Source organism: Rhodococcus pseudokoreensis (genome assembly GCF_017068395.1).
Taxonomy (GTDB): Bacteria; Actinomycetota; Actinomycetes; order Mycobacteriales; family Mycobacteriaceae; genus Rhodococcus_F; species Rhodococcus_F pseudokoreensis.
This window is the reverse complement of record NZ_CP070619.1, coordinates 6,817,991-7,740,736: the sequence shown is the minus strand read 5'-3', so window position 1 is coordinate 7,740,736 and position 922,746 is coordinate 6,817,991. Positions and strand designations below refer to the sequence as shown.

The 922,746-nt window shown below is 67.5% G+C and carries 837 protein-coding genes, 11 tRNA genes, 3 rRNA genes, 1 other RNA gene, 3 pseudogenes and 2 riboswitches (2 of these 857 only partly in view); of the genes and pseudogenes, 389 read left to right on the top strand and 466 right to left on the bottom strand.

Annotation, left to right across the window (positions count from 1 at the left end):
* From JWS13_RS40600 to JWS13_RS40585, 4 genes are all read right to left on the bottom strand, one after another.
* On the bottom strand, nucleotides 1-784 hold the 5' portion of the coding sequence (locus JWS13_RS40600; protein ID WP_206010813.1) for a glycosyltransferase family 4 protein. Its footprint begins 344 nt before the window's first position; the window shows 784 of its 1,128 coding nt (coding positions 1-784); its start codon is at nucleotides 782-784; its stop codon lies off the left edge, out of view.
* A 43-nt stretch (nucleotides 785-827) separates the two neighbouring features.
* A complete protein-coding gene (locus JWS13_RS40595) occupies nucleotides 828-2,195 on the bottom strand; it encodes a peptidase MA family metallohydrolase (protein WP_206010812.1) in 1,368 nt (455 codons plus the stop codon).
* A 49-nt stretch (nucleotides 2,196-2,244) separates the two neighbouring features.
* Nucleotides 2,245-3,297 carry a C40 family peptidase gene (locus tag JWS13_RS40590; RefSeq protein WP_124389935.1) on the bottom strand — a complete coding sequence of 351 codons (1,053 nt, stop codon included), beginning with the start codon at nucleotides 3,295-3,297 and terminating at the stop codon, nucleotides 2,245-2,247.
* Between the two features lie 380 nt (nucleotides 3,298-3,677).
* Nucleotides 3,678-4,223: an NlpC/P60 family protein gene (locus JWS13_RS40585; protein WP_206010811.1), complete on the bottom strand. Its 546-nt coding sequence runs from the start codon at nucleotides 4,221-4,223 to the stop codon at nucleotides 3,678-3,680.
* Nucleotides 4,224-4,237: 14 nt separating this feature from the next.
* Nucleotides 4,238-4,402: riboswitch (cyclic di-AMP (ydaO/yuaA leader) on the bottom strand.
* Between the two features lie 457 nt (nucleotides 4,403-4,859).
* Between JWS13_RS40585 and JWS13_RS40580 the strand changes: the two genes are divergently transcribed.
* Nucleotides 4,860-6,626, top strand: a complete 1,767-nt coding sequence (locus tag JWS13_RS40580; RefSeq protein ID WP_206010810.1) for a DEDD exonuclease domain-containing protein — start codon at nucleotides 4,860-4,862, stop codon at nucleotides 6,624-6,626.
* Nucleotides 6,623-6,898, top strand: a complete 276-nt coding sequence (locus JWS13_RS40575; protein WP_005247708.1) for an Lrp/AsnC family transcriptional regulator — start codon at nucleotides 6,623-6,625, stop codon at nucleotides 6,896-6,898. Before JWS13_RS40580 ends, JWS13_RS40575 begins: the two co-directional genes overlap by 4 nt.
* Before the next feature lie 9 nt (nucleotides 6,899-6,907).
* Here JWS13_RS40575 and trpD read toward each other — a convergent pair whose 3' ends face one another.
* Complete coding sequence (trpD, locus tag JWS13_RS40570; RefSeq protein ID WP_206010809.1) at nucleotides 6,908-7,996, bottom strand: anthranilate phosphoribosyltransferase; 1,089 nt, start codon at nucleotides 7,994-7,996, stop codon at nucleotides 6,908-6,910.
* A gap of 44 nt (nucleotides 7,997-8,040) precedes the next feature.
* A complete protein-coding gene (locus tag JWS13_RS40565; protein ID WP_206010808.1) occupies nucleotides 8,041-8,511 on the bottom strand; it encodes a hypothetical protein in 471 nt (156 codons plus the stop codon).
* Between the two features lie 126 nt (nucleotides 8,512-8,637).
* On the opposite strand from JWS13_RS40565, the gene ctaE reads away from it, so the two are divergent.
* The 4 genes from ctaE to qcrB all read left to right on the top strand — a co-directional run bounded on the left by ctaE (nucleotide 8,638) and on the right by qcrB (nucleotide 12,983).
* Nucleotides 8,638-9,249 carry an aa3-type cytochrome oxidase subunit III gene (ctaE, locus tag JWS13_RS40560; protein ID WP_087556213.1) on the top strand — a complete coding sequence of 204 codons (612 nt, stop codon included), beginning with the start codon at nucleotides 8,638-8,640 and terminating at the stop codon, nucleotides 9,247-9,249.
* 64 nt (nucleotides 9,250-9,313) lie between these two features.
* A complete protein-coding gene (qcrC, locus tag JWS13_RS40555; protein ID WP_192581720.1) occupies nucleotides 9,314-10,165 on the top strand; it encodes a cytochrome bc1 complex diheme cytochrome c subunit in 852 nt (283 codons plus the stop codon).
* The gene (gene qcrA / locus JWS13_RS40550; protein ID WP_124389931.1) at nucleotides 10,162-11,304 is read left to right on the top strand and encodes a cytochrome bc1 complex Rieske iron-sulfur subunit; all 1,143 of its coding nucleotides are present in this window, start codon (nucleotides 10,162-10,164) and stop codon (nucleotides 11,302-11,304) included. Before qcrC ends, qcrA begins: the two co-directional genes overlap by 4 nt.
* A gap of 29 nt (nucleotides 11,305-11,333) precedes the next feature.
* Nucleotides 11,334-12,983: a cytochrome bc1 complex cytochrome b subunit gene (gene qcrB / locus JWS13_RS40545; RefSeq protein WP_206011912.1), complete on the top strand. Its 1,650-nt coding sequence runs from the start codon at nucleotides 11,334-11,336 to the stop codon at nucleotides 12,981-12,983.
* A gap of 2 nt (nucleotides 12,984-12,985) precedes the next feature.
* Here qcrB and JWS13_RS40540 read toward each other — a convergent pair whose 3' ends face one another.
* Nucleotides 12,986-13,936 carry a DMT family transporter gene (locus JWS13_RS40540; RefSeq protein ID WP_206010807.1) on the bottom strand — a complete coding sequence of 317 codons (951 nt, stop codon included), beginning with the start codon at nucleotides 13,934-13,936 and terminating at the stop codon, nucleotides 12,986-12,988.
* A 69-nt stretch (nucleotides 13,937-14,005) separates the two neighbouring features.
* Here JWS13_RS40540 and JWS13_RS40535 point away from each other — a divergent pair, with 69 nt between their 5' ends.
* Nucleotides 14,006-14,614, top strand: coding sequence for a TetR/AcrR family transcriptional regulator (locus JWS13_RS40535; RefSeq protein WP_206010806.1), 609 nt, complete (start codon nucleotides 14,006-14,008; stop codon nucleotides 14,612-14,614).
* A gap of 67 nt (nucleotides 14,615-14,681) precedes the next feature.
* Here the strand turns inward: JWS13_RS40535 and JWS13_RS40530 are convergent, their stop codons facing one another.
* Nucleotides 14,682-15,098 carry a cytochrome c oxidase subunit 4 gene (locus JWS13_RS40530; RefSeq protein ID WP_072945453.1) on the bottom strand — a complete coding sequence of 139 codons (417 nt, stop codon included), beginning with the start codon at nucleotides 15,096-15,098 and terminating at the stop codon, nucleotides 14,682-14,684.
* A gap of 41 nt (nucleotides 15,099-15,139) precedes the next feature.
* The gene (ctaC, locus tag JWS13_RS40525; RefSeq protein WP_124389927.1) at nucleotides 15,140-16,207 is read right to left on the bottom strand and encodes an aa3-type cytochrome oxidase subunit II; all 1,068 of its coding nucleotides are present in this window, start codon (nucleotides 16,205-16,207) and stop codon (nucleotides 15,140-15,142) included.
* Nucleotides 16,208-16,479: 272 nt separating this feature from the next.
* Here ctaC and asnB point away from each other — a divergent pair, with 272 nt between their 5' ends.
* Nucleotides 16,480-18,405: an asparagine synthase (glutamine-hydrolyzing) gene (gene asnB / locus JWS13_RS40520; protein WP_206010805.1), complete on the top strand. Its 1,926-nt coding sequence runs from the start codon at nucleotides 16,480-16,482 to the stop codon at nucleotides 18,403-18,405.
* Nucleotides 18,406-18,474: 69 nt separating this feature from the next.
* Here the strand turns inward: asnB and JWS13_RS40515 are convergent, their stop codons facing one another.
* The 3 genes from JWS13_RS40515 to JWS13_RS40505 form a co-directional block, all read right to left on the bottom strand.
* A complete protein-coding gene (locus tag JWS13_RS40515) occupies nucleotides 18,475-19,449 on the bottom strand; it encodes a carbohydrate kinase family protein (protein ID WP_124389925.1) in 975 nt (324 codons plus the stop codon).
* A 178-nt stretch (nucleotides 19,450-19,627) separates the two neighbouring features.
* Nucleotides 19,628-19,978, bottom strand: a complete 351-nt coding sequence (locus JWS13_RS40510; RefSeq protein ID WP_005247725.1) for an iron-sulfur cluster assembly accessory protein — start codon at nucleotides 19,976-19,978, stop codon at nucleotides 19,628-19,630.
* Between the two features lie 138 nt (nucleotides 19,979-20,116).
* A complete protein-coding gene (locus JWS13_RS40505) occupies nucleotides 20,117-21,193 on the bottom strand; it encodes a glycerate kinase family protein (RefSeq protein ID WP_206010804.1) in 1,077 nt (358 codons plus the stop codon).
* Nucleotides 21,194-21,281: 88 nt separating this feature from the next.
* Here JWS13_RS40505 and JWS13_RS40500 point away from each other — a divergent pair, with 88 nt between their 5' ends.
* Nucleotides 21,282-21,938 carry a DUF3043 domain-containing protein gene (locus JWS13_RS40500; RefSeq protein WP_206010803.1) on the top strand — a complete coding sequence of 219 codons (657 nt, stop codon included), beginning with the start codon at nucleotides 21,282-21,284 and terminating at the stop codon, nucleotides 21,936-21,938.
* Nucleotides 21,939-21,941: 3 nt separating this feature from the next.
* Here the strand turns inward: JWS13_RS40500 and JWS13_RS40495 are convergent, their stop codons facing one another.
* Nucleotides 21,942-22,157 carry a hypothetical protein gene (locus JWS13_RS40495; RefSeq protein WP_206010802.1) on the bottom strand — a complete coding sequence of 72 codons (216 nt, stop codon included), beginning with the start codon at nucleotides 22,155-22,157 and terminating at the stop codon, nucleotides 21,942-21,944.
* 100 nt (nucleotides 22,158-22,257) lie between these two features.
* On the opposite strand from JWS13_RS40495, the gene cobU reads away from it, so the two are divergent.
* From cobU to JWS13_RS40480, 3 genes are read left to right on the top strand one after another with little or no spacing between them, the layout of a single operon-like run.
* Complete coding sequence (gene cobU / locus JWS13_RS40490) at nucleotides 22,258-22,902, top strand: bifunctional adenosylcobinamide kinase/adenosylcobinamide-phosphate guanylyltransferase (protein ID WP_206010801.1); 645 nt, start codon at nucleotides 22,258-22,260, stop codon at nucleotides 22,900-22,902.
* Nucleotides 22,899-24,053, top strand: a complete 1,155-nt coding sequence (gene cobT / locus JWS13_RS40485) for a nicotinate-nucleotide--dimethylbenzimidazole phosphoribosyltransferase (protein WP_206010800.1) — start codon at nucleotides 22,899-22,901, stop codon at nucleotides 24,051-24,053. The genes cobU and cobT overlap by 4 nt, the downstream gene beginning before the upstream one ends.
* Nucleotides 24,054-24,055: 2 nt before the next feature.
* Nucleotides 24,056-24,796, top strand: coding sequence for an adenosylcobinamide-GDP ribazoletransferase (locus JWS13_RS40480; protein WP_206010799.1), 741 nt, complete (start codon nucleotides 24,056-24,058; stop codon nucleotides 24,794-24,796).
* Nucleotides 24,797-24,813: 17 nt separating this feature from the next.
* Here the strand turns inward: JWS13_RS40480 and JWS13_RS40475 are convergent, their stop codons facing one another.
* Entirely contained in the window at nucleotides 24,814-25,917 is a 1,104-nt protein-coding gene (locus JWS13_RS40475; RefSeq protein WP_072945475.1) for a branched-chain amino acid aminotransferase, read from the bottom strand.
* Between the two features lie 63 nt (nucleotides 25,918-25,980).
* Nucleotides 25,981-27,081 (bottom strand): glycine cleavage system aminomethyltransferase GcvT, encoded by a 1,101-nt coding sequence (gene gcvT, locus JWS13_RS40470; RefSeq protein WP_206010798.1) that lies wholly within the window; start codon nucleotides 27,079-27,081, stop codon nucleotides 25,981-25,983.
* Nucleotides 27,082-27,207: 126 nt separating this feature from the next.
* Between gcvT and JWS13_RS40465 the strand changes: the two genes are divergently transcribed.
* The gene (locus JWS13_RS40465; protein WP_206010797.1) at nucleotides 27,208-28,725 is read left to right on the top strand and encodes a leucyl aminopeptidase; all 1,518 of its coding nucleotides are present in this window, start codon (nucleotides 27,208-27,210) and stop codon (nucleotides 28,723-28,725) included.
* 68 nt (nucleotides 28,726-28,793) lie between these two features.
* Here the strand turns inward: JWS13_RS40465 and JWS13_RS40460 are convergent, their stop codons facing one another.
* The gene (locus JWS13_RS40460) at nucleotides 28,794-29,132 is read right to left on the bottom strand and encodes an oxidoreductase (RefSeq protein ID WP_072945480.1); all 339 of its coding nucleotides are present in this window, start codon (nucleotides 29,130-29,132) and stop codon (nucleotides 28,794-28,796) included.
* A 327-nt stretch (nucleotides 29,133-29,459) separates the two neighbouring features.
* Here JWS13_RS40460 and sucB point away from each other — a divergent pair, with 327 nt between their 5' ends.
* From sucB to JWS13_RS40435, 5 genes are all read left to right on the top strand, one after another.
* Complete coding sequence (gene sucB, locus JWS13_RS40455; RefSeq protein ID WP_206010796.1) at nucleotides 29,460-31,190, top strand: 2-oxoglutarate dehydrogenase, E2 component, dihydrolipoamide succinyltransferase; 1,731 nt, start codon at nucleotides 29,460-29,462, stop codon at nucleotides 31,188-31,190.
* 92 nt (nucleotides 31,191-31,282) lie between these two features.
* Nucleotides 31,283-32,173, top strand: coding sequence for a TIGR01777 family oxidoreductase (locus tag JWS13_RS40450; RefSeq protein WP_206010795.1), 891 nt, complete (start codon nucleotides 31,283-31,285; stop codon nucleotides 32,171-32,173).
* 48 nt (nucleotides 32,174-32,221) lie between these two features.
* Complete coding sequence (gene lipB / locus JWS13_RS40445; protein WP_206010794.1) at nucleotides 32,222-32,998, top strand: lipoyl(octanoyl) transferase LipB; 777 nt, start codon at nucleotides 32,222-32,224, stop codon at nucleotides 32,996-32,998.
* 52 nt (nucleotides 32,999-33,050) lie between these two features.
* On the top strand, nucleotides 33,051-34,061 hold the full coding sequence (lipA, locus tag JWS13_RS40440; protein ID WP_206010793.1) for a lipoyl synthase: 1,011 nt from the start codon (nucleotides 33,051-33,053) through the stop codon (nucleotides 34,059-34,061).
* A gap of 73 nt (nucleotides 34,062-34,134) precedes the next feature.
* Nucleotides 34,135-34,893, top strand: coding sequence for a DUF4191 domain-containing protein (locus tag JWS13_RS40435; RefSeq protein WP_124389912.1), 759 nt, complete (start codon nucleotides 34,135-34,137; stop codon nucleotides 34,891-34,893).
* 84 nt (nucleotides 34,894-34,977) lie between these two features.
* Here JWS13_RS40435 and JWS13_RS40430 read toward each other — a convergent pair whose 3' ends face one another.
* On the bottom strand, nucleotides 34,978-35,454 hold the full coding sequence (locus tag JWS13_RS40430; RefSeq protein ID WP_124389911.1) for an RDD family protein: 477 nt from the start codon (nucleotides 35,452-35,454) through the stop codon (nucleotides 34,978-34,980).
* Between the two features lie 211 nt (nucleotides 35,455-35,665).
* Here JWS13_RS40430 and glnA (JWS13_RS40425) point away from each other — a divergent pair, with 211 nt between their 5' ends.
* From glnA (JWS13_RS40425) to JWS13_RS40395, 7 genes are all read left to right on the top strand, one after another.
* Nucleotides 35,666-37,102 carry a type I glutamate--ammonia ligase gene (glnA, locus tag JWS13_RS40425; RefSeq protein WP_005247755.1) on the top strand — a complete coding sequence of 479 codons (1,437 nt, stop codon included), beginning with the start codon at nucleotides 35,666-35,668 and terminating at the stop codon, nucleotides 37,100-37,102.
* 268 nt (nucleotides 37,103-37,370) lie between these two features.
* Entirely contained in the window at nucleotides 37,371-38,624 is a 1,254-nt protein-coding gene (locus JWS13_RS40420; RefSeq protein ID WP_206010792.1) for a multidrug effflux MFS transporter, read from the top strand.
* 6 nt (nucleotides 38,625-38,630) lie between these two features.
* On the top strand, nucleotides 38,631-39,611 hold the full coding sequence (locus JWS13_RS40415; RefSeq protein ID WP_206010791.1) for a putative antibiotic biosynthesis monooxygenase: 981 nt from the start codon (nucleotides 38,631-38,633) through the stop codon (nucleotides 39,609-39,611).
* A 99-nt stretch (nucleotides 39,612-39,710) separates the two neighbouring features.
* Complete coding sequence (locus JWS13_RS40410) at nucleotides 39,711-40,361, top strand: ABC transporter permease (RefSeq protein ID WP_124390035.1); 651 nt, start codon at nucleotides 39,711-39,713, stop codon at nucleotides 40,359-40,361.
* Entirely contained in the window at nucleotides 40,354-41,580 is a 1,227-nt protein-coding gene (locus tag JWS13_RS40405) for an ABC transporter ATP-binding protein (RefSeq protein ID WP_124389908.1), read from the top strand. The genes JWS13_RS40410 and JWS13_RS40405 overlap by 8 nt, the downstream gene beginning before the upstream one ends.
* Nucleotides 41,577-42,350 (top strand): ABC transporter permease, encoded by a 774-nt coding sequence (locus tag JWS13_RS40400; RefSeq protein ID WP_124389907.1) that lies wholly within the window; start codon nucleotides 41,577-41,579, stop codon nucleotides 42,348-42,350. Before JWS13_RS40405 ends, JWS13_RS40400 begins: the two co-directional genes overlap by 4 nt.
* The gene (locus JWS13_RS40395) at nucleotides 42,350-43,333 is read left to right on the top strand and encodes a glycine betaine ABC transporter substrate-binding protein (protein WP_206010790.1); all 984 of its coding nucleotides are present in this window, start codon (nucleotides 42,350-42,352) and stop codon (nucleotides 43,331-43,333) included. Before JWS13_RS40400 ends, JWS13_RS40395 begins: the two co-directional genes overlap by 1 nt.
* Nucleotides 43,334-43,336: 3 nt before the next feature.
* On the opposite strand, the gene JWS13_RS40390 is transcribed toward JWS13_RS40395, so the two are convergent.
* The 4 genes from JWS13_RS40390 to JWS13_RS40375 form a co-directional block, all read right to left on the bottom strand.
* A complete protein-coding gene (locus tag JWS13_RS40390; RefSeq protein WP_206010789.1) occupies nucleotides 43,337-44,299 on the bottom strand; it encodes an endonuclease/exonuclease/phosphatase family protein in 963 nt (320 codons plus the stop codon).
* A complete protein-coding gene (locus JWS13_RS40385) occupies nucleotides 44,296-47,310 on the bottom strand; it encodes a bifunctional [glutamine synthetase] adenylyltransferase/[glutamine synthetase]-adenylyl-L-tyrosine phosphorylase (RefSeq protein ID WP_206010788.1) in 3,015 nt (1,004 codons plus the stop codon). Before JWS13_RS40385 ends, JWS13_RS40390 begins: the two co-directional genes overlap by 4 nt.
* Before the next feature lie 8 nt (nucleotides 47,311-47,318).
* Entirely contained in the window at nucleotides 47,319-48,659 is a 1,341-nt protein-coding gene (gene glnA / locus JWS13_RS40380; RefSeq protein ID WP_005247775.1) for a type I glutamate--ammonia ligase, read from the bottom strand.
* A gap of 116 nt (nucleotides 48,660-48,775) precedes the next feature.
* Complete coding sequence (locus JWS13_RS40375) at nucleotides 48,776-50,344, bottom strand: alpha/beta hydrolase (RefSeq protein WP_206010787.1); 1,569 nt, start codon at nucleotides 50,342-50,344, stop codon at nucleotides 48,776-48,778.
* Between the two features lie 183 nt (nucleotides 50,345-50,527).
* On the opposite strand from JWS13_RS40375, the gene panB reads away from it, so the two are divergent.
* From panB to pip, 3 genes are read left to right on the top strand one after another with little or no spacing between them, the layout of a single operon-like run.
* Nucleotides 50,528-51,397: a 3-methyl-2-oxobutanoate hydroxymethyltransferase gene (panB, locus tag JWS13_RS40370; protein ID WP_124389902.1), complete on the top strand. Its 870-nt coding sequence runs from the start codon at nucleotides 50,528-50,530 to the stop codon at nucleotides 51,395-51,397.
* Between the two features lie 40 nt (nucleotides 51,398-51,437).
* Nucleotides 51,438-51,899 (top strand): hypothetical protein, encoded by a 462-nt coding sequence (locus tag JWS13_RS40365; protein ID WP_206010786.1) that lies wholly within the window; start codon nucleotides 51,438-51,440, stop codon nucleotides 51,897-51,899.
* 7 nt (nucleotides 51,900-51,906) lie between these two features.
* The gene (gene pip / locus JWS13_RS40360) at nucleotides 51,907-52,872 is read left to right on the top strand and encodes a prolyl aminopeptidase (protein ID WP_206010785.1); all 966 of its coding nucleotides are present in this window, start codon (nucleotides 51,907-51,909) and stop codon (nucleotides 52,870-52,872) included.
* Nucleotides 52,873-52,876: 4 nt separating this feature from the next.
* On the opposite strand, the gene JWS13_RS40355 is transcribed toward pip, so the two are convergent.
* Together JWS13_RS40355 and JWS13_RS40350 are read right to left on the bottom strand one after the other, a co-directional pair.
* Nucleotides 52,877-54,277, bottom strand: coding sequence for an RNB domain-containing ribonuclease (locus JWS13_RS40355; RefSeq protein WP_206010784.1), 1,401 nt, complete (start codon nucleotides 54,275-54,277; stop codon nucleotides 52,877-52,879).
* 30 nt (nucleotides 54,278-54,307) lie between these two features.
* Nucleotides 54,308-54,493, bottom strand: coding sequence for a hypothetical protein (locus JWS13_RS40350; protein WP_206010783.1), 186 nt, complete (start codon nucleotides 54,491-54,493; stop codon nucleotides 54,308-54,310).
* A 411-nt stretch (nucleotides 54,494-54,904) separates the two neighbouring features.
* Here JWS13_RS40350 and JWS13_RS40340 point away from each other — a divergent pair, with 411 nt between their 5' ends.
* The 3 genes from JWS13_RS40340 to JWS13_RS40330 are packed head-to-tail and all read left to right on the top strand — an operon-like array spanning nucleotide 54,905 to nucleotide 56,413.
* Nucleotides 54,905-55,351 carry an FAS1-like dehydratase domain-containing protein gene (locus JWS13_RS40340; RefSeq protein ID WP_206010782.1) on the top strand — a complete coding sequence of 149 codons (447 nt, stop codon included), beginning with the start codon at nucleotides 54,905-54,907 and terminating at the stop codon, nucleotides 55,349-55,351.
* Nucleotides 55,348-55,767, top strand: coding sequence for a MaoC/PaaZ C-terminal domain-containing protein (locus tag JWS13_RS40335; protein WP_124389897.1), 420 nt, complete (start codon nucleotides 55,348-55,350; stop codon nucleotides 55,765-55,767). The genes JWS13_RS40340 and JWS13_RS40335 overlap by 4 nt, the downstream gene beginning before the upstream one ends.
* A 22-nt stretch (nucleotides 55,768-55,789) precedes the next feature.
* The gene (locus tag JWS13_RS40330) at nucleotides 55,790-56,413 is read left to right on the top strand and encodes a LysE family translocator (RefSeq protein WP_206010781.1); all 624 of its coding nucleotides are present in this window, start codon (nucleotides 55,790-55,792) and stop codon (nucleotides 56,411-56,413) included.
* A gap of 8 nt (nucleotides 56,414-56,421) precedes the next feature.
* Here the strand turns inward: JWS13_RS40330 and JWS13_RS40325 are convergent, their stop codons facing one another.
* Complete coding sequence (locus tag JWS13_RS40325; RefSeq protein WP_206010780.1) at nucleotides 56,422-57,225, bottom strand: alpha/beta fold hydrolase; 804 nt, start codon at nucleotides 57,223-57,225, stop codon at nucleotides 56,422-56,424.
* A 225-nt stretch (nucleotides 57,226-57,450) separates the two neighbouring features.
* Nucleotides 57,451-57,888: RNase P RNA component class A (gene rnpB / locus JWS13_RS40320), an RNA gene on the bottom strand.
* Between the two features lie 60 nt (nucleotides 57,889-57,948).
* Here rnpB and JWS13_RS40315 point away from each other — a divergent pair.
* Both JWS13_RS40315 and JWS13_RS40310 read left to right on the top strand, forming a co-directional pair.
* Nucleotides 57,949-58,476: a DUF1697 domain-containing protein gene (locus JWS13_RS40315; protein WP_241032506.1), complete on the top strand. Its 528-nt coding sequence runs from the start codon at nucleotides 57,949-57,951 to the stop codon at nucleotides 58,474-58,476.
* Nucleotides 58,477-58,483: 7 nt separating this feature from the next.
* The gene (locus tag JWS13_RS40310) at nucleotides 58,484-59,734 is read left to right on the top strand and encodes an SLC13 family permease (protein WP_206010778.1); all 1,251 of its coding nucleotides are present in this window, start codon (nucleotides 58,484-58,486) and stop codon (nucleotides 59,732-59,734) included.
* Between the two features lie 7 nt (nucleotides 59,735-59,741).
* Here the strand turns inward: JWS13_RS40310 and JWS13_RS40305 are convergent, their stop codons facing one another.
* The 4 genes from JWS13_RS40305 to cobC all read right to left on the bottom strand — a co-directional run bounded on the left by JWS13_RS40305 (nucleotide 59,742) and on the right by cobC (nucleotide 63,885).
* Entirely contained in the window at nucleotides 59,742-60,845 is a 1,104-nt protein-coding gene (locus JWS13_RS40305; RefSeq protein WP_206010777.1) for a bifunctional RNase H/acid phosphatase, read from the bottom strand.
* A complete protein-coding gene (locus JWS13_RS40300; protein ID WP_206010776.1) occupies nucleotides 60,842-61,579 on the bottom strand; it encodes a zinc ribbon domain-containing protein in 738 nt (245 codons plus the stop codon). Before JWS13_RS40300 ends, JWS13_RS40305 begins: the two co-directional genes overlap by 4 nt.
* Before the next feature lie 99 nt (nucleotides 61,580-61,678).
* Nucleotides 61,679-62,818: a Nif3-like dinuclear metal center hexameric protein gene (locus tag JWS13_RS40295; protein ID WP_206010775.1), complete on the bottom strand. Its 1,140-nt coding sequence runs from the start codon at nucleotides 62,816-62,818 to the stop codon at nucleotides 61,679-61,681.
* Nucleotides 62,815-63,885, bottom strand: coding sequence for an Rv2231c family histidinol phosphate aminotransferase CobC (gene cobC, locus JWS13_RS40290; protein ID WP_206010774.1), 1,071 nt, complete (start codon nucleotides 63,883-63,885; stop codon nucleotides 62,815-62,817). Before cobC ends, JWS13_RS40295 begins: the two co-directional genes overlap by 4 nt.
* Here cobC and JWS13_RS40285 point away from each other — a divergent pair.
* Genes JWS13_RS40285 through JWS13_RS40275 form a run of 3 tightly spaced genes read left to right on the top strand, consistent with a single transcriptional unit; the run spans nucleotide 63,879 to nucleotide 65,965 of the window.
* On the top strand, nucleotides 63,879-64,580 hold the full coding sequence (locus tag JWS13_RS40285) for an HAD hydrolase-like protein (protein ID WP_206010773.1): 702 nt from the start codon (nucleotides 63,879-63,881) through the stop codon (nucleotides 64,578-64,580). The two genes, cobC and JWS13_RS40285, sit on opposite strands and share 7 nt — an antisense overlap.
* Nucleotides 64,567-65,040 (top strand): low molecular weight protein-tyrosine-phosphatase, encoded by a 474-nt coding sequence (locus JWS13_RS40280; protein ID WP_206010772.1) that lies wholly within the window; start codon nucleotides 64,567-64,569, stop codon nucleotides 65,038-65,040. Before JWS13_RS40285 ends, JWS13_RS40280 begins: the two co-directional genes overlap by 14 nt.
* Nucleotides 65,041-65,083: 43 nt before the next feature.
* Nucleotides 65,084-65,965, top strand: a complete 882-nt coding sequence (locus JWS13_RS40275; protein WP_206010771.1) for an SURF1 family cytochrome oxidase biogenesis protein — start codon at nucleotides 65,084-65,086, stop codon at nucleotides 65,963-65,965.
* Here JWS13_RS40275 and JWS13_RS40270 read toward each other — a convergent pair.
* Complete coding sequence (locus JWS13_RS40270) at nucleotides 65,906-66,889, bottom strand: cobalamin biosynthesis protein (RefSeq protein ID WP_206010770.1); 984 nt, start codon at nucleotides 66,887-66,889, stop codon at nucleotides 65,906-65,908. The two genes, JWS13_RS40275 and JWS13_RS40270, sit on opposite strands and share 60 nt — an antisense overlap.
* A 49-nt stretch (nucleotides 66,890-66,938) precedes the next feature.
* On the opposite strand from JWS13_RS40270, the gene JWS13_RS40265 reads away from it, so the two are divergent.
* Nucleotides 66,939-67,301, top strand: a complete 363-nt coding sequence (locus JWS13_RS40265) for a DUF5655 domain-containing protein (RefSeq protein ID WP_206010769.1) — start codon at nucleotides 66,939-66,941, stop codon at nucleotides 67,299-67,301.
* A 265-nt stretch (nucleotides 67,302-67,566) separates the two neighbouring features.
* On the top strand, nucleotides 67,567-67,758 hold the full coding sequence (locus JWS13_RS40260; RefSeq protein ID WP_206010768.1) for a hypothetical protein: 192 nt from the start codon (nucleotides 67,567-67,569) through the stop codon (nucleotides 67,756-67,758).
* Between the two features lie 3 nt (nucleotides 67,759-67,761).
* Here the strand turns inward: JWS13_RS40260 and JWS13_RS40255 are convergent, their stop codons facing one another.
* Nucleotides 67,762-67,956, bottom strand: a complete 195-nt coding sequence (locus tag JWS13_RS40255) for a hypothetical protein (RefSeq protein ID WP_206010767.1) — start codon at nucleotides 67,954-67,956, stop codon at nucleotides 67,762-67,764.
* Nucleotides 67,957-68,091: 135 nt separating this feature from the next.
* Between JWS13_RS40255 and JWS13_RS40250 the strand changes: the two genes are divergently transcribed.
* The gene (locus JWS13_RS40250) at nucleotides 68,092-68,607 is read left to right on the top strand and encodes a GbsR/MarR family transcriptional regulator (protein WP_206010766.1); all 516 of its coding nucleotides are present in this window, start codon (nucleotides 68,092-68,094) and stop codon (nucleotides 68,605-68,607) included.
* Nucleotides 68,600-68,860, top strand: coding sequence for a hypothetical protein (locus JWS13_RS40245; protein WP_206010765.1), 261 nt, complete (start codon nucleotides 68,600-68,602; stop codon nucleotides 68,858-68,860). Before JWS13_RS40250 ends, JWS13_RS40245 begins: the two co-directional genes overlap by 8 nt.
* A 62-nt stretch (nucleotides 68,861-68,922) precedes the next feature.
* Here the strand turns inward: JWS13_RS40245 and JWS13_RS40240 are convergent.
* From JWS13_RS40240 to JWS13_RS40225, 4 genes are all read right to left on the bottom strand, one after another.
* Nucleotides 68,923-68,994: transfer RNA gene (locus tag JWS13_RS40240), tRNA-Val, on the bottom strand.
* 32 nt (nucleotides 68,995-69,026) lie between these two features.
* Complete coding sequence (locus JWS13_RS40235) at nucleotides 69,027-69,491, bottom strand: peroxiredoxin (protein WP_087562151.1); 465 nt, start codon at nucleotides 69,489-69,491, stop codon at nucleotides 69,027-69,029.
* 43 nt (nucleotides 69,492-69,534) lie between these two features.
* Nucleotides 69,535-69,960: a DUF3052 domain-containing protein gene (locus JWS13_RS40230; protein WP_005247829.1), complete on the bottom strand. Its 426-nt coding sequence runs from the start codon at nucleotides 69,958-69,960 to the stop codon at nucleotides 69,535-69,537.
* Nucleotides 69,961-70,128: 168 nt separating this feature from the next.
* Entirely contained in the window at nucleotides 70,129-70,665 is a 537-nt protein-coding gene (locus JWS13_RS40225) for a hypothetical protein (protein WP_206010764.1), read from the bottom strand.
* A 224-nt stretch (nucleotides 70,666-70,889) separates the two neighbouring features.
* Between JWS13_RS40225 and aceE the strand changes: the two genes are divergently transcribed.
* The 6 genes from aceE to JWS13_RS40195 all read left to right on the top strand — a co-directional run bounded on the left by aceE (nucleotide 70,890) and on the right by JWS13_RS40195 (nucleotide 79,345).
* Nucleotides 70,890-73,745, top strand: a complete 2,856-nt coding sequence (gene aceE / locus JWS13_RS40220) for a pyruvate dehydrogenase (acetyl-transferring), homodimeric type (RefSeq protein WP_206010763.1) — start codon at nucleotides 70,890-70,892, stop codon at nucleotides 73,743-73,745.
* A 75-nt stretch (nucleotides 73,746-73,820) separates the two neighbouring features.
* Entirely contained in the window at nucleotides 73,821-75,092 is a 1,272-nt protein-coding gene (locus JWS13_RS40215; protein ID WP_012688158.1) for a PucR family transcriptional regulator, read from the top strand.
* A 127-nt stretch (nucleotides 75,093-75,219) separates the two neighbouring features.
* Nucleotides 75,220-76,137, top strand: a complete 918-nt coding sequence (locus JWS13_RS40210) for an ACP S-malonyltransferase (protein WP_206010762.1) — start codon at nucleotides 75,220-75,222, stop codon at nucleotides 76,135-76,137.
* A gap of 106 nt (nucleotides 76,138-76,243) precedes the next feature.
* Complete coding sequence (acpM, locus tag JWS13_RS40205; RefSeq protein ID WP_087559600.1) at nucleotides 76,244-76,555, top strand: meromycolate extension acyl carrier protein AcpM; 312 nt, start codon at nucleotides 76,244-76,246, stop codon at nucleotides 76,553-76,555.
* Nucleotides 76,556-76,563: 8 nt separating this feature from the next.
* Nucleotides 76,564-77,814: a KasA/KasB family beta-ketoacyl-ACP synthase gene (locus JWS13_RS40200; RefSeq protein ID WP_072946664.1), complete on the top strand. Its 1,251-nt coding sequence runs from the start codon at nucleotides 76,564-76,566 to the stop codon at nucleotides 77,812-77,814.
* Nucleotides 77,815-77,911: 97 nt separating this feature from the next.
* Entirely contained in the window at nucleotides 77,912-79,345 is a 1,434-nt protein-coding gene (locus tag JWS13_RS40195) for an acyl-CoA carboxylase subunit beta (protein ID WP_087559598.1), read from the top strand.
* A 66-nt stretch (nucleotides 79,346-79,411) separates the two neighbouring features.
* Here the strand turns inward: JWS13_RS40195 and JWS13_RS40190 are convergent, their stop codons facing one another.
* The 9 genes from JWS13_RS40190 to JWS13_RS40150 form a co-directional block, all read right to left on the bottom strand.
* Complete coding sequence (locus JWS13_RS40190) at nucleotides 79,412-79,921, bottom strand: DUF3145 domain-containing protein (RefSeq protein WP_087559597.1); 510 nt, start codon at nucleotides 79,919-79,921, stop codon at nucleotides 79,412-79,414.
* A gap of 125 nt (nucleotides 79,922-80,046) precedes the next feature.
* Nucleotides 80,047-80,865 (bottom strand): serine hydrolase domain-containing protein, encoded by an 819-nt coding sequence (locus JWS13_RS40185; protein ID WP_206010761.1) that lies wholly within the window; start codon nucleotides 80,863-80,865, stop codon nucleotides 80,047-80,049.
* A 20-nt stretch (nucleotides 80,866-80,885) separates the two neighbouring features.
* Nucleotides 80,886-82,013, bottom strand: a complete 1,128-nt coding sequence (locus JWS13_RS40180; protein WP_087559595.1) for an NDMA-dependent alcohol dehydrogenase — start codon at nucleotides 82,011-82,013, stop codon at nucleotides 80,886-80,888.
* A gap of 110 nt (nucleotides 82,014-82,123) precedes the next feature.
* A complete protein-coding gene (locus JWS13_RS40175) occupies nucleotides 82,124-82,642 on the bottom strand; it encodes a DinB family protein (RefSeq protein ID WP_206010760.1) in 519 nt (172 codons plus the stop codon).
* Nucleotides 82,643-82,678: 36 nt separating this feature from the next.
* Complete coding sequence (locus JWS13_RS40170) at nucleotides 82,679-83,182, bottom strand: adenosine-specific kinase (protein ID WP_241032505.1); 504 nt, start codon at nucleotides 83,180-83,182, stop codon at nucleotides 82,679-82,681.
* Between the two features lie 56 nt (nucleotides 83,183-83,238).
* Nucleotides 83,239-83,853: a maleylpyruvate isomerase family mycothiol-dependent enzyme gene (locus tag JWS13_RS40165; protein ID WP_206010758.1), complete on the bottom strand. Its 615-nt coding sequence runs from the start codon at nucleotides 83,851-83,853 to the stop codon at nucleotides 83,239-83,241.
* 61 nt (nucleotides 83,854-83,914) lie between these two features.
* Nucleotides 83,915-83,988: transfer RNA gene (locus JWS13_RS40160), tRNA-Ile, on the bottom strand.
* 144 nt (nucleotides 83,989-84,132) lie between these two features.
* Entirely contained in the window at nucleotides 84,133-85,302 is a 1,170-nt protein-coding gene (locus tag JWS13_RS40155) for an AI-2E family transporter (RefSeq protein WP_206010757.1), read from the bottom strand.
* A 124-nt stretch (nucleotides 85,303-85,426) separates the two neighbouring features.
* Nucleotides 85,427-85,499 (bottom strand) — tRNA-Asn (locus tag JWS13_RS40150).
* Between the two features lie 137 nt (nucleotides 85,500-85,636).
* Here JWS13_RS40150 and JWS13_RS40145 point away from each other — a divergent pair.
* Nucleotides 85,637-85,885 carry a hypothetical protein gene (locus JWS13_RS40145; protein ID WP_037226505.1) on the top strand — a complete coding sequence of 83 codons (249 nt, stop codon included), beginning with the start codon at nucleotides 85,637-85,639 and terminating at the stop codon, nucleotides 85,883-85,885.
* A gap of 15 nt (nucleotides 85,886-85,900) precedes the next feature.
* Here JWS13_RS40145 and dnaG read toward each other — a convergent pair whose 3' ends face one another.
* The 4 genes from dnaG to JWS13_RS40125 all read right to left on the bottom strand — a co-directional run bounded on the left by dnaG (nucleotide 85,901) and on the right by JWS13_RS40125 (nucleotide 91,175).
* Entirely contained in the window at nucleotides 85,901-87,835 is a 1,935-nt protein-coding gene (gene dnaG, locus JWS13_RS40140; RefSeq protein WP_206010756.1) for a DNA primase, read from the bottom strand.
* 48 nt (nucleotides 87,836-87,883) lie between these two features.
* Nucleotides 87,884-89,089, bottom strand: coding sequence for a lipase family protein (locus tag JWS13_RS40135; protein ID WP_206010755.1), 1,206 nt, complete (start codon nucleotides 89,087-89,089; stop codon nucleotides 87,884-87,886).
* A gap of 86 nt (nucleotides 89,090-89,175) precedes the next feature.
* Complete coding sequence (locus JWS13_RS40130; protein WP_124391285.1) at nucleotides 89,176-90,474, bottom strand: deoxyguanosinetriphosphate triphosphohydrolase; 1,299 nt, start codon at nucleotides 90,472-90,474, stop codon at nucleotides 89,176-89,178.
* A gap of 8 nt (nucleotides 90,475-90,482) precedes the next feature.
* Entirely contained in the window at nucleotides 90,483-91,175 is a 693-nt protein-coding gene (locus JWS13_RS40125; protein WP_124391284.1) for a YdcF family protein, read from the bottom strand.
* 69 nt (nucleotides 91,176-91,244) lie between these two features.
* Here JWS13_RS40125 and JWS13_RS40120 point away from each other — a divergent pair, with 69 nt between their 5' ends.
* Nucleotides 91,245-93,311 (top strand): TPM domain-containing protein, encoded by a 2,067-nt coding sequence (locus JWS13_RS40120; RefSeq protein ID WP_206010754.1) that lies wholly within the window; start codon nucleotides 91,245-91,247, stop codon nucleotides 93,309-93,311.
* Nucleotides 93,312-93,346: 35 nt separating this feature from the next.
* Nucleotides 93,347-94,150: a hypothetical protein gene (locus tag JWS13_RS40115; protein ID WP_241032504.1), complete on the top strand. Its 804-nt coding sequence runs from the start codon at nucleotides 93,347-93,349 to the stop codon at nucleotides 94,148-94,150.
* A 7-nt stretch (nucleotides 94,151-94,157) separates the two neighbouring features.
* On the opposite strand, the gene JWS13_RS40110 is transcribed toward JWS13_RS40115, so the two are convergent.
* Complete coding sequence (locus tag JWS13_RS40110; RefSeq protein ID WP_124391281.1) at nucleotides 94,158-95,549, bottom strand: glycine--tRNA ligase; 1,392 nt, start codon at nucleotides 95,547-95,549, stop codon at nucleotides 94,158-94,160.
* Between the two features lie 234 nt (nucleotides 95,550-95,783).
* Here JWS13_RS40110 and JWS13_RS40105 point away from each other — a divergent pair, with 234 nt between their 5' ends.
* On the top strand, nucleotides 95,784-96,128 hold the full coding sequence (locus tag JWS13_RS40105) for an ArsR/SmtB family transcription factor (protein ID WP_087559582.1): 345 nt from the start codon (nucleotides 95,784-95,786) through the stop codon (nucleotides 96,126-96,128).
* Between the two features lie 5 nt (nucleotides 96,129-96,133).
* Nucleotides 96,134-96,559 carry a Fur family transcriptional regulator gene (locus tag JWS13_RS40100; RefSeq protein ID WP_087559581.1) on the top strand — a complete coding sequence of 142 codons (426 nt, stop codon included), beginning with the start codon at nucleotides 96,134-96,136 and terminating at the stop codon, nucleotides 96,557-96,559.
* A gap of 3 nt (nucleotides 96,560-96,562) precedes the next feature.
* On the opposite strand, the gene JWS13_RS40095 is transcribed toward JWS13_RS40100, so the two are convergent.
* Genes JWS13_RS40095 through recO form a run of 3 tightly spaced genes read right to left on the bottom strand, consistent with a single transcriptional unit; the run spans nucleotide 96,563 to nucleotide 98,551 of the window.
* Complete coding sequence (locus tag JWS13_RS40095) at nucleotides 96,563-96,964, bottom strand: hypothetical protein (RefSeq protein WP_124391280.1); 402 nt, start codon at nucleotides 96,962-96,964, stop codon at nucleotides 96,563-96,565.
* Nucleotides 96,961-97,770, bottom strand: a complete 810-nt coding sequence (locus JWS13_RS40090) for an isoprenyl transferase (RefSeq protein WP_061045323.1) — start codon at nucleotides 97,768-97,770, stop codon at nucleotides 96,961-96,963. The genes JWS13_RS40095 and JWS13_RS40090 overlap by 4 nt, the downstream gene beginning before the upstream one ends.
* Nucleotides 97,736-98,551, bottom strand: coding sequence for a DNA repair protein RecO (recO, locus tag JWS13_RS40085; RefSeq protein ID WP_087559578.1), 816 nt, complete (start codon nucleotides 98,549-98,551; stop codon nucleotides 97,736-97,738). The genes JWS13_RS40090 and recO overlap by 35 nt, the downstream gene beginning before the upstream one ends.
* 123 nt (nucleotides 98,552-98,674) lie before the next feature.
* On the opposite strand from recO, the gene JWS13_RS40080 reads away from it, so the two are divergent.
* Nucleotides 98,675-99,310 (top strand): pyridoxamine 5'-phosphate oxidase family protein, encoded by a 636-nt coding sequence (locus JWS13_RS40080; protein WP_206010753.1) that lies wholly within the window; start codon nucleotides 98,675-98,677, stop codon nucleotides 99,308-99,310.
* 3 nt (nucleotides 99,311-99,313) lie between these two features.
* Here JWS13_RS40080 and JWS13_RS40075 read toward each other — a convergent pair whose 3' ends face one another.
* From JWS13_RS40075 to JWS13_RS40040, 8 genes are all read right to left on the bottom strand, one after another.
* A complete protein-coding gene (locus JWS13_RS40075; RefSeq protein WP_206010752.1) occupies nucleotides 99,314-100,291 on the bottom strand; it encodes an ABC transporter substrate-binding protein in 978 nt (325 codons plus the stop codon).
* 60 nt (nucleotides 100,292-100,351) lie between these two features.
* Entirely contained in the window at nucleotides 100,352-101,032 is a 681-nt protein-coding gene (locus tag JWS13_RS40070; RefSeq protein WP_206010751.1) for a response regulator, read from the bottom strand.
* On the bottom strand, nucleotides 101,029-103,551 hold the full coding sequence (locus tag JWS13_RS40065; protein WP_206010750.1) for a sensor histidine kinase: 2,523 nt from the start codon (nucleotides 103,549-103,551) through the stop codon (nucleotides 101,029-101,031). Before JWS13_RS40065 ends, JWS13_RS40070 begins: the two co-directional genes overlap by 4 nt.
* 7 nt (nucleotides 103,552-103,558) lie before the next feature.
* Complete coding sequence (locus JWS13_RS40060) at nucleotides 103,559-104,209, bottom strand: potassium-transporting ATPase subunit C (protein ID WP_206010749.1); 651 nt, start codon at nucleotides 104,207-104,209, stop codon at nucleotides 103,559-103,561.
* A gap of 6 nt (nucleotides 104,210-104,215) precedes the next feature.
* Nucleotides 104,216-106,378 (bottom strand): potassium-transporting ATPase subunit KdpB, encoded by a 2,163-nt coding sequence (kdpB, locus tag JWS13_RS40055; protein WP_206010748.1) that lies wholly within the window; start codon nucleotides 106,376-106,378, stop codon nucleotides 104,216-104,218.
* Nucleotides 106,375-108,060, bottom strand: coding sequence for a potassium-transporting ATPase subunit KdpA (gene kdpA / locus JWS13_RS40050; RefSeq protein WP_206010747.1), 1,686 nt, complete (start codon nucleotides 108,058-108,060; stop codon nucleotides 106,375-106,377). The genes kdpB and kdpA overlap by 4 nt, the downstream gene beginning before the upstream one ends.
* Complete coding sequence (kdpF, locus tag JWS13_RS40045; RefSeq protein WP_124391273.1) at nucleotides 108,060-108,158, bottom strand: K(+)-transporting ATPase subunit F; 99 nt, start codon at nucleotides 108,156-108,158, stop codon at nucleotides 108,060-108,062. The genes kdpA and kdpF overlap by 1 nt, the downstream gene beginning before the upstream one ends.
* A gap of 241 nt (nucleotides 108,159-108,399) precedes the next feature.
* Nucleotides 108,400-109,029, bottom strand: coding sequence for a pyridoxamine 5'-phosphate oxidase family protein (locus tag JWS13_RS40040; protein ID WP_206010746.1), 630 nt, complete (start codon nucleotides 109,027-109,029; stop codon nucleotides 108,400-108,402).
* A 78-nt stretch (nucleotides 109,030-109,107) separates the two neighbouring features.
* Between JWS13_RS40040 and pdxR (JWS13_RS40035) the strand changes: the two genes are divergently transcribed.
* Genes pdxR (JWS13_RS40035) through JWS13_RS40025 form a run of 3 tightly spaced genes read left to right on the top strand, consistent with a single transcriptional unit; the run spans nucleotide 109,108 to nucleotide 112,616 of the window.
* Complete coding sequence (pdxR, locus tag JWS13_RS40035) at nucleotides 109,108-110,556, top strand: MocR-like pyridoxine biosynthesis transcription factor PdxR (RefSeq protein ID WP_206010745.1); 1,449 nt, start codon at nucleotides 109,108-109,110, stop codon at nucleotides 110,554-110,556.
* 39 nt (nucleotides 110,557-110,595) lie between these two features.
* A complete protein-coding gene (locus JWS13_RS40030; protein ID WP_206010744.1) occupies nucleotides 110,596-112,041 on the top strand; it encodes an amidase in 1,446 nt (481 codons plus the stop codon).
* Nucleotides 112,042-112,043: 2 nt separating this feature from the next.
* The gene (locus tag JWS13_RS40025; RefSeq protein ID WP_206011910.1) at nucleotides 112,044-112,616 is read left to right on the top strand and encodes a TetR/AcrR family transcriptional regulator; all 573 of its coding nucleotides are present in this window, start codon (nucleotides 112,044-112,046) and stop codon (nucleotides 112,614-112,616) included.
* 43 nt (nucleotides 112,617-112,659) lie between these two features.
* On the opposite strand, the gene era is transcribed toward JWS13_RS40025, so the two are convergent.
* The 9 genes from era to hrcA form a co-directional block, all read right to left on the bottom strand.
* Nucleotides 112,660-113,577, bottom strand: a complete 918-nt coding sequence (era, locus tag JWS13_RS40020) for a GTPase Era (RefSeq protein ID WP_072946635.1) — start codon at nucleotides 113,575-113,577, stop codon at nucleotides 112,660-112,662.
* Nucleotides 113,570-113,902 carry a cytidine deaminase gene (locus JWS13_RS40015; protein WP_206010743.1) on the bottom strand — a complete coding sequence of 111 codons (333 nt, stop codon included), beginning with the start codon at nucleotides 113,900-113,902 and terminating at the stop codon, nucleotides 113,570-113,572. The genes era and JWS13_RS40015 overlap by 8 nt, the downstream gene beginning before the upstream one ends.
* Entirely contained in the window at nucleotides 113,895-115,214 is a 1,320-nt protein-coding gene (locus JWS13_RS40010) for a hemolysin family protein (protein WP_206010742.1), read from the bottom strand. The genes JWS13_RS40015 and JWS13_RS40010 overlap by 8 nt, the downstream gene beginning before the upstream one ends.
* An 18-nt stretch (nucleotides 115,215-115,232) precedes the next feature.
* Nucleotides 115,233-115,775 (bottom strand): rRNA maturation RNase YbeY, encoded by a 543-nt coding sequence (gene ybeY, locus JWS13_RS40005; protein WP_072946632.1) that lies wholly within the window; start codon nucleotides 115,773-115,775, stop codon nucleotides 115,233-115,235.
* Between the two features lie 36 nt (nucleotides 115,776-115,811).
* Complete coding sequence (locus tag JWS13_RS40000; protein ID WP_124391266.1) at nucleotides 115,812-116,885, bottom strand: PhoH family protein; 1,074 nt, start codon at nucleotides 116,883-116,885, stop codon at nucleotides 115,812-115,814.
* A 108-nt stretch (nucleotides 116,886-116,993) separates the two neighbouring features.
* Nucleotides 116,994-117,788 (bottom strand): alpha/beta hydrolase family protein, encoded by a 795-nt coding sequence (locus tag JWS13_RS39995; protein ID WP_206010741.1) that lies wholly within the window; start codon nucleotides 117,786-117,788, stop codon nucleotides 116,994-116,996.
* Nucleotides 117,789-117,794: 6 nt separating this feature from the next.
* On the bottom strand, nucleotides 117,795-118,556 hold the full coding sequence (locus tag JWS13_RS39990) for a 16S rRNA (uracil(1498)-N(3))-methyltransferase (protein ID WP_206010740.1): 762 nt from the start codon (nucleotides 118,554-118,556) through the stop codon (nucleotides 117,795-117,797).
* 2 nt (nucleotides 118,557-118,558) lie between these two features.
* Nucleotides 118,559-119,710 carry a molecular chaperone DnaJ gene (dnaJ, locus tag JWS13_RS39985; protein ID WP_124391263.1) on the bottom strand — a complete coding sequence of 384 codons (1,152 nt, stop codon included), beginning with the start codon at nucleotides 119,708-119,710 and terminating at the stop codon, nucleotides 118,559-118,561.
* Nucleotides 119,711-119,798: 88 nt separating this feature from the next.
* Nucleotides 119,799-120,842 (bottom strand): heat-inducible transcriptional repressor HrcA, encoded by a 1,044-nt coding sequence (gene hrcA / locus JWS13_RS39980; RefSeq protein ID WP_124391262.1) that lies wholly within the window; start codon nucleotides 120,840-120,842, stop codon nucleotides 119,799-119,801.
* Nucleotides 120,843-121,051: 209 nt separating this feature from the next.
* On the opposite strand from hrcA, the gene JWS13_RS39975 reads away from it, so the two are divergent.
* A complete protein-coding gene (locus tag JWS13_RS39975) occupies nucleotides 121,052-121,369 on the top strand; it encodes a type II toxin-antitoxin system VapB family antitoxin (protein WP_005261240.1) in 318 nt (105 codons plus the stop codon).
* A gap of 18 nt (nucleotides 121,370-121,387) precedes the next feature.
* Here the strand turns inward: JWS13_RS39975 and hemW are convergent, their stop codons facing one another.
* On the bottom strand, nucleotides 121,388-122,596 hold the full coding sequence (gene hemW, locus JWS13_RS39970; protein ID WP_206011909.1) for a radical SAM family heme chaperone HemW: 1,209 nt from the start codon (nucleotides 122,594-122,596) through the stop codon (nucleotides 121,388-121,390).
* Nucleotides 122,597-122,771: 175 nt separating this feature from the next.
* On the opposite strand from hemW, the gene JWS13_RS46585 reads away from it, so the two are divergent.
* The 6 genes from JWS13_RS46585 to JWS13_RS39945 all read left to right on the top strand — a co-directional run bounded on the left by JWS13_RS46585 (nucleotide 122,772) and on the right by JWS13_RS39945 (nucleotide 128,478).
* Nucleotides 122,772-122,873 carry an Ms4527A family Cys-rich leader peptide gene (locus JWS13_RS46585; RefSeq protein ID WP_373414349.1) on the top strand — a complete coding sequence of 34 codons (102 nt, stop codon included), beginning with the start codon at nucleotides 122,772-122,774 and terminating at the stop codon, nucleotides 122,871-122,873.
* A gap of 120 nt (nucleotides 122,874-122,993) precedes the next feature.
* Nucleotides 122,994-124,715, top strand: a complete 1,722-nt coding sequence (locus JWS13_RS39965) for a nitrite/sulfite reductase (protein ID WP_206010739.1) — start codon at nucleotides 122,994-122,996, stop codon at nucleotides 124,713-124,715.
* Nucleotides 124,679-125,449, top strand: a complete 771-nt coding sequence (locus JWS13_RS39960) for a phosphoadenylyl-sulfate reductase (RefSeq protein ID WP_206010738.1) — start codon at nucleotides 124,679-124,681, stop codon at nucleotides 125,447-125,449. Before JWS13_RS39965 ends, JWS13_RS39960 begins: the two co-directional genes overlap by 37 nt.
* The gene (gene cysD / locus JWS13_RS39955) at nucleotides 125,446-126,399 is read left to right on the top strand and encodes a sulfate adenylyltransferase subunit CysD (RefSeq protein ID WP_206010737.1); all 954 of its coding nucleotides are present in this window, start codon (nucleotides 125,446-125,448) and stop codon (nucleotides 126,397-126,399) included. The genes JWS13_RS39960 and cysD (JWS13_RS39955) overlap by 4 nt, the downstream gene beginning before the upstream one ends.
* Before the next feature lie 2 nt (nucleotides 126,400-126,401).
* On the top strand, nucleotides 126,402-127,718 hold the full coding sequence (locus tag JWS13_RS39950; protein ID WP_206010736.1) for a sulfate adenylyltransferase subunit 1: 1,317 nt from the start codon (nucleotides 126,402-126,404) through the stop codon (nucleotides 127,716-127,718).
* Between the two features lie 4 nt (nucleotides 127,719-127,722).
* Nucleotides 127,723-128,478, top strand: a complete 756-nt coding sequence (locus tag JWS13_RS39945) for a sirohydrochlorin chelatase (protein ID WP_206010735.1) — start codon at nucleotides 127,723-127,725, stop codon at nucleotides 128,476-128,478.
* Here the strand turns inward: JWS13_RS39945 and JWS13_RS39940 are convergent.
* The 6 genes from JWS13_RS39940 to JWS13_RS39915 all read right to left on the bottom strand — a co-directional run bounded on the left by JWS13_RS39940 (nucleotide 128,414) and on the right by JWS13_RS39915 (nucleotide 134,305).
* Nucleotides 128,414-129,463: an aminotransferase class I/II-fold pyridoxal phosphate-dependent enzyme gene (locus JWS13_RS39940; protein WP_206010734.1), complete on the bottom strand. Its 1,050-nt coding sequence runs from the start codon at nucleotides 129,461-129,463 to the stop codon at nucleotides 128,414-128,416. The two genes, JWS13_RS39945 and JWS13_RS39940, sit on opposite strands and share 65 nt — an antisense overlap.
* 1 nt (nucleotide 129,464) lies before the next feature.
* Nucleotides 129,465-130,487, bottom strand: coding sequence for a 3-oxoacyl-ACP synthase III family protein (locus tag JWS13_RS39935; RefSeq protein WP_206010733.1), 1,023 nt, complete (start codon nucleotides 130,485-130,487; stop codon nucleotides 129,465-129,467).
* Nucleotides 130,488-130,490: 3 nt separating this feature from the next.
* The gene (locus JWS13_RS39930; protein ID WP_206010732.1) at nucleotides 130,491-131,150 is read right to left on the bottom strand and encodes an SRPBCC family protein; all 660 of its coding nucleotides are present in this window, start codon (nucleotides 131,148-131,150) and stop codon (nucleotides 130,491-130,493) included.
* Complete coding sequence (locus JWS13_RS39925) at nucleotides 131,147-132,859, bottom strand: thiamine pyrophosphate-binding protein (protein WP_206010731.1); 1,713 nt, start codon at nucleotides 132,857-132,859, stop codon at nucleotides 131,147-131,149. The genes JWS13_RS39930 and JWS13_RS39925 overlap by 4 nt, the downstream gene beginning before the upstream one ends.
* Nucleotides 132,860-133,046: 187 nt before the next feature.
* The gene (locus JWS13_RS39920; protein WP_206010730.1) at nucleotides 133,047-133,802 is read right to left on the bottom strand and encodes a zf-HC2 domain-containing protein; all 756 of its coding nucleotides are present in this window, start codon (nucleotides 133,800-133,802) and stop codon (nucleotides 133,047-133,049) included.
* Complete coding sequence (locus tag JWS13_RS39915) at nucleotides 133,799-134,305, bottom strand: sigma-70 family RNA polymerase sigma factor (RefSeq protein WP_206010729.1); 507 nt, start codon at nucleotides 134,303-134,305, stop codon at nucleotides 133,799-133,801. The genes JWS13_RS39920 and JWS13_RS39915 overlap by 4 nt, the downstream gene beginning before the upstream one ends.
* Nucleotides 134,306-134,593: 288 nt before the next feature.
* Between JWS13_RS39915 and JWS13_RS39910 the strand changes: the two genes are divergently transcribed.
* From JWS13_RS39910 to cysC (JWS13_RS39895), 4 genes are all read left to right on the top strand, one after another.
* Nucleotides 134,594-135,463 carry a universal stress protein gene (locus tag JWS13_RS39910; protein WP_087559546.1) on the top strand — a complete coding sequence of 290 codons (870 nt, stop codon included), beginning with the start codon at nucleotides 134,594-134,596 and terminating at the stop codon, nucleotides 135,461-135,463.
* A gap of 230 nt (nucleotides 135,464-135,693) precedes the next feature.
* Nucleotides 135,694-136,497, top strand: coding sequence for a trehalose 2-sulfotransferase (stf0, locus tag JWS13_RS39905; RefSeq protein ID WP_206010728.1), 804 nt, complete (start codon nucleotides 135,694-135,696; stop codon nucleotides 136,495-136,497).
* Nucleotides 136,494-137,423 carry a sulfate adenylyltransferase subunit CysD gene (gene cysD, locus JWS13_RS39900; RefSeq protein ID WP_206010727.1) on the top strand — a complete coding sequence of 310 codons (930 nt, stop codon included), beginning with the start codon at nucleotides 136,494-136,496 and terminating at the stop codon, nucleotides 137,421-137,423. The genes stf0 and cysD (JWS13_RS39900) overlap by 4 nt, the downstream gene beginning before the upstream one ends.
* A complete protein-coding gene (cysC, locus tag JWS13_RS39895; protein WP_206010726.1) occupies nucleotides 137,423-139,306 on the top strand; it encodes an adenylyl-sulfate kinase in 1,884 nt (627 codons plus the stop codon). Before cysD (JWS13_RS39900) ends, cysC (JWS13_RS39895) begins: the two co-directional genes overlap by 1 nt.
* Here cysC (JWS13_RS39895) and JWS13_RS39890 read toward each other — a convergent pair.
* The 8 genes from JWS13_RS39890 to JWS13_RS39860 form a co-directional block, all read right to left on the bottom strand.
* On the bottom strand, nucleotides 139,303-140,790 hold the full coding sequence (locus JWS13_RS39890) for a UDP-N-acetylmuramoyl-L-alanyl-D-glutamate--2,6-diaminopimelate ligase (RefSeq protein WP_206010725.1): 1,488 nt from the start codon (nucleotides 140,788-140,790) through the stop codon (nucleotides 139,303-139,305). The genes cysC (JWS13_RS39895) and JWS13_RS39890 overlap by 4 nt on opposite strands.
* An 81-nt stretch (nucleotides 140,791-140,871) precedes the next feature.
* Nucleotides 140,872-142,251 carry a sulfatase family protein gene (locus JWS13_RS39885; protein ID WP_206010724.1) on the bottom strand — a complete coding sequence of 460 codons (1,380 nt, stop codon included), beginning with the start codon at nucleotides 142,249-142,251 and terminating at the stop codon, nucleotides 140,872-140,874.
* Nucleotides 142,252-142,276: 25 nt separating this feature from the next.
* On the bottom strand, nucleotides 142,277-143,290 hold the full coding sequence (locus JWS13_RS39880; RefSeq protein ID WP_124391242.1) for a sulfate/molybdate ABC transporter ATP-binding protein: 1,014 nt from the start codon (nucleotides 143,288-143,290) through the stop codon (nucleotides 142,277-142,279).
* The gene (gene cysW, locus JWS13_RS39875) at nucleotides 143,287-144,093 is read right to left on the bottom strand and encodes a sulfate ABC transporter permease subunit CysW (RefSeq protein WP_072946605.1); all 807 of its coding nucleotides are present in this window, start codon (nucleotides 144,091-144,093) and stop codon (nucleotides 143,287-143,289) included. Before cysW ends, JWS13_RS39880 begins: the two co-directional genes overlap by 4 nt.
* Nucleotides 144,090-144,971 carry a sulfate ABC transporter permease subunit CysT gene (cysT, locus tag JWS13_RS39870; RefSeq protein ID WP_124391240.1) on the bottom strand — a complete coding sequence of 294 codons (882 nt, stop codon included), beginning with the start codon at nucleotides 144,969-144,971 and terminating at the stop codon, nucleotides 144,090-144,092. The genes cysW and cysT overlap by 4 nt, the downstream gene beginning before the upstream one ends.
* A gap of 7 nt (nucleotides 144,972-144,978) precedes the next feature.
* Nucleotides 144,979-146,010, bottom strand: a complete 1,032-nt coding sequence (locus tag JWS13_RS39865) for a sulfate ABC transporter substrate-binding protein (protein ID WP_206010723.1) — start codon at nucleotides 146,008-146,010, stop codon at nucleotides 144,979-144,981.
* A gap of 182 nt (nucleotides 146,011-146,192) precedes the next feature.
* Nucleotides 146,193-146,321, bottom strand: coding sequence for an Ms4533A family Cys-rich leader peptide (locus JWS13_RS46580; protein ID WP_374229655.1), 129 nt, complete (start codon nucleotides 146,319-146,321; stop codon nucleotides 146,193-146,195).
* An 87-nt stretch (nucleotides 146,322-146,408) separates the two neighbouring features.
* The gene (locus JWS13_RS39860; RefSeq protein WP_073364356.1) at nucleotides 146,409-146,600 is read right to left on the bottom strand and encodes a hypothetical protein; all 192 of its coding nucleotides are present in this window, start codon (nucleotides 146,598-146,600) and stop codon (nucleotides 146,409-146,411) included.
* Between the two features lie 92 nt (nucleotides 146,601-146,692).
* On the opposite strand from JWS13_RS39860, the gene JWS13_RS39855 reads away from it, so the two are divergent.
* Nucleotides 146,693-148,648, top strand: a complete 1,956-nt coding sequence (locus JWS13_RS39855) for a glycoside hydrolase family 15 protein (protein ID WP_124391294.1) — start codon at nucleotides 146,693-146,695, stop codon at nucleotides 148,646-148,648.
* Nucleotides 148,649-148,690: 42 nt separating this feature from the next.
* On the opposite strand, the gene JWS13_RS39850 is transcribed toward JWS13_RS39855, so the two are convergent.
* Together JWS13_RS39850 and lepA are read right to left on the bottom strand one after the other, a co-directional pair.
* A complete protein-coding gene (locus tag JWS13_RS39850; RefSeq protein ID WP_124391238.1) occupies nucleotides 148,691-149,629 on the bottom strand; it encodes an NAD(P)H-dependent flavin oxidoreductase in 939 nt (312 codons plus the stop codon).
* Between the two features lie 59 nt (nucleotides 149,630-149,688).
* Nucleotides 149,689-151,581: a translation elongation factor 4 gene (gene lepA, locus JWS13_RS39845; protein WP_206010722.1), complete on the bottom strand. Its 1,893-nt coding sequence runs from the start codon at nucleotides 151,579-151,581 to the stop codon at nucleotides 149,689-149,691.
* Between the two features lie 65 nt (nucleotides 151,582-151,646).
* Between lepA and JWS13_RS39840 the strand changes: the two genes are divergently transcribed.
* On the top strand, nucleotides 151,647-152,210 hold the full coding sequence (locus JWS13_RS39840) for a type II toxin-antitoxin system PemK/MazF family toxin (RefSeq protein ID WP_206010721.1): 564 nt from the start codon (nucleotides 151,647-151,649) through the stop codon (nucleotides 152,208-152,210).
* A 5-nt stretch (nucleotides 152,211-152,215) separates the two neighbouring features.
* On the opposite strand, the gene JWS13_RS39835 is transcribed toward JWS13_RS39840, so the two are convergent.
* The 5 genes from JWS13_RS39835 to JWS13_RS39815 all read right to left on the bottom strand — a co-directional run bounded on the left by JWS13_RS39835 (nucleotide 152,216) and on the right by JWS13_RS39815 (nucleotide 157,403).
* The gene (locus JWS13_RS39835; protein ID WP_124391235.1) at nucleotides 152,216-153,001 is read right to left on the bottom strand and encodes an SGNH/GDSL hydrolase family protein; all 786 of its coding nucleotides are present in this window, start codon (nucleotides 152,999-153,001) and stop codon (nucleotides 152,216-152,218) included.
* Nucleotides 153,002-153,114: 113 nt separating this feature from the next.
* Nucleotides 153,115-153,888, bottom strand: a complete 774-nt coding sequence (locus tag JWS13_RS39830; protein ID WP_206010720.1) for an aquaporin — start codon at nucleotides 153,886-153,888, stop codon at nucleotides 153,115-153,117.
* 64 nt (nucleotides 153,889-153,952) lie between these two features.
* Entirely contained in the window at nucleotides 153,953-154,783 is an 831-nt protein-coding gene (locus JWS13_RS39825; protein ID WP_206010719.1) for a transglutaminase family protein, read from the bottom strand.
* Between the two features lie 8 nt (nucleotides 154,784-154,791).
* Nucleotides 154,792-155,763, bottom strand: coding sequence for an alpha-E domain-containing protein (locus JWS13_RS39820; RefSeq protein ID WP_072946595.1), 972 nt, complete (start codon nucleotides 155,761-155,763; stop codon nucleotides 154,792-154,794).
* Complete coding sequence (locus tag JWS13_RS39815; RefSeq protein WP_206010718.1) at nucleotides 155,763-157,403, bottom strand: circularly permuted type 2 ATP-grasp protein; 1,641 nt, start codon at nucleotides 157,401-157,403, stop codon at nucleotides 155,763-155,765. The genes JWS13_RS39820 and JWS13_RS39815 overlap by 1 nt, the downstream gene beginning before the upstream one ends.
* Nucleotides 157,404-157,708: 305 nt before the next feature.
* Here JWS13_RS39815 and rpsT point away from each other — a divergent pair, with 305 nt between their 5' ends.
* Nucleotides 157,709-157,969: a 30S ribosomal protein S20 gene (rpsT, locus tag JWS13_RS39810; RefSeq protein WP_012688238.1), complete on the top strand. Its 261-nt coding sequence runs from the start codon at nucleotides 157,709-157,711 to the stop codon at nucleotides 157,967-157,969.
* 91 nt (nucleotides 157,970-158,060) lie between these two features.
* Here rpsT and holA read toward each other — a convergent pair whose 3' ends face one another.
* Nucleotides 158,061-159,038: a DNA polymerase III subunit delta gene (gene holA, locus JWS13_RS39805; protein ID WP_087559613.1), complete on the bottom strand. Its 978-nt coding sequence runs from the start codon at nucleotides 159,036-159,038 to the stop codon at nucleotides 158,061-158,063.
* A 117-nt stretch (nucleotides 159,039-159,155) separates the two neighbouring features.
* Here holA and JWS13_RS39800 point away from each other — a divergent pair, with 117 nt between their 5' ends.
* A complete protein-coding gene (locus tag JWS13_RS39800; protein WP_206010717.1) occupies nucleotides 159,156-159,905 on the top strand; it encodes a hypothetical protein in 750 nt (249 codons plus the stop codon).
* Here JWS13_RS39800 and JWS13_RS39795 read toward each other — a convergent pair.
* Together JWS13_RS39795 and JWS13_RS39790 are read right to left on the bottom strand one after the other, a co-directional pair.
* Nucleotides 159,898-161,007, bottom strand: coding sequence for a carboxylate-amine ligase (locus JWS13_RS39795; RefSeq protein ID WP_087559530.1), 1,110 nt, complete (start codon nucleotides 161,005-161,007; stop codon nucleotides 159,898-159,900). The genes JWS13_RS39800 and JWS13_RS39795 overlap by 8 nt on opposite strands.
* A 48-nt stretch (nucleotides 161,008-161,055) precedes the next feature.
* Nucleotides 161,056-162,606, bottom strand: a complete 1,551-nt coding sequence (locus tag JWS13_RS39790) for a carboxylesterase/lipase family protein (protein ID WP_206010716.1) — start codon at nucleotides 162,604-162,606, stop codon at nucleotides 161,056-161,058.
* Nucleotides 162,607-162,738: 132 nt separating this feature from the next.
* Between JWS13_RS39790 and JWS13_RS39785 the strand changes: the two genes are divergently transcribed.
* Nucleotides 162,739-163,467 (top strand): ANTAR domain-containing protein, encoded by a 729-nt coding sequence (locus JWS13_RS39785; protein ID WP_206010715.1) that lies wholly within the window; start codon nucleotides 162,739-162,741, stop codon nucleotides 163,465-163,467.
* 6 nt (nucleotides 163,468-163,473) lie between these two features.
* On the opposite strand, the gene JWS13_RS39780 is transcribed toward JWS13_RS39785, so the two are convergent.
* The 12 genes from JWS13_RS39780 to JWS13_RS39725 all read right to left on the bottom strand — a co-directional run bounded on the left by JWS13_RS39780 (nucleotide 163,474) and on the right by JWS13_RS39725 (nucleotide 174,556).
* Nucleotides 163,474-163,644, bottom strand: a complete 171-nt coding sequence (locus JWS13_RS39780) for a hypothetical protein (RefSeq protein ID WP_179220305.1) — start codon at nucleotides 163,642-163,644, stop codon at nucleotides 163,474-163,476.
* A 217-nt stretch (nucleotides 163,645-163,861) separates the two neighbouring features.
* A complete protein-coding gene (locus JWS13_RS39775) occupies nucleotides 163,862-164,827 on the bottom strand; it encodes a TIGR03557 family F420-dependent LLM class oxidoreductase (RefSeq protein WP_206010714.1) in 966 nt (321 codons plus the stop codon).
* A gap of 52 nt (nucleotides 164,828-164,879) precedes the next feature.
* Entirely contained in the window at nucleotides 164,880-166,439 is a 1,560-nt protein-coding gene (locus tag JWS13_RS39770) for a ComEC/Rec2 family competence protein (RefSeq protein ID WP_206010713.1), read from the bottom strand.
* Nucleotides 166,439-167,302, bottom strand: a complete 864-nt coding sequence (locus JWS13_RS39765; RefSeq protein ID WP_206010712.1) for a ComEA family DNA-binding protein — start codon at nucleotides 167,300-167,302, stop codon at nucleotides 166,439-166,441. The genes JWS13_RS39770 and JWS13_RS39765 overlap by 1 nt, the downstream gene beginning before the upstream one ends.
* Before the next feature lie 69 nt (nucleotides 167,303-167,371).
* On the bottom strand, nucleotides 167,372-168,238 hold the full coding sequence (locus tag JWS13_RS39760; protein ID WP_160102511.1) for a DegV family protein: 867 nt from the start codon (nucleotides 168,236-168,238) through the stop codon (nucleotides 167,372-167,374).
* Nucleotides 168,239-168,242: 4 nt separating this feature from the next.
* Complete coding sequence (gene octT, locus JWS13_RS39755; RefSeq protein WP_206010711.1) at nucleotides 168,243-169,040, bottom strand: diglucosylglycerate octanoyltransferase; 798 nt, start codon at nucleotides 169,038-169,040, stop codon at nucleotides 168,243-168,245.
* Nucleotides 169,027-169,686, bottom strand: coding sequence for a histidine phosphatase family protein (locus tag JWS13_RS39750; RefSeq protein WP_124391222.1), 660 nt, complete (start codon nucleotides 169,684-169,686; stop codon nucleotides 169,027-169,029). The genes octT and JWS13_RS39750 overlap by 14 nt, the downstream gene beginning before the upstream one ends.
* Nucleotides 169,683-170,129 carry a ribosome silencing factor gene (gene rsfS / locus JWS13_RS39745; protein WP_087559520.1) on the bottom strand — a complete coding sequence of 149 codons (447 nt, stop codon included), beginning with the start codon at nucleotides 170,127-170,129 and terminating at the stop codon, nucleotides 169,683-169,685. Before rsfS ends, JWS13_RS39750 begins: the two co-directional genes overlap by 4 nt.
* Nucleotides 170,130-170,163: 34 nt before the next feature.
* Complete coding sequence (gene nadD, locus JWS13_RS39740) at nucleotides 170,164-170,859, bottom strand: nicotinate-nucleotide adenylyltransferase (RefSeq protein WP_124391220.1); 696 nt, start codon at nucleotides 170,857-170,859, stop codon at nucleotides 170,164-170,166.
* Between the two features lie 19 nt (nucleotides 170,860-170,878).
* Nucleotides 170,879-172,339 carry a vWA domain-containing protein gene (locus tag JWS13_RS39735; protein WP_206010710.1) on the bottom strand — a complete coding sequence of 487 codons (1,461 nt, stop codon included), beginning with the start codon at nucleotides 172,337-172,339 and terminating at the stop codon, nucleotides 170,879-170,881.
* Nucleotides 172,340-172,349: 10 nt separating this feature from the next.
* Nucleotides 172,350-173,231, bottom strand: coding sequence for an AAA family ATPase (locus tag JWS13_RS39730; protein WP_072946578.1), 882 nt, complete (start codon nucleotides 173,229-173,231; stop codon nucleotides 172,350-172,352).
* A 44-nt stretch (nucleotides 173,232-173,275) separates the two neighbouring features.
* A complete protein-coding gene (locus JWS13_RS39725; RefSeq protein ID WP_160102515.1) occupies nucleotides 173,276-174,556 on the bottom strand; it encodes a glutamate-5-semialdehyde dehydrogenase in 1,281 nt (426 codons plus the stop codon).
* A 112-nt stretch (nucleotides 174,557-174,668) separates the two neighbouring features.
* Between JWS13_RS39725 and JWS13_RS39720 the strand changes: the two genes are divergently transcribed.
* From JWS13_RS39720 to JWS13_RS39680, 9 genes are all read left to right on the top strand, one after another.
* Nucleotides 174,669-175,769, top strand: coding sequence for an NADH:flavin oxidoreductase/NADH oxidase (locus JWS13_RS39720; RefSeq protein ID WP_206010709.1), 1,101 nt, complete (start codon nucleotides 174,669-174,671; stop codon nucleotides 175,767-175,769).
* A gap of 243 nt (nucleotides 175,770-176,012) precedes the next feature.
* Nucleotides 176,013-177,479, top strand: a complete 1,467-nt coding sequence (locus tag JWS13_RS39715; protein ID WP_124391215.1) for an MFS transporter — start codon at nucleotides 176,013-176,015, stop codon at nucleotides 177,477-177,479.
* A gap of 9 nt (nucleotides 177,480-177,488) precedes the next feature.
* On the top strand, nucleotides 177,489-178,355 hold the full coding sequence (locus JWS13_RS39710; protein WP_206010708.1) for a ribokinase: 867 nt from the start codon (nucleotides 177,489-177,491) through the stop codon (nucleotides 178,353-178,355).
* A gap of 56 nt (nucleotides 178,356-178,411) precedes the next feature.
* The gene (locus tag JWS13_RS39705) at nucleotides 178,412-180,511 is read left to right on the top strand and encodes a RecQ family ATP-dependent DNA helicase (RefSeq protein ID WP_206010707.1); all 2,100 of its coding nucleotides are present in this window, start codon (nucleotides 178,412-178,414) and stop codon (nucleotides 180,509-180,511) included.
* 151 nt (nucleotides 180,512-180,662) lie between these two features.
* Nucleotides 180,663-181,175, top strand: a complete 513-nt coding sequence (gene ectA, locus JWS13_RS39700) for a diaminobutyrate acetyltransferase (protein WP_206010706.1) — start codon at nucleotides 180,663-180,665, stop codon at nucleotides 181,173-181,175.
* Between the two features lie 27 nt (nucleotides 181,176-181,202).
* On the top strand, nucleotides 181,203-182,465 hold the full coding sequence (gene ectB, locus JWS13_RS39695; RefSeq protein WP_124391212.1) for a diaminobutyrate--2-oxoglutarate transaminase: 1,263 nt from the start codon (nucleotides 181,203-181,205) through the stop codon (nucleotides 182,463-182,465).
* Between the two features lie 17 nt (nucleotides 182,466-182,482).
* Nucleotides 182,483-182,881 carry an ectoine synthase gene (locus JWS13_RS39690; RefSeq protein ID WP_005248060.1) on the top strand — a complete coding sequence of 133 codons (399 nt, stop codon included), beginning with the start codon at nucleotides 182,483-182,485 and terminating at the stop codon, nucleotides 182,879-182,881.
* Between the two features lie 9 nt (nucleotides 182,882-182,890).
* Complete coding sequence (locus JWS13_RS39685) at nucleotides 182,891-183,826, top strand: D-isomer specific 2-hydroxyacid dehydrogenase family protein (protein WP_206010705.1); 936 nt, start codon at nucleotides 182,891-182,893, stop codon at nucleotides 183,824-183,826.
* Between the two features lie 21 nt (nucleotides 183,827-183,847).
* Nucleotides 183,848-184,675, top strand: a complete 828-nt coding sequence (locus JWS13_RS39680) for an NAD-dependent protein deacetylase (protein ID WP_206010704.1) — start codon at nucleotides 183,848-183,850, stop codon at nucleotides 184,673-184,675.
* Nucleotides 184,676-184,678: 3 nt separating this feature from the next.
* Here the strand turns inward: JWS13_RS39680 and proB are convergent, their stop codons facing one another.
* From proB to mihF, 12 genes are all read right to left on the bottom strand, one after another.
* On the bottom strand, nucleotides 184,679-185,779 hold the full coding sequence (proB, locus tag JWS13_RS39675; protein WP_206010703.1) for a glutamate 5-kinase: 1,101 nt from the start codon (nucleotides 185,777-185,779) through the stop codon (nucleotides 184,679-184,681).
* Nucleotides 185,776-187,236, bottom strand: a complete 1,461-nt coding sequence (gene obgE / locus JWS13_RS39670) for a GTPase ObgE (protein ID WP_124391207.1) — start codon at nucleotides 187,234-187,236, stop codon at nucleotides 185,776-185,778. The genes proB and obgE overlap by 4 nt, the downstream gene beginning before the upstream one ends.
* Before the next feature lie 157 nt (nucleotides 187,237-187,393).
* Complete coding sequence (rpmA, locus tag JWS13_RS39665) at nucleotides 187,394-187,657, bottom strand: 50S ribosomal protein L27 (RefSeq protein ID WP_012688267.1); 264 nt, start codon at nucleotides 187,655-187,657, stop codon at nucleotides 187,394-187,396.
* A 42-nt stretch (nucleotides 187,658-187,699) separates the two neighbouring features.
* Entirely contained in the window at nucleotides 187,700-188,011 is a 312-nt protein-coding gene (gene rplU / locus JWS13_RS39660) for a 50S ribosomal protein L21 (RefSeq protein ID WP_005248081.1), read from the bottom strand.
* A gap of 206 nt (nucleotides 188,012-188,217) precedes the next feature.
* Nucleotides 188,218-191,574: a translation initiation factor IF-2 N-terminal domain-containing protein gene (locus JWS13_RS39655; RefSeq protein WP_206010702.1), complete on the bottom strand. Its 3,357-nt coding sequence runs from the start codon at nucleotides 191,572-191,574 to the stop codon at nucleotides 188,218-188,220.
* A 458-nt stretch (nucleotides 191,575-192,032) separates the two neighbouring features.
* The gene (ndk, locus tag JWS13_RS39650) at nucleotides 192,033-192,452 is read right to left on the bottom strand and encodes a nucleoside-diphosphate kinase (protein ID WP_206010701.1); all 420 of its coding nucleotides are present in this window, start codon (nucleotides 192,450-192,452) and stop codon (nucleotides 192,033-192,035) included.
* Between the two features lie 18 nt (nucleotides 192,453-192,470).
* Nucleotides 192,471-192,881 (bottom strand): DUF4233 domain-containing protein, encoded by a 411-nt coding sequence (locus tag JWS13_RS39645; protein ID WP_124391204.1) that lies wholly within the window; start codon nucleotides 192,879-192,881, stop codon nucleotides 192,471-192,473.
* A complete protein-coding gene (gene folC / locus JWS13_RS39640; RefSeq protein WP_206010700.1) occupies nucleotides 192,878-194,305 on the bottom strand; it encodes a bifunctional tetrahydrofolate synthase/dihydrofolate synthase in 1,428 nt (475 codons plus the stop codon). Before folC ends, JWS13_RS39645 begins: the two co-directional genes overlap by 4 nt.
* Complete coding sequence (locus JWS13_RS39635) at nucleotides 194,302-196,977, bottom strand: valine--tRNA ligase (RefSeq protein ID WP_206010699.1); 2,676 nt, start codon at nucleotides 196,975-196,977, stop codon at nucleotides 194,302-194,304. The genes folC and JWS13_RS39635 overlap by 4 nt, the downstream gene beginning before the upstream one ends.
* 56 nt (nucleotides 196,978-197,033) lie before the next feature.
* Nucleotides 197,034-197,186, bottom strand: a complete 153-nt coding sequence (locus JWS13_RS45760) for a hypothetical protein (RefSeq protein ID WP_009474026.1) — start codon at nucleotides 197,184-197,186, stop codon at nucleotides 197,034-197,036.
* A 306-nt stretch (nucleotides 197,187-197,492) separates the two neighbouring features.
* Nucleotides 197,493-197,960, bottom strand: a complete 468-nt coding sequence (locus JWS13_RS39625; RefSeq protein ID WP_206010697.1) for an SRPBCC family protein — start codon at nucleotides 197,958-197,960, stop codon at nucleotides 197,493-197,495.
* 152 nt (nucleotides 197,961-198,112) lie between these two features.
* Nucleotides 198,113-198,424 carry an integration host factor, actinobacterial type gene (gene mihF / locus JWS13_RS39620; protein ID WP_005248100.1) on the bottom strand — a complete coding sequence of 104 codons (312 nt, stop codon included), beginning with the start codon at nucleotides 198,422-198,424 and terminating at the stop codon, nucleotides 198,113-198,115.
* 418 nt (nucleotides 198,425-198,842) lie between these two features.
* Here mihF and JWS13_RS39615 point away from each other — a divergent pair, with 418 nt between their 5' ends.
* Nucleotides 198,843-199,394, top strand: a complete 552-nt coding sequence (locus tag JWS13_RS39615) for an HNH endonuclease (RefSeq protein ID WP_206010696.1) — start codon at nucleotides 198,843-198,845, stop codon at nucleotides 199,392-199,394.
* 92 nt (nucleotides 199,395-199,486) lie between these two features.
* A complete protein-coding gene (locus tag JWS13_RS39610; RefSeq protein WP_072946563.1) occupies nucleotides 199,487-199,747 on the top strand; it encodes a WhiB family transcriptional regulator in 261 nt (86 codons plus the stop codon).
* A 41-nt stretch (nucleotides 199,748-199,788) separates the two neighbouring features.
* On the opposite strand, the gene JWS13_RS39605 is transcribed toward JWS13_RS39610, so the two are convergent.
* The 5 genes from JWS13_RS39605 to JWS13_RS39585 all read right to left on the bottom strand — a co-directional run bounded on the left by JWS13_RS39605 (nucleotide 199,789) and on the right by JWS13_RS39585 (nucleotide 205,062).
* Nucleotides 199,789-201,837, bottom strand: a complete 2,049-nt coding sequence (locus JWS13_RS39605; protein WP_206010695.1) for a prolyl oligopeptidase family serine peptidase — start codon at nucleotides 201,835-201,837, stop codon at nucleotides 199,789-199,791.
* Between the two features lie 48 nt (nucleotides 201,838-201,885).
* Complete coding sequence (locus JWS13_RS39600; RefSeq protein WP_206010694.1) at nucleotides 201,886-202,899, bottom strand: iron-siderophore ABC transporter substrate-binding protein; 1,014 nt, start codon at nucleotides 202,897-202,899, stop codon at nucleotides 201,886-201,888.
* 62 nt (nucleotides 202,900-202,961) lie between these two features.
* A complete protein-coding gene (locus tag JWS13_RS39595) occupies nucleotides 202,962-203,585 on the bottom strand; it encodes a GNAT family N-acetyltransferase (RefSeq protein ID WP_206010693.1) in 624 nt (207 codons plus the stop codon).
* 89 nt (nucleotides 203,586-203,674) lie between these two features.
* Complete coding sequence (locus JWS13_RS39590; RefSeq protein WP_206010692.1) at nucleotides 203,675-204,316, bottom strand: 3-oxoacid CoA-transferase subunit B; 642 nt, start codon at nucleotides 204,314-204,316, stop codon at nucleotides 203,675-203,677.
* Nucleotides 204,313-205,062 carry a CoA transferase subunit A gene (locus tag JWS13_RS39585; protein WP_087559495.1) on the bottom strand — a complete coding sequence of 250 codons (750 nt, stop codon included), beginning with the start codon at nucleotides 205,060-205,062 and terminating at the stop codon, nucleotides 204,313-204,315. Before JWS13_RS39585 ends, JWS13_RS39590 begins: the two co-directional genes overlap by 4 nt.
* 152 nt (nucleotides 205,063-205,214) lie before the next feature.
* Here JWS13_RS39585 and pcaH point away from each other — a divergent pair, with 152 nt between their 5' ends.
* From pcaH to JWS13_RS39555, 6 genes are read left to right on the top strand one after another with little or no spacing between them, the layout of a single operon-like run.
* Nucleotides 205,215-205,928, top strand: coding sequence for a protocatechuate 3,4-dioxygenase subunit beta (pcaH, locus tag JWS13_RS39580; RefSeq protein WP_206010691.1), 714 nt, complete (start codon nucleotides 205,215-205,217; stop codon nucleotides 205,926-205,928).
* Complete coding sequence (pcaG, locus tag JWS13_RS39575; RefSeq protein WP_206010690.1) at nucleotides 205,928-206,569, top strand: protocatechuate 3,4-dioxygenase subunit alpha; 642 nt, start codon at nucleotides 205,928-205,930, stop codon at nucleotides 206,567-206,569. Before pcaH ends, pcaG begins: the two co-directional genes overlap by 1 nt.
* Before the next feature lie 28 nt (nucleotides 206,570-206,597).
* Nucleotides 206,598-207,950 carry a 3-carboxy-cis,cis-muconate cycloisomerase gene (pcaB, locus tag JWS13_RS39570; protein ID WP_206010689.1) on the top strand — a complete coding sequence of 451 codons (1,353 nt, stop codon included), beginning with the start codon at nucleotides 206,598-206,600 and terminating at the stop codon, nucleotides 207,948-207,950.
* Nucleotides 207,947-209,140, top strand: coding sequence for a bifunctional 3-oxoadipate enol-lactonase/4-carboxymuconolactone decarboxylase PcaDC (pcaDC, locus tag JWS13_RS39565; RefSeq protein ID WP_206010688.1), 1,194 nt, complete (start codon nucleotides 207,947-207,949; stop codon nucleotides 209,138-209,140). The genes pcaB and pcaDC overlap by 4 nt, the downstream gene beginning before the upstream one ends.
* A complete protein-coding gene (locus JWS13_RS39560; RefSeq protein WP_206010687.1) occupies nucleotides 209,137-209,934 on the top strand; it encodes an IclR family transcriptional regulator in 798 nt (265 codons plus the stop codon). Before pcaDC ends, JWS13_RS39560 begins: the two co-directional genes overlap by 4 nt.
* A gap of 34 nt (nucleotides 209,935-209,968) precedes the next feature.
* The gene (locus tag JWS13_RS39555) at nucleotides 209,969-211,180 is read left to right on the top strand and encodes an acetyl-CoA C-acetyltransferase (RefSeq protein ID WP_206010686.1); all 1,212 of its coding nucleotides are present in this window, start codon (nucleotides 209,969-209,971) and stop codon (nucleotides 211,178-211,180) included.
* 20 nt (nucleotides 211,181-211,200) lie between these two features.
* Here JWS13_RS39555 and hutH read toward each other — a convergent pair whose 3' ends face one another.
* The 3 genes from hutH to JWS13_RS39540 are packed head-to-tail and all read right to left on the bottom strand — an operon-like array spanning nucleotide 211,201 to nucleotide 215,374.
* Nucleotides 211,201-212,787 (bottom strand): histidine ammonia-lyase, encoded by a 1,587-nt coding sequence (gene hutH / locus JWS13_RS39550; RefSeq protein ID WP_206010685.1) that lies wholly within the window; start codon nucleotides 212,785-212,787, stop codon nucleotides 211,201-211,203.
* Nucleotides 212,784-213,992: an amidohydrolase gene (locus tag JWS13_RS39545; protein WP_206010684.1), complete on the bottom strand. Its 1,209-nt coding sequence runs from the start codon at nucleotides 213,990-213,992 to the stop codon at nucleotides 212,784-212,786. The genes hutH and JWS13_RS39545 overlap by 4 nt, the downstream gene beginning before the upstream one ends.
* Nucleotides 213,989-215,374: an MFS transporter gene (locus JWS13_RS39540; RefSeq protein ID WP_206010683.1), complete on the bottom strand. Its 1,386-nt coding sequence runs from the start codon at nucleotides 215,372-215,374 to the stop codon at nucleotides 213,989-213,991. Before JWS13_RS39540 ends, JWS13_RS39545 begins: the two co-directional genes overlap by 4 nt.
* A gap of 163 nt (nucleotides 215,375-215,537) precedes the next feature.
* On the opposite strand from JWS13_RS39540, the gene JWS13_RS39535 reads away from it, so the two are divergent.
* Nucleotides 215,538-216,536 carry an Lrp/AsnC family transcriptional regulator gene (locus JWS13_RS39535; RefSeq protein WP_241032503.1) on the top strand — a complete coding sequence of 333 codons (999 nt, stop codon included), beginning with the start codon at nucleotides 215,538-215,540 and terminating at the stop codon, nucleotides 216,534-216,536.
* Between the two features lie 49 nt (nucleotides 216,537-216,585).
* Here the strand turns inward: JWS13_RS39535 and JWS13_RS39530 are convergent, their stop codons facing one another.
* Nucleotides 216,586-217,077, bottom strand: coding sequence for a metallophosphoesterase family protein (locus JWS13_RS39530; RefSeq protein WP_206010681.1), 492 nt, complete (start codon nucleotides 217,075-217,077; stop codon nucleotides 216,586-216,588).
* Nucleotides 217,078-217,112: 35 nt separating this feature from the next.
* Nucleotides 217,113-218,027 (bottom strand): shikimate dehydrogenase, encoded by a 915-nt coding sequence (locus JWS13_RS39525; protein ID WP_206010680.1) that lies wholly within the window; start codon nucleotides 218,025-218,027, stop codon nucleotides 217,113-217,115.
* A gap of 110 nt (nucleotides 218,028-218,137) precedes the next feature.
* Here JWS13_RS39525 and JWS13_RS39520 point away from each other — a divergent pair, with 110 nt between their 5' ends.
* Entirely contained in the window at nucleotides 218,138-218,815 is a 678-nt protein-coding gene (locus tag JWS13_RS39520; protein WP_087559487.1) for a TetR/AcrR family transcriptional regulator, read from the top strand.
* A gap of 123 nt (nucleotides 218,816-218,938) precedes the next feature.
* Nucleotides 218,939-220,339: an MFS transporter gene (locus JWS13_RS39515; RefSeq protein WP_206010679.1), complete on the top strand. Its 1,401-nt coding sequence runs from the start codon at nucleotides 218,939-218,941 to the stop codon at nucleotides 220,337-220,339.
* A gap of 61 nt (nucleotides 220,340-220,400) precedes the next feature.
* Here the strand turns inward: JWS13_RS39515 and JWS13_RS39510 are convergent, their stop codons facing one another.
* From JWS13_RS39510 to JWS13_RS39490, 5 genes are all read right to left on the bottom strand, one after another.
* On the bottom strand, nucleotides 220,401-221,216 hold the full coding sequence (locus JWS13_RS39510; RefSeq protein ID WP_206010678.1) for an ATP-binding cassette domain-containing protein: 816 nt from the start codon (nucleotides 221,214-221,216) through the stop codon (nucleotides 220,401-220,403).
* A 5-nt stretch (nucleotides 221,217-221,221) separates the two neighbouring features.
* Nucleotides 221,222-222,280 carry an ABC transporter permease gene (locus tag JWS13_RS39505; RefSeq protein WP_087559484.1) on the bottom strand — a complete coding sequence of 353 codons (1,059 nt, stop codon included), beginning with the start codon at nucleotides 222,278-222,280 and terminating at the stop codon, nucleotides 221,222-221,224.
* A gap of 146 nt (nucleotides 222,281-222,426) precedes the next feature.
* The gene (locus tag JWS13_RS39500) at nucleotides 222,427-223,425 is read right to left on the bottom strand and encodes a substrate-binding domain-containing protein (protein WP_160102553.1); all 999 of its coding nucleotides are present in this window, start codon (nucleotides 223,423-223,425) and stop codon (nucleotides 222,427-222,429) included.
* Nucleotides 223,426-223,612: 187 nt separating this feature from the next.
* Nucleotides 223,613-224,974, bottom strand: coding sequence for an MFS transporter (locus tag JWS13_RS39495; RefSeq protein WP_206011908.1), 1,362 nt, complete (start codon nucleotides 224,972-224,974; stop codon nucleotides 223,613-223,615).
* Nucleotides 224,975-225,005: 31 nt separating this feature from the next.
* Nucleotides 225,006-225,743 carry a GntR family transcriptional regulator gene (locus JWS13_RS39490; RefSeq protein ID WP_206010677.1) on the bottom strand — a complete coding sequence of 246 codons (738 nt, stop codon included), beginning with the start codon at nucleotides 225,741-225,743 and terminating at the stop codon, nucleotides 225,006-225,008.
* A 203-nt stretch (nucleotides 225,744-225,946) separates the two neighbouring features.
* Between JWS13_RS39490 and iolC the strand changes: the two genes are divergently transcribed.
* The 11 genes from iolC (at nucleotide 225,947) to JWS13_RS39435 (ending at nucleotide 238,625) form a co-directional block, all read left to right on the top strand.
* Nucleotides 225,947-226,936 (top strand): 5-dehydro-2-deoxygluconokinase, encoded by a 990-nt coding sequence (iolC, locus tag JWS13_RS39485; RefSeq protein ID WP_206010676.1) that lies wholly within the window; start codon nucleotides 225,947-225,949, stop codon nucleotides 226,934-226,936.
* Nucleotides 226,929-227,828 (top strand): Cgl0159 family (beta/alpha)8-fold protein, encoded by a 900-nt coding sequence (locus JWS13_RS39480; RefSeq protein WP_206010675.1) that lies wholly within the window; start codon nucleotides 226,929-226,931, stop codon nucleotides 227,826-227,828. The genes iolC and JWS13_RS39480 overlap by 8 nt, the downstream gene beginning before the upstream one ends.
* 21 nt (nucleotides 227,829-227,849) lie before the next feature.
* Nucleotides 227,850-228,746 (top strand): 5-deoxy-glucuronate isomerase, encoded by an 897-nt coding sequence (gene iolB, locus JWS13_RS39475; protein WP_206010674.1) that lies wholly within the window; start codon nucleotides 227,850-227,852, stop codon nucleotides 228,744-228,746.
* Nucleotides 228,743-230,701, top strand: coding sequence for a 3D-(3,5/4)-trihydroxycyclohexane-1,2-dione acylhydrolase (decyclizing) (gene iolD, locus JWS13_RS39470; RefSeq protein ID WP_206010673.1), 1,959 nt, complete (start codon nucleotides 228,743-228,745; stop codon nucleotides 230,699-230,701). Before iolB ends, iolD begins: the two co-directional genes overlap by 4 nt.
* A 35-nt stretch (nucleotides 230,702-230,736) precedes the next feature.
* Entirely contained in the window at nucleotides 230,737-231,642 is a 906-nt protein-coding gene (locus tag JWS13_RS39465) for a sugar phosphate isomerase/epimerase family protein (RefSeq protein WP_206010672.1), read from the top strand.
* A 26-nt stretch (nucleotides 231,643-231,668) separates the two neighbouring features.
* Complete coding sequence (locus JWS13_RS39460) at nucleotides 231,669-232,736, top strand: Gfo/Idh/MocA family protein (RefSeq protein ID WP_206010671.1); 1,068 nt, start codon at nucleotides 231,669-231,671, stop codon at nucleotides 232,734-232,736.
* Between the two features lie 5 nt (nucleotides 232,737-232,741).
* Nucleotides 232,742-233,614, top strand: coding sequence for a sugar phosphate isomerase/epimerase family protein (locus JWS13_RS39455; protein WP_206010670.1), 873 nt, complete (start codon nucleotides 232,742-232,744; stop codon nucleotides 233,612-233,614).
* Between the two features lie 11 nt (nucleotides 233,615-233,625).
* Nucleotides 233,626-235,131, top strand: coding sequence for a CoA-acylating methylmalonate-semialdehyde dehydrogenase (locus tag JWS13_RS39450; RefSeq protein ID WP_206010669.1), 1,506 nt, complete (start codon nucleotides 233,626-233,628; stop codon nucleotides 235,129-235,131).
* Between the two features lie 66 nt (nucleotides 235,132-235,197).
* Nucleotides 235,198-236,586 (top strand): NAD(P)/FAD-dependent oxidoreductase, encoded by a 1,389-nt coding sequence (locus JWS13_RS39445; protein WP_206010668.1) that lies wholly within the window; start codon nucleotides 235,198-235,200, stop codon nucleotides 236,584-236,586.
* A complete protein-coding gene (locus JWS13_RS39440; protein WP_206010667.1) occupies nucleotides 236,583-237,566 on the top strand; it encodes an ROK family protein in 984 nt (327 codons plus the stop codon). Before JWS13_RS39445 ends, JWS13_RS39440 begins: the two co-directional genes overlap by 4 nt.
* Before the next feature lie 174 nt (nucleotides 237,567-237,740).
* On the top strand, nucleotides 237,741-238,625 hold the full coding sequence (locus JWS13_RS39435; RefSeq protein WP_206010666.1) for an HNH endonuclease signature motif containing protein: 885 nt from the start codon (nucleotides 237,741-237,743) through the stop codon (nucleotides 238,623-238,625).
* A gap of 10 nt (nucleotides 238,626-238,635) precedes the next feature.
* Here JWS13_RS39435 and JWS13_RS39430 read toward each other — a convergent pair whose 3' ends face one another.
* The gene (locus tag JWS13_RS39430) at nucleotides 238,636-240,105 is read right to left on the bottom strand and encodes a sugar porter family MFS transporter (protein WP_206010665.1); all 1,470 of its coding nucleotides are present in this window, start codon (nucleotides 240,103-240,105) and stop codon (nucleotides 238,636-238,638) included.
* 237 nt (nucleotides 240,106-240,342) lie between these two features.
* On the opposite strand from JWS13_RS39430, the gene JWS13_RS39425 reads away from it, so the two are divergent.
* Nucleotides 240,343-241,395: a LacI family DNA-binding transcriptional regulator gene (locus JWS13_RS39425; RefSeq protein WP_206010664.1), complete on the top strand. Its 1,053-nt coding sequence runs from the start codon at nucleotides 240,343-240,345 to the stop codon at nucleotides 241,393-241,395.
* Between the two features lie 24 nt (nucleotides 241,396-241,419).
* Here the strand turns inward: JWS13_RS39425 and JWS13_RS39420 are convergent, their stop codons facing one another.
* The 10 genes from JWS13_RS39420 to JWS13_RS39375 all read right to left on the bottom strand — a co-directional run bounded on the left by JWS13_RS39420 (nucleotide 241,420) and on the right by JWS13_RS39375 (nucleotide 251,681).
* On the bottom strand, nucleotides 241,420-242,286 hold the full coding sequence (locus tag JWS13_RS39420; RefSeq protein WP_206010663.1) for a sugar phosphate isomerase/epimerase family protein: 867 nt from the start codon (nucleotides 242,284-242,286) through the stop codon (nucleotides 241,420-241,422).
* A gap of 79 nt (nucleotides 242,287-242,365) precedes the next feature.
* On the bottom strand, nucleotides 242,366-243,553 hold the full coding sequence (locus JWS13_RS39415; protein ID WP_206010662.1) for a phytanoyl-CoA dioxygenase family protein: 1,188 nt from the start codon (nucleotides 243,551-243,553) through the stop codon (nucleotides 242,366-242,368).
* Nucleotides 243,554-243,637: 84 nt separating this feature from the next.
* Nucleotides 243,638-244,414: a M23 family metallopeptidase gene (locus JWS13_RS39410; RefSeq protein WP_206010661.1), complete on the bottom strand. Its 777-nt coding sequence runs from the start codon at nucleotides 244,412-244,414 to the stop codon at nucleotides 243,638-243,640.
* Between the two features lie 278 nt (nucleotides 244,415-244,692).
* Nucleotides 244,693-246,627 (bottom strand): bifunctional sugar phosphate isomerase/epimerase/4-hydroxyphenylpyruvate dioxygenase family protein, encoded by a 1,935-nt coding sequence (locus JWS13_RS39405; RefSeq protein ID WP_206010660.1) that lies wholly within the window; start codon nucleotides 246,625-246,627, stop codon nucleotides 244,693-244,695.
* 7 nt (nucleotides 246,628-246,634) lie between these two features.
* Entirely contained in the window at nucleotides 246,635-247,075 is a 441-nt protein-coding gene (aroQ, locus tag JWS13_RS39400) for a type II 3-dehydroquinate dehydratase (RefSeq protein ID WP_072947109.1), read from the bottom strand.
* A 68-nt stretch (nucleotides 247,076-247,143) separates the two neighbouring features.
* Nucleotides 247,144-248,424: an ATP-dependent Clp protease ATP-binding subunit ClpX gene (gene clpX / locus JWS13_RS39395; protein WP_005248181.1), complete on the bottom strand. Its 1,281-nt coding sequence runs from the start codon at nucleotides 248,422-248,424 to the stop codon at nucleotides 247,144-247,146.
* Between the two features lie 240 nt (nucleotides 248,425-248,664).
* Complete coding sequence (locus tag JWS13_RS39390; protein ID WP_124390115.1) at nucleotides 248,665-249,327, bottom strand: ATP-dependent Clp protease proteolytic subunit; 663 nt, start codon at nucleotides 249,325-249,327, stop codon at nucleotides 248,665-248,667.
* Between the two features lie 48 nt (nucleotides 249,328-249,375).
* Nucleotides 249,376-249,963, bottom strand: coding sequence for an ATP-dependent Clp protease proteolytic subunit (locus JWS13_RS39385; protein WP_011594411.1), 588 nt, complete (start codon nucleotides 249,961-249,963; stop codon nucleotides 249,376-249,378).
* 184 nt (nucleotides 249,964-250,147) lie between these two features.
* Nucleotides 250,148-251,542, bottom strand: coding sequence for a trigger factor (gene tig, locus JWS13_RS39380; protein WP_206010659.1), 1,395 nt, complete (start codon nucleotides 251,540-251,542; stop codon nucleotides 250,148-250,150).
* Nucleotides 251,543-251,604: 62 nt separating this feature from the next.
* Nucleotides 251,605-251,681: transfer RNA gene (locus tag JWS13_RS39375), tRNA-Pro, on the bottom strand.
* Nucleotides 251,682-251,820: 139 nt separating this feature from the next.
* On the opposite strand from JWS13_RS39375, the gene JWS13_RS39370 reads away from it, so the two are divergent.
* Together JWS13_RS39370 and JWS13_RS39365 are read left to right on the top strand one after the other, a co-directional pair.
* Nucleotides 251,821-251,894: transfer RNA gene (locus JWS13_RS39370), tRNA-Gly, on the top strand.
* A 243-nt stretch (nucleotides 251,895-252,137) separates the two neighbouring features.
* The gene (locus JWS13_RS39365; protein ID WP_206010658.1) at nucleotides 252,138-252,971 is read left to right on the top strand and encodes a DUF1542 domain-containing protein; all 834 of its coding nucleotides are present in this window, start codon (nucleotides 252,138-252,140) and stop codon (nucleotides 252,969-252,971) included.
* An 8-nt stretch (nucleotides 252,972-252,979) separates the two neighbouring features.
* On the opposite strand, the gene JWS13_RS39360 is transcribed toward JWS13_RS39365, so the two are convergent.
* Nucleotides 252,980-253,777: an Fpg/Nei family DNA glycosylase gene (locus tag JWS13_RS39360; protein ID WP_206010657.1), complete on the bottom strand. Its 798-nt coding sequence runs from the start codon at nucleotides 253,775-253,777 to the stop codon at nucleotides 252,980-252,982.
* Nucleotides 253,778-253,783: 6 nt separating this feature from the next.
* Entirely contained in the window at nucleotides 253,784-254,257 is a 474-nt protein-coding gene (locus JWS13_RS39355; RefSeq protein ID WP_005248193.1) for a ribose-5-phosphate isomerase, read from the bottom strand.
* Between the two features lie 67 nt (nucleotides 254,258-254,324).
* Here JWS13_RS39355 and JWS13_RS39350 point away from each other — a divergent pair, with 67 nt between their 5' ends.
* Nucleotides 254,325-255,299, top strand: coding sequence for a M48 family metallopeptidase (locus JWS13_RS39350; protein WP_225928587.1), 975 nt, complete (start codon nucleotides 254,325-254,327; stop codon nucleotides 255,297-255,299).
* Between the two features lie 12 nt (nucleotides 255,300-255,311).
* Here JWS13_RS39350 and JWS13_RS39345 read toward each other — a convergent pair whose 3' ends face one another.
* The gene (locus JWS13_RS39345) at nucleotides 255,312-255,941 is read right to left on the bottom strand and encodes a DsbA family oxidoreductase (protein WP_206010655.1); all 630 of its coding nucleotides are present in this window, start codon (nucleotides 255,939-255,941) and stop codon (nucleotides 255,312-255,314) included.
* Nucleotides 255,942-256,068: 127 nt separating this feature from the next.
* Here JWS13_RS39345 and JWS13_RS39340 point away from each other — a divergent pair, with 127 nt between their 5' ends.
* Together JWS13_RS39340 and pepN are read left to right on the top strand one after the other, a co-directional pair.
* On the top strand, nucleotides 256,069-257,304 hold the full coding sequence (locus tag JWS13_RS39340; RefSeq protein WP_206010654.1) for an NAD(P)/FAD-dependent oxidoreductase: 1,236 nt from the start codon (nucleotides 256,069-256,071) through the stop codon (nucleotides 257,302-257,304).
* 72 nt (nucleotides 257,305-257,376) lie between these two features.
* On the top strand, nucleotides 257,377-259,956 hold the full coding sequence (gene pepN / locus JWS13_RS39335; protein WP_206010653.1) for an aminopeptidase N: 2,580 nt from the start codon (nucleotides 257,377-257,379) through the stop codon (nucleotides 259,954-259,956).
* 22 nt (nucleotides 259,957-259,978) lie between these two features.
* Here pepN and dinB read toward each other — a convergent pair whose 3' ends face one another.
* The 4 genes from dinB to JWS13_RS39315 all read right to left on the bottom strand — a co-directional run bounded on the left by dinB (nucleotide 259,979) and on the right by JWS13_RS39315 (nucleotide 262,803).
* Nucleotides 259,979-261,205, bottom strand: coding sequence for a DNA polymerase IV (dinB, locus tag JWS13_RS39330; RefSeq protein WP_206010652.1), 1,227 nt, complete (start codon nucleotides 261,203-261,205; stop codon nucleotides 259,979-259,981).
* Nucleotides 261,206-261,332: 127 nt separating this feature from the next.
* Nucleotides 261,333-261,809, bottom strand: coding sequence for a DUF5130 domain-containing protein (locus tag JWS13_RS39325; RefSeq protein ID WP_124390105.1), 477 nt, complete (start codon nucleotides 261,807-261,809; stop codon nucleotides 261,333-261,335).
* Nucleotides 261,796-262,056 (bottom strand): aa3-type cytochrome oxidase subunit CtaJ, encoded by a 261-nt coding sequence (ctaJ, locus tag JWS13_RS39320; protein WP_012688329.1) that lies wholly within the window; start codon nucleotides 262,054-262,056, stop codon nucleotides 261,796-261,798. The genes JWS13_RS39325 and ctaJ overlap by 14 nt, the downstream gene beginning before the upstream one ends.
* A 75-nt stretch (nucleotides 262,057-262,131) precedes the next feature.
* A complete protein-coding gene (locus JWS13_RS39315; protein ID WP_192581730.1) occupies nucleotides 262,132-262,803 on the bottom strand; it encodes an HNH endonuclease in 672 nt (223 codons plus the stop codon).
* A 140-nt stretch (nucleotides 262,804-262,943) separates the two neighbouring features.
* Between JWS13_RS39315 and JWS13_RS39310 the strand changes: the two genes are divergently transcribed.
* Both JWS13_RS39310 and JWS13_RS39305 read left to right on the top strand, forming a co-directional pair.
* On the top strand, nucleotides 262,944-263,339 hold the full coding sequence (locus JWS13_RS39310; protein WP_043824253.1) for a globin: 396 nt from the start codon (nucleotides 262,944-262,946) through the stop codon (nucleotides 263,337-263,339).
* A 67-nt stretch (nucleotides 263,340-263,406) separates the two neighbouring features.
* Nucleotides 263,407-265,002: a glycoside hydrolase family 13 protein gene (locus tag JWS13_RS39305; protein ID WP_206010651.1), complete on the top strand. Its 1,596-nt coding sequence runs from the start codon at nucleotides 263,407-263,409 to the stop codon at nucleotides 265,000-265,002.
* Nucleotides 265,003-265,036: 34 nt separating this feature from the next.
* On the opposite strand, the gene JWS13_RS39300 is transcribed toward JWS13_RS39305, so the two are convergent.
* From JWS13_RS39300 to JWS13_RS39270, 7 genes are all read right to left on the bottom strand, one after another.
* A complete protein-coding gene (locus tag JWS13_RS39300) occupies nucleotides 265,037-265,723 on the bottom strand; it encodes a DUF8010 domain-containing protein (RefSeq protein WP_206010650.1) in 687 nt (228 codons plus the stop codon).
* Nucleotides 265,716-266,141, bottom strand: coding sequence for an acyl-CoA thioesterase (locus JWS13_RS39295; RefSeq protein WP_124390101.1), 426 nt, complete (start codon nucleotides 266,139-266,141; stop codon nucleotides 265,716-265,718). The genes JWS13_RS39300 and JWS13_RS39295 overlap by 8 nt, the downstream gene beginning before the upstream one ends.
* Nucleotides 266,138-271,039, bottom strand: coding sequence for an NAD-glutamate dehydrogenase (locus JWS13_RS39290; RefSeq protein ID WP_206010649.1), 4,902 nt, complete (start codon nucleotides 271,037-271,039; stop codon nucleotides 266,138-266,140). The genes JWS13_RS39295 and JWS13_RS39290 overlap by 4 nt, the downstream gene beginning before the upstream one ends.
* A gap of 108 nt (nucleotides 271,040-271,147) precedes the next feature.
* On the bottom strand, nucleotides 271,148-271,570 hold the full coding sequence (locus JWS13_RS39285) for an acyl-CoA thioesterase (RefSeq protein WP_012688336.1): 423 nt from the start codon (nucleotides 271,568-271,570) through the stop codon (nucleotides 271,148-271,150).
* A gap of 4 nt (nucleotides 271,571-271,574) precedes the next feature.
* Nucleotides 271,575-273,254 (bottom strand): energy-dependent translational throttle protein EttA, encoded by a 1,680-nt coding sequence (gene ettA, locus JWS13_RS39280; protein WP_072947065.1) that lies wholly within the window; start codon nucleotides 273,252-273,254, stop codon nucleotides 271,575-271,577.
* 134 nt (nucleotides 273,255-273,388) lie between these two features.
* Complete coding sequence (locus tag JWS13_RS39275; protein ID WP_206010648.1) at nucleotides 273,389-273,817, bottom strand: single-stranded DNA-binding protein; 429 nt, start codon at nucleotides 273,815-273,817, stop codon at nucleotides 273,389-273,391.
* A 168-nt stretch (nucleotides 273,818-273,985) separates the two neighbouring features.
* Nucleotides 273,986-276,016, bottom strand: a complete 2,031-nt coding sequence (locus JWS13_RS39270; RefSeq protein ID WP_206010647.1) for a bifunctional copper resistance protein CopD/cytochrome c oxidase assembly protein — start codon at nucleotides 276,014-276,016, stop codon at nucleotides 273,986-273,988.
* A 103-nt stretch (nucleotides 276,017-276,119) separates the two neighbouring features.
* Here JWS13_RS39270 and JWS13_RS39265 point away from each other — a divergent pair, with 103 nt between their 5' ends.
* Both JWS13_RS39265 and JWS13_RS39260 read left to right on the top strand, forming a co-directional pair.
* The gene (locus JWS13_RS39265; protein WP_206010646.1) at nucleotides 276,120-276,497 is read left to right on the top strand and encodes a DUF4345 family protein; all 378 of its coding nucleotides are present in this window, start codon (nucleotides 276,120-276,122) and stop codon (nucleotides 276,495-276,497) included.
* A 57-nt stretch (nucleotides 276,498-276,554) separates the two neighbouring features.
* Nucleotides 276,555-276,627, top strand: a tRNA-Arg gene (locus JWS13_RS39260).
* 56 nt (nucleotides 276,628-276,683) lie between these two features.
* On the opposite strand, the pseudogene JWS13_RS46575 reads toward JWS13_RS39260, so the two are convergent.
* Nucleotides 276,684-276,944 (bottom strand): annotated as a pseudogene (locus JWS13_RS46575) (hypothetical protein); the annotation flags it as partial.
* A 203-nt stretch (nucleotides 276,945-277,147) separates the two neighbouring features.
* Between JWS13_RS46575 and JWS13_RS39250 the strand changes: the two are divergent.
* The 6 genes from JWS13_RS39250 (at nucleotide 277,148) to JWS13_RS39225 (ending at nucleotide 283,121) form a co-directional block, all read left to right on the top strand.
* The gene (locus tag JWS13_RS39250; RefSeq protein ID WP_206010645.1) at nucleotides 277,148-277,987 is read left to right on the top strand and encodes a hypothetical protein; all 840 of its coding nucleotides are present in this window, start codon (nucleotides 277,148-277,150) and stop codon (nucleotides 277,985-277,987) included.
* A gap of 109 nt (nucleotides 277,988-278,096) precedes the next feature.
* Nucleotides 278,097-278,723: a hypothetical protein gene (locus JWS13_RS39245; protein ID WP_206010644.1), complete on the top strand. Its 627-nt coding sequence runs from the start codon at nucleotides 278,097-278,099 to the stop codon at nucleotides 278,721-278,723.
* A 46-nt stretch (nucleotides 278,724-278,769) separates the two neighbouring features.
* A complete protein-coding gene (locus JWS13_RS39240) occupies nucleotides 278,770-279,405 on the top strand; it encodes a DUF2510 domain-containing protein (protein ID WP_206010643.1) in 636 nt (211 codons plus the stop codon).
* A 266-nt stretch (nucleotides 279,406-279,671) separates the two neighbouring features.
* On the top strand, nucleotides 279,672-279,974 hold the full coding sequence (locus JWS13_RS39235; RefSeq protein ID WP_206010642.1) for a hypothetical protein: 303 nt from the start codon (nucleotides 279,672-279,674) through the stop codon (nucleotides 279,972-279,974).
* Between the two features lie 816 nt (nucleotides 279,975-280,790).
* Nucleotides 280,791-281,483 carry a hypothetical protein gene (locus tag JWS13_RS39230; protein WP_206010641.1) on the top strand — a complete coding sequence of 231 codons (693 nt, stop codon included), beginning with the start codon at nucleotides 280,791-280,793 and terminating at the stop codon, nucleotides 281,481-281,483.
* Nucleotides 281,484-282,134: 651 nt separating this feature from the next.
* The gene (locus JWS13_RS39225; RefSeq protein ID WP_206010640.1) at nucleotides 282,135-283,121 is read left to right on the top strand and encodes a hypothetical protein; all 987 of its coding nucleotides are present in this window, start codon (nucleotides 282,135-282,137) and stop codon (nucleotides 283,119-283,121) included.
* 139 nt (nucleotides 283,122-283,260) lie between these two features.
* On the opposite strand, the gene JWS13_RS39220 is transcribed toward JWS13_RS39225, so the two are convergent.
* The 26 genes from JWS13_RS39220 to JWS13_RS39100 form a co-directional block, all read right to left on the bottom strand.
* The gene (locus tag JWS13_RS39220; protein WP_206010639.1) at nucleotides 283,261-283,974 is read right to left on the bottom strand and encodes a hypothetical protein; all 714 of its coding nucleotides are present in this window, start codon (nucleotides 283,972-283,974) and stop codon (nucleotides 283,261-283,263) included.
* 3 nt (nucleotides 283,975-283,977) lie between these two features.
* Nucleotides 283,978-286,596, bottom strand: a complete 2,619-nt coding sequence (locus JWS13_RS39215) for a DUF7257 domain-containing protein (protein ID WP_206010638.1) — start codon at nucleotides 286,594-286,596, stop codon at nucleotides 283,978-283,980.
* A complete protein-coding gene (locus JWS13_RS39210) occupies nucleotides 286,593-287,636 on the bottom strand; it encodes a hypothetical protein (RefSeq protein WP_206010637.1) in 1,044 nt (347 codons plus the stop codon). Before JWS13_RS39210 ends, JWS13_RS39215 begins: the two co-directional genes overlap by 4 nt.
* Nucleotides 287,637-287,659: 23 nt before the next feature.
* Nucleotides 287,660-288,013: a hypothetical protein gene (locus tag JWS13_RS39205; protein ID WP_206010636.1), complete on the bottom strand. Its 354-nt coding sequence runs from the start codon at nucleotides 288,011-288,013 to the stop codon at nucleotides 287,660-287,662.
* Nucleotides 288,014-288,015: 2 nt separating this feature from the next.
* Nucleotides 288,016-288,399, bottom strand: coding sequence for a phage holin (locus JWS13_RS39200; protein WP_206010635.1), 384 nt, complete (start codon nucleotides 288,397-288,399; stop codon nucleotides 288,016-288,018).
* The gene (locus JWS13_RS45755; protein WP_241032502.1) at nucleotides 288,399-288,881 is read right to left on the bottom strand and encodes a hypothetical protein; all 483 of its coding nucleotides are present in this window, start codon (nucleotides 288,879-288,881) and stop codon (nucleotides 288,399-288,401) included. The genes JWS13_RS39200 and JWS13_RS45755 overlap by 1 nt, the downstream gene beginning before the upstream one ends.
* On the bottom strand, nucleotides 288,881-289,318 hold the full coding sequence (locus JWS13_RS45750; protein ID WP_241032501.1) for a peptidoglycan recognition protein family protein: 438 nt from the start codon (nucleotides 289,316-289,318) through the stop codon (nucleotides 288,881-288,883). Before JWS13_RS45750 ends, JWS13_RS45755 begins: the two co-directional genes overlap by 1 nt.
* 9 nt (nucleotides 289,319-289,327) lie before the next feature.
* Nucleotides 289,328-290,905, bottom strand: coding sequence for a Gp37-like protein (locus JWS13_RS39190; protein ID WP_206010634.1), 1,578 nt, complete (start codon nucleotides 290,903-290,905; stop codon nucleotides 289,328-289,330).
* On the bottom strand, nucleotides 290,902-291,768 hold the full coding sequence (locus JWS13_RS39185) for a hypothetical protein (RefSeq protein WP_206010633.1): 867 nt from the start codon (nucleotides 291,766-291,768) through the stop codon (nucleotides 290,902-290,904). Before JWS13_RS39185 ends, JWS13_RS39190 begins: the two co-directional genes overlap by 4 nt.
* Nucleotides 291,765-296,504: a phage tail tape measure protein gene (locus JWS13_RS39180; protein WP_241032500.1), complete on the bottom strand. Its 4,740-nt coding sequence runs from the start codon at nucleotides 296,502-296,504 to the stop codon at nucleotides 291,765-291,767. The genes JWS13_RS39185 and JWS13_RS39180 overlap by 4 nt, the downstream gene beginning before the upstream one ends.
* A gap of 19 nt (nucleotides 296,505-296,523) precedes the next feature.
* A complete protein-coding gene (locus JWS13_RS39175) occupies nucleotides 296,524-296,922 on the bottom strand; it encodes a hypothetical protein (protein WP_206010632.1) in 399 nt (132 codons plus the stop codon).
* A gap of 89 nt (nucleotides 296,923-297,011) precedes the next feature.
* Nucleotides 297,012-297,518 carry a hypothetical protein gene (locus tag JWS13_RS39170; RefSeq protein WP_206010631.1) on the bottom strand — a complete coding sequence of 169 codons (507 nt, stop codon included), beginning with the start codon at nucleotides 297,516-297,518 and terminating at the stop codon, nucleotides 297,012-297,014.
* Between the two features lie 32 nt (nucleotides 297,519-297,550).
* Nucleotides 297,551-298,138: a hypothetical protein gene (locus JWS13_RS39165; protein ID WP_206010630.1), complete on the bottom strand. Its 588-nt coding sequence runs from the start codon at nucleotides 298,136-298,138 to the stop codon at nucleotides 297,551-297,553.
* Nucleotides 298,139-298,267: 129 nt separating this feature from the next.
* Entirely contained in the window at nucleotides 298,268-298,747 is a 480-nt protein-coding gene (locus tag JWS13_RS39160) for a hypothetical protein (RefSeq protein WP_206010629.1), read from the bottom strand.
* A complete protein-coding gene (locus JWS13_RS39155; RefSeq protein ID WP_206010628.1) occupies nucleotides 298,744-299,046 on the bottom strand; it encodes an HK97 gp10 family phage protein in 303 nt (100 codons plus the stop codon). Before JWS13_RS39155 ends, JWS13_RS39160 begins: the two co-directional genes overlap by 4 nt.
* 1 nt (nucleotide 299,047) lies before the next feature.
* Nucleotides 299,048-299,377 carry a hypothetical protein gene (locus tag JWS13_RS39150; protein ID WP_206010627.1) on the bottom strand — a complete coding sequence of 110 codons (330 nt, stop codon included), beginning with the start codon at nucleotides 299,375-299,377 and terminating at the stop codon, nucleotides 299,048-299,050.
* A 12-nt stretch (nucleotides 299,378-299,389) separates the two neighbouring features.
* Complete coding sequence (locus tag JWS13_RS39145; protein ID WP_206010626.1) at nucleotides 299,390-299,758, bottom strand: hypothetical protein; 369 nt, start codon at nucleotides 299,756-299,758, stop codon at nucleotides 299,390-299,392.
* On the bottom strand, nucleotides 299,758-300,153 hold the full coding sequence (locus JWS13_RS39140; RefSeq protein ID WP_206010625.1) for a hypothetical protein: 396 nt from the start codon (nucleotides 300,151-300,153) through the stop codon (nucleotides 299,758-299,760). The genes JWS13_RS39145 and JWS13_RS39140 overlap by 1 nt, the downstream gene beginning before the upstream one ends.
* Nucleotides 300,137-300,571: a hypothetical protein gene (locus tag JWS13_RS39135; RefSeq protein ID WP_206010624.1), complete on the bottom strand. Its 435-nt coding sequence runs from the start codon at nucleotides 300,569-300,571 to the stop codon at nucleotides 300,137-300,139. Before JWS13_RS39135 ends, JWS13_RS39140 begins: the two co-directional genes overlap by 17 nt.
* Entirely contained in the window at nucleotides 300,571-301,584 is a 1,014-nt protein-coding gene (locus JWS13_RS39130; RefSeq protein ID WP_206010623.1) for a major capsid protein, read from the bottom strand. Before JWS13_RS39130 ends, JWS13_RS39135 begins: the two co-directional genes overlap by 1 nt.
* Nucleotides 301,585-301,596: 12 nt before the next feature.
* The gene (locus JWS13_RS39125) at nucleotides 301,597-301,968 is read right to left on the bottom strand and encodes a potassium transporter (protein WP_206010622.1); all 372 of its coding nucleotides are present in this window, start codon (nucleotides 301,966-301,968) and stop codon (nucleotides 301,597-301,599) included.
* 23 nt (nucleotides 301,969-301,991) lie between these two features.
* Entirely contained in the window at nucleotides 301,992-302,711 is a 720-nt protein-coding gene (locus tag JWS13_RS39120) for a hypothetical protein (protein ID WP_206010621.1), read from the bottom strand.
* A 383-nt stretch (nucleotides 302,712-303,094) separates the two neighbouring features.
* Entirely contained in the window at nucleotides 303,095-304,843 is a 1,749-nt protein-coding gene (locus JWS13_RS39115; RefSeq protein ID WP_206010620.1) for an ADP-ribosyltransferase family protein, read from the bottom strand.
* A complete protein-coding gene (locus JWS13_RS39110; protein WP_206010619.1) occupies nucleotides 304,821-306,230 on the bottom strand; it encodes a phage portal protein in 1,410 nt (469 codons plus the stop codon). Before JWS13_RS39110 ends, JWS13_RS39115 begins: the two co-directional genes overlap by 23 nt.
* A 13-nt stretch (nucleotides 306,231-306,243) precedes the next feature.
* A complete protein-coding gene (locus tag JWS13_RS39105; protein ID WP_206010618.1) occupies nucleotides 306,244-307,860 on the bottom strand; it encodes a hypothetical protein in 1,617 nt (538 codons plus the stop codon).
* On the bottom strand, nucleotides 307,860-308,306 hold the full coding sequence (locus JWS13_RS39100) for a hypothetical protein (RefSeq protein WP_206010617.1): 447 nt from the start codon (nucleotides 308,304-308,306) through the stop codon (nucleotides 307,860-307,862). The genes JWS13_RS39105 and JWS13_RS39100 overlap by 1 nt, the downstream gene beginning before the upstream one ends.
* 592 nt (nucleotides 308,307-308,898) lie before the next feature.
* Between JWS13_RS39100 and JWS13_RS39095 the strand changes: the two genes are divergently transcribed.
* Nucleotides 308,899-309,366, top strand: coding sequence for a hypothetical protein (locus JWS13_RS39095; RefSeq protein WP_206010616.1), 468 nt, complete (start codon nucleotides 308,899-308,901; stop codon nucleotides 309,364-309,366).
* 7 nt (nucleotides 309,367-309,373) lie between these two features.
* On the opposite strand, the gene JWS13_RS39090 is transcribed toward JWS13_RS39095, so the two are convergent.
* The gene (locus JWS13_RS39090) at nucleotides 309,374-309,652 is read right to left on the bottom strand and encodes a hypothetical protein (RefSeq protein WP_206010615.1); all 279 of its coding nucleotides are present in this window, start codon (nucleotides 309,650-309,652) and stop codon (nucleotides 309,374-309,376) included.
* Nucleotides 309,639-309,812, bottom strand: coding sequence for a hypothetical protein (locus JWS13_RS39085; RefSeq protein WP_206011972.1), 174 nt, complete (start codon nucleotides 309,810-309,812; stop codon nucleotides 309,639-309,641). Before JWS13_RS39085 ends, JWS13_RS39090 begins: the two co-directional genes overlap by 14 nt.
* A 60-nt stretch (nucleotides 309,813-309,872) precedes the next feature.
* Between JWS13_RS39085 and JWS13_RS39080 the strand changes: the two genes are divergently transcribed.
* Nucleotides 309,873-310,148 (top strand): hypothetical protein, encoded by a 276-nt coding sequence (locus JWS13_RS39080; RefSeq protein ID WP_206010614.1) that lies wholly within the window; start codon nucleotides 309,873-309,875, stop codon nucleotides 310,146-310,148.
* A gap of 99 nt (nucleotides 310,149-310,247) precedes the next feature.
* Here the strand turns inward: JWS13_RS39080 and JWS13_RS39075 are convergent, their stop codons facing one another.
* From JWS13_RS39075 to JWS13_RS39055, 5 genes are all read right to left on the bottom strand, one after another.
* Nucleotides 310,248-310,721, bottom strand: a complete 474-nt coding sequence (locus JWS13_RS39075; RefSeq protein ID WP_206010613.1) for a hypothetical protein — start codon at nucleotides 310,719-310,721, stop codon at nucleotides 310,248-310,250.
* A gap of 377 nt (nucleotides 310,722-311,098) precedes the next feature.
* Nucleotides 311,099-312,364, bottom strand: coding sequence for an IS256 family transposase (locus tag JWS13_RS39070; protein ID WP_206010612.1), 1,266 nt, complete (start codon nucleotides 312,362-312,364; stop codon nucleotides 311,099-311,101).
* Between the two features lie 77 nt (nucleotides 312,365-312,441).
* Nucleotides 312,442-313,227, bottom strand: coding sequence for a hypothetical protein (locus tag JWS13_RS39065; RefSeq protein ID WP_206010611.1), 786 nt, complete (start codon nucleotides 313,225-313,227; stop codon nucleotides 312,442-312,444).
* Between the two features lie 4 nt (nucleotides 313,228-313,231).
* The gene (locus JWS13_RS39060; protein WP_206010610.1) at nucleotides 313,232-313,840 is read right to left on the bottom strand and encodes a GIY-YIG nuclease family protein; all 609 of its coding nucleotides are present in this window, start codon (nucleotides 313,838-313,840) and stop codon (nucleotides 313,232-313,234) included.
* A gap of 94 nt (nucleotides 313,841-313,934) precedes the next feature.
* The gene (locus JWS13_RS39055) at nucleotides 313,935-314,081 is read right to left on the bottom strand and encodes a hypothetical protein (RefSeq protein WP_206010609.1); all 147 of its coding nucleotides are present in this window, start codon (nucleotides 314,079-314,081) and stop codon (nucleotides 313,935-313,937) included.
* Between the two features lie 277 nt (nucleotides 314,082-314,358).
* Here JWS13_RS39055 and JWS13_RS39050 point away from each other — a divergent pair, with 277 nt between their 5' ends.
* Nucleotides 314,359-314,706, top strand: coding sequence for a hypothetical protein (locus JWS13_RS39050; RefSeq protein ID WP_206010608.1), 348 nt, complete (start codon nucleotides 314,359-314,361; stop codon nucleotides 314,704-314,706).
* A gap of 81 nt (nucleotides 314,707-314,787) precedes the next feature.
* On the opposite strand, the gene istB is transcribed toward JWS13_RS39050, so the two are convergent.
* Nucleotides 314,788-315,552 (bottom strand): IS21-like element helper ATPase IstB, encoded by a 765-nt coding sequence (istB, locus tag JWS13_RS39045; RefSeq protein WP_206009186.1) that lies wholly within the window; start codon nucleotides 315,550-315,552, stop codon nucleotides 314,788-314,790.
* A gap of 64 nt (nucleotides 315,553-315,616) precedes the next feature.
* A complete protein-coding gene (istA, locus tag JWS13_RS39040) occupies nucleotides 315,617-317,155 on the bottom strand; it encodes an IS21 family transposase (protein ID WP_206010607.1) in 1,539 nt (512 codons plus the stop codon).
* Nucleotides 317,156-317,333: 178 nt separating this feature from the next.
* On the opposite strand from istA, the gene JWS13_RS39035 reads away from it, so the two are divergent.
* Nucleotides 317,334-317,777 (top strand): hypothetical protein, encoded by a 444-nt coding sequence (locus tag JWS13_RS39035; RefSeq protein WP_206010606.1) that lies wholly within the window; start codon nucleotides 317,334-317,336, stop codon nucleotides 317,775-317,777.
* A gap of 60 nt (nucleotides 317,778-317,837) precedes the next feature.
* Here JWS13_RS39035 and JWS13_RS45745 read toward each other — a convergent pair whose 3' ends face one another.
* The 7 genes from JWS13_RS45745 to JWS13_RS39000 all read right to left on the bottom strand — a co-directional run bounded on the left by JWS13_RS45745 (nucleotide 317,838) and on the right by JWS13_RS39000 (nucleotide 320,809).
* Complete coding sequence (locus JWS13_RS45745) at nucleotides 317,838-318,518, bottom strand: zinc finger domain-containing protein (RefSeq protein ID WP_420855062.1); 681 nt, start codon at nucleotides 318,516-318,518, stop codon at nucleotides 317,838-317,840.
* 172 nt (nucleotides 318,519-318,690) lie between these two features.
* Nucleotides 318,691-319,050, bottom strand: coding sequence for a hypothetical protein (locus JWS13_RS39025; protein WP_206010605.1), 360 nt, complete (start codon nucleotides 319,048-319,050; stop codon nucleotides 318,691-318,693).
* Nucleotides 319,051-319,272 (bottom strand): hypothetical protein, encoded by a 222-nt coding sequence (locus JWS13_RS39020; protein ID WP_206010604.1) that lies wholly within the window; start codon nucleotides 319,270-319,272, stop codon nucleotides 319,051-319,053. It abuts the gene before it with no gap.
* A complete protein-coding gene (locus JWS13_RS39015) occupies nucleotides 319,269-319,568 on the bottom strand; it encodes a hypothetical protein (RefSeq protein WP_206010603.1) in 300 nt (99 codons plus the stop codon). Before JWS13_RS39015 ends, JWS13_RS39020 begins: the two co-directional genes overlap by 4 nt.
* On the bottom strand, nucleotides 319,565-320,323 hold the full coding sequence (locus tag JWS13_RS39010) for an alpha/beta fold hydrolase (RefSeq protein WP_206010602.1): 759 nt from the start codon (nucleotides 320,321-320,323) through the stop codon (nucleotides 319,565-319,567). The genes JWS13_RS39015 and JWS13_RS39010 overlap by 4 nt, the downstream gene beginning before the upstream one ends.
* Nucleotides 320,320-320,580, bottom strand: a complete 261-nt coding sequence (locus JWS13_RS39005; protein WP_206010601.1) for a hypothetical protein — start codon at nucleotides 320,578-320,580, stop codon at nucleotides 320,320-320,322. Before JWS13_RS39005 ends, JWS13_RS39010 begins: the two co-directional genes overlap by 4 nt.
* 1 nt (nucleotide 320,581) lies before the next feature.
* Nucleotides 320,582-320,809, bottom strand: coding sequence for a hypothetical protein (locus tag JWS13_RS39000; RefSeq protein WP_206010600.1), 228 nt, complete (start codon nucleotides 320,807-320,809; stop codon nucleotides 320,582-320,584).
* Between the two features lie 314 nt (nucleotides 320,810-321,123).
* On the opposite strand from JWS13_RS39000, the gene JWS13_RS38995 reads away from it, so the two are divergent.
* The 6 genes from JWS13_RS38995 (at nucleotide 321,124) to JWS13_RS38970 (ending at nucleotide 325,968) form a co-directional block, all read left to right on the top strand.
* Entirely contained in the window at nucleotides 321,124-321,519 is a 396-nt protein-coding gene (locus tag JWS13_RS38995) for a hypothetical protein (protein ID WP_206010599.1), read from the top strand.
* Nucleotides 321,513-321,689: a hypothetical protein gene (locus JWS13_RS38990; RefSeq protein ID WP_206010598.1), complete on the top strand. Its 177-nt coding sequence runs from the start codon at nucleotides 321,513-321,515 to the stop codon at nucleotides 321,687-321,689. The genes JWS13_RS38995 and JWS13_RS38990 overlap by 7 nt, the downstream gene beginning before the upstream one ends.
* Nucleotides 321,690-321,929: 240 nt before the next feature.
* Nucleotides 321,930-322,454, top strand: a complete 525-nt coding sequence (locus tag JWS13_RS38985; RefSeq protein WP_206010597.1) for a DUF6932 family protein — start codon at nucleotides 321,930-321,932, stop codon at nucleotides 322,452-322,454.
* On the top strand, nucleotides 322,441-323,430 hold the full coding sequence (locus tag JWS13_RS38980; RefSeq protein ID WP_206010596.1) for a hypothetical protein: 990 nt from the start codon (nucleotides 322,441-322,443) through the stop codon (nucleotides 323,428-323,430). Before JWS13_RS38985 ends, JWS13_RS38980 begins: the two co-directional genes overlap by 14 nt.
* A 109-nt stretch (nucleotides 323,431-323,539) precedes the next feature.
* The gene (locus tag JWS13_RS38975; protein ID WP_206010595.1) at nucleotides 323,540-324,808 is read left to right on the top strand and encodes a site-specific integrase; all 1,269 of its coding nucleotides are present in this window, start codon (nucleotides 323,540-323,542) and stop codon (nucleotides 324,806-324,808) included.
* A gap of 713 nt (nucleotides 324,809-325,521) precedes the next feature.
* On the top strand, nucleotides 325,522-325,968 hold the full coding sequence (locus tag JWS13_RS38970; RefSeq protein ID WP_206010594.1) for a hypothetical protein: 447 nt from the start codon (nucleotides 325,522-325,524) through the stop codon (nucleotides 325,966-325,968).
* Nucleotides 325,969-326,187: 219 nt separating this feature from the next.
* Here the strand turns inward: JWS13_RS38970 and JWS13_RS38965 are convergent, their stop codons facing one another.
* The 3 genes from JWS13_RS38965 to JWS13_RS38955 all read right to left on the bottom strand — a co-directional run bounded on the left by JWS13_RS38965 (nucleotide 326,188) and on the right by JWS13_RS38955 (nucleotide 328,523).
* The gene (locus JWS13_RS38965) at nucleotides 326,188-327,012 is read right to left on the bottom strand and encodes an alpha/beta fold hydrolase (protein ID WP_206010593.1); all 825 of its coding nucleotides are present in this window, start codon (nucleotides 327,010-327,012) and stop codon (nucleotides 326,188-326,190) included.
* A 231-nt stretch (nucleotides 327,013-327,243) separates the two neighbouring features.
* Nucleotides 327,244-327,807, bottom strand: coding sequence for a PaaI family thioesterase (locus JWS13_RS38960; RefSeq protein WP_206010592.1), 564 nt, complete (start codon nucleotides 327,805-327,807; stop codon nucleotides 327,244-327,246).
* The gene (locus JWS13_RS38955) at nucleotides 327,807-328,523 is read right to left on the bottom strand and encodes an SDR family oxidoreductase (RefSeq protein WP_206010591.1); all 717 of its coding nucleotides are present in this window, start codon (nucleotides 328,521-328,523) and stop codon (nucleotides 327,807-327,809) included. The genes JWS13_RS38960 and JWS13_RS38955 overlap by 1 nt, the downstream gene beginning before the upstream one ends.
* Nucleotides 328,524-328,611: 88 nt before the next feature.
* Here JWS13_RS38955 and JWS13_RS38950 point away from each other — a divergent pair, with 88 nt between their 5' ends.
* Together JWS13_RS38950 and gdhA are read left to right on the top strand one after the other, a co-directional pair.
* The gene (locus JWS13_RS38950) at nucleotides 328,612-329,115 is read left to right on the top strand and encodes a winged helix-turn-helix transcriptional regulator (RefSeq protein ID WP_124390093.1); all 504 of its coding nucleotides are present in this window, start codon (nucleotides 328,612-328,614) and stop codon (nucleotides 329,113-329,115) included.
* A gap of 101 nt (nucleotides 329,116-329,216) precedes the next feature.
* Nucleotides 329,217-330,560 (top strand): NADP-specific glutamate dehydrogenase, encoded by a 1,344-nt coding sequence (gene gdhA / locus JWS13_RS38945; protein WP_206010590.1) that lies wholly within the window; start codon nucleotides 329,217-329,219, stop codon nucleotides 330,558-330,560.
* A 61-nt stretch (nucleotides 330,561-330,621) separates the two neighbouring features.
* Here gdhA and JWS13_RS38940 read toward each other — a convergent pair whose 3' ends face one another.
* From JWS13_RS38940 to JWS13_RS38930, 3 genes are read right to left on the bottom strand one after another with little or no spacing between them, the layout of a single operon-like run.
* The gene (locus JWS13_RS38940; protein WP_206010589.1) at nucleotides 330,622-330,831 is read right to left on the bottom strand and encodes a hypothetical protein; all 210 of its coding nucleotides are present in this window, start codon (nucleotides 330,829-330,831) and stop codon (nucleotides 330,622-330,624) included.
* A gap of 12 nt (nucleotides 330,832-330,843) precedes the next feature.
* Nucleotides 330,844-332,016 carry a fatty acid desaturase family protein gene (locus tag JWS13_RS38935; protein WP_206010588.1) on the bottom strand — a complete coding sequence of 391 codons (1,173 nt, stop codon included), beginning with the start codon at nucleotides 332,014-332,016 and terminating at the stop codon, nucleotides 330,844-330,846.
* 32 nt (nucleotides 332,017-332,048) lie between these two features.
* The gene (locus JWS13_RS38930) at nucleotides 332,049-333,158 is read right to left on the bottom strand and encodes a ferredoxin reductase (protein WP_206010587.1); all 1,110 of its coding nucleotides are present in this window, start codon (nucleotides 333,156-333,158) and stop codon (nucleotides 332,049-332,051) included.
* Between the two features lie 118 nt (nucleotides 333,159-333,276).
* Between JWS13_RS38930 and JWS13_RS38925 the strand changes: the two genes are divergently transcribed.
* The 3 genes from JWS13_RS38925 to JWS13_RS38915 all read left to right on the top strand — a co-directional run bounded on the left by JWS13_RS38925 (nucleotide 333,277) and on the right by JWS13_RS38915 (nucleotide 335,518).
* Complete coding sequence (locus tag JWS13_RS38925; protein WP_206010586.1) at nucleotides 333,277-333,984, top strand: TetR family transcriptional regulator; 708 nt, start codon at nucleotides 333,277-333,279, stop codon at nucleotides 333,982-333,984.
* 26 nt (nucleotides 333,985-334,010) lie between these two features.
* Nucleotides 334,011-334,862, top strand: a complete 852-nt coding sequence (locus JWS13_RS38920; protein WP_206010585.1) for an alpha/beta fold hydrolase — start codon at nucleotides 334,011-334,013, stop codon at nucleotides 334,860-334,862.
* 77 nt (nucleotides 334,863-334,939) lie between these two features.
* Nucleotides 334,940-335,518: a DUF4203 domain-containing protein gene (locus JWS13_RS38915; RefSeq protein WP_206010584.1), complete on the top strand. Its 579-nt coding sequence runs from the start codon at nucleotides 334,940-334,942 to the stop codon at nucleotides 335,516-335,518.
* On the opposite strand, the gene JWS13_RS38910 is transcribed toward JWS13_RS38915, so the two are convergent.
* Complete coding sequence (locus JWS13_RS38910) at nucleotides 335,515-336,840, bottom strand: MFS transporter (RefSeq protein ID WP_206010583.1); 1,326 nt, start codon at nucleotides 336,838-336,840, stop codon at nucleotides 335,515-335,517. The two genes, JWS13_RS38915 and JWS13_RS38910, sit on opposite strands and share 4 nt — an antisense overlap.
* A 125-nt stretch (nucleotides 336,841-336,965) precedes the next feature.
* On the opposite strand from JWS13_RS38910, the gene JWS13_RS38905 reads away from it, so the two are divergent.
* From JWS13_RS38905 to cmrA, 3 genes are read left to right on the top strand one after another with little or no spacing between them, the layout of a single operon-like run.
* Entirely contained in the window at nucleotides 336,966-337,499 is a 534-nt protein-coding gene (locus JWS13_RS38905; protein ID WP_206010582.1) for a PadR family transcriptional regulator, read from the top strand.
* A gap of 13 nt (nucleotides 337,500-337,512) precedes the next feature.
* The gene (locus JWS13_RS38900; protein WP_206010581.1) at nucleotides 337,513-339,537 is read left to right on the top strand and encodes an NADPH-dependent 2,4-dienoyl-CoA reductase; all 2,025 of its coding nucleotides are present in this window, start codon (nucleotides 337,513-337,515) and stop codon (nucleotides 339,535-339,537) included.
* Nucleotides 339,538-339,555: 18 nt separating this feature from the next.
* On the top strand, nucleotides 339,556-340,359 hold the full coding sequence (cmrA, locus tag JWS13_RS38895) for a mycolate reductase (protein WP_206010580.1): 804 nt from the start codon (nucleotides 339,556-339,558) through the stop codon (nucleotides 340,357-340,359).
* On the opposite strand, the gene JWS13_RS38890 is transcribed toward cmrA, so the two are convergent.
* Nucleotides 340,360-342,096, bottom strand: coding sequence for a helicase HerA-like domain-containing protein (locus JWS13_RS38890; protein ID WP_206010579.1), 1,737 nt, complete (start codon nucleotides 342,094-342,096; stop codon nucleotides 340,360-340,362).
* Nucleotides 342,097-342,181: 85 nt separating this feature from the next.
* Between JWS13_RS38890 and orn the strand changes: the two genes are divergently transcribed.
* Nucleotides 342,182-342,781, top strand: a complete 600-nt coding sequence (gene orn, locus JWS13_RS38885; protein ID WP_206011905.1) for an oligoribonuclease — start codon at nucleotides 342,182-342,184, stop codon at nucleotides 342,779-342,781.
* Between the two features lie 86 nt (nucleotides 342,782-342,867).
* A tRNA-His gene (locus JWS13_RS38880) sits at nucleotides 342,868-342,943 on the top strand.
* Nucleotides 342,944-343,004: 61 nt separating this feature from the next.
* On the opposite strand, the gene JWS13_RS38875 is transcribed toward JWS13_RS38880, so the two are convergent.
* Nucleotides 343,005-344,243 (bottom strand): L,D-transpeptidase, encoded by a 1,239-nt coding sequence (locus tag JWS13_RS38875; protein WP_124390080.1) that lies wholly within the window; start codon nucleotides 344,241-344,243, stop codon nucleotides 343,005-343,007.
* A gap of 289 nt (nucleotides 344,244-344,532) precedes the next feature.
* Between JWS13_RS38875 and JWS13_RS38870 the strand changes: the two genes are divergently transcribed.
* Nucleotides 344,533-344,605 (top strand) — tRNA-Lys (locus JWS13_RS38870).
* Nucleotides 344,606-344,761: 156 nt separating this feature from the next.
* Here the strand turns inward: JWS13_RS38870 and JWS13_RS38865 are convergent.
* Nucleotides 344,762-344,983, bottom strand: a complete 222-nt coding sequence (locus tag JWS13_RS38865; protein ID WP_206010578.1) for a DUF3618 domain-containing protein — start codon at nucleotides 344,981-344,983, stop codon at nucleotides 344,762-344,764.
* 161 nt (nucleotides 344,984-345,144) lie between these two features.
* On the opposite strand from JWS13_RS38865, the gene bcp reads away from it, so the two are divergent.
* Together bcp and JWS13_RS38855 are read left to right on the top strand one after the other, a co-directional pair.
* The gene (gene bcp, locus JWS13_RS38860; RefSeq protein WP_095864958.1) at nucleotides 345,145-345,618 is read left to right on the top strand and encodes a thioredoxin-dependent thiol peroxidase; all 474 of its coding nucleotides are present in this window, start codon (nucleotides 345,145-345,147) and stop codon (nucleotides 345,616-345,618) included.
* 152 nt (nucleotides 345,619-345,770) lie between these two features.
* Nucleotides 345,771-346,460, top strand: coding sequence for a TetR family transcriptional regulator (locus JWS13_RS38855; RefSeq protein ID WP_124390079.1), 690 nt, complete (start codon nucleotides 345,771-345,773; stop codon nucleotides 346,458-346,460).
* A 68-nt stretch (nucleotides 346,461-346,528) separates the two neighbouring features.
* On the opposite strand, the gene acpS is transcribed toward JWS13_RS38855, so the two are convergent.
* Nucleotides 346,529-346,921 carry a holo-ACP synthase AcpS gene (acpS, locus tag JWS13_RS38850; protein ID WP_009474123.1) on the bottom strand — a complete coding sequence of 131 codons (393 nt, stop codon included), beginning with the start codon at nucleotides 346,919-346,921 and terminating at the stop codon, nucleotides 346,529-346,531.
* A gap of 9 nt (nucleotides 346,922-346,930) precedes the next feature.
* Nucleotides 346,931-356,254, bottom strand: a complete 9,324-nt coding sequence (locus JWS13_RS38845; protein WP_206010577.1) for a type I polyketide synthase — start codon at nucleotides 356,252-356,254, stop codon at nucleotides 346,931-346,933.
* A gap of 456 nt (nucleotides 356,255-356,710) precedes the next feature.
* On the opposite strand from JWS13_RS38845, the gene JWS13_RS38840 reads away from it, so the two are divergent.
* From JWS13_RS38840 to JWS13_RS38820, 5 genes are all read left to right on the top strand, one after another.
* On the top strand, nucleotides 356,711-357,370 hold the full coding sequence (locus JWS13_RS38840; protein ID WP_206010576.1) for a hypothetical protein: 660 nt from the start codon (nucleotides 356,711-356,713) through the stop codon (nucleotides 357,368-357,370).
* On the top strand, nucleotides 357,367-357,852 hold the full coding sequence (locus tag JWS13_RS38835; RefSeq protein ID WP_124390076.1) for an HNH endonuclease signature motif containing protein: 486 nt from the start codon (nucleotides 357,367-357,369) through the stop codon (nucleotides 357,850-357,852). Before JWS13_RS38840 ends, JWS13_RS38835 begins: the two co-directional genes overlap by 4 nt.
* A 38-nt stretch (nucleotides 357,853-357,890) precedes the next feature.
* Nucleotides 357,891-357,972: transfer RNA gene (locus JWS13_RS38830), tRNA-Leu, on the top strand.
* Between the two features lie 130 nt (nucleotides 357,973-358,102).
* Nucleotides 358,103-358,504, top strand: coding sequence for a transcriptional regulator (locus tag JWS13_RS38825; RefSeq protein WP_124390075.1), 402 nt, complete (start codon nucleotides 358,103-358,105; stop codon nucleotides 358,502-358,504).
* The gene (locus JWS13_RS38820) at nucleotides 358,501-358,866 is read left to right on the top strand and encodes a DUF3817 domain-containing protein (RefSeq protein ID WP_160094987.1); all 366 of its coding nucleotides are present in this window, start codon (nucleotides 358,501-358,503) and stop codon (nucleotides 358,864-358,866) included. Before JWS13_RS38825 ends, JWS13_RS38820 begins: the two co-directional genes overlap by 4 nt.
* A 90-nt stretch (nucleotides 358,867-358,956) precedes the next feature.
* Here JWS13_RS38820 and rdgB read toward each other — a convergent pair whose 3' ends face one another.
* From rdgB to clpS, 11 genes are all read right to left on the bottom strand, one after another.
* On the bottom strand, nucleotides 358,957-359,574 hold the full coding sequence (gene rdgB / locus JWS13_RS38815) for an RdgB/HAM1 family non-canonical purine NTP pyrophosphatase (RefSeq protein WP_206010575.1): 618 nt from the start codon (nucleotides 359,572-359,574) through the stop codon (nucleotides 358,957-358,959).
* 4 nt (nucleotides 359,575-359,578) lie between these two features.
* Nucleotides 359,579-360,367, bottom strand: coding sequence for a ribonuclease PH (gene rph, locus JWS13_RS38810; RefSeq protein WP_072947017.1), 789 nt, complete (start codon nucleotides 360,365-360,367; stop codon nucleotides 359,579-359,581).
* Between the two features lie 43 nt (nucleotides 360,368-360,410).
* Nucleotides 360,411-361,169, bottom strand: a complete 759-nt coding sequence (locus JWS13_RS38805) for a cyclic nucleotide-degrading phosphodiesterase (protein WP_206010574.1) — start codon at nucleotides 361,167-361,169, stop codon at nucleotides 360,411-360,413.
* A 122-nt stretch (nucleotides 361,170-361,291) separates the two neighbouring features.
* Nucleotides 361,292-362,242, bottom strand: coding sequence for a PLP-dependent cysteine synthase family protein (locus JWS13_RS38800; protein WP_206010573.1), 951 nt, complete (start codon nucleotides 362,240-362,242; stop codon nucleotides 361,292-361,294).
* 339 nt (nucleotides 362,243-362,581) lie between these two features.
* Nucleotides 362,582-363,256: a rhomboid family intramembrane serine protease gene (locus JWS13_RS38795; protein ID WP_206010572.1), complete on the bottom strand. Its 675-nt coding sequence runs from the start codon at nucleotides 363,254-363,256 to the stop codon at nucleotides 362,582-362,584.
* A 19-nt stretch (nucleotides 363,257-363,275) separates the two neighbouring features.
* Nucleotides 363,276-364,238 (bottom strand): PLP-dependent cysteine synthase family protein, encoded by a 963-nt coding sequence (locus JWS13_RS38790; RefSeq protein ID WP_206010571.1) that lies wholly within the window; start codon nucleotides 364,236-364,238, stop codon nucleotides 363,276-363,278.
* 8 nt (nucleotides 364,239-364,246) lie between these two features.
* Nucleotides 364,247-364,519: a MoaD/ThiS family protein gene (locus JWS13_RS38785; RefSeq protein ID WP_072947006.1), complete on the bottom strand. Its 273-nt coding sequence runs from the start codon at nucleotides 364,517-364,519 to the stop codon at nucleotides 364,247-364,249.
* Nucleotides 364,520-364,580: 61 nt separating this feature from the next.
* Nucleotides 364,581-365,057 (bottom strand): M67 family metallopeptidase, encoded by a 477-nt coding sequence (locus tag JWS13_RS38780; RefSeq protein WP_148222438.1) that lies wholly within the window; start codon nucleotides 365,055-365,057, stop codon nucleotides 364,581-364,583.
* A 41-nt stretch (nucleotides 365,058-365,098) separates the two neighbouring features.
* Nucleotides 365,099-366,169, bottom strand: coding sequence for a P1 family peptidase (locus JWS13_RS38775; protein WP_206010570.1), 1,071 nt, complete (start codon nucleotides 366,167-366,169; stop codon nucleotides 365,099-365,101).
* The gene (aosR, locus tag JWS13_RS38770; protein WP_124390065.1) at nucleotides 366,166-366,753 is read right to left on the bottom strand and encodes an oxidative stress transcriptional regulator AosR; all 588 of its coding nucleotides are present in this window, start codon (nucleotides 366,751-366,753) and stop codon (nucleotides 366,166-366,168) included. The genes JWS13_RS38775 and aosR overlap by 4 nt, the downstream gene beginning before the upstream one ends.
* Nucleotides 366,754-366,789: 36 nt before the next feature.
* Entirely contained in the window at nucleotides 366,790-367,128 is a 339-nt protein-coding gene (clpS, locus tag JWS13_RS38765) for an ATP-dependent Clp protease adapter ClpS (protein ID WP_072947001.1), read from the bottom strand.
* Here clpS and JWS13_RS38760 point away from each other — a divergent pair.
* The 5 genes from JWS13_RS38760 to JWS13_RS38740 are packed head-to-tail and all read left to right on the top strand — an operon-like array spanning nucleotide 367,127 to nucleotide 373,752.
* Nucleotides 367,127-368,506, top strand: a complete 1,380-nt coding sequence (locus JWS13_RS38760) for a nicotinate phosphoribosyltransferase (RefSeq protein WP_206010569.1) — start codon at nucleotides 367,127-367,129, stop codon at nucleotides 368,504-368,506. The genes clpS and JWS13_RS38760 overlap by 2 nt on opposite strands.
* Nucleotides 368,503-369,129: an isochorismatase family protein gene (locus tag JWS13_RS38755; RefSeq protein ID WP_206010568.1), complete on the top strand. Its 627-nt coding sequence runs from the start codon at nucleotides 368,503-368,505 to the stop codon at nucleotides 369,127-369,129. The genes JWS13_RS38760 and JWS13_RS38755 overlap by 4 nt, the downstream gene beginning before the upstream one ends.
* A 9-nt stretch (nucleotides 369,130-369,138) precedes the next feature.
* Entirely contained in the window at nucleotides 369,139-371,187 is a 2,049-nt protein-coding gene (locus tag JWS13_RS38750) for an ATP-dependent DNA helicase (RefSeq protein ID WP_206010567.1), read from the top strand.
* A 55-nt stretch (nucleotides 371,188-371,242) separates the two neighbouring features.
* Complete coding sequence (locus JWS13_RS38745; protein WP_206010566.1) at nucleotides 371,243-372,163, top strand: ABC transporter ATP-binding protein; 921 nt, start codon at nucleotides 371,243-371,245, stop codon at nucleotides 372,161-372,163.
* Nucleotides 372,160-373,752, top strand: coding sequence for an ABC transporter permease (locus JWS13_RS38740; RefSeq protein WP_241032497.1), 1,593 nt, complete (start codon nucleotides 372,160-372,162; stop codon nucleotides 373,750-373,752). The genes JWS13_RS38745 and JWS13_RS38740 overlap by 4 nt, the downstream gene beginning before the upstream one ends.
* Nucleotides 373,753-373,792: 40 nt before the next feature.
* Here the strand turns inward: JWS13_RS38740 and glgP are convergent, their stop codons facing one another.
* Entirely contained in the window at nucleotides 373,793-376,390 is a 2,598-nt protein-coding gene (glgP, locus tag JWS13_RS38735) for an alpha-glucan family phosphorylase (RefSeq protein ID WP_206010565.1), read from the bottom strand.
* Between the two features lie 160 nt (nucleotides 376,391-376,550).
* Between glgP and JWS13_RS38730 the strand changes: the two genes are divergently transcribed.
* Genes JWS13_RS38730 through JWS13_RS38720 form a run of 3 tightly spaced genes read left to right on the top strand, consistent with a single transcriptional unit; the run spans nucleotide 376,551 to nucleotide 382,235 of the window.
* Nucleotides 376,551-378,569: an alpha-1,4-glucan--maltose-1-phosphate maltosyltransferase gene (locus tag JWS13_RS38730; protein ID WP_206010564.1), complete on the top strand. Its 2,019-nt coding sequence runs from the start codon at nucleotides 376,551-376,553 to the stop codon at nucleotides 378,567-378,569.
* Nucleotides 378,569-380,767: a 1,4-alpha-glucan branching protein GlgB gene (gene glgB / locus JWS13_RS38725; protein ID WP_206010563.1), complete on the top strand. Its 2,199-nt coding sequence runs from the start codon at nucleotides 378,569-378,571 to the stop codon at nucleotides 380,765-380,767. Before JWS13_RS38730 ends, glgB begins: the two co-directional genes overlap by 1 nt.
* Nucleotides 380,768-380,813: 46 nt before the next feature.
* The gene (locus tag JWS13_RS38720) at nucleotides 380,814-382,235 is read left to right on the top strand and encodes a neutral zinc metallopeptidase (RefSeq protein WP_206010562.1); all 1,422 of its coding nucleotides are present in this window, start codon (nucleotides 380,814-380,816) and stop codon (nucleotides 382,233-382,235) included.
* A gap of 12 nt (nucleotides 382,236-382,247) precedes the next feature.
* Here JWS13_RS38720 and JWS13_RS38715 read toward each other — a convergent pair whose 3' ends face one another.
* Nucleotides 382,248-383,024, bottom strand: a complete 777-nt coding sequence (locus tag JWS13_RS38715) for an IclR family transcriptional regulator (protein ID WP_241032496.1) — start codon at nucleotides 383,022-383,024, stop codon at nucleotides 382,248-382,250.
* A gap of 67 nt (nucleotides 383,025-383,091) precedes the next feature.
* On the opposite strand from JWS13_RS38715, the gene JWS13_RS38710 reads away from it, so the two are divergent.
* From JWS13_RS38710 to JWS13_RS38695, 4 genes are read left to right on the top strand one after another with little or no spacing between them, the layout of a single operon-like run.
* Nucleotides 383,092-384,102, top strand: coding sequence for a 2-dehydro-3-deoxygalactonokinase (locus JWS13_RS38710; protein WP_206010560.1), 1,011 nt, complete (start codon nucleotides 383,092-383,094; stop codon nucleotides 384,100-384,102).
* Entirely contained in the window at nucleotides 384,099-384,725 is a 627-nt protein-coding gene (locus JWS13_RS38705; protein WP_206010559.1) for a 2-dehydro-3-deoxy-6-phosphogalactonate aldolase, read from the top strand. Before JWS13_RS38710 ends, JWS13_RS38705 begins: the two co-directional genes overlap by 4 nt.
* Before the next feature lie 54 nt (nucleotides 384,726-384,779).
* A complete protein-coding gene (dgoD, locus tag JWS13_RS38700; RefSeq protein WP_087561067.1) occupies nucleotides 384,780-385,928 on the top strand; it encodes a galactonate dehydratase in 1,149 nt (382 codons plus the stop codon).
* 20 nt (nucleotides 385,929-385,948) lie between these two features.
* On the top strand, nucleotides 385,949-387,262 hold the full coding sequence (locus JWS13_RS38695; RefSeq protein WP_206010558.1) for an MFS transporter: 1,314 nt from the start codon (nucleotides 385,949-385,951) through the stop codon (nucleotides 387,260-387,262).
* A 70-nt stretch (nucleotides 387,263-387,332) separates the two neighbouring features.
* Here JWS13_RS38695 and JWS13_RS38690 read toward each other — a convergent pair whose 3' ends face one another.
* The 3 genes from JWS13_RS38690 to JWS13_RS38680 all read right to left on the bottom strand — a co-directional run bounded on the left by JWS13_RS38690 (nucleotide 387,333) and on the right by JWS13_RS38680 (nucleotide 389,997).
* Complete coding sequence (locus JWS13_RS38690; protein WP_206010557.1) at nucleotides 387,333-388,250, bottom strand: tetratricopeptide repeat protein; 918 nt, start codon at nucleotides 388,248-388,250, stop codon at nucleotides 387,333-387,335.
* 118 nt (nucleotides 388,251-388,368) lie between these two features.
* Nucleotides 388,369-388,740, bottom strand: a complete 372-nt coding sequence (locus JWS13_RS38685) for a DUF3817 domain-containing protein (protein WP_206010556.1) — start codon at nucleotides 388,738-388,740, stop codon at nucleotides 388,369-388,371.
* Between the two features lie 63 nt (nucleotides 388,741-388,803).
* Nucleotides 388,804-389,997 (bottom strand): acetyl-CoA C-acetyltransferase, encoded by a 1,194-nt coding sequence (locus tag JWS13_RS38680; RefSeq protein WP_206010555.1) that lies wholly within the window; start codon nucleotides 389,995-389,997, stop codon nucleotides 388,804-388,806.
* A gap of 94 nt (nucleotides 389,998-390,091) precedes the next feature.
* Between JWS13_RS38680 and mce the strand changes: the two genes are divergently transcribed.
* Both mce and JWS13_RS38670 read left to right on the top strand, forming a co-directional pair.
* A complete protein-coding gene (mce, locus tag JWS13_RS38675; RefSeq protein ID WP_072946976.1) occupies nucleotides 390,092-390,565 on the top strand; it encodes a methylmalonyl-CoA epimerase in 474 nt (157 codons plus the stop codon).
* A gap of 68 nt (nucleotides 390,566-390,633) precedes the next feature.
* Nucleotides 390,634-391,725, top strand: a complete 1,092-nt coding sequence (locus JWS13_RS38670) for a coiled-coil domain-containing protein (protein ID WP_206010554.1) — start codon at nucleotides 390,634-390,636, stop codon at nucleotides 391,723-391,725.
* Here JWS13_RS38670 and JWS13_RS38665 read toward each other — a convergent pair.
* Together JWS13_RS38665 and nucS are read right to left on the bottom strand one after the other, a co-directional pair.
* On the bottom strand, nucleotides 391,722-392,048 hold the full coding sequence (locus JWS13_RS38665; protein ID WP_206010553.1) for an ATP/GTP-binding protein: 327 nt from the start codon (nucleotides 392,046-392,048) through the stop codon (nucleotides 391,722-391,724). The two genes, JWS13_RS38670 and JWS13_RS38665, sit on opposite strands and share 4 nt — an antisense overlap.
* A gap of 16 nt (nucleotides 392,049-392,064) precedes the next feature.
* The gene (nucS, locus tag JWS13_RS38660; protein ID WP_043824264.1) at nucleotides 392,065-392,739 is read right to left on the bottom strand and encodes an endonuclease NucS; all 675 of its coding nucleotides are present in this window, start codon (nucleotides 392,737-392,739) and stop codon (nucleotides 392,065-392,067) included.
* Nucleotides 392,740-392,781: 42 nt separating this feature from the next.
* On the opposite strand from nucS, the gene JWS13_RS38655 reads away from it, so the two are divergent.
* Nucleotides 392,782-394,377, top strand: coding sequence for an adenylate/guanylate cyclase domain-containing protein (locus JWS13_RS38655; RefSeq protein ID WP_420855061.1), 1,596 nt, complete (start codon nucleotides 392,782-392,784; stop codon nucleotides 394,375-394,377).
* On the opposite strand, the gene JWS13_RS38650 is transcribed toward JWS13_RS38655, so the two are convergent.
* Nucleotides 394,324-395,106: a TetR/AcrR family transcriptional regulator gene (locus JWS13_RS38650; protein ID WP_206010551.1), complete on the bottom strand. Its 783-nt coding sequence runs from the start codon at nucleotides 395,104-395,106 to the stop codon at nucleotides 394,324-394,326. The two genes, JWS13_RS38655 and JWS13_RS38650, sit on opposite strands and share 54 nt — an antisense overlap.
* Before the next feature lie 89 nt (nucleotides 395,107-395,195).
* On the opposite strand from JWS13_RS38650, the gene JWS13_RS38645 reads away from it, so the two are divergent.
* Together JWS13_RS38645 and JWS13_RS38640 are read left to right on the top strand one after the other, a co-directional pair.
* Nucleotides 395,196-397,997 (top strand): DEAD/DEAH box helicase, encoded by a 2,802-nt coding sequence (locus JWS13_RS38645; RefSeq protein WP_206010550.1) that lies wholly within the window; start codon nucleotides 395,196-395,198, stop codon nucleotides 397,995-397,997.
* Nucleotides 397,994-398,767 (top strand): SWIM zinc finger family protein, encoded by a 774-nt coding sequence (locus JWS13_RS38640; protein WP_206010549.1) that lies wholly within the window; start codon nucleotides 397,994-397,996, stop codon nucleotides 398,765-398,767. Before JWS13_RS38645 ends, JWS13_RS38640 begins: the two co-directional genes overlap by 4 nt.
* Here the strand turns inward: JWS13_RS38640 and JWS13_RS38635 are convergent.
* Nucleotides 398,733-399,107 (bottom strand): UBP-type zinc finger domain-containing protein, encoded by a 375-nt coding sequence (locus tag JWS13_RS38635; protein ID WP_206010548.1) that lies wholly within the window; start codon nucleotides 399,105-399,107, stop codon nucleotides 398,733-398,735. The genes JWS13_RS38640 and JWS13_RS38635 overlap by 35 nt on opposite strands.
* A gap of 141 nt (nucleotides 399,108-399,248) precedes the next feature.
* On the opposite strand from JWS13_RS38635, the gene JWS13_RS38630 reads away from it, so the two are divergent.
* A complete protein-coding gene (locus JWS13_RS38630) occupies nucleotides 399,249-400,868 on the top strand; it encodes a PucR family transcriptional regulator (RefSeq protein WP_206010547.1) in 1,620 nt (539 codons plus the stop codon).
* A 91-nt stretch (nucleotides 400,869-400,959) separates the two neighbouring features.
* Here JWS13_RS38630 and rrf read toward each other — a convergent pair.
* The 4 genes from rrf to murA form a co-directional block, all read right to left on the bottom strand.
* Nucleotides 400,960-401,076: ribosomal RNA gene (rrf, locus tag JWS13_RS38625) — 5S ribosomal RNA — on the bottom strand.
* Nucleotides 401,077-401,218: 142 nt separating this feature from the next.
* A 23S ribosomal RNA gene (locus JWS13_RS38620) occupies nucleotides 401,219-404,353 on the bottom strand.
* Between the two features lie 352 nt (nucleotides 404,354-404,705).
* Nucleotides 404,706-406,224, bottom strand: a 16S ribosomal RNA gene (locus JWS13_RS38615).
* Together the 16S, 23S and 5S rRNA genes form the textbook arrangement of a ribosomal RNA operon.
* Nucleotides 406,225-406,836: 612 nt before the next feature.
* Entirely contained in the window at nucleotides 406,837-408,111 is a 1,275-nt protein-coding gene (murA, locus tag JWS13_RS38610; protein ID WP_124395821.1) for a UDP-N-acetylglucosamine 1-carboxyvinyltransferase, read from the bottom strand.
* 54 nt (nucleotides 408,112-408,165) lie between these two features.
* Between murA and JWS13_RS38605 the strand changes: the two genes are divergently transcribed.
* Nucleotides 408,166-408,741, top strand: coding sequence for a cob(I)yrinic acid a,c-diamide adenosyltransferase (locus tag JWS13_RS38605; protein WP_087558332.1), 576 nt, complete (start codon nucleotides 408,166-408,168; stop codon nucleotides 408,739-408,741).
* Here JWS13_RS38605 and JWS13_RS38600 read toward each other — a convergent pair whose 3' ends face one another.
* From JWS13_RS38600 to argS, 21 genes are all read right to left on the bottom strand, one after another.
* Nucleotides 408,742-409,164, bottom strand: a complete 423-nt coding sequence (locus JWS13_RS38600; RefSeq protein ID WP_124395819.1) for a DUF2550 domain-containing protein — start codon at nucleotides 409,162-409,164, stop codon at nucleotides 408,742-408,744. It lies immediately after the preceding gene.
* Nucleotides 409,165-409,212: 48 nt separating this feature from the next.
* A complete protein-coding gene (locus tag JWS13_RS38595) occupies nucleotides 409,213-409,581 on the bottom strand; it encodes a F0F1 ATP synthase subunit epsilon (protein ID WP_007300053.1) in 369 nt (122 codons plus the stop codon).
* A 6-nt stretch (nucleotides 409,582-409,587) separates the two neighbouring features.
* On the bottom strand, nucleotides 409,588-411,039 hold the full coding sequence (atpD, locus tag JWS13_RS38590) for a F0F1 ATP synthase subunit beta (protein WP_005252960.1): 1,452 nt from the start codon (nucleotides 411,037-411,039) through the stop codon (nucleotides 409,588-409,590).
* A gap of 3 nt (nucleotides 411,040-411,042) precedes the next feature.
* Entirely contained in the window at nucleotides 411,043-412,023 is a 981-nt protein-coding gene (locus JWS13_RS38585; RefSeq protein WP_206010546.1) for a F0F1 ATP synthase subunit gamma, read from the bottom strand.
* Nucleotides 412,024-412,071: 48 nt separating this feature from the next.
* On the bottom strand, nucleotides 412,072-413,715 hold the full coding sequence (gene atpA, locus JWS13_RS38580) for a F0F1 ATP synthase subunit alpha (protein ID WP_012688409.1): 1,644 nt from the start codon (nucleotides 413,713-413,715) through the stop codon (nucleotides 412,072-412,074).
* Nucleotides 413,716-413,777: 62 nt separating this feature from the next.
* The gene (locus tag JWS13_RS38575; RefSeq protein ID WP_206010545.1) at nucleotides 413,778-414,605 is read right to left on the bottom strand and encodes a F0F1 ATP synthase subunit delta; all 828 of its coding nucleotides are present in this window, start codon (nucleotides 414,603-414,605) and stop codon (nucleotides 413,778-413,780) included.
* A 5-nt stretch (nucleotides 414,606-414,610) separates the two neighbouring features.
* Nucleotides 414,611-415,171 (bottom strand): F0F1 ATP synthase subunit B, encoded by a 561-nt coding sequence (locus JWS13_RS38570; protein WP_087558328.1) that lies wholly within the window; start codon nucleotides 415,169-415,171, stop codon nucleotides 414,611-414,613.
* Nucleotides 415,172-415,178: 7 nt separating this feature from the next.
* The gene (locus JWS13_RS38565; RefSeq protein WP_012688412.1) at nucleotides 415,179-415,427 is read right to left on the bottom strand and encodes an ATP synthase F0 subunit C; all 249 of its coding nucleotides are present in this window, start codon (nucleotides 415,425-415,427) and stop codon (nucleotides 415,179-415,181) included.
* 85 nt (nucleotides 415,428-415,512) lie between these two features.
* Nucleotides 415,513-416,298, bottom strand: a complete 786-nt coding sequence (gene atpB / locus JWS13_RS38560) for a F0F1 ATP synthase subunit A (protein WP_371851572.1) — start codon at nucleotides 416,296-416,298, stop codon at nucleotides 415,513-415,515.
* A gap of 321 nt (nucleotides 416,299-416,619) precedes the next feature.
* Nucleotides 416,620-417,093 carry a Cg1360 family ATP-synthase-associated protein gene (locus JWS13_RS38555; RefSeq protein WP_206010544.1) on the bottom strand — a complete coding sequence of 158 codons (474 nt, stop codon included), beginning with the start codon at nucleotides 417,091-417,093 and terminating at the stop codon, nucleotides 416,620-416,622.
* 38 nt (nucleotides 417,094-417,131) lie between these two features.
* Nucleotides 417,132-418,313, bottom strand: coding sequence for a glycosyltransferase family 4 protein (locus JWS13_RS38550; protein ID WP_124395818.1), 1,182 nt, complete (start codon nucleotides 418,311-418,313; stop codon nucleotides 417,132-417,134).
* The gene (locus JWS13_RS38545) at nucleotides 418,310-418,966 is read right to left on the bottom strand and encodes an L-threonylcarbamoyladenylate synthase (RefSeq protein ID WP_206010543.1); all 657 of its coding nucleotides are present in this window, start codon (nucleotides 418,964-418,966) and stop codon (nucleotides 418,310-418,312) included. The genes JWS13_RS38550 and JWS13_RS38545 overlap by 4 nt, the downstream gene beginning before the upstream one ends.
* Nucleotides 418,963-419,892 carry a peptide chain release factor N(5)-glutamine methyltransferase gene (gene prmC, locus JWS13_RS38540; protein ID WP_072946115.1) on the bottom strand — a complete coding sequence of 310 codons (930 nt, stop codon included), beginning with the start codon at nucleotides 419,890-419,892 and terminating at the stop codon, nucleotides 418,963-418,965. The genes JWS13_RS38545 and prmC overlap by 4 nt, the downstream gene beginning before the upstream one ends.
* Nucleotides 419,893-419,946: 54 nt before the next feature.
* A complete protein-coding gene (prfA, locus tag JWS13_RS38535; RefSeq protein ID WP_124395816.1) occupies nucleotides 419,947-421,026 on the bottom strand; it encodes a peptide chain release factor 1 in 1,080 nt (359 codons plus the stop codon).
* 92 nt (nucleotides 421,027-421,118) lie between these two features.
* On the bottom strand, nucleotides 421,119-421,361 hold the full coding sequence (gene rpmE, locus JWS13_RS38530; protein ID WP_005252948.1) for a 50S ribosomal protein L31: 243 nt from the start codon (nucleotides 421,359-421,361) through the stop codon (nucleotides 421,119-421,121).
* A 229-nt stretch (nucleotides 421,362-421,590) separates the two neighbouring features.
* The gene (rho, locus tag JWS13_RS38525) at nucleotides 421,591-423,666 is read right to left on the bottom strand and encodes a transcription termination factor Rho (RefSeq protein WP_206010542.1); all 2,076 of its coding nucleotides are present in this window, start codon (nucleotides 423,664-423,666) and stop codon (nucleotides 421,591-421,593) included.
* Between the two features lie 328 nt (nucleotides 423,667-423,994).
* Nucleotides 423,995-424,939 carry a homoserine kinase gene (gene thrB / locus JWS13_RS38520; protein WP_124395814.1) on the bottom strand — a complete coding sequence of 315 codons (945 nt, stop codon included), beginning with the start codon at nucleotides 424,937-424,939 and terminating at the stop codon, nucleotides 423,995-423,997.
* Between the two features lie 44 nt (nucleotides 424,940-424,983).
* Nucleotides 424,984-426,066, bottom strand: a complete 1,083-nt coding sequence (gene thrC / locus JWS13_RS38515; RefSeq protein ID WP_072946109.1) for a threonine synthase — start codon at nucleotides 426,064-426,066, stop codon at nucleotides 424,984-424,986.
* A complete protein-coding gene (locus JWS13_RS38510; protein ID WP_206010541.1) occupies nucleotides 426,063-427,376 on the bottom strand; it encodes a homoserine dehydrogenase in 1,314 nt (437 codons plus the stop codon). Before JWS13_RS38510 ends, thrC begins: the two co-directional genes overlap by 4 nt.
* Nucleotides 427,373-428,794, bottom strand: coding sequence for a diaminopimelate decarboxylase (lysA, locus tag JWS13_RS38505; RefSeq protein WP_206010540.1), 1,422 nt, complete (start codon nucleotides 428,792-428,794; stop codon nucleotides 427,373-427,375). The genes JWS13_RS38510 and lysA overlap by 4 nt, the downstream gene beginning before the upstream one ends.
* The gene (gene argS, locus JWS13_RS38500; RefSeq protein ID WP_124395811.1) at nucleotides 428,791-430,443 is read right to left on the bottom strand and encodes an arginine--tRNA ligase; all 1,653 of its coding nucleotides are present in this window, start codon (nucleotides 430,441-430,443) and stop codon (nucleotides 428,791-428,793) included. Before argS ends, lysA begins: the two co-directional genes overlap by 4 nt.
* Nucleotides 430,444-430,650: 207 nt before the next feature.
* Here argS and JWS13_RS38495 point away from each other — a divergent pair, with 207 nt between their 5' ends.
* Entirely contained in the window at nucleotides 430,651-431,571 is a 921-nt protein-coding gene (locus JWS13_RS38495; protein WP_206010539.1) for a DUF3105 domain-containing protein, read from the top strand.
* Nucleotides 431,564-432,301, top strand: a complete 738-nt coding sequence (locus JWS13_RS38490; protein ID WP_206010538.1) for a DUF305 domain-containing protein — start codon at nucleotides 431,564-431,566, stop codon at nucleotides 432,299-432,301. The genes JWS13_RS38495 and JWS13_RS38490 overlap by 8 nt, the downstream gene beginning before the upstream one ends.
* 9 nt (nucleotides 432,302-432,310) lie before the next feature.
* Here the strand turns inward: JWS13_RS38490 and JWS13_RS38485 are convergent, their stop codons facing one another.
* Nucleotides 432,311-434,713, bottom strand: a complete 2,403-nt coding sequence (locus JWS13_RS38485) for a phosphoketolase family protein (protein WP_206010537.1) — start codon at nucleotides 434,711-434,713, stop codon at nucleotides 432,311-432,313.
* A gap of 166 nt (nucleotides 434,714-434,879) precedes the next feature.
* On the opposite strand from JWS13_RS38485, the gene JWS13_RS38480 reads away from it, so the two are divergent.
* Nucleotides 434,880-434,955, top strand: a tRNA-Arg gene (locus JWS13_RS38480).
* Between the two features lie 1,270 nt (nucleotides 434,956-436,225).
* Here the strand turns inward: JWS13_RS38480 and JWS13_RS38475 are convergent.
* The 11 genes from JWS13_RS38475 to JWS13_RS38425 form a co-directional block, all read right to left on the bottom strand.
* Complete coding sequence (locus JWS13_RS38475) at nucleotides 436,226-436,387, bottom strand: hypothetical protein (protein WP_206010536.1); 162 nt, start codon at nucleotides 436,385-436,387, stop codon at nucleotides 436,226-436,228.
* Nucleotides 436,388-436,545: 158 nt separating this feature from the next.
* Nucleotides 436,546-438,204 carry an AMP-binding protein gene (locus tag JWS13_RS38470; protein WP_206011903.1) on the bottom strand — a complete coding sequence of 553 codons (1,659 nt, stop codon included), beginning with the start codon at nucleotides 438,202-438,204 and terminating at the stop codon, nucleotides 436,546-436,548.
* Between the two features lie 54 nt (nucleotides 438,205-438,258).
* Nucleotides 438,259-439,047 (bottom strand): SDR family oxidoreductase, encoded by a 789-nt coding sequence (locus tag JWS13_RS38465; protein ID WP_206010535.1) that lies wholly within the window; start codon nucleotides 439,045-439,047, stop codon nucleotides 438,259-438,261.
* 26 nt (nucleotides 439,048-439,073) lie between these two features.
* Nucleotides 439,074-440,057, bottom strand: coding sequence for an NADPH:quinone oxidoreductase family protein (locus JWS13_RS38460; RefSeq protein WP_206010534.1), 984 nt, complete (start codon nucleotides 440,055-440,057; stop codon nucleotides 439,074-439,076).
* Nucleotides 440,058-440,092: 35 nt separating this feature from the next.
* A complete protein-coding gene (locus JWS13_RS38455) occupies nucleotides 440,093-441,193 on the bottom strand; it encodes an acyl-CoA dehydrogenase family protein (protein WP_206010533.1) in 1,101 nt (366 codons plus the stop codon).
* Nucleotides 441,190-442,380 (bottom strand): acyl-CoA dehydrogenase family protein, encoded by a 1,191-nt coding sequence (locus tag JWS13_RS38450; RefSeq protein ID WP_206010532.1) that lies wholly within the window; start codon nucleotides 442,378-442,380, stop codon nucleotides 441,190-441,192. The genes JWS13_RS38455 and JWS13_RS38450 overlap by 4 nt, the downstream gene beginning before the upstream one ends.
* 17 nt (nucleotides 442,381-442,397) lie before the next feature.
* Nucleotides 442,398-443,432: a phosphotransferase family protein gene (locus JWS13_RS38445; RefSeq protein ID WP_206010531.1), complete on the bottom strand. Its 1,035-nt coding sequence runs from the start codon at nucleotides 443,430-443,432 to the stop codon at nucleotides 442,398-442,400.
* Complete coding sequence (locus JWS13_RS38440) at nucleotides 443,425-444,207, bottom strand: SDR family oxidoreductase (RefSeq protein ID WP_206010530.1); 783 nt, start codon at nucleotides 444,205-444,207, stop codon at nucleotides 443,425-443,427. Before JWS13_RS38440 ends, JWS13_RS38445 begins: the two co-directional genes overlap by 8 nt.
* Before the next feature lies 1 nt (nucleotide 444,208).
* Nucleotides 444,209-445,459, bottom strand: a complete 1,251-nt coding sequence (locus JWS13_RS38435) for an acyl-CoA dehydrogenase family protein (RefSeq protein ID WP_206010529.1) — start codon at nucleotides 445,457-445,459, stop codon at nucleotides 444,209-444,211.
* A complete protein-coding gene (locus JWS13_RS38430; RefSeq protein ID WP_206010528.1) occupies nucleotides 445,446-446,258 on the bottom strand; it encodes an enoyl-CoA hydratase-related protein in 813 nt (270 codons plus the stop codon). Before JWS13_RS38430 ends, JWS13_RS38435 begins: the two co-directional genes overlap by 14 nt.
* Entirely contained in the window at nucleotides 446,255-447,073 is an 819-nt protein-coding gene (locus JWS13_RS38425; protein WP_206010527.1) for an SDR family oxidoreductase, read from the bottom strand. Before JWS13_RS38425 ends, JWS13_RS38430 begins: the two co-directional genes overlap by 4 nt.
* 160 nt (nucleotides 447,074-447,233) lie before the next feature.
* Between JWS13_RS38425 and JWS13_RS38420 the strand changes: the two genes are divergently transcribed.
* The 3 genes from JWS13_RS38420 (at nucleotide 447,234) to JWS13_RS38410 (ending at nucleotide 450,291) form a co-directional block, all read left to right on the top strand.
* A complete protein-coding gene (locus JWS13_RS38420; protein WP_072946070.1) occupies nucleotides 447,234-447,713 on the top strand; it encodes a MaoC family dehydratase in 480 nt (159 codons plus the stop codon).
* 65 nt (nucleotides 447,714-447,778) lie between these two features.
* Nucleotides 447,779-449,278 (top strand): AMP-binding protein, encoded by a 1,500-nt coding sequence (locus tag JWS13_RS38415; protein ID WP_241032495.1) that lies wholly within the window; start codon nucleotides 447,779-447,781, stop codon nucleotides 449,276-449,278.
* A 5-nt stretch (nucleotides 449,279-449,283) separates the two neighbouring features.
* Nucleotides 449,284-450,291, top strand: coding sequence for an NADP-dependent oxidoreductase (locus JWS13_RS38410; RefSeq protein ID WP_206010525.1), 1,008 nt, complete (start codon nucleotides 449,284-449,286; stop codon nucleotides 450,289-450,291).
* A gap of 75 nt (nucleotides 450,292-450,366) precedes the next feature.
* On the opposite strand, the gene JWS13_RS38405 is transcribed toward JWS13_RS38410, so the two are convergent.
* The 7 genes from JWS13_RS38405 to JWS13_RS38375 all read right to left on the bottom strand — a co-directional run bounded on the left by JWS13_RS38405 (nucleotide 450,367) and on the right by JWS13_RS38375 (nucleotide 457,426).
* Nucleotides 450,367-451,005 carry a TetR/AcrR family transcriptional regulator gene (locus JWS13_RS38405; protein WP_206010524.1) on the bottom strand — a complete coding sequence of 213 codons (639 nt, stop codon included), beginning with the start codon at nucleotides 451,003-451,005 and terminating at the stop codon, nucleotides 450,367-450,369.
* Between the two features lies 1 nt (nucleotide 451,006).
* Complete coding sequence (locus JWS13_RS38400) at nucleotides 451,007-451,999, bottom strand: phosphotriesterase family protein (RefSeq protein ID WP_206010523.1); 993 nt, start codon at nucleotides 451,997-451,999, stop codon at nucleotides 451,007-451,009.
* A gap of 92 nt (nucleotides 452,000-452,091) precedes the next feature.
* Entirely contained in the window at nucleotides 452,092-452,493 is a 402-nt protein-coding gene (locus tag JWS13_RS38395) for a limonene-1,2-epoxide hydrolase family protein (protein WP_206010522.1), read from the bottom strand.
* Nucleotides 452,490-453,620 carry a 3'(2'),5'-bisphosphate nucleotidase CysQ gene (locus JWS13_RS38390; protein WP_206010521.1) on the bottom strand — a complete coding sequence of 377 codons (1,131 nt, stop codon included), beginning with the start codon at nucleotides 453,618-453,620 and terminating at the stop codon, nucleotides 452,490-452,492. Before JWS13_RS38390 ends, JWS13_RS38395 begins: the two co-directional genes overlap by 4 nt.
* Entirely contained in the window at nucleotides 453,610-455,460 is a 1,851-nt protein-coding gene (gene cysC / locus JWS13_RS38385) for an adenylyl-sulfate kinase (RefSeq protein WP_206010520.1), read from the bottom strand. The genes JWS13_RS38390 and cysC (JWS13_RS38385) overlap by 11 nt, the downstream gene beginning before the upstream one ends.
* A complete protein-coding gene (gene cysD / locus JWS13_RS38380) occupies nucleotides 455,460-456,377 on the bottom strand; it encodes a sulfate adenylyltransferase subunit CysD (protein WP_206010519.1) in 918 nt (305 codons plus the stop codon). Before cysD (JWS13_RS38380) ends, cysC (JWS13_RS38385) begins: the two co-directional genes overlap by 1 nt.
* 125 nt (nucleotides 456,378-456,502) lie before the next feature.
* Complete coding sequence (locus JWS13_RS38375) at nucleotides 456,503-457,426, bottom strand: helix-turn-helix domain-containing protein (protein WP_206010518.1); 924 nt, start codon at nucleotides 457,424-457,426, stop codon at nucleotides 456,503-456,505.
* Nucleotides 457,427-457,518: 92 nt separating this feature from the next.
* Between JWS13_RS38375 and JWS13_RS38370 the strand changes: the two genes are divergently transcribed.
* From JWS13_RS38370 to JWS13_RS38360, 3 genes are read left to right on the top strand one after another with little or no spacing between them, the layout of a single operon-like run.
* Nucleotides 457,519-458,685 carry a hypothetical protein gene (locus tag JWS13_RS38370; RefSeq protein ID WP_206010517.1) on the top strand — a complete coding sequence of 389 codons (1,167 nt, stop codon included), beginning with the start codon at nucleotides 457,519-457,521 and terminating at the stop codon, nucleotides 458,683-458,685.
* Entirely contained in the window at nucleotides 458,682-459,479 is a 798-nt protein-coding gene (locus JWS13_RS38365) for an SDR family oxidoreductase (protein WP_206010516.1), read from the top strand. Before JWS13_RS38370 ends, JWS13_RS38365 begins: the two co-directional genes overlap by 4 nt.
* Before the next feature lie 19 nt (nucleotides 459,480-459,498).
* Nucleotides 459,499-460,656, top strand: a complete 1,158-nt coding sequence (locus JWS13_RS38360; RefSeq protein ID WP_206010515.1) for a sulfotransferase family protein — start codon at nucleotides 459,499-459,501, stop codon at nucleotides 460,654-460,656.
* Here JWS13_RS38360 and JWS13_RS38355 read toward each other — a convergent pair.
* Nucleotides 460,646-461,332 carry an arsenate reductase/protein-tyrosine-phosphatase family protein gene (locus tag JWS13_RS38355; protein ID WP_206010514.1) on the bottom strand — a complete coding sequence of 229 codons (687 nt, stop codon included), beginning with the start codon at nucleotides 461,330-461,332 and terminating at the stop codon, nucleotides 460,646-460,648. The genes JWS13_RS38360 and JWS13_RS38355 overlap by 11 nt on opposite strands.
* Before the next feature lie 208 nt (nucleotides 461,333-461,540).
* Here JWS13_RS38355 and JWS13_RS38350 point away from each other — a divergent pair, with 208 nt between their 5' ends.
* Entirely contained in the window at nucleotides 461,541-462,149 is a 609-nt protein-coding gene (locus JWS13_RS38350) for a ClpP family protease (RefSeq protein ID WP_005568279.1), read from the top strand.
* Nucleotides 462,150-462,153: 4 nt separating this feature from the next.
* Nucleotides 462,154-462,738 (top strand): ATP-dependent Clp protease proteolytic subunit, encoded by a 585-nt coding sequence (locus JWS13_RS38345; protein WP_206010513.1) that lies wholly within the window; start codon nucleotides 462,154-462,156, stop codon nucleotides 462,736-462,738.
* Nucleotides 462,739-462,741: 3 nt separating this feature from the next.
* On the opposite strand, the gene JWS13_RS38340 is transcribed toward JWS13_RS38345, so the two are convergent.
* Together JWS13_RS38340 and JWS13_RS38335 are read right to left on the bottom strand one after the other, a co-directional pair.
* Complete coding sequence (locus JWS13_RS38340; RefSeq protein ID WP_206010511.1) at nucleotides 462,742-463,089, bottom strand: helix-turn-helix domain-containing protein; 348 nt, start codon at nucleotides 463,087-463,089, stop codon at nucleotides 462,742-462,744.
* A gap of 64 nt (nucleotides 463,090-463,153) precedes the next feature.
* Nucleotides 463,154-464,407, bottom strand: a complete 1,254-nt coding sequence (locus JWS13_RS38335; protein WP_206010509.1) for a KasA/KasB family beta-ketoacyl-ACP synthase — start codon at nucleotides 464,405-464,407, stop codon at nucleotides 463,154-463,156.
* 40 nt (nucleotides 464,408-464,447) lie between these two features.
* Here JWS13_RS38335 and JWS13_RS38330 point away from each other — a divergent pair, with 40 nt between their 5' ends.
* A complete protein-coding gene (locus JWS13_RS38330) occupies nucleotides 464,448-465,011 on the top strand; it encodes a TetR/AcrR family transcriptional regulator (RefSeq protein ID WP_206010508.1) in 564 nt (187 codons plus the stop codon).
* Here JWS13_RS38330 and JWS13_RS38325 read toward each other — a convergent pair.
* A complete protein-coding gene (locus JWS13_RS38325; RefSeq protein ID WP_206010507.1) occupies nucleotides 464,979-465,827 on the bottom strand; it encodes an alpha/beta fold hydrolase in 849 nt (282 codons plus the stop codon). The two genes, JWS13_RS38330 and JWS13_RS38325, sit on opposite strands and share 33 nt — an antisense overlap.
* Nucleotides 465,824-467,611 (bottom strand): N-acyl-D-amino-acid deacylase family protein, encoded by a 1,788-nt coding sequence (locus tag JWS13_RS38320; RefSeq protein ID WP_206010506.1) that lies wholly within the window; start codon nucleotides 467,609-467,611, stop codon nucleotides 465,824-465,826. Before JWS13_RS38320 ends, JWS13_RS38325 begins: the two co-directional genes overlap by 4 nt.
* A gap of 99 nt (nucleotides 467,612-467,710) precedes the next feature.
* Here JWS13_RS38320 and JWS13_RS38315 point away from each other — a divergent pair, with 99 nt between their 5' ends.
* Complete coding sequence (locus tag JWS13_RS38315; protein ID WP_206010505.1) at nucleotides 467,711-468,319, top strand: TetR/AcrR family transcriptional regulator; 609 nt, start codon at nucleotides 467,711-467,713, stop codon at nucleotides 468,317-468,319.
* A gap of 104 nt (nucleotides 468,320-468,423) precedes the next feature.
* Nucleotides 468,424-470,427, top strand: coding sequence for an ArnT family glycosyltransferase (locus JWS13_RS38310; RefSeq protein WP_206010504.1), 2,004 nt, complete (start codon nucleotides 468,424-468,426; stop codon nucleotides 470,425-470,427).
* Between the two features lie 55 nt (nucleotides 470,428-470,482).
* Here the strand turns inward: JWS13_RS38310 and JWS13_RS38305 are convergent.
* Nucleotides 470,483-470,554: transfer RNA gene (locus tag JWS13_RS38305), tRNA-Cys, on the bottom strand.
* Between the two features lie 92 nt (nucleotides 470,555-470,646).
* Between JWS13_RS38305 and JWS13_RS38300 the strand changes: the two genes are divergently transcribed.
* Together JWS13_RS38300 and JWS13_RS38295 are read left to right on the top strand one after the other, a co-directional pair.
* A complete protein-coding gene (locus JWS13_RS38300; protein WP_206010503.1) occupies nucleotides 470,647-471,897 on the top strand; it encodes a multidrug effflux MFS transporter in 1,251 nt (416 codons plus the stop codon).
* Between the two features lie 54 nt (nucleotides 471,898-471,951).
* Nucleotides 471,952-472,485, top strand: a complete 534-nt coding sequence (locus JWS13_RS38295; protein ID WP_012688462.1) for a MarR family winged helix-turn-helix transcriptional regulator — start codon at nucleotides 471,952-471,954, stop codon at nucleotides 472,483-472,485.
* A gap of 57 nt (nucleotides 472,486-472,542) precedes the next feature.
* Here JWS13_RS38295 and JWS13_RS38290 read toward each other — a convergent pair whose 3' ends face one another.
* Genes JWS13_RS38290 through JWS13_RS38270 form a run of 5 tightly spaced genes read right to left on the bottom strand, consistent with a single transcriptional unit; the run spans nucleotide 472,543 to nucleotide 477,991 of the window.
* Nucleotides 472,543-473,319: an enoyl-CoA hydratase gene (locus JWS13_RS38290; protein WP_124395775.1), complete on the bottom strand. Its 777-nt coding sequence runs from the start codon at nucleotides 473,317-473,319 to the stop codon at nucleotides 472,543-472,545.
* Nucleotides 473,316-474,251, bottom strand: coding sequence for a 3-hydroxyisobutyrate dehydrogenase (gene mmsB / locus JWS13_RS38285; RefSeq protein ID WP_225929563.1), 936 nt, complete (start codon nucleotides 474,249-474,251; stop codon nucleotides 473,316-473,318). Before mmsB ends, JWS13_RS38290 begins: the two co-directional genes overlap by 4 nt.
* Entirely contained in the window at nucleotides 474,248-475,318 is a 1,071-nt protein-coding gene (locus tag JWS13_RS38280; RefSeq protein ID WP_206010501.1) for an enoyl-CoA hydratase/isomerase family protein, read from the bottom strand. The genes mmsB and JWS13_RS38280 overlap by 4 nt, the downstream gene beginning before the upstream one ends.
* Nucleotides 475,315-476,478, bottom strand: coding sequence for an isobutyryl-CoA dehydrogenase (locus JWS13_RS38275; RefSeq protein WP_206010500.1), 1,164 nt, complete (start codon nucleotides 476,476-476,478; stop codon nucleotides 475,315-475,317). Before JWS13_RS38275 ends, JWS13_RS38280 begins: the two co-directional genes overlap by 4 nt.
* 10 nt (nucleotides 476,479-476,488) lie before the next feature.
* A complete protein-coding gene (locus tag JWS13_RS38270; RefSeq protein ID WP_124396008.1) occupies nucleotides 476,489-477,991 on the bottom strand; it encodes a CoA-acylating methylmalonate-semialdehyde dehydrogenase in 1,503 nt (500 codons plus the stop codon).
* Nucleotides 477,992-478,149: 158 nt separating this feature from the next.
* Between JWS13_RS38270 and JWS13_RS38265 the strand changes: the two genes are divergently transcribed.
* Nucleotides 478,150-478,740, top strand: coding sequence for a nucleotidyltransferase family protein (locus tag JWS13_RS38265; protein ID WP_206010499.1), 591 nt, complete (start codon nucleotides 478,150-478,152; stop codon nucleotides 478,738-478,740).
* A gap of 4 nt (nucleotides 478,741-478,744) precedes the next feature.
* Here JWS13_RS38265 and JWS13_RS38260 read toward each other — a convergent pair whose 3' ends face one another.
* The 8 genes from JWS13_RS38260 to JWS13_RS38225 all read right to left on the bottom strand — a co-directional run bounded on the left by JWS13_RS38260 (nucleotide 478,745) and on the right by JWS13_RS38225 (nucleotide 486,535).
* Entirely contained in the window at nucleotides 478,745-479,236 is a 492-nt protein-coding gene (locus JWS13_RS38260; protein WP_206010498.1) for a pyridoxamine 5'-phosphate oxidase family protein, read from the bottom strand.
* A gap of 36 nt (nucleotides 479,237-479,272) precedes the next feature.
* On the bottom strand, nucleotides 479,273-480,595 hold the full coding sequence (locus tag JWS13_RS38255) for an HNH endonuclease signature motif containing protein (protein ID WP_206010497.1): 1,323 nt from the start codon (nucleotides 480,593-480,595) through the stop codon (nucleotides 479,273-479,275).
* Nucleotides 480,596-480,674: 79 nt separating this feature from the next.
* Nucleotides 480,675-481,388: a copper homeostasis protein CutC gene (locus JWS13_RS38250; protein WP_206010496.1), complete on the bottom strand. Its 714-nt coding sequence runs from the start codon at nucleotides 481,386-481,388 to the stop codon at nucleotides 480,675-480,677.
* Nucleotides 481,389-482,168: a glucosamine-6-phosphate deaminase gene (gene nagB, locus JWS13_RS38245; protein WP_206010495.1), complete on the bottom strand. Its 780-nt coding sequence runs from the start codon at nucleotides 482,166-482,168 to the stop codon at nucleotides 481,389-481,391.
* On the bottom strand, nucleotides 482,156-483,340 hold the full coding sequence (locus JWS13_RS38240; protein WP_206010494.1) for an N-acetylglucosamine-6-phosphate deacetylase: 1,185 nt from the start codon (nucleotides 483,338-483,340) through the stop codon (nucleotides 482,156-482,158). The genes nagB and JWS13_RS38240 overlap by 13 nt, the downstream gene beginning before the upstream one ends.
* Entirely contained in the window at nucleotides 483,337-485,016 is a 1,680-nt protein-coding gene (ptsP, locus tag JWS13_RS38235; RefSeq protein WP_206010493.1) for a phosphoenolpyruvate--protein phosphotransferase, read from the bottom strand. The genes JWS13_RS38240 and ptsP overlap by 4 nt, the downstream gene beginning before the upstream one ends.
* Nucleotides 485,016-485,285 (bottom strand): HPr family phosphocarrier protein, encoded by a 270-nt coding sequence (locus JWS13_RS38230; protein WP_241032494.1) that lies wholly within the window; start codon nucleotides 485,283-485,285, stop codon nucleotides 485,016-485,018. The genes ptsP and JWS13_RS38230 overlap by 1 nt, the downstream gene beginning before the upstream one ends.
* A gap of 2 nt (nucleotides 485,286-485,287) precedes the next feature.
* On the bottom strand, nucleotides 485,288-486,535 hold the full coding sequence (locus JWS13_RS38225) for a PTS transporter subunit EIIC (RefSeq protein WP_012688475.1): 1,248 nt from the start codon (nucleotides 486,533-486,535) through the stop codon (nucleotides 485,288-485,290).
* A 166-nt stretch (nucleotides 486,536-486,701) separates the two neighbouring features.
* Between JWS13_RS38225 and JWS13_RS38220 the strand changes: the two genes are divergently transcribed.
* A complete protein-coding gene (locus JWS13_RS38220; RefSeq protein WP_275957313.1) occupies nucleotides 486,702-487,013 on the top strand; it encodes a PTS sugar transporter subunit IIB in 312 nt (103 codons plus the stop codon).
* Nucleotides 487,010-487,471 (top strand): PTS sugar transporter subunit IIA, encoded by a 462-nt coding sequence (locus tag JWS13_RS38215; RefSeq protein WP_206010491.1) that lies wholly within the window; start codon nucleotides 487,010-487,012, stop codon nucleotides 487,469-487,471. Before JWS13_RS38220 ends, JWS13_RS38215 begins: the two co-directional genes overlap by 4 nt.
* Nucleotides 487,472-487,492: 21 nt before the next feature.
* On the opposite strand, the gene JWS13_RS38210 is transcribed toward JWS13_RS38215, so the two are convergent.
* From JWS13_RS38210 to JWS13_RS38185, 6 genes are all read right to left on the bottom strand, one after another.
* Nucleotides 487,493-488,236, bottom strand: a complete 744-nt coding sequence (locus JWS13_RS38210; protein ID WP_206010490.1) for a GntR family transcriptional regulator — start codon at nucleotides 488,234-488,236, stop codon at nucleotides 487,493-487,495.
* 113 nt (nucleotides 488,237-488,349) lie between these two features.
* Nucleotides 488,350-488,829 (bottom strand): DUF1990 family protein, encoded by a 480-nt coding sequence (locus tag JWS13_RS38205; protein ID WP_241032493.1) that lies wholly within the window; start codon nucleotides 488,827-488,829, stop codon nucleotides 488,350-488,352.
* Nucleotides 488,830-488,910: 81 nt separating this feature from the next.
* Nucleotides 488,911-490,335, bottom strand: coding sequence for an FAD-binding oxidoreductase (locus JWS13_RS38200; protein ID WP_206010489.1), 1,425 nt, complete (start codon nucleotides 490,333-490,335; stop codon nucleotides 488,911-488,913).
* Between the two features lie 48 nt (nucleotides 490,336-490,383).
* Nucleotides 490,384-493,386, bottom strand: a complete 3,003-nt coding sequence (locus tag JWS13_RS38195; RefSeq protein ID WP_206010488.1) for an AAA family ATPase — start codon at nucleotides 493,384-493,386, stop codon at nucleotides 490,384-490,386.
* A 59-nt stretch (nucleotides 493,387-493,445) separates the two neighbouring features.
* Entirely contained in the window at nucleotides 493,446-494,219 is a 774-nt protein-coding gene (locus JWS13_RS38190) for an SWIM zinc finger family protein (protein WP_206010487.1), read from the bottom strand.
* Nucleotides 494,216-497,047 carry a DEAD/DEAH box helicase gene (locus JWS13_RS38185; RefSeq protein ID WP_206010486.1) on the bottom strand — a complete coding sequence of 944 codons (2,832 nt, stop codon included), beginning with the start codon at nucleotides 497,045-497,047 and terminating at the stop codon, nucleotides 494,216-494,218. The genes JWS13_RS38190 and JWS13_RS38185 overlap by 4 nt, the downstream gene beginning before the upstream one ends.
* 373 nt (nucleotides 497,048-497,420) lie before the next feature.
* On the opposite strand from JWS13_RS38185, the gene JWS13_RS38180 reads away from it, so the two are divergent.
* The 3 genes from JWS13_RS38180 to JWS13_RS38170 all read left to right on the top strand — a co-directional run bounded on the left by JWS13_RS38180 (nucleotide 497,421) and on the right by JWS13_RS38170 (nucleotide 499,481).
* Nucleotides 497,421-498,323 carry an NADP-dependent oxidoreductase gene (locus tag JWS13_RS38180; RefSeq protein WP_206011901.1) on the top strand — a complete coding sequence of 301 codons (903 nt, stop codon included), beginning with the start codon at nucleotides 497,421-497,423 and terminating at the stop codon, nucleotides 498,321-498,323.
* A 73-nt stretch (nucleotides 498,324-498,396) separates the two neighbouring features.
* Nucleotides 498,397-498,714: a hypothetical protein gene (locus JWS13_RS38175; RefSeq protein WP_087558530.1), complete on the top strand. Its 318-nt coding sequence runs from the start codon at nucleotides 498,397-498,399 to the stop codon at nucleotides 498,712-498,714.
* Nucleotides 498,715-498,779: 65 nt separating this feature from the next.
* Entirely contained in the window at nucleotides 498,780-499,481 is a 702-nt protein-coding gene (locus JWS13_RS38170; RefSeq protein ID WP_206010485.1) for an HNH endonuclease family protein, read from the top strand.
* A gap of 11 nt (nucleotides 499,482-499,492) precedes the next feature.
* Here the strand turns inward: JWS13_RS38170 and JWS13_RS38165 are convergent, their stop codons facing one another.
* Entirely contained in the window at nucleotides 499,493-501,067 is a 1,575-nt protein-coding gene (locus tag JWS13_RS38165) for a molybdopterin-dependent oxidoreductase (RefSeq protein ID WP_206010484.1), read from the bottom strand.
* 85 nt (nucleotides 501,068-501,152) lie between these two features.
* On the opposite strand from JWS13_RS38165, the gene JWS13_RS38160 reads away from it, so the two are divergent.
* The 7 genes and pseudogenes from JWS13_RS38160 to JWS13_RS38130 form a co-directional block, all read left to right on the top strand.
* Entirely contained in the window at nucleotides 501,153-501,968 is an 816-nt protein-coding gene (locus tag JWS13_RS38160; RefSeq protein ID WP_206010483.1) for a shikimate 5-dehydrogenase, read from the top strand.
* A gap of 1 nt (nucleotide 501,969) precedes the next feature.
* Complete coding sequence (locus JWS13_RS38155) at nucleotides 501,970-502,437, top strand: DUF6328 family protein (protein ID WP_206010482.1); 468 nt, start codon at nucleotides 501,970-501,972, stop codon at nucleotides 502,435-502,437.
* Between the two features lie 219 nt (nucleotides 502,438-502,656).
* Nucleotides 502,657-503,166, top strand: coding sequence for a 2-oxo-4-hydroxy-4-carboxy-5-ureidoimidazoline decarboxylase (gene uraD, locus JWS13_RS38150; RefSeq protein WP_206010481.1), 510 nt, complete (start codon nucleotides 502,657-502,659; stop codon nucleotides 503,164-503,166).
* Nucleotides 503,163-503,507 carry a hydroxyisourate hydrolase gene (uraH, locus tag JWS13_RS38145; protein WP_206010480.1) on the top strand — a complete coding sequence of 115 codons (345 nt, stop codon included), beginning with the start codon at nucleotides 503,163-503,165 and terminating at the stop codon, nucleotides 503,505-503,507. The genes uraD and uraH overlap by 4 nt, the downstream gene beginning before the upstream one ends.
* A 2-nt stretch (nucleotides 503,508-503,509) precedes the next feature.
* Nucleotides 503,510-504,403 (top strand): factor-independent urate hydroxylase, encoded by an 894-nt coding sequence (gene pucL / locus JWS13_RS38140; protein WP_206010479.1) that lies wholly within the window; start codon nucleotides 503,510-503,512, stop codon nucleotides 504,401-504,403.
* A 10-nt stretch (nucleotides 504,404-504,413) separates the two neighbouring features.
* The gene (locus JWS13_RS38135; RefSeq protein WP_206010478.1) at nucleotides 504,414-505,865 is read left to right on the top strand and encodes a nucleobase:cation symporter-2 family protein; all 1,452 of its coding nucleotides are present in this window, start codon (nucleotides 504,414-504,416) and stop codon (nucleotides 505,863-505,865) included.
* A pseudogene (locus tag JWS13_RS38130) lies at nucleotides 505,858-506,124 on the top strand (LysR family transcriptional regulator); the annotation flags it as partial. The gene JWS13_RS38135 and the pseudogene JWS13_RS38130, both read left to right, overlap by 8 nt.
* Nucleotides 506,125-506,182: 58 nt before the next feature.
* Here the strand turns inward: JWS13_RS38130 and JWS13_RS38125 are convergent.
* Both JWS13_RS38125 and JWS13_RS38120 read right to left on the bottom strand, forming a co-directional pair.
* Entirely contained in the window at nucleotides 506,183-506,692 is a 510-nt protein-coding gene (locus JWS13_RS38125; protein WP_206010476.1) for an O-acetyl-ADP-ribose deacetylase, read from the bottom strand.
* 7 nt (nucleotides 506,693-506,699) lie between these two features.
* Nucleotides 506,700-507,890, bottom strand: a complete 1,191-nt coding sequence (locus JWS13_RS38120) for a benzoate/H(+) symporter BenE family transporter (RefSeq protein ID WP_206010475.1) — start codon at nucleotides 507,888-507,890, stop codon at nucleotides 506,700-506,702.
* 82 nt (nucleotides 507,891-507,972) lie between these two features.
* Between JWS13_RS38120 and JWS13_RS38115 the strand changes: the two genes are divergently transcribed.
* Nucleotides 507,973-508,410 carry an acyl-CoA thioesterase gene (locus JWS13_RS38115; protein WP_206011900.1) on the top strand — a complete coding sequence of 146 codons (438 nt, stop codon included), beginning with the start codon at nucleotides 507,973-507,975 and terminating at the stop codon, nucleotides 508,408-508,410.
* A 22-nt stretch (nucleotides 508,411-508,432) separates the two neighbouring features.
* On the opposite strand, the gene JWS13_RS38110 is transcribed toward JWS13_RS38115, so the two are convergent.
* Entirely contained in the window at nucleotides 508,433-509,461 is a 1,029-nt protein-coding gene (locus JWS13_RS38110) for a phosphotransferase family protein (protein WP_206010474.1), read from the bottom strand.
* Nucleotides 509,462-509,576: 115 nt separating this feature from the next.
* On the opposite strand from JWS13_RS38110, the gene JWS13_RS38105 reads away from it, so the two are divergent.
* The 5 genes from JWS13_RS38105 to JWS13_RS38085 all read left to right on the top strand — a co-directional run bounded on the left by JWS13_RS38105 (nucleotide 509,577) and on the right by JWS13_RS38085 (nucleotide 514,749).
* Complete coding sequence (locus JWS13_RS38105) at nucleotides 509,577-509,945, top strand: DoxX family protein (RefSeq protein WP_206010473.1); 369 nt, start codon at nucleotides 509,577-509,579, stop codon at nucleotides 509,943-509,945.
* Between the two features lie 241 nt (nucleotides 509,946-510,186).
* On the top strand, nucleotides 510,187-511,284 hold the full coding sequence (gene pdhA, locus JWS13_RS38100) for a pyruvate dehydrogenase (acetyl-transferring) E1 component subunit alpha (RefSeq protein ID WP_206010472.1): 1,098 nt from the start codon (nucleotides 510,187-510,189) through the stop codon (nucleotides 511,282-511,284).
* A complete protein-coding gene (locus JWS13_RS38095) occupies nucleotides 511,281-512,264 on the top strand; it encodes an alpha-ketoacid dehydrogenase subunit beta (RefSeq protein WP_206010471.1) in 984 nt (327 codons plus the stop codon). The genes pdhA and JWS13_RS38095 overlap by 4 nt, the downstream gene beginning before the upstream one ends.
* A 30-nt stretch (nucleotides 512,265-512,294) precedes the next feature.
* A complete protein-coding gene (locus JWS13_RS38090; RefSeq protein WP_206010470.1) occupies nucleotides 512,295-513,539 on the top strand; it encodes a dihydrolipoamide acetyltransferase family protein in 1,245 nt (414 codons plus the stop codon).
* Between the two features lie 61 nt (nucleotides 513,540-513,600).
* Nucleotides 513,601-514,749 carry an MFS transporter gene (locus JWS13_RS38085; protein WP_206011899.1) on the top strand — a complete coding sequence of 383 codons (1,149 nt, stop codon included), beginning with the start codon at nucleotides 513,601-513,603 and terminating at the stop codon, nucleotides 514,747-514,749.
* Nucleotides 514,750-514,752: 3 nt separating this feature from the next.
* Here JWS13_RS38085 and JWS13_RS38080 read toward each other — a convergent pair whose 3' ends face one another.
* Nucleotides 514,753-516,528, bottom strand: coding sequence for a multicopper oxidase family protein (locus tag JWS13_RS38080; RefSeq protein ID WP_206011898.1), 1,776 nt, complete (start codon nucleotides 516,526-516,528; stop codon nucleotides 514,753-514,755).
* A gap of 184 nt (nucleotides 516,529-516,712) precedes the next feature.
* On the opposite strand from JWS13_RS38080, the gene JWS13_RS38075 reads away from it, so the two are divergent.
* Complete coding sequence (locus JWS13_RS38075) at nucleotides 516,713-517,330, top strand: hypothetical protein (RefSeq protein WP_206010469.1); 618 nt, start codon at nucleotides 516,713-516,715, stop codon at nucleotides 517,328-517,330.
* Nucleotides 517,331-517,398: 68 nt separating this feature from the next.
* Here the strand turns inward: JWS13_RS38075 and JWS13_RS38070 are convergent, their stop codons facing one another.
* Genes JWS13_RS38070 through JWS13_RS38060 form a run of 3 tightly spaced genes read right to left on the bottom strand, consistent with a single transcriptional unit; the run spans nucleotide 517,399 to nucleotide 520,268 of the window.
* A complete protein-coding gene (locus JWS13_RS38070; protein ID WP_206010468.1) occupies nucleotides 517,399-518,823 on the bottom strand; it encodes an NAD(P)(+) transhydrogenase (Re/Si-specific) subunit beta in 1,425 nt (474 codons plus the stop codon).
* A complete protein-coding gene (locus tag JWS13_RS38065; protein ID WP_206010467.1) occupies nucleotides 518,823-519,155 on the bottom strand; it encodes an NAD(P) transhydrogenase subunit alpha part 2 in 333 nt (110 codons plus the stop codon). The genes JWS13_RS38070 and JWS13_RS38065 overlap by 1 nt, the downstream gene beginning before the upstream one ends.
* Nucleotides 519,156-520,268: a Re/Si-specific NAD(P)(+) transhydrogenase subunit alpha gene (locus tag JWS13_RS38060; RefSeq protein WP_206010466.1), complete on the bottom strand. Its 1,113-nt coding sequence runs from the start codon at nucleotides 520,266-520,268 to the stop codon at nucleotides 519,156-519,158.
* 270 nt (nucleotides 520,269-520,538) lie between these two features.
* Here JWS13_RS38060 and JWS13_RS38055 point away from each other — a divergent pair, with 270 nt between their 5' ends.
* Nucleotides 520,539-520,940 carry a DUF488 domain-containing protein gene (locus JWS13_RS38055; protein WP_072945947.1) on the top strand — a complete coding sequence of 134 codons (402 nt, stop codon included), beginning with the start codon at nucleotides 520,539-520,541 and terminating at the stop codon, nucleotides 520,938-520,940.
* Nucleotides 520,937-521,101: a hypothetical protein gene (locus tag JWS13_RS38050; RefSeq protein WP_206010465.1), complete on the top strand. Its 165-nt coding sequence runs from the start codon at nucleotides 520,937-520,939 to the stop codon at nucleotides 521,099-521,101. Before JWS13_RS38055 ends, JWS13_RS38050 begins: the two co-directional genes overlap by 4 nt.
* An 11-nt stretch (nucleotides 521,102-521,112) precedes the next feature.
* Here JWS13_RS38050 and JWS13_RS38045 read toward each other — a convergent pair whose 3' ends face one another.
* A complete protein-coding gene (locus tag JWS13_RS38045; RefSeq protein ID WP_206010464.1) occupies nucleotides 521,113-522,654 on the bottom strand; it encodes an AMP-binding protein in 1,542 nt (513 codons plus the stop codon).
* A 167-nt stretch (nucleotides 522,655-522,821) separates the two neighbouring features.
* On the opposite strand from JWS13_RS38045, the gene JWS13_RS38040 reads away from it, so the two are divergent.
* Both JWS13_RS38040 and JWS13_RS38035 read left to right on the top strand, forming a co-directional pair.
* Nucleotides 522,822-523,640, top strand: a complete 819-nt coding sequence (locus tag JWS13_RS38040; protein ID WP_206010463.1) for a maleylpyruvate isomerase family mycothiol-dependent enzyme — start codon at nucleotides 522,822-522,824, stop codon at nucleotides 523,638-523,640.
* Between the two features lie 5 nt (nucleotides 523,641-523,645).
* The gene (locus JWS13_RS38035; RefSeq protein ID WP_206010462.1) at nucleotides 523,646-524,329 is read left to right on the top strand and encodes a Type 1 glutamine amidotransferase-like domain-containing protein; all 684 of its coding nucleotides are present in this window, start codon (nucleotides 523,646-523,648) and stop codon (nucleotides 524,327-524,329) included.
* Nucleotides 524,330-524,358: 29 nt separating this feature from the next.
* On the opposite strand, the gene JWS13_RS38030 is transcribed toward JWS13_RS38035, so the two are convergent.
* Nucleotides 524,359-524,688 (bottom strand): hypothetical protein, encoded by a 330-nt coding sequence (locus JWS13_RS38030; RefSeq protein WP_011594545.1) that lies wholly within the window; start codon nucleotides 524,686-524,688, stop codon nucleotides 524,359-524,361.
* Nucleotides 524,689-525,201: 513 nt separating this feature from the next.
* On the opposite strand from JWS13_RS38030, the gene JWS13_RS38025 reads away from it, so the two are divergent.
* From JWS13_RS38025 to JWS13_RS38000, 6 genes are all read left to right on the top strand, one after another.
* Complete coding sequence (locus JWS13_RS38025; protein ID WP_206011897.1) at nucleotides 525,202-526,575, top strand: FAD-binding oxidoreductase; 1,374 nt, start codon at nucleotides 525,202-525,204, stop codon at nucleotides 526,573-526,575.
* A gap of 110 nt (nucleotides 526,576-526,685) precedes the next feature.
* Entirely contained in the window at nucleotides 526,686-527,876 is a 1,191-nt protein-coding gene (locus JWS13_RS38020; protein ID WP_206010461.1) for a DUF4185 domain-containing protein, read from the top strand.
* 64 nt (nucleotides 527,877-527,940) lie between these two features.
* The gene (locus JWS13_RS38015; protein WP_012688515.1) at nucleotides 527,941-528,216 is read left to right on the top strand and encodes a GNAT family N-acetyltransferase; all 276 of its coding nucleotides are present in this window, start codon (nucleotides 527,941-527,943) and stop codon (nucleotides 528,214-528,216) included.
* Nucleotides 528,200-528,739 carry a DUF3558 domain-containing protein gene (locus JWS13_RS38010; protein ID WP_206010460.1) on the top strand — a complete coding sequence of 180 codons (540 nt, stop codon included), beginning with the start codon at nucleotides 528,200-528,202 and terminating at the stop codon, nucleotides 528,737-528,739. The genes JWS13_RS38015 and JWS13_RS38010 overlap by 17 nt, the downstream gene beginning before the upstream one ends.
* A complete protein-coding gene (locus tag JWS13_RS38005; RefSeq protein ID WP_124393528.1) occupies nucleotides 528,736-529,263 on the top strand; it encodes a DUF3558 domain-containing protein in 528 nt (175 codons plus the stop codon). Before JWS13_RS38010 ends, JWS13_RS38005 begins: the two co-directional genes overlap by 4 nt.
* 84 nt (nucleotides 529,264-529,347) lie before the next feature.
* Nucleotides 529,348-530,589, top strand: a complete 1,242-nt coding sequence (locus JWS13_RS38000; protein ID WP_124393529.1) for an MFS transporter — start codon at nucleotides 529,348-529,350, stop codon at nucleotides 530,587-530,589.
* On the opposite strand, the gene JWS13_RS37995 is transcribed toward JWS13_RS38000, so the two are convergent.
* Nucleotides 530,582-532,135, bottom strand: a complete 1,554-nt coding sequence (locus JWS13_RS37995; RefSeq protein ID WP_206010459.1) for a carboxylesterase/lipase family protein — start codon at nucleotides 532,133-532,135, stop codon at nucleotides 530,582-530,584. The two genes, JWS13_RS38000 and JWS13_RS37995, sit on opposite strands and share 8 nt — an antisense overlap.
* A gap of 112 nt (nucleotides 532,136-532,247) precedes the next feature.
* Here JWS13_RS37995 and JWS13_RS37990 point away from each other — a divergent pair, with 112 nt between their 5' ends.
* The 5 genes from JWS13_RS37990 to JWS13_RS37970 all read left to right on the top strand — a co-directional run bounded on the left by JWS13_RS37990 (nucleotide 532,248) and on the right by JWS13_RS37970 (nucleotide 536,424).
* Entirely contained in the window at nucleotides 532,248-532,925 is a 678-nt protein-coding gene (locus JWS13_RS37990; RefSeq protein WP_206010458.1) for an NUDIX hydrolase, read from the top strand.
* A gap of 58 nt (nucleotides 532,926-532,983) precedes the next feature.
* Nucleotides 532,984-533,079, top strand: a riboswitch (TPP riboswitch).
* Nucleotides 533,073-533,795, top strand: a complete 723-nt coding sequence (locus tag JWS13_RS37985; RefSeq protein ID WP_206010457.1) for a TenA family protein — start codon at nucleotides 533,073-533,075, stop codon at nucleotides 533,793-533,795. Its footprint overlaps the riboswitch before it by 7 nt.
* The gene (locus tag JWS13_RS37980) at nucleotides 533,780-534,820 is read left to right on the top strand and encodes an ABC transporter substrate-binding protein (protein WP_206010456.1); all 1,041 of its coding nucleotides are present in this window, start codon (nucleotides 533,780-533,782) and stop codon (nucleotides 534,818-534,820) included. The genes JWS13_RS37985 and JWS13_RS37980 overlap by 16 nt, the downstream gene beginning before the upstream one ends.
* On the top strand, nucleotides 534,798-535,619 hold the full coding sequence (locus tag JWS13_RS37975; RefSeq protein WP_206010455.1) for an ABC transporter permease: 822 nt from the start codon (nucleotides 534,798-534,800) through the stop codon (nucleotides 535,617-535,619). Before JWS13_RS37980 ends, JWS13_RS37975 begins: the two co-directional genes overlap by 23 nt.
* A complete protein-coding gene (locus tag JWS13_RS37970; RefSeq protein ID WP_124393535.1) occupies nucleotides 535,612-536,424 on the top strand; it encodes an ABC transporter ATP-binding protein in 813 nt (270 codons plus the stop codon). The genes JWS13_RS37975 and JWS13_RS37970 overlap by 8 nt, the downstream gene beginning before the upstream one ends.
* 29 nt (nucleotides 536,425-536,453) lie before the next feature.
* Here JWS13_RS37970 and JWS13_RS37965 read toward each other — a convergent pair whose 3' ends face one another.
* Nucleotides 536,454-537,812, bottom strand: coding sequence for a WS/DGAT/MGAT family O-acyltransferase (locus JWS13_RS37965; RefSeq protein ID WP_206010454.1), 1,359 nt, complete (start codon nucleotides 537,810-537,812; stop codon nucleotides 536,454-536,456).
* Between the two features lie 178 nt (nucleotides 537,813-537,990).
* On the opposite strand from JWS13_RS37965, the gene JWS13_RS37960 reads away from it, so the two are divergent.
* Nucleotides 537,991-538,980 carry an alpha/beta hydrolase gene (locus JWS13_RS37960; RefSeq protein WP_206010453.1) on the top strand — a complete coding sequence of 330 codons (990 nt, stop codon included), beginning with the start codon at nucleotides 537,991-537,993 and terminating at the stop codon, nucleotides 538,978-538,980.
* 10 nt (nucleotides 538,981-538,990) lie between these two features.
* On the opposite strand, the gene JWS13_RS46570 is transcribed toward JWS13_RS37960, so the two are convergent.
* The 5 genes and pseudogenes from JWS13_RS46570 to JWS13_RS37940 all read right to left on the bottom strand — a co-directional run.
* Complete coding sequence (locus JWS13_RS46570) at nucleotides 538,991-539,086, bottom strand: 4Fe-4S binding protein (RefSeq protein WP_256974034.1); 96 nt, start codon at nucleotides 539,084-539,086, stop codon at nucleotides 538,991-538,993.
* Complete coding sequence (locus JWS13_RS45735; RefSeq protein WP_241032492.1) at nucleotides 539,083-539,361, bottom strand: hypothetical protein; 279 nt, start codon at nucleotides 539,359-539,361, stop codon at nucleotides 539,083-539,085. The genes JWS13_RS46570 and JWS13_RS45735 overlap by 4 nt, the downstream gene beginning before the upstream one ends.
* Nucleotides 539,358-539,927 (bottom strand): FAD-binding protein, encoded by a 570-nt coding sequence (locus JWS13_RS37950; protein ID WP_241032491.1) that lies wholly within the window; start codon nucleotides 539,925-539,927, stop codon nucleotides 539,358-539,360. The genes JWS13_RS45735 and JWS13_RS37950 overlap by 4 nt, the downstream gene beginning before the upstream one ends.
* Nucleotides 539,928-540,017: 90 nt before the next feature.
* The gene (locus JWS13_RS37945) at nucleotides 540,018-541,160 is read right to left on the bottom strand and encodes an RNA-guided endonuclease InsQ/TnpB family protein (protein ID WP_206010452.1); all 1,143 of its coding nucleotides are present in this window, start codon (nucleotides 541,158-541,160) and stop codon (nucleotides 540,018-540,020) included.
* A gap of 240 nt (nucleotides 541,161-541,400) precedes the next feature.
* Nucleotides 541,401-541,517 (bottom strand): annotated as a pseudogene (locus JWS13_RS37940) (FAD-dependent oxidoreductase); the annotation flags it as partial.
* Between the two features lie 303 nt (nucleotides 541,518-541,820).
* On the opposite strand from JWS13_RS37940, the gene JWS13_RS37935 reads away from it, so the two are divergent.
* Complete coding sequence (locus JWS13_RS37935) at nucleotides 541,821-542,372, top strand: hypothetical protein (RefSeq protein WP_206010451.1); 552 nt, start codon at nucleotides 541,821-541,823, stop codon at nucleotides 542,370-542,372.
* Between the two features lie 3 nt (nucleotides 542,373-542,375).
* Here JWS13_RS37935 and JWS13_RS37930 read toward each other — a convergent pair whose 3' ends face one another.
* Nucleotides 542,376-543,587, bottom strand: coding sequence for an MFS transporter (locus tag JWS13_RS37930; protein WP_206010450.1), 1,212 nt, complete (start codon nucleotides 543,585-543,587; stop codon nucleotides 542,376-542,378).
* Nucleotides 543,588-543,709: 122 nt separating this feature from the next.
* Between JWS13_RS37930 and JWS13_RS37925 the strand changes: the two genes are divergently transcribed.
* The 5 genes from JWS13_RS37925 (at nucleotide 543,710) to JWS13_RS37905 (ending at nucleotide 549,610) form a co-directional block, all read left to right on the top strand.
* Nucleotides 543,710-544,609: a PPE domain-containing protein gene (locus JWS13_RS37925; protein WP_206010449.1), complete on the top strand. Its 900-nt coding sequence runs from the start codon at nucleotides 543,710-543,712 to the stop codon at nucleotides 544,607-544,609.
* A gap of 14 nt (nucleotides 544,610-544,623) precedes the next feature.
* Complete coding sequence (locus tag JWS13_RS37920; protein WP_206010448.1) at nucleotides 544,624-545,286, top strand: ESX secretion-associated protein EspG; 663 nt, start codon at nucleotides 544,624-544,626, stop codon at nucleotides 545,284-545,286.
* 70 nt (nucleotides 545,287-545,356) lie between these two features.
* The gene (locus JWS13_RS37915; RefSeq protein ID WP_206010447.1) at nucleotides 545,357-546,688 is read left to right on the top strand and encodes a T3SS (YopN, CesT) and YbjN peptide-binding chaperone 1; all 1,332 of its coding nucleotides are present in this window, start codon (nucleotides 545,357-545,359) and stop codon (nucleotides 546,686-546,688) included.
* Nucleotides 546,689-546,800: 112 nt separating this feature from the next.
* Nucleotides 546,801-548,147 carry a hypothetical protein gene (locus tag JWS13_RS37910; protein ID WP_206010446.1) on the top strand — a complete coding sequence of 449 codons (1,347 nt, stop codon included), beginning with the start codon at nucleotides 546,801-546,803 and terminating at the stop codon, nucleotides 548,145-548,147.
* Between the two features lie 5 nt (nucleotides 548,148-548,152).
* Nucleotides 548,153-549,610 (top strand): outer membrane protein assembly factor BamB family protein, encoded by a 1,458-nt coding sequence (locus JWS13_RS37905; protein ID WP_206010445.1) that lies wholly within the window; start codon nucleotides 548,153-548,155, stop codon nucleotides 549,608-549,610.
* Nucleotides 549,611-549,625: 15 nt separating this feature from the next.
* On the opposite strand, the gene JWS13_RS37900 is transcribed toward JWS13_RS37905, so the two are convergent.
* The 3 genes from JWS13_RS37900 to JWS13_RS37890 all read right to left on the bottom strand — a co-directional run bounded on the left by JWS13_RS37900 (nucleotide 549,626) and on the right by JWS13_RS37890 (nucleotide 553,743).
* Complete coding sequence (locus tag JWS13_RS37900) at nucleotides 549,626-550,747, bottom strand: methyltransferase (RefSeq protein WP_206010444.1); 1,122 nt, start codon at nucleotides 550,745-550,747, stop codon at nucleotides 549,626-549,628.
* 81 nt (nucleotides 550,748-550,828) lie between these two features.
* Nucleotides 550,829-552,454 (bottom strand): AMP-binding protein, encoded by a 1,626-nt coding sequence (locus tag JWS13_RS37895; protein ID WP_206010443.1) that lies wholly within the window; start codon nucleotides 552,452-552,454, stop codon nucleotides 550,829-550,831.
* Complete coding sequence (locus JWS13_RS37890; RefSeq protein WP_206010442.1) at nucleotides 552,454-553,743, bottom strand: MFS transporter; 1,290 nt, start codon at nucleotides 553,741-553,743, stop codon at nucleotides 552,454-552,456. The genes JWS13_RS37895 and JWS13_RS37890 overlap by 1 nt, the downstream gene beginning before the upstream one ends.
* Before the next feature lie 303 nt (nucleotides 553,744-554,046).
* Here JWS13_RS37890 and JWS13_RS37885 point away from each other — a divergent pair, with 303 nt between their 5' ends.
* The 6 genes from JWS13_RS37885 (at nucleotide 554,047) to JWS13_RS37860 (ending at nucleotide 558,990) form a co-directional block, all read left to right on the top strand.
* Complete coding sequence (locus JWS13_RS37885) at nucleotides 554,047-554,790, top strand: SDR family NAD(P)-dependent oxidoreductase (protein WP_206010441.1); 744 nt, start codon at nucleotides 554,047-554,049, stop codon at nucleotides 554,788-554,790.
* Nucleotides 554,791-554,833: 43 nt separating this feature from the next.
* The gene (locus tag JWS13_RS37880) at nucleotides 554,834-556,021 is read left to right on the top strand and encodes an acyl-CoA dehydrogenase family protein (protein WP_206010440.1); all 1,188 of its coding nucleotides are present in this window, start codon (nucleotides 554,834-554,836) and stop codon (nucleotides 556,019-556,021) included.
* 70 nt (nucleotides 556,022-556,091) lie between these two features.
* Nucleotides 556,092-557,294, top strand: a complete 1,203-nt coding sequence (locus JWS13_RS37875) for an acetyl-CoA C-acyltransferase (protein WP_206010439.1) — start codon at nucleotides 556,092-556,094, stop codon at nucleotides 557,292-557,294.
* Nucleotides 557,295-557,334: 40 nt separating this feature from the next.
* The gene (locus JWS13_RS37870) at nucleotides 557,335-557,910 is read left to right on the top strand and encodes a TetR/AcrR family transcriptional regulator (RefSeq protein ID WP_206010438.1); all 576 of its coding nucleotides are present in this window, start codon (nucleotides 557,335-557,337) and stop codon (nucleotides 557,908-557,910) included.
* A gap of 110 nt (nucleotides 557,911-558,020) precedes the next feature.
* Entirely contained in the window at nucleotides 558,021-558,485 is a 465-nt protein-coding gene (locus tag JWS13_RS37865; RefSeq protein ID WP_206010437.1) for a winged helix-turn-helix transcriptional regulator, read from the top strand.
* Nucleotides 558,486-558,576: 91 nt separating this feature from the next.
* Nucleotides 558,577-558,990 (top strand): ester cyclase, encoded by a 414-nt coding sequence (locus JWS13_RS37860; RefSeq protein ID WP_206010436.1) that lies wholly within the window; start codon nucleotides 558,577-558,579, stop codon nucleotides 558,988-558,990.
* 69 nt (nucleotides 558,991-559,059) lie between these two features.
* Here JWS13_RS37860 and JWS13_RS37855 read toward each other — a convergent pair whose 3' ends face one another.
* Entirely contained in the window at nucleotides 559,060-560,154 is a 1,095-nt protein-coding gene (locus tag JWS13_RS37855; RefSeq protein ID WP_206010435.1) for a Glu/Leu/Phe/Val family dehydrogenase, read from the bottom strand.
* Between the two features lie 6 nt (nucleotides 560,155-560,160).
* On the bottom strand, nucleotides 560,161-563,673 hold the full coding sequence (locus tag JWS13_RS37850; protein ID WP_206010434.1) for an indolepyruvate ferredoxin oxidoreductase family protein: 3,513 nt from the start codon (nucleotides 563,671-563,673) through the stop codon (nucleotides 560,161-560,163).
* A 137-nt stretch (nucleotides 563,674-563,810) separates the two neighbouring features.
* On the opposite strand from JWS13_RS37850, the gene JWS13_RS37845 reads away from it, so the two are divergent.
* On the top strand, nucleotides 563,811-564,323 hold the full coding sequence (locus tag JWS13_RS37845; protein ID WP_072945874.1) for an Lrp/AsnC family transcriptional regulator: 513 nt from the start codon (nucleotides 563,811-563,813) through the stop codon (nucleotides 564,321-564,323).
* 23 nt (nucleotides 564,324-564,346) lie between these two features.
* Nucleotides 564,347-564,808 carry a 6,7-dimethyl-8-ribityllumazine synthase gene (locus tag JWS13_RS37840; RefSeq protein WP_206010433.1) on the top strand — a complete coding sequence of 154 codons (462 nt, stop codon included), beginning with the start codon at nucleotides 564,347-564,349 and terminating at the stop codon, nucleotides 564,806-564,808.
* Between the two features lie 82 nt (nucleotides 564,809-564,890).
* On the opposite strand, the gene JWS13_RS37835 is transcribed toward JWS13_RS37840, so the two are convergent.
* Together JWS13_RS37835 and JWS13_RS37830 are read right to left on the bottom strand one after the other, a co-directional pair.
* A complete protein-coding gene (locus JWS13_RS37835; RefSeq protein ID WP_206010432.1) occupies nucleotides 564,891-565,268 on the bottom strand; it encodes a PH domain-containing protein in 378 nt (125 codons plus the stop codon).
* Between the two features lie 80 nt (nucleotides 565,269-565,348).
* The gene (locus JWS13_RS37830) at nucleotides 565,349-565,990 is read right to left on the bottom strand and encodes a restriction endonuclease (RefSeq protein ID WP_206010431.1); all 642 of its coding nucleotides are present in this window, start codon (nucleotides 565,988-565,990) and stop codon (nucleotides 565,349-565,351) included.
* Between the two features lie 190 nt (nucleotides 565,991-566,180).
* On the opposite strand from JWS13_RS37830, the gene JWS13_RS37825 reads away from it, so the two are divergent.
* Nucleotides 566,181-567,236: a 2,3-butanediol dehydrogenase gene (locus JWS13_RS37825; RefSeq protein WP_206010430.1), complete on the top strand. Its 1,056-nt coding sequence runs from the start codon at nucleotides 566,181-566,183 to the stop codon at nucleotides 567,234-567,236.
* Between the two features lie 3 nt (nucleotides 567,237-567,239).
* Here the strand turns inward: JWS13_RS37825 and JWS13_RS37820 are convergent, their stop codons facing one another.
* Nucleotides 567,240-568,751 (bottom strand): PucR family transcriptional regulator, encoded by a 1,512-nt coding sequence (locus tag JWS13_RS37820; RefSeq protein WP_206010429.1) that lies wholly within the window; start codon nucleotides 568,749-568,751, stop codon nucleotides 567,240-567,242.
* Between the two features lie 121 nt (nucleotides 568,752-568,872).
* Here JWS13_RS37820 and JWS13_RS37815 point away from each other — a divergent pair, with 121 nt between their 5' ends.
* From JWS13_RS37815 to JWS13_RS37805, 3 genes are all read left to right on the top strand, one after another.
* Complete coding sequence (locus JWS13_RS37815; RefSeq protein WP_206010428.1) at nucleotides 568,873-570,324, top strand: purine-cytosine permease family protein; 1,452 nt, start codon at nucleotides 568,873-568,875, stop codon at nucleotides 570,322-570,324.
* Entirely contained in the window at nucleotides 570,317-570,724 is a 408-nt protein-coding gene (locus JWS13_RS37810; RefSeq protein ID WP_206010427.1) for a YybH family protein, read from the top strand. The genes JWS13_RS37815 and JWS13_RS37810 overlap by 8 nt, the downstream gene beginning before the upstream one ends.
* A gap of 124 nt (nucleotides 570,725-570,848) precedes the next feature.
* A complete protein-coding gene (locus tag JWS13_RS37805) occupies nucleotides 570,849-571,001 on the top strand; it encodes a hypothetical protein (protein ID WP_206010426.1) in 153 nt (50 codons plus the stop codon).
* Between the two features lie 9 nt (nucleotides 571,002-571,010).
* Here JWS13_RS37805 and JWS13_RS37800 read toward each other — a convergent pair whose 3' ends face one another.
* The 5 genes from JWS13_RS37800 to JWS13_RS37780 form a co-directional block, all read right to left on the bottom strand.
* Nucleotides 571,011-572,378 carry a bifunctional lysylphosphatidylglycerol flippase/synthetase MprF gene (locus tag JWS13_RS37800; RefSeq protein ID WP_206010425.1) on the bottom strand — a complete coding sequence of 456 codons (1,368 nt, stop codon included), beginning with the start codon at nucleotides 572,376-572,378 and terminating at the stop codon, nucleotides 571,011-571,013.
* Nucleotides 572,379-572,468: 90 nt separating this feature from the next.
* Nucleotides 572,469-572,807 carry a 4Fe-4S dicluster domain-containing protein gene (locus tag JWS13_RS37795; RefSeq protein WP_206010424.1) on the bottom strand — a complete coding sequence of 113 codons (339 nt, stop codon included), beginning with the start codon at nucleotides 572,805-572,807 and terminating at the stop codon, nucleotides 572,469-572,471.
* The gene (locus tag JWS13_RS37790) at nucleotides 572,804-574,399 is read right to left on the bottom strand and encodes an FAD-dependent oxidoreductase (RefSeq protein WP_206010423.1); all 1,596 of its coding nucleotides are present in this window, start codon (nucleotides 574,397-574,399) and stop codon (nucleotides 572,804-572,806) included. Before JWS13_RS37790 ends, JWS13_RS37795 begins: the two co-directional genes overlap by 4 nt.
* A gap of 156 nt (nucleotides 574,400-574,555) precedes the next feature.
* A complete protein-coding gene (locus tag JWS13_RS37785) occupies nucleotides 574,556-574,984 on the bottom strand; it encodes a pyridoxamine 5'-phosphate oxidase family protein (RefSeq protein WP_206010422.1) in 429 nt (142 codons plus the stop codon).
* Nucleotide 574,985: 1 nt separating this feature from the next.
* Entirely contained in the window at nucleotides 574,986-577,898 is a 2,913-nt protein-coding gene (locus tag JWS13_RS37780; RefSeq protein WP_206010421.1) for an FAD-binding and (Fe-S)-binding domain-containing protein, read from the bottom strand.
* Nucleotides 577,899-578,028: 130 nt separating this feature from the next.
* On the opposite strand from JWS13_RS37780, the gene JWS13_RS37775 reads away from it, so the two are divergent.
* Both JWS13_RS37775 and JWS13_RS37770 read left to right on the top strand, forming a co-directional pair.
* Nucleotides 578,029-578,685: a DUF998 domain-containing protein gene (locus JWS13_RS37775; RefSeq protein ID WP_206011896.1), complete on the top strand. Its 657-nt coding sequence runs from the start codon at nucleotides 578,029-578,031 to the stop codon at nucleotides 578,683-578,685.
* A gap of 32 nt (nucleotides 578,686-578,717) precedes the next feature.
* Nucleotides 578,718-579,500, top strand: coding sequence for a DUF427 domain-containing protein (locus JWS13_RS37770; RefSeq protein ID WP_206010420.1), 783 nt, complete (start codon nucleotides 578,718-578,720; stop codon nucleotides 579,498-579,500).
* On the opposite strand, the gene JWS13_RS37765 is transcribed toward JWS13_RS37770, so the two are convergent.
* Complete coding sequence (locus JWS13_RS37765; RefSeq protein ID WP_206010419.1) at nucleotides 579,497-580,792, bottom strand: NtaA/DmoA family FMN-dependent monooxygenase; 1,296 nt, start codon at nucleotides 580,790-580,792, stop codon at nucleotides 579,497-579,499. The genes JWS13_RS37770 and JWS13_RS37765 overlap by 4 nt on opposite strands.
* Before the next feature lie 92 nt (nucleotides 580,793-580,884).
* Between JWS13_RS37765 and JWS13_RS37760 the strand changes: the two genes are divergently transcribed.
* From JWS13_RS37760 to JWS13_RS37745, 4 genes are all read left to right on the top strand, one after another.
* Entirely contained in the window at nucleotides 580,885-582,396 is a 1,512-nt protein-coding gene (locus JWS13_RS37760; RefSeq protein WP_206010418.1) for an ATP-dependent DNA ligase, read from the top strand.
* Nucleotides 582,397-582,475: 79 nt separating this feature from the next.
* Nucleotides 582,476-582,964: a hypothetical protein gene (locus JWS13_RS37755; protein WP_206010417.1), complete on the top strand. Its 489-nt coding sequence runs from the start codon at nucleotides 582,476-582,478 to the stop codon at nucleotides 582,962-582,964.
* A gap of 1,427 nt (nucleotides 582,965-584,391) precedes the next feature.
* Nucleotides 584,392-584,817: a hypothetical protein gene (locus JWS13_RS37750; RefSeq protein ID WP_206010416.1), complete on the top strand. Its 426-nt coding sequence runs from the start codon at nucleotides 584,392-584,394 to the stop codon at nucleotides 584,815-584,817.
* Nucleotides 584,818-584,913: 96 nt separating this feature from the next.
* Entirely contained in the window at nucleotides 584,914-585,645 is a 732-nt protein-coding gene (locus JWS13_RS37745; protein WP_241032489.1) for an SDR family oxidoreductase, read from the top strand.
* A 3-nt stretch (nucleotides 585,646-585,648) separates the two neighbouring features.
* Here JWS13_RS37745 and mddA read toward each other — a convergent pair whose 3' ends face one another.
* Complete coding sequence (gene mddA / locus JWS13_RS37740) at nucleotides 585,649-586,431, bottom strand: methanethiol S-methyltransferase (protein ID WP_206010414.1); 783 nt, start codon at nucleotides 586,429-586,431, stop codon at nucleotides 585,649-585,651.
* Between the two features lie 163 nt (nucleotides 586,432-586,594).
* Here mddA and JWS13_RS37735 point away from each other — a divergent pair, with 163 nt between their 5' ends.
* From JWS13_RS37735 to JWS13_RS37690, 10 genes are all read left to right on the top strand, one after another.
* Nucleotides 586,595-589,810 (top strand): DEAD/DEAH box helicase, encoded by a 3,216-nt coding sequence (locus JWS13_RS37735; protein WP_206010413.1) that lies wholly within the window; start codon nucleotides 586,595-586,597, stop codon nucleotides 589,808-589,810.
* A gap of 34 nt (nucleotides 589,811-589,844) precedes the next feature.
* Complete coding sequence (locus JWS13_RS37730) at nucleotides 589,845-590,711, top strand: hypothetical protein (RefSeq protein WP_206010412.1); 867 nt, start codon at nucleotides 589,845-589,847, stop codon at nucleotides 590,709-590,711.
* Nucleotides 590,712-590,744: 33 nt separating this feature from the next.
* On the top strand, nucleotides 590,745-592,067 hold the full coding sequence (locus JWS13_RS37725; protein ID WP_206010411.1) for a DUF2786 domain-containing protein: 1,323 nt from the start codon (nucleotides 590,745-590,747) through the stop codon (nucleotides 592,065-592,067).
* A 15-nt stretch (nucleotides 592,068-592,082) separates the two neighbouring features.
* Complete coding sequence (locus JWS13_RS37720) at nucleotides 592,083-593,579, top strand: DUF3375 domain-containing protein (RefSeq protein ID WP_206010410.1); 1,497 nt, start codon at nucleotides 592,083-592,085, stop codon at nucleotides 593,577-593,579.
* Nucleotides 593,576-594,181 carry a DUF4194 domain-containing protein gene (locus JWS13_RS37715; protein WP_206010409.1) on the top strand — a complete coding sequence of 202 codons (606 nt, stop codon included), beginning with the start codon at nucleotides 593,576-593,578 and terminating at the stop codon, nucleotides 594,179-594,181. Before JWS13_RS37720 ends, JWS13_RS37715 begins: the two co-directional genes overlap by 4 nt.
* Complete coding sequence (locus JWS13_RS37710; RefSeq protein ID WP_206010408.1) at nucleotides 594,178-597,465, top strand: ATP-binding protein; 3,288 nt, start codon at nucleotides 594,178-594,180, stop codon at nucleotides 597,463-597,465. The genes JWS13_RS37715 and JWS13_RS37710 overlap by 4 nt, the downstream gene beginning before the upstream one ends.
* On the top strand, nucleotides 597,462-598,613 hold the full coding sequence (locus tag JWS13_RS37705) for a DUF3322 domain-containing protein (protein WP_206010407.1): 1,152 nt from the start codon (nucleotides 597,462-597,464) through the stop codon (nucleotides 598,611-598,613). Before JWS13_RS37710 ends, JWS13_RS37705 begins: the two co-directional genes overlap by 4 nt.
* 52 nt (nucleotides 598,614-598,665) lie before the next feature.
* Nucleotides 598,666-599,082, top strand: a complete 417-nt coding sequence (locus tag JWS13_RS37700) for an acyl-CoA thioesterase (RefSeq protein WP_206010406.1) — start codon at nucleotides 598,666-598,668, stop codon at nucleotides 599,080-599,082.
* Nucleotides 599,083-599,125: 43 nt separating this feature from the next.
* A complete protein-coding gene (locus JWS13_RS37695; protein ID WP_206010405.1) occupies nucleotides 599,126-599,557 on the top strand; it encodes a hypothetical protein in 432 nt (143 codons plus the stop codon).
* A gap of 164 nt (nucleotides 599,558-599,721) precedes the next feature.
* Nucleotides 599,722-601,218 (top strand): stealth family protein, encoded by a 1,497-nt coding sequence (locus JWS13_RS37690; RefSeq protein WP_420855060.1) that lies wholly within the window; start codon nucleotides 599,722-599,724, stop codon nucleotides 601,216-601,218.
* Here JWS13_RS37690 and ppk2 read toward each other — a convergent pair whose 3' ends face one another.
* Nucleotides 601,219-602,163: a polyphosphate kinase 2 gene (gene ppk2 / locus JWS13_RS37685; RefSeq protein ID WP_206010404.1), complete on the bottom strand. Its 945-nt coding sequence runs from the start codon at nucleotides 602,161-602,163 to the stop codon at nucleotides 601,219-601,221.
* Nucleotides 602,164-602,220: 57 nt separating this feature from the next.
* Between ppk2 and JWS13_RS37680 the strand changes: the two genes are divergently transcribed.
* Nucleotides 602,221-602,574 carry a helix-turn-helix domain-containing protein gene (locus JWS13_RS37680; RefSeq protein ID WP_206010403.1) on the top strand — a complete coding sequence of 118 codons (354 nt, stop codon included), beginning with the start codon at nucleotides 602,221-602,223 and terminating at the stop codon, nucleotides 602,572-602,574.
* Here the strand turns inward: JWS13_RS37680 and JWS13_RS37675 are convergent, their stop codons facing one another.
* The 3 genes from JWS13_RS37675 to JWS13_RS37665 form a co-directional block, all read right to left on the bottom strand.
* The gene (locus JWS13_RS37675) at nucleotides 602,575-603,504 is read right to left on the bottom strand and encodes a phosphodiesterase (protein WP_206010402.1); all 930 of its coding nucleotides are present in this window, start codon (nucleotides 603,502-603,504) and stop codon (nucleotides 602,575-602,577) included. It lies immediately after the preceding gene.
* A gap of 134 nt (nucleotides 603,505-603,638) precedes the next feature.
* Nucleotides 603,639-604,511: a slipin family protein gene (locus tag JWS13_RS37670; RefSeq protein ID WP_206010401.1), complete on the bottom strand. Its 873-nt coding sequence runs from the start codon at nucleotides 604,509-604,511 to the stop codon at nucleotides 603,639-603,641.
* Complete coding sequence (locus JWS13_RS37665; protein WP_206010400.1) at nucleotides 604,508-604,975, bottom strand: NfeD family protein; 468 nt, start codon at nucleotides 604,973-604,975, stop codon at nucleotides 604,508-604,510. The genes JWS13_RS37670 and JWS13_RS37665 overlap by 4 nt, the downstream gene beginning before the upstream one ends.
* A 138-nt stretch (nucleotides 604,976-605,113) precedes the next feature.
* On the opposite strand from JWS13_RS37665, the gene JWS13_RS37660 reads away from it, so the two are divergent.
* From JWS13_RS37660 to JWS13_RS37630, 7 genes are all read left to right on the top strand, one after another.
* A complete protein-coding gene (locus tag JWS13_RS37660) occupies nucleotides 605,114-605,923 on the top strand; it encodes a HugZ family pyridoxamine 5'-phosphate oxidase (RefSeq protein WP_206010399.1) in 810 nt (269 codons plus the stop codon).
* A 732-nt stretch (nucleotides 605,924-606,655) separates the two neighbouring features.
* Complete coding sequence (locus JWS13_RS37655; protein ID WP_206010398.1) at nucleotides 606,656-607,744, top strand: LacI family DNA-binding transcriptional regulator; 1,089 nt, start codon at nucleotides 606,656-606,658, stop codon at nucleotides 607,742-607,744.
* Nucleotides 607,745-607,831: 87 nt separating this feature from the next.
* Nucleotides 607,832-609,169: an MFS transporter gene (locus JWS13_RS37650; protein ID WP_241032488.1), complete on the top strand. Its 1,338-nt coding sequence runs from the start codon at nucleotides 607,832-607,834 to the stop codon at nucleotides 609,167-609,169.
* Complete coding sequence (locus JWS13_RS37645) at nucleotides 609,166-610,179, top strand: ketopantoate reductase family protein (protein ID WP_206010397.1); 1,014 nt, start codon at nucleotides 609,166-609,168, stop codon at nucleotides 610,177-610,179. The genes JWS13_RS37650 and JWS13_RS37645 overlap by 4 nt, the downstream gene beginning before the upstream one ends.
* Before the next feature lie 38 nt (nucleotides 610,180-610,217).
* Complete coding sequence (locus tag JWS13_RS37640; protein WP_206010396.1) at nucleotides 610,218-611,144, top strand: beta-keto acid cleavage family enzyme; 927 nt, start codon at nucleotides 610,218-610,220, stop codon at nucleotides 611,142-611,144.
* Nucleotides 611,145-611,469: 325 nt separating this feature from the next.
* A complete protein-coding gene (locus JWS13_RS37635) occupies nucleotides 611,470-612,666 on the top strand; it encodes an acyl-CoA dehydrogenase family protein (RefSeq protein ID WP_206010395.1) in 1,197 nt (398 codons plus the stop codon).
* A 35-nt stretch (nucleotides 612,667-612,701) separates the two neighbouring features.
* A complete protein-coding gene (locus tag JWS13_RS37630; RefSeq protein WP_206010394.1) occupies nucleotides 612,702-613,538 on the top strand; it encodes a mycofactocin-coupled SDR family oxidoreductase in 837 nt (278 codons plus the stop codon).
* 34 nt (nucleotides 613,539-613,572) lie between these two features.
* Here JWS13_RS37630 and JWS13_RS37625 read toward each other — a convergent pair whose 3' ends face one another.
* Nucleotides 613,573-616,239: a LuxR C-terminal-related transcriptional regulator gene (locus JWS13_RS37625; protein WP_206010393.1), complete on the bottom strand. Its 2,667-nt coding sequence runs from the start codon at nucleotides 616,237-616,239 to the stop codon at nucleotides 613,573-613,575.
* A 321-nt stretch (nucleotides 616,240-616,560) separates the two neighbouring features.
* On the opposite strand from JWS13_RS37625, the gene JWS13_RS37620 reads away from it, so the two are divergent.
* The 3 genes from JWS13_RS37620 (at nucleotide 616,561) to ribB (ending at nucleotide 618,797) form a co-directional block, all read left to right on the top strand.
* Nucleotides 616,561-616,956, top strand: a complete 396-nt coding sequence (locus JWS13_RS37620) for a nuclear transport factor 2 family protein (protein ID WP_206010392.1) — start codon at nucleotides 616,561-616,563, stop codon at nucleotides 616,954-616,956.
* Nucleotides 616,957-617,067: 111 nt separating this feature from the next.
* The gene (locus tag JWS13_RS37615) at nucleotides 617,068-617,586 is read left to right on the top strand and encodes a flavin reductase family protein (protein WP_206010391.1); all 519 of its coding nucleotides are present in this window, start codon (nucleotides 617,068-617,070) and stop codon (nucleotides 617,584-617,586) included.
* Nucleotides 617,583-618,797, top strand: coding sequence for a 3,4-dihydroxy-2-butanone-4-phosphate synthase (gene ribB, locus JWS13_RS37610; protein ID WP_206010390.1), 1,215 nt, complete (start codon nucleotides 617,583-617,585; stop codon nucleotides 618,795-618,797). Before JWS13_RS37615 ends, ribB begins: the two co-directional genes overlap by 4 nt.
* 122 nt (nucleotides 618,798-618,919) lie before the next feature.
* Here the strand turns inward: ribB and JWS13_RS37605 are convergent, their stop codons facing one another.
* Together JWS13_RS37605 and JWS13_RS37600 are read right to left on the bottom strand one after the other, a co-directional pair.
* Nucleotides 618,920-619,288 (bottom strand): hypothetical protein, encoded by a 369-nt coding sequence (locus tag JWS13_RS37605; protein WP_241032487.1) that lies wholly within the window; start codon nucleotides 619,286-619,288, stop codon nucleotides 618,920-618,922.
* A gap of 200 nt (nucleotides 619,289-619,488) precedes the next feature.
* The gene (locus JWS13_RS37600; protein ID WP_206010388.1) at nucleotides 619,489-619,875 is read right to left on the bottom strand and encodes a TM2 domain-containing protein; all 387 of its coding nucleotides are present in this window, start codon (nucleotides 619,873-619,875) and stop codon (nucleotides 619,489-619,491) included.
* Between the two features lie 247 nt (nucleotides 619,876-620,122).
* On the opposite strand from JWS13_RS37600, the gene JWS13_RS37595 reads away from it, so the two are divergent.
* The 5 genes from JWS13_RS37595 to JWS13_RS37575 all read left to right on the top strand — a co-directional run bounded on the left by JWS13_RS37595 (nucleotide 620,123) and on the right by JWS13_RS37575 (nucleotide 627,174).
* Nucleotides 620,123-621,163, top strand: coding sequence for an HNH endonuclease domain-containing protein (locus tag JWS13_RS37595; protein WP_206010387.1), 1,041 nt, complete (start codon nucleotides 620,123-620,125; stop codon nucleotides 621,161-621,163).
* Nucleotides 621,164-621,665: 502 nt separating this feature from the next.
* On the top strand, nucleotides 621,666-622,025 hold the full coding sequence (locus JWS13_RS37590; protein ID WP_206010386.1) for a nucleotide pyrophosphohydrolase: 360 nt from the start codon (nucleotides 621,666-621,668) through the stop codon (nucleotides 622,023-622,025).
* A gap of 488 nt (nucleotides 622,026-622,513) precedes the next feature.
* The gene (locus JWS13_RS37585) at nucleotides 622,514-624,391 is read left to right on the top strand and encodes a DNA/RNA helicase domain-containing protein (RefSeq protein WP_338050700.1); all 1,878 of its coding nucleotides are present in this window, start codon (nucleotides 622,514-622,516) and stop codon (nucleotides 624,389-624,391) included.
* An 822-nt stretch (nucleotides 624,392-625,213) separates the two neighbouring features.
* Nucleotides 625,214-626,293 (top strand): DNA cytosine methyltransferase, encoded by a 1,080-nt coding sequence (locus JWS13_RS37580; RefSeq protein ID WP_206010385.1) that lies wholly within the window; start codon nucleotides 625,214-625,216, stop codon nucleotides 626,291-626,293.
* A gap of 47 nt (nucleotides 626,294-626,340) precedes the next feature.
* Nucleotides 626,341-627,174 (top strand): protein NO VEIN domain-containing protein, encoded by an 834-nt coding sequence (locus tag JWS13_RS37575; protein WP_206010384.1) that lies wholly within the window; start codon nucleotides 626,341-626,343, stop codon nucleotides 627,172-627,174.
* 105 nt (nucleotides 627,175-627,279) lie between these two features.
* Here the strand turns inward: JWS13_RS37575 and JWS13_RS37570 are convergent, their stop codons facing one another.
* From JWS13_RS37570 to JWS13_RS37550, 5 genes are read right to left on the bottom strand one after another with little or no spacing between them, the layout of a single operon-like run.
* Nucleotides 627,280-628,029, bottom strand: coding sequence for a DUF6339 family protein (locus tag JWS13_RS37570; RefSeq protein ID WP_206010383.1), 750 nt, complete (start codon nucleotides 628,027-628,029; stop codon nucleotides 627,280-627,282).
* Nucleotides 628,026-628,913, bottom strand: coding sequence for a hypothetical protein (locus tag JWS13_RS37565; protein ID WP_206010382.1), 888 nt, complete (start codon nucleotides 628,911-628,913; stop codon nucleotides 628,026-628,028). The genes JWS13_RS37570 and JWS13_RS37565 overlap by 4 nt, the downstream gene beginning before the upstream one ends.
* Nucleotides 628,910-630,733: a hypothetical protein gene (locus JWS13_RS37560; RefSeq protein WP_206010381.1), complete on the bottom strand. Its 1,824-nt coding sequence runs from the start codon at nucleotides 630,731-630,733 to the stop codon at nucleotides 628,910-628,912. Before JWS13_RS37560 ends, JWS13_RS37565 begins: the two co-directional genes overlap by 4 nt.
* On the bottom strand, nucleotides 630,730-631,725 hold the full coding sequence (locus JWS13_RS37555) for a PD-(D/E)XK motif protein (RefSeq protein WP_206010380.1): 996 nt from the start codon (nucleotides 631,723-631,725) through the stop codon (nucleotides 630,730-630,732). The genes JWS13_RS37560 and JWS13_RS37555 overlap by 4 nt, the downstream gene beginning before the upstream one ends.
* Entirely contained in the window at nucleotides 631,722-634,304 is a 2,583-nt protein-coding gene (locus JWS13_RS37550; RefSeq protein ID WP_206010379.1) for a Z1 domain-containing protein, read from the bottom strand. The genes JWS13_RS37555 and JWS13_RS37550 overlap by 4 nt, the downstream gene beginning before the upstream one ends.
* Before the next feature lie 1,088 nt (nucleotides 634,305-635,392).
* Between JWS13_RS37550 and JWS13_RS37545 the strand changes: the two genes are divergently transcribed.
* Complete coding sequence (locus JWS13_RS37545) at nucleotides 635,393-635,968, top strand: TerD family protein (protein ID WP_206011892.1); 576 nt, start codon at nucleotides 635,393-635,395, stop codon at nucleotides 635,966-635,968.
* A 1,153-nt stretch (nucleotides 635,969-637,121) separates the two neighbouring features.
* Here the strand turns inward: JWS13_RS37545 and JWS13_RS37540 are convergent.
* The 9 genes from JWS13_RS37540 to JWS13_RS37500 form a co-directional block, all read right to left on the bottom strand.
* Nucleotides 637,122-638,291: a TRAFAC clade GTPase domain-containing protein gene (locus JWS13_RS37540; protein WP_206010378.1), complete on the bottom strand. Its 1,170-nt coding sequence runs from the start codon at nucleotides 638,289-638,291 to the stop codon at nucleotides 637,122-637,124.
* Nucleotides 638,288-639,298, bottom strand: a complete 1,011-nt coding sequence (locus tag JWS13_RS37535) for a hypothetical protein (protein ID WP_206010377.1) — start codon at nucleotides 639,296-639,298, stop codon at nucleotides 638,288-638,290. The genes JWS13_RS37540 and JWS13_RS37535 overlap by 4 nt, the downstream gene beginning before the upstream one ends.
* Before the next feature lie 28 nt (nucleotides 639,299-639,326).
* Nucleotides 639,327-642,071: a GAP1-N2 domain-containing protein gene (locus JWS13_RS37530; RefSeq protein WP_206010376.1), complete on the bottom strand. Its 2,745-nt coding sequence runs from the start codon at nucleotides 642,069-642,071 to the stop codon at nucleotides 639,327-639,329.
* Nucleotides 642,068-644,050, bottom strand: a complete 1,983-nt coding sequence (locus JWS13_RS37525; protein WP_206010375.1) for a SaeA-related protein — start codon at nucleotides 644,048-644,050, stop codon at nucleotides 642,068-642,070. The genes JWS13_RS37530 and JWS13_RS37525 overlap by 4 nt, the downstream gene beginning before the upstream one ends.
* Before the next feature lie 38 nt (nucleotides 644,051-644,088).
* Entirely contained in the window at nucleotides 644,089-646,791 is a 2,703-nt protein-coding gene (locus tag JWS13_RS37520) for a magnesium transporter (protein WP_206010374.1), read from the bottom strand.
* A 1-nt stretch (nucleotide 646,792) separates the two neighbouring features.
* Nucleotides 646,793-650,368 (bottom strand): tubulin-like doman-containing protein, encoded by a 3,576-nt coding sequence (locus JWS13_RS37515; protein ID WP_206010373.1) that lies wholly within the window; start codon nucleotides 650,366-650,368, stop codon nucleotides 646,793-646,795.
* Nucleotides 650,369-650,416: 48 nt separating this feature from the next.
* Complete coding sequence (locus JWS13_RS37510; RefSeq protein WP_206011891.1) at nucleotides 650,417-653,128, bottom strand: vWA domain-containing protein; 2,712 nt, start codon at nucleotides 653,126-653,128, stop codon at nucleotides 650,417-650,419.
* Nucleotides 653,125-653,628, bottom strand: coding sequence for a hypothetical protein (locus tag JWS13_RS37505; protein ID WP_241032483.1), 504 nt, complete (start codon nucleotides 653,626-653,628; stop codon nucleotides 653,125-653,127). The genes JWS13_RS37510 and JWS13_RS37505 overlap by 4 nt, the downstream gene beginning before the upstream one ends.
* Before the next feature lie 550 nt (nucleotides 653,629-654,178).
* Complete coding sequence (locus JWS13_RS37500; protein WP_225857893.1) at nucleotides 654,179-654,382, bottom strand: calcium-binding protein; 204 nt, start codon at nucleotides 654,380-654,382, stop codon at nucleotides 654,179-654,181.
* Here JWS13_RS37500 and JWS13_RS37495 point away from each other — a divergent pair.
* Nucleotides 654,381-654,701 carry a hypothetical protein gene (locus JWS13_RS37495; RefSeq protein WP_206010371.1) on the top strand — a complete coding sequence of 107 codons (321 nt, stop codon included), beginning with the start codon at nucleotides 654,381-654,383 and terminating at the stop codon, nucleotides 654,699-654,701. The genes JWS13_RS37500 and JWS13_RS37495 overlap by 2 nt on opposite strands.
* 486 nt (nucleotides 654,702-655,187) lie before the next feature.
* Nucleotides 655,188-655,955, top strand: coding sequence for an 8-oxoguanine DNA glycosylase OGG fold protein (locus JWS13_RS37490; RefSeq protein ID WP_206010370.1), 768 nt, complete (start codon nucleotides 655,188-655,190; stop codon nucleotides 655,953-655,955).
* 27 nt (nucleotides 655,956-655,982) lie between these two features.
* On the opposite strand, the gene JWS13_RS37485 is transcribed toward JWS13_RS37490, so the two are convergent.
* The gene (locus JWS13_RS37485) at nucleotides 655,983-657,632 is read right to left on the bottom strand and encodes an NERD domain-containing protein (protein ID WP_206010369.1); all 1,650 of its coding nucleotides are present in this window, start codon (nucleotides 657,630-657,632) and stop codon (nucleotides 655,983-655,985) included.
* A gap of 78 nt (nucleotides 657,633-657,710) precedes the next feature.
* On the opposite strand from JWS13_RS37485, the gene JWS13_RS37480 reads away from it, so the two are divergent.
* From JWS13_RS37480 to JWS13_RS37455, 6 genes are all read left to right on the top strand, one after another.
* On the top strand, nucleotides 657,711-658,130 hold the full coding sequence (locus tag JWS13_RS37480; RefSeq protein WP_206010368.1) for a CoA-binding protein: 420 nt from the start codon (nucleotides 657,711-657,713) through the stop codon (nucleotides 658,128-658,130).
* 112 nt (nucleotides 658,131-658,242) lie between these two features.
* Nucleotides 658,243-658,932: a TerD family protein gene (locus tag JWS13_RS37475; protein ID WP_206010367.1), complete on the top strand. Its 690-nt coding sequence runs from the start codon at nucleotides 658,243-658,245 to the stop codon at nucleotides 658,930-658,932.
* Between the two features lie 520 nt (nucleotides 658,933-659,452).
* Nucleotides 659,453-659,617, top strand: a complete 165-nt coding sequence (locus JWS13_RS37470) for a hypothetical protein (RefSeq protein ID WP_206011971.1) — start codon at nucleotides 659,453-659,455, stop codon at nucleotides 659,615-659,617.
* 21 nt (nucleotides 659,618-659,638) lie between these two features.
* Nucleotides 659,639-662,188, top strand: a complete 2,550-nt coding sequence (locus JWS13_RS37465; protein WP_241032482.1) for a helix-turn-helix transcriptional regulator — start codon at nucleotides 659,639-659,641, stop codon at nucleotides 662,186-662,188.
* 183 nt (nucleotides 662,189-662,371) lie between these two features.
* Complete coding sequence (locus tag JWS13_RS37460) at nucleotides 662,372-666,226, top strand: YncE family protein (protein WP_206010366.1); 3,855 nt, start codon at nucleotides 662,372-662,374, stop codon at nucleotides 666,224-666,226.
* A 98-nt stretch (nucleotides 666,227-666,324) separates the two neighbouring features.
* Nucleotides 666,325-666,531 carry a hypothetical protein gene (locus tag JWS13_RS37455; protein ID WP_206010365.1) on the top strand — a complete coding sequence of 69 codons (207 nt, stop codon included), beginning with the start codon at nucleotides 666,325-666,327 and terminating at the stop codon, nucleotides 666,529-666,531.
* A 39-nt stretch (nucleotides 666,532-666,570) separates the two neighbouring features.
* On the opposite strand, the gene JWS13_RS37450 is transcribed toward JWS13_RS37455, so the two are convergent.
* Entirely contained in the window at nucleotides 666,571-666,771 is a 201-nt protein-coding gene (locus tag JWS13_RS37450) for a hypothetical protein (RefSeq protein WP_206010364.1), read from the bottom strand.
* Nucleotides 666,772-666,873: 102 nt separating this feature from the next.
* On the opposite strand from JWS13_RS37450, the gene JWS13_RS37445 reads away from it, so the two are divergent.
* A complete protein-coding gene (locus tag JWS13_RS37445) occupies nucleotides 666,874-667,284 on the top strand; it encodes a secondary thiamine-phosphate synthase enzyme YjbQ (protein WP_206010363.1) in 411 nt (136 codons plus the stop codon).
* Between the two features lie 24 nt (nucleotides 667,285-667,308).
* Here the strand turns inward: JWS13_RS37445 and JWS13_RS37440 are convergent, their stop codons facing one another.
* Nucleotides 667,309-667,857, bottom strand: coding sequence for a TetR family transcriptional regulator (locus JWS13_RS37440; protein ID WP_241032481.1), 549 nt, complete (start codon nucleotides 667,855-667,857; stop codon nucleotides 667,309-667,311).
* A gap of 246 nt (nucleotides 667,858-668,103) precedes the next feature.
* Here JWS13_RS37440 and JWS13_RS37435 point away from each other — a divergent pair, with 246 nt between their 5' ends.
* Entirely contained in the window at nucleotides 668,104-668,568 is a 465-nt protein-coding gene (locus JWS13_RS37435; protein WP_241032480.1) for a CarD family transcriptional regulator, read from the top strand.
* A 101-nt stretch (nucleotides 668,569-668,669) separates the two neighbouring features.
* Here the strand turns inward: JWS13_RS37435 and JWS13_RS37430 are convergent, their stop codons facing one another.
* Complete coding sequence (locus JWS13_RS37430; RefSeq protein WP_241032479.1) at nucleotides 668,670-669,545, bottom strand: glycine-rich protein; 876 nt, start codon at nucleotides 669,543-669,545, stop codon at nucleotides 668,670-668,672.
* A gap of 233 nt (nucleotides 669,546-669,778) precedes the next feature.
* On the opposite strand from JWS13_RS37430, the gene JWS13_RS37425 reads away from it, so the two are divergent.
* Nucleotides 669,779-670,777 carry an MBL fold metallo-hydrolase gene (locus tag JWS13_RS37425; RefSeq protein ID WP_206010360.1) on the top strand — a complete coding sequence of 333 codons (999 nt, stop codon included), beginning with the start codon at nucleotides 669,779-669,781 and terminating at the stop codon, nucleotides 670,775-670,777.
* Nucleotides 670,778-670,816: 39 nt separating this feature from the next.
* On the opposite strand, the gene JWS13_RS37420 is transcribed toward JWS13_RS37425, so the two are convergent.
* The 5 genes from JWS13_RS37420 to JWS13_RS37400 all read right to left on the bottom strand — a co-directional run bounded on the left by JWS13_RS37420 (nucleotide 670,817) and on the right by JWS13_RS37400 (nucleotide 674,817).
* Nucleotides 670,817-671,860, bottom strand: a complete 1,044-nt coding sequence (locus JWS13_RS37420) for a DNA polymerase IV (RefSeq protein ID WP_206010359.1) — start codon at nucleotides 671,858-671,860, stop codon at nucleotides 670,817-670,819.
* A gap of 69 nt (nucleotides 671,861-671,929) precedes the next feature.
* Nucleotides 671,930-672,118, bottom strand: a complete 189-nt coding sequence (locus tag JWS13_RS37415; protein WP_206010358.1) for a hypothetical protein — start codon at nucleotides 672,116-672,118, stop codon at nucleotides 671,930-671,932.
* A gap of 37 nt (nucleotides 672,119-672,155) precedes the next feature.
* Nucleotides 672,156-672,608, bottom strand: coding sequence for a hypothetical protein (locus tag JWS13_RS37410; protein WP_087558089.1), 453 nt, complete (start codon nucleotides 672,606-672,608; stop codon nucleotides 672,156-672,158).
* Nucleotides 672,609-672,879: 271 nt separating this feature from the next.
* On the bottom strand, nucleotides 672,880-673,536 hold the full coding sequence (locus JWS13_RS37405; protein WP_206010357.1) for a response regulator: 657 nt from the start codon (nucleotides 673,534-673,536) through the stop codon (nucleotides 672,880-672,882).
* Between the two features lie 60 nt (nucleotides 673,537-673,596).
* Complete coding sequence (locus JWS13_RS37400; RefSeq protein ID WP_206010356.1) at nucleotides 673,597-674,817, bottom strand: sensor histidine kinase; 1,221 nt, start codon at nucleotides 674,815-674,817, stop codon at nucleotides 673,597-673,599.
* 195 nt (nucleotides 674,818-675,012) lie between these two features.
* Between JWS13_RS37400 and JWS13_RS37395 the strand changes: the two genes are divergently transcribed.
* The 3 genes from JWS13_RS37395 to JWS13_RS37385 all read left to right on the top strand — a co-directional run bounded on the left by JWS13_RS37395 (nucleotide 675,013) and on the right by JWS13_RS37385 (nucleotide 676,771).
* The gene (locus JWS13_RS37395; RefSeq protein WP_206010355.1) at nucleotides 675,013-675,630 is read left to right on the top strand and encodes a DUF4352 domain-containing protein; all 618 of its coding nucleotides are present in this window, start codon (nucleotides 675,013-675,015) and stop codon (nucleotides 675,628-675,630) included.
* A 338-nt stretch (nucleotides 675,631-675,968) separates the two neighbouring features.
* Entirely contained in the window at nucleotides 675,969-676,262 is a 294-nt protein-coding gene (locus JWS13_RS37390; protein ID WP_241032478.1) for a hypothetical protein, read from the top strand.
* A gap of 32 nt (nucleotides 676,263-676,294) precedes the next feature.
* On the top strand, nucleotides 676,295-676,771 hold the full coding sequence (locus JWS13_RS37385) for a hypothetical protein (RefSeq protein WP_206010353.1): 477 nt from the start codon (nucleotides 676,295-676,297) through the stop codon (nucleotides 676,769-676,771).
* A 23-nt stretch (nucleotides 676,772-676,794) separates the two neighbouring features.
* Here JWS13_RS37385 and JWS13_RS37380 read toward each other — a convergent pair whose 3' ends face one another.
* A complete protein-coding gene (locus tag JWS13_RS37380; protein ID WP_206010352.1) occupies nucleotides 676,795-678,192 on the bottom strand; it encodes a plasmid pRiA4b ORF-3 family protein in 1,398 nt (465 codons plus the stop codon).
* Between the two features lie 61 nt (nucleotides 678,193-678,253).
* Between JWS13_RS37380 and JWS13_RS37375 the strand changes: the two genes are divergently transcribed.
* Complete coding sequence (locus JWS13_RS37375) at nucleotides 678,254-679,420, top strand: serine/threonine-protein kinase (protein WP_206010351.1); 1,167 nt, start codon at nucleotides 678,254-678,256, stop codon at nucleotides 679,418-679,420.
* A gap of 35 nt (nucleotides 679,421-679,455) precedes the next feature.
* Here JWS13_RS37375 and JWS13_RS37370 read toward each other — a convergent pair whose 3' ends face one another.
* Nucleotides 679,456-680,352, bottom strand: a complete 897-nt coding sequence (locus JWS13_RS37370) for an LLM class flavin-dependent oxidoreductase (protein ID WP_206010350.1) — start codon at nucleotides 680,350-680,352, stop codon at nucleotides 679,456-679,458.
* Between the two features lie 95 nt (nucleotides 680,353-680,447).
* Here JWS13_RS37370 and JWS13_RS37365 point away from each other — a divergent pair, with 95 nt between their 5' ends.
* A complete protein-coding gene (locus JWS13_RS37365; protein WP_206010349.1) occupies nucleotides 680,448-680,795 on the top strand; it encodes a GNAT family N-acetyltransferase in 348 nt (115 codons plus the stop codon).
* Here the strand turns inward: JWS13_RS37365 and nhaA are convergent, their stop codons facing one another.
* The gene (gene nhaA / locus JWS13_RS37360) at nucleotides 680,796-682,664 is read right to left on the bottom strand and encodes a Na+/H+ antiporter NhaA (RefSeq protein ID WP_206010348.1); all 1,869 of its coding nucleotides are present in this window, start codon (nucleotides 682,662-682,664) and stop codon (nucleotides 680,796-680,798) included.
* A gap of 105 nt (nucleotides 682,665-682,769) precedes the next feature.
* Here nhaA and JWS13_RS37355 point away from each other — a divergent pair, with 105 nt between their 5' ends.
* Nucleotides 682,770-684,527 carry a plasmid pRiA4b ORF-3 family protein gene (locus tag JWS13_RS37355; RefSeq protein WP_206010347.1) on the top strand — a complete coding sequence of 586 codons (1,758 nt, stop codon included), beginning with the start codon at nucleotides 682,770-682,772 and terminating at the stop codon, nucleotides 684,525-684,527.
* A gap of 44 nt (nucleotides 684,528-684,571) precedes the next feature.
* Here the strand turns inward: JWS13_RS37355 and JWS13_RS37350 are convergent, their stop codons facing one another.
* The 3 genes from JWS13_RS37350 to JWS13_RS37340 form a co-directional block, all read right to left on the bottom strand.
* Nucleotides 684,572-685,012 (bottom strand): SRPBCC family protein, encoded by a 441-nt coding sequence (locus JWS13_RS37350; protein ID WP_206011889.1) that lies wholly within the window; start codon nucleotides 685,010-685,012, stop codon nucleotides 684,572-684,574.
* A gap of 82 nt (nucleotides 685,013-685,094) precedes the next feature.
* Complete coding sequence (locus tag JWS13_RS37345; RefSeq protein ID WP_206010346.1) at nucleotides 685,095-685,796, bottom strand: alpha/beta fold hydrolase; 702 nt, start codon at nucleotides 685,794-685,796, stop codon at nucleotides 685,095-685,097.
* Between the two features lie 354 nt (nucleotides 685,797-686,150).
* Entirely contained in the window at nucleotides 686,151-687,107 is a 957-nt protein-coding gene (locus tag JWS13_RS37340; protein ID WP_206010345.1) for an ADP-ribosylglycohydrolase family protein, read from the bottom strand.
* 120 nt (nucleotides 687,108-687,227) lie between these two features.
* On the opposite strand from JWS13_RS37340, the gene JWS13_RS37335 reads away from it, so the two are divergent.
* Nucleotides 687,228-687,590 carry a VOC family protein gene (locus JWS13_RS37335; RefSeq protein ID WP_087557963.1) on the top strand — a complete coding sequence of 121 codons (363 nt, stop codon included), beginning with the start codon at nucleotides 687,228-687,230 and terminating at the stop codon, nucleotides 687,588-687,590.
* 52 nt (nucleotides 687,591-687,642) lie between these two features.
* Here the strand turns inward: JWS13_RS37335 and JWS13_RS37330 are convergent, their stop codons facing one another.
* From JWS13_RS37330 to JWS13_RS37310, 5 genes are all read right to left on the bottom strand, one after another.
* Entirely contained in the window at nucleotides 687,643-687,975 is a 333-nt protein-coding gene (locus JWS13_RS37330; RefSeq protein WP_206010344.1) for a hypothetical protein, read from the bottom strand.
* A gap of 166 nt (nucleotides 687,976-688,141) precedes the next feature.
* Nucleotides 688,142-688,465 carry a hypothetical protein gene (locus tag JWS13_RS37325; protein WP_124389687.1) on the bottom strand — a complete coding sequence of 108 codons (324 nt, stop codon included), beginning with the start codon at nucleotides 688,463-688,465 and terminating at the stop codon, nucleotides 688,142-688,144.
* A gap of 96 nt (nucleotides 688,466-688,561) precedes the next feature.
* Nucleotides 688,562-689,041, bottom strand: a complete 480-nt coding sequence (locus JWS13_RS37320; RefSeq protein WP_206010343.1) for a MaoC/PaaZ C-terminal domain-containing protein — start codon at nucleotides 689,039-689,041, stop codon at nucleotides 688,562-688,564.
* Nucleotides 689,042-689,140: 99 nt separating this feature from the next.
* Entirely contained in the window at nucleotides 689,141-689,890 is a 750-nt protein-coding gene (locus JWS13_RS37315) for a hypothetical protein (protein WP_374229566.1), read from the bottom strand.
* An 8-nt stretch (nucleotides 689,891-689,898) separates the two neighbouring features.
* Nucleotides 689,899-691,842: a TPR repeat domain-containing protein gene (locus JWS13_RS37310; RefSeq protein ID WP_241032477.1), complete on the bottom strand. Its 1,944-nt coding sequence runs from the start codon at nucleotides 691,840-691,842 to the stop codon at nucleotides 689,899-689,901.
* A 9-nt stretch (nucleotides 691,843-691,851) separates the two neighbouring features.
* Here JWS13_RS37310 and JWS13_RS45730 point away from each other — a divergent pair, with 9 nt between their 5' ends.
* The gene (locus JWS13_RS45730) at nucleotides 691,852-692,301 is read left to right on the top strand and encodes a hypothetical protein (protein ID WP_241032476.1); all 450 of its coding nucleotides are present in this window, start codon (nucleotides 691,852-691,854) and stop codon (nucleotides 692,299-692,301) included.
* Here the strand turns inward: JWS13_RS45730 and JWS13_RS37305 are convergent.
* Complete coding sequence (locus JWS13_RS37305; protein ID WP_206011888.1) at nucleotides 692,244-692,648, bottom strand: hypothetical protein; 405 nt, start codon at nucleotides 692,646-692,648, stop codon at nucleotides 692,244-692,246. The two genes, JWS13_RS45730 and JWS13_RS37305, sit on opposite strands and share 58 nt — an antisense overlap.
* A 192-nt stretch (nucleotides 692,649-692,840) precedes the next feature.
* Here JWS13_RS37305 and JWS13_RS37300 point away from each other — a divergent pair, with 192 nt between their 5' ends.
* The 4 genes from JWS13_RS37300 (at nucleotide 692,841) to JWS13_RS37285 (ending at nucleotide 696,763) form a co-directional block, all read left to right on the top strand.
* Nucleotides 692,841-694,061 (top strand): fatty acid desaturase family protein, encoded by a 1,221-nt coding sequence (locus JWS13_RS37300; RefSeq protein WP_206010340.1) that lies wholly within the window; start codon nucleotides 692,841-692,843, stop codon nucleotides 694,059-694,061.
* 315 nt (nucleotides 694,062-694,376) lie between these two features.
* Nucleotides 694,377-695,474, top strand: a complete 1,098-nt coding sequence (locus tag JWS13_RS37295; RefSeq protein WP_206010339.1) for a cytochrome P450 — start codon at nucleotides 694,377-694,379, stop codon at nucleotides 695,472-695,474.
* 83 nt (nucleotides 695,475-695,557) lie between these two features.
* Nucleotides 695,558-695,758: a ferredoxin gene (locus JWS13_RS37290; protein ID WP_206010338.1), complete on the top strand. Its 201-nt coding sequence runs from the start codon at nucleotides 695,558-695,560 to the stop codon at nucleotides 695,756-695,758.
* Between the two features lie 66 nt (nucleotides 695,759-695,824).
* Nucleotides 695,825-696,763, top strand: coding sequence for a PDR/VanB family oxidoreductase (locus tag JWS13_RS37285; protein ID WP_206010337.1), 939 nt, complete (start codon nucleotides 695,825-695,827; stop codon nucleotides 696,761-696,763).
* A 61-nt stretch (nucleotides 696,764-696,824) separates the two neighbouring features.
* Here JWS13_RS37285 and JWS13_RS37280 read toward each other — a convergent pair whose 3' ends face one another.
* Nucleotides 696,825-697,589, bottom strand: a complete 765-nt coding sequence (locus tag JWS13_RS37280; RefSeq protein WP_206010336.1) for an SDR family NAD(P)-dependent oxidoreductase — start codon at nucleotides 697,587-697,589, stop codon at nucleotides 696,825-696,827.
* A gap of 25 nt (nucleotides 697,590-697,614) precedes the next feature.
* Entirely contained in the window at nucleotides 697,615-698,766 is a 1,152-nt protein-coding gene (locus tag JWS13_RS37275; protein WP_206010335.1) for an ABC transporter substrate-binding protein, read from the bottom strand.
* Between the two features lie 376 nt (nucleotides 698,767-699,142).
* Between JWS13_RS37275 and JWS13_RS37270 the strand changes: the two genes are divergently transcribed.
* The 4 genes from JWS13_RS37270 (at nucleotide 699,143) to JWS13_RS37255 (ending at nucleotide 702,990) form a co-directional block, all read left to right on the top strand.
* Nucleotides 699,143-699,973, top strand: a complete 831-nt coding sequence (locus JWS13_RS37270; RefSeq protein ID WP_206010334.1) for an SDR family NAD(P)-dependent oxidoreductase — start codon at nucleotides 699,143-699,145, stop codon at nucleotides 699,971-699,973.
* Nucleotides 699,974-700,118: 145 nt separating this feature from the next.
* On the top strand, nucleotides 700,119-701,237 hold the full coding sequence (locus JWS13_RS37265; RefSeq protein ID WP_206010333.1) for a Re/Si-specific NAD(P)(+) transhydrogenase subunit alpha: 1,119 nt from the start codon (nucleotides 700,119-700,121) through the stop codon (nucleotides 701,235-701,237).
* The gene (locus tag JWS13_RS37260; protein ID WP_206010332.1) at nucleotides 701,237-701,560 is read left to right on the top strand and encodes an NAD(P) transhydrogenase subunit alpha part 2; all 324 of its coding nucleotides are present in this window, start codon (nucleotides 701,237-701,239) and stop codon (nucleotides 701,558-701,560) included. The genes JWS13_RS37265 and JWS13_RS37260 overlap by 1 nt, the downstream gene beginning before the upstream one ends.
* A complete protein-coding gene (locus tag JWS13_RS37255) occupies nucleotides 701,560-702,990 on the top strand; it encodes an NAD(P)(+) transhydrogenase (Re/Si-specific) subunit beta (protein ID WP_206010331.1) in 1,431 nt (476 codons plus the stop codon). Before JWS13_RS37260 ends, JWS13_RS37255 begins: the two co-directional genes overlap by 1 nt.
* 8 nt (nucleotides 702,991-702,998) lie before the next feature.
* Here the strand turns inward: JWS13_RS37255 and JWS13_RS37250 are convergent, their stop codons facing one another.
* Both JWS13_RS37250 and JWS13_RS37245 read right to left on the bottom strand, forming a co-directional pair.
* Complete coding sequence (locus tag JWS13_RS37250) at nucleotides 702,999-704,303, bottom strand: type I glutamate--ammonia ligase (protein ID WP_206010330.1); 1,305 nt, start codon at nucleotides 704,301-704,303, stop codon at nucleotides 702,999-703,001.
* Between the two features lie 81 nt (nucleotides 704,304-704,384).
* A complete protein-coding gene (locus JWS13_RS37245) occupies nucleotides 704,385-705,074 on the bottom strand; it encodes a DUF2848 domain-containing protein (RefSeq protein ID WP_087557978.1) in 690 nt (229 codons plus the stop codon).
* Nucleotides 705,075-705,275: 201 nt separating this feature from the next.
* Between JWS13_RS37245 and JWS13_RS37240 the strand changes: the two genes are divergently transcribed.
* Nucleotides 705,276-706,646 carry an MFS transporter gene (locus JWS13_RS37240; RefSeq protein ID WP_206010329.1) on the top strand — a complete coding sequence of 457 codons (1,371 nt, stop codon included), beginning with the start codon at nucleotides 705,276-705,278 and terminating at the stop codon, nucleotides 706,644-706,646.
* On the opposite strand, the gene JWS13_RS37235 is transcribed toward JWS13_RS37240, so the two are convergent.
* Nucleotides 706,618-707,289, bottom strand: a complete 672-nt coding sequence (locus tag JWS13_RS37235; RefSeq protein WP_206010328.1) for a GntR family transcriptional regulator — start codon at nucleotides 707,287-707,289, stop codon at nucleotides 706,618-706,620. The genes JWS13_RS37240 and JWS13_RS37235 overlap by 29 nt on opposite strands.
* Nucleotides 707,290-707,332: 43 nt before the next feature.
* Here JWS13_RS37235 and JWS13_RS37230 point away from each other — a divergent pair, with 43 nt between their 5' ends.
* On the top strand, nucleotides 707,333-708,130 hold the full coding sequence (locus JWS13_RS37230) for a carbon-nitrogen hydrolase family protein (RefSeq protein WP_206010327.1): 798 nt from the start codon (nucleotides 707,333-707,335) through the stop codon (nucleotides 708,128-708,130).
* Nucleotides 708,131-708,157: 27 nt separating this feature from the next.
* On the opposite strand, the gene JWS13_RS37225 is transcribed toward JWS13_RS37230, so the two are convergent.
* Complete coding sequence (locus JWS13_RS37225) at nucleotides 708,158-709,339, bottom strand: PucR family transcriptional regulator (RefSeq protein WP_206010326.1); 1,182 nt, start codon at nucleotides 709,337-709,339, stop codon at nucleotides 708,158-708,160.
* A 188-nt stretch (nucleotides 709,340-709,527) separates the two neighbouring features.
* Between JWS13_RS37225 and JWS13_RS37220 the strand changes: the two genes are divergently transcribed.
* Together JWS13_RS37220 and JWS13_RS37215 are read left to right on the top strand one after the other, a co-directional pair.
* A complete protein-coding gene (locus JWS13_RS37220) occupies nucleotides 709,528-711,252 on the top strand; it encodes an aldehyde dehydrogenase family protein (RefSeq protein ID WP_206010325.1) in 1,725 nt (574 codons plus the stop codon).
* A 47-nt stretch (nucleotides 711,253-711,299) separates the two neighbouring features.
* Nucleotides 711,300-712,889 carry a GMC family oxidoreductase gene (locus JWS13_RS37215; RefSeq protein WP_206010324.1) on the top strand — a complete coding sequence of 530 codons (1,590 nt, stop codon included), beginning with the start codon at nucleotides 711,300-711,302 and terminating at the stop codon, nucleotides 712,887-712,889.
* A 70-nt stretch (nucleotides 712,890-712,959) separates the two neighbouring features.
* Here the strand turns inward: JWS13_RS37215 and JWS13_RS37210 are convergent, their stop codons facing one another.
* On the bottom strand, nucleotides 712,960-713,553 hold the full coding sequence (locus JWS13_RS37210; RefSeq protein ID WP_206010323.1) for a C40 family peptidase: 594 nt from the start codon (nucleotides 713,551-713,553) through the stop codon (nucleotides 712,960-712,962).
* 242 nt (nucleotides 713,554-713,795) lie between these two features.
* Here JWS13_RS37210 and JWS13_RS37205 point away from each other — a divergent pair, with 242 nt between their 5' ends.
* A complete protein-coding gene (locus JWS13_RS37205) occupies nucleotides 713,796-714,623 on the top strand; it encodes an alpha/beta fold hydrolase (RefSeq protein WP_206011887.1) in 828 nt (275 codons plus the stop codon).
* A gap of 51 nt (nucleotides 714,624-714,674) precedes the next feature.
* Here JWS13_RS37205 and JWS13_RS37200 read toward each other — a convergent pair whose 3' ends face one another.
* From JWS13_RS37200 to JWS13_RS37160, 9 genes are all read right to left on the bottom strand, one after another.
* Nucleotides 714,675-715,631 carry a TauD/TfdA dioxygenase family protein gene (locus JWS13_RS37200; RefSeq protein ID WP_206010322.1) on the bottom strand — a complete coding sequence of 319 codons (957 nt, stop codon included), beginning with the start codon at nucleotides 715,629-715,631 and terminating at the stop codon, nucleotides 714,675-714,677.
* A 114-nt stretch (nucleotides 715,632-715,745) separates the two neighbouring features.
* Nucleotides 715,746-716,471, bottom strand: a complete 726-nt coding sequence (locus JWS13_RS37195; protein WP_206010321.1) for an IclR family transcriptional regulator — start codon at nucleotides 716,469-716,471, stop codon at nucleotides 715,746-715,748.
* Nucleotides 716,472-716,497: 26 nt separating this feature from the next.
* Nucleotides 716,498-717,793 (bottom strand): LLM class flavin-dependent oxidoreductase, encoded by a 1,296-nt coding sequence (locus JWS13_RS37190; RefSeq protein ID WP_206010320.1) that lies wholly within the window; start codon nucleotides 717,791-717,793, stop codon nucleotides 716,498-716,500.
* Between the two features lie 16 nt (nucleotides 717,794-717,809).
* Nucleotides 717,810-719,039 carry an acyl-CoA dehydrogenase family protein gene (locus JWS13_RS37185; protein WP_206010319.1) on the bottom strand — a complete coding sequence of 410 codons (1,230 nt, stop codon included), beginning with the start codon at nucleotides 719,037-719,039 and terminating at the stop codon, nucleotides 717,810-717,812.
* Nucleotides 719,040-719,067: 28 nt separating this feature from the next.
* Nucleotides 719,068-719,997, bottom strand: a complete 930-nt coding sequence (locus JWS13_RS37180) for an LLM class flavin-dependent oxidoreductase (RefSeq protein ID WP_206010318.1) — start codon at nucleotides 719,995-719,997, stop codon at nucleotides 719,068-719,070.
* 119 nt (nucleotides 719,998-720,116) lie between these two features.
* A complete protein-coding gene (locus JWS13_RS37175; protein WP_241032473.1) occupies nucleotides 720,117-721,742 on the bottom strand; it encodes an ABC transporter substrate-binding protein in 1,626 nt (541 codons plus the stop codon).
* A gap of 58 nt (nucleotides 721,743-721,800) precedes the next feature.
* On the bottom strand, nucleotides 721,801-723,483 hold the full coding sequence (locus JWS13_RS37170) for a dipeptide ABC transporter ATP-binding protein (RefSeq protein WP_241032472.1): 1,683 nt from the start codon (nucleotides 723,481-723,483) through the stop codon (nucleotides 721,801-721,803).
* Nucleotides 723,483-724,349 carry an ABC transporter permease gene (locus JWS13_RS37165; protein ID WP_206010315.1) on the bottom strand — a complete coding sequence of 289 codons (867 nt, stop codon included), beginning with the start codon at nucleotides 724,347-724,349 and terminating at the stop codon, nucleotides 723,483-723,485. The genes JWS13_RS37170 and JWS13_RS37165 overlap by 1 nt, the downstream gene beginning before the upstream one ends.
* Entirely contained in the window at nucleotides 724,346-725,311 is a 966-nt protein-coding gene (locus JWS13_RS37160; protein ID WP_206010314.1) for an ABC transporter permease, read from the bottom strand. The genes JWS13_RS37165 and JWS13_RS37160 overlap by 4 nt, the downstream gene beginning before the upstream one ends.
* Nucleotides 725,312-725,557: 246 nt before the next feature.
* Between JWS13_RS37160 and JWS13_RS37155 the strand changes: the two genes are divergently transcribed.
* From JWS13_RS37155 to JWS13_RS37130, 6 genes are all read left to right on the top strand, one after another.
* Entirely contained in the window at nucleotides 725,558-725,950 is a 393-nt protein-coding gene (locus JWS13_RS37155; RefSeq protein ID WP_206010313.1) for a DUF3592 domain-containing protein, read from the top strand.
* 43 nt (nucleotides 725,951-725,993) lie between these two features.
* Nucleotides 725,994-726,911 carry an LLM class flavin-dependent oxidoreductase gene (locus JWS13_RS37150; protein ID WP_206010312.1) on the top strand — a complete coding sequence of 306 codons (918 nt, stop codon included), beginning with the start codon at nucleotides 725,994-725,996 and terminating at the stop codon, nucleotides 726,909-726,911.
* 150 nt (nucleotides 726,912-727,061) lie between these two features.
* Complete coding sequence (locus JWS13_RS37145; RefSeq protein WP_206010311.1) at nucleotides 727,062-728,078, top strand: methionine ABC transporter ATP-binding protein; 1,017 nt, start codon at nucleotides 727,062-727,064, stop codon at nucleotides 728,076-728,078.
* The gene (locus tag JWS13_RS37140; RefSeq protein ID WP_206010310.1) at nucleotides 728,075-728,764 is read left to right on the top strand and encodes a methionine ABC transporter permease; all 690 of its coding nucleotides are present in this window, start codon (nucleotides 728,075-728,077) and stop codon (nucleotides 728,762-728,764) included. Before JWS13_RS37145 ends, JWS13_RS37140 begins: the two co-directional genes overlap by 4 nt.
* 36 nt (nucleotides 728,765-728,800) lie before the next feature.
* Nucleotides 728,801-729,727 (top strand): MetQ/NlpA family ABC transporter substrate-binding protein, encoded by a 927-nt coding sequence (locus tag JWS13_RS37135; RefSeq protein WP_206010309.1) that lies wholly within the window; start codon nucleotides 728,801-728,803, stop codon nucleotides 729,725-729,727.
* Nucleotides 729,727-731,010: an LLM class flavin-dependent oxidoreductase gene (locus JWS13_RS37130; protein ID WP_206010308.1), complete on the top strand. Its 1,284-nt coding sequence runs from the start codon at nucleotides 729,727-729,729 to the stop codon at nucleotides 731,008-731,010. The genes JWS13_RS37135 and JWS13_RS37130 overlap by 1 nt, the downstream gene beginning before the upstream one ends.
* A 23-nt stretch (nucleotides 731,011-731,033) precedes the next feature.
* Here the strand turns inward: JWS13_RS37130 and JWS13_RS37125 are convergent, their stop codons facing one another.
* Genes JWS13_RS37125 through JWS13_RS37115 form a run of 3 tightly spaced genes read right to left on the bottom strand, consistent with a single transcriptional unit; the run spans nucleotide 731,034 to nucleotide 732,760 of the window.
* Nucleotides 731,034-731,744 carry a GNAT family N-acetyltransferase gene (locus JWS13_RS37125; protein WP_206010307.1) on the bottom strand — a complete coding sequence of 237 codons (711 nt, stop codon included), beginning with the start codon at nucleotides 731,742-731,744 and terminating at the stop codon, nucleotides 731,034-731,036.
* 9 nt (nucleotides 731,745-731,753) lie between these two features.
* On the bottom strand, nucleotides 731,754-732,254 hold the full coding sequence (locus JWS13_RS37120) for a flavin reductase family protein (RefSeq protein WP_124389724.1): 501 nt from the start codon (nucleotides 732,252-732,254) through the stop codon (nucleotides 731,754-731,756).
* Nucleotides 732,251-732,760: an NADPH-dependent FMN reductase gene (locus tag JWS13_RS37115; protein ID WP_072944117.1), complete on the bottom strand. Its 510-nt coding sequence runs from the start codon at nucleotides 732,758-732,760 to the stop codon at nucleotides 732,251-732,253. The genes JWS13_RS37120 and JWS13_RS37115 overlap by 4 nt, the downstream gene beginning before the upstream one ends.
* A gap of 200 nt (nucleotides 732,761-732,960) precedes the next feature.
* Between JWS13_RS37115 and JWS13_RS37110 the strand changes: the two genes are divergently transcribed.
* Genes JWS13_RS37110 through JWS13_RS37100 form a run of 3 tightly spaced genes read left to right on the top strand, consistent with a single transcriptional unit; the run spans nucleotide 732,961 to nucleotide 735,515 of the window.
* A complete protein-coding gene (locus JWS13_RS37110; protein WP_420855035.1) occupies nucleotides 732,961-733,833 on the top strand; it encodes a MetQ/NlpA family ABC transporter substrate-binding protein in 873 nt (290 codons plus the stop codon).
* Nucleotides 733,834-734,856 carry a methionine ABC transporter ATP-binding protein gene (locus JWS13_RS37105; protein ID WP_206010306.1) on the top strand — a complete coding sequence of 341 codons (1,023 nt, stop codon included), beginning with the start codon at nucleotides 733,834-733,836 and terminating at the stop codon, nucleotides 734,854-734,856.
* On the top strand, nucleotides 734,853-735,515 hold the full coding sequence (locus JWS13_RS37100) for a methionine ABC transporter permease (RefSeq protein WP_206010305.1): 663 nt from the start codon (nucleotides 734,853-734,855) through the stop codon (nucleotides 735,513-735,515). The genes JWS13_RS37105 and JWS13_RS37100 overlap by 4 nt, the downstream gene beginning before the upstream one ends.
* Nucleotides 735,516-735,556: 41 nt before the next feature.
* Here the strand turns inward: JWS13_RS37100 and JWS13_RS37095 are convergent, their stop codons facing one another.
* The 8 genes from JWS13_RS37095 to JWS13_RS37060 all read right to left on the bottom strand — a co-directional run bounded on the left by JWS13_RS37095 (nucleotide 735,557) and on the right by JWS13_RS37060 (nucleotide 744,326).
* Nucleotides 735,557-736,384: an ABC transporter ATP-binding protein gene (locus JWS13_RS37095; RefSeq protein WP_206010304.1), complete on the bottom strand. Its 828-nt coding sequence runs from the start codon at nucleotides 736,382-736,384 to the stop codon at nucleotides 735,557-735,559.
* Entirely contained in the window at nucleotides 736,377-737,243 is an 867-nt protein-coding gene (locus JWS13_RS37090; protein WP_206010303.1) for an ABC transporter ATP-binding protein, read from the bottom strand. Before JWS13_RS37090 ends, JWS13_RS37095 begins: the two co-directional genes overlap by 8 nt.
* On the bottom strand, nucleotides 737,233-738,090 hold the full coding sequence (locus JWS13_RS37085; protein ID WP_206010302.1) for an ABC transporter permease: 858 nt from the start codon (nucleotides 738,088-738,090) through the stop codon (nucleotides 737,233-737,235). Before JWS13_RS37085 ends, JWS13_RS37090 begins: the two co-directional genes overlap by 11 nt.
* Before the next feature lie 6 nt (nucleotides 738,091-738,096).
* Nucleotides 738,097-739,122, bottom strand: coding sequence for an ABC transporter permease (locus tag JWS13_RS37080; protein ID WP_206010301.1), 1,026 nt, complete (start codon nucleotides 739,120-739,122; stop codon nucleotides 738,097-738,099).
* Nucleotides 739,119-740,642, bottom strand: a complete 1,524-nt coding sequence (locus JWS13_RS37075; RefSeq protein WP_206010300.1) for an ABC transporter substrate-binding protein — start codon at nucleotides 740,640-740,642, stop codon at nucleotides 739,119-739,121. Before JWS13_RS37075 ends, JWS13_RS37080 begins: the two co-directional genes overlap by 4 nt.
* Nucleotides 740,643-740,678: 36 nt before the next feature.
* Entirely contained in the window at nucleotides 740,679-742,070 is a 1,392-nt protein-coding gene (locus JWS13_RS37070) for an LLM class flavin-dependent oxidoreductase (RefSeq protein WP_206010299.1), read from the bottom strand.
* A 150-nt stretch (nucleotides 742,071-742,220) separates the two neighbouring features.
* The gene (locus tag JWS13_RS37065; RefSeq protein ID WP_206010298.1) at nucleotides 742,221-743,585 is read right to left on the bottom strand and encodes an aminotransferase class I/II-fold pyridoxal phosphate-dependent enzyme; all 1,365 of its coding nucleotides are present in this window, start codon (nucleotides 743,583-743,585) and stop codon (nucleotides 742,221-742,223) included.
* 42 nt (nucleotides 743,586-743,627) lie between these two features.
* Nucleotides 743,628-744,326: an alpha/beta hydrolase gene (locus tag JWS13_RS37060; protein ID WP_206010297.1), complete on the bottom strand. Its 699-nt coding sequence runs from the start codon at nucleotides 744,324-744,326 to the stop codon at nucleotides 743,628-743,630.
* A gap of 199 nt (nucleotides 744,327-744,525) precedes the next feature.
* Between JWS13_RS37060 and JWS13_RS37055 the strand changes: the two genes are divergently transcribed.
* The 3 genes from JWS13_RS37055 to JWS13_RS37045 all read left to right on the top strand — a co-directional run bounded on the left by JWS13_RS37055 (nucleotide 744,526) and on the right by JWS13_RS37045 (nucleotide 748,355).
* The gene (locus JWS13_RS37055; protein WP_206010296.1) at nucleotides 744,526-745,824 is read left to right on the top strand and encodes an O-acetylhomoserine aminocarboxypropyltransferase/cysteine synthase family protein; all 1,299 of its coding nucleotides are present in this window, start codon (nucleotides 744,526-744,528) and stop codon (nucleotides 745,822-745,824) included.
* A 1-nt stretch (nucleotide 745,825) separates the two neighbouring features.
* The gene (locus tag JWS13_RS37050; protein WP_206010295.1) at nucleotides 745,826-746,896 is read left to right on the top strand and encodes an LLM class flavin-dependent oxidoreductase; all 1,071 of its coding nucleotides are present in this window, start codon (nucleotides 745,826-745,828) and stop codon (nucleotides 746,894-746,896) included.
* 76 nt (nucleotides 746,897-746,972) lie between these two features.
* Complete coding sequence (locus JWS13_RS37045; RefSeq protein ID WP_206010294.1) at nucleotides 746,973-748,355, top strand: flavin monoamine oxidase family protein; 1,383 nt, start codon at nucleotides 746,973-746,975, stop codon at nucleotides 748,353-748,355.
* Here the strand turns inward: JWS13_RS37045 and JWS13_RS37040 are convergent.
* Both JWS13_RS37040 and JWS13_RS37035 read right to left on the bottom strand, forming a co-directional pair.
* Nucleotides 748,349-749,146 (bottom strand): SDR family NAD(P)-dependent oxidoreductase, encoded by a 798-nt coding sequence (locus tag JWS13_RS37040; protein WP_206010293.1) that lies wholly within the window; start codon nucleotides 749,144-749,146, stop codon nucleotides 748,349-748,351. The two genes, JWS13_RS37045 and JWS13_RS37040, sit on opposite strands and share 7 nt — an antisense overlap.
* 161 nt (nucleotides 749,147-749,307) lie before the next feature.
* A complete protein-coding gene (locus tag JWS13_RS37035; protein ID WP_206010292.1) occupies nucleotides 749,308-750,732 on the bottom strand; it encodes an aldehyde dehydrogenase family protein in 1,425 nt (474 codons plus the stop codon).
* Between the two features lie 163 nt (nucleotides 750,733-750,895).
* Between JWS13_RS37035 and JWS13_RS37030 the strand changes: the two genes are divergently transcribed.
* Nucleotides 750,896-751,510, top strand: a complete 615-nt coding sequence (locus JWS13_RS37030; protein ID WP_206010291.1) for a DUF4232 domain-containing protein — start codon at nucleotides 750,896-750,898, stop codon at nucleotides 751,508-751,510.
* A gap of 29 nt (nucleotides 751,511-751,539) precedes the next feature.
* Here the strand turns inward: JWS13_RS37030 and JWS13_RS37025 are convergent, their stop codons facing one another.
* Complete coding sequence (locus tag JWS13_RS37025) at nucleotides 751,540-751,710, bottom strand: hypothetical protein (RefSeq protein ID WP_206010290.1); 171 nt, start codon at nucleotides 751,708-751,710, stop codon at nucleotides 751,540-751,542.
* A gap of 138 nt (nucleotides 751,711-751,848) precedes the next feature.
* On the opposite strand from JWS13_RS37025, the gene JWS13_RS37020 reads away from it, so the two are divergent.
* Complete coding sequence (locus tag JWS13_RS37020; RefSeq protein ID WP_206011885.1) at nucleotides 751,849-755,121, top strand: arabinosyltransferase domain-containing protein; 3,273 nt, start codon at nucleotides 751,849-751,851, stop codon at nucleotides 755,119-755,121.
* A 41-nt stretch (nucleotides 755,122-755,162) separates the two neighbouring features.
* Here JWS13_RS37020 and JWS13_RS37015 read toward each other — a convergent pair whose 3' ends face one another.
* The 3 genes from JWS13_RS37015 to JWS13_RS37005 form a co-directional block, all read right to left on the bottom strand.
* Nucleotides 755,163-755,618, bottom strand: coding sequence for a tellurite resistance TerB family protein (locus JWS13_RS37015; RefSeq protein ID WP_072944086.1), 456 nt, complete (start codon nucleotides 755,616-755,618; stop codon nucleotides 755,163-755,165).
* A gap of 106 nt (nucleotides 755,619-755,724) precedes the next feature.
* Nucleotides 755,725-756,369, bottom strand: a complete 645-nt coding sequence (locus tag JWS13_RS37010) for a DNA alkylation repair protein (protein ID WP_206011884.1) — start codon at nucleotides 756,367-756,369, stop codon at nucleotides 755,725-755,727.
* 110 nt (nucleotides 756,370-756,479) lie between these two features.
* Entirely contained in the window at nucleotides 756,480-757,223 is a 744-nt protein-coding gene (locus JWS13_RS37005; protein WP_206010289.1) for a DUF429 domain-containing protein, read from the bottom strand.
* Nucleotides 757,224-757,438: 215 nt separating this feature from the next.
* Here JWS13_RS37005 and JWS13_RS37000 point away from each other — a divergent pair, with 215 nt between their 5' ends.
* Nucleotides 757,439-758,854 (top strand): purine-cytosine permease family protein, encoded by a 1,416-nt coding sequence (locus JWS13_RS37000; RefSeq protein WP_206010288.1) that lies wholly within the window; start codon nucleotides 757,439-757,441, stop codon nucleotides 758,852-758,854.
* Nucleotides 758,855-759,009: 155 nt separating this feature from the next.
* Nucleotides 759,010-759,423 carry a VOC family protein gene (locus JWS13_RS36995; RefSeq protein WP_124389746.1) on the top strand — a complete coding sequence of 138 codons (414 nt, stop codon included), beginning with the start codon at nucleotides 759,010-759,012 and terminating at the stop codon, nucleotides 759,421-759,423.
* A gap of 21 nt (nucleotides 759,424-759,444) precedes the next feature.
* Here the strand turns inward: JWS13_RS36995 and JWS13_RS36990 are convergent, their stop codons facing one another.
* From JWS13_RS36990 to JWS13_RS36965, 6 genes are read right to left on the bottom strand one after another with little or no spacing between them, the layout of a single operon-like run.
* A complete protein-coding gene (locus JWS13_RS36990; protein WP_206010287.1) occupies nucleotides 759,445-760,845 on the bottom strand; it encodes an aspartate ammonia-lyase in 1,401 nt (466 codons plus the stop codon).
* 36 nt (nucleotides 760,846-760,881) lie between these two features.
* Nucleotides 760,882-762,030, bottom strand: coding sequence for a M20 family metallopeptidase (locus tag JWS13_RS36985; RefSeq protein ID WP_206010286.1), 1,149 nt, complete (start codon nucleotides 762,028-762,030; stop codon nucleotides 760,882-760,884).
* Nucleotides 762,027-762,698 carry a DUF1028 domain-containing protein gene (locus JWS13_RS36980; RefSeq protein WP_206010285.1) on the bottom strand — a complete coding sequence of 224 codons (672 nt, stop codon included), beginning with the start codon at nucleotides 762,696-762,698 and terminating at the stop codon, nucleotides 762,027-762,029. Before JWS13_RS36980 ends, JWS13_RS36985 begins: the two co-directional genes overlap by 4 nt.
* A complete protein-coding gene (locus JWS13_RS36975) occupies nucleotides 762,695-763,108 on the bottom strand; it encodes a RidA family protein (protein WP_206010284.1) in 414 nt (137 codons plus the stop codon). The genes JWS13_RS36980 and JWS13_RS36975 overlap by 4 nt, the downstream gene beginning before the upstream one ends.
* Entirely contained in the window at nucleotides 763,105-764,565 is a 1,461-nt protein-coding gene (locus tag JWS13_RS36970) for a 4-hydroxyphenylacetate 3-hydroxylase family protein (protein WP_206010283.1), read from the bottom strand. The genes JWS13_RS36975 and JWS13_RS36970 overlap by 4 nt, the downstream gene beginning before the upstream one ends.
* The gene (locus tag JWS13_RS36965) at nucleotides 764,562-765,182 is read right to left on the bottom strand and encodes a flavin reductase family protein (protein WP_206010282.1); all 621 of its coding nucleotides are present in this window, start codon (nucleotides 765,180-765,182) and stop codon (nucleotides 764,562-764,564) included. The genes JWS13_RS36970 and JWS13_RS36965 overlap by 4 nt, the downstream gene beginning before the upstream one ends.
* A 192-nt stretch (nucleotides 765,183-765,374) precedes the next feature.
* Between JWS13_RS36965 and JWS13_RS36960 the strand changes: the two genes are divergently transcribed.
* Nucleotides 765,375-766,283, top strand: a complete 909-nt coding sequence (locus JWS13_RS36960; RefSeq protein ID WP_206010281.1) for a dienelactone hydrolase family protein — start codon at nucleotides 765,375-765,377, stop codon at nucleotides 766,281-766,283.
* Here JWS13_RS36960 and JWS13_RS36955 read toward each other — a convergent pair.
* On the bottom strand, nucleotides 766,241-766,918 hold the full coding sequence (locus tag JWS13_RS36955) for a hypothetical protein (protein WP_206010280.1): 678 nt from the start codon (nucleotides 766,916-766,918) through the stop codon (nucleotides 766,241-766,243). The genes JWS13_RS36960 and JWS13_RS36955 overlap by 43 nt on opposite strands.
* 122 nt (nucleotides 766,919-767,040) lie before the next feature.
* Here JWS13_RS36955 and JWS13_RS36950 point away from each other — a divergent pair, with 122 nt between their 5' ends.
* Entirely contained in the window at nucleotides 767,041-768,246 is a 1,206-nt protein-coding gene (locus JWS13_RS36950) for an enhanced intracellular survival protein Eis (protein ID WP_206010279.1), read from the top strand.
* A gap of 7 nt (nucleotides 768,247-768,253) precedes the next feature.
* On the opposite strand, the gene JWS13_RS36945 is transcribed toward JWS13_RS36950, so the two are convergent.
* The 3 genes from JWS13_RS36945 to JWS13_RS36935 all read right to left on the bottom strand — a co-directional run bounded on the left by JWS13_RS36945 (nucleotide 768,254) and on the right by JWS13_RS36935 (nucleotide 771,626).
* Nucleotides 768,254-769,180 carry a LysR family transcriptional regulator gene (locus JWS13_RS36945; RefSeq protein ID WP_206010278.1) on the bottom strand — a complete coding sequence of 309 codons (927 nt, stop codon included), beginning with the start codon at nucleotides 769,178-769,180 and terminating at the stop codon, nucleotides 768,254-768,256.
* Between the two features lie 86 nt (nucleotides 769,181-769,266).
* On the bottom strand, nucleotides 769,267-770,808 hold the full coding sequence (locus tag JWS13_RS36940; RefSeq protein ID WP_206010277.1) for an APC family permease: 1,542 nt from the start codon (nucleotides 770,806-770,808) through the stop codon (nucleotides 769,267-769,269).
* A gap of 200 nt (nucleotides 770,809-771,008) precedes the next feature.
* Entirely contained in the window at nucleotides 771,009-771,626 is a 618-nt protein-coding gene (locus tag JWS13_RS36935) for a TetR/AcrR family transcriptional regulator (protein WP_225928423.1), read from the bottom strand.
* Between the two features lie 208 nt (nucleotides 771,627-771,834).
* Here JWS13_RS36935 and JWS13_RS36930 point away from each other — a divergent pair, with 208 nt between their 5' ends.
* The 10 genes from JWS13_RS36930 (at nucleotide 771,835) to JWS13_RS36885 (ending at nucleotide 787,699) form a co-directional block, all read left to right on the top strand.
* The gene (locus JWS13_RS36930) at nucleotides 771,835-773,952 is read left to right on the top strand and encodes an oxidoreductase (protein ID WP_206010275.1); all 2,118 of its coding nucleotides are present in this window, start codon (nucleotides 771,835-771,837) and stop codon (nucleotides 773,950-773,952) included.
* Nucleotides 773,953-773,963: 11 nt separating this feature from the next.
* Nucleotides 773,964-774,329, top strand: a complete 366-nt coding sequence (locus JWS13_RS36925; protein ID WP_206010274.1) for a cupin domain-containing protein — start codon at nucleotides 773,964-773,966, stop codon at nucleotides 774,327-774,329.
* 26 nt (nucleotides 774,330-774,355) lie between these two features.
* On the top strand, nucleotides 774,356-775,849 hold the full coding sequence (locus tag JWS13_RS36920) for an aldehyde dehydrogenase (protein WP_206010273.1): 1,494 nt from the start codon (nucleotides 774,356-774,358) through the stop codon (nucleotides 775,847-775,849).
* A 179-nt stretch (nucleotides 775,850-776,028) separates the two neighbouring features.
* Nucleotides 776,029-776,517, top strand: coding sequence for a GNAT family N-acetyltransferase (locus JWS13_RS36915; RefSeq protein ID WP_206010272.1), 489 nt, complete (start codon nucleotides 776,029-776,031; stop codon nucleotides 776,515-776,517).
* A 31-nt stretch (nucleotides 776,518-776,548) separates the two neighbouring features.
* On the top strand, nucleotides 776,549-777,535 hold the full coding sequence (locus tag JWS13_RS36910; protein ID WP_206010271.1) for an isopenicillin N synthase family dioxygenase: 987 nt from the start codon (nucleotides 776,549-776,551) through the stop codon (nucleotides 777,533-777,535).
* Nucleotides 777,536-777,726: 191 nt separating this feature from the next.
* A complete protein-coding gene (locus tag JWS13_RS36905) occupies nucleotides 777,727-779,109 on the top strand; it encodes a dicarboxylate/amino acid:cation symporter (RefSeq protein ID WP_206010270.1) in 1,383 nt (460 codons plus the stop codon).
* Nucleotides 779,110-779,152: 43 nt separating this feature from the next.
* The gene (locus JWS13_RS36900; RefSeq protein ID WP_206010269.1) at nucleotides 779,153-779,548 is read left to right on the top strand and encodes a nitroreductase/quinone reductase family protein; all 396 of its coding nucleotides are present in this window, start codon (nucleotides 779,153-779,155) and stop codon (nucleotides 779,546-779,548) included.
* Between the two features lie 408 nt (nucleotides 779,549-779,956).
* Nucleotides 779,957-785,449, top strand: coding sequence for a glutamate synthase-related protein (locus JWS13_RS36895; protein WP_206010268.1), 5,493 nt, complete (start codon nucleotides 779,957-779,959; stop codon nucleotides 785,447-785,449).
* Nucleotides 785,446-787,215 (top strand): sulfite reductase subunit alpha, encoded by a 1,770-nt coding sequence (locus tag JWS13_RS36890; protein ID WP_206010267.1) that lies wholly within the window; start codon nucleotides 785,446-785,448, stop codon nucleotides 787,213-787,215. The genes JWS13_RS36895 and JWS13_RS36890 overlap by 4 nt, the downstream gene beginning before the upstream one ends.
* Before the next feature lie 34 nt (nucleotides 787,216-787,249).
* The gene (locus JWS13_RS36885; RefSeq protein WP_206010266.1) at nucleotides 787,250-787,699 is read left to right on the top strand and encodes a flavodoxin domain-containing protein; all 450 of its coding nucleotides are present in this window, start codon (nucleotides 787,250-787,252) and stop codon (nucleotides 787,697-787,699) included.
* Between the two features lie 6 nt (nucleotides 787,700-787,705).
* Here JWS13_RS36885 and JWS13_RS36880 read toward each other — a convergent pair whose 3' ends face one another.
* From JWS13_RS36880 to JWS13_RS36845, 8 genes are all read right to left on the bottom strand, one after another.
* Nucleotides 787,706-788,569 carry a PaaX family transcriptional regulator gene (locus tag JWS13_RS36880; RefSeq protein ID WP_206010265.1) on the bottom strand — a complete coding sequence of 288 codons (864 nt, stop codon included), beginning with the start codon at nucleotides 788,567-788,569 and terminating at the stop codon, nucleotides 787,706-787,708.
* Complete coding sequence (locus JWS13_RS36875; protein ID WP_206010264.1) at nucleotides 788,553-789,788, bottom strand: kynureninase; 1,236 nt, start codon at nucleotides 789,786-789,788, stop codon at nucleotides 788,553-788,555. The genes JWS13_RS36880 and JWS13_RS36875 overlap by 17 nt, the downstream gene beginning before the upstream one ends.
* Complete coding sequence (locus tag JWS13_RS36870) at nucleotides 789,785-790,639, bottom strand: tryptophan 2,3-dioxygenase (protein ID WP_124389771.1); 855 nt, start codon at nucleotides 790,637-790,639, stop codon at nucleotides 789,785-789,787. Before JWS13_RS36870 ends, JWS13_RS36875 begins: the two co-directional genes overlap by 4 nt.
* Before the next feature lie 106 nt (nucleotides 790,640-790,745).
* On the bottom strand, nucleotides 790,746-791,579 hold the full coding sequence (locus JWS13_RS36865) for an NmrA/HSCARG family protein (protein ID WP_206010263.1): 834 nt from the start codon (nucleotides 791,577-791,579) through the stop codon (nucleotides 790,746-790,748).
* A gap of 63 nt (nucleotides 791,580-791,642) precedes the next feature.
* Entirely contained in the window at nucleotides 791,643-792,863 is a 1,221-nt protein-coding gene (locus tag JWS13_RS36860; RefSeq protein ID WP_206010262.1) for an MFS transporter, read from the bottom strand.
* Between the two features lie 38 nt (nucleotides 792,864-792,901).
* Complete coding sequence (locus tag JWS13_RS36855) at nucleotides 792,902-793,855, bottom strand: NADP-dependent oxidoreductase (RefSeq protein ID WP_206010261.1); 954 nt, start codon at nucleotides 793,853-793,855, stop codon at nucleotides 792,902-792,904.
* Between the two features lie 192 nt (nucleotides 793,856-794,047).
* A complete protein-coding gene (pdxR, locus tag JWS13_RS36850) occupies nucleotides 794,048-795,472 on the bottom strand; it encodes a MocR-like pyridoxine biosynthesis transcription factor PdxR (protein WP_241032620.1) in 1,425 nt (474 codons plus the stop codon).
* A gap of 91 nt (nucleotides 795,473-795,563) precedes the next feature.
* Nucleotides 795,564-796,529: an AraC family transcriptional regulator gene (locus JWS13_RS36845; RefSeq protein WP_241032471.1), complete on the bottom strand. Its 966-nt coding sequence runs from the start codon at nucleotides 796,527-796,529 to the stop codon at nucleotides 795,564-795,566.
* A gap of 224 nt (nucleotides 796,530-796,753) precedes the next feature.
* Between JWS13_RS36845 and JWS13_RS36840 the strand changes: the two genes are divergently transcribed.
* The 10 genes from JWS13_RS36840 (at nucleotide 796,754) to JWS13_RS36795 (ending at nucleotide 806,484) form a co-directional block, all read left to right on the top strand.
* On the top strand, nucleotides 796,754-799,075 hold the full coding sequence (locus JWS13_RS36840; protein ID WP_206010260.1) for an ATP-binding protein: 2,322 nt from the start codon (nucleotides 796,754-796,756) through the stop codon (nucleotides 799,073-799,075).
* Between the two features lie 255 nt (nucleotides 799,076-799,330).
* Entirely contained in the window at nucleotides 799,331-800,347 is a 1,017-nt protein-coding gene (locus JWS13_RS36835; protein ID WP_241032470.1) for a PDR/VanB family oxidoreductase, read from the top strand.
* A gap of 24 nt (nucleotides 800,348-800,371) precedes the next feature.
* On the top strand, nucleotides 800,372-801,634 hold the full coding sequence (locus tag JWS13_RS36830) for a cytochrome P450 (protein ID WP_206010259.1): 1,263 nt from the start codon (nucleotides 800,372-800,374) through the stop codon (nucleotides 801,632-801,634).
* Nucleotides 801,635-801,696: 62 nt separating this feature from the next.
* Complete coding sequence (locus JWS13_RS36825) at nucleotides 801,697-802,518, top strand: MoaF C-terminal domain-containing protein (RefSeq protein WP_206010258.1); 822 nt, start codon at nucleotides 801,697-801,699, stop codon at nucleotides 802,516-802,518.
* A 12-nt stretch (nucleotides 802,519-802,530) separates the two neighbouring features.
* Nucleotides 802,531-802,941, top strand: coding sequence for a cupin domain-containing protein (locus tag JWS13_RS36820; RefSeq protein ID WP_206010257.1), 411 nt, complete (start codon nucleotides 802,531-802,533; stop codon nucleotides 802,939-802,941).
* A 47-nt stretch (nucleotides 802,942-802,988) separates the two neighbouring features.
* Entirely contained in the window at nucleotides 802,989-803,897 is a 909-nt protein-coding gene (locus JWS13_RS36815) for an alpha/beta hydrolase (protein ID WP_206010256.1), read from the top strand.
* Nucleotides 803,898-803,944: 47 nt separating this feature from the next.
* The gene (locus tag JWS13_RS36810) at nucleotides 803,945-804,382 is read left to right on the top strand and encodes a carboxymuconolactone decarboxylase family protein (protein ID WP_206010255.1); all 438 of its coding nucleotides are present in this window, start codon (nucleotides 803,945-803,947) and stop codon (nucleotides 804,380-804,382) included.
* 32 nt (nucleotides 804,383-804,414) lie between these two features.
* A complete protein-coding gene (locus JWS13_RS36805; RefSeq protein ID WP_206010254.1) occupies nucleotides 804,415-804,933 on the top strand; it encodes a hypothetical protein in 519 nt (172 codons plus the stop codon).
* A gap of 67 nt (nucleotides 804,934-805,000) precedes the next feature.
* Nucleotides 805,001-806,200, top strand: coding sequence for an NAD(P)-dependent malic enzyme (locus JWS13_RS36800; RefSeq protein ID WP_206010253.1), 1,200 nt, complete (start codon nucleotides 805,001-805,003; stop codon nucleotides 806,198-806,200).
* The gene (locus JWS13_RS36795) at nucleotides 806,191-806,484 is read left to right on the top strand and encodes a WhiB family transcriptional regulator (RefSeq protein WP_206010252.1); all 294 of its coding nucleotides are present in this window, start codon (nucleotides 806,191-806,193) and stop codon (nucleotides 806,482-806,484) included. Before JWS13_RS36800 ends, JWS13_RS36795 begins: the two co-directional genes overlap by 10 nt.
* Nucleotides 806,485-806,561: 77 nt before the next feature.
* On the opposite strand, the gene JWS13_RS36790 is transcribed toward JWS13_RS36795, so the two are convergent.
* A complete protein-coding gene (locus JWS13_RS36790; RefSeq protein WP_206010251.1) occupies nucleotides 806,562-807,524 on the bottom strand; it encodes an LLM class F420-dependent oxidoreductase in 963 nt (320 codons plus the stop codon).
* Between the two features lie 95 nt (nucleotides 807,525-807,619).
* On the opposite strand from JWS13_RS36790, the gene JWS13_RS36785 reads away from it, so the two are divergent.
* Both JWS13_RS36785 and JWS13_RS36780 read left to right on the top strand, forming a co-directional pair.
* Complete coding sequence (locus JWS13_RS36785) at nucleotides 807,620-808,468, top strand: helix-turn-helix transcriptional regulator (RefSeq protein ID WP_206010250.1); 849 nt, start codon at nucleotides 807,620-807,622, stop codon at nucleotides 808,466-808,468.
* Between the two features lie 30 nt (nucleotides 808,469-808,498).
* Nucleotides 808,499-809,044, top strand: coding sequence for a dihydrofolate reductase family protein (locus JWS13_RS36780; protein WP_206010249.1), 546 nt, complete (start codon nucleotides 808,499-808,501; stop codon nucleotides 809,042-809,044).
* A 73-nt stretch (nucleotides 809,045-809,117) separates the two neighbouring features.
* Here the strand turns inward: JWS13_RS36780 and JWS13_RS36775 are convergent, their stop codons facing one another.
* Genes JWS13_RS36775 through JWS13_RS36765 form a run of 3 tightly spaced genes read right to left on the bottom strand, consistent with a single transcriptional unit; the run spans nucleotide 809,118 to nucleotide 811,012 of the window.
* Entirely contained in the window at nucleotides 809,118-809,360 is a 243-nt protein-coding gene (locus JWS13_RS36775) for a type II toxin-antitoxin system Phd/YefM family antitoxin (protein WP_206010248.1), read from the bottom strand.
* 29 nt (nucleotides 809,361-809,389) lie between these two features.
* Nucleotides 809,390-809,905: a hypothetical protein gene (locus JWS13_RS36770; RefSeq protein ID WP_206010247.1), complete on the bottom strand. Its 516-nt coding sequence runs from the start codon at nucleotides 809,903-809,905 to the stop codon at nucleotides 809,390-809,392.
* Between the two features lie 18 nt (nucleotides 809,906-809,923).
* Nucleotides 809,924-811,012, bottom strand: coding sequence for a DUF2207 family protein (locus tag JWS13_RS36765; protein ID WP_206010246.1), 1,089 nt, complete (start codon nucleotides 811,010-811,012; stop codon nucleotides 809,924-809,926).
* A 292-nt stretch (nucleotides 811,013-811,304) separates the two neighbouring features.
* Here JWS13_RS36765 and JWS13_RS36760 point away from each other — a divergent pair, with 292 nt between their 5' ends.
* A complete protein-coding gene (locus tag JWS13_RS36760) occupies nucleotides 811,305-814,595 on the top strand; it encodes a protein kinase domain-containing protein (protein WP_206010245.1) in 3,291 nt (1,096 codons plus the stop codon).
* 173 nt (nucleotides 814,596-814,768) lie between these two features.
* Here JWS13_RS36760 and JWS13_RS36755 read toward each other — a convergent pair whose 3' ends face one another.
* Complete coding sequence (locus JWS13_RS36755; RefSeq protein WP_206010244.1) at nucleotides 814,769-815,545, bottom strand: IclR family transcriptional regulator; 777 nt, start codon at nucleotides 815,543-815,545, stop codon at nucleotides 814,769-814,771.
* 586 nt (nucleotides 815,546-816,131) lie between these two features.
* On the opposite strand from JWS13_RS36755, the gene JWS13_RS36750 reads away from it, so the two are divergent.
* The 11 genes from JWS13_RS36750 to JWS13_RS36700 all read left to right on the top strand — a co-directional run bounded on the left by JWS13_RS36750 (nucleotide 816,132) and on the right by JWS13_RS36700 (nucleotide 829,841).
* Entirely contained in the window at nucleotides 816,132-816,521 is a 390-nt protein-coding gene (locus JWS13_RS36750; protein WP_206010243.1) for a Rieske (2Fe-2S) protein, read from the top strand.
* On the top strand, nucleotides 816,508-816,816 hold the full coding sequence (locus JWS13_RS36745) for a hypothetical protein (RefSeq protein ID WP_206011970.1): 309 nt from the start codon (nucleotides 816,508-816,510) through the stop codon (nucleotides 816,814-816,816). Before JWS13_RS36750 ends, JWS13_RS36745 begins: the two co-directional genes overlap by 14 nt.
* A gap of 31 nt (nucleotides 816,817-816,847) precedes the next feature.
* Nucleotides 816,848-818,050, top strand: a complete 1,203-nt coding sequence (locus JWS13_RS36740; protein ID WP_241032468.1) for an amidohydrolase family protein — start codon at nucleotides 816,848-816,850, stop codon at nucleotides 818,048-818,050.
* A 65-nt stretch (nucleotides 818,051-818,115) separates the two neighbouring features.
* Nucleotides 818,116-819,558, top strand: a complete 1,443-nt coding sequence (locus tag JWS13_RS36735) for an NAD-dependent succinate-semialdehyde dehydrogenase (RefSeq protein ID WP_206010241.1) — start codon at nucleotides 818,116-818,118, stop codon at nucleotides 819,556-819,558.
* Between the two features lie 120 nt (nucleotides 819,559-819,678).
* Complete coding sequence (locus JWS13_RS36730; protein WP_206010240.1) at nucleotides 819,679-820,932, top strand: Rieske 2Fe-2S domain-containing protein; 1,254 nt, start codon at nucleotides 819,679-819,681, stop codon at nucleotides 820,930-820,932.
* A 77-nt stretch (nucleotides 820,933-821,009) separates the two neighbouring features.
* Nucleotides 821,010-821,216: a hypothetical protein gene (locus tag JWS13_RS36725; RefSeq protein ID WP_206010239.1), complete on the top strand. Its 207-nt coding sequence runs from the start codon at nucleotides 821,010-821,012 to the stop codon at nucleotides 821,214-821,216.
* A gap of 125 nt (nucleotides 821,217-821,341) precedes the next feature.
* The gene (locus tag JWS13_RS36720) at nucleotides 821,342-822,301 is read left to right on the top strand and encodes a PDR/VanB family oxidoreductase (protein ID WP_206010238.1); all 960 of its coding nucleotides are present in this window, start codon (nucleotides 821,342-821,344) and stop codon (nucleotides 822,299-822,301) included.
* Nucleotides 822,302-822,405: 104 nt separating this feature from the next.
* Nucleotides 822,406-823,023 carry an RraA family protein gene (locus JWS13_RS36715; protein WP_206010237.1) on the top strand — a complete coding sequence of 206 codons (618 nt, stop codon included), beginning with the start codon at nucleotides 822,406-822,408 and terminating at the stop codon, nucleotides 823,021-823,023.
* Nucleotides 823,024-823,038: 15 nt separating this feature from the next.
* Nucleotides 823,039-823,926 (top strand): fumarylacetoacetate hydrolase family protein, encoded by an 888-nt coding sequence (locus JWS13_RS36710; RefSeq protein WP_206010236.1) that lies wholly within the window; start codon nucleotides 823,039-823,041, stop codon nucleotides 823,924-823,926.
* A gap of 249 nt (nucleotides 823,927-824,175) precedes the next feature.
* Nucleotides 824,176-827,664, top strand: coding sequence for an indolepyruvate ferredoxin oxidoreductase family protein (locus JWS13_RS36705; protein ID WP_241032467.1), 3,489 nt, complete (start codon nucleotides 824,176-824,178; stop codon nucleotides 827,662-827,664).
* An 851-nt stretch (nucleotides 827,665-828,515) separates the two neighbouring features.
* A complete protein-coding gene (locus tag JWS13_RS36700; RefSeq protein WP_206010234.1) occupies nucleotides 828,516-829,841 on the top strand; it encodes an MFS transporter in 1,326 nt (441 codons plus the stop codon).
* A 673-nt stretch (nucleotides 829,842-830,514) separates the two neighbouring features.
* On the opposite strand, the gene JWS13_RS36695 is transcribed toward JWS13_RS36700, so the two are convergent.
* From JWS13_RS36695 to JWS13_RS36680, 4 genes are all read right to left on the bottom strand, one after another.
* Nucleotides 830,515-831,561 (bottom strand): beta-keto acid cleavage family enzyme, encoded by a 1,047-nt coding sequence (locus tag JWS13_RS36695; protein ID WP_206010233.1) that lies wholly within the window; start codon nucleotides 831,559-831,561, stop codon nucleotides 830,515-830,517.
* Between the two features lie 52 nt (nucleotides 831,562-831,613).
* A complete protein-coding gene (locus JWS13_RS36690) occupies nucleotides 831,614-832,525 on the bottom strand; it encodes a TauD/TfdA dioxygenase family protein (protein ID WP_206010232.1) in 912 nt (303 codons plus the stop codon).
* Nucleotides 832,526-832,624: 99 nt separating this feature from the next.
* Complete coding sequence (locus tag JWS13_RS36685) at nucleotides 832,625-833,599, bottom strand: quinone oxidoreductase family protein (RefSeq protein ID WP_087562079.1); 975 nt, start codon at nucleotides 833,597-833,599, stop codon at nucleotides 832,625-832,627.
* 144 nt (nucleotides 833,600-833,743) lie between these two features.
* A complete protein-coding gene (locus JWS13_RS36680; protein ID WP_206010231.1) occupies nucleotides 833,744-834,802 on the bottom strand; it encodes a TauD/TfdA family dioxygenase in 1,059 nt (352 codons plus the stop codon).
* A gap of 110 nt (nucleotides 834,803-834,912) precedes the next feature.
* Here JWS13_RS36680 and JWS13_RS36675 point away from each other — a divergent pair, with 110 nt between their 5' ends.
* Nucleotides 834,913-835,920, top strand: coding sequence for an AraC family transcriptional regulator (locus JWS13_RS36675; protein ID WP_206010230.1), 1,008 nt, complete (start codon nucleotides 834,913-834,915; stop codon nucleotides 835,918-835,920).
* A 31-nt stretch (nucleotides 835,921-835,951) separates the two neighbouring features.
* Here the strand turns inward: JWS13_RS36675 and JWS13_RS36670 are convergent, their stop codons facing one another.
* Nucleotides 835,952-837,301 (bottom strand): MFS transporter, encoded by a 1,350-nt coding sequence (locus JWS13_RS36670; protein WP_206010229.1) that lies wholly within the window; start codon nucleotides 837,299-837,301, stop codon nucleotides 835,952-835,954.
* A gap of 532 nt (nucleotides 837,302-837,833) precedes the next feature.
* Here JWS13_RS36670 and JWS13_RS36665 point away from each other — a divergent pair.
* The 3 genes from JWS13_RS36665 to JWS13_RS36655 all read left to right on the top strand — a co-directional run bounded on the left by JWS13_RS36665 (nucleotide 837,834) and on the right by JWS13_RS36655 (nucleotide 841,632).
* A complete protein-coding gene (locus JWS13_RS36665; RefSeq protein WP_206010228.1) occupies nucleotides 837,834-838,886 on the top strand; it encodes a beta-keto acid cleavage family enzyme in 1,053 nt (350 codons plus the stop codon).
* Between the two features lie 115 nt (nucleotides 838,887-839,001).
* Nucleotides 839,002-839,598, top strand: a complete 597-nt coding sequence (locus JWS13_RS36660; protein WP_206010227.1) for an RBBP9/YdeN family alpha/beta hydrolase — start codon at nucleotides 839,002-839,004, stop codon at nucleotides 839,596-839,598.
* 21 nt (nucleotides 839,599-839,619) lie between these two features.
* Complete coding sequence (locus tag JWS13_RS36655) at nucleotides 839,620-841,632, top strand: acetoacetate--CoA ligase (protein ID WP_206010226.1); 2,013 nt, start codon at nucleotides 839,620-839,622, stop codon at nucleotides 841,630-841,632.
* Between the two features lie 68 nt (nucleotides 841,633-841,700).
* On the opposite strand, the gene JWS13_RS36650 is transcribed toward JWS13_RS36655, so the two are convergent.
* A complete protein-coding gene (locus JWS13_RS36650; protein WP_206010225.1) occupies nucleotides 841,701-843,071 on the bottom strand; it encodes an MFS transporter in 1,371 nt (456 codons plus the stop codon).
* A gap of 26 nt (nucleotides 843,072-843,097) precedes the next feature.
* Nucleotides 843,098-843,511, bottom strand: coding sequence for a carboxymuconolactone decarboxylase family protein (locus JWS13_RS36645; RefSeq protein ID WP_206010224.1), 414 nt, complete (start codon nucleotides 843,509-843,511; stop codon nucleotides 843,098-843,100).
* A gap of 231 nt (nucleotides 843,512-843,742) precedes the next feature.
* Here JWS13_RS36645 and JWS13_RS36640 point away from each other — a divergent pair, with 231 nt between their 5' ends.
* Nucleotides 843,743-844,714, top strand: coding sequence for an AraC family transcriptional regulator ligand-binding domain-containing protein (locus tag JWS13_RS36640; protein WP_241032466.1), 972 nt, complete (start codon nucleotides 843,743-843,745; stop codon nucleotides 844,712-844,714).
* Here the strand turns inward: JWS13_RS36640 and JWS13_RS36635 are convergent.
* The gene (locus tag JWS13_RS36635; RefSeq protein ID WP_206010223.1) at nucleotides 844,599-845,684 is read right to left on the bottom strand and encodes an AraC family transcriptional regulator; all 1,086 of its coding nucleotides are present in this window, start codon (nucleotides 845,682-845,684) and stop codon (nucleotides 844,599-844,601) included. The two genes, JWS13_RS36640 and JWS13_RS36635, sit on opposite strands and share 116 nt — an antisense overlap.
* 185 nt (nucleotides 845,685-845,869) lie before the next feature.
* Between JWS13_RS36635 and JWS13_RS36630 the strand changes: the two genes are divergently transcribed.
* The 7 genes from JWS13_RS36630 (at nucleotide 845,870) to JWS13_RS36600 (ending at nucleotide 854,746) form a co-directional block, all read left to right on the top strand.
* Nucleotides 845,870-846,844 (top strand): quinone oxidoreductase family protein, encoded by a 975-nt coding sequence (locus tag JWS13_RS36630; protein ID WP_087562071.1) that lies wholly within the window; start codon nucleotides 845,870-845,872, stop codon nucleotides 846,842-846,844.
* 94 nt (nucleotides 846,845-846,938) lie between these two features.
* A complete protein-coding gene (locus tag JWS13_RS36625) occupies nucleotides 846,939-847,835 on the top strand; it encodes a TauD/TfdA dioxygenase family protein (RefSeq protein WP_420855034.1) in 897 nt (298 codons plus the stop codon).
* A 47-nt stretch (nucleotides 847,836-847,882) separates the two neighbouring features.
* Complete coding sequence (locus tag JWS13_RS36620) at nucleotides 847,883-848,935, top strand: beta-keto acid cleavage family enzyme (RefSeq protein WP_206010222.1); 1,053 nt, start codon at nucleotides 847,883-847,885, stop codon at nucleotides 848,933-848,935.
* 203 nt (nucleotides 848,936-849,138) lie between these two features.
* Complete coding sequence (locus tag JWS13_RS36615) at nucleotides 849,139-850,473, top strand: MFS transporter (RefSeq protein ID WP_206010221.1); 1,335 nt, start codon at nucleotides 849,139-849,141, stop codon at nucleotides 850,471-850,473.
* Complete coding sequence (locus tag JWS13_RS36610) at nucleotides 850,470-851,063, top strand: RBBP9/YdeN family alpha/beta hydrolase (protein ID WP_206010220.1); 594 nt, start codon at nucleotides 850,470-850,472, stop codon at nucleotides 851,061-851,063. Before JWS13_RS36615 ends, JWS13_RS36610 begins: the two co-directional genes overlap by 4 nt.
* A gap of 48 nt (nucleotides 851,064-851,111) precedes the next feature.
* A complete protein-coding gene (locus JWS13_RS36605; RefSeq protein WP_206010219.1) occupies nucleotides 851,112-853,127 on the top strand; it encodes an acetoacetate--CoA ligase in 2,016 nt (671 codons plus the stop codon).
* Between the two features lie 44 nt (nucleotides 853,128-853,171).
* Entirely contained in the window at nucleotides 853,172-854,746 is a 1,575-nt protein-coding gene (locus JWS13_RS36600) for a long-chain-fatty-acid--CoA ligase (protein ID WP_206010218.1), read from the top strand.
* Nucleotides 854,747-854,799: 53 nt separating this feature from the next.
* Here JWS13_RS36600 and JWS13_RS36595 read toward each other — a convergent pair whose 3' ends face one another.
* On the bottom strand, nucleotides 854,800-855,672 hold the full coding sequence (locus JWS13_RS36595; RefSeq protein WP_206010217.1) for an LLM class F420-dependent oxidoreductase: 873 nt from the start codon (nucleotides 855,670-855,672) through the stop codon (nucleotides 854,800-854,802).
* 101 nt (nucleotides 855,673-855,773) lie between these two features.
* Here JWS13_RS36595 and JWS13_RS36590 point away from each other — a divergent pair, with 101 nt between their 5' ends.
* Nucleotides 855,774-856,877: an alpha/beta hydrolase family protein gene (locus tag JWS13_RS36590; RefSeq protein ID WP_206010216.1), complete on the top strand. Its 1,104-nt coding sequence runs from the start codon at nucleotides 855,774-855,776 to the stop codon at nucleotides 856,875-856,877.
* Here the strand turns inward: JWS13_RS36590 and JWS13_RS36585 are convergent.
* The 6 genes from JWS13_RS36585 to JWS13_RS36560 all read right to left on the bottom strand — a co-directional run bounded on the left by JWS13_RS36585 (nucleotide 856,858) and on the right by JWS13_RS36560 (nucleotide 865,600).
* A complete protein-coding gene (locus JWS13_RS36585; RefSeq protein WP_206010215.1) occupies nucleotides 856,858-858,480 on the bottom strand; it encodes a GMC family oxidoreductase in 1,623 nt (540 codons plus the stop codon). The two genes, JWS13_RS36590 and JWS13_RS36585, sit on opposite strands and share 20 nt — an antisense overlap.
* Nucleotides 858,477-860,045: an APC family permease gene (locus JWS13_RS36580; RefSeq protein ID WP_206010214.1), complete on the bottom strand. Its 1,569-nt coding sequence runs from the start codon at nucleotides 860,043-860,045 to the stop codon at nucleotides 858,477-858,479. The genes JWS13_RS36585 and JWS13_RS36580 overlap by 4 nt, the downstream gene beginning before the upstream one ends.
* A gap of 56 nt (nucleotides 860,046-860,101) precedes the next feature.
* Nucleotides 860,102-861,622, bottom strand: coding sequence for an aldehyde dehydrogenase family protein (locus JWS13_RS36575; protein WP_206010213.1), 1,521 nt, complete (start codon nucleotides 861,620-861,622; stop codon nucleotides 860,102-860,104).
* A complete protein-coding gene (locus JWS13_RS36570) occupies nucleotides 861,619-863,199 on the bottom strand; it encodes a BCCT family transporter (RefSeq protein ID WP_241032619.1) in 1,581 nt (526 codons plus the stop codon). Before JWS13_RS36570 ends, JWS13_RS36575 begins: the two co-directional genes overlap by 4 nt.
* 41 nt (nucleotides 863,200-863,240) lie before the next feature.
* Nucleotides 863,241-864,407 (bottom strand): aromatic ring-hydroxylating oxygenase subunit alpha, encoded by a 1,167-nt coding sequence (locus JWS13_RS36565; protein WP_206010211.1) that lies wholly within the window; start codon nucleotides 864,405-864,407, stop codon nucleotides 863,241-863,243.
* Between the two features lie 380 nt (nucleotides 864,408-864,787).
* The gene (locus JWS13_RS36560; protein ID WP_206010210.1) at nucleotides 864,788-865,600 is read right to left on the bottom strand and encodes an IclR family transcriptional regulator; all 813 of its coding nucleotides are present in this window, start codon (nucleotides 865,598-865,600) and stop codon (nucleotides 864,788-864,790) included.
* 198 nt (nucleotides 865,601-865,798) lie between these two features.
* Between JWS13_RS36560 and JWS13_RS36555 the strand changes: the two genes are divergently transcribed.
* Both JWS13_RS36555 and JWS13_RS36550 read left to right on the top strand, forming a co-directional pair.
* A complete protein-coding gene (locus tag JWS13_RS36555) occupies nucleotides 865,799-866,143 on the top strand; it encodes a bifunctional 3-phenylpropionate/cinnamic acid dioxygenase ferredoxin subunit (RefSeq protein WP_206011878.1) in 345 nt (114 codons plus the stop codon).
* Entirely contained in the window at nucleotides 866,140-867,318 is a 1,179-nt protein-coding gene (locus tag JWS13_RS36550; protein WP_206010209.1) for an NAD(P)/FAD-dependent oxidoreductase, read from the top strand. Before JWS13_RS36555 ends, JWS13_RS36550 begins: the two co-directional genes overlap by 4 nt.
* An 8-nt stretch (nucleotides 867,319-867,326) precedes the next feature.
* On the opposite strand, the gene JWS13_RS36545 is transcribed toward JWS13_RS36550, so the two are convergent.
* Nucleotides 867,327-868,127 carry an IclR family transcriptional regulator gene (locus tag JWS13_RS36545; protein ID WP_206010208.1) on the bottom strand — a complete coding sequence of 267 codons (801 nt, stop codon included), beginning with the start codon at nucleotides 868,125-868,127 and terminating at the stop codon, nucleotides 867,327-867,329.
* A 363-nt stretch (nucleotides 868,128-868,490) separates the two neighbouring features.
* Between JWS13_RS36545 and JWS13_RS36540 the strand changes: the two genes are divergently transcribed.
* The 4 genes from JWS13_RS36540 (at nucleotide 868,491) to purU (ending at nucleotide 873,429) form a co-directional block, all read left to right on the top strand.
* Nucleotides 868,491-870,953, top strand: coding sequence for a GcvT family protein (locus JWS13_RS36540; protein WP_206010207.1), 2,463 nt, complete (start codon nucleotides 868,491-868,493; stop codon nucleotides 870,951-870,953).
* The gene (locus JWS13_RS36535) at nucleotides 870,950-871,576 is read left to right on the top strand and encodes a cyclodeaminase/cyclohydrolase family protein (RefSeq protein WP_206010206.1); all 627 of its coding nucleotides are present in this window, start codon (nucleotides 870,950-870,952) and stop codon (nucleotides 871,574-871,576) included. Before JWS13_RS36540 ends, JWS13_RS36535 begins: the two co-directional genes overlap by 4 nt.
* Nucleotides 871,573-872,466: a bifunctional 5,10-methylenetetrahydrofolate dehydrogenase/5,10-methenyltetrahydrofolate cyclohydrolase gene (locus JWS13_RS36530; RefSeq protein WP_206010205.1), complete on the top strand. Its 894-nt coding sequence runs from the start codon at nucleotides 871,573-871,575 to the stop codon at nucleotides 872,464-872,466. Before JWS13_RS36535 ends, JWS13_RS36530 begins: the two co-directional genes overlap by 4 nt.
* Before the next feature lie 114 nt (nucleotides 872,467-872,580).
* Nucleotides 872,581-873,429 (top strand): formyltetrahydrofolate deformylase, encoded by an 849-nt coding sequence (gene purU, locus JWS13_RS36525; protein ID WP_206010204.1) that lies wholly within the window; start codon nucleotides 872,581-872,583, stop codon nucleotides 873,427-873,429.
* 68 nt (nucleotides 873,430-873,497) lie between these two features.
* Here the strand turns inward: purU and JWS13_RS36520 are convergent, their stop codons facing one another.
* Nucleotides 873,498-874,169 carry a GntR family transcriptional regulator gene (locus JWS13_RS36520; protein WP_160098199.1) on the bottom strand — a complete coding sequence of 224 codons (672 nt, stop codon included), beginning with the start codon at nucleotides 874,167-874,169 and terminating at the stop codon, nucleotides 873,498-873,500.
* A gap of 113 nt (nucleotides 874,170-874,282) precedes the next feature.
* Here JWS13_RS36520 and glyA point away from each other — a divergent pair, with 113 nt between their 5' ends.
* The 7 genes from glyA to JWS13_RS36485 all read left to right on the top strand — a co-directional run bounded on the left by glyA (nucleotide 874,283) and on the right by JWS13_RS36485 (nucleotide 882,218).
* Nucleotides 874,283-875,608 carry a serine hydroxymethyltransferase gene (gene glyA / locus JWS13_RS36515; RefSeq protein WP_206010203.1) on the top strand — a complete coding sequence of 442 codons (1,326 nt, stop codon included), beginning with the start codon at nucleotides 874,283-874,285 and terminating at the stop codon, nucleotides 875,606-875,608.
* On the top strand, nucleotides 875,608-876,843 hold the full coding sequence (locus tag JWS13_RS36510) for a sarcosine oxidase subunit beta family protein (protein ID WP_206010202.1): 1,236 nt from the start codon (nucleotides 875,608-875,610) through the stop codon (nucleotides 876,841-876,843). Before glyA ends, JWS13_RS36510 begins: the two co-directional genes overlap by 1 nt.
* A gap of 12 nt (nucleotides 876,844-876,855) precedes the next feature.
* A complete protein-coding gene (locus JWS13_RS36505) occupies nucleotides 876,856-877,134 on the top strand; it encodes a sarcosine oxidase subunit delta (RefSeq protein WP_124389817.1) in 279 nt (92 codons plus the stop codon).
* A complete protein-coding gene (locus JWS13_RS36500; RefSeq protein ID WP_206010201.1) occupies nucleotides 877,131-879,995 on the top strand; it encodes a 2Fe-2S iron-sulfur cluster-binding protein in 2,865 nt (954 codons plus the stop codon). The genes JWS13_RS36505 and JWS13_RS36500 overlap by 4 nt, the downstream gene beginning before the upstream one ends.
* Entirely contained in the window at nucleotides 879,988-880,581 is a 594-nt protein-coding gene (locus JWS13_RS36495; protein ID WP_206010200.1) for a sarcosine oxidase subunit gamma, read from the top strand. The genes JWS13_RS36500 and JWS13_RS36495 overlap by 8 nt, the downstream gene beginning before the upstream one ends.
* A 72-nt stretch (nucleotides 880,582-880,653) precedes the next feature.
* On the top strand, nucleotides 880,654-881,562 hold the full coding sequence (gene folP / locus JWS13_RS36490) for a dihydropteroate synthase (RefSeq protein ID WP_206010199.1): 909 nt from the start codon (nucleotides 880,654-880,656) through the stop codon (nucleotides 881,560-881,562).
* The gene (locus JWS13_RS36485; protein WP_206010198.1) at nucleotides 881,559-882,218 is read left to right on the top strand and encodes an aminotransferase class IV; all 660 of its coding nucleotides are present in this window, start codon (nucleotides 881,559-881,561) and stop codon (nucleotides 882,216-882,218) included. Before folP ends, JWS13_RS36485 begins: the two co-directional genes overlap by 4 nt.
* Before the next feature lie 361 nt (nucleotides 882,219-882,579).
* On the opposite strand, the gene JWS13_RS36480 is transcribed toward JWS13_RS36485, so the two are convergent.
* Nucleotides 882,580-884,349, bottom strand: a complete 1,770-nt coding sequence (locus JWS13_RS36480; RefSeq protein ID WP_206010197.1) for a DUF262 domain-containing protein — start codon at nucleotides 884,347-884,349, stop codon at nucleotides 882,580-882,582.
* A gap of 640 nt (nucleotides 884,350-884,989) precedes the next feature.
* Between JWS13_RS36480 and JWS13_RS36475 the strand changes: the two genes are divergently transcribed.
* The 3 genes from JWS13_RS36475 to JWS13_RS36465 are packed head-to-tail and all read left to right on the top strand — an operon-like array spanning nucleotide 884,990 to nucleotide 887,482.
* Complete coding sequence (locus tag JWS13_RS36475) at nucleotides 884,990-885,409, top strand: glycine cleavage system protein H (protein WP_206010196.1); 420 nt, start codon at nucleotides 884,990-884,992, stop codon at nucleotides 885,407-885,409.
* A complete protein-coding gene (locus JWS13_RS36470; RefSeq protein ID WP_206010195.1) occupies nucleotides 885,406-886,788 on the top strand; it encodes an L-serine ammonia-lyase in 1,383 nt (460 codons plus the stop codon). Before JWS13_RS36475 ends, JWS13_RS36470 begins: the two co-directional genes overlap by 4 nt.
* A 1-nt stretch (nucleotide 886,789) precedes the next feature.
* Nucleotides 886,790-887,482, top strand: coding sequence for a hypothetical protein (locus JWS13_RS36465; protein ID WP_206010194.1), 693 nt, complete (start codon nucleotides 886,790-886,792; stop codon nucleotides 887,480-887,482).
* Here the strand turns inward: JWS13_RS36465 and JWS13_RS36460 are convergent.
* The 5 genes from JWS13_RS36460 to JWS13_RS36440 all read right to left on the bottom strand — a co-directional run bounded on the left by JWS13_RS36460 (nucleotide 887,451) and on the right by JWS13_RS36440 (nucleotide 896,252).
* Entirely contained in the window at nucleotides 887,451-890,879 is a 3,429-nt protein-coding gene (locus tag JWS13_RS36460; RefSeq protein WP_206010193.1) for a serine/threonine-protein kinase, read from the bottom strand. The two genes, JWS13_RS36465 and JWS13_RS36460, sit on opposite strands and share 32 nt — an antisense overlap.
* A gap of 66 nt (nucleotides 890,880-890,945) precedes the next feature.
* The gene (locus JWS13_RS36455; RefSeq protein ID WP_206010192.1) at nucleotides 890,946-891,755 is read right to left on the bottom strand and encodes an IclR family transcriptional regulator; all 810 of its coding nucleotides are present in this window, start codon (nucleotides 891,753-891,755) and stop codon (nucleotides 890,946-890,948) included.
* A 74-nt stretch (nucleotides 891,756-891,829) separates the two neighbouring features.
* The gene (locus tag JWS13_RS36450; RefSeq protein ID WP_206010191.1) at nucleotides 891,830-893,050 is read right to left on the bottom strand and encodes a M24 family metallopeptidase; all 1,221 of its coding nucleotides are present in this window, start codon (nucleotides 893,048-893,050) and stop codon (nucleotides 891,830-891,832) included.
* Between the two features lie 63 nt (nucleotides 893,051-893,113).
* Nucleotides 893,114-894,448: an MFS transporter gene (locus JWS13_RS36445; RefSeq protein WP_206010190.1), complete on the bottom strand. Its 1,335-nt coding sequence runs from the start codon at nucleotides 894,446-894,448 to the stop codon at nucleotides 893,114-893,116.
* 298 nt (nucleotides 894,449-894,746) lie between these two features.
* On the bottom strand, nucleotides 894,747-896,252 hold the full coding sequence (locus JWS13_RS36440) for a PucR family transcriptional regulator (protein ID WP_206010189.1): 1,506 nt from the start codon (nucleotides 896,250-896,252) through the stop codon (nucleotides 894,747-894,749).
* A gap of 108 nt (nucleotides 896,253-896,360) precedes the next feature.
* On the opposite strand from JWS13_RS36440, the gene JWS13_RS36435 reads away from it, so the two are divergent.
* Together JWS13_RS36435 and JWS13_RS36430 are read left to right on the top strand one after the other, a co-directional pair.
* Nucleotides 896,361-897,854, top strand: coding sequence for a purine-cytosine permease family protein (locus JWS13_RS36435; RefSeq protein WP_206010188.1), 1,494 nt, complete (start codon nucleotides 896,361-896,363; stop codon nucleotides 897,852-897,854).
* A gap of 23 nt (nucleotides 897,855-897,877) precedes the next feature.
* Nucleotides 897,878-898,804 carry a polysaccharide deacetylase family protein gene (locus JWS13_RS36430; protein ID WP_206010187.1) on the top strand — a complete coding sequence of 309 codons (927 nt, stop codon included), beginning with the start codon at nucleotides 897,878-897,880 and terminating at the stop codon, nucleotides 898,802-898,804.
* A gap of 6 nt (nucleotides 898,805-898,810) precedes the next feature.
* Here JWS13_RS36430 and JWS13_RS36425 read toward each other — a convergent pair whose 3' ends face one another.
* Nucleotides 898,811-900,604 (bottom strand): TerD family protein, encoded by a 1,794-nt coding sequence (locus JWS13_RS36425; RefSeq protein WP_206011877.1) that lies wholly within the window; start codon nucleotides 900,602-900,604, stop codon nucleotides 898,811-898,813.
* A 299-nt stretch (nucleotides 900,605-900,903) separates the two neighbouring features.
* Here JWS13_RS36425 and JWS13_RS36420 point away from each other — a divergent pair, with 299 nt between their 5' ends.
* The 4 genes from JWS13_RS36420 to JWS13_RS36405 all read left to right on the top strand — a co-directional run bounded on the left by JWS13_RS36420 (nucleotide 900,904) and on the right by JWS13_RS36405 (nucleotide 903,299).
* Nucleotides 900,904-901,293, top strand: a complete 390-nt coding sequence (locus JWS13_RS36420; protein WP_206010186.1) for an excalibur calcium-binding domain-containing protein — start codon at nucleotides 900,904-900,906, stop codon at nucleotides 901,291-901,293.
* Between the two features lie 348 nt (nucleotides 901,294-901,641).
* Nucleotides 901,642-902,130: a pentapeptide repeat-containing protein gene (locus tag JWS13_RS36415; RefSeq protein WP_206010185.1), complete on the top strand. Its 489-nt coding sequence runs from the start codon at nucleotides 901,642-901,644 to the stop codon at nucleotides 902,128-902,130.
* Between the two features lie 131 nt (nucleotides 902,131-902,261).
* Nucleotides 902,262-902,750, top strand: a complete 489-nt coding sequence (locus JWS13_RS36410) for a DUF4188 domain-containing protein (RefSeq protein WP_206010184.1) — start codon at nucleotides 902,262-902,264, stop codon at nucleotides 902,748-902,750.
* Between the two features lie 18 nt (nucleotides 902,751-902,768).
* Entirely contained in the window at nucleotides 902,769-903,299 is a 531-nt protein-coding gene (locus JWS13_RS36405) for a DoxX family protein (RefSeq protein WP_206010183.1), read from the top strand.
* On the opposite strand, the gene recD is transcribed toward JWS13_RS36405, so the two are convergent.
* The 4 genes from recD to JWS13_RS36385 form a co-directional block, all read right to left on the bottom strand.
* Nucleotides 903,217-905,085 (bottom strand): exodeoxyribonuclease V subunit alpha, encoded by a 1,869-nt coding sequence (gene recD / locus JWS13_RS36400; protein ID WP_206010182.1) that lies wholly within the window; start codon nucleotides 905,083-905,085, stop codon nucleotides 903,217-903,219. The genes JWS13_RS36405 and recD overlap by 83 nt on opposite strands.
* Nucleotides 905,082-908,441, bottom strand: coding sequence for a UvrD-helicase domain-containing protein (locus JWS13_RS36395; protein WP_206010181.1), 3,360 nt, complete (start codon nucleotides 908,439-908,441; stop codon nucleotides 905,082-905,084). The genes recD and JWS13_RS36395 overlap by 4 nt, the downstream gene beginning before the upstream one ends.
* A complete protein-coding gene (gene recC, locus JWS13_RS36390; protein ID WP_206010180.1) occupies nucleotides 908,399-911,659 on the bottom strand; it encodes an exodeoxyribonuclease V subunit gamma in 3,261 nt (1,086 codons plus the stop codon). The genes JWS13_RS36395 and recC overlap by 43 nt, the downstream gene beginning before the upstream one ends.
* A 117-nt stretch (nucleotides 911,660-911,776) precedes the next feature.
* Nucleotides 911,777-912,874, bottom strand: a complete 1,098-nt coding sequence (locus JWS13_RS36385; protein WP_206010179.1) for a GIY-YIG nuclease family protein — start codon at nucleotides 912,872-912,874, stop codon at nucleotides 911,777-911,779.
* A 135-nt stretch (nucleotides 912,875-913,009) separates the two neighbouring features.
* Between JWS13_RS36385 and JWS13_RS36380 the strand changes: the two genes are divergently transcribed.
* Entirely contained in the window at nucleotides 913,010-913,279 is a 270-nt protein-coding gene (locus JWS13_RS36380) for an ANTAR domain-containing protein (RefSeq protein WP_124389839.1), read from the top strand.
* Between the two features lie 113 nt (nucleotides 913,280-913,392).
* Nucleotides 913,393-913,899 (top strand): WKL family lipoprotein, encoded by a 507-nt coding sequence (locus JWS13_RS36375; protein ID WP_206010178.1) that lies wholly within the window; start codon nucleotides 913,393-913,395, stop codon nucleotides 913,897-913,899.
* A gap of 13 nt (nucleotides 913,900-913,912) precedes the next feature.
* Here JWS13_RS36375 and JWS13_RS36370 read toward each other — a convergent pair whose 3' ends face one another.
* From JWS13_RS36370 to JWS13_RS36350, 5 genes are all read right to left on the bottom strand, one after another.
* Nucleotides 913,913-914,185, bottom strand: coding sequence for a hypothetical protein (locus JWS13_RS36370; protein ID WP_087557150.1), 273 nt, complete (start codon nucleotides 914,183-914,185; stop codon nucleotides 913,913-913,915).
* 32 nt (nucleotides 914,186-914,217) lie between these two features.
* Nucleotides 914,218-918,729, bottom strand: coding sequence for a cation-translocating P-type ATPase (locus JWS13_RS46635; protein WP_206010177.1), 4,512 nt, complete (start codon nucleotides 918,727-918,729; stop codon nucleotides 914,218-914,220).
* A gap of 142 nt (nucleotides 918,730-918,871) precedes the next feature.
* Nucleotides 918,872-919,669: a hypothetical protein gene (locus JWS13_RS36360; protein WP_206010176.1), complete on the bottom strand. Its 798-nt coding sequence runs from the start codon at nucleotides 919,667-919,669 to the stop codon at nucleotides 918,872-918,874.
* Nucleotides 919,670-919,794: 125 nt separating this feature from the next.
* On the bottom strand, nucleotides 919,795-921,528 hold the full coding sequence (gene dhaL, locus JWS13_RS36355) for a dihydroxyacetone kinase subunit DhaL (RefSeq protein ID WP_206010175.1): 1,734 nt from the start codon (nucleotides 921,526-921,528) through the stop codon (nucleotides 919,795-919,797).
* Nucleotides 921,529-921,537: 9 nt separating this feature from the next.
* Nucleotides 921,538-922,746 carry the 3' portion of an FAD-dependent monooxygenase gene (locus JWS13_RS36350; protein WP_206010174.1) on the bottom strand. 738 nt of this gene lie beyond the right edge of the window, so 1,209 of the gene's 1,947 nt are visible here — the last part of the coding sequence; its start codon lies beyond the right edge, outside the window — the gene reads right to left on this strand; the stop codon is at nucleotides 921,538-921,540.

Below are 922,746 nucleotides of genomic sequence, written 5' to 3'. Positions count from 1 at the left end.
CCGCGGACGGCACCGTTCCCGTGAACACGACGTGGTCCTCGACGCCGGCCGAGCGGGCGAGGGAGCGCAGGCGGTCCTCGTAGGGTCCGCCGCCGACGATCACGAGGACGGCGCCGTCGACGTGTTCGCGGATGTTCGGGAGCGCCCTGATGAGGATGTCCTGGCCCTTGCGCGGCACGAGCCGGGACAGGCACAGGATCGTCGGGCGGTCCCCCAGCCCGTACCGGGCGCGCAGTTCGGACCTCGCCCCGCTGTCCGGGGTGAACAGGTCGGTGTCGACTCCGGGCGGGAGGTGCTCGAGTGCCGCACCGGCGCCGAATGCGGACGCGAATCGGCCGCGGGTGTAGCGGCTGACGTACGTGACGACGTCGGTGTCGTCGCCGATCCGGCCGAGGGCCTGGCGGGCGGCGGGGAGCATCGACCAGCCGACCTCGTGCCCGTGGGTGCTCGCGACCACCCGTTCCGCTCCGGCGCGGCGCAGCGTCGAACTGAGCAGGGCGAGCGGGGCCGCTGCGCCGAACCAGACGCCGTTGCAGTCGTGTTCGGCGAGCAGCCTGGTGGCGCGGCGGGCGACGAACGGTGTCGGCACCATCAGGGTGGTGGGGTGCCGGACGACCTGAAACGGTTGCCGCGCATCGAACTTGATGTGCGAGTCGCCGCGCCAGCGCGGGGCGTAGACGACCAGGTCGTCGGCGGGCAGGTGCTTGGCGAAGGTGTGCAGGTACGACTGAATTCCGCCGGGTCGTGGCGGAAAATCGTTCGTCACCAACAGGGTTCGGCGCATGTGATCACCGTAGGGGGTCGGCCGCGCGGTCACCGACGCAGGGTCACCCCAGGTGAGCGCCCACCCAGTCGGTCCAGCGGTCCCGCAACTGCTCGGCGTCGACGCCGAGGACGTCGGACAGTCGTGCGTCGACCGTGTCCGGATCGGACTCCCCCACGGCCAGTGTCCGGTACAGCTCCGTCAGCTTCGATTCGCCGTACTGCTCCGCGACGAACGCGTTGATCGACCACGCGGTCTCGTAGGCCACGGAGCCGCGTTCGCCGGACTCGGAGAAGTCGGTGTTCTCGGGGAACCCGGTCGGCGGACCCTCCGCGCCCACCTGCGCGGTCAGGGCCGGCGCGATCTGCCGTGCGGCCTCACCGGTTCCCCGGTAAGCGGCGTACTCGGCGTAGCCCTCCAGCACCCACATCGGTGAGCGGTCCACCGTCTCGGCGCGCGCCGCCACGTGGATGAGTTCGTGTCGCAGTATCGCCCGCCGGGTGACGTCGGTGAGCCGTTCCGCCGACGAGGGGCTGAACACGATCCGCTGCCCGGTGACCGCGCCGGCGTCGGGGTCGACGGCGTCCGAGATGGCGACCGCGGCGATGCCGAAACCGTCGTGATCGGGACCGACGAGGGCAGTGAACTCGTCCTGCGATCCGGCGACCCACACGAGCGCGCGGCCCGCCCAGTCCGAACCCCACAGCTGGGTGGCGTTGACGACGGCGGCGGGGAGTTCCTCCGCCAGCCGGTCCACCATCGCGACGTTCTCGGGATGCCCGAGCACCACCGACGTCCGGCCGTCGCCGGTGTCGACGCGTCGCGACACGACGGTTCCGAAGTCCCACGGTCCGCGCCAGGTCCGCCGCTCGCCGTCCACGGTGGCACTGTCGCTGACGAGTGCCCAGCTGTCGCCGCGCCGGGCGACGACGAGTGCGACGGGTTTGCGGGTGGGGTTCTCGTCCGCCCCCGCGATCGCGTAGCGCAGTTGCACGGCAGGCGCCCACACCTCGTCCGCCCCGAGCGCGTCGACGAGGCTCGACGGCACCACCGTCTCGGGACTCTCGGTGATCTCGTAACCCCAGTCCGAGAATTCCACCCCGGCAACGTTGCTCGCGCGGCGCGTCTCCGCGGCCAGGAAGCCCGGCGACGCCGCCCGATCCATCAGACCCGACAGCCGGGCCGTGTCGTTCGTCCGCACGGCCGACGCCCACGTGTCGAGGAGCGCCTGGACGGCCGCTGCACGCGAGTCCGAGCCGGCCTGCGCGGTGCCGACCGCCCCGTCGGCGCCCCGCTCGTCGTGAGAGAACCCGGTCAGCGCGAGTACGACGACGACGGCGAGGACGAGTCCGGCCAGCGCGGCGAGCTCCCACGGGCGCGCCTGACGGCGTGAGGTCGGCTCCGCTGCGGGAGACGGGTCTGATGCGGGCACGCCGGTGAGTGTATGAGCACGCCCGCGTGCCGTCGCCGGACGGTCGCCGTCAGTAGCGGCGCGCCCCGTAGAAGGGGAACTTCGCCATCGACTCGATCTTCACCGGCACACCGAACGTCGAGGCGTGGAGAATGTTGCCGTTTCCTGCGTAGAGGCCGACGTGGGACGCGTCGTTGTAGAAGAGGACGACGTCGCCGGGCTGGAGTTCGTCGCGGGACACAGGGGTGCCGCCGCTGGCCTGAGCCTGACTGGACCGCGGGAGCGTCTTGCCGATCTGCTTGTACGCCCAGACGACGAGCCCGGAGCAGTCGAACTGGTCGGGGCCGGTGGCGCCCCACACGTACGGGTCGCCGATGCGGGTCATGCCCGCCTGCAGCGCGCTCGTGCCCGAGCCGGGAGTGAGGTGCGCGAGGATCGTGTTGGGATCGAAGCCGGGCGGGAAGGGCGTCCCCGCCAGCTGGTCGCGTTCGGCGCCGGTGAGATCGCCGAACGCTTTGATCACGTCGGCGATCTGCGCTTGCAGGTCGCTCTGCTTGCGCTGCAGGTCGTCGCTGACCACCTTGGCCTGTTCGGTTGCCGCCCGCGCGGAATCCGCCGACTGCTTCGACGCCTCGGCCGCCTTGGTGGCGTCCGATGTGGCCGATTGGAATTGCGCGACCTGGTTGCGGGTGTCGTTGGAGATGGCGTCCAGCGCGGACATCTGATCGAGGAGTTGCTGCGGTGAGTCGCTGACCATCACGGCGAACAGGCGATTGGTCCGGGCGCCCTGGTAGTTGGCGGTGGCGAGTTTGTTCACCACGGGCTGGAAGACGGCGACTCGCGCGTTGGCCTCGTCGAGCACGCCCTGGTCCGCCGCGAGCCGGGCGTCCGCGTCGCGCTGCGCCGACTGCTTGGCCTCGAGATCGATCTGCGCGTTGTGGAGGGCCTCCGACGTCTGCTCTGACTGCCGGGACAGGTCACCGAGCTTCGTCAGCGCCTCGGTCGGGTTGGTGGTGACCGGGTCCGCACCCGCCTGGATCGAGGGCAGCGACACGAGCGCCACCGACAGCACTCCGGCTGTCAGCACGCTGCCCAGGGAGCGCTTCATCTTGTGTGAGGCCACGGAAATGCGGTTCTCCGATCGTCGATCTCCACCAGCCGGGTCGGGTGTCCGATGCGCGGCTCAGGAATTTCCCCGGCCGATGCGACCGCGGAGTGCCGAAGAGGTGGTGACCCGGCGTTGCCGCCCGGTTGGCGCGACAAGACTTCGCAAGGTCTCGGATAGGTTACGGAATGGCATACGTTTGTGTCCACCCATGTCACGACGGGGGTGGCGGGGACCACCCGGCGGGCGAACGACACGCTGTCTGCCTGGGGCGCAACGACATCGAGGGTGGGTTCGAATTGTAATTCGAACCCACCCTCGGTGGTCGTGCGAGATCCTGCGAAGCTACCCCGTGCATCCCCGCCCTCGACTCGGTGGATGCCTCGCCTCGTGTCGGATCAGTAGCGGCGTGCGCCGTCGAAAGGCATGGACGCGATGGGCGCCAACTTGACGGGCTGACCCTCGGTGGAGGCGTGGATCACGTTGCCGTTGCCGGCGTAGATGCCCGAGTGCGAGCCGCCGTAGAAGGAGATCACGTCGCCGGGGCGGAGATCGGACTGCGACACCGGAGTACCGGCGGCCGCCTGCGCGTAGCTGGTGCGCGGCAGGTTCAGTCCGGCCTGCTTGAACGCCCACTGCACCAGGCCGGAGCAGTCGAACGAGTTGGGACCTGCGGCGCCGTAGACGTACGGCGAGCCGAGCTTGGTCTGAGCGGCCTGAACGGCCTTGTCGCCTGCGGTGCTGCCCGGCGCGGGGGGCACGGGCAGGTTCGGGACACCGGGGATCTGCGGGATGACGACACCCGGGATCTCGAAGGTTCCGACACCGGGGATGGTGATGGGGTCTGCGGCCGCGGGGGCCGCGGTAGCGGTGAGCGCTCCGACTGCGAGCGCGCCGGCGACGACTGCCCGTCGCACATTCCGCTTGGAAACTTGTGACGCCACGAAAGGGGTACTCCGTTTCTTCCATTCATCCGCCGACCGAGTTAGCTGACGGGTTCGGGCTGGGAAGATCAGCCCTACCCACCGGTGCGTGAGGACGTCCCGGCGGGATTCACCCCAGTAGAAACTTGGGTTCCCGGTACGACCGCTCTCGCGAGTGGCCGATTAGGCGGTGACTAGCGATGCTGCCCCGGTGTTGGGGCTGCGAGACTCCGCTAGGTCTCAGGAAGGTTACGAAATGGAATACCCCGATGTCGACCGGAACACGCGGAAAGTGTCCGTTTGCACCGTTTCGGGGTTTGCGGGCGCGCGATACCCACATTCGGTAACGACTGGATAACAAGCGGTATGTTTCCGTTCGCTTTTCGACAGCGGGAGTGGGGATTTCGCGTAGCCCCGCGACTCCCCTTCCTGGACTCGCGCCACATTCCCGCTGTTCAACGGGGGTGGCGCGGACCCTGTTCGACAGGCGCGCCGGACCCGCAGCCCGCAGTCCCCCCGCCCCTGAAACCCACGTTCCGAGTCGCTCGCCCGGCCGCCCCTCCACCCGCCGCCGCAGCCCGCAAACGGGCAGTGTGATCCTCGTCTCTCCGGGCTCCCCGGGCGGGTCTGTCGGTGCCCGTCCATACGCTCTGAGCCGTGAGTGTCCCCGGCGTACCCGAACAGCTGAGATTCGACGAGCTCGACACCCCGCTGCGGGACACCACGTTCGTGGTGGTCGACCTCGAGACCACCGGAGCGCGACCGGGCGAGGACGCCATCACCGAGATCGGGGCGGTGAAGATCCGCGGCGGCGAGGTGATCGCCGAGATGGCCACCCTGGTCGACCCGGGACGGTCCATCCCGCCGCACATCGTCGAGATCACGGGCATCACCACTGCGATGGTGATCGATGCACCCCGCATCGAGCGCGTGCTGCCCGCGTTCCTGGAGTTCGCACGCGGGGCGGTGCTCGTCGCCCACAACGCCCCCTTCGACACCGGCTTCCTCAAGGCCGCCGCATCGGCCACCGACACCCCCTGGCCCAAGTTCACCGTGCTCTGCACGGTCAAACTGGCCCGGCGGGTCCTCACCCGCGACGAGGCGCCGTCCGTGAAACTGTCGTCGCTGGCCCGGCTGTTCGACGCCGGGACCACCCCGACCCACCGGGCCCTCGACGACGCCCGCGCCACCGTCGACGTGCTGCACGCCCTCATCGCCCGGGTCGGCAACCAGGGAGTGCACAGCCTCACCGAGCTCGTCGACTACCTACCCGACGTCTCCTCGCACCAGCGGGCCAAACGCACGCTCGCCAGTCATCTCCCCCGTTCGCCCGGCGTCTACCTGTTCCGCGGGCCGTCCGACGAGGTCCTCTACGTCGGCACGACGACGGATCTGCGCCGCCGGGTGCGCAACTACTTCACCGGCTCCGAGACGCGCGGCCGGATGAAGGAGATGGTCGCGCTGACCACCCGGATCGACCACGTCGAATGCGCGCACGCTCTCGAGGCGGGCGTGCGCGAGCTCCGGCTGCTCGCCGCCCACACGCCGCCGTACAACCGGCGGTCCAAGTACCCGAAGCGCGGCTGGTGGATCACTCTCACCGCGGAGGCCTTCCCCCGGCTGTCGGTCGTGCGGACCCCGTCCGCCGATTCACTCGGACCGTTCCGGTCCCGCTCGACCGCCGTCGACGTCGCCGACGTCCTCGCCGAGTACTGCGTTCTCCGCACGTGCACGAGCCGGATTCCGAAGGGACGGGCGCACGGTGCGCAGTGTCCGCCCCGCGAGCTCGGGCGCTGCCCCGCGTCCGTCCACGGCCGCGACACGGAGGACGCCTACCGTCCCGGTCCGGAACTCTTCCGGCTCTTCCTGCGCGGCGCCGACGACGCGCCGCTGCACCGGATGCGCGCACGGGTGGAGGAACTGGCCGCGGGCGAGTTGTTCGAGAACGCCGCGCGGCTGCGGGATCGCACTGCGGAGGTCGTCCTCGCATTGCGCAGAATGCAGCGCCTGGCCGCCTTGACCGCCCTCGATCAGCTCGTGGCCGCTCGCCCCGCCGCGACCGGCGGCTGGGAGTTCGCAGTGATCCGTTCCGGGCGTCTCGCGTCCGCGGGCTGCGCCCGGCGGGGAATCCACCCGATGCCGGTGGTCGACGCGCTCGTCCTCACCGCCGAAACCGTCGTTCCGGACGCGACTCCGCTTCGCGGCGCATCCCCCGAGGAGGCCGGACTGCTCGCGCGCTGGCTCGACCAGGACGACACCCGGATCGTCAGCGCATCCTCGGGGTGGTGTGAGCCCGCACGGGGTGCCGGATCCTGGTCCGAGTGGTGCGCGCTCGCCCGCGCCGGCAGCGCGTCGACACGGGACGCCGAGACCCGACCACCCGCACCGGGTTCCGCCGACCACCGCTTAGGCTGGCGATCATGATCAACGCCATCGTCCTGATCCACGCCGAAGCCCACCGCATCCCGGAGACCGCTCAGGCCGTCGCCGACATCGAGGGCGTCGACAAGGTCTACTCCTGCGCAGGCGACGTCGACCTCATTGCGATCGTGCGGGTCCGGGACCACGCGAAGATCGCGGAGGTCGTCACCGAGGGAATCAACAAGGTGGACGGCGTCTCGCGGACGGCGACGCACATCGCGTTCCAGTCCTACTCCAGCGCCGACGTGGAAGCGGGCTTCTCCATCGGCGAATAGGTCCGCCGGCTATTTGCTGGTCGCCAGGCCCGACGTGAGTTCGGCCCACCGGCCGAGCAGCGTCGCGGCCGCTCCGCTGTCGATGGACTGGGCCGCCGTCGAGAGCCCGTCCGACAGTCCCTCCTCGAGGGTGCGGCCGCCGAGACCCCGGAACGCCGCGATCGCCGCCGCGGCGTTGAGCAGGACCGCGTCGCGGACGGGGCCGGTCTCACCCGCGAGGAGTCGCCGCGCCACCGCCGCGTTCACGTCGGCGTCGCCGCCGCGCAGTGCGTCGAGCGACACCCGCGCGATGCCGATGTCGCGGGGGTCGAACTGACGGGTGGTCACCGACCCGTCGGCGACGATGTGGACGGTCGACGTGGTCGACGTCGTCAATTCGTCCAGGCCGTCGTCGCCGCGCACCACCAGCGCCGAATTGCCGCGCTGCGCGAGCACACCGGCCACCACCGAGATCAGGCCGGGGAAGGCGCAGCCGATGAGGCCGGCCCGCGGACGAGCCGGGTTGGTGAGCGGTCCGAGCACGTTGAAGACGGTCGGGATGCCGATCTCCTTGCGGGGCGCGCCCGCGAACCGCAGCGCGGGGTGGAACACCGGCGCGAAGCAGAAGCCGATGCCGACCTCCCGCACGCAGCGGGCCACCTCGTCGGGGCCGAGATTGATCTTGACGCCGAGCGCCTCGAGAACGTCCGCCCCACCACTCTTGGAGGACGCCGCCCGGTTTCCGTGCTTGACGACGCGGATGCCGGACGCCGCGACCACGAGTGACGCCATCGTCGAGATGTTCACCGTGTTGGATCGGTCACCACCGGTGCCGACGATGTCGACGACGTCGTCGTCGACGGGGACCTTGCGTGCGTGCCCGAGCATCGAGTCCGCCAGGCCGCGCAACTCCTCCGGCGTCTCGCCTTTCATCTTGAGGGCGACGCCGAATGCCGCGATCTGCGCGGACGTGGCGTTGTCCGACATGATCTCGTCCATCGCCCATTTCGCGTCGTCCACGGCGAGGTCACGTCCGTCGGTGAGCGCACCGAGGACCGACGGCCAGGTGCGCGCAGGTAGCACACCGTCGTTGGTCCCCTGAGCAGTCGGGCTCTGCATCGTCGTGTCCCCTTGTACTAGTGGCGGATCCGATCCCTGGCAGCCTAGTCACCGGGCAGATCGGACTCGCGCGCCGGTTGCGTCGCGTCCCATCCGTCGACCGAGCCCCCGAGCCGCTGGGCCAGCCCGGCCATCCTCGACCGTTCCTGGGAGCAGTGCAGGGCATCGAGGACCTGAACCCGCTGCAGCACGAGTTCGACGGTCGCACCGTCCTCGGCCGGGGACGCCTGCCCGCCCGGATGCTGCGGCCGGTACCCGTCCTGGGCGGCGATCGACACGGCGTCGGCCACCGAGGACACAGGCAGCCGCAAGTGGTGCCGCAGTACTGCTTCCGCGTCGGCGTCCCAGCGCGGATCCTCGGCGGCGGCACGGTCGAGCGCGGTCGAGCACGCCTCCACGTCGTCGAAGCTCGAGGCGACGACCACGAGGTCGGGCCGATCCTGATCGAGAGGGGTCTGCTTCCGACTTCCGAACAGTCGCCGCAGCCACCCCGTACTGTTGTCTCCAGAGCGCATGACTCCACCCTTTCACGGTCCGCGACCAGGCTGTCAGCAGGGAGAATCGGACAAGCGGGGCGCCTCGGCGCGCCGAGGGTGGACCCGGGTAGTCGTCTCTTACGACGAAGCGTCATACTTCTGTCTGTGACGAGCGCAGTAGGGACTTCAGGATCAGCAATCACCCAACGCGTGCACTCGCTGAACCGACCTAACATGGTCAGCGTTGGCACCATCGTGTGGTTGTCAAGTGAGCTCATGTTCTTCGCAGGGCTCTTCGCCATGTATTTCGTGGCGCGATCGCAGGCGAATGGAAACTGGCCGCCGGAGCCGACCGAGCTGAACCTGTTCCTGGCCGTGCCGGTGACGCTGGTGCTGATCGCCTCGTCGTTCACCTGCCAGATGGGTGTCTTCGCAGCGGAGCGCGGCGACGTCTTCGGCCTCCGCCGGTGGTACCTCCTCACGTTGGCGATGGGCACCTTCTTCGTCCTCGGACAGGGATACGAGTACATCCACCTCATCGAAGAGGGCACCTCCATCTCGAGCAGCGTGTACGGCTCGGTCTTCTACATGACCACTGGCTTCCACGGCATGCACGTGATCGGCGGCCTCATCGCGTTCGTGTTCCTGATCGCCCGCACCAAGGTCAGCAAGTTCACGCCCGCCCAGGCCACCGCCGCCATCGTCGTCTCGTACTACTGGCACTTCGTCGACATCGTGTGGATCGCCCTGTTTGCCACGATCTATTTCATCCGTTGATCAGCTGAACGCCCCAGGCAGCCCCCTGACGTCCAGTCCGTCCCGACATACCAAAGGGATACAGATGAGTTCATCCCCCCCTCCCGCATCCGACACCACAGCGTCTGCCGCCAAGGCACGCCGCCAGCGGAAGCTCCGCAGGCGCGCCATGGGCGCCCTGGTCCTGATGATGGGACTGGTCAGCGCCGGTTTCCTCGCGTCCGCGTTGACGCCAACCCCGCAGGTGGCCACCGCCACCGATGATCAGGCAGCACTGATCCGCGAGGGCAAGCAGTTGTACGACACCTCGTGCATCACGTGCCACGGCGCGAACCTGCAGGGTGTGCAGGACCGCGGCCCCAGCCTGATCGGTGTCGGCGAGGCCGCCGTGTACTTCCAGGTGTCGTCGGGACGTATGCCCGCATCGCGCAACGAGGCCCAGGTCGAGCGCAAGCCCGTCAAGTTCGACGCCGAGCAGACGGACGCCATCGGCGCGTACGTCCAGGCCAACGGCGGCGGCCCCACGGTCATTCGCGACGAGAACGGCGAAGTCGCCCAGTCTTCGCTGCGCGGCGGCGACATCGGACGCGGCAGCGAGCTGTTCCGTCTCAACTGCGCGTCCTGCCACAACTTCACCGGGCGCGGCGGTGCGCTGTCGTCCGGTAAGTACGCGCCGGTCCTCGACCCGGCCAACGAGCAACAGATCTACACCGCGATGGTCACCGGTCCGCAGAACATGCCCAAGTTCTCGGATCGTCAGCTGACCCTCGAGGAGAAGAAAGACATCATCGCCTACATCAAGTCGTCGGGCGAGACGAAGCAGCCCGGTGGCTACGGACTCGGCGGCATCGGTCCCGCCTCCGAGGGCTTGGCCATGTGGGTCGTCGGAATCATCGCTGTCGTCGGTGCAGCACTGTGGATCGGAGCAAGGTCATGAGCGACGCTGGCCAGCCGGGCGGCGCCACGCCAAAGAAGTACACGGATGCAGAACTCGAGAACCTGAGCCGCGACGAACTGGTCGAGCTCGGCACGAACCTCGACCACGTCGATGTCGCGTTCCGCCGCAACCGCTGGGCGGTTCCGGGAACGAAGGCCGAGAAGCGCGCCGAGCGGTCGGTCGCGTTCTGGTTCGCACTCTCCGGCATCTCCGCGATCGCGTTCATCGCGATCTACCTCTTCTGGCCCTGGGAGTACGCGGGCTCCGGCGAGGAGCACTACTCGGCGTACAGCCTGTACACGCCGCTGATCGGCCTCACCATGGGTCTGGCCATCCTCGGCCTCGGTGTCGGCGCGGTGCAGTTCACCAAGAAGTTCATCCCCGAAGAGGTGTCCATCCAGGACCGCCACGACGGTGGATCGTCCGAGGTCGATCGCAAGACGATCGTCGCGGAACTCGGCGACTCGTTCGACACGTCGACGCTGGGACGCCGCAAGCTCCTCAAGCGCACCCTGATCTTCGGCGGCGGTGCCCTCGGCATCATGTCCGTCATGCCCCTCGGTGGTCTGATCAAGAACCCGTGGGCCAAGCGCGACGACTCCCCGCTGTGGGTGTCGGGATGGACCCCCCGCTACGAGGGCGAGACCATCTACCTGCGCCGCGACACCGGTCGTCCCGAGGACGTCGTCCTGGTTCGCCCGGAAGACCTGGACGCCGGCGCCATGGAAACGGTGTTCCCCTTCCGCGAGTCCGATCGCGGCGACCACGACGCGCTGCTCGAGGCGCTGCGCGGCATCCGTAACGCGACCATGCTCATCCGCCTCCGCACGGAGGACGCGGCAAACGTCACCAAGCGCAAGGGCCAGGAGAGCTTCAACTACGGCGACTACTTCGCCTTCTCGAAGATCTGCACCCACCTCGGCTGCCCCACCTCCCTGTACGAGCAGCAGACCAACCGAATCCTCTGCCCCTGCCACCAGTCGCAGTTCGATGCGCTGACCTACGGAAAGCCGATTTTCGGTCCGGCCGCTCGTGCACTTCCGCAGTTGCCTATTACAGTGAACGAAGAGGGTTTCCTAGTCACAACGGGTGACTACATCGAAGCTCTCGGCCCGGCATTTTGGGAGCGTCGACCGTGACCGACAACAAACCGTCCAAACTGAGCGCGATGGCCACAGGCCAGGCGGAAGCGATGGACTCGCGCTACCACCTCGCAGCGGGAATGCGGCGGCAGATCAACAAGGTCTTCCCCACCCACTGGTCGTTCCTGCTCGGCGAGATCGCGCTGTACAGCTTCATCATCCTGCTGATCTCCGGTGTCTACCTGACCCTGTTCTTCGACCCGTCGATGGCGCACGTCGTCTACAACGGTGCGTACGAGCCCCTGCGCGGCGTCACGATGTCCCGCGCGTACGAGACCACGCTGAACATTTCGTTCGAGGTCCGCGGCGGCCTGTTCGTCCGTCAGATCCACCACTGGGCTGCGCTGATGTTCGCGGCGTCGATCGTCGTGCACCTGCTGCGCATCTTCTTCACCGGCGCCTTCCGGCGTCCGCGTGAGGCCAACTGGGTCATCGGCTGCCTGCTGCTGATCCTGGCGATGTTCGAGGGATTCTTCGGCTACACCATCCCCGACGACCTGCTGTCCGGCACCGGCCTGCGCGCCGCGTTCTCCGGCATCACGTTGAGCATCCCGATCGCAGGCACCTGGATGCACTGGCTGATCTTCGGCGGCGACTTCCCCGGCGACCTGATCATCCCCCGCCTGTACGTCGCGCACGTCCTGCTGTTCCCGGGCATCATCCTCGCCCTGATCGCCGGTCACCTCGCGCTCGTCTGGTACCAGAAGCACACGCAGTTCCCCGGCCCCGGCCGCACGGAGACCAACGTCGTCGGCGTCCGGATCCTCCCGGTGTTCGCCGTCAAGTCGGGTGCGTTCTTCGCGATCACGTTCGGTGTCCTCGCCGTCATGGGTGGCGTGCTGCAGATCAACCCGGTCTGGACCATCGGCCCCTACAACCCGTCGCAGGTGTCGGCAGGTTCGCAGCCCGACATCTACATGATGTGGACGGACGGCCTGGCCCGTCTGTGGCCGGCATGGGACATCTACCTGTTCGACCGCTACACCATCCCGTCGGTGTTCGCCGTCGCGTTGATCATGGGTCTGGTGTTCACGGTCCTGATCGCCTACCCGTGGATCGAGAAGCGTCTGACCAAGGACGATGCTCACCACAACCTGCTGCAGCGTCCGCGCGACGTTCCGGTGCGTACCGCGATCGGTGCGATGGCGATCGCGTTCTACGCCGTCCTGACGATCTCCTGCATCAACGACATCATCGCGTACCACCTGAGCATCTCGCTGAACGCGATGACCTGGATCGGCCGTATCGGCATGGTGCTGCTGCCTCCGATCGCCTTCTTCGTCGCCTACCGGTTCTGCCTGGGTCTTCAGCGCAGCGACCGTGAGGTCCTCGAGCACGGCATCGAGACCGGCATCATCAAGCGGATGCCGAACGGTCAGTACATCGAGATCCACCAGCCGCTCGGCCCGGTCGACGACCACGGTCACCCGATCCCGCTCGAGTACCAGGGTGCGACGGTCCCGAAGAAGATGAACAAGCTCGGTTCCGCCGGCAAGCCCGGTTCCGGCAGCCTCGTCACGGCCGACCCGGTCGAGGAGAGCCTGGCCCTCGAGCACGCCCTGCACCACGGCGAGCACGAGCAGCTCACGATGCTGCGGGAGTACCAGGACCGTGCCCACGGCAACGGTTCGCCGGCCTCCGGCAACGGATCGTCCGGCAACGGCGAGGCGCACTAGCCTCACCTCCGCAACCGAGCAGAGCCCCGAACCACTTCCGGTTCGGGGCTCTGTTCGTCTGTCCGGACCGTGCGCGCTCCCCTCCCCCGCGGCGGCGCACGGAACACGAGCACGACCGCCCCGAGGCCGAGGAGAAGTCCGAGGGCGGTAAGGCCCCCGAACGGTTCGCCGAACATCACGGCCCCCCAGATCGCCGTCACGGGTGCCATCAGGAACATCAGAGCATTGACCCGGGTGATTCCGCTCCGGCGCAGCACGAGCCAGTACAGGCCGTAGCCGCCGACGGTGGACAAGACGATCAGCCACGCCACCGACCACCAGAACGGTGCCGTCGCCGGCGGCGACAGCTGTCCGGCGCACGCGGCGAGGGCGGTGAACAGCACGGCGCTGGTCGCGCAGTGCACCGTGAGGGCCACGACGGGATCGGTGTCGTCCGGCGAACGGCTCTCCACAAATGTCGCGGCCACCAGCGACAGCATTCCGGCGAACGGCACGAGGTATGCCCACCACGGCACGCCGGAGGCCGCGGTGGCGTCGCCGGCAGTGACGATCACGACACCCGTCAGTCCGAGCAGCAGACCCCACCACTGCCTGGCCGCGACGTACTGACCGAGCAGTGGGCCTGCCAGCACGGCGACGACCAAGGGCTGGGTGCCGTCGATCAGTGCGGTGGTGCCGGTCGAGACGCCGAGTCCGATCGCCTGGTAGACGGTCAGCAGATACCCGGTCTGCGACAGCGCGCCCACCACCACACCACGGCGGAGCGCACGGAATCCGACTTCCCGCCAGCGGGCGCGGTGGAACAGGACCGCGCCCACGGCCAGCGCGACAGCCAATGGAAGGAACCGCCAGGTGAGCACCGTGAGCGGGTCCGCGTTCCCGGCGCCGAGTTTGGCCCCGATGAAACCGGAACTCCAGCACAGGACGAACATCACGGCGAACAACGCGTTCACTAATGACCACCACCCAAGTAAACAGATCGGTTTACTTCCCAAAGGTACACCGATCTGTATACTTCTGTCATGGATTCTGTGCCGTCACCGCTGCGCGTCACGCTGACACCGGGCGCGCGACGGGCGCTGGCCGCGGCGGGTCGGCTGTTCTACGAGCGGGGAATCCACGCGGTCGGCGTCGATCTCATCGCCGCCGAGGCCGGCGTCACGAAGAAGACGCTTTACGACCGTTTCGGTTCGAAGGAACAGATCGTGGTCGAGTACCTCGCCGACCGGGACGAACGGTGGCGAGCGTTTCTCGCCGGCCGTCTCGACGCCGTCGGCGACTCGCCCGAACGGCGCCTGACGGCGATCTTCGACGCATCCCGGGATTGGACCGCGGAGAACAGCGCGAAAGGGTGCAGCATGGTCAACGCGCACGCGGAGATCAGCGACCCGTCACATCCGGCGTACGCGATCATCATCGGCCAGAAGCGGTGGATGCTCGACCTGTTCACCGGCGTGTGCCGGGACGCGCCGGTGCGCGATCCGGAGACACTCGCGCGCACCGTCATGCTGCTCCACGAGGGCGCCCTGGTCGCGCACGGGTTGCAGGTGTTCCCCGATGCGGTGCGACTCGCGTCCGAACAGGCCACCGCGCTCCTCGCCGCGGCGGCGGTCCGGAACCACGAAGCCTGACGACGAACGGCGGAGGCGCCGAACCCCAGAGGGATTCGGCGCCTCCGCCGTCACAACAGTGTGTGGACTAGTGCTTCTCGGGTCCGACGTAGTACTCGAAGACGAGACCCGCAGCGGCGGCCAGCACGGCAACCACGGCGACCACCAGCATCCACGGCTGGAAGAACGCCATCGAGACTGCGACGAACGCGGCCGCGGCGGCGAGCAGGATCGGCCAGTAACTACCGGGGCTGAAGAACCCCAGGTCGCCTGCGCCGTCGGCGATCTCTGCGTCCTCGTAGTCCTCGGGACGGGTGTCGAGGCGACGGGCGACGAACCGGAAGTACGTTCCGATGATCAGCGTCAGTCCCGCCGACAGGCAGATGCCCGTCAGACCCGCCCACTCGATACCGGTTCGTGAAACGGCGGTGAAGACGCCGTAGACGATCGCGACGAGAATGAAGAATACCGTCAGGATCTCGAAGAGCTTGGCTTCGATCTTCATATCAGCACTTGTCCTTGGTCAGTGAGGTATCAGCAGCAGGTTCAGTTACCTTCGACACCGCTCGCCTGCTTGTAGCCGCGATCGGTGGTGAAGGGAGACGTCGACGTCGCGACAGGGGACTCGCCGATGGCCTGCAGAGCCTCCGCCGTGGTCAGATCCCGGCCGCCCTCGCTCGCCGGCTTGCGCAACTCGATGTACTGCGCGAACTTGTCCGGGCTCACGGCGCGAACCTCGAAGTTCATCATCGCGTGGAACGTGCCGCACATCTCGGCGCAGCGCCCGACGAAGGCACCTTCCTTCTCGATCTCACTGATCTGGAAGACGTTGTCGGAGTGGTTCTCCTTGGGGTTCGGGTTCACGTCGCGCTTGAACAGGAACTCCGGCACCCAGAACGCGTGGATGACATCGGCCGAGGCCAGTTCGAACTGGATCCGCTTGCCGGTCGGCAGGACGAGGATCGGGATCTCGTTGCTCGAGCCGACCGTCTCGATCGTGTCGTAGTGCAGGTAGGACAGGTCCTGGGGGACCTTGCCGTGGATCGGCCCGGGCAGGGCGTGCTCACCCTCACCCTCCGCTTCGGGCGCCGATGCAGCCTCGACGGCGGCCTGCGCCTCCTGGTCGACACCGTCGTACAGTCCGCCACCCTCACCGAGGTCGATGGAGCGGTAACCGAACTTCCAGTTCCACTGGTACGCAGTGACATCCACCACCACGTTGGGGTTGTCCTTCTTCTCGAGGACATGGTTCTGCACGACCACCGTGAAGTAGAACAGCACGGCGATGATGACGAACGGAACCGCGGTGTACGCCAGCTCCAGCGGCACGTTGTATGCCGTCTGACGCGGGAACTCGGGTGAGTCCTTCTTCTTGCGGTGGAAGATCACCGCCCAGAAGGTGAGTCCCCACACCAGCACACCCATGACGAGGGCGGCGATGACCGACCAGGTCCACAGTTCACGCATGCGGTGCGCCTGCGGGGTTACGCCCGAAGGCCACCCGAAACGAAGCACCTCGTTGTCGATTGAACAACCCGACAGCAGCAAGGCAGCAATGCCCAAAGATACTGCCAACCCTGCCCGCCGAAGGATCCGACCTTGCGCCACGTTCACGCCTTCCTGATCGCCGCAAATTCCACTAGGGCACACCCGATGGGAAGGCCCAATTACTACGCAGCGTAGACCAAAGGCGGCGGCTCTCCATCCTCGGGTCGGGCGATGTGTCGCTGTCGTTGTCGCGGCGGTGCCGGTGTTCGGGTCACGGCGGTGCCGGCGACGGCCCGAACCGGACGCGTCGGCAATCTGCGGCATACTTTCCGGCAGAGATCCCTGACCCCTCCACCTCGTGGAGCCTTCCAAGATTCTGAATTGAGGTACCGGACGCTGTGTGCGGACTGCTCGGGCTACTGACCTCTGGAGAAACCAGCGACAACGCCGTCTCACAGGTCGACCAGGCGATGCACTGCCTGCGGCACCGTGGGCCGGACGAGCACGGGACCTGGCACGACGACCACCTGGTCTTCGGGTTCAATCGGCTGTCGATCATCGACATCGAACACTCCCACCAGCCGCTGCGGTGGGGTCCGGCGGAGAATCCGGAACGCTACGCGCTGACGTTCAACGGCGAGATCTACAACTACCTCGAGGTGCGGGCCGAGCTCGCCGAGCAATTCGGTGCGCAGTTCGTCACCGAGGGCGACAGCGAGGCCATCGTCGCCGCGTTCCACTACTGGGGTGAGGACGCCGTCCGTCGCCTGCGCGGCATGTTCGCGTTCGCGATCTGGGACACCGAGACGCGGGAGTTGTTCATCGCCCGCGATCCGTTCGGCATCAAACCGCTGTTCCTGGCGACGGGCACCGGCGGCACCGCGTTCGGCAGCGAGAAGAAGAGCCTGCTGGAACTGGCGAGCCTGATCGGCATCGGCACCGAACTCGATCCGCGTGCGGTCGAGCACTACACCGTCCTCCAGTACGTGCCGGAACCGGAAACGCTCCACAAGCAGATCCGCCGGCTCGAATCCGGGTGCTTCGCGCGGGTGCGCCCGGGTGAAGAACCCGTGATCACCCGCTATTTCGCACCCACGTTCCCGGTGCGTCCGTTCGCCGCGGGTACCGAGCAGGCCCGGTACCGCGAGATCGCGGAGGCCCTCGAGGATTCGGTCGCCAAGCACATGCGCGCCGACGTGACCGTCGGCTCGTTCCTGTCCGGCGGCATCGACTCGACGGCCATCGCGGCGCTCGCGATGCGCCACAACCCGAACCTGATCACGTTCACCACCGGTTTCGAGCGTGAGGGCTACTCCGAGGTCGACGTCGCGGCCGAATCCGCCGAGGCGATCGGCGCGCGGCACGTGGTGAAGGTGGTGAGCCCCGCCGAGTTCGCTGCCGCCATCCCCGAAATCGTGTGGTACCTCGACGACCCGGTCGCCGACCCCGCGCTGGTTCCGCTGTGGTTCGTCGCGAAGGAGGCACGCAAGCACGTCAAGGTCGTGCTGTCCGGTGAGGGCGCCGACGAACTGTTCGGCGGTTACACCATCTACCGCGAGCCGATTTCGCTGAAGCCGTTCGAGTACCTGCCCAAGGGGCTGCGCAGGGCCGCCGGCAAGCTGTCCGAGCGCATCCCCGACGGCACCCGCGGCAAGAGCCTGCTCAATCGCGGTTCGCTGACTCTCGAGGAGCGGTACTACGGCAACGCGCGCAGCTTCAACGATGCGCAGTTGCGCGCCGTCCTGCGCGACTTCCGCCCCGAGTGGACGCACCGTGACGTCACCGACCCGATCTACGCGCAGTCGCAGGGGTGGGATCCGGTGGCCCGGATGCAGCACCTGGACCTGTTCACGTGGTTGCGCGGCGACATCCTGGTCAAGGCCGACAAGATGACGATGGCCAATTCGCTCGAACTGCGGGTGCCGTTCCTCGATCCGGAGGTCTTCGAGGTGGCGTCGCGGGTGCCGCTGGACCAGAAGATCACCAAGAGCACCACCAAGTACGCGCTGCGTCAGGCGCTGGAGGGCATCGTCCCCGGGCACGTGCTCCACCGGGCGAAGCTGGGTTTCCCGGTGCCGTTGCGGCACTGGCTGCGCGGCACCGAACTGTTCGACTGGGCGCACGAGCAGATCGCGGCCTCGGGCACCGATCACCTGCTCGACAAGGCCGCGATCACGAAGATGCTGAACGACCACCGGGACGGCGTGTCCGACCACAGCCGTCGCCTGTGGACCGTGCTGATCTTCATGGTCTGGCACGGCATCTTCGTGGAGAACCGCATCGTGCCGGAAATCGCCGAGCCGGCGTACCCGGTCTCGATCTAGGCGCTTCGCGCCCGTGAGTGGTTGACGAGTCCAGGGACTCGTCAACCACTCACGGGCGGCGGAGCCGCCTTACGGCAGAATCGCGGCGATCTCGTCCGCGGCGGTGGAGCCGTAGGCATCTGCGAGGCGCTTGACAGCCTCGTCGCGGTCGAACGACCATTCCTGGGTTCCGGTGGTCTCCAGCACCAGCACGGCCACCAGCGACCCCAGCTGCGCGGAGCGCTCGAAGCTCAGGCCTGCGCTGTGCGCGAGGAGGAATCCGGCGCGGAATCCGTCACCGACACCGGTCGGGTCGACCTTGGCCTTCTCGGGGACGACGGCGACCCGGGTCCGGTTGCCCTCGGCGTCGACGATCTCCACGCCCTTGGAGCCGAGCGTCGTGACACGGACACCGACCTGTGCGCGGATCTCCTCTTCGGACAGTCCGGTCTTCTGCTGCAGCAGTCCCCATTCGTACTCGTTCGTGAACAGGTATTTCGCGCCGCGAATCAGCGTCGCCGCCTCCTCGCCGTTCAGTCGCGCGAGCTGCTGCGACGGGTCGGCGGCGAACGGGATGTCCTGCCGGCGGCATTCCTCGGTGTGGCGGATCATCGCCTCGGGGTCGTTGGCGCCGATGAGGACGAGCTCGAGCGTGTCGGCGTCCGGTGCGATGCCGGACAGCTGGATCTCGCGGGCCTCACTCATCGCCCCGGGGTAGAACGAGGCGATCTGCGCCATGTCCTCGTCCGTGGTGCACACGAAGCGCGCGGTGTGCGCAGTGGTCGAGATCCGGACGGCGGTGCAGTCGACACCGTTGCCCTCGAGCCACTGGCGGTACTCCGCGAAGTCGGCTCCGACAGCCCCGACCAGCAGCGGGGAACCACCGAGGACGCCCATGGCGTAGGCGATGTTGCCGCCCACTCCCCCGCGCCGGACTACGAGGTCGTCGACCAGGAAGCTCAACGAGATGTGGCTGAGCTGATCGGCGAGCAGTTGCTCGGCGAACCGGCCCGGAAACCGCATCAGGTGGTCGGTGGCGATGGAACCGGTTACCGCAATTGTCACGGGCGGATGCCTTTCGATGAGTTCGGTCGGGATTTCTCACCGTACCCCGGCGTACCGCCATGTTCGGTCGGCAGCACGAGGTCGCGGGACGGCGAGGTCGGGCACGAAAAAAGTCTGACGCGGCAGCCGGTCGGCGCCGCGTCAGACTTGTCGATTCAGTTGTACTTCGGCCCGGGACTCAGTTGAAGGAGTCGCCGCAGGCGCACGAACCGGTCGCGTTGGGGTTGTCGATCGTGAAACCCTGCTTCTCGATGGTGTCGACGAAGTCGATCGAGGCACCCTCGACGTACGGCGCGCTCATCCGGTCCACCGCGAGGGCGACGCCACCGAAGTCCACGATCAGGTCGCCGTCCAGGTTGCGGTCGTCGAAGAACAGCTGGTAACGCAGTCCTGCGCAGCCGCCGGGTTGCACGGCGATACGCAGTGCGAGGTCGTCACGACCTTCCTGATCGAGCAGCGCCTTCGCCTTGGCGGACGCGGCTTCGGTCATCTTGACGCCGTGGACGGCGGTCTCGTTCTGCACAGTCATGGGCTCTCCCTGTAGTTCGTAACAAACCCGTGAACGCTTCAACGGTACTCCGCGCCCGACTTATTCCCGGGTTCCATTCACTGCGGCAGCGTCCGCAGATCGATCCACGTCCATGGTATCCGACGTCTGGGTTTCGGGTTACTGGCGTGCGGCTCCGCCGTCCCATCCGCGGGCCGCGGCGGCGGCGAGGTCTCTCAGCTGCGCGTATGCGTCCGACATCGCGAGTTCGACCGAGCCGGCGTGGTCCACCAGGGACAGCGCGTCGTCGATGCCCGCGCTGTCCAGATCGGCCGTGTCGAGGAGCACCTGCCCGGCCAGGACGAGTGTCGCGATGGCCCGCCTGCGGGCGGCGGCGGCGAGCGCGATCACGAGTTTGCCGCGCAGCGACTGCTGGTCGAGGCGACCTTCCCCGGTGATGACGAGCTGCGCGGAGGCGAGTTGCCGGTCCTGCCGGGTGCGCTGGGCGACCACGTGGGCGCCGGATTCGCGAGTGCCGCCGAGCGCGAGCAGCGCGGCGCCGATGCCACCCGCGGCTCCGGCACCGGCCTCCGCCGCGACGTCCCGGGCGGTCACGCGGTGCAGTTGCCCGGCCCACGCGGTGTTCCGCTCCTCGAGGAACTCGACGGTCTCGGGGTCGGCACCCTTCTGCGGTCCGAACACGCGGGCGGCACCGTGTTCGCCGAGCAGCGGGTGTTCGACGTCGGTCGCGGCCACCAGTTCCACCGCACGCAGCCGGGCGACAGCTGCATCCGCGCTGCCGAATCCCTGCGCGAGGGTTTCGACGAGGCCGCGCCCGCCGTCGGTGCAGCTGCTGCCGCCGAGACCGACGACGATTCTGCGGGCCCCGGCGTCGAGGGCCGCCACCACGAGTTGCCCGACGCCTCGACTGTGCGCGTCGCGGGCGGTGCGGGGCGTCGGCGGTCCGCCGAGCAGTCCGAGTCCGCAGGCCTGGGCGGATTCGAGGTAGGCGTCGGTGCCGTCGAGGAGCCAGCGGGCGGGGACGTCGACACCGAGGGGTCCTTCGACCACAGTGGTCCGGATGGTGCCGCCCGCGGCCGCGACCACATCCACGAAGCCCGGGCCGCCGTCGGACTGCGGGGCCTCGATCAGCTGGTCGTCCGGGCGCACCGCCGACCATCCCGCCGCGATGGCGGCAGTCGCCTCGACGGCGGTCAGCGTCTCACCGAAGGAGTCCGGTGCGATCAACACTCGCATCGGCGAAGTGTATGGCCACGGGCCCGACCCGGCATTTCGATGTGAGGGCGGTTTTCCACACGGCGGCGTCTTCCCATAGTCTGGAAGGGTGAAATTGCTACGCCGCGGTGATTCGGACAATTCAGACAAGCGGGACGCCGAGGTCGCCGAGTCGTCGACGGCCCAGGAGGCGGATTCCGTCGAGCAGGCGGGCAAGGGCCGCCCGACCCCCAAGCGACGTGACGCAGAGTCGAAGCGCCGCGGACCGGTCGCGCCCGCACCCCTGACCGCGAAAGAGGCCCGGGCCCGCAAGAAGGCCACCCGCGGCAGCAAGGAAGAGCGCAAGGTTGCCGCGGCGGAGCGACGCGCAACCGCCGCCGAGCGGCGTACCCGCATGCTCGCAGGCGAGGACAAGTACCTCCTCCCGCGCGACAAGGGCCCCGTGCGCGCGTACGTCCGGGACATCGTCGACGCCCGGCGCAACCTGGTCGGTCTGTTCATGCCGCTGGCGCTGGTTCTCATCATGGCGATGTTCGTCAGCCCGGCACTGCAGGCGATCGTGACGCTCGCCATGCTCATCATGATGATGTTCATGGCCATCGAGGGCGTCTGGCTCGGCCGCAAGATCAACAACCAGGTGCGGGAACGCTTCCCGGACACCCCCGACGGCGGTTTCAAGCTCGGCTGGTACGCGTTCGTGCGGGCGTCGCAGATCCGCAAGTTGCGGGCCCCCAAGCCGCGGGTGCGGCCCGGCGACGCCATCTGACGCTCAGTTGTGGGGCGCGCGGTGCGTCTCGGCGAGCAGTCGCCCCAATTCGGCGTCGCGGTCGTGCGACAGGTCCGTCAAGGGATCGGCAGGCCGGAAGAAGTTGTCGCGGTAGCTGTTTCGCAGCCGCGGGTGGAGTGGACCCAGGTGCCGACCGGCGTATGTCACGGCCGCTTGCAGCACGAGGAGTAGTGCGACGAGGACGAGGAATTCGGTCATGGCTGAAATTCTCCGCCCGCCCACTTCCCGCCAACAGTGGCGGGATTGACGTTCTTCGTCAAAATACTGCCACGTTGGCGGGTTGGTAGCGTTTCCCTCCGTGCCCACCGCCGTTCCCCCGGACCACCCGGGTCACCCGCACCAGCCCTCGCGAACGCTGGTACTCGGTGGTGCACGGTCCGGTAAATCCGCGCACGCCGAGGAACTGACGCAGGCCCTGGCCGGGGCAGGACTGGTGCGTTACGTCGCCACCAGCCACCGCGACCCCGACGACCACGACTGGGAGCACCGGGTCGCCGAGCACCGCGATCGGCGCCCCGACAGCTGGGTCACCGTGGAAACCGCGTACCGCCGCGACCTCGCCGATCAACTGCGTTCCCCCACCGACGCGGCAGCCACCCTCGTCGACGATCTCGGCACCTGGCTCACCGTCGAACTCGACGGCACCGCAGCCTGGGATTCGCCGCGGGGCACCATCACCCCCCGCGCGGACGACCTCGTCGCGAGCGTCCGCGACTACCGCGGGGCACTCGTGCTGGTGACTCCCGAGGTGGGACTCGGCGTCATCCCCGAGACCCGGTCCGGTCGCCTGTTCCGCGACGAGATCGGCGCCCTCAACGCGCGGCTCGCGCAGGTCTGCGATCGCGTGATCCTCGTCGTGGCCGGCCTGACCATGACCCTGAAAGACGATCCCGCACGTGCGTCGTGCGGGGCCGACTCCACTCGAGCGAGAGGCCAAGCGTGACCAGCGAGTCCGTGAGCACCGACCCCGGTCGGTTCGAACCCGTCACCCCACCCGACGAAGGGGTTCGCGCGCAGGCCGAGGCCCGTCAGCTCCAGCTCACCAAACCGGCCGGATCGCTCGGCCGTCTGGAGACGCTGGCGTGCTGGGCCGCGGCCTGCCAGGGCGTCTGCCCGCCCGCCCCGTTCGCACGGGCACGGGTGGTGGTGTTCGCCGGCGACCACGGCGTGGCACGAACCGGTGTCTCCGCATATCCGCCCGAGGTGACAGCGCAGATGGTCGCCAACTTCGTCGGCGGCGGGGCGGCCGTCAACGCACTCGCGAACCGGGCGGGCGCGAGCGTGCGCGTCGTCGACCTGTCGGTGGACGGCGACACGGATCCGTCGGTGTCCGCGTTCAAGATTCGGCGCTCGTCGGGTGCGATCGACCGCGAGGACGCGCTCACACACGAAGAGACCCTGCAGGCCATCGAGGCGGGACGGTCGATCGCCGACTCCGAAATCGATTCCGGCGCAGACCTGTTGATCGCCGGCGACATGGGAATCGGCAACACCACACCGGCCACCGTTCTCATCGCCGCGCTGACGGACACCGAACCGGTCGCCGCGGTCGGCCGGGGTACCGGGGTCGACGACGCCGGCTGGATCCGGAAGACTGCGGCGATCCGCGACGCGATGCGCCGCGCCCGGCCGGTGGTCCGGGACACGGTTGCGCTGCTGCGCACGGTGTCGGGCGCCGACCTCGCCGCGATGGCCGGGTTCCTCGCGCAGGCCTCCGCGCGCAAGACCCCGGTGATCCTCGACGGCGTCGTCGTGACGGCGGCCGCGATGGTGGCGGAGGAATTGGCGCCCGGCGCCCGCGCGTGGTGGCTGGCCGGCCACCGTTCCACGGAACCGGCCCACACGATCGCGCTGAAGCATTTGCAACTCGACCCGCTCCTCGAACTCGACATGCGGCTCGGCGAGGGGTCCGGCGCCGTCAGCGCGCTGCCGATCCTGCAGGGTGCCGTCGCAACTCTCGCGGAGATGGCGACGTTCGCGGAGGCCGGGGTCAGCACCCGCGACGCCGAAGACGGCTCCGACACCGGAACCGACTCCGGCACCGGGACCGACTCCGGCACCGGGACCGACTCCGCCGCCGACACCGCGGGCTGACCGTGACGGGCGTGCTGCTCGCCTTCTCCTGGCTGACCGTCCTCCCCCTGCGCGGGCCGGATACCGTCGACCGTGCGGCGGGCCGCCGCGCGATCCGGGCGGCGCCGGTGACCGGGATCGCGCTCGGCGCCTTGGCCGGGGGGCTGCTGTGGGTGCTCGTGTCCGCCGGTCTCGATCCCGCCCTCGCCGGCCTGGTGACGGTCGGTGCGCATGCCCTCGCCACCCGCGGCATGCACGTCGACGGACTGTCCGACACCGTCGACGGGCTCGGCTGCTACGGGCCGCCGGAGCGGGCGCGGGCCGTGATGCACAGCGGCGGCGCGGGACCGTTCGGGGTGTGCGCCCTCGTGATCTGCCTGGGCGCGCAGGGGCTGGCATTCGGATCTCTCGCCGCCGCAGGACAATTCGCGTGTGTGGCCGTGGCGGTGGCAGCCGGGCGGGTGGCGGTCGTGTACGCCTGCCGCCGCGGAATCCCTGCGTCCTCCACGGAAGGGTTCGGCGCCCTGGTCGCCGAGACCCAGTCGCCGTGGACCGGTCTCGCCTGGACCGTCCCGCTCGTCGCGGCGGCGGCGTGGTGCACGGCGCCGTGGTGGCAGGGACCGGTCGTCGTTGCGGTCGCACTGACACTCACCACACTGCTGGTGGCCCACTGCGTCCGGCGATTCGCCGGTTTGAACGGTGACGTGCTCGGAGCCGCGCTCGAGATCACCGTCACCGTCTCGGCGATCGGTCTCGCGTTCTGACCGACCGCCGAAACGGCTCAGCGTAGTTTGGTCATCCAGCCGTGGGTGTCGGCGAACGTTCCCCGCTGAATTCCGGTCAGCGTGTCGCGCAGGGCCATGGTGACCTCGCCGGGCTCGCCGTCGGCGATCGTGAATTCACCTTCGGCGGACTTGACCCGGCCGACGGGCGTGATGACGGCCGCCGTGCCGCACGCGAACACCTCGGTGATCTCGCCGGACTTCGTCTTGGTGCGCCATTCATCGGTGCTGATCCGCCGCTCCTCCACCGCGAAACCGGCGTCGATCGCGAGGGTCAGCAGCGAATTGCGGGTGATGCCCGGCAGCAGCGAACCGGACAGGGACGGCGTCACGAGGCGGGCGTCGGATCCGGAGCCGAACACGAAGAAGAGGTTCATGCCGCCCATCTCCTCCACGTACGACCGCTCGATGGCGTCGAGCCACACCACCTGGTCGCAACCCTCGTCGGCGGCCTGCGCCTGCGCGAGGAGCGACGCCGCGTAGTTGCCCGCGAACTTGGCGGCACCGGTGCCGCCGGGTGCGGCCCGGACGTACTCCGTCGACAGCCACACGCTGACCGGCTTCACTCCCCGCGGGAAGTACGCACCCGCGGGCGAGGCGATCAGCAGGTAGCGGTACTCGTCGGCCGGACGCACCCCGAGACCGGCCTCGGTGGAGAACATGAACGGGCGCAGGTACAGCGCGTCCTCACCACCGGCCGCGGGCACCCACTCGTGATCCAGCTCGAGCAGTTCGGTGATCGACTTGACGAACAACTCCTCCGGCAGCTCCGGCATCGCGAGCCGGCGAGCCGACGTCGCGAGCCGCTCGGCGTTCGCCTCGATACGGAACGTCGAGATGCCGCCGTCCGGCTGCCGGTACGCCTTCAGACCCTCGAAGATGGCCTGTCCGTAGTGCAGGACCATCGCGGCGGGGTCGAGCTGGAGCGGCCCGTACGGCTCCACCTTCGCGTCGTGCCAGCCGAGCTCGGTGGAGTAGGTGATCGACGCCATGTGGTCCGTGAAGTACCGGCCGAATCCGGGCGCCGCCAGTATCTCTCGCCGTACCTCGTCGGAGGTGGGGGCGGGATGCGGGACGCGAACGAACTCGGTGACACCTGTCATGACCGTGATCTTATCGAACGCCTTCCGCCGCCCTGCCGCCGACAGGTCGTCCGCGACCGGTGCTTACTTGGTGTTGATCTCCACGAACGGCGGAGACACCACCTCGGCGCGCAGCGAGCGCCCCCGGACGTCCACGGAGATCTCGTCTCCGGCCGACACCCCGGACCCGGAATCGAGCAGCGCCAGCGCGATCCCGACCTTGAGCGTGGGCGAGAACGTGCCCGACGTGGTCTCGCCGATCGACTCGCCGCCGCGGAGCACGGTCTGACCGGCGCGCAGGACCCCGCGGTCCAGCGCCTTGATGCCCCACAGCTTGCGGGCCGGGCCGGACGCCTTCTCGTCGGCGAGGGTCTCCTTGCCCCAGAACTTCGGCTTCTTCCAGCCGATCGCCCAGCCGCATCGCGCCTCGAGCGGGGAGATCTCCAGCGACAGCTCGTGCCCGTGCAGCGGGTACCCCATCTCGGTGCGCAACGTGTCCCGGGCACCGAGACCGGCGACCTGGCCGCCGTGGGCGCGGACCTGCTCGACCGCCGCCCGGAACAACTTCTCGCTGTCGTCCCAGCGTGGCAGCAGTTCGAACCCGATCTCGCCGGTGTACCCGCTGCGGCAGACACGGACGGGAACGCCGTCCCAGGTGGCGTCCGCGAAGGCCATGTAGTCGATGTCGGTGGGCAGGCCGAGCGCGGTGAGCACCTCCACCGACTTCGGGCCCTGCACGGCGATCACGCCGAAGTCCCGGTGCTGGTCCTTCACCGTGATCCCGTCGGGCGCCGCGGCGGTCAGCGCCGCGACCACGTCCGCGGTGTTGGCGGCATTCGGGACGAGGAACACCTCGTCCGGGCTCACGTAATAGGCGATCAGATCGTCGATCACTCCACCCGACGGCGTGCAACACAGCGTGTACTGCGCCTTGCCGGGGCCGATCTTGTCGAGGTCGTTGGTCAGCGCCGAGTTCACGAAGGCAGCGGCGCCGCTGCCCCGCACGAGAGCCTTGCCGAGGTGACTGACGTCGAAGACTCCCACCGATTCGCGGACCGCGGTGTGCTCGGCGACGGTGCCGGCATACGACACGGGCATCTCCCAGCCGCCGAACGGAGCGAACGTGGCCCCGAGTTCGACGTGGACGGCGTGGACGGGCCCCTGCGACAACTGCTCCTCGGTCATGCGCCTCAACCTATCGGACCTCCGGGTAGCCGCGCACTGGGTAGCGGGCGGCGACGGAGCACTACCATCGGGACGGACGTCGGCCACCCGGCACCACCCGCCCCCCACCGCTGCAGGAGAGACACCGTGAGCACTCGCACAGCCCGACCCCTCGGACCACAACTCGCACTGGCCGGCACCGTCGGCAAGCGCGTGGACGTGTTGGTGATCGGTCTGACGTCGAGCCCGGACGGCCCCGAAATCGCGCTCGGAGACGGCATCGTCGACGAATCGGTGCTGACCGATCTGCTCGACACGCTCGTCACTGTGGGCGCCTCCGGCAAGGCCGAGGAGACCACCCGCATCCCGGCACCCGGCGCGCTGCCGGTCGACAGTGTGCTCGCCGTCGGACTCGGTTCGGCCGAGAAGCTGGGCGCCGAGCAGATCCGGAAGTCCGCGGGTGCCGCGGCGCGGGCACTCAGCGGTGTCGGCACCGTCGCGACCACGCTGTCCGCGCTCGATCTCGGTGCGGCAGCGGAAGGTTTCGCGCTCGGCGCGTACCGGTTCACCGAATTCAAGTCCGCGAAGTCCGCTCCCGGTCCGGACGCACAGCCCGTGTCGCGCGTCGAGTTGCTGGTGTCGTCCCCTCGCGCGAAGGAGTCGAAGGACACCCTCGCGCGCTCGTCGGCGATCGCCGAAGCCGTCGCCACCGCACGCGAATTCGTCAACACTCCCCCGAGCCACCTCTTCCCCGCCGAATTCGCCGACCGCGCAAAGGCACTCGGCACCGACGCCGGGCTGAAGGTCGAGGTCCTGGACGAGAAGGCACTCGAAAAGAACGGGTACGGCGGCATCCTCGGCGTGGGCAAGGGCTCGTCCCGGCTGCCGCGACTGGTCCGCCTGAGCTACGCCGCCAAGAAGCGGAACGCCCCCAAGGTCGCGCTCGTCGGCAAGGGCATCACCTTCGACACCGGCGGCATCTCCATCAAGCCCGCCGCGGGCATGGAAAACATGACGTCCGACATGGGCGGCGCCGCAGCCGTTGTCGCGACCGTGGTCCTCGCCGCGAAACTCGGACTGCCCGTCGACGTCACCGCCACCGTCCCGATGGCCGAGAACATGCCGTCGTCCACCGCGCAGCGCCCCGGCGACGTCCTCACCCAGTACGGCGGAACCACCGTCGAGGTCATCAACACCGACGCGGAGGGACGCCTCGTCCTCGCCGACGCCATCGTCCGCGCCTGCGAGGACGATCCCGATTACCTGATCGACACGGCGACGCTCACCGGCGCGCAGATGGTGGCACTGGGCAACCGAACCCCCGGTGTCATGGGCACCGACGAGTTCCGCGACCGCGTCGCCGCCATCTCCCAGAAGATCGGCGAGAACGCGTGGGCCATGCCGATGCCCGCCGAACTGCGCTCGGACCTCGATTCGAAGATCGCCGACCTCGCCAACGTCACGAATCACCGCTGGGGCGGCATGCTCGCGGCGGCCCTGTACCTGAAGGAGTTCGTCGCCGACGGCGTCCAGTGGGCGCACATCGACGTCGCCGGACCGGCCTACAACTCGTCCGGACCGTGGGGCTACACCGGCCGCGGCGGTACCGGTGTTCCGGTGCGCACCATGATCTCGGTGATCGAGGACATCGCCGCCAACGGGTAGGCGCTTCGCGCTCGTGCGCCTTTCCGGTTGTGCCGGCTACCAGAAAGGCGCACGGGCGGCGGAGCCGCCTACAGGTCGCGTTCGCGCTCCCGCTTCCGCTCGATGCGGCGCCGTGCGTCGTGGTCACGCATCCGCTGCGGGTAGCCGGTCTTGCGGACGTCGTACACCGGGATGCGGAGATCCTCCCCGAGTTTGCGGGCGCCGCGTTCGCCGCCCACCCGGCGCCGGGTCCACTCACCGTCCGCCGCGACGAGCACGACGGTGACTTCGGTCACTGTCGTGCGCGGTTCCACATACGCCTCCACACCGAGGTGCGTGCGAGTCCAGTTCGCGAGATGGGCGGCGTCCTCCGGGGACGCCTGGGATCGGCCGGACCGAGGCCGCGAGAAACGGTCGAACAACCCCACGTCGAGCCTCCTCGAGTACGTGCGCGGCGCGGTGCCCGCGATGTCCTCCAAGTTTGCCAGCGAACATCCGGTTTCCGCCGCGAACGCAAACTACCGGCCAGTAGGGATTTCGTCGCGACACACCGGAGTGACCGGGGGGTCCCCCTCGGCGGACGCGCCCGTCGGATCAATGGAAAGATGTGGAGCGCCGACACAGCGAGTGGGTGACGACGAATCGGAATTACCTGCAAGTAGACGCAAGACACGTGCATCTCGAGCACAATGGTTCACGACCACAAGTCGACAAAATTCAACAACCCGAACACAACTGTCGAGGAGTCAAAAGACATGGCCTTCTCCGTCCAGATGCCAGCGCTTGGTGAGAGTGTCACCGAGGGAACTGTCACGCGGTGGCTCAAGCAGGAAGGAGACGCGGTCGAAGTTGACGAACCCTTGCTCGAAGTCTCCACGGACAAGGTGGACACGGAAATCCCGTCTCCCGTGGCCGGCGTTCTCAGCAAGATCGTTGCTCAGGAAGACGACACCGTCGAAATCGGTGGCGAACTTGCCGTGATCGGCGACGCCGGTGAGGCTCCCGCCTCCGACTCCGCTCCCGCACCCGCCGCCGAAGAGCCCGCCGCAGAGCCGGCTCCCGCCGCGGAGGCACCGGCCGCAGAGCCCGCGCCCGCAGCGTCCGGCGGTTCCGCCGAGGGCACCGCGGTGAACATGCCCGAACTGGGCGAGTCCGTCACCGAGGGCACCGTCACCCGCTGGCTCAAGGCCGTCGGCGACGAGGTCGCCGTGGACGAGCCGCTCGTCGAGGTGTCCACCGACAAGGTCGACACGGAGATCCCGTCGCCCGTCGCAGGCACGCTCCTCGAGATCAGCGCGGAGGAAGACGACACCGTCGCCGTCGGCGGTCAGCTCGCCGTCATCGGTTCGGGTGCGCCCGCCGCCAAGCCGGCGCCGAAGCCCGAGCCCACCCCCGAGCCCGCGAAGCCCGCTCCGGCCCCGGAACCGGCGAAGCCCGCACCCGCCCAGAGCGCTCCGGCTCCGGCCGCCGCACCGGCAGCATCCGCGCCGGCTCCCGCCGCCGCTGCACCTGCTGCCGCGGCCACGTCCGGAGACAGCACGCCGTACGTCACCCCGCTGGTGCGCAAGCTCGCCGCGGACAACGGCGTCGACCTGTCCTCGGTGACGGGCACCGGAGTCGGTGGCCGCATCCGTAAGCAGGATGTTCTCGCTGCCGCCGAGGCCAAGAAGGCACCGGCCGCCGCTGCCGCGCCTGCTGCCGCACCGGCCGCCGCCGCTGCTCCCGCAGCCGCCTCCGCCGGGGTCCGCCCCGAGCTGGCGCACCTGCGCGGAACAACGCAGAAGGCCAACCGGATTCGCCAGATCACGGCCACGAAGACCCGGGAGTCGCTGCAGAGCACGGCGCAGCTCACCCAGACCTTCGAGATCGACGTCACCAGGATCGCGGCCCTGCGCGCGCAGGCCAAGAACACCTTCCTCGAGCGCGAGGGCGTCAAGCTCACGTTCCTCCCGTTCTTCGCGAAGGCCGTCGTCGAGGCGCTGAAGTCTCACCCGAACATCAACGCCAGCTACGACGAGGCGAACAAGCAGATCACCTACTACGACGCCGAGCACCTGGGCATCGCGGTCGACACCGACCAGGGCCTGCTGTCCCCCGTGATCCACAACGCCGGCGACCTGTCGCTGGCCGGACTGGCCCGCGCCATCGCGGACATCGCCAAGCGCGCCCGCTCCGGTGGGCTGAAGCCGGACGAGCTGTCCGGTGGCACGTTCACGATCACGAACATCGGCAGCCAGGGCGCCCTGTTCGACACCCCGATCCTCGTGCCGCCGCAGGCCGCGATGCTCGGAACCGGTGCGATCGTCAAGCGTCCCGTGGTCGTGACCGACGAGTCCGGCAGTGAGAGCATCGGCGTCCGCTCGATGTGCTACCTGCCGCTCACGTACGATCACCGCCTCGTCGACGGTGCCGACGCCGGCCGCTTCCTGACGACGATCAAGCAGCGTCTGGAGCAGGGCGCGTTCGAGGCCGATCTCGGCCTCTGACCCGTCACCGGACTTCGAGCCGAACGTAGTTTCGCAGGGGCACCATTTCCAGCAGGAATGGTGCCCCTGCGCTGTGAAGGAGGCTGTTGCACATGCGCGTGGTCGTCGCCGGATCCTCCGGGCTGATTGGCACCGCTCTCGTCTCGTCCCTCCGCGGCGACGGTCACGACGTCGTCCGCCTGGTCCGCCGGTCGTCGGCGGGTCCCGACGAATCGCGCTGGGATCCGCAGAAGGACCGGCTCGACACCGGGATCCTCGTGGACGCCGACGCGGTCGTGAATCTGTGCGGCGTCGGGATCGGTGACAAACGCTGGACCGGCGCATACAAACAACTGATCCGGGACAGCCGGATCGCGGCCACCGACGTCCTGGCCGAGGCCGTCGCCGAGGCCGGGGTGCCCGTGTTCGTGAATGCGAGCGCGGTCGGCTACTACGGCGACACCGGCGACCGCGTCGTCGACGAGACCTCGCCGTCCGGGACGGGTTTCCTCGCGGACACCTGCCGCGACTGGGAGGCGGCGACGGCCCCCGCCGACGACTCGAAGATCCGGACGGTGCGGCTGCGCAGCGGCATCGTCCTGTCCCCCCACGGCGGCCTGCTCGGCCGGCTGAAGACGCTGTACTCGTTCGGGCTCGGCGGCCGGCTCGGGAACGGCCGCCAGTACCTGTCGTGGATCTCGTTGGAGGACGAGGTCGATGCGATCAAATTCGTGCTCTCCCGCGACGACGTGGCCGGTCCCGTGAACGTCACCGGTCCGGCGCCCGTCACGAACGCGCAGTTCAACGGCGCGGTCGCTCGGACGATGCACCGCCCCGCCCCGTGGATCGTCCCCGGGTTCGCACTCAGCGCGCTGGTGGGTGAGTTCGCGCAGGAGGGCATCCTGGCCGGGCAGCGCGCGATCCCGACGGTGCTCGAGAACGCGGGATTCCGGTTCCGGCACAACACCATCGGGGAAGCGCTCGACGCCGCCCTCGTGCGGTGAACCCGGCTCGTGGCGGTACGGCCACCACCCCGGCGTAACCTCTAGCGCATGAGCAGCGCGACACAATCCGCCCGTTTCAGCCCCTCCCCGATCGCCGTCGAACACCTCGGCACGATCGGGTACGTCGACGCCTGGGACCGACAGCGCGAGCTGGCGGCCGAACGCGCCGAGAACGCGGGTACCGACACGCTGCTCCTGCTCGAACACCCCGCTGTCTACACCGCGGGACGCCGGACCGAACCGGAGGACCGTCCCACCGACGGCACGCCCGTCATCGACGTCGACCGAGGCGGGAAGATCACCTGGCACGGTCCGGGACAGCTGGTGGGGTACCCGATCGTCAAGCTCGCCGAACCGGTCGACGTCGTGCGGTACGTCCGCAGGCTCGAGCAGGCGCTGATCGCCGTGTGCACCGACCTCGGCATCGTCTGCGGCCGGGTGGACGGCCGCTCCGGCGTGTGGCTGCCCGCCTCCCTCGACAACGGGCAGTGGCTGCCCGAGCGGAAGGTCGCGGCGATCGGGGTGCGGGTGCAGCGCGGCGTCGCCCTGCACGGCTTCTCGCTCAACTGCAATTCCGTCCTGACGGGGTTCGACGCGATCATCCCGTGTGGCATCCGCGACGCCGGCGTGACGTCGCTGTCGCGGGAACTGGGCCGCGACGTCACGGTCGAGGAGGTCACGCCGGCCGTCACCGCCGCTGTCGTGGCCGCGCTGGACGGCGCCCTCCCGGTGACCGACCACGACATCGAACGGGTCACGTTCGACTCCGCGACGGCCGAGAAGACGTCCGCCGCCCCCACCTTCACTACTGTTCAGTACGGTTGACCACCGCTCCCCGGCCCGCCGCGCGCGTCGGGCCGGGCGTAGCATCGTTCGCGTGACTGTGGCCCCAGAAGGACGCAAATTGCTCCGCCTCGAGATCCGAAACGCGGAGACTCCGATCGAACGCAAACCGAACTGGATCAAGACGAGAGCGAAGATGGGCCCGGAATACTCCGAGCTCAAGGGCCTCGTCAAACGCGAGGGTTTGCACACCGTCTGCGAAGAAGCCGGCTGCCCCAACATCTACGAATGCTGGGAAGACCGCGAGGCGACATTCCTCATCGGCGGCGAACAATGCACCCGCCGCTGCGACTTCTGCCAGATCGACACCGGCAAACCCACAGACCTCGACCGCGACGAACCCCGCCGCGTCGCCGAATCCGTCCAGGCGATGGGACTGCGGTACTCCACCATCACCGGCGTCGCCCGCGACGACCTCCCCGACGGCGGCGCCTGGCTCTACGCCGAGACCGTCCGCCAGATCCACCAGCTCAACCCCGGCACCGGCGTCGAGAACCTCATCCCCGATTTCAACGGCAAGCCGGACCTGCTCGCCGAGGTCTTCGACTCCCGCCCCGAGGTCCTCGCCCACAACCTCGAGACCGTGCCCCGCATCTTCAAGCGGATCCGCCCCGCGTTCCGCTACGAACGCTCCCTCGGCGTGATCACCGCCGCCCGCGACTTCGGACTGGTCACCAAGTCCAACCTGATCCTCGGCATGGGCGAGACCCCCGACGAGGTCCACCAGGCGATGCTCGACCTGCACGCCGCCGGCTGCGACATCCTCACCATCACCCAGTACCTGCGCCCCTCCCCCCGGCACCACCCCGTCGAGCGGTGGGTCAAGCCCGAAGAGTTCGTCGAGCACTCCCAGGCCGCCGAGGAGATCGGGTTCGCCGGCGTCATGGCCGGACCGCTCGTGCGCTCGTCGTACCGCGCCGGCCGCCTCTACGCGCAGGCGATGGCCCACCACGGCCGCGAATTGCCTGCTGGACAGGCGCATCTCACCGAAGGCGGTGACGCCTCGCAGGAGGCGAGTTCCCTCATGGCGCGCCTCGCCCGCTGACCGCGGCGCGTGCGCGGTGATCGACACCGGACGGGTCATCACCGCGCACGGCCAGGGACGTATCCTGAGAAGCATGGCGAACGGCAGTAAATCCGGTAAAGCGGGCAAACCCAGTAAAGAAGCAAAGGCAGCCGCCAAGGCAGCCCGCAGGCAGGCGTCGAAGGAACGCAGAACCCAGCTCTGGCAGGCGTTCCAGATGCAGCGCAAGGAAGACAAGCTGCTGTTGCCGCTCATGCTCGGCACACTCGTCGGACTCGCGGTGGTGTTCTTCCTCGTCGGTCTGATCTGGGGCCTGCAGTGGTTCCTCCTCCCGATCGGCCTCCTCCTCGGCGTTCTCGGTGCGTTCATCATCTTCGGCCGGCGCGTGCAGAAGACGGTGTACGGCAAGGCCGAGGGCCAGGCCGGTGCGGCCGCGTGGGCGCTCGACAACATGCAGGGCTCCTGGCGCGTGACCAGCGCGGTCGCGGGCACCACCCAGCTCGACGCCGTTCACCGCGTGATCGGACGCCCCGGCGTCATCCTGGTCGCCGAGGGATCACCGCAGCGCGTGAAGTCGCTCCTGGCCCAGGAGAAGAAGAAGACGGCGCGCCTCGTCGGCGACACCCCGATCTACGACATCGTCATCGGCAACGACGAGGGCCAGGTCCCGCTGTCGCAGCTGCAGAAGCACCTGAACAAGCTCCCCAAGAACATCGACACCAAGCGGATGGACGCCATCGAGTCGCGGCTCGCCGCGCTCAGCGGCCGCGGCGGCGGCGCCGCACTGCCCAAGGGTCCGATGCCCGGCGGCGCGAAGATGCGCGGCGTGCAGCGCACCATCCGTCGCCGCTAGAAGCCGGTCGCCTTTTCACCTGGTCCGCGTCACACCTACTCCGCCCGATGTCGAAGCCGACATCGGGCGGAAGACGTTCGGGGGTCAGCGCGTGCGAATCAGTGCGGTGCCGGTGGCGCGGTCCTGCATGCCGCGACCGTCGATGTCCGTGATGGTGCCGGGCACGACGAACACGAGCAGCGCCTGACGCACCAGGGCCCGCACGAAGCCGACGCGGGCGGGTCCGTCCACGCGCGCCACCTGCATGCCGAGGAACAACTGCCCCGGAGTGAAGGAGAACAGCGTCACCGTGGTGACACCGACGACGAACCAGACCAGCAGTGTGATCGTGGAGAACGGACCGTCGAAGAAGTTGTCGCCGATGATCAGTGCCGCGACGCCCGCCGACGACACCCAGTCGATCATCAGTGCGGCGAGACGGCGTCCCGTGCTCGCGAGTGAACCGGGTCCTTCCGCCTGCAACCCGAGGCGCTCGCCCCGGAAGGACTGCGTCGTCTCGTCGGCGCCGTTCGGCAGTGCCGCCGAAGGTCCGGAGAGCCAAGAACCGGTGATACGTGCCATGCTGTCCAGGATAGGCGTCGTCTCTCCGAGGGCCTCACACCGGAGCTTGGGGCTGTGTGCGCAGTCACAACCGGTGCAAAAGCCCAGGAAGATTCGACGTGTAACACGGGCGAAACAAAAGGTTGACCGGCGGGCAACACCAAGTCCATACCGTCGGCTCGACGAATTTCGCCAATATCCACTTGGCTGAAGCGACTTAAGGAGCACAAGCGTGGCGTTCACCACGGCCGAAGAGGTCATCAAGTTCATCAAGGACGAGAACGTCGAGTACGTCGACATCCGGTTCAGCGACCTGCCGGGCGTGCAGCAGCACTTCTCGATCCCCGCGTCCGCGTTCAACCAGGACGTGTTCGAGGACGGCCTCGCGTTCGACGGTTCGTCCGTCCGCGGCTTCCAGTCGATCCACGAGTCCGACATGATGCTCCTCCCCGACGTCGCCACCGCCCAGATCGACCCCTTCCGCGCCGCCAAGACGCTGAACATCAACTTCTTCGTGCACGACCCGTTCACGCGTGAGTCCTACAGCCGCGACCCGCGTAACGTCGCGCGCAAGGCCGAGGAATACCTGAAGTCGACCGGCATCGCCGACACCGCCTTCTTCGGCGCCGAGGCCGAGTTCTACATCTTCGACTCGGTCCGATACGACTCCGGCATCAACGGCGCGTTCTACGAGCTCGATTCCATCTCGGGTTCCTGGAACACCGGCAACGACGTGAACGCCGACGGCAGCCCCAACCTGGGCTACAAGGTCCGCCCCAAGGGTGGATACTTCCCCGTCGCTCCGTACGACCACTACGTCGACCTGCGCGACGAGATCTCCACCAACCTGCAGAACGCGGGCTTCGAGCTCGAGCGCGGCCACCACGAGGTGGGCACCGGCGGCCAGCAGGAGATCAACTACAAGTTCAACACGCTGCTCGCAGCCGCTGACGACCTGCAGTTGTTCAAGTACATCGTGAAGAACACCGCCTGGCAGCACGGCAAGTCGGCCACCTTCATGCCGAAGCCGCTGTTCGGCGACAACGGTTCGGGCATGCACGTCCACCAGTCGCTGTGGAAGGACGGCAAGCCGCTGTTCCACGACGAGGCCGGCTACGCGGGTCTGTCCGACATGGCGCGTCACTACATCGGCGGCATCCTGCACCACGCTCCGTCGCTGCTGGCGTTCACCAACCCGACGATCAACTCGTACCACCGTCTGGTGCCGGGCTACGAAGCCCCCATCAACCTGGTGTACAGCCAGCGCAACCGCTCGGCGGCCGTGCGTATCCCGATCACCGGCAACAACCCGAAGGCCAAGCGCCTCGAGTTCCGCGCCCCCGACTCCTCGGGTAACCCCTACCTGAACTTCGCGGCGCAGATGATGGCCGGCCTGGACGGCATCAAGAACAAGATCGAGCCGCAGGCTCCCGTCGACAAGGACCTCTACGAGCTCCCGCCGGAGGAGGCCCGCAACATCCCGCAGGCTCCCACCAGCCTGTCGGCTGTCATCGACCGCCTCGAGGCGGACCACGACTACCTCACCGAGGGTGGCGTGTTCACGTCCGACCTGATCGAGACGTGGATCTCGCTCAAGCGTGAGCAGGAAATCGCTCCGGTCAACCTGCGTCCGCACCCCTACGAGTTCCAGCTGTACTACGACGTGTAAGTCGTGATGCCCGCCGACATGCGGGCCGGTACTTCCTGACGAGCCCATCCGTGGCGCCGGCTGATCCCAGCCGGTGACATGGGTGGGCTCGTTGTGCATCCCCGGCTCCCCGCTGCGGGCGGACCCGGAACCCGCACGGCGCGGCAGTCCGCAGTCGTATGATCCAGGGAACCGACCGCACGGACCGTTGCGGAACGTTCGCGTGAAGGCTTGCGGGAAACTTGCTCCGTTCTCCATCCCCCATGGGTCGAGAAGCAGGTGGTGCGGGATGTCAGTGCCCACGACGCCGACCGGCGTCCCGGTGCCGCGCCGTGTCGTGGTCATCCTGCTGCTGGTGATTCCGCTCAGCCAGATCCCGCTCGACATCTACACCCCGGCGCTGCCGCAGATGGTGACCGATCTGGACGCCTCCGCGGCCGTCGTCCAGAACACGGTGACGGCGTACATGCTGGGCATGAGTCTGGCGTTCATCCCGGTCGGCCTGATCGCGGATGCGGTGGGCCGCAAACGAACTCTGCTGACCTGCCTGGCGATCCTCGTCGTCACCAGTGTGGGATGCGCACTCGTGCAGAACATCACGGTCCTGCTCGGGTTGAGATTCGTGCAGGGTGTCGGCGGGTGTGCGTGCCTCGTTCTCGCGTATGCGATCGCCGCCGACTGCTACCGCGGCGCCAAGCTCACGTCCGTGTCCGGTCTCCTCGGGGCCGCGTGGGGGCTGGCCCCGGTTCTCGCGCCCGCCGTGGGCGGTGTGCTCGTGCAGTTCATCTCGTGGCGTCTGGTGTTCGGGCTGATCGCGCTGCTGGCGGCGCTCGCCGTTCCCCTCGTGGTCGTGGGCCTGCCGGAGACGCTTCCGAAGGAATCGCGGTCACCGGTCGACGCCACCGCCGCGGCGCGGGTGCTGCGGGCCGCGCTGCGCCACCGCATCTTCGTGGGCTTCGTCCTCGTGTTCGGGCTGATGGCGTCCGCCCAGATGGTGTTCGGCGTCGTCGCACCTTTCCTGTACCAGGAGATCCTCGGCTTCTCCCCCGCCGCCTACGGCGCGGTCGCGCTCGTCGTGGGCGGCGCCAACCTTCTCGGCGAACTCGCCTGCAGCGCACTCGCCGTCCGGGTCGGCACCCGCCGTCTCGCCTTCGGCGCCTGGTGGGTGTTCGTGCTCGGCGCACTGGTCCTGGCCGTCACGGCCGGGATGTCCGTCGTCACCGCACCGGCCATCACGATCGGCGCCTGCCTCGCGCTCGCCGGATGCGGCGTGCTCTGCCCGCAGATGTACGGGCTGGCACTCGGGCTGTTCACCCGCAATCTCGGGCTGATCGGCGGCGTCGTCACCGCCGCCTGCTATCTCGTCGTCAGCGCGGCGATGGCCGTCGCGGGCGTGCTGCCGGAGAACAGCCAGGCACCGCTCGGCTGGCTCTACCTCGCTCTCGGCGCCGGCGCCGGAATTCTGCTCCTGCTCACCACATCCGCCCGGCAGTCCGACAGTTCCCCCGCCGAGGCGCCCGCACCACGAACCGACCGGAGGTGATCTCACGTGCCGCACCCGACCCAGCACAGCCCCGCCGCATCCCCGGTGTCGGTGATCTTTCAACGCCGAATCGACGACGCCCGCTACACCGAGTACTCGCAGTGGCAGAAACGCGCGGCCGATGCCCTCGCGACGGTTCCCGGTTTCATCGACCAGGACATCGTGCCGCCGTCGCCGCCCGTGCAGGACGACTGGGTGGACGTGCTGCGGTTCACCACCCTCGACGACGCCCGGGCCTGGCTCGACAGCGACCTGCGAACGGAACTGGTGGCGGAGATCAAGCACGCCTTCATCGGCAACGAGGACGTCCACCTGCTCACGGGTGAGCAGACCCGGGAGCAGTCGGCGACGTCGGTCGTCATCTCCTGCCACGTCGACCCCGCGGACGAGTCGGCATTCATGGACTGGCAACGGAAGATCTCCGCCACCGAGGCAGGGTTCCGGGGCTTCCGGGGACACAAGGTCGAGAGGCCGGTGCAGGGAATCACCGAGGACTGGACGATCGTGCTCAGCTTCGACACCGAGGACAACCTGGGGTCGTGGATGGATTCCCCGGAGCGCGCCGCCCTCCTGGAGGAGGGTGAAAAGTTCAACAAGAATCTCCGGATCCGCAAAGCGAGCTACGGTTTCGACTTCTGGTTCCGCGGTACGGGCGGCGACGAACCGCCCCCGGTGCCCGTCGCCCGCAGCAACCTTCTGGCGCTGCTGGTGCTGTACCCGCTGGTCGTGATCTGGGGTCATTTCTTCAGTGCGCCGTTCATCGAGGCGCACGGTGTGCCGATCGCCGTCGCCCTGTTCATCGGGAACCTGGTCACGACCCAGATCCTCGGGTGGTGGGCGGTTCCCGCCGCGTTCAAGGCGTTCGGGTGGTGGATGGACCCGGCGATACCCACCCGGCGGCGGAACCTGGGCTACGCCGTCATGGTCGTGCTGTTCGCGATCTCCATCGGCGTGTGCACCCTGCTGTTCATGATCCCCACCACCTGAGTCGAGTTTCCCGATTCACCTGCGCCATGTCCGGGTACATAGCACTGTGAAGGACCGAGGTCTGTTTTCACATCTGGAGAAAGGTGTGCACGGTTGGACATGCAGCAACTGTGGGACTTCGTCTCCGCCAGGAAACAGCAGCTTCTCACCGACTCACTCCTGCACGTCAGTGCCGTCGTGCAGTCGGTGGTCATCGCCACGATCGTCGCGGTGGCGATCGGGATCCTGGTGTACCGGAGCCCGGCCGGGTCCGCGATCGCAACCGCCCTGGCAGGCACGATCCTCACCATCCCGTCGTTCGCGCTGCTCGGCCTGCTCATCCCGATCCTCGGGCTCGGTGTGGCCCCCACCGTGACCGCCCTGGTGCTGTACGCGCTGCTGCCGATCATCCGGAACACCATCCTCGGACTCGCGTCCGTCGACCCCGCCGTCACCGACGCCGCCCGCGGTGTGGGGATGAGCCGCACGACGGTGCTGAGCAGAATCGAACTCCCCCTCGCGTGGCCGTCGATTCTGACGGGCATGCGGGTGAGCACGCAGATGCTGATGGGCATCCTCGCGATCGCCGCCTACGCCAAGGGCCCCGGGCTCGGCAACCTCATCTTCTCGGGACTGTCTCGCGTCGGCAGCCCGACAGCGATACCGCAGGCCCTCACGGGGACGGTGCTCATCGTGATCCTCGCCCTCCTACTCGACGGCGTCCTCGCCGTCGTCGGCCGACTCACCACCTCCAGGGGGATCCGTGACTGATCTCGATACACCTCACACCAACGGCAGCACGGTCTCGGGCGTGGACATCGTCCTCGAAGACGTCGTCAAGAGCTATCCCGGCCAGGACAAGGCGGCGGTCGACAACGTGTCGATGCGCATCCCCGCCGGGGAGATCGTGGTCCTCGTCGGCCCGTCCGGCTGCGGGAAGACCACCACGATGCGGATGATCAACCGGCTCATCGAACCGACGTCGGGGAAGATCACGATCGGCGGCAAGGACGCCCTGTCCATCGACCCCGACAAGCTGCGGCGCGGCATCGGCTACTCGATTCAGCAGGCCGGGCTGTTCCCGCATCTGACCATCGCCAAGAACGTCGGCACCGTCCCCGGACTCATCGGCTGGGACAAGAAGAAGATCGCCGACCGCACCGACGAGATGCTCGACCTCGTCGGACTCGAACCGGACCTCTACCGGGAGCGCTACCCCCGACAGTTGTCGGGCGGTCAGCAGCAGCGGGTGGGGGTGGCGCGGGCACTGGCCGCCGATCCGCCGGTGCTGCTGATGGACGAGCCGTTCGGCGCGGTCGACCCGATCACGCGCGCGCTGCTGCAGGACGAGTTGATGCGGCTGCAGTCCGATCTCGGCAAGACGATCGTGTTCGTGACGCACGATTTCAACGAGGCGGTGAAACTGGGCGATCGCATCGCGGTGCTGGGCAACCAGTCGCACATCATGCAGTACGACACCCCGGAGGCGATCCTCGCCCATCCCGCCAACGACACGGTGGCCGGGTTCATCGGCGCCGACGCATCGCTGAAGCAGCTGACGCTCACCCGGGTGGCGGAGGTCGACCTCCTCGATTGCCCGACTGCATACGAGGACGGCTCCGTGGACGATCTGCGGACGGCGATCTCCCCCCGCAAGATCAAGTGGGGCATCGTCCTGGACGCGCGGGACCGGCCGATCCGCTGGGTGTCACTGCACCATCTGGCCTCCGCCACCTCGCTGCACGACGTCGGCGACCCGATCGACGAGGTGGTGTCCACCCAGTCGACACTGCAGGACGCCCTCGAGGCACTGCTGGCGGAGAGCAGCGCGTCGACGATCGTCACGGGACGGCGGGGCGAGTTCCGCGGCCTGATCACGATCGACACGCTGGTGGCGCACCTGTCCGCGATGCGTGAGGAGCACGCGCACGACGACGAGGGCGGCGAGCCGGAGCAGAACGGGGCGAGTGAGGGCGGAACACCGTCATGACGGCCGCCGTCACCACGAAGCCCACCGCTCCGGCCGCCCGGCGTTCGGAGCGGGCCCGCTTGCTGGTCCAGCCGATCCTCGTCCTGTTCCTGGTGGTGGGTGTCCTCGGCTGGGCCTTCAGCCGAGACCTGACCGCCACGCAGAAGGGCAGTCTCAACGCCGCGAACATCGCGACCCTGACGTGGCAGCACGTGCTGATCACCGTGGTCGTGGTGGTGATCGTCGTCATCGTCGCGGTCCCGCTGGGGATCCTGCTCACCCGGCCCGGGTACACCAAGCTGGCACCAGTTTTCATCGGGATCGCCAACATCGGGCAGGCCGCGCCTGCCATCGGACTGCTCGTGCTGCTGTTCCTCGCGACAGGGACCACCGGGTTCTGGATCGGGGTGCTGCCCATCGCGTTCTACTCCCTCCTGCCCGTGCTGCGGAACACGATCCTCGGTCTGCAGGAAGTCAACCCCGCGGTCATCGACGCCGGGAGGGGGCAGGGCATGACGGCCGGTCTCGTGCTGCGCAAGGTCGAGTTCCCCCTCGCCGTCCCGTACATCCTCGCGGGACTGCGCACGTCGCTGGTCCTCGCGGTGGGCACCGCGACGCTCAGCTTCCTCGTCAGCGCAGGCGGTCTCGGCATCCTCATCGACACCGGATACAAGTTGCGCGACAACGTGACTCTGGTCGTGGGAGCCGTGCTCGCGGTCGCGCTGGCGCTGCTCGTCGATTGGTGCGGCGCCCTGGCCGAGGAGTTCCTCGGCCCGAAGGGGCTGCGCTGATGAACCTCCTGCGGAAGGCGATCGCCACGACGGCCGTGACGTTCTGCGGGGTCCTCGCAGTGTCCTGCGGTCTCGAATCCGGAGGCGCCCTGCCGCTGTCGGTGGAACCGGGCAGCATCCAGCCCGTCCCCGAACTCGAGGGCGTCCCGATCACCGTCGGGTCCAAGGACTTCACCGAGCAGGTCACCCTCGGATACATCATCGAATTCGCGCTCAGCGCCGCAGGCGCCGATGTGCGCGACCTCACCAACATCCAGGGGTCCAACAGCACGCGGGACGCCCAGCTGGACGGTCAGATCGACGTCACCTACGAGTACACCGGGACGGGGTGGATCAACTACCTCGGCAACGAGATTCCGATCCCCGACCCGACCGCGCAGTTCGAGGCCGTCCGCGACCAGGACCTCGAACGCAACGGCATGGTGTGGGTGGATCCGGCACCGATGAACAACACGTACGCGCTCGCGATGAGCAGGCAGACCGCCGAGGAGACCGGGATCACCACGCTGTCGGAGTACGCGGACCTGGTCAACCGCGACCCCGCCGCGGCGACGACGTGCGTGGAGACCGAGTTCAACGTCCGCCAGGACGGGTTCCCGGGCATGGCCGCGAAGTACGGTTTCGATCCGGCCCGCGCGAACCGCCAGATCCTGCAGACCGGCATCATCTATCAGGCCACCGCGGACGGAACGCAGTGCAAGTTCGGTGAGGTGTTCACGACGGACGGCCGGATCATCGCGCTCGATCTGGTGCTGCTGGAGGACAATCGCCAGTTCTTCCCGAAATACAACCCGGCGATCACGATGCGCAAGGATTTCGCCGAGGCGCACCCACAGGTGGCGGACGTGATGGCCCCGATCTCCGCGGCGCTGACCAACGAGGAGATCACCGAACTGAACCGGCGGGTCGACGTGGAGGGCGAGGAACCGGCGGACGTGGCCCGGGACTGGCTGGTGCAGAAGGGATTCGTCACGCTGCCGTGACGGTCAGCCGCCGAGGGTGATCCTCGCGACGAGGCCCCGGTGATCCGAGCCCGTCAGCACCACCGATTCCACGGACTGCGCCTGCGCCCCGCTCGTGACGATGTGATCGATCGCGATCATCGGCGGAAACGGCTGCCGGTCGGCGGGATACGTGTTCTGAATTCCGGCACCGACTTGGTCGGCGGCATCACGGTAGCGTCCGGTCACGAGGTTGCGGTACTTGACGTGGTCGCGGGTGGAGTTGAAGTCGCCGCTGACGATCACGGGTCCCGAGTCGGCAGGGACGGCGTCGAGAATGGCCTTGATGCGGTCCATTTCGCGTGACCACAGCGACGGATCCGACGGCCACGGCGGGACCGGGTGGAACGCGTACAGGGCCGTGCTCGCGCCGTCCGGGAGTTCCACCCTGGCCGACAGCGCGGACAGCACGAACTCCGAGTGGTGGACCTTGTCGGTCAGCGGGTACCGGCTCCAGATCCCGGTTCCCTCACCGCCGCCGCCGGGCATGAGAAACGAGTACGGCAGGGTCGATTCGATGCCCGCGGCCGCCAACCGGTCGACGGCTTCCGGGGTCAGTTCGTCGACGGTGAGCACGTCGACGTCGCGGTCCCGGACCTGCCGGACGAGGGCGTCGGCGTCCGCGTTGCCCAGCCAGATGTTGGCCTGCATCACGGTCAGTTCCGGCCCGGACGCCGGCACCGAATTCGCCACGTACAGCGGGCCCTGCGACAGGGTTGCCACCGCGGCCACCGTCAGTGCGACCGCGAACCCGGTCCAGTGCCGCGTGATTCCCAACAGCAGCACCCCGACCGCGGCGGCCGCCATCAGGTAGGGCGCCGCCGACGCCAGCACGAGCAGACGCTGATTCTGGACGTCGAGGAATCGCAGCACCACACCGAACACGCCGACGAGCACCGCGAGCCACCCGAGGGCGATCAGTGCCCGCACCCCCCAGGTGGCGATCACTCCCCGAAGACTCTCTCCACCACAGCCTTGGCCCGCCGGGTCACCCGCAGGTAGTTGTCGAGGAACTCGCCGGCGTCGCCGCCGCCCCAGCCGGCGATCTGCGCGACCGCGGACAGGACGCGTCCCGAGCCGGGCAGCTGATCGGTGGCCTTGCCGCGCACGAGGACGAGGCAGTTGCGGGCCTTCGTCGCCGTGATCCACGCGTCGCGCAGCAGTTCGACGTCGGACTCGCTGAGCAACTCGGCGGCACCGATCGCGTCGAGTGTCTCGAGGGTCGACGTGTTGTGCAGCGACTCGATCTCGTGGGCGTGCCGCAGCTGGATCAGCTGCACGGTCCACTCGATGTCGGCGAGACCGCCGCGCCCGAGCTTGGTGTGGGTCGCAGGGTCGGCGCCGCGCGGCAGCCGCTCGGAGTCGACGCGTGCCTTGATGCGCCGGATCTCGCGGACCGCCTGGTCCGACACACCGCCCTCCGGGTAGCGGGTCTTGTCGATCATGTGCAGGAAGCGCAGACCCAGGTCGGCGTCACCGGCCACGTGGTGGGCGCGCAGCAGCGCCTGGATCTCCCAGGCCTGCGCCCACTGCGCGTAGTAGGCCTCGTAGGACGCCAGCGTGCGCACCATCGGGCCGCTGCGACCCTCCGGCCGCAGACCGGTGTCGACCTCGAGCGGCGGATCGGTGCTCGGCGCTCCGAGCAGGGTCCGCACCTTGTCGCCGATGCTGTTGGCCCACTTGACGGCGACGGTCTCGTCGATCCCCTCGCGCGGCTCGCACACGAACAGGACGTCCGCGTCCGAGCCGTAGCCGAGTTCACCGCCGCCGAGCCGGCCCATGCCGATCACGGTGAACGTCGCGGGAGCGGGTGTGCCGAGTTCCTTCTCGCTCGCCTTGGTCACGGCGGCGAGGGCGGCGTTGAGCACGGCCGCCCACACGGACGACAGTGCCTTGCACACGCCCGGCACGTCGAGCATGCCGAGGATGTCCGCGGACGCGATGCGGGCCAGTTCGTAGCGGCGCAGGGAGCGCGCCGCCGCGATCGCGCGGGCCGGGTCCTCGTGGCGTGCCGACGCCGTCAGGATGCCGCGGGCGACGTCCTCCGGCTTCGACTCCAGCAGTCGCGGTCCGGCCGGTGAATCGGCGAACAGCCGCACCACGTCCGGTGCCTTGATCAGCAGATCGGGCACGTAGGCCGAGGATCCGAGCACCGTCATGAGCCGCTCGGCGACCGAGGCCTCGTCGCGCAGCAACCGGAGGAACCAGGTCTGATCGGTCATCGCGTCCGACAGCCGCCGGTACGCGAGCAGGCCCGCATCGGGATCCGGTGTGTCGGCGAGCGATTCGAGCAGGGTCGGCAGCAGCAGCGCCTGGATGCGGCCCTTGCGGGACGCACCGCTGGTGAGTGCGGTGAGGTGGCCGAGCGCGTTCTCCGGGGCGGTGTAGCCCAGCGCCGCCAGCTGACGGATGGCTGCGTCCGGGCTCAGCCGCAGCGCTTCCTTGTCGATGCGCGCCACCGATTCGAGCAGCGGCCGGTAGAACAGTTTGGCGTGCAGGCGCCGCACCCGGTGCGCGTTGCGTTTGATCTCCGCGTTGAGGACGCCGAGCGCGTCCTTGCTGCCGTCGGGTCGCATGTGCGCGGCCCGGGCGAGCCAGCGCAGCGCTTCCTCGTCGTCGGCGGGCGGCAGGGTGTGCGTGCGGCGCAGCTTCTGCAACTGCAGCCGGTGCTCGAGCAACCGCAGGAACTCGTAGGACGCCGCCAGGTTCGCGGCGTCGTCGCGGCCCACGTAGCCGCGGGCGGCGAGTGCGGTCAGCGCGTCGATGGTGCTCTGGACGTGCAGCGCCTCGTCGGCGCGCCCGTGCACGAGCTGCAGGAGCTGGACGGCGAACTCGACGTCACGCAGGCTGCCGCGACCCAGTTTCAGTTCCCGCTCGCGCAGTTCCGGCGGAACCATCTCCTCCACCCGGCGGCGCATCGCCTGTACCTCGGGAACGAAGTCCTCACGCTCCGAGGCGGTCCACACCATCGGGTTGAGGGCGTCGGCGTACTGCTGTCCGAGCGCGACGTCGCCGATCATCGGGCGGGCCTTGAGCAGGGCCTGGAACTCCCAGGTCTTGGCCCAGCGCTTGTAGTACGCGACGTGCGATTCGAGGGTGCGGACGAGTTCCCCGCGCTTGCCCTCCGGCCGCAGCGCGGCGTCCACGTCGAAGAAGGCCGACGACCCGATGCGCATCATCTCGCCGGCGATGCGGCTGGCGATCGAGTCGGCGGGTTCGGCGACGAAGACCACGTCGACGTCGCTGACGTAATTGAGTTCGCGGGCACCGCACTTGCCCATGGCGATGACGGCCAGCCGCACGGGGCACGGGGCGTCCGGGCACACGGCGGCGACGGCCACCGCGAGGGCGGCGTCCAGTGCCGCGTCCGCCAGATCGGACAGCTGATGCCCGACAGTCTGGTACGGCAGTACCGGTTCGTTCTCGACGGTCGCCGCGAGGTCGACGGCGGCGAGCAGCATCAGTTCGTCGCGGTACGTCTTGCGCAGCGCCGCGATGGCATCGGGTCCGGTGACCTTCGCCCGGTGCAGGCGGGCGTCCGGGTGGGCGCCCTCCTCGGGTTCGGCGCCGACCGCGGCCATCATCGTGGCGGTCGCCTCGTCCTTCGACGGCAGGCGGACGTCGCCGGCGAGGATCTTCCAGGACACGGGGTCCGCGACCAGGTGGTCGCCGAATGCGCTGGACGCACCGAACAACCCGAACAGCCGGCCACGCAGGCCCTTGTCGGTACGCAGTGCCGTATCGAGTTCGGCCCAGCCCTCGCCGAGCCCTTCCTTCAGGCGCACCAGGGTGCGGAGGGCGAGGTCGGCGTTCGCGGCCCGCGACAGCGACCACAGCAGTTCGATGCTGTCCTCACCGACCCAGCCCAGCTCGCGGAGTTCGGACGGAGCGGTCGGCTCGACGAGACCCAGACGACCCGGACCGGGAACGGCAGAACGCGCTGCCGGAGGCTTCACCATGCTCTTGCTCACAACCCCAGATACGTCTTGAGTTCGAACGGCGTCACGTGGCTCCGGTACTCCTCCCACTCACGCCGCTTGTTGCGCAGGAAGAAGTCGAACACGTGCTCGCCGAGGGCTTCGGCCACCAACTCCGACTTCTCCATCTCGCGCAGTGCGCCGTCGAGGTTGCCGGGCAGCTCCCGGTAGCCCATGGCGCGGCGCTCGGCCGATGTCAGCGCCCACACGTCGTCCTCGGCCTCGGGAGGCAGTTCGTAGCCCTTCTCGATTCCGCGCAGACCCGCGGCGAGAAGAACGGCGAACGTCAGGTACGGGTTGCAGGCCGAATCTGGGCTGCGGATCTCGACGCGACGCGACGACGCCTTGTTCGGCGTGTACATCGGAACGCGGACCAGCGCCGACCGGTTGGACGGGCCCCAGGACGCCGCGGTCGGGGCCTCGCCGCCGTGGATCAGGCGCTTGTAGGAGTTCACCCACTGGTTGGTGACGGCGCTGATCTCGTTGGCGTGCTCGAGGATGCCGGCGATGAACGCCTTACCGGTCTCCGACAGCTGCATCGGATCGTCCGGGTTGTGGAAGGCGTTGGTGTCGCCCTCGAACAGGCTCATGTGGGTGTGCATCGCCGAACCGGCCTGATCGCTGAACGGCTTGGGCATGAACGTCGCGCGCACGCCCTCGGCGATCGCGACCTCCTTGACGACGTACCGGAACGTCATCACGTTGTCGGCCATCGACAGGGCGTCCGCGTACCGCAGGTCGATCTCCTGCTGACCGGGAGCCGCCTCGTGGTGGCTGAATTCGACGGAGATGCCCATCGACTCGAGCGCGTCGATCGCGTGGCGGCGGAAGTTCGGCGCGGAGTCGTGCACGGCCTGGTCGAAGTAGCCGCCGGAGTCGGCGGGCTTCGGCGGGGTGCCGTCGATCGGCCCGTTCTCGAGCAGGAAGAACTCGATCTCGGGGTGCACGTAGCAGCTGAAGCCCAGATCGCTGGCCTTGTTCAGCTGGCGACGCAGCACGTGCCGCGAATCCGCCCAGGACGGCGAACCGTCCGGCATGGCGATGTCGCAGAACATGCGGGCGGAGTGCTGATGCCCCTTGCTCGAACTCCACGGCAGCACCTGGAAGGTGGAGGCGTCCGGCTTCGCGACCGTGTCCGCCTCGGACACCCGGGAGAAGCCCTCGATGGCCGATCCGTCGAAGCCGATACCTTCCTCGAAGGCACCTTCCAATTCCGCGGGGGCGATCGCCACCGATTTCAGGTATCCGAGAACGTCCGTGAACCACAATCGGACGAACCGAATGTCGCGCTCTTCGAGGGTGCGAAGCACGAATTCCTTTTGGCGATCCATGTCCGCGAGAGTAAGCAAAGTTCGTTAAATCTGTGTTACTTCGTTGATTCGACTGTTCCGGATTCCGCATCGGGCCAGCGTGCGGGCACCTCGGGCGATCCCGTCACAGGCGCGGCTCAGCACGTCAGGTCCGCGGACGGCGCCGTGAGGTCGACGAGATAGTCCGTGACGGCGTCGTCGACACACGCCTCGCCGTCGAGGACCACGGTGTGCTGGGTGCCCCGGTACGTGACGAGCGAGCCGTTCATCTGCTTCGCCAGATCCACGCCCGCCTGGTACGGCGTCGCCGGATCCTCGGTCGTCGACACGACGACGACCGGCGGGATTCCCGGCGCGGACACGGTGTGCGGCGCGCCCGTGTTCGGCGCAGGCCAGAACGCGCACACGTCCAGCGGCGCGTTGCCGGTGCCCCGACCGTCGTCGAGGAACGGCGCAGCCTGGCGGTACCGCACGTCCGCCTCCCCGACGACCGCACGGTCGGTGACGGGCGGATCGTCCATGCAGCGGATGGAATTGAACGCGTCGTTGAGGTTGGAATACGTGCCGTCGTCGGCGCGCCCCTCGTACAGGTCCGCCAGCATCAGCAGCGAATCACCCGTCCCCGTCTGCAGGCTCTCCAGCCCGCCGCGGAGCGGGCCCCAGAGATTCGGCGAATACAGCGCCTGCTGGACGCCGGTGATCGCGTCGGTGTAGCTGAGTCCGCGCGGGTCGGTGGTCGCGGCGGGCTTGCCGATCAGCGGGTCGACGAGCGCCCGGAACCTCGCGTTCGCCTGCGCGGGATCGGTACCGAGCGGGCAGTCCTTCTGCTGCATGCACTCCGCGGCGAACGCGTCGAACGCGGACTGGAATCCGGCGGCCTGCAGGATCACTTCCTGCGTCGGGTCCTGCTCCGGGTCGAGGGCGCCGTCGAGGACCATCGCACGCACGTTGCCGGGGAAAGTCTCCGCGTACGTGGAGCCGAGCCGGGTGCCGTACGAGTAGCCGAGGTAGTTCAGCTTCTCGTCGCCGAGCACCGCCCGGATGACGTCCATGTCACGCACCACGTCGTTCGTGCCGACGTGGGCGAGGACGTCGACACCGGTCCGCTGCGCGCACTTGTCCGCGTAGTCGCGGTTCTCGGCCTCGGTCCGCGCGATTCCGGCGGGACTCATGTCGACGTCGTCGTCCTTGCGCCTCGCGTCCACTTCCGCCGGCGTCAGGCAGGTAACCTGCGGGGTGGACGCGCCGATGCCGCGCGGATCGAAACCGATGACGTCGAACCGCTCGGCGATGGCAGTGCCGTCGGCCACGGACGCCAGCCCGATACCCGACGCCCCGGGGCCGCCCGGGTTCACGAGCAGCGATCCGATCTTGTCGCCGGTCGCCTTCGACCGGGAGACCGCGATCTGCGCGGTGGCTCCGCCCGGATTCGCGTAGTCGTTCGGCACCGTCACCTCGGCGCAGTCGAGCGTGTCCCCGAGCGGGGACCCGTCCGTGCTGAACCCGTCGCACGAGCCCCACTGCACCTGCTGCGTGTAGTACTCCTCGAGCCCGGCTGGGATCGGTCCGGCCGGAGCGGCCTCGGCCGCCGACGGTTCGGCGACGGCCTCACCGGTGCCCTGTACGCCCCCCGCACAGCCTGCGACGACAAGGACGACGGCGATGCACCCCGCGAACGCGGCCGGTACCCGAGCACTCTTCGACATAGGACGATCGTGCCAGGGCTTCCGCGCCGAAGGGTCTTCCCGCAGGTCAGAGACCGGACAGCAGGTGTGACCCATTGCACCCGCGCGACCCCTTCGCTCCCCCGCCCACCGGTGGCAGACTGTAGGCGTCATCACCCGCACCCGGGGACCCGTCAAGGGCCTCGAGGCCAGAAAGGGACAACGATGTCCGATAGCAAGTCGTCCGCGAGCACATCAGAAGATCGGCTCTACGGATCAGCACCATCGCACGACGTTCCCAAGCGCAAGACCCGGATCCACCACCTGCAGGCCATGAAGGCCGAGGGCGAACGCTGGTCGATGCTCACCGCATACGACTACTCCAGCGCCCGCATCTTCGAAGAGGCCGGAATCCCGGTCCTGCTCGTCGGTGACTCGGCCGCCAACGTCGTCTACGGATACGAGACCACCGTCCCGGTCACGATCGACGAACTGCTCCCCCTCGTTCGCGGCGTCGTCCGCGGTGCGCCGCACGCCCTCGTCGTCGCGGACCTGCCGTTCGGCAGCTACGAAAGCTCCCCGGAGCAGGCCCTCGCGTCCGCGACCCGGTTCATGAAGGAAGGGCTGGCCCACGCGGTCAAGCTCGAGGGCGGCGAGCGCGTCGCTCCGCAGATCGCCGCCATCACCGCGGCGGGCATCCCCGTCATGGCCCACGTCGGGTTCACCCCGCAGAGCGTCAACTCGCTCGGCGGTTTCCGCGTGCAGGGCCGCGGCGACGCCTCCGAGCAACTGGTCGCCGACGCGATCGCCGTGCAGGAGGCCGGCGCATTCTCCGTCGTGATGGAGATGGTGCCCGCCGAGATCGCGGGCCAGGTCACCCGCAAGCTCACCATCCCCACCGTGGGCATCGGCGCGGGCGCCGAATGCGACGCCCAGGTCCTCGTGTGGCAGGACATGGCCGGCTACACCAGCGGCAAGACGGCGAAGTTCGTCAAGCGCTTCGGTAACGTCGGTGACGAGTTGCGCAACGCGGCCGCCGCATACGCGGCCGAAGTGCGCACCGGAGCGTTTCCGGCGGAAGAGCACAGCTTCTAGGTCGTCCTCGACTCACCGGGCCGGCACACACTCGAGGGGGATGTTCATGGGACAGCGACGCGTGCACGGCTTCGGACGTCGTCACCGCCTGGCCGTCGCCGCGGCCGGGACGGTGGCGGCCGCGGCGCTGGTCACGGGATGCGCCGGACAGAGCCCGGCCCCCGCGCCCGGCACCACCGCACCCCCGCCACCGGCGACCACCGTGGTTCCCGGCACCGCACTGGTGCCGGGCGGGGTCACCGAGGCCCAGGCCGCCCAGTTGTGCACCGACCTCGAGGGTCAGTTGCAGAGCTGGCGCACCTACACCCCGACGATCGGGAAGACCGGGTTGAACGGCCTGGTCGGCACGTGGATCGCGAAGAACAACCTCAATGCGCTCGACTTTCTCCAGGACCGGGCCCGGATCGACGTCATCACGACGGCCGCCTGCCCCGACATCCGGCAGCAGGCGATCACCGCGCTGGAGATCCCCGATCTGGCATCCGGTCTGATCGGATTCTGAGGCCGACGTGAGCCAGTTGCGCACCCCCTACCCGCCGCTCGATCCGTACCAGTTCGGGCACCTCGACGTCGGCGACGGTCAGCAGATGTACTGGGAGCAGAGCGGCAACCCCGACGGGAAGCCGGTGGTGTTCCTGCACGGCGGGCCCGGCGGTGGCACCGACCCCGCACAACGCCAGTTCTTCGACCCGCAGGTGTACCGGATCGTGCTGCTCGACCAGCGCGGATGCGGGCGTTCCACACCCCACGTCGCCGACGGGGCCGATCTGTCGGTCAACACCACCGGCCGCCTCCTCGGCGACATCGAGATGCTGCGTGAGCACCTCGGCATCGACCGGTGGCAGGTCTTCGGCGGGTCGTGGGGTTCCACCCTGGCGCTCGCCTATGCCCAGAAGCATCCCCGCCGGGTCACCGAACTGGTGCTGCGCGGAATCTTCCTGCTGCGCCGCAGCGAGATCGACTGGTACTACAACGGCGGTGCCGGGCACCTGTTCCCCGAATTGTGGGAGGAATTCCTGGCGCCGGTGCCGGAGTCGGAGCGCGGCGGCGATCTCGTCGAGGCGTATCACCGGCTCCTGCACTCCGACGATGCCGACGTCGCGACGCGGGCCGCGGTCGCGTGGTCCACGTGGGAGGGCGCGACGAGTTCGCTGCTCCCCAAACCGGAACGGGTGGTGGAGACGTCCCAGCCGCGGTTCGCGCTGGCCTTCGCCCGCATCGAGAACCACTACTTCCACCACCGCGGCTTCCTGGACGAAGGCCAGTTGCTGCGGGACGCCGCCGCGCTCGACGGCATTCCGGGCGTGATCGTGCAGGGCCGCTACGACGTGGTGTGCCCGGCGACCAGCGCGTGGGCGCTGCACCGGGCCTGGCCGGGTTCCCGGCTCGAGATCGTCGACGACGCGGGGCACTCCGCGATGGAGCCGGGCATCGTCCACCACCTGGTCGAGGCGACGGACCGGTTCCGTACCTGACGCGCTATGCGGGATAACCGAATTCGACGGTCCGCTTATCGACGTCCGCGGAGACGAGCCTGATCTTCACCTGCTCGCCCTCGGCAGGGTCGCCCACGCATTTGGCCATCACGGACACCGACGGGACGAACACGTCCGCGGTGCGTTTGCCGTTCCGCGACCGCAGCACGGTCGCGTCGAACGTCTCCCCCACCCGGTCGGCGAGCACGGTCGCCTCCGTGAGGTCGATGCAGGCCCGGTCGATCTTGCTCGCGAGGGAATCCGAGCCGCCCATGATCTCGGGCATCGATCCCAGGGCGTCCCGCGCCCAGGACGGCACCGGCGTTCCGGCGGACACGGCCAGGCACACCTCCGTGGAGTACCGGTCCGAGAGCCGGCGCAGCGGCGCGGTCACGTGTGCGTAGGGGGCGCCGATGGCGGCGTGCGAGGTCAGTTCCGGCAGGGTGCCGTCGAACGCTGCGTAATCGGCGCCCCTCAGCAGCGACGGCGCCTCGGTCATCAGCACGAGCGTCGACGCCGAATTCGGGTCGAGCCGCGACAGGAGTGCACCGACACCGACGCTCTCGGGCCAGTCGACCCCCAGTGCCGCCGCCGTGCGCCGCAGCGCCCCGACCGCATCCGGCCCGGCAGGCGGGAGGGTGCGGAGCAACCCGATCTTCGCGTCGAGCATCATGGCGGCCGCACACATTCCGGTCAGCAGCGAGACCTCGGCGTTCCAGTCGTCGGCCTCGGTGCGGGGCGCGAGGTCGACGCGCCAGCTGTCGCCGTCCGGCACCACTTCCTGCTCGGGGAGCCGGAGTTCGATCGCGCCGCGCGCCACCGCCGCCGCCGTGCGGAGCCGGCCGAACTCGGGCAGCGGCGCAATGGACGGATGCAGTCGTCCCGCCTCCGCATCGGCCTGCACACCGGCGTATTCGAGTCGGGCCACGGACCGCACCGTCGCCCGGGACACGGTGCAGGACAGCGGCTCGGCCGACTCGTCGAGTTCGATCCGCCACACCACCGCCGGGCGGTCCACCCCCGGCAGAAGGCTCGCCGATCCCTCCGAGAGTTCCTTGGGATGCAGCGGCACCTTGCCGTCCGGGAGGTAGAACGTCTGCCCGCGTTTGCGGGTCTCCACGTCGAGCACCCCACCGGGCTCCACGACGGCGCCGACGTCCGCGATCGCGTAGTGCAGGACGAATCCGTCGGCGGTCCGCTCGAGGTGCAACGCCTGATCGAGATCCATCGAATCGGGCGGATCGATGGTGACGAACGCCAGATCGGTGCGGTCCTGCCGTCCGGACGCGAACCGGTCGGACGCCGTCCGCGCCTGCGCGAGCGCCGCGGGCGGATACCCGTCCGGCAGGTGGAACTCGGTGCGCACGGTGCCGAAATCGATTCCGCGCGCAACGAAACGACTCATCGGCACCTCACGCACACCCTTCCCGTAACGCTACTTGTTCCACTCCTCGTCGGCCCGGTCCGCCGCCTTGTTCCGCTCCGCCGCGATCTGCAGCGCCTTCTCCGCCGCCGCGCGGTCGGGATACGGGCCCATCCGCGTCATCGACGACGCCGCCTTCCCCTGCGTGACGGTGCCGTCCTCGACGTTGTAGTACCAGAGGTGATCTTCGTCAGTCATGCCCTCAGTGTGGCACCGGTGGGACGTGTGGGGTTGTGGATCACGCCCAGACTGTTACCCTCGGAGTCCTGTCCGGTGATACGGTCCCCGGCGCCGGTCAGTGCGGTGCCGATGGCTCGTTCTTCCCGTGCGCAGTGCCCGAACAGAGAATGGAGCGAGCATGTCGACGATCATTTTTGATCAGCTACTTCCCTACCTCGGTGCCGAAGGCGCCTCCTACTGGGCCCAACTGCTGATGGTCGATCCCGTCTGACGGTTGTCGATCAGTCGATACCCCGAAACCCCCGCCGGACACCTCCGGCGGGGGTTTCGTCGCACGCGGGGGTTTCGGGTTATCAGGGCAGGCACGCCCGCAACACATTCGTGACGCTTCGCCCTGCCCCGCGGACCGCACGTCTCTAGGCTGACGTGATGGGAGTGAATCCGGAGATCGAGGGTCGTGTCTACCCACCGACCGAGCCCTACCTCGTCGGCCGCGAGAAGATCAGGGAATTCGCCCGCGCCGTCTTCGCCACCAACCCCACGTCGTTCGACGTGGACATCGCCCGAGCCGCCGGTCACGCCGATCTCGTTGCCCCGCCCACGTTTCCCGTCATCGTGCAGGAACGCGCACTCGCGCAACTGGTCGCCGATCCGACGTCGGGAATCGAGCCGGTCAATCTGGTGCACAGCACCGAGCACGCCACGTCCCACCGCCCCGTCGTCGCGGGCGACGAACTCTCCGCCGTCCTCACCGTCACGCACGTGACCTCGCGCGGTCCGCACACCCTGCTCGTCGCCGACATCGAGATCCGTGACGCCACAGGCAATCACGTGAGCACGATGACGTCGACGCTGTTCGTCAGGGGGGAGGAATGACGTCCCCGCGACGAATCCTGCTCGGCGACACCGTCGCCAAGGCCCGGTATCACGTGACCCGGGAATCCCTGGTCCGCTACGCCGGGGCGTCGGGTGACTTCAACTCCATTCACTACCGGGACGACGTCGCCGACGCGGTGGGCCTGCCCGGTGTGCTGGCGCACGGCATGCTCACGCTGGGACTGGCCACGCAATGCGTCGTCGACTGGCTCGGCGATCCGGCGCTGGTCACCGGGTACCGCGCGCGCTTCACCAAGCCGGTGATCGTGGATCCGGACCAGGGCGCGGTGGTCGAGGTCGTCGCGAAGGCCGCGGAGGTCGACGAATCCGCGGGCACCGCGAGGATCGACCTGACGGTGACGTTCGACGGGCACACCGTGCTCGGCAAGTCCCAGGTGTGGATTTCACTGCGCTGACCACACCCGACATACTGGGCCGATGATCGGTGTGGTGGTGACAGCGTTCGCGGTGCTCGGGCTCCTGACCGTGATACCCGGTCCGGACATGGCGGTGGTGACCCGCGCCGGACTGTCCGGCGGGCGCAGTGCCGCGCTGCGGGCCACGTTCGGCGTGGTCGCCGGATTGATGGTGTGGGGCGCACTGACCGTCGTCGGGCTCGGTGCGGTGCTCGCCGCCTCCGCGGAGGCGTACACCGTCGTGAAGATCGCCGGCGGGATGTACCTGGTGTATCTGGGACTCTCCACCCTCTGGCGCAGCCGGACGCGGCCCCGCGCCGCCCGGACCGCGCCGGCGCCGGTTCCGTCTTCGGGGTCGAGTTGGCGGGCCGGGTTCCTGACCAACCTCCTGAACCCCAAGATCGCGGTGTTCTACACCGGCCTGCTCCCGCAACTCGTCCCGCCCGGCTGGCCGACCGCCCCGAGCCTGGCCCTGCTCGTGCTGGTGCACGGGCTACTCGGGATCGTCTGGCTCGGCGCGTACAGCATCCTGCTGACCCGCGCGCGCACCACGCTGGAGAAGCCGTCGGTACGGAAAGTCCTCGACCGGATCACCGGAACCGTCCTCTTCGGTTTCGGCGCCGTCGTGGTCGCCGAGGCGCGGTAGGTCTCACGTCAGCTCGGGGAGTCGCTGGAACACGCCGCGCTGCCGCCGAGCAGGATCGTGCTGATCAGGTTCGGGTCGTCGGTCATCGGGACGTGCCCGATGCCGGGCAGAATCAGAATCCGCGCCTGAGGGAACACTCTGCGCACCCGTCGCGCCTGGTAGACCGGCAGAATCAGGTCCCGCCGCCCCCACGCCACGGTGACCGGTACCGACGCGTCGACGACCGGCGGGAGGTCGAACGAGGCGGTCAGCCCCTTGTCGACCAGGGCGTTCGTTGCCAGCGACTGCGCGTCGATCACGGCGTCCTCGTAGCGCACCCGGCTGGGCCGCGCGAAGAAGGCGGCGAGGGAGGGATAGCGGACGGCCCTGTATCGCAACGCCTTCGGAGTGTTCGGGCCGAGCGCCCGGGTGACTCCGCGCAGCGCCCGGAACGTGTAGATGGTGCGGGCCTGATCGGCGTGATTGACGAAGAAGCCGGCCGGTGAGAGTGCCGTCGCCGAGGCGACCTCGCCGCGGGCCGCGAGGGCGAGCGAGAGCCAGCCGCCGAGCGAGTTCCCGGCGACGTGTGGCCGTTCCCCGGCGGGAGTCACCGAGCGGACGAACCCGCTCAGTTCCTCGACCAGTTGGTCCATCGTGTCCGCGCCGTCTTCGAGTGCCGCCGATTCGCCGTGTCCGGGAAGGTCGACGGTGACCACCCGCCGATAGGGCGTCAGCTGGTCGAGCAGGACGTTCCAGGCCTGCCTGCGATGCACCACCCCGTGCACGAGTACCAGGGTGGGGCCGGAACCGGCGATGTCGTGAGGCAAGTCCATGGGCAGATGTTACCGCTATCGCGAGTAACATCTATCGTTCTCGATGTAGTCGGCGAGGGGCCCCATCGTCCACGGACGTGGACGACGGGCCCCGGCATCGACCCCGATTCGGGTCAGTCGGGCCGATGCGGGAAAACACTAACCGGTCTGTTTGTTACTCGCCAGTCAGGGCCGTGACCAGGCGTCCAGCCGCACGCGACGGATCCCGCAGACGCACGATTGAGGCGGACGAGTTGGCGTGTAAGCCGGATCCTGTCCCCGGCGCCGAAGCGCCGGGTGGCGACCATCCATCTGGGCACACCGTCGCCGGGTACCTCGAGCGGTTCACCCGCAGGCTCGGGCGAGCAGCCCTCGAACACCTGCGCAGCCGCACCGGGGTCCCGGAGGATCCGATGCGGCCTTCAACCTTGCTCCGGGCGGGGTTTACCTAGCCACCCCGGTCACCCGGGGTGCTGGTGCGCTCTTACCGCACCGTTTCACCCTGACCGACACCACACCCCGGAGGATGTGGCGTCGGCGGTCTGTTTTCTGTGGCACTGTCCCGCGAGTCACCTCGGGTTGCCGTTAACAACCGCCCTGCTCTGTGGAGTCCGGACTTTCCTCGACTCGGGGCCTGCGCACTGATGTGCTGGTTCCCCGTGCCGCGGTCGCCCGGCCAACTCGTCCGCCCGATCAGCCTACAGTTCGCGCGAACGTGTCATGCCGCCGCACTATGGTCTGAGCATGACTCGATACGCCGCCCTCCTGCGCGGTATCAACGTGGGCGGCATCAACATCAAGATGGCCGACCTCCGCAGCACCTTCGCCGAGTTGGGATTCGAGAACGTGAAGACCGTCCTCGCGTCGGGCAACGTGCTCTTCGATTCCGACCGCGACGACGTCCCCGCGCTGAAAAGTGAGATCGAATCCGCGCTGCGCGCCGACTTCCACTACGAAGCCTGGGTTTTCGTCCTCGACCTCGACACGATCCGGAAGATCGTCGAGGACTACCCGTTCGACCCCGAGCGGGAAGGGTGGCATCCGTACGTGCTGGTGACTCCCGACCCCGAGGTCCTGGACACGCTGCTGCGGATCCGGGACGACCTCGACCCGGACGTCGAACGCGTGCAGGCCGGGAACGGCGTCCTGTACTGGGAGGTCGAACGCGGCATGACGCTGAAGAGCAAGTTCGGCAAGAGCACCGGCACTCCCAAACTCAAGGCCTTCACCACTACCCGGAACCTGCGCACACTCCACAAGCTCCTGAAGTGACCCGTCGGTGACAGTTCTGGCAGTGGCGCTCGTCGCCGCGGTCCTCGTCTTCGCGGTCGTCCGGCCTCGTCGGCTACCCGAGATCGTCGCGGCCGCACCGGCCGCCGTCGTCGTCCTGGCCACCGGTCTGGTGACGCCGGCGCAGGCCAGGGACGAAGTGACCGAGATGGCCCCGACCGTCGGGTTTCTCGCGGCGATCCTCGTCCTCGCGCACCTCGCGGACGCGATGGGTGTGTTCACCTGGATCGCGGCCAGGCTGCGGCGCGGGGCACGGGGCGACCCGAAGAGGTTGCTGACGCTCGTGTTCGGGGCCGCGGCACTCACCACCGCGGTGCTGAGTCTCGACGCGACGGTGGTGTTGCTGACGCCGGCGGTGATCGCGACGGCCCGCTCGCTGCGGATGGATCCGCGACCGCATTCGTACGCCAGCGCTCACCTGTCGAACACGGCGTCGACGCTCCTCCCCGTCTCCAATCTCACCAACCTCATCGCGTTCTCCGCGACCGGGTTGACTTTCCTGCATTTCACCGCCGTCATGGCGCTGCCCTGGGCGGTGGCGATCGTAGTCGAACTGATCCTGTTCCGGATGTTCTTCCGGCGCCATCTGGTTCGGCCCGACGCCGAACCGGAACCGGCCCGCGATCCACCCGCACCGACCGTCGCACTGTCGATCATCGCGGCGACACTCGCCGGTTTCGCGGTATCCGGCTTCGTGGGGATCGCGCCTGCGTGGGTGGCGGCGGCCGGCGCGATCGTGCTGGGCGTCGTCGCACTCCGCGACGGCCGCACCGACTTCGGCCGCATCCTGTATGCGGTCGACGTGTGGTTCTGCGCGTTCGTCCTGGTCCTCGGCGTCGTCGTCGCCGGCGTCGCGAACGGCCCGATCGGGGACTGGATCGGCTCGCGGCTGCCGACGGACACATCGTTCGCGGCGCTGCTCACGATGGCCGTCGTCGCGGCGGTCGCCGCGAATCTGGTGAACAACCTCCCCGCGACCCTGCTCCTGCTGGCGGCGCTCGGGCCACACCCCCCGACCGCCCTCGTCCTGGCGATGCTGCTCGGGGTGAATCTCGGCCCCAACCTCACCTACGTGGGGTCGCTGGCGATCATGCTGTGGCGGCGGGTCGCCGCGCGAGCCGGATCGCCCGCGGATCTGCGGACCTTCACGATTCTCGCGCTGGTGACCACACCGCTGACCCTGTTCGCGGCGGTCGTTGCCCTCTGGGCCTGTGAGTACTTGTTAACCGCCGGCGGTTAACAAGTACTCACAGGTGGGAGGTGTCGTTGACCAGGCGGACGGACGAGCCGCCGTCGGGGTAGAACTCCGCGATGCTCAGCGACGCCAGATCCAGGTGCAGCCGGTACAGCAGCGACGGTCCCGCGTCGAGTGCCAGTTGCAGCAGCGTCTTGATCGGGGTCACGTGCGTGACGACGAGGATCGTGGAGCCGCCGTAGGTGGCGGTGAGGTCGTCTCGGACCTTCACGATCCGCTCCCGGACCTCGTCGAAGCTCTCCCCCGCCGGCGGTCGCACCGACGTGTCCGACAACCACTTGCGGTGCAGTTCGGGGTCGCGGTCGGCGGCCTCCCGGAACGTGAGGCCCTCCCACTCGCCGAAGTCGGTTTCGGTGAGGCCCTCGTGCACGGTGACCGGGAGCCCGAGCACCTTCGCCGCGGCCGCCGCGGTCTGCTGCGCGCGCCCCAGCGGGGACGACACCACTGCCGCGATGCCGTCGTTGCCCGCGAAGCGGGAGGCCGCGCCGTTCGCCTGGGCCTGCCCGATCTCGGTGAGCGCCGGGTTCCCGCGACCCGAGTACCGCCGGTCGACGGACAGCACGGTCTGCCCGTGCCGGAGCAGCAGCATCCGGGTCGGGGCGCCCGTCGTGTCCATCCAGCCCGGCGCCGCCGGGGTGGCGTCGTCCGACGCCGCGGCAGCCGGTTCAGGTTCGGCAACGGTACCGGCGGCGCCGTCCATGGCCTCGTTGGCGAGGCGGTCGGCGTGAGCGTTCTCGGCCCGCGGAATCCAGGTGTACGTCACGGAACCGAACTGCCGGGCGAGTTCCGACGCCCGGCGCTGCAGCGGAATCATGTCCGGGTGTTTGACCTTCCAGCGCCCGGACATCTGCTCGACCACCAGCTTGGAGTCCATCCGCACGTCCACCCCGGACGCACCGAGTTCGGCGGCGGCCTCGAGCCCGGCGATCAGCCCCCGGTATTCGGCGACGTTGTTCGTGACGGTGCCGAGGCTTTCCTTGCGCTCGGCGAGGACGGCGCCGTCGGCAGCGGCGAACACCACGGTGCCGTAGCCCGCGGGTCCGGGATTGCCGCGCGACCCACCGTCGGCCTCGACGACGACGCGACCGACACTCACAGACCCGACTCCTTGGTGCGCACCAGGATCGCGCCGCATTCGGAGCAGCGCACGACGACGTCGGGTGCGGTGCCGGTGATGCGGGAGATCTCGCCGCGGTCGAGTTCGATGCGGCACGCACCGCAGCGGCGGGCCTGCAGCAGTGCCGCACCGACGCCGTTCTGGCTGCGCTGCTTCTCGTAGACGGTGATCAGGTCGGCGGGGAACTGGTCGGCGAGTGCCGCGCGGTCCCGGGTGCAGCGCTGCTCCGCGGAATCCAGGTCGGCGACGGCATCGTCGCGGCGGCGGGACGCGTCGATGAGGTCTTCCTCGATCTGCGACAGCTGCGCACCGGCGTGGTCGTGGTCGGACTGCGACGCCTCGCGCCGTTCCATCACCTCGAGCAGTTCGTCCTCGAGCAATCCCTGACGGCGGACGAGGCTGCCGAGTTCATGTTCGAGTTCGGTGAGCTGCTTCGATCCGACCGTTCCGCTCTCGAGCAGTTTGCGGTCGCGGTCCTCACGCTGGCGGACGGCGTCGACCTCGCCTTCGAGCTTGCGGATGTCGCGGTCGAGGTCGTCGAGGATGATCTCCACGGCCACGGCCGCGTCCTTACGGGTGACGCGCTCCGCCTCGAGCCGCTCGACTTCCTGACGCTCCGGAAGCGCGGTGCGTCGGTGGGCGATCCTCGACAGCTCCGCATCGACGCCGGCGAGGTCGAGAAGCTTGGACTGCACCTGTGGTTCGACGTTCACGCGTGGTAACTCCTGCTGTCTTCTGTGAAGGGTTCTTCTGCGGCAGATTGCTGAGTGTCAACCGTACCCCGGCGCATCACGGGTTTCGGCCGGACGGCGCTACGACGACGGCGCGCTGACCGACCACGGATCGGTGCGCACCGCGGACACCCGCACCTGCCACTGCGGTGTGTGCGCGAACGCGGCGTCGAGCACGCCCTTGGCCTGTTCGCACCACGGTTGCTCGCTCGCCCAGTGCGCGACGTCGATCAGGGCCGGACCTCCTGCGCGCAGGTGTTCGTCGGCGGGGTGGTGTCGCAGGTCGGCGGTCACGTACGCGTCCACGCCGAGGCGTGTGACGTCGTCGAGGAACGAGTCGCCCGAGCCACCACACACGGCGACGGTGCGGATCGTGGCTTCGGGGTCGCCCGCGGCCCGCACACCCCACGTGGTGGCGGGCAGCGCGTCCGCCACCCGGTCGGTGAACTCGCGCAGCGTCAGCGGTTCGGGTAGCTCGCCGACGCGTCCGAGTCCGCGGGGGCCGGGGAACGTCGCCGTCTCGAACACGTCGAACGCGACCTCCTCGTACGGGTGGGCGGCGCGCATGGCGGCGAGCACCTTCGGCCGGAGGCCGCGTGGCGCGATCACCTCCACCCGGCTCTCCTCGACCCGTTCGAGCGCGCCGACGGCTCCGAGTGCCGGATTCGCGCCGTCGGTCGGGAGGAACTGGCCGTGCCCGGTGACGGACCAGCTGCAGTCGCGGTAGTTGCCGATCTGTCCGGCGCCGGCGTCGAACAGCGCGCGGCGGACTGTGTCGGCGTCACCGGAGGGGACGAGGACCACCCATTTGTCGAGGTTCTCGGTGGGTTGCGGCTCGATCGGCCCGGTGACGGTCAGCCCGAGCGCCGCCGCGAGGGCGTCGGAGACGCCGGGGTCCGCGGAATCGGCGTTGGTGTGCGCGGTGAACAGGGCGCAGCCGGCCTTGATCAGCTTGTGGACGAGCGCACCCTTCGGGGTGTGGGCGCCGACGGTGTCGACTCCGCGGAGCAGCAGCGGGTGGTGGACGAGGAGCAGGTCGGCGCCGGCCGCGATCGCCTCGTCGACCACCGCGGCGGTCGGATCGACCGCGACCGACACCGTCGCCACTGTGTCGTCGGGGTCGCCGCACACGAGTCCGACGGAGTCCCACGATTCGGCGAGGGCGGGCGGGTAGGCCGCGTCCAGGGTCGCGATCACGTCGGCGAGACGCACCGGGTTCACAGGATCTCCTTCATCGCGTCGACGAGCGCATCGGTCTGCTCCGCGGGGCGCACCGCGACGCGGAGGAAATCGGGTCCGAGTCCGGGGAACGTGTCGCAGCGCCGCACGGCGATACCCCGTTGGCGCAGGTGCTTGCGCATCAGTTCGCCGTCCGACAGGCGGAGCAGCAGGAACGGCGCGACCGCAGGGCGGTGCACGGCGACCCCGATCCCGGTCAGCTGCCGGATCATGTCTTCGCGCCACTCACCCAGCACGACGGCGTGGTCGCGGGCCGCGGCGACGGCGTGCGGTTCGCTGCACGCGGCGATCGCCTCCACCTGCAGGCTGCCCACCGGCCAGTGCGCCCGTCCCACCTGCAGTCGTTCGAGGATCTCGGGGGCCCCGAGGGCGTACCCGCACCGCAGTCCCGCCAGCGCCCACGTCTTGGTGAGACTGCGGAGCACCAGCACGTCGGGCAGTGAGCGGCCGGCCAGCGACTCGCGCTCGTCCGGGACCGCGTCGATGAACGCCTCGTCGACGACGACGATCCTGCCTGGCCGGCGCAACCGCAGGATCGCCTCGGCGGGGTGCAGCACCGACGTCGGGTTGGTCGGGTTGCCGATCACGACGAGATCGGCGGATTCCGGGACCGTCGCCGAGTCGAGGACGTACGGGTCGTCGAGCAACACCTGCGTGACCGGCACCTGCGCCTCCCGCAGCGCCCACTCGGGTTCGGTGAACGACGGGTGGATCAGCGCGGCCTCCCGGATCCCGAGCCGCGGGAGCAGCGAGAACCCCTCGGCGCCCCCGGCGAGCAGCAGCACCTCCTCGGGGTCCCGGCCGTGCCGGGACGCCACCGCGGTCCGGGCCGCGAGATCGGCCGTGACCGTGGGGTACGTGCCCAGGTGCGCCAGCGCGTCCGCGAGGCGGAGGCGCAGCCAGTCCGGCGGCCCGTCGCCCTGCACGTTGACTGCGAAATCGAGGAGTCCGGGCCCCGCATCCACGTCTCCGTGGTGACGCAGGCTCTCCCGGCTACCGGCACGAATGTCCACGATTGTCGAGCCTAAGGGACAATGATCCCGTGACATCTCTCTCCACCTCCGCGTCCGCCGTCCCTACTGCCCTGTCGGCACCGATCGTGCTGTTCGACCTCGACGGCACGCTCACCGACTCCGCGCCCGGCATCCACGCCGGCTTCCGCCATGCGCTCGCGACGATCGGTCAGCCCGAGCCGACCGACGAGATGATCGACGCCGTCATCGGCCCGCCGATGATCGACACGTTCCGGTCGATGGGACTCGACGAAGAACTCGTGCAGCAGGCGATCGCCGCCTACTTCGAACGCTACGACCGCGTGGGATGGGCCGAGAACGCCGTCTTCGACGGCATCGAGAAGGTGCTCGTCGCCGCCCGCGACAGCGGCCGCAGGCTCGCCGTCGCCACGTCGAAGTCCGAGCGGTTCGCGATCCGCATCCTCGAACACTTCGAACTCGCGCACTACTTCGAGTTCATCGGCGGAGCCAGCGACGACGGCAGTCGCCGCGCCAAGTCCGACGTGATCGCCCATTCGCTGCACAACCTCGGAGTCACCGCCACCGAGGGCGCCACCGCCGACGTCCTGATGATCGGCGACCGCGACCACGACGTCCTCGGGGCCGCGCACTGGGGCATCCCCGCGGTGTTCGTCGAGTGGGGTTACGGGTTCCCCACCGAGGCCGAGCGCGCGCACACGACGGCGCAGACCGTCGCCGACCTCGGGAAGCTGCTCGATGGCGCGGCCTGAGACTCCGCTGCACGTGACGTTCGTGTGTACCGGCAACATCTGCCGCTCCCCCATGGCCGAGAAGATCTTCGCCGAGCACCTCCGGCGGGAAGCCCTCGACGATCGGGTGATGGTGAGCAGCGCCGGGACCCACGGCTGGCACGTCGGCCGCGAGGCAGACATCCGCACCAACGAAACCCTGAAGCTGAACGGCTATCCGACCGGCCACACGGCCGCGGAGGTCGGGCCGTTCCACCTCGGCGCCGATCTGGTGGTCGCTCTCGCGGCCAACCACGACCGTGAGCTTGCCCACATGGGCGTGCCCGACGAGCGCCGCCGGCTGCTGCGCAGTTTCGACCCGGACGCCGACACGTCGTCCGTACCCGACCCGTTCTACGGGGACCTCGAGGACTTCGAGCGGGTCCGCCTCCAGATCGAGGCCGCGGTGCCCGGGCTGCTCGACTGGGTGCGCAGCCGGTAACCCACGATCAGGGTCCCGACCTGCGAGCGGCTACCGTGGAGGCGTGCGAAGGCTGAGATTTCTGTTGCGACCCGGCTGGTTGGTGTTGGCCTTGGTGGTCGCCGGATTCGCCTTCATGTGTTTCTACGTGCTCGCGCCGTGGCAGCTCGGCAAGAACACATCGACGGAGCACCGGAACCAGCTGATCGCCGACTCCGTCGACGCCGAGCCCGTCCCGCTGGAGACCCTGCTGTCGGGCGCCGGGGCGAATCCGGACGACGAGTGGCGCCGCGTCACCGCGACCGGGTCGTACGTGCAGAACAGTGATCTGCTGGTCCGGTTGCGGTCCATCGAGTCGCAGCCCGCGTACGAGGTCTTGACCCCGCTGCAGCTGACCGACGGTCGCACGATCCTGGTCAACCGCGGCTACGTGCGCCCGATCCAGGGCACCGAGGCGCCGCCGGTGGATCCGCCGCCTGCCGGGCCGGTCACGCTCGACGGTCGGGTCCGCAAGTCCGAGGGCACCATCGCAGGCAAGGAACCGATCGACGAGAACGGGCTGCGGCAGGTGTACTACATCGACGCGGGCCAGATCGGCGGTTTCATCGGCACGGATCTGGTCAACGCGTACGTGCAACTCGAACCCGATCAGGCGGGTGGTCTGGGCACCATTCCGCTCCCGCAACTCGACGCGGGCCCGTACCTGTCGTACGGCTTGCAGTGGCTGGCGTTCGGCATCATGGCCCCGCTCGGCCTGGCCTACTTCATCCGCGCGGAGTGGCGCGAACGCCGCAAGGAGAAGTCCGCGAAAGCTGCCGACGACGCCGCTCCTGCTCCCGCGCCCGTGGCCCGGAAGAAGCCGTTCGCGCGGAGCAAGCCGGTGGAATCAGCGCCGAGGACGGCGGCGGAAGCGAAACTGGCCGATCGCTACGGCAAGGGTCGCTGACACCAGCGCCGCACCACCCTGCACCGCGGTCGACAGCCGCACCGCACGGTCGAGGTCGACGGGCCGGGGTGACGGCCCGGATCCGAGCACAGGTCGCATCTCGACGCCGTGCGCGTATTCGGTGCGCCCGCCCAGCGAGATCCCGAGAGCGCCCGCGGCGCTGGCCTCCGCGACACCGGCATTGGGGCTGGGGTGCTGGGACGCGTCGCGCCGCCACGCCTCCCACGCCTCCTTCGGCGACCCACCGACCGTCGGCGCGGCCACGACGGACAGTGCGCCCGTCAGTCGGGCGGGCAGCAGGTTGAGAAGGTCGTCCCATCGCGCCGCGGCCCAGCCGAAGTTGCGGTACTTCGGCGAGCGGTAGCCGACCATCGCGTCCAGGGTGTTGGACGCCCGGTAGACGAACAGTCCGGGGATCCCGGCCACCGCGCCCCACAGGAACGCCCCGACCGCGGAATCGGACGTGTTCTCGGCCACCGACTCCAGCGTCGCCCGGGTGAGCCCGTCGACGCCGAGCACGCTGGGGTCGCGACCGCACAGCGACGGCAGCAGGGCGCGGGCGGCGGCGAGGTCGTCTGCCTCCAGGTGCGCGGCCATGCTCGAGCCGGTCCGTCCCAGGGACGTTCCGCCGAGGACCGCCCACGTCGCGACGGCGGTCGCGGCCGTCTCGCCCGCCCATCCCCCGCGCCGCGCCACCCGGGCCGCGGCGACCCCTAGACCCGCCGCTCCACCGACGAGGACGGCGACGTGCACGATTCCGGCCGACCGGCGGTCGCGGTACGTCGCCTTCTCCAATGCCATTGCCGTGCGGCCGAATCCGGCCACGGGATGCCATCGGGCGGGATCGGCGAACGCGCGGTCTGCGGCGAAGCCGAGAAGCAGGCCTGCGGCGCGCGCGCCGGCGGGACGGGAGGTTCGATGCACGCCGCTATTTGTATCAACTAACGTTGCAGGCGATGTAAAGGAGCGTCCCATGAGTGCCGCGATCGACGAGTACCTGGCAGGCAAGGACCCGGACGCCACCGAGCGCCTACTGCAGTTCCGTGACCTCGTTCTGGCGTGCGGCGAGGTGGACGAGCGCGTCCACCGGACCGAGATCGCGTGGGCCCGTGCCCGCGTCTTCGCTGCCGCGTTCATCTACTCGTCGCGACTCGAGATCGCGCTCGACCTGCGCCGGCGCGTCCATCACCCGCAGTTGCGCGAGGCGTTTCCCACCACCAAGACGGTGATCACGCACCGGTTGACGATCACCTCCGACGATCAACTCGACGACACCCTGGCCTCGCTCCTCGCGGAGGCCTACGACACGGTGGGTCCGGGCACCCGCAACCGGTAGGAGCCGCCTCGGCCCGACGGAAACGTTCCGGTCGGAATGTCTGATTCCTGAAACTCTCCTGAGGATCTCGCCAAGCGCCCTTTCGTGCGCCTACCATGGTATTTGCCGCCTCGTTCCCCCCATTCAGGGGCGGCGCACGGCCCCGCCCTGCTCACATCTTCGGTGCTGACTCAACACACCCACGTGGCCCGGCGGGGTTCGGCGCGTCCGGTGAGAATTTCTGTCAGGCATTGGAATCGCCGACTGCGCCTGGGACCATCGAAGGGTGTCCCGCGACGTGACGAAGCTCGGCGACGACGAACTGCTCGCGCTTCTCGGCGAGCAGCGAGCGCTGCTCGGCGAGTCGATCGCGAACGATTACGGCTGCGGAACGGTGAGCACCGTCACCAGCCGAATCGCCGAATTCGAGGCCGAACTCGATCGGCGCGGATCGACGGCCTCGCGAGACGGCATCTGATCCCTAGCGGGTGGGGCGACTCGTGGCCGGCGCAGCCCAGACGCCGGCCACTGCCCCGCCGTCCTCGTAACGGTCGATCTTGACGATGCCCGCCCCGGGCTCGGTGGGCCGGTGCGTCTCGTTCACGGCCTGGAAGTCTGATTCGAAGGTTCTGTCGCTCGACGTGCCGTTGCGCAGCGTGACCTTGTACCTGGACATATCAGGAATATGCCACTGCCGGCGAACCCCCGGGCGATGAACAGGTTAACTCCACGAAACCACTCGGTGCAGGGCAGCCGAACTGAAATGACACAAATCTGTGTTATTTCAGTCAAGACTGCTATCTTCGGGTTTGTGCCGTCCGACACACAGCTGATCTTCGCCGACCACGTCGGCCGCTTCTACGCCCGCCAATACGGTTTCCCGCCGATGGCGGGGCGTCTGCTGGGATACCTATTCGTGTGCGATCCCCCACAGCAGACGATCGACCAGCTGGGCGAGGCTCTGCTGGCGAGCCGGAGCGCCATCACCGGCGCGGTCAAGCTGCTCGAGGGCTATCGGATGGCGCGGCGCACCCGCACGGCCGGTGAACGGGTCGACCGGGTGAGCCTGGATCCGGCGAGTCAGCAACCGCAGAACTTCGATTCCGCCCTCCACCGCGAGCACGCGGCACTGTTCCGGGAGGGTTTGGCGTTGCTGGCCGACGCCCCACCCGAACGCCGCGCTCCGCTCGAGGAGATGGTCGCGCTGGCCGAGTTCCTCAGCGAGCGACTGCCGGAGCTACGGGACGAATGGCACACGCGACGCGATGAGCTCCGAGCTCGGCGAACCGGCACACTCGATCGAGAAGGGGAAGCGCATCATGACTGAATCCGATCTGTCCGCTCTGCGCGAGCGAGCTGCGAACGGTGACCCGACGGCGGTCGACATCCTGATCGAACTCGCCGGCGAGCGGGGCGACATGGCGCAGCTGCGGCGCCTCGCCGAAGCCGGCAGCTCCGACGCGGCCGACCAGCTCATCGAAGTCGCCACCGAACTGGGCGACATGGACGAACTCCGGCGCCTCGCCGACAGCGGAAACATCACCGCCGCCGAGCTGCTCGCGGAACTCACCGGCGAGTGACACCGGCGAAACGCGAAAGCCCCGACCCGCGCACGAATGCGGATCGGGGCGTTGCCTGACGGTGGGCGCGGAGGGTTTCGAACCCCCGACCGCTGGTGTGTAAAACCAGAGCTCTACCACTGAGCTACACGCCCGAACATCCGGCGAGAACCTCGCCGGATGCGCATCAGGACTCTAGCGTGGCGAGGGCTTTCTCCCAAGCTCCCTGGTCACGGGCTTCTCCGGGTCCGTTCATCTCGGCGAACCGGATGATGCCTTCCTTGTCGATGACGAAGGTGCCGCGGTTCGCGAAGCCCAGCTTGTCGTTGAAGACGCCGTATTGCTCCGCGACCGCGCCGTGCGGCCAGAAGTCGGCGAGCAGCGGGAAGGTGTATCCCTGCTCGGCGGACCAGATCTTGTGGGTCGGCGAGGCACCGACGGAGAGGGCGAGGATCGCCGTCTCGTCGTTCTCGAACTTCGGCAGTTCGTCGCGAACCTTGCAGAGCTCACCCTGGCACGTTCCGGTGAACGCGAGCGGGTAGAACACGAGCAGGACGTTCTTCTTTCCGCGGTAATCGGAAAGCGTCACCTCCTGGTTGTTCTGGTCCTTGAGAGTGAAATCGGGGGCGGTGGTGCCCACCTCGAGCGGCATGACGTGATTCCTTCGGTGAGTGAACGGGAAAGGTGAAGACTGTTCAGCGCTTGTTCGCGGGACGCGACTTCGGCTGAACCAGACGGCTTCCCGACCAGTCTCCGAGATTTGCCGCCGACGTCTGGGTGAGACCGGCTGTGGGTGCGGACTCGGCGATCTCGCTGGGCTCCACGTGACCGGGCTGACCGGTTTTGGGGGTGAGGACCCACACGAATCCCTCGTCGGCCAGGGGCCCGATGGCATCCATGAGGGCGTCGACGAGGTCTCCGTCTTCGTCGCGCCACCACAGCAGCACGACGTCGATGACCTCGTCGGAATCCTCGTCCAGCAGTTCTCCACCGATGGTGTCCTCGACCGCGGCACGCAGGTCGTCGTCGGTGTCCTCGTCCCAGCCCAGTTCCTGTACCGCCATGTCGGCAGTGATCCCGAGTTTCTGAGCGTAGTTTTGGGCGTCCGCCGCGGCGACCACGGTGGGGTCCTCCTTTTGTTGACGGTGCTCGGGTACCCGAACACCTGCCGGATGAAGATCAATTAGGTGAAAGCGAACATGCTCGAACGCTTTCGCGCAAGCCGACCACGCGAATTTTTCTGAGAATGTAGTGATGCGTGGTCATCGCCCGAGCCTACGGTGCGGGAGTCACGATGTGGGGCAGGCTGCCCGAATCGAGTCGCTGAGCTCGTCTCCTCGGCTCGCGAGAGTGTTCAGAATGTCTCCACGTTGCCCGCCGTCGACGGCCGCCGCGAGTTCGCGATAGTTGTTGGCGTAATCGGTGAGGAGTCCGGTCAGGTCGGGGGGAAGTGCGGGTGTGGCGGCGTTCGCGCCGTCCGCGGCCGACCGGAGTGCCGCGGCCGCGGCGCTCGCCTTCGCGCCGGTGTCCGCGGCTTCGGCGTTGGCGGCGTCGATGAACGTGTTGTAGGTGTCGATCGTCTCACCGGCCCGGGTGACGAACATCGTGCACTGCTCCACGAGCGCCTCCCGCTCGGCCGCGGCCTTCTGCGAGGACGACGCGGCCACCGACGAGGACGTCGCTTCGGCGGCGTACTCGGCGGCCTGGGAATCGTTCTGCTGCGCGGTCCCCTCGATCGCGCCGCCACATCCGGCGATGACACCGACGCCGACGATCGCCGCGGCGGCAGCGCTCAGCAGCCCCCAACGGCGCGACGACGTGCGCATTCGTCTCCCCCATGTTTTCGACGACATCGATAAATTCAACATTCGCCCCCGGATCTGCGCAAACGCTACCGAAGAGTAACCCGAGCACGGTGTGCCGACCGCGCCGCAATGGGGAAAGATGAGGGTCGCGCCATATTCATAAAGGAGATGGATCGGGCCTAACAAGGCCGCGATCGCATGGAGAGGACGCCACACCGCGCGTCCCACCACAATGAGGAGCAACGTTGTCAGACCTGATCCAGGGACCCGCGTCTCAACCGGATTCCGCCACACCCGGCGCCGGAGCGGCCCAACCTTCCAACCCCAGTGCAACCCCGGGTTCCGAGGGACGCGTGCGCGTCATCCGTGAGGGTGTTGCGTCGTATCTGCCGGATATCGATCCGGATGAGACCACGGAGTGGTTGGAATCGTTCGATGGTTTGTTGGACCGGTCCGGTCCGACTCGTGCCCGGTATCTGATGTTGCGGATGCTCGAGCGGGCCGGGGAGAAGCACGTCGCCCTGCCGGCATTGACGTCGACCGATTATGTGAACACCATCCCGACGGAGAACGAGCCGTGGTTCCCCGGCGATGAGGAGGTCGAGCGCCGGTACCGGGCGTTCATCCGGTGGAACGCGGCGGTGATGGTGACCCGCGCGCAGCGCCCCGGGGTCGGTGTCGGTGGCCACATCTCGACGTACGCGTCGTCGGCGGCCCTGTACGAGGTGGGGTTCAACCACTTCTTCCGCGGCAAGGACCACCCCGGCGGTGGCGATCAGATCTTCATCCAGGGCCACGCCTCCCCCGGCATCTACGCCCGCGCCTTCCTGGAGGGCCGGATCCCGGCGGAGCGGATGGACGGGTTCCGGCAGGAACACTCGCACGCCGACCAGGGCGGCGGACTGCCGTCGTACCCGCACCCGCGGCTGCTGCCGGATTTCTGGGAATTCCCGACCGTGTCGATGGGTCTGGGCCCGATGAACGCGATCTACCAGGCCCGGTTCAACCACTACCTGCACGACCGCGGCATCAAGGACACCGCCGACCAGCACGTGTGGGCGTTTTTGGGTGACGGCGAGATGGACGAACCCGAATCGCGCGGTCTCGCGCATGTGGCGGCCACCGAGGGCCTCGACAATTTGACGTTCGTGGTGAACTGCAACCTGCAGCGCCTCGACGGCCCGGTCCGCGGCAACGGCAAGATCATCCAGGAGTTGGAGTCGTTCTTCCGCGGCGCCGGCTGGAACGTGATCAAGGTGGTCTGGGGCCGCGAGTGGGACGCCCTGCTGCACGCCGACCGCGACGGCGCCCTGGTGAACCTGATGAACGTCACCCCCGACGGCGACTACCAAACCTACAAGGCCAACGACGGCGGGTACGTGCGGGAGCACTTCTTCGGCCGGGACCCGCGGACCAAGGAACTGGTCGCGAACCTGTCCGATCAGGACATCTGGAACCTCAAACGCGGCGGCCACGACTACCGCAAGATCTACGCCGCCTACGCGGCGGCGATGGCGCACAAGGGTCAGCCGACGGTGATCCTGGCGCACACCATCAAGGGCTACACCCTGGGCAAGCACTTCGAGGGCCGCAACGCCACCCACCAGATGAAGAAGCTGACCCTCGACGATCTGAAGAACTTCCGGGACCTGCAGCGGATCCCGATCTCCGACGCCGAGTTGGAGAAGGACCCGAAGATGCCGCCGTACTACCACCCCGGCCCCGACGCCCCGGAGATCCAGTACATGCTGGACCGCCGCAAAGCCTTGGGTGGGTTCCTGCCGCAGCGGCGGACCTCGCCGGCACCGTTGCCGCAGCCGGCGGACTCCACCTACGACGTGGTCCGCAAGGGCTCCGGCAAGCAGCAGGTCGCGACCACCATGGCGTTGGTGCGGATCATGAAGGAGCTGCTGCGGGACAAGGAGATCGGGAAGCGGATCGTGCCGATCATCCCGGACGAGGCCCGCACCTTCGGGATGGACTCCTGGTTCCCCTCTTTGAAGATCTACAACCGCAACGGGCAGCTGTACACCGCGGTGGATGCGGAGCTGATGCTGGCGTACAAGGAGTCCGAGATCGGGCAGATCCTGCACGAGGGCATCAACGAGGCCGGCTCGACGGCCTCGTTCACCGCGGTCGGCACCTCCTACGCCACCCACGGTGAGCCGATGATCCCGCTGTACATCTTCTACTCGATGTTCGGGTTCCAGCGCACCGGCGACGGCCTGTGGGCCGCCGCGGATCAGATGGCCCGCGGCTTCGTCCTCGGTGCCACCGCCGGCCGCACCACCCTCACCGGCGAAGGGTTGCAGCACGCCGACGGGCACTCGCTGCTGCTGGCCTCGACCAACCCCGCCGCCGTGGCCTACGATCCGGCGTTCTCCTACGAGATCGCGCACATCGTCAAGGACGGACTGCGCCGCATGTACGGCGGCACCGAGGGTGTGGACGGGTTCGGTGGTGAGGACATCTTCTACTACATCACCCTCTACAACGAGCCCTACTCCCAGCCCGCCGAACCGGAGAACCTGAACGTCGAGGGCCTCCTCAAGGGCATGTACCTGTTCAAGAAGTCCGCGGCATCGGGCCCGAAGGCGCAGATCCTGGTCTCCGGTGTCACCATGCCCGAGGGTCTGCGGGCGCAGGAACTGCTCGCCGACGAGTGGGGTGTGGCCGCCGACGTGTGGTCGGTCACCTCCTGGGGTGAACTGCGCCGCGAGGGCATCGAACGCGAACAGCAGGCGCTGCGCGATCCGGGCACCGACGCCCCGCTGCCCTACGTCACCCAGGCCCTGTCGGATGCGGCCGGCCCGTTCGTGGCGGCCTCGGACTGGATGCGCGCCGTCGCCGACCAGATCCGCCAGTGGGTGCCCGGCTCGTACACCACCCTCGGCACCGACGGGTTCGGGTTCTCCGACACCCGCCCCGCCGCCCGCCGGTACTTCAACGTCGACGCCGAATCCATCGTCGTCGCCGTCCTGTCCGCCCTCGCCGGCGAAGGCACCCTCGACCGCTCCAAGGCCGTCGAAGCCGCCACGAAGTACCGCATCGACGACGTCCGCGCCGCCGCCGTCTCCTACACGGATACCGGAAGCGCGTAACGCCGCCATCCTCACCCACCGCCGCCCGTGTGTCCGTCGGACAACACGGGCGGCGGTGCGCGTAGGTTCTTGACTATGGTCGAGCAGAGTCCGTTGGTCTCCCGCAGACGACAAACCCGGGATCCGTTGCCCGACGCACTGTTGCGTCGTGTCAAACAGTTCTCCGGGCGCCTCTCGACCGAGGCCGTCACGACGATGCAGGATCAACTGCCGTTCTTCGACGACCTCGACGCCGCTCAACGTTCCAATGTGCAGTTGCTGGTCCAGACCGCGGTGGTCAACTTCCTCGAATGGCTGAAGAACCCGGACAGTGACATCCGGTTCAGCCTGGACGCGTTCCAGGTGATTCCGCAGGATCTCGCACGCAGGCTCACCCTCAGCCAGACGGTGGACATGGTGCGGGTGGCGATGGAGTTCTTCGAGCAGTGGCTCCCGGCGCTCGCCCGCAACGACCAGCAGCTGATCGCCCTCACCGAGGCCGTGCTGCGCTACGGCCGCGAACTGGGTTTCGCGGCCGCCTCCGTGTATGCGAGTGCCGCGGAGTCCCGCGGCGCCTGGGACACCCGGCTCGAGGCCCTCGTGGTCGACGCCGTGGTCCGCGGCGACACCGGCTCCGACATGTTGTCGCGGGCGGCGACCCTCAACTGGGACGCCACCGCGCCCGCCACCGTCATCGTCGGCACACCGCCCGAGGACGAACGGGTCTCCGTCGTCGGCACCGTCCACACCATCGCGCAGAGGCACGGCCGCGCGGCGCTCGCCGTCGTGCAAGGTTCGAGGCTCGTGATGGTCGTCAGCGGCGAGCTGCAGGAGGGGTCGGGGCACTCGAGTTTCATGACCGACCTGCTCGGCAAGTTCTCGGACGAGCCCGTGATCATCGGGCCGACCACGCCGACGCTCGGCGCGGCCCACTTCAGTGCCGTCGAGGCGCTCGCGGCGATGCAGGCGGTCGCCGGGTGGCGGGGCGCTCCCCGGCCCGTCCACGCAGCCGAGTTGCTACCCGAGCGGGCACTGCTCGGAGACAACGCCGCAGTCACCGCTCTCAACGACCATCTGGTCGCTCCGCTGGCGGCCGCCGGAGGTGTTCTCACCGACACTCTGGACGCCTATCTCGACTGTGGAGGTGCGGTTGAGACTTGCGCCCGCCAGCTGTTTGTTCATCCAAATACTGTGCGGTATCGACTCAAGAGAATCGCCGAAGTCACAGGGCGCGATCCGACGAATCCGCGGGATGCGTATGTGCTCAGAGTGGCCGCCACCGTGGGTCGATTGACACATTCCCATAACGAACCCATATCACGTTTAACACCAGTCACACCCTTCCCATTCGGAGAAGCAGGGCTGTAACGAACGTCTGTCCAGATTCGATGCGAGGACCCCACGTGCAATTTTGTGGGAACCCAACAAATCCGCCGACAAAGGTTCATCCGCAACGACATCTCGCGGTACGCCGTTGACGGTGTTCTCTTGAAGAGTGATTTCGTTGCTCGCCCCGGGTCAGGGCTCTCAGACTCCCGGCATGCTCATCCCTTGGTTGGAGCTGCCGGGTTCTCATGACCGTGTCGCACTGTGGTCGAAGGCTGCCGGCCTCGACCTCGTCCGCCTCGGTACCACCGCGACTGCAGAGGAGATCACCGACACGTCGGTGACTCAGCCCCTCGTCGTGGCCGCCGCGATCCTCGCGTTCGAGGAACTCGACGCGCGTGGCCTGGTTCCCGCAGACACCATCGCGGCCGGGCACTCCGTCGGTGAACTCGCCGCGGCCGCTGTCGCCGGGGTCCTCTCCGCCGACGACGCCGTCGCCCTCGCCGCCGTCCGCGGCGCGGAGATGGCCAAGGCCTGCGCACTCGAACCGACCGGCATGTCCGCGGTTCTCGGCGGCGACGAGACCGAGGTGCTCGCCCGCCTCGACGAACTTGGCCTCGAACCGGCCAACCGCAACGCCGCGGGCCAGATCGTCGCGGCAGGTCTGCTGTCGGCGCTCGAAGAACTCGCAGCCAACCCGCCGGAGAAGGCTCGGGTACGTGCGCTGCCCGTCGCGGGCGCGTTCCACACCCGGTTCATGGCTCCCGCGCAGGAGGCCGTCACCGAGGCTGCGTCCAAGATCACACCGGGTGAACCCACCCGCACTCTGCTCTCCAACGCCGACGGCGCACCGGTCGCATCCGGAGCCGACGCACTGACTAAGCTGGCCGCGCAGGTAACCCGACCTGTGCGTTGGGACCTGTGTACCGCAAGCCTGCGGACCGCTCAGGTCTCGGCGATCGCGGAACTTCCACCAGCCGGAACCCTGGTCGGTATCGCCAAGCGTGAAATGCGCGGCACACCGACTCTGGCACTCAAGACCCCGGGGGATATCTCCGCGCTAGCCGAACTGACAGAACTCGGCTAGTTTGCTGCGCGCACCTCGGTGCGTGCAGGGCCCGCAGGCGCGGCCGATGGGGACGTGCCTGCACAACTCCAGATACATCTACACCGAATCAGAAGGGAGCCACTCAGTGGCCGCCACCCAGGAAGACATCATCGCCGGACTCGCGGAGATCATCGAGGAGGTCACCGGTATTGAGCCGTCCGAGGTGACCATCGAAAAGTCTTTCGTCGACGACCTCGACATCGACTCCCTCTCCATGGTTGAGATCGCCGTCCAGACCGAGGACAAGTACGGCGTGAAGATCCCCGACGAGGATCTCGCCGGCCTGCGCACCGTCGGTGACGCCGTGAACTACATCCAGAAGCTCGAAGCAGAAGGTGGCGCCGACGCGGAGGCCGTGAAGGCCAAGCTCGAAGCTGCCAAGAACGACGAGGAGTGAGCTCAGCCGTGACTTCCGCCTCGACCAACGGGAGACAGTTCCCCAACATCGTCGTCACCAGCCTCGCGGCTACGACGTCGATCGCTGGTGACGTGGATGCCACGTGGAAAGGCCTGTTGGCCGGCGAGAGCGGCATCGACACCATCCAGGAAGCGTTCGTCACGGAGAACGACCTTCCGGTGACGATCGGCGGCAAGCTGAAGGTGTCGCCCGACGAGTCGCTGTCCCGGGTCGAGATCCGCCGGATGAGCTTCGTCGAGCGGCTGGCACTCGTCCTGGGCCGTCAGGTCTGGGAGAACGCCGGCAGCCCGGAGGTCGACAAGGATCGCCTCGGCGTCGTCATCGGCACCGGACTCGGCGGCGGCGAAGCTCTGATCGACGCCGTCGAGAAGATGAAGGCCGGTGGCTACCGCAAGGTGTCGCCGTTCGCCGTCCAGATGGTGATGCCCAACGGTCCGTCGGCCACCGTCGGACTCGAGTTGGGGGCGCGTGCCGGAGTGATCACTCCCGTGTCGGCCTGCTCCTCGGGTTCCGAGGCCATCGCCCATGCGTACCGCATGCTGGTGATGGGCGACGCCGACATCATCGTCGCCGGTGGTGTGGAGGGTTACCTCGACGCCGTGCCGATCGCGAGTTTCGCGATGATGCGCGCGCTGAGCACCCGCAACGACGATCCGAAGGCGGCTTCACGGCCGTTCGACAAGGATCGCGACGGCTTCGTGTTCGGTGAGGCCGGAGCGATGATGGTCCTCGAGACCGAGGAGCACGCCAAGGCTCGCGGTGCCACCATCCACGCCCGCCTGCTGGGCGCGGGGATCACCTCCGACGGGTTCCACATCGTCGCTCCCGACCCCTCGGGTTCGGGCGCTGCGCGGGCCATGACGAGGGCGATCGAGACTGCTGGATTGACGAAGAAGGACATCCAGCACATCAACGCGCACGCCACGGCTACGCCGATCGGTGACACCGCCGAGGCGAACGCCATCAAGGCTGCCGTCGGCAACCATGCTGCGGTGTACGCACCGAAGTCCGCGTTGGGGCACTCGATCGGCGCCGTCGGTGCGCTCGAGGCGGTGCTCACGGTCCTGAGTCTGCGTGACGGAGTCATTCCGCCCACGCTGAATCTCGAGAATCAGGATCCAGAGATCGACCTGGATGTCGTCAAGGGCGAAGCCCGTTACGGCGAGATCGATTTCGCGATCAACAACTCGTTTGGTTTCGGTGGGCACAACGTCGCGCTCGCCTTCGGCCGGGCCTGACAGCCGGTCCTGCTAGATCGCCGGGTGGAGACCTCTTCGCTGAAGGGGTCTCCACCCATCGACAGCCCTCGAGGGGCCCGCTACAGAGGAGGACGCGATGACAATCCTGGCACCTGCGACGAAGTCCGATGCGTCGATCGATCCGCGCGATCCCCTTGCGCGTCTGGAGAAGCTGTTCGACGCCGGGACGGTCGTCCCGCTCCACCCGCGTGACAAGTCCGGTGTGCTGGCCGCGTCCGGCAACATCGACGGCGTCCGCACCATCGCCTACTGCTCCGATGCCACCGTCATGGGCGGCGCCATGGGTGTCGAGGGCTGCAAACACATCGTGACGGCGATCGACACCGCCCTCGAGGAAGATGCCCCCATCGTCGGGCTCTGGCACTCGGGTGGCGCGCGTCTCGCCGAGGGCGTCGAGGCTCTGCACGCGGTCGGACTGGTCTTCGAGGCCATGGTCCGCGCGTCCGGCCGCGTCCCACAGATTTCCGTCGTCCTCGGCTTCGCGGCCGGTGGAGCGGCATACGGTCCCGCGTTGACCGACGTCGTCATCATGGCGCCCGAGGCCCGCGTGTTCGTCACCGGACCCGACGTGGTCCGCAGCGTCACCGGCGAGCAGGTCGACATGGTGTCGCTCGGCGGCCCCGACACGCACACCAAGAAGTCGGGTGTGGCGCACATCGCCGCCCACGACGAGGGTGACGCTCTGCACCGGGCGCGCCGCCTGGTGTCCATGTTCTGCGAGCAGGGCGAGTTCGATCAGGCCGCGGCCGCGCACGGCGACACCGATCTCCGCGCGCTCATGCCGGAGTCGGCGAAACGCGCCTACGACGTCCGCCCGATCGTTCACGAACTTCTCGACAACGTCGAGGGTGAGTCGAGTTTCGAGGAACTGCAGGGCAATTACGCCCGCAGCATCGTCACCGGACTCGGACGCCTCGGCGGCCGCACGGTCGGTGTCATCGCCAACAACCCGCTCCGCCTGGGCGGGTGCCTGAACTCGGAGAGCGCCGAGAAGTCGGCTCGCTTCGTCCGGCTGTGCAACGCATTCGGCATCCCGCTGGTCGTGGTCGTGGACGTTCCCGGATACCTCCCCGGGGTGAGCATGGAATGGGAAGGCGTCGTGCGCCGCGGAGCCAAGCTGCTCCACGCGTTCGCCGAAGCCACCGTGCCCCGGGTGACGGTCGTGACCCGCAAGATCTACGGCGGCGCCTACATCGCCATGAACTCCCGCGCTCTCGGCGCCACCGCCGTCTACGCGTGGCCCGACGCCGAGGTCGCCGTCATGGGCGCCAAGGCGGCCGTGGGCATCCTGCACAAGCGGGCCCTGGCCGCGGCGCCGGAAGAAGAGCGCGAAGCCCTGCACGAGCGTCTGGCCGTCGAGCACGAGAGCATCGCCGGCGGCGTCGACCGTGCCGTCGCGATCGGTGTGGTGGACGAGGAGATCGACCCGGCCAAGACGCGCAGTGTCGTCACCGCCGCCCTCGCCGCCGTCCCCTCCACTCGCGGCGACCACAAGAACATCCCGCTGTGATCTGAGCTTTGATCGAGAGAAGGCCCCCACCGGCGGTGGGGGCCTTTTCGCGTCCGTGTGCTGGTGTCAGCCGACGTCGCGGCGCAGCCAGGTGACCTCGGCGCCTTCGCCGCCGCTGCGGAACGGCTCGAGCGCCTCGTCCCAGGCGGTTCCGAGTGCGTAGTCCAGTTCGGCGGCGATGTCACCGCCCGCCTGCATCAGTGCCCGCAGACGCATCTCCCCCACGACGACATCGCCGTTCGCGCTGGTGGATCCGTGCCACAGACCCATGCCGGGCACGTGACTGAACCGTTCGCCGTCCACGCCCTCGCTGGCGTCCTCGGTGACCTCGAAGCGCAGCATCGGCCAGGCGCGGAGCGCATTGACCAACCGCGAGGCGGTGCCGACGGGCCCCACCCAATTGGTGGTCGCGCGCAGGACGCCGTTGGAGGCCGGCTGCGAGGTCCATTTCAGGTTCGCTCGGCAGTCGAGGGTCGCGGTCAGCGCCCATTCGATATGGGGGCACAACGCGGCGGGCGACGAGTGGATATAGACAACACCAGCCGTCACGTCCGCGAACTGATTCAATGCGCGCACTCGAGCCTCCTGCTTCGACGAGGGACGTCTTCCCCAACGGCCTCAGTCGGTGTGTGCAGCACGCTCGGTTGACCAGTGTGCCCTGTGATGCGTGTGTTGCGCCAGTGATTCGAGCAATCGGTGTGTCATCGTCGTCGGCGTTCCGAGAGGATACCGTCGCTCAGCTCGGTCCACACGGGCTTGGCCCAGTCGCCGAAGTCGCGGTCCGTCAACGCGACGCACGCCAGTCCCGCGACCGGATCGACCCAGAGGAACGTGCCGGACTGCCCGAAGTGTCCGAAGGTCTGCGGCGAGTTGCCCGTACCGGTCCAGTGCGGGCTCTTGCCCGACCGGATCTCGAATCCCAGACCCCAGTCGTTGGGACGCTGTGAGCCGTATCCGGGCAGAATTCCGTCCAGTCCGGGGAATTGCACCGAAGTGGCGTCTGCGAACGTCTGAGGCGAAATGAGCGCCGGGCGGAACAGTTCGGCGGCGAAGCGGCCGAGGTCTCCCGCCGACGCCTGCGCTCCGTGGCCGGCGGGCCCGACCAGAGCGGACGCCGTCATCGCCAGCGGAGCGAACACGGATTCCGCCACGTAGTCGGCGAACTCGATCGACGTCTCCGCGGTGAGGAAGTCGGCGAGCACCTCGTAGCCGGCGCTCGAGTAGATCCGCTTGCGCCCCGGTGCCGTCTGCACCCGGTCCGCGTCGAAGGCGAGGCCCGACGCGTGCGCCAGGAGATGACGCACCGTCGAACCCTCCGGGCCTGCGGACTGGTCGAGTTCGACGGCCCCTTCCTCGGTGGCCACCAGGACTGCGTACGCGCAGAGCAGTTTGGTCACCGAGGCCAGCGGGAAAACGCGCTGCTGGTCGCCGTACTCGCCGATCACCCCTTCGTCTCGCGACAGGACCACCGCCGCAGCGTTGTCCACGGGCCATCGGGCGATCTGATCGAGACTCTGCACCCGGTCAGACTACGAGACCGTCACCAGTCGGCTTCGGTGTACCGGATGACGCCGCGAATGTTCTTGCCGTCGAGCATGTCCTGGTACCCGTCGTTGACCCCTTCGAGGCTGTAGGTGCGGGTGATCATGTCGTCGAGGTTCAGCTGCCCCGACTTGTACATGGCGAGCAGGTTCGGGATCTCGACGCGGGCGTTGCCGCCGCCGAAGATGGTGCCCTTCAGGTCCTTCTGCAGCATCGAGAAGAGGAACAGGTTCAGCTTGACGTCCATGTCGGTCATCGCGCCCATCGCCGTGACGACGCACGTGCCGAACTTACTGGTGAGCAGCAGGGCTTCCTCGACGTATTCGCCGCGCATCTCCCCGACCGTGATGATCGTCTTCTGCGCCATCAGCCCGTTGGTGAGTGCGATGATCGGCTCGATCGCGGCGGCGGCGCTCTCGAACGCGTGGGTGGCCCCGAACTTCAGCGCCTGTTCCCGCTTCCACGGCACCGGGTCGATGGCGAAGATCTGACGGGCCCCGGACGCCACCGCGCCCTGCAGCGCGCTCATGCCGACACCGCCGACACCCATGATGACGACGGATTCGCCCGGCTTCACCTCCGCCATCCGCGTCGCCGAACCCCACCCGGTGGGTACGCCGCAGCCGACGAGGGCGGCGACGTCGAAGGGAATGTCCTTGTCGATCTTCACGACCGACGTCTCGTGTACGACCATGTACGGCGAGAACGTCCCGAGCAGGCACATGGGGATGACGTTCTCTCCGCGCGCGTGGATGCGGAACGTGCCGTCGCTGATCGCCAGCCCGCTCAGGAGCCCCATGCCGAGGTCACAGAGATTCTGATGTCCCGCCGAGCACGCCGGACAGCGCCCGCAGGCGGGTACGAAGGAGAGCACCACGTGGTCGCCGACTTCGAGATCCTTGACCTCCGGGCCCAGCTTGGTGATGACGCCGGACCCTTCGTGGCCGCCCATCACCGGGAAGGACGCCATGGGCATCGAACCGGTGACGATGTGGTGGTCGGAGTGGCACATTCCGGCGGCTTCCATGCGAATCTGCACCTCGCCCGCAACCGGATCGCCGATCTCGATCTCCTCGACCGACCACGGCTCGTTCAGGCCCCACAGGATCGCACCCTTGGTCTTCATGTGACTCCCAACCCTTCGTTCATGTCTGCGCATCTGCTGATGTGACGATAGACACAAACCGGCCGAATTGGAACACGTTCTACCGAATCGGGTCCGGGAATCCGAAACTGTTACCCCGACACGTCGTGGAGATGGTGAATCGGGTCGTGGACAAAATACCGGGCGAGGGTCTCGACCGTGAACGAGGCGCCGTCGCTCCGCCGCCCGGTCCGCGCCCGGAGGTCTGGGGCGACGGCCTCGAAGTCGTCCGCCACCGCGGCGCCTGCCGCACGCAGTTCGGCGTCCACGACGGCCGGATCCTGCTCGTTGTAGCGCTCGGCGATCGCGGTCTCGTCCTGGTCCCAGTTCGGGAACAGGGGATCCGCCTCGTCGAGGATGAGCCGGAGCCGGACGTCGAAGATCCGGAACACGTCGCGAACGTGCGCCGCGTACTCGAGGGCCGACCACGTCTGCTCGTCCGGCCGGACCGTCACGTCGGGGCGGGCGAGGACCGGCGACCAGGCGTCCGCGTTCGCCCGGACCAGAGCGGGAATGTCCTCGTACCGGGTTGCCGCCGAGTCGAACCCGCAGTCGGGGCACGCCCGGTCGAGGACCCAGGTCCAGTTCTTCGTGTCGGGAGTGATCGCCATGCCGGTCATCGTAGAGCGCCGGGCAGTGCCACTCGCTCAGAGTTTGTAGCCGATCGTCCGCAGCAACGCCTTGCGGTCGGCGACGTCGTCACTCGTCTCCACACCGGCCGGCGGGTGCCCGTCGATCACGCCGGCGATGCCCCGGCCGAGTTCCGTCTCGGCCACGATCATTTCGACGGGGTTGGCGGTGGCGCAGAAGATGCCGCACACCTCCGGCACCTGTTTCAGCGTGTTCAGGACGTTCACCGGATAGCCGTCCTCCAGAAACACGAAGAACGAGTGGCCCGCGCCGACGGCGACGGCGTTGCGGGTGGCCAACTCGACGAGGCGGTCGTCGTTGCCGGAGTTGCGCACGAGGCGGGGCCCCGACGCCTCGCAGAACGCGATACCGAACCGGAGGTGCGGACTCACTCCCACCAGCGCCTCGTGCACGTCCTCGACGGTCTTGATGAAGTGGGACTGCCCCACGATCACGTTCATGTCTTCGGGCTTGTCGATCGCCACGATCTGCAGGTCCACGATGGCCTCCTCGGATACCATTCAGTCTGCCCCGCTCCGGCACCGAGAACAACGACGCGGCACGTGCGCGCCCTCGGTCAGGCGCCGACGTGGGCGGCGAATGTCGACCGGCCGGGACCGGTGAGGTCGCCGAGTGCGTCGCGGCGCCCGGCCATCGCCATCAGCAGCGCTTCCCCGCTTCCACTCACCTGCGGTCCCCGGCCGTAGGACCAGTCGAGATCCGTCGCCACCAGCTTCACCCCGCGGGCTCGCCAGGCGCCGCGGATCAGCGGAGCGAACCGCGCGAACTCGAGCGCCGCGCGCAGCCGCCGCGGCGGGATGGTCCGGGGAATCGCAAGGGGCCGCCGGATGTCCTGTTGATGGATCATGCCGTCGACGAGGGCGATCCTCCCACCGAAACCGGCTGGCAAACCGCTGGGCTCGGCGTGAATGCGCATCAACTCGAGCAGCTGCTCGGGGGTGCGGTCCGCGAGGTCGGCGACCCCGAGTTCGTTGACCCGGTCCTGCAGGAACCAGCCCTTCGCGAACCGTGCGGCCAGGCTGCGGAAGTCGAGTTCGTCGTAGCTGATCACGTGCGCGACCACGTCCCGGACCCGCCACCGCTCGCACAGGCTCGGCGACTCCCACTGCTGCGGCGACAGCCCGGCGAGCAGCTCGGCGAATTCTTCCCGTTCCTCGCGCGCCAACTCCATGGTCTTCACACTGCCCGCATCCGGGCCGACTTGGGAAGACCGGACCGACCGGGGAAGTGGGTGGGGCGGGCGGGGCTCGAACCCGCGACCAATGGATTATGAGTCCACGGCTCTAACCGACTGAGCTACCGCCCCATCACCGCACCACTCGCTGTCGCGGCCTGCCGATGTTACCGTGCGCCCCCTGCGGGCGCGTAGCCGGGACGAAGCCGGTCCCGACAGCGCTTTTCGTCGTCGACGAAGGATGCACTGCCGGTCCTCGACGTCGTCGTGGTCGGGCTACTCATCCTGGGAATCGCGGCGTTCTTCGTCGCCCGCGTGTTCGCGTTGTTCGACTGAGATGATCGGCGCCGGTTCGTCGGCGACGAGTTCGTATCGTCGCCCGTACGTTTCGACGAGGGCCTGGATCGCCGCGACCACCGGGACCGACACCAGCGCTCCGACCGCACCGAACAGCGATGCGCCCACGATCACCGACCCGAACGCGACCGCGGGATGGATCGACACCGTCGCGGACGTGATGCGCGGGTGCAGCACGTAGTTCTCGATCTGCTGGTAAACGGTGCCGAACACGATCACCCACACGCCGTCCATCGGCTGGGACGCCGCCGCGATGATCGCGGGGAGGGCGATCGCGAGGTAGGTGCCCAGGGTGGGGACGAACTGCGAGACGATGCCGGTCCACAGTGCCAGCGGCAGCCAGTAGGGCACGCCGATCACCACGAGGAAGATGCCGGTGGCGACCGAGCTGATGGCGGCGAGGATGAGCCGCGATACGACGTAACCGCCTGCCTTCTCGACCGAGATCTCCCAGACCACCGAGATGACCCGCTGCTGCCGCGCCGGAAACCAGCTCGAGATGGTCCGTCGAAGGGCCGGTCCCTGCGCGGACATGTAGAACACGAACAGCAGCAGCGTCAGCATCTGGAAGACGACGCCGAGCAGTGAGGACAGCACGCCGAGAACTCCGGGCGTGAATCGCTCGGCGAGGTCCCGCACGGTCTCGGGGGTGAGGCGGATCAGATCCTCGCCGGTCGCGAAGTCTGTGTCGAACACACGATTGGACCAGTCGGTGACGGAGGACAGGGCGCTCGGCAAGGCCTTGAGGAGCTGGGCGAGCTGCTGGGCGAGCAGTGTCCCGAAGAGCGCCAGGAATGCGATGGCGAAGACGAACAGTGCCAGCAGCACGAGTCCGGTGGCGAGGCCGCGCCGCAGCCCCCGGCGCTCGAGCCAGTCGACGACCGGTTCGAGGGTGATGCTGAACAACCACGCGAGGAACAGCAGCCCCAGGAATCCGCGCAGGTTGACGAACAGCCACCCCGACAACTGGTAGGCGGCGACGGCCAGCAGGACGTAGAGGATCGAGGGCAGCAACCACCGTGGGGCATCGCGGGTGCCGAAACGCCGGACCGACCCCGTCCGCTCGGTTTCGCCGCCGTCCTCGCTCATCGCACACCCCGCGGTCGCTTGCTGCCGATACAGCGGGAATGTACTCGCCCGGGACGCGCACCGATCCGAATTGGCCGCGCACAGCAGAAAACCCCGCCCGGATGAACCGGACGGGGTTTCGATGCTCCCCCGGCTGGACTCGAACCAGCAACCGTCCGATTAACAGTCGGAAGCTCTGCCAATTGAGCTACAGGGGATTATTCTGCTGTGCTTCGCCGTTCCCGGCGATGCGAGAGAAACTGTAGCGCATAGCCCCACCCCAGTACCAAATCGCCTGCCTGTCGATGCATCAGGCAGGATGGGGAAGGTCGTTGTGCGTCGGGAGGAAGCGGGAATGATGCGGTTGTTGATCGGTATCGCTGCTGGGTACGTGCTGGGTACGCGAGCAGGACGTGCGCGCTACGAACAGATCAGCCGGGCGACCAAGGCAGTGGCCACCAGTCCGGCCACGAAGAAGGTGTTGCAGATGTCACGACAAAAGCTGTCCGACTCGCTGAACACTCAGCCGAAGCTCGAACCGATGAAGCCGCTCGACGAGGACACGACCATCCTCGTCCCGCAGGACCAGCTCAAGAAGAAGTAGCCGACGACGGCCGGTTCAGCCGGCCATGCCGTCCCGGTTGGTGTCGCCGATCGCTTGATCGAGCAGGCTCCGGCGGTACTGCTCCAGTGCGACGAGGTCGCCGAGCAGCGAGTGGAACTCGTCCGACGCCGTCGCCGGCGAGATGCGCTGCAGCTTGGACTTCAATTCCGCCACCTGCTCCCCCACCCACACCTCCTGCAGGCGTGCGATGACGCCGGAGATGTATCGCGGGACGGTGTCCTCCTCGGCAGGCAGCGGTTCGACGGCGAGTTCCGACACGAGGGACGCCGCTGTGACGTCCTCGACTCCCCGGCTGACCGCGTCGACCCACTCGCCGCCGCCGAGGCCGGCGCTGGCGCCGCCCGCCGCGATCATCGATTCGCGGATCACGACGTACGTCGGGTGCGTGAACGTCTCCACCGGCAGCGAGTCGAACACGGTGCCGGCGATGGCCGGGTACTGCAACGCACCCTTGAGCGCCTCGCGTTGCGCCCACAGCGTCGGGTCGTTCGGCCGGGGACGGGACAGGCCGACCGGCAACGGCGGGGCGTCCTGGTTCTCGTCCCGGGCCGCCTTCTTCCTGGGCGGCGCGGACACCGACCCGCGGGTGGACGCCCCCTTGCGCGCCTCGTCCCGCACCCGTTGCCGGACCGCGGCGATGTCGTCCCAGCCCACCCAGCCGGACAACTGGACGGAGTAACTGTCGCGCAGCGTCGCTTCCTTGATCTGCGCGACCACCGGCACCGTGCGCTTCAGCGCCTCGACCCGGCCCTCCGCGGTCTCGAGGTCGTGCTCGGTGAGGATCGACTTGACCACGAACTCGAACATCGGGGTGCGACGCGCCACCAGATCGCGGACGGCGGCGTCACCGGACTTCTGCCGCAGTTCGCACGGGTCCATGCCGTCGGGCGCGACGGCGACGAACGTCTGCCCGGCCATCTTCTGGTCACCCTCGAACGCCTTCATCGCCGCGGCCTGGCCTGCGGCGTCCCCGTCGAACGTGTAGATGATCTCACCGCGAAAATAGCTGTCGTCCATCAGCAGTCGCCGCAGCATCGAGAGGTGGTCGTCACCGAACGCGGTGCCGCAGGCGGCGACGGCCGTCTTGACCCCGGCCAGGTGCATCGCCATGACGTCGGTGTATCCCTCGACCACCACCGCCTGATGCCCCTTGGCGATCTCCCGCTTGGCGAGGTCGAGCCCGAACAGCACCTGAGACTTCTTGTACAGCACGGTTTCCGGCGTGTTCACGTACTTGCCGGGCATGGTGTCGTCGTCGAACAGCTTGCGGGCGCCGAAACCGATGACGTCGCCGGACAGGTTCCGGATCGGCCAGAGCAGCCGCCGATGGAAGCGGTCGATGTGACCGCGCCGCCCCGCCTTCGACAGGCCCGCGGCCTCGAGTTCCTTGACGTCGAAACCCTTGCCCAGCAGATGCTTCGTGAGGATGTCCCAACCGTCGGGCGCATACCCGCAGCCGAACTGCTGCGCAGCCTGGGCGTCGAAATTCCGTTCCGTCAGGTAGTCGCGGGCGGCCTGCGCGTCGGGCTCCCGTAGACGCGCCGAGTAGAACTCCTGCGCGGCGGCGTTCGCCGCGACCAGCCGGGCGCGGGTGCCGCGGTCGCGCTGCACCGACGTGCCGCCGCCCTCGTACGAGATGGAGTAGTTCAGCCGGTCGGCCAACTGCTCGACGGCCTCGACGAAACTGATGTGGTCGATCTTCTGGAGGAACGAGTAGACGTCGCCGCCCTCACCGCACCCGAAGCAGTGGAAGTGCCCGTGGTTGGGGCGCACGTGGAACGACGGCGACTTCTCGTCGTGGAACGGGCACAGCCCCTTCATGGAGTCGCCGCCCGCTCGCTTGAGGGAGACGTACTCCCCCACGATGTCCTCGATCCGTGTGCGCTCGCGAATGGCCGCAACGTCACGATCAGGGATTCTGCCAGCCACGCCCGACAGTCTAGGCGCTCTGTTGAAGCCCGGAATTCCGCCTCGGAATCAGCAGTTCGAGGGGACGGGAATCCCGGCGAATCGGTCGCCGAGATAGCTGAACGCGGGGCCGGCGCCGAGCATGGTGGCGGTGCCGTGGTCGGCGCCCGGGATCACGTCGAACTGCACCCGCGCACCCTGTGAGCAGTACCGGGCGACGGTGTTCTGCACCGGTCCGATGGCGACGAGGGGGTCCGCGCTGCCGTGCCAGACGAACATCGGAGTCCGCGGAACTCCCGGATACAGTTCGACGCTGTTCTCGTCCATCACCGCACGGCCGGACGGATCGGCGAGGATCCCGGGACCGTTGGTCAGGTCGGGCAGCGACTTGCCGGCCCCGGCGCCGAGGATCGAATCGGTGCACATGTTGCTCATCTGCGCGCGCAGGGCGAGTCCCTCGTCGTTGAGGCCGTCCCCAAGCGGGGAACGCGTCGGGTATTCGCGCTCAAGCCCGATGGCGGCCGCGAATCCCAGGCCGAACGCCTGCGAGCGGGTGCCTCCGAGGCGGTCGGCGAGTTCGCCGATGTTGACCGGGGTGCCGCCCTCGGCGGCGCCCACGATGTTCAGTTCTGGGGCGTAGGTGGGGGCGAGCGCCGCAGCCCAATTGGTCGCCATCGCGCCTCCCGAGTAGCCGGCGAGCCCGACCGGACTGCCGCCGAGACCGGCCTCGGGGAGCCGCTGCGCGGCGCGGACGCCGTCGAGGACGAGCCGGCCGCCGAGTTTCGCCGCCCCGTACGCGCTGGTGGGACCGAGGTGGTCGGGCACGGCGACCGCCCAGCCCCGCGCGAGCAGGGCGTTGAGGGCCGGGGCTTCCTGGAGTCCGCCGGTGAACAGCCGATGCGACGGTGCGCATTCGAGCCCGAGCGCGTTGACGAACGGCTGATACGACACCAGCGGCCGGTTCGCGGGAGTGCCGCGGGGCACCAGCACCGTGGTGACCGCGGCGATGGGTGCGCCTGCGGAGTTGGTCGACTTGTACTTGACCTGCCAGGCGTCGGCAGCGGGGAAACCGGTGGCGGCGACCGGACGGCTCGCCAGCACGTCACCGTCGGCGCGCGCCCCGACGTCGGCGGGCGCACCGTAGAACGGGTCGGGGTCCGCGAACGGGTACGCGGGCGCGGCCTGTGCCGCGGGTGGGGCCAGCAGAGCGGCGCCGACCGCCACCGCCAGCGCTGCGGACGTCGAGCCGATGATCTTGCGCACTGCAGACTTCATCCGGTCTCCCTGACCATTGGGTGCGAGCTGTCTGTAGTCCTATTCGTAGCACCGCGGCGGGCGGATTGGTCCGACTTCGGCGTTCGTCAGCCCCAGCTCGCCTGGGCCCCGAGACTGGACTTGTCGACGCGTTCGAGCCTGCTCTCGGTGTAGGAGGCGATCTGGTCGACGACGACCCGGACCCGTGCGGGGTCGTCGGCCGCGGCGTTCCAGGCCGGAACCAGGATCGGGTCGAGACCGTCGGGTGCGATCGCGAGCAGCCATTCGGCGACGCGGTGCACGCGGTCACGCTGTCGTTCCTGCCGCGCCCGGTGGCCGGCATCGGACATCACGAAGTTCAGTGCGAACGTCTTGAGCAGCGCCACCTCGGACGCGACCACCGGCGGGACCACCAGGTCGGCGTCGTACCGGGCGACCGGCTTGTCGCCGTGGACGTCGCGGGTCCCGATGATCGCGGCGGTCGCGAACCGGCCCACCAGTTCGCTGGTGAGATTCTTCAACGCGACCGAGCTGGTGAGCGTGCCGTCGTAGCTGCCGACCGCGACGACGACCGGCAGCAGGCTGAGCCGCTTCGCGGCCTCGACGAGTTCCTCGACGTCGAGTCCCACGAACTCCGCGGCGCCGAACTCGGCGAGCGCCCGCTGGTCCACCGGATCGGCCAGCGCACGCAGGTCGATGCGCCCGTCGATCACCCCGTCCTCGACGTCGTGCACGGAGTAGGCGACGTCGTCGGCCCAATCCATGACCTGCGCCTCGAGACACTGGTGACCGTCCGGGGCGCCCTCGCGGATCCATGCGAGCACCTCGGCGTCGTCGTCGTAGGCGCCGAACTTCGCGCCCGGGCGCGGCCGGGTCCACGGGTACTTGATCGCCGCGTCCAGCGACGCCCGGGTCAGGTTGAGCCCGGCGCTGCGTCCGTCGGGGTAGAGCACCTTCGGTTCGAGGTTCGTCAGGATGCGCAGGTTCTGGGCGTTGCCCTCGAACCCGCCACAGCTTTCCGCGACCTCGTCCAGGGCCTTCTCGCCGTTGTGACCGTACGGCGGGTGACCGATGTCGTGTGCGAGGCCGGCGAGGTCGACCAGATCGGGATCGCAGCCGAGACCGTCGGCGATCCCGCGGCCGATCTGCGCCACCTCGATCGAGTGCGTCAACCGCGTCCGCGGGGTGTCCCCGTCCCGGGGGCCCACCACCTGGGTCTTGTCGGCGAGCCTGCGCAGCGCCGCCGAGTGCTGGACGCGCGCGCGGTCGCGGGAGAAGACGGATCGGTGCTGGGCGGCCGCGATCTGGCTGCCCGGGATCCCCGCCCGCTTCGGTGCCTCACGGACCCGGCGGGCGACGTCGTGCGCGGAATACACCTCGCCGCGGGGTGTCGTGTGTGGTGTCATCGAAACGCCTACTGTCCTGCCGTGTAGGGGAAGTCGGCCGAGAAATGGGTGAGCTGGTACCAGATCAACGCCCCTGTCTCCCGGGCGATTCCGTGCAACTGCGATTCGCGGGTGAACACGGCAGGCCCCTGCCGGGTGGGCGCCGTCCAGGCTTCGAGTCCGGCGTCGCGCGCCATCGTCCGGGTCCGCAGCGAATGCCACGGGTCGCTGACGAGGACCGCCGAATCGATGCCCTGCGCACCCATCGCCTCACTCACCGCCTCGATGCTGAGCAGGGTGTCGGACCCCTCCTCGACGGCGGTGATGCTGTCGGCGGGGACACCGCGCGAGATCAGATAATTCTTTCCGGACGCGGCCTCGGTGTACTCGTCGCCCTCCTGCTTGCCGCCGACCGTGATGACCTCCGGGGCCACCCCGCGCTCGTACAGCTTGTACGCCTGCTCGAGCCTGGCCTCGAACACCGACGACGGGGTTCCCGAGTACTGGGCGGCCCCGAGCACCACGATCGCGTCGGCCGTCGACGTGTCGTCGATCCGCGCGACCTGCCACACCCGGACCGCGGTGCCGAGCACCAGGGCCGCCGCGAGGAGAACGACGCCGGCGACGATCCGGCGGGTCCACCGGGCCAGCGTGCCTGCGAACCCCAGGCGCGCAGGACGGCGCGGGAGGTCGTGGCGTTCACGGCTCGGTGCAGAATTCACTCCCTGATTCTGCCAGCTGTCGCCGAACTGTCCCGATGACGACTCGCCACACCCGATAGATTTGCTGCCATGCCACTCGCACCGCGCCTCGAGCAGACGCCGTCGTCCCACCCCCGAATCCCCTTCCCCGGCGCCCGGCGGTTCGCCGCCCTCGGCGCCGTCTCCGCGCTCCTGACGCTCGTGGCGATCCTGTTCTCCCCCGCTCTCGCGTCGGCGGACGCACCGTTCCGTCTGTCCGGCCAGATCACGGACACCGTCGGGGTACTGGACGCGGACCAGCAGAGCGACGTCCAGGCCGCGATCGATCAGCTCTACGACGAGCACAAGGTGCGGTTGTGGGTGGTCTACGTTGCCGACTTCAACGGTCTCGGCGCCGGCCCGTGGGCGGATCAGACGGCGCAGGCGTCCTCGCTCGGCGATCGCGACGCGCTGCTCGCGGTCGCGACGGTCGACCGTGAGTACGCCCTCATCGCACCGGACGGTCTCTCGGAGATCACCAGCGACGAAGCCGAGTCGATCCGGGTGGACGCGGTGGAACCCGCCCTGCGCGAGGAGGACTGGGCCGGCGGCGCGATCGCCGCGGCGGGCGGGCTCGGTGACGCGATGAGTCCGGGCGGAGGCATGTCGGTGCGCACGCTGCTGATCGGCGGCGGCGTGGTCGTCGTGGGCGCGGGCGGGCTCGTCCTGTATTCGCGAAAGAGGAAGCACGACCGGTCCCGGGCGGGCGTCGAGGCGGCGCGCAGCATCAGCCCCGAGGACACCGCAGCACTGACGGCGCTGCCGTTGGACACCCTCGACGAGCGCGCCAAGGAGGTGCTGGTCGAGACGGACGACGCGCTGCGCACGAGTCAGGAGGAACTCGAACTGGCCCGCGGCGAATTCGGCGAGCAGGCCACCGCCGCGTTCACGGCGGCGTTCGACACGGCGCAGTCCACCCTCGCGGCGGCGTTCACCGTGCGGCAGCGTCTCGACGACGCGATCCCCGAGACCCCGCAGCAGAGGCGGGAGATGCTCATCGACATCATCACCTCGTGCGGGCGCGCCGACCGCGAACTCAACGAGAAGGTCCAGGAGTTCGACGGTTTGCGGGACCTGCTGATCAACGCCCCCGACCGGCTCGACGCGCTCACCCGCGACATGGTGGCGCTGACCGTGCGCATCCCCGACTCCACCCAGACCCTCGCCACCCTGCAGACCGAATTCCCTTCCGCCGCACTCGCTTCCGTCGCCCACAACGTGACGATGGCCGAGGAACGGCTCGCGTATGCCGATAAAGCCGTGGCCGAGGGCTGGGACGCCGTCGCCCTGCCACCCGGGAAGCAGGGACCGGCGGTGCCGGCGATCCGCGGCGCCGAGGGGGCCCTCGAACAGGCCCGGATACTGCTCGACGCCGTCGATCACGCCGCGGAGGACATCCGGCACGCCATCGCCACGCTGCCTGCCGCGATCACGGACGTGGAGGCGGGAATCGCGGCCGCGGCCCAGTTCACCGAGCAGGGTGGCGACCGGCTCGCGGCGGCGCGCGCTGCGGCCGAGGCCGCGCTGGCTTCGGCCCGGACGGCCGCGGACACCGACCCGCTCGGCGGCTTCACCCAGATCGTGAAGGCCGACGCGGAACTCGACGCCGTGCTCGCCGAGGCGCAGGAATCGCGGCAGCAGGCCGAGCGTGCGCAGCAGCGTCTCGAGCAGGACCTCGTGGCGGCGCAGTCGCAGGTCACGGCGGCGTCGGACTTCATCGGCACCCGCCGCGGCGCGGTGGGAGCGGAGGCACGGACCCGGCTGACGGAGGCTCAGCGGCACCTGGCGGGGGCGCAGCAGTTGCGCACCACCGACGCCTCCCGCGCACTGCAGCACGCCCAGGCCGCCGCGGGCCTGGCCGCCGACGCGCTGCGCCTGGCGCAGAACGACGTGAGCCGCTGGGAGTCCCGCCAGCGGCCCGGACCCGGTGGCGGCGGCGGGAATGCCACCGGCGCGATCCTCGGCGGCATCCTGATCGACAGCATCCTGCGCGGCGGATTCAGCGGCGGCGGCAACTGGGGCAGCCGCGGCTCCGGCGGCGGCCGCGGCAGCAGCGGTCCCCGTTCGTTCGGCGGGCCGAGCAGTTCGGGCCGGATCAGCGGGGGCGGCCGATTCTGACGTCCTCCCGAGCGTTCGTCGCACTCGCCTGCGTCGTGGCCACCTGCTGCGGCGTCCTGTCGGGCTGTGCGGACGGGCGAGACGCCGGGGACGAGCCCGCGATCCCGCTGTCGGCGGAGGCGTACCGCAGCCGGGAGGACGACGCGGCGGGCGGCCGGATCCACGTGCGGATCGCGAATACCGGTGACGCGCCCGTCACCGTGACGTCCGTGGCGCTGGACAGCCCGGGCTTCGAGGCGGTGCCCGAGACCGGGCGAGTCGTCGAACTCGGACCGGGCAACCGGATCGACGTCGAGGCCGAGTACGGCGCCGTCCGCTGCGACACCCGGCCGGACCCGGCGTTCGCCGTGATCGGGGTCGCCGATCGGGGCGGCTCGCCCGTGCGGGTGCCGCTCGCCACCCCGTACGACGTCCTCGGCCGCATCCACGACGGAGACTGCGCCGCAGAGGAACTGGCGCGGGCGGTCCCGGTGACACTGATCCCGGCGGCGGCGCCGCCGGAGCCGGCCGCGCCCCTCCCCGCTCGGCTCGTGGTGAGCCGGGGAACGGCGACGGGTGACGTCCGGGTCGACGAGATCGGCGGCAGCGTCCTGTACGCCCTGCGTGGGGCGCTGCCCGCCACCATGCGGGCGGACGAGGACCGGCTGAGCATCGACATCACGATCGACGCGGCACGCTGCGACCCGCACGCACTCGCGGAAGCGAAGAAGCCGTTCGTCTTTCCGCTGTGGATCGCGGTCGGCTCCTCGGCACCGGAATACTCGCGCATCCCGGTGTCCGAGGAGAACCGCCGAATCCTGACGAACTATCTGACCACCACCTGCGACGCGCGCAGGTGACCGCGGATCAGGAACCGATGAGGCGCTGCGCCAGGTAACCCTCGACCTGGTCGAGCGCCACCCGCTCCTGGGCCATGGAGTCGCGTTCACGCACGGTCACGGCGTGGTCCTCGAGGGTGTCGAAGTCCACGGTGATGCAGAACGGCGTGCCGATCTCGTCCTGACGACGGTAGCGGCGGCCGATCGCGCCGGCGTCGTCGAACTCGACGTTCCAGTGCTGGCGGAGCGTCGCGGCGAGATCCTTGGCCTTCGGCGTCAGATCCGCGTTACGCGACAGCGGCAGCACCGCGGCCTTCACCGGGGCGAGACGACGGTCCAGACGCAGCACGGTGCGCTTGTCGACGCCACCCTTCGCGTTCGGCGCCTCGTCCTCGGTGTACGCGTCGACGAGGAACGCCATCAGCGAACGCGTGAGACCGGCTGCCGGTTCGATGACGTACGGCGTGTACCGCTCACCGGAGGCCTGGTCGTAGTAGTTGAGGTCGGTGCCCGAGTGCGTCGAGTGGGTCGACAGGTCGAAGTCGGTGCGGTTGGCCACACCCTCGAGCTCGCCCCATTCGCTGCCCTGGAAGTGGAAGCGGTACTCGATGTCGACGGTGCGCTTGGAGTAGTGCGACAGCTTGTCCTGGGCGTGCTCGTACAGCCGCAGGTTGTCCTTGTTGATGCCGAGGCCCGTGTACCAGTCCATGCGGTAGTCGATCCAGTACTGGTGCCACTCTTCGTCCTCGCCGGGCTTGACGAAGAATTCCATCTCCATCTGCTCGAACTCGCGGGTGCGGAAGATGAAGTTGCCGGGGGTGATCTCGTTGCGGAAGCTCTTGCCGATCTGGCCGATGCCGAACGGCGGCTTCTTGCGCGACGTGGTGAGCACGTTCGCGAAGTTCACGAAAATGCCCTGCGCGGTCTCCGGGCGGAGGTAGTGCATGCCCTCTTCGCTCTCGACCGGGCCGAGGTACGTCTTGAGCATCATGTTGAAGTCGCGGGGCTCGGTCCACTGACCGACCGTGCCGCAGTCGGGGCAGCCCACGACGTCCATGGGGACGTCGTCCGGGTTGTCGAGGCCCTTCTTCTCCGCGTACGCCTCCTGCAGGTGGTCCTGACGGTGACGCTTGTGACAGTTCAGGCACTCGACCAGCGGGTCGTTGAACACGCCGACGTGACCCGACGCCACCCACACCTCGCGCGGCAGGATCACCGAGGAGTCGAGGCCGACGACGTCCTCGCGGCTGGTGACCATGTTGCGCCACCACTGCTTCTTGATGTTCTCCTTGAGCTCGACGCCCAAGGGGCCGTAGTCCCAGGCCGACTTCGTGCCTCCGTAGATCTCACCGCACGGGTAGACCAGGCCACGACGCTTGGCGAGATTGACGACGGTTTCGACTTTGGACTTCGGTGCCACTCGGGTGCTCTCCATCTGGGTAATAGATGCATGGTTCACGTGCGCTTTTCGGATCCCAGCCTATCTGCCCGATCACGGTCGGTTCACCCCGCCGGTTGACATGCGTATTCGTGCATATCAAAATGGAATCGATTTGCAATAAGATGGGGCGTTCCTCCCGGGGCCGACGGCCACGCGGCCACGGTCCCGCCCATTGTCCGGTACACCTGTCCGGCACACCGAAGGAGATCACTGGTGAGCGTCGTCGATCCCGGGGATCTGCATCCGTTCGAGGCGGCGCCGCCCGCCCCCGTGCCGTCGAAGGAGACGCTGACGGCGGCAGGCGACATCCTGCGCGCCCTCGCGGCCCCCGTCCGCATCGCGATCGTCCTCCAACTCCGCGAATCCGAGCGGTGCGTGCACGAACTCGTCGGGGCACTCGGCGTCACCCAGCCACTGATCAGCCAGCATCTTCGCGTGCTCAAGGCCGCGGGCGTCGTGCGCGGCGAACGCACCGGACGTGAGGTCCTCTACCGCTTGGTGGACGACCACCTCGCCCACATCGTCGTGGACGCCGTCGCGCACGCCGAGGAAGGATAGAAGCCTTGACCCAGAACACCGGCCAGCGCAAACCCGTCGTCGTGGGAGTCCGCGCCACCAAGCAGCGCAGCGCCATCTCCGCACTCCTCGACGACATCGAGGAGTTCCGGTCGGCGCAGGAACTACACGACGAACTCCGCAAGCGCGGCGAGGGCATCGGGCTCACCACCGTCTACCGCACCCTGCAGACCCTCGCCGACGCAGGCACCGTCGACGTCCTGCGCACCGACACCGGCGAATCGGTGTACCGGCGCTGCTCGTCCGGACACCACCATCACCTGGTCTGCCGCGCGTGCGGCTACACCGTCGAGGTCGAGGGGCCGACCGTCGAGCAGTGGTCGCAGTCGATCGCCGACGCGCACGGTTTCTCCGACGTCAGCCACACCATCGAGATCTTCGGCGTGTGCAAGGACTGCAGCGCGCCGCGGTAGGCGTCAGGGGATCAGGCCCTGCCGGGCGGTGTCCGCGCCGCTCAGCACGAGGAGCAGCATCGTGGTCAGCGCCTCGTCCCCCAGCCCGGCGGCGGGGAACGTGTAGCGCAGGATGACGTCCGCGAGCCGGCCGTGACCGAACACGGCGATCGAACCGAACTGCAACGCGCCGTTACGCTCCGCGACCTTCTTGTGCAGCGACGCGCTGACCGGACGATCCCAGGCAAGCACGCACGTCATCGACAGCACGTCGAGGCCGTCGGTGAGGGTCATCGCGCTGATCGAGCACAGCGCCCCGGCGTATTCGAAGCTCAGCGAGCCGTCGTCCGCCCGGGCGACGGTGGCGAAGTGCTCCAGTGCGTCCGCTGCCCGCCCGAGCAGTGCGGGTGCTCCGTCGACGGTCATTTCACGCCACCGAACCGGCGGTCGCGCGACGCGTATTCGACGCACGCCGCCCACAGGTCGCGGCGGTCGAAATCGGGAAACAGCTTCTCCTGGTACACCATCTCGGCGTAGGCCGACTGCCAGATCAGGAAGTTGGACGTGCGCTGCTCGCCGGACGGCCGGAGGAACAGGTCGACGTCCGGCATGTCCGGCTCGTCGAGATAGCGGGCGACGGTCGCCTCGGTGATCTTCTCCGGGTCGAGCTGACCCGCCGCGACCCGCCTGCCGATCTCCTTCGCCGCGTCGGCGATCTCCGCGCGACCGCCGTAGTTGACGCACATGGTCAGGTTCATGACCGTGTTGTGCTTCGTCAGTTCCTCGGCGATCTCGAGTTCCTTGATGACGCTGCGCCACAGCTTGGGCCTGCGACCGGCCCACCGCACCCGCACCCCCATCTCGTGCATCTCGTCACGGCGGCGGCGGATCACGTCGCGGTTGAAGCCCATCAGGAAGCGCACCTCCTCGGGACTGCGCTTCCAGTTCTCGGTGGAGAACGCGTACGCCGACAACCACTCGACGCCCATCTCGATGCACCCGCAGACGGCGTCCATCAACACGGCCTCGCCGCGTTCGTGGCCTGCGGTCCTGGGCAGTCCCCGCTCCTGCGCCCAGCGGCCGTTACCGTCCATCACCAGCGCGATGTGCCGGGGCACGAGTTCGGGTTGCAGGCCCGGCGGGCGGGCGCCCGAGGGGTGCGGGTCCGGCGGCCGGATCTGGCGCTCGGCCCCGGAATTATGCGGAGCTCGGGGTTCGCGTCGTCGAATCACGGTCCCCATCCTGCCTGACCGAATCCTCCGCCCCTACCGCCGCATGTGGTCGTGCGCGTTCGATCAGCGGGAGCGTGCGGAGTTGCCGTTCGAGGTGCCACTGCAGATGCGCCGCGACCAGACCGCTGGCCTGGCCCCGCAACGACTCGGGCACCTGCTCGGTGCTCGCCCAGTCGCCGCGGAACAGCGCGTCCATCAGGTCGAGGACACCCGGCGACGGGGTGGCGGCGCCCGGCGGCCGGCACTGGACGCACACCGCTCCCCCGGCGGCCACGTGGAATGCCCGGTGCGGGCCGGGTGCGCTGCACCGCGCGCAGTCGTCGAGGGCAGGCGCCCACCCCGCAAAACCCATGGCCCGCAACAGGAAGGCGTCGAGGATCAGCTCGCACGGCCGGTGGTGTTCCGCGACGGCCCGCAGCGCCCCGACCGTCAGGCGGTGCAGTTGCAGCGCCGGGGCCCGTTCCTCACCGGCGAGCCGCTCGGCGGTCTCGAGGATCGCGCACGCCGTGGTGTACCGGGAGTAGTCGTCGACGATGTCGGTCGCGAACGCGTCGACCGTCTGGACCTGGGTGACGATGTCGAGGTTGCGGCCCGGGTAGAGCTGCACGTCGATGTGCGCGAACGGCTCGAGCCGGGCGCCGAACTTGGATTTCGTGCGGCGCACGCCCTTGGCCACCGCGCGCACCAGACCGTGCTGCCTGGTGAGGAGTGTGACGATACGGTCGGCCTCGCCCAGCTTGTGCTGGCGCAGGACCACCGCATTGTCTCGATACAACCTCACCGGTCCAGTCTCCCACGCCCGGGCGGTGACGGTCCGCAGGCCGAGCCGCGGGCCTGCAGGACCCGCCCGGGCCGCCGAAGGTTACCCTAACTTTCGACCGCCCTCGACGAACGGAGCACCTCAGTGGCAGCGCACGCCCCCTCGCCGGAGCACACGATCACCTCCCGCGAGGAACTCGAGCAGGTACTGGGCGGCGTTCCCCACCCCTCGATCGCCACCAAGCACACCGATCACACGATGCCGCTGATCCGCCGTTTCATCTCCGAGGCGCGGTTCTTCGTCCTCGCCACCGCCGACGCGAACGGCCACTGCGACTGCTCGCCGCGTGGAGACCTCACGCCGAAGACGCTGTTCCTCGACGACCGGACCCTGGTGATCCCGGACCGCCCCGGCAATCGGCGCGCCGATTCGTACCGCAACATCCTCGAAAACCCGCACGTGGGCGTCCTGTTCGTGGTGCCCGGGATCGACGAGGTTGTGCGCGTCAACGGCACCGCCACCCTGACCGTGGATCCCGAACTGCTGCAGTCGATGTCGATCAACGGCAAACCGGCCAACCTCGGTGTCGTGGTCCGGATCGACGAGGTCTACACACACTGCGCCCGGGCGATCCTGCGGTCACGAATGTGGGACCCGGAATCGTGGCCCGACCCCGACGAGATCCCGTCGCTGCGGGAAATGCACTCCGAGCAGCACGAGTTGGAACACGATCCGGCTACGCCCCGCAGGCAGGAGTACTACCGGACCTTGCTCTACTGAGCGTCACCGCAGCCGCTCGGACACCAGCGGCACGACGGTGTCGAGTGCGTACTGCAGCGACAGCACCGAGTTCGTGGAGTACGCCTTGGAGACGGCCTGATCGTCGAACACGAGGTACCGCCCGTCGCGCACAGCGGGGATCGCCTGGAACAGCGGCCGGTTCGCGACGTCGGCGGCGGGCCTGCCGATCGGGAAGACGACCACCATGTCCGCGTCCATCACACCGAGATTCTCCTCCGACACCGGGACCGAGAACTTCACCGCCGGCTGCGCGTCCACTGCCGGGTTGCTGACGAATCCCAGCTTCTTCATGAACTGGAGCCGCTCGGTGTCGGCGGTGTAGGCGCCCCATCCCGTGCCCGAGTAGGCACCGACGGTGATCGTCTTCCCCGCGAATTCGGGGTGGGCCGCGGCGGCGTCCGCGAACCGCCGGTCGATGTCGGCGAGCAGCGCGTCACCCTGCTCCGGCACGCCGAGCGCGGTCGCGACCATCGACACCTGGCTCTCGATCGGCGTCTTGTAGTTGTCGGCGCCTTCCGGCAGCGCGATCGTCGGGGCGATCTGCGACAGGTGGCCGTAGCGTTCCTCGTCGCCGGCGCTCTTGGTGTCGAGGATGACGTCCGGTTCGAGCGCCGCGATCTGCTCGTACGACGGTTCGAGGGTTCCGATGATCGTCGGCGCCGTGGTGTACTTCCCCTCCGCCCAGGGTCCGACGCCGTCGCCGCCGAACGCGACCCAGTCGCTGGCCCCGACGGGCTCGACTCCGAGCGCGAGCGCGGTTTCGGCGTCACCCCAGCCGATTGCGAGCACCCGCTCGGGTTTCGACTCGACCGTGACGTCGCCGAATTTCGTGACGACCACGGCCGGGAAGGCGGCGTCGCCGGCGCCCGCCGTCGGTTCGGGTTCGCCCTCGCCGCCGCTCCCGCACCCGGCCAGCGCCAGGACCAGTAGGGGCACCGACACGAGACTTCTCATTCTCATAAGGCAAGGCTAACCAATGCTACGTGCAGGGCTGCTTCCGGCCCTCCCACCGGGTGGGCCTCACACCTGGAACCGGTACCCCATCCCCGCCTCGGTGATGAGGTGACGCGGATGCGACGGGTCGTCCTCCAGCTTGCGCCGCAACTGCGCCAGGTACACCCGCAGGTAATGGGTCTCGGTGGCGTACGCCGGACCCCACACCTCGCGCAGCAGTTCCTTCTGCCCCACCAGCTTGCCCTTGTTGCGCACGAGCATCTCGAGCATCCCCCACTCCGTCGGCGTCAGGTGCACCTCGGCCCCCGCCCGCCGCACCGTCTTCGCAGCCAGGTCGACCGTGAACGAATCCGTCTCCACCACAGGCTCGCTCGTGTCGACGGCCGTCGTCGCGCGGCGGGCCGCGGCCCGGACCCGGGCCAGGAACTCGTCCATCCCGAACGGCTTGGTGACGTAGTCGTCGGCGCCCGCGTCGAGAGCGTCCACCTTGTCCGCGGAATCGGTGCGCGCCGACAGCACGATCACCGGCGCCAGGCACCACCCGCGCAGGCCCGCGAGCACCTCGGTGCCGTCCATGTCGGGCAACCCGAGGTCGAGCACGATCACGTCCGGCGGCCGCTCGGCCGCCGCGCGCAGTGCGGCGGCCCCGGACGCGGCCGTCACCACGTCGTATCCGCGGACACTGAGATTGATCCGCAGAGCGCGGAGAATCTGTGGTTCGTCGTCGACGACGAGGATTCTCGTCATGGGTGCTCCCCTCCCGCCCCGGCCAGTTCCACCACCATCGTCAGACCACCACCGGGGGTGTCGGTGGCGCTGATCGTGCCGCCCATCGCGTCGACGAATCCGCGGACGACGGAGAGCCCGAGCCCGACTCCCGTGGTGGTGTCGCGGTCCCCCAGCCGCTGGAACGGGGCGAACATCTCCTCCGCCCGCCCCCGCGGAATTCCCGGGCCCGTGTCGGCGACGGTGACGACGGCGCGGTTTCCCACCGCCGCGGCACCGACCCGGATCACGGAGTCCTCACCGTAGCGGAGTGCGTTGTCGATCAGATTCGCGAGCACCCGCTCGAGCAGGCCCGAATCCGCCATCGCCGCGACCGTCCCGACGTCGACCTCGACCCGTTCGCGAGCCCTCGTCCCGGTCCGGCCGCCGATTCCCAGCCCTACCAGCGCCCGGTGCACCACCTCGTCGAGATACACCGGCCGCAGCGTCGGGGTCACCACTCCCGCCGCGAGCCGCGACGAGTCGAGCAGGTTGCCGACGAGGGAGGTCAGGACGTCGGCCGATTCCTCGATGGTCGCGAGCAGTTCGGCGGTGTCCTCCGGGGAGAAGTCGACGTCGTCGCTGCGCAGGCTGGACGCGGCGGCCTTGACCGCGGCCAGCGGGGTCCGGAGGTCGTGGCTGACGGCGGACAGCAGCGACCGCCGCAGTCGGTCGGCCTCGGCCAGCGCCTGCGCCTGCCCGGCCTCCTGCGCGAGTTCCGTCTGGCGGATCATCCCCACGGCCTGGTTCGCGACGGCGAGCAGCACGCGGCGGTCCCGGGCGCGCAGTTCGCTGCCGTGGAGGGCGAGCGCGTACTCCCCGTCCCCCACCTCGCAGACCGTGTCGGCGTCGTCGACGCTCGCCGGCGGAGTCGGACCGACGGACCCCACGAGACCGCGGTCCCGGTGCAGAACGCTCACCGACTCCTGCCCGTACGTCTCGCGCACCTTCTCGAGCAGCGTGCCGAGATCGGCCCCCCGCAGCACCGATCCGGCGAACAGTGCCAGCAACTCGGCCTCCTGCGACGCCCGCCGGGCCTCCCGCGAACGCTTGGCGGCCGCGTCGACCAGGACCGCGACGGCGACGGCGACCACGAGCAGCACGACGGTGGTGATGAAGTTGTCCGGCTCCGCGATGGTGAAGCTGTGCACCGGCGGCGTGAAGAAGTAGTTGAGGAACAGACCCGAGATCAGCGCGGAGAACGCTGCGGGTGCGACACCGCCGAGCAGCGAGACGAGCAGCACCACGATGAAGAACAGTGCGCCCTCACCGCTCAATCCGAGCCAGCGGTCGACGGCGCTCATCACCAGGGTGGCGACGGACGGAACGAGGACCGCGGCGATCCAGGCGATCGCCGTGCGGGACCGCGAGCCCACCGGCGACAACCGCCTCGGCCGGTGGGATTCGCCGTGCGTGACCATGTGCACGTCGATCGACCCGGACTGTTGCACCACGCTCGCGCCGATGCCCTCGTCGATGATGCGTGCCCATCTCGAGCGTCTCGACGTTCCCAGCACCAACTGGGTGGCGTTCGCGGTCCGGGCGAAGTCCAGAAGTGTCGTCGGGACGTCGTCGCCGACGACGCTGTGCAGGCTCGCCCCGATGCTCGCGGCAATCGTCCGCACCTTGCCCATCTCCGGGGCCGAGACGCCGGCGAGGCCGTCGCCGCGCACCACGTGCACGACGATCAGTTCGGCGCTGGACCTCGACGCGATCCGGCCTGCGCGCCGGACGAGTGTCTCCGATTCCGGTCCGCCCGTCACCGCGACCACCACCCGCTCCCGGGCCTCCCACGTGTCGGTGATCTTGTTCTCCGCACGATATTTCGCGAGTGCGGCGTCGACCTGGTCGGCGACCCACAGCAACGCCAGTTCGCGCAGCGCGGTGAGGTTCCCTGTCCGGAAGTAGTTGCTCAGCGCGGCGTCGACCTTCTCCGCGGCGTAGATGTTGCCGTGGGACAGCCTGCGGCGCAGCGCCTCCGGGGTGATGTCGACCAGCTCCACCTGGGTGGCGGCGCGCACGACCTCGTCGGGGACCGTTTCCTGCTGCACCACCCCGGTGATCCGCTGGACCACGTCGTTGAGGCTTTCGAGGTGCTGGACGTTCAGCGTCGACAGCACGTCGATGCCGGCGCCGAGGAGGATCTCCACGTCCTGCCAGCGTTTCTCGTGGACACTGCCCGGCGTGTTCGTGTGTGCGAGTTCGTCCACGAGCACCAGCGCCGGCCTGCGCGCCAGCACCGCCTCGACGTCCAGTTCGTGGCCGAGCGTGCCGCGGTAGGCGATGACCTTCGGCGGAATCAGTTCGAGGTCACCGAGTTGCGCCGCCGTGCGGTCGCGGCCGTGGGTTTCCACCACGGCCGCGACGACGTCGCACCCCCGTTCGCGGCGGCGGTGCGCCTCGCCGAGCATCGCGAACGTCTTGCCGACACCCGGTGCGGCACCGAGATAGATGCGCAGTTCGCCGCGCCGGCGTTCGCCTTCGGGTCCGGTACCACTCACCTCGTCATCATCCACCAGCTGCCGGGGCGGTGCACCGAGGTGCGGTCAGGCCGAGGGCCAGATTCAGCTCGAGGACGTTCACCCGATCCTCGCCGAGGAACCCGAGTTGCCTTCCCTCGGTGTTCTCGTCGACCAGTTGCCGCACGCGGCTCTCACCGAGGCCGTTCACCTGCGCGACCCTCGGCACCTGCAAGGCGGCGTACGCGGGGCTGATGTGCGGGTCGATGCCGGACCCCGATCCGGTGACCGCGTCCGCCGGTACGGCCTCGGGCTGCACGCCCTCGCGGACGGCGATCGCGTTCCGGCGCTCGATGACGAACGCCGCCAGGATCTCGCTGCTCGGTCCCTGGTTGGTGGGCAGCGCGGTGGCAGGGTCGCCCGGTGTGAACGGATCCTGTTCGGCCACCGACCCGGTGACCCGGTTGTGGAAGAACGGGTCCGGCTCCCCGGCCGGCACCTGCGGGTCGACACCGACCCACCGGCTCCCGACGACGCACCCGGTGGTGTCGCGGACCGGTGAACCCTCGGCCGCGCCGGCGCCGATCCGGCTCACCCCCCACACCGCAGCGGGATAGAGCACGCCGAGAACGGCGGTCAGTGCGAGCAGGACGAGGAGCCCGGCCCAGGTCTGCCGGAGCAGTCCGATGAGAAAACGCATGGAAAGTCACCCAATTCCGGGAATGAGACGGACGACGAGGTCGATGAGCCAGATACCGGCGAACGGTGTGATCACGCCGCCGAGGCCGTAGACCAGCAGGTTGCGGCCCAGCAGCGTCGACGCCGACGACGGCCGGTAGCGAACACCTTTCAGCGACAACGGGATCAGGGCCACGATCACGACGGCGTTGAAGATCACCGCCGACAGGATGGCCGATTCCGGCGTGGCCAGCCGCATGATGTTCAGCGTGTCCAGCTGCGGATAGATGACGCTGAACAACGCGGGGAGGATGGCGAAGTACTTGGCCAGGTCGTTGGCGAGCGAGAACGTGGTCAGCGCCCCGCGGGTGATGAGCAGCTGCTTTCCGATCTCCACCACCTCGATGAGCTTGGTGGGATCGGAATCGAGATCCACCATGTTCCCGGCTTCCTTCGCCGCGGACGTGCCGGTGTTCATCGCCACCCCGACGTCCGCCTGGGCCAGGGCCGGGGCGTCGTTGGTGCCGTCACCGGTCATCGCGACGAGCCGTCCGCCCTCCTGTTCCTTGCGGATCAGCGCGAGTTTGTCCTCGGGTGTCGCCTCCGCCATGAAGTCGTCGACACCGGCCTCCTCCGCGATGGCCTGGGCGGTGAGCGGATTGTCGCCGGTGATCATCACCGTGCGGATTCCCATCGCCCGCAGTTCCGCGAACCGCTCGGCGATGCCCGGTTTCACCACGTCCGACAGTGCGATCACGCCGAGCACCGTCGGCGCATCCGCCTGAATCGAGGCCACCACGAGGGGTGTTCCGCCGGCCTGCGCGATCTCGTTCACTGCGTCGGTGACCGCGGGCGAGGTGTGTCCGCCGAGCGAATGCACCCAGTTCAGCACCGCGTCGCTCGCGCCCTTGCGGATGCGGGTGCCGTCGAACTCGGCCCCATGTGAGTGGCGTCGTGTGCCGAGGCACGCTTTAGCACTCACGTGGGGGATGTCGAGCCCGCTCATCCGGGTCTGCGCCGTGAACGGCACGAACTCCGCCGCTCTCTCCGCCTCCGACGGTGCGGGGTCCAGCCCGAAGTCGCGGGCGCACAGGTCCACGATGCTGCGACCCTCGGGGGTGCCGTCCGCGAGGCTGGACAGCCGTGCCGCCGTGGCCAGCTCGAGCGCGGACACTCCCGGTGCGGGATGCAGGGCGGTGGCCTGCCGGTTGCCGAACGTGATGGTGCCGGTCTTGTCCATCAGCAGGGTGTCGATGTCGCCGGCGGCCTCCACCGCCCGCCCCGACATCGCCAGGACGTTGCGCTGCACCAGCCGGTCCATCCCGGCGATGCCGATGGCCGACAGCAGGGCGCCGATCGTGGTGGGGATCAGGCACACCAGCAGCGCGATCAGTTTGATCGGATCCTGTTCCTGCCCCGCGTACAGGCCCATCGGGCCGATCGCGACGACGGCGAGCAGGAAGATGATCGTCAGCGACGCCAGCAGGATGTTCAGGGCGATCTCGTTCGGCGTCTTCTGCCGCGCCGCCCCCTCCACGAGGGCGATCATCCGGTCCACGAACGACTGTCCGGGGGCCGCGGTGACGCGGACGACGATCCGGTCGGACAGTACGGTGGTGCCGCCGGTGACGGCGCACCGGTCGCCGCCGGATTCGCGGACGACGGGCGCGGACTCGCCGGTGATGGCCGACTCGTCCACGGTGGCGATGCCCTCGACGACGTCGCCGTCGCCCGGGATCACCTCACCGGCGACGACGACCACGCGGTCGCCGACGACGAGGTCGGTGCCCGGCACCGATTCGAGAGCGCCGCTCGCCGTGATCCGGTGGGCGACCGTGTCCTGCTTCACCTTCCGCAGGCTCGCCGCCTGCGCCTTGCCTCGCCCCTCCGCGACCGATTCGGCGAGGTTCGCGAACAGCACGGTGAACCACAGCCACGCGGTGACCGCCCAGGAGAACACCGACGGGTCGGCGACGGCCATGACGGTGGTGACGACGGAACCGGCGAACACCACGAACATCACCGGGTTGCGGGCGAGGTGCCGCGGGTCGAGTTTGCGCAGCGCGCCCGGCAGCGCCGTCACCAGCTGGGCGGGGCTGAAGATCCCGGCCTTGACGGGCGCCGGGTCGTGGCCGCCCTCCGGCGTCGTCGTCGGGTCGGTCGCCGGACGACTGGTCACGTTCACACTCACTGCAGAGCCTCCGCGATCGGTCCCAGCGCGAGGGCCGGGAAGAATGTCAGCGCCGCGACGAGCACGACGGTGCCGGTGAGCAGCCCGGTGAACATCGGGCCCGCTGTCGGCAGGGTTCCGGCACCCGCGGCTGTCTTCTTCTGCGATGCCAGGGAACCGGCGAGCGCGAGGACGAAGATGATCGGCAGGAACCGGCCGAACAGCATGCACACGCCGAGCGCGGCCTGGAACCAGTCGCTCGTGACCGTCAGCCCGCCGAACGCGCTGCCGTTGTTGTTCGACGCCGACGCGAACGCGTACAGCACCTCCGAAAAGCCGTGGATCGATCCGGGACTGCCGGGGTCTCCGCTGTTGCCCTGGTAACCGGTGGTCGAGGACAGGATCACGGTGATTCCCGTTCCGATCAGGACCAGCGCGGGCATCACCAGCACCGACAGTGCGGCGAGGGTGATCTCCCGTTGCCGCAGTTTCTTGCCCAGGTACTCGGGTGTGCGGCCGACGAGGAGTCCCCCGACGAAGACGGCGATCAGAGCGAGGACGAGAATGCCGTAGAGCCCGGTGCCCACGCCGCCGGGCGCGATCTCCCCGAGCAGCATGTTCAGCAACACGGCCCCGCCACCGAGCGGCGACAGGCTGTCGTGGGCGGAATTCACCGCGCCCGTGGACGTTCCCGTGGTGGTCACGGCGAACAGCGCCGTGCCCGGAATCCCGAAGCGGACTTCCTTGCCTTCCATCATCGCGCCTGCCGCGGTGGCGGCGACGCCGCGGTGTCCCGATTCGGCGGCGAGCGTGACGGCGAGCAGTGACCCCCACAGGATGCCCATCACCGCGAGCAGCGTCAGACCCTGTTTGCGCTCGCCGACCATGGTGCCGAACGTGCGGGTGAGGGACACCGGGATCAGCAGGATCGCGAGGATCTCGACGATGTTGCTGACGGGGGTGGGGTTCTCGAACGGGTGTGCCGAGTTGGCGGCGAGAATGCCGCCGCCGTTGGTGCCGAGTTCCTTGATCGCCTCTTGTGAGGCGACGGGGGCGAGGGCGTTGGTGACGGCGTTGCCGTCCAGTCCGATGGATTCGAATCCCGTGTGGAACGACTGGATCACGCCCTGGCTCAACAGAATCAACGCGATGACGAAGGAGAACGGCAGCAAGATCCGCAGGCTGCCGCGGGTGAGGTCCACCCAGAAGTTGCCGATCTCACCGCCGCGGGCCACGCGGACGAACCCGCGGATCAGCGCGACAGCGACGGCCATGCCGACCGCCGCGGACACGAAGTTCTGCACGGCGAGTCCGACCGGCTGGGTCAGGTTGCTCATCGTGGTCTCGGGGGCGTAGGACTGCCAGTTGGTGTTGGTCACGAACGACACGGCCGTGTTGAACGCGACCGCGGGGCTGACCCCGGCCAGGTCGCCGGACAGCGGCAGCACACCCTGAATGCGTTGCAGGACATACAGGAAGAGCACGCCGGCCATCGAGAAACCGAGCACGCTGCTTGCGTAGCCGTACCAGGTCTGTTCCGTGTGGGGGTTGATGCGGCACAGGCGGTACAGCACGGATTCGACCCGCAGGTGCCTGCGTGATTCGTACACCCGCGCCATGTAGTCGCCCACCGGCACGTACAGCACCGCGAGGACCGCGATCACGAACGCGATCTGCAGGCCGGCCGCGAGGGCGGGCGTCATCAGAACCGCTCCGGGTCGATGAGCGCGACCAGCAGATACACGACGAGCGCCGCTGCGATCGCGATCAGGGCGACAGCGAGTATTCCGGCGGCGGTCATTTCACGCGTCCGGTCTGCAGGGCACGGAGAACGAGCGCGCAGCAGGCGAACCCGCCGAGGACGAGCGCTACGTAGGCCACGTCGGCCATGTGAGGATCCCTCTTCGTACTGATCCTGCGGTTCAGCGCAGGCATGACACCCCACGGTTGCGGGGTGTCATGCCAGCATCGCGCCGGATCCGGGCGACAGAGGTCTCGCTGACGAAGCGCTTACGGGACGTCCAGGGCTCTTGACGCTTTCCTTACGCGGTCCGGGTCAGCCGCGACACCGACGCGGGCACGGGTGTGCCGGTCGCCACCCAGGGCGCCGGGACGGGAGCACCGGCGACCGACCGCACGGGGACGACGCCGGCCCATGCACTGCTCGCCTCGGCGGGTTCGCCCGGCGGCGCGTCCCGCACCTTGACGGTCCACTGCCCCGGGGTGATCGGGAGGGCGAGGGCCAGCGTCGCGGCGAGTTCCTTGCGCCGGTGTCCCCGGACCTCCCTGCTGCGACCGGGGATCAGCACGTCCGACAGCGCGTCGAGGGCGCCGGCGGATTCGTCCTGGTCCAGCGTCACGAGATTGCCGCGGACCACCGCGGATCGGTAATTGGCGGACGAGTCGAACAGCGTGTCGGCGACCACGATTCCGTCGAGCATCGCGACGCACAGCACCGCGGGGGCGCCTGCCGCCACCTGCCGCAGCGCACCGGCCCCGGTGGAACCGTGCAGCAGGATCCTGTCGCCGTCGCGGGCGTAGAGCATCGGCACCGCCCAGGGCAGGCCGTCGACGACGGTGGCGAGCGTGCCCATCGGCGCGGCGTCGAGGACGGCGTCGAGTTGCGCTCGTTCGGTTCGGGCACGGTCCGGGTATCTCATGATCTTGTCCACGAGACCATCCTCACCCGCAGGTGGTCCGGCTTCCAGATCCACAATTGACAATATCGGCAGACCAGTATTGTGGGTTCCATGCCCCGGATCAGCCCCGAACTGCACCTGACGTTGCGGCTCCCCGACACCGACGCACCACTTCGCCACCGCATCGCGGAGTCGATCCTCGACGAGATCCGAGGCGGCCGTCTACGACCCGGCGATCCGCTGCCCTCCACGCGGGCGCTCGCCGGCCACCTGACGGTCGCGCGGGCGTCGGTGGTCGACGCGTACGACGAACTCTGCTCGTCCGGATACGCGAACGCCCGCGCCGGTTCCGGCACCCGGATCGCACCGGGCGCCGACGTGGCGGCCCGCGCGCACGTCGCCTCGCACGCGGTCACGCGCACGTCGGAGCGCGCAGCGCAGGCCGTCGCCGCGACGCCGGAGCCGCGGTGGGACCTCACCCCGGGCCACCCCGACCCCGGCCTGATCTCGACCACCGACTGGCGCCGGGCGTGGCGGTCGGCCGCGGCCGCCCCGGTGACGTCCGACGTTCCGGGCCCCGACGGGCACCCGGAGTTGCGGCGCGCCCTCGCGGGGCATCTGCGCCGCACCCGGGGCATCGCGGCACGGCCCGACGAACTCGTCATCGTTCCGGGAGTGGGCTCCGCACTCAGGACCCTCGTCGCCGCGGCCGGGCTCGGCGGCCGCGACGTGGTGTTCGAGGAGCCCGGCTACACCCGGGCCCGCCGGGACCTCGAGTCCTCGGGCGCCCGGACACGCTGCGTGCCCGTGGACGACGACGGCCTCGATCCCGCACTGCTGCGCAGCACCGACGCAGCCGCGTATTGCACGCCGGCCCATCAGTATCCGATGGGGGCCCGGATGCCGGTGGGCCGCAGGGCCCGGCTCGTCGCCGACGCCGCGGCATCCGGGACGCTGATCATCGAGGACGACTACGACGGCGAATTCCGCTACGACGTGTCGGCGTTGCCCGCCCTGCGCAGCATCGACCGCGGGCCCGACTGCGTGGCGTACGTGGGCACGGCGTCGAAGATCCTCACTCCCGCGATCCGGGTGGCGTGGGCGATCGCCCCGCCGGCCCTGCGGCCGGGGATCGTCCGGGCGCTGGACACGACCGGCGAGTCCTGCTGCGCGATCACGGCGCTCGCGCTGGCGCATTTCATCGACTCGGGTGCGTTGTCGCGGCACCTCGCCCGCGCGTCCCGCACGTATGCGGCCCGCCGGTCGGCATTCGTCGCCGCTCTGCAGCAGCAACTGTCCGCGGTCGGCACGGACGGCGTCGGGGTCGCCGGCATCGAGGCCGGTCTCCATGTGGTCCTGACACTGCCGCGGTCGGTCGACGACGTCGCCCTCTCGGCGGAACTGCAGGACCACGGGGTGACGGTGCCGAGCCTCGCCGACTACCGCACCACGCCGGGCGGACCCCGGGGACTGGTCTGCGGGTACGCCCGGCTGCCCGAATCCCAGGCGCGCGGCGCCGCCGGGGTGATCGGGGAGGTGGTCTGCCGGCACCTCCACTGATACTGTTCGTTCGAACGAACAGTCACGGGGAGGGGCGAGATGAGCACGGGACAACTGGGCAGTGAACAGCGGCGCGAAGAGGAGGGCGACCGGGCACCGGGACTCGTCGAACAGGTGAACGCCCTGGCCTCCGGCGCCACCACGTCGGTCGTGGCCACCCGCGCCGCCCTCGACCGCATCGACGCGAGCCAGCCGACGCTCAACGCGTTCAAGGTGGTCCGCCGGACCAAGGCACTGGCCGAGGCCGCCGAGGCCGACCGCCGGATCGCCGCCGGTGAACGCCTCCCGCTCCTCGGAGTCCCGATCGCCGTCAAGGACGACGTCGACGTGGCCGGGGAGCCCACCGCGTTCGGCTGCCCGGGCGACTTCCCGCCCGCGGCGCGGGACTCCGAGATGGTGCGGCGACTGCGCGCCGCCGGTGCCGTCGTCGTCGGCAAGACCAACAGTCCCGAACTGGGGCAGTGGCCGCTCACCGGCGGACCCGCCTTCGGCCACACCCGCAACCCGTGGAACGGCGACCACACCCCCGGCGGGTCGTCCGGGGGCGCCGCGGCGGCCGTGTCCGCCGGTCTCGTCGCCGCCGCGATCGGCTCCGACGGCGCTGGTTCCATCCGCATCCCCGCCGCGTGGACCAACCTCGTCGGAATCAAACCGCAACGCGGCCGCATCTCCACCTGGCCTGCAGCCGAGGCGTTCTACGGACTCACCGTCAACGGCCCGCTGGCCCGGACGGTCGCCGACGCGGCCCTGCTCCTCGACGTCGCGGCAGGACCTCACGACGGCGACATTTACACCCCGCCACCGGTCACCGTCAGCGACGCCGTCGGCCGCGACCCCGGGCCGCTGCGCATTGCGCTGTCGCTGCGGATCCCGTTCACCGCCACCCCCACGACACTGCACCCCGAGGTGCGTCGGGGCGTCGCGCGGATCGCCGATGCGCTGCGTGGGCTCGGGCACCGCGTCGTGGTGGACGACCCCGACTACGGAATCATGTTCGGGCTCGGTTTCCTCCCCCGGTCGATGGCCGGCATCGACGACTGGATGCGGAAGGTCCCCGACCCGTCCCTCGTCGACCCGCGCACGAAGAGCAACGCCCGGACCGGACGTCTGTTGCGCGGGGCGCCGCTGCGCGCTGCCCGGGCCGCCGAGCCGAGGACACGTCGACGCGTCGGTGCCATCTTCGACAAATACGACCTCGTCCTCGCCCCCACCACCGCCACTCCCCCGCCGAGGGTCGAGGGGATCGACGGGATCGGTTCGTGGGCCACGGACAAGGTGATTACCGCGGTCTGCCCGTACGCGTGGCCGTGGAACGTGCTGGGCTGGCCCAGCGTGAACGTCCCAGCCGGGTTCACGTCCGGAAACCTTCCGATCGGGGCCCAGCTGATGGGGCACGACAACGCCGAGCCGCTCCTGGTTTCGGTTGCGGCCCAGCTCGAGTCGGTGCTCCGGTGGGACCTGGAACGTCCCGGGAAGTGGTGGTGACCGTGGCCTCGACGGACGTCCGTGACCGGATCCTCGCGGCGGCGCTGCACATCGTGGGCACGGAAGGCATTCCCGGCGTGACCAATCGGCGGATCGCGGCGCAGGCCGGGGTGTCGCTCGGCTCCATCACGTACCACTTCCCCACGCAGACGGACCTGCTGCGCGCCGCGCTGTCGGGGTTCGTGACGGAGGAGACGCAGCGGCTGTCGGAACTGGCGGAGGGGTACCGGGACAAGGGGCTGAGCTTCGAGGACGTCGCCGCACTGACGGAGAAGGTCGCGAAGGATCTGGCGTTCTCCGCCGAGCGGATCGCCCCGTTCGAGCTGTACATCCAGGCGGGCCGCGATCACGAACTCCGTCAGGCCGCCGCCGAATGTTTCGCCGCGTACGACGAATTGACGGTGACGATCCTCACCGCCCTCGGTGTCCCCGATCCGGCGTCCGTCGCCCCCACGGTCGTGGCCACCATCGCCGGCCTGCAGCTGCGCAGACTCGCCACCGGCAGCGACGGGGAGCACGACTTCGCGGCGTCGGTGCTGCTGCTCCTGCGGGCCGCCGGCCCCGTGAGTGAGTAAGGAGTCCCTGGACTCGTTAACCACGCACGGGCGGCGGAGCCGCCTAGAACCCCAGCCTGCCCAGCTGCTTCGGGTCGCGCTGCCAGTCCTTGGCGACCTTCACGTGCAGTTCGAGGAAGATCTTGGTGCCGAGCAGTTTCTCGATCTGCAGCCGCGCCTTGGTGCCCACCTCGCGGAGGCGGGCGCCGCCCTTGCCGATCACGATGCCCTTCTGCGACGGCCGCTCGACGTACAGCAGGGCGTGCACGTCGAGCAGTTCGCCCTGCTTCTCGGTGCGTCCCTCGCGGGGGATGATCTCCTCGATGACCACGGCCAGGGAGTGCGGCAGTTCGTCGCCGAGTCCCTCGAGGGCGGCCTCGCGAATGAGTTCGGCCATCAGCGTCTCTTCGGGTTCGTCGGTGAGTTCGCCGTCCGGGTAGAACGCCGGCCCCTCCTCCATCTTCGACGCGAGGACGTCGACCAGCACCTCCACCTGCTCGCCGGACGCGGCGGACACCGGCACGACGTCCGTCTCCGGTCCGAGAAGCTTGGAGACGGCCAGCAACTGCTGCCCGACCATGTCCTTGCTGACCTTGTCGATCTTCGTGACGATGCCGACGAGTGTGGTCTTCGGCGCGATCTGCCGGACCTGCTGCACGATCCACCGGTCGCCGGGGCCGATCTTCTCGTCCGCCGGGATGCACAGGCAGATGACGTCGACCTCGGAGTAGGTGTCGCGCACGAGGTCGTTGAGGCGCTGGCCGAGGAGCGTCCGGGGCCGGTGCAGTCCCGGGGTGTCGACGAGGATCAGCTGCGCGTGGTCGCGGTGCACGATGCCGCGGATGGTGTGCCGGGTGGTCTGCGGCCGCGAGGACGTGATCGCGATCTTGCTGCCGACCAGTGCGTTGGTCAGCGTGGACTTGCCCGTGTTGGGCCGCCCGACGAAACAGACGAATCCGGAACGGAATTCGGGTTTACTCATGTTGCTCCTCGATCACGGATCCATCGGTTCGCGCGAAGACGACGGCCGCCTGCGCACTGACTTCGTGTAGTGCGGCGATGCCCGGGTCGTCCGGGTTCCCGCCGATCACGGCTGCCGCCTCGAAACCCTCGGCGCCACTCGACACCGCCGCCGCGACGGCCGCCTGCAGCGCGGTCAGGGACAGCGCCGCCAACGCGACCGCGCCGGCCGCATACGTGCGGCCGTCGAGGTCGCGGACGGCGGCGCCCTGGCCACTTCCGGTGCGGCCGAACGCTCCTCGCGCGAGCACGATCAGTTTCGCGTCCTCGGCGTCCAGTTCAGTCATCGTCGCCCTCCCGGTCACGGTCGTTGACGTCGTCGTCCTCGTTCATCGGGGCGCGCTGCACGAAGACGGTGCTGATCCGCACCCGCCCGCGCACGTCGGGCGAACCCTCACCGCGCAGGACCAGACCGTGGGAGACGACCTCCGATCCGGGGAGCGGCACCCTGCCGAGTTCGTATCCGATGAGCCCACCGACTGTTTCGACCTCGTCGTTCTCCACCTCGATGCCGAACAGTTCACCGAGATCCTCGATCGGCAGCCGCGCGGACACCCGGTACATGCCGTCGCCGAGGTCCTCGACGGGCGGGGTCTCGTCCTGGTCGTACTCGTCGGCGATCTCCCCGACGATCTCCTCGATGACGTCCTCGATGGTGACCAGGCCTGCGATGCCGCCGTATTCGTCGACCAGCACGGCCATGTGGTTGCGGTCGCGCTGCATCTCGGCGAGCAGGCTGTCGAGGGGTTTGGAATCGGGCACGAACACGGCGGGCCGCATCACGTCGCCGACGAGGACACTGCGGCCGCCGTCGCGCGAGTGGTACGTCTGCTGCACGAGGTCCTTGAGGTAGACCACGCCGAGGACGTCGTCGACGTTCTCCCCGATCACCGGGATCCGCGAATGTCCGCTGCGGACGGCCAGCGACGTCGCCTGCCCCGCGCTCTTGTCGCTCTCGATCCACACCATCTCGGTGCGCGGCACCATCACCTCGCGGGCGGAGGTGTCGCCGAGTTCGAACACGGACTGGATCATCCGGCGTTCCTCGTCGGCCACCACGCCGCGCTCCTGCGCCATGTCGACGAGTTCGCGCAGTTCGATCTCGGAGGCGAAAGGTCCGTTGCGGAATCCCTTACCCGGGGTGATCGCGTTGCCGATCAGGATGAGCAGGCGGCTGATCGGGCCGAGCAGGGTTCCGATGACCTGCAGGGGAAGCGACGTGATCAGCGCGATCGTGTACGCGTGCTGGCGGCCGAGCGTGCGCGGGCCGACCCCGATCACCACGTAGTCGACGAGCACCATGATGACGGCGGTGAACGTCAGCGCCCACACGGGTTCGAGGAGATCGGACAGGCCACCGACGAGCACCACCGTCGCCGTGATCTCGCACAGGATGCGCAGCAGCACCATGAGATTCACGTAGCGGGGGCGATCCGACAGGATGCGGAGCACCCGGGTGGCGCCGGGGCGATCCTCCTTCGCCATCTCCTCGATGCGCGCGGACGAGATCGTATTGAGAGCGGAATCGACGGCGGCGAAGACACCACCGAGAGGGACGAGGACGATCGCGAGGACGATCAGCGCGATGGCGCTACTCACAGAAGACCCTTCACGTGGTTACTGATCCGGGGCGTCGAAGAAGCCGGCCTTGCCGAGCAGCTTCTGGTCCCGGGCAGCGAGCGCGGCGTCGCGTTCGGCCCTGCGCAGATCCTCGTACCAGTCGTCGAGCAACTGGTTCTGCAGGCCGAACATCTCCTTCTCCTCCTCCGGTTCGGCATGGTCGTAGCCGAGGAGGTGCAGCACACCGTGCACGGTGAGCAGAGCGAGTTCGTGGGCCAGCGGATGACCGGCCTTGTCGGCCTGGTCGGCGGCGAAGGACGGGCACAGCACGATGTCGCCGAGCATCGACGGTCCCGGCTCGGGTGAATCCGGGCGGCCGCCGGGCTCGAGCTCGTCCATCGGGAACGACATCACGTCGGTGGGACCGGGCAGGTCCATCCACCGCATGTGGAGGTCGGCCATGGTGGCCGAGTCCACGAGGACCATCGACAACTCGGCCGCGGGGTGCACGTCCATCCTCGCGATCACGAAGCGGGCAACGCTGATCAGCTCCTCTTCGGAGACGTCCATGCCCGATTCGTTCGAGACTTCGATGCTCATGTGTGTCGCTTCCTCCTGGTTCCGGCGACACTCACCCTACCGTCGTGGAGAACGCGAGTGCGCCGCTCTCCGCTGTGCGCGGTTCCCGAGCTCGACCTTGCCGTCCCGGTCCGCCTCGAAACGCTCGTACGCGTCGACGATGTCGGACACCAGCCGGTGCCGGACCACGTCGCTGCTGTTGAGTTCGGCGAAGTAGATGTCGTCGATGTCACCGAGGATCTCGGTGGCCGCGCGGAGCCCGGACCGGGCGCCGCCCGGCAGGTCCACCTGCGTGACGTCGCCGGTGACGACGACCTTGGAACCGAAGCCGAGGCGGGTGAGGAACATCTTCATCTGCTCGGCGGTGGTGTTCTGCGCCTCGTCGAGGATGATGAACGCGTCGTTGAGCGTGCGGCCGCGCATGTACGCGAGCGGCGCCACCTCGATGACACCCGACTGCATCAGCTTCGGGATGGCCTCGGGGTCCATCATGTCGTGCAGTGCGTCGTGAAGCGGCCGCAGGTACGGGTCGATCTTCTCGTGCAGCGTTCCGGGCAGGAACCCGAGCCGCTCGCCCGCCTCGACCGCGGGGCGGGTGAGGATGATCCGCGACACCTGCTTGGTCTGCAGCGCCTGCACCGCCTTCGCCATGGCGAGGTACGTCTTGCCGGTGCCCGCGGGCCCGATGCCGAACACGATGGTGTTGGCGTCGATCGCGTCGACGTACCGCTTCTGGTTCAGCGTCTTCGGCCGGATCGTCTTGCCGCGACGCGACAGGATGTCGAGGGTGAGGACCTCGGCGGGCGAATCGCTCAGACCCTGCGTGAGCATGCCGACCGTGCGGCGCACCGCGTCGGGGGTCAGCGGCTGCCCGCGGCCGACGATGGCGCTCAGTTCGGCGATGACCCGCTCGGCGAGCGCGACGTCGCCCGGTCGTCCCGTCAGAGTGACGGTGTTGCCGCGTACATGGATGTCTGCGTCCAGGACCCGTTCGAGAGCGCGCAGATTCTCGTCGGAAGAACCGAGGAGAGGCGGGACCGTTTCGGGTGGGAGATCGATACTCGAACGCACGGTGCGTTCCGCCGGACGCGTGGCGCCGAACGTCTCGCCGTTCTGGTCTTGTTCGCTCACGTGAGGGATATGGCCTTCTTCCCTGTTCCTGGTCGGTCACGACGGTCGTCGCGATGAAGGAAGTCTATCGCTCGCAGGTCACAGCGCCCACTCGATTACTCGACGCCGTCACCGATCCGGGACGTCCGGATTCTCGCGCAGCCACCGCGGCGCGTCGTCGGACAGTAGGGCGTCCCGCGAGATCTTCCAGCACTCGGTCTCGGGATTCAGGAATGCGTAGTGGTCTTCCCCGTCGACGACGTGCAGAGCGACCGGATCACCCGCGGCCCGCGCCGCCTCGCTGTACCGGACGCTCACCTTCGCCGGGACCTGCGCGTCCTCCGTGCCGTGGATGCACACCACCGGCACCCCGGTGGGGATGCGGTGCAGCGGGGACGCGGCGCGGTACCGGTCCGGGTCCTCGTCGAACGGCACCCCGAGGAGATCCTCGATGTACCCGATCCGCCTGCCGCGTTCCCCTGCGGAGGCGAGGTCGAGGGCGCCTGCCTGCGACACGACCCTCTCCGGCCGGACCGTCGTCTGCCGCTGACCGGCCAGCCACACCGCCAGTTGCCCGCCGGCCGAGTGCCCGACGACCCGGACCTTCGACAGGTCGAACGGGACGGGCGAGCGCTCGGCGACCGGACCGGCGATCGCGTCGAGCGCGGCGAGCACGTCGGCGGACATCTCGTCCCACCGGCCGCCCGCGCCGAGCCTGCGGTATTCGATGTTCCAGACGGCGACGCCGTGGCGGGCCAGGTCGACCGCGAAACTCGTGCCCAGGTTCAGGTGGTATTTCCCGCTCCAGAAACCGCCGTGGACGACCATCACCACCGGCACCGGGGTCGACACCGGTTCCTCCGGCGGATAGAAGTGCCCGAACTGCTGCGGTTCGGTTCCGTAGGCGATGCGAATGCGGTCCACGGACAGTCAGGCTAGCGGGGCCGCGCCCCAGCGGTCGGTGAGGACGCCGATGGCGCCGAGCGCGACGGCCGCGGCGGTCGAGGTCCGCAGGACGTGCGGTCCGAGCAGCACCGGCACGGCGCCCGCCTCGGTCAGCGCAGTGATCTCGTCCTCGGAGATGCCGCCCTCGGGACCGACGACGAGCACGATCTCGGTGGCCGAGCGCAGCGGAAGCTCGGCGAGGCCCTGCGTCGCCGCCTCGTGCAGCACGGCGACGACTCCGCCCCGGCCGGTCACCTCGCGGACGACGGCGAGCATCCCGGCGGTGCGGTGCAGTTCCGACACCTCGGGCACGATCGCCCGCCGGGACTGCTTGGCGGCGGCGAGAGCCGCGCTACGCCAGCGAGCGACACCCTTCGCGACCTTCGGGCCCTCCCACCGCGCCACGCACCGCGAAGACTGCCACGGCACGATCGCGTCGACCCCGGCCTCGGTGGCCAGTTCGACCGCCAGCTCGGATCGCTCCGCCTTCGGAAGCGCCTGCACCACGGTCACACTCGGCGACGGCGCCGTCACCTGACGCCGCTCGTGGACGGTGAGTTCGAGGCGGTCCTTACCGGCCGCCGTCACCTCGGTGTCGGCGAGACCACCCCGGCCGTCGGCCAGCACGATCCGCTCCCCGACGCCGATCCGGCGCACCGTCGCGGCATGCCGGCCCTCCGGGCCGTCCAGGACGGCGGTGCTCCCCACCTCGGGCAGCGGGTCGAGGAAGAAGACCGTCGCCGCCACGGTCAGCGACCGCTGAACGCTTCACGCAGGCGCGAGAACAGTCCGCCGCTGTGCTGGGACCCGGTGGAGACGACCTCGGCGACGTCACGGTCGCGCAGGTCCTTGAGTTCGCGGAGAATCTTCGTCTCCTTGTGGTCGAGGCGCGACGGCACCACGACCTCGAGGTGTGCGTGCACGTCGCCGCGGATACCGGACCGCAGCTTCGGCATGCCGTGCCCGCGCAGGACCGTCACCGATCCCGGCTGGGTGCCCGGCTCGATGGTGATCTCCTTGGGACCGTCGATGATCGTGTCGATCGTCACGGTCGTGCCGAGAGCGGCGTCGATCATCGGAACCCGGATCGTGCAGTGCAGGTCCTCGCCGTCGCGCACGAACACTTCGTGCGCCTGCTCGACGACCTCGACGTACAGGTCGCCTGCGGGTCCGCCGCCGGGGCCGACCTCGCCCTGCGCGGCGAGACGGATCCGCATGCCGCCCGCCACGCCGGCGGGCACCTTCACCGTGATGTCGCGGCGGGCGCGCACCCGGCCGTCGCCGCCGCACTTGTGGCACGGGTCGGGAATCGTCTCGCCCGCGCCGCGGCAGGTGGGGCACGGCCGGGACGTCATGACCTGACCGAGGAACGAACGCTGCACCGACTGGACCTCGCCCGCGCCGCCACACGTCTCACAGCGCACCGGCTTGGAGTCGCCGTTGGTACCCGAACCGGTGCAGCTGTCGCACAGGATCGCCGTCTCGACGGTGACGTGCTTGCTGACGCCGGTCGCGCACTCCGCCAGCGTCAGCTTGGTGCGCAGGAGCGAATCGGCGCCCGGCTGGACACGGCCGCGCGGCCCGCGGCCCGCACCGCCTCCGCCCCCGAAGAACGCTTCGAACACGTCGCCGAGGCCGCCACCGAAACCACCGCCGAAGCCGGCGCCGCCTCCGCCGCCACCCGAGGAGAGGGGGTCGCCGCCGAGGTCGACGATGCGGCGCTTCTCCGGGTCCGACAGCACCTCGTAGGCCGTCGAGATGTCCCGGAACCGGGCCTGCGCCGCCTCGTCGGGGTTCACGTCGGGATGCAGTTCCCTCGCCAGCTTGCGGTACGCGCGCTTGAGCTCCTGATCGGTCGCCTTCTGATCGACGCCGAGCGTTGCGTAGTAATCCCGTGCCACGTTGAGTCTCTCGTCCTTCTCTACTTCGTTATCTCGCCACTAATCCGTGTGCGCGCTGTCTACGCCGGCGCTGTCGCCGGGCCGGCCGTCACCGCTCGGCGAGCACCTGACCGATGTATCTCGCAACGGCTGCCACCGACGCGATTGTTCCCGGATAGTCCATCCGGGTAGGTCCGAGCACGCCCATTCCGCCGAGCACGGTGCCCGCCGCACCGTAGCCGGTCGAGATGACGGAGGTGCCGCGCATCTGCTCCACCTGGGTTTCCTCGCCGATCCGCACCGTCACGGTGCCCGCGTCCTGGGTGGCGGCCAGCAGCTTGAGCACCACCACCTGCTCCTCGAGCGCCTCGAGGACCGCGCGCAGCGAACCGGGGAACCCGCTGATCCCCGTGAAGTCGGCCGCGTTGCGGGTCAGGTTCGCCGTGCCGCCGAGGACGAGGCGCTCCTCGGGATGCTCGACGAGCGTTTCCACCAGCACGGTGGCCGAACGGATCACGGCGTCACGCAGATCTTCGGGGGCCTCGTCGATCAGTTCCGACACGGCGATGGACGCCGCCGCGAGCCGTTTGCCGTCGAGGGCGCCGCCGAGCAGTCCGCGCAGCCGCGCCAGGTCCTCGTCGTCGAGGACGTCGCCGAGTTCGACGATGCGCTGATCCACTCGGCCCGAATCGGTGATGAGCACCAGCAGCAGGCGGGCGGGAGTCAGCGCGACCACCTCGAGGTGGCGGACCGATGACGCCGAGAGTGTGGGATATTGCACAACCGCGACCTGGCGTGTGAGTTGCGCGAGCAGGCGCACACCGCGCCGGAGGACGTCGTCCAGGTCGACCCCGGACTCGAGGAAATCGAGGATCGCGCGGCGCTCCGCCGTCGACAACGGCTTCACGTCGGCGATGCGGTCGACGAACTGCCGGTAGCCCTTGTCGGTGGGGACACGGCCGGAACTCGTGTGCGGCTGGGCGATGTAGCCCTCGCTCTCGAGGAACGCCATGTCGTTGCGCACCGTCGCACTGGAGACACCCAGATTGTGCCGCTCGACCAGCGCCTTCGATCCCACCGGCTCCTGGGTCGAGACGTAGTCGGCGACGATGGCGCGGAGAACCTCGAACCGTCTGTCGTCCGTACTCGACATCGCCGTCCACCTCCAATTCTCGATCGTCACGAGCAGCGACGTCACCGAACCTTCGTTCGGGTCGGCCGTCACATCCCCTGAGCTACGCGCAGATGCGCGTGCGTCTCGGCTCGGTCCAGTCTAATCGCCGCGTCGCCGATACCGGTTCAGGCCTTACTGTGGTGGGCGGAGACGAGCAGAGGCAACCACCACGGGCGGATGACGAGGCGATGATTTTCAAAGGTGTCATGGACGGCAAGCCGTACCCGGACCACGGGTTGTCGCTGCGCGACTGGTCCAAGATCCCGCCGCGGCAGGTACGGCTCGACGAGATCGTCACCACGACCAAGGTTCTCGAACTCGACCGGCTGCTGTCGGAGGACTCGACGTTCTACGGCGACCTGTTCCCGCACGCCGTGCAGTGGCACGGGGTGCTCTACCTCGAGGACGGATTGCACCGGGCCGTGCGCTCGGCGCTGCGGAACCGCGTCGTGCTGCACGCCCGCGTGTTCGACTACGACGAGATGCCCGGCATCGTCACGGCCTGAGCCTCGGACAGCCGAGCGTCAGCGCAGGACCGTCCGGACCACCGCGTCGGCGAGGAGCCGCCCGCGGTCGGTCAGTACCAGCTGCTCCCCCGCACGCACCAGTAGTCCGTCGGCGACCACCGTCTCGGCCGCGCGCTGCTCCGCGTCGTCCAGTTCCGCCACGGGAAGCCCCGTGCGCAGCCGCGCCGTCAGCATCACCCGCTCGACGTGGACGTCCTCCTCCGTCAGCTGCTCGCTCCCACCGACCGGCAGGCTTCCCGCCGCCAACTGGTCCGCGTAGCGCGCCGGATGTTTGACGTTCCACCAGCGCACACCGCCGACGTGGCTGTGCGCGCCCGGCCCGGCGCCCCACCAGTCGCCGCCGTCCCAGTAGCCCAGGTTGTGCAGGCAGGCCGCGTCCTCGCGCGCCCAGTTCGACACCTCGTACCAGGTCAGGCCCGCCTCCGCGAGCCGGGCGTCGATCCGCTCGTACCGCGACGCGAGCACGTCGTCGTCGGGCGCCGGCAGTTCGCCGCGACGCACCTTCCGCGCCAGGGCGGTGCCGTCCTCGACGATCAGCGCGTACGCGGACACGTGGTCCACGCCCGCCGAGAGCACCGCGTCCAGCGACAGGTCGAGGTCCTCGTCGCGCTCCCCCGGCGTTCCGTAGATGAGGTCGAGATTGACGTGCCCGAACCCCGCGGACCGCGCCTCCAGCGCCGCCGCCACCGCCCGCCCCGGCGTGTGGGTGCGGTCGAGGACCTTCAGCACGTGCTGCGCCGCCGACTGCATGCCCAGCGAGATCCGCGTGAATCCGCCCGCGAGCAATCGGTCGAAAAACTCCGGCGACGTGGACTCCGGGTTCGACTCGGTGGTCACCTCGGCGCCGTCCGCGAGCCCGAAACTCGAGCGGACCGCACCGAGGACGTCCGCCAGGCCGTCGCCGCCGAGAAGGGACGGCGTGCCGCCGCCGACGAAGACCGTGTCGACGGCCGGAGCGCCCGTCATCTCCGCGGCCAGGTCGAGTTCGCGGCGCAATCCCTCCATCCACGACTGCGGCGACGCCGACGTCCCCAGCTCACCGGCCGTGTACGTGTTGAAATCGCAGTATCCGCAGCGTGTGGCACAGAAAGGCACGTGCACGTAGATCCCGAACGGTCGACTGCCCACACCCGCCAGCGCACTCTCGGGCAACGCGAATGCCGCCGCCTCACCCCGACCGACCGTGGTAGTACTCAATCCGCTCACCCCACCAGTGTCCATGGTCGGCTCGCCTCCCTGTCCATGGCCGGCTCGCCTCCCTGTCCATGGCCGGCTCGCCACCGGTGACCACCCGACCGTCAACGCCCCCTCGCCGTGATATTTCCCGCAAAAATGGTGGAAATCGGTGCCCGGCTCTGCGTGAGCGATCTGACGTGGCACAATGGTCTGCATGACCGGACCCGGAGTGCGACTTGTGGCGCGTCGCCACGTCGATCTCAAGCGTGTCTGCAGCTGTTGTTGTCTGCCCTGTCTCGCGCAGTAATTCAGCCTGTCAGCCCGTTCATCATTCTTCTCGACTTCCGGCCGGATTCGAATGCCCCGAGCGAGGATAAGCCCTCCTCCTCGGCCTCAGCCGGTGCATCTTGAGATTCAGGAGTGCTCCATGACGTCGACCACCGACGCCTCCCCCGCTGCCGCCCAGGCAGCACCCGCGCGCACGCGCACGGCGAAGCCGGCCCGGCGACGTGCCGAAGGCCAGTGGGCCCTCGGCTACCGCGAGCCCCTCAATGCCAACGAGCAGGCCAAGAAGGACGACAACCCGCTCAACGTCCGGGCACGCATCGAGAACATCTACTCGAAGCAGGGCTTCGACAGCATCGACAAGAGCGACCTGCGGGGCCGCATGCGCTGGTGGGGTCTCTACACCCAGCGCGAGCAGGGCTACGACGGCACGTTCACCGGTGACGAGAACATCGACCTGCTCGAAGCCAAGTACTTCATGATGCGGGTCCGCTGCGACGCCGGCGCCCTGAACGTCGAGCAGTTGCGCACCATCGCCGGGATCTCCACCGAGTTCGCCCGCGACACCGCCGACCTCTCGGACCGCGAGAACGTCCAGTACCACTGGATCGAGGTCGAGAACGTCCCCGAGATCTGGAAGCGCCTCGAAGGCGTCGGCCTCAAGACCACGGAAGCGTGCGGCGACTGCCCCCGCGTCGTCCTCGGTTCACCGCTGGCAGGCGAATCGCTGTCCGAGGTCCTCGACCCGACTCCCGCGATCGACGAGATCGTCCGCCGCTACATCGGCAAGCCCGAGTACTCCAACCTGCCGCGCAAGTTCAAGACCGCGATCTCCGGCCAGCAGGACGTGGTGCACGAGATCAACGACGTCGCGTTCGTCGGCGTCAACCATCCCGAGCACGGTCCCGGCCTCGACCTGTGGGTCGGCGGCGGCCTGTCCACCAACCCGATGCTGGCGCAGCGCGTCGGCGTCTGGGTGCCGCTCGATGAGGTTCCCGACGTGTGGGAAGCCGTGGTGTCGATCTTCCGCGACTACGGCTACCGCCGACTGCGGAACAAGGCGCGCCTGAAGTTCCTGGTGAAGGACTGGGGCATCGAGCGGTTCCGCGAGGTCCTCGAGACCGAGTACCTTAAGCGCAAGCTCATCGACGGCCCCGCGCCGGAGAAGCCCACCCGGCCGATCGACCACGTCGGTGTGCAGAAGACCCGCAACGGTCTCAACGCCGTCGGGTTCGCCCCCATCGCGGGTCGCGTGTCGGGCACGATCCTGGCCAAGGTCGCGGACGCCGCCGAGCGTGCGGGCAGCGACAAGATCCGCTTCACGCCGTACCAGAAGCTGATCATCCTCGACGTCGCCGACGACAAGCTCGAGCAGCTGATCGCCGACCTGGACGAGCTGGGCCTGCCCGCGCGTCCGTCGCACTGGCGCAAGAACCTGATGGCGTGCTCGGGCATCGAGTTCTGCAAACTGTCGTTCGCGGAGACGCGGAAGCGCTCGCAGGTGCTCGTTCCCGAACTCGAGCAGCGGCTGGCCGACATCAACGCGCAGCTCGACGTGCCGATCACGATCAACATCAACGGCTGCCCCAACTCCTGCGCCCGCTCGCAGGTCGCGGACATCGGGTTCAAGGGAATGCTCGTCGACGACGGCGACGGCAACCAGGTAGAGGGCTTCCAGGTCCACCTCGGCGGCAGCCTCGGATTCGATTCGGCCTTCGGCCGGAAGCTTCGCCAGCACAAGGTCACCAGCGTCGAACTCGGTGACTACATCGATCGCGTCGTCCGGCAGTTCGTGAAGCACCGCAACGAGGGTGAACGCTTCGCGGAATGGGTCGTGCGCGCAGACGAAGGAGACTTGCGTTGAATCTCGCCACAGCCACACAGGAGGACCTCCGGCTCCTTGCCGCGCAGGGGGCGGCAAGTCTCGAAGGGGCCTCCGCGCGGGAATTGCTGCAGTGGACGGAAGACACGTTCGGGGCCGGGGCGAGCGAAGCGACGGGGTATCGCAATAGCTACATCGTCGCGTCGAACATGCAGGACGGTGTTCTCGTTCACCTCGCCGCCCAGATTCATCCCGGCGTGGACGTGCTGTTCCTCGACACCGGCTACCACTTCGCGGAGACCATCGGCACCCGTGACGCCGTCGAGCAGGTGTACGGCGTCAACGTGATCAACGCGCGGGCAGAGGCCAGCGTCGCCGAGCAGGACGCGGCGGAGGGCAAGGATCTGTTCGCCCGTGAACCCAACCGGTGCTGCGCACTGCGGAAGGTCGCCCCGCTGAAGAAGACGCTCGCCGGCTACAAGGCGTGGGTCACCGGCATCCGCCGCGTCGAGGCCCCCACCCGCGCCAACGCCCCCCTGATCTCGTTCGACGACGCGTTCGGTCTGGTGAAGATCAATCCGATCGCCGCGTGGTCCGACGAAGACATGCAGTCCTACATCGACGAGCACTCGATTCTGGTGAATCCTCTCGTCGACGAGGGCTATCCGTCCATCGGGTGCGCTCCGTGCACCAGCAAGCCAGCCCCCGGCAGCGATCCGCGCAGCGGCCGCTGGGCCGGTCAGGCCAAGACAGAATGCGGGTTGCACGCCTCATGACCATCGACATCTCCACTTCCCTCGCAGAAGCCGCCGCCCGGCCGCAGTTGGACGGAACGCAGTTCGACACGCTCGACGCACTCGAGTCGGAAGCGATCCACATCTTCCGCGAGGTCGCGGGCGAATTCGAACGCCCCGTGATCCTGTTCTCCGGCGGCAAGGACTCCACGGTGCTGCTGCACCTGGCGATCAAGGCGTTCTGGCCTGCGCCGCTGCCGTTCGCGCTGCTGCACGTCGACACGGGCCACAACCTGCAGGAAGTCCTCGACTTCCGCGACCACGTCGTGGCCAAGTACAACCTGCGCCTGCACGTGGCGAAGGTCGAGGACTACCTGGCCGACGGCCGTCTCACCGAGCGTCCCGACGGGATCCGGAACCCGCTGCAGACGGTTCCCCTCCTCGACGCGATCTCCGAGAACCGGTTCGACGCGGTCTTCGGTGGCGCTCGCCGCGACGAGGAGCGGGCCCGCGCCAAGGAGCGGATCTTCTCGCTGCGCAACGCATTCGGCCAGTGGGATCCGAAGAAGCAGCGCCCCGAACTGTGGAACCTGTACAACGGCAAGCACTCCCCCGGCGAGCAGGTCCGCGTCTTCCCGCTCAGCAACTTCACCGAACTCGACATCTGGCGGTACATCGCCCGCGACAACGTCGAACTGGCCAGCATCTACTACGCGCACCAGCGCGAGGTGTACCAGCGCGACGGCATGTGGATGACGCCCGGCGTGTGGGGCGGACCGTCCGAGGGCGAAGACCTGCAGACGCTGTCGGTGCGGTACCGCACCGTCGGCGACGGGTCCACCACCGGCGCAGTTCTTTCCGAGGCCGGCGACAACGAGGCGATCCTCGCCGAGGTCGCAGCGTCCCGGCTGACCGAGCGCGGCGCGACCCGTGGCGACGACCGAGTATCCGAAGCGGCCATGGAAGACCGCAAGCGAGAGGGCTATTTCTGATCATGAGCGACCTCCACGTGCACAGCCCGCGAAGCACGCAGTTACTTCGGCTTGCCACCGCCGGCAGTGTGGACGACGGCAAGTCGACCCTCGTCGGCCGTCTGCTGTACGACACGAAATCGGTTCTCGCCGATCAGATCGACGCCGTCACCCGGGCGTCGGTGGACAAGGGCCTGTCCACCCCCGACCTGTCGCTGCTGGTCGACGGCCTGCGCGCGGAGCGCGAACAGGGCATCACGATCGACGTGGCGTACCGGTACTTCGCGACGCCGCGCCGCTCGTTCGTCCTCGCCGACACTCCCGGGCACGTGCAGTACACCCGGAACACGGTGTCGGGTGCGTCCACCGCGCAGATGGTGATCCTGCTGGTCGACGCCCGCAAGGGTGTCATCTCGCAGACGCGCAAGCACGCCGCCGTTCTCGCGCTGCTCGGCGTCCCGAAGCTTGTGCTGGCCGTCAACAAGATCGACCTCGTCGAGGACCCGGCCACCGTGTTCGCGACCATTTCGGCGGAGTTCAACTCGCTGACCAGTTCTCTCGGCTGGGCGTCCGAGGACGTCGTCGAGATCCCGGTGTCGGCCCTGCACGGCGACAACGTCGCGGTGCGTTCGGAGAACACCCCGTACTACGACGGCCCCACGCTCATCGAGCACCTCGAGTCGGTGCCGGTCGACGCCGAACCCCACCGGGTCGGTCTCCGTTTCCCCGTCCAGTACGTGATCCGTCCGCGGACCGCCGAGTTCCCCGACTACCGCGGGTACGCCGGACAGGTCGCCGCCGGTGAGGTGACGCCGGGCGACGAGGTCGTGATCCTGCCGTCGGGTGTCCGCACCACGGTCACCCGCATCGACACGGCGGACGGCGAACTCGACAGCGCCCACGCAGGCCGCAGCGTCACTCTCGTGCTCGCCGACGACGTCGACGTCTCCCGCGGTGACGTCATCGCCTCTCCCTCCGACGCCCCGGAGCCGCTCGGCGAGTTCGACGCGACCGTCTGCTGGCTGGCCGAGAAGCCGCTGCGTCCCGGTGCCCGCCTGCTACTCAAGCACGGCACCCGCACCACGCAGGCCATCGTGGGCACGCTCGTCGAGCGTTTCAACGAGCAGGAGCTCACGTCGGAGCCGAGCCCGGAGTCGCTGGAGCTCAACGAGATCGGCAAGATCTCGGTGCGTGTCGCCGAGCCGATCGTCGCCGACGACTACACCGTGAACCGCCACACCGGCAGCTTCCTGCTGATCGATCCGGCCGGCGGCAACACGCTCGCAGCCGGCCTCGTCGGGGATGCCATCGCAGCGGTGGAGCTCGGCGAGCGCGTCTAATGCGATGACTCCGCTGATCGCTGTCGCTCACGGCAGTCGCGACCCCCGCAGTGCGCGGGTGGTGGCGGCTGCCGTGTCGGCGCTTCGGGAGCGGCGCCCGGACCTCGACGTCCGGTTGTGCTTCCTCGACCTCAACGCGCCGTCCGTGGACCAGGTGATCGACACGGTCGCCGCCGAGGGACATTCGTCCGCCGTGGTGGTGCCGATGCTGCTGGGCAGCGCGTTCCACGCCCGCGTCGACCTTCCGGCGCTCCTGGACGCCGCCCGCCTCCGTCATCCCCACCTGCACGTCCGGCAGGCCGACGTTCTCGGGCACGATGCCCGGCTGGTCGAGGCGGTCCGGGACCGGATCGGCGAAGCCGTCGGTACCGGCGACGAGTCCGGACTCGGAATCGTCCTCGCCGCGGTCGGCTCTTCCGACCCGGCAGCCAACGACCGCACGCGCGCCCTGGCCGGGGCGGTCGTCGCGGGCACCCGATGGTCGGGCGCGGTCACGTGCTTCGCCACCGCGGCGGAACCGACGGTGCAGCAGTCCATTTCGACGCTGCGACACGGCGGCGCCGAGCGCATCGTGATCGCACCGTGGTTCCTCGCTCCCGGACTGCTCACGGACCGGTTGAGCCGCGCCGCGGAATCCTGCGGACCCGGCATCACCTACGCGGCCACCATCGGACCGCACACCCGGCTGCTCGACGTCATGCTCGACCGCTACTCGCAGTCGCACGCGGAACTGCGGCGGTACCGCGCACTGTCGGCCTGAGCGCGTCGATCACCGCACGCCCGGCGTCCGGGTTCCCGACCGCGATCCGCACGTCACCACTGGGATACGTCCGCGCGTGGATGCCGGCACGGGCGAGTGCGCCGCCGACGCCCGCGCCCGGTAGGTAGAGGAAGTTGGCGTGACTGCGCGGGACCGGCATTCCCGCCGCCCGCAACGTGCGCCACAGTTCCTCGCGTTCGGCGACGATGGCGGCCACCCGGACGCGGAGTTCGTGGTCGGCGGCGTACGACGCCGTGACCGCGGGAACGGCGACGCTGCCCATCCCGAACGGCAGTTGCAGCGTTCGAATCCTCCGGGCCAGAGCCGCATTCGCGAAGCCGAATCCGATCCGCAACCCGGCCAGCCCGTACGCCTTGGAGAACGTGCGCAGGAACACGACGTTCGGATGTTCGGCGACGATGCGGTGCGCGTCCAGAGCCAGTCGGCGGTCGACGAACTCCACATACGCCTCGTCGAGAACGACGACCACCCGCTCCGGCACCCGGCGGAGGAAGTCCGCCAGTTCGGCGGCGTCGACGAGGGTTCCGGTGGGGTTGTGCGGGCGGCACACGACGACGAGCCGGGTGCGGTCGTCGATCGCGGCCGCCATCGCCGTCAGATCCTGCCCGCCGTCCGCGAGGATCGGTACCGGCACCGCACCCAGGGCCGCGATCCTCGCGAGGATCGGGTACCCGTCGAACGTCGGGGCGGTGAACACGATCCGCTCCCCCGGCCCGGCGACGGAGCGCATGATCTGCAGGGCGACACCGGTGGCACCCTCGCCCACCACCACCTGATCGGGTTCGAGCCCTTCGTGATCGGCGATGACCCCGACCAGCCGGTCGGGCAGGAACTCCGGGTACCGATGCGCCTGACGCATGACACCGTCGAGCGCGGCGAGCACGGAAGGCAGCGGGGCGAAGGGGTTCTCGCTCAGCGCGAGATCGAATCTCACGCCGGGGCCGGCAAGGGTCGGCGCGGTCATCTCACACCCCCACCGGGGCGGCGCCCCACCGGACGGCCCCGGCCCCGGCGAAGTCGCCCGCGTGCGCGAAGGCGGACATCATCACCAGCGAACCGTTGGGGATCCGGCCCGCCCGGTTCTCGAGGTCGAGGGTGACGGGAATCGCGGCGCCGAACAGGTTCCCGCATTCGTCGAACGTGTCGGGGTGTCGTTCCGGCGGAAGCTCGAGTGCGTCCCGCCAGTTGCGGAGGAACAGCCGGTTGGGCTGGTTGGTGACCAGGGTGTCGATCTCGTCCGGGGTGATGCCGATCTGCTTGCACACCGCGAGCGCCACCTCGGGGACCAGCCGGTTCCCGCGGGCGAACACCTTCGCGATCTTCGTTTCGGTGAACCCGATGTGCAATTGGCCGGTTCCCGCCTCCCAGTATTTGCGCGGCGGATCGACGGCGGCTGTCATGTCCCCGGCGAACTCGGGGTAGGTCCGGCACTCGAGCCCGAGCACCGGCGCGGCCTCGGATTTCATCAGCAGGCACGCGCCCGCGCCGTCACCCGGCACCGCCGACTGCGCCAGCACGCGCACGTCCGACTGCGTGAAGATCTGGCCTGCACTGTTCTGCACCGACACGATCAGGGCAGTGGACGCGTCACTGGTCTGCATGATCTGGCGTGCCAGCTTGATCATGTACACGAACGACGCGCAGCCCCCGTTGTGCAGGTCCACCACCCAGTCCGGGGTGATCCCCAGCCGGCGCGCGAGTTCTCCGCCGGTGCCCAGGACCGGGACGTCCGGCAGCTGGGTGTGGGTGATGAGGACGTCCACGTTGGAGACGAGTTCGGAGCCGTTCCGTTCGATCAGCGGGGCGACTGCGCGTTCGGCCATGTCGACGGCGTTCTCGTCGCTCGCGATGTGGTGGCGGAATTTCGGCGCCCGGAACATGATGTTCGCGGCGAGCCGATCGGAGTCGGCGAATCGGGCGAAATAGTCTGCTCCCACCCGGTTCTCGGGCAGGTAGCCGGCGATGTCGATCAGGCTGACGGTGTCCATGTCTCACTCACTCATCCAGGTCGGGGTCACGGGCAGGTCGTTCGCCCATCGGTATTCGCAGATCGCCTTGAGATTGCTCATCTCGAGCTGGTGTCCGGCGGAGAACATCTCCCAGAAGTCACCCACCCACGGAACCCGGTCGGCGGGAGCGGTCTCGGGGTAGGGATTCTCGTCGTAGAACGGGTGGTGGCAGTTGGTCCACAGCACGACGGATCCGTCGACGTCCAGGACCGTGCGCGCGTCCACCACCCGCATCAGGTACACCATCCACAGGTGTTTCCCCTGGTCCCAGGCGCAGTGATAGTCGACGGTCATCGCGGCGGGGTGCGCCACGGTGCGCGCGTAGATCTCGGTCGTGTCGCCCAGGCGGTCGTACGCAAGCCACAGCCCGGGTTCTCCCGCGGGGGTGAATCCCCGCAGGCTGTACGTCCATTCCTCGAGGCTCCGGGTGTGCGAGAGGTAGCGGAACACCTCGTCCGGCGGGCAGTCGATGTAATCCTGGACAGTGCAGTACTTTCCGAACACCTGGTCGTGCGGGTACACCGACCTCAGCATGTCCATGATGATCGGTGTCGTGGCGTGACGGTCGGAGGTCTCGATGCGGACGAGGCCGGGCAGGCCGGCGGGAAGGTCGGGAAGCGGTGCGATCTCGTGGGCAGTCATCGGCGTGCTCCTTCTCGGGATTCGGATTTCTCGACTGGAACGGGTGCCGTCAGGAACGGCAGGAACGGCGGTAGTTCGTCGGCGTCGCAGACGACCTCGATGACGGCGGGTCCTGTCGACTCCGCCGTGGACCGCAGTGCGTGGGCCAGATCGGCGTGGGTGTCGACCGTGTGGGACGGCAGCCCGGGGAACAGTGCGCCGACTCCGGCCCCGATGCGGGCGGGACGGAACCGGCTGTAGGTGTACGTGCCCTCGAAATACACCTGTTCGCGCGTGAGGCACATCGCGTGGGCGTTGTTGTTGAACACGACGAACGTGACCGGCACGCCGTACTCGACGGCCGTGTGGATCTCGAGTCCGTGCGCGTAGAACGCGCCGTCGCCCGCGATCACGAACGTGCGGCGGCCCCGGGAGAACGCGGAACCGATCGCGGCGCCGAAGGTGTAGCCCATCCCGCCCATTCCCAGCGCGACCACGAACCGCCCTCCGCTCGCGACCGGAAGGTGATGCACCACAGCGGCGCCCGTGTTCCCGGCGTCCGCGAACACGTCGGCGCCGTCGGGCAGCGCTGCGGCGAGCGCCCTCACCGCGTCCGTGTAGTGCAGGCCCGACGTGTCCGATCGAGGTACGTCGATCGGAGTCGGATCGCTGTGCGCGACGGGTACCGGTGTTGCGGCGGGCCCGATGTCGGCAACGAGCCCACGGAGCGTCGCCCGCAGATCCCGGGTCGGGACGTGCTGAGCCTGCACGTACGGCGTCGCCGACCCGACGCTGTACACCAGCGTCTTCTCCAGCACGGTGTCGAGCCCTCCCCGCGCCATCACCGGTAGTCGAGTGCCGACGAGCAGGCAGAGGTCGCAATCCTGCAGTGCGTCGATCACATCCGGGTTTCCCATCGCGCCGGTGATCCCGAGTTGTCCCGGCGCCGCCGGGTCGAGCACATCCTTCGCGTCGGGTGTGACGGCAACCCGCGCTCCGAGCACGTGCGCGAATTCCGCGAGTTCCTCTCGCGCGCCCGCCCGCGCGACCTCGTCGCCTGCGATGACGGTGATACGGCCGTAGTCGTCGCGCAGGGCCTCGGCAAGCCGCGTGACGTCCGTGGTGGAAACGCGCTGTGCGGCCGAGTCCGTTCGGTGCGGTTCCGGGAACTCGCCGATCGCCCGCTGAATGTCCTTCGGCAGCAGCAGTACTGCCGGTCCCCCGCGGCGCGCCGCCGCGAGCGCCTCGGCCAGTTGGCGGTCGAGGTCGAGCGGCGATTCGACGCGCGCACAGTACAGCGACACCTCGCCGAACAACCGGGACGCATCGATCGACCCCGCCAGTCCACTCGTGTCCTGGAACGCGCCCGACCCTTCGAGCGACGTCGGCGGTTGCCCGATCAACGCCAGCAGCGGCACCCGGGACGCGAATGCCTCACCGAGCCCGGCGATCACATTGAGCGCACCACCGCCCGACGTCGCCGCGACCACCCCTGTCCGGTTCGAAGTTCTGGCATATCCGTCGGCCATGGTCGTCGCCGAGAACTCGTGTTTGGCGACGACACCCTCGACGTCCGGGGAGCGGTGCAGCGCGTCGTACAGGTCCTCGATGTTCGCGCCCCCCACACCGAAGACGTGCTCGACGCCCTCGGCCGCCAGCGCCGCGACGATGTAGTCGGCGACGCGCATGCTCCGACCGGTTTTCCGTGGCTCGTGATGCGTGAGATTCATCGGCAGACCCCCGTGTCGTGGATCGGATGGGGCGACCTGTGATCACCCACTGGATATACACACGAACCACGGACCGGCCGGGTTCACCGGTGGCAGAACATTTTTCCGCAAAACGGTCGTGACGATCGAGACACGGCGGCCCTGCCTGCAGGGAGTACGGAAACCGGGCCGACTCCCTGCGTCCCGTTCACAACGCCGTGGTCAGCAATACCTGATGGTCGTCGTCGGATCGCACGTCGATGCTCGCGATCGCGTCGAGGGGCAGGCTGGTGGTGGCTGTGGGCCGCACCGTCTGCCCGGCTTCCCCCGTCCAGGTGGCCACGGTGGTGACCACCCCGGAACGATCGGTCACGGTCAGCGCGTACCCCTCGGTGGCGGCGCCGTAGCGTCCGTCGCCGGGCCACGTGTCCGCGTACGAGCACTCGACGAAGATCACCGTGCCCCAGGACGTCGACACGACGGACGCGCTCGCGGTGATCGTCGTCGGAACCACGGGTGCGAACACCGCCTCGGCGGTGTTCGCACGGTCCGGGGCGGGCAGGGCCGTGACGGGGGCGGCCGGGGTCCGGTCCTGGGTCGCCAGCACCGCGACGGGGACGGCCACGGCGATCACGGCTGCCGCCGCAGCGAGGGCCACCGCGGCCCGCCGCTGACGTCGGCGCCGCTGCACCGTTCCCACCAGCCCGGTCAGCACACGCGGTGCGGGCATCTCCTCGACCTCGGGCGCACCGTCCGTCAGGGTCCCGAACGCCTCTTCCGGTGTGATCAGAGCCAGCAGTCCGGGCATGCCCGCCAACTCGGACACGGCCTGCGAGCACTGTGCGCAGTGAGCGAGGTGGGCCTCGTACTCGCGCCGATCGGCGGCCGACATGGCACCGAGCACGTAGGCGGCGTCCCAGCGGACGTAGGGATCCTCGTGGGACTCGAAGTCGTCGAGCGTCATCGGGTCACCCCCATTTCCTGCAGAGCCAATCGAAGCGCCCGCAATCCGTAATGCATGCGGGATTTCACCGTTCCCTCCGGTATCCCGAGTTCGTCGGCGATCTGGTGGGTCGACATCCCCCGGTAGTAGCCGAGCACCAGGACCGCGCGGTGGTCGGCGCTGACCCGGGCCAGCGCATCCCCCATCATCCAGGCGTCGAGTGCGCCGTCCGAACCGTCCGGGGCGGCCCGTTCGGGTGTCGAACTCATCCCGACCTCACGCTGCGAGCGGGCACTGCGGTGCTCGTCGAACACGAGGTTCCTGGCGACCGTGAACAACCACGCCCGAGCCGAAGACTCCGACTGGTCGAGCACGTTCGGGTGCTTCCAGGCGCGCAGCAGCACTTCCTGCACGATGTCCTCGGCGCGGGCGCGGTCGCCGGTCAGCCGGAGGGCATACCGCCACACGGCGGGGGCATGTTCCTCGTACAGGGCGTGCATGAGCTCCGTCTGGGCATCCGGCATCGGTCACCACCTCCCAGCAGTACACACGGTTCACCCGCGCCTCCGGTTCACCACCACGGAAACGGGAGCAAAGCCCAGGTGACCCGGGAGAGTCTCCTCGTCCCCGTCCGTGCCGCTCGTCCGCTTCGCCGTGTGGTCCGTCGCCCCTTCGGTTAGTCTTCGCTCGCCGGTGCCCCGAGTATTCCCGGGGACCACGTCGATCGCACCGGGATCGGCCGCCTGCCGATTTACCTCTGGCGCGTCGCCGCCGTCCTGGATCAAACTGGAATGGAGGTGAGGAGCACCCCCATGAGCACAGCACGGATTCGACGCGGCATCGTGGCAGGTATCGACGGATCGGACGGCGCACTGGAGGCGGCGGCGTGGGCTGCGTCCGCCGCGCGGCGCTTCGAGGAGCCGCTGCGCCTCGTCCACGTGTTACCGAAGCATCCGAATTCCGGGGGTGGCGCGGACGGTCACCCGGACGGCGAGGAGGTCCTCGCGGCCGCCGAACGCGCCGTACTGAACGGGCAGCAGGACCTGGAGGTGGAGCGCAGCACCCATCCCGGCCCACCCGCCCACGCATTGGTGGAACTGTCCAAGACGGCCCGGATGCTGGTTCTGGGGCCCGCGGCTACGAGTGAGATGAAATCCGTGGTCGCCGGTTCCGACGTGGTCCGGGTGTCGAATCGAGCCGAGTGCCCCGTCGTCGTCTGGCGCGGCATCCAGGGCCACGAGGTCAGCGAGACGCGTCCCGTCGTGGTCGGTGTGGACGGAAGCGAACTGAGCGACATGGCCGTGGCCCATGCGTTCGAGTTCGCGGCGTTCTTCGGCGCCCCCCTCGTGGCGGTGCACACGTGGGCCGAGCATTCCACCCTCGGTGCGTGGTATTCGGAGGAACGCCGCTTCACCGACTGGTCCGACCTGGTGCAGCACGAGGAGGCGTGGCTCGCCGAAAGCCTCGCCGGGTGGCGCGAGAAGTATCCCGATGTCGAGGTCACACGCTGCCTCGAACGTGGCGGGCCGATGAAGGTGCTCCTCGAGTACTCCTTCGGCGCGCAATTGATCGCCGTCGGCAGTCACGGCAGAAATCCGTTCACCGCCTCGATCGTGGGTTCGACGAGCCAGAGCCTCATCCACCACGCCCGGTGCCCGGTTCTCATCTGCCGAAAAGGCTGACCGCGGGTTTCGATCAGCCTGATTCATATTCTTCCGTCGCGCGACAATTCCGCCGGCGGCGAGGAGCCCCCGTTCGGGTGCGCGAAAACCGCTCTGACCTGGCAATTTTTACCCTGCCCCGCGTCCCGATTTTCACCTGATCATGGGCAGCGGAAAAGCAAGTGTTTCGATCACGCTAATTCGATTTCCTCCCGATTTCGGCACCGAATTTCGCCTTTATAGTTTCCGGCATGTCGGAGCCACGCTCATATCTCGTCTGCGCGTCGCAGCGCAGTGGCAGCACGCTGCTCGTCGAATCCCTCCGTGCCACGACCGTGGCCGGGAACCCGGAGGAGTTCTTCCAATACCTGCCGTCCACCAGCCGGTCACCGCAGCCACGGCAGTGGTTCGAGTCGGTCACCGACGAGACGGTGCTCTCCCTGCTCGCCCCACTCGAACCGGGAACCGCCGACACCCGCACCGCGGAGCAGTGGCGCGATCAACTGCTCAACCTCGGACGCACCCCCAACGGCGTGTGGGGCGGCAAACTGATGTGGAACCAGGTGCCGCTCGTCCTCGACCGCGCCGCCGGGCTCCCGGACCGCTCCGGCGACGACCTGCGGTCCGCGCTGGACGACATCCTGGACCGCGACCTCGTCCTCATCCACGTCTTCCGGCGTGACGTCGTCGCGCAGGCGGTGTCGATGTGGCGGGCGGTGCAGACCCAGGTCTGGCGCGACGACGCCACGCCGCCCGCGCCGCACGACGGCGCCGAATATCACGCGGACGGCATCGCCCACCTCGTCCGCATCCTCCGCGATCAGGATGTACAGTGGCGCAACTGGTTCGAGACGGAGGATCTCGACCACATCGACATCAGCTTCGACGATCTCGTCGCGGCCCCGCAGGCGACGGCGGCGAAGGTGCTCGTCGAACTCGGCCTCGACGCCGATCTCGCGCCCCCGCCGCCGCTGAAACGTCAGAGCGACGGCCGCTCCAAGGAGTGGGTCGAGCGCTACCGGTCCGAGGCCGCCGCGAACGGACTTCCGCTGTGACCGCCGCACCGCACGCCGACACGGACGCACACGTCGACGAACTCCGCGCGCTGGAGGCGGAGGCCGTGCACATCATCCGCGAGGTGGTCGCGGAACTCGAGCGACCGGTGCTGCTGTTCTCGGCAGGCAAGGACTCGATCGTGCTGCTGCGGCTGGCGGAGAAGGCGTTCCGGCCGTCCCCGTTGCCGTTTCCCGTCCTGCACGTCGACACCGGGCACAACTTCCCCGAGGTGATCGACTTCCGCGATCACAGGCTCGCCGAGGACGGTCACCGGCTGATCGTCGCGTCGGTGCAGGAGTCGATCGACAAGGGCCGCGTCACCGAAACGGGTGGTCCCGGCACGTCGCGGAACCGGTTGCAGACCCGGACCCTGCTCGACGCCCTGGAGGAGCATCGCTTCGACGCCGCCTTCGGTGGCGCGCGCCGGGACGAGGAACGCGCCCGCGCGAAGGAGCGGGTGCTCAGCTTCCGCGACGAGTTCGGGCAGTGGGATCCGCGTTCGCAGCGCCCCGAGCCGTGGTCGCTGTACAACGGGCGGATCCGCCGCGGCGAGCAGGTCCGGGTGTTCCCGCTCAGCAACTGGACCGAACTCGACATCTGGCGCTACGTCGAACTCGAAAAGCTCGCGCTGCCGTCGATCTACTTCGCCCACGAACGGCAGGTGTTCGAACGCGACGGCATCCTGCTCGGACTGTCCGAGTACACGCTGCCCACCGAAAGCGAACTGGTGCAACGGCTCCGGGTGCGGTATCGCACCGTCGGGGACCTCACCATCACCGGCGCCGTACGTTCGGACGCCGACGACGTCGCCGGTGTGATCGAGGAGATCGCCGCGGCCACGGTCTCCGAACGCGGAGAAACCCGGGCCGACGACAGGACTTCCGTTGCCGCGATGGAAGACCGCAAGCGCGAGGGGTACTTCTGATGACCACCACAAGCCGGCCTCGCCAATTGCTGCGACTCGCCACCGCGGGCAGCGTCGACGACGGGAAGAGCACCCTCATCGGCCGCCTCCTCCACGACACCGGAAGCCTGCCCACCGACCACCTCGAGGCGGTGACGAACGCCGACGGCCAGGCGGATCTCGCCGCCCTCTCCGACGGGCTGCGGGCCGAACGCGAGCAGGGCATCACCATCGACGTCGCCTACCGCTTCTTCTCGACGCCGACCCGGAGCTTCGTCCTCGCCGACACACCGGGGCACGAACGGTACACCCGCAACATGTTCACCGGAGCGTCGAACACCCACGTGGCCGTGCTCCTGGTGGACGCGCGCACCGGCGTGCTCCGGCAGACCCGGCGCCACGCCCGGATCGCCGACCTCCTCGGCGTCCCGCACCTGGTCGCGGTAGTCAACAAGATCGACCTCGTCGACTTCGACGAGACCCGGTTCAAGGAAGTCGAATCCGAACTCGGCCTGCTCGCGCAGCGCCTCGGCGGCCGCGACCTCACGGTGATCCCGGTGTCCGCCACCCGGGGAGACAACGTGGTCACGCGGTCGGATTCGACACCCTGGTACACCGGGCCCACGCTCCTCGCGTACCTCGAAGCGGTGGAACTCGCCGCGCCGTCGGCCGTCGCATCCGAACTGCGACTCCCCATCCAGTGGGTAGCACGTCCCACGGACCACCAGCGGCGCCGCTACACCGGCCGGCTGTCGGCGGGCACCCTGTCCGTCGGGGACGAGGTGCTGGTTCTGCCTGCCGGTTCCCGCAGCACTGTCACCGCCCTCGACACCCTCGATCCGCACCGGGCCGTCGCGGTCGCGCCGCTGTCGGTGTCGTTCGAACTCGCCGACGACGTCGACGTCGCCCGCGGCGACCTCGTCGTCAGTGCGGCGACCAATGCCACTGCACCCGTTCCGGCCCGCGAGATCGACGCGACCGTGTGCTGGCTGAGCGAGACGCCGCTGCGGGCGGGCGACCGGGTGGCCCTCAAGCACACCAGCCGCACCGTGCGCGCCACGGTGCAGGAGTTGCACACCCGGCTCGACCCGGAAACTCTCGAAGAACACGACTCCCCCAGCGAACTCGCCCTCAACGACATCGGCCGGATCACGCTCCGGACGAGCACGGTGGTGCTCGCCGACCCGTACGCCACCAATCGCGACGCCGGCGCGTTCATCCTCATCGACGAGCAGAGCAACGACACCGTCGGCGCCGGAACGGTCAGCGACACCCGGGAAGTGGTTCCCGGCGAGCAGACCCGGCACGACATCAAGTGGCACCCGTCGTCGCTGAAGCGGGACCGGCGCTGGTCCGCGACCGGGCAGCGGGGCGCCACCATCTGGCTCACCGGGCTGCCCGCGTCCGGGAAGTCGACCGTCGCGGTCGCGCTCGAACGGACGCTCGTCGACGCAGGCCGGACCGCTTACCTTCTCGACGGCGACAATGTCCGCCACGGCATCTCGGACGACCTGGGGTTCTCACCCGGCGACCGGGCCGAGAACATCCGCCGCGTCGGTCACCTCACCCGGTTGTTCGCCGACGCCGGGGTGGTCGCCATCGCGTCGATGGTGTCGCCGCTCCGCTCGGACCGGGCGATCGCCCGCGCCCTGAACGAGGCCGCGGACCTGCCGTTCCTCGAGATTCACGTCAGCACCCCGGTCGACGAGTGCGAGCGGCGCGACCCCAAGGGGCTCTACGCCCGGGCGCGGGCGGGCGAACTCCGCGGCCTCACCGGGATCGACGCCCCGTACGAGGCGCCGGAGAACCCGGACCTCGCCTTCGACACCACCGGCGCCGACCTCGACGACCTGGTCGCCCGGATTCTCACCGAACTCGCCCGGCACGAGGGGTTGCAGGCCTAGCTCAGGCGGAGCAGTGCCTCGTGCAGCGCGATCCGGTCGTCGAACACCCGCCGGCGCGGACCGTACGCCTGGAGCCGGTCGTGTCCACGCCCGGCGACGACCACGACGTCGCCCGGCGCGGCGAGGGTGACCGCCGCCGCGATCGCCTCGGCGCGGTCGGGGACCACCAGCACGTCCGCGTTGCCGCCGCTGCGCGCTCCGCGCGCGACGTCCTCCCGCAAGCGCTGCGCGTCCTCGGAGTACGGGCTCTCGTCGGTGACGATAACGGTGTCGGCGAAACGGGCGGCCGTCGCGCCGAGCGGGGCGCGCTTGCCCGGGTCGCGCTCACCCGTCGCCCCGACGACGGCGATGACCCGGCCCCCGGTCAGTGAACGGAGGTAGGGAAACAGGCGTCGCTGCCCGGCGGTGTTGTGCATGTAGTCGACGAAGGCGAGGAAGGGCTGACCCGCGTCCACGGCCTCCAGGCGTCCCGGGATGGTGTCGAGGTTCTCGATCCCCGCGATCGCGGCGTCGAGGTCCACGCCCCGGACGACGAGGGCGGAGATCGCGGCGAGCGCGTTGTCCACCTGGTGCACGCCGAGCAACCGGAGCCGCACCGATTTCCGGTCGCCGGCGCCGTGCAGCGTGAACGACGTGCCGTCCTCGTCCGCGTGCACACGAGACGCGTGGATGTCGGCCGCCGTCGTCCTCGACGAGAACGTCAACCGCGGCACGGTGACGGTGGCGGCGAGGCGGCGTCCGAATTCGTCGTCGATGCCGACGGCGGCCGCCGCGCAGTGCCGGGGGTCGAACAATCTGGCCTTCGCCGCGAAGTACGCATCCATGTCGGGGTGGAAGTCCAGATGGTCGCGGGCGAGATTGGTGAACACACCCACCCGGAAGGACGTCCCGTCGATCCGGTGCAGCGCGAGACCGTGGCTCGACACCTCCAGCGCGACCGCCCCGATCCGCTGTTCGGCGAACGCGGCGAGGGTCTGCTGGAGTTCGCACGCCTCCGGTGTCGTCCGGGTCGCGGCCCGTGAACCGCCGGGCCCCCGGACCGCGATTCCCGTCATCATGCCTGCGGTGGCTCCGGCCGCGCGCAGTCCCGCGTCCAGGAGGTACACCGTGCTGGTCTTCCCGTTCGTCCCGGTCACCCCGTAGACGTCGATCGCCTCGGACGGATGGCCGTACACCCACGACGCCAGCGGACCGAGGACCCGCCGCGGATCGTCCACCACGATCGTCGGCAGGACATCCGACTTCCGGTCGCTGAGCATCGCGACCGCACCGCGCGACGCGGCCTCGGCCACGAACTCGATCCCGTGACGGTGCCGGCCCGGCAGCGCCGCGTACACGTCCCCGTCCCGGACGAGACGCGAATCCTGCTTGATCCCCGTCACCGCGGCGTCGCCCGGACCGCAGAGAGTCGCCGACCGGCCGAGACGGCGCAGCACCTCGTGCAGCGGCCTCGGCGGGGTGAACCGCGGGCAGTCGACGCTCATCCTCCCAGTGCACCACCGGTGTGCAGGGCGCGGCGACGGAACCGCGATCATCCACCCGCGGCGCCCCGCCTCTCGATGCCGCTACGTCTCCACCCCGCTCCGGGGTTCGTCGAGGATTCCGCGTTCGTCGCTGTAGGCCGAACGCACGTCCGGCACCCGGCCGAGCGTGGCGAGGTACTCCTCCATCGCCTTCCGGGCGTAGGCCGTTCCCTCCTCCTCGCTCGGGATCGAGTCGCCGGTGGCCCGACGCCACGTCGCGAGTTCGAGCGCCAACTCGGCCTGCGTCCCGGCGAAGTTCTCGGTGTCGGCGAGATTGTCACGCTCACCGGGATCGGCGAGCAGGTCGTAGAGTTCCCGGCTCGGACGTGGCAGGAGATGCTCGGTGCCCAGCGCCCCACCGGACAGGCTGTTCTCGATGTCGAGAGGAAGGTCGAGCCTGGGCCGCGGCGCGTAGTTCTCGATGTAGCTGAACCGCTTGCTGCGCACCGCGCGGATGGGATCGAAGCTGTCGTGGAACGTCTTCTCCGTGAACAGGACGTCGCGGGCGGTCGCCTCCGACCGGCCCAGCAACTGCGCGGCGTGGGAGACGCCCTCCACTGCCGCGGGGACCGGGACGCCCAGCAGTTCGAGGAGGGTGGGAACCAGATCCACCCCGCTGAACAGGTCGTCGTACACGCGTGGCGCCGCCCGCAGCCTCCGCGGTGGGCGGATGATCGTCGCAATTCCGGTGCCCGGCGCATACAGCGTCGACTTCGCGCCGGGAAACGCCTCGCCGTGGTCGGTGAGGAACACGACCCACGTGCTGTCGTCCAGCCCCTCGTCCTCCAGGGTCTGCAGCAGCCTGCCGACAGCCGCGTCGGCCACCTCGATCGACCCGTGGAATCCGGCCAGGTCCTCACGGACCTCCGGACGGTCGGGCAGGTACGGGGGCACGTCGAAACCCTCGGGGTCGGCGGGTGCATACCTGTCGACCGGGTACGGGCGGTGCGTCTCGAAGAAGCCTGCGGTCAGCAAGAACGGGTGTGGAGGGAATCGCGCCAGCCACCGCGACGCCCGATCGGTGACGTACTCGCAGTACGAGTTCGACACGTCGTACTCGTGGAAGCCGAGCCGCTTGGGGTACGCGCTCTCGTGCTGCATCCCGAACAGGGCCGTGTACCAGCCTGCCTCCGCCAGCAGCGACGGCAGCGTGCGGACGTCGTCGTGGTACTGCCAGCCGTGATGCGCGAGTCCGATCAGTCCGTTGCTGTGCGGGTACCGGCCCGAGAACAGGGCGCCGCGCGAGGGCGAGCACAGCGGCGCCGCCGCATGCGCGTCGGTCAGCAGCACACCCTCCGCGGCGAGCCGGTCGAGGTTCGGGCTGCGCACCCCGGACGCGCCGTAACAGCCGAGGTGGCGGCCCAGATCGTGCCAGTGCACGATCAGCACGTTGTCACGGACGGGATCCACCGGGGTCGCCACAGTCGCCTCCTACATCGGCGGGGAGTTACAGGGAGACCGGAACTTCGGCCTCCGGGAGTTCGGGTACCCTCGTCGCCCGCGCGTAGACGGTCTCGCCCTCCCGCAGGCCTAGCGCCGCACTGTCGCCGCGGGTGACCTGGGCGGAGAACGGTTCGCCGGTGGCCTCGTTGCGCAGATCCACCCGCACCTCGAATCCGAGGTGCACCACGCGCTCCACCGTGGCGCGCGTGACACCGAGCGATTCGGCCGTCCCCGCCTGCTGCGCGAGGGCCAGGTCGGGGTCGCGGCCGAGGCGGATGTCGTGCGGCCGGACCAACTGCCCGTTGAGCTTGGCCACGGACCCGAGGAACGACATCACGAAGTCGTTGCGGGGACGGTCGTAGAGGTCCTCCGGCTCGCCGATCTGCTCGATCCGGCCCTTGTTGAGGACCGCGATCCGGTCGGCGACGTCGAGCGCCTCCTCCTGGTCGTGGGTGACCAGCACCGTCGTCACGTGCACCTCGTCGTGCAGCCGGCGCAGCCAGGTGCGAAGGTCCGTGCGGACCTTCGCGTCGAGCGCACCGAACGGCTCGTCGAGGAGCAGCACCTTCGGGTCCACCGCCAGTGCCCGCGCGAGCGCCATCCGCTGACGCTGACCGCCGGACAACTGCGCCGGATAGCGGTGCTGGAAGCCGTCGAGGCCGACGATCTCGAGAAGCTCGTTGACCTTCTTGTCGATCTCCGGCTTCGGCCGCTTGCGGATCTTCAGCCCGAACGCGACGTTGTCGCGCACCGTCATGTGCTTGAACGCCGCGTAGTGCTGGAATACGAAGCCGATGTCCCGCTTCTGCGGGGAGATGTCGGTGACGTCTTTCCCGCCGATCACGACGGTGCCGGAATCGAGGGCCTCGAGCCCGGCGATGGAGCGGAGCAGCGTCGACTTGCCCGACCCGCTGGGCCCGAGGAGCGCGGTCAGCGAACCCGAGGGGATGTCGATGGAGACGTCGTCGAGAGCAGCAAAGGACCCGTAATTCTTCCGGGCGCCGGTCACGGTAATCATGTGGTGCTCCTCTTGCGGTCGAGCAGAGTCATCAGAAGCAGGGTGATCAGCGCGATGCCCATCAGCAGGGTGGCTGCGGAGTACGCACCGAACGTGTTGTGGTCGTCGATGTAGCGCGAATGCACGAGCAGGGTCAGGGTCTGGGACACCCCGGGGAAGCCCGACGACACCATGATCACGGCGCCGAATTCGCCCAGCGACCGGGCAACGGTCAGGACCACGCCGTAGGTCAGACCCCAGCGGATGGCGGGCAGGGTGATCAGCCAGAACGTCTGCCAGCGGCTCGCGCCGAGCGTCGCGGCGGCCTGTTCCTGTTCCTCGCCGATCTCGTGCAGGACGGGCTCCACCTCCCGCACCACGAACGGCAAAGTCACGAACAGGGTGGCGATGACCATGCCGGGGAGCCCGAAGATCACCTTGAACCCCAGCGATTCGAGCCCGCCGAACCAGCCGTTGGCGCCCCACAGCAGGATCAGCGACACACCGACCACGATCGGCGAGACGGCGAATGGGAGATCGACCACCGCCTGCACCAGACCGCGGCCCGGGAACCGGCCCCGCACCAGCGCGAGGGCCGTGACGATCCCGAACACCACGTTCACCGGGACGACGATGGCCACGATCAGCAGGGACAGATTGAGCGCGGAGATCGCGGCGGGGGTGCTGATCGAATCGATGAACGCGCCGATCCCGTTCTCGAACGTGCGGAACAGGATGATGACGATGGGCACGACCAGCAGGCCGAACAGGTAGAGCAGCGCGACCGTGCGCAGGGTGATCCGGGTGGACCCAGAAAGCTTCATTCCGCCTGCTCCTCACGACGCTGCCCCCGGCTGGCGAAGACGCGGAGGGCGAACAACGTCACGAACGCGATGGCCAGGAGGGCCACCGATACCGCCGCCGCGGCGGCCGGCCTGTCGATTTCGATCTGCTGTTGAATGTACTGGGAAGCGACCTGAGTCTCTCGGGGGATGTTTCCGCCGATCAGGACGACGGAACCGTACTCGCCGATCGCGCGGGCGAACGCGAGTCCCGCGCCGCTGATGATCGCCGGAGTCAGGGTCGGCAGCACCACCTTGCGGAAGATCGTCACGTTGTCGGCACCGAGGGAGGCCGCGGCCTCCTCGACTTCCTTGTCCACCTCGATGAGCACCGGCTGCACCGAGCGGACGACGAACGGCAGCGTCACGAATGCCAGCGCCACGATCAGGCCGGGCTGGGTGGCGTTGAGGTGGACGCCGATCGGGCTCTCCGGGCCGTACAGCGACAACAGCACGATGCTGGCCACGATGGTCGGCAACGCGAACGGCAGGTCGATCAGCGCGTTCACGACCCGCTTGCCGGGGAATTCGTCGCGCACGAGAACCCACGCGATGAGCGTGCCCATGATCACGTTGATCACGGCCACCACCACCGACACCACGACGGTGACGCGCAGGGACGCCACTGCCACGGGCGAGGTGATCGCGTCGACGAAGCCGGCGACCCCGTCGCCGAACGAGGCCACGGTGAGCGCCGCGAGGGGCAGGACCACGATGACACTCAGCCACAGGGTCGCGATGCCGATGCCGAGCGGTCCCACGGCACCGGTGACCCGGGCGACCTTCTTGCGCGCAGGAGGAACGGGCGGAGGCGGCACCGTGATGCCGCGTCCGCCCGTCGTCGTCGATATGTCGCTCACGTCGGTCTTACTTGGTCGCGTTGTCGTAGATCACTGCGATGGACCCGGTGTCCTTGGCGAACACCTCGGAGTCGACCTTGGCCCAGCCGCCGAGATCGGCGATGGTCCACAGCTTGGCCGGCGCCGGGAACTTGTCGGTGAACTCCGTGGCGACCGCGGGATCGACCGGGCGGAATCCGGCCTCGGCCCACAGCTTCTGGCCGTCGGTGGTGTACAGGAAGTCCTTGAACGCGTTGGCCTTCTCCAGGTTCTTGCTGTTCGACAGCACCGCGACCGGGTTCTCGATCTTGAACGTGGTCGGCGGGGTCACGTGCTCGACGGGGTCACCGTTGCCCTCGATGAACAGCGCCTCGTTCTCGTAGCTGAGGAGCACGTCGCCGGTGCCCTGCAGGAACGCCTCCGACGCCTCGCGGCCCGACTTCGGCTGAATCTTCACGTGGTCGTTCACCAGCGCGGTGATGTAGTCGAGTCCGGCGGCCGGGTCCTGGCCGCCGTTGCTCTTCGCGGCGTACGGCGCGAGCAGGTTCCACTTCGCGGATCCGGAGCTGAACGGGTTGGGGGTCACGACCTCGACGTCGGGACGCAGCAGGTCGTCCCAGTCGCGGATGTTCTTCGGGTTGCCCTCGCGCACGACGATGGTGACGACCGAACCGAACGGAATCCCGTTGTAGGCGTCCTGGTTCCAGCTCTTGTCCACCAGGCCGGCGTCGACGAGGCGGGTGATGTCGGGCTCGACGGAGAAGTTGACGAAGTCGGCCTCGGCGCCGTCCTTGACCTTGCGGGACTGGTCACCGGAGGCACCGTAGGACGGCTGGAAGGCAACGCCCTTGCCTTCGTCGGTGGCGTTGAACGCGGGAATCAGCTTGTCGAAGCCCGGCTTCGGCACGGCGTACGCGTACAGGTTGATCGTGCCCGCGCTGCCGTCGGCACCTGCGGAGTCGCCGCCGACCGTGTCGCTGGCGCCGCCGCTGCACGCGGTCAGCGCGACAGCTCCGAGCGTCACGAGGGCCGTGAGAAGACTGCGAGAACGGCGTTTCATGGGAGAAACCTTCCTGGGGATCTGACACAGAGTGGTGGTGCGAAACAAGGAGAGGTGGTGCAAAGGGGAAGAACGCAGGGATCGCCCGGGCGGAATCGGGAATGCGGACGAAAATCAGCACCGCGAGAGGGGGTCGAGCGTGCGCGGTGCCACCCGGGCGCAAATCTGCGTGGGAGGAGAAATCAACAACAGTCGATGTCGGCGACTGCAAGCATGCCGACAGCGATCAACGCCAATTCATGGCGGACCTGGTGTACAGCGGCTTCAGACACGCCGTGAAATCTAGCAGAGGCTGAACCAACGTCCCACATCGAACAGGATTTACCGGGTGAGCAGCCAGGCGACGACGACGAGGACGATCAGCGCGAGCAGCGCGAGTGTGACGCGTGAGCGCGGCATCAGGGTTCCTCCACCTTCGGGACGTCCCGCCTGAGCAGGACGAAGACTGCGGCCAGCCCACGATCGAGCAGCCACGCCAGTCCCCGGCACACCGGCACCATCACCAGCAGCACGAGGGCGACCTGCGGAACGAACGGGAGTCCGGCGATCCACAGCTCGAAGCCGTCCCACCAACTCGCCATCCGGTCCACCGGGCCAGCCTATCGTTGACCGGCTCGTGACCGGCAGACAGGTGGACGGCAGACAGGTGGACGATGGCGCGGCGGCGGTCGATGATGATCACATGGTGTCCAGCGACGCGCACTCCCACGGCCGGCTGCACGCGGCCCCACATCATCACCACCATTCGTTCCCGCCGATCGACGACTACGCGTTCCTGTCGGACTGCGAGTCCACCTGCCTGATCGCCCGCAACGGCTCGGTCGAGTGGATGTGCATTCCCCGGCCGGACTCCCCCAGCATCTTCGGCGCCGTCCTCGACCGCAGCGCAGGCCACTTCCGCATCGGGCCGTACGGACAGAACGTGCCCGCCGCCCGCCGCTACCTGCCGGGGGGACTGATCGTCGAGACGACGTGGCAGACCGAGACGGGCTGGCTCATCGTGCGCGACGCGCTCGTGCTCGGCCCGTGGCACAACGTCGAGCAGCGCTCGCGCTCGCACCGCCGCACCCCCACCGACTGGGACGCCGAACACATCCTGCTGCGGACGGTGAAGTGCGTCAACGGGACCGTCGAACTGGAGATGAGCTGCGAGCCCGCGTTCGACTACCACCGCGGCGCGGCGCACTGGGAGTACACGGGCAAGGTCTACGAGGAGGCTACCGCCACGTGTAAGTCGAGCCGTCCGGGCGACCACCCGACACTGCGGCTGACGACGAACATGAAGATCGGGCTCGAAGGGCGGGAGGCCCGCGCCCGAACCCGGATGGTCGAGGGCGACAACGTGTTCGTCGCCCTGTCGTGGGCTCACATGCCCGCGCCGCAGACGTTCGACGAGGCGGCCGACAAGATGTGGCAGACGGCGAAGTGCTGGCGCGAGTGGATCACCATCGGCCGCTTTCCCGATCACAAGTGGCGGGGTTACCTGCAGCGCAGCGCGCTCGCGCTGAAGGGGTTGACGTACGCCCCCACCGGCGCCCTGCTCGCGGCGTCGACCACATCGCTCCCGGAAACCCCCGGCGGCGAACGGAACTGGGACTACCGCTACGCATGGGTGCGGGATTCGACGTTTGCGCTGTGGGGCCTGTACAGCCTCGGACTCGACCGCGAGGCCAACGACTTCTTCTCGTTCATCTACGACGTGTCGAGCGCCGAGGACGGCAACCACCATCCGTTGCAGGTGATGTACGGCGTCGGCGGCGAGCAGACGCTGGAGGAGTCGGAACTGCACCATCTCTCCGGGTACGACGGCGCGCGACCGGTGCGGATCGGGAACGGCGCCTACGACCAGGTCCAGCACGACATCTGGGGAACGATCCTCGATTCGGTGTACCTGCACGTCAAATCCCGGGAGCGGGTCCCGGAAACTCTGTGGCCGATGCTCAAACGCCAGGTCGAGGAAGCGGTCAAGCATTGGCGTCTGCCCGACCGCGGGATCTGGGAGGTCCGCGGCGAGCCCCAGCACTTCACGTCGTCGAAGATCATGTGCTGGGTGGCCCTCGACCGGGGCGCGAAACTCGCCGATCAGCAGGGTGAGACGAGTTACGCGCAACAGTGGTCCGAACTGGCCGACGAGATCAAGGACGACATCCTCGAGCACGGCGTCGATGCGCGCGGCGTCCTGACGCAGCGGTACGGCAGCGACAGCCTCGACGCGTCGCTGCTGCTCGCACCGCTGCTCCGGTTCCTGCCCGCCGACGATCCGCGGATCCGCGCGACCGTGCTCGCCATCGCGGACGAGTTGACCGAGGGCGGGCTGGTGCTGCGCTATCGGGTGGAGACGACGGACGACGGGTTGAGCGGCAAAGAGGGCACGTTCACGATCTGCTCGTTCTGGCTCGTGTCGGCGCTCGTCGAGATCGGTGAACTGGACCGTGCGAAACGCCTGTGCGATCGGCTCCTCGGGTTCGCCAGCCCCCTCAAGCTGTACGCGGAGGAGATCGACCCCGACTCGGGGCGGCACCTCGGCAACTTCCCGCAGGCGTTCACCCATCTGGCGCTGATCAACGCCGTGGTCCACGTCATTCGCGCCGAGGAGGCCGCGGCGGGCGGATTCCAGCCCGCGCACAACACGGTCTGATCAAGAGAACGAGCCGAGGATCAGATCGGGCGCGCGCTACGGTTACTCCGCGTAACGGTGCAGCAACCGCTCGGCGTCGGCCGCGATCTGCCGTACCACGGCCCCCGCCGGCCGTTCCGCCGTGACGAGACCCGCCGCTTCCCCGGCGTACACGACGCCGAGGTCGGGGTTCGCCGGATCGTAGGCGGCAGCGAGTTCGGCATCGGGTGCGTCCGCGCCGTGCCAGCGGGACGTGAAGTCGTTGCTCAGGGCGCGCCCACCCCACCGGGCCGGCCACGGCTGGCTGCGCGCCTGGTCGAACACCGACGTGTACACGGTGTCGGCGCTGCCCGCCGCGATCAGTCTGCCGCGGGCGTACTCCGGTCCGATGGTCTCCGGGCTGGCCAGCAGCGCGGTCCCGATCATCGCGCCCTCCGCGCCCGCGGCGAGCACGGCCGCGAGACCACGGCCGGTCGCGATACCGCCGGCGGCGAGCACCGGCAGCGTGGTGGCCTCCAGGACCTCCTGCAGGAGCGGCAACGTCCCGATCCTGCCGGTGTGGCCGCCCGCCTCGCTGCCCTGGGCGATCACGAAGTCGACGCCCGCATCCTCCACGACCCGCAGGTCGTCGATCGTGTTCACCTGCGACACCACCAGCGCCCCGGTGGCGTGGATCCGCTCCACGTACGGGGCGGGGTCGCCGAACGACAGCGACACCACCCGCGGGTTCTCCGCCAGAGCGGCGCCGAGGAGAGCGTCATCGTCGTCGAGCGCCCAGGTCATCAACCCGACTCCGAACGCGTCGCCGCCGATGCCCCGTGCGACCGCCGTCTCCTTCGCCACCCACTCCGGGGTGGCGTAGCGGGCCGCGCCGAGCAGGCCGAGCCCGCCCGCCTTCGACACCTCGCCGACGAGGGTGCCGCCTGCCCGTCCGCCCATCGGGGCGCCGAAGATCGGCACCTCGATTCCCAGTGTCCGGGTCAGCCAGGTTTCGAGGGCCACGTGCCGCACCTACTTTCGATCAGACGTCGACGGAGGAGAAACAACGGAGGTCGTGGTGCCTACTTCTTCGGCTTGTCCCCGACCGACTCGGACGACAACGCGGCCACGAAGGCCTCCTGCGGAACCTCGACCCGGCCGATGGTCTTCATCCGCTTCTTGCCTTCCTTCTGCTTCTCGAGCAGCTTGCGCTTACGGCTGATGTCGCCGCCGTAGCACTTGGCGAGCACGTCCTTGCGGATGGCGCGGATGTTCTCACGCGAGATGATCTTCGAGCCGATCGCCGCCTGGATCGGCACCTCGAACTGCTGGCGGGGAATCAGTTCCCGCAGCTTCGACGTCATCCGCCCGCCGTACGCGCCTGCCGCGGAACGGTGGACGATCGACGAGAACGCGTCGACGGCCTCACCCTGCAGCAGGATGTCCACCTTCACCAGGTCGGCCTGCTGCTCGCCGGCCTCCTCGTAGTCGAGGCTGGCGTAGCCCTTGGTGCGCGACTTCAGGGCGTCGAAGAAGTCGAACATGATCTCGCCCATGGGCATCTCGTAGCGCAACTCGACCCGCGTCTCGGACAGGTAGTCCATGCCGCCGAGTTCCCCGCGCCGGTTCTGGCACAGTTCCATGATCGCGCCGATGAATTCGCTCGGCGCGATGACCGTGCACTTCACCATCGGCTCGTAGACCTCGCGGATCTTGCCCTCCGGCCAGTACGACGGGTTGGTGACGACGTGCTCGGCGCCGTCCTCCATCACCACCCGGTACACCACGTTCGGCGACGTCGAGATCAGTTCGAGCCCGAACTCGCGCTCGAGGCGGTCGCGGGTGATCTCCATGTGCAGCAGCCCGAGGAAGCCACACCGGAACCCGAATCCGAGCGCCACCGACGTCTCCGGCTCGTAGGCCAGGGCGGCGTCGTTGAGACGCAACTTGTCGAGGGCGTCGCGCAGCACCGGGTAGTCCGAGCCGTCGAGCGGGTAGAGGCCGGAGTAGACCATCGGTTTGGGGTCGCGGTAACCGACGAGGGGTTCCGTCGCGCCGCCGCGGGCGGCGGTGACCGTGTCGCCGACACGCGACTGCCGGACGTCCTTCACACCGGTGATGAGGTAACCCACCTCGCCGACGCCGAGACCGATGCTGGCCTTCGGTTCGGGCGAGATGATGCCGACCTCGATCAGATCGTGGGTGGTGCCCGTCGACATCATGGTGATCTTCTCGCGCGGCGAGATCCGGCCGTCGACGACACGCACGTACGTGACGACGCCGCGGTACGCGTCGTACACGGAGTCGAAGATCATGGCGCGCGCCGGACCGTCGGGGTCGCCGACGGGGGCGGGGATCTGCCGCACCACCTCATCGAGCAGTTCCTTCACGCCCATGCCGGTCTTGCCGGACACCCGCAGCACGTCACCCGGTTCACACCCGGTGATGTGCGCGATCTCCTCGGCGTACCGGTCGGGATCGGCGGCGGGCAGGTCGATCTTGTTGAGCACCGGGATGATGGTGAGGTCCTTCTCCATCGCCAGGTACAGGTTGGCGAGAGTCTGGGCCTCGATGCCCTGCGCGGCATCCACCAGCAGGATCGCGCCCTCACAGGCCTCGAGCGCGCGGGAGACCTCGTACGTGAAGTCGACGTGCCCGGGGGTGTCGATGAGGTGGATGACGAACTCCTCGTCGCCCACCTTCCACGGGAGCCGGACGTTCTGCGCCTTGATCGTGATGCCGCGCTCGCGTTCGATGTCCATGCGGTCGAGGTACTGGGCACGCATCTGCCGCTCCTCGACCACACCGGTGAGCTGGAGCATGCGGTCGGCCAGCGTCGACTTGCCGTGATCGATGTGCGCGATGATGCAGAAATTCCGGATCCGGGCAGGATCCGTGAACGTCTTGTCGGCGAAGCTGCTGATGGGGGACCCCTTACCTGGACCGGCACCGGCCCGGTTCCGGGCCACTGTCACCTGTCAGGATATCCAAGCCACCGCGTTGCGGCTGCTGCGGCATACACGCACTAAGCTCGGCGGCCATGGCGAGCACGTGGAGCAGCATCGGGAAGACGTTGGGCCGACTTGCACGGGACAAGGGACCGCAGCTTCTGGCGCAGCTGCAGAAGTCCGGCGCGCTGGACCGCGCGGCCGGTGTCCTGACCGGGTCGACGGCCGCCGCGCCGAAGCCGGCGCCGGGCCGTCCGGTCACCGCCGACTCCGCCCCGACCGCCCATCGGGCACGGAAGGTGGAGTACTCCCCCGACCTGGACGGTCGCGCGGATCCGGGCGAGATCGTGTGGACGTGGGTGACGTACGAGGAGGACGCGAGTCAGGGCAAGGACCGGCCCGTGCTCGTCGTCGGGCGTGACGGCGACACCCTGCTGGGGTTGATGCTGTCGTCGCAGAGCAAGCACGACGGGGACCGGGACTGGATCGCGGTCGGCTCGGGGTCGTGGGATGCGGAGGGCCGTGCGAGCTGGATCCGGCTGGACCGGGTGCTGGACGTGCCGGAGGCGGGGATCCGCCGCGAGGGTGCCGTCATGGACCGGGACAAGTTCGAGATCGTCGCGCAGCGTCTGCGCAAGGACTTCAGCTGGCAGTGACGCGGTCACCGACCCAGATCGTCGGCGACCATCTCGGCGATCGCGGTCATCGCGAGAGCGTTGGGATGTGCCGGTTCGGCGGGTGATTGCGGCAGCATCCCCTCGAACCACCGCTGCCCCGTCGGCGCGCACGCGTCGTGCCCGCCGTCCACGGCGGCCTTCGCGATGTCGATGTAGTGCACTCCGTACCTGGCGGCGGCGTCGACGTAGATCTGGTTGAACCGTTCGAAGTACCGCTCGAGCCAGACCGCGTCCGCGTCGGACACGGGCAGGTTCGGCCAGCAGCCGCGTCGTCCGACGGAACCGCCGTGCCCGATCAGATAGACCTCGGCGTGCGGGGCCTTCGCCACGATCGCGGCCACCACCGCGTCGACCTGCGGCGCCATCTTCGCGATCCCCTCGACCGTGAGCTGTTCCGCCCGCGGGTTGTCGCGGCACCCGGCGTCCGCGCCCGGGACGAGGGCGCCGCAGCGCACCGACACGGGCAGGTGATTGGAACCGCCGCCGCCGATGCTGAGCGTCACGACGTCGGTGTCCGGCCGCAGGGCATCGATCTGCGGCGGGGCGAAGCGCGTCCCCACGAACTGCGCGGTGCTGATCACATGGGCGGGTGTGGCGGCGGAGCACGTGACGTCGGTGAACGTGGCGGCGCCGATCAGCCGCGCCAGCTTCGCCGGGTAATTCAGGTCCGGCGATCGCAGGCACAGGTCGCGGTGCTCCGAGAATTCGATGAGCGGCCCGGCCGCGCGGGAGTCGCCGAGGGCGACGTACGACGGTCCCGGCCGCGGCACGTCCTCGGCGGTCGCGGTCGCGGTCGCGGGGACCGTTCCGGTGAACGCGAGGACCGCGGACGTGAGAATTGCGGCCCGCAGGCCCCGGGCACCCGGCCCGGGTCGGTCGGTACTCAGCTCTGCAGTCGGTCGTACCGGCCGAACAGCGACCGGTAGACCAGCGCGCCCACCGCGCCGCCGATCAGCGGGAACACGATGAACAACCACACCTGCGCGAGCGCGCCGTTCTGGTACGGCGCCACGGCGAGGCTGCGGGCCGGGTTGACGGACGTGTTGTCGATCGGGATCGACACGAGGTGGATCACGGCGAGCGTGAATCCGATCGACACACCGGCGAGGGGGACGTCGGAGATCTGGTCGGTGGACGCGAGGACGACGAACACGAGCAGCGCGGTGAGGAGGATTTCGACGATCATCGCGGCGCCGATGCCGTAACCGTTCTCGATGACCCCGCCGAGCGGGCCCTTGATGGCGGACGGGCTGTGCGCGCCCCAGCCGTTGGCGCCGAGACCGTCGTCCGCCCGGTTGTACGACGGCAGGCTCTGCGCGATCGTGTAGACCACCACACCGGCGACGAGACCGCCGATGACCTGGGCAACGATGTACAGGCCCGCCTTCACGACGGACAACCGGCCGAGCGCGAGGTGCCCCACGGTGACGGCCGGGTTGACGTGGCAGCCCGAGATGGGACCGATGGCGTACACGAGGAAGAGCAGGGTCAGTCCGAATGCCAGTGCCACACCGAGGTTCCCGACCTTGGCCCCGGCGAAGACCGCCGTGCCCACCGCCGCGAAGACCAGTAGGAACGTACCGACCGCCTCTGCTACGTATTTCTTGAGATCCGAGATCGGTTCGACTTCTACGTATTCCTGTGCGGTTGGAGACATTGAACCCACCTTCGTCGAAATGGATCGTTAGTCCTGCTTTCCACGGATAGATCTGGGTGGCACTTTACGCCAGGCGGGTGATCTCCACGACGACTTCGAGATCTGTTGCCCGGCCACCGGAGAAGATGCCCTTGAGCGGCGGAACGTCCGCGTAGTCCCGTCCGATGCCCACGGATACGTGCTGTTCGTTCACCGCCACGGCGTTGGTCGGGTCGTATCCCCACCACGCCCCGGTCCACGCCTCGACCCATGCGTGACTCTCCCCCGCCACCGTCTCGTCCACCGCCGCATCGGGTTTCGGGTGCAGATAGCCGGACACGTAACGACTCGGAATTCCCATGCTGCGCAACAGGACCAGCGTCAGGTGCGCGTAGTCCTGGCACACGCCCTGCCGTTCGGCCCAGGCGTCGACCGCGGACGTGTGAACACCGGTCGTCCCCGGAACGTAGGCCATCTCCCGGTGCACCCAGTCCGCCGCCGCGACAACGGCTTCGTCGGGGGTGCGTCCCTTGCGCAGGTCCCGCGCGATGGTGTCGAGCTTGCGGCTGCGCGGCACGAACGTGGTGTTGCTCAGCTGCTCGTTGAACCGGTCCGTGAGCGGCGGGCTCGCCAGTTCGTCCCAGTCCGCCTTCTCCTCCGGCTCCCAGAACGGTTCGGTCTCGACGACGGACAGCCCGGTGACCTCGAGTTCCTTGTGCGGCGCATGGAGATCGAACGCGGTGACGGCGGTGCCCCAGTAGTCGGTGTAGCGGTACGACCGCGTCGCCGGCGTCGTCTCCACCCGGTTCAGGATCACCGTCTGCCTGCTGTCACCGCGGGGGGTGAGTCGCGCCTCGTTGTACGAGGACGTGACCGGTGCGTCGTACGCATACCCGGTGGTGTGTACGACTCTCATTCGCCAGCTCACAGCTCTCCCTCCACGACGGACTCGCCGCCGACGGCCCGTGCATCGGTCCACGCCACCCACGGCGCGGCGTGAAAATACTGCAGCGCGATGGCTTCTCCGAGCTCGCGGCAGGTTTCCTGCAGTCCCGCGAGCCGATCCTGGAGATCCTCGAGGAGCACGCCGGGCGGCAGGAACTCGAGTTCGCTCCGCGCCCTGCCGAGCAGGCGCTGCGCCTCCGCGCGAGGCCCGACGCGGCTGTCCGGCTGGTGGTCGAGTTCGGCGAGGCACAACTCCGCCTGCCGGATGGCATGGAACACCGACCGCGGGAACAGCCGGTCCAGCAGGATGAACTCGACCACCCGGTTGGCGTCCAGCGCGCCGCGGTACGTGCGCAGATACGTGTCGTGGGCTCCCGCGGAGCGCAGCACTGTTACCCAGGCCGGCGAGGACGGGCGGTCGCCGGCGCGGGACAGCAGCATCCGAGCGAGCATGTCGACGCGTTCGATCGAGCGGCCGAGCAGCAGGAATCGGTACCCGTCGTCGCGGCTCATCGTCGAGTCGGCCAGACCCGCGAACATCGCCGCGCGTTCCTCCACGTACCGGAAGAACTCGTGCGGGCCGAGTCGCTTGGACGCGCGCTCCCGTTCGGCGAGGCCGTTGTATGTGGTGTTGAGGCACTCCCACATCTCGCTGGACGTGACCTCGCGGGCACCGCGCGCGTTCTCTCGGGCGCTCGCGAGCGAATCGATGATCGAGCCCACCTGATTGCGGCTGAACGCCACCAGTTCGGTCACCGACCGGACGTCGAGTTCGGTGTCGGGTGCCTCGATGCCGAGCACCCGCAGCAGCAACCGGGACGTGCGGTCCGGGTCCACCGACGCGTCGTCGAGGAGCTGGTGCACGGCGACGTCGAGAATGCGGGCCATGTCGTCGGCCCGCTCGACGTACCGGCCGATCCAGTACAGCGATTCGGCGTTCCTGGCCAGCATCAGCGATCACCTCCGTGGTCCTGTTGCTGCCGGCCGTGCTGTTGCTGTTGCTGTTGTTGCTGCTGCAGTTGGGTCGTGCTGAGTTCGGGTCCCTGCTCGGCCTCGGCGGACTGCGCCGGTTCGGCCACCAGCTCCTCACCCGCCAGTTCCCGCTCCTCGTCGGAGCTCCTGCTCGCGAGCACCCACGTGTCCTTGCTGCCGCCGCCCTGGCTGGAATTCACGACGAGAGATCCCTCGGGCAGGGCCACGCGGGTCAGGCCGCCCGGCAGCACCCAGACGTCCTCGCCGTCGTTCACGGCGAAGGGACGTAGGTCGACGTGCCGGGGAACCAGTTCGTCCCCGACCTTGGTGGGCACTGTGGACAGCTGGACGACGGGCTGCGCGATCCACCCGCGGGGGTCGGCCTTGATCTTCCTCGTGATCGTGTTCAGCTCCTTCGGTGACGCGTCGGGGCCGAAGACGATGCCGTAGCCACCGGAACCCTCCACCGGCTTGATCACCAGTTCGTCGACCCGGTCCAGCACCTCCTCGCATTCCTCGTCGAGCCAGCAGCGGAACGTGTCGACGTTCGCGAGCAGCGGCTTCTCCCCGAGGTAGTAGTCGATGATCTGCGGGACGTAGGTGTAGACGAGCTTGTCGTCGCCGACCCCGTTCCCGACGGCACTCGAGATCACGACGTTGCCCGCGCGGGCCGCGTTCAGCACGCCCGCCACCCCGAGCACGGAGTCCGGCCGGAAGTGCATGGGATCGAGGTAGTCGTCGTCGATGCGCCGGTAGATGACGTCGACCTGGCGTTCGCCCTCGGTCGTGCGCATGTAGACCATGTTGTCGCGGCAGAACAGGTCGCGGCCCTCGACGAGTTCGACACCCATCTGGCGCGCGAGCAGCGAATGCTCGAAGTACGCGGAGTTCGCGACACCCGGGGTCAGGACGACGACGGTCGGGTCGGCCTCGTTGAGGGCGGCGGACGCGCGCAGCGCCCGCAGGAGGTGCGAGGCGTAGTCCCCGACGGACCGCACGCGGTGCGACATGAACAGGTCGGGGAACACGCGCGCCATCGTGCGGCGGTTCTCCATGACGTAGGACACTCCCGACGGCGACCGCAGGTTGTCCTCGAGCACGCGGAACACCCCGTTCTCGTCGCGGACGAGGTCGATTCCGGCGACGTGGATCCGCACCCCGTTCGGCGGGACGATCCCCGACGCCTCCCGGTGGAAGTGCTCGCACGAGGTGACCAACCGCTTCGGCAGCACGTGGTCGCGCAGGATGCGCTGCTCCCCGTACACGTCGTCGAGGAACATCTCGAGCGCCTGCACCCGCTGCTTGATGCCCTTCTCGAGACGCGTCCACTCCGCCGCCGCGATGACGCGGGGCACCAGGTCGAGGGGGAAGGGCCGCTCCTGACCGGACAGCGAGAACGTCACACCCTGGTCGATGAACGCCCTGCCCAGTGCGTCGGATCGGGCGGCGAGGTCGGCCCGGTCCGCGGGCTCGAGCGCCTTGAAGACCCCTTTGTAGGGCGGGCGGACGGTGCCGTCGCGGTCGAACATCTCGTCGAACGCCAGCCCGTAGCGCCCGATGTCGGTGTATCCGTCGAACACGTGGGCGGGTTCCGCGGGCTTGCGCGGCCGGGCGGTCACCCGCGTCCGCGGCGGGGTTCCCGCAGCCTTCGCACCCGCCTGTGTGCTGCCCCCCGATTTTCGGCCGGGGGCTTTCGAGGTTGCCGACGACTTCGTTATTGTTGACGACTTCGATGCTGGGGGCGTCATCCCAGACATGCTGCTACATGTACCCCCGTTCAGCAGCACAGCCGCAGGATTTGTCGGCGCGTCCGGCGCCGGTTTGAGATCGGACACCGATCACTGGTAATCTCGCCTGTCGGTGCATATGTGTGCGCCCAGAGCTTTCTCGACCGTAACCAGCTTAAGACGACAGGATTTTACGCGTGGCCAACATCAAGTCCCAGGTGAAGCGGATCCGTACCAACGAGGCGGCCCGACTCCGTAACCAGTCGGTGAAGTCCTCGCTGCGCACGGCGATCCGCTCGTTCCGCGAGGCTGCGGCGGCCGGTGACAAGGACAAGGCCAACGAGCTCCTCGTCGCCACCAGCCGCAAGCTCGACAAGGCAGCCAGCAAGGGCGTCATCCACGCCAACCAGGCTGCCAACAAGAAGTCTGCTCTCGCGCAGGCTGTCAACAAGATCTGACGGTTCTTCCGTCGTAGGCTCTCCAACAGCCGCTCGATCCTCGGATCGAGCGGCTGTTGTCGTGTCTCCGTCCCCTTTGTGGCGCTGTCAGTCAGATCTGGCGTAGCCGGGAGACGCGTCCCACGGCACTCTCGACGGCGTAGTCCGCGTCGGCCGCTGCGCCCTTGACGTCGGCGTTCAAGGCGGCGACGATCCGCAGCGCCTCCCCCACCGACGTCGGTGTCCACCCCTTCGCGAGGGCCTGCGCCTTCTTGATCTTCCAGGGCGGCATGCCCAGTTCCGACGCCATCCGGAACGGGTCGCCGCGCCCGGCCGGGGCGACCCGGGCGATCGAGTGCACCGCGTCGGCCAGTGCGTCGGCGAGCAGCACATGGGGCACGCCCCGCAGCATCGCCCAGCGCAGCGCCTCGATCGCACCCGCGGTGTCGCCGGCGACGGCCTTGTCGGCCACGTCGAATCCGCTCACCTCGGCCTTGCCCGAGTAGTACCGCTGGACGGCGGCGACGTCGATCTTTCCGCCGGTGTCCGCCGTGAGCTGCGAGCACGCGGCGGCCAGTTCACGCAGGTTCGAGCCGACTCCCTCGAACACGCTCTGCACCACGTCCGGCGACACCCGGACCCCGAGGGTCCGGAACTCGCCGCGGATGAATCCGATGAGCTCGCCGGACTTCAGTTTGGCGCACGGGTGCACCACGGCCCCGAGCTTCTCCAGCGCCCCGGTCATCGCTTTCGCACGTCCACCGCCCGAGTGCAGAACGACCAGGACGACGCCCGGAGGGGGGTCGCCCGCGGCGTCGAGGACCAGTGCCACCGCATCCTTGCCCGCCTCGGCGGCGGCCTCGAGCACCACCACGCGGTCTTCGGCGAACAGGGAGGGGCTGAGCAGTTCGGCGAGTTCGGCCGCCCCGGCGTCGCCCGCCCGCAACCGGTTGACGGGAAGGTCCGCGCCTGCGGCCACGTTCGCGCTCGCGCGAACCTGGCCGACGACGTGTGCGACCGCGCGTTCGACGAGGAACTCCTCGTCACCGAGGACGAGATGGAGCTGTTCGAGCTGAGTTGGAGTGCTCACGCGAAGATCGTGCCACGTGGGGCGGACACGTCCGCCGACACCCCGGAGCCGGGCCCAGCACGCCGAACACCGCCGATCCCCGCGCAGCGAGGGCGTCGGCGGTGGACACTCGATGATATGACCGCGGAATCCGAGGTGGACGGCATCACCCGCGAGGACTTCGCGCACACGATCGACCTCGACGACGACCGCGCGGCAGGGCAACGGTACGAACTGAGTTTCCGCTACACCTGCCGCGACGGGCTGCTTCTGCGGTGGTCGGTGCAACTGGTGGCCCGCTGCTCGGTCTCGGGGCACGCCGAAGCCGTGTTCGCCGGTGGCCGATCCGCCCTCGAGCCGGTCCTCGGAATGGGCACGGCGAACGGCGCCGACGACGACTTCGAGACCGCGTGCGGCGTCTACGAACATCAGTGGCGGTCGCTCCTCGACCCGGCGGGCGGCAGCCCGCGAGCCGACACCGACCAGCGTCACCTGTCCGATGCGCTCAGCCTGTACGGGCGCACGTGGCGCAGCGACTCCGGCCGCGCGGTCACCGACCGCCTCGCGTCGTTCGCGAATGTCACCGTGCTCGCATTGGGCACCGATCCCGCATTCCAGGTGATGCGCCGGACCGCGGCCCACTATCCCGAACCGGTCGTCCTCGCCGTGTATCAACCCGAGAGGCAGCGCATCGATCTCAGCCTTGCCGACCCCGCGACCGTTGAGGCGCTGATCGACGACCCCGGTCCGCTGCGCACCGGACCGGATTCCAGCGCAGGCGCGCTGCTCGCGGGACCCGGATCCACCGGGCTCCTGCACCCCGGCTATCTCGGCTCCACCACCGCGGCCGGTCTCACCGAGCTGACCCCGCCACCACCGCTCAGCTGATCACTTCGCGGGTCAGCAGATCGACGACCGCCGCCAGGGTGCCGACGCGCGCGAACTCGGCCCGTTGCCGCTCGGCGCCAGTGCCGTCCCGCAACACGGTGTCGAGGCCCGATTCGAGGAAGGCCCGGTCGCTCGCGCCGAGTCCCGGGGCCACGCACTCGTTCAGCAACTCCAGGTGCCTGCGGATCGGCAGGGACCGATCGGTCGCCGGGCTCGTGCATTCCCCGTCGAGTCCGTCCCGGGCCGCACGCCACAACTGCGCCCGCAGCAACTCGACCCGCAGCCACGGCACGGAGTGGCCGTCCCTGATCGAGCGCAGCGCCCACCCGACGAGACCCTTCACCACCACCGCGTAGAGCGCCGCGTGCGCCGCGGTCATGGCGACGTCCGCGATCCGGACCTCGATGGTCGGCTGCTTGTCGGAGAGCCGGACGTGCCAGTAGATCATTCCCCGGTCCATGGCAGCGCCGGTCCCGATCATGGCACCGACCGACGACTCGTACTCGTCCGCGGAATCGAAGTGCGGCGGCGGTCCCGCCGACGGCCACCGCGACCACATGATGTGCCGCCAGCTGTGGTATCCGGTGTCGTGTCCGCTGTGGAACGGCGAGTTCGCGGCGAGCGCGAGGAGCACCGGGAGCCAGCTGCGCACCTGGTTGCTCACCAGCACACCCACGTCGCGGCTCGGGATGCTCACGTGCACGTGACAGCCGCACGTGGTCACCGTGTCCACGATCGACCCGAAGTGGCGGGCCATCTCCTCGTACCGCGGGCTCGGGGTGATCGCCGGGGGCAATCCCTCGGCGATCAGGGAGGTTCCGCTGGGCACCAGCAGCAGGTCGCGGCCCGCGGCGGCCTTCACCAGCCGGCGTCGCAGGCTGCGCAACTCCTCGTGCAGTTCCTCCCCGGTGTGGCACACGCCCGTCGCCGTCTCGATCTGGCACCGGGCAAGCTCACGCTGGAGCCCGTGAATGTCGTGGCCGGCCTCAGCGACCACGTCGGGTCCGCCGGAGGCGAGGTGACCGGACTCGTCGACGAGGAAGAACTCCTCCTCGACCCCCACACTGAGGTCGCGATCCGATTCCGTTGCTGCAGCGCTCATTCAGCAGGTATCCCCGAGTTCCGCGGAGCCGAAACCGGGCGCCGCCGCTCAGGTGAAGCCGATGACTTCCTCACCCCACGCCCGGCGGAGTTCCCGGTCCGGATCGTCGACGACCGCGTCGGAGCGGCCGATCAGCAGCGTCGTGCGGTCCGCCTCGTCGTACCGCGGCCAGTCGACCTCCGCATCGGTCCCGTCGGGGGTGCCGTCGGTCGCGAACGACAGCCACCGGCGCTGGATCCGCTCCGACAAATGACCGGCGGTGCGGTGCCCACCGAGCTTGAACGTGGGGTCGTGCGGGACGACGCCGAAGTTGCCGAAGACGTAGGGCACCTCGGTGCCGTGAGTGGCACCGATCCGTGCGGCGCGCAGGAAGGGCGTGGCGTAGTCGAAGCGGTACAGCCAGGTGGGCGCGACCCGGCTGTGTGCCTCCGCGATCCACAGCGTCGGCATCCGGAACGCGGCGTCCCGCGAGATCTCCATCGCCGAGCGTTTCTTCGGGTAGTCGGCATACGCCGCGGCCACCTCCTGCTCCTCGTCGGCGGGAAGGTCCGGATGGTCGGCGGCGATCGCCACGAACATCTGATGGACGGCGTCCGGGGTGATCGGCATCAGGGGCGATTTCATCAGCCGGAACATCGACGCCTCGTCCTTGTTCGTCCCGATCAGCAGCGGAATTCGATGCGCGAGGCCTTTGCGGAACGCCGCCACCGGGTAGTGCGGGACCACGTCCCCGTCGACGGTCGGGGCAACCGCCAGGGTCCCGGGGACCCGCGCGGGTACCTGCTGGACGAGTTCGATGCACGCCTTCGTCAGCACGTCGACGGACAGGTCGCGGAGACGGCCCGCGTCGGCGGGCGCGATGTCGAGCAGTTCGAGGAACGACTCGGCGATGCTCTCGGCTCGCGCACTGCCGTACACGGACGTCGCAGGCGAACTCTCGGCGATCGCGCGATGGAACAGCCCCTCCGCCTGCGGCGACGTCATCAGCGTGGTGACCGAACCGCCGCCGGCGGACTCCCCGAACAGGGTGACGTCGGCCGGGTCGCCGCCGAACGCCGCGATATGGTCCCGGACCCAGGTCAGGGCCGCGATCTGATCGCGCAGGCCGAGGTTCGTGTCGAACGGGTGCTCGCCGGTCGAGAACGCGGAGAAGTCCAGGAACCCCAGCGCACCGAGCCGATAGTTGAACGTCACGACCACGACGCCGCCGCGCTCGACCAGCCGAGCCGGATCGAACATGCGCTGCCCGGACGAACCCAGGTAATAGGCCCCGCCGTGGATCCACACCATCACCGGCCGTGGTTGCCCCGCATCCGCCGCCGGCGCGAAGACGTTCAGGGTGAGGCAGTCCTCGTCGATGCTCAGACCGGGATCGATGGGCAGCGGCCCGTGCTCGTTCTGCGGTGCGATCGGACCGAACCGGGAACAGTCGCGCACCCCGTCGAAAGGCTCGGGCGCGCGCGGCGCGCGAAGCCGCCACTCGCCGACCGGCGGCGCCGCGTAGGGAATGCCCTTCCACGACAGAACGCCGCCCGCGTGGACGCCTCGCAGCATGCCCTGGTCGACGGACACGAGTGGGTTCTCGGTGTGCGAAACCATGAGGCCATCTTCACCCGGGCCGGCCGCACCCGGAGTCCGTTCGCGAATTCTTCCGGCTCGGAGCGGCGACGACCGCCCGCTCTGGCAGACTGAATCAGTGAGCGGGCCCATGCCCGCACGCTGGAGGAACCGATGCGAGACACAGTGCCCGATACGACGCGCTCGCAGGCTGTCGGCAAGTCTGCCGTGACGTTCGCGACACTCGCCGACCTTCTCTACGCGGGCCAGGATTTCGGGCAGGTCCACCAAGCCATCTGCGATGCCGCGCCGCTACTCGTCGAGGGCTGTCAGCACGCGAGCCTGATGCTCCGGCAGGGGTCCGGCTATGTGACGGTGGCGGCCAGCGACGACGTCGCCGCCCGCGTCGACGAGTTCGAGCGCATCGAGAACGAGGGTCCGTGCGTCGACGCCATCGTCAGCGACACCCCCCAGTTCGACACGGACCTGTCCACGTCGTCGCAATGGCCGCGGCTCTCGCGGCGGGTGCTGGCCGAGACACCGGTGCGCGGGGCGGCCGGCTTCCGCCTCGTCATCCTGGGACGCAAGGTCGGCGCGCTCGATCTGTTCTCCGACACGCCGGGAGCCCTGAACACCACGTCGGTCGAGCAGGGCATCATGCTCGCGTCGTTCGCGGCGGTGGCACTGGCGGCGGTGCACGAGCACCTCGAGGCCGAGACGCTGCGGGCCGGCCTCGTGAGCAACCGTGAAATCGGCAAGGCAGTGGGGCTGCTGATGGCGTTCCACAACATTCCCGAGACCCAGGCGATGGAAATTCTCCGCACCACCTCACAGGAGATGAACATCAAACTGGCGACGGTGGCACAGGAAATCGTCGCGCACCATCACCGGAAGTTGACCTGACCGCTGTCAGTCCGGCCCCGGCGAATCGGGGTTACCCGCGATACCGAGCATGGACAGCAACATGCGGCAGTCTTCGGCGTCGAGTGACTGAGCAGCGACGACCCGCTGCGCTCTCCACACCTGTCCGGCGTCGAGTTCGTCGTCCACGTCGAGATCCGTCCGCTCCGATTCCGACATCTCGCCCTCCAACGCGGGTGTGTTCCAAGACCGTTCGCCCTCGACATCTGCCACCGGATGGTAGTCGGTGTTCGGGTGTCTCATACGCACATCGGGAATCGAATTCGAAACGATACAGAAATCGCCCCTCCCCGGTCCGGAGAGCGCGCCGCCGGCCGCCCTCTCACCCATCCTTCAACGGAAGCTGGTCACGAAAGTGGCTGCACTGCAACGGGTGTCACGCCGGCGTCAGCGCCCGCAGCGGCTCGCTCAGCTCGTCGGCGAAGAACGCGAAGAACCCGTCCACGTCCGGTCCCGCGTTGATCAGCGCCAGACGATCGAACCCGGCATCGACGAACGGGCCCGCCACCTCGAGGTGCCGCCGGACGTCCGGCCCGCACGCCATCGCATCCCGGACGTCCTCGGTGCGGACCGACGACGACGCGGCCTCGAAGTTGATCGGATTCGGCAGTTCCGCCTGAACCTTCCATCCGGTCAACCCGAACCGGAACAATCGGTGCGCCGACTCGACTGCGGATTCCTCGTCGGGCGCCCACGCGAGGGGCACTTCCCCGTATTTCGGGCCCGACCCACCGGCCGCGGTGTAGGCCTGCACCAGATCCGGGTCGGGTTCGGTCGCGAAGAGTCCGTCACCGAGTTCCGCGGCGATGTCGGCGGCCTGCGCGCCGCCCGCCGCGACCGCGATCGCCGGGGGCACATCGGGGAGATCGAAGACGCGTGCGTCGTCGAGAGTGAGGTGCCTGCCCTCGTAGGAGTGGTAGCCGCCCGACCACAGCAGGCGGATGATGTCGATCGCCTCACGCAACATCTGGTGCCGGACGGTCACCGACGGCCAGCCACCGCCCACGACATGTTCGTTCAGCCGTTCCCCCGAGCCGAGGCCCAGAGTGAACCGGCCGTCGCTGAGGACGGCGGTCGTGGCCGCGGCCTGCGCGACGATCGCGGGGTGGTACCGAACGAACGGGCAGGTGACACCGGTGGCGAGACCGATCCGCTCGGTCCGCGCCGCGGCGGCAGCGAGCATCGACCACACGAATCCCGAGTGACCGTGACTGTAGAGCCAGGGGTGGTAGTGATCGCTCACCTCGACGAAGTCGAAGCCGGCCCGCTCGGCCTCCACCGCCTGCCGCACGATCTCCCGCGGATCGAACGTCTCGGCCATCAGCTTGAACCCCACCTGCATGTCGTCGTCCCTTCCCTCGCGTTCTGCGACGGTTTCCCGGATTCGGGCACATTCACACAAGGCGCCCCAGCCACGGCGGCCAGATCGGCGCCCACAGCACCAGCACCCCGATCGCGATTCCCACCAGTACCAGCCGGGTTCCGCGGCTGCGCAGCGCCGCACCTATCGCCAGCACGGCACCGAGGACGAGGACCGCACCGGCGGGCCCCGAGGGCACCGGAACGGAAGCACCGGGGATCCGCGCGCCCCGCTCGGCCACGGTCACCAGCCACCACAGCGGCCACTGGGTCAGGCGCACCACCACTTCCGCAACGGGCACGCTGATGCCGGCGATCAGCGCGGTGATCGCGCCCGTCACGGTGATCACTCCGATCACGGGTGCCACCAGGATGTTCGCGCAGATCGACACCAGGCTCACGGTGCCTGCCATCGCGGCCACGATCGGCGCCGTCACGGCGAACGCGGCGACGGACACCCCCACCGCTTCCGCCACCGCCCGTGGCCACCCGCGGTCCACCAGCGCGTCGACCCACACGGGCGCGATCACGATCAACCCGGCGGTGGCCGTCGCGGAGAGAACGAAACCGAAGTTCACCGCCAGCTCCGGCGCCCACACCAACAGGGCCATCACGCCCGCCGCCAGCGCGGGCATCGCCTGTTTCCGCCGTCCCGTGACGAGCGCCAGCAGGGCGACCGAGCCCATCGCGGCGGCACGCAGCACGCTGGGTGACGGTCGCGCGACCACCACGAACGCAATCAGTGCGGCGGCGGCCAGCACCGCGCCTGCCCGCGGACCCAGCCCCATCCCTCGGACCAGGAGCAGCACCGCACCCAGCAGGATGCTGACGTTCGCCCCCGACACCGCCGTGAGATGTGTCAGTCCGGTCGCGGTGAAGTCGTCCTTCACCTCCCGGGACAGCGCCGAGGTGTCGCCCACCACCAGCCCCGGCAGCAGTCCGGCCTCGTCGGCGGGCAGGACGGCGGCGGCCGCGGCGAACCGGGTGCGCAGGGCTCCGGCCCACCGCTGGTGCACAGGCGCGGGACCGACCTCCGCCGGCGGTCCGGACACCCGGACCGTCGCCAGACTCAGGTCCCGGTGCCGCGGTGGGCTCAGCTGCCCGCGCAGCAGCACGTCCTGCCCCGGCAGGAGCCCGAGCCATCCGTCCGCCGGGGCGAGGAGGACCACCGCACCGCCCGCGTGGATCGTCTCACCGGCGCGGCGGATCTCGACGACGTTCGCGTTCACGAGGACGTGCCGTCCGAAGCCGGCGATCTCCCGGGGGTCGTCGACCGGGGTGACGACGAGCGTCACCCACGTCTCGTTCCGGGCGAGTTCGGTCATCGGGTGCTGTTCCACGGCCTGAACCCGCCAGGCCACCCCTGCAGTGCAGCACGATCCGAACAGCAGTAGCGCGAGCGTTCCGGCCGTCCATCGCCGCGGAGACCGCAGCGCGCAGCCGGCGGCGAGAAGGACGGCCGTCCCGGACAGGGTCGCCAGGAGCATCCATGCCGCGCGGGAGCCTCCGAGGATGCCGATCAGCGTTGCCGCCCAGCAGATCCCGGCGAACGGGAGCAGCCGGAGGTCGAGGAGCCGCGGCTCGCTCTCGGGCATCAGAGGGTGACCTGGGCGCGCAGCTTCTCCAGCCGCACCGGCCCGATCCCGTCCACCTCCCCCAGTTGGGCGATGTCGGTGAACTTGCCGTTCGTCGTGCGCCACGCCACGATCGCAGCCGCCGTGACGGGTCCGACACCGGGAAGCGCGTCGAGTTCCGTCTCCGTCGCCGTGTTGAGGTTCACCAGTCCACCGGCCGCAGGGGTCCCCGCACCCGCGGTTCCTGGCGATCCCGTGGAGGTGCCGCCCACCGCACTCGGTGGCGCCTGGGTGGTCGCGGCGCCCACGAGCACCTGATCGCCGTCCGAAAGTCGTTGCGCCAGATTTAATCCGAGGGTGTCACCACCGGCGCGCACTCCCCCGGCGGCGGCAAGCGCGTCCGCAACCCGGGCGCCCGGTGGCAGCCGGACGAGGCCTGCCGAGGTCACGAGCCCCACCACGCTCACGACGATCTCCTCCGCCGGTGCGGGTGCAGGCGCCGCGGCGGCAAGAGTTGTCGGTTCCGGCGCCGGATTCAGGGAATGAACACCCGCTGCGGGCAGTGACGGAACGGCCTGCGTCGCCGGCCGATCGCTGCGCACCGCTAGCACGGTGGCCGTGGCGACGACGATTCCCACCACGATCAGCACGATCGCCCCGTACCGCCCGGGGTCGAATCGTGCGTCCCGCCACCGGTCGGGCAGCGAGAAGCCGACTCGGCGCCGGGCGGCGGACCACGTCTCGTCGCCGTCGAGGCCGGCCTCATCCGGCTCGGCCAGCCAGTCCGGCGCCGCCGGAGTGTCGGGCGGCAGCACGTCGCGTTCCCCCGACGTCAGGAACGCGAGCCGGGTCCGGCCCCTCGAACGTTCTTCCCTGATGCCCATGGACGCGACGTTAGAGTGCCGCGCCCCCAGGATCGCCGCGCCGACCCGACATTCGAATCGGCCTGTGGATCAGCGCGAAGTTGTGGATGAATCGTGGTTTTCGTCCTGCAGTGCGGGTTCCGGGCACAGCACGATGCCGATGGCGCCTGCCCCGACGTGGGCACCGATCACCGAGCTGAAATCGGTGACGACGAGATCGCTGACCTGCGGGATCCGGTCCTTCAGTTGCTGCGCCACCGCCTCGGCGCGCTGCCGGGCGTGCATGTGATGCACAGCGACGGCCGTTCTGTCCAGACCGGCCTGCTCCACCGCGGCGTCGACCATCCTGGCCATGGCCTTGGTCGAGGTCCGCGTCTTCTCCTTCAGCACCAGTCTGCCGTCCACGAGATGCAGCACCGGCTTCATCGCCAGTGCGGTGCCGAGCAGTGCGGCGGCGGTGCCGATCCGCCCTCCGCGGCGCAGCTGGTCGAGCCGGTCGACGACGATCAGGCAGCGCCCGCGGCTCGCGACGTCGACCGCCCGCCGATACACCGCCTCGAGGTTCGCACCGTCTTTCGCGGCCCGCGCCGCCTCGAGGACCGGGTACCCCAATCCCATTCCGGCGGACTGGGAGTCGACGATCCGCACGCGGCCGTCGAACTCCTGCGCCGCCTGACGGCCCGCCTCCCACGTGCCGGACAGCTGCCGCGAGATGTGCACCGCGAGAACGCCTGCACCCTCACTCAGTTCCAGCGCTTCGGCGTAGGCCTCGGACAGCTCGCTGGGCGATGCGCCCGACGTGGTGACGCCGGCGAGATCCTCGGGGACCTCGTCGATTCCCTCCCGGTAGTCCCGGCCGCCGCTGAGGACGTGGAGCGGGACCACCCGGATCCCGTACTGCTCGAGGTGTTCGGGCAGGATCGATGCCGAAGAATCGGTGACGACGACGACGGGCATCGGACTACTCGGCTCCGCTCGACACGGGGTCGGCCGGAACCGCGCCCTCGGCGGAGTCCGGCACGACGGCCGCCGCGCGGATCGCGGTCAGCATCGCCGCGGCCACCTCGGTGTGTCCGTCCCAGCCCCAGTGGATGCCGTCCGGGTTGCCCCGATCACTGAAGACGTTGGCGCGCACCGCCTCCGCGAGGTCGACGAGGGGCACGTTCTTCTCCTCCGACCACGTGGTGATGGCCGCGACGGCATCGGGACGACCCGCGTGGACCTTGCCGTAGGCCTCGCTGCGGTGCACCGACGGCAGGGTTCCGATGACCGGCAATTCGGGGCGCATGTACTCGAGCGCCGCCCGTGAGCTCTCCAGGTATTCGACACTCAGCCGCGGCGGCAACGCCACCGGCCACCCCAGCGGGGCGAGCCGGGGCTGAAGCCACTGGTAGCCGCTCCGCACGACGCGTCGCAGCGCAGGCGGGCGGACGTAGCGCAATTGCTCCCGCAACGCCGTCGGGAGCGGGGACGGCAGCGAATCCATGCCGCCGACGGCGAACACCACGGCGCCGGCGCGGGGAACCGCGGACCACACCCGTGGGTCCTGGGTCAGCGCCCACCACACGTCGCGACTGGTCCAGCCGATCCGCGCCACCAGCTCGACATCCCAGCCGAGTTGGCGGGCAACGATATTGGGCCAGATATCGGGGTGGTCGGACGGGAGACCGCCCTTGGGTCCGTAGTACGACAGCGAGTCGGCGAGCACGAGCAGGACGGGGCGTTCCCCGGAACCGGCATCCATCTCAGAGGACGTCACTGGCCACACTCGCGGAAGCGTTCCACACGTCGAGCCGCCAGCTGAGCGAATCGGGGTTCCCGTACGCACTCAGCTGCACCCAGCTGGTGTTGCCCAGCCCGCCCAGCACCGGCCAGCGGTCGACGGGCAGATCCAGCAGAGCGGCGGTCAGCGCGGCGATCAATCCGCCGTGAGCAACCAGGACCACCGGCTTCTCGGCCCAGTCCTCGTGCTTCTCGACCAGTTCCGCGACCACCGGCTTGCTGCGGCGGGCGACGTCGATGCGGCTCTCGCCGCCGGGCGGTGCCCACGTCGCGTCCCCGCGCCATGCGGCGCGGGCGCCGGGTGCGCGCGCGTCGACGTCGAGGTGGGTGAGCCCCTGCCAGTCGCCGAGATGCGTCTCACGGAGGCGTTCGTCGATCTGCACCGGCAGTCCGGCGTTGTCGCCGACCTCCACGGCGGTGTCGTAGGCCCGCCGCAGATCGGAGGACACGATGGAGATCGGTCGGCGACCGACGAGCGCGGTGGCGGCGGCGCGCGCCTGCGACCGCCCCAGCTCCGACAGTTCGGTGTCGAGCTGGCCCTGCATGCGGTTGTCGGCGTTGTACTCGGTCTGTCCGTGGCGGAGCAGTATCAGCCGCCGCGGGGCACGGGGAGCATCCGTCACAGCTCGGACTCCCCAGTCTCTGCGGCGCCCGCACCGGCAGCCTCGGGGGCGCCCGCACCGTTCGCGCCGGCCGGGCCGTGCTGGCCGATACCCTCCACCGGCACGGCCGGGCAGTCCTTCCACAGCCGGTCGAGGGCGTAGAAGTTGCGTTCCTCGTTGTGCTGGACGTGGATGACGACGTCCACGAAATCGAGCAGTGCCCAACGGCCTTCGCGGGTGCCCTCGCGCCGCACCGGCTTGTGACCTGCCTCACGCAGCCGATCCTCGATGTTCTCGACGATCGCGTTCACCTGGCGCTCGTTGGGGGCGGAGGCGATGACGAAGCAGTCGGTGATGACCAGCTGCTCTGAAACATCGAGCACCACCACATCGGAGGCCAGCTTCTCGTCGGCAGCCACTGCCGCGATGCGTGCCATCTCGATGGCTTCGGTCGTTGCGCTCACGCGATGTTCTCCCAGTTCGTTCGGAAAGTGCTGTCTAACTCTTGGTCTTGTCCGGGGCCGGTTCGGACATCGTCGTCGCGCCGTCGAGGCGCTCGGAGTCCGGTGGCCGGTACAGGTTCCGTTTGGAGATGTACTGGACCACACCGTCCGGCACGAGGTACCACACAGGACGATGGCGACTGGCGCGCCGCCGACATTCCGTCGAGGAGATCGCCAGAGCCGGGATCTCGATCAGCGTGACCGCGTCCTCCGGCAACGCATCCAGGTGCCCGGCCAGATGTTCGGTGTTGAGATCGAATCCCGGACGCGACACCCCGACGAACTTCGCCAGCGAGAACAGTTCCTCCCAGTCCTGCCAGGACAGGATACTCGCCAGGGCGTCCGCACCGGTAATGAAGTACAGCTCGGCGTTCGGGTGGTAGCTGCGCAGATCCCGCAGGGTGTCGACGGTGTAGGTGACCTTCTCGCGGTCGACGTCCACCCGGCTGACCGAGAACCGCGGGTTCGACGCGGTGGCGATGACCGTCATCAGGTACCGGTCCTCGGCCGGGCTGACGCCCTTGCCCTGCTTCTGCCACGGCCTGCCGGTGGGTACGAAGACCACCTCGTCGAGGCTGAATCGGTCGGCCACCTCGCTGGCGGCCACCAGGTGACCGTGATGAATGGGGTCGAAGGTGCCGCCCATGACTCCCAGGCGGCGCCGACGCGCGCCCGTTGCTCCCTGTTCCACGAGTGTCGAGCTTACGTGTTCATACCGGCAGCAATCCGGCGACCACCGACGCCAGCTGCTGAGCGGATCGGCATTCGTGCATGCTGATGACCTCGTTGTACACCTTGGCCGCCGAGTCGCCCGATCCCCACTGTCCGCGGGGCTCGGGGTTGAGCCAGTGCGCGTGCTTCGCCACCGACACGAGTCGGGCCAGTGCCTCCAGGTTCGGGTCGCGGTAGTTGTTGCGACCGTCGCCGAGCACCAGCAGGGATGTGCGGGACGTGATGCTCTGGGTGAACCGCTCGGCGAACACCCCGAACGCGTTGCCGTAGTCGGAGTGCCCGTCGTAGCCGACCAGGTCGGCTTCCCGGATCATCCGCGACATGGCGCTGCCGAGGTCGGCTCCCGCGTCGAAGAAGCGGGTGACCTCGTCGGTGGTGTCGATGAACGCGAACACCCGCACCCGGGAGAACTGTTCGCGCAGCGCGTGGACGAGCAGCAGCGTGAAGTGGCTGAATCCCGCGACCGAACCCGACACGTCGCACATCACGACGAGTTCGGGGCGCGCCCGCCGGGGTTTGCGCTGGACGAGGTCGATGGGCACGCCGCCGGTGGACATCGACTTGCGCAGGGTCCGGCGCAGGTCGATCGAACCGGCACTCGCCCTGCTGCGTCGCACGGCCAGCCGGCTGGCGAGCAGCCTGGCCAGCGGGGTGACGTTGCGTTTCAGCGCGGTCAGCTCGGCGTCCGAGGCGCGCAGGAAGTCGACTTCCTCGGCCAGTCGGGGGACGCCGTACGACGCCACCCGCTCCTTGCCGAGGTTCTCGGCCGACCGGCGCCGTGTCTCCTTCTCGATCATCTTGCGGAAGTCGGCGATCCGCTGGGCGGCGGTGCGCTTGGCCACCTCGGATTCGTAGCTCTCCGTCGTCCGGGCCCCGGTGTCCTGCTGATTGCCGAGGAGTCCGTCGAGGATCTTCTTCAGCAGGGTTTCCGGTGCGACGTCCCGCAGCGCCTGGTAGGCGGAGAACGACGGGCCGTTCGCCGACTGGTACTGCCCCAGTTCCTCGACCATCTGCGCGGTCAGCAACTCGGTGAGCTTGATCGCCTCCGGCGACCCGTCGGTGAGGAGGTCGACGATCAGCTCGCGCAGCGCCTCGTAGTCGATGTCACCCTTCGCGTTCCGCGGCAGGCTCGTGTCGATCGCCCCGGCCGCCCGGTTCCCGACCGCCGCCGGGAACCAGAGTTCGAACAACGCGTCGAAGGTGGGCCGGTGGGTGGGCCGCCGCAGCAACGCGCACGCCAGGCCCTCCCGCAGGGATTCGCGGTCCAGCAGGTCGAGGACCGACATCACCTGTCCGGCGTCGACCGTCTCGGACGGTCCGACCGTGATCCCGCGCCGCCGTAGCGCTTCGACGAAGTCGACGAGATGCCCCGGCAGCCCGTGTGGCGCCGCGGGACCGCCCGGCTTCGACCGGGACGCGAGGGGACCACCAGCAGCCATGGGGAGTCCTTCAGTTCAGTCGCAGCTCGGCAGCGGCCCGCAGCTGGTCGGATTGGTGTTTGAGAACCACACCCAGCGTGGCGCGCACGGCGTCGTCGTCGAGGGTGTCGAGCCCGAGCGCCAGCAGCGTGCGACCCCAGTCGATGGTCTCGGCCACCGACGGCAGCTTCTTCAGCTGCATGCCGCGCAGCACACGGATCGTCTTGACCAGCTGCTCGGCCACCGCCTCGGGTAGTTCCGGCACCCGGCTCGCGAGGATCCTCCGCTCGAGTTCGGCGTCGGGGAAGTCGAGATGCAGGAACAGGCAGCGGCGCTTGAGCGCCTCCGACAGTTCGCGGGTGGCGTTCGAGGTGAGGACGACGAACGGCTTGCGCGTGGCGGTGATGGTGCCCAGTTCGGGGACGGTGACCGCGAAATCGCTGAGTACCTCGAGGAGCAGGCCCTCGATCTCGACGTCGGCCTTGTCGGTCTCGTCGATCAGCAGCACCGTCGGGTCTTCGCGCCGGATGGCGGTCAGCAGCGGCCGCGACAGCAGGAACTCCTCGGAGAAGACGTCCGCCTTGGTGGCGTCCCAGCTGTGGTCGCTGCCCGCCTGGATGCGCAGGATCTGCTTCGCGTGATTCCACTCGTACAGGGCGCGGGCCTCGTCGACGCCCTCGTAGCACTGCAACCGCACCAGTTCGGCGCCGGTGGTCTCGGCGACGGCGCGGGCGAGTTCGGTCTTGCCGACTCCGGCGGGACCCTCGATGAGCAGGGGCTTTCCGAGCCGGTCGGCGAGGAACACCGCGGTCGCGGTGCCCTTGTCGGACAGGTAACCGGTTTCGGCGAGCCGAGCGATGACGTCGTCGACGCTGGCGAAGAACGGCTTCGTGGTGGGCAGTGCGCGGTCCACGCTCGCTCCTTTCAGAGGGGCTTGAGGAAGAGTCCGGCGGGGGTCTACACCGGGCGGGTGTGCCCGTCTCCCCACACGATCCACTTGGTGGAGGTCAGTTCGGGCAGCCCCATCGGGCCGCGGGCGTGCAGTTTCTGCGTGGAGATCCCGATCTCGGCGCCGAATCCGAACTGCTCACCGTCGGTGAAGGCGGTGGAGGCGTTGACCATGACGGCGGCGGCGTCGACCCGGGCGGTGAACTCGCGGGCGGCCGCGAGGTCGGACGTCACGATGGCCTCGGTGTGGCCGGTGCCGTAGCGGTCGATGTGCTCGACCGCGGCGTTCAGGTCGTCGACGACCTTGAGAGCCACGTCGAGCGTGAGGTACTCCTCGGACCAGTCCGACTCCGTCGCGGGCACCAGCCCGGGCAGGTCCCCGTGCACGGTCACACTGTGCATCTGCAGGGCCTGCAGCAGCTTCGGCACCGCCGTCTCGGCGATCGCGGCGTCGACCAGCACGGTCTCCGCGGTGTTGCAGACACTCGGCCGCCGCGTCTTGGAATTGAGCAGGATCCGTTCGGCCATCTCCAGGTCGGCCGCCGCGTGGACGTAGACGTGGCAGTTACCGACGCCCGTCTCGATCGTCGGAACGGTCGCGTCGCGCACCACAGCGCTGATCAGTCCGGCCCCGCCGCGGGGAATCACGACGTCCACCAGCCCGCGGGCCTGGATCAGGTGCGTCACGCTGGAGCGGTCCTCGCTCGGCAGTAACTGCACCGCGTCTTCCGGCAACTGCTGCGCGGCCAGTGCCGCCCGCAGTGCCACGACCAGCGCCGCATTCGACTTCGCCGCGGACGAGGACCCGCGCAGCAGGGCCGCGTTGCCCGACTTCAGGGCCAGCCCGAACGCGTCGACGGTGACGTTGGGCCGAGCCTCGTACACCATGCCCACCACGCCGAGCGGAACCCGCAGCTGACGCAGTTCGAGACCGTTGGGGAGCGTGGACCCGCGCACCACCTCACCGACCGGGTCGGGCAGACCGGCCACCTGGCGCAGGCCGGACGCGATGCCCTCGATCCGTTCCGCCGTCAGCCGCAGCCGGTCTAGCAGGGAGTCCTCGGTGCCCGACGCCCTGGCTGCCTCGATGTCGGCGGCGTTGGCGGCGAGGATGTCGGTGGAGGCGGCGAGCACGGCGTCGGCCGCCGCGTGGAGCGCCGCATCCTTCTGCGCGGTGGTGAGCAGCGCGAGGACCCGCGACGCGGTGCGGGCGCGACGGGCCGCTGCGTGGACGGCTTCACGGGTATCCACCGTGGCACCGGCCGACGAGGTGGAAGTCACTGCAGTCATGAAGACAGCCTATATACAGGGCTGGATCCCCCGCGGAGCGGGAAGGCGGGAATGATTTCATCCCCCGTGCAGGTTGCGACTGGTCGAGACCATCAGAGGTAGGAGTGCTGCAGTGAGCGTGTTGTTCGAACCCATCACCTTCCGCGGAATCACCGTCCCCAATCGAGTGTGGATGGCGCCGATGTGCCAGTACTCGGCCGACGTGACCGGCAGCGACGTGGGGGTGCCCAACGACTGGCACCGGACGCACCTCGTGACGCGGGCCATCGGCGGTGCGGGCCTGATCCTCACCGAGGCGACGGCCGTCAGCCCGGAGGGCCGCATCAGCCCCGCCGACCTCGGCATCTGGAACGACACCCAGACCGAGGCCTTCGCGCAGATCAACGCGCAGCTCGAGGACTACGGCGCGGTACCCGGCATCCAGCTCGGGCACGCCGGGCGCAAGGGGTCTGCGCACGTCCCGTGGCGCGGCGGAAGGAGCCTCGACGACGACGATCGGTTGTCGTGGCGGACGGTGGCGCCGAGCGCGATCGGTTTCGGCGACCGCACCCCGCCGGCGGCGGCGACGGCAGAGGACATCCGGAAGGTGGTCGCGGATTTCGCCGCCGCCGCCGAGCGGGCGTCGCGCGCAGGCTTCAAGGTGGTGGAAATCCATGCGGCACACGGCTATCTGCTGCACCAGTTCCTCTCCCCGGTCAGCAATCACCGCACCGACGAGTACGGCGGCAGCTTCGCGGGCCGCATCCGTCTCCTGCTGGAGGTCGTCGAGGCGGTGCGCGGCGTGTGGCCGGCCGAACTGCCGGTCTTCGTGCGGGTCTCGGCCACCGACTGGTTGTCCGAGGAGCCCGGGCTCGACGCGGACAGCTGGACGCCGGACCAGACCGTCGCCCTCGTGCAGGCGCTCGCCGACCTGGGCGTGGACCTCGTCGACGTCTCCAGCGGCGGCGTCGCGTCCGCGCGGATCCCGGTCGGTCCCGGCTACCAGGTTCCGTTCGCCCGCCGCATCCAGAACGAGACCCTGCTTCCCGCCGCCGCGGTCGGGCTCATCACCGAGCCGGAGCAGGCCGAGCAGATCGTGGAGTCGGGAGAGGCCGTCGCCGTGTTCCTCGGACGGGAACTGCTCCGGGACCCGTACTGGCCGCGAAAAGCGGCACGCACATTGAATGCCCAGGTGACACCGCAGATTCCGGCGCAGTACGCCCGCGCGTTCTGAGTCTCGGGCCGACAAGCCCCCATATCCTTTGCTACGGTAATCGCTCTTACAGCTGGTAGTCCCGCTCCCCGGACGGTGGAGCGGGACCTACCCTCGAGCCAGAGCCGATCGGCGGGGGCCGCATCGCGCCGAAGGGCCGTGGGTTGCCGAACCCGACCAGCAATCGCCGTGCGGGCGACGAAAAGATGCGTGCATCAGGTACGTGCCCCGTGCGGGTGATAACTGCGCTGGGGAGCGCAAGACATGAATGCACCAGATCACTCGATCACGTCGGCCGAGGTGGCCGAATCACCTGATGTCACGGTCACCGACGAAGCCTCCGTCAAACGCGCCGTCAAGGCCACCATGCTCGGTAACGCCATGGAGTGGTTCGACTTCGGCGTGTACGCCTACCTGGCGACCACGATCGGCAAAGTCTTCTTTCCCGAGGCCAGCGGCACCGCACAGCTGCTGTCGACGTTCGCGATCTTCGCCGCGGCCTTCGTCGTCCGCCCCCTCGGTGGTCTGTTCTTCGGTCCGCTCGGCGACCGGATCGGTCGCAAGAAGGTGCTCGCCACCACGATCATCCTGATGGCGGGCAGCACGTTCGCCATCGGCCTGATCCCGAGTTACGGATCCATCGGGCTCGCCGCACCGATCCTGCTGGTGCTGTTCCGGCTCGTGCAGGGATTCTCCACGGGCGGCGAGTACGGCGGCGCCAGCACGTTCGTCGCCGAGTACGCACCGGACAAGCGCCGCGGGTTCTTCGCGAGCTTCCTCGAATTCGGCACCCTCGCCGGGTATGTGGCGGCCGCGGGACTGGTCACCATCATCAGCACTGTGGTGAGCGCCGACGCCCTGGTCGACTGGGCGTGGCGGATTCCGTTCCTGCTCGCCGGTCCGCTGGGCCTGATCGGCCTTTACCTGCGGTTGCGGCTCGAGGAGACGCCCGCATTCCAGCAGATGGAGCAGGCCGAAGAGCGTTCGCTCGCAGACGAATCCACGGGACGCAAACTGCGCGAGACGCTGGTGGAGAACTGGCGTCCACTGGTGCTGTGCGTGATCCTGGTCGCCACCTACAACATCGCGCACTACGGTCTGCTCAGTTACATGCCGACGTACCTGTCGAACACGCTCGGCTACGACGAATCACACGGTCTCGTCCTCATGATCATCGTGATGCTCATCATGATGGTGGCGATCAGCTTCGTCGGAAAGCTGTCCGACCGGGTCGGTCGTAAACCCTTGCTGCTGGCCGGTTTCGTGGGGTTCTTCGCGTTGTCACTGCCGGCGTACCTGCTGATCGGGGTCGGCCACTACTTCACCGTCTTCCTCGGCCTCGCGATCCTCGGCGGCCTGCTGCTGCTGTTCGTCGGCGTGTTCCCGTCCGTGCTTCCCGCACTGTTCCCGACCGGGATCCGCTACGGCGGCCTGGCGATCGGATACAACCTCGCAGTGTCGATCTTCGGTGGCACCACTCCCCTGGTGCTCACGGCGCTGCAGGATGCGACGGGCAGCGACCTCGTCGCGCCGATGTACATGATGGGTGCGGCGGTCGTCGGCGGGATCGCGGTGCTGCTCATCTCGGAGACCGCCCGCAAGCCCCTCGAGGGCTCGCCGCCCGCCGTGTCCACGGACGCCGAGGCGCGGCGCATCCTGAAGCGTCTCCGCCGCAAGAGCGAGGCCTCCGCCGCGTCCGCACAGGAGACGGCGGCCGCCGACGCGGGCTAGTCTCGGGATATGTCCGCTCCCAGGGTCGCCGTGGTCGGCAGCGTCAACATGGATCTACTGACGGCGACCGAGCGGTTGCCCGGGCCCGGGGAGACGATCCTGGGCAGCGCCTTCGCCGCCACTCCCGGCGGCAAGGGCGCCAACCAGGCGATCGCCGCGGCACGGGCGGGCGGGGCCGTGACGTTCATCGGGGCGGTCGGCTCCGACGTGTTCGCCCTCGACCTGCGGCAGGCCCTCGTCGACGCCGAGGTCGACACCCGGTATCTGCGGGAGGTCGACGGGCCGAGCGGGATCGCGGCGATCACCGTCGACGCCGCCGGCGAGAACAGCATCGTCGTGATCCCGGGCGCCAACAGCACCGTGGTGGACCTGACGCCCGCCGAACTCGCGGCGATAGCGGACGCCGACGTCCTGCTCTGCCAACTCGAGATACCTCTGGGCACCGTGGTGGCCGCGGCGGCGCACGCCGCGGCCCACGGCACCGTCGTGATGGTGAATCCGTCACCGGCGCAGCCACTTCCGCCTGAGCTCGTGGAGCTGATCGACGTGCTGCTGGTGAACCAGACCGAGGCCGCGCAACTCGGCGCCGAGGTCACCGGCGCCGTCGCCCACGTCGTCACCACGCTGGGGTCGTCGGGTGCGGACTACGCGGGCCGCGACGGCACCGTGCTCCACGCGGACTCCCCGGCGGTCGAGGTGGTCGACACGACCGGCGCGGGCGACGCCTTCGCGGGCGCCCTCAGCGTGTCGTGGCGCGGCGGCCCCGTTACCGCCGTCCCGTTCGCGTGCACGGCGGGCGCACTCGCGACCACCCGCCGCGGCGCCTCCACGTCCTCACCCACCCTCGCCGAGATCGAGGCGGCACTTCCCGGCTGAGCACCCAGGCGCTCGCCCGGACCGTCCGTGTCACCCCGGTCGTGCACCATGGGGGCATGACGACCGCCACCGAACCCGCACTCCGTGACGAGGCCGAACGGCTGCTCCGCGAGCTGGCGGGCGAGCACGCCACCCTCCGCGGCGACCAGTGGACGGCGATCGAGGCGCTCGTCGTGGGCCGCAGACGGGCGCTGGTCGTGCAGCGGACGGGCTGGGGCAAGTCGGCGGTCTACTTCATCGCGGCGAAGCTGCTGCGGGCACACGGGCACGGTCCCACGGTCATCGTGTCGCCGCTCCTGGCGCTGATGCGGAACCAGGTGGCCTCCGCCGAGCGCGCCGGTGTGCGCGCCGCCACCATCAACTCCGGGAACGTCACCGAGTGGGACGACATCCACGCACGGGTCGCGGACAACGAACTCGACGTGCTGCTGGTCAGCCCCGAGCGTCTCAACAACCCCGACTTCCGCGACCAGGTCCTGCCCTCCCTCGCCGCCGACGCCGGCCTCGTCGTGGTCGACGAGGCGCACTGCGTGTCGGACTGGGGTCACGACTTCCGTCCCGACTACCGGCGGATCCGCACGCTGATCGCCGAGCTGGGCGAGGGCATCCCCGTGCTGGCCACCACGGCCACGGCGAACGACCGCGTCGTCTCCGACGTCTCCACACAGCTCGGGGTGGGCGGCGCGGAAACCCTCGTGCTGCGCGGCGGCCTCGAGCGCGAGTCGCTGCACCTGTCGGTCGTGCAGATTCCGGAGGCCACCGCCCGTGCCGCGTGGCTCGCCCAGAAGCTCGACAGCCTGCCCGGCTCGGGCATCATCTACGCGCTCACCGTGTCGGCGGCCCGGGATCTGGCGAGCCTGTTGTCCGAGCGGGGGCACACGGTCGCCGCATACACCGGGCAGACCGATGCCGGCGAGCGCGAGACCCTCGAGCAGGACCTGCTCGGCAACCGCGTGAAGGCGCTGGTGGCCACGTCCGCGCTCGGGATGGGGTTCGACAAGCCCGACCTGGGGTTCGTCGTGCACCTCGGTGCGCCGTCGTCGCCGATCTCCTACTACCAGCAGGTGGGGCGTGCGGGCCGGTCCACCGACCGCGCCGAGGTGATCCTGCTGCCCGGATCCGAGGACAAGCAGATCTGGAGCTATTTCGCGTCCGTCGCGTTCCCCCGCGAGCACGTGGTGCGCCGGGTGATCGAGGTCCTCGACACCGACCGGCCGCAGTCCACGCAGGCGCTCGAGCCACTCGTGGAGCTCGGCCGCACCCGGCTGGAGATGGTGCTGAAGGTCCTGGACGTGGACGGCGCGGTGCGCCGGGTGCGGGGCGGCTGGGTGGGCACCGGGGAGCCGTGGACGTACGACGCCGACCGGTACGAGCGTCTCGAGCGGGCCCGCGAATCCGAGCAGCAGGCGATGATCGAGTACCAGCGGATCACCACGTGCCGGATGGCGTTCCTGCGCGAGCAGCTCGACGACCCGGGTCTGGCGGCGGGCACGTCGGACTGCGGCCGGTGCGACAACTGCACCGGAGAGCGCCACGACGCGACTGTCGACGCCGAGGCGGTGCAACAGACCAGAGCGCGCCTCGAGCGCCCAGGCGTGGATCTGGCGCCCCGCAAACAGTGGCCCACGGGCCTCGCGAAGCTCGGCGTGAAGCTGTCCGGGAAGATCTCCGATGGTCCCGAGCCGGGTCGCGTGCTGGGCCGGCTGTCCGATCTGGGCTGGGGTCAGCGCCTGCGCTCCCTGCTCGACGACCCGGACGGACCGGCGCCCGACGCCGTCCTGAAGGCCTGCATCCAGGTGCTGGCGTCCTGGGACTGGGCCGAGCGGCCCACGGCCGTGATGGCGGTCGAATCAGCCACCCACCCGCTGCTGTCGGCGTCGATCGCGGGGCAACTCGCCACTGTGGGACGCCTCACCGACCTGGGAGTTCTGCGGCTGCGCCCTGAGCATCCGCCGGTGTCCGCGGCCAACTCCGCCTACCGGGTGGCCGGGCTCGTCGACGCCTGGGAGGCCCCGGGCGTTCCCGAGGGCACCGGACCGGTTCTGCTCGTCGACACCCTCACCGACACCGGCTGGACCCTCACGATGGCCGCCCGGACGGTCCGCGCGGCGGGTGCCGCGTCAGTCCTCCCCTTCGCGCTCGCGAGTCTCAAATAGGTGGAGTGTGTCGCTTGCGGTTCACCCAAAAGTTACATAATGTGATCAGCATCACTTTGCACGTCTCACCTGCAAAGCCCTGCCGCCTGAACTGTCCAATTTCGCGAGGCACGTGAAATCGAAGGGGATGGTTGTTAGGTTCGAATTTCCAATGACGCCTGTTCAGAAGAGTGCCATCCCGACCACCGCGCCGGACGCGGTGTTGTTCAGAAGTCCAGAGATCACTGACGGAGTCCGGCTCTGGGAGATCGCCAGGAACACGGAAGTGCTCGATCTCAATTCGAGCTACGCATACCTGTTGTGGTGTAGAGATTTCAGCCGATCGTCGGTCGTCGCAGTCGTCGACGAGCGCGTCGTGGGATTCGTATCGGGCTTCATCCGCCCAGAATCCCCTGCGACGCTGTTCGTCTGGCAGGTTGCCGTAGACGCCGACCAGCGCGGCAAGGGAATTGCAGGTCGCTTGCTGAGCGCACTGCTCGATCGGCTTGCACCCGAAGGGATTACCCATCTCGAAACGACGATCAGCCCCGACAACGAGGCTTCGATCGCGCTGTTCACAGCATTGGCGCGTCGCCGAGATACGGCGATCAACAAGCAGGAACTGTTCGCCCCCAACGATTTTCCCGATGGACACGAAGCCGAAGATCTGTACACCATCGGCTAAGAGCATGCCCCGGAGGAATGCAATAACATGACTAATTTCGATACGAACATTTTCGAGAGCCTCGAGTCCGAGGTTCGCAGCTACAGCCGCGGCTGGCCCGCCGTCTTCGAGTCGGCGTCCGGATCGTGGATCCGCGACGAGAACGGCCGCGACTACCTCGACTTCTTCGCCGGCGCCGGTTCGCTGAACTACGGCCACAACAACCCGGTCCTGAAGTCGGCGCTCGTCGACTACATCGTCGGTGACGGCATCACGCACGGTCTCGACATGTCGACCGTGGCCAAACGCGACCTGCTCGAGACCTTCCAGGACAAGATCTTGAAACCGCGAGGTCTCGACTACAAGGTCCAGTTCCCCGGACCCACCGGCACCAACACGGTCGAGGCCGCCCTGAAACTGGCACGCAAGGTGACGGGTCGTTCGTCGATCATCAACTTCACCAACGCCTTCCACGGCATGACGCTCGGCGCCCTGTCGGTCACCGGTAACTCGATGAAACGTGCCGGCGCCGGAATCCCGTTGGTGCACGCCACCCCGATGCCGTTCGACAACTACTTCGACGGCGTCACCGAGGACTTCCACTGGTTCTCCCGGGTGCTCGACGATTCGGGCAGTGGCCTGAACCGTCCCGCCGCCGTGATCGTCGAGACGGTGCAGGGTGAGGGCGGCGTCAACGTCGCCCGCCCCGAGTGGCTGCGCGCCCTCGCGGACCTGTGCGCCGAGCGCGACATCCTGCTGATCGTCGACGACGTCCAGATGGGCTGTGGACGCACCGGGCCGTTCTTCTCCTTCGAGATCGCCGGCATCACCCCGGACATCGTCTGCCTGTCGAAGTCCATCGGCGGGTACGGCCTCCCGATGGCGCTGACCCTGTTCAAGCGTGAGCTGGACGTGTGGGGCCCGGGCGAGCACAACGGCACGTTCCGTGGCAACAACCCGTCGTTCGTCACGTCGAAGGTCGCCCTGGAGCACTACTGGTCCGACGACACCCTGCACAAGTCGACGCTGGCCAAGGGCGAGAAGATCCACCAGGCGTTCACCGAGCTGGCGAACCAGTTCGAGGGTTCCGTCTCGACCCGCGGCCGCGGCCTCGTCCAGGGCCTCGTGTTCGAGGAGCCGGAGCACGCGGGCAAGGTCTGCAAGCTCGCCTTCGACGAGGGACTGCTCGCGGAGACGTCCGGACCGTCCGACGAGGTGGTCAAGCTCCTGCCGGCGCTCACCATCACCGACGAGGAACTGAACCACGGCCTGGCCATTCTCGCCGACGCCACCGGCAAGGTCTGCAGCTAGAGAGAGGACTGACACACATGATCGTTCGCACCACCGCAGAAATCACCGACACCGAGCGCGACATCACCAGCGAGGACGGCAACTGGCGCAGCAAGCGCATCATCCTCGGCGGCGACAAAGTGGGCTTCTCGTTCCACGAGACCACCATCAAAGCCGGTTCGGTCAACGAGTTCCACTACGCCAACCACGTCGAGGCTGTCTGGCTCGTCGAGGGAACCGGCAAGTTGATCGACCTCGACAACGACAAGGTCTACGAACTCGGCCCCGGTTCGATGTACCTGCTCAACGGTCACGAGCGTCACCGTGTCGAGCCCGACACGGAAATGCGCATGCTGTGCGTGTTCAACCCGCCCGTCACCGGCCGTGAGGTCCACGACGAGAACGGTGTCTACCCCTTGATCGAGGTTCCCGCGTAAGTTCGACCCATGGCCGACGACGCTGCTGTTCCAGCTATAGCCATCGGACCCGCCCCGGACCCGCTCCTCGAGGATGCGGTGCGCCGGGGCGGTGCCCGTGTGGCACCCCTCGAGTCCGCGGACGCCCTGGTCTGGACCACGGGTCCGATCGGGTTCCCGGACCCGCTTCCCGAGAACATCCGCTGGGTGCAGTTGAACTCCGCGGGTGTCGAGGAGTGGTTCGCCGCGAAGGTGATCAGACCCGACTCCACCGTGCTGTGGACGTCGGCGGCCGGCGCGTTCGCCGCGACCGTCGCCGAGCACGCGCTGACACTGCTGCTGGCCGGGGTGCGGGCGCTGCCCGAGCACCTCGAGGCGAAGACCTGGCGCCAGCAGGAGTTCTTCTCGAAGGTCGGCACCCTGCGCGGCACCACGGTCGCGATCGTGGGGGCCGGCGGTATCGGCCGGGCACTGATCCCGATGCTCGCGGGTGTCGGCGCCGACGTGATCGCGGTGAATCGTTCCGGAAGCCCGGTGCCCGGCGCGATCGAGACGCTCCCCACCACCCGGCTGGGCGAGGTGTGGGCCCGTGCGGACCACTTCGTGATCGGGGCGCCCGCCACCGACGCCACCCATCACCTGGTCGGGGCGGCGGAATTCGCGCAGATGAAGCCGACCGCGTGGGTGATCAACGTCGCGCGCGGCTCACTCGTCCACACCAACGCCTTGGTGAAAGCGCTGCGGGACAACACGATCGGCGGAGCAGGACTCGACGTCACCGATCCCGAACCCCTCCCAGACGGCCACCCGCTGTGGAACCTGCCGAACGTGATCATCACCCCGCACGATTCCAACCCGCCTGCGGTCCGTCCCCCGGCGTTCGCCGAGCACGTGGCGCTGAACGTCACCCGCTTCGTCGCAGGTGAGAATCTCACCGCTCTGATCGATCCCGTCGTCGGGTACTGAACCGGCGCTATTCTGGAGTGCGTGTTCGCCCCACTGATCGACGTACTCGGGGGCCGGCGCCTGTGTGTGATCACCGGCGCCGGCATCTCGACGGATTCCGGGATCCCCGATTACCGCGGCCCGGATTCACCCCCGCGCAATCCCATGACGTATCAGCAGTTCACCGGTGACCCCGATTTCCGCCGCCACTACTGGGCACGGAACCACCTCGGCTGGCGGCACATGGACGCCGCCCGCCCCAACACCGGCCACCGCGCCCTCGCCGGGCTCGAACGGGCCGGGGTCGCGTGCGCGGTCGTCACCCAGAACGTCGACCTCCTGCACACCAAGGCCGGCAGTCGCCGGGTGATCGACCTGCACGGCACGTACGCCCAGGTCCGCTGCCTGACGTGCAACGCACTGATCTCCCGGGCGACGCTCGCCGACCGGCTCGAGCGCGCCAACCCGGGTTTCGCCGAAACCGTCGCCGCCGCACAGGGAGTGGAGATCGCACCGGACGCCGACGCGGTCGTCACCAGCACCGAGCATTTCCGGATGGTCGACTGCGAGGCGTGCGGAGGCATGCTCAAACCCGACATCGTGTACTTCGGCGAGTCCGTCCCGAAACCGCGGGTCGCGGCCGCCTACGACGTGGTCGACGAGGCCGAGGCACTGCTGGTGGCCGGTTCGTCCCTCACCGTCATGTCGGGACTGCGGTTCGTCCGGCACGCCGCCAAACGCGGAATCCCCATCGCGATCGTCAACCGCGGGGCGACGCGCGGCGACGAGTTCGCCACCCTCACCGTGCACGCCGGCTGCTCGGAAGCCCTCACCGCGCTGCTCGACGCGTCGTCCGCGCTGCCCGCCTGACCTCTAGAGCGGTACCAGGTCGTCGGCGTGGACCACGGGCCGCTGCATCTCGGCAGGCAGTTCCTGGGTCGACTTGCCGAGGATGTCGTTGATCTCGGCCGAGTCGTACGCCACCACTCCCCTGGCCACGGGACGTTCCTCCGGGCCGAGGAGTGACACGACGTCGCCGCCGTAGAACCGTCCCGACACCGCCGTGATGCCCGCGGGCAGCAGCGACCGGCGCCGGGTGACGACGGCCCGGACCGCACCCTCGTCGATGTGCAGAATCCCCTGCTCGTCGGCGGCGTGCCGCACCCAGAACTTGCGCGCCGACAACCGGGACGGCCGGGCCGCGAACGCGGTCCCCACACTGGCGTCCCGCAGCGCCGCCCCGGCGTCCGAGGCGGCGGCGAGCAGCACCGGAACACCGGCATCGGCCGCGAGGCGGGCTGCGGACAGCTTGGACGCCATCCCGCCGGTGCCGAGGGCGCCGCCCGACCCCGCGACCACCCCGTCGAGATCCTCGGGGCTGTTCACCTCGGGGATCAGCGTCGCATTCCCCTTACGGGGATCGCCGTCGTACAGCCCGTCGACATCCGACAACAGGACGAGTGCATCGGCGCCGACCAGGTGCGCGACGAGTGCCGCGAGCCGGTCGTTGTCACCGAATCGCAGCTCAGCCGTAGCGACGGTGTCGTTCTCGTTGACGATCGCGACCGCGTGCAGGGCCCGCAGACGGTCGAGGGTGCGCTGCGCGTTGCGGTGCTGCGCGCGGCGGGCGATGTCGTCCGCGGTGAGCAGCACCTGCCCCACCGTGCGCCCGTACCGGGCGAACGAGGTGCCCCAGGCGTGGGCCAGCGCGAGTTGGCCGACGCTCGCGGCGGCCTGCTTCGTCGCCAGGTCCCGCGGCCGCTTGGTCAGCCCCAACGGGGCCAGACCCGCGCCCACCGCGCCGGACGACACGACCACCACGTCGGAACCGGCACGCATCCGTGCCTCGATCGCGTCGGCCAGCGCGTCGAGCCGACCGACGTCGAGCCCGCCGACCAGACTGGTCAGCGCCGACGATCCGATCTTCACGACGATGCTGCCCGCCGACGCTACCGTGCGCCGGGTGGCGCTCACTGGTCTTCGGGGTCGAGGCCTTCGAGACCGCGACGGACCCTGGATGCATGCTTGCGTTCGGTCGCGCCGATGCGCTCCACCTGATCCAGACGCGGGTCGGTGCCGCGGCCGGTGCGGGTGAGATCGACACCGGCGGGGGTCTGCGGTTCCCAGTCGAAGCTCACGTTGCCGATCGTGACGGACGCGCCGGGCTCCGCACCCTGCTTGACGAGTTCGGTTTCCACACCGAGCCGCGCGAGACGGTCCGCGAGGTAGCCCACGGCCTCGTCGTTGTCGAACTGCGTCTGCCGCACCCAGCGCTCCGGCCGCGTGCCGCGGACGATGAACCCACCGGGGATCTCGGGATCGGCGATGACGCTGAAGCTGTTCTCGTTGGCGATCACCGGGCGGATCACCTGACGCTTCGGCTCGGCCTTCGGGTGCGCCTCACGGTAGTCCGCGACCAGCTTCGCCAGCGCGAACGTCAACGGGCGCAACCCCTCTCGGCTGACAGCCGAGATCGTGAAGATCGGCCATCCGCGGGCCTCGAGGTCGGGGGTCACCATCTCGGCAAGCTCGGCCGCCTCCGGAACGTCCGCCTTGTTCAGGATCACGATGCGGGGGCGGTCCGCGAGGTCACCGAGGCCGGTGTCGCCGGACAGCGCGCCCTTGTACGCGGCGAGTTCCGCCTCGAGTGCATCGATATCGGAGATCGGGTCGCGGCCCGGGTCCAGCGTCGCGCAGTCGACGACGTGGGCCAGCACGGCGCACCGCTCGAGGTGACGCAGGAAGTCCAGTCCCAGTCCGCGGCCGTCGCTCGCGCCGGGGATCAGCCCGGGCACGTCGGCCACGGTGAACGTGGTGTCGCCGCTCGACACGACGCCGAGGTTCGGCACGAGCGTCGTGAACGGGTAGTCGGCGATCTTCGGCTTCGCCGCCGACAGCACGGACACGAGCGAGGACTTGCCCGCCGACGGAAATCCGACCAGACCGACATCGGCCACGGACTTCAGTTCGAGGACCAGTTCCCGCTCGACGCCCTCCTCACCGAGGAGGGCGAAGCCCGGCGCCTTGCGCGCCTTCGAGGAGAGGGCTGCGTTACCGAGCCCGCCGCGGCCGCCCTGGGCAGCCTCGAAGCGAGTGCCGACACCGATGAGGTCGGCGAGGATCCGGCCGTCCTTGTCGAGGACGACGGTGCCGTCGGGGACCTTCAGGATCAGGTCGTCGCCCTGGGCGCCGTCGCGGTTGCTTCCCATCCCCTGCTTGCCGTTGGTGGCCTTCGCGTGGGGGTGGAAATGGAAGTCGAGGAGGGTGTGGACGTTGCCGTCCACCTCGAGCACGACGTCACCGCCACGCCCACCGTTGCCGCCGTCCGGGCCGCCGAGCGGCTTGAACTTCTCCCGGTGTACGGAGGCGCAGCCATTGCCGCCTTTTCCGGCGCTGACGTGCAGCACGACGCGGTCAATGAATCGGGACATGACTGCCGGATCCTTCCTCAGTCAATTGTGTTGATCTCACTCTGAAGCAAACAACTCTGAAACAAACAATAGGGGCGGACCGGGTATCTCGACCCAGGTCCGCCCCTATTGGGAGCTTGAAACGTCCCTCACGGGACGATGCATACTCGCGGCAGGACTAGACCTCTGCCGCCGCCGGAACGATGTTCACGGTCTTGCGTCCACGCTTGGTGCCGAACTCGACGGCACCGGCGGAGAGAGCGAAGAGCGTGTCGTCGCCGCCACGACCGACGTTGACGCCGGGGTGGAAGTGGGTTCCGCGCTGACGCACCAGGATCTCGCCGGCGCTGACGGACTGGCCGCCGAAACGCTTCACGCCGAGTCGCTGAGCATTTGAATCGCGACCGTTACGGGAGCTGGATGCACCCTTCTTATGTGCCATGTTCTTGACCCTCCTCGGGTGAAATCAGCTCTGAAGCTCTAGTTACTTGATGCCGGTGACCTTGAGGACCGTCAGCTTCTGCCTGTGGCCCTGACGCTTGTGGTAGCCGGTCTTGTTCTTGAACTTGTGGATCCGGATCTTCGGGCCCTTGGTGTGCTCGACGACCTCACCCGTGACCGAGATCTTGGCCAGCTTGTCGGCGTCGGTCGTCAGGTCGGATCCGTCGACGACGAGAACGGGAGCAAGCGAGACAGCAGTGCCGGGCTCACCCTCGATCTTCTCGACCTTGACGAGGTCACCAACAGCGACCTTGTACTGCTTTCCGCCGGTCTTGACGATCGCGTACGTTGCCATCGGAGGGCTACCCCTTGCTTCTTCGAACTTGCTCGCGCCACAGTGTGCGCGACTGGTCTGGTGTGACGGCTAGCTCGGTCGAGATCGCGCAGCCTTCACAGGTGAGGGCACAGCTGACCTTCATCGCCGAGTAGCGACTGGTCAAGGTTACAGGAAGGCAACCGTTCCGTACAAACCGGCGTCGATTGCCTTCCCGCGTTCCCTGATCAGTGGTCGGCGTCGACCGGCGGGCCTGCCGGACGTGCCGCGGCCCGGCGACGACGCGGCTTGCGCGGCGCTGCCTGCGGATCCGCGCCGTCCGGCGAGGACGCCGCCGGTCCGCTCACGGTCGAAGCCGACATGGCCGGCTCCGGTTCCGGTGTGTGCTCCGCGCCGGGCTCCGGCGTCGGAATCACGAACACGGTCCCGGCGCTGGGGGTTTCGGACACCGGCGCTGCCGCTGCTCTCGACACCCGGCGACTCCTGCGCCGCGTCGGGGCCACCGGCTCCGGTGCGGGTTCGGGTTCCGGGGTGGGCTCGGGTGCGCGCTCCACGACGGGTTCCGGGGTCTCGGCGACCGGAGCCGCTTCGGCCGGTGCCGCTTCGACAGCAGGCGCCTCGACCGCAGCTTCCACGGCTTCCTCGACGACAGCCTCTTCGACGACGGCCACCTCGGCCTCGGGCGCCACGACGGCTTCCGCTGCCACCGCTGCGGGCGCCTCGGCCACGGCCTCCTCGATCCCGGGCAGGTCTGCCTTGTCCGAGGCCGGAGTCTCCGCCTTGTGCGCAGCCTCCTCCTCGTGATGGTGGTGTGCCATCGCGAGCGCGACCGGGTGAGCCCGCTTCACGGTGGCGTCCACCGTCGGGGTCTCCTCGTGCGCGGGAGCCTGCGGGGTGTCCCCGCCGGACGACTTGTCGCGTCCCCGCTTCTTGCGGGAGCCGCCGGAGTCGCCGCCGCGGGAAGACCCGCGTGTACCGGTGTCCTCGGACGTCTTCACCTCGATCGGCTCGGCGTGGACGATGATGCCGCGGCCGTGGCAGTGCTCACACGTCGTGGAGAACGCCTCGACGAGGCCGGTGCCCAGCTTCTTCCGGGTCATCTGCACGAGCCCGAGCGACGTGACCTCGGACACCTGGTGGCGGGTGCGATCGCGGCCCAGGGCCTCGGTCAGGCGTCGCAGCACCAGGTCGCGGTTCGACTCGAGCACCATGTCGATGAAGTCGACGACGATCATGCCGCCGATGTCCCGCAGACGCATCTGCCGGACGATCTCCTCGGCAGCCTCGAGGTTGTTCCGGGTGACGGTCTCCTCGAGGTTTCCGCCGGCACCGGTGAACTTGCCGGTGTTGACATCGACCACGGTCATGGCCTCGGTCCGGTCGATCACGAGCGTGCCGCCGGACGGCAACCAGACCTTGCGGTCGAGTGCCTTCGCCAACTGCTCGTCGATGCGGTGCGCCTCGAAGACGTCGACACCGTTGTCCGACGTGTGCTGCGCGAGCCGCGGCATGAGGTCGGGCGCGACGGACTTGATGTACGACTCGACCGTCGACCACGCCTTCTCGCCCTCGATCACGAGCTTGGAGAAGTCCTCGTTGAACAGGTCGCGGATGACCTTCACGAGAAGGTCGGGCTCCTCGTAGAGGGCCTGCGGGTTGCCGGACTTGCCGGATTCCGCCTTCGCGGCCTGCGCCTCGATCCCGGCCCACTGCTCCTGCAGGCGCGTCACGTCGCGGGCGAGTTCCTCTTCGCTCACACCCTCAGACGCGGTCCGGATGATGACTCCGGCGTCCGAGGGCACGATGTCGCGCAGGATGTCCTTGAGGCGCTTGCGTTCCGTGTCGGGCAGTTTGCGGCTGATCCCGGTGGACGTGCCGCCGGGCACGTAGACGAGGAACCGGCCCGCGAGGCTGATCTGCGTGGTCAACCGCGCACCCTTGTGCCCGACCGGGTCCTTGCTGACCTGGACCAGCACCTGGTCGCCGGGCTTGAGCGCCTGCTCGATCTTGCGGGAGTTGCCACCGAGGCCGGCGGCCTCCCAGTTGACCTCACCCGCGTACAGCACGCCGTTGCGGCCGCGGCCGATGTCGATGAACGCCGCTTCCATGCTGGGCAGCACGTTCTGGACGCGTCCGAGGTACACGTTGCCGACCATCGAGGCCGACGCCGACGTGGTCACGAAGTGTTCGACGAGGACACCGTCCTCGAGCACGGCGACCTGCGTCGTCGCGTGCGGTTGCCCGGTGGCGAGACGGTCGCGCACGACCATGACGCGGTCGACGGCCTCGCGGCGTGCCAGGAACTCCGATTCCGTGAGGATCGGCGGACGGCGGCGACCGGCATCGCGGCCGTCGCGGCGACGCTGACGCTTCGCCTCGAGCCGCGTCGAACCGGTGATGCCCTGGACCTCGTCCTTCGAGCGGCTCTTGTTGCGGGGCTCACGCTCGTGGACGACGGTGTTCGGCGGATCGTCCTCGGACGTGGCGTCTCCCGACCCCTCGCCACCGGACTTGCGACGACGACGACGGCGGCGACGACGGCTCGAACCGTCGGAGTCACCCTCACCGGTCTCTTCGTCCCCGGATTCCGCTTCCGCCTGCTCGGCGTCCGCGGGCTTCTCCTCGGACTCCTTCTTCGGCTTCTCCTCGGGCTCCCGGCTCGGGGTCTCCGCGCCCTTCTCGGTGCCCGTGTCCTCGCGGCCCTCGCGCGCGGACTCCTCGGCCTCGGCACCCTCGGTGTCGGTATCGGTGTCCTGCTCGTTCGGCTGTTCGCCCCGTCCGCGACCACGGCCACGACGGCCGCGACGGCGTCGGCGCGGCTGATCGCCGTCGACGTCGGACTCGTCCGATTCGGTGTCGGCGGTGCCGGTGTCGGTGGCCTTCGCGGGCTCGGCGACGTCCTCGCGCGCCTCCGCGACGGGCGGCTGCTCGGTGGTGGGTGCCGGCGTTCCGGCGTCCCGGCGACTGCGCCGGCGACGCGGCGGAGTCTCGACCGCCGCGAGGTCGGGCTGCAGGAACAGCGGGACCTGGGAAACGGCGGGCGTCTCGGCGGGCTCCTCGGCAGCGGGCGCCTCTGCCTGGTAAGCGGCGGTGGTGAACAGGTCGTGCCCGAGGTCGGGTTCGGAAACCACGGCCTCCTCGGCGACGGCTTCCGGGCTTTCCTGGACCGGGGCTTCCTCGGCAGGGGCCTCCGGTGCCGCAGTCTGCTCGACGGGGGCTTCCTCGGCGGGAGCCTCCGGTACCGCGGTCTGCTCGACGGGAGCTTCCTCGGCGGGAGCCTCCGGTACCGCAGTCTGCTCGGCGGGAGCTTCCGGTGCGACCTCGGCGGGCGCCTCGGCAGGAGCGGTCTCCGCAGCGGTGAATCCGGCGTATACCCGCTCGGCGATGTCGCGTTGCAGGCTCGACTGCGCACTGCGCAGTTCCAATCCGAGGGCCGCGGCCTCGGCGAGAACCTGCTTGCTCGTGACGCCCAGCAACTTCGCGAGGGCGTGAACGCGAATCTTCTCCGGAAGAGCGGGAACCGCGCTCCCGGCGGTGGCCGTATCGTTCGGCTCTGAATTTGTGGGCGGCGCTTGATCGGCCACGTAGTCTCCTCAGCCCCCGGGCGCGTCCACTCCCCTGTCTGGGAGTGTCACGCGGCCACGCGAGGGCGCAGTATGTGTACTCGCGCCCCAGATGTGAGCGCGAGATTGTCTGGTCTCGCTCCACACAGCGCGTGCAGTGTCCGTTTTCACTGCACACCCATGTAGTGCCTTGCGGATGGCCGTGGTCCGCGGTGCGAGCGCCTGATCATCCAGCGTGCCGATACGCCCAGGTATTTCCTGTTGACGCAGGGGCAGCGATGAAGGGCATCGAGCCGTGGTGTCATCCGGTCGAAGCCACGTGGTGCACAAATTGCGGTCCGACCACCCTCAGTATCCCACACGTGTGCCGCGGTCCGTGCCAGCGGCGCACGTATCGTTCTGGAACAGGTTCCGTTCACGATGGCGCCGCCGGCCCGGAGGGCAGGTCGGTGGATCGAGGGGTGGGTGGAGAGGGTGGGTCAGTTGGCGGCGAGCTGGGGGAACCAGAGGGCGATCTCGCGCTCGGCGGACTCGACCGAGTCGGAGCCGTGGACGAGGTTCTCCTGGGCTTCGAGCCCGAAGTCACCGCGAATCGTGCCCGGAACGGCCTTCTCGACCGGGTCGGTGCCGCCGGCGAGCTGACGGAACGCCGCAATTGCCCGGGGGCCTTCGAGGACGGCCGCGACGAGCGGGCCACCCGTGATGAATTCCAGCAGGCCGGGGTAGAACGGGCGGCCTTCGTGCTCGGCATAGTGGGCCGCGGCGATGTCGCCGGGAGCGGTGCGCAGCTCGAGCGCGGAGATCGTCAGACCCTTCCGCTCGACACGACCGAGGATTTCTCCTACATATCCGCGGGCAACGGCATCGGGCTTGATCAGGACAAGGGTGCGCTCAGTCACGGCGCACAGCCTAAATGGTCAGCCGCGCTGCCCCGGCAGCAGGCCCCGCTCCATTCGCTGACGCACATTGCGGCGGAAGTAGAGGAGGTAGCCCCACAGGATGGCGAAGACCACTCCGACCGAACCGATCGACACGTGGACGAAGAATCCGAGCAGGAGTCCCACCTGCAACAACAGGTTGTACTTCATCGCCCAGGGGCGGCCCTGCAGGCCGGCGCCGAGGATCATGAGCACGGCGAGCCCCACCAGGTACGTTCCGGACCACCAGGTGAGTCCGCCGCCGACCGTCGCGACGACCGGCAGGGCGAGGAGCACGACGATCGCTTCCAGGATCAGAGACCCCGCGACCACGCCGCGGAAGCCCTTCCACGGGTCCTTGGTCGGCGGGCCGAACTCCGGTTCCGAAGTACTGGGGTCCTGCTCGCTCACGCTGGGTCCTTTCCGAAGAGGGTGCGGGCCGCACCGGCGGTCACCACGGATCCGGTGACCACGACGCCCGCCCCCGATACTGCCTCACCGGGCTCGGCGACCTCCTCGGCCAGTCCGATGGCCGTTTCCAGCGCGTCCGCGAGGGTCGGCGCCACCACGACGCGTTCGTCGCCGAACTTGGCGACCGCGAGGTTGGCGAGATTCTCGACGTCCATCGCCCGCGCCGAACCGTTGTGCGTCACCACGAGCTCGTCGAACACCGGTTCCAGCGCCGACAGGATGCCGTCGACGTCCTTGTCCCCCATGACGCTGACGACGCCGACGAGCTTGCGGAAGTCGAATTCGGCGGTCAGGGCGGCGGCGAGCGCACGGGCCCCGTCCGGATTGTGCGCGGCGTCCAGGAAGACGGTCGGGGCGCTGCGCACCCGTTCGAGCCGGCCGGGATTGACGACCGAGGCGAACCCCTCCCGGATCGCGTCCTGGTCGAGCTGCCGTTCCGGGCCGGCACCGAAGAACGCTTCGACGGCCGCGAGTGCGAGCGACGCGTTGCGCGCCTGGTGCTCCCCGTGCAGGGGTAGGAAGATGTCGGTGTAGACACCGCCGAGGCCCTGCAGTTCCAGCTGCTGGCCTCCGACGGCGATCTGCCGGGCGAGCACCGTGAATTCGGAGCCCTCCCGCGCGACCGCGGCATCTACCTCGACGGCACGGCGGAGCAGCACGTCCATCACTTCCGGTGTCTGCTGGGCGAGGATGGCGACCGTGTCACCGGGCACGAGAGCGTCCTCGCGGCCCTTCTTGATGATGCCGGCCTTCTCCTCGGCGATCCCGGCGAGGTCGTCGCCGAGATACTCCGCGTGGTCGAGGCTGATCGGGGTGATCACCGCGATCTGCCCGTCGATGACATTGGTTGCGTCCCAACGCCCGCCGAGGCCCACCTCGACGACGGCGACGTCGACGGGCGCCTCCGCGAACGCGGCGTACGCCATCGCGGTGAGCACCTCGAACTTGCTCATCGCCGGGCCGCCGGCCGCCTGCGACTGCTGGTCGATCATCTGCACGTACGGTTCGATCTCCCGGTACGTGTCGACGTAGCGGCGCGGCGACACCGGGCGTCCGTCGATGCTGATCCGCTCGGTGGCGAGCTGCAGGTGCGGGCTGGTGGTGCGGCCCGTGCGCCGGTGCAGCGCGGTGAGCAGTGCGTCGATCATCCGCGTCACCGACGTCTTGCCGTTGGTGCCGGTGACGTGGATCGCCGGGTACCCGTGCTGCGGGGACCCGAGGATGTCCATCAGCGCCGCGATCCGGCTCAGCGACGGCTCGATCTTCGTCTCGGGCCACCGCTTGTCGAGTTCAGCCTCGACCAGCGTCAACTCCGCGAGGTCGACGGGGCTGACTTCCTCCGGCGTGAAGTCGGGCGAGGTCACGCGCCTTCCAGCTCCTTCAATCGCTTGGTGATGCGTTCGATTTCTTCTGTCGCGATCTGCTGACGCGTCCGGATCTTGTCCTTGACGGCGTCGGGGGCCTTGGCGAGGAACGCCTCGTTGGAGAGTTTCGCGGTGGTCCCGGCGAGTTCCTTCTGCGCGGCCGCGAGGTCCTTCTCCAGCCGCGCCTTCTCGGCGCCGAGGTCGACGTTGCCGGACGTGTCGAGGTCGACGGTGACGGTCGCCTTGCTCAGGCGCACCTCCACCGAGGCCGACACGGCGAAACCGTCCTCCGGGTCCGTCAGCCGGGCCAGCGACGTGACCGCGGCGAGCTGCGTGTCCAGATCGGCCTCGGTGATCCCGCTGATCCGCGCGGGCACCCGCTGCGACGGCTTGAGACCCTGATCGCTGCGGAACCGTCGCACCTCGGTCACCAGCCGCTGCATGTCCTCGACCCGCTGCGCCGCAACCACATCCGCGGCGACCTCCGCCGCCTGCGGCCACTGCGCAACGACGACGGACTCGTTTTCGGTGAGCGCCTTCCACAGGGTCTCCGTGACGAACGGGATGACCGGGTGGAGCAGGCGCAGCAGCGCGTCGAGGACGTTGCCGAGCACGGCCCTCGTGTTCGCCGCGACCGTGTCGCTCTCGGCGAACTGCACCTTGGCCAGCTCGAGGTACCAGTCGCAGACCTCGTCCCACGCGAAGTGGAACAGCGCCTCGCACGCTTTGCTGAACTCGTACCGGTCGAAGGCTGCGTCGACGTCGCCGCGCACCCGGTCGAGGCGGTCGAGGATCCACCGGTCCGCGTCGGTCAGTTCGCCGCGTGCGGGCAGCGGCGCGGGCGCCGCCCCGTTCATGAGGGCGAACTTGGTCGCGTTGAACAGCTTGGTCGCGAAGTTCCGGGACGACTGCGCGTGGTCCTCGCCGACGGACAGGTCGCTGCCGGGGTTGGCGCCGCGGGCCAGTGTGAAGCGGAGCGCGTCGGCGCCGAAACGGTCGACCCAGTCGAGGGGGTCGATGCCGTTGCCCCGCGACTTCGACATCTTCTTGCCGAACTGGTCGCGAACGAGGCCGTGCAGGAACACATCCTGGAACGGCATCTGCGGTCCGGACTTGCCGCCAGAGATGGCGTCGTCCTCCGACACATACGTCCCGAACATCATCATCCGCGCCACCCAGAAGAACAGGATGTCGTAACCGGTGACGAGAACGCTTGTGGGATAGAACTTCTCCAGCTCCGGCGTCTTCTCGGGCCAGCCCATGGTCGAGAACGGCCACAACCCGGAGGAGAACCAGGTGTCGAGGACGTCAGGGTCCTGCACCCAGCCCTCGGGCGCGGTCTCGTCCGGTCCGAAGCACGCGACCTCGCCGTCGGGGCCGTACCAGATCGGGATCCGGTGACCCCACCACAGCTGACGCGAGATGCACCAGTCGTGCATGTCGTCGACCCAGGCGAACCAGCGCGGTTCCTGGCTTGCCGGGTGAATGACGGTGTCACCGTTGCGGACCGCGTCACCCGCCGCCTTCGCGAGGGATTCGACCTTCACCCACCACTGCAGCGACAGGCGCGGCTCGATGGACTCGCCGGTGCGCTCGGAATGTCCGACGCTGTGCAGGTAGGGCCGCTTCTCGGCGACCACGCGGCCCTGCTCGGCGAGCGCCTCGCGCACCTTGACCCGCGCCTCGAAGCGGTCGAGACCGTCGAACTGTGTTCCCGTGTCGGCGATCTTGCCGGTCTTGTCCATGATGGTCGGCATCGGCAGGTTGTGCCGCAGGCCCATCTCGAAGTCGTTGGGGTCGTGCGCCGGAGTGATCTTGACGGCGCCGGTGCCGAATTCGGGGTCGACGTACTCGTCCGCGATGATCGGGATGTCGCGGCCGGTGAAGGGGTGCTCGAGCGTCGTCCCGATCAGGTGCTTGTAGCGCTCGTCGTCGGGGTGGACGGCGACGGCGGTGTCGCCGAGCATCGTCTCGACACGGGTGGTGGCGACCACGACGTGCGGTTCGTCGTCGTTCAGGGAGCCGTACCGCAGGGAGACCAGCTCACCCTCGACGTCCTCGAACTTCACCTCGATGTCGGAGATCGCGGTCTGCAGGACGGGCGACCAGTTGACGAGCCTCTCGGCCCGGTAGATCAGACCGTCGTCGTACATGCGCTTGAAGATGGTCTGGACGGCGCGCGAGAGCCCGTCGTCCATGGTGAAGCGGTCGCGGCTCCAGTCGACGCTGTCGCCGATTCGGCGCATCTGGCCGCCGATGGTGCCACCGGACTCCCGCTTCCAGTCCCACACCTTGTCGATGAACAGTTCGCGGCCGAAGTCTTCCTTCGTCTTGCCGTCGACGGCGAGCTGCTTCTCGACCACGGTCTGCGTCGCGATGCCCGCATGATCCATGCCGGGCAGCCACAGCACCTCGAAGCCCTGCATCCGCTTGCGGCGGCTCAGTGCGTCCATCAACGTGTGGTCGAGAGCGTGACCCATGTGCAGGCTGCCGGTCACGTTCGGCGGCGGCAGAACGATGGAGTATCCCGGCTTCTCACTGTGGGGGTCCGCGCGGAAGTAACCGGCGTCTACCCAGCCCTGATACAGATCGTCCTCGACGGAACTGGGGTCCCAGCTCTTCGGGAGGGCATCGGCACGGTTCTGGGGATTTTCTGGAGCTGCACTGGTCACCCGTCGAGTCTAATGAACGCACCGACGACCCACGACGGGGCTACCGTGCCGCCCCGCTACTGGTCGCTGAACAGCGCGCGGTGCACCTCGGTGGCGGTACGGTGCTCCGGGTCGACGGGACGCAGCGCCTCGCCGGCGTCTTCTCCGCCTGCCTGGGATCCTGCGGTGCTGTGCAGCTCGGAGAAGAGCTGCACGTGGTGGTCGTTCAAGGGATTCCTCCGGTTCGTCTGCCGCATCCGATGCGGCAACCACTCGAGAATGTCGAGTATGCATCGAAACACCCGCCGATCGGCGGCGACACGGCGACGGCGCGCCGGTGGTGTTCCCGCCGACACCGGGGGACCAAAGACTTACTCCCCGATTCCGTCCCGTCGCCATCGGAGGAAAATGGACGCGTAACGAATCACGCGGGCCCGACGACTATCCGGGCGTGCCTGCCTGAACCGGCGGTACACCGACCTCGCTGACCGCAACCCCCGACTGCGGTCGGCGAGGTCGACGCATCAGCCGCCGAACTATTGGCCCCGGCCGCTTTCGGCGGCCCGCTTGGCGAACGCGAGTTGCATCGCCCAGCCATCGACATTGCCCTCGATAGCGGAGGCGCGACGCTCGGCGCTCGGGTACAGGGCAGCGAAGCCGGACTCGACGACGCGCAGGAGGGTGCCGCCGTCCCGCTCGGACAGGAAGAATTCGACCAGGGTGGACGTGCCCTCCACCAGCGGCTGCGCGGGATCGTCTCCGCCGCGGAACGAGACGTAGTGCGGTGCGTCGGACTTCACCGGAAGAATCGGGAAGCGCCCGTACGGCGGAAAGTCGACGACGAAGACGTCGCCTTCGCGTGTGGTGGTGGTCTTGCCGGGATCTCCGTCGCCGATGAACCAGCCGGGTTCACTCACCAGCCGGAACACCCGCTCGACGGGGGCGTCGATCTGGATCTCGCGCTCGATCCTGTCCTGGGACGTATCCGGAACGCTCATGATCATCCTCACCTCTCGACAATGTGCTACCCCACGGTTGCACATCGACGGTTCCTTGCGCAACCGTCAGGTTGCACTCGATCGAAGGAATGAGGGGAAACGCATCCGGGTGCCCACCCCGACGCCGGACGGCGTGGGGCGGGCACCCGGGAAACGTGTCAGCTGAAGTGAGCCAGCAGGGCGTCGCGCTGACGGTCACCGAGGCCACGGAGGCGGCGGGTCGGCGCGATCTCGAGGTTGGCCATGATCTCCTGGGCCTTGACCTTGCCGATCTTCGGCAGGGCTTCCAGGATGGCGCTGACCTTGGTCTTGCCGATGATGTCGTCGACATCAGCCTTGGAAAGGACCTGCTTGAGGGTGATGTCACCGGACTTGAGCTTGTCCTTGAGCTCTGCGCGTGCCTTACGAGCGGCGGCGGCCTTCTCGAGAGCTGCTGCCCGCTGTTCGTCAGTGAGCTGGGGAAGTGCCACGATGTCTCCTTCATTCGGGGTACGTATCGAACACCGTAGCGATTGAACGGCCACTTCACCGCATCCATCGGACGTGTCGCGCGTCCTGTCCGATTCGTCGGGCCCCTGTTCGCGGGTCCCACGGCGCGAAAAATGCCAGGACGCGGGCGCAGCGGTGTGCCATGCTCGACGGGTTCCGATCGGTTCACACGTCGACTCGAGGAAGGAAGTAGCGATGCGCGCACTGCCTGCTGCCCACGCGGTCGCGTTGCGCCCGTCACGCCTGGGCAACGCCCCTTCCTTCCCGGCCTGCCGGCAAGGCGAACGCGGGATCATGCCCGCGGCGAAGCCCCAGCGCTCCGCCTGACACGCCCGAATCGACGATCGTCGGCAGGCGTGCCTCCACCGCCGCGACCCGACGACAGAACCGAGAAGACCCGTGAGGTACGTATCCCGTAACCCGTCCTCGACCACGCTCGACGCCCGCACCTGGTCGCGTGCCGCCGTGCTGGTCCTCAACGTCACATACGAGGCGCTCTGTGAGATTCCCGCGGAACGCGCGGTGGTGCTGATCAGTGTCGGCGCCGCCGAGACGGTCGCCGATCGGGAGCCGCCGTTCCCGATCCGGTCGCAGCACGTCGAGATCGGCCTGCCGCAGACCATCCGACTGCTGCGGTACGTCTACGTCCAGCACTCCGTGCTGGTGACCGACAGCAGTCGCGCGACGTTCGCGGGCGTGTTCCGGCGCGACCGCAATCGTTGCGGCTATTGCGCCGAGCCGGTCGCGACGACCATCGATCACGTGCTGCCGAGGAGCCGCGGCGGCCCGAACACGTGGGCCAACCTCGTGGCGTGCTGCGCCCCCTGCAACCAGCGGAAGGCCGACCGCACGCCGGAGGAGGCGGGAATGCCGCTCCTGTGGGAGCCGAAGGCGCCGCGGCACATCGAGAAGGCGCAACGGCAGATCTGGCGGGATCTCGCGGCGGTGTAGCCGCGAGATCCCTGGGGCATTCCGCCTCCACCGACCGACTTCTCCCGGAAGTTCCCACCGACCGACTTCTCCCGGAAAGGGGAGATCTCCCGATGACCGACGTCCTGGACACGACCCTGTCCACACTGCTGCCCGTCTCCGACGATCCCGCCGGGTGGGTCGACGCCGCGTGCCGCAACGACCCCGAGCCGGACCGGTGGTTCCCCTTCCCGACCGAGGATTTCGCGTACGCGCGCGACGTGTGCCGGCACTGCGCGCTGCGGATCCGCTGCGAGCTCTTCGCCAGGGCGACCGCTCAGTCCGGGGTGTGGGGCGGCAAGGAGTTCGACCGGGGCCGCGAGAGGCGGGCGTGACACCGCCTCGGCGCGGCCCTGGCCCGCCTACCGGCTGACGCCTACCCGCCCAGGATCTCGGGCAGCGCGACGTCCTCGCCCCGCACGTGCTCCGAGAGGAACGACAGCACCACCTGGTACCAGACCTTCGCGTTCTGCGGGGTGAGGATCCAGTGGTTCTCGTCCGGAAAGTAGAGGAAGCGGTGGTCGGAGACCCCGTCGTCGTCCGCGGGCAGCCCCGACTCGGACAGCAGCTCGAACCACAGCCGCAGCCCGTCGCCGATCGGGACGCGAAAGTCCTTGTCGCCGTGGATGACCAGCATCGGCGTCACGATGTCCGCGACGTACAGGTGCGGTGAGTTCTCCACCGCCATCTCGGGGGTCATCTCCCGCTGCCAGTACCAGGCGGCGTCGGTGGTGGGGCCGAACTGGTCCAGCGCCCACAGGCTCGCGTGGGTGACGATCGCCTTGAACCGGTCGGTGTGGCCGGCGATCCAGTTGGCCATGTATCCGCCGAACGATCCGCCCATCGCCGCGGTGCGCTTCTCGTCGATCTCGGGCAGCGCCACCGCGGCGTCGGTGATCGACATGAGGTCGGTGAACGGCGCCTTGCCCCATTTGCCCCAGCCGCGTTCGACGAACTCCTGCCCGTAGCCGGTGGACAGAGCCGGGTCCGGCAGCAGCACGGCGTATCCCCGCGCCACCAGCAGCCACGGGTTCCACCGCCACGACCAGGTGTTCCACGAACCCAGGGGGCCGCCGTGCACCCACAGCGCGAGCGGCACCGGCGCGTGGGCGGAAGCACCGGTCGGCACCGCGAGCCACGCACGCACCGCTGCGCCGTCCGCGGCGACCGTCTCGACCTCCGTCAGCGTGCCCGGGAGTTCAGGGAGGTCCGCGGGCGCCTTCAGCAGCGACACGGCGCCGGTGGTGATGTCGATGCGCACCGGGTGCGGCGGCGCCGCGTACGACGCCCGCAGCGCGAACACCGTGGACCCGTCCGGAGCGACCTGCAGGTCGGTGTATGCGGAGTCGTCGGTCGTGACCGGCGTGGGGTCCGCGCCGTCGCGGAGGAGGAAGATCGGTGCGCGCCCGCGGTCGTCGGCGGTCACGAGAAGACCCGAGCCATCGGACAACCAGACCACGGACGTGGCCCACCGCTCCCACCCGGGCGCCACGTCCGTGACGGTGCCGGTGTCGAAGCTGTACCGGTGCAGCGTGAATCGCGGCGCGGAGTCGGGTGTCGCATGCGATTCCCGCGTGAACACGACGTGTCGGCAGTCCGGGGAGATCACCGGGTCCGACAGGTCGGCGTCGCCGTCGTCGACGAGGACGGTACGCGCCCCCGTCTCGGTGTCGACGCGCACCAGGATGTTCCGGATCGATGCCAGCGGACCGGGAACCGTCCACGACGTCACGACGAACGCGCCGTCGTCGCTCAGCGCGTAGTTCGCCTCCCGCAGCGCCGGACCCGGCATCGGTGTGAGATCGGTGAGCTGTGGCTCGTGACCGTTCTCCGCGAGCGCGTCCAGCGGGGCGGACAGCAGGTGCGGCACGTCGGGACCGAGATCGTGGTCCCAGTAGCGGATCGGGTAGCCCGTGTGCAGGATCGCCGAGACCTTCTTCTCCTTGCGCTCGGCACGCACCCGCTCGTCGTCGGCGGCGTCGCCGGATCCACCGAGAACGCCGGTGGTGACGACGAACCGCGGGGCGCACCGTGCGGCACGCACCCCGGTGATGCCGCCGCCGCGTCGCGCGACGATCACCGCTTCGCCGCCCCGCGCGGGCAGTCGCCACAGGTCGTCGGGGAGGTCGTCCTCGTCCTGCGTCGGCCGGGAGGACGTGAAGAGGAGGTCGCCGTCGCTGGTGAACGTCGCGTTGGACTCCCCGGTACGACCGCGGGTGAGCCGGCGCGCCGCGAACTCGCCGGTGGGATCGATCTCCCACAGGGCGGTGACGTACTTCGTCGACTTCTCGTCGAGCGTCGACTGCGCGACGACGAGCCTACGCCCGTCCGCCGACAGCGCGAGGCCGCCGACGCGACCGAGCGCGAGATAGTCGTCGAGGTCGTCGAACGGAGTTCCGGCGTGGAGTTCAGGAATGGCGGTCACGAGTCGTTGGTATCACGAACCGGGCTCATGCCGTCGGACATCCGCGACTCAGGCGAGCAGGGGCGCGACCCGCGGCGGGATCTCGTTCAACGCGTACGGCAGGCTCAGTACGGTGCTCCACGCCATCGCCTCGGCGGCGGCGTCCTCGAGCGTGATCGTGCGGCCGGCCTTCACCACGTCGAGTTCCTGATAGATCGGCGTCTTGTCGAGTTCCGCGCGCAGCTTGTCGCCGTAGCCGCCGCCCGCATACCAGACGAGGAGGTCGACGTTCGCGAGCGACAGTTGCTCCGTGCTGATCTCCGCGAAGTTGCCGGTGATCTGTTCCGTCACAGGGGGGTTCACGAAACCGAGTTCGGTGAAGAATCGAACCTTCGGGTCCTCCGGGCCGTACACACCGAACTGTCCCGGCCCCTTGAGGGCACCGACGAGGACGGTCTTGCCCGCGAACGCCGGGTTGGCGGCCCGGGCGTCGGCGAACTGCGTCTCGACACCGGACACCAGTTCGGCGGCCTTGTCCTTCTTGCCGAGTGCGTCGCCGAGAATCCGCGTCTGGTCCTGCCACGGGACGCCGTAGTCGGCGAACTCCTTGGGTTGCGCGACCGTCGGCGCGATGGCGCTGAGCTTGTCGTACTGGGCCTGGGTGAGGCCGGAGTAGGTGCCGACCACCAGGTCCGGGGCGACGGCCGCGACTTTCTCGAAGTCGATGTTGGTGGACGCCGTGCCGACGATCTCCGGCTTCGAATCGCCGAGGAGGTCCTGCGCCCACGGCCACACGCCGTAGGGGTAGTCGCCGTACCAGTCGAACGTGCCGGCCAGGGGGCCGCCGAGCGCGAGGATCGTGTCCTGATCGTTGTAGCCGACGCTGACGATGCGCTGCGGGTCCGTGGGCACCTGGGTCTCGCCGTACTTGTGGGCGACGACGGGGCCGTCGGGCGCGTTGCCGTTGCCACTGCCGTCGCCGTCCGAGCTGCTGCAGGCCGCGGCGAACGCGAGCAGCGCTCCCCCGGTACCCAGGAGGAATCCGCGTCGGCTGACGCCGATCCTCTGTTGTCCCACGTTCATGCGGCGACCCTCTCGTCTACCAGGTATTCCGATCCACTTAGGTAAGGCTTGCCGAGCTTAGCCTAAGGGTTCGCGCGGACGGGCTCCCGCCACATCGCCCACAGTGTCGGCCCGCCGTCCGGGATCCGGATCTCACCGGTGACGTCGAAGCCGAACCGCTGATAGTACGAAATGTTGTCCTTCTTGCTCGACTCCAGGTACGCCGGGATTCCCTCGGCATCACAACGGTCGAGCCGCGACCGCAGCAGCGCCGTCCCGTAGCCGCCGCCCCGTCCCGCGCTCGACGTTCCGATCGTCGCCAGATACCAGTGCGCGGGATCGACCGGGTGCGCGTCCTCGACGGTTCCGCTGACCGCGGCACCGACGCCCAATCGCGGGCCGAACGCGCGGATCAGGCCTGGCAGGCTGACGAGCGAAGACCACGTCGACTGCTTCCAGCCGCCCGGCGGATCCCACATGGCGGCACCACGGATCACGCCGTCGTCGCCCTCGGCGACCTCGGCACCGCCGCCGGCGAGATGGTGGTGGCGGATCTCCACCCCGAACAGTCTCGGCAGGCCGCGCCGCCTGCGCTCGGGATCCGGCCACATCCACACCATGACGGGGTCGTCGAAGAACGCGTCCGCGAGGACCCGCGTCAGTTGGGGGATGTCGGATTTGATCGCGGCCCGCACGCTCACACCCATGCCCAGAGGGTACGGGCCCATGACGGCTGCGCGCGGGAACGACCGGCCGCCGCCCGCGGTTCGTGTCGGGCGGGGACGGGTGGCCTGTTCTAGACGGTGGCGTCGACGAGAAGTTTCGCGCCGGTCGCCGCCTGGACGTCCTCGACGCTGTGACCGGGTGCGGTCTCGACGAGCCGCAGTCCGTCGGGGGTGACGTCGATGACGGCGAGGTCGGTGACGATCTTCTGGACGCAGCGCTTGCCGGTGTACGGCAGCGTGCACTCCTCGAGGATCTTGTGCTCGCCCTTCTTGGTGACGTGATCCATCATCACGATGACCTTGCCTGCGCCGTGGACGAGGTCCATCGCGCCGCCCATTCCCTTGACCATGGCGCCGGGGACCATCCAGTTGGACAGGTCGCCGTGGCTACTGACCTGCATCGCGCCGAGAACGGCCACGTCGACGTTGCCGCCGCGGATCATCGAGAAGGAGTCGGACGAGGAGAAGAATGCGCCGCCGGCCTCCACTGTGATGGTTTCCTTGCCCGCGTTGATCAGTTCGGGGTCGACCTCGCCCTCGGTGGGGTACGGCCCGACGCCGAGGATGCCGTTCTCCGAGTGGAGGATGACGTCCTTGCCCGCCGGGATGTGACCGGGGATCAGGGTCGGCATGCCGATGCCGAGGTTGACGTACTGTCCGTCCTCGAGTTCGGCCGCGACCCGGGCCGCCATCTCGTCACGCGTCCAGCTCATGCCCGCACCGTCCTGTTCTCGATTCCCGTTTCCTGCTTGCCGACCTCGACCACACGCTGGACGAAGATGCCCGGGGTGTGCACCTCGGCGGGGTCGATCTCGCCGGGCTCGACGAGGTGTTCGACCTGCGCGATGGTGATACGACCGGCGCCCGCGGCGTCGGGGTTGAAGTTGCGGGCGGTCTCGCGGTACACGAGGTTGCCGAGCCGGTCGCCCTTCCACGCGTGGACCAGCGCGAAGTCGGTGCGGATGGCGCGTTCGAGAACGAAGGCCTCCCCGTCGAACTCGCGGGTCTCCTTGGGCTTGCTGGCGACCGCGATGCCGCCCTTGCCGTCGTAGCGGATCGGCAGACCGCCGTCGGCGACCTGCGTTCCGACACCGGCAGGGGTATAGAAGGCGGGGATGCCCGCTCCCCCGGCGCGCATGCGCTCGGCCAGCGTGCCCTGCGGGGTGAGCTCGACCTCGAGCTCGCCGCTGAGGTACTGCCGCGCGAATTCCTTGTTGGCGCCGACGTACGAGCTGATGGTGCGCCGGATCCGGTGCTGCTCGAGGAGCAGCCCCAGACCGAATCCGTCGGTGCCGCAGTTGTTGCTGACCGTCTCGAGGTCGGTCGCACCCTGTGCGAGGAGGGCGTCGATGAGGACCGAGGGGATACCGACGAGGCCGAAGCCACCCACTGCGAGGGACGCTCCGTCGGGGACGTCGGCAACGGCCTCGGCCGCCGTTGCGAAGACTTTGTTGACCATGTGACCCAGGCTACCGCAAAATGTTCGAGTAGTGAACACCCATCCACATTGCGAACAAATTGCGCCCCGCCTGTTGGCCCCATCACAGAACGCGACTACTATGTGCGAATAGCGGCCGACTGTTCACATCGAGAACGTGAGGATCTTCTTCCATGCTGCATCTGCCAGCCCACTACCAAGCCGGGCACGAAGCCAATGCCCCGCTGCTGTTCCCCGAGTACAAGACGACTCGGCTGCGCAGCCCCAAGAACGACCTGATCCTGATCCCGCAGCGACTCGGCGAGATCACCGGTCCGGTCTTCGGTGACGCCGACGTCACCAAGGGTGAGAACGACATGACCCGCGCCAACGGCGGCGAGGCCCAGGGTCAGCGCATCATCGTCCACGGCCGGGTCCTCGACAGCGCCGGGAAGCCCATCCCCGACACCCTCATCGAGGTGTGGCAGGCCAACGCCGGCGGCCGCTACCGCCACAAGAACGACTCCTGGCCCGCGCCGCTCGACCCCCACTTCAACGGTGTCGCGCGCTGCCTGACCGACAAGCAGGGCCACTACGAGTTCACGACGATCAAGCCGGGCGCGTACCCGTGGGGCAACCACCACAACGCGTGGCGGCCCGCGCACATCCACTTCTCGCTCTTCGGTCAGGCGTTCACCCAGCGCCTGGTCACGCAGATGTACTTCCCGGACGATCCGTTCTTCTTCCAGGACCCGATCTACAACTCGGTGCCCGAAGCGGCGCGCGAGCGGATGATCAGCACGTTCGACTACGACCAGACCCGGGAGAACTGGGCCGTCGGATTCAAGTTCGACATCGTCCTGCGCGGCCAGGACGCGACCCCGTTCGAAGATGCGGAAGGCCACTGATGATCGACACCCAGAACCCGGACGCCCCGCGGTACCCGGTTTTCGCCCGGAGCCAGGACGAGGTGCCGTTCGGCGTCACCCCGTCCCAGACCGTCGGACCGTACGTCCACATCGGCCTGTTCCCCACGTGGGAGAACAGCGGCGACGCCGTCCCCGAAGATGCTCCCGGACGAATCACCGTGTCCTTCAACGTCATCGACGGCGCCGGTCAGCCCATCGGCGACGCGATGATCGAAACCTGGCAAGCCGACGCCGCGGGACGGTTCGACAGTCCTGCCGACCCGCGCGGTGCCGCCGAGGCGACCCCCGCCGGATTCCGCAGCCTGGCACGCGTGTTCGCCGACGAGAGCGGCACGATCGTGGTGCACACCGTCAAACCGGGCACCCTCCCCGCCGAGGACGGCGCAGTCGAGGCCCCGCACATCAACGTCGGACTGTTCGCCCGCGGCATGCTCGAACGCCTCTACACGCGTCTCTACTTTCCCGAGGACACGGACGCCCACGCGTCGGACCCCGTGCTCTCCGCCGTGCCGGAAGCCGACCGTCCCAAGCTGATCGCGGAGAAGACCGATCGCGGATACCACCTGACGATCCACGTGCAGAACACGGACGGACGGGAAACCCCGTTCTTCGCCCTGTAATCGGCCGCAAACCAGAAAGGTGTCGCGTGTGAACTCTCCGGAGACCTCCCGGGGTGCCCTGTTCGATCCGACGTTCGGTGCCGGCGAGTTGTCGGCGCTGCTCTCCGACCGGGCGTGGGTCACCGCGATGGTCGAGGTCGAGGGGGCACTGGCCCGGGCGGAGGCGAAGTGCGGCGTCATCCCCGCCGCGTCCGCCGACGCGATCTCCTCCGTGTTCGCGCGCATCGTCGCCGACGGCTCCGTGGACGTCGCGGCCCTCGGCGACGCGGCTGCCGCGGGCGGCAATCCGGTGATCCCGCTGGTGAAACTGCTCCGCAGCGAGGTCGCGGCCGACAATCCCGGGGTGCCCGGAAGTCACGTGCACAAGGGCGCCACCAGTCAGGACGTTCTCGACACCGCGCTGATGCTGCTGTGCCGCCGGGCCGGCGCGCACGTGCTGGCGTCCCTCGACGAGGCGGTGCTGTGCGCCGAGGCCCTCGCGCGGGCCCAGCGCGGCACCCCGATCGCCGGCCGCACCCTCGGCCAGCAGGCCCTGCCCACCACGTTCGGCGTGCTCGCCGCCGGGTGGATGACCGCGCTGCACAGGGCTTCCCGCGCACTGTTCGACGCACTCGACGACCTTCCCGTGCAACTGGGAGGCGCGGCCGGAACGTCCGCCGCGCTCTACCCGCACGGCCTCGACGTCGCCGACGTGCTCGCCGACGAACTCGGACTCGCACGCCAGGACGTCCCCTGGCACACCGACCGCACCCGCATCGCGCTGCTCGCGTCGGCGCTCGGAACGGTCGCGGGCGCGGTGTCGAAGATCGCCACCGACCTCGTGTTCCTGTCGTCCACCGAGGTCGGCGAGGTCAGCGAAGGGTCGCCCGGCGGTTCGTCTGCCATGCCGCACAAGCGCAATCCGGTGGCCGCGATCGCAGCCCGCGCCGCGGCCCGCCGCACACCGGGACTTGTCGCGACGATCCTCGGCTCGATGGATCACGAGCAGCAACGCGCCGCCGGCCCCTGGCACGCCGAGTGGGAAACCCTCACCGACCTGCTGCGCCTCACCGGTGGCGCCGTCACGCGGATCGCCGACTCGCTCGGCGGACTGAACGTCCACCCCGACGAGATGGCCCGCAACCTCGACATCACCGGTGGCCTGCTCCTCGCGGAACGGGTCACCGGAGCCCTGTCCGCCCACACCGACAACGCGCGTGACCTCGTCACCGCCGCCTGCAGGAGCGGGCACCGTCTCGACGAGGATCCGGGGCTCCTCGAATACCTGCCCGCGGACGAGATCCGCACCCTGCTCGACCCTGCCGGGTACCTCGGCCACGCCCACGACATCGTCGACCGCGCACTGGAGACAGTGGCCCGCGGCCGGGAAGGAACGCGATGACAGTCGCACTTGCACACGAAATCTCCGGACCCCGCAACAGCGCGGCGGACGCCCCCGTCGTGGTCCTGCTCGGATCGCTCGGCTCCAACCGGTCCATGTGGGACCCACAGATCGCGGCGCTGTCCGACGAATGCCGGGTCGTCGCCGTCGATCAGCGGGGCCACGGCGAGTCGCCTGCACCGGACGGGCCGTACTCCGTCCGCGAACTGTCCGAGGACGTTCTCGCCCTGCTCGACTCCCTCGGAGTCGACGCCGCCCACTTCGTCGGACTGTCCATGGGCGGCGCGATCGCCCAGTGGCTCGGCGCGAACACCCCGCGGCGGGTGCTGTCGCTGTCGCTGCTGTGCACCGCCGCGAAGTTCGGCGAACCGCAGGGATGGATCGAGCGGGCCGCCGCGTCGCGCGCAGACGGCCCCGAGTCGCTCGCCGATGCCGTCGTCGCACGCTGGTTCAGCGAGGGCCTGGCCAAGCGGGACCCGGAATTCGTCCGGCACTACCGGGACATGATCGCGTCGACGTCGCCCGAGGGATACGCCGCGTGCTGCGACGCCCTCGCCGACTGGGACTTCACCGCCGACCTCTCCCGCATCAGCGCACCGACGTTGGTGATCGCGGGCGAGGAGGATCCGTCCACCCCGCCGTCGGTCATGCAGATCCTCGCGGACGGCATCACCGGCGCCCGGTTCGAGGTGCTCTCCCCCGCCGCCCACGTCGCGAACCTCGAGCAGGCGGGTGCCGTCACGGCGCTGCTCCGGGAACACATCGCCGGCGGCGGGTACGCGCGCGGGCGACGCGCCGCGCACGCGCAGGGCATGACGGTGCGCCGCTCAGTGCTCGGCGACGCCCACGTGGACCGCTCCGTGGCCGGAACCACCGACTTCACGGCACCGTTCCAGGATTTCATCACCCGCACCGCGTGGGGCGACATCTGGTCACGTCCCGCGCTGGACCACGAACTGCGCCGCCTGCTCACGATCGCCGTCCTCACTGCGGTCGGCAACGAGCACGAACTCGACATGCACCTCCGGGCCGCCCTCCGCGCGGGCGTCGACGCCGACACCATCGGCGAGGTGCTCCTCCACACCGCCGTCTACGCGGGAGTGCCCAACAGCAATCTCGGGTTCGCCCTCGGCAAGCAGGCCCTCGCCGACCTGGCCGCCGAGTCGACAGTGGAGGATTCGCAGACATGACAGCTACCGAACCGACGGAGAAGATCCTCCCGTCCCCCGACTACGTGCAGTCGCTGGCCCGGGGCCTCGCCGTGATCCGCTGCTTCGACAACCGGAACCAGCGGCGCACGCTCAGCGACGTCGCCCGCGCCACCGACCTGACCCGCGCCACCGCGCGCCGGTTCCTGCTCACCCTCGTCGAACTCGGCTACGTGGCCACGGACGGTTCCGCGTTCTGGCTCACGCCGCGGGTCCTCGAACTCGGGTACAGCTACCTGTCGAGTCTGTCGCTTCCCGAGGTCGCGCAGCCGCACCTGGAGAAGTTGAGCCACAAGGTCCACGAGTCGTCGTCGGTGTCGATCCTCGACGGCGCCGACATCGTGTACGTCGCCCGTGTGCCCGTCAGCCGGATCATGACGGTGGGCATCACCATCGGCACCCGGCTCCCGGCGTACGCGACGTCGATGGGCCGCGTCCTGCTGGCGGGACTGCCCGACGACGAACTCGACGCGTACCTCGAGAAGCTCGACATCCAGCGCCTCACCGAGCGCACGATCACGGCCCGCGACGACCTGAAGGCCGCGATCCTCGCGGTCCGCGCGGACGGCATCTGCGTTCTCGACCAGGAACTCGAGGCGGGCCTGCGGTCGATGGCCGCACCGATCCGCAACGCCTCCGGGCTCACCGTCGCCGCGGTGAACATCTCCACTCCGGCCGCACGGTACAGCCTCGAGGATCTGCATTCCGATCTCATCCCGTCGCTGCGGGTCACCGCAACCGACATCGAACAGGACCTCGCCACCGTCAACCGCTGACGCTGCCCGAGGAATCTTCACGAAAGGCCTTTTCATGCGTGACGTCGTCATCTGCGAACCCCTCCGGACGCCGGTCGGGCGGTTCGGTGGAGTGTTCAAGGACCTCACTCCCCAGAGTCTCGCCGCCACCGTCATCACGGCACTCGTCGAACGCACCGGCATCGACGGCAGCCAGATCGACGACGTCATCCTCGGTCAGGCATCCCCGGGCGGAGAGGCCCCGGCCATCGGCCGGATCGCGGCCCTCGACGCCGGACTCGGCATCGACGTCCCGGGCATGCAGGTGGATCGCCGCTGCGGATCCGGTCTGCAGGCCGTCATCACCGCCGTGCTGCAGGTGGCGTCCGGCGGCAACGATCTCGTCCTCGCCGGCGGCGCCGAATCCATGAGCCAGGCCGAGTTCTACACCAACCCGAACATCCGCTGGGGCGTCAAGGGCGAAGGGGTGCAACTCGCAGACCGGCTCGCCCGCGCCCGCGTCACCGCCGGCGGCGCGAACTTCCCCGTGCCCGGCGGCATGATCGAGACCGCCGAGAACCTGCGGGCCGAATTCGACATCAGCCGCGAGGACCAGGACGCGCTCGCCGTGCAGTCGCACCAGCGTGCCGTCGCCGCGCAGGAGTCGGGCCGCTTCGCCGAGGAGATCGTCGGAGTGACGGTGCCGCAACGTAAGTCGGACCCGCTCGTCGTCGACAAGGACGAGCACCCGCGCGCCGACACCACGGTGGAGTCGCTGTCGAAGCTCCGCGCCATCCGCTCCAAGATCGACTCCGCCTCCACCGTCACCGCAGGCAATGCCAGCGGCCAGAACGACGGCGCGGCCGTGTGCATCGTGACGACCGCAGAGAAGGCGAAGGAATTGGGACTGAAGCCCCTCGCCCGGATGGCGTCGTGGGCCGTGGCCGGCGTCCCGCCGCGCACGATGGGCATCGGCCCGGTGCCCGCGACGGAGAAGGCCCTCGGTCAGCTCGGACTGTCGCTGTCCGACATGGGTGTCATCGAACTGAACGAGGCCTTCGCCGCGCAGACCCTCGCCGTCCTCCGCAGCTGGGACCTCGACCCCACCGACGAGCGCCTCAACCCCAACGGGTCCGGCATCTCGCTCGGGCACCCCGTCGGCGCCACCGGCGGTCGCATCCTCGCCACCCTCCTGCGGGAAATGGACCGTCGCGAGTCCCGCTACGGGCTGGAGACCATGTGCATCGGCGGCGGCCAGGGCCTGGCCGCGGTGTTCGAGCGGGTCTGATTCCCAAGGCAGGTCAGTCGTCAGGCCAGTGCACCCACGGCACCCTCCGCCGCCTCGAGCAACCTGCCTGAGGCGGCGAGGGCGACCGCGGCCTCGATTTCCGGCGCTAGGTGACGGTCGGTTCCCGGCCCGGCAACGTGCGCACGGATCGTGTCCCGCACCGCCCCCGTCGCGGGTGACGGTGCGAGCGGCGCCCGCAGGTCGAGCGCCCGAGCGGCAGTCAGCGCCTCGACGGCGAGAACCCGGGTGAGCCCGTCGATCGCCCGGCGCAGCTTCCGGGCGGCGGACCACCCCATCGACACATGGTCCTCCTGCATCGCCGACGACGGAATCGAGTCGACACTCGCCGGCGCCGCCAGCCGCTTCAGTTCCGACACGATCGCCGCCTGCGTGTACTGCGCGATCATGTGGCCGCTGTCGACACCGGGATCGTCCGCCAGGAACGGCGGCAGCCCGTGGTTGCGCGCGACGTCGAGGAACCGGTCGGTGCGGCGCTCACTCATGCTCGCGACGTCCGCGACGACGATCGCCAGGAAATCCAGGACGTACCCGACCGGCGCCCCGTGGAAATTGCCGTTCGACTCCACCCGCCCGTCGAGGGTGACCACCGGGTTGTCGACGGCGCTCGCCAGTTCCCACGACGCCACCTGCTCGGCGTGCGCCAGGGTGTCCCGCGCGGCGCCCGCGACCTGCGGCGCGCACCGCAACGAGTAGGCGTCCTGCACCACCGTGCAACTCGGGTTGGCGTGACTCTGCACGATCTCGGAGCCGGCGAGCAACCGGACCATGTTCGCGGCGGCCCGGGCCTGACCGGGGTGCGGCCGCAGCGCCTGCAGGTCCGGGGCGAACACCCGGTCCGTGCCGAGCAGCCCCTCCACACTCATCGCCGCCGTCACGTCGGCCAACCGCAGCAGCGCGCGCAGGTCCTCGCACGCCAGCAGCAGCATCCCGAGCATGCCGTCGGTGCCGTTGATGAGGGCGAGCCCCTCCTTCTCCTCGAGGACCACCGGCGCGATCCCCGCGGCGGACAGTGCACTCGCGGCCGGCATCAGTGCGCCGTCCGCGCCGCGCACCGTGCCCTCGCCGATCACCGCGAGCGCGACGTGGGCCAGCGGCGCCAGATCACCGGAGCACCCGAGGCTGCCGTACTCGTGCACCACCGGGGTGATCCCCGCCGACAGCAGTGAGGCGTAGACCTGCGCGACCTCCGGCCGCACCCCCGTCCGCCCGGTGGCCAGCGTCGACAACCTCAACAACATCAAGGCCCGCACCACTTCTCGCTCGACCTCGGGACCCGACCCCGCCGCGTGCGAGCGGACCAGGCTGCGCTGCAGTTGCGTGCGCAGGGCGAAGGGAATGTGCCGGGTGGCGAGGGCCCCGAAACCGGTGGACACCCCGTAGACGGGCCTCGGATCTTCGGCGAGATCCTGGATGCGCCGCCGTGACTCGCTCATCGCACGGAGCGCATCTTCGGACAGCGTCACGGCGGCGCCTCGGCGAGCGACACTCAGCACCTGCTCCGGTGTGACAGCTCCGACGCCGACTACGACGGTCTCCTCGGCTCTTGCACATTCGTCTCCGTGACTCGCAACGGTATCGACGCTCATACTTTCTGTTCCCTTCGGAGGTGTGGATTCTGGACGCAGTCGAGTAGTCGTGTGCGCTGAGTTCGATCGAGGGCTAGTTCCGCCCCGACCACTGCCATCGCCGTCGCACCGTCCAGTACCGCTTCGTCAGCGGACGGGGAGGTGCCGTGCACAGCGAACTCGGCCGTGTGGTGTGCGGCATCACCGACGTCGTACCCGATGGTCGGGTGGATCACGGGTAGCACGTGGGACACGTTTCCCATATCCGTCGACGCGACGTGGTCGCCCGCCCGAGACAGGGCGGTCCGTCCGCGAGCGCCGATCGCCCGGGCGTATGCGCGGGTCATGAAGTCGTCCTGTAGCAGTTCCGCGAAGTCCTCGCCGCAGGGTTCGATGGTGACGTCCGTGCCCGTCGCGAGCGCTCCGGCTTCGAGGCACGCCCGCACTCTCGCCTGCACCTGCCGGAGCTTGGTCATCGATGTCGCTCGAATTTCCACTGCTACTCGAGCGTTCGACGGAATCACGTTGCAGGCCTGTCCACCGTCGGTGACGATGATCGATACGACGAGGCCGGGCTCGAGTTGCTGACGCAGGAGTCCTACGGCGTTGTACGCCACTGCAACCGCGTCGAGCGCGTTGGCGCCCAGCCACGGAGCGGTCGCGGCGTGCGAGGACCGACCCACGTACGACGCCGTCCACTGGCTCATCGCCAGGGAGGATCCGCCCACCTCGTCGCGGCCGCCCGCGTGCACCATCATTGCGGCCGCGACATCGTCGAATACGCCGGCTCTCAGGAGGATGGCCTTCCCACCGCCGGCTTCCTCGGCAGGGGTTCCCACGAGCTTGACCCGGACATCCAGGGAGTCCGCCACCTCTGCCAACGCGATCGCCGCACCCACCGCGGCGGCGCCGTTGACGTTGTGCCCACACGCATGGCCGATCTCGGGAAGCGCGTCGTATTCGGCGCAGAAGCCGATCGTGAGGGCACCGGTACCCTTGGTCGCGACGAAGGCCGTCGCCAGGCCCCCGACGCCTTTCGCCGTCTCGAACCCCGCGCCTTCCGCGAGGTCGATGATCTTCGATACCGATCGATGTTCCTGGAATGCCAGTTCCGGCTCTTGATGGAGGCTGTGACTCAGGGTGACCAGTGCGCCCGACCAACGCTCCACACAGGACTCGATCCTCGCCGCGACATCGGCCGGGACGAGCGTCGCTCGGTCCGTCATGAGAGGTTCGCTCCCTTGCGGTAACACAGTCCGAGGCAGGCCCCCACGAGCGCGACCGCTGCACACACGCACCACAGCCAGACGTAGGACTGCAACGTGACACCCGCGAAAGTACTGGTCGCGGACAGGATTGCGCCGACAGTAGCCGCTCCGATCGCCGCACCCATCGAGAGCGCGAGTTCGTTGATTCCCGCCGCCATGGCCGTCTCGCGGTCGGGCACCGATTCGACGCACAGGGCGCGCGTCGAGGCCTGGTAGCCGCCGAAACCGACGCCGAGCAGGGCGATGGCTGCGAGATACTGGAACGCCGTCGTATGCCAGAGGAGCAAACTCCCGAAAGAGGCTGCGATCAGAGCACCCGACAGGGCAAGTGTCTGCCGTTCACCGAGCCGGCGCAGCATCGTCGATGTGGAGAGTGAACTTGCGAGCGCGAACACGTTGAGTGCGAGTGCGACAAGCGCAATCGAACGAGGCCCGTAGGAGAGACCGAATCCGCTGTCGTCCGGCGAAGACCCGAGAAAGACCGCATTCGCACCGAAGAAGCCGATCGTCGAGAAGGCCAGGCAGAAGGTGACTCCGGAGACGACGGCCACGGGTGGGTGGACGAGCAGGCGGAGGTCTACCATCGGACTCTTCGAGGCCGAGTCGACGCCGATCCATCCGGCGAGACCGACGACACCCAGAGACATCGATCCGATCGTTTCTCCTGAGGTCCATCCCCAGTCCGCACCGAGCGACAGCGCTGCCACCACACCGGCCAGGCCGAGCGAGAGCAGGGCGAAGGACACGAGTGGAATACGGCCGCCCGACCGCGGAGCACCATCGGGAAGCAGGAAGCCGGCGATCACCGCCAGGACGGCGACCGGTACCGCGACCCACAGCCCGAGTGTCGCCGACTGCTCGCTGAGGGAGCCGGACACGACACCGCCGATGCCGACCGCCGCGGTGAGGACGCCGACCAGCAGGCCGACTCCCGTGCGACGACTCGCCGGCGCCTGGTGTCGCAGGATTCCGATCAGGAGCGGCATGAAGCCCACGACCGCACCCTGGAGAACGACACCGACCGAGATCGTCAGCAGACTCGGCCAGATCGCCATCATCAGCGACCCGGTAGCGACCAGGGCGATGGAGAGGCGGAGAAAGCGGCGGTACCCGAACGTATCGCCCAGTTTGGCGAGTAGCGGCGTCCAGATCGCGAACGCCAGTTGAGACAGCAGATAGATCCTGGTCTGTCCCGATGCCGTGATCTCGAGGCTGTCGCCGAGCGAAGGCAGCAGTGGTGTGAGATAGCCCTGCGTGACACCGCTGAGCAACTCGACGGTGGCCATCGAGCCCAGTAGTGCCCCGAGCGGGAGCCGTCTGCTTCTCAGGTCCTCACCCACAACCGATATTGTTCGCATCATCGACCTCGACTTCGCTGAGCCTGGTTGTTCCAGGTTGCGCACCCGCGCTGCGACAACTCTCGGTGGCGCGCCTCACTAATCTGGAAAGATGACCGGTTTCTCACAGAAGAGGCCCTCCACAATGCCGGATGTAACGCCAGAGGTGACGACCGAGCTCGATCTCACCATCACCGACGCCCTCCAACTCAATCCCCGAGTCGACTGGGCGGAGCTGGCCCAGACGCTCGGACACACTCCGAAAACACTCGCGAGAAGATGGAAGTTGCTGACCGAACGCGGTTCCGCATGGGTTGCCGTGGTTCCCGGCCCGGCGTTCGTTCGTCACGGATGTGCGTCGTTTCTGGCCGTCCAGTGCAGACCTCAAGCGAAGCGCGACGTAGCCCGGGCACTGGTCGCCGAACCGGCTGTGGCGACCGTGTCCAGCACGACCGGTGTCGCGGACTTCCTTCTCGACGTGTTCGTTCCCGGCTTCGCAGATCTCGCTCGCCTTCTCGACGACCGGATCGAACGAATCGAGGGCATCACGGCGGTCACCTCGATGGTTGCACTGACCACCTACCGGGAGGGTTCACGCTGGCGAGTGCAGGCCCTGGACCTCGAACAGTCCACTCGTCTGCAGCGGTCGACGCCCTCCACGCGTAGGACTGCGCCGCCCTCGCTCGACGACCTCGACCGGACTCTGCTCGACATCTTGGCGACGGACGGTCGCCAATCCTGGACCGATCTCGCTGCCCGGTGCGGGACGACCGGGCCGACCGCGCGCCGCCGAATCGAGAGACTGGTCGACTCGGGCCGGGTCGCCCTGCGCTGCGAGGGGGCTCCCGAACTTCTCGGGCCCATCGTGCCGACGACTTTCATGATGACCGTTCCGCCAGGTGATCTGAACACCGCGGGAAACCTGTTGGGACGCATGCCCAGATGCCGTGTAGTCGAGGCCGTCACAGGGACGTCGTCAATCGTCGCCACCATGTGGTTTCGGGCGGCTGGTGAAATAGCGCCATTCGAGAACGCCCTGACGCGCGAAATCCCCTCCCTCGTGATTGCAGACAGGTTCATCACGATGCATACGTACAAGAGGGGCGGGCACGTCCTCGATCCGCACGGGCGTACCGCGGACGTGATCCCGCTGGCGGCCTACTGAGGGACATTCGGTTCGGTCGACCATTCCGAGTTGCCGTCACGCGGACCGGTCACAACCGGTGCAACTCCACGTCGCCGAGTTCCCCCTCGCGGGCGGTGGCGGTCATGTACGTGCAGTACGGCTGACGGCGGCGGTCCGTCGGCGATCCCGGGTTCAGCAGTCGCAGACCGGTTTCGGTGGTGGTGTCCCAGGGAATGTGACTGTGCCCGAAGATCAGGACGTCAGTGTCCGGGTATGCGGCCGACATCCGTTTCTCCCTGCCCGCCGAAGCCCCGGTCTCGTGCACGACGGTGATGCGCACTCCGGCCAGGGTCACGTCGGCCCGCTCCGGCATCAGGGCGCGCAGGTCGTCGCCGTCGTTGTTGCCCCAGCACGCCACGAGCCGCGCCGAGCGCGACCGCAGCGCCTCGAATGTGGGCAGGTCGACCCAGTCGCCGGCGTGGATCACCACGTCGGCGCGGTCGACCTCGTCCCACACCCGGACGGGCAGGTCTCGCGCCCGTTTCGGGACATGAGTGTCGGCCAGCAGCAATAACCTCACCGTGACAGTCTGCGCCACGGTGGCAGGCGGGGCTCTTACGCGCCCGCGAGCGCGGCGGCGTCCTCCGCCTGCAACAGCAGACCCATGTACTCACGCATCCGCTGGGCGTCCGGTTCGAGGCCGGTGAAGATCCGGAAGGAGTCGACGGCCTGACCGATGGTCATGCCGATTCCGCTGAGAGTCCGGGCGCCGATCTCGCGGGCGCGGCGGAGGAGTTCGGTCTCGGCCGGACGGTAGACGACGTCCGCGACCCACAGGTCGGGGCGCAGCAGCGCGGCGTCGAGCGCCATGCCGGGATGGTGCGCCATGCCGAGCGGCGTCGCGTGGATGAGGCCCTGGGCGGCACCGACCGCGGCGGGAGTCGCGGCGAGGTCGCCTGCCACGATCTTCCGGTCCGGGAACAGTGCGGCGAGCGAGTCGCGCAGTGCCGTCGAGCGCGTGGCGTCGGCGTCGATGATCGTGAAGTGTCCGACGCCCCGGGTGAGGGCGGCGTAGGCGACGGCCGCCCCGGCCCCGCCCGCCCCGAGTTGCACGACACGGTTCATGGGCGCGCCTTCGAGGCCCTCGTCCATGTTGCGGGCGAAGCCGGACCAGTCGGTGTTGTGGCCGATCAGGCGTCCGCCGTCGATGTGGACCGTGTTGACCGCGCCGAGTTTGCGGGCGTCGTCGGACAGGTCGTCGAGCAGCGGAATGATCGCCTGCTTGCAGGGATGCGTGATGTTGAGCCCGTTGAATCCGAGGAGCCTGGCGGCGTCGAGGAGCCGTGGCAGTCCCTCGACGCCCATGCCGAGGGTGTCGAGATCGAGGATCCGGTAGACGTACCCGACGCCCTGCGCGCGACCCTCGGCCTCGTGGAGCGGCGGGGTCAGCGATTTCGAGATCCCGGTGCCGATCAGACCGCACAGGTAGGACGGGCGGGCGTTGGGGGCATCGAGGTCACGAGAGGTCATGAGGATCACTTCCGGGAGGGGTGCGAGAACTAATTAACTATCTAGTGAGTTATGTCACGGTAGCATACCTCCATACCGCGCGGAAGACAGCACAGGCAGGAGTTTCAGGAATGACACGAAGCGAGACCACGGGCGCACCCGCCGAGAAGCAGGCAGCCAAGCGCACGCGCAATCCCGAGAAGACCCGGGAGAACATCCTGAAGGTGGCGATGACGGAATTCGCCGACAAGGGCCTGACCGGGGCCCGCATCGACGAGATCGCGGCGAAGACCGCCACCACGAAGCGGATGCTCTACTACTACTTCGGCGACAAGGACGGCCTGTACCGGGCGGTCCTGCAGCGCGCCTACGAGGAGATTCGCTACGAGGAATCCCAACTCGACGTCGACCACCTCGAGCCGGCCGAGGCCATCCGGGCGCTCGCCGAGCTGACGTTCGACCATCATGAGGCGCACCCCGATTTCATTCGCCTCGTCGCGATAGAGAACACCAATCGCGGGGTCAACCTCGTCCAGGCCGAGGGCCTCCCCGAGACGCAGGCGCCGGCGATCCGCACTCTCGATCGGATCCTCCAGCGAGGGCAGGACGCGGGCATTTTCCGCACCGACACGACGGCGCTCGACATCCACATGCTCATCAGCTCGTACTGCGTCTTCCGGGTGGCGAATCGGTACACGTTCAAGGCCCTGTTCGACTGGGATCTCACCGGCGCGGAGAACCGTCCCCACCTGCGCGCGATGATCGGCGACGTCGTCCTGGCCTACCTGCAGCAGCCCGGGAAAGTATGAACTAACCATTTCGACCATTATTGACTCGAGCCTGTGACCTGGGTTACCTTGCTTGTACGACCTACGAACACCTGCTCGTTTCGGGCCGCCAGTGTTCACATTCCTCGCTCCCCAGGAGTATCGATGACCATCGACTACGGCACCGGCGCCTCCGGTCGCAACGGTGACGGCACAGGCCGCTCGTCCGTCGACCCCAACGCTGATCCCACCAACGCGAAGAAGGCCGCGAAGGCCGCCTTTTTCGGCAGCCTGCTCGAGTACTACGACTTCTACATCTTCGCCTCGGCTGCCGCGCTGGTGTTCCCGCACGTGTTCTTCGAGGGCGCGAAGAACCCGCTGCTGCTGTCGCTGGCGACGTTCGGCATCTCCTACATCGCGCGTCCCATCGGTGCCGTGTTCGTCGGACACTTCGGCGACCGGGCGGGGCGCAAGAAGGTGATGATGTTCTGCCTGGTGCTCATGGGCGTCGTCACGTTCCTCATCGGCTGTCTCCCGTCCTCCGAGACCGCCGGGATGGTCGGCCCGGCGCTGCTGGTGCTGCTGCGCATCTGCCAGGGCGTCTCCGCAGCAGGCGAACAGTCGGGTGCGGGCTCCCTCACCCTCGAGCACTCCCCCGCTCACCGCCGCGGCTTCTTCTGCAGCTGGACGCTCACCGGCACCCAGGCCGGCTTCATCGTCGCGAGCCTCGCGTTCATCCCCGTCGCGGCACTGCCCGACGAGACTCTCTACAGCTGGGGCTGGCGCGTGCCGTTCTGGTGCAGCCTGCTCGTCCTGGTCGTCGCGTACATCGTGCGTCGCAAGCTCGAAGAGCCCGAGATCTTCATCGCCAACAAGGAGGCCCTCGACGAGGCGCCCGCCCCGCTGCCCGTCGTCGATCTCTTCCGCACGCACTGGCGCGACGTTCTGCGCGTCGTCTTCTGCGCCTTCATCGCCGTCGTCAGCACCGTGTTCTCCGTGTTCGGCCTCGCATACGCCACCACCCCGGAGATCGGGATGAGCCGCACCACCATGCTGTGGGTCGCGATCGCCGCCAACGCGGTGGCCCTCGTCTCGCAGCCGCTGTTCGGCATGCTGTCCGACCGGATCGGCCGCAAGCCGGTGTTCATCGGCGGCGCGATCGGTTCGGCCGCCGGAATCTTCCTGTACTTCGCCGCGATCGGCACCGGCAACGTCGCCATGATCTTCCTGGCGGGCATCCTGCTGATGGGTGGCGTCTACGCCGGCACCAACGCCATCTGGCCCGCGTTCTACGCAGAGATGTTCTCCTCGCGGGTTCGCTACTCCGGCATGGCGATCGGCACTCAGCTCGGTTTCGCTCTCGCCGGCTTCGCACCGACCATCGCCCAGGCCCTCCGCGGCGGCGACCCCAAGAACTGGGTGCCGGTGGCGATCTTCACCGCCGTTTGCGCGCTCATCGCCGCGGCGTCCGCCTCCACCGCCAAGGAGAACTCCCGCACCCCGCTGCTCGACCTCGACAAGGAGGACGTCGCGCTCACCAGAGCGAAGGCCAAGGCACGGGTCTGATCCACTCCGAAAACGAACGAAGCGCCCGGCGGGGGAGCCGGGCGCTTCGTCGTGTCGGTGCCTAACGCCGCAATTCGTGGGTGAGTGCTTCGAGTTCGTCGCCGCCGGCCATTTGCTGGGTGAGTTCTTCGAGGCTGATTTCGTCGAAGGTGCAGTCCAGTTTCTGGCGGCCGCGGTTGAGGAGCACGAAGTGGTCGCCGACCATGTACGCGTGGTGCGGGTTGTGGGTGATGAACACCACCCCGAAGCCTTGTTCCTTGGCGGCGGAGATGTAGCGCAGGACCATCCCGGACTGTTTGACACCCAGGGCGGCGGTGGGCTCGTCGAGGATCAGGACGCGGGCGCCGAAGAAGATCGCCCGGGCGATCGCCACGCACTGGCGTTGACCACCGGACAGCGATCCGATGGGGGCGTCGACGTCGGGCAGGTCGATGCCCATCTTGTGGAGTTCTTCCTTGGTGGTGGCGCGCATCGCGTTCGAGTCGAGGGACCGCAGCGGGCCCTTGCGCAGTTCCTGGCCGAGGAAGAAGTTCCGCCACACCGGCATCAGCGACACCACCGCCAGGTCCTGGTAGACGGTGGCGATGCCCTTGGACAGGGCCTCCTTCGGCGACCCGAACGTCAGCGCCTCACCGTCGACGAGCAGGTCCCCGGCACTCTGCTGGTGCAGGCCGGCCATGATCTTGATCAGGGTGGACTTGCCGGCCCCGTTGTCGCCGAGGACACCGGTGACCTCCCCGGCCTTGACGCGCAGGTTGATGTCCTCGAGGGCGATGATGTTGCCGTACTGCTTGCCGACGTGTTTGAGTTCGATCAGCGGGATCTTGCCGCCTCCACCGGGTTCGGTGTCGACGGGGATCTGTTCGGTGGTACTCATACCGGTCACCTCTTGGCGGCGTAGTTGCGGAAGGCGTTGTTGGCGATGACCGCGAACAGCAGCATCGCGCCGAGGAAGAATTTGAACCAGTCCGGGTTCCAGCCGGCGTAGACGATGCCCTGGTTGGTCATCCCGAAGATGAACGCGCCGATCGCGGCGCCGATCGCGGTGCCGTAGCCGCCGGTGAGCAGGCAGCCGCCGATGACCGCGGCGATGATGTACAGGAACTCGTTGCCGATTCCCTGCCCGGACTGGACGGTGTTGAACGAGAACAGCAGGTGCATGCCGACGAACCAGGCGGCGAACCCGACGGTCATGAACAACCCGATCTTGACCTTGGTGACCGGCACGCCGATGGCGCGGGCGGAGTCCTGGTTGCCGCCGACGGCGAAGATCCAGTTCCCGATCCGGGTCTTGAACAGCACCCAGGTGGCGATCGCGGTGAACAGCAGCCACCACACCACCGTGATCCGGACGGACACCCCACCGACCACGAAGGAGGACGCGAATACCTTCTTCGCCGAGTCGAAGCCCTGCATGTCGGAGACGCTGGGGGTGGCGACCTGCCCGGTGATCAGTTTGGTGACCGCCAGGTTGATGCCGGTGAGCATCAGGAACGAGCTCAGGGTGATCAGGAAGCTGGGGATCTTCGTTTTCATCACCAGGTAGCCGTTGAAGAATCCGACGGCGAGGGACACCACCAGGGCGAGGGCGGCGCCGGCCCACAGGTTCAGGTGCAGGTTGTAGGCGATCATCGACGCCGCGAGGGAGCTGGTGGTGACCGCGACACCGGCGGAGAGGTCGAATTCGCCGCCGATCATCAGCAGCGCGACCGCGCAGGCCATGATCCCGATGGTGGAGGAGGCGTAGAGGACGGTGGCCAGGGCCTCGGGGCTGCGGAACGGGGGTGCGACGATCATGAAGAAGATGAAGATCGCGATCGCACCGAACAGGGACCCGACTTCCGGGCGTACCAGCAGCCGTTGCAGGCGTTTTTGTTCCTTCACCCGCTCGTCGTGGACGACCTTGTGACTGGCAAGGTCCAGATCTTGCTGTGTGGACATGATTTCCTCTCCGCGCCGGTGGATCTCAGCGTTGTGCGGTGCCGGCCGGTCCTGCGACCGGGTCGATGGTGTCGGTGACTGTGTGTGCGAGAGATGGACCCACCGGGGTCCGGATCGTGTGTCCTGTCATGTGAATCGACCGCCGGTCAGCGGGTGCCGGCCTTGGCGTACTCGGCGACCTTGTCGATGTTGGTCTTGTCGATGAACGAGGGCCCGGTCAGCGTGGGCCCGCCGCCACCGATGACGTTCCCGTTGTTCAGGTACAGCCACAGCGAGTCGATGGCCAGGTAGCCCTGCAGGTACGGCTGCTGGTCGATCGCCCACTGCACGCTGCCGTCGGAGATGGCGTCGACGAGGGCCGCGTTGGTGTCGAACGTGAAGACCTTGGCAGGGCTTCCCGCGTTGCCGACGGACTGGACGGCGGTCAGGGCGATCGGGGCGCCGAGCGTGAGGACACCGTCGATGGACGGGTCCTGCTGGAGCTTGGCGGCGATAGTCGAGTTCACCGACGGCATGTCCTCGCCGTTGACGTTGAGCGTCTCGAACGTGCCGCGGAACGTCTGCTTGGCACCGGCGCAACGGGATTCGAGCTGAATCTGGCCCTGCTGCTGGATGACACAGATGACGTGCTTGGCGCCGTCGTCGTTCAGCCGGTTGCCCGCGGCCTGGCCGGCGATGGTCTCGTCCTGCCCGAAGTACTGGCTGACGCCCATGTCCTTCCAGGCGCCGTATCCGGCGTTGAACGCGGAGATCGGGATACCGGCGTCCTGCGCGCTCTTGACGGCGGGCGCCATCGCTTCGGGGGTGGCGAGGGTGAGTGCGAGGCCGTCGACCTTGGAGTCGATCGCGGTCTGCACGAGGTTGGCCTGATTGGGGGCCTGAGGATCGGAGGAGTACTTCAGTTCGACGTTGTCCTTGTCGGCGGCATCCTGCGCACCGGTGCGGATCAGGTCCCAGAACGTGTCACCCGGTGCCGCGTGGGTGACCATCGCGATCGTGATGCGCGGGGTGTCGGCGCTGCCCGCGCCGATCCCGGACCCGCTGCTGTCCGGCTTGCCGCCGGTGCTCGAGCACGCCGCGAGGCTCATCACCAGGGCACTCGCGCAGGCCAGTACTGCCACGCGACGCCGGTTGGGGAAGTTCATCTGTTTTTCCTCTCGGGGGACGAACGGCTCGTTGACGTCTTGGCCGTGTGCCTTAGATGTAATACGCGTCACACCCGAAAGTCAATAGTTTGTCTGGACATTAGGACCACATATCAAATGCGCGGGCGCACGCGTCACCGCTGCCGGCCCGGAAATCGGGCGGAAATGCAGAAAGAAGGGGACGCGATCAGCGCGTGACCGACGCCCCCGCGTCGCGCGGCAGCCGCAGGGTGTCGACGACCGTGCCGAGCATCAGCAGGCCCAAAAGGACGAAGGTCCAGGAATATTCGGATCCGAACCCGTGCTCGGACGACGTCGCCAGCGGCGTGAACGCGGTGAGCGCGAGCGCGGCGAGTGCGATCCCGAGTCCGGCCGCCAGTTCCTGCACGGCGGCGTTGAGAGTGTTCGCGTGCGTGAGGTCGGCGCGATCGACGTCGGAGAACGCGAGACTGTTGTACGCGGTGAATCCGACCGACCGCAGGGCTCCGCTCACGAACAGGACGCCTGCGATGACGGGCATCGGGGTCGACGAACTCAGTGCGGCGAGCAAACCGAAGCAACCCACCGACAGCAGCGCATTGACCAGCAGGATCGGCCTGATCCCGAAGCGGCGCATCAGCGGCGTCGTGAAGGGCTTGATCGCGATGTTGCCGGCGAACAGCGCGGCGACGAGCAGACCGGCGAGAAAAGGCGTCCAGCCGAAGCCGAGTTGGAACTGCAGCGGCAGCAGGAACGGCACGGCCGTCACGATCAGGCGGTAGAGCGAACCCCCGGTGACGGTGGTCCGCAGCGTCCGGACACGCAGCACGCGGACGTCGACGAGCGGGTGCGGAGTGCGGACGAGATGGACCGCGGACGCGACCAGCAGGACGACCGCGACCACTCCCCCGATCGCGACCCGGCGCCAGTCGGTGCCCGTCACGCGGATGCTTTCCAGGGCGATCAGGGCCGCCGCGATTCCCGTTCCGACCCCGAGCAGGCCCCGCCAGTCCAGCTTCCTCGCCGACCGCGAGCCGGCTCCGTGAACCAGCTTCAGCGACAGCAGGATTCCGAGGAGGCCGATGGGAATGTTGATGACGAAGATCCACCGCCACGAGCCCACCGTGGCGATCGCGCCGCCGAGCAGGGGTGCGATGACGGGCGCGGCGAGCGCGGGCCACGTGAGCAGAGCTATCGCACGGACGAGATCGCCCTTCGTGCTCGACCGCAGCACCGCGAGCCGTCCGACCGGCACCATCATGGCGCCGCCGACTCCCTGCAGCACCCGCATGGCGACGAGCATCGGCAGGGACACGCTCGCCGCGCAGCCGATGGACGCCAGCGTGAACACGGCGATGGCGGCGACGAACACCCGGCGGGTCCCGAAGCGGTCGGCCACCCACCCGCTCGCGGGGATGAGGACTGCGACCGTGACCAGGTAGGCGGAGATCGCGATGTTGACGTCGACGGGGTCGACGCCGAAGGAGTCGGCGATCAGCGGGACGGCGGGGGCGATGATGGTGGCGTCGAGAATCTCCATGAAGAGGGCGCCCGCCACCAGCAGGGCCATTCCCCGGGGGAACGACGTCGCGCGCCCCGTTCTAACGATCGACAACGGTGGTGTCGAAGTAGTACCGCGACGCCCGGTAGCAGTGGCTGCCGAACTCGACGGCGCTTCCCGAATCGTCGAACGCGGTCCGGTTCATCGTGAGCAGCGGCGCCCCGGTCTTCTCGTCGAGAAGTGACGCCTCCGCCTTGCTCGCCGCTTTCGCGCCGATGCGTTGCCGCGCGAGTCGGATGTGCACGCCGCGGGCGCGGAGTGCGTGGTACAGGCCGTGCGCCTCGAGTTCCTCGGGGTCCGGCGCGAGATCCACCGGGATGTGATTGGTCATCAGTGCGAGCGGTTCGCCGTTGGTGCTGCGGAGGCGCCGGATGGACGCGACCTCACTGCCGGGTTGCAGGTTGAGTTCGGCGGCCACGTCCTCGGCAGGCACGGCGACCTGGTAGTCGAGGAGCTTGGTGGTCGGGCTCTGCCCTGCGCGGGCGAGGTCGTCGAAGAGACTGGTGAGCTCGACCGGCCGGTGCACGGCGCTCTGCACGACTTGCGTGCCGACGCCGCGCTTGCGGACGAGCAGCCCCTTGTCGACGAGTTCCTGGATGGCGCGGCGCGTGGTCGGGCGCGACAGGTTCAGACGTTTGGCGAGCGCCAGTTCGTTCTCGAAGCGGTCGCCGGGCGCGAGTTCCCCGCCGATGATCGCGTTCTCGATCGTCTGCGCGAGCTGGAAATACAGCGGAACCGGGCTCGATCTGTCGAGCTCGACTGCGAGTGGTGCACCCACGGACAACTCCGATCCTCGTGCGCGTGGCGACGTCCGCCGCCGCCGATCTTTCCGGCAGTGTATGCGAACACTAACACCAGATTGACTTCAAGTAATAATGTCAGGACAAAGTCTTGACAGGAGCCGGTGATGTGGAGCACAGTTTCAACCAGACCTCGGCGCCCTGCGCAGACCACCCACAACGACCTATTCGGGAGTCAGCCTTGACCACCAACCAGACGCAACCCAACCGGAACGGATTGGACGTCCTCGCCATCGGGCGCTGCGGTGTGGACATCTACCCATTGCAGACCGGAGTCGGACTCGAGCACGTCGAGACGTTCGGAAAGTTCCTCGGCGGAAGCGCCGCCAACGTCGCCGTCGCCGCCGCCCGCCTCGGCTGCCGCAGCGCGCTCATCTCGGGTGTCGGCAACGATCCGTTCGGACGCTACGTCCGCTCGGCACTCACCGATCTCGGCGTCGACAACCGGTACGTCGGCATCGACACCGACCACCCGACCCCCGTCACGTTCTGCGAGATCTTCCCGCCGGACGACTTCCCGCTGTACTTCTACCGCAAGCCGGCCGCGCCGGACCTGCAGGTGAAGCCCGCAGACCTCGACCTCGACGCGATCCGCGACGCCAAGCTGTACTGGTCGACCGTCACCGGACTGTCCGAAGAGCCCAGCCGCAGCGCACATTTCGCCGCCTGGGAGGCGCGCGGACGTCGCAGCCACACTGTTCTCGACCTCGACTACCGCCCGATGTTCTGGTCCTCCCCCGCCGACGCCACCGCGCAGGTGCAGCGTGCCCTCCAGCACGTCACCGTCGCGGTCGGCAACCGTGAGGAGTGCGAGATCGCGGTCGGCGAGACCAACGCACACAAGGCCGCGGACGCGCTGCTCGACCTCGGTGTCGAACTGGCCATCGTCAAGCAGGGCCCCAAGGGTGTGCTCGGCAAGACCCGCAGCCAGTCCATCACGGTTCCGCCCAACGAGGTCGACGTCGTCAACGGCCTCGGCGCCGGCGACAGCTTCGGCGGGTCGCTGTGCCACGGTCTGCTCGCCGGGTGGCCCCTGGAGAAGATCCTGCGCTACGCCAACGCCGCGGGGGCGATCGTCGCTTCCCGGCTCGAATGCTCCACCGCGATGCCGACGGCCGACGAGGTCCGTGAGCTCGCCGAATCCACCGCTTCGGAGGCTGTCAATGTCTGAAACTCTCGCTCACCGCGCAGTCTGCGCGACCTATGCCGACGTCACCGAGGTACGCGCCAGTGATCCGGCCGCCATCGACCGCGCCTGGGCGACCCGCGTCGCCCGGCCCACGGTGCGCGGTAACGGCCGGCTCATGATCGTCGCCGCCGACCACCCCGCCCGCGGCGCACTGTCGGTCGGCGACCGTCCGACCGCGATGAACAGTCGCACCGACCTCCTCGACCGCCTCCGCACCGCGCTGCGCAATCCCGGCGTGGACGGCGTGCTCGCCACCGCCGACATCCTCGACGATCTGGTGCTGCTCGGCGCACTCGACGACAAGGTGGTCATCTCGTCGATGAACCGCGGCGGCCTGGCAGGTGCCAGCTTCGAACTCGACGACCGGATGACCGGCTACACCGCGGCGGGCACCGCGAAGGCCGGCATGAACGGCGGAAAGATGCTGTGCCGCATCGACCTCGACGATCCGGGCACCCTCTCCACCCTCACCGCCTGCGCCGAGGCCGTCGATTCGCTGGCCGCGGCCGGACTGATGGCCATGGTGGAACCGTTCCTGTCGCGCCGTGTCGACGGCAAGGTCAAGAACGACCTCAGCGCCGACGCCGTGATCAAGTCCATCCACATCAGCCAGGGTCTGGGCTCCACGTCCGCGTACACCTGGATGAAGCTTCCGGTGGTCGACGAGATGGAACGCGTCATGGACGCGACCACGCTTCCCACGCTGCTGCTCGGCGGAGACCCGCAGACGGCCCCCGAGGAGACGTTCGCGAGCTGGGGCAAGGCTCTGGCACTGCCGTCGGTCCGCGGCCTGATCGTCGGGCGCACCCTGCTGTACCCGCGGGACGAGGACGTCGCCGCCGCGGTCGACACCGCCGTATCCCTCGTTCACTGACGCACGCCGGAGAGGCCCACGATGAACAGCAAGTACTACGTGCCGGTCGGTTCCGCGGCCACCGGGCCGTTCGACCTCGAGGTCACCCCCGAGTCGGCGGGCTGGACGGAATCGAGCCTCCGGGTGCTCACCCTGGCACCCGGCGGGTCGGCCGAACTCACCACCCGCGACGACGAGATCATCGTCGTACCGCTCGCCGGGTCCGCGTCGGTGTCGAGTGAGGGCACCGAGTTCGCACTCACCGGTCGGCGGTCCGTGTTCGACGGGCCGAGCGACTTCGCCTACGTGGGACGGGACTCCGCCTACACGGTGGCGAGCGCGACCGGTGGCCGTTTCGCACTGTGCGGCGCCCGCGCCCGGCAGAAGTTCCCGTTCCGGTACGTTCCGGCCGCGGACGTGTCCGTCGAACTGCGCGGCGCGGGCAACTGCAGCCGGCAGGTGCACAATTTCGGCACCGCCGACCGGTTCGAGGCCGACTCGATCATCGCGTGCGAGGTCATCACACCCGGCGGCAACTGGTCGTCGTACCCGAGCCACAAGCACGACGAGAACAGCGACGTCGAATCCCAGCTCGAGGAGATCTACTACTTCGAGATCGCCGAAGCAGGCGACACCGCAGTGGATTTCGGCGGCACCGGATTCGGCTACCATCGTGTGTACGGCACTGTCGAGCGGCCCATCGAGGTCCTCGAGGAAGTGCGATCCGGCGATGTGGTCCTCGTTCCGCACGGCTACCACGGACCGTCGATCGCCGCCCCCGGACATCACATGTACTACCTGAACGTGATGGCCGGACCGGGCGAAGAACGTTCCTGGAACATCTGCGACGACCCGGCACACACCTGGCTGCGCGGCAGCTGGGAACACCAGACCGTCGATCCCCGCCTCCCCCTCCACGCACCGTCCGAAGGAGCATGACCGTGGTGTCCACCGCGCCGATGTCGGCGAGCAAGAACCCCAACGCCGAGGGCACCGTCCACCTCACGGTGGCTCAGGCGACCATCCGATTCCTCGCCAATCAGTACGTCGAGCGGGACGGCGAACGCACCAAGTTCTTCGCCGGCTGCTTCGGCATCTTCGGCCACGGCAACGTCGCCGGACTCGGTCAGGCACTGCTGCAGGCCGAGATCGACGCCGTCGAGGCCGGCACCGAACCGGAACTGCCGTACGTCCTCGGCCGCAACGAGCAGGCGATGGTGCACAGCGCGGTCGCGTACGCCCGCCAGAAGGATCGCCTGCAGACCTGGGCCGTGTCGGCCAGCGTCGGCCCCGGCTCGACCAACATGCTGACCGGTGCGGCGCTCGCCACCATCAACCGGCTGCCCGTCCTGCTGCTGCCCGCCGACACGTTCGCCACCCGCGCGAGCGCACCGGTGCTGCAGGAACTCGAACTGCCGTCGAGCGGGGACGTCACCGTCAACGACGCGTTCAAGCCGCTGTCGCGCTACTTCGACCGCGTGTGGCGGCCCGAACAGTTGCCGTCGGCGCTGCTCGGTGCGATGCGCGTCCTCACCGACCCCGTCGAGACGGGTGCGGCCACCGTCGCCATCCCGCAGGACGTGCAGGCGGAGGCGTTCGACTGGCCCGAATCGATGTTCGCCGAGCGCACGTGGCACGTCGCCCGGCCGCTCCCCGAGAAGTCGGCGATCGCACGGGCCGCGGACGTCATCCGGTCGGCGAAGAAGCCGCTGATCGTCGCGGGCGGTGGCCTCATCTACTCCGGCGCCACCGAGACGCTGGCCTCGTTCGTCGAGTCGACCGGCATTCCCGTCGGCCAGAGTCAGGCCGGTAAGGGTTCACTGCCGTACGACCACCCGCAGTCGGTCGGGGCGATCGGCTCGACGGGCACGACCGCGGCCAACGCGCTCGCCACCGAGGCCGACGTGATCATCGGCATCGGCACGCGCTACAGCGACTTCACCACGGCGTCGCGCACCGCGTTCAACAACCCCGAGGTGCGGTTCGTCAACATCAACGTGGCGTCGATCGATTCGGTGAAGCAGGGCGGCGTCAGCGTCGTCGCGGACGCCCGCGAGACGCTCGAGGCCCTCGCCGAGGCACTGGGCGACTACCGGGTGTCCGACGAGTACCGTTCGCGCACTGCAGAACTTGCCGCGCACTGGGAGTCCACCGTCGACGCGGTCTACCAGATCGACGACGACTCGCTCGGCCTGAACCAGAACCAGGTCATCGGTCTCGCCAACACGCTGTCGGATCCGCGCGACGTCGTCGTGTGCGCCGCCGGTTCGATGCCCGGCGACCTGCACAAGCTGTGGCGCACCCGGGACTCGAAGGGTTACCACGTCGAATACGGCTTCTCCTGCATGGGCTACGAGGTCGCCGGCGGCATCGGCGCCAAGATGGCGTGCCCCGACCGCGACGTGTTCATCATGGTCGGCGACGGCTCCTACCTGATGATGGCCACCGAACTCGTCACGGCCGTGCAGGAGAACGTCAAGGTCATCGTGGTCCTCGTGCAGAATCACGGTTTCGCGTCCATCGGATCGCTGTCGGAGTCGCTCGGCTCCCAGCGTTTCGGCACCGACTACCGCTACCGGGGCGACTCCGGCCGGCTCGACGGCGACATCCTGCCCGTCGATCTGGCGGCCAACGCGGCGAGCCTCGGCGCCGACGTCATCCGTGCGAACACGGCCGCCGAGTTCACCGACGCCGTCAAGGTGGCGAAGGCGAGCGACAGGACCACCGTCATCCACGTCGAGACGGACCCGCGGATCGCCGCCCCGGACAGCGAATCCTGGTGGGACGTGCCGGTCAGCTCGACCAGCACCCTCGAGTCCACGCAGAACGCGTACGAGACGTACGCGCAGTGGAAGAAGATCCAGCGTCCGTTCCTCCGCCCGTCCGGCAACTGACCCGCCCCCAGCAGAACTTTCGAAAGGATTTCCCGATGAGCGTCATTCGCGTCGGATCGGCCCCCGACTCCTGGGGCGTGTGGTTCCCGGAAGACCCGCAGCAGACCCCGTACGGCCGGTTCCTCGACGAAGTGTCCGCATCCGGTTACGAGTGGATCGAGCTGGGGCCGTACGGCTACCTGCCCACCGACCCGCAGCAACTCCGCGACGAACTCGCCACCCACAATCTGAAGCTGTCGGCAGGCACCGTCTTCGAGCACCTGCACCAGGACGATTCCTGGGATGCCGTATGGACCCAGATCGAGGACGTCGCGAAGCTGACCGCCGCCGTCGGCGGCAAACACGTGGTCGTGATCCCGGAGATGTGGCGCGACCCGGGCACCGGCGAGGTGCTCGAGGACCGCAACCTCACCGCGGAGCAGTGGAAGAAGAAGACCGGCGGCATGAACGAGCTGGGCAAGAAGATGTTCGAGCAGTACGGCGTGAAGGCGCAGTACCACCCGCACGCCGACAGCCACGTCGACACCGAGGAGAACGTGTACCGCTTCCTCGACGGCACCGACAGCGAATTCGTGAACCTCTGCCTCGACACCGGCCACATCAGCTACTGCGGCGGCGACAACCTCGCGATCATCGAGCGGGCCCCCGAACGGATCGGCTACCTGCACCTCAAGCAGGTCGATCCCGAGGTCCGCGCCAAGGTCGAGGCCGAGGACCTGCCGTTCGGCGAAGCCGTCAAGCTCGGCGCGATGATCGAGCCCCCGCTCGGCATCCCCGACCTGCCGCCGCTGCTCGCCGCGATCGAGAAGCTCGACATCGACGTGTTCGCGATCGTCGAGCAGGATCTCTACCCCTGCGCCGTGGACGTGCCGCTCCCGATCGCCCAGCGCACCCGTAAGTACCTGGGATCCTGCGGGATCCCGTCCGTCAAGTTCGTCTAACCGACCACGTCAGGAGCTAGTCAGCTATGTCCGAGAGCAACGACCTGCGCATCGCCGTCCTGGGTGTCGGAATGATGGGCGCCGACCACGTCGCGCGGATCACCGACCGCATCAAGGGTGCGACCGTCGCCGTCGTCAACGACTACTTCACCGAGAAGGCCGAGGAGATCGCCGCCGGCATCCCCGGTTGCCGCGTTGTCAACGACCCGCTCGACGCGATCGCCGACCCCGGCGTCGACGCGGTCGTCCTGGCCACCCCCGGCCCGACACACGAGAAGCAGCTCCTGGCCTGCCTCGAGCACGGCAAGCCGGTGATGTGCGAGAAGCCGCTGACCACCGACGTCGCCACGTCCCTCGAGATCGTCAAGGCCGAAGCCGAACTCGGCAAGAAACTGATCCAGGTCGGCTTCATGCGGCGCTTCGACCACGAGTACGAGCAGCTGAAGGCCCTCATCGACGACGACGTGTTCGGGCGGGTGCTCCTCGCCCACTGCGTGCACCGCAACCCGGTGGTGCCGCCGAGCTTCGACAGCTCGATGATCGTCAAGGACTCGCTGGTCCACGAGGTCGACGTCACCCGCTTCCTGTTCGACGAGGAGATCACCTCGGTCCATGTCCTCAAGCCCGCCGCGAACCCCGGTGCGCCCGAGGGACTTCAGGACCCGCAGATCGCGTTCTTCAGCACCGAGTCCGGTCGTCACATCGACGTCGAACTGTTCGTGACCACCGGTGTCGCCTACGAGGTGCGCACCGAGATCGTCGCCGAGAAGGGATCGGCGTTCATCGGCCTCGACGTCGGACTGGTCCGCAAGTACGGCACCGGCGCGGGAACCGGCCGCTCCGGTGCAGGCATGTACGGCGGAGAGATCACCCCGTCGTTCAAGGAACGCTTCGGCCAGGCGTACGACGTCGAGATCCAGCGGTGGGTGAACGCCGTCCGCACGGGCGCGGAAACCGGCAACTACGTCGACGGCCCCGGTGCGTGGGACGGCTACGCCGCCGCCGCGGTGTGCGCGGCCGGCGTGAAGTCACTGGAGACGGGTGAGCGCGTCACCGTCGAGATGGTCGACCGCTCGTCCGTTCCGGGGGCCTGATCACGATGAAGATTGCACTCGACCCCACCCCGTTCCACCACGACTACTCGCTTCTCGAATTGCCGTCCGTGGTCGCGGAACTCGGCTTCGAGCACCTGCAGCTCACTCCGCACCGCGACATGATCCCGTTCTTCAACCACCCGAAGGCCGACGACGAGTTGGTCCGGCAGTTCCGCAAGGCCTGCAGCGACGCGGGCGTCGGGATCGCCTCCGTGTTGCCGGTCCTGCGGTGGTCCGGCCCCGACGAAGACGCCCGCGAGGCGGCGGTGCGGTACTGGAAGCGCGCCATCCAGATCACCGTCGACCTCGGTGTGAACGTGATGAACACCGAGTTCAGCGGTCGCCCGGAGAAGGCCGAGGAATCGGAGCGCGCCTTCTACCGGTCGATGGAGGAACTCGTCCCCATCATCGAGCGTGAAGGCATCGACGTTCGCATCGACCCGCACCCCGACGACTTCGTCGAGAACGGTCTGGACGCCATCCGCATGATCCGCGGCATCAACTCCAAGAACTTCGGTTTGGTGTTCGTCGCGTGCCACTCGTACCACATGGGTGCCGGGATGCTCGAGATCATGCGCGCGGCCGGCGACATGCTGCGACTCGTGCACGTCGCGGACACTATGGATCACCACCGTTCCCACGGCTTGCGGTACATCACCAACCCGCCCGGCAACCCGGTGCGCGTCCACCAGCACCTCAAGATCGGTGACGGCGACCTCGACTGGGACGAATTCTTCGGCGGTCTCGGCGAACTCGGCTTCTACGACAAGCCCGACACGGTGATGGTGTCCAGCGTTTTCGCCGAGGACGAGAACGCCCACGACGTCTCCCGCTACCAACTGAAGACCATGAAGGATTACATCGCGCGCACGCGGTGAAAGGACAACACATGAGCACCAACATCACTCGCGAGATCGCACACTGGTCCGACGGCAAGACCTTCGCCGGCACCAGCGGTAACACCGCACCGGTCACGAACCCCGCGACCGGTGCCGTCACCGGTGAGGTCGCGTTGGCCAGTGTCGAGGACGCCCGCGCGGTCATCGACTCGGCCGCCGCCGCCTTCCCCGCCTGGCGTGACACTTCCCTCGCCAAGCGGACGCAGATCATCTTCAAGTTCCGGGAACTGCTCAACGAGCGCAAGGGCGAGCTCGCCGAGATCATCACCTCCGAGCACGGCAAGGTCGTCTCCGACGCATTGGGTGAGGTGTCCCGCGGTCAGGAGGTCGTCGAATTCGCCTGCGGCATCGCGCACCTGCTCAAGGGCGGCATGACCGAGAACGCGTCGACGAACGTCGACGTCTCCTCGATCCGCCAGCCCGTCGGCCCCGTCGGCATCATCTCCCCCTTCAACTTCCCCGCCATGGTCCCGATGTGGTTCTTCCCCATCGCGATCGCCGCCGGCAACACGGTGGTGTTGAAGCCGTCGGAGAAGGACCCGACCGCCGCCATCTGGATGGCCGAACTCTGGGCCGAGGCAGGTCTGCCCGCGGGGGTGTTCAACGTCCTGCAGGGTGACAAGACCTCCGTCGACGAACTCCTCACCAACCCCGCGATCAAGGCCATCAGCTTCGTGGGATCCACCCCCATCGCGCAGTACGTGTACGCCACCGGTACCGCCCACGGCAAACGCGTCCAGGCATTGGGTGGCGCGAAGAACCACGCCATCGTGCTGCCGGACGCCGACCTGGATCTGGCGGCCGACGCCATGGTCAACGCCGGTTTCGGCTCCGCCGGTGAACGCTGCATGGCCATCTCCGCGCTGGTCGCGGTCGGGGACATCGCCGACGAGTTGGTCGCGAAGATCACCGAACGCACCAACACGCTCAAGATCGGCGACGGCATCCGCGACTCCGACATGGGACCGCTGGTGACCAAGGTGCACCGCGACAAGGTCGCCTCCTACATCGACGCCGGCGAGAACGACGGCGCCACCATCGTCGTGGACGGCCGCACCGTTCAACCCGACGGCGGCGCGGACGGATTCTGGCTCGGACCCACCCTCATCGACCACGTCACCACCGACATGAGCGTCTACACCGACGAGATCTTCGGACCCGTCCTGTCCGTCATCCGCGTCGACTCCTACGACGAAGCCCTCGAACTGGTCAACTCCAGCCAGTTCGGCAACGGCACCGCCATCTTCACCAACGACGGCGGCGCCGCACGCCGATTCCAGAACGAGGTCGAGGTCGGCATGGTCGGCATCAACGTCCCCATCCCCGTCCCGATGGCCTACTACAGCTTCGGCGGCTGGAAGAACTCCCTGTTCGGCGACACCCACGCCCACGGCGCCGAAGGCGTCCACTTCTTCACCCGCGGCAAAGTCGTCACCACCCGCTGGCTCGACCCCAGCCACGGCGGCCTCAACCTCGGATTCCCCCAGAACGCGTAAGTACTGGTTCTCCGCGCCGGACCGTCCGCGGTCCGGCGCGGCGTCCGTTCGATCGAAAGGAACTTCATGAGCGACACCTCTCTCGCCCGCCGTCATCGGGTCGTGGTCATCGGATCGGGATTCGGCGGCCTCTTCGCCACCAAGGCCCTGAAACGGACGGACGTCGATGTCACTCTGATCGATCGCACGACGCATCACCTGTTCCAGCCGTTGCTGTACCAGGTGGCGACGGGAATCCTGTCGGAGGGCGAGATCGCACCCGCGACCCGGCTGGTCCTCGAAGACCAGCAGAACGCGTCCGTCCTTATCGGCGGGGTCGAGAAGATCGACGTCGCCGACCGGACCGTCACGTCCACGCACCGGGGCCGCACGACGGTCACGGAGTACGACAGTCTCGTCGTGTCTGCGGGTGCCCGCCAATCTTATTTCGGCAACGACCATTTCGCCGAGCACGCTCCTGGAATGAAGACGATCGACGACGCCCTCGAGCTGCGTGGCCGCATTCTGGGTGCCTTCGAAAGCGCCGAGGTGAGCACCGATCCCGCCGAGCGGGCGCGACTGTTGACGTTCGTCGTGGTCGGCGCCGGGCCCACCGGAGTCGAGATGGCCGGCGAGATCGCCCAGCTCGCGCACCGCACTCTCGCCGGCGCGTACCGCACCATCGATCCCCGTGACGCGCGCATCATCTTGCTCGACGCGGCGCCCACGGTGCTCCCGCCGTTCGACGACAAGCTGCGCCGGGCGGCCGCGGACACGTTGGAGGATCTCGGGGTCGAGATCCAGCTCGGCGCGATGGTGACCGACGTCGACGACGACGGACTCACCGTCCGCGACCAGGACGGAGCCGAGCGGCGGATCGAGGCCGCCTGCAAGATCTGGTCCGCGGGCGTCGCTGCCAGCCCGCTGGGTAGGCAACTCGCCGAACAGACCGGCGCAGGCACCGACCGCGCGGGCCGGGTCCTCGTCGAACCCGACCTCACCCTGCCGGGCCACAGCAACGTCTTCGTCGTCGGGGACATGATGAACCGGGACGGCCTTCCCGGCGTCGCGCAGGTTGCGATCCAGGGCGGCCGATACGCCGCGCAGCTGATAGCCGCTGAGGTCCGCGCCCACCGGAAGGGCCGCGACAAGCCCGAACGCGCCCCGTTCCGATACACGGACAAGGGCAGCATGGCGATGATCTCCCGCTTCCACGCGGTCGCGAAGGTCGGCCGCCTCCAGCTGACCGGGCTGCTTGCCTGGCTGCTGTGGCTCCTGATCCACCTGGTCTACATCGTCGGATTCAAGAGCAGGCTCGCGACCGCCATGTCCTGGACCTGGTCGTTCCTGGGCAGCTCCCGGGGCCACCTCGCCGTCACGGAACAACAGGTGGTCGCCCGGACCGCGATCAACCGGCTCGATGCCTGGGAGGATTCCCGGGCGGCACCCGAGGCGGCGACGGCCTCGGCACGGTGAGTACCGTCGCCTCCGTGCCTGTCTCCGCTCTCACCGTCGGCATCGACGTCGGTGGTACCAGTATCCGGGCCTGCGTGGTCGACGACACCGGCGAGGTGCTCGACTCCGTGCAGGCGCCCACACCACAATCGGCGAAGGCCCTCGAGGACGCGCTCGACCGTGCCGTCCGCGAACTCGCGGGACGCCACCCCGTGTCGGCCGTCGGGCTGGCCGTGGCCGGTTTCATCACCCCCGACCTCACCACCGTGCGGTTCGCGCCGCACCTGCCGTGGAAGAACGTGCCGGTCGCAAACGACCTCAGCGAACGGCTCGGACTGCCGGTGGTCCTCGAACACGACGCGAACGCGGCGGCGTGGGCGGAGCACCGGTTCGGGGCCGCCGCCGGAGGTCGCAATGTGGTGATGGTCGCGATCGGCACCGGCATCGGTGCGGCCCTGCTCATCGACGGGACGCTCTACCGCGGGAGCCACGGTGTCGCCCCCGAACTCGGCCACCTGCAGGTGGTTCCGGGTGGCAGGCCCTGCGCCTGCGGCAAGCGCGGGTGCTGGGAACGGTACTGCAGCGGAACAGCGCTCGTGGACACGGCCATCGAACTTCTCGCCGCCGACCCCACGAGTTCGACGATCCTCGCACGCGAGGTGGCGAGCGATCCCGGATCGCTCACCGGCCGCCGGATCGCGAGCGCCGCGCGGGACGGCGACCCGCTCGCCATCCGCACGATGGAAGAGTTCGCACGGTGGCTGGGCGTCGGACTCGCCATGGTCGGCGACGTGTACGACCCCGACCTCGTCGTCATCGCCGGCGGAGTCAGCGGTTCGGCTCCGCTGTTCCTCGACCACGCTCGGGACGTCTACGCCTCTCTCGCAACCGGTTCCGGACACCGCCCCCTCGCCCGCATCCGCGAAACACAACTCGGCGAATCGGCACAGCGCATCGGGGCCGCCACCCTCGCGAGGCGCTCCGCGCCCGTGCGTGGTTGAGGAGTCTCAGGACTCCTCCGGCACTCACGAGCGCGAAACTGGGCATCGCCGGGCATGACTTCGCGTGGTTTCCGGAAGGTGCGCATCGATCTGCGGGCAGTTGAAGTTCCCGCTCACCGTGGCGGAATGTCCCCGGCGACGTCTCGATCTGGGAATGCCACAAATTGCTGGTCAATGGCGATCCACGACATCTGCGCCCACGACCCGCGCACCCTCCCGCAACGCCGAGCCGACGCACTCACCGCCCTTTCCGACGGCACCGGGCGCCTCTCGTGCCTGTGCGGGCGGGAAAAGTGCCCGGCCCGCGCCGCCCTTGCCGGCACGCGGCGGGCGCCGCTCGTCCAGGTAGTGGTCAACGCGTCGACGCTCCTCGGGCTCGACGATCTGCCGGCCCACCTCGACGGATATGGCCCCGTCCCAGCCGATACCGCACGAACACTCTCCGCCGACGGCGTCTTCCAGCGCATTCACACGCTCGCGTCGACGGGCGAGGCGGGTGGCCACATTCTCGGGATCAGCCGCGTTCAGAACACTCACGGCATACCCACGACGTACATCCGGAACGCCGCCCACAAACCCGAACTGACCTACGCACCGGGGACAGCTCTCGACCGCCGGATCAGGGCCCGCGACGGCAACTGCCGCTTCCCCAACTGCCAGGTGCCGGCGCGGCTCTACGACATCGACCACACGATCCCGTTCGACCGCAACCGCCCCGAGAACGGCGGTCTGACGGTCGAGTCGAATCTCGCCTGCCTCTGCCGGCGTCACCACCGGCTGAAAACCGACGGCTCCTGGACCGTCCGGCAGACCGGTGCGGGTCAACTCGAATGGACCACGCCACGCGGCGAAATCATTCGAACCGAACCGGAAGGGGCGGCAATCGAACTGACCCACAACCACATCCGAGGCGTGCAGAACTCCCGCACCCTCCGGCTGCTCACCGAGCGCTCCCACGCCCAGCAGGACGCCGAGTACCTGAACGAACTACACGGGCGGCGACGCACACACCGCAACGCACCGGTACCCCCACCCGCAGGCGGTGGTACCGGTGCGTGAGAACCGGCGATCAGTGGGTGGCGACGGCGGCAGCGCTTCCCGCAGCGGACGTGGCGGGATTGCCCGCGCCGAGGCGGTCCTCCAACTCTTCGAGGCTGCGACCCTTGGTTTCCGGGACGAAGCGGTACACGAAGTACACCGACATCAGGTTGACGAGGACGAACAGCCCGAACGTTCCGGTGGATCCGAGAACCGAGTTGAGGATCGGGAAGACGAACGAGATGAACGCGTTGGTCGTCCAGAGCACGAATACCGCGATACCCATCGCGAATCCGCGGATGGCCATCGGGAAGATCTCCGACAGCAGCAACCACACGCAGGTACCGATGAAGCACTGCACGAACGCGACGAACACCATCATCGCGGCGAGGATGATGTAGCTGCGGCCGGTGGACGAGGGCAGCAGGAACACTAGCGACAGCGCGGCCTGCGAGGACGCCACCCCAATGAAACCGGTGAGCAGCATCTTGCGGCGATTCACGAAGCCCAGCAGGACGATACCGAGGATCGTCATGACGACCGACGTGACACCGACCGCGATGGTGGCCACCAGAGACGCGCTGACACCCAACCCGCTCTGCTCGAGGATCGTCGGGGCGTAATAGTTGACCGTGTTGATGCCCGTCGCCTGCTGCACGATGGCCAGACCGCAACCGATCCAGAGGATCCGGCGCATCCAGGGGTAGTCCCGCAGGTAGTGGACCGCGCCACTGGTCTTCGACTTCCGGTCGCGGGCGGCGTGGAAGGCGATGCTGGCGCACTCGTCGGCGGCCTCGGACTCGCTGCGGCTCAGTTCGAGGGTCCTGCGTGTCTCGGCGAGGCGGCCCTTCGACGCGTACCAGCGCGGTGAATCCGGAAGCGCGAGCATGCCGAGCAGCAGGAGGACCGCGGGCACCGACGCGATGGCCAGCATGTACCGCCATACCGTCGGATCCTCGATGACGTGATCGAGCAGGGCGTTGATCGAGAAGGCGAGCATCTGACCGGTGACGATCATCAGTTCGTTGATCGTGACCATCCGGCCGCGCCGCTCCACCGGGGCCATCTCGGCCAGGTACAGCGGGCAGGTGACGGCGGCCGCGCCCACACCGAGTCCGAGGACGATCCTGGCCAGCACCATGATCTCCACGTTGGGGGCCATCGCACACCCGAGGGCGCCGACGAGGAACAGGCCCGCGCAGACGAGCAGCGTGCGCTTGCGGCCGAGGGCATCGGACAACCGGCCGCCCAGCAGCGCGCCGACGGCGGCACCGGGGAAGAGCAGGGAACTCACGACGGTGGCTTCGCCGACCGCACTGAGGTTCAACTCGTCCTTCATGTACAGCAGCGCACCGGAGATCACCCCGGTGTCGTAGCCGAACAGCAGGCCTCCGAGCGTGGAGATGACGGTGAGCTTGGTCAGGAAGCGTTTGTGACTGCGCTCGTTTCGCGCAGCGCCGCCGCTTCCGCGTGCACTGGCAGCCGAGTTGGTTGTCAACATCAGGTGTGGCCTTTCTGGGAATGCTCACGCATCACGACACGGAAGATCGGTTCACGTGTGTCGATATCGCCCGGGGCGCGCTCGGCTCGATGCAGCCGAAGAGGCGTACTTTCCTGGACTGAAGCGCTTCACTAACGCGCTTCAGTTGTCTACTATGAGGTGAATCACAGAAGGTGTCAAGGGCTGGGGTCGCGATCCGTGAGAATGTCCCTGACGACGCAACCGAGGGAGATCGAGATGCTCGACGACCGCGCCACCGCGCACGCAGATGCGGAGCGGGCACCGGCCGGCCTGCACCGACGCCCCACGATGGCCGATGTCGCGACGCGGGCCGGGGTGTCACGCACCCTCGTGTCACTGATCTTCAGCAACAAACCGGGCGCGTCCGACGAGACCCGGGACCGCGTCCTGCAGGCCGCGGACGAACTCGGCTACCGCCTCGACCGGGCCGCCCGCATGCTCGCCCGCGGACGCAGCCGCACCCTCGGGGTGCTCATGGACGTCCATCAGACCTTCCAGGCCGACCTGATCGGAACCATTTACGCGGAGGCCGAGGCCGCCGGATATGAGGTCCTGCTCTCCGCGAGCGCACCCACCCGCGACGAGCACAAGGCGATCGAGGCGCTCCTCAGCCACCGGTGCGAGGGCCTGATCCTGCTCGGCCCCCTCTCCGAAGCGGACTATCTGCGCACGCTCGCGGACCGAGCCGTGGTCACCGTCGTCGGCCGCGCACTCCCCCACACTGCCGTCGACACCGTGCGGACCGCCGACGCCAAAGGAATCCGGCAGTCCGTGGACCACCTGGTCGGACTCGGACATCGCGAGATCGCGCACGTCGACGGCGGCGCGGACCCGGGCTCACCCGAGCGGCGTCGGGCGTACCTCGCGGCGATGCGCAGGCACGACCTCTCCGACCACGTTCGCGTCATTCCCGGTCAGCACACCGAGGAGGCAGGCGTCGCGGCCGCGAACACCCTGCTGGCCGAGGACCACCTGCCCACCGCCGTGCTCGCCGGCAACGACCGCTGCGCCATCGGTCTCATGGACGTGTTCACCCGCGCCCACGTCGACGTGCCGGGCGACATCTCTATCGTCGGGTACGACGACAGCCACCTGGCGCAGTTCTCTCGGATCGACCTCACCACCGTGCGGCAGGACACGGAGGGCTTGGCCCGGCACGCCGTGCAGTTCGCCGTCGGCCGACTCGAGAACGAGGACCTCGACCCGCAGGATTTCGTGATCGATCCCCACCTGATGGTGCGCGGCACGACCGGACCTGCCCGGTCGTAGCCGCGCCCCCGGCGGCACGAGGCCCTACTTGGTGATGCTTTCCAGGTATTCGACGCTTCGGACGACGTCGCGCACGGGACCTTCGCCCTCGGGTTCCGCCGCGAGAATGGTGTCCTGCTCGAGGACGTACCAGCCGTCGTAGCCCTGATTCTGCAGCCGCTCGACCACCCCGGCGATGTCCACGTCACCAGTGCCGAGCGGCGTGTACATGCCCCGGGCGACGGCCTCGGTGTAGGTGAGTTCACCCGCCCGGACCCGGCCGAGGAGTGTGGCATCGACATCCTTCAGGTGCGCGTGGGCGATCCGCTCGGGGGCCGTCGTGACCAGGTCGAGCGGGTCGGTTCCGCCGATCAGGAGATGACCGGTGTCCAGGCACAGCGGGATCGACGAGCCGTCCAGGACGCGGTCCACCTCGGCCCGGTTCTCGATCATCGTCCCCACGTGCGGGTGGATCACCGCCCGCAGGCCCCGGTCGGCAGCAGCGGACGACAGGCGGTCGAGGTTGCGCAGCAACGTCTTCCATCCGGAGTCGTCGAGTTCCGGTCGCGAATCGTAACCGACCGCCCCCGTCACCGCCGCCAGGACCATCACCTCCGATGCCGACGCGACGAGCGAATCGAGCGCCCCGCCGATCGCCGCGACCGTGTCGTGATCCGGGTCGTGCAGCAGCACCGGGACGAATCCCCCGACCGCTGTCAGGTCGTACCGGGCGAGGGTGTCCGTCAGCTCGCGTGGATCCGAGGGGAGGAATCCGTCCGGACCGAGTTCGGTGGCCGCGAGGCCGGCGTCGCGCATCTCGGTGAGCACCCGGTCGGGGTCGAGCTGGTGACCCCAGCCCTCCACCTCACACACTCCCCAAGAAATGGGCGCGCCTGCCAGTCGAATCGTCATCGTCGTGTCTCGTCCAATCGCACCGGACGGTGCTGTCGTAGTGAATCCGCGTGTCCGTCGATCACGCTTCGGAGCCCGTTCACGGTTGCCGCCGCGCGGTCTGCGCGGCCAGACGCTCCGCGAGCACCGCCGGATCGGCGCTGTCCCGCAACGCTTCCCACACGGTGTCCACCTGGGTGGCCGGCGCGAGGCTGTGCACCGGCTGATCGTGGTCGAGGTTGGTGGGGAACGGGTAGCACTCGGCGGTCGCGACGACGGCGTTGCGGAGAGTGCGTTCGCTCGCCCCCGCACTCTGCCGGGCCAGCAACGTCGGATACACGGCGTTCGCCATGGCCTCGCGGTCCAGTACTTCCATCGCCCGGCCGAACGGTGACGAGATCTGCAGCAGATTGGCCATCCGCCGGATCCATTCCGAACGGTTGTGGCCCGCACCGTGGTACAGCGCCGGATTGAAGAACACCGCGTCGCCCTTGCGGAGCGGCAACTGGACGTGGCTGTCGCGGAAGAACTCGACGAACTCCGGCCGCGAGAACGCCAGGTAGCCCGCCTCGAACTGCTGCGAGTACGGCAGATACAGGGTGGGCCCGCTCTCGACGGGCATGTCGCAGTGCGCCACCGCGCCCTGCAGCGTCAGCGCCGACGACATCCGGTGCAGGTGCGCCGGATACTCGGGCAGCTCGTGCGCAGGCACGATGCCGAGGTGGTAGTCCCGATGCGGAACCTGCGCGGCGCCACCAGGGTTCACCACATTGACCTGCGACGTCACCTGATACAGCGGCCCCAGCCAGCTCTGGCAGATCAGTGCGAGGATGTCGTTGGCGTAGTAGTCGGCGAACACGTCCGGGGCGCCGAGTGCCAGTTTCTGCGCGGCGTTCCAGATCCGGTCGTTGGCGCCCGCCTTGCCGAAGTGGTCCCCCACCACACCACCCGACGCCTGCTGCTGCGCAATGAGGAGGTCGAACTGTTCGGTGGCTCGATCCACGACGGCGGGGTCGCCGAAGGCGTTCTGGAACACCACGATTCCGGGCCCGTCGGTGAGGGCGCGCACGAGTTCGGTCTGCACGGCGCGGCGGGACTGCGCGTCGTCGAGATGCGGAGTCAGCGATTCGCTGCGGTACACCAGGACGTTCTGTTCCACGGAGTGGGCGAACGGATAGTCGGCCAGGTTCGTCGAGCGGTCCACGGAGGCGCGAAACGCGTCGAGGTCGCAGTCCGAGTCGTGGATCCACTCACGCCGGCCGGTCGGCGGAGGAGAAGTGAGGGTCATGGAGACAGTCTTGCGGTGATGCGATCGGCAGACAACACCAGAAACCCATCATTTTCACCTCAGAGGCGGACTGCCGGGATGCCTCTAGCCGCCCTGCCCTCCGGGAATGGAGACGCCGCGCGAGTTGAGCCAGCCCGCCGGATCGATCTTGGTTCCGTTCGCCGTCCACACCTCGTAGTGCAGGTGCGGTCCGGTCGACTGCCCCCGGTTGCCCATGGTGGCGATCTGGTCGCCGGCCCGGATCGGCTGCCCGACCGAGACCAACGAGGTGTCGATGTGGCCGTACACGCCGATGGTGCCGTCGTCCTGCTGCAGGCGGATCCACATCCCGAAGCCCGACGCCGGACCGCTCTCGATCACGGTGCCGTTGGTGACGGCTTTGATCGGGGTGCCGATGGAGTTCGCGATGTCGATGCCGTTGTGGTTGGTGCCCCAACGCTGACCGAATCCCGACGTGAAGGTGCCGTCGGCCGGGAATAGAACCGCAGGCCGGCGCGCCGCTTCCTCGGCGGCGGCCTGACGTGCGGCCTGTTCGGCGGCCTCGCGGGCCAGGCGCTCGGTCTCGGCCTTCTGCGCTGCCAACCGCTCGACCTCACGCTGGGCGGCGCGCTGGAGTTGCTCGGTGTGGTCGGTCAACTCCGCGCGATCGACCTGCAGGAACTGCGGCGGCGGCGTGAGCGACACACCCGCCTCGGTGGATGCGTGTGCAACCTCCCCGGTGGCGGCGGAGGCGATGGCGCCGGACACGAGCAGCGCAGTAGCCGCCAGCGACGTCGCCACCACGTGCCGGCGGGCGGACTTCGCAGAACTGGAGCGCCGGGCGCGCCCGGACTGCGGGACGGTGTTCGCGTGTAGAGCCAAGACCACATTCCTCCGTCGAGTTCGTGACTGATAACGAAACGGTCACGGTTTCGACACAGGTTAGTACGCATTGGCCAGAAACCCACGTGCCGCATTGACGCCTGTACTCGTCTGCCACGTTCTCCGGCCGGATTTTTCGACCCCACCAGTCACATGCACCCCGGGAGGGTGCATCGACGTCAGTGGTCACGCTCCAGAAGTGGCGGACGTCACTCGACGAAAAGGCGACGGCGCCCGTGGTCGTGACCACGGGCGCCGTTATCTGTCGGGTGGAACGCTCAGCCGGCCGCCCGCAACTGGGCAGCCAGACGCATTGCGGAGTTCGCGTCCCCGTACCCCTCGTAACCACCGACACGTTGCACCACCTCGAAGAACAGGTCGGCGCCCACCGTCTGGGTGAACAGGTGGAAGAACTCGCCGTGGGCATCGGCGTCGTACATGATGCCGGAACCGCTCATGCGGTCGAGGAGTGCGCGGGAGAGCCCGAAACGGGCCTCGAGGTCGTCGTAGTAGTTCGGCGAGATGACGAGCGGCTCGAAGCCGTTCGACTGCATGGTCGCCGCGGCGGTGAAAATGTCCGTGCACGCGAACGCGACGTGGCTGATCCCACCGCGCCGGGCCGCGGCGATGTGGGAGTTCCCCGACACCGCGCCCGGAACCATGTTCAGCGAGATACGCAGCGGACGGTCGACGCCGTCGGCGCCCGTCTGATCCATCGTCAGCGCCTGACTGCGCATCATCCCGACCGCGTCCGTGACGTCGAGGCCCTCGTGCGGCGCCATCGCGAAGACCGAGCGGAGCAGCAGCATGATGCCGTCCCAGTTGTCGGACGGGACGGCGAGCGCCACGTGATCGACCCCGGTGAACACCGGCACCTCGTCCTGCCAGCGCGACTCCGTCGGATACAGATCGAACGCCGACTGCCACGACGCGGCACTACCCGGCCCGCGCAGATCCAGCGACGTCGCATCCGTGATCTTCAGACGCACGACATCGGACTCGGGGGCGGTGTCGACCCCGGGCAGCAGGACCTCGTGCACCGGGACCTCGAGCGCCGCGGCGCGCTCCCCCCACGCGTCGGGATCGCTCGACCGGATGCCGATCTGGGTGAGCACCGGCAGGTGCGCAGGCAGACCCGGCGCCGTCCACACCGTGCCCGCGGTGGCGTCGACCACGATGGTCATCCGGCCGTGCCGCCACAACTGGAGGTCGTGGCTGCGGTGCCGGCCCACCAGACGGAATCCGATGTGCTGCAACGCTTGCCGGAGGTCGGAATCCTTGCCGGGACCGGCCGCGAGCCGGAGCGACACGATGCCTTCGAGGGGTGCGCGCGGCGGCGGCTCGAACAGCGCCAGACCGCGACCGGTGTCCTCACCGTGCTCGGCCTGCACCCGGGCGACCTCCTCCTGGAGGTACAGCAGCGAGCGGTGCGCGTCGGCGGCCGTGCGGCCCGTCGACGACTGCCGGAACGTGTCGTTGAAGATCTCCAGCGACCACGGCCCCGTGTATCCGGCCGCCTGGACGTGGGCACCGAACGTCGCGAGATCGAAGTTGCCCTGACCCGGGAAGTTCCGGTGGTGCCGGCTCCACTGCAGGATGTCCATCGACATCCGGGGGGCATCGGCGAGCTGCAGGAAGAAGATCTTCTCCCCCGGGATGTCGCGGATGCCGGCCGGGTCGTCGCCGCGGGAGAGGATGTGGAAGCTGTCGAGGCAGGTGCCGAGGGCGGGATGGTCGGCGTCCTGCACGATCTTCCACGCGTGCCGGTACGTGTTGACGTGCGTGCCCCAGGCCAGCGCCTCGTAGGCGATGCGGAGCCCCCGGCTGTGCGCGCGTTCGGCGAGGGTGTGGAGTTGCCCGGTCAGGCGGGCGTCGTCGCGCACCGCCTCGGGCAGCGGCGACGAGCAGACCAGCAGGGTGTCGCAGCCGAGCTGCTCCATGATGTCGAACTTGCGCTCGGCCCGGATCAGGTTGCGCGCGAACGTCGCGTCGTCGGCGGAATCCAGATCGCGGAACGGCTGATACAGATCGAGGGTGAGCCCGAGATCCGCTGCGCGGGAGGCCAGCTCACGCGGCGACCACGGCGAGCTCACGAAATCGGGTTCGAACACCTCGAATCCGTCGAACCCGGCCGCCGCGATCGCGGTGACCTTCTCCTCCAGCGATCCACTCAGGGACACCGTGGCAACGCTCGTACGAACCTGTCGTCCCATGGCGCCGTCAGCCCTTGTTGCAGATGAAGTCGACGGCCAGCGAGTAGCCGAGGATGCCGAGTCCGGCGATCACTCCGGTGGCGACCCCGGACACGTAGGAGTGGTGCCGGAATTCCTCGCGGGCGTGCACGTTGCTGATGTGCACCTCGACGAGGGGCACCTCGAGCGTGACCAGGGCGTCGCGCAGCGCCACCGACGTGTGCGTGAAACCGCCCGGGTTGATCACGACGCCCGACGCCGTGGTGCGGGCCTCGTGCACCCAGTCGATCAGGTGGCCCTCGTGGTTGGACTGCCGCGCGACGATCTCACGTCCGGCCTTCGCGGCGGCGGTGCGGCACAACTCCACGACGTCGTCGAGCGTCTCCCGCCCGTACACCTCGGGCTGCCGTTGCCCCAGCAGGTTCAGGTTGGGGCCGTTGAGAACAAAGATCGGTCCGGGAGCGGTCATCGCGCGCTATACCTCCATTTGTACGAACTAGTGAGTTAGTTCGCACCCAGGATACAGCGCGCTCCCGCCTAGGCGGACTTGTCCCGGCGTTCTCCCCGCTCCGGCTTGCGCGGAACGATGGTCGGGAGCACGTTGTCGTTGACCGTCTCCGCGCTGACCACGACCTTCTCGACGTCGTCCCGGCTCGGGATGTCATACATGACCGGAAGCAGGACTTCCTCCATGATCGCGCGCAGACCACGAGCACCGGTGCCGCGGAGGATCGCCTGATCGGCGATGGCCTCGAGCGCGTCCGTGGTGAACTCCAACTCCACGCCGTCCATGTCGAACAACCGGTTGTACTGCTTGACCAGTGCGTTCTTCGGCTCGGACAGGATCTGGACGAGCGATTCCTTGTCGAGGTTGGTCACCGACGCCACGACGGGGAGACGGCCGATGAACTCGGGAATGAGCCCGAACTTGATCAGGTCTTCCGGCATGACCTCCGCGAAGTGGTCCTGCGTGTCGATCTCCGCCTTCGACCGCACCTCGGCACCGAAACCGATGCCGCGCTTGCCGACGCGATCGGACACGATCCGCTCGAGGCCTGCGAACGCGCCCGCCACGATGAACAGGACGTTCGTCGTGTCGATCTGGATGAACTCCTGATGCGGGTGCTTGCGACCACCCTGCGGCGGCACGCTGGCCTGCGTCCCCTCGAGGATCTTCAGCAGAGCCTGCTGCACACCCTCACCGGACACGTCCCGCGTGATCGACGGGTTCTCGCTCTTGCGGGCGATCTTGTCGACCTCATCGATGTAGATGATGCCGGTCTCGGCGCGCTTGACGTCGTAGTCGGCGGCCTGGATCAGCTTGAGGAGGATGTTCTCGACGTCCTCACCCACGTAGCCGGCCTCGGTGAGTGCCGTCGCATCGGCGATCGCGAAGGGCACGTTGAGCATCTTCGCCAGCGTCTGAGCCAGATACGTCTTGCCGCAGCCCGTCGGGCCGAGCATGAGAATGTTCGACTTCGCCAGTTCGACCGTCTCGCCACGAGCATCACGGCCCTTGTCGCCGGCCTGGATGCGCTTGTAGTGGTTGTAGACCGCGACGGCGAGAGTCCGCTTGGCAGCATCCTGGCCGATCACGTAGTTCTCGAGGAAGTCCCGGATCTCGGCCGGCTTCGGCAGCTCGTCGAGCTTCACCTCGCTGGACTCGGCCAGCTCCTCTTCGATGATCTCGTTGCACAGGTCGATGCACTCGTCGCAGATGTACACCCCAGGCCCAGCAATGAGCTTCTTGACCTGCTTCTGGCTCTTACCGCAGAAAGAGCACTTGAGCAGATCCCCGCCGTCACCGATGCGTGCCATCTCGTCAGGTCCCTACTTCCTTCGTCTACGTGCAACCATCGAACCGATCCCACGCCTTGCGCGCATCGACCGAAAACGAAAGCCCGTTATGTGACCGTACCCGCAGATCGCGAGCGAGGTCGACTGGTTGTCGGTGATTCGCGCACCGATCTTCCGGGAAAGTCAGCCTTGCCGATCCCGCACCCGGCTCGCGGCAACCACGCCGTCACGGCGTGTCGCCCGAGCCGGGGCGGCAGGAAATCACTTCTGGGCGCTGAGTTTGCGGTACTCGAGCACGTCGTCGATGATTCCGTAGTCCTTGGCCTCGGCGGCCGTGAGGATCTTGTCGCGGTCGGTGTCCTTGCGGATCACGTCGGCTTCCTTGCCGGTGTGCTTCGCGAGGGTGGTCTCCATCAGGCGACGCATCCGCTCGATCTCGGCCGCCTGGATCTCGAGGTCGGAGACCTGACCCTGGATGCCGCCGGTGGCGGGCTGGTGGATGAGGACACGAGCGTTCGGCAGGGCGAGACGCTTGCCGGGGGTACCCGCCGCGAGCAGCACCGCGGCAGCGGAGGCCGCCTGACCGAGGCACACCGTCGTGATGTCGGCGCGCACGTACTGCATGGTGTCGTAGATCGCCATCAGCGACGTGAACGAACCACCCGGCGAGTTGATGTACATGGTGATGTCGCGGTCGGGGTCCAGCGACTCGAGAACGAGCAGCTGAGCCATCACGTCGTTGGCCGACGCGTCGTCCACCTGCACGCCGAGGAAGATGATGCGCTCCTCGAACAGCTTGTTGTACGGGTTGGACTCCTTGACGCCGTAGCTCGAGTGCTCGATGAACGACGGCAGGATGTAACGCGACTGGGGGCCTGCAGGCGCCTGGCCTCCCAGGCTGCGGGGATCGAACAGGTTGGTCATCAGTTCTCCAAGGGATGTGTGGGAGCGGTCAGTGAGGAAGCCGGGCTGCTACTGCCCGGTCCCGCCCGCCTGCGCCGCGCGGGAGACGACGTGGTCGACGAAACCGTATTCGAGAGCCTGCTGTGCGGTGAACCAGCGGTCGCGATCCGAATCGGCGGTGATCTGCTCGACCGTCTGACCGGTGTGCTCGGCGATCAGCTCGGCCATTTCGCGCTTGGTGTGCGCGAACTGCTCGGCCATGATCGCGATGTCACTGGCGGTGCCACCGATTCCGGCGGACGGCTGGTGCATCATGATCCGCGCGTGCGGGAGGGCGTACCGCTTGCCCTTGGCCCCGGCGGAGAGCAGGAACTGGCCCATCGACGCGGCCAGACCCATTCCGAACGTCGCGACGTCGCACTCGGCGAACTGCATCGTGTCGAAGATCGCCATGCCGGCGCTGACCGATCCGCCGGGCGAGTTGATGTAGAGGGAGATGTCCCGGCTGGGATCTTCTGCCGACAGCAGCAGGATCTGGGCGCACAGCTTGTTCGCGATGTCGTCGTCGACCTGGGTACCGAGGAAGATGATGCGCTCGCGCAGCAGGCGCTCGTACACCGAGTCGCTGAGGTTCAACCCAGCGGTGGCTGAAGTCATGGCGGGACTCTGCAAAGTCTCCAGGTGATTGGAAGTCACGGTACCTGCCTTCTCCGTAAATCGTTGATTGCTGACACAGACACTAACGAAGGAGGGCGGCACCGGAGTCCCGGTGCCGCCCTACTTCGCTCAAAGCGGAAAACATCTCACAGCCGAACGCGAGGGAAACACCCCGCGACCAGCATTACTTCTGGTCTTCGCCCTCGGCGGAATCCGACGTGACCTCGTCCGTGGACGCAGCCTCTTCGGCTTCGGCCTCACCGTTGCCGAACAGTTCGGCGGTGTCGACAGCGGCACCCGAGGTGTCGGTGACGGTGGCCTGCTCGACGACACCGGCGAGAGCCTTGCCGCGACGGACGTCCGCGAACACGGCGCCGAGCTGACCGGCCTGCTGGATCTGCTGGATGAACTGCTCCGGCGCCATGCCGTAGCGCTGCGCCTGGAACAGGATGCGCTCGGTGAGCTCGTCCTGGCCGACGGTGACGTCGGAGGCGTCGGCGATGGCGTCCAGCAGGAGCTGGGTCTTCACCGAGCGCTCGGCGCTCTCCTTGGCGTCCTTGTCGAACTCTTCGCGGCTCGTGCCCTGCTCTTCGAGGAGCTTGTTCAGCGCTTCCTCGTCGTGGTCGAGTCCGTGCACGGCGTCGTGCAGCGCAGAGTCGACCTCGGCCTTGACGACGGCCTCGGGCAGCGGGACCTCGACGGTCTCGAGCAGGGTCTCCAGGACCTTGTCGCGGATCTGACCGGCCTGCTCGACCTTGCGGACGCGTCCGACGCGCTCACGGAGGTCGGCCTTCAGCTCGTCGAGGGTGTCGAACTCGCTTGCCAGCTGAGCGAACTCGTCGTCCTCGGCGGGCAGCTCGCGCTCCTTGACGGTGCCGACGGTGACGGTGACGACAGCTTCCTTGCCCGCGTGGTCACCGGCGACGAGCGTCGAGGTGAACTCCTTGGACTCGCCGGCCTTGACGCCGACGACGGCCTCGTCGAGGCCCTCGATGAGCTGACCCGAACCGACCTCGTGCGACAGACCGCTCGCGGTGGCCTCGGGAACGGCCTCACCGTCGACGGTGGCCGACAGGTCGATGGAGATGAAGTCTCCGTCCTCGACCGCACGCTCGACACCGGTGAGGGTGCCGAAACGCTGGCGCAGTGACAGCAGCTGCTCCTCGACGGCCTCGTCGGTGATCTCGATCGGATCGACGGTGACGCTCAGTTCGCTGTAGTCGGGCAGCGTGATCTCGGGGCGGACGTCGACCTCGGCGGTGAACTCGAGGAGCTCGCCGTCCTCGATCTTCGTGATCTCGATCTCGGGCTGACCGATCGCCTTCACCGAGGCGCTGGTGACGGCCTCGGAGTAGCGGGACGGGAGTGCGTCGTTGACGACCTGCTCCAGGACGGCGCCACGACCGACACGGGCTTCGAGCAACTTGGCCGGTGCCTTGCCCGGACGGAAGCCGGGGAGACGGATCTGTTGCGCGAGGGCCTTGTAGGCCTTGTCGAAATCAGGCTTGAGCTCCTCGAAGGGCACCTCAACGTTGATACGGACTCGCGTCGGGCTGAGCTGCTCGACGGTGCTCTTCACGGACTGGCTCCTTCGTGTGGTCGTGCTCTTTTACTGTGCGGCAGTTACCTGCCCTGTGGTTCTGGTCGGGGTGACAGGATTTGAACCTGCGACCCTCCGCTCCCAAAGCGGATGCGCTACCAAGCTGCGCTACACCCCGGTCGAAGCCGGCCCTCACCAACCTCGCGAGGACCCGAGGAAGAATCCTACGGCCCCCCGATTATGAAATCCAAAGCGAGGTTGGGTACAGTCACTCATCGCAGACGACATGCATGGCGATCCCAGGTTGTCGTATGCACGGGGATGTAGCTCAATGGTAGAGCCTCAGTCTTCCAAACTGATTACGCGGGTTCGATTCCCGTCATCCCCTCCACACAGGAGCGTTCCCACCCCAGGGAACGCTCCTTTTTTGTTGCGTACGGGCGGTCACGCACATCCGATTCGCTATGACATGCGTCACACACGGTCGGGCCAACCTCGGCCTCGCCCCCTCCCCCGTTCGCCCAGCGCGTAACCCCGATATCGATCAGTACTCTGGGAGATGTCCGATTTGTCCCCTACTCGCGGATGTTGCAGCCCCGCAGCCGGCCGTCCGCGAGAACTCCGGAGGCCCACCGTGGAACTGCTACTCATTCTCGTGATCGTGGCGGCGGTCGCCTTCCTGGTGGTGAGGAGCCGCAACAACCGCGCCGGGCAGACCGCGAACCAGCTCGAGGACGCCAAGGCGGACGCTCGCCAGGCCATCGAACGACTCGGCGGGCAGGTGTACAGCCTCACCGGATCCGACACCGCCTCACAGCAGGCGCTGGCCGACGCGGCCGAGCGCTACACGGCGGCGGGCTCCCAGATCGACCAGGCATCCACGCCCGTCCAGGCGCGTCTCGCCAAGCAGACGGCACTCGAGGGCCTCTATTACATCCGCGCCGCCCGGACGGCCATGGGTATGGACCCCGGCCCCGACGTCCCGTCGATCGACGGGCAGAAGTCCGCGGGCGCGGTCACCGAGGACCGTGAGGTCGAGTTCGAGGGCCGGCAGGTCGCGGCGTCACCGAACCCGTCGTCGAAGACGCCGAACTACTACCCGGGCGGTCGCGTCGCGGGACGCCCGGTTCCGGCAGGCTGGTACTCGGAGCCGTGGTGGAAGCCCGCCCTCGTCGCGGGCGCGTGGGGCCTCGGTTCGATGTTCCTGTTCTCGGCGATGTTCTCCGGGATGGACGGGGTGGGATACGACGCGCAGGGCTTCGAGAGCGGCGCAGGCGACGCGTCGCAGGACGGCGGCGGTGACGCGGGCGCAGATGCCGGCGGCGATGGCGGCGACTCCGGTGGGGATGCCGGCGGCGATTCCGGTGGCGACATGGGTGGGGACGCCGGCGGCGACGGCGGCGGATTCGACTTCGGCGGTGGAGACGGCGGCGGAGGCTTCGACTTCGGTGGCGGTTTCGACTTCTGACGCGACCGTCAGGACGGCTGGCAGGTCGGGCACCAGAAGAGATTGCGGCCCTTCATGACCGAGTGGGCCACCGGGGTGCCGCAGACGCGGCACTGCGATCCTGCCCGCCGGTAGACATACGTTCGGGGGCGGTCCTTCGCGTACGCCGGATCGCCGTGATCGTCCTCGGGGCGGACGACGTGCATCTTGCCGCGTCGCACCCCGACCTTCATGAGGGCGACGAGATCGGCCCACAGCGCGTCCCACTCGTCGCGCGACAGTCCGCGGCCGGGCCGCTCCGGGTCGATCCCGTGCCGGAACAGGACCTCCGCCCGGTACACATTGCCGACTCCCGCGATCACGGCCTGATCCATGAGCAGCGCCCCGATCGGGGTCTTCGACGCCGAGATGCGTTTCCACGCCTTGTCGGGGTCGGCGTCCTTCCGCAGCGGGTCCGGCCCGAGTCGCGCCTCGATGGCGGCGACCTGTGGCGGATGGAGAACCTCACACGCCGTCGGGCCGCGCAGGTCGGTGCCGAATTCGGCGCCGACCATCCGCATCCGGACCTGCCCGACCGGCGGTTCCATGGGAACGGCCGCTTCCGTGAACGCCCCGTACAGGCCCAGGTGGACGTGCACGACCAGCCCGGACTCGTAGTGATGCCACAGGTGTTTACCCCAGGCCTCGGACTTGACGAGGACGCGGCCGTCGACGAGGGCCGCGTCCTCGGAGAATCTGCCCTGCGGGCTCAGCACCCGCACCGGCGCACCGGCGAACCGGCGCTGATGTAGCCGGGCCAGCCGGTGCAGAGTGTGACCTTCGGGCAAGGACGATCAGGCCTCGGGCAGGGCCGGGGCGACGCCGGTCTTCTCGAACTCGGACAGGATGTCGATGCGGCGCTGGTGACGCTCCTCGTTCGACCACTCGGCGGCGAGGAACGCGTCCACGATCGCGAGGGACTCCTCGAGGGAGTGCATGCGCCCGCCGAGTCCGATCAGCTGGGCGTTGTTGTGCTGGCGGGCCAGCTGCGCGGTCTCGACGCTCCATGCCAGGGCGCAACGTGCACCCTTCACCTTGTTCGCCGCGATCTGCTCGCCGTTGCCGCTGCCGCCCAGCACGATGCCGAGGCTGCCCTCGTCGGCGACGACACGACGGGCCGTCTCGATGCAGAAGGCGGGGTAGTCGTCGAGGGCGTCGTAGACGTGAGCGCCGCAGTCGACGGTCTCGTGGCCCGCGGCCTTCAGATGTTCGATGATCTCGTTCTTACGTTCGAATCCGGCATGGTCGGCACCCAGGTATACGCGCATGACTGGTGATTCTGTCAGGCGTCCTCGCGAATCGTGTCGGGGCCCCGGGACGCTTATCGTGATCAGCATGTATCCCGACAACCGACAGAACTGGGGACAAGCGTATCCGGGACATCCTCAGGCCCCCGCGCAGCAGCACTGGGGCGGCGGGACGGGATGGAATCCCCCGGCCCCGTTGCCGGGCCTCATGCCGAACGACCGGCCCGCCCGGCACTCGTGGGAGATCCCGCTGCTCGTGGCCGCGGTCGTGCTCACCGTCGTCGCCTACGTGGCGGCGATCGCGGCGCTGTTCCTCGGGGTGGTGTCCACCTGGGTGCTCATCGTGCTGGTCGCGCCGATCCTCATCGCCGTCGGCCGCGGCCAGCTGTACGGCTCGCAGCAGGTGAACGGGATCAAGATGACGCCCACCCAGTTCCCCGACGGCTACCGGATGGTGGCGGAAGCGGCCGCACGGTTCGGGATGTCCGAGCCGCCCGACGCGTACGTCGTCCTCGGGAACGGCCGGATCAACGCATTCGCGTCCGGGCACGGATTCCGCCGCTTCGTCGTGGTGTACAGCGATCTGTTCGAGATCGGCGGCGAGGCCCGCGAGCCCGACGCCCTCGCCTTCATCATCGGCCACGAGGTCGGTCACATCGCCGCAGGACACGCCTCGTACTGGCGGCAACTGGGACAGTTCGCCGCCAATTACATTCCCGTCGTCGGGTCCGCCCTGTTCCGGTCGATGGAATACACCGCCGACAACCACGGCTACTGCGTGCGGCCGCAGGGCGCCCGCGGGGCGATGGGCGTGCTCGGCGCGGGCAAGTATCTGGTGAGCGTCGTCGGATTCGACGAACTCGCCGACCGGGCCACCACCGAACGCGGGTTCTTCCCGTGGTTCGTGAACCTGCTGTCGGGACATCCGGTGCTCACCTGGCGCGCCGCCGCCCTGCGGAACCGGACCCGGCACGGTCACCTGTTCGTGAAACCCGGCCAGATCTACCGCGATCCGCTGCAACTGCAGTACGCGGGCGATCCGGCCGGGCCCGTCACTCGGTGACCGGGACGAGACTCAGTCGAACTGGGGGTCCTCGGTGCGGGTGCGCTTGAGCTCGAAGAAGTGCGGGTAGCCGGCGAGCGCGACCGCGCCGTCCCACACCTTGCCCGCATCCTCGCCGCGCGGAATCCGCGACAGCACGGGGCCGAAGAAGGCGACACCGTTGACGTGGATGGTCGGGGTTCCGACGTCCGGTCCGACGGCGTCCATGCCCGCGGCGTGGCTCTCGCGCAGCGCGGCGTCGTACTCGTCCGATCCGGCGGCCTCGGCCAGTTCGGCGGGCAGCCCGACCTCGGCGAGCGACTTGACGATCACGTCGTCGACGTCCTTGTTGCCCTCGTTGTGGATGAGCGTGCCCATCGCGGTGTACAGCGGCAGCAGGATCTCGTCGCCGTGCTTCTGCGCGGCCGCGATCAGCACCCGCACCGGTCCCCACGCGCGGGTCATGAGTTCGCGGTATTCGTCCGGCAGATCCCGGCCCTCGTTGAGGACGGCCAGGCTCATGACATGGAAGTTCGCCTCGAGGTCCCGCACCTCGGCGGCCTCGAGAATCCATCGCGAGGTGATCCAGCACCACGGGCACAACGGGTCGAACCAGAAGTCGGCGACGTCCTTGGTAGTACCGGTGTTCGTCCCAGCGCTCACGTGTTGCTCCTTCTCGGTGATGTACACGATCCGGTTCAGTCAACACCTCCCTGCCGGGAATCCTTCCCGGAGACCCCGCCGGCGGCAGTAGGGTCGGAAGTGGTCGACCCGAAGGGAGCATCCTCACATGTCCTCCACTCGCACGTTCGTCGTCGTCGGCGGTGGCCTCGCCGGAGCGAAAACGGCAGAAGCATTGCGTGACAAGGATTTCGACGGATCGATCATTCTCCTCTCGGAGGAGGAACACCTCCCCTACGAGCGACCTCCGCTCTCGAAGGAACACTTCGCCGGAAAGAAGGCTCTCGGCGACTTCACCGTCCACCACGGCGACTGGTACCGCGACCATCATGTGGACCTGCGGTACGGCACCACCGCGACCGCCCTCGACCTCGCCGCCCACACGGTGACGCTGCCGGACGGTTCCACGCTCGGGTACGACAAGCTCGCGCTGGCCACGGGTTCGCGGTCACGCCGCCCACCGATACCCGGTTCCGACGCCGAGGGCGTCCATTACCTGCGCACCGTCGACGAATCGGACCGGTTGATCGAGGCGGTCGGCGGCGGCAGGCGCCTCGTGGTGATCGGCGCCGGCTGGATCGGTCTCGAAGTGGGAGCGTCCGCCCGGGAGAAGGGCGCCGACGTGACGGTGGTCGAAGCCGCCGAACTTCCGCTCCTCGGCTCGCTCGGCCCCGAAATGGGCACGGTGTTCGCGGAACTGCACCGCGAGCACGGTGTTCAGCTGCATCTCGGTGCCACGGTCGACCAGATCGTCGTCGAGGACGGCAAGGCCACCGGTGTGCGGCTCGGCGACGGGACGGTCCTGCCCGCCGACGCGGTGCTCGTCGCCGTCGGCGCCGCGCCCAACATCGAGATCGCCGAACGGGCCGGGCTCGACGTCGACGGCGGGGTTCTCGTCGACGCCGGATTGCAGACCAGCGACCCCGACGTCGTCGCGGTCGGCGACATCGCGGCGCAACTGCATCCGCAACTCGGCACCCGGATCCGGGTCGAGCACTGGGCGAACGCCCTCAACCAGCCGGCGGTCGCCGCCGCGACGATGCTCGGTCAGGAGGCCGAATACACGCGGCTGCCGTACTTCTTCACCGACCAGTTCGACCTGGGCATGGAGTACACGGGGTACGCCCCGTCCGACGGATACGAGCGGGTCGTGGTGCGCGGCAACCTTCCAGGACGCGAGTTCCTCGCGTTCTGGCTGGACGCGGACAACCACGTCCTCGCAGGCATGAACGTCAACATCTGGGACGCCACCGATCAGATCAAGCAACTGGTGTCCTCGTCCGCCCCGGTCGATCCCGACCGGCTGGCCGACCCCGCGGTGCCGTTGACCGACCTGTCCGGTTAACGCCCAGGGCCCACTCGTGATGGGATGGCAGCATCGAGTTAGAGCACCGCCGCCGATCACGAGGAGACCTCTGTGGCCCCACCGAACCTGACCCGCGAACAGGCAGCCGAACGCGCCGGACTGCTGACCGTCGACAACTATCTGATCGAACTCGACCTCACCGACGGGACAGGTCAGCCCGGAGTGGAGACGTTCTCCTCCCGCACGACTGTGACGTTCGGGGCCACCCCCGGCGCGTCCACGTTCGTCGACATCGTCGCTGCGCGTGTGCATTCGGCCACGCTGAACGGCTCCCCCGTCGACGTCGCGGATTACGACGAGTCCACCGGCATCACGCTCACCGGGCTCGCGGAACGCAACGAACTGGTGGTCGAGGCGGACTGCGCGTACTCGCACACCGGTGAAGGTCTGCACCGCTTCGTGGACCCGACCGACGACGCCGTCTACCTGTACTCGCAGTTCGAGACGGCCGACGCCAAGCGCATGTTCGCCTGCTTCGACCAGCCCGACCTGAAGGCGACGTTCGACGTGCACGTCACGTCCCCGGCCGACTGGAAGGTGATCTCCAACTCCGCGACCGTCGAGACGGTGGCGGCCGAACCCGGCAGGCACATCTTCCGCACCACCCCGAAGATGAGCACCTACCTCGTCGCGCTGATCGCGGGCCCGTACGCGGAGTGGACCGACAACTACTCCGACGAGCACGGCGACATCCCCCTCGCGATCTACTGCCGCGCCTCCCTCGGGGAGCACATGGACGCGGAGCGCCTGTTCACGGAAACCAAGCAGGGCTTCGACTTCTATCACCGGAACTTCGGCACTCCCTACGCGTTCGGGAAGTACGATCAGCTGTTCGTCCCCGAATTCAACGCGGGCGCAATGGAGAACGCCGGTGCCGTGACGTTCCTCGAGGACTACGTCTTCCGGTCCAAGGTGACGCGGGCGTCGTACGAGCGGCGCGCCGAGACGGTGCTGCACGAGATGGCGCACATGTGGTTCGGCGACCTCGTCACCATGCGCTGGTGGGACGACCTGTGGCTCAACGAGTCGTTCGCGACGTTCGCCTCCGTGCTCTGCCAGAGCGAGGCCACCGAGTACACCAACGCCTGGACCACGTTCGCCAACGTCGAGAAGTCCTGGGCGTACCGGCAGGATCAGCTGCCGTCCACCCACCCCATCGCCGCCGACATCCCGGACCTCGCGGCGGTCGAGGTGAACTTCGACGGCATCACGTACGCGAAGGGCGCGTCCGTCCTCAAGCAACTCGTCGCGTACGTCGGACTCGACCCCTTCCTGTCCGGTCTGCGGGACTACTTCCGCGACCACGCCTTCGACAACGCCACGTTCGACGACCTCCTCGGCGCGCTCGAGAAGTCCTCGGGCCGCGACCTGTCCGACTGGGGCACCCAGTGGCTCAAGACGACCGGGCTCAACATCCTGCGTCCCGAGTTCGACGTCGACGCAGACGGCAAGTTCACCCGGTTCACCGTGCTGCAGTCCGGCGCCGCACCGGGTGCCGGTGAGCAACGGGTGCACCGCATCGCGGTCGGCGTGTACGACGATCGGGACGGCAAACTCGTGCGCACGAAGCGGGTGGAACTCGACGTCGACGCCACCGAACGCACCGACGTCACCGAACTCGTCGGGGTCGAACGCGGTCAGCTGATCCTCGTCAACGACGACGACCTCACGTACTGCTCGCTGCGGCTCGATCCCGACTCGCTGGCCACCGCCATCGAGCGGATCGGCGACATCGAGGAGCCGCTCCCCCGCACCCTGGTGTGGTCGGCGGCGTGGGAGATGACGCGGCAGGCCGAACTCAAGGCGCGGGACTTCGTTGCGCTCGTGCAGCGCGGCATCGGCGCCGAAACCGAGGTCGGCGTGGTCCAGCGACTGCTGATGCAGGCCCAGACCGCGCTGCACAGCTACGCCGAACCCGGGTGGTCCAAGGAACACGGCTGGCCCGACTTCGCGAACCGCCTGCTCGAGCTGGCGCGGGAGGCCGAGGCCGGTTCGGACCACCAGCTGGCGTTCGTCAACGCGCTGGCGGGCGCGCAGCTGTCGCCGTGGCACACCGAGGTCCTGCAGGAACTGCTGGACGCCGCACCGGAAACGGTCGGGCTGCCGGGGCTCGTCGTCGACACGGATCTGCGCTGGCGTCTCGTCACGGCCCTCGCCGGGGCCGGTGAGATCGACGCCGACGGCATCGAGACGCCGTTCATCGACGCCGAAGCCGAACGCGACCCGACCGCGGCAGGCGCCCGCAACGCCGCCGCTGCGGCCACCGTCCGCCCGCAGGCCGCGGTGAAGGAACAGGCCTGGAACCGGGTGGTCGGCGACGACTCCGTGCCGAACATCACCGCCCGCTCGATCATCGGCGCGTTCGCCGGTCACGGTCAGTCCGACATCCTCGAGCCGTACGTGGCCCGCTACTTCGCGGACATTCCCGCTGTGTGGGAGCGGCGTTCGAGCGAGGTCGCCCAGACCGTGGTGGTGGGCCTGTACCCGTCGTGGTCGATCAGCGAGGAGTCCGTGGCGGCAGCCGACGAGTTCCTGACCGGCGACCGTCCGCCGGCCCTGCGCCGCCTGGTGGTCGAGGGCCGGGCGGGGATCGTCCGGTCGCTCGCGGCCCGGAAGTTCGACGCGAGCTGACCGGTGTGCCGATCCTGCCGGACTAGTCCGGCAGGATCGGCACACTCACCCCCTGATCCCGGCCCAGCAGAACCGCACGGGTGACCGCCGAGGATCCGAACCGGTCGCGGAGGCTGTCGAGGGTGGTGTCCAGCGTGCTGCGCGTGTACGGATCGAACGGCAACGCCAGTTGTTGTGGGCAGTCGTCCTCGAGGTTGGCCACCGCGACACCGACGAGGGTGATGCCCTTGCTCTCGATCATCGGCATCGCGTTGCCGAGCAGGCCCCGGGCCGTGGTGAGGATCGTCTGCGTCTGCGCCGACGGTTGCGCCAGGGTGTGCGACCGGGTGACCCGGGTGAAGTCGTCGAACCGCAGCCGCAGCACCACCGTGCGCCCCACCCGCTTGCCGCGGCGCAACCGGCCCGCCACCCGGTCGACCAGCGTCACCAGGGCGGCGTCCACGTCCTCCCGCGACGTCGGTCTGCGCCCCAGGGCGTGCTGGGCGCCGACGGATCTCCGTCTGCGCCCCACCTGCACGGGACGGGGATCGCGCGCCCAGGCGAGTGCGTGGAGGTGATGACCCGCCGCCGGTCCCACGATGGACACGAGCAACTCTTCCGGATAGTGGGCCAGTTGGCCGACGGTGGCGATCCCGGCGTCGCGGAGCTTGCGCGACGTCACCGCCCCGACTCCCCACAGCCGTTCGACCGGCAGCGGGTGGAGGAACTCGATCTCCCCGTCCGGAGGCACGTGCAGCAGTCCGTCGGGCTTGCCGACCGCGCTGGCGACCTTGGCGAGGAACTTCGTTCTCGCGACGCCGACGGTGATCGGCAGACCCACCTGCTCGCGCACGTCGCGGCGCAGTCGCGCCGCGATGTCGACCGGTGCGCCCGCGATCTTGCGCAGACCCGCGACGTCGAGGAACGCCTCGTCGATCGACAGACCCTCGACCAGCGGCGTCGTGTGCCCGAAGACCTCGAACACCGCCTTGCTCGCGGCCGCGTACGCCGACATCCGCGGGCGCACCACGACCGCGTGCGGGCACAGCCGCAGCGCCTGCGCACCGCTACTGGCCGTGCGCACCCCGTAGGCCTTCGCCTCGTAGCTCGCGGCCAGCACGACACCGCCGCCGACGATCACCGGGCGGCCGCGCAGTGCAGGGTCGTCCCGTTGCTCCACCGAGGCGTAGAACGCGTCGAGGTCGGCGTGCAGGATGGTCGCCTCGGCGCCACTCGAGATGCGCGGGCGCGGCGAATCGGACACGAACATATGTTCGCATCGACCACCGACAGAAGTCGAGGACTGTCAGCCCACCGGTCGCCGAAACACCGACGGCCCGTCACGGTTCAGGAGAACTGAACGGTGACGGGCCGTGCGGACGCTTATCTGTGCGGATCTACGGCGAGGCGATCGCCGCGCTCATCACGCGGATGGCACTGACGAGACCGTCGATGAGGTCTCCGTCGCCGAACGACGACACCGCCGCCGTCGCCCCGAGCTGGGCGACCCGGTCGGTGACCCGGTTGGCCACGGCCCGGCCGCTGCGGATCTCGACCGTCCGCTGGTTGGGCGACACCGCGATGAGGACGGACCGTTCCGCCTCGGGAGTCGTCGGGAAGAGCGCATCGGCACCGGCCGCAGTGTTCTCGCCGAGGTCGCCGACGTACGCGTTGAAGCGCACCTTCGTCTTGCGGGTGCCTTCGGTGAGGGCATCGTCGAGGCGGACGAGTTCGTCCGTCGTGAACGGCAGGTCGTCGGTGAAGGGCTCACCGACGCGGTGCACGCCCGAGATGCGACCGCTGGCGGTCACGACGCTGCCGACGGGCAGATTGTCCGCGGATACGGTCGCGGGGATCAGGTCACCACTTGCCACTTGCCGAGCCTCCAATCAGGTCTTCCGAACCGGCGTGCGCGCCGTGGTGCCCGCCGTGATGACCGTGCGTGGTCACCTCGTCGACGGCGCTCCACAGCACCGGCGCATGCGTCCATTCCTCGCCGAGGTGGAACGCGGGCGGCACGGGGCCCGGCGTCTTCTTGCCGACGAACGACATCGCCGCGAAGAAGGCGGTGATCAACGCCGGAATTCCTACGAATATCAGCACTGTCTCGAGAATGCTCACAACGCAAACGGTAGCCCAGAACCGTGCGAAGGGAAGCGTCAGGGCCGAACTTCGCGAAGCGGTCGCGCGGAACGCTCAGGCGGCGCCTTCACCGAGGTAGGGCATCCACGACGGGTGCAGGTCCTTCGTCGACGCCAGCAGTCGCCAATGCGGGCCCGACGGCGGCACCAGTGAGGCCCGGAGCGTCCAGCCGAGTTCGCTCAGCAACTTGTCCGCCTTGCGATGGTTGCAGGGCGCGCAGCAGGCCACACAGTTCTCCCACGAATGCTCGCCGCCACGACTGCGGGGAACCACGTGATCGACCGTTTCGGCCTTGGACCCGCAGTACCCGCAGCGGAACCGGTCGCGATGCATGAGGGCCGCGCGGGTCATCGGAACGCGCGCGCGATACGGGACGCGGACGTAATTCCGGAGGCGGATCACGGACGGCACCTGAACGGACCACTGCTCGGAGTGGACGACCGGGGCCTGCGGATCCTCGTGGACGGTGTCGGCCTTACCGCAGGTCATCAACACCACGGCACGGCGGGCAGGAAGGGCGGTGAGCGGCTCGTAGGTGACGTTGAGGAGAAGCACCCGGCGCTTGATCCAGAGCGGAACCGCATTCTCGCCCGGGAAAGAAGGCTCGGCGCTGCGCGCGGAGCCTTCGGTGATCACTTGTAAAGCAAACGCCCCTGAAACCCCGGCACTCCGGGCATCAGTGGGCACGAGTTGTCGGTGCGCGCGGGCGCTGTGTCGATTCTTCATGCGACCTCCGGGAGATTGCCACCAAGTGCACCATGAATTGCCTGCCTCCGCACGCCCATTTCCGACAAAAATGCAGGACATTCGGTGAACAGACGGTGACGAAGACCGTTCCCGCCCGCACGTGCACAATGGAAGGCGCCATGACTGACGTGCAGCAGACCTTCTATGAGGCGGTGGGCGGAGCGGAGACGTTCCGCAAGCTCACCGCGCGCTTCTACGAGGAAGTCGCCAAGGACGACATCGTCCGGCCCCTCTATCCCGAGGAAGATCTGGGTCCGGCCGAACGCCGGATGCGGATGTTCCTCGAGCAGTACTGGGGCGGACCGCACACCTATTCGGACGAGCGCGGCCACCCGCGACTGCGGATGCGTCACCACCCGTTCAAGATCGGCCCGATCGAACGCGACGCCTGGCTGCGGTGCATGCACACAGCGATCGCGTCGATCGACTCCGGGACGCTCGACGACGCGCATCGCAAGGCTCTGCGGGAGTACATGGACATGGCCGCGGCGTCGATGGTGAACTCCGCCTTCTGAAACCGCCGCAAGCCGATTGCGCCTGTCGAGTCGTGGCGGGGACGATCGTTTGGCACGATGGGCGATTGTGAGCACTCCCGCCGAAACGTCCGCCGACGACACACAGCCGGCACCCTGGTGGTCCGACGCGGTCTTCTACCAGATCTATCCCCGCTCGTTCGCCGACGCGAACGGTGACGGCGTCGGCGATCTCCAGGGAGTGCGCGACAAACTCGGCTACCTCGAACTGCTCGGTGTCGACGCCCTCTGGCTGAGCCCGGTCATGCGTTCCCCGATGGCCGATCACGGCTACGACGTGTCCGATCCCCGCGACATCGACCCGTTGTTCGGCGATCTGGAGGTCATGGACGAGCTGATCGAGGCTGCGCACGCCCGCCAGATCAAGGTCACGATGGACCTGGTGCCCAACCACACCAGCGTCGAGCACGAATGGTTCCGGGCCGCCGTGGCATCGCCACCGGGCAGTCCGGAACGGGACCGGTACATCTTCCGCGACGGCCGCGGCGAGAACGGCGCGGAGCCGCCGAACAACTGGCCGAGCATCTTCGGCGGTCCGGCGTGGACCCGGATCACCGAGGCCGACGGCACGCCCGGCCAGTGGTACCTGCACATCTTCGCGGCGGAGCAGCCCGACCTGAACTGGGACAACCCGGAGGTCGTCGAGGATCTCACGAAGACGCTGCGGTTCTGGCTCGACCGGGGCGTCGACGGATTCCGCATCGACGTCGCGCACGGCATGGCGAAGCCCGAAGGTCTTCCGGATCACGACTGGTCCGCCAACGAACTGCTGCACAACTCGGACGACGACCCGCGGTTCGACAACCCCGCCGTCCACGACATCCACCGCGGCATCCGCAAGGTCCTCGACGAGTACCCGGGCACGGTGGCCGTCGGGGAGATCTGGGTCCGCGACAACGAACGCTTCGGCGAGTACATCCGGCCCGACGAACTGCACCTCGGGTTCAACTTCCGGCTGGCGGAGGCCGAGTTCTCGGCGGAGACGGTCCGGGGGGCGATCGAGAACTCCCTGACCGCCGTCGACCAGGTCGGCGGAACCCCCACCTGGACCCTGTCGAACCACGACGTCGAACGGGAGGTCACCCGGTACGGCGGCGGCGAGATCGGCACCGCACGCGCCCGGGCCATGATCCTCGTCGAACTGGCGCTGCCGGGTGCGGCGTTCCTGTACAACGGCGCCGAACTCGGCCTGCCCAACGTCGACCTGCCCGATTCGGCGTTGCAGGACCCGGTGTGGGAGCGGTCCGATCACACCGAACGCGGCCGCGACGGATGCCGGGTGCCCGTCCCCTGGGAGGGCACCGAACCGCCGTTCGGGTTCAGCACGGGCGAACCCTGGCTGCCGATGCCTGCCGAGTGGGCCGGCCTGACCGTTGAGGCGCAACTCGAGGACGTCACGTCGACGCTCTCGCTGTACCGGGCGGCACTCGAACTACGCTCGTTCCGCCCGGAGTTCTCCGGTCCCGGAGTCGACTGGTACGGCAGTCCCGAGGGCTGCTTCGCCTTCCGCAGGCGCGGTGGTCTGATCTGCGCGCTGAACGCCACCGAGGCGCCGATCTCGCTGCCGCCCGGCGAGGTGCTGCTCAGCAGCGCGCCGCTCGTCGAGGGGCAGCTTCCGCCGAACGCGGCGGCGTGGCTCATCTGACCCGGACTCCCCCGGTTGCGGTGTGCGGCCCGGCCTACCGGGCCACCGACAGCGGAATCCCCCCACCGCGGTGCCGGTAGATCGACCCGAACCGGGCGTCCACCCGCAGCCACGACGCGGTGGCCCGCACCCGGACCAGTTCCGAGGCGTCGATGCGATCGAGGTCGATGTCGGCGGTCAGCCGATCCGAGCCTGCGTGCGGGACGAACCCCATCGCGGTGAGCGCGAACACCACCCGCATCGGGATACCGACCGTCTGCCCCGCGCCCTCCACCCGCAGGACCTCCTGGTCGAGCAGGGACGCGGGTGGGCCGTGGCTGCTGCCGTGCTCCTGCGCCAGCGCCGCACCGCGCTGTGCGAGGTCGACCAGCACGCGCGCCGGGACGTCGTCGACGTGGACGAAACCCTCCGTCGGAGGCAGGGCGCCCCGCCACGCCGAATCCATCGAGAACCCCGGATCGATGTCGGCGGCGGTCGCCGCTTCGAGCGCGGCGAGCAGTTGGTCACCGCCAGCGGACGTGTCGTCGGGGGTGATCGTCCCCGCGATCGTGCGCACCGCCAGCGCGTCGAAACCGGTTGCCGCCCAGGCCGTCAGGCGGCCCGGCCCGCGTTGGCGGAGGCGCACCACCGTCGCCTCGTCCAACCGGACCACCCGAGTGAGGAAGGTGGCGAGATCGCCGCGTTCCGTCGCGTCCGGGATCGACAGGACGCGCTCATGCACGCTGCCAGCTCTCCAGGTACCCGCGCTCGACGTCGGTGATCCTGCGGAGTCGCTGAGTGTCGATGTCGAACGCCGCGATCTGCGTCGACGCAACGATCGACGGCGCGACCGAGACGTCGACACCCTTCGGTCGGACCTCGTAGTTGATCGTGAAATCGACGGCGCGAACCTTTTCGACCCACATCAGCACGTCCAGCGGTGAATCGCTGTGCCGGAGCTGCCCGCGGTAGCGCACGTGCAGGTCGGCGATGACCGCGCCGTCACGCAACGTGACCGTGGGCCGGTCGTCCTCGAACAGCCAGGGAATCCGCGCCTCCTCCAGCAGCGTCACCATCCGAGCGTGGTTGATGTGCTGGAAGACGTCCATGTCCGACCATCGAACTTCGACCTCCGCGTGAAAGCCCTCGCTCAACGTCATACCTCCGATCGGGTGCCCATACCGCGCACCATGCTGCGTACCTGACGCGCCGCCACCGAGAGCGTCGCGAGGTCAAGGGTCCCAGACTCGAAAATCTCGGTGAGAGCGGACCTCGCCCTGGCCAGCCGGGACGCGTTCGTCGACTCCCAGTCGTCGATCTTCTCCTGCGGCGTCTCGTGAGGTTCGCCACCGAGAAGCACTTCCATCGTGAGCTGGCGCAGCGAACTGTAGAGGTCGTCGCGCAACGCGAGACGGGCCAGCGAATGCCACCGGTCGCCACGCGCGAGGGTGGACACCGCGCTGAGCAGCCAGTCGATGCCGAGGTGTGCGTCGAGCTCGTAGTACAGCTCGGCGACCTCGTCGATGTCGCGCTCGGCGATGTCGGCGATGTCGATGATGTCGAGCAGGCAGAACTTGTCGAGGAGCCGGAACACCTCGAAGGCCAGGTCTTCGGGCGCTCCGCGGACGACGAGCGGCCGCACCCTCGTCTCCACGTCGGTGAGCTGATGCCCCCGCACGAGTTGCGGCACCTTCGGCGAGAGGGCCCGGAAGTCGGCGGAGTAGCGGGCGATCTCGGCACCCACTGCGAGGGGCTGGGGCCGATTGGTCAGCAACCAGCGCGACGCCCGGTCCAGAAGCCGGCCCGACTCGAGAATCAGGTCGTCCTCGATGTCCGCGGCGATGTTCGCCGACCGGATCCGCGACCACAGGTCGGGCAGGGCGAAGATCTCGGTCACCGCCGCATACGCGCGGATGGCGTCGGTGCTGCTCGCACCCGCCTCGTCCGCCAACCGGTACGCGAAGGTGATTCCGCCGTTGTCGATGGTCTCGTTCGCGAGCATCGTCGCCACGATCTGCCTGCGCAGGGGATGCGCCTTGATCGCCGTGCGGAACTGCTTCCGCAGCACCGTCGGGAAGTACCGCGGCAGCCGCGGCGCGAACGTCTCGCTGTCGGGCAGGTCCGTCGCGAGGAGGTCGTCCTTGAGCGCAAGCTTCACGTGCGCGGTGAGAGTCGCGAGTTCCGGGGACGTCAGCCCCTGCCCGGCCTGCCTGCGACGGGCGATCTCCTCCTCGGTGGGCAGGGCCTCGAGTTTGCGGTCGAGACCGCGGCGGGACGCGAGGTGCTCGATCTGACGGCGGTGCACGCTCAGCATGGGGACCGCGCTGGTCCGGGAGACACCGAGGAGGTTGTTCTGGGCGATGTTGTTCGCGAGAACGAGGTGGGCCACCTCGTCGGTCATCGACGCCAGCAGCGGATTGCGGTCCTCCCGAGGCAACCCGCCGCCGCTCACCAACGAGTCCAGCAGGATCTTGATGTTCACCTCGTGATCGGAGCAGTCGACGCCCGCCGAGTTGTCGATGGCGTCGGTGTTGATCCGGCCACCGTTCTGGCTGTACTCGATGCGGCCGAGTGCCGTCACCCCCAGGTTGCCGCCCTCACCGACCACCCTGGCCCGCACCTCGTTGCCGTCGACGCGCACGGAGTCGTTGCTCTTGTCGCCCACCATCGCGTTGGTCTCGGTGGACGCCTTGACGTACGTGCCGATGCCGCCGTTCCACAGCAGATCCACCGGGGCACACAGGATCGCCCGGACCAGTTCCGGTGGGGAGAGTTCGGTGACGGTGTCGTCGAGTCCGAGGGCGGCTCGCGCGGCCGCGCTGATCGGGACCGATTTGCGGGTCCGGTCCCACACTCCGCCGCCCGCACTGATGAGGCCGGTGTCGTAGTCGGCCCACGACGACCGGGGCAGCGCGAACATCCGGGATCGCTCCTCGAACGACGTGGCGGCGTCGGGATCGGGGTCGAGGAAGATGTGCCGGTGGTCGAACGCCGCGACCAGCCGGATGTGCCTGCTCAGCAGCATGCCGTTCCCGAACACGTCGCCGCTCATGTCGCCGACACCGACCGTCGTGAAGTCCTCGGCCTGGGTGTCGACGCCCATCTCGCGGAAGTGCCGTTTCACGCTCTCCCAGGCACCGCGAGCGGTGATGCCCATCCCCTTGTGGTCGTAGCCGGCCGACCCACCGGACGCGAACGCGTCGCCGAGCCAGAAATTGTACTGCTCCGCAACCGAATTGGCGAGGTCGGAGAATTTCGCGGTGCCCTTGTCCGCGGCCACGACGAGATACCGGTCGTCGCCGTCCCGCCGCACCACCCGGGCAGGCGGCACGATCTCACCCGACACGTGATCTACATTGTCGGTGAGATCCAGGAGCCCGGAGATGAACGTGCGGTAGCAGTCCTGGCCCGCCTCGAGAGCGGCCGCGCGGTCGGCCGCCGCGTCCCCCGACGGTGTCGGCGGATTCTTGACGACGAAGCCGCCCTTCGCCCCGACCGGGACGATCACCGCGTTCTTCACGGCCTGCGCCTTCGCCAACCCCAGGATCTCGGTGCGGAAATCCTCACGCCGGTCCGACCAGCGCAACCCGCCGCGGGCGACGGACCCGAACCGCAGGTGCACACCCTCGACGTCGGGTGAGTACACGAAGATCTCGTACTTGGGCCGGGGCTTCGGCAGTTCCTGGATCGAGGTCGGATCGAGCTTGATCGACAGATGGGCCGGCGGCTCCCCGGTCTCGCCCGTCACGAAGTAGTTGGTACGCAGCGTCGACGTGATCAGCCCGAACAGACCGCGCAGGATGCGGTCCGCGTCGAGGCTGACCACGGAGTCGATGTACTCCCGCAGGCGGGTGTCGAGTTCGGCCACCAGGTCGGGTGACGGTGTCTCCGGGTCGAACATCGCCTCGAACAACTCGACGAGTGTGTACGCCGATCGGGGATTTGCAAGCGCAACCCCCTCGATGTGAAACTGGCTGTAGGGAAATCCCGCCTGGCGCAGATACTTTGCGTACGCACGCAGGATCACGGCCTGCCGCCACGACACTCCCGCCCGCAGGATCAGCTCGTTGAAGCGGTCCGCCTCCGCCCGCCCGAACCAGACCGCCGTGAACGCATCCGTGAACCGTTCCTGAAGCTTCGGTTCGGCCGCGGACGCCTCCTCGGCGGCGAGTTCGGCATCGAGGTCGTCCTCCACCGAGGAGCGGAGCAACTCCGCGGGCACCGACAACCCGAAATCGTAGATCCAGCACGTCAACCCGTCGGGCCGCGGAATCTGGTAGGGGCGTTCGTCGAGGACTTCCACGCCCAAACTCTGCAGCACCGGAAGCACCTGGCTCAGAGAAATACCGTCGCCGCCCACATACAGGGTGAACCGCCAGTGCCCGACCTCCGCCCCACGGTCGCGGTACAGCAACAGGTCGATGGAGCCGCCTGCGAGCGCCTCCAGCCTCGCGAGATCCGACAGCGCGCGGGTGGCGTCGAAATCCTCCTTGTACCCCTCGGGCAGCACGTCGGCATAACGCTGCGCCAGAATGGGATCCACACCGGCGGTGACCGGCAACAGGTCCCCGAGGTGGTCGTCCCAGCTGCGGCTCGCCTCGGCCAGCATCGCCTGGACCCGTTCGCGGTCGGCGTCCGACAGGTCGAGCAGCGACCCCCTGTGTTCGATATTCTTGCGGATCGTCACGTGCAGTAACGCCAGGTCGGACTCCGTGACGCGTGCAGTGTATTCCAAAGTGCCGCCGCCGAATTCCCGCAGCAGGATGTCCTGCATGGCGAGCCGGACCCGGGTGGTGTACCGGTCCCGGGGCAGGTAGATCAGGCAGGAGACGAACCGTCCGAGGAAGTCCTCGCGCACGAACAGGCGCACCTGACGCCTGAGGCCGATGCTGTGCACGGCCGTCACCGTGTCGAACAGGGTGTCCGCGTCGCTGGAGAACAGTTCGGTGCGCGGGAACGACTGGATGACCTCCAGCATCGCCTGCCCCGAATACGAGTTCAACTGGAACCCGGCCCGGTCGATCACCTTGCGCACCCGGCGGGCGATCACCGGAATGTCGAGGACGTTCTCGTGCAGCGCCGTGACGGTGAAGACGCCGAGGAAGCGGTGCTCACCGGTGATGTTGCCGTTCGCGTCGAGGATGCTCACGCCGACGAAGAACGGGTAGACCGAGCGGTGCACGGTCGCGGGGAAGGAGCCCTGCGTGAGCACGAGCAGGGGGCGGTCGGGGATCTCGGCGGCAGGCGGCAGACTCAGCGGGCCCTCGGTGACCGTGTCGGAGCGCAGCAGTCCGAGACCACTGCCCGGCACCACCTGCAGGCTCCGGGCGCCGGAATCGTCCGGCTCCCCCAGTTCGAAACGCCGGTACCCGAGCGCCGCGTAATTGCCCTGCGACATCCACCGCAGCAGGTCGGCGCAGTCCTCCAGGTCGTTCTTCGACACGCCGGGACAGGGTGCGGACGCCTCGAGTTCGTCGGCCAGCGTCCGCTCGAGCTTGCGCATGATGTCGGTGTCCCGGACCACCTGGCGCACGTCGGCGAGGACGGTGCCGACCTCCTTCTCGAGCGTGTCGAGGACCGCGGAGTCGGCACGCGGATCGAGTTGGACGTGGATCCACGACTCGGACACACCGTCCTCGTCGGCATCCTTGGCCTTGTCTCCCATGAGGATTCCGCGCAGTGCGCCGATCGGATCACGCCGCACCGACACGATCGGGTGCACGAATTCGCTGATCCCGATGCCGAGCCGGTTCAGCAGCGCGGTGATCGATTCGACGAGCAGCGGCATGTCGTCCGTGACGATCTGCAGGGACGCACCGAGTTCGCGCCCGTCGCCCGGCCGGTAGACCCGGGTGATCGCGCGCTCCGGGGGCCGATGCAGGGCAAGCGTCAGATGCGCGCCGAGCACGGCGTCGGAGGCGCCGTTGACGGCGCTCTCGCTGTCACCGCGATCGACGTGCCGGAAGTACACGGCTGCGAGAGTCGGCACCTGAGACCGGAGACCTTCGGGCAGATTCCGCGCCCACTCCGCATCTTTCAGTGCTGCCGATTCCGTCATCGGGGCTCACTTCCTCTTCGTTCCGATCGCCGCGGGCAACTCTCTCGAGACTAGCCCGCGGCGATGGGAACAGAGGGTGAACTTCGGGCACCCCGCGTGCCGGATTTGTCAGCCGGTGGTCACTGGCGCGAGGTACTTCTCGAGCCCGTCGCGTTCCGCCTCGGACAGCGGACGCGACCGTTCGGTCTTCACGTCGAACGCCACCAGCAGCGCGTCGCCCGTCGCGCAGTGGACGCCGTCGCGGTTCGTGACGACGTGCCGGATCGTGTACGACGAATTGCCGACATGGAGCACCGACACGTCGATCGTCAGCGGACCGGAGGCGTCGGTGACGGGACGCAGGAACTCCACGTCCATCTTGCGCACCACCATCGCACCGGGCTGGGCGCCGGCGGCGCGCAACTCGGTGGTCAGGAATGCGATCCGCGCTTCCTGCATGTACTCCATGAAGCGGGTGTTGTTGACGTGACCCAGGCGGTCGGAGTCACCCCACCGGACCTGGATCTCGTACGTGAAGGCCTGCTGCCCCACCAGGTCAGTCCCTCGTCAGCTTGCGGTGGGTGACGCGGTGCGGACGTGCCGCATCCGGTCCGAGCCGCTCGACCTTGTTGGCCTCGTAGCCCTCGAAGTTGCCCTCGTACCAGTACCAGGCAGCCTCGTTGTCGCCGAAGCCGCCCTCCCACGCGAGGATGTGCGTGCAGGTCCGGTCGAGGAACCAGCGGTCGTGGGAGATCACGACGGCGCAGCCGGGGAACTGTTCGAGCGCGTTCTCCAGCGAACCGAGGGTTTCGACGTCGAGGTCGTTGGTCGGTTCGTCGAGCAGGATCAGGTTTCCGCCCTGCTTGAGCGTCATCGCGAGGTTCAGGCGGTTGCGCTCACCACCGGACAGCACGCCCGCCGGCTTCTGCTGATCGTGGCCCTTGAACCCGAACGAGCTGATGTAGGCGCGCGACGGCATTTCCGTCTGGCCGACCACGATGTGATCGAGGCCGTCGGACACGACCTCCCACACCGTCTTGTCGGGGTCGATGCCGGTGCGGTTCTGGTCGACGTAGCTGAGCTTGACGGTCTGACCGATCTTCACCTCGCCCGCGTCCGGCTCCTCGAGCCCGACGACGGTCTTGAACAGCGTCGTCTTACCCACACCGTTGGGGCCGATCACGCCGACGATGCCGTTACGCGGCAGGGTGAACGACAGGTCCTTGATCAGGACCCGGCCGTCGAAGCCCTTGTCGAGGTTCGACACCTCCACCACGACGTCGCCGAGGCGCGGCGGCGCGGGGATCTGGATCTCGTCGAAGTCGAGCTTGCGGGTCTTCTCGGCCTCGTTGGCCATTTCTTCGTAGCGGTCGAGGCGGGCCTTGTTCTTGGCCTGACGGGCCTTCGCTCCCGAACGGACCCAGGCCAGCTCCTCCTTGAGGCGCTTCTGCAGCTTCTGGTCCTTCTTGCCCTGGACCTCGAGGCGGGCGGCCTTCTGCTCCAGGTAGGTGGAGTAGTTACCTTCGTACGGGTACAGGCGGCCGCGGTCGACCTCACAGATCCACTGGGCGACGTGGTCGAGGAAGTACCGGTCGTGGGTGACGGCCAGGATCGCACCCGGGTAGGCCGCGAGGTGCTGCTCCAGCCACAGGACGCTCTCCGCGTCGAGGTGGTTGGTCGGCTCGTCGAGCAGCAGCAGGTCGGGCTTGCTGAGCAGCAGCTTGCAGAGGGCGACGCGGCGCTTCTCACCACCGGAGAGGTGCGTGACCATGTCCTCAGGCGGCGGACAACGCAGGGCGTCCATCGCCTGCTCGAGCTGGGAATCGATCTCCCACGCGTCGGCATGGTCGAGCTTCTCCTGGAGCTCGCCCATCTCCTCCATCAGCTCGTCGGAGTAGTCGGTGGCCATCAGCTCGGCGATCTCGTTGTACCGCTTGAGCTGGACCATGGTTTCACCCATGCCCTCTTCGACGTTCTCGCGAACGGTCTTCGTCTCGTCCAGGTGCGGTTCCTGCATGAGGATCCCGACGGTGGCACCGGGAGCGATGAACGCTTCACCGTTGCCCGGCTGATCCAGCCCCGCCATGATCTTGAGGATGCTGGACTTACCCGCGCCGTTCGGGCCGACCACACCGATCTTGGCGCCGGGGTAGAAGCTCATCGTGACGTCATCGAGGATGACCTTGTCACCGTGCGCCTTGCGCACCTTCTTCATCGTGTAAATGAACTCAGCCATGGGGCCAGCCTAATGGTGAGGCGCGACGAACCCACATCGCGGAGGGTCGGGAACGTGATCGGGGGCTTCCCGGGAAGATGCTGCGGGCACCGGCGCCGGGAACGCAGAGGTCGGCGCCGATACCCGCAGGTGCGCTACGCGACGAGGGACCGGGTGGCCACCTCTTCGGTCGCCGGGTTCCCCGCATCACCGTCGGTCGTTCTCGGCGCGCGCTCGAGCACGACCGTGCACCGGGCCAGATCCGGTCCGATCGCGGTGGCGCTCAACTCCAGGTCGGAGCGGGCGATGCCGTCCCGGGTGGTGTATTCGGTCGTCCGCAACTCGCCCGTCACGAGGACGGGATCGCCCTTCGTGAGCGAGGCGACGACCCCGGCCATCAACCGCCGCCTGCAGGTCACCGTGAGGTAGAGCGTGCTCCCGTCACGCCACTCCCCCGTCGCGTGGTCGCGGCGCCGGACCGTGCTCGCCATCCGGAAACTGAGGAACTCGTCACCGGCGGCGTTCGACCGGGTGACCGGGCTGGTGATGACCGTTCCGACGACGGTGCCGTGTGTTTCGTACATGACGTCTACCCCCTGTGAGTGCGGCAAAGTGCCTTCACTCACAGCGTGCCGTCCGGCGGCGTCGTTTTCGGCCCGCATCGGACATCTGTGGAGAAATCGAGCGGTTGTGGATGGAACCGCGAAATCGGCCTCGGGAGCCCCGAACGTGTCGGGGCGGCGTGCTAGCGGTCAGCGTCCGGCTTCGCGGTCCCGTCGCGCCAGCTCCGCGAACATTCTGTTGTGCGCTGCCAGATCCGCGTCGTCGTTCCGGTCCGCGGCCCGGTCGACCCGCTTCGCCGTGCGGCCGTCGCTGCGGGACCACTGGATGAGCAGCGCCATCATCACCAGCACCAGTGGGATCTCTCCGGTGGCCCATGCGATGCTGCCGCCCAGTTGCTGGTCCCCCACCAGGTCGGCGTTCCAGCCGAGTCCGAGCGATCGGTAGTACCACTCGCCCATCACGGCGCCCATGCTCATCAGCGCGACGCCGAAGAAGGCGTGGAACGGCAGGGAGCCGAACACCATCGCGAGCTTCGTCACCGGTTGCAGCTTGCGTGGCGACGGGTCGATGCCGATCGCGACCCAGTAGAAGAGGTAGCCGCTCAGCAGGAAGTGCAGGTTCATCAGGACGTGCGCGGAGTGGGAGTCGACGGCGGCCGCGAAGATCCCGCCGAGGTACAGGGCGTAGAAACCGCCCACGAACAGCACCGCCGCGACGACGGGGTGGGTGATGAACCGGGAGAACGGGCTGTGCAGCGCGGTCAGGATCCATTCGCGCAGTCCCGGCACACCGTTCTTTCCCGCGGGGTCGAGGGCCCGGAGCGCGAGCGTGATCGGGGCTCCGAGCACCAGGAGAACCGGCGCCAGCATGGACAGCGCCATGTGAGCGCCCATGTGCACGCTGAACACGGCGGGCGAGTACCGGCCGACGCCCGACGACGTCGCGATGAGCAGCACCACGCACCCGCACATCCAGGCGACGGTCCGGCCGACGGGCCAGCTGTCGCCGCGCCGCCGCAGTTTGCGTAGTCCGATCGCGTACACGACGGCCAGCACGATCGCGGCGGTGCCGTAGAGGAGGTCGAATCGCCAGTCCAGCATCAACCGGGCGAACGTGGGCGGCCCTGCCAGGTTGTAGCCGAGTTCCACTTCGGTGAGGGTGGGCGCCGCGGTCGGGGGCGGCGGGGGCGTGCGGCCGAGTCCGACGGCGAGGCCGATCGTCGCGGCGAAGACCATGACCTCCGCACCGGCGAAGCGGATCAGGTTGCCGCGTTTCGTCGGGTCCTTCTGCAGCGCGGGCAGCGCCCGTCGACGCTGCGCCCACCCGAACATCCCGAGTACGACGAGGGCCACGATCTTCGCGACCACCAGGCGTCCGTACGTGGTGTCGACCAGGTCGCCGATCTGGACGCGAACGAGCGCGTTGACCACACCGCTGACCGCCATGACGACGAAGCAAACGGTCGCGACCGCGGAGAACCTGCGCGCCGCGACGTCCGTGTAGGCGCCGCGCCTGCGGGCATGGGCGAGAAGTGCGAACAGACCGCCCGCCCACAGCGAGGCCGCGACGAGGTGCAAGATCAGGCTGTTCGTCGCCATGTCGTGCGAACCACCCGAGGACGAGTGCCCGGTCAACGCGAGCGGCATCAACCCGAGGATGCCGACGAGCAGCAGGATCGGCGTCCACCACCAGCGCAGCACGAGCCGGGAGGCGATCGCGAGGACGATGGCGATGATCGCGGTCCAGCGCCAGGCGCCTGCGAGTTCGACCTGATCGATCGAATTGAAGATGTTGGCCGGTTTGACCGCTTCGCCGAACGGTTGCCCGGACGTGTCCGACAGCGTCAGCGGGACGAGGACGAGGGCGGTCGCCGCCCACACGATCGCGGCGTACGACGCGGTGCGGACGGCGCGGTAGCCGTCCACGTCCAGGACGCCGGATTTCTGCGGAGGCACGAAGAACGCCGCGAGCAGCAGAGATCCGATGGTGATGACGGCAGCGATCTCCGACACGGCCCGCATGGCGGGCAATCCGTAGGTGGTGATCGGTCCGGGATCCGGAATTCCCAGCAACACGAGCGCCTGAGCAGCGGAAAGTCCGACGACGATTGCCGCAACCAGGCCGGCGATGAGACCGCCGACGACGAACAGGGCGGTCGAATCGGCACGATTCGGGGGTTTCGATGCCGGGTCGGACGCCGCGAGCTGGGGTGTAGCCATATATCAAGGGTAGGACCTACGACGGGCCGTCGGAGACGCGAGGGTCCGTCACGGTTCCGGCTACCGTCGACAGAGATGTGTCCCGGGGAAACGAGAGGCTGAGATGGCGGAGTTTCTGATCATCGTGGTGGCGTTGTTCTTCGCAGGCATGGGCGTCTACGGGCTCGCCCTTCCCGCCCGCCTGGTCGCACCGTTCGGTCTCACCGCGGATTCGGCGACTGCCCGCGCCGAGGTGCGCGCGGTCTACGGCGGTTTCGGTGTCGCGGTCGCGGGCCTGCTCTTCTACGCGGCCTTCGACCCCCACGGCATCCGATCCGTCGCCGCGGTGACGGTGGCCGTCGCCCTGCTGGGGATGGCGTTCGGCCGGATCGTCGCCGCCCTCATCGACCGGCCGACGCGCTTTTACCCCGTGTGGTTCTACTTCGTCGTCGAACTCGTTCTGGCGGGACTGCTGCTCTCCGCGGCGGCCTTGGGCTCCTGACGCACACACCCCAGCCCCGGTCGAAGCACTCGGGGCGGCAGGTAATATTTGCTGCGCGCCTCCGTAGCTCAGGGGATAGAGCAAGAGCCTTCTAATCTCTTGGTCGCAGGTTCGAATCCTGCCGGGGGCACATATGACACAAGTGGGAATAAGTCAATGATACCGATGACCAGCGGATTTCGGACTTCATCCCGAGTTCAACTCGAACAGTTGTTCCCAACTGTTCCTGCTTGTGTCAACCAAAGTGGAGAGTAAGTGGAGAGTCGCACTCGCCGTCGCATTTTGCCCAGCGGTCACGCTGCGGTTCGGCGCCAGCGCATGGCGGCGTTCGCACCGTCTCACCACACTGCCGGCAGACGTGCGTCCGATGGCCGCCGTTGGCGGCGGAGTCGCAGCCGCACACCTCCCAGCCGACGAGGCAGGTATGCGCCAGGAGCCGGTGCCCGCTCGAACAACGAGGAGGCGCGGGCTCGGTCGATCTCATGCCAGAATCGTCGCACAAACGTTCGAATGCTGGTACCGTCTGCCACGCCCCGGCGAGGAGGGAAGCCTGGCCGGGGCGCTTAGCAGCCCCCTCACGACCTGGGTGACCGCGCGCCCGTTGAGCCCAACAACCCGGTCCACTTCGAGTGCCGTGCGATGATCACATCGTGAAAGAGCACGGGTCGAAGTCGGTTTTCGTCATCTCCCCCATCGGAACCCCTGGTACCGACATCCACAGGCACGCATCAAATGTCTTGACCTACGTAATCAAGAAGGCCCTCTGCGAGCCTGACTGGACCGTGGTGCGGGCTGATGAAGAGTCGACCCCAGACTCGATCGGCCAACGGGTAGTCGACCGAGTCATCAAATCCGATCTCATCGTTGCGGACCTTACGGGCCACAATCCCAATGTCTTTTACGAACTAGCTGTGGCCCATTGCTTCAAACGGCCAGTCGTTCTACTTAAGGGCGACAACCTGCCAATCCCGTTCGACATCACAGATCAACGAGCAATTAGCTACGACCTAACCGACCCTGCATCCGTAGACAAGGCGAAGAACGACCTTGCGAAGTTCGCCCAAACGGCAGTGCTGAATCCGGAACAGCTAGTGACACCACTGACTCAGTACGACGCCATACAGGCGGTCTCACAGAAAGTGGCGGGAGGCGACCAGGAAGCTCTCGTCGACGTGCTAGAAGGTATTTCGAGCCGCCTTGCTCGCCTCGAACGCGGCCGAACATATCGTAATGTCACGATTTCAAACTCCATGGGGCCACTCACCCAGCAGTCGCTCGATTATGAAACCGATACGGCTAGAAAAATCGACAGAGAGATCAAAAATTTACAAAACGAAATCGACAGCCTCACCGAAGACCAACAGGAAGGAACGCAGAAAGCAGCCTTGACCAGGAAGATCGATGAGTTGAGATCGATGCGAAATCAACTTGAAAAAGAGCTAATAGAGAACCCCCGAAGGATTCCCTCGCGCGATCACGCTCAAGGCTGACGTCAGCAAGGTAAGGTTCATTCAGCCGCCAGCCAACTGCAGTTATCTGAAACTCGTAGATTTCAAGTAGTCTATACCGCACGTCCAGTTCTTCTGGTTTGATGCGCGAGTGAATATGAAAGCAGTCGCTGCGGGCGTGGTGGGGATCGCAGCTGTTCTACTCGCCAGTGGATTCGGCGTCGGATACGCAGTGGGAAATCAGGCGAACAGCAACTCGGTCGAGCAAACCTCTGCAGCCGCGGCGACACCGGCGTCGCCGCCCAGCTCGTCGAGCGCCAGCGCGGCGCCTCCGCAGAATGCGCGTGGAGCGATCGACAAGCAATTCGGGCAGCGGTCCGGGCTTGGCTGTGCACCGAGCGACAATCCATGTGACATCGAGTTCGTCCTGAGCGCCCCAATCGAACCGACCGGATGCTCTGGACAATATCCGGTTGAGAACGGTCGCCTGATCGCCCTGCCTGTGGTTGTCGAGACCCGAACTGGTGCGCAGATGGACCCGTATTCAGGCATGTGGAACCCGAACTCTCTCTCCGCCGTGACGGCGTCGGGAGTTACTGTGTCGCGGATCGCAACGACACCAACCTTCGGGTGCGACCAGTCCGATGAAACGTTCCCCGACCGGCTCGCGCCAGCTTCGAAGTACGAAGGATTCGTCGTGCTCGACATCCCAAAGGACACAACGTCGGTGATGTTCCTCCCTCATATGTCCGATGGAGGCTGGGAGTGGAAGCTCTAACAGGTGGGATCGCGATCGTTGGACAGCCGACTGATTGGATGCGCACGTGACAACACCGACCCCGCCGCCTGGCTGGTACCCGGATCCTCAGAATCCTGCGATCATCAGGTACTGGGACGGCGTCAGATGGACGGCAAACGCGCATCCAAACTCGCTGACCACCCAGCCCGCGGTTCCGCCTGCGCCTAAAAGGAAGTACGCGTGGCTCCTTTACGCGGCGGTGGCCCTGATTCTCATCGTCGCGGTGACCGGATTCTTCGATCCATCCAGCTCCACATCGAAGCCGGCCGCCAACTACCCCACCCTCGATGCATCGAAAGACCCCACTCTCCTCGATCCGTCCACGTACGAGGAGATCAACGAACGCGACTTCGCCGTCATCCTGAAGAACCCTTGGGATCACATCGGCCGCAGGGTGATCCTTCATGGCACGGTGTGGCAGTTCGATACCGCCACGGGAAGTGACCATTTCCTCGCAGAAGTCGGCACCTCGCCGACCAGGCTGATGAACAACGAACGGGCGTACATCGACGGCAGAGCGTCCGTGTTGGCGCCCTTCGTCGAGGGCGATGAGGTGACCATGCATGTTGTGGTCGATGGGCAGAAGACCTACACGTCAACGGAGGAGAAGGAGATCACTGTCCCGCAGTTTCAAGTAGCGATGATCGAACTCACAAAATGACAGATCCACGATGAACTCTCGCGCACGCACGAACTCAGGCCGCTTTGCGATACCCCGATACATTCATTCGATCTATACCGCCCGTCCCGTTCGTCTGGTTTGATGCGCGGGTGAAGAAGATGATCTTGATCAGTTCGGTCGTGGCTGGCGTTGCGCTTAGCGTCGCGGGGTGTGGCGCGGACAGCAAGACTTCGGCGCCCGCTCCGGAGACGGTCACGGTCTATCGCACTGTGACGGTCGTTGCGACCCCGTCCGCTGCGCCGACAATGACCTCTCGGCAACCTGTGGCCGCACCCGTCACCACGACTACCTTCCCTGCAGCGAAGGTCCCGAAGACCACGATCAGTGACGGAATCTACGCCGTGGGTAGCGATGTCGCCGCCGGCACTTACTCCACGACAGGACCTCGGTCGGACATGGGCGTGTGCGCGTGGACATTCTTGCCCTACAAGGGTGCCGGACTGGGTGAAGCCAACGGTGGCAGTTCGACGATGGGCCCCGGGTACATGCAACTCGACGAGGGCCAGATCGTTCAGACGATTGGATGCACCTGGACGCTCGACGGGTGACCGGCATTGCACATGCTGCGGCTGGGTAAGCAGCCTGAACAAAAATGCTTATGTTGCGTCACAGCATCTGGATTCTGTTGCACCCGCTTCTAAACTCAGCGTCGCATTGGCTCTCCCCACATTCGAGCCGGTGCTGCGACCCGCCAGCCGACCCCTAGTGGCTGGCGGGGTTCGTGCACTCTCATTCCGACAGTTTCAATTTGCTACGCCGCCCCGCCGACAAATGCCGCCAGCACATAGTTGCCGCGCCGGTGTGGGATGAGTATTTCAGCGGCCGATGTTGTCGCCCGAAGGTCGGCGCGTGCCAGCTCTTGGCTCGGCGGTGGCAACCTCTGGCGCCCGGGGTCGGAAGGACGGTTCCAACATGATCGGCCAAGCGGGACCCGCGGTGTTGGCTCCGTTGACAACCAGGGTTCGCTCGATTCAATACTCTCACCATGAAGCAGCCCGAGTACGGCGAAGGTCCGCGCCTGCGAATGTCCGCCGCCGCGATACGGTCAGCTATCTCCTAGCGGGACGACTCTGGAGTCTCGATACGTCCCGGCTCGGACGCCGACTTTGAACATACAAAACACGTCCACGACTACCTCAATAGAAGGGGTTCACACAATGCTAGAGGGATGGGTGCCCTTCGACCCCGCTGAGGGCGAATTGTGGCCTGGGTTGATGAGACCCGAAGACCATTCATGGGCAATCCTGGAGTGGATACAGGACCTCGATGTTGCATGGGCGGATCCCGACGCACGTCCCCACACCTGGGAAGCGACCGCGGTATGGCTCCAACTTGTATCCGGACTCCGGAGTGTCGACGTCGATATGACCAGCCGTGGTGCAGCCCAGTACCTGATGTGCGAATCGGCAGCCAACTACGAGGAGGCCTACAGTGACACTGTTTCGTCACACGCAACTGAATTGACTCGTCTGATATATGCCTATGCTGCGTTCGAGAACGCCGTTCGCACGGTGCGCAATTCGAATAAGACAACCGTCCTTATCGCTGAACAACTAATTTCCCCGGAGACGACGGCTCCCGCACATGCTGCTCGGATAGCGTCGAGACTTCAAGAACTCGTGCAACGAGATACCCGGCTGTCGCAGGACAAGTCTTTGAAGAATGCGCTCGAGGGCGACTCGTCAAATCCCATGCTTCGAATCCTCAAGATCGGTGCGAACATGCGGCACACGGTTGCGCATGGTTCTCGGTCCGCTTCCCCAGTACCCGTGCAGTGCGACGCAGGGGCATGGCACAAGGGTGGTTTCAGTGATCTCACTGCGACTATGGCTGCGACCGCATGCGTCCTGTTTGGCATTCAAGCAATTCTGCATAGAGCGCTGATCGATCCTTCCGTCCCCGGAACACTCAACGATTTGCGTTCGTCGGTGGTCGAAAGTAATCAAGGCACCTGGATCCCAAGGCCCGGAGGCGGTGAATGGGAATACGAAATGACTGCCGAGGCGCGCCTTTCCACGCTTCACCTACGTACGGAGGATTCACCAACAAGCGACTGACAAAACCAGGTGCACCAATTTTCGACATCCACTGTTGCACTTGATACCGGCGTACGATCCGACTCAGGGAGTGCGGCCGCCGGAACGGTCGACGACAATCCGGTCTCGGCCGCCGGCGGCATACGTACTACCCGCGTCCGCGCGACAACGATCAAAGCGGCCTCGATCGACAGCTCGGATGCTTCACTCCTCGCCGCAGCACGTGATCGACCCGACTTCCCTAACGTAATGGGAACGACTACCACTATCTGCTAGCTCATCTACGTACGCGCATCGCTCGATGAGGGGAAGCCGTTCACGGCCACAGGCGTCGGCTTGCTAGAGCAATCCCGAATGGACACCGGAGCAGGCGTGCCTCGCGGGCATCGCAATCTGTGCATTTTGCGATCAGCGCGAGGGAAGATCCCCGGACGGTAGCGCACCGGACGGTAGCGCACTAGGTCGGGTCGAGAGTCTCGCGTTACGCAGCAGACCACGGGAACGGTGTCACACAAGCACATCGCGCCGGACCCGAAGACACCCATCAGTTTCGTACCTGATCCACCTTCACAAGCGAATCGCTCCGCACCCCGAAACCATCTGGCAAAATACAGTCTTGAGAAACCAGCGCCGACAACGCAGGGTCGGACAAGAAGCGGCAGGGTCGATGACATGGATACTGCTCGACAAGCGCTTAGGTGGTCAATTCCCGGGGCGGTCTTCGTATTATTGATTTATACGGTGCAACTCAGTTTGCATTTGATCGACGGCACAGGCGATGAGTTCCCCGGCGTAAAGAATACAGGGATGGCTGTGCTATCGATTCTAGCCGGGATTCCGGTGGGTTTCATGATATATCAAGTGTATTACGCTAGATATGCACCGTTCGGCCGATCCATCTTCCACGGCGCCTCTGGCCGCCTTTACTACGTTCGACTTAACCGCGGGGCAGATATCTTCAGACGATATTTCAAATGCGGTGGGACGGCCGAATTCCTCCAATACGTTTCCAGTACCGACGCCGTCCAACGGGCGATCGAACGCCATAGTTCTGGCAGCGAATTTCCCTACGCAAGCAAGGAGCGCGCGTTCGCGATCAAGTATCTCTCGGTTCTACGTCTGAAAGACCCAGCCCTTATTTCATGCTGGGACTCCGAGGTCTGCACATGCAGTATCCGGTGCTTCTGCGTCACCGAAAAAAAACTACCATTCAGCCCCGAGCCTCGCGATGTCACGAAATGCAAGTGCGCACGTCGGCGATTCGCAGTATATTTTCGCGAAGATTGGGGTCTTGCGCAAGCGGCCTTAGATGTCGTCGACACTTTCAAAACCGGCGCTGGAATCAAGTCCGAGTACACGACTGGCTCAGACTTATATCACGCACTCGGCGCCGTGAGGATCGCCGTAGTTATGTCACTCGCCATCGTGCTCTGCTACGACATCACCCTTCACAGGGACGACCTCCTCGCAACAGGCTGGCACCAAGGAGTATTCCCATTAGTCGTTGGGCTTCTTGGATTGGCGTGTTGGATGGTCCTCACCTCCGCCCGCGAGAAAACCCTTGCGAATCTCGACGCGCGGACCGCTGCTGCTTTGTCGTGGTTTTCGCGCCACGGCGGTTGGGGATCAGGAGTGCAGGGCGCATCAACCACGCTGTAGGGGGACATCGCATTACGTGTTGTTCACGGAGACGCGGAACACCGAACGAAGTCTCCAACCGCGCCACGCAGCGGGTGAGGATTCGAGATTGACGAACAACCCCCGCCCTCGTCGACGAGGGCGGGGGCGCTGATGTGAATTACGCTCCGAAGTCGGCGATCTTGAAGCTGTTGAATGACGAGCTGAACTGGTTGAAGAACGCATGCTCTACACGTAGCGCGCCATGGCGATAGTTGGGTCCGGTGTTCACCGTCGCCGTCGCGGTAAGGACTATGGTGCCGTTCTTCTTGAGGGTGAAGTTGTCCCGGAAGAACTCCAGCCGCACTACATCACCTGTCGCGAAGGATACAGACGAATTGCTGGCGAGGTTCGTGTACGTCGGCGAGGTCAGGGAACCGGACAGCACCGAGATGAAGCACTGGTTCGAGAAGATGCCGGCGGAGATTCCGGAGCTACCGGCTGCGTTGATCCGCCCGAGCAGTGACGCGTCGGCGGTGCCGTTGGGTGCGTTCGCCCCACCAAGCACCACTTCGACGTAGCCATCGTCGGTGTTGATGGACCCGTTGGTGACGACCCCGCCACTGCCGTCAGAACCACCTGACCAGGCTAGCGAGTTGCTAACGATGGCTGCCGCGGTGCCGTACTCGGTCCAGCCGACACCACCGATCGTCGTCGAGTTCGCTCGGTTGAAGTCGTCGACGATAGAGATCGGCTGGGCGTATAGCTGTTCCCACGCCGATCCGGTCCACCGCCAGGCCTCCTTGACCTGCTCCCAGCCGGTGTTCGCGGCGTTCCTCAGGTGCATCGACTTGGCCTGCTCCCAGGCCGAGCCATTCCAGATGTGACCGCTCATGGGCTACACCGGGATCCAGTAGATGACACCGACAGTGCCTGATCCAGGAAGCGACGTCACCCGCTGGAGTGTCACATTCGTGCCGTTCGTCCCCGGGTTGCCCTGCGGGCCACGGAGGTTGATGCCGTTCCCGGCGGTGGCGTGCCACGCGCTTCCCAACCAGAGGTAGGCGCGGTCCTCACCGGACACCAGGTACTGCTTGCCGACATCACCGCTGGTAAGGGTGGGGAGCGCCCCGTAGGTTGCGACCGTGCCGTCGAGGTCCAGGCCGGGGCCAGCTATGCCCGGGTTGCCTTGGTCACCCTTATCTCCTTTGTCGCCCTTGTCGCCTTTACGCCCAATCGGGTTGGCTACCAGCGCGCCGTCGAAGTACGTCCGAGTGCCGAAGGCGTCGCCGCTCACGCTGTCGCGGGAGGAAAGGGTGCAGTAGAAGCCACCTCGGACGATGTCGCCGACGTCGAGGTAGACGTTGAACGTTTCGGAGTGCTGTCGGGTGTCCTCTGCCTGGTCGCCGCGTCGGATGACGTTGTACCCCGCGAGGCCGACCGACTTCCAGAGCAAGGCTCCGTGCTTGGCGTTCTCGTCTTCGGTGAAGGCAGGGGTCTCGTACCCGACTGTGATGGAGTACGGGCCCGCCTTGGTGATTGTGATTTCGCCATTGGCCTGGTTCGACACCGTGCAGCCCTGCGACCACCGCGTGTTGTCGAACACCCCCGCGAACATGTAGTCGCTGAGGACAGTCGGCGACAGATTCACTGCGGACGCGTTAGCGCGGTACAGGCCCCAGCCGATGCCGTTGTAGGTCTGCGGCTGGATGTCGTTCATAGTCCAGGCCGTGACGCCAGGTCCTCTGATGTACCCGAACGGGATGTCGTCCTTCGAGAAGCCCATGCCGCCGAAGCGGTTGGACAAGCCGATCGTCGCCGTGTTCCCCGCGTCGGTGTACGTCATCACCTGGACGCCGTTAACCCGCACCGAGTAGACGTTGCCGAGCATCCGGAAGTCGACCGTGTACCCCGCCTTGAGGGCGACCGAACTGATCGAAGCCCACGGCGAGTCGAATGAGCCATAGGACCCGCCACCCTTGCCGATCGTGATGCGGTCCTTGTAGATCTTGCAGTACACGAACGAACCGCCACCACTGGCCAGACGGCCGTACAGCACCGTCGGGCAACCCAGCGAGAACGCGCTACCGGTGTCAGCGACCACACACCTCACCGACATGTCGTTGGTGTCCGTGCCGGCCACGTTGTACCGCATTGAGTGGAAGACCAACTCCGCCGCCGAAGAGGCGACGTTGAGCACCTGGTTGGAGATGGCCAGTGCGCCCGCTGTGGTCAGCGACCACACGGATGCGATGCTCGGACCTGGGAAGGTCTCGAAGAAGGATTGTCCCGAGTTTCCTGCGCCCTCGTCGCCTGAGGTGTATTCGGCCAGGGTGTTGGCTACTCCCACCGCGGTCTGTGTGGCGTCGTCTGCCGCCACTACGGCGCTGTCCGCTGCCGCCTTCGCGGTGTCGAGAGCAGCGAGAGTGACCGCACTTCGGAGGGTGAATGCCACCAAGCCCCAGGAGAAGTCCCGGAACAGGCCACCGAGCCCCACCGCCCTCGTCTCCGATGCGAACCCCACTGTCCGATGAGACGAGTCGATCGGGTAGCTCGAAGAGTCCAGGTGGCTCAGGAGGGTTTGACCGTTGCAGGTGAGGACGTAGTTGCTGCCGTTGGCCTGCAGCTCGAGGAGCGCCCCTTCGGGGATGTTCACACCCGTCGTCTTCGACGTCCAGTCGCTGAACGTCCACGTTGTCCCCGACCGGGTGCCTCGCCCCAGGTACACCGAGCGGCCATGGACGTTCGCGTAGACGAACTCGGTAAGGGTGGCGTTGGCCCGGATGAACAGCGACGTCATCGCACCGACTGCGACGCCGGCGTTGTTCACCCCGGCGGCCACCGTCATGCTGTCGCTGTCCGCCACCTGTGGACAGATCGCATACCGGCGCCCAACCGCAGCGGTGATGCCGCCGGAGTTGTCGATTCGGGCCGCGTTGCCGAGGATGCCCAACGCCGCACCAGCGCCGCCTTGCACCCACCCGTTGCCGAGGACGCTGGTGTTGTCGGCCCGGTCGAACGTGTCGGTGAACTTGGCGCCGTCGGAGAGCTTTGCCTGCAGCTCCATCAGGATGCGGTTGGTGTTCTTCCCGAGTCCGGTGACATTGCCGATGAGATTGCTCACCCAGGTTCCGACGTCGTTGACGTTGCCGTCCTCGACACCGGACAGGATCGCGATAAGGTCGCCGAGGATCGGTACGTCGGCGAGGATCTCGGGGAGTTCGGTGTCTCCCTCGCCGGTCAGGAGCTTCTTGATGACGGCGTAGATGTCGCCGAGGATCGGGACGGAGAGGATCCACTCTTCGAGGTCCTCGATGCCGCCCTCGACGACACCAGTCAGTGCGGTGATGATCTGGTGCGCCGGATCCCAGATGCCCTCGTCGAGCTTCGCGCCGGCCTCGCGCAGGACAGGGATGTTGCTCAGGTCGAGCCCGGTCGGTGGCCCGAACTCGGCGCCGGTGAAACCGATGTGCGGCTTCAGTGGGTCGAAGAACTCCGGAGTCGGTCGATCGGTCATCCGATCACCGGCATCGGCCGCACCCGCAGAAACGCGCGCTCCTTGCGGGTCTGGAACCGCATCTTCGCCGACGAGTCGACACGACGGCCGAGCAGGTAGATCACCGCGGTGGTGCTGGCCGGGACGATCGTGGAACCAGCGCCCGCGGGTGCGGTCTCGTCCGCTCCGGGAACCAGCGTGCGGGCGGTCCACTCGGACTCGAACAACCCGACCGCGTCACCGGCGCCGCGCCCGAGCAACGGACCGGACACCGCGCCGAGGCGGGCCTCGAGATCCATCCGCACGTTGTTGCCGGCGACCATAAACTCGACCAGCCCGTACACATCCGGCTCGTACGCCCAGGGCTGCGGAGGAATCGTCAGCGTGGTGATGGTCTGGTATTCGCCGTTCCAGTTGCTGCCGGTGTCGACGGCCAGCCAATCCGTTTCAGAGCCGACCTTCTTGTACACGCCCGGCGACATCGCGACGGTGCCCGGCCCCCACTTGCCGTTCGACAGTTTCACCAGGACGTCACCGGTCTCGGGTTCGGTGGTGTCGTCGAAGTCCGACGCGGTTTCGATGGTGGCGGTCGGGCCCGGAACGGTCGAGTCCTCACCTGCCGGGCCGGGCTTGGCCACGATGTTCAGCTTGTAGGCGTTGGTCGTGCCGACCTGCTCGATCGAGAATCCCCAGTCCGCGCCCTGGGTGATGGTGCCCTTCGTCAGGGTCGGCGCCGGCCCGGTGGCGCCGGGGGCGCCGATGTAGTTCTCGCGGCGCTCCAGCGTCGGGGTGCCGTTGTAGAACCAGGCGTCCTGGGATCCGGTGACACCCCACCATTTGCCGAGGTCGTAGTCCGGGTCGAGGGTGTTCGGGTCAGGGAGATCGCCGATGACAGCGACGTCGCCCATGAACCGCGGGGGAACACCGTCCCGGCCAGCTTCGCCCGGGTCGCCCTTGTAGGCGAGGACGTCGACGTTCATCTCCCCGGCCTCGATCTCCGCGACACCGCGGCCGGTAGTGCGGATGTCCCACTGATCCTTCAACCGCAGCTTCAGCGTCATCGGCAGAGAGAAGTTGAAACCAGTCATCGCTCAATCTCGCTTTCCAGATCCGCCGGGATCGTCGGTGGATGGTGGTCGGGGACGTGGCGTTCGATCCATGCCAGGAGTTCGCGGATGAACCGGATAGCCGAGTCGAGAAGCTTTGTCTTGCGGGCGTTCTCCTCTTCGAGAACGTCGATGCGCTGCTCCATCCGCCCGACCCGTTCACTGAGCGGGCCGACCAGTCCGGCCGCGGCGTCGGCGATGACATGCGCAGCCTCGGCGTCGAGCTTCCCGGTCTCGGCGCGGTCCTTGCGTAGATTGCGAATCCATAGCAGCAGGGCCAGGATGATCGCGCCGAGACCGAAAGTGTCGAGCCAGTCGAGCAGCCCGGCCACGCTCAGAGCTCCGTGTCGGTGACGCCCTCGACCTGTCCGTCAATGACGACTGGAGTCTTGGCGGCCGCCCTGGTGATTCCGAAGATGGTCGCGGCGAATGTGAGGACCGCCGTCCACCCGGTTTCTGTACCGATGGAATACCACAATGCGAGCGGTGCGAGCGTTGCTAGCAGCGCGTACAGGGCGGTACGCCACGGCGAGGTGGAGTGCAGCAGGGCGAACAGCAAGACGATCGAGGCACCGGTGACCGCCACCCAGAGGGCCGCCTCCTCCTGCGAGATGTAGCCCAGGCCAGCGACCATCAGCACCGCCGCAGTGGCGTAGGTGTAGATCCGGTCCCGAGCTGCCGCCGGGATGGTGTGGCGGATTGTGTCGAGGGTGCTCATCACTTGCCTGCCTTGTCGTTGAGGAGTTCGAGGATCTTGTCGGTGTTGCGGCGGGCGAGACTTGCCTCGCGGTAGGTGCCGAGGACGTAGGAGATCAGCGAGCCGCGGCGCGCCTTGTTGGGGCTGTCCGGCTTGAGGTCTGGGTCGTCCTTGCCGTCGAGCAGGTCTACCGGGTTGACGTACCCGTCCCACACGACTTCGTTCCAGATGTCGGCGGCGCCGGCGCGGAGCCAGAACTTGCCGTCCTTGACGTTGTAGAACACCTTCTGGAACACCTGGCGGACCGGGTGGACGACGCCCACCTGGTTGTGGATCTCTGCGATCTGCTGGTCAGTCACGTTGCCTCCTGGGGGCGGTGCACCCGCACCGGGCGGGGTGTCGATTATGCGTCGGACGTCCCGCCGGAAGGCATTCATGTCGATGCCGGCGGGGTCGATCTTTCCCTCGCTGCTGTATTCCTTGTGTCCCACAACGTCGCCCATCAGGCGGCCCTCCGTCCGAGCTTGCGCATGATCGCCGCGCAGCCGCGTTTGTAGGAGGCGAGCTGCACCGGGGTCCAGTCGGATCCGTCGCCGCGGGAGACGGCCTCGACGCCGATGGTGTGGAAATTGGCGTTGTTCGTGGGCCAGCCGGGCCAGGATCCGCGGCCGGCGTGCCAGCAGACGCCCACCGCGATGATCCGCCAGGCTCCATCCCGCTCAAGGACCAGCTGCGCGAGTGGGCCTTCGAGGTCGGGGCGGCCGTTCTGGACGATGCGCCAGTCGTTGCTTCCGCCGCCGGCGGTGTGGTGGCACAGGACACCGCGGATGTCGAGGAAGTCCCCGTGTCCGCGGTCGCGCCAGCCGTCGTGTTCGATGACGTTGAGCCCCTCGGCGCGCAGTACGTCTGCGAGCCAGATGGGGTCACCAGTCCAGGTCATGGGTTGCTCCTAGTTCATGGCGAGTGTGGCGGCGTTGACGAACGAGAACAGGCGGGCGATCTTCTCGCCCATCAGCTGGCCCGGGGCCTTGTCGGGTTCGTCGTCGCCGATGATGGTGCTGACCTTCACTCGGTCTTCTCGGGTGTCTTCGACCTCGATCGAGAACGCGCGGTCGAAGAAGGTGTCCTCTTCGTCGGAGTCCTCCCAGCCGACGAGGTGGCCGGTGTCGTAGTCCTCGAACGCACCGAACGGTGCCCAGTCGATGACCTCGACCTTGCCGCGGCGTTTGCCGGCGTTCTCGAACAGTGTCTTCTCGGCGACTGCCTTGCCGGAGAAGGTGTAGGCGCCGGATCCGCCGTTGCCGAACACCTCGGGGAATCCGAACGGGCCCAGCTTCTTCTTCAGCTGGTAGTTCGTGGCCTTCATGAATGCCAGGAACACGTCGTTGAGGACACCCGACAGCGCCGACGCGAGCCCCGGGATGACCAGCCCCGCCCAGGCCAGCAGGGCAGAGATACCTGTCTCGATTCCCATCTGCAGGAGCTTGTTCATCCACGTCGGGCTGCGTCCGCCGACCACCGCCGAGTAGCCGTTGGGGTGGCTGGCTTCGACTGTGGCGTCAAGGATTCCGTCAGAGTCTTCCGACCAGATGCACGACGGCAGCTCCTGCTGCTTGAGCTTGTCAGTGATGATGTCGGCCAGGCCAGGCAACCATCCACCGATCACTGCGTCGATACCGTCAGCGATGGCCTCACCGATCGTGTTGATGATCGAGTCAATGATCGTGCCGGTGTTGATCAGGCCGCCAGTCTTCGGTCGGTCGACAACGTCGACGATGACCTGGGACTCGAGCAGGGTGACCTTGTCGGGCATCGGCTGTGGGTCCCGGCCCTTGATCCACATCCGGGCCCGCACCTGCACCGACTTACCTTTGAGGTGCTCGGTGAACAACTCATCCAGCGGCACCATCCGCGCCTGCATGGTGACCATCTCGGACGTGTCATGCAGTGCGTCGTACGGGAGCAGCGTGATCGGGCAGGCACCGGTGCGGAGCTGCAGCCGCCACACGTTGCGTTGCAGGTACCAGTAGATCCCACCCCGTAGAGGCCCGATGTACAGATCCTGTGGCGGGAACTGGACCTCCTCGAAACCGGGAAGCGGCATCGGGTACGCCATGATCGCGTGGAACCACGCCCACGTGTCGACCAAGGTGATCGTGATCGTCTTCTGGCCCTTGATCCCCCGCTTGACCGCTTTGAGGACGCGGGAGTCGAAGTGTTTCCCGTTGTACGTCACCCGGATCGGGACCACGGTGTCGTCGCAGGACATGACGAGCTTGCCGAACTCGTGGTCCCCGGCGATGACGAGTTCCCCGACACCGACCGCGTTGTGGGTGAACTTCACCTTGGCGGTCTGGTAGTCGCCGATCAGGCCGAGCGGCCCGTACGCGGAGTCGAAGATCTCCACCTCGAACTCCGCGGCGTCGCCGCGCGGAGGTTCGGTGTCGATCAGTTCGGCGTACATCTGCGCCGACCACCAGTCCAACGGTGACGGCTGATCCAGGTCATCGAGAACAGGTGCGGTCACCAGGGCCTCCTCGACTTCGGGTTGATCACAGCCACCAGGGACGAGTACTCATTGCCGCCGATCACCCGCAGCCGCGACATATCCAGCGACTTCCGCCCCGGCACCGGATAACGGAATCGTTGAGCACCCATGTCCCGGTACAGGTTCGGGCGCATATTCGACCTCGCGATGTACTTCGACCGGGAGGTGTGGATGCGGGCGACCTCACCCGGATACAGGTTCGGGGTCGTGACCACGGCGTCGCCCTGTCCGTCTGGGATCTGAAAGACTCCCGGACCTTGGATCGTGAACTCCGGTTCGCCTTTCTGGTCGCCGGAGTTGAACAGCTTGCGATCCTCCACTGGTTCGCCGTTGGTCCACTCGAACACGTCCTCGGGCCCGTACCACCATGGCCGGCCACAGATCACCGGGATCAGGTACGGCTGGAACTGGTCGAACGCCGGATCGAATTCCATGGACACCTTCGGCTGGTCCGCGAGACGGAAGTCGACGTACTTCGTTCCCCGGGACGAGTTGACGTGCAGCCGGGATTCGAAGTGGTAGTCGATGTCCGACCAGAAGCCGTCGTTGATCTCGTGGAACGGCGATCCCACGGTGCGGTGCACATAGACCGGGAGGAAGAACTCCCGCGGTTCGACGACGGCGCCGAGCCAGAATGCGCCGTCGCCGCGCGCAGTCTTGAACCACAGGTGGTTCGCCTTCGGCTCGGTGTAGTCGGCCCACCCGGTGGCGAGCACCACCCCGCCGGACTGACGTCCGACGAGGTGATGTTCCGACAGGTACCAGGCCCGCTCCGGAAGGTCCGCTGCCTCGCCCGGGCCCGCGAGGACCACGTTCGAAGTGTTGTCAGGAAAGAACGTCACCCTGAAATCCCCCTGATCTGTTCGAGCCTCCACCGGTCTTCGACCTGAGCGGAGCGGATTCCGGCCGCCACTTCTCGGCGGTCGGCGCCATTCGCGTTGACGGTGATCGGACGCATCCGGTCGAACACGCTCCCCGACGACGCTGCCGGTTGTGCGGATTGCCCTGAGCGGGCAGCGGCGAATGACGATGAGAGGGAGCTGAGCAACGCGAAGTCTTGGCCGGCGACTTGGCGCTGCTCATGGGTGAGCACCAACTCGTCGTGACCCGACGCATTGAACCCCGGTGTTCCGGTTGGCCAGATCCCGCCCGTGTCGTACAACGGAACCTGAGTGCGGAAGGCCTTCATCAGCTCGTCGGGAACCTGGGTACCCAGGGCCTTGATCGTGTCGTTGACCCAGCCGTCCACTCCCGGTGTGACCGGCAGCTGCGTCTTGGCCTCGGTGTCGCTGATCGGAATGTTCGCCAACGGCAGCGTGTCGGCACCGACCCCTGCTTGTTCTGCTTCGTCCCGGAACCCCTTCCCCGCGGCCTGGCCGATCGCGATGCCTGCCTGGGCGAGCGGGCCCATGTCGCCCACGCCGTAGTAGCCGAGGACATCGCTGACATTACTGCTGATGAATTCCTTGCCGATCTCACCGAAGAACTCGGCCCACGAACTCGGCAGCGATGAGTCTGACGTGCCCTTGGACTTGCCCTTCTTCTGTTCGGCGAGCGCGTTGATCGCCGACTGAAGTTGGTCGTCCGCCTCGTCCTTCTGTCCCTGAGTGGACTCGGGGTCGTCGTAGACCTCGTTCCGATCGAGGCGCGCCTTCTCCACCGCTCGCTCTGCCTGCCGAAGGCTCAGCTGATCGTCGGTGTAGGAGGTGGACAGGTCCGGGGCCTCCGGTGCCGGCGGGGCGTCCTTGCCCGCCTTCGCGGCGTCCCTCTTCTCCTCGAGTTCCTTGACTCGGAGTTCGGCTCGTTCGACCTTGTTCTGCGCCTGGTCGCGGTCGGCGTCGGTCTTCTTCGGGTTGGCGTTGGTGCGCTCCTGTGCTTCCTTCGCCTGCTGCACCGCGATGGCGGCGGACTGGAGTTTCTTCTCGTCCGACTCGGTCCATGTCGCCTTCTTCTTCGACGAGTCGGACCGTGACGTCGAGATGTCGCCGCCCGCAGTACCGGTGTCCTCGGCGGACTCCGAGGTGATTGGCGGCCAGAACTTCTCCCAAGGCAGGTAGAACTGGTTGTTGCCGAACTGGGCATCGAACGCGCCAACACTTCCGCCGACCTTCGCCGCACCGTACGAACCACCCGATTCGTAGTTCGTCCCGAATACCGTCGCGGCCATGTGCTCTTCGCTGGTACCGACGACGAACGGGCCCTTGGATCCGGGAACGAGATCCGGCCAGCTCCCAGCGAGGAGGTCGTAGGTCGTGCCCAGGCGCCCCTGGGGATTCTCCTCGCCGCGCGCAGCACGTTGGAGCATCGCCACGAATCCCGAGCAGTCAGCGCCAGCAAACGACGCACCACCCAGGTCGTATGGGACGCCATCCATTTTGGCGCCGACGTCCTCGATACGGTCCCTGGCGAGTCGGCCGCCGGCCTCGAATCCGGGCAGCTTCGGGAAGGTGCCGGCGTTGATCATCGCCAGCTCTTTGTCGTACCTCTCCGACATTTCGTCGTTGACGACCCACTCTTTGCCGTTCACCTTCGCGATCGGGGTGCCGTCGGGAAGGACCGCGTAGATGTCGTCGACCGCTGTCCGTGCGGGCATCCGACCACCGACTGCGAATCCAGGCAACCGGCCACCGGCCTCGCGCCCGTACTGGTCGAGGTTGTAGCTGTACCCCTCGGCCCGGGCGGTGTTGTTCACCCGGTCGATCGTTTCGATGTACAGCTGAACGTTCCGCGGCTCGGCTGCCTTGTTCAGCTCAGTGTTGACCGTGGTGACATCGCGAAGGAAGTCGGCAAGCGCGATGACGACCTTCGGGTCCGCGGTCGTGGCGCTGATGGCCTGGAGGTCGGCGAGGGTGAGTTGCTTACCCTCCCGGATGCCATCCATGATCAATCGCGTTTCGGGCGAGGCGGTTTCATTGTCGAGCATCTTCAGGATCTGATCCGTCTGAAGTGCGGACAGTTCGAAACCGGTCTTGTCCAGGGCGACGCTCGGGATGGCCTTCGCGTTGTTGAGGAGGTTGATCCGGCCGATCATGTCGGCCAGGACGGCCTTCGCCTCATCGGAATTGGCGACGATCCGGAAGGATCCGTCTTCCATCTCCTCGACGGAGAAGCCGAGTTCCTCGACCTTCTTCTTCGCCTCGTCCGTCAGACCGCGGACGATGACAGTCTTTTCGTCGGGGACCGACTCGACTGTGGCACCGAACTCGTTGAACTTCGCGCGAAGTTGATCGGTGACTGGGATCGCCTCACCGAGTGCCTTGTTGCTGTCGAGCTGGGCTTGCGAGACCCGGTCCAGCGATTCCTTCTGGGTGTTGATGTTCTGGGTCAGGGTGACGGCGGACTCGTTGCCGTCGTCCATCCCGTCGATCAACTCTTGAAGGCTTGCGATCGCGGGCTTGTACGGTGCGCCCGCCTGCGCGAGGGTCCGCTGCACCGCGTTGTAGCGGTCGATCTTCTGGTTCAGGGTGTCCCAGGAGTCGCCCTCTTTCAGGAGTCCGGATACCAACTCTTCCCGCTGGATACCGGCGCCCGCGTAGGACTCTTCGTGGAACGTCTTCTGACCCTCGAGCCCTTTGTCGACATTCTCTCGACCCACCGTCGCGACACGACCGTACGCAGCCTCGTCGCCTGTCGCGGCCTTCACGTAGTCCCGGACGTCAAGACCATAGGACTGGAGACGCTCGAGGTCACCTGACGCTTCCGCGTCCTCGGCGATCTTGCGCTTCGTCTCCATGGTGATCTTGCCGGTCTGAGCGTCGAGGGTTGACTGCAGCGCCTTCTCCGCTGCCTCCTGCTCGCGGGCCTTCTGCTCAGCCTCAGCGTGCTTGGCGGCAATCTGACCGATCGCCCACGACGCAGCCATGATCCCGGCGACCCACGGGCCACCCATGACGTTGATCAATCCCTTGGCCGCCCCCGCCAGACCCCGTGTTCCAGCCAGCGCTGCGCCGCCGACAACGCCGGCGAACTGACCGACCGACGCGCCAGCCTGCCGCAGGGTGCCACGGAGACCACCAGTCGCCGTACCCAGCGCGCGCTGTTCAGTCGCCCAGTCCCGCGTGCGACCGGTGACCCGCCGGTACGACTCGCCCATTTCGTTGATGGCCGGCACTCGAGCTTCGAGGGTCGCGAGACCGGCGGCCCACTCGCCGAGCGGCTCTGCGTTCTCCGACAGCGACTCGCCCAGGCCGTCGAACTCGGCCGACGACTGGGCGGCCAGGGACTGCTGGACCTCCATCTCCTCACGGAAACCCTTGAAGGTGTCCGCCAGTCCACCAACCTTCTCGGCGGCGGTGTCGGCCCAGGACGACAGGGTGTCGTCCACGTCGAAGGTCTTGACTGCAGCGAATGCCACCGCTGCTGCCTGCACAGGGACCGGCAGATCAGTGAACGCGGAGACGAGTTTGCCGACAGTGTCGACAACGGGACCGATGACCTCGCCGGCGTTCTGAAGACCGCCGATGATCCCGTCCGTTGCCCCGGAGATCTTGCCCGCTGCGTTCGTCGCGAAGGACTCGAGAGGTCCATCGACCAGTTCATAGACCTTCAGGCCGAGAGTTTCCGCAGCGTTCTGTGCGGCGGCCATGGCACCGGGCAGCCCCTGGGTCTTCGCCGCAGCGACCTCGGCGGCTGCCCCTTGCCGGTTCACCGATTCGAGCATGGAGTCGAAACCGCCGGCGCCCTGCTGGGCAGCGATACCCGCGAGGCGCATGGCATCGGACCCGAACAGAGTCGCAGTCGCCGCCTGATACATCTCGGGCGTCATGTTCTTCGCGGCTTCGTCGAGCTGACCGAACAGCGACGACATGCCCACGAACTTGCCCTGGGCGTCGTACACGGTAAGGCCGAGATCCTTGATCGCGCCCTGCGCAGGATTCGAGGTATCAGTGAGCGCGAGAAGCGTCGACTTGAGCAGCGTTCCGGCGTCCGAGCCCTGGATGCCCGCGTTCGACAGCACGCCGAGGGTGGCGGCCGTGTCCTCAATCGTCAGCCCGAACTGGTTGGCTACGGCACCGGCCTGCTGCAAACCGTATGCCACATCGGTCATTTCGGCCGACGAGGCATTCGCCGTATTCGCGAGCACGTCCGCGGTCTTGCCCGCATAGTCGGCGCTGAGCCCGAATGCCTGCAGCGCCTGCGACTGGATCGTGGCAGCCGAGGCCGCATCGATCTGCGCCGCAGCCGCCAGCTGCAGCGTCCCCTTCGCCGCCGACATCGACTGCTCGACCGTGAACCCGCCCTTGGCAAGTTCGGTCATCGCCGCGGCTGCATCGGATGCGGAGGTGTTCGGCAACTCGATGTCGTTGCCGAGTTCCTTCGCCCGCGCCGACACCGCCGCCATCTGCGAGGCGGTTGCACCGGACACGGCCGACATGGTGTTCAGGGTGGTGGTGTAGTCGTTGCCGATCGTGATGATCTGCTTCGCAACAGAAGCGGCGCCCGCCGCACCGAGAGCCAGACCGAACGCACCTGCGAACTTGGTCGCGGCGCCCACAGCGGGCTGCAATCCGCGTTCGAGCTGGTTCGGGACATCTCTCGTATTGACGCCGACCTCGATGTCGATCCGGCCACCGGCCACTGCGTCACCTCCGCTTCTGCTATTCGCTGCTAGGTTCTGGGATCGGCTCGAATTCGATTCCGCGCAAGCGCATGTATTCGGCGACCGACAAGGTGCCGTCCTCGTTCGCCTCAGGTGTCTTGTACAGATCGACCTGTTCCTGGTACATCTGCCGGCGGACTTCGTCGATCGCGGGAGGACGCAGAGCGACCGGCCGGATCAGCGGCATCGGGGGAGGCTTCAGTCCGAGCATTTCCCGGCGTGCACGTTCGGCCGCAACCTTCGGGTCGTCGGGGTCTGTGATCCGGTCGGCGTATGCGCTGTTGAGGGTGTACTCGATGCGGTCGAGGAGCATCGCCCAGTTCTCGGAGTCGCGCTCACGTTGGGCGTCGAGTTCGCCGGCCCGCCGCATGTAGGCGAGCGTGTCGATCCACGGCATCTCCTCGAGCGCCGACTGAAGGTCGATGCCGAAGTGATACCGCAGACCGCACAGAGCCCTCGCCCGTCCGTCCTCGGTGTGGAGGTCGGCTAGAGCGCGAGGAATTTTCCCTGTTCGTTGACCAGCCCCGCGATCCGGTACATCCCCCGGAACAGTCGGTCGGAGATGATCTCGGGCAGGTCCTTCATCTGCTCCCACAATGCGGTCGCGTCACCCGATTCGGTGATGCTCTCGAGCTGGGCGATCATGTGCTGGTTGAACTGGTCCTCGACGTCCTTGACGAACTGCTCGGCCAGCTTCGTCCGGTCTGCCTGGGACAGCGCCCGCTGCTCCGCTTCGGGCAGTGAGGCGATCGGGTGCGGCGGCGGGGTGTAGTGCAGCAGCTTCGACGCTGCGATCACTTCGAGGCCGGTGAACGACCGGCGGATGTGGGTGGTCACGCCGCCGAACTCGACGAGGACGGGCGCGAAGGTGATGTCGGCGGGCGGCAGGGTGACATCCTGGCCGACCGCGAGGAGGGAGTCGAGGGGGAACGGGGCCGGACCGCTTTCGGTGGCAGCGGTCCGGGCCTCGTTCTTCTTGTTTTCGCCTGGCATTGCTCGTGTTCTCCTGTTCGGAAGAGATGGACTTAGACGGTGATTCCGCCGTTGTCGGTGCCGAATTCGCGGACCTTGGCGAGGGCGAGGAGTTCGAACTCCCAGCCGTCGAGGTCCTGGCCGCTGAACGAGCGGGGCGGAGGCGTCACCAGACGGACGCGTTCGCAGTAGAGGGCGGTCTTGTGCCGGAAGTCCATCGCTCGCCAGATGAAGGCGAAGTCTTCGCCGGCGCCGCGGATGAACTCGTACACCTCGTCGGCTTCGATCTCGACGACGGAGCCGCCTTCGAGCCGGGTCAAGGTGGTGGCCTTCGACCGGTCGACGGCGCGGAACTTCAGCCGTTCCTTCAAAGGTCCGGTGGTCACGTCGTATGCGGCGTCACGGTAGTTGAACACCTCGTGTTCCTTCAGCTCCCGGGTGGGGTTGAGGTCGAGGCCCTTCTGGATACCGCCGAACGCATCCCAGGTCACGGCAGGGACGGAGGGCGGTCCGGTGACCGCGGGGGTGACGACGGGCGAGGCGAAGATCGCCGCGCCGGGGAACGCTGTTCCGGCCGGTGCTCGGAAACCGTCGCCGTCGAGGTAGGTGACGGCCTTCTTTGGATCCGCGTAAGTGCTCATGGGTCGCTCCTTTTCACGCAGTTCGGCCCACCTGGTGTGAGCGCTGGGTTGTTGAGGTGTCCCGCCCGATACCTGGGCCAGGCAGCCGGGCATCGGGCGGGACGATTGGGGGCGCTCAGAGCGCCGGTATCAGGGCATCCAGGCGAACTTGGGTGCCGTATCCATCCGCATGGTCAGTTCCACCCGGACGGGGGCCCGATAGAGAGGCAGGTCCTGGCCGCGGGTCTTGTCGATCAGGTTCATGGGTCCGTCCACCCAGTTCCCTGCCCACCCGCAGTTGCGGAAGGCGATGTTGGAGGATCGGTCGATGATCTCGCCGGCGAGGCCGCCGATGTCCCAAGCGATCTCTTCGGGGTCACCGGACGGGGGCCACTCCAGTGTGGGGCGGCCTGGCACCCACACATCGATCTGCACCATCGGCTTGCGGAGCATCGCGTCGCGGCCGGTGGTGGTCGCCGACCGGCAGGTGACGAACGGGCGAGTCAACTTCTCCGGGACGTCCCTGGTCGAGATGAACTCGGCGGGCACGACTGCGGCGAAGTCGTCGTCTGTCCGCAAACGGTCACGCACCGCGGCGGGCGCGAAGGGGATCCGCGTCTTCTCGGTCACTTCGGCTCCCATCCGCGGTAGTCGCCGTATCGGCGAGCCTTGTTCGTCAACACCGCATGCGGCGGAGTGTCGACCGTGCCGTATTCCTTGAAGACCGCGTCCTCGTCGGTATCGGCGACGAACACCCGTTGCCCGTCCGTCTCGACGGTGATCCCGTCCCGGTAGTCGCCGGTCAACACCGGCGCGTCGGCACGTGACTCGTCCGCGATCGTCCAGCCGATCTCGAGCCTGTCCTCGAATGAAATCTCGAAGGTCTCCGCCCGGGCCCGACCGTCATAAATGGTGAGTCGGGCCACCATCTCAGGGCTTCGATTCGTCCTTGGCCGCGGACTTCGCCGGGGTGCGCTTCGCCTGTACCGCGGCGGGCGCCGGCGGATCGAGCGGACCGTCGACGGACCGATCAGCGTCGGCGGTGGCGACCGGCTTCTCGCCCGACGTCGCCAGTTCCGCCGCTTCCGCTTCGGCGCCTTCGACCAGCGCCGCCAGCTTCAGCTTCTCGAGGTGCTCGAGATGGGCACGGGAGCCACGGGCGGTGACGTTCTTGCGGCCCTCATCGTCGGTGTACCGATACAGGTCGTCGACCGCAGGCTCCTCGGACGAGCCCAGATCGGCAGTATCGTTCTCAGCCATGCTGATTCACTCCTACATGTCGTTGGAACGCCGCACGATGGCGGCGATGTATGCGGCCCGTCGTGGGCCGCGGACCGGTCGGCGCGCACGGGTCTTGCCCACAACCTGGTAGATGGCCCCGTCCTCGTCGCGGAAGCTGTCCCGCTCAGCGGGCAGAGGATCCAATCCCGGGGCGAGAAGGAGGACGTAGGAACTCGTGACGTGCCAGTCCTGAAACTCGACGTTGCCCGCGTCGACAGACGAGGCCGACAACTGCCGCTGCTGCAGCAGTCCACGCCACGGGACCTCGGTCGGCGCAACCGGAATGCGGTTGTTGGTCGACTCGTCGTACTCAGGTTCGTTGTACCGCAGCAGGGTCCACGGTTCCGGGAAGCTGGGCATCAGAACACTCGAATCGTGAAGGCGCCCGGGTTTGTCTCACCCACATCGGGGTCGAGCTCGCCGAGTTCTTCGTCGGTGAAGTAGATGAGCCGAGGGTCGGCGTCTACGTATTGCTCGGTGTTCTCCGGATACTGGGTGCTCCGGACGCGCAGCCCGGTGCGCATCACTTCGAGCGCACGAATGACCGCGGTGACAACCGTCCCCTTGACGAGCGCCCGGTCGAGTGTCCCGTCGAACATCCGTGCGTCGACATCGAGGTAGCGGCGCGACCTCAGTTTCGACGAGGCATAGGCGATCAACGACTCGACCTGGGTGACCTCGGGATCGGCCAGGGTTTCCCCTAGCCGATCCTCGACGTCAACCTTGGTGATGAGCGGTTCAGGCGGTGCCGTCACCGTTGCCCTCGTTTCCGCCTTCGCCCTCGTCGCTACCGTCGCCGGTGCCGTCGTTGCCTTCGTCGGCAGCGCCAGCCTCAGCCTGGGCAATTGCGGCGAGGATGTCGGCCTTCTTCTTCGCGTCGCCGAGGTCGATGCCCTTCGTCTCGGCGAACGCCAGGAGCTCGGGGACCTTCCACTGATCGGACGGTGCATCGCCGGGGAAGTCCTGCTTCTCGTCCTCGATGCGCAGCGTCGACCCGGGCGGCAGCCAACCGCCGTTGTCGTAGGCGAGATCGGCGACAGGGTCCTCGGCCCAGGCGGCCGGGTTGGTGATCTTCGCGGCCGCCCAGTCCGGCACCACGTCAGTGGGACCGAACTGGTGGTAAGTGCCGACTTCGTCGAGGACGTGGACGACCGCGGACAGGCGGCGTCCCATCAGAGCACCTTCGCGATCATGGTCGCGTTGGCGTTGCCGAGGATCGGCAGGCCGACACCGGACGCCTTGGTCCAGCGGCCGACCGGGTCGTTGTCGATGTAGGAACCGACGACGATGCCCGGGGCCTCGGATGCGTCGATGCCGTAGTCCGGCTCGATGGCTTCCGCAGTGGTGCCCCACAGCGTCTCACCGATCTTGGAGGCGCCGGTGTAGAGGACCGAATCGTCCGGGATCAGGCGCAACGGATCGCCGTCGAAGTCCTCGACCTGGGCATCGAAGATCTCGAACGCCGGGTGCCCGAATGAGGTGAACAGGGCGTTGACCTGTTCGCGGGTCACGATGCCCTGCGTCGAGCCCGGGGGCAGGCAGTAGGCCCGGATGGCGGCGTTCTTCATCAGGTTGGACATCACTCGCTGCGAGGTGATGGCCCGGATCGGGTTGCCCGAGTTCGAGACCCGGAACGTCGAGAACCAGCTCTCCTGGTCGCCGATCGGATCCCCCGCGCCGGACCAGACCGTGCCGGCCACGACCGTGTGACCGGCATTGCGGCCGAAGTCCACCTCGATCTCCAGGCCATCCTCGGCGAGGTTGACCTTCGCGGTCGTCAGCGCCTGCGCCTTGGCCACGATGAGGCGGGTACGCAGCGCATCCGCCAGTTCGACGGCGTCGTCCTGGATGAGGTTAATGATCGCGGTGTCCGCCTTCCGAAGGCGCAGCCGGTCGTATTCACCGAGTCGGCGCTTCTCCGAGATCGGGGGCAGCTCACCGGAGATCCGCTTGATGCCCTTCCGCTTCGACTGCGGAGCCTCAACGTCCCAGGTGCGGAACTTCGCCATGCGCTTGAGGCCACGCTCGGTGATGTTTGCCCGGAAGTCGACATCGTCAACTACGAGGTCGGGCAGCAGATCGTCGATCAGCGCGAGGTCGTTGATGGGTCGGTCAGCGAGCGCTTCACGCACGTAACCGGTCAGCTCGACCGGGGTGATGTAGTCGCTGTTCAGTACAAGTGCCATTGCTCAGTCTCCTTAGAAGTAGCGGATGTCCCGGGCAGTGGCCTGGCCAGCTGCGTTGACGGACGTGGGCAGCTTCGCCACGAGTGCGGCGCCGTGCCACAGGAGGGCGCCGACGACGACGGTGGCTCCCGCAGGGACCTTCGTCGCGGTGAAGAGGTGCCCTTCGATCGGGTCGGTGTCGCCGTTGGACCACAGCCCGTATCGGCCGCCGGCGACCTTCTTCAGCGGCAGGCCCGACTTCAGCCAGCCGTCGGGGTAGTGGGTGCCCGCGGTGAACGTTGCGACGCTGATGTTGATGTTGCGTGCGGTGTCCGTTCCATGCGCGGACGCGAGCCAGGACTGGTCGTCCTGCCCGAAGGTTTCGGTCTTGATCTGCAGATCCATGGTGAATTCCCTCCTTCAGAGGTTCAGTTCTTCTTGGGGTTTCGCGACTGATAGGCGGCTCGACCGGCGGCCATCGACCCTGTCGCTTCGCGCGACCCACCGCCCTGGCGGCGGTCGGGCTTCGGGGCCTTCCGGGTGCCGCCTTGCGCGGCCAGGTACGGCTTCTTCTTGATCAGGTCGTCGATCGCATCGGCGATCTCGTCCGGATCAACTTCGCCGTCCTCGGTGACCTCGAACTGATCAAGGTCGAGAAATCTGTGTGCGTCGGCGGGATCGGACAGCTTCCCGGCGGCCGCGGCCCGCACTTCTGCGGCGATGATGCGCGCGTTAGCGCGGGCGGTCAGGCGCTCTTCGATGACGCGCTCGCGCTCGTCGTCGTCGGATTCCTTGACCTTGGGCTTGCCCTTCGCGGCGAGTTGCGCCTTGAGCTGCCGGTTCTCCCGCACGGAGGTAATCCGGCGGCTCCGCTCCTGCTTCCGCTTGTCCTTCTCCGCGGCGAGCGCCTTCTCCCCCTTCGGTCCGAGGGCTCTGTCCTCGTCTTCGTCAGGGTCGTCGTCGGTATCGGCGTCAGGTTCGTCGTCCGGTTCTTCGTCCTGATCGTCGTCGACCGGGCCCTTGTCGTCGGTGTCTCCGTCGCCCTCACCGTTGCCGCCGAGGACGGGCCAGATCGGCTTACCCCTCTTGGTCAGTCCCAGTGCGGTGAGACCAGTGACGGCATGGATGGGCAAGATGGTGCTCGACATGCGGATATCCCCTTCTGTCGCCCGTTGCAGGCATGGAGCCACCCCGTGCGAGTGGCGGTGAGAATCCCTGCACTGAGCAGGGCGAATATGGGCATGACAAAGGCCCCGGAGCGGTTGCTCACGGGGCCTTGTCTGTGGTGTGTGTTAAGCGGGGAGGTGCAGGAGGTGGGTGTAACCGCTCTTGATCAGGCTATTCTTCAGCCTCGGTGACGGAGAATTCTTCTCCAACCACTGTGCGATACCCTGCTCCTTCTCTTTCGCGCTGGCGCGAGAGAGTCCGAGCTGTGTGACCAAGATCAGGGTGTGCTGAGGTGCAGGTCGCGGCCCACCGTGCGGGGCAAAAATACTGTCATCCCACAAGCGATTATTACTCATCGGCATTGTCAGATCACCTCCACGTCCACAAGCGGCAGATCACCAGTGTAGGACACTTCTAGTACACGCAGCAGATGACCAGGCGGAAGTAGCAGCTCACGCTGGTATTCCATCCGAGGATCTCCTACCAATTTCACCCATGCTGCAGGCATACCTGCTTGGACGTGGACACGCAACAGAGCCGATCCACCGCCAAACGAAGGCTTGGTGAACTCGTCGACAGCGATCGCCTTCGAAGTGGATACTGCCAGGAACCCATCGGCGTCGACTACCTCCCCGGTCAGGTCCGCTAAACGCTCTCTTGACACCCCAAAGAGGGGTGTCGTGTTGCGTATGCCACGCCAAGTGGCCACGTCCTGATCCAAAACACCAGCGGCGATCGCATCAAGTATCGGGAAGGACACCTGCTCAGCTTCCGCATCCTCGACGCCTGTTCGAAGCGCTTTCTGGATTCGCTGGTAGAACCGGTCATCAGCACGCTGCCACTGGACGATAGCTAATCTCTGCTCGTTGGACAGCCCGGCCGCCCAGTCCGCGAAGCTTTCGTCGAAGTGGCTGGCGAGCAATTCGCCGTCGTCATCACTTGGCACCGGAGAATCTTCTATGGGCGGTCGTGGAGGAACGCGACCACCCCCACTGGAAGACGGAGAAGGCGCGGTTGGCGTCGGACGTCCACGGACCGACGCCCGACTTGGCACGGGGCGCTCACGGTCGCTGAGATACCCATTGAGCCTGAGAAGCCGTAGTGCGTCGTCGCGGTCCTCCGCGATCTCGTAGATTGACTCGGGCATCAACCTAGGTGCTTTCGCCCGGAAGTTCCTACCCGCTCGCACGTCGGTCTCACGTTGGGCGTACCCCGCGCGGCTCATCGCCCGATATGCCTCGCCACGACGCGTAACGCCCTCAATAGTAGTTGCCATCTCTTGCCCGTAGAGGGACCGAGTTTGGAGTCGCCCTTTCGGAATCCATCCGGCGACGTTTTCCTGTGCGGTCGACATTCCGCGTCGGGCGTTGACCACGTGGTTGATATCAGCGCCGTCGCGGATCGCTTCTGCACCGGCCATCGTGAAGATCTTGTTCTGCAGATCCTCTGGCAGGCTTGCGAAGTAGGCGCCGGGGTCGGTGCGGAGGTCGCGTGCGCTGTCCTCGCGCGACGGGATATGCCGGCAGTCGCAGCCAGGATGGCGTCGAAATCCCTGATTCCAGCGGTAGAACCTTCCCGCCAGCACTGCGCACCTCGAGCAAGAGGGCGGGTTGAGCATCCGCACGTAGCCGACACCTGGGCGCGCCGCGATACTCAAGGACGTGGCGACCCTGGAAGCGTCTGCGATCTGTTGCTGCGTGCGCAGCATCAACGCATTCAGGCCTGATTGCCAGGCCTGCGCGAGGACGTCTGGGCTGTAGGTGTCAGCCTCGACGATCTTGCCTTTCGTTGTGATGATCGCGCCGTACATCAGCGAGTCCAACGGTCGGCCGTCGGAGGCCACTCCGACCAGCGGCTCGGTCGCAGGGATGACTTCCGCCGCCACCGGAGTGCCGAGTTCGTCCAGCACAGCTGTGACGTAATCGTCGGCTCCCTCCACTGCACGGGCCTGCCCCGCGGTGACAATAGTGATCAGCCGATCGACATTCGCCGCGAACCAGCTATCGAAGTCCTTGGGCGGCCGGACACCCCAGATCCTGCGCGCAGCCAGCAACACCGCGGTTGTGATCTTCTGCTGCGCCCGGTAGTAGTCAGCCGAGGCTTGCGGGGTCATCGGCGTTCGCGTTGTCGACGTTCAGGTTCCGGGTGAGTCGGTCGAGGACCGGATCGGATGCTTCCTGTTCGAAGTAGCCGCGCTCGCGGTCCTTGCGTGCCTCGTCCCAGCCCATCTCGTCCCACGAGCCCTCACGGGACAGAACTGGTGTTCCGCCGTTGAGCTTCTGGATGAAGTCGGCCTCCTCGGCCTTCGTCGGGGTGGCCGGGTTGCGCCACTCGACCTTCATCGCCAGGCCCGCAGCCGGCCACTCACCGGTGCGGAAACGCTCGTACAGCGACATCAACCAGCCGATGCCGACGCCCTGGGCCTCGTTCTTGTCCTCGGTATTCGAGATCAGCCGGGACTCATCCGCCCGGATCGCACCTTCAGCGGCCGGGTTCGCGGTGTTCTGACCGAAGAACCGGAACGGCAACCCGGTCACCGACGACGCCAACGCCGCATAGTGATTCGTCGTGTCGTGGAAGTTCTTCAAGTCCGAGGCGGAGAACTGGCCGACCTCTACTTCCTTCGGAGACTTCTGGTTCGCCCAGATCGACGTGTAGTACGCCTGCCACACCGGGATCGGCTGCCCATTCTTGTCAACGAAGTCGCCCTTCGACAGGCCCAGGACCCACTTCTGCGGCACCGAGTGCGTCTCCAGCGCGACCTGAAGGTTGGTCAACGCACGAGCCGCGGCGTCGACGAGCGGGATCAGGTCCGCCATCTCGGACGTTCCGGTCCACTTGCTCAGGCGCCGGCGGTTGAGGAACAACACCACGGGGACACGACCCAGTCCGTGGTCGTCGACACCGGTGTCGTCTCCGACCTCGTCGATCTCCCAACCCCCGCGGCCGGCCACGACCTGGATGGTCCTGTCCGGCAGCAGGAGTGTGCCGACGCGCTGCCCCTCCTCCGTACGGTACTGCCGGAACGCCGCATCCATCCGTCGGCGGCCGCGGTCGATCAGGCAGGACATCTGGGTCGGCGACTCGATAGCGATCCGGGGGTGCCCCGCGTCCTCGTCGTTCGTTCCCACGGTGCCGAAGCAGCGACCGAAGATCATCGTCTCCGTGTTCAGGAGGCCGATCTCCGAAGAGAGATTGTTCGCGTCGAAGCCCTCCTGCAGCGCCTTGCTCCGCTTCTTCTTCCCACCTGGGACCATGATCGACTTGATCTTCTGCCGACGCGCTATCTCGCCGACGTACATTCGGTTCCAGTTGACGACCAACTCGAACACCCGCAGTTCCGGCGGGACAGCGATACCGATCTGCTTGAGCCGCTGCTCACCTTCGAAGTACGCCTCGTTCAGCCTGTCCCGCGGCTGCAGCTTGTGCAGCTTCGCATTGAGCTTGCCGATCATGTCCCGCTCGTCGGAGCTGAGGGTCGTTCGCAGAGCGACGGTCACGTGGCCCTCCATTTCATGAGAAGCAGAACATTCGGTTGTCAGGCCCTTCGGCGGTCCACCCAGCGGCGATCGCATCTGCGCGGGCCTCATAGGCCAGGGACGCCCCGACAACCGAGTCGATCTTGCGGTCGGACTTCGGGTTCTCTTTCCGGACGAGCCGGTAGATGCCCTTGTTGCGGACGTACGCGTTGGAGAAGTGCTCCATCATCAGCTTGTCGCCGGAGTGAAACGCGGTCTTGTTGATCAGGTCCGTGCGAAGCCGGTCGAGCGCCGAATGCATCGCTATGTCCCGGGTCGTCGCCCAGGGCAACGCCCGCTCCGGGAATTCCTCGGCGAGCTTGTCGATGTCCGACCGCCACTCGTGCGGGTCAGCGTAGAGACGGCTCACCCTGTACCGGCCGAACGCCTCCCGGATCTTCGCGAGCACATCCGACCGCGGAACCTCCCAGAAGTTCCCGGCGTTACCCTGCGGCTTCTCCCAGATACCGATCGGGAACAGGAAACCATCCGACATCCTGCACCCGAAGAGCACCGTCGAGTCGTCGTTGAGTGAACCGTCGAAGCCGAGCGCCACGTGCGTTCCCGGCTCAAGTTTATGAAACCCGCTGGCGCCCGTGACCTGTCCGGACTGGACCTGACGCTTGACGACGTCGTCGGCGATCCACGCATCCTTCGACGACATCGGCCTGTTCAAGAAGTACCTGGCCGCGGTCTCGTCATCAGCGCAGATCCGCGGGTCCCGCATGTCGCGGTACTTTCGTTCCATGTCGATCCACGCGGAAGCGTCGCCGTACACCTCCTCGAGCTGACGCAGTGTCCGCGCCTTGTCGTTGAGGTCGATCTTCCCGGTGGCCTCGCGATGGTTGACGAACACCGCTTCCGGCAGCTCGCCCTTGCGCCACAGCGTCAGCGTGGTCTCGAAGACCGAGTTCTCGCCGGGCCGGTACGCGGTCGACGTCTGATGAAGCCAGGGGTCTGCGTCCTTGCGCTTACCCATGTTTCGCGCAGTCGTCGAGTACATGTCCCGCAGTTCCTGCAGCACATACAGGTGCGTCTCGTCGGCGACGATGTGCGTTTCCAGGCCGCCGTCCTTCGAGGCCGCACCCGAGGTGCACGCCCGAATCTCACCACCCTGCGGCAGGTAGATCGCGGACGCCGACTGGTACCGGCGGACACCACCTACGCCGCCATAGATGTCCGGGTGGGTGTCCTGCCCCCACTCGCCGGCGATGAACGCAACGTTCGAGAAGGTGTTGCCCGCCTGGCTTTCCTCGGTGGCGAGGCACTTGATCAGCGGCGATCGAACCGGCCGCGCCACCGGTTGACCATCGGCATTCCAGCCGTCGAATCGAACCGGAGCGAAGGCCTCGGCCACCACGATCTGGCCCGCGATCTCGGACTTCGCGCGGCCCTTCGGTCGAGAGAGGACGGCTTCGTTGTAGACCCGCCGACCGGTGATCGGGTCGATCCGATAGCACTCGATGATGTGCTCACGGATCTCGTCGTCGAGGTCGATCGGATCGCCCTGGATGTCACCGACGCCGTGGCACTCGTACTCGTGGATCCAGTCGAGGACCTCGTAGCCGACCGAGCACACATGCCCGTCGAAGAGCGGTCCCGCCCACGGCATCAGGCACCGGACTTCGCGGCCCGGGCACGATCGAGGGACGACACCTTCCCGCTCGACACCGCCGTCGTCCCGCTCGACGCCGCAGTCGGCTTGTAGCTACCGCGAGCACCGCCCCGCTGCTGCGGCTTCGTACCCGACTCGTCCGGCAGGCGGAGCGCGGCGAGCAACTGCTTCAGCAGGTTGCCGGTCGCGTTAGCCTTCGCCAGCGCGTCGTCGATCCGGATCTCGTAATCCTCGGTCTGCGTCCGGTGCACGAGGTCGACCCAGGTGTCGGCGTCGCCGCGGAGGATCAGGTCGAGCTTGTCGAGTCGGTCCTTTGCCCGGCATGCCTCGACCACTTGGACTTGCTGCACCGCGTCGAGGTCGTGGTCCTTGGTGATCGCCCGCCAGAGAGCCTTGCCTCCGGGTCCCAGCTCTTGGGGAGCGCGGGGTGATGTCGCGGCCACGGCCCTCCCTTCCTGGAAACATTTCAGGTACTGCGAACTGCGAGGGACCTCCCCCGCGGCGATGGCGTTTTCACCCTTCGGGGTACCCCCCCGGGGGCACCTTTCCGCAGGTCAGAGAGTTGCTTGCATATGCAAGCAGTTTGCGTTTCCGCAGGTCAGGGGCGGTTATGCCCAGCCTTCGAGCTGTTGCATGACCTGCAATACACCTGGAGCGTGCCGCCGGGTGCGCCGCCGAGGCTGATCTCCTCGACGTGGTCGGCGGTCAGGTCAGTGGTGGCGTGCGCCGGCCGCTCGTACCCGGGGCACCAGTCGCCGTGCACGGCCCTGTGCGCGTCGACGGCAGCCTTGCGGCGCTTCTGCTCGGACCACGTGCGCGTGACCTTCGTCGGTGTGGTACCTCGTTGGTAAGCATCCCGTACCGCTCGATGGGACGGGCACAGCGCCGCTGACTGAATGCTCGGGCATCCAGGTTGCGCGCACACGCGCTTCGCCGCCCTAGCCATTACCCGGCAACTCCCTCACGACACGAGCAAAATATGCTCTCTCCGTCGCGATTCGAATTCACTTGGCGACCTCCACGACAGGAAGATTGATGTTGAGCAAACGAGCACTGATAGGCGGGCTGGTTGGCGCCTTTGTCGTGGCCGCAGTCGCTGCTGGCGTAGCCGTCATGCAAAAGCAGAATCAGCGCCACGATGAACTCGATCGCTTGCGAACCTCGGCCGAAGCGTTCTACTCGACCGTCCGCGACAAAGGATTCTCCGCGATCAACGACGTACCAGGGCCATGTCGTCCAACGTCCGAATCCGAATACGACTCATCGCTGTACGTCTGGGTGGGTGGGAAAGTCGGCGTCCTTGGCGGTTCGGTCGGCGTCACTGACCGCGCGCGCGAAGCTCACGATCTACTTCAGGCCGGGGGCTACACGCTCGACTTCGACATGAAGGACGGTTTCGCATTCGTCCTCGGCCCGAGTACAGATTCCGTCGTTACCCCGTCTTGGTGGTACCTGTACGAGGACGGGTGGCACGTCGGGTGTCCCGAGAATGACGGTTGGTAGCGTCCACTCAATCGACATCTGGGCTTCGCTTCCAGAGCCTGACACTGGGATCAATGATCCATCCACCCTGGTAATTGAGAATCGATTGGGCTAGCGGTTGGTAGTACTCGGTGATGGTGTTGAAGTTGAGCGGTGCTGCGGTGTCACCGAATGCGAGACCCGCGAGGCCTCGGGCCAATGCCCGGACCTCGGGGGTGTCGTCGGTGGGGTGCGGTGGCTGCTCGTGTTCTTGTCCGCCGAGTGCGTCGGCGAGGTGGCCGCGGAGCGCTTTGTCATTGGCTCGCATCGTTGCCTCCTCTCGCGCTGAGTGTGTCGAGCAGGTTGTTCATCTGGGTTTCAAGATCCATCACCCCGATTAGGTTGCCCTCCGCGTGTGCGTGGGCGAGCTGGGCGCTGGCGTCGTAGAGCTGGTCAAAAAGCGACGGCATTTCAACCTCCTCGCGCATGGGCCGACTACGTAACGCGCGATCACATTCCGGAAATACGATCCGACGAAAGGAAACACCATGCGCACCCTCACCGCCGGACTGCTCGCTGCCGTCGCTTTGACGCTCACCGCCTGCGGTTCATCCGAGAGCACTGACGGACTGCCGGAGAAAGACGTCGCGGTTATCAAGGCATTCCGCGATGCCGACATCGACGGCAGCAACGACGAAATCATCGAGTTCGCGCATAAAATCTGCGACAGTTTCGACGACCCTAGTATCGAGCTACCGGTACTTGGTAGTACAGAGAAGGCGGCGGCCGCGGTTGGGGCGGCAAGCACCCACTATTGCCCCTAGCCTTTCACGGGGCTCGTACCGCAATTCCAGGCGCCTGGGCCTGGAGCTCGCGCTTGCAAGCAGCGAGCTTCGACGGGCCCAGGCGTGCCGCGGCCGCCTTTAGGGCAGCGAGATTGACAAGTCGATCCAGGCCAACTCGTGATTCTCGTCGGGTTTGCCGATCGGATTCAGCTCAACGCGAAGCTCCATCCCGCGTCGATCGATCGGAACGAGAAATACCAGGTCGCTCCCTGCCCGCATCGACGAGAATGGTGGGGACCTAAACGGCTTAATCGGATCCGGCGCACCTGGCCGATAGTCTGAAGGGGCGTAGTCAAGTTCGTAGGTCTCAACGAGGTTTGTCCCGGGGCAGGAGCCCACCGATCCGGCGCAGTCTCGCTCTTCGACCAGCCAGGAATACGAGTCAGGAACAACCTGGATAACGACGTACTTGTATCCCGCAGGGGCAGGGTCGCCGATCGGTATGCCGTCCGTACTCCGCTGGATGGCGGAGTAAGCAGTGAGATTTGCGGTAAGCATGTAGTCGCTTTCGCTGAGGTATCCCCGCATCGTCTTCCGTGAAAGCGGCTCCATGTAGCCTTCCGTTTGAGCGAGAATTGGATCCACAGGGAGCGGCGTCTGCGTTGCGGAAATGGGCAATTGTTGGATGCTGTCGTCGCTGTCGTTGCTGCACCCAGCGAGCACAGTCGCCGCTAGGCTTGCCCCAATGAGCCGTAACGTCAATGCGACGCAGCGCTTCAAGTCGTCTCCGTGTGCGCGATGGAATGAATGTCTCACTCACATATCGCCCTGTCACAGCCCCCGTTACTACTGACCACCAATCGGGCTGAAACGACGAGGGCGCGAGGTCTGCATCTCTGCATAACTCTCGCGCCTGCCGGCGTCAGCCTAGCATCTCTGGGTGGTCAAGGGGAGTGTCCGATTAACGGTGGATCCGACCTCGGCGTCGGTTAGTCACCGTTCGGGGTGATGCGGCCTTCGAAGGTGATTGCGAACGCGTTGAGCGCTGGCTTCCACCTCATCACCCATCGTGCCTTACCCTTCCCGGTGGGGTCCAGAGCCCGTGTGGCGAGATACAGACATTTCAGGGCTGCTTGCTCGGTCGGGAAGTGTCCACGGGCCCTTATCGCGCGCCTGTAACGGGCGTTGACGGACTCGATTGCGTTTGTCGAGCAGATGACTCGTCTGATCTCGACGTCATAGTCCAGGAACGGCACGAACTCTGTCCACGCGTTTCCCCACATCCGTACGATCGCCGGATACCGCGCGCCCCACTTCCCGGCGAATTCATCGAATCGTTCCTTGGCCGCCGACTCGGACGGTGCCGTGTAGACCGGTCTGAGATCACGCGCCATCTCATCCCAGTACTGCCGGGCAGCGAACCGAAAGGTGTTGCGTATCAGATGAATAATGCAGGTCTGCACCACTGCGAGTTCCCACACCGTGTTGATGGCATCGGGCAATCCCTTCAACCCGTCACACACCACGATGCAGACGTCGGCGACACCGCGGTTCTTGATCTCCGTGAGCACTGAGAGCCAGAACTTCGCACCCTCACCACCGTCGCCGGCCCACACACCCAGAATGTCGCGTTCGCCGTTGACGGTGACCCCGATCGCGACGTACATCGGCCGGTTCGTGACCTGCCCATCCCGCACTTTCACGTGAATCGCATCGATGAAGATCACGGGGTACACCCGGTCCAACGGACGGTTCTGCCAGTCGGTCATCTCGCCGACGACCTTGTCGGTGATGCGCGAGATGGTGTCCTTCGACACCGTCGCTCCGTAAATATCCTGGAAGTGGGCAGAGACCTCACCGGTAGTTAAACCCTTTGCTGTCAAGGATAATACGATCTCATCGATACCGGTCAGCCGACGTTGACGCTTCTTGACGATCTGCGGCGCGAACGAGGAATCAGTATCCCTCGGGACATCGATTTCCACAGGTCCGATCTCGGTCAGCACCGTCTTCGTCCGGGTGCCGTTGCGTGAGTTCCCGCTCCCGCGGCCGGCGGCGTCGTGTTTCTCGTAGCCAAGGTGCTCGGTCATCTCCGCGTCCAGCGCGGTTTCGAGGACGTTCTTGGTGAGCTGATTCAATAGCCCGTCCGGGCCCATCAAATCCACCCCCTGCTCCTTGGCCTGGGCCAGGAGTTGCTCGGCCAACTGCTTCTGATCCACTTCGGTCGCTGCCATGGGATCCAGTGTTTCGGTCATCATCGATCCTTCCCGCCAAGCAGCAGCTCGGCGTGTCGAACCAAGATCAGATCAACCGTTATTCAGACAGTCCCTGGTCAAGCTGTGGCGGCGGTTCGGCTGGGCGTGGCGTTGTACAGAGTGAGCGCGTCGTTCAGGCTGTACCGCGGTGTTCCGTCGTCGTCGGCGTCGATGGGTGTGATCTTGCTGCGGCGCACCCAGTTCCGGACCCGCTCGTATGGGACGGTGTCGCCGACTTCGCGGGATAGGGCGGTCGCGAGCTGGTTTGCGGTGTAGCCGTATTCGAGGACCTGGTCGTGGAGGTCTGCCTGCATGGCGTTGATGTCGCAGGTGACGGAGCAGGTGCGGCAGGTCCACGAGTCTGTGCCACGTCGCACGTAGACGCCGAGGCACGAGCGGGCAGGCTGTGCGGGACTCTGGCACGGGCCGGCGAACTCTCGGCCTTGCGGTGGGTCGATGGAGTTCTTCGCTCGTTTCCACGCATCGGTGATTTCGTCGGCGGCGGTGGGCGCCTGCTCGGTGAGGGCGAGGTCGATGATGTGGCGGTCGAGCCAGCGGGCGAAGTGTTGGGCACGGCCGTCGCCGGGCCAGGGCAGGTGACGGCCGGTGCAGACGTGGTGTGTCCAGGCGCGGAGGGTGCCGTGGAGGTCGTGGGCGGCGTCGGACGCGTCGAGGTCGAGCACGTCTGCGGTGTCATCGCTGCGGGCCTGCCTGGTGGTTTCTTGGGTGCCGAGAGCGGTCTGTCGGGTGATGGCGTTGTCGAGCTCGTCCACGACCCAGGTGTAGATCTCGTCGAGTCGGGTGGATAGGAGGCTGCGGGCTGCGCGGTCAAGGTAGAAGTGATCGGCGTCGGTGATCGCCACGGGGTTACCTCCAGTACTTCGGTTTGGCGACGTGCTCTGACGTCGGGTTCTTGCGGCGCCATTCGGTGTCGTCCCACCAGGTGTGGCGCTCGTTCTTGGCGACCTCGGCGATGTGATTCATGAGAACTGGACTCTGGTCGTACCACTCGCGTCCGGATACTCGGAACGCCTTGAAGGTTCGGTGCAGCTGTTGTTCGTCTTGCAAGGTGCCTGACTCGACGGCGAGCAGTTCCGTGTCGGGCGGGTAGGACGAGAGGCGGCGTTCTAGGTTCGAGGCGTAGCCGATCTTGATGTGCGGTCCGACGCGGAGGTAGTAGACGTACCCCTCGGGCGGCGCCTGCAATGGGGGCAGGTTCTCGCGCTCGGCGCGCTGCCGCGCGGCGTGCTCTGCCTCTCGCGCGGTCTGCTCGGCGATCCGCTCGGATCGGGTCGAATTCTTCTGGAAGTCCTGCATCTCTTCGTCCATCACTGACCAGACCAGGAGTGCATGCTGGCGGCACAGGTGGATGCCCTTCGACCAGAGCTTGCCTTCGATGCTGATGCCGCACTTGCCGTCGACAATCGACTTGATGCTGGTTGGCCATTCACATCCGTACTGCGTGTGTTCCGTCATGGGCCTGATCCTTCCCTCGCGGTCGGACAGGCAACTTTCGCGGAGGGTAGAAGCTGTTCATTGCCACCGGATCCGATCCACGGCTGGTCGTCCGTCATGTTCGTGGCTCCTCCAGCCTGAGCTTGGAGAGCGGGACGGACACCGAGTGCTCGTCGGGGCGGTGGAGTTCGGCGTAGGCGATGGGGTGCCGGCGGATCGCTCCGACACGCCAGTATTTGCCGTCGTGGTAGGCAGTTTTCACCCGGTAGCTCCTTGGATTCGTCGCTGCACGTGATCTCGAGCCAGAGCTCGGGAGTGCGGCTGGGTTAGTTGATGATCGGTTCGGGGGTGGCCAATGCTGTGGGATGTCGTCGGTGACGTGGCCGTACGCCGCGTTTGTCGCGGATCCGGATGATTGGGTGGATCAACAGCCGCGAAGCTGCAGATTTGCTGACCGGACTTGCGAAACTATTGCGGCGCTATGAGAAGGGTGCGATTCTCATTGTCCGCCACTGCTAATAGACAAACAGGGGGTTCCCGTGTCGCTGGATACTGAAGAGAAACCGAGTTCGTCTGGAGGCAAGAAGGGCTTCTGGTCATCGGATCTGGCTCGCAACATGATCGCCGCGGCGGCATTGGTAGTCGCGGTGGTGACTGCTGTCTCGACGCTAGTCGTCTCACGAAGCGTTTTCGCGAAGCAGGAGGAGCTGCAGAACTCTGTCCGCGCCCTGCAGGAGAAATCGGTCGAGTTGCAGGAAACATCGGTGCAGATCCAGTCTCAGCAGATGCTTCGTGCTGGCGTGTTTTTGAACTTTCCGGATATCTGGGTCCGGCTTCGAACAGTCGATCCCGGCGGGTCCGTCGCCAAAGTGTCGACCGTCACGTAATTCCCCAGGGGTGTCCGTCACGTAATTCCCCATGCTCGGGTGTGCTGAGTTGAGGGTAACCCGAGTGGATAGGGGTTCGGATCAGGTTGCGTTGGCGGTGCGGTGTCCGGGTCGTTTGCGGGGCCGGTAGGACGGGCCGTCCATCAGGGTTTGATGGCTGGTGTTGATCAGCCGGTCGAGGAGGGACTCGGCGACGACCGGATTCGGGAACAGCGGATACCAGTCCTTCGGGGCGCGGTTACTCGTCAGAATCAGAGGTTTGCCGGCGATCGCACGATCGGAAACCAGATCGTAGAGGTCATCGGACTGGGTGGTGGTGTGCTCGCGCATCGCGAAATCATCGATAATCAATACCAGTGGCCGGGTGTATTCCCGCATCCGCTGACCGATGGTGCGATCGGCATGGCCACCGGCGAGGTCGGCGAGCATGCGGGAGCACTTGACGAACCGCACGTCCCCACCTCGGCGAGCGACATGATGCCCAAGCGCTTGTGCCACATGTGTTTTGCCTACTCCAACGGGTCCGTAGAGGATCACCGACTCGCCGGCGTCGAGCCAGCGCAGCGCGGCCAGGTCCCGCAGCATCGCCGCCGGGAGTTTCGGGTTCGCGGTGAAGTCGAAGTCCTCGAAGGTAGCCTGCTGTTCGAACTTGGCCCGCCGCAGCCGGCGGGCCAGCGCCGCCGTTTCCCGGCGGGCGATCTCGTCCTCACACAGCACCTGCAGAAATTCGAGGTGTCCGAGCTGCCCGTCCCGGGTCTGGGCGAGCCGGGCGTCGAGGGTGTCGAGCATCCCGGTCAACTTCAACGTCTTCAGTGCAGCCCGCAGGCTGGGGTCGTGAATTGTCATGACCAGTCCCCTGTTCTTGTGAAAGTACTTGTTGTGCAGTGCATGTCATAGCAGCGTTCAACGCTTAGGCGGTGCGTTCGTTGTCGAAGGCGTCGGGTCCACGCAGGAATGCCGGCGCTGGCGCCGCGGACACCTCGGCTTGTCCGTCGTGTTCGGTGCCGGCGGCGAGGATGCCCTTGACGGTGCGGTAGGTGGGGTCGCCGACCGCGAGGGCGCGGGCGCAGGCCGCGTTGAGGCGGGCGTCCTCGTAGCGGTCCCGCAGCCGGACTATGCCTTGGATCGCCCGGAGCCTGTGCAGGGCGTTGACCTGTGATAACTCGCCGACGATGGCGACGGCGCCGGGGCCGATCTGCTCGGCCTGCGCCCGACACCAGGACACGGTCTGCAGTGTGTAGGCGATCTTGTGCGGTGGGTAGTGCTCGATGTTCGTCGATCGCCCCGACAGGTGCAGCACATGGGTGGCGACGACCTGCTCGGCGTGAAAAATTTGCACCATGTCGCCGCAGGTGCGGGCCAGCACCTGCTGGCCGATCAGCCGCCAGGGCACCGAATACAGGGCCTTGCCGGCCTTGACGTGACAGTCCGGGGCGACCTTGCCGACCTGGTAGAGGACCGATTCGAACGTTCTGGGTGGAAGTGCTGTGAGACTGCGCTTTTCGATGGCGTCGAACACAGCTACGGGTTGCGCGCCGTCGAGACCACGGTGATTGTGTCGGCCGTAGACGTCGGTGCACCAGGCCAGGGCGGCGTCCTGCATCTGCGGCAGCGAGGTGAACTCCCGTCCCTTCCAGAACGAGTCCCGGATGTAGGGCATCGGGCGTTCGATCCGGGGCTTGTCCTTGGGTTTGCCGGCGCGGGCGGGGTCGATCAGCACCCCGTAGAACGCGGCGAGTTCGGCGTAGGCGCGGTTGATCTTCGGGTCGTACAAATCCGGCCGGTCCACCCCGGTTTTGAGGTTGTCGCACACGATCCGGGCCGGGGTGCCGCCGAAGAACTCGAACGCCGCCACGTGCGAGGCGCACCACGAGGACTGGTCCATCCGCAACACCGGCTGCACGAACAGCAGCCGCGAACAAGCCAGGATGATCGCGAACGCCCACACCGCCACCCGCCGGTCGGTGGCCGGATCCCGCCACATCCCGAGCTTGCCGTAGTCGACCTGGGCCTCGTCACCGGGCGGGACCGCACCCCGCGGCACCGTCACCTTCGCCTCGGCGACCTTCTCGGCGAATTGCGCTGCCACATAACGTCGCACCGTCGATTCGGACACCACGACGCCGTAATCGTCACGCAGGCGTTGCGCGATCGTCGCGACCGTCACCGACGCGGCCAGCTGCCCGTCGATCCAGTCGTGGTGCGCGGCGATCGCCGGCCACGTCACCGCCCGCGCCGCCGGGTCACCGACCTCCGGGAACCACCCAGCGATCAACTCCCACCACAGCGTTTCGTCAAAATTCCCGCCCTCGCCAGGCGCCAACCCGGCCGCCAACGCGGGAGCCAAGTATTTCCGGATCGTCTTACGATCGATCCCCAGGGCCGTCGAGATCTGCACCTGGGACCGGCCGGCATGCCAATGCCGGAACAACTCCATCAGATCAATCATCGTCCACGTTCTCCTTGCCACCGTCAGGCCCCTTCCCGGGCCCGCCGTCGGTGGCCCAGTCAGGAGCGAACCTGCAGCAGCACCGGAACCCCGGCCGACACGCCCCGAGGGTGGGGAATTACGTGACGGCCGGGTGGGGAATTACGTGACGGACAAACCCCTCAACCTGGGGAATTACATGACCGCTGACACCAAAGATGATGATTGGGGTTTTGGCAACGGGACTGCAACCCAGCTTGGGGAGATTTCCCAGGCGGCGTGGATAGGTTCCACACACCGCTGGGTGATGGCGCAAGTGGGAAATCAAGGTGCCCTACCTGCTCATATGACGCGATTGGGTGTCGGTACCAAGAAGGATGTTTACACGGTGGCGTCAACAGGGATTGCGTGCGGGAAGACGCAGAGTTACATGCGGCGGGAGATTTGCGACGAGGACATCCCTCCTGGCGAAACGCGTATTGTCGCCGTGCAATTGACCGATACCATTCTGGGACAGCTTGAGGAGGATCGCCGAGCGCTTGGCCTGCAGATATGCATTCGAGTTGATCCGTACGGCGTGCAGTGCGGGATCGAATCCCATGTCCAGTACCCGGCGGCGTTGTCGTTGACTGGCGGCAAGTAGATCCGATACCTCGAATGACCGCGCGGCGCGCGTGGGCGAAGGTCTGCAGCTTCGACATACTCACTGAGACTCACTGCAGATGATTTCAAGCCAGAGGAGCCCCGGCCGACCTTTCTCGGCGGGGTGGATGACAGGCATGGTTTTGGTCATCCACTGAGGCGTGTCGTCTTCGACGAGTCCGTAGCCGGGGTATTTCGGGGTGCCTTTGGCGAGGGCGTCGCAGCACGGTTTAAGGGTGGCGACGAGGTTGTCGGCGTCTCGGACTCCGTTGCGGGCGGGCCGGTAGTGGAGCGTGACGGTGACGTGCGGGACGCCGCGTGGGAGTCTCTGCCGTTTCGCTTCGATGTAGACCTCGTCGCGCAGCTGCCAGGTGATCCGGGCCTTCACCTGGTGGTGGAGGCGTTGGTTCATCGACAGCGGTGGCTTGGTGCCGTTCAGGACGATCATGTGGGTGGTCACTGCTCCCCCACCTGCCTGTCGATGCCAGCCACATAGTCGGGTCGTAGTGCGCGTGGCGGGTGCGGTGTCGGGCAGCTGTGCGGTGTCGGGCCATTCGACGAGTCGGACGCGGTCGAGGCACGGCATCTTGCGCTCGTACCCGTCGGCGGTGAGGCATCGGTGGCCGACTGCGGCGTGGCAGTGCGGGCACGCGACGGTGGCCGCGAATTCGTACGGATTCATGCGGCACCGCCGAGTGCGGCGTAGCGGAGCGAGCCGATCTGACCCCTTCGAGCGATGAATCCGGTCCGAAATTCGCGCACGTTGCTTGCGTAAGTCGAAGAGATTTTCCGCAAGTAGTTATCTACGTAAGTTCGTTCGTTCGTACGTAGGGTAGTGCCATTGTCAAATCGAAATGGCAAATGGCGTTTTGCCATCGTTTTGCCATGCCGTTTGCCATATGGCAAAACCGGGTTCATTCGCCCCATCGTGAGTCCGCCCCCTTCTTCCCGGCCGCTGACCGGGCTTCGTGTAATGCCTGCTGAGCGAACCCAACAGCCTGTTTCGTGCCGTAGTTCTTGATGCGGTAGTTGCCCGGCGGCTCGGCTTCCCACAGGCCCACCGAGACGAGCAATTTCGCCTCATGTGGTGAGCAGTGAATGAACGGCAGAACGGCCTTCTTGATCAATCCGTCCGTGCCGTTATCGGCCGCGTAGAGGTAGGAAGAGACGTAAACGAACGCCGCTCCCTTACCTTTTGGGCCCATTCCGATGAGGTCGAGGATCTTGTCGTGGATTGGCAGATTGGTGTCTGTTCGCGCCCATGGGAGCCCCACCTATTCGGCCCTCCCTTCCGGTGGTCGGGTTGCCTGTGCCGCGAGGACGGCCCGCACAGCGGCGCGGAACTTCTCCTTCGCGTTGTCATGTCGGAGGTCGCTCCAGCGGAGCAGTTCGGGCTTAGTGCGCCACGCCCCGGACCATGCGTCGAATGCGACTTCCGCCAGGCGCTCGACCTCGGCGGGATCCGGCTCGAACATGTCGATCTGATCGACGCTCACAGGGTCGCCTCCCACGGGTCGGATGCGCTCTCGCGCCGCACGAGCACGACCGGTCGGCGCGCGCACCAATTCGCCAGTTCACGTCCGAGGTGTTCGACCGCTTCGTCCTGGGTCAGGACGTACTGGAATGGGTGCATGCAACCGTCGTCGGTGATCCAGGCGACGCCCCACAGGAAACGGTCGGGGCCGTTCGGGTAACCGACCGGGTGCTTGCGGGCGCAGTGACCGAGCCCGGACAGCTCGCAGGACATCACGGGCGCCGGCGGCCCGGTCACATCGAGCACCTGGATGCTCATGACGCCTCCCGGATTTCGTTGATTCGGTCGGCGAGCCACTCGGTGTAGGTGCGAGTGCTGCCGGGGTAGCGGCGCAGGTGGTAGCTGGTGTGGTCACCGCGGCGTAAGTACCCGTCAGCGCCGTGGAGTGCCTGGGTGTAGGCGCGCCAGATCTCGGGTGCGTTGTGCCAGTCGCGGATCGTGGCTTGCCAACGTCGTCTGCGGATTCGGTCGACGAGGTCCCAACCCCACGACCGCAGGTCGGCGAGGGCGAACGACGCCGACTGATCGGCGAATGTCCGCAGAGGCGAGTCCTCGGGGCAGCTGGTGATGACGTCGGACGGGTCGGCCAGGTGCCAGACCGGGAAGTCGGCGTTGATCCACCGTTTTCCGGCGATGCCCCAGGTGTAGTCCGTTCGTGTCATCGGTCGCAGCGGGTCTGAGATCAGTCCAACGCCTCGCACGTCCAGCGCGGGGTGCTCGCCACGCGCGATCTCTGCCGCCACGTTGCCGGCGAGCGCACCACCGCCCGAGTAGCCGATGATCACGACGGGGTTAGGGTCGCGCCGGATGTAGTCGAGCAGCATCAGGCGCCCGGTGCGAAGCGACGTGTCGAACGAGGAGCCGAGCGGCGCCGGGACAGGCCCGTACTGCGCCGACCATGGCACCTCGACGACACGGAACCGCCGCGGGTCGAGGTGCTTCGTGACGTTCGCGAGCATGCTGCCGTCGCCCATTGATTCACCGATACCGCGGCAGCAGAGGACGGTGATCATCGCTTCCTCCAATCGCCCGCGTGGGGGCAGCTGACGAAGTGGGCGAGGTACAGCGATCTGCCGGCGGCGTTGAGTGCGCGGCGCTGTCCTTTGGTGATCACGATCGCGTGGAGCACGCCGTCCTGGTGGTTGACGGCGACGGTGCCGTGCACGCTCGGCTCTGGGTCGAGCGGGATCAGCTTCAGCCGCGTCTTCGCCCAGACGATCGGCGCGCGGCACGATCGGCATGGCTCCGTGGGGCTCAAGGTGTCAGCCATGTCAGACCGCCTTGGAGGTCATGGCGTGCCTCTCGTAAACCGAGAACACGGCGTCAAGGGACACGTCCGGGCGGACGGCGGGGAACGACAATCCGCACGAGCACATCGACAGGACCTGGCAGTCGCCCTCGGCGATCACCAGCATGTGACGGCCGGACCGCAGTTCGGGGTCGGCCTCCAGTTCCCGCGCCAGTTCCTCGACCTGTGGGGACACCAGTTGTTCAGCCACGGCGGGCCTCCTCGGTGCGTGCGGCGATCCGGGCCAGCGCCGCGTGTACCCGCCTGAGGTCGAGGTCGAACCAGACGATGACGGTCCGGAGTTTGGGGCCTGAGTGGCGCCACTGTTACTTCAAGGAGGGCACCCGGCATTGGGCAGGAGCGGGATGCTACCCGCACGGATCGTCCGATCATCGAGATTGAGATGCAATTGGGGCTGTGATGTATTCGACGACACATCCTTCCCAGCAATTGCTAGAAATTAGCGGCTGGCACTGACAAAGTGCCGGGGTGCCCCGCTACCATCCATGGCGTCAACTGCGAAACATGTTCCCGCAAGTCACATTAACGACGCGGCAACCCCTTGCAGGCGACCTCAAGGGGGCTTGGACACGCCACGGAATCCACCTCCGCCAGGATCTCAACCAGGCCGGACGTCGTAGCACCCTCACACACGAGCTAGTACACCGCGAACGAGGAACTGTCTGCACCGGAGATCCCAGCGACCATGAGGAACGCACTGTCGACGAGATCGCCGCCCGGCGACTCATCACCCTCGACGAACTTCTTGACGTCCTTCTATGGACGGAGGCCCGAACGGGTGCCGAAGCGGCCGACGAGTTGTGGAGCAACCCTCACATGCTCGGAGTGCGGATTCAGACTCTCACCAAGGCTGAACGGGAGTACATCTCCGAGGAAGTGCTGCGGAGGCAGCCGTGGTGAACGAGGAGCGGCCTGCTGAGCAGCAGAACCTGATCCTTAGCGCGGCCGGTGCCGTGGCCGGGTTGGTTGCCGGCGCGGCGGTCGGCGCCGGGATCGCCCTGACCTTCGCAGTCGGGGCTGTTCTGGGCGGTCCCTACGAGAGCAATCGAATTGATGAGCAGGGGACGTGACCGGTAACACTCACCCGTGTCGGTGCGATTTAGACAACCAAACCGACCAGTTCTGAAAGAGTGCACCAATGTCTCGGCATCAACCGCGGCAGCAAACAGCTGCCTGTCTCCGGCTTATCGGCCGGAGTGATGGCCGGCGGCATTGCACCTGCATTCGTGACCGGGTCGATCTTCGGCAGGTCGCGCGATACCAGTCCCCAAGCCGCTGACTCGGTCAACGAACGTAGAAACGGAAACTAGATGCTAGATGTCGATGCAGGCATGTTCCTGCCACCAGGGCGCGTTCGCACAACACTCAGTGAGGTACGCGACGTCTGGGGATTCAATGCGCACCGCCAAAACCTGCTTGACGAGTTTGAGAAGTTCCTCGCCCTCATCTCCAAGGTCGTCGGGATCGAGGCCTATTGGCTGTCCGGGACCCTCCTTAGCGATAAGGAGGTCCCCAGCGACGTGGATGTCGTGTTTGTCATTAACGAGGACAAAATCAACAGCCTTGCGGCAGGAGCCAAGCGGCTCGTGACCGCGAAGGGACTCGCTGAACTTGCCGACCGCCGCAACCTCCGCGTCGACGGGTATGTGCTTCCCTGGAGGGTTCGCCCATCTGTCACTATCGAGTCCGAAGATGAGGAATACTTGCGATTGAGGGGTTACTGGGATGACTTCTGGATGCGGAGGCGCTCAGTTCCGAAGGGCGATCCGCCCGAGCGACTGTGCGCCCTGCCGCGGCGAGGATATGTGGAGGTGATCGTCGATGGGTACAAATGATCTCGACGATGACGCCTTCATGGACCAATTTCTACAAGAGTTGTCAGACGCACCAGACGACGAGTTCCCGGAGTGGGCGGACGCCGAGGACCTCGGCCGCCTTCACCTACAGTCGTTTGCATCAGAGCTAGCGGGTGGACTCGAACTTCATCAATCACGCGGCTTCCTGCGACTTACTGGAGACGGGGTTCGCGGGCACTCTCTGAATCTGGACGACGCAGGAATTGTTCTTTCCAACTTCCAGCGGCTGGTCACAAGCGCCGGAGCTTCGCACGAGGGAGTGAAATATTCCCGCGGTCCGATTTCTCAGGAAATTATCCAGCGAACGCAACTCGCCTTAACTTCTTCCCCCGGCCGCGGATCTGTCGTCTTGGAGTTCCAGCCGGTCGCCGATGAGTCGCGCGAACGGTACCCCAACGGTGAAATACCCCTCGTCGGCGAAAACGCCCCCTTAGTCGAGGCAAGCGTCGATATAGCCTTTTCTGTGCTGTCCACGGCAGCGGACTTGGACAAACAACTCGACAGTGTCGACGAACTGTTCGGCGATTTGGGCGTGCGCGTGGCCTCTGCCGCGCTGGCGCTTGCCGAGACAGCCGCCAGCGCACGGCTTGACCTCAACCTGTCATGGCAACGGCCAGGCATTGGACGACGCAAAGTCGAGGTGTCGGCTGCCCAGTGTGCGACCTTCTCGGCAGTCTTGAAAGGTCACGGACTCGATTCCGATGTGGACACACTTACCGGCAGCTTGCGGACGATCAGTGATCGAAAGAAGATCGATCTAGAGATTGACGACCCAGAAAATGAGGGTCAACGAATAATTGTTCCGATCGCGAAGGGCGATGTCGATCTTACTCCATTCCATCTCGGCCAGTTGGTGGATATCTCCGTGGAGAGTCGCCTTTCCATAAAGCCTGGCGGCGCGGAACGGCGAACCTATACTGCCCTTTTTATTGCGCCGCATAACCATCCCGACTAGTCCTCGCGGCCGAGCAGTGCCGTTGTTCGACGGGAGGCACCCAGTGCTCGCCAGCGGGCGCAGGGGTGCGACGAACCCGAACTACTGAGTTCATGAAGGAGCTTGGGCGATGGCGCGTCCGCCGATGCCGCCCGGAACGTGGGGGCACATCAAACGCACGCAGGTCTCCCCCGGTCGATGGTATGCCGACGGCCGCTGCCGGGCCGAGAACGGCCGCACCCGGCGAATGCGTCGCTACACACCGGAAGGTGTGGTCGATAAGACCGGGGCCGCGGCCGAACGGGTGCTGATCGCCGCGCTCCGGAGCGCGTGCGAATCGACCGGGGATCTGGACGGCACAACCACGATCGACGAGCTCTGGGCGGCGTACCGGGTAGGGCTCGTCGACGCCGGCCGGGCGCCGCGGACCCTCATCCGGTACGACGAAGTGGCCAAATTCATCTCCGCGCAGCTCGGCGGGTGGCGGCTGCACGAGGTGTCGACGCAGATGCTCGAAACGTTCCTCCGGTCGGTCGCCGAAGTGAACGGCGCCGGCAACGCGAAGACAACCCGCTCGGTGCTTTCGGGGATGTTCTCGATGGCGACTCGGCTGGGTGTGGTGAAGACGAATCCGGTTCGCGATACCAAGCCGCCGACTTCACTGAAGAAGAAGCCGACCCGGGCGCTGGAGCCGGAGCAGCTCGCGAAGCTGCTGACCGACCTGCGCGAGTCGACGATCCCCTGCCCCGCGGTCGGCAAGGGCGGGGTTCCACTGCCGTCGAAGTACCGGGTGCCGACCGTGGCGGAGTACTGCGCGAGCGTGGATCTGGTCGACGTGATCACGATGTTCGCAGCGACCGGCGTCCGGACGTCGGAGCTGATCGGGATGACGTGGCCGAACTTGGATCTGCAGACGAAGACGATCACACTGTCGGAGAAGGCGACGCGAGTGCCCGGTGTCGGGTTGGCGTTGGTCAGCCGCGATGACGACCCGAAGAACACGCACCGGACGCTGGCGTTGCCAGACTTCGCGGTGACGATGCTGCGAGCCCGGAAGCTGGCGATGCCACCGAATGCGCATCAGGTGCTCTTCCCGTCGTCGGCCGGCACGATCCGGGACGCGGATGCGCTTAATGTGCAGTGGCGGCGGGTGCGGGCGGCGCTCGGGTTGGACTGGGTAACCGGGCACACGTTCCGGCGGACGGTGGCGTCGCTGCTGGACGAGTCGAAGGTGGGTGCCCGGATCACGGCGGACCAGCTCGGGCACGCGAGCCCGTCGATGACGATGGACAAGTACATGTCTCGGGGGAAGGTGCGGCCGGAGGTTGCAGCGATTCTCGACAGAGCCGTAAGGCAAACAGCGTCGACGGCGGACGAGCAACAGGGGCTGGCGGAGTAATCAGCCCTCGCGATAAACCGACCGTTAGGCTTGTGACTGGCTATGTTCCAGTTCATACTGAAGAGTGCAAACCCTCAGGGAGCCGATACTGCACCGACCAGCACCGGCTCATACCTTGACGCGGTAGGCGAGCGCCATGGACTCGCCCACTCCGCAACACCGCTAACTTGCAGCTTTCGGATTAACCCCGTGGCGATTGTCCGGCGCATCAATCATTTTGCAGGACATCATGACTGGACAACGACATACAACTGGTGGCTTCGCTAGTTGCGTCCCGTTGCTCGTTGCAACATTAGCGCTATTACTCCCCCTCACGGTGATGCTTGGATCGCGAGCCCCAGCCCAGTCAGCGCCCAGCATTGGATCGGTGATGGCCTGCGCTCAATACGAAAACGGCGAGTTCGTAATCAAGCAACCCATCGCGCTCAATTGGACTGGTGGATCGCTTGCAGGAGACACCGATGACGGTTGCACGTCATTCGACAACATTATCGCCAATGCCAATTACTACGTAACTCTCAACTTCAGTGCCGGTGACTGCGTAACTGGACCGACGTACCAGTTCACTGGTCAGTCGAAGTCTGGTCTCCTCCTTCCGGAACAAACACTGAACCTTGGCTGGGTTGAGGTTCGACGGCAAGTTGTGTGCCAGCCGTAGCAGCCACAGGTAACCGATACACACCGTATATCCACTTCACCCACCAGCAGGCATCATGAACAATCAACGCTCCTCTAGCGACGGCTCCCAGGGACATCGGGCGTGGCGGGCGGCGACTATCACCGCCGCGCTCACCCTTCTACTCAGCTTCGTCTCAGGCCTGACCGCCGACGCCCAAGATCTCGGCAGGGTCGCCTTTTGCGCGCAGTACACAACGGGGGCGGCCGTGCAGAATCAGCCTGTCACTCTGATCGGCGGACCAGAAGAGCGGACCGGAGACACGGGATCCGGCTGTACGAGCTTCTATCGGGTCGTGGCGAACTACGAGTACTCCGTTTCGATCTATTGGACGGTGGGGGACTGCTTCGCAAGTGATCAGCATGCTTTCAAGGGCGTCTCACAATCCGGAGCCCTGTACCCAGGTGATGTGCTGGATCTCGGCATTGTTGTCGTGAACGACGTGATCGCATGCGAGGCACCTCGGATCTATTACTACCCGTAGACATGCGCGCCAAAGTGGAGAGTAAGTGGAGAGTACGCGCCTCAACGGCGTTGTAACGTCCGCATTGACCAGCCAGAACAGCGATTTGCGCCTGCGACTCTCTTGGTCGCAGGTTCGAATCCTGCCGGGGGCACTCATTCGACCCAGTCCTGGGACGGCGAAAACCCCCGATCACCTGCACAGTCAGGGAATCGGGGGTGCCGGCAGCGGGGCCTCGGGTCACTCCTTCAGGAACGCGAGCAGGTCGGCGTTGATCGTCTCCGCCTGAGTGGTGGGCATGCCGTGGGGGAAGTCCTTGTACGTCTTCAACGTCCCGTTGGCGAGAAGCTTCGCGGACAGAGGTCCGGCGTCGGCGTAGGGAACGATCTGGTCATCCTCGCTGTGCATCACGAGCACCGGCACTGTGATCTTCTTCAGGTCCTCGGTGAAATCGGTCTGCGAGAAGGCGACGATGCCGTCGTAGTGGGCCTTGGCACCGCCCATCATCCCTTGCCGCCACCAGTTCTCGATGATCGCCTCCGAGGGCTCGACTCCCGGCCGGTTGAATCCGTAGAACGGCCCCGACGGCAGGTCGCGGTAGAAGACGGAACGGTTAGCCGCGAGTTGCGCCTGCAGGTCGTCGAACACGGCCTTGGGCAGGCCGCCCGGGTTCGCGTCCGTCTTCACCATCAGCGGCGGCACCGCGCTGATCAGTGCGGCCTTCGACACCCGGCTCTCGCCGTGTCGCGCGAGGTAGTGCGCGACCTCGCCGCCGCCGGTCGAGTGGCCGACGTGGATGGCGTCGTGGAGGTCGAGGTGTGCGGTCAACTCCGCGAGGTCGTCGGCGTAGTGGTCCATGTCGTGGCCGTCGCCGGTCTGCGTGGAGCGTCCGTGCCCGCGCCGGTCGTGGGCGATCACTCGATAACCGTGCTGGAGGAAGAACAGCATCTGGGCGTCCCAGTCGTCGGCCGACAGCGGCCAGCCGTGGCTGAACACGATGGGCTGACCGGTTCCCCAGTCCTTGTAGAAGATCTCCGTGCCGTCCTGCGTGGTGATCGTGCCCATGAATGTGCCTTCCTTGACCGCTCCGGGAATGACGCTGATGAGGACGGAATTCAGTACATCAAACTTCGGTATGCCGTAGGGCTGCTTCGACCGGCGGCGGTGCTCGCGTACTCGCGCGTAGCAAACCGACTGATTAGTCTTGTTCACGCATCGCCCCAACCCGACGGGGCAACGGTGCATCGGGACCCGCCACTTTCCTCCGCGAGTGGCGGGTTTCCCGACCGTCCGGCGTCAGCTCTGCGGTGGAACCTCGAACACCAGCAGCGTGCTGGTGGCGGTGGCCACGAGGCGGCCCTGCGAGTCGGTGACCTCCCCCTCCGCGAAGGCGATCCGGCGGCCCGCCTTCTTCACGACACCGGTGGCGCTGAGCGCCCCGGAGTCGCGGGTCGCCCCGCGGATGTAGTTGACCTTGATCTCGACCGAGGTGTACCCCCACCCCGCGGGCAACGTGGTGTGCACAGCGCAGCCGGCGACCGAATCGAGCAGCGTGCACACGGCGCCGCCGTGGATGGCACCGATCGGGTTGTACTGCGATTCGTCGGGATCGAGTGCGAAGACCACCCTCCCGGGCTCGGCCTCGAGGAACCGCAGGTTCATCAGGCTGGCGATGGGCGGCGCCGGAATGCTGCCGTCGAGAATCGACCGCAGGTAGGTGAGGCCGTCGAGTTCCCGGGCCTTGCGCGCCGGACCTGCCGGGTCGTGCCACTCCACGATCTTCGACCGTGTCTCGCCCCACTCGCCGGCGTCCGGCAGGCTCTCGACGGTCGACACTTCACCGTTTCCGAACGCGTTCACTATGCGGCTCCCCTCTGCGCCGGCTGCGGATAGAGGACGTCGAGGTCGCCGGACAGCGCCGCCTTGACGGTGCGGGTGGTGTCGTCGGCGAGCACCTCGTGCGCGCCGGACTCGATGCCGTCGAAGGCCAGTCGCGCGACGTCGGCCGCGGAGATCTTCTCCACGTCCAGGCCGCTGGTCATGTCGGTGTCCATGTAACCGAGATGCAGCCCGACCACCTGAATGTTCTGCGCCGCGAGTTCGGCGCGCATGGCGTTGGTGGCGCTCCACAGGGCGGCTTTCGAGACGCTGTAGGAGCCGCCGATCGCCAGCCACGACAGCACGGAGTGCACGTTGAGGATCGCGCCACCGCCGTTGGCGGCGATGATCGGCGCGAGCGCGCGCGTCACGTTGAGCGGCCCGTAGAGGTTGGTTTCGAGTTCGCGGCGCATCCCGTCCAGATCGCCCGTGAGCGGCGACTCGCCGACAAGGATTCCGGCGTTGTTGATCAGTACGCCGAGATCCCCGACGAGTTCGGCTGCGGCGTAGACCGATTCGGGGTTCGTGACATCCAGCTGAATGGGCACGACCCGCGGGTGCCCGTCGATCGTGGACGTGTCGCGCGCCGACGCGTAGACCGTGCGCGCTCCTCGTGCGAGCGCCTCGGCGACGAAAGCCCGCCCGAGCCCGCGATTGGCCCCGGTGACCAGCACCGTTCGATCTTGAATCGTGGTCATGACGACCCCTTCGAGGTGAGTAAGTCTGCTTTTCCAACTAACTATGTCGACGACAATAATCCCTATCAGTTGGAAAACACAACCCTCTATGATGGAGAGCATGAGCAACGGCGACACCCAGCCAGCAACACCCGAGATCGTCATGGACCGCATGCCCCTGGCGCCGAGACCGTGCGCCATCGCCGCCACCATGGAATTGATCGGCGACCGCTGGTCGATGCTGGTGATCCGCGAACTGTCCTATGGAGTGCACCGCTTCGACCGGATCGCGGGCTACATCGGCGTCTCGCGCGACATCCTCACCGCGCGACTGCGCAAACTGGAGGAGGTCGGCGTCATCGAACGCAGGCAGTACTCCGAGCACCCGCCCCGCTTCGAGTACCACCTCACCCCCGCGGGCGAAGAGCTGCGACCTCTGCTGCTCTCCCTGTTCCAGTGGGGCAGCAAGTGGGCCGTCGACGAGGCTCCGTCGGTGCTCGTGCACGAGTGCGGGCACTCGCTGGAACTGGAGCACCGTTGCGCACACTGCGGCGAGGCGGTCGAGAACACCACTGTCGCAATGCATTCCCGCACACCTCGACGGGAACCCTGACCTGCCGACACGGCCCAATACAGGACGTCCCGACACCGGTCTATAGTTTCCGATGTAAACGTCAGGTAAAGAAGTCCTCACATGTAAGGCAGGGGTGGTCTATGTCAACGCGCGACCGGGTAGCAGAGATCTACGAGCAGGTCCGCCTGCGGAACGCCGGAGAACCCGAGTTCCACCAGGCCGCCGCGGAGGTCTTCGAATCGCTCCAGGTCGTGCTCGAGCATCGTCCCCACTACGCCGATTCCGGACTGATCGAGAGGCTGTGCGAGCCCGAACGTCAGATCATCTTCCGGGTGCCGTGGGTCGACGATTCGGGCAACGTGCACGTCAACCGCGGTTTCCGCGTGCAGTACAACAGCGTGCTCGGCCCCTACAAGGGTGGGCTGCGGTTCCACCCCAGCGTGAACCTGGGAATCGTGAAATTCCTCGGGTTCGAGCAGATCTTCAAGAACGCCCTCACCGGGCTTCCGATCGGCGGCGGCAAAGGCGGCTCCGACTTCGACCCCAAGGGCCGTTCCGAGGCCGAGATCATGCGCTTCTGCCAGTCGTTCATGACCGAACTTCATCGCCACATCGGTGAATACACCGACGTCCCCGCCGGTGACATCGGGGTCGGCGGACGCGAGATCGGCTACCTGTTCGGCCAGTACAAGCGCCTCACCAACTCCTACGAGTCGGGCGTCCTCACCGGCAAGGGACTCACCTGGGGCGGCTCGCAGGTGCGCCGCGAGGCCACCGGGTACGGCGTCGCCTATTTCGTCGCCGAGATGCTGAAGACCGCGAACAGTTCACTCGACGGCAAGACCGTCGTCGTCTCCGGTTCCGGAAACGTCGCGATCTACGCGATCGAGAAGGTGCACCAACTCGGCGGAATCGCGATCGCGGCCTCCGATTCTGCGGGATACGTCGTCGACGAGAAGGGCATCGACGTCGAACTCCTGAAAGAGATCAAGGAGGTGCGGCGCGGACGGATCAGCGAGTACGCGGACACCGTGCCGCACGCCCGGTTCGTGCCGAACGGTTCCATCTGGGATGTGCCGTGCGACGTCGCACTCCCCTGCGCCACCCAGAACGAACTCGACGAAGCAGCAGCCAAGACGCTGGTCACGAATGGTGTGCAGGCGGTGGCCGAGGGCGCGAACATGCCGACCACCCCGCAGGGCGTCCAGGTGTTCCGCGATGCCGCAGTGGCATTCGCACCGGGCAAGGCAGCCAACGCGGGCGGGGTCGCGACGTCGGCACTCGAGATGCAGCAGAACGCATCCCGCGACTCGTGGGGCTTCGAGTACACCGACGAGCGGTTGGCCGGGATCATGCGCGGCATCCACGAACGCACCGTCGCCACGGCCGCCGAGTACGGCATGCCGGGTGATTACGTGCACGGCGCGAACATCGCCGGTTTCGTGAAGGTCGCCGACGCCATGATCTCGCTCGGGGTCATCTAGCAGAAGCGAAAAGGTGGGGCGCGTCCGTCGCCGGCCGCGCCCCACCCCCGGACAACGATCGTCAGTCGACCGCCTCGTCCTCGCCCTCGTCTTCGCGGGCCTTCTTCGCAGCCTCGCGCATCTCGATACCGTCGGACACCCAGTCGCCGATCTCCCGGGTGACGTCCCGGACGGCGCCCGCAATGATCGTCGCGATCTGGCCCACGTGTGTGGCCGCCGACTCCGTCAGTTCCTGCACGGTGTCCTTGCGCCGCTCGAACTTCCCCACCATGTTTTTCGCCTCTCAGGCTGCAGTCTTCTGCCGCTCGACGATAACACCGGGAGGGGTGTCGGACGAGACGAGACCGGGCGGCAGTGCGAACTTGAAGATCTTCGCCCACACGGAGCCGATCTGCTTGAAGAAGCCGCCGGTGTTGTAGGGCAGCCCGTGCTTCTCGCACAGCGCCTTCACGAGGGGGGCCATCTCCGGGTACCGGTGAGCGGGCAGGTCCGGGAACAGGTGATGCTCGATCTGGTGGGACAGGTTGCCGGACATGATGTGGAACAGCGGGCTCCCCTCGATGTTCGCGCTGCCGAGCATCTGCCGGACGTACCATTCGCCGCGGGTTTCCTCCGCGGTCTCGTCCTCGGTGAAACTCTGCACGCCGGTGGGGAAATGGCCGCAGAAGATGATGGAGTACGCCCACACGTTGCGGATCAGGTTGGCGGTCACGTTGCCGAGCAGGGTCGGGACGAACAGCGGCCCGGTGAGCGCCGGGAAGATCACGTAGTCCTTGAGCACCTGTCTGCCCGCCTTGCGCCACCAGCCCTTCAACAGCGGTTTGACGTCGCGCCACTTCCGCTTGCCCTGGATCACGTTCTCGGCTTCCAGGTCGTGCATCATGACGCCCCACTCGAACAGCATCATCAGGAAGAACGCGTAGACCGGGTTCCCCAGGTAGTAGGGGTTCCACTTCTGCGCCTCGTCGATCCGCAGGATGCCGTAGCCGATGTCCCGGTCCCGGCCCAGGATGTTGGTGTACGTGTGGTGCATGTAGTTGTGGGAGTGCTTCCACTGGTCGGCCGGGCAGACGGTGTCCCATTCGAACACGCGCGAGTTCAGGCCGGGTTCACGCATCCAGTCGTACTGACCGTGCATGACGTTGTGGCCGATCTCCATGTTGTCGAGAATCTTCGACACGCCGAGGGCGCCGACGCCGGCGATCCAGGCCGGCGGGAAGAAGCCGAGGTACATCAGACCGCGGCCTGCGACCTCGAATCCCCTCTGCGCCTTGATGATCTTGTAGATGTACTCGCGGTCCTCGGCGCCGAGGTCCGCGACCGTCCGGTCGCGGAGGGCGTCCAGTTCCCTGCCGATCTCTTCGACCTGGTCGTGACTGAGCACCACCGGGGCGGCGTTGCGGGGACCGTCGGCGCCGCCGACGAACGGGAGGAACGAAAGTGAGAGTCCAAACATGTCGGTCTCCAAACGTTGATGTCGGGTGAAAGTCAGATGTCGAGGGCGACGTCGCCCACCGGGACCGAGACGCACAGCTGAATCGCCTTGTCCGGGTCGGTGTCGGTGTCGCCGGTGCGGACGTTCCTGGTGCACCCCGATGTCTTCACCGTGGTGCAGGAGAAGCAGATGCCCATCCGGCAGCCGTACTCGGGATGGAGTCCGGCGGCTTCCGCCTGTTCGAGCAGCGTCGCACCGGAGTTGTCGGCGGTGACGCCGCTGGCGGTGAAGGACACCGCGCCACCGGCCTCCCCTTCCGCCGGGGTCGCGGCGGGAGCGAACTCCTCGGTGTGCAGACGGTCCTCGATGCCGAGTTCGCGGTACACCTCCCGGACGCCGCGCATCAGTCCGGGCGGGCCGCACAGGAACGTCTCGGCGTCGGCGTACCAGGGCGCGACCGCGTCGAGGTGCTCCTGACCGAAGAACCCGTGCAGGTGCCCGCCGGCCTCCTGGTCGGTGTACGCCAGCACGAGGGAGACGTTGGCGTTGGCGTCCGCGAGTGCGCGCAACTCGTCGAGGTACGCGACGTCGTTTTCGGTGTACGCGTAGTGCAGAAAAGTGATGCTTCCGACGTGCTCCTCGTCGACGAGGGTGCGCAGCATCGACAGAACCGGGGTGATTCCGCTGCCTCCGCTCACCAGCAGGAGCCGGCGAGGGCGAGGGGACGGAAGGGTGAATTCACCCGCGGCCTGAGACAGGTCGAGCACGAGTCCGGGGCGGGCCTGCGCGTGCAGATATTGCGAGACGAGCCCGTCGGGATGCGCCTTGATCGTCAACTCGACGTGTCCGTCGGTGGACGACTGCGCATTGGCGGGCGAGTAGCAGCGGGTGTGCCGAACCCCGTCGATCACGACTCCCACCTGCACGAACTGTCCCGCCCGAAATCCGCGCCACTGGCGGGTGGGGCGCAGCGTGAGCGTGACGGTGTCGGCGGTGGACCGCTGGACCCCGACGACTTCGGCGCGGAGGTCGCGCACGGTGACCATCGGCGTGACGAGTTCGAGATAGCGGTCGAGCTGGTGCGGAGTGGCCATCGCCTCGAACAACGACAGCAGCGAGAACCTGCGTCCCTCCGCCGGACGACTGGTGTGGGCAACTGACACGTCGGCCTCCTCCATTTGAGTGCACGGTTGTACACTGACAATAGTGTGACAGAGGGGGACAGGAACTTGTCAATCACAATGTGACCGCACGCACACTCGAGGTAGGGGTCGGATACGCATGCCGGACGACGAACGCGAACACCCGGAGGTGGTGGCGGTGCTCTCCCCCGCGAATACACTCACTGCCGTGAGTCAGTCGACCGGCGCCGAACCCGAGAGCAGGGCAGCGCGGAAGGAGCGCACGAGGAAGGCCCTCCTCGACGGCACGCTCGAACTGATGGCGGACCGCAGTTTCGCCGGCGTGAGCCTGCGCGAGGTCGCCCGCACCGCGGGAATCGTGCCCACCGCGTTCTACCGCCATTTCGCGTCCATCGAGGAACTCGGCGTGGTGCTCGTCGAGGAGGGCATGCGGATTCTGCGGCAAATGCTGCGCGACGCCCGCCGCACCCCGAGCACGAAGAGCGCAGGCGCGTCGCTCGACATTCTCGTGCGGCAGGTCCGCACCCACGAGGCGCAGTTCCGGTTCCTCAGCCGCGAACGCTACGGCGGCGTGCCGGAAATTCGCCGTGCGATCGCGACCGAGATGAAGCTGTTCGTCAGCGAACTCACGGTCGATCTGTCCCGCATCGACGGCCTGCAGTCCTGGGACCACGACGACCTGGAGATGGCCGCCGACCTGATCGTGTCCACCATGTTCGCGGTCGTCGTCGATCTGCTCGAGGCCGATCGCCCCGGGAGCCGAAGCGAGGCCGAGGTCGTCGCGCGCGCCGAACGGCAACTGCGCCTGATCATGCTCGGCATGAGCGGGTGGAATCCGGGAACGTAGCCGCGCTCTCGCCGTACGGTGGGGGCATGTTGTCAACCTCGGAACACGCGCACGTCACTCTCGGCGACCTGACATTCGACGTCACGATCAGCGGTCCGGCAGACGGGGTGCCCGTCGTTCTGCTGCACGGGTTTCCGGAGAGCGCCGCGTCCTGGGCACCCGTCAGCGCGCTGCTGAACGAGTCCGGTCTACGGACGTACGCACCGAACCAGCGTGGGTACTCACCCGGTGCGCGACCCGACGGCGTCGACGCCTACGGGATCGACCACCTCGTCGCGGACGTCGTCGGACTCCTCGACGAACTCGGCCTCGAGAGGGCGCATCTCGTCGGCCACGACTGGGGCGCCGCCGTGGCGTGGGTCGTCGCGGCGCGGCACCCCGACCGGATCACCTCGCTCACCGCCGTCTCGGTGCCCCACCCCGCCGCGTTCGGCTGGGCGTTGCGCGAGGACGCCGATCAGAAGGAACGCTCCTCCTACATCCGTCTCCTGAGAACAGAGGGCAAGGCCGAACGGGTCCTGCTCCGCGACGACGCGCAGGCGCTGCGCGCGATGTTCGGTGACGTCGTCCCGCCGGCACTCGTCGACGAGCACGTCGCGCTGCTCGGCGAACCGGGAGCGCTGACCGCCGCGCTGAACTGGTACCGCTCAATGACGAGCGACTTCGCGGAGACACCCGCCGTCACCGTTCCCACGACGTACGTCTGGAGCACCGGAGACACGGCGCTGGGCCGGGCCGGAGCCGAGCGGTGCGGCGAGTTCGTCGATGCGCCGTACGAATTCGTCGTGCTCGACGGCGCCACCCACTGGATCCCCGAGCAGCGTCCCGACGCTCTCGCGGACGCGATCCGCACGCGCACCGGAACCACACCGAACTGAAATCCACCGTTCCCCGCGGCGGGGCGTGCGTTCTGGTTTGATGGCACTACTCGTCTCGTGCACCCTGGGAGGGCACCATGAGTGGCATCGCAATCCTTCTGGTCGGCGCCGTTCTGTGCTTCGCCGGTGTCGGTTCACTCCACGTCGCCGTTCTCGCCTCGGGGTTCGGCCTCGGCTGGCTGCTCGCCGAGCTGCTGTCGCTGTCGCTCGGGACGACGTTCCTGTTCGCGGCAATCGGTGCGGTCGTGGTGTGGGTGGCCACCACCCTGATCTTCAAGTTTGCCGCATTCTTCATCGGGATCATCGCGGGTGCGGTGGTCGGCGCCAAGCTCAGCCGGGTGCTGCAACCCGAGGACGTCAATTGGATCCTCAGTGGAATCGTGATCGTCGCGCTCGCCGTCGCCTGCGGGTTCGTCGCCGACCGGTACCGGGCACGGGCTCTGCTGTGGCTCACCGCGCTCGGCGGCGCCAGCATGGTGCTGACCGGCCTCGGCATGGCCATCGGCTCGCTGAGTTTCCTCGACCAGCCGAACGAGGGGGTGCAGCAGTTCTTCGCGTCGCTGGTCTGGATCGCCATCGCGGCTGCGGGCTGGTTGACGCAGCGGCGGCTGTTCCCGGAGAAGCTCCGGATCGACGACAGTCGCGCGAGGCGCTAGTCGCGTTCGGGCGCCTTCACCACCGTCAGCGCGGCCAGCCCGATCGCGAGCACGATCACCAGGCCGAGGATCCCCGCCCGATCCGCCGCGAACCACCACGCGAACAACCCGAACAGGGTGGGCGAGAGGAACGACACCGCGCGACCGGTGGTCGCGTACAGGCCGAACATCTGACCCTCCCGTCCGGGCGGTGTGATCCGGGCCAGGAACGTGCGCGCGGACGACTGCGCGGGCCCGACGAACAGGCACAGCAGCAGTCCGAAGATCCAGAACATGGCAGGCCCGGACACCCCGATCAAAACGATGCCGACGACGATCATCGCGATCAGGGACGTCATGATGACGGTCTTCGGACCGATCCGGTCGTCGAAGCGGCCTGCGGTGAGCGCGCCGAGCGCGGAGACGACGTTGGCGGCGACACCGAACAGCAGCACGTCCCCGGCGCTGATGCCGTAGACGTTGACGGCGAGGACGGCGCCGAACGTGAAGACACCGGCCAGTCCGTCCCGGAACAACGCGCTCGCCACCAGGAAGTAGACGGTGCGCCGGTCGGCGGACCAGAGGTCGCGCAGATCCCGCCACAGCACCCGGTACGACTCGACGAAGCCCGCCTTGTCCGCACCCGGATCCGCGTGCGTGCGGGGCAGCTCGGGGACCTTCACCAGCACGGGGATCGCGAAGACCGCGAACCAGACGGCGGCCAGCAGCGCGACCATCCGGATGTTCAGGCCGCCGTCGGTGGTGAGCCCGAGGAATCCCCGAGTGTCGCCGTCCCCGGCGATGAAACCGAAGTAGCACAGCAGCAGGAGCACGATCCCACCGAAATAGCCCATCGCCCAGCCGAACCCGGACACCCTGCCGATGTTCGACGGCGTGGACACCTGCCTGAGCATCGCGTTGTACGGGACGCCGGCCAGTTCGAAGATCACCGAACCCGCGGCGAGGAGCACCAGCCCGAGCCACAGGTACTGATAGGAGTCGCGGACGAAAAACATCGCCGCCATGCACCCGACCGTCGCGAAGGTGAGGACGCCGAGCGCCCACTTGCGTCGTCCCGCGGCGTCGAATCGCTGACCGGTGACGGGGGCGAGCACGGCGATGAGGAAACCGGCGATGCCGAGCGACCACCCCAGCCAGGTGCTCGCGGAGATCGATCCCGGCAGGTCCTCCCCCACGGCGTCCGTCAGGTACACGGAGAAGACGAACGTGAGGATCACGGCGTTGAAGGCCGCCGAACCCCAGTCCCACAGCCCCCACGCGACAACCTGTCTGCGCGTCGCGGCCTCGCCGATCCCGGCCGGCGGACGAACGTCGGTGCTCATGCCCGCGAGCCTATGCGAGCAGGTGGGGAGTGCGTGCGGTCTGACGTCACGAAGTCCGGCTCGGGCAGATCAACTTAGTGTGCACTCAGTTGCATAGGCACCTCGTTGCATACATACTTCGGTTCGTGGCACTCGAACATGCGCTCCTCGTCTCCCTGACCGAGCACTCCGGCTCGGGCTACGAATTGGCGCGCCGGTTCGACAAGTCCATCGGCTTCTTCCAGAGCGCCACCCACCAGCAGATCTACCGCGTCCTCAAACGCATGGACGAGGCCGGCTGGGTCGACGCCGAGGTGGTGGCGCAGGACGGCCGACCCGACAAGAAGGTGTACCGGGTCAGTGCGGCCGGACGCGCGGAACTCGCGCGCTGGATCGCCGAACCCACCGAGCCCAATCACCTGCGCAACGAGCTGGCCGTGAAGATCCGCGCCGCTCGACACGGGGACGTCGCCGCACTCACGGCCGAGGTCGCCCGCCACCGCGACGGCCACGCCGCCCGGCTCGAGGTCTACCGCATGATCGAAAAACGCGACTTTCCCGCACCGGACCAGCTCTCCGGGGCGGCCCTGCACCAGTACCTCGTCCTGCGCGGCGGAATCCGCGTCGAGGAGGGGTTCGCCGACTGGTGTCAAGAAGTACTCGACGCGCTCTCACACTAAGGACACGCCGCCAATGACACAGTTCCCCCAGCTGCTCGCCCCCCTCGACCTCGGCTTCACGACGCTGAAGAACCGGGTGATCATGGGTTCCATCCACACCGGACTCGAGGACCGCGCCAAGGACGTCCCCCGGCTGGCGGAGTACTTCGCCGAGCGCGCCCGCGGAGGGGTCGCGCTGATCGTCACCGGCGGTTACGCGCCCAACCGGACGGGCTGGCTGTTGCCGTTCGGCGCGAAGCTCACCAACCGTGTCGAGGCCCGCAGGCACCGCGCGATCACGAAGGCGGTGCACGACGAGGGCGGCAAGATCGCCCTGCAGATCCTGCACGCAGGCCGGTACAGTTACCAGCCGTTCAGTGTCTCCGCCTCGTCGATCAAGGCGCCGATCAACCCGTTCCGGCCCCGCAAACTCACCGGTCGCGGCGTCCGCTGGCAGATCCGCAACTTCGTTCGCTGCGCGCGTCTCGCGCAGCAGGCGAATTACGACGGCGTCGAGATCATGGGCGGCGAAGGCTACTTCGTCAACCAGTTCCTGTGCGAGCGCACCAACAAGCGCACCGACGAGTGGGGTGGTACTCCCGAGAACCGCCGCCGGATGGCCGTCGAGATCGTCCGCCGCACGCGCAAGGCGGTCGGCCCGGACTTCATCATCATCTTCCGCCTGTCGATGGCCGACCTCGTGGAGGGCGGTCAGACCTGGGACGAGATCGTCGCGCTGGCACAGGAAGTGGAGGCGGCGGGCGCCACAATCATCAACACCGACATCGGCTGGCACGAATCGCGTGTTCCCACGATCGTGACGTCGGTGCCGCGGGCCGCGTTCGCCGACATCACCGGCAAACTCGAGAAGCACGTGACCATCCCCGTGGCCGCGTCGAACCGGATCAACATGCCGGAGGTCGCCGAGGAGATCCTGACCCGCGGTGACGCACAGCTGATCTCGATGGCACGCCCGATGCTCGCCGATCCCGACTGGGTGCGGAAGGCGGAGGCAGGCACCCCCGACGAGATCAACACATGCATCGCGTGCAACCAGGCCTGCCTCGACCACGCCTTCGTCCGCAAGCACGTATCGTGCCTGCTGAATCCGCGGGCAGGCCGGGAAACGGAACTGACGCTCTCCCCCACCCGGACCGCGAAGCGGGTCGCCGTTGTCGGCGCCGGCCCCGCGGGGCTGTCCGCGGCGCTCGGCCTGGCTCAGCGCGGCCACGCGGTGACCCTGTTCGAGGCGGATTCGGAGATCGGCGGCCAGTTCGGCATCGCCCGCAAAATTCCCGGTAAGGAGGAGTTCGCGGAGACCATCCGGTACTACAACCGCCAGCTGCCGCTCGCCGGCGTCGACGTCCGGCTCGACACCCGCGTCACCGCGACCGAGCTGGTCGGCACGTACGACGAGGTGATCGTCGCGACCGGAGTGACGCCCCGCGTCCCGTCGATTCCGGGGATCGATCATCCGAAGGTGCTCACGTATCCGGAGGTCGTCCGGGGTGGCAGGCCCGTCGGACGGTCGGTCGCGGTGATCGGAGCCGGCGGGATCGGCGTCGACGTCAGCGAATTCCTTACCCACGAGCACTCGCCGACTCTCGATCTGAAGGAATGGAAGCAGGAGTGGGGTGTCACCGAACCCGAAGCGGCGGCGGGCGCCCTCACCACCCCCATTCCGGAACCGTCGCCGCGCGAGGTGTACCTACTGCAACGCAAGAGCGGCCGGATCGGCGCGGGACTCGCCAAGACCACCGGCTGGGTCCACCGGGCGGCGCTGAAGAGCAAGGGCGTCCAGGAACTGTCCGGGGTCAACTACGAGCGCATCGACGACGACGGCCTGCACATCACGTTCGGCACCAAGCGGGAGAAGCCCCGCACCCTGGCCGTCGACAACGTCGTGATCTGCGCGGGCCAGGAATCGGTGCGTGACCTCGTCGACGAACTGACCGTCGCCGGCGTCACCACCCATGTCATCGGGGGCGCCGACGTCGCCGCCGAACTCGACGCCAAGCGCGCCATCGAGCAGGGCACCCGGCTCGCGGCCCGCATCTGACGCACTACGCTGCTGACCGTGAGCTTGCCGAACCCCACCCCCAGTGCCCGCGCCGTCGTGACCGGCGCCTCGTCCGGAATCGGCGAGGCGCTGGCCGCCGACCTGGCCTCCCGGGGCCACTCCCTGATCCTCGTCGCGCGCCGCGGCGAGGTGATGGAGTCACTCGCCGGGACCCTGCGCGACAAGTACGGCGTCGAGGTCGACGTGCGCGCGTGCGACCTGTCGGATCGGGACGCGCGGGCCGCGCTGGTCACCGAACTTGCGGGCCGTGAGGTCAGCGTCCTGTGCAACAACGCGGGCATCGCCACGTTCGGGCCCGTCGCCGGACTCGACCCCGCCTACGAGCGGGCCCAGGTGGAGCTCAACGCCGTTGCGGTGCACGACCTCACCCTCGCGGTGCTGCCCGGGATGATCGAACGCGGGTCCGGGGCGATCCTCATGGTCGGCTCGGCCGCGGGCAACATGCCCATCCCCCACAACGCCACCTACGCGGCCAGCAAGGCGTTCGTCAACACGTTCTCCGAATCGCTGCGCGGCGAACTGAAGGGAACGGGCGTGAACGTCACCCTGCTCGCCCCCGGACCGGTGCGCACCGAGGAGCCCGACCCGGCGGATGCGTCGATCGTGGACAGGCTGGTGCCCGACTTCCTGTGGATCTCCAGCGAATACACCGCCAAGGTGTCGCTCGACGGCCTGGCCGACAACAAGATGCGCGTCGTGCCCGGCATCATCAGCAAGGCGATGTCCGTTGCCGGGCAGTACAGCCCGCGCGCGGTGGTCGCGCCGATCGTCGGGACGTTCTACAAGAAGCTGGGCAGTTAGTCACCGCTTGCGACGTCGCCCGGTCCCGAAGATGCTGCGGGAGATCTCGCGGCCTGCCGCCGACGCTGCCGAGCGGAGGAAACTCTTCACCGCGGAGTTCCCGAGGATCTGCTCGGCCATGTTCGGCCCCTCCGGCTGCGCGGGCGCAGGGGGCGGCAGGTCGGGCAGCGGGGGCAGGTCGAGGCCCGGTTCCGCGGCAGGCGCACCGGCGACCTTGGCCGTCAGCTTCTCGTACGCCGATTCCCGGTCGACGGTCTGCCCGTACTTCGCGTGAAGCGGGCTCGACGCCGCCGCAGCCCTGATCGCGTCGTTGCCGATGGTGTCCATCAGCGAGCGGGGAGGCCGAATCCTCGTCCAGGCCACCGGTGTCGGCGCGCCCCGTTCCGACAGGACCGTCACGACCGCCTCGCCGATGCCCAGTGACGTGAGGGCCTTCTCGAGGTCGTAGTTCTCGGTGGTCGGGTACGTCCGTACCGTTTTGGTCAGCGCCTTCTGGTCGTCGGGCGTGAAGGCGCGCAGCGCGTGCTGGATTCGGGCACCGAGTTGCGACAGCACCGCGTTCGGGACGTCCGTCGGCAACTGGGTGCAGAAGAACACCCCCACGCCCTTGGAGCGGATGAGCTTCACGGTCTGTTCGACCTGCTGCAGGAACGCCTTCGACGCGTCCGCGAACAGCAGGTGCGCCTCGTCGAAGATGAAGACGAGCTTGGGTTTGTCGAGATCGCCTTCCTCGGGCAGGGTCTGGAACAGATCCGCCAGCACCCACATCAGGAACGTGGAGAACAGTGCGGGGCGCGCGGCCTGGGCGCCCAACTCGAACAACGTGATCACACCCGTGCCGTCGATCACCCGGAGCAGATCCTCGGTCTCGAGTTCGGGTTCCCCGAAGAACGTGTCGCCGCCGTCCGCTTCGAGATTGACGAGGGCCCTGAGGATCACACCGGCCGTGGCCGGGGACACGCCGCCGATGCCCTTCAAATCGGCCTTGCCCTCGTCGCTGGTGAGGTGTGCGATGACCGATCGCAGATCCTTCAGATCGAGCAGCGCAAGCCCCTGGACGTCGGCCCAGTGGAAGATCAGCCCCAGCGTGGACTCCTGAGTCTCGTTGAGCCCGAGCACCTTGGCGAGCAGGATCGGCCCGAACGCGGTGATGGTCGCGCGGACGGGGATGCCCAGGCCTTCCGTTCCCAGCGAGAGGAATTCGACGGGGGATCCCGCGGGCCGCCACTGGTCCTCGCCCGTCTCGGCCGCCCGGGCCGCGATCTTGCCGGTGGCCTCGCCCGGCTGTGACAGGCCCGACAGGTCGCCCTTCACGTCGGCCATCACCACGGGAACTCCTGCAGCCGACAACTGCTCGGCAATACCCTGCAGCGTCTTCGTCTTTCCCGTCCCGGTGGCGCCGGCGACGAGTCCGTGCCGGTTGATCGTCGCGAGGGGGATGCGCACGCGGGCCGCGGGATCCACGGCGCCGTCCAGAACCACGGTTCCCAGTTCCAGCGCCGCACCCTCAGAGGAGTACCCGGCCGCGATGTCCGCGGCGGCACCCGACGGGGCGGCGACGCCTGCAGGAACACGGTTCTCCGCCGCCTCCGCGTCCCTGGCCTCCTGCTCGGCCGCCTCCGCTGCTGCCGCAGCCTCCGCCGCAACCCTGGCCGCCTCGGCGGCTGCCGCCCTCGCGGCCGCCGCCCTTTCCGCCGGGGTCGAGGTCGCGTCGCCGTCCTGGGATTGCGGGGTCATCCAAGCCCTCCTCGGATCACACACATCGGGAGAAAGTGTCCACCGCAGACCTTATCCCGTCACACACGTGACTACTGTGTTCCTGGTGCAGGACAAACTTGTGTGGATCGATTGTGAAATGACCGGGCTCCGCCTCGGTACCGACAAGCTGATCGAGATCGCGGCTCTGGTCACGGACAGCGAGTTGAACGTACTCGGTGAGGGTGTCGACATCGTCATCCACGCCGACGACGACGCGCTCGCGGCCATGCCCGACGTGGTGACCAAGATGCATGAGAACTCGGGACTGACCGACGAGGTCCGGAAATCCACGGTCACCCTCGCCGACGCCGAGCAGCAGGTGCTCGCCTACATCCGCGAGCACGTCCCCGTCGCAGGCACGGCGCCGCTCGCAGGCAACTCGATCGCCACCGACCGCGGATTCATCGCCCGCGACATGCCGGACCTCGACACCTACCTGCACTACCGCATGATCGACGTCAGCTCCATCAAGGAACTGTCCCGGCGCTGGTACCCGCGGATCTACTTCGGTCAGCCCGAAAAAGGTCTCGCCCACCGCGCCCTGGCAGACATCAAGGAGTCGATCCGGGAGTTGAAGTACTACCGGAAAACGGCGTTCGTATCCGAGCCCGGACCGTCTACCAGCGACATCGCCGCAGTCGTCGAGGAACTCGGACCCGCCTGAGATACCGATTGGCGTTTTGCGCATCGAACGCGCTAATATCTTCCTCGCCGAAGTTACTGCCCCCGGGCGGTGACAGAAGCACAGTGGTGGGTGTAGTTCAGCTGGTAGAGCACCAGGTTGTGATCCTGGGTGTCGCGGGTTCGAGTCCCGTCACTCACCCCACACGGAAAGCCCCCGGCCTCGGCCGGGGGCTTTCCTCTTTGCAATTGGTCTCTCGCCGCCGTCAGGCGTTGGCGTTGCCCGCCTTCCAGACATCCCACGGGATGTTCCAGTCCCCGAGGCCGTCCGTGCCCGACAGGGTGCCGCCCAGCGTGTTCTTGACGACGACGATGTCGCCGCGCTTCGTGTTGTCGTACACCCACTTCGCGTTGGACGGGCTGAGGTTCAGGCAGCCGTGGCTCGCGTTCGAGTAGCCCTGCTGCCCCACCGACCACGGCGCCGAGTGGAAGAAGATGCCGCTGTACGACATTCGCGTGGCCCAGTCGACGGGAGTCTTGTATCCCTGCGGCGAGTTGACGGGCACGCCGTACGTGGACGAATCCATGACGAGGTTCGCGAACCGGTCGCCGATGATGTAGACGCCGTTGTCGGTGGGTGTGTCGTCCTTACCCATCGACGTGGGCATCGTCATGATGACTTCGCCGTTGCGCTCGAACGTGACCTGCTTGGTGTTGTCGTCCGCGGTCGCGACGACGGCGTCGCCGATCGTGAACGCGGTATGGACGTCCTCCTGACCGAACAGGCCGTCACCGAGATCCCGGCCGTACACGGCGACCTTCACGTCCACGGCGGTGCCGGGTGCCCAGTAGCTCTGCGGACGCCACCGCACCTCGCGGTTGTTCACCCAGTAGAACGCGCCCTCGACGGGCGGAGTCGTCGTCACCGTGATCGCCGACTCCGCCGCCTTGCGGTCGGGGATGTTCTCGTCGAACTGGACGGCGATCGGCTGACCGATGCCTACCACGTCGCCCTCGGACGGCAGCACGTACGGCTTGGTGACGTTTCCGGGCGCGCTGGTGGTGAACTCGGACGTCGAGACGGTGCCGCCACCGAGCCCGTTCGCCTTCACCTCGAGCCGGTACTCCTTGTCGTAGCCCAGCGGCTCCGTGTTGACCCAGGACAACCCGTCGGGGGCGATGGCGCCGTCGACCGGCTCGCCCTCCGGGTTGAGCATGGTGACCTTCGCCAGCGTGCCGTCGGCCACCGTCACCGTCACCGGTTGTCCCGGCGAGAATCCCACCGCACCATCGACTGCCGACGCCGTCAGCTTCGGCTTGATGAGTTCGGTGACCGGATTGGAATCGATCGGCGCCTCACCTTCCGACGTGACGCTGTCGGCACCGGAGACGGTGCACCCTGCGATCGACAATGCGAATACGAGTGATGCCGCCACAATCGTCGCCGTCTTCGAGACGGAACTCACCGATTGCGCACGCATGCGCCCGCCACGCCCCACACCCATGGATAACCCCACTTCACGTCCTCGCTCCGAATTCACGTTCAAGCCGGCACGTCCCTCGCCTTCGCAAGACGATTCGGCACGTCGAGACCGTGTGGTCTCCAATGATGCCAGCCGCTGGAGACCGGTTCCAACCAAGCGCCGGGCCGCTCAATAACGTTCGAATATCAATCGTGACCAGCGGCGCTCTTGTTACGCACCACCCTGCGGATGGGGTCGTCACGGGGAGCCGCGACCAGGCGATTTGCATTCCCGAGAAGCGACCCGCTAATGTTCTGTCTCGCAAGAGCGAGCGCCTATAGCTCAGTTGGTAGAGCAAGTGACTCTTAATCACTGGGTCCGGGGTTCGAGTCCCTGTGGGCGCACTTGCACGAAGGCCCCCATTCTCTCACGAGGATGGGGGCCTTTCTCGTTGTGACCATCTCACCGGAGCGTGCGGGCGGTCAGATGACGAACGGGCCGCCGGAACGTGAAGTCACGGGGAACTTCACCTCCGACGGCCCGTTGTCACGGGGGGTCGTTCAGCGCAACGCTCTGCGGAGCACCAGGAGCCCTGCCACCGCACCCACGGCGATCAGTCCGTACTTGACCGCCGGCTCGTTCAGCTTCGCGATCAGCGTCCGCTTCGTGTTCTCCACGAGACGCTTCGGGTTGGTGCGGACCGTCAATTCGTCGAGAGTGCTCGCGAGCTGATTACGCGCGTTCTCGATCTCACGCTCGATGCTCTCGGTGTCCCTGGGCACGTGTCCTCCAACTTGTTCGACTTGTTCGATCAGCGAGAGCGACGCTACCGCGACGTTCCCACACTTGCGTCAACCGTAGACGAGAACTTCCGACCTGCGACTCCGTCTCCCCCAATCGCGCTTCGGCCCACTGTCGTCCCTGCCCGGTAGCCTGACTTCTCGTGACCGACAACAGCAGACTCGCCCCCGGCGACACCGCCCCCGCCTTCACGCTGCCCGACGCCGACGGCAACGACGTGTCGCTCGCCGACTTCCGCGGCCGCAAGGTCGTCGTGTACTTCTACCCGGCGGCGAGCACGCCGGGCTGCACCAAACAGGCGTGCGACTTTCGCGACAATCTCGCCGACCTCAACGGCGCAGGCCTGGACGTGATCGGCATCTCCCCCGACAAGCCGGCGAAGCTGGCCAAGTTCCGCGACAACGAGGAACTGACGTTCCCCCTTCTCTCCGACCCCGAGAAGACCACGCTCGAGGCGTGGGGCGCGTTCGGTGAGAAGAAGATGTACGGCAAGACGGTGCAGGGCGTCATCCGCTCCACGTTCCTCGTCGACGAGGACGGCAAGATCGAGGTCGCCCAGTACAACGTCCGGGCCACCGGGCACGTCGCGAAACTGCGGCGGGACCTGTCCGTCTGATCGGCGCGTCGGGCGGCGGTGTCTCGTCCAGCCGCCCGATCGCATCGTTCGCGCGCAAAACGACGCGGGCGAGTCTCCTCGTCCAGGTGAAACCCGACGCGTCACCGGGAGGGATCTTCGGAATCCGGACGAAAGACGGATAGCCTGGGGCGGTGGAGTCTTCAGTCAGCAAGCAAGCGCCGCGCCGTGTGGATCCGGCGTTGGAGCTGCAGTCGGACCCGCAGGAGCTCCTGCCGCGCAGACGTCCGACCCAGGAACGTAGCCGCCGCAAGTTCGACGCACTGCTCACGGCATCGCGGGAGTTGCTGGTGGACGTGGGATTCGAATCGTTCACCTGCGAGGAGGTCGCCGCCCGTGCGGACGTCCCGATCGGCACGCTCTACCAGTTCTTCGCGAACAAGTACGTGATCGTCTGCGAGCTCAACCGGCAGGACCTCGTCGGCGTGCAGCACGAGATCGCCCAGTTCAACGGCGAGGTCCCGTCCCTCGACTGGCTGCGGTTCCTCAATTCGTTCGTCGACCACATGGCGGGCCTGTGGACGTCGGATCCGTCGAGGCGCGAGGTGTGGCTGGCGATGCAGTCGACGCCCTCGACGCGCGCCACCGGCGCCATCCACGAGAAGGCGTTCGCGGAGCAGGTCTCGCGGATGCTGGCACCGCTCACCCCGGATACGTCGCGGGAGCGGCGCACGATGATGGCCGAGGTACTCGTCCACGTCGTGTATTCGATGCTCAACTTCTCGGTGCAGGACAATCAGAGCCACGCGGACGCCGTCGCCGAGCTGAAACGGCTGATGGTGGCGTACCTGCTGGTCGCCGAAAAGGAATCGCGCACCACGTAGGCGCTACGCACTCGTGCGCCCTTCCGGTTGCCGGGGCTACCAGAAAGGCGCACGAGCGCCGGAGGCGCCTACACGGATTCGATGACGGCGAACGCGCCTGCCATGTCTCCGTCGTGGGTGAGCGAGATGTGGATCTTCACGTCGGTCAGATGCTTGGCGACGTCCCCGCGTAAGCGGATACTCGGTCGCCCCCACGCATCCGTCACCACCTCGATCAGGTGGTGGATCATCTCGGGCAGCACCGGCGGGCTGGCGAAGAGAGACGTGGACCAGGCCTTGATCACTGCCTCCTTCGCAGCCCACCGGGCGGCGAAATGTCTAGCCGGATCGGAGCTCCGGGTCACGGCGTCCCGACGCTCGCCCGGTGTGAAGTTGTCGAGCATGGCCGTTCCTGGCCGGTCCAGCTGCTCGGCGAACTCCGACACCGTCACGAGATCGAAGCCGATCCCCAGAACTCCCATCCGTCGTTCCTACTTGCAGCCGGGCAGGCCCGAGCTGTACACGTCGTCCGCCCCGAGGCGCGCGGCCTCGGTGAGCAGGACGTCCGCCTCGAGCTGACGGGACGCGGCGGCCGGGACGCTGTCGCCGCCGAAGCGACGATCCGCCGGACGCTCGTACAGGCTGCCGCCGCCGACCATGGCCTTCGCCAGACGACGCTGACCCTCGACGGTGCGCTTGCGTGCCTGCTCGAGGTACGCCTCACGCCGGTCGGCCGGGACTGCCTCGACGAACGCCTGCGAGTGGACGACCGCGACCATGCCCGACACGTGCCCGAAGCCGAGGCTGGTCAGCAGACCGGCCTTCAGCGGGAACTGCTCGCCGAAGCGGAGCGCCTCCCGGGCCCACACGAGGTGTTCGAACTCGGCCATCTTCTCGTCGACGCAGTCGAGGCTGCGGTTCGGCGGCACGATGCCCTGGTCCAGCACCTGGCAGAGACCGATCAGTTGGAAGGCTGCGGCACCGCCCTTGGCGTGTCCGGTGAGGCTCTTCTGCGAGACCACGAACAGCGGTGCACCTTCGCTGCGTCCGAGTGCCCCGGCGAGGCGCTCGTGCAGCTCCGCCTCGTTGGGATCGTTGGCCGCGGTGGACGTGTCGTGCTTGGAGATCACCGAGATGTCGTCGGCACTCACACCGAGCTTGCCGAGGGACTGGGCGAGCTGCGAATCCGCTCCCCCACGACCCGCGCCGAGCGCACCGATTCCGGGAGCCGGGATCGACGTGTGGACACCGTCCGCGAACGACCCGGCGTAGGCGACCACACCGAGGACGGGCAGGCCCATCTCGAGTGCCAGGTCACCGCGGGCCAGCAGGATGGTGCCACCACCCTGCGACTCGACGAACCCGCCGCGACGACGGTCGTTGGCCCGCGAGAATCGACGGTCGTCGATGCCCTTGGCCCGCATGTCGTCGGTCTTGGCCGTGGCGGACATGTCACCGAATCCGATGATGCCCTCCGCGCTGAGGTCGTCGAACCCGCCGGCGACCACGAGCTGAGCCTTGCCGAGCTTGATCTTGTCGACGCCCTCCTCGACGGACACCGCGGCCGTGGCGCACGCCGCAACCGGGTGGACCATGGCGCCGTAACCGCCGACGTAGGACTGGACCACGTGCGCCGCAATCACATTCGGCAGGGCTTCCTGCAGGATGTCGTTCGGCCGGTTCTCGCCGAGCAGCGTGTCGATGTACAGCGACCTCATGGAGGTCATGCCGCCCATGCCGGTGCCCTGGGTGTTGGCGACCAGCGAGGGGTGCACCCACCGCAGCAGTTCGCTGGGCGTGAACCCACCGGTGAGGAACGCGTCCACCGTGGCGACGATGTTCCACAGGCCCACCCGGTCGACGGAGTCGGCCATGTCGGCGGGGATGCCCCACTTGGTGACGTCGAAGCCGGTCGGGATCTGGCCACCCACGCTGCGTGTGAGCTTCATCTTGCGGGGGACGCGGATCTCGGTGCCCGCACGGCGGGTGACCTGCCAGTCACCGCTGTCCGGAACCGGGGCGGCGACCGTGTTCTCCGGGTCGGCCTCGACGAAGGCGAGTGCCTCCGCTTCGGTGCTGACCACGAAGCTCAGGTCCTTGTCGAGGAAGACCGACGTCAGCAACGGTGCGGTGTTCTCGATCATGGCGCCGTCGTCGACGTAGCGACGGATGCCGCAGTTCTCGACGACCGTGTCGTGGTACCGGTCCGCGATCTCGGCCTCCGGAACCAGTTCCCCGGTCTCGGCGTCGTACCAGCCTGCGGACGGTGTGGTCTCCCACACGACGAGTCCGGTGTTCCAGGCGAGTTCGAGAACGCCTGCCGCCGAAAGCTCTTCGTCGACCTCCATCTCGAAGCGGGTACGCGAGGAACCGAACGGTCCGAGCTCACCGGCGCCGACGATGACGACGAGGTCCTCCGGAGCCGCAGTGACGCCGGACCAGGCCGGAGTCACCGACGCGGAGACCCGCGGCGGGGCGGGCAGGGCCGCGATGGTGTCGAGAGCGTCCGCGATCTCGTCGGCCTCGGCTGCAGCAGCCGCAGCGTCCTGAGCCTGCTTCGCCAGAGCGGGCAGATCCAGGTTCGCCTGGGCGAGCCCACCGGTCAGATCGGCCGCGAGGGGCTCGGTGGAGGCGAGGCGACGTGCCTCGGGCTCGCACCACTGCAGCAGTTCGGTGGCCATTTCCTGGGTGGACCAGGTACGGACGCCGGCGCCTTCGACAGCCTCGACCAGCGGGTCGTTGCCACCCATCAGGCCGGTTCCGCGGACCCAGCCGATGAGAGCGTGCACCAGGGTGACGCGCTCGGCCCAGTTGCGCTCGGCCTTCCAGCGGCCGACCACTGCGTCCAGCGCGGCCTTGGCCTCGCCGTACGCACCGTCGCCACCGAACAGACCGCGGTTCGGGGAACCGGGCAGCACGACGTGCAGGTGGGTGTCGACGTCACGGTCGTAACCGATCTTCGACAGTCCGCCGATCAGGCGCTCCACCGACCACAGGAGGACACGCATCTCCATTTCGGCGCGGGCGCCGGCGTCGGCGAGGTCGCCTGCCACGCGGGGCGCGGCGAACGGGAACAGCAGCGTCGGGGTGACCGCTTCCTTGACCAGCTTCTTCGATCCACCGGCCGTCTCGTACTGGGCTTCACCGATCCACTCGATGAGTGCGTCGATGTCCGTGTAGGACGCCATGTTCGCGGGGACCACCCACAGGGCGGCACCGGCGCGGGCAGTGCGGCGGTACAGGTCGCGGTAGAAGCCGAGGCGCTTGTCGTCGAGACGCGAGGTGGTCACGAAGACCGTCGCGCCGCCTGCGAGGAGCTTCCCTGCGACCGAGGCCGCGATGGAGCCCTTGCTGGCGCCGGTGACGACGGCAACCTGGTCTGCCCATTCCGGGGTCTCGTCGGTGACGACGACTGCCGCCTCCGCGATGCGTCCGTACTTCTCGGCCAGAGCCGTGCGACCCTCGTCGGTTGCGCGGGCCTGCCACCATGCGGCCTGCGCCGCAACGGACTTGCCTGCACCGGCGAAGCCTTCGATCTCGAGGGACTCGGAGCCTGCCGCGTCGATCCACAGACGAGCCAGATCCTCACGTGCGCTGGCCCAGCGGTCGTCGAGGAGCACCGCCCGCTTGGCGTCGAACGCGGGAGCGACCAGTCGCGGCCAGTCGGAACCGAGTTCCGCCGACACGAGGTCGACGAGTTCGGTGTCGGTCTGCTGCGCTGCAGCCGCCGTGTCACCGGCGAAGCCGAGCTGCTCGAGCACGAGGCGGGCGGCCGAGGCCAGCACGCCGTCGCGACCCGTGATGTGCTCGGTGAACTCACCCAGCGCCGCTGCGTCGACGGTGCCACCGGCTCCGCCGCCCGAGGACGGGAGAGAGACGCTGATTCCGCGGCGCGAGGCGACTGCGGCCACTGCGCTGTCGATGACGGCGTCCACTGCGGCACCGTCGGCGAGACCGCCGCCGGCCAGGCCGCCGAGGTCACCACCACGGATGCTGGAACCGTCGCGGGTTCCGAGCGCCACCTCGGCGGTGACGTGGTACGCCCAGCCGTCGCCGAGTTCCCAGACCTTCTTCACACGGTCCGCGATGGCCGCGGGACGACGACCCGAGGGGCCGAAGACCTTGCGGAGGTGGTCGTTGATCGAGTCGGACAGCACCGGGCCGAACGGCTTGTACGTGCGGGCCAGGGAGTCGACCGTGCCGGCGAGCGAGCCCATGTCGGCGTCTGCGGCACCGTCGATCGCGCCGAGCGAGAGCTCGGAGCCGAGGTCGACGAGCAGCTGGTTACGCCGGGAGGACACGCCGTCGCACAGCGCCTCGATCGTGTCGACGGGGCCGACCTGGTCGGGGCGGAGCTTCGTCCACAGGCTGATCAGAACCTTGGTGGCGTCGGCGGCCTTGAACGCGATGTCGTCGGGACGCGGTCCACCGGACGGTGCTGCTGCCGGGGCCGGAGCCGCGGCGGGTGCGGCCGATGCAGCGGGAGCAGCAGCTGCGGGTGCTGCCGGCTCGTCGTCCTCGACCGGCGCCGGATCGACGTCGGTGGAGTACACGATCGCTGCTTCACGCTCGATGTTGAGGACCTCGACCGGGTAGCCGAAGCGGCCCGGCAGCTTGAGGGTCTGCGACGCGAGGTTCGCGACGGTCGGGACGGAGCCCAGACCGATCTCGACGAACCGCTCGACACCCAGTCCACCCTCGGACTCGTCGGCGAACAGCAGGTCCTGCGTCTCGATCCAGCGCACCGGGCTGGCGAACTGCCAGGCCAGGAGCTCGGTGAGGACCACGCGGGTGAGCTCAACCGGCTTCTTCGCCCAGGAGGCGAAGTCCTTCAGCACCTTGTCGAGCGGCTTCGACGGCACCAGGTCGGCGATCTCCTGCACGAACTCCTTCTCCAGGGAGAACGGCTTCGGGACCAGGTTCGGGATGTAGCGCCCGATCAGGATGGCCGGGTCGATGTCCTGCGGCAGCAGTTCCTCGAGACGTCCACGGAAGTCGTCGACGCCACCACGCAGCACCGTCGAGTGGAACGGGACGTCGATGCCCGGGACCATGATGTACGCGCGCTTGCCACCGAAGGCTTCACGGCGGATGTCGATCTGCGTCTCCAGCGCGTTGAGCCCGGCGACCGTGCCCGCGATGGCGTACTGCGAGCCACGCAGGTTCAGGTTCACGATCTGCATGAACTCACCGGTCTCCTCGGCGACACCGGCGACGAACGCCTCGACGTCGTCGTCGGCCAGACCGATCTGCGACGGGCGGATGGCGGCCATCCGGTAGTCGGAGCGGCCGGCCTCGTCGCGGGGAACGAGTGCGTGCATCGCGGATCCACGCTGGAAGACCACCTCGAGAACGGCTTCCAGAGGCAGCACACCGGCGACGGCGGCGAGAGCGTTGTACTCACCGACCGAGTGGCCTGCGAGCAGGGCACCCTCGACGAATGCGCCGGACTCACGGAGCTCGGCGACCTGAGCCACACCGAGAGTCGCCATCGCGACCTGGGTGAACTGGGTCAGGTGCAGGACACCGTCCGGGTGCTTGTGCTCGATGCCACGCGCCTTGACGACCGTCGGGTTGTCGCGGACCACGGCGAGGATCGAGAAGCCGAGGGCCTTGCGGGTGTGCTTGTCGGCGCGGTCCCAGATCTCGCGGGCGGCCTTGGAGCGGGCGCGGGCGTCGAGGCCCATGCCCGGACGCTGGATGCCCTGTCCGGGGAACGCGTAGACGGTCTTCGGGGCGGCGGTGCGACCCGTGGCGACCATCACGAGGTCACCGTCGATGCGGCAGCCGACCTCGACGATCTCGGCACCACGGTCCGTGGCGATGCGGTCGACGCGGACGTCGATCTCGGCGCCGGGGCGGACCATGCCGAGGAAGCGCGCGGTCCACGCGGTCAGGCGACGCGGCGGCGTCTTGGTCTCGGCCGGGTCCACGGCGGTGACGACCTGCTGGGCGGCGGCGGAGAGCCACATGCCGTGCACGATCGGGCTGCCGAGGCCGGCGAGCAGTGCCGCGTTGTCGGAGGTGTGGATCGGGTTGTGGTCGCCCGACACCTGGGCGAAGGAGCCCATGTTGCGGGGAGCGACGATCTTGGTGTCGCGGCGACGACGACGCGGGGTGTCGACGGCAGCGTCACTGAGCGAGCCACCGGCGCGGGCCGGGTCGGACAGTTCGCCCTTGCCGGTGCGGCCGCGGATCGCGAAGCGCTCCGACAGGGTGACGACGGCAGGCGCGTCCAGGCCCTCGCCGAGCATCGCGCCGACCTCGACCTTGACCTCGACGACGCGGCCCAGGTCGGTGTCGAGAACCGAGGCGACCTCGGCCTTGACGACGAGAATGCTGGTCTCCGACGGCAGTTCGCCGACGAAGTCGACGCCGTGGTCCAGGTGGACCAGGTCGAGCATGCCCTCGATGACGGAGAGCGAGTCTTCGGTCTTGGCGGCACCGAGGACGGCGAACACGGCCGGCCAGCAGGCGCCGACGACGACGTCCGGAACGGCCTTGCCGCTCACGCTGAGCGTCGTGGGCAGACCCGAACCGGTGACACCGGCGTGGTCCGCGATCAGGTCGGGCGTCCACGCCAGGTTGAGCCGTGCGACACCGTTCTTGACGGCGGGCAGTTCCTGGCCTGCCGCGACCGCGAGGAGAGCCGTCATGGACTTCTCGGCGTCGGCCTCGGTGACCACGGGGGCGCCACCGTCGGCGACGGACGCGGGGACGGTGATGGTGATCTCGACGGACTTGCCTGCGACCAGCGGGACGGTGAGGAGCACCTGACGGTCCTCGATCACGGACAGCTCGGCACCGGTGGTCTCGTGGACCGCGCGGGTGTCGGACTCGACCGACCACTTGTCGAGGTCACCGAGCCGGCGAACCGGGTTCAGGGTCAGGCGCGAGGCCCACTGGATGTCGGGAGCCGACAGGACGGTGTCGAGGAGGCCGCGGGCGATGTCCGCGTGACGACGAGCGAGCAGCGACTGCGGCTCGGCACCGGCGGTGACCAGCTCGTCGTAGGTGGCCTTCTCGAAGCGGTCCAGCAGTTCGCCGACCGGCTCGTCGGCACGCGTGATGCCTGCGACGGCGACGGTGCCGGGGATGACGCAGACCTGATCCGCGGTGTAGCGGGGATCGTGCGCCTGCCACAGCGAGTCGGAACGCCACCAGCGGCGGACGTCACCGTCGACGACGGGAACGAAGTTGACCGGCTTGCCGGGGGTCTTGCACAGCGAGACGAAGAACGAGACGTCCGCGGGGTGCAGAACCGTGGTCGCGTAGTCGGGGTACTGAGCCTGCAGGGCGCAGATTGCCGCCTCGGGCCGCTCGAGAATTGCCTCGTCGGCGAACAGGGTGGGGATGGGTCCGCGGTCGACCGGGTGCAGACGCGACTCGGTGCGCTGCAGCATCTCACCGAAGCGCGCACGCCAGGTGATGTCGAGCCACGGGCTCTCGGAGGCCTCGATGATGGCGTCCTGGAGGTCGGTGCCGCAGTCGAATGCCTTCGCCGCGTCGATGCCGACGGCCAGTTCGAGGTAGCGGCGCAGCCACTGCTCGTACGTCATCGTCGCGACGTCGCCGAAGAACGGCTTGGCCGTGATGTTCAGGGCCTCGATGATCTCGTCGCGACGCTCGGCGACGGCGTCGGCGTCGCCGGCGACCTCGTCGAGCAGGCGGCCGGTGCGGGACGCGGCGTTGTCGATCTCGTGGATGTCGGCGCCGAGCTGGCTACGGCCGGAGGCCATGCCGCCTTCGGCGGTGCCCGCACCGACCCAGTCCGGGGTACCGGGGGTGTCGACGAGGAGCTGCTTGACCTCGGGAGACGTGGTCGCCTCGAGGGTGGCCATGGCGGCGGTGCCGACCAGGATGCCGTCCAGCGGCATCGCCGGGAAGCCGTGCGCGACGGACCAGCGACCGGTCAGGTAGTCGGCAGCCTGTTCGGGCGTGCCGATGCCGCCACCGACGCACAGGACCAGGTTCGGCCGGGTGCGCAGCTCGGCGTAGGTGTCGAGGAGCAGGTCGTCCAGGTCTTCCCACGAGTGGTGGCCACCGGCGCGGCCGCCCTCGATGTGGGCGATGACGGGGAACGAGGGAACCTCGTTGGCGATGCGGATGACGGAGCGGATCTGCGCGACCGTGCCCGGCTTGAACGCGACGTAGCTGAATCCGCCCTCGACGAGGTCCTCGATGATCGAGACGGCGTCCTCGAGCTCGGGGATGCCTGCGGTGACGACGACACCGTCGAACGGAGCACCCGCGGCGCGGGCCTTCGGGACGAGGCGCTTGCCACCGACGTGGAGCTTCCACAGGTAGGGGTCGAGGAACATCGAGTTGAACTGCACGGCGCGGCCCGGCTCGAGCAGCCCGGTGAGCTTCTCGACGTTGTCGGCGAAGATCTGCTCGGTGACCTGGCCACCGCCGGCGAGCTCGGCCCAGTGGCCTGCGTTGGCGGCTGCGGCGACGATCTTCGGGTCGACCGTGGTCGGGGTCATGCCTGCGAGCAGGATCGGCGAGCGACCGGTCAGCTTCGTGAAGGCGGTCTCGACGCCGATGCGTCCGCCCGGCAGCGACACCGGCTTCGGGAGGAACTCGGTCCAGGCGGCGGGAACCTCGGGGGTCGCGCCCGGGGTGAGCAGGTTGCGGTGACCGCCACGGGTCGCGGCGGCGACGATGCCGACGCCCTGGCCGCGGACACTGGCCGACGTCATGCGGGTGAGGAGGTCACCGGGTCCGAGATCGAGGATCCATGCGGCACCGGCTTCGATGGTGCCGTCGACGGCCTCGACCCAGTCGACGGGGTCGACGAGGCAGGCGCTCGTGAGGGCGCGGGCCTTCTCCTCGTCGAGACCGCAGCGCACGGCCCACTGGCCGACGATGTCGATCGTCTCCGCGAGTGCGGGGTGGTGGAACCCGATCTCGACCGCGAGCGGCTCGAAGACGGGCGCGAAGATGGAGCCGCCACGCTTCTTGGCGTCGCGCTCACGGGCCTCGTCGGCCTCGATCTGCTCGCACCGCTGCTGGACGCGTGCCAGCTGGGCGGGCGGGCCGGACAGGACGACGCGGCGACGGGCGTTGCGGATGCCGAGGACGGCTGCGCGCTCGGGCTCGAGGCCTTCGGCGAGCTCCTCGACGATCTGACGGAGCCGTTCCGGATCGACGTTGGAGACAGCAAGCATCGGGGTGGAGTCGGCGGCGGAGATCACTCCGCGACGACGGCCGACCAGACCGGCGGCCGCACCGATGAGCTGAGCGAGGGCGAGGAGTTCGCCGTCCTTCTGACCGGAGGAGGCGACGGCCTCCGCGGCGAGGAGTCCCTGGGAGTGGCCGATCACCGACACGGGAGCCGTAACCGCGGGATCGAGGCCCTGAGCTGCCAGCGCACGCAGCGCCGCGATCTGGGTGAGGAAGACGCCGGGGAGGGACACCGCCGCCGAGGTGAGCGCTGCCGCGGAAGGTCCGGACGCCTGGGCGTCGTCCTCTTCGTCGGCGAGTTCCTGCTCGAGGATCCATGCGATGGGGTCGAATCCGACCGGGCGCACGACGAGCAGCTCCTGCGCCACGGGGGCGAGGTAGTCGGCCGCGTCGTTGACGAGGGTGGTGAGTGCCGGCTCGAGTCCGTTGTCGCGGCTCAGTTCCTCGAGCGAGCTCAGCCAGGGTGCGCCCTGACCACCGAAGGCGAGCGCGTACGGCTCACCTCCGAGCAGACGATCCACCAGGGTGCCCTTGCTCGACGACCGAGTGTCGTCCCGGTCTACGCCGATGCGCCGCGAACCCTTCGAGTTGCTTCCGTTTCCTGCGGGTGTCGTGTCGTCAATCGTCACGCGTATGTCCTCTCCTGTTCCCCTCTGGGGGGAGGTGGGGATTGCTGTCTGCTGCCCTCGGCATCGTGTGCCTGCTGTATCGGCTCTGATCAGCTCTTCCGGGCTGCTCAAGGTTGACACAGAATCATGAGGATTTCCTCACGTTCACGCGCCGCCGGGGTGTCACAGCCGCGCATCGGAGAAATATCGCGTGATGTCCCTCACAGACCTACCGCGAAGTGACCGACGGGTAGATCACGTCTCCGCTGCACGTAGGCGGTGCAAGGACGTCCAAGAACCTGAGGAAAGCCTCACATTAATCGTTATCAATTCGTTACCACCTTGACGAAGCCCCAGGTTCATGCAGGTATGCGCCCTCGAAACCAGCCCCGGAGCACGACAAAAGCGAACCTGTCGGACCCTCGCACTAATGTTCGATTCCAGGAACTGCCGACAGCCATTCTCCGGGGGGAAGAAATGAGCACAGCCCACGTCCGCGCCCTACTCGATCACATCGACGCCGAACTGCCGCGAGAGTCGTGGCCGCACTGGACGGAGGGCTGGCCGCAGGAGATCGAAGCCGCTCTCCTCGACGCCGCCTTCTCCGCCCGGGCGACGTACGGCACGCCCACCACCGGGGTCCGCGCCGTCATCACCCGCTGGCGCGATCACCGCGCCGCACCACTCGACGACCTCACCGCACTCGCCGCGCACGCCGACGAACCCGAAGGCCTCCTGACGGTCCTGAACAACCGGCAGCGGGTACCGGGGAACTACACCACCAAGGCAGAGGCCGTCGCCACGGCGGCACGCTCGCTCACCGAACTGGGCTGCACCACGTCCGCAGATCTCCGTGACGACGACGCGCAGCGGAGCGCCCTCGTCGCCGTGCCCGGATTCGGCGCCGCCACCTGGGAGTGCTTCGCCATGCAACTCGGCGTGCCCACAACCGCGTCCCGCGCAGTGGTGTGCGACTTCATCGCCGAGGCACTCGATCTCGAATCACCCGCAACCACAACACAGGCGGAAGACCTCGTCGCCGCCGCGGCAGCGCGCCTCGAGGTCACCGCCACGACCGTCACCCACGCCGTCTGGCGATACCAGCGCCGGCAGCAACGCGCGGCAGGTGCGAGGTGAAGTACACGCGGGAAGTCCTCGAACAGGCGGTCGCGGAGTCGACGAGCTACGCCGGCGTCATGCGCTACCTCGGACTTCGGCCTGCAGGTGGCACGCACGCGCACCTGAGTAGGCAGATCAAGAAGTTCGGGATCGATACATCTCACTTCACCGGCAGCGCTCACACAAAAGGAAAACCTGCACGTAATCGGATGACCTGGCAGGAAATTCTGATCCGCAGACCACCGGGTAGCGCGCGTGTACAACCACATCTGTTGCGCCGCGCGCTGATCGAAGCAGGTGTTGCGTACCAGTGCGCACTGTGTGGCCTGAATGCCGAATGGTGTGGGCTCCCGCTAACTCTCCACGTCGACCACATTCGCGGAGATCCCCTCGACTCACGTTTGCACGAAGTGCGCTTCCTGTGCCCCAACTGTCATACGCAGACCGCAACGTGGGCCGGGCGCAATCGCACGTATGGCACCGAGGAATCGACCGGCTGAGCACACCGGTTCAGATGGTGGCGTAGTCTGTCCTTCGCGCGCGAGTGGCGGAAGGGCAGACGCGTCAGGCTTAGAACCTGATGTCCGATGGACGTGGGGGTTCGAATCCCCCCTCGCGCACTTCTCGGCTTCGGCCGATTCGGTGGCCGTGTGCCCCGGCCAGCTCGACTTTCGCGGACGAGCCTGTGACCGCCGCCATAGCGGCAACCTCTCCTAGCAGCGCATTCGGCGATTCAGGTACCGTCGTTACGTGTCCGGTAACCGTAAGCAACGCCGCCCCGCGCTGATCCTGTTGGTGGTCGTCGGGGCTGTCGGGTGCCTCGCACTCGGCTGGTGGCAGTGGCAACGGTTCGAGGCGGTGGGCGGAACGGGCCAGAATCTCGGGTATGCGTTCCAATGGCCACTGTTCGCAGCGTTCCTGGTCTACGCCTACCGGCGATTCGTGCAGCTCGAGGACGCCGAGCCGGCAGACACGACCGATGTCCCGGACGCGCCCGCTGAACTGCGGGAAATTCCTGCGGACGTCCTGCCCCCTCGCCCCGCTGCGGCCGAGGACGACGATCCGGACGACCTCGAGAGCCTGCAGATTTCGCAGTACAACCAGTACCTCGCCGAGCTGTCCGCTCGCGAGACCGATAGGAGCACCACGTGAGCACGGGCCAAGACGAGACGACTGCCGGTTCGGTCGCAGATACCGCGAAGCAGAAGAAAGTTGCTCCCGCGCTGCTGCGCTACCGAGTTCTCGCCTACGCCACCGGTGTGTGGCTGCTGGTCCTCACCGCGGAGGTAGTGGCCAAATACATCTTCAAGGTCGACAACCTGCCCACATGGATCGCGGTGGTTCACGGCTGGGTGTACTTCGTCTACCTGCTGGTGACGCTCGACCTGGCGGTCAAGGTGCGCTGGCCCGCGGGCCGGACGGTCGGAACGCTCCTCGCGGGCACCATCCCGTTCCTGTCGTTCTACGTGGAGCATCAGCGGACCAAGCAGGTCCGCCGCGACTTCGAACTCTGATCGAACCGCTCGGCTCCGTCACATGACGACCGGCTGACCGGTGATCATCGCGATCACGTAGGTCAGCCGGCCGAGCGGTGTCTGTCGGTATCAGCGCCCGGTGAGCGCCGCCAGGGCGGGGACGAGTTGGACGAGCGCCCGCCCTCGATGCGAGGAGGCGTCCTTCTCCTCGGGTGAGAGCTGGGCGGCCGATCGGGTGTCCCCTTCGGGCACGAATACCGGGTCGTAGCCGAATCCGCCGTCGCCGACCGGCTGACCGGCGACGCTGCCCCGCCATTCGCCCCGGACCACCGTTTCCTCGCCGCCGGGTACCACGAGCGCGCACGCCGAGACGAACGCCGCTCCCCTGCGGTCTTGGGGCACGTCGGCGAGCTGAGCCAGGACCAATGCGGTGTTCGCGGGATCGTTTCCATGGGTGCCCGACCAGCGGGCGGACAGGATTCCGGGCATACCGTTCAGGGCGTCCACCTCGATTCCGGAATCGTCTGCGACGCAGGGCAATCCGGTGGCGGCGGCGCCGTCGCGTGCTTTCGCGAGAGCGTTCTCCTCGAACGTCGCACCGGTTTCGGGGGCTTCGGGGTACTCGGGCACGGCGTCGAGTCCGACCAGTTCGATCCCGTCGACACCGGCCGCCGCGAGCACGCGATGCAGTTCCCGGAGTTTCTTCGCGTTGCGGCTCGCCACCAGCACCCGTGTGGTTTCCGGCACCGGTCTAGCTCCCGAACTTCTTCTTCGACGTCTCCGGGACCTTCGGCTCGGGAAGCTCACCGGGATAGGGCAGTTCGAGTGCCGCCTTCTGGATCTCGAACAGCTGCTCGCAGCCTGCGAGTGCGGAATCCAGCAGTTTGTCGAGCGTGCTCCGCGGGAAGGTCGCGCCTTCGCCGGTGCCCTGGATCTCGACGAGGGTGCCGGTGTCGGTGGCCACCACGTTCATGTCGACCTCGGCGCGCGAGTCCTCCTCGTACGGCAGGTCGAGGCGCACACGGCCGTCGACGACGCCCACACTCACCGCGGCGATGCCGCAGGAGATGGGCTGCGGGTCGGCGAGGCGGCCCGCGGCACGGAGGTAGGTCACCGCGTCGACGAGGGCCACGTACGCGCCAGTGATGGCGGCAGTGCGGGTTCCGCCGTCGGCCTGCAGGACATCGCAGTCGAGGGCGATGGTGTTCTCACCGATGGCGGCGAGATCGATGCAGGCGCGGAGGGAGCGTCCGACGAGCCGGCTGATCTCCTGGGTGCGTCCCCCGACCTTGCCCTTGACGGACTCTCGGCCGCTGCGGGTGTGGGTGGCGGCGGGCAGCATGGCGTATTCGGCGGTCAGCCAGCCGAGCCCGGAGCCCTGACGCCAGCGGGGAACGCCGTCCTCGACGCTGGCGGTGCACATCACCCGGGTGTTTCCGAATTCCACCAGCACCGATCCCGCGGGATGAGTGGTGAAGCCTCGGGTGATCTTGACCTCGCGGAGTTCGTCGTCCGCCCTGCCGTCTTCTCGTGTGGTCACAGCGGAGAGCCTAGTCGTCCCCGGCTGGGGCGCGAACACGGCGTCAGACGGTGTAGACGCCGCCGGCGGACACTGCGTGCACGGGACCGGAGAATTCGGCCTTGGCCTCGGCGATGACGTCCTCGCGGGACGTCCACGGGGGGATGTGGGTCAGCAGCAGTTCGGCGACACCGGCGCGGTGTGCCACCTGGCCGGCCTCGGTGCCCGAGAGGTGGATTCCTTCGGGCCGGTCCGGGCTGTGTGTCCACGACGCCTCGGCGAGCAGCACGTCGGCGTCGCGGGCGAGTTCGATCACTTCCTCGCACATGCCGGTGTCGCCGGTGTAGACGAGGGTTCGTCCGGCGCCGTTGGTCAGGCGGAACCCGTAGGCCTCGGGCGGGTGGTTGACCCGCCGCGCCGTGACGGTGAGGTCGCCGATCGTGACCTGTTCACCGTCGGCCCAGTGGTGCAGATCGATCGTGTCGGAGATGTCGTCGATATCGCCGCCGCATTCCGCGGACGCGACGCCGATCCGGCGGGCGGTGTCGGACGGACCGTAGACGAGGGCGCGTCCCGTCGGCGGATTCGGATGGTAGCGACGCCAGACGAGCAGTCCGGGGAGGTCCAGGCAGTGGTCGGCGTGCAGGTGGCTGAGGAGGACGGACACCTCGCCGGGATCGGCGAACCGTTGGAGCGCACCGAGGACACCGGGCCCGAAGTCGAGGACGAGCGGCGGTGTGTCCGGCGCGGTCAACAGATAACCCGATGCAGGTGAGTCTGGTCCGGAGACGCTCCCTGAACATCCCAGGACGGTAATGCGCATACCCGCCATGCTGCCACGACGACCCGTTTCGGAAAAAGCTTCCGACGGAATTGGCGCGTCGACCTCACAACCGATGGGGAAATGTGACCTGACCATGCTGATCTACCGTGAATCCGGCCTCGTTACCGTTCCCAGGCCTCTTCGAGGACCTGGACCTGTGGGTCGTAGGTTCCGGTCGAGAGGTATTTCCATCCGCCGTCGGCGACCACGAAGGCGATGTCGGCGCGCTGCCCCGACTCGACGGCGGACCACGCCACATCGAGTGCGGCATGGAGATTGGCGCCGGTGGACGTGCCTGCGAAGATTCCCTCGACGTCGATCAACTCGCGGGTGCGCTGGATCGCCTCGGCGTGACGCACCCGGAATCGACGGGTGAGTACCGACTCGTCGTACAACTCCGGTACGAATCCTTCTTCGATGTTGCGGAGACCGCAGACCATCTCGCCGAAGCGCGGTTCCGCGGCCACGATCTCGACGCCGTCGACGTGTTCGCGGAGGAACCGACCCGTTCCCATGAGGGTTCCGGTGGTGCCGAGCCCCGCCACGAAATGGGTGATCTCGGGCAGGTCCCGCAAGATCTCCGGCCCGGTCGTCTCGTAATGCGCCATCGCGTTGGCCGGGTTGCCGTACTGGTAGAGCAGCACCCAGTCCGGATTCTCGTTCGACAGTCGCATCGCGACGGCGACGGCCTCGTTGGAACCACCGGCGGCCGGGGAGTCGATGATCCGGGCGCCGAACATCGTCAGGAGCTGGCGGCGTTCCATCGACGTGTTCTCGGGCATCACGCAGATCAGCTGATAGCCCTTCAGTTTTGCGGCCATGGCCAGGGAGATGCCGGTGTTTCCGCTGGTCGATTCGAGAATCGTCGACCCCGGGGTCAGACGGCCGTCCCGTTCGGCCTGCTCGATCATGCGCAGCGCCGGGCGATCCTTGATCGAACCGGTGGGATTGTGATCCTCGAGCTTGGCCCACAACCGCACCGAGTTGCTGCCGTTCCAGCGTGGCGACAGCCGGGGCAGACCGACGAGTGGTGTGTTCCCGAGAGTGTCGATGTACGAATCGAACCTTGCCACGTCAGCGATCGGCCTTCCGTGACTGCACATCGGACGGACACTCGCCGTCGACGTCGGGGGTCGAAACTGTGACAGCCATGATCAACTCCTGAGGGTGCGGTGGGGTACGGCGGCGGAGATCCGCCGCTGGGGACGCCCGGACGTCGGCGACCCGCCGTGTGCGCGAATCCGCGAGTTCGAACCACCTCGACCGGCCCCCGTGACGACACTGTCGATGGCCTGAATTACGCAGTTGCTGGTGTGCCCGGATCTCGCGAGGAGCCTACCAGCAGGGCATACGCTCGGCCGCCGGAAGCGGCGTACACACCGGTAGATCACCTGTTCGCCGTGGCGGGCCGCTCATCCGAACGATTGCGGCCCTACCGCTTTCCGCGCCCGCTGCTTCCTGGCGTCGGCGGAGAGCAGCCAGGCTGCGAGGACCCCGCCGACGGCGCCGAACAGATGCCCCTGCCAGGACACCCCGGGCGTGCTCGGCAGCACACCCCACAGCAGACTGCCGTACACGACGAACACCACCACGCCGACGAGGATCTGGCCGAGGTTGCGGGCGAAGACTCCTCGAACCAGCAGGTAGGCGAGCCAGCCGAAGATCAGGACGGAGGCGCCGATGTGGTTGGAATAGGATCCGCCGGTCAACCAGGTGCCCACACCGCCGACCACCCAGACGATCCCGGTGGCGGCGAGTCCGCGGGCGATGCCCGACAGCAGCACGAGGAACCCGAGGACCAGCAGTGGGACGGTGTTCGCGAACAGGTGCGCCCAGTCGTCGTGGAGGACCGGGGCGAACAGAATTCCCCACAGCCCGTCGATCGTGCGCGGCTGGACGCCGTTGTCTTCGAGTCGCTCGTCGGACGCCACGTCGGCGATCTCGATGACGTACAGCAGCATCGTGAACGTGCCGACGAGGATCGCGGACTGCAGCCACAGCGGCTTCGACTTGCGCGCGGGGGCCGGCGACGCGCCACCCCTCGGCACCGGCGCGCCGAATCGCGAGGAGTCGAACGGCGAACTCATGATCCGCACATCCTTGACATCATGCCCACAGCTGCCCTTCCAGTGCTTCTTCCGCTTCCTCGACCGTACCGCCGTAGGCGCCGGTCGACAGATATTTCCATCCGCCGTCGGCGACGATGAACGCGATGTCGGCGGCGCGTTCGGCCTTGACCGCTTTGCGCGCGACTCCCAGCGCGGCGTGGAGGATCGCGCCGGTGGAAATGCCCGCGAAGATGCCTTCGTTGTCGATGAGTTGCCGGGTGCGGCGGACCGCGGCGGCGGGGCCGACGGAGAACCGCGAGGTGAGGACGGACTCGTCGTACAGTTCGGGTACGAAGCCCTCGTCGATGTTGCGGAGGCCGTACACGAGTTCCCCGTAGCGGGGTTCCGCCGCGACGATCTCGATGCCGTCGACGTGTTCGCGGAGGTAGCGACCCACGCCCATCAGGGTTCCGGTGGTGCCGAGGCCGGCCACGAAGTGAGTGATCTCGGGCAGGTCCCGCAGGATCTCCGGCCCCGTCGTCTCGTAGTGCGCCAGCGCGTTCGCGGGATTGCCGTACTGGTACAGCATCACCCAGTCGGGGTGCTCCGCGGACAGCTCCTTGGCCAGGGCCACAGCCTGATTCGAGCCGCCGCGCGCCGGTGAGTCGATGATCTCGGCGCCGAACATCGTGAGCAGTTGCCTGCGTTCGACGGACGTGTTCTCGGGCATCACGCAGATGAGGTGGTAGCCCTTGAGTTTCGCGGCCATCGCCAGGGAGATGCCGGTGTTCCCGCTGGTCGGTTCCAGGATAGTCGCGCCGGGTGTCAGGGTGCCGTCGTTCTCGGCCTGTTCGATCATGCGGAGGGCGGGACGGTCCTTCACCGAACCGGTGGGGTTGCGGTCCTCGAGCTTCGCCCACAGGCGGACCGGCGAGGTGCCGGTCCAGCTCGGCGACAGGCGCGGCAGCCCGACCAGGGGTGTGTCGCCGAGGGTGTCGATGAGCGAATCGAACCGCGCCACGGCCGCGATCAGCCTCCGGCGACGGCGGGCAGGATGGTCACGGAATCCCCGTCGGCCACCTCGGTGTCGAGTCCGCCCGAGAATCGGACGTCCTCGTCGTTGACGTACACGTTGACGAACCGGTGCAGCCGGCCGCCGTCGATCAGGCGGTCCTTGATGCCGCCGTAGTTGCCGTCGAGGTCGTCGATGACGGCGGAAAGTGTGGGACCTGTTGCCTCCACTCGCTTCTCGCCGCCGGTGTGGGAACGCAGGATGGTGGGGATCGAAACTGTGACAGCCATGGTCGGCTCCTCGGGATGTGGGTGTCTCTCTGCCGCGGGACCGTCGCGAGGGACGGTGTCGTCACTTGTCGGGGACGTCCGCCACCGAAGTGTGGGCGAACTTGTAGCTCTGCACCACGTCGACGGGTTCCTCGGTGACGACGCCGTCGACGATGCGGTAGCTGCGAAGTTCGTGGGCGTCGGGGTCGCGGGTGGAGATGAGCACGTAGTGGGCGTCCGGTTCGGATGCGAAGGAGATGTCGGTCCGGCTGGGATACGCCTCGGTGGCGGTGTGCGAGTGGTAGATCACGACGGGCACTTCGTCGGCGTCGTCCATCGCCCGCCACACCTTCAGCTGCTCACCGGAGTCGAATCGGTAGAACGTCGGCGAACGTTCGGCGTTGATCATCGGGATGTGCCGTTCGGGGCGGTCGGAGCCCTCGGGCCCGGCGATGACCCCGCACGCTTCGTCCGGGTGGTCGGCCCGCGCGTGCGCGACCATCGCCTCGACGAAGTCCGATCGAATCACCAGCACGTCATCCACCTCCGTGAGCGCCATCCTAGGTGCGGACCGTCGACTCGGCCACCGAACAGACCGCGTCAGGAACGCAGTGCCGAGGGGAACAGTTCGCGGTACGTGGGAATTCCCGCGACCGGGGTGGCGCTGAGGACGGCGTCGACGACGGCCTTCTCCACCACTTCGGCGGCCGCCGTGCAGACGGCGTCGACGACGGGCAGTTCGGGTGGGAACGCGTCGGGCACGCCGGCCGGGTGGTGCACCGGGTGGATGCCGGTGGCGAGCGCGAAGATCGTGTCGCCGTCGAGCGGCGAATGCGCGGGCCGGATCGCGCGGGCGAGCCCGTCGTGTCCGGCCACGGCGACGCGGCGCATCGCCGCCTTGCCGAGGGCGGCGTCGGTCGCGACGACCCCGATGGTCGTGTTGAGAACGGTGCTCTTGGCCATCAGTTCGCGTGCCGCCGACACCTCGGCGGCGACCGGCGGCCGGAGCCCGAACGCGGCTGCGCCCACGGTGGCGACGCCCCACGGCAGTCCGGTCGACGGATCGAACACGGTTCCGACGGGATTGGCCACCATCAGCGCGGATACGGTGATGCCCTTCGCCGGACCGTCCGTGATGACGACGCTCGCCGTTCCGACCCCGCCCTTGATCGCCCCCGCGCGCGCCCCGACCCCGGCGCCCACCGAACCGGAGAGCACCGTGTGCGAAGCGGAATCTGCTGCCCGGTAACCGAATTCGGCGGTGGGACGAGTGCGCCAGTCGCCGACCGGCAGATCGAAGATCACGGCGGCGGGGACGATCGGGACCACCTGATCGGGCTCCCCCATACCGATTCCGTGACCGTGCTCCTCCAGCCACCGCATGACGCCGTCCGCGGCGGCGAGCCCGTATGCGCTGCCGCCGGTGAGGACGATCGCGTGCACCTTCCGGACGCTGTGACTGGGGTCGAGGAGGTCGGTTTCGCGGGTGCCCGGCCCGCCGCCTCGGACGTCGACCGCACCGGTCGCGCCGTGTGGCGCGAGGACGACGGTGCATCCGGTGGCGGCACCGCTGCCGAGTGTGGCGTCCGGATCGAGTCGGTGGTGGTGCCCGACGCTCAGGCCGACCACATCGACGAGCGAATCGGTGCGGCCCGGCGTCGTGCCCGTCACGGTGCCAGTGCCTGAACGAGCGAGTCCTGCATCCAGGTCAGCCAGTGGTAGATGTCGAGATGCGGTGCGCGGGGATCATTCGGATCGAGTTCGTCGGGCGTGTCGGCGTCGATGCCCAGATTGGTCCCCAGCGCCAGCCGGACGTCGTTGAGACCGCTGAGCCAGGCGTCGGCCTGCTCCGGCGTGAGCAGAACCTTGCCGCCGTTCTCCGGGACGGTGTGAAGGATGACCGAGCCCGCGGCCAGTTTGGCGTCGATGATCTCCGGTTCGTGGAGTCCGCGCAGCGCACCGTTGACGTCGGCCTTCGACTCGGCGCGGATCTCGTCGTCGTCCGGCGCGTCCATGTCGGGGCGGTGGAAGTCGGGCAGCAGCCGGGCGAGGACCTCCTCGTCGGGTGCCGTCGTGTTGCCCGTCCGCATCCCGGTGAGCGCGGCGAGTTCGTCAGCCGGCGCCGACGCCGCCCGCTCCTCGAGGAGGCCGAGGACGGAGGCGACCAGCGATCGCAGCACCGTTGCCTCGTGCTCGTCCATCTCCGAGCGCAGCTTCATGCCCCCGAGCGAGTTCTTCCTGCTCCACATCCGCACGTCGTGTACCGAGTTCCTTACTGTCCGAACGGAAAGTTAGCTGCTGTCCCGCTGCATCGTGGCCCACAGGCCCGCCGCGTGCAGCTTGCGTACATCGTTTTCGACCTTGTCGCGGGAGCCGCTCGACACCACGGCCTTCCCCTCGGAATGCACCTGCATCATCAATTCCGTCGCCTTCGCTTTGCTGTACCCGAAGAGCTTCTGAAAAATGTAGGTGACGTAGTGCATCAAATTCACCGGATCGTCCCACACGACGGTGACCCAGGGACGATCATTGGCTTCATCGACCTCGACGACCTCCGACTCTGCAGGGGTGACCTGCGGCGATGCCGGCATGGCATCCACGAATGGAGCTGTCGTCGAGCAATGAGCCATGACACCAGGGTACGACGCTCCACCGCCCGGCGACACCGCGGCTTACAGTGGCCGGGTGTCCAGAGACAGCACCGCCTTGTTCACCGACCAGTACGAGTTGACGATGCTGTCGGCGGCCCTCGCCGACGGTTCCGCCCACCGTCGCTGCAGCTTCGAGGTGTTCGCCCGCCGCCTTCCGGACGGTCGCCGCTACGGAGTCGTCGCCGGCACCGCCCGCCTGGTCGCGGCGCTGTCGAACTTCCGCTTCGGCGAACCGGAACTCGAGATCGTCTCCCGCTTCCTCGACGACGCCACCGTCGCCTGGCTGCGTGACTATCGGTTCAGCGGAGACATCGACGGCTACCGCGAGGGCGACTTCTACTTTCCCGGCTCCCCCATCCTGTCGGTCCGCGGAACGTTCGCCGAGTGCGTGCTGCTCGAGACGCTGATCCTGTCGATCCTCAACCACGACAGCGCGATCGCGTCCGCCGCCGCACGGATGGTCAGCGCCGCCGACGGGCGCCCGATGATCGAGATGGGGTCGCGGCGCACCCACGAGGAATCGGCGGTCGCGGCCTCGCGTGCCGCGTACCTGGCGGGTTTCACGGCCACGTCGAACCTGGAGGCGGTCCGCAGGCACGGCGTGCCCGGTGCGGGCACCAGTGCGCACGCGTTCACCCTGTTGCACACCACCCCGGACGGGCCGGACGAGGCGGCGGCGTTCCGCGCGCAGGTCGCGGCACTCGGAGTGGGAACCACACTCCTCGTCGACACGTACGACATCACCGCCGGTGTCGAGACGGCGGTCGAGGTGGCGGGCCCCGGACTCGGGGGTGTCCGGATCGACTCCGGTGATCTGGGTGTCCTCGCCCGGCAGGTGCGCGGGCAACTCGACGGCCTCGGGGCGACCGGGACGAAGATCGTGGTGTCCGGCGACCTCGACGAGTACGCCATCGCCGCGTTGCGGGCCGAACCGGTCGACGTCTACGGGGTCGGCACGTCCGTCGTCGTCGGGTCGGGTGCGCCGACGGCGGGAATGGTCTACAAACTCGTCGAGGTGGACGGTATCCCCGTCGAGAAGCGGAGCAGCAACAAGGCGTCGCGGGGCGGCGTCAAGAAGGCGGTACGGTTCGCCCGCGACACCGGAACCCTGGTGGAGGAGGTCGTGTACCCGGCCCACTCCGACGCACCCGGCGCGACCGGACTCGAGGTGACAGAACTGCTGGTCCCGCTCGTGCGGGGCGGTGAGACCGCCTGCAGGGCGACTACCCTGGAGGACAGCAGATCCCTCCTTGCAGCGGGCCTCGTCAGCCTCCCGTGGGAGGGTTTGAAGCTCTCCCACGGCGAGCCCGCGATCCCCGTGCGCTTCGCCGAACCGGAATCCAGGAGGGCACCGTGACCGAGAACACCGACGCCCGGCGGGCACTGCTCGTGGTCGACGTCCAGAACGACTTCTGCGAGGGCGGCTCCCTCGCCGTCGAGGGCGGTTCCGCCGTCGCGGCGGCGATCAGCCACTTCCTGGCCGGAGCCGAGTACGACGCGATCGCGGCTACCATCGACCACCACATCGACCCGGGCCATCACTTCTCCGAAGAACCGGACTACGTCGACACCTGGCCGGTGCACTGCAAATCGGGAACCCACGGCGCGGAGTTCCACCCGGGCCTCGACCGGAGCCGCATCGAGTCGGTGTTCTCCAAGGGCGAGTTCTCGGCGGCGTACTCGGGCTTCGAGGGCACGAACTCCGACGGCCACAGCCTGGAGAAATGGCTGCGTGCGGCCGGGGCCACCGAGGTCGACATCGTGGGGATCGCCACCGATCACTGCGTGGTCGCGACGGCACTCGACGCCGTGGCGGCCGGCTTTCCGACGCGCGTGCTCCTCCCCCTCACCGCGGGCGTGGCGCCCGCAACCGTCGAGGCCGCGATCACCGCGATGCGGGCCGCCGGGGTGCGCCTCGTGGGACGCGACGCGGACGTCCCCTCGGACCGCGTGACGATTTCTGACGTAGGTCCCGAGTAACCTGCTCGGGTGCCTGAAAACCTCCCCAACGTCCCCGAGCTGTTGCGCACGGCGGTGCGGTCGCTGGGCGGTGCCGAGCGGTCCAACCAGCTGACCATGGCTTCCGCCGTCGCGCATTCGATCGACACCGGGGAGCATCTGGCTGTCCAGGCGGGTACGGGTACCGGCAAGTCGCTCGCCTACCTCGTGCCGAGCGTCCGGCACGCGGTGCAGAGCGGCAAGACGGTCATCGTCTCGACGGCCACCATCGCGCTGCAGCGTCAGCTGATCGACCGCGACATGCCGCGGCTCGCGGACGCGCTCGCGGGTTCACTCGGCCGCAGGCCGCACTTCGCGATCCTCAAGGGCCGCAACAACTATCTGTGCATGAACAAGATCCACACCGGGACTGCGGAGGAACCGCCGGCCGACGAGCTGTTCGATCCGTTCGCGGTGTCCCGGCTCGGCCGTGAGGTCCAGCGTCTCACCGAGTGGTCCTCGGACACCGAGACCGGTGACCGCGACGACCTGGCCCCCGGCGTCAGCGACAAGGCGTGGCGCCAGGTGAGCGTCACGGCCCGCGAGTGCCTCGGCAAGTCCCGCTGCCCGGTCGGCGAGGACTGCTTCGCGGAGCGGGCCCGCGCGGAGGCGTCGCAGGTCGACGTCGTGGTCACCAACCACGCCCTGCTCGCCATCGACGCCATCACCGGAATCGCGATCCTTCCCGAACACGACGTCGTGGTCATCGACGAGGCGCACGAACTGGTCGACCGCGTCACCAACGTCGCCACCGCGGAGTTGGCGGCGTCGACGATCAGTGCCGCCGCGCGTCGTTGCGCGAAGCTCGTCGAGGAGCAGGACGCCGATCGTCTCGAGGCGGCGGGAGAGGGCTGGGCGGCGCTGCTCGAGGAGTTGCGGCCGGAGCGGTGGGAGGCGTTGCCGCCCGGCGCGGCGCCGGCGCTCGCCGCCGTCCGCGACGCCGCCTGGGCGTTGCGCACGGCCATCGGCCCGTCCCGTCCGGGCATGGCGTTGAGCGACCCGGAGGCCGCCGCCGCCCGCAACACCGCGCTCGCGTCGGTCGAGGAGGTTCACGACAGCGCCGTCCGCGTTCTCAGCGCGTTCGACGAGCCGGACCCGGCCAAGCGTCACGACGTGGTGTGGCTGGCCGCCGACGACAACCGCGGTTCGATCCGCCGGGTGGTGCGGATGGCGCCGCTGTCGGTCGGCGGGCTGCTGCGGTCCCGGCTGTTCGCGGAATCGACCGTGGTCCTCACGTCCGCGACGCTGACCGTCGGCGGGTCATTCGACGGCCTCGCCGTCAATTGGGGACTTCCCGCGGAGTCGTCCGTCGTCATCGATCCGGCGATGGCCACCGGATCCGAGGCGCCGTCCGACGCCGGCACGTTCAAATGGAACGCCCTCGACGTCGGGTCGCCGTTCGACCACGCCCGCGCCGGCATCATCTACATCGCGAAGCAACTGCCGCCGCCGGGGCGGGACGGCCTCTCCCCCGCGTATCTCGACGAGATCGCCGAACTCGTCGAGGCGGCGGGTGGGCGGACGCTGGGGTTGTTCTCGTCGATGCGGGCCGCGAAGGCCGCGTCCGAGGCCATGCGCGACCGGCTCGACACCCCGATCCTGTGCCAGGGCGACGACTCGACGGGCGCCCTCGTCCGGGCGTTCGCCGGCGACGAGCCGACGTCGCTGTTCGGCACGTTGTCGCTGTGGCAGGGCGTGGACGTGCCGGGCCCGTCCCTGAGCCTCGTGATCCTCGACCGCATCCCGTTCCCCCGCCCCGACGACCCACTGCTGGTCGCCCGGCAGAAGGCGGTCGAGTCGCGCGGGGGCAACGGGTTCCTTTCCGTCGCAGCCAATCACGCGGCGCTGCTGCTCGCGCAGGGTGTGGGACGTCTGCTGCGCAGCGTCGACGACAAGGGTGTGGTGGCGGTCCTCGATCCGCGGCTCGCCACCGCCCGCTACGCCGGGTATCTGCGGGCATCGCTGCCGCCGTTCTGGGAGACGTCGGATCCCGAAGTCGTGCGCAAGGCGCTGGGACGGATCCGCGACTCACGGCCCTGAAACGTTGTCATGCACTGAGTCGGACAGCGGATGGGCGCGCACCTATGCTCGACCGATGGACCTTGCGATCTCAGTCCGCGGACTCACCAAGAAGTTCGGTGAAGTCCTCGCCCTCGACGGCCTCGATCTGGAGGTGAAGTCGGGTGAGGTGCACGGATTCCTCGGACCCAACGGCGCGGGCAAGTCCACGACCATCCGGGTGCTTCTCGGTCTGCTGCGCGCCGACGGGGGTTCGGCGTCCGTTCTCGGTGCCGATCCGTGGCGTGATTCCGTACCCGTGCATCGACGGCTCGCCTATGTGCCAGGGGAAGTGAACTTGTGGCCCAACCTGTCCGGCGGTGAGGCGATCGACCTTCTCGGGCGACTGCGGGGCGGACTCGATCCGATCCGTCGCGCGTCGCTGATCGAGCGATTCGAACTCGACCCCACCCGGAAGGGCCGCACCTATTCGAAAGGCAACCGGCAGAAGGTCGCCCTCGTGGCTGCGCTCGCCGCCGACACCGAACTCCTCATCCTCGACGAGCCGACATCGGGCCTGGACCCGTTGATGGAGGCGGTGTTTCAGGAATGCATCACCGAATTCGCGCGCGGCGGGCGCACGGTGCTGCTGTCCAGTCACATCCTCGCCGAGGTGGATGCGCTGTGCCACGCCGTGACCATCATCCGGGCGGGCCGGACGGTGCAGGCGGGAACACTGTCCGAGCTGCGGCATCTCACCCGGACGACGGTGACGGCGACCACCCGGATCAAGCCCAGCCCCATCGGGAACGTCCCTGGTGTGCACAACCTGCAAAAGGGTGCGGACGCGAACACGGTGACGTTCGACGTCGATTCCGATCAGATCGACCCGGTCATGACCACGTTGACGGGGCTGGGCATCGTGTCGATCACCGCCAACCCGCCGACGCTGGAGGACCTGTTCCTGCGCGAGTACCGCGACGAGGTCGAGGCGCTCGGGATCGGACGGCCGCAGTGAGTCAGCTGAGCGGGACGGGTGTGCTCGCCGAACTGGCGGTGCGTACCGACCGGGTCCGGATTCCGGTGTGGACGGTCGCGGTGGCGGGTCTCACCGTCCTGATCGCGTCAAGTTACTCCACCATCTACCCGACCGCCGAATCCCGGCAGGCCCGTGCCGAACTCATCTCGTCCCCGGCCGCCACCGCCCTCGCCGGGCCGGGCTACGGCCTGGACGACTACACGCTGGGTGCGATGGTCGCCAACGAGATCGCCGGCATGACGATGGTGGCCGTGGCGATCATGTCGGTGCTGCTGGTGACGCGGCATCTGCGGACGGAGGAGGAGACCGGGCGCGCGGAGCTGGTGCGCGCCGGCGTCGTCGGGCGGTACGCGGGAATCACAGCGGGACTGATCTCGGCGGCCCTCGCCAATGTGTTCGTCGCGCTGCTGCTCGTCATCGGGTTGCTCGCCGTGGGTCTGCCTCCGGCGGGTTCGCTGAACATGTCGGCGGGTGTGCTGGTCGTGGGTCTGGTGTTCACGTCGCTGTCGGCGCTGGCGTCACAGCTCACCGAACACGCCCGCGCGGCAAGCGGTGCCGGAATCTGCGCGGTCGTCGTCGCGTACCTGCTGCGGGCAGTCGGCGATGTGCAGCAGGGACACAGCGGGAGCCTGCTCACGTGGGTGTCGCCGATCGGCTGGTCGCAGGCCACCCGCGCATACGTCGACGAACGATGGTGGCCGTTGCTGATCGGCGTCGTCGCGGCGGCGCTGACCGTCGTGTGCGCGTATGCGGCCATCGGTCGCCGGGACGTCGGGGCGGGACTCCTTCCGCCGCGGGGCGGTCGTGCCGAGGCGTCCCCCCGCCTGACCGGGGTCACCGCACTCGCGGCGCGTCAGCAGCGCGGCCAGATCCTCGCCTGGGGTGTCGGGGTGTTCGCGCTGTCGCTGCCGATCGGTTCCCTCGGCAGGCAGATCAGCGATTTCATCGAGCAGGATCCCGATCTCGCACAGCTGCTGCCGGGTGGCGCCGCGGCGGCCGCCGACGGCGCGTTCGCCCTGTATCTGGTGTTCCTGGTGGTGATGGCCGCGATGTACGCCGTCGGTGCCGTCGTGTCGATCCGCTCGGAGGAATCGTCGGGTCGCGCCGAGGAGGCCCTGGCCACCCCCGTGTCGCGGGCGCGGTGGCTCGGTGGCCAGCTGCTCGTGATCGCGGCCGCGGCCGTCGCGATCGCGGTGGCGGCCGGGGTCGGTATGGGGATCACCGCGGCGTTCACGCTGTCCGACGCGGGCGCGCTCGGGCGGCTGATCGGCGCCGCCCTGAACACGGTGCCGGCCGTGCTCGTGATCGTCGGATCGTGCGCGGCCGTCTACGGGTTGATCCCACGCGCGCTTCCCGCACTGTGGGCGTTCGTGGGCTACGTTCTCGTCGCCGGAATGTTCGGGGAGGTCCTCCCGGACTGGTTCGGGATTCTCTCCCCCTTCCACTACACACCGGCGCTGCCTGCCGAAAGCTTCTCGGCCGCTCCCCTCGTCGTTCTGCTGCTCCTCGCGGCGGCCCTGTTCCTCGCCGCGGTCGCCGGCTTCCGGCGCCGCGACGTCGGCCCGTAAACCGTGCCGGGACGAACCCTGACCGGCTCGGTGGAGCCGGTCAGGGGTTCGGCACCGTCACCAGGCCCAGCTCCGACGGATCGACGAGCAACTCGTGGTGCGGAAGCACCCGCACCGTGTACCCGACCGAGCCAGACAGCGGCAGGGCCAGATCGGCGACGAACAACTCCCCCGACTCGTCCGAGGCCGAGTGCGTCATCGGGACCGTGACGATGTCGGTGAGCTCCTCGTCCGGTCCGGCCTTGCCGATCACGGCCTGCACGGTGACGTCGTCGACGGACAGTTCACCGAGGCGGATGCGGGCGCGGAGCACCAGATTCGCTCCGATCTCGGGAGTGTCGGGCAGCCCAGCCCCATCGACCTGCAGCACCGTCACCGCAGGCCACGCCGCCTCCACGCGTCGACGGAACGCGGCGAGTTCGCGGGCGCCGGCGAAGTTCTCCGCCGCCACCGTCCGGGCCGACGCGGCGGCGGGCGCGTAGTACTGGACGGCGTAGTCCCGCACCATCCGTGACGCCAGCACCTTCGGCCCGAGGTTCTGCAGCGTGTGACGCACCATCTCCACCCAGCGCACCGGCAGTCCGTCCGCGCGGTCGTAGAACCTCGGCAGGACGGCGCGCTCGAGCAGTTCGTACAGGGCACTGGCCTCGAGGTCGTCACGCCGGGTCTCGTCGACGACGCCGTCCGCGGTCGGGATGGCCCAGCCGTTCTCGCCGTCGAACATCTCGTCCCACCAGCCGTCGCGGATCGACAGGTTCAGTCCGCCGTTGAGGGCCGACTTCATCCCCGACGTTCCGCAGGCCTCGAGCGGGCGCAGCGGGTTGTTGAGCCAGACGTCGCAACCCCAGTACAGGTACCGCGCCATCGACATGTCGTAGTCGGGGAGGAACGTGATGCGGTGCCGGACGTCGGCGGCGTCGGCGAACCGCACGACCTGCTGGATGAGTGCCTTCCCGCCGTCGTCCGCGGGGTGGCTCTTCCCGGCGACCACCAGCTGTACCGGACGCTCCTCGTCGAGCAGGAGGGCCCGGAGCCGCTCGGGGTCGCGCAGCATCAGCGTCAGACGCTTGTAGGTGGGCACCCGGCGGGCGAAGCCGACGGTGAGCACGTTCGGGTCGAACACCTCGTTCGTCCAGCCGAGCTCGGCGGACGTCGCACCGCGTTCGATCCAGGACGCCCGGACCCGTCGGCGCACCTCCTCGACGAGTTTCCCGCGCAGCGCGTTGCGGGTCGCCCACAGCTCCTCGGCGGACAGGTCCTGCAGCCGCTCCCAGCCGCGGGCCTCCTCCACCAGTTCGGGGCCGAGAATGCGGGTGGCGAGATCGATCCATTCGGGCGCGGCCCACGTGGGCGCGTGGACACCGTTGGTCACCGAGCCGATCGGCACCTCACCGGCGTCGAACCCCTGCCACAGCGGCTGGAACATCTCCCGGCTGACGATGCCGTGCAGCTTGGACACACCGTTCGCCCGCTGCCCGAGACGCAGGCCCATGTGGGCCATGTTGAACACTGACGGATCCGATTCGCGGCCGAGTCCGAGGATCCGGTCGATCGTCAGCCCCGGCAGCAGTGACGATTCGTTCGCCCCGTTGTCGCCGCCGAAGTAGTGCCGCACGAGGTCGGCGGGGAACCGGTCGATTCCCGCGGGAACCGGGGTGTGGGTCGTGAAGACGGTGCCGGCGCGGACCGTGGCCAGCGCCTCGTCGAAGTCGAGCCCGCCGGTGGTGACCAGTTCGCGGATCCGCTCGATGCCGAGGAAACCCGCATGCCCCTCGTTCATGTGGAAGACGGCGGGATCGGGCAGGCCGTAGGCGTGGGTGTAGGCGCGCACCGCGCGGACGCCGCCGATGCCGGCGAGGATCTCCTGTTTGATGCGGTGGTCCTGGTCGCCGCCGTACAGGCGGTCGGTGACGCCCCGCATCTCGGCGTCGTTCTCCGCGATGTCGGAGTCGAGCAGCAGCAGCGGGACGCGCCCCACCTGGGCGATCCACACGCGGGCGCGCAGCACCCGGCCACCGGGGACCGCGACGTGGACGAGGACCGGCGCCCCGTCGGACGACTGCGGCCCGGACTCGGTGAGCAGACGCAGCGGCAGGCCCTGCGGGTCGTGCGGCGGGTAGTGCTCGGCCTGCCAGCCGTCCGCGGTCAGCGACTGCCGGAAGTATCCCGAGCGGTACAACAGCCCGACACCGATCAGCGGCAGTCCCAGATCGGATGCCGCCTTCAGGTGGTCGCCTGCGAGAATCCCGAGGCCGCCGGAGTAGTTGGGCAGCACTTCGCTGACCCCGAACTCCATTGAGAAATATGCGATCCCGCCGTCCAGCGACACTCCCTTGGCCTGCTGGTTCTGATACCAGCGGGGCCGGGACAGGTAGTCGTCGAGGTCGGCAGCGGCGGCGTCGAGCCGGGCCAGGAATGCGACGTCCTCGGCCAGTTCGTCCAGGCGGGCGGGGTCGACCTCACCGAGCATCCGGACCGGGTCGAACTGCACCTGCCGCCACAGGTCCTCGTCCAGCAATCCGAACAGTTCCTGCGTGGCCGGATGCCACGACCAGCGAAGATTGGTGGACAGCGGACCGAGGGCAGCGAGCCGCTCCGGAAGGTGGGCTCGGACAGTGAACCGACGCAAGGCTTTCACCTCGCGAACGATAACGCACTGCGGGCGTCGTTGCGCCGTGTCGGGCCGGGTGGGCGTCAGATCTCCAATACGGACAGGAACCGGTCGACTCCATTACGGTTGAACGGGCGGCCCAGCCCACGAGCCGCCGGCAACTTCCGGCTATGGAACGGAGCCCAGTGTGACAGGTCGACTCGGAATCGACGACGTGGAACCGAACGTCGGGTGCGGCCGCTTTCCCGCCAAGGCCGTTGTGGGTGAGGTGTTTCCCGTCCGGGCAACCGTGTGGCGCGAAGGTCACGACGCCGTGGCCGCCACACTCGCGGTGCGGGGGCCGCGCACTGCTTCTTCGGGCGGCTCGGCGACGTTCCGGATTCCCATGACCAGCGGTCCGGTGCCCGACACCGTCGACGGCTCCTTCACCCCGACCGGCGAGGGTCTCTGGACCTTCCGCATCGAGGCCTGGAGCGACCCGGTCACCACGTGGAAGCACGCGGTCGAGGCGAAGCTGGCGGTGGGGCAGGGTCCGGCCGAACTGGCCAACGACCTCGAGATCGGTGCGCGGTTGTTCGAGCGTGCCGCGAAGGGCGTCCCCCGCGCGGACCGTTCACGGCTGACCGGGGTCGCGGCGTCGCTGCGTTCCGACCGTCACCTCTCCGAGCGGGTGGCTCCGGCGTTCGGATCCGACGTGACAGAACTGCTCCGCGCGCACCCGCTGCGCGAACTGGTCACGAAGAGCGAGGCGCACACCGTGCTCGTCGATCGCACGCGTGCCCTGTTCGGGTCGTGGTACGAGTTCTTTCCGCGATCCACCGGCGGCCGGGACGAGAACGGCAGGCCCCGGCACGGCACGTTCGCGACGTCCGCGGCGGCCCTTCCCCGCATCGCGTCGATGGGTTTCGACGTGGTGTACCTGCCGCCGATCCACCCGGTCGGAAAGGTCAACCGGAAGGGCCCCAACAACACGCTGACCCCGGGCCCCGAGGACGTCGGTTCGCCGTGGGCGATCGGCTCGGACGAGGGCGGCCACGACGCGATCCATCCCGAACTCGGGACGATGCGCGATTTCAAGGCGTTCGTCGCTGCCGCCCGGAAGCTGAACCTGGAGGTGGCGATCGACCTGGCCCTGCAGGCCGCACCGGACCACCCGTGGGCGAGGAAGCACCCGGAATGGTTCACCGTCCTCCCCGACGGCACCATCGCCTACGCCGAGAACCCGCCGAAGAAGTATCAGGACATCTACCCGGTCAACTTCGACGACGACCGCGACGGCATCTACGCGGAGGTCCTGCGGGTCGTGCGGCACTGGGTCGCGGCGGGCGTCAAGATCTTCCGGGTCGACAACCCGCACACCAAACCGGCGGACTTCTGGGAGTGGCTGATCGCCGAGGTGAAGAAGTCGGATCCGGACGTCCTGTTCCTGTCCGAGGCGTTCACCCGGCCGGCGCGACTGTACGGTCTGGCCCGCCGCGGGTTCACGCAGTCCTACACGTATTTCACGTGGCGGACCGCCAAGTGGGAGCTGACGGAGTTCGGCAAGGAGATCGCCGCCAAGGCCGACGAGGCGCGCCCCAACCTCTTCGTCAACACCCCGGACATCCTGCACGAAAGCCTGCAGACCGGCGGTCCGGGAATGTTCGCACTGCGTGCCGCACTGGCGGCGACCCTGTCGCCCACGTGGGGCATGTACTCGGGATACGAACTGTACGAACATGTTCCGGTGCGTCCGGGCAGTGAGGAGTACCTCGACTCGGAGAAGTACGAGTTGCGTCCCCGCGACTTCGAGGGAGCGGCCGCCCGCGGCGAGTCGCTGGAACCGTGGATCACCGCGCTCAACCGGATCCGCAGGCAGCATCCGGCGCTGCAGCAGTTGCGCAACATCCATTTCCACCACGTCGACAACGACGCCCTGATCGCATATTCCAAGTTCGACGCCACCACCGGCGATGCCGTGCTGACGGTGATCAATCTCAACCCGTACGGCGCCGAGCAGGGCAACGTGTGGCTGGACATGCCGGCGCTGGGCCGCGACTGGCACGACCACCTGACCGTGCTCGACGAGGTCACCGGGGAGCAGTATCACTGGGGGCAGACCAACTTCGTGCGCCTCGAACCGTGGCGGGCCGTGGCCCATATCCTGGCATTACCGTCGATTCCCTATCCGGCCAGAACGAAGCTGGCCTACCGCGGAGGTACATAGTGACCGTCGAACCGCCTGTCGCCATCGCACCCGACGCCGCCGACCTCGACCTGCTCGCCCGGGGTGAGCACCACAACCCGCACTCGATCCTGGGTGCGCACCCGCACCCCGAGGGGACGGTGATCCGCGCGCTGCGCCCCTACGCGGAGGCCGTCGACGCCGTCATCGGTGGGACGAGTTTCTCGCTGGAGCACCTCGCGCACGGTGTGTGGGGGGCGCTGGTGCCGTACCGGGATCTGATGGACTACCGGCTGTCCACGACGTGGCCGGGTGGTCACAACGACGTCTCCGCCGACGGCTACCGGTTCCTGCCCACGCTCGGCGAACTCGACCTGCACCTGTTCGGCGAGGGCAGGCACGAACGGCTGTGGGAGATCCTCGGCGCGCACCGCCGCCGCTACGACACCCCCGACGGCACCGTCACCGGCACCTCGTTCGCCGTGTGGGCTCCCAATGCCCGCGGGGTGAGCGTGATCGGCGATTTCGACGGGTGGAGCGGCCGGAACTTCCCGATGCGGGTGCTCGGATCCACCGGGGTGTGGGAGTTGTTCGTCCCCGGCATCGAGGTCGGCGACCTGTACAAGTTCCGGGTCCACGGCCCCGACGGCACTGTCCGCGACAAGGCCGACCCCATGGCCTTCGCGACTGAGGTCCCTCCCGCGACCGCGTCCCGGGTGTCGGTGAGCACGTACGAATGGAACGACGCCGACTGGCTGGCCCAGCGGGCGGCCACCGAACCCGCGCAGTCCCCGATGAGCGTGTACGAAGTTCATCTCGGCTCGTGGCGGCCCGGGCTGAACTACCGCGAGATGGCCGAGCAACTCGCCGCCCACATCACGGAGACGGGGTTCACGCACGTCGAACTGCTGCCGGTCGCCGAGCACCCGTTCGGCGGGTCCTGGGGATACCAGGTGACGTCGTACTATGCGCCCACGTCACGCTTCGGCTCCCCCGACGACTTCCGGTGGTTCGTCGACCACCTGCACGCCGCCGGCATCGGCGTCATCGTCGACTGGGTGCCCGCCCACTTCCCCAAGGACGAGTGGGCGCTGGCCCGGTTCGACGGCACACCGCTCTACGAACACAGCGATCCCCAGCGCGGCGAGCAACTCGACTGGGGAACGTACGTGTTCGATTTCGGGCGACGCGAGGTCCGCAACTTCCTCGTCGCCAACGCGCTGTACTGGCTCGACGAGTTCCACGTGGACGGTCTGCGTGTCGACGCGGTCGCGTCGATGCTGTACCTCGACTATTCGCGGCCGGAGGGCGGCTGGACACCGAACATCCACGGCGGCCGGGAGAACCTGGAAGCGGTCGCGTTTCTGCAGGAGACCAATGCCACGGTCCACAAGCAGCACCGCGGGGTCGTCACCATCGCCGAGGAGTCGACGGCGTGGCCGGGTGTCACCCGTGCGACCAACGTCGGCGGTCTCGGGTTCAACATGAAATGGAACATGGGGTGGATGCACGACACCCTCGGGTTCCTGGCGCACGACCCCGTCCACCGCAGCTATCACCATCACGAGATCACGTTCTCCCTGATGTACGCGTGGAGCGAGAACTATCTGCTCCCCATCAGCCACGACGAGGTGGTGCACGGCAAGGGCACGCTGTGGACGCGGATGCCCGGCGACGACTGGTCGAAGGCCGCCGGCGTGCGGGCCCTGCTGGCGTACATGTGGTCGCACCCCGGCAAGCAACTGCTGTTCATGGGTCAGGAGTTCGGGCAGACCGCGGAGTGGTCCGAGGAACGCGGACTCGACTGGTATCAGCTCGACGACCCGTACACCGGCGGCTTCCACCGCGGCCTGCTCCGCCTCGTCCACGACCTCAACGCCACGTACCGCGAGCACCCGGCCCTGTGGACGCTCGACACGTCACCGGGCGGGTTCTCCTGGATCGACGCCAACGACACCGCGAACAACGTTCTGAGCTTCCTGCGTTACGGCACCGACGGGTCGATTCTGGCGTGCCTGTTCAATTTCTCGGGTTCCGCGCACGCGAATTATCGTGTCGGCTTGCCAGAACGGGGCGAATGGCGTGAAATTCTCAACACCGACGCCGAGGTCTACGCAGGATCGGGTTGGGGAAATCTCGGTGCGGTGACGGCAACTTCGCAGCCGTGGCACGGCCGTCCCGCCTCGGCAGAGGTGGCACTGCCCGCGAACGGCGCGATCTGGATGAGTCTGGAGCGTTGATGAAGGCACGGCCTTGCTGATCCGACGTCGGCTGTGGGCTGCGAGCTTGGGCGTTCTGGCCGCGACTGCGGTCGTGCTGTCGGGGTGCGCGCGTTCGGTGGACGGCGAGGCCGCGTCCATCTACGACGATCCGTTCAAGGTGGCGGGCCTCGATGCCACATCGGGTCCGAGCGGTGCCCGCAAGAGCGCACCCGACGCCGATCTCCCCGTCACCGGCACCGACGGCGGGGAGATCGACACGATGGCCGCCAACGCGGTGAGCGACATCGAGAGTTACTGGCGCACCGAGTTCCCGGCGCTGTTCCAGCGCAAGTTCGAGCCGGTGGAGGAGCTGATCTCCTGGGATCCGCGGGATTCCGACGGCCCCCGGTTCTGCGGAGACAGCACCGAGGAACTTCTCAACGCCGGCTACTGCAGCACCGACCACACCATCGGCTGGGACCGGGCGCTGCTGCTGCCGGAGGTCGTGGAGAAGTTCGGCGTCGTCGCCGCCGTCTTCGTGCTGGCACACGAGTACGGGCACGCCGTCCAGACGAAGGCCGGAATCGCCGACGAGAACGTGGGCGGCGGGATCGTGCGGGAACAGCAGGCCGACTGTTTCGCGGGGGCGTTCATGCGGCACATCGCGGAAGACAAGGCGCCCCATTTCACGCTGAACACGTCGGACGGGCTGAACAAGGTGCTGGCGTCGGCGGTGGCGATCGGTGACACCGACCCGAACGATCCGGACAACGTGCACGGCTCGGCGTTCGAACGTGTCACCGCCACCCAGATCGGGTTCACGGACGGCCCCGCAGCGTGCACGCGCATCGACGAGAAGGAGATCGACTCACGCCGCGCGGATCTGCCGCAGCGGTTCGCCGACGACAGCGACGACGGCGAACTTCCCGTCACCGACGAGTCCGTCGAGGCGTTCTTCACGTCGTTCCAGCAGATCTTCGATCTCAGCGATCCGCCCACGCTGCAACTCGACGGCGCCGACCTCGATTGCGCGGACGCCGACGTGACGGAACCGGTGTCGTACTGCCCGGCCACCAACACGATCGGGGTCAGTGTCGACGCCCTCGCCGAACGCGGCACACCGGGACGCCCGGGACGCCGTGAGCTCTTCCAGACCAAGCTCACCGGCGACTACAACGCGTACGTCCTGCTCGCCTCGCGGTACACCCTGGCGCTGCAGCGGGACCGGGGCGACGATCTGCACTCACCACAGACCGCGCTGCGGGCCGCCTGCCTGTCCGGTGTCATCACCGGCGCGCTGAGCCCGGCCAGTCCGGCCACGCTGGCGGAAGGCAGCGTGTGGTTGTCCCCCGGCGACCTCGACGAGGCGGTCTCGGGGCTGCTCACCGACGGACTCGCCGCCAGTGACGTGAACGGGGAGACCGTGCCGAGCGGATTCTCCCGGGTCGACGCCTTCCGCACCGGCGTGCTCGGCGGCGAGCAGGCCTGCGAGGGCCGGTACCGCTGACCGGTCGCCGGCTCAGATCTCCCGGTAGCCCAGCGCTGCGGAGATCCGTCCGGCGGCCCGGCACACGACCGGCACCAGGCCGCGCATCCGCTCGTCGGGCATGTACGGGCTCGTCGCCGACACGCTGATCGCGCCGACGATCGCGCACGACGCGTCCCGCACCGGGGCCGCGACGCAGCGGATTCCGGGTTCGTTGTCCTCGAGGTCCATGGCCGCCCCGATCCGCGCGTAGTCCTCCATCCGCTTACGGAAGTCGGCGTGCGCGCCGTGTCCGCGGGCCGGGGGTCGCGGAGCCTGCGCGGCGTCGCTCTCGTACAGCGCATCCCAGCGCTCGGCCGAGTCGAGCAGCAGGGCCTTCCCGACCCCTGCGCGGGTCAGCGGCATGCGGTGACCGATGCGCGAGCGCATCTCGGCGCCGCGCGATCCGGGCAGCTTGTCCAGGTACAGCACCGAGCCGCCGTCTTCGACTGCCAGGTGCACGGTGTCGTGCACGTGCGCCGACAACTCCTCGAGGATCGGGCGCGCGACCACGGGCAGCGGGTTGCCGTGGAGTGCCTTGAAACCGAGTTCGATCAGCGTCGGGCCGAGCGTGTAGCCGCGGCTGCCGCTGCGCAGATACCCCTCGTGGACCAGCAACTGCACGAGCCGGTGTGCGGTGCTGCGCCCCAGCCCGGTGTGATCGACGACCGCGCGGAGATCCTGCGCGCCGTCGGAGACGGCACGGATGACGGCGAGCCCCCGGGCCAGGGTCTGGGTGCCGGGCGGAATGTCGTTCGTCGGTTCGGTCACACCCCCATTGTCCCACATATGGGGACCGTGTTCGTCATTATGGGATTTGCGTACGATAGTGGTTTGCGTGATCCAGAACACCCTCGACACATCACCACCGCGCCTGATCGCCCTCGACTGGGGCACGTCTTCGCAGCGCGCCTGGCTCCTCGGCGACGGCGGCCGCATTCTGGACGTTCGCAGGCCCGACTTCGGACTGCTCGGCACAACCGGAGACGACCCGGAATCGCGCACCCGCGCCTACGAGGCCGCGTTCGACGAGGCCTGCGGCGACTGGATCGCGGCCGCCCCCGATCTGCCCGCGATCGCGTGCGGCATGGTGGGCAGCGCCCAGGGCTGGCGTGAAGCCGGCTACCTGACGACCCCGACCGATCTCGCCATCGGCGCCGGCGATCTGACTGCGGTCCCCCACCCGCGCGGAGTTCTGCACCTCGTGCCCGGCATGCGCGTCGCCTCCGCCGCCGACGGTTCGGTGCCCGGCGACGTGATGCGGGGCGAGGAGACGCAGATCATCGGGGCCCTGGGCCTGCTCCCGCCGACCGACGGTCCGCTGACCATCGTGCTCCCCGGAACGCACAGCAAGTGGGCACGAGTCGAGGACCACAAGATCGTCTCGTTCGCCACGGCGATGTCCGGCGAGTTGTACGGCCTGGTGATGGCTCACGGCATCCTCGGCCGCACCGCAACCACCGGGGTGCGGGACGACGCCGCCTTCGGTCGCGGCCTCACCACGGGAACGTCGGTACCGTCACGCGGATTGCCCGCCGAGTTGTTCGGGGCGCGAGCGCTCGTGCTCGACGGACTCCTCGATCCGGCGTCGCTTCCCGACTACGTCTCCGGCGTGATCATCGCCGACGAGGTCCGGCACCTCCTGCCCCACTACGCCGCCGGACATCGAATCCTGCTGTGCGGAAACGCCGATCTCTGCCGACGCTATGCGGCGGGACTGCGCGTCCACGGCATGGCCGCCGACATCGTCGCCGAGGAGGCCGCCGCGCAGGGTTTGTGGCGCGTGGCGATCGATGCGGGACTGCTCGACCCGGATGCATCCACCATTCCCGAGAAGGAGACCCTGTGAGTACCTCTGCCACCACGACGACCACCGGATTGATCGCCATCCTGCGGGGCATCACCCCGGAGGAGGTCGTCGCCGTCGGTTCCGCCCTCGTCGACGCCGGCTTCACGACCATCGAGGTCCCCCTGAACTCCCCGCGGCCGTTCGAGTCGATCGAAAGGTTGGCGACGGCCGTCGGCGACGTCTGCGTCGTGGGCGCCGGCACCGTTCTCAGCGTCGACGACGTGGTCCGCTCCGAGGCGGCCGGGTCCCGCATCATCGTCTCCCCCAACAGCGACGTCGAGGTCATCGGCGCTGCCGTCGCCCGGAACCTGCACCCGTACCCGGGAGCGGCCACCCCCACCGAGGCGTTCAGCGCAGTGGGTGCGGGGGCGCGCAGCATCAAATTGTTCCCCGCCGACTCGGTCGGGACGGCGGGGATGCGGGCCTGGCGGGCCGTCCTGCCCGCGGAGGTCGAACTGCTCCCCGTCGGCGGCGTCGACCGGACCAACCTCGCCGAGTGGGCCGCCGCAGGCGCGGGCGGCGCGGGACTCGGCACCTGCCTCTACCGGCCCGGCGACAGCGCCGGCACCGTCCGCGACCGCGCCCTCGCCTTGATGAACATCTGGTCGGCCGACGCCGCCTGAACCGACACCGACGACGACCGGGGCCACCACCACGGCCCCGCACAGGAGGACTCCATGAAGATCAAGTCACTCACCACGTACGCCGTGCCCCCGCGGTGGCTGTTCCTGCGGATCGAGACGGACGACGGCGTGGTCGGCTGGGGCGAGCCGGTACTCGAGGGCCGGGCGGCGTCCGTCGCCGCCGCAGTCGAGGAACTGTCCGACTACCTGGTGGGGCAGGATCCGACGCAGATCGAGGATCTGTGGACGGTCATGTACCGGGCCGGTTTCTACCGCGGCGGCGGTATCCACATGAGCGCGCTCGCCGGCATCGACCAGGCCCTGTGGGACATCAAGGGCAAGGCCCTCGGCGTGCCGGCGTACGAACTTCTCGGGGGCCGTGTCCGGGACCGGATCAAGGTCTACTCCTGGATCGGCGGCGACCGTCCCGCCGACACCGCGAAGGCGGCGCGAGAGGTCGTCGACCGCGGGTTCACCGCGGTGAAGATGAACGGCACGGAGGAACTGCAATACCTGGACTCCTGGGACAAGGTGGACCGGTGTCTCGCGAACGTCGCCGCGGTGCGCGATGCCGTGGGCCCGAACATCGGCATCGGCGTCGACTTCCACGGCCGAGTGCACAAGCCTATGGCCAAGGTGCTGCTGAAGGAACTCGAACCGTTCCGGCTGATGTTCGTCGAGGAACCCGTGCTCTCCGAGCACGTCGACGGTTTCGTCGACGTGCTCCGGCAGTCACCGATCCCGATCGCACTGGGTGAGAGATTGTTCTCCCGCTGGGATTTCAAATCCGTCCTCGCTTCCGGGGCCGTCGACATCATCCAGCCCGACCCTTCGCACTGCGGCGGCATCACCGAGGCCCGCAAGATCGCGCACATGGCCGAGGCGTACGACGTGGCGCTCGCCCTGCACTGCCCGCTCGGACCGATCGCCCTGGCCACGTGCCTGCAGATCGACGCGGGCTGTTACAACGCGACCATCCAGGAACAGAGCCTCGGCATCCACTACAACACGTCGAACGATCTCCTCGACTATCTCGTCGATCCGTCCGTGTTCACGTACGCCGACGGCCAGGTCCGCATCCCGACCGGCCCCGGACTGGGCATCGAGGTGAACGAGGAGTACGTGATCGAACGGGCGGCCGAGGGCCACCGCTGGCGCAACCCGGTGTGGCGGCACAGCGACGGCTCGTTCGCGGAGTGGTGAGGGCAGGAGTGGTGAAGGACATGGTGCAGACCCAGAAGATCGGCCGCCCCTCTTCGGTCGCGGCGCAGGCATCGAAGGCGCGTGTACTCATCGCGGTCATGCTGTTCGTGACCGTCGTCATCAACTACATGGACCGGGCGAACCTGTCGATCGCGATGCCCGCGATCGCGGACGAGATGGACCTCTCCAAGGCCCAGCAGGGTCTGCTGCTGTCCGCGTTCGGCTGGACGTACGCTGCGCTGCAGATTCCCGGCGGCTGGCTCGTCGACCGGATACCCCCGAGAGTGCTCTACCCCGCGTGCCTCATCCTGTGGTCGATCGCGACCGCGTTCATGGGCGTCATCGGCGGGTTCGTGGCGCTCATCGCGTTGCGACTGCTGGTCGGCGTGTTCGAAGCGCCCGCGTATCCGATCAACAACCGCGTCGCGACGGCCTGGTACCCCGAACGTGAACGGGCGACGGTGATCGGCTTCTACACGTCCGGACAGTTCATCGGACTGGCCCTGCTCACCCCGTTCCTGTCCTGGCTGCAGTCCGTGCTGTCCTGGCACTGGGTGTTCATCGTGACCGGAACGGTCGGAGCGGTGTGGGGCGCGGTCTGGTACACGTTCTACCGCGAACCACGCGACTCCCGGGCGAACGACGCCGAGATCGACCTGATCCGCGAGGGCGGCGGACTCGTCGACCTCGTGGACGAACAGCAACCGGAACGTCCGGCCGTGACCCGCACCGACGTCGCGACCGTCCTCGGCAGGCGGAAGTTGTGGGGCATCTACCTGGGGCAGTTCTGCCTCACGTCGACGCTGTGGTTCTTCCTCACCTGGTTCCCCACCTACCTCGTCGAGTACCGGGGCATGGATTACATCAAGTCCGGATTCCTCGCGTCGCTGCCGTTCGTCGCGGCGCTCGTCGGTGTGCTGTTCTCCGGGATGTTCTCGGACTTCCTGCTGCGCAAGGGGGTCTCGCTCGGAGTCGCCCGGAAGGGTCCGATCATCGTCGGACTGCTGCTGACCGTCGCGATGATCGGCGCGAACTTCACCGACTCGACCGCGATGGTGATCGTGTTCCTGTCCATCGCGTTCTTCGGCAACGGACTCGCGTCGATCACGTGGTCGCTGGTGTCGGCGCTCGCACCGGAACGGCTGCTCGGGCTCACGGGCGGAATGTTCAATTTCATCGGCAACCTGTCGTCGATCGCCACGCCCATCGTCATCGGGTTGCTCGTCACCGACGACAGCTTCGCTCCGGGATTCGTCTACATGACCGTGGTGACCGCGGTCGGGATCGCATCCTACGTGTTCCTGGTCGGACGGGTGGAGCGCGTCCGCAGCTGATCACTGTCGACGAAACCGGGGTGAGCGCCGAACGCACTCACCCCGGTTTCTCGTCAGTCCCGGTTCTCCGTCAGTACAGCGCGGCGGCGAGTTTCCGGCGCGCGGTCATGACGACCGGTTCGGCCGGGTCGAACAGTTCGAACAACTCCAGCAGACGGGTCCGCACCCGTGTCCGGTCGTCGCCGGCGCTGCGGGCGACGACCCCGATGAGGCGGGCGAACGCCGCGTCGGGCGCCTGGGAGTAGAGCTCCACGTCCGCTGCCCTCAGCTGGGCGTCGATGTCGCCGGGGGCGGCGTCCGCCGCGGCGACGGCACCGGGATCGACGGACTGCACGCGGGCGAGGAAACGCACCTGCCGGATCGCGCCCTGCGCCTCCGCATTGTCCGGTTCCGCGTCGAGGATCTTCTGGAACTCGGCTTCGGCCGCCGCCAGGTCGCCCTCGTCGAGCGCCGCCTCGGCGGCGACGAACCGCGGGTCCTCCGGTTCGGGCTCGTCCGTGGCGCCGTCACCGGCAGGAGGTCCGGACAGTTTTCCGGCGACCGCCTGCTGGACGGCGGCGAGCCACTGGCGAAGTTGCGGTTCGGGCTGTGCGCCCTGGAAGTCGGCGAGCGGTTGACCACCAGCGATGACGACGACGGTCGGGACGGACTGGACACCGAAGGCCTGCGCGATGCGCGGGTTGGCGTCGACGTCGACCTTGGCGAGCACCCAGGTGCCGCCGGCCTCGTGCGCCAGCTTCTCGAGAAGGGGTGAGAGTTGTTTACACGGCTCGCACCAGGTGGCCCACAGGTCCACGACGACCGGGACCTGCTGGGACCGGACGAGGACCTCCGCCTCGAACGTCGCCTCGGTGACGTCGATGACGGGTGTGAGGCCGGTGCCGCCGGGGGCGGCCGGGGCGGCGCCGTCCCCGGAGGGCGCGGGCGCAGGCGGGGGCGGAGCGGTCGCACGCTCTTTGAGGGCGGAGAGATCGACTGCTCCGCTCATGGCTGCGGCCACTGCTGAGGAACGCGCTGACGGACGAGAACCTGGTCGAGTCACGTCCACCAGTTTGTCACGATTCGAGCGGACGCCGGAATGCGGGCCGTGCCTACCGGGAACTCGGTCAGACGAGCGACGGTTCGCTCTTCACCGTGCTGGTCCGGGACAGCTCGGCCATGCGGCCGGTGCGGGCCGCCCAGACCTCGAACACGACGGTCCCGAACGGCGGGACGCTGGCGACGAGCGCCCAGAACGTGGTGACCAGGTTCCAGCTCAGCTTGCGCGCGGTCCACAGCGAGACGAGCAGGTACAGAACGAAGACGCCGCCGTGGATGGGGCCGAAGATCTTCACGCCGATCTCGTTGCCGTCGGCGGGCAGGTACTTGAAGGCCATGCCGATGAGGAGGCCGAGCCAGGTGAATGCCTCCAGAATTGCGACAAATCGGAAGCGCTTGGCCGTGGTGCTGAGATCGAAGACGTTCGCCATGCCGACCATTGTGCCCGACCATCTACGACAGTCCGTAGTGGTGTGAGGCACACCACCACGGACCGTCGCCTGTCACGCCTTGGGGACGCGGACGATCAGGGCGTCACCCTGACCGCCTCCACCGCACAGTGCCGCCGCGCCCACGCCGCCGCCGCGACGGCGCAACTCGAGTGCCAGATGCAGTGCGATCCGCGCACCCGACATCCCCAGCGGGTGCCCCATCGCGATCGCGCCGCCGTTGACGTTCACGATCTCCGGATCCAGGCCCAGCTCCCGCGTCGACGCGATCCCGACCGCCGCGAAGGCCTCGTTGATCTCCACCAGGTCCAGGTCCTTCGGGTCGATCCCCTCCTTGGCGCACGCCTTCACGATGGCCCGCGCCGGCTGGGACTGCAGCGTCGAATCCGGGCCCGCCACCACGCCGTGCGCGCCGATCTCCGCAATCCAGGAGAGCCCCAGTTCCTGAGCCTTCGCCTTGCTCATCACGACGACGGCGGCCGCGCCGTCCGAGATCTGCGACGCCGACCCGGCGGTGACGGTGCCGTCCTTGCTGAACGCCGGCCGCAACCGGGCGAGCGACTCGGCGGTCGTATCGCCCCGCACGCCCTCGTCGGACCCGACGAGCACGGGATCGCCCTTGCGCTGCGGCACCGGAACCGGCACGACCTCGTCGTCGAAGACCCCGTCCTTCCAGGCGCGCGCCGCCTTCTGGTGCGACGCCGCCGCGAACGCGTCCTGCTCCTCCCGGCTGATCCGCTGCCCGTCCTCCGCGTTCTTCGACTCCGTCAGACTGCCCATCGCCTGATCGGTGAAAATGTCGTACAACCCGTCGAAGGCCATGTGGTCGCGCATCGTGACGTCGCCGTACTTGAACCCTTCCCGCGACTTCTCCAGCAGGTGCGGGGCCCGCGACATCGACTCCTGGCCGCCTGCGACGACGACGTCGAACTCGCCGGCCCGGATCAGCTGATCCGCCAGCGCGATCGCGTCGATCCCCGACAGACACACCTTGTTGATCGTCAGCGCAGGCACGTCCATCCCGATGCCGGCGGCCACTGCGGCCTGCCGCGCCGGGATCTGACCGGCCCCCGCCGTGAGCACCTGGCCCATGATCACGTACTCGACCTGCTCGGGGGCGACGCCCGCCTTCTCCAGCGCACCGCGAATCGCCACGCCACCCAGGTCGGAACCCGACACATCCTTCAACGAACCCAGCAACCGGCCCATCGGGGTCCGGGCTCCGGCGACGATCACAGAACTGGTCACGATTTCCTCCGCGTGAGACGAATGGGCGGGTGCCGGGCGACGGAAGTCACATCCCGACGAGAACTACCGAAACGGTAGCGCTAACGTCGGGACCATGACACAGTCCTCCCCCACCCAGTCCACGTCGCCGCTGTCCTCGGATCTGGTGACCGCCATCGACCACGTCGGCATCGCCGTTCCCGACCTCGACGCTGCCATCGCGTGGTACTCCGAGCACCTCGGCATGGTGTCGACACACGAAGAGGTGAACGAGGAGCAGGGCGTGCGCGAAGCGATGCTGAGCGTCGTCGGCGCTCCCGCGGGCAGCACCGCACTGCAGCTCCTCGCGCCGTTGAACGAGAACTCGACCATCGCCAAGTTCATCGATCGCAGCGGTCCCGGTCTCCAGCAGCTGGCGTACCGCGTCACCGACATCGACGCCATCTCCGCCCAGTTGCGCGAGCGCGGCGTCCGGCTGCTGTACGACGCACCCCGCCGCGGAACCGCCGATTCGCGCATCAACTTCGTCCACCCGAAGGACGCGGGCGGAGTTCTCGTCGAGCTGGTCGAGCCGTCGGCGACCCACTAGAGCTGTGACCGGCCGCCGGGTACCAGGCGCAGAGACAAGTTCTACTTTGCCCAGGTAGATTGGCGGCCATGGTAAACGAGCAGGACCGTGGTTCGATCCCCCTTCCCTTCTCCACCGTGCGTAAGGGATTCGACCGGGACGAGGTACGCAACTACTTCGAGCGATTCGACGCCGAGCTCCGCGTCACTGCCGCCGACCGCGACGCCGCGGCGGCGCAGGCGCGGGACCTCGCCAAGCAACTCGACGACGCGCGGGACGAGATCGACGATCTCCGCAAGGACGTCGACCGCCTGTCGGTTCCGCCGACCACCGCGGAGGGAATGAGCGACCGCATCTCGCGCATGCTCCGGCTCGCGTCGGACGAGGCGTCCGAGGTGCGCGCGAAGGCCGAGGCCGACGCCGCCGAGACGATCTCCGTCGCCGAGCAGGAAGGCGCGCAGCTCCGCGGCCAGTACGAGTCGCTGGTCGCGGAACTCGAAGACCGCCGCAGCGCGCTCGAGATTCAGCACGAGCAGACCATGGCGAAGGCCCGCACGGAGGCGGCGAAGATCGTCGAGGCCGCGCAGTCCGAGCGCGACCGCCTCGCCGCCGAGGCCGAACTGCGTCGCTCGCAGGTGCAGGAAGACTTCGACCTCTCGATGTCCGAGCGCCGCCAGAAGACGATCACGGCGGTGAACGAGCTCGAGGCCACCAGCAAGGCCGAGGCGCATCGTCGACTCGCGGATGCCACGCACGAGGCGGAGCGCAGGCTGCAGGCGGCCACCGACCAGTCGGAGCGCAAGATCGCCCACGCCAAGGAACTCGCGGAGGAGCTTCGCGTGCTCCGCGGCCGGATCCTGGCGCAGCTCTTGGGCATTCGGGGGCAGCTCGACTCGGTTCCCGCCATGTTGGCGTCGGTCAACCGGGAGAGCGAACTCCTGGACGCGCAGCCCGACAGCGCGGCGTCGAAGTCCGAGACGCACCCGGACGAGAACCCGAGCAGCAAGTCGGCACCGAACGGCGCAGCGGACCGCAAGACCGAGTCAGGGTCGAACCAGTCGGTGAAGAAGTCCGCGGACGAGACGGACAACTCGGACGAGGACACCGCGGTGCTGTCCACCGTCGAGAAGAACCAGGCGAACCGGCCTGCGGGTCAGCGGACCGTGAAGGCCGGAAGCTAGGACCACCTGCGGGTGAGGCCCCGGGTGCTGCGTCCCGACCAGCACCCGGTGTGCCAGTGCCGCCGGTCCTCGGCTCCGCCGTATCCGGCGGGCCAGGTGACGAGGTGGGCGACACCGGGCCGGATGTCGTGATCGCAGCCCGGGCACCGGTACGACTTGGTCGCCCGGGCCCCGGGGATGGTGCGGACGATGTAGCTCTCGTCCGCGTCGCCGGCGGGACCGGATTCCTGACGCATCAGCGCACTACCGAACAGCGAGCCCTCGGAGTTGTCCGGGGGCGCGCTGCGGCGTGTGTTCTTCCGCTGCGGTTTACGACGGGGCACGGGTTCAGCCTAGGCCTCAGAAGAGCCGGAACTCGGTGCTCTCGGTGCCGCGCAGCGCTTCGTAGTCGAGCACCAGACACCGGATTCCGCGGTCGGTGGCAAGGGTTTTGGCCTGCGGCTTGATCTGCTGGGCGGCGAAGACGCCACTCACCGGCGCGAGCAGCGGATCGCGGTTGAGCAGTTCGAGGTACCGCGTGAGTTGCTCGACACCGTCGATGTCGCCCCGGCGCTTGATCTCCACGGCGACGGACGCTCCGTCGGCGTTCCGGCACAGCAGGTCGACGGGACCGATTGCGGTCATGTACTCACGCCGGACCAATGTGTAGCCGTTGCCGAGCGTTTCCACGTGTTCGGCGAGCAACTCCTGCAGGTGAGCTTCGACACCGTCCTTCACGAGCCCGGGGTCGACCCCGAGTTCGTGACGGGAGTCGTGCTCGATCTCCTCGATGGTGATCCGCAGTTCCTCACCGGCCTTGTTGGTCACCACCCACAGGGCTTCGGCGTCCTCGACGGAGTCTTCGACGAGCCAGCAGGGCGGGCTCATCCAGTTCAGGGGCTTATAGGCGCGGTCGTCGGCATGGATGCTCACGGAACCGTCGGCCTTGATCAACAACAGGCGACGAGCGGTGGGCAGATGTGCCGTCAAACGGCCTACGTAGTCGACTCGGCATCTGGCAATCACTAGGCGCACCCGCCCACCCTAAGGGATCGTGCCGACTAGTCTCGAATGACTATGCGCAGCCCTCGCCGATCCGTCGCCCCACTGGGGTCGTGGTTGCTGGGATCGCCGGACGAGAGTCCCCGCAGGCGCCGCATCCGTGTCCAGTTGCTGCTGACTGCGCCACTGGTGTTCACCAATCTCGTCGGTGCGGTGATCACCTGCCTGCTCATCAGCGTCGTCGTGCCCGGGCCGAGTGTGTGGGCGAGCGAGTTCGCGATCGCCAACTTCATCGCGGTGCCGGTGTTCGTGCTGTGCGCCGTGCTGATCGGCGTGACGTGGGGCACCAAGCGACTGGTGTCGGATCTGCGATGGGCGACGGAGGACGACGTGCCCACCGACCACGACCGGTCGGCGGCGTTCCGCGCCCCGTGGCGCCTGACCCGGGTCCAGGCGGCGCTGTGGGGCATCGGGTTGGTCTTCTTCACGACGCTGTACGGCCTCATCGATCCCCAGACCATCCCGAAGGTCGCGTTCACGATCGCGATGGCCGGCATCACCGTCTGCGCGTTCTGCTACCTGCTGACGGAGTTCGCGCTCCGGCCCATCGCCGCCCGCGCACTCGGATCCGGCGGACCGCAACCCCGCCGCACGCTCGGCATCACCGGCAGGACGGCGCTGGCGTGGATCCTCGGGACGGGCGTTCCCGTGCTGGGCCTGATGCTCATCGCCATCTTCAGTTTCATCCGCCCGGCGAGCCCGACCAGCCTCGCGGTGTCGATACTCGCGCTCGGCGGTGTGATCCTGCTGTTCGGTCTACTGCTGGTGGTGATCAGTGTGCGCGCCACCGAGGCGCCCATCCGCTCGGTGGCGCAGGGCATGGCGAAGGTGGCAGACGGCGATCTCGATGCCGAGGTCGTCGTGTACGACGGCACCGAACTCGGCGCGCTGCAGACCGGCTTCAACCGGATGGTCGAGGGACTGCGCGAACGGGAGCGGATCCGCGACCTCTTCGGGCGTCACGTCGGGCAGGACGTGGCGTCGCAGGCGCTTCGGCACAACCCCGAACTCGGCGGGGAGGAACGCGACGTGGCGGTGCTGTTCGTCGACATCATCGGGTCCACCACGATCGCGGCCACCCGGTCTCCGGCCGAGGTCGTGGATCTGCTCAACCGGTTCTTCAACGTGGTCGTCGACGAAGTCGACCGGCGGGGCGGGTTCGTCAACAAGTTCGAGGGCGACGCCGCACTGGCCATCTTCGGGGCACCGGTGGCGCTCGACGACCACACCGGTGCGGCTCTGTCCGCCGCTCGGGTCCTGCGCGAACGGCTCACCGCCGAGGTACCGGAATGCGATGCGGGAATCGGGGTGGCGGCCGGTCGCGCCGTGGCCGGAAACATCGGCGCCCACGAACGTTTCGAGTACACGGTGATCGGCGATCCGGTCAACGAGGCCGCGCGGTTGTCCGAACTCGCCAAGAATGTTCCCGGGCACGTCGTCGCGTCCGAGCGGGCGATCGACGCGGCGTCCGAGGACGAAGGCGCGCGGTGGCAATGCACCGACACCGTCACCCTGCGCGGACGTCTGGAGCCGACCACGCTGGCCGTTCCCGCCGAACTAATCCCCGCCGGTTCCGCCGCCGACGATGAGGGCGCCGACTCCGTCGAGTAGCCGGGCGAGCCCGAATTCGAAGGCGTGGGCGGACGAGAACGCGGCGTTGTGGTGTTCCCCCGCGGTGGCCCCGACACGGGCGGCGAGCGGAAACCGCTCGCGGTCGAAGACTTTCTCGAAGTGCGGCGCGACGCTCTGCCACCACTCGCTGTCCGCCTCACCCCGGGCGGCGAGCGCGGCCGCGTCCACCGCCGCCCGCGCCGCGCCCGCGACGAAACTGTCGAGGAGTGTGGCGACGGAGTCCATGTCGAGGTCCGGCAGTCCCAGCCCCTCGACCGCGCGCAGTTCCCGCTCGTACTTGGCCATCCCGCCGGGCCCGAGGACCGGCCTGCTCAGCGCGACGACTCCGAGCATCCACGGGTGCGCGCACAGCAGTTGGAAGTAGTCGTGCGCGGCGGCGGTGAGTCGCTCCCGCCACCCCGCGTCGGTGTCGTCACCCGGTTCGAGTGTGGACAGCACGCGATCGAGCATCACCTCCACCAGTTCCGCCTTCCCGGGAACGTGCGTGTACAGCGACATCGCGCCGACGCCGAGTTCGGCTGCGAGCCGGCGCATCGAGACGGCGTCCAGCCCTTCCGCATCCGCGACGGAGACGGCAGCATCGACGATCCGGTCGAGCGTCAGGCCGGGTTTGCCGTTGCGGGGACGCGAGATCGGCACGCTGCCGCCACCCCACAGCAACTCCATGGTGCGGGCGGGGTCGCCCTCCGGTGTCGCGCTTCTACCCATGCCGAGATCTTCCCACGGCGCCCGGGAACAATTCCGCGCGCCGCCTCGTTGACGTACGGCGTACCATAAACCCGGCGAAAGGCGCAGTAGTGACAGCAGAGCCCACCCTCGCCGGCTGCGCGGCCACATTCGTCTCCGCCGACCCTCCCCGCGACTCCCGCCTGGTGTTCTGGAGCGATTCACCGGACGGACCGCAGCCACCGAATACCGATTCCCGCACCGGGATCTTCACCGGGGAAGCTGTGAACAGCGTTCCGACGCAGAATGTTTCCCTCGCCGACGCCTTGCCGATGCTGCTCTCGCTGGCACCCGGCGACACAACGCATCGATCGGTCACGTTCTGGGCCGCCTCCGCCCGCACCGCCCTCGGCTACCTCGGGGCGGGCAAGGTTCTTCCCTCGGTCACACCGCACGGCCGCGACGTCTGGCGACTCGGCACCCTCGACGACGAGGACGCATCACACCTGCGTCTGCTGGCCGCCGCCCTCCCGCCGGAGGCCCGCGCCATCCCGCTCGGGGATCCGCCCGCCGAGGGAGTCCGCCTCCCCGCCGCCGTGGACGTCCTGCGCGACTTCCTCACCGCGGTCGTCGACACCCTCCCGCGACTCGGTTCGCCCGCCCACGCGGGCCCCTACCTGACCTGGGATGCCGAACCCTCCCCGGGACTGCACGCGTGGGCGGACGCCCAGGCGCCCGAGGCGATCGCGCTGTCGTTGCGGATCGACCCCGTCGATCCCGGCGCGGTCGATCTCTCGGACAGCGAGTTCGACGCCACGGTCCAGGTGCACGGTGTCGCGCGGCCCGGAGTGGTGTGCGACGCCGTCGACCTGTGGCGGCATCCGACGCTCGCCGAGTCCGCGTTTGCCGCCGACCCGCGGATCGAGGTTCTCGGCGCCCTCCGCCGCGCGGCCGAGGACTGGGCGCCCCTCGAAGATCTGCTGCGGGCGGAAGCGCCGCACCGCATCCGTCTCGAGGACGACGACCTGGCCTCCCTCGCCGGGGACGCCGGCCGTCGGTTGCGCGAGCGGGGCGTCCAGATCCATTGGCCGCGCGAACTCGTCGCCCAGACCTCGACCCGCATCATCCTCGGCGACCCCGGATCCCGCGAGGGCGCAGCCGCTTTCGGCGGCGACCGTGCCTTCGACTTCGCCTGGCGCGTCGCGGTGGGCGAAGACGTACTCACGCGGGAAGAGATGGAAGCGCTCGTGTCGGCGAAGCGGCCAGTCGTGAAACTCCGCAACCGGTACGTCGTCGCGGACTCCGACACAATACGAAAGACACTTCAGAGGCGGACCGGAACGATGACGGCCGTCGAGGCGCTGCGGGCCTCGCTGACCGGCCGGGCCAGGCGCGGCGACGACGACGTCCGCGTCGATTCCTACGGGGCGGCCGCGGCCGTGGCGCGGGAGTTGTCCGCCGGGGATCCGGAGGCCGTGCCGGCGCCGACAGCCCTGCGCGCGCAGTTGCGGGACTACCAGCTGACCGGCTTCCGCTGGCTCGCCGGGCTCACGTCGCGGGGCCTGGGCGCCTGCCTCGCCGACGACATGGGCCTGGGAAAGACGTTGACCCTCATCGCGCTTCACCTGCACCGGCAGCAGAACCCGGACACGGCAGGACCCACGCTGGTGGTCTGTCCCGCGTCCCTGCTGGGGAACTGGCGGCGGGAGATCGAACGTTTCGCACCGGGCACCGGTGTCCTCGTCCACCACGGCCCGAAGCGCCGGCCTCCCGGTGAAACGGTCGCGGACGCCAGCGACACCGTCGTCCTCACCACGTACGCGACGATGCGGCTCGACGGCGAAGTTCTCGCCGGCACCGCGTGGGGTCTGGTCGTCGCGGACGAGGCGCAGCATCTGAAGAACCGGGCCGCTGCCGTGACGCGGGCGCTGCGGACCATTCCGGGACAGGCGCGCGTCGCCCTCACCGGCACACCGGTGGAGAACCGGCTGAGCGACCTCTGGTCGATCCTCGACGGCGTCACCCCGGGTCTCCTCGGCCCGTACGCGCAGTTCCGCCGCCGCTACGACGGCTCGGCCGACGAGGACGGGCCCGACCGCGCGGCGGAGTTGGCGGCATTGATCTCGCCGTTCGTCCTCCGGCGCAGGAAGTCCGATCCGGGGATCGCCCCCGAACTTCCACCGAAGACCGAGATCGACCTCGACGTCACTCTCACCCCCGAGCAGGCCGGCATGTACGAGGCGCTCGTCCGCGAAGCCATGGAACGGATCGAGACGAGCGAGGGCATCGGGCGGCGCGGCAGCATCGTGTCGCTGCTGACCGGTCTGAAGCAGATCTGTAATCACCCCGCCCAGTACCTCGGCCAGGAACATGCCGCGCTCACCGGCCGTTCCCACAAGATCGGTCTGCTCGACGAGCTGATCGACACCAATCTGTCGGAGGGCGGGCGTTCCCTCGTGTTCACCCACTTCACCACGATGGGACGACTGCTGCGACGGCACCTGACGACGCGCGGAGTGACGTGCGAGTTCCTGCACGGAGGCACGTCCGTCGCGGCCCGGGAGGACCTGGTCGAACGCTTCCAGGACGGCGACATCCCCGTCCTGATCCTGTCCCTCAAGGCCGCAGGCACCGGGTTGAACCTCACCCGGGCCGATCACGTCGTCCACTTCGACCGCTGGTGGAACCCGGCGGTCGAAGATCAGGCCACCGATCGTGCGTACCGCATCGGTCAGACGCACCCGGTTGTCGTGCACCGCCTCGTCACCGCGGGAACCATCGAGGAACGCATCGCCGCCATGCTCGGGTCCAAGCGGCAACTCGCCGACTCGGTCCTGGCGCACGGCGCCGACGCCTTCACCGAGCTGACCGACGGCGAACTCGCCCGGCTGGTGGCCCTGAGCCCCGACTACGACTTCGGAGGTGACCTGTGACCGACGCCGTCACGCATCCCCCCTTCCCCGTGCAGAAGGGCCGCCGCACACGCGGCAGGACCTGGTGGGCGCAACGCTGGGTCGACGACGTCGAGCAGGCCGCGCTCGACTCGGACACGCTGAAACGCGGACGCGCCTATGCCCGTGGCGGACTGGTCGGTCCGCTCACGTTCGCGCCCGGGCTCGTCTCCGCGGACGTGCACACCGACGACGAGAGCCTGCACGTGCGGATCCGGGTGGACCGGCTGGACGAGCGCCAGTGGGGCGAGGTGCTCGCGACCCTCGCGTCGCGGAGCGGTCACGTCGCCCAGTTGTCGAGCGGGACGCTCCCCCGCGAACTCGACGAGGATCTCGCGGCCGTCGACGTGTCGCTGATTCCGTCGATGTTCGACGCCGACGCAACCTGCACCTGCGAGGAGTGGGACGTGCCGTGTCGCCACGCCGCCGCGGTGCTGTATCAGGCCGCGTGGGTCCTCGACGACGACCCGCTGCTGTTCTTCCTGCTGCGCGGACGCGAGGGACAGGAGATTCTGCAACGCAGGCACGGCGCGCACGCGGAGACGTCCCGGTCGTCCTTCGACTATGCGTGCGTCCCGGTGCCCGCCGCGGATGCCTACGCCGCAGTGTCCGGACCGCTTCCGACACCGCCGCGCCCCGGCGGAAGCCCGGTGCGGCCACGCTGGCTCGACGACGCTCCCCCGGAAGTTCGGGCCGACGCCGTGTGGTCTGCGATCGTCACTGCGATTTCGCGATACGGAGACCGTGTCTGAGGTCGTCCGCCGGCCCCGGCACCAGGCTGGGTGCGACCACCCGGGCCCCGGTCGCCGGATACGGCGTGCAGATCTGGACGTCGTGCACGAAGCACCAGCGCCAGTTGTCCCCCGCATGGAGCGACTGGACGATCGGATGACCGCTGCGTTCCGCATGGTGTCGTGCGTGCCGCATCGGTGATCCGTCGCTGCATCCGACATAGCCGCACGTCAGGCACAACATCAGGTGCTCCCAGCGGGTACCGAGTGCGAGACAGCCCTCGCACCCGTCCGACGTGTGCGCGACGACATCGCGAATCATGTTCAGATCGGGATCGTGCCAATTACTGGATTGGGTCATAAGTGCCACCCCTCAGTTACCTAGATTGGCGGCTGATCCGTCTCGCCACATGGTCACGGCGGAACGAAAGAATCCCCCGAAATCCGGCCTCACCGGACAGCGTCCCGGTTTCGACGGCGCAAAACGGGGTAGTTCCATGCCATGGATCTGGATGCAGCCCCAGACCCGAGGGTGGATCACACCCCGCGGGCCACGAACCTGTCGGCGGTGCTGGCCGTGACCGCACACATGCACGACTGCGGGAATCGGGACGAGATCCTGACCCTGCTCGCCGAAGCCCTCCCCGAACTCGGTCCCTTCTCGATCGAACCCGTGACCGTGCTGACGGGCGAAGTCCCCGACGACGACGTCTGGCGGCACCGCGTGTTGCTCGACGATTCGTGGTCCAGGCCGGTGTCGCTGACACTGCGGGCCGACTACCCGCCGACGCCGGTGCAGGCGACGCTCCTCGAGTTGTTGATTCAGCACACGGGGTCGGCCCTGCGCGCCGCGTCGCTCCGCTCCCGGGCCGCCACCCAGGAACGCCAACTGCGCGAGGCCACGGGCGAGATCACCGCGATCGGCACGAGGGCCGCACAACTCGAGGAGGAAGCGAAGATCCACCGCACGTTCGGGCGCCTCGCCGCGACCGGCGCCGATGAGACCGCCATCGCCGAGACCCTCCACCAGGTGACCGGACTCGCTGTCGGCATCGAGGACGCGTTCGGCAATCTTCGTGTCCGGTCCGGCCCGGACCCGTCCGGGCCGGCGCTCCGGTACCGCAAAGTCGGCGGCGGGAACCGGGTCGACGTCCTGCGCCGCGCCGCGATGGAGGGGCGCCCGCTGCGGGACGACAACCGGATCGTGCAGTTGGTCCGGCCCGGACAGACACTTCTCGGTGTCCTGTATCTGTCGGACCCGGACCACAAGGCCACCGACCTCGACACCTTCGCCCTCGAGCACGCCGCGACGATGCTCGCGGTCGACATGGCGCACCGTAGAGCGCTCGCCGAGACGGAGGCGCGGCTGAGCCGCGACCTGGGTGCCGACCTACTGGCCGGCACCGACGACGACAGCGCCTACTCGCGGGCCGACGCCCTCGGCTACGACCTGCACACACCGCAACGCGTGCTGGTCGTCCACTGGGGTCCGGACACATCCGTCGAGACCGTCACGGAAGCGTTCCGCCGTCACCTGACGGCCACCGACTCGTCGGCCCTCCTCGTTCACGGCAACGAGCACCGAACCGGTGTCCTCGCCGCCGTCATGGACGCGAAGACGGACGTGAACACCGTATTCGCAGCGTTGGAGAAATCGCTCGGCCCCGCCGTCGGTGTGGTCGGGGTCGGATCCGAATGCACCTCTCCCAGCACACTCCCGGAGTCGTACACGCACGCGATGCGGGCCCTCGAAATCCGGAAGCAGTCGCTCTCTCCTCGCGGTGTGGCGTTGTTCGACGAACTCGGCGTCTACCGCATTCTCGACTCGCACAGCAGTACCGGAGATGTCGAGGCATTCGTGCAGGAATGGCTGGGCCCCCTGCTCGACTACGACCGAGAGCACCGCAGCACGATGACGGCCACCCTCGCCCAATACCTCGAATGCGGCGGCAAATACGACGAGACCGCGCAGGCCCTCAGGATCCACCGCAGCACCCTCCGGTACCGGATGTCCCGCATCCACGAATTGACCGGCCGTGATCTCCGCAGTGTCGACACCCGCCTGAATCTTCATCTGGCATCACGGGCGCTGCAGGTCCTGGCCGGCGGTGCGCCGGGGTGAAAGGGTGTGTGCGGCAACGCTTGCCATCAGGAACGTTGCCCGGAAATGCCGAAAGCCCCCCAACACGGTTGGGGGGCTTTCGGTAACGGATGTTCGGCGGTGTCCTACTCTCCCACACCCTGTCGGGTGCAGTACCATCGGCGCTGGAGGGCTTAGCTTCCGGGTTCGGAATGGGACCGGGCGTTTCCCCTCCGCTATGGCCGCCGTAACTCTATGAAACTGTCACACGGAACATCAGCGAAGACACAACCCACACATCGTTTTGATCGATGATGGGTGTGGTTCTTCATTCTTCAGTTCTGAAACGTGTGTGTTGTTTCAGATACTGCACAGTGGACGCGTAGCTTCTTTGTGGTAAGTCCTCGGCCTATTAGTACCAGTCACCTGCATGCATTACTGCACTTCCAGTTCTGGCCTATCAACCCGGTGGTCTGCCGGGGGCCTTACCCCCTCGAGGGGGTGAGAAACCTCATCTTGGAACAGGCTTCCCGCTTAGATGCTTTCAGCGGTTATCCCTTCCGAACGTAGCTAACCAGCGGTGCTCCTGGTGGAACAACTGGCACACCAGAGGTTCGTCCGTCCCGGTCCTCTCGTACTAGGGACAGCCTTCCTCAAGTTTCTAACGCGCGCGGCGGATAGAGACCGAACTGTCTCACGACGTTCTAAACCCAGCTCGCGTGCCGCTTTAATGGGCGAACAGCCCAACCCTTGGGACCTACTCCAGCCCCAGGATGCGACGAGCCGACATCGAGGTGCCAAACCATCCCGTCGATATGGACTCTTGGGGAAGATCAGCCTGTTATCCCCGGGGTACCTTTTATCCGTTGAGCGACACCGCTTCCACTTGCCGGTGCCGGATCACTAGTCCCGACTTTCGTCCCTGCTCGACCTGTCAGTCTCACAGTCAAGCTCCCTTGTGCACTTGCACTCGACACCTGATTGCCAACCAGGCTGAGGGAACCTTTGGGCGCCTCCGTTACATTTTGGGAGGCAACCGCCCCAGTTAAACTACCCACCAGGCACTGTCCCTGAACCAGATCATGGTCCGAGGTTAGAGGTCCAATACGATCAGAGTGGTATTTCAACAACGACTCCACACTCACTGGCGTGAGCGCTTCACAGTCTCCCACCTATCCTACACAAACCGAACCGAACACCAATACCAAGCTGTAGTGAAGGTCCCGGGGTCTTTTCGTCCTGCCGCGCGTAACGAGCATCTTTACTCGTAATGCAATTTCGCCGAGTCTATGGTTGAGACAGCTGAGAAGTCGTTACGCCATTCGTGCAGGTCGGAACTTACCCGACAAGGAATTTCGCTACCTTAGGATGGTTATAGTTACCACCGCCGTTTACTGGGGCTTAAATTCTCAGCTTCGCCACAAGTGGCTAACCGGTCCTCTTAACCTTCCAGCACCGGGCAGGCGTCAGTCCGTATACATCGTCTTACGACTTCGCACGGACCTGTGTTTTTAGTAAACAGTCGCTTCTCACTGGTCTCTGCGGCCCCACCCAGCTCACACTGCAAGAGTGATCACCGGACGAGGCCCCCCTTCTCCCGAAGTTACGGGGGCATTTTGCCGAGTTCCTTAACCATAGTTATCTCGATCGCCTTAGTATTCTCTACCTGACCACCTGTGTCGGTTTGGGGTACGGGCCGTGTGAAAGCTCGCTAGAGGCTTTTCTCGGCAGCATAGGATCACTGAATTCGCCTCATTCGGCTATGCGTCACCTCTCAGGCTTCATGAACGGCGGATTTGCCTACCGTTCGCCCTACAGGCTTACACCAGTATTACCACTGACTGGCTCAGCTACCTTCCTGCGTCACCCCATCGCTTGGCTACTACCAGATCAGGTCCCATGCATCCACATCCAGGGCCCCCGAAGGGACGTAAGGACGCTTCAGGATGGTTAGTATCACTGATTCACCAGGGGCGCGTTCACACGGGTACGGGAATATCAACCCGTTGTCCATCGGCTACGCCTGTCGGCCTCGTCTTAGGTCCCGACTCACCCTGGGCGGATTAACCTGGCCCAGGAACCCTTGGTCATTCGGCGGACGAGTTTCTCACTCGTCTTTCGCTACTCATGCCTGCATTCTCACTCGTGTGGCCTCCACGGCTGGGTCACCCCGCCGCTTCCATGGCCACACGACGCTCCCCTACCCACCCACACACCTGCCGGCCCTCCCGCAGGAGAACCGGAGACTATTGTGTGAGTGCCGCAGCTTCGGTGGTGTACTTGAGCCCCGCTACATTGTCGGCGCAGGATCACTTGACCAGTGAGCTATTACGCACTCTTTCAAGGGTGGCTGCTTCTAAGCCAACCTCCTGGTTGTCTTCGCGACCCCACATCCTTTTCCACTTAGTACACGCTTAGGGACCTTAGCTGGCGATCTGGGCTGTTTCCCTCTCGACTACGAACCTTATCGCCCGCAGTCTCACTGCCGCGCTCTCACTCACCGGCATTCGGAGTTTGGCTGATTTCGGTAAGCTTGTGGGCCCCCTAGACCATCCAGTAGCTCTACCTCCGGTGAGAAACACGCGACGCTGCACCTAAATGCATTTCGGGGAGAACCAGCTATCACGGAGTTTGATTGGCCTTTCACCCCTACCCACAGCTCATCCCCTCAGTTTTCAACCTAAGTGGGTTCGGTCCTCCACGACGTCTTACCGTCGCTTCAACCTGGCCATGGGTAGATCACTCCGCTTCGGGTCTAGAACATGCCACTAAAGATCGCCCTATTCGGACTCGCTTTCGCTACGGCTACCCCACACGGGTTAACCTCGCGACATGCCACTAACTCGCAGGCTCATTCTTCAAAAGGCACGCCATCACCCCCAGTGACAAGTCACTCGAAGGCTTTGACGGATTGTAAGCGCACGGTTTCAGGTACTATTTCACTCCCCTCCCGGGGTACTTTTCACCTTTCCCTCACGGTACTAGTCCGCTATCGGTCACCAGGGAGTATTCAGGCTTATCGGGTGGTCCCGACAGATTCACACCAGATTTCACGGGCCCGGTGCTACTTGGGTTTCCATCACGACAGTCATCATGTTTTCGTGTACGGGATTCTCACCCTCTACGACAGGCCGTTCCAGACCACTTCCACTAACACAATGATTTCTTACTGTCGGCCAACACGGCAGCATTGACAAGATGAACCCCACAACCCCACGAATGCAACACCTGCCGGCTATCACACATCCATGGTTTAGCCTCTTCCGCTTTCGCTCGCCACTACTCACGGAATCACTATTGTTTTCTCTTCCTGTGGGTACTGAGATGTTTCACTTCCCCACGTTCCCTCCACACACCCTATATATTCAGGTGCGGGTAACACGACATCACTCGTGCTGGGTTTCCCCATTCGGACATCCTCGGATCTCAGCTCGGTTGACAGCTCCCCGAGGCTTATCGCAGCCTCCTACGTCCTTCATCGGCTCCTGGTGCCAAGGCATCCACCGTACGCTCTTCATTACTTACAACAAAGATGCTCGCGTCCACTGTGCAGTTCTCAAACAACACACAACCAACCACCCACACAGACACCAGACCAGACACCAAGAAGAGCCGAAACCCTCCACAGCGCCCGCGGTTTGACCTGCAGTGCTTGCTTGTCGTCACTTTCCTGTAGAGGAAACACATTGCGTGTTCTCTCAGGACCCAACAGTGCATCGATATATCACCCGCCGGCCGACCATCCGGTCGACCGCAGCGCGGGAAAAGTTGTCAGTGTTCCACCCATGAGCGTCTGCCGTTCCACATGCGGGAACGAAACAGTCTCTGCCAGAGGAGAATCAACCTGTGTTGATCGCCTGCTGGAGATGTGCTCCTTAGAAAGGAGGTGATCCAGCCGCACCTTCCGGTACGGCTACCTTGTTACGACTTCGTCCCAATCGCCGATCCCACCTTCGACGGCTCCCTCCCACAAGGGGTTAGGCCACCGGCTTCGGGTGTTACCGACTTTCATGACGTGACGGGCGGTGTGTACAAGGCCCGGGAACGTATTCACCGCAGCGTTGCTGATCTGCGATTACTAGCGACTCCGACTTCACGGGGTCGAGTTGCAGACCCCGATCCGAACTGAGACCGGCTTTAAGGGATTCGCTCCACCTCACGGTATCGCAGCCCTCTGTACCGGCCATTGTAGCATGTGTGAAGCCCTGGACATAAGGGGCATGATGACTTGACGTCGTCCCCACCTTCCTCCGAGTTGACCCCGGCAGTCTCTTACGAGTCCCCACCATTACGTGCTGGCAACATAAGACAAGGGTTGCGCTCGTTGCGGGACTTAACCCAACATCTCACGACACGAGCTGACGACAGCCATGCACCACCTGTATACCGACCACAAGGGGGGCCGTATCTCTACGGCTTTCCGGTATATGTCAAACCCAGGTAAGGTTCTTCGCGTTGCATCGAATTAATCCACATGCTCCGCCGCTTGTGCGGGCCCCCGTCAATTCCTTTGAGTTTTAGCCTTGCGGCCGTACTCCCCAGGCGGGGCGCTTAATGCGTTAGCTACGGCACGGATCCCGTGGAAGGAAACCCACACCTAGCGCCCACCGTTTACGGCGTGGACTACCAGGGTATCTAATCCTGTTCGCTACCCACGCTTTCGCTCCTCAGCGTCAGTTACTGCCCAGAGACCCGCCTTCGCCACCGGTGTTCCTCCTGATATCTGCGCATTTCACCGCTACACCAGGAATTCCAGTCTCCCCTGCAGTACTCAAGTCTGCCCGTATCGCCTGCAAGCTCGAGGTTGAGCCTCGAGTTTTCACAGACGACGCGACAAACCGCCTACGAGCTCTTTACGCCCAGTAATTCCGGACAACGCTTGCACCCTACGTATTACCGCGGCTGCTGGCACGTAGTTGGCCGGTGCTTCTTCTGCAGGTACCGTCACTCTCGCTTCGTCCCTGCTGAAAGAGGTTTACAACCCGAAGGCCGTCATCCCTCACGCGGCGTCGCTGCATCAGGCTTTCGCCCATTGTGCAATATTCCCCACTGCTGCCTCCCGTAGGAGTCTGGGCCGTGTCTCAGTCCCAGTGTGGCCGGTCACCCTCTCAGGTCGGCTACCCGTCGTCGCCTTGGTAGGCCATTACCCCACCAACAAGCTGATAGGCCGCGGGCCCATCCTGCACCAGTAAACCTTTCCACCAACAGCCATGCAGCCATCGGTCATATCCGGTATTAGACCCAGTTTCCCAGGCTTATCCCGAAGTGCAGGGCAGATCACCCACGTGTTACTCACCCGTTCGCCGCTCGTGTACCCCGAAGGGCCTTACCGCTCGACTTGCATGTGTTAAGCACGCCGCCAGCGTTCGTCCTGAGCCAGGATCAAACTCTCCGTTGAAGACTCAAGATGACCGGCAGAACCGGCAATCAGTCATAGACATCGAGTCAAATCACTAGCAAAAAAACTCAAACTAGCTTCAATCAAACACTGACCCCCCATCCGACGGAAGAAGGAGGAAGGGCCAGCAAATACCCACACCACACACGCCCCGAAACCCGAAGGCCCCGAAAGCAATTCGTGATGCGGAGTACCAAAAACATTTGGCACTGACATTCATCGACACACTGTTGAGTTCTCAAAGAACACGCGCACACCATCACCACCGAAGTATCAACTTCGGCCGCTCCGGGGCAACCGTTCTATCTTATCCTACCAGCTTCACCGGCGCAAGCCGTGACGCTGATCAAGATCAAACCGGGATTGAAGCACCACCATACACGGCAGTGAACTTCCGATTTACCAGGCGCCTTCGTCCAACCTCGTGTCCCCCGCCTTCCGGCCGGGGTCGGTGTCCGTGTCGCTCTGACCTGGAATAAGTTACGCGAAGGGAAACTGCTTGCCAAATCGCCAGGTCACGGTGTTTACATTTGGGGATTCCGCTGGTCAGAGCTGGTGTGCCCCTACGGATCCGGGGCTTTGCCGCTCATACCGGCCGCTGTGACGCCGGACTCACCGTGCAGAACCGGGTTCCGCGTCGACTCGTTCGATGAGGCCACCGAGTTCCTGGAGGATCTCGACGAAGCGGGGATAGCCGCGGTCGATGTGAAAGACGTCGTGCACTTCGGTCACCCCGTCGGCGACGAGACCCGCAAGCACGAGGCCGGCGCCTGCCCGGATGTCCGAGGACCACACCGGCGCACTCGACAGCTGGGCGATTCCCCGGATCACGGCGTGATGACCGTCGGTCCGGGCATCGGCGCCCAACCGGATCATCTCTTCGACGAAGCGGAACCGCGCCTCGAAGACGTTCTCCGTGATCATCGACGTTCCCTCCGCGACCGCCGCGAGCCCGATGGCCATCGGCTGCAGGTCGGTGGGGAAACCCGGATACGGCAGGGTCGCGAAGTTGACGGCCGTCGGCCGCGCTTCCTGGACCACCCGGAATCCGTCGGCCTCGGCCGTGACCTCGGCGCCGGCCACCCGCAGTTTGTCGAGCACCAGGCCGAGGTGCTTCGGGTTGACCCCGCGCACGCGCACATCGCCGCGGGTCATCGACGCGGCGATCCCCCACGTCGCCGCAACGATCCGGTCACCGATGACGCGGTGCGTGGTCGGCTCGAGCTTGGGGACGCCCTGGATGGTCAGTGTGGACGTGCCGGCACCGAGGATCTTCGCGCCCATCTGGATCAGCATGTTGCACAGGTCGACGATCTCGGGTTCGCGGGCCGCGTTGTCGATCACCGTCTCGCCCTTGGCGAGGACGGCGGCCATCAGGATGTTCTCGGTCGCCCCGACCGAGGGGAAGGCGAGCCGGATGTTCGCACCGTGCAGGTCCTCGGCCTGTGCGACCACGCAGCCGTGCTCGATCGTGCTGTGCGCACCCAGCAACCGCAGCCCCGACTGATGCATGTCGAGGGGCCGCGAACCGATGGCGTCGCCACCGGGCAGCGCGACCACGGCGCGACGGCAGCGCGCGACGAGCGGTCCGAGAACACACACGGACGCGCGGAACTGACGTACGGCCGCGAAATCGGCGTGATGTTTAGGTTCGGCGGGTGTCGTGATCCGGACGACGGAATCGTCGAGGTCCACCTCGCAGCCGAGGCCGCGCAGGACGTCGGCCATCAAGGGAACATCCAGGATGTCCGGACAATTGGTGACAGTTGTGGTGCCCTCAGCCAACAGCGCTGCCGCCATCAGCTTGAGAACGCTGTTCTTCGCGCCCCCGACAGACACTTCACCTACGAGGCGGTTACCGCCGGTGACAAGGAAGCGTTCGCTCACAGAACACAGCCTAGAGCCAGGGATGCCGACACCGGAGGCCGGTACCGTAACGCTATGGCCGTACACCTCACCAAGATCTATACCCGGACCGGCGACGACGGGACCACCGGACTCAGCGATTTCTCCCGTGTGTCGAAGAACGATCCGCGGCTGATCGCGTACGCGGACTGCGACGAGGCGAACGCCTCGATCGGGGTTGCGGTGGCGCTGGGCGACCCGCCGGAGGAGATCCGGTCGATACTGCGGCAGATCCAGAACGACCTGTTCGATGCCGGCGCCGACCTCTCCACCCCGGTGGAGGCCGAACCGAAATACCCGCCGCTGCGCATCACCGGCGAGTACGTCGATCGCCTCGAAGGCTGGTGCGACGAATTGAACGAACGCCTGGAGCCGCTGAACTCCTTCATTCTCCCGGGCGGAACGGCGCTGGGAGCGCTGCTGCACGTAGCTCGGACGGTGACTCGTCGCGCCGAACGGTCCGCGTGGGCCGCCGTCGACGCGAACCCGGAGACCACCAACGCTCTTCCGGCGAAGTACCTCAACCGGCTGTCGGATCTGCTGTTCATCGTCAGCAGGCTCGCGAACCCCGAAGGCGACGTGCTCTGGAAGCCGGGAGCCGGGAAGTCCTGATCAGAGTCGGCGACCGCGAACCGATCGGCCGGACGGTCGCGATTCGACCCAGGACAGGAACGCGGTCAACGCTCCCCCGTCCAAGGCGATCTCGTACGAGCTCCCGCGGTCCTTGACCGACAGGATGATGATCTCCTCGGACATGATGTCGAATTCGGAGCCCTCGGGGCTGCGACGACCTGCGACCTCGATGCCCTGGCGCTCGATGCGCGAATCGGGGCCGGGTCGCAGACTCGACAGTTTGAAGAAGACGAGGGAACCCTCGCCGTAGCGGATGACGCCGTGACGCCACCCGGTGTCTCCCGGGGCAGGCGTCACCCGGAGGATCGCCGCGGTGCCCCCGCGGCGCAGAACTGCAAGCCGATACAAAAAGACCGCGACGAAGGCCGCGAGCAGCACAACCAGAATGATCAACACAGTCATTCCGATTGTCACTGTTCGTCGGCTCCGTCGCGGTCTTTCTCGTGCAGCCTAAGCGCGCTCTACAGCGCGGACCCGACCCTTGGCGACAGCAATCGCCTCGAGGTCGTCTCCACTCTCTGCGAGCACGGCCTTGGCCGCTTCCACATCGATGTCCTCGGCCAAGTCGGCTGACTCGGCGAGGATCGTGACTGTCTTCGCGGTCACGGACAGGAATCCGCCGTGCACAGCAGCGACGATACGCTCACCGTCGGCCGTCGTGATCGCAACCACTCCGCCCTCGACCAGCTGTCCGAGAACCGGCTCATGCCCAGGCATGACACCGATCTCGCCCTCGGTCGTCTGTGCGCTGACGAGAGTCGCCGAACCAGACCACAACCGTCGCTCCACGGCGACGAGTTCCACGGTCATCTCAGCCATCGTCGACTACTTCCCGGCGATCTTCTTGGCTGCAGCCTCGACGTCGTCGAGTCCACCACAGCTGTTGAACGCCTGCTCGGGCAGGTGATCGAACTCGCCCTTGCAGATGCGGTCGAACGCCTCGATGGTGTCGCGGAGCGGCACCACGGAGCCGGGCTCACCGGTGAACTTCTCGGCGACGATGAAGTTCTGGCCGAGGAACTTCTGCAGGCGACGGGCACGGCCGACGAGCACCTTGTCCTCTTCCTGCAGCTCGTCCATACCGAGGATGGCGATGATGTCCTGCAGTTCCTTGTACTTCTGCAGGATGCGCTTGACCTCGTTGGCGACCCGGAAGTGCTCGGCACCGACGATGCCGGGCTCCAGGATGCGGGAGGTGGAGGTCAGCGGGTCCACAGCGGGGTAGATACCCATCTGCGAGATCGGACGCGACAGCTCGGTGGTGGCATCGAGGTGCGCGAACGTCGTGGCCGGCGCCGGGTCGGTGTAGTCGTCGGCGGGCACGTAGATCGCCTGCAGCGAGGTGATGGAGCGGCCTCGCGTCGAGGTGATGCGCTCCTGCAGCTCACCCATCTCGTCAGCCAGGGTCGGCTGGTAACCCACGGCCGAAGGCATACGACCGAGCAGGGTCGACACCTCGGAACCGGCCTGGGTGAAACGGAAGATGTTGTCGATGAACAGCAGCACGTCCTGGCCCTGGACATCGCGGAAGTACTCCGCCATGGTCAGAGCGGACAGGGCGACGCGCATACGCGTTCCCGGCGGCTCATCCATCTGGCCGAAGACAAGGGCGGTGTCCTGGAGGACGCCCATCTCTTCCATCTCGAGGTGAAGGTCGGTGCCCTCACGGGTGCGCTCACCGACGCCTGCGAACACCGAGGTTCCGGAGAACTCGCGGGCGATACGGGTGATCATTTCCTGGATCAGAACGGTCTTGCCGACACCGGCACCACCGAACAGACCGATCTTTCCACCCTTGACGTACGGGGTGAGGAGGTCGATGACCTTGATACCGGTCTCGAGGATCTCGGTCTTGCCCTCGAGCTGGTCGAAGGCCGGTGGCTTGCGGTGGATGCCCCACTGCTCGCCGTCGCGACCCGTACCGGGAGCGTCGAGGCAGTCGCCCAGCGCGTTGAAGACGTGGCCCTTGACGACGTCACCGACGGGAACCGAGATCGGCTTGCCCGTGTCGGACACCGAGGTGCCGCGGATCAGACCGTCGGTGGGCTGCATCGAGACGGTGCGCACCAGGTTGTCGCCGAGGTGCTGTGCGACCTCGAGGGTCAGCGTCTTGGCGACCGAGGGGAGCGTGATCTCGGCGTGCAGGGCGTTGAACAGTTCAGGAATGGCGCCACGCGGGAATTCAACGTCCACGACGGGACCGATGACCCGCACGACGCGGCCGGCGACGGACGAACCCGAGCCTGCCCCGTTGTTTTCGGTTACTGCTGCGGTCATTGCTTAGTCACTTCCTGCGCTCGAGGCGAGCGCATTCGCGCCGCCGACGATCTCGCTGATTTCCTGGGTGATCTGGGCCTGGCGAGCCTGGTTTGCCTGACGGCTCAACGTGTTCACCAGTTCGTTTGCGTTGTCCGTCGCGGCCTTCATGGCGGTACGACGGGCAGCCGACTCCGACGCCGCAGCATCCAGCAGCGAGGAGTAGATGCGGGTGCTGATGTACTTCGGCAGCAGGGCACCGAGCAGCTTGTCGGGTTCCGGCTCGAAGTTGTATCCGGCGACCGGTTCCGAGTTGCTGGACCCGTGACCGTTCGTCAGCATGTCTTCGCCGAGTTCGACGTGCTCCTCGGAGACCATCACCTCGAGGGGAGCCATCCGGCGAACCTCGGGAGACTGGGTCAGCATCGACACGAAACGGGTGTAGACGATGTGCAGCTCGTCGACGCCTTCGATGGTGCCCTCGCCGTTGGGCGCGGGAACCTCGGAGCCGGATCCGGCCATGAACAGGTCGACCAGGTGCCGGCTCGCCTTGGCAGCGTCGGAGTAGCCCGGATCCTGGGAGAATCCGGTCCACGCACCCCCCAGATCGCGGTCACGGAACGTGTAGTAGCCCAGACCCTTGGATCCGAGCACGTAGATGACCGGATCCTTGCCCTCGCTCCGCAGCAGCTGGAACAGCTCCTCGGCCTCCTTGAGGACGTTGGAGTTGTATCCGCCGCACATACCGCGGTCGCTGGTGACGACCAGGACCGCGGCACGCTTGGGATCGGTGCGCTCGTTGAGCAGCGGGTGGTCCAGCGAAGCGGACGCGCTCGCCAGCTCCGAGAGAACCTTCGTGATCTCCTCGGCGTACGGCTTGGCCGCGGCGACGCGCGACTGTGCCTTCGTGATCCGCGAGGTCGCGATCAGTTCCTGGGCCTTGGTGATCTTCTTGGTCGAGTTGACCGACTTGATGCGAGACCTCAGTTCGAGAATGCTTGCCATCGATCGATCACTCTCCCTTCATGTTTCGCAGCATCATGGGCAGGCCGCTCACTTGCTGACGGTGGTGCGCTTGACGTTGATCTGCTCGTGGCCGACCTCGCCGGCGTCCAGAGCTTCAGCCTCGGCCTCGTTCACGACCCGGCTTCCGTCGGACGCGAGGAAGGTTTCCTTGAACTTGTCGGTCGCCTCGACCAGCGCCTTGGCGTTGTCGGCGTCGAGGGCCTTGCCGCCCTTGATGCTCTCGTACACGCCGGAGGCGGTGCGGTGCAGCTCGTCGAGCAGTTCGGCCTCGAAGCGACGGACGTCGCCGACGGGCACGCTGTCGAAGACACCCTCACCGGCGAGGTAGATCGACACGATCTGGTCCTCGACGGGGATCGGGCTGTACTGATCCTGCTTGAGCAGCTCCACCAGGCGGGCACCACGCTCGAGCTGTGCCTTCGAGGCGGCGTCCAGGTCGGAGGCGAAGGCGGAGAACGCCTCGAGCTCACGGAACTGGGCCAGCTCCAGACGCAGCGAGCCGGAAACCTTCTTCATGCCCTTGGTCTGCGCGGCGCCACCGACACGGGACACCGAGATGCCGACGTTGATGGCGGGACGGACACCCTTGTTGAACAGGTCCGACTCGAGGAACACCTGACCGTCGGTGATGGAGATGACGTTGGTCGGGATGTAGGCCGAGACGTCGTTGGCCTTGGTCTCGATGATCGGCAGCGCGGTCAGCGAACCGCCACCCAGGGCGTCGGACAGCTTGGCCGAACGCTCCAGCAGGCGGGAGTGCAGGTAGAAGACGTCACCGGGGTATGCCTCACGTCCCGGCGGGCGACGCAGCAGCAGCGAGATGGCGCGGTACGCCTCGGCCTGCTTGGTCAGGTCGTCGAACACGACCAGGACGTGCTTGCCCTGGTACATCCAGTGCTGACCGATGGCGGAGCCGGTGTAGGGCGCGAGCCACTTGAAACCGGCGGAGTCGGAGGCCGGGGCCGCGACGATGGTGGTGTACTCCATCGCGCCCTGCTCCTCGAGGGCAGCCTTGACGCCCGCGATGGTGGAGCCCTTCTGGCCGATCGCGACGTAGATGCAGCGAACCTGCTGCTTCTCGTCGCCGGTCTCCCAGTTGGCCTTCTGGTTCAGGATCGCGTCGATGCAGACGGCGGTCTTGCCCGTCTTGCGGTCGCCGATGACGAGCTGACGCTGTCCGCGACCGATCGGGGTCATCGCGTCGATGGCCTTGATGCCGGTCTGCAGCGGCTCCTCGACGGGCTGACGCTCGAGCACCGAGGCAGCCTGCAGCTCGAGGGCGCGGGTCTCGTCGCTCGCGATCTCGCCCAGGCCGTCGATCGGCTGGCCGAGCGGGTTGATGACGCGGCCGAGGAAGGCGTCGCCGACGGGTACCGACAGCACGTCGCCGGTCCGCTTGACTTCCTGGCCTTCCTGGATGTTCTCGTAATCGCCCAGGATGACGGCACCGATCTCGGTGGCATCCAGGTTGAGCGCGACGCCCAGAATTCCGCCGGGGAACTCCAGCAGTTCGTTGGCCATCGCCGAAGGCAGGCCACTGACGTGCGCGATGCCGTCGCTGGTGTCGGTCACGACGCCGACCTCTTCGCGGGAGGCCTCCGGGGAGTAGCTCGCGGTGTAGTTCTCGATCGCGCTACGGATCTCGTCGGAGGAGATCGTCAGCTCCGCCATGTTTTTCCTGCTCTCGGTGTCTGGTCTTCGAAAAGATCTGGGGTATGGGGTTCGGTTGCGGACTACTTGAGGGACTTCCGCAACGCTGCGAGACGTCCCGCTCCGCTGCCGTCGATCACCTCGTCGCCCACCCGGACGACCAAGCCGCTGAGGAGTTCAGGATCGACCTCCACGTGAACCGTCACCGGCTTCCCGTAGGTACGGGTGAGGGTGGCGGTCAGCCGATCCGACTGCTCACTGGACAGCGGAGCAGCGCTGCGCACCTTGGCGACAACGGCCTTCCGCTGTGCTGCTGCCAGATTCGACAGTGTGTCGAAGGCGTCCGCGGGTGCGGAGTTCTTCAACCGGCCCACTGCCTGGGTCGCCAATGCCTCGGAGACCGCGGTGACCTTGCCGTACAGCAGCTTGGAGAGCAGGTCACGCTTGCCCTTCGCCGGTACGGAACGGTCGGACAGTGACTGCTCGAGCTTCGGGTCACCGGCAACGATGCGGCCGAGACGGAAGAGCTCGTCCTCGACGGCGTCGAGCTGTCCCTGATCGGCCGCTGCCTTCAGCAGCGATTCCCGACCGAGGAGCACCAGCGAGTTGAGCAGGTCGGAGGTGGCGGACCAGTCCTGGCCCACCGCCGCCTTCAGGACGGCGAGGGTCTCGGCCGAGACCTTGCCGCCGAACACCCGCTCGGCCAGACCTTCGCGAACGCTCCCGGTCGTCGAGGTGTCCGACAGCGCGCTCCGGAGAGTGCGCTGCTCGTCCAGGATCTCGACGACCGAGAACAGCTCGGCCCCGATCTGGGCCGCGGCCGCTGTGGCTGCTCCGGCAGAGACGGATCCCAAGGCCGAAGACAACGCAGCACGGGTCTGCGTCAAGGCCTCACGGCTCGCTGCGTACATGGTGCTCACTTCCCTGCTGCGGAATTTGCGCCGATGGAGTCGAGCTCGTTCAGGAATCGATCGACCGTGCCTGCCCGCTTCACGTCGTCGGCGAGGGACTCACCGATGAGCTTCTCAGCGAGGTCGACGGCGGTGCGGCCGAGATCGCCGCGCAGTTCGGCAACGATCTGCTGACGCTGGGCAACCAACTGGTTGTTGCCGGCGGCCACGATGCGGTCGCTTTCTTCCTGAGCCTGTGCCTTCATTTCGGCGATGATCTGCTGCCCCTGGGTGCGCGCGTCCTCACGGATCTGCGCAGCCTCGGTGCGAGCTTCGGCCAGCTGGGCGCGGTACTGCTCGAGCGCCGCCTTCGCTTCGGCCTGGGCCTCTTCGGCCCGCTTGATGCCGCCGTCGATCTGCTCGGTTCGCTCGGCAAGGACCTTCTGGAACATCGGAAGGACGTACTTCCAGAAGACGAAACCAACGATGACCAGGCAGACGATCGACCAAACGATGTCATACGTCGCGGGGAGGAGAGGGTTGTGGCTCTCTTCCTCTGCCGCGAGCAATGCGATGTTGGCTGCCATGACGGTCTTAGAAAATGAAGCCGGCGACGAGGCCGATCAGCGCGAGGGCTTCGGTGAAGGCGATACCGAGGAACATCGTGGTACGAACCTGTCCGGCCATCTCGGGCTGGCGAACCATGCCCTCGATTGCCTTACCGACGACGATACCCACGCCGATGCCGGGGCCGATCGCGGCGAGGCCGTAGCCGATGGCTCCGAAGCCCTTCGCCGTGGTGGTGGTCTCGACCGCTTCCTGTGCCAGGTACGCGAGGCTCATGGTGTTTCGTTCCCTTTCTGTTGACCTCCACCGTGTTCGGCGAGGCTCAGTTCTTGGTGTAGCTGGTCGTGAAGCTTGGTGGTGCTCAGTGCGAATCCGCGTGCAGTGCCAGGTCGATGTACACCGACGTGAGCAGCGCGAAGACGTAGGCCTGCAGGAAGATCACCAGCAGTTCGAAGAAGGTGAATGCAATGCCGGCGGCAAGCGAGGCCACACCGAACACGGCCTGGAACCCACCGGAGACGAAGAAGAAGTACTGAGTGGCGCTGAAGAACAGCACCAACAGGATGTGGCCGGCCAGCATGTTGGCCATGAGACGAACCATGAGCGTGAACGGCCGGAGGACGAACGTCGAGATGAACTCGATCGGCACGAGCAGGAAGTGCAGCGGAAGCGGCACACCCGGAACCACGATGCTGCTCTTCACGTACTTGAAGAAGCCGTACTTCTTGATGCCGACGTAGTTGAACACGATGTACGCCAGGGCAGCGAGCACGAGCGGCATGCCGATTCGCGCGTTCGGCGAGATGTTGATGAAGGGGATGATGCTGCCGAGGTTGCTGGCGAGCACCAGGAAGAAGATGGTCGTGATGACCGGCAGGAAGCGCTTGCCCTGCTCCTTGCCGAGAATCTCTTCCGCGATGTTGATCCGGACGAAGTCGAGCGCGATCTCACCGATGTTCTGGACACCGCGAGGAATGATCTTCGGGCTGCGCATCGCGATGACGAAGAAGAGCATCATCAGCGCGGACAGCAGGATGCGAACCAGCATCAGGCGGTCGAGTTCGAACGGAGTCCCTTCGAACAGGACCGCGGGCGGGAAGAAGTCGTTCAGGGAAGGCGCGTGGAATTCTTCCGCGGCCACGTTGATGACGCTCAGCGTTCTCTCCCGTAGTCGGTCCGCAGCCTTCGTTGACTGCGGTTCGATCGGACATTGACGATCAAACAAGTCGACAAGCTCGACTCGCGTATTCGTCAGCTGCTGAGGACTGTTCGAGTCCAGCGTCTGTCGGTGTCGGCGACTCTCGTCGACTCGGCGGCCCTGGATGTGCGGCCACCTACAAGCATGCAATACCGGCGAGTAACTGACTCGCACTCTCATTGCTCTCGCTTGACCCAGACCTTAGCAAGTCATCTACGACGTTGTGTAGACGGGGTCGGGGTCGATTCAATTTTACTACATCTCGTAGTACTACTTATCGTCCGAATCGGACGATCCTGCGTCGTCCGACGGCGTGGGTTCGACGTACGGCGCCTTGGTCCCGAGCACTCCGAACGTTTCCGCCCCCAGCACGATGACCAGCGAAAGCACCATGACCAGCACCAATGCCGTTTTGTCGTAGAAGTCGAGCGGTTTGAGGATCGCGAGGACCGTGATCGCGAGGATCATCTTCAGCAACCACGTACCGAGCAGTACCGCTCCCGCCGTCAGGGCCGGAAGCTTCGCGGTGAACAGCACACCGAGTGCGGTGCACAGGATGAACCCTCCCCCGACGGCCGCACCGAGAAGTGCCCCGTACAGGCCGGGCTTGCCCGCGACGAGAAAAGCGATGATCGAACCGACCACTGCCAGCACGATCAGACCGAGAACTCCGTAGCGGACGGCAGCCCGCAACGACGCGGTGTGATCAGGGGCAGAGGCAGGGGTGAACGTCACGGTCGCCAAGGGTAGTGGATCCTCACCGGTCCGCGGCAACCCTCCCGTCAGCCCCGACGGTCGTGCTGCTGTCCCCGAATCGACGGGACAGCGGTGACGACCAGCGCAAAGACGAGGCCGCCCGCCACCAGGAGCACGACGACGCGACGGTCGAACAGGGCCGAACCGACCGCGCCGAACGCCAGCACACCGACCCACAAGTAGATGAGCAGCACGACGCGGCGGTGCGAGTGCCCGATCTGCAGGAGCCGGTGGTGGAGGTGCATCTTGTCGGGGCTGAACGGGCTGACTCCGGCGCGGGTGCGCCGGACGATGGCCAGCAACAGGTCGAGGATCGGAATGAACATGACCGCGCCGACCAGCAGCAGCGGCGAGAGCAGACCGAGCAGGTCACGGGTGCCGTACGCGGTCAACGGGATGCGACCGGACGCGCTGGTGGAGATGGCCGCGAGCATCAGCCCGATCAGCATGGAACCGGAGTCGCCCATGAAGATCTTGGCGGGCTGGAAGTTGTGCGGAAGGAAACCGAGACACGCACCTGCCAGCGCGGCGGCGATCAGTGCGGGTGGATAAGCGCTGACGTCGCCGCCCTGATCGTGCAGAAGTCCCACCGAGAACACGCAGATCGCGAGCGAGGAGATCAGGCCGAGGCCCGCTGCGAGTCCGTCGAGTCCGTCGACGAAGTTCATGGCGTTCACCATCACCACCGCGACGCCCACGGTGACGAGACCGGCCTGCAACTGGTCGAGGATGACCGTGCTGCCGTCCCCGAACGGCATGTAGACGATGAACCAGCTCACGCCCATCACGACGAGGATCCCGGCCGCGGTGACCTGGCCGACGAACTTGGTGAGCGCGTCCAGGCCCCAGCGGTCGTCGACCACCCCGACCAGCACGATCACGAACCCCGACACCACGGCCGCGGGAATGTCGGAAGTGAACTCGAATCCCCTGGTGAGCGCGGGTAGCTGTTGCGCGAACAACAACGCGACGAGCATGCCGAGATACATCCCGACCCCGCCGAGGCGGGGCGTCGGCGTGACGTGGACGTCCCGGTCCCGCGGCACCGCCACTGCGCCGAACCGCAGTGCGAACAGCCGCACGGCCCCGGTCGCGAGGTAGGTCACCACCGCGGCCGTGAAGAGGACGAGCAGGAGTTCACGCAGCGGGACACCCGCGCCGCCACCTGCTTGGGCCAGCACCGTGCCGGCCGATTCGGCAGCACTCACTGGGCGGACAGACTCTCCGCCGTCACTCCGAGCACGTCGGCGACATCGCCGGTGGGCACCGCGCCTTCACGCAGGATCCGCGGGGTGGCGCCGGTGAGGTCGACGATGGTCGATGCCTGCCCCTGTTCCGCCCGGCCGCCGTCGAGGTACACGCTCGCCGATCCGCCGAGTTGCTCGCGGGCTTCCTCGACGGTCGTGGCGGGCGGGCGCCCGGAGACGTTGGCACTCGACACCGCGAGCGGTCCGACCTCACGCAGCAACTCGAGTGCGACCGGGTGCAGCGGCATGCGCAGCATGACCGTGCCCCGGGTGTCGCCGAGATCCCACGCCAGCGAAGGTGCTTGTTCCACAACCAGACTCAGCCCGCCGGGCCAGAACGCCCGGATGAGGTCGCGCGCCTGCGGGCGCACGCTGTACACCAGGCCGTCGATCGTGTTCCACGAGCCGACGAGCACGGGCACCGGCATGTCGCGACCGCGACCCTTGGCCTGCAGGAGGGCTGCGACGGCCTCGCCGTCGAAGGCGTCCGCGCCGATTCCGTACAGCGTGTCCGTGGGGAGCACGACGAGACGCCCGGCCTTCAGCGCATTCTTGGCCGCACTCAGTCCGGCGGAGCGTGAATCGGGAAGGCCACAGTCGTAAACAGTACTCACCGGTTCATTCTTTCACCCTCGGCGTCGGCCCCTGCACGCTGCGCCTCGATATCCGTTGCGACGCGCCGGGCCACGACGAAGCGCGGCTTCCCCGCCAGGTCCGGGTGCTCCGCGACCTCGCCGAACACCCGGCGGGACGCGAACAGTGCCGCCACGTCGGAGCCGTTCGAGTCGTCGTGCTCGATGCCGACCGCTCCCCCGATCCGCAGCCAGCGCGCGACGTTCGAGATCATCGGCTTGATGACGGACAGACCGTCCGGTCCGGCGAACAGCGCGCTGTGCGGATCGTGATCGGCCACCTCGGGTTCGAGTTCGACACCCTCCGGGATGTACGGCGGATTCGCGACGATCAGGTCGACCCCGCCCTCGAGCCCGGCAAGCAACGTCCGGTCGGTCACGTCGCCCTGATACAGACGAATCGGCGCGTCACCTGCCTGTTCGCGGGCGTCGGCGTTGCGCCGGGCCCACGCAAGAGCATGCGGTTCCAATTCGACGGCGTGCACCACGGCGTCGGGCCGGGCGTTGGCGATCGCCAGCGCGAGCGCGCCCGACCCGGTGCACAGGTCGAGGACCACCGGCGGATGCTGATCGCAGCTCCCGAGGAACGCGAGCGCCCACCCGAGCAGCAGTTCCGTCTCCGGGCGAGGCACGAAAACGCCGGGGCCGACCTCGATGTCGATGTCTCCCATGGCGGCCGTACCGAGGATGTACTGCAACGGAATCCGCTTGGCCCTCTGGTCGACCATCTTCTTGTAGGCGTCGATCACCGACTCGTCGACGAGCGGGACGAGCCCGAGCCGGGTCCGCTCCACCCCCAGCAGGTGTGCGGCGAGCAGTTCGGCGTCCGCACGGGAGCTACGCACCCCGGCCTCGTCGAGTTGCGCGGTTGCGTCGATCAGGGCCAGGCGAAGAGGAAGGCGACTCACAGGTACAGACTGCCACGCGGCCCACCGTCCGGTGGCGCGGTCCCGGCTTCGCGGTTACTCCGCGGCGAGCCTCGCCTCCCGGTCCGACTTGCCGAGCGCGTCGAGCAGGGCGTCGAGTTCGCCGTCCAGGACCGCATCCAGGTTGTGGGACTTGAACCCGATCCGGTGATCGGTGATGCGGTTCTCCGGGAAGTTGTACGTGCGGATCCGCTCCGAACGGTCGACGGTGCGCACCTGGCTCTGCCTGCCCGCCGACGCCTCCGCGTCCGCGGCCTCCTCCGCCGCGGCCTGCAGCCGGGCGGCGAGCACCTGCATGGCGCGGGCCTTGTTCTGCAACTGCGAGCGTTCGTTCTGACAGGTCACGACGATGCCCGTAGGCAGGTGCGTGATCCGGACCGCGGAGTCGGTGGTGTTGACACCCTGACCGCCCTTGCCCGAGGAGCGGTAGACGTCGATGCGCAGATCGGTTTCGTCGATCTGCACCTCCTCCACCTCTTCCGGTTCCGGGTAGATGAGGACACCGGCGGCGGACGTGTGGACGCGGCCCTGCGATTCCGTCACCGGCACGCGCTGCACGCGGTGGACGCCGCCCTCGAACTTCAGCCGCGCCCAGACCCCGTCACGCACATCGCCCTTCGACTTGATCGACAGCGTCGCGTCCTTGTATCCACCGAGGTCGGAGACGGTCGCGTCGAGGATCTCGACGCGCCAACCGTGACGCTCGGCGTACCGGACGTACATGCGGGCCAGGTCGGAGGCGAACAGCGCGGATTCCTCGCCGCCCTCCCCCGACTTCACCTCGAGCACCACGTCGTCACCGTCGTGCGGGTCGCGGGGGGCCAGCAGATCGGTGAGGGCCTTGTCCAGTTCGAGGACCTGCTCCTCGAGTGCGGGCACCTCGGCCGCGAAGCTGGAGTCGTCGGCGGCGAGTTCGCGCGCCGCGTCCAGATCGTCCTGCGCCGACTTGAGCCTGCCGTACGTCGCCATGATCGGCGCGAGCTCGGCGAATCGCTTGCCCGCCTTGCGGGCGGCGGAAGCGTCGTTGTGCAGGGCCGGGTCCGCCAACTGCTGCTCCAGGCCGGCATGTTCGGCCAGGATGTCGTCGATGGCCGAAGGCTGGGTGGTCCCTGCCATGATTCGCTCCGCTCTGCGTTCGTTCGGGAAGTAGGCACAAAAAAGCCGACGCCCGGCCTGCAATTATCGCAGGACGGGCGTCGGCGGAACAGCTAGGACTCTGCAGATTCCTTGGCTGCGCCCTTGCCGGCACGCTTGCCGTAGCGAGCCTCGAAGCGCGCGACACGTCCACCGGTGTCGAGGATCTTCTGCTTGCCGGTGTAGAACGGGTGGCACTGCGAGCAGACCTCGACGTTGATACGCCCGGTCTCCTTGGTGCTGTGGGTCTCGAAGGTGTTGCCGCAACCACAGACCACGGTGGTGGCCACGTAATTGGGGTGAATGCCTGACTTCATGGTGTCCCTTTCAATGGTCGCCGGGTCGCCTTCGCCGTTCGAAGACGTGAACCGGAACCGGACTCAGCCGCTCAGTATGCCAGATCGCAGGTTCGCGATCCCAATCGGCAATTTCTGCTTGCGGTGTGGTCAACGCGGGTGGTCCGCGTTTTGTTCCACGGTGATTCCGGAGGGGAAAACAGCGGGACCCGGCGACCGAAAGTCGCCGGGTCCCGCGTCGGGTCGATGATCAGTCGTCGATCGCGCCCGGAGCAGTCTTCGACACCTGCATGAGGAATTCGAGGTTGCTCTTGCTCTTCTTGAGCCGGTCGATCAGCAGATCGATGGCCTGGTGCGAATCGAGTCCGGACAGCACGCGCCGGAGCTTGTGCAGCACCGCCGCCTCGTCCGGGCTGAGCAGCAGCTCGTCCTTACGTGTGCCCGAGGGGTTCACGTCCACGGCCGGGAACACGCGACGTTCCGCGATCTTGCGGTCGAGCTTCAGCTCGGCGTTACCGGTGCCCTTGAACTCCTCGAAGATCACGGTGTCGCCGGTGGAACCGGTCTCGACCATGGCCGTCGCGATGATCGTGAGCGAACCGCCGTTCTCGATGTTGCGCGCAGCACCGAGGAAACGCTTCGGCGGGTACAGCGCGGTCGAGTCGACACCACCGGAGAGGATGCGTCCCGACGCCGGCGACGAGTTGTTGTACGCACGGCCGAGACGGGTGATCGAGTCGAGGAGGACGACGACGTCCTTACCCGCCTCCACCAGGCGCTTCGCACGCTCGATGGCGAGCTCGGCGACCGAGGTGTGGTCTCCCGGCGGGCGGTCGAAGGTCGAGGAGATGACCTCGCCCTTCACCGAACGCTGCATGTCGGTGACCTCTTCGGGACGCTCGTCGACCAGCACCACCATGAGGTAGCACTCGGGGTTGTTGGTCGCGATGGCGTTCGCGATGGCCTGCAGAACGCTGGTCTTACCGGCCTTCGGCGGGCTCACGATCAGCGCACGCTGTCCCTTGCCGATCGGCATCACCAGGTCGATGACACGCGTCGTCAGGATGTTCGGCGTGGTCTCCAGCCGCAGCCGCTGATTCGGGTACAGCGGCGTGAGCTTGCCGAACTCGGGGCGCTTCTTGGCCGCCTCGATGTCGCCGCCGTTGACGGTGTCGATGCGAACCAGCGGGTTGAACTTCTGCCGCTGGTTGGCCTGATCGCCCTCGCGTCCCACCCGGACGGCGCCGGTGATGGCGTCACCACGACGGAGACCGTTCTTGCGGATCAGGTTCATCGACACGTAGACGTCGTTCGGACCGGCCAGGTAGCCGGAGGTCCGCACGAACGCGTAGTTGTCGAGGACGTCCAGGATGCCCGCGACCGGCTGCAGGACGTCGTCCTCGCGGATCTCGGTCTCGCGGACGTCGCCGCCGCCGCCTTCGCCGCGGTCGCGTCCACGACGACGTTCGCGGAATCGACGTCCGCGGCGTCCGCGACCGCCTTCCTCGTCGTCGCCGGGGCGGTTGTCGTTGGTGCGCGGGCCGTTGCCGCCCTGGCTGCGGTCGCCGCGGTTGTCGCGATCGCCACGGTCGCCGCGTTCGCCCCGGTCACCGCGGGTCTCGCCGCGATCACCACGGGTGTCGCCGCGGTCGCCGCCGCGCTCACGCCGGTTGCGGTCGCCGCCCTGCTCGCCGGAGCCGTCCTGCTTGGCGGGCTTCTCGGCGGTATCCTGCCGGTCTTCGGCCTGCTTGCGCTCGGCCTGCTGCGTGTCGGTGGCAGTCGCCGAGGCGGTGTCCTGAGCGTTGCCGCCCTGGTCACCCTGCTCGGGAGCGCCTGCCCGACGCGCGGATCCGCGGCGCTGGCGGCCACGACGTCCGCCTTCGGCGGTGTCGGTGTCGCCGGCTGCGCCGTCGGCCGTCGCAGGTTCGGCCGTCTTGGGCTCGGCGGCCTTCTCGACGGGCTCCGCCTGCGGAATCACTTCGAGTTCGGTCTGAGCGGACTGTTCGCGCTTTGCGCGCGTCGCCCGGGTCCGGGGAGCGGTTTCGGTCGCGGCAGCGGCCGGGGCTGCAGAGCCGCCCTGACGCTCCTTGATCGCGGCGATCAGGTCGCCCTTGCGCATCCCCGAAATGCCCTTGATGCCCAGCTCACCTGCGAGAGAGCGGAGCTCGGTGAGCACCATTCCGGACAGCCCGGCACCTCGGCGCGCGTCGGCGCGCTTTGTGGAGGCCGTCACTGATGACGCCTGTGAAGAGTCGCCTGCCTGCGCGCCAACGGTATCCACCGAGGAGGCGCGCACAGGAGCGGCGATGAGGTCCGTATCGGTCACGGAGGTCCTTTCCTTCCCTCACTCGCGCTGCGCAGAGTCGAGGGTTCGTCCCGTAATTCGGTTTCGAATACCGAATTCGGATGTGCCGTACGTAGTTGCATGTGAAGAACTGCCGGCTTGCCCGCCATCACATCACCCTTGAAACAGGCGCGTACTCGCAATCCCTACACGACAGATAGTGCGGAGGATCGTGCCAGGAGCCGTCAACCCCGATTGACCTGGAGTAATTGCCCTGGTGAAGCACCGGCGTCTGATGCGCACGATGTACGGACATTGCCCAGGATAGCTGTGAACGCCCGTAGGGGCAAGGAGACGCCCCTACGGCGTGTCAGCTGGTCCGGACGCCGTCGGCTACGTCCAGTTCGAGAACCTGCAACCCCTCGGCCTCGGCCTGTGCTCGAAGTTCCACGGGGAAAGGGTCCGTGGTCAATGCGAGGACGGTCGGTCCGGCTCCCGAGACGGTGGCGGCGATACCCGCCTTGCGGAGGACGGCGATCCAGCGCGTCGTCAGCGGAAGGGCCGGAGCGCGCTGCGTCTGATGCAGCCGGTCCTCGGTGGCCGCCATGAGAAGGTCGGGACGCTCTGTGAGCGCCACCACAGCGAGGGCCCCACGACTGACATTGAACGCGGCGTCCCGGTGGGGAACCGTCTCCGGCAACAGACCCCGCGTGTGGGCCGTCGACGAACGCTCCCCCGGAACCAGTGCGACGACCCGGATCGCGGGGTGCACCTTCAGCGCGACGGCCGAGTAGATGTCGGTGGCCGCGGGGGCTCCGTCGGCCTGCTCACCCGCGCAGCTCCACGACACGACGGCGCCGCCGAGCACGCTCGCCGACGCGTTGTCGGGGTGCCCTTCGAATTCGGACGACAGCTGGACGAGCTGATCGGGCGACAGCCCGAGTTCGGGGTCGAGCTTGATCGCCAGGCCGTTGGCGGCCGCCAGTCCCCCGACGACGGCGGAGGCGGAGGATCCCAGACCCCGCGAATGGGGTATCACGTTGCGGCACACCACATCCAGGCCGTCGGCCCATACACCCGCCGATTCCAGGCCGCGTTCGATCGCCCGGACCACCAGATGGGACGGACCCCACGGCACGTCGTCGGCACCCTCACCCTCGACCCGGATGTTCAGCCCCGAAGCCGTGGTCGTCACGGTGATCTCGTCGTACAGTCCGAGCGCGATGCCCAGCGTGTCGAAACCCGGGCCGAGGTTGGCGCTCGACGCAGGAACGCGGGCGGTCACGGTGAGGCCCGCGGGAAGGGTCTGTGTCATGGCGGCGGTCTGGTCCTGCGGCGTGGTGGGCGTGGGCGCCCCCACTACGCCAGCTCGAGGGCCGAGGCGACAGCGACAGGGTCGACCGGGATCGGTTGGACCTCAGGCATACCCGCCAGCGCCGTGTCGGGGTCCTTGAGGCCGTTGCCGGTGACCGTGCAGACGACGGTCAGCCCGGAGTCCAGCCAGCCCTCCTTGCGGGCGGCGAGCAGGCCCGCGACGCTCGCGGCGGAGGCCGGTTCGACGAAGACCCCTTCGGTCCGGGCGATCAGCCGGTACGCCTCGAGGATCTCGTCGTCGGTGGCGGCCCGGAAGGCGCCGTGCGACTCTTCCTTGGCGGTGACCGCGCCGTTCCAGGAGGCCGGGGAGCCGATGCGGATCGCGGTCGCGATGGTCTCCGGGTCCTTCACCGGCGCACCGTGGACGAGCGGCGCCGCGCCCGCGGCCTGCACGCCGAGCATGCGGGGCTTCACACTGGTGAGCCCGTCCGCGTAGTACTCGGAGTACCCGCGCCAGTAGGCGGTGATGTTGCCGGCGTTGCCGACCGGGAGGGCGTGCACGTCGGGGGCCTTGCCGAGGGCGTCGCAGATCTCGAACGCCGCGGTCTTCTGACCCTCGATGCGGACCGGGTTGACCGAGTTCACGAGCCCGATCGTGGGGAATTCCGCGGTGGTCTTGCGGGCCAGTTCGAGGCAGTCGTCGAAATTGCCCTGCACCTGGATGATCCGCGCACCGTGCATGACGGCCTGCGCGAGCTTGCCCATCGCGATCTTGCCCTGCGGCACCAGCACGGCGCAGGTCATCTTCGCCTTGGCGGCGTACGCGGCGGCGGAGGCGGACGTGTTACCCGTGGACGCGCACAGGACGGCCTGCTGACCCCGGGCCAGCGCATCGGTGACGGCCATCGTCATGCCGCGGTCCTTGAACGAACCGGTGGGGTTGAGCCCCTCGACCTTCAGGTAGACGTCGCAACCGGTGATCTCCGAGAGGTGCCCGGCGGGCAGCAGCGGGGTGCCGCCCTCGCGCAGGGTGACCGTCTTCCAGTTCGGTCCGATGGCGAGGCGGTCGCGGTAAGCCTCGATCAGCCCCGGCCAGGGGGTGTGAACGGGGTTACGGGTGCCGGTCATTGTTCGGTGCCTTCCAGTCGCAGCACGCTGGTCACAGCGGTGACGAATTCGAGTTTGCTCAGGGCCTCAACGGTTTCCGACAGGGCAGAATCCGTCGCGACGTGGGTCACGACGACGAGGCGGGCGCCGTCGCCGGCACCTTCCTGCCGCACGGTGGAGATGCTGACGCCGTGCTGCGAGAATTCGGCAGCCACCGCCGACAGGACCCCGGCCTTGTCCGCTACCTGCATGTTGACGTAGTAGCGGGTGGGGATGTCGCCGATCGGCGCGATCTTCAGCTTGGCGTACTTGGACTCGCGGGGTCCGCGGCCACCGTTCACCTTGTTGCGCGCGGCCATCACCAGGTCGCCCATCACGGCTGACGCGGTGGGGGCGCCGCCGGCGCCCTGACCGTAGAACATCAGGCGCCCGGCGTTCTCCGCCTCGACGACGACCGCGTTGAACGCACCGTTGACCGAAGCCAGCGGGTGCTCCAGCGGCACGAGAGCCGGGTAGACCCGAGCGGAGATCCGTTCCTTGCCCTCGGGGGTGGTGATCCGCTCGCAGATGGACAGCAGCTTGATCGTGCAGTCGAGGGCGCGGGCCGACGTCAGGTCGGCCGCGGTGATCTTGGAGATCCCCTCGCGGTACACGTCGGCGGCGGTGACCCGGGTGTGAAACGCGATCGACGCGAGGATGGCGGCCTTGGCCGCGGCGTCGTAGCCTTCCACGTCGGCGGTCGGATCGGCCTCGGCATATCCCAGGCGTCCGGCCTCGGCGAGGGTCGCGGCGTAGTCCGCGCCGGTCTCGTCCATCGCCGACAGGATGAAGTTGGTGGTCCCGTTCACGATTCCGGCGACCTTGTTCACCCGGTCGCCGGCGAGCGACTGGATGAGCGGGCGGATCACGGGGATCGCGCCGGCCACGGCGGCCTCGAAGTAGAGGTCGACGTTGTGCAGTTCCGCGGCCTCGGCCAGTTCACCGGTGTGATCGGCGAGGAGCGCCTTGTTGGCGGTGACGACGGACTTGCCGGAGTTCAGCGCCGAGAGAATCAGCTTGCGGGGCAGATCCATGCCGCCGATCACCTCGACGACCAGGTCGACGTCGTCGCGGGCCACGAGGGCCTCCGCGTCGGTGGTCTGCAACTCCTCGGGAATTCCGCGGTCCTTGCCGGGGCGGCGGACGGCCACTCCACGCAGTTCCAGCGGGGCGCCGACGCGAGCCTCGAGGTCTTCGCTGTGCTCCCGCAGGATGCGCACGACCTCGCTCCCGACGTTTCCGAGACCGAGGACGGCCACACCGATAGCGCGATGCGCCGATTCGCTCGTCACTCTTGTACCTCCAAGCTCAACAGGTCTTCCACGGTTTCCCTCCGGAGGATCACGCGCGACTGTCCGTCGCGCACCGCCACCACGGCAGGGCGGGCGAGCAGGTTGTACCTGCTCGACATCGAATAGCAGTATGCACCGGTGGCCGCGACGGCGAGCAAGTCGCCGGCGTCGATGTCCTCGGGCATCCAGGTGTCGCGGATCACGATGTCACCGGATTCGCAGTGTTTGCCGACGACGCGGGACACCACCGGCGCGGCGTCGCTGACCCGCGAGACCAGTTTGGCCTCGTACTCCGCCTGGTACAGCGCGGTGCGGATGTTGTCGCTCATTCCGCCGTCGACGCTGACGTACCGGCGGGTGAGGTTGCTGCCGACGGTGACGTCCTTGATGGTGCCGACCTCGTACAGCGTGACCGTGCCGGGTCCGGCGATCGCGCGGCCGGGTTCGACGGCCAGCGTCGGCTCGGGCAGACCGGCGAGCGCCGACTCGTGGCGCACGATGTCGCCGAGTTTTGCGGCGAGCTGGTCGACCGGCGGCGGGTCGTCGGTGGGAACGTAGGAGATGCCCATGCCGCCGCCGAGGTCGATGATCGAGATCTGAGCGGTCTTCTCGACGCCGAACTCCGCGACGACGTCCCGCAGGAGGCCGATCACGCGGTGCGCGGCCAACTCGAAGCCGTCGACGTCGAAGATCTGCGAACCGATGTGGCTGTGGAGGCCCACCAGTCGCAGGTTGTCGGCGGCGAAGACCCGCCGGACCGCGTCGATCGCCTTTCCGCCCGCGAGCGAGAACCCGAACTTCTGGTCCTCGTGGGCGGTGGAGATGAACTCGTGGGTGTGCGCCTCGACTCCGACGGTCACGCGGATCAGAACGTCCTGCACCACACCGGCTTCGGCGGCCACCTTGTCGAGGCGGTCGATCTCCGTGGCGGAGTCGAGCACGATGTGCCCGACCCGGGCCGTCACCGCGGCGGTCAGCTCGGTGACCGATTTGTTGTTGCCGTGCATGGCAATTCGCTCCGCCGGGAATCCGGCGTGCAGTGCGACCGCGAGTTCGCCGCCCGAAGCGACGTCCAGGGACAGTCCCTCGTCGGCGACCCAGCGGGCGATCTCGCCGCACAGGAACGCCTTCGACGCGTAGTGCACCTTGGCCGTCGGCCCGAAGGCGCGGGCCATGTCGCGGCAGCGGGACCGGAAGTCGTCCTCGTCGACGACGAACAGTGGGGTGCCGTACTTCTCGGCCAGTTCGGTGACCGGGATGCCCGCGATGCTGACCACCCCGTCCGCGGCGCGGCGGGCGTTGCGGGGCCACACCTCGGGCGAGAGTGCGGCGAATGCGGCGGCGTCGGCGGGACGTTCGGGCAGACCGGGCGCGTGCACTTGCTCCGCGTGCTTGGGACCGGCGGGGTGCGCGCTCACATCTGCTCCGGTGCGCTGACGCCGAGCAGGGCGAGTCCGTTCGCCAGGACCTGGCGGGACGCGTCGCACAGCGCCAGTCGCGCGATGTGCAGCGGGCCGACCTCTTCGTCGCCCTGGGGCAGGATGCGGCAGGCACCGTAGAACCGGTGGTAGGCGCCGGCCAGTTCCTCGAGATACCGCGCGATACGGTGCGGCTCACGCAGATTCGCGGCGCTGGTCACGACCCGCGGGTACTCGCCGAGGGTGCGGATCAGATCGCCCTCCTGCTCCGAGACCAGCAGTGAGAAGTCGGGATCCGTGACGGCGATGCCGAGGTCGGCGGCGTTGCGGGCGATCGCCGACAGCCGGGCGTGCGCGTACTGCACGTAGTACACCGGGTTCTCGTTGCCGGTGCTCGTCCACAGTTCGAGGTCGATGTCGATGCTCGAATCCACCGACGACCGGATCATCGCGTACCGCGACGCGTCGACGCCGATCGCCTCGACCAGATCGTCCAGGGTGATGACGGTGCCGGCGCGCTTGCTCATCTTCACGGCCACGCCTTCTCGGACCAGGTTCACCATCTGGCCGATGAGCACCTCGACGGTGTCGGGGTCGTCACCGAAGGCGGCCGCGGCCGCCTTCAGCCGGCCGATGTACCCGTGGTGGTCCGCACCGAGCATGTAGATGCACAGGTCGAAGCCGCGGGAGCGCTTGTCCTGGAAGTAGGCGATGTCGCCGGCGATGTACGCCGCGTTGCCGTCGCTCTTGATGACCACCCGGTCCTTGTCGTCGCCGAAGTCGGTGCTCTTGAGCCACCAGGCGCCGTCCTCCGGGAAGAGGTTGCCGGAGTCCTTCAGCGTCTGGACGGCCTTCTCCACCGCGCCGGACTCGAACAGCGAGTTCTCGTGGAAGTAGACGTCGAAGTCGACGCCGAACTCGTGCAGCGTGCGCTTGATGTGCGCGAACATCAGGTCGACGCCGATGGCGCGGAAGACCTCCTGCTGCTCCCCCGCGGGCAGGTCCAGCACGTCGGGGCGCTGTTGCTGCACGTCGGCGGCGATATCGGCGATGTAGGCGCCCGCGTATCCGTCCTCGGGGGCGGGTTCGCCCTTGGCGGCCGCGATCAGCGAACGGGAGAACCGGTCGATCTGGGCGCCGTGGTCGTTGAAGTAGTACTCACGCGTGACCGCCGCGCCCTGGGTGGACAGGATCCGCCCGAGCGCGTCGCCCACGGCGGCCCAGCGGGTTCCGCCGAGGTGGATGGGGCCGGTGGGGTTCGCGGAGACGAACTCGAGGTTGATCTTCTTGCCGTCCAGCGTGTGGCCGGACCCGAACGCGGTACCCGCCTCGAGGATCTTCGCGACGATCGCACCCTGCGCGTCGGCGGCCAGGCGGATGTTGAGGAAGCCCGGGCCCGCGATGTCGGCGCTGTCGATGCCCTCGGCCGCGGTCAGCGCGTCGGCGAGCCAGCCGGCCAGCTCACGCGGGTTGGTACCGACCTTCTTGGCCACCTGCATCGCGACGTTGGTGGCGTAATCGCCGTGCTCGGGATTGCGCGGACGCTCGACCGTGAGAGTTTCGGGAAGCACGGACACGTCGAGTCCGCGTTCGGCGAGCACTTTCGCGGCGGTTCCGCGGAGCAGTTCGGCAAGGTCAGCTGGAGTCACAGGTATCTATCCTATGGCCAACGCGTCCCGAGCGGTGATCCGGCTTCCCGCGAGTCCCGGCGACCGCCGGCGAGCGTGGGCCCGGCCACTCTCCCAGGTTGCGCTCAGGGTGGGTAAGTAGAGTGGGATCGCCCTGAGTCCCGGCTCTCAGCTCCCGGTCACCGGGGGTCGAGCGCCCGTAACCCACACACCGAAAGATCACAATCGATGCCAAGCGGTTCGGAAAGTCGCGGTCCCGATAAGAACTCGGGCGCGAAGTCGGCGAAGGCCATCAAGGCCGCCAAGAAGAAGAGCGGCGGCACGAAAATCAAGGGCGGCGCGTCCGCTCCCCGGAACATCCCCTGGCTGACGATCGGCGCCGGAGCGGCCGTTCTCGCGCTCGTGGCGGTCCTCGCGATCAACCTGATTCCCAAGTATCAGGCCAAGGAAGAGGCCGCGAAGTACGCGCCGAGCGCCGAGAACCCCGACCCGTCGGTCAACATCGACGGCGTCCTGAAGGTCGACTACCCGGCAGGCATCCACATCCAGCCGACGCAGCGCGTCGCGTACGACCAGTCGCCGCCGTTCGGCGGCCCGCACGACGCCATCTGGGCGACGTGCACCGGTACGGTCTACCCGAACGCGATCCGCACCGAGAACGCGGTGCACTCGCTCGAGCACGGCGCCGTGTGGATCGCCTACAACCCGGACGAGCTGTCCGCCGACCAGGTCGAGACGCTGAAGGACAAGGTGGACGGCGAGACGTACACGCTGATGTCGCCGTACCCGGGCCTCGACAGCCCCGTCTCCCTGCAGTCGTGGGGCCACCAGTTGAAGGTGGACAGCGTCGACGACGAGCGCATCGACCAGTTCATCACCGCGCTGCGGATCAACAAGAACACCTACCCGGAGGTCGGCGCGAGCTGCTCGTCCATCCCGGGCTCCGGTTTCGACCCGGACAACCCGCCGCCGTTCGACCCGTCCACGCCGGGCGCGGACGCGGTGCCGATGGACGGTGGCGGAATCAGTCCCGACCAGTCGGAGTCCGGCGGCGCGGGGGCGCAGCTGCCGAGCGGCATGCAGCTCCCGAGTGACCTGCAGCTGCCCTCCGATCTGCAGCAGGCGCCTGCCGAGGGCGGCAATGGATAGTTCGGCCGAACTCGGACACGAATCCGACATCGACTCCGCGGGCGAGACAGCAACCCCGTCCCGGCCCAGCCAGCGCACAGCGCTCCTGGTCATCGGACTGATCGGCGCCATCGCCCTCGGATTCGCGCTCGGCTTCCTCGCCCGGCTTCCGCTCGCGGACTCCGGTACCCCGGTTCCCGAGGCCGGTTCCGTCGATGTCGGATTCGCGCAGGACATGAGCGTGCATCACAGCCAGGCGGTGGAGATGTCGGCGATCGCGCTGGCCAATGCCACCGACCCGGCGGTCCGCAGCCTCGCGTACGACATCCTCACCACGCAGCAGAACCAGCTCGGACAGATGCAGGGCTGGCTCGCACTGTGGGACCAGCCGGGTCTGCCGTCCGGCGGGTACATGGGCTGGATGGAATCGGAACACTCGGACGGTCACAGCCACGGGACCGCCGACAGCACGCACATGGAGTCCATGTCGAAGATGCCCGGCATGGCGTCGTCGGAGGACATGGCCGCGTTGCGTCAGGCCACCGGCCCGGCCGTCGACGTCCTGTACCTCCAGCTGATGCTGCGGCACCACCAGGGCGGGCTCCCGATGATGGAATACGCGGCCCAGCACGCGTCGGAAGACGCGGTCCGCAGCCTCGCGCAGACGATGGTGGACACCCAGCAGAGCGAAGCGACGGTGATGACGAACATGCTCACCGCGAAGGGCGCCGCTCCCCTGCCGATGAACTGACGTCCGGCGTCACGACCACGTCCAGTCGCGCACCTCGGGCATGTCCTCGAGGTGCGCGACGACGTATTCGCCGTGCCGTTCGAGTTGCCGCAGGCAGAAGTCGGCCAACTCCGTGGCACCGGCCGGTTCCCGCCTGGTGCGGCGTAGCGCGGCGAGCGCGAGGTGGTAGCGGCTCATCCGGTTGAGCACGACCATGTCGAACGGTGTGGTCGTGGTGCCCTGTTCGCTGAAACCGCGGACGTGGAAGCGGTCCGGCGCGGGACGTCCGTGCAGCAACTCGTGGACGGCGCGCGAGTACCCGTGGAACGCGAACACCACGTGCGTGTCCGCGGTGAAGAGGTCGAGGAACGTGCGCGCGTCGAATCCGTGCGGGTGCTCGGTGGGTGTGAGCAGCCCCATCAGGTCGACGACGTTGACCACCCGGGTGACCAGTTCCGGGGTGTGTTCGCGCAGCAACTGCGCGGCGGCGAGAATTTCCTGGGTCGGGACGTCCCCGGCGGCGGCGAGCACGACGTCCGGTTCGGTGCCCGCAGAAGACTCCGTTCCCGCCCACTCCCACACCGACGCCCCGGCCGCGCAGTGTGCGTGCGCCTCCGCGAGGGTCAGGTACTGCAGGTGCGGCTGCTTGTCGACCACGATGAGGTTGACGTGATCGGTGCTGCGGAGGCAGTGGTCGGCGATCGAGAGCAGGGTGTTCGAGTCCGGTGGAAGCCACACCCGGACCACGTCCGGTGCGAGCGGGACGACGGCGTCGATCATGCCCGGCCCCTGGTGGCTGAACCCGTTGTGGTCGTTGCGCCAGCAGGTGCTGGTGAGCAGGACGTTCAGCGAGGCCACCGGCGCCCGCCACGGCAGATCCACCGCATGCTGCAGCCACTTGGTGTGCTGGATCAGCATCGACACGCTCACCATCGCGAAAGCCTCGTAGCTGGCGAACAGCCCGTGCCGCCCGGACAGCAGGTACCCCTCCAGCCAGCCCTCGCAGAGGTGCTCGCTGAGCACCTCCATCACCCTGCCACGGGCCGACAGTCCGTCGTCGTAGTCGGTGACCGGCAGCTGCCAGCACCGGTCGGTCACCTCGAAGACGGCGCCCAACCGGTTGCTGGAAGTTTCGTCCGGGCAGAACAGCCGGAAGTATCCACCGCCGTCGGGCGTGGTGGTGGCCGTGTACAGGTCGCGGAGCAATTCCCCGAGCACCCGGGTGGTCTCGTGGTGGGTGGTGCCGGGTTTCTCGATCGGGAGCGCGTACTCCTCCAGGGGCGGCACCGGAAGATCCGCGCGCAGGCGGCCGCCGTTCGCGTACGGCGACGAACCCATCCGCTTGTCGCCCTGCGGCGCCAGCCGCACGAGGTTCGGCACGAGTGCGCCGGACGAGTCGAACAGTTCGTCCGGGCCGTACGACCGCATCCACTCCTCGAGTTGACGCAGATGCGCCTCGTCGGTCCGGACCCCCGACAGCGGAACCTGGTGCGCCCGGTGGGTGCCCTCGACGAGCACGCCGTCGACGGTGTGCGGGCCGGTCCAGCCCTTGGGGGTCCGCAGCACGATCGCCGGCCACTTGGCGGTGCTGCGACGGCCCGCCCGCGCCTCCCGCCGGAGGTCGGCGATCGTGGTGTGCGCGTCGGTCAGTGCGCGATGCAGCGCGGGGAAGACCTGCCGCGGGTCGTCGCCGGAGACGACGACCGGCGCCCAGCCCTGACCGCCGAGAAACGCCTCGACGTCGGCGTCGCTGCTACGGCCGTACACGGTGGGCCCGGCGATCTTCGCACCGTTGACGTGCAGGATCGGCAACACCGCCCCGTCGCGTTCCGGGCTGAGGAATGCGGGCAGTTTCCACGACGCGGACAGCGGTCCCGTCTCCGCCTCTCCGTCTCCGATCACGCACGCCACCAACAGATTCGGGTGGTCGAACGCCGCCCCGGCGGCGTGCGCGAGCGCGTAGCCGAGTTCGCCGCCCTCGTGGATGCTGCCCGGAGTCTGCACACTGACGTGACTCGGGATGCCGCCCGGCGTCGAGAACTGCCTGCAGAGCCGGTGGATACCGGCGGCGTCGAGGGACACGCCCGGATACACCTCCGAGTACGTCCCCTCCAGGTACGTGGCGGCGACGAGCGCCGGACCACCGTGACCGGGACCGGTCACGTAGAGGCAGTCGGTGTCGGTGCGGCGGATGAGACGGTTCAGCAGGGCGTAGATCATCGACAGCCCCGGACTCGTTCCCCAATGCCCGAGCAGCCGGGGTTTGATGTGTTCCGGGCGCAGCGGCTCCCGCAGAAGCGTGTTGTCCTGCAGGTAGATCTGCGCGACCGTCAGGTAGTTGGCCGCCGCCCACCACCGCAGGTCCGACTCGAGGTCGGCATCGGAATAGTGCCCGTCGGAATCCTGCGATCCCGGCTGCCGTACATCGGCCATTCTCGACCCCTCCCCGAGAGTTCGCGAGCGTCCACGTCCTCCCGACACTAGGCGTGTTCGGGCCTCTACCGGGGCGAGTCCAGGAAGTAGGGGGACCGATTTGGTCGATCCCCCTACCTATGCGCTACCATTGGCCAGCCCAATCGGCACACCGGTTTTCCGGTGCGCCCCCGTAGCTCAGGGGATAGAGCGTTCGCCTCCGGAGCGAAAGGTCGCAGGTTCGAATCCTGCCGGGGGCACCACGTTGATGCAGGTCAGGACATTTTCCTGACCTGCATTTTACGTTCCGTGCGATTCTCGCGCTATTCGATTCCGAAACTCGACGGCAGCCGTTGCCACATTGCGCTGGGCTGGTACCCGTCATGAGCGGCCTCATGAGCGTCAACGAAGCATCGGACCTACTTGGCGTGACCGGCTGATGCCGTCATCGACGGAGCCGGTCTGACGTGTGGTTACCAGTCCCCGGAATTGGGCTGGGGGTTGCGTCTCTGGAGGTTGCGGATGCCGTCGCCGCGGGAGGAATTGCAGCTGCGGCGCGCTGGGCGACGTGGCCCGTGTACGTCTCCGCCTGCGTTGATGGGGTGGACGTGGTCTGCTGTCCGCGCTTGGGGGTGTAGGGAGGGTGGTGTCGATGTGGTTACCGCACAGCCAGCAGATGTGTACGGTGCGTTTGAGTCGGGTTGCTTGGTTGCGGTAGCGCCGGCTGTCGCGGGGGTTCTTCATCGCGTGCCTTGTTTATGGGGATAAGCAGGTAACGGGCGTCGCGTGGTCAGCGATACGCGGGGCATGGTCGGGGAGGACCAGGAGTGGCGTATGGGCAAGAACGGTGACATGTATCCGCCCCAGTTGGACTGGCTACCACCGTGGGCACACCCGCTGCATGCCGCCGGTTACGGCTTCTTCTGGCCAGCGCGGAACGGCTATAACCCTTTCACTGGCTATCCCTGGTAGGAGTCGTAATGGGAACAACGCCGTGGGGTCCGTTGTGGGACTTCTTCAGCACGATCGGTTTGCTGATCGCACCCCTGTTCAGTGGCGGTGGATCGTAGTGTTTCCCTGGACACCAGCATTGGATTGGTTTCTGTGGAACGTTGCGGATCCGTTTTTCGCCATGATCCGTCCCTTTTGGAATGAGTGGTTCCTGTGATCGGCAACTTGCCTGACCTCCACTACGGAATTGACGTGACCTGGACCAGCGTCCAACTGTGGAACCTGTTCGTTGATTGGTGGAATCAGTTCTAGGAGAAAATCGTGATTGGCATCGTGTTCGATCTTCCAGGGTTCTTTGACGTCGGTGACTATTGGCCAGGCACGGTTCAATGGAACATGTTCGCCCAGTGGTGGAATCAGTTCTAACCCGTCGAGCGGGCGCCACCTCAGCATGAGAGATGATGCCCGCCCGTAGTGGCGCTGCTGCTGACACGCCGGAAAGGTGGGTCGTGGTCAGTGCATGGTTCCGTCCGGTCCGTCCGGTATCGGTGACTTTGACGCCAAGCCAGTTGGTCAGGGTGGTCAGCCCTCGTCGACCTTTGCCCACGGGTTGACGTACACGTCAGGGATGAACCCCTCCGTCTCGCTGATTCGCCCCGAGAGACCCGGTGTAATCGCAGCGTCCCACGCCGATTCGAGGTAGACGCGCTGCCGTTCCCGTGCGTGTGCGATGGTAATCAGCACGATCGGCGCATTGACCCGGAACCAACGAGTTCCCCGCGCACCGAGCGAGAGATCATTGCGGAAGAGGCTGGCAGTTCTGTGTCTTCTTGCCGGACGAACGGGACGCTCGTTCGATCTGACTTGGGCGAGCGTCCCGTTCGTGCGAGACGGTGACGGGCTCAGGCCGGGGCGCTGCGACGCATCTCGCGTCGGAGGATCTTCCCGCTGGCCGTCTTGGGCAGTTCGTCGACGATCTCGACGCGCCGCGGTGCCTTGTAGCTCGCGAGCCGCTCCCGGCAGTACTCGACGAGGTTGTCCGTCTCCACCGTCTGCCCGGGGCGGAGGCTGACGAACGCGGCGACGGTCTCGCCGCGGTAGTTGTCCGGCTCGCCGACGACGGCCGCCTCCCGAACTGCGGGATGCCGGTAGAGGACGTCCTCGACTTCGCGCGGCCAGACCTTGAAACCGGACGCGTTGATCATGTCCTTCTTGCGGTCGACGACGTACACCCAGCCCTGGGCGTCCATGAATCCCACGTCGCCGGTGAGCAACCGGCCGCCAGGCAGCGACTGCGCCGTGGCGTCCGGCTTGTTCCAGTACGCGGGCACGACCATCGGTCCGTCGACGGCGATCTCCCCGACGTCGAGGGGGTCGAGGTCGGCGCCGTCCTCCCCGACGATCCGGATCACGGCGGACGGCAGCGGCAGGCCGATCGCCAGCGTGCCCGACGACGGATCGACGGGCGCCTCCAGATTCGGCGGGACGACGACGCACGGCGCGCTGGTCTCGGTGAGCCCGTACCCGTTGCGGATGTACTTACCGGTCAGCTCCCGGAACCGTTCGACGATGGCGGGTGGCAGCGGGGCGCCACCGGACATCACGGCCTCCAGCGAGGCGAAGCGCTCACCGGAGAAATCCGGGTGCGCCATCAGCGCCATGTAGGCGGTGGACGGGCCGACCATGAACACCGGCCGTTCCCGCTCGAGGGCGTCGAGCACCACTCCGGCGTCGAACCGGTACGCGAGGATCAACGGCGACGCCAGGTCGATCGCCGTGAGCAACTGGCACACCATGCCGGTGATGTGGAACAGCGGGGCGAGCGCGAAGATCGGCGACCCGGCGGGCTTGCTCTCGTACAGGCGCAGGATGGAACTGTTGACGGTGAGATTCCGGTGCGTGTTGGTGGCGCCCTTGGGGACTCCACTGGTTCCGGATGTGTAGGACACCAGCGCGATGTCGTCCGGAATCAGTCCGGGGTCCGGCAGGCCGGCGCACGCGCGTGCCCCGGCAACCTCGAGCAGGTCGGGCACACCGTCGGCGCGCACCCGGGTCACTCCCCCGAACACCCGTGCGTCGTCCGACGTCTGGATGTCGAGTTCGCTGGCGGTCAGCGCGATCCGCACACCGGCGGCGGACGCGCGCTCCCCCACCCGATCGGCCCACGCGTTCTCGCTGCACACGATCGCGGTGACTCCGGCGTCGGTGAGGATGTGGGCGAGCTCGTCCCGGTACATCGGGTTCAGCGGGACGACGACCCCGCCGGCCTTCCACGTGCCGATCAACGCCAGCACGAACTGCGGGACGTTCTGCAGATAGATCGCGAGCCGGTCACCCTTCCCGAACCCGTTCTCCGCGAGGTACGCGGCCACGCCGTCGCTGAGTTCGTCGACCTCGCGGTAGCTCAGGGTGCCGCCGAGGTACCGGACGGCGGGCCCGTCCGGGGCGGACGCGACCGCGGCCGAGAACATGTCGAGCGCTGTCCGGGCGGGGATCTCCCCCACGGAACGCGTGTTCTCGTCGTACCGGTCCATCCAGGGCCTGTCGTCGTACCAGCTCATCGTCGCCGTTCCGCCTCTCGCTCGTTCCATGTTTCCGACTGTGTGACCTGCTGTTCAGCGTGTGCCCGACATCCCGCCGTCCACGGGGACGACGGTGCCGGTGACGTACGCCCCGGCGCGTGAGGAGAGGAAGATCGCGGTGCCCGCGACGTCTTCCGGTGTGCCGACCCGGCCGAGTGGCACCGACCCCTCGACCGCCGTCTTCTGCTCGGGATCGTCCAGGATGAATGCCATCATCTTGCTCGGAAACGGTCCGGGCGCAATGGCATTGACGGTGATCCGTTCGGCGGCCAGCGTCGCTGCGAGCTTGCGGGTGAGCATGTGGACCGCGGCTTTGCTGGCTCCGTACGAGAAGTTGTCGGTGCCCGACACGACGAGCCCGTCGATCGAGCCGACGTTGATCACCCGGGCGGGGTCGGTGTCCGTCGCCGCGGCCCGCAGGCTCGGCAGCAGCGCCTGGGTGAGCATGAACACGCCCTTGACGTTGATGTCGAAGACCTTGTCGAATCCGGCGGCGGGGAACTCGTCGATCGGTGCACCCCACGTCGCGCCGGCGTTGTTCACGAGCACGTCGAGCCGGGGTGAGAGGTCGGCGACCCGTGCGACCAGGCCCGCGATCCCCTCTTCGGTGGACAGGTCGGCGGGGTGTGCGTGACACGTGCCCGGGCCGAGGGCGGACAGTTCGGCCGCGGCCTTCTCGCACGCCTCCGCTTTGCGGGCGGAAATCACGACGGTCGCCCCGGCCTGGACGAATCCCTGCGCGATCATCCGGCCGATACCCCGCGAACCTCCGGTGACCACCACGGTCTTGCCTGCGACGTCGAACAGCGAACCTGCATCCATGTGCGTTCCCTTCAGGGTTGGAAGACTCAGGGTTGGAAGACGAGGCGGCCGACGGTGCTGCCGTCCCCGAGCCGGCCGATACCGTCGGCGACGTCCGCGAGCGAGAGCCGCTCGCTGATGAGCGGCTTGATCGCCCCGGACTCCGCGAGGCGGGTCAACTCCTCGTGGCAGTCGGCGATCGCCTGCTGGTTGTACTGCTTGTACAGGCCCCAGTGCAGCCCGATGATGGAGTAGTTCTTGATCAGGCCGTGATTGAGGCCGGGCGTCGGGATGGTGCCGCCCGCGAACCCGATGATCAGGATCCGGCCCTCGAACGCGATGCACTTGGTGGACTTCGCGTAGGCGTCGCCGCCGACCGGGTCGTAGACGACGTCCGCTCCGCGTCCGCCGGTGAATTCCTTGACCAGCGGGACGAAGTCTTCGGTGTGCCGGTCGATCACCAGATCCGCGCCCAGCCGCCTGCAGTAGTCGGCCTTGTCGGCGCCACCGACGACGCCGATGACCTTCGCTCCCGCGGCCTTGCCCAGTTGCACCGCGGCGCTGCCCACTCCGCCCGCGGCAGCATGGACGAGCAGCGTCTCCCCCGGCTTCAGTTGCGTGCGCCGGTGCAGCGCGAACCAACTCGTCTGGTAGCCGATGCTCAGCGCCGACGCCTCGGCGTCGTCGAGCCCGGGCGGGGCCGCGAACGTATTGACCTCGTCCATCACGGCCATCTCCGCGAATCCGCCGCCGGGCAGGTTCGGGTTGCCGATCACCCGGTCGCCCACGGCGAACCGGGTGACGCCGTCCCCGACCGCAACCACCTCGCCGCACAACTCGACTCCGGGTGTGAACGGCAGCGGCGGCTTGATCTGGTATTGGCCGCGACACAGCAACACGTCGGGGAAGTTCGCCGGTGCGGCGAGAACCCGGACCAGCACCTGCCCGGGGCCCGCCGTGGGGTCCGGGACCTCCTCGAGGTGCAGCGCGGTGCGCGGCTCGCCGAGTTCGTGGACACGCCATGCCTTCATGGATTTGCTTCCTGACTGTCGGTGGTGGGGCCGGGTTACGCGGGCAGGTCGATCAGGCCGGCAAGGTGCGCGCGGTGCCGGTAGGCGGTGCCGAACGCCAACTGGTCGCTCTTCGCCCTCTTCAGGTACAGGTGGGCGGGGTATTCCCAGGTCATGCCGATCCCGCCGTGCAGCTGGACGCACTCCTCCGCGGCGTGGACGGCGACCCCGCTGCAGTACGCCTGCGCGATGGTTGCCGCGACCTCGGCGTCGGCGTCGCCCCGGGCGGCGGTGTCGGCGGCGTAGCGGGCGGCGGCGGCCGCGGACGTCACTTCGAGCCACAGGTCGGCGAGGCGGTGCTTGATCGCCTGGAAAGACCCGACGGCCCGGCCGAACTGGGTTCGCTCCTTGACGTACGCCAGCGTCGTCTGGAAGCACCACTGCGCGAGCCCGAGTTGCTCGGAGGCGAGCAGTGCGGCGCCGAGAACGAGCGCCTCCCGGACCGCGTCCGCGGCGCTGCCGTCGTCGATGCGGGTGGACACCGCGGCGTCGAACGCGACGTCGGACAACGGCCGGGTCATGTCGAGCGCGAGCACGGGGGCGACGGTGACCCCGGCGGCGCCCGCGGGCACGGTGTGCAGTTCGAGCCCGTCCGGACCCAGGGCGGGCACGACCAGGATGTCGGCCTCCGCGGCGCCCGCGACACCGGTCACGGTCCCGGTGAGGGCGTTGCCGTCCCGGCGCACGGCCGGGGTGAACCGGCCGGGTGCGGTCGCGAGCCCGACCGCGAGCGCACCGGTGGTGGTGCCGTCGGCCAGTGCGCCGACCGTCTCGGTATCGCCCGCCTTCAGCAACGCGACCGTCGCGAGTACGGCGCTGGACAGGTATGGGACGGGTGCGACGGCGCGCCCGATCTCCTCCATGACCACCGCGGCCTCCCGTGCGCTCGCCCCGGCGCCGCCCAGTTCCTCGGGGACGAGCAGGCCGGCAAGGCCGAGGTCGACGGCGAGGGGTTTCCACACGCCGGAGAAGTCGGCGGGCGTCCCGTCGTACGCCCCGACGACCAGTTCGGGCGGGCAGCGGTCGGCGAGCAGCCGGCGGACGCTGTCGCGCAGGGCGTCTTCCGTGTCGGAGTACAGCAGATCTGCGGTGTTCATCGGGGCAGGTCCTTCCAGGCGATGTCCTTGTCGACGCGGTGCTCCGGCGGGAGGCCGAGGACGCGTTCCGCGATGACGTTGCGGAGGATCTCGGACGTGCCGCCCTCGATCGAGTTGCCTTTCGCGCGCAGGTACCGGTATCCGGGTTCGCGGCCGATGAAGTCGACCTTGTCCGGGCGGCGCATGGTCCAGTCGTCGTAACGCAGCCCGGCTTCGCCGTGGAGTTCGATGTCGAAACCCGAGATGGTTTGCGCGAGCCGGGCGAAGGCCAGCTTCAGGCCGGATCCCTCGGGGCCGGGCTGCCCAGCCTCGAGTTGCTGCCGCAGCCGTTCGCCGGTCAGCCGGGCGACTTCCGCTTCGACCCACAGCCGGAGCAGTTCGTCGTGCATCGCGGGGTCGCGGAGTCCCGGTTGTTCGCGCCAGGCGCGGGCGACCGGTCCGATCATGCCGCTCTCGCGGGCGGCCGCGGAACCGCCGATCGCGACCCGCTCGTTGTTGAGGGTCGCGGTGGCCACCTTCCAGCCCTGTCCCTCGGCGCCGAGCCGATCGGAATCGGGAATGTGGACGTCGGTGAGGAACACTTCGTTGAATTCGGCCTCGCCGGTGATCTGCCGCAGCGGCCGGACGTCGATTCCGGGATCGCTCATGTCGCACAGGAAATAGGTGAGGCCGGCGTGCTTGGGCACCGACGGATCCGTGCGGGCCACGAGGATGGCCCTCTGCGCGTTCTGCGCGCCCGACGTCCACACCTTCTGCCCGTTGACAGTCCAGCCGTCACCTCCACGGACGGCTCGCGTCGCGACGGCGGCGAGGTCGGACCCCGCCCCCGGTTCGCTGAACAACTGGCAGTAGATGTGCTCGCTGGTGAAGATCGGCCGAAGGTACTTCTGCTTCTGTTCGTCGGTGCCGAACGCGGCGATGGTCGGCGCGGCCATGCCCAGCCCGATCCCGTTGCGGCTCTTCGCCGGACCGGGCGCCCCTGCGGCCTCGAGTTCGGCGTCGACCTGCGCCTGGAAGCTCTGCGGCAAACCCAGACCGCCGCGCCCGGGCGGGAAGTGGACCCACGCGAGGCCTGCGTCGAATCGGGCCCCGAGGAACCGGGCCGGATCCGACAGGTCGTTCTGTTCCAGGAGGGTCGCGATGCGGCCGCTCAGGTCGCGTGCGATCGCCTGTTCGTCAGTGGTCATCGTCCTCAGTCCTTCGGTCAGATTCCGGCCCGGGCGGCGATGTCGCACGCCTTGGCCACGAGGTCGTCGATGCGCTCGACGGTCGGGGTGCCCGCGGCCGCCTTGTTCTGCGGTTCGTCCCGGGCGCGGCGCATGACGCCCTCCGCGATGACCGCCACCTTCCACAGGCCGAGGACGTGCCAGAACGCCAGGGCCTTCGGGTCGCGTCCGGTCTCGTCGAGGTACACCCCGGCGATCTCCACCCGGTCCGGGAAACCGTCGAGGGTGGACGCCGGGAAGTCGCCGCCGGTGGTCTCGCCCGGCTCCGGCCAGTACGCGAGCAGGCTGCCGACGTCGGCGAGCGGGTCGCCGAGCGTGCACAACTCCCAGTCCAGGGCGGCGGTCACCGCACCGGTCTCGTGGGAGGTGATGACGTTGCGCAGGTGGAAGTCGCCGTGCACGAGGGTCAGTTCCCGCTGTTCCGGCACCGAGGCGGTGAGCCGCCCGGTCAGGTCGTCGAGGGCGGGCAGCTCGCGGGTCTTCGACTTCTCCCACTGACCCGACCACCGCTTGAGCTGACGCTGCGCGTACGGCTTGTGGCTGGCCAGGTCGGTCAGCCCGGTGCTCTCGAGGTCCACCGCATGGATCTTCGCCAGCGTCCGCGGCAGCGACAGGCCGATCGCCCGGCGACGTTCCGGGGTCAGGGATTCCGCGATCGACATGCGGTCGACGACCTGCCCGTCGACGAACTCCATCAGCAGCAGCGGTACCTCGGTCACCTCCGGGTCGTCGGTGAGCCCGAACACCCGCGGGGTGGGTACCGCGGTGTCCTCGAGGGCGGAGAGGATCCGCGCCTCGCGGGCGACGTCGTGGGCCGACGCGAGCAGGTGCCCGAGGGGTGGGCGCCGAAGCACCCATCTGCCACCCGCCCGATCCTGGACCAGGTAGGTGAGGTTCGACTGGCCGAGGCCGATCCGGTCGAAGGTCAGCGGTCCGGCAGTGTCGATGCCGAGTGTGCCGATCCAGCGGCTCACGGCCTCGGGGTCGATGCCGACGACGTCCACGCTAGACACCGAGCTGGGCCCCCTGCCGGAACGGGATCGCGTCGCCGAGCAGTTGCCCGCCGTCGATCGCCATCGTTTCGCCGGTGATCCAGCTCGCGGCATCGGAGACGAGGAACGCGACCGCGGACGCGATGTCCTCGGGTTCGCCGATCCGCCCCAGCGCCGTGGACGCCGACACGGCCTGCTCGTGGTCCTTCCACAGCGCCTCGGCCAACTTGGTCCGCACCACACCGGGAGCGACGGCGTTGACCCGCACCTTCGGTGAGAGTTCCAGTGCCAGTTGCTTGGTGAGGTGGATCAGCGCGGCCTTCGACGCGTTGTACAGGCCGATGTTCGCCTCGAACGCCATGCCGCCGATGGACGCGGTGTTCACCACGGCGCCGCCGTGCTCGCCCATCCACGCCTTGGTGGCGAGCCCGGTCCACAGCACCGGCGCCCACAGGTTCACGTCGAAGGTCTTGGCGAATCGTGCGTGGTCCTGGTCGATGACCGGTCCGAAGGCGGGGTTGGTGCCCGCGTTGTTGACCAGGATGTCCAGGCTGCCGAAGCGTTCGACGGTGGTGTCGACGCAGCGCCGGGCGGCCTCCTCGTCGACGGCGTGCGCGGCGACGCCGATCGCGGTGCCCCCGACCTGCGCCGCGGCGGCGTCGGCCGATTCCTGGGACCGTGAGGTGAGCACCACGTTCGCACCGGCCGCCGCGAGGGCCCGCGCGACGGCCAGGCCGATGCCCCGCGAGGCGCCGGTGACGATCGCCGTGCGTCCGGTCAGGTCGAGTCCGGCCATGTCAGCTCACCGCAACCTTGTGACCGTTGGTGGAAGCGGGGGCGGCGTCGCGGTACTGCCGCAGTTCCTGCCGCGCGATGGCGCGCTTGTGGACCTCGTCGGGACCGTCGGCCAGGCGCAGGGTGCGCAGATGCGCCCAGGCCATGGCGAGGGGGAAGTCGTCGGTGACGCCCGCGCCGCCGTGCACCTGAATGGCCCGGTCCACGATCTTCAGCGCAATGTTCGGGGCCGCCACCTTGATCGCCGCGATCTCCGTCCGCGCCTCCTTGTTCCCCACCGTGTCCATCAGATACGCCGCCTTCAGCGTCAGCAGGCGGATCATCTCGATGTCGATGCGCGCCTCCGCGATCCAATCCTGGATGTTCGCGTTCTCACTGACCGGTTTCCCGAACGTCACCCGCGACGACGCCCGGCGGCACATCAATTCGAGTGCCCGCTCCGCCATCCCGATCGCCCGCATGCAGTGGTGGATCCGGCCCGGGCCCAGCCGGGCCTGGGAAATCGCGAAGCCCTCGCCCTCACCCTTCAGCACGTCCGTCACCGGCACCCGCACATCGGCGAAATCGATCTCCGCGTGCCCCTCACGGTCCTGGTAGCCGAACACCGGCAGCCCCCGCATCACCGTCACCCCGGGCGCATCGATCGGCACCACCATCATCGACTGCTGCCGGTGCGGCGCCGCCGACGGATCCGTCTTGCCCATCACGATCAGCACCTTGCAGTTGCGGTGCAACGCGTTCGACGCGAACCACTTGCGGCCGTTCAGCACGTACTCGTCGCCGTCACGCACCATCGACAACTCCACGTTCGTGGCGTCCGAACTCGCCACCGCGGGCTCGGTCATCGCGAACGCCGACGCCATCGTCCCGTCGAGAAGCGGCTTCAGGTACTTCTCCTTGTGCTCGGCCGTGCCGAACAGTTCCAGTACCTCCATGTTGCCGGTGTCCGGCGCATTGCAGTTGCACGCCTCCGACGCAATGTGGCTGCGCCCCATGATCTCCGCCAACGGCGCGTACTCGAGGTTGGTCAACCCGGCACCCGTGCCCGGGTGCGGATGGAACAGATTCCACAACCCCAGGCGCCGCGCCTCCGCCTTCAGCTCCTCCAGAACCGGCGGCTGGAAATGCGGATCCCCCGACTCGCGCATCTGCTCCTCGTACACCGCCTCCGCCGGATACACGTGCGAATCCATGAACTCGAGCAGATCGACCTGCAACTGCTGGGCGCGTTCGGAAATGTCAAACAGGGACATGAGAACTCCTGACGGGTAGTGAGGGAAACACGGGTGTGCGCTTGTCGAGGTGACTCTGGACGCCCTCGACGAGATCGGCCCCGCGGAACGCCTGCAACATCAGGCCTTCCGCTCGGGCCACGGAGTCGGCGTAGGTGCCGTCCGCGTCGTTCTGCAATTGGGTCTTGATGACGGCCATCGACGTCGGCGAGCAGTGCGCCGCCAGGTCCGCGGCATAGGCGACCGCGGCGTCGACGACCGCACCGTCCGGGACGAGGTGGTCGACGAGTCCGATGCGCAGCGCCTCCTCGGCGTCCACCATGCGGCTCGACAGCAGCAGGTCGGTGGCCCGGCTGCGTCCGACGAGCCGGGGCAGCAGCCAGGAGATGCCGTATTCGGCGATCAGCCCGCGCTTGGCGAACGCAGTCGTGAACCGAGCCGATGCCGACGCGAACCGGACGTCGCAGTAGAGGGCCTCCACCATGCCGAGACCGGCCGCGACCCCGTTGATCGCCCCGACGAGCGGTTTCCTCAGCGTCGCGGGAAGGTCGCGGGGGCGTGGGCGGAGGAGGTCCGCGTCGGACACGTCACCGACGGTCTGCAGGCGACCGAGGTCGGCGCCGGCGCAGAACCCGCGCCCGGCGCCGGTCACGACGATCGCGCGCACGTCCGGGTCGTCCTCGGCGTCGACGAGCAGCGTGAAGTAGCGGTCCTCGAGGTCGTCGGTCCAGGCGTTCAGCTTGCCGGGCCGGTTGAACGTCAGCACCAGGACCGGCCCGCGCCGCTCGGCGAGGACCAGGTCTGCGGGCTCGCCGGTCACGCGTGCTCCAGCAGCGCACTCTGGTAGCGGCGCATCCCGCGCAGCCAGCGGTCGTAGTCGGACCCCTTCTGCCGGTACATGGTGAGGACGCTCTCGTGGGGCAGGATCAGGAACGTCTCCCGGTCCACGGCGTCGAGGACGATGTCGGCGACCTGCCCGGGCTGCAGCACCTCCCCCGCCGAGACGACGGCCTTCGTGGCGGCGACGCCGAGGGGATCACCCGAGTTCTCGCCGGAGCGCATCAGCTTCGTCTCGACTCCCATCGGGCAGAGGCAGCTGACGCGGACCCCGTCGTCCCCGTAGGTGACCGACAGCCATTCGGCGAACGAGACGGCCGCATGCTTGGTGACCGCGTAGGTGGCCGAGCCGATCTGGGTGAGGAGCCCGGCCGCGGAGGCCGTCGACACGAAGTAGCCCTCGCCGCGCTCGATCCATTTCGGCACGAGTTGCTGGGCCGCGCGGATGTGGGCGCGGACGTTGACGTCGAACGCGAGGTCCCAGTCGGCGTCGCCGGCGTCGAGGCCGGTCGCTCCCGCGATGCCTGCGTTGGCGAAGTAGAGATCGACCGGCCCGAACTCGGCCTCCGCGCGGTCGATGATGCGCCGGATCTGATCGGCGTCCGCGACGTCGCCACCTTCGGCGACGGCGGATCCCGGGTGGCGGGCGTTGATGCCGTCCGCGACCGCGGCGGCTGCGTCCGGGTCGAGATCGGCAACCAGCACCTTGGCGCCCAATTCGGCGAGACGGTCCGCGATCGCCCCGCCGATTCCGCCTCCACCGCCGGTCACGATGGCGACTTTGTGTGCAACCTTCACGAGGTGTCCTCTCCTTCGCAGTGCGTTGTGACTCGCGTCTCTCTTTTGTATAGTTGAATCCGTCGTCAAGTTCAAGTGTCTGGGGTCGGCAACACACGACTTCCGATACAGCCAACGTGACACATCCAGGCCCTGCACCACCCGGAATCGAGGGAGACAGATGACCGACACCACCGCACTGCCCGTTCGCCCCGCGAGCTTCGACGAGCTCACGGCGCTGATCGGCAAGGAGCTGGGGCCCACCGACTGGCACGACGTCACCCAGGAACGCGTCAACGCCTTCGCGGACGCCACCGGCGACCACCAGTGGATCCACATCGATACCGAGCGCGCCGCCGCCAGCCCGCTCGGCGGCACCATCGCGCACGGCCTCTACAGCCTGTCCCTCGGACCGGCCCTGTCGGCGACCCTGCTGCGCTTCGACGGCTTCGCGCACAGCCTGAACTACGGCTACAACAAGGTCCGTTTTCCCGCGCCGGTGCCGGTTGGTTCGCGCATCCGGATGCGCGCCACCATCCAATCCGCGGAACAGGTCGGGGGCGGCATCCAGGTGACCATGTCCCAGGTCGTCGAGCGCGAGGGCTCCGACAAACCGGTGGTCGTGTCCGAGTCCGTCGCCCGCGTCGTCGAGGCCGGCTAGCAGCCGTGAGCACTTGTGAACCGCCCGCGGTTAATAAGTACTCACGGGCGAATGTGCTCGACCCGGTGTCCCGCCACGCCGACGCCACTCCCGGCAACATCGCGCTGCGAGGTGCGGACAGCACCCTGACCTACGGACAATTGCGGGCCGCGAGCACCCGATACGCCGGAGGTATCGTGGAAGCGGGCCTGTCCCCCGGCGACCGAATCCTGCTGGCCGCACCCTCGGTGCCCGAGTTCGTGGTCGCGTACCTCGGCATTCAGGCGGCGGGGTGTGTCGTGGTGCCGGTGAACACGATGTCGACCCGGCCCGAGAGCGAGTACGTCCTCGCCGATGCCGGCGCCGCACTCGCCATCGTGTCGCACGAACTCGGGCCGGCGATCGCCGACGCGGCCGCCGCACTGGACATCCCGGTCTGGACGCTCACCCCCGACAGCGCGTCACCGGACACCGAGCCGGTTCCCGTCGCCGAGCGGGACCGCGATGACACCGCCGCCATCCTCTACACGTCCGGCACCACCGGGCGGCCGAAGGGCGCGGAGTTGACGGTGGGGAACCTGCTGTCCGGCGGCGAGATCGGCGCCGAATGCAGTCGCGGTTCGAGCGACGATCGGACGGGCACCGGACTTCCGCTGTTCCACGTATTCGGCCAGGCGTCGGTCATGATGGCGACGTTCACGGGTGGTGGGTCACTGACACTGCTGGCCCGCTTCGATCCGGCCGCGATGCTCGCCCTGCTCCGCCGCGACCGTCTCACGATCATGGCCGGCGTTCCGACGATGTGGAACGCGATGCTGCACGCCGCGGACGGCGCCGACCCGCAGGACTTCGCGCAACTCCGCATCGCCATCTCCGGGGGCGCGTCGTTACCCGGTGAGGTGGCCCGCGAATTCGAGTCCCGCTTCGGGTGCACCATCCTCGAGGGCTACGGGCTCACCGAGACCACCGCGTTCGGCACGTTCAACGACATCGACCGCGGCGGGAAGATCGGCTACACGGGTCGCGCGGTGCCCCGGCTGGCGGTCGAGGTGCGGGATCACGACGGACTCGTCTGCCCTCCCGGGACCGTCGGCGAGGTGTTCGTGAAGGGGGCGACGGTGATGAAGGGCTACTGGAACCGGCCGTCCGACACCGCCGCAGTCCTGGACACGGACGGCTGGCTGCGCACCGGGGACCTGGGTGAGATCGACGCGGACGGGGATCTGCGCATCGTCGACCGGGTGAAGGATCTCATCATCCGGGGCGGCTACAACGTGTACCCGAGCGAGGTCGAGGAGGTCCTGTACACGCACCCCGACATCCTCGAGGCCGCCGTCGTGGGCGTCCCCGACGATCACTACGGCGAGGAGGTGGCTGCGGTCGTGGCCACCGTCCCCGGTTCCGGGCTGGACGGCGACCAGCTGACCGGCTGGGCCCGGGAACGACTGTCCGCATACAAGATTCCCCGGATCGTCGCGATCGTCGACTCCCTCCCGAAGGGGTCGACCGGCAAGATCCTCAAACGGTCGATCGACAGAACCGCACTGAGAAAAGACGCACTGACCGCAGAAGTACCCGAAAGGTGAACACCGTGACAACCGTGAACAGGCAGGTCCGACTGGCGAAGCGTCCGGTCGGCCGTCCCGACGACTCCACGTGGGAGATCACGTCGGAACCGATACCCGAACCCTCGGACGGCGAATTCACCGTCAAGGTGGACTACGTGTCTCTCGACCCGGCGATGCGCGGGTGGCTCGACGACGTGAAGTCGTACGTGCCGCCGGTCGCGATCGGCGAGGTGATGCGCACCCACGCCGTCGGCCGGGTGGTGGCGTCGAAGAACGCGAAGTTCCCCGAGGGGCAACTCGTGTCCGGACAGTTCGGCGTGCAGGAGTTCGCGCTCTCCGACGGCCGCGGCGCGCTCGCCGTCGACGAGTCGCTTGCCCCGGCGCCGACGTGGCTGGGCGCACTCGGATTCCCCGGCATGACCGCCTATTTCGGTCTCACCGACGTCGGCAGGCTGGAGAAGGGCGACACCGTGCTCATCTCGGGCGCGGCGGGAGCGGTCGGGAGCATCGCCGGGCAGATCGCCAAGCTGAAGGGCGCCACGGTGATCGGCGTCGCCGGCGGCCCCGAGAAGTGCGCGTGGCTGACCGAGGAACTGGGCTTCGACGCGGCGATCGACTACAAGTCCGAATCGGTCGGCAAGGCGTTGCGCGCCGCCGCACCGGACGGGATCGACATCTACTTCGACAACGTCGGCGGCGAGATCCTCGACGCCGCACTGGCCCGGCTCCGCAAGAACGCCCGGGTCGCGTTGTGCGGGGCGATCTCCGGATACAACGCCACCGACCCGCAGCCCGGTCCGTCGAGGTACCTGTCGCTGCTGGTCAACCGTGCGTCGATGACGGGGTTCATCGTGTTCGACTACCTCGACCGGTTCCCCGAGGGCATGGAGGCGATGTCGGAGTGGATCCGCGCCGGGGAGATCGTGACCCGCGAGCAGGTCGAGACCGGGGGCGTCGAGGCGTTCGGCCGCACCCTCAACCTCCTGTTCGACGGCGCCAACACCGGCAAGCTGGTGCTGAAGATCAGCTGAGCACGAGGTGACGACGATGCCCACCGCCGAGTTCCGGCGGTGGGCATCGTCCACGCCCCCTGCTACCGACGGCCGTCAGACGCGGTCCGGGATGCGCAGCCCGTTCGTCCACATCCGCGCGAGCCCGGCGGTCAGTTCGTCGAACGTGAGCGATCGCCGCTCGCTGGGAGGTCCGACGAAGTAGCCGTACGCCATCCTCCCGACCATGGCGGACAACGCCTTCGACGTCAGCATCGGGTCGAGCGACGCGTCGGCGAGACCGCGGTCCTGCAGATCGGCGATCGCCCGCGCGTTGCGCAGGTAGAACGTCTCGTCCCGCGAGCGCTCCAGTTCACGGAATGCAGGGTCGACGTGCGCGACCTGCTCCAGCAGGGCCAGCAGACGCGCATTCCGGCGGCACGCATGCAGGTACGCCCGGATGCTCGCCTCCACGACCGCGTGCACGTCGTCCTCGTCCTCGACCCGCCCCATCCCGGGATGCAGGAGGTCGTTCTGCGTCACCTCCACGACCGCCGCGAACACTTCCTCCTTGCCGGTGAAGTAGGTGTAGAAGGAGCCGGTCGAGAGTCCGGCCTCCTTGCTGATGTCGACGAGGCGGGCGTCGAGGTATCCCTCGCGCTCGAACACCACCCGGGCCGCGGCGACGAGCCGATCGCGGGTGCGGACACCTCGGGCCGTGACCGGTGGTGTGGGTGCGGTTCGCGGGCGCGACATGTCAGTACGGGTCCACGTTCTCGAAGTACCGCCGGGGCACGTCGACCAGCATCTCGGTGATCATCTTCTCGGTGACGCCTCGCTCACGGACGTAGGGCAGCACGTCGTTCTCGATGTGCAGGTAGTGCCACTGCGGCAGCGCCGCCATCAGGTTCGGGTCGATCCAGTCGATGTAGCAGGACGCGTCCTGCGACAGGACCATCTGCCCCGCGAAGCCGCGGCGGCACATCTCGACGAGCGTGTCGGCCCGCGCTTCGAACGTGGTCTCGAGGTTGATCCCGAACCGGTCCATGCCGAGGACGAAACCGGCCTCGGCGAGGCTGGTCAGGTGGTCGACGTCGGTGCTGTCTCCGCTGTGCCCGAGCACGATCCGGTCGGGCCGCACGCCTTCCTCGTCGCACATCACACGTTGGACGTGCAGTCCGGCCTCGCTGCCGGGGTGGGTGTGCACGGTGATCGGCACTCCGGTGCGCCGGTGCGCCTTCGCGACGGCCCGCATCACCCGCTCGACACCCGGTGTCGGCCCCTGGTGGTCGATCGCGCACTTGAGCAGGCCGGCGCGCACCCCGGTGTCGGCGATCCCCTCTTCGATGTCCTTGACGAACATGTCCACCATCGGGTCGGGCACCTCGGCGCCGACCATCGCGTCCAGCGCGGGACCGCGGTAGTGGAAGAAGAACGGCACGTCGTCGTAGGTGTACAGCCCGGTGGCCGCAACGATGTTCAGCTCCGGAAGCTGTTCCGCCACCCGCTGGATGCGCGGAATGTACCGGCCGAGGCCGACGACGGTGGGGTCGACGATGGTCCGGACCCCCTGCTCCGCCAGCGCGCGCAGTTTGGTGACGGCGTCGGCGACCCGCTCGTCCTCGCTCCCCCACTCGTCCGGGTAGTTCTGCTGCACGTCGGGCGTCAGCACGAACACGTGCTCGTGCATGTACGTGCGTCCGAGTTCGGCGCTGTCGATCGGTCCGCGGACCGTGTTGACCTGACTCATGCAGATTCGCCTCTCCGCGTGTGACCGTCGTCATACCCCCGGGCTCAGCGTAGAACTAACTTGAACCTGACGTCAACATTTACTGTAGCGAGTCACCCACCGCCGGCCGCCGCCTGGATCGGCGCCATGTCGAAGTAGTCGCGCCACGTGGTGATCTTGCCGTCGGTGATCTCGAAGACGCCGACGACGGGCAGTTCGACGACGATGCCGTTCAGCGTGAACACGTCGATCCGCTCGTTCATCACCACCCCGCTCGACTCCTCGGCGTTGGGGCTCTGACCGCCGTCGGTGACCTGCCGGTGCACCCGGAAGTCGATGCCGCCGAAGGCCACGATGAAGCCGGCGATGAACTCGCGGATCGCGTCACGCCCGATGACGGGTTCCATCGGAATGTTGTGGTAAACGGCGTCGTCCGCGAAGTATTCGGCGATCTTCGCCGGATCGGGCTCGATCCACTCGGCACAGAATTGGGTGACCAGCTGGTCCGGGGTCATCGGTTCTCCCTCTCGATCGCGAACGGTTCGATGATGGCCATGACGGACTGGATCGCCCCGGCCGGGATGTCGAAGTGTTCCGTGATCCGGACCGACGTCACCTCGGTGGGTGTGGCCCCGAGGTCGAGCACGAAGCGGGCCACCACGTTGTCGCCCCATTCGTGGAAGGAGAGGTCGCGCACGGCCTGGATGGCCTGGTACTGCAGTCCGTTCTCGAGTTCGTCCCGGATGAACGCCCCCGATTCGCCCGTGTGCTGCCCGTTCTCCACCCGCCACGCGTTGTCCGCGAGACGCACCTTGGTGGCGTCGTGACTGACCAGTGCGTCGATGTAGGCCCTGGCCATCGCGACGCGTCCGCTGTCGGCCGTGTCGGTGGCGTGTTTCGCGATCGCCGCGAGCAGGGGCGCGGCCAGTTCCGGCCGGCAGATCAGCAGGTCGGGGAGGTAGGGGTGGGATTCGTTGTAGTCCAACGGGGTTCCGTCGATCCGCGAACAGTGCAGGCCCGCGGCCACGGCGACGCCGACGGGGGCCGCGGAGTCCCATTCCCACTGCCCGCCCGCGTGGATGTAGGCGTCGACGTCTCCGCGGAGCACTGCCATCGCCTTCGCGCCCGCCGAGCCCATGGTGGTGACCTCGGCACCGATGTCCGTCGCGACGGCGTCGACGAACGCAGGCGGTCTGCTGGCCGACACCACGATCCGCGGGCGGGCGGGCAGCTGTTCGGCATGGACCGCGTGGCTGTCGTCGTCGCTGGCGTACACGGCGCCCAGTGCCGGTTGCGCGACCGCGGCCGCCGTGATGCCGCGACCGCGTTCCCACAGCGCGACGTGCACCGCCCAGTCCGAGTGCCCGGGCAGTCCGTACTCCTTGGAACCGTCGAGCGGGTCGATGATCCACACCCGTGACCGCTCCAGCCGGGACCGGTCATCGGCCGACTCCTCGGAGAGGATCGCGTCTTCGGGTCGCTCCGCCGCGAGTTTGCCGAGGATGAACGCATCGGCGGCGATGTCGCCGCGCCTGCCGAGTTCACGACCGTCGGCCGATCCCAGTCCCGCGGTGCGGATGTCCAGCAGCAGGGCGCCGGCACCGGAGGCGATGTCGGCCGCGAGTCGTGCGTCAGTGATCACGTGTCAACAATTCCATAATTCTCGCGGCTTGTTCGGTCGGCGTGCCGTCCTCGGGCCGCAGCACGAGTTCGGCGTTCTCCGGGGCCTCGTACGGGTCGTCGACCCCGGTGAATCCCGTGATCTCCCCGGCGCGGGCCTTCGCATACATGCCCTTGGGATCACGTGCCTCGCACTGGTCCACCGGCGTGTCGACGAACACCTCGACGAAGTCGAGCCCGGCAGCGAGGTGCTGCTCCCGGACCCGGTCCCGGTCCTCGCGGTACGGGCTGATCAGCGACGCGATCGCGACCACCCCGGAGTCGGCGAGCAGTTGCGCGACGGCGCCGACGCGGCGCACGTTCTCGGCGCGGTCCTGCGCGCTGAACCCGAGGTCGGCGTTGAGACCGTGCCGCAGGTTGTCGCCGTCGAGTCGGTAGGCGGGCACCCCGGACGCGACCAGGCGGCGCTCGAGTTCCACCGCGACCGTCGACTTTCCCGACGCCGACAGTCCGGTCAGCCACACGGTGCGACCGCGCGTCGCCCGCTCCTCCCGTGACACGGCCGCGGCGTGCCACACCACCTTCGACCGCGACAGCGTCGGCCCGGTGATCATGCCTGCGGCGACCGTGTTGTGGGTCGACTCGTCGACGAGGATGAAACTGCCCGTCACGTGGTTGCGGCGGTACGGGTCGAACATCAGCGGCTGCGACGTTCTCAGCTGGACGCGGCCGATCTCGTTGAGCGACAGCGACTGTGCGGACTCGTCGCGGTGCAGGGTGTTCACGTCCAGCCGGTAGTCGAGCCGCGCGATCGACGCCCTGGTGGCGCGGGTGGTGTGCAGCAGCGTGTACCGGGCATCCGGTGTCAGCGCGGACTGTTCGCTGAACCAGCAGACCATCGCGTCGAGTTCCTGCCCGACGAGCGGACGGTTGTTGGGACGGCACAGCACGTCCCCGCGGCTCACGTCCAACTGGTCGGCGAGTTGCACGCACACCGCCGACGGTGCGAACGCCTCGTCGAGGCGGGTTCCGCCGGGACCCCAGATGGCGGCGACAGTGGAGGTGAATCCCGACGGCAGTGCCACCACCTCGTCGCCCGGCTTGAACACCCCACTGGCGACCGTCCCCGCGTAGCCGCGGAAATCGTGCAACGCCGAATCGGTCTGGCGCTGCGGCCGGACCACGTACTGCACCGGGAACCGTGCGTCGATCAGGTTGCGGTCGGACGCCACGTGCACCTGCTCGAGGTAGTGCAGCAGCGACGCCCCCTCGTACCAGGGCATGTTGGCGGTGCGTTGCGCGATGTTGTCGCCGCGCAGCGCCGACACCGGGATGAACGTGAGGTCGTGGACCTCGAGTTTGATCGCGAACTGCCGGAATTCCTCCTTGATCTCCTCGAACCGTTCCTCGGACCACCCGACGAGATCCATCTTGTTGACGCACAGCACGAGGTGCGGAATTCCGAGGAGGCTGGCGATGAACGCGTGCCGACGCGTCTGCTCCAGGATCCCCTTGCGGGCGTCGACGAGGATCAGGGCCAGGTCGGCCGTCGACGCGCCGGTCACCATGTTCCGCGTGTACTGCTCGTGCCCCGGCGTGTCCGCGATGATGAACTTGCGGTGCGGTGTGGCGAAATAGCGGTGCGCGACGTCGATGGTGATGCCCTGCTCGCGTTCGGCGCGCAGGCCGTCGGTGAGCAGTGCCAGGTTGGCGTGGTCGTCGCCCCGTTCGCGGCTGGTGCGTTCGACCGCCTCGAGTTGGTCCTCGAAGATCGCCTTGGAGTCGTACAGCAGCCTGCCGATGAGGGTGGACTTGCCGTCGTCGACGCTGCCCGCGGTCGCGACCCGGAGTAACTGCGGCATCAGAAGTACCCTTCCTTCTTGCGATCTTCCATGCCTGCCTCGGAGATCCGGTCGTCCGCCCTGGTGGCCCCGCGCTCGGTCACCCTGCTCGCGGCGACCTCGGTGACGACGGCCTCGGGGCTGGTCGCCGACGATTCGACGCAGCCCGTGCACGTGGCGTCGCCGACGGTCCGGAATCGGACGAGGGCCTCGTACGGCTCGTCACCGGGAAGAAGGGTCAGGAACCGGGTGTGCGCCAACAGCATTCCGTCGCGGGGCACGACCTCCCTGCGGTGCGCGTAGTACAGCGGCGGCAGTGCGATCTTCTCCTCGCTGATGTACTGCCAGATGTCGAGTTCGGTCCAGTTGGACAGCGGGAACACCCGGATGTGCTCCCCTTTGCGGTGCCTGCCGTTGTACAGGCTCCACAGTTCCGGACGCTGCGCGCGCGGATCCCACTGCCCGAACTCGTCCCGGAAGCTGAAGACCCGCTCCTTCGCGCGGGCCTTCTCCTCGTCGCGGCGGGCGCCGCCGAAGATGGCGTCGAACCCGTGGTCGCGGATGCCGCGCAGCAGGGCCGTGGTCTGGAGCCGGTTGCGACTGGCCCGCGGCCCCGACTCCTCGCTGACCCGGCCCGCGTCGATGTCGTCCTGCACGCTCGACACCACCATCCGCAGGCCGAGGCGTTCGACGGTCCGGTCCCGGAACTCGATGACCTCGTCGAAGTTGTGGCCGGTGTCGACGTGCATGACGGCGAACGGGAGGGGCGCCGGCCAGAACGCCTTGGCGGCCACGTGGAGCATCACCACCGAGTCCTTGCCGCCGGAAAACAGCAGCACCGGACGCTCGAACGTCGCGGCCACTTCTCGGAAGATGTGCACGGCTTCGGCTTCGAGCGCGCCGAGGTGGGACAACTCGTACACGGGCGGTGCGGTCATGGGCGACTCCTCGTCGCGAGTGCCTTACCGGTCGCTGGTTCATATTTGGACTAGCCCGGTCGAAAGAGAATGCACCTCCGAGAATAGAACGTGTTTCAGATTTCGGTCAATGCCCCGGCCGGCGGTCATCCGGGCCGGCGGCCGCCCACCTCCGTCGTGATCGCGTCCGCCGCCGCCGCGAGGGCCTTGCCCCGTAACGCGATGTCGGACGGCGCGAGTTCGGCCCCCACATAGAGGGTGAGGACCATGGCCTGGTGCCCCTCTGCGTCGTACGTCGGCGCCGCGATGAGGCTGACGGGGTGGGGCGACGCAGGGTCCGCGTGCTCGGCGTCCAGATACACCCGCTCCCCCAGACTGGACACCATCTCGCCGAGCACGTCGCGCAACTCCGGTGGCAGATCGTGCGCAGCGACGCCCGCCATGAGCGTGTGCAGGCGCTGCCCGACCGGAGTGAGCGTCTCGACGAGGTATCCGGTGCGGGAGCACTCCTCGACCACCGTGCGCAACCGGTCCCGGTCGAGGCGCACCGGCAGCGTCGGCTCCCGCCGCAGCCATGACTGCAGCGCGTCGTCGCCGTCCCACAGCACGTACATCAACCCGACGGGCGGCGCGAACGGGTACATCTCCCCCACCTTGGCGGCGGCCCTCACCCCCGGTGGACTGGTCAGTTCGAGGACGGCGATGCGGTCGCCGACCACCGCCGACGCCGTGCACGTGGTCCGGAACTCGTCACTGAGCACGGCGAGATGCCTGCGCGCCACGGGCCCGGCCGCGAACCCCTGCTGGGCCGCGCGGCCCGCCGCGATGAGCGCGGGTCCGAGGCCGTACGTCTTCGTCGCCGGGTCCCGGACGAGGTAGCCGCCGCGGGCCAGTTCGGTGAGGATCCCCAGGCACGTGGGCTTGCTGATGTCGAGTTGCCGGGCCAACTCCGACAGCCCGAACCGGTGCTCCTTGCGGGCCACCAGGAAGTCGAGCACCTGCACCACCCGTTCGGTCGGCGGCGACCGCCGGCCCTGCGCCCGGTCGGGCATCTCGTCCTCGTGCCCCATTGACCACTCCTTAGAACACGTTCTATTGTCGGTTCATCAATGTTCTACCACGCAGGTACATATTTGTACCACCCCCTCGTGAGGAGCACGGTGTGCTGACCGACCCATTCGCCGACGCCATGGCCGAGGCCGAGAAACTGATCGAGAGCGCCCCCCACATCCGCACCGAACAGGATCTGCTGGAGGGCTACCAGTACCTCGCAGGCGGCATCCTCGCCACGACACACGCGGCCTGGGCCACCGAGCGGTCGCACCCGACGTTCATCTCGGGCACCGGCCCGTACATGAAGATGGGCCTCGACAACCCGGACACCCTCTACTTCGGCGCGCGGATCGACGACGACGTCGAATACGTGGTCACCGGGCGACGCGGCACCACCGCAGACCTGAGTTTCCAGGTGCTGAGCGGAAACTACACGGCCGCACACGTTCCCGGCAGCGTCACCGCATTCGACGACCGCGAGATCGACATCGCGCCCGACGGCTCCTTCGAGGTCCGGTTCGGCCCCGCCGACAGCGCGGGCAGGCGCAACTACTTCACCCTCGCGCCGGGTTCGTCGCAGCTGGTGGTCCGGGAGGTGTACAGCGACTGGAGTCAGCGGCGCGGCACCATTCGCATCGCCAGGGCGGATACGGTCGGTACCGCCCCGGGCCCGCTCACCCGCGAAACCGTGGAGAAGCGGTACGCGCGTGCGGGCAAGGCCCTCGTCGCGCGGGTGAAGACGTGGCTGCAGTTCCCGGAGTGGTTCTACCTGAACCTGCCGGTGAACACGATGACCGAACCGCGGCTCACCCCGGGCGGCCTCGCCACCCAGTACTCGTCCGTCGGGCACTACGAACTCGCCGAGGACGAGGCCGTCGTCATCACCGTCCCGAAGGCCGACGTGCCCTACCAGGGTTTTCAGCTCGGCAGCATGTGGTACATCTCCCTCGACTACGTCAACCACCAGACGTCGCTGAACGTCGCGCAGTCGCAGGTGGATCCCGACGACCACATCCGGCTCGTCGTGTGCGAACGCAATCCCGGCGTCGCCAACTGGATCGCCACCGTCGGGCACCTCCGCGGCTACCTGCAATTCCGCTGGCAGCGCGTCTCCCGCGAACTCACCCCGGACGACGGTCCCCGGATCGACGTCGTGAAGTTCGACGAGATCCATCGAACACTGCCCTACTACGACTCCAACAAGATCTCGCCCGAGGACTTCGCCGCACGCATCGCCGCACGCCAGGCCGCGGTGGCCGACCGGATGCTGGGATGACCGCCATGACCACTCCGCAACTCTTGCAGGACAAGGTCGTCGTCATCTCCGGCGTCGGACCGGCCCTGGGCCGCACCCTCGCCGTCCGCTGCGCAACCGCCGGCGCCGACGTGGTGCTGGCCGCCCGGACCGCGTCGCGCCTCGACGAAGTCGCCAAGGAGATCGTCGCGGTCGGCCGGCGCGCGGTGACCGTCCCGACCGACATCACCGACCAGGCCTCGGCCGAGAACCTGGTGTCCGCGGCCGTCGACGCGTACGGCAAGGTCGACGTGCTGATCAACAACGCGTTCTCGGTTCCGTCGATGAAACCGCTGGCCCGCACCGAGTTCGACCACATCCGCAGCAGTTTCGAGCTGACCGTGCTCGGGGCGTTGCGGCTGACCCAGCTGTTCACTCCGGCACTCGCCGAGGCGAACGGCGCGGTGGTGAACATCAATTCGATGGTGCTGCGGCACTCCCAGGAACGGTACGGCAGCTACAAGATGGCCAAATCCGCCCTGCTCGCGACGTCGCAGTCGCTCGCCACGGAACTGGGACCGCAGGGTATCCGCGTCAATTCCGTTGCGCCCGGCTATATCTGGGGAGACACGTTGAAACAGTATTTCACGCACCAGGCCGAGAAGTACGGGACCACCGTCGAGCAGATCTACGAGCACACCGCCGCGAACACCGATCTGAAGCGGCTCCCCACGACCGACGAAGTCGCCGACGCCGTAATCTTCCTGGCCTCCCCGTTGGCGAGCGCCGTGACCGGGCAGTGCCTCGACGTCAATTGCGGCGAATTCCACCACTAGCGAACAGAACCGGAGCATCATGAGCGAGCGCACCACGGTCGGCACCGTCGAGGACCTGCACGCCTCGGCCACCCGGCTGACCGGTCTCACCGACTTCGGCGTCGACGACTACACCGAAGCCCTCGGCGTCCTGCTGGATTCGTATCACACCGACGAGCAGCTGACACCGCTCGGCAGCAAGGTGTCCCGGGTGTTCCTCCGCGGCGCCCTGGTGGCCCGGCTGCTGAGCGAGGCGGCGTGGAAACAGAACCCCGAGCACGCGGACGTGCGGATCGAGCGGCCCATCTTCGTGACCGGTCTTCCCCGCACGGGGACGACCGCGCTGCACCGGCTGCTCACCGCGGACCCGTCGCATCAGGGCCTGGAGATGTGGCTGACCGAGATGCCGCAACCCCGGCCGCCGCGCGAGACCTGGGAATCGAATCCGGTGTTCCAGAAGATCGAGGAGGGCTTCAGCCGCCACCACATCGAACGCCCCGAATTCATGGGCGTGCACTACATGTCCGCGAGCGAGGTCGAGGAGTGCTGGCAACTGCTGCGGCAGACGTTCAAGTCGATCTCCTACGAGTGCCTGGCGTCTCTGCCGACGTACTCCCGCTGGCTCGAGGGCCAGGACTGGACGAACGCGTATCAGCGGCACAAGAAGAACCTGCAGCTGATCGGGCTTCCCGACCGGGATCGCCGCTGGGTGCTCAAGAACCCCAGCCACCTGTTCGCGCTCGACGAACTGCTCGCGGTCTACCCGGACGCGCTGATCGTCCAGACCCACCGGCCGCCACGCACGATCGTCCCGTCGGTGTGCAGCCTGGCGGAACAGGCGACGGACGGGTGGTCCGAGAAGTTCCGGGGCAGCGTCATCGGGGAGAGCCAACTCGAGCTGTGGGCCCGGGGACTCGAACAGTTCACCGCAGCCCGCGCGCGGCACGACCCCGCCCAGTTCATCGACGTCGACTACCGGGATTTCGTGGCCGATCCGCTCGGCACCGTCGACGGGGTCTACACGCACTTCGGGCTCGACCTGAACGGCCCCGCCCGGGCGGCGATGGAGGCGATGCACGCCGAGAGCCGCAGCGGCGACCGCCGCCCCTCGCACAAGTACACGCTCGAGGAGTTCGGGCTGACGGCCGAGCAGGTGGACGAGCGATTCGCCAATTACCAGTTCAGCGTTACCAGCTGACCGGATAGTCGAGGATCGACGACGCCGCCCGCGCCGCGATCAGCGGCCTGGGCGACAGCGGCAGGTGGACGACCGGGGGCGGCGGCGGTTCGTATTCGGGCTCGGGTCGGGGATCCGATTCGGGTTCCGGTTCGGGATCCGGCGACCACGTCGTGCCGCTGTCGAGGTCGAGGGCGTCGAGCAGCGGTATCAATTCGGCGGCGATCCGGTCGCCCACCTCGGTGAATGCCGACTCTGCCAGGCCCACCGGGTCGCTGATGTTCGGCTCGTCGACCGTCCCGTAATCGCGGCGGGCGACGGCGAGTTCGGCGACGGTGCGGGCCCCGGTTGCGGCGGCGATCCTGCGTGCTTCCCGCAGGGTGAACGTGCAGTGGCTCGTCCCGAGGAGCAGTTCCATCGAGCGGTCCCGGATCTGCTCGGTCATCGCGAGGACGAGGTCGGCGCGTTTGATCATCTCGGGCCGCAGGCGGCGCGCCCGGAAGCCGTCGGCGCTGGCGCCGAGGCCCTCGACGACGCGGGCGGCGACGGGTTCGATCGGAAAGCCCACGAGGGCGCGGACGCCGGCGCTCTCCGCGGTCAGGTGCGGCAGATCGCGGGCCAGTGCGTACGCGTGTGTCAGCCGCTCTGCGATCGGCGAGCGGCAGACGTTCCCGCTACAGACGAACAGAACGTGCATGAGGGAACCCTAACCAGCGACTTCGCCTACAAGCGACTCCGATTCCACTGTCCGAGCGGTCTGTTCTTACAGTTCACCCGCACGTGGTGGGTCGTTCATCTGCCCGACTCCTCACGGTCACCTCGATTCACGAACACCCTGTGCACCGTCGTCTGCCCACAGCAGACAATTGCCGGTCCGGCGCCGGCGCGGCGGTAGTAATGAAGACATGACCACAGCCGCACTACCCGACCTGAACTACCGCGACCTGTTGGCGGACAGATTGTTTCGCCAGCGCACGATCCTCCTCACCGGCGAGGTGGACGACGCCATGGCCGAGCGGGCCTGCTCCGAACTGGTGCTGCTCGCGGCCGCCGATCCCAAACGCGACATCGTGCTCTACATCAATTCGCCGGGTGGTTCCGTCTTCGCAGGCCTGGCCATCTACGACACGATGAAACTCGTCCCCAACGACGTGGTGACCGTGGCCATGGGTTTCGCCGCCAGCATGGGGCAGGTGCTGCTGTGTTCGGGAACCCACGGCAAGCGGATCAGCCTGGCGCACAGCCGCATCATGATGCACCAGCCCTCGGCGGGCATCGGCGGCACGGCCGTCGACATCGCCATCCAGGCGGAGAGCCTCGAGCGGATGAAACGACAGTCGCAGGAGATCCTCGCCGCGGAGACGGGGCATCCGGTCGAGCAGATCGCCGAGGACAGCGACCGGGATCGGTGGTTCACCGCGGACGAGGCCCGCGACTACGGGATCGTCGACCGCGTCGTGTCCTCGTTCGCGGAGATCGCCCCGCACACCACCGCCCCGAGAATCGGATTGTGAAGCCATGTCCCAATACACCATTCCCCACGTCATCGAACGCACCCCGGCAGGCGAGCGGTCGTTCGACATCTTCAGCCGGCTGCTGAACGAGCGGATCGTCTTCCTGGGCACGGAGATCGACGACGGCGTCGCCAATGTCGTGATGGCACAGCTGCTCCACCTCCAGGCGGACAGTTCCGATCAGGAGATCGGGCTGTACATCAATTCGCCCGGCGGTTCCACGACCGCGATGCTCGCCATCTACGACACGATGCAGTTCCTGCGCCCGACCATCGCCACCTACTGCATGGGGCAGGCCGCCTCGGCCGCGGCAGTGCTCCTGGCGGCGGGAACCAAGGGACACCGGCACGTCCTGGCGCATTCCCGGGTGCTGCTGCACCAGCCGTCCACGCAGGGCAACGGCACGATCTCCGACCTGGCGCTGCAGGCCGCGGAGATCATGCGGGTCCGTTCGCAGACCGAGGCGATTCTGAGTAAACACACCGGGCAGACCGTCGAACGCCTACGCCGGGACACCGACCGGGACCGCATCTTCACAGCTCAGGACGCCATCGACTACGGGCTGGCCGACACACTCGTCGCGGAGTGACGGCTAGGCCGCGAGCAGAGTGGGCACCTGCCGGTTCGGGAACGCGGTCGCCGAGTTCCGGTTCGCCGCGCCGAGCCGGCGCCCGGACCGGAACAGCAGGTGCTCGACCGGGAGACCGAGGGCTCCGCATACGGCACGCAGCATTTCGGAGGACGGCTCCTTCTTCCCGCGCTCGATCTCGGAGAGGTACTGCTTGGACATCCCGACGGCGGCGGCGACGTCCTCGAGACTCCGGTCCTGGTCCCGGCGCGCCTCGCGGAGCACCCGCCCGTAGAGCTCGCGCACCAGCGGCTCCTCCCGCGAACGCTCGGGGGCGGCCGTGACCAGCGTCAGTCTGCGCTGAGCTTCCATACCTCCGGAGTCTTCCAGACGACGCGCCCGGACGCCGCGGCGTTCACCGACAGCGGACAGCCGATCAGTACCGCCCGACGGCGAGCGCGACGTTGTGCCCGCCGAAACCGATCGAATTACTCAGCGCGTAGTCGATGCGCTGACGGCGCGGCGATCCGGCGACGACGTCCAGGTCGACGGCGGGGTCCTGGTTGTCGAGGTTGAGGGTCGGTGGAACGATCTGTTCGCGCACCGTCAGGACGGTGAGGATCGCCTCGAGGGCCCCGACCGCTCCGATGGAGTGCCCGAGCGCCGATTTCGGGGCGTATACCGACGCCTGTCCGGCGACGGCGGCGATCGCGGCGGCCTCGGACGCGTCGCCGACGGACGTCGAGGTGGCGTGGGCGTTGACGTGATCGACGTCCGCACCGCTCAGTCCGGCGGTGTCGAGCGCCTTCCGCATGGCGCGCGCAATTCCGGCGCCCTGCGGGTCGGGGGCGACGATATGGTAAGCGTCCGAGGTGATTCCGGCGCCCAGGATTCTGCCGTGGATGTCCGCGCCGCGACACCGGGCGTGCTCCTCGGATTCGAGCACGAGCACCGCGCCGGCCTCACCGAACACGAAGCCGTCCCGATCGCGGTCGAACGGCCGCGACGCCCGCTCGGGCTCGTCGTTGCGGGTACTCATCGCACGCATCATCGCGAAGCTCGCGATGGGCACCGCATCGATCTGCCCCTCGACCCCGCCGGCCACCACCACGTCGGCCTCGCCGGTGGCGATCAGCCGCCAGGCGTGCGCGATGGCCTCGGAACCGGACGAACACGCGGACACGGGCGCGAACACACCCGCCCTCGCCCCGATCTCCAGACCAACGGTGGCGGCGGGACCGTTCGGCATGACCATGGGCACGCACATCGGCGACACCTTGCGGTACCCGTTCGCGCGCATCGCGTCGACGGCCCCGACGAGTGCGTCCCCGCCGCCGAGTCCGGTGCCGATCGCAACGGCGAGCCGCTCGCCGTCGACCGACGGTGAGCCCGCGTTCGCCCAGGCCCGCCGACCGAGGACCAGCGCGCTCTGCTCGACGAAGGACAGCCGGCGCTGCTCTACCCGCGTCAGGTGCTCGGCCGGGTGCGCCGTGAGCTTTCCGCCGATCCGGACGGGGAGGTCGTACTCGTCGACGAACGACGCCTCGAGCACACCGATGCCGGTCCGGTTGCGCAACAGCCCCTCCCAGGTGCCGTCGATGTCGTCGGCTATCGAGGTGGCGACGGCGAACGCCGTGACCACCACCGGACGTGCGGCGCTCCGAATTCCTGAAGCGATCGTTACAGTCATGTTTCCATGAATACCTGTAGCGTCCGTTACAGTCAAACGCATGGCCCGCCCCCTCGACCATGCCAAGCGCGCACAGCTTCTCGCCGACGTCGTCGGCTACATCGCCGAACACGGACTCGCGGACCTGTCGCTCCGGCCACTCGCCGCGGAGCTGGGCACGAGTTCACGCATGCTCATCTACTACTTCGGCACCAAGGAGGAACTGCTGGTCCAGGCGCTGGCGACGCAGCATCCCGGCTTCTCGTCGCTGTTCTCCGGAATCTCGGACCGGGACGGGCTGCGTGCCGGCCTCGAGGAGCTGTGGACATCGACCACGCGAGGCGAGTCCTCGGTCAGCACGAAGATCCTGTTGCAGGTGATGGGGGTGGCGAGCGTGCAGCGCGGCCCGTTTGCTGATTTCGCCACCTCGGCCATTCACACGCTGATCGACGCCGTCGCCGACGCGATGGTCCGATGCGGGATCTCCACTCGCCATTCTCGCGACAGTGCGACGGTCGCGGTGTCCGGGCTACGGGGAATCCTCCTCGACCGCTTGGTCACCGGCGACGCGGCGCGGACGGATCGATCGGCGTCACGACTGATCGAGCACGTGGTTGCCGAGTAATTCGTCGACGCGTTCGGGTGCCTCGTCCGGGATCCAGTGGCTCACGCCGCGGAGCACTTCGTACGTGTACGGGGCATCGACGAATCGAGCGGTCAACCCCGGACCGACCGGGCCGATCGCGGTGTCGCCGTCGCTCCAGACGAAGAGCGTGGGCACCCGGACCTTCCGGGAGGCCGATCGGGGCGAGATGAACGGCATCGCGCGATACCAGTTCAGGGCGCCCCGGGCCCGCGTCCGGTCGCGCATGGGCCCGAGGTCGCGCTTCGCGTGATCCGGCGACTGGCCGCTGGCGACCAGGGCCCGGTAGCCGAAGCCGTCCGGGGTGAGCACCCGCTCCGGGATCCAGGGAAACTGGAACGCGAACATGTACCAGGACTTCAGGATCTGACGGCTGGTGAGCATCGCCCGCACGAACGCCGCGGGGTGCGGCACCGACAGCGCCGTGAGCGTGCGGACCCGGTCCGGGCGTTCGGCGGCGACACCCCAGGCCACCGCCGCGCCCCAATCGTGCCCGACGACGTGCGCCGGGCCGAGGCCAGCCTGGTCGATGAGCGCGACGACGTCCGCGATCAGTTCCGTGCTGCGGTACGCCCGGCGGCCGCGAGGCCTGGCACCGGGCGAATAGCCGCGCTGGTCCGGGGCGAGGGTGCGGAAACCGCGCCGGTGCAGCAACGGCGCCAGCGCGTCCCACGACCGCGAGTCCTGCGGAAACCCGTGCAAGAGCACCACCGGTGTGCCGTCGATCGGGCCCTCGTCGCGGACGTCGAACACCAGTCCGTCGCGGGTGAACGTGCCGATCCGCTCCGTGCGACTCATCCGACGATCGTCTCACGCCCGCTGCGGTCTGCGGCCGACTCTCCGGCTCGGAGGAAGCGTCCCGTCCTGGTCACCCCGAATCCGCCGGTGAATTCGCCGTCGCGGTAGACGAGCCTGCCGTCGATCACCGTCGCGACCGCGGCGCCGTCGCTGCGGTTCACCATCCGCCGCAACCCGCCATATTCGGGGACCTCGGCCTCGAACAAGCCGTCCACCGTGGCGTCGAGACCCGCCGGGTCGACGACGACCAGATCGGCGCGGTCACCTTCGCGGAGGTGGCCGGCGTCGATGCCGTACCAGTCGGCCAGCTCGCCCGTCAGCCGGTGAACGGCCCTCTCGACGGTCAGGAACGGCTTGCGGTCGGACTGCGCGTCCTTGACTTTCTTCAGCAACCGGATCGGGTAGTTGTAGAACGCCATGTTGCGCAGGTGGGCGCCGGCGTCGCCGAATCCCATCTGCACCCCGGAACTGGCCGCGAGCCGCTTCGCGAACTTGGGGCGATGGTTGGCGATGGTGGTCCGCCACCGCAGATCGGCGCCGTACTTCACGACGAGATCGAGGTACGCGTCGACCGGGTGCACACCGCGGAGGTCGCCCACGGCGCCGAACGTCTTGCCGATCAGCGTCTCGTCGGGGCACCCGACGATTTCCGCGTCGTAGAAGTTGCGGTGCCAGATGCGGGGGCTGAACTTGTTGTCGTAGTCCTTACGGAACCGGCGCCGGTAGGACTCGTCCTGCAGCAGGGCGTTTCGCTCCACCTGGTCCTTGAGGTGCAGCGCCGCCGCGCCGGCGCCGAACTCCTCGAACACCACAAGGTCGATCCCGTCCGCGTAGACGGTGAACGGCACCGGCAGGTGCTGCCACTTGAAATCGGTCTTGGCGAAGCGGTTCAGCAGCGGCGCCGCGGCGAGCATGAAGTAGACGATCGGCGGATACGCCTTCGAGTCCGCGGCCGACAGCAGCGACGTCTTGAGCGGCTTGCGCCGCCCGAAGCCCGAACTCTCCGCGAAGAATCCGGCGATGTTCGGGTGCAGGTTGATCGTAGGCGCGCTCTGCAGGATCTTGCCGCGCTCGCGCAGAATGCGGTTGAGGAAGCGGAACTCCTTCCACCGCGCGTACGTGGACGGCAGTGAGCGGGAACGGTATTCGTCGCCGTCGATCTTGTCGAGCGCGTTCGTCATCGAGGAGAGTCCGAGGAAGCCGGCGTCGACGGCATCGGTGAGCATCGCACCCATCTTCTCGAGTTCGCGAACAGTCGGCTCGATCCGCTTGTCCGTGCCCCGGCCGAGGCCGAGGACGTGGGTGCGGATGTCGGAGTGCCCGATGAACCCGGCGACGTTGGGGCCGAGCGGCAACGACTCGAGCGCCTCGACGTACTCCGCCGGGCTCTGCCAGATCTTGTTCTCCTCCAGGATCCCGAGCACGGAGTCGTGCGGCACGGCCTCGACCCTGCTGAACAGGTCGGCGCACTCGCGCGGCGTCGAATACACGGTGGAGAGGGAGCAGTTTCCGAGAACGACGGTGGTCACGCCGTGTCGTACCGACTCCGGCAGTCCGGGGCTGACGAGCACTTCCGCGTCGTAGTGGGTGTGCACGTCGACGAACCCGGGAAGCACCCACTTGCCTGCGGCGTCAATGACCTCGGTGTCCGGTCCGATGGACAGCGGACGAGTCGATGCCCGGACCACGACGCCGTCGCGGATGCCGAGATTACGGCGCAGCGGCGCGGATCCTGTTCCGTCGAACCACAGCCCACCGTTGACGACCACATCGAAATCCGACATTGTTGCGCTCCTCACACTCGGTATGTGTTACCCGAGGTTACGTATGCGGTTGAGTAAAAGTCAATGGACGGCTCGAGCGATCCTCAATAGAGTGCAGGGGTGGCCGCCGCACCCCGCTCTCCCGAAGATCGGCGCGCGCAGATCCTCGACGTGGCCGTCGGGCTCCTCGAGACGGTGCCGTTCGACGACCTCTCGATGGACCAGGTGGCGGCCGAGGCAGGCGTTTCCGCGCCACTGCTGTTCCACTACTTCAAGAACAAGCAGGGCTTTCGCAACGCCGTCCTCGAAGCCTCGGCGTCCGAACTGCAGCGGCGGATGACACCCGACGCGACGCTCCCGGTGTACGGGCAACTCCGGACGGGCGTCGAAACGTTCGCGGACGCGGTGATCGAGCACCCCACCATCTACCTCGCGGTCATGCGGATGGCCGGTAGCGGCGACGAGAGGATGCGGCAGATCTACCGCGGCATGCGGCGAACGTTCACCCGGTGGATCGGTGTGTCGCTGGCCGAGTTCGGCGTGCCGACGACGCCCGCGCTCGAGGCCGCGATCTCGGGCTGGCAGGCGTTCATGGAGGAGATCGTGCTGTCCTGGCTCGACGAGCCGACCATGGAACGCAGCGAGATGATCGACCTGTGCGAACGCGCCTTCTATCACCTGCTTCCCGCAGCAGGTGTCGACGTCGACGCACTCGACTCGACACGCTGAACCGGAGGGGCCGGGTTCACAGGAACCTTCCAGCCGCCTCCCAGCCGGGTGACGCCCCCGCGCGAGAACGTTGTCGGGACAGCAACTCGCGAAGGGACCACCTGATGACTGCCGTTCTCACTCCGGCTCCGCCACGGAGAACAGGACCGCCCGGCCACCGCGCCGAGTCGGACTCGTGGATCCGCCGACGCGGTTCCGCACTCGCCCTCACCGCACTACTCGCCGCCACCGCGACGCTGTACCTGTGGGATCTCACCTCCAGCGGCTACGCCAACAGTTTCTACGCCGCGGCAGCGCAGGCCGGTTCGCAGAGCTGGAAGGCGTGGTTCTTCGGCTCGATCGACACCTCGAATTTCATCACGGTCGACAAACCGCCCGCGTCGCTGTGGGTGATGGGACTGTCCGGGCGGATCTTCGGATTCTCCAGCGCCAGCCTCCTCGTCCCCCAGGCCCTGATGGGGGTCGGTTCGGTCGCCCTCGTCTACGCGGCCGTCACTCGCGTCACGAACAGGGGCGCCGGGCTGATCGCCGGCGCCGTCCTGGCCGCAACTCCCGCGGCCGCCTTGATGTTTCGCTTCGACAACCCCGACGCGCTGCTCGTGCTCCTGATGACCGCGGCAGGATACTTCGTGGTCCGCGCGATCGAGACGGAGACCGGCCGGCGCGCCGCGATGTGGATCGCGCTCACCGGGGTCGCACTCGGCTTCGCGTTCCTCACCAAGATGCTGCAGGGCCTGATGGTGCTGCCCGCGTTCGGTCTGGCGTATCTGGTGGCCGGGCACGCCCGGTTGCGGGTTCGGCTGCTGCACCTGGCCGGGGGTGTCGCCGCCGTCGTCGCCGCGGCCGGATGGTGGGTTCTCGCCGTGTGGCTGTGGCCTGCGGACTCGCGCCCGTACATCGGTGGTTCCACCGACAACAGCGTCATGGATCTGGTGCTCGGCTACAACGGACTCGGCCGGATCTTCGGAAATACCGGCGGTGGCGGCGGAGGAATGTCCGGCGGCAGTGCGGGATCGAGCTTCGGTGGGAGCACCGGGCTGGATCGCCTGTTCGGCAGCGAGATGGGCATCGAGATATCGTGGCTGATCCCGGCGGCACTGGTCGCCCTGGTCTTCGGGTTGCTCGCCCGCGGACGCGCTCCGCGGACGGACCGCGTGCGGGCCTCGCTGATCGTGTGGGGCGGATGGTTCCTCGTCACGGGACTGATCTTCAGCTACATGTCCGGCACCATCCACCCCTACTACACGGTGGCGCTCGCCCCCGCGATCGCCGGGATGATCGGCACCGGCGGGTACGCCCTGTGGCAGAAGCGCGACAGCATTCTCGGACGCTCCGGCCTCGCCTTCATGATGGTGGCCGCAGGTGCGTGGAGCTGGGTCCTGTTGCACCGCAACACCGAGTGGATGCCCGCCCTGAAGTGGGTCCTGCTCGCCGGCACCGTTCTCGGCGCCGCCCTGATCGCGCTCGGCGACGGGAACCGCGTCCGGAAACTCGCCGTCACCGGCCTGCTGCTGGGCTCGCTCGCCGGAATCGGAGGCTCCGCGTCCTACGCGATCGCCACCGCGGCCACCGCACACAACGGATCGATCCCCACGGCCGGCCCGTCCGGGGCTGTCACCGATACCGGAATGGGAGGCGGCGGCGGCCGGGCACCCGGCGGTGACATGGCCGGCGGCCAGGCACCCGGCGGTGGGATGGCCGGCGGCCAGACGCCCGGCGGTGGCATGGGCGGCGGCGGCATGGGTGGCGGCGGCGTGGGCGGCAGCGAGGGTGGGACGAGTTCCGAGCTCACGACGTTGCTCGCCGAGGCAGGCACCACGTGGTCTGCCGCGACCAACGGTTCTCAGAGCGCGGCCACGTACGAACTGGCCGCCGACACCGCGGTGATGGCGATCGGCGGATGGAGTTCCGACCCCACGCCGACGCTCGACCAGTTCATCTCCTACGTCGAGAACGGCCAGGTGCACTACTACATCTCAGGTGGTGGCGGCGGTGGTCGCGGCGGCGACAGCACGTCCGGCGCGATCCAGGAGTGGGTGGCCGCGAACTTCACCGCCGTCACGGTGGGCGGCACGACCGTGTACGACCTCTCCGGCTACACCGGATAGGTCACCGGTAGGCACGCAGAGAACCGGCAGGTGCATCACCTGCCGGTTCTCGTCGAGCGAGTGACGGGATTCGAACCCGTGTGAACGGCTTTGCAGGCCGGTACCTCAACCACTCAGTCACACCCGCATCGATGACCACTGTGCCCGGCCGACGCCCCCGGCGCGAGAGTTGTGCTCACGGTGATTCTGAACCGACACGCCGGGGCGGGAACAAACCGTGTGCCCTCGTTGCTGTGTTGCTTCATGACCGACACCGAAGAACGCGCCGCCCCGATCGGCGAGCGGACAACCACCCAGCCCAGCCTTCGGGTGATCCTCGTACTCGGCGCGATGGTGGCCCTCGGCCCCTTCACCATCGACATGTATCTGCCGGCGCTACCGGACATCGGAACGGACCTCGGCGCGTCCTCGTCCGCGGTCCAGCTGACCATCACCGGAACCCTGCTCGGCCTCGCGCTGGGGCAGTTGATCGTCGGACCGCTGGCGGACAGCCTGGGGCGCAGGCGCCCCCTCATCGCCGGTATCGGTGTGCACGTCGTAGCGTCCGTGCTCGCGGTGTTCGCGCCGACCGTGGCAGTGCTGGGGGCGCTCCGCGTCTTCCAGGGCATCGGCGCCGCCGCCGCAGCGGTGGTCGCGCTCGCCGTGGTCCGCGACCTGTTCTCGGGGAACACCGTCGCCGTCGTGATGTCGCGGCTGATGCTCGTCCTCGGCGTCGCACCCGTGCTCGCCCCGAGTATCGGCGGGGCGCTCCTCATCGCCCTCGACTGGCGCGGGATCTTCGTCGTCCTCGCCGTGATCGGCACGCTGACGGCGTTGATCGGCGCGTTTGGTCTGACGGAGACGCTGCCGCCCGAGCGCCGCCGCAAGAGCAATCTCCTCGCCGTACTGGGCACCTACAAGGGACTGCTCGGGGACCGCGCGTTCATGGTGCTCGCCCTCGTGTCGAGCGTGGCGATGGGATCGCTGTTCTCGTACGTCTCCGGTGCGTCGTTCGTGTTCCAGGACCAGTACGGCCTGGACGAGCAGCAGTTCGCGCTGCTGTTCAGCTCCGGCGCGATCGCTCTGATCGGCGCCTCGCAACTCAACGTCCGCGCCCTCGCGCGCTGGTCACCGCTGCAGATCACGGTGTCTGCCCTCGGCTTCGCGACGGTGGCCGGGCTGGCGCTGATCATTACCGCGCATTTCGAGTTCGGCGGGCTCGTCGGGTTCGTCGTCCCCCTGTGGTTCCTCCTCGGCGGTGTCGGATTCGTCCTGCCCAATGCCCCGGCGCTGGCCCTCGGCAGGCACGGGGAGGCCGCGGGCACGGCCGCTGCGCTGCTCGGCGCCCTGCAATTCGGTGTCGGCGCCCTGATCGCTCCCCTGGTCGGCGTACTCGGCAACACCGGCGTCGCACTCGCAGTCACGATGACCGCGTGCACGGGACTCGGGTTGGTGGCGCTGGCCGCCGCAGCGAAGGCGGAAGCCCGCTGACGACACGCTCGGCAGACTTTCACGGCCTATCACCCGACATGGGATGATCGACGCATGCCACCACCGTCACCACTTCATCTCGACCCCATCGAAGAGGCCCACCGGCAGTGGACCAAGCACGGCTGGGGTGACGTCGCCGACGGCATGGCCGCGGTGACCTCGGTGATGCGCGCCCATCAGATCATGATCGCGCGGGTGGAAGAGGTGCTCAAACCGTCGGGGCTCACGTTCGCCCGGTACGAATTGCTGACCTTGCTGACGTTCACGCGCACCGGTGCGCTGCCGATGGCGAAGGCCAGCGCGCGCCTTCAGGTTCACCCGACGAGCGTCACGAACGCCGTAGACCGGCTCGAGACGGCGAATCTCGTGCGGCGTGTTCCGCATCCGAGCGACCGACGCGCAACGCTGATCGAAATCACCGACGCGGGAAGGAAACTGGCGGTCGAGTCCACCGAGCGGCTCAACGCCCAGGTGTTCTCGAGCCCCGGCGTGTCCGGCGACAAGCTGGAACAGCTGGTCGCCATCCTCGCCGAACTGCGCCGCGAGGCAGGCGATTTCGACACCGGAGACGCGCCCACCAAGTGGTGACACACGATTGTCGCCCCGCACCGGATCCGGTGCGGGGCGACAGTCGTGTCAGGGCGTCTAGCGGTGCTTGAAGACGGGCGGACGCTTCTCGACGAACGCCGCCATCCCTTCCTTCTGATCCTCGGTGGCGAACGTCGAGTGGAACACCCGGCGCTCGAACCGCACACCCTCGGTGAGCGTGGTCTCGAAGGAGCGGTTCACCGCCTCCTTCGCCATCATCGCGACCGGAAGCGACATCTCGGCGATGGTGGTCGCCGTCTGCAGTGCCTCGTCCAGGAGGTCGGCGGCGGGCACGATCCGCGACACCAGCCCGGCGCGTTCGGCCTCCTCTGCGTCCATGTTCCGGCCGGTCAGGCACAGTTCCATGGCCTTGGCCTTGCCCACCGCGCGCGTCAGCCGCTGCGAGCCACCGATGCCGGGGATGACACCGAGCTTGATCTCCGGCTGACCGAACTTCGCGGTGTCGGCGGCGATCAGGATGTCGCAGAGCATCGCCAGTTCGCATCCGCCGCCGAGGGCGTAGCCCGCTACAGCGGCGATGGTGGGCTTGCGGGCCGCGGCGAGGCGATCCCACGCAGCGAAGAAGTCGTCCAGGTAGACGTCCATGTACGACTTGGGCTGCATCTCCTTGATGTCGGCGCCCGCCGCGAAGGCCCGGTCGGAACCGGTGATCAGGATGGCACCGATCTCCGAATCCTTCTCCAACTCCTCCACCGCCGACACGACCTCGCGCATCAGCTCGGAATTCAGTGCGTTGAGCGCTTTCGGACGGTTGAGGGTGATGATCCCTACCCGGCCCTTGCGCTCGAGGAGGATGGTCTCGAAGTCGGTCACTGCTCTCCCTCGGTGGAACGTTCGCGGATGTCGTTGATGATGGCCGAGAAGTCCTGGCCACCACCGCCGGCGGCGTGGAACCGGCTGTACAGCTCGGCGGCGCGGAGCCCGAGTTCGGCCTCGACGCCGTTGGTCTTCAGCGCGTTCGCGGCGAGACCGAGATCCTTGTCCATCAGTGCGGCGGCGAAGCCCGGCTGGTAGTCGTTGTTGGCCGGGCTCGTCGGAACCGGTCCGGGCACAGGACAGTTGGTGGTGAGCGCCCAGCACTGACCCGACGCGTTGGATGCGACGTCGAACAGCGCCTGGTTGCTCAGCCCCAGCTTCTCGCCGAGGACGAACGCCTCGCTGACGGCGATCATCGACACACCGAGGATCATGTTGTTGCAGATCTTCGCGGCCTGACCGTTACCCGGGTCGCCGCAGTGGACGACCTTCTTGCCCATCACGTCGAGCAGCGGCTTCGCGGATTCGAAGTCGTCCGCCGTGCCGCCGACCATGAACGCGAGAGTTCCCGCGGTCGCGCCGACGACGCCACCGGAGACGGGTGCGTCCACCGAACGGTGTCCGGCCGCGGCGGCCTCGTCGTGCGCCGCGCGGGCGTCCGCCACGTCGATGGTGGACGAGTCGATGAACAGGGTGCCCGGTTTCGCGGCGGGCAGGATCTCCGCATAGAGCCCGAGAACGTGCTTGCCGCTCGGCAGCATCGTGATCACGACGTCCACCTCACGTACGGCCTCGACGGCCGAATCGGCGACGGTGACACCGTCTTTCACCGCCTGCTCGAGTGCGGCGGGCGCGAGGTCGAATCCGACCACCGTGTGTCCCGCCTTGACGAGGTTGGCCGCCATGGGGCCACCCATGTGGCCGAGTCCCAGAAATCCGACGGTAGTGCTCATAGCAGTCCCTCCTGGACGCTTGTGGCTGGTGGTCAGCGTTGCGATTGCGGGGCTGTGAGGCCGAGTTCGAGGTCGCCGAGGGGTGCGAAGAACGTGGCGACGTCGGCGTCGGTCACCTCGTCGATCGTCGCGGGTGACCAGTGCGGGTTGCGGTCCTTGTCGACGACCTGCGCCCGGATCCCCTCGACCAGATCGGCCGAACCCAAACAGGCGACGGACACCCGGAACTCCTCGTTCAGCACCTCCTCGAGGCTGCCCGCGACCCGGGCCCGGCGCAGCGACGCCAACGTGACCGCGCACGCGGTCGGCGACTTCGCCAGCACCTGCTCGGCCGCCTTCGCCGCTTCCGGCACCCCGCTGGCCTGCAGCCGGGCCACGATCTCGGCAACCGAATCCGCGGAATACGCGGCATCGATCCAGCCCTGCTGCGCCAGCAGATCCGACTCGGGGGCCGGTTCGGTGAACTCCGCCAACGCCTCCTCCACCGACGAAGTCTCCAGAGCGTCGACGAACGCGTCGATTTTCCCGGACGGAATGAAGTGGTCGGCGAACCCGCACGCGATCGCATCCCCCGCACTGAGCCGTGCCGTGGTCAACGCGATGTGGGTGCCCAACTCCCCCGGGGTACGGGCCAGCAGGTAGGTGCCACCGACGTCGGGGACGAACCCGATCCCGGTCTCGGGCATCCCGATCATCGACCGCTCGGTCACGACCCGCACACTGCCGTGCGCCGACACCCCGACCCCACCGCCCATCACGATGCCGTCCATGATCGCCACATACGGCTTCGGGTAGTTCGCGATCGCCGCGTTGAGGAGGTACTCGTCGCGCCAGAACTCCCGCGACCCGGTGCCCCCCTCCTTCGCGTCGTGGTAGATCGAGACGATGTCCCCGCCCGCGCACAGGCCGCGTTCCCCGGCGCCGGTGATCAGCACCGCCCGCACCTCGTCGTCCCCCGCCCACTCCGCCAGCGCCGGGGCGATCCGCGCCACCATGGTGTGGTTGAGGGCGTTGATCGCCTTCGGCCGGTTCAACACGATCCGGCCCACCCCACCGTGCTTGCCGATCAGAACCTCGTCCACCGCTGCTACCGCGTCTGTCATGCCGCTCCCTGCTTCCCGTGTCCCGCGCCCGCGATGACGCTGCGGGCGATGACCACCCGCATGATCTCGTTGCTGCCCTCGAGGATCTGATGCACCCGCAGGTCGCGGACGATCTTCTCGATCCCGTACTCGGCAAGATAGCCGTACCCGCCGTGCAACTGCAGCGCCCGGTTCGCGACCTCGAACCCGGTGTCGGTGGCGAACCGCTTCGCCATCGCACACAACTCCACCACGTCCGGGGCGCCCTCCTCCAGCGCGGCCGCCGCCCGCCACAACAGGGTCCGGGCGGCCTCGAGTTCGGTGCGCATGTCCGCGAGCTGGAACTGCAACGCCTGCGACTCGAGCAACGAGGACCCGAACGCCTTGCGGTCCGCCAGATAGGAGACGGCCTTGTCCAGCGCGGTCTGCGCGCCGCCGACCGAGCAGGCGGCGATGTTCAACCGGCCCCCGTTCAGGCCGGCCATCGCGATCCGGAACCCGCCGCCCTCGGTGCCGAGGAGGTTGCCCGCCGGCACCCGTACGTCCTCGAAGATCACCTGCCGGGTCGGTTGGGCGTTCCAGCCCATCTTCACCTCGTTCGGCCCGAACGACAGCCCCGCCGAATCCTTCGGGACGATGAACGCCGAAATGCCGCGCGGCCCGCTCTCGCCGGTGCGGGCCATCACCACATACACCTCCGACGTGCCGGCCCCGGAGATGAACTGCTTGACCCCGCCCAGCACGTAGTCGTCGCCGTCGCGGACCGCCCTGGTGCTCAACGCCGCCGCATCCGAGCCGGCGCCGGGTTCGGTGAGGCAGTAGCTGCCCAGCTGATCCATCGCACACAGTCCCGGCACCCAGGTGTGCCGCTGCTCCTCGGTGCCGAACTTGTCGATCATCCAGGTCACCATGTTGTGGATGGAAATGTAGGCGGCGATCGACGGGCAGCCCTTCGCGAGCTGCTCGAAGATCCGGGCCGCATCCACCCGGGTCAGCTCGGAGCCGCCCACGTCCTCGCGGATGTAGATCCCGCCCATCCCGAGCGAGGCCGCCTTCCGCAGCACATCGACCGGGAAATGCTTGGTCTGATCCCACTCCACAGCATGCGGCGCCAGATGCTCGGCCGCGAAATCACGGGCCGTGTCACTGATCGCCCGCTCGTCATCGGTCAAGGTGAACATGGAGATCCGTTCAGTTCATCGTGGGAATGACGAAGTGATTGGTCTCTTCCTTCTTGCCGGAGGGCCAACGCTGCGTCACGGTCTTGGTCTTGGTGTAGAAGCGGAAGGAGTCGGGACCGTGCTGGTTCAGGTCGCCGAAGCCGGAACGCTTCCAGCCGCCGAACGTGTGGTACGCAATCGGCACCGGGATCGGCACGTTGACGCCGACCATGCCGACGTTCACGCGGTTCGTGAAGTCGCGGGCCGTGTCGCCGTCGCGGGTGAAGATGGCGACGCCGTTGCCGTACTCGTGCTCGGTGGGCAGGCGGAGCGCCTCTTCGTAGTCCGCCGCGCGGGCGACCAGCAGGACGGGTCCGAAGATCTCTTCCTTGTAGACGCGCATGTCGGTGGTGACCTTGTCGAACAGGGTCGCGCCTGCGAAGAAGCCGTTCTCGTGGCCTTCGAGGGTGAAGCCGCGGCCGTCGATCACGGCCTCCGCGCCCTCGTCGATGCCGATCTGGATGTAGTTGTTCACCCGTTCGAGGGCGTCCTTGCTGACCAGCGGTCCGAAGTCGGCGGACTCGTCGTCGCTGCGGCCGATCGTGAGCTTGCCGACGCGTTCGGTCAGCTTGGCGACGAGCGCATCCGCCGTCTCCTCGCCCACCGGCACGGCGACGGAAATGGCCATGCACCGCTCACCCGCGGAGCCGTAACCTGCGCCGATGAGGGCGTCGGCAACCTCGTCGAGGTCGGCGTCGGGCATGATGATCGCGTGGTTCTTCGCGCCACCGAAGCACTGCGCGCGCTTGCCGTGGGCCGCGGCGGTCTCGTAGATGTACTGCGCGATCGGGGTGGACCCGACGAACCCGACAGCCTTGACGCGGTCGTCGGTGAGCAGGACGTCCACCACTTCCTTGTCACCGTTGACCACGTTGAACACACCCGCGGGCAGACCGGCCTCGAGGAACAGTTCGGCCAGGCGCAGCGGCACCGAGGGGTCGCGCTCGGACGGCTTGAGGATGAAGGCGTTGCCTGCGGCCAGCGCGGGACCGGCCTTCCACAGCGGGATCATGGCCGGGAAGTTGAAGGGCGTGATGCCGGCGACAACGCCGAGCGGCTGACGCATGGAGTACACGTCGATCCCGGTTCCGGCGGATTCCGTGTACTCACCCTTGAGCAGGTGCGGAGCGCCGAGTGCGAACTCGATGACCTCGAGGCCGCGCTGGATGTCGCCCTTCGCGTCGGGGATCGTCTTGCCGTGCTCGGACGACAGGAGGCGCGCCAGCGAATCCATCTCCTCCTGCACGAGCTGGAGGAACTTCATCAGGACGCGTGCCCGCTTCTGCGGGTTGAACAGCGCCCATTCGCGCTGAGCTTCCACCGCGTTCGCGATGATCGCCTCCGTCTCGGCCTTGTCGGCGAGAGGCACACGCGACTGCACCTCACCGGTGTTGGGGTCGTAGACGTCGCCGAACTTGTTGGAGGCACCGGGGACGCGCTTGCCGCCGACGAAGTGGGATAGCTCTTGAACCATTGTGAGAACCCGTTCCTTGCTCGATGATGAGGGAGTTCCGAATATGTGCTCATCCTATAGTTGGATGTCCATGTATGTCCAGACTCGTGCAGCCCGGTGCCGTTCGAGCCAAGTCCGGCGCGGACAGTTCGGTCGTACCCCGACCCTACGATCGGATCATGCAGATTCACTCTCCCGAGGAGACGGACTTCCTTCGCATCCTCGGGACCAACCCGTGCATCATCACGATCCTGGACCGTGCACCCCGACTCGGCCTCGCCGAGTGGTACCTCACCGCGGGCGCCGTGTTCCAGACCGTGTGGAACCACATCGACGGCCGCGACCCGCAGTCGGGGATCGACGACTACGACCTCTTCTACTTCGACGACACCGACCTCAGCTACGAGGCCGAGGACGACGTCATCCGCAGAGCCGCCGCACTGTTCGACGACCTCGACGTGCGCGTCGAGGTCAGAAACGAGGCACGGGTGCATCTTTGGTACGAAGACCACTTCGGCGTGCCCGCAACCCCCTTCACCGACTGCAAGGACGCCATCGACCACTTCGCCTCCACCACCTGCTGCTACGGCATCCGCCGAACGCACACCGGCGACGACGAGATCTACGCACCCCACGGATTCACCGACCTCTTCGACATGGTCCTGCGCCCGAATCCCGTACTCGCCCCGAGGAAGGTGTACGAGACCAAAGCGGCACGGTGGCAGAAGGAATGGCCCCACCTGACGGTGCTGCCGTGGCCGGAGGAATGAGCGGTCAGTGTTTTCGCACGACGTGCTCGGGCTCTCCCGGCTTCCAGATGGTGATGTCCATATGGCCGTCGCCGACCTCCACCGCCGAGCCGCCGGTCAGGTCCGCTCGGTAGCAGTGGTCGAACTCCTGCCCGCGGATGTCGAAACCCGTCTCGTCGAACAGCGCCTGCGCGAAACGCTGATGCAGCGCCTTGTCCTGGACGTCGTCGACGACACCCCACAGTTTTGCGTCACCTTCCTTCACCTCGCTGTCGACGGTCGCCGTGTGCAGGCAGAAACGCGGATCGCGAGCGAGATCCTGGAACTTCGTCGTGTTCGGCATACCGGCGATCCACAACTGGTTCTCGAAGAATCTCGGCTCAACCGGGCTGATCCGCGGAAATCCGTCGGAGCGCAGCGTGCCGAGCATGCACAGGTTCTTGGTCGCCGCGTGCCTGCGGGAGAAGATGGCGGCAATCCGCGGAGCAGCTTCGGCGAACTCGTTCCAGCTGGCCATGCACACGACCCTACGACGATTCCCGTGATCGCACGGTCAAGACGCTCGCAAATGCGCGATCAGAATCGCTTCGATTTCCGACCGTCGCGCCGCGGACGGCAGCCGCGGGGCCGCGGACCGGTAGTGATGTCCGGTCGGGGTGCCGAGGTCGAAGAGATGCGTGCGGCCGTGCCGCCTGACGGGGCGGGCGGTCCAGCCGTCGCCTTCCTTCGCGTAATTGCAGGCCGCGCACAAACCGGCCCCGTTGTGTGCGGTGGTGGCACCCTTGTTGCGGCGGGACAGGATGTGGTCGTGATGGCGGATCGGCGCATCACACCACGGGGTGCGGCACGTGCGGTCCCGCAGGTCGATCAACTTCCGCAAGCCTTTCGGGAACATCCGCGCCTGCGACTCCATCGCCGTCAACGCCCCCGACAGCGGACACGAGTACACGTTTCGCAAGGTCACCGCGGTATCACCATCGAGGGCAGCCGCGACCAGTTGCCGGGCGATCCCCGCCGGCACCGGACCGAACCCCGCCACATCCGCGGCCTCGTTCTCGCCCGCCAACAACGCCTCGTCGGAGATCACCAGATTCACCGCCACCGGAACCCCCGAGGTCACCGAGGCCCCGGTGCCGCGGTCGAACAACAAATCCGCCATCAACTGATTCCGGGTCCGGCCGCCACTGTCCCCGGTCGCGATGAGACTGTCCGCATCACGACCCAACGTCGCCTGCAAACACACCGCCTGCTCCATCGGCAGCAGCACACTCAGATACGCCATCGAATCCGGCGCCGGCCGCGTCGTGACCCGCCGCTCGGACACCGCCTTGCGGTACCGGGCCACCACCGCGGCGGCGTCGAGTTCCACCGCGAGGCCCTTCGCCTTCGCCACGAGGCCGCGGTCGCCGACGCCGTCGAGAACGTCCGGGTCCGAACACAACCGCCGATCCGCCACCGCGCGATCCGCCGCCGACAGACACGCCGTCTCCCGCACCAACAGGGTGGCACGCCATTCGTTCAACCGGCCCGACCGCAGCAACGCCAACGTGTGCGGCATCTCGTGCACCACCGACCGGGCGAACCCCAGATGCCGGCCACCACGGTTCGGGGACTCCCTGCGCGCCAACGCGATCTGCGAGGCGATGCCGCGGTCCCACTCCACCCGCGGCAACCCACGGGCCTTCCGATCCTCCCGCATACAGGTGGCGACATCATCGGTGACCACCGCCTGCACCGCGCACCCCACCGACTTCAACGACTCGACCGCGTCGATCCACTCGATCCCCAACCCGGCATCACCACACGCCTCGACGCACCGCAACCGCGTCGTGAACGCCCGCAACTCCTCCAGATCCGGTGCCACTATTTCCCCCACGACCAGCCCTCCCCCGAGGTTGTTCGAAACTTTGTTCGACTCTAGAAGTCCGACCGGACCACAGGCAATGGCCGAAAGTTCAGATCCCCAGTGCCGCAGCGGCTGCGAGGGCGAGGGATTCGTCGACCGCGTCGTAGCCGCCGGACCCACCGCCGGGGCCGCCGCTGTCGGCGACGGTGCGGCGGGCGGAGAGGTGTATGGCGTCGACACCGGTGCCTGCGACCGCGGCGATGTCGTCGACGCGGATCCCGCCGCCTGCCATTACCTGGATCCGCCCGTGTGCGTGGGCGACCATGGCCGACAAGGCGCCGAGGCCGTCGATGCAGCGGGGCGTTCCGCCGGAAGTGAGGACCCGGATGATGCCCGACCGTGCGAGCGCATCGAGGGCCGTCGCCCTGTCGTCGACGACGTCCATCGCGCGATGGAACGTCACCTCCACCGCGTACGGGTCGATGCCGTCGAGCAGGCGGGCCAGAGCGTCGCCGTCGACGGCCATGCCGGGCGTGACCGCACCGACGACGACTCCGGAGGCGCCCGCGCCCACCGCAGCCCGGATGTCGCGGGCCATGACTTCGATCTCGTCGGCGTCGTAGACGAATCCGCCGGGCCGGCACCGGATCAGCGGATGCACCGCGATCCCCTGGGCCACCACGGCTTCGATCATGCCGATGCTCGGCGTCAGCCCGCCGGTCGCGCCGAGTGCGGTGCACAACTCGACACGCGATGCTCCGGCGCGCCGTGCGATCCGGGCGCCCGCGACGTCCTGGACCGCCAATTCGAGTACGGGCGCCATCTAGAACGACTGCCAGGACGGCTTGTGTTCCAGTGCGTACCGGTAGTAGTCGGCGAGTTGCAGCTTGCTCGCCGCGGCTTCGTCGATCACGACGGTGACGTGCCGGTGCAGTTGCATCACCGAGGCCGGGCAGAACGCGGAGAGCGGTCCCTCCGCGGCGGCGGCGATCGCCTCTGCCTTGCCCTTCCCGAACGCGATCATCACCAGGTGCCGGGCTTCGCTGATGGTGCCCAGCCCCTGGGTGAGGACGTGGTGCGGGACGTCGTCCACGCTGTCGAAGAACCGCGCATTGTCGAGTCGGGTCTGCTCGGTGAGAGTTTTGACGCGGGTGCGTGATGTCAGCGCGGAACCCGGCTCGTTGAACCCGATGTGGCCGTCGGTTCCGATGCCGAGCAGTTGCACGTCGACGCCACCCGCCTCGGCGATGGCCGCGTCGTACCGTGCGCCCTCCTCGGCGATGTCGGGCGATTCGCCGTTCGGGCTGAGTACCCGGTCGGGGTCGAGGTTGACGTGGTCGACGAACTCCGAGCGGATCACCGAGAAGTACGACTGGTCGTGACTTTTCGGCAGGCCGACGTACTCGTCGAGGAGGAAGGCCCGCGCGTCCGTGAAGTCCAGTCCGGACTCGCGGTGCCGTCGCGCGAGTTCGCGGTAGCTCCCGAGCGGGGACGACCCGGTGGCGAGGCCCAGGGTCGTCGGACCGCGCCGGACGTACCTCTCGACGATGTCCGCGACGGTCGTGCTGACCTCCGACGGCGTCTGCCGGATTACGATTTCCATGCGAGTCCTTCCGTTCCGGCGGGCATTCCGCCGGAATACACGCCACGCGGGCGCAGTTGGTGATCGGTCACGACGACGTCGGCGCGGAGGCCCGGGGCCAGGGTGCCGCGTTCGGTTTCCAGGCCGAGCAGCCGGGCCGGGGTCCTGGTGGCGGACGCGACGGCGTCGACGAGTCCGACGCCGCTGTCGACAACGGTGCTGCGCACGACGTCCAGCAGTCGTGCGGTGCCGCCCGCGATGGCCCCCTCGGATCCGTCGGCGGTCGCGAGCCGGGCCACACCGCGGGAGACGCGCACGTCCAGCGGCCCGAGTTGGTAGTCGCCGTCCGAGACGCCGGCGGCGGCCATGGCGTCGCTGACGAGGACGATCTGCTCGGGTCCGACGGTGTCGAACACCATCGACACGGTGTCGGGCGCGAGATGCACTCCGTCCGCGATCAATTCGACGACGATGTCGCCGCGACCGGCTGCGGCGAGGAACGCGGCCACCGGGCCCGGCGCGCGGTGGTGCAGCGGCGGCATCGCGTTGAACAGGTGTGTGGCGGTCAGCGGCCCGCCGGCGGCGTCGGCGATCCGCGCGGACGTCGTCGCCGCGTCGGTGTCGGTGTGGCCGAGGCTCGGTAACACGCCCCGCCGGCGCATCGCGGCGAGAAGTTCGCCGAAGTGCGCGGTCTCCGGTGCGAGCGTCATCGACCGGACGGTGCCGCGCGCGGCGTCGCAGATCCGCTCGAACAGGCCGGGGTCGCCGGGCACCACGGACGCGGGATCCTGCGCACCGCAGCGGGCACCGGAGATGAACGGGCCCTCCAGGTGGATCCCGAGGAGGTCACCGCGTTCCACCAGGTCGGCGAGGATTCCGGCCTGCCGGAGCAGGTCCTGCTCCCCCGCCGAGACCAGGCTTCCGAGCAGTCCGGTGGTGCCGTGCCCGCGGTGGTGGTCCGCGGCCAGCCTCGCCCCGTCGGCGTCGGCGTTGGGAAAGCCCGCGCCTGCGCCGCCGTGGCAGTGCAGGTCGATCAGGCCCGGCAGCAGTATCGACGAACTCGCGTCCGGCAGCGGCACCTGCCCGCGGTACTGCGACGCCGCACCGACCCAGGAGATTCGGTCGCCGTCGGTGACGACCACGCCGTCGGCGAGGACGCCGTCCTCCACGACGGCCCTGCCGCGCAGGATCATCGGGGCACCCCGGACTCGAGAGCCGCGACTGCCGATCGTGCGGCCTGCGGGGATGTGGCACTGCGCGCGGCGACGGCCATCTCCCGGCACCGGTCGAGGTCGGTGGCGGCCAGGCGGGCCCGGACGCCGCCCAGCGACGGCGCCACCATGGACAGGCTCGTGACACCCAGCCCGACGAGCACCGGCGCCAGCGCGGGATCGGACGCGGCCTCACCGCAGACCCCGACGGGTGTGCCCGCCTCGGCTCCTGCCGTGCCGACCAGGCCGATGAGGTCCAGGACCGCGGGCTGCCACGGGTCGAGCAATGTGGCGAGACCGCCTGCCATCCGGTCTGCGGCGCACGCGTACTGGCTCAGGTCGTTGGTTCCGATGCTGACGAAATCGAGGTGTTGGAGCAGGTCGCGGGCGCGCAGTGCCGCCGAGGGGATCTCGATCATCGCCCCGACCTTCGCGATGCCGCGGGACCGGGCGAGCGCGGCGAAGCCCTCCGCCTCGTCCGCCGTGGCGACCATCGGGGCCATCACCCACAGGTCCGCGCCGGTGGCGGACGCTGCGGCGCCGAGGGCTTCCAGCTGGGTGGCCAGGACGTCCGGGTAGACGGAGCCGACCCGCAACCCGCGCACGCCGAGGGCCGGGTTCTCCTCGGCGCCCAGGTCGAGGAACGGCAGTGGTTTGTCGGATCCGGAATCGAGTGTCCGGACCACCACCTTCCGTCCGGCGAACTTCTCCAGCACGGCGGTGTACGTGGTGATCTGCTCGTCGAGGGTGGGCGCGGTCTGCCTGCCGAGGTAGAGGAACTCGGTGCGGAACAGTCCGACGCCCTCCGAATCCGCGGCGGCGGCGCGCACGGCGTCGTCGACGGTGCCGATGTTGACGAGCAGCCCGACGGGTGCGCCGTCCCGGGTGCGACCCGGCCCACTGGTAGCCGCGACCCGCGCCCGGGCCTCGGCGATCCGCGCCGACACCTCCGACCGTCGGTGTTCGCCGGGGTCGACGACGACCTCGCCCGTGGCGCCGTCGAGCACCACCGGTCGCCCCTCGACCAATCGGTCGAGGTCGGCGCAGTTCACGATCGCGGGCAGGCCGAGCGATTTCGCCAGTATCGCAGTGTGACTCGTCGGCCCGCCCTCCGCAGTGAGCAGGCCCACCACGTCGCTGCCGCCGAGCATCGCGGTGTCCGCGGGCGACAGGTCACGGGCAACGAGCACGAACGGGTGCCCCGGGTCGGGGATTCCGGGCATCGGCACTCCCAGCAGCACCGCGACCGCGCGATGTCCGAGGTCACGCAGGTCCGCGACGCGCTCGGCGAGATACCCTCCGAGGGCCTCGAGTTTGGTGCAGAAGCCGTCGAACGCGACGCGCACGGCGTGTGCCGTCGGCATGCCGCCGCGAACGTTCTCCTCGGCGGCGGACACGATTCCCGGGTCGCGAGCCATCGCCGCCGACACGAGCAGGATCTCGGACGCGACGCCGTCCACCTGCGCGGCGCGGGCCTCGAGGTCACCGGACACCGTCGCGAGGGCGGCCTGCACCCGGGCGATCTCCGCCGGGACCGATTCCCCGACAGGGTCTTCGAGCGACGTCTCGACCGGTGTTCCGAACGCGAGCCAGGGCGCGCAGACCAGCCCCGGACTCACCCCGAGTCCGTGCACTACCTGTTCCGTGGTCGTCGGCATCAGGCGGCGTCGAGGTCGGAGGCGAGCAGGGCAGCGAGGCGGTCGAGGGCCTCCTCGCTGCCCTCCCCGTCCGCGCTGATCGTCACCTCGGTACCGAATGCGGCGCCGAGGGTCATGACCGCGAGCATGCTGCCCGCGTCCACCGGCGCCGACTCGCCGACCGCGATCTGCACCGGGACGGGCACGGACGCGGCGGCCTGGGTGAACTTCGCGGCGGGGCGGGCGTGCAGGCCCACCTTCGAACCGATGAGGACCGTTCGTGAAGCCATGATCACTGACCTGCCTTTTCCGTGTCGGTGTCGGTGCTGGTGTCCGCGTCGTCCTCCCGGCCGGGAGTGCGCAGGTTCCATTTCTTGATGACGAAGCTGAACAGGACGTAATAGATCACCGCGTACCCGAGCCCGATGGGGATCAGCATCCACGCGTTGGTGGCCTTGCCGAAGTTGAGGACGTAGTCGAAGAAGCCTGCGGAGAACGTGAATCCGTCATGGATGCCGAGCGCGTTGACCAGGGCCATCGAGGTGCCGGTGAGGAACGCGTGGATCAGGTACAGCGGCCAGGCGACGAACATGAACGCGAATTCGAGGGGCTCGGTGATTCCGGTGAGGAACGCCGTCAGCGCGGTGGAGAGCATGATGCCGCCCACGACCTTCTTCTGCGACGGCCGGGCATTCCGCCAGATCGCCAGTGCGGCAGCGGGAAGCGCGAACATCATGATCGGGAAGAAGCCGGTCATGAAGATGCCGGCGCTCGGGTCGCCGGCGAAGAACCGGTTGAGGTCGCCGCGGACGAGTTCTCCGCTCGCGTTCTGGTAGTCGCCGACGAGGAACCACACGGTGGAGTTCAGGATGTGGTGCAGTCCGGTCGGGATGAGCAGGCGGTTGGCCATGCCGTAGACGCCGCCACCGATCACCGAGTTCTCCGCGACGGTCTCGCCCACCCACGTCAGGGCGGAGTTGAACGCCGGGTACAGGAACGCCATGAGGACGCCGACGACGAGACCGGTGACGGCGGTGAGGATGGGAACGAGCCTGCGCCCGTTGAAGAATCCGAGGTAGTCGGGCAGTTTGGTGCGGTAGAACCGCTGCCACAGGATGGCGGACAGCAGACCCATCACAATGCCTGCGAGGACACCGTAGTTGATCAGCGCCTGGTCGCCGTTCGGATCGGTCTTGCCTTCCAGGACGACCGGGGACATGGCCTCGAACACGCCGTTGATGACCATGTATCCGACCACGGCGGCCAGGGCGGTGGACCCGTCCGCCTTCTTGGCCCAGCCGATGGCGATGCCCACCGCGAAGATGAGGGGAAGCCAGGTGAACACGGCCTGGCCCGCCGCGGAGATGACGGACGCCGCGGTGTGCATCGAGTCGAATCGCCCCAGGAGGTCGTCCTGGCCGAGCCGGAGCAAGATGCCGGCCGCGGGAAGTACCGCGATCGGCAGCATCAGGCTGCGCCCGAGGCGCTGTAACCCGGCAAACACCGCTGATTCCTTTTTCGGGCTGTCTACGACAGTCATATCGGCCTTCTCTGTGCGCTTCGGTCGCCGAATCGGCGTCTGGTGTGTCCCGAAACCGGTGGCGGCGAGCGCGTCGTACGGCTTCGGGAAAACTATTGTGGACCAGCACCCCCAACGGGTACTGTCCGGTCATAACCAGTTGCTAGTTTGACCAGGTGAGCACAGGATGTCAACAGGCAAATGTGATCCAGCTAACTCATTTCGCACCTTCACCTGCAGCGCAAACACGAACTACGAGGGAGAACCGATGTCCAAAGCGGACGCAATCATCAGCGGCCTCGGCGGTGCCGACAACATCGTCGAGATCGAGGCCTGCATCACCCGGCTGCGCACCGAGGTCAAGGACGGTGCCAAGGTCGACGAGGCCGCGCTCAAGGCCGCAGGCGCCCACGGGGTGTTGAAGGCGGGCAGCGTCGTCCAGGTCATCGTCGGCCCCGAGGCGGACACCCTGGCCGAGGACATCGAGGACATCCTGTGAGCCTGTCCGTGCAGGCACCACTGCCCGGCCGGGTACTCGCCCTCACCGACGTGCCCGACCCCGTGTTCGCCGGACAGATGGTGGGTTCCGGGGTCGCGATCGAACCCGCGCGCGACCGCGGCGCCCTCGACGTGCTCGCGCCCATCTCCGGCAAGATCCTCAAACTCCACCCGCACGCGTTCGTCATCCTGGGCTCGGCAGGCGGCGGCGTGCTGGTTCACCTGGGGATCGACACGGTGAAGCTGCAGGGTGAGGGGTTCACCCTGCTGGCCGCGGAGGGCGACGAGGTCGACGCCGGCGACCCCGTGGTGCGATTCGATCCGACCGAGATCGACGGCACCGGGTACTCCGCCGTCTGCCCGATCGTGGTGATGGATTCCAAGCCGGATTCGGTGTCCACCGGCAGCATCGGGTCCGACGTGACGACCGGCGAAGTCCTGTTCGACTGGACGGCGTAATAAAAGCCAGGGCGGCCGGGCTCAGACGCTGCGCTGAGTCCGCTCCCCCTGTACTTCCATCTGCAGTTGGTAGCGGTCGGACCGGTACCAACTGCGGGTGTGCTCGACCGGCGTGGGGCCGCTGAAGGACACCCGGTCGAAGTACATCACCGGGGCGCCCTTCTTGATGCCGAGCAGGGTCGCGATCTCCTGGCTCGCCCCGTCGGCGCTGACGGTCTGCTCCGCCCGGTCGATCGGCATGTCGTACCGGTCGGCGGTGGCCCGGTAGATCGACCCGGTGAGGTCGAGGTCCAGCAGGCCGGGAAGCAGCGCGGCGTTGAACCAGCCGTCGTCGACGCTGACCGGTTCGCCGTCGGCCAGCCGCAGCCGTTTGACGTGATAGGCGCTGGTGTCCGGTGCGATCCGCAGCGCCTTCGCGGTAGCCTCGGGCGCCGCGTCCTCCTCGCTCTGGAGCACCACCGTCGTCGGCTTGTGCCCCTGCGCCCGCATTTCCTCCGTGAACGAGGCCAGGTGCAGTTTCGACTGCACCGGACGATGCGCCACGAACGTGCCCTTGCCGCGCACCCGCACCAGGTGACCCTCGTTGACGAGCTGCCCGATCGCCTCGCGAACGGTGATGCGACTGACGCCGTAGTCCTGCATCAGTTTTCGTTCGCTGGTCATCAGGTCGCCGGGCTGAAGTTCCTTGGTGCACTTGTGCAGCAGGATGGCACGGAGTTGCTCGTGCTTCGGAATCACGCTGTCGCGTAGATGTACGGGCATCATGCCGGCGGCTCCAGCTCTGTTCAGGGGTCGGACACATCGGATCAGCAGTCGGACTGCAAAGGTCCCGTCCGGTCCGGTCCAACACCGAGAATACGTGATCCGGGCGCCCGGGCCTACCGTGCCGCGGCGGCCAGCGCCGCGAGGTACCTGCGCGTCATCACCTTCTGCACGACCCGGCCCGCGGGCCCGCCGATCCGGGTGAACCACCGCCCCGGTTTCGAGAACGCCGACACGATCGCGACGACGGCGCCGTCCGGCCGCTGTTCGACGACGAAGCTCTCCTCGCCGCTCTCGGGGTGACCCGGGAGCGTGCCGTACGCGAATCCCCTGCGATGCGGGTCGTCGAGCACGTAGACGACCCGGCAGGAGAACGCCAGCCGAAGTGGACCGATGCCCCAGCGCAGTTCGACCGACGAGCCGGGCACGGCGGTCGGAGTCTCGGCCCGCACGTCGAGCCCGGCGCCGCGGTGCATTCCCCAGGAACCCAGGTGGGTGGCGGCCGCCTCGAATGCGTCAGCCCCGTAACCGATCACCTTCTGCTCACGCAGATGGTGGTATCCCGCCGGGAACGGAACGTCGCGGCTCGCACCCACCTCCGGGTACGTGAATGCGGGCAGGTCGTCTCCGGAGGTACTGATGACGGTCGATCCTCTCGGTCGGGAAGTCGGCCCAGCCTACTGCTCCGACCGGGCCGCGGGACGGATGTTCTGGTTCACATGGAAGAGGTTGTCCGGATCGTACTTCGCCTTCACCTGCGCCAGCCGGTCGTAGTTGCCGAGGTAGGAGGCACGCACCCGGTCCTCGCCCTCGGACATCATGAAGTTGACGTACGCCCCGCCCGCGGTCGTCGGGTGGAGGGCCTCCCAGTACTGCTTGGCCCAGTCCGTGATGACCTCGGCGTTCGCCGGGTCCGGGTCGACACCGACGATCACGCCCGCCCAGCCGCCGTCCCGATACGCGAACGCCGTGCCATCCTCCGCCACCCGCGTCGCCGCGCCGTCGATCGGATACATGTGCATCGTCGAATGGCCGGTGGGCAGCCGGCGGCCGAACTCCAGGTGGATGTCGACGGCCTCGTCGGAGATCTCCCGGACGAAGTCTGCGCGCCAGTACCACTGCAATCCCGCCGGGTACAGTGCGTCGAAGGCCGATTGCAATGCCGTGAAGGGCATTTCGCCGACCCCCACCAGAAGTGGGTTACCGAATGCGCGGATCGGTTCGAGCACCGCGTCGGCCTTGCCCGGATCACCGGTGTAGCACCAGATGATGCCGCACGCCTTGCGTCCCCACAGTTCCTCGGGGAACGGCGGCGCCGGCGGAATGGTCAGCAGGCCGATCCAGCCGTTGAGTTCCTCGGGCAGCGACGGCAGGAGTTCGCGGTACCACCGCATCACGTCGGGGGTGTCCTCCAGGTCGTACAGCACCGGCCCGCCGACGACGGTGCCGTGGTCGCCGATCTCGTGACACGCGAATTGGAACGACGTGACCACACCGAAGTTTCCGCCGCCGCCCCGCAGCGCCCAGAACAGGTCCGGATGCGAGCGTTCGCTCGCCGTCACCAGTGTGCCGTCGGCGAGGACGACGTCAGCGGAGAGCAGATTGTCCACCGTGAGACCGAAACGGCGCGTCAGGTAGCCGATCCCGCCGCCCAATGTCAGCCCGCCGACACCGGTGGAGGCGATGAACCCGGACGGGGTGGCCACGCCGAACGGCACGGTGGCATGGTCGACGTCGCTCCACGTGCATCCACCGTCGACCCGGACGGTCCGGTCGGCCGGCGAGACCGTGGTCCCGCGCATCCCCGACAGATCGATCACGAGGGCGTCGTCCCACACGCCGAGGCCGCCCGCGTTGTGTCCCCCGCCGCGGATCGCGAGTTCGACGTGCTGTTCCCGCGCGAACCGCACGCACGCGACGACGTCCGCGGCGTTGGCGCACCGCGCGATGGCCGCGGGCCGGCGGTCGATCATGGCGTTGTACACCGCGCGCGCGTCGTCGTAGCCGGCGTCGCCGGGCGTGATCAACTCTCCGCGCAGAGATGCGGCCAGTTCCGTGAAGGGCGGTGTCGTCGTCGGTGTCGAACTGGTGGTGGTGCTCATGACTTTCTCCTCGGATCGGCGGCCCCGGAACGGGTAGTTCCTGGTACTTCACACCGTAGGAATCGGGCGTTCGCGCACCGTTCGCGCCGACACCCCGCCCGCGAACGGCCCGGCTTCCGCGCGAAGTTTCAGGACCTGCGGCAACCACCAGCGGTCGTCGTGTTGCTCGGCGGCAATCAAGGCGGCATCGAGGGTGGCGCGGGCGGCGGCCGTCGACCCGATGTCGATCTGGACTTCCGCCAGCAGCGAGAGCCAGTACGGCATCCGCGCGAAGGCCCGCTGCCGTCGCAACGCGGCGAGCCCGTCGCGGATCTTCGCGATCCCCGGCTCGCCGCCGACAAGCCGGCCTTCGAGGATCTGCGACCACTGGCTGTAGTAGGCGAAGTGGTAACGCTCGCACAGCTGCCGCAACTCCGTCAGCGAGGCGAGCAGCGCGGCGTCGTCGCCCCGCACCTGGTGCAGCACCGACGCGTATCCCAGCGCCACCGCGAGACTGTACGGATGACCGCAGGTCCTGCCCAGCGCGAGGGCATCCGCGCACGCCTGCTCGGCCGCCTGCGCGTCGCCGATCATCCAGTACGCGTGCGACTCCCACGCGTGGCAATGCACCTCCAGCCGCGTTCCGAGGATGAACGAATAGTCGTCCGCGAACGATCGCTGCGCGATGTCGAAATGCTCGATCGCCTCCCTCGGCCTGCCGAGACCGAGGGCGCCACCCGCCACCGCGAAGTGCGCCTGGCCCTCGAATTCCGGATCCGCCGCGGACAGTTCGAGGGCACGCAATCCGAGTCCGTGGGCCTGCGCGGTGTGCCCCTGCACGAAGTGGACCGCGAACAATCCGATCAGCGCACCGAGCACCACCTTCGGCCTGCGGAGTCGTTGCCCCAACTCCATGGTGCGGTCCAGCGTCCGCTCGAGCGGCGGGGCGGAGTATCCGTACAGGGTGGTCAGCGGCGCCGACATGCCCAGGCGCACGTCCACCTCGTGAGCGTCCCGGTTGCGGCCCACCGGCATCGCCTCGAGAAGGTCGAGGCAGTCCCGGAAGAGCCGTAGGGCGTCGGCGTTCGCGAACACGCCTGCCGCCACCTCGGCGGCGCGCTGCAGATAGTGGAGCGCGCGGTCGGGGCGGCCGCCGCGCCGGTACTGCTCGGCGAGTTGCGCGGCCACGTCGTCGGTGCGGCCGGTGTGCAGAAGTTCGAGTCCCTGCGCCAGACGCCGATGCAGGAGCCAGCGTCGCGGCGGACCGACCGAGCGGTACGCGGCCTCCCGGACCAGATCGTGCACGAAGTCGTACCCGGTGCCCGCAGGCCGGACGATCCTGCGCCGCCACAGTTCGTCCACCGCCTGCACGAGGGAATCTGTGTCCAGATCGCTCGCCTCGCTGAGCAGGTCCAGATCGAAATCCGTGCCGAGGGCCGCGGCGAGGCCTGCGACGTCCCGGGCCGGTTCCGAGCACTGTTCGAGTCGCCGGGCCAGCACCTCGCCGAGGTCGCCGCCGCCCCCGGTCGCATCCGCGCCCGGCACCATCCTGGCGGCCTCCACGACGTACAGCGGGTAACCCGCGGTCGCGGCGTACAGAACCGCTTCCTCCGCAGGATCCAGCACCGGGCCACCGAGGGACCTCGCCAGTTCGGCGGTCCCGTCCGCGGTCAACGGGTCGACCTCGACGTCGGTGACCAGTCGCGCCGACCGGAGGGCCCGCAGCGCGTCCGTCACGTCGCGGCGGGACTGCGCCTCGTCCGTGCGGGCGGTCGCCGCGACCAGTACCCGCTGGTGGGCGTCGAGGGACAGCAGGAACGCCAGCCACGCCGTCGTCTCCGCGTCGCACCACTGCAGGTCGTCGAGGACGAGCAGGACCGGCCGGCCGGGCGACAGCACTGCGCGCGCCGTCCCCTCGAAGAAGCGGTGCCTCTGCCACGCGTCGACCATCGCCCGGGACGTCGCCGGCCGCGGCGCGGACTCGGCGCTCGGGACCAGGCGTTCGACCTCGGCCCTCCACAACGGGTCCAGCGACCCGACCGCCGATCGAAACTCCGGGCTGCGCAGCCACTCGGCGACGGGGGCGAGCGCGACGCGGCCCGGCAGTCCGAAACACCGCGCGGTCGCCACCACTGCCCCGTCGGCGCGAGCGATCTCCGCGAGTTCGGTGGTCAACCGGGTCTTGCCGACCCCCGCATCACCCGAGACGAGCACCAGGCCCTGGCTGCCGTCGAGGGTCTGCCGCCACCGCCGCTGCAATTCCCCGCACTCGCGTTCCCGCCCAATCAGGACGGGCACCGCCGTCCGAACGTGGTCGGGCCGGGGAGCCGGGGCGGGTTGCTCCCCCAGCAGGTTGTCGAACAGCCGGGTGGTCGCGGCGCCCGGCGCGACCCCGAGTTCGGTCTCGAGCACCGCCGCGCACCGGTGATACGTGGTCATCGCGGCCGCCCGGTCGCCCGATGCGGCCTGCAATTCCATCAGTGCCCGGTACCCGACCTCCGCCAGTGGGTCGAGTTGGATGCGACGGCGAGCGCACGCCGTCGCCGTTTCCACCTCACCCGACTCCCGCAGCACCCGCACCGTCGCCTCGCAGAGTTCGACGCACTCGCGGCGCAGCACGTCCCGGTGGTCGAGGACCCAGTCCTCGTACGCCCCGGGCATGAGATCACCGCGATAGGTGTCGATCGCGCGGTCCGCGTGTTCGAGAAATGCCTGGGTGTCGGAATCGGCGAGGGCGGCGAGGGCTGCCGCCCGCTCGTTGCGGAAGGTGTCGACGTCCACCCGGCACGACGGCGAGTCGGTCCACGTCAGCGTCGGCCCGTCTGCGGTCGGCGCACCGTCCGATCCCAGAAGGCCGCGGAGGTTGTGCAGCTCCCGCCGCAGATTGGTGCGGGCCTGCTGCTCGCTCGATTCGGGCCAGAACAGCCCGGCGAGACGGGTCCGGGACTGGGCGAGACCGGCGTGCAGCACGAGATAGGCCAGCAGCGCGATCGCCCGTGACGAGACGGTGCCTGCCTCGACGTCCTCCGGGTCCGACACGCGCTGCTCGCCGAGCAGGTAGACCGTCACCATGACTGACCAGCTCCCGGTCGCGAAACGAGGCGAACTTCCGCGTCCTCATCATCCCATGGTCAGCGGAAGTGCTGGTACAGCGCTTTCAGCTCCCGGATCGCGGCGTCCACCGCGCGCTCGTCCTCACTGACCGAGCGGATCGCCTTCCGCAGCAGGAGGGGGTCGAGGTCGTCGATCGCCGCCCGGAAGTCGGCGTCGGGCAGTCCGGGCAAGGAGGACTCGTCACCGAACCAGTCGTCGACATCGGCTTCGGAGGAGTCGCCCCCGACACCCTCGATCAGCATGTCCAGATCGACGCCGCGCAGCGTCAGGATCTCGAGGGGGTTCTCGTCGATGCGTTCGGTGGTGAGGTACGCGACCGCCGCCGCATGCTTGCACGGCCACCCGTCGTCCGGGCAGGTGCAGTCGTAGTTCAGCGCGGACGCCCCGGCGGGCAGCAACAGGGGGCCGAGCGCCTCCGGAACCCCGCCACCCGCCAGCATCGCCAGACTGCCCGGTTGCCTGCGCACCAGCGCGACCAGTTCGGCGACCTCCGACTCGTCGAGGCGATCGATCGACACGGTCGCGACGAACGGCTGGAGCTGACTGCCCTGGACCTCCCCCGTCACCGTCCCGCCCGCGATCTCGAGCGAGATCACCTGACCGCTGCGCGCGTAACTCCGCCCGCGGCTCATCCGGCCCTTGTCGGCGACGAACTCGATGATGTCGACGAAATTGCGGCCCCACCAGGTACGCCCGAACGATCCCCGCTGCGACCGCGCCTCCAGCCCGCCCGTCACCGGTCGTCGCCGGCCGTACTGACCGAAGTACGGTCCGGGGCGCCGATTCGTCATTCGCCCACCGCCTCGTCGCCGAGCCGCAGCAGTTCGCCCAGCTGTTCGGTGCTCATCTCCGTCACCCAGTTCTCGCCCGTCCCGACAGCGAGATCCGCCAACTCCTGTTTGGTGGCGATCATCGCGTCGATCCGCTCCTCCAGCGTGCCGACGCACACGAGCTTGCGCACCTGCACGTCCCGACGCTGGCCGATCCGGAACGCCCGGTCCGTGGCCTGGTTCTCGACGGCCGGGTTCCACCACCGGTCGAGGTGCACGACGTGATTGGCCGCGGTGAGGTTCAGCCCGGTTCCGCCGGCCTTCAGCGACAGCATCATGATCGGCGGTCCGTCGTCGCCCTGGAACGAGGCCACCATGTCGTCGCGTTTCTGCTTCGGAACACCCCCGTGCAGGAACGGTACGGGGGTACCGAAACGTTCGGCGAGGTACGGGGTGACGAGATCACCGAATTCACGGAACTGGGTGAACAGCAACGCCTTCTCGCCGTCCGCGACGACGGAATCGAGGATGTCCTCGACGAGCCCCAGCTTGCCGGACCGGTGCTGTCCGCGCCGCATCACCGCCGACCCGTCGCGCAGGAAATGCGCGGGATGGTTGCATACCTGCTTGAGTTTGGTCAGGGCGGCGAGGACGGCGCCCTTGCGCTTCATCCCTTTCTTGTCCTTGATCTGCGCCATCATGTCGTCGACCACCGCCCGGTACAGCGCGGCCTGCTCGGCGGTGAGGTTGGCGCGGACCGTCATCTCGAACTTGTCCGGAAGATCGGCGATGACGGCGGGATCGGTCTTGACGCGGCGCAGCACGAACGGGGACGTGACGGCGCGGAGCCGGGCGACGGCCGTCTCGTCCTGCTCCCGCTCGATCGGCACCACGAAACGCTTGCGGAACATCGCCTCCGAGCCCAGGATGCCCGAGTTCGCGAAATCGAGGATGGAGCGCAGCTCGTCCAGCCGGTTCTCGACCGGGGTGCCCGTCAGCGCGACGCGATGCGCCGCCGGGATGCTGCGGGCCGCGCGCGCCTGCCCGGTCTTCGCGTTCTTGATGTGCTGCGCCTCGTCGAGCACCACCCGCCGCCAGTCCTGCTCCTTCAGCTGCGCGACGTCGCGGGCGAGCAGCGCGTACGTGGTGATCACCAGGTCGCTCTGTGTCACGGCGGTGGTGAGGTCGTCACCGCTCAGCCGCTGCGGACCGTGGTGCACCAGCACCCGCAACGAGGGAACGAAGCGGGCCGCCTCCCGCTGCCAGTTGCCGACCACCGACATCGGGCACACCAGCAGCGTGGGCGTGGCGGCGTTCTCATGTGCCAGCAGGGCGAGCAACTGCAGTGTCTTGCCGAGACCCATGTCGTCGGCCAGGACGGCCCCGAGTCCGAGGCGGCTCATGAACACCAGCCAGTCGAGCCCCCGCTTCTGGTACGGCCGCAGCGTGGCGTCCAATCCGTCCGGGGTCGGCACGTCCTGCGGCTTCGTGTCGCCGTCGAGCAGCGCGGCCGCCCAGCCGGTGGCGGTGACCTCCTCGACGGGGAGGTCGGACAGATCGTCCGCGATCAGGTCTTTCAGCAGGTCCACGATGGCGCGGTCGCCGCTGCCGTGCCGCTCGGCCACGTACCGCGCGGCGCGGGAGAGCACCTCCTGATCGGCCCGGACCCACTCACCGCGCAGCCGCACGAGATCGCTCTTTGCATTGACCAGCCGGTTCATCTCCGCGGCGGTGAGCACCGTGTCGCCGAGTGCCAGTTCCCAGTTGTACTGCACCAATTGGTCTTTGCCGACGGACCGGTTCTCCGCGCTGGCCGGGGTGCTCGGCGAGCTCACCCGCAGTCGCATCGACGGCGACGCCACACTCCACGCCCGCGGCAGCAGCAGGCTGATGCCCTTCTCCTTCAACGCCACCGCGCCGTGCCCGACGAGGTCGATGACCACCGCGGTGGGCAGCATCAGGTCGAGACTGTCGGGGTCGCTCGGGACGTCCTGCAGTCGCGGGTAGGCGGCGACAGCCTCGGTCAGTTTGCGAACCCCGGTCTGCAGGCGGCTCACCTCCGTACGGTGCAGCGGAATCGGCACCGGCGCTTCACCTTCCGGCCGCAGGCACACCTGCAGCCGCCACAGCACCGTGTCCGGGTCCCAATCGCCCTCCACGTCCACGTCTTCCGGCTCGAGCAGTCGCAGCACCAGTTCGGGCTCGTCCACCTTCAGGCTGTCGCGCCACCCGTCGAGCGAACCCGCCAGCTGGGCGGTGCCGTCGGCGAAGTCCTCACCCCGAACCAGCGCGTCGATCAGCGGGTGCTCCGGTGCCGTGCCGGAATCGTCGGGGTGCCCGCCGCCCAGGACCCGCCGGGCGACGGGGTCGGTCAACTCGGTCACCAAGTCGTCGAGCACCGCCCGCGGGGTGGTTCCGTGGCGCTGCACCGGGGGCATCGCCACCGACAATTCCGTGAGCCACGCACGCTGCCGTTCGCCGCCGAGGAGCCGCCAGCGCGGCCACCATCCACCCTCCGCCCGGTGCACCTCCGGCACCACGCGTCCCGCACGCACCCAGCGCTCGACGCCGCGCGCCACGTGGGCGAGGTAACGCAGATCCCCGGCGATCCGGGGGTCTCGGGCCGACACCGACAGCAGGAAATCGGTCGCGTCCGGCGGCGCGAGCGCGACCGCGGCCCACTCGAGCATCTCCGGCCCCGACGGGGTCGGCATCGGCACCTTCACGTGATGGCGGAACTTCCGGGCGAGCACCCGCCCGACCGCGTCGGTCGGCTCCTCGGTGGCCGGATTGCGGTCCTCGACCCACAGCATGAGACCCGAACCGGGTGTCCAGAGGCCGTGCAGCATGCACCCATCCAATCAGGCCCGACCGACAGCGGGAGAAGTCCCTGCTCGGGGACTGTAACCCTCGACGACATTCCACCGATGAAGGAGGTGGCGGCTGTCCACGCCGGAATCGACCGGGATCGCTGCCGTTCGTAGATCGCAGTGATCGGAGGAAGACAAATGGACCCTACACAGATGTTGCAAGTTCTCGTTCAGCTCGTTCAGCTCCTCGGACCGTTGATGGGTGGCGGCGGAGGCGGTGGAGGCACAGGCTCCCTAGGTAGCCTGTTCGGCTCCTGAGTTCTCACGAAGAAGGCCCGCCGGCTCCGGTTCGGCGGGCCTTCATCGTGCCCGGATCCGGCCCCCGGTTCGTGATAGGACTGTGGGCGTGAGCATGGCATACGGCTTCAGTGAATACGGCGGCCCCGAGACGCAGCAGTTCTTCGACGTCCCCGTTCCCTCCCCCGGCCCCGGACAGTTGCTGGTCGCCGTCCACGCGGCGGGCGTGAATCCCGCCGATTGGAAGGTGCGTGCGGGAACGCGCAAGGACACTGTCCCGGTCACCCTTCCCGCGGTTCTCGGCCGGGAGGTCGCCGGTGTGGTCGCCGACGTCGGACCCCGGGTGACCGAGTTCGCGGTCGGCGACGCCGTGTTCGGCGCGACCGCCACCGGATTCGGTGGATACACCGAGTACACCCTGGTCAACACGGTCGCTGCGGCACACAAGCCGGACGCGGTCTCGTTCGCCGACGCGGCCACCCTCCCCGTCGCGGCGGGGACCGCGTACGACGCGCTGACCACCCTGGACCTGACGCCCGGCAGCAGACTGCTCGTCGTCGGCGCGGGCGGTGGCGTGGGGGTGGCGGCACTGCAGTTGGCCGCGGCCCGGGACGTCACCGTGATCGGGGTCGCGAGCGAGGGCAAGCGGGAGGTCGTCGAATCGCTCGGCGCCACGTGGGTGGAATCCGGGGACGGACTCGCCGAACGCGTGCCGGGCCCGGTCGACGCCGTCTTCGACCTGGTCGGCGGTGCCGCGCTGGCCGAGGCGGCGCGGGTGGTGACGGATCCGGCGGCGATCATCAGTGTCGGCGACCCCCTCGCGGCACGGGACCTCGGCGGCTCGGGAGTGGAACGGCGCCGCACGTCCGCGGTGTTCGCGGAGGTGGCCGCGCTGGTGGCCGACGGAACCCTCGACCCCTGGGTCGCCCACCGGTTCCCGTTCGCGCACGCCGGTGACGCTCTCGCGACGGTCGAGTCCGGTCACACGAGCGGCAAGGTCGTGATCGAGTTCGGTTAGCGGGTCTGGCTTTCACCCGGTCCGAGGTAGATGCTGGAGAGACGTAGCTGCCGGAAAATCTCGGGAGTCGGTCATGAGCATCCTGATCCAGGTTCTCGAACAGGGGTACGCGCTCACCACCCCGTGGGAGCAACGGAAGTACGCCTTCGTCGATGCCACGCACATCGTCACCATTCGCCTGGACGGGCAGTCGGGCGTGTGGCTCGACGGCATGAAACATGGTGAGGCACACCGGCTTGCGGTCACCCCCGTCGCCAGCGAGGCGATTTTCTTCCTCCTGCGCACGCTGGACCTGCTCGCCGAATGCCGGCAGAGCGGCGGTTCCTGGGTCATCGGTCACGACGGCATGCACGTGTCGTCGATCGCCGCGGTGCGCCTGCCCTTCAGCTGACCTGTCGGGGGCCCGGTGCATACTCCTGGACGGTAGGGGGAGATTTTTCGAGCGCCGGGGGACGCATGAGACTTCTGTACGTGACGGCGTGGCTGGCCGTGATCATGTCGGCCGGCGGCTGCGGGGTGTCGCTGCTCGACCTGGGCGACAGCCCCGCACCGGGCAGCCCGCCCCGCGCGCACATCGAGGAACTGCTCGGGCGGGTCGCCACGGTCGAATCCCGCCCGCACCCCGGCGGATACCAGCGCGGGTGTTCGGGCCGGGAACTGTGTGTCTTCGGACCGGCCTGGACCGACGACCAGGACGCCGTGGGCGGCCACGACGGGTGCGACACCCGCAACAACGTTCTGGCGATCGATCTCCGGTCGGTGGTGTTCCGCGACGGCACCCGCGACTGCGTGGTGCTGAGCGGCGTCCTCGCCGATCCGTACTCCGGTGAGGAGCTTCCGTTCGACAGGGCGGACGCGAAAGCCGTCCAGATCGACCACGTCTACCCGCTGGCGGCGGCGTGGGACATGGGCGCGTCGACGTGGCCGCCCGAGCGCCGGCTCCGGTTCGCCAACGACGTCACGTTCAACCTGCTGGCCGTCAACGGTGCGGACAATCAGGACAAGGGCGACCAGACCCCGCAGGACTGGCTGCCGCCGAATCCGGCGTACCGCTGCTTCTACGCGGGCAAGTACCTCTCGGTGGCGGTGGAATACGGACTTCCGGTGACGCTGGCGGACCGCGACGCGCTCGCCGAGGTGGCGGAGCGGTGCCCGTGATCCTCGGCGCCTCAGGCCACGGTGAACGACCGGGTGTGCCAGCCGGTGGCGCCGCTCGGAACCGGCGGCGTCCGCTCCTCCACCTGCACGTTGCCGTCCAGATCGGTGGCGCGCACCTGGAGGGTGTGCAGGCCGGCCGCGGCCTCCCACTCCCACGTCCACTGCCGCCAGGTGTCGATGCTGTATTGCGGGGCGAGGGTCGCGGTCTGCCATGCGCCGTTGTCGACCCGTACCTCCACCTTCTCGATGCCGCGGTGCTGCGCCCAGGCGGTTCCCGCGACGAGTACCGGTCCGGGCGCGGTGGGTGCGAACGGGGCGGGCACGTCGATCCGGGACGCGGTCTTGATCGGGCCTTCCGCGGACCATCCGCGCTTCGTCCAGTAGGCCTCGGCCTTGTCGAATCGTGTGAGTTCCCAATCCACCACCCATTTGGTGGCCGACACGTAGCCGTAGAGACCGGGGACGACCTGCCGCACGGGGTAACCGTGTTCGAACGGCAGCGGCTGACCGTTCATCGCCACCGCGAGGATCGCGTCGCGGCCGTCCCGCAGTGCCGCGACGGGGGTTCCGGCCGTGAAGTGGTCGCTGCTCGTGGACAGCAGCATGTCGGCGTCGGGGTGTACGCCTGCCTCGTCGAGGATGTCCTTGATGGGGTAGCCGATCCACGTGGCGTTGCCTGCGAGGTTTCCGCCGACCTCGTTGGACACGCACGTCAACGTGATCAGCCGTTCCACGGGCGTCCGCGCGATCAGGTCGTCCCACGAGAGAGTGAGTTCGCGGTCCACCATGCCGTGGATGCGCAGTTGCCAGTCGTCCGTCGTCAGTCGCGGCACCCGCAGGGCGGTGTCGATCCGGTAGAAGTCCTCGTTCGACGTGACGAACGGGGTGCCGCCCGGCACGCCGATGTCGGTGCCCGGGGCGATCGCGGCCGCCCGGTCCGTGACCCCGGGAATCGCGAAGGCGCGGCGGTTGTCCACGGCGCCCGCGACCTGCTGCCCGAGGTAGCGGCCCGCGGCTCCTGCGGCCGCGGCCGTCGCGGCGGCTGCCGCCGCCAGCAGGAGAAAAGTGCGGCGCGGCAACCACGAATCCTCGGAATCCGAATTCTCGGGTGCCCGCGCGGTGGCCGTCAGCACCCGCAGGACCGCGATACCGGCGACGACCCCCACCACGGTCGGCAGCGCATACATCCAGGTGGCGCCGGGACGCTGGGTGGCGGCCACGATTCCCACCAGCCCGAGCACCGCGAGGATCGCGCTGCCGAACGGGGCGCGGGGGCGCTCGACGATTCCCGCGATCGCGGCGAGGAGCACGATGAGGATCGTCATGCCCACGAACAACGCGGGTTTGTCGTTGGTGCCGAACGTGTGTATCGCGAACTCACGGGCCCAGGCGGGGCTGCGGTCCACCGTCGTCGATCCGACCGCGTAGAACGGCGACGAGTTCGGGTCGATCAGCGCCGCCAGCAGTTCACCCACTCCGAGTACCATGCCCGCGGCGATCACTCCGGCGAGCGCGCGCGAGAACAGGTGCCGCCGTCTCCGTGGCGTCCGCGCCGCCTCGTGCCGGTCACCGATCGTGGTAGTCATCGCAGCCTTGCTCCTTTGCCGTCGTCACCGTGTATTCGGAGCTGAGAACGCGCACGGATGGGAGCCCACCACTAGTATTTACCGGATGAACCAGCTCGACAAAGACACTCTTCTCTGCATCTCACTCTCCGGTCGTCCGAGCAACATCGGCACCCGGTTTCACAATTATCTGTACGGCGAGCTGGGCCTCAATTTCGTGTACAAAGCCTTCACCACCAACGACCTCCAGGCCGCGGTCGGCGGCATCCGGGCGCTGGGGATCCGCGGCGCCGGCGTCTCCATGCCGTTCAAGGAGCAGATCATCGACTACGTCGACGTGATGCACGAGTCGGCATCGGTCATCGAGTCCGTCAACACGGTCGTCAACGAGGACGGGGTGTTGCACGCCTACAATACCGACTACCAGGCCATCGCGAACCTGTTGCGCGACAACGCGTTGCCCCACTCGCTGTCGGTGGCGGTGGCCGGGAGCGGTGGCATGGCCAAGGCCGTCGTGGCCGCCGTGCGCGACTACGGGTTCACCGACGTCACCGTGATCGCCCGCAACGAGAAGACGGGCGGCGCCGTCGCGAAGCAGTACGGATTCGCTTGGCAGCCCGAACTGGGCGCGGCGCGGCCGGGGCTGCTGATCAATGCCACCCCGATCGGAATGGCGGGCGGCCCCGAGGCCGAGGATCTGGCATTCGAGCTCGACGCGATCGACGCGGCGGACGCCGTGTTCGACGTGGTCGCGATGCCCGCCGCGACGCCGCTGATCCGGGCGGCGGCCGAACGTCACAAGACCGTCATCACGGGCGCCGAGGTGATCGCGCTGCAGGCCGCGGAACAGTTCGTCCTCTACACGGGTGTGCGCCCGTCCCCCGAAGAGATCCGCAGGGCCTCCGAGTATTCACGGTCGTGAGGTGAGCACCGCCGAGACACCCGCCCAGCGGCTCGCACGCAATTTCAGCGAGCTACTGCAGGAACTCCGCGTCGCGCAGGCCGGTGTGCAGATCCTGTTCGCCTTCCTCCTCGCGGTCGCCTTCACCGAGGCGTACGAGGAGCAGCCGTTCGGCCTCCGCATGCTGCATCTCGTCACGGTGCTCCTCGCGACGGTGTCCTCGGCGCTCCTCATCGCCCCGGCGGTCTGGCATCGCGTGCTGTTCCGTCAGGGCCGCCGGGCCGACATCCTGCGCAAGGCCAACCTGTTCGCGCTGTGGGGTGTCGGATTTCTGGCCGCCGCCATGACCGGCACCGTGATCCTGATTGCCGAAGTGGCAGTGGGCGGTCCGGTCGCGATCGTCATCGGCGTGGCGGCCGCGCTGATGTTCGCGACGCTGTGGTTCGCGCTGCCCCGGCTTTTCAATCACCACGCCGACGGCGAGGACTAGGTCCCGCCGTTCCGCTGTCCGTGAGCTGTTGCCCGACAACATCCTTCCCACCGGCCGCTCCCCCGCTCCCACCCCCGGGACCCGTCGCGCCCCTGTCCGGCCGTGAACCCCTCATGTCCGAATCTGGATTAATTCAATTTTGGGTCTTGACACGAATTGTGACCCCTGTCACGCTTCTCTATACGGAATCATTATTTCGCATTGTGGAAGAAGGGTCGCATGGTTTTCGATGCAGGACTCCGACGATTCAACGAGGCTTCACAGTCCGAGGCGAGGGAATGGGCACGAATCTGCCTGGACATCCCCCGGTGGGCAGACGAACTCGTCTCTGCCCGGCCGTACCCCGACCGCTCCTCGTTGCTCACCGCGGCCAGGACGGGGGCCGGCCCGCTGTCCGCGGAGGAGATAGAACTCGCCCTCGCCCGCCATCCCCGGATCGGTGAACCCCCGGGTGGCGACGACGCCGAGGCGCACCTGGCCCGCTCGGAACAGTCCAACGTGGATTCGTCCGACGCGGCGGCGAAGAAGCGGCTCACCGACGGCAACCGTGCCTACGAGGACAAGTTCGGGCGGGTCTTCCTGATCCGCGCCGCCGGGCGCAGCACGTCCGACGTCCTCACCGCGCTCGACAGCAGGCTGGCCAACGACGAGGCCAGCGAATTGACCATTGTCGCAGAGGAACTGCGCGACATCGCCGCCCTCCGGCTCGCCGGGATGCTGGACGCATGAGCGGCGTCAGCCAGGTCACGACCCACGTGCTGGACGCAGCCGAAGGCGTGCCCGCGCGGGAAGTGCCGGTCACGCTGGCGGTCCGGCGAGAGTCCGAATGGATCACCGTCGCGGACGCCGTCACCGACGACGACGGGCGCGTCACCACCATGGGACCCGCCCGACTCGAGCCGGGCACCTACCGGATCGTGTTCGACACCGGACGCTACTTCGCCGCAAAGGGACGTCCGACGTTCTACCCCGACATCACCATCACGTTCGCCCTCACCGACAGCGAACAGCACTACCACGTACCTGTCCTTCTCAGCCCATTCGCATACTCGACCTACCGAGGGAGCTAATCATGAGCAAGATCGTGCTCGGCCAGAACCAGTACGGCAAGGCGGAAGTCCGGTTGGTCAAGATCACCCGGGACACCAAGCGACACGAGATCGAAGACGTCAGCGTGACTTCGCAACTGCGCGGAGACCTCGACGCGGTACACACCGAAGGCGACAACGCGCACGTCGTGGCCACGGACACTCAGAAGAACACGGTGTACGCGTTCGCTCGCGCCGGCGTCGGCGCGATCGAGACGTTCGCGATGCGTCTCGGAAAGCACTTCACCGGCGAGTTCGAATGGATCACGGGCGGCCGCTGGGAGATCGAGCAGTACTCGTGGGCGCGGATCCCGGTCGACGGCGAGGGCCACGACCATTCCTTCGTCCGATCCAGTGACGAACGGCGGAACACCGTGGTCACCATCGACGGCGATCGGACGTGGATCGTGTCCGGTCTCAGCAACATGGTCGTGTTGAAGTCGACGGGTTCGGAGTTCCGCGGATACCCGAAAGACAAGTACACCACCCTGCAGGAGACGTCCGACCGGATCCTCGCGACGTCGGTGAGCGCCCGATGGCGGTACCTCACCACCGACGTCGACTTCGACAAGACGTTCGAGAACGTGCGCGCAATCATGCTGGAGACCTTTGCCACCACCCATTCGCTCGCGCTGCAGCAGTCGCTGTTCCAGATGGGTTCGGCGGTACTCGAGGCACACCCGGAGATCGCCGAGGTGAAGTTCTCGATGCCGAACAAACACCACTTCCTGGTCGACCTGGAACCGTTCGGACTCGACAACCCCGGCGAGGTGTTCTTCGCAGCCGACCGCCCCTACGGGTTGATCGAGGCGACGGTCGAGCGTGAGGACGCGCCCGACGCCGGCCGCGCCTGGGATTCCGTTCCCGGATTCTGCTAGGAGCGCGGCGATGAAGCGGATCGGACATCGGGTTGCCGGAACGACCGGACCCGAAGACGAGCGTTTGCCGCTCGGAAAGTCGTACATCTACGGGTTGCAGCACATCCTGACCATGTACGGCGGCGTGATCGCGCCTCCCCTGATCGTCGGCGGCGCCGCCGGACTGACCGGCGTCGAGATCGGACTGCTCGTGTCGGCGGCCTTGTTCGTCAGCGGCGCCGCCACCCTGCTGCAGACCCTCGGCGTTCCCTTCTTCGGTGCCAAACTCCCCCTGGTGCAGGGCATTTCCTTCGCCTCGGTGTCGACGATGGTGGCAGTGGCCGCCGGTCCGGGCGGGCTGCGCTCCGTGTTCGGGGCCATCATGGTCGCCGGCGTGATCGGGTTGCTGATCAGCCCCTTCTTCTGCAAGATCGTGCGCTACTTCCCGCCCGTCGTCACCGGGTCGATCATCACGGTCATCGGCATCTCCCTCCTGCCCGTCGCGGTGCGGTGGGCGATGGGCGGCAACGCCAAGGCCCCGGACTGGGGGTCGATGTCCAACATCGGACTCGCCGGGTTCAGCCTGTTCGTCGTGTTGCTGGTGAGCCGACTGGTCCAGGGCACCCTGTCGCGGTTGTCCATCCTGATCGGCATCGTGGTGGGCACGCTGTTCGCCGCCCTGATCGGCAAGGCCGACTTCAGTGCCGTCGGGAAGGGTGCGATCTTCGAACTGCCGCGGGTGTTCGCGTTCGGCAGCCCGCTGTTCCAGATCGGCGCGATCATCTCGATGACGGTGGTGATCCTGGTGATCATGACCGAGACGACGGCGGACATCCTCGCGGTCGGCGAGATCGTGGAGACGAAGGTGGATGCTCGCCGGGTCGGCGACGGACTCCGCGCCGACATGCTCGCCACCACCGTGGCGCCGGTGTTCGGGACGTTCCCGGCCAGCGCGTTCGCCCAGAACGTCGGGCTCGTCGCGATCACCGGGATCAAGAGCCGGTACGTCGTCGCGGCAGGCGGTTCGGTCCTGTTCGCGCTCGGACTGTTCCCCATCCTGGGTCGGCTGGTGGCCTCCGTGCCGCTGCCCGTCCTCGGCGGCGCCGGTATCGTGCTCTTCGGTTCGGTGGCCGCGAGCGGAATCCGCACCCTGTCCAAGGTGTCGTACGACGGCAACCTGAACCTGGTGATCGTCGCGGTGGCCCTCGGATTCGGCGTCATCCCAATCGCGGTGCCGGAGTTCTACTCGGCCTTCCCGGAGTGGGTGCACATCGTCTTCGACTCGGGAATCAGCGCGGCGAGCATCGTCGCGGTGCTGCTGAACATCCTGTTCAACGAGATCAAGGCAGGCAACCGGCCCACGCCGTCGGTGGTGTCGGCGGCGCCTCCCGTCGCCGTCCACCGCGCCGAGGACCCGGAGCACCCGGCCGACACCGAGCAACGGGCGGACACGGCGCACACCTCCGTCGTACGCAATGAGTGAGCCGTATCAGCCGACGCTGACGCAACTCCGCGCGTTCGCCGCCGTCGCCACCCACCTGCATTTCGGCACGGCGGCATCGGATCTCGGGATCAGCCAGCCCACCCTCTCGCGGGCGCTGGCTGCTCTCGAGACCGGGCTCGGGGTCACCCTGATCGAGCGGAGCAGTCGCCGGACGATCCTGACTTCGGTCGGCCGGCGACTGCTTCCGTACGCCCAGCGCACCCTGGACGCCACCGAGGAGTTCGTGGCCTCGGCCACCGCGATGGCGACGCGCCGGATCCGGACCCGGTGAGGGTGGGGGGCGCGGGGCAGCGTCCTCATCCCACCTCGGCCCGCAGCAGCGACGCCATCCGCGCGTCGAACGCGACGAACAGCACCCGCGGAATCCCGGAGTCGGAATCGCGGACGGCGCCGACCGCCTGCCGGACGGCGTCGTCCGCGGGCCAGCCGTACACCCCGGACGAGATCAGCGGGAACGCGACGGACTGCGCGCCGAGGTCGGCGGCCACCGCCAAACTGGTGGTGTAGGCGCTGCGCAGGGTGGCCGACCGATCGTCCGAAGAGGAGTAGACGGGGCCGACCGTGTGGATCACCCATCGGGCGGGCAACCGGCCCGCCGTCGTCGCGACCGCCTGTCCCGCAGGCAGTCCGTCCTGCAGTGTGGTGGCCCGCAGTTGCCGGCATTCGGCGAGAATGTCGGGGCCGCCGGCCCGGTGGATGGCGCCGTCCACGCCACCGCCGCCGAGCAGTCCGGAGTTGGCGGCGTTGACGATCGCGTCGACCTCGACCGTCGTGATGTCACCCTGCACTACCTCGATGGTGGTCATGTGCCCATTATCGTCGCGAGCCCACCGCGACCCGCACGATCAGTCCGGCGACCAGCGCCCAGAATGCGGACCCGATGCCGAGGATGCTCACCCCCGACGCGGCGATCAGGAACGTGACGACGGCACCCTCCCGTTCGCGGACGTCGTCGAGGGCCGAGGCCAGCGCCCCGCCGAGCGTACCGAGGAGGGCCAGTCCGGCGACGGCCTCCACGACGCCCTCCGGCGCCGCGGCGATGAGGGTGGCGACCGCGGCCGAACACGCCGCGAGCACCAGGTACGCCCAGCCCGCCGTGAACGCCGCGACCCAGCGCTTCCGGGGGTCGGGATGCGCTGACGGCGCGGCGGCGAGGGCGGCACTGATGGCGGCGAGATTGATGGCGTGCCCACCCGCGGGGGCGCCGACGAGGGTCCCGACACCGGTCACCAGCATGGCCGGCCGCCACGGCACCCGGTAACCGAAGGAATTCATGACGGCGGTGCCGGGAATGTTCTGGGACGCCATCGTCACGATGTACAGCGGGATCGCGATCCCGATCATCGCCTGCCACGTCCATGCCGGTGCGGTGACGTCGAGCCTCGGCAGGAGGGCGCTCGTGTCGAGGGTGTCGCTGCCGGAGACGAGACCGACGGCGATCACCACCGCGGCGGCCGCGAACGCCGCCGGGACCGCCCACCGCGGCGAATACCGCTGCAGGACCAGCCACACGAGGACGACGGGCGCGACGGCGAGCGGTGCATCACGCAGCGCCAGCACCGGTGCCAGGCACAGCGGCAGCAGCACCCCCGCGAGCATCGCCTGCGCCAGCGCCGGGGGGATGGCGGCGATGAGCCGTCCCAGCCGCGGCCACAGCCCGGTGAGGATGACCGCCGCCCCCACGACGGCGAACGCGCCGACCGCGGCCGGCCACCCGCCGCTCACCGTTCCCGCCCCGGCGAGCAGAGCCGCTCCCGGCGTCGACCACGCGAGGGTGATCGGCATGCGGTAGTGCCGCGACATCCACAGCATCCCCAGCGCCTGCGTCACACACAGCGCCAGCAGTCCCGACGCGGCCTGGGCGGAGTTCGCGCCCACCGCCGTCAACCCGGTGAGTACGACGGCGAACGAACTGGTGAAGCCCACCAGGGCGGTGACGATTCCGGCGCTGATCGGCTGGGCGGCGGAATCCGGTGAACGCACATCACTGTCGGGCACAGACATAGGACGCGATTCTGCCCGACGCGTGGTGCAGACGATCCGTGGCATTAGGGTCGGGACGGTGAAACACGACGACGCCCCCGCGATGCCGACCGCCGCCGACTTCCCCGCGCTGTGGCCGGTGCCGACCCGCTGGGCGGACAACGACCACTACGGGCACGTCAACAACGTCACGTACTACTCGTATTTCGACACGGCCGTCAACGGCTGGCTGATCGCGACGACGGGCACCGACATCCGGGATCTGCCCGCGATCGGCGTGGTCGCCGAGACGTCCTGCAGGTACGTCAGCGAGCTGACGTTCCCGGACCGCCTGCAGGTGGGGCTGTCCGTCGAGAAGCTGGGCACCCGGAGCATCGTGTACGCGCTCGCGATCTTCCGCGAGAACGGCGACGCACTCGACCTCGCCGCTCTCGGCCGCTTCGTCCACGTGTACGTGGACGCGAAGACCCGCAAGCCCGTTCCGATTCCCGACGAAATCCGCAGCGCCGTAAACCTTCTGGTGGCACCGGACACGCCCTGAGGGTCCGGTGCCACCGGGTGGTTCAGTGCAGGCCCTCGGCCTCGGCCGTGGCCACCGCCCGGGCGATGATCCCGTCGATCAGCGCGACCGTCGGCGCGCCGGTCTCGGCCTTGTTCCGGGGGTCGTCGATCACGCGGCGCAGCACGCCTTCGGCGATGATCGCCAGCTTCCACAACGCCAGCACGTGCCAGTACCCGACGTGCGTCACGTCGCGTTTGGTGTGGTGGACATACGCCTCCACGAGTTCGGCCCGGGTGGGGAATCCCTCGAGGGTGGAGGCGGGGAACGGTCCGGCGTCCTCGTCGCCCGCCTCGGGCCAGTAGGCCAGCAACGCGCCCACATCGGCGAGGGGGTCGCCCAGCGTGCACAGTTCCCAGTCGACCACCGCGACCACCTCGCCCGCGTCCGGCGAAGTGATGACGTTGCTCAGGTGAAAATCACCGTGCACCAACGACAGTTCGGCCTGCTCCGGCATGTTGCGCTCGAGGATCCCGGCCAGATCCTCGATCGCCGGGACCTCCCGAGTGTGGGACTTCTCCCACTGATCCGTCCAGCGCTTCAACTGCCTTGCCGCGTAAGGCTTGTGGCTGGCAAGGTCCTCCAGCCCGGCGTCCCGGAGATCGACCGCATGGATCTTCGCGAGCGCCTTCGGCATCGCCAGCCCGACGGCGTTCCGCTGCTCGGGCGTCAGTTCCTTCGCCACACCGATACTGTCGATCACCACCCCCGCGACGTAACTCATCAGCACGAGCGGCGCGTCCGTGACCTCCGGATCTTCGGTGAGCCCGAGGATCTTCGGCACCGGAACGTCGGATCCCTGCAGAGAGGACAGAATCCGGTGTTCGCGGACCACGTCGTGCGCCGACGCGAGCAGATGTCCGAGCGGTGGCCGCCGCAGCACCCACCGTCCGCCACCCGCGTCGCCGACCGCGTACGTGAGATTCGACTGACCGTTCCCGATCCTCTCGAAGCTCAGCGGCGCGATCGCTCCCACACCGAGTCCGGCAATCCACGCGGAAACGGCATCTTCGTTCAGCCCCACAGCATTCACGCGCTCGATGCTAACCGCTCGGAAGCCCGATGCGGAGGGAACCGGTCCGCACCGCAGGTCGCGGCCCTAGGGTGGCAACAGTGAGGCCGATTCGGCCGGAACTGGAGGGACGGACGTGGAAGTTTTCCTCATCGTGTGTGGCGTGCTCCTCGCCGTGAGCGCCGTCGCCGTGAGCATTCCCAAGCTGAGACTGAAGGGAACCGCGTGGACGGGGTTGCAGGCCCGGGGCCTGAGCGGGCAGCAGGTGCGGCTGATCGGCGTGGCGGAACTCGCCGGCGGAGTCGGCGTTCTCGTCGGCCTCTACTGGACTCCGCTGGGTGTGGTCGCGACGGTGGCGCTGCTGATTCTCCTCCTGTGCGCTGTCGCGTTTCACGTCAGACACGGCGATTACGGCAATCCCGACACCCGGGCCGTCGCAATGCCCGCGGTCTACCTCGCGGTGCTCGCGGTCCTCGCCTCGATCGGGTTCGTGTTCGCAGGCTGATCCGGACGTTTCGGGCAATTGCAGCGACAACCATGCGTCGGTGGCGTCCGCATTGGTCATTAGACGCAGCATGACACCGGTCGCACCCCCGAAACTGGGCATTCTGCTCGACGTCGGTGGTGCCACTTGCGCACTTCGCGTTCCCGTGGATGCTGTGAAGTAGGACACACCCGTCCTGCCGCAGTACCCGTCTCCGACGAACCCACAAGGTTCACGGACTCGACAACACGAGGTGACCCCGATGGTCGACAAGATTGCCTATCCGGTCCAGCTCATCCAGCCGGACGGCCGACGGGTCTTCAGACCCGACTACACGAGCCTCGTCCGCGACATCGGACCCGACCAACTGCGAGACCTGTACGAGGACCTCGTCGCCGCGCGTCGGATGGATGTCGAGGCGGTCGCTCTGCAACGCCAGGGTGAACTGGGGCTCTGGGCCCCGCTGCTCGGTCAGGAAGCCGCCCAGGTCGGCTCCGCCCGCGCTCTCCGTCCCGACGACTACGCGTTCATCAGTTACCGCGAACACGCCGTCGCCTACTGCCGAGGCGTGGACCCGGGTGTGATGACCCGCATGTGGCGGGGATGCGCCCATTCCGCCTGGGATCCGAGTTCCGTGAACGTGACGAATCCGGCGATCGTGGTCGGCTCCCAGGGGCTGCACGCCACCGGTTACGCCATGGGTGCCCACCTCGACGGCGCGGAGATCGCGACGATCGCCTACTTCGGCGACGGCGCCACCAGTCAGGGCGACCTCGCCGAGGCCCTCGGCTTCTCGATGAGTTTCAACGCGCCGGTCGTATTCTTCTGCCAGAACAACCAGTTCGCGATCAGCGAACCGGTTCACCTGCAGAGTCCCGTCCCCATCGCGCAGCGCGCCGCCGGTTACGGCATGCCCGCCCTCCGGGTGGACGGCAACGACGTTCTCGCGGTCCTCGCGGTCACCCGCCAGGCCACCCAGCGGGCCCGCGAAGGCAGCGGACCGACGTTCATCGAGGCCGTCACATATCGCATGGGCCCCCACACCACATCGGACGATCCCACCCGGTACCGGGCGGCGGCCGAGACCGAGATCTGGAAGGCCCGCGACCCCATCGACCGGATGCGACGACTCCTCGAGAGGGAGGGACTGCTGAGCGACGAATTCCTCGCCCGGGTGCAGGCCACCGCCGACGCCGTCGCCGCGCGACTGCGCTCGGGAACCGTCGAGGCGCCCGACCCCGCCCCGCTCGACCTGTTCGACCACGTCTATTCCACCGACCACCCGCTCATCGACGAGGAACGCGAGCAGTACGCCGCGTACCTCGCAGGCTTCGCCGGCATCGAGGAGGCACTGTCATGACCACCACCACGCTGTCGCTCGGCGGCGCACTCAACGCAGGTCTGCGGCGCGCTCTCGAACACGACCGGAAGGTCGTGATCATGGGCGAGGACGTCGGACGCCTCGGCGGGGTCTTCCGCGTCACCGACACCCTGCAGAAGGACTTCGGCGACAACCGGGTCATCGACACCCCGCTCGCCGAATCGGGGATCGTCGGCGCCGCGTTCGGGATGGCGCTGCGCGGCTACCGGCCGGTCTGCGAGATCCAGTTCGACGGATTCGTGTACCCCGCGTTCGACCAGATCGTGTCGCAGGTGGCCAAGATTCACTACCGCACGCAGGGCCGGGTCACCGCGCCCCTCACGATCCGGATCCCGTTCGGCGGCGGCATCGGCGCGGTCGAACACCATTCGGAGTCGCCGGAGGCGTATTTCGTCCACACCGCCGGACTCCGCGTCGTCACCCCCAGCAACCCGGCGGACGCGTTCCACATGATCCAGCAAGCCGTCGCGGCGGACGACCCGGTGGTGTTCTTCGAACCGAAGCGGCGGTACTGGGACAAGGCCGAGTTCGACGTGGACGCCGAACCGGACCTGCCGCTGCATCGGGCGCGAGTGGCCAGGGAGGGCACGGACGCCACCATCGTCGCGTACGGCTCGGTCGTGCCGACGGCTCTGTCGGCCGCGTCGATCGCCGCCGACGAGGGGCACTCCCTCGAGGTGATCGACCTGCGCTCCCTCTCCCCGATCGACTTCGACACCGTCGAGGCATCGGTTCGTAAGACCGGCAGACTCGTCGTCGCGCACGAGGCGTCGACGTTCCTCGGGCTGGGTGCGGAGATCGCGGCCCGCATCTCCGAGCGGTGCTTCTACCAACTGGACGCGCCGGTCCTGCGGGTCGGCGGATTCGACGTCCCGTATCCGCCGTCGAAGCTGGAACGGCATCATCTGCCGGACGCCGACCGCCTGCTCGACGCCGTCGATCGCAGTCTCGCGGCCTGATCGCACTCATCGGAGGAGAGGAGCCGTCCGTTGGCGCAGGAATTTCGCCTACCCGATCTCGGTGAGGGACTGACGGAGGCCGAACTGGTCTCCTGGGCCGTGGAGGTGGGCCAGACGATCGAACTCAATCAGGTGATCGGCGAAGTCGAGACGGCGAAGGCGCTCGTCGAGTTGCCCTCGCCGTATCCGGGTGTCGTGGAGGAACTGCTGGTCGCCCCGGGTGCGACGGTGCCGGTGGGGACGCCGATCATCCGGATCGCGACGGACGCGGCCACCCCGGAGGCTCCCGCGCGCACACCGGTTCTTGTGGGGTACGGGCCCGAAGCCGCCGCCGAGAGCAAGCGCGCCCGGCGGCGATCCGTCGGCCCGGAGACTGGCCGCCCGGAGGCTGCCCGCACGGACGGTCGGCGCCCTGACGCGTCGCCGGCCGCCCGGCTCGCGGCCCGTGAACGCGGGATCGACCTCGCGGTCGTCGCGGGAACGGGACCGTCCGGTGCCGTCACCAGGAACGACGTGGAATCCCACGCCGGGCAGTCGGTGCCGCCGGAACCTTCGGGGACTGCGGAGACGGTGCAGCGCGAGACCCGCACCCCGATTCGCGGCGTCCGCAAGCAGACGGCGGCGGCGATGGTCCGCAGCGCGTTCACGGCCCCGCACGTCACCGAATTCGTGACCATCGACGTGACGCGCTCGGTGGAACTGCTCGACCGTCTGCGGGACCTCCCCGAATTCGAGGGACTGTCGGTGACCCCGCTGAGCCTGGTCGCGAAGGCGATGATCGTCGCGTTGCGGGCGAACCCGAGCCTCAACGCGTCCTGGGACGAGGAGAATCAGGAGATCGTCACCAAGCACTACGTCAATCTCGGTATCGCCGCGGCCACACCCCGCGGCCTGATGGTCCCCAACATCAAGGAGGCGCAGTCGCTGAGCCTGGTCGAATTGTGCCGCGCGATCACCGAACTGACCGCGACCGCACGCAGCGGCAAGGCCGAACCCGCACAGCTGACCGGCGGCACGGTGTCGATCACCAACGTCGGGGTGTTCGGCGTCGACACGGGCACGCCCATCCTCAACCCCGGCGAGGCAGCCATCCTGTGCCTCGGCAGCGTCGGCAAGAGACCGTGGGTGCACGAGGGCGAACTCGCGGTGCGATGGGTCACCACGTTGAGCGTGTCGTTCGACCACCGGGTGGTCGACGGCGAGCAGGGGTCGAGGTTCCTGTCGTCCGTCGCGGCCATGCTGCACGATCCCGCCTCACTGCTCGCGCACCTCTGATCCTCGGTACGTTTGGTCGGTGAGCACTTCCCGAGCGTCCCCGGTCGACAAGCGTGTGCCGGTGGCCGAGCCGCTGCGCCGGGCCAGGGCGGGAACGTTCGGGATCTTCGGGATCAACGGGTTCCTGCTGGGCATGTGGGTCGTGCACATCCCGGCGATCGAGCACCGGACCGGCATCAGCCACTCCACGCTGGGTTCACTGCTGCTCCTGATGGCGGTCGGTGCGATCGGCGGCATGCAGGTCAGCGGCCCCCTGGCCGACCGGTTCGGCAGCAGGCGGATGGTTATCGTCGCCGGACTCGCCCTATCGGTCGCCACCCTGGGTCCAGGGCTGGCGTCCACTGCCTGGCAACTCGGTCTCGCCCTGCTCGTGTTCGGATTCGCCAACGGCGCACTGGACGTGTCGATGAACTCCCAGGCCGTCGAAGTCGAGCAGCGATATCGACGGCCGATCATGTCGGCATTCCACGCCCTGTTCTCCGTAGGCGGGGTGGCGGGGTCACTGCTCGGGGCGGCGACACTCGCCGCCGGATGGGCACCACTGACGGCGCTGCTGGTCGCCGGCTGCATCGGGGTCGTCACCGTCGCCGCGTGCTCCCGCCGGCTGATGGCGGACCGTCCCCGCTCGCGGCACGACCCCGCGCACGCCGAGACGGCTCACGGACGACTGTCCGCGCGGGTGCTCGCGCTCGGCGGCATCGCCTTCGTCCTCATGCTGTCGGAGGGTGTCGCGAACGACTGGAGCACCCTGCAGGTCAAGGAACACCTCGGAACATCGGATTCCGTCGCCGCCCTCGCGTTCGGCGCCTTCTCGGTGATGATGACGGTGGGCCGGTTCACGGCGGACCGCGTGAGCGCCGCGCTCGGCCCCGTCGCCGTCGTCCGCTACGGCACCCTGATCGCGGCGCTCGGCATGCTGCTCGTCCTCGTCTCGGGGCTGCTCCCGCTCACGATCCTCGGCTGGGCGCTGTTCGGCCTGGGACTGTCGGGCTGCGTCCCCCAGATCTTCACCGCCGCGGGCAACCTCGGCGCGGGTTCCGCCGGCACCAACATGTCCCGCGTCGTCGGGCTGGGGTACGTCGGATTCCTCGCCGGACCGGCCACCATCGGCTGGATCACCCAGGTGGTTCCGCTCACCGTCGCGATGGTGGTGCCACTGGTCTGTGTGCTGGTGGCCGCCACGTGCGCGGGGGTGGTCCGGCGCACCTGAACCTCACGCGACGGTGCGGTACCTCAGCATCATGTCGTGATCCTCGTGGTCGAGGATGTGACAGTGCCACACGTAACCCTGCAGTGATCGCGGACCACCGCCGGCACCGTGACCGTGGGCGTCGTGTGATCCGTGCCCGAACACCGCGTCGGGATCGAAGCCCAGCGACTCCGCGGTCGGGAACCGGACGATGATCCTGGTGATGGAGTTCGCGTTCGCCAGGACCGTGTCCTTGAACCCCCGCTCCCACGGTTCCGCGGGCGCGAGCGGCGAGATGGTGAACGCGTCGGCCGACGGCGTCCAGCGGATTCCGAGCGGCGGCTGCGGGGTGGCGAGCGCGAACCGAAGCGTCTCGATGACCTGACGCCCCAGCACCCGGAAGTTCGCGAGATGAAGATGCACCGGATGCGGATCATTGGTCGCGTTGATGATGTTCCACTGCTCCACCGTCCCCTGGCGCGGCAACTCGATGTCCTCGGTCGAATAGCGGAGATTGTTCAGGGACATGATCGACGGCGGCAGGCGCACGTCGCTCGGCTGGCTGAGGGTGACGTCCCGGAAGACCTGGGGTCGCGGAATCGGCGGCAGCAACTCCGGCTGCCCGGGACCCCCGCGCAACGTCGAAGGCGGCACACCGGTGAAGCCGCGGGCGGTGCCCACCCGGAACCGGCAGAACCGCGGCATCGTGCGCTCGCCGATCAGCGCGGCCTGGAACGGCGGTGGCTCGTCGTTGCAGAGTTCCACCGTCGACCCCGGTTCCAGCGCGCCGAAGTCGACGAGCAGGTCGACCCGCTCGGCCGGGCTCAACCGCACCCGCGTCACCGCGACGGGGGCGTCGAGCAACCCACTGTCGCCGCCGATGACCCAGAACCGCATGCGGTTGCCGAAATACAGATTCCACACGCTCAGCGAACCCGCGTTGACGAGCCGCAACCGGTACAGGCCACGGGCAACGTCGAGTTCCGGCCACACCTTTCCGTTCACGACCCCGACATCGCCGACTGCGCCCCCTTCCCAGCTCCCCTGCGGCACGGTGGGCGTCGAGCGGACCCGCTGCCTGCCACCGGCGGTGAACATCTTCTCCTGCAGCACGAGCGGCACCTCGAACTCCCCTGCCGGCAGACCCAGCGGGTTGTCGGCGCGCCCGGTGTCGAAGTCGTCCCGCAGCAGGTACAGCCCGACCAGGCCCGCGTAGATGTTGAGCCTCGTCACCCCCATGGCGTGGTCGTGATACCAGAGTCCGGCCGCGTCCTGACGGTTCGGAAGTTGGTGGAGGTACTCCTCGCCCGGCCGGAACACCAGCTCCGGGTGCCCGTCGAACTGGGGCGGGTTCACCCCGCCGTGCAGATGCGTCGCCGTGGGCACCTCGGTGCGGTCCCGTTCGCTCAGCCCGTGCAGCGACGGGTCGAAATCGACGGCGAACGGGTGGACGGTGATGTCGTTCCGGAACGCGATCGTCGTCGGCTGATCGACGTGTGCCTCGATCGTCGCGCCGAGATAGTCCGCGCCGCTGTACGCCAGCGCCGGCGAGGGCGCCAGGTCGGCGTGGAACGAATGCATCGTGCTGCTCGCCCGCACGTCGATGCGTGTCCCGGACATCGTCGGCAGGATCGGCAGCCGATCACGATACGGCTCGATCGGCGGCGACGAGAACATCAACGGTCGCAGCGGATCGATGTCGAAAGGGAACGCGCTCGCCGAACCGGCCGACACCGCACCCAGCCCACCGCCGAGCGCTGCCGCCCGCAGGAACGATCGGCGCGAGATCCGTCCACTCATATCGGTCACTTCGTGTGTATTCACGCGGAAAGACGATTCGAGATCGGTCCACGACGACGTTACTCCGATGGGTGCGGCGCCCGCGCGAGATCGGGACGCACGCTCGTCGCACGACGACGACCGTTCACCGACCTCACAGCGGCCGCTCATGGATCACTCAGCGTCGGTTGGCACACTGTGTGTCGTGACCGAATCGACTAGCAGGCTTCGTCACAGTGTTCGTCGCCTCGCCTTCGCCGCGGCGGGTGTGGTGGCACTGTGCGCGCTGTACCTCATCCGCCCCGAATCGTCGGGTCTCGTCCTCCCGGAGGCACTCCGACCCGTCGCCGAACCCGTGATCCAGGCGATCGACGTCACGACGGTCCTCGCAGCGGCCGTCGTTCTCGCCATCGTCGCGGCGATGCGAAAACTCTCGTACGGCATGGCTGCGGTACTGCTGCTGTGTATCGGCGCGAATCTCACCAGCGCGGCCGTGCGGGCCTGGGAATCGGATGCGCCGTCCGTGCTGCTGCCGAGCGGGCACGTCGTCGCCGTCACTGCTCTGTACGGTTCCGCGCTGCTGGTGTCGGCGCCCCGGTTCCGGCCCGTCATCGCGGGTCTCGGTTTCGCCGTCGTCCTCGGCGTCTCGGGCGCCGCTGCGCTCGTCGAGTCCACCGGTATCTTCGGCCTCGCGGCCAGTCTGATCATCTTCGCGATCTGGTGGGCGCTCGCGTCCACCCTGATGCTGTACTCCCCCGTCGCGGCCGAGCGCGAAGAGCGCAGGCCCGACACCGCGGCCATCGCCTTCTCCCGGCACCTGTAGGCGGCTCCGCCGCCCGTGCGTGGTTAACGAGTCTCTGCACTCGCCGACCACGCACGGGCCCGGAGGGCCTACAGGGCCTTGAGTTCCTCGGTGACCTCGGAAACCGACTTCTTCGCGTCCCCGAACAGCATCGAGGTGGTGTCCGCGAAGAACAGCGGGTTGTCGATGCCCGCGAACCCGGAATTCATCGACCGCTTCAGCACGATCACCGACTTCGACTGATCCACATTCAGGATCGGCATCCCGTGGATCGGCGACGACGGATCATTCCGGGCGGCCGGGTTGGTGACATCGTTCGCGCCGATCACCAGGGTGACATCGGTCCGCGAGAACTCGTCGTTGATGTCGTCCATTTCCTTCATCGCGTCGTACTCGACGTCCGCCTCCGCCAGCAGCACATTCATGTGCCCGGGCATCCGGCCCGCGACCGGGTGGATCGCGTACTTGACCTCCACACCCTTCGCCTCGAGCAGCTTGGCCATGTCCTTGACCGCGTGCTGGGCCTGCGCCACCGCCAACCCGTAGCCGGGGACGACGATGACCTGGTTGGCGTACGCCATCTGGATCGCCGCGTCCGCCGCCGAGGTGGCCTTCGCCGTCTTCGCGGTGCCGTCCCCGACCGCCGCCGCCGCGCCGCCGCCACCGAACCCGCCGGCCACGATCGCCGGGATGGACCGGTTCATCGCCTTCGCCATCAGGTTCGTCAGGATCGAACCCGACGCGCCGACGATCATGCCGGCCACGATCATCGCCTGATTATTGAGGGCCAGACCCGCCGCGGCCGCGGACAGACCGGTCAGCGCGTTCAGCAGCGAAATGACGACGGGCATGTCGGCGCCGCCGATCGGCAGCACCACCATCAACCCGAGCACCGCCGCCAGCACCAGCACCCCGACGATCCACCACTGGGAGGTGGGTCCGGTCGGGTCGATCGCCTTGATCCCGATCGCCACCGCCAACGCGACCGCCCCGACAAGTAGCACCGCATTGAGGGGTTGCTGCAGTTTGCCGATGCCGATCGGCCGGCCCGGCAGCGTCTCCTGCAGCTTCAGGAACGCGATCACGCTGCCCCAGAACGAGATCGACCCGATGACCGCCGCGAACAACGAGGCGATCACGATGTGCACCGTCGGCGACTCCCCGTGCGAGAACGCGGTGAACCCGTCCGAATCCAGGAACTCCGCATACGCGATCAGCGCGACGGTGCCGCCACCGACACCGTTGAACAACGCCACCAACTGCGGCATCGCGGTCATCTTCGTCCGCAACGCCGGCGGCACACCGAGGACCACACCGATCACCAGACCGGCGACGATCAGCACCCAGTTCGAGGTGTCGCGGATCGAGATCAGGGTCGCGACCACCGCCACCCCCATACCGACCGCGGCGATCTGGTTACCGCGGACCGCGGTCTTCGGGCCGGTCAGGCCCATCAGACCGTAGATGAACATCGAGAACGCCACGATGTAGAGCACGTTGACGAGGTACTCCATTACCGGTCCCCACCCTTCTCAGACACAGCGGCGGCGGGGGCGGCGGGCTTGGACTTGAACATGCCCAGCATCCGGTCGGTCACCACGAAACCACCGACCACGTTGATCGTTCCGAACACCAACGCCACGAACAGGATCACCTGCAGGCCCCACGGCGGGTTCTCGACCTTGCCGAGCACCACCAGGGCGCCGAGCACCACGATGCCGTGGATCGCGTTCGTCCCCGACATCAGCGGGGTATGCAACGTGTTCGGGACCTTCGAGATCACCGCGAACCCCACGAACCCGGACAACACCAGGATCGCGATGTTCGCCAACAATTCGGTATACATCTAGGACACACCCTCCTCACGGGTGACGCAGGACGCGGCGAGGACCTCGTCCGAGAAATCGGGCGCCAGCGCGCCGTCGACGAGCATCAACTCCAGCAGCGCGGAGATGTTCTTCGAGTACAGCTCGGAGGCGTGCTCGGGCATGGACGCGGGCAGGTTCAGCGGCGAGCAGATCGTCACCCCGTGCTTGACGACGGTCTGACCGGGTTCGGTGAGCTCGCAGTTGCCGCCGGTCTCGCCGGCCAGGTCGACCACCACCGATCCCGGTTTCATGCCCTCCACCGCGGCGGCGGTCACCAACCGGGGTGCCGGGCGGCCCGGGACCAGGGCGGTGGTGATGACCACGTCGAACCCCTTGATCGCGTTTTCCAGGGCCTGCTGCTGCTGCGCCCGCTCGTCCTCGGTGAGTTCGCGGGCGTAGCCGCCCTCACCGGCGGCGTCGATCCCCAGATCGAGCCACTGCGCACCGACCGAGCGGACCTGGTCGGCGACCTCGGGGCGCACGTCGTAGCCGGTGGCCCTCCCGCCGAGCCGCTTCGCCGTGGCCAGGGCCTGCAGGCCGGCGACACCGACCCCGAGGACCAGCACCGTCGCCGGCTTCACGGTGCCCGCGGCGGTGGTCAGCATCGGGAAGAACCGGGTCGACTCCGACGCCGCCAACAGCACCGACTTGTAGCCGGACACGTTCGCCTGCGACGACAACGCGTCCATCACCTGGGCGCGGGAGATGCGCGGGATCGCCTCGACCGCGAAGGCCTGCACCCCGGCCGCCTTCAGCGCGGCCACCTGATTGTCCTGATTACGCGGGGCGAGGAACCCGATCAACGTCTGCCCGGCGCGCAACCGGCCGACTTCCTCGTCCGACGGCGGCGCGACCTTCACGATCACCTCCGCCGACCACGGGTCGGCGATCTTCGCGCCCACCCCGGTGTACAACTCGTCCGGAATCAACGCGCCCAACCCGGCACCCGACTCGACCACCACGTCGACGCCCTTGGCGATCAACGACGCCACGATCTTCGGCACCAACGCCACCCGACGCTCACCGTCGTTCGACTCCCGAACGACACCGATCGTCGGGCGCGCGGTGGACGCGCTCTGCGATGTATCCATGTATCGACTTCCTGCGGTAGATGGTGTGTGTGCCGCGACGAGCGGCGATCAACCGATGATGAGCGGAAAAAAATTCCCCCGATTCGACTGAGTTAGCTGATAGTAGCCAGAGAACGCGTGACGTAGGGAACAGAGAACGCCGTGCGTACGCGTCTGAATCGAGTCCGAACAGTCGTTCTCACAGATCTTTCTGCTCGTTTGTGAACCCGATCACAGGGCGATTCGTCGTAGTCTGACGGTAGACAGCCGCAAGGAAGCGGAGGTTCGGCCATGAGCAAACCGAAGGAACGGAGCGCGGAGGACGTCACCGCGGATCCGCCGGTGATCGTCGAGCGGGTCTACGACCATCCGACCGAGGGCGACGGACTGCGACTGTTCGTGGACCGGCTGTGGCCGCGGGGGCTGCGCAAGGACGCGTTCCATTTCGACGACTGGGCCAAGGACCTGGCGCCGTCGACGGAGTTGCGTCATTGGTACTCGCACGACGTCGCCGCGTTCAGCGAGTTCCGCGAGCGGTACGTCCACGAGCTCGATTCGCCGACCGGCCGGAAGGCGGTCGCACGGGTGCAGGAACTGGCGCAGGGGCGGCCGATCGTTCTGCTCACCGCGACGAAGGACGTCAGTCACAGCCATGCCGAGGTCCTCGCCGAATACATGCTGGATCGGTTGTGACGTCTCCCGGCGACGAGGCCCTGCCCCTCGCCGAGCCGGACGACGACCTCGGCGGCGATCCGGTGTGCTGGCTCGACCGTGTGTGCCCCGACTGCGGCTTGTTCCTCACCGACCGCACCGCGAGCACCTGCCCGCGCTGTGGTGCGGCGCGGGACAGGTGACGGTCGGGGGTTCAGCCGGCGTTCAGGTACCGCGCGCGGAGTTTGTGCTTGACGAGTTTGCCGGTGGGGGTGCGCGGCAGGTCGTCGGAGAAGTCGATGCTGCGCGGCGCCTTGTAGTGACTGACCCGCTCCCGCACGTAGTCGAGTAGCTCGCGGGCGACGGCGTCCGACGGCTCCACCCCGTCGACGAGTTGCACGACGGCTTTGACCTGTTCGCCCATCTCCTCGTCGGGGACGCCGATCACGGCGACGTCGAACACCTTGGGATGCATGGTGAGAACGTTCTCCGACTCCTGCGGGTAGATGTTCACTCCGCCCGAGATGATCATGAACGCGGCACGGTCCGTGAGGTAGAGAAAGCGGCCGGAGTCGATGTACCCGATGTCGCCGCTCGTGGTCCACGTCGGGTGGTCGGGGTGCGTCGCGGAGTCGGTCTTCGCGGGGTCGTTGTGGTATTCGAACGGTCGTTCCTCCCGTTCCCAGTAGACGGTTCCGACATCGCCGACGGGGACGTCGGCGCCGGTGTCGTCGCAGATGTGGACGATGCCCATGACCCCGTCGTGGCCCACCGACCCGGGCTTGGCGAGCGCCTGGGCGCTGTCGATGAACGTGGCGCCGGCGCCCTCGGTGGAGGCGTAGTACTCGTGAACGACCGGACCCCACCAGTCGATCATCGACCGCTTCACGTCGGGCGGGCACGGCGCCGCCGCGTGGATCGCCGCCTTCAGGCTCGACACGTCGAATTTGTCGCGAACGTCCTTCGGCAGCTTGAGCATCCGGACGAACATCGTCGGAACCCACTGACTGTGGGTCACCCGGTATTCCTCGATGAGCCGCAGCGATTCCTCGGCGTCGAAACGGTCCATCAGCACGATCGTGCCGCCGACGGAGGTGATGGTGCCGCAGAAGCGCAGCGGCGCGGCGTGATACAGAGGTGCCGGGCACAGATAGACGGTGTCGGAATCGAATCCGTACATCGGGGCGAACACCGCCGTGTACGGGTCCGTCGTCGTGTTCACTTCCCCTTCGGGGAGTGCGGGTTTGATCCCCTTGGGCCTGCCGGTGGTGCCCGACGAGTACAGCATGTCCTGTCCGCGGGGCTGCGAATCGAGCGGTGCGGCCGACTGCGCCGTCACGGCGTCCTCATAGCTGTCGAATCCGTCCAGCGCACCGCCGTAGACGAGCCGGTGACGGACGCGGGGCAGCTGATGCGGGTCGCGGGGCACGGCGCCGCCCGCGTCGGCGGACACGATGAGCACCTCGGCTCCGCAGTCGTCGACGACGTAACCGGCTTCCTCCGGGGTGAGGTGCCAGTTCACCACGGTGATGTACAGCCCGGATCGCAGCGCAGCCCAGTACACCTCGAGGACCCGGAGGTCGTTGCTCGACACGAGCGCCAGGTGGTCGCCGACCTTCAGGCCGAGCGAGCGCAGGTGCCGCGCGAGGCGGGTGGACCTCTCGTCCAGCTCCCGGTAGGTCAGCCGCTCCCCCGTCGAAGGACGTATGACGGCGGGCTTGTCCGGGGTGGTCGCCACGAAGTTTCCAGGGAACATCCGCACTCCTTTTGTTAATGGAGATTCTCACCATCGGTCTACCACACCGAACCCCGGACGGGGAGGCCTTCGACGCTCTCACCGGCGCATTCGCCCGCCCGCGGCGAAAATGCTCGGACTGTCCGGCGGAAGGTCCTAGAGTTGAGGCAAAAGGAGGCGTACGACCCGTGAATGCCCTGCAGAAGGAACCGATCCTCGACGCGTTGTTCGAGGAGTGGGACGTACTCGACGACGTGCTGTCCTCGTTGTCCGGCGACGCGTGGTTCACGCCCACCGCGCTGCCGGGGTGGACGGTACACGACGTGACCGCGCATCTGATCGGCACAGAGTCTCTGCTCGCCGGAATCTCCGCGCCGCACACCACCATCGACGTCCGCGGCCTCGCCCACGTGCGCAACGAGATCGGTGCGTTCAACGAAGAGTGGGTGGAGGGACTGCGGGGGTGCTCGGGCCCCGAAATGCTCGAGCGTTTCCGGATGATCGTTGCCCGCAGGCGGTCGGAGCTGGGCGAGATGACCGACGAGATGTTCGCGGCCGAGACCACCACACCGGTCGGGCCGGCACCCTATCTCCGTTTCATGCGCATCCGCGTGTTCGACTGCTGGATGCACGAGCTCGACCTGCGGGACGCGCTCGGGATGCCCGGCGACGAGGGCGGCCTGCGCGGGGAGACGGCGTTCGCGGAGATCGCAGGCGCCGTCGCGTTCCTCGTCGGCAAGCGCGGCAAGGCCCCGGACGGATCGAGGATCACGCTCGAGCTGACGGGACCGCTCGCTCGCAACATTCACATCGCCGTCGACGGCCGGGCCGCGGTGGTCGACGAACTGCCGTCGGAGGCCACCACGACGGTGACTCTCGACTCCCGGCTGTTCACCCGGCTGGCGGGTGGCAGGACGACGGCCGCGGACCACCGCGACGAGATCGCGTTGAGCGGCGACACCGACGCGGGCAAGCGGATCGTCGACAACCTCGCGTTCACGATCTGACCGCGGTGCGCCTGTTCCTGTCCTCGTACCGGTTCGGCGCGGATCCCGCGCCGCTGCTGTCGCTCGTCGGCCGTCCGGGGCGCGTCGGGGTGATCGCGGCGGCAGCGGACGCGTGGCCGCGGACGGCGCGGACGTCCGCGGTCGTGAGTGACGTCATGCCGCTGACGCGCCTGGGCTTCACCGCGGAGGAGGTGGATCTACGCGACTACATCGGTGACGACGGGCAGCCGCGTGCGGCCGCGCTGAGGCAGCGGCTCGACGGGTTCGGCCTGGTGTGGGTGCGCGGCGGGAACACGTTCGTGTTACGTGCGCAGATGGCCCGGAGCGGGGCGGACCGGGTGATCCCGGAACTGTTGGCGAGCGATTCGCTGGTGTACGCCGGCTACAGCGCGGGGGCGTGTGTGATGACTCCGACGCTGCACGGTCTCGACTCCTCCGATGACCCGGCGGAGGTGGTCGCGACGTGTGGCGTGGAGCCGCGCTGGGACGGACTGGGGATGGTGGGCTTCGCGATCGTGCCGCATTACCCGCCTGCGGAGCTTCCAGGGGCCGGAAACGCGGTGCCCTTGGAGGACGCAGCAGCCGTTCGGCGCACGGTCGACGCTCTGAGGCTCGCCGGCATCGAGTACCGCACCTTGACGGACGATCAGGCGATCGTCGTGAACGGAGATCGAACCGAACTCGTCTGACGACGGCGAGCCCTGCGGCGGGGAGGCCTTCAGCCGAAGACGGCGACCGGCACGGACGGGGTGAAGGGGGCGACGCGGTCGAGTGCGGCCCAGGTGACCTCGCAGCGCTTGGCGGTGACTTCGTCCGCGTCGGCGAGGAGCGTGTTCAGGAGGGTCTTCGGGTTCAGGCGCCATTCCTGGACCATCGACCGGACTTCCTCGTTGGTGAACAGTCCCGAACCGGCGAGTGCGAAGATCCATTCGTCGAACTCGCCACGGTGGATCTGCTCGATGGAGTCGTAGTCGATTCCACCATCGAGGAACTCGTACGAGAACATCGCGGAGATGTAGCTGCTGGGATCTCGGTGGAGTGCATTCATCGGTGCGGGTCCTTCCAGGGTCGGTGCGGCAAAACCCGGCCCCAACGGTGTTCTGGCTCACATTTCGTGAGAATCTCCGTTTGGGTGTAACGCCTCGCCGGTGTTTGACGATGCAAGACGCTAACCCGTAGAAGTGGGTTTTTGCATTGCCTGGTCGATACGATCCGGTAACAGAGTGGCGATTGTGACCTGTGTTACACCCGATTTGTCCGGGTCCACCCGGCTGACGGGACGCCCCTACCAGCATTTTCCCCTCCGGGCACGGGTGCATACCCCACCGGTGGACCCCCCGAAAAAATTCACCCCCCTGATCCCACATCGTGAGACTCCTACGCGTAAGTAACTAACAGATGGGCTATTGGGGAGTCGCTTCTGCACCGAACGTCCAGGTTGGAGCGATATCCGGGAAACACGGTCGGAATCGGTTCAGTTGGACACATGACCAATTCGCGGACAGTCGTCGTCCGCCGGGCTACCGTCGAGGTCCCCGACACCCGCATTCCAGGAGTCACGATGACGGTCACCGACGACGCACTCGCGGCGCTCACGAGCGCGCTCCCCCGGGGCTGCCTCGTCACCGATCCGGACGTCCTGGCGTCCTACCGCCAGGACTGGGCGCGCGACCCCGACGCCGTCCTCCCCCTCGCCGTCGCCCGCCCCGCGACCACCGAGGAAGTCCAGGTGGTGATGCGCTGGGCGACCGAGCACCGCGTCCCCGTGATCCCGCGCGGCGCCGGGTCCGGGCTCAGCGGCGGCGCCACCGCCGTGGCGGGCAGCGTGGTGGTCAGCACCGAACGCATGCGCCGGATCGAGGTGGACCCGGTCACGCGGATCGCCGTCGTCGAACCGGGACTGCTCAACGCCGAGGTCAAGGCCGCGGCCGCCGAACACGGCCTCTGGTACCCGCCCGATCCGTCGTCGTTCGAGATGTGCTCGATCGGCGGCAACGTCGCGACCAACGCGGGCGGGCTGTGCTGCGTCAAGTACGGCGTCACCACCGACTACATCCTCGCGCTGCGGGTGGTTCTCGCGGACGGGACGGACGTGCGCCTCGGCGGCCCGCGCCTGAAGGACGTGGCCGGCCTGTCGCTGACCAAGTTGTTCGTCGGGAGCGAGGGAACGCTCGGCATCGTCACGGAGGCGACGCTGCGGCTGATCCCGGCCCAGCCGCCTGCGAGCACCCTTGTCGCGTCGTTCGCCTCCGTGCAGGCGGCCGCCGACACCGTGCTGGCCATCACCCGCACGCTGCGACCGTCGATGCTCGAGTTCATGGACCGCGCCTCGATCGGCGCCGTCGAGGACGCACTGAAGATGGGCCTCGACCGGACGGCGGAGGCGATGCTCATCGCCCGGTCGGATGCCCCCGGTGCGATTGCGGCCGAAGAGATTTCCGTCATGGCGGACGCCTGCACGGCGAACGGCGCGACCGAGGTCTTCACCACCGACGACCCCGACGAGGGCGAAGCATTCGCCGCGGCAAGACGATTCGCGATCCCCGCGGTCGAGAGACTGGGCACCCTGCTGCTCGAGGACGTCGGGGTCCCGCTGCCGAAACTGCCTGCGCTGGTGGAGGGAATCGCGGCCATCTCCCGCGAGCGTGACGTGATGGTCGCGGTGATCGCCCACGCCGGCGACGGAAACACGCACCCGCTCATCGTGTTCGACCCCGAGGACGCCGCGATGGCCGAGCGCGCCCATCTCGCTTTCGGCGAGATCATGGACCTCGCAATCGCTCTCGGCGGTACGATCACCGGCGAGCACGGCGTCGGCCGCCTGAAGAAGGCCTGGTTGCCCGACCAGTTGGGCCCGGACGTCATGGAATTGACGCAGCGGATCAAGACGGCACTCGACCCGCTGGGGATACTCAACCCCGGAGCGATCCTGTAGCTACCCAGGGCGGGTGCGATACCCAATGGTTACCCAAGGGACTGGTGTGACAGGTGAGGTATTGCTAGCGTGACCGGACCGAACTCGACTCGTCGCAGAGAGGTGCGCTCGTGACCAGACTCCGCCGTGTCGCCTCCCTGGCGATGCCCGCCTTACTCGCTTCCACCTGCACGTTTTTCACGATGGCGCCCCCTGTTGCGACGGCGGCGCCGTGCCTCGGCGGAACCGGCAGCCTCGGATCGAGCGGCTCGGGCCAGGGCATCAACCCCATCCCTTGGCTCAACGGCAGCGACGGCCGCCTTCCCGAGCTGCGTGGCAAAACTCAGGCAATCGCACACATCACCGGCCCGCGCAGCCCCAACGACACGATCGGCAGGTTCCGGGTACTCGGCACCGACCTCGGCATCATGTGGGACAACGGTGGAGGCGAGATCCTCACCGCGTTCGGCGACACCGTCGGGCTGAGCGACAACCCGCTGTGCGGTCTGGTCGGCGACTGGCGCAGCAACATCCTGCTGCGCAGCTCCGACAAGGACCTCACCGACGGGATGGGCATCGACAATTCCCCGGTCGATCTGCCGAATCATTCCAAGGAGATCATCCAGAGCCAGAAGATCCCGGGTGTGGAGCAGACCGTCATCCCCACCACCGGCATCTCGGTCGGCGCGGGCCCGGCCGCGACGCAGTACATCAATTACATGTCGGTGCGCAGCTGGGGCGCCCCGGGCGAGTGGGACACCAACGCGTCCGGCATCGCGTACTCCGTGGACAACGGCGAGAACTGGGTCACCGATCCCCTGACGCTGCGGCCCAACGTGCCGGGCACGGGCGCCGAGAACTTCCAGATGGGCTCGTACGTCAAGCACGACGGATTCGTCTACGCGTTCGGCACCCCGTCGGGGCGGTCCGGCGACGCCCGGTTGTCGCGGGTGAAGGAGGCGGACATCCGGAACCTCTCGCTGTACAAGTACTGGGACGGCAAGGCGTGGGTGAAGACCAACGCGACTGTCGCCGCACCGGTGATCCCCGGACCGGTCAGCGAGTTGTCGGTGCAGTACAACGAATACCTCGGTCAGTTCGTGGCGATGTACACCGATGCCGGCAACTCGGTGGTCATGCGCCGATCCGACCACCTCGAATCCGGCTGGAGCGAACCCGAAGTGCTCGTGAGCAGCCGGGACGTGCCCGAGCTGTACGGCGCGTACATGCACCCGTGGTCGAAGGGATCCGACCTGTATTTCCTGGCCACCACCTGGTCGGACTACAACGTCATGCTGCTGCGCACCAACCTGGCGGACTGACGTAATCTGCGAGTGACAGCGTGCGCGGGACAGCGCGCACGCCACACGAGCAGAGGAGCGATCTGTGGCGGCCACGGTGGAACACGACGTGTCGGAATCCCGGTTCGAGATCTACCTCGACGGCCAGCTGGCCGGATACGCCGACTACTTCGAGCGGAACGGTGCCCGCGACTTCCACCACACCGTGACGTACCCGCAGTTTCGCGGGCAGGGCCTGGCGGCGGTGGTGGTGAAGGCCGCCCTCGACGACACGAAGTCCAGCGGGCTCTCCGTGATCCCGTCGTGCTCGTACGTGGAGAAGTACATCGCCGAGAATCCGAGCTATGCGGAGCTCGTCTGATCCGCTCCGCCCCGCCGTCCGCGCGAGTTGTCTTCTCGCCGCGACGGTAGTGCTGGCCGGCTGCGGTTCCGGCAGCGGTTCCGACACCGGTCCGGCGTCCGCGCCGACCACCTCGGTGGCCGCGCAGCCCGGCCCGTTCGTGGGTGAATGCGGTTCGCTGACCGACGCCGAGGTGTACGAGCGGGCGGGGATCGCCGGGCTCACCCCGGTGTCGCGGAACGGCATCAAGTGCCGGTGGGAAGCGGACGGCGGCGAACGGTACGTGATGTTCACCTGGTACCGCGGCAGCCCCATCGACCGGGAGCGGGCGGTGGCCAAGGGCATCGGTCACGAGGTCCACGACCTCGAGATCGCCGGGCATCGCGGGTTCTCGTCGCAGAACGTCGGGTTCTGCGAGGTCGCGCTCGGCACCGGTTCCGATTTCGTGCACTGGCTGGTCCGCTACGGCGCCGGCAGTGCACCCGCCGATCCGTGCGAGGCCCCGACTGCGCTCGGCCGGCTGACGCTGGGGAAGGCCAAGTGAGCGGCGCCCGGCGACTCGCCGCGGCGGTGGCGTCGGCGATGGTGCTGGCCGGATGCGGCACCTCTGTCACGGGCACTCCCCTGCCCGAGGGCGCCGGGTCCTCCGACGACGGCGGCTCGCCGCAGTTCGACAAGCTCCTGCGCGAATGCGACGCCGTCCCCGACGACAAGATCGCGGAGACCCTGCACGGCGCAGGCATCGACCAGTACTTCTACGGTGCGGTGTGCATGTGGACGGTGTCGTCCGCCGCCGGATCGATCGACGTCACGTTCGGCTGGTTCGAGAACAACTCGCTGCAGCGGGAGCGGGCGGTGGCCGACCAGCTGGGCTATCAGGTGGAGGCCACGTCGATCGCGGGCACGTCGGCGTTCAGCGCCCGGCGGCCGGGTGATTCGGCGGCGTGCGGGATCACCGCCGCCTACTCCGGTGTCATCACGTGGTGGGTGCAGCAGCGGTCCGGGACGGGCGACCCGTGCGACGGCGCGCGCACGCTCGCCGAGTTGACCCTGCAACGCAACCAGTAGCGGCCGAAAATTCGCTCGCGGTGGCCACGACCTCGCTGTTAGCGTCGAAGGACCACCGACCGAGCCGACCAGAGGACCCCTGCCGTGACCGCCACCGAGACGGCTGTGACTCGACGGTTCGGGCCCCTGATCCTGCTGAACGTCGCGACGCTGTTCTCCTCCACGGGCAACGGCATCGTGATCGTCGTGCTGCCGTGGCTCGTGCTCGAGCAGACCGGTCGCGCGTCCGACGCCGCGATCGTCGCGGGCGCGGCCACCCTCCCGTTGTTGCTGTCGAGCCTGTTCGCGGGCACGTTCGTCGACCTGTTCGGACGACGTCGCACGTCGCTGATCTCCGACTGCCTGTCGGCCCTGTCCGTGGCGGCCATCCCGGTGATCGCGACCACGGCGGGACTCACCGTCACGGTGATCGCCGTCCTCGCCGCGATCGGCGCCGCGTTCGATCCGGCCGGCATCGCGGCCAGGGAGTCGATGCTGCCCGCCGCCACGAAGTCCGCGGGATGGTCCCTCGACCGGATGAACAGCCTCTACGAGGCCAATTACAACGTGGCGTATCTCGTCGGGCCGGGTATCGGTGGCGTCCTCATCGCCACCGTGGGTGCGGTGAACACGTTGTGGGTCGCTGCCGCCGGATTCCTGCTGTCCGTGGCGACGATCGCGTTCCTGCGTCTCGAGAACGCCGGCAGGCCGGACACCGCGACGCGTCCGACGTCCATCTGGCACGGCACGCTCGAAGGATTGAAGTTCGTGTGGCACAACCGGCTCCTGCGCACGATCGCGCTCGTGGACATGGCGGTGGTCGCGCTGTACATGCCGGTCGAGTCGGTGGTGTTCCCGGTGTACTTCACCGAACTCGACAAACCTGCGCAACTGGGTTCGGTGCTGATGGCGCTCAGCATCGGCGGCGTGGTGGGCGCCCTTGCGTACGGACCGCTCGCGCCGTTCGTGTCGCGCCGGATGCTGATGGTGGTGGCGGTGACGGTGCTGGGCGCGGCGATGGTCGCGATGGCGTTCCTTCCTCCGCTGTGGGCGATCCTGGCGCTGGCTCTCCTGCAGGGTCTGGTGTTCGGCCCGGTCGGCCCGATCGCGAACTACGCCATGCAGACTCGCAGCCCGGAGCACATGCGCGGCCGGGTCACCGGGGTGATGACGTCCACCGCGTATGCGGCGGGTCCGCTGGGCTATCTGCTGGCCGGCCCGATCCTCGACAAGTGGGGAATCCAGCCGACGTTCTTCGTGCTCGCGATCCCGGTCCTGATCATCGGGCTGGCGTGCTTCGCGCTGCCCGTGCTGAAGGAACTGGACGAGAAGGTGCCGGTCAGTTGAAGCCCATGACGTCGTTGCCCCAGGCGACCCGCATCTCCTTGTCCGGGTCATTCACGAGGGTGTCCGCGCCGTCGATCAGCAGCGTGGAGCGGTTCTCCTCGTCGTAGGGGGCCCAGTGCTTGGACGCGTCCAGGGCGGCGGGGACACCGTGCCGCGCGAACGCGAGCCACCGGCGCTGGATCCGGCCGGACACCTCGAGTGCCGTCTTCCGGCCGCCGAGCCAGAACGTCGGGTCGATGTTGAGGGTGTCGAAATTGCCGAACACGTACGGGAGTTCGGTGGCGTGCCCGGCTCCGATGCGTGCGGCCTTGAGCATCGGGGTGGCCTGGTCGAACCGGTACATCCACGTCGGCGAGTGCCTGCTGTGGGCGTCGGCCACCCACAGGGCGGGCATCCGGAACGCGGCGTCGCGGGACATCGCGAGCGCGCCCTTCGGTTTCCCGCGGTCCGGGTACGCCGACAGGATGTCGGCGAGGCGGGCCGCGGGCAATTCCGGGTGATCGGTCGCGATCGCCCGCAGCATCTCCTGCACCGAATCCGAAGTGACCGGCAGCAAAGGCGATTTCATGAACTTGAAGATCGACGACTCGTCCTTGTTGGAACCGATGATGAGCGGGATGCGGTGGGAGTACCCCTTCTGGAACGCGGCCACCGGGTAGCGGGGCAGGAAGTCGCGGTCCACCACGGGCGCCATGGCGAGTGTGCCGGGGATCTTCGTCGGCACCTCGTTGACGAGCGTGTCGCTGGCCTCGATGACCGTGCGGTACGGGAGGCGCAGCAGCGTGTCGATGCGGTCGGGTTCCACGTCGAGGATGTCGAGGAACTGCTTCGCGACGGTGGCCGCGCGCTCGCTGCCGTACACCGACGTGGCGGGCGGGCTCTGGGCGATCGCGCGGTGGAACAACCCGTCCGCGCTCGGGCACGTCATCAGCGTGGTTATCGACCCGGCTCCCGACGACTCCCCGAACACCGTCACTTCGTCCGGGTCACCGCCGAAGAACGCGATGTTCTCGCGCACCCATTCGAGGGCGGCGACCTGATCGCGTAGCCCGCAGTTGGTCTCGAACACCCGCTCCGCCGTCGAGAACGACGACAGGTCGAGGAAGCCGAGCGCTCCCACCCGGTAGTTGAACGAGACCAGCACGACGTCGCCGAGAGTGGACAGGATCCGACCGTTGTAGATGCCCTGAGCTGCGGTTCCCAGGCAGTAGGCGCCGCCGTGGATCCACACCATCACCGGCCGCGGGGTGCCGTCGGGCCGGGGGGCCCACACGTTGACCGACAGGCAGTCCTCGTCCATCTCGAGTCCGGCGTCGATCGGGACGGCGGTGCCGTGACCCTGCGGGGCCATCGGGCCGAAGTCGACGCAGTCGCGCACGCCGTCCCACGGGGCGGGCGGGGCCGGCGCCCGGAACCGCAGATCGCCGACGGGGGCGGCGGCGAACGGGATCCCCTTCCACGCGTAGACGTCGCCTTCGGGATAGCCGCGCACGTCGCCGTCCCGGGCGCGGACGACGAGTGTGTCGCCTGACTTCTCGACATCCACGGCCGAATCTCCTCACGCAGCGCGTACGGGAATCTCCCGCCAAACTACCAACGATGCGCAGGCAGGACCGTTCGAACGTGACATAGATCAACCGCGCGCTAACATTTCCTCCGTGGCCGCATCGACCGATCCCGAGGGCAAGAGCCTCCTCGACTACCCGCGGCCGTCCGTGGCGGTCGACGTCGCCGTCCTCACCGTGGACGGCGCCGAGCTGAAAGTGCTTGTGGTTCCGCACCGTTCGGGCCGGCTCGCGCTTCCCGGCACCTTCCTCCACGAAGGCGAGCGGCTGCGCGACGCCGCCGAGCGGTGCCTGCGGATCAAGGCAGGCCTGGCCGGCGCCGAGTTCCACCAATTGGCGATGTTCGACGACCCCGCCCGCGACGACCGCGGGTGGGTGCTGTCGATGACGCACGGCGCGGCGCTGCCCCGCACTGCCCTCCCCCGCGACGCCCTGCTGATCCCCGTCGACGGCGACCGCGTGACGCAGGACCTCGCGTTCGACCACGCGGACGTCGTCACCCTCGCCGTCGCCGACCTCCGCGAGCGGTACGCGCGGTCCGTCGACCCGTCGGGCCTGGCCGACGACACGTTCACGGTGCTCGAACTGCGCCGGGTCTACGAGGTGGTGTTCGGCCGCCCCCTCCCGAAGGACTCGTTCCGCCGGCACATGCTGCCCGCGCTCGCGCACACCGGCGACATGGCCGTCGTCGGGACCGGCAGGCCCGCCGAGATCTACACGCGCGGCCCCGCGCCCCTCGCCCCGGGGGCGGCCGCGTTCCTCGCCGGCTGAGCCCGTCCACCCACCCGGGGCCTTTCCGTTCGCGGCACGGCCGGTGCTAGGGTCGGCTTGTTCTGACACGGGGTGCTCCGCACGGGCGGGGCTGAGAACACACCCGGGAACCTGCTCAGGTAATGCTGACGAAGGGATGTCAACGTTGTGAATAGCTCTGTCCAAGGTGCTGCGGGCGCAGGCCAGCACGCCCGATTCACGGACCACTTGTGGGACCGGACCAAGGTGCTGCGCGAGGCGATCGACGAACTCGAGTTCCTGCGCCGCCTCGGCGACGGAACACTGCCGCTGGACGTGTTCCGCACGTACATCGAGCAGGATTTCCTGTACCTGACCGGGTACGCGAAGGCCCTGTCCCTGGTCGCCGCGCACGCGCCGGGTCCCGTTGAGGCCGGCTTCTGGGCCGGCTCGGCAGCCGAGGCCGCGACGGTCGAAGCGACGTTGCACCAGAATCTGCTGACCAGCGGACGACTCCCCGCGTCGGACGCCGAACCGCAGCATTCGCAGGCCTGCCTCGGGTACATCTCCTACCTGACGGCGGTCGCCGCCACCGAGCCGTACGCGGTGTCCGCCGCCGCGGTGCTGCCGTGCTTCTGGATCTACGCGGACGTGGGACGCCGGCTCGCGGCGAGCGCCCGCGAGGTGCTGTCCGCCGACCCGTCGCACCCGTACGCACAGTGGGTGACCACGTACGACGCGGAGGAGTTCCACGCCGCCGTCGCGAAGGCCCGCGAACTCGTGGACACCGCCGCGGAGGCCGCGACCGACATCCAGCGCGAGGCGATGGTGGAGGCGTTCACGATCGCCAGCCGCTACGAACTCATGTTCTGGGACACCGCACTCAACAAGCAGGAATGGCCGGCGTCGTGACACTTTTCTCCCGTTCCAAGCGCGCTGCCATCGCAGCCGTCATCCTCGTCTCGGCCCTGTCGATGCTCACCGGCTGCGCCGGCGACTCGCAGTCCGACGACACCATCCGGTTCGCACTCGACTGGACGCCGAACACCAACCACACCGGTCTGTTCGTCGCCCAGCAGGAGGGCTGGTTCGCCGACGCCGGACTCGACGTGCAGGTGCTGCCGTACAACGACACCTCGCCCGACACACTTGTCGACGCCGGTAACGCCGAGTTCGGCGTGAGCTTCCAGAGTTCCTCGACGTTCTCGAAGGCCGCGGGCGCCCAGACCACGTCGGTCATGGCCCCGCTGCAGCACTGGGCGACGGGCATCGCGGTGAAGGCGGATCGCCCCGACATCACCCGCCCCCGGGATCTCGACGGCAAGATCTACGCCGGTTTCGCGGACCCGGACGGCGAGGAGACGCTGAAGCAGATCATCCGGAACGACGGCGGCAAGGGCGAATTCACCACCGTCACGCTCGGCACGTCGGCGTACGAGGCCGTGTACTCCGGCACCGCCGACTTCACCGTGTCGTTCTTCGGCTGGGAGGGTATCGAGGCCGAGCACCGGGGCACCCCGATGCGCTACTTCCACTACACCGACTACGGATTCCCGGACGCGTACGCACTCGTCATCGAGGGCAACGAGCAGTGGATGGAAGACCACCCCGAGCAGGCCCGCAAGTTCGTCCAGGCCCTGCAGCGCGGCTATCAGTTCGCCGCCGACCGGCCGGACGAGGCCGCACAGATGTTGATCGACGCCAACCCCGGCGCCTTCACGGACGAGTCCCTCGTGCGGGAGAGCCAGCAGATGCTGTCCTCCCAGTACATGAAGGACGCTTCAGGAAAGGTCGGGACACAGACGGCCGAGCAGTGGGCGGGGTACTCCGGTTTCCTGTTCCAGCACGGCCTGCTCACCGGCCCCGACGGGGCACCGCTGACCACGGAACCCGACTGGTCGACCTATTTCACCAATGAGTACCTCGCTCAGCCCTGACCCGACCCTCCGGACCCCGGCCCCGGGCACGTCCCCGCTGCTGCGGCGGGTGCTGCCCGCGGTCGTGGTCGTGGCACTGCTGGTGATCGCGTGGCAGGTGTACGTGACGGTCAGCGGTATCCGGCCGCAGGTGCTGCCGTCGCCGCTTCGGGTCGTCCAACAGGGCTGGAAGGCGCGGGACGCCATCTCCGGTCACGCGACCGCGACACTGCAGGTGACGCTGATCGGGTTCGCCGTGTCCCTGCTCTTCGCGTGGGCCCTCGCCGTACTCGTGGACTTCTCGCCGTGGCTGCGACGCGCGTTCGTTCCGCTGTTCGTCGTGTCGCAGACACTGCCGATCATCGCGATCGCTCCACTGATGATCATCTGGTTCGGATTCGGTCTGCTGCCGAAAGTCCTCGTGATCGCCCTCGCCACGTTCTTCCCGATGACGATCGGCCTGATCGAGGGTTTCGCCGCCGCCGACCGGGAGGCGGGCGCGCTGTTGCGCAGCATGGGCGCCTCACGGTGGCAGGAATTCCGCTACGTCCGGTTGCCGTCGGCGATCCCACGGTTCTTCACCGCCCTGCGCATCGGCATCACGTACGCCGTCGTGGGCGCCGTGTTCGCCGAATACGTCGGGGCCACGTCCGGTCTCGGCATCTACATGGCCACGCAGAAGAACTCGTTCCGCACCGACCTCGTGCTGGCGGCGGTGCTCGTGACCGCCGTGATCAGCGTCAGCCTCTACCTGCTCACGTTCGCGGTCGAACGCGTCGTCGCCCCCTGGATCAAGAACGAAAGGGCCCGGCATGAGTGACACCGCGCGCGTCGCACTGTCCGGACTGAGCAAGGGATTCCCCGTCCGCGGCGGCATCCGTCCCGTCCTCGACAACGTCTCGTTCACCGTCGAACCGGGCGAGTTCGTGTCGGTGATCGGCCCCAGCGGGTGCGGGAAGAGCACCGCGTTCGCCATGCTCGCCGGACTCGACCAACCGGACACCGGCACCGTCACGATCGGCGGCGAACCCGTGCGTCCCGCGGGCAGCGGTCCGTCGAAGTGCGCGTACATGCCGCAGAAGGATCTGCTGTTCCCGTGGCGCAGCGTTCTCGACAACACCACCCTCGGACTCGAGGTGCAGGGCGTGCCCCGGAAACAGGCGCGGGACAAGGCGCGGGAACTGTTCTCCGTCTTCGGTCTCGGCGGGTTCGAGGACGCCCGGCCCAGCCAGCTGTCCGGCGGGATGCGGCAGCGCGCCGCGATGCTGCGGACCGTCGTCCAGGACCGTCCGGTGCTGCTGCTCGACGAGCCGTTCGGCGCCCTGGATTCGTTGACCCGCACCGAGATGCAGACCTGGTTGCAGGACGTGTGGCAGCGCTACCGGTGGACCGTCCTGATGATCACCCACGACATCCGGGAGGCCGTGTACCTGTCGGACCGGGTGGTCGTGCTGTCCGCGCGGCCCGCCACCGTGCGGCGCGAGGTGACCGTCGGTCTGCCTCGCCCCCGCGAACTGTCGATGATGACGTCACCCGAATTCGCGGACGTCGAACACGAACTGCTCGGCGTGCTGCACGAGGAATCGCGGCGGGCCCTCGTCGAGCAGGAGTCGGGCAGACGCTGAAACCCGCGGCGTCTCCGAGCAGTGGCGCTTCAGAGCAGTGCGGCCTCCAGTTCACCGAGAGCAGTCTCCAGGTAGTGGAGGATTCGCTGCAGGCTCGGCACCGAGCGGCGGCACCCGATGACACCGAAGTCGAGGTTGCCGCCGTTGGTGGTGAGCGTGATGTTCAGCGCCTGCCCGTCCAGCACCACCGACGTCGGGTAGATACCGTCCAGCCGGGACCCGTTCCAGTACATGGTCTTCCGCGGTCCCGGGACGTTGGAGATGATCACGTTGAACGGCGGCGGCGTGAAGCGGACGAACCCCGGCACCGGCGTCAGGGCGATCGGCGACATGTTGACCGCGGACCACGCCAGCGCCTGCAACGAGGTGAGGCTGCCGAACAATTCCTTCCCCTGCGACATGGACGCGGAGATCGCCGTCAGACGCTCGGCCGGGTCGTCGACGTCCGTCGCCAGGTTGCACAGCGTCACCCCCACCGCGTTGCCGCCGGCGTCGGCCTTCTGCTCGTCGCGCAGCGACACCGGAACCATCGCGATCAGCGGTTCGTCCGGCAGCGCGTTCTGTTCCTCGAGGTAACCCCGCAGTCCCCCGGCGCACATGGCCATCACGACGTCGTTGACACTGACCCCGGCCGCCTTCCGAACGGCATGGATCCGGTCGAGCGGCCACGACTGCGCGGCGAACCGGCGCGCGCCACCGATCGGAACGTTGAGCATGGTGCGCGGCGCCTCGTACGGAAACCTCATGTCGTGCTGACCCATCGCGGTGCGGGCGATGCGCAGCGACGCCGGCGCGAGACCGGCCACGTCGCCGACTGTCCGGCGAACCCCGTTCACCACCGACCAGAGGTCGGGGGCGGCGGCTCCGTTCGCCGACGCCGAGCGCGGCAGGTTCCACGGCGGCGGGGCGTCGCGCACGTCCGGGTCGGTCGACAGCGTCCGCATCAGCAACCGCAGCCCGGAGACCCCGTCCATCAGCGAATGGTGCAGTTTGGTGTAGATCGCGAACCGGCCGTCGGAGAGTCCCTCGATCAGATACATCTCCCACAGCGGGCGATGCCGGTCCAGGAGCGTGCCGTGCAACCGGGACGTCAGCGTCAGCAATTCCCGGACCCGGTACGGCGCGGGCAGGGCCGAATGACGCACGTGGTATTCGAGATCCACGTCCGACTCGTCGGCCCACCACAGGTTCCCGAGACTGCCGACGGGACCCGCCGGCTTCTTCCGGAACGTGGCGTCGACGTCCGTGTGCTTCAGCAGTGTTTCGTGCATCGACTTCACGTAGTCGGGTCCGGCATCCTCCGGCGGTGTGAACAATTCGAGCGATCCGACGTGCATCGGATGCTCTCGCGATTCGCCGAGAAGGAATATCGAATCGGTAACCGGCATGATCCCCACCTGGACGTTCACCCCCGCTCGGTCACTATCCCATTACGACTTCCGCCTGGATGCTACGTCGGGCGTAGCGTCCGTGCGACCTACTTCGATGTAGACCGTACGGCGCAAAGAGGTGGCAAACCTGAAGGCAGCACGTCGAAGGGCACCGAGGCCGGAACGGAGGCAGACAATGAGCACTGCGACTTACGATTTCTGCCCGTCACCGCTCCCGGTGACGCGGCGGGAGTTCGCCGGGACCAGCCTGCAGTCGGCGGCCCTCGCACACACCCTCCGCCGCACGGTCCGGCCGTTCCTCGACGGGTGGGCACGCTACCCCGAACTGCCGTGGCCCACCGGAGTCGTCGACCTGTTCGGGTACTCGCTCGGCCCCATCCGCGGAACCCAGCGCCGGCCCGTCCGGCTGCCGCACTGCCGCGCCGAATGGATCCGGCCGCCCGGTGAGCTCGGCGACCGGGCGATCCTCTACCTCCACGGCGGGGCGTTCCTGTGCTGCGGGATCAACTCGCACCGCCAGATGGTGTCCCGGATCTCGGCGGAGTCCCAGGCGTCGACGCTGAACGTCGAGTACCGGATGATCCCGCGGAACCCCATCCGGGCGGCCGTCGAGGACGGTGTCGACGGGTACCGGTGGCTGCTCGCGCACGGCTACACCGCGGACCGCATCGTCGTCGCCGGCGACTCGGCGGGCGGATTCCTGACGTTCATGGTGACGCTCGAAGCGCTGCGGCAGGGGTTGCCGCGGCCAGCCGCCGACGTCGCACTGTCGCCGCTCACCGACCTCGACCCGGTGAACAAGCTGGCCCATCCCAACGCCGACCTCTGCGCCGTCTTCCCCAAACGCGCGGTCGGTGCCCTGTCCAGGCTGATCGAACGCCTGGACACAAGGGGCGGGCACGAGCCGTCCACGTCCCCCGTGGACGGCTCCCTCGCCTCCATGCCGCCTGCGCTGATCCAGACCGGGTCGCAGGAAATGGTGTACGTCGACGCGGAACTGATGTCCGAGCGGCTGTCCCAGGCCGGGGTGCCGTGCGAACTGCAGGTGTGGGAGCGGCAGGTGCACGTCTTCCAGGCCGCCGCCGGACTGCTCCCCGAGGGCACCCGCGCCATCCGTGAGATCGGCCGGTTCATCCGCAGGGCCACCCCCGTGAGTACTTGTTAACCGCCGGCGGTTAGGAAGTACTCACGGGTGCGAACACATCCGTCGGGCAGACCTTGATGCAGATGTCGCACTGCACGCACCGGTCGGCGAGGACGACCTCGATCACGACGCCACCGTCCTGGTCTCGGCGGCGCCGTGTTCCGGCCGCACCCACACTTCGCCCAGTCCGCCCGACAGCAGGCGACGGGTCTGCGCCGGATCCGTGTCGGGCAGGTCGGTGCGCACGTGCATGCCCCGGGTCTCGGTCCGCGCCAGCGCGGAGTGGGTCGCCCACCGGGCCGCGGCGAGCATCGCGGCCGCCGAGCGTGCCTGCAGCAGTTCCCGTTCGCTCCCGCCGAGCAGATCGGCGGCACCCGACCAGGCTTCGTCGAGGGCGATCACGCTGTCCTGCAGGCTCGCCGCGCTGCGCCGGTAACTGCGCCGCAGCGGGAGGGTGTGCTCCTGGACCAGTCCGACGATGGCGCGCGACGCTTGCCGCCGGGCGGACGGGCCGCGCAGCCCGGACGCCCCCGCGCGAACCGGGCAGCACCGGCGCCCGCCCACGTTCCCGACGAGATCGCCCAGGCCCCGTTGTGACTGCCACCGCCGCTGCGGCCGCCGGTGATCAACTCGCGGGTGGCGGCGTCGCCGGCCGCGAACAGGCCGGGAACGTCACTGGCGCAGTCGGTGCCGGTGATCCGGATGCCTCCGGTCCCGCGCACCGTCCCCTCCAGCACCGCCCGCACGGGATATTTCTGGGTGAACGGGTCGATGCCCGCCTTGTCCAGCGGCAGAAAGTAATTCGGTTGCGACGTGCGAATGGCCGCGCGGATGTCGGGCCGGGCCCGGTCCAGCCGCGCATACACCGGGCGGCCGGTGGCGAGGTGCGCCATCGCGGCGCCGCGGGCGGAGAAGCCGCCGTCCCCGAGCGGCCCGCCGTCCCCGTCGTAGTACGTCGCGAACTGCATCTTGACTTCCTCTCGGCCGTGAACGACCGAGATTCCCCGCGAGACTCACGTCCCAAGGTTCCTGTTTCACCGACAGTCGCCTCCCCACACTTAGGTGCGGGGTGGTCTCACACCGTCTCCGCAGGCTGCCACCGTCAGTCCGACGGCCAAAATGTTCCTCGCCGCGTTCACATCCCGGTCGTGGACGACGCCGCATCGGCACGTCCACTCCCGCACGTTCAGCGGCATCGACGAGGCGACCGCCCCGCACACCGAGCAGGTCTTCGACGACGGACAGAACCGATCGACCGCCACCACCCGCCGCCCATACCAGACGGCCTTGTACTCGAGCATCGACCGGAACTCCGACCAACCCGCATCCGAGATCGCCCGCGACAACGACCGATTCTTCACCATATTCCGCACACTCAGATCCTCGACGGCGATCACTTGGTTTTCGCGCACCAGTCGAGTGGAGACTTTGTGCAGATAATCGCGACGCCGATCAGCGATCCGGCCATGAATCGTCGCGACCTTCAGTCGGGCCTTGGCCCGGTTACGCGATCCTTTCTGCTTCTTGGCCAGCATCCGCTGCGCCTTCGCCAACCGCTCACGGTCCCTGCGCTCGTGTCGCGGGTTGGTGATCTTCTCCCCCGTCGAGAGCGTGTACAGGCTCGTGATCCCGGCATCGAGCCCGACCACCCGATCGACCGGATCGAGTTCGGTGATCGTGTCCTCGACGAGGATCGAAATGTGGTACTGACCGCGAGCATTACGCGACACCGTCACCTGCGACGGCACAGCCCCCTCCGGAAGCGGCCTCGACCACCGAATATCCAGGGATTCGGACTGCTTGGCCAACCGGAGCTGCCCGCCCCGGTACGTGAAGCAGTTCGAGAAGTACGTCGCCGAATCCTTCGACTGCCCCTTCTTCTTGAATTGCGGGTAGCGGGTCTGTTTGCGCCAGAACTTCTCGAACGCGCCCTGCAACTGCCGCAGCGATTCCTGCAGCGGCCCCTTCGACGGCTCCGCCAACCACGCGGTCTCGGCATCGCGTTTCCATCCGGTGAGCATCGTCGAGGTGTCGCTGTAGGTAATCCGCCGCTGCTCCTGCGACCAGGCCCGCGTCCGCTCCGCCAACGCCCGGTTGTAGACATACCGGGTGCACCCGAACGTCCGAGCAAGCTGTTCCGCCTGCACCGCAGTCGGATAGAAACGGTACTTGAACGCCCGCTTCACCACCCTCCCCGCCATGACCCAGACAATAACCACACAGTCCGACATTTAGCCTTGGCGGCGAGACCGTAGGCGGGCCGAACGTCCGACCGGGACACTGGGTGATCCCCGGCTTTTTGAGTGGTCGTCTGCGGGCTCGGTGTCTGGTCGAGCGGTGTCCTAGTTCGGGAACTTGGAGCCAGCCGGTAGGCGTGGACTCCTGTTTAGTTTAGAGAATGTCTGGGCCGTGGCCGCGATGGTCAGTCACCTGGTGATGCACCCCTCGTCGGCGAGCACCACCCGGGCGCCCTCCCGGGCCGCGGCCAGTGCCGCCCAGGTGGCGGCGGGTCCACCGCCGAGGACGAGGACGTCGGTGACGATCTCGGGTGCGCTCACGAAGCGAACAGCATCGCCGATGCGGCGACGGCCGCCCCGGCTCGTTCGGACAACGGGCGGCGGCGGAACAACCTGTCGAGCAGAGACATCGTTACCCCCGGTCGGAGCGGTATGAACACCGCTCGATCGTCGGCGCGCGACCCCGTCCGGGCAAGGGTTCTCGTCAGCGTGCGCCGAACCCCGACAGCCGCCTGGCAACCTTCGAGCGAACCCCTCCCGGGCGACTCGTCTGCCGACACGTGTACCCGCCGGGGGCCACGCCCTCTATGGTGGACGCATTTGCACGCCGACGACGGGTAAACAATGGACGACAGGACTGTAGCGATCGGGGCGCTTGCGATCGCCACCGTTTCAGCGGTCTCCGGGCTGATGATCGGCGCCGCGGGCGGCGCGTTCGGCAGTCACGGACCGGCAGTCGCGCCACCACCGCTGTCGTCGGAGGGTCTGCAGGCCGCGGGGCCGCACAGCGCCGAACCGGCGACGTTCCAGGTGTTCGTCCCGCCGACCCCCACCTGGCAGATGGCGGAGCTGACCACCCCACGAGCCGTCACGCTCACCACCGAACCGGCGCCGGTGACCACCGCGCCGCCGCCCGCGCCCTCGACGACCCCCGCACCGCCTCCCCCGCCGCCGGTCCGGACGACGATCGCGCCGCCTCCGCCTCCCCCTCCGCCGACGATCAGCCTCGCCCCGGTCACCACACCGGTGACCCGGCCCCCGGTCGTCACGACGACCGAAGCGACCGTTCCGCCGCAGGCTGCCGTGGCGCCGACACTGGCGCCGACCACCACCACCACGACGACGACGCGTCCGGTGATCACGATCCCGCCGGTCACCACCAGACCGCGAGGCTGACGCTCAGACCCGTCTGCGCCCGATCAGTTGCGCGACGGCCACCCCGGCACCCAGCGCGGCGACCAGCGCGCTGAAGACGACCCCGGCGGCCCGCAGGTCGGTGAACCGTGCGAGCACACCGACACCGACCGCGGGAACGGCCAGCATCACGTAGATCCCGGCGAAGAATGCCGAGGACACGCCGCCACGGAGTTGCGGGTCGACCCGTTCGACGGTGGTGGCGAGCGACGCATTGAGGCACAGACCCCCGGCGACGCCGAGCACCACCGCGGACGCGAGCAGCGGCGCGAGGACCGTGTTCGCCAGCGCGAGCGCCAGCAACCCGGCGGCGGGGACCAATCCGAGGCACCCGGCGAGCATCGCGGTGGCGGTCGACATCCGGCGTGCGAGGAGTTGGCCGGCGGCCATGAACAGGAAGGTCAGGAACACGACGAGCCCGGCCATCGAGTGGCTCGTCGTCCCCAGGTATCTCGTCAGGAACAGCGCCGACACGGCGGTGAGCACGCCGGTCACCGCGAACGCCGTTCCTGCGGCGAGCACCGCGGTGACGAAGGCGCCGCGGATCGACGCCGGGACCTGCAGGCGGCGGGGCCGGATGCGCCACGTCGGTCGGGTGGCCGGCGCAGGCGCGAAGATCCACAGCCCGGCAGCGGCGGCGGCGGCGAGCGCGAGGTTCACCGCGTAGGGAATGGTCAGCGGACTCGACGTGACGTCGGCGATCACCCCCGCGCTGAGCGTGCCCAGTCCGAGGCCACCGGTGTTCACCGCGACCGCGAGCATGCCGCCTGCCGCCTTCCGGTCGGGTGGGAACAGGTCGATCACCGCGGCGGTGCCCGTGCCGGTCATGAGGCCTGCGGACAGGCCGGAGATCACCCGGGCCACCACGAACACCGGAAGCGTCGACGGCAGCAGGAACAGCACGGCACTGACCGCGGCGAGGGCGACGGCGAGGAAGAGCACCGGGCGCCTGCCGACGTCGTCGGAAAGCCGCCCGAACACGGCGAGCGCGGCCACGACCCCGACCGCGTACACGGCGAACAGGATCGTGACGGTGAGCGGACTGAACGCCAGTTCCTGCGCATAGATCGAGTAGAGCGGGGTCGGCAGCGTCGTTCCCATCATCGTGACGAGGAACGCGAACGCGGTGGCGCCGATGGCGAGGGCGGGTGACTTGCCGGCGCGCGTCGTGGACGCTGCGGGTGAGAACGCGTGCATGGCCCCGAGCCTATGGAGTCGAGGAGCGGTGACGAGTCGGAGGCGGGAGTCGGTAAGGTGGCTTCCCGCCGGATTGGGGGGTCCACTCCGGGACCGAGAGTGTCCAGCAGCGGAGGTCGGGGATGAACGGCGGGGAAAACTTTCACTCGGGTGCGTGGGATCACCGCGCCATCAGCAGCGCTGTCGACGCGCTGCGACCCGCCGAGTCCGAAGCGGTCGCCGCGTCCTGGGACGACCTCGGTAGGCGATTTCACGAGTCGGTGGCCGCGTTCCACGACGCGACCCGGGCCGCGGTCGACACCGGATGGCGCGGACAGTCGGCGACCGCGGTGGTGTCGGCACTCGACGACTACGCCGCCCGGGCCGGGCAGGTCGGCGGCCGGTTCACCGACGTGGGAGACGCGCTGCGGCACGCGAGCGCCGGCGCCGAAGCGGTGCGCGGCGCGGTCGGCCCGCCCGGGGACCATCCGACCGACTGGACCCGGGTGCTGCCGGGCAACTGGACCGCGGAAGCCGACGCCGACGCCGCGGAACAGGATGCGAAGGCGGCCATGGACACCCTGTACGCGTCGGCGTACCGGGTTGCGGACGAACAGCTCCCCATTGACGGTCTCGCCGCGACGCACGCTGCCGCGACGGCCCACGGACAGCCGGTGGGCTTCGACATCGGACCGAACGGCGTGCACGGCATACCCAGCGATCAGCAGGTGGCCGAACCCGAATACGGCGCGGACTCCGAGCCTCGCCAGAGTGACGAGGTCCCGCCCCAGAACGCACAGGCCGCTCCCGGTTCCATCGCCGGTGCGGCGCTGGCCGGGGCCGTCGGCGGCGGGGTGGCGCAGTATGCGCACGGCGTCGTGGCCGCGCACCGGGCGCCGGCCCCCGCACGGCCCGGCAGTCCGGCCCAGCCCGCCGCACGGGAGGACGAGGAGGAGCCGCCGACCTACCTCGAAAGCATCGACGAGGGAAGCGAACTCGTCGGGAAACTGCCCCTCGTCACGCCCGCGGTGATCGGCGAATAGTCGTGGGGCACTGGGTGTTGAGCGGTCCGCAGTTCTCGGCGTCGTGGGCGCGGACCGGCCAGGACCGCATTCCGTATCCGTTCAAGGTCACGAGCACGCTGGCCACCGCCGACGAGTACGAGGCGGAGCAGCGCCGGATCCGCTCCGACTTCTCCGGACCCGAACACGACCCGCTCGCGTCGGCGCTGCTGGTGCTCGCCGAACCCGACCTCCGGATCGAGATCTCCGGCTCGGCGAACGGCACCCCGATCCGCCTGATCGGGGCGCTCGCGCGCGGGCACGGGATCGCGGCGGTGCAGCATCCTGGCGGCGAGGTGGTGATCCGCGGCTGTGAACCGTACGACGTCGGCAGGCAGCTGATCGCGCAGCTTCCCGACACCGACGCGGGCACGCGTCGCGGCGTCGTGGTCGACCGGGCAGCTGCCGCGCACCGGCAGGCGGCGGTCGCCCGGATCCTCGACCGGCCGTCGACGGGTCAGGGCGTCGTCACCGTCGTCCGCGGCGCGCGGCACGCGCCGCGCCCCGTCGGCGGTCTGGCGTGGCGTGACATCGAGGGCGACGGCAGATATCTCGTGTGGGGCGACACCGCGGTGGCGGTGGAACCGGGCACGTCGTGGGACCTTCTCGACGCCGTCACCCGGCTGACCGGACGGATCGCGGCCGGTCACCCCGTCTGAGCGTCGCACCCCCTCCTGCGCGGCGGTGTCGGCGATCGCCGCTACCGTATACAGCGGAAGTAGGTGACCTGTGGCCGACCCGGACGGAGCAGACATGCAGGACTTCGATCTGGATTCGAGCGTGAACCGCGACTGGGCGGAGTTCCAGCGGCGCCTCGCGGACTATCTGGCGGCGATGCAGGACGAGGACCTTCTGGTGCTCGAATCGGGATTCGAGGAACTCGACGAATCCCAGGGGCTGATGCCGTGCATCCAGTTCGTGGTGTGGGACGGCGACACGGTGCGCTGCGAGGTGCCGTCGAACCACTACCTGCACCCCGACCGCGCGCTGACCGAGGCCGAGCAGACGTACCTCACCGAGCTGGGGTGGAACCGTCCGACCCGGGGCCCGGACGACGAAGCGGACGACGGCTCCCCCGCGTTCTACGTGGACAAGAAACTGTCGTGGTCGGATCAGCTGGCCGCGATGGCGGTGGCCGCGTTCCGCGACGTCTGGGGAATCACGCATCCCGCATTCTTGAGTACCGAGACGTCGAGCACCGATCCCGAGGCGACGTTCGACCCGATTGCGGTGCGGCCGCCACTGGTCGCGCAACTCGACCCCGCGGCCGCCGTGGTCCCGCACGACGTCGAGCACCTGCACGAGCTGATCACGCTCTCGCTGGTGCCGATGCTCGGGCTGCTGCCCGAACGCGACCCCGACGGCGACGTCCCGATCCGGATGGGCAACACCATCCTGTTCGTCGGGCCGCTCGCCGACACCGTCGACGTGCAACTGTTCGCGCCGCTGGTGCACGACATCAGCGACCGCACCCGGGCGGCCGAGGTCACCGCCGACCTCAACCGCACCTGGTCGCGGATCAAGTTCGTGCTGGTCGACGACCGGTTGTCGGCGTTCCTGGAGGTGTCGGGCAACCCGTTCGTCCCCCAGCACCTCACGGACAGCTGCAAGTCGTTCGCCGATTTCCTGCGCACCGTCGACAGCGACTTCGCGGCGCGGTTCGGCGGCGAACTGTTCTTCAACCGGGACTCCGGCCCCGACGAGGAAACCGAACCGGTGTCCGCACCCCACACCGAGAACGGGACGTCGACGACCGATCTGCCGAAGGAACTCCAGACACTGTTCCATCTCGATCCCGGGTGCGGTGGCGACACCGATCCCGCCGTCGTCGCCGACGTGTGCGGTCACGACCGCGACCGGATCCTCGCCCTCCTCGACACCGGCACCGCGTGGGTGTCCCGGTTGCGGGACACGGACGACGCGTCCGTGGAGCACTGGGAGCGCGTCGTCCGCACCCTGCGCAACGCCCTCCGGACCGTCGTGCTGCCGCCGCCGGAAAACGCGCCCGACACCAAGCCGCGGCCCGAGCAGATGGGACTGTTCAACAACCCCGAGGAGTAGGCGCTCCGCGCCCGTAAAGGCGCACAGGCGGTAACACTCTTCGCAATCGTGACGAATAGGACTTCGGATGCTCGTTCGTTCGGAGTGAGCGCCTGCGACAGGGGTGGGTCACGTGAGCGACGGGGTGGACAGGCGCAAGGACCGCTGGACGACGGGCCTGGTCGTGGTGTCGATCATGGCGTGCGGGGTGATCGTCGCGGGGCTGTTCGATTCCGGATCCGGCCCGGCTACGGTCGAGGACGCCGCCGCGGTTCCGTCGTACGTCACGCCGACGGTCGAGTACCCCGTCGACATTCCCGGGTGCGCGACGGTAGAACCTCCTTCTGAGAGAGAGTTTTTCGGCGTCTCGATTTTCGGAGAGCAGAGTTACGACAACCCTCGCTACCCGTGGTTCTCGGCGCTGAAGGCGTCGTCGATGACCGCGGCCGTCCTCGACGCGCTGCCCGAGGACGTGGAGATCCCCTTCGTCAGCCCGACGGAGTCGCTGCTGTTCGAGCCGATTCCGGTGTACGACCAGCCGGACGTACCGGACTTCGAGGACGATTTCGGCGGCGTCACCAGTGCTCGGGGACCCCTGGTCCGGGACGCGGTCCCCGGTTCGCTGTGGATGTCGGTCAGCAAGGCGGACAGGCCGGTTCCACCGTGCGTGGCCGGGGAACTCGACCGTCGCACGACGCTGCCCGACGGCACGGTTCTGGATGCGGACGACACGTGGACGGAGTACGACGGTCGTCGCACACTGTCCCGGAGTGTCGCCGGCTACTTCCCGGACGGCACCTGGATCCACGCGAACGCCACCGACGAGAATTTCACCGAGGCCGACCCGGGCGGCAAGTACAGCGGCGCCGTCCCGCTCACGCTCGACGATCTCACCACCATCGTGCTGCGCCCTGAATTGCGGGTGAGCACACCCGTTCCACCGGGCACCCCGCCTCCCCCGACCGCATGCGGTTCCGGGATCGGCTCCGAGGACGAGGGATCGGCCTTGACCCGCGACGATCTGGACCGGCTCAATTCCGTCCTCGACGCCGCCTGGCGCGATCGAGGTATCGCGCTGTCGAAACCGCTCGGGTCGCTGCAACTGGCCGAGTACAGCGACAACTCGGTGTGCGAGAGCGTCGACGTCACCACCGCGGGATCGGAGGGCACGCTGAGAATCTCGATCGAGGGTGGCCACAGCATTCCGGCCGAACCCGACAAGTACGACCCGTCCTACGATCCGCAAGCCGCGAAGGCCACCCGACTGCCCGACGGTTCGGTGCTGGAGCGGCGGGACGCATACACCACTGCGGCCTCCGAGTCCGGAACGCCCGCCGTCAACGAGGCCGGCCGTTACGTCACGCTGACGCGGCCGTCGGGCACACAGGTCTCAGTCAGCTCGACCACCGTCTCCCCGGCGACCCCACTCCCCTACGAGCTGCTCGAATCCCTGGCCACGACACCCGGACTGGAGCTGTAGCCGACATGGGCCTCGACAAGAGCACCCGAAACCTGTGGGCCGCAGCCCTCGTGGCGGTCGTGACCGTCGCCGGCGCAGTCACCACCGTGATCGTGCACGAACCGACGTCGCAGCAGGACGTGAACATCCCCGGGCTGTCCGGATTCACCACACATCCCGACCCTCCGGAGGCGTCGCCCGATGCACCGGCCGCCGAATGGTCACTGGACGCGGCCGCCACCTACGACCGGCAGTTCGCCGTGTTCCGCAACCCCGCATACGGCAGCGGATTCGACTCGGGTGAGCCGGGATTCGTCGACGCCGGTGACACGCTGGTCACCATGATCGGGTTGGTGAACCAGCAGACGTCGGGACTGGACGAGACGACACTGGTCGGGGTGGACGCCGATACCGGGGCGGTGCGCTGGCAGACGCCGGTCGAGTCGCTGGGCGGATGCGCCGACACTCTCGCCGCCGGGCGGATGGTCTGTTACACGACGCCCTATGAGGACACGCCCACCATCCTGGCCGTCGACACCGAGAACGGCTCCGTCACCCGCACCTCGACCGACTGGACGATCCTCGCGCTGACGGCTGCCGACGACTGGCTGTACGTGATGGAAGGCGACCCGGAATCCGACGACATCCGCGTGCACAGCGGCATCCCCACCGATCCCGACGCCCGCTGGTCGCAGCCGTTCGACCTCGGCGCGGCGTGGGAGGACGCGTTCGGCAGCCACCTGATGAGCACCGACCACGGGCAGGGAGTGCTCGAACTCGGCGGCGAGGTCGCGGGATTCGACCTCACGACGGGAAGTCCGACGTTCACCCGGACGCTGCCCGACTGCACGCAGTCGGCCCGCGCCACCGAGGGTGGCGTGGTCGTCCGCGTCCACAGCGACTGCAGTCTCAGCAAGGTGCTGGGCTCGGAGGCCGTCGATCGCACCGGTCGCGTCCTCGCGGCGTCGGAGGTGGAGGCGGTGCACACTCTCGCCGTCGATCGTCCCGCCGACACCACGATCCCGGTGCTGCTCGGTGACGGCGCCTACGATCGCGCGACGGGCGAACTGTTGTGGACAAGCCCGGATCTCGTGTCGACGCCGCGAGTCGACACACCGGAGTCGTACGGCCCGAACACCACCCAGGGCACCGCCGTGGCCGTGCTGGGCGACACGGCGTTACTACGCGACTACGAGGGCAAGACGGAAACCGCACTCGACCTGCGGTCCGGGGAACGGTTGTGGCACCGGGACTCCGACTCGTACGGCACCGTCGTCGCCGCGGACGGCGACACCGCGGTCACGCTGGAATCCGACGTCCTGCGCGCCCTCGACGTTCGTTCGGGCGACGAACTGTGGGTGCTTCCCCTGCAGACCGTCATCGACGACGACGCGTGGGACAGCACCCCCGTCGTCGCGGCGGCCGACACCCGCCTGGTGTATATGACGTCGGGATCGATGGTCGGGCTGGGTTCGGCGAAGTAAGTCGCCATGTGCCCGTCAGTCCCGAGCACCCAGCCGCCACAGCGACGTCACTTCCCGCTTGCGGGCGGCGTGCAGCGCATCCGAACGGTCGGCGACCTTGCCGTGCCGGGGCGCCACGTCCCTTCGCCCGAGGACGGTGAGGCCGGCGTCGTCGATCAGGGTCAGCAATTCGTCGCGGGTCCGCAGTCCGAGGTGCTCGGCGATGTCGGACAGGACGAGCCAGCCCTCTCCCCCGGGTTCGAGGTGCTCGGCGAGGCCGGCCAGGAATCCGCGGAGCATCCGGTTGTCCGGGTCGTAGATCGCGTATTCGATGGGCGAGGTGGGACGGGCGGGGATCCACGGCGGGTTGCACACGACGAGCGGCGCCCGGCCGTCGGGGAACAGATCCGTTTCCACCACCTGCACCCGATCGGCGTAGCCGAGCCGGTCCAGATTCGCCCGCGCGCAGGTCAGCGCGTTCGCGTCGAGTTCGGTGGCGATCACCTTCTCGACGCCGCGGTGCGCGAGGACGGCCGCCAGCACACCGGTGCCGGTGCCGATGTCGAACGCCTTCGCGAGCGACGGCAGCGGGGTGTCGGCGACGAGGTCGACGTATTCGCCGCGAATCGGTGAGAACACCCCGTACCCGGGGTGGATGCGCGCGCCGAGGGCGGGGATCTCGACGCCCTTCTTCTGCCACTCGTGGGCGCCGATCGCGCCGAGCAGATCCCGCAGCGTGGTGACCGTCGGCTGGTCCGTCGGTCCGTACGCCGCGAGCACCGCCTGCCGCACGTCGGGGGCGCGGCGCAACGGAACGGTCTGGTCGGCGTCGAACGGCACCAGCAGCATCCCGAGGATGCCCGCCCGCCGCGACTGCGTCTGCCGGTGCAGATGGAACGCGGTGGCCGGGTCCGTGGACGTCTTGCGGGCCTTGCGGTCGGTGCGGGCGGCGACGGCCGTGCCGAGCTGGCGGGCGTTGTGGAAATCGCCGCGCCACAGCAGCGCCGTCCCCTCACACGCGAGGCGGTAGGCCTCGTCGGCGGTCATCGAGTCGTCGGCGACCCTGACCTTCTTCGGGGGCGCCGCCCCGCTGGTGGACCGCCACACCGCCGAATGCTCGGTGCCGTCCTCGGTCCAGCGGACGAACTCGGTTTCCATGAGGGAGAGCCTAGGCCTACGGCCCGTGCGTGCTTAACGGGTGCAGAGACTCGTTAACCACGCACGGGCGGCGGAGCCGCCCTACGGGAGCGCGCGGACCGCCGCCCGGCGGAGCTTGCCGACTTCGGTGCGCGGGAGGTCGGGCCGGAAGTCGACGACCTTCGGCGCCGCGTAGGGCCCGACGCGCTGCGCGACGAGTTGCTTCAGCTGCGTGACGAGGTCGCTGTCGTCACCCGGGGTGTCCGCGCGGACGACGACGGCCCGGACCACTCCGCCGCGGACGGGATCTTCGTACGCGACTGCCGCGGCGTCCGCGACCGCCGGGTGCTGCAACAGCGCGTTCTCGACCTCCACCGGGCTGATGTTGTGCCCCGACGCGATGATCATGTCGTCGTCCCGGCCCAGTATCTGCCACCGCCCGTCGGCGTCGGTGGCGGCGCGGTCCTCGGTGAGGAACACGTCGCCGCGCCAGCGGTCGGCCCACAGCTCGGGGGCGTTCTCGTACCCGCTGGACATCTGGTGGCGGGGCCGCCGTACCGCGATCAGTCCCGGCAGGCCGTCGGCCACCGGCTGTCCGTCCCGGTCGGCGAGGAAGGTGTCGAACCCCGGGATCCCGGCGGACATCCAGCCCGGACCGGACCGCGTTTCGGTGCCCTGCGTGTCGCCGAGCAGCATGCCGACCTCGGACAGTCCGTATCCGTTGCGCACGGCGGGTGCACCGGTGCGGGCCCAGTCCTCGGCGACCGCTGCGGTCAGCGGTTCGCCGGCAGCGGCGACGGTGCGGAGCGACGACGGTACCCCGTCCTGCGCGAATGTCGCCGTCAGTCGCCGCAGTGCGGCGGGCGCGGTGGTGAGGATCGTCGCCTTCTCCTCCCGGATCACGCGATGCCAGGCCTCGGGGACGAACCTGCCCGAGTACATGACCCGCGGTACGCCCAGCGCCATCACGGCGGCGCCCGTGCTGAACAGCCCGAACGCCCACGCCGGGTCCGAGGTGGAGAAGACGACGCTGTCGCGGGTCGCCCCGAGAACGGACTTCACGTAGGGCATGACCGAGACGAACGTGGCGTGGGTCATGGTGCACGCCTTCGGTGTTCCGGATGTGCCGCTGGTGAACAGCAGGGTGGCGGTGTCGCCCAGCGCGGTCTTCTCGAGGGGACCGTCGGCGGCCGCCAGATCGACCTCGGTCCAGAACGACTTGTCGGTCCCGCCGACCGCGCCGTCACCGACGACGAACACGGCCGGATCGAGTCCGTGGGTCGTCTGCGCCTCCGCGAGCGCCGGCCGGTACCGCTGATCGACGACGATCGCGCGAACTCCCGCCGCGTCGAGGCGCAGACCGATCGCGTCCGGGGCGAACCCGCCGAACAACGGCACGTACACCAGCCCGGATCGCCACACCGCCAGCGCGGTGATCCAACTCTCGACCTGTCGGGACAGCAGTCCGCCGACGCGGTCTCCCCGCTTCAGCCCCGCCCGGGCGAACACCCGTGCCGCCTTGGCGGCGAGCCGGTCGAGTTCGAAGTACGTCCAGCGGTCCGCCGACCCGTCCTCGTGCCGGACGGTCAGCGCCACCCGATTCGGGTCTCCGGCGTAGCGGGTGCAGATCTCGTGTGCCGTGTTGAAGTCGCCGCCGAACGGGTCGCGGTCCAGCAGGGATTCGATGCCCTGCCAGGCAGCGGCGAGTGCGGGTCCGTCGAGAGACATCAGTGATTCACCTTTGCAGTTTTCGTCAGGGTCAGAACGAGGACGGTGATCGCGCACGCCGCGGCGATGTACGCGGCCAGTGCCCACGCACCGTCCGTCTCGGCCGCGATCGCCACCGCGATGAACGGTGCCGGCGCGCTGAACACGACGCCGCCGAACTGATAGGCGACGGACGCGCCCGTGTACCGGACCTCGGCAGGGAACAGACCGGTGACGTATCCGGCGACCGCGGAGTAGGTGACGGCGTGGCCGATGGTGATGATCAGAATCATCGCCAGCAGCACGGCGGCACCCGTGCCGGTGGACAGCAACCAGAAGAACGGGTACGCGATCGCGGCCATGTAGAGGGAGCCGTAGATCAGCATCTTCCGGGTCCCGATCCGGTCCGCGATCATCGACGCGCAGGGCACGGACACGATGTCGAGGACGCAGGCGACGAGGATGCTGAGCAGAATCGTCTGCCGGGAGATGCCGAGTTCCTTCGGACCGTACGACAGCACGAAGACGGTGACGAGGTAGAAGGGCACGAGCGAGGCGGCCTGGGTGAGAATCCCGACGCCGAGTGCGCGCTTCTCGCCCCGTAGTACCGCGAGGATCGGGAAGTCGGCAATCTTCTTGTCGCGCTTGACGTTCTCGAACTCCGGCGATTCGACTACCTTCAGCCGCACGTACATGCCGACCGCGACCAGCCCGGCGCTGGCCAGGAACGGAAGCCGCCAACCCCACGCCTGCACCTGATCCTCCGGAAGCTGCTCGACCAGGAGAAACGCGAGCGTGGCGAGCACGAGTCCGGCGGGAACGCCGGCTTGCGGCCAGCTGCCGTAGAACGCGCGTTTCTCGCGCGGTGCGTGTTCGACCGCCATCAGTACCGCGCCGCCCCATTCTCCGCCGACCGCGAAGCCCTGGGCAAGGCGCGCGAGGACGAGGAGCACGGGCGCCGCGAGACCGATCGCGCCGTACGTGGGGATCAGGCCGATGGCGACCGTCGACGACCCCATCAGCACCAGGGAGAACACCAGCATCTTCTTGCGGCCGATCCGGTCTCCGAAGTGCCCGAAGACGATCGCGCCGGCGGGTCGGGACACGAACGCGACACCGAACGTCGCGAACGCGGCGAGTGTTCCCGACAGCGGACTGAGCGACGGGAAGAACGCCTTGCCGAAGATCAGGGCGGCCGCGGTCCCGAAGATGAAGAAGTCGTACCACTCGATCGCGGTTCCGACGAAGGACGCGAATGCGACCTTCCGGGGTTCGACCCGGGTGACCTCCAGGTCGTCGATGACTCTCATATCGAATCTCCCATCGCTGCTGATGTGGGGCGGTGTGGTTGCCGTGTTCGGCCCCGGTGCCACCGCGGTTGTGATCGAGCGGTCGGGCCTCGTCCGGAGTTAGCCGAGCGGACCTCGTGTCCGCGACGTCGCCCCGTGTGGCCGCAGTCACAGGTTTAGCACAGCCGCCGTATGGGTCGCAAGCATTTTTGTACCGATCGATCCACGACTGATTCATGTCTATTAAACACGGATTAGGCAGATTTACGTGGCATTTCTCGACAACTCTGGACTATTCTTGGATCGATCAGTACATTTTCGAACATGAACGAGAACGACAACGAGGATCTCCGCGTCGCACTGGTGTCCGGCGGCTCCCGCGGCATCGGAGCCGCCGTCACCATCGGTCTGACCCAGCGCGGCTGCCGGGTGGGGTGCACATACCGAACCGGTCGTGACGAGGCCGAGAAGCTCACCGCAGAGGCCCCGGAACAGGTACTCCCGATCCACTTCGACCTGCACGACGACACCACGGCGGCCTCGGCGGTCGAGCACGTCGTCTCCCACTGGGGACGACTCGATTCGCTGATCCTGAACGCGGGTCAGTGGTCGGGCGGGCGGCTCACCGAGTTGGACCCGGACGCCTGGTGGAGCGTGATCGAGACGAACCTGCGCGGCACCGTCGCCCTCGCCCGGGCCGCGCTACCCCACCTCGCGAAAGGCACGTCACCGAGCATCGTTCTGGTGTCGTCGGTCGTCGGCCTGATCGGTCACCCCGGCGACACCGCGTACGCGAGCGCGAAGTCGGCGATGGTCGGCTTCGGCCGGTCGCTCGCGAAGGAGGTCGCCCGTAACGGCATCCGGGTCAACATCCTGGCCCCCGGCTTCGTCGCCACCGACATGACCGACGCGGTGCCCGCATCCGCGCGCAGGCGGATCGAACAGGACACCGTCCTGGGCCGATTCGGCACCGTCGACGAAATCGCCAAGGCCGCAGTCTTCCTCAGCGAAGACGCCACGTTCTGCACCGGCTCCGTTCTCACCGTCGACGGAGGCTGGGCGCTGTGACACACCACGACTGTGACGACCCACAACGAAGGGAAGCAACACCATGACCGCGACACTCACGCATTCGGTCGGAATTCCGGAGTCGGAGTACCTGACGCTCCGGAACCGCATCTTCGAGGCGATCTGGTCCGAACTCGATCCGCTGGAACAGCGGATCGAGGACGAGGAGCAGGTACCGCACGACATCGTCATGCCGATCCTCGCCCGGATCGGCGCGCTCGGCCTGCTCGTCCCCCGCGAGTACGGCGGCAGCGGACTCTCGATCGCCCAGTACCTGCCGATCATCGCCGAGTTCGCCAAGGTCCAGGGCGGCCTCCGGGTCATCGTGCACGTGCACAACTCGTTCGCCCACGCGCTCTCCGAAATCGGGAACGAGCAGCAGAAGGCGGCGGTGCTTCCGGGCGCGGCGACGGGCCGGAGTTCGGTCGCGTTCGCGCTCACCGAGCCGGGATTCGGCACCGGCGCCGACCTCGGCTCGACCGCGGTGCGGGACGGCGACGACTACGTCATCACCGGCGAGAAGTGGTTGATCACCAACTCGGACATCGCGTCTCACTTCATCGTGTTCGCGAAGGCCACCGACCGCGAGGTGTCCGCGTTCCTCGTTCCCCGCGACACCGACGGCCTGTCGATCGCGGCGCTGCCCGAGACGATGGGCTGCAAGGGCACCGAGCACGGGCGCGTCACCCTCGACGCCGTCCGGGTTCCCGGCGCCGCCCTCGTGGGCGCCGAGGGTCAGGGCAACGAGCACCTCGAGCGCGCACTGGAGATCAGCCGGGTCTTCATCGCGGCAAGTTCGCTCGGCACGTCCGAGCGCGCCCTCGAACTGTCGATCGCGCACGCGAAGAGCCGCGTCACGTTCGGCAAGCCGATCGGCACGCGGCAGGCGATCCAGCGCTATCTGGCGGAGATGGCCACCGACGTCTACGCCCTGCGCGGCATCCTGGCGGACGCGGCGAGGAAGTGGGATGCGGGCGAACGGATTCCGGCCGAAGCCAGTATGTGCAAGCTGTTCGGCCTCGAGGCCGTCGGCCGGGTGACGGACCGGGCGCTGCTCGTCCACGGCGGCATCGGCTACACGCGTGCGCATCCGATCGAGCGCCTGTACCGGGACGCCCGCCTCAACTGGCTAGAGGAGGGCACGCCGACGATCCAGTATCTGGTGGCGGCGGGACGACTGCTCGACGGGTACGCGTACTCCGACGCGTTCGAGACCTCGCGTCGACCCTGACGCTCACCATCCGCCGACCTGCAGCCCGGACTCGGCTGCGGGTCGGCACCCGCCCCCGAAGGAGATGACAATGACGAACGCAGACCCCACCGTCCTCGTGGCGGGGGCACGAACCCCGTTCGGACGCTTCATGGGATCGCTGTCGGATCTCACCGCCCAGCAACTGGGCGGCCACGCGATCAGCGGTGCGCTGCGGTCCGCCGGCGTCGACGCCCGCGACGTCGACCACGTCGTGATGGGCCAGGTACTCACGGCAGGCAGTGGTCAGCTGCCGGCGCGTGTCGCGGCCGCGGAAGCCGGAATCCCGTTGACGACACCGGCACTGAACATCAACCGGATGTGCCTGTCGGGAATCGACGCGATCACGCTGGCGCACCGGATGATCGCGGCCGGCGATGCGGACATCGTGGTGGCCGGCGGTCAGGAGTCGATGAGCAACGCACCGCACCTGCTCCGGGACAGTCGTCGTGGGTACCGGTACGGCGACGCGGTCCTGATCGATCACCTCGCGTTCGACGGACTCCGCGATGCCTTCACCGGGTTGTCGATGGGGGCGCTGACCGAGGCCGGCAATCCCGGGTACGGCATCACGCGGGAGGCTCAGGACGCCTGGGCCGCACGCTCGCACCGGGCGGCCGCGCGGGCACGCAAGGACGGCGTCTTCGCGGCCGAGATCGTTCCGGTCCCGGTCACGGTCGGGCGGGGTGAGTCGAGCGAGGTGCGCGACGACGAGGGCGTCCGGGCCGACACGTCGGCGGCGGACCTCGCCGGGTTGCGTCCCGCCTTCGCTCCGGACGGTTCGCTCACCGCGGGCAACTCGTCCCCGATCTCCGACGGCGCCTGCGCCGTCGTGGTCACCCGGAAGTCGACGGCCGTCCGCCTCGGCCTGCCGTGGCTGGCCGAGATCGGATCGGGCGCGGTGGTCGCCGGGCCCGATTCGGGTCTGCACGAGCAGCCGTCGAACGCCATCCTGGCCGCCTGCAGGCGCGAGGGGATCACGCCCGGCGACCTCGACCTCGTCGAGATCAACGAGGCGTTCGCCGCGGTGGCGCTCGCCGCGTCCGAACGCCTCGGCATCCACTCGGACCGGGTGAACGTCAACGGCGGCGCGATCGCGCTCGGTCACCCGATCGGCGTGTCCGGGGCGCGGATCGTCCTGCACCTCGCGCTCGAGTTGCAACGCCGCGGCGGCGGCATCGGCGCGGCGGCGCTGTGCGGGGGCGGCGGCCAGGGGCAGGCCCTGATCGTGCACGTCGCACGGACCGGGATCTAGACTCACACCTTCGACCGCCGGGAGACAAAGGGGCCCTTCGATGAGCGACAAGTACGACGCCAACCGGGACCGAGTCCTGCAGGTGGCCGCCGAATTGTTCGCGAAGTCGGGGTACCACGGCACCGGCATCGCCGACCTGGGCACGGCGGTCGGGCTCGGCCGCGGGGCGCTGTACCACTACATCGGCAGCAAGGAGGCCATCCTCTACGAGATCAGCAGCAGGCAACTCGCCCAGATGAACACGGTCGCCGACGAACTCGCGCTGTCCGAGGCCGATCCGGAGAAACGACTGCGCGGCCTCGCCCGGGCGCTGATGCGCAACATCGCCGAACACCGCGCGGAGTGGACGGTCTTCTTCCGCGAGTACCACGCGCTGACGGACGAGCGTCGTGATCGCATCATCGCCGAACGTGAACGCTACGAATCCCATTGGCGGAACGCGGTGGAACAGGGCATTCGCGACGGGCATTTCCGCGTGCTCCCGCGGTTGATGGTGAAGGGCCTGCTGGGCATGTTCAACTACAGCTACCTGTGGATCACCCCCGGGGGCGCGGAGACTCCCGAGGAGATCGCGGACGAGTTCCTCGACGCCGTCATCATCGGGATGCGGGCGTGAGGCGCTCCGCGCCCGTGCGTGGTTGAGGAGTCTCTGCACTCGTTCCCCACGCACGGACGGCGGCGACGCTGGCTTGGACCTGCCAAGCCTGACGCGACTAGTCTCGTCGTATGAGTCCGTCCCCGGCCACGCCTGCCCGCTGTTCCATCGCGCGTGCGCTCGAGGTCCTGGGCGACCGGTGGACGCTGCTTATCGTCCGTGACGCGTTCTGGGGTCACAGCCGATTCTCGGAGTTCACGCGCAGCCTCGGCGTTGCGTCCGATGTGCTCACCGCCCGACTGGCGTTGCTCGTCGACGAGGGCATACTCGAGCGCCGTGCGTATCGCCAGGCGGGGTCGCGGGAACGTCAGGAGTACGTGCTGACCGAGAAGGGACGGCAGTTGCACGTCGTGATCGGGGCGCTGGGCCAGTTCGGGCGCGACCACCTGCCGCGTCCGGGGAGCACCTCCCCCGAATACTCGGACGAGACCACCGGCGAGGCCGTGTCCCTGGCCTTCGTCACCGACGACGGTCGACGCGTGTCCGCATCGACCCTGCACGTGCAGCGCGGAGAACCAGCGCCTGCGGGCGACTGACGACGCCGCTCACATCCTGAGAAAACGACGGCTCTACCTCGTCATACCCATGCTAACTTGGACAATCCAAGCCAGAGAGAGGCAAGAACGCATGTCCCATCAACACGGAGTTCACGCAGTCGAGAATTTCTGGGCCCGGGTGTGGCAGTCACCCCAGGACCCCCACGCGATCGACGAACTCGTCATCGACGATTTCGTCATCGTCAGCGGCGGAGAGACGATCCGCGGCCGGGCCGATTTCAAGGAATGGGTGCTGAAGTTCCAGTCCACCGTCGAGGATCTGGAGTTCATCCCCGTCGAGACGTTCCAGAACGAGGACGGCTCCCGCGTCGCGTCGCTGTGGGAAATGACCGGCCGCAATCGCGGATTCATGGGCACCGAATCCGACGGGCAGCCCATCCACCTGATCGGCACCGCCGTGTGGAACGTCCGCGCCGACGGGATGCTCGAATCCAACCGCGTCGAGCGCAATGCCTGGGAGCTGCACCGGCGGTTGACGGCCTAGGCGCTTCGCGCCCGTGCGTGGTTAACGAGTGCAGAGACTCGTTAACCACGCACGGGCGGCGGAGCCGCCCTACTTCGCTGCCGCGATCCGGGCCTCGGCGACGGCGTCGGCTGCGGCGCCGGCGAGGATGCCGTCCCGCTTCGCGACGTCGAGGATCTGCACGACGGTGGCGAAGATCTTCTCGACCTGCGCGCGGACGTCGTCGGCGGACGTTCCGAGCCGCTCACCGGCGACCTGGATGAGTCCGCCGCCGTTGGCGACGTAGTCGGGGACCCACGTGATGCCGCGGTCACTGAGGTCGTGCTCGACGATCGGGTGGGCGAGTTGGTTGTTCGCGGCCCCGCAGATCACCTGGGCGGTGATCGCGGCGACGGACTCGTCGGTGAGGGTGGCGCCCATCGCGCAGGGTGCGTAGACGTCGAGTTCCTGGTCGATGACGCTGGAGGCGATCTTGACGTCGGGGAAGTCGGTGGCGACGCGGTCGAGTGCGGCGGCGTTGACGTCGGTGGCGACCACCGAGGCGCCGTCGGCGAGCAGCAGCTTGATCAGCTGGTAGCCGACCTTCCCGACGCCCTCGACCCCGACGACGCGTCCGGCGAGGCTCGGGGTGCCCCACTTCTCCTGGGCGCCGGCGCGCATGCCCTGGAAGACGCCGAGGGCGGTCATCGGGGCGCTGTCGCCGGACCCGCCTGCGGCGGTGTTGCGTCCGACGACGTAGTCGGTGGCGCGGCCCATCACGTCGAGGTCGTCGGAGTTGGTGCCCACGTCACCGGCAGTGATGTACCGCCCGCCGAGCGTCTGCACGAAGCGGGCGTACGCCTCGAGCAGCGCCTCCGACTTGCCGGTGGCCGGGTCGCCGATGATGACGGCCTTGCCGCCGCCGAGGTCGACTCCGGCGATCGCCGACTTGTACGTCATGCCCCGCGACAGCCGCAGGACGTCCTTGAGAGCGGCGGCCTCGTCGGAGTAGGGGTAGAAGCGGGTGCCGCCGAGCGCCGGTCCGAGGGTGGTGTCGTGGATCGCGACGATCGCCTTGAGTCCGGTCGCGGGGTCCTGGAAGAACGTCACCTGCTCGTGCGCGGTGTCGGTGGGGAAATCGGTCCGTTCGAACACTCCGGCGTTCTGGAGCGGTGCGGTGGCGTGACGTTCCGCGGTGAGAGTCATGTCTTCTCAGGACCTTTCCGAAGGGGTGGCAATCGTGATGGTGGAGGTGTCGACGCCGAGTTCGGCGAGACGCTGGAGGTAGACGGTGACGTTGCGCAGCTTGACGTCCTCGTAGCCCCGGACGAGGTCCGGAGTCGCGGCGATCAGCGTGGCGGTGTCATAGGTGTCGGCGGTGAGGTCGGCAATCAGGCCGGCGACGGTGGCCTCGTAGTGCGCGAGCAGTTGACGCTCGAGACGACGGACCTTGGCGTAGCCGAACGGGTCGAACGCGGTGCCGCGCAGGAACTTCGCCTTGGCGAGAGTCTTGAGCGCGACGTGGGAGCGGGGGCCGAATCCGATCTTGGTCTTGCGGCCCATCGCCTTGAGGACCGGCGGGTGCAGCTTGTAGGTGAGCTTGCCGGCTCCGGGGACCTCGCCGGCGGCGGCGTCGAGGAACGCCTGGTCGGTGAGCATCCGGGCCACCTCGTACTCGTCCTTGTACGCGGTGAGCTTGTGCAGCCCGGCGGCAACGGCCTCGCTGAACTCGGTCCGGTCGCCCAGTGCGCGCTCGGCGTCCCACGCCTGCTGCACCAGGGCGATGTAGCGGGCGGCGACGCGGTCACCCTGGAAGGCGACCAGGTTCGCGGCCCGGCGTTCGGTGAGCTCGCGGGTCGCGCCGTCGAGGGTGGACCCGGCGAACAGGTGGGCCGGGACGACGGTGTCGCTGCGCTGCGGCACGGCGGCGGAACTGGTGGCGGCGAGGAACGCGGCCCGGTCGGCGACGGCGACGCGTCCCCAGTGGAATGCGGCCTTGTTGGACTCGACGGCGACACCGTTGATCTCGAGGGCTTCCTCGATGAACCGGGCGGGGACGGGCAGCCCGCCTGCCTGGTAGGCGGCGCCGACCAGCAGGAAGTTGGCTGCGGCGGTGCTGCCGAACAGCGCGGTGGCGGCGGCGAGGCCGTCGATCGCGGTGAGTTCGCGGGCAGAGACGTCGAGACGCTCGAGAAGCTTGTCCTCGTCGGGGTAGCGGACGGCGGGGTCGTAGACCATGTCGCCGGTCGGGGTCTGGCTCGTCGACGCGACGGTGATGGTGCGGTCGGAGCTGCCGAACCCGGCGTACTTGGCGTCGGCGGCGGTCAGCAGGTCGAACGCGAGGACGCAGTCGGCGGTCGCGGGGCTGATCCGGTTGGACGGCGCCGAGCTTCCCGACCGCGTCTTCTGATCACTGAGCCGCAGGTGCGACGTGACCGGTCCGGCCTTCTGGCTGAGTCCGGTCTGGTCGAGTCCCTCGACGTGCAGCCCGGCGCGCAGCGCGGCCATGCCCAGCACCTGGTTGACGGTGACGATGCCGGTACCACCGACACCGGCCATGAACAGGTTGTGGGTTCCGGTCCACACGGCGGGATCGGGGTCGCCGACCTCCGGCGGAACCGGGATCTCGCGCAACGTCTTCGGCGCGCCTTCCTCGGGCAGTTCGACCGTCACGAACGACGGGCAGTCGCCCTCGAGGCAGGAGTAGTCGGTGTTGCAGCTGGTCTGGTCGATCTTGGTCTTGCGGCCGAACTCGGTGTCGACGGGCTGCACGGACAGGCAGTTCGACTTGACGCCGCAGTCGCCGCAGCCCTCGCAGACGGCCTCGTTGATGACGACGCGGGTGCGGCGGGCGGGCAGCTTGCCGCGCTTGCGCTTGCGGCGGGCCTCGGCGGCGCACTGCTGGTCGAAGATGAGGACGGTGACGCCTTCGATGTCGCGCAGGACGCGCTGCGCCTCGTCGAGCCGGGTGCGGTCCCACAGCAGCGTGTTGGCGGCGAAGTGGGCGCCCTTGTGCCGCTTGGGGTCCTCGGCGCAGACGATGATCTGCTTGACACCCTCGGACGCCAGCTTGTGGGTCAGCTGCGGCACGGTCAGCCCGGCCTCGGCGTCCTGGGCGCCGGTCATCGCGACCGCGGAGTTGTAGAGCACCTTGTACGTGATGTTGACGCCGGCCGCGACGCACGCCTGCACGGCGAGCTGGCCGGAGTGGAAGTAGGTGCCGTCGCCGACGTTCTGGAACATGTGCTTGACGTCGCTGAACGGGGCCTGCCCGATCCACTGCGCGCCCTCGCCGCCCATCTGGGTAAGCATCGTGACGGCGCTGTCGGTGCGGCCGGACATCGTGACCAGGGTGTGGCAGCCGATGCCGCCGCCCGCGATCGACCCCTCGGGCACCGCGGTGGAGCGGTTGTGCGGGCAGCCGGAGCAGAAGTACGGGGTGCGCGACGTCGGGAGGACGGTCAGCTCGAGGCGCGGCGGCGGGGCCGGGGTCAGCGCGACCCGGTCCTTCAGGACGCGTCGCAGCGGTCCGGTGAGCCGGGCGGCGGTCAGTTCGCCGTCGACGGGGATCAGGTTCTTGCCCTGCGCGTTCTTCTTGCCCAGCACGGCGGGTGCACTGGCGCCGCCGTAGAGGATGTCCTTGAGCTGGGACTCGACGAACGGCATCTTCTCCTCGACGACGAGGACCTGCTCGACGCCGTCGGCGAGTTCGCGAACCTTGTCGGCGCCCAGCGGGTAGGGCATGCCGACCCGGAGGATGCGGATGCCGGCGTCCTCGAGCTGGGAGTCGCCGAGCCCGAGGTCGAGCAGGGCCTGGCGCAGCGAGTCGTACGCGGTGCCGACGGCGGCGATGCCCAGCCACGCGGTGCGCGGGTTGACCTCGATCGCGTCGATGTCGTTGGCGGCGTTGAACGCCTCGACCATCGCCCAGCGCGGTCCGTAGAGGTCGGCCTCGGCGTAGACGCTGTCGGGCGGGGACGCGAGGACGCGCTGCCGGTACGACCACGGCTTGCCGTTCCACTCGATCTCGGGGAGCACGATGTCGAGTCCGGCGAAGTCGCGGTCGAGGGTCCAGAGTCCGTCGGCGACGTCGGCGACGATCTTCATGCCCGACCAGCAGCCGGAGATCCGCGACAGCGCCACCCCGTAGAGGCCGAACGTGATGACCTCTTCGGCGTTGCGCGGGAAGAACACGGGCATGCCCATTGCGGCCATGGACCGTTCGCTGGCGCAGGGGATGGTGGAGGACTTGGCGTTGGGGTCGTCGCCCACGAGGACGAGGACGCCGCCGCGCGCGTTGGCGCCGTACATCGCGGCGTGCCGGATGGAGTCGCTGGCGCGGTCGAGGCCGGGACCCTTGCCGTACCAGACGCCGACGACGCCGTCGTGGGTACGCTCGCCCTGCGGGAGGTCCACCTGGCTGCCCCAGACGGACGTCGCGGCGAGTTCCTCGTTCATGCCGGGCACGAACTTCACGTCGTGGTCGGTGCTCAGCGTGGGGATGGCGGCGATGGTGCGGTCGAGGCCGGCGAGGGGGCTGCCCTGGTAGCCGGAGACGAACGTCGCGACGTTCAGGCCCGCGCGGCGGTCGCGTTCGTGCTGCTCCACCAGCTGGCGGGCGATGGCCTGGACACCGGTCATCAACACCGGACCCGAGTCGGCCCGGTATCGGTCGGCGAGATCAAAGGATGCTGCACTGGTGCGAGCGTCGTCTAGCTGAGTCATTGCGATTCCCGATCCGTCGCGTTGAGCATTTCGTGAGCTTGATCCTGTATCTGCTCTATGATTTGGTCAACGCAAATCGGATCAACTGATCAGTTCACGCAACAGGTGACGGTGGTCACTTCCCGGAGGTACCCAAAGTGCTCAGCATCGACAAGCTCGACGTGCAGTTGCTCGGACTGCTCGGCCAGGACTCACGCATGAGCGTGGCCGAACTCGCCAACTCGCTGGGCGTCGCCCGCAACACCGTCCAGTCCCGGATGAAGCGCATGGAGACCAGCGGGCTGCTCACCGGCTTCCGCCCCAACCTCGACCTCGCCGAGGTCGGCATTCCCATTCAGGCGTTCGTCGGGCTGGAACTCGAACAGGGCAAGCTGACCGCCGTCGGCAACCGTCTCGTCGACCTGCCGGAGGTCATCGAGATCCACGCGACCACCGGCCGGGAGGACCTGCTGGTGCGGGTGGCCACGTCCACGCACGCGGAGCTGCAGAAGTTGCTGGAGAAGATCGCGAACCTGCCCGGCATCACGCATTCGACGACGACCATCGCGCTGACGAGCCCGCTGCCGTACCGGATTCAGCCGCTGCTCGAGCACCTCACCGACGACTCCGGGTGGGGCCGGTCGACGGCACTGCCCCGTTCACACCGCTAGGACCGGTGCAGTAGTTTCAGACCATGAGTGAGAGTCAGGGACGAATCGCGTTCATCCAGGCCACGTGGCACCGCAACATCGTCGACCGCGCACGCGACGGCTTCACCGACGAGGTGACCACGCTGGGCTATTCGAAGGACGACCTGGACTTCTTCGAGGTGCCGGGCGCGTTCGAGATCCCGCTGCACGCACGACGCCTCGCCCTCACGGGGCGTTACGACGCCGTCGTCGCGGCCGCGCTCGTAGTCGACGGCGGCATCTACCGGCACGAGTTCGTCGCGACCGCGGTCATCGACGGCCTCATGCGGGTGCAACTCGACACGGACGTGCCGGTGTTCTCGGTTGTGCTGACCCCGCACCACTTCCACGAGCACGACGAGCACCTCACCTACTTCGGCGACCACTTCGTCAAGAAGGGCGCCGAGGCCGCGCGGGCCTGCATCGCCACCGTCAAGTCGCTGAAGTCGCTGCCGACCGCGAACTGACTCGCCTCCCGAATCCGCACCGAGAACACCACCGCCGGTATTTACCGACGGTGGTGTTCTCGCAGTTACGGGGTCGGGTGCGCTACCCGGCGACGAAGTGCGACAGGATCGCCTGCACCTCGTAGATGTCCACCGACTTCGAGAACCGCTTCTGCAGCGGAACCGGATTGCCGGAGATCCAGATCTTCAGTTCGGCGTCGAGATCGAAGTTCCCGGCCGTCTCCACCGCGAAATGCGTGATCGATTTGTACAGCACGCTGTGGTACTCGATCTTCTTTCCCGTGATCCCCTGCTTGTCGACGAGAATGAGTCGCCGGTTGGTGAACAGGAAGGCGTCGCGAACCAGCAGATACGCGGCGTGGACCTGCTCACCGTTTCCGAGAAGTCGTGAGTATTCCGCCTGCGCCGCAGCCGGGTCGATCTTTCCCGCATTACCCATCAGGCCATTCATCAAGCCCATATTCATCTCCGCGATTCCACTCGAATGTCGACAGTCACGCTGGCTGTCGTCGACGCGAGCGAGATCGTTACGGCAACGAACTATCTGGCTCTCGCGTGCCGGTGCTGGACGAAGAGGAGCCAGAACACCGGTGCGCCGACGACGGCGAGGATCGTCGCGAACACGCGCAGCCCGACGTTCCCTTCGCCGAAGGGGGCGATCATGAGGACGATCGTGCAGAGGACGGCGCCGAGGAGTTGCCAGTGCGCGCCGAAGAAGCCCGCGACCATCGCCCATGCGTTGCGGGCGACGATGCGCGCCGGCGACTCGGGCTCGGGTGGGGGCGGCGGGGACGGGGCCACCGCAACCGTCGAGTTACGCGCGGCGGTCACCAGTTTCGGGGCGTGGGCGCCGAGCGGCGGGGTTTCGCCGTCGGGTTCGCACCGGAACAGGGCGATGCCCACGGCGTCCGCGTAGTCGACGGCCTCGTCGGTGTAGCCGGGGCCGGAGAAGTACAGGAGTTTCCGGGCGTGGCTGGTTCCGCGGGTGCCGTAGAGGTTCTCGAGATCCGATTTGCCTGCGCTGCCGCCGCGCCACTTCACCTGCGCGTACGCGCGTGACGAGTAGACGTCGATGCCGCCGTCCGTGCCGCCGAGTAGCGCTGTCGCGTCGCCGTAACCGAGCTTCTGCATCTGCTCGGCGGCATTGATTTCAGCTTCAGCCGCCGTGCGTATGCGTGCCATGCCTCACTCCCCCAGATCGAACCAGTCTTTCCCTTCGAAGGTACCCGCAGATCCGGCCAAACCAGCTATCCGCCGGTGAACGTCACACAGTCGTCGTCGGATTGCAACGCAGTGCAACCCTTCCCGGCCGCGTTGCGGCGTCGTACCGTTCGGCTCATCAGCACGTTCACAACGAGGTGAGGGCGGATCCATGAGAGCAGCACGGTTCCACGGACGACGCGACATCCGGATCGACGACATCCCCGAACCGGAATTGCGGCCGGGCGCCGTGAAACTCCGGGTCGGCTGGTGCGGCATCTGCGGCACCGACCTGCACGAGTACCTGGAGGGCCCGATCTTCATCTCCCCGCCGGGACATCCGCATCCGCTGTCGCACGAGAACGCGCCGGTGACGATGGGCCACGAGTTCTCCGGGACGGTGGAGGAGGTCGGTGAGGGCGTCACCGATGTCGCGGTCGGCGACAACGTGGTGGTGGAGCCGTACTTCGTGTGCAACGAGTGCGCGTCCTGCAAGGCTGGCAACTATCACCTGTGTACGAAGATGGGGTTCATCGGATTGGCCGGTGGCGGAGGCGGACTCAGCGAGAAGGTGGTGGTCGACCGCCGGTGGGTGCACAAGATCGGCGACATCCCGCTCGACGAGGCAGCCCTGATCGAACCACTCAGCGTCGCGCATCATGCGGTCGTCCGCAGCGGGGCCGAGGCCGGCGACGTCGCGCTGGTCGGCGGTGCCGGGCCGATCGGGCTCCTGGTTGCCGCGGTCTTGAAGGGTCTGGGTGTCACCACGATCGTCACCGAACTCAGCGACGCCCGGAAGCAGAAGGCGCTGTCCAGTGGGGTCGCCGATCACGTCGTCGACCCGTCGTCGGAGGACGTGAAGGCCAGGGTGCTCGAGCTTACCGGCGGTGTCGGCGCCGATCTCGGGTTCGAGTGCGCCGGGGTGAACGCCGTCCTCGACACCATCCTCGACGCCGTCCGACCCGCGGCCGTGGTGGTGAACGTGTCGATCTGGGGCAAGCCCGCGACGGTCGACATGCAGAAACTCGTCCTCAAGGAGATCGACCTGCGCGGCACCATCGCCTACGTCCGCGACCACGAGGCGGTGATCGAGATGGTCCGCAGCGGGGTGATCGACCTGGCCCCGTTCATCACGGGCCGGATCGAACTCGACAACCTGGTCTCCGAGGGGCTCACCACGTTGATCGAGCACAACGACACGGCGGTGAAGATCCTGGTCCGGGCGTGACCGTCAGTCGGGTTCGTCGGTCGACGGGGTCACGGCCCTGGCCTTGAGCGCCAGCCACAGTTCCATGCGGTCGTCGGCCTGGTCGAGGTTCCGCCCGGTCAGCGCCGCGATCTTGTCGATCCGGTTCCGGACGGTGTTGCGGTGCACGGAGAGGGCGGCCGCCGCGGGGTCCCATGCCCCGTTGGCGCGCAGCCATTCCTCGAGGGTTCTCTGGAGTTCGACGCGTTCGCGCGGCTCGAGCTGATCGAGGGGTGCGAGGACGGCGGTGGAGAAGCCGCTGAGCACGTCGGCCGAGCCGAGGCGCAGCAGCAACTGGACGGTCTCCCCCTCCTTGGCGTCGACGGCCCGGCCGAGTCGTGCACTGACGGCGACGAGGGATCGCGCCTGCATGGCCGACACCGCCAGCGCATCGACGGGAACCAGTGCGCCGATCCCGATCGCGCATCCCTCGGCGACGCCGGACAACAATTCCGCGAGCCCGGCGGACTCTGGATGCGCGATCTCGATGTCCGAGTTGCGCTGCCTCAGGACGGAATCCGGGAGGGCTGCACCGATCCGGGCGGTCAGGTCGGCCACCGCCTCGGGGGTGGAGCGCACCACTGCGATCTGCAGCGGGTCCCGGGACAGCCCGATGCCGGCGGCGATCTGATGGGCGCGCTCCCGCCGGAGGCCGGGCCGGAGCAGTTGCGCCAGCGCCGCCGCCCGCCGCTGCCGCTCCGGTTCGCCTGCCACGTGCCGGCGTTCGAGTTCGAGCGACAGCAGCGAGACGAGAACATTCGACGCGTGGCGCAGCCCGCTGTCCGCCGACCGTTCGAGCACCACGAAGGCGAGCGGGTTCTCGATGCGCACGGGGTGCAGTTCGAGTTCCCGCCTGCCGGCGCCGCCGAACGCGGTCCAGCCCTTGCCGCGGGTGGTGTAGCGACCGACCTGATCCCGGGCGTCCTCCAGGAACGCGGCATCGACGCCGTCGGAGAGTTGGACGACCCCGCCGGACGCGTCGAGCACCGCGCAGAGTGAGCCGCTGACGGAACGCCACGTGCCGAGCAGTCCGCTCAGCGGCGACGGTCCGGCCGCGACCGCGGTCAGCTGATAGCTGAGTTCGATTGCGTCCTCGAGCGCACGCTTCTCCTCCTCGGCGATCCGGGAGAAGATCCATTTGGTGATGGCGATGAACGGCACCGAGTCGGGGGCGATCAGCAGCGGGACGCCGAATTCCCGCGCCGCCGCGACGAGCGGCGCCGGTGGCGCCTGATAGGGCAGCCCGTGGCCCAGGCCGAGGCACAATGCGGCGACCCCGCCCGCGACGCAGTCCCGCACGTAGTCGCGGCACCCATTCTCGGTGGTCGGGAGCATCAGGCCGACGGTCATCAGCAACTCGCCGCCCTGCAGCCAGTCCCGCGGCCGCGTCAACTCGGAGACGTGGGCTGCGGTGATGGGGTTGTTCACCCCCGCCGTTCCGCTCATCGACGTGAGCCGCAGTGTGGGGGCGGACAGGACGTCCTGGACGGTGATCACCGATGACCCCTTGTACGTATTGCCCAACCGTAATAGACGAACTGTACATCTCGTCTCTGGTGCCGGCGGGGCGCAGTGCGCAGAGTAGTGATCAGAGCCACAGCACCTTCTAGGAGTTTCAGTGACAGATCACTCCGGCGACACCGCCGCGACCCTCGGTGGCACCATCGAGACCCGCTCGATCGACTACGTCCCCGAGGACGAGCGTCACGGCAAGGTCCGCGACCAGGGCCCCTTCTGGTTCGTCGGAAACTTCCAGCCCTTCACGGTGGCCATCGGCTTCGTCGGCCCCGCCCTCGGCCTGTCGCTGGGCTGGACTGTCGTCGCGGGCATTCTCGGCATCTTCTTCGGCACCCTGTTCATGGCGTTCCACGCGTCGCAGGGGCCCGTCCTCGGACTCCCCCAGATGGTGCAGTCGCGCGCGCAGTTCGGGTACCGCGGTGTGGTCCTCGCCCTGATCGGGACGTTGTTCACGTATGTCGGCTTCAACGTCGTCGACGTCGTCATCATCAAGACCGGACTGCACAGCATCTTCGGGTGGAACGCGGCCGTCGTCGCCGTCGTCATCACCGCGGTCGCGACCCTGCTCGCGATCTTCGGCCACGATCTGCTGCACCTGTCGTTCCGTGTGCTGTTCTGGTTGTCGTTGCCGCTGTGGGCCGTTCTCACCTGGGGCGTCGTGTTCGGGCACGCCGGCGGCGACGCGGGCGCCGCGACGGGCGGGTTCACCCTGCTGGCGTTCATCGCGCAGTTCAGCGTGGCGGCCTCCTACAACATCACGTACGCGCCGTACGTGTCGGACTACTCGCGGTACCTGCCGCGCAACACCCGGACGTCGGCGATCGTGTCGGCCGTGTTCCTCGGCGCGTCCGCGTCGCCGGTCTGGCTGATCCCGGTGGGCGCGTGGATGGCCACCCGGCTGGGGGCCACGGATGCGCTCGCCGGCATCCACGACGCGGGCAACTCGGTAGTCCCGTTCCTCGGCAGTGTGCTCGCACTCGTCGCGACGCTCGTGCTGGTGGCCACCATGGGCCTGAACGCGTACAGCGGCATGCTGACCGTGATCACCGGCATCGACTCCTTCCGGAAGGTCACCCCCTCCCGCCGGATCCGGGTGGTGACCGTCCTCGCGCTGGCGGCGATCTGGCTGGTGCTGAGCCTGCTGTTCACCGATTCGACGACCGTCCTGAACACGACGCTGCTCATCATGCTGTACCTCTTGGTGCCGTGGACCGCCGTCAACCTCACCGACTTCTTCTTCGTGCGCCGCGGGCACTACGCCATCACCGACCTGTTCACGCCCGACGGGTTGTACGGCATGTGGTCGTGGCGGGGTATGACCGCCTTCTTCGCCGGCATCGTCGCGTCCGTTCCGTTCATGGTGCTGCCGTTCTACGTCGGGCCGATCGCCGCGGCCCTCGGTGACGTCGACGTCGCGTTCGCGGTCGGACTCGCGGTGTCCGGGATCGCGTACTGGGTCCTGTCCCGGTCGCTCGACCTCGGCACCGAGGAACGGTTCATCGAAGACAGCGAAGCCGCACTGGCACTCGAGGAGACCCACGCACATGGCTGACACGAACACCGACGACCTCCAGCACACGATCGACGCACTGATCCGGGCGTTCGGCGAGCACGACACGACCGCGTACTTCTCCTCGTTCAGCCCGGACGCGACGTTCGTCTTCTACACCCACCCGGTGCCGCTGCCGAGTCGCGACGCCTACCGCGACCTGTGGACCGAATGGGAGTCGGACGGGTTCCGCGTCCTGGCGTGCCGTTCCAGCGAGCAGAACGTCACGTTCCCGTCCCCGGATGTCGCGGTGCTGACGCACCGGGTCGGCACCACCGTGCGCGACTCGTCCGGGACGGTCGAACTCGACGAACGCGAGACGATCATGTTCCGGCACCGCGAAAACTCGGGGTGGATCGCCGTCCACGAGCACCTGTCGCCGCAATCCCACCCGGCCGAATAGCTAGTCGATAGCTGACCTTGCGTGGACCGCGTCACATCAGGACCCCGCCGGGTTGCGGAGTCGACGCCCGGACGGTGTACTCGTGAGTAACCTGCCCGGCTCGGCCTATCGCGAAGGTACACAGATGACGGACGAACGGCCCGCCAAGAACCAGACCCGACCGGACAAGGCGATACGATCGACGCCGAAGGAGGACACCGCGGACGTCTCCAAGACCGATCTCGCGGCCGTCGTCGACGCGCTCACCGCGACGAACGAGAAGAACTTCGACTTCTGAACCGGAGCGTCAGTCCCGTTCCCGGTGCGGCACGAACTCGAACGTCAGGCACGCGAACGCCACGGGCAGCAGGTAGCGGAATCGCAGGAGCACGTAGCGCCGGTTCCCCATCGCATGGAACTTGCCGAGGTACCGGTACAGCGACTCCAGCGCGATCAGTGCGTCGCCCAGGTGCAGGACTCGGCGGAAGAGCCTGGCACCCGCGCCGGGTGTGTCGCGGTCGAGGAGTTCGGGGAACGCCGCGAACGACAGCGAGACGTAGCGCGCGCCGGTCTGCTCGGCGTACCGGATGACGTCGACGGTCATGCGTTCGTCGGTGCCGTTCGGTGCGCCGTCACCGCGCCACGGCACGTCGAGGCTCAGTTCGCGGGCGGAATCGGCGGTGCCGTACCGCTGGAAGGCGACGGCGCGACCGCTCGAATCGCGGGCGATTACGAGAACAACACCGGGGAGTGTGCCGTCCAGCAGGTGGTCGAGGATCATCGAGAATCCGCGGCGCTGATGTCCGGCGCGCGCGTCGTCGACGATGTCGGTCAGTTCCCGGCGTATCGGTTCGTCGAGCGCGGCTTCGGGAACGATCTCGGTGGTCAGCCCGGCGTTGCGGGTGCGCTGCACCGCCTGCCGGAGGTTCCGGAATTTCCGGCCGTGCAGGGTGAAGGATCCGACGTCGATCACCACGTCGCGACCGATCGGGACCGCCGTCAACGGCTTTCGGGTGTCGCCGCCGATCTCCCACAGCCGGGTGACCCGCTCCCCCGCGCCGAGCACCGCGACGCGCCAGCCGCGTTCGGCCGCGAACTCGTCGAATTGGTCGAGGAGCGCGCCGAATTCCAGCGGGTTTCCGATGGGATCGCCGGAGACGACGGCGATCCCGGAGCGGGCCCGGTAGGCGATCGCCGCGGTGCCGGACGCGTTGAAGTAGTACGACTTCGCCGAATTGAGGGCGAACGGCGACAACGGGTCGCCGGTGGTCTGCTGGATCAGCGCGAAGACGCGGGCCCGGTCCTCGGGCTGCGGCACACTGCGCACCGGCAGCATCAGGACGGGCCCGGTGGCCACGAGGAGCAGGAACCCCGGGGTCGAATGTGCGCTCGAATAGGCCACATCCGCGGCGGCCACGATCAGCACCGCCGAGACCGCATGCGTGACGGTGACGGGCCGCCGCAGGTGCAGTCCCCGGGCGACGAGCAGGACGGCGATCCCGGCCGCCACCATCGACGTGCGGACGGGACCCGACCGTCCGGCCATCCACATGAGCACGATCCCGACCACGACCGTGGCGCCGACGAGCGCCATCCGCGCCGCGGGCGATTCGGGCCGGTAGACCCGCAGCCCGGGCACGGTTGTCGGTGTCGATTTCGAATTCTGCACGCGCACCCCTGCACCCGGAAACGACTGTTCCGTACCTCCAATCTAGCGGCTCCGCCGCCCGTGAGTGCGGAAGGAGTCCCTGGACTCGTTACGCACTCACGGGCGAAGCCTGGGCGGCGGCGCACCATGCGGCAGGGACGGCCCGACCGCGGTGAGCGAGCCGGCGGCGCGCCCCTTGCCCCAGCCGAGTTTCTCGCGGTACCGGCCGATGTGGTCCTCCGGGATGCGCTGCCCGTCGACGAGCGGGGTGGACTGCGGGTCGACGTACAGCGCGTCGACCGGGCAGTACGCCTCGCACATGAAGCACGTCTGGCAGTCCGATTGCCGCGCGATCACGGGGATCCCGGTGTCGGTGCGCTCGAACACGTTGGTGGGGCACGCGTCGACGCATTTGTCGCAGCCGATGCACGCGTCGGCCAGCAGCACCTCGATCACGAGGCCACCCGCAACGGCCCGTCGTGCACGGCGGCGGTCGAGGTCCAGACGTCGTCGAGCCCACCGGTGAGGATGTGGTGGTGCTGGGTGGGGTCGAGGTCGGGATAGTCGGCGCGCTTGCTCATTCCGCGGGTCTCGGTCCGCGCGAGCGTCGAGTGGTACATCCACCGGCCCACCGCGGTGATCGCGGCGGCCTGCCGGGCGCGGACCCGCTCGTCGCCGGAGTCGCCGCCGAGGCCGGCGGACAGTGCCGTCCACAGCGACTCCAGTTCGCCCAGCGCACCCTGCACCCGCGTCCCGTCCCGCAGGTAGTTCTTCTCGTACGGGATGAGTTCGGCCTGCGCGGCCGCGACGACGGCGGACGCCTCCAGCCCCGGCCGCCGCGTCGGACGCAACCCGGCCCGGCCGGCGGGGCGCAGTTCGCCCGCCGCGACCCGACGTTCGGTTCGCGCAAACCGAGCGGCCCCGGTCCCGGCCCAGCTGCCGGATGACATCGCCCACGCCGAGTTGTGGCTGCCGCCGCCGGTGAAGCCGCCGCAGATGCGTTCCCGGGTGGCGGCGTCCCCCGCGGCGAACAGTCCGGGCACCGAGGTGGCGCAGGTGTCGTCGACCACCTCGATGCCACCGGTTCCGCGGACCGTGCCCTCGGCGAGCATGCTGACCTCGAAACGGTCGGTGAACGGGTTGATCCCGCGACGGTCGAACTGCAGGAAGAAGTTCGGCTGGCCGAGCCGCATCTGGCGCTGCACCTCGTCGTCGGCGCGGTCGAGCTGGGCGAACACCGGTTCGGACAGCAGCGTTTTCGCGATCACCGACCGCCCCTTGGTGGAGCCGGCGCCCTCGAGGACGCTGCCGTCGGCGTGGAAGAACGTGGCGTAGCCGTAGTAGGCGGTCTTGGTGATGGTGGAGTTGGCGGGGACGATCGCGTAGGCGTTGGAGAATTCCATGCCGGAGAACGTGGCACCTACCTCGGCGGCCATCAGCGCGCCGTCGCCGGTGTCGACGTTCGTGCCGAGCGCGCGGGACAGGAACGCACAACCGCCGCTCGCGATCACGACGGCGCCCGCGCTGATCCGGTAGTCGCGGTCGTCGTGGCGCTGGTAGCCCGCCGCACCGCGCACCCGGCCGTCGGTGTCGACGAGCAGTTCCAGGGCCGGTGAGTGGTCGAGAATCCGGACGCCCGCCTTCTTGACCCACGCGCGCATGCGTCGCATGTATTCGGGCCCTTGGAGTCCGGTGCGGATCTGCCTGCCGGTGTCGGGGTCGACCGGGAACGGGTACCGGCCCTCCTCGGCGAGCAGGTTCATGTTCGCGTACGTCTGGTCGAGGACGCGGTCCATCCAGTGGTGGTCGGCGAGGTGGCCGCCGAGTGCTTCGCGGCTGGCCTTGGCCTTCGCCCGCGCGGACGGGTCGGGGTCGACGTACCAGACGCCGGTGCCCGAAGGCGCGGTGGCGCCGCTGGTTCCGCAGTACCCCTTGTCGACGAGGACGACGTCCGCCCCGGCTTGGCGTGCGCGGAGGGCGGCCCACGTTCCGGCGGGGCCGCCGCCGATGACGAGGACGTCGGTGCTCAGGTCGAGAAGTTCGGTCATGAAGGGCGCTCCTGTCGAGGCGGAACAACTGCCCTTCGACGCTTCCGCACTTCGGGCCGCCCCGCCATCATCAGAATCACCGTGAACCGAACGTAGGCGGCTCCGCCGCCCGTGCGTGGTTAGCGAGTCCAGGCACTCGTCAACCACGCACGGGTGCTACGCGCCTTTGCCGTAGTCGACGCTCAGCCAGTGCTCCGGCCGCATGCGGATGATGATCGCGTTGTCGTCGTACGCCTGTTCCACGAACGGGTCGACCTCGTCGGCGGGCAGGTAGCGGGCGGCGAGTCCGCGGATGTCGTCGGCGGTGGGTGATTCGTCGAACTCCGCCGGACCTTCGACGCTGACGTACCGGTACGGCGGCTTCTCGTGCTGGGCGACGAGGCTGAAGCGGCCTGCGGCGCGGATCAGCCGCTCCTTCAGTGAGCCGCGGCCGGTCCAGACGAACGGTTGGCCGCCGGGTTCGTAGCCGTACCAGATGGGCACGGCGAGCGGGGCGCGTCCGTCGCGGTCGACGGCGATCACCCCCACGTGCACGTCGGCGAGGAACTTCTGACGGTCGTCACTGGTCATCGACAACTGCGACATTTCAGTCTCCGCTCTGGTGATCGGGTTTCGATGGTGGTGCGGGGTCGAGCAGTTGGGCGAGGTGTTTCGACGATCGGTTCGGGTCGAGTTGCCGCACCTGCATGTGGCAGCTGAATCCGTCCGTCAGTATTACTGCGTCTTCGGGACTCTCGCGCAGGGCGGGCGCGAGCGCCTGCTCCGCGACCTGCATGCTGAGGTCGTAGTGGTCGGCCTCGAATCCGAAGTTTCCTGCGACGCCGCAGCATCCGGTGGCTTCCCGCACGCGCGGCACCCCGACGGCCTGGAGTGCCTTGCGCTGGGCCGCCGCGCCGAACACCGCGTATTCGTGGCAGTGGGTCTGCACAGTGACGTCTTCGGGCACCGGGACGCTCGGGCTCCATCCGGCCTCGGTGCGTTCGAGCACCGCGCCGGCGAAGCTGCGGATGCGGGCGGCGACGCGGCGTGCGGCGTCGGTGTGGACGAGTTCGGGTAGGTCCTTGCGGAATGCGGCCGCGCAACTCGGTTCGAGGACGACGATGGGCCGGTCGGTGCCGTCGTCGAGGAGTTCGGCGGCTCTGGTGAGGGTCTTGGTGGCCTGCTTGAGCTGTCCGGTGGAGATCCAGGTGAGCCCGCAGCACACGTCGCTCCGGCACTGCGAGCTCAGGCCGGCGTCGGCGAGCACCCGCGACGCGGCCCCGACCACCTCGGGGCGGAACCCGCGCGTGAACGTGTCGGCGAGCACCACGACGTCCGCGGTGCCGTCCCGCGACGTCTCCCCCACCTCGCGGCGGATCTGCTTGCGGGACGCGAACTCCGGCATCGACCGGTGCGGGGTGAGACCACCCAGCTTGGCCGCGACCTTCGCGAGCCGGCCGGCGGTCAGCCGATTCACCACGGGCGCCGAGCGTTCCGCGACCTTCAGCCACACCGGCAGCCAGCCGAGGGAGTAGTGCGACAGCGGACGCACCCGGCCACGGTAGTGGTGGTCGAGGAACTCGGACTTGTACGTGGCCATGTCGACGCCGACGGGGCAGTCGGTGGAGCAGGCCTTGCAGGACAGGCACAGGTCGAGGGATTCCTTGACGTCCTCGGACCGCCAGCCGTCGGCGACGGTCGGCGAGTTGCGCACCATCTCCTGCAGGGCGCGGGCCCGGCCGCGGGTGGAGTCCTTCTCGTCGCCGGTGGCGCGGTAGCTGGGGCACATCACCCCGCCGGTCGAGGCGCGGCAGCGGCCCACGCCGATGCACCCCTGGACGGCGTGGACGAACGGTGCGACGGGGACGTCGCTGGTGGGGGTGAGGTCGAAACTGGTCTGCCACGCCCGCGGATTCACGCCGTCGAGGGCGAGGCTGCCGAGCAGCGGTTCGGGTTCGACGATGCTGCCGGGGTTCAGCACGGCCGCCGGATCCCAGAGCCGTTTGAACGTGGCGAACGCCGCCATCATGGTGGGGGTGTACATCATCGGCAGCAGCGCCGACCGGGCGCGGCCGTCGCCGTGTTCGCCGGACATCGATCCGCCGAACCGCACGCAGAGTTCGGCGGCGCGGTGGATGAACCGCGACATCACGTCCCGGCCCTCGTCGGTGCGCTGGTCGAAGTTGATGCGGATATGCATGCAGCCGGCGCCGAAGTGCCCGTACATCACGCCGGTGAGGTCGAATTCGGCGAGCAGCGCCTTGATGTCGACGAGGTAGTCGGCCAGCTGGTCGGGTGCGACGGCGGAATCCTCCCAGCCCGTCCAGGATTCGCCGCCCTCGACGAGCCGGGCGGACAGTCCGGCGCCGTCCTCGCGGACCCGCCACAGCGACGCGCGTTCGGCCGGGTCCCCGACGACCCGCGAGTCGACGAGGCGTCCGGCGGCACGCAGCTTCGAGACCAGTTCGGCCCCGCGGAGTTCGACCTCCGCGAGGTCGTCGCCGTCCAGGTCGACGTACAGCCAGGCCTGACCGTCGGGCAGCCCGACGACGGAGTCGGCGCCGCGGAGGTGCCGCATGGTGTCGACGATCGCCGAGTCGATGCCCTCGATGGCGGCGGGTGAATAGTCGAGGATGATCGCGTTGTCGCGGGCCGCGTCCACCAGGTCGTGGTATCCGAGGCACAGCAGCATCGCCGCGGGCGGCACCGGGACCAGCGCCACGGTCGCGGCCACGATCACCGCGCACGTCCCCTCACTGCCTACCAGGGCGCGGGCCACGTCGAAGCCGTTCTCGGGCAACAGGTTCGCCAGGTGAAATCCGGACACCTGACGCGGGATGCGGCCGAGCTCGAGGCGGAAGTCGCCGAGATGTTCCCGCGTCAACTCGTCGAGTCCGGCGGCGATCCGTGCGGCCTCGCCCAAAGCAGCAGTGTCGTCCGGATCGGTGGCCCGTAGCCCGTCGCGGGTGGCGGTCAGCCGGTGCCCGCTCGCGGTCACCAAGTCGAGTGCGACGACGTGATCGGACGTGCGGCCGTAGCGGACGGAGTGGTTGCCGCAGGCGTCGTTGCCGATGGCGCCGCCGACGGTCGCGCGGGACTTGCTGGACGGGTCGGGGGCGAAGGTGAACGCTCCGTCCGTCGCCAGTTGCACGTCCTTCTGCAGGTCGGTCAGCACGATGCCGGGTTCGACGACGGCGGTGCGGGCGGACGCGTCGACGGCCCGCACCCGGTTCATGTGCCGGGAGAAGTCGAGCACCACTCCCCTGCCGATCGCGTTGCCGGCGAGCGAGGTGCCGCCGCCGCGGCTGGTGACGGGGATGCCGCGGTCGGTGCAGGCCCGCACGATCGCCACCACGTCGGCGGGCGTGTGCGGAAACGCCACGGCCAGCGGCGGAACCCGGTAATTGGAGGCGTCGAAGGAGTATTCGGCGCGCCGGCGCGTTCCGGTGTCGAGGTCGATGCCCAGCTCGGCGAGCTCGGCGTGCAGGTCGGCGGCGGGGCGGCGCGTCAGCTCAGCCACGCGCGGCCCTGCCCTCGGAGTCAGCAACCGGAATCGTCGTCAGCGGGCCCATGGCTACATCGTCGAGCCGCCCCCGAAGATTGTCAACAATCCACTCCGTGAGCCGGTACGGTACGGAGGGGTGAGCGTCGTGCGAACGTCCGCACCCGCCCGGCGACCGTTGGCCGTGCGGGTGGGAGGCGCCGCGTGGGTGCTGGTCGCCCTGTATTTCCCCGCGGAGGTCGTGACCGCGCGGGCCTGGCTGCGGCCGTACCGGGTGCGGACGAATTCGATCAGCAATCTGGGCGTCACGGGTTGTGACGGGTCTGCCGCCACCAGGCTCTGCTCGCCGCTGCACGCGATGATCAACAGCGCGTTCGTGCTGACCGGCGTGCTCATCCTCGTGGGGGCGGTGTGCCTGCGCGAGTTCCTCCCGCCCGGCCTCCTCCGACGCGTCGCGCTGGCCCTGTTCGGTGTCGCCGCCGTCAGCGCCGCCCTGACGGGTCTCGTTCCGATCGACGTGGACGCCCACCTCCACCAGGTCGTCGCGACCCCGACGTTCGTCGCGCGCAACGCCGCCGTGCTCGTAGTCGCGGTCGGGCTGTACAAGCGCTGGCGCGTGTTCGCACTGTGGACCGGCCTTTGCGGACTCGTCGGGATTCTCGGAACGGCGGCGATCCTGCTCCCCGGCGCACCGTTCGGCATCACGGAACGCCTCGCGCTTTACCCATTCATCGTGTGGGTCGTGACCGCCGGGTTCAGTGCGCTTCGCGCCCGTGCGTGGGAAACGAGTCCAGAGACTCCTTAACCACTCACGGGCGCGAAGCGCACTATGGAGTGATGTCCACAGCCCTCACGCATGCCGCCGCTACTCAGCAGGTCGCGGAGAACGGCCGCATCTCGATCGAACCCAATCACAAGCGCATCCGGGTGTTCTTCGGCGGTCAACCGGTCGCCGACACCACCCGTTCGGTGTACCTGTTCGAGAAGGGTCACCTGCCCGTCTATTACATTCCCCGCGACGACGTGAACTTCGACTTCCTCGAGCCCGTCGACGCGTCCACCACCTGCCCGTGGAAGGGCAAGGCGCGGTACTGGGATCTCGCCGTCGGCGACCGCCGCGCCGAGCAGTCGGTGTGGGGTTACGACGAGAAACTCGCGGACTCCCTCGACCTCAGCGCTTATGTCGCGTTCTACTGGCACCGGATGGACGCCTGGTACGAGGAGGATCAGCAGGTGTTCGTCCACGCCCGCGACCCGTACGTCCGGGTGGATGTGCTGCCGTCGTCGCGGCACGTGGAGGTCTTCGTCGGCGACACCCTGGTGGCCGACACGGTCCGCCCGCGTCTGCTGTTCGAGACGTCGCTGCCGGTGCGCTACTACGTTCCCCGCATCGACGTGCGGTCCGAGTTCTTCACCGCCTCCGACACCCGGACGTCCTGCCCATACAAGGGGACGGCGTCGTATCTGTCGTTCACCGGGACCGACGGCACCGACCCGGTGGAGGACGCCGCCTGGTTCTACCCGTTCACCACCGCGGAGGCGTCGGGCATCGACGACCACGTCTCGTTCTACCCGGACCGTGTGCGCATCGTCGTCGACGGCACACCGGTGGAGAACTAGCGGACCGGCAGCGGCGGCAGTTCCAGGTTGTCCCGGAACGTGCCGCCCACGTAGTCGTCGCCCACGATTCCGCGTCGCCGCAGTTCGGGCAGCAGGCCGTTGACGACGAAGTCGCGGGTTCGTTCCTCGGCGAGCCCGCCGAGGGAGATGACGTCGAGAACACCGGCATCGTAGCGTTCCTGGACGGCGTCGGCGAGTTGCTCGGGCGTGCCCGCGACCGCCCAGTGGCCGGTGTCCTTGGACGCGATGATCAGTTCGCGCAGTGTCCGCCCGGACGCGGCGAGCCGGCTGAAGATCTCGACCCGGCCCCGGCGGCGGTTCACCGACCCGACGTCGGGCAGCACGTCGGCCGGGATCGGCTTGTCGAGCGGCAGCCCGGACAGGTCGATGTCGCCACCGAACATGTCCTCGAGCCGGATCCGGCCCGCGTCCAGGTCGGTGGCCTCCTCCTGCTCCCGGACCAGCTGCCGCACCTCGTCCTCGGACGCGCCGTAGGTGGCGTGGAACGAACTCATGATCAGGGGCAGCCCGTCGGCGCGGCCGAGTTCGGCGGCCCGCGCCCGGATGCTCTTGGTGTAGGTGACGGCGTCCTCGAGGGTGGGCAGCGACGTGAACACCACCTCGGCGAAGCGAGCGCCGAGTTCCACGCCGGCCGCGGATTGGCCGGCCTGGAACTGCACGGGACGGCGCTGCGGCAGCGGCGGGATGTTGAGCGGACCCTTCACCGTGAAATAGGGGCCCTTGTGGTCGATCGGCCGCACCCGGTCGGCGTCGAGCCGGGTACCCCCGGCACCGTCGGACGTGAGCGCCCCGGGTTCCCAGCTGTCGAACAGTGCGTTGATGACTTCGAGGGATTCCGTTGCCCGGGCGTACCGCTCCTCGGGACTGGGAAGGTCGCGGTCGCTGTAGTTCTCCTCCCCCAGCGATGACGTCACGGCGTTCCAAGCCGCACGTCCGTTGCTCACGTGGTCGAGGGTGCCGAACAGCCGCGCGAGGTTGTATGGGTGGTGGAATGTGGTGGTCACCGTCGCGATCAGCCCGACGTGCGACGTCACGGCGCTCAGCGCAGACAGGAAGATCAGCGGTTCCTGCGCGCCGATCGCGCCCTGCGCCCCGAAGCTCAGTAGGTCGGCGGCGAACAGCGCGTCGAACTTGTTCGCCTCCGCGATCTTCGCGATCTCGATCGAGGAGGCGACGGTCGATTGCTGCGGGTCGATCGCCGCCGCAAAGGTGCTGACGGCGCCGCTGACTCCCGTCACCGTCTTCAGTGGGCGGCGTCGCGCAGTACTCATTCGCCCAGCCTAGGAACGGCGGGGCGGTCGGCCCAGCATTCGGATCAGTCGGATTCTGACCGCCCGTCGCACCGTCCCGCTACCGTCGGGGTGTGCTGTTCTCGCAGATCGTCGCGACGTCCCGGGACGTGGGTGCCACCCGATCGCGGAAGGTGAAGGTCGGGGCGCTCCGCGAGGTCCTCACCCGGCTGGAGCCGCCCGAGGTGGAACCGGTGGTCGCGTGGCTGTCCGGGGAACTGCGGCAGGGCCGGATCGGAATCGGCTGGCGGACAGTCGCGGACATTCCGGCCACACCCGTCGACGCCGGGTCCGTCACGGTCTCCGAGGTCGACGGGACCATCTCCGCCGTCGCCGCGGTCACCGGCTCCGGGTCGGCCGCACGCCGGCGTGAACTGCTCGCGGACCTGTTCTCCCGCACCACCACCGACGAGCGGGACTTCCTGATCCGGCTGGTCACCGGCGACCTCCGCCAGGGCGCACTGGAGGGGGTGATGACGGACGCGATCGCGGCGGCCGCCGATCTGCCCGTCGAACCGGTGCGCCGGGCGTTCATGCTGTCGGGACGGCTGCCCGCGACCGCGGTCGCCGCATTCGACGGCGGGGTCGACGCGCTCACCGCGTTCCGGCTGGAGGTGGGCCGTCCGGTGCGGCCTATGCTGGCCTCCCCCGCCGAATCCCTCGCCGACGCGTGGACCGAACTCGGCGGCGACGTCAGCGTCGAATACAAACTCGACGGCGCGCGGATCCAGGTGCACCGCAACGGCGACGAGGTACGGATCTTCACCCGCACCCTGCGTGAGATCACCGGCAGCGTACCGGAACTCGTCGATCTCGTCGCAGGACTGCCCTGCACGTCGGCGGTGTTCGACGGGGAGACACTGGCGCTCACCGACAGCGGCAGGCCCCGGCCGTTCCAGGAGACGATGAGCCGCTTCGGCGCCGAGTCCTCCCGCGACCTGCTGCTGCACCCGTACTTCTTCGACTGCCTGCATCTCGACGGCGTCGACCTGCTGGACGCACCCCTCGAACAGCGGTTGGACGCGCTGGAACGGGTTGCCCCACAACACCGCATCCCCGGCCTGATCCGCCCCGACAGCGACGGGGCCGCAACCCATTTCGACGACGCACTCGCCGCCGGGCACGAGGGCGTGATGGTCAAATCGCTCACCGCGCCATATGCGGCGGGACGACGCGGCCGCGCCTGGCAGAAGGTGAAACCGGAGCACACCCTCGACCTGGTGGTGCTCGGCGCGGAGTGGGGATACGGGCGGCGCACCGGCTACCTGTCCAACCTGCACCTCGGGGCCCGCGACCCGGACGGCGGCGAACCGATCATGGTGGGCAAGACGTTCAAGGGCCTCACCGACGCGCTGCTGCAGTGGCAGACGGAAGAATTCCCCCGCCACGAACGCCGCCGCGACGACCACACGGTGTACCTGAACCCCGACCTCGTCGTGGAGATCGAACTCGACGGCGTCCAGGTCAGCTCCCGCTACCCCGGCGGGCTCGCCCTGCGGTTCGCCCGCGTCCTGCGGTACCGCCCCGACAAGACGGCCGCCGACGCCGACACCATCGACGCCGTCCGCGCCCTGCTGCCGGGGTGACCGCTCGTCCTGCGTGGCGCGCGCCGGGGCGGTAGCCTCCCCGGCAAAGCAAGTCGCCGTGCCGCGAGGGGGTCGACCAGTGACATTCGTTTCCCGCTTCGTGCCCTCGTGTGTCGCCCCGGTCATCGAGGACGCGTACCGGAGGGCGGCCGAGGCCGCGGAAGGTCCCGTCCGCATCGCCGTGTGCACCGTCACCGTGCCGATCGAGGTGGCGAAGACGTCGTTCCACATCCTCCGGCTCACCGAGGAACTCCTCGAAGAGGTCGTGTTCCTGCTGCGGACGATGCGTCCGGTGGTCGAGGCGGTGAGCACGGGCAGGCAGTCCGAGAATTTCGACACGATGTTCCGGACGCTCGAGCAGATCCAGCAGTCGGCCGACGCCATTGCCCGCACGCCGATCGGGGTGGTCCGGAGCGTCTTCGCGCCGGCCCGCACGGCGCCCGAGCAGGTCGACTATCACCCCACCCTCATCGACGCCGAGCCGCCGCCTGCCCCCGGTCTCGCGGTCCGCATCGCGTCGATCACGGTGACGGCGCCGAGCATCACGTTCGGCAGGCCCACGCGCTGACCGCGGTCATCGGCAGGTAAAGAAGCCTGCGCTCAGCATGTGAAGGCCGGGGCGCTCATCTCCGCCTCGTCGACGTCTTCGATGTGGGCCTGAACCCACACAGGATGCCGAACGGGTCAAGGCACGGGTCACATCATGTTGTGTTGCCACCAGATAATCGCGGGGCCGAAAGTCTGCGCAAACCAGTAGAGTCCATCGTTGATCGCCGGAATCATGAACTCCGGTACGCCCCACAGGCGAAGGTCGTCCTAGTCGACTCCTTCGGTGCGGGAAAATGCTGACACAAAGACGATTACGAAGTGCATATCTGTCTCCTCACATCATGTTCTCGGTCCACCGGAAGAAGATCGGTCAGACCAGGTCGATCGACCACTGCCTGAAAGCCATGTAGCCGGGATACCACGCGTCAGGCAGGCCGTAGAACCGTGGATCGTCCATGTTCATGCTCCTCGAGTTATGGACTGCACCAGGCGATGATCGGCCTGGCAATGGCGGCGAAGGCGTTGTCCACGTCTGCGATGACAAAGGTGCGGAACTAAGGGAAGCCGCAAACGTGACGTTCTCGAACATGCCTTGCCCTTACGTAACGCTGAACCACCAGTAGGCGATCTGCGCCAGCCCGTTGGCGATCGCATAGAAGGCGGGCTGAGCCCACTCGGGTATTCCCCACATGCTCAGCGGTGCCATAGCTTCCTCCGCATGTTGAAGTTGGCCCCGACAACTAGGTATCGCGCACAGTCATGACCTGCGTTACACGCGCTTGTACTCGACGCGGCGAGAGCAACGGCCACGCGTCACTTCTGTGCATCACTGGTGGACTGCAGGGGCAGCATTTCGGCAAAGTTGTTCGCAGTCCATTTCACTCCGCTGATGTCGCTCACCCGAATGACGTTGCCGATCGCTTCACTTCCGCCATAATGACTAACAGGGATCCTCCATCTATTCCGTGTCGGGGTGACATGAGGGGGCAGCCATGGCCCGTTTCCACCGCGTCCAGATTCTCACGAGCAGGAAGCTACGGGCTGCGGCAGTGATCGCAATCGCATCGGGTGTAGCCCTGCTGAGTCCGGTAGCCGTCCAAGCCGCTCCCTCTGATTATCAGTTCCCAAGCCCGGTCTTCGGGAGCAGCGCAGTTCCAGGCATCGGCTGGCGCGGCTTCGGTGGCGGTTGGATCGTCGCGCGAACCGATTCGAGTACACCGGGCGTCACGCGGTTCATCACCGACCCGTCGATTGGATGCATGTGTGCGGTCCATTGGCAGAACCTCAGGACCGGTGCGTCCGGTGTCACGGATGCGGGCGCCGACCAGGACCAACTTCCCGTTCCCAGTTTCGGCTTCGCGAACACGGGGTCAGGAGTTGTCGTCGGCTCGGTGTGGACCATCGGTTATCAGCCGATTACGTTGCTACCTACCGTAGGGGTGTGGAATGTTCCGTAGGATCGCCGCCACGTCCACCGCAGTCGTCGCATCCCTTGGGATTGCGTTGTCCGTGAACCCAACTGCTCACGCTGCACCGATTGACGTGCAGTTCCTTCTTCCAACGTTCGGCGTGACGGCCGCGCCGCCGTACATGCTGTCGTCTGCCGCCGGCGGATGGGTTATCGCGCAGACCGACGCGGAACGGCCGGGAATGACGCGCTTTATTTCCAATGACGCCGGCTATTGCTTCTGCAGTATCCAGTGGCGGAACCTATCGACGGGGGCGACTGGGGTGGCTCAGGTGGGGCTCAGGAGCACGCAGAATCGCGATTATGTACCGACAGGTTCGGGGGTGCTCGTCGCTTCGGTCGGGATTCCCGGCACTCCGAGCTTCACGTTGCTGCCCGGCGCCGGGGTGTGGACAGTTCCCTAGACCTACCGCCCGTGCGCTATGACGCCACCCTCCGCCTCACCCTGGAACCGATCGCTTTCAGCTTTGGTCCTCGTTTGATCGCCCGGATACGCTCGTATGGTGAGCGAACACATCCTCGTCACCGGTGGATCGCGCGGCATCGGCGCCGCCGTCGTGCGTCTGGCCGTCCATCGCGGCTATCAGGTGACGCTCACCTATCAGAACGACGACGAGGCCGCCGACCACCTCATGCACCACTGCGGGATCCGGGCCACCGCCGTGCGTGCCGATGTGCGCGACGCCGCACTGGCCGCGGCAGTGGTGGGCGCGTCCGACGAACGCGGCCAACTGGTCGCGGTGGTCAACAACGCGGGGACCACCGGCCCTCTCGGTCCCTTCCTGTCCACCTCGGATGCGTCGCTGCGGGAGGTGTTCGACGTCAACGTGTTCGGGACCATCAATTACGCCCGCGCGGCGGCCGAGCACTGGGTCCGGGAGGGGCGTCCCGGCGTGATCGTCAACCTCAGTTCGGTCGCGGCGGGAAGCGGGGCACCCGGCGAATACGTCGGGTATGCGGCCTCGAAGGCGGCCGTCGACAGTCTCACGACGGGACTCGGGCGGGAACTGGCGGCCGCGAACATCCGGGTCGTCGGTGTCGCTCCCGGTACCACCGACACCGACATCCACGCGGCCGCGGGAGACCCGGGGCGACCCGAACGGGTCGCCGGGCGGATCCCCCTCGGCCGGGTCGCGACACCCGAGGAGATCGCCGAGGCGGTGCTGTGGGCGCTGTCCCATCAGGCGTCCTACGTCACCGCCACGACCATCGCCGTCGCCGGCGGCCTGTGACGGCTACCCCCGCCGCGCGCCGCACCTCGGGACGAGCATCGGCACCCGCGTGCGGTAGGTGCGGTAGTCGTCGCCGAACGTGTCGATCAGGTCGTGCTCCTCGAACCGCACCGCGACCAGGATGAAGCCGGTGGTGCCCACGGCGAACAGCAGGCGTCCCCACGTCATCGTCGGCGCCACCCAGAACGCGATCACGAAGCCCGCATAGAGCGGATGCCGGACCATCCGGTACAGCATCGGCGTCCGAAAAATGCTGGGCGGAGCCGACTTCCCGCTCTGGTTCCGCAGCACCTGACGCAATCCGAACAGGTCGAAGTGGTCGATGGCGAATGTCGCCGCGAACACGAGCGCCCACCCGCCGAGCGATACGGCGTAGATTACGACGCGGACCCAGTTCGTCTCCACGTCCCAGATCTGCTCGGGTAGCGGACGCCACTGCCACATCAGCAGAGCCAGCGCGGCCGTGGCGAACAGTACGTATGTCGAGCGCTCCATCGGCTGCGGGACGATCCTGGTCCAGCGCTCCTTGAACCAGGGTCTGGCCATCACCGAATGCTGCATCGCGAACACCATCAGCAGCGCTACGTCGACGACCACGGCCACCGCGACGGGGGCAGCGGGACCGTCGTTGATCGTGTAGGGCACGACGAGGCCCTCGACCCATCCGATTGCATACAGGAACACGACCACGAAGGTGGCATAAACGACCAGCCCGTACGCGGTGATCAGTCCTCTGGCGACGCCGCCTGGGCGGTGCGCGTGCCGTGCTTCGACCATCTCGGCCATGATGTTCTCTCCGATCGCTGCGCCTTCCCCCGACGCACCGAAGTCTCCGACCCCACGGCGCGCGCGACCAGTAACCCTGGGGTGACGGTCTGCACACCCCGCGCACCCCGGCCGCCGGCGGGGACGCCGTGATCGTGTCGGATCGGTTGACTACCCTGTCGGCATGCTGCCACCGGAGTTCCGTGACGTCGACGTGGCGTCGATCAGGGCGGTCCTCGGCACCACCACCTTCACCCGCGGCGCGCAGTATGCGCAGACCGGCGCGGTGTCCGTGGTGGCCTGGGATCCGGCGGCCAAGGTGCTGTGGGGCGAGGTGATGGGCACCGCGACGAAACCGTACGCAGCCACCGCGTTCGTCACGTCCACTGCCGGCCGCACCGTGTACCGGTACGGACTCTGTACGTGCCCGGTCGCCATGAACTGCAAGCATGTCGCCGCCGTGCTGATCACAGCGATGAACAAGGCGCGGTCCGAGGCGCCGGATGCGGTCGCACCCACCTGGGACCGATCGCTCAGCTCACTGCTGACCCCCCTCGACGCGTTCGGTGAGTCCGCCCGGCGTACGCCTCTCGCCATCCAATTCCGGGTGTCGGCATCCGCGGTGGAATCGGGACCACAACTGCTGGTGCGGCCCGTCCAGCCCGGGAGCAAGGACTGGATCGTCGGCGGACTGGCGTGGAACAAGCTCGGCAGCTCGTCTCAGCATCCCGCCGAGCACATCCGTGTGCTGCACGAGATCCACCTGCTGGCCGACGGGGGCATGCGCTACCGCCGCGACAACAACGTCGATCTGAACCTCAGCATCTTCCCCAGCCGCCAGCTGTGGTCGCTCCTGGACGAGGCGGCCCGGGTGGGCGTGCAGCTCATCCACACCTCCAAGCGGCTGGGCGCGCTCGCCCCGGTCCGCTCGGCCGAGATCTGCCTCGACGCCACCCACGACGAGGCCGTCGGCGCCCTGGTCGTGCAGCCGGTGGTCCGGGTCGACGGCGAACGGGTCGACGCGACCACCGTCGGCTTCATCGGGCTCCGCGGCCACGGCCTGTTCTACGTCGACGCGGACGAACGCATCCAGCTCGCGCGGCTCGACTCCCCCGTGCACGCCGCCCTGCAGGATCTGGTGCGCCGTCGCACGCGCATCGAGATCCCCGACGACGAACGGTCCCGGTTCCTGACGGACTTCCTGCCGAAGCTGCGCAACCTGGCCACGGTCATCTCCTCGGACGGCTCGTTCGTCCCACCTGCGATCTCCGCACCCACCCTGACGTTGCGGGCCAGGTATCTGCCCGACCACGACGTCACCGTCGACTGGGAATGGTTGTACACCGTCGGGGACGACGAGCACCGTGTGCCGCTCACGGCCCGGACGTCCGGTGACGAGTTCCGGGACGACGCCCGCGAACGTGCCCTGCTCGCCGAACTCGACATCGACTGGAGCCGATACGGATTGGGGACGGAGGGCCCTGAATCGATGCTGCTGTGCGGACTCGACACGATGCGGTTCACCACCGAGGTCCTGCCCCTGCTCGACGGCAACACCGACGTGTCGATCGATGTCTCCGGCGACCGCGCCGACTACCGCGAGGCCGGCGATTCGCTCGCCATCGGGGTGTCCACCGCGGCGTCCAGCGGCAGCACCGACTGGTTCGACCTCGGTGTCACCCTCACCGTCGAGGGCCGGGACGTCCCGTTCGACCAGGTCTTCTCCGCGCTCAGCGCAGGAAAGTCCGAACTGCTGCTGCCTGACGGCGCCTACTTCTCCCTCGACAAACCCGAACTGCACACGCTGCGGAAACTGATCGACGAGGCCCGCGCCCTCCACGACCGCGCCGACGGGTCGCTGCGGATCAGCCGGTTCCAGGCGAGCCTGTGGGAAGAGTTCGCATCCCTCGGCACCGTCGAGCGCCAGGCGAAGGCGTGGCGGCAGCAGGTGGACGGCCTGCTGGCCCCGGGCACCGTCCACGAGGTCGACGTCCCGGGCACGCTCGACGCGCAGTTGCGCCCCTATCAGCTGGAGGGGTTCCGCTGGCTGGCGTTCCTCTGGGAGCACGGGCTCGGCGGCATCCTCGCCGACGACATGGGACTCGGCAAGACCCTGCAGGCGCTGGCGATGATCTGCCATGCGCGGCAGTCGAATCCGGCCGCGCCGCCGTTCCTCATCGTGGCCCCCACCAGCGTGGTGTCGAACTGGGAGTCCGAGTCGGCGCGCTTCGCCCCGGACGCGAATGTTGTCGCGATCGCCGACACCCTGAAACGCCGCAAGGTTCCGATGGACGAACTGGTGCATGGCGCCGACATCGTCGTCACGTCGTACACCCTGTTCCGTTTGGAGTTCGAGGCGTACGCGGGGTGCACGTGGTCGGGGTTGATCCTCGACGAGGCGCAGTTCACCAAGAACCACAAGTCGAAGATCTACCAGTGCGCCCGCCGGCTGGAGGCCCCGTTCAAGCTGGCGATCACCGGCACGCCGATGGAGAACAACCTGATGGAATTGTGGGCGCTGCTCTCCATCACCGCCCCGGGACTGTTCCCGAACCCGGCCCGGTTCACCGACTACTACCGCAAGCCGATCGAGCAGCAGGGCGACGCCGAACTCCTCGCGCAGCTGCGCCGCCGCGTCAAGCCGCTGATGTTGCGCCGCACCAAAAAGCAAGTGGTGAAGGATCTTCCGGCCAAACAGGAGCAGGTGCTCGACGTCGACCTGCACGCGAAGCACCGCAAGATCTACGACACCCACCTGCAGCGTGAGCGGCAGAAGATCCTCGGCCTGCTCGCCGACGTCGACAAGAACCGCTTCACGATCCTGCAGTCGCTGACCCTGCTGCGGCAGCTGAGTCTCGACGCCGGTCTGGTCGACGACGAGTACCGGGACGTGCCGTCCGCCAAGGTGGACGCGCTGCTCGAACAGCTCGCCGACGTCGTCGCCGGCGGCCACCGGGCGCTGGTGTTCAGCCAGTTCACCGGGTTCCTCGGGAAGGTCCGCGACCGTCTCGACGACGCGGGCATCGCGCACGCCTACCTCGACGGCGGCACCCGGCGCCGCGGCGACGTGCTCCGCGATTTCAAAGAGGGCGACGCCCCGGTATTCCTGATCAGCCTCAAGGCCGGCGGCTTCGGGCTGAACCTCACCGAGGCCGACTACTGCTTCATCCTCGACCCGTGGTGGAACCCGGCCACCGAGGCGCAGGCCGTCGACCGGGCGCACCGCATCGGGCAGACCCGCAACGTGATGGTGTACCGGCTGATCGCGAAGGACACCATCGAAGACAAGGTGATGGCGCTGAAGGCGAAGAAGTCGGCGCTGTTCGCGAGCGTCATGGACGCCGACACCCTGCTCAGCTCCACCCTCGACGCCGACGACATCCGCAGCCTGTTCGAGTAGTGCCGGCCATCGAATCATCACCCGAGGAGACCCCGTGAGCGAGTACCAATACTTCGAGTTCCTCGCACTCGACACTCCCCTGAGCAAGCGAATGCAGTCGGAGGTGCGCAAGCTCTCGACCAGGGCCGTCATCACGCCGACCACCTTCACGAACACCTATCACTTCGGCGATTTCCGCGGCGATCCACGCAAAATGGTGCACAAGTGCTATGACCTGCACATCCATGTCACGAGTTGGGGAACCCGCCGCCTGATGGTCAAGGTGCCGGCTCAGTCGTTCTCGGAAGATGCGGCCGACTACACGGTCGAGCCGTACCTCGAGGTCGAGTCGATCGGCAAGCACCTCGTCTTCGACTTCACCCATGAAGACGACTCAGCCGATTTCACGGACGCAGCCGAGGGATGGATGGCGTCCCTCGCCCGGGTCCGCGACGAGATGATGATGGGTGACGTGCGACCGCTGTACCTCGGATGGTTGGCAGCGATCGGGACACGGCAACTCGACGGATACGACGAGTGGGAGCACGAACGCGAACCCTCGGTTCCCGCCGGTCTCGAAGCCCTCACCGCGCCGCAGGAAGCACTCACCGACTACCTTCGGATCGACACCCATCTGCTGGCTGCGGCACGCGAGGCGAGTTCGCCCCTCGCCTCGAAGACCCAGACCACCGCGGGATTGCGGAGACAGATCGCAAAGCTCCCGGAAGCGACGAAGAACAAGATCCTGCTCGCCGTCGCCAAGGGTGAACACGCGGTGGCGAGGACCGAGCTCGCCCGCCTGACCGCCGATGCCGGTCGAAGTATCGACCAGCAGCCCCGTACCGTCGTCGCGCTGCTCGAGCGCGCCGACCAGCTGCGCCAATCAGCCCACCCGAGGCGCAGCCGTCGCGCGACCCGATAACGTCAGAAAATTCACCCGAGTGAGGAATGCGAGTTGAGCCGCAACAGTCAGCAGAATCGCGCCGCACGCAAACGCAAGAAGCAGCACCGTGGCAATGCCCGGGAGCAGCGTGCGCCCCGTCCCGGCATCGAGGGTGCCGAATCCTTGGTGTTCGCCGGAATCGAGTTCGCGTGCGGGCCTGCGGCGAATCCCGAGTCGCTGCGGCGGACGGTCCGTCAGCTGGCCGATCTCGACGGTTCCCGATCTGCGGACACTGTCCTGGACTGGGTCTCCCGGATTCTCGACGGGTCGATGGACCACGTGTTCGGCACGGGGTGGCAGCCGACGGAATTCGTGCACGCGGTGCGCCGGGAATTCGGTGCTCGCACCGCTCGGCTGACGGTCACCGTGATCGGCGCGCACGCGAGCCGCACGTCGGCGCGCAAGGTCGCGCCGGCGCAGTGGCGGGAGCAGCTCGACGAGCTGGGTATCGCACCGGACAGCGCACCCGCCCGTGGCTACCTGTCCGCGTGGTGTGCCTCGGAGAACGCCGACCCCACCGACACGTGGACTGCGATCCTGTCGTTCCTCGGCTACTGCAGCTACCTGATACCCCTGACGCCGCTGCTCGCGGCCCCGGCGAACTGGAGCGAGGGAATGGCCGCCTCGTCATCTGCCTCACGGGGGCCCGAACCCAAGATTCTGGCCCGCATCCGCGGCCTGCTGGCCAAGGCCGAAGCGACTCCCTACCCGGAGGAGGCGGAAACGCTTTCGGCGAAGGCGCAGGATCTGATGACGCGCTATGCCATCGGCAGCGCTGTGATCGACGCCGCCGCGCACACCTCGCTGCGTGATCAGGTCGTCACCCGCCGGCTGCTCGTCGACAACCCGTACCCCGAGGCGAAACTTCAGCTACTGAACTGTGTGGCTGAGACCAACAGCGTCCGCGTCATCTGGCATCAGCGATTCGGCCTCGTCAGCATGGTCGGGATGCCGATCGACCTGGACCTTTGCGAGATGCTGTTCACCTCACTCCTGGTTCAGGCGTCACACGCGCTGAGCGAGGCGGGTGGCGACCGGGTGAAGCGAACCCCCAGTTTCCGTCGGTCGTTCCTGCTCGCCTTCGCCACCCGGGTGGGCGAACGGCTGGCGATCGCCCGGGATCAGGCCGGCCGTGACGCGTCCAGTCAGTACGGCAAGGAACTGGTACCGATCATGGCCGAACGGACCGAGGCGGTCGGATCGGTGTTCGAGAATCAGTTCCCGTCCACCGTCCCAATCGCGCATTCCGTGACCAATGCGCACGGCTGGCAGGCCGGTCGCGTGGCCGCCGAGTTGGCCGATCTGACCGGCGGCCGCGAACGCATCACCGGCTGAAACGAGAGGAGTCCGATGTCCATCACCGCCGACGTCCATCGGCTTCTTCGCCTGCGCCAGGACCACGCCGCGTGGACGTTGCTGCGGGCCGACACGGCGCCGGCGATTCTGGCGCTGCTGGGCCGGCACTTCGATCACGGGACCCGACGGCTCCCGGCTCCGGAACTGTTCGCCCGCTTGGACTCCGACCTTCAGACCATGCGCGACGAAGGCCTCGACTTCCCGCGTACCGGTCAGGCGTATTGCACCGAGTGGGTGCGGTCCGGTTATCTGCTCCGCCGAGCCGCGGTCGGTACCCGTGAGGAGACCCTGGAACCGACCGAGGGCGCGTTCGCCGCGATGGCGTTCGTCGCGAATTTCACCAGTCAGGCGAGTTCGGCCACCGAATCCCGCCTGACCACGCTCTCCACCCAGTTGCAGGCTCTGGCCCGGGATTCCGATCCCCGCACGGAAACTCGCCTCACCGCGCTGCTGACCGAACGGGCGGCGATCGATCGGCAGATCGCGGCGGTGGAGTCGGGGGTCTTCCCGGTCCTCGACGGCGACCGTGCCGTCGAGCGTTCCGCGGAGATTCTCGCGCTGGCCTCGGAGGTCCCCGCGGACTTCGCCCGGGTCCGCGCCGAACTCGAGGACCTCAACCGCGATCTGCGGGCCCGGATCCTCGACGACGACGGTGACCGCGGCGACACCCTGGGAGATGTGTTCCGCGGCGTCGACCTCATCGGCGACTCCGACGCCGGCCGCAGCTTCACCGCGTTCTACGACATGATTCTCGATCCGGCCCGGTCGTCTCAGATCGACGAGTGGATCGACGCGGTGCTGCAGCGGCCGTTCGCCGCCATGCTGACCACCGACCAGAGATTACGGTTCCGGACGCTGCTGACGGAGATGGAAACGGCCGGCTCCGAGGTGCATTCGACGATGACCTCACTGTCCCGGTCGCTGCGGCACTTTGTTCAGTCACGTCACTACGAGGAACACCGCCGGCTGCAGCGGTTGCTGCGCAGCGCGCAGCAGAGCGCCGTCGCCGTGGCCAAACGTCGTCGGCCCTACGACCTGCTCGATCTGGACCTGGTGCGCGTGGGCATGACCCTCGAATCGGTCGCAGCTCTTCGCCTGCACAATCCCGCCGACAACCTCGTCACCGAACCGGTGCTCACCAACGACGCCGGCACCGTCGATCTCGACGAACTTCGAAGGCTCGTCCGAGAATCCGAGATCGATATGGACGAATTGTCCGACAACGTCGCGGCCACGCTGCGGGCGCACGGTCACGCCACGATCGGTGACGTCCTGCGCGACCACCCCGCCACTCAGGGACTCGCGAGCGCGGTGGGATTGATGGTCCTTGCCACGCACCACGGGCACGCGATCGACGGCACCGAGGACATTCAGTGGGTCTCGGGAGCCGGCGTCGCACGTCGGGCGACGATTCGACGTCGCCTGTTCGATCCGGCCGCCGACGAGTTCACCACCCGCAAAGCATTCGCACCCACCGGGAGCTCGACATGACCGACGAGCCGACGACCCACGGCCACTACCCCGGAGACACCGGCGAACTGGACCTGGAGACACGGCGCGCCTTCGTGCAGCTGCTCAAGGGCCCGCTCGTCACCGCTGCCAAGCACCCCGAAGTGTGGCGCGCGGTGATCCGGGACGAGCGGCTCCTCCGGTCCCGGCTCGCCGACGTGTTTCTCGTGCTCGTCATCGACGACGACAACGAGCTGGCGTTCACCCGCCCCGCCGAAACCGGCGACCCCGGTACTCCCACGGTGCTGCGCACCGAGCGTCTGACCTTCATGGACACGGTCATGCTGCTCGCCTTGCGCCAACGTCTGCTGCGCGCGCAACCGGGCGAACGGGTGATCGTCGATCTCGACGAACTGCGCGAACAGCTCGAGATGTATCGCGCGGCGAGCGACACCGATCCCGCCGGCTACGCGAAGCGCATCAACGCGTCGTGGAAGAAACTCGACAAGTATTCGCTGCTCACGAAGACCACGACCGACGATCGGATGGAGGTCTCCCCGGTATTGCGGCAGCTGTTCGACGCCGAACAGGTCGCGCTCGTCGAGGCGGAGTTCCGGCGGATTCTGGAGGAGGACACACCGTGATCCATCCCGGTCAACGCCGTCTCGCGCGCGTGCAGGTCGTCAACTGGGGGACGTTGCACGGCCACCACGACCTCGCGGTGGCCCGCAAGGGTTTCCTGATCACCGGCAATTCCGGCTCCGGCAAGTCCACGCTCATCGATGCCATCTCGGCGGTGCTGGTCCCGGGCAATCAGCTGCGGTTCAACGCGGCAGCGCAGGAGACCACGAACTCGGGACGCAACTTCGTCACATACATCCGGGGTGCGTGGCGGCGGGAGGCCGGCGCGGACACGGAGGGTCTCGTCGCCTCGTACCTGCGCACCGGCGCGACGTGGAGCGGCATCGCCCTCACCTACCGCACGGACACCGACGATCCGCCGATCACCCTCGTCAAGCTCATGCAGCTCGGGCGGGGCCAGAACGCGGCCGGCGACGTCAGCCACCTCCACCTCATTCTCGACCACGAACTCGACCTGACGGATTTCGGCGCGTTCATGGCCCGCGGAATCGACACGCGGGGAATACGCAAACGCTGGCCGGAGGCGGCCGTCAACCCGACGTACGCACCGTTTGCCCGCAGTTTCCGCTCCCGCCTGGGCATCTCGACGGAAGGCGCACAGCGGCTGCTGCACCGCACCCTGTCCGCGAAGAGCCTCGGCAGCCTCGACCAGTTGTTTCGCGACTACATGCTCGACACCCCGAGCACTTTCGCGATGGCCGAGCGCGCGGTCAACCAGTTCCACGATCTGCAGGAGGCGCACCGCGTCGTCGTCGATGCACGGCTTCAGGTCGAGATGCTCACACCGCTCGTCGAGCTTGCCGACACTAGGCGACGCGGCCTGCAGTCCCTGCGTGACACGGAGGAGGAGAACACGCATCTCGGGACGGTTCACGCCGAGATGACGTTGTCGCTGCTGTGCAGTGATCGCACCGAACGCCGCGCCCTGACCCCTCTGCTGGAGTCGGGAGCGACCGAGGCCACGGCAGCGGCCGAACGCGCCCGCCAGGAAACCCTCGATCTGACCGTGAAACTCGAGGGCATCGGGGGCGGCAGGCTCGCCACCCTCCACGCGCAACGCGACGCAGAACTGAAGACGCTGGCACGGGTGCGTGCCAGGCGGGATCAGATCACCGAGGCGGTATCGGCCTGGGAGGGAACCATTCCCGAGACCGCCGAAGAGTTCGCGCGGTTACGTGGGCAACTCGAGGACCAGCTGCGTCAGGCGTCCACCACCCACGAGGAGCGGTTCGGTGACCGCTATCCCCTCGCCGAACAGCGCGGCACCGCACAGAAGGAGCGCGCCGAGCTGATCACCGATCGTGAGATCATCGCCCGCCGACGCTCCAACATCGATCCGAGTCTGCTCCGCGCCCGCGAGTCGATCTGTTCCGCGGCGGGTGTGCCGGACGACGCCGTGCCGTTCGCGGGCGAGCTGATCGCGGTCCGGGACGAGCACGCCGAGTGGACCGGCCCCATCGAACGGGTCCTCGGCGGCCTCGGCCGCACCCTCCTGGTCCCGGAGGAGGTGTATCCGGCGGTCGCGGCGGCCGTGGACGCCACCCATCTCGGCGCGCGACTCGTGTATCGCCGGGTGCGGGTCGGCGCCACACCGTCGGCGGTGCCGAAGACCGGGGCGCTGTCGCTGGTGCGTCGAGTAGAAGTCACCGACGGTCCGCTCGCCCCGTGGATTCACCACCATCTCGCCGACCGCTACGACTACGCGTGCGTCGACACCGCGGCCGGCTTCGCGAATCACGCCCGCGCCGTGACACGCGCCGGGCAGGTCAAGCACTCCGCGGAGCGGCACGAGAAGGATGACCGCAGCCGCATCGACGACCGACGGCGGTGGGTTCTCGGATTCGACAACGAAACCAAACTGGAGGACATTCGCCGTCGAATCGCGGATCTCGACATCACGATCGCGAGCGTCACGAGCCGACTCGACGCGCTGGACCGTGAGGATCAGCGGATCGCCCGGCAGAATCGCGCAGCGCAGACGATCCTCGATGCGCAGTGGACGGACATCGACGTCAGCGCCGCGCAGGCCGCCGTCGACGCGGTGGACGGCCGCCTCGACTCCTGGCAGCAGGACAACCCGGAGCATTCCGCAGTGTCGGCTGCCCTCGAACTCGCGAAGAAGGCGGAGAACGAGGCCGACGCTGCCCGGCGTCAGGCGGACACGGCGTTGACGGTGCACCGGGCGGCGCTCACGGACCTCGAGACCAGGATCGCGCAGGCCGAACTCGACGCGGGCGAGACGGCTCCCGATGCGGTGGCCGCCCGGATCAAGGCGCGGTTTCAGAAGTTCGCGCGCCGTGTCACGTCGGACAATATCGACAGGGCACTGTTCGAGGTCGGCCAGGGCATCGGCAAGGACAGGAGTGAGGCGCAGAGCGCGGTGTCCGCCGCCGGCGCGTCGATCGTCCGGATCCTGTCCCAGTATCTGGCGCGATGGGAGTCCCGCGGCGGTGAGCTGAGGGTCGACGCCGAATACGTCGACGACGCCCTGGCGATTCTCCAACGGCTGCGCTCCGACGGTCTCCCCCGATACGAAGACCGGTTCTTCCAGCTGTTGCACGACCAGTCACACCGCAACATCGGCGAACTCGCTCGCACGATCCGTAAGGCGCCGGCGGAGATCCGTTCCCGGATCGACCCGGTGAACGACTCGCTGCGCCGCTCCGCGTTCGACACCGACCGGTGGTTGCGCATCGACGTCCGCGAACGACGCTCCCCGGCGGCGGCCGACCTGCTGGACGACCTGACCCGGATCACGAGCGGTGGTTGGGACATCGAGCAGCGCCCCGCGGCCGAGGAGCGATTCGAGCGGATGGCGGCGGTGCTGGAGCGGCTGGCCTCGAAGGAACCCGCGGATCAGAGATGGCAGCGGCAGGTCCTGGACACTCGCCTGCACGTGGGATTCATCGGCGTCGAGATCGACGGCGCCGGAGAGGCTCGCAACTACCACGATTCGAGCTCCGGACTGTCCGGCGGACAGGCACAGAAACTCGTGTTCTTCTGTCTGGCAGCGGCATTGCGGTATCAGCTCGCACCCGACGGCGCCGACCTTCCCCGTTACGGCACGGTCATCCTGGACGAGGCGTTCGACCGCGCCGACTCCGCGTACACGCGCCGGGCGTTGGACGTGTTCGCGCAGTTCGGTTTCCACATGGTGCTGGCGACGCCGCTGAAGTTGCTCGGCACACTCGAGGAGTACATCGGCGGAGCGGTGACCGTGAGTATCCGCGACCGGATGCACACCGAACTCAGTCTCATCGAATTCGACGACGTGAGTGACACATGAGTGCACGGTGTGTTCTGCCGCCCGCTGCCGCGGCGAAGGCGCAGACCACCTACTCGAGTCGCCGACGACGCTGGCTGGCCGACTCCGCACTCGCCGATCAGGATTCGCTGACGGTGGCGCTGCATCCGCCGTCCGAGCAGCAGATTGCCGAGGATCCCGACACGGTTGTCGCGTGGGTACGCGCCTGGCGCGGCTACACCGGCGACGGCCGGGTGGAGTGGGCGACGCGGCGGTGGCCGAGCTTCGGCACCCAGGAGGTGCCGGTGCGGCTGACGCTGGCCGGGGCCGGTCAGATCGCGTCCGCGGGTGGCCGCGGATCCGAATGGCGCGCCCTGGTGATACGCCGTGACGCACTCGTCGACCGACTCGGCCCCGGCACTCCGGCATTGCTGGCCGCGGTTGCCGCGACCGCGGCCAAATGGCTCGAGCTGGACGACGACGACTTCGGCAGGCTCACAACCATCGCGCGGTGGTTGAGCGACCACCCGAACTCCGGGTATTTCATCCGTCAGCTACCGGTTCCGGGGGTCGACACGAAATGGCTCGCGCGTCACCGCGGCGTGGTGGAGACGTTGCTCGAAGGTGTTCGTGGCAGCCGGGACCTCGGCATCCGAAGCCTTCCCCACCTGCGCGACGTCGCATTGTGCGATCCCGAACTGCTGGTCGGCAGTCCTCGGCGCTTCGCCACCTCGCTGGACGAACTCACCACGTTGCCGCTGAACCCGGCGCGCGTCCTGATTCTCGAGAACAAGGAGGGCCTGTACGCGCTACCTCCGCTGGCGGACACCGTGGCCGTGCACGGTGGCGGCTACACGGTGCACGAACTGGCCGCGATCCCGTGGGTGGCCCACTCGGAAGTCTGGTATTGGGGCGACCTCGACAGTCACGGGTTCGCCATCCTCGACCGTCTGCGCCGGCATCTTCCGCACGTGCGGAGCCTGTTGATGGATGAGGCCACCCTGGATCGGTGGCGGGACCTCGCGGTCCGGGAACAGTCGCCGACGTTCAACGAAACGTCCCACCTGACCGCGTCCGAAGGCGCCGCCCTGGAGTGCTTGCGCGAAGGTGATCTCCGACTGGAGCAGGAACGCATCCCCTGGCCGTACGTGCTCGAGCACCTGTTCGCCGCCTTCGACCCTGGCCCGTAATCGGCGTCCTCCGGCTGCGACGCCTGTGCGGGGAGCAAGTAATGTCCGATCCATGCCTCGTTACACGATCCCCCTGCGGAACAACCCGCGCCCGGACGCCCCGGAGTCCGTGAGCCGCCACGTGCCGTTCTACTGCGCGCACGAGGCGGCGGCCGCCGCGTGGACGCGGGCGATCGGCGAGGCGTGCGGCGACCTGCTCGACCCGGTCACCCAGACCGCCGTCGTCAACGTCGTCAGCAACTTCGGGCGCGAACTCTTCACCGGCGACGCGGACGTCGTCGTCACGCTGGAGCGGATCGGCACCACGTCGCTGACCCTCCTGATCACCATCGAGCAGGACGGCGTGCAGGCCGCCGAGGTGACCGCGACACTCGTCCAACTCGATTCGAGCCGCGTGAACTCGGCGCCGTGGTCGCCGGCGCAGATCGCCGCGTTCGAGACGTTGCGGGATGCACAGGCCGTCGCCTGACCTGGGCCATCGAAGTTTCAACCACGCCTGATCTGGGCAATTGATGGTTATGAGTACCGAAGACGGGCCCGGTGACACGCTGAGCCCGAGCGAGAGCCTGGACTCCGACGACGTGCGCAACAACGACGGCGACGATGTCGTCGATCCGCCCGACGGCTGGAGTGAGGCCGACCGGTTCGGTACCACCTTGAACGAGGAGCGCGAGGGTGAGTCGCTCGACGAGAAGTTGTCCGAGGAGGAGCCCGATACCCCGCTGGAGGAGCAGCAGGAGGTGTCGTTGCGGGATCTGCCCGACGACGAGCTGACGGAGGACGTCGACCGGGTCATCGACGACGAGGAGATCGACATTCCGGTGTTCGGAACCAAGCACGCCTCCGTCGTCGAGGGTGTGATCGTGGAGGACTCGCGCACCGACCGCGGTCAGATCGACGGGTCGGCGGAGGACGGCGACTCGTTCTTCACGGTCCTCGACTGACCGTCCCTCAACCTGGGCTTACACTGGCACTGTTCGCACTCGCGACCGTCACCGGAAGGCCCGACATTACTCATTCTTCTGCTCCGCACGACGTGTACCTGGTTCCTCCGGAGCAGGAGACCGCCGACGCTGTCGCGCATGCCTCCGCCGCCGCATCGTCGCGGTTGCGGGACCGCCCCGACGTGGTGCGGTTCAAGGGCCGGTTCGCGCTGGCGATCACGCATACGACGCCGCACGAGGCGATGGTCGAGGACCTGTTGTTCGTCCGCGACGTCCTCGACGCGGCCGGCATCGAGTACCTGCTGGTGCGGGGCAACGACGAACGTCCGGTGATCGCGATCAACTGGGCGCAGCGCAAGGCGTTGCGCGCCGCTCTCGTCGCCGCGTGTGAGGACCGCCCGTTCTACTCGAAGACCGTCGACTCGAAGGGTCCGGCGTTGCTCGTCTCGGACGGCCGGCTGTCCGCGACGTCGAAGGCCCGCATCTTCCGGTTGTTCCGGCCGCGGGTGCACCTGACGAGCGGTCTGGCGTACGGGGCGTCGACGGGCGTGCAGATCGAACTGTGGTCGATCAGCGACGACGAGATCGTGCTGCCGATGGAGAATTCGCTGACCCGCCGTGTGGTGCGGTCGGAGGAGGCGGTCCGCGGCACCGTGGAGCGATTCGGCCGGGTGTGGCCGACCATCGAGAACATGTTCGCCGACCACGCGTCGGACATCAATTTCGACGTCGACCTGGTGTTCTCCTGGGTGGACGGCTCGTCGGCGGAGTTCCAGGCGCAGCGCGCGAAGCGGATGCAGAACTACGTGGTCGGTGAGGGTGACGATTCCGCCGCCCGGTTCCGGCAGATCGACGAATTGAAGTACGCGCTGCGCTCGGTGCACATGTATGCGCCGTGGATTCGCCGCATCTTCGTGGCCACCGACTCCGACCGTCCGGCGTGGCTCGCCGACGACCCGCGGGTGACGTTCGTGCCCAGCGAGGAGTTCTTCGCCGACCCGTCGGTGCTGCCCACCCACAACTCGCAGGCCGTGGAATGCCAGCTGCACCACATCCCTGGTCTCGCCGAGCATTTCCTGTATTCGAACGACGACATGTTCTTCGGTCGCGCGGTGGGCCCGCAGATGTTCTTCTCCCCCGGCGGCATCACCATGTTCATCGAGGCGACCACGCGAATCGGGCTGGGCCACAACGACGACGAGCGCAGCGGCTTCGAGAACGCGGCCCGCGTCAACCGCCGGCTGCTTCAGGACCGGTTCGGGCTGATGACCACCCGGCACCTCGAGCACGCCGCCACCCCTCTCCGCAAATCCGTGATGGAGGAGATGGAGAAGGAGTTCCCCGACGAGTTCGCCGCCACGGCCGCAAGCACTTTCCGGGCCAGCTCCAACATTTCGGTGACTAACTCGCTGTATCACTACTACGCGCTGATGAGCGGCCGCGCGGTGGTGCAGACGGCGGCGCGGGTGAAGTACGTCGACACCACCATGAAGTCGGGACTGCGCGACATGGATTCGCTGCTCGCGAAACGGTCGATGGACTTCTTCTGCCTCAACGACGGCAGCGCACCCGAGATCGACCTGGAGTTGCGGACCCGGAAGGTGACGCAGTTCCTGGAGAACTACTTCCCGATCCCGGCGCCGTGGGAGACCGGGGCCTGATCAGACGCTGGGGAACGCGTCGGCCGGGCGCTCGCCCTCGTCGTAGACCGTTGCGGGAGAACCGATAAGCAGCGAGTCGGGTTTGCCGACGAGGCGTGCGTCCTTGCCGGTGTAGTCGAACCGCGCGAGGATCCAGCGGATCGCCTCGAGCCGGGCCCGTTTCTTGTCGTTCGATTTCACGACGGTCCACGGCGCGTGCGGGGTGTCGGTGTAGAACAGCATGGCCTCTTTGGCCTCGGTGTAGGCGTCCCACTTGTCGAGGCTCGCGAGGTCGGTGGGTGAGAGTTTCCACTGCTTGACGGGGTCGGTGCTGCGGGAGACGAACCGGGCGTGCTGCTCCTCCCTGCCCACCGAGAACCAGAACTTCACGATGTGGATGCCCGACTGCACCAGCATCCGCTCGAACTCCGGGGCGGACCGGGTGAACTCGAGGTACTCGTTGGGAGTGCAGTAGCCCATGACGCGTTCGACGCCGGCCCGGTTGTACCAGGAGCGGTCCATCATCACGATCTCCCCGCCCGCGGGCAGGTGCTGCACGTACCGCTGGAAGTACCACTGGGTGCGTTCGCGTTCGGTGGGCTTCTCCAGCGCCACCACCCGCGCACCACGAGGGTTGAGGTGTTCGGTGAACCGTTTGATCGCGCCACCCTTGCCCGCCGCGTCGCGGCCTTCGAAGACGATGACGACCTTCTCGCCGTTCTCCTTCACCCAGGCCTGGAACTTGAGCAGTTCGATCTGCAGTTTCCGCTTGCGGTTCTCGTACTGCCGCCGCGTCATCTTCTTGTCGTACGGGTAGCCGTGCCGCCAGGGCTCGTCCTCGTCGTCGACCGCGTGTTTCCGGCCGGATTTGCGCAGCAATTCACCGATCTCGTCGATCTCCGGTGTCACGTCGATCTGGTCGGCGCGCGCGAGTTCGAAGGCAGTGGGATGGTGCAACTCGTCCATTCCCAAAGGCTACCGCCGTGGGGGCTCGCCTGTGGGACTCATGAGATCGTGGACCACATGAGCATCGACCACATCGTTTCCGCGCTCGGCTCGAAGGCCGCGGCCGAGCTTCGGACCGCCCTCGACGGGTCGCCGGTCGTCACCCTCGACGGAATGGTGCTGCCCGACTCCGCGCGCGACGCCGTCCTCGAGCTGCTCACCCTTCTCGCCGACGGTCAAAGTGTGGCGCTCGGCGCGGTGGCCGAACTGCTCACCACGTCGCAGGCCGCGGAGATCCTCGGCGTCTCCGACACCTATGTCCGCCGGCTCGCCGACTCCGGCGCGCTGCCCATCGAGATGCGGGGCACCCATCGCCGGTTCCGGCTCTCCGACGTGATGGCCTACCGGGAGCAGTTCCCGCGCAGCAGCTGATCAGACCCGGACGGGCTTGACGGCCTGCTCGCCGGCGTCGGGGATCCGCACACCCTCGGCCGCGAGCCGCTGCTCGGTTTCCTCGGCGGTGACATATTCGCCGACGGTGTCGTAGCTGCCCATCGGGACCACCGAGTGCACGACCGTCTCCGGGTACACGTGCACGAGGTTGTATCCCTGGGCGCCGTCGCGTCCGCGCAGCGCCCCGGCCGGGACGTTGAGGTCCTGGGTGTAGCAGGTGGCCGACGCGACGGAGACGGGGATGCCCGCGAACGTCGCCGTCGTCGAATAGTGCAGGTGTCCCGCGAGGATCGACCGGACGTCGCTGCCGCGGAGCACGTCGGCGAGTCGCGGCTGGTCGCGCAGTTCCACCAGCACGGCCAGGTCGAGGACGCACGGCACCGGCGGGTGATGCAGCGCCAGGATGGTTCCGTGCGGGGCCGGGACCGCGAGCTGCTGTGCCAGCCAGATCAATTGACTCTCGGAGATCTCGCCGTGGTGGCGCCCGGGGACGGTCGTGTCGAGGGTGATGATGCGCAGCCCGTCGACGTCGTGGACGAGGTCGATCGGCTCGTACGACGGTTCCTGCCCGAGCAGTTCGGTCCGGAAGTGGCCGCGGTCGTCGTGGTTGCCCATCGCCCAGATCACCTGCGCACCGAGCGACGCGGCCACCGGTTCGACGATCCCCCGCAGCTTCTCGTAGGCGCCGGGCTGTCCGCGGTCGGTGAGGTCGCCGGTGAACACCAGAGCGTCCGGGCGGGCGTGCGACGCCTCGATCTCGGTGAAGATCTGCCGCAGCGTGGCCTCGCTGTCGACGGCCCCGTACAGCAGGTCGTCGTCGACGAGATGGGTGTCGCTGAGGTGCAGCACGAAGTGCGACGGTCGCGGATACTCGGCCGTCCGTATGTCGGCTGCCTCGGTGCCGCTCATCGGTCTCTCGCTTCCGCTCGCCCCGACGGGCAGGTGCCCGGGTGGACTCCTGCTGGTTGTCCAACCCTAGCCAAGCGCACTGCAGCCACCGCCCGGGGTACGCGCGGTGGCCGGACGGTGAACGGTGGGGCACGTCAGTTTCGTGCGTGGTGCGGGGTGCGCGTCTCCGGGCCGGCGGGCGGAATCATCGCGGCGAGGTTGGCCTGCGCCTCGAACCGGGCGCGCTCGTCGCCGTCGTCCGTCGGTACCACATCCTTGGCCGCGGCGAGGAACGGGCGGACCAGGTCGAGAGGCATCGGGAAGACGACGGTCGAGTTGTTCTCGCCGCCCATCGCGCTCAGGGTCTGCAGGTAGCGCAGCTGCAGGGTGGTGGGGTTGCGGCTGATGACGTCGGCGGCCTCGACCAGTTTCGCGGACGCCTGGAATTCGGCTTCGGCGTTGATGATCTTGGCGCGGCGCTCGCGTTCCGCCTCGGCCTGCCGGGCGATGGCCCGCTGCATGTTGGCGGGGATCTCGACGTCCTTGATCTCTACGGTGGTGACCTTCACGCCCCACGGTTCGGTCTGCTGATCGATCACCTTCTGCAGGTCTTCGTTGAGGCGTTCCCGCTCGCCGAGGAGGGAGTCGAGGTCGGCTTTGCCGAGGATCGAGCGCAGCGTCGTCTGGGCGATCTGCAGGGTGGCGGCGAGGAAGTCCTCGACCTCGACGATCGCCCGGTCGGCGTCGACCACCCGGAAGTAGGCGACGGCGGTGACCTTGGCCGGCACGTTGTCGTGGGTGATCACTTCCTGGACGGGGATCTTCAGGGTCACGGTCCGCAGGCTGACCCGTTCCATCCGGTCGATCGCCGGGATCAGCAACACGAGACCCGGACCCTTCAGGTCGACCAGCCGGCCGAGCCGGAACACGACGGCCCGCTCGTATTCGCGGAGCACCCGGATCGAGCTGCTCGCGACGACGGCGAGGAGGGTGATGACGACACACAGGATGATGATGATGGTGGTCATAACGGAATCTCCCACGGCTCTCGGCGGCGCACGGTGAGGGTGAGACCGCGGATCTGCTCGACGACGACGGAATCGCCCGCGGTCGGGGTCTCGTCGTCCCCGAACAGGGTTTGCGCCCGCCACAGGCTTCCCGCGGCCTCGACCTGACCCTGCCGGCCTTTCCAGTTGCGGACGGTGGCGTCGGATCCGATGAGGGATTGCATTCCGGTGCGCACGGGCGCGTGCCCGGCGGCCAGCGCCTTCCGGCCGCCCACCACTGCGAGACCCACACCGACCACCGCCACTCCCGCGGCGGCCGGGATGGCGATCATCTGCGCGGTGTCACTGGACGTGAACAGCAGCCACACCCCGGCGCCGACGAACAGGGCCCCGATCCCGCCGAGCACACCCGCAGTCGGTGCGTGTGCCTCGACGACGATCAACAGCACACCCAGCACCAGCGCCAGTACGCCCAACGCGGTCATTTCGCATCACCCACGATCACGCTTCGCGAGGACCCGGTCGCGCTCGCATAGCCACTCGGCGATCGAGCCCTCAGTTCAACGGTAAGCGCAGGTGGGCGGCAATGCCACCGGCAATTCGCGGCGGGTACCGTTCAGCGAATGACGAACTTAGATCACGGAGATCCCGGCGACGCCCCGACTGTGCCGCCGCCGCTGTCGGAGGTCGACAACCCCGCCCGCCCGTCGGCTGCGGAGGAGGCCCGGACGGTCGCGGCCACCACCAATGTGGGCACCCTCGCGAGCCTGACCAGGGACGGCGAGCCGTGGGCGTCGTTCGTCACCTACGGCCTCCTCGACGGCTCCCCCGTGTTGTGTGTGTCGCAGATGGCCGAGCACGGCCGCAACCTCGCGCACGACCCACGCGCCAGCATCGCGATCGTCGCACCGAACCCACCCTCCGATCCGCTGGCCAGCACCCGCATCACCCTCGCCGGATACGTCTATCGCCCGGAAGGCGACGAACTCGCCGCCGCCCGCGAGGCACACCTCGCAGCCATCCCGGCGGCGAATGTCTACATCGACTTCAGCGATTTCTCGCTGTGGGTGCTGCGAGTGCAGCGTGTCCGGTGGGTCGGCGGCTACGGGCGGATGGACTCCGCGACCGAAGAGTCTTACGCCGCCGCGACGGCCGACCCCATCACCCCGCATGCCGGGCGGGCGATCGAGCACCTCAACGCCGACCACGCCGACGCCCTGCGCGCGATGGCCCAGGCGCTCGGTGGCTTCCCCGACGCGAAGTCGGCCACCTGCGAGGGCGCCGACCGCTACGGGTTGGACCTGCGCGTCACCACACCCCGCGGCGAGGCCGTCACCCGCGTCGGGTACGCGGAGCCACTCCAATCGGCCGACCAGTTGCGCGCGGCGACAGTCGCTTTGACGCAGAAGGCCCAGGCTCTGACCGGTCGGTGACCGCGTGAACGCTGGGGCGACTCCCTGGCCCACCGACCGGCCTGCGTGAGAGCGGCGAGCTTCGTGCTCGCCGCTCTCGTGCATTACCCGACCGGGTGACCACGTACCTCGAACGTAACTCACCCAGCTCCGACGCTTGACACGTCGCCAGACGGACCAACTCCCATTCTGGATCGAATCCTTCAGCGCGCATGGGCGATTGAGCACGCCGAGCATCGGCTGGTCGAGCCCGTGCGGCGTGCAGCGTCCGGTCTCCATGCACACGCGCCCCGGTTACGTGCCGTCAGCGTCAATCGTGCAGCTCGAGAGATCTGTGGCAGATCGCGATACATAGTCGACCGATTCCGACTCCACTGCCTTTATGAGACCGGCATGCACCTGCTGAGAGCTCGATATACCGAGCTCATGAACGAACTCGCTCGGCAGACGGGCGTTGACACGGGAAACCGAGGAACCTAACACCCCTCGGTCTCGTCGCAGTGAAGCCGGAAATTTTACCGTCGGTGCCGTCAATCCGGACCGCCGGAACCGATCGAACGCGTTCAGCAACGTTAGGTTGTGAGCCGCACCATTCGGCACCAGCAGTGAGGGTTGACGCCGCATCTTGCGCTGCGGAGCACCCGATGCTGCAGTTCCTCCGACGGTCTCGGCCTCGCTGGCAACTTAACGTTGCTTAATGATTTGGGTCACACTTAACGTCGGTACATCAGATCGGACCGAGGAGGTGAACCCATGAGAACGACCGCCACACGAACTAGCGCCCAGCGCCCCCGGCGCGTGTCCGCTGCCGACGTCGCACGAGCGGTGGGCGTCTCGCCGGCCACAGTCTCCTACGTGATGAACGGGAGATCCGGGGTGTCCGAGGAAACCCGAGAGCGGATTCTGGAGGTAGCCGAGGAACTGGGGCACACGTCCAGCGCACGGGCGAACCGCCTCCGATCGCACCAGACGCGCGTCATCGGCCTCGTCCTGACCGATATCGCCAATCCGTTCTACACCGAGATCGCCGCGGGAACGATCGACGCCGCCCGGGCCCGCGGATACGAGGTGTTTCTCGCCCATACCCAGGAGGATCCCGCGACTCTCCGGTCCGTGGTGGACGCGATGATCGCCCGACACGTCGACGGTGTCGTGTTCACCGTGCTGCATCCCGACGACGGCGACGTGATCCGCTCCCTCCGTAGCGCGCACATACCGCTGATCCAGCTGTCACGGCGGATCGAACGAATCGAGGCCGATTTCGTCGGGATCGACGACCGGGCGGCCGCAGCGGAAATGATGGAACACGTTCTGGAACACGGATATCGAGACATCGTGACCATCGTCGGGCCCCGCGTATCGAGCGCATCCGCTGCCAGAGAGGACGGATTCACTCGCACCGCCGAGTCACACGGCATTCGAAGCATCGCTTCGCACCACATCAGCACCTATCTCAGCGAGCAGGGCGGGTACGCGGCCGTCGAAGAACTCCTCGCACGAAAAGCCCTTCCGCGAGTGATCGTCTGCGGTAGCGACGCCATCGCACTCGGAGCGATCAGTGCGCTGCGTGCGCACTCGATCACAGTTCCGGACGACGTCGCCGTCACCGGCTTCGACGGCCTCTTTCCCGGCGCATCCCCCCTCGTCGAACTGACCACCGTCAACCAACCGCGCCGAGAGATGGCCGAACAGGCACTCGAACTCCTCACCCGTCGCATCGACGGGGCCGGAGGCTCATTTCAGTCGGTACTTCGCGCCCACGAACTCCGCATCGGCACTACCTGCGGATGCCCACGGAGGGAGCACACGGCCGCCCCGGCGGCGGCCGAACGTGCGCCGTGAGCATGCGCCCACACAACTTCATCACCACTTCTCCTGCGCACTCCGCGCACGGGGACCACCTCTCGACACCCTGAGAAGGGCACTGCTATGTCTGACAACCACACCCGCGCTGCCTCCGTGCCGCCCGGTGAAGAACTGAACAGGCTGATCTTTCGCAAGCTGATGCCGCTGCTGATCGCCGCGTACATCATCGCGTTCATCGACCGCACCAACATCGGCCTGGCCAAGCACCACCTGGAAGCCGATCTGGGAATTTCCGCAGCGGCATACGGTTTGGGCGCGGGACTGTTCTTCCTCGCCTACTCACTGTGCGAGGTTCCGAGCAACCTCATCATGTACCGGGTCGGCGCCCGGCTGTGGATCACCCGGATCATGGTCACCTGGGGTCTGCTTTCGGCCGCGATGGCGTTCGTCGAGGGGCCGGTGTCGTTCTACATCCTGCGGGTGCTCCTCGGGGTGGCCGAAGCCGGCCTGTTCCCCGGAGTGATGCTCTACCTCACCTACTGGTTCGGCCGCGAACAGCGAGCCCGCGCCAACGGCTCGTTCCTCGTCGCGGTGTGCCTGGCGAACATCATGGGTGCCCCCATCGGCGGTGCGCTCCTGGGGATGGACGGTCTGCTCGGCTGGCACGGGTGGCAATGGATGTTCGTCCTGGAGGGGCTGCCCGCCGTGGTCCTCGCCGTGGTGGTGTTCAAATACCTGCCCAACGGCCCGCTCGACGCCAAGTGGCTCGACCCGAAACAGGCCCGCGACCTCACCGAGCGGCTGGCCAAGGAGCAACAGGAGGGCGCCGACGCCTCCGGCACCCATTCATTCGCGGGAGTGTTCAAGGACAAGCAGATTCTGTTGGTCATCGCCGTGTACTTCACTCATCAGATCGCGGTCTACAGCCTGACCTACTTCCTGCCGAGCATCATCGGTGAGTGGGGCGAGATGTCGGACCTGACGATCGGGTTGCTCACGGCCCTGCCGTGGGTGGCGGCAGCGATCGGCACACTGATCCTGCCGCGGTACGCCACCAACGGCCGCCGCTCGCGAAAAATGCTGTTCGGCGGAATGTCGTCGATGGTCGTCGGGTTCACGATCGGCGCGGTGTCGAGCCCGGTGCTCGCCCTGGTCGGTTTCTGCATCGCAGCCTCCACCTTCTTCGTCGTCCAGTCCATCCTCTTCGCCGTTCCGGCCGCACGACTCGCCGGCGCTGCGTTGGCCGGCGGACTCGCCCTGGTCAACACCCTCGGAATCCTCGGCGGTTTCGTCGGACCGTTCGCGATGGGGCTGATCGAGACGGCGACCGACAACCCCTCCGCCGGTCTGTGGTTCGTCATCGCCCTCGTTGCGCTCGGAGCGGTGGTAAGTCTCGCTCTCGACATTCGCAACCCCCAGAAGACAACAGCCGGCAAGAACGAAAGTCAGGTACAGGCATGAACGAACGGATCCTCGTCGTGGGCGCAGGGGCGATCGGCGGAGTCACCGCTGCCCACCTCGCCCGCGCCGGCCACGACGTCGTCGTCCTCGACGCCAACACCGAGCACGTCCGGTTGATGAACTCTCCGGGACTGCGGTTCGACGAACTCGGCACCACCTCACATGTCAGGATCACTGCCGTCGACAGTGCCGCCGACCTCGACGGCAGCTTCGACTTCGCGCTCGTCACGCTCAAGGCACCCTTCCTGGATGTGGCACTCACCCCGCTGGTCCGTGGAAACCTGGTCGAAACCTATGTCTCCCTCGGAAACGGGCTGGTGCAGAACACAGTTCAGGAACTCGTCGGCGCCGACCGTCTGGTCATCGGAATCACCGAATGGGGCGCCACGAATCTCGGTCCCGGGCACCTCGCCCAGACCACCGTGGCACCGTTCGTGATCGGCGAGATCGACGGCACCCGGACCGACCGCATCGAACGACTCGCCCGCGTCCTCACCGCGGTGGCCGAGGTGCACGTCTCCGAGCAGATCGTCGGCCAGATCTGGTCGAAGCTGCTCCTCAATAGCACCTTCTCCGGGCTCGGCGCGATCAGCGGACTCCTGTACCGGGACATCGCCGCCGACCCGGTCGGCCGGGAGGTCGCGTACCGGTTGTGGACCGAGGCCTACGACGTCGCCCACGCGGCCGGCGTCACCCTCGACGCAATCGTCGGTGTGCAGCCCGATCACCTCGTCGTCCGAACCGACGACGACCTTGCAAGCGCCGACGCCGCTTTGAGCATCCTGATGACCCGGCTCGGCGCCACCAAGGCCTCGATGCTCCAGGACCTCGAACGTGGCGCGATCACCGAGGTCGACGTCATCAACGGCGGCGTCTCCTCTACCGCCGCGACCGCCGGCGTCCCGAGCCCGTTGAACTCCCGCATCGTCGAACTTGTCCACGACTGCGAGCGCGGGCTCCGCACACCGGGCCGCGCCACCCTGGCCGCGCTTGCCACCGTCCCCGCCTGACCCCGGAAAACCTTTCCCCCACCGAAGGAATCGAAACCATGAACGACACCGTCATCATCACATGCGCACTCACCGGCGGCATGACCGTTCCCGCTCAGAGCAAGGCCATCCCGATCACCGTCGACCAGATCGTCGAGGAAGGCGTGAAGGCAGCCGAGGCCGGGGCCTCCGTCCTGCACGTGCACGTGCGCGAAGAAACAACCGGACGACCCGTCGCCGACCTCGACCTGTTCGAACGCGCCCTGTCCGAATTGCGGAAACACACCGACGCAGTCCTCCAGCCCACCACCGGCGGCGGCCGCGGAATGACCGTCCAAGAGCGTGCCTCGGTCCTGAAGTTCCGACCCGAGATGGCGACCTTCAACGCGGGCAGCTTTAACTTCGGCCTCTTCCCCGTCGCCTCCCGCGACCTGCCGTTCGCCGACTGGGAACGCGACTACCTCGAGGGCACCACCGACTACATCTTCAAGAACACCTTCGAGGACATGACCTACATGGCGCAGCAGATGCGCGAGTCGGACACCCGGCCGGAGATCGAGGTCTACGACGTCGGGCAGATCTACAACCTCGAACAGCTCGTCAAGGACGGCGTGCTGGAGGCGCCGTTCAACCTGCAGTTCGTGCTCGGGGTACTGGGTGCGAACGCCGCCGAGCCCGACCAGCTCATCCATATGCTGCGCACCGCCGAGCGTGTTCTCGGCAAGGACTCGTTCACCTGGTCGGCCGCCGGCGTTGGATATCGGGGCGAGTTCAACCTTGCCGCACTGTCATTGATGCTCGGTGGCAACGTGCGAGTCGGGCTCGAGGACAATCTCCGCATCAGCCGGCGCGAACAGGCCACGTCCAACGCGCAGCTCGTGCGAAAGGTGGCGGACCTGGCCGCGATGTTCGACCGGACGCCCGCGACACCGGACGAGGCACGTGCGCACATGGGCCTGAAGGGATCGGCCGCGGTGGCCTTCTGAGTCGGCGTCCCACCTAATGAGTTCGATCATCAGGGACGGCAGCCGACGCCCACCTCGCGATCGCTCAGGCACTGACCGGTCGGTGAGCATGTGACGCCGGGGTCCCTTCCGGCCCGGACGACCTGCCTGCATGAGGGCGGCGAGCTTCGTGCTCGCCGCTCTCGTGCATTACCCGACTGGGTGACCACGTAGTGGACCACGTGGCCACCCGCCTGTGTGCAGCGCGCGAACCGACCATTGTGATTCAGGTCATACCGCGATCTCGTTCCCGCCCAAACGTGCGGGTGGACGACGAGCCGAGTTGCATACCAGGAAGGTCATTTCCATGACGCAAACCGTTGATCGATCAGTGTCCGCCCTCGTCGATCGGGAGCCTGTCGACTATCTCGCCCGGGCGAAGGCCGTCGCCCTCGTCGTCGAGCAGGAGGCGGATGCGATCGAGCGTGACGCGACGATCACCCGGCCGGTCTACGAGGCCTTGGCCGAGGCGGAGCTGTTCTGGACCCTCGTCCCGACGGAGTTCGGTGGCGGTGGGCTGGGCATCGTGCAGGCACTCGAGGTGATCGAGGAGATTTCGCGGGCCGACGCGTCGACGGGCTGGGCGCTGATGGCCAACTCCTTCAGCACCGGCATCGCCGCCGGGTTCATGAACGACGAGGGCGCCCGCGAGATGTTCGGCGGTCCGGACCGGGGAATCACGGCCGGCATGATCATGCCGACCGGGAAGGCCGTCCGGGTCGAGGGTGGCTATCGCGTCACCGGCCGCTACCAGTTCGCGAGCGGATCCGCGCACGCCACGTGGATCGGTGCGGGATTCGTCGTCCACGACGAGGACGGGAACCCCATCGTGGACGAGGCCGGTACCCCCGACTGCCGCGTCGGCTTCCTGCCGCGGGCCGACGTCGAGTTCCTCGGGAACTGGAACGTGATGGGGTTGGTCGGCACAGGCAGCTACGACTACGCCGTCCACGACCGCTTCATCCCGGACAAGTTCACGATGGAGACGTTCTCCACCACTCCGGTCCGCCCCGAGGCCGTGTACCGCTTGGGATTGCTCGGCATCGGCGTCGGCGGGCACGCCCCCGTCGCACTCGGGCTGGCGAAGCGGGCGCTCGAAGAGATCGTCCGGATCGTCGCGAACAAGGCGCGTCCCGGCTACGCCACCGTCGTCGGCGAGTCGGAACTGTTCCGCCGCGAATTCAGCAAGTACGAGGCCCTCTACCAGGCGACTCGCCTGTACGTGTACGCCGCCCATGAGGACGCCGAGGCCAGTGCGCGCGCCGGTATCGAGATCACCGAGGAGCAGCGCGCCCGGTTGCGTCAGGTCATCACCTGGTCGCAGGAGGTGGCCGGTGAGATCGTCGGCTTCGCGCACCGCTGGGCGGGCAGCCAGTCGATTCGTAACCCCAGCGCGCTCGGCCGGTGCGTGCGCGACGCCGCCGTCGCGACGCAGCACATGCTGGTCGATCAGATCACCCTCGTCGACGCCGCCACACCGATCATGCGCGCATACGCCGTCTGAAGACCCCCAGTTCATTTACTACGGAAGGACCCTCAATGGGACAGCTTGAAGGCAAGGTCGCGCTGGTGACGGGAGCCGCACGCGGGCAGGGACGCTCGCATGCCATCCGACTTGCGGAGGAGGGCGCCGACGTCATCATCGTCGACATCTGCGCAAAGCCGGTGACCACGAAGTACCGCGGGGCGACGGAGGACGAGCTTCAGGAAACGGCCCGGCACATCGAGAAGTTCGGGCAGCGCGCCCACGTCGCGGTCGCCGACGTCCGGTCGCTGAGTCAGCTCCAGGATGTGGTCGCCGAGGGTGTCTCGAAGCTCGGACGCCTCGACACCGTGGTCGCGAACGCCGGCATCTTCTCGTCCGCTCCGCTGCACGAGCTCACCGAAGAGCAGTGGGACGAAATGGTCGACATCAATCTGTCGGGCGTGTGGAAGACCATGCGGGCGACCGTCCCCTTCCTCATCGAGCAGGGTGAGGGCGGCTCGATCGTCCTGATCAGCTCCACCGGCGGTTTGCAGGGGTTCTCGAACTTCGCCCACTACGTCGCCGCGAAACACGGGGTCACCGGACTCGCGCGGACCGCGGCCAATGAGCTGGGCGCCCATCGGATTCGATGCAATTCGATCCATCCCACGTCGGTGCTGACGGACATGATCGACAACGAGGACATGTACCGCCTGTTCCGTCCCGACCTGGAGACACCCACGCACGAGGACTTCCGTGAGGCGTGCGAGACGGCGATGAACGTGCTCCCGACGCCCTGGATCGAGCCTGTGGACGTCAGCAACGCCGTGGTGTGGCTGGCGTCGGACGCGGCCCGCTACGTCACCGGCATCGCGATGCCCGTCGATGCGGGAGCTCTCAACAAGGTCTGACCAGCACATCCACGCGGCTGCGGGGCACGCAGAACTAGCCCGGCGTGCCCCGCTCCGCGTGCGCGAAGGCGGCGGCGATCTCGTGTCGCCTGCTCATGCCCAGCTTTTCCAGAATGTGTTCGACGTGGCCCTCCACGGTGCGTGGCGACAGCACCAGTTTGGCGGCGATCTCCTTGTTGGTCATCCCGGCGGCGACGTGCGCGGCCACTTCCTGTTCGCGCGGGGAGAGAAGGTCGTCCGGGCGCGTACCCGGCTGGGCCGGATCACCGGACGGCACGGACTCGCCCAGAACGAATCCGGTGATCTCGGAGACCGACATCGCGGCTCCCCTGGTGTGACATTCCTCGAAGCGATCTTCTCCCAGATCCTTTCGCGCCTGCTTCTCGAATCGCGCACGCTGCTCGATCCAATGGCTGGAGCCGTACAGCTGCATTCCGAAAGATTCCCACATCGAGGAGGCGGCGCCGAGGAGCACGGCAGACCGTTCCGCCGAGCCCGCCTCGGCTTCGGCCCACCCCAGAAGATCGGTGACCAGGGTGGTTCCGACGACGTCGTCGAAGTCGCGTCGCAGGCGCAGGCTGTCGGATCCGAGGCGGAGGGCGGCCTCGAAGTCGGCGTTCATCAACGCCACCAGCCCGAGTCCGTAGACGGCGTAGGACCGCAGCCACGACTCCCCCACCGCGATGGCGCGTTGGTTCACCGTCTCGAAGAGATCTGCGGCACGCGCCGTCTCGTCGGTGAAGCAGTAGAGCATGCCCAGGTGGATACGCAGCGTGTGGGCGAGATCCTCGCGGTCCGGGGTCGCGTCATACATCTCGAGCGAGGCCGTCAGTCGGCTCTCCGCCTCCCCGAAGTCGCCGGCGAAGAATGCCTTCAACCCCATGACATCGGCGGTGAACGCGCCGGTGATCGCATCCTCCGCGGTCAGATTGACGGCACCGGCCTCCGTCAGCGCCGACTCGGCGGATTCGCGGTCACCCTGCAGAGTCTGGACGAGACCGAGGTTGACGAGCATCCTCCCCCGGGTGGCGGTCGGCGCCGTCTCCCGTTCGAGGATGCGGTTCAGCCACATCCGGTGCTCGCGCACCGAGAACCCGCACGACCAGAGAAACCATGCGCGCGACACCATGTCTGCCGCCATCTGCACTTCCTCGTCATTCGACGAATCCAGCAGTGCCGCGTGCAGAGCCGATCGGATGTTGGCATGGTTGCGGCGCAGCTTCTCGCTTCCGGCGCGTTGATCGGCACTGAACCAGTTGTCCGCCGTCGTCGTCACCAACCGCGTGCACCAGCGCAGGTGCCGCAGGGTCAGGGTGTCCATCTCCATGGCGGTCAGCTTGCTGTTTCCGTATTCGCGGATCGACTCGAGCATCCGGAAACGCACGTGTGTGCCGCCCTCTTCGCGGTGCACGATCGATTTGCCGACCAGCGCCGAGATCCCGTCGAGCACGGTGTCCGCCGGGACGTCGGCGTCGCTGCAGACCTCCTCGGCCGTGCCGAGGTCGAATCCACCTGCGAAGACCGAGACGCGTGACCAGAGGAGTTGCTGTTCGCGGGTGCAGAGTTCGTAGCTCCAGTCCATGGTCGCCTGCAGGCTGCGATGACGCTGGGGCCCGGTGCGGTTGCCGGTGGTGAGGAGATTGAGTCGGTGATCGAGACGGTCCGCCAGTTCGTGCACCGACAGCACGGGGAGTCGCGCGCAGGCCAATTCGATGGCGAGAGGGAGGCCGTCGAGACGGTCGCAGACGCGCATCACCGCGTCGCGGTTCTCCTCGGTCAACTCGAACTTCGAGAGGACGGCGGCGGCCCGGTTCACGAACAGTTCGACCGCGCTTCCCGTCCCGCGGGCCGGGGACGGCGACTCCGTTCCGTTGACCGTGGGTAGCGGGGACAGCGGGAAGACGAATTCGTCGGGAACCGAGAGTATCTCCCGGCTGGTCGTGATGATGCGCAGTTCCGTCGTGGAGCGCAGCAGCACCGACACGAGTTGCGCGCATTCGTCGAGGAGGTGCTCGCAGTTGTCGAGGATCAGGAGCATCCGCCGTGTGCGGAGATACTCGATGATGGTGTTCTCCGTCGGGCTGGCATGCATGTCGCGGTTGGCGAGGGCGAGCCCGTCCACCACGGTCTGGGTCAGGAGGTCGGGGCTGCGCAGGGCCGCGAGTTCGATCACGCGCACACCGTCCGGAAAGGCCCGGCGGTATTCTCCCGCGGCGTGGATCGCCAAGCGGGTCTTGCCCATTCCGCCCGGGCCGGTGATGGTCACGAGACGGTGGTCGCCCAGCAGTCTGCGCAGCTCGAGCAGTTCGGTCCGACGCCCGACGAAGCTGGTTCCGTAGACCGGGATCGACGGGACCGCGGACACCGTGTCGACGGGGTTGTCGTGGGGCTCGCCGGTCGACAGCTCTCCCCGGATGCTCGTGACTCTGCGGGCCAGTGTGGTCCTCGACTTGGTCCACTGGATTCTTCGCGCGATCTCGGCGATCGCGATGTCGGGGTTGTCGGCGATCAGCTCCCGGATGGCCGAGTCGACGGGGTCCACGACGGAGCCGCGTCGACTGCGGTGGTCGGCGGGAGGCTGGTCGAGGGTCAGCGCGCGGCGCACCGTGTTGCGAGACATTCCGAGCTGCACGGCGATGTGCTTGATGGGCGATCCCTGCCTGTGGAGTCGGCGAATCTCGTCCCACTCGTCAGCGTTCACAAGGTCCCTTCTGGACTCGAGCCCGGTCGGCCACCGGACCGGCAATTGAGATTTGGATCACTGTGGTCGCTGGTCATGCGCCTGTCAACTTTCGGGGGTCAAGATGTGTCACCGCGACCGTGCGTTCTACGCATTCGACTCCCGCAGGCGTCACCGAAAGTACCGTCTTCCTGCACAAATGCGCGATGCTGGGTCCGGCTGCGCGTGACCGTAGCGAACCACGTAGCTGGACGGTTCCGCCGCACCCTCCCGGCGGGCAGGGTGATGCACACCACAGATGACTCGTGGTGCCGACATTTCCGAAGCGACGATGGAGTCCGCATGACCAACAGCAATGCCGCAGCCCTGAAGGCAGCGTTCGCCGCCGCAGACGAGGGGAACCCGGTTCCGCTCGTGGAGCTGTACTCGGACGAGATGACGTGGGCCGGTTTCACGCTCGAGGGAACGCTGCGCCTCTACACGAAGGGCGAGTTCCTCGAGGCCTTCGGCGTCCTGGCGAAGCTCGACGAGTCCCGCAACGAGGTCGTGTCCGTCGACGTCGTCGGTGACGACCTGGTGGTCGCCAACGTCCGGGCCTACCGCCGTCTCGGCGACCTCGAACTCGACACCACGATCGTGATGACGCACCGCTTCGAGGACGGCAAGGTCACCCGCGGCACCGACATGTGCTCGGCGACGTTCGAGGAGTTCTGGGCCAAGACAGGGCTGTCGGTCTAACTGCTGTCCGGCCGCCGCGGCAGCGCGGCGGCCGGAAGCTCGGCCCGCCGGCCCATTCAGCACGACCGCCCGACAGGGCGACTCTTCACCCGCAGCCCGAAGAAGGTACCGATGCGAACCACCACCCCGCACATCAGCGCCACGACCCCCGACGAGATCCGGGACGCCTACCGCACCGTCCTCGGAAAGTTCTGCACCGGCGTCGTCGCCGTCACCGCCCTCGACGACACCGGCAACCCCGTGGGACTGACCGTCGGTTCCTTCAGCTCCGTCTCCCTCGACCCCGCCCTCGTCGCGTTCTTCGTCGGACAGGGCTCCACGACCTTCCCGAAAGTCGCTGCCCACGGACGGTTCTGCGCCAACATCCTCTCCGCCGACCAACACGACCTCGGCCGCGCCTTCGCCCGCAGCGGCGCCGACAAATTCCGCGGGATCGACTGGACGCCGACACACGCCGGGTCACCGAGGCTCACCGGTGCCCACGCGTGGATCGACTGCGACATCGACCTCGTCCAACCCGTCGGCGACCACGATCTCGTCGTGGGCCGGGTCGTCGAGCTCGGAGCAACCGACGCGCGAGACCCGCTGCTGTTCTACACGTCCGCCTTCCACCAGCTGAGCCCGGCATGAACGCCATCGAGCAGTGCCTCGACCGGCTGCGCGCCGGTAAACCGATCCTCGTCCTCGACGACGAAACCCGCGAGAACGAAGCCGATCTCGTCATGGCCGCCCAGTTCGTCACCACCCGGGATGCCGCCTACTTCCTCCGGCACACCTCCGGCTTCTTCTGCGTCGCGATGCCCGCCGAACGAACCCGCACCCTCGGTCTCCCCCAGATGGTCGACGATCCCACCGACCCGCTGGGCACTGCCTTCACCGTCAGCGTCGACGCCGCGACCGGCACCTCCACCGGCATCAGCGCCGCCGACCGGGCGCGCACCATCCGCCTCCTCGCCGACCGGGAGACGGTCGACACCGACCTCACCCGGCCCGGCCACGTCTTGCCGCTGCGCGCCCGCGACGGCGGAGTCCTCACTCGACCCGGCCACACCGAAGCCGCCGTCGACCTCTGCACCCTTGCCGGCCTCTCCCCTGTCGGGCTGATCTGTGAGGTCACCACCGCAGACAAACGCGACATGCTCCGCGGAGACGCCGTGCGCGCGTTCGCGGTCCGCGAGGACCTCCCGGTCGTCACCATCGAACAGCTGGTGAACTACCGGCGCCGCACCCTGAGCATCGAACGTTGCGCCGAGGCTGCCGCCCCCACCGACCACGGCACCTTCACCGCCATCGCGTACCGATCGTCCGCCGGAACCGAACACCTGGCCATGGTCTTCGGCGACCCCACCGGCACCACCGCCCTGACTCGCGTCCACAGCGAATGCCTCACCGGCGACACCCTGGGCTCGCGGCGCTGCGATTGCGGCGATCAACTGTCCGGCGCGCTGGCGAGGATCGCCGACGCCGGCGCCGGCGTTGTTCTTTACCTCCGCGGGCACGAGGGTCGCGGCATCGGACTGGCCGCGAAGATCGCCGCCTACCAACTCCAGGACCAGCTGGGTCTCGACACTGTCGACGCGAACCTGCACCTGGGCCTGCCGATCGACGCCCGCGACTACGCCGACGCCGCCGCGATCCTGCGGGACCTGCGCATCGACCGCATCAACCTGCTCAGCAACAATCCCGCCAAAGCGGCAAGCCTCACCGCGGCCGGCATCACGATCGCCGGAACGACACCCCTCGAGATGGCACCGAACGACCACAACATTCACTACCTCGCGACCAAGCGGGAACGGATGGGGCACAGCCTGACCCGCACGACGCTGACCGCCGCCCCCTGAGGGTGTCGCCTGGGCGAAAGATCACCTCCTGTCGGTGAGCTACAGCCGGCGCCATCAGCAGGATGGCAGGCATCGCCTCGAGTCGCTCTCCACAACCGACCGCACCACCACGCAGATAGTCCTTAGAATCCCCAGTAGGCGCAGCCATCTCCGCTGACCAGACCGTCGCGGCATGCGCGGTATGCCTCGAGGCAGCCTCCGGTCGCACAGCCACTCGCTTCGGCATCGGCTCGGCTTCGCTCTTCAACGTCCGAGGCAATCGCTGCCGGGTCCGGGTACGAACCGCCGGTGTACGGATTGCGGCAAGTGACGCCGTCACATTCGAACGCATTGGCTTGCCGTTCGCTTTCGAGATAGCGCTCGCCGCCGAGTTGATCGAAACACCACTGAGAGAAGGACGTCGTACCATCGCTCCACAGAGCCGGTCCGGGCGTGCCCTCGTAGCACTCGACGACGAAAGGCTCCTCCTCGACCTGCTCCAGGGTCGCCACTGCCTCGCTGGCTTCCGTGACAACCGGTGCCGGTGGTGGCGCATCCGTCGGGCTTGGAGAAATTGCTGCTGCAGTCGTCGTTGGCATAGGGGCCGCCGATGTTGCCGTAGCTGCGGGCGGTGGCGCGGACGTATTGCCACCGCACGCGGTCAGTACGACCGCAAGCACGGCAACCCAAACACAATGCTTCATCATCGGTACTACCTCAGAGGGAGTCCGTTCTTGTCCTTCGGTTCGCCTGCGAGGAGGACGATGCCATCGATGACGGGCCAGATCCACGCGACGAAGAGCCACATTCCCAGGCTGACGACCGTGAGCACGATGTTCACGATCAGCATCGCGAACCCCAGCCCGGTGTGGCCGGCGTAGAAGCGCCCGGCACCGAAGTACCCGAAGAAGATACTGAGCAGCCCGGCAGCAAGCTTCGTCTTGTGCGAGTACGGCAATCCCGTCACAGGGTGGTAGCCGTACGCCGCCGGCTGTTGCATCGCCGACCCCGGCCCGAAGTTCTGACCTGGATGCGCCGAGGGCTGCTGCCCATACGGCTGCTGAGGTTGGTCGCCGTACGGGTACTGGGGCTGAGTCATGGAAGTCGTTCCTTCGATGAAGTGGGTGCGGATCCGAACGTGGGGCAAGCGAACGGGCTCAGCCGACCGAACCGACATCCCCCCGACTGCGACCGAACTCATCGCAATTTGTTCACCGCTCATTTGATAACACCGATACCACCGCCGCGGTATCGGTTGTCTGACCGTATCTCTCGAGCACATGAATCAGCAGTGCGGAATTCAACCGCCGTCCAATCACTCCGACCGCTGACGTAACGTGGCGCGAGTGACACCACTCGACCCAGTCGACGTCGCCGGTCGCGTAGTACAGCTCCTCGAGTCCGGGCGTCGTGAATCGACCTACAAGTTGGCGACGTTGCTCGCGCTGGTCGATATTTGCGTGGAGAACACGGCCGCCCCGGACGGCAGTCTCACAGTGCCTGTCAACGAGATCACGCATCGAATCGTGGCGTACTACTGGCCTCAGGTGCGCGTCTTCAACGATCGTGGCCGGCTGTCTCAGAACAAGAGCGGCCGATCGATACCGGACCGTATCGCCGACGTTCGTATCCAGCTGGCCGCCGAGAATTTGAGAACCGCCGAGGCCGCACGCGAAGCGGAGCACCCAGACTACGTACGACTCATCCGGTCACTGCGACTTACCGTCGCGCAACAGCCGCTCACGCATCTTCAAACGGTCCCCCACGTGCGCGATCGTGGCACTCGTGACGACTTCCTCTTCGACGCATCGGGTTTCCACAAGAAGATGACGGTGGGCGATGTCGACCGCATCGGCACGATCACCCTGCGGCCCGGCATACCGGAGGGCCTGCGCCGCACCTCCGCACTACTTCGCGCCTTCATCCGGACCGCATGGACCCACGACGTCGTCGCCTTCAACCGCGCTGAACTCGACGCGGAAGACCTGGACGGCTTCCTGTTCGGCACGGATCGCACGGCGTTGCGGTCCCTGGTGGAACCCTTGCGTGACCTCCAGGACGACCTCTGCTTCTACTGCGACAGGCGGATGGCCGACGACGTCCATATTGATCACGTGGTGGCGTGGTCGATGATCCCGATCGACGGTGTCGCCAACCTCGTCGCGGCAGACAGCCGGTGCAACCTGGACAAGTCGGCGAGCATCCCGGTTCGCGCCCATGTCGACCGAGCGCTCGAGCGACCACACCTCACAGAGATTGCACGCGCTACGCGGCTCCCGCTGCTGTATCGACGGACCTCATCCGCGGCGGAAGGGGTGTTCGCCTCCTTGCCCGTCGGCTCACTTCTCTGGCGCGGGGTACGCGACTACGAGCCGCACACGGCCTGAGCCGGCCCCGCCAGAACGCCTGCAGTCTTCGTGGAGGCGGATGCGGCGGCGCATTAGATCGGCCATCCACGCCGGCGACCGCCCTGAAGACCAACAGGACGTCACGACCCGGGCGAAAGGCTTCCGCCGGTGCTGACGATCCGGTAGCAACTGCTGCTCGACGCCCCACACCGCGTCGGGTCGGCGACCACGTCACTGGTGTGGCTATGGTTCGGAACGCCAGAACCGATCGAACGTGTTCCGCAACGGTACGTTGTGAAGCGGACCATCCGTCAACAACAGTCAGGGTCGACGTCACTCCTCGCCCTTGCAAAGCACTCATCCTTTCGGGTCCGCCGATTGTCTTGCGCCCGCAGCGCGTGTCCGCCGCCGACGTGCACTTGTCGATCGAAGCTCCGGAGATTTCACATCTCGCTCGCGGGGATCGCCTGGAGAGGCATGCCCCCAGATCCGCCTGTCGTGCCCGGTCGAGCTCAACCGATGAGCGTGATAAGAATTCTGCATGGGAATCGAAGATCTCCAGTCACTGGTATCGAACTTCTCCGAGCGCCGAGACTGGTCTCAATTCCACACCCCGAAGAACCTTGTGATGGCACTCAGCGGCGAAGTAGGCGAGCTCACCGAGATCTTTCAGTGGCTGACTCCCGAGCAAAGCGGAGCAGTCGGTCAGGATGCGAAGTCGCGTGCGCATGTCGAGGAAGAGGTCGCCGATGTATTCATCTACCTGCTGCGGCTGGCTGAGGTCCTGGACATCGACCTCGCCGAAGTCGTGAGGAAAAAGGTCGAGTTGAACGACAAGAAGTACCCGGAAGAGAAATCACGGGGCAGGGCTACGAAGTACACAGAACTGGGGGAAAACTGATGTCGCTCGTCGCGCTGCACCCTGCTGGTCGCGAGAAATCGCGGACATAGGGCTACGTCCGGGCCGCGGCACCGACCACTACAGCCTGGCAGTTGCCAGCAACGTCGGAGGTGCGGGCGCGAGCGATGGTGTTGTCGAACTGGTCACCGCCGAGCGTCCCACAGAAGGCAGGCCACCCGGCGTCCGATAGTCGCCTACAGTATCGGCCCCAACGCCCCTGACCACAGGGTCTGTGTCCACCGCGAGCCGCGTCCGAGACAGAGATTGACACTTTCGTCCGAACGTGGCGTGTTGGCAGCCAATTGGTGGAAGCAGCCACTCCTGGGACTTCGCGGGTCCTTCGGCTGACATGGCACACCGCTGCACGAGCCGCCGATGCAACTCAGCTAATCTGAGTGTTGCGGCCCGACGGACTTCCGCTGCGATTCGCAGCTACGGACATGCCCCCACCCGCACGACTGGATTCGTGCTGCCCGGGGGACCCCACTGTGACCTTGCTTCGTACCTCTGCCGACCGAATTGTCGGCATGGCTCATCCCGAGTCCCTGGCTGAACAGCTACTGGAACAAATGCTGTTCAGGACCGGCCACCGTGCCAGCGAAGCCGAGCAGAAGTCCTGGAGCCGCAGTCTTCCGGTCTTGGCCCGCGACTTAGCCGACGCAGGTCTGGGTGGCGTGGAGATGCTTGTCGAGTACCACCTTCCGCTGACTTCGCAGCGAGCAGACGTCGTGCTCGCCGGCACCCATCCGGAAACAGGCGCGCCGTCGTACGTCGTAGTCGAACTCAAACAGTGGTCTACAGCCTATCGTTACGAGAACAGCGCGGAACTCGTCGAAGTACCCGGCATGCCTGGCGGGCCGAAGCTGCACCCCGTTGCGCAAGTGAAGGCCTACTGTGAGTACCTCGCCGACTTCGCAAAAACCCTCGCCGACCAGCCTGACGCGCTCGCAGGAATCGCGTACCTCCACAACGCCACAGATCCGGGTGCAGTTGCGGATTTGCGAGCCTTTCCTGCAACCACCACCGCGCGGCTCTTCACCGCAGCGGACCGGGGCGACATGCTCACGTTTCTCAAGACGCGTTTGTCCGCCACGACGGGCCACACCGCGGGCGACACCCTGATCCGCTCCGCGGTTGCGCCCTCCCAACAGCTCCTCAAAGTTGCAGCCGCCGAAGTCCGCGACCGACCACAGTTCCATCTGCTAGGCGAGCAGCAGCTCGCGGTCGACCTGGTCTTGCATTCCGTCGAACAGGCGCGGGCCAACGACGGAAAACGCATCATCGTGGTCACCGGAGGGCCGGGAAGCGGCAAGAGTGTGATCGCGCTGTCACTCGTCGGTGAACTCGCTCGACGTGGCCGAACGGTCCTGCACGCAACCGGGTCCCGATCATTCACGCAGACTCTCCGCAAGGTGGCCGGCGCACGCGCCCCTCGAGTGCAGAAGATGTTCAAGTACTTCAACCAGTTCATGACCGCAGACCGCAACGGGCTCGACGTGCTTGTGCTGGACGAGGCCCACCGCATCCGTGAAACGTCCGTTGACCGGTACACCAAGGCGGAACTGCGAACCGACCGCCCCCAGATCGACGAGCTGATCGCCGCCGCTCGCGTACCGGTATTCCTCCTGGATGAACATCAGGTGGTTCGTCCCGGCGAAATGGGTTCACTCGAACAGATCCAGCGTCACGCCAAGACGATCGGCCTCGAGACGCAGCACGTCCACCTCGGCGAACAATTCCGTTGCGGTGGCAGTGAGGAGTACGTGTTGTGGGTCAAGCGCCTCCTCGGGCTTGTCGAGGGTGGACCCTACCCGTGGCGAGGCGATCCGCAGTTCGCGGTTCGCGTCGCCGATACACCGCAGGAACTGGAACATCTCCTCTCACAGCAACAAGAGCGCGGCTACACCTCCCGAATGACGGCCGGCTATTGCTGGCCGTGGAGTGACCCGAACAAGGACGGTTCACTTCCCGCCGATGTCCAGATTGGTAACTGGTCACGGCCCTGGAACAGTAAGAGTGACAGACGTGTCGGAGCCGCACCACCAGCACCGTTGTGGGCCACCGAGGACGGCGGATTCGACCAAGTCGGTTGCGTCTACACCGCGCAGGGATTCGAGTACGACTGGAATGGCGTCATCCTCGGACCCGATCTCGTGTGGCGCGACGGCCAGTTCACAACTGTTCGCTCCGCCAATCGCGACCCCGACATGCGGAACGCGAAAAGGGTCGACGATGTGAGATTCAACAGACTGGTACGCAACGTCTACAAGGTGCTCCTCACTCGCGGGATGGTGGGCACGGTCATCTACTCGACGGACGAAGAGACACAAGATGTCCTCCACCGCTTGGTGAGTAATGCGGACTAATTGCGATCCTTCATAATCTCGATACGCAGAGCGCAGCCCGACAACTTCCGTCTGAGGACATGCTTTTCCGGTGCGCGTCCGGTGGGGCGCTTGGAAGAGACAACTTGGATCGTCAAGCGGAAAAGGACTCCTAACCCTGTGCAATCGCGCGTGACGACGGTTTCAGAACGTCCGCGAGAGTCCCGACTCGACGTGGACTCGAACAGGCGATCTTCTTGATTACCGTGCACCGAATATCTACTCCCGGCACTCGACGTTGCGTTAGCGCACGATCGGGTCAACACTCAGGTCCATGGGCATGGAAAAGTCTCCAATGGTGACCGGATTGAGGCCCGCGGTGATGGCTAGGCAAAATGCCCAACGCCTACCTCGTCATGTCGATCAGGAACTCGTGACCTGGGCGGTAAAGGCGAGGCTGCGTGCGCACAACTGCATCACCGTCGTGGCGCGACGCGGGTTCATCTCCAGGTTGCTGCACAGCCGACAGTGTTCGGCGGTCAATCGGAACAAGTCCGAGTTGGGTGAGAAACGCGCCCTGTACTTGCGGGACACCCACTAGACGGCCATCTAAAATCCAGGTTCGACGGACAATGTCATCGTTCGTGATCGCAAGTCCGTTGAACGTGAGCTGACCCACATGAACGGCATAGTCGACCAAGACCAGTCAGCGCCACAGGCGTGACCCTACAAACCGTCGCACCCGCCGTTACCCGTGGCCAGGACGAACGTTCCAGCGCCCTCTTGCCAACAAACGGGCGCGTACCGACGGAACGCCGGTGTGGGTGCTCAACCTGCGTCGGTGCATGCCGCTATTGTTACCGCATGCCCATGTCATCGCAGGTTTTCCGGGTTCTCGATCTATTCGCTGGCGCAGGCGGTCTTACTGCTGGTTTGCATCAGTCGGATAAGCGGTTTCACACAGTCCGGGCCGTTGAAATGGACCTTGCCGCGGCCGCCACCTACAGAACCACCTTCGGTGACATTGTCTATCCAGGCAAGATCGAGGACTGGCTAGTAAATGAGGACGTACCCGCGGTTGATGTGGTGGTCGGAGGGCCACCGTGCCAGGGGTTCTCCGCGCTCGGGAAGCAAGACGCTACCGACGCACGTAACCGCATGTGGCACCACTATGCGGAAACTGTGAGACTTGCACAGCCGCAGTACTTTGTGTTAGAGAACGTTCCACAGTTCCTCAGTTCCCCTGAGTTCGAGCTCTTCCAAGCAGCGGCCCAGAAGGGCGGCAAACTTGCCGAGTACAGCTTTACTCCACATGTCCTGAATGCAGCAGACTACGGCGCACCCCAAGCAAGGAAGCGGATCGTAGTGGTCGGTTGGCACAAAGATCTCCGCGATCCAGGATTGCCCGCTACCACATCCGAAGGTTCGCCTATGACGGTGGCCGATGCCCTTGCCGGGATACCACACGCTGTTTCACAGCGCGAGCTTCCCGATCGGTTCGTTGAATTTCAAGGCCGGACGTTCGCCGGCGCATTCAAGACAAGCGAGCTGCACCTCACGCGCAACTACACCGACTTGTCGCGCGCACGATTCGCTACCATCCCTACTGGCGGCAATCGGTTCGACATTCCCGATGACCTTTTGTCCGACTGCTGGCGCAAACACACGACGGGTTCGGGGGATGTCATGGGCCGCCTGAGGTGGGATCGACCATCAGTCACAATCCGGACTGAGTTCTTCAAACCTGAAAAGGGTCGGTATATTCATCCAACCGAGAATCGTGCGATCACCCATTATGAAGCTGCTCGACTCCAAGGCTTCCCAGAAGACTATCAATGGGTGGGATCAAAGACTGCAATCGCCCGACAGATAGGAAACGCCGTTCCAATTCCCCTCGGCAATGCAATCGGCAAACTGCTTGCAAGCACTTTGACCACTCAGTAACCACAAGAAGTATCAAGCGATCCGTGCCACGAGCAGGAGGTTAATCAATGCCACTCGTTCTCACACAAAATGAAGTGAACCTCTCCGAGCACGAGTACTCCGACACACTCGGGGCAGTTTACCAATTCCCAAACAAGTACAAGAATTTGATTAGGCCTGGCGTTCCATTTATTTACTATCGCGGCAGGCGGCGCGCCAGCGGCGCCACCCAGGTACCCGTCTACCTCGGCAGCGGAATTATCGGATCGATTTCACAAACCGGCGATCGATATTCGTGCACAATTACCAACTACCAACCCTTCGAGATTCCGGTCGAATTCAAGGAAGGTCGCACGTATCGAGAGCCAGAGGCGAACAATCGCAAATCGGTAGGGTTCTACTTTCAGCCCGGCGTTCGCGTGATCGACCAAAATTCTTTCGACGACATCTGCCGATCCGGGCAGTACTTTCATGTCGCAAGCACCGCTTACGTCTATGCAGACCCAGCCGCGACAATCGCAGTCGATCAGTTGGCGATGTCCTTGGCCGTCGAGGAAGCATGCCGCCGGTTCCCTAACTCGCTAGTCGAGCGAATGCCTCATAATAATCCCGGATTTGATATCCAGATTCAGAACGACGCCGAGCCAACGCTATACATTGAGGTTAAAGGAACCAGAGCCCCAGAGCCTCAATTTTTCGTTACAGCTGGCGAAATTTCGTTTTCTCGCACCCACTCCTCACACTACTCAATATGGATATTTCATTCGATCAACCTTGATACACGGGATGGGATACTCGTAGAACACGCAGGAGAGCTGGGCGACGACTCGTTCGATCTTCAGCCAACCCAATTTTTTGGCAAACCTCGTTCTTCCCAAAAGCTGTCGGTTCACCGCCGGTGACGCGTCGGCATCTTCAAGAAGATGCCGCTCACGATCTCACGGGGTGGCCAAACACCCAATCAAACCAAGCGAGTTATACACGCAGCCCGGCACGCCCCGGAAAATCTAGACTCTCAGTCGCGCAACACTTCTCGAAATGAGTTCCCTTACATGATCGTCAATTTGATCGTTACTTAGGGTCGAGAAGTCGACAAACGCGAGCATTCGACGAAGGGCTGGTGTCACATCTCGGATCAATTCGCGCCTGCCACCTCCGGCCTCAGATTCCGTCACGATACGAGCAAGCGCCTGAGCAAGTCTCGGGTTACCTCCCAGCGATCGCCGCTCGGTTATCTGGTTCAAGTCACTCTCCGTCAACGCTCTTAATAGGCTGAAGTCTGGCCCGTCCGGAGTTGGAATCGCAAATGTCATTCCCTGCCACCACAGTCTAGAAAACATGTGGCGGGTTAAATCGCGTGCGATCCAACGCTCGATGTTTCGATCCTCAAAACGCCACATTGTCAGATCGGGAAGAGTGACAATACTCAAGAAGTTCCATACCCCACGGTTTGATGCCTCGACAGAGGTAATGTCCATTGTCGTGTAGATCAGCTCAGCTGCAGCGCGGTCGAACCCGATCCGTTGAGTATTGTTCGGCGCCTCTGGATATCCATATGCCTCACCGATCTCACGAAGCTTCTCAGCGAGCGCGCCAGCTTGACTTTTCGTAACACGGGTACCCCCAGTTGCCGCGTAGGTAACGTGTGCATGATGATCTCGTGCAAGGCCTTTGAGTTCACTTACCGACTTCCCACTAAACTTGTCAAAAGCGCTAGTACCAAACGCTGCACTTAGCCTCGGCCAGAGGTAGGTCATGTGAACGACCTCCCGAAGCCGATCACGCGTGCTCCACTAACGACGGCTGCCCTTAAGGCCATCGAATTCATTCCGTCCTCACTCGCCCACGCGACCGGGTCGGTAAGGATGCGCTGAGTCAAAATTCTCGCTGAGAATCCGAACGAATCCAGGTCAGAGCCCTCTAGCTCATCCCACCGCGCGAGCGCCCATCTCACAATTTCCTCAGCCAACCCCTCTTCCATCCCTTGGATCAATGCTTCCTGCCGTTCACTGTGGCGCTTCGTACGAGTAACGGCAGCGACCAACTCTTTGTCTGCCTGATTGATCAGCAAGATCATCGATCCCATCGCGGGCTCATCCGCAGAGAGCGGTAACTCCAAGAACCAACTCGCGCGCGGGTCCTTTCCGATCGCAGCGAAATCTACGATCTCGGTTGGGAACATCGCGGCTGTTCCGGTCAGTCTCAACAATCGTTGGTCCTGCCACAACACACTCCCGGCTCGCTTGACTTCGCCCGGACGGGCCCCGAGCCTGTCACGCTCCAAGACCAGCCTTCTCGTAATGGCGATTGTTGTCCCCGCGCAATTTGGGTCCACAATTAGGTCCACGTCAACTGGGCCTGACTTGAAATCGGTTCGCACCGATGGAGCAACTAGCCGGGTATCTGTCGCGTACCAGCCGCAGTACCAGGCAAGGGGGCTTCCGTCAGTCAAGTGGGCTGCTGCACGGACCTGTGAGGCGTCGGCCGACAACGAACACCGCAGACGCAGATAGGTTCGATAGTCCCAGTCCTCTACGAACTCATCGAGCTCTTCCCATTCGTCATCGACAAGTCGACGCCACGGTGTCGCAGCGACATCATCAGCATTTGGCACGAAGTAGGGCCTGATGTCCGTACTCACGAGACGGCCACCTCCAGGACTCTGAGCCTAAGCCGCACCACAGCGTCGTCCACCGGGACGACTCTAAGCTGCCAACGTCGCTCATCCATTCGATCTATCGAAATAGATGCGCCTTCACGGGTTTCACCTGACTCAACGCCCCGCCAACCAACGACTGTCGGGGCGAGTCTAAATTCGTTTGGGTCTTCGATACCGCCGTCCACCACGATGAACGGCTCAACGATCACTGTGTGAATTGAAGCCCACGTTGGCATCTGTACAGTCGCCAGGATGACGGGCCTCCCGTCCTCCTCGACTAACGCTGGACCCACTGCGAACCTAGGACCGCCAGTCGACCGTGACGATTTCCTTCCCGAACGGGTGTCACCATCACCGCGTCCGATCGCCCCGTCACCGGGTGTACCCGCGACCAAACCGGACAAGCGCCCCGACAACGCTGCCAACGGCTCTGCTGTCGAGTTCGCAGGACTGGCTGCCTCTCCCGCATGTCCAGTGAGCTTGTTCTTTATGAACCCCTTAGCAAGTTGGACCACACCTCGCGCTGTGCCCTGGAGACCGTTCGTTACCCAATCGTCGTGTGTGGGTGGTTCCGCGTCTGCGAAGTGCTGATCAGCCTGTTCGCTGACACGAAAGACGGCGCCGTATTGCAAGGACTCGTCCGTTGGCGCATCACCGGCAACATAGTCAACAACGAGGTCCGCGTGACGCATACGAGCGCAGTGGTGGGCTCTACCTTGGAAGGGTGCTGCTGCCGCTAGTAACTTTGACGCACGCACTGGAGCCATGTCCTTCACGAGTGCGAATCTGCCAATCTCGGTGGGAGCTGTCTTGCGAACCGGAACCTCGTACTCGCCATCCTTCGACAACTTTCGATAGGCCTTGGCGAATGGACGCAGCTCCAGAAGTGATTCTGGGTCAGGAACATCGAGCGCAAATCCGTCGCGCTTGACCGTGCACACCAATCGATTGGGTCGACCCGTTAGCATGTGCGGCCATAGGTTCCACATCATAGTCGAGAGTATGAATTCGGCAGCACTGTCCGCGTCCCGCGGTTGCTCCTTCCCAGCTTCGTTGATCTGTCGGCCAAGGTCTGCATCTACAACGGCTACCGTTGTGCCAGTTTCATTTTCATGGAACCGGGGCAATCCGAGGGCGTATGCGAGCTTCTCAGCTTCGTCGTCGAGGAGGGCGCGCGCAAAACCTGCTTCATGCAGACCCAACCAATGCCTACCGGTGTAGCGCACACCGTCGCGTGAAAATCCGTCGCCGAGCGCAGCAGCGATGAGCCGCCGTTGGCGTTTGCCCCGAAAGATACAAACGCTGTCCGCTACGACGATGTGACAGCGACTCACGTTATAGAGAATCCCTTTGCCGAAGCCATAAGATCCACCACCCAAATTGACAGCTTTGCGCTCGCCGACATTGCGGATGAAGTTTACGAAGTCAGGCCGCTCACCATCCAACGCGGGCTCGTCGGCCCTAAGCGGCCCACCAAGTCCGGTTGTTCCACGATCCGCGATCAACATGACCATCGGAGAACCTGACATCGCCTTCTCGACTCCCAGATTCGATCCAGGAGGCTCCGGGAGCAAGAAGTCACGCCACGCCTCGAGTCGGCGTCCAGAAAGTTGGTGAAGACGAATATCGAAATTGATATCGCCACCACCCGGCAATGCAGCGTCACAGGAGTTTTGGGCGGTCTCCCGCACCAAAACCGACAGTGGATCCAGTTGCGGCTTCCCAAGTTGCCGTCGAATGCCCTCCGACGCGGTGGATCCTTCGGCTGCTACAGGCTGCGACCACCATTCTGATCGATTCATGACTTTTCGGTTCCCAACCAATCCCTTAGTGCAGGCTCGCCCGCAGTCAACCACGATCGCAGCGAACTCAACTCGACGCTGTAGACCAACCTGTCAACACCCCCGGGAACTCCACCAGCGGCAAACGTGCTCGGCACAATCCTCGGCGTATTGTCAGACACTTCTACGTGCTCGACCGTTGGTACCGAGAAGCGCTGCTTATAATGCTCGGAATCGCGTACCGTGTAACCCACTGCACCCAGTCTTCGGATTGCTTCGGATCGATCGTCAACAGTATCCAAGAGACTGGTAACGAGCTCGGGCAAGGTCCTCCCATCGGGATCTTCCTCCACCGAGACGACCACGAGGGCAAGCGGAACCCCTGGAGGCTCTAACTGTCGAACCCCGTGAATCTCGATCGATGTCGAGGCCAGACCAACGGTCTTAACCTCGACCGCACGATCATCCAAAACAATATCGTGGGGTTCACGAAGCGGACCCCGCCAGCTACTGATCCTGACCCTGTTGCGTTCCTCGGTCATCTTGAGAACAAACAACTCTCCGAAGAGCGCCAGCTGCCCAACGTAAGTAAGGACGCGCCTTGACCGAATTTGGAGCAACGAACGCCACCTGTTAACCACCGCTATCGCAGTCTCAGCAGGGCTTTCCATGGCAGCTTCTATCGCCACAAGCACGTCCGTAAGAACATCGTCAAACAAATCGAACAGGTCCAGCCGGAAGCAAGAAATGTCGACGTACCTCGTTGGTCCGGTGCCGAAACTGTGAGTGCGAACGCGGACGGTAACCGCACCTTCTTCGTCTCCTAGGCTTGGTCGCTCCGAGGGCCCGAGCGGAATGAGGAGATGTCTCGCTCCGGCACCGTCGACCGCCACTCGACACTGTCCGTTCGCCGTCATAAGCGGCAGCGGTGCGCTCGCCACCTCAAGCCCACTTGGCGCGAGAACCGGCCAGCAATGCGAAAGCTCCTTCACCCATGTGGTCACGGGGTTCACGCTACGTCCTCACCGCTACCGGTCAGGCTTTCCAACTCAGCTGGTTCGACTTCGATATCGACCTCAGAAAGGTCGACGCTAATGTAGGTGCTCGGAACTTTACTCTTCTCTTCCGCACTACCCGGAAACACCATGGCCATGCCGATTACATCATCTTCAGCACCGAGCGCCCTGCGAGACTTCAGATTGTTCGCATCCGGTTCAGAGAGTGGCTGGATCGGATAAAGCAACAGGAGGCCCTTGTATCTTTGGCCCGGATCCTTGTCACGAGCCTCCATGAGGGCGACCTCGGAAAGCTTCCTGGCCTCCCTCGGATCAAGGAAATCGACAACTCGATGGTCCTTCGACATTAGCGTCTTGATGTCTGCACGATCTGTACCCGGGTCGTCAAGTCGCGATCTTATGATCCGATTGAAGTCGACACCACCGAGTCGAACCACACCTGTCTCCGACTTCTTGTCCCCCGCCATTACTGCAACGTTCCACAAGTCGAGGAAACCCTGCTCTCGTTGGCGCCGAAGATACTTGGCAATGAGTTCTGGGTCCAGATCTGGAGAGTCTTCATGAGACGTGTAATCCTTAAGGAAGTTCAGAACGAGATCCGCCGAAACATCGCGGTAAACGACCGGTCCCGTTTCAACTAGCTCTTGCTCAGCTCCTTCGGTTCGCACCGCCGCAACAAGTGCGTCCGCTGCATCCTTATTGCGCCGTAGCCATTCCACATCGTTTGCCTTGAAATAGCGAGTCTGCACGCGCCGGCCACTATATGAAGAATAGGCGGGCCGCGCAGCACCCATTTTGGCTGTTACACGCAAGACCGGATGCGTTCTAATTCTCACACCGAACTCAGTAGGGTCTAGGCCCTGCTCTTCGTATCGATCAATATCAAGACGAATTTCATGCTCCACAGTAGCCAAATGCCTGAACCATTCACATAACTGGTCGGTCATCCAAATTCGCGGAAGATCTTCGTATCCTGGACGGAACCCAAACCACCTTGCCATCTGCAGTAGTGTGTCGTAGGCCTGAGCAGCCCTGACGAAGAAACTAACAACCAACCCCTCAAGGGTAAGGCCTCTACTGAGGGTGTTGCCCCCAACGGCAATAGCAATCTGGCCAGGCTCTGAATAATCGAGCCGGTCGTCACTACGGCAGTTGTCAAGAATTAGGCGTGACTTCTCTAATACCCCGGGAAGTTGTGCGAGTACGTCCCCGAACGTGACGGGAGTGAGGCCGCCAATCTCGTTAGCCGGGATTCGGCCGGTTTCCGACGCCCACTGTTTCCCGAGTTCATCGAGTAGCTCAGGGTTGCCCGCTGCCAGCTTTCTGCGAATGTCGTCCTGCACAGCAAGGATCGGGTCACGATAGCTTTCGTGCACGGAAATCTTGACCGCTGTGTGAACCAGCATGGTGGAGTGACCAAAGTCGTTCCTGGCCCGCCGGGCTGCCGTTGCGAGCCAGAACCAGCGCAACGCGTCGGTCAGACTCTTCGTGATCTCAGGGGTGAAGTCGACAGCCGCCTTCTTACCCACGGGACGCAAGAGGTCGATCTCTGCGTCATCGACCCGCCTAATCATGTCGTAACCGTCGAGATCGGTCCCCGAAGACTCCTCCCCTTCAACGGCGTCCCGCCCAAAAACTCTTCGAGTACCAAAGTAGCCCTTCGGTTCTGGCAGATTCAGTATGAAGTTCTTGGGATATAGGTCGTCGCCGGTTGGATCGATAAGCACATTCGCGAATGGAGTCGCTGTATATCCGATATACGTAGATCGAGGAAGCTTTGCGAGTATCTGGCGAATAAGCGGGTTAATGGCTTTCGTCTCGACACTTGCTTGGTCTGCTTCGTCATCAATAATTAAAGTAGGCAGATCTGAGAGCACTCGCGCCTTTGCGGCGGGAGCAAGCCACTGATCGAGCCTCTTCAGCACTCTAACGTTCTTCTTGACCACACATAGCGCCACCTTGTCATGATGACCGTGCAATAGTGCAGTCGACTGAGTCGTGGGGGCATAGAAGTCGTCGTTCTGATCCGTCAGGGTAAGCCACGAATGCGGGGAAAGCTCTTTGAGCTGTTGGTCAAGCCGTTCCTGTGTCTGGCGACGAAGGCCGTTGTGGATACCGGACAATACAATTACAAGCTTGTAGCCGACGTCGGCAGCCTTCGCGATTACCGCCGTGAAATTAGTTGTTTTTCCGCTTTGCACATATCCAACGACTAAGCCTTTTGAGTTCCAAACCTGGGTGTTAGGTTGGGGCGTATAGGCAACCACCTTGCTTGACGCACGATCAAGAGTAGCGACGCGATCGGGTTTCCACTCCAGTTTGTCCTCGAAGAACTTTTTCAGCGTTGGCCAGTGATGGTCGCTTTCTTCGTTTGGACCCGGATACCAAGGGTCACGGGGCCCAGCGAGCACAGTCGGGACTTCAGTGTCGACCTGCGCCACCCGACGGTTGTATTCCGCCACGTACTCCGCGAGAGCACTAGCTTCCAGAATCGGGCGGAACTTTGTCTCAGCTTCCTTCAGACCCTTCTTCCGAGCCCAGTCTGCAAACACCGGAAAGAAATCGTCCACTGCCATGGTCCCGCCCGTCGTTGTTGTCTCTACACCTAGCGTGAACTTAGCGCATGCCTTGCGGTTACCAAGCGGCAGATAACAGCATCTTCCAGTGGCGTCCACGAAGATTAGGTACGAAGCAGGTCACACCATGACCGGCGTGTCGTAGCCCAAACGGCGGCCACCGCGTGGCTCTTCGAGAGACCGACCAAAGTCACTCGATGAAGAAGCACGCGACGACCATTGCCCACGATATCGATGAGCGCGAGTTCCTGACCGAGCGGGCTTCGGGTCAGCCAACGATGGCGCCCGCACCGTAGTCAGTGGCGGCTCGGACACGTTAAGAGCGGCAATCTCCAGAAGCTGTGCCAGCTTCATTGTGAACGGGCCCACCAAGGCGTGCCCGCCAATGCCGTAGCCAAGGGACATCAATAGATACGGCGCACCTTGAGACCCGGCGCGTATATCAAACGAATGACAAGAGGCAGCAGACTTTTTCGACAACAGAACTTGCAATGAGGCGTTCAGCAAGCTTGACTCGGGCAGGTCGCCGAAGCCTCGAAGTTGGATGCGCAAATGTGGTAACGATTGTGCACTCGCCTCCCCGATGGCACCGCACCGGTTTGATGAGCACGCCATCGCGCTCGATTTCGACCAGGGAGGATTCGAGACCGGCAGACCTCGAGGCGACGAAAGGAACACACGATGGTGCGTGTGGCGTGGCGTACAGGGACCACATCTCTGTTCCAGACTCCCGACCCCAGTCCATCTCGGCAGACGAAGGAAGGCTTGCCGATGCTGCATGGTTAACGATCTGGCCGTTGAGGCCGTCGTACCCTCCACCGTGTTTCCCTCTCACTCATGCGTATGCCGGGATACCCAGAGGGGTAGTCGGTCCGGTGGTGTCGTGCGTTACCGGTCCGCGTCATCAGTCTTCGCGATCACGGAGACCCCGTCCACCGTGTTTGGGTTGAGCGCTCATCGAACGAGCACCGCTGACCTCTGGGTAGTCCGCTTCAACGACAAGGTCGGATGCTATGGCTATTGTGAGGGCGAACATCGAACACCAGGACGCCGATCTGGTCGTCGTCCGCAGTCTCGAAAGGACCACCATGGGCGTCACCCTAGCCAAAGGCGGCAATGTTTCCCTGTCGAAGGCAGCACCGAACCTAACAACGGTGTCTGTTGGACTCGGCTGGGACGCCCGCGGAACCACCGGCGCACCCTTCGACCTTGACGCGAGCGCCCTCGCCACCGGCCAAGACCGGAAGGTGCTTTCCGACCTTCACTTCGTTTTCTACAACAACCTCCGGTCCCCCGATGGTTCGATCGAGCACACTGGCGATAACCTCACCGGCGAGGGAGACGGCGACGACGAATCGATCAACGTCGATCTCTCCGCAGTTCCTGCGAACGTCACCAACATCTTTTTCCCCGTGTCGATCCACGACGCCGACACCCGCGGCCAGTCCTTCGGACAGGTCACCAACGCCTTCATCCGGGTCGTTGACAGCACCACCGGTATAGAACTGGCTCGCTACGACCTCACCGAAGACGCTTCCAGCGAAACCGCAATGCTCTTTGGCGAGGTCTACCGTCACAACGGCGAATGGAAGTTCCGCGCCATCGGCCAGGGTTACGCCTCCGGACTCGCCGGCATCGCACGCGACTACGGTGTCAACATCTAACGCCTGTATAGGCGTCGGGTGCATCACGCCCGAACGGCCCCAAGCAAAACGGTAACAACTGGGTACCTGAATCGCGAGGGCGTTGTGGCCCGAACGCATTCGCTTCGACGCGATCGTCGCGTCGCGCCACCCGGGCAGTGTCGCTCGGCTAGTAGACAGAGTTATACGGGCCCGTCGGAACAACTCTGCATCGTTTTCCTGGATCTTTCCTCTGAGGCCACAACTGTCGCCCTCAAACAACAGAGTCAAAGTCTCGGTCATTGCGATGGTGATGCACGACATATGACCACTTGTCCGATCAAGCTTCGTCAACCAGCTCGACGCCCACGAGTGATACTCGGTCCGCGCCGGGTACGGCACGGATCGCGACAAATATTGGCCCAGGATGCGGGCAGTTTGGCCTGCATCAGGCCAACTGACTAACTGCCGAAAGCTGAGCGTGGAACTGGCGAGACGTTCTTCGGTGGACGCGCGACGACTGGCGGCCGACGAGTCCAGCACACAACCCTGGGAACCTACAGCCACGGCCCAGCTGATTTCGTCGAGATCCCGACGATCGAGACGGCCGTTAGCACGAACGAATCCGGTCGATTCGGGATCGAGTATCCATTCATCGTTGTCGAGCAACCATGAACCCTGTGATTGCCCCGGGCCAATGGATTCTCCCCAATCGCCGGCGACACTAGGAGGCGCTCATCTGTCTCTCGAGGTCGACCCGCTGCAACTTGACCTGTCGGAAGACCATCCCTTACGGCATGGGCAACGGACACCTGCCGGCCCATCGCTGCGCCAATGCGTAAAGGGGCCACGGCTCTTGCAGCTGATCACAGAGCACGTGGACGAGCGCATCATCCGTGACGCGACCACTGACGAGCTTTTCGGTCGCGCCTGTCGCCATCCGGGGAGCCAAATATGCTGGTATGCAGCTCAAGGCACGCCGATAGAAGTAGATCGACGCCTTTCGGCATCGAATCAGGGTAGAAGGACTTTTCCCTGGATCTGTAGGGTAAGTCACCCGTCCCGCGTGTGGAGGCTTGCGTCCAGCGACCAACCTGCAGAGAAGGCAACAACCATGAAATTGCCAAGCTCTTCTGGGCCGTCATGAAATCGAAGGACGATAGCAGCCTCATTGTTTGATAGTTGGACTCCGTCGTTACACCCACACCCCCCGCTGCGCGAGGATCCATCGCACGGGGTCGAGGCACCGGAAGGGTGAGATCCCACTGTCGTGGAGTCGATCTCCGACGGGCGATTCGCCCAGTGCCGAGACGGCGAAGAACCGGCTCGGCAGGGCGTTGCCGGCGGGCGGCTGGTCCACCGACATCACCATCGACCGCGCCTCGAGTTTGTCGAGCAGGCTGCGCACCTCTTCGTGCAGCAGCTGCCCGTCCACCTCGTGGTACGGGGCGCGCTGCAGACTCGGGTCGCGGAGGAATGCCGCGCCCCGCTGCGACATGATCTCGCTCCAATCGCTGCCCTCCACCCGCTCGAGGGCTTGCAGCGCATCGAACTTCGACAGCACCACGGCCAGGTTGGGGGTCCCGGTCCCGATGATCGACAGGACTGTCCGCAGCACCGACCGCGGGTCGCCGCCGACGCGCTCCTGCGCCGGCACCAGGTCGTGCAGCTGCTGCCGCACCGATTCGACCTTCAGCGGATCGAACATGAACACCACGCCGTCGGCCTGCGCGAAGAACTGCATGTGCGTCGCGTCCACGTTGCCGGGGTTCTCCAGGTCCTCCCCCGCCACATCCCGGATCACGAGGTACTGCCGGGTGTCGTCCCGCAGGCCCGGGCCGAGGCTGAAGATCAGCGGCTCCCGCTGATACGGGTTACCGGTGTGCGAGGCCGGCGTCGACTCGAGAATGCCGCGCTCCTCGAACAGCGGGCGCTCGTAGTGCTCACGGAAATTCACCTCGGTCTCACCGGTGGCGGGTTCCACCACCCGGTTCAGCCGCTCTCCCAGCAGCTGCAGCGTCTTCACCAAAGCCGCTATGTACACGGTCTTTCCGGTGGCGCGCGCACCGGCCATCGCGATGCACGCGGCGCGCCCGTCACGCCACCCGGCGGGCAGCCGGAAGTGGCACTGCGGGCATACCTCCACGGCCGGCCCGCCGGCCTTGCCGGTCGCGTAGTCGTCCTCGGGGGCCCAGTCGTCGCCGGCGTCGGCGGGACGCAAGAGTTCGAAGACCTTCCCCGACCGCACCTGGCTGCCGTGATATTTGGTGGCGACGTCGTCGACCTCGACGTCCGTCGGGGCAACCGCCATCCACGCATACCTGTCACCGGTCAGGGCCGTGAAACACCGCGGGCACTTCGTCATCGTCGTACGCCTTCCGAAAACAAGCTCGCCGACACATCGGCCAGAAGCGAGGTCACCACTACAGACAGACTCGACAGCTCGGGCGCCGCACGGGGCGGCACCGCGGTGACACCGGGCCCACTCTCGGCCGTGTCTCCGACGAGCACGAGGTGGCGGATCACGGTGTCGGTGCACGCACCGTCCCAGTCGGCGGGCACGGCATCGGTCACCGTGAACGCCAGGGTGCGAGTGTCGCGCGCAGTCCGGTCGACGGCTGCCGAACGGAACCCCATCCCGAGGGCGGCCGAGTCGAGCTCGGCCTGAACCTGATTCGCGACGTCTCGCAGTTCGGCGGCGGGCAGGGTCGTCACCGCGTGGCCGATCAGCCGGACCGCCAGCTCTTCGCGGGTGCCCACCACGGCCGCGACCCCGGAGAGCACGTCGATCACCGTGCGGACGCTGCCGTCGTCGATGCTAGACAGCATCGACATGGTGGTGTCGACGTCGACCTCCACGTCGAAGCGGCGCAGTTCGGGCAGCCGGTCGAGCGCGAGGGCGCTGCGTGCGGCCGACCGGGCACGGGAACCCACGTCGGTGAGGGACACGTCGACGGCGGTGCGGCGGGCCGTGATCGCGAGCCTCGACCCCGCCGGGGCGATCGTCGCCAACTCCACCTGGTGCAGCCCCGACACGTCGACGGGGGTCAGCTCGGCGCGCTCGGAGTCGAGGTCGCGACTGCTGTCGACGCCGATCGTCACCTGCAGCACCGTCCCGTCCGGGAAGGCCGCGCACTCGCCGTCCGGCCGGGCCACGACCACGATCTCGGTGTCGACCCGCGGCAGGATCAGCAGCCCGACGCGCGGATACAGCGCCGGTTCGGCCGGCCTGCCGTCGGGCAGCGTGGCGCGCACCGCGACGGCCGTGGTGACCGCGTCGACGGTGACCGCGAGCGGCCGATTGGGCAGTTCGACGCGGCCCGCACCGTTCAGCACATATCCCGACATCAGTTCGATCCCTTTCCCCTGCATGCGGTGCGCATGCGTACTGTCGTCCCGCTCATCGCCGACCCGACCGTTCGTGAGCGAGCAGCACGAACCCTGATTCGACGTCCTCGAGCCAAGTCGACGCGAACCGCGCATACGCGTCCCCGGCCCGGAATCGATCGGCGACGTCGTGCCGTTCCCGCATCTCGGCGCGCAGCGAGGCCGACACCTCGAAGGTGCCGACGGGACCGCGGTAGTCACCGTCCCCCATGACGATCGAAGCGACCTGCTCGAGCAGCGACCGTCGCGCCTGCGCAGGCCCGACCTGGAGTCGGCAGAGCAGGTCGTCGCGGTTCAGCACCGATTCGATGTGCGGGGCCGCCGGCGAGCTGAGCACCGCCGACCGGATCACCCAGTGCTCGTTGAGGGCACCGCTGCGCACGAGATCGACCAAGGCGGTGACCGCGAAATCCGAGTCCTGATCCACCGCACGCGCCAAGGCGTCGACGTGACTCGCGGGCATCGTCGGCATGTAGGTGCCGTTGTGCGGCGGGAAGAACTGGAACCCGGCCACCGCGACCACGGCAAGGCGGACGAGGAGATCGTGCGGAAGCTGCGCCGGGCAGGCGTCGCCGTAGTCCTTCAGCACCGGCCAGCCGTGCCGTTCCAGCGCGCGCCGGAGCCTCGGGTCGTCGATCCGGTCCCACTGATCCTGCGCCCGGATGAGCGCCCACGACACCGCCAGAGCGTCGACGGGGTGCGCGGCGCCGGAGACCACCGAAGCACCGCCTCGGTTCGCGTCGAGGTGCTTGACGATCATCTCCACCTCCGATCCCCACTGCTCGAGCACGAGAACCGGCAACAGGAATCGCGGTGCGACGTGATCGGGGAACGCGCCGACGAGTTCGCACCACTGCGCGACCGTCCAGAGGTACGCGTCGACGAGCGCATCGACATCGCTGGGCGCCCAGCCGCCCGCGCTCGCTTCGTAGATCACACGCCACAGGGCCAGCGACGCATAGCCTTCCCACGCCTTCCGGTGAACCGCGGTGCCGCTCTTGACCACCGAGAACACCGCGTCGGCGACGATGGCGCACAGCGGTTCGGCGCAGCGTGACGGCGCCGCGGTCAGGTCCTCGGCGGTCGGCACCCGGACCTCGTCGACGAGCCAGCGCAGAACGTCGGGCGCGAGCCGGGCACCGAGCGGGCGCCCGGCGAAATCGGGGTGACCGACCACGGCCGACTGCAGCAGACGGCAGGTGTCGGTTCCGACGGCACCGAGTCCAGCGACCAGTGCGGGGCCCGTCTCGTGATCACACAGGACCGGGACGACGACGCGGTCGAGCAGCTCGGCGGCGAGGTCGCGCCCGGAGTCGCCGAGAAGGTGTGCGTGCAGGAGCAGGTCGAGTGTCTTCACCGCATCGTGCGCGGTCGCGGCGGGATCGGCCGCCAGGGTGGTCACGAGCGCCGACAGGGCCTTCTCGGCTGCCCGCTGCAGATCCTCCGAAGCTGGCCAGGTGGCAAACAGCGCAAACTCCGCCGGGCCCGAGGCTCGGATCCAATCCCGGTCGGCGAGGGCCCGATACGTGAGAACCCGTCCGGCCACGTCCCAGACCACCGGTGCCGGCCGGCCGCCGTGCTGCCAGTCAGCGACCACGTGCCACGCCTCGCTCATGGTTCCGGGCAGGTGCTCGTCCACCACATGCGCGACGACCGCCAGCTCGTCGGGGAACGCGGACAGCGTGTCCGGCGACTGTGTGAGCACGACGGCCGTGGCCTCGGGCAGGGCGTCGTGCAGTTCGGGATTCGAGAGCACGGCCATGGCGAGCGGCCAGGCACCGGCGAGGTCGCGGTCCCCGACTGCGGCGGCCAGGGTGTCCTGGTGGTCGAGTGCGCGTCGGGCGCTGCCGGGATCGACGAGCACGGTCTGCGCGAGCACCGACCACGCCGTGACGGGCACCAGCTGCCCCGTCGCGGTCCGGTGCGGTTCCCCGCCCCATTCGCCGAGGTCGGGGGTGTCGGTCTCGCCGAGGACGACGCAGCCGTCCAGCGCGTCGACGGCGTCGCGGGCCGGCACGCAGGCCAGGTGCACGCCCCGGGACAGGGTGTCGACGACGGTCGAGCTGCGGTCGAAGGTCGACCAGCCGAATGTCTGCGCCGCACCGGGCGGCATGAAATGGGAGACCGCACCGATCCACCGGGCCGCGTTCTCCGCGTCGGCGCACCCCAGCACGACACCGGGGCCACCGTGCATCGCCTGGTCCACCGCGTCCAGCAACAGACCCAGCACACCGACGCGCCACGTGCCGGGATCGAGCAGAAAGTCCAGAACTGCTGCGCGATCGATCATTCCGGCCGGGGCCGGTGCGCTGCCGGGGAGTTCGGCGGCGGCGACCGCGTCCGCGCCGTACGGGGCCAGCCAGTCGGGTGAACCCCACCGTTCGATGGGCCGGACGGCCGTGTCCGGCGCGCGGTCGAGGACGACGTGCGCGAAGACGTTGCCGGGCCGCCCCGACGCGTCGGCGCCGGCGGGCACCGTGTGCCAGTAGCAGCCGCCGGTCTCGGTCGGCGCATACACCAGGCGCCGCGGTCGTGCCGCGATGTCGGCCGGGGTGGGGAACTGCGGGAGCGCCTGCGGCGAGTCGAATCGGGTCGCGACACCGGCGCGCATGAACTCCTGCTCGGCAGCACTGACGCCGTCGCTGACGTCCTTGACCTGCCAGCCGCCGCCCGCCCGGCCCCGGTCGGGGGCGTCGAACGACGTGTAGGTGAGTTGACCGAACCGCGGCGGTCCGGGTGCCTGCTGCGGTGCGCTCATTCCACCGGTCCGGGCGGAAGATCGAGCAGGCGCAGCTGATCGACCGGCGGATCGATCAGCGCGAGCGTCCGGTTGGTCTCCGGCCGCACATCGGCGAAGACGCGCAGGAATCCCACCCTGCCGGACACGTCGGCCGTCCAGGGCTGCCCGAATTCCTTGCGCAGACCGCGCGGGTGGAAGCTGCGGGCCCCGGCCGTGGTCTGGCCGTCGCCGCGGACCTCGAGCGGCTCGCCGTCGCGGGCGCTGAGCGGCAGCCGCCCGGCGTTGAACACGACGACGAACGGTGGTGCCGTCGGCAACTCCAGTTCGGATGCGAGCCGGATGACGGCGGTGGCGGCGTTTCCGGTCGGCGACCGCTTCGTCTCCAGCCGGTACTCGATGCGCAGCAGGCCGGGGTACTCGACGGTGGCCGGGATTCCGACGATCGGTTCACCCGCGGTGTAGGCGACGGGGACGACGTGGACGGAACACCCCCGCGGGGGCAGCGGTTCGGGCAGATGCAGTCCGCCGTCGCGGTCGTACGTCGAGCGGGAGATCTCGGCCATCGGCCGCTGCTCGATGGCGTGCTCGGCGGAAATCTCCGGTGCACTGAGGTACACGGACACCGACGCCGCACCCTCCGGCCACGGAAACGTGAGCACCTGCTCGGAGCAGCGTTCGACGATCCGGACGTCCCGCAGCGGCGGCAGCGGACGCGTCGCGATGAACGTGCGCCCCACCTGAACCTGCCCGTCCAGCGACGTCACCGGGGTGAAATACGCACGCACCCACCCGCGCGGCCACGACACGTCCGTCATCCGGTGCGTGCCGTCCTCGCCCGCGACGGCCGGGTGCACCAGCCGCGCGGAACCGGGAAGTCCCCCCGACAGTTCCAGCGCGTCGGCGGCGAGCACCGCGCCGTCGAGACCGGCCCGCGGCGCCGATTCCGTCCGGTACAGCATCACGGCGCCGATGCCGGGTGGCGTCCACTGCAGGTCGAACCGCAGGTTGTCGCTGTCGCCGTGCGTGGTGACGTGCAGATCCTCGACCTCTTCGAGCACCGCCGATACCGCGATCTCGGCCTGCGCGACCGCCGACAGCCGGGTGTGCCCGTCCACCTCCACCTCGCAGATCGCGCGGTAGAGGTAGCGCTGCCCGCGCCGGGCGTCGCGGTCGACGAACCCGCCGAGGTTGGCCTGGTCGGCGAGGATGCGGTGCCGCTGGTCGTTGTCGACGCGGACACTGCCGTCGAGCGGGATGCGGAGCACCCGCACGGTGGTGACCGTGGGCCACGCACTCCACTGGCCGATGACGGCCCCCTCGTCCTCCATCACGATGAATTCGGTGACCGGACTGAGGATGTGACCTTCCGCGATGAGGACGGGCTGCCGTCGGACGGCGTCCCGCTCGTCGCGTCCGACATGGCACCAGACCTGCAGGTGCCGCACCGCGGCGGCCGGGGGTTCGGTGTCGACGAGGAGGGTGCCGCGCGTGACGCCGACGAGCCGGCCGGCCTCGGGCTTGTAGGCGCGATGGTTCTCGCCGGACACGACGCGGTAGAGCACCGTCTGCCCCGCCTGCGCCTGCATGGGCTCCCACTCGAGCAGGTGACCGCCGGTGGGTTCGGTGCTGATCGTCACCGCTCCGACGGGGTGATCCGAGTCGGCGTGCAGGAATTCGCAGAAGTCCTCGGTGCGGAGCGAGATCACGTGCTCGCTGCCCGGTGCGGGTTCGGTGACCGGCGTCGGCGCGGCGGGTGCGGTGGGTGCGGGCGCGCGGGTGGTCGCCGCGGCCGGCGCGGACGACAGCACGTCGACGACGTCGTCGACGAACGGCTTCGCCTGCCGGGGCAGCATCGGTTCGATCTCCTCGGCGGTGCGCCGGTTCGATCGGAGGATCTGCTGCAGATGCGTGTCCTTGACCACGCCGGGGCGCAGCCTGCCGTCGTCGATCTGCTGCTGTCGCCATTGCTGCAATGCCGCGAGGGCACCATCGGACACTGCTGGGGAGGCAACCTCGGTCACGGTTCCACTCGCTTTCAGAAGTTGAGGCCGTCGACGACCGGGACGACGAATGCGGTTCGCACGGCAGCGTCGGCGGCGGTCGAAGTCTGCCTGGCCGGACGCAATTCGAATTCGGGGATCCGCTGCATCTCCACCGGGTCGGCGCGGCGAACGTGGGTCGCGCGCAGATCCTCGTCCGACAGTCCGTCGGTGTACTGGGTGGTGACGGCCACGAGCCCGCAACCGACGCGCACGCGGGTCACCGTCTCGCCCGACACGGCGGACAGCCCCTTGGTCGACGCCGTGTCGCTGAAGATCGACCGGTCGAAGAACGCGACCCCGTCCGACTCGGTGCCGATTCCGGCGACGAACTCGTCGACCCCGACCCGCCGCGCCGCTCCCCCGTCGAAGTACTCGACGGTCTCGAGCAGGCCGTGGACGAGTTCCTCTCGGGTTCCGGTCAATTCGGCGAGAGCCCGCTGCCACAGCACGGCGGCGCCGGTCGCCCGGACCGTGCCCTGGTCGAACCGTTGCGACCACTCGTCCAGCGCCGAACCGGAGCCGGCGCCGGGTTTCGCGGCCAGCAGCCCCGGGTCCCGGTCGATGTCGTGGCCCGCGGAGCCGAGCGCGGCGCCTGCCGAGCCGAGCACGGTGTCCCAGGGGTCGGTCAGCCACCCGACCGTGAACAGGTCGCGGCGCAGGGCCCCGGCCACCCGTTCCACCTGGCCGGTGCTGGGTGTCCCGGACGCGATCGCGGTGTGCCGGGGCAACCCCCACCCGACGGTGCGCGACGACGTTCGCGTCTGCGCACTGACGCCGAGCGGCTCGGCCAGGAACGCGCCGAGGGCACGGCTCCACGACAGGAACTGCCGGTAGGCCCCGGTGAGGTGCTCGATCTCCCGCAGCGCGACACGCAGATTGGCCCGATCCGCGGCGTCGGCGCGCGCGGCCGCGTCCCGCTCGACCAGCAGCCGTTCGAGGAATTGCTGGGTGCGCTGGCACACGATGGCCACCACCGCGGCCCACGCCAGCACGCACACGGCGATCGCCGGGCCACCCCACCACCAGGAGATGATCTCGCGCCACGCGAACACTCCGGCGGCGACGGCGAGCAGGAGGAAGACCACGGTCGCGATGCGCACCCGACGGAACATGTGCGCCTGCTGCTCCGCGCAGGCCTCGGCGAGGTTCTGACGTTGCTCCGACGTGTCGAGGCGTTCGAGCAGTACCCGGGACTCGTTGACGGTGGCGTCGAGGCGGCTCGTCAGGATCGACCCGAACGACACTGCGAAACTGCGCTGCTTCCGGCTCCACCACACACCGAGGGCGGAACTCGTCCGCCGGGCGTCGAGACCGATCGTCGGGTCCTGCTCCAATTCCCGCAGACGGTCCCGGGTTTCCGTCACCCCGAGAATGTCCGCCGGCTCCACGGCGTGCAGGCTCAGCGTGGCCGACACCATTCCGGGGATGTCCGTGAACCGGTCGCCCGGGCCGGGAACCACGTCCGACGCCGTCCGCAGGATCGCCCGGTGGGCGCCCACCTGCACCGGCGGCAGACCGGCGGAACGCTCACTGGCGTCCGACAGGGTGAGGGCGGCGCGGGCGTAGTCGCGCCACAGCGCCGACAGGTCCGGGGTCACCGGCTGCGGGGTGGCGCCGGCCGCGTCGAGCATCGCGCCGATCTGCTTGGACGCCCTCTCGTAGTCGGTCCACGCGACCTTGTGTCCGTCCGCGTCAACGCCGCCCACGACGACCCGGTAGGCACCGCGGGTGGATCCGAACAGGGTGGTCTGGGTGGCCGACGCCACCGACGCCGACGCCCGGTTGGCCACCCGCGCGACCCACTGGGCCGGTGCGTTCCGCAGCACCGCGAACAGGAAGGAGAAGAACATCCGTAGGGCCTGCACGAACCGGATGGTGCGCGGCTCGACCGCGCCGGGTGCCTCCGCGCGTTCACCGCTGAGCAGCGCACTGTGTTTGCGCCACAACGCGCGTGCCATCGTCGACGTCGCCGCCGCGACGTCGTCGGCATACAGCACGTTGGTGCCGGCGTCGTGCGGCAACGGCATCAGCCCGCCGAAGTCGAGCAGCTCCGAGCGGAGGTCGTGCTCGGCGCGCGCCGTGTCCAGGCGCCGGTAGTAGGACCGCACCACCCGCAGCGCGTTGCCGGGGAGCACCGGTTCGTCGTCGAACGGGGCGTGCTGCGCGTCGTTCCACAGCCCGGTCACACCGGCGATCACCGGGGCGGCGTGCCGCCCGACGGCGAGGGGATCGGCTGTCGGCGCCAGCGATTCGTGTCCCATGCCCGGGCCGCGGGAGTCCTCGGGGGCGATGAGCAGGTTGTGCCAGCCGGCCAGGGTGGTGACGCCCGCGTCCGCGTCCCCGGGGCGGCGCACCAGCAGTCGGAGCCGGCTGGACCGCGCGCCGCCGGAGTTGGACGTGAGCAGCTCGGAGACGAACCGCACCGACTCCGGATCGACCTGTGCGGTGCCGGCGACGAGCACGCAGATCCGCACCCGGTCGATGCGCCGCGACGCCAGCACGTCCTGCAGGACCACCGACGTGTCGGCACCGGCCGTGGTTTCCAGCGCGCGCAGGCGGGTGTTGTCGGCGGCCACCGCGGTGTCGTCGATCCACAGGAACGGCGACACCAGCCCGGCCGCGGACAGATCCCGGAGCACGTCCCGCACACCCTGCGCCGGACCGTCCGCCGCCAGGAACACCGTCAACACGCTCATGTCAGAACTGACCGGCGTCGGGGAGGACGAGGGCGTGCGCCATCGCGGTCGGTGCGGCGGCGAGTACCGGAGCGTGGTTCGGCTGCTCGGGTCGTTCCGCGCGGACCTTGCACTCCTCGACGAGGCCGATCAATTCGCCCGTCGCCCAATACACGTCCGGTGCGATGTCCCGGAAGATCGGTGTCTGCGAGGCGTGTTCCCGCAACCCGACGACCGACAGTGCGCCCCCGCCGGGTGCCCCGTCCTGCCCGGGTTCCATGTAGTGCACGCCGATGAGGTCACGGATCTTGGACAGCCAGGCGACGGCGTTGCCGGCTCGCTCGGCGACCGAGAATTCCGGTCCGGTGTTCTCCACCTGCGACTGCCAGCCGGTGACCGGCACACCGGTGCGCAGCCAGTTGGTGAGCCGCGCCTTCGCGGACACCTCGTGGATGCCGCTGACCGGGTCTTCCGCGGACGAGTCGTAGACCGCGCGCAGCGCCCGGTAGGGCAGCATCGAATGCATGACCGGCGGCTCGTGCGACTGCGCCATCGCGAGCAACACCGATTCGAGCACCGCCGGAAGCCAGTCGTTGCTCACCGTGAACCGGGACGGCGGCGTCAGCAGCGGGTTCGGGAAGTCCACCCAGTCGCCGATGCCGGCGTCCCACACCCGGACGGGTTCGTCGTAGGGGGCCGCGGGCAACCGCACCTGCCCGATCGCCAGCCCGAGGAACCACCCCGCCGTCATCGCGCGGCGTTCGTCGCGGTGCATCGGCAGCGATGCGGCCAGCGGACGCGACCGGCGCCACCTCCAGAACGACTCCTGCTGCGCCGGCGTCGAATCCGCCCACTGCTTGGCGGCGGGCCCGAGCACCGAGTCGTACGCCAGCGGGGAGTAGTTGGGGTACGAGCCGAAGATGTCGATACGCGTGAGCCGATCCTCGTCGGACAGCAGCCGCGCGAACTCCCCCTCCGTCTCGTGATCGATCATCGGGTCCTTCTGCAGCACCTGCGAGAGCGTGTCCGCGACCGGCAAGTTGAGGAACGGCACCGACGTGAACTTGTAGCGGTACTCCACCTGCTGCCCCGGGTGCAGCGCCTCGAGCGCCTGCTGGTTGACGCTGGCCAGCGGCCGCGCGAGCGAGAGCGCCTCGGTGAACTTGCGCCGCAGGCGGTCCCGCCGCTCCTCGATCGCATACGCGGGCACGGTGTGGTCCTCGATGTACTCGCGGAGCGACACCCGGCAGAACCGGTCGAACGATTCGCCGGTGCGGCCGACGAACTTCCGTGCCCGATCGAGCAACTCGACGGGACGCACGTGCACGTCGTAGCGCGCCGACGACGGCACCAGCGCCTCCCGGGTGTTCGGGTCGATCGGGAACGCGCGCGACCGCCAGGCCGCCGTGCGCTCGACGAGAGAGTGGTCCTCCCCCGGGGCCCGGGTGCCGTCGACCGTCGTCCACAGACCCGTGACCACGCTCGCGACCGCCTGCTCGACCGCCGCCGCGAACGGGGGCGTCCCGGTCTCGGAGGCCGTCACCGCGAGCGGGAGGTCGCCGCGATACTGATCCATGAAGTCCGCCGACGGAGTCAGCATCACCTCGTTGTTGGCTTCCGCGAACCGCTTCGGCACCCGGTCGGCCTTGTCGGCGGGCCAGGCGCCGTACTGATCCGTCGCGAGCCGGGCGAGCCCGACGTCGCTGGCGGGCTTGTTCCGGGCGCGACGCAGCGCGGTCTGCTCCTCGTTCAACGCGTCGAGCAGCGGCTGCAGGACCTCCGGCACCAGCGCGGCAACCACCTCGGCGACCTTGCCGGACAGCGACGCATACAGCTGGCGGTACACGTTGTCGCGGCAGTCGGCGACGATCCGATCGAGGATCTCCGCGTCACTCTCGATGCTGCCCTTGAGGTTGGTGAGCACCTGCGTCGCATCGGCGGTCTGCGCCGTGATGTCCTCCGGCCCGCGCCGCGACAGGTCCTCGGCACCGGTCCGCACCGAATCCTTGCAGTATGTGAGCAGGCGGCTGACCAGCGCGGTGGCGTACGGGAGACCGAGCTGGGCGATCGACCTGCCGACCGTCGCCTCGATCCGGTCCACAAGACCCTTGTGCCACATGTATGCGTGCGCGACCGCGTGCTGCTCGGCCGAAGTCGTCAGCGCCTGCCGGCGTCGTCCCAGCGCCTGCCGGATCTCCGGAACCCACTGCCCCGCGACCAGACCGGAACCCGACGGAAGGTGTCCGCGCAGTTCGAGTTCCACCGTCTGCCCGGCCATCCGGGTGGCGTCGGCGGACGGCAGCACCACGGACGTGAGCCAGGCGCCCACCCCCATCTGCGCGCCCCGCGCGTCGGCGTGGGCGACCGGGAGCCCCATCGCCGCGAGCAGGCTGTTCCACTGACCGTCGAGAATCGAGTTGACCTGATCCTCGTCCGACACGGGGCTGCCCGGCGACCGGTGGCCGTCGAGGAGGCGGTCGACGGCGCTGCGGGCCAGCCGCTGCGCCGAGTACTCGGCGTACCGGTCGCGGCCCATGCTCAGGCTCGAGAAACCGTAGGTTCCCCACGGCAGGTTGTCCCACTGCCCGCCCCACCCGATGTTCTCCCGCTGGCCCGGCAGTCCCGCACCGTTGGTGAGGTCGTACTGCACGAACTGACGGGTGGCCGCGCCGCTCATCATCATCCCGGCCAGGCCGCGGGCCAGGCCGCGGTAGATCGCCTTCTGGGATCCGTCGCCGAACGGTGCGCCCTCCACACCGACCTTGCGGCCCACCGGGAACACCCGCGCGAACGGAACCTTCTCGCCGGCGCCGTGCTGCTGGCCGAGTGCGCGCAGGATCTCCACGTCGTGTTCGCGCGCCGACCCGAGCTGGCTGGCGACGATCTCGCCGAGCATCGCCAGCGCGTTGGCGCGGACACCGGTGGTCGCGCTCTTGCCGAGTCCGTCGAAGATGTCGGGCGCCACCATGAACACGCCCATCAGACGCGGGTCGAGTCCCGGGATGAGCGTGAGCAGCCGGCACACGTCGAGGGCCATGGACGCACCGGCGCCGCCGGCCATCGACGACACCACGAGCACGATCGGCGACTCACCCTGCTCGAAGGACCCGCCGCCGGGCACGTTGAGCGAAGACATCTGGCTGGCCGTCTCGACCGTCGACAGCTGATCCCACGCCCGCTGCAGGGTGTCTCGGATCCCGCCGGCCTTGCTCAGGGTGATCATCCGGCCGAGTGAGCGGTACTGGCCCGCACCCGATCCGATCGGCACCGTCACCGACGACGGGTCGCGCGGCGCCCAGGTGGCGATCTCGTCGAGGCTCTGCTTCGCGGTGAGCTGGTTGGTCAGCGCATTGTCCAGCACCGCGTACGAGTCACCCTGCGGGCCGCTGCCGAAGTAGAAGCCGCCCTGGTCGCGGACGTTGTCGAGGCCGTCGGGCCCCGCCTCGGGAGCCGTCGGCACGTCGATGCTGACGAACTGCCACCCGCCGGGGATCCGGTCGACGCCCGCCGCAGCGAGATCCGAGCGCAACTGATCCATCATGTACGCGAGGGTGACAGCGCCGGAACCACCGCAACCGACTACGAGAAACCGCCTCATTACGGTCCTTTCACAGAAGAGAGAGCTTGAAGTCGAGGACGATCCGGGTCAGGAACCGGGAGGCCGGAACGGATCGAAGGGGTCGGCGGCGGACGAGCGGGCAGGGGCACCCGCGCCGCTCTGTGCCGTACCGCCGAACGTCGGGGCCGCGTCCCAGGAGGGTGCCGCGCCGAACGTCGGGGCGGGAGCACCGAAGGGGTCCGACGACGGTGGTGCACTCGGCGGCGTCGCGGACGGGGTCGAGCCGGGGTGCGCGGCCCTCAGGTCGGCGACCCGGCCCGGCACCTTGCGCACCAGGTCGGCGACCAGTCGGCGGTTGCTGTCGTCCGTCGCGTCGGCACCGACGAGAAGCAGCACGGTCGCCAGGTTCGCCGGACCGTCCGGGTCGTGCAGCACCACCCAGTTGTTGTGGATGGCCAGCGGAAGTCGCGCGGCGCCCGTGCGCCGGTCGACCGACGGTTCGGCTCCGGACGCTGCGACGAGTCCGGGCTGCTGCGCGACGACGTACCCGGGCCCGAACGGCGACAGACCGATCCGAGTGCGCAACTCCACACCCTCGACGTCCAGGCTGCGCGCGGGTTTGTTCAGGCCGCGCACGAGCTGACTCAGGTCGCTCTCGCGGATGCCGAACTCGGCACCGTCCCGCAGAACCTGCCCGCCCTCGATCGTGACACCGACGCGCATCGCTTTGAGGGTCTTCGCCGGGATGCGGGCCGTCCACCACTTGACCCCGTAGAGCAGCAGCGGCGGCACGGCAATGCTGAACAGGAGGACCAGGACGAACACGAGCCAGAACCGGCCGCTGTTGAGCGGCTTCTGCAGCTCCGCGGTGAAGGCGACGTTGATCGGCAGCGCGCGGTCGGGCTCACCGGGAGGGGACATCATCAGCGGAATCGACCCGTTGAGGGAGCCGTTGCCCGCGGCCGGAACGGACAGGTCGACGGGAAGACTCGCCTGCTGGCCCTCACCAATCTCGAGGCAGTTCGCAGCGGACGGCGCCGACCCGGCCGAGACGCCGACGTCACCGACGCCGTCGGGCACGGAATCGAGCGCGACCGGTGCGGCCCCGTCGAACCACACGCACCCGGGACCGGTGATCGGGATGCTCGCGGCGAACTGTCCTGCGCCCTCGACGGTGCCGAAATCGACCGTCGACGGCACGACGGGGTAGCCGATCGGCGGCGACACCGTGAGCGGGACATCGACGAACTGCGGCGTCAACGCCGTACCCGGGGCGATGACCTCACCAGCGGCGGACCGGGCGTCGGCCGTCGTCACATCGAGTGTAAGGCGCAGCGTCGCAGCCCCCGGCGGAACGTCGGTGAAATCGAGTTCGACGGGATCGCCGATGCGCTCCTTGGCAATCCGATCGACCAGCGGGTGATCGACGTTCCCCGCGTCGGTCAGCGACACCGACAGGGCGGCGCTACCCAACAGGTCGGAGGGGTCGATCGCATTCCTGTCGGAGTCGACGATGCCCAGCCGGATGGCGGACGTCTTCTCACCGCTGTGGACGGCCGACGTGTCCATTCCGAGCCAGGCCGGGAACAGGTTGCCCGAGATGTGGATGTTCGTCTTGGAGCGGGCCAGCGGGCTGGAGCCGTCGGGATCGACGAACACGAGGGCCCACATGCCCTGCCACTGCGCGGAGTCGTCGGACTTGGTCATCGTGAAGCTGACCGATCGGGGCGACATCCACCGGTACGCCACCTGGGCGCCGTCCAGTGTTGCCGTGGTGGGTGCACCGGCACGGTCGAGTGCCAACTGGGCCCCGCTCGGAGCGATCAACGTCGGGATCAGCCCCTCCGCGTCGGCCGAGCCGAGCACGGTGACCGAGCTGATCGAGTCGTCGAGCACGAAGCGGTGCTGCGCCTCGTCGCACACACTTACGACACAGACACCGGTCTCGCCCTCGATCGGCGCCTGACCGGGTGTGCTGAACGCGTCGAACGCGAACAGCAGGTCGTCGATGTTCTGCGCGAGGTAGAAGTCGCCGGGCGACGACGACGTGGCCTTGCCGCACGCACCGTCGCCGCCGGTGGCGATCGACCGCATCAGGTCGAAGTCGCTGGGCTGCGCGGTGCCCGCGGCGAGGCCCACCGCGAACGTGACGATTCCCGACGAGCGCAGCTGATCGGCGATGCCGGCGGGGCGACAGATCGACTCCCGGGCGGCGGCGACAACCTGTTGGACGCCCTGATCGCTGCCCAGGGAAACTCCCGGCGAGTAGGGCTTCTCGGCGTCACGGACGGTGAAGTCGAGCTTTCCGTCGGAGAACCACGCCACCGCCTGGCAGCGGTTGGTCGCCGATTCGCCGTCGCGTTCCGCGAGCGTGCGTCGGGCACCGTCGAGCGCGTTCCAGTAGTCGGTGTCGATGCCGTCGGTGCGGGTCCGGAACTTTTCCACCTCGCCCTGCAGGGCGGGCAGCGAACCGTTGTCGAGTCGGGTCCACGGTGCGTGGACGGTGAAGTCGTCGGAGAATCCGGCGATCGCCACGTTGAGTTCCACACCCGCGGACCCACCGAACGTGTTGAGCTGTTCGAGCAGGTAGTTGGCGGCGGACACACGCGCCGCGTCGGGGTCGGAACCCTGGAGGCTGCCGGACTGATCGACCATGAGCAGCAGGTCGCCCTGTTGCTGCGCGGCCAGGCATCCACCGAAATCGCCGACCGCCGCGGTCGTCGGGGCCGCGGATGCCGTCGGGATCGCCAGCAGCAACGGCACGAGCATCATCGCCGCGAAAGCGGCTACCTTCTTCACAGTCGACCCGCCCATTCCGCAATGTGCCACGCGCTCGCCACGATTCCCGCCAGTGCAAGGACAGCGACCACCCAATATCCCCGCTCAGCACCCTTCGACCTCGAGTACACGGGCATCGCCCGCTGAACCGTGTCGAGCACGGTGAACCGGGCGAGCAGTGCGAACGCGACCGGGCCGGCGAGCACCCACGCGAGGACCGCAAAGGCGGTGATCGAACCGAGAACGATCGCGAGAGTCAGTCCGGCTACCGCCACCAATCCGGCCAGCACAAGCAAGATGACCGGCGGCTCGCCCTGCGCAATCGTGACGCGTGGCCGCGGACTCGGCGCCGCAGCAAAGGGCTCCGCCGCCGCTGTCGGGGCGAACGCGGTGGGCTGAGATCCGAAGGGGTCGGCGGAGGTCGAACCGAACTGGCCTGCAGCCGGCCACGACGAGGGTGCGTCGGTGGACGGGCGATCACGAGACGTCTCGTAATCGCTGAAGTCGAAGGGATTGGTCATCGAGGCACGAATTTCTCTCGCGATAGGGCGCAGACGCACGGGGAACCAGGTGTGGAGATCGAACATTCCATCGCGACATTGCGACGAGCGTTACACGAGCGATGATGAAACAGTAAGCGGCACAGCGAGTCGCAGATACCGCGGACGTCGGCGTCGCCCAGCAGGCGGCACTGCGGCCACATCAGAATCGGCGGCGTCGACCACGCGCGCCCGTCCCCCTCATTTCTTTGAACGTCGAACTATGCTGCCGAAATTACACCCCGCCTCCGACACGTTTCCCGATCAACGCGTCGGAGCGACCGAGATTCATTCAAGCGAATGACAACACCCCCACCCCTCGGCCAGCCGCCCGCCTCGGACCCGTTAGTTGAAACTAATACCAGACAAACCTGGCGTCACACATATCCGCGCCAACCACGGTGATGTAGCTAATAAATTGCGCGCCAACAAAACCGGATCAATACACCGTTCAACCGACACGACGGTGCGAAATAGGGACTTTCGCCCCTAGCCTCTGCCGGTGTCAGTGCATTACGAGTTGCGGGACGCCTCAGCAGTTGTTCGGCTCACCGATCTTCACAACCGACAGCACAGCGTCTCCTTCGCCGATCAATTCACCGGGCGACGGCTGCTGACCCACGACGACCCAGTTCGAGTCGAGCACCTGCTTCCGTCCCGCGCCGGTCGCATCGGCACTGCGCGAGAAGAAGACCCCAGCCGCCTGGATCGTGTTCTGCGCCGTCTGCAGGTTCATGCAGACCACAGCCGGCATCGGTACAAGCGTGGGGGCGCTCGCGGTCGGCGCGACAGGCGCAGGCTGCACCGGAGCCACCGGCGCCACCGCGACCGGAGTGGTCACGGGCACCGTCGTCGTCGGGCGTGCGGTCGTGGTTGTTGTGGTCGTGGTGGTGGTCGTAGTTGTGGCTACCGATGCGGTCGACGAGGACTCACCCGAGCCGCAGGCGACAAGGCCGGCGGTCACAACGACGACTCCCACGCCTCCGACGATCGAGGAGAACAACGACCGTCGAGCCTCGAGCCCTCGGGTCCTCTTGCTTACGTTGGCGAACTGACCATCGATCGACACAGCAGTGCCCTTTCGGAAATGCGGGCGGCCTGCCCGGAAACTCTCGCCCGTGCGTGTTCGCAGGCGAAATGTGAATGCGGTCGCGCTGGTTGCATTCGTCAACCCCCGACGGCGCGATAGTTGAAACTACTACCAGACGGCGTGGACGCACACATAATTCGGGCGTGTTGCCAACCCAGCTGTTGGGGGTGTTGCGCAATCTCCTGCGCATCAATGCATCCGAGTCAATACGCCATTTGACTGACAGCCAAGTTCCCTGAGCCGGTCTGCACTGCTTTGTCGGTCCCCCAGTGCATGATGACGCCGTGATTGAGCACATCGCAAGGCAGCGAGTCTTCATCGTCGACGACGGAAACTCCCTCCGCACCGGTCGATTGCAGATTTTCCGCGGTTGACGTAACGGTGTGGACTGTCAGGACGACTGACTCAGCGGCACGACCGACCGGTAGACGCGAAGAGGGGCGGATTCAGGATGTGGCGCGAGTCTGTAACCGGAATAGCAGATCTGATGAGGTCGGACTTGCTGTCGAGCGAGCTCGAGCCGGCACCCGTCAACAGGACCCAGTGGGCGAACAAGGGAGTGCGAATCTCATCGGACCGCTTTGACCGGGACGAACTGTTCCAACTCGCCGAGATCGCCCGCACGACCGGCGACGATCAGAAGCTACTTCAACTGTTCTGGGACATACTCGCGTGGGGTGTGATGGGCAACTTCCGTAACGCCGGGCGGATCGTCGACTTCGCCGCAACCGATGATGGGCGAACCCGACTCCTCACTGCGCTCCGAACAGGTGCTACCGCCAGCCATGCCGGAAAGATCGAGGATGCGTACCGTGGGTTCGTGGACCACCGGGTCCCCAGGCTGGGTCCCGCGTTCTTCAGCAAGGTCCTGTTCTTCGCCGGCGACCGTACTTCGCGTGAGCCGCGGTGCCTGATCTTCGATTCGCGGGTGGAGTCGGCGCTGCCGACAGTGACCGGCACGTCCTACTCGCTCGGGAACAGGCCCGTCACGACGTATGCCCGGTACTGTCGCGATATGCACGCCTGGTCCCAGGAGTTTGGGGTCACGCCGGAGGCGATAGAGGCGCGCCTCTATCAGCTCGGAAAGGCTACGGAAAATAGCCGACGAGCCTGGTTGAGCGCAGAAGTGTCGCTCTACCGGGAAGGAGGAGTACCCGTCACCTTCGACGCAATCCTCGCCAGAACGATCCGCGATCGGCAGTCCGCCACTGCCACATGAGTCGGTCCGGAAGCGAAGGCCCAGAAGTCAGATCCCCATTCGTTTGGCCAACTCCGCTCCCCCGACTTCGCGGATGAAGTCCGGATCGCCGCACACCACGAGCTGATCCCGCGCCCTCGACAGGCCGACGTACAGCCGCTCCCGCGAACGCTCCTGTACCACCTTCTCATTCAGCGCCAGCACGACAGCACGCCGTTCGAGTCCCTTGAATCCCAGGACGTGCCCATAGAACACCTGCTCGGTATCCCAGAAGCTGTCCCAATACGCCGCGTTGCCCTCTATCTGCCGGCTCACCTGCTCCGGGTGGCGGCTGCCCGTGGCAAGCAATGCCAGATCCTCCGGACGCCAACCCTCGTCCATCAACGAATCGATCTGATCGTCGGCAACGGTCAGCGCGTCCTCTGCCTGGCAGGGCACGAAGAGCACCTCGGGGCCCTCCCCGCCGAGCAGGCGCATCCGCTGTCCGACCAGCGGTGTGAACGAGTCCGCTATTTGGCGGGTGTTTCTCAGATTGTGATCGAGCACCAACGGGACCAACTGAATCGGCGGAACGCCCTGCCTGTCGAATACTCGCTGCCCCTCATCACTGAATACGTAGATTGCGCCGGCTTCTTCGTCACGCAACGCGGCCAGTAGCGGACCCCACCAGTCGTCGGCGAAATCCTGCGCCTCGTCCACGACCACCGCATCGAACCGGTCGCGCAACGGCAATTCCGACGCCAACTCCGCCATATGCCGCGGAAGATCGTGTTCCCAGAACTGCACGGTGTCGGTGTTGCGGATGCTCTCGTCCGGGCCCTCGGGCGCTCCCCACCGTTGACCCAGCGCGTGGAACTCGCCCACATACGCGGGACGCTCCTTGTAGGACCAGGTGGCGGTCAACCGCCCGAGATACGACGCCAACCCGTGCGAGTAGCAGATGAGCGCCACCCGCTTCCCCTGCTTCGCCAACCGCCGCGCCTTCTCGACCGCGAGGAATGTCTTGCCGCTTCCGGCGCCGCCCCGCACCTCGACCCGGTGCAACAGCCGGATCGCGTCGAGAATCACCGACTGCTGGGCGGTGAGTGCGTCGGCCGCGTCTTCGTTCGCGATCGCCCTCGCAACCACGTCGCGTTGCGGCAGCCCGCGTCCGGAGAGGACGGTCGTGAGCTGATCGACCCCGTCGTCGGGCAGCGCCGGGCGGTCCAGTTGCTGACCGGACAGCACCTTCTGCAGTCGCGACACGACGTCATCCAGGCCGGTGCGATCAATCACCTTCCAGCGTGGGCATTCCGGCAGTCCGAAGTCGTCGGCGAGTTCCGTATTGGGGAAGACCACGACGTGGTCCCATCGCAGCCGCCCGTGACTCCAGCGCGGGTCGCCTTCCACATAGCTCCGCAGGGCATACAGCGCGTCACGTGCTTGCCGAACCGGGTGAATGACCGTCGGACCTTTTCGCTGGTCCTGGTACCAATCGGCGCCGTCGTGCCAGATCTGCCCGCCTTTCACCTCCAGGCAGACGATCCCGTACCCCTCGAGCGCCACCACGAAGTCGATCTCGTGGTCCTTGAGTCGGTCGGTGACCCGCTGGTTTGCCACCACGAGGTCACCATCACCGAGCTGACCCAACAGCGCATTCCACACCGATTCCTCGGAACCATTCAACAGGCGCGGATTCTCGGGGATACGGATCACCATGCGGATACTTTCGCACGGACGGTTCCGTTCAGCTCAGCGATCCCGCCCGAAGTCGGCGGTGAGTAGTAGTTTTGCGGTGTGAACACTTCGTGGCAGGACCCCGGTGCCGTCTCGTCGATGCTCGACGACTGGGAGACGTGGGCGATCGTCGGGCTCTCCGGCAATCCCGACCGAACGGCGTACCGCATCGCGGAGTTGCTGCAGCGCCGAGGAAAACGAATCGTCCCCATCCATCCCACCGCACCGACTGTGCTCGGCGAGCAGGGGTACGCCACTCTGGCCGACGTCCCGTTCCTGATCGACGTCGTCGATGTCTTCCGGCAGAGCGAGGCCGCCGGCGAGTTCGCGGACCAGGCCGTCGAGGTAGGCGCGAAAGGCGTCTGGTTCCAACTGGGAGTCATCGACGAGGCCGCGTTCCAGCGCACGACCGCGAAGGGCGTCGCCATGGTGATGGACACCTGCCCCGCGATCGAGTGGAGCGCACGCGACTCAGCGTGACGGCGGTCGTGCGGAGTGCGGGGCTCACGACTACGGCTACTCTGGACCGAAATCGTGCAAATCGGACAACGGTCTGACACGATCCGCGCAGCCAATCGGAAGGTTCCCACCTGTGGCCATCGACTACACCCGCCGCACCCCCACCCCTGCCGCACCGCAGGGCGGCGTAAATCTGAGCAAGGTCACATTGTCGAAGGCGGCGCCGTCGGTCAGCCTCACGAAGTCGGGTGAGCGACAGGGTGCGATGCGGGTCAATCTCAACTGGTCGACGGGCGCGACTCCGCAGCCCAGGAAGGCCGGCTTCTTCGCGAAACTTGCGGCCGCCGCGGGCGGTAATAGTGGCATCGACCTGGACCTCGGCTGTCTCTACGAACTGGCCGACGGATCGAAGGGTGTCGTCCAAGCGCTCGGCAACACTTTCGGTTCGCTGCAGGCCTCGCCGTTCATCAAGCTCGACGCCGACGACCGGACCGGCACCGCGACCGGCGGCGAGAACATGCAGATCAACCTCGACCGACCGGAAATGTTCAAGCGCATCCTCATCTTCGCGATGATCTACGACGGCGCACCCAACTGGGCAGCCGTGGACGGCGTCGTCACCCTCTACCCCACCAGCGGCCCCGAGGTGGAGGTTCGACTGGACTCGGCCAACAGCTCCGCTCGTATCTGCGCCATCGCGATGCTGCAGAACACCGGGCAGGGCATCACCGTGACGCGCGAAGTGAAGTACGTCGAAGGCAGCCAGGCCGATCTCGACAAGACCTACAGCTGGGGCATGAAGTGGGCGGCCGGCCGCAAGTAGCGGAGCCCGCGGCGGCGGACGCGGCGCCTCGGTCGGTCGGATTGAATGGGGCCTTATCAGCTTCTGTCGAGATCTCCTGGGTGGCGACTGGCTCATCGTTTCGGGCGCTTGATCGCGGGGTGGTTGCCCCTTGGGATTGCCGCGCGGGCGGCGTGGATGTTCATGGTGTTGGGGTTAAGCCGCGGGCGAATTGCTCAATGGGAGTGTGGATTTCTGGTGTCGGCTGCAGTGTGGTGAGTCGTTGGTCGAGCCAGGTTTCGAAGCGGGCCAGGCGGGGTCGCCGCGGCTGGCGACGAAATTCCCTGCACCGCCCAAGAAGTGATCCGGTCGTGTCTGGCCGGTGCGCGCGGACCGCGGATGGTCTCGGCTGTGGTCGGCGAGGGCGCAGGAGAGTTCGAGACGGGATTCGAAGGCGCCCGGTATGTCTCGTCATCAGCGGCGCGGGTTGCCGATCGCTCAGCGGCCGGAACGGCGTCGTGCTTATGATCCGGGCGCGTTGCCAAGCGGAAGGTACAGGCTCATGCCCGAGAAGAAGCACAAGCCGGGACCCGAACCCGGTGCACTGGGCACGGGCGCGCGGGTGCTGGTGCTGGTGCGCCGGCCGTCCGAAGTGGCTCAGACGGGTCGGATCATCGAGCTGGAAGACGCAAGGCGTCAGGGATCGATGATTTCCCGCGCCTACTAACGCAGTAGTTAAGATTGGACCGTGGACGATGTCTGGCCGCTTATTGGCAGAGATGAGGAACTGCGGCGCATCTGGGCGACTATCGAAGGCTCAGGTGATGGCTCTGGGGTTCTTGTAGCAGGCGGTGTCGGTGTTGGCAAGAGTCGGTTGGCGAGTGCCGCTGTCGCCGTACTTGCCAAACGGCACGCCGTCCGGTGGGTCACCGCTACCGCCTCGGCCCGAACTCTTCCGTTGGGAGCGTTTGCTCAATGGGCACCGACCTCGCAGGCCGACCCGATGATGGTCATCCATACCGTCATCAAAGCGCTCACTGCTGGCGACAAGCCCGTAGTCGTGGCCGTCGACGACGTTCACCTGCTCGACGACCTGTCCGTCGTCGTCATCCAACAACTCGTGCAGCGCGGCCTTGCCAGGGTCGTGCTCACCCTGCGCAGCACAGAACCGGCCCCCGACACCATCACCACCCTCTGGAAAGACGGGTTCCTCAACCGGCTCGATTTAGACCCCTTGCGCGAGAACGACACTGAACGCTTACTTTCGCAAGCGCTTGCTGGGCCCGTCGCCCCCGCAACGGCGGCCGAACTTTGGAACCTGACCCGCGGCAACGTGCTGTTCCTGCGGCATCTCGTTCGCCAGGAACGGGACGCCGGACGGCTCGTGAGCGACGTCGGCACCTGGCGGTTGATTGGTGAACCCGTCGTCTCACCCACCCTCGCCAAACTGATTACCGGCCAGCTTGGTTCGCTGACCGATGACACGGCGGAAGTCCTCGACTACCTCGCGATTGGCGAACCCATTGACGGCACGGTGTTGGAAATCCTCACCAGCCCGCATGCGGTCAAGGAAGTGCATTCCCGCGGTCTCATCGACATGACCAGCGACAACGGCGATATCGCCGTCCGCCTCAGCCACCCCCTCTACGGTGAAGTCCGTCGCAGCACTGGCAACCTCCTACAACTGCGCCGCCTGCGCGGCCGTCTCGCAACCGCTCTTTCTACCCGCGCTGATCCAACACCCGCAGCTTTGTTGCGACGGGCATTGCTGACGCTCGAATCCGACCTGCCGCCCGACCTTGGGCTTTACCTCGCCGCCACCGCCACCGCACTACGGCTCCACGATGCTCCCCTCGCCCTTCGTTTCGCGGACGCCGGACATATATCTGACAGCGGCTTTCAAGGCGCGATGCTGCACTACTGGGTGCTCAATCACGTCGGTCGGGCACAGGATGCATTCACCCTGCTCGAGGCGCTCGATCAGAACGCGCTAACGATCGAGGAGCAACGGCGACTGTCCGTTATGCGAGTCGGCACCCTCTGCTGGAGCCTCGGCGATCCCGAACGGGCGAGGCAAGAACTCTCAGTCGCCATGGTAGCGCCCTATAACCACAAATCATCCGAGCTAGCCGCGTTCGAAGCACTCCTCGAGTCGGTGCAAGGCCGACCTGACCGCGCGATCGCCGCAGGAAACGTGGTCTTTCAGGCTGCGCCGAGCGATATGGCATTCGTGCTCACCTCATGCGCCCTGGTCATTGCCCACGGTTACTCGGGAAATGCCGTCAAGGTTTCTCCGTTGACCAAGCGGGCCTCCGCTTTGGTCGCAACATCGAGTGATGCTTCCGCGCTGGAGTACGGGATCGTCTACTTCCACATCGAAGCAATGTTCATCGCGGGGTACCTTCAGGCCGCGGAACAAGTCATGACCCAGTTTGTCGAGTATGCCGCGAGCACTCCCGGAACCATAGGATTGTTTGTCTCGTTGCTCCACAGCTACGTTGACCTGTCCCAAGGTCGTCTGAGCGCTGCGCTCGAGGTTCTGAACAGGGCGGATCGCGAATTCCGTACCACCACGTACGACAGGTCAGCTGTCGTCAGCTGCAGGGTTTACCTGATTCTCGCGTTATCGCATCGCGGGGACGGGAAACGCGCAGCGGAGCTGGTGCGCGATCTCGACACGCTTAATCCTTACGGCTTCCTCCGATCAGCGTGCACCCTCGCCAAAGCATGGGCTGCGGCCGCCCAGGAGATGATCGCCGATGCAATCCGCCTCGCCCGGACGGCGGCCGCGATCGCGGCCGAACGCGGCCACTTCGGCCAAGAACTCCTGTGTCTGCAAGCCGCATCGCAATTCGGCGATCGCACCACAGCGCACCGGGTGAACGAGCTCACCGCGCTCGTCGACGGGCCACGCGTCCACGCCGTTGCACTGCATGCCAACGGTCTGACCTGCGTCAACGGCGAAAAACTCACCGAAGCCTCACGGCGGTACGAAGAAATCGGTGACATCGTCGCAGCGACCGATGCCTCCGCCCAAGCCGGAACTCTCTTCCGCGAACAGCAGCATCACGGTTCCGCACTGACAGCCATCGAACGTGCCAGGACGCTGGCAGGCACCCACCGCGGACTCAACACCCCCGCACTGCGCAAAGCTCGCGAAACCACCCCACTCACGAGGCGACAGCGCGAAATCGTCGCCCTCGTCGCCCAAGGCTTCACCAACAAAGAGATCGCCGAACGCCTCGGAGTCTCCATCCGTACAGTCGAAGGCCACCGCTATCACGCCAGACTGCGCTGATCGTGCGTCGCCGCAGTAACCGGAAAATCGCGTAGTCGACTACGCGGTTCAGATCCGCGACTGAGCGTGACGATCATTGCTGTCCCATGCAACTCGAGAAGCGCTTCGAGGCGACAATCCAGCCCAGCGCCCGGATGGTGCGTCCGTACTGCAGTTCGAAGTGTCCTCATGGAGGAGTAACCCATGAACAACGACAAGCACCTCAAGCACCTCAGCGAGCTAGCGGTGGCAGTGGGCATAGGGCTTGCGGTCGCGCCGGCCGGCATCGCGGTGGCAGCACCGTCCGTCGGCGACTCGTCCGCGTCGTCGAGTTCCGACTCCTCCGACCAGACATCGTCCGAGGGGAGATCCACGGACCGATCCACGGACGGGACTTCGTCGGACAGGACGTCATCCGGCGCATCGCGTGCCGACTCGGACTCGTCGGGCGGCAGATCCGGATCGTCGACGACCGACGACTCGACCACGGATTCGCAAACCACGTCCGGCACGGATTCGGAATCCACCTCCACCTCCGGCGCCGATACCCAATCCACCGCGGGCACCGAATCCACGTCCACCACGAGCGACGACATGAACGGGTCCGACGCGACGACCCCCGACACCGCCACGACACCCGACCCCACGACACCCGACGGTTCGTCGACTGCGAGCGGCGGGGGCATGCCGGATTCGGCCGCGACGGCAGACGGGTCCGGGCAGGTCGGATCGAGTTCTGCCGCCACGGCACCGGCCACGATCGACGAGTCCGGTGCCGCGATCGCGCCGGCCGACCAGCCTCCGGAACGAGCAGTCACCGAGCGAGCGGATTCGTCCGCGTCCTCGACATCAGCACAGGGTCACGACCGCGCACCTGCGGACAGCGCCGTTGCGCCGAACCTGTCGACTACCCCGGTAACGGACGGATCCAGCACGGCTCTCGACCCGGCCGCCGCGGCGGAGACCCCGGCAGTGCGCGGACTCGTCCCGGACGTGCCGGCAGCAGTCCTGGACGCAGTACCGGCGACGGCTCCTGCGATCCCTGCGATCGACACGACGACAGCGCTGACGCGCGGAGTATCCGACACCCCTGCCGATGCACCGCAGGTCGGGACGCTGGCATTGGGACCGTCTCTCCCCGCTCCGGCGGTGGACGTCGCATCCAGCGTCGTGTCGAAGGTGCTCGGAGCCCTCGGGCTACGTCCGTTCCTGTCGAATGACCCACAGGTACCGATCGAGTCGCCGACGTTCTGGGCGCTGGCCGCGGCATGGTGCCGTCGACAGGAGAAGGTATTCACCACCGACGCGAGCCGATCGCTGGCTGCCGCACCCGTCACGACCAGCGAACCGATCGAATCGTTCGCCGGAACACGAACATCCCCCCTCGCGACCAGCGAGCCGATCGAATTGTTCGCCGTCGCGAGCACCGCCTCCACCGTCACGAGCTCTGCGTCCACTGCCGGGCCGATCGTCGGTGTGCCCGAGCGCAGCACCGGTGTGGTGCGCGGCTCGATCAATGCGTCCGGAAACCAACTTCGTTACGAGGTCACCCGGCCGAGCGGCGGAACGGTCACCGTCGACGAGACCGGCGACTTCATCTACACCCCCACCCAGGCAGCGCGCCAGGCGGCCTCTGCGGACGCGCTGAACCCGGCCGCGCTGGACCCGAGCGCCAATTACGACTCGTTCACCGTCACCGTCACAGACGTCCAGTCCGGCAACCGGGTGGACGTGCCGGTGCAGGTGCCGGTGTCTGCGGCACAGATGAAGGTCGTGCAGTCCACCACCGTCGGGTCCAATCCGTCCGGTGCGGTGTTCGCCGGCACCAAAACCTATGTGGCAAACCAGGGTTCGAAGAGCGTCTCCGTGCTCGACGCAAACAACGCCGTCGTCGGCTCGGTGACCGTCGGCACCTCGCCGACGGGCGTCGCGGCCAACCCGGCCGGCACCCGGGTGTACGTCACCAACAGCGTCAGCGGCAACGTGTCGGTGATCAACACCGCCAACAACACCGTCGTCGCCACCGTCACGACCGGCACCACACCCAACGCCGTCGCCGTCAACCCCACCGGCACCCGCGCGTACGTGACCAACAGCAGCAGCGGCAACGTGTCGGTGATCGACACCGTCACGAACAAAGTCGTCGCCACCGTCAGGGTCGGCACTACACCCAACGCCATCACCGTCGCCAACACCCCCACCGGCACCCGCGCGTACGTGACCAACAGCAGCAGCGGCAACGTGTCGGTGATCGACACCGTCACGAACAAGGTCGTCGCCACCATCGGGGTCGGAACCACACCCAACGCTGTCGCCGTCAACCCCACTGGCACCCGGGTGTACGTCACCAACAGCGGCAGCAACACCGTCTCGGTCATCGACACCGCCACCAACAAGGTCGTCGGCACCGTCGCCGTCGGGTCGCGGCCGACCGCCGTGCGTGTCAGCTACGACGGCAGCGCTACGTACGTCGTGACCGACTCGGATCGGTTGTGGGTGATCGACACCGCGACCACCAAGGTGGTGTCGAATGTCGGTATCGACGACTTGTCCCCCGAAGCCGGCGCGCACAGCATCGCCATGAGCGCCGACGGCACTCGGTGGCTGGTCACCGACGCCGTCGACGGGCGGGTGCGGGCCGTGTCTCTCACCCAGCTCAACTCCGCGCCGTCCGCGGCATCGACGGTCGGCGCTCCCAGCACGTCCGACGGCGCGGTTGCGATCACGCTCCCGCCCGACCCCGACGGCGACCCCGTGACCTTCACCTACACCACACCACCGTCCGGTTCCGTCTTCGCCACCGCGGACGGGGCGTTCGTCTTCACCCCGACCGCCGCAGCCCGCGACCTCGCCCGAGAGTCGGAGGGACCGGACACCGACACGGTCACCTTCACCGTCAGAGACGGCCAGTACGTGACCAACGTCGACGTCACCGTCCCGGTCACGCCGGCGTCTGCCGCGGGCGTTTTCGACATCGACTCGACAGCGATCCCCGCGGGAGGCAGCCCGACCGGCGCGGTTCTCGTCGGCGACCGGCTGTACGTCGTGAGCGAGGACGGCTTCGTGCAGGTCGTCGACCGCGACACCAACACGGTCGTCGGGGCGCCGATCGCGGTCGACTGGGCGTCGTCGAACATCGCCGCCGCCCCGGCGGTCGACCGGGTGTACGTCAACAGCCCATGGGCCGGCACCATCTCGGTGATCGACACGACCACCGACACCGTCGTCGACACGATCTGGCTGCCCACCTCCCCCGACTACCAGGGCTATTCCCTAGCGCAGGAGTTGATCGTCAGCCCCGACGGGACCCGCCTCTACGCCAGCGGTGAGGACGGCACCGTGTCGGTCATCGACCCCGCAACGAACGGCGTGATCACCTCCCAGCCCCTCGGATACTTCACCGATCTGGCCGTCAGCGAGGACGGCCGTCGCCTGTACGGCACGAGCGGCGCGTCCGTTACCGTGATCGACACCGAATCCATGACGGCGATCAGCACCCTGAGCGTCGGGCCTGTGTGGGACCTCACCCGCCCGAGCAGCGAGTTCACCGATGTCACCAGCAGTGTCGCTGTCAACGCGGACGGCACCCGAGCCTATGCCACCTACCACGTCACCACGGTGGAGCTCGCCAGCGGCGGCTACTCCAACGGACAGTTCATCACCGACAGCAGCGGACGACTCTGGCGCGTGACAGGCGGATACGAGGTCGTCTCGGTGATCGACGTCGACCCGTCCACTACCACCTACGGGACCCAGCTCGCGACCGTCCGGCTGCCCGAGGGAGCGCAAGACGTGGCGATCAGCGCGGACGGCGATCTGCTGTACGTCTCCGGCGCGGACGGCCGGACCATCTCGGTGATCGACGCCTCGACATGCGCCGTCCTCGGGACCTTCGTGACCGACCCGGACGGCTCGACTTCCGGACAGTACGGACCCTACCGATTCCTGCTCGTCGATCCGGACACCGGCGGAACGCTGTACGTCACCGACTACGCCGACGGCGCCATGTATGCAGTCACCGGCGCACCGGGCGGCGCGTCAGTAGCGATGTCATCCTGACCGCGGCGGCCGCCGCAATCGTTGACCCCGTTGCACTACAGACCAATTCGTGAAACAGGAAGCTACGAAACCATCCGACACGAAAGTGGGTGATCGGCATGACGGTACTCATCGTCGCCGCGGCCGTGCTGGCCGCGGTCGTGGTTCTCGGCCTCATCGGTGATGGCTCGATGGACTTCTACGCGGTGGCGGAACGAGAGGCCGCCAACCAACGCGACAAGGCCGAACGGTCCCGCACTCACGACCGAATGCGGGACCGTTCGGCTGGTGGATGGAACGCCTCCCGCCGGTCACCTGCAATGTGAGCACGAACGTGGAAGGTCCGGGAACCGTTACGTTCGATGTCACCGTGGCTTGTTTCGTTGTGGCTGCGCGGCGGCGAGGGGGATGGTGGGCAGGTCGGGGGCGTGGCGGATGTCGTTGCGGGTCAAGGTCGCCGGATGGTCGGACAGGCAGCGGAAGGAGCGAACCGGCTCGCCGATCGGGTCGGCGAGCCGGGAGGCCTGCGCTCGGTCACATAGCGGATGCAGCCGTCGGGTAGCCATGCAGCCACCGGCGCAGACCAGCGACTGACACCGCCGTGACGTCTGCGGACGACGCATACGTTTCGCTCGAATGTCACGCACCCGCGCGCTAACGTCGGAACTATGTTCAGTACCGAGATCGAGGTTCGCACCGGCACTGAGCCGGTGGTGCACGACCTGACCCGTGAGATCGAGAGGTTTCTCGCGTCGGCCGGCGCCGGCGATGGCCTGCTGCATGTCTGGGTGCCGCACGCCACCGCAGGACTCGCCGTCATCGAGACCGGAGCCGGGAGCGACGACGACCTGCTGCGTGCGATTGACGACGTGCTTCCCCGCGACGACCGGTGGCGGCACCGCCACGGCAGCCACGGACACGGCCGCGACCACGTGCTGCCGGCATTCCTGCCGCCCTACGCGTCCGTGCCCGTCTTCGACGGTGCGCTCGCGACGGGCACCTGGCAGTCCGTGTGCCTCGTCGACACCAATGTCGACAACCCGGTGCGGCACGTCCGGTTCAGTTTCCTCGCCGGCTGAGTCAGGAGGGCGGGACACGCCCGATCACGCGCGCGCGAGTCCCCTTGCCGAGGAATAGATCTCGGGGAGGCTCGCCGTCTCGTCGCTGGATGACCGATCCACCCACGTCTCCAACGCCGCCCGGAGGATGGCGACCGACACGTCGACGGCCAGTCGAATCTGCAGGTCGGAGCAGTCGAATGTCGTCGACACCACGTCGACCAGGACCGCGGTCCGCGCCACACTCTCGCGCGCCAGCACAGCACGCAAAGCCGGTTCCTTCTTGATGAGCCTGTTCACCCGCAGCAATCGCCGGCAGGGTGTCGACGAACTGTCCGCGTACGTCACCAACGCGTCCGCGAAGGACGTCTCCAATGCGAGCCTCGGAGAGAGGGACGAGTCGAGTTGGTCGAGCCGTGATGCCACGACCGCCTCGAACGCCCAGTGGTCCCGGAGCGCGGCCTCTTCCTTCGTGGCGAAGTATCGGAAGAACGTGCGCTGAGACACTCCCGCCGCTTGCGCGATTTCCCCGACGGTTGTGGCCTCGACACCCTTGCTCTCGAACAGTGTGAGGGCAGTCTCACTGATCTCCACGTTCGTCTGCTCACGTCGCCGCTCCCGCAGCCCTAAAGGGCCAACAGGCAGGTCAGACGGTACGGGGAACACTTCGAGTCTGGTCATCAACGGCCTTCGTTATCGGTAGGAGAACCCCACGGGTCGATCGTTCACATCCGGGCATCCGTTGTCAACATGGCAGCGTGTGTCATAATGTATGCGAAGGGTAGGTAATCAATGAATCTCAATATCGGTGATATTTTCCTGTACCCGCACCACGGGTCGGTGACCGTCACAAAGCTCACGACCCGGATGTTCAAAGATCTACCCACCGATTACGTGCAGTTCGAAGTCGCTCAGACCGGGCTGTCCATCGAGATCCCCGTCGCGAAAGCCGAGGCCATCGGCGTTCGGAACGCGATCAACAACGATGAAGTCGGTCGAGTCTTCGACATCCTGCGCGGTCCGACGGTCGACGACCCGTCCAACTGGTCTCGCCGGTTCAAGGCCAATCAGGAAAAGCTGACCGTGGGCGGAATCTTCACGGTGAGCGAAGTCATCCGTGATCTGATGACCCGTTCACAGGAAAAGCCCCTGTCGGCCGGCGAGAAGCGGCAGCTCGAGCATGCGATGCAGCTCGTCATTTCCGAACTCGTCCTCGCAATGAAGTCCGACCCGGACGAGACTCGGCGCCGCATCGAAGCTATCTACGAGTCCGCCGACTCCACCGCGGCGGTCGCTGCAGTCTGACGACACGAGAATCGGCGGCGGCCCGGACGAAAGTTCCGGACTGCCGCCGATGTCGTTCAATCGGCCTGCGATCTACCACGTCTCCAGTGCAGGAGTCGAGATCAGCTGCTGCCGAACAGGTTCCCGAGCGATCCGGTTCCCGAGCCCTCCCCGTAGGTGATGATCACGGTCGGGGCCGCGTCCGCCGCAGCGGCAGCGAGGGTTCCGCCCGGCGCGTACGACGAGCCACCGCCGCCACCGCCACCGCCGTAGTTGACGGCCCCGCCACCGCCACCGAACCAGCCGCCGCCACCGCCGCCGCTCGCACCTGCAGCGGCACCACCGACGCCCGCTTCACCCGGCGAACCATGGGGGTCGCTGCCCCCGTTGCCTCCGACGCCACCAGTGGCGCCGGTCGCACCGCCGCCTCCCCCTCCGCCGCCGCCCGCTTGACCGTCGGGGCCGGTCGGAGTCAGGTTCCCTGCGCCACCGATGTAGGTGTCGCCCGCACCGCCGCCGCCTGCCGCGACGATCTGACGATCCGCCAGCTCACCCGAACCGGTGCGAACGTCGGAGGCCCCGCCTCCGCCACCGGCACCACCGGCTCCGCCGCCGTTGTATCCGGCCCGCCCGGTGCCGTCACCGCCGTTCCCGCCGACCTGGATGTACAGCGCGTCACCTGCGGCGACAGTCAACCGCCCGGTCGCGACGGCCGCGGCGCCGCCGAGAATCTGACCACCGTCTCCACCACGTCCGCCCGTTGCCGTCACCGCCAAGCTGGTAATGCCTTCGGGAACCGTGAACGACTGCGCACTGCCGGTAGAGGTGAATGTGCAGGTCACCTGTGTGCCGGCGCCTTGCACGCAGCCGGCAGGCAACGCGGCCGGCGCGGCAACCGCCAGACTGGGGGCGAGCAGCCCCGAGGCGCCGATTACTGCGAGTCCACATATTCCGGTCGTGTACCACCGGCGGCGTGATCGAACGAGATTTGCGGTCAAAGCAGTCTCCTGTCGCAACGCGAGCATTGTGAAAGCTGGTCCGACTGGAGCATTCCACAGCGTCCGGCTTCCAGCGGGTCTTCCGATCTCCGAGCCGACACCTCCGCCGAAAACCCCAGTTCACAGCATGTGCCGTACCGCTAATCGGGACCCGCGGTATCGCAATCCGCGTCGAAAGGTCAGTATGAAGGTAAGTAGAACTAATTTGTTCACCTAGGCAACGAGGTATGCACATGAGCGACGCGGCGCCCATCGGTGACGGGATCTTCCAGATTCCGGTCCCGATTACCGACAATCCCCTTGGTCACACACTCGTGTACGCGATGGAATCCCCCGGCGGGCTGATCCTCGTCGACGCAGGCTGGGACGACGACAACGCCTGGGCCGGCCTCACCTCCGGGCTCGAGGCCATCGGGCACACGGTCAAGGATGTGGAGGGCGTCGTCCTCACCCACTTCCACCCGGACCACACGGGTCTGTGCGGGCGGGTGCGGGAGGCGTCCGGTGCGTGGATCGCGATGCACGAATCCGACCACGAGATGTTCGCGCACATGTCGACGAGCCATGATCCGGAGTGGCTGGAGTACCAGAAGGCCAATATGACACGGGCCGGCGCGGCACCGGCGGACCTCGAGGCTTTCGAGAAGTCTGCGGCCGGGAAACCGCCGACGGGTCCCGATTCGGCCCCCGACCGTGTGCTCGTCGACGACGAACTCATCGCGCTCACCGGTCGCGGCCTGCGCGCCGTCTACACCCCGGGCCACACCCCCGGCCACATCTGCTTCTACCTCGAAGACGCCGACGTGATGTTCACCGGCGACCACGTACTGCAGAAGACGACGCCGCACGTCGGCAACTTCGTCTACCCGCTCGAGGAGCGCGACGCCCTCGCCGAGTTCATGGACTCGCTGCGCCGCGTCCAGACCATGAACATCACCCGTGGTCTCGGCGCGCACGGCATCCCCATCGACGACGTCGCGGGCCGCGCCGGCGAACTGATCGAGCACCACGAAGAGCGACTCGACCACCTGCACAAGGCTTTCGGCGACGACCAGATCACCGTGTGGCAGGTCGCCGAGCGGATGAAGTGGTACAAGCCGTGGGCCGACATCTCCCCCATGGGCAAGGGCATGGCGCTGTCCGAGGCCGCGGCTCACCTTCGGCACCTCGTGGCCCGCGACCTCGTCGCCCAGGTCCCCGACAGCGAACCCGCCGTCTTCGCCCGCCGCTGACACGTGAGCGGCAAAGCGTCCTCGGGCACGCTTTGCCACTCACGTCGGTGGTGTCATCTCCAACCGCACGCCGAGGAGCCGGACTTCCCGCTCGTGGTCGAGTCGGTCGACCAATGCTGCTGCTGCGTCGGCGATCACGTCCGGATCGAACGTCGGCTCGGGTAGCGGCTTGCTCGTCGTGTGGGTGTCGAACGGGGCGTAGCGCACCTTCAATGCCACTCGCACCGCCTTGCGGTTCTCCGCGAGGATGTCCTCCCGGACCCGGGCGGCGAGGCGTCGGATTTCCTCGGTGACGGCCTCCCGACCGGCGAGGTTCTGCTGAAACGTCGTCTCTCTGCTGTGCGACCGCGCCACCCACGGTTCCGCGGACACCGGGGAGAGATCGATTCCCCGACCGATCCTGGCGTACCACGGACCCATGTTCGGACCGAGGGTCGCGGCCAGCTCCTGATCCGAGGCGTCGGCCAGTTCCTGCACGGTGTTGATACCGAGCGCGGCAAGCTTTTTCGAGGTCTTCTTACCGATCCCCCATAGCGCGTCGGTGGGGCGCTCCCCCATGACGGCGAACCAGTTCTCCTCGGTGAGCCGGTAGATGCCCTGAGGTTTGCCGAAGTCCGTCGCGATCTTGGCACGTAACTTGTTGTCGCCGATGCCAACCGAGCAGTGCAGCCCCGTCGCGTCGAGGACGGCGTCGTGGATGGTTCGCGCGAAGGCCTCCGGATCATCGGTATCGACACCGAGAAACGCCTCGTCCCAGCCCATGACCTCGACGACGACATCCAGCTTCCGCAGGGTGTCCATCACGACGCCGGATACCTCCAAGTACGCGTCGGCGTCGACGGGCAGGAACACGGCGTCGGGAATCTTCCGTGCCGCGATCCGCATCGGCATCCCGGAACCGACACCGAATTCCCGCGCCTCGTACGACGCCGTCGACACCACCGCACGCTCCGTAGGATCCCCACGACCGCCTACGACGACCGGACGTCCCCTCAGTTCAGGGTGGCGCAGCACCTCGACGGCGGCGATGAACTGGTCGAGATCGACATGCAGCACCCACCGGCGACGCGGCGGAGTGCTCATGGGACCAGTGTGCCCGAACCATCCGTCCGAGAACCTCGGAATCTGTGGAGTTCCCGGACGGTGCCACGGTCACTGCTCGTCGCGTTCCCGCAGGTCGTCGACGTAATCACCGAGGTCGCGGCGGTTGAGCCTGCGTGACTTGCCGAGCTTGCGAAGCGTCGGGATGGTCTCGCGGGCTGCGACACCGATGCCGCGCCGCTTGCGCGGAGAGCACAGCGCGCAACCGCGGTAAGTACGTGAGGGGTGGTGGGTAGGCATGCCGCCTCCGATGGTGACTCCGCGCGAAGCGAAGGTTTCAGAATACATCGGTGCCGTCGGTCGGCGGTAGCAATTCGTCCGGGAACCGATACGAGCATCCGAGTTCACTGGTGGAGCGGGTGCCCCAATTGTCCCGGAACCAGGCCACGCAGGTGTTCGCGATCAGGTTGACGTCGCGGCTGAACAGATAGCCGTCCGTACAGTCTTCGAAGTGGTCGTCGAACTGCCAGATGTCGAGTGGCAGGTTCTCGGTGGAATAGTCGGCAAGCAGCAGGTGCCCGAGTTCGACGCGTGATCTACGGAGCATCAACACACCGTCGGCCAGCACCTGAATCTGCGCGCAGACGACTTCTTGGTCGTCGTCCTCACTGACGTAACTGTTCGGGCCGATCTCGACGATGAGCGCGACCGGTTGATCGACCAGCGAACCTGTCAACCACTCGACCATTCCTGCCCACGAAACCTCGGGCAACTCGGTGGAATCGACCATCGCCATCACCTTCCCCTGCTCGCGATCAAGAGGGGATCTTCGGGAGCCTCCCCCTGTGTCGTATCCAAGCAGAAGGTTGCGACACATGTGGCGCGAAATCGTGCGACTCCGATTCGTGTCGTCCATGCGAATGACGTGTGTGCGCCATACATTCGCGGTCGTCCACGAATGTGTATCGTGGTCGGCGAGCGTAGGTCCTTTTGGTAGGGGAAATTGCTCGCACCCTCACTTCGTCCCCGGACGGAGTGAGGGTTCTCGCGTCTCGGGACCCTCAGGTGACGAGACCTGCACGGAATGCAGTGAGCGCCGCTTCGACTCGGTTACGCGTGCCCAGCTTGGTGAAGACTGCCGAAATGTGGGTCTTGACGGTCGTTTCGCTGAGGAAGAGCTCACCGGCGATGTCGGCATTCGACGCGCCAGACGCGAGAGACTTCAGAACGTCACGTTCCCTCGCACTGAGCGCGGCAAGGACCGCCGGATCGGGACCTGCAGCGGGCGCCCGGTTGGCCGCGACGATCCGACGCAGCGACTCCTGACTGAACAGTGTGTTGCCGGCGGCGACGGCGCGCACGGACTGGTGGAACGTCTCCGGCGGCTCGTCCTTGCTGAGGAAGCTGTGGGCTCCGGCCGAAACGGCCTGAAGCACGAGGTCGTCGACATCCATCGCCGTCATCGCAATCACCCGGGGTGGGTGTTGCAGTGTCATCAGGTGACGGGTGGCATCGAGTCCGCCGACCCGGCGCATTTTCAGGTCCATCAGCACTACGTGCGGTCGATACGCGTGGACCGCGGCCGGCACCCGGTCCCCGTCGTCGACATCGGCGACCACGGCGATATCCGTGGTGGCAGCGAAGATGTCGGAGACACCTCGCCGGACGAAGGGATCGTCGTCAGCGATCAGAACGGTGATGGCGTTGGTTCCGGTCATGGTGGCCACAGGGTATTACCCCGGACCGACAACACCGTCTCACGGTCTCGGTAATCCGGCTCAGGCGAACCACGGGAGCCAGCAGTCTACGACGAACTCCTCACCGAGCCTGCCCGCCTCGAGCTTTCCGCCGATGTCGCGGGCCTGCTCGGCGAGTCCGCGGAGACCGGCGCGCGAACCACCCGGGACACTCGGGGGCTGGAAACTGAGACCGTTGCGGACGTCGATGCGGATGCCGCTCTCACTGGCACCGCTGATCGAGATGCGGATCGTTTGATCGCTCGCGTACTTCTGGGCGTTGGTGAGCGATTCCTGCACCACCCGGTAGGTGACGTGCCCGGACACGGTACCGACGTCGCCGGGCCGCAGGTCTGCGTAAAAGGTGGCGTGCAGGCCGGCCGCGCGGGCGGACTGGACCAGGTCGGCGACACCGTCGATGCCCTGGTGACCGCTCGCTCGACTCGCCCCGCCGGACCCCCGCAGCACGCCGACGATGTTCTTGAGTTCGTCGAGCGCCTCGTGCGCGGTGCTGCGGATCATCGACGCGGTGTTCGCGATCTTCTCCGGATTGCCCGCACCGCTGACCTGCAAGGCCCTGGCGAACAGAGAAATTCGGCTCAGGCTCGCGGCGAGAGTGTCGTGCATATCCCTTGCCATGCGAGTGCGTTCCTCGGTGCGAATCATCTCGTCCCGCATCACATGCGTCTGCTCCGTCGCACGATCCCGACTGCGCTCGGCCTGAGCGAGTTCGGTACGGGTGTGCTTCAGCACCGCGACCGAGACCACGATCGCCACCAGCGTCGCCGCAACGAGCCAGGGAATCCACAGTGCGATATCCCAGTCCGGCTTCGGCCCACCGACCTCCGGTCGCGTCGAGCCCATCGTCAGAACCGAATTGTCGCGGGTGCGGAACGCATCGTAGGTGAGCGAGACGCCACACGCCAGAAATACGGCTGTCGCTGCCGCGACCAGCTGCTGCCCCCGCTCCGTCCTGGCGAGTGCATAGAGCGCGATCAACGCGGCAGTGGCGTCGGTCGAGAAGAACAGCGGACCAACGAGGGCCACGCCCAGAACCAGCCACGGCCGTTCGTGCCGCCACACCAACGCGACCGCGGCACCCAGATTCAACACCAGTCCGATCGCGATGTTCCACACCGCGACGGTCCCGGAATCGCCGGACAGACCCACCGTCATCAGCGAACAGAACACGCTGAGCGTCACCGCGCCGGTAGTCCAGACGCGGCGACGGATGGTTTCAGCGGATGTTGCAGTCACGGCCATGAGGTTACGCAGCGGTCCGACAAGTTCGCGATCGGCCGAAAGTAGGGGCCCGAACAGACTTCCGACCGAAAGTAGGAACCGATCCGGCCCTTCGGGCGATCCGCGATCGGTGCCCCTTCGGGTGAACTCTCCATCGAGCGCGATCGCAGCCGCGGCCCGCACCTCACCCGCATGACCCACTCACAGGAGGATCCGATGACGAACCCCGGTCAGCCCTATCCGAGCCAGCCCTACCCTGCCCCGCAGCCGCCGAAGAGGAAGCGTCGCATCTGGCCGTGGATCGTCGTCGGCGTTCCGATCCTGCTCTTCGGCGCATGCTCGATCGCCATCGCATCGAGCACCGGCAGCGACGAGGGCACCACCGTCACAGCAGGTTCCGGCGACGGGGACGCCCCGGCGGACAGCGGACCCGCTTTCCCCGGCAAGCTCGACGAAGACACCTCCGCGGCCGGCGGCGACACGATCACCCGCGACGGGCTCGCCTACACCGTGGCCACGCTCGAACCGGTGAGCAGCGTCATCGGCGAGTACCTGTGCAGCACCGTGACCATCAAGAACGTCGGTGACAAGCAGAACGACTTCAACGGATATGTGGATTGGAGCCTTCAGGATGCCGGCGGCGCCATTCGTGACGCGACGTTCGCACCGGACCGCGAACTGCTGAACTCGGGGAAGATTGCGCCCGGCGGTCAGGCCACCGGCAGCGTGTGCTTCGACGCCCGCCAGGGCTCCGGCCCCGGAACCTACGTCGTACTCTTCGAGGACACCTTCTCACTGTCCACCGACCGCCTGGCCTGGATCAACACCCTGTAGATCCTGCAGCGGCAAACGTGTGGGGGCGGGGTCCCGATACCGCCGTTCGTGCCCCGTCCCCATATTTCATTCCCCGACAAGTCAATACGCTATCCAAATGACAATGGGGACCCAGGAACTGCGTCCGAGACCCCCTCCCGGACACACGTGTCGGAGGGGCCTGATACTTTCCGTTTCAACGAACCGACCGCAGGTTCGCAAATCCTGAGCAAAGGCTGATCCTCTACATGTTTCGCAAGGTTTCACTCACCGCTGCACTCACTCTCGCAATCGCCGGCCTCGGATCCGGGATCGCGAATGCTGCCCCCGCTACCTCATTTGGCGACGGCGATTACATCGTGGGCGTAGACATCGCCCCGGGCACCTACGTCGGCAGCGGCACCGTCGACGACATCATGGGCTGCTACTGGGAGCGCCTGTCGGGCACCAGCGGTGAGTACGAAGACATCATCGCGATGGACTACACCCACTCTCCCAAGGTGATCGTCACCATCAAGCCGACCGACGTGGTCTTCTCCTCCACGGACTGCGGAACCTGGACGCCCGCTCCCGCCGCCCGGCCCCAGGCCCGGCCGGCACCCGCAGCACCGGCACCGGAACCGGCACCGGCACCGTCGATCTTCGGTTCCTGACCACAACCCGAGCAGATCGCAAGGGAGATCTAGTGAAGCACAAGTTCGTCGGGGCGATGCTGTGTGCGTCGTCGGCGGTCGCGATAGCGGTGTCCGGCGCCGGTGTGGCCAACGCAGGCACCTACCTGAGCGGCGACGGCACGTACCGAGTCGGGTACGACCCGCAAGACCTACAACCCGGCCTGTGGTCGTCGTCGGGCGGCAGCACCTGTTACTGGGAGCGCACCGCATCCGACAGTTCGATTCTCGAGAACTCCTTCGGCGAGGGGTCACAGACCATCGAGATCAAGCCGGGCGACACGAGATTCACCACCAACCGATGCGGAGGCTGGCGTCGAGCGGATCCTGTTCCCAACCCGATTCCCGGGCTTCCGCCCATCGAAGCCGTCGACTACCGCAACATGACGACCTTCGGACTTGGAGCGGGAATCGGTTCGGCCGCTGTCGGATCCGCTGCGATGCCGTCCATTCTCGGAGTGCTGCTGATGGCAGGGTCGTCGGGCAGTTAGCCCGGACGGAACGAACAACCCACCTACATCGACAGCACCATCTTTGCGAAGAGGCGGCCCCATGCGGGGTCCATCGGCTGGTCGCGCTGGACCCAGCCCTTGACCATTGCGCCGGTGAGTTCGAGGAACGAGATCGTGGGGCGGGCGAGCCAGAAGACTTCTTCCCGGCCGACGATGGTGCCGTCGCTCGTCTGCCAGCCGAGGGCGGCGAGTCCTTCGGCGATCACGTCTCGGCGTTCGACCGACGTGGTGCCGGCGGCGAGGGTGAGGAGCACGAGGTATCCGGCCTCCCGCTCGATGGGCTCGTCCGCCAGGGGCAGCCGGTCGAGAAGGTGTGCCCACAGCCGGCCCGCATCGCTCGCCGTCGCGGAGCCGAGTTTGGTCCGAATCAATTTGCCCTTGTATTTGCGCGCCAGTCCGAGGGCTTTGGCGTATTCACGGAGCAGGTGGACCGGCCGCTGATCCGACTCGCGGTTGCTGGTGGCGGGCCAGTCGTCGAAGCCCGGTAGTTCCTGCCGCATCTCCGCCACAACGGCCGGCGGGAGGTAGCCCGCCTGGGTCAGTGTGATGCCGTCGGGTCCGATGCGGTTCAGGAACCACCGCAGGTGGAACGTCGCCGCTTCCTGCGCCTCGCGGATGTCGCCCAGCCGGTCGGTGAGGTGGGCGTGCTCGAGAAGCGAAAAGACGTGCGGGGCAGCCTGATGAGGGATCCGGCGTAGCAGTGCGGCGAACTTCGAATCCGACACCGGTGGGTGGTCACGAATGACGGCTTCGAGTCGCAGGCCACGGTTCACGGTGTCGACGCCGAACGATTCGGGTGCGAAGCCCGGCCCGACCCACGCCCCGGCGTCGTGATGACCGGGGTGCGACGGCGTCGCCAGGACCTTCAGCAGATCGTCGTATCCGCCCGGTCCGCCACAGTCCTCGGGCGGGCACGCGCGGGCGCCGGCGAGGCAGGTGACGGTCGGCTCCGAGGCGTCGGCGTCGATCCGTTCGAGCACGATCGTGTGCTCCCAGCCGTCGCCGAAGTCGTACAGGTAGGACAGCTGCTCCCCCGGTTCGGCCAGAACCTGATCGAGCCGCACCGCGTCTTCGCACACCTCGTCGTCCTCGTCGGCGAAGCCCTCGTCGATGCTCTCGCGCATGTCGTAGCGCTCCGACGCGGGCGGCTCACCGCCGACCCACGAATGCAGGTGGCTGTCCTGCCAGCCCATGATCGTCTGCACGATCGGGTGCAGTTCGTGCAGACGCAGGTTCGACGGCACCACGAACTGGCGCCAGATCGGCGGCGACACGTCGTCGAGTTCGATGCGCAGGTGGTAGCCCGCGACGCGGCGACGGCCCCGCCGTTCGGACGGCCGAACGATCACCGGCACGTCAGGAACGACGGACAGGTGTCGGCGTTTACCCGAAGCGGTCATGGCGTCATGGTAGGCGGGAGGCAGAAGTGTCCGGCACAAGTGGTGACGATAGCGTGAACGCATGTCTGTGTCCGCACTTCTCGCAGGTCGATACCAGCTGCGGGGAGTGCTGGGCCGAGGCGGGATGGCCGACGTCCACGACGGGTGGGACCTGCGCCTCGAGCGCGCGGTCGCGGTCAAGGTGCTGCGCCCCGAACTCGCGTCCGTCCCCGACACCCGCCGGCGGTTCGAGGCCGAGGCCCGGCTCGCCGCCACGTTGAACCATCCGAACGTGGTCGCGGTCCACGACTGCGGCGAGGACGCCGAAGTGGCGTACATCGTGATGGAACGACTGCCCGGGCGGACCCTCGCCGACGAGATCGCCGCCGGACCCTTACCCGACGCGCGGGTGCGGTCGATCCTCGCCGACGTGCTGGCCGCCGTCGGCGCCGCTCACGGTGCCGGCATTCTGCACCGCGACATCAAACCGGGGAACGTGCTGTTCACCGAGACGGGCGCGGTGAAGGTCGCCGACTTCGGCATCGCGAAGAGCGCCGCGTCCGACCACACCGCGACGGGACAGGTACTGGGCACCGTGGCCTACCTTAGTCCGGATCGCATCCTGGGCACACCCGCCACCACCGCCGACGACCTCTACGCGGTCGGCGTCGTCGGCTACGAGGCCCTCGCCGGGCACCGTCCGTTCACCGGCGACAACATCCTGTCCCTCGCGCGGGCCATCACCGACGGGGCGGCCCGACCCCTCTCCGTGGTGCGCCCGGACGCCGACCCGAGCCTCGTGCAGACGATCGATCGGGCGATGGCCCGCGATCCGCGGCAGCGGCACGCCGACGCCCCGTCGATGCGGGCCGCCGTCCTCGGAACGCCCGGTCCCCCGACGAGGGCATTCACGCCCACCACACCCGTTCCCCCGCCGGCACCCCAGCCTCGGCGACCCCGGAGGACCGGCGTGATCATCGCCGCCGTCGTCGCACTGCTGGTGGCCGCCGCCGTGGCGGCACTGGCCCTCGCGTCGCAGAATCACGACAGCACCGTCGGTCCCGGCGCGAGCACCACCGCCGTCGCACCGCCCCCGGCGCCCGTGCCGCCCCCGAGCAGCACCGTCGACGGCAAAACCGTCGCACCGGCCCCGCCGGCCGACGCCCCGAAGACGGGCCCGGGAAATGGCAACGGCAGCAACGGGAACGGCAAGACCAAGGACAAGGACAAAGACAAGGACGGCAACTGACCTGATCGGGCTGTCGCGGTCGGGTCGGACGCCCGTCAGGAGCCGCGGCGGGCCTCCACCGCGGCCCGGACCGCGGGCGCGACGTCGGTCGCAAACTTCCTGATCTGGTCGAGGTCGTCGCCGTCGGTGCCGAAGACGAACGTGTCCATGCCGGTCTCCACCACGAGGTCCGTCAGTTGGCTCACCCACTGCTCGGCGGTGCCGTGGAACAGCGTGTCCGACCTGCTGTCGCTCACCCGGCCGAACACGTTGTAGACGCGGGCGATCGAACCCGGATCCCGGCCGGCGTCCGCGGCACCCGCGTCGATCTTCGCGTGCATGCCCGGCAGGACCTCCGGCGGGAAGTACGAACTCGACGGCACCCACCCGTCGGCGGAGCGTCCCAGCGCACGAAGCATCCGTGGGCCACCCACGCCGAGCCAGATCCCCATCGGATGCGCCGGGACCGGCCCGGGATGCACGCCGTCGACGCGGTAGTGCGTGCCCTCCGATCGGACGGCCCGCTCACCCGACCACATCAGGCGGATGACCTGAACGGCCTCCTCCAACGCGGTCGCGGCCTGCCCGGGCGTGCGGACGTCACCACCCATCGCCCCGATCGCCTCCCAGAACGCACCCGCACCCAGCGCCAGTTCGAACCGGCCGCCCGACATCACATCGAGGCTGGCCGCGGCCTTCGCCATCACCGCCGGCGGGCGCAGCGGCAGGCACGCGACGTCGGGAAACACCCGCACCCGTTCGGTCCGGGCCAGCAGCGTGCCCATCAGCGACCAGCAGTCGAGGAATTTCGCCTGGTACGGGTGATCCTGAACGCCGATCAGGTCGAGTCCGGTCTCGTCGGCGAGCGCGGCGAGTTCGAACGTGTTGGCCAGTAACTCCACCGTCGGGGTGACGAACACCCCGAACTGCGGGGTCCTGCCGTAATCGGTCATGGTCGCGTCCCTTCTCGGATCGCTGCACTCCCCCTCGATCATCCAACACCGCGGCCGCCGGGAACACCCGGCTCGTCGCCCGGCATAGTGGGTTCATGACAGACGACGCGAAAGACGCTCCCGCACCCGACGTCCGGGACGCGCCCGAACACCACCGCTTCGAAATCCGTGTCGACGACGAGCTGGCCGGGTTCACCGAATACCTGGACCACGAGAATCAGCGGATCTTCTTCCACACCGAGATCGGCGAGCAGTTCGCGGGCCGCGGCCTGGCCAGCACTCTGATCCGCAAGGCGCTGACGGAGACCGTCGGCGGTGGCAAGCGGATCGTGCCGATCTGCCCGTTCGTCGCCCGCTTCCTCGAGAAGCACGACGACTTCGCCGACGACGTCGACGCCGTCACCCCGGACGCGATCGAGGCGGTGCGGCACCGACAGCGGTGATCAGGGTGCGCCGTCGGCGCCGCGAGCCTCGTCGAGCTGCCGGATGAGGGTTGCGGCGTCGTACGGTCCGCTGTGCCGGGTGAGGTCGGTGCCCGTCGCGCCGAGGTAGAACGTGGGGGTCCCCCGGAAGTCGCTCGACTCGGCGTCGAGTTCGTCGTCGTCGATGCGGTGACCGTACGTGCCTTTGCGGATGTCTTCCTCGAACCGGTCCATGTCGAGCCCCAACTCGGCGGCGTATCCGAAGATCTCGTCCTCGGCGAGGGCGTCGCTGTTGGCGAACAGGTGGTCGTGCATCTCCCAGAACCGGCCCTGGGCGGCGGCCGCCTCGCTCGCCTGGGCGGCGAACCGGGCGTGCGGATGGACGGCGTCCAGCGGGAGATGCCGGAACACGTAGCGGAGTTCGTCCCCGAACTGCGCTCGCACGTCCCGGATGCTGCCGGTGGCCTTGCTGCAGAACGGGCATTCGAAATCGCCGTACTCGACGAGGGTGAGCGGCGCATCCACCGGTCCTCGCACGTGATCGCGGCGGGGATCGACGGGCCGGAGCAGGGTGCGTCCGGCAACCTCCGTCGGCGGGTGCACCCAGTCCGAGATCCGGAACAGCGCCCACCCGAGGACGGTGGCGATGACGGCCGCCGTCAGGACGCCGACCCGGGCGTCGTTGGCGAGTTCGGGCGAGTCGATGGCCAGGTCGACGATGAACAGCGAGATCGTGAAGCCGATGCCGGCCAGCGCGCTGCCACCGGCGATCTGCGACAGACTCAGCCCGGGTGGCAGGCTTCCCGGCCGCAGCTTCGAGAACAATGCGGTGGCCGCGGTGATGCCGACGAGTTTGCCGACCACCAGGCCGAGCACGATGCCCCACGCCAGCGGAGACCGGGCCGCGTCCGCGAGCGTCTGCCCGGTGATGACCACGCCGGCGTTGGCGAGCGCGAAGATCGGGACCACGAGGAACGCGGTGTAGGGCTGGTAGAAGCGGAGCAGCCGCTCGTTGACGGACACCGCGCGCAGCACCCCGAGCTGGGCGGCGCGGGCGTAGTCGGAGTTCGGTGACTGCCGGAACGCCCGTGTGAGCTCACCCGCCCGCTCCACCTCGCTGCGCCGCGGCGGATACACCGGCAGGATCAGCGCGATGAGCACGCCGACGAGGGTCGGGTGGACGCCGGACTCGTAGAACGCGACCCACGTGCCCGCCGCGACGACGAAGTAGGCGACGCCGCGCCACACCTCGAGCTTGCGCAACTGGACGATCAGCAGCAGCCCGACGCACCCGAGGAGCAGCGGCCCCAGCCGCAGGTTGTCGGTGTAGAAGAAGGCGATGATGGCCAGGGCGCCGATGTCGTCGGCGACCGCCAGGGTCAGGATGAACACGCGCAGCCGGGCGGGGCACCGCGGTCCGACGAGGGCGAGTGCACCGAGCACGAACGCGGTGTCGGTGGAGACGACGACGCCCCACGCACTGGCCTCGTCCCCGGTGGGGTTGAGGAGCAGGAACAGGACGGCGGGCAGCGCCAGCCCCGCGATCGCGGCGAGCAGCGGGACGGCGGCGCGGGCGCGGTCGGTGAGCTCGCCGATCGTCAGCTCACGTTTCACCTCCAGCCCGACGACGAAGAAGAACAGCGTCATCAGCCCGTCGTTGACCCAGTGCTTCAGGTCGAGGCCGATGCTGTAGTCGCCGATCTGAATGGTCACCGGGGTGTGCCAGAACGACTCGTACGAATCACCGATGTTCGCCCACACCAGCGCGAGAATCGTGGCGACGAGGAGGAAGCCGGCCGACAACTTGTCGTCGTCGGTGTCGTCGCGAATCAGGGCCAACCGCGCCGACAATCGTCGAAGTGTGGTGGGGCTGCTCTGCTCGACCGTCATCTGGTCCTCACTCACATTCTCGGCCGCTGGTCAGCCTAACGCCGCTCGGCTCGCGTCGCCCGGCCGTCCGATCAAACTCGGATCCGGCCGCGATATCATCCCGCCATGGGATCGAAGCGGGGTAAGAATCCGGGCCAGAAACGTGCGGCAAAACAGCAGGCACGCCAACGAAGGAACCGCTCCACCGTTGTGCCGCTGTTTCCCACTCCCGCCGTCGACCCGGCGCTCATCGACGACTTCGTTCAGTGGCTACGCACGCGCGATTTCCCCGTGGACGCGGATCTCTTCCCGCACCTCGTCGAGTCGACACTCACCAATCTCGCCCGCGGCCGCCGCGGTTTCCGCGCCACCGGCTGGCTCCCCGCGGACGCTCATGCCCTGCTCGATGTCGCCGATGAAGTGGCCGCAGAGCCTTCCGACGACATGGAGGACATCGCAATGGCGATCGTCGCCTCGGCACTGACTTTCCTCAACTATCTCGACGACAACCGGCTGTGGACCGGGACCGAGGAGGACCTCATCCATTGCATCGAGGACCTCGTACAGTTCCTCGAGCCGCAATCACCCATCCTCCTTCCGGAAGACATCGCACTTCCCGCCGTGAATGAAGAGGACGAAGTTCGCGCACTCGTCTCGCTCCCGGTGATCACGACCCTCGCCGCACTCGTCGAGTGGGTCGGCGCGGGTGTGCCCGTCACCTCCACCAAGGTGCCCAAACCCGTCTCGCTTCCCGATCTCGCTCAGGCACTGGGTATCGATCTCGCCGTCGACTCCGACGGATTTCCGCGTGCGCGGAAGATCCGCTCGATGCGCGACGTACCCGAAATGTTGGAGTATTGGGAAACCGCGGAAGAGATCGGTCTCATCACCGTCAACTCCACGCGGGCGGTCCCCGGACCGAACGCGGGGCTGATCACCGACCGCACGACCCACGCGCTGCCGCTGATCCGTGCAGCTGTCACCGAATACGTCCGCAGCCAACTCGTATCGGGACAACGTCATCCACTCGACCCCACACACCTGACCGATGTCGTGGTGATTCAGGTGATCTTGGCGGGGATGACAGAGGAGCCCACTGCCAGTTCGGAGGACGAGCGGTTCGACGACGAGCAATCGCTGATGGACGGCTTCGTCTACGACCGGTTGGACACGCTGGTGAAACAGAAGTTGCTGACCAGGGATGACGCGTACCGAGTTCCTGCCGCGCTCCGGCCTGCCGTCCTTCGCGCCGTCGAACTCGCGAGCCCGGTAAACGAGTTTGTGTCTTCCGAAGTGGTGGATTCACACATCACTTTGCGGATCTCACTGGAAGGCACACACATTCCTGTGTGGCGTCGCATTCGACTCGATGCCGCACTTCCGCTCGCCGCTCTCCACGACGTCATCCAGTCCGCGTTCGGGTGGGAAGATTCTCATCTCCATGAGTTCTCCGTCGGACCCGCGTACTCGGGCGGCAAAGTCTTCATCCCCGCCGAAGACTTCGCGCACCGCGACGTCGTGGGGACTGCCGTCCCGGAGGAGGAGGTCGCGGTCGGGTTGTTGCTCGGCTCGGTCGGCGACCGTCTCACCTACCTGTACGACTTCGGCGACGACTGGATCCACCACATCGAGGTCGAATCGGTCGACAACCCTGCACCCGACTCCCCTGCCGCGCTCTGCCTCGACGGACACAACATGGCGCCCTACGAAGATTCCGGCGGGCCGTGGGGCTGGGCGAACAAGATCGAAGCCAGCGCAGACCCGCATCACGAGGAACACGCCGAGATCCGGGAATGGCTCGGCCTTCGCCCCGGTCAGCAACTCGATGCGACATCGTTCGATCGCGACCGAGTCAACGAGGCCTTCGAGACGTTGTTCGCGTAGAGAGCGTCTGAGTCGGTGTCCGCGCGTGATGCGCGAACACCGACTCAGACGTAGTTCTCGAGAACGAACTGGGTGAATCCCTTGCGGATCAGGCGCACTGCCTGCTTCTGTCCCTGACGCAGCACGGACTTCGGCACCCACACCTTCGGCTCGACCGCCATCGTGAGCTGAACCGACGTCCCGCGCGGGGTGGGGACCAGTCGGTACTCCCCCTCCTGGCATTTCTGCTTCTCGCTCTCGAGGAGCGTCCACGACATGTGCTCGTCGTCGACCCACTTGTGCTCGGCCAGCTGAGTGTCCGAGACGCCGAGAACGGCGAGCGTCATCCGCACGGTGCGGGGGCGTCCGTCGTCGAACCGGGACTCGACGACCACCTTCTTGTGCACCGCCGACCACTCGGGAATGCGTTCGACGTCCACCAGCGCAGCCATGACCTGTTCGGGGCTCGCCTCGATCTCGAACTCGCCTGATACCGACAACGCCATCTGGTGCTTCTCCTTACTCGTTTCCCGGTGCGCCCACGTGAGTGGCATTGCGTCCTCCAGCACGCTTTGCCACTCACCTGGCCTACAGTTCGGACGCGTAGCGCTCCAGCATGGCAGCAAGTTCGCCGGGGCGCGCGAGTGCCGCGAGATGGCCCGAGTCGATGACCTCCGGCACTATGCCCAGCCGCTCCCGGACGATCCGCTGCATGAAGTCGAGCGGAAACAGCCGATCGCGGCTGCCTGCGACGACCCGCGTCTTCACGAACGGCCACGCCTCCGCCTGCCACACCGTCCCGAACGGAGTGTCCGACATGACCGGCTCCTCCTGGCTGAACGCCTCCTCGGTGACGTCGTCGGGCACGTCGTGGAAGAACAGCGCCCGCAGGTCGTCGGGTGCGTCCGGGTCGCGGCCCTCCAGTAGGTCGAACGCCCGCTTGGCCTCCGGTTGACCGGTGGTCTCCCACCACCGCCCGGGCGCCTCGCCCGGCGCGGGCAGCATCGGCGCCACCAGCACCAGCAGGTCGACGTCGACCTCGCCGCGCTGACAGACGATCGCCGCCGTGAACGCGGACATGGACTGCGCGACCAGCACGATCGTCCCCTCGACGTCCTCGACCGCATCGACGACGACGTCGGCGAACTCGTACTGGCCGGCGTCGTCGTCCCCGTACGGGAGGTCGACGGCGATCACCGAGTGCCCGCTCCCCTCCAGGATCGGGGCGACGCGGTGCCAGTACCACGAGTCGGAGCCAGCGCCGGGCAGCAGAACGAAGGTTGCGGGCATGTCGACTCATCTCCTGTTCCGGGACACGATCGGTCGAGTCGAGCCTAAGCGCTACGTGAGCGGGAATGCGCGTCCGAGGACACTTTGTCACTCACCTGTGGGGGTGAAACGGCAGCGCCGCCGGCGGCGATACACACCATAGATCGGACGAGTCGCTCCGATCGTGCCGGGAACGACCACACACGACGAGAACCGAGCTGACATGTTTACCAACCATCTCTTCGGCGGAATGACCGAACAGGAAATCGACATCGAGATCGCCGACGAGTTGGCGGCCTGACGCAGTTCCCCGTACGTGAGTGGCGCCGCGCTCCCCGGCACACCGCGCCGCTCACGTACGAATCGCGTTCATGCTCAGCGTCGGTCGGCCGGTGCACCCCTCCGCACGGCCGCTATCGCCAGCCGCTCGAGGTCGTCCGCGGAATATCCCGGCCAGCCGTGCAGGATCCGGCGCCACCCGTCAGGGACCGCCGACGCACCCCATCGGGCACCGAGCAACCCACCCGCGATCGCCGCGGTGGTGTCGGTGTCGTTTCCCGCCCGGACGGCCCGCTCGAGCGCCAGCCGAAGGTGATGCGGCCCCGAATCGTCGGCGCCGCTGATCGCCCACCACGCCGTCTGGAGGGCGTGAACCACCCAGCCGTTCTTCGGGAAGTCCGCGGGTGTGCCGCGTTCGGCCTGGTCGAGCAGCGGTCCCCAGTACTCGCCGACCTCGGCGGGCGCCCCCTGCAGGTATCCCCGCACCCCGTCGAACGTCCCGAACAGCACCGCGTGCCGGATCGCGTGGGACCACAACCGGCACGCCTCCCCGGCACGCTGATCGTCGTGGGTGAGGGCGCCGATCTGGTACGCGGCCTCGGCACACGCGTCGGCGTCGTCGAGATACGCCAGCGCGACCGGGGCGGTCCGCATCAGCGAACCGTTGCCGCCCTTCCTCCCCGTGATGCTGCGCGCCCGCTCCTGCATGGCCGTGGCCGAGCCGTCGCGGGCCGACAGCACGGCGCGCGTCTGATTGCCGACGTCGGGCGGGTTCGAATCGATCCACCGAACGAACTGTGCAGCAACGGCATCCAGTCCGTCACCCCGGCCGATGTCCACTCCAGACGCTGCCACCTCCGCGATGGCGACAGCCATCGACGTGTCGTCGGTCCACTCCCCCGGCGCCCACTCGAACATGCCGCCCCCGACCATGTCGATCACCGCATCGGCCGCCGGGACGGTGAACTCGTATCCCGCCCCGAGCGCATCGCCCGCGGCGGTGGCGATCAATACGCCTGCAGCCCGGTCGGTCTGACGTTCGGTCAACTCCACAGATCCCCCTTGAATCGAATTCGCTCCAAGGTTAGATCACTATCGATCTAATGCGCAAGACTTCTACGTGTCGGCAGGTCGGCGTAGCGTCACGTAAACACTGTCGACGGAGGAGTGCTCATGTCGGGCGAATTGTCGTTCTTCGAATTGGGTGTGGCCAACACGGAGCAGGGCCGAAAGTTCTACTCGGCGTTGTTCGGCTGGGAATTCGAATCCGGACCCGGCGGATCGGGCTATTCGATCACCACCCCGAACGTGCCGGGCGGGATCCACGGCGGCGACGAGGGCGCCGGCCCGTACGTCTTCTTCCGGGTGCCGGACCTCGACGCCGCGGTCGAGCACGTGCTGGCACTCGGCGGCACAATCGACGCGGTGGATCTCGGCGAGGATCCGGAATCGGCGGCGAAATTCGGACGATTCAAGCTGTGCCACGACGACCAGGGGTCCGCCTTCGGTCTACACGAACCACCCTCCGGCAGCTGAATCAGCGCGCCCGGAACGAAGATTCCCGGGCGCGCTGATTCGGATCGATCGCTTACGGCTCGTTCGGCGAGTCGCCACCGCCCTCGTCACCGCTGTACGTGGCCGGTTGCGGAAGCCCGTCGTCCGGGCCGTCGCACCAATTGTCGTACTGGTTGTACGGTTCGGCACCCCACGCCGGGACATTGTTCTCGTACGGTTCCGCCCAGTCGTCACAACCCGCCGGACCGTACGGCGGAACGCCGGGAGGCAGAGGCGCAACATTATTGGGCGCCCGCACGGGTACGGCTGCCGAGTCGAACGCGTCACCCCAGGCGACACCGGATGCTCCCAAACCGATCGAGGCCGCGAACACAGCGACCGCAGCCAATCTCATGCCGACCTTCATCGTTGCCTCCCATAGGTGAATGACGCTGCCTAAGGGCTGTACCCAAAGACAACGTAAACAATCCTCGAAGCGAGAATTTCGCGGATGAAATTTGACGGACGGTCGGTTTCAGTTCACGACCGAGCTACACGACGGCACAGTGCCTCGTGTGAACGATTCCGTCGAATCAGGGATTGACCGTCCGGCCCTGGTCGTCATTGACCGGCGGCTGCTGCGCGGAAAGCCCGTCATCGGGACCGTCGCACCAATTGTCGAACTGGTTGTACGGATCGGTGCCCCACGCCGGGACATTGTTCTCGTACGGTTCCGCCCAGTCGTCGCATCCGATCGGACCGTTCTGCGGGAACCCGGGCGGCATCGGCTGAATGACATCCGGCCGACGCACCGGCACCGCCGAGTCGAGACTGCTTCCCCAGGCGACACCGGATGCTCCCAATCCGATCGAAGCCGCGAACACTGCCACCGCGGCCACCCTCCTACCCATTCTCATGATTGCCTCCGTTGGTTTCATGGCCTCCCGGGTGCGGTACCCAGAAACCCGGAAAACAATCCTCGACGAGGGTGTTTCGTCCAGAAAATTCGACGATCAGTCGGTTGCGGGGCGGCAGCGCACGTACATCTCGGTGACCGACGTCAACACCTGCTTGCCCGACCCGTTGACAATCTCCGTCGCGACGGTCACCAACGCCCGCCCACGATCGTCGCGCTTCACGTCCTCGATCAGCAGGTTTCCGGTCAGCACGTCACCCGGCCGCACCGGCCGGAGGAAGTTGACGTCACGCATCCGGCTCCCCGCGATGACGCTCCAGCGGGCGTAGAGAGTGGTCGCGGACAGTCGCTGACACACCGCGATCGTGTGCACACCACTCGCAATGAGCCCACCGAAATAGCCCTCATCTGCGGATTCACGGTCGATGTGGAACGACTGCGGATCCCACTGCCCCGCGAACTCGAGCACCTCCTCCTCGGTCACCGTGTACGAGCCCAGCTCGAACTTCTCGCCGACCCCGAGGTCGTCCGCATAAACGACGTCACACTTGCTGTCCACCACAAACCGTCCGATCATTCGCTCGCGCCTCCACGAACACGGAGACTCCGTCGAGGATATGACCGCACGCCCGCTGCGGCGACAGCGCCCTTCCGCCAGCAGCAGGAAGGGCGCTCCTCAGTTCTCGTCGTACCTCGGCCAACCCGGAAACGGAGCAAGCGTCGGATACGGGGCGTCGTGTGGGAGGTTCGCCTTCTGCGGACGCGCTTCCCTGGCATCGGGCATCCGCGAGTCGCACTCGGTATATGCGTTCTGGTCGCGCGCGGCCTGCTCGTGCTCAGCAATCTTCCAACCAGCGAATACATCCGCCGACGGAGCACGCTCTGCGCCCTCCGCAGCAAGCGACTCAGAACTGACCGACAGCGTTTGCTCAGGCGCCACGATCCTCACTGTTTCTGCCTGCGGGGACGGGCCCGTCAGATTGAAGAATCGACCCTCCTTCTCGGCCATTACGGCGTAGTTGCCCGAACACACCGTGGCGGCCCACCCGTCCTCGGTCGGTGCCAGCGCCAGCACGTGCTCGAACTGGGTACCGACGAGTCGTTCCAGGTCCGAACCATTCCAATAGTCGAAGTCGACGCGGTCGCGCTGCTGCGACGTCGCGTCGGCGAAACCTGGGTAGCCGGCCGCCAGTGCATGCCCATGAATCGCGAGATAATACGACTCCATATACGCCCGGACCGCCACCGCAGGACTGCTCAATAGGTCGATTCCTGGATCCGCCGACCATCGAACGTTGTAGTCGACGTTCTCGGGAACGCTGTATTCCTTGACAACTCTTACCGTGGGATCGATCGGCGTTGTCGCTTCATCGGTCCCACAAGCAGTAACCGATAAGACCACTGCAGCGGCACAGACGGTCGCCATCTGAGCCCTCATCGCCCGAACTCCATGCCCTGCACTTGCTCACGTCCTGCGTTCATTGCGTCGACAAACTCACCAACTCCGGTGAAGCCTGCTTCAGTGATGTATCCCGCCAAGCTCGAAGAAAGCAGCGGGGTTGTAAAACTGGGACGGTCAGAGACAATCTCGTCATACGGCAGCAGGGGGCCGTTCACACCATCCCGAAAGTCCTCGAGACCAATATAGGGCTCAAGCGAGCCGCCATTCGCCGCTTGAAGACCGAGTGCAATCTGGTAGTACTGCTTTGCAAGTAGCGAATCCTCTCCGAACTGCGTGTTCGGCTGGACTGTCCCGTCGGGCACAGCACCCATAACCGCACTCTTGAAAGCCGGATCACCGAGATCGATTCCGCTCGAAATGATCGGCCCGGCACCAGGGATGAATTCAACACCCTTGCTGACCACAGTTCTGATCGTGTCGTATGCGATACCCTTGCTCTCGAAACCGGCTGTGTTATTCGATGATTCGTCCCCTGCGCGGTCCGCGAATTCGAGATCGAACCCCTTGTCGACCACACCTTGAATACTGCCTGCCCAAGAACCGTACTCGTAGTGCGGCATCTGCAGAGTGCGACCTTCCAACGCCCACGCTTGCTCGAGCTGAGCCGACATACCGAATGCCTGTGCGTTGAAGTAGCCCGCCGCGTCGGCGTTGGAGTCGATCACCGAAAACAGGCGGGGAGCGTTTTCGAGCCCGAACTCTCCGCCGGTCGGGCTGGCGAAGCCGGAAGTGCCTGCGAAGTCTCCGGGCACGCCCACCATATTGCCGATGTAGGGTGCGAGTGATGTGCCCAGAGCCTGTGTGATTTCGGGGTTCACCTCGCCGATGGCCTGGCCTTTCATCCCGGGGATGTCGAGCAGTTCGGCGTCTTTGGCCGCGAGGATCTGTGCCAGCCCGAAGGCCGATTCACCGGCTTGTTGCGACCGGTATATCTCTCCGGGGTCCGACGGGTCGGCGGGTCTGGCGTCGTCGGCGATCCAGTCGAACATCCCGGCGACGTTCTGTTCGCCGCCCTCGGCCCAATCGCGCTGGAGCAGCGGCATGACGACGTCGTCGCGGTTGTAATCGGTCGGCATGCCTTCACCGGACAGGATGTTGTGGACGGCGACGTGGTCGCGGCCACCGACCCCGACCATGTCCTGCAGGAGTGTGTCGACGCCGTCGCGGCCCAGAACGTTGTGGTCGAAGGAGTCGCCGATCAGCAGACTCTTGTCGTTGGTGGCCGACGCGATCTCGCCGGCACGGGAGAGGAGATTCTCGCTCAGCTCGCTGCCCTGCTGGACAGCAGGATCCGCCAGTCCGAACGCCTTGGTGAATCGTGCCAGGTCGTGGCCGTTGTTCACGACCGTCGACGGCTGCGGGGCGTCGTGCGCGCCCTTCGTGAGGTTGCCGGTCGACGTCACCGGCCCCTCGAACAGCCCACGAAGGCTTTCCGGGATGTGACTCTGTCCGCCGACGTCACCGGCTGCGCTGCCGACGTTGTAGTTCGACACGACGGCGAGGCCGTTGGACAGCGCGCTCGCGGCCTCGGTGCGACCGTTCTCGCTGTACTGCTCGGACAGTGCAAGGAAGCCGTCCTTGCCGGCTGCGGTGTAGAACTGCTGGAGGAAATCCATCGTTCCCTGCGGAACGTCGGTGACCTTGCCGCCGTCGGCCAGCGTCCTCACCTGTTCGGGGGTGAGCCCGGCGGCCGCGATCTCCCGGGCAACGCGGTCACGGACGTCCTGCGGAATGTCAGGGCCGCCCCGCGCGACCTGCTCGCCCAGTGCGGTGCCCTCGTGCCCCGACAGGCCCGCCGACGCGGGGGCACTCGCCGCGACGGCCCCGAGGGCGTCCCGGATCGCCGTCGCCATGTCCCGATCGGCGTTGTCGAGTTCCGTCAGTGCACCATCGAGCTGGCTGCGCCAGTACTCCATCAGGTCGGCGTGCTCGGCGGCTTCGGCGTCACTCATCGTCCTCGGCTGACTGACGATCTGCCAGTCGTCGGAGACGGTGAATCCGTCGGTCGCGGCCTTGTCGATGACGGTGGCGACGTAGTCCCGCGCATGACCGAGACGATCGGCCCCTCCCACCAGCGCAGTCGACAGATCTTCCAGATCGTCTGCGAGCCGACGGAATTCCGTCCGCTCGGTGTTCGCCCGCTGCTCGGCGGCGGCCTGCGACGGACCGCGCCAGTCGTCGTGGAGGCCCAGATCCGCAACCACCCGATAGACGTCCTCGGCCCGGCTTCGCGTGTCTTCGGCGGTCCGACCGATTTCCTCACCTGCCAACGTCAGGTCCCGTGGGTTCCAGACGTGCAATTGCGACCGACGCGGAATCACAGCTCTCCCATCGCCGACAGCTGCGAAGCGAACGTCGTGTCGGTGACGTCGTAGTTCTCGGCCCCGTCGCCCGCGATGAACGCCATCTCGTCGATGCGACTGGCTGCGACTCCGAGCGCGGACGCGAGGATGTCGCCGGCGTCCCGGCACGCGGCGGCGGTGTCGGATCCCTCGACAGCCCGGCCGGCGTCGTCGAAGCTCCGCCGGCCGCCCAGCGCCTCGACCTCACGGGCGATGGCGGCGAGCGAACCGGACATCGCACGGAGCATGTCGGGGTCGACCTTGACGACCGTGACGTCCGGTCCGCCGAGCAGCGGCGGCAATCCTGGGACGCTCGCCAGCGGAGGTCGCGGCACACCGGTCCCGTCCAGTGAACCGATGACACTGTCCGGCCACGTCATATCGCCCTCTGACATCGACTTTCCCCCTGTTGTCTGCATCGAGGCCACCCCTGGACCCGGGCCACCGAAACGCTCGGCGACCGTGGTGAGAATAGCGGACGCCTCGACACGGACGCATGACCACAACACGGTTGTGCATCGGTTCGGCGGATACGCGGATTGGGAATGGCATGAACCGGGTATCGAGACGAGATGGCCATCACCGATATCAAGGAGTACAGCCACCTCACCGAGGCGGACGTGGAGGCGCTGGGCGCGGAACTCGATGCGATCCGGGCCGACATCGAGGAGTCCCGCGGCGCCCGCGACGCGCGGTACATCGACCGGGCGATCAAGCTGCAGCGGTCGCTGGCGATTGCGGGCCGGGTCGTCCTGTTCGGCAGCCGGAAGAGACCGGCGTGGCTCCTGGGGACCGCCCTGTTGGGTGCGGCGAAGATCATCGAGAACATGGAACTCGGCCACAATGTCATTCACGGCCAGTGGGATTGGATGAACGATCCCGAGATCCACTCGTCGAACTGGGAGTGGGACAACACGTGCCCGTCCTCGGGGTGGAAGCACTCGCACAACTACGTGCACCACAAGTTCACCAACATCGTGGGACTCGACAGCGACGTCGGCTACGGGATTCTGCGGATGACCCGCGACCAGAAGTGGTCGCCGGTGTACCTGGCGCAGCCGTTCTACAACGTCCTGCTGGCGTTGCTGTTCGAGTGGGGTGTCGCGCTGCACCACCTGGACGTGGAGAGTATCCGGCGCGGCGATTACGACCGCGCCGAAACCCTCCGCAACGCGAAGGAGGTGGGACGGAAGATCGCGCGGCAGGTCGGCAAGGACTACGTGGTGTTCCCGGCGCTCACCGGCCCGGCATGGAAGAGCACGCTGACGTCGAACATCACCGCCAACGTGATCCGGAATCTGTGGGCCTACGGTGTCATTTTCTGCGGCCACTTCCCGGACGGCGCCGAGAAGTTCACCGAGGAGGAGTTCGACCAGGAGACCAAGGCCGAGTGGTATCTGCGCCAGATGCTGGGCTCGGCGAACTTCCACGCGGGCCCGGTGCTCGCGTTCATGAGCGGCAACCTCTGCTACCAGATCGAGCATCACGCGTTCCCGGATCTCCCCAGCAACCGCTACGCCGAGATCGGCGTGAAAATGCGGGCACTGTGCGACAAGTACGACCTCCCGTATACGACGGGTTCCCTCCCCCACCAGTACGGACTCACCCTGCGCACCATCCTCAAGCTCGCCCTGCCCAACCGCTTCCTGTCGGCGTCCGCGGACGACGCACCGGAGACGGCGTCCGAACTGCGCTTCCGCATCCGGGGTGGGATGAAGGAAGTGTTCGGAGTCGACCCTGCGACCGGTAAGCGGCGCGGGCTGCGCACGGCGCTGGCCATGATCCGCAACTGACCAGGGCGTCCACGCGAACCGACAGGGCTACGCGGGACCTTGTCGAACAGGATCATTTGGGCGGCAGCGGTTCCCACCGCCGCCACGCAAGCAAGAAACGGCTATCGCGGCGATAGCCGCTGGGCCGGAGAAGTTCCTTGACGCTGCCCGGCGCCGACACCAGGATCAGTGAGACCGTCGTCACAAACCCCTGATCTGTGGAGGTAACCCATGGCGTCACCTGTTCCTGCTCCCGACTTCCCCATGCGCAGGACTTGCCCGTTCTCCGCGCCGGCCGAGTACCGCGAACTGCGAGATACCCAACCGGTTGCGCCGGTGAGCCTTTGGGATGGCCGTTCCGCCTGGTTGTTGACGCGCTACGACGACATCCGTTCGATCCTGCGGTCGTCCTCGATCAGTTCGCAGACGAGGAGACCCAACTTTCCCTTCCTGTCCGCGTCCGATCAGGCAGCCAAATTGCAGGACGAATCCCTGCAACGGATGGACGGACCAGAGCACAGCCGACGACGCCGACTCCTGATCCCCTTCTTCACCGTTCATCGGATCGAGGCGCTGCGGCCGACGGTGACGAAGTTGGTACGGGAACTCCTGGAGAACCTGGTCACCAAGACTCCGCCTGTCGACTTCTTCGCCGAGTTCTCCCTGGTCGTGCCGTCGACAGTCGCATGCGAACTACTCGGCGTCCCCTACCGGGATCACGAATTCTTCCAGGAGAAGAGTGCGGTACGGATCTCGCGAACAGCGACCCCCACCGAAATCACGGAGGCTACCGACCAACTGCTCGACTACCTGGGCGGACTGCTCGACGCGCGCACGGCCGACCCCCGCGACGACGTGATGACCTTCTTGGCGGACCATGTGACCAATGGTGATCTGACCCGCGAAGATGCGTTGATGGACGCAAATCTCCTCCTTCTCGGCGGCCATGAAACCACCGCCAACGTGATCACCCTGGGAACGATGGCACTCCTCGAGAATCCGGACCAGTTGGCGCGAATCACGTCCGGAGAGGTCACCGTCACCAACGCCATCGAGGAACTTCTCCGCATCACGTCGGTCACGCACAGCAATGCGATGCGCCTGGCGCTCGAAGACATCGAGGTCGGTGGTCGAACGATTCCGGCGGGCGACGGCTTCATTGCGGCGGTGTCCGCGGCGAACTGGGACGAGTCCGTCTTCCCGAATCCGGAAGTACTCGATGTCGGCCGACCGGAAGCCCGCCAGCACATGGCCTTCGGGTACGGAGTTCATCAGTGCCTCGGACAGGCTCTCGCGCGTATGGAACTGGAAGTTGTGCTCGAGGCCGTGTTCGACGTCCTTCCCGGTCTCCGGTCGGCACAGCCGATCGAACAGCTCAGATTCAAGGACGATTCAGCGTTCTACGGGGTCCACGAATTCCCGGTGACCTGGTAACGAGCGAATCAAACAGACAACTCATGGTGCGGGCTTCACCTGCCGGGTGAGCCCGTGAGGTAGTTCGATGGCAAGGAGCGGTTGTGATTCGGGTGTCGGTAGATAACACGAAGTGTATTGCGGCGGGACTCTGCGTCGGGCGTGAGCCGGGCATCTTCGATCAGAACGACGACGACGGTCTGGTGTTCGTTCATCGGGAGAATGTACTCCCCGGCGAGCAAGAGGGGGTGATCGAATCGGAACGCATCTGTCCATCCGGAGCCATTGTGGTGCACACGGATTGATCACGGTGTCCGATCGATTCGAGGAAGGCAGGCTTCACAGTGCGCAATTCGTTCAACGAAACCGAAGTGAGACTCGTGGTCGAACGACGGACGGCCCTCACCGAGGAAATCATCCAACTCGAGTTGCGAAACGAAGACGGATCGGATCTTCCGGCGTGGGAACCCGGATCGCACATCGAGTTGATCCTGTCGGAATCCATGGTTCGCCAGTATTCGCTGTGCGGAGATCCCGCCGACCGTAGCTGTTGGAAAATCGCGGTGCTCCGGGACGTCTCGGGCCGGGGCGGGTCGCAGCGAATTCACGATGAACTGCAGGAGAAGTCATTCGTGACGGCACGGGGGCCACGCAACCTGTTCCCACTCCGGCCGTCACGTAACTACGTCTTCATTGCGGGCGGGATCGGTATCACTCCGATGCTGCCGATGATTTCCGCTGCGGCGAAATCGGGCGCCCGATGGGCGATTCACTACGGTGGCCGCTCACGCCAGTCGATGGCTTTCGTCGATCAGCTGCTGGAAGTCGACCACGCCGGAGTTCATCTCTACCCGCAGGACGAGGTCGGGTTCATCGATCTCGATTCAGCACTGGCAGATCCCGATCCCGAGACCTTGGTCTACTGTTGTGGACCCGAACCGCTTCTCTCCGCGGTCGAGGACCGGTGCCGGCCGACCTGGCCTTCGGATTCTCTGTGTGTGGAACGATTCTCCCCGCGAGCCATCGACGAGCACGCAGCCGAGACTGCGTTCGAAGTAGAACTGGTGCAGTCTGGGAAGACAATCACCGTGAATCCCGGTCAGAGCATTCTCGATGCCGTCGAACAGTCGGGTGTTCCGGTCCTCTCGTCGTGCATGGAGGGTACGTGTGCCTCGTGTGAGGTCGCTGTTCTGGACGGCGTCCCGGACCACCGGGATTCCGTTCTCGACGAGCGTGAACGCGAGACCGGCAAGACGATGATGATCTGCGTCTCGCGTGCCACGAGTACACGTCTCGCCATCGACCTCTGACCGACAGAGCCCTTGCCCCCACGGGGCAAGGGCTCTACCTTTTCGGCCAGGCCACGACGATCTACAACGCTCGACGCGCCAGGCTGAAGACCTGCCCGGTGGGACCGCCGACGCGCTGCCGGGCCAGCCACCCGACCAGTTCCGCGACTTCGTGCGGCAACTTCACACGCTCACTCGGCAAACCGTCAGGGGCTTCACCCACTGCGACCAGACCTCGAGTGAGCTGTGTGGCCACGGGCCCGGGAATCACTTCGTTCACGTCGATACCGTGCTCCCAGACTTCTTCGGCCAAGGTCTTCGTGAGATGACTGACCCCCGCCTTGGACGCACCGTAGGCCGAGAATCCAGCCGTCGTCGAATGCCCGTGACCCGACCCGATCAGGATGATCCGGCCACCGCCGGCCTCGATCATGAAGGGGAGAACCGCTCGCGCAATGTTGAACGTGCCTATCAAATTCGGTGTGACCACACGGGCCCAGTCGGCGGGATCGGCGTCGATCACCGCGCAGGGAGCCCCCGCACCGGCACTGTTGACGAGAACATCGACGTCACCGAACACATCGACTGCTTGACGGACCGCGGCATCGCACGCGTCGAAGTCGGAGACATCGCATGGTACGACCAGCGCCTTCGAGCCGAGCGCCTCCACCTCACTTGCGACAGCGTCCAGCTCCGTTGCCGTTCGAGAAGCCAGAACGATGTTGGCACCCGCGCCGGCGAGGTGGAGCGCGCAAGCACGGCCGATCCCTCGTCCTGCCCCGGTGACGACCGCGACCTTGTTCGACAAGTCGAATGCGTCACTCTTACCTGCTATCTGACTGATCATGTGGGAATTCCTCTGCTATCTCGTATCAGACGCGCGCGAAGGGCGGGACGATGTCTTCGTAGTGCACCGCGCCCTTCTCGAGCATGCCCAGCCGATCCATGACCTCGGCAGCATGCTCGATCCCGCTACGAGTGACCTTCCAGTTCGGACTGACCTTCGGGAAGACACGATCGACCATGAAATCGATTGTCTTGACCGCGTCGTCCGGTGCCTCGTTGTTGAAGGTTCCCTCGTTGAGGAGTTGTGCCGCAGCAGCGCGATTGTCGGTGATCCACGTCTTGGCCTCCCACTGGGCAGCAAGCCACGCGTCGGCAGTGTCCTGACTCGCATCGACCTTGTCTTCACGCATGACCAGGGGACACACCTGCAGATCACTCAGCAGCTGCGGGGTACCGGCGGCACTGAAGTCGATCAGCATCCGGCCACCGGCTTGCGTGGCAACGGACAGACCCGCGCCGTACGTGAATCCCACATAGGCGTCGAGCCGGTCGTTCTTCATCTGGGCGATTGCGGCCGACAGCTGCCCCACCCCGAGGACAGTAATGTCATCGCGCTTCATCCCTGCCGCCTCGAGCGCCAGATTCAAAATGTTGTCGGTACCTGCACCGATGGCGGTGACACCGATCGTCTTCCCCTTCAAGGAAGCCATCTTTTCGGCGAAAGTGGCGTTCTCACCGGGCCAGTCACCCGGTCCCACGATCAGGTTGTAGGTGTTGACGGGCATGCGCATGCCGACGATCACCGGCCGTTTGCCGGTCTGGCTCTTGGCGAAGGCGAGCATCGCGCCCATCGTGTCCATCGCAGCGCCATCGATCGCGCCCGCACTGACCATCTGCAAACCTTGTACGCCGCTCTGGGGGTATATGAGCTTCGGAACTTCCAGGTTGAAAAGGGAGAACTGGTTTTGAGCGACATTGATCGCATCGATCAGGAAGTTGTCACCGGAGGACGATCCGACGACGAACGGAGTCGGCCTGGCGAGCGCACCAGCGGCTTTCGGTCCCTGCGTGCCGGCTGCTCCGCCGCCTCCCCCGCATGCGGCGAGGAGGGAACCGACACCGACGGCCAGCGCTCCAGCGCCGGCGAACTTGAACACATTGCGCCGGCTGATTGCAGACCCGGGCGCCGCGCCGCGAATTCGCCCGGTGGATTCGACGCGGTTGAAATCCTTGCTCATCGCTCTCCCTAAGCTCACAACATCAGGGCAGGCAAAATCGATCGTTTCGCCTGAAAGTGGACAGCCGATCCCGAATCGTGCAAGCCAGAAAAGTTCCCGCACGCGATATCACAGGACGTTCACTCACCCAATCGGCTGGCCATCAGTCGACCAGCAGCGCACCGAGGTGTCAAGGTCGACCGACATACCCGGGAACTATCACCCCGATAGACATTTTCGGTTGCTCGTATACCCCGGGGATGCGATCCTCACCCCATGAGTGATTGTGTGTTGCAACGGCATCCAACTCGGACTTCTACGCGCCTTCCTCGTCGAATCCGATAGTTCGCGCACAGTTGCCTCCGCTCCCCCGAACTGATCCGTAAAGGAACTGACAATGCACCAAGCAGTGAGATCCAATGTGCCTGTCGCCGCCGCCGATGTCGAGTACGGCCGACTTCTCCGGTTGGACGGACAACGGATCGTCGTACTCGGGGCAGGTAGTGGCATCGGGGAGCACACAAGCCGCATGCTGGCCTCCATGGGCGCCGAATTGGTCGGCGTCGACGTCGACCCCGCGGGCGCGGAGTCGATCAGCCGAATCCTGAACTGCCCTTCGCTCTGCGTCGACGTGACGTCCGAGTCCGGCGTCGCGGATCTCGTGAAGTTCATCGAAGACGAGGTCGGGGAGGTTCACGGGTTTGTCGACGTCGTCGGCAGGACGACTCCGAAGCCGTTGGCGGAGTTCACCTTGGCCGACTGGGAAGACGACTTCCGTGTCAACACCCGGCACGCGTTCCTTCTCGGGCAAGCGCTGTGTCCGCTGATTGCCCGTAGCGGCGGTGGTTCCATCGTCTTCGTCTCCAGCTCGTGGTCCCAGTACGCCAGCCCGTCCGCCCCCGGTTACGGTCCCGCAAAAGCGGCGCTGAACACGTGGATCAAGCAACTCGCGGCCGAATACGGTCCGGCCGGCGTGCGAGTCAACGGCGTTGCCCCGGGGTTCTTCCTGACCGCCCGCATGGTGGAGACGCTCGGCCGGATCGGCCGGACAGCAGCAGAATCGATCTACAACCAGGCCCTGCTCGAGCGATTGGGGCAGGCGTACGAGGTGGCAGGCACCATCGGATTCCTGCTGTCACCGGCGGCCGGCTACATCACTGGCAGCCTGATCCCGGTCGAGGGCGGCGCGACGTCCCGAGACCCGCTCGGATTCGCTCGTCGCGACTGAAATCGACAGCAGCATAACCACTTCAAACTGAGTGCACCGTCGTCGACGTCACGTCGGCGACGGTGCACCCTGTTCCGCTGCCTCGACCGAGGCCACGCGAATCCAATTCCCCAAGCCAATCTTCCAGACATTTCGAGGTGCAGATGTGAACTCGAGTCAAGTTTCGAGCGGCAGTAGTCGGAGGTGTCTGGTCGGTGTCCCTCGAGAATCGAGTGCCGGTGAGCGCCGGGTGGCCCTGGTGCCGAAAATTGTGTCCGCGCTGATCGGCAAGGGCGTCGATGTGGTAGTCGAGTCCGGGGCCGGTCTGGGGGCGTTGATTCCCGACGACCTGTACACCGCTGCCGGGGCGAAGATCGGCGATCCGTGGTCTGCCGATGTGGTGGTGAAGGTTGCGCCGCCGTCCACCGACGAGATCAGCCGGATCAGCGCGGGGACGAGATTGATCGGCTTCTTGAATCCGCGCAATGCGGACAATCGGATTGCCGAGCTCGAAGCTGCCGGCATCGAGGGATACGCCATGGAGGCGATTCCCCGTATTTCGCGCGCCCAGGTGATGGATGCGCTGTCCTCGCAGGCGAACGTGTCGGGATACAAGGCTGTTCTGCTGGCGGCGTCGGAGTCGACCCGGTTCTTCCCGATGCTCACCACGGCCGCGGGCACGGTGAAGCCTGCGACGGTGCTGGTCCTCGGTGTCGGCGTCGCCGGTCTGCAGGCGTTGGCGACGGCGAAGCGTCTCGGTGGCCGCGCAACCGGATACGACGTGCGCCCCGAGGTCGCCGACCAGGTGCGGTCGGTCGGTGCGCAATGGCTCGACCTCGGAATCGACGCGGCCGGTGAGGGCGGCTACGCCCGCGAGCTGACCGAGGACGAGCGCGCGAAGCAGCAACGGGCTCTCGAAGAGGCGATCAAAGGCTTCGATGTCGTGATCACCACGGCCTTGGTGCCCGGTCGTCCCGCCCCTCGTCTGGTGACCGCTGCCGCCGTCGAAGGAATGAAGCCCGGCAGTGTCGTCGTCGACCTCGCGGGTGAAACCGGTGGCAACTGCGAGCTCACCGAACCGGGTCAGACCGTCGTCAAGCACGGCGTGACCATCTGCTCGCCGCTGAATTTGCCGGCGTCCATGCCCGAGCACGGGTCGGAGTTGTACTCGAAGAACATTTCCGCGCTGATCGAACTGATGCTCGTAGATGGTGCTCTCGCGCCCGATTTCTCCGACGAGGTTCTGGCCGGCGCGTGCGTCACCCGTGAAGAGAAGGGCGCCTGATGTACACATCGCTTCTGGCGAACATCGCGATCCTGGTGCTGTCCGGGTTCGTCGGTTTCGCCGTGATCTCCAAGGTTCCGAACACCCTGCACACTCCGTTGATGTCGGGTACGAACGCCATCCACGGGATCGTCGTGCTGGGCGCGTTGGTCGTCCTGGGCAAAGTGCACGAACCGTCGCTCGGGTTGCAGATCATCTTGTTCGTCGCGCTCGTCTTCGGAACCGTGAACGTGGTCGGTGGCTTCGTGGTCACCGACCGAATGTTGGCGATGTTCAAGGCCAAGCCGGCCGCCGCATCTGTGTCGAAGGATGGTGACCGGTAATGGAATACCTGGTCAATGGCTTGTACATAGTCGCGTTCGCGATGTTCATCTACGGTCTGATGGGACTGACGGGCCCGAAGACCGCGGTCCGCGGAAACCAGATCGCCGCCGTCGGCATGATTGTCGCCGTCGTCGCGACGCTGATCTCCATTCGCGGCGCGCAGATGGGGAACTGGATCCTGATCGTCTCCGGCCTCGTGATCGGTGTCGCGTTGGGTGTTCCGCCGGCGCTGCGCACGAAGATGACGGCAATGCCGCAGTTGGTCGCACTGTTCAACGGTGTCGGCGGCGGCACGGTCGCGTTGATCGCGTACGCAGAATTCCTGGACTCGGACGGGTTCACCGCATTCCAGCACGGGGAATCGCCGACGGTCCACATCGTCGTCGCATCGCTCTTCGCCGCGGTGATCGGATCGATCTCCTTCTGGGGCAGTGTGATCGCGTTCCTGAAGCTGCAGGAGACCCTGCCCGGTCGTCCGATCGGAATCGGAAGGCTCCAGCAGCCGCTCAACGCTCTGCTGCTCGTCACCGCGTTAGCGTTCTCGGTGGTCATCGGTATCAGGGCGATCTCACCGGACGGCCCGACCGGCCCGCTGTGGATTGTCGGCGTTCTGGTGCTGTCGGGGATCCTCGGTCTGATGGTCGTCCTTCCCATCGGCGGCGCCGACATGCCCGTTGTCATCTCACTTCTCAACGCTCTGACCGGGTTATCCGCTGCTGCAGCAGGTTTGGCACTGAACAACCAGGCGATGATCGTCGCCGGCATGATCGTCGGCGCCTCGGGCACCATCCTGACCAACCTCATGGCCAAGGCCATGAACCGGTCCATCCCTGCCATCGTCGCCGGTGGATTCGGTGGCGGCGGCGGTGACGTCGCAGCATCGGACGGCGTCGTGCGCACGGCCAAGGCGACGTCGGCCGCCGACGCCGCGATCCAGATGGCCTACGCCAACCAGGTCATCGTCGTCCCCGGATACGGACTGGCCGTCGCGCAGGCCCAGCACGCCGTCAAGGACATGGCGAAGCTGCTCGAGACGAAGGGCGTGGAGGTCAAATACGCCATTCACCCCGTCGCCGGGCGGATGCCCGGTCACATGAACGTCCTTCTCGCCGAGGCGGATGTCTCCTACGACGCGATGAAGGAAATGGACGACATCAACGACGAGTTCGCTCGCACCGATGTCACCCTGGTGATCGGCGCGAACGACGTCACCAACCCGGCGGCGCGGAACGATCCGAGCTCACCGATTCACGGGATGCCGATCCTCAACGTCGACCAGTCGAAGTCCGTCGTCGTCCTGAAGCGGTCGATGAACTCCGGGTTCGCCGGCATCGACAACCCGCTCTTCTTCGCCGAGGGCACCTCGATGCTCTTCGGTGATGCCAAGAAGTCGGTCGCCGAAGTCACCGAAGAACTGAAGGCGCTGTAGCGCTCGAGCTAGGACGTCCAGGCGTACCGGAAGCGTTGCGCGACCTCGTCGACCGGTTTGTCCCGGTATTCGGCGTGCTCGTAACGCTTGACCGCCGTCAGGGCTTCCACGATCAGCGGACCGAACAGGTCCCGCGCCAGCGCCGAGGACTCGAATGCTCCGAGCACGTCGGACGGCAGGGTCGGGAGGAGGTCGACGGCGTGCGCGCCGGCCAGGTTCGCCGGGTCGACCGACACCTCGTCCGGGAGGGGAAGCTCGCCGGCGATGCCGTCGTGGGCGGCGCCGAGGATGGCGGCGCCGCTCAGGTACGGGTTCGCGGAGGGGTCGACGGGTTTGATCTCGAGGTTCGCGCCGTGTGGGTTCCCGGCGGTGTCCGTGCACAGGCGGACCGCGGCCTCGCGGTTCTCCAGCCCCCAGCAGCGCGCCACCCCGGACCACATCCCCGGGCGCAAGCGCAGATGCGACAGCGCCGACCCGGCGAGAACCGCCGTGAACTCGGGTAGCGCCCGCAGGATCCCGGCGACCGCGGCTCCACCGGCATCCGCCAGCCCGTGTGGGCCCGGGCCTCCGGACAGGATCGGCCGGTCGCCCTCGGCGAAGGACACGTGCTGGTGGGCGCCGTTTCCCGCACCGCCCGCGACGGGCATGGGTGAGAACGACGCCCGCAGCCCCTGGGCCCGCGCGGTCCGGCTGATCAGTGCGCGGGCCAGCACCGCGTCGTCGGCCGCCGTGACCGGATCGGCGGGGGCGAGCGACACCTCGAACTGGTTGAGCCCGGCCTCGGCGTGAACCTGTTCGATCGGCAGCTCGGCCGTCGCCGCCGCGGCGAGCAGTCGTGCGAAGAATTCATCGTGCGCGAGAACGGCATTCAGGCCGTACGCGGACCATTCCTCGGCCGTCGCCGCGTCGAACAACGTGAACTCGATCTCGTGGCCGATCCGCGCGCTCAACCCGGACTCCGCCAGCCGCGTCGTCACCCGCCGCAGCGCATCCCGGGTGCACGCGAGCGACGGCGTCCCGTCCTGCTCGGTGAGGCACGCCGGCGCCCAGTACGTGCCGTCGCCCAGATTTCTCACGTCGCCGGCGTCGATCCGCAGTCGAAGGTCGCCCACCACGGAGAAGGACGGCGTGAACGCGAGGTGGTCGTCGACGCAGAACACACTCCAGCTCGGGGAGGCGCCCGCACCGGCGTCGACGAATGTGGACAGCCTCGGGGCGGGCAGCACCTTCGCCCGCGAGATCCCGGCCATGTCGACGATCGAGCCGACGATGCGGTCGGTGGGGCCGAAGTCGTTCCCTACGACGAACTCCATGGCACTGCCCCCTGCTCGACTCACCATATTGTCGGTCCTCGGGCGGGCCCGGCGTGCTGATTCCCCGAAGGTAGGCGCGGATCAGCCGATCGGCGCAGGCATCCGCACGGTGCGGTAGCTGCAGGTCAGTGCGTCTCCGGTGGACGGGTCCCGCATTTCGACCTTCCATGCGTCGGCGAATTGATCCACACCGTGCCGCATCGAGATCGTCCCCGACACGAGGACGGTGCCCGCCTTGTGCAAGCCCCGCTCGCGAAGGACGTCGAGCCAGTACTTCGGGGCGAGCAGGTCGGCCAGGGTTCCGCTCTGGATGAGGGTGGAGGGTTCGCCGTCGCCCTGGCCGACCCATGCCGAGAGGGTGATGTCGTCGAGGCGGTCGGCGATCTCGGACAGCCGCCATGCGCGTGACCCGAGAACGTCGGGTGCCGCATTCTTGCTCCACGCCACACTGTGCACCTCGAGGTCGCGGTCGGTGTGGTCGCATGCGACGGTCAGCAGCACGTCGTCGTCGGTGATGACCAGCGCCCACTCGGCTTCGCCCGAGGTTCGTCCGTGTTGAACGGACACCGTCGTCGCCTGCTGTGCGAGGTAGGGCGAGATGGGGTACAACGCCGGGATCGTGGTCGGTGCCGGTACGCCCAGTTCTGCGAGCTCGGCGATGTGGGACGCGACCTCTTCCTGGTTCCGTCCGGCATACCCGGCGTTGAGGAGGGTGGTGACCGCGACGTTTTCGACAGTGCCGTCCGGCAGGGTGAACGTGAGCTGCGACATGGGAGGAAACTCCTGTATTCCGGGCCCTGATCCCGTCTGACGATCAGGGCAGATTGTTACTTTCTCGTTCTTTCTGCGCTCGAGGGGTTGCGCATACGTCTTGTATACAGCAAGTATATGTTGCGTACAACGGCGACGGTGACCTGGAACACGGGACATCCGCGCCGCGCGGGACAAGAATTCAACCCACAAGGAGTTGCCATGATCGGAGAGTCCACCTCCGTCGATGCCGACAGATCCGCACCCGTCGACAAGAAGGGACTGGCGAAAGCGTTTGCCGCCAGCCTCACCGGCACCGCGCTGGAGTGGTACGACTTCGCGGTCTACTCGGCGGCGGCCGCACTGATCTTCCCGCAGATCTTCTTCCCGGACAGTGATCCCCTGACGGGAACCCTGCTCGCGTTCTCCACCTACGCGGTCGGCTACGTGGCGAGACCGATCGGCGGCTTCGTCTTCGGACGACTCGGGGACGTCATCGGACGCAAACAACTGCTCGTCATCACCCTGCTCCTGATCGGCGTGACCACATTCGCGATCGGGTTGCTGCCCGGCTACGACCGCATCGGCATCGCGGCGCCCGCCATTCTCGTCGTGCTCCGATTCGCACAGGGCGTGGCCGTCGGCGGCGAGTGGGGTGGTGCGGTACTGCTGTCGAGCGAGTACGGCAACCCACGCCAACGCGGCTTCTGGTCCTCAGCGGCCCAGATCGGCCCTCCTGCAGGCAACTTGATGGCCAACGGCGTGCTCGCCCTCCTCACGATCTCGATGACCGAGGCCCAGTTCGAATCCTGGGGATGGCGTCTCGCCTTCCTGATGTCGGCCCTCCTGGTCGGCTTCGGCCTCTGGATTCGGCTGAAGCTCGAAGACACCCCCGTCTTCAAGGCGCTGCAAGAATCCGGCGAGCGCGCCGAGGCGCCCATCAGCGACGTGTTCAAGACGCAGGCCAGACCGTTGATCGCCGCCATCCTGTCTCGCATCGCCCCGGACGTGATCTACGCCCTGTTCACCGTCTTCGCGATCACCTACGGCACCAGGAAACTCGGCTTCGACCGCGGCGAAGTTCTCGCGGCCATCCTGATCGGCTCGGCGTTCCAACTCGGCCTGATCCCGCTCGCCGGCGCAATCTCGGACCGCATCAACCGGCGCCTGGTCTACGCAATCGCCGCCGTCGGCGGCGTCGCCTGGAGCGCCCTGTTCTTCGTCGTCATCGGCGGCAGCTCGTTTCCGCTGCTCATCCTCGGTGTCGTCGTCGGACTCGGATTCCATTCGTTCATGTACGGACCCCAGGCGGCATTCGTGACCGAACAGTTCACGGTCCCGTTGCGCTCGACCGGCAGCTCGCTCGCCTACACCATCGCCGGCGTGTTCGGCGGCGCCATGGCACCGCTGATCTTCACGTATCTGTTGAGTAAGACGGACAGCTGGGTGCCGATCGCGATCTACGTGCTGATCGTCGGAGCGCTGACCCTGCTCGGCCTCGCACTCGGCCGCAACCCCGACCCCACCGAAGACGAGCACTACGCGTTGCTGTCGACCGAGAATGCTAGGCGCGCAACAGGATCTGCAGAGTAACCTCGAGATGACTGTTGATCTTCTCGTGCACCAGGCCTTCGTCGCCGACCTCGAGTGCGTCGATGATCGCCTGGTGCTCGGCGCACACATTGTGCTGACGGTCCGAGGCACTGAACAGGGCCGTCAGACCGATGCGGAGCTGACGCGCACGCAGTCCGGCATAGGTGGTGGACAGCAACTCACTGCCTGCCGAATCGATGAGGACCTGATGAAAACGGCCGTCCCAGTCGATGAACGCGCGAGCAGCATCGACGCTCGCGCCGGTCGCGAAGGTTTCCTGCTCGGCGAGCGCGGCGCGCATCGATTCGAGGGGAACTCGCCCGGAGGTCAGTGCCCGACTCGCGGCATGTCGTTCGAGGACGCCGCGCAGCTCCATCAACTCCGTGATCTGACGGCCCGACATCGCGGGTACGTGCGCGCCCCGCTTGGGCACCATCTCGACGAGGCCCTCGGCCTGCAGCATCAGCAGGGCTTCGCGGACCGGAGTGCGGGAGACCCCGACCTTCGTCGCGAGATCCTGCTCGCTGAGGAACGAACCCGTCGCCGCCGGTGACGTCAGCACCTGGTCCCGGACATACAGGTACGCCTTCTCCCGACCCGACAACTCGGCAGTTGGACCGTCGACCCCATCCATTTGTTGCATACAGTATGTATACACCAATGTTCTCGCAGCTAGGAGAAATAATATGATGCTCCGCCTCAGCCTTGCCCAGATCACCAGTTCCATGGACCCCGAGGCCAACCTCGAATCCGTCGAGAAGCAGGTGTCAGCGGCCGTCGACGCGGGCGCCCGGCTCGTCGTGTTCCCGGAGGCAACCATGCAGCGGTTCGGCGGACCGCTCGCAAGCGTCGCGCAACCGCTCGACGGCCCGTGGGCCGACGCCGTCCGCCGGTGCGCCGCCCGGGCCGGAATCACCGTCGTCGCCGGGATGTTCACACCGTCCGGCGACGGGCGGGTGCGGAACACACTCCTCGTCACCGGAGGCGGCGTCGACACCCACTACGACAAGATCCACCTCTACGACGCCTTCGGCTTTGCCGAATCCGACACCGTGGCACCGGGCGCCGACCCGCTGGTGGTCTCCGTGGACGGAGTCGGCGTCGGCTTCGCCACCTGCTACGACATCCGATTTCCCGGCCTGTTCCAGACGCTCGCCGACCGCGGGGCGGCGCTGACCGTTGTCGCCGCGTCCTGGGGTGCAGGGCAAGGCAAGATCGACCAGTGGACGCTCCTCGCCCGCGCCCGGGCACTGGACTCGACCACCTTCGTCGCCGCGTGCGACCAGGCAGACCCTGCAGCGTTCGGCGAAACCGTCCAGGGAACCACGCCGCTCGGCGTCGGCCACAGCATCGTCAGCTCCCCCACGGGAACCATTCTCGGACAACTCGATTCCGGACCCGGACTACTGACCGTCGATATCGACAGCACCCTGGTGACGCGTGTCCGCGAGACACTGCCCGTCCTCGCCAACCGGCAATTCTGAAGTCCGCTCGCCGCAGCCAGACGGCGTCTACGAACCGAGCAACTGGTGCGCCCGCAGTCCGACGTACAGTTCGGCGGCGTCGATGGGGTCGGAGAAGTCGCGTCCCGTGAGGGTGTGGATTCGGCGCAGCCGGTACAGGACGGTGTTGCGGTGGTAGTGCAACTGGGTGGCCGCCGCCGTCGTGGAGCCGCGGCAGGAGAACCAGGCGTCGAGGGTGGCGAGCAGGCTTTCCTGTTCCTCCGAGGGCAGGGCCAGCACCGGTCCGAGGATCTGGTTCGACGCGAGCTTCCCGGCGTCGGGAACACTGACCAGCAGCAGCGACACCGGCACCGACTCGTAGCGGGTGACGGTACCCCCGCCGTGACTCGCGCAGCGGCGGGCGATCCGCGCCTGCTCCACGGCCCGGCTCGTCCCACCCGGACGTCCGAACGCCGAGCTGACGCCGATCCGTCCGTGACCGGTGCGGCCGAGGACGACCAGCGCCGAATCGAGGACCTCGGCGGTAGCGGCCCACAGCAGCCCGACCCGGCCGTCGACCTCCGAGTCCCACACCGAGTCGACCCCCGCACCGCGAAGCTCCGACTGGACGACGTCCGCTGCGGACGGGGCCGCCGCCGCCTCGACGGACACGACGAGGAACGTGCTGTTCTCCGGGATCCGGAACGTGCGGAGTGCGTCGGCGGCGCCTGCCGGGTTGGCGGCATGGTCACCGAAGAGGGTGCGGATCAGCCGGCCCCGCGACTCGGCGTCCTCGCGGGCACGCAGGTCGGCGGTCTCCCGGTAGGCCTCCGCGGCGCTGTCCGAGTAGACGTCGACCAGCGCCCACACCTGGGCGGCCATGTCGAGCAGCGCGTTGGTGGCGCGGCCCTCCGAGCGGTTCATCAGTTCGTCCCAGATCAGACGGCCCCCGAGCCGGAACGCGTGGAGCAGCGCCGCGAGCGGCACCCCCTGTTCGGCCTTCAGCTGTCCGGCCGCACGCGCTGCCTCCAGCCGGATCGGCGCACTGCCCGCGAGGTTGCCCAGCATCGCCGTCAGGTTGTCGACGCACGCCGCGTACAACTGCTCCGGGGTGAGGAGGGTCGCCTCCACGTAGCCGTGCTCGGCCGACAGGATGCGCGAGACGAGTTCCTCGGACAACTGGTCCACCGACTCCAGCATCGAGCCCAGGAGATCGGTGGGCGACGGCGCGACATCCGGGCTGACAGTCATCGGGCAAGACTATCGACCGCACGTACTCGGCGCCATCCCCCTTTTGTGCGACGGCATAGCCCCGGTGGGCCACATTCACAGCCGCTGCCTATGGCGCGGCGCCCGAATCGGGGACGAGAATCGGTGTTCTACGCCACAGTTTTGTGGTGCGGTCCACCATGTACTCGACCCGAGCGGAGCTGTCCACCGTGAGCACTTCAGAACCCGAGGCCACCTCGCCGCACCCGGAGGTCGACGCGGCCCTCGCCGACCTCGCCGAGGGCGAGAAGACCTGGGCCGACCTCACCCTCACCGACCGCAGGACACTCCTCGACAAGGTGCACGACCTCACCGTGCAGCATGCCGCCGACTGGGTGGACGCCGCGGTCGCGATCAAGGGCCTGGACCCGAAGTCGCCGCTGGTCGGCGAGGAATGGATGTCCGGACCGTACCCGCTGGCCACCGGCACCGCGGCACTGTCCGCGAGCCTGGCGAAACTCGACGCCGGCACCAGCCCGCTGGACGGCGCCACGTTCGGCACCGCGCCGGGCGGCCGCACCACCGTCAAGGCGTTGCCACTGAACATCTTCGACAAGTTGCTGCTCAGCGGATTCAGCGCGGACGTGTGGCTGCAGCCGGGAATCGATCGTGCGACGGCACAGCGCGACGCCGGACTCGCCCAGCGGGACCCGTCGCGGACGCAGGGCATCGGCGTGGTCCTGGGCGCCGGCAACATCACCTCGATCGCCCCGCTCGACACCCTGTACGAACTGATCGCGCACAACCGCGTCGTCGCCCTCAAGCTCAACCCCGTCACCGATCGACTGCTGCCGGTGCTGACGCGGGTCCTCGAACCGCTCATCTCGATCGGCGCGGTCCGGTTGCTGACCGGCGGCGCGGACGTCGGAACGTATCTGGTGCACCACGACCTGGTCGACCACGTGCACATGACCGGGAGCGCGCTGACCCACGACGCGATCGTGTTCGGGACCGGCAAGGACGGTGCGCGACGCAAGGCGGCGAACGACCCCCTCCTCGGCAAGGCCATCTCCAGTGAACTCGGCGGCGTGTCCCCCACCATCGTGCTGCCCGGCGAATGGAGCCGCGCCGACATCAAGTTCCAGGCCGAACACATTGCGACGCAACGGCTGCACAACGGCGGCTACAACTGCGTCGCGGCGCAGGCGGTGGTCGTGTCGTCCGAGTGGAAGCAGCGCGACGAGTTCGTGGCCGCCCTGAAGGACGCGCTCGACACGGCACCCGAACGCGCCGCGTACTACCCCGGCAGCGACGCCCGGGTCGCCGGCGCCGTCGCGTCGTTCCCCACCGCGGCCCGCCTCGGCGAGAACGGCGGACGCGTCCTCGTCACCGATCTCGAGCCCGGCGCCTACGCCCCGCTGCTGCAGACCGAGTACTTCGCGCCGGTGCTCGGCGTGATCGACCTTCCCCACGGCGGTGCCGAGTTCGCGGCCCACGCTGCCGACCTCGTCAACGCGGACTTCGTAGGCACCCTCGGCATCAACATCGTCGCGGCGCCGCAGACCATCCGCGAGCTGGGTGCGGAGTTCGACTCGCTGCTCGAGAGCCTCCGCTACGGGACCATCGCCGTCAACGCGTGGACCGGCGTCGGCTACCTGACCGCCACCGCCACCTGGGGAGCCTTCCCCGGCCACACCCTGAACGACGTGCAGAGCGGCATCGGCGTGGTGCACAACGCGCTGCTCATCGACCGGCCGGAACGCACCGTCGTCCGCGGCCCGTTCCGGCCGTCGCCGCGGTCGATCCTGAGCCGCGAGATGTCCATCTCGCCCAAGCCGCCGTGGTTCGTCACCAACCGAACCGCCGCCACGACGGGCCGATTACTGACAGGATTTGCCGGTGCACCCTCATGGACCCGGCTGCCGGCGATCTTCGCGTCCGCGCTGCGCGGGTGAGGCTGCGTGTCCTCGTCCCGTCACCCCCGTCGAAGTGGAGATGAACGATGAATCAGGAACTGTCTGTGGCCGACTACGTGATCGTGGGGTCGGGTTCGGCAGGTGCGGTGCTCGCCGACCGACTCAGCGCCGACTCCGGCAGCGAGGTCGTGGTCCTCGAGGCCGGCGGTGAGGACAAGGACAAGTTCGCGCACATCCCCGCCGCCTTCTCGAAACTGTTTCGCAGTGAGCTGGATTGGGACTACCTGACGGAGCCGCAACCCGGGCTCGGTGGGCGCACCATCTACTGGCCGCGCGGCAAGATGCTCGGCGGCTCGTCGTCGATGAACGCGATGATGTGGGTGCGTGGGTTCGCCGCCGACTACGACGAGTGGGCCGAACTCACCGACGACACGTGGTCGTTCCGGGAAGTGGTCAAATACTTCCGCCGCATCGAGAACGTGCAGGACGCGTCGGACGCCGACAGCGGCATCGGCGGGCCGATCGTCGTCTCGCACCAGCGGAGCCCCCGCGCCCTCACCGGGTCGTTCCTCGCGGCCGCCGAGGAGACCGGGTACCCCGTCGAACGGGCGAACACCACTCGGCCCGAAGGTTTCTCACAGACCATGGTCACGCAGAAGCGGGGCGCGCGGTGGAGCACGGCCGACGCCTACCTGCGGCCGGCGCTGAAGCGGAAGAACCTGACCGTCCTCACCGGCGCCCAGGCCACCCGGGTGCTGTTCGAGGGCTCCGCGGCCGTCGGCGTCGAATACGAGAAGGACGGGGTGCGGCGCACCGTCCGCGCCGCGAAGGAAGTGATCCTCGCCGGTGGGGCGATCAACTCCCCGCAACTCCTCATGCTGTCGGGCATCGGCGACGAGGCGCAATTGCGGGCGCACGGCATCGCGGTGCAACAGCACCTGCCGGAGGTCGGGAAGAACCTGCTCGACCACCTGGTGTCGTTCCTCGGCTACAGCGTCGACTCCGATTCGCTGTTCGCCGCGGAGAAGATCCCGGAACTGCTCAACTACCTGACCCGCCGCCGCGGCATGCTGACGTCGAATGTGGCCGAGGCGTACGGTTTCACGCGCAGCCGGGACGACCTGGCACTGCCCGACCTCGAGATGATCTTCGGGCCGGCGCCGTTCTTCGACGAGGGCCTCATCCCGGCGACCGGGCACGCCGCGGTGATCGGCGCCATCCTCGTCAAACCCGAGAGTCGCGGCGAGATTTCGCTGAAGTCGGCGGATCCCCTCGCCAAACCGATCATCGATCCCCGCTACCTCAGCGACAGCGGCGGAGTCGACCGGCGGGCGATGCTCGAGGGACTGCGCCTGTGCGACGCCCTCGCGTCGGCTCCGGCGCTGAAGTCGCGGCTGGGCAATCTGATTCGCCCGGCCGTGGAGCCGAGCACCCCGATCGACGAGATCCTCGAACGGGCACTGCAGGAGAACGCGCACACGCTCTACCACCCGGTCGGGACGTGCCGCATGGGCAACGACGACGCGAGCGTCGTCACACCCGACCTGCGGGTTCGCGGGATCGACAAACTGCGGGTCGCGGACGCGTCGATCATGCCCGCCATCATCCGCGGGCACACCCACGCACCGTCGGTCCTCATCGGTGAGCGGGCGTCGGATCTGATCCGCAACTCGTAGGGCGCTTCGCGCCCCGTGCGTGGTTTGCGAGTCCAGAGACTCGTTAACCACGCACGGGTGGCGGAGCCGCCTAGTAGCGGCGCGCCGCGTAGAACGGCATCGAATCGAGGGGCGACTGCTTGACGGGCTGCCCGGCGGTGGGCGCGTGGACGACCGTGCCGTTCCCGGCGTAGAGCCCGACGTGCTCCGCCCCGTTGAACAGGACCAGATCACCCGGCTGCAGGCTGCCCTTGCCGACGGGCGATCCCCCGTTCAACTGGTCGTAGGTGGTACGGGGCACCGAGATGCCCGCCTGCTTGTACGCCCACTGCACGAGGCCGGAGCAATCGAAGGAGTTCGGCCCGGTGGCACCCCAGACGTACGGCGAGCCGATCTTCGACTCGGCGGCGGCGAGAGCCTGCGCACCGTGGGTGGACGGCATCGCCGGCGGGGCCGGGACCGGTCCCGGCAGGGGCCCGGGGTTCGGAGCCGGTGCGGATGGAACCGGAGGCACGGGCGGTACACCCGGGACCTCGAACGTCCCAATTCCTGGGATGGTGATCGGCTCCGCTGCAGCGGGAGCGATGGGAAGCAGGAACGCTCCCACTCCCACACCGGCGGCGATCAGAAGACCGCCGGTCGAAAACTGCAGACGATTGCCCCGACGCAATCTATGCTTGGCCATTGAGCTGAGTCCTTCAATTTGAGAGTCCGGCGGCATCCGTGCCGTTCGGACGAGACGTTAGATAACATCCCGGTCACGAACTCAGCGGGCAACGGCCGAATGGCCCATACACATACCTGTTTTTGCAATACAGGTAGATAACGATTCTATATCGAACCGACCGGTCCGGCACGAAACCCCGGAAACAGGTATGCGTTCGGGTAAATCGGCCCGTTACCGACGGCATGCCCCTCGTCCACGCTGTGTGCGTGTCACTGACCCAGAACTCAGAACCCGAGATCTTCGGGGAACCCGCAGGTGCGGACACCACGACCCTCACCGTCGTGGGTGCAGGCGCGCCCGTCGTCTTCCTGCACGGATGGGGACTCACCCCGCAGGTGTACGGCCGCAGCCTCGCGACGCTCGCCCAGCAGGGGCATCGCATCGTCACGCCGACCCTCCCCGGCTTCGGCGGCACCCCCGACCACGCGCCCGAGGACCGCACCTTCGCCGGTTACGCGGCCTGGCTCGGACGGTTCCTCGACGACGCGGGAATCAGCGAACCGGTCACCCTGGTCGGACACTCCTTCGGCGGCGGCGTCGCCATCCAGGCCGCTCACGACCTTCCGGAGCGGGTCGCGCGCCTGGTCCTGGTCAATTCCGTCGGCGGCGGCGCGTGGTCGTCCGACGGCTGGCACACCCGGCCCATCGGCGAGCGACCGCTGTGGGACTGGGGCGCGTCGATGCTGGGCGAGGCGCTGTCGATCCGGTCGATCGCCCACACGACGGCGTCGCTGGTCAACGGTTTCCTGCCCAACACGGTGCGGGATCCGGGTGCGGTCTGGCGCACCGCGCACCTGGCCAGGCGGGCGGACCTGCGCCGGGAACTCGGCGTCCTCGCCGATCGCGGCCTACCGGTGTCCCTCGTCTGGGGCCGCGGCGACCGGATGATCCCGCTCGCCAGTTTCGAGTCGCTGCGGCACGCACTGCGCAATCCGCCGGTCCACACCGTCACCGGCGGTCACGGCTGGCTGATCCACGACCACGCCGCGTTCGCCGACGCCGTCCGCCGGGCACTCCACAGCCCGTGAGTGGCCGGCGAGTGTAGGGACTCGCTAACCACGCACGGGCGGCGGAGCCGCCTACTTCTCGCCGGGGAACGCGGCACCGGCGATGGACGTGGATTCCTTGCCGTCGGGGCCGACGGGAATGTCGCCCTCGAGGGTGGTGCGGTACAGGACCCGGGTGACGTCGAGGTGGTCGAGGTCGGTGGGCGCGAGGTGCGCGGTGGCGCGGTTGTCCCAGAACGCGAGGCTGCCCGGCGCCCAGCGGAAACGCACCGTGTAGGCGGGATTCGTCACCTCGGCGAACAGGAGGTCCAGCAGGCGGTCGCTCTGGGACGGCGACACCCCGACGATCCGGGCGGTGAACCCGGGCGTCACGAACAGGGCACGCTCCCCCGTCACCGGGTGAACCCGGACCACCGGGTGTTCGGTGACCAGCGGGTTCTCCCGCGTCTTCTGGGCGTAGCTGCTGTCCTCGGCCCACTGCGGGTGCCTGCCGCCGAACCGGTGTTCGGCGCGGAGGCCGTCGACGAGGCGCTTCAGCGAATCCGGCAGACCCTCGTAGGCGGCGACGAGGTTGGTCCACTGGGTGTCGCCGCCCTGCTCCGGGACGAGGTGTGCGCGCAGGATCGTGCCTGCCGGCGGGTTGATCAGCGCGGTGACGTCGGTGTGCCACTTGTTGTCGTAGCTGTACTTCTTGCGCCCGAACCGCTTCTCGTACTTGCGGCTGTCGACGGCGAGGATCTGCGGGAAGCCCTCGGGCGCTTCGTCGTCGTAGGGGTGCGACGGCGTCACGTCACCGAACTTGCGGGAGAACGCGATCTGTTCGGCGTGCCCGATCTCCTGGTCGCGGAAGAACAGCACCTTGTAGCGATGCAGGGCGTTGCGGACCTGCGTTACCTCGTTGTCGGCCAGTTCGTTCCGGAGGTCGAGCCCGGAGATCTCGGCGCCGATGTGCCCGGCGACGGGACGGACCTCGAGCGCGGTGTCGGCGGACCGATCCGAGTCGGTGGGCGCTGCGGTGGTGAGGGTCATGGGTACTCCTGAGTTTCGGGCTGAATCGATACGTCGCGATCATCATCGAATCCCGAACCGCGTTGCTACAACGCTTTTTTCACAATGCGAAAAAGGTTCACCCTGAGTTTTTCCCTACCGGAATGCGGGAAATGCGGTTCCGGCGCCGGCACCGATCCGCGCCGCGACGCCCCGCATCGGCGGCACGATCTCCCGCACCAGATCGTCGGTGAGTCGACGGCGGAGCGCCTGGACCCCCAGCGCGCCGCGGGGCCGTCCGTCGGCGTCGAGAACGGGAACCGCGACGGCGAGCACGTCCCGGTTCTCGGAGGACAAGGCCGCGGCGTACCCCAGCCGCCGGACCCGTTCAAGCTCCGGGGACGCCGGACGGCCCCGCCGCGCGGACGCCGAACCGAAAGCCAGAATCGCCATGCCCATCGCGCTGGTCTGCAGTGGCTGGCGCGCGCCGGGCAGCTGATGCGTGCAGAACCGTTCGGGTGGGCGCGCGGAGAACACCGTCACCGCGACATCGTCCTTCGCGACGGAGAGGCTGGCGGTCAGCTTCACTCGCGCGGCGAGCGAATACAGGTGCGGGGCGAACGCTTCGGCGTCGTGCCGCCCCAGCGACGGCACGGCGAGGGAGATCAGGCTCGGCCCCACCCGATAGCAGTCGGTGTGCTCGTCGCGTTCGAGCAATCCGCCGCGGGCGAGGGCCTGCACGATGCGGTACGCGGTGCTGACGGCCAATCCGGTACGGGCGGCGAGCGCGCTGACCGTCAGGTCGGTGGCGCCGCCCTCGAAGCAGGCGAGAACCGCGATCGCCCGTTCGACCGCCTGCGACCCCGACCGCGGTGAATTCACCAGGCCTCCTTACCGTCTGGACTCCGTCAGGCCGACCGTGCGGCGCCGTACTCGGGGAGCGGCACCGCGAAGCGGTCGCGCAGGGTCTTCTCCGCGTAGTCGTGGCGGAACAGTCCCCGCTTGCGGAGCAGGGGCACCACTTCGTCGACGAAGGTGTCGAGGCCGGACGGGAACGCGTCGGGCATGAGGTTGAATCCGTCGGCCGCCTCGGCACGGAACCACGCCTCGATGGTGTCGGCCACCTGTTCCGGGGTCCCGATGACGGCTCGGTGCCCACCGCCGCCGTTCAGCTCGCGCAGGAGCTGAGACACGGTCAGGTTCCGCTCACGCGCCAGCCCGACCACCGATTCGCGGAACCCGAGGGAACCCGAGAACGTCGCCGGGTCGGGCGGCCCGTCCAGCAGCGACTGCGGGATCGGCCGGTCGAGGTCGAGTTCCGCGAGCGGGACACCGAGCGTCAGACTCAGCCGGTCCCAGCCGAACCGGGCAGGGACGTGTTCGCGGAGCTGCTCGTGTCGTGCGACGGCCTCCGCTTCCGTCGAGCCGATGACGGTGATCAGCCCGGGCAGGATCTTCACGTCGTCCGGGTTGCGGCCTGCCGCCCGCGCCACGTTCTTGACGTGCTTGTAGTGCCTGCGCGCGGAGTCGAGCGTCAGTTCTGCGGAGAACACGCCGTGCGCGGTGCGTCCGGCGAGCTCACGCCCGGCGGGCGACCCTCCCGCCTGCACGAGCGGCGGCTGCCCCTGCTCCGACGCCGGCGCCCGCGGCACGCCGTCGACGTCGAAGAACTCGCTGTGGTGCGACACCGGGACACCGCTGCGGGCGCTCTCCCACAACGCGGTGACCACGCCGACGAACGCCTCGGCACGGCGATAGCGGTAGTCGCGGTCCGGGATCTGGTCGAAGCCGAAATTGGCTGCGGCCGTTGACGAATACGTGGTGACGACGTTCCACCCCACCCGGCCACCGCTGAGGTAGTCGAGGGAGAGGAAGCGTTCGGCGAGATCGCGCGGGTCGTTGAACGTGGTGGAGGCGGTCCCGATCAGCCCCAGGTTCTCGGTGGCCGTCGCCACGGCGGCCAGGATCACCGACGGTTCCAGCGCCCGGGTCGGCTTCACCCGGGGGTTCTCCCAGAAGCCGGGACCGTCGGCGAGGAAGAACGCGTCGAGGGTGCCGCGCTCGGCGATCCGCGCGACCGCGGTGAAGTGGTCGAGATCGACGAACGAGTGGGAGTGCACGTCGTCGAGCGTCCACGCCCCGGGGGCGATGCCCACGTCGAGCACGTTCACGTTGAGCACCAGTTGGCGTCGGGAGCTACTCACGGCTTCGCCTTCCGAATCAGAAGAATCCGGTGTCGGGGAGCGGTGTCTCGTTGACCACGAGGTCGCCGATCACCCGCGCCTTGTACACCGTCGGGTTGTGGGAGAACAGGGTTCGCAGGTTCCGCCAGTGCCGGTCCAGGTGTGCAGACTCCCGGGTGGCCGAGGCGCCGCCCACCTCGAACAACCGGGTGGCGGCCCGGAGCGCGATGTCCTCGATGGACACCTTCACCTTGGCGGCCAGGACCGCGGCGTCCTGCTCGAGCCGGGCGTCGACGCCGGACGTGCGGGCGGCGTTCGCGGCCACATCCTGGGCTGCGGCGGCCGCGCGGACCACCGACTCCGCCGCGAAGGCCGCCGCCGACAGCGTTCCGACGACCTCGAGCAACTGCGGGTCGTGCCGTGGTTCCTCGGCCACAGCGAACACGAAGCTGCGCTTGCGGCCCCGGATCAGCGCGGCCGCCTCGGTCGTGACGGTGCGGAGGATGCCCGCCGCGATCGCGTGCAGGTACAGCTGAGGAAGCGCCTGACGCGGCCGGGTCTCCTCGTCGCCACCCCGGAACGGCAGGGTCTCGGACTCGGCGACGGCGACGTTCTCGAACACCGTCGTCCCGCTGCCCGTGTGCCGCTGGCCGATTCCGTCCCAGTCGTCCTCGTGGACGATCCCCGCGCGGTCGGCGGGCACGATGGCGCTGAGCGCCTTTCCGTCCGGGACGTTGGCGGAGACCCGGACGAAATCGGAGTACAGCGACCCGGTGCTGTAGAACTTCACACCGTCGAGGCGGTACCCACCGGACTGCGGAGTCAGCGTGGATTCGAAACTGTAGGAGCCGACGGCGCGGGTGCTCAGTTCCGAGGACGCGCCGCCGAACAGCCTGCCCGACAGGATGTCCGGCAACCATGCGTCCTTGCGCTCGGTGCGCGGCACCCGCAGCAGTTCCTCGACAAAGGCGTAGTGGACGCGGATGATGTGCGGAACGTCGGGATCGGCCTCGGCGAGGTCGATCACCAGGTCGAACAGGTCCTGCAGGGTGTACCCGCCGCCGCCCTGCTCGCGGGGCGCGCGGACGGCCCCGAGGCGGTGCTCGCGGATTAACTCGACGGCCCGGTGCGGTCCTTCGGTGCCGCCACCGGCACGCCGCCGCGCGGCGTCGTCGGCGATCTCGGCGATCACGGCCGCCAGTTCGGCGGAGCCGCGTGCGGGCGGGCGCACCGCCTCCGGTGCGGGGGCCTCGGATACCGCTGTCATCGTGATTCTCCTGTCTTCGGTGAAATGGTCAGCTGACCGGGAACGCGCTGCGGCCGCCGGACAGCACGGCCTCCGCCGCCTGCAGACCCAGACGGTCACGCAGGGTGCGCCGCGGGTCGTGGAGGATCGGCTCGCGGCGCACCGCGTCGAGCAGGGCGGGCAGATCGGGTGCGGTGAACCCGCGGATGATCACGCCGTCGGCCTCCGTCGCGGGCAGGGCGCTGCCGTGTGTCCACTGCCGATCGATCAGTAACACCTGGTCCCGGGCGGCGTCCGGGTCGAAGTGCGCCCGGTACCGGCGCACCGCGTTCTCGTCCGGAAGGATCACCGCGTCGGCGGTGCGCCGCGCCGCGATCTGTTCGGCCGCGGTCGCGGGGCGCCAGAAGACGGGCGGCTTGCGTTGCGGCGGCTCGGGAACGTTGAGCGGGCCGGAGACGGAGAAGATCTCCGAGTGATCGATGTGGACGATTCGTTCGGAGTCCGCGAAGATGCCGCGCTCGGCGTCGTCGACGATGCTGTCGCCGGGCCAGCTCTCCCACAACTTCCGGACCACCGACACGGCATCGGCCGCGGCGTCCACCGGGTCCGCGGTCGCCCAGCTTCCGGCGGAACGGTCGGGCGTCTCGACCAGCCATCCGGCCCTGCCGTGCGATCCGTGGTCGAGGGAGCCGAGCCGGCGCGCGAGATTGAACGGGTGATCACGGACGACGGCGCCGGCCACCACCAGTCCCACCGCGCTGGTGTGCCGGGCCAGGATTGTGGCGGCCGCCGTCGCATCGATCGCCGCGTGGCTCGATTCCCCCGCATCCGGGCGGGCACCGCCGAGAACGAGGAAATCGATTCCCGACTCGTCTATGCTGCGCCCGAACTCTTCTCGCCGCGCCCGCTGCCTCGGGTCGAGCACGTGCGTGACGACGGCTGCGTCGAGGTGCAGCCCGACGACGGAATGACGACTCATGACGGTTCCCCTCTCCGCGATTGCCTTTACCTTCCCAGAGCGTTGCGCCCGGGACGAGCATTGCGCTCAGTCTGATTGTGAGGCGAGATCGGGTGAAACAGTTTGCCCCACAGTGGCACTCACTTGTGTTCGGTCCACGTGTCGTAGAACCAGGGCACGGAGTTCGCCGCGTTGCGGAAATCGTGGATGTGCGGGGCGACGGCGAAGATCTGGGTGTCCAGCAGAAGGGGGATCGTGTAGGCGTTGTCGATGACGTGATCCTGAATCTCTTCGATCAACGCGATCCGCTTGGTCCGGTCCGTCTCGGTGACCTGCGATCGGAGCAGGCCGTCGAGGTACGGGTCGTTGCCCTCGAGCTGGAACAGATCGCCCTGGTCGCTGTCGTAGTTCTGGGTCAGCCGGAACGTGTCGGCGGTGGGCCACCCGTTCCGGCGCAGGCTCAGTTTCGGATCCGCGGTCGCCTTCGGGTAGTTCGCGAAGTCGGTCTGCTTCAGCTGCAGCGAGATCCCCACTGCACGCAGCTGGCGCTGGACCAGTTCGTACAGCGGCTTCGACGTGTGGTCGTAGACATCGATGTACAGGCTCAGTTCGAGCGGCCTGCCGTCCTTCTGCCGGATCCCGTCGGCGTCCCGCGTGGTCCATCCCGATGCGTCGAGTCGACGATTCGCCTCATCCGGGTCGAACCGCACCTCGTCGGAGCGGTCCTTCCACCCCAGCGCGCCCTCGGTGATGATGCTGTTCGCGGGTTTCCAGTTGTCGGAGTACAGCGTGGACACGATCTGGTCGCGGTCGATCCCGTACATCAGCGCCTTCCGGACATTGACGTCGTCGACGAAATCGGCGGTCTGCCGCACGTCGAGGACGTTGGCCAGACCCGGCGTGCGCAGACCCAGAACGGTGAAACCCTCCTTCTGCAGCAGGGCCTCGTCCGGGGGCTGGGTGTACCGGAGAGCGTCGCCTTCCCCGGAGCGCAACGCACCCACGCGGATGCTGTCCTCCTCGATCGGCACCACCGTGACCGACTCCAGGTACGCCTCACCCTGGTGCTTCGCGGTGGCGGGCGCCCAGTCGTACCCGCGGCGCTTGACGAGTTTGATCTCCTTGTTCGGGATTTCCGACTCCGCCACGAAGGGACCGCTGCCGATCAGATTGGTCACCACCGACTGATCTTCCTTGCTCGCGTCGATGGTGGCGTCCGCGACGAGGCCGGCGGTGTTCATCGACAACGCCGCCAGGAACGGGGCGTTCGGTTCCGCCAGATGCACGGTGACCGTGCGGGCGGCCGCGTCCGTGTCGACCGCCGTCACCTTCGGGAACCACGCGTTGCGGGGGATCCCCTTCGGCTTGTCCCCCTCGGCCAGCCACTCGATGTTGCGTTTCACGCTGGCCACGTCGAGGGCACTGCCGTCGCTGTAGGTGACGCCGTCCCGGATGACGAACTGATAGGTGGTTCCCGGCTCGTCGACTGTCCAGCTCTGCGCGATCCACGGCACGAACTCGAACGTGTCCGGGTCCTGGTACACGAGTCGGTCGAGGAGCTGATCCTTGACCAGACTGTTCTGCCAGTACGACACCTGGATCTGCATGGACGCCGTCACCTCGGCGTCGAGGTACACCAGGTCGCCGCCCGGCTTGACCTGCGATCCCGTTTCGGTGGCGCCGTGCGCCTGACTGCACGACGCCACCACCATCGTCGTCGCCGCGATGAACGCCGCCAGCCGGTAGCGTCCGAACCTGCGTGCCATGAGCCGTGAACCTCCGGGTCGGGTGAAGTGTGTCGGAATGCTGTGGGTGGCAGGCATGTCAGACGGTGAGCGGAATCCTGCCCGGGACCGCGTCGATCAGGCGCGCCGTGTACGGGTCGGCGGGGTTGCCGAAAACCTCGGCGACCGAACCGGACTCGACGAGGCGGCCGTGCTCGAGCACGGTCACCGTGTCCGAGATCTGACGGACCAGGCTGAGGTCGTGCGAGATGAACAGGTACGTCAAACCCAGCTGGGCCTGCAGATCCACCAGGAGGTCGACGATCTGTGCCTGCACGGTGACGTCCAGCGCCGACGTCGGCTCGTCCAGCACCAGGATCTCCGGGGCCAGGACGAGTGCGCGCGCCAGCACCACCCGTTGACGTTGACCTCCCGAGATCTCGAGCGGCCGCCGGCCGAGGACATCGGACGGCAGCGCGACCCTGTCCAGAACGTCGCGCACCGCGGCGACCCGGCTCGCCCGGTCACCCGATCCGACGATCCGCAGTGGCTCCTCGATCACGTCGGCGATGGTGTAGCGCGGGTCCATCGCGGCCAGCGGATTCTGCTGCACCGTCTGCAGCACCCGCGAGTTCCGGCGGTACGACCGTGGGTCGGACTTCAGCGGGCGGCCGTCGACGAGCACCTCACCGGAGTCGAACGTGCTGAGTCCGGCGATGATTCGCGCGGTGGTGGTCTTGCCGGAGCCCGATTCGCCGACCAGCGCGTGCGTGCTGCCGCGGGCGACGGAGAACGACACCGAGTCGAGTGCGGCCACCGTCGCCGGCCCGCCCTTGCCGCGCCGGCCCGTCGGGAACGTCTTCGTCAGGTTCCGGACCTCGAGCAGCGGTGCCGCCGACGGGTCCGCGCTGGGGCGTCGGCCGGCGTACTTGCCGGGTGAGAGCGCAGGCGCATCGCTCATCAGTCTGACGGTGTAAGGGTCCTTCGGGTGGTCGAGGACCTCGCCGGCGGGTCCGGCCTCGCGGACGCGGCCGTCGTTGAGGACCAGCACCGAATCGCTGTGGTCGCGCACCAGTGCCAGGTCGTGGGTGATGAACAGGATGCCGAGACCGAGTTCGTCCTGCAGGTCGGCGAGGAGGTCGAGAATGCGTTTCTGCACGGTGACGTCGAGCGCCGACGTCGGTTCGTCCGCGACGAGCACCGCAGGCTCGACCGCGATCGCGATGGCGATGAGCACCCGCTGCAGCTGGCCACCGGACAGCTGGTGCGGGTACGCGCGTGCGCGTTCGGCGGGATTGCGGATCCCCACCCGGTCGAGCAGGCGCGTCACCTTCGTCCAGACGTCCCGGCGGGTGGCCCGCCCGTGCACGAGGAGGGTCTCCGCCACCTGGTCGCCGACGCGTTGCAGGGGGTCGAGTGAACCGAGCGGATCCTGCGGCACGAATCCGATGGTGCCGCCGCGCAGCTCACGCCACTGCTTCTGCCCGTACCCGGTCACGTCCCGGCCCAGAATGTGCACGCTGCCGGACGAGATCCGGCCGTTTCCCGGCAGGAGTCCGATGGCGGCCCGCGCAATGGTCGTCTTCCCCGAACCCGACTGGCCGACCACGGCGAGCGTCTGTCCGCGCTCGAGTTGGAAGCTCACGTCGTTCACCACCTGCGCGGCGGGCAGGTGCGGGGAGTCGGGCGCGTACTCGATGTGCAGGGACCGGGCGACGATCAAGGGCCCGCCGTCCCGCTGCCCGGCCGAACTCGTGACCGGTGCTTCCGCGATCGCTGTCATCAACCCACCTGCTTCCGGACGATCTGACTCAACTTGCCGACACTGAGCACGGTCAGGATGATGACCACGCTCGGGAACGCCACCAGCCACGGCGCGGTGGCGATGTAGTTGCGGCCCTCCGCGATGAGAAGGCCCCATTCCGGGTTCGGCGGCTGGGCGCCGTACCCGAGGAAACTCAGCGCCGCGATGGAGAGGATCGCGGAACCGAACTGCAGCGCCGCCAGCGACAGCACCGAGGAGTACGCGTTGGGCAGGATGTGCCGTCCCAGCAGCCAGATCCTGTTGGCACCGAGATGTTCACTGGCCTCGACGAACGGCTGATGCTTGATCGTAAGGACCTCCGACCGCATCAACCGGCAGAACACCGCTACGGAGGAGACCCCGACGGCGATGGCGGCGTTGACCGTTCCGAAGCCCAGCGCGACGATGATCGTGATCGCCAGCAGCAGAGCCGGAATGGACAGCAGGACGTCGACGACGCGGCTGACCACCGTGTCGTAGGCGCGGCCGAAGTACGCCGAGGTCAACCCGAGCACACTGCCGACCACCAGTCCGAGGATCACCGCGATGACCGACCCGCTGATGGTGGTCGCCGCACCGTGGATGACGCGGCTGAGCACGTCGCGGCCGATGTAGTCGGTACCGAACGGGTGGCCGAGGCTCGGCCCCTCCAGCGGATGCTCCGGCGACTCGGCGAGCGGATCGAACGGCGCCAGCACTCCCGGCAGCAGAATGCACAGCAGCACCAGGAGCAGAAACACCACGGACAGGACGTCGCCGACGCTCAGCCCGTGCCTGCGCATCCACGACAGTCGCGGCGCGGCAGGACCGACCGGTGAGCGCCGCACAGGCGCGTCAACACTCATGCTGTGACCACTTTCTTGTCCGGCGCGAAGGAGATCCTCGTGTCGATCAGCGGGTACGCGAGATCGGCAAGCAGGTTCGCGACCACGAAGATGACCGACACCAGAATCACCACCGCCTGAATGACAGGGGTGTCCTGATTGCGGACAGCCTGTTCGGTGAGATATCCGATTCCGGTGCGGGAGAACACCGTTTCGGTGATCACGGACCCCGCGAGCAGCTCCCCCACCGTGATGGCGACGATCGTGATGGTCGGGATCGACCCGTTCTTGAGGACGTGCCGGAAGATGATCCGGTTCTCCGTCAGCCCCTTCGACCGCAATACGTCGACATACGGTTGACCCGACGCGTTGTGCAACCCCTGGATGAGCACCTGCGCGATGGGCGCGGACACGGGAATCGCCAGCGCGATCGCCGGCAGGATCACCGAGCGCACCCCTTCGTCCCTGATGGCGGAGACCAGCCCGAGTTCGAACGCGAAGAACTGCAGCAGCAGAAGGCCGACGATGAACGAGGGTGTCGACAGAAACGCCGCCGGAATGGCACGCGCGGCCTCCCGGATGCGTGCCGCCTTCGCGAACACCGCGGTCAGCGCGATGGCGAACGCGAACACGATGGCGAGCAGCAGCGCCGTGGACGCCAGTTTCAGCGTCGAGGGAAGCGCCGAGAACAACAGGAGTTCGACAGATTTGCCCGACGTCAGCGAGTAGCCGAGGTCGCCGTGCACGAACAGTCGTTGCACGGAGATCGCGAACTGCTCGAATGCCGACTTGTCGAGGTTGTAGTAGGCGATCAGCGTTTCGGCGTCCTCCGCCGAAATCGGGTTCTCGGGACTGTTGATCTGCGATTCGATCGGGTTGCCGGGAAGAACGTTGAGTACGAAGAACACGTGGGTGTAAGACAGGGCGATCACGACGAACGCCTGCCCCACCCGTCGCGCCAGGTACCAGTAGTTCGGTCTCATTGCGCGCACCTTCGGGACATGCTGCCGGATGTGGGAGTTCTGCGAAGTTTCTCGCACGGCCACCGTAGGCCGTGGACCACCGGTTATCCGAGTCTTCCACTCGTCCTGATTTCAACGCACAGCCTAAATCTCTGGTGTCCAACACCATTCGTGCACGGCCGACGAGTGCACATGCGGAAACGGTGTTCCGCTCACGCTGCGGGGAAGGCTGTACGACCCCACCGCCGCGGCCGTAACGTCGCCCGTGTGGTCACCGTCTGGATCATCGCGGGTGCGTTCCTCCTGTTCCGTGGGATTCCGGGCGTCGTCGCGCTGTGGCGGTCCCGGTCGTGGACCGGGTCCGAATGCTCGGTCGTCGACGTACGACCCGCGGTCACGTACGCGTACCGGGTCGGGGGCGACGAGTTCACGGGCCGGCGAAAGACATTCGATCCCGGACCGGCACTCGGCGCCGCCCTGCCCGACGCCGGCAGGAACGAATTCGTTGCCGGACAGGTCCTCTGGCTGTGGTACGACCCACAGGATCCTCGGGCCAGCGTCCTTCGGCGCAGTGCGTCCGTATCGATGCTCCTGGTCGCGCTGGGACTCACCTCCCTCGCCCTCGCGATCGTCCCCCTCTTCTCAGGAGATACCCCTTGACACCACGACAGCCGACCCTCGAATCGAGAACGGGAGACCCCCGATGAGTGTGATCCAGCGGAGCAGGACCTTCTACGGACTCGCGCTCGGTGAGCACGTGCTCGTCGACGCCATCCGCCGCGGCCGGGTCGACGAACTCGCCGCATTCGTCGACCGAACCGGGGCGGACTTCGTCCTCGTCGGCGCCGAACGGGTGTCGCGGAGCGCTCCCCGGCCCACCGCGGCCCTGTCCCCCAGTGTGTCCGCCGCGGCGCTGATCGCAGCAACGGCCGACGTCGGCGTGTTCGTCACCGCCGTCCCCCACCTCGACCACCCGTACAACCTGGCCCGCCGCCTGGCCTCGCTCGATCACACCAGCCGCGGCCGCGTCGGCTGGCTCACCGGCGTCGAGGACCGGACGGCGCCGGGCAACCTGGCCCGGGAAGGGGTCTGGATCGAGCCCGGACCGAGTTCCGCGGTGACGACCGACGCGATCCACGCCTCCCGCACACTGTGGGAAAGCTGGCCGGCCGACACGATCCGTGGACGCCCGGGCGACGTGCGCTTCGCCGACTCCGACCGCATCGTCTACGCCGACCACCAGGGGATCTTCGACATCGCCGGCCCGCTCAACGTCCCCACACCGCCGCAGCAGAAGATCCCCGTCGCGTGGTGGGCGCAGGAGGGTGACGACATCGTCTCCGCCGCCGAGGTTTCCGACATCGTCGTACTGGCAGGCAGCGACATCGACCGGCACGGCCCCGCCGTGCGTGAGCGCGCCCTGCTGTTCGTCGTCGACGATCCCGACGCCACCGGGGTGGACGGCCACATCGCGACCGTCACCGACCTCGACGCCGGCTTCTCCGCATGGCCGAAGCCGTCCAAGCCCCGCGGGTACCGGCAGCGGTCGCTCCGGGCGACGCTGCGGCTGCCCGATCCGGCACCGGCCCCGGCCCACCGCCGCCCGGTATATCCCGGATAGTGAGCGCACGTTCTGATCAAGTCGATTCTTAGACATGACTTTCCGTTTACCCACGCCTATCGTTTCGGAAGCCCACTGGCCTACCCACAGGCCAGGACTCCCTCCCGGCGGCCGACCCGCGGTGCCGTCATCCGATACAGGTGGTGCAGCATGATCGAAGTCCGTTCCGTCACGAAACGATTCGGGAAGAGAACCCGCTCCGTCGAGGTGCTCCACGACATCGACTTCTCCGTCGGCACCGGGCAGATCGCGGCGGTGATCGGCCAGAGCGGGGCGGGCAAGACCACGCTGTCGCGGATCATCAGCCTGCTCGAGCGTCCGTCCGAAGGGCGCATCCTCCTCGACGGGACGGACGTCTCCGGGCTGTCCGAACGGCGGTTGCGGGATCAGCGCCGCGCGATCGGCACGATCTTCCAGGCGTCGAGCCTCCTCGCCCGGCGCACCGCCGCCGAGAACGTGGCGCTGCCGCTGGAATTCGCCGGCGTCGGCCGCGCCGAGCGACGGGCACGGGTCGCGGAACTCCTCGAGCGGGTGGGCCTGTCCGAAAAGGCCGACCTCTACCCCCGGCAACTGTCCGGCGGGCAGCGGCAACGCGTGGGCATCGCCCGCTCGCTGGCACTGGCCCCCAAGGTCCTGGTGTCGGACGAGGCGACGTCCGGACTGGACCCAGCCACCACCCGATCCATCCTCGCGTTGCTGCGCGAACTGCGCGACGACCTCGGGCTGACGATCGTGCTGATCACCCACGAAATGGACGTCGTCCGCCAGGTCGCCGACGTGGTCACCGTCCTCGACGCGGGACGGGTCGTCGAATCGGGCCCGGTGATCGACCTCCTCCGCGACCCCCGTTCCGAACTCGGCGTCGGGCTGCTCCCGGACCGTTCCCACATCACCGCGGAAGACCGGGACGTGCTGTGGCACGTCACCTACGGCTCCGACACCGTCCCCACCAACTGGATCGAACTTCTCGGCACGGCCACCGGCCGGTCGATCGGGATGCTGTCCGGGACCGTGGAGTCGGTCGGCGGACGCCCGGCGGGCCGCGTCACCATCTCGGTCGCCGGTGACCATCCGTCCGTCGGGGAGTTCCTGTCCTCGTGGGGCCTGCACGGAACACGAGTCGACGACAACGCCACCGTCCTGGCCACCGAGGAGGCGGCGGCATGAGCGCCGGCAGTGCCGTCCTGGCCATCTCGACCCCGGTCGAGGAACTTCCCGAATTGTTCCTGCCCGCCCTGCAACAGACCGTGCAGATGGTCGGGATCACGGTGATCCTGGCCATCCTGCTGGGCACTCCGCTGGCGGTCGTCCTGCACAACACCGCTCCCCGCGGACTGTTTCCCAACCCCGCGATCAACGCGGTCGCCGGCTGGGTGGTCAATCTCGGCCGATCGCTGCCGTTCCTGGTGCTGATGGCCGCCATCATCCCGTTCACCCGCTTCGTCGTCGGCACGTCGCTCGGGGTGCAGGCGGCGGCCGTGCCGATGACGCTGGCCGCCACCCCGTATGTCGCGCGTCTGATCGAGAATTCGCTGCGGGACGTTCCACCCGAGGTCGTGGAAGTGGGCCGCGCATCGGCCGGCTCCAACTTCCAGATCATCCGCAAAGTGCAACTCCACGAGGCGGTCCCGACCATCATCGGCGCCCTGACGATCGCGTTGATCGGCATCCTCGACATGTCGGCGATCGCAGGCGCGGTGGGAGCCGGCGGCATCGGCAACCTCGCCATCGCCTACGGCTACAACCGTTTCGACAACACCGTGATGATCACGACGGTCATCGCGCTCGTGGTGCTGGTCCAGGTCATCCAACTCGTCGGCGATCTGGCCGCCCGCCTCACCAACCGGCGCTGAGCCTTTCACTCCCACCCAGATCAGAGGACTACACCCATGACGACTCGACCCCGCTCGGTGACGCGCGCCCGCGCTGTCGCGGCAGGCGGACTGACGGCCACCCTGCTGCTCCTCCTGACCGCGTGCGGCGCGGGCGGCGGCAATGACCGCACCGAGGGCGACGGCCCGCAGACCACGTTCAAGATCGGGTACACCGCCGGATCGATCCTGGACGAGAAACTCGCCAAGGAGGTCGCGAAACTCGCCCCCGACCACGGCATCACCGTCGAACCGGTGCAGATCGAGGATTCGAAGCTGAAGAACCTCGCGGTCTCCCAGGGCGACATCGACGCCAACCACAGCCAGCACCAGGAGTGGATGCGGGTGCAGAACGAGGACGGCAACCTCGGACTGTATGCGGCCGGCGACTGGTACGTCCTGAAATTCTCGGGCTATTCCGAGAAGTACGACAAGCTCGAGGATCTCCCCAAGGGCGCGAAGGTCGCGATTCCCGACGACCCGTCGAACCAGGCGCAAGCCCTGCAGACGCTGCAGGACCTCGGCCAGTTGACCCTGAAGGACGGTGTCGATCCGTCCCGCGTGACCATCCGCGACGTGAAGGACAATCCGAAGTCGTTCGAGTTCACCGAGGCCGCGCTGGCGCAGTTGCCGCGTACGCTTCCCGACGTCGACCTGGCGCTGGGCTGGCGGTCCAACTTCGACCTCGCCGACGTGCCGGACGACAAGATCGTCTTCAACGCCCCCGCCTACGAGCTGTATTGGATCGAGGTCGTCATCAACGAGAAGAACAAGGACAACCCCGATTTCGCGCCGCTCCTCGACACGTACCACGACCCACGGATCGGCCAGTTGATCGACAGCGACCCGTTCTTCTCCCGGGTGGCGCAGAGCATCGAATCGGCGCGGGCCACCGACCGGACCCAGACGAACGTCGACGGCGCCGCCGCGAAGCCCGCCGGCTGATGCCCGCGCAACGAGAGGTCATCCTCAACGTCAACGTGCTCGACGTGGGGTTCCACCCGTCCGCGTGGCGGGCCCCCGATCTGCACCCGACGTCGTTCATCGACCCGGACTACTACACCGAGGTCGCGAAGATCGCGGAACGCGGCACGCTGGACGCGCTGTTCCTCGCGGACGGTCCCGCGCTCCGCGAGGATCCGGCCGTCAAGCCGACCAGGGCGCTCGAACCCACCACCGTTCTCGGGGTGGTGGCGAGCGCGACGGAGCACCTCGGGCTGATCGGCACGGCGTCGACGACGTTCAACGACCCATTCGACCTCGCGGACCGGTTCCTGTCCCTCGACGTCGTGTCCGGCGGGCGGGTGGCGTGGAATGTGGTGACCACGTTCCACGCCGGGACGGCCCACAACTTCGGTCTCTCCCGGATTCCCGACCGCGAGTCGCGGTACCGCCGGGCCACCGAGTTCGTGGACGTCGTCACGGCGCTGTGGGAATCGGCGGCCACCGGTGACCCGGTGCACCACGACGGGGAGTACTTCCACGTGCACGGCGTGCTGCCCGTACCGCCGTCGCCGCAGGGTCACCCGCTGCTCGTGCAGGCCGGCGGTTCACCGCAGGGCCGCGCGCTGGCCGGACGAAGCGCCGACGCGGTGTTCTCGGCAGAGCTCACGCTCGACGCCGGGCGGCAGCACTACCGGGAGGTGAAGGACGTCGCGCGCGCGGCCGGTCGCGACCCCCGGTCGGTGAAGATCCTTCCCGGCCTCGTCACGGTGGTGGGCAGCACGGAGGCCGAGGCCGTCGCGCGCTACGAGGACTGGGAGTCCAAGGCCGCCGGCGGTTTCTCCGCCGAGCGGCTCGGCGGGATGCTCGGCGTCGATCTGAGCTCGCTCGACCCGGACCGGCCGATTCCGGAGGACCTGCTGCTGGCGCCCGTCGACCCGTCGTTCTCCGGTTCCCTCGGGTTCCGGGAAGCCGTCGTGCGGCTGGCACTGGAGAGCCGGTACTCGGTGTCCGAACTGCTGCGCAGAGCAGGCGGCTTCGGCCACCGGCTCGTCGTCGGCTCCCCCGAACAGATCGCCGACACCATCGAAGAGTGGTTCGTGGCGGGCGCGGCGGACGGATTCAATCTGATGCCGGACGGATTTCCCTCCGGCCTCACCGATTTCGTCGACCACGTCGTGCCGCTGCTCCGCGAGAAGGGGATCTTCCGGCACGAGTACGCGGAGTCCACGCTGCGAGGGCGCTTCGCGCCCCGTGAGTGGTTAGTGAGTCCAGAGACTCGTTAACCACGCACGGGCGGCGGAGCCGCCTACGCGGGTGTCCGGACGACGGTGAGGGCGGACTGCCTGCGGAGGGTGAAGCCCAGGCTCTCGTACAGCCGGATCGCCGTCGTGTTCGACTGCGCGGCGTGCAGGAACGGCGTCTCCCCGCGGGCGCGGATACCGGCCCCGACGGCGCGGACGAGCCGGGCACCGAATCCGCGGCCCCGGAAACGCTCGTCGGTGCAGACCGCGCTGATCTCGGTCCAGCCGGGCGGATGCAGCCGCTCTCCCGCCATCGCGACGAGTTCGCCGTCGACCCGGAACCCGAGGTAGGTCCCCATTTCGATGGTCCGCGGCAGGTAGGGTCCGGGCCGGGTGCGGCCGATCAGATCGAGGATCTCCGGAACATCTTCTGCGCCGAGGACTTCGGCGTCCGGGTCCGGCTCGACGTCCAGCGCGGTGCCGTCCATCTGGACCAGACCGAACGTGTCCAGGACCTCCCAGCCCGGCGGCGGCGTGTGACCGAATCCACGGAGCGCGGCCGTCGCGGACGGGCCGAGCAGTGCCGCCAGGTCCGTCCAGTCCTCGTCCACCAGGGCGTCCGGGTGGCCGACGTGCGGCGCGACGTCCGGGTGATACCGCGCCACCCGGCCCGACCACCGGGCGAAGTGCGCGTGCTCGCCGCGCAGGGATTCACGAATCGCGTCGTCCAGAGGATGGACGTCCGTCTCGGCCGGGGCCGCCAGTTCCGTGGTCATCGCACTCGGTTACGACGCGACGGTGCGGAGCCAGCGGAACCGGCTGCGGTGGAACACGATCGGTTCGATCTCCGACTGCACCCGCAGCTCGTTGATCCGCAGGACCACGATCGCGTGATCGCCCGCGGGCACCTGCTGGGTGACGGTGGTGTCGAGCCACACCGAGGCGCCGTCGATGAACAACGCACCGCCGTCGGTGGTCTCGGTGTCGAGGCCGGCGAACCGGTCACCGGTCTTCGCGGCGAGGACCCGGGCGGCGGCGTCGTGCGCCTCCCCGAGGACGCTGATCCCGACGTGCTCGAGGTCCGCGAGCTTCGGCCACGTCGTGGACGTGTTCTGCACGCAGAACGCGACCAGCGGCGGCTCCAGCGACACGGGCACGAATGTGCTCGCCGCCATCCCGATGCGCTCACCGTCGACTTCGGCGCAGACGGCGACGACACCGCTCGGGAAATGCCCGAACGCCTCCCGCAGCGAAGCCTTGTCCACCGTGCCGTCAGCCTGTGTCATGAGAGTTCCGTCCGTGTCCGGGCCGCCGCGGTGAGGATCGAACCCCACCGCTCGGCGTAGTCGGCGATGCGTGTGTCGGTCGTGTACGCGGTGTCGATGAGGTAGAGGCCCGGCGCGGGGGCCGTCGCGCCCAGTTCGACGAGCACCGGCTTGAGCAGCAGGTCCGGTGCCATCGCGTGCGCGGGCCCGGCCCCGAGCATCAGCGGCACCACCACGACGTCCTTCAGGCCGTCGCCGGTCGCGAACTGGTCGAGGAACAGTTTCAGCACGCCCGTATACGACGCCTTGAACGTGGGGCTGGCGAACACCACGAGATCCGACGACGCGACCGTCTCCACCGCCGCCGCGACCTTCTCGTCGCCCCACCCGAGCAGTCCCGGGCCGAGCTCGATCACGTCGACCGTGGAATCCACGGCGGCGCCCGTCACCGCGGCCGCGACCAGACCGGCCGCGTCCAGCGTCCGTGAACCGGGCTTGGGATTGCCGGCCACTACCGTTACCTTCATTGCTTCATCACCTCTCGCATGCGTACCCCGCCACCCTAGAGCACTCCGCGGTTGCGGTCGAATAATGCAGGGCAGGAACACAAGTCGGTAGCGCCGTCTTCGAATCACACCGATCGAAACCATTCCCCGCGACGACGGAACGGGCTAGGTTGCCTGTGGCCGCACTCCGTGGCCGTCCGATCGATCGTTGGGATTGTCGCGTGAAGTTCAGCCGTACCCTCGCCCTCGCCGCCGTTCCCCTCATGGCGGCACTGACAGCGTGCTCCGGTGGATCCGGCGACGCCGGCGGCGACACGGTCCGGATCGGCACCACCGAGGCCAGCGACCGTTCGTGGGAGATCTTCGAGGACAAGGCGAAGGACGCGGGCATCACGCTCGACGTCGTGAACTTCTCCGACTACTCGCAGCCGAACATCGCCCTGTCGCAGGGGCAGATCGACGCCAACCTCTTCCAGCACCTGCAGTTCCTCGGCGAGTACAACACCGGCGCCGACGACGACCTCACCCCGATCGGCGCCACCCAGATCGTGCCACTCGGCCTGTACTCGCAGAAGCACCAGAGCCTGGCCGACATTCCCCGGGGCGAGGAGATCGCGATCCCCAACGACCCCAGCAACCAGGCCCGGGCCCTGTTCGTGCTGAAGGGCGCAGGCCTGCTCACGCTGACCGGCGACAACCCGTCCCCCACCCCGGCCGACATCGACGCGAACGCGTCCAAGGTGAAGGTGACCCCCGTCGACGCCGCCCAGACGGCGCTGTCACTCGCCTCCGTCGACGGCGCGATCGTCAACAACACGTTCCTCGAGCGTTCGGGCATCGACCCCGCATCGGCTCTCTACAAGGACGACCCGTCGAGCCCCGCCGCCGAGCCGTACATCAACACGTTCGTCACCCGCTCGGAGGACAAGGACAACGCGACGTACCTCGAACTCGTGAAGATCTGGCACGACCCCGAAATCCAGGCCGCCGTGCGGGAGGAGTCGAAGGGAACGTCCGTCGAGGTCGAGCGCGACGGTGCCCAGCTCCAGCAGATCCTGTCGCGGGTCGAAAAGGGAATTCGTTCGGCGAAGTAGATGGCACCGATCGTCCGATTCGAATCCGTCACCAAGACCTTTCAGGCCGGAAAGCAGACTCTCACCGCCGTCGACGACGTCGATCTCACCATCGAACGAGGTGAGATCTTCGGCGTCATCGGCTACTCGGGCGCCGGGAAGAGCACACTGGTCCGGCTGATCAACGGCCTGGAACGACCCACCGGTGGGCGCATCGTCGTCGACGACGTCGACATCACCGCGCTGCCGGAATCGAAACTCCGGCACGTGCGCGCGGAGATCGGCATGATCTTCCAGCAGTTCAACCTGTTCCGCTCCCGCACCGTCGCCGGGAACGTGGCCTACCCCCTCGTCGTGGCGGGCTGGCCGCGGCAGAAGCGCCGCGAACGCGTCGCCGAACTGCTCGCGTTCGTCGGCCTGTCCGACAAGGCGCGGGCCTACCCCGACCAGCTGTCCGGCGGGCAGAAGCAGCGGGTCGGGATCGCCCGGGCGCTGGCGACGTCGCCGGACCTGCTGCTCGCCGACGAGTCCACCAGCGCCCTGGACCCGGAGACCACGCAGGACGTCCTCCGCCTGCTCCGCAAGGTCAACCGGGAACTCGGCGTCACCATCGTGGTGATCACACACGAAATGGACGTCGTGCGGGCCGTCGCCGATCGCGTCGCCGTCCTCGCGGAGGGCCGCGTCGTGGAACTCGGCACCGTGTTCGACGTCTTCTCGGAACCGCAGACGCCGGCGTCGAAGAGTTTCGTCAGCACGATCCTGCGCAACCGCCCCGACGCCGCCGACCTGGACCGGCTCCGCGCACGCTTCGGCGGCCGGATCGTCACCGCCGACGTGCGGGACGGCAGCCGCATCGGCGACGTCCTCTCCGATGCCGGCGGGCACGGCGTCCGCTTCGAGATCGTCTACGGCGGCATCACCACCCTGCAGGACCGCTCGTTCGGCAGTCTCACGCTCGAACTCGTCGGCCCGGACGACGGCGTCGACGACGTGATCCGCCGGTTGCGGGCCGTCACCGACGTCGAGGAAGTACCGGCATGACCACGAACTGGGACAAACTGCGCCCCGTGCTGTTCGAATCCATCGGCACCACCATCTACATGGTGCTGATCACACTGGTGGTCGGCGGGCTGATCGGGCTCGTGGTGGGCACGCTGCTGTACGCCACCCGGAAGGGCGGGATCCTCCAGAACACGGTCGCCCACACGGTGCTGAACGTCCTGGTGAACATCGTGCGGCCGATTCCGTTCATCATCCTGCTCGCCGCGCTGGGGCCCGTCACCCTCGCCGTCGTCGGCCGGACCATCGGCACCGAGGCGGCGATCTTCGTGATGATCATCGCGTCGTCGTTCGCCATCGCCCGCATCGTGGAACAGAACCTGGTGACCGTGGATCCCGGGGTGATCGAGGCGGCCCGCGCGATGGGCGCCGGTCCCCTGCGGATCATCGTCACCCTGCTGATCCCCGAAGCCCTGGGCCCGCTGATCCTCGGCTACACGTTCGTCCTCATCGGCATCGTGGACATGTCCGCGATGGCGGGCACCATCGGCGGCGGCGGGCTCGGCGACTTCGCTCTCGTCTACGGCTACCAGCGCTTCGACTGGCAGGTGACCCTCGTCGCCACACTCGTCATCATCCTGCTCGTCCAGGCCTCCCAGTTCTTCGGCAACTGGCTGGCGCGAAAGGCGTTGCGCCGCTGACCCCTGTGAGTACTTGTTAACCGCCGGCGGTTAACAAGTACTCACGGGAGGCGGAGCCTCAACTCCCGGCGACGCTCGCGGGTCACGGCGCCACCGCTCAGGGTGGGCGCCGATCCGACGAGGAGCGCGGTGTAGGGGTGCTGGGGATCGGAGATCACCTGGTGGGTCGGTCCGTCCTCGACGATGTTGCCGCGGTACAGCACGACGATCCGGTCGACCAGCGCGGCGACGGCTCCCAGGTCGTGGGAGATGAACAGCTGAGCGAGTTGCCGCGAATGCCCGAGTTCGGTGAGCAGTTTCAGGATCTGGATGCGGTTGACCGAGTCGAGGGCGCTCACCGGTTCGTCGAGCAGCAGCAGCGCCGGATCCAGCACCAGGGCCCGTGCGATCGCGATCCGCTGACGCTGCCCACCCGACAGTTCCGCGGGAATCCTGACCGCGATGTCGGCGTCGAGTCCGACGCTGCTCAGCACCGCCGCGACCTTCGACCGCACGACGTCACGGTCCAGCCCGCCGCGCACGATCAGCCCCTCGGCGATCGACTCGCCCACCGGGATGTCCGGGTCGAGGCTCAGCAGCGGGTCCTGGAACACGTACTGGACGGTCCCCGTCCGCCGGTGCGCCCGGCGTTGCGCGGCGGGCAGGTCGTCGACGCGCTGGCCACCGATCTCGATCGATCCGGCCGTCGGGGTGATCAGCCCGAGAATCGTGCGGGCCAGTGTCGTTTTCCCGGAGCCGCTTTCGCCGATCAGACCCACCTTCTCGCCGGCGTCGATCGTCAGGTCGACGCCGTGCAGAATCTGCCTGCGGTCCCCGCGGAGCCCACGCTCCACCCGGACATCGGTCATGCGCAGCAACGACTCAGACACGGGCGGCCTCCTGCCCGGTGAACGACTCGAGGCCGTATTCGCGATGGTTGTCGACGAGTTGGCGGGTGTACTCGTGCCGCGGCGCGGTGAGCAGGTCTTCCGCCCGCCCGGACTCGACGACGGCGCCGTCCCGCATGACGATCACGCTGTCGCAGACCTGGGCCACCACCGCGAGGTCGTGGGAGACCAGGACGAGGGCGAGGCCCAGTTCTTCGCGCAGGTCCTCGAGGAGGTCGAGGACCTCGGCCTGGACGGTGACGTCGAGAGCGGTGGTCGCCTCGTCCGCGATCAGGAGTTCCGGCTCCGCGGAGACCGCGATCGCGATGAGCACCCGCTGGAGCATGCCCCCGGACAGTTCGTGCGGGTACTGGCGGTACACGGTGTCCGCGTCGGTCAGGCCCATCTTCCGGAACAGTTCGAGCCCGCGTCGCTTGGCGTCGGCGCGGGACAGTCCGAGCGTGGACCGGAGTGCCTCGGCGAGTTGTTCGCCCACGCGGATGGACGGGTTCAGGTAGGACGCCGGGTCTTGGAACACTGCGGCGATGCGGGTGCCGCGCAGGGGTCGCCACTGTTTGCGCCCGAGGTCGGTGAGTTCGATGCCGTCGAAGTCGATCGAGCCTGCGGTGACGTCGATTCCGCCGGGCAGGATTCCGAGGATGGCACGGCAGGTCAGCGATTTTCCGCTTCCCGATTCGCCGACGATCCCGAGCGCCTCGCCGGGCGCGAGGGAGAAGTCGACGCCGCGGACCAGTTCGGTTCCGTCGTCGAGGGCGATCCGTAGATCGCTGACGGTGAGCACCGGCCTGCGGGGGCGCGTGGTCTCCCGCGCCGAAGTGGCATCGAGTGTGTCAGTGGACATCCGAGGTGACCTCCTCTTTCCTGGGGGCGCGTCGTGCGGGTCGGCCGGTCGCGTCCCGCAGTGCGTCGGCGATGGCATTGAGCGCCCACACGGTCGCCACGATCAGCAGCGCGGGGACGACGGGACCGAACGGAACCTGGTAGAGGTACTGCAATCCGCTGGCGAGGAGTCCGCCCCAGGTGGGGTCCGGCGGGACGACGCCGATCCCGAGGAAGGTCAGCGAAGACACGATGACGAGGCTGGCCCCGGTCATCGCGGCGAACGTCACCCCGACCGCGGGCAGCACCTTGCGCACCGCGTGACGGCGGATGATCCAGGACGTGTCGGCGCCCATCAGTTCGGCGGCCTCGACGTATTGGGAGTTGGCCACGGTCAGCGCCGCGGCGCGCGTGACTCGGTAGAACGCGGGCGCGATGAGGATGCCGACGGCGAACATCGCCTGCGCGAGTCCGTTTCCGAGCAGCGCGGTCATCGCGACGGCGAACACGAGGAACGGCAGCGTGATGAGCGCATCCATCAGCCGGAGCGTGAACCATCCCACGCTGCGCCCGAGATACACCGACAGGAAGCCCGGGATCACGCCGAGGAGGAATCCGACGACGACGCACTGCAGCGCCGACAGCACCGACACGGTCGAACCCGCCAGCAACCGGCTGAACACGTCCCGCCCGACGTTGTCCGTCCCGAGCCAGTGAGTTCCACTCGGGCCCTGCAGGATTGCTGCCGTGTCCTGCTCGAGCGGGTCGAACGGCGCAAGCACGGGCCCGAAGACCGCGAGCACCACGATCAGCCCGAGGACGATCACCGCGGCGCGAGCGGAGTGATAGCGCAGAATTGCTGTGAGCATGGGATGTCAGTCTCTCCGCTTGGTGGCCGGCTGCAGGACGCTCTGGGCGATGTTGACGACGATGTTGCAGAACAGCACGAACACGATCGCCACGACGAGCGTTCCCTGGACGATGGGAACGTCCCCGCGCAGCGCCGAATCGGCGGCGAGCCGACCGAAGCCGGGCATCGAGAACATGGTCTCCATCACGACGGCGCCGCCGATGAGCGTGGGGATCTTCATGCCCAGGATCGACAGTGCGGGACCGCTGCCGTTGCGCAGGGCGTGCACGAACAGGATCCGTGACGGACCGATGCCCCGCACCACCGCGCCGGTGACGTAGTTCTGATCCAGTTCCGCGACCAGTCCGGTGCGGAGTTGCCGCGCGATGTCGGCGACGACGTCCATGCTCAGCGCGATCGCGGGCATGATGATCAGCGACAGCCAGCGGCCGAAGTTCTCGTCCGGCGGGACGTATCCGGCCGACGGCAGCCAGTGCAGCCCGACGCTGAAGACGAGGATCAGTCCGATGGAGATGACGAACGGCGGCAGCGTCGACGCCACCGACGTGTAGGCCGTGATCGCCCGGTCGAGCAGGCTGCCCTTGTAGACGGCAGCCAGCACCCCGAGCCCGACACCGAGGACGAGTCCGATGACCAGCGCGACACCGGCGATGGAAGCGCTGACGGCGAGCCGTTCACCGATCAACTCGCTGACCGGGATCTTGCTGAACCACGAGACACCGAGGTCGCCGCTCAGCATGCTCGACATCCAGTCGACATACTGCTGCCAGACCGGCTTGTCCAGCCCGAACTCGGCGTTGATCCGGGCGATCGTCTCCGGGGTCGCGGCGTCACCGGCGATGCCGGCGGCCGGATTCAGCCCGCTGGCCGCACCGAGCAGGAACGTGATCAGGGTGGAGAACAGGAAGACCGGGACCACGATCAGCACGGTGCCGAGCACGACCCGCGCTGCCGTGCCGAGCGCGCCCGCATGCACCGGGAGAGCGAATGTCCTCCCGGTGCCTGCGGCCTCGATGTCTGCGGTGGTCACGAGACCGTGACGCCTTCCCAGCGAACCTGGGACGGCAGGATGTTGAGGTTCTTCAGATCCGGGTTGGACACGATGATCCACGGGTTGCTGAAGAGGTAGTTCGTCGGCGACTGTTCGACACCGACCTTGACGGCCTGCCACAACCGCGGCTTGTACTCCGGGTCCTCGAGCGGGGTGCGGCGCACGGTGTCGAGTGCGGCGGTGAACTCCGGCGACGCGTGCGGGCCGCTGAGGTTCATGATGCCTTCCGGACCGTAGACGGCGAGCAGGTTCTGCACCGGGGACTCACGTCCGATGGTGCCGTCCGTGGCCAGCTGCGGGTTCTTCGCGATGTAGACCTCGCTCTGCCACGTCGACGACCCGGGTGGGACCACCTTGATCGTGGACTCGACGCCGATCTTCTTCAGCTGCGACTGCACGAGTTCCGCACGGTTGGTGGCCGCCGACTGCGCCGTGATCTCGATCGACAACTGCCCGGGCGCGTAGCCCGCCTCGGTGAGGAGACGAGATGCCTTGTCGGGGTCGTAGTTCCAGATCTTCTCGATCTCCGGGTTGAACGCGAGGTACCCGTCGGGGAACGGCTGGCTGGTGGTGCTCCCCAGCCCGTTCGTGATGACGTCGACGAACGCCTGGCGGTCGAATGCGTACCGGAACGCCTCGACGATCTTCGGGTTGTCGAACGGCGCCTTGTTGAGGTTGATGGACACGTCGTTCGCGGCGAGCGACGGCTTCACGGTCACGTCGAGACCGGCGGCCTCGGCTTCCTTGGACTGCAGCGCGGGCAGCGTCGCGAAGTCGATGGAGCCGGACTGGACACCGGCGACGAGGGTGGCCGGGTCCGGGGCGACGCTGAGTTCGAAGTGGTCGATGTGGATGTTCTCGGCGTCCCAGTAGTTCGGGTTCTTCTCGAAGTACGCGTGATCCTCGGCGACGAAATCGGTGATCGTGAACGGACCCGCTCCGACCGGCCACACGCTGAGCTTCTGCGGGTCGGCGGCCGCCGTCGGGCTGGCGATCGCACCGGTGCGCCCGGCGACCAGGTACGGGATCTGGTAGTCGGCGTCGGCCAGGTGCAGCGTGACGTCGGTGGCGCTGTCCGCCGTAACCTCGGTGACGCCGGCGAGCTGATCGCGCAGGAACGAATCGTCCTGGGTCTTACCCCGGTCGAAGAATGCCTTCACCGCCTGCGAATCGAGGGCGGTCCCGTCGGAGAACGTCAGACCGTCACGCAGGCTGAACGTCACCGCGGTGCCGTCGGCGTTGTACTTCCAGCTCTCGGCGAGCGACGGTTCGACGTTGCCCTCGGCGTCGAGCCGGGTCAGCGACGCATACGCGAGGCTGATGGTGTTGATGTCGTTTCCGGTCCGGCTCGTCACCGGGTCCCAGGAAGTGGGGAGGTTGAACGCCCACTTGACCTCGGCGCCGTTCGAGCTGCTGCCACCGCCGCATGCGGTGGCGACGAGACCGACGATCACTCCGAGTATTACGGCGCCGGCGATCCGCCGGCTCTTCTTGCTCACTGGGTGCTCCTGACCATGCAAAAGTGGGGTGGTGATTCAGACGCTCGCGGACAGCGACGCGGCGGTGCCGGGAAGCGGGGCGGGATCGATTCCCTCACTCCGCGCACGGGTGTAGCGGTTCTCCGCGAAGGGCAGGCCGAGGTTGCCGCGCAGGGTGTCCTGTTCGTAGTCCTCCCGGACCACACCGCGCTCACGCAGGATCGGCAGCACCTCGTCGACGAAGCGGCGAAACTGCGCCGGGTGACCGATGTGGATGTTGATGCCGTCGAGGGCGTGACCGTCCAGCCAGCGCTGCAGTTCGTTCGCGACGGTCTCGGCGCTGCCGGTGAACGGCGACGTCTTCGGCGCGCTGAGCGCCTCGACGGTCTGCCGCAGCGTCAGCCCGCGGCCGACGGCGAGGTCGGTGATCTTCTTCGCCTGCGTGTAGAAGCTCCGCTCGGCGTGCTGCAAGGCCTCGGTGGGGAACGGCGCGTCGAGGTCGTACTGCTGGAAGTCGTGCCAGCCGAACGGCCGGCCGAGTTCCCGCAGAGACCTGCCGAAGTCGTTGTCCGCCAGCTGGGTCGCGCGCTCGATCTCGCGGGCATCGGCGTCGGTGTCGCCCACGGTGACGTTGACGCCCGGCAGGACCACGATGTCCTCGGGGGCGCGCCCGTACGCCGCGGCGCGGGTCTTGATGTCCGCGTAGAACGCCGCTCCCGCCTCGAAACTGGGTGCGTGGGTGAAGATCCCGTCGGCGATGCGCGCTCCGAGGTCGCGGCCCTGGTCGGAGTCGCCGGCCTGGAAGATCACCGGCCGGCCCTGCCGTGAGCGTTCGATGTTGAGCGGGCCCACCACCGAGAAGTGCTCGCCCCGGTGGTCGAGGGTGTGCAGCTTGTCCGGGTCGAGGAAGCGGCGGGCGTCCCGGTCGCGCGGGAACGCGTCGTCCTCGTACGAATCCCACAGCGCCTTGACTACCTCGACGTGTTCGAGTGCCCGGCCGTAGCGGGTGGCGTAGTCGTAATGCTCCTCGAGGCCGTAGTTTCCGGCGGTGCCCGAGTCGCCACTGGTGACGACGTTCCAGCCGGCGCGGCCGCGGCTGATCAGGTCGAGGGACGCGAACCGTCGCGCGAGGTTGAACGGCTGGTTGAACGACGTGGTCAGGGTGCCGACGAGTCCGATGTGCTCGGTGGCCACGGCGAGCGCCGACAGCAGGGTCAGCGGCTCGAGCCGGTTCAGGTAGTGCGGGGGCGAATCGGGGGTGATGAACTGGCTGTCGACGATGAACACGAGGTCGAACCGCGCCTGCTCCGCCAGACGCGCGTACTCGATGTACCAGTCGATGTCGACGCTGGCGTCGCCGGGGATCTCCGGATCCAGCCAGGTGTACGGGTGCCCGGGACCACCCGTGGGGGTGAGGACAGCTCCCAATTTCAGTTGCCGTCTCGTCATGTTCTCGCTCCTTCGTCGTCCGCCGTCAGGCACCTGCCTCGGCACGCCGCGTTGAAGTGTATGGAGCAAACAGACGCGTGCAGAGTATTAAATTCTCGATGTTTCAAAACATATTTCGTATGTCCCGCAGTGCTGCCGAACAAAATCCGATCAGTCGAAGAACTCGCGCGACGACTCCGCTACCGCCACCGCGACGACGTCGGCGAGCTGCCCGATCAGCTCGGCGTCGTCGGGCAATTGGGTGGCCGACAGGCGCAGCAGCTGACGTGCGGGTGACCGCACGAACGACCGCGATCCCGCTCCCACGGAGATGCCCTGCCGCGCCAACGCGACCAGCGCCGCTGTCTCGTCCGACACCGTCACCCACACGACGAGACTGTGCGGGCCGGCGAAAGCCTCGATGCCGCGGTCGATCAGGGCCTCGAGCAGCGTCGTGCGCCTGGTGGCGTAGCGTTCGTGTGCCGCCGTGACCGCGTATTCGGCGTCGGCGCTGCCGATCAGGTGGGCGAGGGTGTTCTGCAGGATCCGGCTGTTCGAGCCGACGCCGTGACTGCGCACCTTCATGGCCTTCTCGATCAATTCGCGGGAGCCGCCGAGCACGGACGTCCGCACGTCGATCCCGTACGCCTTGCAGTAGCTGCGGATCCGGACAACACGCTGCGGCAGTTCGCATCCCAGCGACGGCGGCTGGTCCGGTTCGAGCGGTCCGATCGAGTCGTCCTCGACCACCCAGACCGCCGGATGCCGTCGCAGCACGTCGGCGAGTTCGCGGGTGCGCCGCGCGCTGACCGCGTGGTCGACGGCGAACGGCGCCCCGGGCTGGAACACGAACAGAACCGCACCGGCCGTCAGGGCCTCGTCGAGCGCGTCCGGCCGGGGACCGTCGCGGTCGGCGCCGACGCCGACCGCATCCAGTCCCAGGTCGCGGAGAGTGTCGAGCACGCCCGGGCCGAGGGGCTCGTCGACCGCCACCCGGGACCCGGGCGGCGCCGCCGCCTCCACCGCCAGCAGCAGCGCCTCGGTGCCACCACCCGCGGTCGCCCAGGCCTCCGGTTCGAACGGCCACCCCGGCGCGACGGCGTTGCGCAGCCGCTCGGTCATCAGTTCCCGCCCGAACACATTCAACGTCTCGGCGTCCAGGCTGGACAGCAGAGCGTCGGACAGGGACGGCTGCAGCGCCAGGTCGGGCGCGTTCTGCGCCAGGTCGACACCGCGCCAGTCGGGGATGCCGCGCTCGGGCACACTGTCGAGCGGCGGAAGTACGACGGTGCCGCCGCGGCGGCGGGTCTGCACGAAACCCTGCTCCTGCAACCGGCCCCACGCGGTGACGATCGCACCGACGCTGAGGTCGGTCGCTTTCGCGAGTGCGCGGACGGTCGGCAGGCGGTCGCCGGGGCTCAGCTCACCCGACCGGATGAGGTCGGCGACGGCGTCGGCGAGTTCCGCGGTGCGGCCGTCGATTCGTTCGAGCAACCACTCCGGAGCAATCGTCTCCGACTCCAGCACCGCTGACATCCACACCCCTTCGATCGACAACCACTACCGGCCCCGCCCGGGTCATTGCGCGAGTGCGCCCGCCGGGTCGCGGAGGAGGACGTCGGGCGTGCCGGGCAGTCGCAGACGCTCGAGGAACTGCACGATCTCGGCAGCGACGGACCGGTGGGACACGTCGTTGAGAATGTCGTGCCGGCCGTCGTTGACGACGACCACCCGGGCACCCGGCAACGCGGACGTGACCGCGAGGACGTCCGCCACCGGGCTCAGGACGTCGGCGCCGCCGTGGACGACGAGGACGGGAACCTGCACGTGGGTCAGCGAATCCGCCGTGGCGACCGGCGCCTCCTCTCCGAGCGTGCCGCGGTCGAGCGCGCCCTCCTCGGCCAGGACGCCCCGGTGCACCGGACACGCGGAGCGAATCTCGAGTTCGCCCTCCCACCCTCCGGTGACGGCGTCGGTGCCCGCGACGAGGAGACCGGCGGCCACGACCCCGGACACCGCCGGATGGGTGGCGGCGAGGTCGAGCGCGGTGAGCGCGCCACTGTCCGACCCGACGACGGTGAGCGGGAGACCGGACTCGGCGTCGGCGATCAGCCGAGCGGCCGCGGCGGGATCGTTCTCCACCACCGCGACGCGGTAACCGTCGAACGCGATCCGCCGGGCGAACCTGCGGTACACGTGAGCATGCTCACCTCGGCCGGCGACGACGATCACCGAGCCACGCGCGGTCGCTTCGGGTTCCAGCCAGTCGATGTCCACTGATTACCTCACTCGGGGTGGTTGTTCGCAGGATTGACTGCGTCACCCTGACTCACCCGCGCGCGGTGAAACAAGAGTAATGCTCGAGCAGAACAAAACGCGTGTCTTCTCGTCGCACTTCGTGTTTTGTTCCGAACATATTCGTTTTGTGATCGACCCCCCGCCAATCAAGAGTATCGACGAAGGGACAGGCACACCGATGCCCGAGACCACAGGGTTCGCGACCCGGCAGGTCCGCACCGGCTATCAGCCCGGCACGCCGCAGAACACCGCGATCCCCCCGATCTACCAATCGGTTGCCTACGACTTCGGCAGCTTCGACCAGGCGCGGGACATCTTTTCCCTGCGCCGCAAGGGAAACCTGTACAGCCGCACAGGGAACCCCACCCAGGCCGTGTTCGAACAGCGTCTCGCCGACCTCGACGGCGGTGTCGCCGCGCTGGCGACCGGGTCCGGGCAGTCCGCCGTCGCCGTCGCCCTCCTCACTCTCGCCAAGTCGGGGCAGCACATCGTCGCGGCGCGGCAACTGTACGGCGGAACCGTCGACCTGCTCACCGACACGTTCGCGGACTTCGGGATCGACGTCACCCTCGTCGACCAGGACGACCTCGACGCCTGGCGTGCGGCCGCGCGCCCCGAGACCCGGGCCTTCTTCGCCGAGACGATCGGCAACCCCGTCGCCTCCGTCCTCGACGTCCGGGCCGTCGCCGACATCGCCCACCAGGCCGGGGTCCCGCTGATCGTCGACAACACGATCGCCACCCCGTACCTGCTCCGCCCCAAGGACTTCGGCGCCGACATCGCCGTGTACTCGGCCACCAAATTCATCGGCGGGCACGGAACTTCGCTGGGCGGGGTGATTGTCGACCTCGGCACGTTCGACTTCGGCGCGGAGCCGCGGCGGTGGACCCAGTTCACCGAGCCGTACCCGCGGATCGGCGACCTCGTGCTGTGGGACGAGTTCGGTCGCGACCGGAGCGCGTTCCTGGTGTACGCGAAGACGAAGGTCGTCCACGACCTCGGACCCGCACTGTCGCCGTTCAATTCGTTCCAGCTGCTGCAGGGGCTGGAGACGCTGGACCTGCGGCTCGAGCGGCAGGTCGGCTCGGCGCTGGCCATCGCCCAATTCCTGGACGGTCATCCCGCGGTCGCGAAGGTCAACTACCCGGGCCTGCCGCAGAACCGGTGGCACGACGCCGCCCGCAAGTACCTGCCGCGGGGCGCCGGCTCGGTGTTCTCCTTCGATCTCGCCGTCGACGACGCGAAGGTCGCGAAGTTCGTCGACTCGCTGCAACTGTTCGCCATCGTCGCCAACATCGGCGACGCCCGCTCGCTGGTGGTGCACCCCGCCACCACCACGCACAGCCACCTCGACGACACGCAACGCCGCGACGCCGGATTCGGCTATCGCACCGTCCGATTGTCCGTCGGACTGGAAAACCTGGAAGACCTCGTCGACGATCTGCGCGCGTCGCTCGACGCCATCACGGAGGAATGACATGCATTTCGGCTACTGGACGCCCATCTACGGCGGCTTCCTGCGCAACCTCGGCGACGAAGGCATGCCCGCCACCTGGGACTACGTCAAACGGCTGTCGCAGCTGGCCGACCGGCTCGGCTACCACACCACCCTCGTCCCCGAGCTCTACCTCAACGACCGCAAGGGCGTCGACGCGCCCAGCCTCGAGGCGTGGTCGCTGTCGTCGGCGATCCTCGCGGTCACCGAACAGCTCCGGGTGATGACGGCGGTGCGACCCGGATTCCACCTGCCCGCGGTCACCGCGAAGGAATCGGCCACCATCACCGACATCGCCGGCACCACCGACGCCGGTGCGGCACGGTTCGCGCTCAACGTGGTCGCCGCATGGTGGGAGGAAGAAGCGCGGCAGTACGGCGGCGCGTTCACCCGGCACGACGAGCGATACCGGCAGGCCACCGAATTCGTCGACGTCCTCCGCGGACTCTGGGAACACACCCCGTTCACCTACCAGGGCGAGCACTTCAGCGTGCGCGACTCGATCCTGTCGCCGAAACCCGCAGTCCATCCTCCGGTCTTCGCGGGCGGCGAGAGCGAGAGCGGCCGCGAATCCATCGCGACGTTCGCCGACTCGTACGTGCTGCACGGCGGCACCGTCGACGAGGTGCGCACGAAGATCGCCGACATGAACGCGCGGTCGCAGCGAATCCACCAGCGGGACATGGCCGAATTCGGCATGTCCACCTACATCATCGTGCGCGACACCGAAGCCGAGGCCCGCGCCGAACTCGAACGCATCACCACCGTCGACCCGCACTCGCCCGGGTACGCGTCGTTCGAGGAGTTCGTGAAGAACTCCGAACTCGACGTCGAACTGTCCCGGCGCGAATACTCCGTCGGCACGCGTGGGCTGCGCCCCGACCTCGTCGGCACACCCGAACAGGTCGCCGAGAAGATCCGCGCCTACCAGGACGCCGGCCTCACCCTGCTGCTCATCCAATGCTCCCCCGCGCACGAGGAACTCGAGCGCATCGCCGAGCAGGTGTTCCCGCTGGTCCCCACCCGTGAGTACTTGTTAACCGCCGGCGGTTAATTTGTACTCACGGGTGCTGCCCTTGACCGGACCCCTCGCCGCGAGTAAGGATCGAAAGAGCGCGAGGGGATTCGTCATGGCAGACATCGAAGTCGACTATTGCGTCGTAGGAGCCGGATTCGCCGGACTGACGGCGGCGCTGCGCCTGAAACAGGCCGGGCACACGGTCGCGCTGATGGAGGCCCGTGACCGGATCGGCGGGCGCACGTTCACCGAGACCCGCGACGACGGGTCGTGGATCGATCGGGGCGGCGCGTGGATCGGGCCGGGGCAGGACCGGATCTACGCCCTGATCGACGAATTCGGCGTCGCGACGTACAAGCAGTACACCGACGGCGAAGCCATGATGGTCGTCGACGGCAAGCAGTACCGGTACAAGGGCACGATTCCCCTGACGATGAGTCCCTGGGCCACGGCGAATCTCGGTGCCGTGTTCTTCGAACTCGGCCGGATGTGCAAGACGATTCCGCTCGAGGCGCCGTGGGAGGCGAAGAAGGCCGCGAAGTGGGACGCGATCAGTCTCGCGAAATGGCTCGGCGGCAACACGTTGTCCAAGCCCGCCCACGACCTTCTCGAGACCGCCGTCGCCGGTTGCTACACGTCCGCCGCGTCCGAGGTGTCGATGCTGTTCGTGCTGTACCAGATGGCGTCGGGCGGCGGTCCCGGTTTCGTTCTCGGCGTGAAGGACGCGGCCGAGGATGCGCGGCCGGTCGGCGGGATGGGGGCGATCTACCGCCCGATGGCAGCCGAGATCGGCGACGCACTCCACCTGTCGCAACCCGTCCGGGACCTCGCGCAGGACGACGACGGCGTGACCGTCCGCTCCGCGGACCTGGCCGTGCGGGCGCGGCGGGCGATCGTCGCGGTGCCTCTCGCCATCGCGAGTCAGATCCTCTACGAGCCCCTGCTCCCGATGGATCGGTCGTTCCTGCACCAGAGGATGCCGAGCGGCGCCGTCATGAAGATCGCCGCCGTCTACGACGAACCCTTCTGGCGCGCCGACGGATTGTCGGGGCAGTCGGCGGCACCCGACTCCCCCGCGACGATCACCATCGACGCGTGCACCGACACGGGACGTCCCGGAGTTCTGTGCGTGATCGTCGAGGGGCCGACCGCCCGCACGCTGGGGACGCTGCCGGAAGCGGAGCGGAAGACGGCGGTGCTCGGGGAGTTGACCGAAAGGTTCGGAGCCCGGGCTGCCTCCCCCGTCGACTACGTCGAGCAGAACTGGAGCGTCGAGCGGTACTCCGGCGGCGGCATGCTCAGTCATGCGCCGACGGGAGTACTCACCCAGTTCGGCCACGCCCTCCGCGAACCCTGCGGTCGCATCCACTGGGCGGGCACGGAGAGTTCGTCCGTGATGTGCGGCTGGGTCGACGGCGCCGTCCGCTCCGGCGAACGCGCCGCGCTGGAAGTGACCCAGCGCGACGGCGTGCTGTCACCGGCCCGGGCTCAGTAGTAGACGGCGCCCGGCGCACCCCCGCCGACGGCCACCGCGTCGCCGGTGATCCCGACGCTGCGCGGCGATGCCAGGAACGTGACGACGTCCGCGACCTCACTCGCGTCGATCAGCCGGTGGATCGAATTGGTGGCCAGCCGCGACTCCAGTTCGGCAACGGGCACCCCTTCCGCCTCGGACTGCTCCGTCAGCCGGTCGACGAGCCGTTCCGTCCGCGTCAGTCCCGGGTGCACCACGGTGACGTTGACGCCGTGCGGTCCGAGTTCGTCGGCGAGGTTCTTCGTCAGCGCCGACACCCCGACGTTCCGGACGGTCTGCGCGATGGAGTTGGCCTGGCGTGCACCGAGCCCGCTGATGTTGATGATCCGTCCCCACCCCTGCTCGACCAGGTGCGGTGCCACCGCGCGGGCGGTGCGCAGATAGCCGAGCACCTTGATCTCGAACTCGTCGCGGACCACGTCGTCGGTGGTGGACGCGAAGTCGCTCGGCTTGCCCGCACTCCACGGTGTGGCCGCGGCGTTCACCAGAATGTCGACGCCGCCGAGTTCGTCGACGGTTCGCTGGACGAGGGCGCCCACCGACTTGTCGTCGCCGGTGTCGGTGGGTACCCCGATGACCCGACGGCCGGTCTGCTGCGACAGCGTCTTCGCCGCCAGTTCCAGCGCCTCGGCGCCCCTGGCCGCGAGCACCACGTCGACCCCCTCCGACGCGAGGCTGCGCGCGATCGCGAAACCGATTCCGCGACTGCCGCCGGTGACGACGGCCCGCTTGCCGCTCAGACCGAGATCCATTGCGTTCTCCTCATCTCCGCTGTCCACCCCTCGATTCGAGGGTAGGACCACGACGCTACAGAGTCACGGATTCGGTTCAGCGTGAGGCCAATTGCGCTCCGCGCCCGTGCGTGGTTGACGAGTCCAGAGACTCGCTAACCACGCACGGGTGGCGAAGCCGCCTACCGCTGGATCGACTTGATCTCCAGGAACTCCTCGAAACCGAGGACCCCGGCCTCGCGACCGATGCCCGACTGCTTGTACCCGCCGAACGGGGCGTTGGTGTTGAACGCCCCGCCGTTCACCTCGACCTGGCCCGCGCGCAGCTGCCGTGCGACGCGGTCGGCCCGGTCCTGGTCGCCGGACCAGACACCGGCGGCGAGCCCGTATTCCGTCGCGTTGGCGATCCGCACCGCGTCCTCCTCGTCGCGGTATCCGATGATGGACAGGACGGGACCGAAGATCTCCTCCTTGGCGATGGTCATGTCCTCGGTGACGCCGGAGAACACGGTGGGGCCGACGAAGTAGCCGGAGTCCTGTCCGGTCTCCCGGCCGTCGAGGACGGCGCGCGCACCTTCCGCGATGCCCTGTTCGATGTACCCGCGGACCCGCTTCAGCTGGTTCGAGTTCACCAGCGGCCCGAGCACCGACGTGGCGGCCGTCGGGTCGCCGACGGAGTAGTTCTGCGCGACCTGCGCCGCGATGGCGGAGGCCTCGTCCACCTTGTCCGCGGGAACCAGCATCCTCGTGAGCGCCGAACAGGTCTGGCCGGAGTTGAGGAAACACTTGGCCACCCCGTCGGTGACCGCCTTCGTCAGGTCGGCGTCGTCGAGGATGACGTTCGCCGATTTGCCGCCGAGTTCGAGTGCCACCTTCTTCACCGTCTCGGCCGCGACCACCGCGACCCTCTTGCCCGCGCGGGTGGAACCGGTGAACGAGACCATGTCCACCTCGGGGTGGCCGGCGATCGCCTCGCCCACGACGGGCCCGAATCCGCTGACGAGGTTGAACACACCTGCGGGCAGGCCGATTTCGTCGAAGATGTCGGCAAGCGCGTAGGTGGCGAGCGGCGCGACCTCGGTCGGCTTGAGCACCACGGTGCATCCCGCGGCCAGCGCACCGCCGACTTTCAGCACCACCTGGTGGAGCGGGAAGTTCCACGGGGTGATCGCACCGACGACACCGATGGGTTCGCGCACGATCAGCGAGTTGCCGACCTCGTGGGCGTCGAAGTCGTAGGTGGCGGCCAGTTCGGCGAACGCGGCGAGGTTCGCGAGGGGCATCCCGATCTGGATGGGCTTCGCGAATCCGAGCGGCATGCCCATGTCGCGGGACACCAGGGCGGTGAAGTCGTCGAGGCGCTCCTTGATCAGGGCGGCCGCCTTCCGGAGGTACTCGCCGCGTTCCGTGCCGCTGAGCGCGGACCATGCGGGGAAGGCGGCCCGCGCGGCCTTCGCGGCGAGGTCGACGTCGTCGGGGGTGCCCTCGGCGACCACCGCGATGACGTCCTCGGTGGCCGGGTTGACCACGTCGATCCGGCCGGTCCCCTGCGAATCGACCCAGGATCCGTCGATGTAGATCTTGGTCCGGTCCAGAACTTCGCTCATCGGTCTGCCTCCAGTGAAAGTGTCGTGGAAACGCTGCGCCCCGCAGCCTACGACCGGAGCCCGCCGGTTCGGGGCGAATGCGATCTCCCCGAACCACCCACCGGTACGGCACCGATCGCGGACCATCGACGTACGCCGCACAGTCAGCAGGAGGAGCGATCAGATGCGCACGCAGTCACCGGCACGGACCGTTCTCGGGGTACTCGGGATCGCCGCCGCACTCACCGTCTCGGCGTGTGGCTCGACGGACGAGTCGGGGACCGCCGAACCCTCGCCCGGTGGCGTCACCGTCACGACATCGGACGCAACCACCACCGCCGACGTCCCACCGACGTCCGCCACCACACCGACCACTCCGCACCCCGACCGCTGCCTGATCGGCGAACTGCAGGTGACGCTCGGAGAGCCCAGCGGGGCCGCCGGATCGCAGGAGATCCCGCTCGTCTTCACGAACACCGGCACCCGCGACTGCATCCTCCACGGATACCCCGGGGTGTCGTACGTCGCGGCACCGGACGGTCCGCAGGTGGGTGCGGCGGCCGAGAGGGACGGCGGAACGGAGACTCCCGTGACGGTCGCTCCCGGCGCGCGGGCCACCGCCGCGGTGCGTGCGACGGTGGTGCAGAACTATCCCGCCGACACGTGCGGCCCCACACCGGTCGCGGGCTTCCGGGTGTATCCGCCGAACGACACCGGGTCGGTGTTCCTCCCCTACCCGACCACCGGCTGTGCGCAGACCGGTGTGAAGCAGCTGTCGGTGCAGCCCGTCGCGGGGTGACCTTGTTCACCCGCACCGGGTGAGTCGGCTCACCCCGGGCCCGACCTACCGTCGGGATAGGCGTGGTCGCGCAGGAGGAGGGCGGAGGCATGTTCGAGATCATCCGCGAAGTGCATTCCGAGGTTCGGCACCGCCGCGGCCCGCGGCATCACCATCATCTCCTCACCCGGCCGGGGCGCCGGGTGCGGATCATGAGACACCTCCTCATGTGATCCTCCTCATGTGATCCTCCGGGGCCGGAAACCCTCCCACCAGCGCTGTTCCTTGCCTTCGCTAACCATCGGCGCGGATGGGTACTATCCGACGTCGTGACTGACAGCAGGCTGGAATCGGCGAATGTGTCCAGAGACGACTCGGACGAGTCGCCGATCGGGACCCCGCCGCAGTCGTCTCCTGTCGGTCAGTCGGTCCGCTCCGCTCGTCTTTTCGCCATCGTCGCGTCCCTCTTCGGGGTGCTGCTCACGTTGTCGCTCCCGTTCCTTCCGGTCGAGCAGGACAGCGCGACCCTCACCTGGCCGCAGAACGGCAGCACCGGAAGCGTCGAGGCCCCGCTCGTCTCCTACGCGCCGCTGAGCCTCGACGTGCGAATCCCCTGTTCGACGGTCGGCGAACTCGCCGGCCGCGGCGGGCTGCTGACCTCCACCGCCCCCGCGGGTGCCGCCGACGCCGGGAGGTACGGACTGGTCGCCAAGGTGAATGCGGCGACCGCGGACGGTCCCGCGGGCGTCGAGGTGGTGCTGCGGAACAAGGTGCTGCTGTCGTCACCGCTCGACGGGCTACCCGCCGACTGCACGCTCGTGGTGTCCTCGGATTCGACGCGGACCACCGCCGGCTTCGTGACGGCAGGCCAGGACGCCCCGACCGTCGTCGACGGTGACCTCCGCCCGCAGATGGTGGGCATCTTCAGCGACCTCGACGGGCCGGTGCCCGACGGCCTGCAGGTGACCGCGCAGATCGACAGCCGGTTCTCGTCGACGCCGTCGACGATCAAGTTCGTGGCCATGGTGGTGGGTGCGCTGGCCACGATTCTGGCGCTGGTGGCGCTGCACCGTCTCGACAACGTGGACGGTCGCCGGGCCCGGCGATTCCTGCCCACCCGCTGGTGGTCGTTCGGGGCCGTCGACGCCGTCGTTCTCGGCACGCTGGTGCTGTGGCATTTCATCGGCGCCTCCACCTCCGACGACGGCTATCAGTTCAACATGGCCCGCACCTCCGAGGCCGCGGGCTACATGGCCAACTACTTCCGCTGGTACGGCGTCCCCGAGGCGCCGTTCGGATCGCCCTATTACGACGTCCTCGCGGTGCTGGCGAACATCACCCCGGCCAGCCCGTTCGTGCGTCTGCCCGCGCTGCTCGCCGGCATCGTCGCGTGGCTGGTGATCAGCCGGGAGGTCGCACCGCGACTCGGTGCCGCCGTCCGGGGCAACCGGCTCGCGCTGTGGACGGGCGGGCTGGTGTTCCTCGCGTTCTGGCTCCCCTACAACAACGGCCTGCGGCCCGAACCGATCGTCGCGGTGGGCGTGCTGCTCACGTGGTGCTCGGTGGAACGCGCCGTCGCGACCCGTCGGCTGCTGCCCGCCGCGGTGGCGATCCTGGTCGGTGCGGCCACGCTGACCGCGGGCCCGTCCGGGTTGATCTGCTTCGGCGCCCTCGTCGCCGGCGCCCGGCCGATCCTGCAGATCGTGATCGCGCGGGCCAAGACGGTCGGCTATCTGGCGCTGCTCGCGCCGCTCGTCGCGTCGGGAACCGTGATCCTGGTGGCGGTGTTCGCCGATCAGACCCTCGCCGCCGTGATGGAGATGCAGCACGTGCACGCCATCGGCCCCAACGTCCCCTGGTTCGACGAGTACCTCCGCTACCAGTACCTGCTGAACATCTCCGTCGACGGTTCGCTGTCGCGCCGGTTCGGTGTGTTCGTGATGGTGCTGTGCCTGGCGGTGACAGTCCTGGTGATGCTGCGCAAGGGTGGCCGGATTCCCGGGACGGCGACGGGACCGTCGCGGCGGCTCATCGGCATCACACTCGCCGCGATGGGCCTGATGATGTTCACGCCCACCAAGTGGACGCACCACTTCGGCATCTACGCGGGTCTCGCCGGGTCGCTCGCCGTCCTGGCGTCGGTCGCGGTGAGCACCTCCGTGGTGCGTTCGCCACGCAACCGCGCCCTGTTCGCGGCCGCCGTGCTGTTCCTGCTGGCGATGTGTTTCACCAGCACCAACGGGTGGTGGTACGTGTCCAGTTACAGCGTCCCGTGGTGGGACAAGCCGGTGTCGATCGGCGGCCTCGGAGCGGGCACGATCCTGCTCGGCGCCACCCTGGTGATGCTGCTGATCGCGGCGTGGTGCTACTTCCGCGAGCCCTACACGCGGGGCGACTCCGTGCGCAGGCGCCGGGTGTGGGCACTCCCGCCGTTGACGGTCGCGGCCGCCGCGATGGTGCTGTTCGAGGTGTTGTCGATGGCGAAGGGCGCCGTCGCGCAGTACCCGGCGTTCTCCCTCGCCCGCTCCAACGTCGACGCCGTCACCGGCGCGCCGTGCGGCCTGGCCAACGACGTCCTGCTCGAAACCGATCCCAACGCGTCACTGCTGCAACCACTGTCGGGTGACGCGGCGACCACCCTCGCGGGCACCGGCAGCGCCGGCTTCAGCCCGAACGGTGTCGCCGGAGACCTCAGCGCCGACGAGGAATCGTCGGATGCCGGTGTCGCCAACTCCGTCAAGACCGACAACACCGAGCAGACGGCGTCGAGCAACGCCGCGGGCACCGGTGGCGGCGCCGGCGCGGTCGGTGTCAACGGCAGCGCCGTGGCCCTGCCGTTCGGACTCGACCCCGCGAGCACCCCGGTCCTCGGCAGCGACGGCAGCGACGGCGACGTGTCGCTGACCACCGGCTGGTACCGACTGTCCGGTGCCGAATCGGACACCGGTGCGGGTGACCTCGTCTCCATCGCCGCGGCGGGTCGCATCCGCTCCGTCGACGCGGACGGCGTCGTCACCTACGGCCAGAACCTCGAGGTGGAGTACGGCACCGCGCAGCAGGACGGCACGGTCGCGGTCGGAGGACGGGTGACGCCGATCGACATCGGCCCGGCGCCGTCGTGGCGCAATCTGCGTGTTCCGCTCGATTCCCGGCCGGGCGATACGGATGTCATCCGGCTGGTGGCGTCGGACGCGGACAGCGATCCGCAGCAGTGGCTGGCGGTCACACCGCCGCGGGTTCCGCGGACGCAGACACTGAACGACGTGATCGGATCCGAATCGCCCGTCATGATCGACTGGGCTGTGGGCCTTGCGTTTCCGTGCCAGCGGCCGTTCGATCACCGGGCCGGTGTCGCGGAGGCGCCCGAGTACCGGATCCTCCCGGACCGTCCCGGCGCGATCATGACCAGCCTGTGGCAGGACCGGTACGGCGGCGGCCCCCTCGGCTGGATCGAGATGACCCGGGCGAGCCGAACCATACCGTCGTACCTGAAGAACGACTGGGACCGCGACTGGGGCGGCGTGGAGCAGTACTCCCCCCTCGACGCCGGTGCGACGGCCGCGGAGATCGACACCACCCGGACTCAGCGTTCGGGTCTGTGGAATCCGGCGCCGATCATCACCGCCTACTGAGCGTCGGTGACGCGCCCGCACCGGGCGCGTCACCGTTCACCTCAGAGTTCGAATTCGGCCGGCGCGATACCGACCGCGAAACAGGCGTCGCGCACCACGTTTCGCTCGTTCTGGTCGAAGTTGCCGTCGGCGCCGCCGATGACGATGCCGATCTGGATGACGGCCCGAGCCTGGTCCTGCTTGGTCTTCAGCTTCGCGATGGTGGCCGTGGCCTCGATCTTGCCGAACTCGAAATCGGACTGCAGCTTGCTGCAGTACCAGTCGAACTTCTGGCTCAGCTCGTCCGACGGGAACACACTGAGCGCCTCGTTGCTGGTGATCAGCCCCGCCGTCTTCTGCCGCTCGGACGGGTCGATGGTCCCGTCCGCCGCGGCGATGAGGGCGCACATGGCCATCGAGGCGTTGGCGAACTCCTTGTTCTGGAACTGCGCCGTCTTGGTCTTGAGCTGACCGTTCATCTCGAACGCCTTTGCCTTCAGCTGATCCCAGAAAGCCATTGGACTCCTTCTTCACGTGCCCACGCACGGTGCGTGTGGTGTCCAATTTGCCAGGTTTCGCGCGCGGACGTCGCCGCGGTCGGTCTACCAGCGCAGTCGCATGCGGCTAGCTCTGTGTCTGGCGGCGGACGATCTCGTTGATCCAGATCGGCGCGTACGGGGACGTGCAATTGGGCGGGGTCGGGTAGTCCTTCAGCACTTCGAGGCGTTCGCCGATGCCGATCGCGCGGGCACGAAGCTCGGGGTGATGGATGCCGATGTTGGCGAGGCATTCGTTCATGGCCCACTGCAGGCGGTCCGGCGCGTCCTTCATGTGCGCCTCGATCAGGTCGAGGAGTTCGGGCAGATCGAGGTCGCCGGAGTCCTTCGCCACGCGGTCGCTGGTCAGCGCCCAGCCGGCGCTCGCGACGACCGGGTCGGAGTCGGCGAACCACGCCACGCGCAGTTCCTCGACGTGCGGGCTCTTCTTGACGACATAGCTGACGAGCCAGCCGTGCACCTTGGGGACGCGGGCGTCGCGGAGCATGGCGTCCAACTCGGACGCGCTGAACGCCTTGGGGCGGCAGATCAGGATCGCGACGAGACGGGCTGCGGTGTCGCCCGTCGCCCACAGCTCGCCGGCGAGGTCGTGCTGAGTCTTGAGACTCTTGGCGACCGCGCGCAGCTTGGTGAGGTTGACCCCGTGGTCGTCGCCGTGGCGTTCGTTCACGGCGCGGATCTTCGGATCTTCCAGGGCCGCCAGTTCCGCCATCACGTCGCCGACACTGGCCTGCGGTACCGCACGAGTCGCCACAACGATCTCCTCTACTTCTCCTACTTCTCCGCCCGATGTCGCGCCCAGCTTACGTCGGGCCTGACCGTCTAGGGCCGCAGCGACTGCAGGTCCGCCGTCGGCACGTGAATCCACCCCTCCCGCTCGGCGACGTCGCGGTCGCCGCCTTCGGGTAGCGCCGTGCAGCCGAGGGCCGCGGCCCGCGCGATGACAGCGGCGAGCACGGCGTCGAGTGCGTCGTCCGATTCCCGGCAGATCGTCTGGAAGGCACCGAGTTCCATCCAGTCCGCGGCGGCGAGGAACGCGTCGACCAACTCCCCCAGCGTCACCCGGTTCTGCACGCTCTTGTATCCGCGTGACACCAGCCCCCAGGTGCGCAGCGCCGCCGCCGGATACGCCTCCACCACCCGGCCGTCGACGCGTCCGACGTCGACGCCCAGGTCGCCGAGTTCGGCGAGGATGCCGGCGCAGCGCAAGGCGACGTGCGCGATGAGGTCCGCCGACACGCTGAGCGGCGCCATTCCCGTCGCGGCCTGCACCGCGAGGTCGGTGCGCCGCTTGGTCAGCGGGCGACGTCCCTCGCGGTTCGCGAGACCGCCGGTCGCGGGCAGTCGGCCGGCGTGGTGCTCGGACACCATCCGGACGAACGCGTCGGGCCAGCCGAACGGTGCGTCGATACCGGTCCTGTCGCACGCCAGGACGGCCTCGGCGATCGCATCGTTGCCGACTCCCAGCCGGATGGACTCCACGCGGGCCACGCCGTCGGACCAGTCGACGACGGCCAGGGCCGTCTTCTTCGGCTCGGCCGCCAGGTCGACTCCCACGGTGCGCACCGGACCAGGCTAGACCGCGGCCCGGGAATCCGTGCTGACCTGGCATTACGGTTACATTCGCGTTACCGCTCGCGGCGGTTTCCGCTCCGACCTGCTGAATCTGCAGAAGTGATGCAACGCATCAGTTAGTTGTTCTGTACAGATTCAGCCCCTCCGACCATTGTGGTCTGCACTACTCGACCACAGGGCGCACTTGCGCACCGTTCGGAGGATTGATGCCCGACACCCACGCCGCCCCGATGCTGGAGAAGCACACCATCGGGTTCGTCCCGGAATCCGATCGCCACGGCAAGGTCCGTGACCTGTTCACGTTGTGGTTCGGCGGCAACCTCGCGCCGCTCCCGATCGTCACCGGCGCCCTCGGGCCCAGCCTGTTCGGACTCTCGCTGTGGTGGAGTCTCGTCGCGTTCGTCGTCGGGCACCTCGCCGGCGGCGCGCTGATGGCGCTGCATTCGGCGCAGGGACCCCAGATGGGGATCCCCCAGATGATCCAGAGCCGCGGACAGTTCGGCACCTTCGGCGCGCTCATCATCGTGGTGATCGCCGCCGTCATGTACCTCGGCTTCTTCTCGTCGAACATCGTCCTGGCCGGCCAGTCGATGCACGGGATCGTCGACGGCATCCCCGTCGACGTCGGGATCGTGGCCGGCGCTCTCGGTTCCGCCGTCATCTGCATCATCGGGTACCGGTTGATCCACATCCTCAACCGCATCGGCACCTGGGTTCTCGGAATCGGGATCCTCGTGGGGTTCTTCGCCATCCTCACCGGCGACCTGCCGTCGGACTTCCTCACGCGCGGCGACTTCAACTTCGCCGGGTGGCTGGCCACCGTGTCGCTCGGTGCGCTCTGGCAGATCGCGTTCGCGCCCTACGTCTCCGACTACTCGCGGTACCTGCCCAAAACCGTGGGCGTCCCGTCGACGTTCTGGGCGACGTACCTCGGCTGCACCCTCGGCTCGTTCCTCGCGTTCGCGTTCGGCGCGGTCGTCACCCTCGCCGCACCCGTCGGCATGGGCACGATGGACGGCGTCAAGGCCACGACCGGAAGCCTCGGCAGCGTCATGCTGGTGCTGTTCCTGCTCAGCGTGATCAGCCACAACGCGCTGAACCTCTACGGCGCCGTCCTCGCCATCATCACGTCGATCCAGACGTTCCGCGCGCGCTGGATTCCGACCGCCCGCGCCCGGGTGATCCTCTCGACGATCATCCTCGTCGCGGCGTCCGTCGTCGCCATCGCGCTGTCGGCCGACTTCGTCTCGCACTTCGTCGATCTGGTGGTCGTGCTCCTGGTGGTCCTGGTGCCGTGGACGGCGATCAACCTCATCGACTTCTACATCATCCACAAGGGTGTCTACGACCTCGACTCGATCTTCCGTTTCGACGGCGGCATCTACGGCCGGTTCAACTGGACGGCCATCACCGCGTACCTGCTCGGCATCATCGTCCAGATCCCGTTCATGGCCACGTCCCTCTACACGGGGCCGGTGTCGGCGTTCCTCGGCGGCGCCGACCTGTCCTGGGTGGCCGGGCTGGTGGTGACCGGGCCCATCTACCTGCTCCTGGCGCGTCGCGGTCCCGGCCGCTCCGCCGGCGCGTACGCCCCCGGCACGCGTGAGACCGCACGGCTCTAGACGCCGAACGCAGACCGCCCGATCCTGTTACAGGATCGGGCGGTCTGCGTGTGCCGGCCAGTCGGGCAGGGTTTCGCCGTTGTCCACCACGGGACCGCGGCGGCTCGTTAGGGTCGAAGGACACCCGCGTCCACCGGAGCAGAGAGTAGTCGCAGATGTCCAGTTTCCCGGGCCTCACCCACGTCGCGATCACCGTGTCCGACCTGGCGGCCAGCACCGCCTGGTACACAACATTGTTCGGTTCGGCACCCGTCCTGGACGAGGACGAGGAATCGGGCACGTTCCACCACACGGTGTTCGCGCTCGACGGGGGCATGCTCTTCGGCCTGCACACCCATCCCGACAGCGGCGCCCCCGCCAGGTTCGACGAACGGCAGGTCGGGCTCGACCACATCGCGTTCCAGTGTTCCCCCGACGCACTGCCCGGATGGGTGGAGCGGCTCGACGCACTCGGCATCGCGCACGGGGGCATCAAAACGGCGCACTACGGGTCCGGAATCTCGTTCCGCGACCCGGACAACATTGCGCTGGAGTTCTTTGCGCCTCCGGCACCCGTGAGTACTTCTTAACGTCGGGCGGTTGATAAGTACTCACGGGCGCCGAAGGCGCATAATCCCTTCCAGCTCCTCGTCGCTGAGGAGGCCGCGCTCGAGGACCAGTTCGGTGACGCTGCGGTCCGAGTCGAGGGCGTCCGCCGCCAGCCGGGTCGCCGCCTCGTAGCCGATGTGGGGGCTGAGCGCCGTGACCAGACCGATCGACCGTTCCACCCCGGCACGCATGTGCGCGACGTTGGCGGTGATCCCGACGACGCAGCGGGACGAGAGGGCCTCGCAGGCCGCGGCCAGGTGGCTGAGCGACGCGAACAGGCTGTGCGCGATGATCGGCTCGAACGCGTTCAGCTGCAACTGGCCGCCTTCCGCGGCAACGGTGATGGTGACGTCGTTGCCGATGACCTCGAACGCCACCTGGTTGACGACCTCCGGGATGACGGGGTTGACCTTGCCCGGCATGATGGACGACCCGGCCTGCACCGCAGGGAGATTGATCTCACCGAGCCCGACGCGGGGCCCCGACGACAGCAGCCGCAGGTCGTTGCACATCTTCGACAGCTTCACGGCGGTGCGTTTGAGCACCCCCGACAGCTGGACGAAGGAGCCGACGTCCTGGGTGGCCTCGACGAGGTCCGTTGCGGTCGCGAGCGGCAGTCCGGTGACGGCGCGCAGTTCCTCGCACACGAGCCGGGCGTAGTCGGGGTGGGCGTTGATTCCGGTGCCGATGGCGGTGCCACCGAGGTTGATCTCGGTGACGAGCAGCGCGGCTTCCTCGAGCCGTTCGGCGTCCTCCCGGACCATCACCGCAAACGCCCCGAACTCCTGGCCGAGGGTCATGGGGACGGCGTCCTGCAGCTGGGTGCGTCCCATCTTCAGGTGGTCCGTGAACTCGGCGGCCTTCGCGGAGAAGGCTTCCGCGAGTGCATCCATCGCGGCGCGGAGTCGGCGAATCGCGAACTGCAGCGCCACCTTCAGAGCGGTGGGGTAGACGTCGTTGGTGCTCTGGCTCAGGTTCACGTGTTCGAGGGGATGCAGAAACATGTAGTCGCCGGGCCGGTGCCCGAGCAGTTCGAGACCGCGGTTGGCGATCACCTCGTTGGCGTTCATGTTGGTCGACGTGCCCGCCCCGCCCTGGATCACGTCGACGACGAACTGGTCGTGCAGCGCGCCGCCACGGATCTGCTCACAGGCGGCGACGACGGCGTCGGCGCGGCGCTCGTCGAGCAACCCAATACGCCGATTCGCGACCGCGGCCGACTGCTTGACGCACGCCAGGGCCGCCACCAACTCCGGGTAGCGGCCGATCGGGGTGCCGGTGATCGTGAAGTTTTCCAGCGCCCGCAGGGTGTGGATGCCGTAGTGGGCGTCGAGCGGGACGTCCCGCTCCCCCAGCAGGTCGTGTTCGACGCGTGTGCGGACGGGCTGGGCGATGCGGGACATCGGGTTTCCTTCGGGGTGGCTAGGCGAGCGGGGTGGCTAGGCGAGCAGGTGGATGCGGAGACCGGGGTCGGTCGCCGCGTCGTACAGGGTCAGGGCCAGCGCGAGGGCGCCGTCGACGGCGGCCCGGTCGGCGGCGGGTGCGGCGCTGGCCGCGGCGAATTCGGCCTGATGGTTGACGGCGGGTGCCGAGTCGATGCCGATGTAGGGGTGGATCGCGGGGAGCACCTGCGAGACGTTGCCCATGTCGGTGGACGCCCGGTTCATCAGCGAGTCGGCGCCGGTGCGGAACACCCGGCCCAAACCCTCCGCGTTCCGGACGTACGACGCGAGCAGCGCTTCGTCGGTGCGGAACTCCGAGTACGGTTCGCTCTCGGGGGCGATGGTCAGTTCGCATCCGGTGGCGACGGCGCCGGCCTCGAAGCAGCGGGCGACCCGGGGTTCGATGCGGGCCAACTCGTCCAGGGTCTCGGCGCGCACGTACCAGCGACCTTCGGTGCGCTGGGGAATGGCGTTGGGCGCTTCTCCCCCGCGCGTCATCATCCCGTGGACGCGGGTGCTCGCGGGAAGCTGTTGCCGGAGCAGCCCGATGGCGACCTGCGCGACGGTGAACGCGTCGGCCGCGTTGACGCCGCGCTCCGGGTACGCCGCGGCGTGCGCGGCCTTGCCGTCGTATCGGATGTGACTGTGGGACACCGCGTACGGCTCGGCGCGGGCGACGTCGACCGGCCCCGGGTGAGCCATGACGGCGGCGTGGACGCCCTCGAACGCCCCGCGTCTCAGCATGTCGATCTTGCCGCCCCCGCCCTCCTCGGCGGGGGTGCCGAGCACCGACAGGGTGACGCCGAGGTCGTCGACGAGCGGCGCGAGGGCCAGTGCCGTCCCCACCGAGATGGCGGAGATGACGTTGTGCCCGCACGCGTGCCCGAGTCCGGGGAGCGCGTCGTATTCCGCGCAGACTGCGAGGTGCAACGGTCCGGTGCCGACGTGCGCGCGGAACGCGGTGGGCAACCCGACGTACTGCTGCTCCACCGTGAAACCGGCGTCCGAGAGCACGCCGGCGACCCGGCCGCACGAGCGTTCCTCCTCCCACGCGACCTCCGGGTGGGCGTGCAGGTCGTGCGACAGTGCCAGGATCCGGTCTTCGGCGCGTCTGGCCCCGTCACGAATCGCGGCGCCGGCGCTCACAGGTCACCCGGGACGCCGTAGGACGGGGCGGCCGTGGGGTCGACACCCCGCACCCGGTAGTCCCGCTTCTGCGGTTCCCACACCGTCCACAGCCGGCGCAGTTCGCCGACCGGGTCGTCGTGCCAGTCGACGCGCAGATCGGTGACGGCCCACGGCACGTCCTCGACCACCTGCATTCCCGCGGAGTGCACGGGCCCGGCCTCACCGCCGGCGGTGACCGCGGCGGTGAGACCGTCGAGCAACCGGGCCTCGAACGTCGGGGCGGTGCTCGACACGTAGCCGAACAGCAGCGACCGGATGACGCCTTCGTCGCGGAGCATGTTGCCTGCGACGGCGGCGCCGCTGCCCTGCGCGCTGCTGTGGATGCCCAGCGTCTGCGCTCCCGAGTGCACCGCGGTTCCGCCGTCCGCATCCACGACGACGATCTGCCGGTACTCCGGGAATTTCTCTTGCGCGAGTGTGGATTTCAGCGCGGCTTCCGCGTTCTCACCCGACGCGAGCGCGTCGAGGCCGACCGGTCCCAGCTGCGGATTGGTGACGTTCTGGGAGGCGACGACACCGACGCCGGACCGCACGTGCAGGCAGCGCGACGCCACGGCGGGGCTGGAGGAGCAGACGACCATCCCGAACGCGCCTGCGGGATCACGGGCGACGAGTGAGAACGTCATGAGCTGATCACTGCCGTCGCGTCGATCTCGACGAGCCATTCGGGCCGGGCCAGGGCGTCGACGACGATGCCGGTGGACACCGGATGCACACCCTTCAGCCAGCGCCCGACCACCCGGTAGACAGTCTCCCGGTACCGGACGTCGACCAGGTAGACGGTGACCTTGACGACGTCCTCCAGGCGGCTGCCCGATTCCTCGAGCAGCATCGCGATGTTCGCCATCGCCTTCTCGGCCTGGGCCTCGACGTCGCCGATTCCGACGGACTCCCTCGTGTCGAGGTCCTGGCCGATCTGCCCGCGGAGGTACACGACGCCGCCGGCGACGACGGCCTGCGCGAGATCGTTGTCGAGGTTCTGCTCCGGGTACGTCTCGCGGGTGTTGAACGGTCGGATGCGGGTGTGGGTGGTCATGCCGCACCGCCGTCGACGTTGTCGGACAGTCCCGCCGCGGCCTTGACCAGGCCGAGCGGCCCGTCGAAGTCGAAGTTGCGGTACACGGCGGCGAGCTGCGCGAACGGCGGCGACTGGGCGAAGAGCTGGAACGTCAGCCGGTGCCCGGCATAGTCGCTGTTGAGCAGGTCGCGGGCGAACGCGAGGAGCTTGCGGCGGTCGTCGGCCACCCAGTTGTCGTTGATGGAGTAGAACTTCTCCAGCCACGGCGCGACGTCCGGGTCTGCGAACGTGGCGGCGTCCGGGGTGATGCAGATCTGGCCGCCGCACAGTTCGCGGGCGAAGTGCATCATCGCGGGCAGCTGGCTGAGCGCCATCACCCGGCCGGTGTAGAGCAGGGACTGGTTGGGCATGAGCAGACCGCCGGGGCTGGGCTCGGCCAGCGAGATCGCGGCGGTGAGGTGGGCGTTGATCGTCTCCCGATAGCAGGCGAGCTGGGCGAGCTTCTCCTGCACGGCCTGCTGCTTCTCGAGCCCGCTCTGCTTGACGTTCCACAGCGCCGATCCGATCATGAGGTCGGCGAGGTGCAGGGTGCGCTGCACGAACGGGAACGCGCTGTAGCGGTGCAGGGTGGAGCGGATGAACGTCGCGGCCCGGGTGTGCCGGTAGAACAGCACGTCCTCCCAGGGGATCTCGACGTTGTCGAACACGACGAGCGACTCGACCTCGTCGACCCGGTTGGCGAGCGGGTAGTCGGCGGCGGGTGCGCGGCCGGCGAACCCGTTGCGGGAGATGTACTTCAGCCCCGGCGCACCCATGTCGAGCACGAATCCGACGGCGTAGTCGGACAGTTCACTGTTGCCCCAGTTCGCGATGGTCGGCTTGGTGAACGCCTGGTTGGAATACGCGGCGGCGGTCTCGTACTTCGCGCCGCGCACGACGATGCCGTTGTCGGTCTCCTTCACGACGTGCAGAAGCATGTCGGGGTCCTGGTCCTGCGGGGCCTTGGACCGGTCGCCCTTGGGGTCGGTGTTCGCCGACACGTGGAACGGGTCCTCCCGGACCGACCGCTCGAGGTGGCGGCGGATGTTCTCCGAGAAGCGCGGGTCCACCTCGTTGAGGACGTCCTGCCCGTCGAACAGCGACCACATCTCGCCGATGGTCTCGTCGCCGACGCGGGTGACGACACCTCGGGTGTCATCGAGCACCAGGTCGACGGCGGCCCGCTTGTCGAGCCAGTCCTGCTGGGTGCGGGGCAGTTTGTTGGCGATGGCGTTGCGTTCGCCGGAGTCGGGGTCGACGTACGTCATCGCGTCCTGCGTGGCCTCGTCGTGCGCGAGGTCGTAGATGCGGGCCCGCACGTCGACGATCGGCTTGAACATGGGATGGTCGGCGACGTCCTTGACGCGTTCCCCGTCGACCCAGACCTCGCGGCCGTCCCTGATGGACTCCCTGTATTCGTCTCCGGTGCGGATCATTTCGTGCTCCTGGTCCTCGGCGCGGGGTGTGCGTCCGGGTAGTCGGGAAAGGTGGAAGGTTCGAATGCTGCCGGCTTGCTGTAGGTGTGGGCGGCGTAGACGAGCGGGTCCCCGGGGTGCGCCTCCACGGCCGCGACGCGTCCGATGTAGACGCGGTGGGTTCCGGCGTCGATGACCTCGTGGACGGCGCAGTCGAACGAGGCGATCGCGTCGTGGACGCGCGGCGAACCGGAGTCGGCCACGGTCCAGTGCCCGCACGTGAAGTCCCACCGCTGCTTTCCGGGCCAGGGGCGGCCCGCGAACGTGTCGGCGACGTGATCGTGCTGGGTGGCAAGCACATTGACGCAGAACACGCCGTTCGCCGAGATCGCGTCGTTGACGGGACTCCGTCCGTGGAGGCAGACCAGCACCAGCGCCGGGTCGGCCGAGACGGAGCACATCGCGCTCACGGTCTGCGCGGCGCGCCCGCCGGGACCGTCGGTCGCGACGACGGTGACTCCGGTCGCGACGGCGCCCATGGCCGTGACGAAGTTCGCGGTCGAGTTGTCCGGCACCGGTGGGGCCACCGATGTTCGGGCCGTCGTTTCGACGGCTGAGTGAGGGTCGGCGATCGGCATGACGGGCTCCTTTCTGTGTGCGGTGAGCGAGGAGTTCGTGCCGTGGAACCAATCTTGAAGTCCGCGGCGAAATCTGTACAACACAGATAAGTGGAGCACTGCATAACAAAAATCGATGCAGCAGGAACGGGTGTCCCGCGGCTCTTGGACCAGCGATAATTCCTACATCAGCCGATGCGGACGGGGACGATCATGACGCCACTGCAGCGCTACATAGCCGAAGAGATCGCGATCGACCACGCCGACGGGCTGCTGACGCGCCGGGAGGCGCTGCGCAGACTCGGGCTCATCGGCCTCGGGGTGGCGGCGGCGACCTCCCTACTCGCCGCGTGCTCCACCGGCAGCGACGAGCAGTCCTCGACGTCGGCGCCGGCGACACCCGGTGGAGCGACACCCCCGCCGCCAGGAACGGCCGACGCCGTGAGCACCGAGTCCGTGACGTTCGCAGGCCCGGACGGGCGGGTCCTGCAGGGCGCCTGGGCCGAAGCGGCCACGCCCCGCGGAACGGTACTCGTGGTGCACGAGAACAAGGGCCTCACCGATCACATCCGTTCGGTGGCGGGCCGATTCGCGGGCGCCGGATACTCGGCGCTCGCCGTCGATCTGCTCTCCGAGGAGGGCGGGACGGCGACGTTCACCGACCAGGCGCAGGCCACCGCCGCGCTGGCCACCGTGCCGCCGGAACGCTTCGTCGCCGACATGAAGGCCGGGGTCGACGAACTCGGCCGCCGGGTACCGGACAAGAAGGCGGCGGCGGTCGGGTTCTGCTTCGGCGGCGGCATGGTGTGGCAACTCCTCGCGTCCGGCGAACCGCGGCTGGCCGCGGCCGTCCCCTTCTACGGACCCCTGCCCGAGGGCGCGGACTTCTCCGGGTCGAAGGCCGCGGTCCTCGCCATCTACGCGGAACTGGACGCACGGGTGAACGCGTCCCGCGACGCCGCCGCCGCGGCCCTGACGAAGGCGGGGCTGCCGCACGAGATCGTCACCGTTCCGGGGGCCGATCACGCGTTCTTCAACGACACCGGGCCGCGGTACAACGCGACCGCGGCGGCGGAGGCCTACGAAACAGTCCTCGCCTGGTTCGGCGAATACCTGGGTTGAGGCGGGCGCATCAGCAGTGCGGCCACGAGGAAGCAGCCCGCGCCGACGAACGTGCCCAGATCGGCGACCCCCGCGTTCTCCACCACGTCGGTGCCGAGCACGATGAACGCGGCGACCGCGGACACCCCGAACGCCACCGACCCGATCATGTTCAACCAGGTACTGCGCCAGTTCCGAGCGTGCGGATCCCACAACTTGTCGGTTTCGGTGGTGGCCACCACGGCCATACCGCTGGCGACGAGGAAGGCCGTCGACCCGAAGAGGTCGGGCCGCCACCCCCACACCCGATCCTGTTCGACGGTGAGCCCGTGGATCAGCGCGACCCCGGTACTCACGTTGAACAGGAGGGTACCGGCGAACTGGACCACCGCGGCCCACCAGTCGTAGCGTTCGACCCGGTGAGATTCAGCCCCGGGCACCGGTCTGCCGCTGAGTCGCAGCTGGATGAATCCGGCGGCGGTGAAGAACAACGATCCGACGAAGTACGTGATGTTGTCGAGTTGGGGGCCGACCGCGTGGCCGAAGACGCGTGTGGCCGCGAGTCCGAACAGGAAGGAGCCGATGACGAATCCCCACGACTCCCGGCGCAGGCGCAGCATTCGGCGCGGCGCGGAGGAGGTGCGGTTCTTCGGCATCGTGACAACGTCCCCCTCACCCGTCGGCCCGGATCCTCAGACTCTCTGAGAACCCCGGCCCGGTCAAGGCCGGGCGCGGAAATTCGGCTGCGAGTCCACGCGGGGTGTGCCAGGGTCGAACCATGACGAGCACCGGCGGAATCACGATCAGAACTGCGACCGAGCAGGACTGGCCGAGGATCGTCGTGCTCAACGAGATCTGCTTCGTGACACCGCAGACGGAAGAATTCACCGCCCACTGGAGGCAGCTCGTCAGTGGCGAACCGCCGGTGATCGCACTGGACGGGGACGAGGTCGTCGGCGCGACCATGGACATTCCCATGACGGTCACCGTTCCCGGCGGCGGCAGCGTGGCGGCGGCGGGCGTCACCGCGGTCACGGTCGCGCCCACCCATCGGCGGCGCGGTGTTCTCCGCGCGCTGTACACCGAACACCACGCGCGGATCCGGGCGTCGGGCGTGCCGCTGTCGATCCTCACCGCCAGCGAGGGCGGCATCTACGGCCGGTTCGGGTACGGACCCGCGACCGTCGAGTCGACGGTGAGCATCGACCGCCGCTTCGCCGTGCCGCATCCGAAGGCACCGGATCCCGGCGGTGTGCGGATGGTCCATCCCGCGGAGACAAGGCCCGCGTTCACGGACGTCTACCACCGCTGGCAGCAGGTGACACCGGGCGCGCAGGTGCGGCCGGAGTTCGTGTGGAACCGGATCTTCGCCGACCGCGAGAGCGAGCGGGGCGGCGGCACAGCGTTGTTCGGGATGGTCCACGACGACGGCTACGTGCTGTACCGCCGCGCCTCCGGCGACAACGGATCGTTCGCCCGGGTGGAGGAGATCCGCACGGTCACCGGCGACGCCCACGCCGCGCTGTGGCGGGCGATGCTCGGCCTCGACCTCGTGCGCCGCATCGAAGCGAACCTCACCCCCGAGGATCCGCTGCCCTACCTGCTCACCGACGGCCGGCTCGTGCGCACCTCCTCGCGTCACGACGAGCTGTGGGTGCGGATCATGGACGTCCCCGCCGCGCTGGAGGCCCGCACGTTCCGCGGCGACCTCGACGTCGTGGTGCAGGTCGATGACGGGTTCCTGGACGCCGGTGGCACATTCGCGCTCACCGTCCGGGACGGCAAGGCCGTGTGCACGCGGACCGACGCCGCACCGCAGGTGGTCCTCGACCTCGACGTGCTCGGCAGCCTGTACCTCGGGGCGCACCGGCCGCGGACGTTCGCGGCCGCGAACCGGCTGTGGGCCGCCGACGCCGACGTCCTCGACCGGTTCGAGCACGCGTTCGGCTCCGACCGCGACGCCCAGATGGGGTGGGGGTTCTAGCCCTGTTCTAGCCCGCCGTCCGTGCCTGTTTCGCGAACACGGCCCGCGCCCGCTCGGCGACGGCCCGGGCCCGCGCCGTGCTCCGGACCCCCTTCAGCCGGGCGAGGACGACGGGGAGGCCGGGAACGTCGTCGGCGATCGGCAGTGTCGCGACCCTCCCGCCGTCGTACGTCCGGCCCTCGGCGGGCCGCTGGTTCAGTATCGAGAAGCCGTGGCCGCGGGCAACGAGACCACGCACCGTTTCGTAGCTCGCCGACCGGTAGCGGACCATCGGGGTGACCCCGGACCCCGACAGCATGGCGAGGAAGTAGTCGCGGCTGCTCGGCAGGTCCAGCAGCACCATCGGTTCGCCCTCGAGGTCGGCGAGCGCGATGGCGTCGTGGCCGGCCAGCCGGTGGTCCGGCGGCAGGACGACATGCGGCCGGGCGACGCCCAGCGTCTCCGTCTCCATGTCGTCGCCCAGTGCGAGGTCGTAGGTGAGGGCCAGTTCCGCGGTGCCGTTCCGCAACGCCGCCCGCACCGCCTCCGCCTGCGTCTCGACGACCTCCACCTCGAGGTCGGGGTGCTGATCGCGCAGGTCCGAGATGAGCGTCGGGAGGATGAACGGGGTGAGGGTGACGAAGCAGGCCAGGCGCACCGTTCCCCGGACGTTGTCCTCGTGGCCGCGCGCCGCGTCGAGGACCTCGCCGAGATGGGCGAGGACGCTGCGGGTGTCGCGGAGCATCTCCTCGCCCGCCGCCGTGAGAACGAGTCCGCGGGACCGTTGCCGGATGAACAGCTGGGTGCCGATCTGGTGCTCGAGTTGGGAGATCGCCGACGAGACCGCCGACTGCGCGACCATCAGTTCGTCGGCGGCCTTCGTCATGCTGGAGAAGTTCGCGGCCTCGACGAAATACCTGAGCTGGGTGAACGTCACGTCGGGTCGTCGTTGCATGCGCTCTCCTCGGGATCTGAGGCCACCAGGATCGCAGGTCTCCGACCGGGGAGCCACCCACGACACCCGCGGCGGCCGCGACCCCTTCAGCGGACGTCGGCCTTCACGAGGTCGGGGTCCGGCTCCGATCCGGGGCCGTCCTCCGGCGCAGTGCGCGGGCCGCTCGCGGACCGCACCGACGCGCCCCGCACGTAGCCGACCGCGCCGAGGAGCGCGAGCACGGCCAGCGTCCCGAGGGTGAACAGTTCGAACGTCCCCTGGCTCACGCCCCAGATCTCCGTGAAGTCGTAGTCCAGGCCGAACACCGATTCCAGCGTGCCGGGGAACACCGCAACCCACGAGCCGAGCAGCACCCAGGTGAAGCAGAGGGAGCCGAGGACGCGGAAGCCGACGTTCCCGGTGGGCACCCGGAACGGCCGCGCGACGTTCGGGAACCGGGTGCGCAACCGGACCGCGGACGGGATGACGATCAGGTAGCTGAGCAGGAACGTCGAGATCGAGATCGTCAGCACCACCGCGAAGATGGAACCGCCGGACCCGGTGATCTGCATCGCCGCGATCATGAAGACGGTGGCGACGAGTCCGGACAGGAAGTTGACGCGCACCGGCGTTCCGAGGCGCGGATGGAATCGGCCGAAGAACCCGCCGAAGAAGGCGCCGTCGGCCGCGGCCATCGCCTGCATGCGGTCGCTGATGATCATCCACGCCGCACCCTGGGTCATCAGGATCACCGCGAAGATCACTCCGGTCACGGTCAGCATGGCGGGTGCGGCGGGTCCGTAGACGCTGTACACGGTCGCGACCGCCTCGAGAAGGCCGCCGACACCGGTGATGTCGTCCGCGGGCACGACGAGGAGGATCGCGAAGATCGGCAGTAGGTAGGATGCGGCGGCGATGCCGCAGGCGCGGGCGATCGAGATCGGGACGTCGCGGGCGGGGTTCTTCATCTCCCCGGCGGCACTGTTCCCGGATTCGAAACCGAGGTAGGAGAACAGCAGCAGCGGCGTCACCCCGAGGAGCCCGGTGAGGGTGGGGCTGAAGTCTCCCGCGGAGATGCCGGCGAAACCGTTCTTCGCGGCATAGATCCCGGTGGTGACGAGGAAGAACAGCAGGAAGACGATCTTCAGGAACGCGCCGACCGTCGGAATCCATTTTCCCCGTGCGAGACTCACCACGGCCGCGAGCACCGTCAGCCAGATGAAGACCAGCTTGAACAGGTAGTCCGTCACCGACCCCGCCTCGAATGCGGTGACGTAGTGGTTCCAAGTCTCGGCGGCGATGAACGCCATCGACCCGCCGACCCACACGGGCTGGGTCACCCACGTCAGCAGCGACGCGAGGGCGGCGAGTGGCCGGCCGAACGCTCGCCGCACCCACACGTAGACGCCGCCCTCACCGGTGAACGTGCTACCGATCTCGGCGAAGATCAGACCGTACGGCAGCAGGAAGAACACCGCGAGAACCAGTGCCCAGGTGAAGGTCTCCGCTCCGAACGTGGACACCTGACCGAGAACCTCGACCGACACCACCGCCGCGACGATGAGGAAAACGATGTCGAAACGGCCGAGGGACTTCTTGAGATGTCGGGTCTGTTCGTCCGCCAGGGCGGTGGGGGTGTTGTCGCTCATCGGTGCACCTCGTTGCTGGAATCGATAGGAATGCGCTTGCGCGTTACCGTGTTTCGGCCGGCGCGGTGTCGGTCTTCGGCGTCAACGTTGCAGTGATGCCGGTCACTACTCTCGTCCGCACCCAGCAAATCTGTACAGCACAAAGATCCGGGGTAGTGCATCAGTTCTGCAGATGCCATGACTCCGATGAATCCCCGCGGCTAGTCCGGGGTGAACTCGGCGATGGAGCACGACAGCACGGTGTCGAGGTAGCGGAGGACGCTGTTGCGTGCGGTCCACGGCTCGATGCGCCGGTTCCGCGCGATGATGTGCAGGCCGTAGGCGTCCTCGAGGCTCACCGCGGTGCGGGCGATCTCCTCGGTGGGCATCGACGGCGTGAACACGCCCTGGGACCGGCCGATCTCGAGGACCGTGCTGTACAGCGACACCTCCAGGTCGAACAGCGTCGACAGCAGTGCGGAGTGCGTCGCGTTGCGGCTCGCGTGGAGATGCAGTTCGTAGAGGACCGTGCACAGCGGATCGTCGGCGGCATCGGGGATACCCAGGCGCACCGTGGTGCGCAGCCGCTCGACCGGATCGGCGAGATCCTGCACCGCGTCGTGCCTGCGCCGGTAGAACCGGTCGACCGCGTGCTCGTGCACCTCGACGAGCAGATCCTCGAGTGACGGGTAGTAGTAGCTGACGAGACCCGCCGACAGGCCCGCCTCCTCCGCGACGTCCTTGATGCGCAGCCCCGTCATGCCCCGCTTGGTGATCGCGGTGGTGGCCGCCGAGACCATCTCACTGCGCCGGACTCCCTGTCTCTTCGGACGTGCCATGACCATCATTATTGATGAACTTCATCAATAAACAAGTAGCGATCGGGTCGGTATTTCTCCGCCGAGCCTGGACTTTCCCCCCTCGATCGGTATTTATTTGAGACACATCGCAAAGAATCGCCGTCTCGGCGACAGTGGAACGGCCGGCCAGCCGAGTGCAGAGGCCACCACAGCGAGCCCACTCTCCGTCTCCAGTCAGGAACCCACCGTGCGTGATCCGCGATACGACATCCTGTTCGAACCGGTCAAGATCGGACCGGTCACCGCCCGCAACCGGTTCTTCCAGGTCCCCCACTGCAACGGCATGGGCTACCGCGACCCCTCCGGCGAGGCCTACATGCGGCGAGTCAAGGCCGAGGGTGGCTGGGCGGTGGTCTGCACCGAGCAGGTCGAGATCCACCCCACCTCGGACATCGGCCCGTTCATCGAACTGCGCCTGTGGGACGACCAGGACCTGCCCGCCCTCACCCGGATCTCCGAGAAGATCCACGAAGGCGGCTCCCTCGCCGGCATCGAACTCGCCCACAACGGCCTGAACAGCCCCAACCTGATCAGCCGCGAGACCCCGCTCGGCCCGCAGAATCTGCCCGTCGTCTCCTGGAACTACGACCCCGTCCAGGCCAGGGCGATGACCAAGTCGGACATCGCCGACCTGCGGCACTGGCACAAGGAGGCGGTGCGCCGGTCGCTGAAGGCCGAATACGACATCGTCTACGTGTACGCCGGGCACGCGATCGGCGGCCTGCACCACTTCCTGTCCCGCCGCTACAACAACCGGACGGACGAGTACGGCGGCAGCCTGACCAACCGCGTGCGCCTGCTTCGCGAGATCCTCGAGGACTCACGCGAGGTCGCCGACGGCAAGGCCGCGGTCGCGTGCCGCATCTCCGTCGACGAACTCCTCGGCGACGAGGGAATCACCCGCAGCGAGATCGAGGACGTGATCGGCCTGCTCGGCGAGACCCCCGACCTGTGGGACTTCGTGCTCGGCAGCTGGGAGGACGACTCCGTCACCTCGCGGTTCGGACCCGAGGCCGAGCAGGAACCGTACGTCCGGGGACTGAAGCAACTCACCACCAAACCCGTCGTCGGTGTCGGCCGTTTCACCTCGCCCGACACGATGCTGCACCAGGTCAAGAGCGGCATCCTCGACTTCATCGGGGCGGCCCGCCCGTCGATCGCCGACCCGTACCTCCCCCGCAAGATCGAGGAGGGGAACCTCGAGGACATCCGCGAATGCATCGGCTGCAACATCTGCGTGTCCGGTGACTTCACGATGTCGCCGATCCGCTGCACCCAGAACCCGACGATGGGCGAGGAGTTCCGACGCGGGTGGCACCCGGAGCGGATCAAGGTCCGGTCGAGCGAGTCGAACGTGCTCGTCGTCGGCGCGGGTCCCGCCGGACTCGAGGCCGCACGTGCCCTCGGGCAACGCGGCTACACCGTGAGCCTCGCCGAGGCGAGCCGCCAACTCGGTGGCAGGGTGACCCGCGAGTCGAAGCTGCCCGGGCTGTCCGCCTGGATCCGGGTGGTGGACTACCGGCAGCAGCAACTCCGCAAGCTGTCCAACGTCGACGTCTTCATGGAAAGCGAGATGACCGCCGACGACGTCATCGACAACGACTTCCACCACGTCGTCGTCGCCACCGGCTCCAGTTGGCGCCGCGACGGCGTCGGCCGGTGGCACACCCACGCCGTGCCCGTCGACGACCACGCCGACGTCCTCACACCCGACGACGTGATGGCGGGGCTACGACCCGCCGGGAACAAGGTCGTGCTCTTCGACGACGACCACTACTACCTCGGGGCGGTCGTCGCCGAACTCCTGGCGAAGGAGGGATTCGACGTCACCCTGATCACGCCGGCCGCGCACGTGTCGCAGTGGACGACCAACACCATGGAAGTGGTCCGGATCCGCAAGCGAATCATCAAGGCCGGGGTCCACGTTCAGGTGAACCGCGCCGTCACCGCGGTCACCCCGCAGGGCGTCCGCACCGTGTGCGCGTTCACCGGCGACGAACAGTTCGTCGACGCGGACGGCGTCGTCCTCGTCACCGCCCGGCTTCCGCACGACGGGTTGTTCCACGACCTGCAGTCGCGCGAATCCGAATGGGCCGGCGCCGACCTGCGCAGTGTCCGCGGCATCGGCGACGCGTGGGCGCCGTCGACCATCGCGGCGGCCGTCTGGTCGGGTCACCGGTACGCCGAGGAACTCGACGAACCGCCCGCGCCGGGCCCGGTCGCCTTCCGCCGGGAAGTCACCGGCCTGTCCATCGAACCCGTCAGCACACTCACGATCCCCCCGTTCGCCACCGCACAGAATTGAGGAACACCACCATGACCGCAGTACACCCCATCCCCACCGGCGCCGAGAACGTCGCGGCGATGACCCCCAGCGCCTACGTCACCGCGGACACGCTCCGGGCGGGCGATCCCCGGGAACACGAAATGGTTCACCTGAGCAGCGGCGACGAGAAGTTCACCGTCGGCTCGTGGCGGGCCGAGCCCTACCGCGAGTACATCGAGTCCTACCCGGGCGACGAATACACCCGGGTCCTCGAGGGTTCCGTGACGTTGACGGCCGACGACGGGGTCGCCCACACCTTCGGCCCCGGCGACGCGTTCACCCTGACCAGGGGGTGGCGCGGGGAGTACCGCGTCGACGAACCCCTGCTCAAGCAGTTCGCGATCTACGTTCCCTGACAACACTTTCGAGCACGAGGATGACGATGACCGATCCGACCACACTCGACGACTGGACGGCGCTCGCCGCGACGATCACGCCGCGCCGCGAACTGTTCGTCGACGGCGCGTTCCGTCCCGCGAAGTCGGACGAGACGTTCGATTCGATCAATCCGGCGACCGGCGAACTCCTCGCCCGGGTGTCCGCCGCGGACACCCCCGACGTCGACGTGGCGGTCCGGTCCGCACGGGAGGCGTTCGACTCGGGCATCTGGTCGCGCAGTCCGGCGTCGCACCGCAAACGGGTCCTCCTCAGGCTCGCCGAGCTGATCCTCGAGCACCGCCACGAGCTCGCCCTGCTCGACTCCCTCGACATGGGCAAGCTCGTGGTGGAGGCGCTGACCGTCGACGTCCCCTCGGCCGCCGCACTTTTCACGTTCTACGCCGAGGCCCTCGACAAGATCGGCGGGGAGATCGCACCCACCGATCCGGGAAGTCTCGCGCTCGTCTCCCGCGAACCGCTCGGCGTCGTCGCCGCCGTGGTGCCGTGGAACTTTCCGCTCGATCTGGCGGTGTGGAAGCTGGCGCCCGCCCTCGCCGCCGGAAACAGCGCCATCGTCAAACCCGCCGAGCAGGCCCCGCTGTCGGTGCTGCGCCTGGCCGAACTCGCCGCCGAGGCGGGCCTGCCGGACGGCGTCCTGAACGTCCTTCCCGGTCTCGGCGCCGCCGCCGGCGCCTCACTGGGCCTGCATCCCGACGTCGACGTCGTCGCCTTCACCGGTTCCACCGAGACCGGGAAGAGGTTCCTCCGGTACGCGGCGGACTCGAACTTGAAGCAGGTCTGGCTCGAATGCGGCGGCAAGAGCCCGAATCTCGTGTTCGCCGACGCCGATCTCGACGAGGCCGTGGAGAAGGCCGTGTTCGGCGCCTTCTACAACCAGGGGGCGGTGTGCTCCGCCAACTCCCGGTTGCTGGTCCAGGAGTCGGTCGCCGAGCAGGTCACCGACGCCCTCGTCCGCCGGGCGTCGTCGATCCGGCCCGGCAACCCGCTCGACCCCGAGTCCACGCTGGGGGCCATCGTCGACGAGAGGCACACCCGGACGGTCGCCGGTTTCATCGAACGCGCCCGCCCAGGCAGCCGGGTGTTGCTCGGCGGCAACCGGACCACCGTCGACGGCCGGGGATGCTTCCTCGAACCGACGATCCTCGGCGACGTCGCCGAGGCCGCCGAGGTGGTGACCCAGGAGGTGTTCGGACCGGTCCTCACCGTCCAGACGTTCACCGACGAGTCCGACGCCGTCCGCATGGCCAACGACAGCATCTACGGGCTGGCGGCGTCGGTGTGGACGGAGAACCTGAACCGGGCCCACCGCGTCTCCGCGGCACTGCGGGCGGGAACCGTCTCGGTCAACACCGTCGACGCCATCAGCGCGCAGACCCCGTTCGGCGGATTCAAACAGTCCGGTTTCGGGCGCGACCTGTCCCTCCACGCGATGGACAAGTACACCGGGCTGAAGACGACGTGGATCCGGCTGCGGTGACAACCGGGCGAATGTACCTTTCGGTGCACCCGGGGCGCCCGGAGGTACATTCGCCCCGAAACGTGGCACCCCACACCGGCGGGTCGAGCCGCTAAGCTGGCGCCATGTTCGCCCTCGCCCCCTCGGAACCGGATCCGCAATTGCGCTGTGCCACAGCACTTCATGGCAATACCTCCACGATGGAGGCGATCACGGTACGCCGACTCGACGCGTCGGACTGGGAGTCGGTACTGCGGATCTACTCGGAGGGGATCGCGACGCGACGGGCGACGTTCGACACGGTGACCCCGACCAGGCCGGAGTTGGACGCACGCTGGCTGGACGGGCACCGGTGGGTGGCCGAGGTGTCGGGGACGGTGGCCGGGTGGGCCACCCTCTCCCCCATCTCCTCGCGACGCTGCTTCCGTGGGGTCGCGGAGAATTCCGTGTACACCGCCGGAGAGTTCCGCGGTGAAGGCGTCGGCACCGCACTGATGCGCCGGCTCATCGACGAGGCCGACTTCGCGGGACTGTGGACGCTGCAGGCCTCGGTGCTGGCGGTCAACGCCGGTTCGATCGCACTGCACCACTCGGTGGGCTACCGGACGGTCGGGGTACGGGAGCGGCTCGCGCAGATCGACGGCGTCTGGCACGACAGCGTCCTGCTCGAGCGCCGCCGGGACACCTGACACCGCAGCGCCCCGGGGATACCGTGGAGGAATGCTCCCCATCGTCGATCTCGCCGAACTGGACACACCGGCCGGGCGGGAACGGTTGCGGGAAATCACCCACCACGTGGGTTTCTTCTACCTCGACGGACACGGCGTGGAGCGGGAGTTGCTCGACCGTGTGTTCACCGTCGCACGGGAGTTCTTCGCACTGCCCGACGACTCCAAGCAAGCCGTCGCGATGGTGAACAGCCCGCACTTCCGCGGCTACAACCGCGTGGGCGGTGAGCTGACCAACGGTGAGACCGACTGGCGCGAACAGATCGACATCGGACCGGAACGGCCGCCGATCCCCGGCGCCGCCGACTACCTGCGCCTGCAGGGGCCCAATCAGTGGCCCGGCGACCTTCCCGACCTGGAGAAAACGATCGAGGCGCTGGACGCCGCACTCGCCGACGTCGGGATGCGACTGCTGCGGCACTGGGCCGCGTCGCTCGACGCCGATCCCGCGATCTTCGACGACGCGTTTGCGCACGCCCCCGCCACCCTGATCAAGGTGGTCCGCTACCCGGCGCGGCCGAGCGCGGACCACACCGGTGAGCAGGGGGTGGGCGCCCACAAGGACTCGGGTGTGCTGACGATGCTGCTCCTCGAACCGGGTTCGTCGGGACTGCAGGTGGAGACCGAGGACGGCGACTGGATCGACGCGCCCGCGCGGGCGGGGTCGTTCGTCGTGAACATCGGCGAACTGCTCGAGGTCGCGACCGGTGGCTACCTCCGGGCCACCCGGCACCGGGTGCTCACGCCCGCCGGTGCGCCCGAGCGGCTGTCGGTCCCGTACTTCCTCAATCCCGCTCTCGACGCCACGGTCCCGGTGATCACCCTGCCGCCGCATCTCGCCGCACGAGCCCGCGGAATCGAGGACGACCCGTCGAACCCGCTGTACAACACGTACGGCGAGAACGCGTGGAAGAGCCGCACCCGCGCCCACCCCGACGTCTACGCACGCTGGTATCCGGACGAGGCGGAACCGGGGTAAAACTCCCGCCACCACCGGGAGTAATGTTCCCGCAGTGTTGCTCCTGACCTCTCGGCGTTACGTCGACCTCCGCCTGCAGGCGAGTGCCATCTGTCCGCGCTCGCGCTGACGCACCGCTTCACTCAGGACTCTCTCTCGCCGTACCCGCCCCACCGGGCGCAGTCTCACGGCCCCATGCGAAAGGCACACCCATGCCCAGCCCCGCGCTGTCCACGCGCGCCGAGACCACCTCTCGGCGCCGACTCCCCCAGTGGGCCACGTCGTTCGGCCCCCAGATCGTCACCGGACTCGTCGTCGGCGTCGTCCTCGGTCTCGTCGCCCGCGCCATGCCCGTCGCCGCCGACGGCAACGAGAACTGGCTCGTCGGAACCGTCCACACCATCGGTTCCAGTTATGTGAAACTCCTTACGGTCGCGGTGATTCCGCTGGTGTTCACCGCCATCGTCAGCTCGATCGCGAACCTGCGCGAGGTGGCCAACGCCGCCCGCCTGGCGGTTCAGACGCTGCTGTGGTTCGCGATCACCGCGTTCATCGCCGTGATCATCGGCATCGTCGTCGGGTCGATCACCCAGCCCGGCGCCCGCACCGGCGTGAGCGCGGCCACCGAGAAGGCGCCCGGCACCACCGGTTCGTGGTGGGCGTTCATCACCGGACTGGTCCCCAGCAACTTCCTCGGCCTGAACGCGAAGACCACCGTCGCCGAGGGCGCGGCCAGCACGTCGCTGAGCTTCAACGTGCTGCAACTGCTCGTCGTCGCGGCCGCGATCGGCATCGCCGCCCTGAAGGTCGGGGCGAAAGCCGAACCGTTCCTGCAGTTCAACGCATCGCTCCTCGCCATCGTGCAGAAGGTGCTGTGGTGGATCATCCGTCTCGCACCGATCGGGACCGCGGCGCTGATCGCGAACGCCGTCGCCACGTACGGCTGGGACGCCATCGGCTCCCTCGGCTGGTTCACCGCCGCCGTGTACGTCGGCCTGGCCATCGTGTTCCTCGTCGTCTACCCCGTCCTGATCCGCGCACACGGACTGTCGGTGCGCGCCTTCTACTCCGGCGTGTGGCCCGCCACACAGCTCGGCTTCGTGTCGCGGTCGTCGATCGGCACCCTGCCCCTCACCGAGCGGGTCACCGAACGCAATCTCGGTGTCCCCCGCGAGTACGCGTCGTTCGCCGTGCCGCTCGGGTCGACCACCAAGATGGACGGGTGCGCCGCGATCTACCCTGCGATCGCAGCGATCTTCGTCGCCGAGTTCTACGGTGTGCCTTTGTCGTTCACCGACTACCTGCTGATCATCGTGGTGTCGGTCATCGGTTCCGCGGCCACCGCAGGCACCACCGGAGCCACGGTGATGCTGACGCTCACGCTGTCGACGCTGGGGCTTCCCCTCGCCGGTGTCGGCCTGCTGCTGGCGGTCGAGCCGATCGTCGACATGGGCCGCACCGCGGTGAACGTCACCGGTCAGGCGCTCGTCCCCACGATCGTCGCCAAGCGGGAGGGCATCCTCGACGAAGCCCGCTACAACGCCGAGCGCACCGGCGACCCGTTCCAGGACGACGACACGGTCGCCGCGGCGTAGCGAACCCTCGACGAGAGCCTTCCCCACATGGAAGGCTCTCGTCATGGCCGACCTCAGCACGATCAAACGACGGATCGTCATGCAATTCCAGCGGCACGTCGCCAACCCGCTCACCGCGCGACTGTCGGGCCAGACCCTCCTCGAGACCACCGGCCGGGTGAGCGGGCAGCCCCGCGTCACGCCCATCGGCGGCCGGAAGACGGGCACCGAGTTCTGGCTGGTGTCCGAGTTCGGGGAGAAGTCGAACTACATCCGCAACATCCGTGCGAACAACGCCGTTCGCCTGCGGCTCCACGGCCGGTGGCACACGGGCACCGCGACACTGCTGCCCGACGACGACACCCGCGCCCGGCTGTCGCAGCTGCCCCGGATGAACAGCACCGCCGTCCGCGCGGTCGGCACCGACCTCCTGACGGTCCGGATCGATCTCACCGACTGAGATCCGACCCCCACAAACGCCCGCCGAATTGCCATCCGCACACGCAATAGCGACCGCATCCAACCAATCGCCGAGCATCTACGGACCAGTCAGTCCGAACGGCCGTTCGGACATGCACGTTTTACGGCCTGGCCAGGTGTGATGTTCGCAACTCCGCGTTCGGCCTGCACGCCGGGCGCGGATTTGCTACCGCTCGTCGCGCTCGAATCGAGCAGCTTGCAGATGGGACTTAGCCTCCGCTAATCTGCGGTTTCGCGTGGACATGCCAAAGTCCGCATTTCAGACAACGACGTCTGCCTCACCGGCGCATCGGTACGGGGCCGGTTCTCTGCCGTGATCCTCTCGCCGACGCCACCCGTGCGTCCAGCACGGACCCCCATTCGGCGAGTATCGCGAGGAGACAGTCGGTTGAACACGAGTGCCACCGAGTCCGGCCTGTACGACAGGACGCTCGACAAGAGCAGCTGCGGCGTGGGCTTCATTACCCGCAAGGACGGCATTCAGACCCATGACGTCCTCCTCCGGGGCCACGAGGCCCTGTGTGCCGTTCCTCACCGCGGTGGCATGTCCGCCGAGGGTGTCGGCGACGGCGCCGGCGTCTGCGTCGACCTGTCGGTGCCGTTCTTCCGCGCCCTGACCGGTGACGCCGAGCTCGAGGCGGGCCGCTTCGGGGTCGGCAACTTCTTCCTCCCCACCGACGTCGCGTTCCACGGCGACGCGGAGGCCGTGATCGAGCGGGCTCTCGCCGCGCAGGGGTTCCGGGTGCTGCTCGAGCGGGACGTGCCCGTCGACGCCACCGTGCTCCGGCCCGCGGCGATACGGCACCAGCTGCCGATCCGGCAGTGGGTGTTCACCGCGCCCGACGCGTGCGCCGACGAGGCCGAGTTCGACCGCCGCATCCACGACGCCCTCCTCGCGATCGAGGCCGTCGCGTACACCCGGCCCGATCTGGCCGGGCTGTACCCGCTGTCGCTCAGCGCCCGCACGCAGGTCCTCAAGGGCCGCCTCAACTCGAACGAGGTGATGCCCTACTTCCAGGACCTCGTCGACCCGGCGCACGCCATCCACACCCTGTACTTCCACACCCGGTTCTCCACCAACACCGACCCGCATCCGACGATGGCGCAGCCGTTCCGTCTGATGGCGCACAACGGTGAGCTCAACACCGACAAGAAGAACCGGCTGTCCGAGACGGCCCTGGCCCGTGCCCGCAACCGGGAGATCGTCCGTCCGCACGGCCAGTCCGACAGTTGTCGCCTCGACCAGACGCTGCAGAGCCGCGTCGTGGAGGACGGCCTGGACCTGGTGACCGCGGTCGTGTCGATGATGCCGCCGGCGTGGGAGAACGATTCCGCCCTGTCGCCCGAGGTGCGGGCGATGCTCGAGTACTTCTCGCTGTACGAGGAGAAGAACGACGGTCCGGCTGCGCTGATCTTCGGTGACGGCACCGTCGTCGGCGCCCGGCTCGACCGGCTCGGACTGCGTCCGCTGCGTTCGGTGGAGACGGACGAGTACCTGTGCGTCACGTCGGAGGCCGGGCAGATCGACTTCGACCCGGACACCGTGCTGCACCGCGGACGCATCGAGGCCGGCGGGATGCTGTACTTCGACCACCGCGTGGGCCGCTCGTACTCCACCGACGAGGCGCTCGAACTGCTCGCCGCCCGCAACGACTACCCGACACTCGTCGCGGAGGCCCGCCGGACCATCGAGGCGCTGCCCGAGGTCGAGGCCGAGCCGGGTCCGCTGCGCTACAACGGCGACCTCGAGCGCACCCAGCGCTACGTCGCGTACTCGCACAACCAGGAAAGCTTCAAGTTCATGATGGACCCGATGCTCGCGTCGGGTCAGGAGAAGATCTCCGCGATGGGCTACGGCAACGCCATCAACGCCCTCTCCGATCAGGAGGGTGGTGTCGCGAAGTACTTCTCGCAGCGTTTCGCTCAGGTGACCAACCCGTCGCTGGACAGCATCCGTGAGGCCGACGGCATGACGCTGCGTGTCGCGCTGGGCGCCAAGCCGAACAGTGGCGCGCAGTCCGCGCCGCAGATCGTGGTGCCGTCGCCGATCCTCACCCACATGGACATGCTGCGGATCCGCAAGCAGTCCGAGACGCCGGTGCAGCGGTTCCCGATGCTGTACACCCCGGTGCACGGCGACCCGGCCGCCAACGCGGCGGCGCTCGAGGCCGCGGTCGACGGGCTGTGCGACGAGGTGGAGGCGTTCGCCCGCGAGCAGGGCGGCATCGCGATCCTCACCGACCGTCACGTGGCCACCGACCGTGCCGCGCTGCCGATGATCGTGGCGATCTCCGCCGTCAACCAGCGGCTGATCGAGGAGGGCCTGCGCCTGCGGGTGTCCGTCGTCGCCGAGAGCGGTCAGATTTCGTCCTCGCACCACGTCGCCGCCGCCCTCGGTTTCGGCGCGGCCGCGATCTACCCCCTGGCCGTCCGTCTGCGCGCCGAGGAGAAGTTCGCCGACGACGCCGACCAGGCGTTCAAGCGGTTCGCGAAGGCCGCCGAGAAGTCGCTGATGAAGACGATGGGCCGGGTCGGCCTGTGCACCGCCGAGAGCTACATCGGCGGCGAGTTCTTCGAACCCAACTACCTCGACACGGACGATCGGGTGCTGCGCCGCTACTTCGCGAACGTGAAGACGCCGGTCGGCGGCGTCGGGTTCGCCGTCATCGCGCAGGCCGTCGCGGACTGGCACCAGCGCGCGCTGTCGGTCACCGGGGAGAAGGACGTCCCGCTGCTCGGCCTGTTCAAGGAGCGGGCGGAGGGCGCAGGCCACTCGTACGGCACGGCGGCCGTACGCGGCTTCGTCGACCTCACCGAGGAACCCATCGCGTTCGACACGGCGGGCACGCAGGACCACACGGAGTCGCTGCGACTGCTGCCGCTGAACCGGCTCGAGGACGCGTTCGGTCTCGACGACGACGCCTACCGCAACGCCGGTTTCCAGAAGCTGACGCACGAGGCGATCGACCGCTTCGAGATCACCCCCGGCTACCGTGCGTTCGCGCGGACGATGGCCGACGAGCGGACCCGTCGTCCGGCAGCGCTGCGCGACGTCCTGGATCTGCCCGCCGACGTCACGTTCCTCACCACGGCGGCCGAGTTCCGCAAGCAGATGGGCCGCTTCTCCCGCAAGGGCAACAACAGCTTCGCGGTGCGCGGACTCGCATCCGAGGCCGTCGGCGACGACGGGTTCCGGCTCCGGCTCACCGGCCCCCACGCGGGCGAGGCCGCCGTGCTCGCGGCACTCGGCGAGTCGCTGGTGATGCGGTTCGGCGACGACCTGCGCGAGCACCGCGTCGACGGTGACGCGCTGCTCGTGCGCACGTCCGGTGAGGCGCTGCGGTGCCTGTCGCTGCTGCGCACCGCTCCGGCGAGCCTGCCGATCGACCGGGTGCAGAAGGCCAGCGAGATCACCCCGTTCCTCACGTCCGGCGCCATGAGCCACGGCGCGCTGAACTCCAACGCGCACGAGGCCGTCGCGCACGGCACCAACATGGTCGGCGGCATGTCGAACAGCGGTGAGGGCGGCGAGCACATCTCCCGCTACGGCACCATCCGCGGTTCCCGGATCAAGCAGTTCGCGTCGGGCCGCTTCGGTGTGTGGGCCGGCTACCTCGCCGACCCGATGCTCGAGGAACTCGAGATCAAGATCGCGCAGGGCGCCAAGCCCGGCGAGGGCGGGCAGCTGCCCGCACCGAAGGTGACCGTCGAGATCGCGGCCGCGCGCGGCGGCACTCCCGGCGTCGAACTCGTCTCTCCCCCACCGCATCACGACACGTACTCGATCGAGGACCTCGCGCAGCTGATTCACGACTGCAAGGCGGCGCGGGTCCGCGTCATCGTGAAGCTCGTGTCCTCGGAGGGCATCGGCACCATCGCGGTGGGTGTCGCGAAGGCCGGAGCCGACGTCATCAACGTGGCAGGCAACACCGGTGGCACCGGTGCGGCCGCGGTGACGAGCCTCAAGTACGCCGGACGTTCGGCGGAGATCGGCGTCGCCGAGGTCCATCAGGCGTTGTGCGCCAACGGTTTGCGGCAGAAGGTGCTGCTCCGCTGTTCCGGCGCGCATCAGACGGCCAGCGACGTGGTGAAGTCGGCGCTGCTCGGCGCGGACAGCTTCGAGTTCGGCACCACCGCGCTGATGATGCTCAAGTGCGTCATGGCCAAGAACTGCAACGTCAAGTGCCCGGCCGGTCTGACCACCAACCCCGAGCTGTTCGACGGTGACCCGCGCGCGATGGCGCAGTACCTGCTCAACATCGCGCACGAGACCCGCGAGGTGCTGGCCGAGCTGGGCATGTCCTCGCTGCGCGAGGCCCGGGGACGCTCGGATCTGCTGCAGCTGCTGGACCACCCGTCCAGCGTCGGCCAGCTCGACCTGCGCGCGATGCTCGCCGTGGTCGACGAGGTCACCATCGGCGATCCGGTGTACCTGGAGAAGGACTACACGCTCGACGACGGCTGGCTCGTGCAGTTGCGTGCCGCGCTGATCGAGCAGGGCGAGGCCACAGTCGAACTCGGCGACGGCGTGCACCTGAGCAACCGCAACAAGAGCGTCGGCGCCCAGCTGGCGGTCGACATCGAGCGGATGCTCAACCACGAGCTCACCGACATCGCGCTGCCCGCCGTCCTCCGCGACGAGCGCGGCCGCGGCTACCTGCGCGACGGCAGCGTCCGGATCGCGACGTCCGGGTCGGCGGGCCTGTCGTACGGCGCGTTCTGCAACGACGGCATGGCCCTGGTGCACACCGGCACCGCCAACGACGGTGTCGGCAAGGGCGCGAACGGCGGCAGCATCGTCGTGCGCTCCCCCGGTGGCGGTTCGGACCGCCACGGCGGCAACGTGCTGATCGGAAACTTCGCACTGTTCGGCGCCACCGGTGGCCGCACGTTCGTCGAGGGCCAGGCGGGTGACCGCTTCGCCGTGCGCAACTCGGGTGCGACTGCGGTCGTCGAGGGTGTCGGCGACTTCGCCTGCGAGTACATGACCAACGGCGCCGTCCTCAACCTCGGTGGCTTCGGCAAGGGCGTCGGCAACGGCATGAGCGGTGGCTTCGTCTACCAGTACGACCCCGAGAACAAGCTGCCCGGCAAGGCCAGCGCCGACTCGATCCTGCTCGGTTCGATCACCGGCGACGGCGAGCACGCCGCGCTGCACCGTCAGGCCGTGCACGTGCTGCTCGGGTGGCACCTCGAGGCCACCGGCTCCGCCAAGGCGGCGTGGCTGCTGGAGAACTGGGAGACCGAGCAGCACCACTTCGTGTACGGCATGCCGCGCGCGCTGCTGCAGTACCAGGACAGCGACGAGATCCTGAAGGCCAAGCCCCGCAAGGACCTGGCCGACGAACTGGCCGCCGCGCTGGTCGGGCACCAGGTGCGCAAGTTCAAGCTGGACTACCGGGACGGTCACGCCGTGCTGGACGGCGCCGTGCCCGGCTACGGCGAGGCCGACACCGAGGCGATGTTCGCGCTGCTGAACAACTACACCGTGCTGAACGCGGCGCAGGAGATGGCGCTGTCCAAGCTGCCCGGTGTCACGGATCCGTCCGACTCGGCCGTCGACAAGGCCGTCCGCAACCTGCTGCTCACCGAGGACTTCTTCCTCATGCAGCGGTTGCAGCGCTACGCACGGGAAGCGTTGAAGGACTACAGCGACGAGGATCTGGCCGTGATGGTGGCGGCCAAGCGGCTCGCCGACTACAAGGATGCGCTGCGCCGCCGCAACGTCCGGTCCATCGACGCCCCCGGCACGTACGGCTGGATCGTGCACCAGGATGCGAAGAACGTCGACAAGATCGGCCGGCTGCCCGGTTTCGAGGAGCTGTTCGCGCAGCACGCCCTCCCCGATCTGATCCCCACGAGAGACGTGGTGCCCTCATGAAATTGCCCTACATTCCCCAGGACGCCCCGTTCAGCGAGGACCAGCGCGTCTGGCTCACCGGCTTTCTCGCCGGAATGAGCTCGCGTCTGGTCGTCGGCGGCTCCGACGCGCCCGCCGGGGCGGCCGGTGGACAGCTGCCCGCCATGCACGTGCTCTACGGCAGCCAGACCGGAAACGCCGAGGGTGTCGCGGAAGACGCTGCGGCCGCGGCACGTTCGCACGGCTTCGCGCCGGTCGTGAGCGCCCTCGACGACGTCGACACGGACGCACTCGCCGCGATGCAGCGCGTCCTCGTCGTCACCTCCACCTACGGTGAGGGCGAGATGCCCGACAACGCCGAACTGTTCTGGCAGGCGCTGGCCGCGGAAACCGCACCGCGGCTCGAGACCACCGACTTCGCGGTGCTCGCACTCGGCGACACCGGGTACGACGGGTACTGCCAGGCGGGCAAGATGATCGACACGAGGCTCGAGCAGCTCGGGGCCCACCGCGTCACGCCGCGCGTCGACTGCGACGTCGACTACGAGGACGCCGCCGCCGCGTGGGTTGCCGACACCCTGCCGTTGTTCGCGGCCGTCGAGGGCATTCGCGGCGAGTCCGCCGTCGCCGACGTCGCCGAGCCGGTGACGAAACCGGCCCGCACCCGGTCGCAGTGGAACCGCAAGAACCCCTACGGTTCCACGCTGTCCGTGAACCGGCGGCTGTCGAGCGACACATCCGCGAAGGAGATCCGCCACTACGAGTTCGCGCTCGCCGACAGCGGTCTCGACTACGAGGCCGGTGACGCGCTCGGTGTGATGCCGATCAACGATCCCGCCCTCGTCGACGCCCTCGTCGACCGGCTGGGTATCCCGGCCGATGCCGCCGTCACCGGCAAGGAGCGCCCGTTCAGCGACCTGCTGCTGCACGCGTACGAGATCTCCACGCCGAGCCACGAATTCATCGACGAGATCGAGAAGCGGGCGGGCGACGAGGAGCTGAGCCACGTGCTGCGGCACGGCGACAAGGAGGCCCTCGACGCCTGGTTGTGGGGCAAGGACGTGCTCGACCTGCTGCTGCTCGAACCGTCGGTGACATTCACGGCGGACCAGTTCGTCGGACTGTTGAAGCCGTTGCAGCACCGGGCGTACTCCATCTCCTCCAGCCCGCTGGCCAACCCTGGCAGCGTGCACCTGACCGTCGCCAGCGTCCGCCACAGCTCCGCCGGACGCGACCGCGGCGGCGTGTGCTCCACCTTCCTCGCCGATCGGATCGCCGAGGGCGGCAACGGCGGGATCTTCGTGTCGAAGAACAAGTCGTTCCGCGTGCCCGCGAACGACGACGCACCGATGATCATGGTCGGCCCCGGCACCGGCATCGCGCCGTTCCGCGCGTTCCTCCAGGAGCGGCAGGCGCGGGGCGCGTCGGGACGCAACTGGCTGTTCTTCGGCGACCAGCATCGCGCGTCGGACTACATCTACGAGGAGGAGATCGCCGCGATGAGCGACAGCGGTCTGCTCACCCGCCTCGACCTCGCCTTCTCCCGCGACCAGGCGGAGAAGATCTACGTGCAGAACCGGATGATCGAGAACGGCGCCGAGTTGTTCGCCTGGCTCGAGGACGGCGGCCACTTCTACGTCTGCGGCGACGCCACCCGCATGGCGAAGGACGTCGACCGGGCCCTGCACGAGGTGATCGCCACCCATGGCACCCTTTCCACCGAGCAGGCCGCCGACTACGTGACCAAGCTCAAGAAGGAAAAGCGCTACCTGCGCGACGTGTACTGACCACGTCGGCAGCTACTCACGAGGAGCAAGAACAATGGCAGTGGTGATTCTGTACGGCAGCGAGGGCGGGACCTCCGAACTGGTGGCCGACAACATCGCCGACGTGCTCGGCGACTACGGCGACACGTCCCTGTACGACATGATGGAATTCGATGCGGGCGATCTCGACCCCGCGAACTTCCACGTCATCGTGTGCTCCACGTACGGTGAGGGCGAGCTGCCCACCGGCGCGGAACCCTTCTTCGAAGGGCTCGAGGAGGACGAACCCGACCTCACCGGCATGCAGTTCGCGCTGTTCGGCCTCGGCGACAAGGTGTACGAGGAGACGTACAACCGCGGCGGCGAGATCATGGCCGCGAAGCTGATCGCCCTCGGCGCGGTCCAGGTCGGCGAACACGGTCGGCACGACGGCTCCGGCTCCGTCCGCCCGAAGGATCAGGCCGAGGAGTGGGCCAAGAACATCGGCGAGGAATTCCTGGGCTGACACCCCTCAGGCCGGGAGCCGCGACTGCACGCTCCGCACCCAGTCGCGGCTCCCGTCGAGGTAGTGGTCCCGCGCCGACGCGAACAGGTGAACGCTGTCGGCGCCGGGCCAGTCCGCGGGCAGCATCCCTTCCGGCAGGCCCGGGTCGACGTACGGGATGATGCGCCATTCGTCGAGCAGCGGCACGAAGCGCACGAACGCTTCGCGTGGCGACACCTCCCCAGTGGCGGCGAGTGCGACGCGGTGGCGGTCCAGGAAGTCGCGGTGCCGCGCGGCGATGCCGCCCAGATCCCACCACCGGGCCGCCGCGTCCCCCATCGAATCGGGGACGAACACCGACGTCGACACGAACGTGGTCACGTACTCGGTAAGACCCAGCGCGTCGACGATGTCCCCGACCTCGGTTGCGAGGTATTCGGGGGCGATCCACAGTCCCGGCGACACGGTTCCGCACCCGATCCAGCCGAGCCGCCTGCGCAACTGGTGTCGCGCCGCTCGCTGCGATTCGGGGATGGTGAACGAGATCAGCCGCCACGGATCGGTGTCCGCCATCTGACGGAAACCGAAGATCCGCGGATCGCCGCGGGTGAACATCGACTCGGCCTGCTCGGTCACCTCGTACCCGCTGCGGCCGTCGCGGGCGCGGGGGCGGAGCACTCCCTTCTTCTTCAGCCGGGCCACCGCGATGCGCGTCGATTCGGGCGGGATACCGACCGCCTGCATCACTTCCACGAAATCCGCGATCGCCACCCACCCGCCGACGTCGCGCACGTACGCACCGAGCACGGTGCGGATCAGCGACGTGGCGCTGCCCGGTCGCGAATCGAAGTCGTCGAGGATCGCGCTCGCCGGTTCAGTCGGCGAGTTCATCACGGATCGCGAGTATCCCGGCGCACACCTCGCCGAAACTCGTGCTCAGCGGGCTCAGGCCGAGACGCAGTCCCTGCGGGGCCCGGAAATCGGGTATGACGCCCTTCGTCCACAGTCGCTGCACCACGACCTCGAACCGCGGGTGGTCGATGATGACGTGACCGCCCCGCTCGGCGGAATTCTCCGGTGATCCGATCTCCACGCCGAGCGGAATCAGCACCTCGCGCACGAGGTCGAGTGCGTACTCGGTCAGGGCGATCGACTTGGCCCGCACGGCGCCCATCCCGACCTCTCCCAGGAGGGCCAGGGTGTCCTGCAGTGCGATCATGCCGAGGACCGACGGCGTTCCGCTGATCACGCGCCGGATCCCCGGCGCCGGCTCGTAACCCTGCGCCATCGTGAACGGGTTTTCGCGGCCCATCCAGCCCCAGATCGGCTGCACGAAGTCCTGCTGATGGTCGGCCCGGACGTACGCGAACGCCGGTGAGCCGGGTCCGCCGTTCAAGTACTTGTACGTGCACCCGACCGCCAGGTCGACACCCCACGCGTCGAGGTCGAGGGGAACCGAGCCGACGGAGTGGCACAGGTCGAGCAGCAGGAGCGCCCCCGCCTCGTGCACCACCCGGGCGGCCCCGGCCGCGTCCACCAGGTAGCCCGAGCGGTACGCGACGTGGCTGAGGACGACGAGCGCGGTGTGTTCGGAGACCACGGACCGCAGGTCGTCGACGGTGACGCCGCCCCGGGTATCCGATTCGATCCACCGGAGGGTGAGCCCGAGTTCCCCGGCGATGGATTCGAGCACGTACCGGTCCGTCGGAAAGTTGTCGCGGTCCACGACGATCTCGGTGCGTCCCGGCCGCAACGCGAGCCCGCCCCTCGCGAGTTTGTACAACAGGACCGTCGTCGAGTCGCCGATGGTGGTCTGCCCGGCGGCCGCGCCCAGCGACACCCGCGCGAGGGTGTCGCCGATCGTGATCGGCAGTTCGTACCACTCCTCGTCCCACCCGCGGATCAGCCGGCCACCCCACGACTGCGTGACGAACGCGGTGATACGCTCGGCGCTCGCCTTGGTGGGCCTGCCGAGCGAGTTCCCGTCGAGGTAGGCGGGCACCGATCGGTCGTCGGCGCCGATGAACAGGTCGCGGTACGAGCGCAGCGGGTCCGCGGCGTCGAGTTCCGCGGCCCGGGCCGCCAGCACATCCGTGGACGCGGTCATCATCGCCCGATCTCGGTGCGCACGGCCAGCAGTTCCGGGAAGAACGTCAGTTCGAGGGCCTTCTGCAGGAATCCCACACCGCTGGATCCTCCCGTCCCGGACTTCATCCCGATGGTCCGCAGCACCGTGCGCATGTGGCGGAAGCGCCACAGCTGAAAGTTCTCCTCGAGGTCGACGAACTCTTCGAACGCCTCGTAGACGGCCCAGTGCTCCTCGGAGTTCTCGTACACGAACTTGATCAGCGGCATGAGATCGTCGTTCAGGCTGTAGGCGGCGGTCACGTCGCGGTTCAGCGCGGACGCCGGCACGTCGTATCCGAGCCGCGACAGGCACTGCCAGAACGCGTCGTACAGACTCGGCTCGCGGAGCAGCCGGTCGAGCAGTTCGTGGGCAGCAGGATCCGCCTCGAACACCTTCAGCATCCCGGCGTTCTTGTTGCCGAGCACGAACTCGACGGCGCGGTACTGATAGGACTGGAACCCGGACGAATTGCCGAGGAACTGCCGGAACTCGGAGTACTCGGTGGGCGTCAGCGTGGCCAGCACCGACCACTGCTCGGTCAGCGTCTTCTGGATGTGCTTGACGCGCGCCACGCACTTGAGCGCCCTGCCGATGTCGTCCGCATCGAAAGCGTCCCGGGCCGCGAGAGTTTCGTGCAGGACGAGCTTCAGCCAGAGTTCGGTGGTCTGGTGCTGGATGATGAACAGCAGCTCGTCGTGATGCTCGGGCCTGCTCACCGGTTTCTGCGCGCTCAGCAGGGTGTCGAGGTCCAGGTACGAGCCGTAGCTCATCCGCTCGCTGAAATCGGTGACGATCTCTTTCTCGATGGCTCTGGTATTGGCCTGCACGCCCATGGCCGTCCTCACTGCTGGTGTTCGAGTACCGGGCTCCGACCTCCATATTACATAATCGTGGCGACCGCTACGGTTATCGAATACCCGCTGGCCCGCTCCTCGGACCTCAGACCAACTCGGCCGCCCACTCGGCGAAGCTCTGCCAGCCCACCTCGGGGTAGAGCCGGCGCAGTTCGCCGATGTTCGCGTCGTACCCCGTGTCGGTGAGGAAGCGGAACATCGCGCGCATGTCCGGCGACGAGATCGCGTCCGCGTCGGACGAATGGGCATGCACCGGTGTGCCCAGCACCCCACCGAGCACCTCCGCCATTCGACGAGGCGTCGGATCATCCGATGCCAGGTCGATTCTGGTCCCGGCAAATCGGTCCGGATCGCCGAACACGAGGGCGACGAACCGGCCGAGGTCCCGGCGCGACAACTGCTGCAGCGGGGTGTCGACGGGCAGAGGCAGATCGAGCCGGCCGTGGCGGATGCCGTCGAGGCCGCCGAGCAGGTTGTCGTAGAAGTAGGTCGGGCCGACGATCGTGTACGAGACCGAGGATTCTCGCAGCAACGCCTCGGTCACGGCCTTCGTGTCGAAATGTGGCACCCCGGTGCTCTTGTCCGCGTCGGCTACCGAAGAGAACACCACGTGCGGAACACCGGAGTCACCGAACGCGCCGACGAGCGCGGCACCCTGAGCGATCTCCGCCTCCGGGCCGTCCTCGAAAGGCGTCGTCACGGCGAACACGCCCGCACACCCGTCGACTGCAGACGCGATCGCCGCCCGATCGGTGATGTCGGCCACCGCGATGTCGACACCTCGCAGGCGCAACGCCTCTGAGCGAGAGGAGCTTCGACGGACGAGCGCTCGGACCTCACGCCCTCGCTCGAGCAACGCGTCGACGACAGCACCTCCTTGACCACCCGTCGCTCCGACGACTGCATACGGCTCACTCATGGGCACAACCTCTCTCCTCCTCGACCGCGCCAGCGTACTCGCAGGCCCCGCCCGCACCTCGGACTACTCGGCCATTTCGGAGACCGCGACCGCGGGGTGCGCGGCAGCGGTGCGCTGGGGTTGTGCGACGAGGATCAGTACCAGAGACAGGAGCAGTCCTGCGACGCTGACCGCGATGAGCGTGCCGTACCCGCCGGCGCTTTCGACGAGGCGTCCACCCATCAACGGGCCGAGCGCGAATCCGCCGCCGATGGCGAGGTTCGCCAGGTTCACCAACTGCCCGGACCGATCCAACCCGGAGAGGGTGGCCATGAGGTAAGGAAGGATGAAGGTCCAGGTGAACTTGAAGAGCAACGCGGCCAGGGTGAATCGGAGAACCCCGGGCATTCCCGCCAGCAGCGCGACCGACAGGGTCATCGCGAGGTAGCCCACGAGGAGATTGAATCGGGTGCTCGGGCGTGCACCCAGAACGGTGGCCCCGACCGACCCTGCGATGCCGAGCACGGTGGCGATCGACAGGATCACGCTCGAGGTTTCGTTGTCGATCATCGACGCGCCCGCGATGCCACCGAGGAACGTCCAGATGCCGCTGAGGCTGACATAGAAGGCGAGCAGCGCGATCAGGCCCACGGTCGCACGAAGGGCGTAGTTCGCTGTGGGGAGCGTGTCTTCGTCGCCGGCGCGGCCCGCGAAGGTGTTGCGTTGCGGCAGGAAGCGGACGAGCGGGAGGACGACGATCATGAGAATGGCGAGAACCCAATATGCGATGCCGATCCCGAAGGTGCCGAAGAACTTCGGGAGTACGGCCAGTCCGATCGCACCGAAGCAGAGTTGCCCCATCAGCCACAGGCCGTAGACACGGTTGCGGTCCCTGGTCTGGGCTGCGAGTGACATACACAGGACCATCAGCGATCCGCCCGCGAGGGAGGTCAGGAATCGGACCGCGACCAAGGTTCCGTATTCGCCGATGTAGGCCGAGCCGATATTGCCGATGATGAAGATCGTCCCGAAGATCGTGGACATGGTGCGGAGGTTGTACTTCTTCATCCACCACAGCGCGGGAATCGACGCGATACTCATCGCACCGAGTTCGGCAGCGAACAGATCACCCGTCTGCGACGGACTCAGTGCGAGCTGCAGTTGCAGTTGGCTTGCCGCGGCAGGCGCCATGAGAAGGAGCATGGCGACAACGGCCGAGAACAGGACGATGACGGCTACGCGTCCTGCGGAGTTGGGGTCGGCGCTGTCGAAAGGGACGCGTCGACCGTCGAGCGACTGGGGCATCGAATGTTCCTTCGTGAAAGGGGGAATGCGGATCGCCGTCAATGCCCTTCTGCGCGTGCTCCGATGCGCCCCAGATCATCTGCTGCTATCAGGATGACCGGCTTGCCCGCACCGTGTCGGGAACCGAAGGCAGCGACGGCTTCGGAGAGTGGCCGCACGCTTGTTCCAGGTGGCCGCAGGCGACCGTCCCGGACCCGGCGCTCGAGGCGGACCAGGCACTCACGATCGGATTCGACGACGAAGAATATCGCCCGTCCCTGCTCGGGCATCACCCGCGGGGGTTCCGCGATGGTGACGAGGACGCCACCGGAACGCACCAGTTTCGCTGAACGGTCGAGTGTTTCGCCGCCGATGACATCGAGTACCACGTCGACCTCGCCGAGATCTTCGAGCCGGTGTCGATCCAGATCCACGAAGGCGTGGGCGCCGAGACCGAGAACCGTGTCAGCGTGCCGAGCACGACCGGTGCCGATGACCCGGGCGCCGGCGTCGAGCGCCAGTTGCACTGCCATCGACCCGACCGCGCCGGCCGCACCATGGATCAGTACCGTCTGCCCCGCGGCGAGTCGCCCGTGATCGAACAGCGCCTGCCACGCGGTGAGCCCGGAGATCGGCAGGGCGGCGGCCACGGTGTGATCGACACCGCCCGACAGCGGCGCCAGGTTTCGGGCCTCGACCGCGACGTACTCGGCGAGCGTACCGTTGCGGGTCCAGTCGGCGACCCCGAACACGCGCTGACCGATTGTCAGACCGGTCGTGCCATAACCTAATTCAGCAACGACGCCGGAGAGTTCGTGCCCGGGAATGGACGGTGCCCGGTCGCGTCCCGCACGGTCGGACCAGGTGCCGGGCCAGTCGAGCTCACCGGGCGTGAAGCTCGCGGCGTGCACGCGGACGATGACGTCGTTCTCTGCCGCATGCGGGTACGGAACTTCCGCCACCGACAGTCCACCGACACCGGATTTCTGGTCGGACGCGATGACCGCTTGCATGAAAACCTCACTTCGTTTCGTTTCGATTGCGCGACGTGTCGTCGCGGCGGCGCTCAGGCCTGGTGCTGACGTGCGCTGGGGTGGCGCAGAGCAGGTCGGTGACCTCGACGTTTGCTGTATTCAGCATGCTCTGAGGCTAGTACGGCAGCGAGCCGCCGCGTGGGCCACTTCCACACCGAATTCGGGGTCCACTCACGGGAGTTGCCGGACCAACGCCTCCACGGCGGCAGGCCATGCGCTCTGCGCCGGCGCGGCGAAACCGACGACCAGACCGTCGCGGTCGACGTCGACTTCGGGATGGCGGTAGAGCGCGAGACCCTCGACAGCGAGATTCCGCCACGCCGGTTCCTGCGCGGCGGCGCTCTCGTTGCCGCCGGCCAGGTGCAGCAGCACATGCAGGCCCGCAGGCAGTCCGGTCACGCGAGTGGCAGGCGACGACCGGCCGACCGCGTCGACGAGCTGCTCCCGCCGGCGACGGTACTGCGCGCGCATCGCACGAATGTGCTTGTCGTAGGCGCCGGTTCGGATGAACTCGGCCATCGCCAGTTGGTCGACGAAGCCGCAGGTGGCCTCGGTCTCGCCCTTCTGGCGGGCCACCGTCTCGACGAGCCGGTCCGGAAGGACCAGCCAGCCGAGCCGGAGGCCCGGGGCAAGGGACTTGCTCGAGGTGCCCATGTACACCACCCGTTCGGGGTCGACACCCTGAAGCGCGCCGACGGGGCTGCGGTCATAGCGGAATTCCCCGTCGTAGTCGTCCTCGATGATCACGCCGCCGGTTCTGCCCGCCCAGTCGACGACGGCCGCGCGCCGGTCGGAGCGCAGCGGTACGCCGGTCGGGAACTGGTGCGACGGGGTGAGCAGCACGCCACCCACATCCTGCATGTCGTCGAGCGCGGCGACATCTGCGCCACCGCCGTCGACGGCCAGCGGCGGACAGCGCAACCCTGCCGTGCGCAGTGCTTCGCGGTGGGTCGGCAACCCGTAAGACTCGACGGCCAGGGAGACCACCCCGGCACCGGCCAGCGCACGGGCCAACAGGGTGAGCCCCTCCGCGGCACCACAGCAGACCACGATGTTGTCGGGCCTGCAGACGACGCCGCGAGCCCGCGCCAGGTACTCGGCAAGCGCCAGACGCAGTTCGGGACGGCCGTACGGGTCCGCGTAACCGAACGCCTCGAACGGGACCGCGTGGAGCGCCTGCTTGACGGCGCGACTCCACTGCCCGCGCGGGAACGACGACAGGTCGGGCTGTCCCGGTCGCAGATCGTGGCCCGGGCGGCGCGCCGGCAGCCTCCGCACGCGAAGCCCTTCGGCCCGCACTGCCTCCGCAGCACGGCGGGACACCGTCGTCCCGGAGCCGTGTTGTGACGTCAGCCAACCCTCCTCGACGAGTTCCGCGTACGCCCGCGCCACTGTGTTCCGCGCGATGCCCAGGTCCGAGGCGAACGCGCGACTCGACGGCAGCCGAGTGCCCGGGGACAGCCGGCCCGAACGGATGGCGTCACGCAGAGCGTCCATCACGCTGTCGCGGACCCGGCCGGCAGGCCGCTCGAGGTGCAGATCCAACCCGGCCCTCGGGGCCGGTGGTGGATCGGTGTCCGTGGTGTCGGCGGACACCCCTTCGTCGGCGCTCAGCACATCCTCCAGTTGACGGGAAGGCCTGACCAGGAGCTTACGCCGGTGCGGGCATCTCGCCGCGGATGCCGAGTCAATGCAACAACGAAGAAGGTGGCACACCGTAGCGCTGCCGGAACGCGGCGGCGAACCGGCCGAAATGAGTGAACCCCCATTTCAGGGCAACGTCGGTCACCGAACGGGCCGAGCCCGAGGCGAGTTCGGCTCGGACGCCGGCGAGACGGATCTCGGTCAGGCATTCGCGGGGAGTCTTGCCGAGGTAGATGCGGAAGCCCTCCTGCAGGCGCCGTACGCTGACCCCGGCGACGTCGGCCATCTCCGCTGCGGTCCACAGACGGTCGGGCTCGGCATGGATGGCATCGATCACGCGAGTGACGATCCGGGGTCGGACAGCGTACCGATCGTCGGTCTCGTCCGGAAGAACAGCGAGCAGGAATCCATCGGTGAGCGATGCCGCCAGTCCCTGTGCCACATGTGTGTTGGTCAACAGCGCGTCATCAACGGGTTGATCGACAATGCTGCTCAGCAGTCGAAACCAGCTTGCAGCAGCGGGCCTGCGCAAATCGATCTGATCGGGGATCACTGCGTCGGCTCGGCCTGTCACGCGCCACAACTCGCGTTGGACGAAATCCCGATCGATCTTGACGCCGAGAATCGTGCAGGTGCCCGGCCACCGCGTGATATCGGCCGGCGTGTCAGCGGGGTTGACCGTGGCGAAGCCCGGGGTGGACACGACGAGTCGCCCCCTGATCCGGGTCTCCAGCTCGCCGCGAAGCGGGATGTTGATGCCGACGGCGCCGGGATGCTCACTGTGAACGGCAACATCAGCGCCCCAATTGATTCGCACAATGTGCAGCGGCCCGAGATGCAGGGCCGACACCCCTGAAGACGTGGCAGGGCCGGAAGCCGCCAGGGGCATGAGCTCATGCGGAAAATAGGCGTCGGATACTGCATGGGACACCGCGTCCCAATCGGGATTTCGTATGCCACCCCCGGGGTGCTCGCCGCTTGACTGGGTGCCGGAAAAGCTCTCGCGCAATGTAATCGACCTCGCGGTGAACGGATCGCCACGCGGCGTGTCCGTGCCTATCTTCTATCACACTCACCGCAGAATCAGAAGAGAGCGCGGATACGACGGTCCGACACGGACCGCCGCCCGACGGCTCAGCGATGACGCCGCCTTCGAACAGAGTTTCGGTATTCCGACGTCACATCGCCGGGGTTGCGATATTCTGACTTCGTCTGTCGCAATGTGGAGGTGTCGTGTCGAAGGCGAGAACTCGCAGCGGCAACGTTCCGTCCACCGCGACCAGCTTCGTCGGCAGGCGTCAGCAGCGCAAGGAGATCCGCGACCGCCTGGCGAACGGACGGCTGGTGAGCCTGATCGGGCCGGGCGGAGTCGGCAAGACCCGATTGGCGTTGCACGTCGCCGACGAGACGAACCACCTTTTCGAAAACGGCGTGTACTTCGTCGAATTGGCGTCCGTCTCGGACGGAGGCGACGTACCTTCTGCAGTCATTCACGCACTGGGAATTGTCGATCAGTCGAATCGTGACGCCACGGCAAAGCTGATCGAATATCTTCGCGATCGCGAGATCCTGCTCATCCTCGACAATTGCGAGCACGTGCTCCCGGGGTGCGTCGCATTGGTCAGCGAAATTCTGCGATATGCGCCGTCGACACGGATTCTGGTCACTACCCGCACCTCGCTGACGATGACCGAAGAATTCCTTTATCCAGTACCTCCACTCACCGTTCCCGATGACGCGGCGCCGGTCACCGTGGAATCCTTGTCGCAATTCGAGTCGATCCGATTACTCCATGAACGTGCGGAGGCCGCCTCGCCCGGTTTCGTCCTCGACGAGCACAATGCTGCCGCAGCGGCGCGTTTGGTTATTCAGCTGGAGGGAATTCCGCTGGCAATCGAACTCGCGGTCGCCCGAATGCGCATTCTTTCGCTCGACCAGATCCTGGAACGACTGACGGACCGATTCGGGCTGCTCACAATGGGAAGTCGATCGGCCGCACCGCGCCAGCAGACCCTCCGATCGCTCGTCGATTGGAGTTTTGCACTCTGCACGGAACCGGAACGTGATCTGTGGGCGCGCCTCTCCGTTTTCGCAGGCAGTTTCGACCTGACGTCGGCCGAAGGCGTGTGCGGGGGCGGAGACGCCGAGGGCGGCCACCTGTCCACAACCACGCTCGATCTGTTGAGTTCCCTGGTGAATCAATCCATCCTCGGAGTCGAGGACCAAGAATCGACGATGCGCTTCCGGATGCTGGAAACCATCCGGGCCTACGGCGCAGAGATACTCGCGCTGACGGGAGACTCCGAGAAATTCCACAGCCGCCACCGTCAGTACTTTCTCGGCGTGGTCAAAGGCCTGGAACGGTCCTGGTGCGGGCCCGACCAAGCCGCCTCTGCCAAGTGGATGCGCATCGAGCGGGAAAATCTCCGCGCCGCGCTGGACACCGTAGGCCCGGGCCACGACTACCAACTCGAGTTGATCGCCGGACTGCGATATCGCTGGTACGCCGATGGATACATTGCCGAGGGTCGCAGGTGGGCAGACGAAGCGCTCGACGCACCCGACGGTGACCGGGCGCCCACGCCGGCCCGGGCAAAAGCGCTGTGGGTCGCTGCCAGGGTGTCGCTTCTCCAGGGCGACCACGAGGTGGCAGCACTGCGCCTCGACGAATGCGAAGCATTGGCGACGCAGCTTCACCTTGCTGATGCGGCGGCCCACTGCGTCGGGCTGCGGGGACTCGCTGCACAGCTTCGCGGCGACCTTGCCGAGGCCGAGACTCATTTCGAGGTCGCGCTGCGAGAGTTGGCCGACGTCGGCGAGACCGCCGAATGGCTGATGGCGTCCTTCGAGTACGCCGTCGTGCTTTCCCTCGACGGCCGTAGCGCGGAAGCCTCGGCCGTCAGCACGTCGGCGCTGGCCGTGTGCCGGGATCGCGGTGAACGATGGGCGCGCTCGTACCTGAAGTGGAGCCAGGGCCTCGACCACTGGCTGCAAGGCGACTTCACCGCGGCACATGAGACCGCGCTCGACGCGCTTCGTGATCACCGCATCTTCGATCCGTCCCTGGGGACCGCCCTGATGACCGAGCTTCTGGCCTGGATCGCGGGATCGACCGGTCAGTTCGAGCGCGCGGCACAACTGATAGGGGCCTCTCGAAGCCTGTGGCGGCGCACGGGCACGGAATTGGTGGCATTCGGACCGACACTCACGGGATATCACTCTGCCTGCCGCGGTCTGCTCGAGCAGGCCATGGCGCCTCGGGCCCTGTCGGCAGCTCTACAGGCAGGCGCAAAGCGGTCCCCGACGGGAATCATCGCCTATGCACTGGCGGAACAGGTCGCCGAGTCGATTCCCGAGGATGAGCCACCCGCGCTCACCAGTCGGCAGCAAGAGATCGCAGCCCTGATATCGAAGGGCCTGACCAGTCCACAGATCGCGGCGGCTCTCGTGATCTCCGTGCGCACCGTGGAGAGCCACATCGAGAACATCATGACGCGCCTCGGGTTCGTCTCGCGCAGCCAGATCGCCTCGTGGTACATCGGACAGTCCCACTGACCGGACCGCGAACTCGTAGGTCGGAACCGTTTCACCGCGTTCGACGCTGACCGCACCCAGTACGGACATCCGCAACTTCCGTACCCCCTACCGTGATCTGCCCCATGTGCGTAATCGCTCGCTACGGCAGATTACGACGGACCACACGTTGTGACCTACCCCATTCGCGCAGCCCGATGGTGCGTCCGATCACACCGTGGCTTGGTGCAACACAGTCCACGCCGGGGCATCCGGCCGAAATTCGAAGGAGTCCCCATGGCATCGCAGTTCGAGGCCCGACACTCCGGCCAGGAGCCTCGGCGAGCGGACCCCGAGAATCAGGCACACGAGGACCTCGCGATGGAAATCAAGGCCAAGACGCCGATCACCGACACCGTCACGCAGCTGACCCTCGTCCGCGCCGACGGTCGAGACCTCCCCGAGTGGACGCCCGGTTCCCACATCGACGTCGTACTCGGACCGGACATGGTCCGGCAGTACTCCCTGTGCGGGGAACCCGGCGATCGTCGTTCGTGGCAGGTGAGCGTCCTGTACCAACCCGACGGCCGAGGCGGCTCCACACGCCTTCATCACGAATTACGCGAAGGCGAAAGCATCACCATTCGTGGGCCACGCAACAACTTTCACCTCGTCGACGCGCCCCGGTATCTGTTCATTGCGGGAGGAATCGGAATCACCCCGTTCCTCCCGATGATCACGTCGGTCGATCGAGTGGGCGCCGAATGGTCCCTGATTTATGGAGGTCGCAGTCGACGCAACATGGCATTCGCAGACGACCTGAAACAGGCTCACCACGACCGCGTGACGTTGGTTCCGGCAGACATCCACGGGCGGATCGATCTCGCGCGCATCCTTGCGGATGTCACTCCCGAAACCGCGGTGTACGTGTGCGGCCCGGAGAGTCTGCTGTGTGCTGTGGAGGCGATGGCCGCCGACTTCGACAATATCGGCGAAATTCACCTGGAGCGGTTCACTCCGAAAACTCCGACGGACGCACCCGTCCTCGATGAATTCGAAGTCGAATTCGTCCGGAGCGGTATCACCGTCTCGGTCGGATCGGATCAATCAATCCTCGACGTAGCACGGGCCGCCGGCATACCCGCACCATTCTCCTGCTCCGAGGGAACGTGCGGGACCTGCGAAACAAATATCGTGTCGGGCCTGGCCGACCACCGCGATTCAGTTCTCAGCCCCGCAGAGCAGGAAGAAAACAGCACCTTGATGATCTGCATCAGTAGGGCTGCGTGTCCAAAGATAACGCTCGACCTCTGACAGCCCACCGAAGAGAGGAAAACAATGACTGGGTGCCCGGTCGCTCATACCGCCGCAGGATTCTCGTTCTTCGACCGCGAATATCAGGAGAATCCGGGGGCCTCGCTGGCGTGGGCTCGCGAGAGCCAACCGGTGTTCTACAACGACGATTCGGACTACTGGGTCGTCACGCGGCACGAAGACGTGAAATCGGTCTTCAGCCAATTCAATCACTTCTCTGCGGCCATCACCCTGACGCCGGTCACCCCTCCTTCCGAGGAGGCCGGCGCGCAGCTCGGCAAGTACAACTTCGCGCCCTGCCCTGTCCTCGCGGATTCCGACCCGCCCATGCATCGGCAGTACCGCCGGCTGAACGCTCCGGCATTCATGCCGGACCGGATCGACCCTCTCGCTCCCTACATTCGGGATACGACGAACGCCTACATCGATCAATTCGTCGATCAGGGTCACGCCGATCTCGTCGCCGATATGCTCTGGGACATCCCCTGTTTGGTCGCTCTGCAGTTCCTGGGGATTCCCGAGGAGGACGTCGACACCGTACGCAAGCTGGCCACGTCCATGACCGAATTCGTGTGGGGCCGGCCGAGCCCAGAGGAGCAGATCCGTGCCGCCGACGGCCTGGGCCAGTTCTGGGAGATGGGTGAACGCGTCATCGGGAAACTCAAGGAACTCGACAATCCACCAGGGTGGCTGGGCCATGCGATCACGATGCAGCGCGAACACCCGGACGTCATCTCCGACACGTGGCTGCAGACGAACGTCATGGGTGGCGCGATGGCGGCGCACGAGACCACGACGAATGCCACCGCGAACGCGGTCGTCACTCTGTTGAGGAACCGCGACCAGTGGGATCGCCTGTGTGCGGACCCATCTCTGATCCCCGCGGCGGTCGAGGAGTGTCTGCGACTCAATCCCTCTGTGGCCGCTTGGCGCCGAGTCGCGAAGCAGGACGTACAGGTCGGCGACGTGACGATTCCCGCGGGCGGAAAGATCCTCATGGTGATCGCGTCAGCGAACCAGGACGGCTCCGTGTTCGACGATCCCGAACGGTTCGATATCGACCGAGACGCCAAAGCGCACATCGCATTCGGCGCGGGAACACACATGTGCCTGGGTAACCATCTCGCCCGGCTGGAGATGATCATCTACCTGGAGGAACTGACGCGGCGCCTGCCTCACATGACTCTCGATCACCAGGAGTTCCACTACGTTCCGAACACCTCGTTCCGCGGCCCGGAGTCGCTGCACGTCAGTTGGGACGTCGAGAAGAACCCCGTCCTCACCTGACCGGCCCTCGCGCGCCGAGCACTTTCGAGTACTCCCGAACGCTACGAACGGAGAAAGCACGCATGACCACCAACTCCATCGACTTCTCTGATACCAGGACCTGGCCGCCACTGGACGGACTCGCGCCGGGATTCGACGGCAACAAGGCCGTCAGGTCGAGCAGTGTGGCCGGCCGCAACATCGTGTTCACCAACTCCCACGGCAGCCGGGTGTCGCATCGCTTCGGCACGGCCACCGTCGAATGGAGCTACGAGCCCGGAGCCGGCGACCCGCACCCCGCGATCTCCGGAATTGACGACTACGAGGCCTTCGACGTCGCAGAAGGGTTGGTGTACACACAATTCCATCATCGTGAGAACGTGCCGAATACAGCAGTCAGCCTCGTCCTCGACTTCGACCACGGACGAAGCCTGGCCATCGTGAGCACGATCGGAGATCCGGCCGAAGGCCGGACCCGGGTCCAGCACAACTTCCTGCAGGGCCGCATCGAGGGACTGGAGACCCGCGGACCGGAACCGGCACCCACGACCGCACTCCTGGGTCGACGATTGCTGTGGACCTTCAGCGACGATCACAGCTACGAGCACATCTACCTCGGACAGCACTCGTACACGTGGCACTGTCTGGCCGGACCCGCGGCCGGCCTTGCGGACACCGACGAGTGCACGACCTATCAACTACGCCCCGGAATCTACGTCTTCGCCTCGCGGGAAAAGGTGATCCCCTGCGCGTCGGTCACCATTGCCGATCACCGCGATATCACGTCTCTGCGATCGTACGGGGCCCTCTTCGGGCTGGACGAGACAGGTGAACTGCCGACGCACTTCACGTTCGGCGCAGTAGGCGAGCTACTCAGTCACACGATACGAAACACTCACTCCTGAAAGGACAAGCCCATGTTGGCCAAAGGAAACGTCAAGGTCACCGACCTGCTCTGCGCCACCCCGCCCGCGATTCCCGAGGGTTCGCACGCGATGACACAGCTCGTCGAACTCCCACCGGCAGACCCCGGACTCGCGCCCCATCGCCACTCCGGACCGGTGTTCGGTTACGTACTGGAGGGAAGCATCTTCTTCGAACTGGAAGGCGAAGAGCCCCGGGTAATCGTTGCGGGCGAGGCGTTCTGGGAACCCGGCGGTGACGTCGTGCACTACCAGGTCTCCAATCCCGATCCGCAGGCCTGGAGCCGGTTCGTCGCCGTGTGCATCTGCGCTCCCGACGTGGACATGATCACCATGCTCGAACCGGAAGAGATCATTGCCCGCGACCATCTGCGTCACCCCAGCGCACGTCAGCACCAGGGCTGAGCGCCGCTGCGACTCCGAGTCGCGCAATCGAGACGAAATGAGGATTCATGTCAATACTGTCGCGACGGGCGGTGGCCGACGTCATTGCCCGCCGGTTCGCCGCCAAGATCAACTCTGCGATTCACCCCGCCGGCGAACCGCGGTTCCCTGAAATCGCTATTCGCACCACCGATATCAGCATCGAGACGCGCCACGGTCCGGTTGCTGCGACCATCTATCCCCCGCAGTCGCCGACAGGCACCCCCGGGGTGTACGTGAATGCTCACGGCGGCGGCTTCGTAGTGGGACGCCGGGAGCAGGACGACGCCTGGTGCCGCTTCCTCGCCGCCCACGCCAATGTCTATGTGCTCAATACGGATTACGCGTTGGCGCCGCACAAACGATTTCCCACGCCCGCCGAGCAGTTCTACGACGTAGTTCAGTGGGCATCGGCACCGGAGCGTGACTGGGACGGCAGGCGGTTGTGCGTCGGCGGCCAGAGCGCGGGAGGCAATCTGTCGGCAGCCGTGTCGCGGATGTCGCTGGAGAACGACGGCCCCGCCATCTCGTTGCAGATTCTGCACTACCCGCCGCTCGACATCGTGACGCCTCCCTCCCAGAAGCCGTCACCGCTGGGCTCGAAAGCCGTCCTGCAGCCGTGGTTGTGCGAGGTGTTCGATACCGCCTACACCCCCGATCGCGCACAACGTAGCCACCGGTTCGTCTCGCCGGCATGGGGAGACAACGCCAACGGCATCGCGGGTATCGCACCGGCATTGGTCATCACCGCGGAGTTCGACCGACTGCGCAGCGAAGCCAAGCGGTACGCGGACAAGCTCGAGGCGGTCGGCGCGCTCGCCGAGTACGTCGAGGTGCGCGGTGTCGACCACGGTTACGACATCATGACCGACGAGACCGAGATAACCCGCCGGATGTACGAGGTGATCGCCGCTCACGTCAACCGGGCGATCGACTGAAACATTCAGTCCCACAACCATTCGACAACCTACCCAAAAGGAACAATATGAGCAGCGTAAATGTCGGCAAGCAGCACCCGACCGTCTACAAGAGCCTGGTGAAGCTGGACGCGGAAGTGAAGTCCGCTCTGGATCTTGCGGGCGTGGATCCGCTTCTGGTGGAGTTGGTGAAGATCCGCGTCTCCCAGCTCAACGGCTGCGCCTTCTGCCTTCGCATGCACACCCGCGACTCCCTGGCCAAGGGCGAAAAGGCTGATCGGCTCGCGGTCGTCGCGGCGTGGTGGGAAGCGCAGTACTTCAGCGACCAGGAGCGTGCTGCGCTCGCCCTCGCCGAACAGGTCACCGGTCTCGCCGTTCCGGAACGGCGCACCTGGGACGACGGCTCCCTCACAGACGATCAGGTGTCCGCGATCAGCTGGCTCACGATCGTGATGAATGCCTGGAACCGGGTTGCCATCACCAGCCACTACCCAGTGGCGCCGTAGAGCGTGCATTCTGTGGGTCGCCGAGTGTGACGATGTTCGATATCCCAGTCGCGTACGCGACGATGTTCGTCGGAGCGGTCGGTGCCCTCGTCCCGATGTGGCGAGCGCACGGAACCACCTGCCGGGTCCGGATCGCGCACGCCGCGATGGCGCTGTCCATGGTCGCGATGATGATCCCCGGCATGCCGGCAGGGATCCACCTGCTGGAGGGTGCCGTCCTCATCGGCCTCGCCGTGTTCGTCACCGGCGAGACCATGCACCGCCGAACCGCGGTTCCCTGCGCGGTCGACCTCACGGCCATGGGGGTGCTGCTGCTCCTGGCGCCGACGTCCGCTGCCACCCCAGCGGCGTCGGCGCCGGCACCCTCCGGCCACCATCACGGTGGCGCAGGAATCTCGACGGGCTGGCTTCCCCTCGTCGTGCTCGTGTGCTGGGCCCTGTTGACCCTGCACCTCTATCGCTCCACCCCGCGCCGCGAGCGTCCCGGCGTCAAGTTCGCGGCGGCGGGGTCGGCACTGATGATCCTGGGCATGACCCCGATGGTCGTCTGACACCACAGAGGGGCCCAGAACAGCGTCCTCGCCCACTTCGCAAAGCCGTTCAGAGAAAAGAGTTTCCGTGACCCGCGTGTCCGAACCCACCGCACCACAGACAGTCGAGCTGACCGACGAGGAAGTCTTCGCCGGCCACCTCGGCGGCAAGCTGTCCGTCGAGCTGACCGCCCCCCTCGATTCCCAGAGGGATCTGTCCATCGCTTACACGCCCGGTGTCGCGCAGGTCTCCCGCGCCATCCACGCCGACGAGACCCTCGCCGACCGCTACACCTGGACCAACCGCCTCGTGGTCGTCGTCTCCGATGGCTCCGCGGTCCTCGGCCTCGGGGACATCGGCCCCCGCGCCTCCCTCCCCGTCATGGAAGGCAAGTCGGCGCTGTTCAAGAACTTCGCCGGCCTGAACTCGATCCCGCTGGTCCTCGACACCCAGGACCCCGACGAGATCGTCGAGACCCTGATCCGGCTGCGACCCAGTTTCGGCGCCGTCAACCTCGAGGACATCTCCGCACCCCGCTGCTTCGAGATCGAACAGCGGGTCATCGAGGCCCTGGACTGCCCAGTCATGCACGACGACCAGCACGGCACCGCCATCGTCGTCCTCGCCGCCCTCAAGGGCGCGGTGAAGGTCCAGGACCGCGACATCCGTGGGTTGCGCGTGGTGATTTCCGGTGCCGGCGCCGCCGGTGTCGCGTGCGCAAACATCCTGCTCGCCGCCGGGATCGCGGACGTGACGGTGCTGGACTCGAAGGGCATCGTCTCCGAGGATCGTCAGGATTTGAACGCGGTGAAGGTCGACCTGGCCGGACGCACCAACCCGGCCGCCCGCCGCGGCGGTGTCGCCCGGGCCCTCGACGGTGCAGATGTGTTCCTCGGCGTGTCCGCGGGCACCGTCCCGGAGGAGTTGATCGCGACGATGGCGGAGAACTCCATCGTGTTCGCACTGTCGAACCCGGACCCGGAAATCCACCCCGACATCGCCCGCAAGCACGCGGCGATCGTCGCCACCGGCCGCTCGGACTTCCCGAACCAGATCAACAATGTGCTCGCCTTCCCCGGCGTGTTCCGCGGTGCCCTCGACGCCGGTGCCCGCCGGATCACCGAGGGCATGAAGCTCGCCGCCGCCGAGGCGATCCTCTCGGTCGTCGGTGACGAGCTGGCTGTCGACAGGATCGTTCCCAGCCCGCTCGATCCTCGCGTCGCCCCCGCTGTCGCGGAGGCAGTCGCCGCCGCAGCGCGGGCCGACCGTGTCACCGCATGGCACTGACGACCGTCTCCGTATGTCACGATCGACCGACAGTGGATCCGGCCCACTGGCGCGAATCAGCCAGCTGCACTTCGGTGGGCGACTATTTCTTCTTCGCTCCGGAGAGCGAAACAGACCACGCCCGCTATCTCCGAGAAGACATCGCCCGCGGCATCTGCGGAGGCTGCGCCGCCCGCCACCACTGCCGCCGGTACTCGCTCGAGACCGCACAGCCGTACGGCGTGTGGGGAGGCTTGACCGAATGGGAACGCAAAGAGATTCTCGAGCGATCCAGCGCATCGTGACGACGGCGACCGGTCCGGGTGACGTGCGTGAAGGCCGAATCGTCAGGCGCGTCACCCACCGGCATGCGGGCTCGGACTCAGACTCCCGCCGCCGAGACGAGCTCCCGAATCTCGAGAGCTTTGTCCAGCATCTGACTTGTGTCCCGCCACCAGTCCTGCAGGTGCAGGTCGAGGATCAACTCGTCTGCGCCCGCACTTGCCACGGAGGCGATGTCGTCGAGAATCTGCGCGGTTGTGCCCGAGAAACCGATCCGATCGTCGCCGAGCGGAGTCTCGGAGAACGCGACGTTCCCCACCACGATCATTTCCATCTCGGACGGGTCCCGCCCCGCGGCGGCCGCGGACTGGCGGATCACGTCCCACCCCGTGCGAAGCTTGTCAGCACCGGCGGCGCCAGGCGTCGGGAAGAGCGGCATCCAGCCGTCGGAACGTCGGGCAATCCGTTCCAGCACACGTGCATTGGGGCCTCCTGCCGAGCTGACATCGACATCGCCGGCCAAGATGACGGGGATCGGCGACGCGGGCTTCGGCAGGACGTAGGCGTTGTCGATGAGCGTGTGGGGCCCGCGATAGTTCACTGGATCCGGCCCCCAGGCTGCGTCGAAGACGTCGAGGGTCTCGTCGAGGAGTCGGCCGCGGTCGGACTTGGCCATGCCGACCGCCTCGAACTCGTCTACTGCCCAGCCTGTTCCCAACCCCGCGACCACACGCCCGCCACTGATCTGGTCGAGCGTCGCGAATCTCTTCGCAAGTTGGAGAGGCTGATGAAGGCCGGCAACTATCACGCTGGTGCCCAGTCGGACTCGCTCCGTCACCACTGCTGCGGCGGTGAGGACGATCAGCGGGTCAGCCGCTTGCCGATACGCGGACGGCCACGGCGCGCCCGGAGTAAAGGAATCGCGGGGTGCCACCGGAAACAACAGTCTCTCCCAGGCCCAGACACTGTCGAACCCAGCGCGTTCGGCAACTCTGGCTACTTCCGTGACGTCGTGACGCAAATCAGTGCCGATCCGCTGGGGCAGTCGAAGTCCAAGTCTCATGAGTCAAGAATGAACGATCGTCGTCCTGGTACAAGGAGTGAATTTATCCTGGTATTCGCGCCACCTGGATCGCCGCCGTCCCAGGTTCGGCTTCCATGAAGAATGTGAACGCACGTCCCGAAGTCCGTGCCCGTCGCGGCGAGTTCGGCGCTTTCCTGAAGAGCCGCCGGGCCCGCATCACGCCGGAGCAGGTCGGCCTGCCCACCGGGGGGCGCCGCCGGACCCCGGGATTGCGACGCGAGGAGATTGCCCAACTGGCCGGCGTCGGAGTCACTTGGTACACGTGGCTCGAACAAGGTCGCGACATCAAGGCATCCGAGCAAGTGCTTACGGCGATCTCGCGGACGCTACGGCTGGATCTGCACGAGCACGCACATTTGCTGACGCTGGCGGGCGTGACAGAACCGTCGAGCGCGACGGAGTGCAATGCCGTCACGCCTTCGATGAAGGCAATGATGACCAAGCTCGACCCCTATCCGGTGATAGTGAGCAATGCGCGCTACGACGTCCTTGCATATAACCGGGGCTACTGCTGGCTGATGGGCGACCTGGACGCTGTTCCGTCCCGGGAGCGGAATCTTCTCGTCCAAAATCTGCTCAACCCGCAGTGGCGGGCGCGCATTGTCGGCTGGGAGGAGCACATTCCCCGTATCGTGGCGGGCTTCCGCGCCGCGTGGGCGGAGCACCTCGGTGAGCCGGCGTGGAAAAACTTGGTAACTCGACTGACTGCCGAGTCTCCCCTGTTCGAACAGCTGTGGAAGCGATGCGACGTGACCCGCGAGCCCGTCACCGATCGGCGCTTCGAGCACCCCGCTGCGGGGCCGCTGACGTTCCACGTGACCCACCTGAACGCCGGAGTTCATTCGGAGATCACGATGTCCACCTTCACACCGGCCGACGAGGACACGGCATCGAAACTGCCGACCGCGGCCTGCCGGCGATGACTTTGCGGCCCTGGCCGTGTCAGTATTCGCATGAGAACACTCGCGATCACCCAGAACATCACCCTCGACGGCTCGATCGAGATGCTCGGCGACTGGTTCGACCCGGCAGACCAGGATCCAGAGTTGCTGGAGGCGACCAACCGGCAGTCCGAGCGCGCGGACGCCATGTTGCTGGGTCGGCAGACGTTCGAGGACTTCCGCAGCTATTGGCCCCGACAGACCGACGACCGGACAGGCATCACCGATGAGCTGAACCAGATTCAGAAGTACGTCGTCTCGTCCACTATGTCCGACCCCGAGTGGGAGAACTCGACCGTGCTCACGGGCGACTGGATCGCCCAGGTGCGAGCCCTGAAGGGGCAGGAGGGCCGTGACATCATCGTCACCGGTAGCGTCACGCTGACCCATGCCCTGATCGAGTCCGGTCTGGTCGACGAGTACCGGCTGTTCGTATACCCCGTCGTCCAGGGTCGGGGACGACGGCTGTTCCCCGACGGCTACGAGACGCCGAGGCTACAGCTGGTCGAGGCCCGCGGCTTCCAGAACGGCGTCTCCCTGCTGCACTACACCGTCTGAGGACTCCACCGAGGCCGGTCGGCTGGCTCGCTCACCTCTCGGACGACCGAACGTCACGCATCAGTCGCGCCAGCTACTGCGCATCAACGACGTCCCCGCCCTCGACGTCGGCCCGGCCGGCGAGATGCGCCGCCAGCAGATCCGTGTCCGACAACACGGCGATCGTCTCTCGCAACGCGTCATAGTCGTCGGCGCCCAGCAGGACCGCGGCGCGGTGCCCGTTGCGGGTGATCTCGAACCGCTCATGGGTGCGTTCAGCCTCCTCGACCAGCCGCGGCAGCTGGGCTTGGGCATCAGCAACAGGAAGAGTCGTCATGTACGTATTCAAGCCCAAAATGTGCGCACCTACCGCTCCGCGTCAGCAGGAGCTGTGGTGGTGGTGGCCGTCGGTGTGGGTCGCTTCGTCCGCGTCGGGAGGTCTGGTGGTGGCGGCAGCAACCAGGTGGTGGTCGGCTCCGTCGTCCGTGTCACGGGGAGCACCTCGAACGTCGTCTGCACCACCATCGACGGGATCGGCACGCACCGCAGCCCGGCCACCTGGAAACCGCGACTGCCACGGTTCGGCACCATCGCGCGGAAGTCCGCGACGCTGCCGACCTGACGGGTCTCACCCAGGACGCGATCTCCGAACTCCACCGACCACGGCCCACCGCACGTCGGAAGATTCGTCGCGTGGTACTGGATGCGGTCGCCCGGCTGCCCGCTCGGCGGAGTGACGAAGAGGACAGGCCCGGCGGGATCGAGCATGCGCGCCGCTTCCCTGTCGGGTTCGCTCGACGCACCGCCGCCGGTGTGGACTGCGAGCAGGACAGCAATCGTCCCGACGAATGTCGTCGCCGCCAACCAGGGTGTCTGTCGCACCGGTCTCACCTCGCACCCTCAATTATGCGGCTTCGCCGCCCACTGCAGGCCTGTCTCGTCGTCGTACAACGCGGTCGACGGGTACCAGTCGGGATGCGGGGCGGCCCGTCCGGTCACGCGGCGGTACTGCGCCGACCACCGGTCGGCAACACCGAACGCGAAGGCGTAGGGGACGGCGGCGAGGAAGCACTCACGGACCGCGGCGGACCCGATCGTCGTCGACCGGCCCGACAGCACGCGTTCGAACCCGGCGGCGCCCGCCCACACGTGGCGTCCCGTCGGCGTGTGCCGAAGACCCGTTCCCGCAGCGAACACGCCGAGGGAGCCGATGACGAATGCGACGAACGGAGCACCGAGGATCGTGGGACCGAGTACGCCCAGGAATCCGAGTGCGGCGAGAACCGTGCACAGGCACGCCATCGCCCGCCCGATCCACGTCCTGACCGAGAGCACGAGCAGATCATCCCGCGCCGCCCACGACCGGCATGCGTCGGACATCGCGCGCATGCCCTCTCTGACCGCGCAGCCGGATGTCGGCGAGCCGTCGGCAACGAATACCCCACCCGGCGAACGGATTCCGAGGTGATCGGCCAACACCCGCGAAATGGAGTCGATCCGCCTCCACCGTTGTGGGGTGCCGATCCCCTCGATCTGCCACAGGCCGTCGTCGACCAAGGTCAGCCGGACCACCGACTGTTCGGCCAGGTGCAGCAGTGTCGCCGTCGGCGCGCTGTCGCCGATCCACTTCCGCACGACGAATTCGGTCTGTGCAGGCCCGAGACCGGGCACGGGTCCGTACCGCACCGGCGGCTCGGGGAGCTTCTCGCGGGCACTTCGCGACCACAGCCGACCCGCGCCCCACGCGACGACCGACAGCCCCACGGCGCCCGCGGCGAGCCCGAACGAGTCGCCGACGATCGCCGCGAGCCCACGCGCATTCGACGTCGGCCCCCACACCAGGGGAAACAGCAGTCCTGTACACGCCGAGACGCCGAGGAGTACAGCAACGGCAACGCGCATCCTCGCCGCATCCGACGCGCGACCCCGCGCCACGCTGCGGACCTCCTCGCCGGAATCGGGCTGGTACTCATCGCCGTTGTCGTACATTCGCCTACCTCGTCGCCGGGAATATTCGCTGATACCGCAATCCTCGGCACACCCACCCCCGGCAACCAGACGACACAGGGACTACCGGCCCCACCTCGAGGTGCACGATTCCTCACCCCATCGGGGAGGACGCTCCCACGCACCGTGTGATGTCGTGGCGGCACCCGGAGAATCCGAGCAGTCCACGGTTCTTTGGGCGAGGACGTGGCGATAGTCTGGGGAAGACGTCTCTTCGAGAGGTGGAGGATGTTTCCCAGGTCCCCCGAGGGGAACACGGGCGGATAGCTGGCTGATGACCGACGACGACCCGCTTCGAACACATCGTGATGTGGTCAGCACGGTGTTGGATCAACTGCGCGCGGTCGGATTCGATGACGCCCGGGAAATCGGGCGCGGAGGCTTCGGCTTGGTGTATCGCTGCATCCAGTCCGCTCTGGACCGCACGATAGCGGTGAAGGTCCTCACCGGCAGCCTCGACGAGGAGAGTCGAGCCCGGTTCCTTCGGGAGCAGCGGGCGATGGGCCGACTGACCGGGCACCCGAACGTCGTGAGTGTGCTCGAGGTCGGCGTCACCGACAGCGGCCTCCCCTTCCTGGTGATGCCGTACTACCCGCAGGATTCCCTCGACGCCCGAATCCGAAGGCACGGGCCGCTCACGGTGGAGGAGTCGCTGCGGCTGGGAGTGAAGATGGCCGGCGCGCTCGCCACCGCGCACCGGTCCGGCATCGTGCACCGCGACGTCAAGCCCGGCAACATTCTCCTCACCGACTACGGCGAGCCGATTCTGACCGATTTCGGGATCGCGCACATCGCGGGCGCTTTCCAGACCGCGACGGGCACTGTCACCGGGTCGCCGGCGTTCACCGCACCGGAGGTCCTCGGCGGTGACGTGCCGAGTCCGGCGTCAGACGTATACGGGCTCGGGGCGACGCTGTTCGTTGCGCTGACCGGGCACGCGGCGTTCGAGCGCCGCAGCGGTGAGCAGGTGGTGGCGCAGTTCCTGCGGATCACCACGCAGCCGGTGCCGGACCTGCGGGAGTCCGGTATCGACGCCGACGTGTCCGCGGTAGTGGAGCAGGCCATGTCCCGGGATCCGGCGGAGCGGCCCACCGCCGCGGCACTGGGCGAAGACCTGCGGGAAATTCAATCCCGCCGGGGTGCCCCCGTCGACGAGATGGCACTGCGCCCCGAGCGGGGCGCAGTGGACCCGGTGCCGCTGACCGCCGGGGGCACCGGTGTCGGCCGGCCCCTGCCCAACGGGCACCCGTCACCGGCAGGGACCGGGAATCTTCCCGTCGAGTTGACCAGCTTCGTCGGCCGCCGAACAGAACTCACCGAGGCCAAGCGGCTGCTCTCGGCGTCGCGGCTCGTGACGTTGACCGGAATCGGTGGTGTAGGCAAGACCCGGCTGGCGCTGCGGGTCGCGGCCAACACGCGGCGAGCGTTCGCCGACGGGGTGTGCCTGGTCGAACTCGGCGAGCTACGCGACGGGACGCTCCTTGTCGAGGTGGTGGCGACCGCGCTGGGGTTGCGACAGCGTTCGCCGAGAGCGCTGCAGACCGTAATGGAGTTCCTCACCGCACAAGAGATGCTGTTGATACTCGACAACTGCGAGCAGGTGGTGAACGCGGCAGCGGAGCTGGCGGAGACACTGCTGCACGCCTGCCCCGGCCTGCGGATACTCGCCACCAGTCGCGAAGCCCTGGGCATCGGCGGGGAAGCGGTCATGCGGGTACCCCCTCTGACGGTTCCGAACTCCGACCGGGAGCCTCGGCCGGCCGGCTTGCCCCACTACGACGCGGTGACATTGTTCGCGCAGCGGGCCACCGCCGCGGTGACCGGCTTCGAGATCACCGAGGACAATGCTGCCACCGTCACCCACATTTGCACCCGGCTGGACGGATTGCCACTGGCGATCGAATTGGCTGCGGCCCGCCTACGCGCGATGTCGCCCGAGCAGATCCTGCAGCGGCTGACGGACCGGTATGCGCTGCTGACCCGCGGCAGCCGGGGCGCGCCGACCCGGCAGCAGACGCTGCGGTGGAGCATCGACTGGAGCTACGAGCTGTGCACCCCGGAAGAACAGCAGCTCTGGGCTCGACTGTCGGTGTTCGCGGGCAACTTCGAACTCGATGCCGCCGAAGAGGTGTCCATGGACGACGTGGACCCGGACCGTCGGCTCGATATCGTCGCGTCCCTGGTGGACAAGTCGATCCTCCTGCGCGAGGAATCAGGGAACGCGGTGCGATTCCGGATGCTCGACACGTTGCGTGACTACGGTCGGGACAAGCTCGAACGGGCCGGCGCCTACCCGGGCCTGCGTCTACGGCACCGGAACTGGTACCGGAAGCTGGCCCTCGACGCGGAGGCCGGATGGATCAGTCCCCAGCAGGTCAGCTGGCTTGTCCGCCTCGATCGGGAACTACCCAACCTGCGCGAAGCGATGGAGTTCAGCCTGTCGGAACCGGGTACTGCCTCGGCCGAGGCGGGGCTGCAGATCGCCACCGCGCTGTTCCCGTTCTGGCTCTCCCGTGGACTGCTCAGCGAGGGACGCCGCTGGCTCGACCGTGCCCTGGCGCAACGGGAGGAACAATCCCCCGCTCTGCAGGTCAAGGCGCTGTACGCGGCCAGTGTCCTGGCCAGCAGACACGAAGACCTGGCCCGGGCCGCCGCACTGACCGACGACGGGCGCGCGCTCGCCGAAGGTCGGGGAAGCGCGCTCGATCGCGCCCTCATACAGCACGCCGACGCGGCTCTCGCCATGCACAGCGGGGATCCGGAGCACGCCGTCACAGCCCACTCGCAGGCGCTCGAGGTGTTGCGCGGTGGGGATGACCTCTTCGCGCAGATCGCCACCCTGCACGGGCTCGGACTGGCCCACGAAATACTCGGACACCCCGCGCAGGCCATCGCCTGCCTCGACGAGGCGATCCGAATCGCCGAAGTGCACGGCGAATCGGTCATGCGGGGCCGCTCGACCTACACCTTGGGGCTGGTGATGTGGCGTGAGGGTGACCGCGAACGCGCGGTAGCGCTTCTGCGGGAGGGACTCGAGCTGGCACGTCGCGTCGACGATCCCATCGGTGCCACTTGGTGTCTGGAGATACTCGCCTGGATCGCGTCCAGTGAGAAGCGCTTTCACCGCGCTGCCGTCCTGATGGCGGCCGCCGCGGTACTGCGACGGCGGGTGGGTACCTCCGTCGATCAGATTCCCAACTTGACTGCCTCCCATCAGGAATGCGAACGCATCACGCACCGCGCACTCGGCCCGCGGGCGTTCACGGCAGCCTCCCGCGAGGGCGAGGCGCTGGGTTTCACCGCCGCCGTCTCCTACGCACTGGACGAACACTCACCGGCTGCGCGGCCGGCCGTCGACACCACGACGGCACTGACCAAACGCGAACAACAGGTCGCCGACCTGGTCGCGCAAGGCCTGACCAACAAGGCGATCGCCGCCCGCCTCGTGATCTCCCAACGCACCGCGCAGGGCCACGTCGAACACGTCCTCGTCAAACTCGGCTTCAACTCCCGAGCGCAGATCGCCGCCTGGGTTGTCGAACAGGCACAGGACAAAACGAACTGAGCGCCGTCGCCACGATTCCCATCGTTGCCCGGCGGAGGTGCTCAATTGTTCGGTCTTATATGCCAATTGGTCTCGGCTGATCCGCCCCAGAGGCCAGGTCAATCCGACCCGCAACGCAGGCGCTTCGATCCCAGACTCGGTGGTGGTCGAATCGCCGGCGACTCAGGCCTCGCTCATGACACGTCCGCGAGGCTGCCGGAGATCTGCGACGCCGTTTTCTGGATCATTTCGACGATGATCGAGCGTTTCTCGTCATCGAGCAGAAACCCGGCGCACGGGGTGGAGACGGTGGCGATCGTGCGACCATGTTGCTTGATCGCGGCCGCGGCCGTCCAGAAGCCCTCGCCGATCTCCTCGCTGGACACGGTCCATCCTCGACTGGCTTCTTGTTGAGCTTCCCGGAGGAACTCGTCCTTGCCGTTGAGCGGCGGGAGGGCATTCGAGGCAAGCGCTCGGTCGACGTAGCGCTCCCGTTCCGCGGAGGGAAGGTCGCCGAGGAGCAGGCGGGCGCTTGCGCCGCGTAGTGGCGGCAAATGCTGGCCGACCTCGATCGACATCCGGAACAGTCGTGGTGCCTCGATGCGGTGGATGCATGCGGGAACGCCGTTCACAAGCCGAATGAGCAGCACGGTCTCCTCGATCTGCTCGGCAAGCTCGCGCATGAATGGTTCGGCGATGTCGACGATCGATGTCACCTGCCGAAACGCCCGGTAGAGCCCGGTTACCCGCGCGGTCAGGTGGTATTGGCCGCGGGCGCTTTCCTCGACCAGGCCCATGTCGCGCAGGAGCGCTACGTACCGATGGACTGTGGGCACCGGTACGCCGATCGCGTCAGCCAGCTGGCGCACGGAGGCGACCGGACGGTCCTCGGTAAAGGCAAACAGAAGTTCCAAGGCCCTGCGCGCACTTTCCTTGCGAGCGCCTTCCGACCCACTGCCTGAGGTTGTCACCGAATTACCTCCCAATCGACGTCTTCTCGAGCGCCCTGATCGCGCAGAGCCATAGAAACGCTATCGCACAGTGATAGCAATCGGGCTCGGCTCGGTGATAACCGAGCACCAACCCTCCCCGTCTCATCCGGTCGATCAGCTGCAGCACGAATGATCCGCGCGCCTCTCGAACAGCCCGATACCGCGCAGACGCACCCGAGAGGCGCGCGCACCGAGACACGTGATCGACAGCCGGCAGACGACGTCGAACAGTGCGTGCGCTTGGCACGCAGACCCACCGCTTCGTGAGGTCGCGACAACACGTTGACGTGTGCCGCAACCCACCCTATGATTTCGCTCATATCACTCAGCGATAATTCTAATTCTCGCCAAGTGATAGTTCGAACGCGGCTTGAACGTGACGACATGCCTAGTGGACGGCTGAGCGCCGACTCCTCGGCGCCCGGCAACTGGACGGACAGCGCGGCCGCTCGCGCGCTGGATTCGTTTCTTCACCAACCGGTTTGCCGTCTCAGATATGTCGCAGCGATACAAAATGCCGGGCACAACTATTCGTGCCCGGCCCGGCCCCGAAGGAGACAGCAGCATGGCCATTAGCGCCCGCCCGGTCGCACCGGACATCGTGGTCGCCCGTAGTACTGACGTCCTCGAAGGCAGACGGCACCTGGTCGCCGTCGACGATGTGCACCTCGGACTGTTTCGGTTCCGCGGGAAGCTCTATGCCTACGAGAACGCCTGCCCGCACATGGGTGGTCCGGTTTGCCAGGACCGGATGGTCGACGGTGTGCTCGAGCGCATCGAGGACGACCGAACCAGTCGAGGCATGACGTTCGACGAGGACGATCCGCATGTGGTGTGTCCCTGGCACGGATTCGAATTCCGGATCACGACCGGAGAACACGCCGGTTTCTCGAAGATCCGGCTGCGGTCGTTTCCTGTCACGGAGGACGGCGGTGAGATCCGTGTCCGTCTCTGAAGTCCGCAGACAGGCCGCGGAAGACCTCGCCGATTTTGGGCAGCGTTTGGAGCAGAGCGTCACTGTCCTACTCGAACACGGCGAAGCTACCGAGGTGTCCGAAGAAACCGTCCGCCGCCTCGTCAGCGCTGCCACGCGGCTGTGCGCCGCACGGACCGAAGCCACTGGCCAAGAGGTGAATCCGTTGCACGACGATGTCATTGCAACCGAGGCGATCGTATTGGCCTGCGCACTGCTCAAGGCCCGAGACCTCAACCCGTTCGACCTCGCACTGTGGTTCTCACGTTCCCACTGACTCGCTCAGCCCGACCGAAAAGGAGCCGATAGTGACCAACGGCCCCCGCATCCAGCCTCACGCCATCCAAGAGATCACCACGCACACCAGCACGCCCGACATTCTCGCCAACGCCCAGCGGGACCGGGAGCGCTACGGGCTCGACGATGTGTTCATCGTCGACGTGGACTCCCACCACTCGGAACTGGCCTCGTGGCCGGAGATCATCAGCTACGTCGAAGATCCGGTGCTGCGTGACACCGCTGAGCAGATGATGCTCCACCGGCCGCTGGCCGGCAAGATGGCACTGAGCAGCTACGATCCGGGACTGGCCCTGCAGGATGCTGGAGCCCGCATCCCGCACCAGTCCAACCTGGCGGAGCCGATCCCCCCTGGCGACGACCACCGAGACGTCGAGTTGGCTCGCCGGGCCATGGACGCGATGAGCATCGACGTGCAGGTCGTCTTCCCCCAGCCGATGCTCGGGATCGGTCTGCATCCCGACCCCACCATCGCGGTGCCCCTGCTGAAGGCCTACAACAGATGGTTCGTGGAGCACATCCTGCCCAAGGACCCCCGCATCAAAAGCCTGATCGCACTGCCGTTTGAAGACCCACAGGCGTGTCTGGAGACGGTCCACCTCTACGGCGACAACCCTGACGTGCTGGGCTTCATGGTGACCAGCCAACGCCACGCCGGCGTGCACAGAAATGAATACATGCGCCTGTACGCCGAGCTCGAGGAACGCGGGCTGCCGCTGGGTTTCCACGCCGGCCCCTCGTGGAAGGACACGATGACCTCCACGATGAATCGATTCCTGTCCGTGCACGCCATGTCCTTCGTCACTTGCAACATGACGCACATGACGAACTGGATCATCAACGGACTGCCCGAGCGGTTCCCCAACCTCAAGGTCATCTGGATCGAAAGCGGCCTGGCGTGGATCCCGTTCATGATGCAGCGCCTGGACCACGAATACCTGATGCGCCAGTCGGAAGCGCCACTGCTCCGCCAGCTCCCGAGTGACTACATCCGGCAGATGTACCACACCTCACAGCCTCTCGAGGTGACCGACATGAAACTGCTCGAATCCACGTTCACCGCCATGAACGCGCAGGATAGCCTTCTGTATGCCTCGGATTGGCCGCACTGGGACTTCGACCTGCCCAGCCGAATCATGAACCTGCCCTTCCTCGACCGCGATGCCAAGCTCAACATCCTCGGTGGCAACGCACGCAAACTGTTCGGCCTGTGACGAAGACACGACGTCCGAGCGGTGGACGCCATGTGCGGAAACAGACCATTCCTGAAAGGCTAACGATGGCAACGGCATATCCGGAACTGAAGCAGTACATAGACGGTGCATGGGTCCACGGCGGCAGCACCACGACGCACCCGGTCCTCAACCCCGCCGACGAAAAAGTAATCGCCCACTACCGCGAGGCCGACGCGGCCGATCTCGAGCGGGCGATCACCGCGGCACACAATGGCTTCCTCGCATGGCGCACGATCCCCCTCCAGGAGCGCACGGCCATCCTGCTCCGCTGCGCCGACCTGATCAGACAGCGTGCCGACCATCTTGCGCAGATCCTGTGTGCGGAGGGCGGGAAGCGGCTCGCGGAGGCCCGATGGGAGGTCCTGCGCGCCGCCGACTTCATCGAGTGGGACGCCCACGAGGCGCGCAGGCTCTACGGCAGGGTTCTGCCGTCCGACAGCGGAATTCAGCACGTGACGGTGCGTGAACCGATCGGACCGGTCGCTGCCCTCATCGCCTGGAACTTCCCCGCGAGCTTCCTTGCGCGCAAGGTCGGCGGCGCCCTGGCGGCAGGCTGTTCCGTGATACTCAAGGCGAGCGAGGAGACACCGGGAACGTGCGTTGCGCTCGTGCAGTGTTTCGTCGACGCCGGCATCCCCGCTGGTGCTGCGAATCTCGTACTCGGTGATCCGCCGATGATCTCCGAGCGGCTGATCCGGCATCCTGCGGTGCGCGCGGTCAGCTTCACCGGCTCCGCGGAGGTAGGGCGGATCGTAGCGGGTCTGGCAGCGGCTGAACTCAAGCCCTGCGTGATGGAACTCGGCGGCCACGCACCGGTGATCGTGTGCGCGGATGCCGACCTGCAGCGTGTGGTCACCGCCTCGATTACTGCGAAGTTCGCAAACAACGCCGGACAGGTCTGTGTCGCCCCCACTCGATTCATCGTGCACCAGAGCCTGTATGAGGACTTCGTCGACGCGCTGACCGCGGCAGCGAAGAACATTCGAGTCGGAGCGGGAACCGACCCGGATACCGACATGGGCCCCTTGATCAACCAGCGGCGCGTGGACGCAATCGACGCGCTCGTTACCGACGCCGTGCGGACCGGTGGCCGGCTGACCGCCGGCGGGCACCGACTTGAAGGGAGCGGCTACTTCTACGCACCGACAGTGATCGCCGATGTCCCCGAACAGGCCATGGCCATGTGTGAGGAGCCGTTCGGCCCCATTGCCCTGATCGCATCGTTCGCCGAACTCGACGAGGCGATCGACACGGCGAACAGTCTCCCGTATGCGCTGGCTGCCTACGCCTTCACCGAATCGGCACAAGCCGCGGGACGGCTGACCGAGCGCGTGGAGTGCGGCGTTCTGTCCATCAACCACATCGGGGCCGTACCGACCAGCGCTCCGTTCGGCGGTATCAAGGGCAGCGGATACGGCAAGGAAGGCGGCATCGAAGGGCTGCAGGCCTACACCACCCTCAAATACGTCTCGCACCAGTGGGCGTGACCGACCGCCCCGCCGGCGTGAGAGCCGCGACGGAACTCGCAAGATCTTTCCAACTAGGAGAAACCCATGAGTAACACCAAAGAGCAGCAACGGCTGTTCAAGGTCGGCCGAGGTACAGAAATGGGAGAGTATCTCAGGCGATTCTGGCTCCCAGCGCTCCAGTCGGAGGATGCACCGACGAATGAGGGAGAGCCGTATCGGATCAAGCTCCTCGGTGAATCGCTGCTGGCCTTCCGGAACACCGAGGGGCGGGTCGGAATCCTTCAGGAGGCGTGCGCCCACCGCGGAGTGTCTCTGTTCTATGGCCGGAACGAGGACTGTGGCCTGCGATGCGTCTTCCACGGATGGAAGTACGACGTCGACGGACACGTTGTCGACATGCCGAACGAGCCGCCGGAGTCGCGCTTCAAAGAGAAGATCAAGCCGATCGGGTATCCCACCGCCGAAGTGGGTGGAGTCGTCTGGGTGTTCATGGGCCAGGGCAACCCGCCTCCCCTCCCCGATTTCGCCTGGGTCAGCGCCGAACACCTCGTCGTCACCAAGCGGTACCAGGACTGCAACTGGCTCGCGGTCGTCGAGGGCGGTGTCGACTCGAGCCACGTCACGTTCCTGCACTCCACCCTCAAAGACGACGAGGGCAAGGAGCGGCCGAATCCGATCCCTGGCATCGGGGAAACCCTGCAGACAAACGACGGGTTCCCGCGCTTCGACATAGTCGAGACGAAGTACGGCTACATGGTCGGCGCCCGCCGGAACGTCGCCGACCCCGACCGCTACTACTGGCGCATCACACAGCTTGTCTTGCCGTTTTACTGGATGGCCCCTTCACCCGAAGACGGCCCGTATTACTCCTGCAAGATCGCGGTGCCGGTCGACGACGACAACACGATCAACTGGACCATCTCGTGGCATCCGCAGAGGCCGATCAGCGACGAGGACCTGGCAGTCATCATGGCGGGGGTCGGGCAGCACGTGGTAGACGTCCTCCCGCCCGACCCGTCAAAGCCCTACGGAAACTGCCGCCCGAGTCAGAACCGGTGGAACGTGTACGAGATCGACAGGGAGAGGCAGAAGAGAGCAGAATTCACAGGCGTTCACGGTCTCGGCATGCAGGATCAGTACATCCAGGAGTCCATGGGAGTCGTCCCCGACACTGCACGTGAGCACCTCGGATCGAGCGATCTGGCCGTGATCAAACTCCGGCGCCGACTGCACCAGGAAATTGATCGCGAGCAGGATCGGTCTGCCTATCCGTACACAACCAACTCGCTGAGAGACCTTCGAGGCGCGACCATGTTCCTCGATAAGAACACCTCCTGGATCCAGGAGATCGTCGACAAGATCGACCTCCCCGACGTGCTGTACGAAAGCTAGCCGGGCCCAGGGACGCATGCGCTCACATCGATGCTGGTCAAGGCTCTACATTGAACTGTTTTCTCACAGGAGGGGTCATGCCCGCAAATGATATCCGTGATTGGCTCTACGAACCTGTAGGGGTGTTGACGACCTCCTCGCATGAGAGCGAGGACGGCGAATGGGTCAGGGTGGCGGAGTATCTGGACATACCGGGATGTGTCGCGGCTGCGGGGACTGCCGAGGAAGCCGTCGCGGCGGTCGAGCAGCTCAAACAGCAGTACCTCGTGCGCCGCGACTCCTAGCGGAGTCTGTCGGCGCACGATCGGCATGGTCTGGCACCGAGTGCAGGCCGGTGAACCCTGCCCGCACAACGCCGGCGACGGCGAGTTCGACGCAGGGTTGACGAATCACCGAGGATTGGAGAGTCATGGATTCGTCGCACATGATGCGTGTTGCAAGCGTCAAATCTGAGGCGGAGGAGGTGAATTCGTTACGATTGGAATCGCCGGACGGTCGTAAGCTGTCCGGCTGGACGCCGGGGGCCCACATCGAGCTCACTCTGCCATCAGGGCGCGTCAGACAGTATTCGCTGCACGGCGATCCCGCCGATGAGCACAGCTACGACATCGCCGTTCTGCGTCAGGAAAGCGGGCGGGGCGGTTCCGTTGAACTCCACGAGTCTCTGCTCGCCGGCGAGATGGTGCGTGTGCGCGGTCCGGTCAACCGCTTCCCTTTGCGGGACAACGATGAATACCTCTTCATCGCCGGCGGAATAGGAATCACGCCTATCATCCCGATGGTGCGCGACGTTCAGCGCAGGAGGAAAAAATGGACCCTGGTCTACGGCGGTAAGACGCTGACCTCCATGGCCTTCCGAGAACACCTCAGTGATATCTCACAGGGTAGTGTTTGGTTCGTCGCTGAAGACGAACACGGGCGGATCGACCTGAAACTGGTGCTGGACTCGGCCGGTTCGAGGGCCGCAGTTTACTGCTGTGGACCGTCCGGGCTGATTTCGAGCGTCGAGGATGCATGCTCCGAGCGACAGATGGAGTTCCACTTCGAGAGGTTCGCAGCGAACCCCGAGGCCGGCGCAGCGTCGGTCCTTGATGGGACAACCCGCTCCTTCGAGGTTGAGCTGCGCCGGACTGGGCAGGTGCTGCGGGTCGCTGAGAACCAAAGCATTTTGCAGGCTGTGCGGGAAGCGATTCCTGACGTGCCGTCCTCGTGCGAGGACGGATTCTGCGGAAGTTGCGAGACGAAAGTTCTCGGCGGAATCCCCGAGCATAACGATTCCATTCTCTCCGAAAGTGAACGGCGAGAGGGAAACACAATGATGATATGTGTCGGGCGATCCCGTACCTGCAGGCTCGAACTGGACCTGTAGTGGCGCACGGTCGTCCTCATGGACCGATGAAAAAGGAACTGAGGGCATCTATGGGTGAGGTCAGCGAAACGAGCGGGCTCGATCCGGTTTTCGGTGGAACGCGTGTGAACGAGTCCGACTGCGGTCTGCTCGAGAAGTGGCGGAATGTGACTGCGGCGACCGTGTCCGACTGCCTTGGCCGCTGGCATGCAATGGATGCCGCTGTCGAGCGGCGCTGCGGTGAGCGGATGGTCGGACACGCGTTCCCGGTCAGGGTGATGCCCGGAGACAATCTGACGATCCACGAGGCGATCTCATCGGTCCCGGCCGGATCGGTTCTGGTCATCGACGCAGGGGGTTACGCCAACCGGGCAGTGTGGGGAGAACTCCTGTCAGCCGCGGCAATGGCCCGAGGTGCGGTCGGTGTCGTAGTCGACGGAGCAGTCCGGGACGTCTCGGCCCAACGCGAACTGGGTTTCGGCTGCTGGAGTCGCGCGGTGAGCCCTGCGGGCCCCCACAAGTCCGGGGGCGGGGCGTGGGGAGAACCAATCTCCTGCGGGGGGACCACCGTTTCCCCAGGCGACCTGGTCATCGCTGACGAGGACGGAGTGGTGGTCGTTCCGGCGGCGAAGTCGGATGAGACGTATCACGCACCGGTCGACCGCATGGAGGCCGAAACCGACTGGAAGGCGCAACTCCTGGCGGGCCGAACCAGCGCTTCATTGCTTGGTATATCCAAATAGAGAGAGGAAGATCTGATGCAGCTAGCCAGGATAAAGGCCACTGCCGGAGTCGATTTCGCCGTCAGAGGAAAGAACGACGAGCCATGGACCTGCCTGACGGACCTGGGCATGGATGTCAGCCGCACAGCGGAAGCGATTTCCCGTTGGAGTGACATCGACGAGGCATACACCCGGTCGGTCGGCGCCGGCGTGACAGATCCGGAACTGCTCTGTCCGGTGGTGTCGCCGAGCAAGATCGTCGCGATCGGCCTGAACTACATGGATCACATTCGTGAAACGAACTCACCAGTGCCCGAGCAGCCCGTGGTGTTCGCAAAGTACCCAAGTTCACTCAACAGCCCGAGGGGTCCCATTCTCGTCGACCCACATCTCACAGAACAAGTCGATTACGAGGTCGAACTGGCTGTCGTGATCGGGACCGAGGCCCGGCGCCTCACCCGGGACAACGCCTTGGACTGTGTATTCGGCTATGCCATCGCCAACGATGTGTCCGCCCGGGATCTGCAACGCCGGGACAGCCAATTGTCCAGGTCCAAGGGGTTCGACACCTTCTGCCCCATCGGTCCGTGGATCACCGTCGCGGACAGTGCGGGAAGTCCGCAGGACCTGCGTATCTCCTCCTGGGTCAATGGGGAAACCCGACAGGACTCGTCGACCGATCAAATGCTGTTCACGGTCGCGGACCTCCTAGTCCATCTGTCCGCGAGCATGACACTCGAGGCAGGCGATGTGATCCTCACCGGTACCCCGCCGGGTGTGGGAGTGGGACATGAGCCCCCGATGTTCCTGAAGGACGGTGACGTCGTGCGCTGCGAGATCGCAGGTCTGGGTGAACTGCGGAACACGATCAGGACCGATCCTGGGGCGCGTCTGCCGGAAACAGTCCTCCGACAATCCATCTGAGGGCGGCGTCCTCGCGAAAACCGAGCGCGGTGGCACACTCACACCCGCCCTGACATCCCTTGGGTGCCGCGGGCGCCCGCCGTGAAGCGCGCGCCGGCGGTACCCGAAATTCGACACGTCTTCGCAAGAACCGTGTTCCCTATGGTGCCCCCTTGTGTGGTTCCAGCTCTGATCTTGACGGCCTTGCGACAGCCGATACCCCGGCTCGCGAGGCCCTGTCTGCGCTTCCGCCCTGAAGGAGGGCCTTTCGTGACTGCCACAGCTGATCGACCAGTCCGGCTCGAGGACCGCTACAACGCCATCGACGGCGAAATCTATTTGTCCGGCCTTCAAGCACTTGTCCGTATCCCATTGGACCAAATGCGCCTGGACCGCCGGTCCGGGCTGAACACGGCGACGTTCATCTCCGGTTACGAGGGGTCACCGCTGGCCGGCTACGACCTCGAACTGACCCGGCAGCGCAAGCTGCTCGACGAGCACAACGTCGTGTTCAAGCCGTCCGTGAACGAGGAACTTGCAGCGACCGCTGTCATGGGCTCCCAGTTGGTATCGACGCTCGAGGAACAGAACTACGACGGAGTCGTGGGTATCTGGTACGGCAAGGCGCCCGGACTGGACCGATCAACCGATGCCCTACGACACGCCAACCTCGGCGGTTCCGCACCGACCGGCGGCGCCCTGGTGCTGGTCGGAGACGACTCCATCGCGAAATCCTCGACCGTGCCCAGCAGTTCGGAAACCGCGATGGCCGAGATCGGAATGACGGTACTGTCGCCCGCGGACCCCCAGGACGTGCTCGACCTCGGTCTCCACGGTGTCGCTCTGTCCCGTTTCTGCGGCCTGTGGACCGGACTCAAACTCGCCACCAATGTCATGGATGGATCCGGGGTAGCGGTGGCTCGAACCGACCAATTCCAACCCGTCTTCCCGGAACGGGAGATCGATGGCCGGCCGTACAACCACACGGTCTCGGCGTACTTCCTGCAGCCGAAATTGGCCGAACTCGAGAACAGCATGATGGGCAGCCGCACCGAACTGGCCCGCCGCTACGCACATGCCAATCACCTGAACAAGATCGAAGGTGACCCCGAAGCCAAAGTAGGGATCGTGGCGGCGGGCACAACGTATCTGGACGTCCACCAAGCATTGAAGACACTGGGAATCGCTCCCGACGAGCTGGCCTCGTCGGGCATTCGAATCCTTAAATTGGGAATGATCTCGCCCTTGGAACCACGGATCCTCCACGAGTTCGCGACCGGACTGGACGAGATCATCGTCGTGGAGGAGAAACGTCCCTTCATCGAGCTCGGCATCAAGGATTTGCTCTACGGACAGCCCGGCGTGCCGGCCGTCTCAGGAAAGCGCTCACCCACAGGCCAGCCCATATTCCGCGCCGATGCCGACCTGCCCCCGCATGTCATCGCCGGAGCAATCGCTCCCAGGCTCCTCGAACATCTCGACAACGTGACCGTCCGCGCCTGGCTCGAGCGCCAGGCCGCATCGTCCACGCAGCGGGCGCGGCCGCTTCTGCCACTGCTGAACCGAACGCCGTACTTCTGTTCGGGCTGCCCCCACAACCGATCCACGGCCGTCCCCGCCGGATCCCTCGTCGGATCGGGCATCGGGTGTTCAACCCTCTCCGCGATGATGCCGGAGGAGCAAGTCGGAAACATCGTGGGTATGTGCCAGATGGGCGGGGAAGGGACGGCGTGGATTGGCATGGCGCCCTTCCTCGCGCACGACCATCTGATCCAGAACCTCGGTGACGGAACCTTCCACCACTCCGGGAGCCTGGCCATCCGGGCCTGCGTCGCCGCAGGGGTGAACATCACCTACAAACTCCTCTACAACGATGCAGTCGCGATGACCGGCGGGCAGCAGGCCGTCGGGAAGATGGCGATCCCGCAGATCGTGGCCGAGCTGCTCGCCGAGGGAGTGACCAAGGTGGTCATCACCACAGAAGACCCGAAACGCTACAAGAAGGTGCGCCTTCCACGTGGGGTCAAGATTCGGCACCGTGACCGGCTGATCGAGACCCAGGAGGAGCTGGCCGAAGTCCCCGGCGTGACGGTCCTGATCCACGACCAGGAGTGTGCCACCGAACTTCGGCGCAAGCGCAAGCGCAACCTGGCTGGAGAACCCGCACCGCGGGTTATCATCAACGAGCGTGTGTGTGAAGGCTGCGGCGACTGCGGAGTGAAGTCCAATTGCCTTTCCGTGCAGCCCGTCGAGACCGAATTCGGTCGTAAGACACAGATCCACCAATCCTCCTGCAACAAGGACTTCTCCTGCCTCGACGGGGACTGCCCCTCATTCATCTCCGTCATCCCCGGCAAGAAGACCGCCACCTCCGCTCCCCGATCGCTCGGCGCCGGTGACATGCCGGACCCGGTGATCAAGGTGAATACCACCGACTTCAACCTTCGGATCACCGGAATCGGGGGCACCGGAGTGGTGACCACGGCCCAGATCATCTCCACCGCCGCGGTGATGTCCGGCATGCACGTGCGCAGCCTGGACCAGATGGGCATGGCGCAGAAGGGAGGTGCAGTCGTCTCCGACATCAAACTATCGACCACACCGTTCACTGCAACCAACAAGTTGGGCCCCGGCGAATGCGACCTCTATCTCGGCTGCGACCTCCTGGTGGCGGCCGCCGACACCAATCTGGAGGTTACCTCCACGTCACGAACCATCGCCGTGGTCTCCACGGCACAGGTCCCCACCGGGAAGATGGTGACCGACACCGCCGTCACCTTCCCCGACGTGGATGAAGTGTTCTCTCACATCCGCCGGCTGACCCGAGAGCCGGACAGCGCGTTCGCTGACGTCCGCACGCTGGTGGAAGCGCTCTTCGGCAACGACCAGTACGCCAACACCTTCCTGGTCGGAATGGCCGTTCAGGCAGGGGCCCTGCCCGTCGGCTCTGCACACATCGAGCAGGCCATCGAGCTCAACGGGGTGGCGGTGGACCGGAACATTCAGGCCTTCCGCCGGGGCCGGCAGCTCATCGCCGACCCCGACGCTTTCAACGCCGCACTGCCCACCGAACCCCGCCACTCCCCCGTCGTCACCGCCCGGACACGGCACATCGCCGAGCTGGTGCGCTCTGGTGAAAACACCCAGCTCGCCGAGGTCGTTCAACGCCTTGTCGGTGAACTCATCGCCTACCAGGACGACCGATACGCCGAGAAGTACGCACAGGCCGTGGAACTTGCGCGGCACCGGGAGGCCGAGGTCTTCGGCAACACCGGCCCCATTACCGACGCGGTCGCCAAGAACATGTACAAGCTGATGGCTTACAAGGACGAATACGAAGTCGCCCGCCTCTGCCTTGCTCCAACGCTGGAGCGGAGCATTCGAGAACAATTTGGTGAGGGCGCCCGCTACGCCTTCAAGCTGCACCCCCCGATCCTGCGAACTCTCGGGATGGAGCGGAAGATCAGCCTCGGATCCTGGTCCAAACCAGCCTTCAAGGCCTTGTACAGAATGCGCCGACTGCGAGGAACCCGGCTGGACCCGTTCGGCCGGGGCGAAGTCCGCGAAACCGAGCGGTCCCTGATCGAGGAGTACTCCAACGCGCTCGGCATCGCACTGTCCGCTTTGACACCCGTCAACCTGTCCGTCGTCACCGAGATTGCATCGCTACCCGACATCGTCCGCGGGTATGAGCACATCAAGCTGGCCAATGTGGAACAGTTCCGCACCAAGCTCGCCGAACTGACTGCAACACTGTGACCAAATTGTCGACCTCTTCTTCCCGACCCTGAAGTGACGAAGGGGTGCGCACGGCCTGGGGTTCCGCCCTGATGATCACCATGGGATCCCAGGCCGGCCCTTGACGTACCGCGCTGGTTTTGGCCACTGCTCGCGCTCCGCGACGTCCGGAAGACCGAACCTCACTATCGTCGGGCGAATCGTTCTGCCCACATATGTTGGGCCGCAAACAACTCTGAACACACATCCCCCTACAACGGCACCCAGGCCCGAAAGAGACGGCGGGCGCCGGAGCCTGAGGCCACTGCAATCGGGAAGCACTGCCGCCGAATCCTAACCCGGCAAACTCGATGGTCGCCGAGGCCTCAGCCGAGCAGCGTCGACGACCACAATTGCTCTATTGACGCCACACGCAACCCATCCTATGGTGATATCGTTCACAGAACGATATCAATTTTATCGCACAGTGATAGTCACCAGAGCTGATTTGCAGCCACCCACTGTCGGCAGGATCAGACCTCGTATCGTGCGCACTTACCTGGACGAGCCTCCGACACGGCAGCCCACCATCGAGCTCTCGATGGAATAGCCATCCCTAGCGGCACAGGAAGAGATCCCAATGCCTTGCATCTCGTCTTCACGCTCGGCTCTCGCCGCAATGGAGAGCACGCTTGGCCAGAGGCTTTCAACTGGTCTCACCGGATAGCGCGAGCCACACGACCCTGAGCGCGGACGGTAACGGGACGCCGTCGACGTCCGGTTAGGACAAATCCGGGTTCCGCAAACCCTCCCTGAAGTAACTTCCGCAGTGCGGTTTTCGCCCCGCACAGCCGAGGTTTGTCGATCGAAATGCCAAACTGTGAGGAGCCAGAGTGTCAACCAGCGATCTCATCGATATTGGAACCAGTCAGCGCGTGCGTACCACCAAGAGCCGGCTACAGCCATGGGCCATCACCCTGCTGCTGTCCGCTTTCCTCTTCATCAACTTCGCAGACAAGGCGGTCCTGGGCTTGGTGGCCAAGCCGCTGAGTGAGGAGTTCGGACTCGATCACGCCGCGTACGGGCACCTGGCGAGTGCCTTTTACCTACTGTTCAGTGTCGCGGCCTTTCTGGTGGGAATGCTGACGAACCGCATTTCGACACGGTGGCTGCTGCTCATTCTGGCGTTGCTGTGGTCGCTGACCCAGGTGCCGATGATCTGGACCACAAGCATCGCAGTCGTGTATGCCAGCAGAATCGCACTCGGAGCAGCCGAGGGGCCGGCATTCGGGTTGGCGAGTCACGCCGTCCACAAGTGGTTCGACAACGCGCACCTCCAACTGCCCAACAGCGTGGTCGCAGTCGGCGCGAAGCTTGGGTCGCTCGTCGCCGCCCCGATGCTGACATGGGTCATCGTGCAGTTCGGCTGGCGCCAGGCCTTCGTTGCGGTCGCCATTGCCGGATTGATCTGGAGCCTGCTCTGGCTCGCCGTGGGCCGCGAGGGACCGATCACGAGCGTTCACCAAGAACCCGCCGACCGCGAGGGCGACACAGCGGCCGACGCCGAGGAGCGCAAGGTGCCCTACCGGCAGCTTCTCTTGTCCCGCACCTATTTAGGACAGTTGATACTTTCCTGTGCAGGCTACTTCGGCCTCGCCCTGGCAGTGACATGGCTGCCCAGCTTCCTGCAGGAAGGACTGCACCGATCGCTGACGACAACGGGCAGCCTCGTCGCGGTCTACTGGGGTGTCGCCGCGCTTCTCACGTTCGGGGCAGGGCTGGTCTCCCAGCGAATGACTTTGCGCGGGATCTCGACCCGCTGGTCACGTGGGGCGGTGGGCGCTGCGATGATACTCGTCGGCGGAGTGTCGATCTCCCTGGCCGCTGTCGTCCAAACACCGACCTCGAGCTTCGCCCTCGTCGCGCTGGGCATGGGCGCGCCGAGTGCCGTGTTCGCAATCAGCGCCACGATCCAAGGTGAAATCACCCCCATGCGGCAACGCGGGACGGTACTGGGGCTCACGGTCGGGGTAGCAACACTGAGCGGAGTCATCGCACCCAGCGTGATGGGAGTCCTCGTGCAGGCCGATCTGGGCTCGCTCGCCGGGTACCAGAATGGTTTCAAGGTGCTCGGCGCAATCTGCATGCTGGCCGCCATACTCGGGTTCGCCCTGATCAACCCGGCCCGCGACGCCGCGCGTTTGCTCGGCAGTCGATAAACCGTCCCGCCCCGAGAACACAGAACCGACCGGATTTCCTCGCCAGTTCGAACTGTGGCCCGAAGGATCTGGCGCGCGCCGCCTGCTTCCGGCATGCTCACAAAGCTTTCGGAATTGTGGCGATCGAAAGATTGCTTGTGACAAGAGTTGGACTGCGTGATCCGATGCCCGCCTGTGCCCCCAAGGGCTGCGCAGGCGGGCAACGGGGCGGTCAGGTCCCGACGTTGACGAACTGTTTGCAGAAGATCCGCCGGAGGGTGCGGCGATGAACGCCATGGTCGGAACCCATCTTCCGCGATGCCTGGTACTTGACCTTTTCCGCTGCGAGCCAACCGGGAGACTTCGCCGACGACGGTGGACCAATAGCCCCGGTCCTCGGCGATCACGAGTGAGTAGACCGCGACCCGGTGGAAGGCACTGATGCTATCGCACAGGAGGCCGCCATCACGACAACGATGCCGCCGGGCGTGAGCTCGACGGCATCGATGACGCGGACTTCGTCCTTGGTGAATACATTGTGTCTGTCACTCGAGAGATGTACGCCGCGGGGCCTGCGAATGTTGCCCGGCGGACCGATGCTCATGGGGTAGTTCACGTTCGGTGGCGCAACACGGGTCGGGGCGAGGTGTGTGCACGACCCGTGTTGCGCCGGTTGTGTTCTGTGACAGCTACTTCAGGCGTGGTGGGTGAATCCGGCCTGGCCGGGTCGGCGGTTGGGCGAGAACCCGGTCTTGGCCAGGGTCTCGTCGACGTTGTCGTATCGTTCGTCGAGCTTGTAGATTTCGCGGGCCTCCTTGCCGGTGGCGACCTCGCGGCCGAGTTCGCCGGCAATGCGGACCAGCTGTTCGATCTGCTGGACCGAGGTGATCTTCTCGCCCTTGCGACCCCACAGAGTGTCCTCGTTACCACAACGGGTGTGCATGCCCATCGCGATGGCCATCGCGTTGATCGGCAACACCGAACGCATGAAGGATTCGAAGGTCACGACCGCACCCTCGGGAGCCCGACGGATGAATTCCATTGCATTGCAGGGGTTCGGGCCATCGCCGCCACCACCGATCCCCACCCAGGTCAGGTTCAGCGGACCGGTGTACGCGCCACTCCTGAGCAGACGCTCGAGCTTCTCGAGGTGCTGAATTCCGGGAACCTGGAAGTGTGGCTGGATTCCGGCGGCCTGCAACCGCCTCAGGTGCTCCTCGACCCAGCTGGGTCCGGCGGGAACCACCATCTCGCGGTTCTCCTCCCATACCTCGGGACGCTCGAAGGACGTGCCCGCGATGGTGTCCGGAGTCATCAGGTCGGTGATGTTCATCTGCTTCGTCGACACGGCGACGGCGACCTGGTCGGGCTTCGGATCGAGCTCGGCGATCATGTGCCGGGCATCCTCGGCCGACCACTGCGCACCCTCGTCTTCCGGCTCGAACGAGACCGACCCGCCGACCTGCAGGATCATATCCGGCACGGCCTCGCGCAAACGGCCGAGGAGTTCGTTGAACGTCGAGAGCCGTGTCGATCTCTTGCCGTCGAGTTCGCGGACGTGGATATGGAGGACCGAAGCGCCGGCCTCATAGCAGTCGACGGCGGCCTGAACGTGCTCCTCCATCGTCAACGGCAGGTCTTCGCGGAAGTCGTCCAGTTCCCACTTGGGACCGTACGGCGCCGCGGTGATGACCAGTTTGTCCTGGTTTTCGGGGAAGAGTGCATCGTCGAGGAAATGCATTGTGAAACTCCATTTCTCACAAGTTGTTCTTACGGGGCCGTGGAACTGCGCGTCAGAAGGGGCGGTCGCCGACGATCCCGGCGCGTTCCATCTTGCGGACGGCGGGCCAGTAGTCCTGGACGGCGTAGTGCTGGGTGGATCGGTTGTCCCAGATGGCGACGCTGTTCGGGGTCCACCGCCAGCGCACCTGGTATTCGGGGATCGAGGCCTGGCTGATCAGGTAGTTGAGCAGGTTGCTGCTGCCGGGGGCGTAGTCGATGCCGCACCGGATGTTGTCCGGCGTGTGGTAATTGGTGAAATGGGTGGTGAAGCAGTTGACGAACAGGATCTTCTCGCCCGTCTCCGGGTGGGTGCGGACCACGGGGTGTTCGGGGTCGGGGAACCGCTCCTTGAGTTCGAGTCGCTGTTCGAGCGGCATGCGGGCGCCGAAGGTCGCCTCGATGCTGTGGCGGGCGCGGAGGCCGTCGATCTGTTCCTTGACGCGTTCGGGCAGCCGCTCGTAGGCGAGTGCCATGTTCACCCAGATCGTGTCGCCGCCGACCTCGGGGCCGTCGATATTCCGCAGGATGGCTCCCATCGGCGGGTTGTCACGCCAGGTGGCGTCGCAGTGGTAGGCGTTCTCGTAGTGCTCCGCGGGGCTGTCGAGGTCCTTGTAGATCCGGACCAACCCCGGGTGATTCGGGTCGCTCCCGGCCTTCGGGTGATCTTCGAGCAGACCGAAACGTTCTGCCAACGCGACGTGCTCCGCCCGGCTCATCTCCTGATCGCGGAAGAACAGCACCTTGTACTTCAGCAGCAGCGATCTCAGTTCGGCGAACAACCCGTCGTCGTGGACGACGGCGGCGAGGTCGACGCCGCTCAGCTCGGCGCCGATGCTGCAGGTGAGAGGTTCTGCGGTGAAAGTCGTCCGAATGGTGGACAGGTCGGTCGGTCGAACAGGCTCGAGGTCAGATATTGCGCCCATGGCGTACTCCTGTACTGACTGGGTCAGTGGGTGGCATCGGCCGGCAAGGGCACGGCAAGCGGCGGCGAATACACCCACGAAATCGGCTGTGGTGGACGGTCAGAATGTGAACACCGAGGAACCGGTGGTACTTCCGGATTCCAGATCGCGATGGGCACGCACCGCATCGTCCAGCGCATACCGCTGGTTGATATTGATGGCGATTCGGCCTGCCGCAACATGTTCGAACAGCTCGGCAGACAAGGCGGCCTTCTCTGCCGGGTCGGCGATGTAGTCTGCGAGCGCCGGGCGGGTCACGTAGACCGAGCCGTTGAGCGCCAGCTGCATCGCCTCGATGGGCGGAATCGGCCCGGACGCGGTGCCGAAACACACCAGCAACCCTCGCCGTTTGAGCGACTTCAGCGAGCTGTCGAAGGTGGTAGCTCCGATACTGTCGTAGACGACCGAAACACCCTTGCCGTCCGTCATATCGCGAACGCGGCTCGCGACGTCTTCTTGCGTGTAGATGATCACTTCGTCGCACCCGTTCGCACGGGCAATCTCAGCCTTGTGTTCGCTCGAGACAGTCCCGATCACCTTCACGCCGAGTAGCTTTGCCCACTGAGTGAATATCAGCCCTACTCCACCCGCCGCGGCGTGAAGCAGAACCGTGTCGCCTGCCTGCACATCCCAGATCCTCCGCAACAGATATGAGGTGGTGAGTCCACGCATTGTCATCGCGGCGGCAATCTCGAACGGGATCGCCTCCGGAATTGCGATCAGGTGTTTTGCGGGCATGACCCGCTCCGTGCTGTACGCACCGAGTGGACTGCCGGTGTACGTGACCCGGTCGCCCGGCTGGAAGTCGGTGACCCCCTCGCCGACGGCCTCGATGATTCCGGCAGCCTCGACACCCATTCCTGCCGGCAACGCGGCTGGATACAGGCCGGTGCGATAGTAGGTGTCGGCGAAGTTCAGTCCCACTGCCTCGTGCCGGATACGGACCTCACCGAGCCCTGGATCTCCGACCTCGATCCACTCCCACTTGAGGACGTCCGGGCTACCGATCTCGTAGTAACGGATGGCCTTGGCCATATGATTCTCCTTCAGGTTGTTGCCGTCTTCGCCCCGAAGGCACGATGACGGCGGGTGTCATTCAGCAGTAGTCGATCCGTGTTCTCGAGCGGGCCGGAACCTGCGCGGGGTAGCACCCGCCGGTGAGTTCTGCGCGGCCCGTCGCTATGGGCGCTGCGACCGACCGATGCCGGTGGGCATCACGACGTCGCGGGGAGTTACCTCGCCTCGACCGCCCCGGCCGTTCAGCCAGGTGAAAGCCGAGGGCAGCGCACGTCCGTGACGGAGGGTCAACCAGAGCTCGAGCAAGTCTGTGGCCGCGCGCCCACGTGAGCTGACGTGGGTCTGCGCGTGCAGTACGGCGTAATTGTTGAACAGGTGAATCTCGCCGGGCCGCAGGTCTACCTCGAACCGCAAGCGCGCCGATCCGAGCAGTTCATCGACAAGGTCCAACAGTGCGAGGTCGTCAGAATCGAGTCCTGGCACGCCGGAATACCGTTGTGCGGAATCAATATCGTGTCGGGAGTAGCGAATGCTCAGTTTGCCGTCGAACCAACAGGCCAAGGGCACTGCACGGTACGGTCGCTCACCTGGAGGCTGATCCCCGCGACGGTCGAGGTGATAGGTCCTGAACAGCCGCTCGGCGAGATGCGGCCACCCGGCAAGAATCTCGTTGAAGATTGCCGCCGAACTGACCACGACAGACCGATTGCCGGATCCCAGGCCGAGTACCGCGGTGACATCGGACCCCGCGGAGGTGAGCGGCGCAGCCTTCTCGGTCGCCGCTGACGGCCGCACCGTGCCGAGCATGTGGCCGTATGCGTTCTGGGATACCGGGATCCCGAGGTGCTGACCGATTCCCCACAGGATCGTCCTGAGATCTGCCTCGCCGTAGTGTTCCGCCGGGATCCCACGGATCGCGGCAAACCCGAGGCCGCCGTCGAGGCTGGTCGCGACCTGCCGCAGCCTCGCCGCAAGGTTCGGAAGCGGAAAATGCTCGGACTCGAGCCTGAGGATCGGCAAACTACATGCCTGGGCAGCTCGCAAGGCCGAGTCGAGCTCTGCGACGTCTGCGGCCGACAGCTGGATGCACCAGTCAGTGGCATCGACCAGATCACCGGCGTGCCACGAATTACGTGAACGGTACGGCACCTGCAATACGGCCCCGGCCGACGCGGAAGCCGGCTGCGGAGGAACGTGAATCCCGAACTGTTGGGGGATCATTGGCTCTCCTCCTCTCGTGTGATGTTCCCAACATTAGGAATGAGTTGAGCCGAGTGCTTAACTTGACGGGCGGATGACTTGATGATTTGGGCACTTAGGAGCATGTTGCAGTGAAACCTCTTGCTCGCTACGCAACGTTGATCGGCTATCTCGACGTATGTCGCGATGTGGGGATCGAACCGGTACCGCTGATGAAGGACGCGGGAGTTGATGTCGGCGGTCTCGGCACGCAAGATCGATGGATCTCCGCGGCGGCGATTGCCCGGCTCCTCGAGCAATCTGCGGCCCAGTCCGGGCGCGAAGACTTCGGGTTACAACTGGCCGTACGCCGTCAGTTCGCAAATCTCGGTCCGCTCAGCGTGGTTGTCCGGGACGAACCGGATGTTCGGAGTGCTCTTCGAATCCTCGCCCGATATACGCACGTCTATAACGAGGCGCTGCAGCCTCACTTGCACGAGGCGAACGGCGTGATGACGGTACGCATCGACACCAATGTCGGGGAACAGATCGAAGCGAGGCAATTTGTCGAACTCGGGGTCGCCGCAATATATCGATTGTTGCGCGGCTTCATCGGTTCACGCTGGAAGCCACTCGCGGTGTGTTTTCCCCACCCGGCACCCGCGGATGTCAGCACCCACCGCCGCATCTTCGGGGGGACTATCAATTTCGATTCCGATTTCACCGGGATCGTCATCGAGTCTCGTGACCTCGACTCCCCCAACCGGATGTCGGACCCATCTCTTCGCCCCTACACCCACCACATTCTCGCGTCGTTCGGCGAGCCCGGAGATGTGAGCGTCGCTCTACGAGTTCGCGAATCAATCGAGGTTCTGTTACCGACCGGGCGTTGCAGTGCTGAACAGGTAGCTCGCAGCCTCGGCATCGACCGTCGGTCGCTGCACCGACGACTGACCGAAACCGGCGAAACCTACTCGTCGATCCTGAACTCGGTACGGACCGACCTCGCAGAACGCATGGTCGGAAGCGCACGCCCCGACCTCACCGAGATTTCCACTCTTCTCGCCTTCTCTGCACCGAGCAGTTTCTCACGCTGGTTCCACGGACAGTTCGGCTGCAGCCCCACCCAATGGCGTCTCCAGCACCAGTCGTCGTCATGAGGCCGCCGACGAAGCGACCCGGGACTGGCGACTACGGCGTACGGCAGATGAGTAGGCGGTCCCGCTCGGGGTTCGCGAACAGCAGAATGAGGATGCCGCCGATCGCTACGAAGATGCCGACGCCTTGAAACGCTAGAGCGTATCCATCTGCTGCAGTCGCCGCGTGCTCGACGACGACACCAGTCGCATACGGAGCGATCAAACCTCCGATGCCCATCAGGGCCAGGTACATACCCATCGTGCCGGCGGTCTGCTGCGGTGGGCACAGCTCGGAGACGGCGGAATGTATCAACGGCAACGCGATCAAAGCGGAGCCGTATCCGAGGGAGAGCACGACGACGGCCACTACCGGCACCTCGATCAACGGAAGCGTCACCAGCACGGCCCCGCACACGAGGACACCTGCACTCGCGATGACGATGCGCGCGACCCGCGAGCCGACGCCGCGCTGAATCAAACGGTCAGTGATCGCGCCGGACGCGATCATGGTCACCAGAGCTACGACGGACGGAAGCGCGAACAGCGACCCAGCCTGCAAGGCCGTGTAGCCGAGGCCCAGCTCGAAGTAGGACGGCAGCCAGGTAAGCACGACCGTGGTCAAGGCATAGAGAGCCATCGCCAGGAGAGCGCAGGTGACGAACGTGCGCGAGAGAAAGATCCGACGCCATGGAACGGAGGGCTGCGTGGGCGACGCATCCCCCGTGGCCTGCGCCGGCACCGAATCCTCAGCCTCGACCGTCTTCGCGATGTGTGGGCCCTCGGTCCAGCCGATCAGCCAACACACTGCCCACAATGCCCCCAGCCCGGAAAGGACCAAGATCGCTACGCGCCAGCCGTACTCGATGGTGACGAAGGCAAGGATGGGTGCAATGACGATCTTCGCAACGGAGGCGGAACTACCGAGCAATGCGGTCACCAGGCCGCGCTTGGCGGGCGGATGCCACGAATACGCAGCGGTGTGCATCAGTGCAGTAGCCGGCCCCTCGGACAGTCCGAGTAGCATCCGTGAAGCGACCAGTACCGCAAAGGAGGCCGCGAGCACCAGCGGCAACATGACGACCGACCATATGAGGGCAACCACCAGCAACGCCCATTTGAGCGTGAGGTACCTGTTCAAGGGACCGGCCAGGAAGCCTCCGATCGTAAATGCCAGATAGAACAGCGAGCCGACCAGTCCGATCTGCGAAGCGGTGAAATCGAGCTCGCGCGCCAACGGCTGGGCGATGATGCCCAAGACTGCCTTGTCGGCGTAGTTCACGATATAGAGGAAGATGACGAGTCCTGTCGTACCCCATACCCGTCGATTCGTCACGAGACGAGGTCGGGCGAGGCCACCGGAGTGACCGGTTGAACGGCCCCGGTACGTCTTGGCAGTAGTCATTGGGAATCCTTCACGAGTCGGACAGCAGAACACTGCGACAGCACGGTTTCTTGATACTTGCTTCCACCTGCCCAGGGACGTGCAGGAAATTCTGGGGAGGAAATGAGAGGGAGGGCTTGCGGCGGCCTGTCAGCCGGCCGGAAGATCGATGTGGCGGCCGTCACAAAGTACATCAGGCGTCTCCAGCCCGCAAGGCCGCGGCCGGCGAATGCCGCGTTGCTCGCCGTGGGTGACCGATTGCACACCCTTTCGCACCTTGCACAAGACGAGTCCTGCAGCGCGAGAAGGTGATAGAAATCGGGGCGGCCGTGGTGCGATCACGCGGGCAAACATGGCCCGAAGCGGCAGGACGCCCAAATTGTCAAGCCAAGAGCCCGTCAGGTTAAGCACTCCCGCCTGCCAGTTCGTAGTGTTGCGCCTATCACACCTGAACAGGGTGGTCGAGAAATTCTCGAATCATCGGTGGCAGCCCCATCCACTACTCAGCTGCACTACCTGCAAGAGCTCAATCTATGAGAAATGGAGTCTCACAGTGCATTTCCTTGACGATTCACTCTTCCCCGAGAACCAGGAGAAGCTGGTCATCACCGCAGCGCCGTACGGACCCGAATGGGAGTTGGACGACTTCCGCGAGGACCTGCCGTTGACGATGGAGGAGCACGTTCAGGCTGCCGTCGATTGCTACGAGGCCGGCGCGACGGTACTGCACATCCACGTCCGCGAACTCGACGGCAAGGGCTCCAAGCGCCTGTCGAAGTTCAACGAACTGCTCGCGGGTCTGCGCGAGGCGGTGCCGGACATGATCCTGCAGGTCGGCGGTTCCATCTCCTTCGCCCCCGAGGGCGAGGGCGCGGACGCGAAGTGGCTCACCGACGACACCCGGCACATGCTTGCCGAACTCGATCCGAAGCCCGACCAGGTCACCGTCGCCGTGTCGACGAAGCAGATGAACATCACCGACCTGATGACTCCGGACACCATCGCGGGCACGTCTTTCGAGCGTCCCGAGGTGTGGGAGGCCTACCGCGAGATGGTGGTTCCCGCCGGACCCAGCTGGGTTGAAGAACACGTGCGGCGGTTGCAGGCCGCCGGAATCCAGCCGCATTTCCAGATCCCCGGAATTCCGCAACTCGAGAAGCTCGAACGTCTGCTCAGGCGCGGCGCGTACACCGGCCCGCTCGTGCTGACCTGGGTGGGGATCGGGGGTGGCGGCGATGGCCCGAACCCCTTCAACGCAATGGAATTCATTCGCCGGGCTCCCGAGGGCGCGGTCCTGACACTCGAGTCACTCATGCGTTCGGTGTTGCCGATCAACACGATGGCGATCGCGATGGGCCTGCACGTTCGCTGCGGCAACGAGGACACCATCTGGGGTCGCAAGGGCGAGAGGATGACCTCGGTCCAGCAGATCGAACAGCTGGTCCGCATTGCCGGCGAACTCGGCCGCGAGGTCGCTACCGGCAAGGAGGCCCGCGAAATCTACAAGCTCGACGAACGATACGACAACGTCGACGAGACCCTGGCCAAGACCGGGTTCTCGCCCAACCGCCGACCCGGACAGGTCGGATTCACCCACCACGCCTGAAGTAGCTGTCACAGAACATAACCGGCGCAACACGGGTCGTGCACACATCTTCCCCGACCCGTGTTGCGCCTCCGTACGTGAACTACCCCATTCCGTCTACACAAGGGAACCGTCGATGCACAACACCGACACGCCAACCGTGGTCTTCGTCCCCGGACTACGCGACCACAACCCTGACCACTGGCAAAGTTTGCTCGCGGATACTTTGCCCAAGACCCGCACGGTGCCACCTCTCGAACGCAACTCCCTGAATCTGGATGCACGCGAGGCCGCACTCGACACGATCCTGTCCGAGATCGACGGACCAGTCGTGCTCGTCGCGCACAGCGCCGGCGTGATGATCACAGTGCACTGGGCGGCTCGACGAGACGGTCATCAGATTGTCGGCGCATTGCTGGTTGCGCCACCAGACCTCGAAACCCCGATGCCCGAGGGACATTCGACGGTCCAAGATCTCGACGATGCCGGATGGTTGCCCATTCCGCGTGAGCCGTTGCCGTTCCCCTGCACCGCGGTGGCCAGCACGAATGATCCGTTGTCCACATTTGATCGTGCCGCCGATTTTGCCGAGTCCTGGGGCGCACGTCTCGTGAACGCCGGCGCTGTCGGCCATCTCAATCCCATCTCCGGATACGGCCATTGGGAACAAGGCCACCAATTCCTCGAGGAGCTACTGGAAGAAGTAGCCACTGGGGCCGGTACCGACTCATAGTTCATGTGAAGGAAGAGTTTCATGTCATCGACAGCACTTCCGAGCCGGCCGATATGGGCTCCGAGCGACGAGCAGATCGGCACAACCACCCTCACACGATTCCAGGATCACGTGCGGGCGACACACGGCCTTGAATTCGAGGACTACGAGAGCTTGTGGCGTTGGTCCGTGACGGACCTCGAGGGATTCTGGTCGTCCGTGTGGAATTTTTTCGGACTGGACAGCGAATCAGGGTACGAACGAGTTCTCACCGACGAGGCGATGCCCGGCACTCGATGGTTCCCCGGCGCCCGCGTGAACTTCGCGCGCTTCCTGCTCGAGCGGGGCAAGCCCGAGGCCACCGCCGTCGTCAGCATCGACGAGACCGGACACACGAGGTACCTCACCTGGTCTGCACTGCGTCAGCAGGTATCCGCTCTGGCGGCCGAACTCGATCGAGCAGAGGTCGCGGTGGGCGACGTGGTGGCCGGGTACCTGCCGAATATCGCCGAGGCCGTCGTGGCGTTTCTGGCGACCGCGTCGATTGGTGCCGTGTGGTCCTCGGTTGGTCAGGACTATGCGGCGCAGGCTGTTGTCGACCGATTCGAGCAGCTCGCACCCAAGGTACTCATTGCCGCCGATGGCTACACATTCGGAGGGAGAACCCACACTCGCGGTTCGACGGTGGACGAGATCGTGTCCCAGCTCCCATCCCTCGCTCAGGTGATTCTCGTCGACAATGTGGGAGACAGCCCCACCACCGACATTCGTCGAGGCGCCCGTTCCCCGGTGACATGGCGCAGCTGGGACGAGGCGATGACGACCGTAGGGCGGAATACCCCCGTCGATGTTCCATTCGATCATCCGCTCTGGGTTCTGTTTTCCTCAGGGACGACAGGTCGGCCCAAGGGCCTGGTGCACGGGCACGGCGGGGTGCTGGTCGAGAAGGTCAAACAGATCGGACTGCATTGGGACCTGGGGCCCGATGATCGCGTCTTCTGGTACACCTCCCCGAGTTGGATGATGTGGAATACCCAGGTGTCGGCACTACTCAGTGGTGGGAGCATCGTCTGCTACGACGGCTCGCCGATCCACCCCGACAGTAACTGGCTGTGGAGGATCGCTGCCGACCTGGACGTCAGTTTTCTGGGCGTCAGCCCAGGGTATTTGCAAGCCAGTGCCAACGAGGATGTGCATCCCGCCGCGCAGTTCGACCTCAGCCGACTGCGTGCGATGGGCAGCACAGGCTCGCCTCTGGCCGCTCACCTCCAACTGTGGGCCCGCGATCGCGTCGGCGATCTTCCGCTGTGGTCGATGAGCGGCGGCACCGATTTGGCCAGTGCACTGGTCGGTGGAGTGCCGACACAACCGGTGTGGTCCGGCAGGATCTCCGGCCGCTGTCTCGGCGCCGCTGTGGAAGCATGGGACGAGCACGGTAATCCCGTCCACGACAGCGTCGGTGAACTCGTCGTCCGCAAGCCGATGCCGAGCATGCCGATCAGGCTGTGGAACGACCCCGACGGCACAAAATACCGAAGCGCCTATTTCGAGAACTATCCCGGCGTGTGGCGGCAGGGCGACTGGATCACCGTGCACGGTGACGGGACTGTCGTTATTCACGGTCGATCGGATTCCACCCTCAACCGCAACGGCATCCGCATGGGCAGTTCTGACATCTACGCGGTCGTCGAATCCCTGCCCGAGATCACCGAAGCACTCGTCATCGGCGCCGAACAGCCCGACGGCACCTACTGGATGCCGCTGTTCGTCGTCCTCCGACCCGACTTCCATCTCGACGACTTCGCGAGAGAGCGAATCAGGTCCGAGATCCGGGACAAGGTCTCGCCCCGACATGTTCCCGACGAGATCTTCGCCGTCCCGGCTCTTCCGCACACACGCACCGGGAAGAAGATCGAGGTACCCATCAAGAGGATCCTGCAGGGTGCGGCTGTGGACGAGGTAATCAGCAGAGACGCTGTCGACGACGCATCACTACTGGATTTCTACAGTGACCTCGTCGCCCGCCGCAACCTTGTGCCGGCCGAGACCCGGTAACAGCTACGTGTCGGCGCCGGCTCGAGATCGAACTCGAGCCGGCGCCGACGTGGAACCAGGTGCAGCGATCAGCAGACGGCCGGCAACGACGTCTCGGAGGGCGCCTTGTTCGCGGCCTCGAGGCTCACACCCTTGGTGGATTCTCCGAACAGCGCCATGACCAGGGCCATGACTGCCATCACCGCGGCAATGAAATAGAACACCGCGGATATTCCGTAGCCGACGATCAGTGACGAGATCACGAGCGGTGCAAAGATATTGGCAATCCTGGAGGATGAGCTCGCCCAACCCGACCCGACCGAACGGAACTGGGTGGGGAATACCTCGCTCGAGTAGGCGTTGGTCAGCGGCACGGTCACGTGGAAGAGCACCTGCAGGATGCAACCGAGGCCGATCAGGATGGCGGTCGAGTCGCTGGTGGTGAAGATAACCGCAACGGCACAGATCAGGACCGCGACCACCGCCAGGGTGTACTTACGCTCCCACCGGTCGGCCACGACGGTGCTGGTCAGGAGCCCCAGCATTCCGACGGTCGTGATGATGGCGGTGATCAGGGCAGCTTCTCCCAGGCTGTAACCCTTGAGCTTCAACAGCGTGGAGAGCCAGGCCGTGAAGCCGAAATAGCCGACAACTCCGAGAATCCACAGCGAGCAGGTCACGATGAACCGCTTGCCGTATCCGCCTCTGATCAGTGCTCGCAATCCCGATTCACGTCCGGCCTCGCCTGCCGGCCGCTCGATGGCAACAGCAATCGGCTCGCACAACTCGTGGCCGTCGCGTCGCACCGCGGCCTCGATGTTGCCCATGACGTCATCGGCCCTGTCGAGCCGGCCCCGTGATTCCAGCCACCGCGGCGACTCCGGGAGACAGCGGCCGAACGGGATCATCAGGAACAGGCCCATCCCGCCGACCACGAAGAGCGCACGCCATCCCCAGCCGTAGTTCGGCACCAGCAGGTAGGCGATCCAGGTGAGCGTGATCGGGCCGAGGCCGGAGATGGCGATGGCCCACGCGATGGCACGGCCCCGGATCGCCCCGGGAAAGATCTCGGCCAACAGCACGATCGCTGCGACGCTCGTGCCCTGATAGCCAATTGCCGTGATGAATCTCAAGATCAAGAACATGTCCGGGGTCGATACGAACGCGTTGACCAGGCAGGGCAACGAGAACACCACGAGTAGGACCATCAGGACCGGCTTGCGCCCCCACCTGTCTGCGGCCCACCCTCCGACAAAGGCCCCCAGGAAGGCCCCGACACCTGTGGCAGCGGTGATGGATCCGATGTTCGGAACCGTGAACCCTTGGTGCACGAGCAGCGCCGGCGCACTGAAGGAGAAGGCGTACAGATCGATGAACTCGAAGACCAGCGCGCCGGCAATCAATGCGCAGATCATCCGATGCCACCGGCTCAGCGGTAGCCGCTCCAGCCGTGCAGACACCGAAACACGAGGGTATGTACTCGAAATCATTGACGCTCTTTCGTCATAGGGGTGGGCTGGCCGGATTCGGCCTCGAACGCCTTCAGTTCTTCCGCGAGGATGGGAACGCCCAAATTGCACGAGTGAATTCCGAGCACGCTGACCAGTTGGAGCACCGCGAGGATCTCCTGTCGGGTGACACCGATTTCGAGCGCAGCCCGGATATGACGCCGAACCCCGGGTGCGTACAGGTGCGTCGTCGAGGCGTCGATGCCGATGCTGAGCAACTCGACGAACTTCGGCGACAGGATGCCGTCACGGTTCGACATCGTGCCCATGGTCACGAACTGCTCGGTCCATTCCGGATCCCACTCGAACAGCTGGTCCCACAGGGGGTTCCAGTATCCGGTGGCTTGTAGTCGGTCCACGACCGGGGTGGAAATCGGCGCATCGATGGTCATCGGTTTCTCCAGGGTCTGAGGATGGTTCGCCCCGCATTGATGTGAGCACTCCGGAGGCCGGAGGTCGGGGTGACGTGGATCACGCTACACTCGGCGCGACACGTGGTCTTGACCTCAGACGTCAAATTAGTTGTCAATCAATGACTGAAACGACAGGTGGATGACGTGGCCGGACACAGAGTGCGTAACGCTGCGCTGAGTGGGTATGTGGGTCTGGCGAGGTCGCTCGGGGTGGATCCGCTGGCCTTGATCCGATCGGCAGGCCTCGACCCGTTGGCGCTGGTGAATCCGGACGGCTGGATTTCCGCGGTGGCCGTCGACCACCTTCTCGAGGCTTCCGCGGCCGCCGCTGCATGCGAGAGCTTCGGACTCAGACTTGCGGAGACGCGGCAATTGTCCCATTTCGGAGCCCTCAGCCTGGTCGCCCAGGAGGAGCCGGACGTTCGGAGCGCTGTGTCCGTACTACTGCTCCACGGGGACCTGCACAACGAGGCAGTGCACAGCAGGCTGGTCGAAGCACACGGCCTGGCTACCGTCCGAGTCGCCGGTACCGAAATTGCGCTGGGACGTCAGAGCACTGAACTCGCCGTTGCGGTGCTCGTACAGATACTTCGAAATTTTCTGAAACCCGACTGGCAGCCGGTATCGGTCTGCTTCACACATGACTCTCCGTCCGGCCTCGAGGTGCACCAGCGAGTCCTGGGCGATTCTGTCGTTTTCAATCACACGTTCAACGGGATCGTTCTCTACTCCGATCAACTGGATGCCGAGAACCCGATGTCCGACCCGTCGCTGCGGCCCTACGCTCAGCAATATCTCGAATCCATCTCCCGCCGTTCGCATCCGACCATCACAGGGCAGGTGAGAAAGGCCATCGAAACACTGCTGCCGACCGGTCGATGTTCGATCAATTATGTGGCGCAGAGCCTCAGCCTGGACCAAAGGACGCTGCAGCGACGCCTTGCCCATTCGAACGAGACCTTTGCCGGGATTCGAAATTCCGTTCGCGTGGAATTGGCGGAATGCTATGTGAGAAACCGAGAGCATTCACTGACATGGGTCGCCGAGGAACTCGGGTTCTCCTCCCTCAGTTCGTTTTCCCGGTGGTTTCGGGGCGAGTTCGGGCACGGTCCGAGGGCGTGGAGCGCAGCCGGGATGCGTCCACCCCCGCCTGCGCCGAAGCTCTCCAGGCGCGGGGGCTGACGCCGAAATTCTGCCGGAACCAGCGGGAGAAGCTGTTGGGGGTGGAGAAGGCGAGCATCTCGGCGATCTCGGTCAACGAGTAGCGATTGTCGGCGACCAGGCGTTCCGCGAGTCCGACTCTCGTCGAGTTCAGCACGGAGGTGAACGTCTCGCCGTATTGGGCGAGGTGGCGGTGCACCGTCTTTCGATCGACACCGAGGCTGCGTGACACCTGGTCCAGGGAGCATCGCCCCGTGGGCAGCAACAGTTCGATGAGTTCGCGGACTCGCGTCAGGACGGTTGGTGGGCCCGCGGTTTCGACGGATTCGAGCAGCGTTCGGGTGTACGCCCGAAGCATCGGATCCGACATGCGGTTCGGCTTTCTGAGATCACTTGTGGTGATGACCATTCCAGTGAAGTGCTGATTGAACCGGACGTCCGCGTCGAAGACCTTCCGGTGGGTACCGGTATCACTGGGTGGTCCGTGCTGGAAGCAGACGGCGACGGGGCGCCACGCATCTCCGAGGATGGTTCGCAGCAGTTGGTAGCCCACCGCTGTCGCCAGCTCGAGGGCTTGCCGGGTTCCCACGTCTGCCTTCGTGTCGTAGTCGACGATGAGTGTCGTCAGATCTCGTCGCTCCGACAGGCGAGTACGCAGGGCCTCGTTGTACATGTGCTGGTAGCGGATGAGCGTTTCGAATGCGCTTCGTGCATCCGGGGCCTCCCTGACGCTCACGCTGAGCGGGCCGAGGTTGGAGAACCGGCGGTGTTGCGCAAGGAGTAGCGCGAAATCCTCCCGCCCGGCGGCCTCGGCCGACGACTCGAGCACGCGAGAGATGGCCGCGGCAGGCACCCATCGGTCCTGGACATCCATGCCTGCCGGGTCGAGGCCGGCGGCACGCAGGAGCCCGACCGAATCGATCCCCAGCGACTCTCCGAGTTCGATGTAGCCGTGCAGCGCCGCGTAACGCGCGAGTGGACGGGTGTCCAAGATGTGCCTCCAAATGGTAAGTCGAATGCCACGTGAGGGTAAGTGTGATGGCAATCTTACCGATAACTTTGTGTTGTCGGCATCACACGTTGGCTTCGCGGCAAATGTTTGTTCGAGCGAGTGTGTACGCCGACCTGCATGTCAACCCGCACCTCGGTGCGTGGATCGAGTGAGGAGTCAGGATTATGGCGAAGGCAATTCGCTTCTACGAGACCGGTGGACCCGAAGTTCTGAAGTGGGAGTCCGTCGAGGTGGGCGATCCGGGCCCCGGGGAGGTTCGGATTCGTCACGAGGCCGTGGGCCTCAACTTCGCGGAAATCTATTTCCGGACCGGTCTGTACCCCGCCGCACTCCCGGCGGGCATCGGCGTCGAGGCGGCCGGCGTCATCGAGGCCGTGGGCGCCGGAGTGTCCGACTTCATGGAGGGCGACCGGGTCACGTACACCGGAAGCCCCCTGGGCGCGTACAGCACCGACCGTGTGATGCCGGCCGAGCACCTGATCAAGCTGCCCGAGGGCATCGAATTCGAGACCGCCGCGGCGATGACGATGCGGGGCCTGACCGCGTCCTACCTGCTGCGTCGAATCCACCCCCTCGAGGCAGGCGACACCGTGCTGCTGCACGCCGCCGCGGGCGGCGTCGGACTCATCTTCACCCAGTGGGCAAAGCTGCTGGGTATCAACGTGATCGGCACCGTCTCGTCCGAGGAGAAGGCGGCGGTCGCGAAGGCCCACGGCTGCGAGCACGTCATCGTCTACAAGCGGGAGAACGTGGCCGAACGGGTCCGCGAGATCACCGGCGGCGTCGGCGTCCCCGTCGTGTTCGACAGCATCGGGGCAACGACCTTCGAGGCCTCACTGGATTCCCTCGCACGGAGGGGTCTCCTCGTGGCATTCGGGACCGCCTCCGGGCCGGTCCCACCCGTCGACCCGATGAAGTTGGCGCTGAAGGGATCGCTGTTCCTCACGCGTCCTGCACTCGCGGACTACATCGCCGACCCCTTCGAACGCGCCGAGCTCGCCGGTGAGCTGTTCGGGCACGTCGAAGCCGGCCGGATCAAGGTCGAGATCAACCAGCACTACGCGCTCGAGGAAGCCGAGCAGGCGCACCGCGACCTCGAGGCGGGCAAGTCCATCGGCTCGTCGGTGTTCTCCTTCTGAACCCGAACATCCCTGCGTCGCCTGGCCGGCGCGCGCTTCGAGCGCGCGAGTGACGGCGCTGCACCCAATATTCCAGCTTGCACAGGAGAGTGTCATGACCACCGTTGACTTCGCGCCCAGCCGACCGGCGACCGTGACCCCGATGGATGCGCGGCCGTTGACCTGCAGCATCGGCGCCGAACTCCACGGTGTCGACCTTGCCGCGGTGTCGCGTGACGACGGGTTGTTCGCCGAACTGAAGTCGCTGCTGCTCGAGCACAAGGTGCTGTTCTTCCGCGATCAGGACATGAGCCGGGCCGAGCACGTCGCGCTGGCGAAGCGGTTCGGCTCGCTCGAGGACCATCCGGTCGTCGGCAGCGACCCCGAATACGCAGGTCTGGTCCGGATCTACAAGGACCTCGACAGCCCCGCGGAGCACTACGAGAACGCCTACCACTGCGACGCCACCTGGCGTGACAACCCGCCTATGGGAGCCATCCTGCGGAATATCGACGGCCCCGAGGTCGGCGGCGACACGATCTGGGTGAACATGGCCCTCGCCTACGAGCGGCTGCCCGAACGCGTCAAGGAACAGATCGACGGCCTCCGCGCCCGCCACAGCATCGAGGCGACCTTCGGCGCCCGGATGCCGCTCGAACAGCGACTCGAACTCAAGGAGCGGTTCCCCGACCCCGAACACCCCGTGGTCCGCACCCACCCCGAAACCGGCGAGAAGATCCTGTTCGTCAACTGCTTCACCACCCATTTCACCAATTACCACACGCCGGACAACATCCGCTGCGGCATCGACTACGCCCCAGGCAGCAGCAACCTGCTCAACTACCTGATCAGCCAGGCCTCGATCCCCGAATACCAGGTGCGGTGGCGGTGGACCCCGAACAGCGTCGCCATCTGGGACAACCGATCCACCCAGCACTACGCCGTCCAGGACTACTGGCCCGCCGTCCGCAAGATGGAACGCGCCGGGATCGTCGGCGACCGCCCCTTCTGAGCCGGCACCTACACATCACACCCGATATCGAGAAACGGAGTTACGCAATGCATTTCCACGACGATTCCCTGTTCCCGGAGACCCAGGAGAAGCTGGTCATCACGGTGGCCCCCTACGGGCCCGAGTGGGAGCCGGACGACTTCCGCGAAGACCTCCCCCTGACGATGGAGGAGCACATCCAGCAGGCGGTCGACTGCTACGAGGCCGGCGCGACGGTCCTGCACATCCACGTCCGCGAACTCGACGGCAAGGGCTCCAAGCGGCTGTCGAAGTTCAACGAGCTCCTCGCGGGTCTGCGTGAGGCCGTACCGGACATGATCCTGCAGGTCGGAGGATCGATCTCGTTCTCGCCTGAGGGTGACGGCGCCGACGCGAATTGGCTGTCGGACGACACCCGGCACATGCTCGCCGAGCTCGATCCGAAGCCGGATCAGGTGACGATCGCGATCAACACCAGCCAGATGAATCTCATGGAGCTGATGACCGCCGACGACCTCGCGGGCACGTCGATGGAGCGTCCCGAGCTCGCCAAGGCGTACCGGGAGATGACGGTCCCGGCCGGCCCGGAATGGGTCGAGGAGCACCTGCGCCGGCTGCAGGCCGCCGGGATCCAGCCGCAGTTCCAGCTCGGTTCGCTCGCGCAGTTGGAAACGGTGGAGCGGCTGATCCGCCGCGGCGTCTACACCGGTCCGCTGAACCTGACCTGGGTGGCGATCGGTGGCGGGCAGGAGGGCCCGAACCCGTACAACATCACGAACTTCGTCCAACGGGTCCCGGACGGCGCGTGCCTGACCCTCGAAACCCTCATGCGGTCGGTGTTGCCGGTCAACGCGATGGCGATCGCGATGGGCCTGCACACCCGCTGCGGTAACGAGGACACCCTGTGGGGTCGCAAGGGCGAGAAGCTGACCTCGGCCGCGCAGGTCAGGCAGCTCGTGCGGATCGCGAACGAACTCGGACGCGAGGTCGCCACCGGCAAGGAAGCCCGCGACATCTACAAGATCGGCGAAACGTACCGCGACGCGGACGAGACCCTCGCCAAGCTCGGCTACGCGCCGAACCGCAAGCCCGGCCAGGTCGGTTTCACCGGACACGCCTGACCCACACAGCAGGGCACACCTGGGCGGCGCGAGCACCCCATCTCGCGCCGCCCGGGGCTGTTGAACCGGTGGTCCGCACATCCTCGGTACCTCGAGTTCCACCGGACGACGGCACAGAGCCGTCCCCACCCACACCTGAATGAGCACCGCTATCCAATCGGTCCAAATATCCCAATCGGTCCAAATATCGAGGAGAACCACGCATGGGCCTTTCCGTCGCCGATGACGACAAGACCGTCGATCTGGCTCGACCCAGCCGGTCGTCCGGCCTCTATCCCTGGGTCGTCTTCTCGCTGATCTTTGCCCTGATGCTGTCCGACTACATGTCGCGGCAAGTGGTCAGCGCCGTGTTCCCGATCCTCAAGGCGGAGTGGGATCTGTCCGATGCACATCTCGGCTCCCTCACCGGAATCGTCGCGTTGATGGTCGGCGTGCTGATCTTTCCGCTGTCGGTTGCGGCGGACCGGTGGGGTCGCGTCCGAATGCTGGTTGCCTCGGCGGCATTGTGGAGTGCGGCCACCCTGTTCTGCGCGTTCGCAGACAGCTACGGCGAAATGCTGGTCGGCCGCTTCTTCGTCGGGGTCGGTGAGGCTGCCTACGGCAGCATCGGCGCCGCGGTCATCGTGGGTCTGTTCGCACCAGAGCGGCGGGCTTCGCTGACCGGGGCATTCATGTCGGGCGCAATGTTCGGATCTGTCGTCGGTGTGTCGCTCGGCGGTGTCATCGCCGTCAACTTCGGATGGCGTTGGGCTTTCGGGGCGATGGCGATCATCGGATTCGTCCTCGTCGTCGCATTCCGGACCTTGGTCAACGAGAGCCGCATCGCCCTGTACCGGCACCCGGACGACGTTCAGACACCGAGTGCTGCGGACGGCGGTCGCGCGCCGTTGTCGAGCCTGTTCAAGGGCGTCGCCGTCATCAGCACCTATCTCGGTAGCGGCCTGCAACTGTTCGTGGCCGGAGCGTTGCTGACGTGGCTGCCGAGCTACGTCAACCGGTACTACGACCTCGCTCCCGACCGGGCGGCCCTGCTCGCCGCTGTCTTCGTCCTGCTGATCGGCATCGGCATGGTCGGCTGCGGGATGATCTCCGACAGCGTGAGCCGTCTCGATCACAGCAAGAGGTGGACGTCCTCGATCGGCTTCTGCCTGGCCTCCGCGGTTCTCCTCTTCACCGCATTCAGTCTCGAACCGGGCACGCTGCAACTGATCTTCCTGGGCGGCGGGGCGTTCTTCGCCGGAGGTGTCTCCGGACCCGCAGGCGCACTCGTCGCGAACCTCACCCACGCATCCATCCGGGCCTCTGCGATCGGAACCGTGACCCTCGCCAACAGCCTGATCGGACTGGCTCCCGCCCCAGTGGTTGTCGGGGCCCTGGCCGACCGTGTCGGACTCAACGGAGCACTGCACGTCGTTCCCGTCGCATCCGTACTCGCGGCTCTCGCGCTCGTCATCGGAAACCGCTACTACGCAGCAGGATTGAAGAACCTCAGCGAGCTGACACAGAACTCGACCAACGACCGGAGTGCGACCACATGACGACGAACGAGAGTGGACCGACGATCGTGATCGTCCCCGGACTTCGCGGACACGTCGAAGAACACTGGCAGACGATCCTCGCCACCACAATCGCCGGCACCCTCACCGTCCCGGTCAGCAGCGACAGCAATGCCAGCCTGGACGACCGGATGGCAGCACTCGACGAGACCTTGGCGGCCGTACCCGGCCGCGCGCTCCTCGTGGCACACAGCGCCGGTGTGGTGATCACGGCCCACTGGGCGCAACGTCACCCCGGCACCGATCGCATCGCGGGCGCACTGCTCGCCGCGCCACCCGACCTCGAGGCTCCCCTGCCCGCCGGCAATCTGTCCCCTCAGGCTCTCACGGAACTGGGCTGGACCCCGGTACCCCGCGGACCACTTCCCTTCCCGAGCATCGTCGCCGCCGGCACCAACGACCCCCTCGCGAGTTACGCGGCCGTGGCCCGACTCGCCGATGCCTGGGGTAGCCGGCTGGTGAACCTGGGCGAGGTCGGGCACCTCAACCCCGCGTCGGGATACGGCGAGTGGCCCGCCGCCGTCGAATTGATCGAAGAACTCACAGCTGCTGCGGCGACCGTCGGCTCGTAGCACCCGCAGGACACAACGATGAGACGACCTCATCCGGAAAGGACATCCATGCAGTCCGCTGATTCACCAGGTGGAATCCTGTGGAGCCCCGACTCGGCCGAGCGCGCCGATACCACTCTCACCAGGTTCGTCGAGTATGTTCGCGACGCTCGGGGTGTCGAGGTCGACGACTACGAGGAGCTCTGGCAGTGGTCCGTCACCGATCTCGAGGGATTCTGGTCGTCGGTGTGGGACTTCTTCGGAATCGACAGTGAAAGTGACTACGACGCAGTTCTACTCGACGATCAGATGCCCGGCACCCGCTGGTTCCCGGGTGCACGGATCAACTTTGCGCGGGTCCTGCTCGACCGGGGCGACCCGGACGCCGTCGCAATCGTGGCCGCGGAAGAATCGGGTGTTGTCCGGACACTGACCAGGTCGGAACTACGTGAGCAGGTGCTCACGCTGGCGGCCGAGCTCGAAGCCCTCGCGGTCGGCAGCGGAGATGTGGTCGTGGGGTACCTGCCCAACACCGCAGAATCCGTCATCGCCTTCCTTGCCGCGGCGACGCTCGGCGCAACCTGGGCATCGGTCGGGCAGGACTACGCACCGGATGCTGTCGTCGACCGGTTCTCGCAACTGTCGCCGAAGGTCCTGATCGCCGCGGATGGATACATCTATGCCGGCCGTCAGCATTCGCGCATCGACGCGGTCGGACAGATCGCGGCCGGGCTTCCGTCCGTGACGGATGTGATTGTCGTGCAGCGCACCTCCACCGACAACACGTCGGCACGTACCCGACTCGACGGCACTGTGCAGGCATGGCACGACTGGGATGCGGCGATCGCACGTCGAGAAGCCCGCTCCGGTTTCACCGACGTCGACTTCGACCACCCGCTGTGGGTGCTGTTCTCCTCCGGAACGACAGGTCGACCGAAGGGGCTGGTGCACGGGCACGGCGGCATCATGATCGAAACCGTCAAACAAATGGGACTGCACTGGAACCTCACGCCGGACGACCGCGTGCTCTGGTACACCTCGACGAGCTGGATGATGTGGAACATGCAGGTCGCCGTCCTGCTCTCGGGGGCGTCGATCGTGTGCTACAACGGCGCACCGACCTACCCCTGCACGGACTCGCTGTGGAAGCTCGTCGCCGACACCGGCGCCACCTTTCTCGGCACCAGCCCCGGCTACCTTCAGACGTGTGCCGACGCCGACGTACATCCGAAGGCCGAGCACCCGCTGTCGCGACTACGCGCAATCGGCTGCACCGGAGCCCCTTTGAGTGAGCACCTGTACCGGTGGGCGCACGACGAGGTCGGCGACATTCCTCTGTGGTCGATGAGCGGCGGCACCGATATCGCCGGCGCCCTCGTCGGCGCCGTTCCGACCCGTCCGGTCCGTGTCGGCCGGATCTCCGGGCGATGCCTCGGCGTCGCCGTCGAAACGTGGGACATGAACGGCAACCCGGTTCGCGGGACCGTCGGTGATCTCGTCGTCACCAGGCCCCTTCCGAATATGCCCGTCGCCCTGTGGAACGACCCCGACGGAGCGAAATACCACGATGCCTACTTCGACACCTACCCCGGCGTCTGGCGACAAGGCGACTGGGCCACCATCTACGAAGACGGAACCGTCGCAGTGCACGGGCGGTCGGACTCGACCCTCAACCGCAACGGTGTCCGGATGGGAAGCGCGGACATCTACTCCGCTGTCGAAGCGCTCCCCGAAATTTCGGAAGCCCTGGTCGTCGGTGTCGAAGAAGCCGACGGCTCGTACTGGATGCCGCTCTTCGTCGTCCTCCACGCGGGGCACACCCTCGACGAGATCCTGATCGGAAAGATCTGCTCGACGATTCGCGATCACGTATCGCCACGGCATGTTCCCGACGACGTGCTGGAGGTCACGGGTATTCCACACACCCGGACCGGAAAGAAGATCGAGGTGCCACTCAAGCGGGTGCTCCAGGGCGCCCGCGTCGAGGACGTGGTCAATCCCGACGGCATCGACGACCCGTCACTGCTCGGGTTCTTCGAACGCCTCGCGGAAGTACGGCAGACCAACTACGCGACGGCACCGTGATCGCCGCGAATCCACCTACACTCCAACGGCACTGAGGGAAACTGATGCTCAACCTGTCCATGTTCCTCGAAGACTCGGCCCGCAAGTACCCGAGTCGCGACGCTCTGGTCCTGGGAGAGGAGCGGCTTACGTACGCCGAGACCGACTCCCTCTCGAACCAGATCGCGAACCTCCTCGTCGCATCCGGGATCACGCCCGGCGACCGGGTGGCGATGTCCTGCCCCAACCTGCCCTGGTTTCCGATCGTCTACTACGGCATCCTCAAGGCGGGTGCCGTGGTCGTGCCGCTCAACATCCTGTTGAAGTCCGGTGAGATCGCCTACCACCTGCAGGACTGTGGAGCCACCGCCTACTTCTGCTTCGAGGGCGGGGCGGATCTGCCGATCGGCACGTATGGACGGGCGGCGTTCGGTGAGGTGCCCTCGTGCCACACGATGTTCGTGATCGGCACGGACGACGACACCCACGTCGAGGGGATCACACACCTGTCGGCCGTGCTTCCCGCCCAGTCCACGGCGTTCGAGTCGGTGGCGCGGGAGGCCACCGACACCGCCGTCATCCTCTACACGAGCGGAACGACCGGCCGGCCGAAGGGCGCCGAGTTGACCCATTCGAACATGACGATGAACGCCATCGCATCCAACAGGTTGTTCGACAACTCCCCGAGTCGGCCGGACACCCATCTGGCGACTCTCCCGCTGTTCCATTCGTTCGGGCAGACGGTCAACATGAACGCCGGGTTCTCGGTAGGCGCAACGCTGGTGTTGCTGCCGCGCTTCGAGGCCGGTGCGGCACTGGAGATCATGGAACGCGAGTCGATCACGATGTTCGCGGGTGTGCCGACGATGTACTGGGGGCTGCTCGGGGCGGTCGACGATGCGGTCGACGTCGACCGCATCGCCGCCAACCTCCGCAAGGCGATCTCCGGGGGCGCACCACTGCCGGTGGAAATCCTCGAGCGTTTCGCAACACGATTCGGCGTCCAGATTCTCGAGGCCTACGGGCTGTCGGAAACCTCGCCCATCGCGCTGTTCAGCGATCCGGAGCAGGCGCCGCGGGCCGGCTCGATCGGCGTCCCGATCTGGGGCGTACAGGTGCGCCTGATCGACCCCGACTGGAATACCGTCGAAGGCGCCGACACGGTCGGCGAGATCGCGATCCGCGGCCACAACGTCATGAAGGGCTACTACGATCGCCCGGACGCGACGGACGAAGCCATGCACCACGGGTGGTTCCGCACGGGCGATCTCGCCCGCCGCGACGCAGACGGTTTCTACTTCATCGTCGACCGCGCCAAAGACATGATCGTCCGCGGAGGGTTCAACGTGTACCCCCGCGAGATCGAAGAAATGCTCATCACCCACCCGGCGGTCTCACTCGCCGCAGTCATCGGTGTCCCACACGAACAGCACGGCGAGGAGATCAAGGCGTTCGTCATCCCCGAACCCGGCGCGCAGATTTCCGAACCGGAACTGATCACCTGGTGCAAGGAACGAATCGCCGCCTACAAGTACCCTCGCTCCGTCGAATTCGTCACGGTACTGCCGATGACAGCCACCGGGAAGCTCCTCAAGCGCGAGCTGTCCTCCGCCGCAGCAACGGTTGACTCCGGGCGGTAGAGGGGGCCACGTCTCGTTCGGGAGACAGTCCGGTCAGTGTCGGCGAACGCGATTCACCAGTCCTCGATCACCGGGACGACGCGTTCGCCCAGGATCTCGAGCGGCGTGATCGACGCGACCTGCGGCACCCATCCGTGAACGTGGGTGATGCCCAGCTTCGACAGGCCCTCGAGTTGACCGAGCAAGGTGTCCACGTTCTGCCCGTCCGCACCAGGGTCGAGCGGGAACATCACGGTCTTCTCGATGGCGTCGTAGTCGGTATCGAGTGCGGTGCAATGATCCCTCAGCACTTCCAGCTTGTGGGCGACCTCGGGTCCACCGAACAAGTTGCAGGCCTGCGCGTACTGCGCGACCATCCGAAGCGTCTTCTTCTCACCCCCGCCGCCGATGAGGATGGGCGGGTGTGGGCGCCGTAGCGGCTGCGGCACGTTCATGGTGCGGCCGAGCCGGTAGTGCTTGCCTTCGAACGGTCCGTCGTTCTCGCTCCACATCTGCAGGCAGATCTGCAGTGTCTCCTCGAGTCGCTCGAAGCGTTCGGCCGTCGGCGGGAAGTGGAGGCCGAGTCCGACACTCTCGTCCTCGTTCCAGGCGGCGCCGATTCCGAGGTACGCGCGACCCTTGGACAGGACGTCGAGCGTGCTCACGGCCTTGGCGAGGAGGCCAGGCTCGCGATAGACGGTGGCGGTGACCCAGGCCAGCAGGTCCACCTTCTCAGTGACGGCAGCGAGGAACCCGAGGGTGGTGTACGCCTCGAGCATCTCGGTGTCGATCGGTCCTACCGGTTCGATCTGCCAGAGATGGTCCATGACGCTGAGCTTGGAGAAACCCGCGTCCTCTGCGGTGACGGCAATGCGGCGCAGGTCGTCCGAGAGGATCGACGGTCCGGCGGGAAAGGTGAAGTCGGCGATGTGCAGTCCAAGTTCCATAGCTCTCCACGCTAAACCTGTTGCCGCCCGCTACCCAGGGATCGCCAGTACCACCCACCGTGCCCTCGCCAGATGTCCTCACGGGTACGTACGGTGACCCGGTGACCGAATCTGCTCGCCGACTCGACGTCGTCTTCGCACCCGGGACCGTCGCGCACAGGGGAACCGCCGCGGAACTCCTCGGCCGGGCGCTGGGTGCCCGCGGCCTCACTGGCGAGGTGACGTTCGCCGCGGACACCGCGGATCTGCAGCGCGCCGTGCGGACGGCGGCGGGCCGGGGAGAGTTCGTCGTCGTGCGCGGCGCCGGAGCGTCGTTCACCGCACCGGCCTGCGGGGCGATCCGCGTCGATTTCGGGGACTGCGAGCCGGACCGCTCCGACGGCATCCGGGCCCACATCCGCGGGCGGGGACTCGACGGACTGCGGTTCGCCGTCGACAGCTGGTACCACCACCGTTTCCACCCCGGGACGATCGTCCGCTACGGCGACGACCCCGACCAGCGCGCCGAACTCCGGGTCCCGGACGGCACCGGACCGTTCCCCGTCGCCGTGCTGATCCACGGCGGATATTGGCGTCCCCGTTGGGAATTCGACCTGATGGACGGTCTGGCGGTGGACCTGACAGCCCGCGGGTACGTGACGTGGAACGTCGAGTACCGGCGCCCCACCGAAGATAGATGGGCAGCGATGACGTCCGACGTCGCCGCCGCCCTGCAAGCCGCCGGGTCCGTCCCGGAGGGTGATCCGGGGCGCGTCGTGATCCTCGGCCACTCGGCCGGCGGTCAGCTCGCCCTGCGCGCCGCCGCCGACGCTGTCGCCGACCGGGCGGCGGTACGTCCCGCGCTGGCGGTCAGCCTCGCCGGGGTGCTGAATCTGCGGCTCGCCGACGAACGCCGGCTCGGCGAGGGTGCGGTCGCGAACGCCGTCGGCGTCCGTTGGGCGGAAGATCGGGCGACGTACGAGCGGTCGTCGCCGCTCCATCGGCTGCCGCTCGGTGTCCCGCAACTCGTCGCGTGCGCCGTGGGCGACGAGCCGGACCTCGTGGAGATGAGCAGGGAATACCAGGCGACCGCAGCGGAGACCCGCGACGACGTCACCCTGATCGAGGGCCCCGGCGATCACTTCGCCGTCATCGATCCCGCGAGCGAGATCTGGCGGAGGATCGCCGGGGCGGTCGATGCCCGGATCAGACCTCGGACAGCGTAGCCACCGCCGGCTGCAGCCCGGCCCCCACGCGACCGCGCAGCAGGTCCGCGCAGCGCTCGGCCATCGTCATGACCGTGATGTTCGGGTTGACATGCGGCAGTTTCGGCATCGCGGACGCGTCCACCACCCGCAGTCCCCGCACCCCCTTGACCCGCAGTTCCGGATCGAGCACCGCCATCGGATCGTCGACACGACCCATCCGAGCCGTGCCCGCCGGGTGATACACCGTGTTGTGGGTCTTGTGGATGTAGTCGAGGATCTCGTCGTCGGTCACCGCATCCGGTCCCGGCGCCAGTTCGCGGGCGATCCACCCGCGCAGCGCCTTCTGCTCGGCAATGGTGCGGGCCAGCTTCACCCCGGACAGCATCACCCGGTCGTCGTGGCCCTCACTGTCGGTGAAGTACCGGGGATCGACCTTCGCGCGGTCGCGGAAGTCGCGCGAGCGCAGCCGCACCGTGCCACGTGAACGGCCCTGCGTGACGTTGGGCGTCAAACAGAATCCGTTGTCCGTGGTGGGGTACCCCCACCGGAGGGTGTTCATGTCGAACGGCACGCTGCCGTAATGCATCATCAGGTCCGGATGGTTCAGCCCCTCCTCGGTGGTGGCGAACAGTCCGATCTCCCACCACTGCGTCGACTCGGTCACCATCGGCCGGGACGCCTCCCAGAAGACGAGACCCTCGACGTGGTCGTCGAGGTTCTGCCCGACACCGGGCGAATCGACGCGGACGGGAATGCCGAACTCCGCGAGATGCCCCGCCGGACCGATACCGGAGAGCATCAGCAACTTCGGGGTGTCGATGGCGCCCGCGGTGACGATCACCTCGCGTCGCGCGGACACCGTGTCGTACCCGGTGAGGTCGGGGCGCTGGTAGCGCACGCCCGTCGCCGTCTGCTGCTCGTCGAACAGGATCTCGCTGACCCAGCAGCCGGTCCGGACCTCCAGGTTGGGGCGGGACCCGAGGATCGGGTGCAGGTAGGCGTGCGACGACGACATCCGGGTGCCGTCCTCGGACGCGTTGATCTGGAACCACCCCGCCCCGTTCAGCACCGTTCCGCCGCGGTTGAACGCGACCGTCGGCAACCCGACCGCGGCGGCGGCGTCCAGGACCGCGTGGCCGCACGGATCGTTCGGCGGGACGTCGCGCAGCCGCACCGGACCGCTGCGACCGTGGCCGTCGCCGGGGGCGTCGTTGTTCTCCAACCGGCCGACGTACGGCAGGATGTCGCGCGCACCCCACCCCGACGCACCCATCGCCTCCCAGTCGTCGAGCACCTCGGCCGGCGGCCAGAACGCAATACACGAATTGTGCGACGAGCACCCGCCGAGGACCTTGGCCCGTGCGTGCCGCATGAAGCTGTTGCCCCGCTCCTGCGGCTCGACCGGGTAGTCCCAGTCGTACCCGGAATCGAGCAGGTGCATCCACTGGGACAGTTCGAGAATGTTGCGGTCACCGACGTCCGACGGGCCGGCCTCCAGCAGGCACACCGTCACCGACGGATCCTCACTCAGGCGGGCCGCGAGGACGCACCCCGCGCTGCCGCCACCCGCGATCACGTAATCGAATTCCAGTGCAGTGCTCCGCGGTTCACTTTCGGTCATCGAGCAAGCTCCTTGTCGATCGGTTCGGATTGCGGTGCGGCCGGTGCCGCGGCCGCGGAGTGTGACGTCAAGGTCCCGATGTGGTGCCTGCCGGTGGTGAGGTACCACAGCAGTCCGAGCCCGAGGATGACGCCGATGTAGACGAAGGCGCCCCACGTGTTGTACCAAGGCTCCCCGTAGACGGCTTCGCGCGGCCAGGCGAGGTTGACGGCCATACCGATTCCCCACACCACGGCGACGATGTTGACGGGCAGACCCCACCTGCCCATCGTGAAGTAGCCGCCCTCCTTCAGGTCCCGCGGCGGCCACTGGCCGCGCAGTCTCCGCTTCAGCATCGGGCCGGTGACCATCAGGTAGGCCAGATAGATCATGATGATCGCGATCGAGGTCAGCACGGTGAAGATGTGCGGTTGACCGATGTTGACCACCAGGATCAGCGCGGCCACCACTCCGATCGTCACCGCGGGCACGACGGGTGTCCGCGTCTTCGGGTGAACGCGGGCGAGCCGCTCCCCGAACGGGAGTGCGTTGTCACGAGCCATGGCGAAGGTCAGCCGGATGGCTGCGGTGTGCACCGCCAGCGAGCACACCGTCACCGCGATCACGATGCAGATCAGGAAGATGGTGCCCAGCGGCCCCCACATCACCTGCTCCACGATGTACTGCAGGCTGCCGTCGGACGCGCCGATCTTCGGATCGCCCAGGTCGGGCGCCGCCATCACGGCGAACACCAGGATCGCGCCGCCGATCACGAACGAGGCGAGGATCGCACGGAGGATCGCCTTGGGGGCGGTGCGGCGGGGTTCCACCGTCTCCTCGCCCAGCGAGCTCGCGGTGTCGAAGCCGTACATCACGTAGCCCGACGCGAGCGTGGCCACCAGGAACGCACCGAGGTAGCCTCCGCTTTCACCGGCGCCGTAGCCGTGGGTGGAGAAGAACACCTCCGGGCCGCGGGTCATGTTGGCGGCGAGGATGATCGCGATCAGCACCGCGGCGATGAGTTCGATGAACACACCGGCGCTGTTGATCATCGCCATGAGACGAACACCGAGCGCGTTGACGACGGTGGTGAAGCCGATCATCACGGTTCCGAGGATGACGGCGTTGGTGGCGAAGTCGTGTTCCCCGGTGCCGTCGCCGACGATCTGGAAGCCGCTCCACAGCCGCGGCAGATTGAGCTGCAGCGCCAGCACAACGGCCGACAGGGTGACGATCGACGCCGTGAGCATCAGCCAGCCCGCCGACCACCCCACCACCCGGCTGCCGAGCGTTTTCGCCCAGTTGTACACGGAGCCGGCGATCGGGTACTTGGCGGCGAGCTCCATGAAACAGAGTGCCACCGAGAGCTGGCCGAGAAACACCAGCGGCCACGACCACAGGTAGGCGGGGCCCGCGGAGCCGAAACCGAAGTAGAACAATTGGAAAGTGCCGGTCAGGATGGAAATGTAGCTGACGCCCGCGGCGAAACTCGCGAACTTGCCGATACTGCGATCCAGGGACTCCTTGTATCCGAAATCCTCCAGTCCACTGTCCTGGTCGCCGGTCATGTTGTCGGGTCTGGTCATTCGATCACTTCCTGAGAAGTCGAGGGGGTCTGCTCGCGCGCCCTGCCGAGTGCACGTCAGGTCGCGGTGAACCATCCCGCGAGAGGTGAGGTCGTGTTGTTCCAGATGTGTTTGACTTCCTGGTATTCGGAGAGCCCGGCGGGTCCGAGTTCGCGTCCGTTGCCGGACTTCTTGAATCCGCCCCACTCCGCCGCCGGCGTGTAGTAGCCGAAGTCGTTGAGCCACACCGTTCCGTGGCGCAGCCGGCGCACCACCCGTTCGCCGCGGGCGGCGTCCGTCGTCCGGACCCCCGCGGCGAGGCCGTACTCGGTGTCGTTGCCGAGCCGGACCGCGTCCTCCTCGGTGGTGAATCGCTCGACGGTGAGGATGGGCCCGAACGTCTCCTCCTGCACGATCCGCATCGTGCGGTCGCAGTGGTCGAAGATGGTGGGCAGGTAGTAGCTGCCGCCGTCCAGCGCGGGATCGGCGGGCCGCGAACCGCCCGTCCGGAGCGTCGCTCCCTCGGCGATGCCCAGTGCCACATAGGCTTCGATCTTGTCGCGCTGCGCCGTCGACACGAGCGGCCCGGTCTCGCTGGCCGGGTCGAGTCCCGGGCCGACACGGATGGCCTCGGCGCGCGAGACGAGGGCGGCGACGAACTCGTCGGCGATCGACTCCTCGACGATCAGGCGCGTCCCGGCCGAGCACACCTGACCCGAATGCAGGAAGACCCCGGTGAGCACCTGGTCGACGGACGACTCCCAGTCGGCGTCCGCGAAGACGAGGTGCGGATTCTTGCCGCCGAGTTCCACGGCGACCTTCGTGACGTGCTTCGCGGCCGTTTCCAGGATGGTGGTGCCGGTGGCGAGTCCTCCGGTGAACGAGATGAAGTCGACGTCGCCGGTGTCGGTGAGCGCGGGGCCGAGGTCGGCGCCGCTGCCCTGCACGAGGTTGACCACGCCGGCGGGCACACCGGCCTCCTCGATCAGCCGGGTGAACGCGATCGTGCTCAGCGGCGTGACCTCACTGGGCTTGAGCACCATCGTGCAGCCGGCCGCCAACGCCGGTGCCACCTTCCAGGAGATCTGCAGCAGCGGGTAGTTCCACGGTGCGATCAGGACGCAGACCCCGATCGGTTCGCGCACGACCCGGGAGATCACGGCGGGGTCACCCACGTCGACGACGCGGTCGCTCGACACGAGGGCCAGCCGGGCGTAGTACCGGAACACCGAGACGACGTCGTCGATGTCGATTCGACTCTCCACCAGCGTCTTACCGGTGTCGACCGTCTCGATTCGCGCCAATTCCTCCTTGTCGCGCTCGAGGAGATCGGCGATACGCGACAGCAGCGACGATCGCGTGGCGACCGGGGTCTCGGGCCAGTCCCCGGCATCGAACGCCGCCCGAGCTGCCTGTACTGCTCGCCCGGCGTCCTCGGGCGACGCTTCGTCCACGGTGGCGATCACGTTCCCGGTTGCCGGGTCGATGCAGTCGCGGGTGCGCCCCGATGTGGCAGCCACCCACTCCCCCGCGATGAAATTCACCGTGCCGAACAATTTCTGGACGTCGAGATCAGCGGATAGCGCCGACATCTTCATAGTGTGTCCGAAACCCTTTCGTGTGCAGAATTTTTCGATGAACCGACGATGAGCGGATCACGGGAGACGTCCCGGTACAGCGAGACGCACAGTCCGATCATCACCAGCAGGAACGGCGCGGCCGCGATGATCGTCATCGTCTGCAGCCCCTGAAGGGCGTCCGAGCCGCCGGTCCAGAGGATGAGCGCCGCGGTGCCGCCGGTGAGCGTGCCCCAGAACACGACGATCCGTTTGCTCGGGTGCCGGGTCCCCCGCTCCGACAGGGTGCCCATCACGAGCGATGCCGCGTCGGCGCCGGAAACGAAGAACAGGGCCACCAGCACCATGACCAGCACGGTCGAGACACCGGCGAGCGGCAGATGGTCGAGCATTCCGAACAACTGTCCCTCGGTCGACGACTGGGACGCCACATCGGTGCCGTCACGTTGTACCCCGATCGCGGAACCTCCGAACACCGCGAACCACACGAGGCTGACCGAAGTGGGAATGACGATCACACCGACGACGAACTGCCGGATGGTGCGGCCACGGCTGATCCGGGCCAGGAACATGCCGACGAACGGGGTCCACGACACCCACCACGCCCAGTAGAAGATCGTCCACGACGACAGCCACGACGCCGTGTCGTCGCCCGCACTCGCGGCGGTGCGACCCGACATCGTCGCGAGTTGCGCGCTGTAGTCGGCGATGGTGGTGGGCAGCAGGTTGAGGATCAGCACCGTGGGGCCGAGGACGAACACGAAGACCGCCAGCACGATGGCCAGCACCATGTTGATGTTGGACAACCAGTGGATACCGCGGGCCACGCCGGACACCGCCGAGGCGACGAACGCGAACGTCAGCAATCCGACGAGGGCTACCAGGGCGAGCGTGCCGACCTCGCCCATCCAGCCGATGATCTCGAGCCCGGACCCGATCTGGAGGGCACCGAGGCCGAGCGACGCGGCGGTGCCGAACATCGTCGCGATGATCGCCAGCACGTCGATCACCTTGCCCGCCGCCCCCTCCGCGCGACGGCCGAGGAGCGGGACGAACGCGGAGCTGATGAGTTGCTTACGGCCCCGCCGATAGGAGCCGTAGGCGATCGACAATCCGACCACCGCGTAGATCGCCCACGGGTGCAGTCCCCAGTGGTACATCGTCGTGGCCATCGCCGACCCGGCGCTGCCATCGGTCCCGGGAGGCGGGCTCACCATGTGCGCGAGGGGTTCGGCGACACCGTAAAACATCAGCCCGATCCCCATGCCGGCACTGAACATCATCGCGATCCAGCTGACCGTCCGGAACTCCGGCTTCTCGCCGTCCTTGCCAAGCGGAATCCGGCCGTACCGGGAAAACGCCAGGAATAGCGAGAAGAGGACGAACCCGGTGGCCGCGGTGATGAACAACCACCCCATGTCGGCGACGAGCCACCCGAGGGCCGCGTTCGACACGAGCGCGAGGTTCTCCGGCGCCAGCAGGCCCCACAGGATGATGCCCACCCCGACTCCCGCCGCGGCGCCGAACACCACCTTGTCGACGCCGCCCCGCGGCGCGGCGTGGGCGGGTGCCGTGCGCTCCGGTTCCGGCGCCTGCATTTCGGGAGGGTCGATCACCCTCGGTTGCTCGCCGGCGTACGTCATTTCGCGTCCCCACCCAGCCGGGTCAGTAACCAGTCGTGGAATTCGCCGATGTGATGCTCCGCGGGCACCAGCACACCACCGTCGCGGTAGGCCTTCGACGACATCGTCGGCTGCGTCCGCTCGCAGGCGTCGAAGTCCTGCTCGTTGACGCGGTGGAACAGTTCGACCGAGCGGGAGACGTCGCGTCCCGACGCCGTGACGTCCGGCGCGTACAGCCAGTCGCATTCGACGATGGTGCGGTCCGCGGACATGGGGTACATGCGGTGGAAGATGACGTGGTCGGGCACGAGGTTCACGAAGACCTGTGGCCGGACGGTGATGGCGTAGTACTTGCGGTCCTGATCGTCGCTGATGCCGGACAACGCCTCGAACCCGCCGCTTCCGTCGATGGTGAAGCCCTCGACCTCGTCGCCGAAGGCGGCACCGTGCCCCACGAAGTACTGTGCGGCAAGGCCGTCCGCGAACTCCGGTAGCACCTCGGTGAGTTCGGGGTGAATCGTGGCGCAGTGGTAGCACTCCATGAAGTTCTCGATGATCAGCTTCCAGTTGGCCGCGACGTCGTAGGTGATCCGGCGGCCGAGTTCCAGGGTTCCGATCTCGTACCGATCGATGGCGGCCGGATCGCCGAGCCGTTCGGTGACGGAGCCGATGACCTCGTCCTCGAACGACGGCGGCTCGTCCGCGAGACACACCCAGGCGTAGCCGAGCCACTCGCGCAGCGCGACCGGCACCAGTCCGTACCGCACCCGATCGATGTCGGCTCCGGTCTCGTCGCGCAGCGCGGCCATGTTCGGCGCGGCGACCAGTTTGCCGTCGAGTCCGTACGTCCACGCGTGGTACGGGCACTGCAGGTTCCGCCGGACCTGGCCTTCGTCCTCCGTGCAGAGCATGGCGCCGCGGTGCCGGCAGATGTTGAGGAACGCCCGGAGGGCGCCGTCCCGGCCGCGGACGACGAGGACGCTCTCCCGGCCGACGGTGACCTTCTTGAAGGCACCGGCGTCGGCGAGGTCGGCGGTGCGGGCGGCGCAGAACCACATCGCCTCGAAGACGTTCTCCTGCTCGCTCACGAAAATGTCGGGGTCGGTGTAGTAGCGGCCCCCCAGAGTGGGGATCAGTGCCGGGGCGGGCGCGGGAGCGGGGGCTTGGACGTCCGGAGCGGACATAGATGTCACCGTTCTTTCGTTACGGGAAAGATGCGTTCGGTCGGGGCTGTGACCTGGTGTCTGTGTGCGAATGGGGCGCAGATCGCAAGGGGCGTCGTTGCCGGGTGTGACGACATGAATGCCCGATCCGCGACGATCGTTCGAACAGCGGACAGCTGTTCCCGCCGAGTCATCGCGGCGTCAGCATTGTTGCGTCATCAGCAACGCTATGCGATTTAGACAACTTAGACTGTCGTCGGCAGACGTGTCAAACATCACATTCGGCACTTCTTTCGCAGACGCGACACGGCCGAAACACCGCGTTAACCACGCGGCGCCGAAACCCGGGCAAACCGGACTAACGGTGCGTCTTACGTTGAGGGAGAGCCACTTCCGGGTCGTCAGTCACCCGCGCCGACGGATTGCTGCGCTTCGATCCGCGCCACCGCGTCGGCGATTTCGAGCGCCACCGCCTCGAACTGATCGGGCGCCAGGCGGTACTCCGGGCCGGACACACAGATCGACGCGACGATCCGGTTGGTGACCTTGCTCCGCACCGGAACGGCGATGGAATTGAGCCCCGCTTCGAGCTCCTCGGCCGTGGACGCCCAGCCTCGGGACCGCACGTGTTCGAGCTCGACGTCGAACGCACGGAAGTCGGTGATCGTATTGGGGGTGAGTGCGCTCAATTGCGGGCCCAGCCTGCTGCGGAGCTGGCCCGATGTCATCTCCGAGACCAGGACCTTGCCGGTCGCGGTCGCATGCGCCGGCGTGACCTGACCCACCCACGTGCGGAGCGCGACATGCCGATCGCTGCGAGCTTCGAGCACGTTGAGCGTCGCCGCACCGTCCAGCACCGCGAGGTTGACCGTCTCGCCGAACGCATCGGCCAGGCGGTCGCACTCGGGCTGCGCAACCTCGACGAGCCCGCTCTGCGCGACCGTGGCCTCGGCCAATCGCACGACTGCGAATCCGAGCTGGTATTTGCCACGCACGCCCGCTTCCTCCACGAATCCGCGTTGCTGCAGCGAGGCGATCAGGCGTGAAACGGTCGATTTGTGCACGCCGAGGCGTACGGCGATCTCCGTGGCGCCGACCCGGCCCTCCGCCGCGACGATCTCGAGCACGTCGATGGCACGTTCCACCGCGTGCACGGTCTTCGCCTTCCCTTCCACGCCCTGGGCCGCGGGTGCCGTCGCCTCGGATTCATTCATGCCCCGAGGTTATGCCCACCGACATCCGGAACGCAGTTTTTACACGCGAATGCTTGACACCGCGGGGCAGCACCGGCGAGCATTGTGTTGCACAGCTTGCAAGTCGTCGCGCATAGCGCAACAACTGCTCCACAACTTGCCCCTCCTTCCCGACGCATCCGGAGGTATCGAGTGATTCTCGATAACGATTCCCCAGTTGTGATCCACCCCGGCACCACACCGTTCGCCGTGTGCGAGCTCGTCACCCTGCCCGTGGGCGAAGTAGTCACGGTCACGCCGCCGGGAATGGCTCCCATCTCCGTCTTCCACACCTCCGACGGTCTGTATGCCATCGACGACACCTGCACCCATCAGGACGCCTCCCTCGCCGATGGCTGGGTCGAGGGCTGCACGGTGGAGTGTCCGCTCCACGAGGCATGCTTCGACCTCCGCACCGGCGTGCCGTCCGGTCCGCCGGCCAAGATCGCAGTCCGCACCCACGACGTGTCGATCGTCGACGGCACCGTGCTGCTCCACCTCGAACAGAAGGGCGACGCCCGATGAGCACTGTCCCGAATTCCATTGTGGTACTAGGCGCTTCACTCGCCGGACTGTCGGCTGTCCGCGCGCTGCGCGAGCAGGGATACACCGGCCGCCTCGTCGTGGCGGGCAGCGAGCCATCACTGCCCTACGACCGACCACCGCTGTCCAAGGAATTCCTCACCGGAGGCATGACGGACGAGGACCTGCTGTTGATGAACAGCGACGACGACACCCTCGACGTCGAATGGCGGATGAACAGCACCGCCACCGGCCTCGTCCGCTCCCCCGACGGGCTCCACCGCGTCATGTTCGACGACGGGTCCCACCTCGACGCCGAGGCCGTGGTCGTCGCGACCGGCGCGCGCGCCCGAACCCTGCCCGGGCACCTCGGTCTCGCCGGCGTGCACACGCTCAGATCTGTCGACGACGCACGCGCACTGCGGGAATCGCTGTCACGAGCGCGGAATCTCGTGATCGTGGGAGCCGGTTTCATCGGAGCCGAGGTGGCCTCCAGCGCGGCCGGAATGAGCCTGCACGTCACGGTCGTCGAGGCCTCGCCGACACCCCTGGCGGGTCCGCTCGGCATCGAACTCGGGGCGATCTGCGCAGGACAGCACGCCGCACACGGCGTCCGGCTTCTCACCGGGTCGGTCGTCGACGCACTGCTCGGCGACGACGCGGTCGAGGCCGTCCGGCTCAGCGACGGAACGGTCCTGCCCGCGGACGTCGTGGTGGTCGGAATCGGGGCCGTCCCCAACGTCGAATGGGCGTGCGATTCGGAACTGATGATCGACGACGGCTTCCTCACCGACTCGTCGTGCCGGACGAACCTCCCCGGGGTGTACGCGATCGGCGACTGCGCACGAACTTTCGACGACGCCCACCAGATCCATCACCGGAGCGAGCACTGGAGCAACGCCGTCGCCCAGGCGGCCACGGTGGCCGACACCATCATGGCTACACCGTCCGGCCCCGTCGCGATCCCGTACTTCTGGTCCCACCAGTACGGCAAGATGCTGCAGTTCGCCGGAACGAGGCACAGCACCGACGAGGTCCGCTTCGTCGACGGCGACCCCGGCACCGGCACGTTCGTCGCCACCTACGACAGGGACGGCGATACCGTCGGCGTCTTCGCGATGAACAATCCCCGGCTGTTCACCCGGTACAAGAAGCAACTCGCCAGGTCGCGGGCCTGATGCCGGCGCTACGTGACGGCGTAGCCCAGGCGGTTGCTGATCCGATGGGACGTGTCGAGCGCGGCGCGTGCGACGTCCTCGAACCGTTCCGGCAGCAGTCGGTAGGCGGGGCCGGACACACTCAGAGCCGCAATCATTTTCGATGTGTAATCACGGATCGGGACGGACACCGCGTTCAATCCGAGTTCGAGTTCCTCCTCGGACTCCGCCCAGCCCCGTTCGCGGATGGAATTCAGCGATTCCACGAGGGCAGGCACATCGGTGAGAGTTTCGGACGTGAGAGCGATCGGACTCTCTCCCACCCGCTCCGAGATTTCACTGTCGGACAATTCCGTCAGCAACAGTTTTCCGCTCGCCGTCGCGTGTGCCGGGCTGCTCTGCCCCACCCACGTATTGGTACCGACGCCGGACGGGCCGTCCGCTTTGACGATGCTCACCGAGCGATTGCCGTCGAGTATCGACACATTGACGCTCTCGCCGACAGTTTCCGCCAGTTCGGCACACAATTCCTGACTCTGCCGCACCAGATCGCCGTCCGGCGTCGCGGTGCGCGCCAGACGGACGATCGAATTCCCGAGCTGGAACTTCCCCCGGCTCTTCAACTGGGAGACGTAACCCCGCGAATCCAGGACAGCGACGAGGCGCGACGCGGTCGACTTGTGGACGCCCAGCTCCTCGGCGATTTCCGTGACGCCGGCGGTGCCGAGCCTGGCGAGGATTTCGAGTACCGCCAGAGCACGGTCCACTGACTGCACAGCGCCGGCCGGCCGGCTCCGATCTCCATTCGAGTTATCGTCCAATTCAGTCATCGCGACTTCAGGATAGGCGACATCACCGTGCGACGGTTATCTCCATCCGTTCCCCCTTCGGCGCCTGTGCCGGCCGGCACAGTACGCATTTCCACGGCAAAACGGGGAATATTCGCCGATTATCTACTCGATCATCAAGGAGATACCCGCAATTCAGGGTTGACCCCCTTACTCTTCCGGACTTAATGTGTTGATATATCAGTTGCCGATAACGGATCCGATCAGCCCGATCCGTTTCGCAATTCACAGTTCTCTCCGGCGCCGTCCGAGCCCGCACCGAACATCGAATCTCCCGCCCGCCGCGACAGCGGCAGCACCCGTACTTCGCCACACACAGGCACCCACCGAACCAGGAGGACCATCATGGGGTCACCGCGCGTAGTGATCATCGGAGCCGGCATCGTCGGCGCGAATCTGGCCGACGAGCTCACCGCTCGCGGCTGGGATCGGATCACGGTCCTCGATCAGGGACCGCTGCCGCTCACCGGAGGATCCACGTCGCACGCACCGGGCCTGGTGTTCCAGACGAACGCGTCCAAGACCATGACCGAGTTCGCCCGGTACACGGTCGAGAAATTCGTCGGACTCGACGTGGACGGCGCATGGTGCTTCAACCAACTCGGCGGACTCGAGGTGGCCACCACCCCCGAGCGCCTCGCCGATCTGCACCGCAAGCAGGGATGGGCGACGTCCTGGGGCATCGAGGGCACCGTCCTCGACCCGGCCGAGTGCGCGAAGCTGCACCCGCTGCTGGACGAGAAGCGGGTCCTCGGCGGGCTGCACGTGGAGACCGACGGCCTCGCCAAGGCGTCCCGTGCCGTCGTCGCGCTGGCCCGGCGCGCCGAATCCCGCGGCGCCGTGTTCCAGGGCTCGACGAAGGTGATCGGCATCGAGCAACGCGGCGGCAAGGTCACCGGTGTCGCCACCCCGGACGGTGTTATTCCCGCAGACATCGTGGTGTCCTGCGCCGGCTTCTGGGGTCCCGACGTCGGCGCGATGGTCGGGATGGACGTCCCGCTCCTTCCCCTCGCGCACCAGTACGCGAAGACCGAGCAGATCCCCGAACTCGTCGGCCGGAACACCGAACTCGCCGAGGCCGGCTTCCCGATCCTGCGGCATCAGGACCAGGACCTGTACTTCCGTGAGCACGTCGACCGCCTCGGCATCGGCACGTACGCCCACCGGCCGATGCCGGTGAACCTGCGCGACCTGGACGAGAGCACCGACGTGTCCACCTCCGACATGCCGTCGATGCTGCCGTTCACGGAAGAAGATTTCGCGCCGTCGTGGGAGCAGAGCAAGCTGCTGCTGCCCTGCCTCGAATCCGCCGAACTGGAAGCCGGATTCAACGGTGTCTTCTCGTTCACCCCGGACGGCGGCCCCCTGCTCGGCGAGTCACCGGACGTCGCCGGTTTCTGGATCGCCGAGGCGGTGTGGGTGACGCACTCCGCCGGTGTCGCCCGCGCGGTCGCCCAACTCCTCGTCGACGGCCGCTCCGAGATCGAACTCCACGGCTGCGACGTCCACCGCTTCGAGGAGATCCAGATCGCGCCCGACTACGTCAGCGAGACCTCGCAGCAGAACTTCGTCGAGATCTACGACGTGCTGCACCCGCTGCAGCCCAAGGAGTCTCCCCGCGACCTGCGCGTGAGCCCGTTCCATGTGCGCCAGAAGGAACTCGGCGCCATGTTCCTGGAGAGCTCCGGCTGGGAGCGCCCGCACTGGTTCGAGGCCAATGCCCATCTGGTGCAGGACCTTCCGGCCGACTGGCAGCCACCGGCCCGTGAGCCGTGGGCAGCGATGTTCCACTCCCCCATCGCAGCGGCCGAGGCCTGGCGCACCCGCACGTCGGTGGCGATGTACGACATGACACCGCTGAAGCGGCTCGAGATCTCCGGCGCCGGCGCCCTCTCCCTGCTCGATCGGCTGACGACCGGCAAGATGGACAAGTCCGTCGGATCCGTCACCTACACGCTGGCACTCGACGACGCCGGCGGCGTGCGCAGCGACCTCACCGTCACGCGGATGGCCGACACCGTCTTCCAGGTCGGCGCGAACGGCAACCTCGACCTCGACTACTTCCGCCGGCAGTCCCCGGACGACGGCAGTGTGCAGATCCGCGACGTCACCGGCGGCACGTGCGGGATCGGACTGTGGGGCCCCCGCGCCCGGGATCTGGTGCAGGCGCTCAGCTCCGACGACTTCACGAACGAGAACTTCAAGTACTTCCGCGCGAAAGAGGTTCACATCGGCGGGGTGCCCGTCACGGCAATGCGCCTGTCGTACGTCGGCGAACTCGGCTGGGAGCTGTACACCTCCGCCGACAACGGTCTGCGGCTGTGGGATCTGCTGTGGGCGGAGGGGCAGAAGTACGACGTCATCGCGGCCGGCCGCGCCGCGTTCAACAGCCTCCGGATGGAGAAGGGTTACCGCTCGTGGGGAACCGACATGACGACCGAGCACAACCCGTACGAGGCCGGTCTCGGTTTCGCGGTCCGGTTGCAGAAGGGCGACTTCCGCGGGCGTGACGCCCTCGACGGCGTCTCCGACGAGACGGTGGAGCGGCGCCTGGCGTGCCTGATGATCGACGATCGGCAGTCGGTGGTCCTGGGCCACGAACCGGTGTTCGTCGACGGACAGCCCGCCGGGTACGTCACGAGTGCCGCATTCGGTCACACGGTCGGGGCGCCGATCGCCTACGCCTGGCTGCCCGCGACCGCGACCGTGGACACCGCGGTGGAGATCGAGTATTTCGGGCGGCGCATCCCCGCCACCGTCGTGGCCGAACCGCTCGTCGACCCCGAGATGAAGAAGATCCGGTCATGAGCATCCGGCAGGACACGATCACCGGGTTCCTGGATTCGCTCGCCGACCGAACCCCCGCGCCGGGTGGCGGCGCGACCGCCGCACTCCACCTCGGCCAGGCGGCCGCGCTGGTCTCGATGGTCGCCCGCTACACCACCGGCAAGAAGTACGCCGACCACGGGATGCTCGTCGAACGCATCTGCGCCTCCGCAGATGCGTTCCGCGAGAAGGCACTGCAGTTCGCCGACGACGACATGGCGGCGTTCACGGCCGTCATCGACGCCTACCGTCTCCCCCGGGAAACGGACGAAGAATCGGGGGCGCGCACGGCGGCGATCGCGACCGCACTCGCCGGCGCGGCCGCGGTGCCCGCCGAGGTGGTGGTCGCGGCAGGCGACGTCGTCGCACTCGCCGACGTCCTGCTGCCGGTGGCGAACCCCACCGTCGTCAGCGACGTCGCGGCCGCTGCCGAGGCCGCCCGCGCCGCCGCCACCACCGCCCGGGTCAACATCGAGGTGAACCTGCCCGGTATCACCGATGCGGACACCCGCCGGTCCCTCACCGAGTGCCTGACCGGCGTCGACGCGATCGTCGAGCGCGCCGACGCAGTCACCACACGAGTACGAAAGCAGCTGAGTTCATGACCAGAAGCCTCGGTGGCGCCGAACTCGCCACCTCCATCCGAGACGACGCGTCCGTCGCCGCCGCCGCTCTCACCGACCTCGGAATCCGGCCCAGGCTGGCAGTCGTGCTGGCCACCGACGACGAATCGACGGCCTGGTACGTACGTTCCATCGCGGCGGCCGCGAAACGCACCGGAATCCTGTGCGACATTGTCGATCTCGGTGCGTCGGCGACGACCGGACAGCTCCACGGCACGCTCGTCGAACTCGGCCACGACCCGGACGTCCACGGCATCATCCTGCAGACCCCCTTGCCGGACGGCACCGACCTGGACGCACTCCGGGAGGCGATCAACCCCGCCAAGGACGTCGACGGCGCGAACCCGGTCAGTCTGGGTCGTCTCGTCGCGCGCCTCCCCGCGTTCGCACCCGCCACCGCACAGGCCGTGATCGCGCTGCTCGATCACCACGGAATCTCCCCGCACGGCAGGACCGCCGCAGTGGTCGGCCGATCGACGGTGGTCGGAAGTCCCGTCGCGCACATGCTCGTGCAGCGCAACGCGACGGTGACCGTCTGCCACCGGCACACCACCGACCTGGCGGCAGGCACCCGAGACGCCGACATCCTCGTGGTCGCCGTCGGTATTCCCGGACTGATCATCGCCGACCACGTCGCCGACGGCGCCGTCGTCATCGACGTGGGAACCACGGCCACCGCGGACGGCCGACTGCTCGGCGACGTCGACGCCGCGGCCGTGGACGGTCGGGCCGATGCGCTGACCCCGGTCCCCGGAGGGGTGGGACCGGTGACCACGGCGTTACTGATCGCCCACACCGTCGATGCCGCCGCCACCCAGCACGCCCAGACCCGGACGGACTCGGTGCTCGCCGGATTTCGCAGCGGCGTCTGACTCCGTCTCCAGCCCTTGACCCGCCCGTCCCGCCTGAAATAGCATTGCCCATCCTGATATATCAGTTTGCTCGGACTAATACCTCAATTTGATTCCGGCATAGAGGAGACCCACATGACCCAGACCTTCACCCTGACGCTCAGCTGCGCTCAGCGCCCCGGGATCGTTCACGCCGTCAGCTCCTTCCTCTTCGAGCAGAACTGCGATATCGCCGAACATCAGCAGTTCGACGACACCCGGAGCGACGCGTTCTTCCTTCGCACCTCGTTCATCTCCGCCGAGGACGTCGACATCGAGCGCCTCACCGAAGAATTCCGGAGCGTCGCTGCGAAATTCGGCATGACGTTCAACTTCAACGGCAGCGACCTACCCCGCGTAATCGTGATGGTCTCCAAGATGGGCCACTGCCTCAACGACCTCATCTTCCGCTGGCGAGCGGGCAACCTCGGCGCCGAACTCGTCGCCGTCGTCTCCAACCACGAGGTGCTGCGCCCGATGGCCGAGGCCGCCGGCCTGCCGTTCGTCCACGTCCCCGTCACGCCGACCACCAAGCCGGAGGCCGAAGCCCGGCTACTCGAACTCGTCGAGGAATTCAACGCAGATCTCGTGGTGCTCGCCCGCTACATGCAGGTGCTGTCGGACGACGCGTGCCGCGCACTGCGTGGACGCGCGATCAACATCCACCACTCGTTCCTGCCCGGCTTCAAGGGCGCCAAGCCCTACCACCAGGCGTTCGATCGCGGAGTCAAGCAAGTCGGCGCCACCGCCCACTACGTGACACCCGACCTGGACGAGGGACCCATCATCGAGCAGGAAGTCATCCGCATCGACCACAGCTTCGACCCGGTGCGGCTCGCCACGGTCGGGCAGGACGCCGAGGCCCTCGCGCTGTCCCGGGCCGTGCGCTGGCACTGCGAGAACCGGGTCCTGCTCCACGGTCACCGGACGGTCGTCTTCAGTTAGGCGGCTTCGCCGCCTGTGCGTGGTTGACGAGTCTCTGCACTCGTCAACCACGCACGGGCGCGAAGCGCCTACAGCAGGTCGCGGATGGCCTGCTCGAAACCGGCGACATGCTCGAGGGTGAGCGCGGACGCGGTGTCCCCATCGCCGTCGACGATGGCCCGGAGCAGGGCGACGTGCTCGCGGACGTGGGCGGCGACGTCCGGCAGACGGTCGAGGAAGAGGCACCAGATGCGGGTGGCGTGGGCGTCGAGGCTGACGAGGATGTCTTCGAGGTGCGGATTGCCGGACGCCCGGTAGATCTCGCGGTGCACCCGCACGTCCTTGCGCAGGACGTCGCGCGGGTCTTCGCTGTCGTCGATCTCCGCGATCTCGTCGGCGAGAGCGGACAGCCGGGCCCGTGCGTCCTGCGACGCCGTGCGCGCCGCCCGGGCGGCCGCCGTGGGTTCGAGCTGCTTGCGGATCTCGGAGATGTCGGCGAGGTCGGTCATGTCGACGGCAGTGGCGAACGTGCCGCGACGGGGGTAGGCGATGACGAGACGTTCCCGCTCGAGGCGCTTGAGCGCTTCCCGCACGGGTGTCCGGCCGAAACCGAGTTCCTCGGCGAGGCGGTCGTCGTTGATCGGCTCGCCCGGCCGGATGTCGAGCATGACCAGGCGTTCGCGCACGATCTCGTACGCCCGGTCGGCGTTGGTGCCGCCGTTCGATGCCGTGTCCGCGACCGATGAATGCGCCAGGCTCATGTTCCGTCTCCCTGATTCTCCGGAGCTATTGACCTTTGTCCGGTACTGACCTTACGCTACTTTCCAGTTGATATATCAGTTCCAGTTCAACTGACCTTCCAGAAAGGCGAACCATGACCGTGGACACCGCAAACCTCACCGAGGTAGCAGCAGCGAACCCGACGCTGACTCATTCGCTCGCCGATCTCGATCCCGCCGTGCACCAGGCGATCGCGGCCGAACTGGAGCGCCAGCAGGGCACCCTGGAGATGATCGCCAGTGAGAACTTCGCCCCGCTCGCGGTGATGCAGGCGCAGGGGTCGGTGCTGACCAACAAGTACGCCGAGGGATACCCCGGACGCCGCTACTACGGTGGGTGCGAGCACGTCGACGTCATCGAGCAGCTCGCCATCGACCGCCTGACCACCCTGTTCGGTGCCGGGTTCGCGAACGTGCAGCCGCATTCGGGGGCCCAGGCCAACGCCGCGGCGATGGCCGCTTTGCTGCAGCCCGGCGACGGCATCCTCGGACTCGACCTCGCGCACGGCGGTCACCTCACCCACGGGATGAAGCTGAACTTCTCCGGCAAGCTCTACGACGTCGCCGCCTACCACGTCCGCGAGGACGACCACCGAGTGGACATGGACGAGGTCGAGCGCCTCGCCCGCGAGCACCGCCCCAAGCTGATCATGGCCGGCTGGTCCGCGTACCCCCGCCAACTCGACTTCGCCCGGTTCCGGGCCATCGCCGACGAGGTCGGCGCCTACCTGATGGTCGACATGGCGCACTTCGCCGGACTGGTCGCCGCCGGACTGCACCCCTCCCCCGTCCCGCACGCGCACGTGGTGACGTCGACGACGCACAAGACCCTGGGTGGTCCCCGCGGCGGCGTCATCCTCACCAACGACCCGGCGCTGGCGAAGAAGTTCAACTCCTCGGTGTTCCCCGGACAGCAGGGTGGCCCGCTCGAGCACGTGATCGCCGGCAAGGCCGTCTCGTTCAAGCTCGCCGCCGAACCCGAGTTCCGCGAACGCCAGGAGCGCACCCTGGCCGGCGCGAAGATCCTCGCCGACCGCCTCCTGCAAGCAGATTCGCGGGCCGCGGGCATCAACGTCGTCTCCGGCGGCACCGACGTCCACCTGGTCCTGGTGGACCTGCGCGAGTCCGAACTCGACGGCAAGCAGGCCGAGGACCGGCTGCACCAAGTCGGAATCACCGTCAACCGCAACGCCGTCCCGTTCGATCCCCGACCGCCGATGATCTCCTCCGGGGTGCGGATCGGCACCCCCGCTCTCGCCACCCGCGGGTTCGACGAGGCCGCGTTCACCGAGGTCGCCGACATCATCAGCCACGCGCTGCGCCCCGCCACCGACGAGGCCGGACTCGACGACCTGCGCACCCGGGTCGACACCCTCGCCGCCGCGTTCCCGCTCTACCCCGACCTCACGGAGGCGAACTGATGAGTGCCACCCAGCCGCCCGGCGCGCACCTGCCCGACCACCCGGACTTCCTGTGGCGTAACCCGGAACCGAAGAAGTCCTACGACATCGTGATCGTCGGCGGCGGCGGCCACGGCCTCGCCACCGCCCACTACCTCGCCAAGAATCACGGCATCACCAACGTCGCCGTCCTGGAAAAGGGGTGGCTCGCGGGCGGGAACATGGCCCGCAACACCACGTTGATCCGGTCGAACTACCTGTGGGACGAGAGCACCCGCATCTACGAGCACGCCCTGAAACTGTGGGAGGGCCTCGAGGAGGACCTCGACTACCCGATCCTGTTCAGCCAGCGCGGCGTCCTCAACCTCGCGCACAGCCTCCAGGACGTCCGCGACAGCGTCCGCCGGGTCGAGGCCAACAAACTCAACGGCGTCGACGCCGAATGGGTCGGACCCGACGAGGTCAAGAAGCTGTGCCCGCTGGTGAACATCTCGAGCGACATCCGCTACCCGGTGCTCGGCGCCACCTACCAGCCGCGGGCCGGGATCGCCAAGCACGACTACGTGGCCTGGGGATTCGCCCGCCGCGCCGACCAGGCCGGCATCGACATCATCCAGAACTGTGAGGTCACCGGCTTCGTCACCGACGGCAACAAGGTCACCGGGGTCCGCACCACCCGCGGCGACATCGCCACCGGGCAGGTCGCGCTCTGCGCCGCCGGACACACCTCCACCCTGACCGACATGCTCGGCATCCGCACCCCCCTGCAGTCGCACCCGCTCCAAGCCCTGGTCTCCGAACTGCTCGAACCGGTGCACCCGACGATCGTGATGTCCAACGCCATCCACGTGTACGTCTCCCAGGCGCACAAGGGGGAACTGGTGATGGGCGCCGGTGTCGACTCCTACAACGGCTACGGCCAGCGCGGCGCGTTCCACATCATCGAACGCCAGATGGCGGCGGCGGTGGAGTTGTTCCCGGTGTTCGCCCGGGCGCATCTGCTGCGCACCTGGGGCGGCATCGTCGACACCTGCCCCGACGCCTCCCCGATCGTCGGCCGCACCCCCTACGACAACGTGTATCTCAACGGCGGGTGGGGCACCGGCGGTTTCAAGGCCACCCCCGGGTTGGGCTGGTGCCTCGCGGACACCCTCGCGAACGACGAACCGCACGAATACATCGCGCCGTTCAGCCTCGACCGGTTCGTCACCGGCGCCCTCGTCGACGAGCACGGCGCTGCGGCCGTCGCCCACTAACCAGGAGCCACAATGCAACTCATCGAATGCCCGTGGTGCGGGTCCCGTGAGGAAACCGAGTTCCACTACGGCGGCGAAGCCCACGTCGTGTACCCGGAAGATCCGCAGTCGCTGACCGACGAGGAATGGGCGCACTTCGTGTTCTTCCGCGCGAACCCGAAAGGTCTGTTCGCGGAACGATGGAACCACAGCGCCGGCTGCAGGCGCTGGTTCAACGCCGTACGAGACACCGCCACCTACCGATTCCACAGCGTGTACCGCTTGGACGAGCAGAAGCCGACGATATCGTGAACGCACCCTTCCGCACCCGCCAGGGCGGTCGCCTCGACCGCGACACCTCCTACACCTTCACGTTCGACGGCCGGGAACTGACCGGTCACCCCGGAGACACGCTCGGTTCGGCGCTGCTCGCGAACGGCGTCCACCAGGTCACCACCAGCATCAAGCTCGGCCGCCCCCGCGGCATCACCGCCGCCTGGGCCGAGGACACCGGCGGCCTCGTGCAGATCGAGGAGCCGTTTCCCGAGCCGATGCTGCTCGCCACCACCATCGAGTTGTTCGACGGCCTCGTCGCCCGCGGCATCCCCGGTCAGGGACGTCTCGCGACCATCCCGGATTCGGCGAAATACGACGCCAAACACGTCCACACCGACCTCCTGGTCGCCGGCGCCGGCCCGGCCGGTCTCGCCGCCGCGCTCACCGCAGCCCGGGCCGGTGCGCGGGTCGTCCTCGTCGACGAGCAGAGCGAAGCCGGCGGCGACCTGCTCGGCAGCACGGATCTGATCGACGACGCTCCCGCTCTCGACTGGGTCGCGGCCGCGGTCGCCGAACTCGCGACGTACCCGGACGTGTTGCACCTGCAGCGCACCACCGCGTTCGGCCACTACGACGACGGCTTCGTCCTCGCCCTGGAGCGTCGCACCGACCACCTCGGTGGCCAGGCCCCGGCCGCCCTGAGCCGCCAGCGTGTCTGGCGGATCCGGGCCCGGCACATCCTCGTCGCCGCCGGTGCGCACGAGCGTCCCGTCGTGTTCACCGACAACGACCGCCCCGGGATCATGCTCGCCCACGGTGCCCGCACCTTCCTGCACCGCTACGGCGTCAAGGTCGGTGAGCAGGCCGTCGTGTTCACCACCAACGACAGTGCGTACCAGGCGGCGATCGACCTGCACGACGCCGGTGTCCGCATCAACGCGATCGTCGAGGCCCGCGACACCGCCCCCGCCGTCCTGCTGGCCGAATGCGAGGTGCGCGGGATTCCCGTCCGCACCGGATCCGTGGTGTCCGGCACCCGCGGCAACGGCCGGGTCAGCCACGCCCTCGTCACCTCCCGCGGCGACGACACCGGCACCGCGGTCCCGCTCGCCTGCGACGCACTGCTCGTCAGCGGCGGCTGGAACCCGGCCGTGCACCTGTTCTCCCAGGCCCGCGGCAAGCTCCGCTACGAGGAGAACCTCGGCGCGTTCGTGCCCGGCGAGGACCTCGACGGCGTCACCGTCGCCGGCTCCGCCAACGGCATCTTCGACCTGGCGGGGTGTCTGCACGACGGCGAGCGCGCGGGCCGGGCGATTGTGGGCGCGTTGGACTTCGACGCCCCCACCCCGAACCGCACGGACACCGCAGCCTCCGCCGCACCCGAGACGACGAAGCCCCTGGTGCTCTGGCGGGTGCCCGACCCCGCGGGACAGGACACCCAGTTCGTCGACGTCCAGCGCGACGCGACGGTCGCCGACCTCGCCCGCGCGGTCGGCGCCGGGATGACGTCGATGGAACACATCAAGCGCTACACGACCATCGGCACCGCCCACGACCAGGGCAAGACGTCGGGTGTGATCTCCTCCGGCATCACCGCCGAACTCCTCGGCCGCCCGATCGAGACCCTCGGCACCACCACGTTCCGGCCCCCGTACACCCCGGTCGCGTTCGCCGCCCTCGCCGGCCGCAGTCGCGGCGCCCTCTTCGACCCCGAACGGGTCACCGCCCTGCACGACTGGCACGTCGGCCGCGGCGCGGTGTTCGAGGACGTCGGCCAGTGGAAGCGTCCCCGCTACTACCCGCAGCCCGGGGAGGACATGGACACCGCGGTGCTCCGCGAATGCGCCGCCGTCCGCCGCAGCATCGGCATCCTCGACGGCTCGACCCTCGGCAAGATCGACGTCCAGGGACCCGACGCCGGGGTGCTGCTCGACATGCTCTACACGAACATGATGAGCACCCTCAAGGTCGGCATGGTCCGCTACGGACTCATGTGCGGCGTCGACGGCATGGTCATCGACGACGGCACCGTGATGCGCCTGGCCGACGACCGCTACCAGGTGTTCACCACCACCGGCGGCGCCGCGAAGATCCTCGACTGGATGGAGGAATGGCTCCAGACCGAATGGCCCCACCTGCAGGTGCGGCTGACCTCCGTCACCGAGCAGTGGGCGACGTTCCCCGTCGTCGGACCGAAATCGCGTGACGTGATCGGTGAGGTCTTCCCCGACCTCGACGTCACCAACGACGCGTTCCCGTTCATGGCCTGGCGCGACACCACCCTCGCCGGCGTCCACGTGCGCATCGCCCGGGTCAGCTTCTCGGGCGAACTCGCCTACGAGGTCAACGTCAACGGCTGGCACGCCCCCGCGGTCTGGGCCCGCCTGATCGCCGCCGGCGACAAGTTCGACATCACCCCGTACGGCACCGAGACCATGCACGTCCTGCGCGCCGAGAAGGGCTACCCGATCATCGGGCAGGACACCGACGGCACGGTCACCCCCCAGGATCTCGGAATGAGCTGGGCGGTGTCGAAGAAGAAACTCGACTTCGTCGGCAAACGCTCCTTCAGCCGGCAGGAGAACCAGAACCCGCTGCGTAAGCAGTTCGTCGGACTGCTGCCCCTCGACAAGCAGACCGTGCTGCCCGAGGGCGCGCAGATCATCGAGGAGGTACTGGACGGGAACCTGCCACCCGCGCCGGTCCCGATGCTCGGGCACGTCACCTCCAGCTACCTCAGCGCCGAACTCGGCCGCCCGTTCGGTCTCGCCCTCGTCAAGGGCGGCCGAGCCCGCGTCGGTGACACCCTGCACGTCCCGGTGGACGGCCGCCTGGTGGCCGTGGAGGTCACCGGTTCCGTTCTCGTCGATCCCGAAGGAGCACGTCGCGATGGCTGACACCCTCACCCCGCTGTCCCCCCTGCACGGCTGGGACCAGAAGTTCTCGGCGCTCCCCGAGTCGGTGCGCATCACCGAGGAACCGTTCGTCTCGATGGTCGACCTGTGGGTCGACCCAAGCGGCCCCGGAGGAGCGGCGGCGGGCACCGCGCTCGGTGTCGACCTGCCCACCACACCGTCGACCCGCGTGGACAACGGCGCGGTCGCCGCGGTCTGGCTCGGCCCACAGGAATGGCTGATCACCACACGATCCCAGTCCCCCGAGGAACTCGAGGGGGCGCTGCGGGCCGCGGTCACCCCGCACGGCGGCGCCGCCATCGACGTCTCCGCCCAACGCACCACCCTCCGGCTCACAGGGGCGCACGCCCGCGACATCCTGGCCAAGGGCTGCTCGATCGACCTGCACCCCAAAGTGTTCCGACCGGGATCGGCCGTGCAGACCATGCTCGGCCTCGCCGGTGTCGTCCTCATCGCACTCGACGACCAGGGCACCGACTACCGCATCCTGGTACGGGCCTCATTCGCCCGGTATCTCGCGGCGTGGCTGATCGACGCCGCCGAGGAATTCGGCGTCGATCCCGTGTAACGAGACAGTTCTCGGCCCGGGGGGCGACATGACGGCGCACCCCGGGCCGATCTCTGCAAGGAGGTTCGCACCATGCCCCCACGTTCGATCCTGCACGCGCCCCCGACGGCCGGCGCCGAGCGACTGCTCGGGGCGCTCGCACGCGACATTCCCCTGGTCTGCGGAATCGTCAACGCGACCCCGGATTCGTTCTCGGACGGCGGCCGCTACCGCGATCCCGCACGGGCGGTCGATCACGGGTTGTCGCTCGTCGCCGAGGGTGCCGATCTCCTCGACGTCGGCGGGGAGTCGACCCGGCCCGGATCGACACCACCGTCGGTGTCCGACGAGGTCGAGCGGGTGGTTCCCGTGGTCCAGGCGCTCGCCCGGCACACGTCCGTGCCGATCTCGGTCGACACCTCACGTCCCGAGGTGATGCGCGAGGCCGTCGCCGCCGGTGCGTCGATGATCAACGACGTTCGCGCCCTGCGACTGCCCGGCGCCCTGCAGGCCGCGGCGGACCTGCACGTTCCGGTCTGCCTGATGCACATGCTCGGGGATCCGGCGACGATGCAGGTCGCACCGCGATACCGGGACGTCGTGCACGAGGTCCGGGGATTCCTCGTCGCCCGCCTCCAGGCGTGTCTCGAGGCCGGAATCCCGAGTGAGCACATCCTGCTCGATCCCGGCTTCGGATTCGGCAAGACCCTCACCCACAACCTTCAACTGCTCACCGAACTCCGGCAGATCGCCGACCTCGGCCTTCCGGTCATGGCCGGACTCTCCCGCAAAGGCATGCTGGGCGCCATCACCGGCCGCGATGTCGACCACCGGCAAGCCGCATCCGTCGCCGCCGCCCTCATCGCCGCCCAGAACGGCGCGGCGATCCTGCGCGTCCACGACGTCGCCGCCACCGTGGACGCCCTATCGGTGTACCGCGCGCTCGTATATCGTGGTCCCGCCACCTCCAGTCACGTGCCGAATCGAGACTCCGCCCTGTGAACGCTTCCATGTCCGCCGCAGTGGGGCTCGCGACGATCGACGCAGCTGAGGTTCAGCTGATGGAGACGATGTATCACGATCCCGGCACGGGCTTGCGGCATCTCGACCGTCACCTGTCGCGTCTGGCCCACTCCGCCGCCGTGCTCGGATACGAATTCGGGGAACGCGAGGTCCGGCGCCACCTCGCGCACCAGCTGTCGTGCGCCGGAGCCGCCCGGGTCCGGGTGCGCCTGCACCGCGACGGCGGGGTGGACGTCGACGTCTTCGCTCCCCCGGTCGCGCCTGCCTGCGTGTCCCTCGTCCTCGACGACGAGCCCGTCGACTCCCTCGACATCCTCCTCGGGCACAAGACGACGCTTCGCGAGCGCTACGACCGCAGGCGTCACCGCAATCCCGATGCCGACGACGTCGTGCTCGTCAACGAACACGGGCATGTCACCGAGACCACGATCGCGAACCTCGCCGCCCGGATCGACGGCGTCTGGTGGACGCCGCCGTTGTCGTCGGGATGCCTGCCGGGTGTCGAGCGGTCGTGGCAGCTCGACCGCGGGTTGATGCGGGAGCGGATTCTCACGCCGAGCGACCTCCTGGCCGCCGAGGCACTGGCCGTGACGAGTTCGCTCAAGGGCGTACTGCCCGCGACCCTCCGGCCGTAACCGCTCCGTTCCGAACGACGCCCCTAGGTGCGGGTTCCTCGTCGCCCGCATAGGCACTTGGCTCGGCCTGTAATTCTTGCGCACGCCACGGTCGACTGCTGCCCGAGCTTCGACAGATCAACAGATCTCAGTGCTCCCGTCATCGCTGGACCATCACGTATGCCTCTTGGTCCCTCACCACCGGTCGCGACGTTCACGACACTCAGACCGTCAGTCGCAACGACAATCGCACGGCAAGCCAGAGCAGCCAGCCTCCGAGAGCGCAACGTCGCCGCGACCGTGGGTGCTATGGGTGTCGCGGGCGTTCGGTTGACGGGCGCAGAAAAATCCCGACGGTCTGACGCAGCAACACCTAGGGGCTTTACTTCGAGAATCGGGAACTCACGTCTGCGATTTCGCGCGGAATCCTAACTTCCAGAAGTTCGTCGCCACTTCGAATATAGGGATAGTCTCCGTAGAACGAAATCGCCTTTTGCTTGGGCACGATAACAACAATCAACCCGTAGCCGTAGTAGTTGTTCCAGGTGAAACTTGAGAGAACATCCGCCTTTAGTGGGTCACTAAGCGCAGAATCTCTGATACCATTTTTCCATAGCGTAAAGTACTCCTCCGGTGATTTACCCAGAAACTTCGCCTCCCTAGATACTCCTACGACATATTTCTGGCCAACCTCCCTTGCTCTTACGGCGTCAATTTTTTCAACTTGCTGCGCATCTTCCTTCTTATCCGCAATTCCGATAATAATGGTTCCATCGTGACTAGGACCATTGTTTGCGATTGCGCAAATATTCTTCGCCACCTTTTCAATTATCCCCGGGTCGATGCACCTGTTCCTTGGAGATAGCGTCAGAAGTCCCTGCTTTAACTCGTACCCCGAACTTTCGACAACCGATCGTTGAATAATATTGTCAATATCGACGGCCGAATGGTTTGAATAAACATATGATATGTCCGCCTCAACTGTGTGGGGCTCAAGCAACCCGACGATTGCCGAAATATTCTTCTTCCTTTCGTCAACAGTCGTCGACCCACGCCCCGTTTCAACCCTTTTATCAAGATTTTCCAGACCCTTTTTAAGCTGACCGTAGTCGGAGATCTTTCGCTTCTTGTTTATCAAGACTTGATGAATAGCTATTACAATCGTGGTGAATAATGCGGGAAACCCATTATTACTCCTCTTTGAGAAGAGAAGATTTCTCATCTTAGTGGAGGTGCCGAAGGCCGTGACCGTTCGTATCTCGTTGATGCAATGATCGATTTCTTCCTTCAGCCGTTCTTCACCATAAAACGACAGCGCACTCTTGATTCGTTCGTTCTCAGGACTTTCTATTGAATAGATTTGATCCAGAGCATCCTTCGACCTCTCAATCAGTTGCCCTCCAACTATGCAGGCAGCGATGTCTGCCAAGCATTGCTCATCCTTACTATCTCTGAGATCTGTCGAGAGTAGAATGCCCTCCGAAACCCAGAAGGTTTGATCGGCTTGTATTCCGTATCCGTGCTGAGTCTTTGGAAGGTCCACGCTGATTTCCGGCATCTTCTCAAGCGGAAGCAAGTCATCAGACGTGTCACCCCTAATAGATGATGCAATCTTCCTAATCATATTAGAGAAAGGGTCTTGAACCCCCGATTGCCTGCGTTCCTGATCACTCAGCTGTCGACCGTAAGTATTAATTCTCCTAAATACTTCGTTAATCTCAGATTCAGTAGTGGAGCGCATAATCGATATCGGTACGCTATACCCGAGTATGGTGACAACTTCTTCTCTAGAAACCCTATCTAGAGCTTCGAAGTTTTCAAACACAACTTCATTGGAGCGACGCTTTGCAGATGGAAATTCGTCTACGTCAAAGTACTTCTCGTCGGATGTAGAGTATGAGGTTTCGATAAATGAAAAGATCGAGAATAAACGCTGAAGACCGTCAATAATTTCGTACCTTCCTCCGGGCATCTCCGCCAGAAGAATGGAGGGTATTGGATAGTTGTTTCGAATCGATTCAATCAGTTCTCTTTTTTCTTCAAGCGTCCACACTAATTTTCTCTGGTAGCGCCGGTTTACAAGAAGCTTCCCCGACACATACCAATCATATAGAATCTGAATAGACTTGGGCTGTGCGTCAATTTCTGCCATGGATTCATCGTAGTAGATGCGTTGTGGATTGGGTTGACGGCGCGCGGAAGTCAGATTGCGCCAGGCTTTTCCCACGTGGCGCTTCTCCAGATTAAAGTTCTCCTACAACCCACATGGAGTCCCAGCCCTCGCGGAGGAGTGATCACCGGTCGGTGGACTTGAACTCGACCATAGGAAAGGTGCGGCCCGTCCCATGAGTGCAAAGGCGCGACCGACGTCGTCGCTGCACCGCTCCCGCTACATTGTCGGGTCTGTCCGGTGTTCGCATGTGCACGAATCGAGCCAACTTCCACCCAACTGCGACCCTTCTCGCAGGCTCGGCGACGTTAAGCGTCACTCGCGAACGTCGACAGACCTACGCCGCGTACGGCATGGTTCAGATCGATCGAGTACCACTCGTGGCACCCGGCCGATCCGGAGCGGGTCACACTTCACTAAGAAGTAGGGACGAAACCCCTCGCGAGTGAGGTTGGCCGAGCCAGTCTCACTCCGCATTGCCGGATCTTCATGGGGCAACCCCCTTGACCCACCTCGACCGCTGACCTACCGTTATCGACAACACTGATATATCAATATCCGACCTGTTTGATCACCAGTGAGACGTCCGCGACCCCACCGCCCGACTGTCAAAGGAAAAGGCATGAGAGCTCGACAGATTCCCTCGGATCGACGGTTCACGGCCACACACAGCTGGGTGGCCCTCGCACCGGGACAGAACTTCTCCGACTTTCCGCTCCGCGCCGGCGTCACCGACCGCGCTCTCGACGACATCGACGTGGTCGGAGTGGACCTGCCTGCCGTGCGAAGCACTGTCGACGCAGGTTCCCCCTGCGCCGTGATCTGGTCGTCGGCGCGGACGGCCATCACTGTGTACGCCCCGATCGGCGGTCTGATCACGATGACGAACCGCGACGCCACCGCTGATCCGGCGCTCGTCGCCGAAGATCCGTTCCACGCCGGATGGTTGTTCGCCATCCTGCCGGTGCCGTCGTCGTCCACGTACGGCCTCCTGACCCCCGCGCAATACGCGACCGAACTCAACGAGACGGTGACCCTGTGACCATCAGCGTGTTCGACCTGTTCTCCGTCGGTGTCGGCCCCTCGAGTTCGCATACCGTCGGACCCATGCGCGCGGCAGCGCGATTCGTGTCCGACCTGCACACGCTCGGCGCGTTCGAGGACGTCACCGACGTCCGCGTCGACCTGTACGGGTCGCTCGCCGCAACCGGCGCCGGCCACGGGACGATGTCCGCGGTCCTGCTCGGCCTCGAGGGGTATCGGCCCGAGACGATCGAAACCGAGGAGATGGAGCAGCGACTCGAGGCGATGCGGACCACGCGGTGCATCGCGCTCGGCGGCTCGCACCAGATCGCGCTGGCCGAGGACGAGATCGTCCTTCATCCGCTGACGATCCTGCCGTTCCACCCGAACGGGATGACGGTGACGGCCTATGCGGCCGGGAACGTGGAAATCCATCGGGAGACGTACTTCTCGATCGGTGGCGGATTCGTTGTCACCGAAGCCGAGAGCACGGAACACCGGCCGACGCCGGCGAGCGGGTCGTCGTTCGGGTCCGCGAAGGAACTCCTCGACATCTGCGCGCGGCACGGCTACCGCATCAGCCAGGTCATGCACGAGTTCGAGAGCGAAACCCGTTCGGCCGCGGAGATCCGTGACCGGCTGCTCCACATCCGCGACGTCATGGTCGAGTGCGAGCGACGCGGCATCTCCCGCGACGGGCTCCTTCCCGGTGCGCTGCGCGTCCGGCGTCGCGCCCGGGACTGGTATCTCCGGCTCGATCAGGAAGACCCGCACCGTGATCCCGCGTTCGCGGAGGACTGGGTCAACCTCGTCGCGCTGGCGGTCAACGAGGAGAACGCGTCGGGTGGGCGCATCGTCACTGCCCCCACCAACGGCGCCGCGGGCATCATCCCCGCGGTCCTGCACTACGCCGTCCACTACACGCCCGCCGGCCGGGCCGACCCGGACGAGACCGCGGTCCGGTTCCTTCTCGCGGCCGGCGCCGTCGGATCCCTCTACAAGGAGCGGGCGTCGATCTCCGGCGCCGAAGTCGGGTGCCAGGGCGAGGTGGGTTCGGCGGCCTCGATGGCCGCGGCAGGACTGGCCGAGATCCTGGGCGGTACACCGGAACAGGTGGAGAACGCGGCGGAGATCGCGATGGAGCACAGCCTCGGCCTCACATGTGACCCCATCGAGGGCCTCGTCCAGATTCCGTGCATCGAACGGAACGCGATCTCGGCGGGCAAGGCCATCAACGCCGCCCGCATGGCCCTGCGCGGCGACGGTACCCACCGCGTCAGCCTGGACCAGGTGATCGAGACGATGCGCTCGACCGGCGCCGACATGCTGTCGAAGTACAAGGAGACGTCCACCGGCGGTCTCGCCGTCAACGTCCCGGTCAACTACGTCGAATGCTGACATGATCACCGACGAACTTCGACTTCTCCCGGCCCGTGCTGCACACTTCATCCGGCAGCACCCGGTTCCGACGCGCGGCGCGTACACGCCCGAGACACGACTGTCGGTGCTCGACATTCTCGTGCACTGCGCACCGGTGCGCGGCGAGGCGTTCGTGGCATTCCAGTTGCTGAGCCGACGCGCCTTGCCGAACTCGTACCTTCTTCGCCTCGATGTGCTGGACGACGCGCTGGCCGCCCTGGACTCGTTCACCGTGACCGAAGACGAATGCGAACAGACCTTCGGCCCGAACTGGAAGGACGTCGTGCGTCACGCCGTCGATGTTGCCGCACTCGTCGATGAACAGTTCGGAGCACTGACGCGGACGAGCGGTGCCGTCGACGGCCGCCGGCGGCTCGGCGCCTGGATCTGCGCACGGGACGCGGCCTCGGAAGCCGGCCGGATCAAGTCCTGGTACCACGCCCAGGATGCCGCGTGGGAACGCCGCTACATGGACGAGGTGACCCTGCGCGAGGACGAGCGAAGATGTGCGGATCTCGCGACCGCCGTGCGCGACGCGGCGGCAGCTCACGCGGTGTCCGATCTCGTCGGAACGCACGATTTCACCAGGGCACACTACGAAACCCTGCTGGATCCGTGGCTCCTCTGTTCACAGCAGGGCGCTAATGGGCTGCCGCGAGCACTGCATCGGTGAACGTCCGCGGCAGGCCGGGTTGATTGTTCGCCCGCAGTTCCGACAGCGCGGCGACGACGTTCGGGCCGCCGTCGGGTAGGAATCGGATCAGCTCGTGCCGAGCGCACTCCGCTGCCGCAGGGAGCAGCGTCGCCTGCGCCTCGTCCCGACGTCCGGCCGCCCACAGACACGACACCAGCAGCCGGATCGCCTGCAGCCCGGCCCGATGCCGCCCGGTGCCGTCGAGTTCCCGCACCCAGTCGTTCGCCCACTCGCACGCCCGATCCGCCGCAACGGGATCGCCCTGGGCCTCGAGCAACCTGATGGCCGCCTCCTCCTCGAGTTGCGCTGTCGCCAGGTCGAGTCCGTCGGCGGGGGTGCGCCGGGTCTCACGAGTGACGGCGACGAACCCGGGCGGCACAGGCAACCCGATCCGCACCCGCTCGTTGTCGACGGCGGCACGCAGACGGGGCAGGGAGAACGCCTCTGCGGTCCGGACCCCCTCGTCGAGCTGTCGTGCCGCGCCCTCGCGATCGCCGCGCACCGCCATGATCCGCGCCCTGAGGCAGTAGTGCCGGATCATGAAATCGGGTGCGCCGCCGAGCGCGGCGGCGTCGAACGTCTCGTTGAGCAACTCGTCCGCTTCGTCGATCCGGTCCTGCTCGTAATGGATCTCGGCGAGCAGCGCGCGGGTGAGCCGCGCATGCTGCGACTGCGTGTTCTTCGCCTCCCGGACCAGCTGGAACGCCTTGCGGTACAGCTCCATCGCACTGCCGACGTCGAGCTGCTCGAACTTCGCGAGCCCGGCGAAACAGTACCCGTACGCGACGGAGTACGGCCCCGTGTTCTGCCGGTGGTACGGGGCCGCCCAATTCTGCCTGCGGTACGCGTCCTCGAACCGGAATTCACAGGTGTCCACGAACGTCGCGATGAGGGCGGCCATCGACACCACGAACGGGTGATACTCCGTCGGACGGGCGAGGCATTCGGAGACGAGCTCCCGCACCCCCGCGATGCGGTCGGCGGTCACCGCGATATCACCTTGCAGGACATCCGCTTCCACCCGGAGTTGCGCGGCCTGATGCTCGGACATCTCGCCGGCGTCGATCTGCTCGAGCGCCCGAGTTCGGGCGGCTTGCGCGAGTTCGAGGCGCTGGAGTTCGCAGTTCGCCCACCCGATCGTGAGTTGCAGCCGCGGGCTGGCGGCCACCAGATCAGCAGGCAGTTTCGCGATCAGGCAGAGCAGCGTCGACATCTGCGATCGATCGAGGAGGTAGAGATCGTCCTTCTCGAGCAGTTCCACCGCGCGCTGCGGTTCACCGGCCGCGAGAATGTGGTCGACGGCCTCCCCCAGCAGGTGCCGCTCCCGGAACCAGTCGTACGCCCGGCGGTGCAGGTCGATGATCCGCCCGGGGTGATCCCGGTCGAGACGCTGATGGAGGATCTGAGCGAACAGGTGATGGTAGCGATACCAGTGACGGTCGTCCCCCGTCCTGCCGAGGAACAGATCGCGTGCGGCGACCTGTTCGAGTTTCGCCTGCCCGTCCCGCACACCGCCCAGCGCCGACGCCAGGTCGCCGCACACCTTGTCCGGAACCGAGGTGGCGAGCATGAAATCGAGCATGTCCGGCTCGAGGGCGTCGAGCACGTTCTCGGCGAGATACTCGCCGATGGCGTCGGTGCCCGTCCGCAGCTGTTCGATCAAGTTCTCCGGACTTCCGGCTTCCCGCAACGACAACGAGGCCAACTGCAGTGCCGCGATCCAGCCGTCGGTCGATTCCCGGAGTTGCTCGACCTCGGTGTCCTTCAGTGGAACCTGCACCCGGCCCGACAGGAAGTTCTGCGATTCATCGAAATCGAAACACAGTTCTTCGGAGGCTATTTCGTTGAGTTCGTCGAGCACCCGCATCCGGCTCAGGGGCAGCCCCGACCGGCTTCTGCTCGCCACGACGATCTTCAGGTGGTGACAGCCGTTGTCGAGGAGGAACGTCATCGCCTCGATCGGCCCGGGGTCGGAGATGCGATGCCAGTCGTCGATCACGACGACGAGCGCGTCCTCGCTGTCGTGAAGCCGGTTGATCAGCGACGTGAGGACGAACCGTTCGACCGCCTCCCCGTGTTCTTCCAGGGACTGCCCCAGGTCGGTGACGACGTCCGGGCGGACCCGCCGGACCGCCTCGACCAGATGGGAGAGAAACCACACCACGTTGTTGTCGTCCCGGTCCACAGTCAGCCACGCGACCGCGGTCCCGGCCTCGACCAGGTCGTCGCGCCACTGGGCGACGAGACTGCTCTTGCCGAACCCGGCCGGCGCGTGGACGAGTGTCAGCCTGCGGTCCCGTCCCGCGCGCAGGGCGGCGAGCAGCCGGCGGCGGGGCACGAGCTGCCGGGTGGTCGTGGGTGGGCGGAACTTCGTCACCGGCGCGGGCGGAGTCGGCGGCGTCCGCACGTTGTACGGGAGCCCGGTGCCGCGGGACCGGATGGATTCGCCGGCATGGTCGTGAGATTGCTCGGGTGCCCGCTGAATCGGGATGTACATGTCGTCGACGGTCACACCGTTGCGTCGCTCGACCGCGCGAAGCTCGTTGCCGAAGTCCGCGGCAGCGCCCGGCCTGTCCTCGACCGCGCGAGACATGGCATGTTCGACGGCGCTACACACGTCGCCGGGGATTCCGGCATCCCGCAGATCGGGAACCGCCTGTGTGGAAATCCGCAGGAACTGACCGACTACCTGTTCACCGCTGCGGCGCTCGTACGCGGCATGACCGGTCAGCGCGCAGAACAGGGTGGACCCGAGGCTGTACACGTCCGACTCCACCGTCGGCGGCCTGCCTTCGAGTACCTCGGGCGCAGTGAACGCCGGGGAGCCGGTGATCGACCCTGCCGTCGTCTCGAATCCACCCGAGACACGGGCGATGCCGAAGTCGGTCAACTGCGGTTCGTCGTATTCGGTGAGCAGGATGTTCGCCGGTTTGACGTCGCGGTGCAGCATCCCACCGCGGTGCGCGGTCTCGAGGGCGCCGGAGATCTTGATCCCGAGCCGCAGCACCTCCTGCCACCCGAGAGGCCCCGAACGACGGATCTGCGCGTCGAGGGAACCGAACGAGTGGTACGGCATGACGAGAAACGGGCGACCGCTCCGGGTGACCCCGACCTGGTAGACGGCGACGATGTTCGGGTGCCCGGACGTCCGGCCCATCGCCCGTTGCTCCCGCACGAACCTCGTCACGTTGTCGGGATCGAGGTTCGACGTCAGGACTTTGACGGCGACCGTGCGATCGAGGTCTTCCTGCAGGCAGCGGTACACGACCCCGAACCCGCCGCGGCCGATTTCCACGGCATCGTCGAACCCTGCCGCTGCCAGCTCGGACGTGATCTCCGGCTGGCGCTGGGTTGCCCACGGATCGTCGTTCGCCATCGGCCTGCACCACCTCCGACACGCTCCACCCAGGATAGTCCGCGGGGACACCCGGAGATCAGGTCGTCAGTCGTGCGTCGCGGCGGGGGCACCGAGCCGCGCGGACACCGTCCGGGCCGATTCGGCGACGGTGCGGCCGAGCGAGTCGAGCAAGGTGTGGGGAACCCGGAACCGGGGTGCGGACAGCATCACCGCGCCGACGAGGACGCCGCGGTGGTCGTGGACCGGCGCCGAGATGCCGACCTCCTCGATCGACGTCCGGCCGTCGTTGACGGCGTACCCGCGATCGCGGATCTCGACCAGTTCGTCGAGGTACTCGCCCACCGAGTCGGCGTCGTCGGGCCCCAGCAGCAGCCGCCGTTCGAACAGCCGCTCCACCTCGGCGCGCGGCATGTCGGACAGGAAGACCTGGACCGACGAACTCGCATACGTGTCGTATCGGGTACCGACCGCGGCCGTGTGCTTGACCTGCTTGGGACTCTGAACCTGTTCGACGACGACGGATTCGTGGCCGTTCCACACCATCAGGGCACTCGTCTCCTCGGTCCGCCGCGTCAGGCCTTCGAGTTCGGGCAGCGCCACCCGCCGAACGTCGAGGTTCGCCAGCAACGGCCCGGCCAGGCCGATCACGCCGAGACCGAGCCGGTACCGCCCGGTCCCCTCCTCGCGTTCGACGTATCCCGCTTTCTCGAGGGTCGCGAGCATCCGGGACACACTGCTCTTGTGCAGATCGACCTTCCGCGCGATCTCGGTGACGCCGAGCACCGGTTCGGTGATCGAGAACGCCTCCAGAACGCGCAGCCCGTTGAGCAGAACCGACGGCGACGGCTTCGTGTCACCGTTCTCGCCGAGCTGATCGACGTCGTCCACACTCATGTCCGCTGCGCTCCTTCGACTCGGCTGATACTCCTGCCGACCCTGCCACACGTGCGGCAGGGTCGGCGTACCGGTCAGACGCCGAGGATGTTGTGTTCGGGCCCGAACGGGAACCGGGTGATGTTCTCCGCGTCGTCCTCGCCGACGACCAGGATGTCGTGCTCACGGTAGCCACCGGCACCGGGCATTCCCTCGGGAACCATGATCATCGGTTCCATCGACACGACCATGCCGGGTTCGAGGACGGTGTCGATGTCCTCACGGAGCTCGAGGCCCGCCTCGCGCCCGTAGTAGTGCGAGAGCACGCCGAAGGAGTGCCCGTACCCGAACGTGCGGTTCGGCAGCAGACCCTCGGCCTCGTAGATCTCGTTCAGCTCGGCCGCGATGTCCTTGCAGACCGCGCCCGGCTTGATGAGCTCGAGGCCGCGGCGATGGACCTTGACGTTGACCTCCCACAGTCGCAGATGTTCCGGCGACGGCTCACCGTAGAACAGCGTGCGCTCGAGCGCCGTGTAGTAGCCGGCGATCATCGGGAAACAGTTCAGCGACAGGATGTCTCCGCGCTCGACGCGACGACTGGTGGCCCAGTTGTGGGCACCGTCGGTGTTGATACCCGACTGGAACCACACCCACGTGTCGCGCAGTTCGGCGTGCGGGAAGGTGGCCGCGATCTCCCGGATCATCGCGTTCGACCCGGCGATCGCCACCTCGTACTCCGGGACGCCCTCCGCGATGGCGTCGCGGATGGCCTCGCCGCCGAGGTCGCCGATCCGGGCCCCGTGCTTGATCAGTTCGATCTCCTCGGGCGACTTCACCATCCGCTGCCGCATCGTGGCCTTGGCGACGTCGGTGAACGTCATTCCCGGCAGCACCGCGACGACGCGGGACCGCAGGTCGGGGGTGAGGTGGTCGTCCTCGACACCGAGCATGCCGCGCGAGATGCCCTGGTTCGCCAGCACCTGCTGCACCGCGTACTCGAAGTTGTCGCGGCGCCAGTCGGTGTAGACGACATTCTCGCCGAACGTGCGGCGCCACGGCATGCCGGCGTCGATGTTGGCGGACACGGTGGTCGAGCTGTCCTGGGTGACGACGAGGGCGTAGGGGCGGCCGAACGCGGTGTAGAGGAAGTCGGAGTAGTAGTTGATGTTGTGGTAGCTGGTGAACAGCGCGGCGTCCACCCCGTTGTCCGCCATGTGCTTACGCAGTGCGACAAGCCTGCGGTCCATTTCCACCGGGGAGAACGTGGGAACGACCTTCTCGCCGTTGGGGATGCTCTTGATGCGCTCGAGGTTCATGGTGCTCCTTGTCGAGTTGCCGGCGGCATCGGGTGATGCCGCAAGTGGTGGGTGAACGGGTGGTCAGGTGTCGGCGAGGGGTCGCCGGGAGGTTTCGCGCGCCATCAGCATCGAGCCCATGGCGACGAGGGCTGCGGCGACGAGGTACCAGGCGGGCGCCAGTGGGCTGCCGGTGATCTCGATCAGCAGGGTGGCGACGAACGGCGCGGTGCCGCCGAACAGGGCGTTGGCAGTGTTGAAGCTGAAGGCGAACCCGCTGTAGCGGACCTGGGTGGGAAAGATCTCGGACAGGAAGGTCGGAAGCGTGCCGTCGTTCATGGTGAGGAACGCGCACAGCGCGATCTGGATGAGGACGACACCGACGATCCCGACGGCCCCGAGCACACTGAACAACGGGACGGTGAACACGGCGAAGCAGATCGACGCGCCGATGAGAACTCGCTTGCGGCCGAATCGATCCGAGAGCGCACCCATCCCGAAGATGAAGACGATGTAGCAGGCGAGGGCGATCGACGCGGCGACGAACGAGGCCGTGTGCCCGACGTGCAACACCTCCGACAGGTAGGTCGGCATGTAGCTGAGGATCAGGTAGAAGCCGACCGCGTTGAGGCAGGTGACCCCGAACGCGATGACGATCGCACGTCGATGATGGGTGAACAGGATCGACAGCGGCGCGTTGGCCTCCACTTTCTGTTCCATTTCCTGGAACTTCGGGGTGTCCTCGAGTTTCAACCGGATGTAGCGGCCGATCAGACCCATCGGCGCCGCGAGCAGGAACGGCAACCGCCAGCCCCATCCGTTGAGCTGTTCCGTCGAGAGCACCGCGGTGAGCAGTGCCGCGATCAACGACCCGAACAGAAGTCCGGCGGCGGTGGACGCGGGCACCACACTGGTGAAGAGGCCTCGCTTGCGGTCCGGGGCGTATTCGGCGAGGAACGCCGAGGCGCCCGCGTACTCGCCGGCGGCAGAGAATCCCTGCACCATGCGGACGAGCAGCAGCAGGACCGGCGCGAGGTACCCGATCTGATCGAAGCCGGGGATCAGGCCGATACAGAACGTCGACGCCGACATGATGAGGATCGACAGCGACAACGCGGTGCGGCGGCCGATCTTGTCCCCGAAGTGACCCCAGACCAGGCCGCCGATCGGGCGGATGACGAACGAGATGGCGAAGACGGCGAACGTGGCCAGCAGGCCCGTCGTGGGCGCGGCCTCGGGGAAAAAGACCACCGCGATAACCGTTGCGAGATAACCGTATACGGCGTAGTCGAACCACTCGACGAAGTTGCCGACGAAGCTCGCCGCGACGACGCGCCGGAGAACTCGGGGCGAGGGGTTCACCGCACCGGCCTCGTCCGATTGCGGCGCAGCTGAGGGGGAATTGAGGTTTTGGGCCATGCCCACTCCTTCTCGGGGCGTCGGCGCCTGCCGACTGCGACGAATGGCATTTGTTGCTTTCACTGCAACTGCGATTCGTTCAGTGACGATATTGTGTGCACCGTCACATGTCAACGGGGTGTGATGTCACCACATTCGAATCACGGTTGCAATGACTGCACCAGGACTGAAATTGCAGTAAACACGGCAGATCGGAGACTGCGCCACCCAGATGCACGATTCCCGGCGAAGTTCACGTGAATGCAACGCTGTTGCAACAGGCGATCCTTTGCGCGGGTTCCGGCGACCCCGGAGGTTGTCAGTTGGCGTCGACCACACCACCGAGGTAGAGGCGCGTCGCGAGGTGCAGGGCGGCAAGCCGCGGCGAACCCGTCGGATCCTCGCCGAGCAGTGCGAAGATCTGCTCGAGCCGCTGGTACAGCGTCTGGCGCTGCACGTGCAGCCGGGTGGCCGCCTCGGTCTTGTTGCACCCGCACTGCAGGTAGACGTCCAACGTGTCGATCAAACGGCGACCACGTTCCGCACCCACCGCGAGGAGCGGCCCGAGGACTTCCTGGACGAACGCGGCCAGCAACGCAGGATCGCCGATCCGCCGGACCAGGCGTTCGACAACGAGTTCCGCGGCGACCACCACGGTGTCGGCGATACCCAGATCGCCTGCGAGGTCGAGCACGAATCGCGCCTCCGCCAGCGTCCCGGGCAATCCGGTCAGACCGGTGACCAATGGCCCCACCGCCAGCCGCGCCTGCTCCGCCCGGGACGTCGTGCGCAACGACTCGACCAGTGCAGCGCACGACCCCGACCGGTCGTCGGCCCGAACAGCGACGATCGCGTGCAACTCGTCGCCGGCCACGGACGACACCGTTCCGGCCGAGTACCGATGCAGCGCCGCGTCGACAGCGGCGAGAGCCACGGGACCGTCGACCGAACGACCGACGACCCCGACGTACGACGCCCCCTCGGTCAGCCCCGCCGCGCGGGCTGCCGCGACGAGACGCTCGGGCGCGGGATTCGGCTGGCCGACGATCCGCAGCAACGCCTGCGCGGCGCGAACCGCGGCCGACGGCGGAAAGGATCGCAGAAGCGAGATCGCCAGCGCTGCCGGCGCTCGCTCGACGATCGCCTCCGCGGTGACGTGATCGGCCGGGTCGTCCGGAGACACCACGAGCGTGGCGACGCCGACACCCTGCACCACCACCGGTACCGAGAGCAGCCCCGCATCGGCGGCAGGATTCGCGATCTCGTTGCCGAGGGCCGCGATCACGTCGCCGGCCGCGTCGAGCAGGGTCACATCGCCGGGCAGGAGTCGCGCGAGCACCGCGAGCAACTCGTCGGGACCGCCACCGCGCGCCAGTTCCTCCGACAACGCGTGCGCGACAGCGTCACCACGACGCAGCCGCTGCACCGATTCGTTGACCAGCAGGCCGTTGATCGCCTCGGCCACCTCGACGAACGGCACAACGCCCCGCAACTCCACCACCGGCAACCCCGCCGCCGACGCCTCCTCGACCAGTTCCGTGGGGATCCGCGGCAGTTGCGCCCCCGTCTCGATGGCCACTCCGGCGACGCGTCGAGCCGACAATTCACGCACGTACCGCCGCAGTCGGTCCGGATCGGCGGACGCGAGCGCGAACCCCGCGGTCAGCAGCAGTTCGCCGCCGCGAAGAAGGTGCGCGATGTCGATGACCTCGCTCGAATGCACCCAGCGCACCGGCTGCGCCAGAAGGTGGGCGCCGACACGAACGACCGGGCGTCCGGCAGCCAGGCTCGGGTGCGCGAGGACGTCGGCTAACGACAGCGACATGACATTCCGTTCGTTGACAACCCGATTTTATTGGCAAAGTGTAAATGGTGTGATGCGGGTCACGAACCGGAAGATGGGAAGCCCACAAGGCCTCACCAAGGGAGTCCGATGGTCAAGAACATTCCCACCGACAGTCCCCACATTCACGACGTCGAAGAAGTATTGCAACCCATCCCCGAGGAAGCGCGCACGACGCGTGTCTCCGGCCAGTTCTGGATCTGGGCGGGGGCGAACATCGCGCCCATCAACTGGGTTCTCGGCGCTCTCGGCATCGGTCTCGGACTCGGCCTCCGCGACACCCTCATCGTTCTTGTCGCCGGAAACATCGTCGGCATGGCACTTTTCGGCGTTTTCGTTCTCATCGGCCAGCGTACCGGCGTCACCGGCATGGTGTTGTCGCGGGCGGCGTTCGGCCGGCGCGGCGCCTATCTGCCGGCCGCAATCCAGGCCTGCCTGGCCGTCGGGTGGTGCGCCGTCAACACCTGGATCGTCCTCGACCTGGTCATGGCACTGCTCGGCAAGTTGGACCTCGTCGACCCGCACGAGCGGAACCTGGCAGCGAAGGTCCTCGTCGGAGCGGTCATCATGACGATCCAGGTGACCATCGCGTGGTTCGGGTACCGCGTCATCGCCGCATTCGAACGCTGGACGGTTCCCCCGACGCTGGCGGTACTGGTTCTGATGTCCGTCGTCGCCTGGTTCCACCTCGACATCGACTGGTCGTATGCCGGACCCACCGGTGAAGTCCTGCACGGCGGCGCCCGGATCGCGGCCATGTCCACGGTGATGACCGTGATCGGAATCGGCTGGGGAATCACCTGGTTCACCTACGCCTGCGACTACTCACGGTTCGTGAGCCGGACGGTGTCGCGGCGCAAGTTGTACCTGACCAGCACACTCGGGCAGTTCGTTCCCGTGGTGTGGCTCGGGGTGCTCGGCGCGAGCCTCGCCACGACCAACGGTTCGGTGGATCCGGGTGAGCTGATCGTGTCGAACTTCGGCGCGCTGGCGCTGCCGGTGCTGTTTCTCGTCATTCACGGCCCGATCGCCACCAACATCCTCAACATCTACACGTTCTCGGTCGCCGCACAGGCCCTCGACATCAAGGTGCACCGCCGGAAGCTGAACCTGCTGGTCGGCATGTTCGCCCTCGTCGTGGTCGTCTTCTTCATCTTCCAATCCAGCCTGGCCACCGTGCTCGAGACGTGGCTGGCGGCGATCGTGGCCTGGATCGCGAGCTGGGCAGGCATCATGCTCGTCCACTACTTCCGGGTCGAGAAGCGACAGATCGACGCACGCCGGCTCTTCGACCCGGTCGGATCCCGTCGACTGCCCGACGTCAACTGGACCACGATGGGATGCTTCGTCGCCGGAATCGCGGCAACGTGGCTGTTCATGTACGGCGCCACGAGCCTCACGCAGGGCTTCGCGGCACGCGCACTCGGCGGGCTAGACCTGTCCTGGCTGGCAGGTGGCGGAGTCGCCGCCGCCCTCTACGCAGGCCTCGGCCCCCGCGCGCACCGCCCCTACCGCATCGCCGGCCAATCCCCGACACGATCGGCCGCGACCACCGACTCCCCCGACGTCCTCACCGGCAACTGACCCCCGAGTCACCAGGAGCACTCGTGAACAACGAATTGACGTGGCCGCAGGGCCACACCGCAGCCGCCGCCTTCACGTTCGACGTCGACGCCGAATCCTGCGTCCTCGCCCACGATCCCACCTCGGCGAAGCGAATGTCGCTGATGAGCCACCAGTCCTACGGCCCCCGCGTCGGTGTCCCCCGCATTCTGCGACTGCTCGAGCGCCAAGGCGTGCACGCGACGTTCTTCGTGCCGGGATTCACCGCCGAGTGCTACCCCGACACCGTTCGCGCCATCATCGACGGCGGCCACGAGGTCGGGCACCACGGATACCTGCACGAACCCATGAAAGGCCTCGACGCGGCCACCGAGGCACGATACCTCGACCGGGGACTCGACGCGCTTGAACAGGTCGCAGGCATCCGTCCCGTCGGCTATCGCGCACCCTGGTGGGAAATGAACTGGCACACACCCGAACTCCTCGCCGAACGAGGATTCGTCTACGACTCCAGCCTGCTCGACGGCGACGAACCCTACCTGATGGCGACCAGCCCGGAATCCGAACGCACACTGATCGAGATTCCCGTCGACTGGGCACTCGACGACTGGGAGCAATACGCGTTCTACCCGGGTGTCACCGGCAGCGGCGTCATCGAAAGTCCCGCCAAGGTCCTCGAGATGTGGACCCTGGAAGCGGAGGCCCAGCACGCCGAAGGCGGGTGCTTCGTCCTCACGAACCACCCGTTCATCTCCGGACGGCCCTCCAAAGCGGCAGCACTCGAACGACTCGTCGAGAACGTCAAGGCAATGGACGGAATGTGGGTGACCACTCTCGGCGAGATCGCCGCACACGCCCAGCGCGTCTGCACCGAACCCTTCACACACACCCGATTCGAGATCCCCACCTTCCCCGACGTGCACATCCGACAGACTCCCCCGGCCCGCGCCACACTGCGGTCCGAACCGTGAGGGGTCTCAGCCGTCGACCATCACCCCGTACTCCGTGGCGAGGGTAGCGAGGTCGTAGTCATACCCCTGACCGACTGCGCGGAGACGCCACTGCCCGGCGCGGCGGTAGATCTCGGCGAAGTGCATCGTTCGTTCGGTCGTGCCGGCGTCCAGCACGAACGAAGCGATCGTGTGATCCGGGGCGTCCACGGTCACCGAGATCGGACCGAGTTCACCGAACGTGCGACCGCCACCGATTGCTGCCGATACGGACACGCAATGGCAGTCGGAGGGTAGTGCGGCCAGTTCGATCCGCACTCCTTGCTCGCTACTTCCGTCGCAGGACAACTCGACAGTGCCATCCACGCTCGTCGGCGCGTTGTAAAAGAGGAAGTCCTCGTCGCAGCCGACCCGGCCGTCCTCACCGAGAAGAAACGCGATCACATCCACTTCGAACGCGTCGTCCTCGGTGTGGGCGCGCCACGACGCGTTGACCGTGAGCGAGGTCGCCTCGGACGGCAGATCGATCACCTCTCCGCGAGCAAGCAATGGTGCGACCCACTGAGACGGCGGCCGGGTCACCTCACGTGGCGCGGGCGACTCGGCGGGCATCACTCGGCCGGGCGATCCCGCTGGCTCGAGTGCGGAGTTCACTTCGGCGGCCGTGAGCAGTGGCAGCTGACGAGCCGACACTCGGTCCATGCGGGGATCGAGTTCCCCACCGTCGAGGAGGAGGACATCGGTGACCCCTGCGGAGAGATTGACCGAGGGCTTGGCACCCAGTTGCACGATACGGGAGCGCATCAGGACGGAGTCCGAATGCGATCCGCCGACAATGAGGACTCGCCGCCCGTGCCACGGCTTCTGGTGTACAGCAGCCTTCGCCGGTCGGGGCTGCCGAATTTCGGCCGGTGCCGCAACTGCTTTCGGCTCACCCGGTGTTACGTCCAGCAACATCGCGACGAGTTGTTGCTCGGTCAGGACAGGAATTCCTTCCGCCACCGCGCGGCGCACCTTTGTACTCGAAGAGTGCGGATCGTTGCAGACGACGACACTGGTCTGACGGCTGACGGAATTCATGACGTCGAGGCCGGCGTCTGTCAAGCGCGCGGCGAGCGCAAGACGCGAAGCATCCGTGCTGCCGCTGATGACCAGTTTCATTCCCTGGACCAGCCCTGTCCCGAGGTCGAGGCGACCCGGGTTCCGCCACGGACAGTCCACGCGCGGAATACGGTCGGGATATTCCGCCCGCCGGTCGGTGCAGCCCACGACGGGAAGAGGAAGCCTGAGGGACTCGGCCAGCGACGCGCTGTGCGCGAAGACCTCCGTCAGCACGAGGGCGTCGTCGTAGGCGTCGTGAGCCCGGTTCTGACGGACCTTCCAATGTGCGGCGAGAGTCGACAACTTGTGGTTGGGGACGTCGATCTCGAGGCGACGCGACAGGGCGAGGGTGCAGAGCCTGTGCTGTGTCGGCATTGTCAGCCCCGCCCGCCGTGCCTCCGCGTCGAGGAAGCCGTAATCGAACGACGCGTTGTGCGCGACCAGCGTCCGGCCGTCGAGGAGCTCGAGCAAGTCCTTCGCGACATCTTCGAATCGAGGCGCCCCCGCGAGACGCTGGGGCGTCAAATTGTGAATATGCACAGGCCCCGGGTCGCAGCCCGGGTTGAGCAGCGTCACCAACTCACGCTCCACCGAACCGTCTTGACGCAGCGCCAATGCCGCGACGCTGAGCACACGATGCGTGGACGAACGAAGACCGGAGGTCTCGACGTCCACAACAACCCAGCGATGTCCGGCAGGCAGCCGTACTGGCCGGGTCATGGTCGAGGAGGCAGGTGACAGCACAGCGCGACTATAGGGCCCAGTTCGTGCCATGTGGTCAGACGACACGAAGATCTCCAGGGCTCTTTTCGACGAGCGGAAATTCTCGATAGTTTTTTGTTCAAGTACAGGTCGAGGGTTCTGTCATTCGACTGAATGACAGACAGGAATGTTGTGTCTCAACAGCTTTCGAATATCAGCACCACTGGCTACTATTCTCGTCACACCGAATGGATCGCCGATCTGGCGTTTCTCGACCATTCCGTGGAAGCCCCACACCACCCTGAACGAGGTACAAAATGAAGGCTCGACGGCTAGTTCTCGGCATCCTCGGCTGTGCCGCCATCTCGATGGCGGCCGCACCTTCCGCGCAGGCGGCGACGATCTTCGATTTCCTTCCCCCGGAGATCGCGTCCCTGATCCCGAGCGGCTCGGCGGACGCCGTGAACCCCCTCCTGCCGCCCGCACCCTCCGCTCCGGCAGCACCGGCTCCCGCACCGCAGGTCGCACCGGCTCCGCAGGCAGCCCCCGCACCTCAGGTCGCTCCCGCTCCGCAGGCCCCCGCACCGAGCGCGGGTTACAAGAACTGCACCGAGGCCCGCAACGCCGGCGTCACGCCGATCTACCGCGGCCAGGACGGTTACGCGTCCCACCTCGACCGCGACAACGACGGCATCGCCTGCGAGTAGCCGATCACCGCCCCACCCGCAGACGCACCCCTTCTGCGCAGACGCACCCCCATTCGGGCCCCAGAAGGGGTGCGCCCACCGAGAAGGGGTGCGTTTATGCGGTCGCGGCCCCGCGACCACCCCCACGATCGCCCCAGTCAGACACCCGCAGACGCACCCCTTCTACGCAGACGCACCCAAATTCGGGCCCCAGAAGGGGTGCGTCTCCCGAGAAAGAGTGCGCGTACCGAGAAGGGGTGTGTTTGTGTGCAACACCTGCCGGTGTCGCCGTTCCCTGTGCGGCGCGGGGTGACCGGCACTAAGTTCGGCGATGACGGTTTGAGGTTCTACGCGAGGGGGCGGTCCGGCATGGGCAGGACATATTTCAGGGCACTGGGTGCGGTCGCGCTGGCCGGGGGTGCCGCATTCGCTGCGGGCGCCGGCACGGCCGGGGCGGATGTTCTCACCGAGATCAACGGCTGCAGGATCGTGGCGAATCCGACCCCCGAGGACCGCACGACGTGCCCGGGCGCGGATCTGAGTTCCGCGAACCTGGCGGGAATGAATCTGAGCTTCGCCGACCTGGCGGGCGCGAACATGAAGCGGGCGAATCTCACCGGCACCAACTTCGCCGCCGCGGATCTGTCGCACGCCGACCTGAGTGACGCGAACATCACCGGCACGAACTTCACGGACTCGCAACGCAACGCGGTGATCCTGTACAGCACGGACATCGACCTCTTCGGCGCGATCGTCGGGGACCTGAACATCACGACCGAGCCCGAATGGTCCACCGACGCCCACGAGCGCGCGCTCGCCTCGGTCGTGCCGGTGTCGCCGCAGGTCCCGTTGCCGTAATCCACTCCGCACCATCCACCCGGGCCGCGCACTGCGTGGCCCGGTTTTTTGCGTGCCCGCACCCCTTGACATTGGATACTGTCACTATCCATTATTAGATAGTTCCAATATCCAATCTTGGGAGGCGTCAGATGACGACGATCGAACCCACCCGTTCGACGCACCACTACGAAGGCGAACTGGTGGTCTTCCTGATCGGGATGACCATCAACCGGCCGTGGCGGCCCGACCTGTGGCTGCCCACCCTTGCCGCGATGCCGAGGATGTTGCGCGAACTCTCGGAAGACCCCGATTCGGGTCTGCTGGGTTACCGCCTGACATTCGAGGGGCGCGGACCGACGGTGATTCAGTACTGGAACTCCGTCGACAAGTTGTACGCCTACGCCAGTGACAGCCAAGCGAAGCATCGCCCGGCCTGGGCCGCGTTCAACCGGCGGGCCCGCAAGGCGCCCGGCGCCGTCGGCGTCTGGCACGAGACCTATCCGGTGGACCGCGCCGAGTCGATCTACGTCGGCACGCCGGCGATGGGCCTGGCCCGCGCCACCACCCGGGTGCCCGTCGCACGGAAGTTCAACGCGGCCCGCGACCGGTTGTTGCGCAGCGGTACCCACGAACACTGATCGATTCAGGAGACTGACATGGAACCCTTGATCGCCCTCGTCGCCGTCACCCTGGCACTGCTCGCCGCGGGCGCGGCCGGTGTGAGCCGGTTCCGGCCGTGGCCCGTCGCCCTGCGGGGTGGACTCGCCGCGATGTTCACACTGACCGGGATGGCCCACTTCTTCGGGCTGCGTGCGGAACTCGTCGCCATGGTTCCGCCGTCGCTGCCGAACCCGGGGCTGCTGGTGACCCTGACCGGTCTACTCGAACTGGCCGGCGCCGCGGGACTGCTGATCCGGCGCACCGCCCCGTGGGCGGCCGGGTGCCTCACCGCCCTGCTGATCCTGATGTTCCCGGCGAACGTGTACGCCGCCGTGGAAGGACTGTCGACGGGACCGTTCGAAGCGCTGCTCCCCCGCACTCTCCTGCAAGTCGTGTTCCTGTCGGCGACCCTCGCCGTCGTGATCTCGTCCGTGCGGGGCCGGGCTACGGAATCGCCCTCCGCAACCCACTCGCTCGCAGCACCCGGCGTTGCACTCCCGCCCGCACCGCATCCTCGGTCCCGATGATCCGCACGTGCTTTCGCGCCCGGGTGATCGCGGTGTACAGCAATTCTCGGGTCAGCAGCGACGACGCCGCGCCGGGCAGCACCACGGTCACCGTGTCGTACTGGCTGCCCTGACTGCGGTGAATCGTCATCGCGTACACGGTCTGCACCGCGGACAGGTGCGTCGGATGCAACAGGAACGGTTCGCTGCCGCGCACGAACGCGGCGAACAGTTCGTCGTCGTCCCGACGCACGATCACCCCGGTGTCGCCGTTGTAGATTTTCGTTTCGTGATCATTGGCGGTCACCATCAGCGGCTGACCCGGGTACCAGCGATCCGGGTCCAGTCGCTGCCCTGTCGACTCCCCGATCCACTCCATCGCCTGCCGCGCCCACCGCTGTACCCCGTACGGACCTTCCCGGTGCGCGCACAACAGCCGGTGCTTCTCCGAATGCTGCAGTGCAGCAGCGGCATCACCGGATTCCGCGGAATCCGTCACCGCGGCAGCCGTCGCCACCACGTCCGCCCGTAGTGCGTCCAGATCTTCGGGTCCGTGGAACGACACCTCGGGGGCACCGCGCGACAGGATCTCCACGACCTCGTCCGGCTCGCCTTCCCGCACCGCGACGGCAAGCTCGGCGATGGCTCCGCCGAAGCGCCGCCCGCGGCTGAGCCGGATCACGCCGCCCCGCAATCTGTCCCGTTCCCCCGCACTCAGGGCGGCCTCGAGCGGGTCGTCGGCGGCGTCGAGGTCGTCGCCGACGATCCTGGCGAGCACCGGATTCTCGGTGCCCGACACCGGCCGCGCCACGAGATCGGCGAGGACCGCGCCCGCGTCGACGGACGTCAGCTGATCCGGATCCCCGACGAGCACCAATTGGGTGTCGGGGCGGACGGCCTCGAGGAGTCGGCACATCATCGTCAGCGACACCATCGACGTCTCGTCGACCACGATCACGTCGTAGGGCAGGTGGTTGTTCGCGTTGTAGCGGAAGCGGCTGCCACGTCCACGCTGCCAGCCCAGCAGCCGATGCAGTGTCATCGCTTTCAGTTCGGGCGGCAACCCGAGTGCGTCGGCCTGTTCGCGCACCGAGTCCTGCAACCGCGCCGCGGCCTTCCCGGTGGGTGCCGCCAGCGCGATACGCCGGCGCGGTCCCGGCTGCCTCGTCAGCAACGCCAGTACCCGGGCGACGGTGTGGGTCTTGCCCGTTCCAGGTCCGCCGACCACGACCGACGTCCACTGGGTGGCCGCGACCGCCGCCGCGATCCGTTGCCGATCCGGTGACGGGGCCGGTGCCGTGTCGTCGTGCTGGTCGCGGAACAACGCGTCCAGCCCGTCCCGCAGCGACTGCTCGTCGACGGGGGGATACCCGACGGCGCGCTGGTCGAGAACCCGCCGGATGGTCGCCTCCTGCCGGAAGTACCGGTCGAGGTAGAGCAGCCCGCCCTCGGCCGTGTCGACGAGCCGCAGCGGTCGCAGTGGCCCCCTGGAACCACCCGTGACCAGCGGGCTCCGGCGCAGTGCCGCGACCACGGTATCGTCGTCCGGCCAGGGGAGGGCATCGAGATCGATCTCGGATTCCTCGTCGACGGTGACCTCCCGGAACCGCGTCAGGTCCAGGCACACCGAGCCGGACCGGACCGCGCGCACCGCCAGCGCCGTCGCCAGCACGACGTCCTCCGAGGATTCGCCGCCGAGCGCCGACAACCGCAGCGCGACGTGCACATCCGCCGCGGCCAGCACTCCGGCCTCGTTGAAGATCCGCAGCATCCCCTTGCCACGCTGCGCCACCTCCACCCCGGTCACCGGGCCGCCGCCTGCGTGGAGGCCGACCCGGACAGCAGATCGGACAGCTCGGTGATCAGCGCGGCGGGCGGCGCCCAGTCGAAGACTCCGCAACCCGGTGGCGTGCCGGGCCCGACCATCCCGCGGACGAACAGGTACTGCACACCGCCGAGGTGCACCGCCGGATCGTAGTCCGGCTGCCGCCACCGCAGGTAGCGATGCAGTGCAACGGAATACAGCAGGGCCTGCAGTGGATAGTGCGCCCGCAGCATTTCAGCGGCCATCCTCTCGCGGGTGTAGTGCGCGGTGGTCAGGTCGCCCTGCGCGAGACGGTTGGTCTTGTAGTCGACCACGACGTACCGCGGTCCGGGCAGTCGCAGCACCGCGTCGATGCTGCCGGTGAGGTATCCGCGCAGCGGGGTCGGTTCGAGTGTCTGCACGGCGTCGGCGTACGACCGGAGTGGGTCGTCGTCGGGAAGGTGGGTGCGCAGCAGTCTGCCGATGCCGTCGAGCATCACGGTGAGCGACGGCGTGTCGCCGCCGGCGAGGGGCAGTTCGAAGTCGAGTTCCGCCAACAGGTCTGCGGGTGCCAGGTCGGCGAGTGCCCCCGCGCCGAGCGGAGTGCGCAGCACCGGCACCAGTGCCGTGGCGAGCTGGGCCGGATCGACGTCCGACAGGGTCGACGCGATCACGTCGCGGCAGCACCGCAGGACTTCGTCGTCCAGATCGGGTGCCGCGGTGTCGACGATCTCGAAGACGGCGTGCACGAGCGTGCCGAATGTCGCGCCGCCCGGCAGTTCGTTCATCGTCGACGGCAGTCCCGTGGTGACGTCGCCCGGCGCGTGCAGCGGCGGTTCGTCCGGCTCGTCCGTCTTCTCCTCGACCTCCGCTTCGCTGCCGACGGCGGGCGCGTCGTGTGCGGACGCCGTCAACGCCGAATACGACGTGCGACGCCACCGCGTGTCCAGCAGCCGACGGAACCGCGCGGCCTCGAGGTCGCCGCTGGGATCACGCTGAGGTGTCCAGTCGACCCGCGGGATGGATTCGGAACCCACCGCCTCGACGGTCACCGTCTCCGGTGCCGCCGTGCCCCAGGCCGACAACCGTTCCGCGACAATCGGATCCTCGGGGACGGCGACCTTCTGCGGGACCTCCCGCTGCCCCGGCGGCCGGCCCAGGATCATCCGGTGCAGCGGCGCGCCTGCCGTCGTGAACGCCGGCGCCCACCACATCACGAGCCCGCACATCGCCCGGGTGACCGCGACGTACAGCAGCCGCAACTCCTCCCCCGCCTCTTCCGCGTCGTGCCGGTTCCTGCGGTCGGCGTAGCCGGGGCTGCCGGGGCCGCCGACGTCGAGGACGCGTCGCCCGTCGTCGTCGTGCAGAAGCAGTTTGCTGGGTTTCGAGATCGTGGCGGCGTCCCATGCGTACGGCAGGTAGACGAGCGGGAATTCGAGGCCCTTGCTGGCGTGGACGGTCGCGATCTGCACTGCCGCGGCGTCGCTGTCGAGCCGCCGGCTGCGGTCCACCCCGCCCGACGTCGGATCCTTCATGCGTTCGGTGAGCCAGCGGGTGACCGCCGTCAGGCCGAGCGACTGCTCGACGGCGGCACCGTTGAGCAACTGCGCCACGTGCCGGAGATCGGTCAGCGCCCGCTCGCCCGCCGCCACCCGGAGCAGTCTCGCCTCCAGCGCGCCTACCGCGGACAGTCGTTCGAACAGCGCTGCGAAACCGGACTTCGCGAACACCGAGCCGAGCTCCCGGAGCTGCCCGCCGACCTCCGCGACGATATCGTCGCCGCGGGCGTCGAGTGCTTCGGCCGTGTGGCCGAGCAGCGGGGTGAGCGCGGCCAGCCGCACCCGGTCGGAACGGTGCGGCTGCTCGATGGCCTGCAGGAGCCAGAGCCAGTGCTGCGCAGCGGGAGTGGTGAAGACGCTGGCCCCGCCGGCGAGCACGGACGGCACCCCGGCCCGGTCGAGGGCGTCGTGGACCAGGGTGATCTGCGCGTTGGTGCGCACCAGGACCGCGATGTCGCCGGGCTCGACGAGTCGGACGGTTCCCCCGACGTCGAGTGTCGCGCCGACGTCGAGTGTCGCGCCGCCGTCGAGGAGGGCCACGATGTCGGCGGCGAGGTCGGCGGCGATCTTCTTCCGGAGCGCCCCCACCGCCGGGTATCCCGACTTGTTGAGTGGCCCGGCGCCGGTCCGCGGCAGGTACCGCAGTCGCAGCGGCACGGCACCCGTCAGGCGCGACTTCGGCCGCGCGCCGTCGACGCGGTGCACGACGATCTCGGGATGCCCGAGTGCGGCGCCGCCGTGCAGGTATTCGAGGCCGTCGAGGAGTTCCTGATCGCTGCGCCAGTTGGTGGTCAATTCCTGGTGCCGGTCGGCGGAGCGCACCGCGTCCAGATAGCTGAGCACCTCGGCCCCGCGGAACGCGTAGATCGCCTGCTTCGGATCGCCGACGAGCACCAGCGTTCCGCTGCCGTGGAATGTGCGGCGCAGGATGTCCCATTGCAGGGGGTCGGTGTCCTGGAACTCGTCGACGAGCACGACACTGTAGCGTTCGCGGACCCGCCTGCAGGCCGCCGCACCGTGCTCGGGATCGCTGAGGACGCGGTGGAGGAGCATCGGGAGATCGTCGAAGTCACGCAAACCCACCGCGCGTTTGCGGCGCTCGACTTCGGCGCGGACCGCCTCGGCGAACGCCACCCGATCTCCGGCCGGGGTGCCCCGCGCATCCTCCGGGGCGAGCACGGCCTGCGGGTCGAAGATGGCGGCGCGGGCCGCGGCGGTGGCCTCCGCCGGCGTGATCGGGGCGGAGTCGGCGCGACTGTACGCCCGGAGGTACAGGTCGGCGATCACCTCCGTGGTGAGGTCGTCGGCGGCCTCGACGAGCACCGTGTCGGGGTCGCGTTCGCCCGCGATCCCGAGTCCGTCGAGCATGCGCTGGCAGAAGCTGTGGGTGGTGACGATGGTGGCGGCGTCGAAGTCCGACAGTGCCTGCAGCAGGCGCCGGCGGCGCAGCGTCACCTCGTCGGCGTCGGCCTCGGCGAGGTGCCGGATCACGTGGTCCGCGCTCACCCGGGCCGCCGCGGGGTCGGCCAATGCGGCTGCGGCGGAACCGAATCGCTCACGAGTGCGTTCCCGCAGCTCCTGCGTCGCCGCGCGGCTGAACGTCACCAGCAACAACTGCGACAGGTCGACACGTCCCTCGGCGACGAAGCGGGCGGCGAGCCTGACGATCGCGTACGTCTTGCCGGTACCGGCGCTCGCCTCGAGCACCGTCGTGCCCTCCGGCAGCGGACCGAGCAGGTCGAAGCCCCGCGCGCCGGTCACGGCTGCGCCACCGTCTCGGCGGCGAGCAGCGGCGCCCACAGTTGCCGGGCGTAGTTCTCGATCGTCACCGCGTCGCCGAGGACGTCGATACCGGGCGAGGACCCGTACACGTACGTGATGTGGCGGTCGCGTGCGTCACCGAAATCGCTGCTCCATTCCTTCCGGGCCGCCTCGATCGCGTCCTCCGTGCTGCTGCCGCCGTGCCGTCGCTCGGCGTAGGCCGCCGACGCGCCCGTGGCGATCGGCAACGGCGTATGCAACCCGAGATCACGCAGTTCGACCAGTCGCACCAGTTCCTCCCGCGCGTCCTCCGGTGCCGTCAGCGTCGAGCGCCACGCCGGGCGACTGTACGAGCCGCGGCCGGTCGTCACGGCCGTCCAGTCGGTGTCGCCGTTGCGATGAGAGGCCGCGACCGCCAGCAACTGGGCCCAGGCGGTGAGGCGGTGTTTCGGCCCCAACCTCGAATACGTGGTGCTCGCGATCACCGATCCGTGCACACCCCCCACGGTCCCGGTGAGGCGCCGTCCGTTGCCGAGATCGACATCGACGTCGACGGTCTCCGCGCGCCCGACATGCACGGACCCGCTGACCGCGACGAGCGACTCGACCGCGTGCTCGATGTCGCCGAGCACCGCCTCCCCCAACTTGTACGGCGGTAACGTACCCCGGCGCCACTCGGCGGCGCGGAAGTCGGCCTGTTCGATTCCCGACAGTCGCGCGACGAGCATCCTCTGGCCGAGGTCCCAGCGGGCGAGCGGATCGGGCGCCATGTCCAGTGCGTCGGCGAGGTCCTCGTCCACGTCGGGGACCCGCAACCCGAGCCGTTGCCGCAGGAACGCCTGCGTCGGGTGCACCAGGAACGCGACGAGTTCGGCGAGATCGACGTCCTCCAACTTCGGCGGCACCAGCGGCGCCGGCAGGAACGCGGGTACCGGTTCGGGCGGGTGCTGCGCGGCGCGGGCACCGGCCAGCGCCGCCCGGTCGAAACTGAACGGGTGCTCGGGCCCGAAGTTGCGGGCGTCGAACGGCTGCAACGGATGCCGAGTCACGATGCCGGGCAGGGCATCGCTCCCCACGGTGGCCGCCACCGCGTCGAGCAGTTCGGACAGCGGGATCGCCGGAGGCCGCGACATACCGGTGACGGGGTCGGCGCCCGTGTAGAACAGCAGGAGCTTCTCACTGGCGGACATGACGGCGTCGAGCAGCAACTGCCGGTCCTCGCTCCGCGGATCACGTTCGCCGAGCAGAGGATTGCGGGCCAGCACGTCGTCGCCGTCCACACTCACGCCCCGCGGGAACACTTCGTCGTCGAGGCCGAGGAGGACGACGACGCGGTGCGGCACCGACCGCATCGGCACCATGGTGCACACCGTCAGCTCCCCGGTGCGGAAGTTCGCGCGGGTGGGACGTCCCGCGAGCCGGGTGGCGAGCATGGCGCGTACGTCCGACAGTCGCAGGACCGTGTCGCCGCCGTGCTCCGTCGCCGCCCCCAGTTCCCTTCTGGCCTGCGCCAATTGCCACGTGTCGGCGGCGGCGACGTCGACGAGCAGGTCCAGCGCCCGGGTGAGCGCTCTCGACCAGTCCGCGACCGACTGCGGCCCGGCCAGCCCGCGCAACGCGACGTCGAGGCGGTCGACGAACTCGGCCAGCCTCCCGGTGAGGTCGATGTCGTTGCTGTCGACGTCGTCGAGCGGAAGTGCCAGGGCGAGCCATTCGCCTTCCGACTCGTCGGCCGCCGCGCCGAGCAGGATGCGGTCGAGTGCGGTGGTGAACGTGTTCTGCGGGAAGTCGCCGAGACCGAACGCCGCGCGCTGTCGCGGTCCGATTCCCCAGCGGGCGCCCGTCGCGGACGCCCACTCCCGGATCCGTTCGAGGTCGTCGTCGCCGAACCGGAACCGCCCGCGCACCGGCGCGGCCGCCGACAGGTCCAGAATCTGACTGGCCGTCACCCTCGCGTCGGCGAGTTCGAGGAGACTCGACACCACGGCGAGCACCGGATTGGTCTGGTGCAGGGCCCGATCCGCGAGCCGGACCCGCAGACGGTGACCGGGATGCCCCAGCACGTCCTGCCCGAACGCGGCCCGGATCAGCGGCGCGTACGACTCGACGTCGGGGCACATGACGAGCACGTCGCGCGGTTCGAGAGTCGGATCGTCCTCGAAGAGATGCAGGAGGCATTCGCGCAGGACCTCCACCTGACGGGCAGGCCCGTGGCACGCGTGGACCTGCACGGACGCGTCGGCGGTGCACTCGGCGCGCACCGGCGCCCGGTCGTCCCGGACGTCGGCCTGCAGGCACCCCAGCAGGGAGTCGGGCGGTGGGGGTCCCGCGTGGTGGCGGTCGTCGACGTCGAGGCGGGTCAGTCTCGACTCGAGTTCGCGCACGTCCCGCGCCAGGCTCGACAGCAGCGGGTGGGCGACGGACAGGGCGGTGTGGTCGTCGGCGCGCGCGAGCACTTTCTCCGCCGTCGACAACGACGACCACAGTGCGGGACTCGGATGCGGAAGCCACAGGTGCACATCGCGATTGACGGCCAATGCAGCGAGCACCGCGATCTGATCGGTCGCGAGGCGGGTCGGACCGAACAGCGACAGCCGGCCGGGGAGTTCGACGAGGTCCGGTTCCTCGCGCAGCCGCGCGCAGGCGGAGTCGAGGCGCTCGGCGGGCGCGGGGCCGCCGATCCTCGCACGCAGCCGCCGCCACAATTCGGCCTGCCACAGCAGGTCGTCGTCGAGCGGGCCGCCCGCACCATCGGTGTCCCGGTCCGCCGCCCAGTCGACCAGCATCGCGGGCCGCTGCGCGGCGTAACTGCGGAACAGTTCGGTCAGGTGCGACGCGGTGGCGTAACGCCTGCCGGGCCGGTGGTCGTCGCCGTCGGGGCGGCCGTGCCCGAGGTGTTTCGCGAGGACCGCGCACCAGGATTCGCCGAGGCAGTCGTCGACGACACCGAGCAGCGCCCACAGCACCCGGGACGGATGCCACGGGTCGTCGTCGGCGGACACTCCGGTGGCGGCGGCGAGGCACTCGTCCACGAGCCTGGTGGGTGACGGGAAGTCGATGTTCGCGGCCACCCCGTCGCCGACGCCGGGCCGGGCGCCGAGCGCGGTCGAGAGTCGCTGCGTGAGCCAGCGCTCCACACCCTTCGCCGGGACGGCGACGACCTCACGGGCGAACGGATCGGACAGCGGGGTCGCGAGCACGTCGCCGAGAGCCGACGCGAGGGTGGTGGAACGCTCGGCGCGATGCAGTACGAGCACGTGGCCTCCCTTCGCTCCCCAACTCCGGTCGGCTCAGACTTACCACACCCCACCGACTCGGGAGGCCACTCCGCAGGTGAGCGGCAAAGTATGCCGGGGCACGCTTTGCCGCTCACGTCAGCGGCCGGGGCGGGCCTGCGTGAGGTGCGGGACCCAGCCGTGGGTGGGCCACTTCTTCAGGCCGACCTTGGCGGGGACGATCCGCTTGTTCACGAATCGGCTCTCCAGTTCGGTGTCGGACTCGCCCGTGAACCGCCACAGCGCCGCGTCACCGGGTCGTGCCACCGACGACCAGGACCTGGCCCGGTACGCGGCGCGAACGATGTTGTCCGCGAACACGATCACCGGGATGTCGTCGGTGTTGCGGACGGCGGCGCCCGCCGCCCACGCGCCGCGGGACAGTTCGTACACCTCTTCCGACGTCACGCCCCGCCGGGACGCGGCGGGCACCTCGAGGACGACGCACGGGGTCGGCAGATTCGGCACCGGTTCTGCTGCGTACTGCAACACGAGGTCGTCGACGGGCACCGCACGATGCTCGCCCGCACCGCCGGCGAGGTTGCCGAGCGCGGAACCCTCGACTAGCCCCAGCGCTCCCACCACCCCGTTGCGCACCGCGTCGGCGACGCCACCGGTGTCGGAAATGCGGTGCGCCACGATGTAGTGCTCGACCTCGTGACCGGAGTCGTAGATCTCCCGGATGCGGGCGATCGTCGCGGCTTTCACCTCGGCGCCGTCGGTCTCCGGATCCTCGAGCGTCTGCCGGTGCTCGTTCTCGGCCAGCGCCTCCCACACGTAGCCGTACACCCGGGTGCCTCGGCCGGCGCCGACGTAGAACACCAACCTGTTGCGTGGGTCGAGGAGCGCGTACACGTAGGTGCCGAGTTCCTCACCCACCCGTTTCGGGAACGGCTGCGGCGCATGGCGGGTCTGATACACCTCTTTCAGGATCAGGCGCAGCGCCGCCAGTTTCAACGCGACGGGAGTACCGCCGTCGATGCCGTCGAAGAGCGCGGTGGCGGCGCCCTGCACGGAGGAGAAGGTGTGCCCGATGTGCCGTTCCAGGGACTTCGTGACGTCCGCGAACTGCGCGAACCGCACCTTCGGGTCGGGGGACGCGTTGTCCAGGTCGTTGGACGCGAGGAAGGTCTGGACCTCGGCATTGTCGAGCCAGCGAGAAGTGATGTCGATCGGGATCGTCCAGACGGTAGCCATGCCCCTACCGTAAGGGAAAACCTCGGTGAAGAACTCGGACGACTAATACACCGGGCGATTCGAACTCTTCCGACGTCGTACGCGGTGCGGGAAGATGGAGTGGTACCCGTTCCGACGCAGGTTGGGAGAACATTCATGACGACGCCCAGCTACTCCACCCGCACGGCGGTCGACATCGCGGTCGGCATCCTCATCGCCTTCCGCGGCTGCTCCGAGAACGACGCGTTCACCGAACTCGCGGAGACGTCCCGGCAGCACAAGGTTGCCCTCGCCCGCACCGCCCGCGCGTTGATCGCGTTCATCCAGACCCATCACGACGACCTTCCCGCGACCGACGTCACCGCTGCGGCCCTGCAGTGGAGTCACGCCACTCCGTACCGCGGCGCGTTCGGCACGGCGGCCTGATTTCGGCCGAAGTCTGAGAATTCTCTGGCTTCGTCGGCGCGACGCTCCGCAAACCTTCAGACTCGATGTGAGACCGAACGACCTGCGCACCGAGATACGAAGAGGTAACTGAGTTGACGATCCGCAAGATCACGGTTGCCGCGGTAGCGATCGCCGCAGCCCTCACGATGTCCGCCTGTGGTTCCGACGAGTCGTCCGGCTCGGGCGGGACCACCACGTCCACTACCACCGCAGCGGCCGAAACGACGGATGACCTCGTTCTGCCGACGGCCGCCGACCTCAACGCCCTGCTGGCGAAGGGCCTCGACCCGGCCACTCCCCTCGAGGAGAAGATCGCCATGGTGGAGGGTTCGGAGCAGGATCCGAACCTGTTCAACCAGGTCGCCGCCGCCGCTCAGCAGGCGGGTGCGCAGGTGCAGGTGCTGGACCCGGTGATCGACAACGGCGACGGCAGTGCCAGCGCGCAACTGCAGTTGACGATCAACGGCCAGGTGCAGCAGAACACCCTGCCCGCCATCTTCGTGCCCGGCGAGAACGGGACGTGGAAGCTGTCGAAGGCGACGGCCTGCTCGATCGTGGCGATCGCGCAGCTGACGTCACCGGCGTGCCCGCCCGCCTGATCCGGACCCCGCGTCACACGCCTTCCAGCGCCTCCCCGATCTCCTGGACGGCCCGGTTGTGCTGATCGGTGATCAGCACATGTCCTGCTGCGATGGTCAGCGCAACCGGCCATTCGATGATTTCGACGGCGGCGAGCAGGCCGATCGCCGCGAAGAATGCCAGCTGCTCAGGGCGAGGCAGCGGCACCCTGCCGAGGATCGGTAGCTGCACCGCGAAGCTGTGGGCCTCCTGCACCCGCTGGACGGCGTCGCCGTGCGACTGCGCCTCCGACGTTCGTTGGGCCATGGTTCGTCTCCCTTGTGCGTGCCGTTTTCCGGTCAGCCACCTTGACCGTGGACCGTGTCGGGTGTGCTGAGTGCCGTCGCCCAGACCGCCGCCGGTGTCTTCTCCGGTGCCGGGGACCCGTTGACCGGGGTGGTCACCCGGGTGCTCACCCCACCGCTCCGGGAGGTGTACGCCGTGCTGCTGCGGGCGGGCGTGATCGAGATCGTCGACTGATCGCCCACAAGCTTTTCCAGGAGTGCCGGCGCGAACGCGGCTGCTGCGGTCGCGGCACCCGCGCATCCCAGCGCCTGGGCCCATCCGACCGGTCCGAGCGGGGTGCATCCCAGGAGCTGACTGACTCCGGGCGTACTGACCATCACGGTGAGCGCGGCGAGTGACCCGCCCGCGGTGAGGACGACGAGCGGGCTGCGCGAATCGATCAGCGTCTGCCCCAACTGCGTTCCGACCAGCGCGACCAGCCCGACCGTCGACGCCCGGCGTTGCCTGCCGGTCACGCTCGCCAGCGCCCACGCCGTCGTCGCGCCTGCCGCGGTGGCGGCGCCGCGGATCGCGACCGTACGCCACAGCGCGGCACTGTCCGGTCCGCGGCCCTCTCCCCGGGTCTGTTCGTTGGGCGGGCTCACCGCGAGCGCGGCCGCCGGCAGGGCATCGGTCAGCACGTTCACCAGCAGAAGCTGACGCGCGGTGAGCGGCGACCGTCCGGCGATCGCGCTGCCGATCAGAGCGAACGCCACCTCCCCGGCGTTCCCGCCGAGCAGCACCGACACTCCGGCCTGCACCCGCCGCCACAGCTGGCGGCCTTCGTCGAGGGCGTCGCGCAGCGCGTCGACGCGGCCGTCGAGGAGCACCACGTCGGCGGCACTGCGGGCGGGGTCGCTGCCGCGCGAGCTGACACCGATCCCCACACTCGCGGCCCGGATCGCGGCGGCGTCGTTGGCGCCGTCGCCGACCATCGCGCAGACGTGACCGGCACGTTCGAGGGTCTGCACGATCTGCACCTTGTGTTCGGGCGTCATCCGGGCGAACACGACGCACTTCTCGACGGCCTTCTCCTGCCCCCGGTGCGACAGGGTGTCCCAGTCGGGGCCGCTGATCACCTGCTCCGACGACACGGGCAGTCCCAGCTCCCGCGTGATGGCGGTGGCCGTGACGGGATGGTCGCCGGTGATCAGCCGGACCCCGACCCGCAGGCGTTCCAGGTCGGGGAGCAGCCCGGCCGCCTCGGGGCGCGGGGTGTCGGCCAGCCCGAGCAGTCCGACGAGTTGCAGCCCGCCGCCGCACAGGTCGTCGAGGACATCGGCGTCGTCGGCCGCGCGACGCGACTGGAATTTCGTGACGGTCCGGCGGGCGACGGCGATGACGCGCAGCCCGTCCGCGGCCATGCCGAGGACGGTGTCGTGGACGTCGTCGGCGTCGATTCCGGTGCAGGCGGCGATCACGACCTCCGGTGCACCCTTCAACGACAGGTGCGTCCCCGACAGCGAGGCGGAGTAGGGCCGTCCGGATCGGAACGGAAGATAGCTGCGGTGCTCGTCCTCCGGTGGCAGCAGGTCCGCTGCCGCGTCGGCGATCGCGACGTCGGTGGCGTGCGCGGCCGGACTGCCGTCGGGGGTCACGGCGCTGCGGCCCGCGCACCCGAGCACGTACTCGCGATCGAACCCGGGTCGCGAGACGGTGGAGACCACCCTCAGTCGGTTCTCGCTCAGGGTTCCGGTCTTGTCGAAGCACACCACGTCGACGCGGCCGAGCGCCTCGACGGACCGCGGCGCTCGCACCAGCGCGCCCGACCGGGTCAGTCTGCGCGCGGCGGCCTGCTGCGCCAGGGTCGCGACGAGCGGCAGCCCCTCCGGAACCGCGGCCACCGCGACGGCGACACCACTGGTGACGGCCTGCCGCAGTCCGGTGCCGCGCAGGAATCCGACGGCGGTCACCAGCGCCCCGCCCCCGACGCTGACGGGCAGCACCCGGTCGGTGAGGCTCCTGAGCTGCGCCTGCAGACCCACGTGCGACGCACTCGCCGGTGTGATCGCGCCGGCACGTCCCGCTTCCGTCGCGTCACCGACCGCGGTGACGATCGCCGTCGCCGTGCCCGTGAGGATCGTGGTTCCCGCGAACACCATGCAGGCACGTTCGCCGATCGGGGCGCCAGGCGTCGGCGACGTCTGCTTGCTCACCGGCAGCGATTCCCCGGTGAGCGAGGATTCGTCGACCTCGACTCCGGCGGCCTCGACGAGCCTGCCGTCGGCGGGCACCACCTCGCCGGGGCAGATCTCGATCACGTCGCCCGGACGCAACCGCGACGCCTCAACGCCCTCCGTCACCCGGCTGTTCGGGGATCCGGCGACGCGGTGCGCGGGCGGATCCCCCGCCGCCAGCAGCCTGTCCAGCAGTCGTTCCGCGTGCAGGCGTTGCACGGCCGACAGCGCGGCGTTCCCCGCGAGCACCGATCCCACGAGCACCGCGTCGATCGGCGACCCCAGCAGCGCGCTGGCCGCCGATCCGGTGGCGAGGACGGGGGTCAGCGGATCCGAGAGTTCCGTGCGCATCGCCCGGCCGAAGTCCCAGGCCAGGCCGACCGGCCACGCGGTGAGCCGCCCGATCGCCTCCACCGGGGTCAGCACCAGACGCACCGAGCGGCGGCGGGGCGTGACAGTGCTCTCGCCTTCGTGCACGGGCAGCAGACGGCGCACCTCCGTCGCCGGCATCTCGTGCCAGGCGTGAACCGCGGCGGCCGGGGGAATTTCGGCACGCAGCACACTGCGCGCGAGGGAATGTCCCGTCCACAGTCCTGCCGCCGCGCCGACCGTGACGGGCCCGGGTCCGCGGCCGCGCACTCCCGGCAGCATCACGAGCGCGCCGAGCATCGACGCCGCCGTCGCGATCTCGACTCCGCGCCGGCTCGCCGTCCGGGCGTCGGGCAGCGACCGCAGCACCCGCCAGACCCCGACGAGATCGTCGACCAGCAGGTCCGCACACCACGGCGGCGGGGCGTCGTCGACGAGAACTCCGATCCCGACGTCGGCCGCGGACAGGGCGTGCGGCGCCCGGCCGGCCACCACCACGACCGTCGCGCCGTTCGCCTGCAACTGCGCGACGGCGTCGCGGAGGTCCGCGTCCGGCGATCCGCTCGACGGGAGCAGGTCGTCGAAAGCCGAGCGGAGTCCGCCGAGTCCGTCCACGTTCACCGAGATCACCTGGGCGCCCGACGTGCGGGCCTGCGCGAGCACGGCCGCCGCGTTCGCGTGGTGGGCTTGTGTCACGAGCACGGCGGAATCCTCGTCCACGTCTGCGGAGGCGAAATCGCCCGACAGGTCGGCGAGCGCGTGCCAGCCCACCCCGAGCGCACCGGCCTCGACGGCGGACCGCGCGGCCTCCCACACCCTCGTCCGGTCGGCGTCCCGAACGGAACGGAGTCCGCTCACCCGCAACTCCGCCGTGTGCAGCACCGCGGGGTCGACGACCACCGCGTCGACCCGGTCGAGGCGGCGCAGTGCGGCGGGTCGCAGCACCAACACGGAGTGGCGGTCGGCGAGTCCGCGGCCCAGCGTCGCGGCGAAGGCCTCCCGTGCGGTGCGGGCCGCCTTCGGCGCGGCGACCAGGGCCGCGTCCGCGGCGCCCGCGACACTGCGGGTCGCGACCCCCAACGCCGTTGCCCCTGCGAACTGCGCGATCGCGGCCCGGTCGACGTCCCGTTCGACGGGCCCGGACATGCCGCGCTCGCGGGGGCGACTGTCCGATTCGTCCGCGGGGTCGCGGGCCAGTTCGGGTTCGCGACGGTGCCACACCCGGCGGCCCGACCACGCCTCGGCCGTGATCGCCGACCGCAGCGCCACGTCGACGGCGAGAGACGCCGGTGCGCGCCGCAGCACGTCGCCGACCGCCTGGGCGGTGGCGAGCAGCAGTTCGGCGGCGTCCGGCCCGAGCCGGTCCTCGACCATGCCGCGCAGTCGCGGCTGATAGTTGACGAACGTCACCGCCGCGGCCGGCACCGCCGCCGGCAGGCTGGGCATCGGAAGCAGCCGGACGCCGGCGGCCGCGACGAGGCCCGTCGTCGCCGCGGCCAGTGCGAGAGCCCGTTCGGCGAGTGCGACGTCGTCACCCGGCAGTTCCCTGGGCCGGTCCCGGACGGCCCCGCGAGCGAGCGGTCGGCTGGCATCCTCCGCGTGCGCGACCACCGCGCACAGCGCGGCCACCGACGGTCCGTGGTCGCCGACCGTCACCACCAGCCGGGACAGCGCGCGGTTCAGTTCGGCCCCGTCCACACCGGCGGTCGCCCGGACTGCGTCGAGAACGGTCGCGGCCACGTCGGCGCCGCGCGGTCCGTCCAGTCCGCGGACCTCGATCCAGGCGCGGCCCTGTCCGGAACTCGTGGGGCGGGCCGGGGTTCCGCCCAGCACCTCGGTGGCGATCTGGGTCGCGGTCCGTGCGGTGGTCGCCACCAGATCGGCTGCGACGGCGCCGCCGTAGGACGCCACCCCGAGTCCGATGCCGGCGCCGCGCACCGGCAGGGACGCGGCAGCGGAGAGGTATCGACCGAGTCCCACGGCAGCTACTGTGCGCCGTCGACGATTCGCATGATGAGCTCCCATCGGCCGTGGCCACTCCCGCCGGGGCACGGCGGATCATGTCTGCGATACCCACCTCAGGGTATTCTCAACCGCCGCGCGCCGAACGAGTTTCGGGGAACTATCGGATACTGTTCTGCCCCAGAGTAATTCGCTCGCCCTGTTCAGTGCGCCAGAATTCCCACCCGTCGCGGGTCTCGACGTCGCCGCTGATGTGACTGGCAACGGCGGTCGCCGCGGTCGTGGGATCCGGGAACCGGCGGCCCTGCATCGGACCGCGGGTGATCTCCAGCGTCCCGGTGCCGGAATCGAACCGTCCGACCAACCGATATCCCTCGAAGTCGGCGACCACCTCGAGCCGGGTATCGACCAGTTCCTCCAGCGCTGCGGTCGCTTTTGCCGGCTTCTTCCTGGCGGAGGCGCGGGCGGCGGCGTCGGCCCGCAACGTGGCCGCCGTCGTGGCGCGCTGCGCGTCGCTGTAGCGGCTGGGGTCCTTCTCACCGGCGAGGCCGAGCAGATCCCAGCGCCCGCGGCCGTGCGCGACCCGGCTCAGCGGAATCGCGTGATGCCCCGTCCGCGTGCGACCGGGTGTGTCCATCATCCACAGGTCCACCTCGGCGCGGATGTCGTCGGCGACCTCGGACGAGGGCACGACGAAGAACTCCTCCGGCGAACTCGCAAGGTCCACGAACACCCAGAATTGTGAGCCGGTGTCGTCGTCGTCGAGCGACTCGTCCTGTTTGCGGGCCTGCCAGTCGCCGCTGAGTTTGGAACGCACCCGCACGATGCAACTCGTGCCGTCGTCACCCCACACCTGGACGGGGTTGCGCCGCGAGTGGGTGAGCCGGACCGCCTTGCCACCCCGTTCCACGACATCGGCGATGAAGGCCTGGATTCCCCGGCTGGCGGTGTCTTCCACTGTCTATTTGTCCGTCCGTGATTCTGCGTCCCGTACGCAGGTCGGGAGAGGTGTGGCGACGGGATTGCGCAGCACGACTCGGCGTTCTCCTCCTCACCCTACGTGCCGTGCCCCGCATGCGGTGACTACCCGGTGCTGCGGGCTGCTTCCGCGGCCTCGGCGAAGAACCAGGACAGCACGAGGGCTCCAGGGTCCACGACGCCTCGCGCCGCCTCGCCGACGTAGCTGGCCCGGCCGCGCCGCGCGGTGATACCTGCGGTCGCCTCGGCGCCGCGGGCGGCGGCGTCCGCGGCCTCGGCCAGGGCGTCGGCCGGATTCTTGCCCTGTTCGGCGGCTGATTCGAGGGCTGCGACCGCGGGGTCGATGGCGTCGATCATCGTCTTGTCCCCGGGTTGCGCCCCGCCGAGTTCCTGAATCGTGTCGAGGCCCGCCCGTGCGGCGGCGGCGATCGCCGTCGAGTCCAGCCCCTGCGATGCGTCGGCGGCCACCCGGTAGAACTGCCGGAACCAGACCCCGAACAGCGCGCCCGACGTGCCGCCCGCGTGACCGAGGTAGGCGTCGGACAGTGACTCGAACACCGTCGCCGGGGAGTACCGGTCGCGGATCCCCGCGGCGTCGACGTGGTCGAGTGCGGCCACCATGTTGGTGCCGAAGTCGCCGTCGCCCGCGCGGCGGTCGAGGTCGGTGAGGTTCGGCTCCTCGGCGAGCACCTTCTCCACGAACGCGCCGATCCAGGCCCCCACCGCTGCCCGGCCCAGGGCACCGGCCGTGCCGGGCACCTCCGATTCGTCCTCGCGGGAGGCGACGTCCGACCGGAACTGCACCGCGGATCGGTCTGCGACACCACGGAATTCACCGGCCGGGGCGTTCGGCCATCCCGGTGCGGCGGTCGGTGCGTCCCACAGGTCGAGGAGTTCGTCGTCGCAGCGCACCAGCGTGATGGACGCGCCGTCCATGTCGAGGGCGGTGACGAAGCTGCCGACCAGCGAGCGTCGGATCACCACACCCCGGTCTGCGAGATGGTCGGCGAGTTCACCGAACAGCAGTTGCAACTCCAGCGGATGGGCCGCGCCGAGGCCGTTGACGATCGCGATCACCGGATCGCCCCGCTGCACGCCGAGCGAGTCCAGCACGGGGTCGGTGAGCCGGCGGACGAGTTCCGTGGCGGGCAGCGCGTCGACCCGTTCGGTTCCGCGTTCGCCGTGGATGCCGATCCCGAGTTCGATCTGCCCCTCCGGCAGGTCGAACGACGGCGAGTCCGACCCGGGCACGGTGCACGCTCGCAGTGCCACCGCCATGCTGCGCGAGTTCCGGGCCGTGCGTCGCCCGAATTCCGCGACGGTGGCGAGGTCGTCTCCGCGTTCGGCCGAAGCGCCGCAGATCTTCTCGACCGCGATCGTGGCCGCGGTGCCGCGACGTCCGGGTCCGTCCTCCCGTTCGGACGCGACGTCGTCGTCGACGAGCACGTGCTCGACCGTGATGCCGTCCTCCGCCGCCAGGTCGCCGGCGATGCGGAAGTTGAGGACGTCGCCGGTGTAGTTCTTCACGATGTGCACGACTCCGCCACCGGCGTCGACGGCCCGGGTGGCGGCCCGCACCTGCAGCGCGTTGGGCGAGCTGAAGATCAGGCCGGGGCAGGCTCCGGTGAGCATGCCCCGGCCGACGAATCCGGCGTGCAGCGGTTCGTGCCCGGACCCACCGCCGGACAGCAACGCGACCCGCCCGGACGGCAACGGCTCCCGGCGGGTGAGATAGCCCGGTTCCGGATGCCATTCGAGGTCGCCGGTGGTGGCGACGGTCCCGCGGAGGGCGTCGACGACGAAGGTCTTCGGTGAGTTCAGGAACTGTGCGTGCGCCATGCCCCCAGGCTAAGCGCCCACATGTGAGTGCCGTGGCGTGCCGGAGCACACTTTCCCACTCACGTGGGAGGCGGCGGCGAGCGCTTCCTCGAACTCCCGCCTGCCCGACTGCGATCCGAGCAGCAACGCGAGCCGGGTCAGGAATCCCTCGCGGTCCGAGTCCTCCGCCTGGTCCAGCGCCTCCGACAGCCCCGTCCACACGTTCTCGCGCAGCAGTTCCCCCGGCGTCGCAGTCGTCTCCGTGTGCGCGGGGACGACACCGAGCACGGGGGCGGTCGCCGCTCGCAGGTGCGCGGGCACGTCGCCGAGCAGCGACAGGTCCCGGATCCGGCACAGGACGAGCCCGTCCGGACGAATCACGAAGCATTCCCCCGCGGACGCGCCGAGGGCCTGCGCCAGCGCACCGTCGGGATCGTCGAGGACCGTCAGGTCGTCCGCCGCGTCCACCGCCACACCCTGCGCCGGGACGACGACCGCGCGCACCGACTCCGGCGCCAGCGCCATCGACATCGCGGCGGCGTGGGCGGCGACGACGTCGGCACCGGCGGCGTCGACGCCGATGCCCAGCACCGCGAAACCCGTTCCGCGGACGCGGTTCAGCGAAGACTCCACCGGTCCCCCGGCGGTGACGACCCGAACGCGGCGGTCCTCCATCGGATCCCCGGGCAGCACACCGGTCGTCCCCTCGGCCACCGGCCAGGTGAGCGGCGACAGGTGCGCGTGCGTGGCACTCGACTGCCGCGGGTTGATGAGGTGACCGAACTCCGGACGGGTCGTGGCCAGCGCCAGCACGGCGTCGCGGGTGGTGCGGTAACCGTGGCTGCCGGGCGACATGATGAGCGTCGACTTGCCCGCGTTGTCGACGTTCTGCTGCCAGGCGTCGCGCCGCTCGGACGAATATGCCTGCAGGAGTGCGCGGTCCGCCGTTCCGTTGACGACGGCGGCCAGGGTCCAGGCGAGGGTTTCGGCGTCCTCCATGCCGGAGTTCAGCCCGCGGACGCCGAAGATCGGAACCAGGTGGGCGGCGTCGCCGGCGAACAGGATCCGGCCGTGCGTGAAGTCGTCCAGCGCGAGCGCGTGCGCACGGTAGAAGCCGTGCCATTCGAGGGTCCACGGCACGTCGTTCTCGAGCCAGTCGAGGTGCCGCGTGATCCGGTCGCGGATGCGGTCTTCCTGCGTCTCGAGTTCGGCGTCGTCGGCACTGTCGAGTTGGTAGTC

Bases quoted from the DNA above. Each gene is read 5' to 3' on its own strand.
- JWS13_RS38900 (WP_206010581.1), top strand. From the start codon at position 337,513: ATGACACAGTTCCCCCAGCTGCTCGCCCCCCTCGACCTCGGCTTCACG.
- JWS13_RS36765 (WP_206010246.1), bottom strand. From the start codon at position 811,012: ATGTACGACAACGGCGATGAGTACCAGCCCGATTCCGGCGAGGAGGTC.
- JWS13_RS36795 (WP_206010252.1), top strand. From the start codon at position 806,191: ATGGCACTGACGACCGTCTCCGTATGTCACGATCGACCGACAGTGGAT.
- JWS13_RS40060 (WP_206010749.1), bottom strand. From the start codon at position 104,209: ATGCGTTTTCTCATCGGACTGCTCCGGCAGACCTGGGCCGGGCTCCTC.
- JWS13_RS37160 (WP_206010314.1), bottom strand. From the start codon at position 725,311: ATGAGACCGAACTACTGGTACCTGGCGCGACGGGTGGGGCAGGCGTTC.
- JWS13_RS36655 (WP_206010226.1), top strand. From the start codon at position 839,620: ATGTCATCGACAGCACTTCCGAGCCGGCCGATATGGGCTCCGAGCGAC.
- JWS13_RS46585 (WP_373414349.1), top strand. From the start codon at position 122,772: ATGGTCTGCATGACCGGACCCGGAGTGCGACTTGTGGCGCGTCGCCAC.
- JWS13_RS40225 (WP_206010764.1), bottom strand. From the start codon at position 70,665: ATGCGCACGTCGTCGCGCCGTTGGGGGCTGCTGAGCGCTGCCGCCGCG.
- JWS13_RS39520 (WP_087559487.1), top strand. From the start codon at position 218,138: ATGACACGAAGCGAGACCACGGGCGCACCCGCCGAGAAGCAGGCAGCC.
- JWS13_RS36820 (WP_206010257.1), top strand. From the start codon at position 802,531: ATGTTGGCCAAAGGAAACGTCAAGGTCACCGACCTGCTCTGCGCCACC.
- JWS13_RS37035 (WP_206010292.1), bottom strand. From the start codon at position 750,732: ATGAGCGAAGTTCTGGACCGGACCAAGATCTACATCGACGGATCCTGG.
- JWS13_RS38435 (WP_206010529.1), bottom strand. From the start codon at position 445,459: ATGTCCCTGTTTGACATTTCCGAACGCGCCCAGCAGTTGCAGGTCGAT.
- JWS13_RS37575 (WP_206010384.1), top strand. From the start codon at position 626,341: ATGCCACTCGTTCTCACACAAAATGAAGTGAACCTCTCCGAGCACGAG.
- JWS13_RS36510 (WP_206010202.1), top strand. From the start codon at position 875,608: ATGAGTGCCACCCAGCCGCCCGGCGCGCACCTGCCCGACCACCCGGAC.
- JWS13_RS39960 (WP_206010738.1), top strand. From the start codon at position 124,679: ATGGGTCGTGCGCGCAGACGAAGGAGACTTGCGTTGAATCTCGCCACA.
- JWS13_RS38200 (WP_206010489.1), bottom strand. From the start codon at position 490,335: ATGAGCACCACCACCAGTTCGACACCGACGACGACACCGCCCTTCACG.
- JWS13_RS38685 (WP_206010556.1), bottom strand. From the start codon at position 388,740: ATGGTCGGCATGGCGAACGTCTTCGATCTCAGCACCACGGCCAAGCGC.
- JWS13_RS37640 (WP_206010396.1), top strand. From the start codon at position 610,218: ATGAACGACACCGTCATCATCACATGCGCACTCACCGGCGGCATGACC.
- istA (WP_206010607.1), bottom strand. From the start codon at position 317,155: ATGATTGATCTGATGGAGTTGTTCCGGCATTGGCATGCCGGCCGGTCC.
- JWS13_RS36790 (WP_206010251.1), bottom strand. From the start codon at position 807,524: ATGAGACTTGGACTTCGACTGCCCCAGCGGATCGGCACTGATTTGCGT.
- JWS13_RS37420 (WP_206010359.1), bottom strand. From the start codon at position 671,860: ATGAGCACTCCGCCGCGTCGCCGGTGGGTGCTGCATGTCGATCTCGAC.
- JWS13_RS36575 (WP_206010213.1), bottom strand. From the start codon at position 861,622: ATGAAGATGTCGGCGCTATCCGCTGATCTCGACGTCCAGAAATTGTTC.
- JWS13_RS38405 (WP_206010524.1), bottom strand. From the start codon at position 451,005: ATGTCGCGCCCGCGAACCGCACCCACACCACCGGTCACGGCCCGAGGT.
- JWS13_RS37215 (WP_206010324.1), top strand. From the start codon at position 711,300: ATGAATCAGGAACTGTCTGTGGCCGACTACGTGATCGTGGGGTCGGGT.
- glyA (WP_206010203.1), top strand. From the start codon at position 874,283: ATGACCGTGGACACCGCAAACCTCACCGAGGTAGCAGCAGCGAACCCG.
- JWS13_RS39310 (WP_043824253.1), top strand. From the start codon at position 262,944: ATGACTGACGTGCAGCAGACCTTCTATGAGGCGGTGGGCGGAGCGGAG.
- JWS13_RS40070 (WP_206010751.1), bottom strand. From the start codon at position 101,032: ATGACGAGAATCCTCGTCGTCGACGACGAACCACAGATTCTCCGCGCT.
- JWS13_RS40350 (WP_206010783.1), bottom strand. From the start codon at position 54,493: ATGACTGACGAAGATCACCTCTGGTACTACAACGTCGAGGACGGCACC.
- JWS13_RS37720 (WP_206010410.1), top strand. From the start codon at position 592,083: ATGTCCATCACCGCCGACGTCCATCGGCTTCTTCGCCTGCGCCAGGAC.
- JWS13_RS37580 (WP_206010385.1), top strand. From the start codon at position 625,214: ATGCCCATGTCATCGCAGGTTTTCCGGGTTCTCGATCTATTCGCTGGC.
- JWS13_RS38280 (WP_206010501.1), bottom strand. From the start codon at position 475,318: ATGACAGACGCGGTAGCAGCGGTGGACGAGGTTCTGATCGGCAAGCAC.
- JWS13_RS39500 (WP_160102553.1), bottom strand. From the start codon at position 223,425: ATGAACTTCCCCAACCGGCGTCGCGTGGCAGTACTGGCCTGCGCGAGT.
- JWS13_RS37115 (WP_072944117.1), bottom strand. From the start codon at position 732,760: ATGAAGGTAACGGTAGTGGCCGGCAATCCCAAGCCCGGTTCACGGACG.
- JWS13_RS38980 (WP_206010596.1), top strand. From the start codon at position 322,441: ATGGGTACAAATGATCTCGACGATGACGCCTTCATGGACCAATTTCTA.
- JWS13_RS39315 (WP_192581730.1), bottom strand. From the start codon at position 262,803: ATGAAGAATCGACACAGCGCCCGCGCGCACCGACAACTCGTGCCCACT.
- JWS13_RS39080 (WP_206010614.1), top strand. From the start codon at position 309,873: ATGCGCACCCTCACCGCCGGACTGCTCGCTGCCGTCGCTTTGACGCTC.
- JWS13_RS40430 (WP_124389911.1), bottom strand. From the start codon at position 35,454: ATGGCACGTATCACCGGTTCTTGGCTCTCCGGACCTTCGGCGGCACTG.
- JWS13_RS36835 (WP_241032470.1), top strand. From the start codon at position 799,331: ATGGCATCGCAGTTCGAGGCCCGACACTCCGGCCAGGAGCCTCGGCGA.
- JWS13_RS39130 (WP_206010623.1), bottom strand. From the start codon at position 301,584: ATGGCACTTGTACTGAACAGCGACTACATCACCCCGGTCGAGCTGACC.
- JWS13_RS37785 (WP_206010422.1), bottom strand. From the start codon at position 574,984: ATGTCGCAGTTGTCGATGACCAGTGACGACCGTCAGAAGTTCCTCGCC.
- JWS13_RS36950 (WP_206010279.1), top strand. From the start codon at position 767,041: ATGACGAGCACCGGCGGAATCACGATCAGAACTGCGACCGAGCAGGAC.
- JWS13_RS36560 (WP_206010210.1), bottom strand. From the start codon at position 865,600: ATGAATGAATCCGAGGCGACGGCACCCGCGGCCCAGGGCGTGGAAGGG.
- JWS13_RS36890 (WP_206010267.1), top strand. From the start codon at position 785,446: ATGAAATTGCCCTACATTCCCCAGGACGCCCCGTTCAGCGAGGACCAG.
- JWS13_RS37450 (WP_206010364.1), bottom strand. From the start codon at position 666,771: ATGGCTACCCGACGGCTGCATCCGCTATGTGACCGAGCGCAGGCCTCC.
- rpmE (WP_005252948.1), bottom strand. From the start codon at position 421,361: ATGAAGTCAGGCATTCACCCCAATTACGTGGCCACCACCGTGGTCTGT.
- JWS13_RS36520 (WP_160098199.1), bottom strand. From the start codon at position 874,169: ATGAGCCTGGCGCATTCATCGGTCGCGGACACGGCATCGAACGGCGGC.
- cysD (WP_206010737.1), top strand. From the start codon at position 125,446: ATGACCATCGACATCTCCACTTCCCTCGCAGAAGCCGCCGCCCGGCCG.
- JWS13_RS37235 (WP_206010328.1), bottom strand. From the start codon at position 707,289: ATGCAACAAATGGATGGGGTCGACGGTCCAACTGCCGAGTTGTCGGGT.
- JWS13_RS36585 (WP_206010215.1), bottom strand. From the start codon at position 858,480: ATGACCGAAAGTGAACCGCGGAGCACTGCACTGGAATTCGATTACGTG.
- JWS13_RS39560 (WP_206010687.1), top strand. From the start codon at position 209,137: ATGACAGCTACCGAACCGACGGAGAAGATCCTCCCGTCCCCCGACTAC.
- JWS13_RS40180 (WP_087559595.1), bottom strand. From the start codon at position 82,013: ATGAAGACCAAGGGTGCGATCCTGTGGGGCCTGAACGAGCCGTGGTCG.
- JWS13_RS39165 (WP_206010630.1), bottom strand. From the start codon at position 298,138: ATGAGCACTTACGCGGATCCAAAGAAGGCCGTCACCTACCTCGACGGC.
- JWS13_RS38095 (WP_206010471.1), top strand. From the start codon at position 511,281: ATGACCACCACCACGCTGTCGCTCGGCGGCGCACTCAACGCAGGTCTG.
- JWS13_RS36995 (WP_124389746.1), top strand. From the start codon at position 759,010: ATGTCCAGTTTCCCGGGCCTCACCCACGTCGCGATCACCGTGTCCGAC.
- JWS13_RS39230 (WP_206010641.1), top strand. From the start codon at position 280,791: ATGACCAGCCGTGGTGCAGCCCAGTACCTGATGTGCGAATCGGCAGCC.
- JWS13_RS39155 (WP_206010628.1), bottom strand. From the start codon at position 299,046: ATGGTGGCCCGACTCACCATTTATGACGGTCGGGCCCGGGCGGAGACC.
- JWS13_RS36420 (WP_206010186.1), top strand. From the start codon at position 900,904: ATGAAGGCTCGACGGCTAGTTCTCGGCATCCTCGGCTGTGCCGCCATC.
- JWS13_RS37310 (WP_241032477.1), bottom strand. From the start codon at position 691,842: ATGGAGTACTGGCGCAGCCAGCTCGATGGTGCACTGACGGAACTCGAC.
- glnA (WP_005247775.1), bottom strand. From the start codon at position 48,659: ATGGATCGCCAAAAGGAATTCGTGCTTCGCACCCTCGAAGAGCGCGAC.
- JWS13_RS38120 (WP_206010475.1), bottom strand. From the start codon at position 507,890: ATGTCTGTGCCCGACAGTGATGTGCGTTCACCGGATTCCGCCGCCCAG.
- JWS13_RS39840 (WP_206010721.1), top strand. From the start codon at position 151,647: ATGGCGAGCACGTGGAGCAGCATCGGGAAGACGTTGGGCCGACTTGCA.
- JWS13_RS37495 (WP_206010371.1), top strand. From the start codon at position 654,381: ATGCAGACCACAGCCGGCATCGGTACAAGCGTGGGGGCGCTCGCGGTC.
- JWS13_RS36495 (WP_206010200.1), top strand. From the start codon at position 879,988: ATGGCTGACACCCTCACCCCGCTGTCCCCCCTGCACGGCTGGGACCAG.
- JWS13_RS37330 (WP_206010344.1), bottom strand. From the start codon at position 687,975: ATGAAGGTCGGCATGAGATTGGCTGCGGTCGCTGTGTTCGCGGCCTCG.
- JWS13_RS37460 (WP_206010366.1), top strand. From the start codon at position 662,372: ATGAACAACGACAAGCACCTCAAGCACCTCAGCGAGCTAGCGGTGGCA.
- gcvT (WP_206010798.1), bottom strand. From the start codon at position 27,081: ATGACCGAGGAGCAGTTGTCGCAGGGGCCCGTCCACGCCGTCCACGTC.
- JWS13_RS36645 (WP_206010224.1), bottom strand. From the start codon at position 843,511: ATGACCATCGATGCGCCGATTTCCACCCCGGTCGTGGACCGACTACAA.
- JWS13_RS37900 (WP_206010444.1), bottom strand. From the start codon at position 550,747: ATGGAAACCGAGTTCGTCCGCTGGACCGAGGACGGCACCGAGCATTCG.
- JWS13_RS39785 (WP_206010715.1), top strand. From the start codon at position 162,739: ATGCGAGACACAGTGCCCGATACGACGCGCTCGCAGGCTGTCGGCAAG.
- JWS13_RS39085 (WP_206011972.1), bottom strand. From the start codon at position 309,812: ATGCGCGAGGAGGTTGAAATGCCGTCGCTTTTTGACCAGCTCTACGAC.
- JWS13_RS40130 (WP_124391285.1), bottom strand. From the start codon at position 90,474: ATGACACCACACACGACACCCCGCGGCGAGGTGTATTCCGCGCACGAC.
- JWS13_RS38465 (WP_206010535.1), bottom strand. From the start codon at position 439,047: ATGGATGCAGGTTCGCTGTTCGACGTCGCAGGCAAGACCGTGGTGGTC.
- JWS13_RS37700 (WP_206010406.1), top strand. From the start codon at position 598,666: ATGCCTCGTTACACGATCCCCCTGCGGAACAACCCGCGCCCGGACGCC.
- cysC (WP_206010520.1), bottom strand. From the start codon at position 455,460: ATGCCGCAGTTACTCCGGGTCGCGACCGCGGGCAGCGTCGACGACGGC.
- JWS13_RS38655 (WP_420855061.1), top strand. From the start codon at position 392,782: ATGCGCAGCCCTCGCCGATCCGTCGCCCCACTGGGGTCGTGGTTGCTG.
- JWS13_RS37200 (WP_206010322.1), bottom strand. From the start codon at position 715,631: ATGACCCTCACCACCGCAGCGCCCACCGACTCGGATCGGTCCGCCGAC.
- JWS13_RS37545 (WP_206011892.1), top strand. From the start codon at position 635,393: ATGGGCGTCACCCTAGCCAAAGGCGGCAATGTTTCCCTGTCGAAGGCA.
- JWS13_RS40385 (WP_206010788.1), bottom strand. From the start codon at position 47,310: ATGGTGAAGCCTCCGGCAGCGCGTTCTGCCGTTCCCGGTCCGGGTCGT.
- JWS13_RS38970 (WP_206010594.1), top strand. From the start codon at position 325,522: ATGAACAATCAACGCTCCTCTAGCGACGGCTCCCAGGGACATCGGGCG.
- JWS13_RS36545 (WP_206010208.1), bottom strand. From the start codon at position 868,127: ATGACTGAATTGGACGATAACTCGAATGGAGATCGGAGCCGGCCGGCC.
- JWS13_RS37885 (WP_206010441.1), top strand. From the start codon at position 554,047: ATGAACGAGAACGACAACGAGGATCTCCGCGTCGCACTGGTGTCCGGC.
- JWS13_RS36685 (WP_087562079.1), bottom strand. From the start codon at position 833,599: ATGGCCAAGGCCATCCGTTACTACGAGATCGGTAGCCCGGACGTCCTC.
- JWS13_RS38785 (WP_072947006.1), bottom strand. From the start codon at position 364,519: ATGGCTGTCACAGTTTCGATCCCCACCATCCTGCGTTCCCACACCGGC.
- JWS13_RS38185 (WP_206010486.1), bottom strand. From the start codon at position 497,047: ATGCTGCACGGCCTCTGGACACCCGGTTCGGGTCTCATGCTGTGGGTC.
- JWS13_RS40030 (WP_206010744.1), top strand. From the start codon at position 110,596: ATGAGCACGGGACAACTGGGCAGTGAACAGCGGCGCGAAGAGGAGGGC.
- pcaH (WP_206010691.1), top strand. From the start codon at position 205,215: ATGCTGCATCTGCCAGCCCACTACCAAGCCGGGCACGAAGCCAATGCC.
- JWS13_RS37770 (WP_206010420.1), top strand. From the start codon at position 578,718: ATGTCCACAGCCCTCACGCATGCCGCCGCTACTCAGCAGGTCGCGGAG.
- JWS13_RS36480 (WP_206010197.1), bottom strand. From the start codon at position 884,349: ATGGCAGAAATTGACGCACAGCCCAAGTCTATTCAGATTCTATATGAT.
- JWS13_RS40280 (WP_206010772.1), top strand. From the start codon at position 64,567: ATGGCGCGGCCTGAGACTCCGCTGCACGTGACGTTCGTGTGTACCGGC.
- JWS13_RS37370 (WP_206010350.1), bottom strand. From the start codon at position 680,352: ATGACCGATTACGGCAGGACCCCGCAGTTCGGGGTGTTCGTCACCCCG.
- JWS13_RS39455 (WP_206010670.1), top strand. From the start codon at position 232,742: ATGAAGATTGCACTCGACCCCACCCCGTTCCACCACGACTACTCGCTT.
- nhaA (WP_206010348.1), bottom strand. From the start codon at position 682,664: ATGACGGTCGAGCAGAGCAGCCCCACCACACTTCGACGATTGTCGGCG.
- JWS13_RS37300 (WP_206010340.1), top strand. From the start codon at position 692,841: ATGGCCATCACCGATATCAAGGAGTACAGCCACCTCACCGAGGCGGAC.
- JWS13_RS39115 (WP_206010620.1), bottom strand. From the start codon at position 304,843: ATGACCCCGCAAGCCTCGGCTGACTACTACCGGGCGCAGCAGAAGATC.
- JWS13_RS37970 (WP_124393535.1), top strand. From the start codon at position 535,612: ATGAGTGACACCGCGCGCGTCGCACTGTCCGGACTGAGCAAGGGATTC.
- JWS13_RS39420 (WP_206010663.1), bottom strand. From the start codon at position 242,286: ATGACGATTCGACTGGCAGGCGCGCCCATTTCTTGGGGAGTGTGTGAG.
- uraD (WP_206010481.1), top strand. From the start codon at position 502,657: ATGGTTTTCGATGCAGGACTCCGACGATTCAACGAGGCTTCACAGTCC.
- JWS13_RS36735 (WP_206010241.1), top strand. From the start codon at position 818,116: ATGGCAACGGCATATCCGGAACTGAAGCAGTACATAGACGGTGCATGG.
- JWS13_RS37660 (WP_206010399.1), top strand. From the start codon at position 605,114: ATGACGAACTTAGATCACGGAGATCCCGGCGACGCCCCGACTGTGCCG.
- JWS13_RS39890 (WP_206010725.1), bottom strand. From the start codon at position 140,790: ATGAGCGTCGACTGCCCGCGGTTCACCCCGCCGAGGCCGCTGCACGAG.
- JWS13_RS37905 (WP_206010445.1), top strand. From the start codon at position 548,153: ATGGGCCTCGACAAGAGCACCCGAAACCTGTGGGCCGCAGCCCTCGTG.
- JWS13_RS39215 (WP_206010638.1), bottom strand. From the start codon at position 286,596: ATGACCGATCGACCGACTCCGGAGTTCTTCGACCCACTGAAGCCGCAC.
- JWS13_RS39225 (WP_206010640.1), top strand. From the start codon at position 282,135: ATGGATACTGCTCGACAAGCGCTTAGGTGGTCAATTCCCGGGGCGGTC.
- JWS13_RS38780 (WP_148222438.1), bottom strand. From the start codon at position 365,057: ATGGCGCTCACGGAGGTGGATGACGTGCTGGTGATTCGATCGGACTTC.
- JWS13_RS40530 (WP_072945453.1), bottom strand. From the start codon at position 15,098: ATGAAGATCGAAGCCAAGCTCTTCGAGATCCTGACGGTATTCTTCATT.
- JWS13_RS40265 (WP_206010769.1), top strand. From the start codon at position 66,939: ATGAGTGCCGCGATCGACGAGTACCTGGCAGGCAAGGACCCGGACGCC.
- JWS13_RS38690 (WP_206010557.1), bottom strand. From the start codon at position 388,250: ATGAGCGGAGCAGTCGATCTCTCCGCCCTCAAAGAGCGTGCGACCGCT.
- JWS13_RS37835 (WP_206010432.1), bottom strand. From the start codon at position 565,268: ATGGGCTTGATGAATGGCCTGATGGGTAATGCGGGAAAGATCGACCCG.
- JWS13_RS38965 (WP_206010593.1), bottom strand. From the start codon at position 327,012: ATGGGCACGATCACCACGCAGGACGGCACGGAGATCTTCTACAAGGAC.
- JWS13_RS38180 (WP_206011901.1), top strand. From the start codon at position 497,421: ATGGCATACGGCTTCAGTGAATACGGCGGCCCCGAGACGCAGCAGTTC.
- JWS13_RS37790 (WP_206010423.1), bottom strand. From the start codon at position 574,399: ATGACCGAACTTCTCGACCTGAGCACCGACGTCCTCGTCATCGGCGGC.
- JWS13_RS38470 (WP_206011903.1), bottom strand. From the start codon at position 438,204: ATGAGCTGGTACGACGACAGGCCCTGGATGGACCGGTACGACGAGAAC.
- JWS13_RS38260 (WP_206010498.1), bottom strand. From the start codon at position 479,236: ATGGCCAGCTGGAACGAGTTCGCCGAAGCTGCTCCGCGGATTGCCGCC.
- JWS13_RS37890 (WP_206010442.1), bottom strand. From the start codon at position 553,743: ATGAGAGTCATCGACGACCTGGAGGTCACCCGGGTCGAACCCCGGAAG.
- JWS13_RS37830 (WP_206010431.1), bottom strand. From the start codon at position 565,990: ATGGCACGCATACGCACGGCGGCTGAAGCTGAAATCAATGCCGCCGAG.
- JWS13_RS37425 (WP_206010360.1), top strand. From the start codon at position 669,779: ATGAGCGACGCGGCGCCCATCGGTGACGGGATCTTCCAGATTCCGGTC.
- JWS13_RS36410 (WP_206010184.1), top strand. From the start codon at position 902,262: ATGACGACGATCGAACCCACCCGTTCGACGCACCACTACGAAGGCGAA.
- JWS13_RS36465 (WP_206010194.1), top strand. From the start codon at position 886,790: ATGATCACCGACGAACTTCGACTTCTCCCGGCCCGTGCTGCACACTTC.
- JWS13_RS39865 (WP_206010723.1), bottom strand. From the start codon at position 146,010: ATGAAACGCCGTTCTCGCAGTCTTCTCACGGCCCTCGTGACGCTCGGA.
- JWS13_RS39135 (WP_206010624.1), bottom strand. From the start codon at position 300,571: ATGGGACGCCGCCTGTCCGCGGTCGTCCACGTCCTCGACGAAGTCGGC.
- JWS13_RS39545 (WP_206010684.1), bottom strand. From the start codon at position 213,992: ATGACGGACCGAGCGACGCTCGTCCCGGCCGATGTCGCGGCGAGGATC.
- JWS13_RS39555 (WP_206010686.1), top strand. From the start codon at position 209,969: ATGCGTGACGTCGTCATCTGCGAACCCCTCCGGACGCCGGTCGGGCGG.
- JWS13_RS36610 (WP_206010220.1), top strand. From the start codon at position 850,470: ATGACGACGAACGAGAGTGGACCGACGATCGTGATCGTCCCCGGACTT.
- gdhA (WP_206010590.1), top strand. From the start codon at position 329,217: ATGTCAACGCGCGACCGGGTAGCAGAGATCTACGAGCAGGTCCGCCTG.
- JWS13_RS38920 (WP_206010585.1), top strand. From the start codon at position 334,011: ATGTTGTCAACCTCGGAACACGCGCACGTCACTCTCGGCGACCTGACA.
- ybeY (WP_072946632.1), bottom strand. From the start codon at position 115,775: ATGAGCATCGAAGTCTCGAACGAATCGGGCATGGACGTCTCCGAAGAG.
- JWS13_RS40215 (WP_012688158.1), top strand. From the start codon at position 73,821: ATGGTCGAGCAGAGTCCGTTGGTCTCCCGCAGACGACAAACCCGGGAT.
- ectB (WP_124391212.1), top strand. From the start codon at position 181,203: ATGACTAATTTCGATACGAACATTTTCGAGAGCCTCGAGTCCGAGGTT.
- JWS13_RS38795 (WP_206010572.1), bottom strand. From the start codon at position 363,256: ATGAGTTCGCCGTTCGACTCCTCGCGATTCGGCGCGCCGGTGCCGAGG.
- JWS13_RS37400 (WP_206010356.1), bottom strand. From the start codon at position 674,817: ATGGCCGTGACTGCAACATCCGCTGAAACCATCCGTCGCCGCGTCTGG.
- cobC (WP_206010774.1), bottom strand. From the start codon at position 63,885: ATGTCACGGGATCATTGTCCCTTAGGCTCGACAATCGTGGACATTCGT.
- JWS13_RS37600 (WP_206010388.1), bottom strand. From the start codon at position 619,875: ATGACTCAGCCCCAGTACCCGTACGGCGACCAACCTCAGCAGCCGTAT.
- JWS13_RS37655 (WP_206010398.1), top strand. From the start codon at position 606,656: ATGAGAACGACCGCCACACGAACTAGCGCCCAGCGCCCCCGGCGCGTG.
- JWS13_RS36630 (WP_087562071.1), top strand. From the start codon at position 845,870: ATGGCGAAGGCAATTCGCTTCTACGAGACCGGTGGACCCGAAGTTCTG.
- JWS13_RS39800 (WP_206010717.1), top strand. From the start codon at position 159,156: ATGACCGCGGAATCCGAGGTGGACGGCATCACCCGCGAGGACTTCGCG.
- JWS13_RS39775 (WP_206010714.1), bottom strand. From the start codon at position 164,827: ATGCAGGTGGGGTTCAAGCTGATGGCCGAGACGTTCGATCCGCGGGAG.
- JWS13_RS37705 (WP_206010407.1), top strand. From the start codon at position 597,462: ATGAGTGCACGGTGTGTTCTGCCGCCCGCTGCCGCGGCGAAGGCGCAG.
- JWS13_RS40340 (WP_206010782.1), top strand. From the start codon at position 54,905: ATGGGAGTGAATCCGGAGATCGAGGGTCGTGTCTACCCACCGACCGAG.
- JWS13_RS38925 (WP_206010586.1), top strand. From the start codon at position 333,277: ATGCCGGACGACGAACGCGAACACCCGGAGGTGGTGGCGGTGCTCTCC.
- JWS13_RS37590 (WP_206010386.1), top strand. From the start codon at position 621,666: ATGGGAATCGAAGATCTCCAGTCACTGGTATCGAACTTCTCCGAGCGC.
- JWS13_RS37500 (WP_225857893.1), bottom strand. From the start codon at position 654,382: ATGAACCTGCAGACGGCGCAGAACACGATCCAGGCGGCTGGGGTCTTC.
- JWS13_RS38995 (WP_206010599.1), top strand. From the start codon at position 321,124: ATGTTCCCGCAAGTCACATTAACGACGCGGCAACCCCTTGCAGGCGAC.
- JWS13_RS39855 (WP_124391294.1), top strand. From the start codon at position 146,693: ATGGTGTCCAGCGACGCGCACTCCCACGGCCGGCTGCACGCGGCCCCA.
- JWS13_RS39925 (WP_206010731.1), bottom strand. From the start codon at position 132,859: ATGAATCTCACGCATCACGAGCCACGGAAAACCGGTCGGAGCATGCGC.
- JWS13_RS37210 (WP_206010323.1), bottom strand. From the start codon at position 713,553: ATGGCCAAGCATAGATTGCGTCGGGGCAATCGTCTGCAGTTTTCGACC.
- pdxR (WP_206010745.1), top strand. From the start codon at position 109,108: ATGCCCCGGATCAGCCCCGAACTGCACCTGACGTTGCGGCTCCCCGAC.
- JWS13_RS38600 (WP_124395819.1), bottom strand. From the start codon at position 409,164: ATGACTGTGTTGATCATTCTGGTTGTGCTGCTCGCGGCCTTCGTCGCG.
- JWS13_RS39610 (WP_072946563.1), top strand. From the start codon at position 199,487: ATGACCGACGTCCTGGACACGACCCTGTCCACACTGCTGCCCGTCTCC.
- JWS13_RS36405 (WP_206010183.1), top strand. From the start codon at position 902,769: ATGGAACCCTTGATCGCCCTCGTCGCCGTCACCCTGGCACTGCTCGCC.
- mddA (WP_206010414.1), bottom strand. From the start codon at position 586,431: ATGGCCGAGATGGTCGAAGCACGGCACGCGCACCGCCCAGGCGGCGTC.
- JWS13_RS37560 (WP_206010381.1), bottom strand. From the start codon at position 630,733: ATGAATCGATCAGAATGGTGGTCGCAGCCTGTAGCAGCCGAAGGATCC.
- ettA (WP_072947065.1), bottom strand. From the start codon at position 273,254: ATGGCTGAGTTCATTTACACGATGAAGAAGGTGCGCAAGGCGCACGGT.
- JWS13_RS37665 (WP_206010400.1), bottom strand. From the start codon at position 604,975: ATGACCGCGTTGGGCGTACTGGCGCTGGTGCTGGGTGTGCTGTTGATC.
- sucB (WP_206010796.1), top strand. From the start codon at position 29,460: ATGGCCTTCTCCGTCCAGATGCCAGCGCTTGGTGAGAGTGTCACCGAG.
- JWS13_RS38045 (WP_206010464.1), bottom strand. From the start codon at position 522,654: ATGTTCCCTGGAAACTTCGTGGCGACCACCCCGGACAAGCCCGCCGTC.
- JWS13_RS39910 (WP_087559546.1), top strand. From the start codon at position 134,594: ATGAGCACAGCACGGATTCGACGCGGCATCGTGGCAGGTATCGACGGA.
- hutH (WP_206010685.1), bottom strand. From the start codon at position 212,787: ATGAGCGTCGATACCGTTGCGAGTCACGGAGACGAATGTGCAAGAGCC.
- hrcA (WP_124391262.1), bottom strand. From the start codon at position 120,842: ATGTCGAGTACGGACGACAGACGGTTCGAGGTTCTCCGCGCCATCGTC.
- JWS13_RS37245 (WP_087557978.1), bottom strand. From the start codon at position 705,074: ATGTCGCAGCTCACGTTCACCCTGCCGGACGGCACTGTCGAAAACGTC.
- JWS13_RS39930 (WP_206010732.1), bottom strand. From the start codon at position 131,150: ATGACTGCCCACGAGATCGCACCGCTTCCCGACCTTCCCGCCGGCCTG.
- JWS13_RS36725 (WP_206010239.1), top strand. From the start codon at position 821,010: ATGCCCGCAAATGATATCCGTGATTGGCTCTACGAACCTGTAGGGGTG.
- JWS13_RS40535 (WP_206010806.1), top strand. From the start codon at position 14,006: ATGGATTCTGTGCCGTCACCGCTGCGCGTCACGCTGACACCGGGCGCG.
- JWS13_RS37375 (WP_206010351.1), top strand. From the start codon at position 678,254: ATGTCTGTGTCCGCACTTCTCGCAGGTCGATACCAGCTGCGGGGAGTG.
- JWS13_RS39790 (WP_206010716.1), bottom strand. From the start codon at position 162,606: ATGGTTTCGCACACCGAGAACCCACTCGTGTCCGTCGACCAGGGCATG.
- JWS13_RS40175 (WP_206010760.1), bottom strand. From the start codon at position 82,642: ATGGCGATCACTCCCGACACGAAGAACTGGACCTGGGTCCTCGACCGG.
- JWS13_RS39270 (WP_206010647.1), bottom strand. From the start codon at position 276,016: ATGGCTACACCCCAGCTCGCGGCGTCCGACCCGGCATCGAAACCCCCG.
- JWS13_RS37355 (WP_206010347.1), top strand. From the start codon at position 682,770: ATGGGATCGAAGCGGGGTAAGAATCCGGGCCAGAAACGTGCGGCAAAA.
- JWS13_RS38135 (WP_206010478.1), top strand. From the start codon at position 504,414: ATGAAGCGGATCGGACATCGGGTTGCCGGAACGACCGGACCCGAAGAC.
- JWS13_RS37965 (WP_206010454.1), bottom strand. From the start codon at position 537,812: ATGCCGGTTACCGATTCGATATTCCTTCTCGGCGAATCGCGAGAGCAT.
- rplU (WP_005248081.1), bottom strand. From the start codon at position 188,011: ATGGCAACGTACGCGATCGTCAAGACCGGCGGAAAGCAGTACAAGGTC.
- folP (WP_206010199.1), top strand. From the start codon at position 880,654: ATGCCCCCACGTTCGATCCTGCACGCGCCCCCGACGGCCGGCGCCGAG.
- JWS13_RS36600 (WP_206010218.1), top strand. From the start codon at position 853,172: ATGCTCAACCTGTCCATGTTCCTCGAAGACTCGGCCCGCAAGTACCCG.
- pucL (WP_206010479.1), top strand. From the start codon at position 503,510: ATGAGCAAGATCGTGCTCGGCCAGAACCAGTACGGCAAGGCGGAAGTC.
- JWS13_RS37615 (WP_206010391.1), top strand. From the start codon at position 617,068: ATGCGAACCACCACCCCGCACATCAGCGCCACGACCCCCGACGAGATC.
- JWS13_RS39295 (WP_124390101.1), bottom strand. From the start codon at position 266,141: ATGACGTTGAGCGAGGGCTTTCACGCGGAGGTCGAAGTTCGATGGTCG.
- JWS13_RS38875 (WP_124390080.1), bottom strand. From the start codon at position 344,243: ATGGGTGTGGGGCGTGGCGGGCGCATGCGTGCGCAATCGGTGAGTTCC.
- JWS13_RS39105 (WP_206010618.1), bottom strand. From the start codon at position 307,860: ATGCCGTGGGCGGGACCGCTCTTCGACGGGCATGTGTGCTCGGTCGGC.
- JWS13_RS36505 (WP_124389817.1), top strand. From the start codon at position 876,856: ATGCAACTCATCGAATGCCCGTGGTGCGGGTCCCGTGAGGAAACCGAG.
- JWS13_RS39015 (WP_206010603.1), bottom strand. From the start codon at position 319,568: ATGAGCATCCAGGTGCTCGATGTGACCGGGCCGCCGGCGCCCGTGATG.
- JWS13_RS37320 (WP_206010343.1), bottom strand. From the start codon at position 689,041: ATGATCGGACGGTTTGTGGTGGACAGCAAGTGTGACGTCGTTTATGCG.
- JWS13_RS36885 (WP_206010266.1), top strand. From the start codon at position 787,250: ATGGCAGTGGTGATTCTGTACGGCAGCGAGGGCGGGACCTCCGAACTG.
- JWS13_RS38375 (WP_206010518.1), bottom strand. From the start codon at position 457,426: ATGGGGCACGAGGACGAGATGCCCGACCGGGCGCAGGGCCGGCGGTCG.
- JWS13_RS37165 (WP_206010315.1), bottom strand. From the start codon at position 724,349: ATGAGTGTTGACGCGCCTGTGCGGCGCTCACCGGTCGGTCCTGCCGCG.
- JWS13_RS39480 (WP_206010675.1), top strand. From the start codon at position 226,929: ATGTCTGAAACTCTCGCTCACCGCGCAGTCTGCGCGACCTATGCCGAC.
- JWS13_RS40435 (WP_124389912.1), top strand. From the start codon at position 34,135: ATGGCGAACGGCAGTAAATCCGGTAAAGCGGGCAAACCCAGTAAAGAA.
- JWS13_RS36980 (WP_206010285.1), bottom strand. From the start codon at position 762,698: ATGACGTTCTCACTCGTCGCCCGTGATCCCGCAGGCGCGTTCGGGATG.
- stf0 (WP_206010728.1), top strand. From the start codon at position 135,694: ATGTCGGAGCCACGCTCATATCTCGTCTGCGCGTCGCAGCGCAGTGGC.
- JWS13_RS37030 (WP_206010291.1), top strand. From the start codon at position 750,896: ATGCGCACGCAGTCACCGGCACGGACCGTTCTCGGGGTACTCGGGATC.
- JWS13_RS37550 (WP_206010379.1), bottom strand. From the start codon at position 634,304: ATGGCAGTGGACGATTTCTTTCCGGTGTTTGCAGACTGGGCTCGGAAG.
- JWS13_RS36690 (WP_206010232.1), bottom strand. From the start codon at position 832,525: ATGGGCGCAATATCTGACCTCGAGCCTGTTCGACCGACCGACCTGTCC.
- JWS13_RS38460 (WP_206010534.1), bottom strand. From the start codon at position 440,057: ATGAAGGCATGGCGTGTCCACGAACTCGGCGAGCCGCGCACCGCGCTG.
- JWS13_RS38250 (WP_206010496.1), bottom strand. From the start codon at position 481,388: ATGGCGCCCGTACTCGAATTGGCGGTCCAGGACGTCGCGGGCGCCCGG.
- iolB (WP_206010674.1), top strand. From the start codon at position 227,850: ATGAACAGCAAGTACTACGTGCCGGTCGGTTCCGCGGCCACCGGGCCG.
- JWS13_RS40075 (WP_206010752.1), bottom strand. From the start codon at position 100,291: ATGAGAATGAGAAGTCTCGTGTCGGTGCCCCTACTGGTCCTGGCGCTG.
- JWS13_RS37875 (WP_206010439.1), top strand. From the start codon at position 556,092: ATGACGAACGCAGACCCCACCGTCCTCGTGGCGGGGGCACGAACCCCG.
- JWS13_RS39435 (WP_206010666.1), top strand. From the start codon at position 237,741: ATGGCGATCCACGACATCTGCGCCCACGACCCGCGCACCCTCCCGCAA.
- JWS13_RS40325 (WP_206010780.1), bottom strand. From the start codon at position 57,225: ATGGACTTGCCTCACGACATCGCCGGTTCCGGCCCCACCCTGGTACTC.
- JWS13_RS39585 (WP_087559495.1), bottom strand. From the start codon at position 205,062: ATGGTCAACAAAGTCTTCGCAACGGCGGCCGAGGCCGTTGCCGACGTC.
- JWS13_RS38055 (WP_072945947.1), top strand. From the start codon at position 520,539: ATGAGCAAACCGAAGGAACGGAGCGCGGAGGACGTCACCGCGGATCCG.
- JWS13_RS38365 (WP_206010516.1), top strand. From the start codon at position 458,682: ATGACCGCCATGACCACTCCGCAACTCTTGCAGGACAAGGTCGTCGTC.
- JWS13_RS40015 (WP_206010743.1), bottom strand. From the start codon at position 113,902: ATGACTGAACTGGACGCCGAGGACGCGAAACTGATCGTGCTCGCGCGA.
- JWS13_RS37635 (WP_206010395.1), top strand. From the start codon at position 611,470: ATGACGCAAACCGTTGATCGATCAGTGTCCGCCCTCGTCGATCGGGAG.
- JWS13_RS37620 (WP_206010392.1), top strand. From the start codon at position 616,561: ATGACCAACAGCAATGCCGCAGCCCTGAAGGCAGCGTTCGCCGCCGCA.
- JWS13_RS38940 (WP_206010589.1), bottom strand. From the start codon at position 330,831: ATGGTGGGGAAGTTCGAGCGGCGCAAGGACACCGTGCAGGAACTGACG.
- JWS13_RS37120 (WP_124389724.1), bottom strand. From the start codon at position 732,254: ATGACACAGGCTGACGGCACGGTGGACAAGGCTTCGCTGCGGGAGGCG.
- JWS13_RS36435 (WP_206010188.1), top strand. From the start codon at position 896,361: ATGGTCAAGAACATTCCCACCGACAGTCCCCACATTCACGACGTCGAA.
- JWS13_RS38115 (WP_206011900.1), top strand. From the start codon at position 507,973: ATGCCGACCGCCGCCGACTTCCCCGCGCTGTGGCCGGTGCCGACCCGC.
- JWS13_RS37735 (WP_206010413.1), top strand. From the start codon at position 586,595: ATGCTGCCACCGGAGTTCCGTGACGTCGACGTGGCGTCGATCAGGGCG.
- JWS13_RS37085 (WP_206010302.1), bottom strand. From the start codon at position 738,090: ATGCTCACAGCAATTCTGCGCTATCACTCCGCTCGCGCCGCGGTGATC.
- JWS13_RS37805 (WP_206010426.1), top strand. From the start codon at position 570,849: ATGACGGACGAACGGCCCGCCAAGAACCAGACCCGACCGGACAAGGCG.
- JWS13_RS39525 (WP_206010680.1), bottom strand. From the start codon at position 218,027: ATGACCTCTCGTGACCTCGATGCCCCCAACGCCCGCCCGTCCTACCTG.
- trpD (WP_206010809.1), bottom strand. From the start codon at position 7,996: ATGCAGAGCCCGACTGCTCAGGGGACCAACGACGGTGTGCTACCTGCG.
- JWS13_RS38650 (WP_206010551.1), bottom strand. From the start codon at position 395,106: ATGGGTAGAAGCGCGACACCGGAGGGCGACCCCGCCCGCACCATGGAG.
- JWS13_RS39825 (WP_206010719.1), bottom strand. From the start codon at position 154,783: ATGAGAGTCGTACACACCACCGGGTATGCGTACGACGCACCGGTCACG.
- JWS13_RS39690 (WP_005248060.1), top strand. From the start codon at position 182,483: ATGATCGTTCGCACCACCGCAGAAATCACCGACACCGAGCGCGACATC.
- kdpF (WP_124391273.1), bottom strand. From the start codon at position 108,158: ATGACCGCCGCCGGAATACTCGCTGTCGCCCTGATCGCGATCGCAGCG.
- dgoD (WP_087561067.1), top strand. From the start codon at position 384,780: ATGAAGATCAAGTCACTCACCACGTACGCCGTGCCCCCGCGGTGGCTG.
- purU (WP_206010204.1), top strand. From the start codon at position 872,581: ATGACCCAGACCTTCACCCTGACGCTCAGCTGCGCTCAGCGCCCCGGG.
- JWS13_RS38760 (WP_206010569.1), top strand. From the start codon at position 367,127: ATGACACCAGGGTACGACGCTCCACCGCCCGGCGACACCGCGGCTTAC.
- JWS13_RS38345 (WP_206010513.1), top strand. From the start codon at position 462,154: ATGTCCCAATACACCATTCCCCACGTCATCGAACGCACCCCGGCAGGC.
- JWS13_RS36860 (WP_206010262.1), bottom strand. From the start codon at position 792,863: ATGCCCCAGTCGCTCGACGGTCGACGCGTCCCTTTCGACAGCGCCGAC.
- nagB (WP_206010495.1), bottom strand. From the start codon at position 482,168: ATGGAAATCGTAATCCGGCAGACGCCGTCGGAGGTCAGCACGACCGTC.
- JWS13_RS37530 (WP_206010376.1), bottom strand. From the start codon at position 642,071: ATGAGCGCACCGCAGCAGGCACCCGGACCGCCGCGGTTCGGTCAACTC.
- JWS13_RS39495 (WP_206011908.1), bottom strand. From the start codon at position 224,974: ATGGCCCTGCTGGTGGCGGGCGCCCTCTTCATGGAGATTCTCGACGCC.
- JWS13_RS39170 (WP_206010631.1), bottom strand. From the start codon at position 297,518: ATGCCAGGCGAAAACAAGAAGAACGAGGCCCGGACCGCTGCCACCGAA.
- JWS13_RS37125 (WP_206010307.1), bottom strand. From the start codon at position 731,744: ATGACCACGGAACTGGCGGCCCCGGCCGAGACGGACGTCCATCCTCTG.
- JWS13_RS40095 (WP_124391280.1), bottom strand. From the start codon at position 96,964: ATGACCGTCGACGGAGCACCCGCACTGCTCGGGCGGGCAGCGGACGCA.
- JWS13_RS38910 (WP_206010583.1), bottom strand. From the start codon at position 336,840: ATGAGCACCGACGTTCGTCCGCCGGCCGGGATCGGCGAGGCCGCGACG.
- JWS13_RS39625 (WP_206010697.1), bottom strand. From the start codon at position 197,960: ATGATCATGAGCGTTCCGGATACGTCCCAGGACAGGATCGAGCGCGAG.
- JWS13_RS38220 (WP_275957313.1), top strand. From the start codon at position 486,702: ATGTCAACAGGCAAATGTGATCCAGCTAACTCATTTCGCACCTTCACC.
- JWS13_RS37980 (WP_206010456.1), top strand. From the start codon at position 533,780: ATGGCCGGCGTCGTGACACTTTTCTCCCGTTCCAAGCGCGCTGCCATC.
- JWS13_RS38065 (WP_206010467.1), bottom strand. From the start codon at position 519,155: ATGTATACCGAATTGTTGGCGAACATCGCGATCCTGGTGTTGTCCGGG.
- mce (WP_072946976.1), top strand. From the start codon at position 390,092: ATGACACAGTCCTCCCCCACCCAGTCCACGTCGCCGCTGTCCTCGGAT.
- qcrB (WP_206011912.1), top strand. From the start codon at position 11,334: ATGGCCACAGGCCAGGCGGAAGCGATGGACTCGCGCTACCACCTCGCA.
- JWS13_RS40395 (WP_206010790.1), top strand. From the start codon at position 42,350: ATGAACCTCCTGCGGAAGGCGATCGCCACGACGGCCGTGACGTTCTGC.
- qcrC (WP_192581720.1), top strand. From the start codon at position 9,314: ATGAGTTCATCCCCCCCTCCCGCATCCGACACCACAGCGTCTGCCGCC.
- JWS13_RS37135 (WP_206010309.1), top strand. From the start codon at position 728,801: ATGACGACTCGACCCCGCTCGGTGACGCGCGCCCGCGCTGTCGCGGCA.
- JWS13_RS37645 (WP_206010397.1), top strand. From the start codon at position 609,166: ATGAACGAACGGATCCTCGTCGTGGGCGCAGGGGCGATCGGCGGAGTC.
- JWS13_RS38605 (WP_087558332.1), top strand. From the start codon at position 408,166: ATGGCCGTACACCTCACCAAGATCTATACCCGGACCGGCGACGACGGG.
- rpmA (WP_012688267.1), bottom strand. From the start codon at position 187,657: ATGGCACATAAGAAGGGTGCATCCAGCTCCCGTAACGGTCGCGATTCA.
- JWS13_RS38125 (WP_206010476.1), bottom strand. From the start codon at position 506,692: ATGACCACCATCGAGGTAGTGCAGGGTGACATCACGACGGTCGAGGTC.
- JWS13_RS37675 (WP_206010402.1), bottom strand. From the start codon at position 603,504: ATGAGCGGCACCGAGGCAGCCGACATACGGACGGCCGAGTATCCGCGA.
- JWS13_RS38455 (WP_206010533.1), bottom strand. From the start codon at position 441,193: ATGAACACCGCAGATCTGCTGTACTCCGACACGGAAGACGCCCTGCGC.
- acpS (WP_009474123.1), bottom strand. From the start codon at position 346,921: ATGGGAGTTCTGGGGATCGGCTTCGATCTCGTGACGGTGTCGGAGTTC.
- JWS13_RS38630 (WP_206010547.1), top strand. From the start codon at position 399,249: ATGGATCTGGATGCAGCCCCAGACCCGAGGGTGGATCACACCCCGCGG.
- JWS13_RS36785 (WP_206010250.1), top strand. From the start codon at position 807,620: ATGAAGAATGTGAACGCACGTCCCGAAGTCCGTGCCCGTCGCGGCGAG.
- JWS13_RS36780 (WP_206010249.1), top strand. From the start codon at position 808,499: ATGAGAACACTCGCGATCACCCAGAACATCACCCTCGACGGCTCGATC.
- JWS13_RS37000 (WP_206010288.1), top strand. From the start codon at position 757,439: ATGCCCGACACCCACGCCGCCCCGATGCTGGAGAAGCACACCATCGGG.
- JWS13_RS40365 (WP_206010786.1), top strand. From the start codon at position 51,438: ATGTTCATGGGACAGCGACGCGTGCACGGCTTCGGACGTCGTCACCGC.
- JWS13_RS38420 (WP_072946070.1), top strand. From the start codon at position 447,234: ATGACCGACACCACCGCACTGCCCGTTCGCCCCGCGAGCTTCGACGAG.
- JWS13_RS36615 (WP_206010221.1), top strand. From the start codon at position 849,139: ATGGGCCTTTCCGTCGCCGATGACGACAAGACCGTCGATCTGGCTCGA.
- dhaL (WP_206010175.1), bottom strand. From the start codon at position 921,528: ATGGCGCACGCACAGTTCCTGAACTCACCGAAGACCTTCGTCGTCGAC.
- JWS13_RS38950 (WP_124390093.1), top strand. From the start codon at position 328,612: ATGATGGAGAGCATGAGCAACGGCGACACCCAGCCAGCAACACCCGAG.
- JWS13_RS37090 (WP_206010303.1), bottom strand. From the start codon at position 737,243: ATGTCCACTGACACACTCGATGCCACTTCGGCGCGGGAGACCACGCGC.
- ptsP (WP_206010493.1), bottom strand. From the start codon at position 485,016: ATGCCGACGACCACGGAACAGGTAGTGCACGGACTCGGGGTGAGTCCG.
- JWS13_RS40400 (WP_124389907.1), top strand. From the start codon at position 41,577: ATGACGGCCGCCGTCACCACGAAGCCCACCGCTCCGGCCGCCCGGCGT.
- JWS13_RS39505 (WP_087559484.1), bottom strand. From the start codon at position 222,280: ATGTCCACACAGCAAGATCTGGACCTTGCCAGTCACAAGGTCGTCCAC.
- JWS13_RS38030 (WP_011594545.1), bottom strand. From the start codon at position 524,688: ATGAATGCACTCCACCGAGATCCCAGCAGCTACATCTCCGCGATGTTC.
- JWS13_RS39005 (WP_206010601.1), bottom strand. From the start codon at position 320,580: ATGGCTGACACCTTGAGCCCCACGGAGCCATGCCGATCGTGCCGCGCG.
- JWS13_RS39095 (WP_206010616.1), top strand. From the start codon at position 308,899: ATGTTGAGCAAACGAGCACTGATAGGCGGGCTGGTTGGCGCCTTTGTC.
- JWS13_RS36620 (WP_206010222.1), top strand. From the start codon at position 847,883: ATGCATTTCCACGACGATTCCCTGTTCCCGGAGACCCAGGAGAAGCTG.
- JWS13_RS38575 (WP_206010545.1), bottom strand. From the start codon at position 414,605: ATGTACGCAGCGAGCCGTGAGGCCTTGACGCAGACCCGTGCTGCGTTG.
- JWS13_RS37630 (WP_206010394.1), top strand. From the start codon at position 612,702: ATGGGACAGCTTGAAGGCAAGGTCGCGCTGGTGACGGGAGCCGCACGC.
- JWS13_RS39430 (WP_206010665.1), bottom strand. From the start codon at position 240,105: ATGTTGACAACCAACTCGGCTGCCAGTGCACGCGGAAGCGGCGGCGCT.
- JWS13_RS38325 (WP_206010507.1), bottom strand. From the start codon at position 465,827: ATGAGTCGCACGGAGCGGATCGGCACGTTCACCCGCGACGGACTGGTG.
- era (WP_072946635.1), bottom strand. From the start codon at position 113,577: ATGAGTAAACCCGAATTCCGTTCCGGATTCGTCTGTTTCGTCGGGCGG.
- JWS13_RS36450 (WP_206010191.1), bottom strand. From the start codon at position 893,050: ATGAACCTCGAGCGCATCAAGAGCATCCCCAACGGCGAGAAGGTCGTT.
- JWS13_RS40335 (WP_124389897.1), top strand. From the start codon at position 55,348: ATGACGTCCCCGCGACGAATCCTGCTCGGCGACACCGTCGCCAAGGCC.
- JWS13_RS37365 (WP_206010349.1), top strand. From the start codon at position 680,448: ATGACAGACGACGCGAAAGACGCTCCCGCACCCGACGTCCGGGACGCG.
- JWS13_RS39075 (WP_206010613.1), bottom strand. From the start codon at position 310,721: ATGGAGCCGCTTTCACGGAAGACGATGCGGGGATACCTCAGCGAAAGC.
- ppk2 (WP_206010404.1), bottom strand. From the start codon at position 602,163: ATGGACGAGTTGCACCATCCCACTGCCTTCGAACTCGCGCGCGCCGAC.
- JWS13_RS39950 (WP_206010736.1), top strand. From the start codon at position 126,402: ATGAGCGACCTCCACGTGCACAGCCCGCGAAGCACGCAGTTACTTCGG.
- JWS13_RS36415 (WP_206010185.1), top strand. From the start codon at position 901,642: ATGGGCAGGACATATTTCAGGGCACTGGGTGCGGTCGCGCTGGCCGGG.
- JWS13_RS38170 (WP_206010485.1), top strand. From the start codon at position 498,780: ATGAGACTTCTGTACGTGACGGCGTGGCTGGCCGTGATCATGTCGGCC.
- JWS13_RS39390 (WP_124390115.1), bottom strand. From the start codon at position 249,327: ATGACCAACCTGTTCGATCCCCGCAGCCTGGGAGGCCAGGCGCCTGCA.
- JWS13_RS45750 (WP_241032501.1), bottom strand. From the start codon at position 289,318: ATGACCTGGACTGGTGACCCCATCTGGCTCGCAGACGTACTGCGCGCC.
- JWS13_RS37535 (WP_206010377.1), bottom strand. From the start codon at position 639,298: ATGCAGGGGAAAGGGATCGAACTGATGTCGGGATATGTGCTGAACGGT.
- JWS13_RS37485 (WP_206010369.1), bottom strand. From the start codon at position 657,632: ATGGTGATCCGTATCCCCGAGAATCCGCGCCTGTTGAATGGTTCCGAG.
- JWS13_RS39120 (WP_206010621.1), bottom strand. From the start codon at position 302,711: ATGTCGAGCACCATCTTGCCCATCCATGCCGTCACTGGTCTCACCGCA.
- JWS13_RS38440 (WP_206010530.1), bottom strand. From the start codon at position 444,207: ATGGCCGGACTCGACCTGACCGGACGCACGGCGATCGTCACCGGCGCC.
- cysC (WP_206010726.1), top strand. From the start codon at position 137,423: ATGACCACCACAAGCCGGCCTCGCCAATTGCTGCGACTCGCCACCGCG.
- JWS13_RS40355 (WP_206010784.1), bottom strand. From the start codon at position 54,277: ATGAGTCGTTTCGTTGCGCGCGGAATCGATTTCGGCACCGTGCGCACC.
- JWS13_RS39920 (WP_206010730.1), bottom strand. From the start codon at position 133,802: ATGACGCTCGACGACTTCGAGTCCCACGAGGATCCCTACGTCCGCTGG.
- JWS13_RS36870 (WP_124389771.1), bottom strand. From the start codon at position 790,639: ATGGGCGTGCAGGCCAATACCAGAGCCATCGAGAAAGAGATCGTCACC.
- JWS13_RS38080 (WP_206011898.1), bottom strand. From the start codon at position 516,528: ATGAGTGGACGGATCTCGCGCCGATCGTTCCTGCGGGCGGCAGCGCTC.
- qcrA (WP_124389931.1), top strand. From the start codon at position 10,162: ATGAGCGACGCTGGCCAGCCGGGCGGCGCCACGCCAAAGAAGTACACG.
- JWS13_RS36855 (WP_206010261.1), bottom strand. From the start codon at position 793,855: ATGCAAGCGGTCATCGCGTCCGACCAGAAATCCGGTGTCGGTGGACTG.
- JWS13_RS37250 (WP_206010330.1), bottom strand. From the start codon at position 704,303: ATGGAGTTCGTCGTAGGGAACGACTTCGGCCCCACCGACCGCATCGTC.
- JWS13_RS36440 (WP_206010189.1), bottom strand. From the start codon at position 896,252: ATGTCGCTGTCGTTAGCCGACGTCCTCGCGCACCCGAGCCTGGCTGCC.
- JWS13_RS37765 (WP_206010419.1), bottom strand. From the start codon at position 580,792: ATGAGTACTGCGCGACGCCGCCCACTGAAGACGGTGACGGGAGTCAGC.
- aroQ (WP_072947109.1), bottom strand. From the start codon at position 247,075: ATGACCGCTCCCGGACCGATCTTTGTTCTCAACGGCCCCAACCTGAAC.
- clpS (WP_072947001.1), bottom strand. From the start codon at position 367,128: ATGGCTCATTGCTCGACGACAGCTCCATTCGTGGATGCCATGCCGGCA.
- JWS13_RS38840 (WP_206010576.1), top strand. From the start codon at position 356,711: ATGAGCACAGCCCACGTCCGCGCCCTACTCGATCACATCGACGCCGAA.
- JWS13_RS38310 (WP_206010504.1), top strand. From the start codon at position 468,424: ATGACTGCCGTTCTCACTCCGGCTCCGCCACGGAGAACAGGACCGCCC.
- JWS13_RS40510 (WP_005247725.1), bottom strand. From the start codon at position 19,978: ATGACTGTGCAGAACGAGACCGCCGTCCACGGCGTCAAGATGACCGAA.
- JWS13_RS36445 (WP_206010190.1), bottom strand. From the start codon at position 894,448: ATGGCCCAAAACCTCAATTCCCCCTCAGCTGCGCCGCAATCGGACGAG.
- JWS13_RS36760 (WP_206010245.1), top strand. From the start codon at position 811,305: ATGACCGACGACGACCCGCTTCGAACACATCGTGATGTGGTCAGCACG.
- JWS13_RS40420 (WP_206010792.1), top strand. From the start codon at position 37,371: ATGTCAGTGCCCACGACGCCGACCGGCGTCCCGGTGCCGCGCCGTGTC.
- JWS13_RS36925 (WP_206010274.1), top strand. From the start codon at position 773,964: ATGACCGCAGTACACCCCATCCCCACCGGCGCCGAGAACGTCGCGGCG.
- JWS13_RS36805 (WP_206010254.1), top strand. From the start codon at position 804,415: ATGTTCGATATCCCAGTCGCGTACGCGACGATGTTCGTCGGAGCGGTC.
- JWS13_RS36530 (WP_206010205.1), top strand. From the start codon at position 871,573: ATGACCAGAAGCCTCGGTGGCGCCGAACTCGCCACCTCCATCCGAGAC.
- JWS13_RS37150 (WP_206010312.1), top strand. From the start codon at position 725,994: ATGAGTGTGATCCAGCGGAGCAGGACCTTCTACGGACTCGCGCTCGGT.
- iolD (WP_206010673.1), top strand. From the start codon at position 228,743: ATGACCGTGGTGTCCACCGCGCCGATGTCGGCGAGCAAGAACCCCAAC.
- JWS13_RS37850 (WP_206010434.1), bottom strand. From the start codon at position 563,673: ATGACTCAGCTAGACGACGCTCGCACCAGTGCAGCATCCTTTGATCTC.
- JWS13_RS37335 (WP_087557963.1), top strand. From the start codon at position 687,228: ATGTCGGGCGAATTGTCGTTCTTCGAATTGGGTGTGGCCAACACGGAG.
- kdpA (WP_206010747.1), bottom strand. From the start codon at position 108,060: ATGACGCCCGCCCTCGCGGCCGGCCTGCAGATCGCGTTCGTGATCGCG.
- JWS13_RS37240 (WP_206010329.1), top strand. From the start codon at position 705,276: ATGATCGGAGAGTCCACCTCCGTCGATGCCGACAGATCCGCACCCGTC.
- JWS13_RS36580 (WP_206010214.1), bottom strand. From the start codon at position 860,045: ATGACCAGACCCGACAACATGACCGGCGACCAGGACAGTGGACTGGAG.
- JWS13_RS39760 (WP_160102511.1), bottom strand. From the start codon at position 168,238: ATGCCCGTCGTCGTCGTCACCGATTCTTCGGCATCGATCCTGCCCGAA.
- JWS13_RS39595 (WP_206010693.1), bottom strand. From the start codon at position 203,585: ATGGGTGTGAGCGTGCGGGCCGCGATCAAATCCGACATCCCCCAACTG.
- JWS13_RS39940 (WP_206010734.1), bottom strand. From the start codon at position 129,463: ATGACCGCGCCGACCCTTGCCGGCCCCGGCGTGAGATTCGATCTCGCG.
- JWS13_RS39460 (WP_206010671.1), top strand. From the start codon at position 231,669: ATGTCCGAGAGCAACGACCTGCGCATCGCCGTCCTGGGTGTCGGAATG.
- JWS13_RS39965 (WP_206010739.1), top strand. From the start codon at position 122,994: ATGACGTCGACCACCGACGCCTCCCCCGCTGCCGCCCAGGCAGCACCC.
- JWS13_RS36775 (WP_206010248.1), bottom strand. From the start codon at position 809,360: ATGACGACTCTTCCTGTTGCTGATGCCCAAGCCCAGCTGCCGCGGCTG.
- JWS13_RS36900 (WP_206010269.1), top strand. From the start codon at position 779,153: ATGGCCGACCTCAGCACGATCAAACGACGGATCGTCATGCAATTCCAG.
- JWS13_RS40410 (WP_124390035.1), top strand. From the start codon at position 39,711: ATGCAGCAACTGTGGGACTTCGTCTCCGCCAGGAAACAGCAGCTTCTC.
- JWS13_RS39705 (WP_206010707.1), top strand. From the start codon at position 178,412: ATGACGACCGCCACCGAACCCGCACTCCGTGACGAGGCCGAACGGCTG.
- JWS13_RS37930 (WP_206010450.1), bottom strand. From the start codon at position 543,587: ATGCACGCGTTCTCACCCGCAGCGTCCACGACGCGCGCCGGCAAGTCA.
- JWS13_RS39060 (WP_206010610.1), bottom strand. From the start codon at position 313,840: ATGACGGAACACACGCAGTACGGATGTGAATGGCCAACCAGCATCAAG.
- JWS13_RS38565 (WP_012688412.1), bottom strand. From the start codon at position 415,427: ATGAGCCTCGCGTACCTGGCACAGGAAGCGGTCGAGACCACCACCACG.
- JWS13_RS38175 (WP_087558530.1), top strand. From the start codon at position 498,397: ATGAGCATCCTGATCCAGGTTCTCGAACAGGGGTACGCGCTCACCACC.
- JWS13_RS37015 (WP_072944086.1), bottom strand. From the start codon at position 755,618: ATGGCTTTCTGGGATCAGCTGAAGGCAAAGGCGTTCGAGATGAACGGT.
- JWS13_RS39150 (WP_206010627.1), bottom strand. From the start codon at position 299,377: ATGGCTGAGAACGATACTGCCGATCTGGGCTCGTCCGAGGAGCCTGCG.
- JWS13_RS37880 (WP_206010440.1), top strand. From the start codon at position 554,834: ATGACCGCGACACTCACGCATTCGGTCGGAATTCCGGAGTCGGAGTAC.
- JWS13_RS38330 (WP_206010508.1), top strand. From the start codon at position 464,448: ATGGCCCGCCCCCTCGACCATGCCAAGCGCGCACAGCTTCTCGCCGAC.
- JWS13_RS40155 (WP_206010757.1), bottom strand. From the start codon at position 85,302: ATGAGCGAGGACGGCGGCGAAACCGAGCGGACGGGGTCGGTCCGGCGT.
- JWS13_RS40235 (WP_087562151.1), bottom strand. From the start codon at position 69,491: ATGCCGCTCGAGGTGGGCACCACCGCCCCCGATTTCACTCTCAAGGAC.
- atpD (WP_005252960.1), bottom strand. From the start codon at position 411,039: ATGACCGCAGCAGTAACCGAAAACAACGGGGCAGGCTCGGGTTCGTCC.
- JWS13_RS37870 (WP_206010438.1), top strand. From the start codon at position 557,335: ATGAGCGACAAGTACGACGCCAACCGGGACCGAGTCCTGCAGGTGGCC.
- JWS13_RS37350 (WP_206011889.1), bottom strand. From the start codon at position 685,012: ATGGCGTTGTCGGTATCAGGCGAGTTCGAGATCGAGGCGAGCCCCGAA.
- JWS13_RS38395 (WP_206010522.1), bottom strand. From the start codon at position 452,493: ATGACCCCGGACCAGCTGGTCACCCAATTCTGTGCCGAGTGGATCGAG.
- JWS13_RS36960 (WP_206010281.1), top strand. From the start codon at position 765,375: ATGACGCCACTGCAGCGCTACATAGCCGAAGAGATCGCGATCGACCAC.
- JWS13_RS39220 (WP_206010639.1), bottom strand. From the start codon at position 283,974: ATGAGCGGTCACATCTGGAATGGCTCGGCCTGGGAGCAGGCCAAGTCG.
- JWS13_RS36605 (WP_206010219.1), top strand. From the start codon at position 851,112: ATGCAGTCCGCTGATTCACCAGGTGGAATCCTGTGGAGCCCCGACTCG.
- JWS13_RS36535 (WP_206010206.1), top strand. From the start codon at position 870,950: ATGAGCATCCGGCAGGACACGATCACCGGGTTCCTGGATTCGCTCGCC.
- JWS13_RS38570 (WP_087558328.1), bottom strand. From the start codon at position 415,171: ATGGCAGCCAACATCGCATTGCTCGCGGCAGAGGAAGAGAGCCACAAC.
- JWS13_RS39010 (WP_206010602.1), bottom strand. From the start codon at position 320,323: ATGATCACCGTCCTCTGCTGCCGCGGTATCGGTGAATCAATGGGCGAC.
- JWS13_RS38985 (WP_206010597.1), top strand. From the start codon at position 321,930: ATGCTAGATGTCGATGCAGGCATGTTCCTGCCACCAGGGCGCGTTCGC.
- pcaDC (WP_206010688.1), top strand. From the start codon at position 207,947: ATGACAGTCGCACTTGCACACGAAATCTCCGGACCCCGCAACAGCGCG.
- JWS13_RS37570 (WP_206010383.1), bottom strand. From the start codon at position 628,029: ATGACCTACCTCTGGCCGAGGCTAAGTGCAGCGTTTGGTACTAGCGCT.
- JWS13_RS39445 (WP_206010668.1), top strand. From the start codon at position 235,198: ATGAGCGACACCTCTCTCGCCCGCCGTCATCGGGTCGTGGTCATCGGA.
- JWS13_RS38025 (WP_206011897.1), top strand. From the start codon at position 525,202: ATGACGGTCACCGACGACGCACTCGCGGCGCTCACGAGCGCGCTCCCC.
- JWS13_RS39415 (WP_206010662.1), bottom strand. From the start codon at position 243,553: ATGACCCTCACTTCTCCTCCGCCGACCGGCCGGCGTGAGTGGATCCAC.
- JWS13_RS38160 (WP_206010483.1), top strand. From the start codon at position 501,153: ATGAACCAGCTCGACAAAGACACTCTTCTCTGCATCTCACTCTCCGGT.
- JWS13_RS38225 (WP_012688475.1), bottom strand. From the start codon at position 486,535: ATGACTGTCGTAGACAGCCCGAAAAAGGAATCAGCGGTGTTTGCCGGG.
- JWS13_RS37070 (WP_206010299.1), bottom strand. From the start codon at position 742,070: ATGACGAGACGGCAACTGAAATTGGGAGCTGTCCTCACCCCCACGGGT.
- JWS13_RS40330 (WP_206010781.1), top strand. From the start codon at position 55,790: ATGATCGGTGTGGTGGTGACAGCGTTCGCGGTGCTCGGGCTCCTGACC.
- obgE (WP_124391207.1), bottom strand. From the start codon at position 187,236: ATGTCCCGATTCATTGACCGCGTCGTGCTGCACGTCAGCGCCGGAAAA.
- JWS13_RS37145 (WP_206010311.1), top strand. From the start codon at position 727,062: ATGATCGAAGTCCGTTCCGTCACGAAACGATTCGGGAAGAGAACCCGC.
- JWS13_RS36880 (WP_206010265.1), bottom strand. From the start codon at position 788,569: ATGAACTCGCCGACTGAACCGGCGAGCGCGATCCTCGACGACTTCGAT.
- JWS13_RS36730 (WP_206010240.1), top strand. From the start codon at position 819,679: ATGGGAGAGTATCTCAGGCGATTCTGGCTCCCAGCGCTCCAGTCGGAG.
- JWS13_RS37650 (WP_241032488.1), top strand. From the start codon at position 607,832: ATGTCTGACAACCACACCCGCGCTGCCTCCGTGCCGCCCGGTGAAGAA.
- JWS13_RS38670 (WP_206010554.1), top strand. From the start codon at position 390,634: ATGGTAAACGAGCAGGACCGTGGTTCGATCCCCCTTCCCTTCTCCACC.
- JWS13_RS40170 (WP_241032505.1), bottom strand. From the start codon at position 83,182: ATGGTATCCGAGGAGGCCATCGTGGACCTGCAGATCGTGGCGATCGAC.
- thrB (WP_124395814.1), bottom strand. From the start codon at position 424,939: ATGACACAGACCCTTCCCGCGGGCCTCACCGTGACCGCCCGCGTTCCT.
- JWS13_RS39035 (WP_206010606.1), top strand. From the start codon at position 317,334: ATGACCGCTGACACCAAAGATGATGATTGGGGTTTTGGCAACGGGACT.
- JWS13_RS40475 (WP_072945475.1), bottom strand. From the start codon at position 25,917: ATGACAGGTGTCACCGAGTTCGTTCGCGTCCCGCATCCCGCCCCCACC.
- JWS13_RS39405 (WP_206010660.1), bottom strand. From the start codon at position 246,627: ATGGGACGACAGGTTCGTACGAGCGTTGCCACGGTGTCCCTGAGTGGA.
- JWS13_RS36540 (WP_206010207.1), top strand. From the start codon at position 868,491: ATGGGGTCACCGCGCGTAGTGATCATCGGAGCCGGCATCGTCGGCGCG.
- thrC (WP_072946109.1), bottom strand. From the start codon at position 426,066: ATGACCGGCACCCGTAACCCCGTTCACACCCCCTGGCCGGGGCTGATC.
- JWS13_RS37515 (WP_206010373.1), bottom strand. From the start codon at position 650,368: ATGAGGCGGTTTCTCGTAGTCGGTTGCGGTGGTTCCGGCGCTGTCACC.
- JWS13_RS38635 (WP_206010548.1), bottom strand. From the start codon at position 399,107: ATGACCCAATCCAGTAATTGGCACGATCCCGATCTGAACATGATTCGC.
- JWS13_RS36815 (WP_206010256.1), top strand. From the start codon at position 802,989: ATGTCAATACTGTCGCGACGGGCGGTGGCCGACGTCATTGCCCGCCGG.
- JWS13_RS37695 (WP_206010405.1), top strand. From the start codon at position 599,126: ATGGTTATGAGTACCGAAGACGGGCCCGGTGACACGCTGAGCCCGAGC.
- JWS13_RS37895 (WP_206010443.1), bottom strand. From the start codon at position 552,454: ATGTCTCTCGACGGACCCGCACTCGCCGCTGCCTGGCAGGGCATCGAA.
- JWS13_RS37280 (WP_206010336.1), bottom strand. From the start codon at position 697,589: ATGATCAGTCAGATAGCAGGTAAGAGTGACGCATTCGACTTGTCGAAC.
- JWS13_RS38165 (WP_206010484.1), bottom strand. From the start codon at position 501,067: ATGACTACCACGATCGGTGACCGGCACGAGGCGGCGCGGACGCCACGG.
- JWS13_RS38805 (WP_206010574.1), bottom strand. From the start codon at position 361,169: ATGCGCATTACCGTCCTGGGATGTTCAGGGAGCGTCTCCGGACCAGAC.
- JWS13_RS46580 (WP_374229655.1), bottom strand. From the start codon at position 146,321: ATGTGGGACGTTGGTTCAGCCTCTGCTAGATTTCACGGCGTGTCTGAA.
- JWS13_RS36475 (WP_206010196.1), top strand. From the start codon at position 884,990: ATGAGAGCTCGACAGATTCCCTCGGATCGACGGTTCACGGCCACACAC.
- JWS13_RS39385 (WP_011594411.1), bottom strand. From the start codon at position 249,963: ATGACTTCAGCCACCGCTGGGTTGAACCTCAGCGACTCGGTGTACGAG.
- pdhA (WP_206010472.1), top strand. From the start codon at position 510,187: ATGGTCGACAAGATTGCCTATCCGGTCCAGCTCATCCAGCCGGACGGC.
- JWS13_RS36460 (WP_206010193.1), bottom strand. From the start codon at position 890,879: ATGGCGAACGACGATCCGTGGGCAACCCAGCGCCAGCCGGAGATCACG.
- JWS13_RS37055 (WP_206010296.1), top strand. From the start codon at position 744,526: ATGCCCGAGACCACAGGGTTCGCGACCCGGCAGGTCCGCACCGGCTAT.
- prfA (WP_124395816.1), bottom strand. From the start codon at position 421,026: ATGGCAGGGACCACCCAGCCTTCGGCCATCGACGACATCCTGGCCGAA.
- JWS13_RS36660 (WP_206010227.1), top strand. From the start codon at position 839,002: ATGCACAACACCGACACGCCAACCGTGGTCTTCGTCCCCGGACTACGC.
- JWS13_RS36955 (WP_206010280.1), bottom strand. From the start codon at position 766,918: ATGCCGAAGAACCGCACCTCCTCCGCGCCGCGCCGAATGCTGCGCCTG.
- JWS13_RS38485 (WP_206010537.1), bottom strand. From the start codon at position 434,713: ATGGCCGATGTACGGCAGCCGGGATCGCAGGATTCCGACGGGCACTAT.
- JWS13_RS40315 (WP_241032506.1), top strand. From the start codon at position 57,949: ATGACTCGATACGCCGCCCTCCTGCGCGGTATCAACGTGGGCGGCATC.
- JWS13_RS39915 (WP_206010729.1), bottom strand. From the start codon at position 134,305: ATGCCGGATGCCCAGACGGAGCTCATGCACGCCCTGTACGAGGAACAT.
- JWS13_RS37140 (WP_206010310.1), top strand. From the start codon at position 728,075: ATGAGCGCCGGCAGTGCCGTCCTGGCCATCTCGACCCCGGTCGAGGAA.
- ribB (WP_206010390.1), top strand. From the start codon at position 617,583: ATGAACGCCATCGAGCAGTGCCTCGACCGGCTGCGCGCCGGTAAACCG.
- JWS13_RS38275 (WP_206010500.1), bottom strand. From the start codon at position 476,478: ATGTTCACCTTGACCGATGACGAGCGGGCGATCAGTGACACGGCCCGT.
- JWS13_RS37810 (WP_206010427.1), top strand. From the start codon at position 570,317: ATGGCTGACACGAACACCGACGACCTCCAGCACACGATCGACGCACTG.
- JWS13_RS40505 (WP_206010804.1), bottom strand. From the start codon at position 21,193: ATGCGAGTGTTGATCGCACCGGACTCCTTCGGTGAGACGCTGACCGCC.
- JWS13_RS37230 (WP_206010327.1), top strand. From the start codon at position 707,333: ATGATGCTCCGCCTCAGCCTTGCCCAGATCACCAGTTCCATGGACCCC.
- JWS13_RS36720 (WP_206010238.1), top strand. From the start codon at position 821,342: ATGGATTCGTCGCACATGATGCGTGTTGCAAGCGTCAAATCTGAGGCG.
- JWS13_RS37180 (WP_206010318.1), bottom strand. From the start codon at position 719,997: ATGAGTCGTCATTCCGTCGTCGGGCTGCACCTCGACGCAGCCGTCGTC.
- JWS13_RS39235 (WP_206010642.1), top strand. From the start codon at position 279,672: ATGACCTCTCGGCAACCTGTGGCCGCACCCGTCACCACGACTACCTTC.
- JWS13_RS37825 (WP_206010430.1), top strand. From the start codon at position 566,181: ATGAGAGCAGCACGGTTCCACGGACGACGCGACATCCGGATCGACGAC.
- JWS13_RS40120 (WP_206010754.1), top strand. From the start codon at position 91,245: ATGCCACTCGCACCGCGCCTCGAGCAGACGCCGTCGTCCCACCCCCGA.
- JWS13_RS40375 (WP_206010787.1), bottom strand. From the start codon at position 50,344: ATGTCGAAGAGTGCTCGGGTACCGGCCGCGTTCGCGGGGTGCATCGCC.
- JWS13_RS36990 (WP_206010287.1), bottom strand. From the start codon at position 760,845: ATGTCCCGCATCGCCCAGCCCGTCCGCACACGCGTCGAACACGACCTG.
- JWS13_RS38890 (WP_206010579.1), bottom strand. From the start codon at position 342,096: ATGACCCCGCAATCCCAGGACGGCGACGCGACCTCGACCCCGGCGGAA.
- JWS13_RS36385 (WP_206010179.1), bottom strand. From the start codon at position 912,874: ATGGCTACCGTCTGGACGATCCCGATCGACATCACTTCTCGCTGGCTC.
- JWS13_RS38695 (WP_206010558.1), top strand. From the start codon at position 385,949: ATGGTGCAGACCCAGAAGATCGGCCGCCCCTCTTCGGTCGCGGCGCAG.
- JWS13_RS37975 (WP_206010455.1), top strand. From the start codon at position 534,798: ATGAGTACCTCGCTCAGCCCTGACCCGACCCTCCGGACCCCGGCCCCG.
- JWS13_RS40495 (WP_206010802.1), bottom strand. From the start codon at position 22,157: ATGACCGAATTCCTCGTCCTCGTCGCACTACTCCTCGTGCTGCAAGCG.
- JWS13_RS36670 (WP_206010229.1), bottom strand. From the start codon at position 837,301: ATGACTACTGCCAAGACGTACCGGGGCCGTTCAACCGGTCACTCCGGT.
- JWS13_RS38340 (WP_206010511.1), bottom strand. From the start codon at position 463,089: ATGGAAGCTCAGCGCAGACTGACGCTGGTCACGGCCGCCCCCGAGCGT.
- JWS13_RS38335 (WP_206010509.1), bottom strand. From the start codon at position 464,407: ATGACTGTAACGATCGCTTCAGGAATTCGGAGCGCCGCACGTCCGGTG.
- JWS13_RS37105 (WP_206010306.1), top strand. From the start codon at position 733,834: ATGGCACCGATCGTCCGATTCGAATCCGTCACCAAGACCTTTCAGGCC.
- JWS13_RS37935 (WP_206010451.1), top strand. From the start codon at position 541,821: ATGGACGACAGGACTGTAGCGATCGGGGCGCTTGCGATCGCCACCGTT.
- JWS13_RS38360 (WP_206010515.1), top strand. From the start codon at position 459,499: ATGAGCGAGCGCACCACGGTCGGCACCGTCGAGGACCTGCACGCCTCG.
- JWS13_RS37130 (WP_206010308.1), top strand. From the start codon at position 729,727: ATGCCCGCGCAACGAGAGGTCATCCTCAACGTCAACGTGCTCGACGTG.
- JWS13_RS38270 (WP_124396008.1), bottom strand. From the start codon at position 477,991: ATGGTTCAAGAGCTATCCCACTTCGTCGGCGGCAAGCGCGTCCCCGGT.
- JWS13_RS40245 (WP_206010765.1), top strand. From the start codon at position 68,600: ATGACTGAATCCGATCTGTCCGCTCTGCGCGAGCGAGCTGCGAACGGT.
- JWS13_RS36905 (WP_206010270.1), top strand. From the start codon at position 777,727: ATGCCCAGCCCCGCGCTGTCCACGCGCGCCGAGACCACCTCTCGGCGC.
- JWS13_RS37865 (WP_206010437.1), top strand. From the start codon at position 558,021: ATGAGTCCGTCCCCGGCCACGCCTGCCCGCTGTTCCATCGCGCGTGCG.
- JWS13_RS39175 (WP_206010632.1), bottom strand. From the start codon at position 296,922: ATGCCGTGGATCGACACGCTCGCCTACATGCGGCGGGCCGGCGAACTC.
- JWS13_RS39465 (WP_206010672.1), top strand. From the start codon at position 230,737: ATGAGCGTCATTCGCGTCGGATCGGCCCCCGACTCCTGGGGCGTGTGG.
- JWS13_RS37715 (WP_206010409.1), top strand. From the start codon at position 593,576: ATGACCGACGAGCCGACGACCCACGGCCACTACCCCGGAGACACCGGC.
- JWS13_RS38195 (WP_206010488.1), bottom strand. From the start codon at position 493,386: ATGGTGACGGTCTACCTGCTCGGCGAGCAGCGCGTGTCGGACCCGGAG.
- JWS13_RS37255 (WP_206010331.1), top strand. From the start codon at position 701,560: ATGGAATACCTGGTCAATGGCTTGTACATAGTCGCGTTCGCGATGTTC.
- JWS13_RS37325 (WP_124389687.1), bottom strand. From the start codon at position 688,465: ATGAGAATGGGTAGGAGGGTGGCCGCGGTGGCAGTGTTCGCGGCTTCG.
- pcaG (WP_206010690.1), top strand. From the start codon at position 205,928: ATGATCGACACCCAGAACCCGGACGCCCCGCGGTACCCGGTTTTCGCC.
- JWS13_RS37670 (WP_206010401.1), bottom strand. From the start codon at position 604,511: ATGACCACCATCATCATCATCCTGTGTGTCGTCATCACCCTCCTCGCC.
- JWS13_RS37065 (WP_206010298.1), bottom strand. From the start codon at position 743,585: ATGTCAGCGGTGCTGGAGTCGGAGACGATTGCTCCGGAGTGGTTGCTC.
- JWS13_RS39945 (WP_206010735.1), top strand. From the start codon at position 127,723: ATGACTCCGCTGATCGCTGTCGCTCACGGCAGTCGCGACCCCCGCAGT.
- JWS13_RS37170 (WP_241032472.1), bottom strand. From the start codon at position 723,483: ATGACAGCGATCGCGGAAGCACCGGTCACGAGTTCGGCCGGGCAGCGG.
- JWS13_RS37275 (WP_206010335.1), bottom strand. From the start codon at position 698,766: ATGAGCAAGGATTTCAACCGCGTCGAATCCACCGGGCGAATTCGCGGC.
- JWS13_RS39425 (WP_206010664.1), top strand. From the start codon at position 240,343: ATGCTCGACGACCGCGCCACCGCGCACGCAGATGCGGAGCGGGCACCG.
- JWS13_RS37305 (WP_206011888.1), bottom strand. From the start codon at position 692,648: ATGACGTGGCCGGACAGTGTCATCGGTTCACTGGACGGGACCGGTGTG.
- JWS13_RS36570 (WP_241032619.1), bottom strand. From the start codon at position 863,199: ATGCAGGCGCCGGAACCGGAGCGCACGGCACCCGCCCACGCCGCGCCG.
- JWS13_RS39340 (WP_206010654.1), top strand. From the start codon at position 256,069: ATGTCCTCCACTCGCACGTTCGTCGTCGTCGGCGGTGGCCTCGCCGGA.
- JWS13_RS39355 (WP_005248193.1), bottom strand. From the start codon at position 254,257: ATGCGCGTATACCTGGGTGCCGACCATGCCGGATTCGAACGTAAGAAC.
- JWS13_RS37100 (WP_206010305.1), top strand. From the start codon at position 734,853: ATGACCACGAACTGGGACAAACTGCGCCCCGTGCTGTTCGAATCCATC.
- JWS13_RS37445 (WP_206010363.1), top strand. From the start codon at position 666,874: ATGTTCAGTACCGAGATCGAGGTTCGCACCGGCACTGAGCCGGTGGTG.
- JWS13_RS40195 (WP_087559598.1), top strand. From the start codon at position 77,912: ATGACAATCCTGGCACCTGCGACGAAGTCCGATGCGTCGATCGATCCG.
- uraH (WP_206010480.1), top strand. From the start codon at position 503,163: ATGAGCGGCGTCAGCCAGGTCACGACCCACGTGCTGGACGCAGCCGAA.
- JWS13_RS37405 (WP_206010357.1), bottom strand. From the start codon at position 673,536: ATGACCGGAACCAACGCCATCACCGTTCTGATCGCTGACGACGATCCC.
- JWS13_RS37345 (WP_206010346.1), bottom strand. From the start codon at position 685,796: ATGCCCGCAACCTTCGTTCTGCTGCCCGGCGCTGGCTCCGACTCGTGG.
- JWS13_RS38265 (WP_206010499.1), top strand. From the start codon at position 478,150: ATGCAGATTCACTCTCCCGAGGAGACGGACTTCCTTCGCATCCTCGGG.
- JWS13_RS37380 (WP_206010352.1), bottom strand. From the start codon at position 678,192: ATGACCGCTTCGGGTAAACGCCGACACCTGTCCGTCGTTCCTGACGTG.
- JWS13_RS39265 (WP_206010646.1), top strand. From the start codon at position 276,120: ATGGCGGAGTTTCTGATCATCGTGGTGGCGTTGTTCTTCGCAGGCATG.
- dinB (WP_206010652.1), bottom strand. From the start codon at position 261,205: ATGTTCGTGTCCGATTCGCCGCGCCCGCGCATCTCGAGTGGCGCCGAG.
- JWS13_RS39795 (WP_087559530.1), bottom strand. From the start codon at position 161,007: ATGAGCGCTGCAGCAACGGAATCGGATCGCGACCTCAGTGTGGGGGTC.
- JWS13_RS37540 (WP_206010378.1), bottom strand. From the start codon at position 638,291: ATGACGAAGTGCCCGCGGTGTTTCACGGCCCTGACCGGTGACAGGTAT.
- JWS13_RS39510 (WP_206010678.1), bottom strand. From the start codon at position 221,216: ATGAGTACCACCGAACAGATCCCCGTCGACACCGAACCCGGTGGAGGC.
- JWS13_RS36710 (WP_206010236.1), top strand. From the start codon at position 823,039: ATGCAGCTAGCCAGGATAAAGGCCACTGCCGGAGTCGATTTCGCCGTC.
- JWS13_RS38935 (WP_206010588.1), bottom strand. From the start codon at position 332,016: ATGTTTGGACTCTCACTTTCGTTCCTCCCGTTCGTCGGCGGCGCCGAC.
- JWS13_RS36970 (WP_206010283.1), bottom strand. From the start codon at position 764,565: ATGATCCGCACCGGAGACGAATACAGGGAGTCCATCAGGGACGGCCGC.
- JWS13_RS37945 (WP_206010452.1), bottom strand. From the start codon at position 541,160: ATGGCGGGGAGGGTGGTGAAGCGGGCGTTCAAGTACCGTTTCTATCCG.
- JWS13_RS38450 (WP_206010532.1), bottom strand. From the start codon at position 442,380: ATGACCACTGACGAACAGGCGATCGCACGCGACCTGAGCGGCCGCATC.
- JWS13_RS45755 (WP_241032502.1), bottom strand. From the start codon at position 288,881: ATGGGCGACGTTGTGGGACACAAGGAATACAGCAGCGAGGGAAAGATC.
- ectA (WP_206010706.1), top strand. From the start codon at position 180,663: ATGACGCCTGTTCAGAAGAGTGCCATCCCGACCACCGCGCCGGACGCG.
- JWS13_RS36695 (WP_206010233.1), bottom strand. From the start codon at position 831,561: ATGCATTTCCTCGACGATGCACTCTTCCCCGAAAACCAGGACAAACTG.
- JWS13_RS39070 (WP_206010612.1), bottom strand. From the start codon at position 312,364: ATGACCGAAACACTGGATCCCATGGCAGCGACCGAAGTGGATCAGAAG.
- cysW (WP_072946605.1), bottom strand. From the start codon at position 144,093: ATGAAGCTTTCTGGGTCCACCCGGATCACCCTGCGCACGGTCGCGCTG.
- JWS13_RS39275 (WP_206010648.1), bottom strand. From the start codon at position 273,817: ATGTACGAAACACACGGCACCGTCGTCGGAACGGTCATCACCAGCCCG.
- JWS13_RS36380 (WP_124389839.1), top strand. From the start codon at position 913,010: ATGACGACGCCCAGCTACTCCACCCGCACGGCGGTCGACATCGCGGTC.
- JWS13_RS38745 (WP_206010566.1), top strand. From the start codon at position 371,243: ATGGACCTTGCGATCTCAGTCCGCGGACTCACCAAGAAGTTCGGTGAA.
- JWS13_RS37455 (WP_206010365.1), top strand. From the start codon at position 666,325: ATGACGGTACTCATCGTCGCCGCGGCCGTGCTGGCCGCGGTCGTGGTT.
- JWS13_RS39450 (WP_206010669.1), top strand. From the start codon at position 233,626: ATGAGCACCAACATCACTCGCGAGATCGCACACTGGTCCGACGGCAAG.
- JWS13_RS36945 (WP_206010278.1), bottom strand. From the start codon at position 769,180: ATGCAACGACGACCCGACGTGACGTTCACCCAGCTCAGGTATTTCGTC.
- JWS13_RS36830 (WP_206010259.1), top strand. From the start codon at position 800,372: ATGACTGGGTGCCCGGTCGCTCATACCGCCGCAGGATTCTCGTTCTTC.
- JWS13_RS39975 (WP_005261240.1), top strand. From the start codon at position 121,052: ATGATTTTCAAAGGTGTCATGGACGGCAAGCCGTACCCGGACCACGGG.
- JWS13_RS38915 (WP_206010584.1), top strand. From the start codon at position 334,940: ATGAGTGGCATCGCAATCCTTCTGGTCGGCGCCGTTCTGTGCTTCGCC.
- JWS13_RS39515 (WP_206010679.1), top strand. From the start codon at position 218,939: ATGACCATCGACTACGGCACCGGCGCCTCCGGTCGCAACGGTGACGGC.
- JWS13_RS38060 (WP_206010466.1), bottom strand. From the start codon at position 520,268: ATGGATACATCGCAGAGCGCGTCCACCGCGCGCCCGACGATCGGTGTC.
- JWS13_RS36935 (WP_225928423.1), bottom strand. From the start codon at position 771,626: ATGGCACGTCCGAAGAGACAGGGAGTCCGGCGCAGTGAGATGGTCTCG.
- JWS13_RS38595 (WP_007300053.1), bottom strand. From the start codon at position 409,581: ATGGCTGAGATGACCGTGGAACTCGTCGCCGTGGAGCGACGGTTGTGG.
- JWS13_RS39600 (WP_206010694.1), bottom strand. From the start codon at position 202,899: ATGAACGTGGGACAACAGAGGATCGGCGTCAGCCGACGCGGATTCCTC.
- JWS13_RS37950 (WP_241032491.1), bottom strand. From the start codon at position 539,927: ATGCAGTTCGCGACGTACTACGACGGGGACGGCGGGCCGCTCGGGGAC.
- JWS13_RS36920 (WP_206010273.1), top strand. From the start codon at position 774,356: ATGACCGATCCGACCACACTCGACGACTGGACGGCGCTCGCCGCGACG.
- JWS13_RS37745 (WP_241032489.1), top strand. From the start codon at position 584,914: ATGGTGAGCGAACACATCCTCGTCACCGGTGGATCGCGCGGCATCGGC.
- JWS13_RS36750 (WP_206010243.1), top strand. From the start codon at position 816,132: ATGGCCATTAGCGCCCGCCCGGTCGCACCGGACATCGTGGTCGCCCGT.
- JWS13_RS36865 (WP_206010263.1), bottom strand. From the start codon at position 791,579: ATGAGTGAGCCGTATGCAGTCGTCGGAGCGACGGGTGGTCAAGGAGGT.
- JWS13_RS36565 (WP_206010211.1), bottom strand. From the start codon at position 864,407: ATGTCCGCTCCGGACGTCCAAGCCCCCGCTCCCGCGCCCGCCCCGGCA.
- JWS13_RS37925 (WP_206010449.1), top strand. From the start codon at position 543,710: ATGAACGGCGGGGAAAACTTTCACTCGGGTGCGTGGGATCACCGCGCC.
- JWS13_RS36810 (WP_206010255.1), top strand. From the start codon at position 803,945: ATGAGCAGCGTAAATGTCGGCAAGCAGCACCCGACCGTCTACAAGAGC.
- JWS13_RS39145 (WP_206010626.1), bottom strand. From the start codon at position 299,758: ATGCCCAGCTTCCCGGAACCGTGGACCCTGCTGCGGTACAACGAACCT.
- JWS13_RS38210 (WP_206010490.1), bottom strand. From the start codon at position 488,236: ATGATGCCCGTACATCTACGCGACAGCGTGATTCCGAAGCACGAGCAA.
- JWS13_RS40165 (WP_206010758.1), bottom strand. From the start codon at position 83,853: ATGGAGTTGGCGCGCGAGGAACGGGAAGAATTCGCCGAGCTGCTCGCC.
- JWS13_RS37050 (WP_206010295.1), top strand. From the start codon at position 745,826: ATGCATTTCGGCTACTGGACGCCCATCTACGGCGGCTTCCTGCGCAAC.
- JWS13_RS39935 (WP_206010733.1), bottom strand. From the start codon at position 130,487: ATGGACACCGTCAGCCTGATCGACATCGCCGGCTACCTGCCCGAGAAC.
- JWS13_RS40575 (WP_005247708.1), top strand. From the start codon at position 6,623: ATGATCAACGCCATCGTCCTGATCCACGCCGAAGCCCACCGCATCCCG.
- cysD (WP_206010519.1), bottom strand. From the start codon at position 456,377: ATGACCGCACCGCCCGTGTACGAGTTGTCCCACCTCGGCGCGCTCGAA.
- JWS13_RS36680 (WP_206010231.1), bottom strand. From the start codon at position 834,802: ATGATCCCCCAACAGTTCGGGATTCACGTTCCTCCGCAGCCGGCTTCC.
- JWS13_RS36425 (WP_206011877.1), bottom strand. From the start codon at position 900,604: ATGACCCGGCCAGTACGGCTGCCTGCCGGACATCGCTGGGTTGTTGTG.
- JWS13_RS38975 (WP_206010595.1), top strand. From the start codon at position 323,540: ATGGCGCGTCCGCCGATGCCGCCCGGAACGTGGGGGCACATCAAACGC.
- JWS13_RS36455 (WP_206010192.1), bottom strand. From the start codon at position 891,755: ATGAGTGTGGACGACGTCGATCAGCTCGGCGAGAACGGTGACACGAAG.
- JWS13_RS36550 (WP_206010209.1), top strand. From the start codon at position 866,140: ATGAGCACTGTCCCGAATTCCATTGTGGTACTAGGCGCTTCACTCGCC.
- JWS13_RS36915 (WP_206010272.1), top strand. From the start codon at position 776,029: ATGGAGGCGATCACGGTACGCCGACTCGACGCGTCGGACTGGGAGTCG.
- JWS13_RS39200 (WP_206010635.1), bottom strand. From the start codon at position 288,399: ATGAGCACCCTCGACACAATCCGCCACACCATCCCGGCGGCAGCTCGG.
- JWS13_RS36965 (WP_206010282.1), bottom strand. From the start codon at position 765,182: ATGCCGATCGCCGACCCTCACTCAGCCGTCGAAACGACGGCCCGAACA.
- JWS13_RS38955 (WP_206010591.1), bottom strand. From the start codon at position 328,523: ATGACCACGATTCAAGATCGAACGGTGCTGGTCACCGGGGCCAATCGC.
- JWS13_RS38350 (WP_005568279.1), top strand. From the start codon at position 461,541: ATGACCACAGCCGCACTACCCGACCTGAACTACCGCGACCTGTTGGCG.
- JWS13_RS39880 (WP_124391242.1), bottom strand. From the start codon at position 143,290: ATGATTACCGTGACCGGCGCCCGGAAGAATTACGGGTCCTTTGCTGCT.
- JWS13_RS36940 (WP_206010277.1), bottom strand. From the start codon at position 770,808: ATGAGCGACAACACCCCCACCGCCCTGGCGGACGAACAGACCCGACAT.
- JWS13_RS40145 (WP_037226505.1), top strand. From the start codon at position 85,637: ATGATGCGGTTGTTGATCGGTATCGCTGCTGGGTACGTGCTGGGTACG.
- JWS13_RS38585 (WP_206010546.1), bottom strand. From the start codon at position 412,023: ATGGCAAGCATTCTCGAACTGAGGTCTCGCATCAAGTCGGTCAACTCG.
- JWS13_RS38010 (WP_206010460.1), top strand. From the start codon at position 528,200: ATGCGGAGCTCGTCTGATCCGCTCCGCCCCGCCGTCCGCGCGAGTTGT.
- JWS13_RS39780 (WP_179220305.1), bottom strand. From the start codon at position 163,644: ATGTCGGAATCGGAGCGGACGGATCTCGACGTGGACGACGAACTCGAC.
- JWS13_RS40255 (WP_206010767.1), bottom strand. From the start codon at position 67,956: ATGTCCAGGTACAAGGTCACGCTGCGCAACGGCACGTCGAGCGACAGA.
- JWS13_RS38230 (WP_241032494.1), bottom strand. From the start codon at position 485,285: ATGGCTTCACGAACGGTCCTCATCGGTTCGAAGGTGGGCCTGCACGCC.
- istB (WP_206009186.1), bottom strand. From the start codon at position 315,552: ATGACAATTCACGACCCCAGCCTGCGGGCTGCACTGAAGACGTTGAAG.
- atpA (WP_012688409.1), bottom strand. From the start codon at position 413,715: ATGGCGGAGCTGACGATCTCCTCCGACGAGATCCGTAGCGCGATCGAG.
- JWS13_RS38495 (WP_206010539.1), top strand. From the start codon at position 430,651: ATGCCAAGCGGTTCGGAAAGTCGCGGTCCCGATAAGAACTCGGGCGCG.
- JWS13_RS38320 (WP_206010506.1), bottom strand. From the start codon at position 467,611: ATGTCGGATTTCGATGTGGTCGTCAACGGTGGGCTGTGGTTCGACGGA.
- JWS13_RS37415 (WP_206010358.1), bottom strand. From the start codon at position 672,118: ATGCCTACCCACCACCCCTCACGTACTTACCGCGGTTGCGCGCTGTGC.
- JWS13_RS39830 (WP_206010720.1), bottom strand. From the start codon at position 153,888: ATGTCTCCAACCGCACAGGAATACGTAGAAGTCGAACCGATCTCGGAT.
- JWS13_RS36595 (WP_206010217.1), bottom strand. From the start codon at position 855,672: ATGGAACTTGGACTGCACATCGCCGACTTCACCTTTCCCGCCGGACCG.
- JWS13_RS38400 (WP_206010523.1), bottom strand. From the start codon at position 451,999: ATGAGTCAGGTCAACACGGTCCGCGGACCGATCGACAGCGCCGAACTC.
- JWS13_RS39685 (WP_206010705.1), top strand. From the start codon at position 182,891: ATGGCCGACGACGCTGCTGTTCCAGCTATAGCCATCGGACCCGCCCCG.
- JWS13_RS38295 (WP_012688462.1), top strand. From the start codon at position 471,952: ATGCCACCACCGTCACCACTTCATCTCGACCCCATCGAAGAGGCCCAC.
- JWS13_RS37185 (WP_206010319.1), bottom strand. From the start codon at position 719,039: ATGACAGCGGTATCCGAGGCCCCCGCACCGGAGGCGGTGCGCCCGCCC.
- JWS13_RS39715 (WP_124391215.1), top strand. From the start codon at position 176,013: ATGAATGCACCAGATCACTCGATCACGTCGGCCGAGGTGGCCGAATCA.
- JWS13_RS39725 (WP_160102515.1), bottom strand. From the start codon at position 174,556: ATGACTGCAGTGACTTCCACCTCGTCGGCCGGTGCCACGGTGGATACC.
- JWS13_RS39710 (WP_206010708.1), top strand. From the start codon at position 177,489: ATGTCCGCTCCCAGGGTCGCCGTGGTCGGCAGCGTCAACATGGATCTA.
- JWS13_RS38070 (WP_206010468.1), bottom strand. From the start codon at position 518,823: ATGGAGTACCTCGTCAACGTGCTCTACATCGTGGCGTTCTCGATGTTC.
- JWS13_RS37010 (WP_206011884.1), bottom strand. From the start codon at position 756,369: ATGGCGGAACTGGCGGCCCTGGAAGATCCGAAGATCCGCGCCGTGAAC.
- JWS13_RS37175 (WP_241032473.1), bottom strand. From the start codon at position 721,742: ATGGCACGCAGGTTCGGACGCTACCGGCTGGCGGCGTTCATCGCGGCG.
- JWS13_RS39820 (WP_072946595.1), bottom strand. From the start codon at position 155,763: ATGCTGGCCAGGAACGCCGAATCGCTGTACTGGATCGGCCGGTACGTC.
- JWS13_RS38190 (WP_206010487.1), bottom strand. From the start codon at position 494,219: ATGACGAATCGGCGCCCCGGACCGTACTTCGGTCAGTACGGCCGGCGA.
- JWS13_RS38355 (WP_206010514.1), bottom strand. From the start codon at position 461,332: ATGCACGTTCTGTTCGTCTGTAGCGGGAACGTCTGCCGCTCGCCGATC.
- JWS13_RS37045 (WP_206010294.1), top strand. From the start codon at position 746,973: ATGGCAGACATCGAAGTCGACTATTGCGTCGTAGGAGCCGGATTCGCC.
- JWS13_RS40135 (WP_206010755.1), bottom strand. From the start codon at position 89,089: ATGAAGTCTGCAGTGCGCAAGATCATCGGCTCGACGTCCGCAGCGCTG.
- JWS13_RS39765 (WP_206010712.1), bottom strand. From the start codon at position 167,302: ATGGGCATCAGGGAAGAACGTTCGAGGGGCCGGACCCGGCTCGCGTTC.
- JWS13_RS36625 (WP_420855034.1), top strand. From the start codon at position 846,939: ATGACCACCGTTGACTTCGCGCCCAGCCGACCGGCGACCGTGACCCCG.
- clpX (WP_005248181.1), bottom strand. From the start codon at position 248,424: ATGGCACGCATCGGTGACGGCGGGGATCTGCTCAAGTGCTCTTTCTGC.
- JWS13_RS39350 (WP_225928587.1), top strand. From the start codon at position 254,325: ATGTATCCCGACAACCGACAGAACTGGGGACAAGCGTATCCGGGACAT.
- JWS13_RS37410 (WP_087558089.1), bottom strand. From the start codon at position 672,608: ATGGTCGATTCCACCGAGTTGCCCGAGGTTTCGTGGGCAGGAATGGTC.
- JWS13_RS37490 (WP_206010370.1), top strand. From the start codon at position 655,188: ATGTGGCGCGAGTCTGTAACCGGAATAGCAGATCTGATGAGGTCGGAC.
- JWS13_RS39290 (WP_206010649.1), bottom strand. From the start codon at position 271,039: ATGACGGAATCGGCAGCACTGAAAGATGCGGAGTGGGCGCGGAATCTG.
- JWS13_RS36910 (WP_206010271.1), top strand. From the start codon at position 776,549: ATGCTCCCCATCGTCGATCTCGCCGAACTGGACACACCGGCCGGGCGG.
- JWS13_RS36370 (WP_087557150.1), bottom strand. From the start codon at position 914,185: ATGGCCCAACGAACGTCGGAGGCGCAGTCGCACGGCGACGCCGTCCAG.
- JWS13_RS37840 (WP_206010433.1), top strand. From the start codon at position 564,347: ATGAGTGAGAGTCAGGGACGAATCGCGTTCATCCAGGCCACGTGGCAC.
- JWS13_RS37225 (WP_206010326.1), bottom strand. From the start codon at position 709,339: ATGACTGTCAGCCCGGATGTCGCGCCGTCGCCCACCGATCTCCTGGGC.
- JWS13_RS37860 (WP_206010436.1), top strand. From the start codon at position 558,577: ATGTCCCATCAACACGGAGTTCACGCAGTCGAGAATTTCTGGGCCCGG.
- JWS13_RS37040 (WP_206010293.1), bottom strand. From the start codon at position 749,146: ATGGATCTCGGTCTGAGCGGCAAGCGGGCCGTCGTCACCGGCGGCAGT.
- JWS13_RS37395 (WP_206010355.1), top strand. From the start codon at position 675,013: ATGACGAACCCCGGTCAGCCCTATCCGAGCCAGCCCTACCCTGCCCCG.
- JWS13_RS37960 (WP_206010453.1), top strand. From the start codon at position 537,991: ATGAGCACTGCGACTTACGATTTCTGCCCGTCACCGCTCCCGGTGACG.
- JWS13_RS39090 (WP_206010615.1), bottom strand. From the start codon at position 309,652: ATGCGAGCCAATGACAAAGCGCTCCGCGGCCACCTCGCCGACGCACTC.
- JWS13_RS37260 (WP_206010332.1), top strand. From the start codon at position 701,237: ATGTACACATCGCTTCTGGCGAACATCGCGATCCTGGTGCTGTCCGGG.
- JWS13_RS37855 (WP_206010435.1), bottom strand. From the start codon at position 560,154: ATGACTCTCACCGCGGAACGTCACGCCACCGCACCGCTCCAGAACGCC.
- JWS13_RS37750 (WP_206010416.1), top strand. From the start codon at position 584,392: ATGTTCCGTAGGATCGCCGCCACGTCCACCGCAGTCGTCGCATCCCTT.
- JWS13_RS36875 (WP_206010264.1), bottom strand. From the start codon at position 789,788: ATGATGACCGCGTCCACGGATGTGCTGGCGGCCCGGGCCGCGGAACTC.
- JWS13_RS39590 (WP_206010692.1), bottom strand. From the start codon at position 204,316: ATGAGCTGGACGCGTGACGAGATGGCGGCCCGGGTCGCGGCCGAACTC.
- JWS13_RS39210 (WP_206010637.1), bottom strand. From the start codon at position 287,636: ATGACGCTGAAGCTGCGGTTGAAGGATCAGTGGGACATCCGCACTACC.
- JWS13_RS40450 (WP_206010795.1), top strand. From the start codon at position 31,283: ATGCGCGTGGTCGTCGCCGGATCCTCCGGGCTGATTGGCACCGCTCTC.
- JWS13_RS37505 (WP_241032483.1), bottom strand. From the start codon at position 653,628: ATGACCAATCCCTTCGACTTCAGCGATTACGAGACGTCTCGTGATCGC.
- JWS13_RS36825 (WP_206010258.1), top strand. From the start codon at position 801,697: ATGACCACCAACTCCATCGACTTCTCTGATACCAGGACCTGGCCGCCA.
- JWS13_RS37680 (WP_206010403.1), top strand. From the start codon at position 602,221: ATGAGCATCGACCACATCGTTTCCGCGCTCGGCTCGAAGGCCGCGGCC.
- JWS13_RS37470 (WP_206011971.1), top strand. From the start codon at position 659,453: ATGCCCGAGAAGAAGCACAAGCCGGGACCCGAACCCGGTGCACTGGGC.
- panB (WP_124389902.1), top strand. From the start codon at position 50,528: ATGTCCGATAGCAAGTCGTCCGCGAGCACATCAGAAGATCGGCTCTAC.
- JWS13_RS38490 (WP_206010538.1), top strand. From the start codon at position 431,564: ATGGATAGTTCGGCCGAACTCGGACACGAATCCGACATCGACTCCGCG.
- JWS13_RS39735 (WP_206010710.1), bottom strand. From the start codon at position 172,339: ATGGCTGCTGGTGGTCCCCTCGCGTCCCGGTCGAAGCCGGGCGGTCCC.
- JWS13_RS37270 (WP_206010334.1), top strand. From the start codon at position 699,143: ATGCACCAAGCAGTGAGATCCAATGTGCCTGTCGCCGCCGCCGATGTC.
- JWS13_RS36975 (WP_206010284.1), bottom strand. From the start codon at position 763,108: ATGACCACCCACACCCGCATCCGACCGTTCAACACCCGCGAGACGTAC.
- JWS13_RS38240 (WP_206010494.1), bottom strand. From the start codon at position 483,340: ATGATCCTGCGCGGCAGGGCCGTCGTGGAGGACGGCGTCCTCGCCGAC.
- JWS13_RS39770 (WP_206010713.1), bottom strand. From the start codon at position 166,439: ATGCCCGAGAGCGAGCCGCGGCTCCTCGACCTCCGGCTGCTCCCGTTC.
- JWS13_RS39125 (WP_206010622.1), bottom strand. From the start codon at position 301,968: ATGGATCTGCAGATCAAGACCGAAACCTTCGGGCAGGACGACCAGTCC.
- lipB (WP_206010794.1), top strand. From the start codon at position 32,222: ATGAGCAGCGCGACACAATCCGCCCGTTTCAGCCCCTCCCCGATCGCC.
- JWS13_RS40565 (WP_206010808.1), bottom strand. From the start codon at position 8,511: ATGCGCTCTGGAGACAACAGTACGGGGTGGCTGCGGCGACTGTTCGGA.
- JWS13_RS37520 (WP_206010374.1), bottom strand. From the start codon at position 646,791: ATGAGCGTGTTGACGGTGTTCCTGGCGGCGGACGGTCCGGCGCAGGGT.
- JWS13_RS37315 (WP_374229566.1), bottom strand. From the start codon at position 689,890: ATGGCGACCGTCTGTGCCGCTGCAGTGGTCTTATCGGTTACTGCTTGT.